Source organism: Sphingomonas sp. Leaf37, assembly GCF_920939475.1.
In the GTDB taxonomy this organism is placed as follows: Bacteria; Pseudomonadota; Alphaproteobacteria; order Sphingomonadales; family Sphingomonadaceae; genus Sphingomonas.
Genome location: NZ_CAKLAX010000001.1, coordinates 115344 through 1017261, shown reverse-complemented (window position 1 = coordinate 1017261; position 901918 = coordinate 115344). Strand labels below are relative to the sequence as shown.

Below are 901918 nucleotides of genomic sequence, written 5' to 3'. Positions count from 1 at the left end.
GCGAAGCTGTCGCGGTCGACGTTGGTGCGCGCCGACGCGGGCAGTCCGCCGAAGCCCTGCGCACCGGCGGCCGCTGCGCGTCCGGGGAAGGTGCAGAGGCCGGTTGCCCCGGCTCCCGTGGGGAAGGACCCGCCGAGCGCCGTACAATTGCCGGCGGTGGTCGTCCGCGTCGCCTGGAACAGCGGACCGGTCTGGTACGACTGCGGATCGCCGGGGCGGATCTGATAGATTTCGTGACGATATTCGCCGCCGAATGCGAACGACAGCGGTCCGGCGAGGCCGGCATCGAACTGCCGCGACAGATCGGCATTGGCGAGGATCTGCGAGAAGGCGAGACCGCCGGCATCGAACGAACGCTGGCTCTGCGGGCCGAACGAGACGTTGACGCTGTCCTCGGTCCGGTAGTTCAGCTCGTTGCGGCCGAAGCCCAGCGAGAAATCACCCTTGAACCCGGCGATCTCGGCGCGGATGCCGCTGGTCGCCGACATGTCGTCGATGTTCGACTGGATCTTGGGAAGGTAGCCATCCGGCGTCAGCCCGACGAAATTGCCGTTGGTCGGCGTCGTGGCGGGCGTGAGGACGGAGAAGTCGCGATTGGTTGCCGCCGATTGCTGGCGGAAGTTCGCCGCCGACAGGCCGTCGCGATGGCCGTAGGTGGCGAAGGCGTAGAATTCGGCGCTGCCCAGCGGCAGGCCGGTGTTAATCAGGAAGTTGAAATCCTCGGTCTTGGCATCGCCGTAGCGGAAGTCGAGGCGGTTGAACGTGGCTTCGCGCGGATCGAACGTCGTGGTGGTCGGCCGTACGTAATTCGGCCGCAGATCGTAGCCCTGGCGGTTGGTGAAGTTGCGGTCGCGATACTCGCCGGTAAAGTTGAAGAAGCCGCCATCGCCGATCGGCAGGCCGACGTTGACGCCGAACGTGGTGTAGGCGCCGTCGCGCGCCTTGCGCTCGCCCGAGCTGTTCGCCTGCAGATAGCGCGAATCGGTGGCGTCGAGCGCCGGCTGACCGCCGACGAGGCCGTCGAAGTCCGACACGCCGTCCAGCGTCGTCACGTACTTGCCGTAGCTGACCTGCGCACGGCCACCCGAGTCGGCGGTCTTGAGCTGGACGTTGATGACGCCGGCGATCGCGTCGGAGCCATATTGCGACGATGCACCGTCGCGCAGCACTTCGATGCGTTCGATCGCGAGCGCCGGGATCATGTTCATGTCGACCGCAGCTGCGCCGCGTCCCACCGTGCCATTGATGTTGAGCAGGGCAGAGACGTGGCGGCGCTTGCCGTTCAGCAGGACCAGCGTCTGATCGGGGTTGAGACCGCGCAGCGTGGCGGGGCGGGTGACGTCGGAGCCGTCGGCGATCGAGGGCTGCGGGAAGTTGAACGACGGCACCAGCTGGTTGAGCGTCTTGTTGAGCTCTCCCGTGCCGGATGCCTGCAACGCGCTCGACGAGATGACGTCGATCGGAACGGGGCTGTCGGACACGGTGCGATTGGCGACGCGGCTGCCGATCACGACGATCTGGTTGCCCGCCTCGTCCTCCGGCGCGGCCTGCGTTTCGGCAGTCGTTTCCTGGCTGGGCGACGATTGCACCGTCTGCGCGGCGGCGGCGCCCGCAACCATCATCGCCCAGATCGACACCGATGCGCCACCGAGCAAGTTTACACGCTTCATAGAACCCCCTGATGAAGGACAGCTCCCCTGCCGCCCCGTTACGGCGACACTTTATGTCCTTGAAAGCGCACGGCAAGCTGGTGGTGCCATGCTGTCACACGTTTGACATCCTACTGTTGCAGCGCAGCAACAAGCGATTTGCCGCCGCCGCATGGCGCAACGGCAGTTGACATCGCGTCCCGCTTTCCTTAGCTGCCGCCCCTCATCCCGCCGGGTCGCCCTGTGCGGGTACAAGTTTTTTGGGAAGTGACTAGAGCCATGTTCGCAGTCGTGCGCACGGGCGGCAAGCAGTATCGCGTCGCCGCCGGAGACAAAATCGTCGTCGAGAAGCTGGACGGCGAAGCCGGCGCATCGATCACGCTGGGTGATGTCCTGCTTGCGGGCGAAGGCTCGGAGCTGAAGAGCGTCGAGGGACTGACCGTCGCCGCAGAGATCGTCGCCCAGGCGAAGGCCGAGAAGGTCATCGTCTTCAAGAAGCGTCGCCGCCACAATTATCGCCGCAAGAACGGTCATCGCCAGAACCACACGATCCTCAAGATCGTTTCGGTCGGCTGAGCCTCAGGCGCGAACAGGAGTTAGAGCAGCATGGCACATAAGAAAGCAGGCGGTTCGTCGCGCAACGGTCGCGATTCGGCCGGTCGTCGCCTCGGCGTGAAGAAGTTCGGTGGTCAGGAAGCGATCGCCGGCAACATCCTCGTGCGTCAGCGCGGGACGAAGTTCTATCCGGGTGCGAACGTGGGGATCGGCAAGGATCACACGCTGTTCGCGCTCGTCGATGGACGCGTGGCGTTCCACGAGGGCAAACTGGGCCGTAAATTCTGCTCGGTGCAGATTATGGCGGAAGCCGCCGAATAACATCGGGTAACCAGACGGGTTGCCCACCAGGGTGACCCGGGTCCTTCGGCAGCGAAGGACCAGCCAACAAGGGAGACGGGTCCGCCCCGGCTCCCTTTTTTCTTGCTCCCCTCACCCACTGTCCCTGCCGCGTCACAGACGCGTGGCACGGGCGCGGCCAAGGAGAGCGAGAATGTTCGCCAGAACCAAGAGATTGACGCTACGGCCCGCCTGGCCGGAGGATGCGACCGCATTGGCGCGAGCGATCGGCCATGAGGCGGTCGCGCGCATGCTGATGCGCGTGCCATTCCCGTACGAACCGTCCGATGCCGAAGCGTTTTGCAGCCTGCCGCGCGGACCTCACGAGCCGCGCTTTCTGATCGAGACGCATGAGAATGGTAGTCCGGTGCTGATCGGGGGCATCGCGATCGACGATCAGGGCGGCGGCGACATGCTGTTCGGCTATTGGCTGACCCCGTCGGCTTGGGGTCGCGGCTATGCTACGGAAGCGGGGCACGCGGTCGTCGACATGGCACGTCACGCGCTGCCGGTCCGGCGATTGTCGGCGTGGCACTTCGTCGACAATCCCGCTTCGGGCGCGGTCCTGCGCAAGCTCGGGTTTCATTGCACCGGGCAGGCACTGGTCAAGACCTCCGCCGGCCGTCGCGAACCGGCAGCGGCGATCGGCTATGCGCTCGATCTGGATGAGGTGGAGCAAGAGCCGATGCGATGCGCGGCGTAGATCACGTCCTGCTAAAGTAGGATTCCCTCTTCGTTCGTCATCCCGGCGAACGCCGGGCCATGGTGTCAGGCGCCCGGTTGTACGATCTGCAACCGTTGGCGCATCCTTGGGTCCCGACTTTCGTCGGGATGACGATGGGGGTCGCGACCATGACCGCCCCGATCGATAGCGGGCAGCGGATGCCGACCCGCCATCGCCCGCCTCAGGCCACCGCGGCCTTCGGCAGCACCGCGGCCTCATAGTCGCTTTCCGCCAGTCCGATCAGCGCACGATCGTCATGTTTCCACGGGTGGAAGCCCGGCAGGAAATACGCGGCCCATACCCCGGCAACCTTTCGCGCCATGCCGGGATTGCCGAACGCGTACCAGAACAGCCGCATCCATATCTTAGGTCCGGTCAGCCCGTCCTGCCGCAGCAACTCCAGCATGCCGCGCGTTCGCCCGGTGAAGAAGCGCCACGTCGTGATCAGCATTACCAGCGACTTGATCCGCCAGCGCCGCGCCCGCGACCAGTCGCGCGTCGCATGCAGCCAGGTGTCGTAGGCGACGCCCTTGTGCTCGATCTCTTCCGCGGCATGCCAGAGCCACAATGCCCTCGCCTGTTCCTCGCCGCCCGCAAGATGCCGAGGATCGGCGATCAGCTCGTGCGCGAGCATCGCGGTGAAATGCTCCAGCGCGGTCGTCGCGGCGAGGCTGGCGATCGGGGGGCGGCCTTTGGTAAGCGCCAGTGCGGCGTCGACGTCGCGGTCGAGCGGCGTGACGTCGTAGCCCTGATCGACGACGTGGCGATTGAACGCCACGTGTTCGCGCGTGTGCATCACCTCCTGCTTGATGAAGGCATTGATCTCGGCGGTCAGCTTTGGCGGGGTGCCGTCGCGAAACTTGCGGACGCTGTCGACGAAATAGCCCTCCCCCTTGGGAAAGGTCACCGACAGGGCATTGTAGAAGGCGGTCGCGACCGGATCGTCGGCCAGCCACCAGCGGCCCATGCGCGTGCCGCGGCCGAAGCGCCGGTCGCGCGGCGTGATCACCAGATCGTGCGGCGTGGTTGCTTTCGTCATGGATTCCTCCAAACAGGGACGACACCCGTCTACTTACATTCCTGTAAATAGGTTGATCCGCTGCCTGCCGCAACCCTCCGCCGACGCCTGTCCCCGACCGAGAGCCGCGAGGCCGCGGTGATCGCGGCGCAGCAGTTGCTGATCGAGAGCGGTCCGCAAGCGGTGACGCTGAAGGCGGTCGGAGCGCGGATCGGCCGGACGCATGCCAACCTGCTGCATCATTTCGGGTCGGCGGAGGGGCTGCACACCGCGTTGATCGCGCGCATGGCGACCGACATCACCGCGACGATCCGAGATGCCGTCCTCGGTGATCGGGCCAGGGCCGGCGAACAGGATCCGCGGCGTATCGTCGATCTGGTGTTCGATGCCTTCGGGCGCGGCGGCGCGGGTGCGCTGGCGAGCTGGATGATCCTGTCGGGCAATCACGATGCGCTCGATCCGATCCTGTCGGCGGTGCACGATCTGGTCGACGAACTCGCGGATGGCGTGCAGCCGGCCGAGCGCCCGATCCAGGACGAGACCCTGCATCTGGTGCTGCTGGCGCTGGGCGATGCCTTGCTGGGAGCACCGATGGCGCGGGCGCTGGGGTTGCCGAGGGGCAAGGCGCGCGATCTGGCCGCTGCGATGCTGTCCGCCAACAACGACGGTGGTTGACCGGGGTTGGATCCGACCGGATTGCCGACGCGGTTTGAACTGTCCGCAATGGTCATTTGAGACGGTGGCAATGGTTCACCCCCTGCCGTCGTGTCCGGTACCGGGCTATGCCGCCCCCTCGAGTGGGGAACAGTGTTGCCGCGGATTCAACACGTTGCGTGTTGAGTATCGGGTCACAAGCGCGAGCGTCGTAGCGTCTGGTCGGACGGGTCGCGATGGCGTTGCGCCTGTGATCGCCGTGGCATCGGACCAGTCAGGCCGCATTCCGACGGCACATGGCAGGTGCTCGCTCGATCCGAACGCGATCGTCCACAGGGCGATCGCGGCAAGGGGGGGATGTTCGGAACCGGCAGGTGCTCCAGGTGCCTGTCGCATGGTGCCGCCGACGGGTGCCGCGATGGGGGTCGCGGCGCCGGTCGGCGGCTATCGTGGCGCTTGCAGCGACGATCCGCCGACGAGCGTCATCCCGTGCAGTGCCCGATAATCGCCGGGCGTGATCCCGTACATCTCCCGGAATGCGCGCCCCAGATAGGCCGCGTCGCAGAAACCCCAGTCGTCGGCGAGATTGGCGACCGTCTGCCGGTTGCCACGATCGCGCAGCGCGGCGGCTACCCGCGCCAGCCGCCGGGTCCGGATATAGGCCTGCACCCCGCCCTGATCCTGCAACAGCCGGTACAGCGTCGATCGCGACACGCCGAGCATCCGGCTGAGCCGCGCGGTGTTGAGCGAGGGCGATCCCAGCTGATCCTCGATCGCTGCGCGCAATTGCACCAGCAAGGCGCGTTCGTGCTGCCCCTGATCGGACGGGACGGCACCCATGCTTGCCGTGACCGTCATCGCGAACAGGTCGAGGATAGTTTGGGCGATCACCGGCCCGCTGCCGACGGGCAGGTGGCCGGCCGATGCGCGGATCGTCGCGAGATGCGATACCAGCAGCGCCGCCGGGTCGGGCGCCACGACATATCCGTGGAGGCTGCGAACCTGCGGCAGCATCTGCTCCGCGAGGGCGCGAGGCAAGGCGAAGCCGGTACTGAGCGAAGCTTCGGAAAAGTGCTTCATCGGCGCCGCCATGTCGGCCAGCACGATCGACCCCGCAGGCGCGACGGTTCGATGGCCGTCTACGTCGACGAACGCGGCACCGGCATGACGGACGTTGACGACCAGATCGTCATTGTGGTCGTGATTCGCCTTCCACCGGCTGCGATCCCAGTCCTGCGCGGTGATACGCGCCGAGCCGATTCCCAGCGTGCCGAGATCGAGCCAGTCCATCGCCACCGAAAACGGCTCGTGCGGCGTCGTTTCGTACCGCGTCGACAGGCCGGCGATATCGGCATCACGCCACGCCGCGTAGCAATCGCCGGCCGCCAGCCCATCGGTCGCGAACGCGCGATGCCAATGCAGGTTTTCAACTGTTGCGACCGCTGAACGGGAATCGTGCGCGATCTTCACGCGCAAGCTCATAGCGTTACCGTAAATGTCGCTTCAACGATCTTTTGCGTTTTTGTCCGAATGAAACGTCCAAATTCGCCCTGCCATCAACCGGATCAACGCGGGGGTGGCCGTTCGCGCCCATCGCGCTAAAGAGGCGGAATGCATTTCCTCGACCAGGCCAAGATCTTCGTCCGCTCCGGCGCGGGCGGCCCCGGCGCCGTCAGCTTCCGTCGTGAAAAGTTCATCGAGTACGGCGGCCCCGACGGCGGCAACGGGGGCAAGGGCGGCGACATCATCTTCGAAGCGGTCGCCGGACTGAACACGCTGATCGATTTCCGCTATACCCAGCACTTCCGTGCCCCGCGCGGCCATGGCGGATCGGGCAGCAATCGTACCGGTGGTGGCGGCGACGACCTGCTCATCAAGGTGCCGGTCGGCACGCAGGTCCTGTCGGAGGACAAGGACGAGGTGCTGCTCGACTTCACCGAGGTCGGCCAGCGCGAGGTGTTCCTGCGCGGCGGCGATGGCGGTCGCGGCAATGCGAGCTACAAGACCTCGACCAACCGCACGCCGCGGCAGCATGGCACCGGCTGGCCGTATCAGGAGGCGTGGGTATGGCTGCGGCTGAAGCTGCTCGCCGATGCCGGCCTCGTCGGACTGCCGAACGCCGGCAAGTCGACCTTCATCAACGCGGTGACCAACGCGCAGGCGAAGGTGGGCGCATACGCCTTTACGACCACTCGCCCGCAGCTGGGCGTGGTGCGGCACAAGAGCCGCGAGTTCGTCGTCGCCGATATTCCGGGACTGATCGAGGGCGCGGCCGAGGGTGCCGGGATCGGCGACCGCTTCCTTGGCCATATCGAGCGGTGCCGGGTGCTGCTGCATCTGGTCGACGCCAACGACGATGATGTCGCCGAAAGCTATCGCATCGTGCGCGAGGAACTGGCGAATTATGGCGGCGGGCTGATCGACAAGCCGCACGTCGTCGCACTCAACAAGATCGACATGCTCGACGAGGAGCTGATTGAGGCGCTGTCCACCGAACTGGCGGAGGCAAGCGGCACCGACGTCATTCCGCTGTCCGGCGCGGCGGGCACCGGTGTGGACTGGGTGCTCGATCAATTGCTCGAGGCGATCGGCCCCGGCCCGGGAACGGTGTCGTCGACCGACGAGGGCGAGGACGAGATCACCTGGTCGCCGGTGTGATCGCAGCGACCGCTATGCTATAGAAGGGGTATGGCGCCTCGCCCCGAATATCCGCTGCTCACGGCCGAGGAATTCCTGGAGATCGACTTCGGCGACAAGAAGGCCGAGCTCGACAATGGCGTCATTCGGATGATGGCGGGCGGCACGGCGCGCCATGCACAGGTGCAAACCAACGTGATCGTCGCCTTGGCCTCCCGATTGAGAGGCAGCGGCGGTCGTCCGTACAATTCCGATATGTCGGCACGAACGCACGATCGCTCCATCCGCTACCCGGATGTGACGGTGTATTGCGGTCGCGGCGGGTCGGACAATGACGATGCCAAGGCGTTCGACGATTCCCGCATCGTCGTCGACGTGCTCTCTGCCGGAACGGCGCGTACCGATCTGACGACGAAGCTGTACGAATATAAGGCGTTGCCGAGCGTCGACACGATCGTCTTCGTCGACATCGCGACCGAGCGGGTGGGCATCGTCCAGCGCACCGGCCCCGGCGGGTGGAACGAGCAGGCATTCGACATGCCGGCGGACGTACCCCTCCCCTCGCTGAACGTCGTGATCCCGCATCAGGAAATCTTCGCACGCGATTGATCCGGACGGGGACGAAGCGCTAACGCCCGTCCATGATATTTCCCCCCGCCACCTGTCCGCGCCTGATCGTCAAGGTCGGGTCGGCGTTGCTCGTCGCGCCCGATGGCGCGGTGCGCCGGGCGTGGCTGGCGACGCTGGTGGCCGACATCGCGGGCCGTGTCGCGGCGGGGCAGCAGGTCGCGATCGTCTCGTCCGGCGCGATCGCGCTCGGTGCGCGGCGGCTGGGCCTGACCAAAGGCGGGCGCGCGAGCCTGGAGGATGCGCAGGCGGCGGCCGCCACGGGACAGATCGTGCTGAGCCAGACCTGGGCGGAGCTGCTGGGGCAGCATGACATCACCGCCGCGCAGATGCTGGTGACGCTCGACGATCTGGAGGATCGCCGGCGTTACCTGAATGCCGCGGCGACGCTGAACCGGCTGCTCGGCCTCGGCGTCGTGCCGGTCATCAACGAAAACGACAGCGTCGCGACCGAGGAGATCCGGTTCGGCGACAACGACCGGCTCGCCGCGCGGGTGGCGCAGGCGGCAGGCGCACAGGGCGTCGTGCTGCTGTCCGACGTGGACGGACTGTATGACGCCAATCCGCACACGCATCCCGGTGCACGACATATCGCGACGGTCGAGCGGATCGATGCGGTGGCGGGCATGGCCGACGCCGGTTCGGCATCGGGCATGGGGTCGGGCGGAATGGTGTCGAAGATCGCGGCGGCGCGGATCGCGACCGCAGCGGGCGCGCATCTGGCGATCGCCAGCGGGCGGCTCGACCATCCGCTCGCCGGCGAGCAACGCCATACGTGGTTCGTGGCAGAACGGTCCGCGACCGCGCGCAAGGCGTGGCTGGCGGGTGGATTGACGGCCAGAGGCGCGATCCATGTCGATGCAGGCGCGGCAAAGGCGCTGGCGGCGGGCAGCAGTTTGCTGGCGGCGGGCGTGACACGGATCGAGGGAGGCTTCGCGCGCGGCGATCTGGTGACGATCGAGGGACCCGGCGGCGTGCTGGCGCGCGGTTTGTCGGAATATGACGCCGGTGAGGCGGTGCGGCTGGTAGGCACGCGCTCGGACGAGCAGGCGGTGATCCTCGGTTACGCCCCGCGGGCGGCGCTGGTGCATCGCAACCATCTGGCATTGGTGTGATGCCGTCGCCGCCAGCCGATAGACCGTCATTCCTGCGCAGGCGGGGATTCAGCCCGGCTGGCCCCGCGACGCGATCGCTGACATCCGGGATTAGGGAAACCCGCCTTTGCGGCGATGGCGACGCCGTCGAGGCGGCGGGGTGCGCATGACCATCCTTGCCATCACCGGCGCCACCGGCTTCGTCGGGTCGGCGCTCGTCGCGCAGGCGTTGGCCGCCGGCCATCACGTTCGCGCCCTCACCCGCCGCCCGCAGCCGGCACGCGACGGCGTAAGGTGGGTCGCGGGTGCGCTCGATCGCCCCGACAGCCTCGCCGAACTCGCCTTCGGTGCAGATTCCATCGTCCATGTCGCCGGCGTGGTGAACGCCCCCGATCGCGCCGGCTTCGTCGCCGGCAACGTCGACGGCACCGCCGCGATGCTCGCCGCCGCAGCGCAGGCCGGGGTGCACCGGTTCGTCCACGTTTCGTCGCTTTCCGCGCGCGAACCGCAGCTTTCGAACTACGGCTGGTCGAAGGCGGCGGCGGAGACGCTGGTGGAGCGCAGCGGCGTAGACTGGACCATCGTCCGCCCGAGCGGGGTATACGGCCCCGGCGATATGGAGATGCGCGACCTGTTCCGCGCGGCCCGCTTTGGTATCGCCCTGCTGCCGCCCCGCGGGCGGGTATCGCTGGTTGCGGTGGACGATCTCGCACGGCTGCTGCTGACGCTTGCGACGCAGCCCGGGCCGGCTGCGGTGTACGAGGTGGACGATGGCCATGCCCTCACCCACGCCGCCCTCGCGCAGGCGATCGGCCACGCGGTCGGACGGCGACGCGTGCTCGCCCTGCATTTGCCGAAAGCCATGCTGATGATGGGGGCGAGGTTCGACCGGACGGTCCGCAAAGCGCAGGCGAAACTTACGCCCGATCGCGTCGGCTATCTCTCTCACGACGACTGGACCGCCCGGCCATCCCGCCGTCCGCCAGCGTCGCTCTGGACGCCTGCCACCCCCCTTGCGGAGGGGCTTGCCGCAACCGCGCGATGGTATCGCGCCCATGGACTGCTATAGCGCCGCAACCCTGCCGTATTTGGCCGCCAGACGGATGAGCATCATGACCGACCGCACCCAGATTCTCGACATCATCAAGGCGCAGATCGCCCCTTTCAACAAGAAGGGCGTTGAGCTGACCGAAACCACCACGTTCCAGGGCGATCTGGAATGGGACAGCCTGACCGTGATGGATTTCGTCGCCGCGATCGAGGACGAATTCGAGATCATCATCACGATGAACATGCAGGCCGAGATCGAGAATATCGGCCAGCTCGCCGATGCCGTCGAGAAGCTGAAGGGCTGACATGACAGAGACCGGATTGCAGGCCGAGGCGCTGGACCTCGATCCCCCCGTGATCGCCCCCGAGCGCGACCTGATGTCGAAGTTCGATAACCTGATCGCCGAGCGGAAAGCGCTGATCGACACCGGCGTCACCGATCCGTTCGCGATCGTGATGGATCAGGTGAAGTCGCCGACCGAGGCGGTGATCGCCGGTCGCGACACGATCCTGCTCGGCACCTACAATTACATGGGCATGACGTTCGACCCCGACGTCATCGCCGCCGGCCACGCCGCGCTCGACCAGTTCGGTTCGGGCACCAACGGCAGCCGCATGCTCAACGGCACCTTCCGCGACCATATGGACGCAGAGGCCGCGTTGCGCGAATTCTATGGCATGACCGGCGCAATCGTCTTCTCGACCGGGTATATGGCCAATCTCGGCATGATCTCGACGCTGGCGGGCAAGGGCGAATACGTCATTCTCGATGCCGACAGCCATGCGTCGATCTACGACGGCTGCCAGCAGGGCAATGCCGAGATCGTCCGGTTCCGCCACAACAGCGTCGAGGACCTCGACAAGCGACTGGGCCGCCTGCCGAAGGAGCCGGCGAAGCTGGTGGTGCTGGAGGGCGTCTATTCGATGCTGGGCGACATCGCCCCGCTGAAGGAGATGGTCGCGGTCGCCAAGAAGCACGGTGCGATGGTGCTGTCCGACGAGGCGCATTCGATGGGCTTCTACGGCCCCAACGGTCGCGGCGTGTACGAGGCGCAGGGGCTGGAGGCGGAGGTCGATTTTGTGGTCGGCACCTTCTCGAAGTCGGTCGGCACGGTCGGCGGCTTCTGCGTGTCGAATCACCCGAAGTTCGAGGCGATCCGCCTCGCCTGTCGTCCCTATATCTTCACGGCCAGCCTGCCGCCGTCGGTGGTCGCGACCGCTGCGGCGTCGATCCGCAAGCTGAAGACCGCGCATGCCAAGCGTGAGCAATTGTGGGCGAACGCGCGCCAGCTGCACGGCGGTCTGAAGGCGATGGGCTTCCGGCTCGGCACCGAAGCGCCGGATAGCGCGATCGTCGCGGTGATCCTCGACGATCAGGAACAGGCGGTCGCGATGTGGCAGGGGCTGCTGGAAGCGGGCGTGTACGTCAACATGGCACGCCCGCCGGCGACTCCGGCGGGTACGTTCCTGCTGCGCTGTTCGCTGTGCGCCGAACATACCGCCGCGCAGCTCGACGAGGTCATCGCGAAATTCCGCGCCGCGGGACAGGCCGTGGGCGCGATCGGCTGACGCCCCCGCGGGTGCTTTGCAGGCGGGGCGAAACGGGTTAGCATCGCTGCCGTGACGCGGGATGACGCCGAGATGGTTCCGGGGGGAACCCCGGGAGGCGACGCGGCCTGGCGGATGATCACGCTGGTCGTGATGGGTCTGCTGGGGGCGGTGGTGCTCGTCGCGCTGATCGTGACGCTGGGCGAGTCCAACCGCCAGCGCGATCGTGCCTTGCAGGCGCAGGCGCACAGTTACGACGTGATGATCCTCGCCCGGACGCTGTCGGGAACGATCGCGCGGTCTGAAGCGTCGCTGGGCCGCTACGTCATCAGCGGCCGCGGCCAGCAGGCATTGGGGCAGATCTACTTCGATCAATGGCGGCTGGCGGGGACGCAGCTCGGCCGGCTGGAGCGGCTGACGCAGGCGACCGGCGAACAGAGTGCGCGGGTAGCGCAATTGCGGACCGCGTACATGCAACGTGGCGAGGAGCTGTCGCTGACGGCGCTCAGCACCACCTATGGCAAGAACAGTCAGGCGCTGGCGCGCTATTACGCGGCGCGATCGTCGCCGACGCTGACGGCGATCGACCGGACGCTGGACGAGATCATCGCGGGCGAGCGCGCGCTGCTCGATGCGCGGACCACCGATGCGATGCGCACCGTCGACCGGTCGAGCCGGATCGCAGGCGTGCTCGCGATCTTCGGCGTGCTGATCGTGCTCGGCGCGCTGGTGCTCGGCTGGTTCACGCTGCAGGCGGTCGGCGAACGCGCGCTGGCGCAGGCCGAGGCGGATGCGGAGCGGGAGCGCGCAGAGGAACTGTCCGCTGCGGTGACGCAGGCTACCGACGAGTTGCGGGTGCAGGAAGCCAAGCTTCGGCAAGGTCAGAAAATGGAGGCGGTGGGACAGCTGACCGGCGGTATCGCCCATGACTTCAACAACATGCTCGCAGTGGTTCTCGGCGGGCTGGAACTGGCGAAGCGGGCGTTGACCAGCGATCCGGCGGCGGTCGCCCGGCACCTCGACAATGCAGCCGATGGGGCAAATCGTGCCGCGGCGCTGACCCGGCGGTTGCTGGCGTTCAGTCGCGAGGAATCGCTGAAGCCCGAACCGATCGTCGCGGCGCAGCTGGTGTCGGGCATGTCGGAGTTGCTCGACCGGACTTTGGGCGACGCGGTCACCGTCGTCACCCGCGACGAGGCGCGTGGCTGGCTGGTCCGGGCCGATCGCGTCCAGCTGGAAAACGCGGTGCTGAATCTGGCGGTCAATGCGCGCGACGCGATGAACGGGCGTGGCCGGCTGGTGATCGCGACGGGCGCGGCGACGCTGTCGGATCATCAGGTCGATCACTGCGACGCCGGCGATTACGTCACGCTGGCGGTGACCGACGATGGCACCGGCATGACCCCCGACGTGGTCGAGCGGGTGTATGAGCCGTTCTTCACGACCAAAGAAGCGGGCAAGGGCACTGGCCTGGGCCTCAGCCAGATCTTCGCGCTGGTGCGGCAACTGGCGGGCGCGATCACGATCGATACGGCGGTCGGCCGTGGCACGACGGTGACGCTCTATCTGCCGCGCGACATGGCGGCGGCCGGCCCCGGCGTGGTGTCCCCGGTCGATGTCCCGCCGGCCGACATGGTCGTGGAAGGGTTGCAAGTGCTGGTCGTCGAAGACGATCCGCGCGTGCTCGTCGCGACCATGGGGGCGCTCGAGGAACTCGGCCACCACGGCATCGCCTGCGACGCGCCGGCCAAGGCGGCGGGTCTGCTGACGGAGCATGACGCCATCGACCTCATCATTTCCGACGTGCTGATGCCGGGACAGACCGGACCCGAGATGATCGCCGCGCTGGCACCCCGCTTTCCGCACATTCCGGTGTTGTTCGTCACCGGTTTCGCGGGTGAGGCGAACGCCAGCGAGTTCGGATCGCACCCGGTCTTGCGCAAGCCGTTCACGCTCGTCGGGCTGGAGCGGGCGATCGGCCGGGCGGTGACGGGCGATCGCCCTGCCCCACCCGAGCAGATCGCGGCCGAGTGACGGCGTGACCGTAAGCGGCTTTTCTAGCTGACGCCTGCGCTACCGGCGCCTATACCGGGCCTTTCCAGCCCCGGCCCGAGCCCCTTCCCGCATGACATCCCTCGACCGCTACATGGCCCGGCTGATCGCGCTGCCGCTATTTTCGACGCTGATCATCGCCGCCATGCTGCTGGTGCTCGACCGCATCCGCCGCCTGTTCGATTTCGTCGCGACCGAGGGCGGACCGATCAGTGTGGTGTGGCGGATGCTCGCCAATCTGCTGCCCGAATATCTGGGGCTTGGCATTCCGATCGGCCTGTTGCTCGGCATCCTGCTCGCGTTCCGGCGACTGGCGGCGAATTCGGAACTCGACGTGCTACGCGCGGTAGGGGTCAGTTATACGCGCATGCTGCGCGTGCCGTTCATGTACGCGCTGATCCTCGCGGCGTTGAACATCGCCATCGTCGGCTTCGTGCAGCCGAAGGCACGTTATTATTACGAGCAGCTGCGCTTCGAATTGCGCACCGGCGCGCTGGGTGCGTCGATCAAGGTCGGCGAATTCACGCATTTCGGCGACCGCATGACGCTGCGCATCGAACAGAGCCACGACAAGGGCCGCAAGCTCGACGGCATCTTCGTCTATTACAACGACAAGGGCACGAGCTATTCGGTAACCGCACGATCGGGCCAGTTTCTGGCGACGGACGATCCCAACACGATCATCTTTCGCCTGACCAAGGGCCTGCTGGTGCACAAGGCCCCGAATTTCACGGTGCCGCGCGTGTTGAGCTTCACCTCGCACGATCTGCCGATCCCCTTGCCGCGCTACGAGAATTTTCGCTCCCGCGGCGGACGCAATCTGGAATTCACGCTGCCCGAACTCGCAAAGCTGGGTCATGCCTCACCGAGTGCGGAACAACGCGACAGCAGCCGATCGGAATTCCATTTCCGGCTGGTCGAGGTGGCGACGATGTTCCTGCTGCCCCTGCTGGCGATCGCGCTGGGCGTGCCGCCGAAGCGATCGAACTCGGGCTTCGGCGTGTTCCTCGCGATCGTGATGATCGTCGCCTATCACAAGGTCAACGAATATGCGGCTTCGATCGGCGAGCTCGGGCGCATCGATCCGCTGATCGCGCTGTGGGTGCCGTTCTGCATCTTCGCCGGGATCATTCTGTGGATGTATTACCAGATCGCCTATGTGCCGGGCGGGCAGCCGATCGGCGCGCTGGAGCGCGGCTTTTCAAAGGTCGCCAAGCTTCTCACCCGCTATTTGCCCGGCCGTGGCCGCAAAAAGGGAGCGGCGGCATGACCAGTTTCTTCCCGTCGCGTACCGTCGCAATCTATATGGGCCGGCTGTTTCTGGTGCGGACATTCGGACTGTTGGCGGCGCTGTTGCTGATCCTCCAGACGCTGGACCTGCTGAGCGAATCCGGTGCCATCCTCGCCCACCCCGGCAACACCCAGTCGCAGGTGTGGGAATATGTCGGTCTGCGCGCACCGCAGATCGTCGCATTCCTGCTGCCGTTCTCGGTATTGCTGGGCACCATCCTGACGCTGATCACGATGAACCAGAACAGCGAGGTCATCGCGCTGAAGGCCGCCGGGCTGTCGGCGCATCAGGTGCTGGCGCCATTGCTGGTGGCCAGCCTGGGTGTCGCCGCGGTCAGTTTCGTGTTCAACGAGCGGATCGTGACACGGGCGACCGCGACGCTGGATCAGTGGAAGGACGTCGATTACGGCGCGCTGCCGATCGACCGCGGCGAGCGCAGCAACGTCTGGGTGCGCGACGGCGACGATCTGATCGCCGTGCAACAGGTACGCGGGCGTGGCGAACAAACCCGGCTCGGGACCGTCACCGTCTACGATCGGACCGGCGGCGAGCTGGTCGCGATCATCCGGGCGCCACAGGGTCGCCATGCCGGCAACGGCTGGGACATCACCCCCGCAACCCGCTTCGACGTCGCGACCGGCCGCTTGAGCGAGATCGGCACGGTCAGGGTCGCACCTGGGGTGCGGCCGGACCAGTTCACGCTCGGCACGGTCAATCCCGACGGACTGGACTTCACCGCGCTCTACGCGGCGATCGGCGACCTGCGCGATGCAGGGCGGCCGACCAAGTCGCTGGAAGGGACGCTGTGGCACAAATTCTCCGGCCCGTTGTCGGCGGTGTTGATGCCGCTGCTGGGCGCGGTCGCGGCATTCGGCATCGCGCGGTCGGGGCAGCTGTTCGTGCGCGCCGTGATCGGCATGGCGCTGGGCTTCGCGTATTTCGTCGCGGACAATTTCGCGTTGGCGATGGGCAATCTGGGCGCTTACCCGCCGTTCCTGGCGGCGTGGGCGCCGTTCCTGCTGTTCCTGCTGATCGGTGAGGCAGTGCTGATCCGGACCGAGGAATAACCGGCCGGATTTACGTGGCGCCACGTTTGTGGCGCGGCGCAGAAGGGTGACGGCTCGGGGATCTCTTTACCTGTCGCCGACGGCTCGATGCCATCTCCGCATCCGACATCCGCCCGGTATAACGGTTCGCCCACGTCGGTCAGCGGGCGACCAATGTGCTCCGCACGATCTTGTTCACCAGGCCGGGCAGACCGGCGTAGCTCGCCTTGTGATAGGGCGATCCCTGCTCCAGCGCGCCGGTGATGCGACGATGCGCTTCACCCAGAGCGTGATACGGCAGGCTCGGCAGCAGATGATGCAGCGCGTGGTAGCGCAAGCCGACCGGCGCCCAGAGGGCCGGCAGCATCGATGGCGGCGGCACGTTGACCGAGTCGAGATATTGCGCGGTGACCGACATCGGTTCGCCGTCATTTTCCCACAGATGCGCCACCAGCGTCCGCACCTGATTGACCACCGCCACCCCCGATCCGATCGCCAGCGCGATGAGCACGCTGCGCAACGGGAAGACTCCAGTTGCGGTCAGCGCGACGACGGCAATCGCCCAGACACTCGCCGCAGCCTCGACGCGGTTCCACATCGTCCGCGCGTCCCCTTCGGGCGCTCGGCGGCGGAAGGACGGGTTGATCGCCAGCGCCGAATAGCGTTCCATCACCATCGTGCGCAGCCTGGGCGACAGCAAGGACACCGGCGACAGGATCGCATAGCGGATGAGCAGGCCGATGGGTGCGAGCGCGGAGATCACGACGAATGCGGGAAGCGTCCACGGCTTCATCAGCGCGAGCGGTAGATATTCCGGGTCCTCGGACGTGCCGTAGCGCGTCTTGGCGTGGTGAAGGTTGTGCACGCCTTCATACATGAAGCTCGGCACCAGCATCGGCACACCGATCAACACGTTCCACAAGCCACGGAAACGCGGCAGCGCGCTGCGCTTCATGTGGCTGACTTCATGGATGAAGCTGAGTGCCCGGTAGAGCGCCAACGCCGACACGAGCGCCGCCAGCAACACCCAGCCGGTGCCGCTGACCGTCACCGCAACCGCCAGCGCGCCATAGCCGATGGCCGCCGAAGCGATCAGGTCCGCCCAGTAGATGCCGGGCCGCGGGGCGATCAGGTCGCGCGTCAGCTCCGCCGCCGTGCGGAGCATCGCCTTGTCGTCGGCGATGCGCTGGCGAACGGCAGGAGCCGGAGCGTCCGCGGCGGCGGGCGCACGCGATAGGGTCAGCGAGCTTTCCATGGCGTGTTCCATTGCCCCCAGATAGTGGCGACAGCGTGGCATTTACAGGCTTGCCGCCGACGCCGGCGCTGCAACATCTCGATCACTGATGACGGAATCGTCACTCGCATCGCCCGTTCGCCGTGCTAGATCGCCCGCCAAATGGGAGGCCCGAGTTGAGCGACCTGACGATCACGCCCGTCACCACCAAGCGCGAACGCAAAGCGTTCGTCGACCTGCCCTTTCGTCTCTACAAGGACGATCCACACTGGATACCGCCGCTGAAGGGCGAGGCGCTGGGGCTGATCACGCCCGAGAAGAACGGCTGGTACAGCCATGCGAAGGTGCAGCTTTTCCTGGCGCGTGAGGGTGGCCGGGTGGTCGGTCGCATATCGGCGCATATCGACACGCTGGCGCTGACCATGCCCGCGGATCAGGGTTTCGGCCCCGGCGTCGGCCAATGGGGATTGATGGATGCGGAGCGCGAGGACATCTTCGTCGCACTGCTCGCAAGGGCCGAGGCGTGGCTGCGCGAACAGGGGATGACCCGTGCGCTGGGCCCGATATCGCAGTCGGTCTGGGAGGAGCCGGGACTGCTCGTCAAGGGATTCGATCATGCTCCGACGATCATGATGGGTCATGCCAAGCCCGAATATCAGGGCTGGATCGAGCGTGCCGGGTATGAACAGGTGAAGCAGTTGTTCACCTATGAGCTGGATATCACGCAGGAGTTTCCGCCGCTCGTAAAGCGGATCATCCAGTCGGGCGAGAAGAATAGCCGGATCGTGGTGCGCGAGGTCGACAAGAGCCGGTTCGAGGAGGAGGCGGCGATCATCCTCGCCATCCTGAACGACGCGTGGAGCGACAATTGGGGATTCGTGCCGCTGACCCCGCCGGAGATCAAGGATGTCGGCGTCAAGCTGAAGCCGATCGTGTTCAACGACCTGATCCGCATCGCGGAGCTGGACGGCAGGCCGGTGGCGTTCATGATCACGCTGCCCGACCTGAACGAGGCGATCGCGCCGCTGAACGGATCGCTGCTGCCGTTCGGCTGGGCGAAGCTGTTGCTATGGCTGCGCCGGCCGAAGGTGCGGACGATGCGGGTGCCGCTGATGGGGGTGTTGAAGGAGTTGCAGTCGTCGCGGATGGCGAGCCAGCTGGCCTTCATGATGATCGAATATATCCGTCGGGCATCGGTGGAGCGGTACGGCGCCAGCCGGGGCGAGATCGGCTGGATCCTGGAAGACAATCAGGGCATGCGATCGATCGCCGATACGCTGAACACGACCGTCAACAAGGTCTACAACATCTACGGCAAGGCGTTGTGACCTGATCGACTTGTGGTCGCGCGGGTCCGGCACGTCTGCTCTCTGTCCGTTCAGGACGGGGCGCCGACGTACCTAGACCGTGAAGCTTTCGCCGCAACCGCAGGCGCCCTTGGCATTGGGGTTGGCGAAGACGAAGCCGGCGGTGAAATCGTCCTCGACCCAATCCATCGTCGATCCGACGAGATACAGGATAGATCCGCCATCGACGAACAGCGTGCCGCCGGGCGTCTCGATCCGCTCGTCGAACGGCTTGGCCTCGGCGACGTAATCGACCGAATAGGCAAGGCCCGAGCAGCCGCGGCGGGGGGTCGACAGCTTGACGCCGATCGCGCCCTCTGGCGCGCGCGACATCAGGTCTGCGATGCGCGCGTCGGCGGTCGCGGTCAGGATCAGCGGCGCGGGGCGCTGGCGGAGGGTCGTGGCCATTCTTCTTCTCCTTCTCCCCTCCACTTCGAGGAGGGGCTGGGGGTGGGGCGATGTCTCACCGAGGCCGGTCCGACCCCTCCACCCCAACCCCTCCTCTGAAGAGGAGGGGCTTTTTGTTACAGCATGCCCAGTTCGAGCTTGGCGTCGTCGGACATCTTCTGCGGGTCCCACGGCGGATCCCAGACGAGGTTGACGTCGGCGAAGGCGATGCCGGGCACCGCGGCGACGCGCATCTCGACCTCGGCGGGCATCGATTCCGCGACCGGGCAATGCGGTGTCGTCAGCGTCATGGTGACGACCGCCTGCCCTTCAGCGGTTACCTCGACGCCGTAGATCAGGCCGAGATCGTAGATGTTGACCGGGATTTCGGGGTCGTAGATTTCCTTCAGCGCGTCGATGCATGCCTCGTACAGTGCGCCGCCGGGTTCGCCGGGGGCATCGCCCTGCGGCTTCTGCTGCAGGAAGCCCGACAGATAGTCACGTTCGCGGGGGGCCTGATCGGCTTCCTCGACGCGGGCGCGCGGCGGCGGGGTGACCGCGTCCACTTCCTCGATACGAAAGGTATCGCTCATCCGAATATCCTCGTTACCCGTTCGACGCCGCGTACCAGCGCCTCGATGTCCTGTGGGCCGTTATAGACCGCGAAGCTCGCCCGTGCGGTGGCGTCGACGCCGAGCGCCTCCATCAGCGGTTGGGCGCAATGGTGTCCGGCGCGGATCGCCACCCGGCCTTCGTCCAAGATGGTGCCGACGTCGTGCGGATGCACCCCCTCGACCGCGAAACTGACGATGCCGGCGCTGTCCTCCGGCCCGAACAGGCGGACCGAGTTGAGCGACGACAGTGCGTCGCGGGCGTCGAGGACCAGCGCGGTCTCGTGCGCGTGGATGCGGTCGATGCCGATGCCCTCGACGTAATCGATCGCCGCAGCGAGACCGAGGCCGCCGACGATGTGCGGGGTGCCTGCCTCGAACCGGCCCGGCGGGGGGGCGTAGGTGGTTTTGGCGAAGGACACGCGGTCGATCATCGAGCCACCGCCCTGATAGGGGGGCATCTGGTTGAGGAGGTCGCCCCTGCCCCACAGCACGCCGATGCCGGTCGGACCGTAGAGCTTGTGGCCGGAGAAGACGTAGAAGTCGCAGCCAATCTTTGCGACATCGACGGCGATCCGCGGCACTGCCTGACAGCCGTCGAGCAGGATCTTGGCACCGACCTTGTGGGCCAACTCCGTCGCCCGGGTCGCGTCGAGGACCGAGCCGAGGACGTTCGAGACGTGAGCGAGCGCGACGAGCTTGTGGCGCTCGGTCAGCATCGATCCCATCGCGTCGAGGTCGATGCGGTGATCGGGCGTCAGCGGGATCACGTCGATCGCGGCGCCGACGCGCTCGGCGGCCATCTGCCACGGTACGATGTTGCTGTGATGCTCCAGCATCGACAGCATGATGCGGTCGCCGGCCTTGAGCTGCGTCGCAGCCCAGCTATGCGCGACGAGGTTGATCGCCTCGGTCGCGCCGCGGACGAAGACGATCTCGTCGGGGGTGGTCGCGCCGATGAAGCGGGCAACCTTCTGCCGCGCGGCTTCGTAGGCGAGCGTCATGTCGGCGCTGCGCTGGTACACGCCGCGGTGGACGGTGGCGTAGGTTTCGGCATAGCCGCGGGTGATCGCGTCGATGACGACTTGCGGCTTTTGCGCGGTGGCGGCGGTGTCGAGATACGCCCAGCCGTCGGGGATGGCGGGGAAGTCGGCGACGCGGTCGAGCGGGGCTTCGCGGACGATCGTGTCGGTCATGCGACGCTCCCCGATGGCGTGATTCGCGCGCGGAAGTTGCCGAAGTTGACGGTACGTCCGCGTCGGAAACACTCCTTGGCCCGCTGGAACGGGCGAGCCTTCAGGCCGATCCGGCGGATGACTCCGGTACGGGAACCGTTGCGATGTAGGCGACGTAGCGCGAGCACGCCACCCACCCCCAGCCCCTCCCTGGCAGGGAGGGGAGTCATAGAATGCGCTCCAGCCATGCATCCGCGTCGGCGGCGAACGCGTCCCGGACGGTCTCATCGGCGATGCGGTCGAGCGCGTCGGCGACGAAGGCGCGGGTCAGGAGTGCTTTCGCGCGGGATTCGGGGATGCCGCGGCTCTGCATGTAAAACAGTGCGCGGCTGTCGAGTTCGCCGATCGTTGCACCGTGGGCGCACTTCACGTCGTCGGCGAAGATTTCCAGTTCGGGCTTGAGGTTCACCGTCGCGGTGCGCTGGAGCAGCAGGCCGCGGAGGGACTGTTCGCCGTCGGTCTTCTGCGCGTCGCGGGCGACCTCCACGGCGGCGGCGAGGCTGACCGTCGAGCGATCGGCGGCGACCGCGCGCCAGAGCTGGTGCGACTGGCCGTTGGGGTGCGCGTGGCGGACGCGGACGGCGCATTCCTGGCGTTGGTCGTCGCGGGTGAGTAATGCGCCGCCGAGCTCGGCGTAGGCGCCGTCGCCGTTGAGTGTCAGGGCGGCGTCCAGCCGGGTGCCGGCGGCGGTGGCGCCGAGCGCGACGCTGACGAAGCTGGCGGCTTCGGCGATGGTCACCTCGTCGCGGGTGGAGACGAAGCCGGCGGACTGGACGATGCGGACGGCGCGCATGACGCGGGCACCCCTGCCGAGGTCGAACCGGGTGAGCGTGTTGGTCCAGCCGGCGCCGGTGTAGCTTTCGACCAACGTCAGGACGGCGTCTTCGCCCAGCGTGATGACGAGCGGAGTCTGGCTGTCTTCACCAGCGTTGATGCGGGTGATCTCGATCGTCGTGACGCTGTTCGGAGCGAGGGTGATGCGGTGACCATTGCCCGAGGCGAAGCGGGCGAGTGCGTGGACGCTGGTGACGGCTTCCTCGGTGATCGTGAGGTCACCGATATGCTCGATCAGCATGCCGTTGGTGAACACGAGGCGTGCGGCGTCGGCGAGGATCGGGTCGGGCGTTTCGGTTGTGGCGATCGGGAGCGCGCGGGCGGCTTCGAGCGCGGGCATGTCGGCCCAGCGGAAGGCTTCCTCGCGGGTGGTGGGGAGGTCGAGGGTCATGCTGCGGCTCTGGTCGGAGAGAGATGATCACGCGAAGGCGCGAAGACGCTACGAGAAGAAGGTGTTTCGCGCGGAGACGCGGAGACGCGGAGAAGAAGGGGAGCAGGAGAAGAGAGGATGATTGCGCCTTCGGCGCAGGTCTTCATCTTGCCCGTCAGGGCTGTCTCGCTGCTGTTGGCGATGATCCGCGAGAGCGCGCCACTTGCTGCGCATCCTCCGCGTCTCCGCGTCTCCGCGTGAACCACTCTCCTCGCGTCTTCGCGGCTTCGCGTGATCATCACGCAGCCACCCCCGCGTAGCCCTCGCGCTCCAGTTCGTGCGCCAGCTCCGCGCCGCCCGAGCGGACGATGCGGCCGTCCGCCAGCACGTGGACGAAGTCGGGCTGCACGTAGTCGAGCAGGCGCTGGTAGTGGGTGATCAGCAGCACCGCCTTGTCGGGCGCGCGCATGATGCGGTTGATGCCGTCGCCGACGATGCGGAGCGCGTCGATGTCGAGGCCGGAATCGGTTTCGTCGAGGATCGCGAACTTGGGGTTCACGACGCCCATCTGCACCATCTCGTTGCGCTTCTTTTCGCCGCCGGAGAAGCCGACGTTGACCGGGCGCTTGAGCATCTCGGCATCCATGTCGAGCTTGCGCGCTTCCTCGCGGGCGAGCTTGAGGAATTCGGCGCCCGACAGCGGCTTTTCGTCGCGGCTGCCGCGCTGGGCGTTGAGCGCCTCGCGCAGGAACTGGACGTTGCTGACGCCGGGGATCTCGACCGGATATTGGAAGCCGAGGAACACGCCGGCGGCGGCGCGTTCGTTGGGGGCGAGTTCGAGGAGGTCCTGCCCGTCGAACGTGACGCTGCCCTCGGTCACCTCGTAACCGGGGCGACCGCCGAGGACGTAGCCGAGCGTCGACTTGCCTGCGCCGTTAGGCCCCATGATCGCGTGGATCTCGCCCGCGTTCACGGTGAGGGACAGGCCCTTGAGGATGGCCTTGCCGTCGATCTCGGCGTGGAGGTTTTCGATTTTAAGCATCTGTGTCGATCTTCTTCCTTAAGCCCCTCCCCTTCAGGGGAGGGGTTTGGGGGTGGGGCGTGTCTCACCGAGAGTGTCGCCCGCGTCCCCCACCCCAACCCCTCCCCTGAAGGGGAGGGGCTTCGATTGGTCAGCCCACCGAGCCCTCAAGGCTGATGCCCAGCAGCTTCTGCGCTTCGACGGCGAATTCCATCGGGAGCTGTTGCAGCACTTCGCGGGCGAAGCCGTTGACGATCAGGGCGACCGCAGCCTCCTGATCCAGACCGCGGCTCATGGCGTAGAACAGCTGGTCCTCGCTGATCTTCGACGTGGTGGCTTCGTGCTCGATCTGCGCGCTCGGGTTCTTCACCTCGATGTACGGCACGGTGTGCGCGCCGCATTGGTCGCCGAGCAGCAGCGAGTCGCATTGGGTGAAGTTGCGGACGTTTTCCGCCATCGGGCCGACGCGGACGAGGCCGCGGTAGGTGTTGTCCGAGCGGCCGGCCGAAATCCCCTTCGACACGATCGTCGAGCGCGATCCCTTGCCGAGGTGGATCATCTTGGTGCCGGTGTCCGCCTGCTGACGGTTGTTGGTGACCGCGACCGAGTAGAATTCGCCGACGCTGTTTTCGCCCGCGAGCACACAGCTGGGGTATTTCCAGGTAATCGCCGATCCGGTTTCGACCTGGGTCCACGACACCTTGCTGTTCTTGCCCTGGCAGAGCGCGCGCTTGGTGACGAAATTGTAGATGCCGCCGACGCCGTTTTCGTCGCCGGGATACCAGTTCTGGACGGTGCTGTACTTGATCTCGGCATCGTCCATCGCGACCAATTCGACCACCGCGGCGTGGAGCTGGTTCTCGTCGCGCATCGGGGCGGTGCAGCCTTCGAGATAGGAGACGTAGCTTCCTTTATCTGCGACGATCAGCGTGCGTTCGAATTGGCCGGTGTTCTCGGCATTGATGCGGAAATAGGTCGACAGCTCCATCGGGCAGCGGACGCCCTCCGGGATGTAGACGAAGGTGCCGTCGCTGAAGACCGCGCTGTTGAGCGTCGCGAAGTAATTGTCGCGCTGCGGCACGACCTTACCGAGCCATTTGCGGACGAGGTCGGGATATTCGCGGATCGCTTCGCTGATCGAGCGGAAGATGACGCCGGCGGCTTCCAGTTCCTTGCGGAACGTGGTGGCGACCGAGACGCTGTCGAACACCGCGTCGACGGCGACGCGGCGCTTGGGCTGGCCGTTTTCGTCAAGGTCCTCGACGCCGGCGAGCATCTTCTGCTCCGCGATCGGGATGCCGAGCTTTTCGTAGACGCGCAGGATTTCAGGGTCGACCTCGTCTAGCGAGCCGAGCTTCGGCTTCGCCTTGGGCTCGGCGTAATAATAGGCGTCCTGATAGTCGATCGGGGGGACGTTGAGCTTGGCCCAGTCCGGTGCCTCCATCGTCTGCCACAGACGGAAGGCCTTCAGGCGCCAGTCGAGCATCCATTCGGGCTCGTTCTTCTTGGCGCTGATATAGCGCACGGTGTCCTCGTTCAGGCCCTTCGGCGCGAAGTCCTGTTCGATATCGGACGAGAAGCCCCATTCGTAGGTCTTGGAGACGGCCGCGTAGGCCTCTGCGTTCTTGGTCGCCATGGTTACACCTGTTCGCCAACGAGGGCGGGAATGGGGCTGGAAATCGGATCGTGGGTCGGGATGGGCGCTCGGGAAAGGCGCGCGAGCGATACGCCGGCGAGCGCGCCGCGAACCGCTTCGTTGACGACGCCCCAATGCGGGCGGACCTGGCAATTGCCCTCGATCGCGCAATCGTGGCGGCTGCCCTCGACGCAGGAGGTCATCTGGATCGGGCCTTCGACCGCCTCAATGATGTCGGCGAGGCTGATCGCTGCGGCGGGGCGGGCGAGACGGAAGCCGCCGCCGGTGCCGCGGGCGCTCTCGATGAGGCCGGCGGAGGACAGGCGGCTGACCAGCTTTTGCGCGGTCGGCAGCGGCACGCCGGTTTCCTCGGCGAGCAGGGTCGCGTTGAGACGCGCCGCGCCGCCGCAATGACGGGCGGCGGCGGACATCATCACGACCGCATAATCGGCTAGGCTGCTGAGGCGCATCGGCTCCGAGTCGGTTGTTGCGGCCGCTTTGTTGAGAACGGGTCGCAAATCGGATCAATTCGATCCGATTGCGAGATAGGCTTTTGTGCGCTGCGGTCAAGGTGGGAGGGCATCTACATCACCATCCGTCATCCCGGCGAACGCCGGGACACATGGATGCGATCGGCCGGCGGTACGTCCATCAGCAGCCGAGTGCGTCCATGGGTCCCGGCGTTCGCCGAGATGACGGTTTGGAAAGCAGGCGAGCTTTGACCTGCACACATCTTGATGCGATGGGCAGCCACATGTCCTATCCCCTCCGCCCCCTGCTGTTCGCCCTCGATGCGGAGCGTGCGCATGCGCTTACCTTGAAGGCGCTGGGCGTGCGGGCGAAGCTGCCCTACCCTGCGGCCAAGCTGAACCCGCGGCTCGCCACCCGCATCGGCAGCCTCTCCTTTGCCAACCCGCTGGGCGTGGCGGCGGGGCTCGACAAGGACGGGGTCGCGATCGAGGGATTGTTCGGGCTGGGCTTCGGCGCGGTGGAGATGGGGACGCTGACGCCCGTACCCCAGAGCGGCAATGCCAAGCCGCGGCTGTTCCGGCTGGTCGCGGATCGCGCGGTGATCAACCGGATGGGGTTCAACAATGGTGGTCTGGAGGCCGGGCTGGCGCGGGCGCGCATCGCGGCGCGGGGAACGGGGCGGCTCGGGATCAACGTCGGCGCCAACAAGGATGCCACCGACCGCGTCGCCGACTATGTCGCGGGGGTGAGCGCCGCCGCGCCGATCGCCGACTACGTCACGATCAACATCTCGTCGCCCAACACGCCGGGGTTGCGCGACTTGCAGCATGGTGCGGCGCTGGACGAACTGCTGGCGGCCTGCACCGGGGCGCGGGGCGACACGCCGCTGTTCCTGAAGGTGGCGCCCGATCTCGACGCCGCGGCAATCGACGGCGTGGTGCGGGCGGCAATCGAGAGCCGGATCGACGCGATCATCATGGGCAACACCACGATCTCGCGGCCTGCCTTGCGATCGCCGCAGGCTGGCGAGACCGGGGGTCTGTCGGGCGCACCGCTCGCCGCGCTCGCACGGCAGCGGCTGGCGGATGTCCGCGGCGCATCCGGCGGCGCGATCGCGCTGATCGCGGCGGGCGGGATCGATAGCGGTGCGGAAGCCTATGCCCGCATCCGTGCGGGCGCGAGTCTGGTGCAAGTCTATTCGGCGTTGGTGTTCGAGGGGCCGGGACTGGCGCGATGCATCCTGCACGACCTCGACCGGCTGCTGGCGCGCGACGGATTTACGGATGTCGCGCAGGCCGTGGCGGCGTAACGGGTTGCCCTCGGCCGGGTAGCCGTTAGGCTTTGCGGCGATGAAGACCCTGTCGATCGCCCTCGCCGCCGCGACGCTGCCGCTCACCGCCTGCGCGGCGCAAACCAGACATCCCACGCCGGTGTCCACCAGAGCCCCCGGCATGGTCAGCGCCGCCGATCCGCGCGCGTCGGCGGCGGGCGTCGAGATCCTGAAGGCCGGCGGCAGCGCGACCGATGCCGCGATCGCGACGATGCTGGCGTTGAACGTGGTCGAACCGCAAAGCTCGGGCCTAGGCGGCGGCAGTTTCTGGGTTCGCCATGCCGCGAAGACCGGCAAGGTCACGACGATCGACGCACGCGAAACCGCGCCGGCCGCCGCCGACGCCCGCTGGTTCTATGCCGCCGACGGCACCCCGATGAGCCGGCGGGATGCCGTGCCCGGCGGTCGCAGCGTCGGCGTGCCTGGCGCGCTGCGCGGCATGGCGCTGGCGCATCGGCAGGCCGGCAAGCTGCCATGGGCGAAGCTGTTCGAACCTGCGATCCGGCTGGCGCGCGACGGATTTCGGGCGACGCTCCGTTTTCGCAATTCCGTCGCCGCCTATGGCACGCATCTGACGCCCGATGCGCGGACGGTGTTCACCATCCCCGCGGACGGCATCATGCGCAATCCGGCGCAGGCCGCGCTGCTCGAGCGGATCGCCCGTCAGGGTCCGGACAGCTTCTACGTCGGACCGCAGGCGCAGAAGCTGGTCGCGACGGTCAACGGCGCGGCGCACAACCCGTCGAAGATGACTACGGGCGACCTCGCCAGCTATGACGCCAAGCCGCGTGACGTGATCTGCGAGCCGTATCGCAGCTATCGTATCTGCGGCATGGGACCGCCGTCGTCGGGCGGGGTGACCGTGCTGATGATCCTGAAGCAGCTCGAACGGTTCGACATGGCAAAGCTGGGCAAGGCATCGCCGGTCGCGTGGCACCTGTTCGCCGAATCCTCGCGCCTCGCCTATGCCGATCGCAATATGTACGTCGGCGATCCCGATTTCGTGGCGGTGCCGATCAAGGGCATGCTTGATCCGACATATCTGGCGTCGCGATCGGCACTGATCTCGGAAAACACGACGTTGGCGAGCGTCACCGCCGGCACCCCGCCGGGGGCGCCCGCACGTACGCCCGCGCCGGTCAGCGAGGTCGCGGGCACCACCGACCTCGCCGTGGCCGACCGCGACGGCAACGTGGTCGAGGTGACGACGACGGTGGAGGGGCCGTTCGGATCGGGGCTGGTGATGGACGGCACCGTCCTCAACAACGAGCTGACCGATTTCGATATCGTACCCTTTGCCAAGGAGGGGAACGGGACCGGCTATCTGGTCGCCAACCGGGTGGAAGGCGGCAAGCGGCCGCGATCGTCCATGGCCCCGACGATCGTCTACAATGCCGACGGCAGCGTCCGGCTGGCCTTGGGCGCGGCAGGCGGATCGACGATCATAGCGCAGATCGCCAAGGCGCTGGTCGGCGTACTCGACTGGAATCTGTCGGCGCAGGACGCGATCGCGCTCGGGCTGGTGTATGCGCCGGGTCCGGGGGCGACGCTGGAGGCCGGATCGTCCGCCGTCGCCCTGCAGGCGGGGCTGACCGCCCTCGGCGAGCAAGTGCAGGTCGCGCCGATGGGGCTTAAGGCGAATGCGATTGAATGGCGTCAGGGCCGGTGGATCGGTGCCGCCGACCCGCGCAGCGAGGGCGTGGCGATCGGCGAGGACGGCAGCGTCAGCGACGTGACGCGGATGGCGCCGGTCGCCAATCGCCCTTCGGAATGAATGACGGCGGGCCACGAGCATCGCCGCGACAGGAGAGACACGATGAGCAGCACCCCGGCACGCAGCCTGGAACACTTCCCCAACCTCGTGACGATGTTCTTCACGCGGGCGCGCGAGAAGGGTGACGCGCCGTTCCTGTGGACCAAGACCAGCGGCGCGTGGACGGCGACGAGCTGGGCGGAGGCGGCGCGGCAGGTCGCGAGCCTCGCCGCCGGGCTGAAGGCGATCGGCATCAAGCCGGGCGACCGGGTAATGCTGGTGAGCGAGAACCGGCCGGAATGGTGCATCAGCGACCTCGCCATCATGGCGGCGGGCGCGATCACCGTGCCGACCTACATCACCAATACCGAGCGCGATCACACCCACATCATCGCCGATTCGGGTGCGTGCGCGATCATCGTGTCGACCGAGAAGCTGGCCAAGACGCTGCTGACCGCGGTGCTGCGATCGAACCGCGGCCAGACGGTGATCGGTATCGATGCGATGCGCGCGCCGCAGGGCGGGGTCGACTTCCACGACTGGCGGACGCTGATCGCGGATCATCCGGCCGACCCGGCGGAGGCCGAGGCGGCAGCGACGTTCCGGCGCGGCGACCTTGCCTGCATCATCTACACCAGCGGCACCGGCGGCGCGCCGCGCGGGGTGATGCAGCATCACGGCGCGATCCTGCACAACGTAAAGGGCTGCGCGACCGTCATCTCCGAGGATTTCGGCTGGGACGACGAGGTGTTCCTGTCGTTCCTGCCCCTGTCCCACGCCTACGAACACACCGGCGGGCAGCATTTCCCGATCGGGCTGGGCGGGCAGATCTATTATGCCGAAGGTCTCGACAAGCTGGCGGCGAATATCGAGGAGGTGCGGCCGACGATCATGTTCGTCGTGCCTCGCCTGTTCGAAGTGCTGCGCACGCGGATCAGCAAGGCGATCGAGAAGCAGGGGGGCATGTCGTCCTATCTGCTGGCCAAGGCGCTCGACGTCGGCGCGAAGGAGAATGACGGGCGCGTGCGGCTGGTCGACCGACCGGCGCAATTGCTGGTGCGTACGCTGTTCAAGCCGAAGATCGCGAAGAAGTTCGGAGGGCGGATGAAGGCGATGGTGTCGGGCGGCGCGCCGCTGACGCCGGAGGTCGGGCTGTTCTTCCAGTCGCTCGGCGTCACCTTCCTGCAAGGCTATGGCCAGACCGAGGCGGCGCCGGTGATCTCGTGCAACCGGCCCAGCGCGGGCATCCGGATGGATTCGGTCGGCCCGGCGCTGATCGATACCGAGGTCGTGATCGCGCCCGACGGCGAGATCCTGGTGCGCGGCGAGCTGGTGATGCACGGCTATTGGCGCAACGAAGCGGAAACCGCGCGGGTGCTGAAGGACGGCTGGCTCCACACCGGCGACATCGGCGAGATCGACAGCGCCGGCCGGATCAGGATTACCGACCGCAAGAAGGACCTGATCATCAACGACAAGGGCGACAATGTCGCGCCGCAGAAGGTCGAGGGGATGCTGACGCTGCAACCCGAGATCGTGCAGGCGATGATCGCCGGTGACCGGCGGCCGTACATGGTCGCGCTGGTGGTGCCCGACCCCGACTGGACGCAGGAATGGTGCGCGGCGAACGGCACGTCGTGCAAGTTCGAGCGACTGGCGGAGAACAGCGCGTACCGCACCGCGATCGGCCAGGCGATCGAGCGGGTGAACAAGGAACTGTCGGTCACCGAGCGCATCCGGCGGTTCGTGCTGGCGGACGCGCCGTTCGGAATCGAAAACGAGCAGCTGACGCCGAGTTTGAAGATACGGCGGCATGTGATCCGGGGGGTTTACGGCGAGCGGCTGGACGCTTTGTACAAGGGGTGAGCGGGTAAGGGATGAGGCGACGGTTCATCGGCTTGAGGGATTGAGCTGAGAGCTCATCGCCTACCTCCCCCTCCGTCACGCCTTCGGCGCGCCACCTCCCCCTCGCGGGGGAGGACTGATCTTAATTCCTCCCCCGCGAGGGGGAGGTGGCGCCGCGTAGCGGTGACGGAGGGGGAGGCAGGGTTGGAGCTTGGTGGCTCGAAGCGGAACCTCGATCAGGCGAAACGTCTGAGGCGCGAACTGACGCTGCCGGAGATCCTGCTGTGGCGGGAGTTACGGAAGCTGGACGTCCGCTTTCGCAAGCAGGTGCCTGCCGATCCGTACGTGCTGGATTTCTACTGCGCCAAAGCCCCGCTGGTGATCGAAGTGGACGGCGAGGCACATGGTCGCGGCGATCGGCCCGCGCGCGATGCACGTCGGGATGCGTGGCTGGCCTCGAAGGACATCCGTACGTTGCGGATCAGCGCGACCGATGTCCTGCGCAATCTCGACGGCGTGATGCAGCACATCCTCACGGAACTCGGCGCCCGCGGAAGCGCCCCCTCCACCACCGGCTAGCGCCGGCGGTCCCCCTCCCCCGTTCAAGCGAGGGAGGACTTCGAGGTCATTCCTCCCCCGCGAGGGGGAGGTGGCACCGCGTAGCGGTGACGGAGGGGGAGGTCAGCGGCGAACCTCGCACCCTCATCGCCCCTCACTTCTTCTTCGGCAGCACCGCCAGCGTCCAGTCCTTCTGCGGCACCAGATACTTCGCTGCGGTCGCTTGCAGCACTGCGGGCGTCACGTCGCCGAAGTCGCGGCCGATGCGGCGCGTCGCGTCCAGCTTCCGGTCGTCGTATGCGCCGCCGGACAGCTCGCGCAGCCAGAACAGGCTGCTGGTCGCGGCGCGGGCGTAGACCTGTTGCAGCGGACCCTTCACGCGGGCGAGTTCGTCGTCGCTGACCGGGTTCTTGGCGAGGTCCGCCGCGATCTCGCGCGACAGGCGGAAGAACAGATCGACGTTCGCGGGTGCGACCTGGCTGACCGCCATCAGGCGACCGCCGCCGGGCAAGCCCTTCGGCCAGCTGCTCGCGACGCCGGGGCTGTAGCTCGCGCCTGCGGCCTGCCGCATCCGTTCGAACAGGCGGTCGCTGAACACCTGCGCCAGCACGTCGAGGCGTCGCGCTTCGGCGATATCGGCCATCCCGGCGCCGGTCGGCCACGCGATCACGGCGCTCGCCTGATTGTCCGGACCGTTGTGATAGCGCAGGACCGGCGTCGTATTGTGCGCGGGGAAGCGAACCGGCGGCGGCGTGGTCGCCGGTGCGGTGCGCGCAGGGATCGCGCCGAGGCTCTTCGCCACCGCCGCGACCGCCTCTTCCGCCTTGACGTCGCCGAACACGTCGACCTCGATCGGGCCGCTGGCGAGCAGAGGCGACCAGAACGACTGGAAGCCCTTCGGTGTCAAGGCATTCACCGCCTTGGCATCGGGCGTCGCCCAGCGCGGATCGCCGGCGTGCAGCAGGCCCTCCAGATCGCGCGACAGCACGCCGTCCGCCGACGAATCATAGCCGGGGATCGCGGTCAGCGCCGCCGACTTCGCGCGGGCCACCGGTGCCGGGTCCCAGCGCGGATGGGCAAGCTTGGCGGCGATCAGCGTCAGTTCGTCGGCATAATCCTTGGGGCTGCTGAGCGCGGCGACCGAGAAGGTATCCTCGTCGATACCGAAATCGAGGCCGAGCTGACGGCCGGCAGTCAGCTGGTCGAGGTCATCCTGACCCAGATTGCCGATCCCGCTTTCCATCAGCGCGAGATCGCCGGCCCATGCCGGGCTCGGCCTGTTCGCGGGCAAGCCGTTATAGCCGTTGCCGAACCGTACCCGCACGAAGACGCGACCGGTGTCGTCGGCATTGGGGAAAAGCAGCATGCGGACGCCGTTGGAGAAGACGATCTTCTCGACCGGCAACCCCTCGATCGGGGTGCGCGTGACCACGGTGCCGGGCGTGCCGAGCGCCGGCAGCTTGCTGAAATCGACCGCCGCCTGATTGGCGCGCTTGATCGTCAGCGTCGATACGTCTGCCTTCAGCGCGGCGGCGAGTTTCTCCGCCGTGCCCTTTTCCGAGGTGCGCGTATTGACGAGGGCGCGAGTCGCCGTGCCCTCGAACAGTTTCTTCGACGAGGCGAAGACCGCGGCGGGGTTGAACATCCCCTTCTGCTTGGCCTCGGTCAGGATCGCGTAGGAGTTTTCCGGCGCGGTCACCGTTTCGCGGATGTCGAGCGCGCCGGCCATGTCGTCGGCCTGCTTGGCGCTCGCCTCGACCCGCGCGGTTTCGACGCCGTTGCGGATCGCGACCTCGTAATCGGCATATTCGCGGTCGATCTCCGCCTGCGTCGGCGGCGAGTTCTGCGCATCGGCGATCACCGCGCGCACGTCCTTCAGCGCCTGTTCCCACTGATCGCCGACCGGCAGGATCAGGACCGTAGTCATGTTCGCCGAGCGCGACCGGTCGTCGAGGTCGACGCCGGCCTGCACGAAGCTCGCACCGGCGCGCGCGCGGCGTTCGAGGCGGCGGCTGATCACCTTCGCCGCGATCGTGTCGACCATCCGCTTCTGGTTGAACAGCCTGGTGTCGTCATTGTACTGCCACGGGCGCACCACACCCATCATGACGAGCGGGGGCAGGCCGGGTTCGACCAGCGTCGCGGACGTCGGCTGTTGCGACGACGGCTTGCCGAAATCGGGCGCCGGGCTGGTCTGGCCCTTGCCCTTCCAGTCGGCGAAATGTTTGGTGACGAGCTGGCCCAGCGTGGCGGCATCCATGTCGCCCGAGATGATGACGACCGCGTTTTCCGGACGATACCAGCGATCGTGGAACGCCTTCACGCTGGCGCCGTTCGCCGCCTCCAGCGTCTCCACGGTGCCGATCGGGGAGCGGGTGGCGAGCGGTTGTCCGGCAAAGAACAACCCGTTCATCGCGTCCTGCAACTTGACCTGCGGACCCGGTTGTTCGCGGCGTTCGGCGAGCACGATCGGGCGTTCGGCGGAAACGGCGGCATCGGTCAGCACCGGCGCGGCCATCATCCCGGACAGGATCTTGAGGCTTTCGTCGACTGTCTGGTTCGTCGCGGACGGCAGGTCGAGCTTGTACAGCGTCTGCGTCGGCGTGGTCGATGCGTTGCTGTCGGACCCGAAGGTCGCGCCGAACCGCTGCCACACCCGCTTCGCCTCGCCATCGGGCACATATGCCGACCCGCGGAACGACAGATGCTCGATGAAATGGGCGAAGCCGCGCTCGCTGTCCTTCTCGTTGAGCGAGCCCGCGTCGATGCGGACGCGGATCGACACCTGCCCCGGCGGCACCCCGTTCTTGCGTACGGCATAGCGCAGGCCGTTCGGCAGCGTGCCAAACACCCACGCCGGATCGTGCGGCAGGTCGCTGCCCTTGTAGAGCCATGCGGTGGGATCGACCTTGACGGCGGACGCCTGGACCGGTGCGGGAGCCCTGGTCTGGGCAAGGACCGTCGTGGACATGGCCACGACGAGAACGGGCGCGAACGCGCGGGGGAAGAACGCCATAGAGCTCGCATGTAGCGCCTGCCGCCCGCCGCCGCCACCCGATCCCTGTCACGATGCCCGTGATCGCGGCAACGGATCGCCCCAATCCCCCCGTTTCGGTCATCATTTTGCCCCAGCCGGCGCTTAGCTGACCGATCCAGAACATGGCCGGACGCATGGTTTCGGCTCGACTCGGTGATGGTGCGTGTGATGACGGTCGGAACGAAGCAAGCGGCCCCCGCAATGTGGCGGCAATCGGGCGAGGCGCCCTGCCCCGCCCGCATGGTACCGGATCACGCCGTGGTGTCCGGCGCGTCGTCCGCGCCGATGGCGGCGGAGCGTGGCCGTCCACTCATCATCCGGATCGGCAAGCATTTGCGCGGCGCTTTCGACCGGCTGATCGCGTCGTCGTCGCTGGTCGCCAACGATCCGGTACTCGACGTCCGCGACTTCGCCTGGACCGCGCTGCTCCGCGAAGCATGGGAGGACATCCGCGACGAGGCGATCGCCGTGACCCGTGGCGAGGCGGCCCCCAGCCTTGCCACGATCTCGCCCGACCACCGCTCGATCGCCGAGGTCGGCAAGTGGCGCTCGTTCTTCCTGTGGGGCTACGGCTATCCGATCGACGACAACCTGGCCCGCTGCCCGCGGACGCAGGCGCTGGTCGAGCGTATTCCGGGACTCAACAGCGCATTCTTCTCGATCCTCGCGCCCGGCACGCACATCCCGGCACACCGCGGCGTGACCAAGGGGCTCATCACCTGTCACCTGGGCCTGATCGTGCCGCGCGACGGCGACGTCCGGATGCGGGTAGCCGATCGCGTCGTCCGCTGGGCGGAGGGCGAGACGCTCGTCTTCGACGACACCTATGATCACGAGGTGTGGAACGACACCGCGGGCACGCGCGTGGTGTTGCTGGTGCAGTTCGAGCGACCGTTGCGCAATCCGGGCAAATGGTTCGCGGATTTCTTTCTGGGGTTCGTGCGGAGGTCGGCGTTCGTACAGGAAGCGCGCGAGAATATCGCCAGCTGGAATGCGGCGGTGAAAGGGCTGGAGGCCTAACCCCCTTCATTCCTCACCCGCCGGAGGGAGGAATGGGTTGCACCCGGAAACAATCCCTTTCCCGGTCGGCGCTTGATCCACCGGTCGCCACGGTCCACATGGCAGGCATGCTGATCGAGACCGAAACCACCCCCAATCCGGCGACCCTCAAGTTCTTGCCGGGCCGGATCGTCATGGACGCCGGGACGCGCGATTTCGCGACGCCGGAGGAAGCAGACGCGAGTCCGCTCGCCGAGATGCTGTTCGCGCTCGGCGACGTGACCGGCGTGTTCTTCGGCCGGGACTTCGTGTCGGTCACCGCCGCGCCGGGCGTCGAATGGCACAGCCTGAAACCCGACGTGCTCGCCATCCTCCTCGACCATTTCGCTGCAAACATGCCGCTGTTCCGTCAGGGCAGCGCCGGCTTCAGCGTGCCGGGCGCGGAAGAGGAGGTCACTACCGACGATCCCGCAGACGCCGAGATCATCGCCCAGATCCGCGAATTGATCGACACGCGCGTGCGCCCGGCGGTGGCGAACGACGGCGGCGATATCGTCTATCGCGGCTTCGACAAGGGCAAGGTGTTCCTGCGGATGCAGGGCGCGTGTGCCGGCTGCCCGTCGTCGAGCGCGACGCTGAAGAGCGGCATCGAGCAGCTACTGAAATACTATGTCCCCGAAGTCACCGAAGTGAGGGCCGTCTGATGCCGGATGTGTTGAACGACGAAGCGCTCGATCGCATCTTCCGCACCGCGCGCAGCTATAACGGCTATACCGACCGCCCGGTGGCGGAGGAACAGCTGCACGCGATCTGGGACCTGATGAAATGGGGGCCGACATCGGCGAACCAGCTGCCAGCACGGCTGATCTGGTGCGTCAGCGAAGAGGCGAAGGCGAAGCTCGCCGCCTGTACGTCGGCGCAGAACCAGCCCAAGATCCTGAAGGCGCCGGTCAGCGTCATCATCGCGATGGACGTCGAGTTTCACGAGCATCTGCCAGAGCTGTTTCCGCATACCGATGCCAAGGCATGGTTCGACGGCAATACCGAATTGCGTGAAGCATCGGCATTCCGCAATTCGACTCTGCAGGGTGCCTATTTCATCATCGCCGCGCGCGCACTCGGGCTGGATACCGGCCCGATGTCCGGCTTCGATCAGGGCGCCGTCGACAAGGCGTTCCTTGCCGACCGGCCGGGGGTGCGGACCAACTTCATCTCGACGCTGGGCTATGGTGACCCGGCGAGCGTGTACGATCGCCTGCCCCGGCCGTCGTTTGCGAAGTTCAATACGATCGCCTGACGGTTCCCCGTCACTCCGGATGGGTTCCGGGGTGACGCGCGGCGTCGCCCGCTGCGCGATCGCACATCACCCGCTTGTGTCCCCTCGCCGCCTGTCGCAAAGCGGGTGCCAGCCAAGTCTATGACCGACAACCCTTCCCCCCGCACGCTCGTGATCGATACCGCGACCGCCGCTTGCTCGGTCGCGCTGATCGAGGGGGGCGTGGTCATCGCCGCCGCGCACCGCGAAGTCGGTCGGGGTCATGCCGAACAATTGCTGCCGATGATCGCGGATCTGCCCGATGGCGGTCGCGCCGCGCATATTCTGGTCGATGTCGGCCCGGGCAGCTTCACCGGCCTGCGCGTCGGTATCGCCGCTGCCCGTGGCCTCGCCCTTGGCTGGGACGCGGACGTGCATGGCTATTCCAGCCTCTCGCTGATCGCCGCCGCCGCCTTCGCCGCCGGAGAGGGCCGTGATATCGCCGTCATGCTGGAAGGCGGGCATGGCGAGGTGTTCATGCAAGCCTTCGCCCCCGGCGCCGTCCCGCTCGACACGCTGGCCTCGCGCAAGCCGGAGGCCGCGATCGAAGCGCTCGCCGGGCGTCATCCGGTGGGTAACGGCGTCCGCTGGCTGCAACAGGTCGCGCCCGACCTTGCCGGTACGCCGGCCCTGCCGAACGCTGCCGACGCTTTGCTGCTACCGGATGCGCTGGCCACGCTGCCGCCCCGTCCGCTCTATGGTCGCGCACCCGATGCGAAGCTGCCCGGCGGCAAGCCGACCGCTGCCGGCGTTGTGGCCTGATGGCGACGCGTCAGGTCCTGCTGCGTACCGGCGATGCGCGCGACGCCGCCATCGTCGATACGCTGATGGTCGCCGCGTTCGACCCGCGGTACGGCGAGGCGTGGACGCGCAACCAGTGCATGGGCGTGCTCGCAATGCCCGGCGTGCGCCTGACGCTGGCGTTCGTCGACGACCGGGCCGCGGGCTTCGCGATGGTACGCAGCGTCGCGGACGAAGCGGAACTGTTGTTGCTGGCGGTCGATCCCGCATGCCGTCGCCGCGGCATCGCCACCGCGCTGTTGCGCGCGGTCATCGCCGAAGCGCAGGCGGGCGGCATCGTCGATCTGCATCTTGAGGTGCGTGCGGGCAACGAGGCGATGAAGCTGTACGTCGCGCAGGGCTTCGCCAAGGTGGGCGAGCGGCGGGGCTATTATCGCGGCAAGACCGGACAGGTGTTCGACGCCCATACCTATCGCCGCGCCGTTTAGCGCTTGTTGCGAGTCGGTTTCGCTTTTCGCAACAAGCCTCCTGCACTACATCATGCGGATGCCCCGCAAGATCGATCTCGAAGCCCTCTGCAACCAGAAGGGCCTGCGCATCACCGAGCAGCGTCGCGTCATCGCACGCGTGCTGTCCGAAGCCGAAGACCATCCCGATGTCGAGAAGGTCTATGAGCGCGCCTCGGCGATCGATCCGGGTATCTCGATCGCCACCGTCTATCGCACGGTGCGGCTGTTCGAAGAGGCGGGAATCCTCGACCGCCACGATTTCGGCGACGGTCGCGCCCGCTACGAACCCTCGCCGGAGGCGCATCACGATCACCTGATCGACGTAGAGACCGGCAAGGTGATCGAGTTCGTCGATCCGGAACTGGAGCAACTGCAAAAAGCGATCGCGGAAAAGCTGGGCTTCCGCCTCGTCGATCACCGCATGGAGCTGTACGGCGTCAGCCTCGACCGCAAGCAGTGATCCGCGCGCGGGTGGCGTCGGATTGATGGCGAACCTGCGGCTTGCTGCCCGGCTGCTGGCGCTGGTGCTGGCGTTGCTCGGGGCGCTTTGCATGCATGGGCTGTGGCGGCTGCTGCGCCTGCAATCGCCGTGGCCACGATTGTTTCTCGGGCTGGTGGCGCGGATCGTCGGCGCGCAGGTGCGGGTGATCGGCGTGCCGTTGCGCCGCGATGTCGTATTCCTCGCCAATCACCTGAGCTGGATCGACATCCTGGCGATTGCGGGGGCGACCGGCAGTAGCTTCGTCGCCAAGGGCGAATTGCGGCATGTGCCGCTGGTCGGCTGGCTGTGCACGCTGAACCGTACGATTTTCGTCAGTCGGGACGACCGGTTGCAGGTATCCGCGCAGATCGCCCGCCTGCGCGAGGCGTTGGGCGCGGGCCGGGCAGTGACCATCTTTCCCGAAGGCACCACCGGCGACGGCGTCACCCTGCTGCCGTTCAAGGCGGCGCTATTGGCCGCGCTCGATCCGCCGCCGGCGGGCGTGCGGGTGCAGCCGATGCGCGTCGATTATGGTACGGCGACGGACGATCTCGCCTGGGTGGGCGACGAGCCGGGGCAGTCGCATGCGCTGCGGGTACTGCGGCGGCGCGGAACGTTCGCGGTGACGCTGCACGCGCTCGCCCCGTTCGATCCGGCCGAAGCCGGCAATCGCAAGGCGATCGCGTCACAAGCACGCGCCGCGATCGAGAACGCTCAGTCGACCCCGGCACCGAAAGTATAGGTCAGCGCCACGCCGCCCGACAGCTGGTTGCGCGATCCGAACGCACGCACCACCGGCGATCGGCCAGCGTCGTCCACCAGCCGGTCGTATTTGGCATAGCCATATGCGCCCCAGCGCGGCGTGAGCTGGCGCAGCAGCCCGGCCGTCGCCCCGACCGCCTGTATACCGCTGCCCGCACGGAACGCCGGCAGGCCCGAACGCACCGCGTCGACGGGCGCGATTCCGAAATAGGCGCGATTGTAGCGGCCGTTCGACACGGTGACCCGCGGCCCGATCGAGAACAGCCAACGGTCGCCATCGCGGGCGATATAGTCGCCGCCGACCACACCGATCAGACCCTTGTGGCCACCGATCCCCTGACGCACTTCCGCCCGCAGACGGACGGCGTCGGTCACCGCATATTGCGCGAAGCCGCCCAGTTCGACGGTAAAGCCGACCTTGGGCAACGCACCGCCCACGTCGCGGCTGCGTCGCTTCCCTTCGAAACCGATCGCGGGACCGAACTGGAAGCGGCCATCGCGGATCACCGGGAAGCCGGCGCTTTCATCGGGCGCCTCGAACGCGAAAGGCGTGTCGCCGCTGGTCCGCGATACGTCGACGAACGGACGCAGGCCGAGCGAATCGGATCCGGGATAGCTCGGGACCAGTTGCGGCCCCAGCGTGACGCGCGTGCGGCGCGGTTCGCGCGGCGCGTCCTGCGCGGCGGCGGGCAGGATACCGCAACCGGCAGCGGCCAGCAGGGCAAAAGCGATCGGGCGATATGTCGTCATGCCGATGACGGTACAGGATTTCGCCGGCTTGGCGAGCGGGAAGCGCGGGTCGTGTCACTCGGTGCCATGGGCCGCGACCGGAACGAGCAGATCGACGCGGCGATTGACGCAGGCCAGCGCCGCCGTGGGTTCGTCATGACCATCGTGGACGCATGCCCGCACCATCGCGCAGCCGATCCGGTCGAGCCGCGGATCGCCGCTGGAAATATCGGTGTGACACCACCGCAAAGCCCGTCCGGTGCTCGCGTAGTGTAGCCGCAATTTGCGCAGTTTGCGGGCGATCACGACGATGTCGTCTGCCTGTTCGGCCGCGACGGAAGGCGCCGGTGGCGGTGCCTTTGCGGGCTCAATCGTGGAGAATTCGGCCGCGGGCTGGTGATCGGGTTCGCTCGGCAGCGGGCCGGTCGGAATGCCGTCCTGCCGGGATGCCGGCGCGGCCAAAGTGGCACCCGGACAATCGCCGACCCGCCTGCCCTCTACCGCCCAGCGCGCGCTCGACAGGGTTTCGCCCTGAAAACTCGCCTTCTGGCGATATCGCGCCGCCAGCGTCGTCTCGGCGATCCGGGCATTCAGGCGCGTGTCGTCCGAAATGAGTCCCCATGTGCCCATGTGGCTGCAATGGCGGCTGCCGCTGACCCGATTGCTGGTGATCGACAGGCCGAAGCGCGAACAGCTCTGCGCGCCATCGAACATCGCCTCCGCGCCAATCAATTGATCGACGATCGCAGCCGTGTCGCCATCGCCGATACAGCGGGTCCAGGTGGTGCCGAGCCGCGGCGGCGACGCCATCCGCTGTCCCGGCTGCGCTTCGGTGACGCGCATTCCCGACTGGAACGTCCACAATCCTGCGATCATGCGCGGTGTTCCGCCATTGACGATGATGTCGGGTCCCGAAGGCGTCGGCACCTTCGGGGCGCGTTGCGCCCACAGGCCGGCGGAAAGGCCGATCGCGATCGTCAGGACCACGCCATGTACCATCCGGCTGTTCATCGGCTCCTCCTGCGTCGACGCGGTATCGTTCCACGATTCGATGCGGCAGGCCATGCGTTTCGTGGCCGATCGAAGCATGAGGCCGGGTCATGGCAGAACGCTGGTCCCCGGCCGCCGCATCCTGTATGCGCCCGCGCATGACTGTTGCGGACACCCCCAGGACCGGCCCGAAAACCTTTCACGTCAAATCGTTCGGCTGCCAGATGAACGTCTACGACGGCGAGCGCATGGCCGAATTGATGGCGGCGGACGGCATGACCGCAACGGATGATGCGGGCGCCGCCGACCTCGTCGTGCTCAACACCTGCCACATCCGCGAACGCGCGACGGAAAAAGTCTATTCGGATATCGGCCGGTTGCGAAAGGACGCGCGGCACGCCGATCGCGCCGGCCCGATGATCGCCGTCGCCGGTTGCGTCGCGCAGGCGGAGGGCGACGAGATCGTCCGCCGCGCCAAGGTCGACGTCGTCGTCGGTCCGCAGGCCTATCACAACCTGCCGCATCTGGTCGCGCAGGCCGCGTCCGGCACCCCCAGCCTCGATACCGACATGCCGCTGCTGTCGAAGTTCGGTAGCCTGCCGGCCCGCCGCAAGGTCGGGCCGTCCGCGTTTCTGACGGTGCAGGAAGGCTGCGACAAATTCTGCACCTATTGCGTCGTCCCCTACACCCGCGGTGCGGAGGTCAGTCGTCCGTTCGCGGCGATCGTCGACGAGGCGAAGGCGCTGGTCGATGCCGGCGCGCGCGAGATCACGCTGCTGGGCCAGAACGTCAATGCATGGTCCGATGACGGTCGCGGGCTGCACGACCTGATCCGGGTGCTCGATCGCATTCCCGGCCTCGTCCGCATCCGCTACACCACCAGCCATCCCAACGACATGGCGCAAGGACTGATCGAGGCGCACGGTGAAGTCGAGAGCCTGATGCCGTTCCTCCATCTGCCGGTTCAGGCGGGCAGCGACCGCGTCCTGAAGGCGATGAACCGCAACCACGACACCGCGAGCTACCTCCGCCTCCTCGACCGCGTGCGCGCGGTGCGGCCGGACATCGCGCTGTCGGGCGACTTCATCGTCGGCTTCCCCGGCGAAACCGAGGCGGAGTTCGCAGAGACAATCGCGCTGGTCGATGCGGTCGGCTATGCCCAGGCCTATTCGTTCAAATACAGCCCCCGCCCCGGCACGCCCGCCGCCGACATGGCCGGCGCGGTGCCGGCGGAGGTGATGGACGAGCGGCTCCAGCGGTTGCAGGCGGCGCTGGGTCGCGACCAGCAGGCATTCAATCAGGCAAGCGTCGGCCGCACCTGCGACGTGCTGATCGAACGCCGCGGCAAGCTGCCCGGCCAGATGCTCGGCAAGTCGCCCTGGCTGCAATCGGTCCACCTGATGACCGATGCGGTGATCGGCGATCTGGTCACGGTGGAACTGCTGTCGGCAGGTCCGGTATCGATGGCGGGCGCGGAACGCATGCGCGCCGCGGCCTGATCGACCGCAGTCGTTTTGCGGCTTTCCTTTCGGGGGTACGCATCCCACATTCCTGTCATGCCATCACGGCATGAAAGGACCGCATGAGTCGCAAGCCCGTCCCCGCCCGCTCCGGTGAACGCAGCCGGGCAGAGGTGTTGTTCGACAAACCCCAGTTGCTCGCCACATTGTTCGGGCAATACGACCAGAATCTGGTAGCGCTCGAAAACCGGCTGGGCGTCTACATCACCGCACGCGGCAATCGCGTCGGACTGGAAGGCACCGCCGAGAACGTCGCGCTCGCCCGCGACGTGTTGCAGGACCTCTACCACCGCATGCAGCGCGGTGAGGACATCGACACCGGCCTCGTCGATGCATCGATCGCCATGGCGTCCGAACCGACGCTCGCCGGGATCGTCAGCACCGAACACGGCGGCATGCCCTCGGTCATGATCCGCACGCGCAAGAAGACGATCGTGCCACGCACCCCGGCGCAGGCGCATTACATGCGCGAACTCGCCACCAACGACATGATCTTCGCGCTCGGGCCGGCAGGTACGGGCAAGACCTATATCGCCGTCGCGCAGGCGGTGTCGCAGCTGATCACCGGCAGTGTCCAGCGGCTGATCCTGTCCCGCCCGGCGGTGGAGGCCGGCGAGAAGCTGGGCTTCCTGCCCGGCGATATGAAGGACAAGGTCGATCCGTACCTGCGGCCGCTGTACGACGCGCTCCACGACTGTCTGCCCGCCGAACAGGTCGAACGCCGCATCGCCAGCGGCGAGATCGAGATCGCACCCATCGCCTTCATGCGCGGCCGGACGCTGGCGGACGCGTTCGTGATCCTCGACGAGGCGCAGAACACCACGCCGGCGCAGATGAAGATGTTCCTCACCCGTTTCGGTCAGAACAGCCGGATGGTGATCTGCGGCGATCCGAACCAGACGGATCTGCCCGGCGGTGTCGGCGCATCTGGCCTCGCCGACGCGACCGTGCGGCTGGAAGGCGTGGAGGGCATTTCGATGACCCGCTTCACCACCGCCGACGTGGTGCGTCATCCGATCGTCGGGCGGATCGTCGAGGCGTACGAAGGACCCAATGCTTGACGATCAGGTATATCCCAAATACGTTGCAGGGATATTGACGAGGCGGATCATGGCATCGTTGTACGTAAAGGACGAAGAAGCGAATGCGCTGGCCACTCGGCTCGCCCGTCGTTTCGGCATCTCCAAAACGGCGGCGGTCAAGCGGGCGCTGGAGCGCGAACTTGCTCGCCAGGAGGCAACGGTGCCATTGCGCGAACGCATGGCGGCATGGCGCGCGGCGCATCTTCCGGGCGAACCGACAGGATTCAAGGCGGACAAGGCGTTCTACGATTCGCTGAACGACGAAGACGACGATTGACCATCTTCGTCGATGCATCGGCGATCGTTGCGATCGTTTATGGTGAACCGGAAGCAGATGCTTTCGCCGACGCGATCGAGCGGCACAACGACCGGTGTTATTGCGCGATAGGTGCGTGGGAAGCGACACGCGCGATCGCCAAGCTACGCGGGATCGGCCTGATGGAGGCTTACGCAACGGTGACGAATTTCGTCCAGGAAGCGGGCCTTCGCCTGGCCGCCATCGGTGCGCCTGAAAGCGAAGAGGCCATCATGGCGGCAGCCCGCTACGGCAAGGGCGTCCACCCCGCCGGGCTCAACATGGGCGATTGCTTCGCCTATGCCTGCGCCAAGGCCAGCGATGCTCACCTGCTCTACAAGGGCGACGATTTCTCGCAGACGGACCTCGCATGATCCACATCGAACTCACCCGCGAAGACCCGTGGCCGGCCGACACCGACTGGGACGCCCTCGCCGCCCGCGCCGCGCGCGCCGCGATCGAGCGGACGCCGCACGGCGAACTCATCACCACCGCCGCCGCGGTCGAGATCAGCATCCGCCTGACGTCGGACGACGAGGTGCACCAGCTCAACGCGCAATACCGGCAGAAGGACAAGCCCACCAACGTCCTGTCCTTCCCGATGGTGCAGGCCGATCTGCTCGCCACCGTCAGCCAGAACAGCGATGATGGCGAACTGCTGCTCGGCGACATCGTCCTGGCCCATGGCGTCTGCGTGCGCGAGGCGATGGAAAAGGGTGTCGACGTCGCCGAACACGCCACGCATCTGCTGGTGCATGGCACGCTGCATCTGCTAGGCTATGACCACATGGGGGACGAGGAAGCCGACAGCATGGAGGAGATCGAGCGTCAGGCGCTCGCCAGCCTCGGCATCGCGGACCCCTATTCTGTACGAGAGGACTGACACGGCCGCCATGGCAGACGACCGAAGTAGCGCCGGCAACGGCGACTCCAGCGAATCCAACATCTGGCGCGGGCTGAAGCATCTGATCTTCGGCGGCGCGCAGGAAGAATCCCTCCGCGACCAGCTGGAGGACGCGATCGACCGGCACGAGGACGATCCCGCGCCCGATGCCAAGGGCGACCTGACCCCGCTCGAACGGCAGATGGTGCGCAACCTGCTGCACTTCGGCGAACGCGACGCCGGCGACGTCGGCGTACCCCGTGCGGACATCATCGCGGTGGAGGAAGGAACCACGTTCGCCCACCTCGTCCAGATCTTCGCCGAGGCCGGCCACAGCCGCCTGCCCGTCTATCGCGGCGCGCTGGATACGATCATCGGCATGGTGCACATCAAGGACGTCTTCAACATTCTGGCGACCGGAGCGGAGCATCCGGCGGATCTGTCCGGCCTGATTCGGGACCCGCTGTACGTTCCGATGTCACGCGGCGCGCTCGACCTGCTCGCCGACATGCGCGCGAGCCACGTCCATCTGGCGGTCGTGCTCGACGAATATTCCGGGACCGAAGGCCTCGTCACGATCGAGGATCTGATCGAGGAGATCGTCGGCGAGATCGAGGACGAGCACGACGAGGCGCCCGAGGCGTTGCTGGTGCCGATCGACGGCGGCGCTTGGGAGGCCGACGCCCGCGCGGAGCTTGAGGATGCCGCAAAGCTGATCGACCCGCGGCTGGGTGAAACCGAACACGACGTCGACACGCTAGGCGGCCTCGCGGCAGTCCTCGCGGGCCATGTTCCCGCACGCGGCGAATGCGTCGATCACCCCAGCGGCTGGAAACTGGAGGTGCTCGATTCGGACGAACGCCGCATCCACCGGCTGCGCCTGCACCCGCCGGTAGCACGCGAGGTCGAGGACGCCTGACGTCCATCACGGGTTCATCCGGGTAGGGCATTCTATCGTCACAACGGAGGACAACCGATGCCGATGCCTCGCCCCAACCTCACCCTGCCGCCGGCTTCGCCGTCTCTTCCCTCTTCCACCGGGAGAGGGAAAAAGGCGCATCGCGTCGAAAGGGGCTGGATGAGTGCGATCGCTATGTTGGTGATCGCCCTCCCCACACCCGCCACCGCACAGGCATGGAGCACCATCTCCAGCACGCCCGCCGGCCCATCGGTCGAACGCCAGGTCAACCGAATACGGCAGGACATCCGCAACGGCCGCGAGACCGGCCAGTTGTCCAGACGCGAGGCGAAGAATCTCCGCCGCACCGCCGGGAACATCGACCTGCGCGCCGGCATGTACGCACAGAACGGCCTGACCGATTCGGAACGATCGTTCCTCGACAGCAACGCCGCCGCGCTGCGCAGCCAGGTCGTCGTCCAACGGTCGCAAACCAAACGCTGATCGTCGCATCCGATCACCACGTTCGTCATTTCGCGTTTCCTCGATCAGTCCGGCTGGAGTAGCTTTCCTGCAACACGGCGTCGGCATGACCGACCGCTGCGGCAACGCGAGGAGAGAGCGACATGGACGCGATTACCCAAGGCAGCCCGATCAACGATCCCAACAAACAGCCGGCCGCAATGCGCCGTCTGCTCGGCCGCACCGCCAAGGATTGGTGGCCCGAATCGCTGTCGATCGAAATCCTTCATCAGAAGGGCGTCAGCGGCAACCCGATGGGCGACGACTTCGATTATCGCTCCGAATTCCTGACGCTCGACTACGACCAGCTCAAGGCCGACCTGACCGCGCTGATGACCGACAGCCAGCCGTGGTGGCCGGCGGATTACGGACATTATGGCCCGTTCTTCATCCGCATGGCGTGGCACTCGGCCGGCACCTATCGCACCGGCGACGGCCGCGGCGGCTCGTCGGCGGGCCAGCAGCGCTTCGCCCCCCTCAACAGCTGGCCGGACAACGGCAACCTCGACAAGGCGCGCCGCCTGCTGTGGCCGATCAAGCAGAAATACGGCCGCAAGCTCAGCTGGGCGGACCTGTTCATCCTCGCCGGCAACGTGGCGATCGAATCGATGGGTGGACCGACGTTCGGCTTCTCCGGCGGGCGCGAGGACGTGTTCGAGCCCGAGAAGGACGTGTACTGGGGCACCGAGGAGGAATGGCTCGGCCAGACCCGCATCGACGAGGAAGCCGGCCTCGCGCTCGAAAGCCCGCTCGCCGCGATCCAGCACGGCCTCATCTACGTGAACCCCGAAGGTCCCGGTGGCTGTCCGCATCCGCAGGGCTCGGCGCGCGACATGAAGGAAACCTTCGCGCGCATGGGCATGAACGACGAGGAAACCGTCGCGCTCACCGCCGGCGGCCATACCTTCGGCAAGGCGCACGGCGCAGGCGACCCGTCGCTGGTCGGCAAGGAACCGGAGGGTTCGGACATCGCGTCGCAGGGCCTCGGCTGGACCTCGACGCATGAGAGCGGGATGGGCGATCACACGATCACCTCCGGCATCGAAGGCGCGTGGACGCCGACGCCGACGACATGGGACATGACCTATTTCGACATGCTGTTCGACCACGAATACGAGCTGGTGAAGAGCCCGGCGGGCGCACACCAGTGGCAGCCGGTCGGCAATCCCGACGACACGCTCGCACCCGCCGCACATACGGCCGGCAAGCGCGTGCCGACGATGATGACCACCGCCGACATGGCGCTGAAGGTCGATCCGGCGTACAACGCGATTTGCCAGAAATTCCGCGCCGATCCCGCTTATTTTGCCGATGCCTGGGCGCGTGCGTGGTACAAGCTGACCCACCGCGACATGGGTCCGAAGATCCGCCTGATCGGCCCGGAAGTCCCGCAGGAAGAGCTGATCTGGCAGGACCCGATCCCGATCGCCGACTATCCGCAGATCGAGGCCGGCGACATCGCAGGCCTGAAGACCGCCATTGCGAACGCCGGACTGTCGGTCGAGGAACTGGTCACCACCGCATGGGCATCCGCCTCGACGTGGCGCGGGTCGGATCATCGCGGCGGTGCCAATGGCGCACGCATCCGCTTCGCGCCGCAAAAGGACTGGGAGGTCAACCAGCCCGAACAGCTTGCCCGCGTGCTGGCGGTCTATGAGGGCATCAAGGCCGACTTCGACCGGCAGGGTGCGAAGAAGGTGTCGATCGCCGACCTGATCGTGCTCGGCGGCTCGGTTGGGATCGAGGCGGCGGCGAAGGCGGCGGGTCACATGGTCGACGTGCCGTTCGAACCCGGCCGCACCGATGCCAGCGAGGCGCAGACCGAAACCGAAAGCTTCGACGTGCTCGAACCGAAGGCCGACGGTTTCCGCAACTATCTGCAAGTCCGGTTCAACGTGCCCACCGAGGAACTGCTGGTCGATCGCGCCCAGCTGCTCGGCCTGTCGGCGCCCGACATGACGGTGCTGGTCGGCGGCCTGCGCGTCCTCGGCGCGAACCATGCCAAGGCAAAGCAGCACGGCGTCTTCACCGACCGTCCGGGCCAGCTGACCAACGACTTCTTCGTCAACCTGCTCGATATGGGTACCGCATGGAAGCAGGTCAGTGACGACAGCGACGAGGAATTCGTCGGCACCGATCGCCACACGCACGAACAGCGCTGGACCGCGTCGCGCACCGATCTGGTGTTCGGCTCCAACTCGCAATTGCGCGCGATCGCGGAAGTGTATGCGTGCGCGGATGCACAGGAGATGTTCGTCAAGCACTTCGTCAAGGCATGGACGAAGGTGATGAACGCCGATCGCTACGACCTTCTGATCGGCAGCCCGGCGTAGGCGGCGGCGGACGAGGAAGGGGCAACCGGTGAATGCCGGTTCCTCTTCCTCGCCGCGACCATGTATCCCCGCAAAAACGAGGACGCAGTGCCGGGCCCGCACCTTCGCGGGAGCACAAGCGGCGCTGGATGCCGGCGCCGATAAACGAACCACACTCCAGCACCTCCGAACCGACGTGCCGTCGACAGTCGGGATCGACCGGACGTTCTGTTCTACCTCGTCACCCCGGACGTGTTCCGGGGTCGACGGTGCCGTGACGGAATGACCGGGGTCTCCAGCTTCTCCCGTAGCCGCACGCTGGACTTCGGAAGACGTCCGGGGTGACGATGCCCTTGAAAGTGTCTCGATCCTGCCCCGATCCTGCCGGGCAGCCTGCAACCCTGAATGTCGATCCGCCGCAGCAAGACCCCCTTCCACTCCCCCCCGGCCGCCCCTATCGTGCGTCCATGCTGAAGCACGTCCTGCGCCTCGCCGCGCTCCTCGCCGTTATCGCCGTGGCCGTGGTGGTCTATCTTGCGTGGCCCGACACCGCGCAGGTGCCGTTCGAGCGGATCACCGGCAAGCGCCCGCAGATCACGCAACCGCGGATCCAGACGTTGCCGACGGTGAAGGTCGCCGATGTCGTCGGATGGCAGGGCACCCAGACCCCCGTCCCCGCCGCCGGCCTGACGGTCAAGGCGTTCGCGAAGAACCTCGACCACCCCCGCTGGCTCTATCGGCTGCCCAACGGCGATGTGCTCGTCGCCGAAACCAACTCGCCCCCGCGCGAGGGTGGCGGTATCCAGGGCTGGGTGATGGGCAAGCTGATGAGCAAGGCCGGTGCCGGCGTTCCCTCCGCCAACCGCATCACCCTGCTCCGCGACAGCGATGGTGACGGCGTCGCGGATCAGCATCATGTGTTCATGACCGGGCTCAATTCGCCGACCGGCATGGCGCTGCTCGACGGCCAGCTTTACGTTGCCAACACCGATGCACTCGTTCGCGTACCCTATACCGAGGGGGCGACGCGCATCGCTGCCAGACCGGAACTGGTGGTCAAGCTAAACGGCGGCGGCAATCACTGGGCCCGCACGCTCGTTCCCGCGCCCGATGGTCGCACCTTGTTCGTCGGCGTCGGATCGGCCTCGAACATCGCCGAAAACGGTCTCGATGCCGAGAAATTCCGTGCCAACATCCTGCAGGTCTATCCGCAGCAAAAGACGTTCCGCGTCTACGCATCCGGCCTGCGCAATCCGCAGGGGATGGCGATCAGCCCGTTCAACCAGCAACTCTGGACCGTCATCAACGAACGCGACATGCTGGGTTCGGATCTTGCACCCGATTATCTGACGCAGGTCGAACTGGGCGACCAGTTCGGCTGGCCCTGGTTCTATTGGGGCGGCTACCCCGACACCCGCGTCGAACCCGCCCGGCCCGAATTGCAGCAATATTCGAAGCGCCCCGATTACGCGCTCGGACCGCATGTCGCAGCGCTCGGACTGACCTTTGCCGGCGACGTAAAGCTCGGCGGCCGCTTTGCGCAGGGTGCGTTCATCGGCGAACACGGCTCATGGAATCGCAAGCCGGTGTCGGGCTACAAGGTGGTCTTCGTCCCCTTCGCCGCCCGCGGCTTCCCGGTCGAGGGCGCCAGGCCGGTCGACGTCCTCTCGGGCTTCCTCGACAAGGACGGCAAAGCGCACGGCCGCCCCGTCGGCGTCACCGCCGACCGCACCGGCGCACTGCTCGTGGCGGACGATGTCGGCAACACGATCTGGCGGGTCGCGGCGAAGAAATAACGAAAAAAGCCCCTCCTCTTCAGAGGAAGGGTTGGAGTGGAGGAGTAACCGAACCTCCGAGAACTCAGGTAAATCGGTGCCTGCTGCCCCGCTTCACCCCGCCGGCGTCGTCACACCATCCGCAGGCGCAGCGGCGTCCGCTCGACATTGCCCGACAGCACCTTCTTGCCGAACACGCGAGACATCGCTGCGGCCGCATCGCCGTTCATGAACACCACACGCGTGCCGCCCGACGCCAGCGTCTCGATCGCGCTGATCGGCGCCTTGTGCTTCAGGCACAGGGCCTCGACATCGGATTTGCTGGCATTGACGTTGATGGCGCGCGACATGCGGGTCTCCCAATCGGAAAGCGGGAGCGCATAGTATCTCTCAGTCGGATCATGCTCGAAGAAGGGCAATCCGATGCCACGCAAATGGCCCTTATACGGACATGGCGCAACCCCGGGCTGGCGCACGGTCCCCCCGCCCCTTGCCGAATCCGCGATCATGCGCCATATGGGGCAGGCTAGAGTCGCACATCGACGGTCTACGGTGCTTTGCGGCTCCCTCTTCCTTCCTTCCCTGCTTCGCGCGCAATTTCGCGCATCGGTAATCGTACCGTCGCGCGGCATGAGTAGAAAGGATACTGCCATGAGCAGCATCACCGGCACTGTAAAGTTCTTCAACGCCGACAAGGGCTATGGCTTCGTCGCACCCGACACGGGCGGCGCCGATGCGTTCGTCCACATCACGGCGGTGGAACGCGCCGGCATGGCGACGCTGAACCAGAATCAGCGTATCAGCTACGACCTGGAGCAGGACCGTCGGGGCAAGACCTCGGCCGTCAACCTTCAGCCGGTCGACTGATCGCGTGGCGGGGGCGTACACCGCCCCCGCCGCACCTTCGGCTATCGTGCGGCCGAACTCTCGAACCTGATCGCGGTACCGGTCGCGTTGGTCTTGCCCCAGCTGACCGCCGTCACATGCGAATTGCCGTAGCGCGCGTTGATCACCGCATCCGCGCCCATCTTCTCGGCCCGCTCCCACAATTCCCGAAACACCTTGGCCTCCGACGACGCCTTGCTGAAGACCGTCGCCTTGCGCACGCCCGCCTTCACCTCACCAATGATCCGGTACGGCCGATCGGCGATGTCCCCGGCGAACACCGGCACGCCGACAGCCTCGTTGACCAGCACATAGGCCGGTCTGTCCTTCGCCACTGCTCCGCCGACCACGCCAAGCATCAGAGCGCTCGCAGCAGCGGCTTGCCCAACCCGTCGCATATCAATGTCGCCCCCGACATCGCGTGATGCGATGCACCGGACGCATGCTTGTCCAAGGCCGAAATGCCGTCAAGCATTGCGTCTCAGGATGATGAATCTGATGACGATTTATCCCCGCTCCGCGAGGTGCGCTAACCGCCAATAACGGCTGCTTCGGAACCGGATGGTGGAGCCGAGGGGGATCGAACCCCTGACCTCTGCAATGCCATTGCAGCGCTCTCCCAGCTGAGCTACGGCCCCATCCGTTCCGGGAGGCGACCCACTAGCGGGGGCACCGGGGCATGGCAAGCGGGGAAATTCCGCTCACCATGCCTTTTTCACGAATTAATGTTCGTCGTCGTTCGCGGGCGCTTCCACGCCCAGATCGTCGTCGCCACCCAGATCGACCTCGTCGTCGGCCGAGGGCTCTTCCTCTTCGCCCAACGCTTCCAGATCCTCGTCCTCACCCTCGAGGTCGCGGTCGGCTTCCTTGGTGTCCGGCTTGGCCTGCTCGAAGGGCAGCGGCTGCTTGGATTTCAGGATGGGCTCGGGGTTCCACGTCGACCCGCAGTTGATGCAGGTGACGGGATCGTCCTTTTCGAGGTCGTAGAAGCGCGTCGCGCATTTCGGGCACGTACGCTTCGTGCCCCATTCCGGCTTGATCATGCCGCGGTGTGCCTTTCGGAATTGGGTGTCGCAGGCTAAAGTCGCCCTTAGCCCGAGAGGTGGGCGGCGCCTTGCCATAGCGCAAGGTGGCTGTCAAAGCCCCCGGCCCATGGCGCACCCCCTTCCCCAGGAACTGAGCGTAGGCCCGCGCGGCCCGCTGACCGGCACGATCACCGTCCCCGGCGACAAGTCGATCAGCCACCGATCGCTGATGTTCGCCGCGCTCGCGGTCGGCACCAGCCACATCACCGGCCTGCTGGAGGGCGAGGACGTGCTCGCCACCGCCGCCGCCCTGCGCGCGATGGGCGCGACGATCGAGCGCACCGGCGAAGGGACGTGGCAGGTCGACGGCGTCGGCGTCGGCGGGCTGCTCCAGCCGGCGACCGCGCTGGAGATGGGCAACAGCGGCACCTCGACCCGCCTGCTGATGGGCCTCGTCGCCAGCCACCCGATCACCGCCACCTTCACCGGCGACGCCTCGCTGTCGGGCCGCCCGATGGGCCGCGTCATAGAACCGCTGAGCCAAATGGGCGCGGACATCACCGCCAGCCCCGGCGGCACATTGCCGCTGATGGTCCGCGGCCTCTGCCCCGCGGTACCGATCACCTACACGCTCCCCGTCGCCTCGGCGCAGGTGAAGTCCGCGGTGCTGCTCGCCGGCCTCAACACGCCGGGCATCACCCGCGTGCATGAACCCGTCGCCACCCGCGACCATAGCGAGCGCATGCTGCGCGGCTTCGGCGCGGATATTACCGTCGAGGAAAGCGACGAAGGCCGCATCATCGCGATCACCGGAGAGGCCGAGCTGCAGCCGCAGACGATCACCGTTCCCGGCGACCCCTCGTCCGCCGCCTTCTGGCTGGTCGCCGCCTCGATCGTTCCCGGCTCCGACATTCTGGTCCGCAACGTCGGTCTCAACGTCACCCGCACCGGCCTGATCGCCGCGCTGCGCCTGATGGGCGCCGACATCACCGAATGCGACGCGCGCGAAGTCGGCGGCGAACCCGTCGCCGACCTGCGCGTCCGTCACGCCACCCTCACCGCGATCGACGTGCCCCCCGACCTCGCGCCGAGCATGATCGACGAATATCCCGTCCTGTTCGTCGCCGCCGCCTTCGCGAAGGGCCGCACCGTCGCCCGCGGCGCGCACGAACTGCGCGTCAAGGAATCGGACCGCATCGCCGCGATGAAGGACGCGCTCGAAGCCTGCGGCGTCGCTTGCGAGGAATTCGAGGACGGCCTCGCCATCACCGGCACCGGCGGCGACGCCATTCCCGGTGGCGCTCGCATCGCCTCGAAACTCGATCATCGCATCGCAATGAGCCTGACCGTCGCTGGACTTCACGCCGCAAAGCCCGTCACGATCGACGACGTGAGCCCGGTGGCGACCAGCTATCCCGTGTTCTATCAGTCGCTTGATGCGCTTACCGGGGGAGCGGAAGCATGATTATCGCCGTGGACGGCCCCGCCGCATCGGGCAAAGGCACGATCGCAAAGGCGCTCGCCCGCCATTACGGCCTGCCCCATCTCGATACCGGGCTGCTCTATCGCGCCGTCGCGCTGACCGTGCAGCGCATGGAACTCGACCCCGCGAAGGAGGCCGACGCGGTCGCCGCCTGCGACTTCGATGACGCGCTGCTCGCCGACCCGGCGCTACGGACGGACGAGATCGGCCAGCTCGCTTCGATCGTCTCCGCCCACCCGCTCGTCCGCGCCGCGCTGCTGCACCGCCAGAAGCGCTTCGCCCGCCAGCCCGGCGGCGCCGTACTCGACGGCCGTGACATCGGCACGGTGATCGCCCCCGACGCCGACGCCAAATTGTTCGTGAAGGCCACCCCCCAGATCCGCGCCCAACGCCGTCACAAGGAACTGCAAGGCCACGGCTCCACGGTCAGCTTCGACAAAGTCCTCACCGACATCCGCGGCCGCGACGCCCGCGACTCCGGCCGGTCCACCGCACCGCTGGTGATGGCGGGCGATGCGGTGCTGCTCGACACGAGCTTCCTGTCGATCGACGCCAGCGTGCAGAAGGCGATCGCATTGGTCGAGGTACGGCGGGTGCGCGCCGTGAGTGCTACCGAACCGCAATAATCGGTAGGATGCGGACGTTTAGCCGTTCGTGAATACGTGCGCTATGAACGCACCGGTCAGGCCCCAGGCGAAGACGCCCCAAAATACCATCGCCGCCAAGACTCCACCGATAACAATCTTCCGGATCGACATATTCACCTCCCAGCGTCGTCGACGGTGTATTAGCTGAGCGATGCACGTCAAGAGCCCGCGGCGCATCGATTAGCATCCGCGTTCGCTTAAAACGGCGGTCCGCCAATCCTCCCGCTGTCCTACACGTCCCCGATCTGCCATCCCCGTATCATGTGCCATCCCCGTCTCTCTGCCCTCTCATCCCGAGGACAGGCGCGGGTGCGTGTCCGACCGCGACGTAATGTCAACTTCGCCAACTTCCGCGCGCCACAGCACCCGAATCGCTGCCACCCCGCAACCTTGCCAAAACGCCTGTTTTCCCCTAAGCGGGCAGGGTCCGGCGAGCAGGTGCTCGCGGAGGTAGGCGCGATCGGCTCGACCGTTCGCGCCCTTTTCGCATGATGCGCATCGCTCATCCTCCGCCTGAACCCGCCCGATGGATGCCGCGACCGGCATGGGGTCGCCGCGGCGTTTTCAGCCAAGACCAGCGGAACCAACCGCTTGGCCGGAAACAGTTAAACCTGAGGACACTCTAACCCTATGGCTACCCAGCCCACTCCTACCCGCGACGATTTCGCCGCGATGCTCGATGACATGTTCGGCGGCGCCGACAGCTTCGAGGGCCGCGTGGTGCACGGCACCGTCACCGCGATCGAAAACGACATGGCCGTCATCGACGTCGGTCTGAAGTCCGAAGGCCGCGTGCCGCTGCGCGAATTCGCCGCACCGGGCCAGAAGGCCGAGCTGAACGTCGGCGATGAAGTCGAAGTGTACGTCGACCGCGTCGAGAACATGCACGGCGAAGCGATGCTCAGCCGCGACCGCGCCCGTCGCGAAGCCGCATGGGACAAGCTCGAACTCGAATTCAGCAAGACCGCCCGTGTCGAGGGTGTCATCTTCGGCCGCGTCAAGGGCGGCTTCACCGTCGACCTGTCGGGCGCCGTCGCGTTCCTGCCAGGGTCGCAGGTCGATATCCGTCCGGTGCGTGACGTTACGCCGCTGATGGACATCCCCCAGCCGTTTCAGATCCTGAAGATGGACCGCAAGCGCGGCAACATCGTCGTGTCGCGTCGCGCAGTGCTGGAAGAAACCCGCGCCGAGCAGCGTTCAGGCCTGATCCAGAGCTTGGCCGAGGGTCAGATCATTGACGGCGTCGTCAAGAACATCACCGATTACGGTGCGTTCGTCGACCTGGGCGGCATCGACGGCCTGCTGCACGTCACCGACCTGTCGTACAAGCGCGTCAATCATCCCTCGGAGATGATCGCGATCGGCGACACCGTGAAGGTGCAGATCATCCGCATCAACAAGGACACGCAGCGCATCAGCCTCGGCATGAAGCAGCTCGAGTCCGATCCGTGGGATGGCGCGTCGGCCAAGTATCCGATCGGCGCCAAGCTGTCGGGCCGCGTCACGAACATCACCGAATATGGTGCGTTCGTCGAGCTGGAAGCGGGCATCGAGGGCCTCGTCCACGTGTCGGAAATGTCCTGGACCAAGAAGAACGTCCATCCGGGCAAGATCGTCTCGACTTCGCAGGAAGTCGATGTCGTCGTGCTCGAGGTCGACGAGGACAAGCGTCGCATCAGCCTCGGCCTCAAGCAGGCGCAGAACAATCCTTGGGAGGCGTTCGCGTCGGCTCATCCGATCGGTTCGACCGTCGAGGGCGAAGTCAAGAACGCGACCGAGTTCGGCCTGTTCATCGGTCTGGACAACGACGTCGACGGCATGGTCCACATGTCGGACATCGCCTGGGGCGTGTCGGGTGAGGACGCCCTCAACCTGCACCGCAAGGGCGAGACGGTTCAGGCCGTCGTGCTCGACATCGATGCAGAGAAGGAGCGCATCAGCCTCGGCATGAAGCAGCTCGAGCGCGGCGGGCCTTCGGCTGGCGGCATCGCAGCGGCTGGCGACAAGCTGAACAAGAACGCAATCGTCACCGTGACCGTTCTCGAAGTCCGCGATGCGGGCCTCGAAGTGCAGCAGGGCGACGATGGCGCGACCGGCTTCATCAAGCGTACCGATCTGGGACGCGATCGTGACGAACAGCGGCCGGAGCGTTTCCAGGTCGGGCAGAAGTTCGATGCGATGGTGACCGGTTTCGATCGTTCGAAGAAGCCGACCTTCTCGATCAAGGCGATGCAGATCTCCGAGGAAAAGCAGGCGGTTGCGCAGTACGGTTCGTCCGACTCGGGCGCGACCCTCGGCAACATCCTGGGTGAGGCTCTCAAGGCCCGCTCGGACGCCGAGAAGAAGTAAGATGCGGGGCCGCCATCCTCTGGGTGGCGGCCCTGTTTTTTATCGCATCGGTTACGGATCGGCCCTATGCGTGACGCCCATTGATCTCTATCAAGCCTTGGCTGCATAGAACCGGGGGGAGTCTTGCGATGATACGTTCCGAATTGATCCAGACTTTGTGCGAAAAGAATCCGGGCCTGTCAGGGCAGGATATCGAATCGATCGTAGCGACGTTCTTCGACGAGATATCACGTCGGCTCGCGGCGAATGGCCGCGTTGAATTGCGCGGTTTCGGCGCCTTCTCCACGCGCTCCCGCGATGCTCGCATCGGTCGCAATCCCCGCACCGGCGAAACCGTGGACGTCGATGCAAAGCGGGTGCCCTATTTCAAGCCCGGCAAGGAAATGCGCGCCCGCCTCAACGTGTGAGCGGACCGCCACGTCGATCGATCCGGCGCGTAACGGATCTTATCGGCTTGACGGCGCAGCCCGGCTGCGCTTGTCGTCACCCGGTGCGCGGACGTGGCGAAATCGGTAGACGCTTCCGACTTAAAATCGGCTTCCTCTGGAGTACGGGTTCGAGTCCCGTCGTCCGCACCATCGGTCTCCTGCTCGGGCTGACTAGTATCTCGCTGGCCGGATGCGATCGTCGTCCCGATTCGGGGCCCGTCGTTGTCAGCGCGATCGGCGCGCCGCCCCGCCTCGTCGATCCGGCACGCGGCCGGCTGGACACGCCATCGCGGCTGCTGCTGGATGCGACCGCCGAGGGACTGGTCCGCTTCGATGCCGCTGGGCAGATCGAGCCGGGGCTCGCCGAACGATGGATCGTGATCGATCAGGGGACGAGCTACATCTTCCGGCTGCGAGACGCGCGATGGCCCGATGGCAGCGCGGTGACTGCGGATCAGATCGTCGATCGGTTACGCCGTCAGCTCCGGCCTGGATCACGCAACCCGCTCACGCCATTCCTCACCGCGGTCGACGAGATCGTAACGATGACGCCACAGGTCATCGAAGTGCGTCTGCGCCGCCCCCGCCCCGATCTGTTGAAGCTGTTCGCGCAGCCCGAACTGGCGTTGTGGCAGAACGGGACGGGCGGCGGCGCGGGACCGATGCGGGTCGTGCAGGCGATGCGCAGCCCGCTGCTGCGTCCGGCCTTCGACCCCAATCGTGCCGATCCTGAAGATCAGCGTCAGACCCGTCCGGAACAGGACGTCAGACTGATTGGCGAGCGGGCCGCGCGGGCGATCGTCCGCTTCGCCGCCCGCGATTCGGATTACGTCGCCGGCGGCACATTCGTGGACTGGCCGCTGATCGCTTTTTCCGGCGTCGCCCCGGCCAACATCCGGGTCGATCCTGCCGCCGGTCTGTTCGGCCTCGCGATCGTCAACCGCGACGGGTTCCTCGCCGATCCTTCCCATCGCGCGGCAATCAGTGGCGCGATCGATCGCGTCGCGGTGGCTGGTGCGATCATGCAGGGCTGGGAACCCGCCGAGCGTATCCTGCCGGACATGCTCGACTCGGCGCTGCCGCCGGCGCTGCCGGGATGGTCGCTGTTGACCCCGGCCGATCGACGCGATCAGGCTCGCGCCCGGGTTGCTGCCTGGTCCGGGGGACCGGTGCGACTGCGGATTGCCCTGCCGTCCGGACCGGGTGCGACAACATTGTATGCGCAGATCGCCGCGTCGCTGCTGGGCGTAGGCATCACTCCGGTTCGCGTGGGCCTGACCGACGACAGCGATTTGCGCCTCGTCGATCTGGTCGCGCCGTACGATAGCGCACGCTGGTATCTTGCGAATGCCTGCGCGGTGTGCGGGGACGAGGCGCGAACCGCGTTGATCGCGGCGCGCGATGCGAATTCATTGATCGAACGGTCGCGGCTGATCGCGGCCGCCGACGCCGCACTTGCAGTCGATGCCGCCTTCATTCCGATCGCCCGCCCGCTCCGGTGGTCGCTTGTCGCAATGCGACTGAGACAATGGCGGCCGAACACGCGCGCGTGGCACCCGTTGAACAGGCTTCGCGACGACACCAGATAGAGCGGCATGACCACCCGCCCCCGTCCGATGGACGTCCGCCCCATGCTAGACACCCTGCCGATCGGTCGCGACGCTGCTGCGGTGCGTACCCGCATCGAGGCCATGGAGCGGGTCATGGAGGGGCTGTTCACGCTTCCGGGGACCAATCGCAAGCTGGGCCTCGACGCGTTGCTCAGTCTGATCCCGGTGGCCGGTAGTACGGTCGCAGCGGTGATCGGATCGTGGCTGGTGTGGGAGGCGCGCAATCTCGGCATGTCGAAGGTGCAGATGGCACGTATGTTCGGCAACGTCGGCCTAGACTGGGCAATGGGTGCGATCCCCTTCATCGGCGCGGTACCCGACTTCTTCTTTCGGTCGAACACGCGCAACCTGAAGATCATTCGCCGGCATCTGGATCGCCATCATCCCGCCACCGCGACGATCGTCGGCTGACGATTGCCGACGCAGGGAGCGGTCTAGCGCCCTCCGCGCCAGATCTTGACGGTGGCACCCGGATCAAGGCCGCCCTGATGCACCGGGCATCGCCGATACCGGAATGCGGTATCGAGGCAGATCCAGACCTCATCCAGCCAGTTCTGCCGGTTCGCCGTGATCCGCATCATATCGGCGCGCAGGCCGGGATTGGCGCCGGCGATCGCCCGTGCCAGTCGCCCGGCCGTTAGCGGTGCCCGCGACAGCGCGTCCATATCGGGATAGCGCAACGCGGCATACAGCCCTGTCGAGCGCTTGAAATAGCTCTCTGGACGATATCCCGGCATACAAGTGCCGTGCTTCGCCCATTCGTGCTGGAGCAATTGCGCCGACGGCGTTGTGCAGATGTTGGCGCGGATCACGTCGCGCGACAGGACCGGTGTCGTACGACAATATTGCGGCCATTCCTTGCCGATGCCGTCCGGCCACAGCCCGTGCAGCGTGAATCCGAAGCGATTACCCGCGCCGCACTGAAACCGCGCGGAGGCGTCGCGCGCGTGGTCTCTGCAATATTGCGGCGCCCAGGTCACCGCGAGCGTATAGCTGCCGATCGGGCGCTGCCGGACCGGCTGCCGGCTATCGGGGAGATCGGGACGGGGCCGCGGGATCGTTCCCGGTGCGGCACAGCGGTAGGCCTGCCCGTGCGCGACGACAGGCGACATTAACGCGATCAACGCCGCCAATGTACGGCCGATCATACGCGCGGTGCATCCACATAGTCATCGTCGTCCAGCCCTTCGCCCAGCCAGACTTTGGCATCCGGCCTGAACAGCATCACCGCGGCAGCGATGTAGAGGATATTCGCGAGCAGGCCGAGGATCACCTGCACGCCGGCAGGCGAGCGTCCCGTGCCGACGAGGAACAGCGCCGACAGCACACCGAACACCCCGAATGCCGCGAACACCACCTGCACCCACTTTGCGACGACGCTGGGTTGGCGAACGATGAAGAACCACAGCAGGATACCGATCGCCAGACCGATGACCTGCATCGTCGGCAGCAGCCAGCCCGCATTCGCCAGCATGGGACTGGCAGCAAGCACCGCCTGTGACGTCTGCCAGTTGAGCGCGGTGTTGATCAGCCCCAGGATGATCGACGCCCAATAGAATTGCTCGAAACGGGCGATGGACGGCGGCTTGCTCATGACGTTCCCCTGCATGCGATACGTCGCAGCCTAGCCGACGATCGACACCGTGCAAGCCGATCGATCATGCCAGCACGAAATCGAGGCCGATGTCCGCTGCGGGCGCGGACTGGGTGAGACGCCCGACCGAGACATAGGTGACGCCGGTGTCGGCGATGGCACGGATCGTATCGAGCCGGACGCCCCCGGATGCCTCGGTAGGGACACGCCCCGCAACGATCCCGACCGCCTCGCGCAGCGTCGCCGGTTCCATGTTGTCGAGCAGAAGATGCGTTGCCCCGGCGGCGAGCGCGGGCGCAATCTGGTCGATCCGGTCGACCTCCACGATGATCCGGGCGATCCCCGCCGCGACAGCGCGCCGAACCGCCACATCGACGCCGCCCGCGACGGCCACGTGATTGTCCTTGATCATCGCCGCATCCCATAGCCCCATGCGGTGGTTCCGGGCGCCGCCGGTGCGGGTGGCGTATTTTTCCAGACGACGGAGGCCAGGAATGGTCTTGCGTGTGTCGAGCAGCACCGCACCCGTGCCGGCGATCGCGTCGACATAGGTGCGCGTCAGCGTGGCGATTCCGGACAGATGCTGCACGGTGTTGAGCGCGGACCGTTCCGCCGTCAGCATCGCCCGCGCCGATCCCGACAGCCGCAACAGGTCGGTGCCCGCCGGAACGCGATCACCGTCCATCACCAGACTTTCGATGACGATCGTCGGATCGAGCGCCCGGAAGAACGCCTCGGCGATTCCAAGGCCGGCGACGACGATCGTTTCACGCGTGTCCATCACCCCGATGAACCGCGCGTCCGCATCGATCACCGCGGCCGAGGTTATGTCGCCCCCCGCCCCCAAATCCTCGGCCAGCGTAGCTGCGACGAACACGTCGCAGTCGAAACCATCCAGACGAAAGCTCATTATTCGTATACCATGTCGCGAATCGACGGAACGAATGGTGTGATCATCGGTTTGGCGTCCAAATCGGGGTGGGACATACGAGTATGGATAAGCGTGCGGCGATGACGGAGCTGGATCGCCTGTTGACCACTGCGTTGCGGCTGGCGGACGACCTCGACATGACGATGGTCGCGATCCATATCGACGAAGCGCGCAACCTGCTTGCCACGTCGGATATAACGCCCGCGCATTGACGATCAGTCGCCGGTAACCGGCACCGCGGTTCGGGGTCCGAGATCGCCCTGCCCGACCGTCGTTGATGCCATGGCGAGCATCGCGTCCAGGCTCGTTTTTGCCTTCAGCCGCAACGATTCCTCGATCTCGATCCGCGGCTGCAGATCCCGCAACGCGACATACAGCTTCTCCAATGTATTAAGCGCCATGTACGGGCAGATGTTGCAGTTGCAATTGCCGTCCGCCCCCGGAGCGCCGATGAAGCTCTTGGTCGGCATCGCCTTTTCCATCTGGTGGATAATGTGCGGTTCGGTCGCGACGATCAGGGTATCGCCCGGCATCGCATTGGCGAATTCAAGGATACCACGTGTCGATCCGACGTAATCGGCGTGATCGAGGATCACCGCCGGACATTCGGGATGCGCGGCGACCGGCGCGCCCGGGTGCTGCGCCTTCAGCTTCAGCAGCTCCGTCTCGCTGAACGCCTCGTGCACGATGCACACGCCCGGCCAGAGCAACATCTCGCGCCCGGTCTTGCGCTGAAGATACCCCCCGAGGTTGCGGTCGGGCCCGAAGATGATCTTCTGATCGCGCGGCAACTGCGCCAGGATCGTCTCCGCCGACGACGAGGTGACGATGATGTCGCTGAGCGCCTTCACCTCGGTCGAGCAGTTGATGTACGTCAGCGCGATATGGTCAGGATGCGCGGCACGGAACGCGGCGAACTGATCGGGCGGACAACTGTCTTCCAGCGAACAGCCGGCATCCATATCGGGCAGGACGACGATCTTGTCAGGGCTGAGGATCTTCGCCGTCTCCGCCATGAAGCGCACACCACAAAATGCGATGACGTCCGCGTCGGTCGCCTGCGCCTTGCGGCTGAGGTCGAGACTGTCGCCGACATAGTCCGCCAGGTCCTGCAATTCCGGCTTCTGGTAATAATGCGCAAGGATGACGGCATTGCGATCCTTGCGAAGGCGCTCGATCTCGGCGCGAAGGTCGAGCCCGGCGAAGCTTTTGGTCAGTTCCATGATACCCCCGTTAGGCGAACTTCGCGCCGCCCTCAACGCGTGTTGCCGAGCACCTCTTCCAGCGAGCGGCTGGTGTCCCAGCGTTCGGTCGATGAAACCGGGTCTCCGGCGAAGCTCACCTTGACGTTCGCATCGATCCCGGCCGCGCGCAGGGGCATCGCGAAACTGCTTTCCACTGCACGACGCGTCGCGTCCCGGGCAAGCTTCATCGGCGTCGCGTCGCGGGCCTGACGGACCAGCTCCGCCTGCCCCGCGCGCCGGTTGGCCGCATCAAGCCGGCTGTCCGCATCGGTCAGCCGCGACAGGATGCCGCCGGTGCCATATTCGCGTATCGCCGTCATATCGACTTGCGGTCCGTCCAGCTCGATCGGCGGCAGCCTGACCGACAGTGTCCGCGTCTCGGCATTCCACGCGACGTCGCGTTGCGTCAATTTGCCGAGATCGACTTCGTAGCGGACCATACCGGGCATGATCAGCGTCTTTTCCGTCGACAGCCCGAGTTGCGACTGCCGCGATGTCGTCACCGCCACGAAACGGGCGGCGAAAGCCGAAAGACGGTTCTGTTCGCGCAGTCCCTCAAGACTCGCGCTGGCGACGGTGGTCGGATCGGGCGACAAGCGGCGCTCGACATACCGCTGCACGCCCCACAATCCGATCAGGAACGCAAGGCCCAGCAGGATGATGACGCCGACCGCCTTGCCGAGAAACGATCCGGTCGCGCCGCGCGCAGGCGGGACCGATGCGGCAGCAGGGTCGTTCACGCCGCCGTCCGCCATGTGTCGTCCTCCTCATCGACCATGCCGCGCCCGCGCAGGTCGTACAGATGCGCCAGTACCGATCGCTCCGCCGCCGGGATCAACCGCGGGTCGAGCCCGACGTACATGCGCGCAGTCATCGGGCCGAGGTGCAACGGCGCCTGGCGCAGCAGGCGAAGGATCTGCCCCTCGCGCTGCCTGCGATGCCCGAGCATGCCGCGGACCAGTCGCTGCGGGTTCTCCACCGCCTCGCCGTGTCCGGGATAATAGATCCGGTCATCGCGCCCCAGTAGCTTGTCGAGGCTCGCCATATACTGCCCCATGTCGCCGTCAGGCGGTGAGATCACGCTCGTCGCCCATCCCATCACATGATCGCCCGAAAACAGCGCCTTCGTTTCCGGCAGCGCGAAGGCGAGATGATTGGAGGTGTGACCGGGCGTGGCGACCGCTTCCAACGTCCAGCCGTCGCCCGCGACGCTGTCGCCTTCCGTCAGGATACGGTCGGGCGCATAGTCCATGTCGAATGCCGCATCCAGACGCGGGCTGTCGCTGACGATGTGGCCGGGCGCGGCGCCGACGATCGGCGCGCCGGTGGCTGCGGCGAGCAACCGGCTGCCGGGACTGTGATCGCGGTGATGATGGGTGACCACGATCGCGCGTACCGGGCGGCCGTTGATGACCCGCATCAGCGCCTCGATATGCACATCGTCTTCGGGGCCGGGATCGATTACGGCCAGATCGCACGTGCCGACGACGTGGGTCTGCGTACCACCGTTGGTGTACGGCGAGGGATTGGTCGCGAGCACCCGTGAGACGAGCGGCTCGAGCTGGATCGGGATACCGGTCGGATGCTCAGCCATCGTCACCGATGTGGCGCGATGCGTGCTGCAACGCAAGGGGCGACCTCCCCCGCGCATGGCAGGAGAGGTCGCGCGCGGGACCGAACGGATCGGGATCAATCCTTGTCGGGCGACGCCATTTCGGTGCGCAGCTCGGCGACGGCCGCGTCCATCTCGGCGAGTGCCTCCTTGCGGTCCGCATCGTTCATGTCGCGGTTGCCGGCAATGCTGGCACGCGATGCCTGCACGCTAGCGAGGGCAGTCTCCATCGCATTGCGTCGGATCTGTTCGACGTTCACCGCGGCGGCGCCCCCGGCGGACACCATACTCTCGATCCGATTGGTGCAGATCACCATCGTGCGCTTCTCGCCCTTTGTCGCGTGAACAACGATCTCCTTGGGGCCGCCATCTCTGCCGTTGGTGCAGCTGCGTTCGGTGACTTCGGGCGCCATCTTCAGCGAGCGATCGATCATTTGCTGGATTGCCTCGTCGTCGAACGTCCCGTCGGGCGCGGATGTATAGGTGTTGACCTTGCCATCCTTGCCGACGCGATTGACGACGATGCGCTTTGGCGATTTGGCGGCGACGGGCGGCTGCGGTGCTTCGAGCGGTTGCGGTGCGGCGACGCCGTTCGGCAGCGGCGGCGCCGGCGGTGCGGGCGGTACGGCCTGCATGTCTACGCCCAGCGTCTCACCGACCGGGCCGCCTAGCGCGGCGGCCGCGCTGGTGCCGGAGGCAGTCAGCCCAAGACCGGCGAGGACGAGAGCGGAGACGAGCGCGCCTCCGGCGGCGAGGCGACGACGCGAGCGTGGCGAGGTGGATAGCATCCGTATTCTCCCTTTCAGATCATCGATGGTATGAAGGTGGCAAGCCGCGGACACCGCGCCGCCGTGCGCCGCCTTGACGATTGCACAGGCGTAGGCGTGACGATCGATCGTCGATCGGCCGGCGAGCACACGGGCGTCGTTGGCGAGTTCCTGATCGGCACGGAAAGCGCGGAAGGCGCGCCAGGCAATCGGATTGAACCAATGGATCGCCAGCACGGCGAGCGCGACCCAGTTCGCGATCAGGTCGCCGCGCTGATGGTGGCCGATCTCATGCTCCAGCGCCAGCTCGCGCTCATCGGGGTCGTAGCGATCGGCGAAATCGAGCGGAAAGGCGACATACCGGCGCAGCACGCCGAACGCGAGCGGCCCGGTCGCGACATCGCTGGCGATGACGTGCACGCCTCGCACTTCCTCGACCGCCGCGGCGGAGCCGAGCAGGCGCCGGCAGAAACGGGTATGGCTGGTGAGATGCCAGAAGAGGAAGCTCAGCGCTCCCAACGCCCATAATCCGCCGACGATAAGGCCGATCGGCGGCCCGGACGCAGCGGTCGCCGTCCCGGTCGCGCTGCCCTCGACGACGAAGATCGTCAGCGTCTCGCTCGCCTGCGTGATCGGGGTGACGGCGGCTTGCCGCCACGCGTGGGGCAAGGGCGGCAGCAACAGCCGCAGCACCGGCAGCGCCCATAGAGCATAACCGACCTGCGGGCCGAAAGTGTTGCGCACCGGACTGCGCATCAGCATCACCAGCACCATCAGGACGGTCGAGGCGATCAGCGCCTCGACCAGCCACCCGGCGGCGGTGGTGCCCACCAGCCAGCCGCTCATTGTTTCAGATCCTTCAGCAGCGCCTCGATCTCGGCGATATCCTGTGCGGTGAGTTCGTCGCGCTCGGCCAGATGCGCGACCAGTGGGGTCAGCTTGCCGCCGAACAGCCGGTCGATCAGGCGCTTCGATTCGCCCGAAACGTAATCGCCGCGGGCGACGAGTGGCCGGTAGAGGTACCGGCGCCCATCCTCCTGATGCGCGATCGCCGATTTGGCGAGCAATCGGCCGAGCAACGTCTTGACCGTGTTAGCGCTCCACCCGCGGCCCGGATCAACCCGCTCGGCGACATCCTGCGCCGTGAGCGGCGCCTCATCCCAAAGCACCTCCATGACCGCGTGCTCGGCATCGCTGATTCGTTCGGCCACGTGTCGCTCCCTCGTCAATTACAGCTGTAATCGTATTGATTACGGCCGTAGTCAATAGCGACGATGGAACGATAACCGTTGCTGTGTGCTCGCAATACCGATCGAGTGTCGAGAAGCTTTACACTCCTACGCTCACACCCGCTGCCGTTAACCATCGAGAATTCGATGTTCCGCGAAGTTATTGATTTGGCACGTTCCCTGCTAACTCTTCGGGTAGCCGAGCGCTTCGACGCTTCAGCAGGGTGGGTCCGTCGCTATCCCGATCTCGCGCGGATCCACCCGCACCCGGCTTCAGCCCGTCCGCGTCGGCCATAGCATCGCGCGCTGCGACCCGGCCCGCATGCGGGCACGCCCAAGCGCCTGGGGATAGATCGTGCCGAACAGATGCGCGAACGTCCGCGACCAGCTGAAGTGCGCCTCGACATGCGCCCGTGCGGACGCGCGCATCGCAGGGCGATCGGCCTGCCAAAGACGTATCACGTTGGCGGCCATCGCCTCGATATCGTCCACTGGCCCGAGCAATCCCAACCCTGCTGGTACCCGCGCCGGCATCGCTCCGCTCGCGACGCCGACCACCGGCAGTCCCGCCGCCTGCGCTTCGATGATCGAAACACCGAACGTCTCGTCCGCCATTGCCGATACGTAGAGATCCGACGACGCAAGCGCCCGTGCCAGACGCGCGCGATCGGTTTCGAATCCGACGAAGGCGACCGGCACATCCGCTGCCTCCCGTTCCAGTTGACCTCGCAACTTGCCGTCGCCGATCATCACCAGAGCAGCACCGAGCGCGGGCGGCAGCAGGCGCATCATCGCGATCAGCCGGTCCGCCCGCTTCTCGTTGTCGATGCGCCCGGCATAGACCAGCAGCGGTCCCGTGCCCGGCAGGCCAAGCTCCGCGCGATATGCCGCATCCCGCCGCGACGGGTGGAACATCGCCGTATCGACGCCCAGCGGCAGTACCTCCGTGCGCGTGATCCCGCGTCGGCACAGCGTATCGCGCGCATCCTCGCCCAGCGTGTAGACGTAGTCGAACTCACGATAGGTGATTTCGGTATAGCCGAGGCTGAGCCAGTAGAAGAACTTGCCTGCCGGCCCGAACAGCGACTGCGCGACGCGAGCGACATGCGCATGGGGGAAGTCGGTGCGATAACCCGCGATCAGCGCTGTCCCGGGATAGGCACGCCGATGCTGGATCGCTGTCCAGGGCAGCACCCACGGGCACAGTGATTCGATCAGGTCGGGACGATAACGAGCCAGCAGCGATCGGACGGCCTGCACGCGCAGGATGAACCGGTAGTTCGGACTGCCACGCACCGGATCGGCCGCGACCTCGGCGAAGATGTGGCGGCCTTCGACGGTGACGCGATCGGCGGGCCCCGGCACGATCTGCAACAGGTGATGCGGCGTCTCCGCCAGCACATAATCGCGCTTTTCGCGCAGATAGTTGCTGATACCGCCCCCGCCACTCGGCGAGTAGCTTTGCGTCAGATCGCAGATAAGCAGCGGGCGATCGTCACGCCCGCCACCACGATCCGGCGGCATAATCGGCGACCGATCAGGCCGCGGCGGCATCGCCCTTCAGGACGGTCGCCAGTTCGCCGCTCTCGTACATCTCCATCATGATATCCGAGCCTCCGACGAATTCGCCATTGGCATACAACTGCGGGATGGTCGGCCAATCCGAATAGGCCTTGATGCCCTGACGGATGCCTTGATCCTGCAACACGTCAACGCTTTCATATTCGACGTTCAGATGATCGAGGATCGCCACCGCCCGGCTGGAGAAGCCGCATTGCGGAAACAGGGGGCTGCCCTTCATGAACAACACCACGGCGTTGTTCTTCACGACTGCATCAATGCGGGCGTTTGTATCGTCGGTCATAGTCCTGGTCCTCAAGCCGCTGCGGTTTTCAATTGCAGCGCGTGCAGTTCGCCGCCCATGCGATGCCCCAGCGCCGCATAGACCGCCTGATGTTGCTTGCGGAGCGGCAGCCCCGCGAAACTCGGCGACACCACGCGCGCCGCATAATGATCGCCGTCGCCGGCGAGATCGGTGATCTCCACGTCCGCATCGGGAATCGCAGCGCGGATCAGGGCAGCGATGTCGTCGGCAGCCATCGGCATCGCGTTATTCCGCCTGCATTAGTTGGCGACGCGCTTCGATCGCCCGTTCGGCCAGCGCACGGCGCACGGTGACATCGTTGGTATCAACCCCTGCAGCGGTCAAATCACCGAGCAACTTGCGCACGACATCTTCATCACCGGCCTCTTCGAAGTCCGCCTGGACCACCGCCTTGGCATAGGCATCAGCCTCTTCCGGCGTAAGTGCCATCTGTTCGGCAGCCCAATGACCCAACAAACGGTTACGCCGCGCGGTGATGCGAAACGTCATTTCCTCCGCCCGGGCGAACTGCGCTTCGTCAGCGCGTCTATGGTCGTCGAACATCGTCATGACCGGCTCACCCCCTTGGTTGGCGTTGCCCACCACATAGGTGCGGGTCGCTACGGACGCAACGGAGCGTCGGAAAAGGACTCCCCAACCCATTCATGTCCGATACCGATATTATGGAACTTTTAAGGCATAGATGCGATATTGAATTGTCGGTATGACGAACGAACCGCCGAAGGAGTAGGATGATGTCGCACTCGTCTGGTACCGTTGCTCTCCGGTCGAATGGATCAAATATCGGACCGTCGCGCGCGACGCCGCTTACCGGCGTCGCCCTGGGACTGGCCATCTCGTTGATGCTCTGGGCGCTGCTATTGGGGACATTCTTCGCGATCCGCTGACGGACGGGCAAGAGTACCGAGATACGGGGTGGTGAACGTCAGTCGACGAACACCACCAGCTTTCCTATCGCCTGCCGGGCCGCCATCTTGGCGATGGCATCCCCGCCCCTTTCGAACGGAAAGGTGTCGGTGACCCGCGGGGCGATTTTGCCTTCGCGCCACAGAGAGAACAGCTGCTCGACGTGAGCGGTGTTCGCATTCGGATCACGGGCGGCAAAGGCTCCCCAGAACACCCCGCACACATCGCAGCTTTTCAGCAGCGTCAGGTTAAGCGGCAACTTCGGGATGCCGGCGGGGAAGCCGACGACCAGATAACGTCCCTCCCAGCCGATCGCTCGCAGTGCGGGTTCCGCATAATCGCCCCCGACCGGATCGTAGATGACGTCGAACCCGCCACGCCCACCCAGGGCCTTGAATTGCTCGGCCAGAGCCTTTGATTGCTCCTTGTCGAACGGGGCACGCCCATAGATGAGCGTCCCGTCGGCTCCTGCCGCCCGCGCGGCTGCAGCCTTCTCCTCCGAAGACACCGCCGCGACGACACGCGCGCCATAGGCTTTGCCAAGTTCGATCGCAGCAAGCCCGACTCCGCCTGCCGCGCCTAACACGAGCAACGACTGTCCCGTTTGCAGATGACCGCGATCGAGCAACGCGTGAATGGTCGTGCCATAGGTCAGAATCAAGGCAGCGCCCTCGGCAAAGCTGCGCTCATCGGGCAGATGAAACAATCGCTGCGGGTCGACGACGATCTTGCTGGCGAGACCGCCATGGCCGATGACGCCCATGACGCGGTCGCCGACCTGCCAGTTGGTGACACCCTCGCCCAGTGCTTCGATGACGCCGGCGATCTCGCCGCCGGGCGCGAAAGGACGCTGCGGCTTGAACTGGTATTTGTCCTCGATGATCAGGACATCGGGATAGTTGATCGCGCATGCCTTTACCGCGACAAGGACCTGACCCGCAGCCGGGGTCGGATCGGGCAGTTCCGTCAGCTGTAGAGTTTCAGGTCCGCCCGATGCCGTTGACAGCAATGCCCGCATATCCGCTCCTGCTCGCGACCCAGGGGCGGTGTTGATCCACCGCGCCTTCGAATTTCGAAATCGCGGTATCCTTTGCCATCGTCAGGCCGATCTCGTCCAGCCCCTGCATCAGGCATTGGCGGCGGAAAGCATCAAGTTCGAAGACGAAGCGATCCTGATATGGAGTCGTTACCGTCATCGTTTCCAGATCGACGGTGATCGGCTGATCCTTCGCAACCTCGACCAGCCGATCGACCGCCTCCTGCGGCAATACCACCGGCACGATACCGTTCTTGAAGGCGTTGCCCGAAAATATGTCGGAAAAACTCGGCGCGATCACCGCCTGCACGCCCATGTCGGCAAGCGCCCATGCGGCATGCTCACGGCTCGACCCGCAGCCGAAGTTGTCGCCGGCGATCAGGATCGGTGCGCCGGAATAGCGCGGATCGTCGAACACGTTACCCGGTTGCGCCCGCACCGTTTCGAACGCGCCGCGGGACAGGCCGGTGCGCGTGATCGTCTTCAGCCAATGCGCCGGGATGATGATGTCGGTGTCGATATTCTTGGCGCCCCAGGGGTAGGCGGTGCCCGTGACGGTCGTGACCGGCTGCATCAGCGCTGCGTCTTCGCCGGATGGGCGAGCGCCCGCGCGCCCGCGACATATGCGGCGACGCCGCTCATCATCGCACCCGCGACCAGCAGCACAAGGACCTTCTTCACAGCTTTGCTCCCATCAGATCGCGAACGTCGGCGAGGCGCCCGGTCACCGCCGCAGCCGCCGCCATCGCCGGCGACAACAAATGTGTGCGTGCGCCAGGCCCTTGTCGACCCACGAAATTCCGGTTCGACGTGGAGGCACACCGTTCCCCCGCAGGCACCTTGTCAGGGTTCATCGCCAGACACATCGAACAGCCCGGTTCGCGCCATTCGAAGCCGGCGGACAGGAATACACGGTCGAGCCCTTCCGCTTCCGCCTGCCGCTTGACCAGCCCCGATCCCGGCACCACCATCGCGCGCACGCCGTCGGCGACATGGCGACCGTCGGCGACCGCAGCGGCGGCCCGCAGATCCTCGATCCGGCTGTTGGTGCAACTGCCGATGAAGACGTGCTGCACCGCGACGTCCTGCATCGCCGTGCCCGGCGTCAGGCCCATATATTCGAGGCTGCGCTGTGCCGCCGCGCGCTTCGACGGATCAGCGAAGCTGTCCGGCTCGGGCACGAACCCGGTGATCGGCACCACGTCCTCAGGGCTGGTGCCCCAGGTCAGCGCCGGCGCAATATCGGTGGCGTCGAGGCGGACGACCTTGTCGTAGGTCGCGGCCGGATCGGTGGCGAGGCTGCGCCACCATGCCACCGCCTTGTCCCACGCCTCACCCTGCGGCGCCATCGGGCGGCCCTTGAGATAGGCGAAGGTGAGATCGTCGGGTGCGACCAACCCGGCCCGCGCGCCGCCCTCGATCGACATGTTGGCGACGGTCATCCGCCCCTCGATCGACATATTTCGGATCACGTCGCCGGTATATTCGATGACATGACCGATGCCGCCCGCCGCGCCGATGCGGCCCATGATCGCGAGGATCACGTCCTTGGGGCTGACGCCGAAGCCCAAAGTTCCGTCGACGCGGACCTCCATCGTCTTCGACTGGCTGAGCAACAGCGTCTGCGTCGCCAGCACGTGCTCGACCTCGCTGGTGCCGATGCCGAACGCCAGCGCGCCGAGTGCGCCGTGCGTCGAGGTGTGGCTGTCGCCGCAGACCAATGTCGTGCCCGGCAGGGTGAAGCCCAGTTCCGGGCCGACGACGTGGACGATGCCCTGCTCGGCTGCCGTCGCGTCGATATAGTCGATGCCGAATTCGCTGGTGTTGCGGCGGAGCGCGTCGAGCTGCTGCGCGCTTTCCGGATCGGTGATCGGCAGCAGGCGTCCCGCGGCGTCGACGCGCGGGGTGGTCGGCAGGTTGTGGTCGGGCACCGCGAGCGTCAGTTCGGGACGGCGCACGCGGCGGCCGGCGACCCGGAGCCCTTCGAATGCCTGCGGGCTGGTCACCTCATGGACGAGGTGGCGATCGATGTAGATGAGGCAGGTGCCGTCGTCGCGCCGTTCGACGACGTGTGCGGCCCAGATTTTTTCGTACAGCGTTTGCGGTCGGGTAGCCATGATGGCGGCGCGTTAACCGAAAGCTGCGCGAAGGTCGAGGCGGAGTGGCGGATAATTGCTTGGGGGCATGCAACCATCCCTGCGTCACCCCGGACTTGTTCCGGGGTCCACTTTGCGGCTGGAGGTAGCGCTAGAGGCTCCAGCTTTTCGTTTCCGGCCCGGTGGACCCCGGAACAAGTCCCGGGTGACGCAGGGGTATCGGGAGCCTGGTTCTAAACCTCGTAAGCCGCCGTGGTCTTCGCCGCGACTTCGTCCGCGGTCACGCCGGGGGCCAGCTCGACCAGCTTGAACGCGGAGGCATGATCCGGCCGGCGGAAGACCGCGAGATCGGTGACGATCATGTCGACGACGTTCTTGCCGGTCAGCGGCAGGGTGCAAGACGGGATGAACTTTGGACTACCGTCCTTGGCATTGTGATCCATGACCACGATGATCTGCTTGACCCCGGCGACGAGGTCCATTGCGCCACCCATGCCCTTGATCATCTTGCCGGGGATCATCCAGTTGGCGATGTCGCCGCTCTCGCTGACCTCCATCGCGCCCAGCACCGTGAGATCGATGTGGCCGCCGCGGATCATCGCGAAACTCTGCTCACTGCCGAAATAGGCGCTCTGCCGCAGTTCGCTGATTGTCTGCTTGCCGGCGTTGATCAGGTCGGGGTCGACCTCATCCTCATACGGGAATGGGCCGATGCCGAGCATGCCGTTTTCAGACTGGAGCGTCACCGTCATGCCCGCCGGGATGTTGTTCGCCACCAGCGTCGGGATGCCGATCCCAAGGTTGACGTAATAACCGTCGCGCAACTCCTGCGCGGCGCGCGCCGCCATCTGGTTGCGATCCCAGCCCTTTGCCTGAGTAGCCATCAGTTCAATCCTCCGGGATGGTTGGCGATCCGCGCCACGGCGTCGGGATCGAGTTCGGGACGCGCGCCGTCGAGGCCGCGCCAGATCAGCGCCGCCGCCTCGTCCTCCGACAGGCCGAGCAGTTGTGCATGCGCCTTGGCGGCGTGGCCGATGACGTCGGCCATCAGCACGCCGAAGGTCTCTGCATCGGACAGCACGCCGGCGTCGATGACGACGGTCGATCCGGCGCGATCGGTGATCCAGATGCGTGCGACCTCCGCCGACCGATCAGTCAGGTTGGGCATCGCCGACAGCGGGATGGCACGCAGCTTCGGGAGCTTCATCGTGCGTCGCTCCAGCGTTTGTCGGCGGGGAATACGTCGTCGAAGCTGCCCTTCAGCGCCGATCCGTAGACCGGGTTCGGCAGCACGAACCAGCCGTTACCCCACATCGCCGCGACCGTGCCGCTGTCGGCGACACGGCGGCGTTCGGCCGGAGACGGGATCGTGTTGAACAGGTCGCTGAAGTCGCCGAGCTGGTCGCCGCCCATCGCGACGACGCAATATCGGGCGGCGATGGTGGTGCGGCGCGCGTCCTTGCCGCTCGGCCCGTCGCGCAGGAACAGGTCGGTGCCGGGGGTGAAATCGCCCAGCCCTGCCGCCTTCAGTCCCGCGACCGTACCGGCTGCGGTGGTGCTGGCGCGGTTGCTGTTGATGACGATTGCGACCCCTGCCGCCCGCAGCGCGCCGAACGCCTCGACCGCGCCCGGGACCGGCGCGACCGCCCTCGCGCCGGTACGCTCCCAGCGTTCCCATTGCGCCGGGTCGAACGGGGCCGACGGATTGCGCGCTGCCAGCGCCTCCACGCCGAGGTTGAGCACCACCGTCTCGTCCGCGTCGAACACGGCGGCGCGGGGCCTGCCGGCGCACGCTTCCCATTGCGGGGCGGCGAGCGTCGCGCCTGGCTTCAAGACGACGCTGTCGCCGGTCACGCGGCGGTAGCTGGCGTAATTCACCAAGGCGCGGAACGCCTGCCGACTGAGCGCAGCCGCCTCTGCCGAGCCATAGAGATACTGGAACTGCGGCGGCACCGGCGTTGCGTCGGCCGCGCTGCCGCCCGGTGCGGGCAGTGCCTTGAGTCCGGTGATCCGCACCACCTTGCCGTCGGCGGTATAGGTCTGGCCGGGCGCGGGCAGCGTCGCGACGCGGTCGCGCGCCTTAGGGCCACAGCCGGCGAGCAACGCCGCGCCGGCCAGCAACAGGACCGCGCGCCGCATCACGCCGCCTGCCGCTCCCGCACGGTGCGGAATTCGATCTTCTTGTCGTACGGCGCGCCGACGATCATCCGCTTCACATAAATGCCGGGCAAATGGATCGCATCGGGATCGAGACTGCCGACCGGCACCACTTCCTCGACCTCTGCGACGCAGATGCGGCCGGCGGTCGCCATCGGCTGGTTGAAGTTGCGCGCGGTTTTGCGGAAGATGAGGTTGCCGCTCTCGTCCGCCTTCCAGCCCTTGATGATGCTGATATCCGATCGGATGCCGCGTTCGAGGATATACTCCTCGCCGTCGAAGGTCTTCACCTCCTTGCCCTCGGCCACGAGGGTGCCGACGCCGGTTTTGGTGTAGAAGCCGGGGATGCCCGCGCCGCCTGCCCGGCAGCGTTCGGCGAGCGTGCCTTGTGGGCAGAATTCCACCTCGAGTTCGCCGGAGAGATACTGGCGCTCGAATTCCTTGTTCTCGCCGACATAGCTGGAGATCATCTTCTTGACCTGCCGCGTGCGCAGGAGCTTGCCGAGGCCTTCGCCATCGATGCCGGCATTGTTGCTGGCGATGGTCAGGTCCTTGACGCCCGAGGCCTGGATCGCGTCGATCAGCCGTTCCGGAATGCCGCACAGGCCAAAGCCGCCGGCGCAGATCGTCATGCCGTCATGCAGCAGGCCGTCGAGGGCAGCGGCTGCGTCGGGGTAGAGCTTCTTCATCGGCGATCACTCTCCTGTCGTTACAAGTGGCGATAGCGGCGCTGTCTGCGGGTGGTCAATCGCGCCCTTGCTCCCCTCCCTGCAAGGGAGGGGTTGGGGGTGGGTGGCGTGCTCGCGATATGGTGGTCGCAGGGAGCGTGGAGGCCGTATCGCCAAGCCCCCACCCACCCCCGGCCCCTCCCTTGCAGGGAGGGGAGAAGCGCCTACTTCAGCGCCGCCTGCGCCGCCGCCAGCCTTGCGATCGGTACGCGGTAGGGGCTGGCCGAGACGTAATCGAGGCCGACCTTCTCGCAGAAGGCGATGCTGGCGGGATCGCCGCCGTGTTCGCCGCAGATGCCGAGCTTGATGTCCGGCCGGGTCTGGCGACCGCGGTCGGCGGCCATCTGCACCAGTTCGCCGACGCCCTCGATATCGAGGCTGACGAACGGGTCCTTGGCGTAGATGCCCTGTTCGACATAGGCCCCCAGGAAGCGCGCAGCGTCGTCGCGGCTGACGCCCAGCGTCGTCTGCGTCAGGTCGTTGGTGCCGAACGAGAAGAACTCGCCGGTTTCCGCGATCTCGCCTGCCTTCAGCGCGGCGCGGGGCAATTCGATCATCGTTCCAACGAGATACTCGATCGTCTTGCCACGTTCCGCGAACACCGCCTGCGCCGCCTTGTCGACGACGACCTTCATCAGGTCGAGCTCGCGCTTGGTCGCGACCAGCGGGATCATCACCTCGGGGATCGGCGCAGCGCCGGACTTCTCCGCCACGTCGATAGCGGCTTCGAAGATCGCGCGGGCCTGCGTTTCGTAGATTTCCGGGTAGGTTACGCCGAGGCGGCAACCGCGGTGGCCGAGCATCGGGTTGAATTCGTGCAGCTCGGCGGCGCGGCGCTTGAGCACGTCGATATCGATCCCTGCCGCCGCAGCCACTTCCGCGAATTCATTCTCTTCGTGTGGCAGGAATTCGTGCAGCGGCGGATCGAGCAGGCGCACCGTCACCGGCAGGCCGGCCATGACCTCGAAGATCGCGGTGAAGTCGCTGCGCTGCGCCGGCAGCAGCCGTTCCAGCGCGGTGCGGCGACCGGCTTCGTCGGTGGCGAGGATCATCTGGCGGACCGCGGTGATGCGGTCGGCGTCGAAGAACATATGCTCGGTCCGGCACAGGCCGACGCCCTCCGCACCGAAATCGCGCGCGGTCTGGCAATCAAGCGGGGTTTCGGCGTTGGCGCGCACCTTCAGGCGGCGGACGCCATCGGCCCATTCCATCAGCGTGCCGAAATCGCCCGCCAGTTCGGGCTGGACGGTCGCGACCTCGCCGAACATCACCTCGCCGCTCGCGCCGTCGATGGTGATCGTGTCGCCTTCGCGGATTTCACGTCCGCCGACCTTCATCACCTTGTCCTTGGCGGAGATCGACAGCGATCCGGCACCCGAGACGCAGGGGCGGCCCATGCCGCGCGCGACGACGGCGGCGTGGCTGGTCATGCCGCCGCGCGCGGTCAGGATGCCCTGCGCCGCATGCATGCCGTGGATGTCCTCCGGCGAGGTTTCGGTGCGAACGAGGATGACCTTGTCGCCCGCCGCCTTGCGCTTTTCGGCGGTATCGGCGTCAAACACGACGGTGCCGGATGCCGCACCCGGCGAGGCTGGCAAGCCCTTGGCGATCACGTCGCGCGGCGCATTGGGGTCGAGCGTCGGGTGGAGTAGCTGGTCGAGCGCCATCGGGTCGACGCGCAGGATCGCCTCTTCGCGGGTGATCAGGCCCTCGGTCGCCATGTCGACCGCGATCTTGAGCGCGGCCTTGGCGGTGCGCTTGCCGGAGCGGGTTTGGAGCATCCAGAGCTTGGTCTGTTCGACCGTGAACTCGATATCCTGCATGTCGCGGTAGTGGGTTTCGAGCCGGTCGAAGACGGCGGCGAGCTCGGTATAAACCTCAGGCATCGCCTCTTCCATCGAGGCGGGCTTGGCACCGGCTTCCTCGCGAGCGACCTTGGTGAGGTATTGCGGCGTGCGGATGCCGGCGACGACGTCCTCGCCCTGTGCATTGATCAGGAATTCGCCGTAATAGGCGCGGTCGCCCTTGGCGGGGTCGCGGGTGAAGGCGACGCCGGTCGCCGAGGTCTCGCCCATGTTGCCGAAGACCATCGCCTGGACGTTGACCGCGGTACCCCAGTCGGCGGGGATGTCGTTGAGGCGGCGGTAGACCTTGGCGCGCTCCGACTGCCACGAGCCGAACACCGCGCCGACCGCGCCCCAGAGCTGGTCGTGCACGTCCTGCGGGAACGGCTTGCCCCATTCCGCTTCGACCAGATTCTTATATTCGGCGACCAACGCCTTGAGATCCTTGGCAGTCAGCTCGGTGTCGAGGGTGAAGCCATTGTCCTCCTTGGCGATCTCCAGCGCTTCCTCGAACGCGCCATGGTCGAGTTCGAGGACGACGTCGGCGTACATCTGGATGAAGCGGCGATAGCTGTCCCAGGCGAAGCGTTCGTCGCCCGACCTGGCGGCCAGCCCCTCTACCGTGGCATCGTTGAGGCCGAGGTTGAGGACGGTGTCCATCATCCCGGGCATCGACACGCGCGCGCCGGAGCGGACCGAGACCAGCAGCGGGTTTGCGGGATCGCCGAAGGTCTTTCCCGTAATCCCTTCGATATGCTCGATACCCGCCGCGACCTCGTCACGCAGCGACTGCGGAAATTGCTCGCCCTCTTCGTAATAGCGGGTGCACATCGCGGTGCTGATCGTGAAGCCGGGGGGGACCGGCAGGCCGATCGAGGCCATTTCGGCGAGGTTCGATCCCTTTCCGCCGAGCAGATTCTTGTCGCCCTTCCCGCCGTCCGAAACGCCGCCACCGAAACGGTACACGTATTGGGTCATCGCTGGTCCTTGAGCTACGTTGGATGCCTGTCCCGGGGAGGATGGAAGCACGATCACGTTGTGCGAAGTTGAGGAAGTTGAGAGCTTGGCGGCGTCGTCAGCCCTCGATCTTCGAGAAGTCGGCGACGGCGTGGACGGCGGCGCGGACGCGGGCGAGCAGCGCCAGACGCGCGGCACGCTTCGCCGGGTCGGCATCGTTGACGGTCACAGTGTCAAAGAACGCGTCGATCGGCGCGCGCAGGGAGGCGAGCGCCGCCATCGCGCCTTCGAAATCCTCGGCCGCCACCGCGATGGTGGCGGCGGGTTCGGCCGAGTCGAGGGCGGCGATGAGCGCAGCTTCGGCGGTTTCGGGCGTGTAGGACAGCAAATTCCCTCTCCCATTGGGAGAGGGAGGGAGCGCCGCAGGCGCGGGAGGGTGAGGTTCGTCGGCCGTCTCGCCCCTGCCCTCACCCCGCGGCGCTGGCGCGCCTTGCCCCGCATCGGGTAAACCGTCCCCCGGACGGTTTAGGTCAGGCTGGGAGCCTGACCGGCCCGATGCGCCCGATGGGAGAGGGGTGGAATAGCCTTCCTTTTTCAGGATGTTGGCGGCGCGCTTGTAGCCGGCGAGCAGGTTGGTGCCGTCTTCGGTGGTGACGAACGCTTGCAGCGCGCGGACGCGGGCGAGCAGGCGGACGAGGTCGTCCTCTGTGGACCCGTATTCGTCTACCGTGCTAAATACCGCATCAATTAAATCATGTCGTATTCCGGCATCCCGCTGCTGGATCTTCAGTCGATCCGCAAAGAAATTTAACACGTCCTGAGTGCGTGTGCTTGCAAAATGCAACGCTTCACCGACGTCATTTTCCGCAGTTTCATCGATCTGATCGCGACTGAGTATGCCAGCAACCGGAGCCTCACGGCTTGTTGCCACGTGAACATCCATCAATCGCTGATGAAAGTTTTCCCGCCGCCATGATAGCGCGGCACGAATTGAGACCGCGATGGGCCGCCCCTCATGACCATCTGCCCAAGCACCTAACATCGACGGCTCGATATGATCGCGAAGAGTTATCCTGAGTTCGTTAGATACGATCGTGGCGAGGACTCCGAGCGCGGCACGCCGAAGAGCAAAAGGATCGCGGGAACCACTCGGTTTCTGGTCAATTGCAAAAAACGAGCAGATCGTATCCAGCTTGTCCGCCAGCGACACCGCCACCGTCACCGGCGCAGTGGGGACTTCGTCGCCCTGCCCGACCGGCTTGTAGTGGTCGCGGATCGCTTCGGAGACTTCCTTCGGTTCGCCCTGGGCGGCGGCGTAATAGCCGCCCATCAGGCCCTGTAGCTCGGGGAATTCGCCGACCATGCCGGTGACGAGGTCCGCCTTGGCGAGGCGCGCGGCGCGTTCGGCCATGTCGGCGAGCGACATTCCCTCTCCCCTTGTGGGAGAGGGAGGGAGCGCCGCAGGCGCGGAAGGGTGAGGGGGCGTGAGGCTCGCGGCAGTTGCCACGTTCCCCTCACCCTTCCCACTCGCTGACGCGAGCGGGCCCCTTCCCTCTCCCACAAGGGGAGAGGGAGATTTGACGATACCCTCTTCGACCAGCCAGCGGGCGAGTTTGGCGACGCGGTCTACCTTATCGGCCACCGTGCCGAGCTTCTCGTGGAAGACGATCTGTTCCAGCTTGGGGCGCAGGTCTTCGAGGCGGGTCTTAAGGTCGGTTTCGTAGAAGAAGCGGGCGTCGCTGAGGCGGGCAGCGAGGACCTTGCGGTTGCCGTCGACGATCTTGGCGCCGCCGTCGGTCGCCTCGATATTCGCGGTGCAGACGAAGGCGTTGGCGAGCGCGCCGGCCCCGTCGCGGCAGACGAAATATTTCTGATTCACGCGCGCGGTGAGCTGGATTACCTCGGGTGGGACGGTGAGGAAGTCCGCGTCGAAGCGGCCGAGCAGCGGCACCGGCCATTCGGTCAGGCCGGCGTTCTCGGCGACCAATCCCTCGTCCTCGACCAGCACCAGACCGGCTTCGGCGGCAAGCGCGCTGGCGCGCTCGCGGATCAGGGTGCGGCGTTCGTCCTGGTCGACGATGACGTGACAGGCGCGCAGCTTTTCGACGTAATCGGCTGCCGAGCCGATCGTGATCTGGCCGGGGTGGTGGAAGCGGTGGCCGAAGGTGGCGACGCCCGACCGGATGCCGGCGATCTCGATATCGACGAGGTCGTCGCCGAACAGCGCGACGATGCCGTGCAGCGGGCGGACCCAGCGCAGGCTTTCGGTCGAGGTGGATGCTGCCCCCCAGCGCATCGATTTCGGCCAGGGGAAGGCGCGGATGATCGCCGGGATCGCCTCGGCCAGCACCTGCGTGGTGGCGCGGCCGGGCTTTTCGGTGACCGCGTAGAGGACGCCGTCACGCTCGGTCAGTTGTTCGCGGGTGAGGCCGGTCTTCCGGAGGAAACCTTCGAGCGCTTGCGGGGGAGCGCTGGACTTGGGGCCTTTGGTTTCTTCGGACACGGCCTGGGTTTCGACCGGCAGGTCGCGGGCGATCAGCACCAGCCGGCGCGGGGTGGCGTAGGTGACGAGTGCGGCGGCCTTCAGCCCGGCCTTGGCGAGCTCGGCGGCGAACAGGCGGGCGAGATCGTCACGCGCCTTGTCCTGCATGCGCGCGGGGATTTCTTCGGAGCGGAGTTCGAGGAGGAAGTCGGTCATCGTGTTGCGCCGGCGAAGAAGGAAGAATTGTGTTCACGCGGAGACGCGGAGACGCGGAGAAGAAGAGGAGAGATATTGGAGCGAGCGTGTGGCTGGCCACAGGCTTTGCGCCGCAGGCGCTTCAGACGATTGGAAGAAAGAATGGGATACAGGTGATCCACCTCCCTCTTCTTCTCCGCGTCTCCGCGTCTCCGCGTGAAAACACCTTCTTGCGTCCGGCACAGAAGCATCACGCCGTCCACCCGTTCTTCTCCATCCACGCGCCGCAGGCACCCTTGGCGAGATCGCGGACGCGGCCGATGTAGGCTTGCCGCTCGGCGACGGAGATGACGCCGCGGGCTTGCAGCAGGTTGAAGGTGTGGCTGGCCTTGATCGCCTGTTCGTAGGCGGGGATCGGGAGGCCGGCGGCGAGGCTGTTCTCGCATTCCGCCGCGGCCTTCTTGAAGGCGTCGAACAGGGTGGCGGTGTCGGCGACCTCGAAATTCCACTTCGACATCTGGCGTTCGTTCTCGAGGAACACGTCGCCGTAGCTGACCCCGCTGTCGTTGAAGGCCAGATCGTAGACGTTGTCGACATCCTGGATGTACATCGCCAGCCGCTCCAACCCGTAGGTGAGTTCGCCCGCGACCGGCTTCATGTCGAAACCGCCCATCTGCTGGAAATAGGTGAACTGCGTCACCTCCATCCCGTCGCACCAGACCTCCCAGCCGAGGCCCCAGGCGCCGAGCGTCGGCGATTCCCAATCGTCCTCGACGAAGCGGATATCGTGGCGGGTCATGTCGACACCGATCGCTGCCAGGCTGCCTAGGTACAGTTCCTGCAGGTCGGACGGCGAGGGCTTCAGGATCACCTGATACTGGTAATAATGCTGGAGCCGGTTGGGGTTCTCGCCATAGCGGCCGTCGGTCGGGCGGCGGCAGGGCTGGACGAAGGCGGCGTTCCACGTGTCGGGGCCGAGCGCGCGCAGCGTCGTGGCGGGATGGAAGGTCCCTGCCCCCATCTCCATGTCGTACGGCTGGAGGATCACGCAGCCCCGGTCGCTCCAATAGTCGTGGAGCGTCAGGATCATCTTTTGGAAGGAAAGCGGTGTGGCGGCCATGGCCCGGTGGCTTTGGCGGATGAGGCCGCGTCTAGCAAGTGGTGCGGCGCGGCATTAGCTTGGGGGCAGCTTCACTTCAGGACGACGTTCCCGCATGATCCGAACCCTTGGCGCCGCATTGTCGGCGATCGCGCTCACCCTCGCCCTGCCCGCCTGCGCGAAGCAGCCCGCCAAGCCGGCCGCGTCCGCCGGCAACGATGCCGATCCGGCGTTGTGGGTGGTGAAGGACAAGGACACGACGGTCTATTTGTTCGGCACGATCCATGTGCTGAAGCCGGGACTGACGTGGTTCGACGAGGCGGTGAAGACCGCGTTCGACCGTTCGGACGAGGTCAAGCTGGAGATCGTGATGCCCGATCCCGCAGCGATGCAGGGGCTGGTGCAGGCGACCGGCGTCGCCGCGCCCGGCACCCCGCCGCTGACCCAGCGCCTGCCCGAAGCGAAGCGCGCCGCGTTCACCAAGGCGGTAACCGACCTCGGCCTGCCGGCGGATGCGCTCGATCGCTACAAGCCGTGGTTGGCGGCGACGCAGCTGTCGGTCGCGCCCTTGTCGAAGCTCGGCTATTCGAACAGCAACGGCCCCGAGGAGGTGATCTCCGCCGCCGCCAAGCAGGCGAACAAGCCGCTGACCGGGCTGGAGACGCCGGAGCAGCAACTGGGCTTCTTCGGCGGCCTGTCGGATCAGGCGCAGCTGCAATTCCTGGAGAGTACGGTCGAGGAATTGCCCAAGCTCGACAGCACGATGGCGAGCATGGTCGACGATTGGGCGCGGGGCGACCCGGATGCGCTGGCGCGTGAGATGAACGAGGAGCTGAAGAGCTCGCCCGAGGTGGCGAAGGTGCTGCTGACCGACCGCAACGTGCGCTGGGCGTCGTGGATCAAGGGGCGGATGGCGACGCCGGGGACGGTGTTCATCGCGGTGGGTGCCGGGCATCTGGCCGGGCCGGATTCGGTGCAGGCACAGCTGGCGAAGCTGGGGGTGAAGGCGGAGCGGGTGAAATACTAACGCTGTAATCGCCCCTGTCCTCACCCTTCGACGGCTTCGCCGTCTTATCCCCTCTCCCGTTGGGAGAGGGGAGAGGTGCGCAGCACCGATGGGGTGAGGACAGGGCGGGACGGCGAGTTGCCTTTTCCTCACTCCTCCGCTAAGCGCCGCCGCTTCCGGTCATGGTCATCCCTGGAGGCGTGGCGCGGAAGCACATACAAGCACGTTTCGGAAGGTTATCTGCATGAGCGACACCATTACGCTCGCAGCCGAGACGCGCGACCGGGTTGGCAAGGGAGCCTCCCGGGCGCTGCGTCGTGACGGCCGCGTCCCCGCCGTGATCTACGGCCAGAACAAGGAACCGACCTCGATCCATCTCGAGGAAAAGGCGCTGATGAAGGCGCTGATGACCGGTCACTTCATGAATTCCGTCATCATGGTCTCCGGCGAGCGCACGCTGCCGAAGGACGTGGCGTTCCACCCCGTCACCGATCGTCCGATCCACGTCGACTTCCTGCGCATCGGTGAGCACACCGAAGTGACGGTGGCGGTGCCGATCGTGTTCACCGACGAAGACGACGCCCCCGGCATCAAGCGCGGCAACGGCGTGCTGAACATCACGCGTCACGAGATCGAGCTGGTCGTCGACGCCGCCGACATCCCCTCCGAGATCACGATCTCGCTGAAGGGCAAGGAAATCGGCGACTCGATCCACATCAGCGACGTGGAGCTGCCGAAGGGCGCGAAGCCCGCGATCGACGACCGCGACTTCGCGATCGCCACGATCGTGCCGCCGACCGTCCCAACCGTCGAGGACGAGGCGCTCGAAGCCGAAGTCGCCGAGGCACAGGCTGCTGAGTCGGCCGCCGAGGACGAGCCGGTCGTCGAGCCGAACGACGACGACAACGACGACGACAAGATCACCACCCAGAAGAACTGATGGGTGGTGCCGCCACGGCGGCGTCGGACAGGGGGCAGGGCAGCGGCGACGCTCCCCTGCCCTTTTTCGTACCCCGTCCGTCATCCCGGCGAACGCCGGGACCCATGGTTTCAAGCGGCTCGTGAATTGCGCATCACTGGCGACACGCATCCATGGGTCCCGGCGTTCGCCGGGATGACGGAAGAAGTTCGGATGACGGGTAGAGTTTCGAACAGAGGACCAACGCCATGCAGATCTGGGCCGGGCTCGGCAATCCGGGGCCGCAATATGCGATGCACCGGCACAATGTCGGGTTCATGGCGGTCGATCTGATCGCCGACATGCACGGCTTCGGTCCGGTCAGGAAGCAGTTCCAGGGCTGGACGCAGGAAGGGCGCATCGGCACGGAGAAGGTGCTGCTGCTCAAGCCCGCGACGTTCATGAACGAAAGCGGCCGCGCGATCGGCGAGGCGTTGCGCTTCTACAAGCTGGGGCCGGATGCGCTGACGGTGTTCCACGACGAACTCGATCTGGCGCCGTTCAAGGTGAAGGTGAAGCGCGGCGGCGGCACGGCGGGGCATAACGGCCTGCGCTCGACCGACCAGCATCTGGGGCCGGAGTTCCGGCGGGTACGACTGGGCATCGGCCACCCGGGGCACAAGGACCGCGTCACTGGCTACGTGCTGGGCAATTACGCCAAGGCGGAGCTGGACGGCCTCGCCGACATGCTCGGCGCGATCGGCGCGGAGGCACCGTGGCTCGCTGCGGGGGACGACGTGCGGTTCATGAACGACGTGGCCCTGAGACTGGCATAAGGAGGCTCGCATGACGATCCGCACCCTGTTCGCGACGCGCTTCTACGAAGACGATCTGGGCGACGCCGCCCTGCTCGAAGAGCTGCACGACGCCTGCCTCGACCTGGCGCGCGAAGATCGTGCCGGTGTGGCGTGGTCGAAGGCGCATGGCTATCGCGGCTATACGTCCTACGCGTCGCTCAACGACCTCCCGTCGCGCGACCCGCGCTTCGCCGACCTCGTCAAGCTGCTCAACAAGCATGTCGCGCGCTTTGCCGAGGCGTGCGCGTTCGACCTGAACGGCCGCAAGCTCAGGCTCGACAGCCTGTGGGTCAACGTCCTGAAACCCGGCGGCACGCATTCGGGCCACATCCATCCGCACAGCGCGGTGAGCGGCACGATCTACGTCGCCACCCCGCCCGGTGCCGGCGCGCTGAAGCTGGAGGACCCGCGCCTGCCGATGTTGATGGCCGCACCCACCCGCCGCGCCGATGCCGGCGAGGATCACGCGACCTTCGTCTATGCCGAGCCGAAGCCCGGCAGCGTCTTCCTGTGGGAAAGCTGGCTGCGGCACGAGGTCGTCCCCAACGCCGCCAAGGGCGAACGGATCAGCATCAGCTTCAACTATCGCTGACCCGCCGCGTTCGCGCCGCAATCGCGCGCCACCTTAGCTACGGAGCGGAGGACGCGTATGCGGCTGGCGATGATGATGGCGGTGCAGGCGGTGGCAGGCCCACCGATTCCGAACGATTTGCGCCCGGTGAAGCCGAGGCCCATGGTCGAGACGCCCTGCGGCATTCCCGACGACAGCGGCGACATCGTCGTCTGCGCCCGCGACAAGGAGACGGATCGCCTGCGCCCGCTCGATGACGTGTCCTATGCCCAGCGACCGATCCGCGCACGCACGGCGATCGGCAAGATGGGCGTAGGCGTGGAAGCGGAACAGGGCGTACTGCCGAACGGTCAAAGCAGCCCACGCGCGATGCTAAAGTTCAGACTGCCGTTCTGAACAGCCTTCGTTCACCCGATCGCGCTACAGCTGTCACCATGCGTATCACCAAAGCTCAGGTCGGCCTCGCCGCCTTAGTCCTGCTCGCGCCCGGAGGGTTCATCCTGGGCGCGACACTCGTCGCCAACCATTATCGTAAACGTCGCACCACCGCTGCCGAAACACCGCCCGAACCAGCCGTTTCAAGCGAAATCGTTTCCTGAACGGAACGTTGTTTGACGTTCATGCAACCACGCTATGTTGAACGACGTTAGCACAGCACAGATTTTCCAGACGGGAGTGAAACGATGCGTAAATTGATGCTCGCAATGGGTTGCGCGGCGATGGTCCTGCCGGCGACGATGGTCGTTCCGGTGTCGCAGGCCGGCGCGCAGAAGTACAAGTATCGCGAATGGCGTGACAATCGCGGCCGCGTCCGCTGCCGCAAGCCTGACGGCACGACCGGTGCCGTCGTCGGCGCAGTCGGTGGCGCGCTACTCGGCCGTACCGTCGACACGCGGGGCGACCGTACGTTGGGTACCCTCGGCGGCGCCGTTGCTGGTGGCCTGCTCGGCCGTGAGATCGACCGTGGCGGCAAGCGCCGCTGCCGCTGATCGCAGGTACAAGTTTCGTCAGGACGGGCGTCGCGAGGCAACTCGCGGCGCCCTTTCTGCGTATGCATGATCGACATTACACGGAGACGACAGACATGGTGACCCGCAGCGCTTCGGCGAGCTACGACGGCCTAGGTAAAGACGGCAAGGGCAAGATCACGACCCAGTCGGGTGTGTTGAGCGGCAGCAACTATGGGTTCGGCACGCGATTCGAGGATGGCCCCGGCACCAATCCCGAGGAGCTGATCGCTGCAGCCCATGCAGGCTGCTTCACGATGGCGCTCAGCTTCGCGCTTGCAGGGGCGGGCCATCAGCAAGGCAATCTACAGACCAGTGCAAAGGTAACGCTCGACAAGGACGGCGACGGCTTCACGATCACCCGATCGGCACTGACGCTGACCGGCCATGTCGACGGGATCGACGCCCCCGAATTCGAGCGCATCGCCAACGAGGCGAAGGCAGGCTGTCCGGTGTCAAAGGTGCTTACCTGCGACATCACGCTGGATACGACGTTCGACTGATCCGACTGTCGGTTGCGTGAACGACAGGTAGTTTGTCGTTCACGCAACCCTATGGCCGATCCGCTGGTTCTGTCTTCACTTGGATCAAGGAGCAGATCATGCGTATCGCCATCCTATCCGCCATGTTGGCGGCAACGACTTTCGCGGCGGTTCCCGCGGCCGCGCAGGACACGCGTCGCGAGGCCAACCGCGAATATCGCGACGAAGTCCGCGATGCCCGTCAGGACTATCGTCGCGACGTGCGCAATGCCGATTCCCGCCGCGACGTGCGGGATGCACGCCGTGAATATCGCAATGAGGTTCGCGACGCGCGGCAGGACCGTCGCGGCGACATTCGTGATATCCGGCAGGATCGTCGTGCCGATCGGCGTGATGACTGGCGGCAGTACCGAAACTATGACTACAACCGCTTACCCCGCGGCCAGCGCACGTATTTCGCGGACAATTACTACCGCGACGGCCGCTACTACCAGACGCGCCGCCTGGGCCGTAACGACCGGATCTATCGTGGGAACAACGGTCGCTATTACTGCCGCCGCAACGACGGCACGACCGGCTTGATCGTCGGCGGCCTTGCCGGAGGTGCTCTGGGCAACATCATCTCGGGCGGCGGGTCGCAGCTGCTCGGCACGTTGATCGGCGCCGGCGGCGGTGCGCTGCTGGGACGTTCAGTCGATCGTGGTCAGGTCACCTGCCGCTGATCGACCGAGGGCGATGACGAAAAAGGCCCGGCCTCACCGCCGGGCCTTTTTTCACAATCAGATAATGCCACCGCCCAAGCTGAGCCGGATCGCGAAGATCACGATCAGCACCAGATTGAGATTGCGACCGCTATTGGATGACGACATCGCACCGACCGCGGCGCCGACGATGCCGATCGGGATGACCAGCCAGTTCATCCAGCCGAGAAACGGAACGAAGGCGACAAGGCCCATCACCAGAGTGACGAGACCGATCGCGATGGAGAAGATGTTCAGCATGACCAGAACATGGCCCCTGTCTCACCGGGGGACAAGAACGGCGTGTGTGACGTTCGGTTAACCACGATCACCGATGGCACCTTAACGTGCCCTGCGCCATGTCTGGCGCGTGTCCGCAAATCGTCCCTTTCTCGCCTCGCTGCTCCTCCTCGCCGCCTGCAGCAAGCAGCCGGCGGCGCAGCAGGATCTCGACAGCCTCGACAAGGAGTTAACCGGCGACGCCGCCGTCGCGCAGCGCGATCCGGCGTTGGGCGCAGCACTGCGCGACCAGATCATGGTCGATCCGGCGCTGACGCAGACCGCCAACACCAATGTCGTCCGTCCCCCGAGCCGGCCCGATCCTCTCTCTGTTCCGGTCGACGATGCTACGCCCCGGCCCGATGGCGTCACCGCCGCCGACCTGAAACCGGCCCCGGCAGCGAAGGCGGACTGCCCGGAATGCCGCAAGGCAGCCGGCGCGCTGACGCTCGGCGAACTCGCCGTGCGGCAGGGCGGAGACGACGCCGGTTGCGCGCGCGGAGTCTCCTATTCCGCCGGCTGGGCCAACCGCCTGCCTGACGACCTGCCACTCTACCCAGACGCTCGCGTCCGGGAAGCCGCCGGCAACGACGCCTGCGGACTGCGCGTCGTCAGCTTCGCCAGCGGTGCTCCGGTCGGCCGCATCCTCGACTGGTACAACGCCCGCGCCACTCGCGCCGGCTATTCCGCGGAACATCAGGCATCGGGCGCACAGCATGTCCTCGGCGGCACTCGCCGCAGTAACGCCTATGTCGTCTACGTCACGCCGAACCCCGCAGGCGGCAGCGAGGTAGACCTGCTCGTCCGCTAGCGTCGATCGACACAGTCTCCCCGAGCGACGAGTGCACGGATCGTCACCGACGCGACTTGCCTCCTCTGGCGTACGCCCCATATTGTGCAGCGCAGCATGGGTCGACCGTCTGTCGCCGAGATATCAATCGTCCGGCCGTATCGGAGTACGCACATGCGACGTTTGTCAGACACGATTGGCCGGATCGCCGCCGCACGCGGGGTGATCGCGGATGGTTTACAACCGGATGCGGGCAAGCTCCACGACCTGACCGGCTTCGGCCGCAACCCGGGCAACCTGCGAGCGCGCACCTATGTCCCGGCCAGCGTGGCGGAACACCCTGCGCTCGTTGTCGTGCTGCATGGCTGCACCCAGACCGCCGCGGGCTATGATCTGGGCTCCGGCTGGTCGCGCCTCGCGGACGAGCACGGCTTCGTCCTCCTGTTCCCCGAGCAGCAGCGCGCGAACAATTCGAATCTGTGCTTCAACTGGTTCGCCCCCGAGGACATCGGGCGCGACCATGGCGAGGCGGCCTCGATCCGCGAGATGATCGCAGCCATGGTGGCGGCCCATGAGGTCGATCCCGCCCGGATCTTCGTCAACGGTCTTTCGGCCGGGGGTGCGATGACAGCGGTGATGCTGGCGACCTATCCCGAGGTTTTCGCGGGCGGCGCTATCATCGGTGGCCTGCCCTATGGCACCGCGACCGGGGTCGTCGATGCGCTTGACCGGATGCGCGGCCATGCCATGCCGGGCACCGCCGCACTCGCGTCGCTGGTCCGCGCCGCCTCGCCCGATCGTGGGCCGGTGCCGCGCCTGTCGGTCTGGCATGGCACGACGGATGCCACCGTCCACTCCGACAACGCCGACGCCATTCTGGCGCAATGGCGCGCGCTGCACGGCGTCGATCCCGATCCCGACGTCAGGGACAGTACCGGCGGCGTGACGCACCGGATGTGGCGAGATGGCACCGGCCGGGCGGTGATCGAGGATTATCGGATCGCCGGCATGGGCCACGGGACGCCGATCGCCGCGTCCGGACCGGAGGCGTGTGGATCGCCGGGTCCGTTCATGCTCGACGTCGGCCTGTCCTCGACGCGCCGCATCGCCGCCTTCTGGGGTATCGCGCCTGCCGTCGAGCGACAGGCCCGCACCAACGCCGAACCGATCCGCACCCGCGCCGCATCCGGCCCGGCGCCAGCCGACTCAGCGCTCGCTAACACGTCTGCGGCCGTCACGACCGTCATCAACGACGCGCTGCGTGCCGCGGGCCTGCTTCGATAGTCGAGCTTGCATCGTGTACGCGGCCCAGGAACAAGCGCCGCATTCCCCTGCGCCCCATCTTCCTCTAGGGCGAGCCATATGCCTCTCGTTTTCGTCATGTTCGGCGGTGCACTGGGTGCCGGCGCCCGGTACCTGACCGGCCGCGCCATGCTCGCCCTGTTCGGCCCCGGTTTCCCAGTCGGCACACTCGCCATTAATGTGATCGGCGGGCTGTTCATGGGCGTCCTCGTGGGGGTGCTGGCGCGCAACGGCAGCGAAGGCGAACCGTGGCGGCTGTTCCTCGGCGTCGGCGTACTCGGCGGCTTCACGACCTTTTCCTCGTTCAGCCTCGATGTCGTCGGGATGATCGAACGCGGCGCGCCGGGCGCTGCATTATTCTACATATTGCTGTCGGTGATCGGCTCGGTACTGGCGCTGTTCGCCGGCCTGATGATGACCCGCAGCGGAGGAACGCTGGCATGACCGACCCGAAAGATCAGGGCATTCGCCAGTTCAACGTCGGATACGACGACGACGGCATCCGGCTGGATCGCTGGTTCAAGCGGCATCTGCCGGACACCAGCTTTACGACGGTCGCGAAATGGGCGCGCACCGGCCAGCTGCGCGTCGATGGATCGCGTGCGACCCCGGGCGACCGGATCAAGGCCGGCCAAACGCTCCGCGTGCCCCCGCCGGAGCCCGAGATCAAGGACGAGGTGGGCGAGGTCGTCGCGCGTCCGAAGCGCGAACGCACGCCGCTGAGCGAAGACCAGATCGCCTATGTCCGCGAGATGGTGATCCACAAGGATCTCCAGGCACTGGTGATCAACAAGCCGCCCGGTCTGGCGACGCAGGGCGGCACCAAGACGACCGAGCATGTCGATGGCCTGCTCGACGGCCTGCAGTATGACGCCGAAGGTCGGCCGAAGCTCGTCCATCGCCTTGACAAGGACACGTCGGGGGCGCTGCTGGTCGCCCGCACGTCGCGCGCCGCCGGGTTCTTCGCCAAGGCGTTTTCGGGTCGTACCGCGCGGAAAGTCTATTGGGCGCTGATCGTCGATGTCCCCTCGATCGAAGATGGCGTCATCGATCTGCCGATCGCGAAACAGCCCGGCACCGGCGGCGAAAAGATGCACGTCGACGAAGAGAACGGCCAGTCGGCGCGTACCCGCTATCGCGTCATCGAACGCGCCGGCAATCGCTGCGCGTGGGTCGAACTGCAACCCTTCACCGGGCGCACGCATCAGTTGCGCGTCCACATGGCGGCGATCGGCCATCCGATCGTCGGCGACGGCAAGTACGGCGGTGCGGCGGCGTTCCTGACCGGCGGGATCAGCCGCAAGATGCACCTGCACAGCCGCCGCCTGCGCGTCGATCACCCCGATGGCGGCAGCATCGACGAAACCGCCAGCCTGCCGACGCACTTCGCCGAGAGTCTCGCCACGCTGGGGTTCGACGAGGCGAAGGGTGATGCGATGCCGTTCGAGGAGGCGAAGAAGGGCCCGCCCCCGAAGGCCGTTCTCAAACAGCGCGCCAAGGCGCACGCCAAGTCGATGCGCAAGGAACATCGCGGCGAACGTCGGCGTCGCGGCAGCAAGGAATAGCGTCAACAAGCCGCACTGATCCTCACCCGGCGGCGAACGCGTCGTCTGCCCCCCTCCGCGCCCCGGGGAGGGGAGCAACGGGCATCGCAGCGTGGGAGGTGAGGTCGAGCGCCACGAACCTCGTCTGGCAGTGGTGACCGGGGATGCTGCAGCGCTTCCCCGGACCGGCGCGTACTGGATCGAACCGCTCCGCCCCGCTACGGCGGCGTCATGATCAAACTCGCCGTGTTCGACTGCGACGGCACGCTCGTCGACAGTCAGGCCAATATCTGCCGGGCGATGGAGGATGCGTTCCTGCTCGCCGATATTCCCGCGCCGCCCCGCGCCGCGATCCGGCGTATCGTAGGCCTCAGTCTGGTCGAGGCGATCCGCGCGCTGCTGCCACATGCCGACGACGCGCAGCACCGTCGCATGGCCGCCGATTATAAGGATGCGTTCTTTCGTCTACGCACCAGCGGCGAACTGGCGGAGGAACCCCTCTTCGACGGGATCGCCGGTGTCCTGCAAGCGCTCGTCGACGACGGCTGGCGGCTGGGCGTCGCCACCGGCAAGTCCGACCGTGGCCTCGCCCACATCCTCGACCATCACGGCCTCGCCCATCATTTCGTCACGCTCCAGACCGCGGACCGTCATCCGTCGAAGCCCGACCCCGCAATGTTGCTCGCGGCGATGGACGAAGCCGGCGCGACGCCGCAGAATACCGCAATGATCGGTGACACCAGTTTCGATATGGCGATGGGCAAGGCGGCGGGCGCACGGGCGATCGGCGTCGCCTGGGGCTATCACGGCATTCGCGACCTCGCCGATGCCGGCGCGGACGTAGTCGCGGAGCGTGTCTCGGCACTACCGGGCCTGCTCGCATGACGCCGTCCGACAACAAGGCCCGCAGCCGCTGGCTGGCGATCGTCGGCAGCCGCATCGCCGGCAGCCTGGGCGCGGTCTTCGGCCTCGTCCTGGCCGTCCGCGCACCCGACTGGCCGGTCAAGGTTCTCGGCGTTGCAATCGCGCTGTCGGCGCTCGCGGTGATCGCAATCGTTCCGGCCAGTCTTGCCCATCGTTGGCGGACACCGCCACGCCCATGAAGCGCTTCTGGACAGATGTCGCGGTCGACGCCGATCGTGTGGTAACGCTTGATGGCCGCCCCGTGCGCACGCCCGGCCGTGTGCCGCTGGCGTTGCCCACCGATGGGCTTGCGGCAAAGGTCGCGGCAGAATGGGAGGCAGTGCCGGACACGATCGATCCGCGCGCGATGCCGCTCACCGGGCTGGCTAATGCCGCGATCGACCGGATCGCGCTCGATCCGGCGTCCTTCGCCGCGGGGCTGTCGGCCTATGGCGAGAGCGACCTGCTTTATTATCGCGCCGAATCGCCCAAACCGCTGATCGATCGTCAGATCGCAGCGTGGGATCCATGGCTCGGCTGGGCACGCACCCGCTACGACGTGCATTTCGAGACGACGGCCGGCATCATCCACTGCATGCAGCCAGCGGCGACGCTGGCGCGACTGGCCGATGCGGTGAACGCGTTCGATTCCTTCCGCCTCGCCGGCCTGTCGCCGGTGGTGACGATCACCGGATCGCTGGTGCTGGCGTTGGCGCTGGTCGAGCGTGCCGGCGAACCCGACACATTATGGGCGGCCGCAAACGTCGACGAGGATTGGCAGGCCGAGCTCTGGGGTCAGGATATGCTCGCCGCACAGGCGCTGGCGAACAAGCGTCGCGAATTTGACGCAGCCGTCACGTTCCTGACGGCGCTCGATCAGCGTTAGGCGCCCTCGACCACGCGCGTCAGCCGGCGGATGAAGCCGATCAGCCCGGTCTGCCGCGACCGCTTCAGCCGCTCGGCGGCCAGGATCGTCTTGACGCCCTTGAAGCATTGCTCGACGTCGTCGTTGACCAGCACATAGTCATAGCCGTCCCAGTGGCTGACTTCGTTGGCCGCGCGCGCCATCCGCGCCTCAATCACCTCCGCCGAATCGGTATTGCGGTTGGTCAGCCGCGCCCGCAGTTCCTCCATCGACGGCGGGAAGATGAACACCCGCACCACGTCGCCGCCGGCGATCTGGAACAACTGCTGCGCGCCCTGCCAGTCGATATCGAACAGCACGTCCTTGCCTGCCGCCAGCATCGATTCGACCTGCGCGCGCGGCGTGCCGTAGCGATGACTGAAGACATGCGCCCATTCTAGGAATTCGTCATTCGCCACCATGCGGCGGAATTCCTCCAAATCGACGAAATGATAGTCCTTCCCGTCGACTTCGCCGGGTCGCATCGGCCGCGTCGTCGCCGACACGGACATCGCGAGTTCCGGTTCGTCGGCAAGCAATTTGCGCGCGATGGTGGACTTTCCCGCCCCGGAAGGCGACGACAGCACGAACAGGACGCCACGGCGTTTGAAGTGATGCGGATCGGTGGGGAGCGAAGACGGCATGCGCGCTAGTGGCGTCCGGGACGGGCGGGCGTCAAGCATCGGTGGATGGATAGGCGCGAAAAGTGGCTGGCTGGTCGCCGCGATCGTACTCGGGACCACCCTGATATTGCTAGCTGCCGGCCGGTCGGCGATCTGCCCGTGCGGTCATGTCGCTCTGTGGCACGGTTCGGTGCAATCCGATCAGAATAGCCAGCAGATCGCCGACTGGTACAGCCTGAGCCACGTAGTCCACGGCGTGTTGTTCTATGGCGCGACATGGCTGGCACTGCGCCGCTGGTCATGGACAGCCCGGCTGGTCGTTGCCGTCACCACCGAAGCGGCCTGGGAAATACTGGAAAATTCGCCCCTCATCATCGATCGTTATCGCAGCGTGACGATGGCATGGGGCTATAGCGGCGACAGCGTGCTGAATTCGGTGAGCGACATTTCGTGCATGCTGCTCGGTTTCGCCATCGCCCGGCGCCTGCCATGGTGGGCGAGCGCCGGGCTAGTCGTTCTGCTGGAGGTCGTCGCGCTCGCCGTCATCCGCGACAATCTGACGCTCAACCTTGTCATGCTGATCGCACCGGTCGACGCGATCAGAGTGTGGCAGCCTGGTTAGAGTCCGCGCGACTGCTTTCGGCGATCATAAGCCTTTTTAGCGACATAGCCGCCGCCAATCAGCATGCCCAGCGGACCCATCCGCCGCATCGCGCCCATCGACAGTGCCCCGATGGCAGCGCCCTTGAGGCCCCCACGTCCATCGCGTCGATCGATTTCCCGTCCGACGAGCGCTCCGATAATCCTGCCGATCATGCTTCCACCTTTCCGAAAACCTGGTTCTTGAGTTCCGTCGCCCCGCGCAGCACGGCCCAGCCGACCGCATATGTCACCGCGAGCGGCAGCACGATCTTGAGCACATTGGCCGTGACCGCCCCGATGATCGCACCATCCGCGACTCCATCGTCACCAGAAATCGAATCGATCGCCGCGCCGATCAGCGCACCAGTTGCGGTTGTGCTCACATCATGCCCCTTGCCGTCTCGCTCATCGAAGCGCTCGAACTGCAGGGAAGTTCCTCGTTACGCGACCGTTTCGGGCTTAACGCCCAATCATCGTCTCCGGTCGGACAAGACGATCGAACGTTGCCTCGTCGATCAGTCCCAGTGCCAGCCCAGCCTGCTTGAGCGTCTGGCCGTGCTGGTGTGCATGCTTTGCGACCTTCGCGGCATTGTCATAGCCGACCTCCGGCGCGAGCGCGGTGACAAGCATCAACGACTTCTCGACCAGTTCGCCGATCCGGTCGCGGTTCGCCTTCAGCCCCTCCACGGTGCGCTCGGCAAAGCTCTGCATGCCGACGGACAGCAGCGCGATCGAACGGAGCACGTTTGCACCGATCAACGGTTTGAACACGTTCAGTTCCATATGCCCCTGCAGGCCGCCAACGGTGACCGCTACGTTGTTGCCGATCACCTGAGCGGCGACCATCGTCAGCATCTCCGCCTGCGTTGGATTGACCTTGCCCGGCATGATCGAACTGCCCGGTTCGTTGGCGGGCAACTCCAGTTCACCCAGGCCGGAGCGCGGCCCCGAACCGAGCAGTCGAATATCGTTGGCGATCTTGGTCAGCGCGACCGCCAGTACGTTGAGCGTGCCGTGGATGTCGACAAGGCCGTCGTTCGACGCCAGCGCTTCGAACTTGTTCGGTGCGGTGACGAACGGCAGGCCTGTCAACGTGGTGATCTCTGCGGCTACCTCTTCGGCGAAGCCCACCGGCGCATTGAGGCCGGTGCCGACCGCAGTCCCCCCCTGCGCGAGCGGCATGATGTTGCGCTTCAGCGTACCCTCTATGCGGTCACGCGCGTTGGCGAGTTGCTGAACATACCCGGAGAATTCCTGGCCAAGCGTCAACGGCGTCGCATCCTGCAAGTGTGTGCGGCCGATCTTGACCAGGTCGTCCCACTCCTCTGCTTTTGCGGCGAGCGCGTCGTGCAGGCGATCGAGCGCCGGATAAAGCTGATGCGTTACTGCCAGCGCCGCCGCGACATGGAGCGCGCTCGGGAAGCTGTCGTTCGACGACTGGCCGCGGTTGACGTCGTCGTTAGGATGGACCGGCACCTTGCCGCCCCGGATGCCGCCCAGCATCTCGTTGGCGCGGCCGGCGATCACCTCGTTGACGTTCATGTTCGACTGCGTGCCGCTGCCGGTCTGCCAGATGACGAGCGGGAACTGGTCGTCGAGCTTGCCGGCTGAAATCTCGGAGGCGGCGGCTTCGATCGCGTCCGCCTTTTCGGACGAAAGACCGTGACGGCGGTTCACCCTCGCAGCCGCGTGCTTCACGATGGCGAGTGCGTGGACGATCTCGATCGGCATTCGCTCGCGTGGACCGAAGGGGAAGTTTTCGATGCTACGCTCGGTCTGCGCGCCCCAATACGCGTCGGCGGAAACTTCGATCGGGCCGATCGAATCGGTTTCGGTGCGAGTGGTCATGACGCGATCAACCCGAAACCCGGTCAGTCGATCCGCTTGTTGAGGAAGAACCTTGTTTCACCGGGCGGAAAATCATTGATGCGGCCGACCACATGATAGCCCAGCTTCTCGTAAAAACCCCGTGCCTGGAAACTGAACGTATCAAGCCACACACCGATACACCCGAAGCGCCGTGCCTGCTCTTCAGCCGCAAGCATCAAGGCGCGGCCCCGCCCCTGCCCCTTCAGCGCGGGCGGTACGGCAAGGTACTGGACGAAAAGCCAGCGAAACCCGGTCGTACCCCACAGCCCGCCGATGATCGTCCCGTCCGTATCGCGCAGCACGATGGCGACGGTATGGCGCTCGGTAGGCCCGACCATCGTCTCATTGTGAGCGACCAAGGGCGCGAGGATGGCATCGCGATCCGCTTCGGTGGGAGCGGCGACCACCTCAGGATCGCCGGGCGCACTCATTTCTTGCGTTTGAAGTCCACGCTGACGACGTTCGACCCGTCCGCTGCCGGCGTCACCGCCGGACCGTCGTTCTCGGCCTCGTCATGCGGCTCTGGACCGTCGCTGGGGTCCTCGGTCGCCTGAAAACGCAGTTCGAAATTCACCGCCGGATCGTGGAAGCCGGTGATCGCTGAATAGGGGATGACGAGCTTCGATGGCACCTGATTGAAGCTCAGCCCCACCGAAAACTTCCGCTCGTCGACCAGCAGATCCCAGTAGCGATTCTGGATGACGATCGTCATTTCGTCCGGGAAGCGCTCGATGAGCCGCTGTGGAATGTCGACGCCCGGCGCCTGCGTCTTGAAGGTGATGTAGAAATGATGCTCGCCCGGCAACCCGCCCGATTCGGCGACGGAACCGAGCACGCGGCCGACAACGGCGCGCAGCGCTTCCTGGACGATCTCGTCATACGGGATCAGGCTATCGGGCAGTCCGTCGGTCATCCCCCTTGGGTAGCGTATCGGCGGGACCGGTCAAGATTGTGTGTGGCAGAACACCCACGTATGGGGCGTGTCGACATGCGCATCGCCACGATCAACCGCTCAACCGCCGAAACGCGGATCGACGTCACCGTCAATCTCGACGGCACCGGCGTCTATTCGATCAATACCGGCATCGGCTTCCTCGATCACATGGTCGAACAGCTCAGCCGCCACGGCTTGATCGACATCGACCTTAAGGTGGACGGCGACCTCCACATTGACGGGCATCACACTGTCGAGGATTCGGCACTGGCGCTCGGCCAGGCGGTGGCGCAGGCGCTCGGCGACAAGCGCGGCATCCGCCGCTACGGCGACGCGCTCAGCCCGATGGACGAGACGCTGACGCGGGTGGCGCTCGATATCTCGGGCCGGCCGTGGCTGGTGTGGAAGACCGCGTTCACCGTCTCGCGGCTGGGCGAGCTGGACACCGAGCTGATCGAACACTGGTTCCACAGCTTCGCGCAGACCGCCGGCATCACGCTGCACGTCGAGACGTTGTACGGCACCAACAACCATCACATCGTTGAGGCGGCGTACAAGGGCCTCGCCCGCGCGCTGCGCACTGCGGTCGAGATCGACCCGCGCAAGGCCGACGCGATCCCCTCGACCAAGGGTGTGCTGTGAGCGAGCCGTTCGTCCGCCCCGGCACCAGCCTGTGCGTAGTGTCGCTGACCTATGGCGCTGATCTCGACGCGATCGACGCCGCGATGAGCGCGCATGTCGACTGGCTGTCGGATGCCTATGCCAACGGCCTGCTGCTCGCCTCGGGACGCAAGCAGCCGCGCACCGGCGGCGTCATCATCGCGATCGGCAGCAAGGCTGAGGTCGAGGCGCTGATCGCCAACGATCCGTTCGTCGCCAAGGGGCTGGCGACGGCGGAGATCATCGCCTTTACCGCGAGCATGGCGGCGACGCCGCTCGCCGACCTGCTGTCGTCATGACGATCGCGCTGATCGATTACGGCGCGGGCAACCTCCATTCGGTCGAGAACGCCCTGCGCGCGGCGGGCGCGACCGATCTGACCGTCACTGCCGATCCCGATCTGGTGGTGAAGGCGGATCGCATCGTACTGCCCGGTGTTGGTGCTTTCGGAGCCTGCGCCAATGCGTTGCGGGCAGTCCCCGGCATGGTGGAGGCGATGGAGCAGCGCGTCCGTCGCGAAGCCGCGCCGTTCCTCGGCGTCTGCGTCGGCATGCAATTGATGGCGTATGTCGGCGAGGAGATGGGCGAGCATCGCGGGCTCGGCTGGGTCCGCGGGCGCGTCCGGCGGCTCGAGCCGGGTACCATGGATGCGAAGGTCCCGCACATGGGCTGGAACGACGTCGTGCCGCTGTCCGATCATGCGCTGGTGCCGGCAGGCGAGGCGTATTTCCTGCACAGCTACGCCTATGAGGGCGAAGACGTGATCGCGACCAGCGACCACGCCGGCCCCGTTACCGCCGCGATCGCCCGCGACACGATGCTCGGCGTGCAATTCCACCCGGAAAAGAGCCAAAGCTACGGCTTGGCGATGCTGGAGCGATTCCTCGCATGGCGGCCATAAGCGCTCCCCTCCCTGCAAGGGAGGGGCCGGGGGTGGGTCGCGTGCTCGCGATACGGTCCCGATCGCGTTTGCGGCGGCAGTGTCGCCACGCCTTCACCCACCCCCAACCCCTCCCTTGCAGGGTGGGGAGCAAGAGCACGCCATGTCCCTGATCGTCTTCCCCGCCATCGACCTGAAGAACGGCCAGGTGGTCCGCCTCGCCGAGGGCGATATGGACCGCGCCACCATCTACGGTGACGACCCCGCCGCGCAGGCGATGCTGTTCGCCGAAGCAGGCGCGCAGCATCTCCACGTCGTCGACCTCGACGGCGCGTTCGCCGGCGAATCGGTCAATGGCGAAGCGGTCCGCGCGATCGTCGAGCGCTTTCCCGGCCACGTCCAGCTCGGCGGCGGCATCCGCAATCGCGCCAGCGTCGAACACTGGTTCGACCTCGGCGTGTCGCGCGTCGTCATCGGCACCGCCGCACTGGAGGACCCGGAGTTCGTCCGCGCCGCCGCGCGCGACTTCCCCGGCGGCGTCGTCGTCGCGGTCGACGCTCGCGACGGCATGGTCGCGACCAAGGGCTGGGCGGACGTCTCGACCACCAGCGTCGTCGACCTCGCCCGCCGGTTCGAGGATGCCGGCGTCGCCTCGCTGCTGTTCACCGACGTCGGCCGCGACGGGCTGCTCAAGGGCTGCAACGTCGAGGCGACGGTCGACCTAGCCCGATCGGTATCGATTCCCGTCATCGCCAGCGGCGGCGTGAAAGGCATCGCCGAAATCCACGTCCTCGCCCTCCACGTCCGCGACGGCGTCGAAGGCGTCATCACCGGCCGCGCGCTGTACGACGGTCGCCTCGACCTTTCCGCAGCGCTCGAAGTGGCGCGGGCGGCAGCAGAATGATGTTCACGCGAAGACGCGAAGACGCGAAGAAGGTTTTGCGCGCAGAGGCGCAGAGGACGCAGAGATGTCGGGAATCGCGCGAAACGCTGTCCTCCTCACTCCGCGGCGTATCGACGAATGAGCGCTGGCGCGGTCGGCGTGCCACAAGGGACTCTGCGTCCTCCGCGCCTCCGCGCGCAAAACCTGCTTCTCTTCGCGTCTTCGCGTCTTCGCGTGAACAATCATCCTTCAGGCAAGCAGCATGACCGTCCGCGCCCGCGTGATCCCCTGCCTCGACGTCGCCAACGGCCGCGTCGTCAAGGGCGTCAACTTCGTCGAACTGCGCGACGCCGGCGACCCCGTCGAGCAGGCGCGCGCCTATGATGCCGCCGGCGCGGACGAACTCTGCTTTCTCGATATCACCGCCAGCCACGAAGACCGCGGCACCATCCTCGACGTCGTCCGCCGCACCGCCGCGGTGTGCTTCATGCCGCTGACCGTCGGCGGCGGCGTACGCACCGCCGACGACGCCCGCGCGCTCCTCCTCGCCGGCGCGGACAAGGTCGCAGTCAATTCCGCCGCCGTCGCGCGCCCGGAAGTCGTCGCCGACATCGCCGAACGCTTCGGCAGCCAGTGCTGCGTCGCCTCGGTTGACGCCCGCAAGGTCGGCGACCGGTGGGAGGTGTTCACCCACGGCGGCCGCCGCCCGACCGGCATCGACGCGATCGCCCACGCCGTCCACCTCGCCGACCTCGGCGCGGGCGAGTTGCTCGTCACTTCGATGGATCGCGACGGCACGCGCAGCGGCTACGACCTCGCACTCGTCCGCGCCATCGCCGACCGCGTCAGCGTTCCCGTCGTGGCGAGCGGCGGCGTCGGCGGCCTCGATGATCTGGTCGCCGGCATTCGCGACGGCCACGCGAGCGCCGTGCTCGCCGCCTCTATCTTCCACTTCGGCGAGGCGAGCGTCGCGGATGCGCATGCAGCGCTGGCTGCGGCCGGAATTCCGGTGCGCCGGCCGATCGTTTAGCGCTTCGACAACGCTTGCATGGCATAGGCTTGGACCATGTATTCGATCGTTTTTCGCCACGACCTCAACCTCATCGACATCCGGTGGAGCGGCCTGTTCGATCAGCCGTCCGTCGATGCCTATGCCGACGAACTGGTCCGCCGCTTTCGTGAAGAGGGCTTCGCCCCCGGCTATCGCCTGCGCATGGACATGAGCGCCACCAGCGTCCAGCCGGTTGACGCCGCGCAGGCGATCAACCGCCGGCTCGGTACGTTTCACCGCGCGAGCCGCATCGCGATCGTCACCACCAGCGCGATCACACGATTGCAGGTCCGCCGCTTCATGACCCAGCCCTATCTGCGCATCTTCGAGTCGGCCGACGCCGCGCTTGACTGGCTCGTCGCGTCCGATGAAGCGGCACTGGCGGCATGACCGCGATCGTCATCCTGAGCGTCGCGGGCGGCCATTCCGGCATCGTCCATCGCAAGACCGGCCCCGAATGGTCCGACATCGCGCTTTTCGTCGTCGCCGCGATCGGCGTCTGGCTCGTGCGGCGCGCGATGCGCCGTCGTTTTCAGAAGAAGGATTGACCCCTCCCCGCCTCCCGCGCCAAGCGGAGGGCATGGACCCGCTCGATCGCCTGCAAGCCACCATCCTCGCCCGCCGCGACGCCGGCGATGCCGACGGCTCATACGTCGCCAGTCTGTTCGCCAAAGGTCGCGCAAAAATTGCGCAAAAGGTGGGTGAGGAAGCAACCGAGACGGTGATCGCCGCCCTCGCCGAACCGGACAAGCTCGCATCCGAGGCGGCCGATCTGGTCTTTCACCTGCTGGTGCTGCTCGCCGATGCCGGCCTGGGACTGGACGACGTCCGCGCCGAACTGAGCCGCCGCGAGGGCGTGTCTGGTCACGCCGAAAAAGCCGCCCGCTGAGGAACCGACCGATGCCGATCGACGCCACTCTGCCGTATGACGACCAGAACATCTTCGCTAAGATCCTGCGCGACGAAATTCCGTCGAAGCGGGTGTACGAGAATGATTACGCCGTTGCCTTCCACGACATCGCGCCCGTAGCGCCGATACACATTCTGGTGATCCCGCGTGGATCGTATGTGTCCTGGGATGATTTCACCGCGCGCGGTTCCGATACGGAGATTGCCGGCTTTATCCGCGCGATCGGCCATGTCGCCCGTGAACACGGACTCGTCATGCCCGGCTATCGTCTGCTTGCCAATGTCGGCGGACATGGCGGACAGGAGGTGCCGCACCTTCACGTCCACCTGTTCGGCGGCAAGCCGCTGGGACCGATGCTCGCGGGCTGAAAACACTCCCCACATGCGGGCAGTCCGCAGCCCTCACCCACGATAAGGGATTGCCTCTGCCTCATTTGCGGTTAGCATCCGCTGCTTCACCATGCGGCGGCGCTTCAAGGACCGTCCGTATCTGGGGGGATACATCATAATGCTATTCGGGCGCGTCAAACCACTCGACGCCATTCTCGCCACGGCCGAAAAACGCGGCCTGCATCGCTCACTCGGAGCGTTCCAGCTCACCATGCTGGGCGTCGGCGCCGTCATCGGCACCGGCATCTTCGTCCTCACCTCCGAAGCCGCGCAAAAGGCCGGGCCGGGCATGATGATCTCGTTCATCATCGCCGGTTTCGTCTGTGCGGTCGCGGCGCTCTGCTATTCCGAACTCGCCTCGATGGTACCGGTCGCCGGCTCCGCCTATACCTACACCTATGCCGTGATGGGCGAGTTACTTGCCTGGATGGTCGGCTGGGCGCTGATCCTCGAATATGCGGTCGGTGCCTCTGCGGTCGCCGTCGGATGGTCGGGTTATATGGTTGGGCAGTTGCGCAATCTACTCGGGGTCGAGGTCCCGATGGAATGGGTCAACGGCCCCTCCGCAGGCGGCTATATCAACCTGCCGGCAGTGATCATCTCCGGCCTCGTTACGTGGCTGCTGGTGATCGGCACCACCGAGAGCGCACGCGTCAACGCGGTGCTCGTTTGCATCAAGGTCGCGGCGCTGACGCTGTTCGTCGCGCTGTCGCTGCCGGTCATGAACCTCGACCATTTCGAACCGCTGATGCCGACCGGCTTCACCGGCGTCGCCGGTGCTGCTGCCTCGATCTTCTTCGCCTATGTCGGTTTCGACGCCGTCTCTACCGCGGCAGAAGAAACCAAGAACCCGCAGCGCAACGTGCCGATCGGTCTGATCGCGTCGTTGGGCTTCTGCACCATCTTCTACCTGCTTGTGTCAGCGGGTGCGATCGGTTCGCCGCTCGGCGCACAGCCGGTGCGCGATGCGGCCGGCACGCTGTTGTCGCCAGGTACGTCGGAACTCGCCGACCGCTGCCGTGCGATCGTCGCCGGTGGTGCACTGGAGCCGCTGTCCTGTTCGCGTGAAGCCCTCGCCCACGTGCTGCGCACGATCGGCTGGGTGCAGGTCGGCAATCTGATCGGACTCGCCGCCACACTGGCGCTGCCGTCCGTCGTCCTGATGATGATGTTCGGCCAGACCCGCGTGTTCTTCACGATGGCGCGCGACGGCCTGCTTCCGGCTAAGCTGGCCACGGTCCACCCGAAATACCGGACACCGCATGTCGTGACGATCGTCACCGGCATTGCGACGACGCTCGCCGCCGCGTTCCTGCCGGTCGGCAAGCTCGCCGATTACTCCAATTCGGGGACGCTGTTCGCCTTCCTGATGGTGGCGATTTCGGTGCTGGTACTGCGCAAGACCGATCCAGGCCGCAAGCGTCCGTTCCGCACCCCCTTGGTGTGGCTCGTCGCGCCGGCCGCGATCCTGGGCTGCCTGTACCTGTTCTTCTCGCTGCCGCTGATCGCGATCTTGGTCCTGCCGGGCTGGGGCTTGATCGGCCTGCTGATCTACTTCGGTTACAGCCGCAACCGGTCCTACGTGGGCCGCGGCATCACCGACGTGGTGGACGATCCCGCGATGCAGCCGGAGATCGCCAAGCCGCTGCACTGAGGCTTTGGTGAACGAATAAAGGGGCCGGTGGAGCGATCCTCCGGCCCTTTTTTCATGTCCAAAGACGGTAATTTCACACGAAGATGCAAGGAGGGCGCTCACGGCGCGCATGCCGCGGGAGGCAAAAATACCTCTGCGCCTCTGCGCGTAAAAAGACAGCGCATCGCTCCTGCCCTCACCGCTCGCCGGCTAACGCCGGCTTGTTACCTCTCCCGATGGGAGAGGGAAGGTAGGTCAGCCCAGCTTGGAAGCTGCAAGTGCCTTCATGTCGACGTTCGGGCGGGCGCCGAAGTGGCTGATGATCTCCGCCGCGCAGATCGCGCCCAGGCGAAGCGACTGTTCCAGTCCCTTGCCCTGCGCCTGACCGTGGAGGAAGCCTGCCGCGAACAGGTCGCCCGCGCCGGTAGTGTCGATCACCCGCTCGATCGGCTCGGCGGCCACTTCGGCACGCGTACCGTGCTGGATCGCGCACGCACCCGATGCGCCGCGCGTCACGACCAGCGTCGGCACCTGCGCCGACAGCTTTACCGCCGCTGCCTCGAAATCGTCGGTCTCGGCCAGCGCCGTCAATTCGCCCTCGTTGGCGAACAGGATGTCGATCAGGCCATCGGCGATCAGGCTGCGAAAATCGCCGCCATGGCGACCGATGCAGAACACGTCGGACAACGTGAAGGCCACCTTGCGCCCCGCCTTTCGCGCCGCCTCGATCGCCGCGCGCATCGCTGCGCGCGGTTCCTCGGGGTCCCACAGATACCCCTCGAGGTACAGGATCGCCGCATCCTCGATGACCGACAGGTCGAGCGCTGCCTCGGGCAGGAACTGCGATGCACCGAGGTAGGTGTTCATCGTCCGCTGTCCATCCGGCGTCACGAAGATCAGGCAGCGCGCGGTCGTCGGCTGGCCCGGCCGTGCCGCGGTGTCGAAAGCAACCCCGGCCGCCCGGATGTCGTGCGCGAACACCTCGCCGAGCTGGTCGTCGGCGACCTGCCCTATGAAGGCAGTGCGCCCGCCGAGCGCCGCGATTCCGGCCACGGTGTTCGCCGCTGACCCGCCCGACACTTCGCGTCCCGGACCCATCTTGGCATAAAGCGCGTCGGCGTCCTCGGGCGAGAACATCAGCTGCATCGATCCCTTCGCGACACCGATCGATTCGATAAAGGCGTCGTCGGCCTGCGCGAGGATGTCGACGATGGCATTGCCGATCGCGACCACGTCATATTTGGGGTGGGACAAGGGATCGTCGCTCCGAAAGATTGCCAAATGCCGCCTCCTAGAGACGCGGTGCCCGCCACGCAACGTACCGACGGTTGACGGCATGCGGATCGATTGCCACGCCGGACGAATGCTGCGCGCCCTTACCCTGTCGTTCGCTCAACTCGGTGACGTCGCAATCCTGCGCATTCTTGCCAAGTCCCTTACGACGACACTCGCGATCTTCGCCGCGATCGGCGGTGTGCTTTACGTCGCGCTCAAGGCCGCCTTCGATACGATCGTCGGCAGCGACACCGGCAGCGGATGGGCCGGTGCTGCCGCCATCGTCCTGCTCGTGCTCGGCGCGTGGCTTCTGTTCCGCGTCGTCGCTGTCGCCGTCATCGGCGTGTTCGGCGACGAGGTGGTCGCCGCGGTCGAGGCACGGTATTATCCCGTCGCGCATGCCCGGGCGAGGCCGGTTGCGTTTACCCGCTCCGGTCGCATGGCGCTGGCTTCGGCGGGCCGTGCGATCGCGATCAACCTTGCGCTGATCCCGGTTTATATCGCGCTGCTGTTTACCGCGATCGGGCCGGCCATCGCCTTCTTCCTCGTCAACGCATGGCTACTGGGTCGCGATCTGGGCGAGACCGTCGCCAGCCGCCACATGGACGATGCGACGATGCGGGCCTGGCGCAAGGCGACGCGGGCGCGCCGCTTCGTGCTGGGGCTTGCCGGCACCGGCCTGTTCGTGGTTCCGCTGCTAAACCTGTTTGCGCCGATCCTCGGTGCGGCGATGGCGACGCATCTGTTCCACGCGTCGCGAAAGGCAACCGACGCGTGAAGACACTGGCGGCGATCGTTCTGACCCTGACGGTGAGTGCATGCGCCGCACCCGGCGTCGTCGCGCCGAAAGTCGGACGGGCCGTCATCCCCTATACCACCGCCGGTTTGGAGCGCGTGCTCGGTCAGGATGCGGCGAGCCTGACGCAATTGTTCGGCCAGCCGGATGCCGACATCCGCGAAGGCACCGCCCGCAAGCTCCAGTTTGTTGGGGCTATTTGTGTGCTGGACGCCTATTTTTACGGCAAGGGGTCGGAGACGCCGCGCGTGACGTATGTCGACGCGCGGGAACTCGATGGCAGTACGATCGATCGCGCAAGCTGCGTGGCCGCACTGACGCGGCGCGACGGGGGTAAATGATGCCGGCTTCGCGACGGACGGGATTGCCCTAGACCCGGGTCAATCGCCCGATCGCCCATGCCGCCGCCTCGGCCACGACCGCGTCGGCATCGTCGCGCAGGCGTTCCAGCACCGGCAGCAACGCCCGCGACCCGCTGTTCCCCGCAGCGATCGCGGCGTTGCGAACCATGCGATTGCGGCCGATGCGCTTGATCGGCGATCCGGCGAACACCTGCCGGAACCCGGCATCGTCGAGCGCCAGCAGGTCGGCAAGCGCCGGTGCCGTCAGCTCGGCGCGCGGATGGAAAGCCATGTTCGCCGCTGCCGATGCCGCGAACTTGTTCCACGGGCACACGCTCAGGCAATCGTCGCAGCCGTAGATGCGGTTGCCGAGGCTCGCACGAAATTCGTCCGGGATCGGACCGGCATGCTCGATCGTCAGATACGAGATGCAACGCCGCGCATCGAGCCGATAGGGCGCGGGAAAGGCGTCGGTCGGGCAGGCCCGCTGGCACGCGTCGCACGAGCCGCAAGTGTCGCGACCGGGTGTGTCGGGCGTCAGGTCGAGCGTCGTGTAGATCGCACCGAGGAACAGCCAGCTGCCCGAATCGCGGCTGACGAGGTTGGTATGCTTGCCCTGCCAGCCCAGCCCCGCCGCCTCGCTGAGCGGCTTTTCCATCACCGGCGCGGTGTCGACGAACACCTTGAGGTCGCACCCCGCCTCTTGCGCCAGCCAGCGGCCGAGTGCCTTCAGCGCCTTTTTCACCACATCGTGATAATCGCCGCCCTGTGCGTAGACGGAGATGCGGCCGATCTCGCCCGCCGCCGCCAGCCGCAGCGGGTCCGCGGCGGGGGCATAGCTCATGCCGAGCGCGATGACGCTGCGCACGTCTGGCCAGAGACCGGCCGGAGAGCCGCGCTGGTGCGCCCGCTCCTCCATCCAGATCATGCCGCCGTGGCGTCCCTCGTCCAGCCATTGTCGCAACCGCAGCGCGGTCAGCGGCGCGGCGTCCGCGCGGGCGATGCCGCAGGCGACGAAGCCCAGCTCCGCCGCTTTCGCCTTGATGCGCGCCTCGATGCCGGGTTGCTGCTTGTGTTCGAACACGTCGCGCCGCTACCACAGATCGGGGGTCGAGGTCATCGGCCCGGCATACGGGCGGGATGCGATTTTGGCGGACGATCAAGCGGCGGTATTCGCCGAACATCTGGTGAAGCGTTTCGGCGATCGTCGCGTAGTCGACGGCGTCGACCTGTCGGTGCCGCGCGGTGCGATCTACGGCGTGCTGGGGCCGAACGGCGCAGGCAAGACGACGACGTTGCGGACGCTGCTGGGCATCATCGAACCCGACGAGGGCCGGCGATCGATCCTGGGCCATTTCTCCCCCCGCGAGGCAAGCGACCGCGTCGGTTACCTGCCGGAGGAACGTGGCCTGTATCCGTCGATGAAGGCGCGCGATGCGATCGCCTTCATGGGTGCCCTGCGCGGGCTGGATCGTCGCACCGGCCGGGCACGCGCAGCCGAGATGATGGAAGCGGCCGGGCTGGGCCACGCGATCGACGAGAAGATCAAGAAGCTGTCCAAGGGGATGGCCCAGCTCGTCCAGCTGCTGGGATCGGTGGTGCATCGCCCGGACCTGCTCGTCCTCGACGAGCCGTTCTCCGGGCTGGACCCGGTCAATCAGGAAAAGCTCGAGGCGTTGATCCTGGCCGAGCGGGATCGCGGTGCGACCGTCCTGTTCTCGACGCATATCATGGCCCATGCCGAGCGCGTGTGCGACCGGCTGGCGATCATCGCCGGCGGCAAGCGCCGGTTCGAGGGGACCGTGGACGATGCCCGCGGCACGCTGCCGAGCCAGGTCCGGTATCTGCCGACCCGTTCCGATGCCGCGGTGGCAACGGTGCTGCCGGATGACGCCGTGCCGGACGGCAACGGGGGCTGGCGGTTCCAGTTGCCGCGTGAAGGGATAGAGGGATTGCTGGTGACGCTGATCGAGCGCGGGTACGGCATCGGCGGATTGTCGATCGAACGGCCCAGCCTGCATGACGCCTTCGTCCGGATCGTCGGTCGCGATGCCGCGGGCGATGTCGTTCAGGAGACCGCAGCATGAGCCTCGCCCGTACGGTTCGTCAGGCGCTGACCATCGCCCGGCGCGATTTCATCGCCACGGTGTTCACGCCGATCTTCCTGCTGTTCCTGTTCGCCCCCGTCATCATGGGATCGTTCGGTGCCGTCGGCGGTCTGGGTGCGGCGAGCGTCGCGGACGGGCGGGCCGACAAGACGCGGATCGTCGCGATCGTGCCGGACGCGCAGGCGGAAACCATCGCCGCCGCCGACACCCGGTTGCGCAGCGTGTTTCGACGCGGCGAGGAAGCGCCGCCGGGACTGACCACGCTGCGCCCCGCCGGCGATGCCGCCGCGCAGGCGCGGGCCGCATTCGCCGCCAAGGATTACGAGGCGACCGCCGTGCTCTATGGCTCGCTCGACAGGCCGCAGGTCCTCTATGGCCCGCGCGGCCGCCGCGCCGCGGACTATCTGGCACTGCTTGCTGCGGAAACGCTCGCCGCCGACCGGCTGAACGGCAACGTACCGCAGGTGAATGCGGTGAAGACGGCGATGGAACGGCCGGGCGGGTCGATGGGCAATCGCCGCCAGTCGGCGTCGTTCGCCGTTTTCGGTGTCTTCCTGCTCAACCTGTTCCTCGCCAGCCAGGTCGTCGGCACGATGGCCGAAGAGCGCAACAACAAGGTGATCGAGGTGCTCGCCGCCGCCGTGCCGCTGGAAAGCGTGTTCCTCGGCAAGCTGCTCGGCATGTTCGGCGTCGCGATCCTGTTCGTCTGTTTCTGGGGGACGATCATCGCGAAGCTGGGATCGCTGCTGCCGCCGGAAGTGGCATCGGCGCTCGCCATTCAGGCCGCGGTCGGCATGCCGGCGTTCGTCGCGCTGTTCGTCACCTATTTCACGATGGCGTATCTGTTGCTGGGTTCCGCATTCCTCGTCGTCGGCGCACAGGCGTCGACGCCGCGCGAAATCCAGATGCTGGCGCTGCCGATATCCGTCCTGCAGATGGGCATGCTGGCACTGGCGCTGGCCGGGACCGCGCGGCCGGGCAGCTGGATCGCGACGCTGGCCGAGATGTTCCCGCTCTCCTCGCCGTTCGCAATGGCCGGTCGCGCGGCGACGTCGCCCGAATTGTGGCCCCACATCGCGGCGATCGCGTGGCAATTGCTGTGGGTATCGATCTTTATCACGCTCGGGGCACGGCTGTTCCGTCGCGGCGTGTTGCAGTCGGGCAGTGCCAAGCCGTTCTGGAAACGCGCGCGCGGGTAGCGCATCCCGCGCGCATGTCGTCGCTTCGACGTAGTCAATTGACATAGGTGTCAGTTGGGTATCTCCTCCCGGCAAAAGAGCAGGAGAGAGATCATGGCGACCCTGATGCAGCCGGCGGACGTGCAGGTGGATCCGCTCGACGTCAGCCGCGCCGAACTTTACCGCGACGACCGATGGCAGGCGCCGTTCGCCCGATTGCGGGCCGAGGCGCCGGTCCATTATTGCGAACACAGCGACTACGGCCCGTATTGGTCGATCTCGACCTACAAGCCGATCGTCGAGGTCGAATCGCTCCCGGAACTCTATTCGTCGGAGATCGGCGGCATCACGCTGGCCGATTTCATCCCGGAACGCGACGTCCGCATGCCGATGTTCATCGCACGCGACCGGCCGGTCCACACCGCCCAGCGCCGGACGGTGGCGCCCGCGTTCACGCCGTCGGAGATGACGCGGATGAGCGACGACATCCGGCAGCGCACCGCCGAACTGCTCGACGGCCTGCCGTGGAATACCCGTTTCGACTGGGTCGATACGGTGTCGATCGAACTGACCACGCAGATGCTGGCGATCCTGTTCGACTTTCCGTGGGAAGACCGGCGCAAGCTGACCTTCTGGTCGGACTGGGCGGGCGATATCGAGCTGATCAAGAACGAGGAACTGCGCAAACAGCGGCTCGGACACATGTACGAATGCGGTGCTTATTTTCAGCAGCTCTGGAACGGCAAGGTCGGCAAGCCGCAGACGCCCGACCTGATCAGCATGATGATCCATTCGGACGCGATGAGCCACATGGATCATTTCGAATTCATCGGAAACCTGATCCTGCTGATCGTCGGTGGCAACGACACGACACGCAATACGATGTCCGCCCTCGCCTATGGCCTCGACCGGTTTCCCGACAGCCGTGCAAAGCTGGAAGCGGACCCTGCCCTGATCCCCAACGCGACGCAGGAGATCATCCGCTGGCAGACGCCGCTCGCGCACATGCGGCGGACGGCGACCCGCGATACCGAATTGATGGGACGGACCATCCGCGAGGGCGACAAGCTGGCGCTCTGGTATCTGTCGGCCAACCGCGACGAAAGCGTGTTCGGGCCCGATGCCGATGCCATCGTCGTCGATCGGCCCAACGCGCGGCGGCATCTCGCATTCGGCCACGGTATCCACCGCTGCGTCGGCGCGCGTCTTGCCGAGATGCAGATCGGTATCCTGCTGGAAGAGTTGGCGAAGCGGCGGATGCGCGTGAACGTCGTCGGCGAACCGACCCGCGTCGCCGCCTGCTTCGTCCACGGCTATCGCCAGTTGCCCGTCGAGATCAGCCGCTACTGATCTGCCCGCCGGGGATGCGGACGGGGGCGGCGGTGCCTATATCCCCCGTATGGTTCATGTTTCCGATCGCCGCTCGTTCCTAACCCTCGCTGTCAGCGGTCTGGCGGGTGTCGCCCTGTGGGGTTGCCGCAGCGCGCCCGCCGCCGCGGCCGAACGCTATCCCGTGCAGATGAGCGACGCCCAATGGCGCAAGAAGCTGGGCGATGCGGCGTGGAGCGTGCTGCGCCATGAGAGCACCGAGCGGCCGTATTCCAGCCCGCTCAACGGAGAGCATCGCACCGGCACCTTCGCCTGCAAGGGCTGCGCGCTGCCGTTGTTCTCGTCCAGAACCAAGTTCGAAAGCGGAACCGGCTGGCCCAGCTTCTGGGCGCCGCTGCCCAATGCGGTCGCGACCACGACGGATCGTTCGTTGCTGATGGAGCGCGTAGAGGTCCATTGCCGGCAATGCGGCGGACATCTGGGCCATGTGTTCGACGATGGCCCCAAGCCGACCGGCAAGCGTTATTGCATGAACGGCGTGGCGATGACCTTCAAGCCAGCCTGAAGCTCATTCACCCGCGGTGGGGATGACGGGCACCGCCGCGACGGTCGCGATCACGTTGGTATCCGCCATCGGTGCTGCGTCGTTCACCGGCGCATGATCCGAATAGATGAAGCCGTTGGTCGGGTAGCTGGAGGTGCCGAGCCCGCCGAGCGGTCCGTACCACACCTTCACCTCGCTCCAGTCGCCGGCAGCGGAAACGTCGATCGCCCGCACGTTGCGTTCGATCGCACCGGGCCGCGACCAGTTGGCGTGGGTCAGCAGGACTTCGCGATCGCTGACGACCTGCGACACCATCGCGACGTGACCAACACGCATGCGACGGGTGGACTGGAAGGCGAGTACGGCGCCAACCTTGGGCGCATGACCGCGAGCGTATTTGCCGGCGGCCTGGCCCCACCACGTGTTGGCGTTGCCATGGATGGAGATGCCCGAAATCTCGCGAGCATAAGGTGCGCACTGCCAGAACTGGGCCATCGCAGGTGTGGCCGTCATCAGGCCGCACGAAACCACCAGCGCAAAGCGCGCCGCCAACGTCTTCACAGTCATTTGCTGACCCCCCGGTCAAAACCCGTTCGTCGAGGATGTCGCTAGCCGGGGTTATTCTTTTCTCCAATGGCCGCGGGAACCATAAGAGACGAACGGTGTTTGCGCGCCGACCAGACGAAGATGCGATGTTCCTGTCGCTCGCCTGAACGGGCGGAACTACCGGGAATAGGTCAGTCGGCCTGTCCCGGGCAGCCGCCGCGCTGCGGGTGTCGCGACCGGGCTGCGTGCGCCGGCGCCGTTCATCGCATCGCCGCCAGCGCGGAAAGCAACGACGATTCGGCTGGATCCCAGCTTGCGCGCGTACCCAATGTCAGGCCGCCATCGACCAGTATGTGGGTGCCCGTGACGAACGCCGCATCATCGCTGGCCAGGAAGGCGACGGCGGCGGCGACATCCTCTGGCCGGCCGGCGCGCGCGACCGGCTGCGCCCTGGCGGCGTTGCGCGCGATCATGGCATCCGCCTGCGTACGCCGGTCGGCGTCGAGATCGAGGTTGCGCGTGAAGATGCCGGTGAGGATGAAACCCGGCACCACCGCATTGACGCGTATCCGCGCGGCGGCCAGATCGGCCGCGGCCAGCTTCGTCAGGTGCAGCACCCCGGCCTTGGCGGTCGAATAGGCCGTCGGCGCATAACCGGTGCCGAGCGCCGATACCGATGAGGTGTTGACGATCGCGCCGCCGCCCCGCCTGGCGATCAGCGGCGCCGCAAAGCGGATCCCGAGCGCCACCGAACGCAGCAGCAGCGCCATCGTCCGGTCCCAATCCTCCGCCGCGATATCGCCGATCCGCTCGCGCGCGCCGCCGGCGCCGGCGTTGTTGAACACGATGTCGAGCCCGCCCCCCGCATCGGCTGCGTGCATCAACGCCTCGATCTGGGCCGCGTCGGTGACATCGGTGGGATGGAAGGCGATCGCGCCGCCGGAACGGGCGGCCAACGCCTCCCCTGCCTCCCGGTCGATGTCGCCGATCAGCACCTGCGCGCCCTCGTCCGCGAGTCTCAGCGCCGTCGCGCGCCCGATGCCCGATGCGCCGCCGGTGACGACCGCGCGTTTACCTGCAAATCGCATCCTGGCTCCTGACCTTTTCACCGATGATAGTATGGTGTTCCTCATCGTCAACGCTGTCGAATTTGAATTTCGGGTTTGCGCGCGCCGGCGGCGCGATCTACCCAGGGGCGACGACATGACCGGCCCCGTACGGGGTATTGCACTGGAAGCGACATGGCCCTCGATCCCGAGACATTCGACGCGTTGATCGACACCGTCCGGCGCTTCGTCGCCGAACGCCTTCGCCCGCTGGAAGCGGATGTCGAGGCTGCCGATGCGATCCCGGACACCGTCATCGCCGAGATGAAGGAGATGGGCCTGTTCGGGCTGTCGATCGCGGAGGAATACGGCGGCCTCGGCCTGAACATGGTCGAGGAATGCCGTGTCGCGATCGAAATGGGGCGGACGACGCCCGCCTTTCGCTCCAGCTTCGGCACCAACGTCGGCATCGGCAGTCAGGGCCTCGTCATGGCCGGGACGGCGGAACAGAAGGCCGACTGGCTGCCGCGGATCGCGAGCGGCGAGGTCGTCACCAGCTTCGCCCTCACCGAGCCGGACGTCGGCAGCGATTCCGGGTCGGTGAAGACGCGGGCGGTGAGGGACGGCGACGTGTATCGGCTGTCCGGCACGAAGCGCTACATCACCAATGCCGACAAGGCGCAGCTGTTCACCGTCATGGCCCGCACCGGCGATGAGAAGGGCGCGCGGGGCGTCTCCGCCTTTCTCGTACCCAGGGACCTGCCCGGCATCACCATCGGCGAACCCGAGAAGAAGATGGGGCAGAAGGGCGCGAAGGTCGCCGACGTGCATTTCGACGACGTCCCCGTTCCCGCTGCCAACCGGCTGGGCGCGGAGGGCGAAGGGTTCAAGATCGCGATGCGGGTGCTCGATCGCGGCCGGCTGCACATCAGCGCGGTCTGCGTCGGGGTTGCGGAGCGGCTGATCGCGGACAGCGTCGCCTATGCCGGCAGTCGCAGCCAGTTCGGCCAGCCGATCGCCAACCACCAGCTGATCCAGGGCATGATCGCCGACATGAAGACCGAAGCGCTGGTCGCCCGCGCGATGGTGCTGGAAACCGCGGCTACCAAGGATCGCGGCGAGGATGTCGTGCTGGAATCGGCGGCCGCGAAGTATTTCGCCAGCGAGATGGTGGGACGCGTCGCCGACAAGGCGGTGCAGATCTACGGCGGCGCCGGCTACATCGCGGATTACGGCATCGAACGGCTGTACCGCGACGTCCGGCTGTTCCGCATCTACGAGGGCACCAGCCAGATCCAGCAGGTCATCATCGCCCGCGAGACGATGAAGCGCGGCGGGTGATCTGACGTCCGTTGCCCCAGCGCAGGCTGCCCCCCCCCCCCACGCATGCGCCATCGCACATCGCGACAAGACCCCAGCCTGCGCTGGGGTGACGATTTGGAGACATTCATGGACACCACCACCCTCTTCCGCCTCGACGGCAAGGTCGCGCTCGTCACCGGGGGGAGTCGCGGGATCGGCAAGATGATCGCCGCTGGCTTCATCGCGCAGGGGGCGAAGGTCTATATCTCGTCGCGCAAGGCGGGCGCGTGCGAGGATGCCGCCGCGGAACTCGGACCGAATTGCATCCCCCTGCCCCAAGACGTCAGCACCGTCGCCGGCTGCAAGGCGCTCGCCGCGCAACTGGCCGGGCATGAGCAACGGCTCGACATCCTCGTCAACAATGCCGGCGCAGCGTGGGGCGTGCCGTTCGAGGAGTTTCCGGAGAGCGGCTGGGACAAGGTGATGGACCTCAACGTCAAATCGCCGTTCTTCCTGACGCAGGCGCTGCATCCCGCGTTGAAGGCCGCGGGTACGCCGGGGCGACCGGCCAAGGTGATCAACATCACCTCGATCGACGGACAGCGGCTCAACCCGTGGGAAACCTACAGCTATCACGCGTCGAAATCGGCGCTGATCTATCTCACCAAGCGGATGGCGGCGCGGCTGGTGAAGGATGCGATCAACGTCACCTCGATCGCGCCGGGGGCGTTCCCGAGCGAGATGAACAAGGCGGCGCGCGACCATGGCGATGCGATCGCGCGCGGCATTCCCGCCGGGCGGATCGGGACGGACGAGGACATGGCGGGCGCGGCGATCTATCTCGCCAGCCGCGCCGGGGATTACGTGGTGGGCGAAACGATCACCGTCGACGGCGGGCTGGTGCATGCCGCGCTGGGGACGAGCATCGACGCCTAGCCCCCAAACCGTCACCCCAGCGTAGGCTGGGGTCTTCCGCGGCTAAAGACCCCAGCCTACGCTGGGGTGACGGTTCTCGGTTGGAGTCACCCCGCCAGCGCCGCCGCGTGCGCCTTGATCACCGCCATGGTGCTCGCGTCGCTATCGAACACCCCGTACCAGCCCTGCGGCTCGTGCGGGGGGTCGCCCATGTAGCCGAGATCGCCGCGCACGAAGCGATAGTCGGCATGCGGCGTCCGCGCCTCGCCGTTCCACGCCCAGAAGTTGGAACCGGCGAGCGGTCCACCGGCGGCAGTGTCCGCTTCGACCGCCGCGTAGATCTGGCGATAGAAGCGGTCCTTGAACGTCGTGGCGATCTTCGGATCGTAAGCGGTCGCGCCATCGCGGGGATAGCCGAACTCCTCGATCACCAACGGCTTGCCGAGCTGGCGGGCCAGCCGGACGTGGGCCGCGATATAGTCGGCGACCTTGGCGGAGCCGGCGTCATAGGTGGTGGCGAGATTGCCCGCGTCCATCCAGCTCCAGTTGTTAGGCCAGATGTGCGTCGTCATGTAATCGATCGCGGGCGAGCGATGCGCGTCGAGCACGACGTCTTCGCGCTCGATCGAGCCCTTCAGCCCCTCCGACCCGGTGGTCACCAGATGATGACCATCGAGCGCCTTGATGTACCGCGCCGTCTCGTCGATCCAGCGGTAGAAGTTGGGCAGGTTCGGCACCGCGACCGCATCCGATCCACCGGGGCGCGGTTCGTTGGCGAGCTGCCATGCCATGATCGTCGGATCGTCGGCATAGGCCACGCCGGTGACGCTGTTGGTCCGCTGCACCACCGCCTTGATGTAATCGCGCAGCAGCGTCTGGGCGGGGCGGCTGGTGTAGAAAGCGGCGTTGCGATCCGGAAATTCCGGCCATGGATGTGCGGGATCGTTCATGTTGATGAAGTTGCCGCCGTTGACCCACGACAGGTAGGTCATCATCCCGCCGGACCATTCCCAGAAATTGGCGAGGTAGACGATGGCGGTCATGTCGCGCTTCGCCATTTCGGCAAGCGTCCAGTCGAGGCCCTTCAGCAAATCTTCGTTGTAGCTGCTGCCCTTGCCGCGGAAGCCCGGCGTAATCGAGTTCTTCAGCGGCGATTCCTCCGCCGAACCGATGATGCGGAGGTTACGGACACCGAGCGCCTGTAGCCGGTCGAGTTCGCGCCCCAGCCGCGCACGGTTGCCATAGGCGGTGTCCGCGCCCAGCCATGCGCCATACCAGACGTTGGCACCGGCGTAGCGATAGGGCTTGCCGTCGCGCACGAAGTGCAGGCCGTCGACACCGACGAAGCGGGACGGTGCCGTGCCGGCGGTGCCGGGACGCACGGGCGTCGCGCAACCGGCGACCAGCGTCGCGCCCCCAACGATGATCGAACGCCGGTCAAACATGGATAATTCCTTCAAGGATAGCGGGCACGCGGATCAACCGCCTTTGCCGAGATCGAGTACGAAGATCGGGCCGAATTCGAACACCGCCTTGGCCCCGCCGAGGTGCAGCGACACCATCGCCGCGCCGGTCGCGGCATCGCTGGCCGCGACCCCGGTGACCTGTTGCAACTTCCATTCGCGCCCTACGGCCGCAGAACCGGTGACGATCGGCGTGTAAGGCGTGGCGGCCATCGCAACCCCGGCGAAGGGGATGGACGCGGTGGCGTCGCCCGCCAGCTTCGGCGCGCGCGCCCAGAAAGCGACGACGATCCTGTCCCCCCTTGCGATCGGCTTGGCGATCGGGGAACTGGCGCCGACATCCCAGACGTTGCCGCCGGTCGCGGTGACGACGACCTGGAGCGCACGTCCGCCGACGACATCCGCCTTCACCGGCTTGTTGGTCTGCCCCGCGCCATAGACGCTATAGGCGACGCCCGGCGTGTTGATCGCTTTTTGCAGGATATCGCCGGTCTGTGCCGATCCGGTCGGCACCGATGCCAGCGCGGTCACGCCCAGCGCAGCGTACAGCAACCCCCTCATAAGCTCTCTCCTGTCTCCCGCGGTCTCGAAGCCGCGGGAGATATGGAAAGCAATTTTATTTAATATGCAAGCGGAAGCGGTATCAGCGGGCGATACCACCCGCCGCGAGCACCGCAAGCGTCACCAATTCGCTGGCGGTCGAGGTCATCGGCGCGATCTGCACCGGCTTTTCCATGCCGATCAGCATCGGGCCGATGACATTGTCGCCGCCCAGTTCGCGCAACAGCTTGGCCGAGATATGCGCGGATTGCAGGCCCGGCATGATCAGGATGTTGGCGGGCCCGGACAGGCGCGCGAACGGATAGTTCTTCATCTGCTTCGGGTTGAGCGCGACGTCGGGCGGCATCTCGCCTTCATATTCGAAGCCGACCTTGCGGCGGTCGAGCACCGACACGGCGTCGCGGATGTTATCGACCCACGCGCCCTTCGGATTGCCGAAGGTCGAATAGCTGAGCATCGCGACGCGCGGTTCGTGGCCCATGCGGCGCGCGACCTGCGCGGTCTGTTCGGCGAAGTCCGCCAGTTGTTCGCCGGTCGGACGTTCGTTGACCGTGGTGTCGGCGATGAAGACGGTGTGGCTCTGCCCGACGAGGACGTGGATGCCGAACGGGGTGCGACCCGCCTCCGGATCGATGACGCGCTTCACCTGACGCATCGATTCCGCCCAGGTGCGGGTGATGCCGGTGATCATCGCATCCGCTTCGCCGAGCTGGAGCAGCGCCGCGCCGAACACGTTGCGATCCTGGTTGATCATCCGCTCGACATCGCGGCGCAGGTAACCACGCCGCTGGAGCCGGGCGTAGACGAAATCGACCATCTTCGGGACCAGCGGCGAATGGCGGCTGTTGTGGACCTCATACTCCTGCGGATTGGTCACACCCAATGCCTTCAGGCGATCGTAGACGTCGTCGCGACCGACCAGCACCGGGGTGCCATAGCCGCCTTCCTTGAACGAGATCGCGGCGCGCAGCACTACCTCTTCCTCGCCCTCGGCGAACAGCACGCGCTTCGGCCGCGCACGTGCGCCTTCATAGGCGAGGCTGAGCACCGAGGTCGTCGGGTTGAGCCGTGCGCGCAGCGACTGGCGATACGCCTCCATGTCGAGGATCGGCTTGAGCGCGATGCCGGAATCCATCGCCGCCCTGGCGACGGCGGTCGGTACGATCTCCATCAGCCGCGGATCGAACGGCGACGGGATGATATATTCGGGGCCGAAGCTGTGCTGCACACCATAAGCGACCGCCACCTCCTCCGGCACGCGCTGGCGGGCCAGTTCGGCGATGGCGTTCGCCGCGGCGATCTTCATCGCGTCGTTGATGCCGGTCGCCCGCACGTCGAGCGCACCGCGGAAGATGAAGGGGAAGCAGATCACGTTGTTGATCTGGTTGGGATAATCCGATCGACCGGTGGCGACAATCGCATCGGGACGCGCCGCCTTGGCCAGCTCCGGGCGAATTTCCGGTTCGGGATTTGCCATCGCGAAGATGATCGGGGATGGGGCCATATGCTCGACCATCTCGGGCTTGAGCGCGCCCGCGGCGGACAGGCCGAGGAACACGTCGGCACCCGCCAGCGCCTCGGTCAGCGTCCGACGGTCGGTGTTCGCCGCATGCGCCGACTGCCACTGGTTCACGTCGTCGCGGCCTTGATAGATCACGCCGGCCTTGTCGCACATGATGACGTTGTCGTGGCGTACGCCCATCGCCTTCATCAATTCGGTACAGGCGATCGCCGCCGCGCCGGCACCGTTGACGACGAGCCGCACGTCCTGCAGCTTTCTGCCGGTCAGCAGGCAGGCGTTGATGAGCCCGGCCGAGGCGATGATCGCGGTGCCGTGCTGGTCGTCATGGAAGACCGGGATGTTCATCCGTTCGCGCAGCGTCTGCTCGATGATGAAGCATTCGGGCGCCTTGATATCCTCAAGGTTGATGCCGCCGAAGGTCGGTTCCATCAGCTCGACCGCGTCGATGAAGCGGTCGACGTCCTCCGTCTTCAGCTCGATATCGATCGAATCGACGTCGGCGAACCGCTTGAACAGCACCGCCTTGCCCTCCATCACCGGCTTCGATGCGAGCGCGCCGAGATTGCCCATGCCGAGGATCGCGGTGCCGTTGGAGATGACCGCGACGAGGTTGCCCTTTGCGGTGTAATCGTAGGCGGTTGCGGGGTCGTCGGCGATCGCCTGAACCGGCACGGCGACGCCCGGCGAATAGGCGAGCGCGAGGTCGCGCTGGGTTGCCATCGGCTTCGAAGCGATGATCTCGAGCTTGCCGGGACGCCCCTCCGAATGGAACAGCAGCGCCTCGCGCTCGGAGAATTGGATGGACGCTTCGTCGGACATGGGACCTCGCTGACGGGCTGACGCTACGGCTCTTGACCGTTTCGGACGGGGCTTTCAACCCGCGCTGGTCAGCGATGCGGTCGTTCGCCGCCTTGCCTGAATATGGCGAGCGGCTATCAGACCGTCGATGGCGACTCTCGCGACCACCCCTACCCCCATGATGGCCCAATACCTCGGGCTGAAGGCCGAGGCGGAGGATTGCCTGCTGTTCTATCGCATGGGCGATTTCTTCGAATTGTTCTTCGACGATGCGCGGATCGCGGCGCAGGTGCTCGACATCGCGCTGACGTCGCGCGGCGAGCATGAGGGCGAGAAAATCCCGATGTGCGGCGTGCCGGTGCATGCCTCCACCGCCTATCTCCAGCGGCTGATCAAGGCGGGGCACCGCGTCGCCATCGCCGAACAGACCGAGACGCCCGCCGAGGCCAAGGCACGAGGCGGCTACAAGGCGCTGGTGTCGCGCGGGATCGTCCGGGTGGTTACCGCGGGGACGCTGACCGAGGAGGCGCTGCTCGACGCGCGGCAAGACAATTGGTGCGTCGCGATCGGCGAGGCGGCGGGTGCGGTGGCGCTGGCCGCTGCGGACGTGTCGACCGGGCGGTTCGAGGTGATCGACTGTTCCGTCGATGCACTCGGTGCGGAGCTTGCGCGGCTGGCTGCGGCCGAAGTGGTTGCGTCCGAGGCGGGCGACCAGGCGCATGCGGCAACGACGCTGCGGCCGAAACAGGGGTTCGACAGCGGCGGCGGCGAGACGCGACTGAAGGCGCTGTTCGGCGTGGCGACGCTCGACGGCTTCGGCCAGTTCAGCCGGGCGGGACTGGCGGCGGCGGGCGGGTTGGTCGCCTATCTGGAGCATACCGCCAAGGGTGCCCTGCCCTTCCTGCGACCGCCGCGCCTGACGCAGGCGGCGGAGACGATGGCGATCGATGCGGCGACGCGCGACAGCCTCGAGCTGACCTGCACCACCGGCGGGCAGCGCAAGGGCAGCCTGCTCGATTGCATCGACCGGACGGTGACCGGCGCGGGCGCGCGGCTGCTGGCGAGCGACCTCGGTGCGCCGCTGATGGACAAGGCGGCGATTGATGCTCGGCTCGATCTGGTGCAGTATTTCCATGATGCCGGTGGACAGCGCGAGCAGGTTCGTGCCGCGTTGCGGGCGTTGCCGGATATCGGTCGCGCGATCGGGCGGCTGGCGGCGGGACGTGGGTCCCCGCGCGATCTCGGGCAGTTGCGCGATGGTCTCGATGGTGCGTGGCATCTCGGCGAGCGGCTGGGCAGGATCGATGCGCCGCTGGCGCTGCTGGACCGCGTCGCGCCGCGCTTGCGCGGTCATGGCGCGCTGATCGACCTGCTCAAGCGTGCGCTGGTGCCGTCGCCGCCGATCGAGGCGAGCGATGGCGGGTATATCGCCGCGGGCTACGACCTCGCGCTCGACGATCTGCGCGATGCCGGCGCAGGCGGGCGACGCGCGATCGCGACGCTGGAGGCGGAGTTCAAGACCGCCACCGGCATTACCGCGCTCAAGATCCGCCACAACAACGTGCTGGGCTACCATGTCGAGGTGCCGGCCCGCGCCGCCGACCCGCTGATGCAGCCCGACAGCGGCTTCACCCATCGCCAGACGCTGGCCGGTGTGGTCCGCTTCAACACGCCGGCGCTGCATGAGGTCGCCGCGCGCGTATCGCAGGCGGGAGATCATGCGCTCGCCGCGGAAGCCGCGCATCTGGAAGAACTCACCGCCGCCGCCCTCGCCCACCGCGAGGCGATCGCCGCCACCGCCGATGCGCTGGCGCGGATCGACGTCGCCGCCGCGCTCGCCGAGCGGGCGGCGGAGGGGCAATGGGCGCGGCCGCATCTGGTCGACCACGCCTGTTTCGAGATCGCCGGCGGACGGCACCCCGTCGTGGAGGCGGCGGTGGCGAAGTCGGGCGACCGCTTCGTCGCCAACGATTGCGCGCTGTCGCCGGATTCGCGGCTGTGGCTGGTGACGGGTCCGAACATGGGCGGCAAGTCGACCTTCCTGCGCCAGAATGCGCTGATCGCGGTGCTGGCGCAGGCGGGCAGCTACGTGCCGGCGAGCAAGGCGACGTTGGGCCTCGTCGATCGACTGTTCAGCCGCGTCGGCGCGTCGGACAATCTGGCGCGCGGGCGATCGACCTTCATGGTCGAGATGGTCGAGACCGCGGCGATCCTGGCGCAGGCGACGCCGAACAGCTTCGTCATCCTCGACGAGGTCGGGCGTGGCACCAGCACCTATGACGGGCTCGCCATCGCCTGGGCGGTGGTGGAGGCGATCCACGAGGACAATCGCTGCCGTTGCCTGTTCGCCACGCACTACCACGAACTGACCCGGCTGGCGGAGCGCTGCGAGGCGCTGACGCTGCATCATGTGCGTGCACGCGAGTGGAAGGGTGAACTGGTGCTGCTGCACGAGCTGTCGCAGGGCCCCGCGGATCGCAGCTACGGGCTGGCAGTGGCGCGGCTGGCGGGGATGCCGCCGGCGACGGTGGCGCGGGCGAAGGCGGTGCTGGCCAAGCTGGAGGCGGGGCGCGCGAAGACCGGCGGGCTGGCGGCGGGGCTGGACGACCTGCCCCTGTTCGCCGCAGCGCAGGTGGCCGAAGAGGAGCAATGCGACGCGATCCGCAGCGAGGTGGAGGCGCTGGATGTAGACGCGCTGACCCCGCGCGAGGCGCTGGATACGCTATACCGGCTGAAGGCGCTCGCGCGGGAGGGCTGAATTCCGTCCACTCCCTCGTCTCCCCGGCTGTCCCCTTAACCATCCCGCCGCTATGACGCGGGCATGAACGGCCGCTTCGATCACATTCCCAACCGCCGCACGATCGTCGATCGGCGCGCGCTCGCCGAACGCATTGCTGCGATCGATGCCAGCGACGCCGCGTTGCGCGGTCAGGTCGCTGCGATGCTCAAGGTCGCCCTTGCCGACGGCCGCGCGGAGATCGAGCGACGCCTCGCCACGCATCCCTCTCGCGGACTCGAGGCCTCGAACGCGCAGGCGTATCTTACCGACGCGCTGCTCCGCGTGCTGTTCGACGTCGCGACGCAGCGGCTGCACCCGCTCGCCAATCCCACCTCCGGCGAACGCCTGACCCTCATTGCCGTCGGCGGCTACGGGCGGGCCGAGATGGCGCCCTATTCGGACGTCGACATCGGCTTCCTGACCCCCGCCAAACAGACGCCGTGGGCGGAACAGGTCATCGAATCGATGCTGTACGCGCTATGGGACATCGGGCTGAAGATCGGCCATTCCAGTCGATCGCTGGACGAGATGGTGCGCCAGGCGAAAGGCGACGTGACGATCCGCACCGCCTTGCTGGAGGCGCGCTACGTCACCGGGGACACCAGCCTGTACGACGAGGCGGCGAAGCGTTTCAAGGCGGAGGTGCAGCATGGCACCGAGCGCCAGTTCATCGCCGACAAGCTCGCCGAACGCGACGCGCGCCACCGCAAGATGGGCGACACCCGCTACGTCGTCGAGCCCAACGTCAAGGAGGGCAAGGGCGGCCTGCGCGACGTCCACGCGCTGTTCTGGATCGGCAAGTATATCCATGACGTACAGCGCGGTGCCGATCTGGTCGACGTCGGGCTGCTGACCAAAGCGGAATACAAGCTGTTCCACCGTGCCGATAATTTCCTGCAGGCCGTCCGCTGCCACCTGCACAGCGTCACGCGGCGGGCGGAGGACCGGCTGACCTTCGACGTGCAACGCGAGATCGCGACGCGGATGCGCTTTTCGGACCGTCCCGGCAAATCCGCGGTCGAACGCTTCATGCAATATTACTTTTTGCAGGCGAAGACGGTCGGCGATCTGACGGGGGTGTTCCTCGCGCATCTGGACGAGCGGTTCGCGGCACGCGGGCGGCGGTTCGGATTGCCGACGATCCGGCGGCGGCCCGGAAAGCTGCACGGCTTCGTACTCGATCGCGGGCGGCTGGCGCTGCCGCGCGACGATTATTTCATCGAGGACCCGGTCCGGCTGATCGAGATATTCCAGCTTGCCGACCTGCATGGCGTCGAGATCCATCCGCTGGCGATGCGCGCGGCCAACCGCGATGCCCGGCTGATCGCCCGGCACCGGCGCGATCCCCGCGCCAACGCGCTGTTCCTCGACGTGCTGACGAGCCCCCGCGACCCCGAGCTGGTGCTGCGCTGGATGAACGAGGCGGGCGTGTTCGGGCGGTTCGTGCCCGACTTCGGCCGGGTCGTCGCGCAAATGCAGTTCGACATGTACCATCATTACACCGTCGACGAGCATACCATCCGCGCGATCGGGTTGCTGGCGCGGATCGAAAGCGGGGCGCTGAAGGACGATCATCCGCTGTCGTCGGCGATCATCAAGCATATCCTGTCGCGGCGGGTGCTGTTCGTCGCGGTGCTGCTGCACGATATCGCGAAGGGACGCGGCGGCGATCATTCGATCCTGGGTGCGGAAGTCGCCGAGCGGCTGTGCCCGCGGTTCGGGCTGACCCCGGCCGAGACGGAGACGGTGGCGTGGCTGGTCCGCTGGCACCTGCTGATGTCGGCGACGGCCTTCAAACGCGATCTGAGCGATTTCAAGACGATCCTCGATTTCTGCGAGGTGGTGCAGAGCCCCGAGCGACTGCGGCTGCTGCTGGTGCTGACGATCGTCGATATCCGCGCGGTCGGTCCCGGCACGTGGAACGGATGGAAGCGGCAGTTGCTCGCCGACCTGTTCGAGGCAGCGGAAGAGGTGCTGCGGCTGGGTCACAAGCAGCGGGGACGGACGGAGCGGATCGCCACGCGGCAGGCCACGCTGCAAGCGACGCTGGGCTGGGACGTGGCGCGGTTCGATGCCTTCGTCCGCCGTTTTCCCGAAGCGTATTGGATCGCCGAACCCGACGATGTCCTTGCGCACAACGCCCGCTTCATCGCCGCGGCGGGCGACACGCCGCTATCGATCGACGCGCAGGTCTATTCGGAGCGCGGCGCGACGCTGGTGACGATCTACGCCGCCGACCACCCGGGTCTGTTCTATCGCATCGCCGGCGCAATCCACGTCGCGGGCGGCAACATCATCGACGCACGTATCCATACGACCCGGGACGGCATGGCGATCGACAATTTCCTGGTGCAGGACCCGTTCGGGCGGCCGTTCGACGACCTGGATCAGCTGGATCGGCTGAAGACCGCGATCGAGGATGCGCTGGCCAATCGCGGCAAGCTGGCGGATCGGCTGGTCGCCAAGCCGGCGCCGCGGACGCGGGCGGATGCGTTCGAGATCGAACCCAACGTGCTGATCGACAATCACGCGTCGAACCGGTTCACCGTGATCGAGGTCAACGCGCGCGATCGCCCGGCGCTGCTCAACCAGCTGGCGCAGGCGCTGTTCCAGTCGAAGGTGACGCTGCATTCGGCGCATGTCGCGACCTATGGCGAACGCGCCGTCGATACCTTCTACGTCACCGACCTGACCGGCGACCGGATCACCGCCACGCTGCGCCTGAAGACGCTGGAAAAGCGGCTGCGCATGGCCGCGGCGGGAGAGGCCATGGACGAGGCGGCCTAGACGGGCTCCGGAGGCGCGAAGGTGAGCATCGTATCGCCCGCCTCCACCACCGGGCGCTGCGTGGTCGAAAACAGCAGCAGTCGGCGATCGGGTTTCAGCACGGCCACCGGCTCCGCGCCCCGCGCCAGTCGCGCGCGATAGGCGTCGTAACCGAAGACGTCGGTGATCCGGGTGCGGCCAAAGCCCCATCCCGCGGTCACCCGGGTCTGCAATTCGTCGATCGTCTCGCCGTCTTCCAGCAGCACCCTGCCTCGCCCGCGGGCACGACGCTCCTCATCCATGCCGGTATGCGAAAGGCGGTCGGTGCCGACCTCCGGCCCCAGATCCGCGCAGACCAAAGCGTTGTACGAATCGCTGTCGGTGGCGGCGATGACATGCTGGAACTGGAGCATGTCGAGCGTATCCTGCGTAACCTCGTCGAGGATATCGCCACGATAGACCTCCAGCTCGCGCTTGCGGGCGGCGCGCAGCGCGAACTTGGCGGTATCCGCTACCGTGACCTTCAGCCCCATTCCCTGCAACGCCACGCCCAATGCCGTGGTGAAGGCGTTGGCGCCGACCAGCAGCACGCCTTCGCCCTTGCCCTTGTCGATCCCGAGCCGGCGCGCGACCCAGCCGGCGGAAAAGCCGTGCGCGAAGATCGTCGCGACCACCACGCCGAACACCAGCGGCACCAGCGCGTCGGCATCCTTCATCCCGAAATCGTCGAGCCGCAGCGCGAACAGGCTGGTGACGGCGATCGCCACCACGCCCCGCGGCGCGATCCACGCGACGAACAGCCGCTCGCGCCATGGCATGTTCGAGAACAGCAGGCTGGCCATCACCGTCACCGGCCGGACCACGAACAGCAGCAGGAACAGGAACACGAGGAAGCGCGCCTGGAACCGCTCGACGACGTTCCACTGCAACGTCGCCGACAGGATGATGAAGACGCCGGAGATCAGCAGGACGGCGAGGTCCTCCTTGAAATGCTTCAGCGCTGCCGTCGATTGCGTCGGCCGGTTGGCCATGACGACACCCATCACCGTTACGGTGATGAGGCCGGTCTCATGCTTGATCAGATCGGCGGCGACGAAGCCGGCGATCACCGCGACCAATACGCTGGGCGCCTTCAGATATTCGGGGATATAGCCGCGGCGGAACGCCGTGGTGATGCCGAAGCCCAGTCCGACGCCGATCAGACCCGCGATCAACGTCGCCGCCGCGACGTCGAAGCCGATCGCGATCGCGCTGCGATCCGGCCCGACATAGGTGATGTAGGCATAGATCGCGACGGCGAGCAGCGCACCGATCGGATCGTTGACGATCCCTTCCCACTTCAGCGTATCGCGGACGCGTGCCGGTACGCGCAACGTGCGCAGCATCGGCCCGATCACCGTCGGTCCCGTGACCACGAGAATGCCGCCGAACAGCGCCGAGATGCCGAGCGGCAGCCCCGCCCCATAAAAGGCCGCGGCGGTGCCGAGCACCCAGCCGACGGGGACGCCGATCAGCACCAGCCGCAGCACCGCCGATCCGGCATGGCGCAGGTCGCGGAAGTTGAGGCTGAGACCGCCTTCGAACAGGATGACGGCAACGGCCAGCTTGATGATCGGCTGTTGCAGCGCGCCGAAATCGCGTTGCGGGTCGATCAGCCCCGTGACGGGCCCGGCGAGCACGCCCGCGATCAGCATCAGCGCGATCGCCGGGCGGCCGGTGCGCCACGCGATCCACTGCGCGCCGATACCGAGCACGCCGATCAGCGCGAATTTCACCAGCATGGAATCGAAGATCAGCGGCTTTCCCCTTTGCCGAACCTAAATACCGGCACGGGATGGGGGTTCCGGTCGAGATCCGACAATCGCATTGCGATGCGGCGAAGCGCGACCGCGGCGAGCGCGTCTCCAAATGTAAAAAAAAGCCGACCGCATCGCTGCGGCCGGCCCAGTCGGTCGTTGCCTCGTGAAATCAGAAACGTGCGCGGATCGTTGCACCATAAGTGCGCGGTTCGGCGAGATACTGCGAGAACAGCTGGCGGCCACCCGGATATTGCGGGTCCTGGAAGGCTGCCGTCGTCGCGCCTTCCTGGAACGGCGAGTTGAACGCGACCTGGGCGTAATCGACGTTGGTCAGGTTCTGCGCCCACAGCTCCAGCGAGAATTTCTCGTCCGGCGTGCGCAGGCCGATGCGGGCGTTGACGATCGCATAGCCGTCCTGCGCCTTTTGCGGGAACAGGTCGGAGCCGGTGTTATAGTCGCTCGTCATGCGGGTATCGACGTAGAACAGCGCCGAATAGCCACCACCGATCTGCGGCGTCCACGATGCCGACGACGTGGCGACGATATCGGCGGAGTTGGACAGGTTGTTACCCGGCAGCAGGCGCAGTGCCTGATCGAGCGGCGCGCCCGCGGATGTGCCGACCAGCTGGCTGCGATAGCCGGTATCGGTCAGCGTCAGGCCCATCGTGACGCGGAAGTCGCGCGCCGGCACCAGCGACGCCTCCAGCTCGATGCCCTTCGACCGCACGCCGTAACCGACGTCGCCCGACGGGCAGACGCCGGACGTGGCCGCCGCCGCGTTGAAGCTCGCCGCAGCGGCGAACTTGTCCTGATCACGATCGCCGCCATTCAGGTTCGACGAACAGCCATTGATGTTCTGCACGAGGAATACCGTGCCGTTGAAGGTGTTCAGCTGGAAGTTGCTGAAATCCTGGATGAAAGCCGCGGCGGACAGCGTGAACGGACCGGTCGCGTACTTGGCGCCGATTTCGAAGGCATCGACGGTTTCCGGCGCGAACTGCAGTGAATTCGCCAACGCCTGCGCGCCTCCGACAGACGCGAACGTCGCCGTCGGCGGCTTCAGCGCCGAACGGTCGAGGTTGAACCCGCCCGCCTTGTACCCGCGGGAGAAGCTGCCGTAGACCAGCAGATCGTCGATCGGCTTCCACGACAGGATCGCCGTGCCGGTGATCTTGTCTTCCTTGCGCTTGCTGTTGATCGAAACGCCGTTCAGTTCGGACGTCGAATTGCCCTGACACGTCAGGCCGATCAGAGCGGCAGCGGTCGCACCCAGAGCTGCCCGGAAGGGTGCCAGCGCATTCTGCTGGGCAAGACAGGCGGTGTTGTCGTTGGTGAACGTCGCATCGAACTTCTTGCGCTCGTTCGTGTAACGGGCGCCGATCGTCAGATCGACCGTATCGGTGACATGGAAGATATTGTGCGTGAAGATCGCGTAATTGCGGCTGTTCTGATTGTAGACGTCGCGTGTCGAACCCTTGTCATTGACACCGTCGAGACGGTCGAACGCGGCGAGTAGCACGCCACCGAGCGGCGCCGATCCCCCCGTCGCCGCGCCGCTGCCGATAACGGCACGACCGGTCGGGCTAAGGCAGGATGCGCCGGTCGGGAGATAGAAGCTCGCCAGAGCGCCGCCCGACACGGCACGGCACGTGGCGAAGCGGCCGTACTGCGTGCCGAAGCGCAGGTTATCCAGGACCCGCAGATCTTCGTTTGCGAAGAAGCCGCCGACGAGCCAGTCGAGCTTGTCGTTGAACAGCGAGCCGTTGATGCGCAGTTCCTGCGTGAAGGTGCGGAAACGGCGCGCCGAATTGCCGTTGGCGGCGCGGTACAGGATGTCGACGCGGCTATAATCGGTGTCGGAACCCTGATCCGAATCATAGTCGCGATAGGCCGTGATCGACGTCAGCTTCGTCGTGCCGAAATTCCAGTCGAGCTGCCCCGACACGCCCCAGTCCTTGGTCGTGCCGGCGAAACTGCGACCCGGGCTGACCGACACGTCGCGGCTGTAGCCCGGACGATTGATCAGGCTGAGCGGCTGACCGAGATCGCTGATCACGTTCACGATGTTGTTGCCGCTGTCGTTGATGCGGCCCGGGGTTGCCCCGGGTTGCAGCAGGGGCGACGCCGGTTCGTTGAGATTGCCGATCGCCGGGTTGACCGAACGGTCGACATAGGTCGCCGCGCAGCATTTCTCATTGCGCTTGGTATAGTCGCCGATCAGGCGCAGACTGATGTCGCTGCTGGGCTCGAACAGCAACTGCCCGCGCAGGAAATAGCGATCGCGATCGTTGACGTCGGTGTTGTTGGTGTAATCGCGATAGAAGCCGTCGCGCTTGACGTAGACGCCATCGACACGGGCGGCGATCGTCTCGGTCAGCGGCAGGTTCACGTTGCCGGCGAGACGGTAGAAATCGTAATTGCCGTAGGTCGCCTCGGCACCGCCGCTGACGCCCTGGAAAGACGGCGCCTTGCTGATGATGCTGATCAGGCCGGCGGACGAGTTGCGCCCGCCCAGCGTACCCTGCGGACCGCGCAGCACCTCGACCCGGTCGATCTCGCCCAGCTCGGTGAGGCCGATGCCGGAGCGCGAGCGATAGACGCCGTCGATGAACACCGCGACCGAGCTTTCCAGGCCGGGATTATCGCCGACCGTACCGATGCCGCGGATACGTGCAGAGCCATTCGCTTCCGAACCGGTCGAGGACACCAGCAGCGACGGCGCGAGCTGGTTCAGCTGGCGGATGTCGTTGGCGCCGGAATTCTGGAGCGTTTCGGCGGAAATCGCAGAGATGGCGACGGGGACATCGGCCAGCGCCTGCGCACGGCCCTGCGCGGTGACGACGATGTCGGCCTGGTTGTTATCGTCCTGAGACACCGAACCCGCGGTCGCGGTCGAGGTGCTCTGCGTCGCGGCACTGGACGGTTCGGGAGAATTGTTCTGCGCCATCGCGGGGGTGGCGATCGCGATAGTCGCTGCCGACAATAGGTACGCGGTAAGGCGCATGGTCATCTCTCTCCTGAACGATTTCGTTTTTCGAATATCGGGTTTTCTTTTCAGGCTAGGGCCACACAGGCGTGAGCGTCTAGTATTTTGTGATGCCGGTATCCGATTTTCGAACGGAGTGTCGCCAATGCGCAACACCGGGCCCGTTGCCGGACCCGGTGTTCAAAAGTGCGTTCCGCTACGGCAATCGTCGTATCGGAAAAGACAGGGAAGCGACGCTTACTTGGGCGCGAGCACCATCAGCATCTGCCGGCCTTCCATGCGCGGATAGGCCTCGACCTTGGCCGTCTCGGCGACCTGCTCCGCGACGCGCTGGAGCACCGCCATGCCGAGCTGGCCGTGGCTGAGTTCGCGACCGCGGAAGCGCATGGTGACCTTCACCTTGTCGCCCTCCTCGATGAACTCGGCAACCTTCTTCATCTTGGTGTCGTAATCGTGGTCGTCGATGTTCGGACGCATCTTGATCTCCTTGATCTCCTGCGTCTTCTGCGACTTGCGCGCGAGGTTCGCCTTCTTCTGCGCCTCGTACTTGAACTTGCCGACGTCGAGGAACTTGGCGACGGGCGGATCGGCGTTCGGCGACACCTCGACCAGATCGAGGCCCAGTTCCTGCGCCTGCGCCATAGCCTCGCGCGTGTACATCACGCCGAGATTCTCGCCCTCATGGTCGATCACGCGGACCTTGGGGCTGACGATCCACTCGTTGAAACGAGGGCCATTCATTGGCGGCGCCTGGTTCGGCCGGCGCATCATGGGAGGACGTATGGGTATTGCTCCTGTGGTGGTTTGGGTTCGGATATAGTGGATCGCGGCCGTTTTTAAAAGGGACCTTGTCCCCTCTCCGCAAGGACGGAGAGGGGTGAAAGGGCTTATCTCAGATCGGGCGGAGTCGCCTCGTCGCGCAGCCTGGCGACGATCTCGTCCACCGTCACGAACTCTTGCGCCTGGCTCCCCAGCCTGCGGACGGCGACCTTGCCCTCTTCCGCCTCGCGCTTGCCGACGACGAGCAGTACCGGGACCTTGGCGACCGAATGCTCGCGCACCTTGTAGTTGATCTTCTCGTTGCGCAGGTCCGTCTCCACCCGGATGCCGGCCTTGCGCAGCGTCGCCGCGACCTCGTCGGCATAATCGTCGGCGTCCGACACGATCGTCGCCACCACCGCCTGCACCGGCGACAGCCACAGCGGGAAGCGGCCGGCATGATGTTCGATCAGGATGCCGATGAAGCGTTCGAACGTGCCCAGGATCGCGCGGTGGAGCATGATCGGGCGATGGCGGTTGCCGTCCTCGCCGACATAGCTCGCGTCGAGCCGTTCGGGCAGCACGGTGTCGGTCTGGATCGTACCGACCTGCCACGTCCGCCCGATCGCATCGGTCAGGTGGAATTCGAGCTTCGGTGCGTAGAACGCCCCCTCGCCCGGCAGCTCTTCCCAGCCGTATTCCGCCGTATCGCGGCCAGTCGCGGCAACTGCGTCCCGCAGCGACTGTTCGGCCCAGTCCCACATCGCCTCGGAGCCGAAGCGCTTCTCCGGTCGCAGCGCCAGCTTGATCGCATAGCTGTCGAAGCCCAGGTGCTTGTAGACGCTGTCGAGCAGTTCGCAGAACTTGCGAACCTCGTCGACCAACTGGTCCTCGCGGACGAAGATATGCGCATCGTCCTGCGTGAACTGACGGACGCGCATGATGCCGTGCAACGCGCCATGCGGCTCGTTGCGGTGGCAGCAGCCGAATTCGGCCATGCGGATTGGCAGGTCGCGATACGACTTGATCCCCTGCTTGAAGATCAGGACGTGCGCCGGGCAGTTCATCGGCTTCAGCGCCATCAGGTCGCCTTCGCCGGACAGAACCTGTCCTTCGTCTTCGGTGTTCGGCACTTCGTCCGGCACCACGAACATGTTCTCGCGATACTTGCCCCAGTGGCCGGACTGCTCCCATTGTTTGGCGTCCATCAACTGCGGCGTCTTGACCTCGGCATAATCGGCCGCGTCCAACCGGCGGCGCATGTACGCCTCCAGCTGCCGCCACAGGATAAAGCCCTTGGGGTGCCAGAACACGCTGCCTTGCGCCTCGGACTGGAGGTGGAACAGGTCCATCTCCGCGCCGATCTTGCGATGATCGCGCTTCGCCGCCTCTTCCAGCATGAAGAGGTGCTGGTCGAGCTGCTTCTTGTTGAGCCAGCCGGTGCCGTAGATGCGGCTTAGCATCGCGTTCTTCTGATCGCCGCGCCAATAAGCGCCCGATACGCGGGTCAGCTTGAACGCATTGGGGTCGAGCTTGCCGGTCGAGGCCATGTGCGGACCGCGGCACATGTCGAGCCACTGGCCTTGGCGATAGATCGTCAGCTCTTCGCCATCGGGCAGCTCGGCGGCCCATTCCGCCTTGAAGGTCTCGCCCTGCTTCGTCCACGTTTCGATCAGCTGCTCGCGGCTCCAAACCTCGCGCGTGAACGGTTCGTTGCGCGCGATGATGCGGCGCATCTCCGCCTCGATCGCGGGCAGGTCGTCTTCGGTGAACTGCCGGTCCTTCGGCGCGAAGTCGTAGTAAAAGCCATCGTCCGTCGCCGGGCCGAAGGTGATCTGCGTGCCGGGGAACAGGTGCTGCACCGCCTCCGCCATCACATGCGCGAGGTCGTGGCGGACGAGTTCGAGCGCGTCCGCCTCATCCTTGGCGGTCACCAGCGCAAGGTTGGTGTCGCCCTCGAACGGCCGGTTGAGATCGCGCACCTGCCCATCGATCCGCGCGGCGAGCGCCGCCTTGGCCAGACCCGGCCCGATCGCCGCGGCGACATCCGCGGGGGTAGTCCCGGGCGCAACCTCGCGGACGGAACCGTCGGGCAGCGTGATACGGAACATGGCGGACATGATGGACTTTCAGCTTGGTTGAGGTGGGCCGAATAAAGCGGCGCGAGGTATATAGGCAAGCATTGCCTGAAATCCCCCCGTCGCGAGCGCTCTCGCTGTGCCTGGACCGCCCCGTGTTACTGCGAACGCAGGAACCCAGGATCGCAAGCGAATACGTCCGTGGCCCTGGGCTCCTGCGTTCGCAGGAGCACCGATACGCTCAAACCATCCCGAACGGCACCACGCGATTGCTTTGCGTATGGCCGATGTCCGCCCTCCCGAGGTACGGCACACGCAGATCCCCGCACCAGCGCCGCACCATGAACTCCAGACTATCCGCCCATTCGGGCTCGTTCGGCTGCACTGCGGTGACGCTGCCCAGCCGCACACCGGCCAGCCCCTGCAACTGCGTGGCGTGACCCATGTGGAACAGCAGCCGGTCGATATTGTACATCGGCTCCGACACCTCCTCGATCAGCAGCACGTGATCGGTCAGGTCGGGCAGATAGGGCGTGCCGATCAGCGCACCCAGGATCGACAGGTTGAACGCCGCCGCCGGCCGCCCGTCCAGCCCCGGCTCCAGCCCTTGCCGGTCGCCCCGCGCCAGCCACCCGAGCGACCGCGCCACCGTCACGTCCCCGCCCTTGCGCCGGATATCGCTCGCCATCGGGCCATGACAGGGCCGCCCGATCCGCCGCGCGTACAGCGCGCCCAGCAGGAATCCCATGTCGGAATAGCCGAGGTAGCTCTTGTGCCGCGCCGCCGGCCCAAGGTGCGGCATCACCAATGGCAGGATGCGGTTCGATCCATAGCCGCCACGCAGGAACCAGATCGCGTCGAACCCGGGATCATTGGCAAATTCGAGGAACGCGGACGCTCGCCGCGCGTCGTCGCCGGCGAAATGGCCCGCCACCTCCCAGCATTGCGGGTGCACGACCAGATCGACCTCTGGATAGGCCAATGCGGCGAAGGCGAGGAACGGCGCCTCGGCATCCTTGTTGCCGATGCTGGCCGGCGCCACCACTCCGATACGCATGCGTCTTCACCCCGGCTCATCCACAGAGCCTTGCCCCTGCGTCGCGGCGTCGATAGCGCGGGCGGATGACCAACGGCAACATCCGGGGCTCCGTCGGGGGCAAGCGATTCTTCCTCGTGGGGATCGGCGGGTCGGGGATGATGCCGCTCGCGACGATCCTGCGCGGCCGCGGCGCCATCGTCGAAGGGTCCGACCGCGGCCTCGACCAGGGACGCGTTCCCGCCAAGTTCGACAGCCTGCGCGCGCGGGGTATCGGCCTGTTCCCGCAGGACGGCAGCGGCATCGTGTCGGCCGACCAGATCGTCGTCGCCTCCGCCGCGGTCGAGGCGACGGTGGCGGACATCGTCGCGGCGGAACGGGTCGGCTGCACCCGCCTCAGCCGCGCCGACCTGCTCTCCACCCTATTTAACCAGAGCCGCCTGCCGATCGGCGTCGCCGGCACCAGCGGCAAATCGACCGTCACCGGCATGATCGGCTGGATCCTGCAAGCGAGCGGCGGCGATCCGACGGTGATGAACGGCGCGGTGATGAAGAACCTCGCCCATCCCGACGCGCCCTTCGCCAGCGCATTGGTCGGCGCCGGCGAGGCCTTCGTCAGCGAGGTGGACGAAAGCGACGGCTCGATCGCCAACTACCGCCCGCGCATCGCCGTCCTCAACAACGTCAGCCTCGACCACAAGGGGCTGGACGAACTCCGCCGCCTATTCGCCGACTTCATCGCCAAGGCGGAGACGGCGATCGTCAACCTCGACAACGACGACGCCGCCGCGCTGGCCCGCACGCTGCCGGCGGAGCGGATCGCGAGCTTCGGCCTCGACCGCGACGCCGATTTCGCCGCGCGGCAGATCGTCGAGGCGCCCTTCTCGGTGACGTTCGACCTGATCGCGGCGGGCAACACCGCCATCCCGGTGACGTTGCAGGTGCCGGGCCGTCACAATGTCGCCAACGCGCTCGCCGCGATCGCCGCCGCGGTCGCCGCCGGCGTACCGCTGACCCGGGCCGCACAGGCGATCGGCGGCTTCACCGGGCTGCGGCGCCGCTTCGATCTGGTCGGCGAGGCGGGCGGGGTCGCGGTAATCGACGATTTCGGCCACAACCCCGACAAGATCGCCGCGACGCTCGACACGCTGCACGCCTTCCCCGGCCGCCTGCTCGTCCTGTTCCAGCCGCACGGCTATGGCCCGCTGAAGGTGATGCGCCACGAATTGGCGGCGATGTTCGCCGATCGGCTCGCCCCTACGGACGTGCTGGTACTGCCCGATCCCGTCTATCAGGGCGGCACCGTCGCGCGAGAGGTCGGCAGCGCGGACATCGTCGCCGACGTCGTCGCCGCCGGCCGCGAGGCGATCCACATCGCCGATCGCGCCGCCGCCGCCGACCGCCTCGTCGCGGTGGCGCGGCCCGGCGACCGCATCGTCGTGATGGGCGCGCGCGACGACACGCTCAGCCTGCTCGCCGCCGACATGCTGGCCGCGCTCGCCGCAAAGGGTTAGACTGGCCATCGGAAGGAACGCTGCGATGAACCCGTTCACCGAACACCCGGCTTCGGTCGGCGAAAGCTACCCCGAACATTTGCGCGTTGCGACCGGCTTCGGCGTCCGGATGATCGCAGGCGGCGTCGCGGCCGTGCTGCACGGCGTCTTCCCGTTCCTGTTCAAGACCACCGGCAGCCGCACGATCGAAGCGCTGCACGGCAAGATCGTCGCGAAGCGCGGCGATGCGGTGCAGCAACGATCGGTCGAGTTCATCATCTGATGTAAAGCGCGCTTGACGTAAAGCTGACTTTCCATGTAAAGCTTCCTTCACAACGAATCGAAGGAGGTTCTTATGGTCGCATCGCCTGCCCAGCGTCGGTACAACCGTCGCATCATCATCCTCTCCATCGTCTACGCCGCCGTGCTGATGCCGGTGTGCTGGCTGTTCGCGCGCCATCTGGTGTCCGGCCCGCTCGCCTACGTTCTGGGTATTCTGCCCGCCGTGCCGGTGTGCGGATTCTTCGTCGTCATCGGTCTCTATTTCGCCGACGAACGCGACGAATACGTTCGCATGCTGATGGCACGCCAGTCGCTGATCGCGACCGGGATCACCATGACGGCAGCGACCTTCTGGGGCTTCCTGGAAAACTTCGATCTGGTGCCGCATGCCGTCGCCTACGTCTGGCCGATCGTCTGGTTCGGCGGTCTCGGTATCGGCGGCTGCGTCAACAAGCTGTCCTATGGCCGGGCGGCATGAACAACCACCTGCGCGATCTGCGCGCGACCCGCGGCTGGAGCCAGCAGCATCTCGCCGAACAGCTCGAGGTCAGCCGCCAGAGCGTCAATGCCATCGAGACGGGCCGCTACGACCCGTCGCTTCCCCTCGCCTTCAAGATCGCCGAGCTGTTCGAGCTCGCCATCGAAGACGTCTTCGTCAGCCCGTCCAGGGAGAATTGATATGATCCGTGCCACTCATTGGGGCCTGCGCCTCGCCGCCTCGGCCCTGACGCTGGGCATCGTGCTCCAGCCCACCCCCGGCCATGCCGCCACCGCTGCGCCTGCGATCCAGATGCCGCACATCTCGGTGGTCGCAACGGGCAAGGGAACGCCGGTGATCCTGATCCCCGGCCTGTCCTCGCCACGCGCCGTGTGGGACGGGGTCGTGCCGATACTGGCGAAGGACCACCGGGTCTATACGGTGCAGGTCAACGGCTTCGGCGGCGACGCACCGGGGGCGAACCTGTCGCCGGGCGTGCTCGACGGCATCGTCGCCGACCTGCACACGCTGATCGGCAAGGAGAAGATTGCCGGTGCCGCACTGGTCGGCCATTCGATGGGCGGTCTCGCCGCGCTGATGCTGGCGAAGGCGCATCCCGCGGACGCCGGCAAGCTGATGATCGTCGATTCGCTGCCCTTCATCGGCACGCTGTTCTCCCCCGCCGCCACCGTCGCGATGATCGAGCCGCGGGCGAAGGCGATGCGCGATATGCAGGCCGCCAGCTATGGCAAGCCCGCCGACGATGCCATGGCGACCGCAACCGCCAACCAGCTCGCGTCGAAGCCGGCATCGCGGGCGAAGGTCGTGTCATGGGTGAAAGCCGCCGACCCGCGCGTGTCGGCGCAGGCGATGTACGAGGACATGACGACCGACCTGCGCCCGGCGATGAAGCAGATCGCGACACCGATCACCTTGGTCTATCCATGGAGCGACGCCGGCCCGACCAAGGCCGCCGCGGAGGGGCTGTACAAGGCGGCCTATGCCGACGCCCCGCACGTGACATTCGTGGATGTCGGCGACGCGGCGCATTTCGTGATGCTGGACCAGCCGGAGCGGTTCGAGGCGGCTTTAACGGCGTTTTTGGCGAAGTAGCCTCACCCGGCGCGCCCTCGGCTCCCTCCCTCTCCCGCCGGGAGAGGGAGGGAGCCGCTTTAGCCGCGGAAGGTTGCGGCCGGTGCGATCAGTCAGTGGCAAGCCATTGGCCAGACACCCAAATCAGATCCCGCCCGCGAACACCTCGCGCCCGGTCGCCTCGAGCTCCCGCGTCAGATCCGTCAGACACGCCTCGACCAGCCCCGCATCCGGACTGCGCACCACGAAATTCGCGCCCGTCAGCCCCTCGCGAAAGAACGGGTACGATCCGATCGCGACGCCCTCATGCGCCTTCTCGGCGTTACGGAGCAGGTCGGCGACCTCGCTCTCGCCCACCCAGCAGCCGATCGTGCCCGACACCACCGGACGTCCGCCCTCCAGCGTACCGGTCAGCGCATCCAGCATGCCGGCGGTGATGTGCGGCACGCCCGCCATGATGAAGATGTTGCCGATGTGGATGCCCGGCGCGCCCGACACCTTGTTGACGATCAGCCCCGCGCCCGCCGGCACCCGCGCCATCCGCGCCCGTGCCTCGGTCAGCCCGCCGCGGGTTTCGTAATAGCGCTCCAGCACCGCCAGCGCTTCCGGGTGATGCTCCACCGCGACGCCCAGTGCCGCGGCGATCGCGTCGACGGTGATGTCGTCGTGCGTCGGGCCGATCCCGCCGGTGGTGAACAGATAATCGTTGCGCGCGCGCAGGACGTTCACCGCCTCGACGATCGCCTCCGTCCGATCGGCGACGACGCGCACCTCGGCCAGGCGGATACCCTGCACGTTGAGCCAGCTCGCCAGCTGGGCGATGTTCTTGTCCTGCGTGCGACCGGACAGGATCTCGTCGCCGATCACGATCAGCGCGGCGGTCCAGATGCGTTCCTGCGGTGTGCCCTGCTCCATGGCCTCGCCATAGCCTCGCAAAATCGTCGCGACCACGCTATATCGTCGCGCATGACCGAATACGTAACCGTGACCTCAGACGCGCCGGAAGGGCGCACCGGCGCCATCAAACTGCATGGTCCGGCGGCCTTTGCGGGCATGCACAAGGCCGGGCGCCTCGCCGCCGAAACGCTCGACATGCTGACCCCGCACATGGTGCCGGGCGTCACGACTGCCGAGGTCGACAAGCTGATCTACGACTTCATCCTCGCGGGCGGCGGCGTTCCCGCGACGCTCGGCTATCGCGGCTACACCCATTCCACCTGCATCTCGATCAACCACGTCGTCTGTCACGGCATCCCGAGCGAGAAGACGCTCAAATCCGGGGATATCGTCAATGTCGACGTGACGCCGATCGTCGATGGCTGGCACGGCGACACCAGCCGGATGTACCTGATCGGCGACGTGCCGCTAAAGGCGAAGCGGCTGGTCGAGGTGACCTACGAATGCCTGATGCTCGGCATCGAACAGGCGAAGCCGGGCAACCACATGGGCGATGTCGCCAACGCGATCCAGCGGCATGCGGAGAAGCACCGCTATGGCGTCGTGCGCGATTTCTGCGGCCATGGCGTCGGCCGGCTGTTCCACGACGCGCCAGAAGTCGTCCATGTCGGCAAGCCCGGCACCGGCCCCGAGTTGAAGCCCGGCATGATCTTCACGATCGAACCGATGATCAACATCGGTCGGCCCGACGTGAAGCTGCTCGACGACGGCTGGACGGCGGTGACGCGCGACCGCTCGCTGTCGGCGCAGTTCGAACATTCGATCGGCATCACCGAGGACGGGTGCGAGATCTTCACCTCGTCGCCCGCCGGATACCACCAGCCGCCGTTCGCCTGATGGGGTGACGCCCGCGCCCGCTCAAGCTATGGGCGCGGGCATGACCGAGATCACGCCCCAGATCGTCGCCGACCACGGCCTGTCCCCCGAGGAATATGAGCGCGTCCTCTCCGCGCTAGGTCGCGAGCCGAACCTCGTCGAGCTCGGCATCTTCTCGGTCATGTGGTCCGAGCATTGCAGCTATAAATCGAGCCGCATCCATCTGAAGAAGCTGCCGACCGAAGGGCCGCAGGTGATCTGCGGGCCGGGCGAGAATGCCGGCGTGATCGACATCGGCGACAATCAGGCGGCGATCTTCAAGATGGAGTCGCACAACCACCCCTCGTACATCGAGCCCTATCAGGGCGCGGCGACCGGGGTCGGCGGCATCCTGCGCGATGTATTCACGATGGGCGCGCGGCCGATCGCCAACATGAACGCGCTGCGCTTCGGGTCGCCGACACACCCGAAGATGCGCCACCTGATCAGCGGCGTCGTCCACGGCATCGGCGGCTATGGCAATTGCGTGGGGGTGCCGACCGTTGGCGGCGAGGTGAACTTCCACCCCGCCTATGACGGCAACATCCTCGTCAACGCGATGACGGTCGGCATCGCCGATCAGGACAAGATCTTCTATTCCGCCGCCAGCGGCATCGGCAATCCGATCGTGTATGTCGGATCGAAGACCGGCCGCGACGGCATCCACGGCGCGACCATGGCGAGCGCGGACTTTGGCGAGGACGCCGATGCCAAGCGCCCGACCGTGCAGGTCGGTGACCCCTTTACCGAAAAGTTGCTGATCGAGGCGTGTCTGGAGTTGATGGCGACCGACGTGATCGTCGCGATCCAAGACATGGGCGCGGCCGGCCTCACCTCGTCGTCGGTCGAAATGGCGTCGAAGGGCGGCGTCGGCATCGAACTGGTGATGGACGACGTGCCGCAGCGCGAAACCGGCATGACGCCATACGAGATGATGCTCTCCGAATCGCAGGAGCGCATGCTGATGGTGCTCAAGCCCGGCCGCGAGGGTGAGGCGGAGGCGATCTTCCGCAAATGGGAACTCGACTTCGCTGTCATCGGCCATGTCACCGATACCGAGCGGATGGTGCTGAAGTGGCAGGGCGAGGTCGTCTGCGACATTCCGCTCGGCCCGCTCGCCGACGAAGCGCCACTCTACGACCGCCCGCACGTGCCGACGCCCAAGCCGGCGCCGCTGGAGAACGTGCCGGAAAGCAACGACATCGCGCGCGACCTGCTGACGCTGATGGGGTCGCCCGACGTCGCCAGCCGCCGCTGGATCTGGGAGCAATACGACCACATGGTCGGCGCCGACACCGTGCAGGCGCCCGGCGGCGACAGCGCCGTCGTCCGCGTCCACGGCACCGACAAGGCGCTGGCGATAACCACTGACTGCACCCCGCGCTATTGCTTCGCCGACCCGGTCGAGGGCGGCAAGCAGGCCGTCGCCGAGGCATGGCGCAACCTGACCGCGGTCGGCGCGACGCCGCTCGCGATCACCAACTGCCTCAACTTCGCCAACCCGCAACGGCCCGAGATCATGGGCCAGATCGTCGGCTGCCTCGACGGCATGGCGCAGGCGTGCCGCGCCTTGGACTTCCCGATCGTGAGCGGCAACGTGTCGCTCTACAACGAATCGAAGGCGACCGGCGGCGGCTCGGCGATCCTGCCGACCCCGGCGATCGGCGGCGTCGGCCTGCTCAAGGACTGGACGAGGAACGCGACGATCGCGTTCAAGGGCACCGGCGACATGATCCTCGTCGTTGGCGCGCGTGGCGGTCACCTCGGTCAGTCGCTGTACCTGCGCGAATGCCATGGCCGCGAGGAAGGCCCGCCCCCGCCGGTCGATCTCGACGCGGAGCGCAAGGCCGGGGACCTGATCCGCACCGCGATTGCGGATGGCTGGCTGTCCGCAGTCCATGACGTGTCCGATGGCGGCATCGCGGTGACGGTCGCCGAAATGGCGCTGGCGGGCGGCATCGGGGCGATGATCGATCGCAAGCAACCCTTCGGCTGCGCCCGGTCGTTCTTCGCCGAGGATCAGGGCGTGTACGTCGTCACCATCCACGATCACGCCCTGCTCGACTTCCTCGGCGCGGCGCATGCGGCGGGCGTCGAGGCGGAGCCGCTCGGTCGCACCGGTGGCAAGCGCCTGATCTTCGAACGCCCAGATCGTGACGACGTGGTGGCGCTGGATGCGCTGCGCGAGGCACACGAGGGCTTCTTCCCCAAGCTGATGGGCGCCGACGCCGCGCTGGCGTGAACCGACGACATTCCTCCCCCGCCAGGGGGAGGGGGACCGTTCGGCGCCAGCCGAATGGTGGAGGGGGCGGTTAGCGACGCATTCCATTGTTGGATTGGTCGCTTACCTCCCCCTCCGTCAGCTTCGCTGCCCCCTCCCCCTCGCGGGGGAGGACTGAAGCCGGGCTTGCGACGAACCGTGCGTCAGCGACTGCGAATCAGTCGCATATTCACTTGCGAGCGCCTCGCATTAGCCCTATTCGATGGGGCGAAGCGAAGGAGCATCCATGGTCGTCTGCGTGTGCAATGCCATCCGGGAATCCCAGGTCCGCGCCGCCGCGCGCAGCGGTTGCATGACGGCGTGTCAGGCGTATCGCTCGCTCGGCTGTCAGGCGAAATGCGGGCAATGCACCGTGGTAGCGCGAGCCATTATCGATACCGAACGCGCTGCTGCATAACGTTCGCAGCATCTGAAACCCGCAGAAATCCGCCATTTTCAGGGTTGCAGCCACGGCCATTTGACGCCTAGACCGGCTCCGTAACGGATGATCCGAAAAGGGTAAGAAAGTCATGGCGATGAAGGGCGACCCGCGGGTCATCGAATTCCTGAACGAAGCGCTCAGGAACGAACTCACTGCAATCAATCAATATTGGCTCCACTACCGGATGCTCGACCATTGGGGCGTCTACAAGCTCGCCCAATACGAGCGGATGGAATCGATCGACGAGATGAAGCACGCCGACTGGCTGTCGGAGCGCATCCTGTTCCTCGATGGCCTGCCAAACTTCCAGCTGCTCGGTCGCCTGCGCATCGGCGAAACCGTCGAGGAGGTGCTGAAGTCCGACCTCGCGATGGAACTGGAAGCGGTCGAACAGCTGAAGGGCGCGATCGCCTATTGCGAAGAGGTACGCGACTATATCAGCCGCGACCTGTTCGCCCGCATCCTCGCCAGCGAGGAAGAGCATGTCGACACGCTGGAGCGCCAGTTCGAGATGATCGAGCGGATGGGTATCCACAACTACATCCAGCTGAATTCGATCAGCGAGCACGATTCGCCGAAGTCCGGCGCTGCCCCCTATCTGAAGGGCTGAATCGGTTGCGCATCGGGCGGCGGCGGCTAGTCTGCCGTCCGATGCGGGCAATTGCGATCCTTGCAGCGGCGACGACGCTGCTGGCGACACCGGCAGCGGCGGACGAGCCGACGACGTTGCAGGATCGTGTGGCCGCCATTTTGCGGGCGAACGGGCCCGGCACGCGCTTCGGGCTGGTCGTCCTCGACGATACCGGCCGCGAGATCGTCGCGATCGCGCCTGACGACCGCTTCGTTCCCGCGTCCAACACCAAGATCGCGACGACCGCCGCCGCGTTCGATTCGCTCGGTGACGTCACCCTGCCCGACACGGATGCCGGCGCGACTGTCAGGGTCGAAGGCGCGGACGTGATTCTCGCCGGACATGGCGATGCCCGATTGTCGAGCGCGACGAATTGTATCGACGATTGCCTTTCCACGCTGGCCGATGCGGTCGCCGCACGGACACGGCGCGTGCGCGATGTGATCGGCGACGACAGCATGTTCCCGGACCAGCGCTGGAGCCCCGGCATGAGCTGGAACAACATCCCCACCCGATCGGGCACCGGTGTGTCGGCGCTGACGCTGGACGACAATGAACTGCGAGTCACCGTCACGCCTTCGCCCGACGGACACGGTGTGGCGCGGATCGCAGCCCTGCCCTATTTCACGATCGACAACCGCATCGCGACCGGCGGCCGGACTGCGATCTCCTACGATCGGGTGCCGGGCAGCCGGACCTTGCGCCTCGACGGCACCATTGCACCGGGTTCCGCCCCGGAGACGTTGCGCGTCGGCATCGACGACCCGGCCGATTATGCCGCGTGGCGCCTCCGGACAATGCTGCTGGCACGGGGCGTTCGCGTTGCGGGAATGGTGCGGGTTCGCCATCGTGCGGCTGGCCCCGACGACGATCCTGTCCTGCGCGGCACTGCGCCCGTCGTCCGGCCGCCCGCCCCTCCGGTGCTCGCCCGCGCGATCCCTCTCCCGCTGGCCGGGGATCTGCTGCTCACCAACCGGGTGAGCCAGAATTTGCACGCGGAGTTGCTGCTGCGCAGGATCGGCCGGATCGACGGCAGCGGATCGATCGCCGATGGACAGGTCCGCATCGCGGCGATGTTGGCGCGCGCCGGGGTGGAACGCTGGCGATACGACTTTGCCGATGGCTCGGGCATGTCGAGCTACAATCGGATGTCGCCGCGCGGCATGGCGCGGTTCCTCCGCTGGACACAGACCCGGCCATGGGGCGCGGCGTGGCAGGCGACGCTGCCGGTGGGGGGCGTGGACGGCACCTTGCGGCGGCGGTTCGCAGGTACCGCGCTCGCCGGCCGGCTGCGTGCGAAGACGGGAACGCTCAACGCCGCGTCGGCGCTGTCCGGCTTCATGCAGGCGCGCAGCGGGCGCAATCTCGTTTTCGCCAGTTTCGCCAACGACATGCCTGCGGATGCGTCGGCGAGCGCAGCCGTCGATGCGGCCTTGTTGCTGATCGCCGACGCGCATTGAAGGCGGGCGGCCTCATGGCCGCCCTGTCTCACATCAACGGCACTTTACGTTGCCGCGATCGATCGACCGACCCAGTACCGCGCCGCCGCCGGCACCGAGCAATGTTCCAAGCGTGCCGCCGCCGACCAGATTCCCGAGCACGCCGCCGCCCAGCGCGCCGACCACCAGCCCGGTCGTCCCGTCGTTCCGCCGGCAATAGGCCCGTCCATCACGGCCCTTGTAGATCCGGTCGTTGCGGCCGAGGCGCCGCTCGCGATACTTGCCCGACCGGTAATGCTGCGACGGTTCCCAGTTGCGGCCCCTGTCACCCTGCCAGCGATAGTCGCCGCGCTGTGCGGCGGCAGGCTCCATCGAGACCGGCGATACCATCGCCACTGCGGCCAGCAGGCTTAGCAATCCAGTCTTCATCGGTGATCCTCCTCATGATGATGCTGGATAACCGCACGATCGGAATTTGGTTGCTCATCCTGTCCTATCTTGGTGCCGGTCGAGCCGGCGCAGGCTTTGGCGCGGCCGGTTTCGTCTTTACCAGCCACGGCTTGACCAGACCGGTGGGGTGCGGCGTGCCGTTCAGCCGGCGGGCGGCGATCAGCTTGATCGGACGGAGTAATAACTGCCCGCCCATGCCGCCACCCGTCGGCAGCGCCAGGATACGCTTCACCACCGGCATTCCCGACACGACGTGGCCGAACGCCGCATAGCCGGGATAGGCGCCCTTCGCGTCCATGCTGGGCATCGGACCGACGGTGATGAAGAAATTGCCGCCCGCCGATCCCGCATCCGCGCGGCGCGCCATCGAAATCGTGCCGTCGACATGCCTGATCCCCGTCATCGCCGTCGTTTCCAGCGGGAACGGCGGCAGGATGCGGCGCGCGTCAGTGCGGATGCCGCCCTGGATGAAGCCATAGGTCGGCGCGCTGCGATTGCGTGCGGAGCGATAGAAGCTCATCCCGTCGAAGCGCTTGTCGTCGACATAGCCCATGAAATTGGCGACCGTTTTCGGCGCGCGCCGTGCCTCCAGCGCCAGCACGATCGGGCCATAAGGGGTTTCGAGACGCACCCGGACGATCGCCGGTTCACGCGGCGCGGCGCCAGACGCTGCTGTCGACAACGCTGCAACCGCGAAGATGGTGGAAAAATTATGCATGATCGATCCCGGCTATGAGAATGACAGGCGGCGCGCAACCATCGGCATGTCGGCAATGATAGCGCTACGATTGCACGGCACGAACGCTGGATTGCGTATTTTGCAATTGCATGAACCCGTGCTGCGATGCACAACGACTGTGCCTTTCAGGCATCCTCTCCTAAAAACTTTCCGGCCGGTCTTTGACCGGCCTTTTTTTTGTTTGCGTTCCGGCGTAGGCCGCATCCGTCCAGAACGCACCGTCAACGAGATATATGGAGCGGAGCCCGCCGGTGAAACCGGCAGCGGTGCGTTGGGGACGCGGGGGATCGAGTCCATCGGCGTATCCGGATTCTCCCCCGCTGTATCCTGCGACGGCATCGGTCGGACCATTCGCTCATGCATATCGGTATTCTCGAAACCGGCGCACCACCCGGCGATCTTTCGGAACAGCACGGCGATTACGCCGGCATGGTCGCACGGCTGCTGGGTCCGGGCCACCTCTACACCCGCTATGACGTTCGCGCCGGCGGCCTGCCCGGCGATCCGGGCGAATGCGACGCCTATGTCGTCACCGGATCCGCGGCCGGAGTCAACGACGGCCTGCCATGGACCGGATCGCTTGTCGCCTTCCTGCGCGCCGCACGCGGGCGTGCCCGCCTGATCGGCATCTGTTTCGGGCATCAGGCGATCGCGCATGCCTTCGGTGGGCGCGTCGAAAAAGCCCCGCAGGGATGGGGTCTGGGCATCACGCGCTACGTGCTGGAACGGCCGATCGCCGGACTGCCGCCACAGGTCGCGGCGATGGCCTCGCATCAGGATCAGGTGATCGAACCACCCGCCGGAGCCACGGTGATCGCGTCGACCGCCTTCACCCCCTGTGCCGCACTCGCCTATCCGCACGGCGAGGCGCTGACGTTGCAATTCCATCCCGAATTCGACGCCGCTTATGGTCGCGCCCTGATCGGCGCACATGCCGCTCCCGATATCGACGACGCGTTGCGCAGCCGCGCGCTGGGGTCGATGGCGGCACCAGGCGACAATGCCGCCATCGGCGATTGGCTCAACCGCTATCTCGCGACCGGATCGATCGACTGAGCGCGTCCCGACCGGCGTCAGACGGCGTCATATGCGGCGATCACCGCATCGCCGACCGCGGGACGCAAGGCGAAGATGCCGCTGTCGCGATGCCGCGTCGGATGCACACGATTGGTCAGCAACGTCCAGGCAAGGCCGCGGTCCATGTCGATCCATAGCCCCGTGCCGGTGAAGCCGGTGTGGCCGATCGTCCGGTCCGAACAGGCCTCCCCGCCATGCCAGCCGGCGAAGCGCCGCTCCCAGCCGCAGGTGCGGTCGCCCTGCTGTCGCTCGACGATCGCCTGCAACTGCGCGGGTGACGCACCGGTGCCGTCGAGCAATCCCCGCGCGAAATCGAGCACGCCGTCGACGGTGCCGAACAAGCCGGCATGTCCCGCCGCACCGCCCAGTGCCGCCGCATTTTCGTCATGCACGTCGCCGCAAAGCACCCGACCGCGCCACGGGCACGCCTCGGTCGCCACGACCGGGCCGTCGACCGGAGCATATCCCAACCCCTCGGGTAACGGCCAGGCGCGCAGCGGCGCACCGGTGATCCGCTCGATCGCGATGCCGAGCAGGATGAAGTTGATGTCGGAATAGACCGCCGGCCCTGCCGGCCATTCGCGTTGCAGGACGAACGCGCGCAGCCGCTGTGGATCGTCGCCGTACGTGTAGATCGGCGCCACCGCCGGCAGATGCGTCCGGTGACACAGGCAGTCGCGAAACGTCAGCTGCCGCTCCGCTGCCCCCTCCACGTCATATTGCCGCAGATCCGGGATCGCGTCGGTCAGCGGGCGATCGAGCCCGATCCGCCCCTGTTCGGCGAGCGTCAGGATCATCGTCGTCGTCGCGATCACCTTGGTCAGCGAAGCGAGATCGAACCAGTGATCGCGGGTCAGCAACTCCTGTCCGGGCACCAGCATGGCATGCCCGGCCGTTCGCACCGCACGCACACCCGCGCGGGTCACCAGACCCAATATCGCGCCGGGCAGGTCTCCCCGTGCCACCGCCGCCGCGGCGGGTGCGAAGGCCACGTCGATCACGCGGCCGTGTCGTCGGCATGAGGGCGCAGGCGCGTCACCCACGGCAGCAGCACGATCGCCGCCAGGCTGAGCGCACCGGACAGCAGGAAGAATCCGTCATAGCCGATCGCCGCCTGCATCGACCCCGATGCCCCGGCCAGCAGCCGCGGCAACAGAAAGGCGAACCCCGACAGGAACGCATATTGCGCGCCCGGATAGCGCGGATTGACCAGCATCGAGAGGTAGACGACGAACACCGCCCCCGCGAACCCGTTGCCGAACTGATCGAGCGCCGTCGCCACATAGAGCACGGCGGTGCCGGCGGGCTGGTGCGCCAGCCACACGAACCCCCAATTGCCCACCGCCGCCAGCAATGCGCCGAGCGCCAGCGTCCATCCCTGTCGCCAGCGCGTCGCCAGCCAGCCGCCGAGCGCCACGCCCGCCATGCTCGCCGCCAACGCCACCGCGCCGTCCGCAATACCGATCGCCCGCAGGCTATAGCCTGCCGCCTTCACCAGCGGCTTGGACAGGGTCAGCGCCAGCACGTCGCCCATGCGATAGAGCGAGACGAACGCAAGCACCGCCAGCGCGCCATAGCCATATCGCCAGAATACATCGACATACGGACCGACCGCCGCCGATCGGCGCAGTGGATCCTGCGGCGCGGCGCGGCGGATACGGGGCAAGGCCAGCGCCATCGCGACGAAGGGCAACAGGCAGACGATCAGCACCGCCGGCGTCACGTTGCTGCGCGAATCGATGCCCCACGCATCGGCCACGCTCAGCACGATCCACCCGGTCATGCCGGCCGCGGCCGCCACACCCAGCAGGATCAGCACGCTCGCCGCCAGTCCGGTCGCGAGTGCCACCATCCGCCCGCCCCCGCCGGCCACGTCGGGTCGCATCGTCGCAAGGATGGGAAACGGTACGAATGCGGCGGCGGAGATCAACAGGTAAGCGGCCGCCCACCCCGCCCCGTCGGCGAAGATCAGCGCACCGCTGCCCGCCGCGACCATCGCACTGCGATAGCCCCACAGATTGGCGGCCACGATCGGCCCCTGGTCGCCTGCGGTCGGCGCGACCTCGATCCGCCATGCATCCGCCGCGACCTCCAGCGTCGTCGTCCAGAACGCCAGCAGCACTGCCGCCAATGCGGTCAGCGGCAGGCTGCGATCGTCGCTGCCGATCGCCAGCGCCACCAGCGACGTCGCGATGCCGAGCTGCGCGAGCATGATCCACCCGCGCCGCTTGCCCCAGAACCGCGCGAAGCCGGGCACGCCGACACGATCCAGCAGTGGCGCCCACAGGAACTTGGCGGTCGGCAACAGCGTGATCCAGGCGAAGAAGCCGATCATGACCAGCCCGACGCCATGCTGCGTCAGCCGCAGCGCCAGCACCGTGGAGAACATGTAGAAGGGCAGGCCGGCGGAAAAGCCGAGCAGCCCGAATAGCAGCAGTCGCGACCGGTCGACCGCGCGTGACTTCCTCTCGTCGGCAGCGCTGACGCCGGCTAGGGGCATGACGGACCGTGCGAAAGGGTGATGATCACCCCGAAGCTATGCGCGCGCCGCCATCGTCCGTCGAGAGGCGGCCCGCCAGGACGTGGCGCGCCGTCACCGGCATCGGTGGTGTGGAAATCCCGGCGCGTCGACACGAACCGGTTGCCGGAATGCTGTCATCCCGGGAACGCCGAGGCCATCGGGCGCATCCCGATCCCGCTCCGGGTTTCTCCGCTACTTTCGCGATGACGGATCGATAAACGACGGACAATCGTGCGGGTCAGTGCGCCACCGCCGCGGAACCCTCACTCAAAAACCCGCGGGCTTGCGTCCGAATCCACCGCCCGCGGGGCGCCGCGACACCAGCGGATTGGCCTCGCGTTCCAGCAGATTGAGCGTTTCGAAGAACAGCGGGCGCAACCGGACGACGTGCTCCAGCGCCTCTTCGCAGGTATCCTGACGCTCGACGCAATCGCGCGCGATCTCCTCGATCGTCTCGGCCAGTGCCGCCAGCGGATCGGCGCCGAACTGCCGTGATTCCCCCTTCAGCGTATGCGCGGGGATGACCATCGCGGCGGCGCTGTTGCTGCGCATCGCCTGTTCGATCGCGGCGACCGATTTGATGCCGTCCTCGCGAAAATAGCCGAGGATGCGCACGAACCCGGCACCGAGCTCACTTCGCGCCTGCGCGAACGCCGCCCAATCCACCAACGTGCTGCCTACGAACGACACTGCCTTCTCCCTCGGCCCCGGGCCCGACCCCACTCAGGTTCGGCCCGGTGTTACCTGCACATCGGTAAACATGACGTTGCCGAGCGCTCGACCTAATCCTTATTGTCGAACGGATTCTTGGGAGCGCGAAACGTGATCCGCACCGGAACCGCGCCGAAGCCCAGTTCCTTGCGCATCGAATTGACCAGATAGCGTTCGTAGCTCGCCGGCAGCTGGTCGACGCGCGTGCCGAAGATCACGAAGCTGGGCGGCCGCGTCTTCACCTGCGTCACGTAACGCATCTTGATCCGCTTGCCGCCCGGTGCAGGCGGCGGGTTCGCCTCGATCGCGCGTTCGAACCAGCGGTTCATTTCGCCCGTACCGACCCGCTTCGACCACGCCTCGCGCGTGTCGAAACATGCCTGGATCAACTGGTCGATGCCCTTGCCGGTCGCGCCCGACACGGTCATCACGGTGACGCCCTTCACCTGGCTGAGGCCGTCCTCCAGCGCCCGCTTGACGCCGTTGAACAGCGACGACGCATTCTCGGCGACATCCCATTTGTTCAGCGCGATGACGAGCGCGCGGCCCTCTTCCAGCACCTTATCGGCGATGCGCAGATCCTGCGCCTCCAGCCCCAGCGTCGCGTCGAGCAGCAGCACGACGACCTCCGCGAAATCGACCGCGTGCAGCGCGTCGGCGACCGACAGCTTTTCCAGCTTGTCCTGCACCTTGGCGCGCTTGCGCATGCCGGCCGTGTCGATCAGCCGTACCGGGCGGGGCTCGCCCTTCGGATCCTGCCACAGCCAGTCGACCGCAATCGAATCGCGGGTGATGCCGGCTTCCGGACCGGTGATCATCCGGTCCTCGCCCAGCATGCGGTTGATCAGCGTCGACTTGCCCGCATTCGGCCGGCCGACGATCGCCAGCTTCAGCGGTGCGTCGGGACGATCGTCGTCCTCTTCCTCCGGCATGGCGGCCATCGCGCGTTCCAGATGCGGCAGCAGCGCCTCGAACAGGTCGCCCATGCCCTCACCATGCTCGGCGGACAGCTGAACGGGGTCACCAAAGCCGAGAGCCAGCGATTCGAGGATGCCCTGCTCGCCCGCCTTTCCTTCCGCCTTGTTCGCGGCGAGAATCACCGGGGTGGACGACGACCGCAGCCAGCGCGCGATCTCTTCGTCGAGCGGCACGATGCCGGCGCGTGCGTCGAACAGGAACAGGGCGACATCGGCCTGCCCGATCGCCGCTTCGGTCTGCAATCGCATCCGGCCGGGTAGCGTCTGCGCGTCGTGATCCTCGTAGCCCGCGGTATCGATGACGCGGAAATCGAGACCGATCAGGTGCGCATCGCCTTCACGCCGGTCGCGGGTGACGCCGGGCCGATCATCGACCAGCGCGAGTTTCTTGCCGACGAGACGGTTGAACAGCGTCGACTTGCCGACATTCGGACGGCCGACGATCGCGACGATGGGGAGACGGGACATCCCGCGCTCCTAGAAGAAGTGGCGCGATAAGGGAACCGACTGCGTCGAGGCCGCAATACAAGTCCTCCCCCGCGAGGGGGAGGTGGCGCGGCGAAGCCGTGACGGAGGGGGAAGTAAGCGAGGAACTTCGTTACCGAAGACGCCGCTTACCTCCCCCTCCACCATTCGGCGGACGCCGAATGGTCCCCCTCCCCCTCGCGGGAGAGGAGTTGAACGTCACCGATACGCGGAAATCTTCCCCGACTGGCCCAGCGTGTACAGCGTCCCGTTGGCGACGATCGGCGGCAGGGCGAACACGTCCTTCGCCTCGATCGTGCTCGTCACACTGCCGTCGTTCGGCGACGCGAACACCACGCGACCCAGCGAATTGGTCAGCACCAGCTTGTTGCCCGCCAGCACCGGGCCGAACCAGGTGACCTGCGGCCCCTTGCTCTTCTTCTCGTTCTTGAAGCGCTGCAATTGCGCGATCCAGCGCGCCTTGCCGTTCGATCGCGCGAGGCAGACCAGCCGCGCATCGTCGGTGACGACGAACAGCCATTCGCCCGCGATCCACGGCGTCGATATGCCGGCGAAATTCTGCTCCCACAGTCGCTGGCCGGTGGCGAGATCGAGGCTGACCATGCGCCCGCCCTGGCCGACCGCGAAGACGCGGCCATTGTCGACCACCGGTGCGGCGTCGATGTCCGACAGGCTCGACACCGACGTGGTGATCGAGGTCCGCGACAGCGCATCGCCCCACAGCACGCGGCCGTTCTCGTAGCGATAGGCGTTCAGCTCGCCGCTCGAGAATCCGGCGACGATCGTCTGATTGTCCGCCGCCGGCGCTGCGACGCCGAATACGCCCTGCGTTTCCAGCGTGCCGGACTGCGCCCATTGCACCTTGCCGTCGCTCTGATCGAGCGCGAAGATCTGGTTGTCCTGGCTGACGACATAGACCGATCCATTTGCGACGGTCGGCGCACCACGCAGCGGACCACCCGGCTTCGCCCGCCACACTTCCTTGCCATCCGCGGCGTTGAACGCGACCACGTCGCCGACGCCGTCGGTCGCGAACACCCGGCCGCCCTCGTAGCTCGCGCCGCCGCCGAACCGCGCCGGGCGGTTCTCGTCACCGGTGCTCACCGCCGCATCCCACAGCTTCGCGCCAGTATTGGCAGCGAAGGCATGCAGCCGTGCCTGCACGTCGACGACGAACAGCTTGTTGTCGGCGACCACCGGCGCGGCACCCAGCCGCTCGCGGGCGGAACCGCCGTTGATCGTCGCCTGCCACGCCCGCGACGGGCTGTCGGCGAGGGTCAGCTGACCCATCGACTTGGCGGCATTGCCACCCGGCTGCGTCCACGCATCGTTCGCCACCGCCGCAGGCAGCGTCACCTGGATGTCCGCGATCGTCTTGTCCGCCTCGATCGCATTCTCCGACGCGAGGATCGGAATGCGTTCGCCGACGGTCGGCGTCTTCTTCGGCCCACCGCCCTTAAAAATACCACAAGCAGACACCGCCATCAGCGCAGCGATCCCTACGGAGGCCCGGAACTTCGTCGTCATTGCGCAGGTGCTTCCTTGGGTTGTGCCGCGGGCAGGCTGGCGGGCGTCACGACGCGGACGTTCGCGGCGGCGTCCGCAGCCGCATCGACGCCCATCGAACTCGCCATCTGAATGCTGCGTTGACGGATCGACTCGGGCACCGTGTCGTTCTGCGCAATCTGGCTGAACAATTGTCCCGCCAGATCCCTGCGCCCGCTGTTCAGATAGGCGATCGCGACCAGTTCGCCCGCGCTGCCGAAATAGGGATTGCCCGGGACTGCCAGCGGCCGCAGCCGCTCGATGATCACCTGGGGCTTCAATGCGTCATATTCGGCGGCGGTCTGACGGATCAGCGCCAGATCGCGGAATGGCTGCGCCACGCCGGTATCCGCCGCTACCTCGGCGAATTTGGCCGCTGCGGCCTTGTCCTGCTTCTTGCTCAACAGGATATCGGCCTGTGTCATCCGCGCGAGCGCGCGATAGCCGTCACGGTTCGATGCGGCGACCGGCGCCAGCGTCTTCGCCGCCTGATCCGGCTGGCTGTTGCCGAGCGCATCGAACGCCGCTTGCAATTGCTCGCCCTGCACCCCAGCCGCCTCGGTCCTGCGATGCTGCCAGTAGAGGAACCCGGCGAAGGCGGCGAGCGCCAGCACGATCGCGCCGATCGTCCAACGGCCGTATCGTTCCCAGAAGGTCATCAACTGGTCGCGGCGCAACTCGTCGTCGACTTCGCGCAGGAACGCTTCGTTGTTTTGCGGCGTAAGGGCCAAGGAGGGCTCCGGAACAAGATACGGGGGAATGGCGCGCATCCTTAGCGGTCGCGGCCGGGAAACAAAAGGGAGCGTAACGATCAGCTTTTCGGCGGATAGATCTGCTCCGGTCCGGGAAAGCTGCGCGCCCGCACTTCGGCGGCATAGGTCTGCGCTGCGGCGGAAATGCGGCCGGCCATGTCCTCATAGCGCTTCACGAAGCGCGCGGTACGTTCGAAAAGGCCAAGCATATCCTCCGCCACCAGCACCTGCCCGTCGCATTGCGCCGACGCGCCGATGCCGATCGTCGGGCATGCCACCGCTTCGGTGATGCGGATCGCGATCGGCTCCATCACGCCCTCGATCACCACCGCGAAGGCGCCGGCGTCTACCACCGCAGTCGCATCGGCGACGATCTTCACGGCTTCGGCATCGGTCTTGCCGCGGGCGCCATAGCCGCCGAGCACGTTCACCGCCTGCGGCGTCAGTCCGACATGCCCCATCACCGGGATACCGCGTTCGGACAGGAAGCGCACCGTCGGTGCCATCGCCTCGCCCCCCTCCAGCTTCACCGCCGCCGCGCCGGTCTGCTTCAGCAGATAGGCCGCGCTCTCGAACGCCTGTTGCGGTGAGGCTTCGTAGCTGCCGAACGGCATGTCGATCACCACCACCGCATGATAGCTGCCGCGCACCACTGCTGCGCCATGCGCCGCCATCATCTCGAGCGTCACTGGCACCGTCGATGGCAGACCATAGATTACCTGCCCCAGACTGTCGCCGACCAGCAGCATGTCGCAATGCGGATCGAGCAACTGCGCGGTCCGCACGGTATAGGCGGTCAGCATCACCAGCGGCTCGCCGCCCTTGCGCTTGCGGATCGCGGGCACCGTCAGCCGCTTCAGCGGCGCCGGCGTCGGATTGGCGCGACTGGTCGCGGTGTCGATCGTGTAGGTGGTGGACATGTCCTGCTTTACCGCGCCCCGCTCACCCGATCCATCCCCGCCGCCCTGCATGATCCGACAGCCACACTCCGAAAGTTGCGACCATGGCGATGAACGCCGGGAACGGCACCACCTGCGCTACGCCACGTACCGCGATGATGTCGGTCGCGAGGAACAGCCAGCCGAACTGAACGACGATGGCGATCAGCGACACCACGAACAGCGGCCGTGCGAGCCGCGACCCGAACAGCAGCGCCAGCGCCGCAAGCAATCCGCTTCCCGTCGCCACCGCATATATCCTATTGTACCATGCCGGAAACGTCGCATAGAGCCGCCGGTAGTAATCGTCCGCTGGACCCATCGCCTCCGCGCCCAGCCGGAACTGCTGCACGCACGCGAACACCCCGACCACGCCCCAGATCGTCAGCATCACCGCGATCACGCGAAACCATCCCGGTATCGGTTTGTGAAAGCCGGTCATTCCACCCCTCTCCTTGGCTGGGGCCATGCTGCTCCGTTCGTCGTGGAAGCGCAACCAGTCAGGGCGGGGGTCAGCGTCCGAATGCAGCCGCCCATTCCGCCGGTCTAAACCCGACAAGCAGCGTATCGCCATGCGCGACCACCGGCCGCTTGATCATCGACGGGTGCGCGAGCATCAGGTCAACCGCCTTGCCGGCATCCAGCCCGACCTTGTCCGCTTCGGGCAATTTGCGAAACGTCGTCCCCGCGCGGTTGAGCAGTGCTTCCCAACCGATCCGGTCAACCCAGCCTTCGAGCGTGGTGCGATCGACCCCGGCGATCTTATAGTCGTGGAAATGATAGGCGATGCCCTCGGCATCCAGCCACGCCCGCGCTTTCTTCATAGTGTCGCAATTGCGGATGCCAGATACCGTCGTCATCATCACTGTATTACTTCCCCTCAGTCACCCCGGACATGATCGGGGGTCCACCCGACCGCGAAGGAAGGGCCAGATGCTCGAACTGATTCCCTTGCCGCCCGGCGGACCTCGGAACAAGTCCGGGATGACCGAGCAGGAGCGAACCTCATCCCTGCGTCGGCGATGATCCCCTCCCCGCTTGTGCTCCTGCTCGCTACGCGTTCACGTACGCGATGACCCGATTCCTTCGGCCCGGGCGCCGACGATCATCCGCCGCGCCACCTCGCGAACCGCTTCGTCATCCTTCGTCCCATCCCTGGCCGGATCGCCGAGATGCCCCAGACTTGCTTCCAGAAAATCGAGCAGCCCGGGATGCCGCGCCTCGACATATTCCATAGTCTTGAACAGCAGATGCTCGGTCGCGATCTCGCGGCGGCGGGTGTCGATGGCGGTGTCGTCGGTCATGTCATGCTCCGTTGATGCGACGACCTGAACGCCCGAGTTCGCGGAAGGCAACATAAGGCGAAAGGATCGCGCCACGGCCACGGGCGTTCAGCGATGGAACCCTCGATCCAACCCGGCTAGCAAGACCCTCCATGACCGACTTCCATTCGATCCACCGCCACCAGATGGTCCGCGTCGCCGCAGCGACTCCGCTCGCGACCGTTGGCGACATCACCGCCAATATCGATGCGACCGTGGTGATGGCAAAGGATGCCGATGCACGCGGAATCGATCTGGTCGTGTTTCCCGAACTCAACCTGACATCTTACGCGATCGACGACCTGCACCTGCAATCGGCGCAACAGCGCGCCAGCGAAGCGGCCGTGCTCGCCGTAGCCGAACAGACGGCTGCGCTTGCCCCGATGCTGCTCGTAGGCGCGGCACTCGTCCGCAACGGGCGGCTCTACAACAATGCCGTCGTCATCCACCGCGGCCGCATCCTTGGTGTCGTGCCGAAGAGCTTCCTGCCCAACTACCGCGAATATTACGAGAAGCGCTGGTTCGCGCCCGGGCTCGGCCTGCGCGACCTGACGATGCGGATCGGCGATGCCGACGTCCCGTTCGGTCCCGACCTGATCTTCGCCGCGGACGATATGCCGGGCTTCGTCGTCCATGCCGAGATCTGCGAGGATTACTGGGCGCCGACCCCGCCATCGACCGCCGGTGCGCTGGCGGGCGCGACGATCTGCTGCAATCTCAGTGCCTCCAACATCATCATCGGCAAGGGTCGCGAGCGGATGCTGCTCGCCGAGGCGCAGTCCGCGCGCGCCTCGTGCGCCTATATCTATTCCGCCGCAGGGCCGGGGGAGAGCACCACCGACCTCGCCTGGGATGGGCAGGGGCTGATCTACGAGCTCGGCGACCTGCTGATCGAATCGCGACGGTTCGTGCAGGAGCCCGAGCTGGTCGCCGCCGACATCGACCTCGAGCGTATCGTGCAGGAGCGACTGCGCAACGGCACGTTCAACGATTCGGCGATCGCTGCCGGTCATCCGGAGGCCCGTTTCCGCCGGATCGGCTTCACGCATCGGCCGGCGCTGGCCGACACCGGGCTGGAGCGCCCCGTCCGCCGCTTTCCCTTCGTCCCCAACGATCCCGGCCGCCGCGATGAGGATTGCTACGAAGCCTTCAACATCCAGGTCGAGGCGCTCGCCAAGCGGCTGTCCGCGACCAGGTCGAAGACGCTCGTCATCGGCGTCTCGGGCGGCCTCGACTCTACCCACGCGCTGATCGTCGCGGCAAAGGCGATGGATCGGCTGGGCCGTCCGCGGTCCGACATCCTCGGCTTCACCATGCCGGGCTTCGCCACCGGCGACGCCACCAAGGGCAATGCCTGGGCGCTGATGCGTGCGCTCGGCTGCACTGCGGACGAGATCGACATCCGCCCTGCGGCGCGCCAGATGCTCGCCGACATGGACCACCCCTTCGCGAAGGGCGAGGCGGTGTACGACGTCACCTTCGAGAATGTGCAAGCGGGCCTGCGCACCGATTATCTGTTCCGCCTCGCCAACCAGCGTGGGGGCATCGTGCTCGGCACCGGCGACCTCAGCGAGCTGGCGCTCGGCTGGTGCACCTATGGCGTCGGCGACCAGATGAGCCATTATGCCGTCAACAGCGGCGTGCCCAAGACGCTGATCCAGTTCCTGATCCGCTGGTGCATCCGGACAGGGCAATATAACGAGGCGACCAACGAGGTCCTTTCGACCATCCTGTCGCAGGAAATCTCGCCCGAACTCGTCCCCGCGGATGCCGACACCGGCGCGATGCAGAGCACCGAATCGATGGTCGGGCCGTACGCGCTCAACGATTTTTTCGCCCATTACGTCGTGCGTTACGGCCTCGCCCCGTCCAAGATCGCGTTCCTGGCGTGGCATGCGTGGCGCGATGTCGAGGCGGGGCAATGGCCGGAGGACTTTCCCGCCGATGCCCGCGTCGCCTACGACCTGCCTACCATCAAGCATTGGCTGGAGCGCTTCGTCGTGCGTTTCTTCCAGCTCAGCCAGTTCAAGCGCTCGGCGATCCCCAACGGTCCCAAGGTCTCGGGCGGCGGCGCGCTCAGTCCGCGTGGAGACTGGCGCGCGCCGTCGGACGGCACGGCGGCCGTGTGGCTCGACGAGTTGCGGCGAAACGTTCCATAGAATATTGCGTTTGCGCCGTTACCGGCGCATTATGAACGCCTGATGACACCGCCTCCCCGGGATGGCTCACGCGATCGCCGGATCGAGGACCCATCGAATCTCTACCTGATTCACCCCGCGTCGCACGCCTTGCTCCCCTTTGCCCTGCGGCATGGGATTTCGGCCAATATGGTCTCTCTGGCGGGGCTTGCATGCGGGACGGTGGCGGCAATCGCCTATGCCAACTGGCATTATCCCGCCCTCGCGCTGGTCGGGCTAGTCTTCTCGGTCGCCTGGCTGGTCGCCGACGGCCTGGACGGCATGATCGCCCGCGCGACGCAGACGGCGAGCGCGCTCGGCCGTACGCTCGACGGGTTGTGCGACCATGGCGTCTTCGCGCTGATCTATCTTTCGCTCGCCTGGACGGTGGGAACGGTGGAGGGCTGGGTCCTCGCGCTCACCGCCGCCGCTGCGCATGCGGTGCAGTCTAGTCTGTACGAGGGCGAGCGCGCGCGCTTCCATCGCCGCGCCCGTGGGTTGCCGCTCGCCGTGGTGCCGCAGCCGACCGGCATGGTGCTCGTCCGCCTCTACGACAGCGTCGCCGGCAGCGTCGATCGCCTCTCGATGCCGTTCGAACGCCGCTTCGGCGCCGCGGAGGACCGTAGCGCCTTTGCCGCCGCATATGCCGCCGCCGCCGTGCCGATGATGCGGCTGCAATCCTTGCTCACCGCCAACGTCCGGGTATGGGCGATCTGCATCGCCTGCCTCGCGGGCGATCCGCGCATCTTCTGGTGGTTCGAAATCGTACCGTTGACGGTGATCGCCGCGCTCGGCCTCTCCGCTCACCGGCGCGTCGAACGCCGCTTCGTTCACGGCCTCGCGCCGCAATCCATTCTACTTTCAAGCGAACAGGGTCATTCATGAAGAGCATCAACATCGCCATCGTCGGCATCGGCAACTGTGCGAGCTCGCTCGTCCAGGGGCTGGAGCATTATCGCGAAGGCGCCAACGATCTCGTCGGCCTCATGCACTGGGAACTCGGCGGCTATAAGCCTTCGGACATCAAGGTCGTCGCCGCTTGGGACGTCGACGCACGCAAGGTCGGCAAGGACGTCGCCGAGGCGGTGTTCGCCAAGCCGAACTGCACCGCCGTCTTCGCCGCGAACCTGCCCGCCACCGGCACGATCGTGAAGATGGGTGCGGTGCTGGACGGCGTCGCCGAGCACATGTCCGACTACAAGGACGACCGCACCTTCATCGTCGCCAACGACACCCAGCCGACCAAGGCCGAGATCGTCGCCGAGCTGAAGGCGTCGGGCACCGACGTGCTGATGAACTACCTGCCGGTTGGCAGCCAGGAAGCGACCGAATTCTACGCCGAATGCGCGCTGGAAGCCGGTGTCGCCTTCGTCAACAATATCCCCGTCTTCATCGCCTCCAACCCCGTCTGGGCCAAGAAGTTCGAGGACGCCGGCGTCGCGATCATCGGCGACGACATCAAGGCTCAGCTGGGTGCGACGATCGTCCACCGCGTGCTGACCGACCTGTTCGCCAAGCGCGGCGTCAAGCTGGACCGTACGTACCAGCTCAACACCGGCGGCAACACCGACTTCCTCAATATGTCGAACCACCGCCGCCTCGAATCGAAGAAGATTTCGAAGACCGAAGCGGTGCAGTCGGTCGCGGCCGAGCGCATGGACGACGACAACGTCCACATCGGTCCGTCCGATTACGTGCCGTGGCAGAACGACAACAAGGTCTGCTTCCTGCGCATGGAAGGCCAGCTGTTCGGCGGCGTGCCGATGAACCTCGAACTGCGCCTGTCGGTCGAGGATTCGCCCAACAGCGCCGGCGTCGCGATCGACATGATCCGCTGCGCCGCCATCGCCAAGGACCGCGGCATCGCCGGCGTCATCGATCCCGCGAGCGCGTATTTCTGCAAGCACCCGCGCCACCAGATGACCGACGACCTCGCGCAGATCGCGGTCGAGGACTTCATCAAGGCCGCATGATGATAACCACGGGCCTGCTGCTCGCCGCCGGACAGGGCAGCCGGCTCCGTTCGGTCACGCCGTTCAAGCCGCTCTGCCCGGTCGCCGGGCGCGCGCTGATCGATCATGCCCTCGACGGCATGGCGGCAGCGGGTCTGACGCGCGCGATCGTGTCGCTCGGCTATGGCGCCGACGCGATCGCCGCGCATCTCGCCAGTCGGCAATGGCCACTGGAAGTGGTGACGGTGATGACAGACTATCACCAGCCCAACGGCGTGTCGGCGCTCGCCGCCCGCGCGCTCGTCGGTGAAGAGGGCGCGGTGCTTGCGATGTGCGATCACCTCGTCCAGCCGCGCCACTACCGCCGCCTCGCCAGGGCCGGTGCCGGCACGGGCCTTCGCCTTGGCATCGACCGCCGTCTCGGCCATCCGTGGGTCGACCCGCTCGACGTCACCAACGTCGCCACCCGTGGCGATGCGATCGTCGCCATCGGCAAGGGCCTGACCCCGCACGATTGCTACGACACCGGCATCTTCGCCGTGTCCCAGCGCTTCTTCGGAGCCTTGGCGACGCTCGACAGCCCCTCGCTCACCGAAGGCGTCCGCATCCTCGCCGCCGAGGGCTCGGCGAAGATCGTCGATTGCAGCGATCTCGACTGGCTCGACGTCGACGACGCCCCCGCATTCGCGCATGCCGAGGGCTGGATGACGCAACTCGCGGCCTGAACCGCCGTGACCCTCATCCTGTTCAACAAGCCCTACGACGTCCTCAGCCAGTTCACCGACCGCGGCAGTCCGACCACCCGCGCCACCCTGTCGGACTATATCGACGTGCCGGGCGTCTACCCCGCCGGCCGCCTCGACCGCGACAGCGAGGGCCTGCTCCTCCTCACCGACGACGGCCGCCTGCAATCCCGCATCGCCGACCCCAAGTTCAAGCTGCCGAAAACCTATTGGGTGCAGGTCGAGGGCGTTCCGGACGACGATGCGCTGCACCGGCTGCGGTCCGGCGTGATGCTGAACGACGGCCTCACCCGCCCCGCCGAAGCCGAGCGCATCGCCCCGCCCGACATCTGGCCCCGCACACCCCCCATCCGCGTCCGCCAGTCGATCCCCGACACCTGGCTGTCGCTGACCATCACCGAAGGCCGCAACCGCCAGGTCCGCCGCATGACCGCCGCCGTCGGCTACCCGACGCTGAGGCTGATCCGCTGGCGTATCGGAGACTGGATGCTGGACGATCTCGCACCGGGCGCATGGCGCGCCGCCTGACGTTCAGCCGGCCAGCAGCGCCAGCTGCAATCCGATCACGTGGAGATTGTGCCGGGCGAGACGACTCCCCCGCCCCGCGACGCTACCCTCCAGCGCAGGCTGCTCGCCGATCGCCAGACAGCGCTCCCACGCTCCGACCGCCAGCGGTAGCCACTGGTCGACCGCCCGTGCCGGATCGGCGATCGCACGCGCGAGCAGCAGGTCGCCGAGCACGAAGAAGAAATCGGGTGAGCCGGTCCAATACGGCATCTCCGCCTCGGCCAGCGCCATCGCCTGCTCCAGCCGTCCGGCCTTAACGAGCGCAGGAATCGCGCAGGTGATCAGCGCGTGCCGCCATGCCGCCGATCGCGGCGTTACGGGCACGGCATCCGCATAGTGGCGCGCCGACTCAAGGGCATCGCCGCGCATGTCGGCATCCTTGCCCAACTGATAGAGCAGATACGGGTCACCGGGTTGCGCCGCAAGTTCGGCCAGCAGCAGCCGGTGGTTGCGATCCTGTTTGCGGGCGATCTGCGCCAACCGATAGCCGTCGTGGCCGACGTGCAGGCCGGTTCGCACCCGAGGCAGAGCAGAGGCGACCTGTTCGTGAACCCGCCCTTCGAACCACACGCCCCGCGGTAAGAGCCGCGTGATCCAGCTGCGAGTCGTGGTTGCGCCGTCACCGTCGTCGCTGTGGATGCACGCCTGCCCCAGCCGCGCCGGCTCCCTGCACCAATCGCGCAGGCTATCGCCGCCCGACACGATCCATTCGTCCGCATCGAGCACCAGATGCCAGTCCGACGCAGCCAGTCGCAGCGCTTCGTTGCGCGCGGACGAGAAATCGTCGGACCAAGGCACATGATGCACTTCTGCCCCCGCTCCCAGCGCGATCGCCACGGTATCGTCGACCGATCCCGTATCCACGACCACCATCCGGTCCACGAAGGGTGCGACACTGTCCAGGCACCGCAAGATACACCTTGCCTCGTCCCGCACGATCAGGGTCGCGGCGATGGTGGGAGTATGGGTCATCGGGCTTCTTCCAGGACGAACGAACGAAATCGGCTGTCGCAGCTTATGGTTAATCCATTACGCACAATGAGACGCGTTCGCAGAGCGCGTCGTGTGGACGTCACCCGCTTGACCCTCCCCGCCCGATCCCCGACACGGCGCTGCGTGACGCACCTCCCTCCGCCCCCTGCCGATCTGCTCCGCGATGCGGCGCTGTTCCTCGATTTCGACGGCACGCTCGTCGAGTTGCAGGGCCATCCCGACGCCGTCGCGGTCGACACCCGCCTCGCCGCCCTCATCGATCGTCTGGGCGACGCGCTCGACGGTCGCGTCGCGATCATCTCCGGGCGGCCGGTCGCCGGCATCCGCGCGCTGTTCGGCAATCCTCATTTCGCGATCTCGGGCAGCCACGGACTGGAAGTCGCATGGCCCGATGGCCGGCATGCCCGCGCGGAACGTCCCGCTGCCCTCGACCGTATAGTCGACCAGATGCATACCTTCGCAACCGCAACAAACGGGGTGCTGGTCGAGGAAAAGCCGCTCGGAGCCGCGCTTCACTACCGCGCCGTCCCGACCGCCGAGGCCGCCGCCCGCGATCTCGCCGCGACCCTTGCCGCTGATGCCGGCCTGCATCTGCAGACCGGCAAGATGATGATCGAGGTTCGCGTTCCCGGTGCGGACAAGGGCACCGCGCTCCGCGCCCTGATGCAGGCGCCGCTATTCGCGGGTCGCACCCCCGTGTTCCTCGGCGACGACGATACCGACGAACCGGCGATGGTCGCCGCCCGCGACCTAGGCGGTGCCGGCATCCTGATCGGCGCCCCCCGCGATACCGCCGCCGCCTGGCGCCTCGATGATGTCGCCACCACCCTCACGTGGCTCGAAACCGCAACCGAAAGCCTGACCGCATGACCGCAGAGTCGACCAGCACGCCCTCCAGCACCAGCGTCGACCTGTGGCCGATCGGCAATTGCCAGGTCAGTGCGCTGATCGACCGGGCGGGCCGCTTCGTCTGGGCCTGCGTGCCGCGCGTCGATGGCGATCCCCTGTTCTCCGCTCTCGTCGGCGGTGCCGAACCGGACAGCGGTTATTGGGGGGTCGAGATCGAAAACTCGGTCAGCGTCGAACAACATTACATCCGCAACACCCCGATCCTGGTCAGCACGCACACCGACAGCGCCGGCAATGCGCTTGAGGTGATCGATTTCTGCCCGCGCTTCGTTCGCTCGGGTCGCACCTATCGCCCGGTCGCATTCGCCCGCATCGTCCGGCCGCTACGGGGCAGCCCGCGCGTCACGATGCAGTTGCGCACCACCTGCGGCTGGGGCGGCACCTGCCGCGAACAGATCGGTGGATCGAACCATCTGCGCATCCTGCTCGACGCGATGCAGCTTCGCCTGACGACCACCGCGCCGATCGGGATGGTGCAGGAAGAGCGCACCTTCCGCCTCGAACGCCCGCTGCACTTCTTCCTGGGGCCGGACGAAAGCTTCAGCGGCGACCTCGCCGACACGCTCGACGCCATGCTCGCCCAGACGATCACCGAATGGCAGGAATGGGTGCGCGGCCTCGCCATCCCGCTGGAATGGCAGGACGTCGTCATTCGTTCGGCGATCACGCTGAAGCTGTGCCAGCATGAGGAGACCGGCGCGATCGTCGCCGCGCTCACCACCTCGATCCCCGAACATGCCGGATCGGAGCGCAACTGGGATTATCGCTACTGCTGGGTCCGCGACGCCTATTACACCGTGCAGGCGCTCAACCGCCTCGGCGCGCTCGACGTGCTGGAGGGCTATCTCGGCTACCTCCGCAACATCGTCGACAGCGCGGCCGGCGGTCACATCCAGCCGCTCTACGGCGTGCTCGGCGAAGCGACGCTGGAAGAGCGGTTCGCCCCTGCCCTTGCCGGTTATCGCGGCATGGGACCGGTGCGCGTCGGCAATCAGGCCTACGAGCAGATCCAGCACGACGCCTATGGCCAGATCGTGCTGTGCAGCGTCCACGCCTTCTTCGATCAGCGCCTGTTCCGCCAGTCCGGGATCGAGGATTTCCAGAGCCTCGAACACGTCGGTGAGCGTGCGTGGAAATATCACGATCAGCCGGACGCCGGCCTGTGGGAATTGCGTACGCGTCAGAGCGTCCACACCTATTCGTCGGCGATGTGCTGGGCAGCGTGCGACCGCCTTGCCAACGCCGCGCACGTCCTCGGTCTGCCCGATCGCCGCGACTTCTGGCAGGACCGCGCCGACAAGATCCGCAAGGAGATCGAGGTCAATGCGTGGCGCCCCGAAACCAACCGCATGTCGGCGACCTTCTCCGGCGACGACCTCGACGCCAGCCTGATCCAGCTGCTCGACCTGCGCTTCTTCGAACCCGGCGATCCGCGTTTCATCGGCACGCTGGAGGCGGTGGAGAAGGGCCTGCGCCGCGGCAGCCATATGCTCCGCTACGATACCGAAGACGACTTCGGCCTGCCGGAGACTGCGTTCAACGTCTGCACCTTCTGGCTGATCGAGGCACTGCACTTCACCGGGCGAGAGGCGGATGCCCGTGCCCTGTTCGACGAGATGCTGGCACGTCGTACCGCAGCGGGCCTTCTTTCTGAAGACATTGATCCAACATCAGGAGAACTCTGGGGAAATTATCCCCAGACCTATTCGTTGGTGGGCATGATCAACTGTGCCGCCCTGTTGTCCAAACCATGGAGTTCGATCCGCTGAGCCGTCTGATCATCATATCCAATCGCGTATCTGCCCCGTCGGGCTCCAAGTCCGGCGCACAGGGCGGGCTCGCCGTCGCGCTCGCTTCCGCATTGCGCGAGTACAAGGGCATGTGGTTCGGCTGGTCGGGCGAGCAGACTGATGAATATACCGGCCAGATCACCTTCCAGCGCAGCGAAGGCGTCACCACCGCAACGGTCGATCTCGAAGAGCAGGATATCGACGAATATTACAACGGCTACGCCAACCGGACGCTCTGGCCGCTGTTCCACTATCGCGTCGATCTAGCGGAATATGAACGCGAATTCGCCGGCGGTTATCAGCGCGTCAACGAACGCTTCGCCGACACCGTCCAGCCGTTGATCGAGGAAGACGACTCGGTCTGGATTCAGGACTACCACCTGTTCCCGCTCGGTGAGGAATTGCGCAAGCGGGGTGCGAGCAACCGCCTTGGTTTCTTCCTCCACATCCCGTGGCCGCCGCGCCGCCTGCTCGCGATCCTGCCCGAGGCGCAGGCGCTGGTGCGCAGCCTGTTCGCCTACGACGTCATCGGCTTCCATACCGACGAATGGCTCCAGTCGTTCTGCGATTATGCGATGCACGAACTCGGCGCGCATATGGAGGATGGCGACCTCGTCCTCGACGACCGCCGGGTAAAGGTGATGGCCTGCCCGATCGGCATCGACGCCAGGGAATTCGCCGACCTCGCCACCAGCACGCGCGGTCGCCTGTCGTTCCGCCAGATGCGCGACGCCGCGGTCGGCCGCGACATGATCGTCGGTGTCGACCGGCTCGATTATTCCAAGGGCCTCGAAGAGCGATTCCTCGGCTACGAACGCTTCCTCGTCGAGCATCCCGAAGAGCGGAAGGAGGTCACCCTCCTCCAGATCGCCCCGCCCAGTCGCGCCACCGTCGGCAGTTACCAGAAGATCCGCAGCAACCTTGAAGGGCTCGCGGGCCGGATCAACGGCGCTTACGCCGATATCGACTGGGTGCCGATCCGCTACGTCAACCAGGGCTATCCGCGCGACGTGCTCGCCGGCATCTACCGCGCCGCCAAGATCGGCCTCGTCACTCCCTTGCGCGACGGCATGAACCTCGTCGCGAAGGAATATGTCGCCGCACAGAACCCGGAAGACCCCGGCGTCCTGATCCTGTCGCGCTTCGCGGGTGCCGCCTGCCAACTGACGGATGCGGTGCTCATCAACCCCTATTCCGCCGAGGAAATGTCCGACGCGATCATGCTCGCCCTGCGCATGCCGCGCGAGGAGCGGATCGAACGCTGGCAGAAGATGATGGACATCATCACCCGCGAAGACATCGGCTGGTGGCGCAAGACCTTCACGGATGCGTTGATGGAAACCCCGTTGGAGATGGAGCCGCAGGAGCAGCCGGAGCACGCATGAACCGCTCGCGGGGCAACGCCTCCGGCATCTCGTCGCGAATGAAGGCATAGATCGCCTCGCGCACGTCGCACCGCAGGTCGAACGCGGTCGATGCGTCCTTCGCAGTCATCAGCCCGCGTAGTTCCATCGTCCCACCAGGCTTCGAATCGGTCACCTGAAGGTTGAAGAAACGCTGATCCCACCGGGGGTTGGCGCGCACCACCTCCTCCAGTTTCGCCCGTATCCGCGGCACGTCGGCGGCGGGATCGAGATACCAGAACACCGATCCCAGCAGCGCGCTCGTCTCGCGCGTCCAGTTCTGAAAGCTGTTCTCCAGAAACTTCGACACCGGCACCACCAGCCGCCGGTCGTCCCAGATCCGGACCACGACATAGGTCAGCCGGATATCCTCGATCCGCCCCCATTCACTGTCGATGATGACGACATCGTCGATCCGGATCGGCTCGGTAAAGGCCATCTGGATGCCGGCGATGACGTTCTTCAGCGCGGGTTGCGCGGCGGCACCGATCGCCAGACCGGCGACACCCGCCGACGCCGCCAGCGTGACGCCGATCGTCCGGACACTGGGAATGCTCATCAGCATCATCATGACGGTCAGCATCACCAGCACGAACACGCCGATCCGGTGCAGGATGCTGATCCGCGTCCGCCGCCGCCGTGCCCGCAAATTATCGACGGCGGTGATGTCGAACCGCACTTCGCTGATATCGCGGTAGACCGTCAGCGCTGCGAGCAGCATCCAGCCGAACACCGCCGGCGTCAGCAACCCCAGCACCCGCTGCCAGATGTTCTCCCAATAGCGTGGCAGGTCCAGCCCCGGCCCTGATGCGGCGAGCGCGATGACGATCACCAGCCAGAACGAAGGCCGCCCGAGACGGTCGATCAATATGTCGTCGGTCTTGGTGGTCGTCCGCTTCGCCAGCCCTCGCAACGCCGCCAATACGATACGATGCAGCACCGCGAGCACCAGCACGAACACCGCGACTCCGGCGAGCCGCTGCGCCCACCCGGGCAGGTCGATCTCCAGATATGGAATATGCATCCGGGCTACACGCGCGACGGCGGCGAAAGGCTCCCATCAGAACTGAGAAATTGCTGCAGCCGCGAACCAAAAATGCCGACGCACGATTGTGTTACGTCAGTGTGCCTACCATGTAGCAAAATTAGGCCCATCGCCGCGGTTGGATCAAAATGCATCCCGCGGCTTATTGCTGACAAACAAGCTCCTGCGAGACCTTTCAGAATCATGAACGAGCGACCTGTGTTCGTCTCAATGTAACGATTTTCGACGGTGCAGTGGGGGTGACCTAATACCCTCTCCTGCACCTGTAACGCAAACGCAACACCGGAAGGAAATCTGCCACAAACCGGATACTTCGCCCTCGTCTGCGCGATTTTCCGCAGCTACCCGGCCTGCTCTTCGGGACAGGTTTGCTGCCATTCTGAGGCTTTAGTGACAGGACGATGATCATGACCCTCGCGTACCGCCGGCAGTTGCTGGCAACTTCCCTCTTCGTCGGCGCCGCGATGCTCGCTACGCCTGCCATGGCGCAGGATGCTGCTCCCCCGACCACGCAGGATACTCCGGCCCAGACCACCAACGACCAGGCTGCCGGCCAGTCCGCGACCGGCGTGACGCCAGCCGGCGACGGCGCAACTGCGATCGGTCAGGACACACCGGGCGGCGCGGATATCGTCGTCACCGGCTCACGCATCGCCTCGCCGGCCGCTGCATCGGCCTCGCCGTTGCAGGTGATCGGTGCAGAGCAGATCCAGCAGCAGGGCGCGATCAACGTCCAGGAAGTGCTGTTGCAGAACCCGGCGTTCGGTTCGCCCGGTATCAGCCGCACCAACTCCAGCTTCGCGACGCAGGGCGCCGGTGCCGCTACGGTCAACCTGCGCAATCTCGGCGAGGATCGCACGCTTGTTCTCGTCAATGGTCGCCGGTTCGTCTCGGGGCAACCCGGCAGCCAGGCCGTCGACCTCAACGTCATCCCGACCCAGTTCCTCGAGCGCGTCGATGTCCTCACCGGCGGTGCGTCGGCGGTCTACGGTTCCGATGCCGTCGCCGGCGTGGTGAACTTCATCTACAAGACGAAGTTCGACGGCCTGCAGATGGATGGCCAGATCGGCATCTCCGAACGCGGCGATGGCTTCGATCGTCAGGTCAACCTGCTCGCCGGCAAGAACTTTGCTGATGGCCGCGGCAACATCATGCTGTTCGGCGGCTATTCCAAGGAAGGGACGATCTTCAAGAAGGATCGCTCGACCGAGGCGGGTTCCAGTGCCGTCGATTCGAGCAGCCTCGCCTTCTCGTCAGGCCGTGACGAAGACCTGTTCACCCCGCAGACCCTGCTGTCTGGCTTCACGCCCGGCGGCCGCATCTATGCCGGCGACCAGACCTTCAGCTACAATAGTGGCTCGCTGGTCAATTGCACGGGCGTGAGCTGCGGCGGCTTTAACCGCTCTGACTTCCGCTATCTCGCCGTCCCGGTCGAGCGTTACGTCGCCGCGGGCCGCGCCAACTTCGAAGTGTCGGATGCCGCCAACCTTTGGCTCGAGGGCAATTATGCCAAGACCAAGGTCAACACGGTCATCGAGGCATTCCCCCTCAGTTCCGATCTGGTCGCGATTGCGTCGGGCGGACAGGTGCCGATCCAGTCCGTCGTCGGCGGTGTCACCTATCGCAATCCGTTCGTGCCGGATGCGATCTTCAATGCCGCGACCGATACCAATGGCGATGGCCTGCGCGACGTCTACTTCGATCGCCGCCTCGCCGATTTCGGTCCCCGCACGCAGTCGGCCAGTCGCGACCTGTTCCGCATCGCGGGCGGCGTGAACGGCAAGTTCCTCGAGGATCGCTTCAGCTACGAGGTTTACGGCATCTACGGCGAGACCAAGGAAGACCAGCGCGGCAGCGGCCAGTTCAACAGCGCCAATTTCGTTCAGGCGCTGAATTCCTATCGCGATCCGGCCACCGGTCAGATCGTCTGCGCCGATCCGGCCGCTCGTGCCGCCGGCTGCATTCCTGCCAACATCTATGGCATCGGTACGCTCGCCAACACCGCGGCCTATCTCGCCGCGCCGACGACGCTCGACACGAAGGTTACGCAGACCGTTGCCGGCGCCAACGTCACCGGCAAGCTGTTCTCGCTGTTCGGGGCCGATCCGATCGGCGTCAACGTCGGCACGGAATATCGCCGTGAGACCAGCTCGAACGTGTTCGATCTGCTCACCCAGCAGGGACTGAACGGCAACAATGCGCTGCCGTCCACCGCGGGCAAGTTCGATCTGTGGGAAGGGTTCGGCGAGGCGATCGTCCCGATCATCCAGGACAAGCCGTTCTTCCGCTCGCTCAGCCTGCGTGGCGCGGTGCGCGTGTCCGACTATTCGACGGTCGGCACGACGTTCAGCTATAACTATGGCGGCGAATGGGCTCCGGTCGAGGACATCCGCTTCCGCGTCATCAAGGCCCGCTCGGTCCGCGCGCCGAACATCAACGAGCTGTTCCAGGCCCCGCAACAGGATTTCCCGTCGGGCTTGCAGGACCCCTGTCTGGGCGTCACCGCGACCAGCACCGGCACCGTCTCGACCAATTGTCGTGCCGCCGCCGGGGTAGCCGCCAACATCGCCGCCAACGGCCGGTTCACCGCAAACCAGGCGGATCTTCAGGGCATCACCAGCTTCGCTGGCGGCAACCCCGCCTTGCAGGAGGAGAAGGGCGATTCGTTCACCGCGGGCGTCGTGATCAATCCGCGCTCGATCCGCGGTCTGCGCAACCTCGTCGTCACGGTCGACTACTTCAACATCCGCATCAAGGATGCGATCGTGTCGACCCCGCTGCAGTTCATCCTGAACCAGTGCTACGCCAACTCGATCCAGTCCTATTGCGACCTGATCACGCGGCGTGCGACGGTCGTCGGCCCGAACAGCGCCGGTTCGCTGGACGAGGTGAATTCGGGTCCGTCGAACAGCGGCGGCGTCAAGACGTCGGGTATCGATACCACGGTGACCTGGCGTCAGAACCTGGCCGATTGGGGTCTGGGCGGTACGCTGGGCCTGCGCGGTTCGTACACGCACCTGATCAGTGGCTATTCGGTGCCGCTGCCCGATTCCGACCGCGACTATTTCGCGGGCGAGATCGGCGCGCCGCGTGACAAGTTCACGATCAACGGTTCGTACGACATGGCGGGCGTCGGCCTGACCATGACCGGTACGTGGCTCAGCCAGTCGAGCCTCGACGACCAGCTCGTCGGCGCACGGCCGGGCAGCAATCCGCTGTACCGTGTCCGTCCGCAATTCTACCTCGACTCGCAAATCCGCTTCCGCACCGCCGACAATTTCGAATTCTATATCGGCGGCGACAATCTGCTCGACAACAAGCCGCCGTACCTCGCCGACATCGGCGCATCGGCAGGTCAGGATACCGATGCCGGCACCTATGACGCGCTCGGCCGTCGCTACTATGCCGGCGTTCGCATCGGTCTCTGATCCGATTACGACCCGAACGACCGGGGGGAGCGACCGAAAGGCCGCTCCCCCTTTTCGTCTCACACGCGCGTGATCCCCGCCTCGCGCACCGCGGCCAGTGTGGGCCAGCCGTTCACCGCCATCAGCAGGTCCGCCTCCGCCAGCAGGCAGCGCAGCACATGCGATGCGCCCTCTGCCCCGCCGATCGCCAGTCCATAGGAATATGGGCGACCGATCCCGACCGCATCCGCGCCCAGCGCGATCGCCTTCACCACATCGGTTCCCGATCGCACACCGCTGTCGAACAACACCGGCACTCGGCCCGCCACCGCCGAGACCACGGCCGGCAGCATGTCGATCGCCGCGATGCCGCCATTCGCCTGCCGTCCGCCATGGTTCGAGCAATAGATCCCATCCGCCCCCAGATCGACCGCATGCCGTGCATCCTCGGGGTGGCAGATGCCCTTCAACACTACTGGCAGCGACGTGATCGACTTGAGCCAGGCAAGATCGTGCCATCCCAGCACCTTGCCGAACAGCCGCGCCCACAGCCCGACTGCTTCCGCCATATTCTGCGAGATATCCTTACCAAGCCTTTGTTGAAACACGGGATCGCTGAAGTAATTGCTCAGTACGTGGCCACGCAGCTGGGGAAAGTTCGCAACGTTCAGGTCGCGTGGCCGCCACCCCGTCACCCACGTATCCAGCGTCACCACCAGCGCCTTCGCCCCCGCGGCCTCGGCACGTCGGACGAGGCTTTCGGCCAGTTCCTGGTCCTTGGGCGTGTACAGCTGGAAGAACGACGGCACCGCCCCCGCCGCCGCGATCACGTCCTCGACCGGATCGTTGGCCAGCGTCGATACGCACAGCGGCACCCCCGTCGCTGCGGCCGCCCTCGCCGCGGCCAGATCGCCATGCCCGTCCTGCGTGCACAGGCCCGTCACTCCGATCGGCGCCATGAACAAGGGCGTCGGCAGCGTGCATCCGAACAGCGTGATCGACAGGTCGCGCGCGGTACAATCCACCATCATTCTGGGCGTCATACCCCAATGGCCGAATGCTTCGGCATTGCGTTGCTGCGTCAGTTCGTCCCCGCACCCGCCCTGCACATAGCCCAGCACGCCCGGCGCCATCGCCGCCGACGCGCGTGCCTCCAGCCCGGCGAAGTCGACCGGCCAGCGCGGCATCACGCCTTGCAAGCCCGCGCCGTAGATCAGGTTCTGGTAATCGCCGTACTGCGCCACGCCGCCTCTCCTTTTCCGGTTGCAAGCCAAGCTACACTTCCCCCGGCGCCCGTCGATCCGCTAAGTTCCTCCTGACATGACCGATCTTGCCATCCTCTACGAACATCCGGCGTGGCTCGCGCCGCTGTTCGCCGCCCTCGACCGCCGCGGCATCGCCTATTCTGCGCTGAAGCCGGATGGTAACTGGAACCCTGCCGATACGGCCTTGCCCGCGCCGCTGGTCTTCAACCGCATCGCGATGTCGAGTTTCCTGCGCAGCGACGAACATCCCATCTTTCACGCCGCCGCCCTGCTCGATCACTGGCGCCGGGCAGGCGCCTCGATCGTCAACGGTCCCGATGTGCTCGCTATTGATTCGTCCAAGGCGCGTCAGCTCTCGCTCATCGCGAGCCTGGGCCTCGCGATTCCGGCCACACGTGTCGTTCATCGCGCAGTCGACGTAGAGGCCGCCGCGAACAGCATCGGCTTTCCCCTCGTCGTGAAGGCGAACATCGGCGGTTCCGGTGCAGGCATCGTGCGCTTCGACAGCGCCTCGGACTTGCGCGCCGCGATCGCCGACGGAGGCCTGCCGACCAGCATCGACGGCGTTTTGCTGGTGCAGGACTACGTCCCCGCCCGCGCCGGTACGATCACCCGCATCGAGACGCTCAACCGCAACTTCCTCTACGCGATCGACGTCGCCGGCGGTGGTGCGTTCGATCTTTGCCCCGCCGACGCCTGCGTCGTGCCGGGCAGCGGCATCGCGATGACCGCCGTCACCCCCGCGCCGGAGATGATCAAGGGTGCGGAACGGATAGCCCGCGCGGTCGACCTCGACGTCGGCGGGGTCGAGGTCATGGTCGACGACCGTGATGGCGTCGCCCGTTTCTATGATATCAATGCCTTGTCCAACTTCGTTGCCAACCCACAGGAGGTTCTGGGTTACGATCCCCATGATAACCTAGTCGATTATCTCGTCACCCGCATGAAGGACGCCTGATGCGTTACGGTTATTGGATGCCTGTCTTCGGCGGCTGGCTGCGCAATGTCCCCGACGAGGGGATGGAGGCGACCTGGGAATATTCCAGACGGCTGACCCGGAACGCCGAACGCTGGGGCTATGACCTCAGCCTGATAGCGGAGCTGAACCTCAACGACATCAAGGGCGTGGAACAACCCGCGCTCGATGCATGGTCGACCGCCGCCGCCCTTGCCGCGGTGACCGACACCATCGAATTAATGGTCGCCGTTCGCCCGAACTTCCATCATCCCGCCCTCTTCGCCAAGGCTGCTGCGAATATCGACCGCATCTCGAACGGTCGCCTCGCGCTCAACGTCGTCTCCTCCTGGTGGGCCGATGAGGCGAAGCAATATGGCCTGCAATTCGACCAGCACGACGACCGCTACGCCCGTACCGAGGAATGGCTCAGCGTCGTCGACGGCCTGTGGACGCAGGAGCGCTTTACCTTCGAAGGCGCATATTACCGAACGCAGGACGCGATCTGCGCTCCCAAGCCGGTGAAACCGCCCACCATCTACGCCGGCGGCGAGAGCGAAAAGGCGAAGACGATGATCGCCGCGCGATGCGATGCCTATGTCATGCACGGCGATCCGGTCGCGGCGATCGCCCCGAAGATCGCCGACATGGCCGCGCGCCGCGAAGCCGCAGGCGGTGCGCCGATGCACTATGGCATGGCCGCCTATGCCATCGTCCGGGATAGCGAGGCGGAGGCGAAGCGCGAACTCGACCGCATCACGCAGATCAGCGATCTGCCGGCAGGATACGCGAATTTCGACCAGTGGCTGTCCGGAACGCAGCTTGAGCGCGAACTGAAGATCCAGGAATATTCCGTCTCCAACCGTGGCTTGCGCCCCAATCTTGTCGGCACGCCCGAACAGCTGAAGGAACGGATCGCCGAATATGAAGCGGCCGGTCTCGATCTGCTTCTGCTCCAGATGAGTCCGCAGGAAGAGGAAATGGAACGCTTCGCCGCGCAGGTGATGGGAACGGTGTAAGCCGCCGCTTCGCCACTACGCCCAACCCATGATAACATCCGTCCTGTCACGAACCCGTCACATTGCGGGTCCACCGGCGGTGTCATGGCTACCATGGTCCACGCAGCACCTTCTTCCACGGCGGCGCGCGGTCCCCGCCTCGATGGCCACCTGCATCCGGCGGGGCGCTGGATATTCCTCGCGGTCCTGATCGGTGCGCTCGGCTATGCCGGGGCCAGCATCATCGCCGACACGGCAGAGGTCGGCGAAACGCTGGCCACCGGCGTATTCATGTTCCTGGGGCTGGCGCTGCTGATCGCGCTCGGGTTCGAATTCGTCAACGGCTTCCACGACACCGCCAATGCCGTTGCCACTGTCATCTACACGCATGCCATGCCCGCGCCGCTCGCGGTCGTCTGGTCTGGTTTCTTCAATTTCCTCGGCGTGCTTTTCTCATCGGGCGCCGTCGCCTATTCAATCATCACGCTGTTGCCGGTCGAACTGATCCTGCATATCGGGTCCGCGGGCGGGTTCGCGATGATCTTCGCGCTGTTGCTGGCGGCCGTGCTGTGGAACCTCGCCACCTGGTACGTCGGCCTGCCCAACTCTTCCAGCCATGCGCTGATCGGCTCGATCCTCGGCGTCGGCCTCGCCAACCAGCTGCTGTCGAACACCGGCGGCACCTCCGGCGTCGACTGGCATCAGGCGGAAAAGGTCTTGTCGGCGCTGATGGTCAGCCCGCTGATCGGCTTCGGCGGAGCGCTCCTGCTGCTGCTCGTGATGAAGCGCTTCCTGCGCGACCCCAAGCTCTATCGTGCGCCCGACGTCGGTGCGCCGCCGCCGAAAGGCATCCGTGCCACGCTGATCCTTACCTGCACCGCGGTCAGCTTCGCGCACGGCAGCAACGACGGGCAGAAGGGCATGGGTCTCATCATGCTCATCCTGATCGGCTGCGCCCCCACCGCCTACGCCCTCAACCGCACGGTGCCGGAGAGCGCGACACCCGCCTTCGTCCAGCAGGCGCGCGCCGCGCAAGCCATCTTCGCACGTCAGCCGGGGCCCGAGCCCACCTCGATCGACGCCGCCCGTGCGACCGTGACGCAGGGTCTGGCCAATCGCCTTATCGACACCCCTGCCGTGTACGGGGCGTTGTCGTCCCTGTCGCGGGACGTCGGCGACCGACTCGAAAGCTACGGTTCGCTCGGCAAGGTTCCCGCCGCCGCCACGCCGAACTTGCGCGGCGACATGTATCTCGTCCTCGATGCCAGCAAGATGGTCGTCGCCAGCGAGGGCGCCAAGGGCCGCTTTACGGCACAGGAGATCGAGGGGATCAAAGGGTACGGCAACGCGCTGGAACAGGGCACCCGCTATATCCCGCTGTGGGTCAAGGTCACCGTCGCGATCGCGCTCGGCCTCGGCACGATGGTCGGCTGGCGGCGCATCGTCGTCACCGTCGGCGAGCGGATCGGCAAGACGCATCTGACCTATGGCATGGGCATGGCGGCGGAACTGATGACCGCCGCGACGATCCTGCTCGCCGAACGCTTCGCGATGCCGGTCTCGACCACGCACATCCTGTCCTCGGGCGTCGCGGGCGCGTCGGTCGCCAACGGCGCGGGACTGCAATGGCGCACGATCCGCAACATGGCGCTCGCCTGGGTCATGACACTGCCGGCCGCGATGCTGCTGGCGGGAACGTTGTACTGGCTCCTGCTGACGGTACTGCGCACGACGATGGGTTGAGGCGCCCGACCAGCGCTCATCGACCGCCACACATCCGTAACGCTGCCGTGACCGGGCCGTAACATCGCACGGGCATAGCCTTCGTCAGGAACAGCGCGTTCCGGGGGGCCATGCATGACCACCGACGATCAGATCACCGCCGACATCATTGCGTTCACGCCGCAGCGTCCGACGCTGCCGGAGCGCACCGGCGTCACTCGCCGCCGCTTCCGCACGATCTGGATCAGCGACGTCCATCTCGGCACACGCGGCTGCAATGCCGGAATGCTGATCGACTTCCTCGACCACGTCGACAGCGAGCAGCTTTATCTCGTCGGCGACATGATCGACGGCTGGCGGCTCAAGAAGCGCTTCTACTGGCCGGCCGCGCACAATGACGTCGTCTGGCGCCTGATGAAACGCGCCAAGCGTGGCACCCGCGTCACCTACATCCCCGGCAACCACGACGAGGTCTTCCGTCAGTTCGCCGGTCTCGACTTCGGCGGCGTCAGGATCCGGCGCAAGGCGATCCATACCACCGCCGACGGCCGTCGTCTGCTCGTCCTGCACGGTGACGAATTCGATGCGATCACCCTCGCGCACCGCTGGGTCGCACTGGTCGGCGACAGTGCCTACACCGCGCTGATGGTCGTCAATCAATGGGTCAATTTCACCCGGCGGCGACTGGGCCTTCCCTATTGGTCGCTGTCGAAGCACGCCAAGGCCAAGGTCAAGAACGCCGTCGCCTTCATCTCGCAATTCGAGGAGGTCGTTGCGCACGCCGCCGGATCCCGCGGCGTCGACGGGGTCGTTTGCGGCCACATCCACACCGCCGAAATCCGCCAGATCGGCGATGTCGCTTACTATAACGATGGCGACTGGGTGGAAGGCTGCACCGCATTGGTCGAACATTTCGACGGACGCATGGAATTGCTGCACTGGGCGGACGAAATCGCCAGACGCGACGCGGGCGACCGCGCCGGAACGCTGGCCGCCTGATGCGTATCGCCCTCGTCACCGACGCCTGGACCCCGCAGGTCAACGGCGTCGTGCGCACGCTGACCGCGGTCACCAAGGAACTGGAGGCGCAGGGGCATGCCGTGCTGACGATCTCGCCCGATCGCTTCGTCAACCTGCCCTGCCCCAGCTATCCCGAAATCCGGCTGGCGCTGGCACGGGGCAGCACGATCGGTCGCCTCATCCGCGCCTTCGACGCCGATGCGATCCACATCGCCACCGAAGGCCCGCTCGGTCTGGCCGCCCGGCGTTGGTGCGTCGCCAGGGGGCTGCGCTTCACGACCGCCTATCACACCCAGTTTCCCGATTATGTCGCGACGCGCACCGGCGCGAATCCCGAATGGATCTGGCGTTATATCAGGTGGTTCCACGCCCCCGCCGACGCGATCCTGACCTCGACGCCATCGGTCGATGCCATATTGCGTGCGCACGGCCTTTCGTCGCTGCGACGCTGGGGCCGTGGCGTCGACCTTTCGACCTTCTCCGCCGACGGCGCGCACGATCCCGCGATCGAAGCGCTTGCTGGCCCGATCCTGCTCTACGTCGGGCGCGTCGCGGTGGAGAAGAACGTCGAGACGTTCCTAGAAACGCCCGTCACCGGCACGAAGGTCGTCGTCGGCGACGGCCCCGCACGCGCAATGCTGGCCACCCGCTATCCCCACGTGCGGTTCCTCGGCGCCAAATTCGGCGCCGATCTGGCGGCAGCCTATCGCAGCGCCGACGTGCTGGTCTTTCCCAGTCTCACCGACACCTTTGGTCTGGTGATGATCGAAGCGCTGGCATGCGGCACGCCTGTTGCCGCCTTTCCCGCTCCGGGGCCGCTCGACATCCTCGACGAGAGCATCGGCGCGATCCACGCCGATCTGGCAACGGCGATACATCGAGCCAACACCCGCGATCGTGCCCGATGCACCGCCTATGCCAGCCGCTTCACCTGGGCGAACAGCGCGGCGCAGTTCCTCGACAACCTGGCGCCGATCCGGGCGCCGGCCGTCAACGCGGCCCGAGCGGGATTACTCCAGCCCGCCACCCAGTGACCGATACAGTTCGACCAGATTGCTCCCCCGCGAAAGTCGCGTCGTCACCAGCTGCTGCTGCGCCGTGTAGAGGTTGCGTTGCGAGTCGAGTGTGGTGAGGAAGGAATCCACCCCCGCCCGGTATCGTGCATCGGAAATCCGAAACGCGACGTCGGCCGCATTCGCCCGGGCCGTCTGTGCGGCGATCTGCTCGTCGATCGTGCCGCGCTGCGCCAGCGCATCCGCAACCTCGCGGAACGCGGTTTGCACCGTCTTCTCATAGGTCGCGACCGCGGACTGCTGTTGCGCCCGTGCGACGTCCACGTTGCCGCGCAGGCGTCCGCCATCGAACAGCGGCAGCGAAACCGAAGGCGCTCCGGTGTAGGTGAAGCTGCCGCCCGAGAACAACCCGCTCAACGCCGTGCTGATCGTACCCAACGTCGCTGTCAGCGAGATGCGCGGAAACAGGGCTGCGCGCGCCGCACCGATATTGGCGTTCTGTGCGATCAGCTGATGCTCGGCCTGCAACACGTCCGGCCGCCGCAGCAGCACGTCGGATGCGACGCCTGCCGGCAGCACCTGCAACGCGGCATCGCCATTACCCAGCCCCTGCGGCAGCAGTTCGGGGCCGACGGACGTGCCGACCAGCAGGTCGAGTGCATTCTTGTCCCGCGCAACCCGCGTCTTCAACACCGCGATATCGTTGCGCGCCGTCTGGTAGGTCGTCTCAGCCTGCCGCGCTTCCAGTTCAGACGCTACGCCGATGCGGAACTGCGCCCGCGTCAGCTCCAGCGACTGTTCGAACGACTTCAGCGAATCCTGCGAAATACGCAGCTGATCCTGATCCGACGCCAGCGTCAGCCAGGCCGTCGCAATCTCCGCGATCAGGCTGATCCGCGTTGATCGTTGCGCCTCTTCCGTCGCGAAATACTGCTCCAGAGCCGCGCGGTTCAGGTTGCGCACCCGCCCGAACAGGTCGAGCTCGAACGCCGAAAAGCCGGCATTGACGGAATAGAATTCCAGGTTCGACGATGCCCCGCCTACGCCGGTTCCAACGCCGGCGCCGCCGCCGCCCGCCCCGGCACCTGCTCCAGCACCCGCACCACCCCCGGATGTACCGCCACCAGCCGCACCGCCCAGCGCACCGGCCGCACCCTGGATGTTATTGGTGTAGGTTCCCGATCCGGACACCGTGGTCGACGGCACCAGATCGGCGCGTGAAACACGATATTGTGCCCGAGCCTGCAATACGTTCGCCGCGGCGACGCGCAGATCGCGGTTGTTCTCGAGCCCCAGCGCGATCGTGTCGCGCAATCGCTCGTCCGTGAAAAACGTCCTCCAGCCGATCTTCGTCACGTCGGGCGCGTCGGTCGCCGCCGCCGGATAGACGCCGCCCTGCGGCAGCGCCGCCGGGACCGCGCCGACCGGGCGTACATACTTCGGCGCCAGGTTGCAGCCGGCGAGCGCCGTGGCCGCGAGCAGGCCGAGGACACATTTACTATTCATCACACTCACGCTCCCTGCGGCGCGGGAACTGGCCCGCGCGCGCCGTCATCAGGCGTATCGTCATCATGCGGTCGGTCCTCGACCACCGGCTTCGCCTCGCCACCGTGCCCGAACAGGCGCAGCACCACGACGAAGAACATTGGCACGAAGAAGATCGCGAGCACCGTCGCCGACAGCATGCCGCCAACCACGGCGCGACCGATCGCATTCTGCCCGCCCGCGCCCGCGCCGGTCGAGATCGCCAACGGCAGCACGCCGAAGATGAAGGCCAGCGACGTCATCAGGATCGGGCGAAGGCGCAGCTTGGCGGCCTCCACTGCCGCGTCGAAGGGCTTCATCCCCTCGTTGATCCGCTCCTCGGCGAATTCGACGATCAGGATCGCGTTCTTCGCCGACACGCCGATCGTGGTGATCAGGCCGACCTGCAGATAGATGTCGTTGTTCAGCCCAGTCAGCCATGCAGCCAAAACCGCACCTAGGACGCCGAGCGGCACGACCAGCAGCACCGAGATCGGCACCGACCAGCTTTCGTACAGCGCGGCGAGGCACAGGAACACGATCAACAGCGACAGGCCGTACAGCGCCGGAGCCTGACCACCCGACAGCCGCTCCTCGAACGAGAGACCGGTCCATTCGAGCGAAGTCCCCGGCGGCAGCTTGGCGTGAATCTCCTGCATCGCCGTCATCGCCGCTCCGGTGCTCAGGCCCGCTCCCGGCGAACCCTGTATCTGCATCGCCGGCTGTCCGTTGTAGCGGGTCAGCTGCACCGGGGCATTGGCCCATTCCAGCGTCGAGAATGCCGTGAACGGTGCCATCTGCCCGTTGCTGCTGCGCACGTACAGGTCGCCGACATCGTCCGGCGCGAGCCGGTAGGGCGCATCCGCCTGGATGTAGACCCGCTTCACCCGCCCGCGATCGATGAAGTCGTTGATGTAGCCCCCGCCCCACGCGGTAGAAATAGTCGTATTGATGTCGGAAAGGTCGAGCCCGAGAGCCCGCGCCTTGTCCTCGTCGATATTGACTTTCAACTGCGGTGCGTCGTCGAGGCTGAGAGGACGGACCTGCGCCAGGCGCGGGTCCTGCGCGGCCATGCCGAGCATCATGTTGCGTGCCTGCACCAACTTTTCGTGACCGATCCCGCCGGTATCGACCAACTGCGCATCGAAGCCCGTGGCATTGCCTAGCTCCTGCACCGCCGGCGGCACCAGCGCGAAGATCATGCCGTCCTTATACTGGCCGAACGTCCCCATCGCACGCCCGACGATCGCCTGCGCCTTGTTCTCGGCACCGCCGCGGTCTTCCCACGGCTTGAGATTGACGAAGACGAGGCCGGCGTTCTGGCCCTGGCCGGCGAAACTGAAACCGTTGATGGTGAACACGCCGGCGACGTTGGCGCTTTCCTGTTTCAGGAAGTGGTCGCGGACGAGATTCAGGCCCTTCTCGGTACGTGCGCTGGTGGCACCGGCCGGCCCCTGGACCAGCGCAAGCACCGTCCCCTGATCCTCGTCAGGCAGGAAGCCCGACGGCAGGCGCGTGAAGAGGAAGACCATGCCGGCGACGATCAGCACGTACACCAGCAGTGACCGCTTCCAGCTGCGGGCGGTGCGTTTCACACCGCCCTCGTACTTGTGCTGCGCCTTATCGAAATTGCGGTTGAACCAGCCGAAGAACCGCGACAGCAGGCCATTGCCCTGCTTCTTGTCAGGATCGTGGGGCTTCAGGATCGTCGCGCACAGCGCCGGCGTCAGGATCAGCGCGACCAGCACCGACAGCACCATTGCAGAGACGATCGTGATCGAGAACTGACGGTAGATCACGCCGGTCGAGCCGCCGAAGAACGCCATCGGCAGGAACACCGCCGACAACACAAGACCGATGCCGATCAGCGCGCCGCTGATCTCGTCCATCGATTTGCGCGACGCTTCCTTCGGGCTGAGATGTTCGGTGACGATCAGACGTTCGACGTTCTCGACCACGACGATCGCGTCATCGACCAGCAGTCCGATCGCGAGCACCATGCCGAACAGCGTCAGCGTGTTGATCGTGAAGCCTGCCATCGCCATCACGCCGAACGTGCCGAGCAGCACCACCGGCACCGCGATCGTCGGAATGATCGTCGCGCGCCAGTTCTGGAGGAACAGGAACATGACAAGAAAGACGAGGATCACCGCCTCGACCAGCGTGTGGATCACCTGTTCCACCGACAGCCGCACGAACGGCGTGGTATCGTAGGGATAGATGACCTTCACGTCGCTCGGCAGCGTCTTGCCGATCGACTGCGCCTGCTGCTTGACCAGTTCGACGGTGTCGAGCGCATTGGCCCCGGCGGCGAGACGGACGCCGAAGCCCGATGCCGGCTTGCCGTTGTACTGGACGTCGAACCCGTAATTCTCGGCGCCGAACTCGACGCGGGCGACATCGTTGAGTCGGACGACTGCGCCACTGGCGGACGTCTTCAGCCGGATGTTGCCGAACTGCTCCGGCGTCTGGAGGCGCGACTGCACAGAAACGGTCGCGTTGAGCATCTGCTCCTTGGGTGCCGGCTGTGCACCGATCTGGCCCGCGGAAATCTGAGCATTCTGCGCCTGCACCGCCGCGGTAACGTCGGCGATGGTGAGGGCAAAGCTGTTCAGCTTGATCGGGTCGATCCAGATCCGCATCGCATATTGCGCGCCGAACACCTGAAGCTCGCCGACGCCGGACACGCGGCTGATCGGGTCCTGGAACTTCGACACGACCATGTCCGACAGATCGGTATTGTCATGCGAACCGTCGGTCGAGACGAGACCTACGACCAACAGGAAGCTGGCAGCGGACTTGGTAACCTGAATACCCTGGCGCTGCACTTCCTGCGGCAGCAGCGGGGTCGCCGCCTGTAACTTGTTCTGCACCTGCACCTGAGCGATGTCGGGATCGGTGCCCTGTTCGAAGGTCAGCGTGATCGTCACCGTACCTGCCGACGAGGACGAGGACGAGAAGTACCGCAGGTTGTCGATTCCCTTCAGCTGCTGCTCGACGATCTGCGTCGTCGTGCGTTCGAGCGTCTCGGCATCGGCACCCGGATAAGTGGCGGTGATCGCCACCGCCGGCGGGGCGATTTCAGGAAACTGGGCGACGGGCAGGCTGCGGATCGCGATCACGCCCGCCAGCATCAGCACCATGGCGATGACCCATGCGAAGATGGGCCGATCGATGAAATAGCGTGACATCTGGGGTTACTTCGCCTGCGCTGCGGGTGCACCGGCGCCGTTGCCCGGCTGGGCTCCGGCGGCGGGCGCGTTGGGGTTCCACGGCTTGCCCTGCACGGCCATGCCGGGGCGCAGCATCATGCCGCCCTCGACGATCACCTTGTCGCCCGCCTTCAGACCGCCGGTGACGAGCCAATTGTCGCCGATCGTCCGTCCGGTCTGGAGCACGCGCGGCTGCACCTTGTTGTCCGCCCCGATGACCATCACGGTCGCATTGCCCTTTTCGTCACGCGTCACCGCGCGCTGCGGTACCAGGATCGCATTCTGATCCGTTCCCTGCGCCAGCGAGGCGCGGACGAACATGCCCGGCAGCAGCAGGCCGTTGGGATTGGGGAACAGCGCACGGATGACCTGCGAGCCGGTCGTCGGATCGACGGTGACGTCGGCGAAGCGCAGCGTCCCCTGCGGACCGTAATCGCTGCCGTCCTCCAGCTTCAGCTTGACCGGCGCATTGCCGTCGCGCGTCAGCTGGCCGTTCATGATCTGCTGGCGCAGCTTGAGCAGATCGGCGCTCGACTGCTGGATATCGACGTAGATCGGGTCGATCCGCTGGATCGTCGCGAGCGCATCGGTCTGCGCGGCGGACACCAGTGCACCGGTGGTGAAGACCGAGCGGCCGATGCGGCCGGTGATCGGCGCGCGGATGGTGGTGCGCGCAAGATCGATCTGCGCGGTACGCAGCGCCGCCTGCTGCGCGGCCACATCCGCCTGCGCCTGTTGCGCCGTCGTCTGTGCGTTTTCGAGATCCTGGCGTGAGATCGCGTTGATCTTCACCAACTCGCCGTAGCGGCGGGCCAGCGCCGCGCTGGAGGCAATGCTGGCACGCGCACGCGCCAGCGCCGCGCGGGCGCTGGCGACCTGCGCCTGATACGGCGACGGGTCGATCCGGTACAAAGGCTGGCCCTTGCGGACGACATCGCCCTCGACGAACAACCGGTCCAGCACGAGACCGTTGACCTGCGGGCGGACTTCGGAGGTTTCGAACGCGGTGGTGCGGCCGGGTAGCTCGTTGGTGAGCGTCACCGCCTGCGGGCGAACAACGACATAACCAACGCTGGGCGGGCCCTGCGGCGCCTGCTGTTGCTGCTCGTTGCCGCCCCCGCACGCCGCCAGAGCCAGTGCCAACGCGAGCACCGCCACTCCGTGTCGCTTATTCGCCATGCCAAAATGTCCGCTGATAAAATTGTGAGTGATCGATCACTCACGCCCTGCTACTACCTCTTGTGAATTGGCGTCAAGGCTCGCCGGGACGAGGATGGAATGATCGGATCGGAAATTTGTTGCGGTGCGTCAAAAAACAAGCTGGAGATGCGTCGCCAGCTCGTCATCGACGCAGCACGTAAGCTATTCATCGCAAACGGATTTCACGCGACCGGGATCGCCCAGATTTCCAAGGAATCGGGTGTCGCGGTTGGCCAGCTGTATCGGGATTTTTCCGCCAAGGAGGATATCGTCGCTGCGATCGTCAATGCCGATTGCCGCACGTTCATGGCCGCTAATTCGCTACGACTCGCGATCCAGCAGGGCGATGACGAGCAGGTTCGCGACTGGCTGCATCAGTTCGTTCAGCCCGACGACGATGATGAGGACGGCGAGCAATTGTTCGCGGAGATCGTGGCCGAAGCCGCGCGTAACACGCGGATCGCCAATATCTTCAATGTCATCCACGAGGATGTCCGTGCGCAGATGCTGAAAGCGGTCGAGATGCTCGCGCCGGGCGACCATCTGGCGGAGCGGCGGGCAACGCTCGCCGATACGATCCTGACGATGAGCCTCGGGTTGATGCACCATCGGCTGGTTCGACCGCACATTCCAACAGATCAGCTGATCACATCGCTGATCGCGATTGTCGACCGGGAGATCGACGTCCTGCGCGCAGAGGCGCGGGTTCCAGCGTAAGAAAGCTCAACCTTCGTCCGATTCCGGATCTCAAGCTCTTTAGCGGAGACGAGAACCGAACGGCTGGATAGCAATGATGAAACCGCACCTATGGCCGCGTCTACGATCGGAACGCGTCGGGATCGATGCCGTAGCGTGTGAGCTTGTAGTATAGCGTCTTGCGCGGGATGCCGAGCACGTCGACCGCCCGCACGACGTTGCCGCCGCAGGCGCGCAGGGCGTCGACGATCGTCGCGGCCTCGAAATCGGCGACGCGGGTCGGCAGGTCGCGGATGCCGGCATCGCCCGCCGCCGCGCCGCCGAAGCTCAGGACGCGATCGAACGCATAGTTGCGCAATTCGCGGACGTTCCCCGGCCAGTGATGCGTCAGGACGTGGCGGCGGTCCGCCTCGTCGATGACGTAATCCGGCTGCGCCAGCTGATCGCGCGCCTGATCGACGAAGGCGACGAACAGGATCATCCGGTCGTGTTCGCGCTCGCGCAACGGCGGAATGTGCAGGCGGGTCGCGGCGAGACGGTGATACAGGTCGCCACGGAACCGGCCGTCCTGCACCGCCTTCGCCAGATCGACGCTGCTGGTCGCGACGACGCGAAGGTTGAGCGCCTCCGCGCGCGCGGCACCGATCGGCTGCACCTCGCGCTCCTCGATCACGCGCAACAGTGCGGCCTGGCTGGCCGGCCCCAGATCGCCGACCTCGTCGAGCAGCAACGTGCCGCCGCTGGACAGCGCGATCGTACCGGTCCGCGCCAGCCGGGTATGCGGCACGCTGTCCGCCGCATGGCCGAACAGCTCTATCCCGGCATTCTCGTCGGTCAATGCCGCGCAATGCGCCGCCATGAACGGGTGCGACCGACGCGGCCCCAGCCGATGCAGCATCAATGCCGCCAGCTCCTTGCCGGTCCCTGTCTCTCCCTCCACCAGAACGTCGACGTCCGCCTGCGCCAGCTGACGGATCGTGGCACGCAATTGCACCAGCGCTGGACTGTCACCGATCAACGGGCTTTCCGCCTCGCCTGCCGCCGCCGCCGCGCGCAGCCGGCGGTTCTCCACCAGCAACCCGCGCCGCTCCAGCGCACGGCTGACCGTCGCGATCAGGTGATCGGTCGCGAACGGCTTGGTCAGGAAATCCCATGCGCCATCGCGCAGCGCCGAGACCGCCATCGGCACGTCGCCATGCCCGGTAATGAGGATCACCGGCAGATCCCGGTCGATGTCCCGGAGGCGGGCGAGCAACTGCAGTCCGTCCATGCGCGGCATCCGGATATCGGACACGACGACGCCGTCGAGATCGGGCGTAATCGCCGCCAGTGCCGCTTCCGCCCCGGCGAAGGCGCGCACGGTCAATCCGGCGAGCTCAAGCGCCTGCGTCGTCGCAAAGCGCAGGGCGTCGTCGTCCTCGACGAAGTAGACGGTCTGATCGGCGCCGGCCGTCATGCGATCGACAACGTCAGTTCGAACACCGCGCCCTGCCCGGCAGTCTCGACGAGCGCGAGCTCGCCACCGAATTCGCGCGCGATGTCGCGGGCGATGGCGAGACCAAGCCCGAGTCCTTCGGGTTTGGCCGATGCGAACGGGGTGAACAGCGTGTCGTCCAGACTGGCATCGACCCCGGGACCGTTATCGGCGATGCGGACCAGCAATCGCTTAGCCCCCTGCCGCTCCGCCGACAGCGTCACCCGCGCGTCGGGCCGGCCTTCCACCGCGTCCAGCGCGTTCTGGATCAGGTTGACGAGGATCTGCTCCAGCCGGATACGGTCGCCGTCGACACACAATGCACGCGTCTCCGCCGCAATGTCGTCCACCACGACTGGCCGGGCGCGATCGCCGATCAGCAGCATCGTGCCATCGATTGCCGAACCGAGGGTCGGCGTCCCGCGCGATGGCGTGCGGCGGCGTGCGAAGGCGCGCAGTTCGCCCGTGATCGTGCCGATGCGTTCGGTCAGGCCGACGATCCGCCCCAGATTTTCCCTCGCCAGATTGGGTGCACCGCGGTCCAGCAACCTCGAGCCGTTCTCGGCGAAAGTGCGGATCGCGGCGAGCGGCTGGTTGATCTCATGCGCTACCCCGGCAGTGATCTGGCCCAGCGATCCCAGCCGGTTCGCCTGCGCCAGTTCCTCGCGCGCGGCACGGAACCGCCGGTCCGCGCCGGCGCGCTCCTCGGATTCGATCACCAGTCGGGCGTTGGCATCGCGCAACTCGGCGGTCCGGCGGATCACCTCTTCCTCCAGTGCTACGCGCGCCCGGCGTTGCAGGCGTCGCCGCTCCGCCGCCCGCAGGCCGATCCCGCCGGACAGGCCGAGGATCAGCAGCAGTGCAAACCCCAGTGACAACGCCTGCGACCGCGCGGCGGCGAGCGGCGGCGCAAGGGGGGACAGATGCATCAGCGTGGCGCCCGCGAGCGGCGCCGTCAGCATCGCGAGCCGGAAGCGTTCGGTTCCCCGCCGGCCCGGTATCACCACGTCGCGCCCGTCGCGCGTAAAGGCGGCGTCGGCAGACAGCATCGCACCGAACTGGCGCGACCGTCGCATCGTCGCGAACGTGCGGGGATCGAGCGGGCGGGTGGGATGGAACCGCCAGCCCGGCACGCTGGTGATCAGCACCAGACCGAACTGGTCGGCGACGATCGTCGCGCCGGGCGATCGCGCCCATTCACGTTCCAGCCGGTCGAACTCGACCTTGACGACGATCACCCCCAGCTTGCGTCCATTGCGGTCGATCCGCCGCGCGAGATACAGGCCGGGCCGGCCGCTAACCGACCCGAGCGCAAACAGCTCCGAACCGCCACGCGCCATCGCCTCGGTGAAATAGCCGCGAAAGGTATAATCCTGTCCGACGAAGCTCGTGGGTTGCTGCCAATTGCTGGCGGCGCGCGCGCGTCCTTTCGCGTCGATGGCATAGAGGGCGGCGGCGTCGGTACGTGCCGCGAGCGATGCCAGCGTGCGGTCGAGCCGGCCCACCGCGGCGGGATCGCTGCCGCCGATGGCAGAAGCGACGTCGGGGTATTCGGCGAGCACCAGCGGGAGCAGCCGGAACTTCTGCAATTCGCTTTCGAGCAGGCCCCGATGGGTGCGCGCCAGGGCCAGCGCATTGCGATCCGCGGCCGCACGTGCCGATGTGTCGACCCAGCGGTTCCCGATCGCCAGCAATGCGGCGATCACCGCCGCCGCGAGCAGGCCCAACCAGATCCGACGTGGCACGTTCATCGACTACCGACCTGCCACAGATGGGTCTGGAAGGTTCAGGAAATCGTCGGCGGCCGTGCGATCAACGGCTCGGCCAGACCGCGAGACTGGTGTCGACCAGCCGCTCGAGTTCGGCACGGGTGGCACCCGATCCGGCCTGCACCGCCATGCCCTGCAACAGGGCGTAGAGATAACTGGTCAGGCCAAGGGCATCGACGTGCGCGGGCAGGTCGCCGTCGCGTTTCGCCTGTTCGAATCGGTCTACCAGTGCCGCCTGCGACGATGCGCGGCGGGCGATCACGTCGGCCTTGATCGATTCGGCTTCCGCACCGCAGGCCATCGCGCTGATCACGCCAAGGCACCCCTTGGGATCGCATTGGCTGGTCTGCATCGCGAGCGCGCCGCGCATGAAATGCTCGGCGACGGCGCGCGCGGTCGGCTGTTCCAGTGCGACGCGGGTATATTCCAGCTTCTCGGCCTCGTAGAGATCGAGTGCCTTGTGGAACAAGGCCTCCTTGTTGCCGAACGCGGCATACAGGCTGGGACGCGTGATCTGCATCGCCTCCGTCAGGTCGGCGAGCGAGGCACCTTCATATCCCTTGCTCCAGAACACGCGCAGCGCCGCCGCCAGCGCGGCATCGGTGCAGAATTCCCGCGGGCGACCCTTGTGGGGCAGAGTTGCAACGCTTTCCATATCGCTCAGTATAGAACTTCGACCGTCGACAAACAAGACCGTTGCGGACTGAAACTCATTCGCGTCACGCGGCGGTTGCCAGTCGAGCGGAGCCGGCCCGTTCCGCCATCAGGCCGCGCGCCACCGCTTCCGCGATCTTGATGCCGTCGACCGCAGCCGACAGGATGCCGCCAGCGTAACCCGCCCCCTCTCCCGCAGGATACAGCCCGGCGGTGTTGATGCTCTGGAAGTCGTCACCGCGGGTGATCCGCACGGGTGACGACGTGCGGGTCTCGACGCCGGTCATTACCGCGTCGGGATGGTCATAGCCCGGAATCTCGCGACCGAACGCCACCAATGCCTCGCGCATCGCGGAGACCGCGAAGTCGGGCAGGCACGCGGCAAGGTCGGTCAGGTGCACGCCGGGGCGATAGGACGGGATCACGCTGCCAAGCTGCGTCGAGGGCCGTCCGGCGAGGAAGTCGCCCAGCCGCTGCGCCGGTGCCTTGTAATCGCCGCCACCGACCTCGAACGCCCGGCTTTCCCAATGCCGTTGCAGTTCGATCCCGGCGAGCGGATTACCCGGGTAGTCGCGTGCCGGATCGATGCCGACGACGATGCCGGAGTTGGCGTTCCGTTCGTTGCGCGAATATTGGCTCATGCCGTTGGTGGCGACCCGCCCCGGCTCGCTTGTCGCCGCGACGACGGTGCCGCCCGGACACATGCAAAAGCTGTAGACCGTTCGTCCGTTGGTGCAATGGTGCGACAGGCTGTACGCCGCCGCCCCCAGATCGGGATGGCCGGCGCACGGCCCGAACCGGGCCTCGTCGATCCAGCTTTGCGGATGTTCGATCCGCACCCCGATCGAGAACGGCTTCGCCTCCAGATGCACGCCGCGATCATGAAGCATGTGGAACGTGTCGCGCGCGCTGTGGCCGAGCGCCAGCACAACCGGCCCCGTCTCCATCCGTTCGCCGGTCTGCAGCGTCAGGCCGCGCAACCGCCGGCTGCCGTCCGCCGCCGTGTCCACCTCGATATCGTCGACGCGGTGCTGGAACCGGTATTCGCCGCCCAGTGCCTCGACCGTCGCGCGCATGCTCTCGACCATCGTCACCAGCCGGAATGTGCCGATATGCGGATGCGCCTCGGTCAGGATCTCGGGCGGCGCGCCCGCCTTGACGAATTCCGTCAGCACCTTGCGGCCGAGGTGGCGCGGGTCCTTGATCTGGCTCCACAATTTGCCGTCAGAGAAGGTCCCTGCTCCGCCCTCTCCGAACTGGACGTTCGATTCGGGGTTCAGCTCGCTGCGGCGCCACAGTCCCCAGGTGTCCTTGGTCCGCTCGCGTACCAGCTTGCCGCGATCGAGGATGATCGGCCGGAAGCCCATCTGGGCCAGGATCAGCCCGGCGAACAATCCGCACGGCCCCGCGCCCACCACCACGGGGCGTGGCCCGGCGTAATCCGCGGGAGCCCTTGTCACGAAGCGATAGCCGGTGTCGGGCGTGATATTGACGTCGCGATCACGTTTGAAGCGAGCCAGCACCTGCGGCTCGTTCTTTACCGTCACGTCGATCGAATAGACGAAGTGGATGTCCATCTTGTCGCGCGCGTCATGCGCCCGGCGCGCAACGGTGTAGCGGATCAGGTCACGCGGCGTGATACGCAGGCGATTGCGGATCGCCGCCGCCAGTGCCTCCTCCGGATGATTGAGGGGCAGCTTCAGTTCGGTGATGCGGAGCATGCCCCGCTATAGCGCCTGTGAAGGCTGCGGACCAGCGGAGCGCCGCTCAGTCCCCGCCGCCGCCTTCCGGCGTTTCGTCGGCATCCGCTGCCGCGCCCAGCGCGGCGATCGTCGCCGCGAAGCCCGGCCCCAGCAGCCCCTCTTCGGCGCGCGTCGTCTTGCTCGCCACGGCGCCTGATGGCGCGAGACCCCGAAATCCTTCCTCCAGCATCTTTGCCACCCTGCGGTCGCGGATCTGCACCGACCGCTCGCCGATCACCACCGCGATCAGGCGGCGCCCGTTACGCTTCGCCGATGCCGCCAGCGCGAAGCCCGCCTCCGCCGTATAGCCGGTCTTGATCCCGTCCGCGCCCTGAAACGCGCCGAGCAGATGGTTGTGGCTCTTTACACGCCGCTTGCCCCAGCTGAACGATCGCACGCTAAACGCCGCATAGCGATCCGGATGATCGCGCAGCAGCGCCAGCGACAGTCGGGCGATGTCCTGCGCCGTCGTCAGATTGTGGCCGGGCAGGCCGGATGCGTTGGTGAACGACGTATCCTCCAGCCCGAGCGCGCGAGCCTTGGCCGTCATCATCCGGGCGAACCGATCCTCGGTTCCACCCAGTGTCTCTGCCAGCGCCACCGCAACATCGTTGGCCGACACCACGGCGATCGCCCGGATCGCCTGATCGATCGTCATCGACGCCCCCGGACGCAATCCGACCCGCGACGGCGGCTGACTGGCGGCATAGCGAGAGATCCGCACCGGATCACCCGGTCGCAACGTCCCGGCGTCGAGCGCGTCGAACACCAGAAACAACGTCATCATTTTGGTCAGCGACGCCGGCCGCCGGACGATCCCGGCATTCTCGGCGTACAATATGCTGCCGTCGTCCGCATCCATCAGGATGGCGGATACCGGCCGCGTCGCCGCCGACGCCGGCGATGCCAGCGTCGTCACTGCCGACATCGCCGCCAGCATGCACCAGAACGCCGGCATGCCGCGCATCATACCCAATGCGCGTCGGAACATGGTCATCGCTACGCTACCCGATGGTTGTGGTCCGAATGGAAGGGCCCGGCTATCGAGCCCGTCGTTATTGCGCCGCCTCGTCGTTGCCCGGCGCGGACGGCGTCGGATCGGCGGCGGGTGCCTCGTCGCGCGACACCCGCGCCGTCATGCCCGTCGCGTCGGCATCGTCGAGCACCTGCATGTCGGGTGCGATCTCCTCGACGGGCGGTGGCGCGATCGCAACGCTGTTGTCGATCGCTGCCGGGGTCGGCGCGGCCGATGGCGTCTCGACCGGCGACGGCGCCTCGTCCGGAGCAATCTCCTCGACTGCCGCGTTTTCGACCGGTGGCTGTTCCGGTTCGTTTCGCGAGCAGGCCGCCAGCGCCAGCAGCCCCGCGGTCGCCGATACGGCGATCCTGATCCTGCGATATTGCATCATTCTCGTCCCCTTCACCGTGCCGCGATCAGTTGCGTCGCCGAGCGCGCCTCGATCTTCGACGCTAAAGTCGAATCCCAGCCATACGGATCGGCGCGGAAATTCATCTGGCCGTTACCGCTGGCGAAGGCAGTCCAGTACAGCAGATACACCGACACCGGCTTGGTCAGCCGCGCCCGCACCGTGTCGCCCTTGTCCACGGCGGCGGCGATCGCCTCCGGCGTCCAGGCAGGATCGCCCTTCAACAGCAGTTCGGCGAGGTCGGCGGGCTTTTCCAGCCGCACGCAGCCGTGGCTCGCCAGCCGGCTGAAGCTTGCGAACTTCGCACGCGACGGCGTGTCGTGCAGATACACCGAAAAAGCGTTGTCGAAATCGAACTTGTAGCGGCCGAGCGCGCTCTGGTCGCCCGCCCGCTGTTGCAGGCGGGTGCCGTCGATCACGCGGAAACCGTTGCGTTTGAAATAGCCCGGGCTGGCCTTTTCCTTCGGCCACAGCTCCTTCGTCGCGATCGACGTCGGCACGTTCCACGGCGGATTGATCACGACGCTGTGGATCGTCGACGACAGCATCGGCGTTTCATCCCCCGGTCGGCCGGTGACCGCACGCATCGACATGACCGGTGCGTCGCCATCGAACACGGTCAGCACCGCCGCGGCGATGTTCACCTGAATACGGTCCCGCGGCAGTTGCTGCGGCAGCCAGCGCCACCGCTCCATGTTCGCCATGATCTGCCGCACCCGCGCCGCCGCGGGGATGTTCAGCGCCGCCAGCGTCTGACCGGCGACCGTACCAGTAGGGTTCAGGCCGTAGCGCCGCTGCGCGCGGCGGACGCCTTCGACCAGTGCGGCATCGAAGCTGGAACCGCTCGCAGCGACGTCAGCGTCTTCCACCGCCAGTCGTTGACGCAGCGCCAGCACCCGCGCGCCGGTCGCACCCATCGCCAGATCGGGTCCCGCCGCCAACGTCGACCAGCCGCCCGCCGCAGCGATGCTGCGATAGCGTTCAAGCCCCGCCTTCAGCCCGTCATAGCCCGAATAGGGCGGCGGCAATGCCGCGAACCATGCCGCGATACGATCGCGCTTCACGGCATCGGCAAAGCCCGGCAACGGATCGAATACCGGTGGCCGCAATCCCCAGTCGCGCTGGAAATCCGCCTCGGCCAGTCGTCCGGCATGCACTGCGCGGGCATGATCCAGCGCATCGCGCACCAGCCGATCTCGAGCCGCCGCATCCATCGGCTGTGGCGCCGCCACGGCTAGGCCCTGCGCCAGCGTGTCGCGCGCCAGCAGGGCGGCTAGCTGCGACGCCTGCGCATCGCTCAACTGCGGCAGCGGCATCGTCGGCATCACCACCGGTGGCGCTACGGCAGCCGAGGGCGGCACCGGCACCTGCACCACCTGCGCCGTAGCCGGAATCGCCGGCAGGAGCATGGCGGCCATGGCCACCGTCGCTGTGGTTCTCATCATGCTGTTCCTTCCGGGACCCTCTCACGCGACACCGCGCCGGCCCTCGCACCATTCACCTCGCTCTAGGCTGAACGGGCCGGTGCTGACTACTGATAATGGGCTGAATTTTCAGCCGGTCTCCTCCCATACCCCGCCATCCCGGCGTTCGCGGGGACGATAGGTCGGAAGAGGATGATCCGCTCTGCCGATCAATATCCCGCGAAGTCGCTGAACTTCGTGATCGTCGGATCGAACTTCAGCACCACCTTGCCGGTCGCACCATGGCGCTGCTTCGCGACGATCAGCTCGGCGAGGCCGAACACGCGCTCCATGTCGCTCGCCCATTTGGCGTGATCCTCGAACACCCTGGCCTCGTCGCCTTCCATCGGCCGCTTCGGTTCGCGCTGGGCGGTGTAATAATCCTCGCGAAACACGAACCAGACCATGTCGGCGTCCTGCTCGATCGACCCCGATTCGCGAAGGTCGGACAGCATCGGCCGTTTGTCCTCGCGGCTTTCGACCGCGCGGCTCAGCTGCGACAGCGCCAGCACCGGCACGTTCATGTCCTTGGCCAGCGTTTTCAATCCGCGCGAAATCTCAGAGATTTCCTGCACGCGGTTCTCCTTCGATCCCTTGCCACCACCGGTCAGCAGCTGGAGGTAATCGACCACCACCAGCCCGATCTCGTTGTTGTGCCGCCGTTGCAGACGCCGCACGCGGGTGTGCAGCGCGCTGATGCTCAGGCCGCCGGTATCGTCGATGAACAGCGGCAACGTCTCCAACTCCGCTGCCGCTGCCGCCAATTGGCCGAACTCTGCCTTGCTGATCTTGCCCATGCGCAGCGATTCGGAACTGATTCCGGATTGTTCGGCCAGAATACGCGTCGCCAGCTGGTCGGCGCTCATTTCCAGGCTGAAGAACACCACCTTCGCGCCGACCGATTCAGCCGGCGGAATCCCGTCCTGCATGTCGCGCATCCAGCGCCGCGCCGCGTTGAAGGCGATGTTGGTCGCCAGCGACGTCTTGCCCATGCCGGGACGCCCCGCCAGGATCATCAAGTCGGAATGATGCATGCCGCCGATCTTGGAATTGACGCTGTCGAGGCCGGTGGTGACGCCCGACAGGTTACCGCCGGAATTCAGCGCGCGTTCCGCCATCTTGACCGCCATCGTCGTCGCCTGTGCGAAGCTCTTGGTGGCATTGTCCGCACCGCCGTCGCCGGCGACCTTGTACAATTCCTCCTCCGCCGCCTCGATCTGCGCGCGTGGGTTGACCTCTTCCGAGGTGTCCATCGCCCGCTCGACCAGTGTCCGGCCGACGCTGACCAGCGCGCGCAGCATGGCGAGGTCATAGATCTGGGTCGCGAACTGGCGCGCGCCGATCAGGCCGGCGCCCGATCCAGTCAGGCTGGCGAGATAAGACGGCCCGCCCAGCTCGCGCATCCCCTCGTCCGCGTCGAACATCGGGCGCAGCGTCACGGGCGTAGCCAGCATGTCGTTGACCCGCAGCGTCTTGATCGCGGCGAAGATGCGGCCGTGAACGGGTTCGTAGAAGTGGGCCGGCTCCAGCCGGTCGACCAGATCGTCGGCGAGGCGATTGTCGATCATCATCGCGCCGAGCATCGCGGCCTCGGCTTCGACGTTGCGGGGCAGCTGGAGCGGTTCGGCGGGAACCGCCGGAGTCGGGAATGCGAGAGTGGCCATACCCGCGCTTGTATCCGAAAATTCGGATGGCAACACGGTTTGTCGTATCGGCTGAACCCGACTATCGGACCATATGGCCGACCCACGGATCATCGACGTCACCCTGGACGAGCACAGCATCGGCTGGCGATCGGCCGACGTCGATCAGGAACGGCGGATCGCGATTTTCGACCTGCTGGAGGGGAATCACTTTGCGCCGCAGCGTGCGCATGCCGACGATTATGCGGGCCCCTACCGGATCAAGCTTGAATCGGCGGAGGGACGGCTCGGCATCCACATTCATCGCGAGGACGACAGCCATCTCGAGACGCTGGTGCTGGCGCTCGGCCGCTTCCGCCGGTCGATCAAGGATTACTTCGCGATTTGCGATAGTTACTATCAGGCGATACGGGCCTCCACCCCACAACAGATCGAGACCGTCGACATGGCCCGTCGTGCCGTCCACAATGATGCCGCCGAACTCCTGCGCGAGCGGCTGGAGGGCAAGATCGAGGTCGATTTCGATACTGCGCGTCGCCTGTTCACGCTGATCTGCGTTCTGCATCTGCGCGGCTGATGGGGTATGGACTGCTCAAGGCTGCGGGCGTGCTGATCGGCGCGGGTCTGCTCGGCATCGGTGGCTGGAGCTTCGCGACCGGCTGGCATCCCGCACAAAGCCAGTATCCGTTGCAGGGCATCGACCTGAACGAGAATCCCGGTGACATCGAATGGGGCACGGTGCGGGCGCGCGGTGCCGACTTCGCCTATCTCGTCGCGACATCGGGCGCGGACCGGCGTGATCCGGGGTTCGAAGCCAACTGGGCGGCCCTCCCCGATGCCGGCTTGCGACGCGGTGCGGTACACCTCTATTCGCTGTGCCAGCTCGCGGCGGATCAGGCGAATGCCTTCAATACCTTTGTCCCCCGCACCGCCGACGCCCTGCCCGCCGCGATCGACATCGGCTTCCACGACGATTGCACCGCCCGCCCGGATCGCGACGTACTGATCGGCGAATTACGGACCTTCATCAGGATGGTGGAGAGCCATACGCGCAAGCCGGTGCTGTTGCGGCTGACCAAGGCGGTGGACGCCGAATATCAGGTGTCCGCCGCGATCGACCGACCGGTCTGGGCGATCGCCAACCTCTTTCCCCCCGCGTATGCCGCCCATCCGTGGCGAATGTGGCGGGCAAGCGATATCCGCCGCATCGACGGCATCGAAGGCCCTGTGAACTGGAACGTCGTCGCACCATGACCGAAGACCGCCAACGCCTGATCCTTGCCGCGCGCGAAGCGGCGACGCGCGCCCATGCCCCCTATTCGCGCTTCGCGGTGGGCGCGGCATTGTTGATGACGGACGGCAGTCTGATCACCGGTGCCAACGTCGAAAACGCGAGCTATGGGCTGTCGCTCTGCGCCGAGACGGTGGCGATCGCCACCGCCAGTGCGGCCGGCCGGTTGCGCGATGTCGTGTCGATCGGGGTGATCGGAGGCGCGATGGATGCCGAAGGCCATGCCTCCGGCACCGCCCCCGTCAGCCCCTGCGGTCGCTGTCGCCAGATCCTCAACGAAGCCGCGCAACTCGGTGGCCGCGACCTGATGGTCCATTGCGGTGCAGCCGAGGGCGATGCGGTGGCCAGCTACCGCTTGTCGGAACTGCTCCCCCAAGCCTTCGGTCCGGCGGATCTAGGCATACACTAACCCCGTTCCTCCCCGTAACCGGGAGGTGGCAGAGAAGCTGCCGGAGGGTGAGGTAAGCAATGGCTCCGAATCAGCGAGCCACCAGCTCATCGAACCACCTGCTACCACCGGCCATCCCGTGGCCGCGCCCCGGCCAACTCGTCCACCCGCCGCCGCGTCGCCGGCGACAGCGTGTCCGGCAGGGCATCGAGTGCGAAGAACCGCGCCTCCGCCAATTCGACTGCATCGATAAACGGTTCGCCCGCCGTCAGTGCGCGAAACAGATGGACGGTGTCGCGCCGCCCCTCACTGCCCGATTCGTAGCGACCGATCGGCACCACCGCGTCCAGCCGACATCCGGTCTCTTCGGCCAGTTCCCGCACCGCTGCCACCTCGGGCGCCTCAGCCCGTGCGATCCCGCCACCTGGCAGCATCCACAAATCCGATCGCCCATAGCGATGCCGCACCAGCAGCAGTCGGCCGGCGGGATCGAAAGCCATCACTTTCACCCCCCGTGTCCGCCACCGCAGCAGCGCCAGTATGCGAAGGCGCATCCGGTACGCGAAGTCGATCAGTGGTCGCATGCGATAACGCTACACACCTTGCCCTCACCCGTCGAACCGGCAAAGACGCGCGTCGAAGGGGAGCCGTGATGTCCATATTGTCCGACCGCTGGATTCGCGAGGCTGCACTCGGCCAGCAGATGATCGAACCATTCGTCGAGAACCAGCGGCGGGAAGGCTGCATCAGCTATGGCTTGTCGTCGTACGGCTATGACGCGAGGGTCGCCGACGAGTTCAAGATCTTCACCAACGTCGACAACGCTCTCGTCGACCCAAAGGACTTCGCCGCGAACAGCTTCGTCGATCGCAAGACCGATGTCTGCATCATCCCGCCGAACAGCTTCGCGCTTGCCCGCACGGTCGAATATTTCCGGGTGCCGCGCGACGTGCTGGTCATCTGCCTCGGCAAATCGACCTATGCGCGATGCGGCATCATCGTCAACGTGACGCCGCTGGAGCCGGGCTGGGAAGGGCATGTGACGCTCGAATTCTCGAACACCACCCCCCTGCCCGCCAAGATCTATGCCAACGAAGGCGCCTGCCAGTTCCTGTTCCTGCAAGGCAACGAACCCTGCGAGATCAGCTACGCCGATCGGGCCGGCAAATACATGGGTCAGCGCGGGGTCACGCTCCCGCGACTGTAACAGCCGACGGCCCGCTCCATCGGGCGGGCCGCAGCCAGGTCAACGCGTCGCGAGCGTCGTCGTCATCCGCGACAGCCCGCGCGTCGCCACGTCGTGCGAAGACACGATGGCGCCATTGGGCATATCCATCGCCACCTCGGGTCGCTGCAGCACTTCGCTGTAGAGCGCGCGCGCATCCGACGTGCGTCCGGTCCGCGCATAGGCGACGGCCAGGTTGAGCATCAATTCGGGACGATCCGGAAAAATCCGCCGCTCCGCCTCGATCCGCTTTGCCGCCGCGGTGAAGTCCCCGGCAGCGATCGCCTGATAGCCGGTTCGGTCGGCAGCCAGCGCTGGCGTCGTCAGGCACGCACCCGCCAGCATCGTCGCGACAATCACACGCATTGCATCGTCTCCTTCTCCTGCCAGATCGACAGGTTTCATTTTTGTGACACTGTTGTGTCACTTCGAAGACATGCGCGCAAGCGGGATCGTCACCGGCGTCGACAACGATCACCGGCGGGCTGATAGTCTTGATCCCGCCTGGACCGCGATCGACGTGTGCTGAAGGCACGGGTGTCGACGATCATCGCCTTGGTGCCACGTACACGCGCTCCGTGGCGACCGTCGACGCGCTGTCCTTCGTGATGGGGCGGGCGCATGTTGATGCCGAGGCCGAGTTCGCGGGCTCGATCCTCGATGCCGCGCGGCCTGAAACGGGATGCGGGCCGAAACGGAATGCGGCCCGAAACGGGATGCGACGACGGCACACGTGCTTGCAGACCTGCGGCCATGTCACGACAGGTCCCGGTCGTAATACTCCTCCGCACGTGCTCGCCCCTGCCGTCCGGCTGCTGTGAAACCAGCCGAAGCTGGGTCCTTCGGCGATCGACACAGCAAAAGGGCGGCCCCTCGCGGGACCGCCCTCTTTCGCATCGTTCGGATCGAAAGATCAGAAATCGTTGCGGTATTGCTCGTTGCCGATGAAGCCGAGCTTGGTCACGGCCGAACGCTTGATCACTGCCAGCGTCTGGTCGACCTTCTCGTACTTCGCCGCCGGGTCCGGCTGGAAGTGCAGTTCCGGCTCCGGATTGATCGCTGCCGCCGTATCGAGATACTGGCGCAGCGTCACTTCGTCGACCGGCGTGCCGTTCCACGAAACCGTGCCCGCCGCATCGATGATGATCTTGTTCTTCTGCGGATCGACCGGAGGGGTCTGGTTCCGCGGGTCGTTGACCGGAAGATCGACCTTCACCGCATGGGTCGGGATGGGAAGCGTAATGATGAACATGATGAGGAGAACGAGCATGACGTCGATCAACGGCGTCGTGTTCATTTCCATCATCGGCTCGCCGTCTTCCGAGCCACCACTCATTGCCATATCAGATACTCCTGGGTCGGGCGGTACGGATCAGGACGCGCCGCCCGCGGGTGGCGGCTGCGAGATGAAGCCGACCTTGGCGAACCCGGCCTGCTGCATCGTGTAGACCGAACCACCAATGCACTTGTACGGCGTGTTGACGTCGCCGCGAATGTGAACTTCCGGAAGTTCGAGGTCGGGATTGCCTGCGCCACCCTGACGTTCGATTTCCAGCTTCAACTTGTCGACCGCACGGGTCAGCAGGTCCTTGCTCGTGATCGGGGACGTTCCCCAATACACCATGCAATTGCCGTCCGGGCCGGTCGTGACCGAGAGCAACACGTTCTCGGGCTTGGTCGTCGTCGGATCGAACGCGACCTTGGGCAGGACGATGCCCTTGACCGTCTGGATTGCGACCGGAACGGCGATCAGGAAGATGATCAGAAGCACCAGCATCACGTCCACGAGGGGCGTGGTGTTGATGTCCGATAGTGGTTTTTCGGAGGAACCTCCTCCTCCGCCAGCGCTCATCGCCATGTGCGAGCTATCCTATCCATTCCTCTTGCCGATGGCTTTGTGCCATCGACCGGTAGCGGGGCCGCCATCATGACGGCCCCGCAGCCTTTTGGTATTTACGGGCGGGTCTGCACGCCACCGGCCTGGCCGGCGGTCGTGGTTGCCGCTGCCGGCTTCACCGGAGCCTTGGCGGTCGTGGCGAGACCGGCCATCGTCGGCTTCACTGCCCCGTTCGAGGCGAGGAAGCCCAGTACGTCGTTCGAGAAGGCCGACAGGTCTTCGGCGATCGACTTGTTGCGGCGCTGCAGCCAGTTGTAGGCGAGCACGGCCGGAACCGCGACGACCAGGCCGAGTGCGGTCATGATGAGCGCCTCACCGACCGGACCGGCGACCTTGTCGATCGACGGATCGCCCGATGCGCCGATCTTGATCAGTGCGCGGTAGATGCCGACCACGGTGCCGAACAGACCGATGAACGGTGCGGTCGCGCCGACCGTCGCGAGGAAGGCGAGACCGCCGCCCAGCTTCGAGTTGATCGCCGCTTCCGAGCGGGCGAGCGAACCGTGCAGCCAGTCATGCGCCTCGACCGGATCGGTCAGCTTGCTGTGCTGGTCCTGCGCCTGCAAACCGTCGTCGACGAGCTGCTTGTAGGCCGAGTTCTTCTCCAGCTTCGCGGAGCCCTCGCGCAGATTGCTCGACTGCCAGAAAGCCTGACGGACGCGCTTCGCCTGGTTCATGATCTTCTGCTGCTCGAACAGCTTCGAGAACAGGATGTAGAACGACACGATCGACATGAGCACGAGGATGGTGAACACCGACTGCGAGATCAGGCCGCCTTCCTTCAGTGCGGCCTGGAGGCCGAACTGGCTTTCGGCTGCCGCGGTGCCGCCGGCCGCGAGAATGGTGGTGAGCATGGTGAAATGAGTCCTTATCAAACGGTGTAAATGTTCGCAGAGGACCCGTCCGTCGCTCCGGCCAATTCCGGGCGACGGACGGGGACCGCATCAGTCCTTCGGAATCTTCCAGACCACACGACGCGAAGATGACGTGCTGATCGGATTGCCCGACGCATCCTGGGCAGGGGTATAACGACCCCGCCGCGTGATCGCCTGGCATGCCGCCCGGTCGAGAGCGGCGGAACCGCTGGACGACGTGACGCGACAATTCTCGACCCGGCCCTGCGTATTGATCGTCCATGCAATCGCGCTGGTGCCTTCCTCGTTGGAACGAAGCGAGCTCGGCGGATAGTCGTCGGTCGAAACCCACGCGGACGGATCACCCTTCGCACCGGCAGCCTTGCTGACCGTCGGCGGTGCCGGCGGTGCGGGCGGCGCAGGCGGTGCGGGCGGCGCAGCGATCGGCGTCAGATTGACGGCGGGCGGCGGCGTCGAAACCGTCTGAATCACCACGGGCGGCGGATTCGGGTTCTGCACGATCGGCGGCGGCGACACCACGGGCGGCGGCGTCATCGGCGTGTCGGGCGGAGGGGGCGGCGGTTCGTCCGGCGGCGGGGGAGGCGGCTCCTCCACGTCGAACGTGTTAAGTTTTTCTTGGGCCTTCTTCACGTATTGGTACGCGAGCCCGGTGACGAAGGCATAGCCCAGCGCCGCATGGATGAGCACGACGATGACGATCGCGACCACCCTGCCACCGGACATCTTCTGGTCAGCATAGGCCATTCAGCAACGACACTCCCTAATCTCGTGGTCCTCGCAGCGCCCGGGGGAAGAACGCGCGTAGGCCCCTGCCCCGGCGTTACGCCGTGCTTGGCAGTGGGCGGACCCTATCGTCCCGTTTCCCGCCACGCAAACGCTTTGTCGGACGCAACAAACGTACAATCGGCGAAAGACAGAATTATTTCTGTATCGTTCATCCGCGCTCGGCTAGCCAAAGCGCATGATTCCGCGATTCCAATCCACCGGGCTGGCAGCCGCCGCGCTCGTGATGACGCTGTCTTCGATGCAGGCCCACGCGCAATCCGCAACGACCGGTGCAGCGTATGGGCCGGTCGCCGGCACCGGTTATGCCGACCTCACCGATCTGGTCACTGCCGCGCCCGTCATCGCAGACGCCACTATCCGCTCCACCATCAAGCTGAAGGGAACCGATGCCGTCGGCGCCGCACCGGGGGCGACACGTTATTATATCGAGGCGGATCTCGGCGCCCTGGTGAAGGGCGCCGGCGGCCTGCCCCCGCGAATCGGCTATCTGCTCGACCTCATGCCGGATGCGAGCGGCCGTCTACCGAAACTGAAGAAGCTGCGCGTCCTGCTGTTCGGCCGGCCGGTGCCCGGCGTGCCGAACCAAATCCAGCTGGTCGCGCCGGATGCGCAGATCGCGTGGACTCCGGCGGACGACCAGCGCGTCCGCGGTATCGCGCAGGCGCTCGTCGCCGCCGACGCCCCACCGGTGATCACCGGCATCGGCAACGCCTTTCACGTTCCCGGTGCGCTGCCCGGCGAAGGGGAGACGCAGGTTTTCCTGACTACCGCCAACGGCGCGCCCGTGTCGCTCACCATCCTGCGTCGACCGGGCGAGCAGCCGCGCTGGGCAGTGGCGCTATCCGAAATCGTGGACGAGGCGGCCGCCCCGCCGGCGCGCGATACGCTGCTCTGGTATCGACTCGCCTGCGCGTTGCCCGGTACGCTGCCGCCGAAGAGCACTGCTTCGCTCGATGCCGGGAACAGCGCGATCGCTCAGGAGGATTACGCCTTCGTCGTGCAACAGCTCGGCCCGTGCGGGCGAACTCGTGCGCTTCGCTGAACGGTCAGCGCCGATGGCGGACGAGCGTGATGCCGATCGATTCGCCCGCTTCCGCGATCGCCAGCTTCACGATCTTCACCTTGATCCGGAGCACGCGCTCGTCGGTAACGAACAACGTTTCGCAAATATGATCCGCAACCGCCTCGATCAGCGTGAAATGCAGCCCCTCGGGCAACGCGCTGGTCGCGGCATGTTTCAGGTCGAGGTAGTTCTTGGATGCGGACAGCGGCGTGTCGGGCGCGAAATGCTCGGGGCAGCGCAGATCGACCGTCAGATCGATCCGCAGCGGCTGCGGCAGATGCGTCTCCTCCGAATAGATGCCGGTGAGCACCTGAACCTCGAGATCGTGGACCTCCAGCTGTAGACTGTCTTGCATGGCGATGGCCTTTAGCAACGGTGGCACGCCACGGACAGTCACCACTTGCGAATCGCGCGCGCATTCCGCTTGCGTTCAAAGCGTCAACGTCTCATGCGCGCGGCCCGCCCGCATCGGGCCGACAAGGACAGCCGCCGTGATCGCTTTCGTGCCGCTCAGCACCGTCGACGGAGCCGCCGTGGAGGCGCTGCTCGACCGCGCATTCGGTTCCGATCGCCACGCACGCACGGCCTACAAGGTCCGCGGCGATGCGGCCCCGCTTGCCGGTCTCAGCCTCGCCGCACGGGACGACGACGTGCTGATCGGCACGGTCCAATGCTGGCCCATCCATCTGCATGGCGATGACGGCAGGCGCTACGATCTGGTGATGATCGGCCCCGTCGCGGTAGAGCCGGAGCGTCAGCGCGACGGCATCGGCCGGCAATTGATGATGCAGGCGCTGGCGGCGGCGAAGGTCGAAGGGTCGGATGGCGCCTTGATGCTGATCGGCGATCCCGAATATTATGGCCGTTTCTTCGGGTTCGACGCGACGCATACCGGCGGGTGGCGGTTGCCCGGTCCGGTCGAGCGCCACCGGCTGCTGGCGCGTGGCGACGACGTGCCCGCCGTTGCGGGAATGCTCGGCCCGGTCGTCACCGCGCCCACCTGAGCGCCTTTACGCAAGGCCCTGCACACCCTACCTCGCCAGCATGCCGATGGAGGATATCCCCGATCTCGCCAGTCTCGACCTTGCCGGGATCGCCGCGCTCGTCGAACAGCGGCGATTGCCGCCGGTGGAACAGTGGAACCCGACGCATTGCGGCGACAGCGAGATGCGGATCGCGCGCGACGGAACGTGGTTTCATCAGGGATCGCCGATCGGCCGGATCGCGATGGTACGCCTGTTCTCGACGATCCTGCGACGCGAGGCCGACGGCGGCTATGTGCTGGTCACGCCGGTCGAGAAGCTCGACATCGTGGTGGAGGATGCCCCCTTCGTCGCGGTGGAGATGAAGGTGGATGGCGACGGTGCCGACGCGCGCCTGATTTTCCGCCTCAACACCGGCGACCTCGTCACCGCATCCGCCGCGCATCCGCTGCGCTTTGCCACGGATGCCGATGGCCCCCGCCCCTATCTGCACGTCCGTGGCGGGCTCGAGGCGCTGGTGGCGCGATCCGTCTATTACGACCTTGCCGCCCGCGCACTTGATGGGGAAGACGATAGACCGGGCGTCTGGAGCGATGGCGCCTTCTTCCCGCTGGAACCCGGCGCGTGACACTCGCCCGACGGCTGACGGCAGCTCTCGACCGCGGACGCACGTCCAAGCCCGTGCTGCTCACCGGCGATTTCCGCGAACTGGACGCACGCGACGAGTCGGATATGACCCCCGCCGCGGTGCTGGTCGCGATCACCGACCGCGACCGGCCAGGCGTCCTGCTGACACAGCGGACCGATACGCTGCGCAACCATGCCGGACAGGTCGCCTTTCCCGGCGGGCGGCTCGACCCGAACGAAACCTCGATCGCGGCGGCCCTGCGCGAGGCGGAAGAGGAGATCGCCCTGCCCCGGACACTGGTGACGGTGTTGGGAGAGGTCGACCGGTATCGCACCGTCACCGGCTTCACCGTCACACCGGTGCTGGCGGTCGTGCCGCCCGATGTGCCGCTGGTACCGAGCGAGGCGGAGGTCGCCGCGGTGTTCGAGGTGCCGCTCGACTTCCTGCTCGATCCCGCCAATCAGGTCGAGGCGAGCGCGATGTTCCGCGGCGAGATGAGACATTATCATGAGATCATTTGGCAGGACCGCCGCATCTGGGGCGCGACGGCGGCGATGATCGTCAACCTGTCGCGGCGGCTCGCATGGGCGTGACGCTCGATCTCGACCGCATCCGGGCGTTGCCGGGTTTCGAGGGGCTGGTCGACGCGCTCGGCGGTCCGGCGATGGTCCGGCTGGTCGGCGGTGTCGTGCGCGACACGCTACTCGGCATCGAACCCGCCGATGTCGATCTGGCGACATCGCTGCTGCCCGAAGCGGTACTGGCGGCGCTGAAGACCGCCGGCATACGCGCGGTGCCGACCGGGCTCGCGCATGGCACCGTTACGGCCATCCTGCCGTCGGGCCCGATCGAGGTGACGACGCTGCGGCGCGACGTATCTACCGATGGGCGGCACGCCGTCGTTGCGTTCACCGACGCCTGGGTCGACGATGCCGCTCGGCGCGATTTCACGATCAACGCGCTCTACGCCGATCCCCGTACCGGGCAGATTTACGATTATTTCCACGGGCTGGACGATCTCGCTGCCGCCCGGGTGCGGTTCATCGGCGATCCCTACGGGCGCATTGCCGAGGATCACCTGCGGATCCTGCGCTTCTTCCGCTTCCATGCCCGCTTCGGCGAGACGATCGATGCCGATGGCCTGGCCGCCTGTGCGGCACGCACGAACGATCTGATGGCGCTGTCACGGGAACGGATCGCCGCCGAGGTGCTCAGGCTGCTGGTCGCGCGACACGCCGTACCCGTGGTGGCGCTGATGATCGAGCATGGCATCTTTCGCGCCGTCCTGCCGGAAATCACGGATGGCACCCGGTTCGCGGCACTGGTCGCGCATGAGGCCGCCGCCGCCATCCCGCCCGACCCGATCCGCCGGCTTGCCGCCCTGCTGCCGCCGGACGCCACGGAGTCGGTCGGCGCGCGATTGAGGCTGTCGAACGCGGATCGGAAGCGCCTGATCGGTGCGGCTTCCGGTGTGGGAGACGAAGGGCCGCACGCGCTCGCCTATCGGGTCGGCGTCGCCGGGGCGATCGATCGGTTGCTGCTGGCCGGCGACCCCGGTGTCGCATCGGTCCGCGACTGGATTCCGCCGGTGCTACCGATCGGCGGCGGCGCGCTGGTACAACGCGGTCTGCGCAAGGGGCCGGAGGTGATCGCGACGCTCCGCCAGATCGAGACTGCGTGGATCGCCGAAGGTTTCCCCGAACAGCCGCGCGTCGATCAGCTGGCCGACGAGGCGGTCGCCGATGCCCGCGCGGCGACGATCATCGACAACGCATCGGCCGCCTCCAGCGGACGCGCATAAAGATAGCCCTGACCATAGGTGCAGCCGAGCGCCGCCAGCGTTTGCGCCAGTTCGTTGCTTTCGACGCCCTCCGCCGTCGTCTTCATGCCGAGCGCCTGCGCCAGGCTGAGCACGGCGCGTACGATCGCGATCTTGTCGCGGTCCGCCAGCATGCCCGACACGAAACTGCGGTCGATCTTCAGAATATCGATCGGCAGCTTCTGCAGATAGGCGAGGTTCGAATAACCGGTGCCGAAATCGTCCATCGCCAGTGTCGTGCCGAGCGCCTTCAGCGCATGCATGATGCCGGCGATACGGTCGGGATCGCTCACGATCGCGCTTTCGGTCAGCTCCAGATTGAAGCGGCTGCCGGCCAGGTTATGGCGGATCAACGCTGCCTCGACCACCGGGGCTATGTCGTCGCGCTGCATCTGGATAGCGGACAGGTTGACGGCGACGCGCATCCCGCAGTCACCGCCGCATTCCTCGTCCCACCAGCGCAGCGTTCGCGCGGCTTCGTCCATCGCCCAGCGGCCGAGCGGGACGATCAGTCCCGATTCCTCGGCGACGGGAATGAACGCACTGGGTTCGTGCTCGACACCCGATTCGTCGCGCCAGCGGGCCAGCGCCTCGAACGAGACGATCGATCCGCTCGCCAGATCGCAGATCGGCTGGAAGGCGAGGCGCAGCTGGCGTTCCTCGATCGCGCGGCGCAGCGCGGTTTCCATCGCGAACTGTTCCCGCGCCAGCGCGAACGCCTGTGTTTGATAGCTTTCGACCTGCCGGCCCGTCTTCGCCCGCTTGACCGCGAATTGCGCGTTGCGGATCAGTTCCTCGACATCGTCGATCGCATCGTTGCCGTGCGCGATGCCGATCGAGCATTCGACCCCGATCTCGTAATCGCTCAGGCGGAACGGTGCTGACAGCGCCCGCTGGATGCGTTCGGCGAGCCGCGTCGCTTCGGCAGGATCGTCGTCGACCGCCATCAGGATGCCGAATTCGTCGCCGCCGATCCGCGCCAGCGAATCGCGCGCGCGGAGCGCCCCCTTGATGCGCCGCGCGACCGTGATCAGCAGTTCGTCGCCCGCAAGGCCGCCCAGGCAGGCGTTCAGTCGCCCGAACCGGTCGAGGTCGATGACCAGCACGGCATGCCCGCCGCGATCGGCCTGCACCGCCTCGATCATGTCGCTGAAGCCTTCGCGGTTCGGCAGGCCGGTCAGGCTGTCGGTCGTCATCTCCCGCCGCAGCGATCGTTCGGTATGGACCTGCGCGGTCAGGTCGATGAAGGCGACCTGGCATCGGTCGCGCAGGGCGGGTGTCGGCCGCGCCAGCGTAACCCGATAATAACGCGAATCGATCACCTGTCCGATCGACCAGTCGAAATCGCTGCGGACGTCGGTGGATCGCAAAAACGCGTCGATCCGGCTGCTGAGCAGCGCCAGCATCGGCGACCGGTCCGCATTCACGCCCAGTCCGGCCAGCCGATAGGCGCGATTGACCGCAAGAAATTCGAACGCCGGCCCCGCGCGAACGACCTGCACCGTCGGGATCGGGATCAATTCTAGATCGCGCTCGAACAGATCCGGCCCGTCGATCGGTTGGGGGAACATGTCGGACGAGGCGGTTGCCATAGAGCCCGTGTAGGCATGGTTCGTTAAGAGCGACTGAAAATCCCGCTATTATGTCAGACAGCGGCGCCCGTCGGGCCGACTGACGTCAGCTGCCGAACCGATTGTCACGCGGAAAACCGGTCGGCGGCGTCCGTCCCGCCGCACCGCGGGCGGTCCGCCACAGCGACAGATCGCTTTCGGTACGCGTGCGTCCGGTGCCCCCACCCATCGGCCAGCTCATTCCCTCGGCGAACACGAACGTGGTCGCGTCCGACAGGCTGCCTTCGCGGAAACGCTGGATCTGCACGCCCTGTCCGCGGCTCATCACCGGCAGTTCGGCAATCGGAAAGACCAGGAATTTGCGGTTGTCGCCGATCGCCGCGACGTAATCGGCGTTGGCGACGACCGGCCGGACGATCAGCAGTCTGGCACCGACACGCGGCGTCATGACCGTCTTGCCCTTGCGCGTCTCGGCAATCACCTCTGCCACCGGCACCCTGAAACCGCGCCCGTCGGTCGCGGCGATCAGCAATTGCTCGATCCCGCGCGCATTCAGAAAGGCGGTGATACCGATGGACCCGTCGAGGTCGATCATCGCCCGCACCGGCTCGCCGAATCCGCGCCCGCCCGGCAGCTTGTCCGCGCCCAGCGTAAAGAACCGGCCGTTCTCCGCCGCGAGCAGCAGCTTGTCCGTCGTCTGCGCGTGAAAGGCGAAGGCGGGACCATCGCCCTCCTTGAACTTCAGCGTCTCGGCCGACGAGAGATCGCCATGCCCCTTCATCGCGCGAATCCAGCCGCGCTGCGACAGGATGACGGTGATCGGCTCGCGCTCGATCATCGCCTCCAGCGGAATGTCGCGCGTCGGCGCGGCTTCCTCGATCGTCGTTCGCCGCGCCCCCAGCGCCGTTTCCGGCCCGTAGCGGTCGCGCACCTTCTTCAGGTCACGCTTCATCCGCCGCTTCTGCTTGGCCGGATCGGCGAGCAGGCTCTCCAGCTCGCCGCGTTCCTTGTCGAGCTTGTCGCGCTCGCCGCGGATCTCGAATTCTTCCAGCCGACGCAAACTGCGCAGCCGCATGTTGAGGATCGCCTCCGCCTGCCGGTCGGTCAGGCTGAATTCGGCGATCATCACCTGCTTCGGCTCGTCTTCGGTCCGGATGATCTCGATCACCCGGTCGAGGTTGAGATAGGCGACCAGATAGCCTTCGAGCAGCTCGATCCGGTCGGCGATCTTGCCCAGCCGATGCCGCGTGCGTCGTTCCAGCACCACGAACTGATGCTCGACCCAAGCCTTCAGCGCCCCGCCCAGCGACATCACCCGCGGCGTGCGATCCTTGTCGAGCACGTTGAGGTTCAGGCTGATCCGCGTCTCCAGATCGGAAAAGCGGAACAGTCCGTCCATCAGCACCTGCGGATCGACCGTGCGGCTGCGCGGCTCCAGCACGATGCGCACCTCGGCATCCGATTCGTCGCGCACGTCGGTCAGGATCGGAAATTTCTTGTCGTTGATCAGGCCGGCGATCTGTTCGATCAGCTTGCCCTTCTGCACGCCGTACGGAATCTGGCTGACAACCACCTGCCATCCGCCGCCCTTCTCACGCTCGATTGACCAACGCGCGCGCACCCGGAAGCCGCCGCGCCCGGTGGCGTAGCTTTCCGCGATCACCGCTGCCGGATCGACCACCAGCCCGCCGGTCGGAAAATCCGGACCCTTCACATAGTCCAGCACCGCCACGTCGGGCGCGTCGGGCTTGTCGACCAGCATGATCGCGGCATCGAGCAGTTCGGCGGCATTATGCGGCGGGATGCTGGTGGCCATGCCGACCGCGATGCCACTCGCGCCGTTCGCCAGCAGATTGGGGAACAGGCCGGGGAACAGCTCCGGTTCCTGATCCTCGCCATTATAGGTCGGGCGATAGGCGACGGCGTCTTCGTCCAGCCCGTCCATCAGGTCGATCGCGACCTGCGTCAGCCGGGCCTCGGTGTAGCGGTAGGCAGCGGCGTTATCGCCGTCGATGTTGCCGAAATTGCCCTGTCCGTCGACCAGCGGATAGCGCAGCGAGAACGTCTGCGCGAGGCGGACCATCGCATCGTAGACCGACTGGTCGCCATGCGGATGGTATTTGCCGATGACGTCGCCGACGACGCGAGCGCATTTCTTGTAACCCTGCGATGGATCGAGCTTCAGCAGCCGCATCGCCCACAGAAGACGCCTGTGAACAGGCTTCAGGCCATCGCGCACATCCGGCAACGATCGCGCGGTGATCGTCGACAATGCATAGACCAGATAGCGGTCGGACAGAGCGGTATCGAACGGCGCATCGAGGATGCCGATCGGGGGTTCCTGAAAGTCGGTGGCCATATCGGGAACACCCTAAGCGGCAGGGCCGGAAACGGCAACGTCCCCTACTGCGGCCGCCAATAGCGCCCGATGTTGCCGCCCGGTCTCGCGCCAGTCGTAGCGTTCGGCATAGACCCGCGTCGTCGCCCGATCCGGCAGCGCGTTCAGCAAACGCGCCACCGCATCCCGAATCGCACCTGCGGACCGATCCGCGCTCAGCAATCCCGCCTCGGGCACTTTCACCACCTCGGGCGAACCCCAGACCGGCGTCGCGACCAGCGGCGTGCCGCATGCCAGCGCTTCCAGCAGCACGTTGGCGATCCCTTCGCGATCCGCGCAGTTCAGCGCGACGTCCGCCGCACCGTACAGGTCGGGCAACTGCTGCTGCTCGACATGGCCAAGGAACCGCACACGATCCGCCACGCCCAGCTCGACCGCCAGCGTCCGCAGCGCCGTGTCGCGCGGCCCGTCGCCCGCGATCATCAGCGTGCATTCCGGCAGGTCCGCCACCGCCCGGATCGCCAGATCATGCCCCTTGCGATCGATCAGATGCCCGACCGAGAGCAATGCAGGTCCCTCGATCCCCAGTTCGCGGCGCAACGCCGCCCGATCCGCCGGCGGCCGGAACAGAACGAGGTCGACGCCATGTTCCACCACGCTCACCTTGTCCGCCGCCGCACCCAGTGCCAGCAGTTCGTCGCGCAGCGCCCCGCACACCGTCGTCACCGCCGCCGCCCGCTCCACGGCCCGCAGGATCATGCGCCGCTCCGCGCGATGCTGCGGGATCAGGCTGACGTCCGTGCCGAGCGCGCTCATCAGATACGGCCGCCCGAACGCCCGCGCCAACAGCCCCGCAGCCACCCCGTCCGGGTACAGGTAATAGCTGTCGATCACATCGAAATCGAACGTCCGGCGCAGCTTGGCGATATGCGGATACAGCGCCGCCGCCATCAGGCCGGGTGCCGCCATCATCCCGACCTTCGGCACCACCGGATACCGCGGATGGCTCACCGCGACCCCGCGCCGCACCGCCTCGCGCGGCGCCTGCGCGAATGCCGCGTAGCGACCGAAGATCGCATTCACGCTCGGGAACCACGGCACCGGTGCGACCACCCGCACCTCGTCGCCGGGTGCGACCAGATGCGCAACGCGGTGCTCGATGAAGATGCCGTGCCGCCGCTGCGCGTCGTTCGGGTACAGGCTGGACAGAACCAGAATCTTCATCGCCGCCCCCTTGCGCTCGCGTAACGAAAGATTGCGTAGCCGCGCCACCCTTAACAACTCGCCTTCGCGCAGGGCAGTGGATGGTCGCCACCACATCGGCTAGCGCGAGAGTCGCCCATGACCGACTATCTCACCTGGCCCGATCTGACCGCCCGTCCGCGCGAAACCCCGGATGCGACGATCGCCTACGGCCCCGATCCACTCCACCGCATCGACCTGTGGCGTCCCGCCGGTGCGGGGCCGCACCCGGTCGTGCTGATGGTCCACGGCGGCTGCTGGCAGACGGGTATCGCCGATCGCCGCCTGATGGACTGGGTCGCCGCCGACCTGCGCAGCACGGGCGTGGCGGTATGGAACATCGATTATCGCGGCGTCGATCGCGACGGCGGCGGCTATCCCGGCACCTTTCGCGACGCGGCAGCCGCAGCCGACCGCCTGCGCGGCGACGCCGCCGCTTATGGCCTCGACGTCAGCCGCATGGTCGCGGTCGGCCATTCCGCCGGTGGCCATCTCGCGCTCTGGCTGGCGGCACAGCCCCGCCTGCCCATCGACAGCCCGCTCCACGATCCCGATCCACTGTCGATCCCCTATGTCATCGTCCTCGGCGGCCTGCCCGATCTCGAAGCGGTCGCTGCCAGTCCCGACAATGGCTGCGGGACGGAGGTGATCGCGCAGCTCGTCGGCGACCGTCCCGCGCCCTTCGCGGACACCTCGATTCCGCCGCTCCTGCCGCTCGGCGTGCCGCAGGCACTTGTCGCCGGCCGCGAGGACAGGATCGTGCCGTATCGCATGGCGGAGGACTATGTCGCCCGCGCCCGCAAGTCCGGCGATGTCGTCAGCCTCCACACCGTCGCCGAAACCGGTCATGTCGAATTGATCGCCCCCGGCACGCCCGCCTGGGCACAAACCCGCACCCTGATCCTCGCCGCCCTCGGAGCCACCGCATGACCCGCGAAGACGCACGCGCCCTCGATGCCGCCGATCCGCTCGCACGCTTTCGCGACCGCTTCGCCTTGCCGAATGGCATCATCTATCTCGACGGCAACTCGCTTGGCGCCCTGCCCCGCGCGGTGCCGGCCGCCATCGCCGACGCGACCACCCGTCAATGGGGCGATCGCCTGATCCGCAGCTGGAACGAAGGCTGGATCGACGCGCCGGAGCGGCTCGGCGCGAAGATCGCCCCCATCATCGGCGCGGCGGCGGACGAGGTCATCGTCGGCGACACCACCTCGACTCATCTGTTCAAGGCGATCGTCGCCGCGCTCCGTCACGATCCCGCCCGCCGGACGGTGCTGAGCGAGGCCGGCAACTTTCCCACCGATCTGCACATCGCCGAGGGCGCGGTCGCCTGCGTCCCCGGCGCGCGGCTGAAGGTGGTCGATCGCGCCGCGCTGGCCGACGCACTGGACGACGACACTGCGCTGCTGCTGCTCACCCATGTCCATTACAAGACGTCCGACCGTTTCGATCTCGCGGCCTGGACCGCCCGCGCGCACGCCGCCGGCGCCCTCGTCCTGTGGGACTTCAGCCACAGCGTCGGCGCGATCCCGCTCGACGTCACCGCCGCAAATGCCGATCTCGCCGTGGGCTGCTCGTATAAATACCTCAACGGCGGCCCCGGCGCACCCGCCTTCCTGTACGTCGCGCGCCGCCATCAGGAGGCGTTCGCCAACCCGGTAAGCGGCTGGATGGGCCATGCCGAACCCTTCGCCTTCCAGGATGGTTATCGCCCTGCCGCCGGAATGAAGCGCTGGCTGGTCGGCACCCCTTCGATCCTCGCCATGGCCAGTCTCGAAGCCGCGCTCGACCTTTGGACCGACATCGACATGGCCGCCCTCACCGCGAAAAGCGCCGCTCTGTTCGATATTCTTGCCGCCGCCGGCGCGCTGGCCGGCCTCGCCTGCGTCAGCCCTGCCGACGCAGCATCGCGCGGCAGCCACATCAGCTTCCGCGCGCCCCATGCCTACGAGCTGACGCAAGCGCTGATCGCCCGCGGCGTCATCGGCGATTTCCGCGACCCGGATATCCTTCGCCTCGGCTTGACCCCGCTCTACCTCAGCCACGAAGACGTCTGGCAGGCCGGCGAACACCTCCGCGCGATCGTCGCGAGCGAGGCATGGCGTGCCCCGGAATTCGGCGAGCGCAACACGGTAACCTGAACTCGCTTTTACATTTTATTGCGCGGCGAAAACGCAGCAACCAACATCCGCTATGCCGCATTGATGGACCATAGGCCCATCGGGCCACCCAACCGATCGGCATGGATCGGACAGATATGAGGAGAGAAACGATGGCCTATCTCTTGACCGCCGGATTGCTGCTGGGCGCCGCGAGCGCCGCGGTCGGCATGACCATCGATCATCAGAGCCGTGTGGATCACCATAGCGGCCCGGTCGCGGCGCAATACCGCGGAACGATCGCGGTGTCGCACCAGCAGGTCGGGGCGGTCGCCCCCGCAGGCAAGATGTCCACCCTGCGCTGCCGATGGGCAGCGAACATGGTCGTCGATCGTCACGCCGTCGCTGCATCGGGTGCGACGATGACCCGTCAGATCGAACGCGAGGCCGTTCTGAAGGGCACGCGACCCGGTTGGTGCAGCACCCACCGCGCCGCCATCGCGCAGGAGGTGGCCGACCGCGCCGCCGACATGAAGGGCCATTTGATCGATCTGGCGCAGGAGGACCATGAGGCACTCCGCAACGAACTCGATCGCATTCATGGCGCGCAGCGTGCAGGCTGACCGGACGCGGGCATGATCGGGCGGATCGCGGGACTGATGGGTGCGCTCGCCTGTGGGCTTGCCGTGCCGGCCCGGGCGCAACTATCACCCTCGGCCGGTGTCGAGATATCGACCGACGAGGTTCGCCGCGGTCTCAGCTGGACGGGTGGCCGCGCGGCGGCCAGTGTGGACGGGCAGGCTGTGGTCGGCCCGATCGACGGCTTGGTGCGGATCGTGACACTTCGCAACAGCGCGCGGCACGGTGATGCCGATGCGGTCGTCGACCTAGGCCTGTCGACGAACTGGGATCTGGGCGGGTTCACCGTTCGGGCGGAAGCGGCCAGCCATCTGTTCGCAGGCGCACGCGGCGGCATGGATTATCACGAGATCGGCGCGTCGGCGGGATACGGCCTTGGCCCGGTCTTCGCGACGCTCGGCACGATAATCGCCCCGTCGCAGCGCGCCATCGGCGGCAGCAACGTCTATGTCTACGCCGCCGCCAATGCCGGCGTGCCGGGCACCCCGTTCACCGTGCTGACGCGGCTGGGGCGATCTTCCGGAGACGTCGACGATCCGGATCGCGCCCGCCGGCTGCGCCCGGACGGTTCGTATATGGACTGGCGTCTTGGCATCGAGCATCGCCGCAATGCGCTGACGCTGGGCCTCGATTACACCGGCACGGATATCGACCGCGACGCCCGGCCCGGCCGCTTCACCGATCTGCGCCACAGTGACGATCGGCTGGTCGGCCGGGTCATGCTAGGCTTCTGAACGCGGTAAGCCCCGGCGAACTCAATCGTTCAGATGCGGGAACAGGACGCCGCGGATATTGATCGTCAGCTGCAGGTTCAGCGCATGGTCCATCTGCGCCCGCGATCCGGAACGTCCCGGTCGGAACTGGTTGAGATACCCGATATCCGCCATCATCTGCTTGCCGATCGGCAGCATCACGCCGACGATGTTGCGCATCCGCTCATAGCCGCTGCGCTGGCCCCAACGCGTTGTGTTGGGCAGGAAGAAGCTTTCGTGGCTGACGAACACCGCGGTCTTCCCTGCACCGATCCGATGATTGTACCGCACCAATGGTCTGATCCGGAATCCGATCTCGTCGCCGCGCGGGCTGAAGCGTTCATCCACGCGGAACCGCGTCGTGATCGGCCCGAACGTCCCCACGACCTGCTGTCGAAACCGGTCCTCGTTGGTTCCCGAATTGCCATTATGCGCACCGACCTTGCGATAGCCGAGGCCCAGCTCAAGGCTCTTGGTCGCCTTGATGCCCAGCAACGCCCCGAATTCGGTCTGGTACAATCCATCCTGGCGATCGCTGAACCGTGCGATCTGTTCCAGCGTGACGCGCACATCCTCGGTCAGCGGCACGTTGGTGTTGATCTGCGTCCACAGCTGCTCGTCCTGCTGTTGCGCGCTTGCGGGCAGAGCGACGATCGCTAGCCCCGCAGCGCAGATCGGGCGCCATGCGGCGCGCAGGATGGACGGATGGGTCACACCTGCCCGTTACGCCGGGGCAACAGCGATGTCACCGCTCATCGCACCTGATGCCCGGCTTGACGCGATATCCTATCAAGCCGATGGTGTATCGACATCGCGGGAGAGAATGCCATGCGCAGGTTCGTTGCAACGGTCGGTATCGCAGCACTCGCGCTGGCAGGATGCAGCAGGGCGCCCGACAGCGCCGAGACCGGCCCGGTATTGGGCAATGCGACCACGGCCGGACTGGCCTTTACCTACGGCTACAGCCTCACTCTTCCTGCACGTGCGATCGACGAATTGCAGGAAGCGCATGCCGCTGCCTGCGAAGCGCTGGGCTCCGAACGCTGCCGTATCACCGGCATCACCTATAACGTCGACCATGCCGGCGACGTGTCGGCCAGCCTGTCCGCCAACGTCGCGGCACCGCTCGCCCGCCGCTTCGGCCGCGACGCGATCACCGCTGCCGAACGCGTCGGCGCGACGCTGACGGGTGCCAATATCGGCGGCACCGAAGCGGCGGAGGAGGTGTCCGCGGCCACTGGCCAGTCCGGCGAGGCGCAGGTCGACCTCGCCCGCATCGACCGTGAACTTGCCCGTTCCGACCTGCCCGCCGCCGAGCGCGCCGAGCTCCAGTCGCAGCGCGCCGTCCGCCTTGCCGATCTGCGCACCGCAGCGGGCACCCGCACCGGAGCGCGGGCCAGCATCGTCACCGCACCCGTCCGCTTCACCTATTCCACCGGTCGCGGCACCGGCTTCGTCAACCGGCTGCGCGATTCGGGCGACACCGCCCTCGGCTCCACCGCCGCCACGCTCGGCGCGGCGCTATGGCTGCTCGCGGTCCTGGGGCCGCCTTTCCTGGGGCTGATCATCCTCGCGCTGCTCTGGCGCCGGTTCGGCCGTCCACTTTGGGCGCGCCTGCTCGCCGCGACGGATCGGCCAGTGGCGCAACCTCGCGATCCGGCATGATCCACACCGATTGCACCCCCGCCCCCCTTCCCTTATAGCCCCGCCCATTCCGGCCCCGGCCCGCGATCCCTCGCGCCGCCGGGGCTGCTCTATTCAGGGGACATGCGCATGGCTCGGCGCCGCCAGATCTACGAAGGCAAGGCCAAGATCCTGTACGAGGGTCCCGAACCCGGCACGCTGATCCAGTATTTCAAGGACGACGCCACCGCCTTCAACGCCCAGAAAAAGGGTACGATCAACGGCAAGGGCGTACTCAACAACCGTATTTCCGAGCACATCTTCACGCTGCTCGACGCGATCGGCGTGCCGACGCACTTCATCCGCCGCCTCAATATGCGCGAACAGCTGATCCGCCAGGTCGAGATCGTGCCGATCGAGGTCGTCGTGCGCAACGTCGCCGCCGGCTCGCTGTCGAAGCGGCTGGGGATCGAAGAGGGCGTCAAGCTGCCCCGCACGATCATCGAATATTATTACAAGGACGATGCGCTCGGCGATCCGATGATCTCCGACGAACATATCGCTGCGTTCGGCTGGGCGAGCCAGGAGGAGATGCACGACATCGCCGACCTCGCGATCCGCGTGAACGACTTCCTCACCGGCCTTTTCGCCGGCGTCGGCATCAAGCTGGTCGACTTCAAGCTCGAATTCGGCCGCATCTGGGACAATGATTACGGCCGCATCATCCTGGCGGACGAGATCAGCCCCGACGGCTGCCGCCTGTGGGACATGGACACCAACGAGAAGATGGACAAGGACCGCTTCCGCCGAGACCTCGGCGGAGAGGCGGAGGCCTATCAGGAGGTCGCGCGCCGCCTCGGCCTGATGCCCGAAGGCGAAGACAGCGCCGTCCTCGATCTCGACAGCCATCGCAAGCGGCGGGGTAAGTAAGCTCATGAAACTGCGTATCTTCGTCACCCTGAAGCCCGGCGTGCTCGACCCGCAGGGCCGCGCCCTCCATCACGCGCTCGGATCGCTCGGATTCGAGGGCGTCGAGGACGTCCGCGCCGGCAAGGTGTTCGAAATCGAAGTCGCCGACGCGACCACGGACGAGGCGATCGACGGCATGTGCCGCCAGTTGCTCGCCAACACCGTCATCGAAAACTACCGGGTGGAGCGCCTGTAATGCAGACCGCGGTCATCGTCTTTCCAGGCTCCAACTGCGACCGCGACCTTGCCGTCGCGCTGGAAGCGGTGACCGGCGTCAAGCCGGCGATGGTCTGGCACGGCGACAGCGAACTGCCGGACGGCATCGGCCTCGTCGCCGTCCCCGGCGGCTTCTCCTACGGCGATTACCTTCGCTCCGGCGCGATCGCTGCCCGCTCGCCGATCATGCGGGCGGTCGTCGAACGGGCGGGTAAGGGACTGCCGGTGCTCGGCGTCTGCAACGGCTTTCAGGTGCTGACCGAAGCCGGCCTGCTGCCCGGCGCGCTGATGCGCAATGCCGGGCTGAACTTCGTCTGCCGCGATGTCGCGCTGACGGTGGATAACGCGCAATCGGCCTTCACCAGCCGCTATGGCGCCGGCGAGACGATCACCGTTCCCGTCGCGCACCATGACGGCAATTACTTCGCCGACGACGCGACGCTCGACCGACTCGAAGGCGAAGGCCGCGTCGCCTTCCGCTATGGCGAGCAGGTCAACGGCTCGGCGCGCAACATCGCCGGTATCCTCAACGCGGACGGCAACGTCCTCGGCATGATGCCCCACCCCGAGCGCAAGATCGAGACTGCCCACGGCGGGACCGACGGGCGACGCCTTTTCGAAGGCGTGCTGGAAACGATCGGGGCCTGAGCCCGTCCTACACACGTGCGCGGAACGGCGTGAAGTCGGTCTCGCGATCGAACACATCCACACCCTCCGCCCGCTTCAGCGCTCCCACGATGGCGTAGGTCAGCGGCGTCAGCACGACCTCCCACGCCACCTTCAACGCCCATTGCGTCAGCATGACCGTCACCACCAGACCCGGTGTGAACCCCTCCGCGCGGAGGAACGCGAGCGGGTAGAAGATCAGGCTGTCCACCCCCTCCCCCAGCACCGTAGAACCGATCGTGCGCGCCCATAGATGCTTGCCGTCGCTCCACAGCTTCATCCGCGCCATGACGTAGGAATTGACGAATTCGCCCGCCCAGAAGGCGCAGACGCTGGCCAGCACGATCCGCGGCACCTGGCCGAAGATCGTCGCATAGGCCGCCTGGTTGGTCCATGTCGGCGCCGGCGGCAGCGCGACGACGATCCAGCTCATGAAGGCCATGAACACCACGGCGGCGGTGCCGGCCCAGATCACGCGGCGCGCACGCGCATAGCCATAGACCTCGGTCAGCACGTCGCCGATGACATAGCTGATGGGGAAAAAAAGGATGCCGGCGCCGAACGGCCACGGCCCGATCCCCGGCAGTACGATCTGCGCGACCTTGCCCGCGCCGATCACGTTCGACAGCAGCAGGATCGCGACGAACGCCGCCATGACGAAATCGTAATAGCGAAACACCCGTCCGCTCATCGCGCCCGCGTCAACCGCCGGATCAACCGCATCGTTCATGGACCGCGACTATATGGCTGTTCCCGTTCCGCGCAATCCGCGCTATCCGGCCCCGGCGCGCGCCCGTAGTTCAACTGGATAGAGCACGAGCCTTCTAAGCTTGGAGTTGCAGGTTCGAGTCCTGCCGGGCGCGCCAGCTCATTCCCACTCGATCGTGCCGGGCGGCTTCGACGTATAGTCGTAGACGACGCGGTTGACGCCCTTCACCTCGTTGACGATCCGCGTCGCCACCCGAGGCAGGAAGTCGCTGGGGAAGTCGAACACCTCCGCCGTCATGCCGTCCGTGGACGTTACCGCGCGCAGCGCGAGGACGTAATCGTAGGTGCGGCCGTCGCCCATCACGCCGACCGTGCGGACCGGCAGCAACACCGCGAACGCCTGCCAGATCGCATCGTAGAGGCCGGCGTTGCGGATTTCTTCGAGATACACCGCGTCGGCCTTGCGCAGGATGTCGCAACGTTCCCTTGTGACCTCGCCGGGTATGCGGATAGCGAGGCCGGGTCCGGGGAACGGATGGCGACCGACGAACACGTCGGGCAGACCCAGTTCGCGACCCAGCGCGCGCACCTCGTCCTTGAACAATTCGCGCAAGGGCTCGACGAGCTTCATGTTCATGCGTTCGGGCAGGCCACCGACATTGTGGTGGCTCTTGATCGTCACCGACGGACCGCCGGTGAAGCTGACGCTCTCGATCACGTCGGGATAGAGCGTGCCCTGCGCCAGGAACTCCGCGCCGCCGATCTTCTTGGCTTCGCCTTCGAAGACGTCGATGAAGGTCTTGCCGATGAACTTGCGCTTGGCCTCGGGATCGGTGACGCCGGCAAGGCCGTTCATGAACAGCGTCTGCGCCTGCACATGGACGAGCGGGATGTTGTAATGGCCCCGGAACAGGCCGACGACCTGCTCCGCCTCCCCTGCCCGCAGGATGCCGCCGTCGACGAAGACGCAGGTCAGCTGGTCGCCGATCGCCTCGTGGATCAACAGCGCAGCGACCGAGGAATCGACACCGCCGGACAGGCCGCAGATGACCTTGCCCTTGCCGACCTGTTCGCGGATCTCCGCGATCTTCGCGTCGCGGAATTCAGCCATCGTCCAGTCGCCCTTGAGGCCGCAGACGTGGCGGGCAAAGTTGGCGATCAGCTTGCCGCCATCCGGGGTGTGGACGACCTCGGGGTGGAACTGGACGCCGTAAAACCGGCGCGCCTCGTCGGCGACGATCGCGAACGGCGCGCCTTCCGAGGTGGCAACGGGGACGAAACCGGGGGGAAGCGCGTCGACCTTGTCGCCGTGGCTCATCCACACCTGATGGCGCTCCCCCTCCGCCCACAGGCCGTGGAACAACCCGCAGTCGGACTTCACGTCGACGAACGCCTTGCCGAACTCGCCGCCGTCGCCGGAGATGATCACGTTGCCGCCGAGCTGTGCGCTCATCAACTGCTGGCCGTAGCAGATGCCGAGGATGGGCACGCCGGCTTCGAAGAACCGCTGCGGGGCGCGGGGCGACGTGGCGAGCGTGACCGATGCGGGGCCTCCGGACAGGATGATCCCGGCCGGCTGCATCCGGTCGAAGGCTTCCTCGGCGGACTGGAAGGGAGCGATTTCGCTATAGACGCCGGCTTCGCGGACGCGACGGGCGATGAGCTGGGTCACCTGGCTGCCGAAATCGACGATGAGGATGCTGTCGGGGTGCTGCATGGGCGCAGGCCTTAGCGGCGCAGCCGCACAAGGCCAAGCCCGGCCGGCGGGGCATGGCCCCGTCTGACGACGCGGCTTTACCGCGACGCGATTGGGATACGCCCTCACATGCCGCAAAACGAAAAAGGCCGCACCATCGCTGGTACGGCCTCCTCCTATTGCAGCGACCCGGCAAAGCCGTGTCGTCGGACGTCGCTTTTCGCGACGCCGGCCGGACGAGGCTTTGGCCTCGACCCAGCTTCGCCGGCTTTTATGCCGCCTCGTCGAAATCCTCGTCCGACTGGACGGGACCCGAATCCTGGCCCTTCGCCGACACGTCGCGATCGACGAACTCGATGATCGCCATCGGCGAGGCGTCCGATGCACGGATGCCGGCCTTGATGATTCGGGTGTAGCCGCCGTTGCGATCGGCGTAGCGCGACGCGAGAACGTCGAACAGCTTCACCAGCTGCGCATCGTCGAGCAAACGCGCATGCGCCAGACGACGGTTGGACAGGCCACCCTTCTTCGCCAGCGTGATCAGCTTCTCGACGTAGGGACGCAGTTCCTTCGCCTTGGCGACGGTGGTGGTGATCTGCTCATGCTTGATGAGCGCGGCCGACATGTTGCGGAACAGGGCCGTACGATGGGCCGAGGTACGCTGCAGCTTACGACCGCCAACGCGATGACGCATGGGTAATTCCTTCGTTCGTTAAGGGGCCGTTCGAGGTACCCCAGAGCCGGTGGCATATGAGGCAGCCACCCTTTGCCTGTCTTGTTACCTCTCCCGCACGAGCTTGGGAGAGGGTTGGGAAAAGGCGGTACGGCAAAGCCCCGCACCGGTCACGTCGAACGGGTCAGTGTCGCGGCTTGGCCGCTTCCCTGCCCGTCGGCCGTGCTGATCGCAGGCGGATAGCTCGCGCTATCCGCCTGCGATCAGCCCATGATTTCCTGCTCGAGCTTCTTCGCCATCTCTTCGATGTTCTCGGGCGGCCAGCCCGGGATTTCCATGCCGAGGCGCAGACCCATCGAAGACAACACTTCCTTGATCTCGTTCAACGACTTGCGGCCGAAGTTCGGGGTCCGGAGCATCTCGGCCTCGGTCTTGCCGACCAGATCTCCGATATAGATGATGTTGTCGTTCTTGAGGCAGTTGGCCGAACGCACCGACAGTTCGAGCTCGTCGACCTTCTTGAGAAGGTAACGATTGATCTGCTGGGTATCGCCCGCCGTCTCGCCGCCAGCCGCCGGAGCAGCCGCCTGGCCGATCGGAGCGGACGAACGCGTGATCGACGAATCGTCGAAGTGAACGAACAGCGCGAGCTGGTCCTGAAGGATGCGGCCGGCATAGGCCACCGCGTCTTCCGGGGTCACCGTGCCGTCGGTCTCGATCGTCAGCGTCAGCTTGTCGTAATCCAGGTCCTGTCCGACGCGGGTCGGGTCGACCTTGTAGGATACCTGACGTACCGGCGAGTATAGCGCATCGACCGGGATCAGACCGATCGGCGCATCGGCCGGACGGTTTGCGGTCGCAGGCACGTAGCCCTTACCGATGTCGGCGGTCAGCTCCATGTTGAGCGTCGCACCTTCATCGAGATGGCACAGCACCAGCTCGGGGTTCATCACTTCGATGTCGCCCGACACGGCGATGTCGCCGGCCTTCACTTCGCCGGGACCCGTTGCGGAAAGCTGGAGGCGCTTCGGCCCCTCGCCCTGCATGCGGATCGCGATCTGCTTGACGTTCAGAACGATGTCGGTGACGTCCTCGCGAACGCCCGCCAGGCTGGAGAATTCGTGCAGCACGTTCTCGATCTTGATCGAGGTCACGGCGGCACCCTGCAGCGAGGAGAGCAACACGCGACGCAGCGCGTTGCCGAGTGTCAGGCCGAAGCCACGCTCCAGCGGCTCGGCCACGAAGCTAGCCTTGCGCTTGCCATCGCCGCCCTTCTTCTCAAGGCCGTTGGGCTTCTTCAGTTCCTGCCAGTTCTTTGCATTGACAGACACAGGTGTCCCCTAATTTGGGCCGGAACAGGGGGCAGCTCCAGCCGGGAGAAAAACGCGCCGACTCGTCAGCCGGCGCGTGAAAGATCAGACGCGACGACGCTTCGAAGGACGCACGCCATTGTGCGGGATCGAGGTGACGTCGCGGATCGACGTGATCTGGAAACCGACCGCCTGCAGCGCACGGAGAGCCGATTCACGGCCCGAACCCGGACCCTTCACTTCGACTTCGATGGTACGAACGCCGTGCTCGGCGGCCTTCTTGCCGGCGTCTTCCGCGGCCACCTGAGCGGCGTACGGGGTCGACTTGCGGCTGCCCTTGAATCCCATCGCGCCGGCGGACGACCACGAAATGGCGTTGCCCTGCGCGTCGGTGATGGTGATCATGGTGTTGTTGAAGCTGGCGTTCACATGCGCGACGCCAGAGGTGATGTTCTTGCGTTCGCGACGGCGAATACGCTGCGGTTCACGTGCCATGGATGATTCCTGACCTTGTTAGCTGAACGCCGGGCGATCGTTTCCGACCTGCTCCGGCGGAGAAGTGAGCGCGGCTGGCGCTTACTTCTTCTTACCTGCGATCGGCTTCGCCTTGCCCTTGCGGGTGCGCGCATTGGTGTGCGTGCGCTGGCCGCGAACCGGCAGGCCCTTGCGATGACGCAGACCGCGATAGCAGGCGAGGTCCATCAGGCGCTTGATGTTCATCGCGGTCTCGCGACGCAGATCGCCCTCGACCGTGTGGTCGGCGTCGATCGTCTCGCGGATCTGGAGAACCTCCTGATCGGTCAGGTCCTGAACGCGGCGCTCGGGCGCGATGTTCAGCTTGGCGGTGATCTCCTTCGACTTGGTCAGACCAATGCCGTGGATGTAGGTCAGCGCGATCACCACGCGCTTGTTGGTCGGGATGTTGACACCCGCGATACGTGCCATGAAATGTTTCTCCTAGCTCCACAGGGGTCGGCATGGCTAGCCACGACCCCCATCTCGTCGCATCCTCCGAACAACACCGCCCGCCCCTGCCATTGCATCTACGCAAAGCGCGGCGAGCGCAGACGAGCGCCGCCGGAGCATCCGGTATTTCGGAGGGATGTGCAGTTAGGCGCGCGCAAACGCGGTGTCAAGCAACGGGTTCCGCCGGACCACGGTCGATCATGCTCGGCGCCGCCGTTCCGCTACGCTGTCGCACGAGCGCCTGCCGCCAGCGATGAAGCGCGATGCCGGTCCACAACAGTTCGACCGCACCGAATGGCCATGCACCTTGCAGGAAGCCATAGGCGGAACTGAGCAGGCAGCCGAACGCGAAGCCCAGCGTCCACCACGGCGAGCGCGCCTCCATCATATAGCAGAGCAGCATGAACAGGATGGCGAACAGGCCGAACATGTTGAGCGAATTCATCGGGATATCCTGATCGATTCTCTGCCGCGATCATGGCCCGATACTGCGGCCGGATCGACGCCGTTAACCATTTGGTAGGTCGGAAAGCGCGATAGCCGGGGCTCGTTCAAAGGATTGCGCCATGGCCCTGTCACAGCATGCCTATAGCCGGATCGCCAAGAAGGTGCAGGCCCCCTTGCCGGCCACCGCGGGCTGGTCGCCACCGCCGATGCGGGACCTGATCGCGCGAATCGACGCCGCACTGCTCGAACGGCGCGCGTCCTGAGGTCGCGGGCACCGGCCTACATCAGCGGGAACGGCGCCCGGGCGGAGAAGGCCATCAGCAACAGCATGCCCGACAGGCCCGCAGACAGGCCGCACAGCACATAGCCGATATATTGCAGCATCGGTGGATTGGGCCGCTTGAGCCGGGCGTTGCGGGACGCACCCTGCAACACGAAGCTCATCAGCATGCCATAGGTAAAGACGATCGCCCCAAGCATAACGCTCCTTTTTGCCGAAACCGGCGCAAAGCCCCCGCGACCTGCCGGCCGCGTGTCGTAAGCGGCCCCCCGACCGCCATCGTCGAACACTATATCGTGCCCACGCTAGCAAGCGGTTAACCCTCAGCCGGGCGGGAAACGCGACGAATTCGCTCGCTTCAGATCGGCAGGACGATCCGTGCGATCAGTCCGGGCGCGTTGTCGGCCAGTTCGAAGCGGCCGTCGTGCAGCCGCGCCACCGCCTCGATCAAAGCCATGCCGAGTCCGGCCCCCGGCGTGGTCCGCGCGGCATCCAGCCGCCCGAAGCGCTTGCGTGCCTGCGCGCGATCCGATTCGGCTATGCCGGAGCCGCGATCCTCGACCTGGATTGCGATCGCCTGCCCGTGCACGACCAGCCGCAGCGTCAACACGCCCCCGTCGGCGGCATGCTTCAGCGCATTGTCGATCAGGTTGGTGATCGCCTGACTGAGCAACTCGCGATGCAGCGGCATCGCCGGCGCGGACGCGTCGATCGCGACGGTGAAGTCGAGCCCCGCCTCCTCCGCCACTGGCTCGTACAGTTCGGCGATTTCCCCGACGAGTGCGGCAGGCTCGACCATGATGAAGCGATCGCGTGAGACCGATTCGGAACGGCTGATTTCGATGACCATGGTCAGCATGCGCATGACGAGGTCGGTCTCGACCAGCAGCCCGCCCAACGCCGCCTCTCGTGCAGCAGGATCGGCGATCAGCACCGCCTGTTCGGTCTTGGTGCGCAACCGCGTGAGCGGCGAGCGCAGATCGTGTGCCAGGCTGTCGGTGACGAGGCGGAGTTCCACCATCAGCCGTTCCAGCTTGCCCAGCATCAGATTGAGTTGATGGCCGAGCCGATCGAACGAATCGCGGCGGGCGACCGCGACGGGAACGCGGCGCGACAGATCGCCCTCGCCTGCGGCCGCGATCACCGCCGCGATCCGGTTGAGCCGCCTGCCGACGTAGCGGGCCAGCACCAGCCCCGCAGCGACGCCGAGCACCAGCGACAGCAGCACCGCGATCGCCAGCGCGCCCTCGATCGCGCGCCGCTCCGCCTCGACGAGGTCCAGCCGACGTCCGGCGAGCAGCCAGTGTCCGCCGATCGGGCGCAGCGAATAGCCGATATCGCCGGTGGCGGCGGATGCGTCGACATCGGCGATGCGGAACAGGCTGGGGACCAGCGGCACCGCGATCCGCCGTGGCCCGAAGCCGGCGACGCGATCACCGTTGCGATCGAGCACCGCCAGCAGCAGCGAAGTATCCCCCGCGGCACGTGCATGCTCGATCGCCTCGATCACCGCCGGCAAGCCCCCCGCCCGGTAGAGCGCACGCATCGCATCCGACTGCTCGATCGTCTCGCGTCGCACGGTGCCGATCACCGCCGCATCGGTGCGGGTCCAGACGAAACCGACCAGCACCAGATTGGAGACGAGCGCCAGACCGATCGAGAGCAAGGCGATACGGGCGGTGACCGACAGGCGCATCGCCCCTCCTAAACCCGGCCATGACGAATGGCGACAGCCCGTTACGCGGATCAGCCCCGGCCTTGCGTCCCCACCGGGCTTCAGCCGGCGTCGGCCGCCAGCCGATAGCCGGCACCGCGCACCGTATGCAGGATCGGCGAGGCGAAGCCATCCTCAAGCTTGCGGCGCAGCCGGCCGATATGGACATCGACGACGTTGCTGCCCGGATCGAAATGATAATTCCAGATCTTTTCGAGCATCATCGTGCGGGTGACGACCTGCCCGGCGTGGCGGGCCAGGAATTCGAGCAAGTTGAACTCGCGCGCACCCAGCGGGATCGTGCGACCGGCGCGGGTGACGGCGCGGGAAAGCAGATCGATTTCGAGGTCCCCGACCGCCAGCCTCGTCCGCGCCGGTTCGGTCGCGGCACGATCCGAACGTCGGACGAGCGCCTCGATCCGCGCGGACAGTTCGGCGAACGAGAAGGGTTTGCAGAGATAATCGTCGGCACCCGCCTTCAACCCGTCGACCCGGTCGTCGACTGCCGCAAGCGCGGAGAGGACGAGCACCGGCGTCGCGATGCCCGCGCCACGGATCGCGCTCACCATCGCGAGGCCGTCGAGCCCCGGCAGCATGCGATCGGCGATGATGAGGTCGAAGATGCCTTCGCTGGCAAGGAACAGGCCATCGCGCCCGTCATGTGTCACCTCGACCGCATAACCGGCCTCCGACAGCCCTTTCGCCAGATAGGCTGCGGTCGAGCTGTCATCCTCGACGATCAGGATCTTGCGGCTCACGGGACCCTCCTCACGAATTTCCGATACAGGAAAGGCCGGCGGAAAGCATCCCTTCCGCCGGCCCCCTACGGCACCCCCGGGAGTGTCGGGTACCGATCTCGCTGGCCGCATCGCGACCGTGTAATCGCTTTACCCGGATCGGAGTGGCTGCGGTGTGACCGCGACATGACAAAAGCGTCATGGAGGGGCGGGAGGAGTGGCTGGAGCCGCACCATCATTCCTCCCCCGCAAGGGGGAGGTGGCGCGGCGTAGCCGTGTCGGAGGGGGAGGTAAGCGACGTCCGTCGTCATGCAACGCGTCGCTTACCTCCCCCTCCACCATCCGCTGACGCCGGGCGTCCCCTTCCCCCTGGCGGGGGAGGACTTGAACGGTCGTTAAGGTCGGTTTGGGATGGAGCTTCCGGAGTCGTACCACCATTCCTCCCACGCGAGGGCGAGGTGGCGCGGCGAAGCCGTGTCGGAGGGGGAGGTAAGCGACGTCCGTCGTCATGCAACGCGTCGCTTACCTCCCCCTCCACCATCCGGCTGACGCCGGACGGTCCCCCTCCCCCTGGCGGGGGAGGACTTGAACGATCGTTAGGATCGGTTTGGGGTGGAGCTTCCGGAGTCGTATCATCATTCCTCCCCCGCGAGGGGGAAGTGGCGCGGCGTAGCCGTGTCGGAGGGGGAGGTAAGCGACGTCCGCCGCTATGCAACGCGTCGCTTACCTCCCCATCCACCATCCGGCTGACGGTCCCCCCTCCCCTGGCGGGGGAGGACTTGAACGGTCGTTAAGGTCGGTTTGGGGTGGAGCTTCCGGAGTCGAACCACCATTCCTCCCACGCGAGCGCGAGGTGGACTGGCTTAAGAGGCCTCACCCGTCCAGAATGCTGGCGATAGCCTGTGACACATGGTCGATATCCGCCATGCCGTTCACCCGTTCCACCAGCCCGCGCGCCTGATAGATCGGCAGGATCGGCGCAGTCTTGGCGCGATATTCCTGCATACGGGTGCGGACGGTCTCCGCATTGTCGTCCGGGCGGCGCTTGAACTCGGTCGAGCCGCAGACGTCGCAGACGCCCTCCTGCCGGGGCAGCTTGAAGCGATCGTGATACCCTTCGCCACATTTGGCACAGGTATAGCGACCCTCGACGCGCTCGATCAGCGCTGCCTCGTCGACTTCCAGCTCGATGACATGGTCGAGCGTCAGGCCGCGCTCCTCAAGCAGCAGATCAAGCGCTTCGGCCTGAGCCGCGGTCCGTGGATATCCATCGAAGATCGCGCCCCCGGCGACACCCTGATCCAGCCGTTCGCCGATCAACGCGGATACGATCGCATCCGACACCAGTTCGCCCGCTTCCATCACGGCCTTGGCCTGCAACCCCACGGGCGAACCCGCCTTGACTGCGGCGCGCAGCATGTCGCCGGTCGACAATTGCACCATGCCGCGCTCGGCCATCAGCCGCTGCGCCTGGGTGCCCTTGCCTGCTCCCGGCGGCCCGAGAAGGATGATGTTCACGCGAGCTCTCCCTGTTCGCCCGTTGTCACGACCGCGTTAGCGGAGACGCCCGCCCTTCAGCTTCGCCTTCTTGATCAAATCGCCATACTGGTGCGCCAGCAGGTGCGACTGGATCTGCGTCACCGTGTCCATCGTCACGTTGACGACGATCAACAGGCTGGTGCCACCGAGGTAGAACGGGATCGACAGCGCCGACACCAGATATTCCGGCAACAGGCAGATGATCGTCAGATAGGCTGCGCCGATGACGGTGATGCGGGTCAGCACGTAATCGAAATACGTCTCGGTGTTCTTGCCGGGACGGATGCCGGGAATGAAGCCGCCATAGCGCTTCAGATTGTCCGCGGTCTCCTCCGGGTTGAACACCACCGCGGTGTAGAAGAACGAGAAGAAGATGATGCCCGCGGCGTAGAGCGCCATGTACACCGGCTGCCCGTGAGCCAGATACTGGTTGAGGCTGATGATAAAATCGCCCCACTTCGATTCACCCGCGACGCGCTGGCCGGCGAACTGGCTGATCGTCAGCGGCATCAGCAGCAGCGACGAGGCGAAGATGGGCGGGATCACGCCCGCGGTGTTGATCTTCAGCGGCAGGTGGCTGCGATCCGCCTGCATGCCGCGCTGCGTTTGGCGCTTGGGGTATTGGATCAGGATGCGACGCTGCGCGCGCTCCATGAAGCAGATGAACAGGATCAGCGCGACGACGGCGATGACGATGCCGATCAGACGAACGGCGTCGATCGAGCCCGAACGGCCGCCCTCCAGCAGGTTGACGAGCGTCGTCGGCAGATGCGCGACGATGCCGGCCATGATGATGAGCGAGACGCCGTTGCCGATGCCGCGGCTGGTGATCTGCTCGCCCAGCCACATCAGGAACATCGTGCCGCCGATCAGGCTGATCACCGCCGCGACGCGGAAGGTCATACCCGGCTCGATCACCGCAGCGACGCCGTTGGTCGCCGACAGCGCCTCGAGCCCGACGGCGATGAAATAGCCCTGGATCGCGGTCAGCGCGACCGTGCCGTAGCGCGTGTACTGGTTGAGCTTCTTGCGGCCCGATTCGCCTTCCTTCTTGATCGCGGCGAGCTGCGGCGACAGCGAGGTGGCGAGCTGCACGACGATCGATGCGGTGATGTACGGCATCACGCCGAGCGCGATCAGCGACATGCGGCTGAGCGAACCGCCCGAGAAGGTGTTGAAGAAGTCGAGCACGCCACCGGTCGTGCGCTCGCTCAGCAGGTTGAGCGCGGTCGGGTCGATCCCCGGCAGCGGCACGTAGCTGAGCAGGCGGAAGACGATCAGCGCACCGATCGTGAACCACAACCGCTTCTTGAGGTCGGTCGCCTGTGCGAATTTCGACAGACTGATGCTTTGCGCCATCTGGTCGGCTGCGGATGCCATGCGTGTCGGTGTCCTGAAACGAAAAGCGGCGGGATGCGTTTTAACCCGCCCCGCCGCTCATATAGGCGCTCGATGCGCCTTGTCTAATCGCGACGCTATCCTTTCGGCCCATTCATCGGACCGAACCGCCGCCCCAACCCCTCCGTCACACCGGACTGGTTCCGGGGTCCACCGCGCCGCGAGGGAATCCTCAGCGGATGAGTGGATGCCGGAACAAGTCCAACATGACGGAGGGGCTAGACAACGAAGAGAACGGCTTACGCCTTGAACGACGCCTTCTTTTCCTGACGCGCCTTATACTGCACGCCCTTCTTGGCGGCGGCCTTCTCGGCGGCCGGCACGACGACCGGGATTTCCAGCGCGCCGCCGGTCTTTTCGACCTGCGCCTTCGCACCGGCCGATGCGCCGGCAACCAGGAACGACAGCTTGGTCGTCAGTTCGCCCTTGGCGAGCAGACGGACGCCGTCCTTGCCGCCACGCACCAGACCGGCTGCCTTCAGCGCCGCCTGATCAATCGTGCCTTCGGCCGACATCTTACCCGAATCGATCGCCTTCTGGATCGCGCCGGTGTTCACCTCGGCATAATCCTTGGCGAAGATGTTGTTGAAGCCACGCTTCGGCAGACGCATGTGGAGCGGCATCTGGCCGCCTTCGAAGCCGGCGATGCTGACGCCTTCACGGCTCTTCTGGCCCTTCTGGCCGCGACCGCCGGTCTTGCCCTTGCCCGAGCCGATACCGCGTCCGACGCGGATCTTGGACTTACGGGCACCCTGGTTGTCGCGGAGTTCGTTGAGCTTCATGATATGCACTCGCTTTCGCTTTTGTCGCGCTCCCGGCCGGGGCCGGGCTGTGGAAACTGGAAAAAGGAAGGGGGCCGGTTAGCCCCCTTCCCCGTATTTGTCACGTGGTGAACGCGGAGGGGGTTAGCCCTGCACCTCGACCATGTGCTGCACCTTGCGGATCATCCCGCGGACCTCGGGGCTGTCCTCCAGCTCCGAAACCTTGTGCATCTTGTTGAGGCCGAGACCGATCAGCGTCGCGCGCTGGTCCTTGGTCCGGCGGATCGGCGAGCCGGTCTGCTTGATCTTGACGGTTGCCATGTCAGTTACTCCACGACGGCCGCAGCATCCGCCTCGGCGGTCTGCGAACCACCGCGGCCGATCAGGTCGGCGATCTTCTTGCCACGACGCTGTGCGACCGACTTCGGCGAAGTCTGCTCACCCAGTGCCTCGAACGTGGCGCGGATCATATTGTAGGGGTTGGACGTACCGATCGACTTGGTCACGACGTCCGCGACACCCAGGCTCTCGAAGATGGCGCGCATCGGGCCCCCTGCGATGATACCCGTACCCTGCGGCGCCGAGCGGAGCGTCACGCGACCGGCACCGAAGTGGCCGTTGCCGTCGTGATGCAGCGTGCGACCGTCCTTCAGGGGAACGCGAACCATCGCCTTCTTCGCAGCCGCAGTGGCCTTGGAGATGGCTTCCGGCACTTCGCGCGCCTTGCCGTGGCCGAAGCCGACACGACCCTTGCCGTCGCCCACGACGACCAGCGCCGCGAAGCCGAAGCGCTTGCCGCCCTTCACCGTCTTCGAGACGCGGTTGATGTGGACCAGCTTCTCGATCAGCTCTTCGCCGCCGTCGTCCTGACCCGGACGACCGCCACGACCGTCGCGACCGCGACCACCGTCACGACCGCCGCGATTGCCGCCGGGGCCACCCGGACCGCGACCGCCACCGCCGCCACCGCGACCGCCGCGGGGACCACCACGGCCACCGCCGCCGGGACCGGCATAGCCGCCGCCCTGCTGGCCACCCTGAGGTGCCTGTGCCTGCGTATCCTGGGGAGCGCCTTCAGCCGCTGCGGGCTGCACGTTGTTCTCGTCAGCCATTATTAGAACTCCAATCCGGCTTCACGCGCGGCTTCCGCCAGCGCCTTGACACGGCCGTGGAACAGGAAGCCGCCGCGGTCGAACACGACCTGCGTCACGCCGGCTGCCTTCGCGGCCTCCGCCACGCGGGTGCCGACTGCCGCCGCCGCCGCGATGTTCGCACCCGACGTGTCGCGCACGTCCTTTTCCAGGGTGGACGCCGACGCGACGGTCTTGCCGGCGACGTCGTCGATCACCTGGGCATACATGTGCTTGCCCGAACGATGAATGGACAACCGCGGACGGGTGCCCGAACGCGCCTTCAGCGCGGTACGGTTGCGCCGACGGCGCTTCGCGAAAAGAGAGAGACCCTTGGTCATTACTTCTTCTTCCCTTCCTTGCGGAAGATGAACTCGCCGTCGTACTTGATGCCCTTGCCCTTGTACGGCTCGGGCTTGCGCCACTGACGAATCTCGGCGGCCAGCTGGCCGACCTTCTGCTTGTCGGAACCGCTGATCTCGACGGTGGTGGCGTCCGGCGTTTTCACCTCGATGCCTTCCGGCACGTCGATGTTGACGTCGTGGCTGTAGCCGAGCTGCAGCTTGAGGTTGCGACCCTGCGCCGCGGCGCGGTAGCCGACGCCGGTGATGAGCAGCTTCTTGGTGAAGCCGTCGGTCACGCCGGTCACCAGGTTCTGCACCATCGTACGCTGCATGCCCCAGAAGGCACGGGCCCGCTTGGTGTCGTTCGCCGGCTGCACCGAAATGCCGCCGTCCTCGATCGTGTAGCTGATCTCGTCGCGCATCGGCATCGTGAGGGTGCCCTTGGGACCCTTCACGCTGATGATGCCCTTGTCGATCGACGGCGTCACGCCGGCCGGTACGGGAACCGGCTTCTTACCGATGCGGCTCATCAGAAGACCTCCGCAAGGACTTCGCCGCCGACATTCTGCTCGCGCGCTTCCGCGTCGGACAGAACGCCGCGAGGCGTCGAAACGATGGTGATGCCGAGGCCGTTGCGGACGCGCGGCAGTTCCTGCGAACCGGAATAGACGCGGCGGCCGGGCTTCGAGACGCGCGCGACGTGCTTGATCGCGGGCTGGCCCTCGAAATACTTCAGCTCGATGCGGACGCCCGCTGCCGGACCCATCTGCTCGTCGCTGTAGCCACGGATGTAGCCTTCGCGCTGGAGCACGTCGAGAACGCGGATGCGGAGCTTCGACGACGGCGACAGGACGGAGTCCTTCTTCGCGCGCTGGCCGTTGCGGATGCGGGTGAGCAAATCACCCAGGGGATCGGTCAATGCCATGATGGAATCCTTACCAGCTCGACTTGGTGAGGCCCGGGATCATGCCCTTGTTGGCCAGATCACGAAGCATCACGCGAGCGAGACGGAACTTGCGGTAGTAGGCGCGCGGACGACCGGTGATCTCGCAACGGTTGCGGATCCGGGTCGGGTTCGAATTGCGCGGCAGTTCCGCCATCTTGAGGCGGGCGATCAGACGCTCGCTCTCGTCGAGGCTCTGGTCGTTGGCCATTGCCTTCAGCTTCGCCAGCTTGGGAGCGTATTGCTTCACAAGCTTCTTGCGACGCTCATTCTTGTTGATCGAACTCAGTTTCGCCATGGACTTAAGCTCTCTTCCTTACTTCGACAAAGCGAGGCTGCTCACGCAGCCTGCTTCTGCTCGTCAGCCTCGGGCTGCGGGAACGGGAAGCCGAACAGGCGGAGCAGCTCGCGCGCTTCGTCGTCGGTCTTCGCGGTGGTGGTGACGATCACGTCCATGCCGCGCACCTTGTCGATGCGGTCATAGTTGATCTCGGGGAACACGATCTGCTCCTTGATACCGCAGGCGTAATTGCCGCGGCCATCGAAGCTCTTCGGATTGAGCCCACGAAAATCGCGGACGCGGGGAAGAGCGATCGTGATGAAACGGTCGAGGAATTCGTACATGCGCTCGCGGCGAAGGGTGACCTTCACGCCGATCGGCATGCCTTCACGCAGCTTGAACTGCGCGATCGACTTCTTCGCCTTGGTGATCACCGGCTTCTGGCCCGCGATCAGCTCCATTTCGGAAGCAGCCTGATCGACGCGCTTCTTGTCCTGGGTCGCCTCGCCGACGCCCATGTTCAGGACGATCTTGTCGATCCGCGGAATCTCGTTGACGTTCTTGTAGCCGAACTTCTCGACCATCGCCTTGATGATCGAGTCTTCGTACATGCCCTTCATGCGGGGCTTGTAAGCTGCATCAGCCATCGATCTTGTCCCCCGTCTTCACGGCCACGCGGACCTTCTTGCCGTCCTGCGTCTCGAAACGAACGCGGGTGGGCTTGCCGTCGGCGGTCACGTGCGCAACCTTCGAGATGTGCATCGGCGCTTCGATCTTCTCGAGGCCGCCCTGCGGATTCGCCTGGGTCGGCTTCTTGTGGCGGGTGGCGATGTTCACGCCCTCGACGACGACCTTGCCGTCCTTCGGCATCGCCAGCGTCACGGTGCCGGTCTTGCCCTTGTCCTTGCCGGACAGAACGACGACGCGGTCACCCTTCTTGATCTTCGCGGCAGCCATTACAGCACCTCGGGAGCGAGAGAGATGATCTTCATGTGCTTCTTGCCACGCAGCTCGCGCACGACCGGGCCAAAGATACGGGTGCCGATCGGCTCCTCGTTCTTGTTGACCAGAACGGCAGCGTTGCCGTCGAAGCGGATGGTCGAGCCATCGGCACGATGGATGTCCTTGGCGGTGCGGACGATGACGGCACGATGCACGTCACCCTTCTTCACCTTGCCGCGGGGCTGTGCTTCCTTGATGCTGACGACGATGATGTCGCCGACCGATGCCGTGCGACGCTTCGAGCCGCCCAGCACCTTGATGCACTGCACCCGCTTCGCGCCGCTGTTGTCTGCGACGTCGAGATTGGATTGCATCTGGATCATGGATCCATTTCCTTCTCGTCTATGGGGTGGATACCGACCCAACCCCGCCTAAAATAATGACCCCGGCGCAGCGAACTGCACCGGGGGAGCGGCCCTGTAACCACTCCGCTGGCAGGACGCAAGCCCTGCCCTCTTCATCCGCCGGCCGGGGCCGGCGGCGAATTATGCGTCGACGTCGACCCGCTCGGGCGTCGCGTGGGTGTTGACCCGATCGACGACCTTCCAGGTCTTCAGCTTCGAGATCGGCGCAGTCTCTTCGATGCGCACGGTCTCGCCCTGCTTGTACTCGTTCGCCTCGTCATGGGCGTGGTACTTCTTCGAACGACGGATGATCTTGCCGTAGAGCGGGTGCTTGACCTTGCGCTCCACGTTCACGACCACCGTCTTCTCGCCCTTGTCGGACACGATCAGTCCGGTCAGCACGCGCTTCGGCATGATTGTATCCTTACTTGGCAGCCGCGGCGCTGGTGCGCTGCGCCTGGAGGGTCTTGATCCGCGCGATGTCGCGACGGACTTCCTTGACGCGGCTCGGCTTTTCGAGCTGGTTCGTCGCCGCCTGGAAGCGGAGGTTGAACTGCTCGCGCTTCAGCTGGCCGAGGTTCTCGGACAGCTGATCGTCGCTCTGGCTGACGAAATCGGTCTTAGCCATGTTTACTCGCCTCCGAGGTGGCTGGTGTCACCCAGGCGGGCGACGACCTTGACTTTGATCGGGAGCTTCATCGCGGCGCGCTCGAACGCTTCGGCAGCGATCTTGCCTTCGACGCCGTCGAGCTCGAACAGGATCCGGCCCGGCTTGACACGGGCGGCCCAGAACTCCGGCGAACCCTTGCCCGAGCCCATGCGGACTTCGGCGGGCTTGCCCGAGACGGGGACGTCCGGGAAGATGCGGATCCACAACCGGCCCTGACGGCGGATGTGGCGCGTGATCGCGCGGCGGGCCGCCTCGATCTGGCGGGCGGTGATCCGCTCCGGCTCCATCGCCTTCAGGCCGTACGACCCGAAGTTGAGCGAAAAGCCACTCTTGGCGTCGCCGGAGATCTTGCCCTTGAAGGCCTTGCGGAACTTGGTCTTTTTCGGTTGCAGCATGTCTGTTGCCCCTTAACGACGGTCGTCGCGGGCCGGGCGGACGCCGGAAGTCTGTGCTTCCATCATCAACCGGTCCTGCGCCATCGGGTCATGGCCGAGAATCTCGCCCTTGAAGACCCAGACCTTCACGCCGCACACGCCATAGGACGTGTGGGCCTGGGCTTCGGCATAATCGATGTTCGCGCGCAGCGTGTGCAGCGGAACCCGACCTTCGCGATAGCTTTCCGAACGCGCGATCTCGGCACCGCCGAGGCGGCCGCCGCAAGCGACGCGGATGCCGTCGGCACCCAGACGCATCGCCGACTGGACCGCACGCTTCATGGCGCGGCGGAAGGCGATACGACGCTCGAGCTGGTCGGCGATACCCTGTGCGACGAGCTTCGCGTCGATCTCCGGCTTGCGGATCTCGACGATGTTCAGCGACACGTCGGACTTGGTCATCGCGCCGATCGTCTTGCGCAGCTTCTCGATGTCCGAGCCCTTCTTGCCGATGATGACACCGGGACGGGCTGCGAAGATCGAGATGCGGCACAGCTTGGCCGGACGCTCGATGACGACCTTGGAGATGGCGGCCTGCGGCAGCGTCTTCATGATGAAGGCGCGGATCTTCAGATCCTCCAGCAGCAGCTGGCCATAATCATGGCCCTCGGCGAACCAGCGGCTGTCCCAGGTCCGGTTGATCTGGAGACGCATGCCGATGGGGTTGCTCTTGTGACCCATTATGCTTCTTCCTGCTCGCGCACGACGATGCGCAGACGGCTGAACGGCTTCAGGATGCGGGTGGACTTGCCACGGCCGCGGGTCGCGAAGCGCTTCATGACGATCGACTTGCCTACCGACGCCTCCGATACGATCAACGCATCGACATCGAGGTTATGGTTGTTCTCGGCGTTGGCGATGGCCGAAGCCAGCACCTTGCGCGCGTCGACTGCCATACCCTTGGTCGAAAAGGCGAGGATGTTCATCGCATCGCCGACCGGCTTGCCCCGGATGAGCGCGGCGACGAGGCCCAGCTTCTGCGCGGAGCCACGGATCTGCGTGCCGACCGACAGCGCTTCCTTGTCACCGACCTTGCGGGTGGATTTTGGCTTGCTCATCAGCGCTTGCCCTTCTTGTCGGCGGCGTGGCCGGGGAAGTAGCGCGTCGGCGCGAACTCACCCAGCTTCATGCCGACCATGTCTTCATTGACCGACACCGGCACGAACTTGCGGCCGTTGTAGACGTTGAACGTGAGGCCGACGAACGACGGCAGGATCGTCGAGCGGCGCGACCAGGTCTTGATCGGCGAACGCGCGTTGGTGTCCTGAGCCGTCTCGGCCTTCTTCAGAAGGCTCAGTTCGACGAACGGGCCCTTCCAGACTGAACGAGCCATGGTTAGCCCTTCCTCTTAGTCGAATGACGCGACCGGATAATCATCTTGTCGGTCGACTTATTGTGACGGGTGCGCGCACCCTTCGTCGGCTTGCCCCACGGGGTGACCGGATGACGGCCGCCCGAGGTCCGGCCTTCACCACCGCCGTGCGGATGGTCGACCGGGTTCTTGGCGACGCCGCGGGTCAGCGGACGCTTGCCCATCCAGCGCGAACGCCCGGCCTTGCCGAGGTTCTGGTTCTGGTTGTCCGGGTTCGACACCGCACCGACCGTCGCCATGCACTCGCCACGGATGTAGCGCTGCTCGCCCGAATTGAGGCGGACGATGACCATGCCGCGGTCACGACCGACGACCTGCACGTAGGTGCCGGCCGAACGCGCGATCTGACCACCCTTGCCCGGCTTCATCTCCACGTTGTGGACGATGGTGCCGACGGGGACCTGACCGATTTCCATGGCATTGCCCGGCTTCGTGTCGGTCTTCTTGGCCGCGAGGACCTTGTCGCCCGGCGCCAGCCGCTGCGGCGCGATGATGTAGGCCAGCTCCTCGTCGGCATACTTCACCAGCGCGATGAACGCGGTACGGTTCGGATCGTACTCGAGCCGCTCGACGGTGCCTTCGACGTCCCACTTGCGACGCTTGAAGTCGACGTAGCGGTACTTCTGCTTGTGGCCGCCCGCGATGCCGCGGCTGGTCACATGGCCCTTGTTGTTGCGGCCACCCGACTTGCGCTTGCCCTCGGTCAGCGCCTTGACGGGCTTGCCCTTCCAGAGCGACGACTTGTCGACGAGGACGAGACCGCGCTGCGCGGGGGTCGTCGGATTATAATGCTTGAGTGCCATCTTACTTGGCCCCCTCGGTTACGTCGATCGACTGGCCGTCCTTCAGGGTGACAATGGCCTTCTTCATGTCGGAGCGCTGATAGGGAGCGCCCTTCCACTTCTTGGTCTTGCCCTTCTGGACGATCGTGTTCACGCCGGTCACGTTGACATCGAAGATCGCTTCGATGGCAGCCTTGATCTGCGGCTTGGTCGCGTCGTTCGCGACCTTGAACACGACGGCGTTATGCTCGGAGAGCAAGGTCGCCTTCTCGGTGATGTGCGGCGCGACGATCACGTCATAATGACGGTTGTCGACGGCCTTCTGCTGCTTAGCCATTGAAGCGAGCCTCCAGCTTCTCGACCGCCGCGCGGGTCAGCACCAGCGTGTCAGCCTTCAGGATGTCATAGACGTTGGCACCGGCGGACGGCATCACGTTGATGCCGTGCAGGTTGCCGGCGGCCAGCGCGAAGCTCGTCTCGACGGCGTCGCCGTCGATGACCAGCGCGGTCTTGCCGAAGCCGACCTTGGCGAGATCGCCGACCAGCGTCTTGGTCTTGTTACCCTCGACCACGATGCTGTCCATGATGATCAGCGAGCCGGCCTTGGCATGGCTCGACAGAGCCATCTTGAGACCGAGCGCACGAACCTTCTTGTTCAGGCCGGGGTTGAAGTCGCGGACGCGGGCGCCGTGAGCCTTACCACCGCCGATGAAGACGGGGGCGCGGCGATCGCCGTGACGTGCCGTACCGCCGCCCTTCTGGCGACCGAACTTCTTGCCGGTGCGGGCGACGTCTGCACGCTCGCGCGTGCCACGAGCCGTCTCGCGACGCTTCTCGAGCTGCCAGGTGACCACGCGGTGCAGGATGTCGGCGCGCGGATCGAGGCCGAAGACCTCGTCGTTGAGCTCGACGTCCGCCGCGTCGGTACCGGCGAAGGATTGAACCTTGACCTTCACGTTCAGCCCTCCTGGCCGTCGGTAGCTTCCGGCGCGCTCGTCTCAACGGGCGTGTCGGCTGCGGTGTTGCTGTTGGCAGCCTGCTTCAGGCTGGCGGGATAGGGAGCCTCGGCATGCGCCTTGACCTTGACCGCGTCCTTCACGAACAGCCAGCCACCCTTCGAACCGGGGACCGAACCCTTCACGAAGATCAGACCACGCTCGGCGTCGGTGCCGACGACCTCGAGGTTCTGCTGCGTGCGGTATTTGTCGCCCATGTGGCCGGCCATCTTCTTGTTCTTGAAGACGCGACCCGGATCCTGGCGCTGACCGGTCGAACCGAGCGAACGGTGCGAAACCGAGACGCCGTGCGTCGCGCGCAGACCGCCAAAGTTCCAGCGCTTCATGCCGCCGGCGAAGCCCTTACCCTGGGTACGACCCTGGATATCGACCAGCTGGCCTGCGACGAAATGCTCTGCCGAAATCTCAGCGCCGACATCGAGGAGGTTGTCCTCGGTCACGCGGAATTCCGCCACCATCGCCTTGGGCTCGACTTCGGCCTTGCCGAAGTGGCCACGCTGCGGCTTGGCGACATTCTTGGCCTTGGCGACGCCAGCACCGAGCTGGACGGCGGTGTAGCCATCACGATCTTGTTCGCGACGGGCAATGACCTGGAGGCCTTCGAGTTGCAGAACGGTAACCGGCACGTGGCGGCCGTCGTCCTGGAACAGGCGGGTCATACCCATTTTCTTCGCGATCACGCCAGTACGCATGATCCTGCACTCCTTTTACAGAGGCACGTCCGGGACCATTCCCGCACGTGCTTGCGGCCACTCGAAAGCGACCATCCATCCCGAATTGTACTACGTCGGCCCCGTCCCGGGCTGGTCGCTCCCGTTACCGGGAACATGACGGGAGACGCTGGCCCGGCCCCGAAAGGCCGGCGGTATCTCGTGTCTGTCAGGCACTTCGCAAGGCGGAGCACCCGAACCGGCCATCCCGCCGGAGCGGAAACGGCAAACCCGCGGGACTCACGTCGACCGCGGGGTTGCGGGCCATTACGCCAGCTTGATCTCGACGTCAACGCCTGCGGCGAGGTCGAGCTTCATCAGCGCATCGACCGTCTGCGGGGTCGGCTGCACGATGTCGAGCATGCGCTTGTAGGTGCGAACCTCGAACTGCTCGCGCGACTTCTTGTCGATGTGCGGACCGCGGTTGACGGTGAACTTCTCGATGCGCGTGGGCAGCGGAATCGGACCGCGGATGAGCGCGCCGGTACGACGCGCGGTGTCGGCGATGTCGCCGGTCGCCTGGTCGAGCACGCGATGATCGAACGCCTTGAGGCGAATGCGGATGTTGCTGTCCATGATCCCTACCGATGCGATGGAGCACGACCCCGGCCGTCTCCTCCGCCGAAGCGAAAGACTCGTGCCGCTGGTGCTGGACCGGCGGGATGAGACCCCCACAGGCGCGGGGGCGACGAGAAAGAGCCGTAACTCAGTAAAACTGGAAGCGCGCCCTTAAAGGAGCCCTCATTAAATGGCAACGGCCCGACTCTCCTTTTTTAGGAGAGCCGGGCCGCTGTGGTTCGGGCCGGCGCCGAAGCGCCGATCCGTTTCCTTACTTGGCGATTTCGCTCACGACGCCCGCGCCGACGGTACGACCGCCCTCACGGATGGTGAAGCGCTGGCCGACGTCCATGGCGATCGGCGCGATCAGCTTGATGCCGAGCGAGATGTTGTCGCCGGGCATGACCATCTCGGTGCCCTCGGGCAGCTCGACGGTGCCGGTCACGTCCGTCGTGCGGAAGTAGAACTGCGGACGATAGTTGGCGAAGAACGGCGTGTGACGGCCACCCTCTTCCTTCGACAGCACGTACACTTCCGACTGGAAGTCGGTGTGCGGCTTGATCGAGCCCGGCTTGCAGAGCACCTGGCCACGCTCGACTTCGTCGCGAGCGACGCCGCGGATCAGCGCGCCGACGTTGTCGCCAGCCTGGCCCTGGTCGAGCAGCTTGCGGAACATCTCGACGCCCGTGACCGTGGTCTTGCGGACGGTCGGGTGGATGCCGACGATCTCGACTTCCTCACCGACCTTGACGATGCCGGTCTCGACGCGGCCGGTGACGACCGTGCCACGACCCGAGATCGAGAACACGTCCTCGATCGGCATCATGAACGGCTTGTCGAGCGGACGCTCGGGCTGCGGGATGTATTCGTCGACCTGCTTCATCAGCTCGATGACCGCGTCCTTGCCGAACGTGTCGTTCGAACCCGACAGTGCGCAGGTCGCCGAACCCTTGATGATCGGGATATCGTCGCCCGGGAATTCGTACGAGCTGAGCAGCTCGCGGATTTCCAGCTCGACCAGCTCGAGGATTTCCTCGTCGTCGACCAGATCGACCTTGTTCATGAACACGACCATCGCCGGCACGCCGACCTGACGGGCGAGCAGGATGTGCTCGCGGGTCTGCGGCATCGGGCCGTCGGTGGCCGACACGACCAGGATCGCGCCATCCATCTGCGCCGCGCCGGTGATCATGTTCTTCACATAATCGGCGTGGCCGGGGCAATCGACGTGCGCATAGTGGCGGTTCGTCGTCTCATACTCGACGTGTGCGGTCGAGATGGTGATGCCGCGCTCGCGCTCTTCGGGAGCCTTGTCGATGTTCGCGAAGTCGACCGCGGTGCCGCCGGTCGTCTCTGCCAGCACCTTGGTGATCGCGGCGGTCAGCGACGTCTTGCCGTGATCGACGTGGCCGATGGTGCCGATGTTGAGGTGCGGCTTGTTCCGCTCGAATTTTGCCTTAGCCATTTTCCTACCTTCTGATTCGAATTCGGTGCCGCCGGGGCCACGCGAACGCGGCCCTTTAACGGTAGTTCGTATGTAACGCCAGCCCCTGTGCGGCGGGGCCGACGACGGAGTAAATCCGCCGTCGGACGGGTTCGACTTCGTCGCCCCGCCGTCCGGCCTTCGGCGTCTCGGGGCCAGGTTGCCCTAGCCCCGCGCGCCTCAGGCGAGCTTAGCCTTCACTTCGTCGGCCACGTTCTGCGGCACTTCGTCATAGTGCGAGAACTGCATGCTGTACTGCGCGCGGCCCTGCGTGAACGAACGCAGCGCGTTGACGTAGCCGAACATGTTGGCCAGCGGCACCATCGCCTCGACCGTCTGCGCGTTGCCGCGGCTGTCGGTGCCCTGGATCTGGCCACGACGGCTGTTCATGTCGCCGATGACGTCGCCCAGATAATCCTCCGGGGTGACGACCTCGACCTTCATGACCGGCTCGAGCAGCGTGATGCCCGACTTCTGGGCCGCTTCGCGCATCGCGCCACGGGCACAGATTTCGAACGCCAGCGCCGACGAATCGACGTCGTGGTACGCGCCGTCATAGACCAGGACTTCGAAGTCGATGATCGGGAAGCCGACCAGCGAACCGGTTTCCGCGGTCTCGCGGAAGCCCTTCTCGATCGCGGGGATATATTCCTTCGGAATGTTACCGCCCTTGATCTCGTCCTTGAAGACGAAGCCCGAACCGCGCTCGCCCGGCGTCAGCTTCACCTTGACGCGGCCGAACTGGCCGGTGCCGCCCGACTGCTTCTTGTGGGTGTAGTCGATGTCGACGGGCTTCTTGAGGTATTCGCGATACGCCACCTGCGGCGCACCGACGTTCGCCTCGACCTTGAACTCGCGCTTCATGCGGTCGACCAGAATCTCGAGGTGGAGCTCGCCCATCCCCTTGATGATGGTCTGGCCGGATTCGGCGTCCGACGACACGCGGAACGACGGGTCCTCGCGCGCGAGACGATTGAGCGCGACGCCCATCTTCTCCTGGTCGGCCTTGGTCTTCGGCTCCACCGAGAGCTCGATCACGGGCTCGGGGAATTCCATCCGCTCGAGGATGATCGGCGCGTTCTGCGCGCAGAGCGTATCACCGGTCGTGGTGTCCTTCAGGCCCGCGAGAGCGACGATGTCGCCTGCGAAAGCCTCCTGGATATCCTCACGGCTGTTCGCATGCATCAACAGCATGCGACCGACCTTTTCCTTCTTGTCCTTGACCGAGTTGGTGACCTGCGACGCGGTCTCCAGCTTGCCCGAATAGATGCGGGCGAAGGTCAGCGTACCGACGAACGGATCGTTCATGATCTTGAACGCCAGCGCCGAGAAGGGAACGTCGTCCGACGACGGACGCTCGTCCGGCGTCACGCCGTCGAGCTTCAGACCCTGGATCGCGGGAACGTCGAGCGGCGAAGGCAGGTAATCGACCACCGCGTCGAGCAGCGGCTGGACGCCCTTGTTCTTGAATGCCGAGCCGCAGACGATCGGCACGAACGCCATTTCGAGCGTACCCTTGCGGATCAGCTTCTTGAGGTCGGCGACCGACGGCTCGTTGCCCTCGAGATACGCTTCCATCAGCGCATCGTCCTGCTCGACCGCCATCTCGATCAGCTCGCTGCGATACTTGGCGGCCTTTTCGGCCATGTCCGCAGGAATGTCCTGATATTCGAACTTCGCGCCCAGCGACTCTTCGAGCCAGATGATCGCACGGTTGTTGACCAGGTCGACGAGGCCCTTGAAGCCACCCTCGATACCGATCGGCAGGTACAGGACCGCCGGACGCGCGCCGAGGCGCTCGATGATCGAATCGACGCAGAAATAGAAGTCGGCGCCGGTGCGGTCGAGCTTGTTGACGAAGCACATGCGCGGCACGCCGTACTTGTCGGCCTGACGCCACACGGTTTCCGACTGCGGCTCGACGCCGGCGACGCCGTCGAAGCAGGCGACCGCACCGTCGAGGACGCGCAGCGAACGCTCGACTTCGATCGTGAAGTCGACGTGGCCGGGCGTGTCGATGATATTGATGCGGTGCTCGGGGCCCTTGCCCTCTTCGGCAGACCAGAAACAGGTCGTGGCAGCCGACGTGATCGTGATCCCGCGCTCCTGCTCCTGCTCCATCCAGTCCATCGTCGCGGTGCCTTCGTGCACTTCGCCGATCTTGTAGGACTTGCCGGTGTAATAGAGAATGCGCTCGGTCGTCGTCGTCTTGCCGGCATCGATGTGCGCCATGATGCCGATGTTGCGGTAACGGTCGAGCGGATGGCTGCGGGCCATGATCGTGCTTCCTTAGCGATATGGGGAGCAGGCCCTTCTGGCCCACTCCCCAATATATAGGTGTCTAGGATGCCGGTGAAAAGTCACCGGCGACCGGTTACCAGCGGTAGTGCGAGAACGCGCGGTTGGCTTCCGCCATCCGGTGCGTGTCTTCGCGCTTCTTCACCGCGTTGCCGCGGTTGTTGGCGGCATCCATCAGCTCGCCCGACAGCCGTGCGGCCATCGTGTTCTCGCTGCGGGCGCGAGCGGCGGTGATCAGCCAGCGGATCGCCAGCGCCTGGGCGCGCTCGGGACGAACCTCGACGGGGACCTGGTAGGTCGCACCACCGACGCGGCGCGAGCGCACTTCGATGCCGGGCTTGATGTTGTTCAGGGCGTCGTGGAACACACCGATCGGCTCGCGCTTGGCGCGCTGCTCGACGGTTTCCAGAGCACCGTAGACGATCAGTTCCGCGACGGACTTCTTGCCGTCGAGCATGACCGAATTCATGAACTTCGAGAGGACCTCATCACCGAACTTCGGATCGGGGAGGATAATGCGCTTTTCTGGGCGACGACGACGTGCCATTTCAAAAACCTTTCTAACTTCAGCCTGTTGGTCGAGCCTCCATGAAGGAGGCCAACCGGCTTACTTCGGACGCTTGGCGCCGTACTTGGAGCGGGACTGGCGACGATCCTTGACGCCCTGCGTATCGAGCACGCCACGCAGGACGTGATAGCGAACGCCGGGAAGATCGCGAACGCGGCCGCCGCGGATCAGGACCACCGAGTGCTCCTGAAGGTTGTGGCCTTCGCCCGGAATGTAGCTGATGACTTCGCGCTGGTTGGTCAGGCGAACCTTGGCCACCTTGCGCAGCGCCGAGTTCGGCTTCTTCGGGGTCGTCGTGTAAACGCGGGTGCAAACGCCGCGCTTCTGCGGGTTCTGCTCCATCGCAGGGACCTTGGACTTGGCCTTCTGCGGTTCGCGGCCCTTGCGGACCAGCTGGTTGATCGTTGGCATGAAGCCTTCACCTCGTAAGTGGGTTACTTTGCTGGAGCCATCACAGCACTTCGGAATACAAAAAGGGACGTAGGCGGCGCTATACGCCACCCCGGCCCCACAACTTTGCATCCAGCAATGTTCAAGCTTGCCCACCGGATGACTCCGATGGACGGGGCGGGCCTATACGCAGAGTCGCACCGATGGTCAACGGGCCGGCCTTTAACCTGCTCGCAACGCGGGCACGTGCAGGGTGGCACCATGCCGACCGTTTCGCCCGTACGCCAGCCTGCCATCACCCCTGCCCTGCTCGTCGTGGCGCTCGTCGGTGCGGCATTGCTCGCCGGCGTGTTGCCGGGCGGCACATGGAACGACACGCTGGCGCTGCTGGCAAGTGCCGCCGCGCTGTTCGCCGGGCACGAGCGCCGGGATCGCGACATGATCGTCGCGGCCGCGCTGGCGGCGGGGCTCGCACCGGCCGGATGCTTGCTCGCGCCGCTCTGGCTGGGATCGGCGATCTGTCGCGCCCGCGCCCGGCGTCACCTGCCCGTGGCGGCGCTCGCCGGCGCGACGGTCAGCCTGATGCTGCCCTGGCCGACACCCGACGCCGCCCTGCCCAATCTGGCGCTGCTGGGATCGCTCCTGCCCGCCACGTTCGCACTGGTCGTGGCGCTTGGCGTCGGCCTTGCCGCATGGCTCGGTGCACGCGCGTCCGTGTCACCCCCGGGCGCCCTGTTCGCGGAGGCACGGCTGGGCGCGATCCTCCTCGCGGCCGTGCTGCCGCTGCCATCCGGCGTGCTCGGCTTCGTCCTGATACTTGCCGCCATGCCGCTGCCATCGCCATCCCGGTTGCGAGCGGCGAACGACAATCTCATCCTCCGCCGAACGGTACGGCTCGCCGCCTAGCGTCGCGCAGCCAGCGTCGCCAGCAGCACCTTCTCGAACCGGGCGGGGTCCTCGACCTGTGGCGAATGACCCAGCCCGTCCAGCTGAACCAGCGTCGCATTCGGCATCGCCTTGACCGCGTCCACGGCCAGCGCCGGGATCGGCCGCAGGAACTGCCGCAGATTGGCCGGCATCTGCGCCCGCCCGAACGCGGTCTTGTCGAGCATGCCGACCAGCAGTGTCGTCGGGGCTTTGATCCGGTACAATTCATGTGCGACCGGCTGCGTCTTGATCATCTCGCTGGTCTTGGCCTGCGCCAGCGCCACCGCATCGCGCCCAGCTCCCTGATACATGCCGGCAAGCATCCAAACCCAACGATCGTACGCCGGCCTCCACGTCCCGTGAAAATAGTTCTGCAACTGATAAGCCTTGATACTGGCGTAGTTCGTCTTCTTCTCACCCGCCCACAGCGTATCAACATCGGCATAGGGCAGCCCCTCTTCAGACCGGTCCTTAAGGCCGAGCGGGTTGACGAGAACTAATTTTTCCACGCTATCGGGATACATGATGGCGAACCGCATCGCGAGCATACCGCCCATCGAATGTCCGACCACCATGGCCCGCGTGATCCCGCGCGATTCCATGAGCCGGCGGGTATAGGACGCCAGCATCTCGAAACTGTACTGCGTGCTACGCAGCTTGGCGGATTTGCAGAATCCGATCTGGTCGGGCACCAGCACGCGATACCCGGCGCCGGACAAGGCGCGCGCGCTGCTCTCCCACGTCGCGCCGCAGAAGTTCTTGCCGTGCAATAAAACGACGGAGCGCCCGTTCGGTCGCGCCGGCGCGATATCCATGAAGCTCATGGATGCCGGTTGGCCGATGATGTCGAACGTCATCGTCTGCACCGGCCACGGATAGGTGAAGCGTTCAAGGTTCGGCCCGAAATCAGGCACGTCAACGGGATCGGCCGCCCCGGTCATCGGCAGGCATGCGAGCGCCAGTGCCGCGCCGACGATCAAATGCTTCACTACGCCTGTTCTCCATTGCCCGATATCGAAGGCCGCATACCGGTATCGCGGCGGGCCGTCATCCACCCGGACACGATTCGTCATGATCCCGCACGACCATCTTGCCCTTTCATTTCGGTGGGGGTAGAGGCCGCGGCGCTGCAGGAGTGTAGCTCAGTTGGTAGAGCATCGGTCTCCAAAACCGAGGGCCCACGGTTCGAGTCCGTGCACTCCTGCCAGTCTTTACAGTAACTTAGCTGTGATTGACTGCCGCGCGACTAGCCCGCTTTCAGGCTAGATAAGCACCAGCTAAGCACCAGATGAAGGTTGGCTTTTGAGCTGATCGAATCGGGCAGCAACCCCCTTCCACATCGCGACTCCGGTCCAATCACCTGCGATGGCTGCGGCTCCGATCTTCTCCGCGATGTACCGGGGCGCGCCCTGCCCGTGATCGCGCTCGACCATCAGCGTCAGCGCCCAAAGCTCGCGATCGGTCGCCATTCAGGAGGGAAGCGCGGCCAAGTCGGCATATGCGCTAACTGCCGCTGACACCGCGGCGATCACCGCGCTTGCTGTCACTGTCACGGCACCTACGCGCTGCCAGGTTGTAAGGGTCCGCCGCACCTCGATAGGCTTGCCGTCCCAATAGATCGCACCGTCATTGCCGACGCCGAGGTGCGACATCCCGCCCATTGATATTGGATAAACGCCCGCCGGCCAGTCTTCCGGAGGCTCAGCGGTACTTTGCGCGGCGTGCTGGCGGAGTTCGGTCATGTGGCATCGTAGATCGCGAATAGTGCGCTTGTCATGCCCCTGGCGGGTGGTCTGGCGACCGACCGCCTGTTCCGATATGAACCCACCATGCAGATGGAGTCTACCGGCACAGATCGAGGCGACAAACGGACAGCGGTGCTGATCGCGACAGGCGGCGGCATGATCGCAGCCGCAGCGCTCGCGGTGTCATGGTTCGCTTTGCCCTCCCTGTTTACCGAGCAGCAGTTAGCCAGCGCCGGCATTCTCGCCCTCTTCGTCTTCTTTGCGACATCCGCCGTATCGGCATTGCTGCCACCGGCCATAGAGCGAATGGGCTTGCCGGTGAGCTTCTATGCCTGTTGGGAGGCCGCCACCCTCATGCTCGCCCTCGCCATCATTGGCATGGCGGCCGGGGCCATATTGGCAAACACGTCGGTAGGCGTCCTGATCCTATTCGCGTGCATGGGGCCGCGGGTCTATCTCAAGAACCTGCGGCCCACCCCTTCTACTGCACGACGGTAAAGCCCGGCGGAGGCGGCGGGATCGCATCACGCGCCGAACCCCCGCCGAGGAACACCTTCCGCGCTTCCTTCCGCGCCTTGCTCACCACGTCGTCAATCATCTCCTTCCGATCCTCGACCGGCAGGGCATTCCACCCGCCGACCCCGACCAGCGCATCAAGCTGCGGCTTCACAGTCCCGCCGACGATCTGTTGCCACCGATCGTATTCCGCTGGCGTCAGTTCGCGCCCACCTACCTTGCGGTTCGGGGCGGTGACGTGGGCGCCGGCATCTAGCAGCGCGTCAACAGTGCGATCCGGGCGCGCCGTGCTGGACCAGATGGGCGAGATGACATCAGGCCCCAGCCCGCCCTCCGTCGTGATCGGACGACCGAAGGCGTCGCGGCGGGGGTAGAGGCTGGTGGACAGGCCCGGCACGCGAGAGCGGATGCGATCGAGCGGGGCGCGGGCCTCACGCAGCACCGGGTCGGCATAGCGCGCAGCCTGAGCAACAACAGCCGGCACAGCCAGCGACCCGGCCATGCGCGCGGTAAAGTTGCCAAGGCTCCGGTCGGGATCGTTCACCGCCTCCAGTGCGTCGCTCAGCCCCGACAGCCACGTCTTGCTGCCGAGATTGTGCAGGATCGCGGTGCCGACCAGCATAGCGGCGTTGTCGCGCTGCTTGTCCGTCATGTGGCGCTGGAGGTCCACGACGTCGGCCGCGGTGCCGATCGTCGTCGAATACGGGTCCATCCGCTGATAGCTGATGTAGCGATCCCCGATCTTGAAGCTGTACGGCTGCCAGCCCGTCGTCATCAGCAGGCGCTTGGCCTCCTTATCGGCAGGCCCGCCGCCGGTGATCTTCCCATCCTGCGCCATCTGGAACACGGTCGCGGCTACGCCGGTACCGACCATCACGCGAGCGATGGCAAGATCAGCCTTAGCGCCCCCAGCGCGCATATCATTCCACCACGTTTTCATCAGTGGTGCGGCCGGCGACCGCTCAATGGCGAACTTGAGGATATTGGTTGGCGTGCGGACGAAAGGCAGGATCAGCTTCAGGCCAGGCATCGCCTCCGTGATCGCGGTGACGTGCCGCCCGACAGGACCAAGCGCATTCTGGAACGTTAAGTAACGGCCATAGTCGAACGACCGCGCCAGCATATCGTCGGTCGGGTTCGCCAGCAGCTCCGCCGCCCGAGCTTTCGCAGCATCGCCGCTCAGCCGTTCCTTCGCCGCCTGCCGCACCGAGATGCCAGCCAGTTCCATCCGGCGGGCGATGCCCTTGAACAACTCGTCTTCTGCGGCGAGGAACCGGGAGGGCGTGCGGATGATCGAGCCTTTCACGCCCGATATGGCGCGCTGCGTCTGCTGCTCCACCTTCGTCACCGCGTCGGCAGCCTCGCCGGTGCGCAGCGTCTTTGCCGCCGCCGCCAGCCCTTCGCGTGCGCCCTGCATCATGCCGACCGTCCGCGCGCCAAGCTCCGAGAACAGGACGCGATCAGCATCGCCCTGCCCGATGGCACGACGCGCGCCGCCGATTACAGCCGCCGCCGCATGTTCGGGGATCTGGCCGATAGCCGTCAGCGTGTTGCCGAGCATGTTGGTGACGTGCGTCTGCGGACCCGACAGGAGGCTGTTGTAATAAAGCTCGATCAGCTTGTCCTGGAACCGCGGCTTGAGGGCCTGCACCGCGAACTTGTTGACCCCGCCCGGCCCGACGCCCTGCGCCTCCAGATCAACGATCCGATCGGCCACGTCCTTCAGGCGCGACGCACCGCCGGCAATGTCACCGAGCGACGGCAGCACCCGGTCTACGGCGCTGGCATTCGCCGCCATGCGGAAGGCGGACAGAGCGCGGCCGGCCTCAGCGGTCATGCCGGACACCTGCTCCTGAATAGCGACGTGTCGGAGCCATGCCTGTTTGAATGCGGCCTCCGCTTCCTCGCCCGGCGTGTCCATGCGCTGGATGTGCTTCGCCATGTTGACCAGATCGGTGCCGGAACGCGCGAGCAACTGGCGAGCGGCCAGCGCCTCCTCCGCATTGAAGGCTTGCCCCTTGCGGCGCTTCAGCAGATCATCGGCCTTCATCCCCAGATCGGCTGCGAGGCGTTCGGTTTCCGCGTGCGTGATCCGGCCCCGAGTCGCGGCATCGAAGCCACCAACCCGGCGATCGGCGTCCACCAGCGCCCGCTTGATGTCCTGCGGGCTGTCGAGCTTATCGAGGCGGATGTTGCCCGCGAGGTTCGGCGCGTTCTCGCCCCATTCCTCATAGGCCTGCACTGGCGCGGCGTTGGCGTCGATGTCATCAAGCCCAACCGCCTCGCTGCGATCCTCGCTCAGCGGCGCACCCTCGTCCCGCGCCCGCTCCACGTCGAACCGCTGACGACGGGCCGCTTCGAAGGCGTCCACCTCCGCCAGATCGTCGGGACGGAAAGCCCGGTTGCCGCCGCTGTGGGTGGCCTGGAGCGTGTCGAGAAATTCGTTGATCGTCGGACGTTCGGCATGATCGGGGAAAAAGCCGGCTTCCCATGCGCGCTGCGCCGCTTCGTCGTACCCCATGCCATCGTTGCGGACGAGCGCACCGAACCGCCCCTCCCCGCCCGCGAAGTCCATGCCCTGCCGCGGCGTGTTGTCGATGCCGTAGTGCTGAAGCTCGCCGCCCTGCGTCCGGATGCCGCCCTCCGACCGGAGCCACGTCACCAGATCGGCAGGCCCGCGCTTGCGGACAGGCGCACCCGTCGTGCCGGAAGGCAGTGTGCGACTGGACAGCGCCGCATCCTCGTTCGGCGCACGGACGGGGGCATAGCGCCCAGCCTCAATGCGTGCGGCCTCGTCTACCCCATTGACCGTGTTCGCCGGCAACGGGAGGACATCGGTGGGGCGAACCCCATCGGCCTGCGCTGCACGCTCAGCGGCGGTGACGTCATCCAGCAGCGGGCGCGGGGTTTGATTAAGGCCGTCGATTACACGGGCTGCCTCGTCGCCCTCCAGCAGCGTAAACCCGGCCGGGGGCGGCGGCACGTCGTCAGGCCCGTAGAGCATCGGGGTGGCTGTCTCGTTCGCCATAGCCTGCGGACCGGAGGCGGCGGGAGCACTCGTCGGCAATGCGGAAGGAGCTTGCAGTTCTGCCGTAGAGATGTCGTTGGATGCTCGGCTCTTGGCGCTATCAATCGCACCGTCAGTCAGGTCCTGTGCCGCTTCCTCGCCCTCGCGCCCAGCCAGTCGGTTGAACGGGCGCCCGATCAAGCGACCCAATACCGGGGCAGCAGCGCCCGCAGCCGTACCGAGCGCGAGGCCAGCAGGTCCGCCGATCAACGCGCCCTGAAAGCGTCCGCGCGCATCCTCGCCCTGCCCGATGCCGGCCAGCGTCCCCTCCGCGGCTCCAGCGATACCGAGACGACGCACCACAGCCGATCGCGCCGCCTGCTCAGCAGCGAATCTGGTGCCGCCGTTGCGCATGACTTCAGCCGCCGTGCGATAGCCCAGCCCCTCGATCGACGCGCCGGGAGTGATGAGGCCACCGGCAAGCTGTCCGCTGAATCGGGCATAGGGATGCGTGGCATCATCGAAGGCAAGGATGCTGCGGTTCTGATCGAGGTTGTTGGCGAGGATGTCACCGAACCGGCGATCGGAAGACCACACGTTTTCTCGATCGTTCGGCACGACGGTATCGACCACCGCGCCCAGCTCATCGAGCATGTTGATAGGATCGGCCACACCACGACCGAATGAGCCGAGCGCGCCATCCTTGCTGTCGGTCAGGACGCGGGGCGCATCCTTGTAGCTGACCACACCCCCCGCGCCGCCGGACTTGGCGCGCTGTGCGTACCGCTTGCGGGTGTCGCCCTCATCGATCTGGAACCCGTTGGCCTTCGCGTAGGCGATCAGGTCTTCAGGCTTGGAAGCCATGTCCTGAAAGATGTCGGCGTAGCCCGTGGCGACGTCCGGCCGCAGCCCTTGGAACGGCATGGCCTCATCATTGAACACGGCAACGGCATCACCAGCCTGTGCCGACTGAGGCTTGGCCCAAGGGTCCGGCGTTTTGTGCCGGAAGCTCGCCGGCTGCTGGAACGCAGTTGACCAGGCACCCTTGCCATTGAGCCGGGCGAACCGTTCGGCCTCCATATACTGACCGAGCCGATTAGGATCAGCCCGCAGGTACTCAGGCGTGGCGATGCCGTAACCTGACCGCAGCAGGGCATCGCCAGCGTCGCCGCCGTTGTTGAGCGACACGACCGGGCGGCCATAGGTCGAGGCCCCCGTTGCCGTCACCAGCGCGTCAGGCTGCGCGAACGGCTCCAGAACGCCCCGCGCCTGCGTCCCCAGCGGCACCAGCGCGCCGCGGCGGTCCGTGCCGGTCTGGTTCAGCTCGAACGCATCAGCACCGTACAGGCGGGCGTTCGTACCGGTGTTCATGCGGAAGGTGTCGCCGTCGTGAACCTCGCCAGTCGGCTTGCCGATCAGGTCGCGCGCCTCCGGGTGGTCGTCGTCCAACACCTCGAAACCGGGAGGCGGAGGCGGCACAGTGTCGGTGCGAGCCTTCGCCCGACGAGGACGCGGCGCTGGCTCATCAATCAGCGTGAAGCCGGGCGGCGGGGGCGGGATGTCGCTCATTGTGCCGGCACCCATGACTTGCCGTTCCAACCGATCTTCTTGCCGTCAGCGCCAACGGCGATGCGCGTCAGTTTCGCGCCGGCCGAAGCCGCCCCGCCTGCCCGCGTCGGTCGGTCCCGCTGGATGTCCTGCCCGCGCCGACGGTCGGCAGAGGCGACGCTGATCCCGTAGCGCCCGCGCGAGTCGGTCAGGTTCTGGCCCCGTGCGGTCAGACCGCGACGTGCGTCCCGATCAGAGATGACGCTGTTGGTGTTGCGATCGGCGCGGGCGTTGTCGATCTCATCATCATCGCGCTGCCACTCGAACTTGCGTTCGCGCAGAGCCGCCGCAATCTGGTCCTCAAGATCAAGCTGGCCCATCTGGAGATCCCGCACGACCTCTGGGGAGTATTCCTCCGGCAGGTTCTCGGGGAACGGCACGCCATAGGTGTCGTAGAGATGGCGGGCGGTGGTCACGCCGCGCTCCCAGCTATCCTGATCCCGCACGCTGCCGAGCAGGCGCATGCCCGCCTGTGATACGTGCTGCCAGTCCTTCAGGTGGTCTTCACGCGCGCCGTACATGGTGTGCTGCGCCTTCATCGCCTCGCCGGGGTCGGCGCGCACCACCTCATCCCAGCCAGCGCCGCCCGGCGCTGCCGGCACGCGCGGGATTGAGGCTGGACGACGGCCCTGCACTACGATGTCGTCAGGCAAGCCTTGGCCCTCAGCGAATGCGCCGAGCGAACCCGGCACGTCGGTAGCAAGGTGGCTGTCGGGCGCACGCGGACCCGAAGGAGTGTTGAACGGCGTCATCGTCGGTGTGGCCGGGTTGCGGTTCAGCACGCCGCCAGTGAAAGGCTGACCGACATCGGCCAGCGCGTTCGGCTGCGGAGGGCCGCCCGGCGCAAGGTAGTTGCTCAGCGCCCCACGAAAACGCTCGCCGCGATCATAGGTGGCCTGCGTCCGATGGGCCTCCTGAAACCGATATGCCTGTTCCGGTGCGACCGACGTCAGGTTGGCGAGCGCATCCACGTTCGAGGGATCGCGCGCCAAAGTTCCGAGCGCCGATTGTGCCTTGCCCCTGTCCTGCCCCGCCTGAAATGCTGCGCCGAAGTCAGGCGCGTTGCGAAGCATGCCCCAGTCGATAACCGTACCCATGGCCGGCTCCTTTAATTCAGAGTGACAGAGAGATGCGACGATCCCGGCGTCAGCATAGACAGTCCGAGAATGACTTGCCCGGTCGGGGAGTTGACCAGCCCCGAGACGTTCGGGCCGAGCTGATCAAAAGCGACTTCAGCCGCCGAGTATTCGCACCCGGCATGTTGCGCGATCTGCTGAATGAAATGCTGTTCGATGATCGATTGGCAGGCGCGCTCATGCTTCGTGCGCGCTTCCTGCGCTGCAATAAGCCGCGCGAGGGTGTCGAATGCTGCTGACATTTGGTGGCCGATGCTGCTGAGCGTTCGCGCCGATCCCGGCAGAAAGTATCGCGTCAGGTGTCAGGCATGAGAGGGCAGCGGAATAGTAGGCAATTCATCACCTATGCCTACTATTTACCGCCACCGATGACGCCTATCATTCTGGCATGCTGAAGACACAATACAGGGTGCCGCCCCCTCGTCAGCGGCGTTACATCGAGGTGGTGGAATATTGCCGCGCCATGTTCGCGCAGACTGGCAGCGTGCCGAGCTACAGCATGATCGCAGACGCATTGCGCCTTGCCGACAAGGGATCAGTCCGGCGCTGCGTGAAGGAGGCGGAAGCCGCCGGCCTCATCACGCTGGCGGACTACAAGGGCGGGCGCGGTCCTCGCGGCGGCCAGCGCATCCGCCTGGGTACGCCAGAGGAAGCCGCGGAGGGGCGGCAGCGCATCAAGATGGGGTGCGAGCTTTAGCCGCGCAGGCGAACGCCCACGCCAGCAGGCCCCTTGCCGTCCTTCACCGTTGCGCCCGCTGAGATAAACTCCACGCCGCCGCGCTCTAGCGCACCCCGCATACTGGCGATGCTATCGGCTTGCACTGTTTGCCCGGACTCGAACCGCGCGACTGTGGCGTAACCAATCGCTGCCTCCCGCGCGAGATCAGTGGCTGACCACTTGAGCGCAGCCCGCGCCATACGGCATTGTTCCGATGTCATGTGATAGAGATTATCTCACAAAGGGGGTTGTGACAACCCACCTTAACTGATAGAACCTCTATCACCGCTTCTAGCGGTAAGCGACCGAACGAGAGGCTTAGGACCCTCCCGCCCGGTCTGACCTCAACCGATCCTATGGAGATCGCTCATGGCTACTCGCGCCCTTAGCATCATCGTGCCTGATGCTGCCACCCCGGCCCCGCTGTTCGTGCTGCCGACCCCCACCAACGACAACCTGCGTAGCTGGACCGACGACCGCCGCGCCAAGCTGCTGCTGGCGTCCTGCGCCTCATCCATGCCGCTCGGCGAATGGAACCGCGCCTATCACGCCTACGGCTATGGCGAGGGCTTCCGCTACATCGGCTACCGCGTCGATGCACTGACCGCGATCCGCGACGAACACGGCCAGAGGGCGCTTGACCTGTACCATGCCGAGGGCGACCCGGCTTATGCCGTCTTCGCGATGCACTGCCAGTCCGCCAGCGTCACCGACGCCATCGACGCAGCCGCAGAAGCAGCCCTTGCCGCGAAAATGGAGGGCTGATCCGATGGCCTTCCACAATCCTATCAACGGAGGGGCAGCGCTCGCGCCCCTTCTCACCCGCGAAGATCGCCGCGCCATCGCCGCGCAGATCGAAACCCTGATCGCCGTTCTCGACGCAGCCGGTGGTGACTGCGATCTGGAAGACGACGACCCGGCCGGCGGGAACCCGGACGATGAGGGCGAGGTGCCGGACTGGCTGCCCCGCTTCCCGCTGCCTGTCTACGGCATCGACCAGCGCTGCGGGCCGACGAACGGTGAGGCGCACTGGACCGCCATGCTCCTGCGCGATCGGGAGGGCTGAACCATGCTCAACCGTCGTCACATCATCGGGGGTGCTGCGGCACTCCCCGCCATCGTCATCGCGTCGTGCGGTGCCACCCCGGCTGTCGCTGGCAGTCTGTCGCCGGACTTTGCTGCGCTGCTGGACAAGGCAGCACAGGCCTCTCTCGCGTTGGAGGCTCATGAGCGCGACGTGTACCTGCCCGCCAAGGCTAAGGCACACGCGGCTATCGAGGCGCTGCCACACACGACCGTCCATGCCGGCTCGGGCGTTACCGGCGGACAGGTCATCTGGTCGACCGACAAGCCCACGTCGGTCGCAATCGCCCGCTCAATCGTGGACATGGCACGCGAGGGCAAAGACATGGTCGGTGCCGGACTGGTCCATGCCCGCGCCGTTACCGCAGCGCATTTGCGTCGCGAGCGCGCCGCCAAGCGCATCAGGCGGGCCATCGGATGCACCGCGGCTGTCGAGCGCAGCGATGAGCTGGGGAGCGAATGCTGCACCGCGCAGTACGCCGTCGCGCTGCACCCCGTCACCACCGCCTACGATCTCGCCGCCAAACTCGCCTTCATGATCGAGAAGGACATGGGCGACGGCATGGACTGGCTGGAAGAACTGCACGCCGATGCCCGCCGTATTGCCGGATTGGAGGCATGAGCATGGACACGAACACAACCCGCCGCTCCCTCCTGCGTCTCGGCACCGGCGCTCTTGCCTACGGGGCCGGTGCTGCTGCCGTTGCCGGGGGCGTTGCCCTCGCCGGTGAAGCCAAGGGCGCAACCCTTTCACCCGATCGCCGCGCATGGGATGCAGCGTACAAGCGCTGCGCCGACGCCAAGCTGGCGTTTGATTGCGACTATGCCGCTTATGATCGGGTGTACGAGGCTTGGCACGCCACCCAGCCGATAGGCCGCGATGTTGATCTGACTGCCTTTCACATGATCCCGCTGCCCGTCGTTCTGCGCTCGATCGACCCCGACGAACACGAACGGGGAATGTTCGCCAATATCGGGCTGTCGTGGTTCCCCAACGAGAAGGAGAAAGCGCAGGCCCGCGCAAGCATCGAAAGCCTGCGCACACATCGCCGCGCCGTCAAAGCACATGCCGACCGCTACCACGTCCATGAACTAGGCGAGCGTAACGACCGACTGCTTGACGCTTGGACGGATGCACAAGACGATCTGATAAAGCTGCCCGCGCCCGACCTCGCAGCGGTCGAGTGGAAGCTACAGTATCTGTTCGCCCTCAACAGCGACGGCGTAACCTCCGGTTGGGCTGGGCGAACGGTTGCCCCTGTTCTTGCGGATGTGCGCCGCCTCTCCGGCGGGGAGGCGTGAGCATGGCGACGATCCACAACCTTGCCGATCATCGGCCGGCTAAGGTTTCGCTACAGCCTGACGCGAAACCAACGCCGCCGCTCAACTTTACCCGCTCGCCCGCCCTGCTGCTGGTTATGGCGCTCTACGAACAGATGCCGCGCAAATATCGGGGGCCGGCATTGACGAAGGTCATGCAAGCCGCCGAGCGCTGCCCGGACTGCGAAGCCTCGCAGGAGGCGGCGAACGTCGCGGCGCTGCTGACCTTGGCCCTCTCCGCGAAGGAGGGCCGCTGACATGGCAAGCCAGCCTTGTTGCGAATCGCCCCCTCGCTGTTGCGAACGGGAGCCGTTCAACGCTGCCGACTGGTTCGCGACGTGGTGCGACCATGGCGGGATCGCGATGCTGATCGGGAACCGCGTCTGGATCGGGCGCTCCGCCGCGCTCGATCGCGAGGCCACACAGCGCCTCAACCAGCTTCGCGCACCGATCACCGCCCCCGACGCGCAAATCGCGCTGGTGGGGCTTCTCCGGGCGAATGCCGCCTGTTCCGAACCAATGATGGAGGGCTGACACCATGGCCACCGTTCTCAAAGCACAGCAGCCGACGCTTCGGTCCTTCATCGTCTACGATCGCCTGCCCGCCGGGTGCCTCGCCTACCCGGTAACAGACGAGGCCAACGCGCCGCACCTCCGCCCCGGTGACATCGCCATCATTGACACGGCCGACCGCGAGCCGGCGAATGGCGATCTATTCGTGATCGACTGGCAGAGCGGCGGGTCGGACATCGTGGAGACATGGAGCCAGCGCATGCAGGCGGGCTGCGGCCCCAATCGGGAGATCATCGATACCGTGTGCTGGAAGGTGGCCGGATCAAACCGCGCACGAACCGCCGCCGGTGTGATGGAGCGCATGCGCGCCGGCCGCCTCGTCGGCTGGGTTGATGGTCCCTACGCCACCGAGGGGCCGAACGCGGGGGTACTGAACCGCAAATTGCGTGGCCGGGTGGTTGGCATCCTCCAGCCGGCAGCAGCCGAACCGCTCCGGCTCATCAGTTCGGAGGGCCGCTAACATGGCGCTCACCAACCTGCTGTCGGCAGCCTCTAGCCACTGCCGCCGCACCGGCCTGTCCGATGCGCAGTTCGGACGCGCGGCCCTTAACGATCCCGGCCTGATGCGCGACCTGCGCCGGGGTCGGACCCTCCGACCAGCGTCCGCCGCAAAGGTCCGCGCCTATCTGGAAGGGGCGGCATGATGGCGACCCGCCCCATATCCGCCGAGCAGATGCTTGCCGCGATCCCCAGCCTGCCGCGCCCGATGCTCGCCCGGTTAGTGGATCAGATGATCAACCGCCTGGACGAGCTGGACGGCGATGCGGACGAGGAAGAGAATGGCGACGCCGAGCCGGTAGACGAGCGCGAGCCGAACGAGGAATACGGGCTGGTGGTGGGATCGCCAATCGTGACGACACCGGCACGCCTCGCCACCGTTTCGATACCGACACGCTGGCGCTTGTCGATCAGCACGCGGACGGCGTTGCTGGAGGTGATGCGGGGCAACTGACCGCCGGAATCTATCACCTCACACCATTGTCGTTGAGCAGCCCCTGCGTTCGTGATCCCTCATGTCCGCGGGGGATTGGCAGGAGTGCCATCCATGTTGGAACAGCCTAACGCCTCGCCCTTGATCCTCGATCGAATGGTCCAGCGTGCTGAGCTATATGCCGCCGGCTATAACGATGCAGAAATAGCCTCGCAGCAAAACTCTTCCGCAGCCGTGATCGGCAACTGGCGACGTTTCCACGGACTACCATCCCACCGACCGCACGGTGCCGTTTTTCGCGAAGCGCTGGCGGCCGCTAGGCTGTCTCTATACCACGAAGGCTTAAACGACACCGAGGTGGCCAAGCGGCTCGGAACGTCTGCCGATGCAATTCGCAAATGGCGTGGCGTTCGAGGCTTGGCTACAAACTGCCCAGCCAACCAACGGCGAGAATCAAATAAATCTCTTGCAATGGTCACGCCCGACTTACGCCGACGAGCATTAGCGTTGCTTGAGCGAGGCGTTGGCGGACGTCTTATAGCTCGAGAGATGAACACCTCGCTAAAAACACTTTCGAAGTGGCGCACCCTTATGCTTCGGGAACGTCCCGAATTACGACGTGAGCAACCGAAAGGATCAAGAAAGGCGCCCCGCCATCCAGGCGGAAAGGCATATTCGAAGATGCTCCCCCATCGCCGGGCTAGAGCCTTCGTACTATACGCGGATGGCTTAGATGACGGGCAGATAGCGCGCGAACTTTGCGTCAAGAGACAGCAGATATGGGAATGGCGCAATGCGCTTTTCCTCCCCGCCATCGTCAAGCCCCGGAGCGACCCTGCATCCAAGCGTAAGCGGCAGGCCAAGCGCTATAGCAAACCGGTTGGGCCTGCTATTTCACCCATGTCGAACCCGCTCTATGCCCATATTGCTAGCTCGATCGGACGCGGCATCGCACCTGATCTTCTAGACGACGCCGTGTCGGACATGTGGCTGGCCATCGCGGAGGGGCGGTTGTCAGTGGAGCAAGTGGCTGGTCAGGCCTCCCGATACCGAAACAAGGTTGTGGCGAGCTACGCCAGTCGGTTTGGAACCCGATCGTTGGACGAGGAGATTGGCGATGGCGACGGCTTCCGCATGATCGACATGCTGAAGGACGACAGGTCGTCGGATTGGCTGGAGGAAATGGGGGCGAGTGTCTGGTGAGCGCCCCTGTGCCGAGGGGTGTGCTGATGCAAGCGATCGTGGAGGCGATGTTTGTGAGCTGAAGTACAGATCCCACTGAGATGACGCCGTGTGCGGCTTTGTGCTGCCGCGAGACATGCACAAAGCCGCAACAAAACTTGCCACACCTAGTATATGCGTGCTCGTAGCTCTTGCAAAAGTTCACGCAGTTCCGGGGTGGAGCCTCCGGAATCCAATTCTGACGCTAAGTTTCCGAAGCTCAGCTTGAGCCGGATTCGGAGCTTTGCGGGGCCCGCTGCTTGCATCGGACTCGTCTCCGCAAAACCGTGCGAGACCAACGTTGCTATCAGCGCCTTGAAATTCTCGGGCGACCGTTGATATACGGAGTAGAGGAAGTCGTTAGGCACGCCGCTGTAATCCGTCAGCGTTGCTATGGTCGTCCCTTGCGTTTTTGCTGAGCACGCTACGAGCAAAGTATAGAGTTGATCATCGAGTGGCTGAGCGCCCGGTTGGGAGCGATTACCGTCGTTCTTACTAAAGGGATATTTATTGATCAGAGACTCGCCCCAGCCATATACGGTTCCAGGCTCTATGTTGAGGGACAGCTGGCCAGTTAATAGCGACATGTCGGTGTCAAGCCAAAGGTCGCCGCGGACGCGCATCTGTGAAGCGTGAAGCGCAGAAACCCCCGCTACGAGGTTGTTCACGCCTTCGAAAATGAACGCAGCATTATCATGTCCTGCACCGATGAAGCTAGCAGCATCGTGGATGCTCACGGTCGTATTCCGGACCCTGCCATAAAACATAACTGGCGTCGTTACCGGGAACGCAACGTCTAGACCGTCTGCACGGATCGAAACTGTGGTGGCCTCATGCCCATCGATTATCGAAGCGGCATCGGCTTGTGTCAGTGGGTCACTCCAGAAGGAATTCAGGACATAACCAAGATAGCTGCCGTCGATCAGAATATTTTCGGACAGCTTGCCGCGCATCGACCGCCAAAGGAAGGGTTGACGTGCTGCTTCCTTTAGCAGCAACTCATCTTCGAGTCTCTGACCCGCGAGAACTGACTTTGAGAGAAGGAACGAGGCTATGACGTTATTGCTGAACTTCCCCTCGCGAATGAAAGGATGTTCCGGGAGCCATTGTTGGACGAGCCTGTCGTAAAGTCCCGCGTCTGCTCCGGCCAACTTGATATGCCCGGCGCCGCTGAGGGGTAGCTTCTGCACATGCTGGAGAAGCAAACTGACCTGCTCTTCGGCATCATAAAGACCGGGCGAGTCTGCCTTCCCGCCTGCTTTTACGAACAGATCACGAATCTTACCCTGTTCACGCTCCACGATGGCAATCAATACACCTTCGATTACGCCCCACGCGTCCTCTGTGCCGGCATCGTTGAGGCGCTGCTGCGCGTCTGCGAAGTTATCGATCTCCGGCAAAAGGGAGCCGATCGCGGCTAGCACGGGAGCATATCCCGCGAAGCTTCGGCCTTGGTCGTCTTCCCACAAATTACCCTCGGTGATGCCTAACGCAGCCTCGATTTTCTGGAAGTACGTAGTGATGAACTCTTCGGCAGGCTTCTGGTGCACGAGGTATAGCGAGTCGCCTTTCGCAAACTTCGTGGCATATGCGTGGATCAGCTTTCTAGCGCCGTCTTCTTTAAAGAAGCCGACGTCTAGATGGCTGATTGTGACGCCTTTGTCTGCGAAGTAAAGCTGTGCGTATGCCACGGCGTCGGGGCGACCAAGCAATATTAGTTTAGGGGCGTTAACGGTCGACCGATCCTCTGCGATGGTTTCGGCCGCAGTTTCGAAGAAGCTAAGCAAGCCATTTTCGCCAGAGAGCAGTCGCCCCTCGTCGAGCGCGTCGATTATGATCGGCAGGCGCCCCGCGTGAAACGCCTCGGTTGCGCTGACGCCATTGCGCAAGTCACTCAGGAGCCCGGCCAAAGACCCTGTGGCAACGGCCGTCTGAGAGAGATCGAGGACTGGCACTTGCCGGCTCGCCGACAACGCGTGCGCGATCGTTGATTTACCTACCGCGGCCGAAGCGCGGATCAACACCACTTCCCGAAGGCCGAATCCGTCATCGGACTGGTCATGGAATATAGGCGGAACGAACGGATCGGGAGCTGACGCGATGTTAAGGCGCCCTCCCACCGGGCGGTGAGACGGTGTAGCGATGCCGCTTGCGATCGCGTCGAAGGTTATGTCTTTCATGCTCAATCTTTCAAATCTGTTTTTAGGTATAAAATTGAGCGCAGCGTTCAATCGCCGGGGTCGAGCGGTCATACATCATGACAGCTCACTAATCGTTTTTGACACACGGCGAAAGGATGCAGATTCTGACACGAGGCGAGTGTCGTTCAGGCAGATCTAACGTGATCACCAGCAGCTTGTTGGCCCGCCACCAGATGACGCGGCACAGCGAACATAAGATGAGTGACCGGGCAGGCGTTCTCTGGGTAGGCATCGATTGAATGCATGGGCATTACCGGCCGCTCCGCGGATCAGGGGGTCGTCTCTACGAAATTAATGCTAAAGCTGTCGGTGATGTCCTTAGCCGCAGCTTCTTGCGCAGTGCGGTGCGCCTCGTCGTCTGGTTCGGCCGACACAAACTGCGGGGCAACGGTGTTGATGATCTCGTAGCTGCCGAGACGCTCCACCTTTAGGAGAGGTGCCTCCCACGCCACCACGGTGCCTGAGCTGGAGCCCGTGCCATTGTGGTCTGACGTGGTGATCCGGTATTGCCGACCGACTTCGAACATGCTGTTCTCCCTTGTTGAGGGGCGTAGACCAGTGGTTCCGAACAGCACAATAGCGCGCACGGGGACGCACTCGCGCCGACAGCGCCGGCTTGGTTTTGCTCGCCCGTTTTGGCGTGAATGCAGGATGGTCCAAATTTTGGCGATGGTGGCGCGGAAATACGCCTCCCATTTCCGACGTGTACCAACGGTGATACCTGATTGCTTAAAGCAGCGAGAGGGCAGCGCCCAGCATGGCAATCCGCATTCCAGTTGATCTTGGCCGCCCCCGCAAGCGGCCATTCCAGCCGCTGACTACCGCCTCGGGAAAATTCTTCGGAGTTAAAGCCCCGCTTCACCGATCCGACTGGACGGACCAAATATGGATGATGGCCGACGGATTTGCTCATGTCCTTGGCGTCGAAAATCCGAAGGCGTACCCTCAAACATGGACTGCCGTGACGGCGGGTGTAGATCCAGCGAAGGCTATCGTTGACCATCTGGAGAATATCAGGGGCGAGGGATGGATGATCCAGCCATTGAACATACCCCCAGGACGGTATTTCCCACGCATAGCGCGACCATACCTGCGATCAGATGAAGGGTTCCCGGCACCCTTCTATGGCGGGACTGAATTCCCTCATGAGAGGGCAAGTGCCAGCATCCAAATTGGCTCGCTTGCTGATCGACTCCGCATGTGCTTCCAGGTTGTAGGTCCATCTGCCCCGAACTTCAACGTTTTCGGCAGTGAGTTTCGGAACATTCTTTTGCTCGCGTGCACCGAAGTCGAGGCGCAATGGAAAGGTATTTTACGGGCAAATTCCTATTTGCCTCACAAAGACCAGAAACGCTGGACTACAGCCGACTATGTGAAATTGGAACCAGCACTGCGACTAGGTGACTATGCCGTCGAGTTTCCTGAGTATCCTTGGCTTTCTCCCATCGCTCCATTCAGAGGATGGGACGCCTCCAATCCGAGCGCATCATTGCCTTGGTACGCTGCCTACAACCTCGTCAAACACGACCGTGAACTAAACGGAGAAAGCGCGACGCTCATTCGGAGCCTCGAAGCGGTGGCCGCCGCCGTTGTCGTTGGAGTTGCACAGTTTGGAATAAGCTTCGTGCGATCTGCCCCGCGCTGGCGCGACTTGTTCCAAATACACGAGCATCCCGAATGGCCGATTGGTGACACTCACGGGCCATACTTCGGGCCGGAGGTAGCTGACTGCGGGGAGTCGCTCCCCTATCCTTTCAGCTGAGGATAGGCGCACCGACTGACGTCGGGAGCGGGAAACGCGCGCCCTATGCTCAACATAGACCGTCCGGCTGGACGCCGGGCAATTTCTATCCGGCACCTACTTTGGAAATTCGACGGCGCGGCGGGGTGCCGTGTCGCCCTTTTTATGGCCTGACAAAATTCGCTACTCGCTTGCTACTTTAGCAAACCGCCGAGGCTAACAATCGCTAACACCCGGCCCCCGCAGCATCAGGTTCCTTCAGGCCCGCATGGGGTTCCGACGACCAGCGCAGCCCGAGGTTGACGCGCGCCCTACCCCTCCCCTCCGCAGTCTTCGGCCCGGTACTCAGCCCGCCATGATACTTGCATCGGCCGTTGCGGTAGATGTCCGATCGCTTGCACGGGTCGCCTCGCCGGTTGAGCGCACCGCACCGAAGCCCGCGCAGATCGTCGGGCATCGCCGGCAGCGGCAACGGCTCAGGCCGGAAACCCCGCGCATTGCACTGCCACCGGTGCAGCGCCTCCCGGTTCTCACGCTCGATCCGGCCGCACGCGTCGAGGTGTTCCCGCCAGCGCCGCTTCGGATCAGCGTTTGATAAAGGTTGATCGTTTTTCAAAGCCGCCCCTCCGATCGGAACCCCACCACGAGCGCGCGGGTGCGCGATGGCCCGAAAAAGTGGATTCGCCCCTTATCGCGCGCGGGCGCGCGTACTGGTCCCAGAATGCCACCGACGTCATCAGAACCGCCCCTTGCTCAGATCGCGATCCGACACCCCAAGAGCCGGATTGCCTGCAACGTAACGGTCAGTCTTTCCGCCCTCGCTATCGACTACTGCAACACCCGCACCCCTAAAGGGGGCGGGGTGTAGCGTAGCACTCGATGGCTCTGCTGCTACACCTTGCGATGCTACACTAGATTTAGGTGTAGCAGAGTGATCGTCAGCCGCCCTGCCGACCACCACAAACTTCTTCATCTGCCGGTTGCCGTCTTTGCTTTCCTCGACCCGCAGCATGTCGTTCTCGATCCACGTCCCGAGCATGCGCAGGATGCGGGCTTTGTCGCCCTTGTCGTTAACGTTGAGGCCCAACACGTCCGCTATGGCGTTGCCCGCCCAATCGGTGGCCGAGTGATGCGCCTTGTAGCTGCCGGCCTCAATCGCCGCCTGCACCTGCCGCAGATGCTCGACCGAGATCCCCTCGAACGCATCGGGCGGCGACCACGGGATGACGACACCCATATTGTCGCCTTCGTCGTTCTCGCCATTCCCAAGGCTCACCGATGCCATGGTAAACCAGTCGGATTTATCGGAGGGCGGCGCACGGTTGTTCTTGTCGTCGTAGGTGCGGAAATACCGGCGACGCTTTTCGTCATCGATCCCGTACCGCTTGGCCTCATCCTCTCCCATGCGGTTGAGGACCAGCACCGACCGGCAGGCATTGATAAGCGCGATTGCACCGCGGCCGGACAGCGCCGTGACTTCTGCCGCGCCGGCCTTGCTGACGTGGTGGGCCAGTCCGACGCCCGCCTTCGCGTTCTTCGCCACCAGCGCCCATTCCTTGGCGATGGCGTCTATTTCCATGTTGTCGTTTTCGTTGGCCGCATGTGACGACACGAACGGGTCAACGTGCAGATAGTCGATGCCCCGGCCTTGCAGCTCATCCGTCAGTGCCGAGACTAGCGGGCGGTTGATCGTCAGCCCTTCCGCCGCGGTCGACGTGGCGAGCTTCAGGATTGCGCCCTCAAGCGCGCTGTCCACGTAGAGCTGATCGCGGATATGCTCGGGACCGATCGACCAGTGCTTGCACGCCGCCTGGATGATGCGCGCCAGTTCCTCGCCGTCGTCTTCGAGGTTCCACAGCCAGACGCGCTTCGGACCACCCGGCACCTCCTGTCCCAGCAGATTGCGCCCGGTCGCCATCGCCAACGCCTCACCGACGCTCAGGATGGTTTTGCCCGCCGCACCCGGCGCAAGGATCGCCCGCACATGGCCGCGCTGGATCGATCGGCCATAGACCCATTCTCGCGGCTTGATCGTGGTGGGGTCGCGCCAGACGTAGGGTGTGGCGACGACGGACACCGGCGCGGGATCAGCCTTTGCGCTGCCGACAAGCGGACTGCTCGGGCGGAACGGCGTGGCTTCTGCCGCCAGCGCCGCGAAAGGACGCGCGCTCATGCTGCCGCTCCCATCATCTGATCGTTGAAGTCGGCATACGGCGGATCAGGCCGCATGATCCGAACCGCCAGTCCGAGCGCCGAGTATGCCGCCGCAGCCTTCTGCGCCGCAGCCTCCCCGGGTGCATTGCCATCCGCACCGATCACGACCGCCTTCGTGTCTTCATGGAAGACCATCTGCGGCATCATCGACGTACCCGCTGAAACCCACACCGACCGCCCAAGCGCCTGGGCGAGTGTCAGGCCATCCTCCAGCCCTTCGGTTACGAGGATGCTGGCAGCGGGCGAGCCGAGCTGGATCGAACCGCCGATGACATTGCCTAGTGAGTATTTGACCTTCGGCTTGCGGTCGCTCTCCGTCGCTATCACCGCCGCCTTGCGCCCGTCCTCCGTCAGATAGGTACGCTGGAGGCCCACCAGCGCGCCTGTGGGATCGGTGACGATCGCAACCAGCGCCGGCAGCAGTCCCGGCCCGTTAGCAGCCAACACGCCGTTACCCTCGATCAGAGGCGGCGCGAGGCGAGCGAACCGCAGGGTATGCGGCAGGTCCATCGTAATCCCGCGCGACCGCAGGTATACCGCAGCCGGCGTCCCCTCGATCGGAACAGAACCGTTGACGATCCGCTGCGCCACCGGCCGCATGTCGGCCTTCGGCTTCGCGGGCGCACGCTGCTGCTCCAACTCCCGCAGTGCGCCACCGTCGAGCATCTCGATCGCGCCGGGCAGCTTCACGCCATAGGCCTGCTGGACAAAATCCAGCACGTCGCCCGACCAGCCACAGCCGAAGCAATGCGCGCGGCGATCGTCCGCGTAGATCGTGAAGGACGGGGTGCGATCCGCGTGGAAGGGGCAACAGGCCTTCAGCTCGTTGCCCGCCCGGTGCAGTTTCACGCCTGCCTTCGACGCCACACCCGAGAGGGGGAAGCGGTCGCGGATGCCGGCGACGATGCGCGCCAACTCGTTGCTGTCCATGCGACGGCTCATGCGTACCTCTCCCGGATCAGCATGCCATGCTCGACAGACAGCCGGCGGGCATAGTCGGAAGCCTTATGCGACAACCGCCAGAACACCCCGACACCGCCGCCGCCCGCCGGGGCCTTCACCCCGACGACGTAGCCGCCCATAACCGGGAAGACGGCGACGGACCAATGATCCACCTCGTCGCCCAATCCGCGTAGAGCGATCAGCCGCGCAGACTTCGGCAGGCCATAGGCCCGCTTCTCGTCGTCGGTCAGCGTGAGACGCGGGCTGATCCGGCCCGGCTTGACCGGCTGCGATCGATACCATGCGTCGAGGCTGGCAGGCAGATCACTACCCTGATCGGTTTGCACCGGAACGCCGCCCTTCTTCACGACCCGTGCGTGCTCGATCTCACGCCAGCGCTGGAGGCTGACCGCGGCGACCGCACGACGCTGCACGTCTTCCGGCTGGCGATCGGCTATGGAGAGGACGTTGCCGCTCATAATTCGATCACTCCGATAACGACGCCCGTCCGCTCCGACAGACGCCGGACAAACTCGTCACGGGCGAGCCGGTAGGCTGGGAGATACCGCCGGGCTTTGCGCCCTTTCGGAACGCGGGGCGACCACTCGCAGTCCAGCCGTCCGGCCTTCATGGAGAAGCTGACCGCGAAGCCGTCGCCTACCGGCATGGCCTCGCTGCTCATGCTGATGTTGGTTGCGACGCTCATGCCTTGCCCCCTTTTGCAGCCCTATCCATCAGACAGGCTGTCGCATCAGACGCTTCCCGCTCCCGGCGGGCCATTTCCACCATCATCCCACCGATCGCTGCCAGCAGCGCTGCATGGTCCAGCGACATGTGACCCCGCATATCGGCCATTAGCTGTGCGAGCTGCTGAGCATGCGTCAGCCAGAACCCCGATGTTTCCCAATCGGGCGGCAGGATTACCTCATCGGTCATGAGCATCAGCATCTCGCCCGCTTCTGGCGTTACGTAACCGCTCACGACGCCTTCTCCTGCTGGATGGTCAGACGCCAGACGATCGCCTTCGCGCCGCTGACGTTGCGGCGACGCAGGCCGGTGTCGTAGATCACCCGGCGGTCGCGCAGCTCCGTGAACCGGGGCTGGAGCGAGTACCGCGGATATTCCGCCAGCTTGCACGTCTCATCGACCGTCAGGCCGCCGGGATTGGCGTATAGCGTTTGGTACACCACGGCGCGCAGCCGCTCCGAGGCGCGGACGATGCCGTTATAGGCGGCAGTGCTGGTGTCGGTGTGTCGATGCGTCATGCTTCGTCCTCCGAAGCCAAAGGGGGAAGACCGTGCTGGTCGAGCAACTTCGACAGCCAGCCGGCTTGCTTGTCCGTCAGGGGCCGATCGCTGAACGCGATGCCGCCGAGGAACTGGCCGATCCGATAATTGAGCTGGGCCTGCGGGTGGTTCAGCACTGCCAGCGCGGCAGGCTTGTGATCGGTATAAGAGGCCATCACAGCGCACCCCCGATCAGCGAGCCTGCACCATCCGTTCCCCAGATCAGGGAAGCCAGTAGCGCGGCGCTGCTGCCGCCTACGCCGAGTGCGGCTAGACGTTGCAGCCGGAGGGCGGATGCGGTATCTGTGTTGGCGCTGATGTTGTGTAGTTTCTGGAGAGGCCGGACCGCCACAGTCCGGCCTTTCTGCTTATTGGGCTTCGGCGTTGCCCGTGCCGATGTTGCTGGCATAGATCACGCAGCGACCCGTTCGGACGTGCTGTTAAGCACCTGCTGCGAAGCCCAGGCATCAAGATCGGCCACCGAATAGGTGACGATCCGCGCGCCGAGCTGGCGGAACTGTGGGCCGCTGCCGTCGATGCGCTTTCGTTCGAGAGTGGATTGACCAATGCCGAGATATTTCGCGGCGTCAGGCGTCCTGAGATAACCTTGCGTCATGAAAGGGTGTCCTAGTCATGCGGCCCGAGAGCGTCGGGTTGCGCATCACAAGGCGCGGTGCCTCGTGACGAGACGAGGTTTCACCCCTCCAAAATGTCCCGCCTAAATGTCCTGAGCGCCGTTTCTACGAAGCGGCCGGGACATTGGATTTTCGCCCCCGGCGACGATCTGGGAACAGGCGCTGGCAAGCGCTTTCCACCATGACTTTCGTTGCATTATGGCCGGGAAACGCAGATCGAACCGCCTCATAAGCTTCGCGTGTGTTTGGCTGGTGCTTGAGCAAATAGGCGTCGAGCATCTCCGCAGGAAGGATCGCGGTTCTCAGAGCTTTGTTCGTCCAGCCCTCAGGCCAGAGCCGGCGAATGTCGGCTGAAACCAGCGTCACCCCAACCGGGCGACCCGCCGCCAAATCGATAGGATCGAGGGCTTGCCAGTCGGTTGCCTTATCTTCCGAGATCGTAACCCGCCCTTCGCGCAGAGACGACAGCAACAGTCGTGTCACCCGATCGAGGCATAAGCACCACCTGTCTTCCGCGTCTTCGCGCAGCCACGAATAGCAGGGGTCAAGCTGGGCGTCCGGTGTGAGGCGCGCCCACGCTCGCGCGGCTGCGGCGTTGCTACCGCTCCGATCGCAGCGGCAGGCGTGGGCCTCAATGTGGTCTGCGACTGCGACCGCAGCGGCGCCCGCGCGCGTGTCCTGCGACCAATCCATCCATTCGTCTGAGGCCATAACTGCCCCCAATCCCTGTACGGTTTGGACGTCGCCGGTTGCGATCCATAGGGCGGCTTCAAGAACTGACCAGCTTTTGCGGTACACGCCGCCCGCGCCGGCATCCTTAAGATCGAGAGTCACGCCCGCCGCTCCAAGGCTATGACGTTGCTTTCCGCAGGCCGACCGGACACCGCTTCCAGCACATGCCGTGCCCACGCCTCCAGTGCCGCCCGCTTTTCCTTCTCGTACCGGTATGTCTGATAGACGCCGACGATCCCGGCCCGCGATCCGCTAACGTGGTTGATGACGGCCTCTGTGACCTCCGTAGGAAAGCCGAGGCGCTGGCAACCCGTGGCGAGGGTGCGGCGCAGATCGTGCAGCGTCCACGGCTCAACCTTCAGGCGCTTTAGGGCTGCGTCCGCCATGCCCGCCTCCGCAGCTTCCTTGCGCATCAGGTCGAGCATGGAGGCATCGAGCCGCGCCTTGACCTTGGAGAAGCCGGAAACCGCCGTGTCGCCCGTCGTCGTGAACAGCAGGCCCGCATCGCTCTTGATGACTGGCAGGTCATCCACGATGGCCCGCGCCGAGGGACTGAGCGGCACAAGGTTCGGCAACCCGTTCTTCGATCGCTCCCCCGGCAACAGCCAGTGGTTCGCAGCCTTGTCTATTTCCTGCCACGCCAGCCCGGCCACCTCGTCGCGGCGCTGCCCGGTCAGGATCAGCAGGCGGACGATCGGGCCGAACGGCCAGCCCAGCCCGCCCGCGGCCATCCACGCCAGCCGCAACTCCGCGTCCGACAGGGTACGCTCTCGCTTGCCCGCCTTCGACGGAGGCTTGATGCCGAGCATGGGCGATTTTGCCGGCGGCATGTGACGGCGTTCCTTGTCGCAGGCATATCCGAATATCATCCGCAGCGTCTTGTACGCTTTCAGCCCGGGCGACGCGCCGCGCTCCCCTATCGTCTCGATCAGCTCGACCAGATCGGCGTCGGTGATCTCGGGCAACGGACGTTCACCCAGCGCCGGCTTGAGATCCCGGTTGATGATGCCCTGCGTCTCTTTCCAGCTACGCTGCTGGTTCACCATCGCATAATTCTTCACGAACCGATCCGCGAACGTCGAGAAGCCGAGTCGTTCCGATACGACAGCACTTGCCGCCTGCTGCGCCTTCACGGCCTTGTCAGCGGCGACCTTGGCCTTCGCGGCGTCAAAGGGATCATCCTTGCGCCGGACCTGCTCCAGCAGCTCTGTAGCGCGGATGCGGGCTTTCTCAGCCGTCCAGGGCGATCCGTGCTTGCCGATCGTCACCCGGCGGCTGGGCGCTCCCCTGCCCCCGATCCGATACTGGACGAGGTAGGAACGCGCCCCCTTGTCCGTCACCATCACGCCGAAGCCCTTTAGCGTGTCATCCCATAGGTGTTCACGCTTGCCGCGATCCGGGACCGGTATGGCGTCAACGCTGCGCTTGGTGATTTTCCCCGTCGCCATGATCGCATCCAGTCCCGAACAGATAAGCACGGGAATAACACGTCAGCGGCAACGCACAAAGCCTTATGACGACGCATAGCGAAACGGACATGGAACAGGAAGGGAATGCAATGGCATCCGGTGTTGCTTGGCGATCCCCGGCGAGACGTAGCACCGTCCTCCAAAACCGAGGGCCCACGGTTCGAGTCCGTGCACTCCTGCCAGCCGCAGAACGCTATCGTCGCGGCTCCCTACAGATTAAGCCTGACAAATGACATGCTTGTCATTTCGACCGTGACGCACGCGTCGGGGGTGCTATAGGCTTGGATATGGACGAGACGACCCGACACACTGTTGTGTATGTAATCGTTGGATTTTTACTGGTGACCGGCGTCCCCGCGCTGATCCTGTACCTGCGCCGCCGCAAGCGAGAGAAATTGCGGCGCCGCGGGATCAAGCGATACGGCCACTGAAGGCCGCGGGCGCACCCGTGCGTTACACTTGCGTTCGGACCGCCGCACGGCTATCTGCGCAGGCCATCCGATAGCGAGGACGGGCCATGCCGGTTCCCCCACATGAGGGGAAGCGGCGGCGGCTTTATGCCTCGACGAATCGGATTTCGTGATTCCAGCGGGTTTTGAGAAAAAAACAGTGGCGAAGACGACCCCTATCGAATTCATCCGTCAGGTGCAGGCCGAGACCAAGAAGGTCGTCTGGCCGACCCGGCGCGAAACGATCATGACGGGCGTCATGGTGGTCATCATGACGACCATACTCGCGCTGTTCTTCCTGGGCGTCGACACGTTCTTCAACGCGGTCGTCCAGGCGCTGCTCAAGCTCGCGAAGTAAGGGTTTTTAGCATGGCGCGCTGGTACATCATTCACGCCTATTCGGGCTTCGAGGGCAAGGTCCGCGACGCGATCATGTCAGAGGCGACGCGTCTGGGCCTCGAACAGCTGGTCGAGCAGATCGAGGTTCCGACCGAGACGATCACGGAGGCTCGCCGCGGCAAGAAGATCGCAGTCGAGCGCAAGTTCATGCCCGGCTACGTCCTCGCCAAGCTCAACATGAACGACGACGTCTATCACCTCGTCAAGAACACGCCCAAAGTGACGGGCTTCCTTGGCAGCATGGGCAAGCCGCAGGCGATCAGCGAGTCGGAGGCGACCCGCATGCTCAACAGCAAGGAGGAAGCCGCGGCGGCACCGAAGACCAAGGTCAAGGTCGATTACGAGATCGGCGATGCGGTCAAGGTGCTCGAAGGGCCGTTCGCAAGCTTCAACGGCATCGTCGAGGAACTCGATTTCGACAAGTCCAAGGTCAAGGTGTCGGTGTCGATCTTCGGTCGCGCCACTCCGGTGGAGCTGGATTTCGAACAGGTCGAACGTTCGAAGTAATTGCAGATATGGCAAAACAGAAACGGCCGGAGCGGCGACGCTCCGGCCGTTTCGTTTTGTCGATCTATCGCGCTCAGCGGATGCGGCGCATCGCCATGCCGCGCGACGGGGCACCTTCGGGAACGCCGATCGCCTGCCAGTGGGTGACGATGCCGTTCTCACCACGCGTCAGCGTCAGCAGCGGCTGGCCGTTGTAATAAGGCGCACGCGGACGCAGGTTGAAATACTTGACGATCAGCGAGCCCATTTGCGGGGTGGCGGTGCACTGTAATTGCTGATCGATCTGATAGCCCGTCACCGTAACCGTACAACCCGTTCCCCGTGTCGGCGGTGCGAGGCGCAGCGTATAGGTCCGGAAGGCGACCGGGCCATCACCGTTGGCGCCCGTCGGTCCGATCTCATGCTCGTACTGGAATGTACCATACCATTGGCCGATACCCTGCGCGCCCGCGGCGGTGACGGCGAGGCCTGCAGTGGCGAGTGCCAGGACGGTCTTCGTCTTGATCGACTTGAACATCGTTTCTCTCCCGTATCAAGCCGCGACAACGCGTCGCGATCTGGAATGCTCCGATCGAAGGATCGGGGCGGTACGGCCAGACCCGGTGTAGCGGCGCACCGGAAGGTTGCTGCGCTGCGACTCCGGAGCCGCAAACACAATTAAGCACCGCTCACTTTAACGTCAAATGAACATTGATCATTTTATTGACGAAAGGCGTCTGGCTTCAGGCCGCCTTGGCAATCTGCGTATCCTCGGCCGCCTTGAGCGTCAGGATCGCCACCGCGCCCCTGCCCTTGCCTTCGCTTTCGAGGCGCAGGCTGCCTTCCATCGCATTCATCGAGTTCGCGCACCAGTGAAGGCCCAGTCCGCCCGATTTGTGTTCGCGCGTGGAGAACCCACGCTGGAACAGCGTCGCACCGATGGCATTGTCGAATCCTTCGCCGTCATCGCGAATATGCACGACGACGGTGTCGGCGGCTTCGTGAATGGTGACGTTGATCGTTCCGCTGCCACGTCCGTCCGCCGCGACCGCTTCCGCAGCGTTGCCTAATAGATTGCCGATCACCTGACTTAGGATGACGCGATTGGCCAGAGCGTAATGCGACCCGGCCGGGAAGCTGAAGGCGATCGAGGCAGCATCGGAATAGCGCGCGATCGCAGCATTGCGCGCGACAATCTCGCTGAGGTCGCAAACCTCCAGTGTCGGCCGCTCATGCGCCTGCTTCTGCTGCTGACCGATGATTTCAAGCACATGCGCCATCGCTTCGCGACCGACCTGCAATTCGCCCCGCATCGTCTCACGGCCCTGCACCTCGGCAGCAAGCGCTGCGGTGACAAAGACGGCGAGCTTGGCGCGACGTCCGGGGGCGAGGTCGTCCTTGCCAAGTTCGGCGAGCGCGCGATCCACCGTGGCACGGTCGATCGGCGGCGCCTGCGCGATGCCCTGGCTCAGGATCGTACTGATAGGATTGAGCGCGTTACGGACGTTGTGCATCACCGCAACCGCGCTCTCGCTGCGGCCAAGCGCGAAGCTCTGCACCTCGATCTGCTCGCGCAGATCCTTGAGTTGCGACAGCATCGCATTGAGGCTGCGCCCCAACGAACCGAATTCGTCCCGGCGGCCGTCGTCGTCGAACAACGCCATCGACCCGGAGGCGCGAACCCGCTGCATATGGCGCTCCACCCGCTGTAACGGTGCGAGGACCAGCCGTGCGATAACCCGGCGTAGCACGACGAGCACGATCAGCAGCAGCAACGTCGATCCGGCGACCGCCAGCAACAGCATGCGACGCCCGAGCAGGGAGATGTCGCGGACGACATGGAAGCGTGCGGCCGCGATGGCATGGCCATCGGCCCCGCGGATCGGCACCGCGATCGCCATGGTGTTGCGGCCGGGGACGATCCCTTCGCGATCCCCGGTCGCGGACCGGTCGATCCGTGCATCCAGCTGAAGCAACTCGGAGATTTGGTGCGACGTCACCTGGCGCGCCATCAGAACATAACCGCGCGGTTCCCCCGTTCCATCGGAGCGGCGCACCTGCGCGACCCCGACCGCGGCGACCACGGGCCCCAATCGCGCATAAAAATGCCCGGAATTGCTGCGACCGACGATGCGGTCCAGCTCCGTGTGGGTCGCGACCCGGATCATCGCCGCGCGAAGGTCAGCACGCTCCCGGCCGGTACCGGGATCGAGCCAGCGCGCGATCTGGATGCGGCCGTCGGGGCGGACGTATGCCATGCCCTGCACGCCCAGATTGGTCATCGCGAGTGGCGAGAAACTGTCGCGTTCGAACGCCGCCGACATCGTCGACGATGGTGCGCCCATATAGTCGTAGCTTTGCGTCCAGTCGCCGTAGTCGCGCACCGCATTTTCGACCTTGGCGGCATATTCGCCCAGAACGGCGCGTGTCCGTTCGACATGGCCGCCGATCGCCTTGGCTTCCAGCGCGTTGAAGTTGGGCGTTATCACGCTGGCGAGCAGCAACGTGATGGCGAGCGCGCCGGCGACCCCGACCGCGGTCAGGATCAGGACGAGCTTGGCGCCGAGCGAGGCCGGGCCGTGGAACCGCGCGCCCCTAGAGGCGGGGCGGGCCATCAGCCGATCGTTCCGGTGCCCGGCTCTGCCTCGTCAGCCTCACCGAAGAAGCGTTGCGCGGCGAGCTCCAGTGCGAACTGTGGTGCGACCGGACGCGAAAAGAAATACCCCTGCAAATGGCTCGCGCCCGCCAGGCGCAGCGCCTGCACCTGCGCCGCCGTCTCGACACCCTCGGCGATCACCTCCAACCCCAGCGCCCGGCCGAGATGGATGATCGAATGGACGATCGCCGCGCTTTCGCGCTCGCGACCCATGCCGTCGATGAAGCTGCGATCAATCTTCAGGCTGTCGAGCGCGAACTTGCGGATGTTGTAAAGCGAGGAATAGCCGGTGCCGAAATCGTCCAGCGCGATGCGGAATCCCATCTGACGGAGCTTGTACAACGTCTCTGCGGCACGCTCCGCGTCGTCGAAGATCGCAGTTTCGGTGATCTCGATCTGCACACGGCCCGGCAGCACCCCGGCGCGCTGGACGCTTTCCATGATGTGACCGACGAAGTTGCTGCGACGAAACTGGCGCGGCGAGAAGTTCACCGACACGTACTGGCCGGGGAATTGCTGCACCATCGCCAGCGCCTCGTCGAGAATCCAGTCGCCCAGTTCGTGGATGACATTCGATTCCTCGGCGATCGGGATGAACGTCGCCGGGCTGATCGGCCCATATTCCTCGGTGTTCCAGCGCACCAACGCCTCGAACCCGATGACCTCCAGTTCGGTCCGGCTGATGATCGGCTGATAGACGAGGCTGAGTTCGCCCTTGGCAATCGCCTGGGCCAGCCCGTCCTCGATCCGGCGGCGGAAGCGGATGCCCTCGTCCATGCTCTCGTCGAACAGGCGGGTGACGCCGCGGCCGGCACGCTTCGCATCGTTAAGGGCGAGGTCGGCGCGGCGCAGCGCATCGATCGGATCGCAGCCGGAGCCTTCGACCACGACGACGCCGGCGGAGGTGCCACTCTGCACCGAATTGCCGAACACCTGATGCGTGCCGGCGCAGGCCGCAACGATCCGGTCGCACGCCATCACCGCCGCGTCCTCGCCCGGGGCGTCGAACAGCACGCCGAATTCATCGCCACCCAGCCGCGCGACGACCGCCCCCTCCGGCGCGTGCGCATGGAGGATGCCGCACACCTCACGGATCAATGCGTCGCCGGCCAGATGCCCCAGTGTGTCGTTGACGATCTTGAACCGGTCGAGATCGAACATCGCGGTGGCGAACAGCCCCGGCCGCTTGGCCCGCTCTCCGAGCGCACGCAGAAAGGCGAGCCGGTTCGGTGCGTCTGTCAGCGAATCGTGCGTCGCCATGTGGATCGCGCGGCTCTCGTTGGCGGCAAGCTCGGCACCCTGCTCCTCGAGCTGGACGATCTGCGCGGCCAGCTGCGCGCGTGCGGTGGCGAGTTCGCGGTCCACCTGCCATCGGTGCGACAGCGCGGTCGCGGTCTGAACGATCTCGGCGACCTCGAACGGCTTGGCGATGTAGAAGATCTTGTCGGCGGGACCGGCGACCTTGCTGATCTCGATCGGCGAGAAATCACTGAATCCGGTGACGATGCAGAGGTTGATCTCGGGATCGAGCGCGCGGATCCGGCGAGCGGTCTCGCGCCCGTCGATACCCGGCGGCATGCGCACGTCGATGAAGGCGACGGCGTAGGGGGTGCCGGCGGCAAGTGCGGCCTCCACGGCAGCGACCGCATCGAGTCCCTGATGGCAATGGGTAAGATCGAACTCTTCGGCAACGTCGACCGTATCGGACGCGTCGTCCCCGAACAGTTCCGCCGCCATCGCGCCGAGCGCATCCTCCTCGGCACCGCGCTGCACCGCGAAGCTGCGGGTGTAGCTGTCATGCATCGCCGGTTCGTCATCGACGATCAGCAGACGCTTTGGTGCAACAGCAGTCAGGGCGACGGTCATGGGTAGGAACTTCCCTCGAATGGTTGACGAGGGAGTAAGCGGACGCGGTTAAAACGCTGTAAACGAGTGCAGCTGTCCCTCCAGCGCCTGCCCGCCGAGAACGATCGCGCCGAGCGGCCCGGCATTCCCGCCGAGCGCAGGCGGCACGACGAAATTCGCCTCCGCGATCTCGGGCAAGGCGATGTAGCCCGCGAGGCTCTTGACCATCGCGGCACGGACGCGGGGGAACAGGTGATCGTTGCCCACCATCACGCCGCCGCCCATCACGATGCGCCGCGGCACGCCGGTGAGGACGAGCGTGTGGCACAACTGGCCCAGGACATACGCGACCGGATCCCATACCGCATCGTCCGCGGCAATATCCTCGCCCTTCCGGCCCGCCCGCGCGCCGATCGCCGGACCGGCTGCAAGGCCCTCCAGACAGCCGCCGTGGAAGGGACAGATGCCCATCCAGTCGTCGCCCGGCAGACGATCGGGGCGGATATGGCCGAATTCACTGTGGGTCAGGCCGTCGACGGGTTTGCCCCCGGCGATCAGACCGACGCCGATCCCGGTGCCGACCGTGGCATAAGCGATGTCGCGCAGCCCCTTCGCCGCACCCCAGCGTGCCTCCGCCAGCGCGGCGCCCACCACATCGGTGTGAAACCCGGTCGGCACCGCATAGCGCGCGCCCAGCCGCTTCGCGACGTCGGTGCCCGCCCAATGCGGTTTCGGAGTCGAGGTGATATGGCCGTAATCCGCCGCATCGCGATCGATCGAGATCGGCCCAAAGCTGGCGATACCGAGCGCGTCGAACGCACCCCAGCCATCCAGCACGCGCTCGATCGCCTCGAGCGTCTCGTCGGGCCGCGTCGTGGGCAATTGAATGCGATCCTCGATCGCATCGGGCCCCCGCGCCAGCAGACAGACGATCTTGGTCCCGCCCAATTCGATGCCGGCTATCAACGGGGGGACGCTTACCACGGCTGCATTCTCCTTTGCGCGCGTGGTTAGACGAGAACGGACGGTTATGCGAGAGAGCACGGCGCGCCATCGTCAGGGCACCGTCCCGGCTGCCGATCGTTACCCTGGTCGATCATAGGGAGTGGCACGATGCGCCTTCGTTTGTCCTGGATCGTCGCGGCTATGCTTGCGCCGGGATCGCCCGTTTCGGCGCAGGACGTACTCGGGCCGGTCAATCCGGTCGACTATACCGGCGCGATCGCACTCGGCTCCGCCATCGATGCGCAGGCGAAGCAGGGCGGCGACGACTTTCGCGGCACCGGCTTCTCTGAAGATTACGTCCGCGAACAATGCGCCGGATTGCCGCGCGACCGCAGCCGCCTCGGCAATAACCATCGCCGCGTGATACGATGGAGCCGGATCTGCCGATCGGCTCGGCTGATGTAAGGAACGGCCTCAGACGGTCAGGCCAAGCGGCTCCAGGGGCTTGCCGATCAGGCCACTGACCATCGCCGCCTGAATGCGGTTTGCAGGCCACGATCCTGAGAGCGGACCGACCAGCCGATCGCGGACGAACGGCAGTGTCCGGCTGTCCGACTGATACACCGGCGTGAATACCGCCGTCAGCGCCTGGTACAACCGGACATGCCGTCTGCGCATCCTGACCGCGGCGGCGATCCCTGATAGCACGTCCGGGGCATTGCGCAGACCGCGTGCCAACGCGAAGGCGTCGAGCAACGCCATGTTCGCGCCCTGCCCCAGCTGCGGACTGGCCGAATGCCATGCGTCGCCGATATGGATCAATGCGGCGTCCACCGGCCGGCGGAGCGTGCGGTGGGCGTACCTCGCGAAGGTCAACTGCCCCGCGTCCCCGATTTGATCCAGCAACGGCGCGGTTGCCGGCCAGAGCGCACGCACCTCCTCCTTCCATGCCTCCAGCCCGGCATCCCGCCAGCGTTCGAGCCGGTCGGCGCGGATCGACCAGAAGAACGCCGCATGATCCGCACTCGCGCCCCGCGGCCGACCGATCGGCAGCACCCCTGCCATCGCGCTGGCACGGCGATAGCGCTGCTCCAGCGCATTCGTCGCAAAGCCTTCCGTCCGGCGCAGGCTCGCCCACAAGGCGCCATAAGGCAGCGCCCGGCCGCACGGTGGTGCCAGCGGCGTTCGCGTACCGAGTGCATCGACGATCAGGTCGAAGGCCGCCGACCGGGTGCCGTCAACGAACGCCAGACGGCGGCGGCCGTAACCCGACAGCTCACTTCCCGCGATCGCGCGGCCGGTCTCAATCGAAATGCCCGCCGCTGTCACGGCATCGTGCAGCACCGCGAAAAGCGTCGCGCGATGCACGCCGAAACCGCACAGGCCCGCCTGTCGCAGCGTCGCATAGCCGACATCGAGCACCACGCGCCCGTCCGCCGCCCCGAACAGGCGATCGATCCGCGCGCTCCGGGCGATCAACGCGCCGTCCAGCCCCAGCGCGCGGAGCACCGCAAGTCCGGTCGGCTGGATCATCAGCCCCGACCCGAGCGGCGCCGGCGCGTCGAACCGTTCGTATATGGTGACGTGATGGCCGTCCCGCGCCAGCAGCAACGCCGCCGCCAGCCCCGCCGGGCCACAACCGGCGACCGCGATGGCGAGCGGATCGGCTATTTATTCCACCGTCACCGACTTGGCGAGGTTGCGCGGCTGATCCACATCCGTCCCCTTCGCCACCGCGACGTGATATGCCAGCAACTGCACCGGCACAGCATAGACCAGCGGCGCGATCAGCGGGTGAACCTTGGGCATCGTAATGGTCGCGATGCAATTCTCGCCCGCCGCCTGGATGCCGTCGTAATCGCTGATCAGCACGACCTTGCCGCCCCGCGCCTGCACTTCCTGCATATTGCTGACGGTCTTGTCGAACAGCGGACCGGACGGCGCGATGACGATCACCGGCACATTCTCGTCGATCAGTGCGATCGGACCGTGCTTCATCTCGCCCGCCGCGTAACCTTCGGCGTGGATGTAGCTGATTTCCTTCAGCTTTAGCGCGCCTTCCAACGCCAGCGGATAATTAGTGCCGCGCCCCAGATACAGCACGTCACGGGCGCTTGCGATTACGCCAGCCATCGCCTCGATCGCCTCGTCATAAGCCAGTGCGCCGTTGAGTGCCGCCGGAGCTTCGGCGAGATGGCGGACGATCTCGCGCTCCTCGCCATCCTTGAACTTGCCCTTGGCGCGGGCAAGGTTCGCGGCGAGCGCCGCGAGAACCGCCAGCTGGCAGGTGAACGCCTTGGTGCTGGCGACGCCGATTTCCGGGCCGGCATGTGTCGGCAGCAGCAGGTCCGCCTCGCGCGCCATGCTGCTGGTCGGCACGTTGACCACCGCGGCGATCGTCTGCCCTTCCAACTTGGCGTGGCGCAACGCCGCGAGCGTATCGGCGGTCTCGCCGGACTGGCTGATGACGATCATCAGGCCACCCGGCTCCATCACCGGCGCGCGATAGCGGAATTCGGAGGCGACATCGATATCGACCGGCACGCGCGCGAATTGCTCGAACCAGTATTTGGCGACCATGCCGGCGTAGTAGCTCGTACCACAAGCGACGATGGTGACGCGCTTGACGCCAGCAAGGTCGAAGTCTGGGATCGGCAGGGTTACCCGCTCTTCCATTCGCTGCAGATAGGATCGCAGCGTCTGGGCGACGACGATCGGCTGTTCGTAGATCTCCTTCAGCATGTAATGGCGGTGATTGCCCTTGCTGACGAGTTCGCCGGTGATGCCGGAGATGGTGATCGGCCGTTCGACGGGATGATTGTCGCGATCGTAAACCTGCGCACCCTCGGTGGTGCAAACCACCCAGTCGCCCTCGTCCAGATAGGCAATCCGCTGCGTCAGCGGCGCCAGCGCGAGCGCGTCGGAACCGAGATACGTCTCGCCCTCACCATGGCCGACGACCAATGGCGAGCCGAGGCGCGCACCGATCAACAGTTCGGGATGCTTGCGGAACAGGATCGCCAGCGCAAACGCACCGTGCAGCCGCGGCAGGATTTCACGCACCGCCGCGATCGGTTCGATACCTGCTTCGACCTTTTCGCTGATGAGGTGTGCAACCACCTCGGTATCGGTCTCACTGGTGAACACCCGGCCGCGGGCGATCAGCTCGTCGCGCAACGGCTTGAAATTCTCGATGATGCCATTGTGCACCACCGCGACCTCATCGGTCGCATGCGGATGGGCGTTATTCGTGGTCGGGCCGCCATGCGTCGCCCAGCGGGTGTGGGCGATGCCGGTGGTGCCAGGTAGCGGGTCAGCCGCCAGTTCCTTCGCCAGATTGACCAGCTTGCCCGATGCGCGGCGACGTTCGATCCGGCCATCATGGTCGGTGGCGATACCCGCTGAATCGTAGCCGCGATATTCCAGCCGCTTGAGGCCGTCGAGCAGCCGGTCGGCGACATCCTGGGTGCCGATGATTCCAACAATTCCGCACATTTTACTTGTCCTTCTTCGCGCGCATTACGGCGCGGAATTGCGTGGCCCAGCCGGACTTGGCGACTTGAGGGGGGCGGACGAGGGCGAGCGCGCCCGCCTCGACATCCTTGGTCAGCACCGAGCCGGCAGCGACGATCGCTCCGTCGCCGACCGATACCGGAGCGACCAGCGCCGAGTTCGAGCCGATGAATGCTCCCGCCCCGATGCTGGTCTTGTATTTGAAAAAGCCATCGTAGTTACAGGTTATCGTGCCCGCGCCGATGTTCGCCTTCGCACCCACTTCGGCGTCACCGATGTACGACAGATGATTTACCTTGGCACCTTCGCCCAGCGTAGCCTTCTTTACCTCGACGAAGTTGCCGACCTTCGACGCCGTACCCAGCACCGCACCGGGTCGCAGGCGGGCATACGGACCAACTTCCGCCTGCGGCCCGATCGACGCCCCTTCGATATGGCTGAAGGCATGGATGGTCGCACCGTCGGCGACGCTCACGCCGGGTCCGAAAACGACGTTGGGCGCGATCATCACGTCGCGGCCGATGCGGGTATCGTGCGCGAACCACACGGTATCGGGCGCAATCAGGGTCGCGCCGTCCGCCATCGCCTGCGCGCGTCGTGCCGCCTGCCAGCCGGCCTCCACCGCCGCCAGTTCGCCGCGGCTGTTGATCCCGGCGACCTCGTCCTCGCCCGTCTCGATGCACACCGCTTTGCCACCCTCGGCGATCGCCAGCGTCACGACGTCCGGCAGATAATATTCGCCCGCAGCATTGGCGTTGCCGACCGATTCCAGCAATCGCCACAGATCGCGGGTGCGAACCGCGGTGACGCCAGAATTGCACAGGTCGACCGCGCGCTCGTCGGCGCTGGCGTCCTTATATTCGACCATCTTGCGGATCGTGCCGTCAGCATCGGCGACGACCCGACCATAGGCACGCGCATCGGCAGGGCGAAACCCCAGCACTGCGACGGCCGGCGTATCCGGCGCCTGAAGCCGGGCAGCAAGGCGCGCGACGGTATCGGTGGCGAGCAAAGGCGTGTCACCGAAGCAGACGATCGCGATCCCCTCAAACCCCGACAGCGCATCCTTTGCCTGCAACGCGGCGTGCGCGGTGCCGAGTTGTTCGCGCTGCCACGCGATCTCGACCCCGGTCGCGGCGACGGCGCGCTCGACCTGTTCCCCTGATGCGCCGACGACGACGACGCGCCGGGTCGCGCCCGCCCGGTCGAGGCTGTCGATCAGGTGCAGCAGCATCGGTCGCCCAGCGATGGGATGCAGCACCTTGTGCAGGTCGGACTTCATCCGCGTACCCTTGCCCGCGGCAAGGATGATGACGGCAAGAGGATCGTTCATGGTGGTGTCGCCTGCCATGGAAGTCTTGCCATTTCCATAGGGAGCGGTCACCCCGCACTGATATGACGCAGAATTCATCGCTTCGCGTGCCGTTCGATATCGTCGGATTCGATCTCGACGGTACGCTGCTCGATACCAGCGGCGATCTGGCGGCGGCCGTGAACCATGCGCTGGCATCCGTCGGAAGACCGCTGCTGACCGTAGAGCAGGTCAAGCCGATGATCGGCGGCGGCGCGCGCCACATGCTGGCGCAGGGCATGGCGGCGACCGGCGGCTGCGACGATGCGACACTCGATCGGCTGCACCGGCTACTGCTTGAGTATTACGAAACGCATATCGCCGTCCTGACCATTCCATATCCGGATGCGCTCGACGTGCTCGACCAACTCGCCGCCCACGGCACGCGGCTGGCGATCGTGACCAACAAGCTGGAGGGGCTTGCGCGCAAGGTGCTCGAAGCGCTCGACCTTACCCGCCGGTTCGACTGCATCATCGGCGGCGATACGATGGGGCCGGGCAACGCCAAGCCGTCGCCGAAACCGATCTACGAGATGATCGCCCGCTGCGGCGGCGGGACAGCCGCGTTCGTCGGCGATTCGATGTTCGACATCCGCGCCGGACAGGCCGCCGGCCTGCCGACCGTCGCCTGCTCGTTCGGCTTCATGATGCAGCCGGTGGAGGAACTGGGCGCCGATGCGATCATCCATGGCTACACGGAACTAATCCCTACGCTCGACCGCCTCGCGGTCGTCAACGGCTGACCCCGCCACGCCGCCACTTTGCCCATAGATGCCGGGCGAGCATCGCCGGCGGCATGCGCAGCCAGTGCGACCGGATATAGAAGGCGAGCCGCGTCAGCGGGCGGATCGGCCGCCCCCAATCGTCGCGGGCGAGCAGACGTCGCAGGTATAGCGCATCCGACCACCGTTGCCGATCGTCAGGCACCGGCGTGCCGAACAGAAGCCCGCTCAACCGCAATGCTCGCCCGACCTCGCGCGTCAGGCCGTGATGCCGTGCCCGCACAGCCAGTCCGTCGGTGCCATGCTCGTCGATCAGGCAGTGCACGTCCCACAGGTTGCGCAAGCCCCCCGCCAGATCGCCGTCCGCGAACAGATGCGCCGCGGCGTGCACCAGCATGTCCTGCGGCGACAGTACCGACAGCCCGTTGCCCAGCGGCAGCGCTTCCGCGATCAGACTCGCCGCATCGGGCGTGATCCGCGCGGTCAGCGGCAGAACGGTATGATGCACGTCGATCATCCGGTCACGGTCCCGATGGATCAGCGGCGGCAGCTCGTGCATCCAGCGCCGGTAGTAATCCTCGTCGTACGGATCGGGCTTCACCCATTCCCATCCCGCCTCGATCAGCGCGGCCTCGACGGCATCCAGCGACGCCCGCGGCACCAGAATATCGAGGTCGCCGATCGACCGCCCTCTCCCCGCCGACAGCCCCGCAGCGACGAAGGCAGTGCCCTTCAGCAACACCACCGGGCAGCCGAGGCGCGCCAGCGCCCGCCGCGCCATCTCCGCCTCCCACAAGGCCGCCCGTCGACCATTCTCCGCCGACATCCGCGCATCTGCCAACAGCAGCGCCACTTCCTCAGGCAGCGGCAATCCGTCCAGCCGATATGCCAGCGTTCCCAGCAATTGCTCGGCGCGCGCGGTGGTGATCAATCCGACCCAATCGGTATCGAGTGCCAGGGACTGCGGATCGGCAAGTGCACGGGCGAGGATCAGAGCGTCCGCCACAACGCCTCCACCTGCGCTACGGCCGCTGCGCCATCAGGGTAGTCGATCGCATGCGCCGGCGTTTCGCGTACCAGCCGCGTCAGCGCGCCGAAGCCGGCTTCGCCCATCGCGACGTAGTTGGTGGACGCCTGCGTCAGGCGGACGAACGACTCACTCGGTGCCACCGGCCGTATCTCGTTCGCGAATCCGTAGCGGGGGTACAGCAGCAACGCCGGCCGGGCAGGCTCGTCCATCGCTCCCACCGCGATCGCATCGGGCACCATGTGGCGAATATCGCCCTTGGGCGTCGCCGCCAGCAGCGGCCCCAGCCGGGCCTGCGGTTGCGCCCGGATCGCCGCATCGATTGCCGCATTCTTCAGGCTGATCAGTCGAGGAAAGGCGTGGACGAGGCCGGTATCCGGATCGATCAGCGCGAATTCGTCGCCCATGAACCGCCATCCCTTCGCCGCCAGCAGCGTTGCCAGCGTCGATTTGCCAGCACCCGATTCGCCGGTCATCAGCACGGCGCGTCCGTCGCGTTCGACGCACGATGCGTGCAGCAACAGATAGCGCCGCCCGCCCAGCGCCAGCTGCAGGTTCATCGCCATTTCGGCGGCGAGCAGCCCCTGCGCAAGCGGCAGCGGCGCCGCCTCGGGCAGCGTATAGTCGCCGGCGATCCGCACCGAAGGCCGGATCCAGCGCCGCCATGGTCGGGTCGCTTCCAGCCGTACCGTGAAATCGGGCAGGTTCGGCGCCGGGTAGTAACGATACAGCTCGCGCAACTGATCGATCGGTGCGCGCCAGTCGCTACCGACCCGAAAACCGATCGGGCCAATGCGAACCGAGAAAACGTGCCTCATACCGGCTCGACGAGTCCCGCATCGATCAGCTCGTCCAGCCGTGCCGCCAACGCGTCCGGGCCGGCGTCGGTCAGGTCAAACAGCTCGGTCAGCCGTATCAGCAGCGCATCGAGGTCCAGTGCGTCGGCTGCCAGCGCGTCGACGATCTCGCGCGCGGGACTCGCGAGCAGATGTGTGATTCCCGACGGACGGTGGAACACGGCTGTGAAGGCATCGAGGTCGGCGGTCAGCAGCGCCTCTGGCCGCGGGGCGCGGTACCGCAAATGCTCAGCCGCGCGGCATCTGCAACGATGCGAAGCAGGTGAAGCCGCCCTGCCCGCGCTGCAGGCGGCGGATATAGCTCACATAGGCACGATTGCTCTCGTAGGTCGTACCGGGCAACTGTGTGCCGGACAGCGCCCGCTTGACCTCTTCACCCTTGAACGGTCGCGAAGCTGGCGGAAACGCGCCCTTCGTACCCGACGCGACGACGTTCCCGGCGGGATCGATGAAACTGCCCGCGCGCCCCATGTCGGGCACCGGAATTTCGCAGTTCAGCACCGATCCGGCGGTCTGCGCCAGCGCCGGACGGATCGACACCACCGCCCCCGCGGTCACCGCGCCGAGCATCAACACGCGGCGGCGGCTTGCAATGCCCTCACCCGGTTCAGCCCGGTCTCGTTCGATCTGATCGTGGCCGTCGGTCGGCGTTTCGTCGCTCATGGCACCCCTGCTAGCGCATGCTGAGTTTCATATTCGCTAAGCCGAGGCAAGCACATGCCGCGTATCGTTGCGGGACTCGCAAGCGCTGACGCTCTTTCGATGCGGAGTCAGGGCGTGATCGTCCCGGATCACCTTCCGACGTTCGTCATGCCGTCCCCCCTGCCCCCGGTCGCTAACTTGGGCTAGCGCATCGCGCATGATGTCCCGATTCGTCCGACGGCTCAGCGGTGCGCTCACGATCGCGCTCTGCACCGCCGTCGGCGTCTATCTCGTCGAGGGGCGGATCGACGGTGCCGCCGTCGCCCTCGTCGGCACGGTCGCCGTTGCGCTTGCCGCGATGGGCCGCGGCGACGAAGGACAAGCGGTTACCGGCCACAATGCGCCGGATGCCGAAGCGCTGCTTGGCGAGGTGCTCGACGTGATCGCAGAGCCCGTGCTGCTGGTTCGCAGCGGCATCGTCACCTGCGCCAATGCCGCCGCCAAAGCATTGCTCGGCCGCCATATCGTCGGTGAGGACGTCCGCGTTGCGATCCGCCACCCCGCTGCCGCCGACCGGCTGACCTCGGGCGCGCCACTGCCCGGCCGTCCCGTGGAACTCGTCGGGCTCGGCACCCCCGATCAGCGATGGGAAATGCGGACGGGCGAAACCGGCGATGGTGCGCGGATTGTCCATCTCGTCGATCAGTCGGGCAATTATGCTGCGGAAAAGATGCGCGTCGATTTCGTGGCCAACGCCAGCCATGAACTCCGTACGCCGCTCGCCTCGATCCTCGGCTTCATTGAAACGCTGAACGAAGAAGCCGGCGAGGACCCCGGTCTGCGCAAACGCTTCCTCGACGTGATGTTCGCCGAGGCACAGCGGATGCAGAGACTGGTCGAGGATCTGATCTCGTTATCGCGCATCGAGGCTGAGAAATACCGGCTGCCCGGCGACCGTCTTGATCTCGGCGAATTGCTCGAGGATGTCGCTGCGGAGATCGAGGCGGCGCGCAGCCCACGGGCGGAGAATGTCGCGATCACCATCGAACCCGACCTGCCGCACGTGATCGGCGATGAGGCGCAGCTATCGCAGTTGCTTCACAACCTGATCGGTAATGCGATGAAATACGGACGCCCCGGCTCCCCCGTGATCGCGACGCTCGGCCTCGACCGCTCCGGGCTGCTGCGCCTCACGGTCACCGACGAAGGCGAAGGCATCGCCCCGCAGCACATCCCGCGCCTGACCGAACGCTTCTACCGTGTCGATGCCGGTCGCAGCCGAAGCGTCGGCGGCACCGGATTGGGTTTGGCGATCGTCAAGCACATCGTCGAGCGCCACCGCGGCCGCCTGGACATCGCCAGCAAGGTCGGGGTCGGTACTGTCGTCACCGTCGCGATCCCGTCAGCGGACGCACTTGCGGGCACACCGACCGGAACCGCTGTCATCAAAGGGTAACCGAACCGTCACACAGGCGGGGCGTGGGCAAGCGAATTCTCTTTTTTGGTCTGACGCTGTGCCTCGCGGGCTGTCAGGATCAGGCGAACGGCGGCGGTGGCGGATCGCGCGATCAGATCACCGCGGTCGGATCGTCCACCGTCTATCCCTTCACCACCCTCGTCGCCGAATCCTTCGTCGCCAACAATCCCGACGCGAAGGCGCCGGTGATCGAATCGACCGGCACCGGTGCGGGCATGAAGCTGTTCTGCGCCGGCGTCGGCGCGGGCCACCCGGATATCGAGGACGCGTCGCGCCGGATGAAGCGCAGCGAATATGCCGCCTGTCGGAATAACGGCGTCGGCCCGGTCATGGAGGTGCAGGTCGGCATCGACGGCATCGCCTTTGCCGAGGCGAAGAACGGGCCGGGTATGACCCTGACGCCCGCCGACCTCTATCGTGCGCTGGCCGCAGCGCCGCTCGGTCGTCCCAATACCGCGAAGGTCTGGCGCGACGTCAACCCGGCGCTGCCGGCGACACCGATCCAGGTCTATGGCCCACCGGCGACCAGCGGCACCCGGGATGCCCTTGCCGAACTGATCCTGACGCGCGGGTGCGAGGCGATCGACCCCCGCGCGAAGACGCTCGACCCGGAGGCGCACAAGGCGCTGTGCACGCGGGTGCGCGAGGATGGCGTCTATGTCGATGCCGGCGAGAACGACAATCTGATCGTCCAGAAACTCGCCGCCAATCCGAACGCGATCGGCGTGTTCGGTTACAGCTACCTCGAACAGAATCTCGGCACCGTGGACGGCGTCGCGATCAACGGCGTGAAGCCGACCTATGCGACGATCGCCGCGGGCGCCTACCCCGGATCGCGCCCGCTCTACGTGTACGTCAAGAAGGCGCACCTCCGCGCCATCCCGGGCCTCGCGACCTTCCTGAAGCTGTATGCCGCCGCCTGGGGGCCGGACGGCCCGCTGGTCCGCCGCGGCCTGATCGCCGCACCGGAAGCGGTGCGGGCGAAGGCGGCAGCGGTGGTGGCGAACGAGACGCCGCTGAACCCGGCGGAGCTGGGGTCGTGACCCCCGCCCCGCGCCCCTCGTCACCCCGGACTCGTTCCGGGGTCCACGCTTCGGCGAGGGAGATGCTTCGAGCTTCGAGGTCCACCGTTGTGGCTCTGTGGACCCCGGAAGGAGTCGGGGGTGACGGTGGACATGGGGCAACCACCCCGCTTTCCCGCGAACGCGGGCACCCAGAGCCAAGCAGCCGAGCGGCCCGGAACCCTGGGCTCCTGCGTCCGCAGGAGCACGTGCCTTCGGGCTTGGCCGGACCCGCCCGATGACCGGCCTCGCCATCGTTCTCGTCGTCTTCGGCCTCGCGCTGATCGGCTGGCTCGCCGCGCGCATGCGTGCTGCGACCTTCCGCAAGCCCGGCGTGGCGCGCTTCACCGCCCTCCCCGTCCACTACGGCTATTTCGTCGCGATCTGCGCCCTCGTGCCGCCACTGCTGTTCCTGGGCATCTGGAGCCTCACCTCGCCCGCGCTCGTCACCGATGCGGTGATCGCCACGCCCGCCGCCGCCGCGCTGCCGGCGACCGGATTCCAGCGCGCCTCCATCCTCGCCGAAGCGCGCGAACTCGCCGCCGGGCGCAGCTACGGCGCGTTCCACGACCTGTCGGCAAAGCTCGCGCCCGCCTATGCCGCCGCACAAAGCCGCTACGACTGGATCGCCACCGCGGTCGCGCTGCTGCTCGCCTTCGTCGGCGGCGGCTTCGCCTTCACCCGCGTGCGCCCGGATTTCGCCGCCCGTACACAGGTGGAGCGCGGCGTCATGCTGCTGCTGCTCGCCGCCTCGCTGATCGCGATCCTGACCACCGTCGGCATCGTCGCATCGCTGCTGTACGAATCCGCGCGCTTCTTCAGCATCGTGGGCGTCGGCGAATTCCTGTTCGGCACCCACTGGAGCCCGCAGGTGATCGACGCGCGCGATCCCGGCGCATCGCTCGGCGCGGTCCCGCTGTTCTGGGGGACGTTCTTCATCGGCGCGGTCATCGCGATGGCGGTCGCGATCCCGTTCGGGCTGATGAGCGCGATCTACCTGACGCAATATGCTCACGCCCGCACGCGTCGCTGGATGAAGCCGGTACTGGAGATGCTCGCCGGCGTCCCCACCGTCGTCTACGGCTATTTCGCCGCGCTCACCGTCGCCCCCGCGGTCCGCGAGCTGGGCCTGACGCTCGGCATCGCCAACGCCTCGTCGGAAAGCGCGCTGGCGGCGGGCGCGGTCATGGGGATCATGATCATCCCCTTCGTCTCGTCGATGGCCGACGATTCGATCGCCGCCGTTCCCGCATCGATGCGTGACGGCAGCCTCGCGATGGGCGCGACCAGCTCGGAAACGATCCGCAAGGTCATCCTGCCCGCGGCGCTGCCCGGCGTCGTCGGCGGCATATTGCTGGCGGTCAGCCGCGCGATCGGCGAGACGATGATCGTCGTCATGGCGGCCAGCGGCGTCGCGACGCTCACCGCCAACCCCTTCGCCAGCACCACCACGGTCACCAAGCAGATCGTCGACCTGCTGACCGGCGAGGCGGAGTTCGACAGCGCCAAGACGCTCGCCGCCTTCGCGCTCGGCCTGACCTTGTTCGTTATCACGCTGGCGCTGAACGTCGTCGCGCTCACCGTCGTGAAGCGGTATCGGGAAGCCTATGAGTAACGCCCGCCAGCCCACGGACTGGAAGGCCGCAGCCGTTCAGCGTCGCACCCGCCGCCGCTATGCCGCCGAGCGCCGTTTCCGGCTGCTGGGGCTGGCCGCGGTATGGTTGTCGGCAAGCTTCCTCGCCTTCCTGCTCGCGAGCATGCTGTGGCAGGGCGCCAGCGGCTTCCGCCAGACCCGCGTCGCCCTGCCGATCGACCTCGCCGCCGCGAAGCTGATGGTGACGCCCGCACAGCTGAAAGGCCGCGGTGCCGACCTCGCGCTTGCCGGCGCAGGGTTGGAAGGCATCGTCGATCGCGCGGCCGTGCAGGCCTACGGCGGCGCCGGCACCGACCTGCTGTCGGATGGCGCATGGCTGGTGGTGCGGGATGCGATCAAGCGCGATCCTGCCGTGCTCACCCGCCGGGTCACTATCGATGTGCCAGTCGACAGCGCCCTCGACGTCGCCGCCAAGCGCGACGGAACCCCGCAGGCCGAAGCGATCATCGCCAGACTGAAGGCGCGGGGTGTGCTCACCACGGGCTGGAACCTCGGCTTCCTCACCGCGGCGGATTCGACCGATCCGACCCGCGTCGGCATCTGGGGCGCGTTCAAGGGGTCGCTGCTCACCATGCTGGTGACGATCGGCCTCGCCTTCCCGATCGGGGTGCTCGCCGCGCTCTACCTCGAGGAATACGCCCCGCGGAACCGCTGGACCGACCTGATCGAGGTGTCGATCAACAACCTCGCCGCCGTCCCCTCGATCATCTTCGGCCTGCTGGGGCTGGCGGTGTTCCTCGGCACCTTCCACCTGCCCCGTTCCGCGCCGCTGGTCGGCGGGCTCACGCTCGCACTGATGACGATGCCCGTCATCGTCATCGCCGGTCGCAACGCGATCAAGGCCGTCCCCCCCTCGATTCGCGACGCAGCATTGGCGGTGGGCGCATCGCCGGTGCAGGTGGTGTTCGACCACGTCCTGCCGCTCGCGCTGCCCGGCATCCTCACCGGCACGATCATCGGTATGGCCAGAGCGCTGGGCGAGACCGCGCCGCTGCTGATGATCGGCATGCGCGCCTTCATCGCCGCCCCGCCATCGCGGCTGACCGACCCCGCGACGGTTCTGCCGGTGCAGATATTCCTGTGGTCCGACGACGTCGACGGCGGCTTCATCGAGAAGACATCGGCGGCGATCATCGTGCTGCTGGTGTTCCTGCTCGCGATGAACGGCCTCGCCATCTACCTCCGCAACCGTTTCGAGACCCGCTGGTGACCCACAAGATCTCTGCGCATGACGTCAGCGTCTTCTACGGCGCGAAACAGGCGATCGACCATGTCTCGATCGACGTCGATCAGGACAATGTCGTCGCCTTCATCGGCCCGTCGGGCTGCGGCAAGTCCACCTTCCTGCGCACGCTCAACCGGATGAACGACACCGTCGCCTCCGCCCGCGTGACCGGCGAGATCCTGCTCGATGGCGAGGATATCTACGCCAGCGGCATGGACGTCGTGCAACTGCGCGCCCGCGTCGGCATGGTGTTCCAGAAGCCCAATCCCTTCCCCAAATCGATCTACGAAAACGTCGCCTACGGTCCGCGCATTCACGGCCTCGCCACCGCGCGCGCCGACCTCGACGCGATGGTCGAACAGTCGTTGCGCCGCGCCGGTTTGTGGGACGAGGTGAAGGATCGCCTCACCGACAGCGGCACAGCGCTGTCCGGCGGCCAGCAGCAGCGGCTCTGCATCGCCCGCGCCATCGCCGTCGATCCGGAAGTGATCCTGATGGACGAGCCGTGCAGCGCGCTCGACCCGATCGCGACCGCCAAGATCGAGGAACTGATCCACGAGCTGAAGGGGCGCTACGCGATCGTGATCGTCACCCACAACATGCAGCAGGCGGCGCGCGTATCGCAACAGACCGCCTTCTTCCACCTCGGCCAATTGGTCGAGTTCGGCGCTACGAGCGATATTTTTACCAACCCGCGGGAGGAGCGCACCCGCGACTACATTACCGGACGGTACGGCTAATGGTGGAACATACGGTCAAGGCATTCGACGCCGATATCGGGCAGCTGCGGGGTATGATCTCGCAGATGGGGGGGCTGGCGGAGGATGCCATCGCGCTGGCGATGCAGGCGTTGCAACGCCCCGACCCCGAACTCGCCGCGCGCGTTCGCGCCGACGACAAGGCGATCGACGCGATCGAGGCGGAAGTCGAGCGGCTCGCCGTCCGCATCATCGCCCTGCGCGCGCCGATGGCGGTCGACCTGCGCGAGGTCGTCGCGGCGCTCAAGATCGCGGCGGTGGTCGAGCGCATCGGCGATTACGCCAAGAACATCGCCAAGCGTGTTCCCATGATCGACGGCGAACACCGTATCGAGCCGCTGTCGCTGCTCCCCGCGATGGCGCGGATGGCGAGCGACATGGTGCGCGCCGCGCTCGATGCGTTCGCCGCCCGCGACGCAGAATCCGCCGTCCGGGTCGTGGAGAGCGACGCGGCGCTCGATGATTTTTACGACAGCATCTTCCGTACGCTGGTGACCTACATGGTCGAAAACCCGCGGACGATCAGCCAGGTCGCCCACCTGCTGTTCGTCGCCAAGAATCTGGAACGCATCGGCGACCACGCGACCAACGTCGCCGAGATGGTCTATTTCGCCGCAACCGGCACCCAAATGGCCGACCGCGACCGCGGCGGCAATAACGAGGACAGACGCTGATGGCACGCGCATCCATGCTGCTGGTCGAGGACGATGCCGCCCTCGCCGAACTGCTGATCTATCACTTCAAGCGTGAGGATTTCGAGGTCGCGCACACTCCTGATGGCGAGGAAGCGCTGCTGCTCGCCAAGGAAAAGGCGCCCGACATCGTCCTGCTCGACTGGATGGTCGAGGGATTGAGCGGGATCGAGGTCTGCCGCCGCCTGCGCCGGATGACCGAGACGCAGAACGTTCCCATCATCATGCTGACCGCGCGCGGCGAGGAAGAGGACCGCATCCGCGGCCTCGAAACCGGCGCGGACGATTACGTCACCAAGCCCTTCAGTCCCCGCGAACTCGTTGCCCGCGTCAGCGCGGTGCTGCGCCGCGTCCGCCCGGCGCTCGCCGGCGAAGCGCTGACCTATGACGACATCGAGATGGACACCGTCGGCCACAAGGTCCGCCGCTCGGGCGAGGTCGTGCCGCTCGGGCCGACAGAATTCCGCCTGCTCAAGCATTTCCTCGAACATCCCGGCTGGGTGTTCAGCCGCGAACGGCTGCTCGACGCAGTGTGGGGACATGACAGCGACATCGAGAGCCGCACCGTCGACGTCCACATCCGCCGACTGCGCAAGGCGATCAATATCGGCGAACGGCCCGACCTGATCCGCACGGTGCGTTCTGCCGGATATTCGCTCGATTCGGGCGCGTAATAGAATCGGGCGCGAAACGAAGGAGAAAAGTCGGAACTGGGACGTTGGGCGGGGGCGCTGACGAAAAATGCAGCGCATGAGATTCCTAAGGAGACCCCGCAATGAAGCTCATTCTGCTGGCCGCCACGGCCCTGATCTCTGTTCCTGTCCTGGCACAGACCACTCCGGCGGCGCCCCCCGCACAGACCGCTCCCGCCGGCGCCGCCGATCAGAGCATGACGCCGCCGCCCGCCGATGCGTCCACGCCGCCGGCAGATGCGGCCGCTCCTGCAGATCCTGCCGCCGCAGCGGCCCCGGCCCCGGCGGACGCCGCACCGATGCCACAGGCATCGACGCCTGCGCCGATGACGACGGGTTCGGGATCGCCGGCGGGTGGTTACGCGCCGACCGGTTCTGCGCTGAGCGGTGGCACCCCGGGCAGCACGCTGCCACCGGTGTTCCGCCCGGCGCAGACCCCCGATCAGGCCTATCCCGCTCCCGCCCCACTCGCCAAATATCCGGTGTGCAAGAAGGGTCAGTACGACCAGTGCATCCAGCGCGGCGGCAAGTAAGGTCGATGTCGCGGCAACCGGCATGACCGGTTGCCACATCGCACCTAACGTTTAGGTAAAGGCGCTCCAACGATAGTGAGGAGCGCCTTTTCCATGTCCCCCATCCGCTTCGACGGCAAGGTCGCGATCGTCACCGGTGCCGGCAATGGCCTTGGTCGCCACTATGCGCTCGAACTGGCGCGCCGCGGTGCCAGAGTGGTCGTCAACGATCTGGGCGGGTCACGGGACGGCACCGGCCATTCCGACGCGGCGCTGGCCGTGGTGGACGAAATCCATGCTGCCGGCGGCGAGGCGATGTCCAACGGTGGCAACGTCGCGGAATACGACCAGATGGCCGAGATGGTCGCGAAAGCCAGGGAGGCCTGGGGTGGCGTCCACATCCTCATCAACAACGCAGGCGTGTTGCGCGACAAAACCTTCGCGAAGATGGACCCTGCCGATTTCGAATTCGTCGTACGCGTCCACCTGCTGGGCTCCGCCTTTGCTACGAAAGCGTGCTGGGATACGTTTCGAGAGCAGAATTACGGCCGCGTACTGATGACCGCATCGTCGAGCGGGCTGTTCGGCAATTTCGGTCAGGCAAACTACGGTGCGGCCAAGATGGGCATCGCGGGTCTGGCCCGGACACTCGGCATCGAAGGCGCGAAGAACGACATTCGCGTCAACACGATTGCGCCGACAGCGGGCACGCGCATGACCGAAGACCTGTTTCCCAAGCAGGCCTTCGACGCATTCGCGCCTGAAAAGGTCGCCCCCGGCGCGCTCTATCTCGTCAGCGAGGACGCCCCCAGCAACGTGATCCTCGGCGCCGGTGCCGGCGTGTTCCAGTCGTCCTACGTTACGCTTACCCCCGGCACACTGCTGACCGGCGATGATCTGTCACCCGAGGGCGTCGCCGCGCACTGGACTGCGGTCACGGATCGCACCGGAGAGATCGTGCCGAAGATGGGAGGCGAGCAGGCGATGGCGATCGGCAAGCTGCTCCAAAGCGGCTGAACGGCAGCCCAGGCGCGATCGTCTGACCACATTCCAGACCGTCATCCCCGCACACGCGCTGATCCGGACGCACGCTGACAGGAATAGACCGCGGGCACTGCGACCATGGGTGCCCGCCTGCACACGGATGACAGATCATCGAGAGGCTGGCGCACCATCCTCCCAAAGGTGTATTGATTCAATAACACACAGCTGGTACGCTCATGCATCAACAGGGAGGATCACCATGTACAGCGAAAGCGACATCGATGGTGCGGTGACGGCGGGGGCTATATCACGAGAGGCCGCGGCAGCGTTGCGCGCGCACATCGCGGCAAGCCATGAGACGCCGGCCGTGGACGAAGAGCATTTCCGGCTGCTCACCGGTTTCAACGACATCTTCGTTTCCATAGCGATCGTCCTGCTACTGGTCGCCCTTGGCCAGATCGGTCTTCGGCTGTCCTATCCGCTCGCTGGCGGGCTGGTTGCCGGCGGGGCGTGGCTGCTGGCCGAATATTTCACCGCGCGACGCCGCATGGCGCTGCCGAGTATCCTGCTGTTGATCGTCTTCGTCGGCGGTGTCGCGGGGGCGCTCGCCGGCGCGGTGGAACTGGTCGCACCGGACATCGATGGCCGGGAAGGTGCGCTGGCAGCTGCCGGTATCGCACTGTGTGCGGCGGGGGCGGCGTGGCTGCACTGGCGGCGCTTCATGGTACCGATCACCGTCGCGGCTGGTGCGGCCGCGCTGGTCGCCACAGCCATCGGCCTTGTCCTCGCAGCGGTTCCGCAGATCGAGAAAGCGGTCTGGCCGTTGCTGCTGATCGGTGGCCTTGGCGTCTTCGCCACGGCGATGCGCTGGGACATGAGCGATACGCAGCGCCAGACCCGCCGCTCCGACGTCGCGTTCTGGCTCCACCTCACCGCCGCCCCGATGATCGCGCATTCGATCTTCCAGATGCTGGGCGTATTCAGGGCGGATATCGGCGTCGCCATGGCGATCGTCGTGGTGGCGCTGTACATCGCGTTCGCTGCCATCGCACTGGCAGTCGATCGCCGGGCGCTGCTCGTATCCGGCCTCGCTTATGTTCTGGCTGCGCTCTACGCGCTGTTCCGCAGCGCGGGAGCGGTCGAACTGGGAACGGCGCTTACCGCCTTCGTGATCGGGTCGGCGCTGCTGTGCCTCTCGGCGTTCTGGCAGCCGATGCGTCGTGCGGTCGTGACCGCCTTGTCGCAATCGCTGCGCCATCGCCTGCCGCCGGTAGCGATGGCCTGATCGCCGCCGACAATCGCTCGTGCCAACCGAACGCAGCAGCCCGGAATCCATGACGGAATCCGGGCTGTTTCGCTCTGCCGGCAATGACGACTGCCGTTCTAGTCGACCAGCTTCATCAGCCGCCGCTCAACGGGTGCGAGCACCGGACCCAGTTCATGGCCACGCTTGAGCACCATGCCCTGTTCGCCGATCAGCGCCCACATCCCCTGTCGCCCGCGCAGCGCCGGGCGTTTCTCGATCCGGAATTCCGGGCGCTCGGCGGCACGGCGAAACGCCGCGAAAACCGCGGCATCCTTGCCGAGGTTCATGGCATAATCCTTCCAGTGCCCGGCAGCGACCATGCGGCCATACAGGTCGAGGATCCGGGTGAGCTCGGCACGTTCGAAGCCGATCTGCGATGGCTGCCCACCATGCGGAAACGGTGTGACGATCCCCATCAGGCGCGATCACGCTCCGCTTCGGGCGCCTGTTCCGCCAACAGCGCATCCAGCCGCTTGCGCATCGATTCCAGCTCGCAGCGCATGATCTCCATCTTCTGCGTCGCCGGATCGAACATGTCGCTGCACGGGGTGCCGTAAGGAACGAAGCGCGCCGGCGCAGCGGACGCCCCGCCTTCGACCATCGTCGCGCGTGCCGGGATGCCGACCATCACCGCGCCTTCGGGCACGTCCTTCGTCACCACTGCGTTGGCGCCGACGCGCGCGCGTCGGTCGACCAGAATCGGCCCCAGCACCTGCGCACCCGATCCGATGATGACGCCGTCGGCCAGCGTCGGGTGCCGCTTGCCCGCGACGCCGTTATCGGGGCTGGTGCCACCGAGCGTGACGCATTGATAGATGGTGACGTCGTCGCCGATCTCCGCCGTTTCGCCGATTACGACGAAACCGTGGTCGATGAAGAAGTTACGGCCGATCTTGGCGCCCGGATGGATGTCTATCGCGGTCCATGCCCGCGCGATGTGGTTGACCAGCCGCGCCATGAAGAACCAGCGCCGCCGGTACAAAGCATGCGCGATGCGGTGGAACCCCAGCGCCCATACCCCCGGATACAGCAGGATTTCGGCCCGCGAATGCGGTGCCGGATCGCGCGCCCGGATCGAATCGAGATAGGCGGCGAACCGTCCGAACATCCATCGTTCCCCTTGCAGACCTCCGCATGTAATCTTTCCGGCAACCGATTTCCATGCCCGCCCGGTCGCAACTTTGCCGTGGCAAACTCCAGCTTTGTTGTAGGGATTGCGTACGCCGTGCACGGTGCATGGGTCTGAACCGTTTCGCGTCCTTCCGGAGTTACCGTCGCCGATGCCCGAGTTTCTTACCGCCATCGACTGGAGCCAGGTGTTGCCGTTCATCGCGATCGGTTTCGCCGCGCAGGTCGTCGACGGCGCGCTCGGCATGGCATTCGGCGTCATCAATTCGACATTGCTGGTGACCGTGATGGGCGTGCCTCCCGCGGTCGCCTCGGCCAGCGTGCATGCCGTGGAAACCTTCACCACCGCCGCGTCGGGCGTCAGCCACATCGTTCACAAGAACGTCGACTGGAAGCTGTTTCGACGGCTGGTGATTCCCGGGGTGATCGGCGCGATATTGGGCGCGACACTGCTGAGCAACGTCGATGCGTCGGTCGCGAAACCGTTCGTGATGCTGTATCTCGCCTGCATCGGCATCTATCTGTTGTTTCGTGCGGTGAAGGGGCGGATCGAGCCGCGGAAGCCCAGAGTGATCGCGCCGCTCGGGCTGATCGGCGGTTTTCTCGACGCGGCGGGCGGCGGCGGCTGGGGGCCGGTGGTGACCAGCAACCTGCTGATCCAGGGCGCGACGCCGCGGCATACGATCGGCACCGTCAACACCGCGGAGTTCTTCCTGACCGCGACGGCGTCGGTCACCTTCTTCTTCGCGCTCGGTTGGTCGGCGTTCACGCTGCATACGCTCGGCATCCTGATCGGCGGCATCATCGCCGCGCCGTTGGGCGGCGTGCTGGCGAAGCGCGTACCGACCCGGGGACTGATGGCGCTGGTCGGCGTGCTGCTGACGCTCACCAGTGCCTGGTCCGTCTACGCCGCACTCGCGAAGTGATTCGCGCACGCAAGTGCATGGCCTAAGGTGCTACGATCGTTATTGATCGGCTGATCCGATCACGCAGTGCAAACAGATTAATTTTGCGCTGCGGCATGAGCACCTATATCCGGTTCACACCATTCAATACCGGAGACCAACATGGCCCTCATCGGCAGCAAGCTGAAGCCGTTCACCACCCAGGCCTATAAGGAAGGCAAGTTCGTGCAGGTCAGCGACGCTGACGTGCTGGGCAAGTGGGCGGTATTCTTCTTCTACCCGGCGGACTTCACGTTCGTCTGCCCGACCGAGCTGGAAGACCTCGCCGACGTATACCCCACGCTCCAGAAGATGGGCGTCGAGGTGTTCAGCGTGTCGACCGACACCCACTTCAGCCACAAGGCGTGGCATGACAGCTCGCCCGCGATCGGCAAGATCAATTACTTCATGCTGGGCGATCAGAACCACAGCATCAGCAACAACTTCGAGATCCTGCGCGAAGGCCAGGGCCTCGCCGATCGCGGCACGTTCGTGATCGATCCCGAAGGTGTGATCCAGCTGATCGAAGTGACCTCGGAAGGCGTCGGCCGCAACGCCGCTGAACTGCTCCGCAAGATCAAGGCCGCGCAGTATATCGCCGCGCATCCGGGCGAAGTCTGCCCCGCGAAGTGGGAAGAGGGCGAAGAGACGCTCGCCCCCAGCCTCGACCTCGTCGGCAAGATCTAAGGTTTTCGTGCCGGACCGCGGCGACGCGACATCCGGCACGCAACCCCATCCCCGCCCTTCCCCGAGGGTCAGGGTGATCGCGGCCCGGGGTGGACCTCCCTCCACCTCGGGCCGCTTGTTTGTGACGACCCGTACTTTCCAGGAGTTTCCGCCATGCTCGACGCCAATCTGACGCAGCAGTTGAAGGCCTATCTGGTCAACATCCGCCAGCCCATCGAGCTGGTCGCGAGCCTGGGCGACGACGCGAAGTCGCGCCAGATGGCCGAACTGCTCGACGAGATCGCCGCGCTGTCCGACAAGATCGCGGTCGTCACCGCCGATGACAAGCGCAAGCCCAGCTTCATGATCCGCCGCGCCGGCACCGATATCGGCGTCCGCTTCGCGGGCCTGCCGATGGGTCACGAATTCACCAGCCTCGTGCTCGCCCTGCTCCAGGTCGGCGGCCACCCGTCGAAGGCGGCGCTGGAGCTGATCCAGCAGGTCGAGGCGCTCGACGGCGATTTCCACTTCGAAACCTTCTTCTCGCTGTCCTGCGCCAACTGCCCCGACGTGGTGCAGGCGCTCAACCTGATGGCCGTCCTCAACCCGCGCGTCACGCACACCGCGATCGACGGCGCGCTGTTCCAGGACGAAGTCGCCACCCGCAAGGTGATGGCCGTCCCCACCGTCTTCCTCAACGGCGAACCCTTCGGTCAGGGCCGGATGGAGCTCGAACAGATCGTCGCCAAGCTCGACACCGGCGCCACCGCGCGTACCGCGGAGAAGATCGCGCAGAAGGACCCGTTCGATGTTCTCGTCATCGGCGGCGGCCCCGCCGGCGCGGCCGCAGCCATCTACACCGCGCGCAAGGGCATCCGCACTGGCATTGCCGCCGAGCGCTTCGGCGGGCAGGTGCTCGATACGATGGCGATCGAGAATTTCATCTCGGTCCAGCACACCGAAGGGCCGAAGCTCGCCGCCGAGCTGGAACGCCACGTCCGCGACTATGACGTCGACATCATGAACCTGCAACGCGCGGCAAAGCTGATCCCGGCGACCGGCGAAGGCGGCCTGCACGAGATAGTGCTCGACAGCGGTGCAACGCTGAAAGCGAAGACCGTCATCCTTTCGACCGGCGCCCGCTGGCGGCAGATGAACGTGCCGGGCGAAGACGCGTACAAGAACAAGGGCGTGGCCTATTGCCCGCATTGCGACGGCCCGCTCTACAAGGGCAAGCGCGTCGCGGTGATCGGCGGCGGCAATTCGGGTGTCGAGGCGGCGATCGACCTCGCCGGCATCGTCGCGCACGTCACGCTGATCGAATATGACAGCGATCTGCGCGCCGACGCGGTGCTCCAGCGCAAGCTCGCCAGCCTGCCCAACGTCCGCATCATCACCTCTGCGCTCACCACCGAAGTGCATGGTGACGGCGAGAAGGTGACCGCGCTGTCCTATCGCGACCGCAACACCGACGCGATGCACCGCGTCGATCTGGAGGGCATCTTCGTGCAGATCGGCCTCGTGCCCAACACCGAATGGCTGGCGGGCGCGATCGCGCTGTCGCCCCGCGGCGAGGTCGAGATCGACCACCGCGGCCACACCTCGCAGCCGGGCATCTTCGCGGCGGGCGACGTGACCACGGTGCCGTTCAAGCAGATCGTCATCGCGATGGGCGAGGGCTCGAAGGCGGCGCTGTCGGCGTTCGACCACCTCATCCGCCTGCCGGCGGAAGAGACCCACGACTGGGAAGAAGCGGCGGAGTAGCGTCCTAATTCCTCCCTCGCTTCAGCGGGGGAGCTGGCAGCGCAGCTGACGGAGGGGCGTTTCCGCGAGCCTTTAGGTTAGTCGCTTACCTCCCCCTCCGTCACCGCTTTGCGGCGCCACCTCCCCCTGGCGGGGGAGGAATAAGGTAGCGAGGGGACTGGCGCGGCCTGCCCCGCCCCTCTATCTCGCCCGGCATGGCGGCGACCTACCTCCCCACGCTCAAACAGCTCCAATATCTCGTCGCGCTGAAGGATGCGGGCCACTTCGGCCGCGCCGCCGAAGCCTGCTTCGTCACGCAGTCCACGCTGTCCGCCGGCCTGCGCGAACTCGAAACCCTCATCGGTGTCACCCTTGTCGAGCGCACCCGCCGCGTCGTCCGCTTCACGCCGCTGGGCGACCGCATCGCCGACAAGGCGCGCCGGGTCCTGCGCGAGGCGGAGGAACTCGGCGACATCGCCCGCGCTGCCGGCCGGCCGCTGTCGGGCGAAATGCGGATGAGCGTCATCCCTACGATCGCGCCGTTCATGCTCCCGCATATCCTCCCCCGCCTGCGCCGCGACTATCCCGACCTCAAGCTGTTCCTGCGCGAAGAACCCTCGGGCGCGGCCTGCGAAGGCCTCCACAACGGCCGCACGGACTGCGTGCTGCTCGCGCTGCCGTTCGCCTGCGGCGATGTCGCCTCATACCCGCTGTTCGACGACAAATTGTTCGTCGCCTATTTGCCACAGGATATGCCGAGTGATCCGCCCAGCATCCCCGCGTCACTGATCGACGAAACGCGCCTGTTGCTGCTGGAGGATGGCCACTGCCTGAAGGATCACGCGCTCTCCGCCTGCAACCGCCCCGAATTGCGCGCGGAGGCGACAATGCTCGGCACATCGTTGCACACGATCGTGCAGATGGTCGACAATGGCCTCGGCATGACGATGCTGCCCGAAATGGCGCTGAAGGCCGGTATCCTCGACCATACCGATATCGTAGCGCGGCCCCTCGATGCCGAAAATGCCATTCGCCGGATCGCACTGGTGTGGCGCAAGGCATCCCCACGCGAAAAGGACTTCCAGCTTCTCGCCGAGGCGCTGGCACAAGCCCGTTGATGCAACCCTGACGCCGCCCGGGCGTAGAGGAGCGTACGTGACCCAGACCATCCTCATCCGCGCGCGGCGCTTTGCCGTTCCCGTACTCCTGTCGCTGCTGGCCGGCTGCGTGCCGCCCGCGGCGTCGCCGGTCATCGCTCCACCACCGGTGGCCAGTGCACCGGTCGCCGTCGACCCGTCCCGCATGGAATCGGAGGCGACGATCGCCACGTCGATCGCCTCGACACCTGGACTCGGCATGCTGGCGATGGAATTGCGTACCGCCGAACTCGACCAGCTGCTGGGTGGCGATGGCCCCTACACGCTGTTCGCGCCTACCGACGCGGCTTTCGCCCACCTCGCCCCCGGGATCGCTCGCGACCTGCTGGCACCTGAGAACCGTTCGGCGCTGGTGGCGCTACTCCGCTACCATGTCGTTGCGGGCACGATGACCACGGAACAGTTGACGGACCGTATCCGCGCCGGCGGCGGACGCGCGACGCTGACCACGTTGGGCGGCCAGTCGATCACGGCGACGATGACTGGCGACGTCATCACACTGACCAGCGTCACCGGCAACCGCAGCTACGTCGAGGCGGCGGATGTCGCGCAGGTCAATGGCGTGATCCATGTGGTGAACGGCGTGCTGGTGCCGAAGCTGCCGTAAAGTCGATTTGGTCATACCGGCAAACGAACCCGGGATGACGTGGGAGAGTCTATATCTCCCATCGCTCCGCCGCTGCCGTATCCGCCGCACGCGCCTCGACCCACTCCGCCTTGCTGCCACGGGTCTCGCGTTTCCAGAACGGTGCATCGGTTTTCAGCCGATCGATCAAATAAGCGCACGCCTCAAGCGCCGCAGCCCGATGTGGCGCCGATGCCGCCACGAAGACGATCCGTTCGCCCGGCGCCATCGGCCCGACCCGATGCACGATCGACGCCGCGCCCAGCGACCAGCGCGCCACCGCCTCTTGCGCGACCCGCACCAGCGCGGCCTCGGTCGCGCCGGGGTAATGCTCCAGCTCCAGCGTGCCGACACCATCATCGGCACGGACCAACCCGCTGAACGTCGCGACCGCGCCCGCGCCGGCCGCCTGCTCGGCAAGCGCCATTTCCGTTGCCACATCGATCGGCGTGCGATCGACCACCACCCGGATCATCCGCCGGTCACCGGAGGGAATAACGCGATCTCACGTGCGCCGGCGATGCTGGCGTGCATCGTGACGAAGCCCTGATCGACGGCGGCCCGCAATCGGACGCGATCCGCCAGCGCCCCAGCGCTCACGTTGTCTCGCGCCGCCAGCCATTCGACCAGATCGGCAACGCTGGCCACTGCTGCCGGTGGATCGACCGTTTCCTGCGCCTTGCCCATCCGCTCCCGCACCCAGGCGAAATACAGCATCTCGATCGCCATCGGTTCAGTCCATGTGCTTCAGGCCGACGCGGAGGTAATCCCAGCCCGTCACCAGCGTCAGCGCCGCCGCCGCCCATAGACAGGCAAGACCGGTCGCCTTGATCCACACCTGCGCCGGCAGCGCGCCCGCGAGGATCAGCGCACCGAAGGCGACGAGCTGAAGCGTCGTCTTCCACTTGGCGAGCTTCGATACCGGCAGCGATACCTGAATACCGGCCAGAAATTCACGCAGGCCCGACACCGCGATCTCGCGGAGCAGGATGATGAGCGCGGCGATCAGGTGCACGCCGGTGATGAGCGCCATGTCGTCGTGCCGCGTGCCGACCAGCATCAGGATCACCGCAGCGACCATGATCTTGTCGGCGATCGGATCGAGGAACACGCCGAGCCGCGACACCGCGCCCTGCGCCCGCGCGAGATAGCCGTCGAAATAGTCGGTGATGCCCATCAGGCAATACAGCGCGAAGGCGATGCCGAACCCCGCCTCCCAACGCGGCCACCACAGGAAGGCGACGAGCAACGGCACCGCGACGATCCGCGACAGCGTCAAAAGGTTGGGCAAGGTCAGCATCCTGTTCTCCCTACTCTGGTGCGCGCGCCTGCGTAACCCCGTGCCGCACCCCGTTGCCCCCACATCCTGCCATCATTCCACATGGGTTGGCGGATCGCGTGGCCCCCATCGGCGATGCCCCGTTGGCGATGCTGGCCCGCTGGGCTATGCCCGCCGCAATATCGCCACGATCGAAGGCCGACTTTCGCATGCTGAATGCCATGGGGTTGCTGAGGCAGCGCCGCTTCCTTCCCCTCTTCGCCACCCAGTTCCTCGGCGCGTTCAACGACAATCTGTTCAAGACGTCGATGGTGCTGTTCGCGACCTATGCGATCTTCAACGATCCGCACATGGAAACGAACTTCAACGCGCTGGCGACCGGAATCGCCATCCTGCCGTTCTTCCTGTTCTCCGCGCTCGCCGGACAGCTGGCGGACAGCCACGACAAGGCGCGGATCATCCGAATCGTAAAAACGGCGGAGATCGGCATCATGCTGCTCGGCGCCGCCGGGTTGATGGTGGCGCGTGCGGGCTATCCGGGCGCGGGGATCGGCCTGATGCTGGGTGCGGTGCTGTTCCTCGGCGTGCATTCGACGTTCTTCGGGCCGATCAAATACGCAATCCTGCCGCAGCATCTGAAGCCGTGCGACGTGCTCGGCGGCACCGGGCTGGTCGAGGCGGGAACGTATCTCGCGATCCTGCTCGGCACCGTCATGGCCGGGTACGTACCGATCGAGGGCGCGGCGATCCTCGTCATCGTCGTCGCGCTGATCGGCTGGATCACCGCGCGGCAGGTGCCCCCTGCGCCACGCGAGGGCCCGCGACTGAAGCTCAACTACAATCCCTTCACCGCATCCTGGCGGCTGATCCGCACGACGATGCACATCCCGCGTCTGTTCCTCGCCATCTGTGCGATCAGCTTTTTCTGGACGATCGGTGCAGTGCTGATCATCATTTTTCCGCCGCTGGTGAAGAACGTGCTCACGGCCGACGAACGCGTCGCAAGCGGTGCGATCGCTGTGTTCTCGGTCGGGGTGGCGATCGGATCGGTGGTCATCAACACGATGCTGAAGGGTCGCATCAGCGCGCGCTATTCACCGCTATCGGTGATCGCGATGGGCGTGTTCGTGGTGATATTCTCATTCCTGTGCCGCAGCTGGATCCCCGCGGCGCCGGGCACCTATTACGACTGGAGCGAGTTCGTCGCGCAGCCGCGCGCGGTGCCGATCATGCTGAGCCTGCTCGCAATCGCGACCACCGGCGGCATGTTCGTGGTGCCGCTCTACGCATTCCTGACGACCACGGTCGAAAAGGATCAGACCGCACGCACCGTCGCTGCGAACAATGTCGTCAATTCGGGTGCTATGACGCTTGGATCGGTGGTGGCGATCGGCATCAACGTGATGGGCGTCCGGCCCGTCGACATGCTGTTCCTCGTCGCGGCGATGTGCCTGGTGTCGGCCTGGATCGCACAAAAACTGCATGCTGCCTGCGATTAGGTCGCAGATGCCCGATCAGAAGATCAGGGTGTAGAAACAGGTAAAGAAAGCAGCGAAGCTCAACAGGAACAGCTTCCAGTCGGAATCGTCGTTGCTGCCGGCATGCGCCACAACCGGTGGCGGCAGCGACCGGCGAAGCGGATGGCGAGCGGACTCGTTGGTCAGGACTAGGCGTCGGGTCATCATGAAGACGTTAACGCCGCGTTTACGATTGGGACCAGTCGCAAAGGTGGTTAAGCAGGCGCTGTCCGAAGATGGGACATTCCGGAAAAGGCTGATTTATGAGTGTCGCGTTCCGTCGCGAGAGCGATGAAGAGCATCTGGAACCGAAGTTCGAACGTCCGATCCCGGCCGGCCCGAACCTGGTGACGCGCGCCGGCAAGGCGCTGATCGATGAGCGGATCGCGGCGCTGGAGACATCGCTGACGGTGGCCGCTGCGGCGGACATCGACGCGATCAGACGTGACCTGCGGTACTGGCATACCCGGCGCACGACGGCGATCGAGACCGCCGCGCCTGCGGACGGCAGCATCGGCTTCGGCAGCCGGATCGTCGTCGACATCGCCGGCAAGCGGCGCGACATCGTCATCGTCGGTGACGACGAGGCCGATCCCCCGCGGGACCGGATCGCCTATGGCGCGCCGCTGGCGCGGGCGCTGATGGGTGCGGAGGCCGGCGACCGACTCCCGTTCAACGGGCGGGCCGATGCGATCGAGGTCATCGCCGTAAGTGCAGAGGCCTGAGCCGAACTACAAGGCCATCGCTGGCCCCGTAGTTCGACCGTCGGGCACCGGGGAGCGCCCTGCGGCCGGTGGGCCAATGTGGGAGAGAACGCCACCGACGCATAAACATAGCGACAGCGTGTTGCGGCGATGTGTCCATGTCGCGCGGGTCAGGACATCGCTGCGCAACACACGACGGTAAAAGCGCGCACGAAGGAGTTCGTGCATGTCCGTCGCCCATTCCGTGAATGCCTGCATCGCCACCCGGCACAAACCCGGTCGCGGACAGACCAGCAGCGGCGGCATCCGCCGGGCGCGCTGCACGTGCTGCGGCTTGCGCCTGATGCGGACGGCGATCAGCCGGCAGTGGATCATCGCTGACGAGATCGGCTGATCCCCGATATCCGGCCGGATCGGCGGGCGTCAGATCGGCAGGGTCACGCGAGCGATCGCGCCGCCGTCGGGATGGTTGCCGATCGTCGCGTCGCCGCCATGCGCCCGTGCCACGCCCCTGACGCTGCTGAGGCCCAGACCGATGCCGCCGGTATCCCGGTTGCGCGACCGCTCGCCGCGGTAAAAGGGGTCGAACAGATGGTCGAGATCGTCGGGGTCGATCCCCGCTCCGTGATCGCGCACCGCGATCACCGCATGTCCATCCGCCTGCGCGAGCGTCACTTCGGCATCCCCGGCATATTTCAGCGCATTGCCGACGAGGTTGCCAACCAGCGCCTTCAATCCCGCCGCATCGCCCTCGATCACCAGCGGATCGCCGTCGTGCAGCGTCACCGGCTCCCCGCGGTCGGCGAGATCGTCGGTCACGCTCTCGACCAGCGAGCGCAGGTCGAGCCGGCGACGTTCACCGATCTGGTTGCCATCGCGGAAGAAGCCGAGTGCAGCCTGCAGCATCGCCTGCATGTCGCGGATGTCCGATTCGCTGCGCGTGCGCAACGGCTCCGGCGCCTGTTCCAGCCGCAGGCCCAGCCGCATCAGCGGCGTGCGCAGATCGTGGGCGATCGCGGCGATCATCGTCGTGCGATCCTCGACATAGCGGTTGAGGCGCGCCTGCATGCGGTTGAACGCTTCCGCCGCCTCGGCAATCTCCGCGGGGCCGCCGAGCGGCACCGGCGCGGCACGCGGATCACGACCCAGCCGCTCCGCCGCCGCACCGAAGGCCGCGATCGGTTTGATCAAACGGCGTGCGAGCAGCCAGGCGAAGGGCGCTACCGCCAGCATCGCCGCGAGCAGCCACAGCAAGGCCCGCCAGCGCCAGCTCTCGAACCCGGTCCGCGCGCCGCGCACGCTCGTCCAGCTACCGTCGGGGCGCTGCACCGAGACGGTGAAATGCCCGAACAGGATCTGGTTCCGCGCATCGGGCGAGCGGCGCGTTGGGGACAAGCCCCTGAGGCGCGGCAACGGTCCGAACGCCATCGGTGGCGGACCGCCACCGAAATGAACGTGCACGCGGTCGGCGGCGATCCCCAGCTGACTCGCGATGGCGCCCGCCAACAGGTTGCCGCGTTCGTCGTACGGTGCGGCATTGTCGGCATCGTCCGACAGCAGCAATTCGCCACTGGCATCGCGCCCGGCCCGCAACGCCGCCACGACCTGCGCCACGGAATAGATGCGCGGCGTGGGCGGCGCGATCGACACTACCAGCGCGACGTTGAGCGCCTGTACTGCCGCTACGCTGAGCAGCATCACCAGAAATACCCGCCAGAACAGCGACCGTCGCGCCCATCGCCATGCAGCCCGACGTGGCTGCGTGAGGTCGGTCACAGGCGACCGACGGCGGGTACGAACAGATAGCCCTCGTTGCGGATGGTGCGGATGATCTCGTCCCCGCCAGTCCGCAGCTTGCGACGCAGGCGGCTGATCTGGACGTCGATCGCGCGATCGAACGCGTCCGAATTCGGACCGCGCGCCGTCTCCAGCAGCAGTTCGCGCGACAGCACCCGTCGCGGGCGTTCGGCAAAGACGCGCAGCAGCGCGAACTCGCCATCGGTCAGACCGACCAGAACGCCCTGCGCATCGACCAGTTCGTGTGCCAGCAGGTCCATCGTCCATCCGTCGAAGGTCAGGCGGGACCGGTCCTGCGGCTCGGCCTGCTGCCGGCTGCGCAGTGCGGCACGAACCGTGGCCAGCACCTCGCGCGCGCTGCACGGCTTCGGCAGATAATGGCTCGCCCCGATCTCCAGCCCGACGATCCGATCGCGTTCCTCGCCCAGCGCGCTCAGCATGATGACCGCCGGACCGCCGTCGCGAGTGATCCGGCGGCAGGCGGAAATGCCGTCCTCGCCCGGCATCATCACGTCGAGCAGCACCGCATCGATCCGTTCGCGCGCCAGCACCGCATCCATTTCGCGCGTGTTCGCCGCCGCCGATACGCGATAGCCGCGTGCGCCCAGACTGTCGGTCAACAACGTGCGGATATCACGGTCGTCGTCGACGATCAGGATAGAGGCGGGCTCGTCGACGGGTTGCGGGATCGCGCTCATCATCATGCCGCCTTCATGCCGATCATTTGTTGCAGTGGAATATCCAATCCGGGCCAGACAGAGCATGCGACTGGACATCCGACCGCAACATGGGGCTGGTTGATGACAGCTTCTGGAGAATCGTCATGACCCGCAAGATTGCCTGCGCACTATTCGTCGTAGCCTGCACCGCCGCCGCAACCGCACAGGGGAACCGCCGCACCTTCATCAGCCCGATGGGACAACCGTTCCACGGTAGCGACGCCGCGCCCGATCCCGAGCGCGCGTGGTTCACCGCGGCCGATGCGAACGGCGACGGGAAGATCACGATTGCCGAGTTCAAGAGCGACGCCGGCCGCTTCTTCGCCGCGCTCGACCGCAAGCGCGACGGCGAGATCGATCCGGACGACATCGATTATTACGAGAACACCATTGCGCCGGAGGTGCGGTCCAGCGACGGCGGCCGCGGCATCATCGCGCGCGGTTCCGATTCGAATGCGCAGGGTGGCCCCAAGGCCCCCTTGTACGATGCAGGCAAGTTCGGGGCAGCGCGGTTCAGCTACTTCGACCTGCCCGAACCGGTCACCGCAGCCGATCGCAACTTCAATCGCGGCGTCGACCCGCGCGAATTCGGCGATGCCGCCGACAAGCGTTTCGCATCGCTCGATACCGGGAAGGACGGGGCGTTGAGCTGGGACGAGCTACCCCATGTCAACGTCCGCGTAGAAGCGTCAGGCAAGCGGCGTGGGAAGCGTGGACGCGACGGAATGTGACCCGCGTGGGGAGCAGCACATGACGGCTGCTCCCCACGTAGTCGGTCTTCGGTGTCAGTCCAGCCGGCGTGCCAGTTCCTTGTTCAGGCCCAGTGCGACCAGTGTCGCGACCGCGCCCGACAGCAGATACCCGCCCGCGGCGATCAGGCCGAACTGGCTCGCCAGAACCAGGGCGGCCAGCGGCGCGAAGCCCGCACCAAACAGCCATGCGAGATCCGAGGTCAGCGCCGCGCCGGTGTAGCGCGCCCGCTTCGGGAAGTTGTTGGTCACCGCGCCCGACGACTGGCCGAAGGCGAGGCCAAGCAGGATGAAGCCGCCGATCATGAACGCCAGCTCGCCCGCATCCCCGCCGGCCAGAAGTTGCGGCGCGAATCCGCTGAACACCGCGATCGCCGCGGCGGTGTAGCCCAGCACCGAACGCCGTCCGATCCGGTCGGCGAGCAGACCCGAGATTACTACCGAGCCGAGCCCGAAGAACGCACCGATGATCTCGATCCCCAGGAAGCGCGCGATATTCTCGTCCGTATACAACGCGACCCACGACAGGGGAAACACCGTCACCATGTGGAACAAAGCGAAGCTGGCCAGCGGTGCGAACGCACCGATGACGATGTTGCGCCATTGCGCCTTCACCGTTGCCGTCACCCGCGACGGGGTCAGCTCTCGGCTCTTGAACTGTTCGGTGTATTCCGGCGTAACCACGATGCGCAGGCGCGCGAACAATGCCACCACGTTGACCGCGAAGGCGACGAAGAACGGATAGCGCCAGCCCCACGACAGGAAATCGACCATCTCCATGTTCGCGAGGAAGAAGGCGAACAGCGCGCTCGCCACGATCAGGCCAAGCGGGGCGCCGAGCTGAGGCACCATCGCGTACCAGCCGCGCTTTTCCGGCGGCGCGTTGAGCGCCAGCAGCGAGGCGAGGCCGTCCCATGCACCGCCCAGCGCCAGCCCCTGGCCGATGCGGAACGCCGCCAGCAGGAACGCCGAAGCAGCGCCAACCTCGGCATATCCGGGCAGGAACGCAAGCGCGACGGTGGACGTCCCGAGCAGGAACAGCGCGATGGTCAGCTTGGTGCCCCGGCCATATTCGCGATCGACCCACATGAAGATCTGCGTACCGAACGGGCGGGCGATGAACGCCAGCGGGAACAGCGCGAACGACCAGAGCGTCCCGGTCAGACGATCGACATATGGAAACACCAGCGCCGGGAACACGATGACCGATGCGATGGCGTAGCAGAAGAAGTCGAAGAATTCCGACGTCCGCCCGATGATGACGCCGATTGCGATCTCACCGGGACGGACCTCATGGTCGCCCCGCGTGTTGACGGCACGGGCATCGCGTTCGAGCGGTGCGGAATGGGCGGAAGCCACTGACATGTATCGCAGTCCTGTCGTCTCGCGGCCCAGCGGCCACCGGTCATCAACGCACTGCGTCCCCAAAAGGACGCAGCACGAACACGCGCTTCTACCGCAGACCGGGAGCATGCGGGATAGGACAAAATGTCCTATTTTGCGATGCAGCACACAGGCGTAGCGGACATGACGATGCGAACACCCCCGTTCCCCCTCACGCGGCTCCGGACCGCTGCCGTCGCGCTCTTCGCGCCTGCCCTGCTGGGCGGCTGCGACTGGGTGGTGATGAACCCGTCAGGCGACGTCGCCCGGCAACAGGCCAATCTGATCCTGTGGTCGACCGGCCTGATGCTGCTGATCATCGTCCCCGTGATCGCGCTCACCATCCTGTTCGCATGGAAATACCGCCATACGAACGAGGAGGCGGAATATGCGCCGAACTGGGACCATTCGACCGGGCTGGAGCTGATCATCTGGTCGGCACCGCTGCTGATCATCATCGCACTCGGCGCGCTGACGTGGATCAGCACGCACGCCCTCGATCCCTATCGTCCGCTCGCCCGGCTCGCATCGGGCCAGCCGCTGGCGAAGAACGACAAGCCGCTGGAAATCCAGGTCGTGTCGCTCGACTGGAAGTGGCTGTTCATCTACCCCGAACAGGGCGTGGCGACGGTCAACGAACTGGTCCTGCCGATGAACCGGCAGGTGCGGTTCCGGATCACGTCGTCGTCGGTGATGAACACATTTTACGTGCCCGCGATGGCCGGCATGATCTATTCGATGCCGGGCATGGAGACGCGGCTGCACGCGGTGCTCAACAAGCCCGGCCGGTTCGAGGGCTTCAGCGCCAATTACAGCGGTGCGGGCTTCTCGGAAATGCGCTTCACCGTCGACAGCATGGATGACGCCGGCTTCGCCAAATGGGCCTCGGAGGCGCGCACCGCGCAGAAGACGCTCGATCTGCCGACGTACGTCCAGCTGGAAAAGCCCAGCGAGAAGGTGCCGGCGATCCGCTATGCCTCGGTCGCGCCGACGCTGTTCGATCGCATCGTCGGCATGTGCACCAAGCCGGGTGAAACCTGCATGCAGGCGACGATGATGAAGGACGGTGCGCACGATCCGCGTCGCGACAGCGGCCATGGTGCCCCCGTCAACGACAGCGGCCACATGCGCGGCAGCGAGTCGAAAGGCGCACTGCAGAAGGAGCCGGAGGAGAAGGGCAGCAGCCCGCATCGTAACGCGCCCCGCCCCGCGGCGCCCGGCAGCAACAAGCCTGGCAACGAAGACAACCGATCCATGACTTCCATCGACCCGCTTCCGGCGCTGCTCGCCGGAAACGCGGCCGCTCGATCCTAGGACGAACCTGATGTCCGACGCTTTTCTGAAGACCATTTTCGGGCGGCTGACGCTCGAGAGCTTCCCGATCCACGAACCGATCCTGATCGCGACCTTTGCCATGGTCGCACTGGGCGGCGCGGTGCTGGTCGGCGCGCTGACCTATTTCAAGGTCTGGGGCTATCTGTGGAAGGAGTGGTTCACCAGTGTGGACCACAAGAAGATCGGGATCATGTACATGATCCTCGGCATCGTCATGCTGCTGCGCGGATTCTCCGACGCGATCATGATGCGCATCCAGCAGGCGATCGCCTTCGGCGCGAACGACGGCTACCTGCCCGCGCATCACTATGATCAGGTGTTCACCGCCCATGGCGTGATCATGATCTTCTTCGTCGCGATGCCGTTCGTCACCGGATTGATGAACTATGTCGTGCCGTTGCAGATCGGCGCCCGCGACGTGTCGTTCCCCTTCCTCAACAACTTCAGCTTCTGGATGACCGCGGCGGGTGCGGCCATCGTGATGGCAAGCCTGTTCGTCGGCGAATTCGCCCGCACCGGCTGGCTGGCGATGGCGCCGCTGTCGGGGCTCGATTATTCGCCGGATGTCGGGGTCGACTATTATATATGGTCGCTGCAGATAGCCGGCGTCGGGACCCTGCTGTCCGGCGTCAACCTGCTCGCGACGATCGTCAAGATGCGCGCGCCGGGCATGAGCCTGATGAAGATGCCGATCTTCACCTGGTCGGCGCTCGCCACCAACGTGCTGATCGTCGCCGCCTTCCCGGTGCTGACCGCCGTGCTCGCGATGCTCAGCCTCGACCGCTACGTCGGCACGCACTTCTTCACCAACACCATGGGCGGCAACCCCATGATGTACGTCAACATGATCTGGATCTGGGGTCATCCGGAAGTCTATATCCTGATCCTGCCGGCATTCGGTGTGTTCAGCGAGGTCACCTCGACCTTCTGCGGCAAGCGTCTGTTCGGCTATACGTCGATGGTCTACGCCTTGCTGGTCATCACCATCCTCGCGTACCTCGTCTGGCTGCACCACTTCTTCACCATGGGGTCGGGAGCGAGTGTCAATTCGTTCTTCGGCATCACCACGATGATCATCTCGATCCCGACCGGGGCCAAGATCTTCAACTGGTTGTTCACCATGTACAAGGGACGCATCCGCTTCGAATTGCCGATGATGTGGACGATCGCGTTCATGATCACCTTCGTCATCGGTGGCATGACCGGCGTGCTGCTCGCGGTGCCGCCTGCCGACTTCGTCCTCCACAACTCGCTGTTCCTGATCGCGCACTTCCACAACGTGATCATCGGCGGCGTGCTGTTCGGGATGTTCGCCGGGATCAACTACTGGTTCCCCAAGGCGTTCGGCTTCAAGCTCGATAAGAAGTGGGGCACGATCAGCTTCTGGTTCTGGGTGATCGGCTTCTATGTCGCGTTCATGCCGCTGTACGTGCTCGGCCTGATGGGCGTGACGCGCCGCCTGCGCCATTTCGAGGACCCGTCGTTGCAGATCTGGTTCATCATCGCCGGCATCGGTGCCGCGATGATCGCGGTCGGCATCGCTGCGTTCCTGATCCAGTTCTACGTCAGCTTCCGCAACCGCGAGGCACTGCGCGACTTCACCGGCGATCCGTGGAACGGCCGCAGCCTGGAATGGGCGACCTCGTCGCCGCCGCCAGCGTACAACTTCGCTTTCACGCCCGTCGTCCGCGATCTGGATGCCTGGTACGACATGAAGTCGAACAATGCCGTCCGTCCGATCAACGGGTTCCGCGACATCCACATGCCGCGCAACACCGGCGCGGGGATCATGCTGGCGGGCCTGTCGATGGTCTTCGGCCTGGCGATGATCTGGTACATCTGGTGGCTCGCGGCGCTGTCGCTGCTCGGCCTGGTGGCGGTCGCGATCGGTCACACCTTCAACTACGACCGCGACTATTACATCCCTGCCGATGAGGTCACCGCCGCCGAGGACGAACACACCCGGCAGCTGAACGCCCGCGCAGCCGTGGCGGGAGCCTGAGGATCATGAGCGAAGCGACCATCCCCCCGGGCACCCAGGCGCCGGTCTTCTACGAGACCGACGAACATCATCACGACGCCGGCGGCAGCACGATGCTGGGCTTCTGGCTGTACCTGATGAGCGACTGCCTGATCTTCGCCATGCTGTTCGCATCGTATGGCGTGTACGGCGGCAGCTATGCCGGCGGACCGCAGCCGCACGAGATCTTCAGCCTGCCGCTGGTGGCGCTGAACACCTCGATGCTGCTGCTGTCGTCGATCACCTACGGTTTTGCGATGCTGTCGATGAACGACGGCAAGGTGCGCGCCGTGCAGGGCTGGCTGGCGATCACCGGCCTGTTCGGCCTCGCCTTCCTGTGCATCGAATTGTACGAATTCTCCGAGCTGATCCATGAGGGCGCCGGGCCGCAACGCAGCGCGTTCCTGTCGGCGTTCTTCACCCTCGTCGGCACGCACGGGCTGCACGTCACCTTCGGCCTGATTTGGCTGGTGACGCTTATGGTGCAGGTCGGCCGCAAGGGGCTGATCGCCGCCAACCAGCGCCGCCTGCAATGCCTGTCACTGTTCTGGCACTTCCTCGACGTGATCTGGATCGGCGTCTTCACCTTCGTCTACCTGTTGGGAGTCCTGCGATGAGCAGCGAGAACCCGGTCGTGTCCGGCCAGCCCCATCACGATCATCCGAACGACAATGCCCACGGTCATGGCCATTCGTCGGACGAGGCGCACGGCACCCGCAAGGACTATGTCATCGGTTTCGTGCTGTCGGTGATCCTGACCGCGATCCCCTTCGGTCTGGTCATGAGCGGCATCATTGCCGACACGCGGATCACCGCCGGCATCGTCATGGTGTTCGCGCTGGTGCAGATCGTCGTTCACATGGTCTACTTCCTGCACATGAATTCGAAGTCGGAGAACGGGTGGACGCTGATGGCGCTCATCTTCACGATCATCGTGCTGACCATCTGCCTCGCGGGATCGCTGTGGGTGATGTATCACATGAACACCAACATGATGCCCGGCATGTCCTCCGGAGACATGGGCGCGATGTGACGATGCGCAGGGCGATCGTTACAGGCCTGTTGCTGGCCACGATCACCCTGCTGATCGGCCTGGGCGTCTGGCAGATCGAACGCCGGACGTGGAAGCTGGCGCTGATCGCGCAGACCGAGCGGCAGTTGCGCGCGGCTCCGGTCGCGGCCCCGCCGCCATCGGCTCCGATAGATGCGGACGACGCCTACAAGCCCGTCGTCGCCACCGGTCGCTATCGCGCCGGCACGGACACGTACGTTCAGGCCGTGACCGACCTCGGCGGCGGGTTCTGGGTGCTCACCCCGTTCGATACGGATCGCGGCTTCACCGTGCTGGTAAACCGCGGTTTCGTGCCGGCGGACCAGCGCGGCAAGGTCGCCCCGCCGACTGCCCCGCAGAGCATCCGTGGCCTGCTGCGCCTCACGGAGCCGGGCGGCGGTTTCCTCCGCTCCAACGACCCGGCCGGCGACCGGTGGTACTCCCGCGACCTCGCCGCCATTGCCGAGGCAAGGCATCTCGGTCGGGTCGCGCCCTATTTCATCGACGCGAGCGAACCCCGGACCGGCTGGCCCCGCGGCGGCATGACCGTCGTCCGCTTCCGCAACAGCCACCTGGTGTACGCGCTGACATGGTTCGGACTCGCGCTGTTGGTCGCCGTTATGGCCTGGCGCGTGCGGAGGCGAATTTAATCGGTCGAGCGGCGCGGTGCGCCACCCCCAACTCGTCACTGCGAGCTACCGGGCGTCTGGTTCCATGCGCCGACCGAGGTCCGATCGATATCCAGACTCGCAGGACGGGGACGGCCGCAGAGACATCGTCACCCCGGACTTGTTCCGGGGTCTACCGTGCGGCCAAGGGAGCAGGTGGAGCCGCTCGTCATTCCCGCGCGGCACAGTGGACCCCGGAACAAGTCCGGGGTGACGAACGAAGACAGAAGGATTACCGGTCCTGAATATCGAGTGGCGCCAATTCATCGGGGATGGCGGCCCAGTGTTCGTTCAGAGGCAGGCGATCCGCAGCTAATCGTCCAGCTTGGCTCCATCCAGCGTCCGCCGGACCCGCGCCTGCTCGACGGCATCCGCTTCCCGCTCCGCCTTCGTCCGCCCGAACTTCGCGCGGTTCGCTTCGGCCGTGATTGCCGCCGCCGTACGATCCCGCGCTTTCCTGATACGGCGCAGGTTGACGATCTCCGCCATCCTATCGCTCCGCTGCGCGCGCTTCGGCCGCGCGCTTCACCGCGCACCAGCGCTCCCATTCGTCGCGCGCATCCGCCAGCGCCCGATGCGTGGGCACATCGCGGTCGCGCACCTCGGCGAGCGTGATCACGTCCGCCACCGCCACGCCCAGATTCGCCGCCGGCACCGCATCGCGCAGGATCGCCGTCGCCGTTTCGCGCTGCGCATCCTCGGTATCGCGCAACCGCAGCGCGTGGCGCGGCAATTTCGCGGCGCGCAGCAGCGCGCTCAGCCATTTGCCGTCCCATGATGGTGCGCTGGCGAACAGTGCGTGGCCGCTGAGCACCTCGACCATCCGCCGCGCAACGATGTCGTGCGGCGTGCCCTCCGCCTCCAGCGTCGCGCGCGGGATGTGGTGGATCGCCTCCGCCTCGGCATCCCAATCGTCCCATTGCAGCGGTGGGCGGATCAGATGACTTTCGTCGCGGCCGTCCTCGAACACCCAGGCGACCTCGATCGGATAGCTCTTCTTGGCGAGCGACGAGGCTTCGAAATCGAGGAACACCAGCATGACGGTTGAACGCGTACGCGGCAAAAAGGGGTGCCGTCTAGTGGCCCGATCGCCGCCACAGGCCGCGCGCGAGCCGGCCAGCCAGCGCCGGCAGCCCTGGCCTCAGCAACAGCCAATCGCGGATCGCCGGCCCCTTGTCGGCGCCGATCACCTGTTTGTAGCCGCTGTCGCCCGCGCCCCAGTCGACCCGGCCGATCCCACGCCCCAACGCCTCGACGAGGTTGCGGTAATACAGCAACTTGCCCGGTGAATGCTTGGCGTAAGCGGGATCGTAGCTGTTCGCGATCGCATATTTCAGATCGCCGGCATCGAGATCGAACGAAAAGGCCGCCGGCTTGCCGTCGATCGTCAGCAGCGCCGCGCGAAGCATATCGGCGATCACCGGATCCGCCGCGGCCGCGCGCCAGAACGCACCATGACCGGTGGTGGTGAATTTCGCGTCGGAGCCATCGGTGCGCGCGGCGATCCAGCTCGCCTGTTCGATGTCCGCAAGCGCATCGAACGCCGCGGGCCAGTCGGCGCCCGTCAGGAAACGCCAGTCGGGCGCGCCATGGGCCGCCAGATGCTTTTCGTGGAAGCGGTTCTTGCGCAGCGTCGAACCGCGCGGCCACGTTCCCTCTGCCTGCAACGCCGCCATGTCGAGCAGCCAGCTGTCGGCGACGAACCGGTCGAGCACCGCCCATCCGCCCGCCCGCGCTGCCGCGATCAATGGCATCGCCGCGACATCGTCGTCGTACACCGGCCCGATCCGCAAGCCGTTGAGCGATCCGGCGAGCGTCGACAGCGCCGCTTTCACCGTGGCCTCGCCCGCAAACGTCGCAACCGGAAAACTGCGGAACGGCCAATAGGACCCCGGCACCGCCGCCAGTTTCAGCCACGTCGGCCCGACGTCGACTAGCGGCAACGCCAGCGATGGCTCGCCATCCTCCTCGACGAGCAAGGTACGGGCGCGACCGCCATAGGCATTCAGGGCCGCGGCATACCAGCCGTAGCGCAGGAAGGCCTGCCCGGGCGCCGCGGCATCGGCCACGGCGTCGATCGCTGCGGCAAGGCCATCGGCGACGCTGCCCCGCGCCACCGGGGGCAGGCGTTGGAAGTCGGCGAGGAACATCGGTTTGGTCACAGCGTGGGGCTGTAGCCGCGATCCGTTACCAACCTGTGCAGATTGCGACGGGCCGTGCACCCTTTCGCGCGCCGCGAAGTGACCTATGATGCGTCCCATGCCGACGTTCTTTCAGGTTTCGACGATCGCCCAGACGATCCAGCTGTCGCTCGCGCCGGTGTTCATGCTCGCCGCGATCGGTCAGATCCTCAACGTGCTCGCCGGGCGGCTGGCACGGGTGATCGACAGGGCGCGGGCGCTGGAAGATCGCGTATTGGGCAGCGAGGGTGCCGACCGCAAGCGGTACGTCCGCGAACTGAAGCTGCTCGACGAACGGATGTCGATCATCAACGGCGCGTTGTTCCTGGCGGTATCGAGCGCGGTGATGGCATGTATCGTCATCGCATTGCTGTTCGTTGCCAACATCGCGAGTTTTCACATCGGGACGTGGATCGCGTTGGCGTTCATCGTCGCGGTGTCACTGCTGATCTGCTGCCTCACCGCCTTCATGTGGGAAGTACGGGTCAGCCTGCGCGCAATCCACGTGCGAAAGGAAATCCTGTCGTGAACGTCCGGGTCGAACGCCGCATCCTGCAAATCGTCGTCGCGCTTGCCTGTATCGTGCCGCTGAGCGTCGGCGGGCAGAGCATCGTGCAGGGTCCAGCCTTCCTTGGCCATCCGCCGGTCGTCCCGACCGATCTCGACAGCCATTTCCGCTACATTTCCGGCATCTTCTTCGCAGTCGGCGTCTCGTTTGCGACCTGCATACCGCGGATCGAGACGAGCGGGCCGCGGTTTCGGCTGCTCGGCGCGCTGGTGGTGGCGGGCGGTCTGGCGCGCGTCGTGTCGCTGGTCGCCGTCGGTGTGCCGTCCGCCGGTCATGTCTTCGGGTTCGGCATGGAACTGGGCGCCGTCCCGCTGCTGATGCTGTGGCAGGCCAGCTTCGCCCGGCGATGGCGGGCGCACTTGCCATCGTCGCAGGCGTAGCGCGGCGCCGGCGGGTCAGCGCCCGTCGAGCCCCTTCCCCACGTCGGCCTGCGGCAGATAGCGCGGCGCAACCCGCGCCTGCGCCCGCTGTTCATAGGCATAACCGGCGCCCAGCACGGACGCCTCGCCGTTCCGCGTCGCGATGAACGACAGGCCGACCGGCAGGCCCTTCACCAGACCCATGGGCACGGTCAGATTGGGATAGCCCGCGATCGCCGGCAGCTCGGACGACGACGGCCCGTTATACTGGTCGCCATACACCGGATCGCTCAGCCACGCGCCCGCATAAGTCGGCTCGACCAGCACCTTCGCACCCGCACTGCGCAGCATGCCGTCGATCGCCTCGCTCGCCAATTTGAACGATCTGGCGCGCGCTGCCTTGTAGGCGGGATCGTCCAGTCCCCTCGTCTTCGCCGCCTCCTCGAAGATCTCCTGCTGGAAGAACGGCATCTCCTCGGCCGCATGCGCGCGGTTGAAGGCGATCAGCTGGTCGAGCGTTCGCGCGGTGACGCTCGGCGGCGTGGTCGCCAGATAGGCGTCGAGGTCCGCCTTCAATTCCGTCTTCAGCACCGTGAATTCGGCATCGCCGATCCCGTCGAGTTTGGGCGCCTTCACCTCGACCAGCACGGCCCCTGCGCTGCGCAGTACCTCGAGCGCCGCATCGTAGCGCGCCGCCACCTCTGCCGACAACGACGCCGGCCTCAACACAGCGACGCGTACGCCCGACAGCGCGCTGACCGACAGGCCGGCGGCATAGTCGGGTCCGCCGGCCGCCATCCCCTGCAACAGGATTGCGGCATCGCGCACGCTGCGGGCCATCGGCCCCGGCGTGTCCTGCGAATGGCTGATTGGCACGACATGCTCGCCGCTGATCAGCCCGATCGTCGGCTTCAGCCCCACCAGACCGTTGATCGACGAGGGACAGACCACCGAGCCGTCGGTCTCGGTCCCCACAGCCGCCGCCGCAAAGCTCGCCGCCACCGCCGCGCCCGATCCCGAGGAGGACCCGCAGGCGGTGCGATCAAGCGCATAGGGGTTGCGCACCAGCCCGCCGATGGCGCTCCACCCGCTCATCGCATGCGTCGAGCGGATGTTGGCCCATTCCGACAGGTTGGTCTTGCCGAGGATCACCGCACCCGCCGCCCGCAGCGCCGCCACTACCGGTGCGTCGCGCCCGGTGACATTGTCCTTCAATGCCAGGCTGCCCGCCGTCGTCGCCATCCGGTCGGCGGTTTCGATATTGTCCTTGATCAGCACCGGTACGCCATGCAGCGGACCCCGCATGCGCCCGGCGCTGCGTTCCACATCCAGCGCCTTCGCCTGTGCGATTGCGTCGGGGTTGACGGTGATGACGCTGCGCAACGTCGGGCCCTTGCGATCCATCGCCGCGATCCGGTCGAGATAGGCGCGCGTCAGCTCGGCGCTGGTCGCCTTGCCCGCCGTCATCAGCGCCTGCACCTGTTCCAGCGACACCTCTTCGACCTTCACGTTTCTCGCCGCAGCCGGCACGGCGGTGGCGGCGAGCAGAAACCCTAGAAACATCCGGCGCATTGGAACCCCCTGTCGTATCGAAACGATGCTACCGCGACGCGGCGCCCGCGCAAGCGAGCGGCGCGCGATTGACCCGATGGCGATCACGCGGCACTCCGTCCTCTTGATCTGCATCAATACCGAAGGACGTCCGTGGCATTCGCATTCAAGATCATCGGCGGAGTCTTGCTATTACTGATCGTGGCGGCAGGACTGGCCGTAACGATCGCGCCGCGCTTCCTCGATCGGATCTATTATCGGGGCGATGCCAGCGATCACTACGATGGCGAACGCTTCTTCAATCCCGACAAGGATGAGGACACGCTGCGCGTGCCCCCCGGCCGCGGTGGCCGCGCCGGCTTCTTCTGGCGGCAGTTCACCGGGAGCGACGGCCGCCCGGCCTGGCCCGCCAGCGTGCCCGTTGCCGCCTCGAAACCCGCTGCCCGCGTCGAGGGCGAACGGATGGTGGTGACGTGGATCGGTCACGCCAGCGTGCTGATCCAGACCCAAGGCCTGAATATTCTGACCGACCCGGTCTACGCCGACCGGGCCGGCCCGATGGGCTTCGGGCCGAAGCGCGTCGCCGCTCCCGGCGTGGCATTCGACGATCTGCCGCGGATCGACCTCGTGCTGGTCAGTCACAACCATTACGATCACCTCGATCAGGCGACGCTCAAGCGCCTGTGGCAGCGCGACCGGCCGCAGATCGTCACCAGCCTCGGCAACGACAGCGTCATCGGCCAGACCGGTGCGAAGGCGATCGCCCTCGACTGGGGCGGCAACGCCACGCTGACCGCGGCCGGGCTGAAGGACACCAGCACCGACATCCGTTGCGATCCCGACAGCTGGTGCCCCGGCGACCGCGCCCGCGTGTTCATCACCCGCAACCACCATTGGGGCAGCCGCTGGTTCACCGATCGCAATCGCGCCCTCTGGTCCAGCTTCGTCATCGCACTGCCGAGCGGCGGCAACGTCTTCTTCGCCGGCGACACGGGCTTCGGTGACGGCCTCTGGCCGGCGGAGGCTGCCGCCTACGGCCCGGTCCGTTTCGCGATGATCCCGATCGGCGCCTTTCGCTTCGCGCCCGGACAAATGAGCTCCGGCAGCCACATCGGCCCGGCGGAGGCTGCGCTGGTCCACCAGCGACTGGGTGCCGCGCGGTCGCTCGCGATCCACTGGGGCACGTTCCGCCTGTCGTACGAGGGATACGACACGCCGCCGAGGATGCTGGCTGCGGCGATGCGGTGCACCGGTGGCACGGGGTTCGCCGCCGCCGCGATCGGTGTGCCGTTCGAGGTCGCGCCATATGCAAAGCCACAAACGGGCAAGCCGCTGGAGCCGGCCGCAATGCTGGCGTGCATGGACACGCCCGCGGTGAAGGCGCTGCACTGATACGGGAGCGTACACGCCCCTCCCCATCGTTTCAGTTCTGTCGAAACGTCTGTGCCAGCCCGTGGTACAGCTTCTCGCGACACACCAGCTGGCTCGCCCAATCCGCCAGAAACGCGGTCGCGAACATCGGCAGCAGCAGGCCACGGCTCGCCGTCGTCTCCGACAGGATGATCACCGCCGTCAGCGGCGCTCGCACGACGCCTGCGAAATAGGCGACCATTCCCAGGATCACCACCGCCCCCGCCGGATCGTTCGGGAACACCGCGTGCAGCAGGTTGCCCACGCCCGCACCGACCGCGAGGCTCGGCGCGAAGATCCCCCCGGGCAGGCCCGCCACCGCGGTCGCCAGTGTCGCCAATGCCTTTGCCGGGCCGAACCACAAGGGCGCATCGACGCCGACGATCATCGCCCGCGCCGCGGAATAGCCCGTTCCCCACGTCAGCCCGGTGGTGAACACGCCGAGCACCGCCACCACCGTTCCGCACAGTCCGGCGAAAGCGACGGGGTGCGCCTTGCTCCAGCGCGTCACCGCATGCCGCCCGCTCGCCAGCCCCAGCACGACGCGCGAGAACAAGCCGCCGAACGCGCCGCCCGCAATCCCCGCTACCGGCACCACCAGCAGCGCGCTGGCGATCGGCATGTGCGCGCCGATCGCGCCGAAATAGACGTAGTCGCCGGCGAGGCTCTGCGCGACCATGCCGGCGATGACGATCGACGACAGCACCAGCAGCGTCACCTTCTGCTCATAGGCCGCTGCAAGCTCCTCGATCGCGAACAGCACCCCGGCGAGCGGTGTGTTGAACGCCGCAGCAACACCCGCCGCGCCGCCGGCGATGATTACCGCGCCCTGCAACGGCACGCGCAACAGCCGGTGGCTGACGCCCATCACCGCGGCGGCGATCTGCACCGTCGGCCCCTCGCGCCCGACGCTCGCGCCGCACAGGATCGCGCCCATCGTCAGCACGACCTTGCCGACGACGGTCTTCACCGCGATCAGCCCGCCGGTCGCCGCCTGCGGATCGGGTCGCGCCGCCATCACCTGCGGAATTCCCGATCCGCGCGCCAGCGGTACGAACGCGCGCGTCACCCACACCAGCGCCATGAAGCCCAGCGGCGTGGTGACCAGCGGTAGCCAGTGCCAGTGCCGCGCATAGGTGCTGAACAGCATCCCCATCTCGTCCGACGCCTCGGCGAACAGCACCGCGACGATGCCGATCGCGATCGCCCCGGTGATCAACGCGATCCGCCGCCGGAAGCGGACGCTGGTCGGCCCGCGGGACCGCAACAGGGCACGAAAACGATGGGGCGTCCACCGGCGGGACCGGGTCGCAGGGCGTTGATCGGGCATGGCTTTACCCTAACGCAGACCGTCAGTCCGCGATACGGGCGATGGATCAATCCACGAATATCGGCGCCCGGCGGGCCATGTTTGCGGCGACCGCCTCCATCATGTTGGACTTGCCGATCACCTTCAGCTGCTCCTCCGTCTCCGCCTCCAGCATGGTTCGCGGATCGGCGTCGTGCGCCATGTTGAGCAACCGCTTTGCCCCGCGGATCGCGTGCGGCGAGCGACCGGCGATCGCCTTTGCAAGGGAAAGCGCCTCCGTCAGCGGATCGTCCGCCAACCGCGTTACGAAGCCATGGCGCAGCGCTTCGTCCGCATCGAATTCGCGCGCGGTATAGACCAGCTCGCGCAGCACATCGTCGCGCACCAGCCCGCGCCAGATCGGGAAGCCCGCCATGTCGGGCACCAGCCCCCAATGCGTTTCGCGGATCGCGAACCGCGTCGCGGGCGCAGCGATGCGGATGTCCGCGCCCGACATGATCTGGAACCCGCCGCCGAAGGCGACGCCGTGCACCGCGGCGATCACCGGCATCGGCAATTGCCGCCAGCCCCAGGTGACGTGCTGCGGCAGGATGCTCCCTTGCGCATTGCGCTCCTTCGACGTGCCGGAGCCGCCCCGCGCCATGCTCTCCATGTCGAGCCCGGCGCAGAATCCCCTGCCCTCGCCCGACAGCACGACGCAGCGCACGTCGGTACGGGTCGCCAGCGCATCGATCGTCGCGCCGATGCCTTCGAACATCGCAGGATCGATCGCGTTCATCTTGTCGGCGCGCGTGAGACGGACATCGGCGATCCCGTCGGTGACGGTCAGCGTGACGCGGTCGTTCATGGCATCTCTCCTTTTGCGGCCAGGCTAGGCCAGCCACTCGCGTTGCGCTACCGCCGTCACCGTGTAGAGGAGCGCGGATGAGCGGCTTCAACATCGATGCTTTCCTCGCGCACCGCTTTGCCGGACACGCGGGCCTGCTGGGCATCACCTATCATGCCAAGGGCGACGGCTGGGTCGAGCTGGCGCTACCCTATGCCGATACCTTGATCGGCGACCCGGATAGCAAGGTGCTGGCGTCGGGTCCGATCATCGCGCTGATGGACATGGCGACCAGCGTCGCGGTGTGGGTGAAGCGGGACAAGTTCGCGGCTCAGGCAACGCTGGACCTGCGCGTCGATTATCTGCGCCCGGCGACGCCCGGCCGCACCGTGATCGGCCGGGGCGAATGCCTGAAGGTCACCCGGTCGATCGCCTTCGTTCGCGGCATCGCCTATGACGAAACGCCCGACGATCCGCTGGCGCATGTCGCCGGCACATTCATGCTGATGGATGCGCTCGCATGAGCCTGCCGCCCTATGCCGAGCTGCTCGGCATCACGCTGGAGCCGCGCGACGGCGCTGCACCGTTGTTGGAAATGCCGTTCGGGGACGACGTGCTCGGTCGCCCCGGCTTCCTGCACGGCGGCGCGATTGCCGGATTGCTGGAAGTGGCGGCGATCGTCTCGCTGCAACATGCGCTGACCGAGGAAGGCGGAGGCCGGATCAAGCCGGTCAACGTCACCGTCGACTTCATGCGCGGTGGTCGCGACAAGCCGACCCGTGCGGAAGGGATCGTCACCCGCCTCGGCACCCGCGTCGCCAACGTCGAGGCGATCGCATGGCAGGACGACCGCGCCAAGCCGATCGCGCATGCGCGGATGAACTATCTGATCGCGCGGGATTAACTCGCAACGGAGAAGCCCCTCCCAGTCAGGGAAGGTGTTGGGTGGGGGACATCTCACCGAGACCAGCGCCAGTTGACTCCTCGACCCCGCCCCCTCCTCTGAAGCGGAGGGGGTTCGGCATGGTTTACCCCCGCGCCACTGCGGCTGCATCCGCGATCTGCGCCTCTGTCGGCGTCACGCCGGTGTAGAGCACGAACTGCTCCACCGCCTGCAACACACCGATCGCCGCGCCGGTGATGACCCGCTTGCCCGCCGCCTGCGCCGTCCGCAGCAGCGGCGTCTCCGGCGGCAATGCGACCGCATCGAGGACGATGTCCGCCGCCGCGATCGTGTCGCTATCGAACGCCATCGCCTCGGCATCCGCGCCTTCCATGCCGAGCGGGGTGACGTTGGCGAGCAGTCCCGCGGTCCGTGATCCCACCTCGGCCGCGCAGTCCCAACCGACCGACTCCGCCAGCGCACGTCCCGTCGCCTCGTTGCGCGCCACGATCGTACCCTGCGTCAGCCCGGCGTCGCGCAACGCGGTTGCGACCGCCTTGCCCATCCCGCCCGAACCACGCAGCAGCACGGTCGTGTCGGCAGGCAGCGCCGCCTGCTCCATCAGCGTTTTGACCGCCGAGTAATCGGTGTTGTAGCCGGTCAGATGCCCGGCATCGTTGACGATCGTGTTGACGCTGTCGATCGCCGCCGCCGATCCCTTCAACTCGTCGAGCAGCGGAATCACCGCCTCCTTGAACGGCATCGACACCGCGCACCCCCGAATGTCGAGCGCCCGGATACCGCCGATCGCGGCGGGCAGATCGGTGGTGGTGAACGCCTTGTAGACATAGTCGAGGCCGACCAGCTCATACAGCCGATTGTGGAACCGCGTGCCGAAGTTGCTCGGCCGGGCGGAGAGCGACATGCACAGCAGGGTGTCGCGGCCGATCAGGGGTTTGGTCATGGTTTCTCTCTTCTCATTCCTCCCTCGCGTCTGCGGGGAGGCGCGGTGGAAGGGGCGTTTCCCCAAGCACCACGTCCGATGCTTACCTCCCCCTCCGTCAGCCTGCGGCTGCCACCTCCCCCTCGCGGGGGAGGAATGCAGGTCACTTCGCCGTTAGCCGGATCAACCGGCCCTGCGACTTGCCGCCGTCCTCGATCACCCAGATCGCGCCGTCCGGCCCCTGTTCGACATCGCGGATGCGCGCGCCCATCGGCCATTGATCGCCCTTTTTCGCGTTTTGTCCGTCGAGATCGACGCGAATCAGTGCCTGCGACGACAGCCCGCCGATGAATGCATCGCCTCGCCATTGCGGGAACATCGACCCGGAATAGATCATCAGCCCGCCCGGCGAAATCACCGGATTCCACCACACCTTGGGCGGCTCGTAGCCGTCGCCGGGCGCATGATCGGGAATGTCGCGGCCATCGTAATGGCTGCCGTTCGACACGTTGGGATAGCCGTAATTGCGCCCCGGCATCACGAGATTGAGCTCGTCGCCGCCCTTCGGCCCCATCTCCTGTTCCCACAACCGCCCCTGCGCATCGAAGGCGATGCCGAGCAGGTTCCGATGGCCATAGCTCCACACCTCCGGCGCGAAGCCCTTCGCCACCAGCGGGTTGCCCGGCGCCGGCTTGCCGTCGAGCGTCAGACGCAACACCTTGCCCAGCGTCGCCTGCGGGTCCTGCGCCGGCGTGAACTTCTGCCGTTCGCCGTTGGTAAAAAACAACGACTGGCCATCCGGGGAAAACGCGATCCGCCCGGAATAATGCCCGCCGCCCTCGACGAAGGGCCGCGCCTGGAACAGCGCCTCGATTTCGCCCAGCCGCTCGCCGCCGTTACCGTCGGCGCGCAGCCGGCCGCGCGCCAGCACCACGCCCTTGCCGCCCGCACCGGCGGTCGAATAGCTGAAGTAGATCCGCTTGCTGCTCGTGAAATCGGGGGCGGGCACCACGTCCATCAATCCGCCCTGCCCCGCAGCATCGACCGTGATCGTGGCGATCGTCTGGCGGCGCTTGCCGTCGGCGGACAGCAGGATCATCTGCCCTGCTTTTTCGGTCACGACGATGCGGTCGTCAGGCAGGAACGCCATCGCCCACGGAGAGACAAAATCGGCGACGACCGTCTCGCGGAACGGCTTGGCCGAGGGCGGCGTCTCGCCGGCCTGCCCTTCCACGGGGGCGTTGCCCGAACAGGCGATGAGGGCGATCGGCAGGGTGGCGAGCAGGCTTAGGCGCATGAATATCTCCCGGTTTCCACGGCGAACGCCTGACTAGCCGCGATGGATGCTTGTTTCCAACCCGGCCTCGACGTATATGGCTGATGCCTTCTCTAACATCGTCAGGTGAAAGAGGCTGCGGGGGACGACCTCCGCGGCGGCGAAGACCTGTTATCTGGAGCTTGCATGGCGGACGTCGCCCACCTCACGCAATTGATCGAACCCGAGGCCCGCGCGCTGGGCTTCGACCTCGTGCGCGTGAAGATGATCGGCGGCAAGTCCGACCCCACGTTGCAGATCATGGCGGAACGCCCCGAGACCGGGCAGCTGACGATCGACGATTGCGCCGATCTGTCGCGCCGCGTCTCCGATGCGTTCGACGTGCTGGAAGCCGAGGGTCGCGACCCGATCGAAGAAGCGTACCGGCTGGAAGTGTCGTCGCCCGGCATCGATCGCCCGCTCACCCGGCTGAAGGATTACGCGACCTGGGCGGGCCATGAGGCGCGGATCACGCTGGTCGAGAAGATCGACAACCGCAAGATCCTGACCGGCGACCTCGTCGGTATCGAGGGCGATCAGGTCACGATCGACGTGCGCGGCCACACCCGCATGACCGTCGGCCTCGATGCGATCCACGATGCCAAGCTGACGATCACCGACCGGCTACTCGCCGCCACCGCACCCCTTTCCAGCGAAGGCGCGGACGAATTCGAAGAGGTATCCGAGGATGCCGACACCAACGACAACGACTCCTTGAACGAAGGACAGAAGTAAGATGGCCACCGTCGCCACCGCCAACCGCGCGGAACTGATCGCGATCGCCAATTCGGTCGCATCGGAAAAGATGATCGACAAGAGCATTGTCATCGAAGCTCTGGAAGAAGCGATCCAGCGCGCCGCCAAGACGCGCTACGGCATTGAGAACGACATCCGCGCGAAACTGGACCCGACCACCGGCGACCTCCGCCTGTGGCGCGTCGTCGAGGTGGTCGAGGCGGTCGACGATTACTTCAAGCAGGTCGACGTCACACAGGCGCAGAAGTTGCAGCCGGGCGCGGTCGTCGGCGATTACATCGTCGACCCCCTCCCCCCAATCGAATTCGGCCGCATCCAGGCACAGGCATCGAAGCAGATCATCTTCCAGAAGGTCCGCGATGCCGAGCGCGAGCGCCAGTATGAAGAGTTCAAGGATCGGCAGGGCGAGATCATCACCGGCGTCGTCAAGCGCGTCGAGTTCGGCCATGTCGTCGTCGATCTGGGCCGCGCCGAGGGGGTTATCCGCCGCGACGCGCAGATCCCGCGCGAAGTCGTCCGCGTCAACGACCGCATCCGCAGCCTGATCCTCAACGTCCGCCGCGAGAACCGCGGGCCTCAGATCTTCCTTAGCCGCGCGCACCCCGACTTCATGAAGAAGCTGTTCGCGCAGGAAGTGCCGGAAATCTACGACGGCATCATCACGATTCAGGCCGCCGCCCGCGATCCCGGTTCGCGCGCCAAGATCGGCGTCATCAGCCGCGATTCGAGCATCGACCCGGTTGGCGCCTGCGTCGGCATGAAGGGCAGCCGCGTGCAGGCCGTCGTGCAGGAAATGCAGGGCGAGAAGATCGACATCATCCCCTGGTCGCCCGACATCGCCACCTTCGTCGTCAACGCGTTGCAGCCGGCGTCGGTCAGCCGCGTCGTGATCGACGAAGAGGAAGAGCGGATCGAGGTCGTCGTGCCCGACGATCAGCTCAGCCTCGCCATCGGTCGCCGCGGCCAGAACGTCCGCCTCGCCAGCCAGCTGACCGGCAAGGCGATCGACATCCTGACCGAGCAGGACGCGAGCGAGAAGCGCCAGAAGGAATTCACCGAGCGCACCGAGATGTTCCAGACCGAGCTGGACGTCGACGAGACGCTGGCGCAGCTGCTGGTCGCCGAAGGCTTCGGTGCGCTGGAAGAGGTCGCCTATGTCGAGCTCGACGAGATCGCCGGGATCGAGGGCTTCGACGAAGACCTCGGGCAGGAACTCCAGAGCCGTGCACAGGAAGCGCTCGATCGCCGCGAAGCCGCGAATCGCGAGGAACGTCGCGGTCTGGGCGTCGAGGACGCGCTGATCGACATGCCATACCTGACCGAGGCGATGCTGGTCACGCTCGGCAAGGCGGGCATCAAGACGCTCGACGATCTTGCCGATCTCGCCACCGACGAATTGGTCGAGAAGAAGCGCGTCGAACCGCGCCGCCGCAACGAGGACGCACCCAAGCGCCCTGAGCCGAAGGGCGGCATCCTGTCCGAATACGGCCTGTCCGACGAGCAGGGTAACGAGATCATCATGGCCGCGCGCCAGCATTGGTTCGCCGATGACGAGGCTCCTGCTGCCGAAGTGCCTGCCGCTGCTGCGTCGGACGAAACGGCCGAGGGTGAGGAAGCCTGATGCCGTTCGTCTCCATCCGCATCTCCGGCAGCGCGACTCGCGACCAGAAGGCGGGGATCGTCGCCGACGTGACGTCCTCGCTGGTGTCGCGCCTCGGCAAGAACCCCGCCGCGGTGCAGATCGTGATCGAGGAAGTGTCGACGGAAAATTACGGCGCCGGCGGGCAATTGCTCGCCGACCGCGACGCCCCCAAACCGAGGGAGGACGCGCATGCGGTTCCCTCACAATGATGCGCTAACGCTCCATCAGGTTCGCGCTGTGCGTAACGGCTCGCGGGTGACCGCGGGGACGATCGTGTGCGCGTCGCCCAGCCCCCCCCGTCACCCCGGACTTGTTCCGGGGTCCACTCCTCCGCGTGGGAAAAGCCCGCGATCAATCCAGCGGCGGCAACCCGAGCGCGACCGCCAGATCGGCCCAGTCGGGATTATCTCGCTCGATCAGGTTCTTCTTCCAGTCGCGACGCCAGGCCTTGATCCGCTTCTCGCTGTCGATGGCGGCTTCCATCGTGTCCGCCATCTCGAACCATACCAGGATCACGACGCCGTAGCGGCTGGTGAAGCCCTCGAACGCGCCATCACGATGCTGCATGATCCGACCGACGAGGTTGGACGTGACGCCGGTGTAAATCGTCCCATTGAAGCCGTTGGCGAGCATGTAGACGCACGGTTGCCTGTCCCTCACAACCTTCACTCTGCGGCCCCGTGGACCCCGGAACAAGTCCGGGGTGACGGAGTCGGTGTCGCATCCGGCGTTCCCTACCTCCGTCGTCACCCCGGACTTGTTCCGGGGTCCACCCGTCCACACGCGGAAAGCCTGCGCTTGATCCGACGACACCCCGGATCAAGCGTTGAGACAGCGGGGGCCACGGCATGACCGACCCCGTCCGCAAGTGCATCCTCACGCAGGACCGCGATCAGCGCGACAACCTCATCCGGCTCGCGCTGTCACCCGACGGCACGATCCTGCCCGACGTGCGCGCCAAGGCACCCGGACGTGGTGCGTGGATCGGCGTCACCCGGACTGAACTCGAAGAGGCGATCGCCAAGAAGCGCCTGCGCGGCGCACTCGCCCGCGCGTTCAAGGGCGAACCGCTCACGATCCCCGATGACCTGCCCCAGCGCATCGAGGACGCCCTGCAACGCAACGCGCTCGACCGGCTCGGCCTCGAATCACGCTCGGGCGGCCTGTTCACCGGTTCGGAAAAGATCGAGACCGCCGCCCGTTCCGGCCAGCTTCACGCGCTCTACCACGCCGCCGACGCCGGCACCGACGGCAACCGCAAGCTCGACCAGGCATGGCGGATCGGATCGGATCGCGAAGGTTCGCCGCTCAGGGGCTTGGTATTACCGGTGCCGCGCACCATATTGTCGTTGGCGCTGGGCCGCGAGAATGTGGTACATATAGGCCTGACCGACCGCGCTGCCGCCGCGCGGGTGAGCGATGCGCTCGACCGCTGGCTGCATTTTATCGGACCTGAACCCACTCCCGTGCCTTGCGAAACGGCCTCGCAGGGCGCATCGGCGCCCGGACATTACCCCGATACTTTCGGGGCCGAATCCGACGGGCATCGACCGGCCGTAGACGTAAACGAGGAATTTGAGTGAGCGACACCGACAACGAGAAGCCGAAACTTGGCATGCGCACGCCTTTGGGCGTCAAGCGCACGGTCGAGACCGGCCAGGTGAAGCAGAGCTTCAGCCATGGCCGGTCCAACACGGTGATCGTCGAAACGAAGAAGCGCCGCGTGCTCGGCCGTCCGGGCGAGGCACCGGCCGCGCCCGAACCGCAGGTGCAGGCACCCGTCGCCGCACCGGCGCCTGTCGCCGCCCCCGCGCCTGCCCCGCGTCCAGCCCCGTCGAACGAGACGGCGCAGGAGCGTCAGGCTCGCATGCTGCGCGAGGCCGAGGATCAGCGCATGCACGCGTTGGAGGACGCGCGTCGCCGCGAGGAGGCCGCCCGCGTGCAGGCCGCCGAGGACGCCCGCGTCCGTGCTGCCGAGAAGGCAGCTGCCGCGGCAGCGCCTGCTCCGACACCGGAGCCCACTCCGGAACCGACCCCTGTGCCGGTGGCAGCAGCGCCTGCCGCGCCGCAGCCCGCTCCGATGGTTGTGCCAACGCCCGCCGGCCGCGGCTTCCGTCCCGTCGAGCGCCCCGTGCCGCCATCCGCGCCGGTCGAAGCACCTGCGCCCGAGCCCGTCGCGGCACCCGCGCCGGCTCCGGTCGAGGCCGCTGCGCCCGCCCCGGCCCCGACACCCGCTCCCGCACCGCGTCCGGCCACACCAGCGTCTGCGCCTGCACCGACGCTGCAACTCGGCCGCGATCCGTCGATGCCTGCGCCGCGTCGTTTCTCGCCAGTCGCTCGGCCGGAGATTCCGAAGCCGCAGCCCAAGCCGGAACCGGCTCCCGCTCCCGCAGCGGCACCGACGACCGCGTCGGCTTCGTCCGCGGGCGGTGCTGCCTCGCGCAGCCTGCCGTCGGGTCAGGCCACGCCGCGCAACGCACCGCCGAGCCGGCCGACGCAGCGCGATCGCAAGGGCGACGAGCGTCGCGGCGGCAAGCTGACCGTCAATCGTGCGCTTGGCGACGATGGTGCGCGTTCGCGTAGCCTCGCCGCGCTCAAGCGTGCGCGTGAGAAGGAAAAGCGTCACTTCGGCGGCCCGCGCGAACAGCAGGCCAAGCAGGTCCGCGACGTCCAGGTGCCGGAGGCGATCACCGTCCAGGAACTCGCCAACCGTATGGCGGAAAAGGGCGCGGACCTCGTCAAGACGCTGTTCAAGATGGGCATGCCCGTCACGATGACGCAGACGATCGATCAGGACACCGCAGAACTGCTGGTGACCGAATTCGGCCATAACATCGTCCGCGTCAGCGACAGCGACATCGATCTGGCGCTCGACACGACCGAGGATACCGAGGGCGAGCTGAAGCCGCGCCCCCCGGTCGTCACGATCATGGGCCACGTCGATCACGGCAAGACGTCGCTGCTCGACGCGCTGCGCGGCACCGACGTGGTGCGCGGCGAGGCCGGCGGCATCACCCAGCATATCGGTGCCTATCAGGTCACGCTGAAGGACAAGTCGAAGGTCACGTTCCTCGACACGCCGGGCCACGAGGCGTTCACGCAGATGCGCGCGCGCGGTGCGGACGTCACCGACATCGTGGTGCTGGTGGTCGCGGCCGACGACGGGCTGATGCCGCAGACGATCGAGGCGATCAACCACACCAAGGCGGCCGGCGTGCCGATGATCGTGGCGATCAACAAGATCGACAAGTACGAGGCCAATGCCCAGCGCGTGCGCGAGCGCCTGCTGAGCGAAGAAGTGGTGGTCGAGGAAATGGGTGGCGACGTCCAGGACGTCGAGGTCTCCGCGCTCAACAAGACCGGGCTCGATACGCTGATCGAGAAGATCCAGCTTCAGGCGGAACTGCTCGAACTGCGCGCCAACCCCGATCGCGCCGCCGAGGCGACGGTGATCGAGGCTAAGCTCGACAAGGGTCGCGGCCCGGTCGCGACGGTGCTCGTCAACCGCGGCACGCTGAAGGTCGGCGACATCTTCGTCATCGGCGCGGAAAGCGGCAAGGTCCGTGCGCTGATCGACGACAAGGGTCGTCAGGTGAAGGAAGCCGGCCCGGCGATGCCTGTGGAAGTGCTCGGCATGACCGGCGTTCCCTCGGCAGGCGATCCATTGCAGGTCGTCGAGAGCGAGGCCCGCGCCCGTGAGGTAGCGGAATATCGCCAGGGCGTGCTGACGCAAAAGCGCACCACGACCGCACCGGCGAGCCTCGAGAGCATGTTCTCGGCGCTGAAGGCCAATGCCGCGATCGAATATCCGCTCGTCGTGAAGGCCGATACGCAAGGGACTGTCGAGGCAATCGTCGCGTCGATCAACAAGATCTCGACCGATCTCATCAAGGCACGCGTGCTGCACGCGGGCGTCGGTGGCATCACCGAGAGCGACGTTACGCTGGCCGGGGCATCGGGCGCTCCAATCATCGGCTTCAACGTCCGCGCCAATTCCAAGGCGCGCGAGATCGCCGATCGGCAGAAGGTAGCGTTGAAGTACTACGACGTCATCTATGACCTGACCGACGAGATCCGCGCCGGCATGGCCGGACAGCTCGGGCCGGAAGCGTTCGAAACCGTGGTCGGCCGTGCGGAAATCCGCGACGTCTTCTCGGCAGGCAAGCACGGCAAGGCCGCCGGTCTGCTGGTCGTCGAGGGCAACATCCGCAAGGCGCTCAAGGCACGCATCACGCGCAACGACGTCATCATCTACCAGGGTGAAATCGCATCGCTGCGCCGCTTCAAGGACGATGTCCCCGAAGTGCGCGCCGGTCTGGAGTGCGGCGTGACCTTCACGTCGAACTTCGTGGACATTAAGGCGGGCGACTTCCTGGAAACGTTCGAAGTCGAGATGCGCGAACGGACGCTGTAACCTTCTTCTCCCTCTCCCGGCGGGAGAGGGAGGGAGCCGGCAAAGCCGGCGGAAGGGTGAGGACGGGTGGGTGGCGCAATATGGCCCTCATCCTCCCACCGCCTGACGGCGGCGGGCCCCTCCCTCTCCCGTCGGGAGAGGGAATATGAACAAAGAACCCCAGGAAAAATCCGTCCGCACGCTGCGTGTCGGCGAACAGGTCCGTCACGTCCTGTCGGAAATTCTTGCACGCGGCGACGTGCACGACGCGACGCTGGAAAAGCACATGGTTTCGGTCACCGAAGTCCGCATGTCCCCCGACCTGCGCCACGCGACGGTGTTCGTGAAGCCGCTGCTCGGCAAGGACGAGGAGAAGGTGCTGAAGGCGCTGCGTACCAACACGGCCTACCTCCAGCGCGAGGTCGCGCACCGTATTCAGAATAAATATGCGGCTAAACTCAAGTTTCTGGCCGACGAGAGCTTCGACGAAGGCAGCCACATCGACGCCCTCCTCCGCAAGCCCGAAGTGGCACGAGATTTGGGCGAGAATTGACCGCCGCTTGACCAGCGTCACCGTCAGCAATGCCCTAGCTGTGCCTATGACGATATGGATCGAGCCATGGTGCGATGAGCTTGTACTTCCCTCTCGCGCTGAGGCAGCATTCAGGTCGGTTCGAGCAGGCGTTGCGCCCCCTGAACTTGAGATTGTCGATGAGACACTCGTGGTTTGGGCTGGTGGCCCGGGAACAATGATCGTGCTTGTCGATAACGTGGAGCAAGACACGGGATCGCGGACAATAGATTTGGACCCGGCGATGTTTGAGATGCCGGTCAAAACGTTCGTACAAACCGTATTCGGTAATCAGCCCGGTGCCCGCCCTGCTGGGGTGGCCGCGCCGAAAAAACACTAGGTCCGGCGCCTGATTTTCAGCCGCTAGCAGCGATCCGCAAGGGCGCTATGAAGTGGCATGGCCAAGCTCTATTTCTACTACGCCTCGATGAATGCGGGGAAGTCGACGACGCTGCTGCAGGCGGACTTCAACTATCGCGAGCGAGGCATGAACACGATGCTGTTCACCGCGGCGGTCGACGACCGCTTCGCCGCGGGGACGATCACCAGCCGGATCGGGCTGGAGGCGCCGGCGACGCCGTTCGACGCGACCACCGATCTCGCCGCCTGCGTGGGGGACCGACAGGCGAAGGAGCCGCTCGCCTGCGTATTGGTCGACGAGGCGCAATTCCTGACCGCCGAGCAGGTCGCGCAGCTCGCCCGCATTTGCGACGTGATGAACGTGCCGGTCCTCGCCTACGGCCTGCGTACCGACTTCCAGGGGCGGCTGTTCGAAGGATCGGCGCGTCTGCTCGCGACCGCCGACGCGCTTATCGAGATCAAGTCGGTGTGCGTCTGCGGCCGCAAGGCGATCATGAACCTGCGCGTCGATGCGGAGGGGCGTGCCATCGCCGAGGGTGCCCAGACCGAGATCGGCGGCAACGACCGCTACATAGCGCTGTGCCGCCGCCACTTCAGCGAGGCATTGGCCGACCAGCCGAAGCTCTAGCGCGCGGGCCTTCCCCACGCCATATCCGACCCATGAACCCCGACAACATCGTCTACCGCACGGCCATCTGGATCATCCCGCTGGTCATAGCGATCGTCTTTCACGAAGTCGCGCACGGCTGGATGGCGAAATGGCTCGGTGACCCGACGGCGCAGGAGCAGCGGCGATTGAGCTTCAACCCGATCCGCCACGTCGATCCGATCGGCACGGTGATCCTGCCGCTCGGCCTCGCCATCGCGGGCGCGCCGGTGTTCGGCTGGGCGAAGCCGGTGCCCGTGCTCGCGCATCGGTTGCGCAATCCTCGCTGGGGCATGGTCGCGGTGGCGCTTGCGGGGCCGGGCATGAATATGGTGTTGGCGACGTTCGCCGCGATCGCGGTCGGTGTGACCGCGGCGGCGTCTGGCGGCACCCAACCGATCGGTGTGGGGGCATTCCTGCTGGCGAACCTGTTCAACTTCCTGCTGGTCAACGTCTTCCTCGCATTGTTCAACCTGCTGCCGATGCCGCCATTCGACGGTGGCCATGTCGTCGAGGGGCTGCTGCCGCGCCCGCTCGCGGCCCAATGGGCCAAGATCGGGCAATTCGGTTTCCTGTTGCTCATCCTGGTTCTGGTCGTGCTGCCGATGATCGTCCCGAGCGCCAATGTCGTCGGCCGGATCGTCGGCCCACCGGCTGAAGCCGTCGTGCGAATGTTTATGAATTTGGCTGCTGCTATCGCCTAAGCCGTTGGAACGCATGCACTTGTCGCCGGTTCTGGTTTGCAACGTCGGGAGTGTCGACATGCAGAAAATGCTTCTTGGGACCTTGTCGATCATATTGCTGGCAAGTCCCGTTCTTGCCCGCGACGATCGTGCGATCGGACGCGAGACGGTCATCGGCTTCGCATCCGGCGGCGGATTGCGCGACTGGCAAGCCGGGCCACCGAACAGCGGCATCGTCTACGTGCGCGATCGTACCTTGCGCTGGTATCGGGTCCAGTTGACCGGTCCCTGCATCAAGGATCGCGCGCTCGACACGTTGACCTATACGACGGACCCGAACGGCACCTTCGACCGCTTTTCGCGCGTATCGTTACGCCGTTTTCCCAACCAGATCTGCGGTGTACGCAGCATCAAGACGAGCCTGCCACCCAAAGGCCAGCCCGGCGCGCCCCGCCCCCGCCGCTGACCCCCCCATTGCCGCTACTACGCATGCCCCCTAAGCACCGCGGCCATGCACGGCTGGATCATCATCGACAAGCCGCTGGGGCTCGGCAGCACGCAGGTCGTCTCCGCGGTCAAGCGGAGCTTGCGGCAAGGCGGCTACGGCAAGTTCAAGGTCGGCCACGGCGGCACGCTCGATCCGCTCGCGACGGGGGTCCTTCCGGTCGCCGTCGGCGAAGCGACCAAGCTTGCAGGGCGGATGCTCGACAGCGACAAGGTCTATGCCTTCACGATCCGCTTCGGCGAACAGACCGATACGCTGGATGCAGAGGGACCGGTGATCGCCACCTCCGACGTCCGGCCGACGCTGGCGGACGTGGAGGCGGTATTGCCACGCTTCACCGGCCCGATCGCCCAGGTCCCACCGGCGTATTCTGCGCTGAAGGTCGACGGCGAACGCGCCTACGACCTCGCGCGCGCCGGTGAGGAGGTAGTTCTCGCCAGCCGCAACGTGACGATCCACTCGCTCCATTCCTCCCCCGCAAGGGGGAGGTGGCACGGCAAAGCCGTGACGGAGGGGGAGGCAAGCGGCGAACTCGGTGCAAGCGGAAACGTCCCCTCAACCACGCCAGCGGAACGATCCCCCTCCCCCGCTGAAGCGAGAGAGGAGTTGGCCGAAGTCACCCTCACCGCCCATGTCTCCAAAGGCACCTACATCCGCTCCCTCGCCCGCGACATCGCCATCGCACTCGGCACCGTCGGCCACGTCACGATGCTGCGCCGCCTCAAGGCCGGTCCGTTCGACCTCGCCCCGGCGATATCGCTGGACAAATTGGCTGAGGCCGGTACAGCGCGCACCCTTGAACACTTACTCCTGCCGTTGAGGGCGGGGCTGGACGACATCCCGGCTCTACCCCTCTCCCCGGATCAGGCAGGGGCGCTCCGTCAGGGGCGCGTGCTGACCGGGATCGCCAAAGACGATGGCCAATATTTCGCGTGTGAGGGGGACACCCCGGTCGCGCTGGTAGAGGTCGAGGCCGAAGAGGCCCGTGTCGTCCGCGGTTTCAACCGGTGATGTCGAGGATGAACACATGACCATTACCGCAGAGCGCAAGGCAGAAGTCGTCAAGGAACACGCCCGCCAGGAAGGCGACACGGGTTCCTCCGAAGTACAGGTCGCGATCCTGACCGAGCGCATTCGCAACCTGACCGAGCATTTCAAGGGTCACAAGAAGGACAACCATTCGCGCCGCGGGCTGCTGATGATGGTCAACAAGCGGCGCTCGCTGCTCGACTATCTGCGCAAGACCGATGGCCAGCGGTATCTGGACCTGATCGCGAAGCTCGGCCTTCGCAAGTAACGCTAAGGGCGGCCTACGGGTCGCCCTTTTCTTATGGCCGTGCTATGAGCCGGCCTCCAATTTCAGAAATACCGGCCACGATGCCGGGTGAGCGGAAACGGGCAATTCGGCCCCGATCCCCCGGAGCGACAAGACGCTCCATACCGCCGCGGGCCGGCTTAGCCCGCAGATAGGCCCCCCGACGCATCTGGCGCGGGGAGTGAAGGAAAATACATGTTCAATGCCAAGAAGGTAGAGATCGAGTGGGGCGGCCAGACGCTGACCCTCGAAACGGGCAAGGTCGCCCGCCAGGCCGACGGCGCGGTGATCGCGACGCTCGGCGAGACGGTCGTGCTCTGCGCCGTCACCGCTGCCAAGACCGTGAAGGAAGGCCAGGATTTCTTCCCGCTGACCGTTCACTATCAGGAAAAGTTCTCCGCCAGCGGCCGCATCCCCGGCGGCTTCTTCAAGCGCGAACGTGGCGCGACCGAGCGTGAGACTTTGGTCAGCCGCCTGATCGATCGTCCGATCCGTCCGCTGTTCCCGGAAGGCTTCTACAATGAGATCAACTGCATCGCGCAGGTGATGAGCTATGACGGCGAGAACGAGCCCGACCTGCTGGCAATGATCGCCGCATCGGCCGCGATGACGCTGTCGGGCGTGCCCTTCATGGGCCCGATCGGCGCCGCGCGCGTCGGTTACCAGAACGGCGAATACATCCTCAACCCGTCGGATACGCAGGTCGCCGAGGGCGAGCTCGACCTGATGGTCGCAGCGACGCATGACGCGGTGATGATGGTCGAATCGGAAGCCAAGGAGCTGTCCGAGGACGTCATGCTCGGCGCCGTCATGTTCGCGCACAAGGCGTCGCAAGACGTGATCAACGCGATCATCAAGCTCGCCGAACAGGCTGCCAAGGAGCCCTGGGAACTCAAGGTCCAGGAAGACAAGGCCGCCGTCAAGGCGACGCTCAAGAAGCTGATCGGCAAGGATCTGGAGGCAGCGTACAAGCTGACCGACAAGCAGCAGCGCCAGACCGCGATCAACGCCGCCCGCACCAAGGCGCGCGAGGGCATGGCCGACCTGAAGGACAGCGATCCCCAGGCCTATCTCGCCAGCCTGAAGCTGGTGAAGAAACTGGAAGCGGACATCGTCCGCACCGCGATCCTGAAGACCGGCCGCCGCATCGACGGCCGCGACACCACGACCGTCCGTCCGATCGAATCGGAAGTCCACTTCCTGCCGCGCGCACATGGCTCCGCCCTGTTCACCCGCGGCGAGACGCAGACGATCGCCACGACGACGCTCGGCACCCGCGACGCGGAGCAGATGATCGACGGCCTCAACGGCCTGTCGTACCAGAACTTCATGCTCCACTATAACTTCCCGCCCTATTCGGTCGGTGAAGTCGGCCGCTTCGGTGCGCCGGGTCGTCGCGAAGTCGGTCACGGCAAGCTCGCATGGCGCGCGCTGCACCCGGTGCTGCCAACCAAGGAGGAATTCCCCTACACGATCCGCGTCACCAGCGACATCACGGAGAGCAACGGCTCGTCGTCGATGGCGACGGTCTGCGGCGGTTCGTTGGCGATGATGGATGCCGGCGTGCCGTTGAAGCGCCCGGTATCGGGCATCGCGATGGGCCTGATCCTCGAAGGCAAGGACTTCGCCGTCCTGTCGGACATCCTGGGCGACGAGGATCACCTCGGCGACATGGACTTCAAGGTCGCCGGCACCAGCGAGGGCATCACCGCGCTCCAGATGGACATCAAGATCTCCGGCATCACCGAAGAGATCATGAAGGTCGCGCTGAAGCAGGCACACGAGGGCCGCGCGCACATCCTCGCCGAGATGGCGAAGGCACTGGGCGAGACCCGCTCGGAGCTGTCGGCGCACGCACCGCGTATCGAAACCTTCACGATCGACAAGTCGAAGATCCGTGAAGTCATCGGCACCGGCGGCAAGGTGATCCGCGAGATCGTCGCGCAGACCGGCGCGAAGGTCGACATCGACGACGAGGGCGTGATCAAGGTCTCCTCGTCCGACCCGTCGCAGATCGAAGCCGCGATCAAGTGGATCAAGGGCCTCGTCGAGGAAGCCGAAGTTGGCAAGGTCTATGACGGCAAGGTCGTCAACCTGGTGGACTTCGGTGCGTTCGTGAACTTCATGGGTGGCAAGGACGGCCTCGTCCACGTCTCCGAGATCAAGAACGAGCGCGTCGAGAAGGTCTCGGACGTCCTGAGCGAAGGCCAGGAAGTCAAGGTCAAGGTCCTCGAGATCGATCCGCGCGGCAAGGTCCGCCTGTCGATGCGCGTCGTCGATCAGGAAACCGGTGCCGAGCTGGAGGACACCCGTCCTGCCCGCGAACCGCGTGAAGGCGGCGACCGCGGCCCGCGCGGCCCGCGCGCAGGCGGCGGCGATCGTGACGGCGGTGGTCGTGGCGACCGCGGCCCGCGCCGTGACGGCGGTGGCCGTGATGGTGGCGGTCGTGACGGCGGTGGCCGTGGCCCGCGCCGTGACGGTGGTGACCGTGGTCCCCGCGGCGAAGGTGGTGATCGCGGTCCCCGCAACGGCGGTGGCAACGACGCCAACGACGATCGGGGCCCGGCTCCGGAATTCGCTCCGGCGTTCCTGACCGAAACGCGCGACTGATCCTCGGCCTCAGGCTGAATCAGGAAGGGGCCCGGCAGCGATGCCGGGCCCCTTTTTCGTGCTCAGACCCCCTTTGACGGCATCTCCGGCGCCGACGTCACGATCACCGTCGGACCCGCCCACAGCGCCTCTGCCGCGCGGCGCAGCTTCACTGGCGACACCGGCTTCTCGCAGCGGGGTAGATGACGGTAGCGTTCCGGGATCATGGCTTCGTCATAGCCGCTGGTGATCAGCACCTTGACGCCCGCCGCGATCAGGTGATCGAGCAGCGGATATGCCAATGTTTCGCGCAGGTTGATGTCGAGTATCGCGGCGTCGATGGAACCGGCGTGCGCGATCGTTCGCATGCTCTGCGGCAGCGACGCGGCGGGCCCGATTACCTCCGCCCCCACCTGCCGCAATTCGCATGCAAGGTCGTCGGCGATCAGATATTCGTCCTCGACGATCATTATTCGCTTCCCCAGCAAGGGGGAACTTGTCGAGCTCATTAGCTTACTCCCTGTAAAACAAGGAATAATGCATGTATTCCATATGGCGCTAACATGGGTGAGCGAGCATAAGTGTCAAATGTTGTCAGATCGCGCGATGTCTTCTGTACCGCCCGCTCACCGTCTGATCAGTCGACTGCAGCATTACGTGCAGTTCAGCGATGACGAGCGCGTTGCGATCGAAACCGCGTGCGGCGGACCGGTCGTCACCGTGCGACAGCGGCGCGACCTGATCCGCGAGGGCGATCGACCGCGCGGGGTAAACCTGATCCTCGACGGCTGGGCGTTCCGCTACAAGACGCTGGAGGATGGCCGGCGGCAGATCATCGCCTTCTACCTGCCGGGCGACCTGTGCGACCTCCATGGCTACATTCTGAAGGAAATGGATCATTCCGTCGGCGCGCTGACGCCGGTCCGCTACGTCGAAATCCCGCGCGACCGGATCGAAGGATTGTCGATGCTGGGGCCGCGGCTCAATCAGGCCTTGTGGTGGGATACATTGACCGCCGCGGCGATCCAGCGCGAATGGACGGTCAATCTGGGCCAGCGCGATGCGATCGAGCGCCTGTCCCACCTGTTCTGCGAATTGTTCTTCCGCCTGCGCATCGTCGGGCTGGTCGAGGGCAATTGCTGCGAGATCCCGCTGACCCAGACCGACCTCGCGGAGGCGACGGGTATGACACCCGTCCACGTCAATCGCATGGTGCAGGAACTGCGGGCGCGCGGATTGATCCGATGGAAAGGTCGCGAATTCGAAGCGCTCGATCTTGACGGACTGTGCAATGTCGCGATGTTCAACCCGACCTATCTCCACCTCGATTTCGAAGGACGGCATCTCGATGCCAATGGGTGATCCGTCCCGGCGTATCGCCGCATCGCCGGGATCTCACGGGGGATCCTTCTCCCCGATCGCATGGCGCGCCACATCGGGTGGCGATTGCCTCTGGTTCTCGCCGGAATGGACGGCGCTGACCGGTCAGGCGGCAACCGATAGCCAGGGCATCGGCTGGATCGCCTGCGTCCATCCCGATGATCGCGGCCGATTGCTCGAGGCATGGCGCAGGGCGCGGACCGGCCGGGTGTTCACCGCCGATCTCCGCATCAGGATCGCCCGCGACGGCAGCTACCGCTGGTTCAGGACACAGGCGCTGCCCACCGGCGACGCCCCGCAGGTCGCGGACGGCTGGGCGGGCCATGCGATCGACGTGTCCGACCTCTACGATCGGCTCGAGGGAGAGGCGACACTGCGGGCGACGCTCCACCACCGCATCCGCAACACGCTCGCGGTGATTCGCTCGATCGCCCGCCGGACGGCCGAGAACAGCGAGACGGTCGAGGATTACCGCAATCACTTCGACGGCCGCCTCGGCGCCTTTGCCCGCACGCAGAGCCACATCATGCGCACCGGGGTCGAAGGTGTCGATCTGGAAGGCCTGCTCGCCGACGAACTACTGGCGCATCAGGTGGGCGGGCGCGTTACCTATAGCGGGCCGGAAGCCCGACTGCCGCCACGGATCGCCGACCAGCTCGGCATCGCGCTGCACGAACTGACCGAAAACGCGATGCAGCACGGCGCGCTGAGCCGCGAACATGGACGGCTGGAGGTTCGCTGGTGGATCACCGGCGATACCCCGGACCGGCTGCTGCATATCGACTGGCGCGAAGACGACCCCGACGGTGGCTTCGTCGCCCCCGATACGGAAGGCTTCGGGCTAGAGCTGCTGACCCGCAGTTTGCGCTACGAGGTGGATGCGGACGTCGATATCGTGTTCGCCGATCACGGCTTCGCCTGCACGATCCGGCTTCCGTTCGCCTGACCCGCGCTCTGTTGCCCGGCACGCCCGCGCAGGCGTGCCGGGCGACCGGCGTCAGTGTCGGAAGCCGGGATCGATACGATCGAGCTTGCGGAGCAGCGCCGGCCACGCGAGCGCCTTCGCCACCATCCCCATCCCCTTGGGATTGGTCTGTCCGGCGACCTTGTGCTCGACGCCCTGCGGCGGCGTATTGAGCCGGTCGCGCCCCGCCGCCAGCATCAGCACCTGCGCCTCGCATGCGCGTTCGAGGAAATAGAGCCGCAGGAAACACGAGGCTACGCTATCGCCCACCGTCAGCGTGCCGTGGTTGCGCAGGATCATCGCATTCTTGTCGCCGATGTCCTGCACCAGCCGCTCGCGTTCCTCCAGGTCGGTCGCGATCCCCTCATAGTCGTGATACGCGACATCGTGCCCCGCGATCATCGAGGTCTGCGTGTGCGGCAACAGCCCGAACTCCATCGCCGACACCGCCTGCCCGTGCGGCGTGTGCAAATGCATCACCGCGGCGGCATCCTCGCGCGCCATGTGGATCGCGGAATGGATGGTGAAGCCGGCAGGATTGACCGGGTGATCGCTCTTGCCGACCGGCTGGCCATCGACATCGATCTTGACGAGGCTGGACGCGGTAATCTCCTCGAACATCATGTCGTACGGGTTGATCAGGAAGTGATGCTCCGGCCCCGGCACGCGCGCCGACAGATGCGTGAAGATCAGATCGTCCCAGCCATAAAGCGCGACGAGGCGATAGGCGGCGGCAAGATCGACCCGCGCCTCCCATTCGCCCGGCGCCATCCCGGCGGACTCATCCTTGCGTAACGACGTGGCCATGGCATCTCTCCAGTTGCTCTTTGCTACCGATGCTACGCCCGTCCGGCGATCACATCAATGGGGCCGGATTGATCCAATTAAGCGAAGCGCCTTAAAAACATCGTTAAAGAACAGGTGCTTGTAACGAGTAGCCCGTTGGCGGCAGGCACAACTCCATGTCGGATCATCACGATGCCAAGCCATGTCGATGTCGAATATTATGTTTCCCGGGAACGCCAGGAGCGAGCGCTCGCCGATCGCGCCAGCCATATCGAGGGGCGCCGCGTGCATCTCGAAATGGCGAAACGCTATGCCCGGATGATCGAGGAGGCCGCACCGGGACCGCGCATGCGCATGCCCCACTGACCGTTCCCGAAGATCAGAGGAAGCCGGTCTGGTGAAGCCAGGCCTCGCACAAGGCCGGCCAGATCGCGACGGGCAGGCCGACCGTGTCCATCGCGAACCCGTGCGGCGCATCGGCGAAGACATGCAGTTCCGCCGGCCCGCCGGCCGCCGTCCAGGCATCATGCAACCGCCGTGCATTCTCCACCGGCACCACCGGATCGTTGCCCGCATAGACGATGAATGCCGGCGGCGGCGCCGGCAGCAACTGTCGATCGGGCTGCAATGCGTCGTACAGCGCCTGTTTCTCCGGCGGTGCGAGCGGTGGCTTGTCGGCGACGACGGTGCGTCCCGCGGCATTGGTCGAAATGGGCGCATAGCCGATCACCATCGCATCCGGCCGCAGCGCGTCGTCGCCCGGCCACGCGGATGGGCGCGCCGCCGCGAGGCAGGCCGCCAGATGCCCCCCGGAGGACAGGCCGACGACGCCGATACCGTCATGGCCCAGGGCGCGGATCGCCAGCATCGCCGCCGCCGCATCGTCGAGCGGTGCGGACGGGCCATGGTTGGCATCCGGAAAGCGGTGCACCAGCACATAGGCATGATAGCCGAGCGCGGTCAGCCAGCGCGCCACCTGCACCCCCTCGCGCCCGACCATCAGCGCGACATAGCCGCCACCGCCCAGCACCAGCATCGCCCGACCGTTCGGCACCGCCGGGCGAAACTCCAGCAGCACCGGCTGCGCGACCGCCGTCACCACGGCACGATCGTCCGGTTGACCCGCCTCGAACGTCACCGCGTCGGGAACCGGCGTATCCCCCCGCAGCGGCAGCACCGCGTCCGCGCCCAGCATCAGCATCCCGGTGTCGCTCCATCGAAAGAGGAATGGCCCGCGACGCAGGGATGCGTCGGATAGGCCTCGCCATCCAGCTCGGTCGCCTCGCGCACCACGGACAGCCGGTCGCCGTCGTCGCGCATCTCGTACAGCTTGCCGAGCGCATAATTGAACGGGCGATGCAGGATCATCATCAGCCGCCCGTCGAACGTACGGAACAGCATGCCATGGCCGCTGTCCCGCTCCACCAGCGTGCCGAGTTGCTCCCACGGCCCCTCGATCCCGCCGGACACCGATCGCGCCTGCGCCTCGACATAGCCCTTCTTGCCATAGCTCGACCACAGCATCAGCAGTGTGCCGGTCTTGCTGCGGTACAGCTCGGGGCCGTCGGTGACGTACACCGTGTCACCGTCCGGCTGCACCTGTCCGACCGCCCAGGGTGCATCACTCGCCTTGAACAGCTCCCGCGGCGGACCGGCGGCGGACAGGTCGTCGGCCAGCGGCACCGCTTCCATCGTGCCGGTGCCGGTCTGCCACCATTCGTGCGCATAGACGAGCCACGGCTTGCCCTTCGGATCGACGTACAGCGACCCGTCGAGCGTCATCCGGTCCTTCGCGACGATCGGCTCGCCGCCACGCACCAGCCGGTACGGACCGTCGATCCGGTCCGCCACCGCCAGCACGGTGCCGCGGCGATAGGTCGTCCGCTTGCCGCTGCGCCCCAGCGTGGCGGCGGAATCGTGGAAGGTGGTGAACAGATACCATTTGCCCTTCCACTGATGGATTTCCGGCGCCCAGCTGCCCGCCTTCGCCCAGATACCGGCGGGCAAGGTGAAGACCAGCTTCGGCCGGGTCCAGTGCTTCAGGTCGCGGCTGGCGTACATCATCGTGCCGAGCCGCCCGTCGCCCGTCATCGCGGCTTCGTTGCGGGTGAACAGGTAATAGGTGCGGCTCGCCCGGTCGGCGACGATCCATGGGTCGTGCAGGTGCATCGCCGTCATCACCAGCGGCGCCTCCGCCACCGGTCGCGGCGGCGTCGCGCCTGTCAGCGCCAGCAACGCGGCGGCGAGGGCCAGCCGCATCATACCGCGATGCTGTTGCCGTAGCCGATCACCACCGTCGCGATCAGCAGCAGCGCGACACCGGCCCAGACGATCCCCTTGATCCCAGCACCCACGTCCTTCCACTCGCGGAAGGCGAAGCCCCACAAGGTGCCGAAGATGATGATCGACGCCATATGCAGCGTCCAGCTGGAGAAGCCGAGCCGCCCCATCTGGCTCTCGCCCATCGTGTAGAAGAAGAACTGGAAATACCACGTCACGCCGGCCAGCGCGCTGAGCACGTAATTGCGCAGCAGCGGCGGGCGCTCGACACCGGGCTTCGTCCGTCCCGCCCATTCGCCGCCGCTGCGATTGCGGCTGACGAGAATGGCGCACCAGATGCCGTTGGTGATCAGCCCGCCGAACATGACGAGGCACAGCACCGGCAACCCGGTCCATAGCGGCCCCGTACCGGCGGCGGCCGACAGCCCCTTGATCGGCTCACCCGCCGCAAGGCCGAAGGCGAAGCACGCCGACATGATCCCGGCGAAGATCGCGACCGCGATCCCCTTTTTGAAATCGAATTCCGCGACCACCGCCGCCTTTTGCTCGGGCGTCAGCAACGCATCCTTGCGCGCGCCGGCGATGGCGACGACGACGATGCCGACCACGGTCAGGCCGATGCCCGCGAGCACGATCCTGCCGGACGTATTGGCGAGCAGCTTCTCGTGGAATTCGCCGGTAAACAGCGGCGGGATCAGCGTCCCGAACACGGTACACAGCCCCAGCACCACCGCCATGCCGAGGCTCAGCCCCAGATAGCGCATGACGAGGCCGTACCCCAATCCGCCGAAGCCCCACAGCAACCCGAACAGGATCGGCCACCAGAAGGCCGGCGACGGTGCACTGCCCAGCACGCCGAGCAGGTCGTTGGTCTGCAGGCTGGCGAAGAACCACGGCGCCACCACCCAGGAAAACACGCCGCCGGTCAGCCAGTAGATCTCCCACGACCAGCGCTTCACGCCGCGATAGGGGACATAGAAGCTGGCGGAGGCGAGACCGCCCAGCCAATGGTACATCACGCCCGTGAGCGGATTGGGTGTCATCGGACCATTCCTCTTTACTTCAGTCGTCCCCGCGCAGGCGGGGATGCATAGTCGCAGTACCGGCGGCTCTTGCGTGATGTCGGTATTTACGGATCCCCGCTCGCGCGGGGATGACGATCGTCACCGCAGCGTGGCGATCGCCTCAAACCCCCAGTCCCAACCGGTACACCCGGTCCGCATTGCGCCCGAACATCGCCCGCCGGTCGTCCTCGGCAAAATCCGCTGTCACCGCGTGATACGTTTCCATGTACCGGTCGATCGGCGCGAACAGCGTGTCGGTCGGCGCATCGCTCGCGAACAGGCAGCGGTCCGGACCGAACAGCTCGATCGCCTCCAGCAGCAGCGGTTGCACCCGTTCCGGCGTCCAGTCGCGCCAGACGAAGCCAAGCCCCGACAGCTTCACCGCGACCTGCGGCAACGCCGCCAGCGCGGTCATGCCGTGCCGCCAGTCGGCCAGCCCATCGGCATCGCTCATCACCGGCATCCCGAGGTGGTTGATGACGACCGGCACCTCCGGATACCGCGCGAACAGCGGCACCAGTCCCGGCATCTGCCCCGGATAGCATTGCAGGTCGAACGACAATTCGTGCTTGCCGAGCAGCGCGAACCCCGCCTGCCACGCTTCGTCCAGCGTCACGTCCCGCGGCGTATAGGTCCGCCGGGGATCGGCATGCCAGTTGACGATCTGGCGGATACCGCGAACGTGCGGATGCGCTGCGTGCTGCGCGAGCAGGTCGTCCGCGTCGGGCGCCGCCAGATCGGCATAGCCGACGATCCCGGTCGGCAGTCCGCTGTCGGTGGCGAGCGCTTCCAGCCATTCCGTTTCGCGCAGGGCATGCGCCGCGTCGGCCCCGGCATCGATATGCACCGCGCCGACGACGTTCCAGCGGGCAAGTTCGGCGCGATAATCGGCGACACCGTAATCGCGTGCGATCGCTTCCGCGCTGCCGTTGGGACCGTCGCCATCGAACGGCCCGGTCAGCCACGGATAGGATATATGGTTCAGGTCCCACAGGTGGATGTGGGCATCGACGAACGGGATCGTGGTCATCCGCCTCTCCGGTTTGAACCCGTGCCGTCTCGAAGCGGACGACTGCGGAGTGGTTCAGCAATCAGCGCCCCGCCCTCACCCCTTCGCACCCTCTTCCGACGAGAGTGGGAGAAGCCGCGCAGCGGCGGAAGGGTGAGGACAGCGGCGAACGCTCAGTAGGTCGTCCGCCCCCCGGAGGTGTCGAATACCGACCCCGTCGTGAAGCTGCATTCCTCGCTCGCCATGAAGCACACCATCGCGGTCGATTCATGCACCTCGCCCAGCCGGCCCATCGGGATCTTCGACCGCATGTAATCGACCTGGCTCTGCGGCAATTGCTCCAGGATCGGGCTTTCGAACGTCGCCGGGGTCAGCGCGTTGGCGATCACGCCCTTGCCCGCCAGTTCCTTGCCCAGGCTCTTGGTGAAGCCGATCACGCCCGCCTTGGTCGCGGAATAAGCGGAGGCGTTGGGATTGCCCTCCTTGCCCGCGACCGAGGCGACGTTGACGATACGGCCGTAACCGTTCGCCAGCAGCGCCGGCACGATCGCCCGGTTGCAATAGAACAGGCCGTTCAGATTGACCCCGACGACCTGCAACCAGCTGTCGATCGGGAATTCGTGCACCGGCACCGTTGCCCCGGTGATCCCGGCCGAACACACCAGCACGTCGATCTTGCCGAGCGCCGCCAGCGTCGTCTCCGCCGCCTTCGCCACCGCATCGGCGTCGGACACGTCGAGCGCCACGACGTGGCGGGCGCCGATCTCGTCCTTCGCCGTCGCCAGCGCATCGGCATTGAGGTCCCACAGCGCCACGGTGCCGCCCTCGGCGACGATGCGCTTCGCCACGTCCTTGCCCAGACCCGACGCGCCGCCGGTGATCACGGCATGACGCCCCTCGAACCGTCCCGCGAAGGTCATGCCAGCACGCCCTCGCCCAGGTGACGCCATGCGACGACCTGCTGACGCTGCGTGCCGAGCTTGGCGATGCCCAGCTCCATCACGTCGCCCGCCTTCAGGTAGATCGCGTCGGGCTTCTTGCCCTCGCCCACGCCCGGCGGCGTGCCGGTGATCAGCAGGTCGCCCGGCTGCAACGTGATATATTCGCTGACGTAGCTGATCAGCTGCTTCAGGTTGAAGATCATCGTGCGCGTATTGCCGGTCTGCATCCGCGTCCCATTGACGTCCAGGTGCATGTCCAGCTCCTGCGCATCGTCGACCTCGTCGGGCGTCACCAGCCAAGGACCGACCGGGCAGAAGGTGTCGTGGCCCTTGCCCTTCGACCATTGCGTGCCGCGCTGCTTCTGGTTGAATCGCTCCGACACGTCGTTCGCCAGCACGTATCCGGCGACCTTGTCCAGCGCCTCGTCCTCGCTGACGTAGCGGCAGGTCTTGCCGATGATCACGCCCAGCTCGACCTCCCAGTCGCCGTGCGTCGCGTCCTTCGGCAGCACCACGTCGTCGTTCGGGCCGGACAGGCTCGACAGCGCCTTCATGAACATCATCGGCTCGGTCGGGATCGGCAGGTTCGATTCGATCGCATGGTCGCGATAGTTGAGGCCGATCGCGACGATCTTGCCGATGCCCTTCACCGGCACGCCATAGCGCGGGCTGCCCTCGACGACCGGCAGCGACGCAATGTCGACGCCCTGCACCGTGGCGATCGTATCGACGGTGATGTCGTCCACCACGCCCGACAGGTCGCGGATGGTGCCGGCGTCGTCGACGACACCGGGCTTTTCCTGGCCGGGCTGGCCAAAACGGCAAAGCTTCATGGGGAGGATCTTTCTACAGGAATCAGTGGGTGTAGGGACGGTGCATCGCGATCTCGCGGTTCAGCTCGACGCCGAAGCCCGGCGCGTCGAGCGCACTCGCCTTCAGCTTTCCGTTCTGCGGCACCGGCTCGCCGATCAGCTGCGGGTGGAACATCGGCACCACCTCGGTTGGTCCGGGATGCATCATCAGATATTCCGCGAACGGCGAATTGTGGCGCGTGATGACGAAGTGATAGCTGTAGACCGACGACCCGTGCGGTACGACCATCTTGCCGTGCGCATCGGCCAGTGCGCTGATCTTCAACAATTCGGTGACGCCGCCGCACCAGCCCACATCGGGCTGGATGATGTCGCAGCAGTCCATCTCCATCAACATGCGAAAGCCCCAGCGCGTCGCCTCATGCTCGCCGGTGGTGACCAGCATGCCCTTGGGCACATTCTTCTTCAGCTGCGCATAGCCCCAGTAATCGTCGGGGCTGATCGCCTCCTCGATCCACTTCAGGTCGTATTCGTGCGCCGCGATGGCGAGGCGGGTGGCATAGTCGACGTCGAGCGCCATCCAGCAATCCCACATCAGCCAGAAATCCGGCCCGCACCGCTCGCGCATGTCGGCCAGTTCTGCGATATTCTTCTTGAGGCCTTCGATCCCCTCGGCCGGCCCGTGGTGCAGCGGCATCTTGCCGCCGATGAAGCCGAATTCCTTCGCCTTGTCGGGCCGCGCGCCGGTCGCGTAGAATTGCAGTTCGTCGCGCACCGCGCCGCCGAGCATATGATACACTGGCTCCTGCCGCAGCTTGCCGAGCAGATCCCACAATGCCAGATCCACGCCGGAGATCGCATTGATCACCAGCCCCTTGCGCCCGTAATATTGGGTCGAGAAGTACATCTGGTCCCAGATCTTCTCATATTCGGTGGGCGAACGCCCCTCCAGGAACCGCGCCAGATGCTTCTCGACGATGAAGCACGCCGGCTCGCCGCCGGTCGTCACCGCGAAACCGATCGTGCCGTCCTCCGCCTCGATCTCCACCACCAGCGTACCCAGCACGTTGATGCCGAAGCTCTGCCGCGACTGGCGATATTCGGGATAGCGCGACATCGGCGTCGCGATGTGGTTGTCGATCCAATGGCCTTCGCCCTGATCGTGATAATCGGCACCGCCGCCGCGCACCGTAAAGGCGCGGACATGCTTGATCTTGGGTAGAGACACGATTCCCACGGTGAGGCTCCCGTTCGTCAGCACAGGCTCGGATGAGGCACCGCCGATCGGCGATATGAGCATCCTCCCGAGCTTGTTACTCTTTTCACTTTATGGGATAGCTCGTTAGGTGATGAGAAAAGCCGCGTCAAACGGAGACTCGGGACAGGTGAGGATTTCGGGTTTGAACACGGCTCTGTCCTACACCGCCGCCGATGTGCAGGGTGCGCCGATGCCCCGTGCCGTCCTTGCCATGTCGCCTCCGCCACGACGGTGTGACGCGACGTTGCCATCGCGCGAGTGTCTCAACTTCGCCGACCGTGACACGCCCTTCGGCCAGTCCCACCTCCCCCGTCACCCCGGACTTGTTCCGGGGTCCACCCATCCACGACGGAAGCCCTCGCTCCTCCAGCTTTTCCACCCGACGCAAAGTGGACCCCGGAACAAGTCCGGGGTGACGAAGGGTTTGAACGCATGACCACCCCCCGCGTCGCCCTGTTCGTCACCTGCCTCGTCGACCTGATCCGTCCGCAGATCGGTTTCGCCGCGATCTCCGCACTCGAAGCCGCCGGCTGCGAGGTGATCGTCCCCGAAGCGCAGACCTGCTGCGGCCAGCCCGCGCTCAACTCCGGCGACCGAAAAACTGCGGAAGACCTCGCCCGCCGCGCCATCGCCGCCCTGGAGGGCTACGACCATGTCGTCATCCCCTCGGGCAGCTGCGCCGCGACGATCCGTGTCCATTATCCCGAAATCCTCGAACACGACACCACATGGGGACCCCGCGCCACCGCACTCGCCGCGAAGACCTACGAGATCATGGCCTATCTCGACGAGGTCCGCGGCTGGAAGCCGGAGGGCGTCGCCCTTCCCGCCACCGCCACCTATCACGATAGCTGCTCCGGCCTGCGCGAACTCGGCATCAAGCGCCAACCGCGCCGCCTGCTCGCCGCCGTCGACGGCCTCGCGCTCAAACCACTCGACGGAGCGGAAACCTGCTGCGGCTTCGGCGGCACCTTCTGCGTCAAATATCCCGCCATCTCCAACGCCATCGTCGCGGAAAAGGCGACCGCGATCGACGCCAGCGGGGCCGACCTGCTGCTCGCCGGCGACCTCGGCTGCCTGATGAACATGGCCGGCAAGCTCCACCGCGACGGCTCTCCCGTCCGCGCCTTCCACGCCATCGAACTCATCGCCGGCATGGGCGACGGCCCGGCGATCGGGGAAGAGGCATGACCACCACCTTCGATCAGCGCGTCGCCGAGGCGCTAGCCGACAAGAACCTGAAACTGGCGGTCGAACGCACCGCCGGCACCGCCGAAGCCAAGCGCACGATCGCCGTAGACGCCTTCCCCGACTTCGAGGCCGCCCGCACCCGCGCCGCCGCGATCAAGGATCACGTCGTCGCCAATCTCGGCCATTACCTCCATCAGTTCGAAGCGAACGCCACCGCCGCCGGGGCCAAGGTTCACTGGGCGCGCACCGCACAGGAAGCCTGCGACATCGTCATCCGCCTCTGCAAAGAGGCCGGCGCGAAAAGCGTCGCCCGCTCCAAATCGATGCTCGGCGAAGAGATCGGCCTGCCCCACGCCCTCGCCGAGGCCGGCATAGGCCGCATCGAAACCGACCTCGCCGAACATATCATCCAGCTCTCCGGCGAGCGCCCGTCGCACATCATCTGGCCTGCGATGCACAAGACCCGCGAACAGGTATCGGCCCTGTTCAAGACCAGCCACCGCAACCCGCATGTCGAGGAAACCATCGCGGCGATGGCGGAAAGCGCCCGCCGCCACCTGCGCGAAGGCATGCTCGCCGCCGATGTCGGCATCTCCGGCGCGAACTTCCTCGTCGCCGACACCGGCGCGGTCTGCACCGTCACCAACGAAGGCAATGCCGAACTCTCGCTGGTCCCGCCGCGGATGCACATCGTCACCGCGGGGATCGAGAAGATCGTCCCTTCGACCGGTCACGCCGTCCACATGCTCCGCATGCTGTCGCGCTCGGCGACCGGCGCACCGCTCAGCCAGTACACCACCTTCTACACCGGCCCGAAGCGCCATGGCGACCGCGACGGCCCCGAAGAGATGCACATCGTCCTTGTCGACAACGGCCGCACGACGATGCGCGAAGAGGGCCTCGCCGAGATGCTCCGCTGCATCCGCTGCGGCGCGTGCATGAACCATTGCGTCGTGTTCAGGCAGATCGGCGGCCACGCTTATGGCGGTACCTATCCCGGCCCGATGGGCGCAGTGCTCACCCCCGCCTTCGACGGGCTGAAGCAATCGCGCGACCTACCCAACGCCTGCACGCTCAACGGCAAGTGTCAGGAGGTGTGCCCGGTCCGCATCCCCCTCCCCACCCTGCTGCGCGGCTGGCGCGAGAAGAGCTGGCGCGAGGGGCTGGAACCCGCGTCCTTGCGCTCCGGCCTCGGCACCTGGGCCTGGTTTGCCCGCCGCCCGCGCCTCTACCGCGCCGCCACCGCCGCCGCGCTCAAGTCGATGCGGCTGATGGGCCGCACCGGCTGGCTGAGCAAAATCCCCCTCGCCGGCGGCTGGACCCAATACCGCGACATGCCCAAACCCGCCTCGGAAAGCTTTATGGCCCAGTATAAAAAGGGCCGCCGCTCGTGAGCGCCCGCGACGCGATCCTCGCCCGCCTTACCGGCGGCGCCAAGCCGTCCGCGATCGATGTGGAGGCGGCAGCGCTGCTGATCGCCCCCGAACGCCCGCCGGTCGATCCGGCGGCGCTGGAGGAGACGTTCCTCGCCCGCCTGACACTCCCCAGCGTCGCCGCCACCATCGACGCGGTCGCCAGCTTCGCAGACCTGCCCGCCGCGATCGCCCGCTATTGCGCCGATCAGGGTCTGCAACGCACGCTCTGCATCCCCCCCGACCCACGGCTGGCGGCGTGCGACTGGACCGGCTTCACCCTCCACGACAGCGCCGCGCCCGACGAACCCGCCGCGCTCGCCATCGCCCGCTGCGGCGTCGCCGAAACCGGCAGCCTCGTCTTCGAAACCGCGCCCGAAGCGCCGATGCTCCCCAACTTCCTCGCGCTCCACCACATCGTCGTCGTGCCGCAGGTCGTCGCCTATCTCGAGGATGCCGTCCTCGCCGGCACCCACCCCCGCGCGCATTACTGGGTCACCGGCGTCTCCGGCACCACCGATATCGAGGGCACCTACGTCCGCGGCGCGCATGGTCCCCGATTCCTCCACGTCATCCGTATCGGCTGATACGCCGCTGCCGTTTCGCGCCGTTGTACGATAACGGTTGCGGCGACGGGCGATTCGGGCAACGCGAAACGGCCGTCTGGGAGAGACCGTGAAGTGACCACCACCGCCACCGCGCGCCGGACCGCCGCCGCCGACGATGCGCCAGAGGAAGGGCGCGCCGCCAAGGCCGGCACGCAGACGCTCGATCGCGGGCTCGACCTGCTCGAACTCGCCGTGCAGGAACCGGCGTCGGTAATCCAGCTGGCCGAACGCAGCGGATTGTCGCGTGCCATCGCCTACCGGCTGGTCGGCTCGCTCGCCTCGCGCGGCTTCCTTGCGATGGGGCCCAACAATCAGGTTCGCGGCGGTCGCCAGCTGCTTCGATTGCGCCATCTGGTGCAGGACCAGACCGACCTCGTCGCTCTTGCGCGCCCCCAACTGGAATGGCTGGCGCAGGAAAGCGGGATGAGCGCCTTCATGGGCCGCCGCGAAGGCGACGAATCCGTCCATATGCTCCGCGTCCCCGGTCGCGAGCGCGTCGCCGTTACCACCCAGCCCGGCACCCGCCGCCGCCTTGGCGAAACCGGGCTCGGCAAGGCGCTGCTGCTGGACGATAGCGAAGGAGCGTGGCGTCGCCTGTTCGGTCAGGTCGACGAACCCCATCGACGCGGCGACTGGCTGGCGGAGATGCAGGGCGCAGCGAAACTCGGCGTCGTGCTGCAATGCGGCCCCGGCCCCGACCACATCCACTCGGTCGCCGCTCCCGTGCGCGACGCCGCCGGCACCATCGTCGCGGCGATCAACGTCGCCGCCGCCGCGCCCTATCTCGATGCGGCGAAGATGCAGGAACTCGTCCCCCTCCTCCGCACCGCCGCCACCGAGATCGGCACCGCACTCGGCCGCGAAGGCGCCACGGGTTGACCATAGCCCCCCGTGTTCCTGCGAACGCAGGAACCCAGAGCCAAGCAGCCGAGCGCTGGCGACCCTGGGCTCCTGCCTGCGCCGGAGCACGAACCGTTTACGCGACCACGCCATGAACCGCCTTTCCCCCGATGCGGACGATGCGCGATTCATCCGCCGCATCCTCTACATCCTCGTCATCGGTGCCGTCGCCGCCGCCTTGCTCAAGGCCGGCGACCTTCTCATCCTCGCCTTTGGCTCGATGCTCGGCGCGATCGCGATCCATGCGCTGGCCGACCTGTATCGCGATCACCTGCGCGTGCCGGAGAGGGCATCCCTCGGCTGCGGGATGGCGACCGCGTTCGGCATCGTCGCCTTCCTCGTCTGGCTGTTCGGCGTGCAGTTCCGCGAACAGGTCAACGTCCTCGTCACCCAATTGCCGGCGCTGCTCGACCAGCTCGCCGCCTGGGCGTCGCAGAGTCCGGTCGGCGCGAAGATCGTCGACGCGGTGCAACAGGCCTATGCCGGATCGAAGGTCGCGCAGGATGTCGGCGGCCTCGTCACCGGTGCCGGCGAATTGCTGCTCAACTGCATCCTGCTGCTCGTCGGCGCCGCCTTCTTCGCCGCCGATCCCGGCATCTACCAGCGCGGCTTCCTGTTCCTGATCCCGCCGACCAAGCGCCCCGCAATCGAGGACGCGCTGTTCGACGTCGGGTCGACGCTGAGGCTGTGGCTGCGATCATCGCTCATCCTGATGACCAGCATGGGCGTCCTGATCGGCATCGGCCTGTGGATCTCGGGCGTGCCCTCCGCCGCCGCGCTCGGCCTGCTCGCCGGCCTGTCGGAGTTCATCCCGTACATCGGCCCGACCGCGGCGATGATCCCCGCGCTCGGCCTCGCCGCGACGCAGGGGACCGGGCCGCTCATCGGCACGCTCACCACCTATGCGCTCGTCCGCCTGATCCAGACCAACTTCATCACCCCCTACGTGCAGGCCCGCGTCGTCTCGATCCCGCCCGCGATCACCGTGTTCGCGATCATCGGCATCGGCGTGATCTTCGGCATCTTCGGCCTGTTCTTCTCCGCGGCGCTGCTGGTGGTGATCTTCACCCTCGTCCGCAGCCTGTACCTCCGCGAGGTGCTGGGCGAGGATATTCCCCGCAGCCGCCACCAGACGTTGCTCGGCCCCGATCTGACCCCGCAGGATCCCGACAGGTGATTCGCCGGTAAACAGGCATTGCGACTCGCGGGTTTACCTCGATTAAATCCAAATTAACCTTTTGCCTTCAGATGTTCTTTGGTTAATGAATCTGGGCCGGCCGAAGCAGGGGTGCTGACGGTCTCGCCAACAGGGGACGTCGCGATGCGGGTGTTGTTGATCGAGGACGAGCCGACCACGGCCAAGGCGATCGAGCTGATGCTCGGGACCGAAGGCTTCAATTGCTACACGACGGATCTGGGCGAAGAAGGCCTCGATCTCGGTAAGCTGTACGACTACGACATCATCCTGCTCGACCTCAACCTGCCGGACATGCACGGCTACGACGTGCTCAAGAAGCTGCGTGTCGCCCGCGTGTCGACGCCGGTGCTGATCCTGTCGGGCATCAACGAAATGGACAGCAAGGTCCGCAGCTTCGGCTTCGGCGCCGACGATTACGTCACCAAGCCGTTCCACCGCGAAGAGCTGATCGCCCGCATCCACGCCGTCGTCCGCCGGTCGAAGGGGCATAGCCAGTCGGTCATCCGCACCGGCAAGCTCGCGGTGAACCTCGACGCCAAGACGGTCGAGGTCGACGGCAGCCGCGTGCATCTGACCGGCAAGGAATATGCGATGCTGGAGCTGCTCTCGCTCCGCAAGGGCACGACGCTGACCAAGGAAATGTTCCTCAACCACCTCTACGGCGGCATGGACGAACCCGAACTCAAGATCATCGACGTCTTCATCTGCAAGCTGCGCAAGAAGCTCAGCCTCGCCTGCGAAGGCGACAATTACATCGAGACCGTCTGGGGCCGCGGCTACGTCCTGCGCGAACCCGAAGAGGTCACCGCGGTCGCCTGATCGCCACCCGTTTCCTCCCCGGTCATCGGGAGTGAAGGCCGCGACATCGGGGGGTGCCGCGGCCTTTTGATTCGGGCGGCTAAACCCGCGCCGGCTCGAACACCGACCAGCCGGTCCGCTGCACCAGCCGCTCCAGCGCCAGCGTGCCCAATTGCGAATTGCCGCGCGCGTTCAGCCCCGGCGACCAGACCGCGATGCTCGCCCGCCCCGGCACCACCGCCAGAATGCCGCCGCCGACCCCGGACTTCCCCGGCAGGCCGACGCGAAACGCGAACTCGCCCGATCCGTCGTAATGGCCGCAGGTCAGCATCAGCGCATTGATCCGCCGCGCCCGCTGTGCTGACACGACCCGCCGCTGCGTCGTCGGCAGCATCCCGTCCGCCATCAGATAACGCCCGGCCAGCGCCAGTTGCCGACAGCTCATCGCCAGCGCGCATTGATGGAAATACACACCCAGCGTCCGTTCGACATCATGATGGATGTTGCCGAACGACCGCATGTAGCTCGCCAGCGCCATGTTGCGGTGGCCCGTCGCCAGTTCCGCCTCCGCCACCGCGCGATCGATCACGATATCCTCGTCGTCGGTCAGCATCCGCACGAAGCGCAGGATCTCGCCGATTGCCTCGCGCGGCTGGTGCCGGCCGAGCAGCACGTCGGCAACGACGATCGCGCCTGCGTTGATGAACGGATTGCGCGGGATGCCATGCTCGAATTCGAGCTGGACGATCGAATTGAACGCGCTGCCGGAAGGCTCCCTGCCGACGCGGGCCCATAACTGGTCGCCGACATGGCCCAGCGCCAGCGTCAACGCGAACACCTTGCTGATCGACTGGATCGAGAACGCCTCGTCGGCATCCCCGGCCAGATGGCAGGTGCCGTCCGCCTCGATCACCGCCATGCCGAATTTCGCCGGATCGACCGCGGCCAACGGCGGGATGTAATCCGCCGGCTTGCCCCGATCGGGCGCCGCCGCCATCTCCGCGGCGATCTCGGCGACGATCGTGGGAAGGTCTATTTCCGCTCCCACACCTTCTCGCCTCCGACCCACGTCTCCTGCACCCTGGTGGCGCGCAGATCGGTGGGGGATGCGAGCAGCGGGTCGCGATCGACGATGATGAAATCGGCGCGCAGTCCGGGCGCGAGCCGTCCGATGCGATCCTCGGCGAACCCCGCATAGGCCGCGCCGCCGGTGAACGCCCACCATGCCTGTTCGCGCGTCACCGCTTCCTCCGGACGCCAGCCGCCGAACGGCTGCCCGTCCGCATCCTGCCGCGTGAACGCCGCTGCCCAGCCGGCCCAGGGATCGGGCTTCTCCACCGGGAAATCGGATCCGAATGCCAGCTTGGCGCCGTTCTTCAGCATCGATGCCCAGGCATAGGCGCCGGTCAGCCGCTGCGCTCCCAGCCGCGCCTCCGCCATCGTCCGGTCGCCGGTCTGGTGCGTCGGCTGCATCGATGCGATCGTGCCGTATTTGCCGAAGCGCGGCAGATCGACCGGATCGACGATCTGCGCATGTTCAATCCGCCAGCGCCGGTCGCCCTTATAGGTCTGCGCCATCTCGTCGATTGCATCCAGCGCCTCGGCATTGGCCCGGTCGCCGATCGCGTGAACCGCCACCTGATAACCGTCCATCGCCGCGCGGCTCATCAGGTTGCGCATCACCGTATCGCTCATGAAACTGGCGCCCGACTGCCCCGCGGCGTCGGCGTATGGCGCCTTCAGCCATGCGCCCCGCGATCCCAGCGCGCCGTCGGCGTACAGCTTGACGCCGACCAGCTTCAGTTTGTCGCCATACAGCCACGGTGACGGCCCCGTGGCGCCGATCTGCACCGTCGTATCGACGCCCGCGCCATAGCTCATGATCCGCACGCGCAATCCGCCGAGGTCGCCGATCCGGCGATAGGTCAGCCAGTCGTCCATCGTCGTACCCATGTCGGCGGCGGCGGTGACGCCATAGCTCAACAGGATCGACTGCGCCTTCAGGAAGGCGGCGTTGCGATCCTTGCCCAGCGGCTGCGGCACCACCTTCGCGACCAGACCTTGCGCGGAATCGACGAAGACGCCGGACGGCTGACCCGCGGCGGTCTTTTCGATGCGGCCTCCGGGGGGCGAGACGCTCTTGGCGGTGATCCCCGCCGCCTTCAGCGCCGCGCTGTTGCCCCAGCTGGCATGTCCGTCGGCCCGCGACAGCCAGACCGGGCGATCGCCGACCGCGGCGTCCAGGTCGGCGGCGGTTGGGAACCGGCCCAGTCCCCATGCTTCCTGATTCCAGCCACCACCGATGATCCACGCCTTGTCGCCGTTGGCCCGCGCATGCGCGGCGATCTTCGCCTGCGCTTCCGCAAGGCTTTTGGTATCGGACAGATCGAGTTCCAGCGCGCGGAAGCCCAGGTCCATCACATGGCCATGAGCATCGATCATCCCGGGCAGCAGCGTCTTGCCCTTGAAGTCGACCCGCCATTCCAGCTTTTCCGGCCGCTTGTCCTTGGCGGACAGCAGCTTGCCGACCTTGCCATCGGACGTCACCAGCAGCGCCTGGAACCGGACGACCTTGCCGTCCTTGTCCAGCGTGATGCCGTTGACGTTATCGACGATACCATCGGCCTGCGCCGCACCCGAAAAGATGGTGATCGCCAGTGCGACCGCGGTCGTCTTGAAAGCCAGTCTTGCCATGCTTGCCCGCATAAGCGGTGTTCCCCCGTCGCACCAGATGGTCTAGCGGCTCCGGATGGCTACGAAACTCGCCGCGGCGTCCGCCCTTCCCGTCACCATCGACGACGTCCGCGCCGCCCATATGCGAATTCGTGATTCGATCGTCCGCACGCCGACACTGATCAGCAAGACGCTGAGCGACATGACCGGTGCCAGCGTCTATCTGAAGTTCGAGAATCTCCAGTTCACCGCCGCCTACAAGGAACGCGGCGCACTCAACACGCTGTTGCAGCTCTCGCCGGAGGCCCGTGCCAAGGGCGTCATCGCCGCCTCTGCCGGCAATCACGCTCAGGGCCTCGCCTATCACGCCAACCGGCTCGGTATCCCGGCGACGATCGTCATGCCGCGTACCACGCCGACGGTGAAGGTGACGCAAACCGAAGGGCACAAGGCGAACGTGGTGCTGGAGGGCGAGACGTTCGACGCCGCCTACGCGCATGCCCGCGTGCTGGAGGCGGAATGCGGCTACACCTTCGTCCATCCGTTCGACGATCCCCGCGTGATCGCCGGACAGGGCACCGCCGCGGTCGAGATGCTGGAGGACGTTCCCGGTCTCGACACGCTGCTGATCCCCATCGGCGGCGGCGGGCTGATCTCGGGCACCGGCGTCGTCGCACGCGACGCGGATCATCCGATCGAAATCGTCGGCGTGCAGGCCGAACTGTTCCCCTCGATGTATAACCGGATCAGGGGCACCAATCTCCCCTGCGCCGGCGATACGCTGGCGGAGGGTATCGCAGTGAAGGAGCCCGGCGGCATCACCAGCGGCATGGTCGCCGAACTGGTCGACGACATCGTGCTGGTCGGCGAACGCAATCTGGAAGAAGCCGTCAGCCTGTTGCTCCAGATCGAGAAGACGGTGGTCGAGGGCGCGGGTGCCGCGGGCCTCGCCGCGCTGATGGCCTATCCCGAACGCTTCAAGGGCCGCACCGTCGGCATCATCCTGTGCGGCGGCAACATCGATACGCGCCTGCTTGCCAACGTGCTGCTCCGCGATCTCGCCCGCTCCGGCCGGCTCGCACGCCTGCGCGTGCGGCTGAAGGACCAGCCGGGCGCGCTGTTCAACGTCGCCCGCATCTTCGATGCACAGCGCGTCAACATCATCGAAATCTATCACCAGCGCATCTTCACGTCGTTGCCGGCCAAGGGCCTCATCACCGACATCGAATGCGAAACCCGCGATCGCGCCCATCTCGACCGTCTGATCGCCGCCCTGCGCGACGGCGGCTACGAAACGAGCATGGTCGAACAGGCGTAACCCGTCCGCGACCGAACGGGCATAGCTCAGCCGATGACGCGGCTGTTGGGCATTGCCTCCAGTCGCCGCGTCAGCCACCGGCGCGTCCGGCTGTGTTCGATGCCGAACAGGTCGCCGGCCGGCATCAGCGCGTCGATCAGATCGTCCAGCACCTCGGTGCCCGTCCGCTTGCCCTTCGTCCGGAACACGACCACGATCTGGGTGCCCGACGACAGATCGCGGATACCGGCACGAAGCCAGCGCACCCCGGCGACGTCGCGCGCCAGATCGGCGAGCTCCGCACGTCTGGCCTCGTCCAGCGGCCTGAGCGTCGCCGCTTCGTCGATCGCCGACGATTCGACACGCGCCGCTTCCTCCTCCGCGATCGCGGCGTCGAGCGCGGGTGCGAACTCGGCAACCAGATCGGGCTGATCGGTGTCGTGGGCATGGCGTACGATCCGCTCGAGCGCGGCGATACGCAATTCGGGCACGGAATCGGCAGCGGCCAGAAGCGCGACGATGCCCGCATCGTCTCCCGTATCCAGCAACGCATCGCCGTACCGGAACCGCGATCCGTGCGAATCCGGGTAAAGCGCCAGCACCGCTGCGAAGGCCTCCGCACCGGGCTGCGCGCCGTCCAGCACTTCGATGAGTTGCGCCAGCCGGTGATGCGCGTCGACGTCCAGCACCTCGACCGCTGCCCGCCGTTCCAGTGCGTCGCGCTCCGCGATGATATCCTGCCGGGTCTGATAATCCTCGGCCCAGATCGCATCGGCCTGATCATGCCAGATCGCATCGAACCGGTCGGTCACATCCGCCAGTGCCGCGCCCAGCAATCCTTCCGCCCCCACGCCTTCGGCCGCCGGCAGACGTGCCGTCATGTCGAGCGCGTCGAGCCGCTGCAACAACGACGGATGGGTATCGTCCAGCCCCGGGCCTTGCCCCAGCGCCCAGGCCAGCGTTGCCATCGCCGCGTCGTCGGGCTCTTCCGGCAGGATCGCGCCCAACGTCCGATATGGCGACGCCGGCGGATCGGGCCGCTGCGTGGATTGCGGCCAGATCATCGACCAGCCGTCACGCCAGCGTCGGGTCTGGTATTCGGTCCGCAGCAGCGCATCCGCCATCGTCCGCGCGCCCGACACCGATGCCGCCATCGCATCCGCCTCATATTCCTGCTGCCGCGCCAGCACGAAGCTGTAGGCGGAGAACCAGGGGCCATACCATGCGAAGAAACGTCGCATGGCGCCGGCGACGATCCCCCTCGGCAGCCGGTCGGCGACCTGCCCCCAGCGCGTCCGGATGCGATAGACATATGCGGCGGATCGTCCGTGACGTGCCGCGGAATGCCCCATCTCGTGGGCGATCACCGCGCCGATCTCGCCTTCGGTCATCGCCTGTAGCAACGGCAGGCCTAGGAACAGGATATTGTGCGATCGCAGGAACAGCAGGCTCGGCCGCTGCGCGATCGCGGCATTCATGGCATCGGTGATCCGGACGTCATGGATACGCGGTCCCCGCGTGGCGGTGCGCACGTCGTGGATCAGGGCATATAGCGCCGGCGCCTCCGCTTCGCTCACCGCGATTCCGTCTGGCTCAGGCCATTCGATTCGCAGCGCGAGCATCAGGCTCAGCGCGACACCGCCGATCGGGATCAGCAATTTGATGCCGCCGACTGCCGCGCCCGGATGGGCGATCAACACGACGATCGTGCCGACGACGATGCCCAGGAACAGCACCAGCGTCGTCCCCAGAACGCCATAGCCGAGCATGCCCGCGGCGACGACCCGCCGGCGATATCCCGATGCATCGGCGGCGGCCAGCGCCTCCAGTCGTCCGACCATGGACGCGAAACGTGCTTCCAGTGCCTGGATTTCGCCCCAGCCATGCTGCGGGCGATCGTCGACGCGAATAGCCTTCATGTCCGTACCGCCCCCGCCTCACGCCGTGCGGCGCGGACCCGATCGTGCCGGGTCGCGGGCGATCCGTCCAGTCGATGTCCGGACGCGAAAACGGGGGCCGCACATCGGTGCAGCCCCCGCCTTCACGATCGATCGACAGATTAGTTGCTGTCGGAATCGTCGTCCTGGACGATCGCGACGACGCCGATCGCCACGACGCCTGCGGCGATCAGCGCCGCGATGAGACCGCCACCGGCGAGGTCGTTCTTCTTGGCCGACGGCGCGCTGGCACGAACCGACTTTGCCACCGACAGCGATGCCGCCGGGTTGGCAGGTGCGGCAAACGCCGGTGCGGCTGCGATCGGGGCGACGGTCATCGCCAGAGCGGCGAGCGAGCCCGCGAATTTCTTGGACATGGAGGTACTCCGAAATGATGGAACCCCTGCAACGGTTGGCTCCCCGCGTGGTTCCCGCAGTGCAGCATCGTCCCGAAATCGGGCGTTCCCGTCCGCACGAAACACTCTCCGCCACGGATTAACGCTCTTTGCCGGTAAAACCACTTCTCACACCCCAACACCTAATCCATATGATATCGACACCGCATTGCGGATTGTGCTTTCTGGAGGACTGCCGGCGGTGACTGCGCCTTTTCGTTTCCCGCGCTTTTTCGTCACCACGCCCGCGCCTTGCCCGTATTTGCCGGGTCGTCAGGAACGCAAGGTGTTCACCGAATTGAGCGGGCCGCATGCGGCTGAGCTGAACGATGCCCTAGGCCGGATCGGCTTTCGCCGCTCGCAGGGGGTAGCATATCGACCCTCCTGCGCAGGATGTACCGCCTGCGTTTCGGTACGGGTGGTTACCGACGATTTCGTGCCGAACGCGACCCAGCGCAAACTGCTGCGCCGGAACGACGATATCGTCGTCTCGGCTTGCCGGCCATGGGCCACGGACGAACAGTTCCAGCTGCTACGCCGCTACCTTGCGGCTCGCCACCCCGGTGGTGGCATGGCGGGCATGGACGAAGACGATTATGCCGACATGGTCGAACATTCGCCCGTAAACTCGCTCATCATCGAATACCGGACACGTTCGACCAACGGACGGCGCGGCAAGCTGGTGGGCGCGTGCCTGACCGATCGTCAAGCGGACGGATTGTCGATGATCTACAGCTTCTTCGCTGCGGATGACGATGGTCCATCGGGCAGTCGCCCCGGTCTCGGCAATTACATCATCATGGATCACATCACCCGCGCGCGCGACGCCGGCCTGCCGTATGTCTATCTCGGCTATTGGGTGAAGGGGTCCGCGCGGATGGCGTACAAGACGCGTTATCGCCCGCTGGAAGTGTTGGGGCCGAACGGCTGGCGCTTGCTTGCCGAGAATGCCATGCCCGATGGCGCGGTCCGCGAGGTCGCGCTGGTTCCGGCATAAACCGGACTCCCCGGGTTAGATCGGGTCGCTTTCCTCGCCGATCGTCGCGCCGTCGACAACCGTGTTCTTTGGCGCCTCGCTGCCCAGATGGACACGAACGCCCGCTGCGGTCAGCAGACGCGGACCCCGCACGATCGCAGTCGATGCCGCTGCGGCAGGCGCATCCACGCCAGCGACACGGGTCATCCTCCCACGGTGCACTGTGACGCCACCGTCGTCGCTGCTGTTCCGGTAGACTGCGGTAACCTGCGCCGCGGGATCGACGCCACCCGCCAGCCGCGCCACGCCCGGTTCGACGCCCGCGTAGGACGCACGGAAGCTTAGTGCATTCTCCATCGCTCCGCGCCAGCGGTAGAAGATATGCGCACCGACCGATCCAATCCGGGACAGGCTCGATGCCCACCACGGCAAGATCGTGCTGGTATGGTAGAAGGTCGCCGCCCCGATCGGCGCATAGACGCTGCCCGCCAACGCCGCCTCGGCGACAAGACGGGCGCGCGCCCACGAGGACGGATCGCGGCGATGGGCCATCGACCCGTCGCACGTAAACGAAAACTGGCATCCTGTACGCCGGTTCGATCCCTGATAGACCACGCCGCAGACGCTGTGTGGAAAGGCGCGGTCCCGCACGCGGTTGAGTACCACCTGCGCAACGGCGCGCTGGCCGTCGACCGCTTCCGATCGCGCCTCGTAATAGACCGCCGCGGTCAGGCATTCGGTCGCCCGCGTCGCGTCGTCCTGACTTTGCATCTGTGCGAGGAAGGGTGGTGCGGCATCGGTCAGTGCCGGTGCGGCGTCATCACCAATCGATGCGCGCAACTTCGCCGGCAGCCCTTCCAGTCCCGGCATGTCCCCCGGCACGTCGAGTGCCAGATCACGCAGCAACTGCCGCGGACTGGATGGCGGCACAACCTGCCCAATCCGCGAACCATTGCTCTTCGGCGGAACGCACGACGACGCCATCAGCATCGTTGCCGCAAGAAGCCCCTGCCCCAGATACGAGATACGAAACCGCCCCACGCTGCGGCAAATAGCGGGGACGGCTTATTATCTGGTTAACCCGCTGGTCGGGTTGGTCGTATACCGGATTATACCATCACGCGAGCGTGCGTACGTTGGGCTCGCGGTCCCAATAGCGCTTCTTCGCTGCCTCGACGAAACCGGCAAGATCGGTGATGCCCTCATCCGCCTCGACCCCAGCCTTGTCGAGCAGCGGTTTGGCCGCGGCATTATGGCCTATCGCCTTCAGATGCCCGAACGCATCCATCACCCATTGCACCGCGGCGCCCTCCTTCAGCAGCTTGGCGCAAGCGGCCTCGGACAGGATCACCGCGCAGGCGTCGACGGTGACAGAAGGCTGACCGAACAATTGCGCATCTGCGGCTACCGACGATCCGTCCGACAGCGGCACCTTGCCGACCTTGGGCGCGATCGTCAGGGGCGTGCCACCGGCGGCCTTCACTGCATCCTTCAACGTCTGCAATTCGCCGGCATCGCTGCCGTCCGCGAACAGGATGCCGACCGTGCGCCCCTCCAGCGTATGCTTCTCCAGCGGTCCCCGGATGATGCGCAGCGCCGGCGACGGGTCCATGTCGATGACCGGAGCGGCGGTTGGCGACGCCTTCGGCAGATCCATCGCCAGTCCGTCCGCGACACGCTGCGCCAGGCTCTCGTCGACATTGCGCAGATTTGCCATCACCGCAACGCGGATATGCTCCAGGCTCACCTTCGACAGCTCGAACACCAGAGCCGAGGCGATATGTGCCTGCTCCGCCGGGTCCATCGATCGGAAGAACAACCGCGCTTGACTATAGTGATCCGCGAAACTCTCCGGCCGGATGCGCAGCTTCTGCCCCTGCTCCTCAGAAGGGAAGGTCTTGTAACCACCCTCCGGATCCTCGCGCGCGCCGGCCTCCTCGCCCGCCTTCGCGAGGCTGTTCGGCTCGTAATTCGCCCGCCCCTTGGGCACCGCCATCTGCATATGGCCGTCGCGCTGCTGGTTCAGGAACGGACACCCCGCCGCTGCCGTGCGCCCCTTCGCGGAATTGATCGGCAGCTGGTGGAAATTGACCGACCCCAGCCGCGACAATTGCGTGTCGGTGTAGCTGAAGAGCCGGCCCTGCAACAACGGATCGTTGGAAAAGCCGATGCCCGGCACGACATGGCTCGGCACGAACGCCGCCTGCTCCGTTTCCGCGAAGAAATTATCCGGGTAGCGGTCGAGCACCATCCGGCCGACGATCTTCACCGGCAGCACTTCCTCCGGGATGATCTTGGTCGCGTCAAGCACGTCATAGGGCTGGCTGTTGGCGAATTCCTCGTCGAACAACTGGACGCCCAGCTCCCACGTCGGGAAATCGCCGCGATCGATGCTCTCGAACAGGTTGCGGCGCTGGAAATCGGGGTCGGCCCCCGCGATCTTCACCGTCTCGTCCCAGATCGTCGAGGCGAGGCCCGCCTTCGGCTTCCAGTGGAACTTGACGAAGGTCGACTTCCCCTCCTTGTTGATGAAGCGGAAGGTGTGGACGCCGAACCCCTCCATGTTGGCAAAGGTGCGCGGCAGCGTCCGGTCCGACATCGCCCACATCACCATATGCGTCGATTCGGGCATCAGGCTGATAAAGTCCCAGAACGTGTCGTGCGCGGTCGCCGCCTGCGGATAGCCGCGATCCGCCTCCATCTTGGCGGCGTGGATCAGGTCGGGGAACTTGATCGCGTCCTGAATGAAGAACACCGGGATGTTGTTGCCGACGAGGTCCCAATTGCCCTGCCGCGTGTAGAACTTCACCGCGAAACCGCGCACGTCGCGCGGCGTATCGACCGACCCCGCGCCGCCCGCGACCGTCGAGAAGCGGGTGAACACCTCGGTCCGCTGGCCCTTTTTCTGGAACAGGTCGGCGACGGTAATGTCCGCAAGGCTCTCGGTACATTCGAAATAGCCGTGCGCCGCAGAACCGCGGGCGTGGACGATCCGCTCGGGTATACGCTCATGATCGAAATGGTTCATCTTTTCGCGGAAGACTTCATCCTCGATCAGTACCGGTCCGCGTGCGCCGGCCTTCAACTGGTTCTGATTATCACTGATCGGCGTACCATGATTGGTGGTCAGGACGGGATGCTCGGCGTCGGTTACCTGGTGCGTTTCGCCGCCGTGGCCTGGATTACGGGCAAGAACATCGGTCATGAAGAAGGCACTCGCGGTGTGAGGGATTCTCCGCACAACGAAACTAACCTGCCTCAGTGCCTCAGGTTGATCTGCATCAAAGGAATAAAGGCGGAATGCCGGGCCGACGTCTGGTCAGCTATTGGGCGGCGGACACTTTTACCGCCACGTCCATCTCTTCCTCACCCTCACCCAATCGTGATCCGGCGACCGGAGCGGCGCCCGAGGCGTCTAGCGCGGCGGACACGCGCACGCTCTCCTCTTGTGGAGACCGTCCGGTGCATGGATCGAATCCCACCCAGCCGAGACCATCCACATGCGCTTCCGCCCAGCCATGCGGTGTCGGGCGCAGCGATCCCTCGACGATGCTGTACCCCGACACGTAGCGCGCAGGAATACCAAGCGATCGCGCCGCCACGACGAACATCTGCGCCAGATCGCGTGACGTAGCGGTAGGCTTCAGGAATGCGTCGGCCGCACTCAACCCCGCTGGCGGTCGCGCACGATCCAGCCCGAACCGCCCGTTGAACGCCCGGTTCAGGCGATGTAACATCCCGATCGGTCCAGTTGCGCCCGCGCTAGCCTCGATCGCAAAGGTACCGATCGCCGCATCGCGCGGCGTAGCATCCGTCGCGCGCAGGAATACGGCGGGCGGCAGCACCTCCGCCACCCCGCGCACGATGCCGTCCGAATGGCTGGTCAGCACCTCGCCGCGCACCGCGATCTCGATGTCGGCGATCGGCCCCTCGCAATAGAGCATGGTGATCGCATTGCCGAAGCCGTCGCGCCCCCGTCGCATCGTCGCGTCGCAATCGACGTCGATCCGCCAGCGCGCGACCGTCTGGTCGTGGCTGTTCTCCGGCGTCATGCGCAGCATCTGCACCAGCCGGGTCTGCGGCTCGCTGAAACGATAGACGGTGCGATGATCGATCGAAAGCCGCATCAGCCGAACCGGAACTGGCGGCCGATCGCCTCGTGCAGTTGGCCGTTTTCGCGGATGAAGGCTTGCAGATATTGATGCAGGCCGCTGGCGATTACCTCGCCCGATCGCGTCTTGACCAACCGCGCCGCCCGCATCCGCGCCATCCGATCTGCCTCGCCATGGCTGCCGGTGCGCTCGGCGAGCAGGCCGAGGATATCGACGGTGATCTCCGCCGACGCGACCAGACTGCGCGGCAGTTCGCGGCTGGCGATCAGCAGGTCGATGACGTTCGCCGGGGTCAGACCGTCCGAATAGAGCCAGCGATAGGCAGTCACCGCCGACACCACTTGCAGGATCGTCGTCCATTGGTCGCGATCGACGACGCCGCCGACGACTTCGCCCTCCGGCAGCAGGATGTGGTATTTCACGTCGAGCAGCCGCGCAGTATTATCGGCGCGCTCCACCGCCTGCCCCAGCCGGATGAACCAATGCGACTGGTTACGCAGCATCTGGTGCACCGCGCCCTCGAACCCGCGGGTTTCGTTCTTCACCGATTCGACGAGGCGCAACGTCGCCTGCGTATCGCCGACCTGATCCCGGTTCTCGAACACCAGCCACGACCGGTTGATCGCGGTCCACGCCTCGCGGCTCAGCGCGGTGCGCACCGCCTTCGCATTGTTGCGCGCACGGTCGAGGCAGCGGATCAGCGAGCCGGGATGGCTGGTGTCCACGGTCAGGAACCGCACCACGTCGGTCTGCGTCATCGCACCGCCGCTCGCCGCGAAATCGGCTTCGGTATCGGTGACCGCCAGCGCCGACGACCACGCGACCTCACCCGCCGGGCGCGACGACATCACGTCGAAGCGGACGGTCGCCTCGATCAACCGTGCGAAGAAATCCGCGCGCTCGATGTAGCGGCCCAGCCAATAGAGCGAGGACGCGGTGCGGGAGAGCATCAAGAGCCGAACCCCTGCGACTGCGTCATACCGCCCAGCGACTGGTTCTGTGCCTGACCTTGGCCCTGAGTCTGGTGCTGGCCATCGGCCATCAGCACGAAACTGTCCTTCGTGCCCCCGCCCTGGCTCGAATTGACGACCAGCGATCCTTCCTTCAGCGCCACCCGCGTCAATCCGCCGGGCACCACTTGCACGCCCTTCGACCCGCTCAGCACGAAGGGACGGAAATCGACGTGCCGCGGCGACAGCCCGCTATCCGCCAGCGTCGGCACCGTCGACAGCGCCAGCGTCGGTTGCGCGATATAGCGATGCGGCTCGGCGATCAGCGCACGGCGGAATTCCTCGATCTCCTCCCGGCTCGCGGTCGGCCCGACCAGCATGCCATAGCCACCCGATCCGTCGACCAGCTTCACCACCACCTGGTCGAGATTGTCGAGCACGTATTGTAACGCCTGCGGTTCCCGGCAGCGCCACGTCTCGACATTTGGCAGCTTCGCTTCGCCACCCGAATAGAATCGCACGATCTCGGGCATGTAGCTGTAGATCGCCTTGTCGTCGGCGATGCCGTTGCCCGGCGCGTTGATGATCGCGACGTTACCCGCGGCATAGGCGGCGATCAGCCCGGGCACGCCCAGCATCGAATCCGGCCGGAACACCAAAGGATCAAGGTAATCGTCGTCGACCCGGCGATAGATGACGTCGACGCGCACCCGCCCGCCGATCGTCCGCATCCACACCTGATCATCGTCGACCACCAGATCGGCCGCCTCGACCAGTTCGATCCCCATCGAATCGGCCAGAAAGCTGTGTTCGTAATAGGCCGAATTGAAATGCCCCGGCGTCAGCACGACGCAGACCGGCTGCGACGCGGACCCACGCGGCGCCACCGACTTCATCGTCTCCAACAGTCGATCGGGATAGCTGTCGACCGGCTCGACGCGGAACTCACGGAATAGCTCGGGGCACAGCCGCACCATCGCCTCGCGGTTTTCGAGCATGTAGCTCACGCCCGACGGCGTCCGCGCATTGTCCTCCAGCACGTAGAATTCATCCGGCCCGGTGCGCACCAGATCGATGCCGCAGATATGTGCCCAGATGCCGTGCGGCGGGCGCATCCCCGCGATTTCGGGGCGGAATTGCGGATTGCCGAGGATCAGGTCCTCGGGCAGCACGCCTTCCTTAAGGATGCGGCGCTCGCCGTAGATGTCGTCGAGAAAGGCGTTGATCGCCTCGACGCGCTGCACCAGCCCTTCGGACAGGCGCGCCCATTCGTCGGCCAGAAACACGCGCGGCACGATGTCGAACGGGATGATCCGTTCGCGGCTGTCGGTGTCGCCATAGACCGCGAAGGTGATGCCGAGCTGGCGGAACGTCGTCTCCGCCGCCTCCTGCCGCCGCCGCAGATCATCGTCCGGCGTATCGTCGAGCCATTTGCCCAAGGCCGCCAGTGCGGGGCGTGGGGGCGTATCGCCCGTCATCCCCATGATTTCGTCGAACGCCGGTCGTTTCCCCATCGATCGGTAAAGCTCCCCGCGGCTGCCAGGTTCCATGCTGTGCGGAATCGCTGCGCTGCACAAGCGGCGTTTTGTGTCGGAAGGGGACGGCTGCCCCTTCTGCTCCCTCTCCCCTCGGGGGAGAGGGCTTTCCCTACTTCAGCCCCGCAAGCATCCCCGGCGTCAGCACCTGCGGCAGCACCTGCGGCTCCGCCGCACCCGGCGCGTAATACAAATACAGCGGTACCCCGGCGCGATTGTGCGCCTGAATGAACCGCCCCAACGCCGGATCGCCGTCGGTCCAGTCGCCGACCAGCACCGCCACCTTGTTCTTCGCGAACGCCGCGCGCGTGCCCGCGGTGTCGATCGACGACGCCTCGTTAACCTTGCACGACAGGCACCAGTCCGCGGTGAAGTAGGCGAACACTGGCCGCCCGTCCTTGCGCAACGCCGCCAGCCGCGCCTCGCTGAAGGCATCGCCGTCGACCTTCGCGGGCCGGGCCGCGCCGCCGGTCAGCGCCGCCGCCACGCCCGCCGGCACCACCAGCGCCGCTGCCGCCAGCGCCCAGCCGAAGCCCTCCCCGCGCTTCTGGCGCTTGCCGCCGAAGCTCAGCACCAGCAACATCGCCACCATCACCGCGATGCCCGCGATCAGCCCGGGCGTCCCCGCCTGTCGCCACGCCAGCCACAGCAGCGCCAACACGGTCAGCGCCATCGGCACGGCGAGCACCCGCCGGAACCGCTCCATCCACAGGCCCGGCTTGGGCAACCGCCGCCGCAACGCCGGCACGAAGCCGATCGCAAGGAACGGCAATGCCAGCCCCAGCCCCAATCCGGCGAACACCGCCAGCGCCGCCGGCCACGGCAGTACCAGCGCTGCGCCCAAGGCCGCGCCCATGAACGGCCCCGAACACGGCGTCGCCACGAACGCCGCCAGCGCGCCGGTGGCGATCGATCCCGCCGCCCCGCCATGCGATGCGAATTGCGGCACCGGCACCTCGAACCGCCCGGCAAGATTCAGCGTGATCGCAAAGGTCAGCGCGATCAGCAGCACGACGATCCGCGGGTCCTGCAACTGGAACGCCCAGCCGACCACCGATCCGCCCGCGCGCAGGCCCAGGATCAGCCCGCCGAGCGCCACGCACATCAGCACCGCCCCCAGCATATAGCCGAGCGCATCGATCCGCGCCGCCCGCTCGTCCTCGCCGCCACGCGCAAGATGCAGCGCCTTCAGGCTCAGGATCGGGAACACGCAGGGCATGACGTTGAGGATCAACCCGCCCAGCACCGCCCCCGCGAACGCCAGCAACGCCGCCGACCAACCGCTGCGATCGGTCGGCAGCGCCACCGTCCCCGCCGCCGCGGTCACGCTCAGTCCTAGGTTCGGGCCGATCCGCAACACGCCCGCAATGCCCCCTTTCGGCGCACCCTCGGTCGCGATCAGCAGCCGGTCGCCGTCGCGCGTCACCGTCTGCGGCGCGGCGTATTTCACCATGTCCGGGCCATAGGGGAAGAAGGCCGCGTCCTGCACCTTCGCCGCCGCGGGCAGCGGCACCGCCAGCACCAGCCGGCCGTCCTTCACCTGATACGTCCCCGCCGCATCCAGCGCCTTGGGGATCGCAGCACGCCACGCATCGAATCGGCCGTTCCCGGCAGGCGCGCCGTCGCCGACGGTGAGGTCGAGCGTCAGATCCTGCGCCTCGGGCACGCAGATCGCATTGGTGCACACGAGATAATTGATCGCCAGCTTGACCGGCAATCGCGTGCCCTTCGCCAGCCCGGCGGGCACATGCAGCGTCGCCAACGGCGCATAGGGCGCTTCGTAGACGTAGTTCATCAGGCCCGCGATCAGCAGCGTCGTCGGCACCGGCCATTGCAGCTCGGCGTCCGCCCGCGCGCCCTTGGGCAAGGCCCACGTCAGCGACGGCGCGAAACCCGCATCGCCCGGATTGCGCCAATAGCCGTGCCAGCCCTTCTCCGGCCGCGTATCGATCGCCACCGTCAGCGTCTGGCCCGCGCGCGGGCTCGCCGTCTCCGGCACCAGCGTCATCGCCAGATGCGGCGGTCCGTTGGCGGGGGCGAGGTCGGCATGCGCCACCTGCGCAAACGCCAGCAGCGTCATCACCGCGCAACACAGCACGCGCATCGCCGCGGTCATTCGATTTGCCATTCTTGCCCCGTCCATCGCGCACCGCCATAGCGGCCGTGGATCATTTAAACGCCTATAAAACGAGTATCGCCGATGAAAGCGCTGATCGCCGCCGCCCTGCTCGCAACCGCTGCCCCGGTCGCAGCGCAACAGGCACCCGCGCCGGCTCCCGCACCAGCGCCTTCACCCGCGCCAACCAAGCCGCGGCGCCTGATCGTCGCGATCTCGGTCGATCAATTCTCCGCCGACCTCTTCGCGCAATATCGCAACCATTTCACGGGCGGCTTCGCCCGTCTGCTCACCGGCGCGGTCTTCCCCTCCGGCTACCAGAGCCATGCCGCGACCGAGACGTGTCCCGGCCATTCGACGATCCTCACCGGCATGCGGCCGGCGCACACCGGCATCATCGCCAACAACTGGATCGACCAGCGCACCGGCCGCGTCGACAAGAACGTCTATTGCAGCGAGGACGAAGCCGTCCCCGGTTCCGACCACAATGCCTATACCGTCAGCGATCGCCACCTGAAGGTCGCCACATTGGGCGAGATGATGAAGGCCGCGCGCCCCGCCACCCGCGTCGTCTCGGTCGCGGGCAAGGATCGCGCCGCGGTGATGATGGGCGGCCACAAGGTCGACGAGCTGTGGTGGTGGGACGGCAAGACCTTCACGACCTACGCCGGCCGCGCCGAACCCGCCGTCGTCACCCGCGCCAAGGCGGCGACCGCCGCGCTGATCGCCCGCCCCCAGGCCGCGCTGCCGCTGCCCGCCTTCTGCGCCGGCCTGTCGCTCCCCATCGCGGTCGGCGACCAGATGCTCGGCACGGGGCGGTTCGAACGCGCCGCCGGCGACGTGAAGCAGTTCCGCTATTCCCCTCCCTTCGACGCAGCGGTCTTCGCACTCGCGGCCGGGCTGATCCAGGACATGAAGCTCGGCCAGGGCGCTGCGACCGACATCATCGCGATCGGTGCCTCCGCCACCGATTACATCGGCCATGCCAACGGCACGCAGGGGTCGGAGATGTGCATCCAGATGGCGCAACTCGACGCGACGCTCGGCAGCTTCTTCGATCGGCTCGATAGCTGGGACGTGGATTACGAGGTCGTGCTGACCGCCGACCACGGCGCGCACGACATGACCGAGCGGCAGCAGCAGCGCGCGATGCCGATGGAGGCGCACGTGCCCGTCGCGCTGAAGGCCGACGCGATGAGCGCCGCGGTCGGCGGGGCATTGGGCATCGCCGGGCCGGTGCTGGTCAGCGCGGAATCGAAGACCGGCTTCGACAGCGACGTCTATCTCGCCCGCACGCTGACGCCCGCCCAGCGCCCCCGCGTGCTCGCCGAGGCGATCAAACTTTATGCCGCCGATCCGCGGGTGGAGGCGGTGCTGACCGCCACGCAGATCGCGGCGACGCCGATGCCGACCACCCCGCCCGAAACCTGGACGCTGCTCGAACGCGCCCGCGCCTCGTTCGACCCGGAACGGTCCGGCGACCTGCTGGTGTTGCTCAAGCCGCGCGTCACCTCGGTGGTGTCGCCCGGCAAGACCTATGTCGAGACCCACGGCAGCCCCTGGGACTACGACCGCCGCGTGCCGATCCTGTTCTGGCGCAAGGGCATGGCCGGCTTCGAACAGCCGCTGTCGGTCGAGACGGTCGACATCGTCCCGACGCTCGCCGCGACGATCGGCCTGCCGGTTAAGGGGCTCGACGGGCGCTGCCTCGATCTCGATCCCGGCGCAGGCGATACCTGCGCGATGTGAGGTGCGAACAGCCTTCCCGGAACAGCGTTTTCGAGCCGCATCTTGAACAACAACGGGGGTGATGATCGTGACCGGCATCTGGCGGCTGACAGCAAGCGTATCGTTCATTCTGCTGACCGGCCAGACGATGCCGCCTTCACCGAACGCCGTGACGGGCGACTTCTGCTCCCGGTTGGCGACGAATAGCGGCATCGATCGACCCGCGGCCCCCGACGGGCGGACGACATGGACGGTCAGCGCGATGAATTTCGGCCAGCGTTTCATCGTCGGCGGATCGTCCGCGACCGGGGTCGGCGTCTCGCCGGTCGAGCCCGCCACGGTGGAGGACTATCACCGATTGGAAAACATGTGCCTGCCGGACGGCAAGGGCGCAGTGTGCAAGCTCCTCGGCCCGGTCAACTTCAACTTCATCTGGAAGGGGAAGAAGATCGTGACGCCGATGTCCGCCGGCGAACACGCGACCGTCTCCGTCGTCGGCACCAAGACGACCTGTCGATCAGACGTAGCGCAATAGGTTCGCGACCACTTTCACCGCACCTCGAACATCCGCATCCCCGCGCCCAGCCGGTTCGCCCCCACCGCCAGCCGCTCATGGCTCAGGTCGGCGACGAATGCCGGATTGCCCGCTGCCCCCGGAGCCATCCGGGCATCGTTATCCTCCACCCGCAGACCGGCCGACGGGAAGCTCTTGCTCTCCGCCGCGACGACGATCAGCCCGCTGCCGTTCTCCTTGCCCTTGCCCTGCACGAACGTGTTCCGCGCGATCAGCCCGCGCGCGCCATCCGGCAGGTCGATCATATAGTTGGTCTTCTTGCCCGCGGTGTCGTCGAAGCTGTTGTCGGTGATCGTCACGTTGGGCACACGCAGCTTGACGTAATGCCCCCCGGTCCCGCGCTCGAATCGCGAGTTGGTGATCGTCACGCTGCCCTTGTTGCCGAGGTAGATCGAGTGCGAGCAGTTCACCGCCTCGTCGCACTGCCCCAACCCCGAGAACGTCGAGCGGTCGATCGTGATCCGCTGCCCCGTCGGCTCGCCGCCAAGGATGCCCTCCTGACTGTCGAGGAACATGGAATTGGTGACGGTCAGGTCGCCCATCTCCGCGCGGATGCCGGCGCCGTTGCCGTCCGGCACGCTATAGCCGCGGAACACCAGTCCATCGACCACCGATCCCTGCCCGCGCAGCACCAGCGCCGCCTTGTCCTCGCACGTCTCCTTCTCGAAGATCGCGGTGCCCGGCTCGGCCGCCTTGAACGTGATCCGCCCGCCCTGCTGCACCGCGCACTGGCGGTAGACGCCCGGCGCGATTCTGATCGTCGCGGTGCCCATTCGCACCGACGACACCGCCTCCTGCAGATCGTCGAACCCCTGCCCGGTCTCGGCGATGGTGAACGGCTTTCCGCTCTGCGCAAAGGCAGGCGCGGCGATTAGGGCGAGGGCGAGGAGGGCGCGGGTCATGCCATCGTCCTGCGCCTGCCTTCCGCTCCGGAACCAGTGACATTCACGGTTAACGCGCGCCCTCGGCTGCCCTGCCGGTTACCACCGCCGGCACCTGTCCCGAAATGAGGCGCGCGCAGGCCCGATTGCACTCCCGCGCCCGCATCGACTAGACGGCGGCATGACGAGACGGCGGCCGGGGGGCCGGCCAGGGGGAAGCAGGCCGACGATGCACGCGATGTCACCGACGGAGGTCTTCCTCCTCGCGATCCTCATCATCTTCACGCTGCCGTGGCTGGTCTGGCGGGTCGGGCGGACCGACTATTGGGCGCCGCTGGTCGTGGTGCAGATCATCGGCGGCATCCTGCTCGGGCCCGGCATTCTCGGCGCGCTGTTCCCGGACTATTACGCCTTCGTGTTCGCCGCGCCGACGATGGGCGCGCTCAACGGCATCGCCTGGTGGTCGGTGATGCTGTTCGTCTGGGTCGCCGGGCTGGAACTCGACGTGGGTGAGGCGTGGAAGCGCCGTCGCGAAACCGGCATCACCGCGGGCCTCGCATTGGGCGTGCCGCTCGTCGCAGGCGCGCTCGCCGCGATGGTGATGCTGCGCTTTCCTGGCTGGCGCGGCGTCGACGGGGCGGACTGGCAGGTGGTGCTCGGCATCGGCATGGCCTGCGCGGTCACCGCCCTCCCCATCCTCGTGCTGCTGATGGAAAAGCTCGACATCCTGCGCGCGCCGCTGGGCCAGCGCGTGCTGCGCTACGCCAGCCTCGACGATATCGCGATCTGGGGCGTGCTGGCGCTGATCCTGCTCGACTGGGAACGCGTCGGGCGACAGGCGGGCTTCCTGATCGGCTTCGCGATCGCGACCTGGGCGATCCGCAAGCTGCTGCGCGCGATTTCGGAGAACGACCGCTGGTACGTCGGGCTGATCTGGCTCGCGGCCTGCGGGTTCGCGGCGGACTGGGCCGGGCTGCACTTCATGGTCGGCGCGTTCCTCGCGGGCGCGGTGCTCGACGCGCATTGGTTCGGCGAGGAGCGGATGGATCGTTTCCGCGCCACCATCCTGCTCGCGATCATGCCGGTCTATTTCCTCTCGACCGGGCTCAAGACGCAATGGGGCGTCGGCGGCACCGCGGTCTTCGCCGCCGCCGCACTGCTGCTGGTCGCCTCGGTCGGCGGCAAGCTCGCCGGCATCCACCTCGCCGGCCGCATCCTCAAATGGCCGAAGGGCGATGCAAGGGCGATCGGCTGGCTGCTCCAGACCAAGGCGCTGATCATGATCATCTTCGCCAACATCCTGCTCGACAAGCACATCATCACCAACGAAACCTTCACCGCGCTGCTGCTGATGGCGGTGGCGAGCACGATGCTGACGATCCCGATCGTCGCCCCGATGCTGAAGCGCGATCCGGGCTTGCGCAAGCGGGGGTTCTGAAGCGCCGCCTCACCCTCACCCTCCCGCGGCTGACGCCGCTCCTTCCCTCTCCCGCCGGGAGAGGGAAAAGACGCCGAAGGCGGCGATAGGGTGAGGGTGAGCGCGATCAATCCAGGTTAGGCCGCAACCACCGCTCCGCCTGCTTCACGTCCACGCCGCGCCGCGTCGCATAGTCCGCAACCTGATCCTGCCCGATCCGTGCCACGCCGAAATACTCCGCCTCGGCATGCCCAAAGTAGAACCCCGACACCGCCGCCGTAGGCAGCATCGCGAAGCTCTCGGTCAGCTCCAGCCCGGTATTCGCCTCGGCATCCAGCATGGCGAACAGCGTCCGCTTCAACGAATGCTCGGGGCACGCCGGATAGCCCGGTGCCGGCCGGATGCCGCGATATTGCTCGCGGACCAAAGCGTCGTTGGTCAGCTGCTCGCCCGGCGCATAGCCCCACAGATCGGTGCGCACATGCGCATGCAGCCGCTCCGCGAACGCCTCCGCCAGCCGATCCGCCAGCGCCTTCAGCAGGATGTCGTTGTAATCGTCGTTGTCCGCCTTGAACCGCGCGATATGCTCGTCGATGCCGTGGATGCCGACCGCGAAGCCGCCCATCCAGTCGCCCGCCGGATCGATGAAGTCCGCCAGGCACATATTGGCGCGCCCCTCGCGCTTGGCGATCTGCTGGCGCAGGAACGGCAGCCGCACCGTCGCCTCCTGCGTCCGGTCGAGGTTGGGGATGTGGAACCCCTCGGGGATGCTCGCGCCATCGGGACTGCGGTGCGATTCGCTGTGCCGCGTGTAGACCCAGACGTCGTCGTCGTGACGATGGCACGCCCATAACCCGGCGACACCGCGGGCGGTCAGCCACTTCTCGGCGATGATCCGGTCGAGCATCGCCTGCGCGTCCTCGTACAGTCCGGTCGCACTTTCGCCGACGATCTCGTCGGTCAGGATCGCGGGGAAATTGCCCGCCAGCTCCCACGCGCGAAAGAACGGCGTCCAGTCGATATAGCCGCGCAGGTCGGCAAGGTCCCAGTCGTCGAACCGGTGCACGCCCGGTTGCGCCGCTGGCGGGGCCTTCAACGCCATGTCGACCTTCAACCCCCGCGCCCGCGCCTCGGCGAGCGGCAACAGGTCGTTCTGCCCCTTGTTGGCGCGCGCGATGCGCACCTTTTCATATTCGTCGGCGATCCCGAGCACATAGGCATCGCGCTGCGTATCGCTGACCAGCGTCGTCGCCACACCCACCGCACGGCTGGCGTCGAGGACATGCACGATCGGCCCGTCATAAGCCGGCGAGATGCGCAGCGCGGTATGCACCTTCGATGTCGTCGCGCCGCCGATCAGCAACGGCATCGTCATGCCCGCCCGCTTCATCTCCTCGGCGACGGTCACCATCTCGTCGAGGCTCGGCGTGATCAGCCCCGACAGCCCGATCATGTCGGCATCGTTCTCGTTCGCCGCCGCAATGATCTTCGACCACGGCACCATCACGCCCAGATCGACCACGTCGAAGCCGTTGCACTGCAACACCACGCCGACGATGTTCTTGCCGATATCGTGGACGTCGCCCTTGACGGTCGCCATCACGATCTTGCCCTTGCCCTTCGCGCCCGGCTCCTTCGCCGCCTCGATGAAGGGGAGCAGATGCGCCACCGCCTTCTTCATCACGCGCGCCGACTTCACCACCTGCGGCAGGAACATCTTGCCCGATCCGAACAGGTCGCCGACGACGTTCATGCCGTCCATCAGCGGCCCTTCGATCACCTCGATCGGCCGCGCGAACTGTTGGCGGCATTCCTCGGTATCGTCGACGACGTGCGCGTCGATGCCCTTGACCAGCGCATATTCCAGCCGCTTGGTCACCGGCAGGCTGCGCCATTCCGCTGCCTGCTTTTCGGCGACGGCATCGGTGCCACGATACTTCTCCGCCAGCGCAACCAGCCGGTCGCCCGCCTCGGGATCGCGGTTGAGCACCACATCCTCGCACGCCTGCCGCAGCTCGGGATCGATCGTGTCGTACACGTCGAGCTGGCCGGCGTTGACGATCGCCATGTCCATGCCCGCGGGGATCGCATAATACAGGAACACCGAATGCATCGCGCGGCGCACCGGCTCGTTGCCGCGGAACGAGAAGCTCAGGTTCGACAACCCGCCCGAGATATGGACGTGCGGGCAGCGCGCCTTGATCGCCTTGCACGCCTCGATGAAGTCGACGCCGTAATTGTTATGCTCCTCGATCCCCGTCGCCACCGCGAACACGTTGGGATCGAAGATGATATCCTCGGGCGGAAAGCCGATGCCCATCAGCAACTCATAGGCGCGCGAGCAGATCTCGACCTTGCGCTCCTGCGTGTCCGCCTGCCCGACCTCGTCGAACGCCATCACCACCACCGCCGCGCCATAGGCCATGCAGCGCCGCGCATAATGCAGGAACGCCTCTTCGCCCTCCTTCATGCTGATCGAATTGACGATCGGCTTGCCGCTGACGCACTTCAGCCCCGCCTCGATCACGCTCCACTTGGAGCTGTCGATCATGATCGGCACGCGCGCGATATCCGGCTCGGCGGCGATCAGCTTCAGGAACGTCGTCATCGCGAATTCGGCGTCGAGCAGCCCTTCGTCCATGTTGACGTCGACCACCTGCGCGCCATTCTCGACCTGCTGGCGCGCGACCTCGACGGCGCGGGTATAATCCCCCGCCATGATCATCTTCTTGAACGCCGCCGATCCGGTGACGTTGGTGCGCTCGCCGATATTGACGAACTGGGCGGAGGAAGTGGTGGTCATGTCAATCTTTCTAGCCCCTCCCCTTCAGGGGAGGGGTTGGGGTGGGGCCTGTCCCATCAGGCTATCGTTTCGGCAGAGGCGACGTCCCCCACCCCAACCCCTCCCCTGAAGGGGAGGGGCTTTTACTCAAGCCGCCATCGTAAACGGCTCCAGCCCAGCCAGCCGCGTCCGCACCGGCGGCACCGGCACGCGCCGCGGTGACACCCCGCGCGCCATATCGGCGATCGCCTTGATATGCCCCGGCGTCGACCCGCAGCACCCGCCGAGCACGTTGACCTGCCCCGCCTGCGCCCATTCGCCGACCAGCCCGGCGGTCGTCGCCGGCTCCTCGTCGTAAGCGCCGAGCTCGTTCGGCAGCCCGGCGTTCGGGTACACCATGATCAGCGTGTCGCAGATCTCGCTCAGCGTCTTCACATGCGGCCGCAACTGCTCCGCCCCGAACGAGCAGTTCAGCCCGATCGTCACCGGCTTGGCGTGCCGCACCGCATGCCAGAACGCCTCGACGGTATGCCCCGACAGGTTGCGCCCGCTGAGGTCGGTCAGCGTCATCGACAGCATCAGCGGCAGGTCGCGGCCCAGATCGTCGGCGGCATCCAGCGTCGCCATGATCCCCGCCTTGGCGTTCAGCGTATCGAACACCGTCTCGATCAGGATGAAGTCCGCCCCCCCCTCGACCAGCGCATCGATCTGCTCGCGGTACACGCCCTTCAAATGATCGAAGTCGATCTCGCGATAGCCCGGATCGTTGACGTCGGGCGATAGCGACAAGGTCTTGTTGGTCGGCCCGATCGCCCCCGCGACGAAGCGCGGACGCCCGTCGCGCGCCTGAAACTCATCGGCAATGCGGCGCGCCATCGCCGCGCTCTCGACGTTGATCTCGCGCACCAGATGCTCCGCGCCGTAATCCGCCTGGCTGATCCGGTTCGCCGAGAAGGTATTCGTCTCCGCGATATCCGCCCCCGCCTCGAAATAGGCGCGGTGGATCGACGCCGGCACCTCGGGCTTGGTCAGCGCCAGGATGTCGTTGTTGCCCTTCTGGTCGTGGGTCAGCCCCAGCGAGCCGGCATAATCCGCCTCGGACAGCTTCCAGTTCTGGATCTCCGTCCCGAACGCGCCGTCGGTGATCAGGATGCGCTTGGCCGCCTCGGTCAGGAACGTGTCGCGGATGGTCATGTCTTGTCCTTGAGAGCCCCTCTCCTTCAGGGGAGGGGTTGGGGGTGGGGGACGTCTCACCGAGACCGAAGCCCGCGGACAGGCCCCACCCCAACCCCTCCCCTGAAGGGGAGGGTCTTCTTCGTGTTAAGCCGCAGCCACCGCGGCAACCGGCTTCGATCGCACACCCAGCAGGTGACAGATCGCAAACGCCAGTTCCGCTCGGTTCAGCGTATAGAAGTGCAACGACTTCACCCCCCCCGCATACAGCTTGCGGCTCAGTTCCGCCGCCAGCGTCGCCGCGATCAGCTGCCGCGCCGCGGGATGATCCTCCAGCCCGTCGAACAGCCGCGCCATCCACGCCGGCACCTCGGTCCCGCACATCCTGCTCATCCGCACGACGCTGGCGAAGTTGGTCACCGGCATGATTCCCGGCACGATCTCCGCGGTGATCCCCGCCGCCGCTACCTTGTCGCGATAGCGGAAGAACGTCTCGGGCTCGTGGAAGAATTGCGTAATCGCCCTGGTCGCGCCCGCGTCGAACTTCGCCTTCAGATTGTCGATATCCGCCGCCATGTCCGCCGAATCCGGGTGGCATTCGGGGTAGGCCGCGACCGAGATTTCGAACGGATGCAACCGCTTCAACCCCGTGACCAGCGCCGCCGCATTCTCATACCCGCCGGGATGGCTGGCGAACTTCGCGCCCGCCGCGGGCGGATCGCCCCGCAACGCGACGATATGCCGCACGCCCGCCGCCCAATATTCCTCGGCGACCTGGTCGATCTCCGCCTTGGTCGCCTCGACGCAGGTCAGATGCGCCGCCGCCGCCAAAGACGTCTCGCGCTGGATCCGCGCCACCGTCGCATGCGTCCGCTCGCGCGTCGAACCGCCCGCGCCATAGGTCACCGATACAAAGCTCGGCGCCAGCGGCTCCAGCGTCCGCACCGCGTCCCAGAGCTGCTCTTCCATCTTCTCGTTCTTGGGCGGAAAGAATTCGAACGACACCTCGATGTCGCCCGCCACATCCGCATACAGCGGCGCCTTCAACGCGATCTGCGCCTCTTCCAGCTGGTTCACCGAGATCGTCATGCCGCTCCAACCTTCTTCACAGGCACCTCACGCAAATTTGCGCCCGACTTGCGCCCGAGCCACAATGTCACCGTCAACTCGCCACCCTTCAGCGTCTCGGTCCGCGCCAGCGCCAGCCCGGCATTGCCGAACCAGCCCGCGATCTGATCGTCCGCGAAGCCCAGCCGCGTATGCGCATCGCGCGTCCGCAGGTCCTCGCGATCATGCGGCGCGAAGTCCGCGATCAGCAACCGCCCGCCCGGCCCCAGCACCCGCGCCGCCTCGGCGATCGCCGCCCCCGGCTGCTGCGCGAAATGCAGCACGTGATGCAGGATCGCGACATCCGCCGCGCCATCCGCCATCGGCAGCGCATACAGGTCGGCCTGCCGCAATTCCGTATTGGGCCGGTCGTGCAGCTTGGCCCGCGCCAGCCGCAGCATCTCCGACGACCGGTCGATCCCCAGCGCGCTGTCCGCCTGCCCGCCGAACACCTCCAGCATCCGCCCGGTGCCGGTGCCGATATCGATCAGGCTGCCGAGCGGCCCGTCGCCCAGCACCCCCGCCATCGCCGCCTCGACCTCGCTTTCGGCGATATGCAGCGACCGGATCGCATCCCATTCGGCGGCATGCCCTTCGAACCATTGCGCCGCGCTCGCCGCACGGTCCGCGCGCACCGCCGCCAGCCGCGCCGCGTCCGCCACCGCCCAATGATCCGGCTCGGCCTTGCCCAGTTCGTCGATCGCCGCCGCCACCGGCTGCGTCGCCGCCGCCTTGCCCAGCGCCACGAACACCCAGCTGCCCTCCTTGCGCCGCTCCGCCAGCCCCGCATCGCACAGGATCTTCACATGCCGGCTGACCCGCGGCTGGCTCTGCCCCAGCACCTGCGCCAGCTCCCCCACCGACAGCTCCATCGAGCGCAGCAGCGAAAAGATGCGCAGCCGCGTGGCGTCGGCTAAGGCACGGAAGATATCGAGCGCGAGGGTCATGTCGCATCAACATATAAAGATATCTTTATATGAGGTCAACGCGGACCCGAACCGGGTCGATCCGCGTTTGCGCCCGGTTAGTTCTTGAGGGAGATTAAGATGAAACGCCTGCTGATCCTCGCCGCCCCCGTGGCCCTCGGCCTCGCCGCCTGCAGCCCCAGCGCACAGAACGAGACCGCCGAAGCCGGCAACGCGATCGCCGCCGATACCGAGGCGACGACCCGCAACGCGGTCAGCGACGTCGATGCCGCGACCGATCAGGCGTTCGGCTCGGCAGAGCGCAGCCTCGACAATGCCGGCGACACGGTCGGTGCCGCCGCCGATCGCACCGGCGAGCGCCTCGATGCCGGGGCCGACCGTGCGGGTACGGCGATCGCCAACGGTGCCGACCGCGCCGGGGCCGCCGCCGACCGCGCCGTCGATGCGACCGGCAACGCGCTTGAACGCGCCGGCCGTTCGTTGAAGGATTAAGCCTTGGATTCGGGGGAGTAGCGCCACATGTCACGTATCGTTTCTGCGGCGCTGCTTCCCCTGTCGCTTCTCGCCGCCTGCTCCGGCGGCGGCAGCGACGACCCCGGCGCGGTGACCACCGACGAGGCCGCACAACTCAACGACGCCGCCGCGATGCTCGACGCGAACAGCATCGACCTCAACGCCGCGACCGCCAACGACATGGACACCGGATCATGACCGCCAAACGCCGCTTGGGCTCCACCGACCTCCAGATCGCGCCTTTGGTGCTCGGCGGCAACGTCTTCGGCTGGACCGCGGATCGCGCCGCCAGCTTCGCCGTGCTCGACGCCTTCGTCGCGGGCGGCGGCACGATGATCGACACCGCCGACGTCTATTCCGCCTGGGTCCCCGGCCACAGCGGCGGCGAATCGGAAGCGATGATCGGCGAATGGCTGAAAACGAGCGGCAAGCGCGACCAGGTGCTGATCGCCACCAAGGTCGGCATGCTGCCCGGCGAGGGCGGCGAGAAACTAGCCCCCGCCCGCATCGCCGCCGCCGCCGAAGCCTCGCTCAAGCGCCTCGGCACCGACCGCATCGACCTTTATTACGCGCATCAGGACGACGATGCCGTCCCGCAGGAGGCGGTGCTCGAAGCGTTCGGCAAGCTGATCGACGCCGGCAAGGTCCGCGTCCTCGGCGCCTCCAATTTCCACGCCGCGCGCCTCAAATCCGCGGTGGACGCCGCCAAGGCGAGCGGCCTGCCCCGCTATCACGTCCTCCAGCCCGAATATAACCTCGTCAGCCGCCACAAGTTCGAGGGCGAGTTGCAGGATTATTGCATCACCGAAAATATCGGCGTCCTCCCCTATTACGGCCTCGCCTCCGGCTTCCTCACCGGCAAGTACCGGACGAAGGACGACCTCGGCCAGAGCGTCCGCGGCGGCCGCATGGGGGACCTGCTCGAAGGCAAGGGCGCTGAGGTACTGAAGGCGATGGACTCGGTCGCCGAGGAAATCGGCGCAACGCTGGCACAGATCGCGCTGGCGTGGCTCATCGCGCAGGAAGGCGTAACGGCCCCGATCGCCAGCGCAACGCGGGTCGAGCAGCTGGAAGACCTGCTCCCCGCAATGGAGCTGAACCTGACCAAGGACCAACTAAACCGCCTCGACACCGCCGGCGCGTAGAATAACGATAGCCCTCTCCCCAAAGGGGAGAGGGAGCTGCCATCAATGACCAACGCAACCGCCCAACACCACCGCCGCATAAAACAGCGATAGCCCTCTCCCCTCAGGGGAGAGGGTTGGGTGAGGGGCGGAGTCTCACCGAGACCACCCCTCTGCGAGGCACCAACCCCTCACCCCAACCCTCTCCCCAAAGGGGAGAGGGAGCAGGCCCCCTCAACCTCTACGCAGCATCAAGCCGCGAACTGGTTCATCGTGTTGTGCGCCCCGCCGGCCTTCAGCGCGGCCTCGCCAGCGAAATACTCCTTGTGATCGTCACCGATGTCCGACCCGGACATGTTCTGGTGCTTCACACAGGCGATCCCCTCGCGGATTTCCTTGCGCTGCACGCCCTTGACGTACCCCAGCATCCCCGCGTCGCCAAAATACTCCTTGGCGAGGTTGTCGGTGGACAGTGCCGCGGTATGATAGGTCGGCAACGTGATCAGATGGTGGAAAATCCCCGCCCGCGCCGCCGCATCCTTCTGGAACGTCCGGATGCGCTCGTCCGCCTCCGCCCCCAGTTCGGTCCCGTCGTAATCGACCGACATCAGCCGCGCACGATCGTACGCCGACACGTCACGCCCAGCCTCAACCCAGGCATCATACACCTGCTGGCGGAAATTCAGCGTCCAGTTGAAGCTCGGCGAATTGTTGTACACCAGCTTCGCATTCGGGATCACCTCGCGGATGCGGTCGACCATCGATGCGATCTGCTCGATGTGCGGCTTCTCCGTCTCGATCCACAACAGGTCCGCACCATTCTGCAACGACGCGATGCAATCCATCACGCAGCGATCCGCGCCGGTGCCCTCGCGGAACTGGAACAGGTTCGACGGCAGCCGCTTGGGCTTCATCAGCTTGCCGTCGCGGTTGATGATGACGTCGCCGTTGATCGTCGACAGGTCGGTCACCTCCTCGCAATCGAGGTAGCTGTTATATTGGTCGCCCAGATCGCCCGGCGTCTTGCTCACCGCGATCTGCTTGGTCAGGCCCGCGCCCAGCGAGTCGGTACGCGTGACGATGATGCCGTCCTCGACGCCCAGCTCCAGGAATGCGTAGCGGCAGGCGCGCACCTTCGCGAGGAAGTCCTCGTGCGGCACGGTGACCTTGCCGTCCTGATGGCCGCACTGCTTTTCGTCGCTGACCTGATTCTCGATCTGGAGCGCACACGCCCCCGCCTCGATCATCTTCTTCGCCAGCAGATACGTCGCCTCGGCATTGCCGAAGCCTGCGTCGATATCGGCGATGATCGGCACGACATGCGTCTGGTGGTTGTCGATTCCCTGCATCAGCCGCTGCGCCTCGACCTCATTGCCCGCCTCGCGCGCATGGTCGAGTTCGCGGAACAACAGGCTCAGCTCGCGCGCATCCGCCTGTCGCAGGAACGTGTACAGCTCCTCGATCAGCGCCGGCACGCTCGTCTTCTCGTGCATCGACTGGTCGGGCAGCGGCCCGAAGTCGCTGCGCAGCGCCGCGACCATCCAGCCCGACAGATATAGGTAGCGCCTGTCGGTCGTGCCGAAATGCTTCTTGATGCTGATCATCTTCTGCTGGCCGATGAAGCCGTGCCAGCAGCCCAGCGACTGCGTGTACGCCGCCGGATCGGCGTCATAGGCCGCCATGTCGCGGCGCATGATCGCAGCGGTGTAGCGCGCGATGTCGAGCCCGGTCTGGAACCGGTTCTGGAGGCGCATGCGAGCGACCGACTCCGCGTCGATCCCGCCCCAGGTCGCCTGCGCACCGATGGCCTGGCTGGCGGTGCCCATCTGCTGCTGATACGTCATATCCACGTCCTCACTCTGTACGAATGAGGCGATCTGTACTGATGTTGACAGCAGACACAGCCTGAACGAGGCTAGAAATGGCGTCGATCTGTAACACCAGCTTCGATATTTCTGTAATTTTGTATGGATCGTTACAGTCAATCTCCAGCGAAGGTGAACCCCGACACCCCCCGATCGCGCTCGTTGATCAGCAACGCCCGCCCCGCCGGCGGCGCCGATCGCTGCGGGCAATCGGTGCGATGGCAGGCACGACACCCCAGCCCGATCGGCGTCGCATCCCCCTTCAGGTCGACACCCCGCGCCACCGCCAGCGCTCCTCCCAATTCCGCCGCGACACCGATCCCCACCGCGAACTCGGCGAGCACCCCGCCATAACGTCGCCGCTGCGGCGTCACCGTCCGCGCGATCGTCAGCCAGCGCGCCTTGTCCTCCAGCTCGACGAGTTGCACCGCCAGGCTCCCCGGCCGGTCGAACGCCTGATGCAGCCGCCACAACGGGCACCGCCCCTCCGCCTCCGCCAGCGGCGACGCCGACGCCCCCGAGAAACGTTTCGAACATTGCCCGGCGCGATCGATCCGGATCAGAAAGAACGGCAGTCCCCGCGCGCCCACGCGGTGCAGCGTCGTCAGCCGATGCGCCACCTGCTCGAACCCCGCCCCGAACCGCCGCTGCAACAGTTCGAGGTCATACCCCGTCGTCTCGCACGCCCGCAGGAACCGCGCGTAGGGCATCATCACCGCCGCGGCGAAATAGCTGGCGAGATGCCGCCGGAACAACCGCTCCGACGATCGATCCGCAAACGCCGCGCCCTTGGCCAGCGCCTCGATCTCCGCCCGCGCCTCGATCTGCGCGAGCTGATACGCCGCGGCAAAGGTCCGCGACGCCGAATCGAGCACCTCGCTCAACTGCAACTGCCGCGCATGCAGGTCGAGCCGCCGCAACAGGTCGGGCATGACATCCACGGGCAGGATGCGGATGGTGAGCTGATGCTTGACCCGCAACCGCTCGGCGATCGCGCCATACAGATCGCCCGCACCCAGCCGCAGTTCGTCGGCCAGCGCCTCGGCGGTGCTGTCCAGATCGGCGAAATGCCCCCGCCACCGCTCGATCTCGCGCCGCACCTCGGCGACCGGATCGACGCCCTCCGAAGCGCCACCACCGCCACCGGCACCCAATTTATCATAAGCGCGCGCGAACGCCTCCGCCCCGCCGGGGGCGCCGGCGAGCCATTCGCCCACCTCGTTCCGATCGATCTCAAGGTCGGCGAATATCGGGTCTGCCAGCCGCCGCCGCATTGCCGCTTCGCCGCCACCCGGTTCTCCCGCAGTCAAGGCACGTGGATCGAAGTCGTAGGATTCGGCCAGCTTGACCAGCAGCGCCGCCGACAACGGCCGCTGGTTGCGCTCGACCAGATTGAGATAGCTCGACGAAATCGCCAGCACCTCCGCCATTGCCGCCTGCGTCAGCCCGGCCTGTCGCCGCAGCCGTCGCACCGCATGGCCAGCAAATAGTTTCCGATCCGCCACTCCAGCTCCTTCCGGTACAGAAGGTCCGGTATGCAACGCGACTTGTCAATTCCTTACAGCATGACCAGCGGCACTGTCTACGCGGTATACACCATGACCTTGCTCGCCGGTCACCGCCCACTGCCCCGAAGCCCACTCTCTAGCTAACGGAATTTTCGAAAGTTTCCTGGGGAGGAAAGGTGACCGCCGGCGCTTCGTGCTCCGGCGGTCATTCCGTTTCAGGGCTCGTGCGATATGATCGCGGCACAGACGGCGTGGCGAGGCGGCTGCGGATACGCCGGTCGGACCCCCATCGTCCCTTCGCGCGTATCGCCTCCGCGCCCCCCCGGACGCCGACAAGGACCCCGCATGAGTCAAGGACTGACCGCCCGCATCCGCGAGAATATCGTTCTATACGGTGCGCTCGCTGCCAATCTCGGGATCGGCGTCGCGAAATTTGTCGCGGCGGGCATCACCGGATCGTCGTCGATGCTGACCGAGGGCGTGCACAGCTGCGTCGACAGCGGCAATCAGATCCTGCTGCTCTATGGACAGCATCGCGCCAGGCAGAAGCCCGACGCGATCCACCCCTTCGGTTACGGTCGCGAGCTGTACTTCTGGGCATTTGTCGTCGCGATCCTGATCTTCGCGGTCGGTGCCGGCGTATCGGTGTACGAAGGCTATCTGCACATCGTCGAGCCGGAGGAACTCAGCGATCCGCTGGTCAACTATATCGTCCTCGTCATCGCTTTCGCCCTCGAAGGATCGTCGTGGTTCATCGCCATGCGCGAATTTCGCAAGGCAAAGGGCGACAGCGGCTGGTGGCGCGCGATCCGTCAAAGCAAGGACCCGGCAGGCTTCATCGTCCTGTTCGAGGATTCGGCGGCACTCGCGGGCCTGGTCATCGCCGGGATCGGCGTCTGGGCGAGCCATGCATTCGCCGATCCGCGCATCGATGGCGTCGCCTCGATCGTCATCGGCCTGATCCTGGGTCTGGTTGCGGTGCTTCTGGCGCGGGAGGCCAAGGGCCTGCTGATTGGCGAACGAGCCAACCCTAAGGTTGTCGAGACGGTGCGCAACATCATCGCCCGCCACCCGGCGGTGACGGCGGTGAACCACGTTCGCACGATCCACACCGCGCCCGATGCGATCTTCGTCGCGGTCAGCGCGGATTTCGTCGACAGCGTGACGATGGGCGATGGCGAGCGACTGATCGAGGAAATGGAGGACCAGCTCCGCATCGCCGTGCCGATGCTGAGCTCGATCTATATCCGCCCGGAAAAGCATGAAAATGCCGCGACGCTGGCGACCATCCGGCCGCCGGAGCAGCCGTGACGCTCAGCCGACGATCCTCGCCGCACCGCGGGTCAGCCGTTCGATGACCTGCGGATCGGTGATCCGGCGATAGACCGCCTCCACCGCGCTGAACACGCCGAACAGCAACAGTCCCGCCGCGACCAGCAACCGCAGCCATTCGGGAAAGCGGTCGAGCGCCTGCTCCAGCCCCCCGGCCGCCGAGGCGCGGCTGTTCATGCTCGCCTGCACCATGAACAATGCGGTGGCGGAGAACACGATGCCACGCGCCAGATAACCGGCACGACCGACCCAGCCGACCCAAGGTCTTGCCGCCGCCGCCGGCTCCAGATGCTTGAGGAAGCCCAGCTTAACCGCCTTGACCGCCTGATAGATGCCAAGACCGAGCAGCACGATCGCGACCAGGATCAACGCCACCTCGCCGCCGGGGAAGCGCAGCGCGGTCGATGCCCCCCATTCGGCGCTGTCGCCGCTGCTCCGCTCGCCCCATACCAGCAGCCGCACCGCCGCCCAGCACAGCCCCAGGTGGATTGCGCCGGAGATCGCACCCCCTAGCCGCTTGACCATGCCGCCCGCACCACTGCCCTGCCCTTCGCTGTCCACCGCCGCCTCGGACAATCGCCACAGGCCGTACCCCGCGAAACCGAGTGCCATCAGCGACAGCACGATACTGCCGCCGGTGCTCTGCACGAATCCGAGCACGCCCTGATTGTCCTCCGTCCGGCCAAGCCGCAGCGTCAGATAGCCGATCGCGCCATAGGTCACCGCACGCGCAGCGAAGCCAAGCCGCGCCGCCATCTCCAGTCCGTTGATGTCGTTCGTTTTTGCTTTCGCCGTCATGCCGCGTCTCCCGTTCGACGCCGCCAACCGCCGCGCTGCACGATCGTTCCGGCAGCGTGACGGCATCACCGCGCGAATCGCGATTGCGGGTGACGCGGCGATGCGGATATCATCGCCTCCATGCACCGCTCACTTCTGCGCCCGTTGCTCGCCACATTGCTGCTGCTCGGCTCGATCTTCGGATCTGCGCCGGCATGGGCGGCGGTGACGATCACCTTCTGGAGCCACGAACTCGGCAACAGCTTCCCGCATACCTTCTTCACGTTGCGCGGCGTGCCCGACGCAGGCGGTAACCCGGTCGACGTCAATTACGGCTTCACGGCCAAATCGGTGTCACCGAAAATACTGATGGGAACCGTCGCCGGCCGGCTCGACATATCCAAACCCGGTTATATCGCTGGCAGCGATGCCCAGTTCTCGCTCGTGCTCAGCGATGCGCAATATGCCGAGATACTGACGCTGATCGCCGCGTGGGACGAAAAGACGGGTGACGGGCACTACAACCTCAACAATCGCAATTGCGTTCATTTCGTCAAGGAAGCGGCACGAATCGCCGGCCTTTCGGGTCTCGACCAGCCCGGATTGATGAGGAAGCCGCGTTCCTACCTGAAGGCGGTAGCAGAGGCCAATCCGGGGCGGGTGACGATCGTCAACATGCATGGGAAGGCGTATCTCGCGTCATTGCCGCCGATCGGAGCGGGGCCGCCGATCGGAGCGGGGCCGCCGATCACCGCTGGGCCGACGGTCGCCCCCGATCCGGCGACGGCGCCCGCGACAGTCAACTAACCGCGCACGATTTCCATCACGTCCAACGTGGACTGGAAACCGGGGAACGGCAGCACCATCCGCCATCGATCCGGCCCGATCCGCTCGACCAGCCCCGCCATGTCGCGACGCGCATCGCGGCCGTAACGCATCGGCCTGTCCTCGTCGCCAAGCGCCAGAGTGCCGAGAAAGACGGTACGGGAGTCGGTGCTGTCGAACAGATTGCCGCTCGCCCGCTGCGCACCATCGGTCACGAAACGACGGACGAGGCCATTTTCCGTGACGCGGCATCCGGCCCATCCGCCGCTGAGCAGCACCCGCGCTCCCGCTCCGACACCGCCCAGCCGGTACATCCGGCAGCGATAGGACCCCGGCGTCAGCGCCGCTCCCTGAATCAACCGGTCGGGATCGAACAGCGCCGCGTCTTGCGCCAGTGCGGCGGCGCCGTCGCGCGTCGTACGCACCTTGCCCAGCGCTTCGATCCACGCATCACGCCAGCCGCGCAGCCGCTCGCGATCCTGCTTCGTCGCGACCTTGCGCCAGTCGACATCGACATCGCGTTGCGCACCGGTCGCCGGCGATGCCATCGCCGCGGCCAACAGCACGGGCACGGCAAGGCGCCATGCCGTCATGCCGCCGTCCAGCCGCCGTCCACCGACATGTTCGCACCGGTGATCGCCTTCGCCTCGTCGCGGCACAGGAACAGCGCCAACGCGGCAACCTGTTCCGGCGTGACGAATTCCTTGGTCGGCTGCGCGGCGAGCAGCACGTCGTTGATCACCTGATCGCGCGTCAGGCCCCGCGCCGTCATCGTGTCGGGGATCTGCGCCTCGACCAATGGTGTCCAGACATAGCCGGGCGAGATGCAATTGACGGTGATGCCCTGCTGCGCCGTCTCAAGCGCCAGCGTCTTGGTCAGGCCGGCGATCCCGTGCTTGGCCATGACATAGGCCGATTTGTTCGGGCTCGCGACCAGGCTGTGTGCCGAGGCGGTGGTGATCATCCGTCCCCATCCCTTCGCCTTCATATGCGGTATCGCCGCCTTTGCGACGTACCAGGCCGACAGAAGGTTGATGCGGATGATCGCCTCCATTTTATCGTCCGGAAAGCTTTCGATCGGCGCGACGTGCTGGATGCCTGCGTTGTTGACCGCGATATCGACGCTGCCCGTCTCCCGGGCCGCCCGGTCGACCATCGCCGCGATCTCGTCCGGCTTCGTCATGTCCGCCGCATCGTACAGCGCAGCCACGCCGCTGGTGGCGGCCAGCTCGGCCCGGATGTCCTCGATCTGGTCGGCGTCACCAAAGCCGTTGATCACCACCGCGGCGCCTTCGGCGGCGAAGGCGCGCGCATAGGCAAGGCCGATACCCGAGGTGGAGCCGGTGATGAGCGCGGTCTTGCCCTTGAGGAACATGGCGATGGGATCTCCTGATGAACGCGAGTCGTCCTGCGTCGTCACGGTAAACGTTGCAACCGTCGGTACGGTTCGCGCATTTCGTAACGCCAGCAAAACGGAGCCTGCCATGCGCCTCGACGATTTCGATCCCAATGATATCAATGTCGAGGATCAAAGGGGCCAGAGCTTCGGCGGTGGCGGCGGTGGCGGCGGCGGATTGCTGTTTGGTCTGCTGCCGCTGATCGGCAGTCGCTTTGGCTGCGGCGGCATCGTCGTGGTGCTGCTGTTGTTCGCGGTGTTCGGCGGGCTGGGCAACCTCGGCGGCATGCTCGGCGGTGGCGGCGGTCAGGTGTCCGCGCCGACCAGCCAGCGCGCCGGCACCGATGTCGCATCGAGCTGCAACCTGACGCCGCAGAGCAAGGCGGCCTGCAACGCGTTCCAGTCCGCGGAAAACACCTGGACCGCTTTGTTCGAAAAAGCCGGCCAGCGCTTTCAGGAACCCAAGCTCGTCTTCTTCGGTGGCAGCGGCAAATCCGGCTGCGGCGCGGCGCAGGCGGCGATGGGTCCCTTCTATTGCCCGACCGATCAGGGCATCTATCTCGACACCAGCTTCTTCGACGAGCTCGCCACGCGTTTCGGCGCCAAGGGCGATTTCGCGCAGGATTACGTGATCGCGCACGAATTCGGCCACCACATCCAGAATTTGCTCGGCACGTCCGATCAGGTGCAGCAGATCCAGCGCCGCGGCAGCGAGACGGAAGGCAACGCCGCTTCGGTGCGGCTGGAGCTACAGGCGGATTGCTATGCCGGGGTGTGGGCGGCGCAGAACCGCAGTAGGATGGAACCCGGCGATCTCGAAGAGGGGCTCACCGCGGCTCAGGCGATCGGCGACGATACGCTCCAGAAGCAGAGCCAGGGCCGGGTCGTTCCCGACAGCTTCACGCACGGCACGTCGGCGCAGCGTCAGGCATGGCTGCAACGCGGCCTGACGACGGGCGACCCGGCCCAGTGTGACACCTTCTCCGGCGCGATCTGATCCAGTCCCCCTCCCGCAGGGGAGAGGGCGATCCCGACTAGCGGCTTGCCAGTTGCCGCGCGAAATGTACTTCCACCGCCTTCGTTACGCTCTCCGCGATCCGTTCGCGCCCCTGCCGGCTATCCAGAAACGCCGCATCCGACGGATTGGAGATATAGCCCGTCTCGAACAGGATCGATGGCATGTCCGGCGCTTTCAGCACCATCAACGACGCCATGCGATGGAACACCGGCTTCGTCGGGATCAGCGGCTTGGCCTCACGCCCGAGCAGTCGGGCGAAACTGGCGGAGGTGTTCATCGTCTCGCGCTGCGTCAGATCGATCAGGATCGATGACACGTCCGCACCGGCATCTCCCAGGTTGACGCCGGAGATGACGTCCGCCTTGTTCTCGCGCGTTGCCAGCCGCGCGGCCTCCTTGTCGGACGCGACCTCGGACAGCGTGTAGACCGAGGCACCGGAGGCATCGCCACTACCGACGCTGTCGCAATGAACCGAGATGAACAGGCTCGCCTTCAGCCGGCGTGCGATGCCGTACCGTTCACGCAACACCAGATAACGGTCGTCGTCCCGCGTCAACGCCACGCGGACGCGGCCCGTCGCCAGCAGTTCGTCACGAATCGCCTGTGCGATCCGCAGCGTCACGTCCTTTTCGCGCAGGCCGGTCTCGGGATTGATCGCACCCGGATCGACGCCGCCATGACCGGCATCGATCACCACCAACGGGCGGCTGTCGTCACCGCGCACCCGTGGCAGCGCGACGCCGCGCGCGGGCGGCGGCACAGGGATCGATACCTTGTACTTCGGCTTGGCGGCCCAGTCGCCGAAGTCGAATGCCATGAAGCTGAGCGGCCCGGCCGCGCTGGCGGCGGCGAAACGCGCGGCGCTGACCGGCTCCAGCGACAGCGTCAGGCTCTGCCCGTCCGCGTCGAACCCGCCATCGCCCAGAATCGCCGGACGCGCGAGATCGAACAACAGGCGCGTGCCGCTTCCCTGACGCAGCTGGCGTACACCGCTTACTGGTCCACCGGTTGCGGCCCGCACGCCCGGTAAGGCGCCTGCGACATCGACGGCGATCTGGCGGGTCCCGTCCAGGATGATGCCGGTCGCATCGCCGACACGCCCGTCGAAGCGGATGACGATCGATCCGTCCTGCACCACGACGCTGCGAATGGCGGTCGCTGCCCACGCGGGCGCGCTCGTCAGCCAGCCGGCGATCAGGGCGAAGAGCGCGAACACACGGCGTCCTTGCCGCGCAGACGATGCGCGGGTCCAGCGAAAAGCCATTACCAAACCCCTTTTGACGATTCTCCTGCGATCGCCGGGGTTTGTTCTAGATGCCGGGGTGCGAACGCGGAGTTGCCCGGCAAGGTTAATCCGGAATTCGGCATTATTTTGCCGCGTCGGCCGGCAAGTTCCTGCCAGTTGCGGTGCGTCGGGTCCGATGCTACCAACGGACTGCACCCGTGCGACGCGCGCTATCCGTAAGACGCGAAGCACAGGTCCCCGGCCCTTCCTGGGTCGGGTTTAACCAGGTTGACGCTCGCATGACGCACTTTTCCAACGTTCGACACCGCCCGGCTTCGGCCGGCGGCGTGTCGAACGTGTGGGAGGGCCGAGCCCCCCGATGTGCCGGGCGAGCAGACGCATCTTTGCCATACATACGCGCCGGATTGCCCGGCGCGCTTTATCAATGCGCATGCGCGCCCTCCGGACCGGTCCTGTCAGGGCCACCCGCTGGAGCGCCACGCGCGCGGAGACATTTCAATGACCACGCGTATGCTGATCGACGCACGCCACCGGGAAGAAACCCGGGTCGCCGTCGTCAAGAATAACCGGATCGAAGAGTTCGATTTCGAGAGTGCCGAGCGCAAACAGCTCAAGGGGAATATCTACCTCGCCAAGGTGACGCGCGTCGAGCCGTCGCTGCAGGCGGCGTTCGTCGATTACGGCGGCAATCGCCACGGCTTCCTGGCGTTCAGCGAAATCCACCCGGATTACTATCAGATCCCGAAGGAAGACCGCGACGCGCTGCTCCGCGAAGAAGCCGAGCATGCCGCCGAGGAAGCCGCGCTGCGTGCGGAACATGACGGCGACGACGACGATCACGCCGACCATGACGGTGATCATCATGACGACGAGCATGACGATTTCGACGACGCCGACCATCACGACGATGACGCCGAGCACGACGAGGCCAACGGCGACGAAGGCACGTCGGACGGCACGTCGAAGAAGCCGCGCACCGCGAACGACGACCAGGTCGAGGCGCTGCGCCAGCGCCGTATGAACCTGCGCCGCCGCTACAAGATTCAGGATGTCATCCGCCGCCGTCAGGTGCTGCTGGTCCAGGTCGTGAAGGAAGAGCGCGGCAACAAGGGCGCGGCGTTGACGACGTATCTGTCGCTTGCCGGCCGCTACTGCGTGCTCATGCCCAACACGTCGCACGGCGGCGGGATCAGCCGCAAGATCAGCAATGCGTCCGATCGCAAGCGCCTGAAGTCGATCATGGCCGACATGCAACTGCCGCCGTCGATGGGCTGCATCGTCCGCACCGCGGGCCTCCAGCGCACCAAGGTCGAAATCAAGCGCGACTTCGATTATCTCGCCCGTCTCTGGGACGGCATCCGCGAAGCCACGCTCGGTTCGGCCGCACCGGCACTGATCTACGGCGACAGCGACCTGATCAAGCGCGCGATCCGCGACATCTACAACAAGGATATCGACGAGGTGATCGTCGAGGGCGAGGAAGGCTATCTCCACGCCAAGGAATTCATGAAACTGCTGATGCCCAGCCACGGCCGGCGCATCAAGCAATATGCCGACGCGGTGCCGCTGTTCCAGCGCGCACACGTCGAGGATCAGCTCGCTGCGATGTACCATCCGGTCGTGCAGCTGAAATCGGGCGGCTATCTGGTCATCAACCCGACCGAAGCGTTGGTGTCGATCGACATCAACTCCGGCCGGTCGACCCGCGAACACAATATCGAACAGACCGCGACTGCGACCAACCTCGAAGCCGCGCATGAGATCGCGCGCCAATTGCGGCTGCGCGACATGGCCGGCCTTGTCGTCATCGACTTCATCGACATGGACAACAATTCCAATGTCCGGAAGGTCGAGAAGGCGATGAAGGAGGCGCTGAAGAACGATCGCGCCCGCATTCAGGTCGGTCGCATCTCGTCGTTCGGCCTCATGGAGATGAGCCGTCAGCGTCTGCGCACGGGCGTACTCGAAGCCTCCACCCGCGCCTGCCCGCATTGCGAGGGCACCGGTCTGGTCCGCACCGCATCGTCGGCCGGCCTGTCCGCGTTGCGCATGATCGAGGACGAGGCCGCACGCGGTCGCGGTTCGCTCATCACGCTGCGCGCTTCGCAGGAAGCGACGATCTACGTGCTCAATCGCAAGCGTGCCGACATCGCCGAGATCGAGGATCGCTATGGCGTGCAGGTCGAGATCATCCCCGATCGCGAGGAAGAGGGCGCCCGCATGTCGGTCGAGGTCTCCGGACCGCCGCCCGCCTACGCCCCCAGGATCGAGGCGCTGATCGAGGAAGATTACGACGACGTCCCCGAGGAGATCGAGGACGAGGAAGAGGAAGAGATCGTCGAGGAGGCGGAGGAACAGCCCCGTCGCGAAGGCGGCCGCCGTCCCGAGCAACGCGAAGATCGTAGCGAGGGTGAAGGCCGCGGTCGTGGTCGCCGCCGTCGTCGCGGTCGTCGCGGTCGCAAGGACGAGAACGGCGAGACGGTGCAGGACGATGCCGGTGTCGAAAGCGACGCCGTCGAGGCCGACACCGGCGAAGGCGACGAGCCGGAGGCGATCGAAGGCAACGAGGCGGACACCGCCGATTTCGCCGGCGAACAGCCGCAAGGCGAAGGCCGTCGTCGTCGCGGTCGTCGCGGTCGTCGCGGCGGACGTCGTCAGGCGGGGGATCAGGTCGAAGGCAACGACGGCACGACGGAACCGCTGCTGTCGGCCGACGATGTCGAGGCCGACGCCGTGGAGCTCGAGCCGATCGCCGAAGCCGGCGATGCCGGTCCGGTCACCACCGGCCTCGACGCGCCCGCACCGGTCGCGGTTGAGGACGCAGCTCCTGTAGAAGCGCCCAAGACCCGCCGCCGACCGCGCGCGCGCGCCGCTTCGCCTGCGGTGGAGGCTCCGGTCGCCGAAGCGCCGGTCCCGGTAGAGGCACCTGCAACCGAAGCGGAAGCCCCGGCCATCAAGCCCAAGCGCACCCGCAAGAAGGCGACGCCTGCCGCCGCGATCGAGGAAGCGGCGCCCGTCGTCGAAGCCCCGACCGAAGCGCCCGCCGAGGAGAAGCCCAAGCGCCGCCGCACTCGCAAGCCCGCCGCGGCTACCGAGGCCGCTCCGGTGGAAACGGTCGCGGCACCGGTAGCGGAACCTGTCCCACAGCCGGAGTCGACATTGGCAGTTGCGCAGGACGGCACCGCTCCGGCCGACGCCGACGATACGGCCCCCGAAGACGGCGAAGCTCCCCGCCGCGGCTGGTGGCAACGCACCTTCGGCGCATGAGCTGAAACGAAAACCCCTCCCGCTCACTCGAGCGGGAGGGGTTTTTCTTTGTGCGCAGATTCTGCCGTCGCCATGACCGAACTGTTACCAGTCACCACTTCCGGAATGCCAGGCGCCGCACGCAATCATTGCGAACCGGCGCCCGCTATCCTTACACCCGCACCAACATCTTGCCCGTGTTCCCCCCGGTAAACAGGCCGAGGAACGCATCCGGCATCGCATCCAGTCCGTCGAACACCGTCTCGTTGCGCTTCAACTTGCCGTCCTTCAGCCAGCCCCCCATGTCGCGATAGAACTCGGCCGCGCGATCCATGTAGTCGCTGACGATGAAGCCCTGCACCCGCATCCGCATGCCGATCAGCCGCGCAAGATACCGCAATTCGGTCGCCTTGCCGCTGTTGTAGACGTCGATCATCCCGCAGATCGCGAAGCGCGCACCCTGATTGCCGTGCGCCAGGGCCGCATCCAGATGCTCGCCGCCGACATTGTCGAAGTATACGTCGATCCCAGTCCGGGCGACCTCTCCCAGCGCCTTCACCACCGGCGTTCCGCTCTTGTAATCGATCACCGCATCGGCACCCAACGATTCCACCCAGGCGCACTTCTCTGCGCCGCCGGCCGAACCGATCACGCGGCAGCCTTTGGCCTTGGCGATCTGCACCACCGTCGATCCGACCGCGCCGGCCGCAGCGGACACGAACACCGTGTCGCCCTCTTTTGCGCCTGCAACCTCCAGCAGTCCGAAATAGGCGGTCATCCCCGGCATACCGAGCTGCCCCAGATAGGCTTGCGGATCGACGTCGAGTTGCGGCAGCGACTGGGCCTGATCGGCGGGCAGCACCGCTTCGTCACGCCAGCCGGCGAAATGCTGGACCATCTCGCCTTCCTTGTACGTATCGGAGCGGCTCTCGATCACCTTGCCGATCGCGCCACCCTGCATCGGTGCGCCGAGTTCGAAAGGTGGTGTGTAACTCTTCACGTCGTTCATCCGTCCGCGCATGTACGGATCGACCGATAGCCAGCTGTTGGCGACGCGGATCTCACCATCTTTCAGGTCGCGGGTGCCGAGCTCGACCAGCTCGAAATTGTCCATCGTCGGCATACCCTGCGGCCGGGACTTCAGGCTCCATGCACGTGCCATTCTCGCTCTCCTGATCTGATGTACCCGCAACCTGACGATGTCAGTTGCAGTCTGCAACGAAAAAGGCCCGGGGCATCGCCCCGGGCCTTTTCGCTTCACGTCTCCCGCGCCTCAATAGGTGCCGGAAAAGCTCTTGTTCAGGGTCTTGCCATCGCCGGACGTGCTGCTGGCCGAAGACTGACCGCCCGTCGTGGACGACGACGACTGGCTTCCGCCCTGTCCGTATCGCGAGCGATCGTTGCCCTCGTCGCCGAACATCGCCTGATTGCGCTCCTCGTCGCGCCACGCCCGCTTGGCATCGGCGGCCGACTTGCTCAGCGTCACCTTGCTGTCGACCGACTGCAGCCAGCTCGACGGGATCGAATGGTGGCGACCGCCCGCATCCGCATCGTTCTTGGTCAGCAGGATACGGTCGCCACGCACCTTGTCGACCGTGCCCACATGCTCGCCGTCGCTGCCGACGACGTCCATATGCTCTTCGACCTTGTTCAGCGAATCACGCTGGGTCTGGCGCGTCGAGCGCCACGATCCGAACTCGTTCTCGAACTTCGAGCGGTTCTCGCGGCGGTATTCGTCGTAGTCGCGATCCAGCGACTGGATCTGCCCGCGGCGCCAGCTGTGATAGTCGTTGTCGCGATCGTTGTCGTACCGGTCGTCCATCCGCGAATCATACTCGCGTCGACGCTCGGCATCCTCGTCGCCGAACCACGACCGCACCTCGTCTCCTGCCCGCGCGAAGAAACCACGGTCCTCATAGTCGTAGCCCTGCGGCTGACGACCATATCCCTGCTGCTGCGATCGCCCGTAAGCCTGCTGCCGGTCGCGATTGCCGCTGCGGTAGTTATCGTCATCGGCATGGGCGTAGCGACCATGATCCTCGAACCGGCGACTGCCCGATCCATAGCTGCCGTGATATTCGCGGCTCTGGCCACGGCCCGCATCTGCGCCGTAACGGCTATGCTCGCCATAGCCGTGTTCGGACCGCCCGTAGCCGCGATCCTGCCGGTCGTCGCGATCGTACCCGCTGCCTGCGCCATAACGACCACGGCCGTCTTCGTCACCGCGCTGATACTGGTCGCGCTGGCCATAGCCCTGGTTGCCGTATTCGCGCGCGCCATAGCCCTGACGATCGCGATCGCCGGACTGCCCTGCGGCCTGATAGTCGCGCGCGCTCGAATAGTTGTAATCACGGCCGGAGCCGTAGTCGCGGCCATAGTCCTGCGGATCGGTGCGCCCGTAATAGTCGCTCTGCGGATTGGTGCCGCGCGGATAGCTTTCGTAGCCCATGCTCGTCTCCTGCATTAACATCCTGCGGGTGCGAGACGCGTCGTTGCTGCGCGCCCCTGCTCCTGAGTTAACAAAGGTCAAGCCGTCGCTTCGTTCCTATTGTTGAACGATCGCAACGACTTTGTGTCGTGCGCAGCGGGCGGCCGGTCGCAGGGGAATTTATGAACCGCCGATCGCGCCCTGTTGCATCGGTTTCGCGGGGCCGCTAATGGCGACGCTTCCGGGCGCTGCCCGGTCGGGGTGCGGGGCTGTAGCTCAGATGGGAGAGCGCTGCAATCGCACTGCAGAGGTCAGGGGTTCGATTCCCCTCAGCTCCACCACCACCCCGCAATCTCCCCGGATCGTCCGTCACCAACCGTGCCGATGCGCGTTATAGCGCGACATGCCCGATGATCCGATTCCCGCAGCGACCCTCGTCATCTTCCGCGATCGACCGGATGCACCGCCCGAACTGCTGATGGTCGAACGCGCGAAGGCGATGGCCTTCGCCGGCGGTGCCATGGTGTTCCCCGGTGGGAGGATCGATCCCGGCGACCACATATTGGCTCAAGCATCGGGTGCAGGCGAGGACGGCGCGGCTCGCATCGCCGCTATCCGGGAGACGCTGGAGGAAGCCGGCCTCGCGATCGGCCTGTCCCCGCAACCTTCGCCGGCGCAGGTGGTCGCGATCCGGGCGCGACTGCATGCCGGCGAGGGGCTGGCGGCGATCCTCGCCGACGAACGGCTGGCGATCGACCCCGACGTGCTGGTGCCCTTTGCCCGCTGGTTGCCGGCACACGCGCATATGCGGATCTTCGACACGCTCTTCTTCCTCGTCAGGGCGCCGGATGAAGCGGTCGCCACCGTCGACCGTACCGAGAATGTGCGACTGATCTGGACCGGCGCGGCCGAACTGCTGGCGCAGGCGGATGCGGGCCATGTGACGATCATCTATCCCACCCGCCGCAACCTCGAACGACTGGCACTCTACGCCGACTATGACGATGCCGTCGCCGATGCCCGCGCCTATCCGGTCCGCACCATCACCCCCTTTACCGAGGATCGCGACGGCGTCGCGCACCTCTGCATCCCCGACGACCTGGGCTATCCCATCACGGCCGAGCCGATGAGCGCGGCCATGCGCGGCTGATGGATGCGCGCTGGATCCGGGCGGTACGCCACGCGATCGGCTGGATCGTCGCATTGCTGGCGATCGGCGCGGCGGTCTTCCTGCTCTGGGCGTTTGCGAAGGGGCGGCCACAGGACATGCCCTGGACGCCGTTACAGCTCGGCGAACCGATCGGCCTCTTCACCGGGCGCAAACTGACGGCGCTGACAGGGGATTTTCCGCAATGTCGCGCACTGCTGAAGGATGCGGGCGTGCGCTACACCGCCTTGCCCGAACGGCGTGACGGTGACCGCTGTGGCTATGCCGACGGCGTGCGCCTGACCGACGGCGGATCGCGCAACATCGGCTTTCGTCCGGCGAACCTCGGCATCGCCTGTCCGGTCGCGGCGGCACTGGCGATGTGGGAATGGGACGTCGTGCAACCCGCGGCTCAGAAGTATCTTGGCAGCCGCGTCACTGCCATCGACCATTTCGGCAGCTATTCCTGTCGCCGCATCTACGGTCGCGATGCCGGCAACTGGAGCGAACACTCGACCGCCGACGCGGTCGATATCGCCGGTTTCCGCCTTGCCGACGGCGCCCGCATCACCGTTGTGGGGGACTGGCGCGGCGACGACGCCAAAGCCGCGTTTTTGCGCGACGTACGCGATGGCGCCTGCGATCTGTTCGCGACGACGCTGTCGCCCGACTATAACGCCGCCCACCGCGATCACCTGCACCTCGATCAGGCGAACCGCAGCAGCATGGGATGGCGAGCCTGCCGTTAGCGCAGCATGCTGATCAGTTCGGCAATGCCGCCGACCCGTTGTCGACCTTTTCCACCCAGTGCGGGAAGAATGCAGGCTGCCGGTTCGACCATCCCGACGCGGTGGCCGCGGCTTCGCTGATCGATTGCAACAGCTTGCGCCGCAATTCGGGGTGCAGGTGCGGCAACGCCGCCGCCGCACAGAATGCGCTCGGCAACCACGGTCGCGACTCCGCACCGATCAACCGTTCGTACAGGAAGCGGAACGCCGAAAAGGTAGTCAGCCGCCCCTGCCCCAGATCGAACCCGACCAGCGTGATCAATGGCGCAAGGAACGGGGCCACCGCACCCAGGTCCGAATCGTCGGGCACCATCTGCCGCAATTCGGGCAGCGATCGGTACAGCCGCGCCTGCGCCCGGATGCTCGCCGCCTCGACCACGTCGCGCGACCAGCGCGCCATCGCATCGTCGCGGTCGAGCCCGATATCAAGGCTGCGCCGGATGTAGCGCTGCGTCGAGCTCGGAAAGCCTGCGAACTCCTTCATCTCGGACAGCGTCATCGCGCCTTCGGCCGGTCTCATCTTGGCACCCATGATCGTTACCCCACCCCGCCAGTGAATTCGATCGCACTATGGCACAGGATAGTTAACGGGCAGCTTAACGCCCTCATCCCGGCCACGCTCTCGACGTCACAAATGCATCACGAAAGCTGTTGCACCGCAACATCGATGCGACGGATCGAATACGATTGATCGCGATGGACGCTCGCGGCGGCCGGCTAGCAACAATGCTGCGCCGGCCAATATCGATAGCCGGGATCACCAACGAAAACGGCGGCCCCTTCCGGGACCGCCGCTTGGCGATAACGACCGAACGGATTACCCCTGACGGGCGCGTTCCGCCTCCTCGTCATATCCCGACGACTGGGCCGGCCCGTTGCTGTGTACGGGCTGCGTCGACGATGGCGGATCGCTCGCGTCCATCGACTGGTCCAGCCCGGCATCGAGCCGCGCGTCCGAGCTTTCCGGATTCTTCTCCAGCCGCTTGTTGATCGATTTGTCTTGGCCGGCATCCTGGCGCGGGTCGCGCTCCTGATTGCCGGCGTTCGGCGCGACCGACAGGCTGTCCAGCGCCTTTTCGTCGATACCGGTCATAGTGACACCCTCCTGTGATTACAGGGAGAGAACGATTGCTCGAACGTTTCCGTTCCTGCCGTCATCGGCAGGCCGGATCAGACCTGTGCAACGCGGACATCCTGCCGGACGAATTGGGCTTCGCCGAATACCGTCATGAACGCGATATCGGTCGCATCGCGGCCGACGCAGACGCGGGCGATCGATTCCGCCGGCGCCATCCGCGTCGCATCCACCAACCGCCACGCGCCATCCAGCCACAGTTCGGCCACCGCATGGAAGTCGGGCGGATCGACACCCGGAGCATAAGCGGCAACGCACCGCGCCGGGATCTCGCCGGCCCGCACCAGCGCGACCAGCAGATGCGCATAATCGCGGCACACGCCCGAACGGCTGGCAAAGGTGTCCAGCGCCGTCGTTTCGCCACTGCTGGCATTCGATCGATATTGCAGCGATTCCGCCACCCACTCGCTCAGCGCGCTTACCAGCGCTCCGCCCTCCAGCCCGCCGAATTCACGACGGACGAACCCTTCCAGCCGGTCGGACTGGCAATAGCGGCTCGGCAACAGATACGGCACCAGCGCGCCGTCGAGCGCCCTGACCGACGTCGGCGGCAGGGACGCGAGATCGACCGGCTCCCGCTCGACCTCGACGGTGGCGCGATATTCCGCCTTCAGCCAGTTCTCGGCGCGGATCCAGCATCGCTGCCCGATCCCGTCCTCGCCCCGCACGGCCGCGACCGGATTGTCGCTCCAGACCGTCAGCGCCTCGGCGACGATCCGCTGATCGGGCATCGCGGCCGCCTCGATCTGCAACAACACGTCCGCCGGCTGCCCGATGATCGCGTAATCCAGGTCGACGGCAATGGAGAGCCGCATCGGCACCGATCCTTCAGGCAAAAGAAAGAGCCCGGCGGCATCGGCCACCGGGCTCATGACAGGTAACGTTCGCCTTCCTGATTAGTCGCGCGAGGCGCCGAACAGGCGAAGGACGAACAGGAACATGTTGATGAAATCGAGGTACAGCGACAATGCCGACATGATGACGGCCTTGCCGACCATGTCCGTGCCCGCGACTTCGAAATACAGGCTCTTCGTCCGCTGCGTGTCATAGGCGGTGAGGCCGGCGAAGATCAGCACGCCGACCGCGCTGATGACGAGGCTCATGACGCCCGACTGCAGGAACAGGTTGATCAGGCTCGCGACGATCAGCCCGACCAGACCGACGATCAGGAAGGTGCCGAAGGCCGACAGATCCTTCTTCGTCGTGTAGCCATACAGGCTCAGACCGGCGAAGCCCGCCGCCGTCGCAAAGAACGCGCCCGCGACCGACGTACCGCTATAGACGAGGAAGATCGTCGAGAGCGACAGGCCCATCAGGACCGCGAATGCCCAGAACAACAGTTGCAGCGTCGCCGTCTTCATCCGGCCCTGGCCGAAGCTCATCGCGAACACGATGCCTAGCGGTGCCAGCATCAGGATCATCCGCAACGCGCCATTGGCGAACACCGCCTGTGCCGCGCCCGAAGTCGCGAACAGCAGGGCGACGATGCCCGTGAGCAGAACGCCCGAGCCCATGTAATTGTAGACAGACAGCATGTACGAACGCAGACCCGCGTCGTACGCGCCGCTACGCGCTGCATCGGCGCGTGAAGCCCCGAACGGCGCGGCGCTCGGCCGGGGGTCAGACCAGTTTGCCATGGTATCCAGAACTCCTTTTCCGACCTGATGTCGGATAGCCGAAATATCGGCCTCGACCCGTCCCTTTTCAAGCGAAACCGGCTAGGGTCGCGTTCCAAAGCAACAGAACATTACAAAGGGCTTCGCATTCATCATGTTACGCCTGTTTGTCGCGCTCCGTCCGCCACCCGGTATCCGCCGCTTGCTGGCTGCGGCCATGGGCGGCGTGCCGCATGCCCGGTGGCAGGATGACGAACAACTCCATTGCACGCTGCGCTTCATCGGCGAGGTCGATCGCCCGCAGGCGGAGGATATCGCAGCCGCGCTCGCCGCGATCCATGCGGAAACGCCGACCGTGCAGATCGCCGGCGTCGGCCGGTTCGCGCACAAGGGGCGCACCGATACGCTATGGGCGGGCCTCGTCCCCACCGATGCGCTCCATCATCTCGCCCGCAAGGTCGATCAGGCCTGCGTCCGCGCCGGCCTGCCGCCGGAGCGTCGCGCATATCTGCCGCATGTCACCCTCGCCCGCCTGCCGCGCAGCGCAGGCATGATGCCGGAAATCGACGGCTGGCTCGCAGTGCATGCCGGCCTGACCGGCCCGCTGTTCGCGATGCCCCACATCCTGCTCTATCAAAGCCATCTCGGCCGCAGCGGCGCCGGCTACGAACCGGTCGCCCGCTGGTCGCTGGAACCGGCAGCCGTCATGACGGGTTCGTAATGTGAATCAGGGAGTTTCCATCATGCGCGCCATTCTCGTCCTCGCCGGCCTGTCCTCGCTGGCCCTTGCTGCCTGCACCAAGTCGGAGGAGGTCGCCGTCGGATCGCCGACCGAGGGCGGCGCGCGGGCGACCGCGATGCTGAAGACCGGCACGGGCATCGATGCCGGGCGCGCCTCCGCCACCGAAGTCGCCGGCGGCATCCGCTATACGCTGGACGTAAAGGGCCTGCCCGCCGGTACGCATGGTGCGCATGTCCACACCGTCGGCCGCTGCGACGGGCCGGACTTCACCACTGCCGGCGGCCATTGGAACCCGACCGCTAGCAAGCACGGTACGATGAACCCGCAAGGGCCGCACGAGGGCGACCTGCCCAATCTGATCATCGGCACCGACGGGCGCGGTACGCTCGGCATCACCGTCCCCGGCGCGACGATGGCCGGGCTGCTGGATGCGGACGGATCGGCGATCGTGGTGCATGCCGGCCCGGACGATCTGATGACCGATCCGTCCGGCAATAGCGGTGGCCGCATCGCGTGCGGCGTATTCGGCGCCGCCTGACCCCGGCTGCCTTCCGGTGTTCCCGCACCCGCAGGAACACCGGTTCGCCTTCAGATAGGCTCGCCCGCAGCCCGTGCCCGCGCCTCCCGCGATGCCTCGGCCTTCGGCACCAGCCGGTATGCCGCGATCGCACAGGTCAGCGTGATCGGCATCGCCAGCAGCAGCGACAGCATGCCCACCGACAGGCTGCCGGACAGCGTCGATATCCGCCCGGCCAGATACGGCCCCATCGCCAGTCCCATCAGTGTCGTGCCGATGAAGAAGGTCGCCGTCGCCGTTCCCCGCATGCGTGGCAACACCAGATCCTGCGTCGTCGCCGCCGCCGACCCCAATGCCCCGCTCGCGGTCAGGCCGGCGAGGAACAGGCACGGGTAGAACACCCAGACGCTGCTCGCCGTGAACGCCCCGATCAGGAACGGCACCGGAACGCTCGCGCCGAAGATCACCACGATCAGCCGCCCCGCCGGGTCGGTCCGCCGCAGCCGATCGGCAACGATCCCGCCGATGGTCAGCCCTAGGAATCCCGACAGCGCGCCGCTGCTTCCCAGCAGCAGGCCGGCGCGCGCCGGCGTCTCACCCAGTTCGCGCAAGACATAGGGGGCGCCCCAGAAGCTGGCGGCATAGCTCAGGAACGAATTCAGCCCATAGGCCACCACCGTGCACAGGAACGCCGGAGTGCCGACGATCAGCGCGAACGTCGGCGGATCGCGCCGCTTCAGCGCACAGGCCCAGGAAAACACCGCATAGACGCCGGTCCCGACCGCCAGCCATTGCGGCTTAGGTTCGCCCAGCCCGATCAGCAGCGCCACCACCGCGACCACCGCCGCCAGTCCGGTCAGGTTGATCATCAGCGCACGCGCACCACCCCGCGCCGCGCCGATCAGCGTCAGCGGCGGGATGATCGTCAGCAATTCCTCGAAAAACGCGCGAAACGGCGCCGGGTGCTTCTCGGGCTCCGGCAGCCCCTCGACCAGCCCGCGAACCGGCTCGCGCAGCGTCGCGATCCACAGCGCCACGATCAGTCCCGGCGCACCGACCGCCAGGAACGCCGCCTGCCACCCGACCAGCCCGAACGGCCCACCGCCCGGATAGGCGTTGTTCCAGCCCTGTACGATCAGCCCGCCGATGAATAGCGACACGCCGCCACCGACATACAGACCGGCGGAATAGATCGACAGCGCGGTGGCGCGCAGCCGCTTGGGGAAATAGTCCGAGATCAGGGAATAGGCCGACGGGCTCGCCGTCGCCTCGCCGATGCCGACGCCGATCCGAGCCGCAGCCAGTTGACCGCCGGTGCGGGAAAAGCCGGACAGCGCGGTCATCGACGACCATAGCGCCAGCCCCAGCGTCATCAGCCGCACCCGATGCCAGCTGTCCGCCAGCCGCCCCAGCGGGATTCCGAACAGCGCGTAGAATACGCCGAACGCGGTCCCGTACAGGAACCCCAGATCCTCGTCCTTCAGGTTCAGGTCGCGCTTGATATCCTCCGCCAGGATCGAGATCACCTGCCGGTCGATGAAGTTCAGGACATAGACGACGAACAGGATGCCGAGCACGTACCAGGCATACCGTGATGCCTGCTGCTCGCCCCCGGCAAGCCCGGGCAATGTGGGGTCGGCCATCATCCTCTCCGTCTGTTTGGCCGAAGGCTAACAGAGGCACGGCGGGGCGGTAAGCCCGAAAACGATACCCGATATTCTAAACCGCAGTCCGATCGACGGGACCGCCGGCCCGTCAGGCGCGCAACGGCCGTCGCGTGCTGTGTTCCAGCCGCTTCAGCAGCGCCTCGATCGAGGGAGCGGTCGTCGATTCCGCCGGTGATCGCGGCAACTGGACGGTGGCGATGCGCTCGCCCTGCTCCAGCGCCACCGGCGGACGCAACGGCGCGACGGGGCGAACGGGCTCGCGCGGCACGTCCGGCAACGCACCGGGATGAAAGGCGGACAAAGGCATATCGAGGTCGACCGGGATCGGCTGCATCACCGGCGGTGGCGGCGGTGCTGGCATCGGCTCCCCTGCAACCTCGACCTGCGGCGGTGGCAAGGGAGCACCCAGATCGGCGGCGGACAGGGGCTTGCGCGCCGGCGCGTCCGGATGCGCATCGGCCCGTCGCAATATCGGCACGCCCTCTTCGGCGACCGGCTTCGGCGCGAGCAGGCCGTCGGGCCCGAACATCAGGAACAGCGCGGACCAGGTCACCGCGGCAGCAAGTGCCCCCACGCCGAGCGCCAGCACCGCACGCGCGGTCGTACCGAGCGGCGGCTCTGCCGTGGCGATCAGCGCCGGCAGACCGCTACTCCATACCCAGCTTTCCAGCAGGGCTTGCGGCACGAGCAGGAATGTCGCCGCCGCAAGGACCGCGGCCACGGTTCCGCCCACGGGTGCGACCCAATGGGCCGCCGCCGTCATGCCCGGGCGGGGGAGCTTCAAATACTGGCTGGTGAACGCTGCCATGATCCATCCACTGTCGCGGCCGATGTCAGCCGCTGGTAAATTGGCTCGTAACGACAAATGTTTGACGACCAGTTACGCTCCGCCTCGACGAACGCCCGCCCCCGCGCCCGACGGGCATCCCAGCCGCTGCGATCCGCCAGCAATTCCGCCAGCGCGCTCGCGATCGCCGCCGGGTCGTCAGGCCTGAACAAGGTGCCGGTGTCGCCGTCACGAATCAATTCGCGATGTCCGCCGACGTCGGACGCCGCGACCAGCTTGCCCTGCGCCATCGCTTCCAGCGGCTTCAAGGGCGTCACCAGATCCGTCAGCCGCATGTGCTTGCGCGGATAGGCCAGAACGTCGACCAGCGCATAATAACGTTCGACCTCGGTATGCGGCACCCGCCCGACGAAGCGGATCGCTCCGGCCACCGGCGATGCCGCCGCCTGCGCCCGCAATGCCGCCTCCATCGGCCCGCCGCCGACCAGCAGCAACCGCGCCTTCGGCCGCGCCGCGACCAGCGCCGGCATTGCCGCGATCAGATCGTCGAGCCCCTCGTAATCGTAGAAGCTGCCGATGAAACCGATCGTCTCGGCATCCGCCAGCCCCAGATCGCGCCCCAGCGCGTCATCCCGTGGTACGGGCTCGCCGAACACGGTCAGATCGACGCCGTTGGGCGAGACCACGATTTTGTCCGCAGCTACCCCGCGCGCGATCAGGTCGCCGCGCAAGCCTTCGCAGATCACTGCGACCGCATCGGCGCGCTGTACCGCCCATGTCTCCATCGCCCGCGTTGCGCGATATTTGACCGACGCTTCGGTGCCGGTCCCGTTGCCGACCGCCGCATCCTCCCAGAACGCACGGATTTCATAGACCAGAGGCAACCCGCGCCGCCGTGCCACGCGATAGGCCGCAAGCGCGTCGAGCACGGGCGAATGCGCGTGCAGGATGTCCGGCCGGAACGATTCGACCGCGGCATCGATACGCCGCGCAAACGCCGCGATCCCCGCCAGCTCTCCGAACGCACCGCTCTTCAACGTCGCCCGCGTTCGGTGGAATGTCAGCCCGTCCACCGATTCCACCGCATCCGCCGTCATGCCCTGCCGCGGCCCGGTCACCGCCGCCACGTGCCAGCCCCGCTGCTCCTGCGCCTTAAGGATCGCGCGGGTGCGAAAGGTGTAGCCGCTCTGCAAAGGCAGGCCATGGTCCAGAACATGAAGAATCCGCATGGGCAACGCTGTGACATGACACGGCTTAATAGGCCGTCAACCGTGGGAACGCCGACCGTCGCGTTCAGATGCCGCTATCGTCCGCCCCCGGGACGAACAGCAGGTCTGCGGCCTCGTCCAGCGACCGCACCGTGCCGCCGGTGCCGGGACAATGTCCGACGCGTCGCGCGCCGACCCTCCAGCTATAGGTCGCGGGCCGCGGCACGCGTTGCCCCTCCGCGATCCCGTCGGTCTGTTCCTCCGCATAGACGTTGATCGTCATCGCGCGCGCATCGTAACGCCCGCTCAGTCGCAGGTTCAGGTTGCTGTGCGATGTGCCGATCTGCCGGCCTGGCAGCTGGCAGGTACGCCGCCCGCCGATGCGCCCCTTGCCCGCGTCCACTCGCAACCGTCCGCAAAACTGGCTGGGGTTGGGCATGGTGGATCGATCGCCGGCGAGCCGCTGGAGCGCAGCCTCCAGACTGTCGTCGGGCAGGCAGACGGAAAACCCGAACCGGCGAGGGCTACCACCGGCACCGGGTATCCGCTGCGCCGGCTCGTTGCTGGACTCGCCCCTGCTCAGCTGCGCGCTCCGTTCGAACCGCCATTCTCCGCCCCGCAGCACAGGCACCGGTCCGCGCGTGTCGATACCGGCGTCGTCGGGGGCGATGACGACGATCTGGCTATCCTGCATGTTGCCCGGCGCGGCGACAGGGGAAGGCTGGTCCTGCAGGCCACCGAATGCCAATGCCCCGATCGCCACCAGCCCCGGTTCGATTCGCATGTCGCCCTCCCCATGTTCTCGCACCAATGGCTAGATCGGCGTTACGACGTACACAACGATCCGGCGGGGCATCGACGCAGGGAAGCTGTTCCACTTAACGCCGCATCAACCCCTCTTCCCCTACATCCGCCCGACACCGGGAAAGGAGCGCGGCGACACCATGATCGACAATCTGTCGCTGGGCCTCACCCATGGGCTCATGCTGCTCGCTGCATGGCTGCTGCTCAAGCGGCCCGATCTCGACGCCGAATCCCCGCCGCCGCGCCACTGGCGCGCGAAAGCCAGGCCGCTGGACCCGCCGCCCGGTGCGTGATCTCGTCTTCGTCGCCTTCCTCGCCGCGATCTTCGGGATGGGGCTGCGACGGCCGTTCATCCTGGTGCTGGCCTATGTCTATATCGACATCGTCTCGCCCCAGCGGCTGACCTATATCCTGCTCAACACCGTGCCGATCTCGCTGATCGCGGTCGCGATGGCGGTCGGTGGCTGGCTGCTGATGGACGACAAGTCGGACAGCCGCTTCACCCCGCGGCAGGGCCTCATCGTCCTGCTGCTGCTGTATTGCTGGGGCACGACCGCAGGCGCGGACTTCCCGCTCGATGCCAAGGACAAATGGGACTGGGTGTGGAAATGCCTCGCCTTCGCCGCCTTCCTGCCGCTCACCCTGCGGACGCGACTGCGGATCGAGGCGCTGCTGCTGTTCATGATCCTGTCGGCGGCATCGATCATCATCGTCGGCGGGATCAAGACCGCGGCGGGCGGCGGCGGCTACGGCCAGCTCGATCTGATGGTGAACAACAACTCCGGGCTGTACGAGGGCAGCACGATCTCCACCGTCGCGATCGCGATCGTGCCGCTGATCGCGTGGTTCATGCGCTACGGCACGATCTTTCCGCCCGACTGGAAGGTGAAGGGCTTTTGCCTGTGCCTCATCTTCGCGTGCCTGCTGATCCCGATCGGCACGTCGACGCGCACCGGCACCCTGTGCACCGTCCTCGTCGCGCTGCTGTCGCTGCGCAACGCCAAGCGAAAGGTCCTGTACGTGTCGCTGATCGCGGCGGCGGGGCTGGTCGCGGTGCCGTTCCTGCCGGCGACCTTCACCGACCGGATGAGCACGATCAAGAGCCACGACGCCGACGAATCCGCCTCCACCCGCCTCGCCGTGTGGCAGTGGACGATGGACTACGCCAAGGCGCATCCGTTCGGTGGCGGGTTCGAGGCGTATCGCGGCAACCGCATCCGCTACGAGATCAAGAAGGTCGCCGGCGCGGGCCCCGCCCCCGGCGTCACCGATCAGGCCGTGACGGACAAGGCCCGCGGCTATCACAGCGCCTATTTCGAAATGCTCGGCGAACAGGGCTATATGGGCCTCGCGCTGTGGCTGGCCATCAGCCTCATCGGCCTGTTCCGCATGGAGATATTGCGCCGCCGCTACCGCGATCCGGAAGGAGAATTCGGCTGGGCCGGACCGCTCGCGGCCGCGTTGCAAACCGCGCATCTCGTATACCTGCTCGGCGCGGCCTTCATCGCCATCGCCTTCCAGCCGTTCGTCTACATGCTCATAGGCGCGCAGATCGGCCTCGATTCGTATCTGGCGCGGCGGTGGAGCGAAACGGCGCAGGTGTCGATGCGCAAGCCGCGCATGCCGGAAGCGGCGGCGGCGTGAGCAGTCGGCGCCACGCGCGATGACCGAACTCCGCATCCTCACCAGCGTGCGGGGTCTCGCGGCATGGCTGGTCGTCCTCTACCACATCCGCAGCGGCATGGCCGGACTCCCGCCTGCGACCGAAGCGGCCTTCGCCAAGGGCTATCTCGCGGTGGATTTCTTCTTTTTGCTGTCGGGCTTCGTCATCTGGCTGACATGGCACGACCGCTTCCGCACGCCCGGCGCGATCCCGCGCTTCCTGCAAAAGCGCGTCGCGCGTATCTGGCCGCTGCACGTGGTCATGCTGACCGCCGCGGTAGCGCTGGCGCTGGTGTTGCGGGCGACAGGGCGCGACGATCCGGCGTTCCCCTTGGCGGAACTGCCGTTGCACGTCCTGCTGGTCCAGAACTGGGGGTTCACCGACACCCTCCGCTGGAATGATCCCTCCTGGTCGATCAGCTGCGAACTCGCCGCCTACCTGCTGTTCCCGCTGCTGGTCCTGACCGTCGACTGGCGCAAGCTGCCGACGACGGCGCTGATCTGCATCGTAGCGGCGCTGTTCCTGACATTGCACGTCGCCATGAACGGCGCACCCTCGCTCGGCGAGAACATCCCCCGCTATGGCCTGATCCGCTGCCTCATCGAATTCGCCGTAGGCACGATCCTGGCCACGGTGTTCCTGCGAACGCGGGAACACGAAGACACAACCGGCGCCCCTCAAATCCAGAGATCTTTAAGTTCGCAGACGCCCCTGGCGCTAACGGCGACGGCTCTGGCGATCACCGCCTGGATTCTCGGCACCCCCGAAACCCTAGCAGCGCCCGCAAGCTTCGCTGCGCTGCTGCTGTCGCTCGCGCTGACCTCGGGCCGCAAACACCATCTGCTCGAAGGCCGTACGATCCACTATCTCGGCGAGATCAGCTACGCGACCTACCTGTCGCACTTCCTGATCTGGAAAGCCTTCAAACTTCCGCTCTCCAGCCAGTCGCTGTCGCCGGCCCTGATCGCATTGTACCTCGCGCTGGTGCTTGCCGCCTCGATCGCACTCTACCACGGCATCGAGCGACCCGCGCAGCGGTGGATCAACCAACGCCGGTTCCTCCCCCGCAAGGAAGAGGCGGCCGCCGAAGGCTGACGGAGGGGGAGGCAAGCGACGTGCGGTTACGAGCGGCACGGCCCACCTCCCCGCCTCAGCAGGAATTGGCCAGACGTCAGGCGTCCTCGCTTTCCTCCGCCAACTCTTCCTCCAGCGCCGCGATGATCGCGGCATTGAACGCCGGAATATCGTCCGGCTTGCGGCTGGTGATCAGATTCTCGTCCACGACGACCTGCTCGTCGACGACATCCGCGCCGGCATTCTCCAGATCGGTCCGCACCGACGGCCAGCTCGTCACCCGCCGCCCGTCGACCACGTCCGCCTCGACCAGCAGCCACGGCGCATGGCAGATCGCTGCGACGATCTTGCCATCTTCCATGAACTCCGTGACGATCTCGACGGCGCGCTCCTGCAACCGCATCTTGTCGGGGTTGCCCACCCCGCCCGGCAGCACCAGCGCGTCGTAATCGTCCGTGTCGACGTCATCCAGCGTCATGTCCGGCGTGATGCTCTCGCCCTTGTCGCTGTCGTTGATCACTCCGGTGATCGCGTCGGTCCTGATCGATGCCAGCGTCACCTTGGCACCCGCATCCAGCAACGCCTGCCGTGGCTTGAACAGTTCGTCCTGCTCGAACCCGTCGGTCGCCAGCATCAGCACGCGGGCGTCGGATAGATCGGCCATGTCGTTTCACTCCTGTGGGGATACCTCGCCTCAACCCCCGCCCGCACCCGCCCGTTCCGGAACACACCGGCCTCCCCGCGCATTTTCGGATCACCTGCTGACAAGGAAGCGCCGAGTGGCAACGCGGATCACCTATTGCGACGATTCGAAACCCGGGATCACCCGCAAGAAGGTGCGCAACGGCTGGGCCTATTATGCTCCGAACGGCGACCGCATCACCGATCGCGACGAGATCGACCGCCTGAACGCTGTCGGCTTACCCCCCGCCTACCGCGACGCCTGGTTTTGTCCGAAGCCCAATGGCCACATCCAGGCGGTCGGCTGGGACGAAAAGGGCCGCAAGCAATATCGCTACCACACCGGCTTCCGGGAGGCGCAGGAGGCGGCGAAATACGAAAAATGCGCCGACTTCGGCCATTGCCTGCCCAAGGTCCGCGCCCGGGTGGAGGAAGACCTCGCCTCGCGCGGCCTGCACAAGGATCGCGCGATCGCCGCCGTCGTCCGCCTGCTCGACATCGGCCACATTCGCGTCGGCAACGAAGCCTATGTCGAAGCGAACGAGAGCTACGGCGCCACCACATTGCGCAAGGAACACGGCACGGTCCGCGGTGACACGCTCAAGCTCCGCTACAAGGGCAAGTCGGGCAAGGAACGGGACATGAAGGTCACCGACAAACGCCTCGCCGCGACGGTGAAGAAGATGCAGGATCTCGACGAACAGCACCTCTTCGCCTGGGTCGATGCCGACGGAGACGCGCATCCGGTCACCTCGTCCGATGTCAATGACTACATCAAGCGCGCGAGCGGCGCCGACTTCACCGCCAAGCATTTCCGCACCTGGGGCGCCAGCGTCACCGCGTTCGAGGCGCTGGCGAAGGCCGAGGCGGACCTCAGCCTGAAAGCGCTGCTGGAACCGGTGGTCGAGCGCCTCGGCAACACCCCCGCCATCGCGCGCAAAAGCTACGTTCACCCCGCGCTCATCGCGCTTGTGAAACAGGGCCAGAGCACATTCCGCAAGGCGTTGCGCCTGCCGCGCTCCGCCCGTTACCTCAGCCGCGAAGAACGCGGCCTCATCGCGTTCCTCGAAGCCGGAACGCCCGCGACGCTGCCCGACATGAAGGCAGCCGCCTGACAAAGAGTATTCATGGCTAGCAACACCACCACCGCCGCCAAGGCGCCGATCTTCGACGCCGACAACGTCCAGAACGAGATCGGCGACCTGTACGTCGCCAGCGAGGTCTGGTTGCACACCCACTGGCTCCAGATCCTCATCGCCTTCGGAATCGGCGCGGTCATCGTCGTCGCGCTGCACGGCCTGCGCAAGCTGGGGGAGCGCCTCTGTGGCAAACCACTCGGCAGCGGTGACGGCGTGGCGGGCATCCCCCGCCGCGGCTGGGGTACGATCGTCGGCCGGGCGATCACCCGCACCAACAACTTCTTCATCGTCATGCTCGCCGCCAAGCTGGTCGTCGGTTACGCCGGCGCCCCCAGCCAGGTCGCGACCACCGTCAACTTCCTGTGGACCGTCGCTTCGGTGTTCCAGGCGGCGATCTGGGCGCGCGAATTGATCCTCGGCGCGATCGAACATCGTACCAGCAGCGAACATTACAGCGGCGAGGCATTGCTGTCGGCGATGGGCCTGATCCGCCTGCTCGTCACCGTCGCGCTGTTCGCGGTCGCGCTGGTCGTCGTGCTCGACAATCTCGGCGTCAACGTCACCGGACTGATCGCCGGCCTCGGCGTCGGCGGCATCGCCATCGGTCTGGCGGCGCAGGGCATCTTCGGCGACCTGTTCGCGGCGCTCGCGATCATCTTCGACCGCCCGTTCCGCCGCGGTGACAAGATCAGCTACGGCACCACCAGCGGCGTCATCGAATCGATCGGCCTGAAAAGCACCCGCATCCGCGCCTTCACCGGCGAATTGCGCGTCATCAGCAACAAGCAGCTGCTCGACAAGGAAATCCAGAACACCAGCGTCCGCGACCATATCCGCATCGGCTTCATGATCGGCGCCGCATACGAGACACCCCCGGAAACCCTCGCCCGTATTCCCGACATGCTGAAGGAGATCGTCGAGGCCGAAGGCGGCAAGGTCGCCCGCAGCGGCTTCGAGAATTTCGGCGCCTCCAGCCTCGACTTCGCGCTCCAGTTCGACATTCCCGGCGACGACTGGGCCACCGCCCACCCGATGCGCGATCGCATCATGGTCAGCATCATGACGCGCTTCGCGCATGAAGGGATCAGCATCCCCTATCCGACGCAGACGACCTACACCGCCGCCCCGGACGGGACATTGGTGATGCCCTATGCAGTGCCGGTGGAAGCGGGGGCCGGTGTGAAGCAGTGACCAGGACTGCGGCAATGCCATGACTGGCAAATTGTTCTGGGCATCAAAGTTATGTATTCGTAGAACGTTCGAGAAATATGTCTTGGTCGACAAGAATGATACGCTCTATCAGAATGCATCGCTGCCACACTCACCAACGGGTCGGCAAGTTGGAGGCACGGTGCTTGGCCGATCATGATTGCTCGCCCATCAGCATGACGCGGTATGCCAAGTTTTCATCGATTACGGAAAGCCTCCTGGAGATGAAAAAGGCGCACCCTGCACGATATCCTGCTAACAGGGATAGCATCGACATAGAGTTGGTGGGGGAGGTGTCGACTAAGACAGGCATCTTCGTTACGACTACGGAAGCCCGGAACGCCGCTTTGAAGTGGCTGGTGGGCCAGTTGGCGCAAACCTTCCGCGTTCAGATAACGGAAGTGTTCCGCCATCCGCAATTGTCGCGAAAAACACCGTCAGAGGCGAGTACGGCGCGATGGTAGGTCTGTTACTTGTGGCGTTGGCGGCACATGGCGCATGCACGGTCGGAACGGAGCAGGTGCCGCCGCTTTGCGCCGGCAGATTGCCTGCCATCCGCACGCTCGTCGTCTCCCGCGTCGGCCATCGCGCGTATGCCGAAGCCGGCGACCGTGTCTCGTGCGGCAGCTTCAGGCCATCCGCGGCTCAGGTTCGACGTTTCCTGATGACCGCCAAGCGGGTCGATCCCGTGGCGGCCGACGCCACGCTGGATCGTTCGCCGTGTCAGGCATCCGGGACGGTAACCTTTACCGACGGCAGCAGAGGGCGCTGGACGATCGAGCAACTCCGCGTCGGCACGCTGATCCGCGGGCGTAGCCGATTGTTGTTGTTCTGCGCCGACTGTCGGACCCTTCCGTTCCGCTGGTAGCGCCCACGAGAGCAGCAGGCGCGAGCGTCTCCCGGCCCGCGCTGCTGCCCCTCAAATTCCCCCTTCGTCCAGGCTCAGCAACGTCGCATTGCCGCCGGCGGAGGTCGTATCCACCGAGACTGCCCGCTCTGCGCAGAACCGGTAAAGGTAATGCGGTCCACCCGCCTTCGGCCCCGTGCCCGACAGCCCCTCACCACCGAACGGCTGCGACCCCACCACAGCGCCGATCATCGACCGGTTGATGTAGAGGTTGCCGACCGCCGCCGCCGCCTCGGTCACCTCCGCCGCACGTGCGATACGGCTGTGCAACCCCATCGTCAGGCCATAGCCCTTGGCGTTGACCCGCCCGATCGTCTCGGACAGCTTGCCCGCTTCCCACGTCGCAACATGCAGGATCGGCCCGAACCACTCCCGGTCCAGATCCTCGATCCGGTCGAGCTTCACCAGCGTCGGCGGCACGAACAGCCCGTCCACCGGTGCCTCCAGCGTCTTGAGCGTCCGGTCGGTCACACTCGCACGATAGTCCATCAGCTTCTCGTACGACGCGCGGTCGATCACCGGCCCCACATCCGTCGCCGGATCGCCCGGATCACCCAGCCGCAGCGTATCCATCGCCCCCGTCAGCATGTGGATGACGGTATCAGCGACATCCTCCTGCACCAGCAGCAGGCGCAGCGCCGAACAGCGCTGCCCCGCCGACCGGAACGAGGATGTGACGACGTCCGCTACCACCTGCTCGGGCAGTGCGGTGGAATCGACGATCATCGCGTTGATCCCGCCCGTTTCCGCGATCAGCGGCACGATCGGGCGATCGTCGTCCTGCACCAGCGTCCGCGCGATCCGCTTGGCGGTCGCGGTCGATCCGGTGAAGGCGACGCCCGCCACCCGCACGTCGCCGGTCAGCGCAGCGCCGACCTCCGGCCCGCCGGTCACCAGCACCAGCGCATCCGCCGGCACGCCCGCGCGATGCGCCAGCTCGACCGCGAAGCGCGCAATCTCCGGCGTCTGCGGGGCCGGCTTGGCGACTACGGTGTTGCCCGCGACCAGCGCCGCGACCGTCTGGCCGAGGAAGATCGCGAGCGGGAAGTTCCACGGCGCCACCGTCGCCCACACGCCGCGCCCCTCGATATGCAGCATGTTGCGCTCGCCGGTCGGCCCGGGCAGCTCGACGGCGCGCAACCGCGCCCGCGCCTCGCTGGCGTAATAGCGACAGAAATCCGCCGCCTCGCGCACCTCGCCGATCGCATCGGGGATCGTCTTGAACGCCTCCTGCACGCAGATCGCCATCAACCGGTCGCGATTCTCCTCCAGCAGGTCCGCAAGCCGTTCGAGGCAGGCGGCGCGGTCGTCCACCGGCGTGGCCGACCACGCCGGGAACGCGGCATGCGCGCGGGTGACGGCGGCGGACACGCCCTCACCCTCACCCTTCCCACCGCCTGCGGCAGCGGGCCCCTTCCCTCTCCCATCGGGAGAGAAAGAGACGGCGTCAGCCGGCGACGGGTGAGGGTGAGCGCGAGGAAGCGGCTTTTTGACCGCCGCGACCGCCGCCTCCAGCGTCGCCACATCGCTCAAATCCAGCCCGCTCGAATTGCGATGCCCCGGCGCGAACAGGTCCTTCGGCAACGGAATGCTCGGATGTCGCGTGCCGCCGACCGCAGCGATCTTCGCCACCGGGTCCGCCAGAATCTCGTCCTCGCTCAACCGCGCATCCGCCAACTGATGCACGAAGCTCGAATTCGCTCCATTCTCCAGCAAGCGCCGCACCAGATACGCCAGCAAATCGCGATGCCCGCCCACCGGCGCGTAAATCCGGCAATGATAGCCGTTCTCGCGCACCAGCCGCTCGTACAGGCCGTCGCCCATCCCGTGCAGCCGCTGGAATTCGAAGTCGCGGCTGTTGCCGGCCCATTCCAGGATCGTCGCCACCGTCAGCGCATTGTGGCTGGCGAACGCCGGCCGGATATTCTCCGCCGCCAGCATGTCCTTCGCCACCGCCAGATACGACACGTCGGTTGCCGCCTTGCGCGTGAACAGTGGGTAGTCCGCCAGCCCCTCGACCTGCGTCCGCTTGATCTCGCTGTCCCAATAGGCGCCCTTGACCAGCCGCACGTTCATCACGCGATCCAGCCCGTTCGCCCACGCCACCACCGGCCGCGCGCGCTTGCCATAGGCCTGCACCGCCATGCCGAACCCGTCCCAGCCCTTCAGGCTCGGCAGCGCCGCGACCGCACCGATGATGTCGAGGCTCATCTCGAGCCGCTCGGATTCCTCCGCATCGACGGTCAGCGCGATGTTCTTCGCCGCCGCCTGCACCGCCAGCGCCTCCAGCATCTGCGTCAGTGCCGGCACGCACTCGCTCCACCGCGCCACCTCGTACCGCGGATGCAACGCCGACAGCTTCACCGACACCGAATGCCCCGCCGCCGGATCGCTGCCGACCGCATCGATCGCCCCGACATACGCCCGGAAATAGCGATCCGCGTCGTCATAGGTCCGCGCAGCCTCGCCCAGCATGTCGAAGCTGGCGGTGAAGCCCTTGTTGTCCGGCTTCTTCATCCGCCGCATCGCCTCGTCGATGGTGCGGCCCATCACGAAGATCTCACCCATCATCTTCATCGCCGCGCCGACCGCCTGCCGGACGAACGGCTCTCCCGCGCGGGAGATCAGCCGACGCAGTGGCCCGGACGGCCCCTCGCCCACCAGCACGCGGCCCACCACGAGACCCCAGGTCGCGCTGTTGACCAGCTTGCTGTTCGATCGCCCGGCGTGCGCGCGCCAGTCGGCATCGCCCAGTTTGTCGGCGATCAGCAGGTCCGCCGTCTCCGGGTCCGGCACGCGCAGGAACGCCTCGGCAAGGCTCAGCAGCGCGACGCCTTCTGACGAATTGAGCCGATATTCCTGCAGGAACTGGTTCACCCAGCCGCGATTCTGCGCCGCGCGCAGGTCTGCCAGCAGTCCTGACGCATGCCCCATGATCCGCTGCCGCGAGTCGGGAGAGGTCGATGCACGGTCCAGTAGGGGTTTTAGAACATCGGGTTCGCTGGCGCGGTACAGTTGCGCCATGGATTTCCGGGCGGCGGACGTTACGTCAGAGGACATGTTCAAGCTTTCGGTCGGTCGAGGCTTGCGAGGGACACCCTCCCGCGCCTACAGAATGGCCCGCGTCTAGCGCCAAACTGCAGCGAAGGGGAATCCCGTGACGACGATCACCGTCGACGAGATGAAAGCCAGGATCGGCACCGAAACCGTCTCCGACTGGGTCGAGGTGACGCAGGCGATGATCGACACCTTCGCCGATGCGACCGGCGACCATCAGTTCATCCACGTCGATCCCGCCGCCGCAGCGCAGACGCCGTTCGGCGGCACCATCGCGCATGGCTTCCTCACGCTGTCGCTGATGCCGCTGCTCGCGTCGAAAGTGCCGGACGCCCCCCGGCTAGCGGGCGTGAAGATGGGCGTTAACTATGGCGGCAACAAAGTCCGCTTCCTCACCCCCGTCCGCTCCGGCAGCCGTATTCGCGGGCATTTCAAACTAATCGAATTCGACGAAAAGCGTCCCGGCCAGTTCCAGCAGACCAATGAATTCACCGTCGAGATCGAAGGGCAGCCGAAACCCGCGATGATCGCCGAATGGATCAGCCAGATATTCGTCTAACCGTCTCATCATCAGCCGAGAGAAATCCACCATGCGCTCAGCCGTCATCGTCTCCACCGCCCGTACGCCGATCGGTCGCGCCTATCGCGGCGCGTTTAACAACACGACGCCGCAGGCGCTCGCCGGCCACGCCATCGAACATGCCGTCAGGCGCGCGGGGATCGATGGCGCCGAGGTCGACGACGTCGTCTTCGGCGCCGCGCTCCAGCAGGGCCATCAGGCCGGCAACATCGCCCGCCAGGCAGCGCTGCGTGCGGGCCTGCCGACATCGGTGTCGGGCATGTCGCTCGACCGCCAATGCGCCAGCGGCCTGATGGCGATCGCCACCGCCGCCAAGCAGATCATCGTCGACGGCATGGATATCGCGATCGGCGGCGGTGTCGAAAGCATCAGCATGGTGCAGACACCGCAGATGCGCGTCGCCCCCGACAAGCAGCTGATCGCGATGCACCCCGACATCTACATGCCGATGCTCCAGACCGCCGAAACGGTCGCCAAACGCTATGGTATCAGCCGCGACGTGCAGGACGCCTATGGTTTCCAGTCGCAGCAGCGCACCGCCGCCGCCCAGGCCGCGGGCAAGTTCGATGACGAGATCGTCGCGCTGTCGGCGACGATGAACGTGGTGGACAAGGCGACAAAGGAGGTCAGCACCAAAGACGTCACCCTGTCGAAGGACGAGGGCAACCGTGCAGACACGACGCTGAAAGGCTTGCAGGCGCTGCAAGCCGTCGTCGGACCGGACGGCGTCATCACCGCCGGCAACGCCAGCCAGCTGTCGGACGGCGCATCGGCATCGGTGCTGATGGAGGAAAGCGTCGCTTCGGCGCGTGGGCTCTCCCCGCTCGGCCGCTACGTCGGCATGGCGGTTGCGGGCACCAAGCCCGACGAGATGGGCATCGGCCCGGTCTTCGCGATTCCCAAGCTGCTCGAAAAGAACGGTTTGACGATGAGCGACATCGGCCTGTGGGAGCTTAACGAGGCGTTCGCGGTGCAGGTTCTCTATTGCCGCGACACGCTCGGCATTCCCGACGAACTGCTCAACGTCAACGGCGGAGCGATCTCTATCGGCCACCCCTATGGCATGTCGGGCGCCCGCATGACCGGCCACGCGCTGATCGAGGGGAAGCGCCGCGGGGCGAAGTACGTCGTCGTGACGATGTGCATCGGCGGCGGCATGGGCGCGGCGGGTTTGTTCGAGGTGCTGTGAGTTGAAGTATTAGCCTGATCGGCATATGTCCGGATCGGGCATTGTCATTGGTGTCCTCCTTGTATGGGCCTCGACCGCTGCTACGGTCGGGGTCCAAATCGTTTGGGCTTCAGGCTACTACCCGAGCCCCGCCCGTGTGCTTTATCGTTTGCGTCTGTCGATCACGTCGATGGCCGAAGCTGCCAACCGCGCAACCAACCCTCGCCGCGCTCGTTCTCCCGCCAAACCCCGTACAGGAGACGACGCATGGCCGACCACGACAGTCCTCAGGAGATTGCCGCCAAGTTCCTCGACAAGCTGAAGGCGAGCCCGTTCGTGATGATCGGCCTTGTGGACGGTGAACATTCCGAGCCGATGACTGCGCAGATCGACGACGATCAGCCGAACACGCTGTTCTTCTTCGCTGGCAAGGACAACCGTATCGCGAAGGGCGGCGACGCGATGGCGCAGTTCGTCGGCAAGGGGCATGACTTCTTCGCCTGCCTCGCCGGCAATGTCAGCCAGGACAACGACCGGGGTCAGATCGACAAGCTCTGGAATAATCAGGTCGACGCCTGGTTCCCGAACGGCAAGGACGATCCGAACGTCACGCTGCTGCGCTTTGACATCGACAGTGCGGAGCTGTGGGAGACCGACATCTCGATATCGGGCCGGGTAAAGATGCTGTTCGGCGGCACGATCCGCGGCGATGAATCGAGCAGCCACGCCGTGGTCGACTCGGTCGCCTGACACGAAACAGGGGCGGTCGCCACCGCCCCTTCGTCGAAACCATACGAGCGGCCTTTCAACAGGCCGCTCGTTTCATATCAGGCGTTCGCCGCCATCCATTCCTCGACGACCGGCGCGACATGGTTGCGCCACTTCGATCCGTTGAAGATGCCGTAATGGCCGGCGCCTTCCGCCATCAGATAACGCTTCTTGTCTTCGGGCAGGTTGGTCGCCAGCGTCAATGCCGCTTTCGTCTGGCCGATACCGGAGATGTCGTCGCGCTCGCCCTCGATCGCCAGCACCGCGACATCGGTGATCGCGCCCGGATCGACCCGGCGCCCGCGGTGCATCATCTCGCCCCGCGGCAGTGCATGCTTCTGGAATACCAGTTCCACCGTCTGCAGATAGAATTCCGCCGTCATGTCGCAGACCGACCGATATTCCTCGTAGAACCCCTTGGTCGCGTCCGCGCTCTCGCCGTCGCCCTGGACCAGATGTTTGAACATCTCCCAGTGCGAGACCATGTGGTTGCCGAGGTTCATCGACATGAAGCCGGCGAGCTGAAGGAAGCCGGGATACACCTTGCGGCCCGAACCCGGGTACATCGCCGGCACAGTCACCACGACATTCTGTTCGAACCACGCATGTGGCCGCTCGGTCGCCAACGTATTGACAGCGGTCGGCGCCTCGCGCGTGTCGACCGGCCCGCCCATCATCGTCAGCGTCTTCGGACGACGGGGGTTCTGGTCCGCGCTCATCAGCGCAACGGCGGCATAGCATGGCACCGATGGCTGGCAGACTGCGAGCATGTGCGCACCGCCCTGCCCCTCGTTGGGGCCGATCGCCTCCATGAACGCGATCAAATAATCGATATAATCATCGAGGTCGAAACGCCCGTCCGACAGCGGCACCAGCTTCGCGTCGCGCCAGTCGGTGATGTAGACCTCGGCGGTCGGCAGCATCCGCTCTACAGTGCCGCGCAGCAACGTGGCGAAGTGGCCCGACATCGGCGCGACGATCAGCAGCTTGGGTCCGCCCTCGACGCCCTCGCGACGGAACCGCTTCAGCTGGCCGAACGGCTTTTGCAGCACGATCTCTTCATGCACCGCCACCTCGCGCCCGTCGATCGTCGTGTGCGTCAGCCGGAACGCCGGCTTGCCCCGGGTCGCGGACGCATGCGCGAACACGTCGAGCGCCGAGCTGACGATCTGGCCACCGCCAACGTACGACCACGGATTGGCGGGATTGCGCATCCAGTCGGCCCCGAACGTGGCCATCGCGCTGGCCCCGGCGAGCATCGAGCGCTGCATTTCATAGGCGTCGTAGAGCATGGTTCGCATCTTTACATAAGATAGGTTGAGAGCGTCGTAACGCAAATCACGGCCCGTGTAATCAGTCTGAACGCCCGAGACGCCCCACCGGCCCCAATGCCCGCCCGTCGCGAGCCGTTGAGCCACCCTCCCGCGACTGCTAGGCGCGTCGGCATGGCCAAAGATCCCGTTCCCAGCAACCGCCGCCTCGGCGATCTCCGGCTCGTGCTGGAGCGCGTGCTGAGTTATCCGCGCCAACTCGCCATCGCGCTTGCCGCGCTTGCCACCACGTCCGCGGCGACGATCGGAATCCCCTATGGATTCAAGCGCGTGATCGATCGCGGCTTCGCACCGGGCGGCGGCGAGACGGTGGCGTCGTCGTTCCATTACCTGCTGATGATCGTCACGGTCCTCGCGGTAGCGACGGCGATCCGCTTCTATTTCGTGTCCTGGCTGGGCGAACGGGTCGTCGCCGATATCCGCACGCGCGTGCAAGCTCACCTGCTCGGATTGACGCCGCGCTTCTTTGAGGAAAATCGTCCGTCGGAAATCGCATCGCGCCTGACGTCCGATACTGCGCTGATCGAAAACGTCGTCGGCAGCACCGTCAGCATCGCGCTGCGCAACACCTTCACCGGTGTCGGCGGCATGATCTATCTCTTCGCGCTGTCGCCCAAACTGGCCGGCATGCTGCTGCTCGGCATCCCGCTCATCATCCTGCCCGTGACGATCCTGGGCCGCCGCATCCGCAACTTGTCGCGCACGTCGCAGGATCGGGTGGCCGACGTCGGATCGCTGATCACGGAGACGCTCGGCGCGATGAAGATCGTCCAGGCGTTCGGACAGGAGCCGCGCGAGGCGCAACGCTTCACCAGCGCGGTCGACGCGACCTTCGCCGCCGCCAAGTCGCGCATCGCGTTGCGGGCAGTGATGACGGCGATCATGATCTTCCTGATCTTCGGGTCGATTACTTTGGTGCTGTGGGAGGGCGCGACCGATGTCGCCGCCGGCAAGATCAGCGGCGGAGCGATCGCCGCCTTCGTGCTCACCGGCGGCATAGTCGCCGGCGCGTTCGGCGCGTTGACCGAAGTGTACGGCGATCTGCTCCGCGGTGCCGGCGCAGCCAGCCGTCTCGCCGAACTGCTGCGCGAACAGCCCGAGATCACGCGCCCCGCCGCGCCGATCCCCTTGCCCGTACCGGTCAACGGCGCGCTGTCGTTCGAGCACGTCCGCTTCCACTATCCGACCCGCCCCGACGTCGCCGCGCTGGAGGATTTCACCCTCAGCGTACGTCCCGGCGAAACGGTCGCGGTGGTGGGCCCCTCGGGTGCGGGCAAATCTACGCTCTTCCAGCTTGCCGAGCGTTTCTACGACCCCGCCGCGGGCCGCGTCCTGCTCGATGGCGTCGATCTGCGGGAGGCCGACCCCGCCGCGATCCGCGCACAGATCGCGATGGTGCCGCAGGAAACCGTGATCTTCGGCGCCAGCGCCCGCGACAATCTGCGTTATGGCCAGTGGGAAGCGACCGACGACGAATTGTGGGCCGCGGCAGAAGCCGCCAACGCCGCCGATTTCCTGCGTGCGTTGCCGCAGGGCCTCGACACCAATCTGGGCGAAGGCGGCGCGCGCCTGTCCGGCGGCCAGCGCCAGCGGGTGACGATCGCGCGCGCGCTGCTCCGCGATGCGCCGATCCTGCTGCTCGACGAGGCGACCAGCGCACTGGATGCCGAAAGCGAGCGGCTGGTGCAGCAGGCATTGGAACGACTGATGGAGAACCGCACCACGCTGGTGATCGCGCACCGGCTGGCGACGGTTCGCGCCGCGGAACGCATCGTTGTGATGGATCAAGGCGGGATCGTCGAGGAGGGTACGCATAGCAGCCTGATCGGTCACGGCGGTTTGTACGCGCGGCTGGCGAGCTTGCAGTTCAGCGAGGCGGCGTAACCTTCCGTCATCCCGGTTTTCGTTGGGATGTATGGGGAAACTTGATCCCTTGTCCCGCAAAGCGCATGACGTTCGCGTAAAGCAACAGGAGAGAGCAATGCGCGACTATGACATTATCGTCTATGGCGCGACCGGCTTCACCGGGCGCCTCGTCGCTGAATATTTCGGCCAACAGAACGTCACCCGCTGGGCGATGGCGGGCCGCAGCCGCGCCAAACTGGAGGAGGTGCGCGACATCATCGGCGCGCCCGCAGACACGCCGCTGCTCGTCGCCGATGCAGACGATCCCGCCAGCCTGAAGGCGATGGCGCAATCGACGCAGGTCGTGCTCACCACCGTCGGCCCATACCAGCTCTATGGCGAGCCGCTGATCGCCGCCTGCGTCGCCGCGGGCACCGCTTACGTCGACCTGTGCGGTGAACCGGCGTGGATGCGCCACATGATCGACGCCCACCATGCCGGAGCGCAGGCGAGCGGCGCGCGCATCGTGTTCTCCTGCGGCTTCGATTCGATCCCGTTCGATCTCGGCGTGCTGACCTTGCAGGAATGCGCCCGCGCCAAATACGGCCATCCAGCACCCCGCGTGAAGGGCCGCGTACGGGCGATGAAGGGCGGCTTTTCCGGCGGCACCGCGGCAAGCCTGAAGGCGACGCTCGCCGCCGCAGCGCGCGATCCGTCGATCCTCGGCCTGCTCGCCAGCCCATTTGCGCTGACCCCCGGCTTCAGCGGCCCGCACCAGCCGACCGGGCTGCTGCCCGAATTCGACGCGACACTCAACACCTGGGTCGCGCCGTTCATCATGGCGGCGATCAACACCAAGAACGTCCACCGCACCAACTTCCTGCTCGACCACCGCTACGGCAAGGATTTCGTGTACGACGAGATGATGGTCGCCGGCCTCGGCGAGATGGGCAAGGCGGCAGCGGACGCGATCGCCAAGCTCAACCCGCTGGCGAGCGACAAGGGGCCCAAACCCGGCGAAGGCCCCAGCAAGGAAGAGCGCGACAGTGGCCATTACGACCTGCTGTTCGTCGGCCTGATGCCCGACGGCGCGCGCTTCGACGCGGTGGTCACCGGTGACCGCGACCCCGGCTATGGATCGACCAGCAAGATGATCGCCGAGACCGCGCGCTGCCTGCTGGAAACGGAAGGCGCCGGCGGCGTCTGGACCCCCGGCGCGCTGCTCGGCACGACGCTGCGCGATCGCTTGCAGGACAAGGCCGGGCTGACGTTTACTGCGGGGTGAGTCTTGCAATTCCTTCCCCGCCAGGGGGAGGTGGCGCGGCGAAGCCGTGGCGGAGGGGGAGGTCCACCATGAACGTGGTGACTCGCGGAAACGCCCCCTCGACTCACCTCGCCGGGGAGGATTTCATCCGCGGTAGAACATCACCGCCCCCACCGCGATCAACAGCGTCACGATCAGCATCACCGGCACCCGCTTCGCCCGTCGTCCTGCCGCAGCCGCCTCATACGCATCCATGTCGAACCAAAACCGTCCCGGCACAGCCACCCGGATCGACCCGTCGGAGACCATCGCCGCGAACGCCTTCGCCTCGCGCTCATCGGCCGGCGCGAAATCGATCGCATCGCTCGCCGTCACCGCGTGCGCGTCGACGAAACGCGGCGCGATCGTCCCGTGCACCAGATAACGGTCGCGCACCGTACCCTGCGGCTCGACACGCACCAGACGCGTCACCGCCGCTTGCCCTGATGGCGGATGTTCTGCGGCCGCCCGCGATGCTTGATCACGCGATCCTTGCGCCCCGAGCCGACATGCCGCGCGCCCGGTGCCGCCCCCTTGCCGCCCGGCAGTTCGAAGCGCAACGCGCCCGACACGGGGTTCGCCTCCGCCAGCCTCAGGTCGATGCGCTGGCCGAGCGCATATTCCTCGCCGGTCTGCTCGCCGATCAGCTTGCGCGCCGCCTCGTCGAAGCGGAAATATTCGCCGCCCAGATCGCGGACCGGCATCAGCCCGTCGCCGCCGATTCCCTCCACCGTGGCGAAGAAGCCGTAATTCTGCACCCCCGTGATCCGCGCCGACACCGTCTCGCCGACCTTTTCCGACAGGAACGCCGCGACATAGCGATCGATCGTATCGCGCTCCGCCTCCATCGCGCGGCGTTCGAGGCCGCTGATGGTGGTGCCGATCTGCTCCATCGCCTCGGCATCCGTCCTGGTCAGCTCACCCGGCCCGAGCTTGTAGGCCGCGACCAGCGAGCGGTGGACGACGAGATCGGCATAACGCCGGATCGGCGAGGTGAAATGCGCGTAGGAGCTCAGCGACAGCCCGAAATGCCCTTGGTTGGCCGGCGCGTAATAAGCCTGGGTCTGCGTGCGCAGCACCTGCTCCATTACCTGCGGGCGGAAATCAGCGTCACCGACGCGGTTCAGCACATGGTTGAATGTCGCCGGACGGATCACCTGCCCGAGCGCGAAAGCCACGTCGAAAGTCTCCAGATAGTCCTTCAACGCGACCAGCTTTTCACGGCTTGGCGGTTCGTGCACGCGGTACATCACCGGCGCCTTCTTCGCCTCCAGCGCCTTGGCAGCGGCGACGTTGGCGGCGATCATGTAATCCTCGATCAACCGGTGCGCATCGAGCCGCTCGCGCGGCGCGACCGACATGATCCGCCCCTTCTCGTCGAGCACGACCCGCCGTTCGGGCAGATCGAGGTCGAGCGGCTCGCGCGCATCCCGCGCCTTCGCCAGCGCGCGCCAGCAGTCCCAAAGGTGGCGGAGCGAGCCCAGGATAAACCCCTCCCCTTCAGGGGAGGGGTTGGGGGTGGGGGACGTCTCACTGAGACCGACGCCCGCGTCCCCTCCCCTGAAGGGAATGGGCTTGCCGTCGATCATTGCCTGCGCATCTTCATACGCCAGGTTCGCCGCAATCCGCACCCGCGCCCGGGAAAACCGCCAGCTCTCCAGCTTGCCCGACTTCCCCACCTGCAAATGGCACACCAGCGCCGCGCGATCCTCCCCTTCCTTCAGCGAACACACCTCGGCGGACAGGATCTCCGGCAGCATCGGTACGACGCGATCGGGAAAATACACCGAGTTGCCCCGCCGCCGCGCCTCGCGGTCGATCTCCGAACCGGGCCGCACATAGAAACTGACGTCAGCAATCGCGACCACCGCCTTCCAGCCGCCGACATTGCCGGGATCGTCGTCGGGCGCCGCCCACACCGCATCGTCGTGGTCGCGCGCATCGACCGGATCGATCGCGACGATCGGCAGATGCGTCAGGTCTTCGCGATCGTCACCCAACGGCAGCTGCGACACCCGCTCCGCCTCGTCGAGCGCCTCACCCGAAAACACGTCGGGAATGCCGAGCTTGTGGATCGCGATCAGCGAGAAGCTGCGCGGCGCGAACGGATCGCCCAACCGCTGCACCACCCGCACCGATAGCCGCGGGGGCCGCCCGGTGATTTCGGTCATCACGAGATCGCCCGCTTGCGCCTCGCCAACGTCGGACACCGGGAACTCGCGCCGGTCCTTCTTCTCGACCCCGGTCAGCCAGAACCGGTCTCCCTCGCGCCGCAACACGCCGAGCACCTGCTCCGACGCCTTCGCCAGCACCTTCATCGGATGCGCGATCCAGCCCGCGCCCGCTTCCTCGGTCCGCGCCAGGATGCGTTCGCCGATCCCCAGCGTGCTCCCCTTCCGCTCGCGCACCCGCAGGCGCGGCGGCGGCGTGTCCGCCTCCCACCGTTCCGGCACCGCCCACACGTTGCCGCCGTCATCGACATCGGCGACGCGCAGCACCGTCACCTTGGGCAGCCCGCCCATCTTGTGGAAGGCGCGGCCGGGGGCGCTATCGATCAGGCCTTCGTCGGCCATGTCCTTCAGCAACGCCTTCAGCGCAATCTTCTCCTGCGCGGTCAGGCCGAACGCCTTGGCGATCTCGCGTTTGCCGGCGGGCACGTCGGAGGTCGCGATGAAGTCGAGGATCTGCGCCTGCGTTGGCAGGCCGGGTCTGGTTTTCTTATGCACGGATGAGAGATAGGGAGCCGACCGCGTTCCGTCATGCTCCATCTTTGCGCGCGCGCCGCCGAGCGGCTAAAGGCTCTCCATGTTCCGCGTCTGTGCGCTCTACCGCTTCACCCCGTTCACCGATCCCGCCGCCCTGAAACCGCCGCTGCTGGCCGCGTGCGAAGCGGCGGGCGTGCGCGGCACGCTGCTGCTCGCGCATGAGGGCATCAACGGCACCATCGCCGGCACCGATGCCGGGATGGAGGCGGTACTCGCCCATATCCGCGCGCTACCCGGTTGCGCCGACCTCGACGTAAAGGAATCGCGCGCCGGGACGATGCCGTTCCACCGCACCAAGGTTCGGGTGAAGGCGGAGATCGTGACGATGGGCGAACCCGCGATCGAACCGCTCGATGCCGGCCATTACGTCGAGCCGGCAGACTGGAACGCGCTGATCGCCGATCCGAAAACTGTGCTGATCGACACCCGCAACGACTACGAGGTCGCGGTCGGCACCTTCGCCGGCGCGATCGACCCGGCGACGCGGACGTTCCGCGACTTCCCGGCGTGGTTCCGCGACCATCGCGACGCGCTGGTGGCGGGCGACAAGCAGGTCGCGATGTTCTGCACCGGCGGCATCCGCTGCGAAAAGGCGACGGCGTTCCTGAAGGCCGAGGGCATCGAGGACGTCTTCCACCTCAAGGGCGGCATCCTGAAATATCTGGAAGACGTGCCGGCAGAGGACAGCGCGTGGCAGGGCGAGTGCTTCGTCTTCGACGAGCGCGTCGCGGTTGGGCATGGCCTGGCGCCGGGCACGCATGGCCTGTGCCGGGCATGCCGGATGCCCGTATCGCCGGAGGACCGCGCATCGCCGCTATACGAGGAGGGCATCGCCTGCCCCCGCTGCGCCGACGTGCGTGGTGAGGAGGACCGCGCCCGCTATGCCGAGCGGCACCGGCAGGCGCTGCTGGCGGCGGAACGCGGCGAGGCGCACGTCGGGCGGCGGTATGAGGATGCGTCGCGGGAGGAGTAGTGCTGCGCCCCGATGTGCACGACTATGCCGTCGCTCCCGCTCCTTACTCTCCTTCCCTGCCCCCCTCTCCGTCATCCCGGCGAACGCCGGGACCCATGGAATGGCTGGATTGGCTACGGCGCACATCAGCAGCCGCTCGCAACCATGGGTCCCGGCGTTCGCCGGGATGACGGAAAAATGGGATGTAAGGTTCCCGCCCCCAGCCTCGTCATCCCCGCGCAGGCGGGATCCATACTGGCTGACTTCGAGAATAGAGCGGACAGTACAGTGACTATGGGTCCCCGCCCACGCGAGGATGACGAACGCCGCAGAATACCGGCGATCCCCGCCGTCGCCTACTCGACGACGCCAAGCCAGCGCCCGTCAGTAAGCCCGCGCCAGCAGCACCCGCTCCACCGCCGGCTCGCCGGTAAACACGCACGCACCCTCCAGCGCACCTGCATCGCTCGGCGCATTGCGGATCGTCAGCTTCAGCGCCTTCAACCGCTCGACCACCGCATCCAGCGCCGCGCCCGTCGGCTTCGACCACGACACCTCGACCCAACCAGGGTTCTTCACGCCCTCGGCGAAATGCGCTTCCACGCCGGCCCAATCGCGTGCGGGCACGATGTTCGCCTGCAACCGCTCGCGCGCCTGTTCGTGCAGCGCGTCCTGGATCGCCGCCAGCAGCGCCGGCGCATCCGCCTCGAAATCGCCGCGCGGCATAACCTGCGAATCCAGCTTGCCGTCTTCACGGTACAGCCGGTCGCGGCGGATCACCGACACGTTGCCACCCGCCATATCCCGACCGCCGATCTCGACGATGATCGGCGCGCCCTTCTTGACCCAGCCCCAGCGCTTGGTCGCCGCCTTGACCGGCTTCAGGTCGAGCAGCGCGCGCACCGGCTCGCCCAACGCCGTCAGGCCGGCAAGGTTGGACTGGATGTCCTTTGCATAGGCGACCAGCGCCTCGTCCTCGGGCACGTCGCGCAGCATCGGCACGATCACGATCTGCCACGGCGCGATCCGCGGCGGCACACGCAGGCCGTCGTCGTCGCCATGCACCATGATGACGCCGCCGATCATCCGCGTGCTGACGCCCCAGCTTGTCGTGTTCGCCAGTTCGAATTCGCCGCTCGTATTCTGGAAGCGGATGTTCTGCGCCTTGGCGAAGTTCGTGCCCAGGAAGTGGCTGGTGCCCGCCTGCAGCGCCTTGCCGTCCTGCATCATTGCCTCGATGCTGTAGGTAGCGACCGCGCCGGGGAAGCGCTCGTTCTCCGGCTTCTCGCCCGCGACCACCGGCAACGCGAGACAATCCTCGGCGAACGAGCGGTAAACCTCGAGCATCTTCAGCGTCTCTTCGCGCGCCTCGTCCGCAGTGGCGTGGGCGGTATGCCCTTCCTGCCACAGGAATTCGCTGGTGCGCAGGAACATGCGCGTCCGCATCTCCCAGCGCACGACATTGGCCCATTGGTTGATCAGCACCGGCAGGTCGCGCCACGACTGCACCCAGCGCGCGAACGCGGTGCCGATCACCGTCTCCGACGTCGGCCGCACCACCAAAGGCTCCTCAAGCTTGGCGGCGGGATCGGGCATCAGCCCGCCCTTGCCGTCCGGGATCAACCGGTGATGCGTGACGACCGCCATCTCCTTGGCGAAGCCCTCGACGTGCTCCGCCTCCTTCTCGAAATAGGACAGCGGGATGAACAGCGGGAAATAGCAATTCTCATGCCCGGTGGCCTTGATCCGGTCGTCGAGCAGCCGCTGGATGCGCTCCCAGATGCCATAGCCCCACGGCCTGATGACCATGCACCCGCGCACGCCGGATTCCTCGGCGAGGTCGGCCTCGGCAATGACGGACTGGTACCAGGCGGCGAAATCGGCTTCGCGCGTGACGGAGAGAGCGTGCTTCATGGGGTGCCTTTATGCCGCTCCGCCATATTCGTCACCCACCTTCATTCCTCCCCCGCCAGGGGGAGGGGGACCGTTCGGCGTCAGCCGAATGGTGGTGGGGGAGGTAAGCGGTGAACGCTATGATCACGGACGCCGTCGCTTCCCTCCCCCTCCGTCACGGCTGCGCCGTGCCACCTCCCCTTTGGCGGGGGAGGACTTTAGCAGGCGCCGCCGCTAGGACGCCCGCGTGACATCCGACCGTATCCTTCCCGCGATCGCGCTGCGCCTGCTGTCCGTGGTGTTCTTCGCGCTGATGAACGCCGCGATCAAACTTGCCGAACAAGCGGGCGCAAGCGTCGTCGAGATCCTGTTCTTCCGCCAGTTCGGCGCGGCGCTGCTGGTGACGGGCGTAATCCTTGCGGGTCCAAGCCTCTCCGCCGTCGCGACGCAGCGCCTGCCTGCACATGTCCTCCGCGCGATCGTCGGGCTGTCGGCAATGGCGATGACCTTCAACGGCATCGTCGCGCTGCCGCTGGCGGAGGCGACGACGATCGGCTTCACCGTGCCGATCTTCGCGACGATCCTCGGCGCGGCGGTGCTGCGCGAGCCGACCGGTGTCTGGCGCTGGGGCGCAGTCCTCGTCGGGTTCGCCGGTGTCCTGATAGTCGCGCAACCGGCCGGTGACCATTTCCCGTTGCGCGGCGCGGCCTTTTCGCTGGCCGGCGCATTCGGGACCGCCTGCGTTACCATATTGCTCCGCCAGATCGGCAAGACCGAGGCTGCGCTGACCACCGTCTTCTGGTTCTCCGTCCTGTCGCTGGTACCCCTGTCGGTCTTCTACCTGCCGGTCGCGCAGGCGCACAGCCCGACCGGTTGGGCAGCGCTGGCGGCAGTCGGCACGCTCGGCGGCTGCGCGCAGATCGCGATGACCAACTCGCTACGTCTCGGTCCGGTGTCGGTCGTGGTGCCGATGGATTATTCCAGCCTGTTATGGGCGACCCTGCTCGGCTGGCTGCTGTTCGGCTCGCTCCCGGCGGCGGCGACCTGGATCGGCGCGCCGGTCATCATCGCCAGCGGACTGGTGATCGTCTGGCGCGAAGCCGTCCGCCGGCGGCAGGAAACCCTGTCAGCCGGCGAGATCGCGTGAGCCGCCCGCCAGCATCCGCCTTCCCCGCAGATACATCTCCAGCCGTTGCGCCGTGAACAGCCCGAGCGCCAACGCCATCAGGATATCCGTCATCGCCATCGGATCGAGCCCGACCGGCCCAGCATAGTCCACGGCGCTTTTGGCACCGTTCCGGACGACGATCAGGAGCAGGATGAACAGCAACGCCGCGGGCGACGACGTCTGACCGAGCGTATGCGTCTCTGGATCGAGCGTGATCCGCATCATCTTGCCCCGCTGCCACCCCAGCCCCGCACCGAGCATCAAAGCGGCAAGACAGAACGCCCATCCCCAACCCTGCGGCGGAAAGCGCGAAAAAGTGAACCCGATCACCACCGCGTAGATCGCGGGCAATATCCACAGCCGCTCGAGCTTGAGCGGCCTAACCCGGCTCATCCGCTTCCACCGGATCGCCATGACGATCGCGACGATGACGAGCGGGACCGCATAGCTGATCCATCCGCCCGGTTGCTGTGCCTGCATTCCCCGCCTCCCGTTCGGGTAAGGCTAGTCGGACACGCTGTGACAAGGAAGGTTATAAACGCGCCGGTGCTCCTGCGCACGCGGGAGCCCCGAGCCACTAGCCGATCGGCCCGTTGCTCTGGGTTCCTGCGTTCGCAGGAACACGAAGTTATTCCGCCGCTTGCGCCAGCGGCGTATCCTTCCACACCAGCACCGGCTTGCGCGCGGCGAGCGTCTCGTCCAGCCTGCTGCGCGGGGCGAAGTGCGGGGCGGACTTGAGCGACACGTCACCCGCCTTCGCCCGCTCCGCCACCGAGCGCAGCGCACCGATGAACTGGTCGAGCGCCGCCTTCGATTCGGTCTCCGTCGGCTCGACCAGCATCGCGCCGTGGACGACCAGCGGGAAGTACACCGTCATCGGGTGGAAGCCTTCATCGATCAGCCCCTTGGCAACGTCCAGCGTCGAGAAGCCCTCTGCAAGGTTGGCGTCGGAGAAGATCGCCTCGTGCATGCACGGCCCCGATCCGGCGAACGGCGCGTCGAGCGATCCCTCCAGCGAACGCAGCACGTAATTGGCGTTGAGCACCGCATCCTCGGCGACCTGCCGCAACCCGTCCGCACCATGCGACAGGATGTAGGTCAGCGCGCGCGTGAACATGCCCATCTGGCCATGGAACGCGACCATCCGACCGAAGCTGCCAGCGTGATGCTCGCCCGCCGTCTCTTCCTCGACCAGCACGAACTGGTCGCCTTGGCGTTCGACGAAAGGCAGCGGCGCGAACGGCGTCAGCGCTTCGGAGAACACCACCGGCCCCGAACCCGGTCCACCGCCGCCATGCGGGGTGGAGAAGGTCTTGTGCAAGTTGATGTGCATTGCATCGACGCCGAGGTCGCCCGGCCGTACCCGCCCGACGATCGCGTTGAAGTTGGCACCGTCGCAATAGACGTAGCCGCCCGCCGCATGCACCGCGTCCGAGATCGTCTTGAGATCGCGCTCGAACAGCCCGCAGGTGTTGGGGTTGGTGATCATCACGCCCGCCACGTCCGGCCCCAGCCGCGCGGTCAGCGCCGAGGTGTCGACGCGACCATCGGCAGTCGCAGGAATATCCTCCACCTTGAAGCCGGCGAAGGCGGCGGTGGCCGGGTTGGTGCCATGCGCCGATTCGGGAACGAGAATAACCTTGCGATCCACCTCGCCGCGCTTCGCCAGCGCCGCCTTGATCGCGAGGATGCCGCACAATTCACCATGCGCGCCCGCCTTCGGACTCATCGCGACGCTGGTCATCCCGGTCAGCGTCACCAGCCAGTGGCTGAGTTGATGGATCACCTCCAGCGCGCCCTGCACGGTATCGACCGGCGCCAGCGGATGGACGTCGCTGAACCCCGGCAGCCGCGCCATCTTCTCGTTCAGCCGCGGATTGTGCTTCATCGTGCACGAGCCCAGCGGGAACAGGCCGAGGTCGATCGCGTAATTCTGACGGCTGAGGCGGGTATAATGCCGCACCGCTTCCGGCTCGGCGAGACCCGGCAGCCCGATCGCCGCATCACGGAACAGGCCACCCAGCTTGTTCGACACGCCAAGGTCGGCCTCGTCGGCGAAATCCACCCCCGTCGTTTCGGTAGAGCCGATCTCGAAGATCAGCGCCTCTTCCAGCATCAGCGCCTTGTTGCCGGTGAAGGTCGGGGCCGCGTTACCGGTGCCAGCGTTCATCTCCGGCCGCCAGCCGCTCTGGTTGATGCTCATGCCAGTACCTCCTGAAGCGCGGCGGCAAACGTCTCGACGTCCTCCGCGGTGGTGGTTTCGGTGACCGCGACGATCAGCCCGTTCGCAAGCCCCGCCTCGTCCGGGTACAGCCGCCCGAGCGACACGCCCGCCAGAATGCCGCGATCCGCCAGCGTGCGGACGACGGGACGCGCCTCGACGGGCAGTTTCAGCGTGAATTCGTTGAAGAACGTGTCGGTGACCAACTCGACGCCCGGCACCTGTGCCAGCCGCTCCGCCGCCGCCGCCGCGCCGACATGATTGATCGCTGCCAACTGCCGCAGCCCCTTCTCACCGAGCAGCGTCATGTGCACCGAGAACGCCAGCGCACACAGGCCCGAGTTGGTGCAGATGTTCGACGTCGCCTTTTCACGGCGGATATGCTGCTCGCGCGTCGACAGCGTCAGCACGAAGCCGCGGCGGCCATCGGCGTCCACCGTCTCGCCGCACAGCCGGCCCGGCATCTGGCGGACGTATTTGTCCTTGCAACCGAACAGCCCGACATACGGCCCGCCGAACTGGAGCCCGACGCCGAGCGACTGGCCCTCGCCGACGACGATATCCGCGTCCATCTCGCCCGGCGACCGAATCGCCCCTAGAGCGACCGGCTCAGTAACGACCGCGATCAGCAGCGCCTTGTTGGCGTGGCAGGCGTCGGCGAGCGGCGTCAGGTCGGCGATGCGGCCGAGGATGTCGGGATATTGCACGACGACGCACGACGTATCGCCGTCGATCGCCGCGATCAGCGCGTCGATATCCGTCTCGGCGGTCAGCGTCGGCGTCGAGGTTTCCAGCGCGTCGCCGGTGTATTTCGCCATCGTCCTGGCGACGCTGACATAATGCGGGTGCAGCCCGCCCGACAGGATCGCCTTGCCGCGCCGCGTGATCCGCCGCGCCATGCCGATCGCCTCCCAGCACGCGGTCGAGCCGTCGTACATCGACGCATTCGCCACATCGGTGCCGAGCAGCCGCGCGACCTGCGTCTGGAATTCGAACAACATCTGGAGCGTACCCTGCGCGATTTCCGGCTGGTACGGGGTGTAGGCTGTCAGGAACTCGCCGCGCTGGATCAGGTGATCGACGCTCGCCGGCACGTGATGCCGATACGCGCCCGCGCCGAGGAAGAACGGCACTTCGCCCGCGACGACGTTCTTGCGGGCGAGCGCGGTCATGTGCCGCTCGACCGCCAGCTCGGACGCGTGGTTGGGCAGGCCGTGGACGGGGCCGTCGAGGCGGGCGGATTCCGGCACGTCGATGAACAAATCGTCGATCGTCGCGGCACCGATGACGCCGAGCATCGCGTCGCGGTCGGGCTGGGTAAGCGGCAGGTAGCGCATCATATACTCCCTAAACCCCTCCCCTTCAGGGGAGGGGCAGGGGGTGGGGGAGGTCTCACCGAGACCATCGCCCGCGGACATGCCCCACCCCAACCCCTCCCCTGAAGGGGAGGGGCTTGCAAAGACTTACAACTTCGCGACGAACGCTTCGTACGCAGTCTCGTCCATCAGCTGCTCGACCTCGGACGGATCGCTGAGCGTGATCTTGAAGAACCAGCCCTCGCCCTCGGCGTCGGAGTTCACCAGCGAAGGATCGTCGACCAGCGCCGCATTGCCCTCCAGGACATTGCCCGACACCGGCGAATAGACGTCGGACGCCGCCTTGACCGATTCGACCACCGCGGCCTCATCGCCCTTGCCCAGCTGCTTGCCGTCCTCCGGCACGTCTACGAACACGATGTCGCCCAACTGGCTCTGTGCGTATTCGGAGATGCCGACGGTGCCGACGTCGCCGTCGACATCGACCCATTCGTGATCTTCGGTAAAGTAACGGCTCATCTCACTTGCCTCCTGCACGGACGTAGCGGTGGGGAACGAACGGCATCGGGGTCACCGTCGCCTCGTGGATCTTGCCGCGCTGGACCAGCCGCACGGACGTGCCGGCGGTGGCGAGCGCGGTCGGAACGTAGGCCATCGCGATCGGCGCGCCGACGCTGGGGGCGAAACCGCCGCTGGTGACGCGACCCATCACTGCGCCGTCCGCATCGACGACGCTTGCGCCCTCGCGCACCGGCTGACGCCCCGCGACCGACAGCCCGACGCGCTTGACGGCAGGGCCATCCTCACGCTCGGCGAGGATGCGCGCGGCACCGGCGAAATCGGCGGCCTCGCGCCGACGCTTCGACAATGCGAAGCCCAGGTCCGCCATTACCGGCGTCGTCTCGGGATCGAGATCATGGCCATACAGCGGCAGACCAGCTTCGAGCCGCAGCGAATCGCGCGCGCCAAGGCCGATCGGCTTCACCTCGGGTTCGGCACAGATCGCATCGGCGAAGCCGGCGGCGGCTTCGGCAGGAATCGAAATCTCGACCCCGTCCTCGCCCGTATAACCCGACCGGCTGATCCACAGCGCATGGCCGTTCCACTCGAACGCGCCCGCGGTCATGAACACGAGATCGGCAACTCCGGGGATCAGCCGCGCGACCGCCGCGACCGCCTTGGGTCCCTGCACCGCGAGCAGCGCCTGATCTTCCATCAGGTTCATCGTGATATCGTCGGGCAGCACGTCGAGCAGGTATGACAAATCGTCATATTTGGTCGCGCCGTTGACGACGACATAATAGCTCGCCTCGCCGAACGGATGCGCGCCCTCTTCCGGCAACCGCGTCGCCATCAGGTCGTCGAGGATACCACCCTCGTCGTTCAGCAGCAGCGAATAGCGGATCTTCGTCGCGGCCAGCCCGCTGATATCGCCCGGCAACACCGCTTCCAGCGCCCTGGCAACGCCCGCCGCGTCAAGTCCGTCACCGGTCAGGCCGACCTGCCCCATATGACTGACGTCGAACAATCCCGCCGATTCGCGTGTCCACAGATGCTCGGCCATGATGCCGTCATACTGGACGGGCATTTCATAGCCGGCGAACGGCACCATCCGGCCACCGCGGGCGCGGTGCCAGGCGTCGAGCGGCAGTTGCAGGATGGCAGGCTCATCGCCTTCATCAAGGCCGTCGAGCGGATCGGGCAAGGTGTCTGGCAGCGTTTCGCTCATCAACCGTCTCCATAAAAGGCACGCGACCGAATAGCAGCCGCGGGCTCCATTCGATCCGTCATACCCCCTCTGTCACGGTAACCTGAGAGCTTTGACCCTGCGCGCGATTGCACCGGGCTTACCCCTTCGGTGGCTCCTCGAAGGAACGCTTTCCAGAGTGTCGATGAGGCCCGCGCGGTCCGTTGTGCCTGAGAGATTCCGGGGTGGTTGCTCCTTCGGCGGCCTCCTCGTGAAAAGGCTCTCTCCCGCGCGTGCCCATGCCGGTTGCCCGGCATCGACGGGCCAAGCTGTGGCGGCGCGAGGGGGGTTAGTCAATCGAGAAAGCAGCCCCGCGACCCGTCATCCCGGCGAACGCCGGAACCCATGGACGCACACGGCTGATGGCAGTGCACGTACCGCGCCTGCATCCCCGCCATTGGTCCCGGCGTTCGCCGGGATGACGGATCATGGACCGAAAGCCGACCCCCCGGCCCAGCGTCAACGCTGTGCGTTATACTTTAGCTGTTCGTCGGTCAGCTGGAACCCCACCAGCGCCTCGAACGTCGCGCGCAGCACCGCGGATCGCACCTCGGGCCGTGCCAGCGGATCGGTCGCGGCATCCTCGTCACCCGCCTTGCGCTTGCGGGTCAGCTGCTCGCGCACCTCCTCCGGCAACGTCGCCGCACTGCGCGCGATCTGCGTCGAGGCCGTGCCGCTTGCCTGCGCGCGCGCCTGCCCGGCATCGAAGTGGATCGCGATCTGTCCCTTGCGCTTCGCCGTCACCGCGCTGCCGCCACGCACGATCGCGATATAGTAAGGCAGCACGACATCGCGCGGGGCGTCGGTACGGGTGCGGCGGGCGAGCACGTCGAACGTCACCGCGGTCGCGATCTGGTCGCCGGCATCGTTGCACGCGCCGCGCACGTTGGTCATGCTGGCCACCACGTCGATCGCGCTCGCGTCCTGGCTGGTGACAGGGTCGAACAACGTAATGTCGCCGGTTCCCGCCGCAACACCTACGGTCGGGCAGGCGGAGCGCACGGCGGTGATGCCGCCTTCCACGATCTCGCCCTTGCCGGCGCATCCGGAGAGGATCAGGCCGAGGGCGGTGAGGCCGAGAAGCGGAGTTTTCACGGAGACGCGTACCTTTGTCGAACGGGCATGGTGCGTCGCCGGACAGCCCCGGCGGTGCGGCGCGCACCATAGGAACCGCCTTTAGCGGGTGCAAGCAATCGCGTACTTCCGCGCGTTGACCCAATCGCGTAGGAAAGGCCGCATCATGGCTTCTCTTCCAAGCGTGGCCGGCGGCAAGCCGGCCCTCGAGCTGCTGATCGCAGCACCCCGCGGCTTTTGCGCCGGCGTCGATCGCGCGATCCGCATCGTCGAACTCGCGATCGAAAAGCACGGCGCTCCCGTCTATGTCCGGCACGAGATCGTCCACAACAAGTTCGTCGTCGACACGCTGAAGGCGCAGGGCGCGATCTTCGTCGAGGAACTGGATCAGGTGCCCGACGGCGCCCCCGTCGTCTTCTCTGCACACGGCGTACCGAAGTCGGTGCCCGCAGCGGCGCAGAACCGCGGCCTCGACTATCTCGACGCTACCTGCCCCTTGGTATCGAAGGTGCACCGTCAGGCCGAGCGCCTTGTCGCCGCGGGACGCCACATCGTCTTCATCGGTCACGAAGGACACCCCGAGGTTGTCGGCACCTTCGGCCAGGTGCCCGAGGGCGCGATGTCGCTGATCGAGACCGTCGCCGACGCCGAAGCCTTCACGCCGCCCGATCCCGACAACCTAGCCTTCCTGACCCAGACGACGCTGTCGGTCGACGACACCGCTGCGGTCGTCGCAACGTTGCAGCGCCGCTTTCCCAACATGCAGCCGCCGCGTGGCGAAGACATCTGCTACGCCACCTCTAATCGTCAGGCGGCGGTGAAGGCGATCGCCGCCGCGTGCGACGCGATGCTGGTCATCGGCGCGCCCAATTCGTCCAACTCCGTACGGCTGGTCGAGGTCGCCGAACGCGAAGGCATCCCCGCCCGCCTGATCCAGCGCGCCGCCGACATCGACTGGGCGTTCCTCGACGGCGTCGGCACGCTCGGCATCACCGCCGGCGCCTCAGCCCCCGAACTGCTGGTCCGCGAAATGGTCGACCTGCTCGCCACCCGCTTCACGGTGTCCGAGCGTGAGGAAGAAACGACGCGCGAAACGATCGCCTTCAAGCTCCCGCGCGGGCTGGAAGCGGCGGCCTAGAACCAAACGCCAGCTTGGTCATCCCCGCGCAGGCGGAGATCCATAATCCCTCCGGCCTCGATAGAAGCGATATGTCGGCCGCCGCCTGCGCGGGAATGACGAATAGGGGCGATGCCCGGAATAATCGGGGAGAGGACACGATGGCCGTCTACACACAGGTGTCCGCCGAAGCGCTGACCGCCTTCCTCCGCCGTTACGACGACGTCGGCGAACTCGTTTCCGCGAAAGGCATCGCCGAAGGGGTCGAGAACAGCAATTATCTGGTCGATACGACGACGAACCGCTTCATCCTGACGCTCTACGAAAAGCGCGTCGATGCCGGCGACCTCCCCTTCTTCCTCGATCTGCTCGACCATTGCGCCGCCCGCGGCCTGCCCGTGCCCCCGGCGATCAAGGACCGGGACGGCATTGCGATCCAGCAGCTGGAGGGCCGCCCGGCCTGCCTCATCCGCTTCCTCAACGGCGTCTCGCTGACCCAGCCTACGCCGGAACAGGCCGCCACCGCCGGCGCCGCGCTCGGCGATCTGCACGCCGCCGTCGCCGACTTCCGCGGCACTCGCGCCAACAGCCTTGGCATCGCCGACTGGCGGCCGTTGCTGGAGCGCTGCGGCAGTGACCTCGACCGGATTGCACCCGGCCTGTTCGCGCGCGTCGACGCCGCGCTCGCCGCGGTCGAGACGGAATGGCCGCACGACCTTCCCGCCAGCGTCATCCATGCCGACCTGTTCCCCGACAACGTCCTGACGCTCGGCGCACAGGTGACGGGACTCATCGATTTCTACTTCGCCTGCCGCGATCTGCGCGCCTATGACGTCGCAGTCATGCACACCTCCTGGGCCTTCGATCCGCCCGGCGCACCGCTCGACGGCGTCGGCCCTGCACTGCTCACCGGTTACGCGCAGGCGTTCGGCTTGTCCGATGCCGAGCGCGCGGCGCTGCCGGTCCTGGCAAAGGGCGCGTGCATCCGCTTCCTGCTCACCCGTGCGTGGGACTGGCTCAACACCCCCGCCGATGCACTTGTGACGCGCAAGGACCCCCTCGCCTATCTGCGCCGCCTCGACTGGTACGACGCGCATCCGGAGACATTCGCATGACCGACCCCGCTCCGCAGCTGGTGGAGATCGCCACCGATGGCGCGTGCAAGGGCAATCCCGGCCCCGGCGGCTGGGGCGCGCTGCTCCGCTTCGGCTCCCATGAAAAGGAGCTGTCGGGCGGCGAGACGCTGACCACCAACAACCGCATGGAGCTGACCGCGGCGATTCAGGCACTGCGTATACTGACGCGGCCGTGCAAGGTGAAGCTATCCACCGACAGCAAATACGTCATGGATGGCCTCACCCGCTGGATCCACGGCTGGCAAAAGAACGGCTGGCGCACCGCGGACAAGAAACCGGTGAAGAACGTCGAACTGTGGCAGGCGCTGTTCGCCGAGACGCAGAAACATGACATCGAGTGGATCTGGGTCAAAGGCCACGCCGGCAACGCCGACAACGAACGCGTCGACAAACTGGCGAGCGATGCCGCGGTGACCGCCGGCCAGGCTGCAACCGGCGCCGGTCGCGCCATGGCCTGAAAACACGCTGGATACCGGTCGTTCAACCCCGCCGCCCGCTTCACCTCGGACGTGTTCCGGGGTGACGTAGGAACAGGCCTCGTTCAGCCCAGGCTCACGCCCGCGACATCACTCCTCCTCGACCGGTGCCTCCGGCCCGTTCTTCAGGATCGACGCGATCGCATTGCGAGCGGACGCACGGCTCTCATAGCCCTCCGTCCACCAGATCAACTCGCTGTTGTGCTTGAACTTGGCGACGTAATCGCCGGCCTTGTTCTTCTCGATCACGAACTTGTGCGCCATGCCGTGCTCCTTCTCGTGCGATTGACGCAGGTTAACAGCATCGCCGGCGTGCGCCAGCCTAATCCTGCCCGAACCGTGCCGGGCCGTACCGCTGCGGATCGATACGCTCGTGACCCGCGGGCAGCGGCCGTTCCAGCAGCAGGCTCGCCGCCACCGCGGCGCCGGCGGGCGCGGTCTGGATGCCGAAGCCACCCTGCCCGGCACACCAGAAGAATCCCGGCACCGCGGGATCGAACCCGTACACCGGCAATCGATCGGGCGCGAAGCTGCGCAGGCCCGCCCAGCTGCGCTCCACCGCGGCGACCCGCCAGTCGACCACGCCCTCGAACCGGTCGATTGCGATCGCCACGTCCAGCTCCTCTGGCGCCGCATCGCACGCATCGACCGGCGTCTCGTCGTGCGGGCTGAGCCACAGCCTGCCGCCCGATTCGGGCTTGAAGTAGAAATTGCCGGATATGTCGGCGACGTGCGGCATCGCCGTGGATGCCGGGGGATCGGTCCGGATTTGCGCGATCGTCCGACGATAGGGCTGGATCCCGAGCGGCGCCGCCCCGGCCCGCACGGCGACCGGATCGGCCCATGCCCCTGCGGCATTCACCAGTAACGTCGCGCTGAAATCCTGCGACTCGGTCGCGATCGTCCACACGCCGCCCGCCCGCTCCGCCGTCCGCAACCCTGCCCGCGTCGCGATCGTCCCGCCGGCGCGCCGCACCTCCGTCAGATAATGCGCATGCAATGCCGCCACGTCGATATAGGCGCAGCTGGGCTCGAACACGCCGAGCGACCATTCGGGCCGCAGGCCCGGGATGTGCTCGGCAGGATCGACTCGCGACAATGGCACCGACGTGCCTGCGAAGGCGGACAGAAAGGCGTCGATCCGGGCAGCATCTCGCGCCCGGCCAATGTGTAGAGAGCCCAGCGGCTCCAGAAATCCGCCGTCGCGCAACGGCGCTTCGGATGCGCTGGTCAGTGGCTGGATACCCGGCCCGCCATAGGTTTCGGACCAGAAGGCGGCGGAGCGGCCGGTGGCGTGATATCCCGCTTGATCCTCCGCCTCCAGCAATAGCACGCGCGCATGCGGCGCAACCGCGGCGGCAAGGCTGGCACCGGCGATGCCGGCACCGACGATGGCGATATCATGGATCATCGGCGGGTACGCTCATCGAGGAAACGATCGATCGCGTCGTAGGCGCGCAGCCGCACCGCGTCACCCTCGCGCAGGATCTCATGCGCCGATTCGCGACCGAATCGCACCAGTTTGACGTCGGGCAGCTTCGCTGCGAGCCGGATCGCAGCCGGCGCATCGACCAGACCGTCGGCTTCGGCGACCAGCATCAGGATCGGCACTGCGAGGCTCGTCAACCGCGGATCGGCCTGCAACCGAGCGCTGGACGCGAACGCCTCCAGCACCCAGGCCCAGCTCGGCGGGCCGAGCAGCAGCGACGGATCGCGTCCATACCAATAGGCCTCGTCATCGTAGCGTTCGACCGAATGCGTCAGCAGTTGCTGGCGATGTCCGGCGGATCGTGCGTCGTGGCGCACCGCCCATGCCGCGCGGCCCGGATCGCCCAGCCGGGTCATCATTCGCGCCACCCGCAGCCCCGCACCGGCCCCCACCGGCGATTTCACGCCGATCATCGGCGCGATCAGAATGGCGGCATCGGGATCGATCATGCCGTCCAGCATGGCCCGCAACGCAATGTGCCCGCCCATCGAATGGGCCAGCAGTATCGCAGGCCCCTTCCCCTCGGTCCGCCACCCCTGCCAGAACGCGCCGAGGTCGGCGGTCCACGGATCGAAGCTGGCCGCATGGCCGACGTGCGGATCGGCGCCCAGCCGTCCCGAACCGCCCTGCCCGCGCCAGTCGAATGCGGTTACCGACCAGCCGCGATCATGCAGGTGCGCGATCGTCTCCAGATACTTCTCGATCACGTCGGCGCGGCCGCCCTGCACCAGGATACGCCCGCGCGAATCGGAATGGTCCCAATCGAACCGGCGATGCCGCCAGCCATCCGGCGCGATCCATTCTGACAGGCGGGAATCGGCCGCCATCTCTCGGCGCAAGGCGTTCGCATCGGTCATCTTTGGTCGTGGTTACGTTTTCGCAAGCCATCCCGTCTACCTGTTGCGTCCGATGGGGTGGGACAATCTTCTGGTCGTGACGCTGGTCGTCGTTCTCGGCGCGCTGCTGTTGGCAGCGGGGATCGAGGATGCGCGCACCCGCGAGATCGCCAATACCAAGAACGCGGCGATCGCGTTGCTCGCGCCGGTGTGGTGGTGGGCGATGGGCCTCGGCTGGGGTGACGTCGGCGTGCAGGTGCTCGTCGCCGGCATCGTCTTCGCCGTGTTCGTCGGCGCCTTCGCCTGCGGCTGGATGGGCGGCGGCGACGTCAAGATGATCGCGGCGCTGTCGCTGTGGCTACCGTTGGGCGGCCTGGTGAACATGCTGATGGTCATGTCGGTGCTCGGCGGGGCGATCACGCTGGTCATGATGATCGAGCGTCGCTGGCAACGCCGAATCGGCACGGTCGAGGTGCCGTACGGCGTCGCGATCGCTGCCGCCGCCCTCCTCGCACTGCCGCCCGCGATGTCGCGAACCGGATTTTAACCACTCCGACCCAATGATTACCGCCGGATCAACCACCGGTGCGCTGAAAGGCCCGATGAGACATGGATAGTCGCAAGATCGTTTTGCTGGTGGGCGCGTTGTTCGTTGCCGGCATCACGGCATTCTTCGCCCGCACCCTCATCGCAGGGTCTGCCGCACCGGAAGCCGCCGCGATGGGTCAGCCCGTCGCAGCGGTGCCGATGGGCCCTGAAGTGCTGGTCGCCACCCGCGCCCTGCCGATCGGTACCATCCTGGATGCCACCGCGCTGAAGTTCCAGCCGTGGCCCAAGGAACTGGTCGACGGCGCCTATTACCTGCGCACCGGGACCGACCTGTCCAAATTGCAGGGCACCGTGGTTCGCAGCGCGATCACCGCCGGCCAGCCGGTCACCAAGGGTGCGCTCGTCTCGCCCGGCGACCGGGGCTTCCTCGCGGCGGCACTCGGGCCGGGCATGCGCGCGGTCACCGTCAGCGTGTCCAGCCAGGCCGCGGTCGCCGGCTTCGTCTTCCCGGGCGATCGCATCGATCTCGTCCTGACGCAGACCGTCAACGGCGGCGGCGATGGCCAGCCGCTCAAGGTGTCCGAAACGATCATGCGCAATGTCCGCGTGCTCGCTACCGACCAGCGCACCGACAATGTCGCGGGCGAAGACGGCAAGACCCGCGTCAGCACCTTCTCGACCGTCACGCTCGAAGCGACGCCCAAGATGGCGGAGCAGGTCGCGGTCGCCCGCACGATCGGCGAACTATCGCTGTCGCTGCGTGCGCTCGCCGACAATTCGAGCGAGCTGGAAGAAGCCATCGCCAGCGGTGCCGTGAAGGTACCGGACGGCGATCCGAAAGCCGAAAAGGCGATGATGGTTCGTATCGCCAGCCAGCCGCAGACCGGCGGCACCACCTACGCCACCGGCGCCGACGTATCGCGTTTCCAGCGCAGCTCGGTGCCAGCCAAGGCCAGCGGCCCGTCGGACGGCACGTCGTCTATGACGTCGGGCGTGGCACCCGCCGGCGGCGGCACCGCTCCGGTGATCCAAGGACCCGTCGTGCGCGTCGCGCGCGGCAACACAGTGACCGTCGTTCCGGTCGGGGGGAAGAATTAAGATGCGCACCATCTTGCGGACATCGCGCGGGCCCGTGGCCAATGCGCCATCGAAGCGCGCGACGCATCGCGGCATCGCCGCGCTGGCCCTGCCGCTGTCCATCGCGCTGGTCGCGACGACGGCGATGCCGGTCGGCATGGCCGATGCCCGGACCGGCAGCGCCATCCGCGCCGCCACCCGTTCGGGCAGCGTCAGCACGTCGTCGATCGTCCAGGTAAACACTGGTCGTGGTCGCCTCGTCACGCTGTCGCGCCCGATGAGCGACGTGTTCATCGCCGACGAAACTGTCGCCGACGTGCAGGTCCGGTCGCCGACCCAGCTGTACATCTTCGGCAGGAAGACCGGCGAGACGACCATCTCCGCCACCGCAAAGGGCGGCGCGGTCGTCTATGCGACCACCGTCCGCGTCGGCCAGAACATCGATTCGATCGGCGCGATGCTACAACTGGCAATGCCCGATGCGCAGCTGACCGCGACGCCGATGAACGGCCTCGTCCTGCTCACCGGCACCGTCGCCGGCCCCGGCGATGCGGCCGAGGCGGAGCGCCTCGTGCAAGCCTATGTCGGCGACGCGACCAAGGTGCTCTCGCGCCTGCGCACCGCCACGCCGCTCCAGGTCAATCTGCAGGTCCGCGTCGCCGAGGTCAGCCGCGGCTTCGCCAAGAACGTCGGCGTCAACCTGCAAAGCCGCGACAGCACCGGCGGCTTCAAGTTCGGTATCGCGCAGGGCCGCGGCGCGGGCACGCAATTCCTTCCCGGTGGCTCCCTGTCCACCGGATTCACCAATCCGGCCGCCAGTGGCATCAGCCAGATCGCGGGCGGCACGACGCTGGGCCTCGCGGGCAAGCTGCTCGGCTTCGACCTCATCGGCGCGCTCGATCTGGGCGAGACGACGGGTCAGGTCACGACGCTCGCCAATCCGAACCTGACCGCGCTGTCGGGCGAAACGGCGACCTTCCTCGCCGGCGGCGAAATCCCGATCCCGTTGGCGCAGGGTCTCGGTGCCGTTTCGGTCGAATACAAGCAATATGGCGTCAGCCTCGCATACACGCCGACCGTCCTGTCGGACGGCCGCATCTCGCTGCGCGTTCGTCCGGAAGTGTCGCAGCTCGATTATTCGAACGCGGTGTCGCTCAACGGCACGCGGGTACCCGGCATCACCAGCCGCCGCGTCGAAACGACGCTGGAGCTGGGTTCGGGTCAGAGCATGATGATCGGCGGCCTGCTCCAGAACAGCCACAACAATTCAATCCAGAAGACGCCGTTCCTCGGCGATCTGCCGATCCTCGGCGCCCTGTTCCGGTCGAACAGCTTCCAGCGCAACGAGACCGAGCTGGTGATCATCATCACGCCCTACCTCGTCAAGCCGGTGAACAGCCCGTCGCAGATCGCCTTGCCGCACGACGGCTATCGCGCACCCGACGACGCCTCGCGCATCCTGCTGGGCGAGATCGGCGGCGGCGGCGGCGGGCCGCGTCCGGTGCCGACGATGATCCCGGGCGGCCCCGAACCGGTGCCGACGATCGGTGCTGCCGCCACGGTGCCGGCGCTGCCGCGCCGCGACGTGCCGGTGCTTGCCGCGGACACCCGCTCCTCTTCGAAGAAGAAGGGCGCGGCTCCCGCTCCCGGCTTCTCCAACTGATGCCTGCGAAGGACATGGCTTCGATGACCAACCGTTCGATCCTTCTCGCCACGCTCGCCGCCCCTGCGCTGCTGCTCGGCGGGTGCATGGGCACCACCAATCGCGGCATGGAATCGGTTCACCAGCCGGTGGTCGCACGCACCGACTATGCGCTCGATCTCGCCACCGCCCGCACCGGGCTGGCGACGGGGGAAAGCCGCCGTCTCATGGCATGGATGAACACCATGCATCTGGGCTACGGCGACCACGTCGCGCTCGATGAGGCAGGCTATGCTGATAGCGCGGCCCGCAACCAGGTGGCCAACGTGGTCGCGAGCTATGGCCTGCTGCTGTCCGAAGACCGGCCGGTGACCAACGCACCTGTCACCCCCGGAACGCTGCGCGTCGTCGTCAGCAGGATGCGCGCGGAAGTCCCCGGGTGTCCCGACTGGAGCCGTAACGCGTCCAGCGAATTGCAGGGCAACACCTCGTCCAATTACGGCTGCGCGATCAACACCAATCTGGCCGCGATGATCGCGCGCCCCGGCGATCTGGTCCGCGGTGCCGATCCGGACACGCTTGCGGACACCGACGTCAACACCAAGGCGATCGAAGCCTATCGCCGCAAGCCCGCAACGGGTGCCGGCGCGCTCGAAGCTGTCAGTGCCAAGGGGGGAGGCAATTAACATGAACGCACCCTGGAAACCCGCCGGCGTCGGCCATCGCGAACCCTTCGCCGCCTATGTCTGCGACGACACGACGGTCGAAACGCTGCGCCCGATCGCCGCCGAACTCGGCTGGTCGGTCGACAAGGTCCACAAGGGCGGATTGCGCAACGCGGTCCAGTCGCTGTCGGTCTCGGCCAGTCCGCAGATCCTGTTCGTCGATCTCGCCGAATCCGGTGATCCGCTCAACGACATCAACGCCCTTGCCGAAGTCTGCGAACCCGGCACGGTGGTGATCGCCGCCGGCCAGGTCAACGACGTCCGCCTCTACCGCGATCTCGTCGCCAGCGGCATCCAGGATTATCTGCTGAAGCCGCTGCATCCCGATGCGATGCGCGAGGCGTTCAGCCACGCGCAGACGATGCTCAACGCGCCCAAGCTTGCCGAGGCCGCCGTCGATCGTCCGCATTGCGCGATCGCGGTGATCGGCACGCGCGGCGGTGTCGGTGCGTCGACAATCGCCACGTCGGTCGCCTGGTTGCTCAGCGAAAAGGAAAAGCGTTCTACCGCGCTGCTCGACCTCGACGTGCATTTCGGCACCGGCGCGCTGACCCTCGATCTGGAGCCCGGCCGCGGCCTGACCGACGCGATCGAGAACCCCAGCCGCATCGACGGCCTGTTCATCGAACGGGCGATGGTGAAGGCGACCGAGAAGCTCGCGGTCCTGTCCGCCGAAGCCCCGATCAACGCGCCGATCATGACCGACGGTGCCGCCTTCTACCAGTTGCAGGAGGAGATGCGCGCCGCGTTCGAGGCGACCGTCGTCGATCTGCCGCGCGCGATGCTGGTCCAGCACCCGCATCTGATCAGCGATATCCAGGCCGCGGTGGTCGTCACCGAACTGACGCTTGCGTCGGCACGCGACACGATCCGCATCCTGTCCTGGCTGAAGAGCAACGCGCCGCAGACCCACGTCACCGTGGTCGCGAACCGCGTTCATGCCTCGGGCCAGCTCGAGATCACGCGCAAGGACTTCGAGGGGTCGATCGAGCGAAAGATCGATTTCGTCGTGCCCTTCGACCAGAAACTTGCGGCGCAGGCGGCCAAGCTCGGCAAGCCCCTTGCCGAAGCGGGCAAGGCGTCGAAAACGGTCGCGCCGATCCTCGACCTTACCCGCCACGTGCTCAACGCCGGCGAGGAACTGGTCGCCAGCGGCAAGGACGGCACCGACAAGGGCGGCAAGGCGAAGGGCAAGTCGCTGATCGGCGGCTTCTCGTCGCTGCTGCCCCGACGCGCCAAGAAGTAACTGTGTCGCCGTCGGTAACGGCGGCCTAACGAACCGGAGGCGAACGCGCCGCGATGGATCTGTTGCCACTCCTGATGGTCTGCCTCGGCGCCGTGATCGCGGTGGGGCTCGTCATGTTCGCGCTTGCCGGTCCCTCGCCGCAGCGCGCCCAGACCCGCCGTCTCGCCGCGATGCGCGAACGGCACGGCGACGGCGCGGTGGTGGCGGAGGCCCAGATGCGGCGCATCGCCGCCGGCCGCATCCAGACCAAGACCGATGTGGCGTTCGGTCGCCTGCTGCCAAATCCGGCGCAACTCGCCAAGCGGCTGGCGATGACCGGCAAGGACTGGACCGTCGGCAAATACGGCATGGTCAGCGCCGGCCTGATCGTCGTCGTCGCCGGTCTGCTGTTGCTGAAGGGTGCGCCGTTCCTGCTCGCGCTGCTGTTCGGCCTCGCGGTCGGCGCGGGACTGCCGCACAAGATGGTCAGCTATTTCATCAAGCGTCGCGTCACCCGCTTCACCGCCAAGTTCCCGGATGCGATCGAACTGCTCGTCCGCGGCCTGCGCTCGGGCCTGCCCGTCACCGAGACGATCCAGGTCGTCGGCAACGAGGTCGAAGGACCCGTCGGCGAGGAATTCCGGATGGTGTCCGACAAGATGAAGATCGGCAAGTCGATGGACGCCGCGTTGCAGGATACCGCGGACCGGCTCGGCACCCCCGAATTCCAGTTCTTCGTCATTACCATCGCGATCCAGCGCGAAACCGGCGGCAACCTGGCCGAAACGCTCGCCAACCTCGCCACCGTCCTGCGCCAGCGCAGCCAGATGAAGCTCAAGATCAAGGCGATGTCGTCCGAATCGAAGGCGTCGGCCTATATCGTCGGCTCGCTGCCGTTCATCGTCTTCGCGATGATCTGGGTGATCAACCAGGGCTATATGCAGAACTTCTTCGTCGATCCGCGGCTCATGATCACGGGCCTCGGCGGCCTGATCTGGATGGGCATCGGCGTGTTCATCATGGCCAAGATGGTCAGCTTCGAAATCTAACGGAAAGAACTGGGTAGCGACATGCAGGCTTCCGGACCGACGCTGATGGGCATCGACGTGCTGTGGGTGGCGACGATCCTGTCGGGCGTCGCCGCCATGGCGGTGATGTTCGCAATCTATACGGTCTCCACCGTCGTCACCGATCCCATGAGCAAGCGGGTGAAGGCGCTCAACGACCGCCGCGAACAGCTGAAGGCGGGCATTACCGCCTCGACCAAGCGCCGCGCCAAGCTCGTCCAGCGCAACGACACCACCGATCGCATGCGCAGCATGCTATCGTCGCTGAAGGTGTTGCAGGACAGTCAGGTCAAGGAAGCGCAGGTCAAGCTGATGCAGGCCGGCATCCGGTCCAAGGAATGGGCCGTCGGCGTCATCTTTGGTCGCCTGGTGCTGCCGATCGTGTTCGGCGGGCTGATGGTCTTCATCGTCTATGGCACGGACAGCTTCGCCGACTGGTCGCCGCTGAAGCGCTACGGCCTCGTCGCCGTCACCTTCATCCTGTCGTACAAAGCGCCGGACATCTTCCTCAAGAACAAGATCACCAAGCGCAGCGACGCGATCCGCAAGGGCCTGCCCGACGCGCTCGACCTGCTGGTGATCTGCGCCGAGGCGGGCCTCACCGTCGATGCCGCCTTCCATCGCGTCGCCAGGGAATTGGGCCGCGCCTACCCCGAACTCGGCGACGAATTCACGCTGACCGCGATCGAGCTGGGCTTCCTCACCGAACGCCGCCAGGCGTTCGAAAACCTCGCCACCCGCGTCAATCTCGACGCGGTAAAGGGCGTCGTCACGACGATGATCCAGACCGAAAAATACGGCACCCCGCTCGCCTCCGCGCTGCGCGTCCTGTCCGGCGAATTCCGCAACGAACGCATGATGCGTGCCGAGGAAAAGGCCGCGCGCCTGCCCGCGATCATGACGATCCCGCTCATCCTGTTCATCCTGCCGACGCTGTTCATCGTCATCCTCGGACCCGCAGCCTGCTCGATCAGCGACGCATTCTGAGGACGATGCGCCGCTACGCGCAAGGCAAGCCGTCGGCCCCGTAAGCCGGCGGCATCGATTGCCACGGCGGCTACCGAAAAGACGCCCGCGCCATCTGGGCAAGCAGCGTCGACCAATGACGCCGCGACCGCACGTACGTCTTACTTTCCATCTGAGGGGTTTCTTCTGCGAACCCTGGAATGGCGGCTATCGCCCACTTGCAGACATCCACGCCAGCGATTTACAGTTCACCCCATGCGAAAGATCGGCCTCGACTTCCTCCTGTTTGGCGTCCTGCCGGTCTTGGTCGTCGTCGTGTGCGGGATCGGTCTGATTGGCGGCATCACGGACGCAGAGGCGTTTGTGCCCGTGTATCTTGCTGGGCTAATCTTCGGCATCGTTGCCGTCGTGATGTATGGGGTCGGTGCGCTGTTTAGAACCGCTCGTTGGCTCGTCACCAACATCCGCTAACGCCCATTTGCAGCTATGGGCGGTGAGGCTCTAAGCACGCCCGATGACCGTACCCACAATCCACGCTTTCTTGAGCCAGCTTGACGCGAGCCGAACACACTACTCGCTAACCTCGGTTCGCGAGGGCGCGGTGATGGTGCACGTGGCGCTTCCCGGCGAACGCTGGGAGGTGGAGTTTTTTGCCGACCGTGAGCCGGAGGTCGAAGTCTTCCGCAGCGACGGGACGATAGGTGGGCAGGAAAAGGTCGCAGAGCTATTGCGCAACCCTGCGGACTGAACGTCCGCTTTCCACCCACAAGCGGCCATTCCGCTAACGCCCGAACTGCGGACGTTCAGCCTGCACCTCGATCACGCAGAAGCATAAATAACAGGATGACCGGCGGCACGAGGGTGAGTGCCGAGAAAGTCCAGATGGAAGCGCAGTAAGCCGTCGGATCGGAGGGCGCGCATCTGGGCAAAATCGAGCCGGAATATGCCCACCCGCCTACATGGACGAGCAAACTAAACAGGGTTCCGGCCACGGCCAAGACGAGACCTGTTCGATCAAGAAAGTGAGGGCGCTGGCTCATCGTGAACGACGTTACACCAGATGTCCGCTCCCCACCACGTCGTGCCGTGCCGACGGCACCAAGCCGACCCGATCACCCGAAAGCCGACGGACCTCTATCGGGCGGGAAAGCTGCCGGACGGCTGGCGCCCAAAGGCCGACGCGGAGAGCGGCGCAAGCCTTTCTCCGTTGCGGACGTTTGTTCAGCGTGACAGCATCGCGGGATGAACATCAGGATCGTGCAGCGACCCATCGGTGAAGCTCCAGAGTGGGTCAGAGACGCGTGGATCGGTTTGTCGTTGCCATTGGCCTCGGAGCGCGAGCGTGAGTGGCGGAGTTTAGGCGTGCTCACGGGGCCACACGGCTGGCTTTCGCAGGTTTGGGCGATCTTCACTGGGAAGACGTTCGCGGTGAAAGGCTATATGGTCAACGCCAAGGCGGCGGTCGATCAGCTAGCCAACCATCATCCAAGCGCCGCTGCGTGGTGGCGGGAACACACACCTCACATGGTTACCGGCCGGCGCTACTTTGCGTTCGATGCTGCTGCTTGTGAGCAGGAGCCGTAAACAACCGGCGGCTTTTCAGGGGTTAGCTTGTAAAGCGGACTGTCTCCTTTCCACCCAAAGTAGGACATTCTGTCCAATGTCCGCCGTCTCCGCTCTGCTGTAGCAGGCGCTATGCTTCAGAAAAATTGGCCCGCCATCCCCCCACACGAGGGCGGCGACAAGTTTCGCTGGATCATCACGTGTGGCTGGAAAGGATTGTGCCCTCGATGCGGCAAGGGCCACATGTTCAGATCATGGCTCAAGGTTACCGACCGCTGTGAACAATGCGGTCTGGATTATCGCTTTGCCGCACCGGATGACGGCCCCGCTTTCTTTTCGCTTTGCATCATTTGCCTCCCGTTGATCTTCTTTGTTCTTTGGCTTCAGGTAGCGTTTGACCCGCCTTGGTGGGTGCACCTGCTGACGTCGGTTCCTTTCATGGCCCTCGGGACGCTCTTGCCGCTTCGCCCTATCAAGGGCTGGCTGGTTGCGTCACAATATGTGAACCGCGCACAGGAGGCAGGTACACAGGCTCTCTGGGCAAAGTTGCATGATAGTGATCCGACGAAGAGCGAGTTCGATCAGTAGCCCAGTCGCTCAGCGAACCGGCAGCTGACCACCAGACCCGGGCATTTTCCAATCGCTTCACGTGACGATCCATTCGTCCGTCCCCCACGTGGCAATGAACCAACCCCGGTCAACCTCGTTATGCACCCGTAACAGGGAGGCCCGGATGCTCTTCACTACCACCACGCAATTCGCCGCATTGGCGCTGTGCCTCATAGCCGGCTGGTTCTTCGGTCTCGCAAGCAGCGGCGGCGGCAAGAAGTGGAAGGCGCGCTATGCCGCCGAGCGCGAGGCGCACGCCGGCTATCGGAAGCAGGGTGATACCGGGCTCGCCGCCGCCAATGCCCGCATCGCTGAACTGGAGCGCGAGAACGGGCGCCTCGCCCGCGCCGCTGAAACCGCTGCCACCCCGGTGGCCGCAGCAGCGCCCGCCCCGACGCTGGCCGAACGCGTCACCGGCCGACCCAGCGCGGCGCGTGCCGCCCGCCCCGCCTACCCGGCCGATCGCCGCCCCGGCTGGTTCGATTTCGGCAATCGCCCGCGCGTGTGACGGCGCTCGACAGGGGATGATCGGACGGCGATAACTGCGGGATGGAGAGTCCCACACGCACCGGCGGCCGTATATTGGTCGATCAGTTGATCGCTCAGGGTTGCGAGCGCATCTTCACCGTTCCCGGCGAAAGCTTCCTCGCCGTGCTCGATGCGCTCCACGACACGCCGCACATCCAGACGGTGACGTGTCGGCAGGAAGGCGGCGCGGCGTTCATGGCCTGCGCCGACGGCACGTTGACCCACCGCCCCGGCATCGCCTTCGTGACCCGCGGACCCGGTGCGACCAACGCCGCGATCGGCGTCCACGTCGCACGGCAGGATTCGCAGCCGATGATCCTGTTCATCGGCGATGTCGATCGCGCCACTCGCGACCGGGAGGCTTTTCAGGAAGTCGACTTTCAGGCGATGTTTGCGCCGCTCGCGAAATGGGCGGCACGGATCGACGATGCCGCGCGTATCCCCGAATATATCGCCCGCGCCTATGCGGTGGCGATGAACGGCCGCCCCGGCCCGGTGGTGCTCGCACTGCCCGAGGACATGCTGCTCGACGAGGTCGCCGCGATCGATCGTCCCCGCGTCGAGCGCCTGCCGCAGGCTTGCGACGAGGCCGCGATCGACCATCTCGCCGATCTGCTCGCCACCGCCGAACGTCCGGTGGCGATCGTGGGTGGTGCCGGCTGGGACGGCGTTGCCGCACAGGATTTCGCCGCCTGGGCCGATCGGACCGGCGTGCCCGTGGTCGCGGCCTTCCGTCGGCAGGATGCGATCCCGAACGACTGCCCGAGCTATGCGGGCAACCTCGGCTATGGTCCCAATCCCCGACTGGTCGAGCGGGTCAAGGCCGCAGACTTGCTGATCGTCGCCGGACCGCGACTCGGCGAAGCGACGACGGACGGCTATACGCTCGTCACCCCGGATCATCCCGGCCAGCGGCTGGTTCACATCCATCCCGACGCGAACGAACTCGGCATGACCTATCGCACCGACCTCGCGATCTGCGCCGGCATGGCCGATTTTGCAGAAGCGCTTGCCGGTCTCGATGGTCCGCCCCATCCCGGCGGCGCGGCGGCGCATGCGGAATGGCTGGCGTGGTCGACGCCCGCACCGCGCGATGGCGTGGCGATGGACCTCGGCCCGTGCGTCGCGGCGATGCGCGAGCGTCTTCCGGCCGATACGATCATCTGCAATGGCGCGGGCAATTACAGCGGCTGGTGGCATCGCTACTGGCCCTATGCCGCGCCCGGAACGCAGCTCGCCCCGACCTCAGGCGCGATGGGCTATGGCCTGCCCGCCGCCGTGGCCGCGGCGCTTCGCCATCCGGAACGACAGGTGGTCGCGCTCGCCGGCGACGGCTGTTTCCTGATGAACGGACAGGAACTCGCCACCGCGGTCCAGCACGATGCCGACCTGCTGGTGCTGGTCGTCGATAATGGCGGCTACGGCACGATCCGCATGCATCAGGAACGTGCCTTTCCCGGTCGCGTCTCGGGCACCGCGCTGACAAACCCGGATTTCGCGGCATTGGCGCGCGCCTATGGATGCTGGGCCGAAACCGTCGATCGCACGGCGGACTTCGCCCCCGCTCTCGCTCGCGCGCAGGAACGGCGTGGCGTCCGCCTTTTGCACCTCAGGACGGATATCGAGGTCATCACCGCCGGTGCCACCCTCGCGACGCTCGCGCGGTAGAGCGACGGCAGCGACCCGACCCCGTCACCGCTGCGAATGCGCGATGACGGGGGCCGGGTTTGGCAGCGTTTAGCGCAGCTTGGACGATCCGTTGACCAGAGCTGCCTTCTGCTCGTCCGACATAGCCGCGGCGTTGACGTCGGCGTCGTCGATCGCCTCGTTCTGACGCTCGCCGTTTTCGCGAACCGCCTCTGCACGATCTTCCAGGTTGTCGGCGGCCGCTTCCAGCGCATCGGCGCGGTTGTCCGCGGCGGCCTCGACCTGGCTGCCGAGCTTGTCGTCGCCCTTGCCGCCACATGCGGCCAGCGACAGCGCCATGGCGCCCAGGCCCAGCGCGATCATCGTCGTCTTCATATAGTCGTCCCCTGTTGTCGCAAAGAAAGGTTGTCGCAAAGAAAAGGCCGCCCCGCGATCGGGACGGCCCTTCCTGAAAATACTGATCGGCGAGATCAGATGTTGTCGCCGAGCGCGCCCTTGACGCTGCCCTTGACCTTTTCGCCCTTGCCTTCGAGCTGCTGCGCTTCGCCTTCTGCGACCAGCTTGTCGTTGTCCGTGTGGTTGCCGATGGCTTCCTTCACGTTGCCGATGGCTTCGTTGATGTTGCCTTTGATCTTGTCGGTGAGTTCGCCCATCAGAGCCTCCTGCGATGACTGCGCCCCGCCAGCCGGGCCGCTTGATCTAACGCAAGAACAACGGGTTCAAGTCGGACCGGTTCCGTGACAAATATGTTAGGGTGCAAGACTATGAGATGAGTCCGGCCAAAGGGCTGGACGGATCGGCATAGCGCCGCTGCCCCATCCGCCCGGCCCGATACGCAAGCCGCCCCGCCTCTACCGCGCTCCGCATCGCCGCCGCCATCATTACCGGGTCCTTCGCCTCGGCGATCGCGGTGTTCATCAGCACGCCGTCGCAGCCCAGCTCCATCGCCACCGCCGCGTCCGAAGCCGTGCCGACGCCGGCATCGACCAGCACCGGCACCCCCGCACCCTCGACGATCAGCCGGATCGTGATCCGGTTCTGGATACCAAGCCCCGATCCGATCGGCGCGCCCAGCGGCATGATCGCCACCGCTCCCGCATTCTCCAGCCGCTTCGCCGCGATCGGATCGTCGACGCAATAGACCATCGGCTTGAAGCCCTCGTTCGCCAGCACTTCTGTCGCGCGCAGCGTCTCGTGCATGTCAGGGTACAAGGTCTTCGCCTCGCCCAGCACCTCCAGCTTGACGAGGTCCCAGCCACCGGCCTCACGCGCCAGCCGCAGCGTACGGATCGCGCTCTCCGCATCGAAACAGCCCGCGGTGTTGGGCAGGTACGTCACCTTCTTCGGATCGATATAGTCCATCAGCAGCGGCTGGTTGCGATCGGAGATATTCACCCGTCGCACCGCCACCGTGACGATCTCCGCACCGGAGGCCTCCAGCGCCGCCGCATTCTGCGCGAAGTCCTTGTACTTGCCCGTCCCCACGATCAGCCGCGACCGGAACGTCTGGCCCGCCACCGTCCAGCTATCGTCTACGATCGGTGCAACATGGTCGCCGCCGCCTACGAACGTCACGATCTCCAGATCGTCGCCGTCCTCGACACACACGTCGGCAAGCGTCGACCGCGGCACGATCTCCAGGTTGCGCTCCACCGCCACCTTCTCCGGCACCAGCCCCAGTTCGGTCGCAAGATCGGCGAGGCTCATCCCCGCATGCACGCGCTTGTGTGCGCCGTTCACGCTGATCGATACGGTTCCGTCGCTATGCGGCATGACGTTCAAAACTCCTTGATGGCTTCCATCTAGGCACCTGTTCCCGAGTGTCCACCTTCGGAAGGTTGATTCACGCGAAGACGCAAAGCCGCGAAGAGGAAGAAGGTTTGTTCACGCGGCGACGCGGAGGAGAATAGGCCCACCGCCTTGCGCGCAGCGCTCTCATAACCCGTCGTGATGACATACGGCGCTGACGCGGGCGAGACATCCTCCGCGTCTCCGCGTCTCCGCGCTAACAACCTTCTTCTTAGCGCCTTCGCGTCTTCGCGTGAAAACCACCTTCTTTGCCCCGACCGCAAAACAGCGATAAGCCACCGAAATGACCGACACGATCTACGTCCTCAACGGCCCCAACCTCAACCTCCTCGGCACCCGCGAGCCGGAGATCTACGGCAGCGACACGCTCGACGACATCGCCGGCCAGCTCGAAGACCGCGCCCGCGAGCTGAACCTTGAGATCGACATGCGCCAGTCCAACCACGAAGGACACCTCGTCGACTGGCTCCACGAAGCCCAGGCCCGCAACGCAAAGGCCGTCATCCTCAACGCCGGTGCCTTCACCCACACCTCGGTTGCGGTCCACGACGCAATCAAAAGCATCAGGACGCCGGTGATCGAGGTTCACCTCTCCAACCCCCACACCCGCGAAGAATTCCGCCATATCAGCTATGTAGGCCGCGCGGCGAAGGGAACCATCGCCGGTTTCGGCGCGCTCTCCTACACCCTTGCGCTTGAAGCGGCGGCGCGCTTCTGACAGGAGGCCTCCCCATGACCGACCAGACCAACTCAGGTGCCATGCAGGTTGACGTAAACCTCGTGCGCCAGCTCGCCGAACTGCTCGACGCCACCCACCTCACCGAAATCGAGGTAGAGGAGGGCGACCGCAAGATCCGCGTCGCGCGCAAGGCCGCCGCTCAGGCCGCCCCCGTATACGCCGCTCCGCAGCCGATGGCAGCCGCCCCCGTCGCGGCCGCGGCTCCGCCCGTCGCGGAAGCCGGCGCGATGGCCCCCACGCTCAGCACCGCCAACGCGGTGAAATCGCCGATGGTCGGCACCTGCTACCTCTCGGCAGAACCCGGCGCGAAGCCGTTCGTCGCGATCGGCCAGTCCGTGGCGGCCGGCGACACGCTGCTGATCGTCGAGGCGATGAAGGTCATGAACCCGATCGTCGCGCCGTCCGCCGGCGTCGTGCGCCAAATTCTGATCGAGAACGGCCAGCCGGTCGAGTTCGACCAGCCGCTCGTGGTGGTCGAGTAACCGCCCCGTGGCCTCGACCCCTACGCGCCAGATCAAGAAGCTGCTGATCGCCAACCGCGGCGAGATCGCACTGCGCATCCACCGCGCCTGCCATGAAATGGGCATCAAGACGGTCGCGGTGCATTCGACCGCCGACGCCGACGCGATGCACGTCCGCCTCGCGGACGAGGCGATCTGCATCGGCCCGCCGGCGGCGGCCGACAGCTACCTCAACATCCCCAACATCATCTCGGCGGCCGAAATCAGCGGCGCCGACGCGATCCACCCCGGTTACGGCTTCCTTAGCGAGAACGCGCGCTTCGCCGAGATCGTCGAGCTGCACGGCCTGATGTTCGTCGGCCCCAAGCCCGAACACATCCGCACGATGGGCGACAAGATCGAGGCGAAGCGCACCGCCGGCGCCCTCGGCCTGCCGCTCGTCCCCGGCTCCGACGGTGCGATCAGCGACCTTGCCGAGGCGAAGGCGATTGCGGCGAAGGCCGGCTATCCCGTCATCATCAAGGCGGCGTCGGGCGGCGGCGGGCGCGGCATGAAGGTCTGCACGTCCGAGGACGAGCTGGAAACGCTGATGCAGCAGGCCGGTAGCGAGGCGAAGGCCGCGTTCGGCGATGCGACCGTCTATCTCGAAAAATACCTCGGCAATCCGCGCCACATCGAAATCCAGGTGTTCGGCGACGGCAACGGCAATGCGATCCATCTCGGTGAACGCGATTGCTCGCTGCAACGCCGCCACCAGAAGGTGCTGGAGGAAGCCCCCTCCCCCGTTCTGGGCCAGGAAGATCGCGATCGGATCGGCGGCATCTGCGCCCGCGCGATGGCCGATATGGGCTATCGCGGTGCCGGCACGATCGAATTCCTGTGGGAAGACGGCGAGTTCTACTTCATCGAGATGAACACGCGTTTGCAGGTCGAACATCCGGTGACCGAGATGATCACCGGCCTCGACCTCGTCCGCGAACAGATCCGCATCGCCGAGGGCCATCCGCTGACGCTCCGCCAGGAGGACGTCCAGTTCCGCGGCCACGCGATCGAATGCCGAATCAATGCCGAGGACCCACGCACCTTCGCCCCCTCGCCCGGCCTCGTGAAGCAATATCACGCGCCCGGCGGCATGCACGTCCGCGTCGATAGCGGGCTGTACGCAGGCTATAAGGTCCCGCCTTATTACGACAGCATGATCGCCAAGCTGATCGTCTACGGCACCACCCGCGCCGGCGCGCTGCGCCGCCTCCGCCGCGCGCTGGAGGAATTCGTGATCGAGGGTCCGACGACCACGATCCCGCTCCATCAGGCGCTGCTCGACGACCCGGAGTTTCAGGAAGGCCAGTACACGATCAAGTGGCTGGAAGAATGGCTGGCCAAACAGGGCTGACCTAAATTCCTCCCCCGCAAGGGAGAGGGGGACCGTTCGGCAAAGCCGAATGGTGGAGGGGGAGGTAAGCGGCGTCCTCGATAACGAAGCGCATCGCTTACCTCCCCCTCCGTCACGCCTACGGCGCGCCACCTCCCCCTCGCGGGGGAGAACTGGTATGGACGCCACGATGCAAGCCACCATCTACCACAACCCACGCTGCGGCACCTCCCGCACCATCCTCGGCCTGCTCACAGACGCCGGCGCCGACGTGACGATCATCGAATACCTCAAGCACCCACCGACGGTAGCCGAGCTCTCCCGGCTCTACGCCAGCGCCGGCCTGTCCCCACGCGATGGCCTGCGCACGACCGAACCCGCCGCCACGGCGCTCGCGGACGCCAGCGACGCCGACGTGCTCGAAGCCATGGCGATCAACCCTATCCTCATCCAGCGCCCGCTGGTCGAAACCGACAAGGGCGTCGTCCTCGCCCGCCCGCCCGAACGCGTCCGCGAGATCCTTTAGGCCGGGCCGCTGGGCGAGATGGCAACGCCGCCGCGACGCCAAGTGCATTCTGCGATGACCTTCCGTTCTTACTTCCCTCCATAGAAGGGGGGGGCGGGGGTGGGTGGGTACATGGGATACCGCTGAGGTGTCCTCACTGGCCCACCCACCCCCAGCACCTCACCTTCCAGGGAGGGGAGAAACCTTATTTGCGGGCCTATGACCTTTCTGAAATGCTCTGGAAGTGCGCACAAACCGCTGTCCTACACGCGCCGACCCTCCTACCCTTCCACAATGCCCCAAGACGCGCTCCATTCCACCCGATGCCTCACGGCATCGCCGGGGAAGCGTTTTCGACGCGGACGTACCGTCAACTTCGGCAACTTCCGCGCTCCCGACGCGGAAATCACGCACATGCCCAAACACGAGGCACGCCGCGCCAAACTGCCCGCTTTACAGGCAGAGATTCCGGTCGAATCCGCATTGTCCCGACGCGCCGGGACTGGCACATTTGGTGCAACACCCGCGCTCGGGGCGAGGGTTTCGGTAGGGGGCGTATTCCGGTGAAGAAGGTCGAGGCCATCATCAAGCCGTTCAAGCTGGATGAGGTGAAGGAAGCGCTCCACGAGATCGGCGTCAGCGGCATCACCGTGACCGAAGCCAAGGGCTTCGGCCGCCAAAAGGGCCACACCGAACTCTATCGCGGCGCCGAATATGTCGTCGACTTTCTCCCCAAGGTAAAGCTGGAGGTCGTCGTCGAGGACGCACTGGCGGAACGCGTGGTCGAGGCGATCGCCGCCGCCGCGCAGACTGGCCGCATCGGCGATGGCAAGATTTTCGTCATCCCGGTCGAGACCGCGTTGCGCATCCGCACCGGCGAACGCGACGAAGCCGCCATTTAATTCTCTGTAATTCCATTTTTTATTACGAAAGAGACGATCACATGGCCGCCACCGCCAACGACATCCTGAACAAGATCAAGGAAGAGGAGATCGAGTGGGTCGATCTGCGCTTCACCGACCCCAAGGGTAAGTGGCAGCACCTGACCATGGTCGCCTCGATCATGGGCGAGGACGAATTCACCGACGGCCTGATGTTCGACGGTTCGTCGATCGAGGGTTGGAAGGCGATCAACGAATCGGACATGGTGCTGAAGCCCGATCTCGACGCGGTCTACACCGATCCGTTCTCGGCGACGCCGATGCTGATCGTGTTCTGCGACGTCGTCGAACCGTCGACCGGCGAACTCTACGCCCGCGATCCGCGCTCGACCGCCAAGCGCGCTGAGGCATACCTCAAGACCACCGGTATCGGCGACACCGTCTATGTCGGCCCGGAAGCCGAATTCTTCATGTTCGACAACGTGCAGTTCGACACGAACTACGCCGAATCCTACTTCAAGATCGACGATATCGAGCTGCCGACCAACACCGGCCGGGCCTATGAGGGCGGCAACCTCGGCCACCGTCCGCGCGCCAAGGGCGGCTATTTCCCGGTTGCGCCGGTCGACTCGGCGGTCGACATCCGCGGCGAGATGGTCTCGACCATGCTCGAAATGGGCCTGCCCTGCGACAAGCACCACCATGAGGTCGCGGCGGCGCAGCACGAACTCGGCATGACCTTCGGCACGCTCACCACCACCGCCGACCGTATGCAGATCTACAAGTACGTCGTGCACCAGGTCGCGCATGCCTATGGCAAGTCGGCGACCTTCATGCCCAAGCCGATCAAGGAAGATAACGGCTCGGGCATGCACACCCACTTCTCGATCTGGAACGGCAAGACCCCGCTGTTCGCGGGCGAGCAATATGCCGGCCTGTCCGACATGTGCCTCTACTTCATCGGCGGTATCATCAAGCATGCCAAGGCGATCAACGCCTTCACCAACCCGACCACCAACAGCTACAAGCGGCTGGTGCCGGGCTACGAAGCACCGGTGCTGCTCGCCTATTCGGCGCGCAACCGCTCGGCCTCGTGCCGCATCCCCTACGGCACGGGTCCCAAGGCGAAGCGCGTCGAAGTGCGCTTCCCCGATGCGATGGCCAACCCCTATCTCGCTTATGCGGCGCTGATGATGGCGGGCCTCGACGGCATCCAGAACAAGATCCACCCGGGCGAGGCGATGGACAAGAACCTGTACGACCTGCCGCCGGCAGAGCTCGCCCAGGTCCCGACCGTCTGCGCATCGCTCCGCGAGGCGCTTGAATGCCTGACCGCTGACCACGACTTCCTGCTCAAGGGCGACGTGTTCTCGAAGGATCAGATTGAGGCCTATGTCGAAGTGAAGTGGGCAGAAGTCGCCCGCTGGGAAATGACCCCCAGCCCGGTCGAGTATGACATGTACTACAGCGCCTGAGGCTGCCGGGTCGGCAGCCGGCGCGGCCCCGCCGCGCAGGCGCTGTCGGCCAGCCTCGCGCTAGCGAGGACTGACGACCCGGCTTTGCCGAGTCGCGCTTTCGAACAGGGCGTCCGGCGAAAAACCGGACGCCCTTTGATAATTCGACCGTTGCCACCCAAGAGCGACGGCTACCGGGAGAGAAGACCATCGCGACGATCGATCGCCGCACGATGCTGGGCGCCAGTGCAGCCTTCACGCTCGCCGCACCCTTGTCCGCCGCTGGCCGGACGCGGCCTCTTGCCGCACGGCCGCCGATGGGGTGGAATAGCTGGAACAGCTTCGCCACGACCATCACCGAAGCGCAGGCTCGCGAAACCGCGGCGATCATGCAGGCCCGATTGCTGCCGTTCGGCTACGACGTCTTCACCATCGACATCCAATGGTACGAACCGGAAGCGTCGAGCTACACCTACAACGCCCGCCCGGTGCCGACGATGGACGGCTACGGGCGCCTCCTCCCCGCCCCCAACCGCTTTCCATCGAGCAGCGGCGGCAAGGGTTTCGCCCGGCTCGCCGCCGATGTGCATGCGATGGGCATGCGCTTCGGCATCCACCTGATGCGCGGCATCCCCCGCCTCGCCGTCGAACGCAACCTGCCGGTGCTCGGCACCCGCTACCGCGCCCGCGACATCGCCGATACCAGCAGCATCTGTCCGTGGAACCCGGACATGTACGGCGTCGACATGAGCCGTCCGGGCGCACAGGCCTATTACGACAGCGTCTTCGCGCTCTACGCCGGATGGGGCGTCGATTTCGTCAAGATGGACGACATGAGCCGCCCCTATGACGCGCATGCACCCGAGATCGAGGCGGCGCATGCGGCGATCCAACGCTCCGGCCGCCCCATCGTCCTCAGCCTCTCGCCCGGCGAGACGCCGGTCGCACGCGCCGACCACGTCCGCCGCTTTGCCCAGATGTGGCGGATCAGCGACGATTTCTGGGATGATTGGGCGATGCTCGCGGCGCAATTCACACGGCTGGAGAATTGGAACGCGCATCGCTCGACCGGACGCTGGCCCGACGCCGACATGCTGCCCCTGGGGCGCCTGGCGCTGGGCAAGCGCGACACCAAATTCACCCCCGACGAACAGCGGACGTTGATGACGCTGTGGGCGATCGCACGTTCGCCGCTGATCATGGGCGGCGACCTGAGGCATCTCGACGACGCGACGCTGGCGCTACTGACCAACCGCGCCGTGATCGCGGTCAATCAGGACAGCCGGGACAATCAGCCGCATTTCATTGCCGACGATACGCGAATCTGGTCGGCCCGCCCGCTCGACGGGCGCGGCCACTATCTCGCGCTGTTCAATACCGCGGACAAGCCGGCCAGCGTCAGCCTTTCGCTGTCGATGCTGAAGATCACCGGAGCGGTCGCCGTCACCGACCTGTGGACCGGGGCGGACATCGGCAAGGCGAGCAGCCGCTTTGCGCAGACCCTGCCGCCGCACGGATCAGGGCTGTATCGTCTACAGCCCTGATCCTGCGCCTCATTTCTGGCAGGCGACGATCGCCGTGATCACCGAGATCGTTTCCTCCGGATCGCGGACGCGCACCGTGTCCAGCCCCAGCTCCTTCGCCGGATAGTCGTTGCCGCCGGGGAAGATCGCGTCGCCGATGAACATCATCTTGTCGAGCGCGATGCCGCTCTCGTCGCGCAGCTTCTTGAGGCCGTACGCCTTGTCGACACCCTCCTGCGTGATGTCGATCGAGGTCGCGCCACCCATGTTGATCGACAGGCCCGGCAGGCGCTGCTTCAGGTCGGCCTGGATCACCTTGCGCTTCTCGAACTTGGGGTCCCAATGCTCCTTTTCCTTCACCGGTGCCTGCTGGCCCAATGCGGAGAAGGTGATCTGGCTGCCGCGGTCCTCGATCCGCTCGCCCCAGGTCTGTTCGGGAACGAAGCCGGTCGCTTCCAGCGATTCGTCGAACGCCTTCAGGATTTTGGCCTTGGTCGCGTCATCGAACAGCTCGGCATAAACCGCCGTCCATTCCCCGTCGCGATGGACGTACAGCTTGGTACCGGTCGTCGGCATCAGCCACAGCTTGTCGCGATTGGCCCGCGCCGGCAGGCGGCTGGCGACCTGCTTCTGGAACTGCGGCCAGTCGCCGCCCGAGATCACCGCGACATGCGCAACCTCGAGCAGGTCGGCGAGCGCCTCCCCCATCGGTTCCTGCAAAGGCTGCTTGCTCTCGGCCAGCGTTCCGTCGAGGTCGAAGGCAACCAGGTCTTTCATGCAGACACTCCAATGCGGGGGAAGATAATCGTATCGATGGCATGCGCGACACCGTCGGCATCGTTGGCGGTCGTGACCTGATGCGCAATCGCCTTCACCGGATCGGGTGCGTTGCCCATCGCGATAGCCAGACCGGCACGTTCCAGCATCGGCACGTCGTTATATTGATCGCCCATCACCGCGACCGCGTCGAGCGGCTGGTCGAACGTCTTGGCGAGCGCCACCAACCCGTCGCCCTTGTTGGCGGCAAGCGCGGTGACGTCGAGATAATAGACCTGGCTCTGCGCGATCGTCGCGTCGCTGCCATGCGTCGCCTTGCAGCGATCGGCGAGGTCGGCGAGCATCGCATGATCGTCGCTGACGAAGGTCACCTTGTCGGCGCGATCGTACAGGTCGGTGAAATCGTCGACGATCACCGGTTCCTGATTGGACGCCAGTCGCTCGCTGCCGACGTGACTGCCGACATCGGTCGAGGCGTACCAGCGATCATCGACGAAGACCCAGATATCGACCGGGGCATCCGCGGCAATGTCCATCACGCCGTGCACCACGTCGCCGTCGATCATGTGATGTTCGGCGATGCTGCCGTCACGGCGGAAGATGATGCCGCCGTTGAACGCGGCCATCGGCGCGTCGATGCTCAAGGTGTCGGCGATCGGCATGATCCCCGACATCGGCCGGGCGCTGATGACGGTGAAGCCGACTCCCGCCTGCTCCAGCCGCAATACCGCGTCGGTGGTAGCGGGGGTGAGTTGCTTTTGCTTGTTCACCAACGTGCCGTCGATGTCGGAGACGACCAGCCGAATGGGGCTCACTGCGGCATCTCGACATGCCCGCCGAAGCCGAAGCGCATCGCCGACAGCACCTTGTCGCCATAGGTATGCTCGACGCGGCTGCGGTAGCGCGCGAACAGCGAGGCGGTGAGGACGTTGGCCGGCACCTTCTCTTCCATCGCGGCATCGATCGTCCACTGGCCCTCGCCGGAATCGGCGACGCTGCCCGAGAAGCCTTCGAGCTTCTCGTCCTTCGCCAGCGCGATCGCGGTGAGGTCGAGCAACCAGGATGAGATCACCGACCCGCGCCGCCAGACCTCGGCGATGTCGGTCATGTTGAGGTCGAACCTCTCGTCCTCGGGCAGCTTGTCGCTGTTCTTCGATTTCAGGATGTCGAAGCCCTCGGCATAGGCCTGCATCAGGCCGTATTCGATGCCGTTGTGGATCATCTTGACGAAATGCCCGGAGCCCGCCGGTCCTGCGTGGATGTAGCCCTTTTCCGCGCGCTGGTCGACGGCTTCGGCGACGCGGCCGGGGGTGCGGGGGATCGTGCCGAGACCCGGCGCGAGCGCGTCGAAGATCGGGTCGAGCAGGTTCACGGTTTCGACGTCGCCGCCGATCATCATGCAATAGCCGCGTTCGAGCCCCCAGACACCACCGGAGGTGCCGACGTCGACGTAATGCACGCCCTTCTCGGCCAGCAGCTTCGATCGGCGGATATCGTCCTTGTAGAAGGTGTTGCCGCCGTCGATGACGATGTCGCCGTCCTTTGCGCCCTCACCGATCGCCGCGATCGTATCTTCGGTCGGACCGCCGGCGGGGAGCATCACCCACCAGATCGCGGGGCTGTCGAGCTTGCCGCGCACGTCGTCGAGCGAACTGGCGGCCTCCGCGCCGTCCTTGGCGAGCGCCTTCACCGCATCGGCGCTGCGATCGTAGGCGACGACCTGGTGGCCCGCGTTCATCAGGCGGCGCGCTATGTTGCCACCCATGCGGCCGAGGCCGATCAGTCCGATCTTCATGCTGTGTGTCCTGTCGGGATGATGGAGATGATGCTGGTTAAACCCGGACGCGGCAGAGTTGTTGCGCGGTGGGCGGTGGCTGGTACAGATCGCGGCGGCGGGACGTGCCGGAGGTCGCCCCTCTTCGCTCGTCACCCCGGACGTGTTCGCCAGTTTTACCCTTCAAACAGGTCCCTCTTGTTGTTCCCCGGCGAATGCCGGGGCCCAGTTGCGATGAACGCATTGCAGCCGGCACAGCGCCGCCGCGAACTGCGTGCGACTGGGCCCCGGCCTTCGCCGGGGAACGTATTCGTCTAAGTGGGATACGTACCGATTCGTTCCGGAGTAACGGGAGGGGGTGGAGCCCCCCCACTTACGCCGCTGCCGGCTGCTTCGCCGCGATCGAGCCGAGCAGGTCGTCGAAGGCCTTTGCGAAGGACGCGACACCTTCGGCCACCAGCGTGTCGGTGACGCCGGTGAGGTTCAGCCCCAACCGATCGGCATCCGCCAGCACCTGACGAGCCTCCTCGACGCCCTCGTTCAGCGTGTCGCCGACGGTGCCGCGCTCACGGAACGCGTCCATCGTTGCCGGCGGCATCGTGTTGACCGTGTCGCGGCCGATCAGCGTGTCGACGTAGAGCGTATCACGATACGCCTTGTCCTTCACGCCGGTCGACGCCCACAGCAGCCGCTGCGGCTGCGCACCCTTGGCGGCGAGCGCCTGCCAGCGGTCCGACTTTTCGAAGTCGAGGAACCACTGATACGCCATCTTGGCATTGGCGATGGCGACCTTGCCGCGCAGGCCCTTGAGCGTCTCAGCCTCGGGGTCGTTCTCGCCCAGACGGCGGTCGATTTCCTTGTCGATCATCGAATCGATGCGGCTGACGAAGAAGCTGGCGACGCTGGCGATCGTGTCGATCGGCTGCCCCTGCCGCACGCGCTCCTCAAGCCCGGTCGCATAGGCTTCCGCCACCCGGATGTAGGCGTCGAGCGCGAACAGCAGCGTCACGTTGACGTTGATGCCCTTGGCGATCGTCGCGCTGATCGCCGGTCCGCCCGCGAGCGTGCCGGGGATCTTGATCATCAGGTTGGGGCGATCGACCGCATGCCACAGCTTCTCCGCCTCGGCGATCGTGGCATCGGGGTCGTCGGCGATGTACGGCGACACTTCGAGGCTGACGTAGCCATCCTTGGTCTCCAGCCGGTCGTAGACCGGGCGCAGCGTTTCGGCCGCGGCCTTGATGTCCTGGATCGCCAGATGCTCGTAGCGGTCGATCGTCGCAGCATCCGGGTTCTGCTTGTCGAACTCGGCCAGCGTCGCGTCATAGGCGTCGCCGTGACCCATCGCCTTTTCGAAGATCGACGGGTTGGAGGTGACGCCGGTCAGGCCGTCCGCCTTCACCAGCTTTTCGAGGCCGCCGGCTTCGAGGAACTTGCGATCGACGAAGTCGAGCCACACTGCGGTGCCTGCCGCACTCAGGTCGTTGAGCTTACCCATTGTTGCTCTCCAGCATCTCGCGCACCACCTTGACGACATTGTCGAGGGTGAAGCCGTATTTGTCCTGCAGCTTGGATATGGGGGCAGAGGCGCCGAACGTCGACATGGTGATCGTACGCCCCTTCAACCCGACATAGCGATGCCAGCCCATCTCGCCGGCCTGCTCGACCGCGAGGCGCGACGCGACCGACGAGGGCAACACGCTTTCCTTGTATTCCTCGGACTGCAATTCGTAGCGATACCAGCTCGGCATCGAGACGACGCGGCTCTTCACGCCATCCGCGTTCAGCTTCTCGTGCGCCTGCACGACCAGCGACAATTCGCTGCCCGTAGCGATCAGGATCACGTCGGGCGTCCCGTCGCAATCGGCCAGCACATAGCCGCCCTTGAGCGTACCCTCCGCCGGTGCGTACTTGTCGCGATCCAGCGTCGGCAGCGCCTGCCGCGAGAAGATCAGCGCGGTCGGACGGCTGGCGTCCTCCAGCGCTGCGCGCCACGCATAGGCGACCTCGTTGGCGTCGCCCGGCCGGATCGTGTCGAGGCCGGGGATCGCGCGCAGCGTCGCCAGATGCTCGATCGGCTGGTGGGTCGGGCCGTCCTCGCCGACGCCGATGGAATCGTGCGTGAACACCCAGACGCTGGCGAGCTCCATGATCGCCGACAACCGGATCGGCGCGCGCATGTAATCGGCGAATACCAGGAAGGTGGAGCCGTAGCTGCGCAGGTGCGACAGCGTCATGCCGTTCACCACGCCGCCCATGCCGTGTTCGCGGACACCGAAGTGGAAGTTCTGGCCGCCGTAATTGTCAGCCTCGAACGACGGCTTGCCCTTGATGTCGGTCTTGGTCGACGGTGCGAGATCGGCCGAACCGCCGATCAGCCACGGCACCTTGCCAGCGAGGGCGTTGAGCACCTTGCCGCCGGAATCACGGCTGGCGAGGCCCTTCTCGTCCGCCGGGAAGACCGGGATGTCGGCATCCCAGCCCTCGGGCAGCCTGTCTTTCAGCATCGTGTCGAGTTCCGCGGCCAGCTCCGGATGCGCAGCGCGATACTTCTCGACCGTGGCTTCCCATTCGGTCCGCAACGCCTCGCCGCGATCCGCGATGGCGCCATGGAGGTGCTCGGCGACGCCTTCGGGAACGTAGAAGCTCTTGTCCTCGGGCCAGCCATAGGCCTTCTTGGTGGCGCGGACGTTATCCTCGCCCAGCGGCTCGCCATGCGCCTTTTCGCTGCCGGCCTTGGGGCTGCCCCAGCCGATCACCGAATGGACGACGATGAAGGTCGGACGATCGTTCGTCGCCTTGAACGTCTCGATCGCCTTGGCGAACGCCTTGGTATCGTTGGCGTCGTCGAGGTGAATGACATTCCAGCCATAGGCCTGGAAGCGCAGGCCGACATCCTCGTCGAACGCCAGGTCGGTGCCGCCCTCGATCGAGATATGGTTGCTGTCGTAGATCCAGCAGAGGTTCGACAGCTTGAGGTGTCCGGCCAGGCTCGCCGCCTCGGACGCGACGCCTTCCATCATGTCGCCGTCGCCGCACAACGCGTAGACGTCATGGTCGAACAGCGTGAACTCCGGTCGGTTGTAGCGTGCTGCCAGCCAACGCTCGGCGATCGCCATGCCGACCGAATTGGAACAGCCCGCGCCCAACGGCCCGGTCGTCGTCTCGACACCGGTGGTGTGGCGGTATTCGGGATGGCCCGGCGTCTTGGACGAGAGCTGGCGGAAGCCCTCGATATCGGCGAGGCTGACCGCTTCCTTGCCGGTCTTGTTCCCTTCGGCGTCGATCTCCTCGATGCCGGCGAGATGGATCAGCGAATAGAGCAGCATCGACGCATGGCCGACCGACAGCACGAAGCGGTCCCGGTTGGGCCAGTCGGGCCGCGACGGATCGTAGCGCAGGAATTGCGACCAAAGCGTATAACCGACCGGCGCCAAAGCCATCGGCGTGCCGGGGTGGCCCGAATTGGCCTTTTGCACCGCGTCCATCGACAGGGTGCGGATGGTGTCGATCGTGAGGCGTTCCAGCGATCCGTCTTCGTGGATCGCGGTGTTGGTATCGGTCATGGGAGTAATGCCCTCGCTCTTACCCTGCGTCGAACGCCTGCACGCCCGATCTGTTGCGGTTGCGGCCGCCTTTAGCGAGACGAAGCGGCCCGTTCCAGCCGCGAAACGACCCCGGCGTCGGCGATATAGGCGGCGTCGACTTCGCGCAGGAACAGGCCATGCCCCAGCACGCCGGGGATGCTATCCAGCCAAGCCGCTGTTTTCGCTGGATCATCCAGGCCGAAGCGGCAATCCGCGATCCAGTTTCCGTTGTCGGTGACATAAGGCTCCGCGTCGCGCATCCGCAGCATCGCCTGGTCACCCAGCGCCGCCATCAGCGATGCATGCGCGAAAGGCAGGATTTCGACCGGCACCCGTGCCGCGCCGATCGCCGCCACGCGCTTGCTGGCATCGGCGATGACCAGCATCCGGTCGGACGCCGCCGCGACGACCTTCTCGCGGAGCATCGCGCCGCCCGCGCCCTTCACCGCGAACAGCCGCGGGTCGATCTCGTCCGCCCCGTCGATGGTCAGGTCCACCCGCGGCACATCGGCGAAATCGAGCATCGCGATGCCCGATCGTCGCGCCATTGCGTCGCTCGCGCGTGACGTCGCGACGGCACGGATGCCGAGTCCCCCGGCCACCCGCTCGCCCAGCGCACGGATCGCATGCGTCGCGGTCGACCCGGTGCCGAGCCCGACCAGCATGCCGTCCCGCACCTCCGCCACCGCCGCCGCGGCGGCCAGCGCCTTATCGAGATTTCCGTCGGTATCCGCCGTGTCCGTCATGCCCGGTTCCTATCCCAATGCGACATTTTGCGACATTATTAACGCGTCGGTCGGGTTGCTTTTCCGCGAGCATCGCCGCCATTAGGCCAGCACGAGCAACCAATCGCCGCAGCCGCGCATTGTCGCACCAGCTACGGCCGCGTGAGCCGAGACACGAGCCGGGTGACCCATTTGACCACAGCCTCAATCCGGAACCGCCGGCTCTTCGCCGGCGTCACCACCGCTGCGATCGCCCTGACGCTGGCTTCCTGCGGCAGCAGCGATCCGCAGGACAAGAGCAAGGGCGGCGCCGGCGGCGCGAACCGCGGCCCCGCGACGGTCGGCTATGTCGTCGTCCAGCCGACCAGCGCCGCGATGGTCACCGAACTCGCCGCGCGCACCAGCGCCTATGAAAGCTCCGACGTCCGCCCGCAGGTCAACGGCATCATCCGCCGCCGCTTCTTCACCGAAGGGTCGCTGGTGAAGCGCGGCCAGCCGCTCTACGAGATCGATCCCCGCCTGTATCGCGCCGCGGTGAACGAGGCGCAGGCCAACGTGCAGAGTGCGCGCGCCAATCAGGAGGCGTTGCGCATCCAGGCGGACCGGTATCGCCCGCTCGCCGCGATCGAGGCGATCTCGAAGCAGGAATATACCAATGCGATCGCCTCCGCCCGGCAGGCGACGGCATCGGTCGCACAGACGAGCGCGGCGCTGGAAACGGCGCGGATCAACCTGAAGTTCACCACCGTTCCCGCGCCGATCACCGGCCGCATCGGCCGGTCGCTGTTCACCGTCGGCGCGCTGGTGTCCGCCAGCCAGACTGATCCGCTGGCGCAGATCCAGCGGCTCGACCCGATGTTCGTCGACATCCAGCAATCCGCCGCCGACATGCTGTCGTTGCGCCGCAGCCTGTCGCAGAACGGCATCGTCCCCACCACCGCGCAGGTCCGCCTGAAGCTGGAGGACGGCAGCGACTACGGCCAGACCGGCAGCGTCGAATTCTCCGAAGCGCTGGTCAACACCGAGACCGGTACGGTGACGCTGCGCGCGCGCATCCCCAATCCTCAGGGCATCCTGTTGCCGGGCATGTTCGTGCGCGCCAGCTTCGCACAGGCGATCAACCAGCGCGCGTTCCTGGTGCCGCAGGAGGCGGTGAGCCGCGATGCCAAGGGCAATGCGACGGTGATGCTGGTCGGACCCAACAACAAGACGGTGCAGAAACAGGTCACCGCCGCCCGCACGCAGGGCCGCTATTGGGTGGTCACGTCGGGGCTCAACCCCGGGGACAAGATCATCACGCAAGGCCTCAACAACCTGCGCCCCAATGCGGCGGTGAAGCCGGTGCCGGCGAACAGCCCGCAGGTGGTTAAGCCGCCGCAGAAGGACGGCGGGGCCGGCGGCGGATCGGGCGAGAAGAGCGGATCGCAGTCGGGCGGTCAGACCAAGGCCAGTGGCGGCCAGAGCACGGCCAGCTAACCCAGCATGATCAGTCGCATCTTCATCGATCGCCCCATCTTCGCATGGGTGCTGGCCATCATCGTGATGCTCGCGGGCGTCGGCGCGATCATGAGCCTGCCGATCGCGCAATATCCCGACGTCGCGCCGCCGCAGGTGTCGATCCGCGCGACCTTCCCCGGTGCCAATGCGCAGACGTTGCAGAATTCGGTGACGCAGGTGATCGAACAGCAGCTGACCGGCATCGACGGGCTGCTCTATTTCAGCTCGTCCTCGTCCAGCCGCGGCGCGGTGACGATCACCGCGACCTTCGAAAAGGGCACCGATCCCGACATCGCGCAGGTGCAGGTGCAGAACCAGGTGCAGCAGGGCGTCGCGCGCCTGCCGCAACAGGTGCAGCAGCAGGGTCTGGTCGTCCGCAAGTCGAACCCGGACAATCTGCTGATCGTCGGCGTCTATGACGAGACCGACCAACGCACCAACATGGACGTCAGCGACTATCTCGTCTCCAACTTGCAGGACCCGTTGGGCCGCGTGCAGGGCGTCGGCGACGTCAACGTCTTCGGCTCGCAATATGCGATGCGCATCTGGCTCAACCCGGAGCGGCTGGCGAGCTATGCGCTGATCCCCTCGGACATCACCGCCGCGATCCAGAACCAGAATACCGAAGTCGCGGCGGGCGAAGTCGGCGGATTGCCATCGGGGCCGGAGCAGATGCTCAACGCGACCGTCACCGCGCAGTCGCGCCTCCAGACGCCGGAGCAATTCCGCCAGATCATCGTCAAGACATTGCCGTCGGGCGCGACCGTGCGGCTGTCCGACGTCGCGCGGATCGAACTCGGCGCGGAAAGCTATGCCGCGGTCAGCCGCATCAACCGCCACCCGGGTGCGGGTATCGCCGTGCTGCTCGCGCCGGGCGCCGACGCGCTGGAAACCGCCGAGCTGGTGAAGGCCGAGGTCGCGCGCGTCGCCAAGGGGTTCCCCGCCGGGCTGAAGGTCGCCTACGCCAACGACACCACCGCCTTCATCAAGCTGTCGATCGAGGAAGTGGTGAAGACGCTGATCGAGGCGGTGATCCTCGTCGTGGTCGTCATGTTCGTCTTCCTGCAAAGCTGGCGCGCCACGCTGGTGCCGACGATCGCGGTGCCGGTGGTGCTGCTCGGCACGTTCGCGGTGTTCTATTTCGCCGGCTTCTCGATCAACACGATGACGCTGTTCGGCCTCGTCCTCGCGATCGGCCTGCTGGTCGACGATGCGATCGTCGTCGTCGAGAACGTCGAGCGGCTAATGGAAGAGAATCCCGACATGACGCCGCGGGAAGCGACGATCGAGTCGATGAACGAGATCACCGTCGCGCTGATCGCGATCGCGCTGGTGCTGTCGGCGGTTTTCCTGCCGATGGCGTTCTTCGGCGGGTCGACCGGCGTCATCTACCGCCAGTTCTCGCTCACCATCGTCTCGGCGATGATCCTGTCGGTGCTCGTCGCGCTGATCCTCAGCCCCGCGCTCACCGCCTCGCTGCTCAAGCAGAAGTCGAAGGAGGCGGAGGAGAATCAGGGCTTCAAGCGCCGCTTCCCGCGCGTCGCCGGCTGGGGTGAAAAATCCGCCAATTGGTTCAACCGCAACTTCGAACGCGGCGTGGAACGCTATACCGACGCGGTGCAGGCGGTGATCAGTCGCAAGTGGCTGTTCCTGCTGATCTACCTCGGCACCGTTGCGCTGCTGGCAGGGCTGTTCCTGCGCCTGCCGACGGGCTTCCTGCCAACCGAGGACCAAGGGTCCGCGATCGTCCAGTTCCGCCTGCCGCCCGGCGCGACGCAGGCGCGCACGTTGCAGGTCCAGCGGCAGGTCGAGAAGTATTTCGCGCAGAACGAGGCGAAGAATTCGTCCGTGCTGTTCACCGTCGCCGGCGGCGGTGGTGGCGGCGTCAGTGGCCAGAACACCGGTCAGGGCTTCCTCAACTTCGTCGACTGGGCCGAACGCAAGGGCAAGGAAAACACCGCCGATGCGATCACCGGCCGCGCCTCTTCCGCATTCCGGGGGCTACGCGATGCGCAGGTCTTCGCGCTGGTGCCGCCTGCGATTCGCGGCCTCGGCTCGTCGGACGGCTTCACGATGGAGTTGCAGAACACCGGCGGGCTGACGCAGGACCAGTTCAACGCGGCCCGTGACAAGCTGCTCGCCGCCGCCAACGCAGACCCGATGCTCGCGTCGGTCCGGCTGACCGAATTGCCCGACATCGCGACATTGCGGGTCGACATGGACCAGCAGAAGCTCGCGGCGCTGGGCCTGACCCAGACCAATGCCAACGGCACGCTCACCACCGCCTGGGGCGGACAATATGTCAACGACTTCATCGACCGTGGCCGGGTCAAGCGCGTCTACGTGCAGGGCGATGCCCCCTATCGCTCGTCGCCCGAAGACCTGAAGCAATGGTTCGTCCGCGGGTCGAGCGGCCAGATGGTGCCGTTCTCGTCCTTCGCCACCACCGGCTGGGCGACCGCGCCGACGACGCTGTCGCGCTTCAACGGCATCGCCTCCTTCGAATTCCAGGGTTCGGCAGCATCGGGCAAGAGCTCGGGTGACGCGATGGCGCGGATCGCCGAGCTGGCGGCGGACATTCCGGGCACCTCTGTCGCATGGGCGGGCCTGTCCTATCAGGAGCGGCTGTCGTCGGGTCAGGCGCCGTTGCTCTACGGGCTGTCGATCCTCGTCGTCTTCCTGTGCCTCGCGGCACTGTACGAGAGCTGGTCGATCCCGTTCGCGGTGCTGCTCATCATCCCGCTCGGCCTGATCGGCGCGATCGCCTTCGTCACGCTGCGCGGCCTGACCAACGACGTCTATCTCCAGATCGGACTGCTGACGACGATGGGGCTGGCGGCGAAGAACGCGATCCTGATGATCGAATTCGCCGAACAGGCGGAACGCAAGGGCGCGCGCGTGATCGACGCGGCGCTGGAGGCCGCCAAGATCCGCCTCCGCCCGATCCTGATGACGTCGTTCGCCTTCATCTTCGGCGTGTTGCCGCTGGCGATCTCGACCGGCGCGGGCGCGAACAGCCGGATCGCGATCGGCACCGCGGTGATCGGCGGCATGCTGTCGGCGACGTTCCTCGCGATCTTCTACATCCCGCTGTTCTTCGTGCTCGTCCGCCGCGGCGTACGCGACGGCATCGCCAAGCTGCGCAGGCGTCCGACCGGGCATCAGGGCGGTCACGACGATCACCCCCCCGCCCCGCCGATGCCGCCAGCCACGCCCGAATCTGGCCCCTCTACCAAGCCGGAACCCGCATGATGCCCCGGACCATTCGTCTGATCCTTGCCGTGGCACTGGGCGGCAGCGTACTCGCCGGTTGCTCGATGGAGCCGAAATACGTTCGCGCGATCGCCCCGGTGCCGACGTCCTGGCCGGTCGGTGACGCCTACCTTCGCCAGAGCGAGGCGACGCTGCCGGCGATCACCTATCGCGACGTGTTCAAGGATCGCCGCCTCCAGACGCTGATCGATCAGGCGCTGGCCAACAACCGCGACCTGCGCATCGCCGCCGCCAACATCGCCGCGGCCCGCGCGCAATATCGCATCCAGCGCGCCGACCTGTTCCCGTCGCTCGATGCCTCGGGACGCTACACATATTCGGGCGGCGGCAACGGGGCGCGCAGCGTCGCCGGCAGCGGCAGCACCGGTGGTACGGGCACGGGCACGGGCACAGGTGGCACCGATACCGGCACCGGGACCGGCGGTACGGGCACCGGTGGTACGGGAACGGGAACCGGCACGATCACCACCAGCAGTGCAGGCAACAGCGCCTTCTCCGCCTCGGTCGGCACCACGGCGTTCGAACTCGACCTGTTCGGCCGCATCCGTTCGCTGTCGCGCGCCGCGCTCGACCGCTATTTCGCGACCGAAGCCGCCGCCCGCGCCACGCGCCTGACGCTGGTCGGCGACATCGCGACGGCGTGGCTCAACTACGCCGCCGATCGCAGCCTGCTCAAGATCGCGCAGGACACCGCGACCAGCGCACAACAAAGCGTCCGGCTAACGCGCGCCCGGCTGGAGGGCGGGATCAGCCCGCGCACCGACCTGCGTCAGGCCGAACAGATCCTCGAAACCGCCAACGCCGACCTTGCCGAACAAACGACACTGGTGGCGCAGGACGTCAATGCGCTGCAGCTGCTCGTCGGCGCGCCGATCGACGCTGCATTGCTGCCCGTTTCGATCGACGAGGCGCAGGGGACTATCGCCACCCTTCCGGCGGGGCTCGACAGCGGCGTCCTCCTTCGCCGTCCCGACGTGGTCCAGTCGGAATATGAATTGCGTGCCTACAATGCCGAGATCGGCGCAGCTCGGGCCGCGCTGTTCCCGCGCATCTCGCTGACCGGTCTCGTCGGTTTCGCCAGCACGGCATTGTCGTCGCTGTTCAGTGGCGGCGCATTCAACTATTCGGTCGCGCCATCGGTCAGCTACCCGATCTTTCAGGCCGGCGCGGCACGCAACAACGTCCGCTATACCGAGGCGCAGCGCGATGCCGCGCTCGCCACCTACGAAAAGACGATCCAGACTGCATTTCAGGAAACCGCCGATGCGCTCGCCCGGCAGGGTACGCTGGCGGCACAGCTTCGCGCGCAGACCAATTTCCAGATCGCGGCGGCGGATACGCTGCGCCTCGTCAACGCTCGCTATCAGGGCGGCATCGATACCTTCCTGTCCAGCCTCGATGCGCAACGCTCGCTCTATACCGCCCAGCGCACGCTGATCGCCACCACGTTGGTCGGCGCCACCAACCGCGTGACGCTGTACCGTGTGCTGGGTGGGGATTCCTCGCTGGAGGCCGATCCGCAAGGGCCACAACCGGTTACGCCCGGCGGCGCACCGCGTCCGGCTTGACGCCGCCGCCCGCGCCGCCGATGCTCGATCCGTCACGACGGCAGGACCCGCCCCGCATGAGCTACACGATCCGCCGCTTCCGCCCGACCGACGACGCGGCGATGCTGGCGTTTGCCGCGGGCCTGCCGGAACATGATCTGCTGTTCCTTGGTCGCGACCTGCGACACGAACGCGTGATCGAGGCCTGGCAACAGGCGATCGGAGAAGGCTGGATCGACAGTCTCGTTGCGGAAGACGGTGGGCGCATCGTCGCCACGGCCGCGCTGGTTCGCGACCCGTTGGGGTGGAGCGGCCATGTCGGCGAAATCCGCCTGCTGGTCGCGTCCGATCGCCGCGGCGTCGGTCTGGGCCGCGATTTGCTGGAAGCATTGCTTGCCATCGCGCACGCTCACGGGCTCACCAAGCTTTCCGCGTCGATGACGCCCGATCAGGCCGGATCGATCGCGCTGTTCGAAGGGCTCGGCTTCCGCTGCGAGGCCACGCTCACCGGACAGGTGCGCGCCAGCGACGGGATCGTCCACGATCTGCTGGTGCTGGCCCGGGCGATGCCGGCGACCTGATCCTGCCAGGCGACACGAAGCGATCCGGGGCTCAACCCCGATCGCTTCGTGTCGCACAGGATCGATCAGTCGGGTTTCGTTTCCCCGCCGGGCCGTAGCGGCGATACCGCGTCACGGCCGAATCGCATGATGAGTTCGCCGATCTCTCGCGCCTGATCCATCGACCTCTGCCCCTGCTCACGCAGAAATTCGCCCTGGATGCGCATAACTTCGCTCAGGTCCGTGGCTTTCGCCGCCTCGCGCATCGCCTCGAACGCCTGGTGCGAGTTGCGCTCGGCCTGTTCGATGATCTTGAGTCCCAGCGTGGCACTGCCTTCGGCCATCTTCTGGCCGGAGGCGCGCATCGCGTCTGCCGCGCCGTTGCCGGTATCGCCGTCCGCCATCATCACTCTCCCTCGTTCTTGTGCCGCAAACGGTTACGATACCGCAACGGCCGGTGCCGGGAAGAACGTGTCATGGGCTGGTTTGCTCCGGTCGCCGCAAGATCGGACAGCGACGAAACTCGCCGTTGCTTCCCGCACGCCCGTCGGTAAAACCCCCGCGTGATGAGCATCCCCGAAGACCCCACCGAACGCAGGATTCGCGGCGAGTTGTTGCACCGTGCGGTCGCGCTTGGCGAGGAACTCATCCGCCTGTCCGACGATCTCGATCTCGCGGTCGCGGGGTTGCACATCTGTCAGGGCGTCGAGATGATGCGCGAGGAAGCGGAGCGGCTGACCGACAGCAGCCGCTGACCTTCACTTCAGGCATCGCCGACGCACCGCAATACCAGCGCCATGCCTTTGTCGGTTAACGACAGCGTGGCCGATGCCGTACCCTGCGGTTCGATCGGCCGGATCAGCTCCCTCGCCTGCAGAACCTTCAGCCACCGCTCGAGCACCCCGGGACGCAGACCACTGCCCGTGGCCAGCGTGGCGGCCGGCAGCGCATGGCCCTCTTCATAGGCGACGAACAGCGTCAGCAGGATGTCCCAGCCCGGCTCGCCGAACAACTCCGCCTGATCCCCCGCCGCCGTATCGCGCGCACGCCGCTGCGCCAGCAGCGCCCGCGCCCGATCGACATCGTCGGGTTCCTCGGGCCCTGCCGGCGCGGATGCGACGATCTCGCCACGCCCCCGCGCCGCGATCGTCCGCAGGCGCGTGATCGCGCTCGCCAGTCGTTCATAGTCTTCGCGGTCGCGCTCGTGCCAGCGCAACAGGCGGATGTCGGCACTCATGATAAATCGGATTCCGGTCTACGCAGGGGCGACCAGTCGCGGTCGCTCCCGAAACGGGCCAGCCGGTGGCGATGGCGCCAGGCGCCGGTCGCCAGCAGGACCAGCATGGGATAGGCGATCTTGCCGCTCGCACCGGCATACATCCACGGCACCAGTGACGGCTGGAATGCCTTCACGCCGTGAATCGCGATTGTGATCAGATGCAGCGCACTGACGTACATCGGCCAGAACCGGTCGGCGCGCAACGCGATGCCGATCAGCCCCAGCAGGACGGCCGAATCCACTGCCAGCACCAGCAGATGCACCGTGTGGTAGCTCTGGTGGTGCCGGAACGGCAGCAGGAAGGTCGCGATCGCGCCGCCGAGGAACACGATCGCGGTCCACCGTTCGGGCGCGCCCCCCGCCACGAAGGCATAGGCGCACGCCGCGAGCAGCACGATGTTGAACAGGATGACGTGGGTCATGGCTTGGCCGACCAAAGGAGCAACTTCGAGACCAAGCCATGACACCTAGGCGGCGACGCGCAGATGCGTGACGTCGGCGCCCATCGGGGCGATGTCGGGCTTCGGCTGTTCGTCGCCGAAGCTCGTCTCATACCCCATCTGCTTGCCCAGCTTCTCGATGACGCGATGACCCGCGACCGTGTGACCACGCGCCGCGCCGATGGCGATGATCGCCTGTCCGAATACCTCGAACGCCTGCTGGCCGGCGATCGCGGGCAGGTTGGCGGCGCTGCGGGCGCGGGGCAGCGCGGCGAGCAATTCGCCACCGGTGGCGAAGGCCTCGTCGAGCTGCGTTTCAAGACGCCACAGCAATTGTGCGACCGCCTCGGCCGCTGCCTGGGTATTTGCGTAGGACATAGCCACCTTTCCACCCTTGGGGGTGCTCTCATGGGAGTCAGGAAAGGCGTTGGGCGACGCTCTCGATCAGGCCGGTCAATACCTGGAGGCCGGTCATCAGCATGCCGAACGCGATGGCGATGCCGAGGGTGATGGCCTGGATCCAGATCAGCCGGTCGCCGACCGACAGGTCGTTTCCCCTCTGTCCTTTCCGCCGGAAGGGCAGCCGGTGTCCCGGAGAGCGCATCCTGAAAGGTGGCCCTCCGGTATCCCCCGGTGCCCCGACGATCAACTCGTCCGGCGACATCCGGGGTGGCAGCGGATCGGCTGTTTCCGATAGCCGTGCAGAATCACCCCCTATTTTATCGGGGGTAGCGAAATCCGGGGAAACCGTTGTTTTCGAAGCTTTTGGTTCGGAATGCGCCGCTTCGTATTCGGCCCATTGCATGGCGGCGTCGCGACGGTTGCGCGCGCCGAGTACCTTCACCGCCTCGGTCAGATAGCTGTCGACGGTGGATTTCTCGATGCCGAGATCGTCCGCGATCTCCTTCGAGCCCTTGAGCTGGCGTACCCCGCGCAGGCAGTCGCGGTGGCGCTTCGTCAGTCGGTCGAATCGGGTTGGCTCGTTCACGGACCCGCTGTCCGGCCTGCGTGCCGTCGTTGCAAGAGGAACGGCGAGGGGCGGCGCGATCGGGCGGCGTCATCGCGATGCGACGCCGCCCCTGTCGAATTATCCCGCCCGATCATGACCATGTCCAACCCTATCACGGGTCGGCCGCGTCGTCACCGAGCGTCGTGAGGGGATCAGGCTGCAGCGGGCTTGCGGGCCTTCTTGCGGGGATGCGCCTTCTTGCCGCGACGCGTCGCCACCGGCGTCGTCCGTGCCTTCAGCAGCGGGATGGCGATCGCCGCCGCGGCACCGGCGAGCAACGTGCCGCCGATCGCGATCCATGCGCCGGCACCGATGCCGTCCGTCCGGTGGGCCTGCTTGCCGCTCCGCGTCGCGCTGGACGGTGCCGTTCCCTTCGCCTCGTCATGATGGACCGGGCCGGCGTGCTTCATCGCGGAACTGGGAATATGGGACATGGTCGATTTCCTTTCAGCGCCTCCAATCGTCCGGCTTCCGGCAATGTTCCGCTGGTGCAACGGGATACGCTCAGCCGCGCCAGCGTCGCATAGCCGCGTCATAGGCCCGTGCCGCCGCCTCGCGCGCTTCTTCCAGCGCCGCGCGCTCGTCGGCGTGCTCGCGCTCCATCACCCGGCGGCGCTTGGCGAGCGCCGCCTCTTCGGCCCGCAGGGCGCGATCCTCGCTACGCTGGCGTGCCTCGGCATCCGACACGGCATCTTCCGCATCGGCCAGTGCCCGTCGATCGGGTTTCGGCGCGGGCGTCGGTGCTGGTCGTGATGGCGCGTTGGCCTCTGTGCGATCGCCCTCCGCTTCGGACGGCTTGCGGGGCTTTCGCGACGGGGTCGGCGGCAGCGCGGCGATCTGTTCGGCGGCGGTGCCGCGTGACCGCCTGATGACCTCCCCCGGCCGGGCGAGCGGCTCCGCGGTCAACGCCGGATCGGTCACCACCTCCGCCACCCCGCGTGCGAACAGGTCGCGATCGCTGCCCCATGCGTGCAACGCCGCCTTCTGGCTGGGAGCGGCGACATAGGCGTCGTGGAACCCGATGGGGGTGCGGTACACCTTCAGCTTCGCCATGCGCCGATCCTAGCGCACAGGATATCGCGCTGCCATACAGGTTGACGATCGCCGCACCTGTCCCGTCACGGCACAGCGCACGGCGAAGGGTGGCGCTACCGACAAAACTGCCGCATCCTCGCGCGTCCGTCATCCGTGGAGCGTATCGTGGCCGCACGCCATCAGGCCCTCGCGGCCAAGCTGATCCTCGCATGCGTCGCGCTCGGCACACTCGGCGCGGCGACCGTCGCCATGCGATCGCCACCGGAGCCGCGCACCACCCCCGCGCCGGTCGCCGTCACGGCTATCCCGCGAACCATTCCCGCGCCGGTTTCTCCGCCAAAGCCGGCGCCCGTCTCCACTCCCGAACCGCTCGCGATCAAGCGGGTTCTCGATATCGGTCCGATCAAGTTCGGCGATTATGCCTGGGATACCAAAAACGTTCCCGCCGGCCCGGTCGTCATCACCGTCGACCTCGCCGCGCAGACGCTGTCCGTCTTCCGTGGCGGATACGAGATCGGGGCGGCGGCGATCCTCTACGGCACCGACGACAAGCCGACGCCGCTCGGCAGCTTTCCGATCACGATGAAAGACGCCGATCACGTCTCCAGCATCTACGATGCGCCGATGCCCTATACGCTGCGGCTGACCGATGACGGCGTTTCGGTCCATGGCACCGAAGTCGCGTGGGGGTATGCCACGCACGGCTGCATCGGCGTTCCTACTGCCTTCGCCAAGTTGCTGTTCGGCGAAGCCAAGGTCGGCGACCGCGTCATCATCACCCGTGGCAAGTCGCTGGCCACCGGCGAAACCTTGATCGGCTGACCGCCGCCGACGTTCCGCCGGCCGGATTGCTTGATGCAGGATAGCGTCATTTCGCCGATACCGGGCTGAAACCTTTTCCATACGGGCAAAGTCCTGTTACACCAACGTTTACCATAATGACGTCGGGGTGGGGACGCGGCGATGACGGACGCGGAAGACAGGCTTGCCACATTGGCGGACTATGGGTTGCTCGACACGCCCATGGAGCCGCAGTTCGATTCGATCGTCGAGGCTGCGGCGTGTGAGGTCGACGCGCCGATCGCGATGATATCGTTGATCGATGCCCGGCGGCAGTGGTTCAAGGCGCGGCTGGGGATCGACTCGACGGAAACCCCGATCGAGGAATCCTTTTGCGCGAAGGCGATCGAACAGGACGACGTCTTCGTTGTCCCGGACGCCAGCGTCGACGAACGTTTCCGCAACTATCCCAACGTCACCGGCGGTCCGGGCATCCGCTTCTATGCCGGCGCGCCTCTGCGGATGCGCAACGGGACGCAAATCGGCACCCTGTGCGTGATCGACGTCGCGCCACGCGCCGGACTGGACGACGAGGAACGGATCGCGCTGGAGGATCTCGCCCGCCGTACCGTCGCCGCATTCGAGTTGCGCCGGGACATGCGCGACGCCCGGGGCGACGATGCTGCAGGATCGGACGCGTCGTCGTGGCTGGAACAGGCGAGCAGCCATCTGCTCAAGGCCTGGGCGGCCCTCGACCAGATCGGCGCCACTGCCGAGGTTGCGCATCTCGAACGCGTGATCGTCGATGTCGACGCGCTTCGCCTGTCACACGGCTGACCAGGCGCAGCGACGAGCCGGCGCTTTCACGCAGGCGCAGCATATGCGCTTCCCCCGCCGGACACCCCTTGCTAAGGCCGCCGAGACACACGCTTTCGCTGAAGCGCTCTCGCGCGCCCGCGCGGCTTCCCCGCCGCCTCCCCGAGCGCCCTGGGCCAAATTGAAGGGACCAACATGACCGCCATCGGCCAGGACAGCCTGAACACCCGCACGACGCTCGACGTCGGCGGCAAGACCTACGATTATTACAGCCTGGAAAAGGCCGCGGCGAAGTTCGGCGACATCAGCCGTCTGCCCTTCTCGATGAAGGTGCTGCTCGAGAACATGCTCCGCTTCGAGGACGGCAAGACCGTGACCGAGGCCGACGTGCAGGCGATCGTCGACTGGCAGAAGGAGCGTCGTTCGGACCGCGAGATCCAGTATCGCCCGGCGCGCGTGCTGATGCAGGATTTCACCGGCGTGCCCTGCGTCGTCGATCTCGCCGCGATGCGCGATGCGATCACCAAGCTGGGCGGCGATGCCGCCAAGATCAATCCGCAGGTCCCCGTCCATCTCGTCATCGACCATTCGGTGATGGTCGACGAATTCGGCACGCCCAAGGCGTTCGAGAACAACGTCGATCTGGAATATGAGCGCAACGGCGAACGCTACGAGTTCCTGAAATGGGGCTCGGCCGCGCTCGACAATTTCAAGGTCGTGCCCCCCGGCACCGGCATCTGCCATCAGGTGAACCTGGAATATATCGGTCAGGCGGTGTGGACCACGGACAGCGTGGGCGATCATGGCGATGGCAAGGCGATCGCCTATCCCGATACGCTCGTCGGCACCGACAGCCATACGACGATGATCAACGGGCTAGGCGTGCTCGGATGGGGCGTCGGCGGGATCGAGGCGGAGGCCGCGATGCTCGGTCAGCCGGTGTCGATGCTGATCCCGGAAGTCGTCGGCTTCAAGCTGACCGGCGCGTTGCGTGAGGGCATCACCGCCACCGATCTGGTGCTGACCGTCACACAGATGCTGCGCGCCAAGGGCGTGGTCGGCCGTTTCGTCGAATTCTTCGGCCCGGGCCTCGGCTCGATGACGCTCGCCGATCGTGCGACGATCGCCAACATGGCACCGGAATATGGCGCGACCTGCGGCTTCTTCCCGATCGACGAGAAGACGATGGACTATATGCGCCTCACCGCGCGGTCCAAGGAGAATATCGCGCTGGTCGAGGCCTATGCGAAGGCTAACGGCTTCTGGCGCTTCGACGATGCGCCCGAGCCTGTCTTCACCGACACGCTCGAACTCGACATGGCGACCGTTACCGCGAGCCTCGCCGGGCCGAAGCGTCCGCAGGACCGCGTGTCGCTGGGCAAGGTCGACGAGGTGTTCAACGGCGACCTGTTCAAGATCTACCACAAGGAGCGTCCGCAGCGCGTCGACGTGGCGGAGCGCGGCCATGACATCGGCGACGGCGACGTGGTGATCGCCGCGATCACCAGCTGCACCAACACCTCGAACCCGTCGGTGCTGGTCGCCGCGGGCCTCGTCGCGCGCAAGGCGAACGCCTTGGGTCTCAAGCCCAAGCCGTGGGTCAAGACGTCGCTCGCTCCCGGTTCGCAGGTCGTCACCGATTACCTCAACAAGGCCGGGCTGACCGCCGATCTCGACGCGATCGGCTTCAACCTCGTCGGCTATGGCTGCACCACCTGCATCGGCAATTCGGGTCCGCTGCCGGGGCCGATCTCGACCGCGATCAACGAGAACGACCTCGTCGCCGCATCGGTGCTGTCGGGCAACCGCAACTTCGAAGGCCGCGTGTCGCCGGACGTGCGCGCCAACTTCCTCGCCTCGCCGCCGCTCGTCGTCGCCTATGCGCTGAAGGGCACTGTGACGCAGGACATGACCGAGACGCCGCTGGGTCAGGGCACCGACGGGCAGGACGTCTACCTCAAGGACGTGTGGCCGACCAATCAGGAGATCGCCGACGTGATGGCGGCGAACATCGACGACACGATGTTCCGCTCGCGCTACGGCAACGTCTATGCCGGCGACACCAAGTGGCAGGCGATCGACATCGTCCAGTCGGACACCTACGCCTGGCCATCGGGGTCGACCTATGTCGCCAACCCGCCGTATTTCGAGGGCATGGAAATGACCCCGAAGCCGGTAACCGACATCATCGAGGCGAAGCCGCTCGCGATCCTGGGCGATTCGATCACCACCGACCACATTTCGCCGGCTGGCTCGATCAAGGCGGACAGCCCGGCCGGCAAGTGGCTGATGGAGCGGCAGGTTTCGCGCGCCGACTTCAACAGCTATGGTGCGCGCCGCGGCAACGACCATGTCATGGTCCGCGGCACCTTCGCCAACATCCGCATCAAGAACGAGATGGTGCCGGGCGTCGAAGGCGGCATGACAAAGTATGACGGCGAGACCATGCCGATCTACGACGCGGCGATGCGCCACAAGGAAGACGGCACCCCGCTCGTCATCGTCGCGGGCAAGGAATATGGCACCGGATCGTCGCGCGACTGGGCGGCGAAGGGCACCAACCTGCTCGGCGTCCGGGCGGTCATCACCGAAAGCTTCGAGCGTATCCACCGTTCGAACCTCGTCGGTATGGGCGTGCTGCCGCTCCAGTTCGCCGACGGCGTGACGCGCGAGACGCTGAAGCTGGATGGATCGGAAACCTTCACGATCACCGGCGTCGCCGAGCTGCGTCCGCGCCAGACGGTCGAGGTGACGCTGACCCGCGCCGACCGGTCGGTCGAGACGTTCGAGACGCGTTGCCGCATCGATACCGTCAACGAGCTGGAATATTTCCTCAACGGCGGCATCCTGCAGTACGTGCTGCGCAACCTGGCCGCGTAAGCGACGCAATTGCCGGACGAATGAGGGGGAGGTGCCGCGAGGTGCCTCCCCTTTTTTCGTGCCTAGCGCTTACCCTCACCCTTTCGCCGCTTTCGGCGTCTTTTCCCTCTCCCGGTGGGAGAGGCAGAGAGCCGCGACGCGGCGGAAGGGTGAGGACGATCTGTCGCGACAAACCCTGCCATGGCATCGACATATGCTCGCCACATCCAGCACTATATTGGTGGCATGACCCGGCTCGTCCTTCTCGCGCTTCTGTTCCTCATTGCCGCGCCCGCCACGGCGCAGCGCAGCACCACAGGCTGTACCGCGGCGACACCACATCGGTTGATGGTCGATATCCGCGGTCTGCGCGCCAGCACCGGCGGGGTTCGCGTCCAGCTCTACGACCAGGCCGGCTTTCTGGAGAAAGGCCGCTGGCTGGGTCGCGTCGAAGCGCCCGCCAGCGGCCGGCGCGAGGTCGTGGTATGCATTCCGGTACCCCGCCCCGGCACCTATGGCGTCGCGGTGCGTCATGACGCCAACGCCAACGGCAAGTCGGACGGCGGTGACGGCGGCGCCTTTTCGCGCGATCCCAGATTGTCGATTCTCCGTTTGAAGCCGAGCTTCGCACAGGTGGCTATTCCGGTCGGTGCAGGCACCAGCCGGGTCAGCGTCACGATGAACTATCGCCACGGGCTGAGCATCGGCCCGGAAAGCTGACACTTTACGTTGCGCCATCCCTGCGTTAGCCCCCGCGCAGGAGAGATTAAATATGGCAAATTTGCTTAAGGTGGGAATCACTGCTGCATTGCTGCCCTTCGCGATCAGCATGGCGCACGCGCAGGATCAGTTCGTCGATCCCAACACGATGCGTCCGTCGCAGGATCCCGCCCGCATCGCCAACGGCCTCGCCCAGACCCCGCCGATGGGCTGGAACAGCTGGAACAGGTTCGGCTGCAACATCAACGACGCGACGGTCCGCGCGATGGCCGATGCGATGGCGTCGAACGGCATGAAGGCTGCCGGATACCGATACATCGTCATCGACGATTGCTGGCACGGCAGTCGCGACGCCGACGGCTTCATCACCGCCAATGCAGATAAATTCCCCAACGGCATCAAGGCCGTGGCCGACTACGTCCATGCCAAAGGGCTGAAGTTCGGCATCTATTCCGACGCGGGCGCGAAGACTTGCGGCGGCAAGCCCGGCAGTCAGGGCCATGAGTATCAGGACGCGCTGACCTATGCCCGCTGGGGCGTCGACTATCTGAAATACGACTGGTGCTCGACCGGCGTGCGCAATGCCGAGGAGGCCTATGCGCTGATGTCGGATGCTATCAAGGCGGCGGGGCGGCCGATGGTGCTGGCGATGTGCGAATGGGGCAACAACCGCCCGTGGGAATGGGGCGCGAAGATCGGCAATCTCTGGCGTACGACCGCCGACATCCGCGATGCATGGGCCGGGCGTGAGAAATGGTCGATCGGCATGACCGAGATCGTCGACCTCAACGAACGGCTCTACCCCTATGCCGGCCCCGGTCACTGGAACGACCCCGACATGCTGGAGGTCGGCAACGGCGGCATGACGCCGACCGAATATCGCAGCCATTTCAGCCTATGGGCGATGATGGCCGCGCCGCTGATCGCCGGCAACGACATCGCGCGCATGGACGCCGACACCCGCACGATCCTGCTCAACCAAGAGGTGATCGCGGTCGATCAGGACCCGCTGGGCCAGCAGGGCCGCCGCATCCGCGATGACGGCGACCTGGAGGTGTGGGCGCGCCCGCTGGCGGACGGCAGCCGCGCGGTGATCCTGTTCAACCGCTCCGCCGCGCCGGCGTCGATCAGTGTTGCGTGGCCGGAACTGGGGCTGACCACGCGGGTGAAGGCGGAGGTTCGCGACCTGTGGGCACACAAGAGCCTGGGACGGAAGACCGGGAGCTTTGCGGCGACGGTCGCGCCGCATGGCGTGGTGATGGTGAAGGTGACGCCGTAACTCTCGTTGCATCGCCCCTCACCCTTCCGCCGCGAGGGGGATAGACGTCGAAGGCGGCGCAGTGCGAGGAGGGCGGGGATCAGCGCAGCGCCCGCCCCGCCACCGCATCCAGCTTCGCCACCAGCGCAGGGTCGCGCGCGCTTTTGGCGGTGATGATCGCGGTGTCGAGGCAGGTGTCGATCGGCGACGGTATCCGTTCTGCCGGCAGGGAACGCAACAGCCGCACGACCATCGCGCGCGCCTTCGCTGCGTTGGCGGACAGTTGCGCGATCACCTGCGCCACGTCCACAGCCGCCTCGCCCTCGCGCCAGCAATCGTAGTCGGTGACCATGCCGACAAGCGCGTAGGGCAGCTCCGCCTCTCGGGCCAGCTTCGCCTCCGGCATCGCTGTCATGCCGATGACGTGGCAGCCCCACTGCCGGTACAACAGGCTTTCCGCCCGCGTCGAGAATTGCGGTCCTTCCATCGCCAGATAGGTGCCGCCCCGGTCTACTTCGCCTGCCGCATCGCCGACGAGCGCGCTCAACCGCGGACAGACCGGGTCGGCCATCGAGACGTGCGCGACCAGCCCGGTGCCGAAGAAACTCGACGGCCGCCCCTTGGTACGGTCGATGAACTGGTCGACGATCGTGAAGCTGCCCGGCGACCGCTCCTCGACCAGCGATCCGACCGACGACACCGCCAGCACATCGGTGACGCCCAGCCGTTTGAGGCAGTCGATATTGGCGCGCGCATTCAGCTGGTCCGGGCCGATCCGGTGCCCCCGCCCGTGCCGCGGCAGGAACGACACCGTGACGGGACCGATCCGGCCGTGGAAGATCGCATCCGACGGTGCCCCCCACGGACTCGCAACATCGACCCAGCGCCCATCCTCGATCCCTTCGACATCGTAGAGGCCCGATCCGCCGATGATGCCGATATGCCAGCCCGGCATCAGCGCGCGACCTCCGCCCGGCTCCGCGCGTAGAGGAAATAGACCAGCAAACCGAACGCGTTCCACCCGACGAAGGCGACCTGCGTCACCACCTGCAGGCTGGTGAACAGATAGAGGCAGCCGGCGATCGCGAGCGGCGCCACCACCCAGGCCAGCGGCGTGCGGAACGGCCGCCGCGCCGCCGGGTCGCGCCGACGCAGCACCAGCACGCATGCCGCTACCGCGACGAAGGCGCACAAGGTTCCCGCATTGGCGAGGCTGGCGATCACGTCGAGCGGGGCCAGCCCGGCGATGATCGCGACGAACACCGCGGTCATCAGCGTGATGCGGACCGGCGTTCCCCGCTTGCTCACCTTGGCGAGGCTCGCCGGCAGGAATCCGTCACGCGCCATGACGAGGAAGATGCGGCTCTGGCCATACAGGAACGCCAGTAGCACCGTCGGCAGCGCGATCGCGGCGGCGGCCGCGACGATCGTCGCCACCCCATCGCGGTTCAGCTCGCGCAGGATCAGCGCCAGCGGCTCCGGGCTATCGCCGAACCGGGTATAGCTCACCGCGCCCACGGCGGTCGCCGCGACGATCATGTAGATCGCCGTGCACGCAAGCATGGATCCGACGATGCCGATGGCGAGGTCGCGCTCCGGGTTCTTCGCCTCCTCCGCCGCAGTGGAGATGGCGTCGAAACCATAGAAGGCGAAGAAGATGATCGCCGCCGCGCCCATCACGCCGTATTTTACGCCGCCCTCGCCGGTCGGGCTGCCATAGCCGTAAGGCGTGAACGGATGGAGGTTCGCCACGTCGAAATGCGGCAGCGCGACGCCGACGAACAGCGCCAGCGTGACGATCTTCAGCACCACCAGCGCGGTATTGATCCGCGCGCTTTCCCGTGTGCCGAGCATCAGCAAACCGGCGACGACGGCGATGATCGCGACCGCGGGCAGATTGATCGCCCCGCCCAGCCCCGGCCCGTTCGCCAGCGCCGCGGGCACCACGATCCCGAGTCCTTTCAGGAATCCGACTGCATAGCCAGACCAGCCGACCGCGACCGTCGACACCACCAGCGAATATTCGAGGATCAGGCTCCACCCGACCACCCAGGCGATCACTTCGCCCAATACTGCATAGCTGTAGGTGTAGGCCGATCCGGAGGCCGGGATCATCGTCGCCATTTCGGCATAGCAGAGCGCGGCGCAGGCGCAGATCGCGCCCGCGACGACGAACGAGACGATCACCGCCGGCCCGGCCCGGTCCGCGCCGACGCCGATGAGTGTCAGGATGCCGGTGCCGACGATCGCCCCGACACCCAATGCCACCAGATGCGGCCACCCCAGCGTTCGGGCCAGTTGCTGCCCCGGCGGCTGCGCCACGATCGTCTTGCGGCGAAACAGACTCATCCCAATCCCCTCTTGTCTTCCAGGAGGTATAGGGCGTCCTGCCGGGAGTGGGTAGCGGCTCGCTCGGGCCGGGTCGCTGAAGCGTCAGAACCGGCGGGAGATACCCGCGGAGAGTTCGAGATCCGGCGCGTCGTGATTGAGGCCCGCGATCCCGAATACGTCGAACTGCCAATCGTCACGCGGTTGCCAGCCGATCGAAAGCGCCGCCAGCGCCTGCGTCGTGCGACCGTCGGGATCGTCGTCGCGGATCACCTGCCCCTCGGCGGCGAGCGATACGGTCTGGCCAAGCTTGAAGGTCGCACCACCGGCGGTGCTGTAGCGCAGATGCCGGCCCGACCTCCCTTCGTCAGGCTGCGCGTCGATCTCCGGCGTCGCATCCAGCTGTACCGTTTCGGACAATTCGTACGTAACCGGCAGCAGGAATCCCGCCCCGACGACACCTTCGCCGATGCGGCTGCCACCCGTCGGAACCGTGACGAAGGGCAGCGCCGCAACCGCGAAACCGCTACCGTCGGGGTGCAGCAACGATGCCTTTACTCCCAGCGACACGTCCCCGGTCTGGCCGGCACGATCGATCGCACCGGTCTGGCGATCGCGGATGCGTTCATGACCATACGGGGTCCAGCCGATCCGTGCCTCCAGGACATCGGTAACGCCGACGCGGAACAGCGTATCGCCGAGCAGGATCGTATCGGCGCGGTTGTCGGGCTGGCGATCGAGCGTCCAGTCGACCACCCCGGTTTCCACCATGACGCGCCCCCGGTCGACGATACACGCCGGCGTATCGAGGCCGGGGCGCTCCGGACACAGGTCGCGCTGCTGCGCCAGCGCCGGGGAGGCCATCAGCGCCAGCAGTACCGCCGCCTGTCGCTTCACGTCAGCCGGACCCACGTCGGTGCGTGGTCGCTCGCCTTTTCACGCCCGCGATATGCCTTGTCGACGCCGGCATCTGCCAGCCGGTCGGCCGCCTGCGGGCTGAGCAGCAGATGATCGATGCGAAAGCCCGCGTCGCGCTGCCACGCACCCGCCTGATAGTCCCAGAAGGTCCACACGCCGCCCTTCGGCTTGCGGGTGCGTAGCGCGTCGGTCCAACCCTGCGCCAGCAGGCGGCGATAGGCGGCCCGGCTTTCCGGCTGCATCAGCGCATCGTCCGCCATCGCCCGGACGGAGAAGGTGTCGTCGTCATTGGGAATCACGTTGTAATCGCCCATCAGGACCACCGGCTGCTCCGCGTCGAGCAAAACCCGGGCGCGGGCGGCAAGCCGCTCCATCCAGCGCAGCTTATAGTCGAATTTCGGCCCCGGCTGCGGATTGCCGTTGGGGAGGTAGATCGATGCTACGACCAGCCCTTCGACCTCGCACTCCAGATAACGACTGTGTTCGTCCTCCGGCTCACCCTCCAGCCCGCGCTGACGCTCGACCGGGGTCATTCCCTTCGCGAGCACCGCGACGCCGTTGAAACCCTTTTGCCCGTGCCAGATCGCGCCATAGCCCGCCCCCTCGATATCGGCGATCGGGAAGGTATCGTCGCTGCACTTGATCTCTTGCAGGCACACCACGTCGGGCTGCTCCTCGGCAAGATACTCGATCAGCCGCGGCAGGCGGGCCTTGATCCCGTTGACGTTGTAGGTGACGAGCTTCAAGCGTCAGATCGCGAAGCTGGAACCGCAACCGCAACCTGACGCCGCGTTGGGATTTTCGACCCGAAACGCCGCTCCGCCCAGCGATTCGACGTAATCCACCTGACAGCCGCGCACGAGATCGAGGCTGACGCTGTCGACGACCAGACGCACGCCGTCCGTCTCCGCGATGGTATCGTCTTCGTCGGCTGCGTCGGCGAAGCCGAACTTGTACTGGAAGCCCGAACAGCCTCCGCCGTCAACCGACAGCCGGAGGATCGCAGGCTTGTTCTGCTTGCCCGCGATCGCCGCGACGCGCGCGGCGGCGGCAGGCGTGAGCATGATGTCGGGGGCGAGTGTGGCCATATCGCGGAGATAGGCGCGACAGGGGAGCGGGGCAACCGGTTGGTTGGGACGTGTGCGGTCATGATCGGGTCCGGCATCCATGCTCACGCCCCCGTTCCCGCCATATTCCGTCATCCCGACGGACCCCGGGCCCCATGGACGCGCTGAACCATCAATGACGCGCCGGCAGCGGCTCGGCTCCATGGACCTTCGACGTTCGCCGGGACAACGGGTGCGCGCAACGCAAACGGGCGGAGGTTACCCCCCGCCCGCTTCACGATCGAGCAGGAGCAATCAATCCTGCGCGGCGGGTCCGTCCGTCGACACCGGGATGGCATGGACCGCGCGGTCCTGCGACGCGAGCAGATAATCGGCGGTGGTCAGGAACGGGATCGGGTTCACGGCGTGACCGTCGATGCGAACCTCGTAATGCAGGTGGGGTCCGGTCGAGCGGCCGGTCGAGCCCATCAGCGCGATCAACTGGCCGCGGGTAACGCGGGCGCCATCGGCGACGAGGATCTTCGAAAGGTGGCCATAGCGGGTGGCGATACCCTTGCCGTGATTGATCTCGACCATGTTGCCATAGCCGCCCTGGCGCGCTGCGTGATCGACGATGCCGTCGGCGGTGGCGTAGATCGGCGTGCCGACCGGACCGGGAATGTCGACGCCGGCATGCATCGCGGCGGTGCCGCGGAACGGATCGGAACGGATGCCGAAGTTGCTGGTGAAGTTCAGCTTCTGCACCGGCTGCACGGAGGGGATGGCGATCGCGCCCTGCTGGAGCGTGTCGAGCTTCTTCCAGCTCTGGAACAACGTGCGGAACTGCGCATCCGCCTTCAGATCGGCCTGTGCCTCGGCGCTGTTGGCATCCAGCATGGGGCCACCCATGCCGCCCCCGGCGATGCGGCCGGCGACGCCCAGCTTCTTCAACGTCGCATTCGTCTGCGCCAGACGGCGGTCGAGCACGTCCTGCGCGGCATCGGCGAGCTCCGCCTGACGGCCCTCCACCTTCACCAGCGGCTTGACGACATCGGCGGCGAGGCGATCGGCGGTGGGATCGATCGCGAGCGTCGCCAGGGCCAGCTTGGCCTCGTCGCCCTTGCCGGTCAGCGCGGCGGTGATGAGCGCCTGACGCTGCTCGACGCGCTCGGCATGCACTTTCGCGACGTGGCGGATGTCGGACACCCGCGCCTGCATCGCGTCGATCTGGCGTTCCATGTGGACGATACGGGTGTCGACCGGGCTGGTGACGACCTGAGCCGCCTGCGCGGCGCCGTATCCCGAGAAACCGATGGTAAGCGCGCCGATCGTGGCGGCAGCGGCCTGACGGCGGCCGGTGATGCTGACCCGGCGCAGCGACTTACCGTCGTGGAACAGAATATCACGGGTGGTGAACAAGGCGCGGACGCGCGAACCGAAGGCGACAGCAGTACGGGCGAAAGTGATCATCGGACCCCAACATAATGCGCCGTACCCGCCCTGGCCGGGTCCGGACTATTCAGATCGTCCTGACTCGCAGCCCCACCGCGCCCCAGACGACCGAGTGTGTGCCTGCAATTCGCCGTCCACCACAAGTGCATGGTTACCACTACCGCGATCAAGCGGGACCGGACTGCGCCGAGTCGATGAAACACTGTCCCATCACGCTGGATAAACGCACGTAATACTGCCGTTTCTCCGGCATTCACGGCGTTCGACCGGCCTCGAATCACCGGTGCGACGTGGGACATGACGGCGTGCTCCGGGCGGGGTATAACCGTCGCTTCATCAGACGGATGGCCTTTATGCTTGATACTCCCTCGACTGCCGAGGTGCCGACACTCAGCCTCGCCGATCAGGATCGCGACCCCGACGGCTTTGCCGCCGCGTTCGGCGAATCGTTCGAACGGTTCGGCTTCGCGATCATCGCCGATCATGGCGTGCCACAGGACCTGATTGACCGTGCGTGGCGTGAAACGGCGGAATTGTTCGCGCGCCCGGAAGCGGAGAAGCGCGGCTATTTCGTCGAGGGCGGCGGCGGCGCACGCGGCTATACCCCGTTCAAGACCGAGATCGCCAAGGACGCCAAACACGTCGACCTCAAGGAATTCTGGCATATCGGTCGCGAACTGCCGGAGGGTCATCGGTTCGCCGACAGCATGTCGCCGAACATCTGGCCGACACAGCCCGTCGGATTCAGGGACACGTTCCTCGAACTGTTCACCGCGTTCGACCGCGCCGGCGACCGGCTGCTGTCGGCGATCGCGCGGCACCTGAAGCTCGATCCGCACTGGTTCGATCCGGCGGTGAAGGACGGCAATTCGGTCCTTCGCCTGCTGCATTATCCGCCGATCCCGGCGGATGCGGAGGGCGTACGGGCGGGCGCGCACGAGGATATCAACCTCATCACGCTTCTGCTCGGGGCAGAGGAAGCCGGCCTAGAACTACTAGACCGCGCCAACAACCGCTGGCTCGCGATCAAGCCGCCGGAGGGCGCGATGGTCGTCAACGTCGGCGACATGCTGCAGCGGCTGACCAACCACGTGCTGCCATCGACCACGCACCGCGTCGTCAACCCGCCGCCCGAACGCCGCGGCCATTCGCGCTATTCGATGCCGTTCTTCCTGCACCCCGCACCCGATTTCTTGATCGAGACACTGCCGCAGACGATCAGCGCCGAGCATCCGAACCGTTACCCCGAGCCGATCACGGCGCACGACTATCTGCACCAGCGACTGGTCGAGATCGGGCTGATCAAGGCCTGATCGCAGGAGGCGCGGCCGATGCTCGAAATTCTGGCGTTCGTCGTCGCGGTTGCGGTCGCGCTGATCGTCTTGCAGGGCGGCGCGCCCTGGTATGTCGCGCTCGGGATCGGGGTCGGGTTGTGGTGGGTGATCGGTGCGTTCGTTTGGCGGGTACGGCGGCGTCGGGCACAGCCTGCGCTGGAGGCGAGCGCGGCCCATGTCCGCCGCTCGCTGCACACCGATGTCGCGATCGCCGACCCCGCTCTCAACGTCTTCGTGGCCGTCGACAACGCACGGACACGACTGATCGCAGGATCGCTGGACGGCGCGCCGCCGGCGACGTGGCATATCGCGGATCTGAGCACGGCGCGGGTGGAGATCGATACCGGCTGGGGGCTGGTCCTCGATCGCGAACGCACGCCCGCAGGGCGGTTGCTCACCACGCTGTACTATCCGTTCCAGCCGATCGCGTTCGTTTTCGCGCTGCTGTCGATCTTCGATGCGCCGGGCGGCGATCTGGACGTGTTCGTCCGGAGCAAGCGCGTTCGGGCGATCCGCATCGTCGCGGATACGCGAGGGGCGCCGTTCGACGTGACGATCTATGACGAGCGGCGATCCGCCACGTATCCGGGATCGGCCAAACCGCGCGAAGCCGCCGCGCGCGAGGTGGTGGCGGCGGTCCGTCGCGGCATCGCCCGGGCCAGCGGCGGTACGATCGCCTGATCCGGTATGTCAGTCGAAGCCGCGCTCCAGATACCGGGTCGCGACCGCACAGTGAATCGCCACGCCCTTTGCCATCATCGATTCCTCGATCGTCATCCGCGTGTTGTGCAGCGGTGGATTGGTGGCGGGATCGCTGCCCGCAGGTGCGACGCCGAGGAAGGCGAAGGCACCGGGATAGCGGCGCAGCACGTAGGAGAAATCCTCGGCGCCCATCATCGGCTGTGGCATCGTCGCGAAACCCGCGTCGAGTTCGCCCGCTACTGTTTCGATCAGGGCCGCGCCGCGCGGATCGTTGACCGTCACCGGATAACCGGTGTCGATCCATGCTTCGGCTGTCGCGCCATGCGCCGCGGCAATGTTCTCCACGATCCGCTTGAATGCGGCATGCATCGTGTCGCGCGTCGCCTCCGACAATGTTCGCAGCGTGCCGAGCAGCGTGACGTCGCCGGGGATGATATTGTGCGCCGACCCTGCCTCGATCCTGGTGATCGACAGCACCGCAGGGTCCGTGACCGCGATCCGGCGAGCGACGAAGGTCTGGAGCGCCGTCACGATCTCGCACGCGACCGGCACCGGATCGATGCAATCGTGCGGCATCGCGGCGTGGCCGCCGGCCCCGCGGATCACCGCATGCACGGTGTCCGCCGACGCCATGATCGGCCCGCTCCGGGTGATCACCAGCCCGGCCGACGCATTCGGCGTGATGTGGAGCGCGAACGCAGCGTCGGGCGTGGCGATATCGAGCAGACCGTCGTCGATCATGAAGCGGGCGCCGTGATGCCCCTCCTCGCCCGGCTGGAACATGAAGACGATCGTGCCGGGCAACCGGTCCCGCCGCGCGGAGAGCGCCCGTGCGGCGCCGACGAGCATCGCGGTATGCGAATCATGGCCGCAGGCGTGCATCCGGCCGGGGATCGTACTGGCGAACGGCAGCCCCGTTTCCTCCTGCATCGTCAGCGCATCCATGTCGCCGCGCAGCAGCACCGTGCGCCCGTTGTCGCCCGGCTGCCCGCGCAGGATCGCGATCAGCCCGGTGGTGGATGTGCCCTCGTGAAATTCCAGCGGCAGGCCGGCCAGCGCCGCCTTGATCTTGTCCGTCGTGCGCGGGCAGTGCAGCCCCACCTCGGGTTCGGCATGGATCGCGCGGCGCAGGGTGACGATATCGTCGAGTTCCGCGTCGCCGGCGGCGCTCCACTCGCTGATGCTATGGTCGTCGAGGGACATGGTCTTGCTCCGTTTGCCGGGGAGCGTTGTGAGCCGGCGCGAGCGGGTTGTCGAGGCTGGGCACTCCGCAACCCATGACACTGTCCGGGCGGCCCCATCTCCGCCGCCCCAGCGCAGGCCGGGGGCCCCGATCGGCTGGAATACGGCTGCGGAGTAAGATCCCGGCCCGCGCCGCGATGCGCGTGGCTCAGCGCCCGCGCATCAAATTGCCCAACACACTGCGCAATACCGTGCCGACCAGACCGCCCCCCGACGACTTGCGCGACGTGCCAAACACCTGCTTGCCGATCTCGTTGGCGACCTGACGCCCGATCGAGGAACTGGCGGCACGGGTGGCGGAACCGACCGCCTTCGACCAGGGCGAGTTCGCCGCTTCGCGCTCGGCGGCGCGTTGCGCCTGCGCATCGGCCTTCGCCTGCGCGGCAGCTATGCGGGCGGTGTCCTTCGCGGCCCTGGCTTCATCCTTCGCCTGCACGGCCGCCGCCTTTTCGGCATCGCTCGAGGCGCGAGCAGCGGCGGTCGCCGCAGCGGCCTCCTGCGTCTTGGCGGCGAGGATTTCCTCGGCCGATTCGCGGTCGATCGCAGTGTCGTATTTGTCGCCGATCGCATCGGTCTGGATCATGACGCCACGTTCCTGCGGCGTCACCGGCCCGACGCGGCTGGCGGGTGGCTTGATGAGCGTGCGCTCGACCGGTGAGGGCGAACCGTCCGGCTGCAGCAGCGAGACGAGCGCCTCGCCGACCTTCAGCTCGGTGATCGCGGTGGCGACGTCGACACCGGGGTTGGCACGGAACGTCTCTGCCGCCGATCGCACCGCCGCCTGATCGCGCGGAGTGAAGGCACGCAACGCGTGCTGCACCCGGTTGCCGAGCTGCCCCGCCACGGTGTCGGGAATATCGATCGGGTTCTGGGTGATGAAATAGACGCCGACGCCTTTCGATCGGATCAGGCGAACGACCTGTTCGATCTTGTCGAGCAGCGCCTTCGGTGCCTCATCGAACAGCAGATGCGCCTCGTCGAAGAAGAAGACGAGCCTGGGTTTGTCGGGGTCGCCGACTTCCGGCAGATGTTCGAACAATTCGCTCATCAGCCAGAGCAGGAACGTGCTGTAGAGTTTGGGCGCCGCCATCAACTTGTCGGCGGCAAGGACGTTGACCACGCCCCTGCCCCTGTCGTCGGTGCGGATGAAATCGTCCATCTCCAGCGCCGGCTCACCAAAGAAATGCTCGCCCCCCTGCGTGCGCAGCTGAAGCAGCGAACGCTGGATCGCACCGATCGACGGCTTTGAGACGTTGCCGTAGGTGGTGGTCAGTTCGTCAGCGCGGGTGGCACAATGCGCGAGCATCGACTGGAGATCGTCAAGGTCGAGCAGCAGCAGCCCTTCCTTGTCGGCGACGTGAAAGGCTATCGTCATCACGCCCTCCTGCACCGTGTTGAGGTCCATCAGTCGGCTGAGCAGCAGTGGCCCCATTTCGCTGACGGTGGTGCGGATCGGATGGCCCTGTTCACCGTACAAGTCCCAGAATTGCACGGGATTGTCGGCATAGACCCAGTCGGCATCGCCGATCTCGGCAGCGCGGGCGGCAAAGGCGGCGTGGGTCTTCGACATGGGCGATCCGGCCATGGCGAGGCCGGACAGGTCGCCCTTCACATCTGCAACGAAGCTCGGCACGCCGGCGCGGGAAAAGCCTTCGATGATGCCCTGCAACGTCACGGTCTTGCCGGTGCCGGTCGCGCCGGCGATCAGGCCGTGGCGGTTGGCGCGCTTGAGCTCGAGCACCTGCGGCTTGCCGCCGCCACCACCCACACTCGCTCCGATGAAGATGCCGTCGCTCATGTTCGCTCCTACGCTACGCGAGCAGAAGCGTAGCGCGCGCGGCCCGGAAAAGGAAAGGCCGCCGCTCCACAGGAGCGACGGCCCTCGCCAGTCACGGTCCGTAAGGCCGCGTGGCTTACTTGATCTTGACCGGCAGGAACGCGGGGTTGCCGCGGCCACGCTGGATCAGCAGCAGCACCTGCGGGCGACCCGCCGCCTTCGCCTGCGCAACAAGGCGCGCATAGTCCGCGGCGGTGCGAACGGGTGTGCCGTTGACGGCCGTGATCACGTCGGCACGCTTCAGCTTGCCCGCCGCGTCGCTCGACGGATCGACCGTCGCGATCACGACGCCCTGAACCGCGCTGTCTACCCCGATCGCACGCGCGATGCCCGGCGTCAGCGGCTGGACGGTAAGGCCCAGCGGTGCCGTGCTCGACTGCGGCACCGACTGCGTATCGTCGTCGCCATCGTCGCCACCCGGGCCGGCATTGGGACCGAATCCGCCGCTGTCGTCCTGACCCTGAATCTGCGCCTGCAACTGTTCCGTCGACGGACGTGTGGCCACCGCGATGTTGACGGTTGTTGGCTGGCCACCGCGCAGAACCTCGAACCGCGCGGTCGTGCCCGGCTTGAGGTTGGACACGAGGTAGGTCAGCGACTGGTCCTTGCTGACCTGCTTGCCGTCGATCTTCGTCACGACATCGCCGGGACGCAAACCGGCCCTTGCGGACGGCCCGCCCGGCTCGACGCGTGCGATCAGCTCGCCCGAATTCTTGGGAATGCCGAGCGCCGCCGCCGCATCGTCGTCGACGCCGCCGCCGATCGTCACGCCGATATAGCCGCGGCTGATCTTGCCGCCGGTGCGGAACGTCTCGATGATCGGCTTGGCGACGGCGGCCGGAATGGCGAAGCCGATGCCGATATTGCCGCCCGACTGGCTGAAGATCTGGCTGTTGACGCCGATCACGTTGCCGTTGAGGTCGAACATCGGGCCACCGGAGTTGCCCTGATTGATCGAAGCATCGGTCTGGATAAAGCGGTCGTACGCCCCGCCCTGACCCGTGACGCGATTGATCGCCGAGATGATGCCGGCGGTCACGGTGCCGCCCAGACCGAACGGCTCGCCGATCGCGACCACCCAGTCGCCTACACGCGATTGTGCGGAATCGCCCCACTTCACATAGGGCAGACCGGCTGCGTCGATTTTCAGCAGCGCAAGATCGGAATCGGTGTCCTGCCCGATGACCTTGGCGGTATATTCCTTGTTGTTCGACAGCGTTACCGTGATCGAGTTGACGGTCGCGCCGCGTGCGCCGGGGCTGATGACGTGCGCGTTGGTGACGACATAGCCATCCGGCGAGATCAGAAAGCCCGACCCGAGCGAGGCGCCTTCGCGCTTCACCGGCGCACCGCCCTGCCCGCCGCCCATGCCGCCGAACAATTCGCCGAATGGCGTGCCCGAGAACGGGTTGGCGGGCTGCTGCTGGACAATGGTCTGCTTGGTCGAGATGTTGACCACGGCCGGCTGCAGCTTCTGCACCATGTCGGCGAAGCTCATCGGCGCACCGGCGCGGGGCACGGATGCCTGGATCGCGCCCGGTTCGTTCTGCGCCTGCTGGGCGTTGCTCGGCTGGAGGGCCAGCGTGGCGGTCGCGCCGCCGAGGAGTAGCGCACTGGTGATCGCGTAGGCGTAACGCACTAGGGGAGATTCCTCTCGTTGGGGTCGTTCAGATTTGGTGCCTTATTGGACCGAAACGCCTGAACGCCGCTTGAATGTTCATCACCCGGCAAGTTGGGGTGTCAACCGTTGCCGATCAACGCCCCCGCCCTTCGAACTCGCGCAGGTAACTGTTTCCGGGTGACAATATGATCGACGTCGAGCCGCTAGGTGCCGGCCCGCCGTCCGCACCGAAGGTGTGGCGATAGGACTGCATCGCACGATAGAAGTCGTAGAAGTCGGCATCCTTGGTGAAACTTTGCGCATAGATCTGCGCCGATCGCGCATCGGCTTCGCCGCGGATGATCTGTGCTTCCTTCTGGCCCTCCGCTCGAATTGTCGTCGCCTGCTGCTGCCGCGCGGTCGCCATCCGGGCGAGCGCACGATCGAGCGGGCTGCCGTCCGGCAGGTCGGCATGCTTGATCCGCACGTCGACGATCTGCACGCCATATTGGCTGGCAAGCCGCTGCATGCGGACCTGGATATTATCCATCACCTCGTCCCGCTCGGGGCTGAGCAAGGTCGCGAACGGCTGGTTGCCCAGCTCGTTGCGGATCGAGCTGCCGAGCAGCGGGCGCAGCGCCTCGGTGATCGCGGTCTCCGTCTGCGACGTGCTGCCGGTGGCGTTCACAGCCTTCAACGGATCGATGATGCGGAAGCGCGCATAGGCGTCGACCTCCAACCGCAGCTGGTCGGACGACAGCACCTGCTGGTTGTCGTAATCGACGTCCAGCACGCGCTTGTTGAGCCAGACTAGCCGGTCGATGAACGGAATGCGCAGGATCGGGCCCGCACCGGTGCGACCAAACTGCTCACCCTGCTTCCACGCGTTCACGGTACGCACGGGCTGTTCGAATCGCAGGATTACGGCCTGCTGCGTTTCCGGCACGATGGTTACCGTCGCCGCGAGCAGGATGACGAAGATCAACGCGCCGAGGCCGAGCGCGATCGGGTGGCGCCACAGACCGTTCACTGGCTGCCTCCCGTCGTCGCCACGGGCTGGGCGGGTTGCGCCGGTTCGGCAGGTGCAGCGTCCGGCAGCCGCCGCGCATTCCCCATCGGCAGGTACGGCACGACGCCGCTCGGCTCGACGATCGTCTTGTCGGACTTGGCCAGCACGGCCTCCATGGTCTCGTAATACATGCGGCGGCGGGTCACTTCGGGTGCAAGCCGGTACTGCTCGTACACCTTGTCGAACTGCGACGCCTCGCCTTCGGCGCGGGCGATCACCTGCTTGGCGTAGGATTGCGCCTGATTGCGCGCCCCCTGCGCGTCTTGCTGCGCGGCGGTAACGTCCTTGAAGGCATCGTTGACGCGTGCGGGTGGATCAGCCTGCTTGATGCCGACGCCCACGACGACGATGCCGGACCTGTAATCGTCCAGCACCTTCTGCATCCGCTCCTGCACCTGGTTCTCGATCGTCGCGCGGCCCGGCCCGAGGGCGGAATCGAGGCTGACGTTAGCAACGACCTCGCGCATCACGCTTTCGGCGGTCGCGCGTACGGTATCTCGCGGTTTGTCGATCTGGAACACGTAGTTCTGCGGGCTCGATATCTTCCATCGCACCGCATAGGCGAGGTCGATGATGTTCTGGTCGCTCGTCAACATCAGGTTCTCGGAGCCGCTTTCCGGAAAATTCTCGATGCGGATGTTCTGAACGTCGACCTTGACGACATTGGCGATCGGTGCGGGCATCGTCATCGCGATGCCGGGATCGAGCGTGCCGGAGTAGCGGCCGAGATAGGTCACCACGCCACGCTCCTGCGGGGCGATCGGATGGATCGAGGTGTAGAGCACCCAGACCAGCAGGATGATCCCCGCCCCGATCAACCACAGCGCCCGCGCATTCGGGGCACCGGGCAGGCCGTTGAAGCCACCGCCACCCCCGCCGTTGCCGCCGCCGCGCGCCTTCTTCAGAAAATCGTCGAGCGCGGTCGGCTTCGCGCCCGGCTTGCGGGCACCGGGCGGTAGCGACCACGGGTTGCGCGGACCGCTACCATCGGGATCGTCACCCTGGCCCCAGGGACCCTTCGGCGTTTCGGCGGCGAGAATGGGAGGGCGCCCTTTGCGGCCCGGCAGGATCGTCATGCTACCCTTATAAGAAGGCGTTCGCGGAAAAACAGTGGCAAGCCGCCGACCCACGCCTATCTGACCCCGCATGACACAAGACGTAACGATCGCGGCCGTCCGCGCCGCCGCCGGGGCCCGCGCCACCTTGCGGTTCGAGGGGACGCGCGCCGGCATCGTGCTGGACGCAACCGGCCTGTCGGGGCGCGAGCGCGATGCGCTGGAAGCGGCGGTGCGCGCCGCCGCGGCGCAGGGCTGGTCCGGCGAGGTCCGCGTCGTGGTCACCGCCGAACGCGTCGCCCGTCGGCTGATCGCCGTCGCCAGCGGCAAGGGCGGCGTCGGCAAGTCGACCCTCGCTGCCAATCTCGCTATCGCGTTGAAGGCACGCGGGCGACGGGTGGGGCTGGTCGATGCCGACATCTACGGGCCGTCGCAGCCCCGGCTGATGGCGGCGGAGGACCAGCGTCCGACCGCGAAGGACAAGGTGCTCGATCCGGTGCCGACGCCCTATGGTGTGCCGATGCTGTCGATGGGCCAGCTGGTCGAACCCGGCCGGGCACTGGCATGGCGCGGGCCGATGGTGGCGGGGGCGTTGACCCAGCTGGTCGAGGCGGAATGGGGTGCGACCGACACGCTGGTGCTCGACCTGCCGCCCGGCACCGGCGACGTGCAGCTGACGATGATCCAGAAGCACAAGCCGACAGGCGCCGTCATCGTCTCGACGCCACAGGACCTCGCGCTGATCGATGCCACCCGTGCGATCGATCTGTTCGACAAGGCCGGTATTCCGGTGATCGGGCTGGTCGAGAACATGGCCGGCTATGTCTGTCCGCACTGCGGTGAAGTGTCGGACCCGTTCGGCACCGGCGGGGCGGAGGCGACGGCCGCGCGGCTCGGCCTGCCGTTCCTCGGCCGCGTGCCGCTGGCGATCGGCATTCGCACCGCGTCGGATGCCGGTCAGCCGCCGGCGGCGGGGAACGGCGCGGATGGCGCGGCGTTCCATTCCATCGCCGGGCAGGTCGACGACTGGCTGTCCCGGCATTGAGGAGACGGATATGCCGCTGACCGACGATGCCGATATCAAGGCGCTGCTGGAGGGCGCACGCACGATCGCGCTCGTCGGCGCATCCGACCGGCCCGACCGCCCCTCATATGGCGTGATGGCGACGCTCCAGCGGCACGGCTATCGCGTCATCCCGGTCAATCCGCAGATCACCGGCGAACACGTTCACGGCGAATTCGTCTTTCGCGACCTCGACCAGCTCGGCGATGCGATCGACATCGTCGACGTCTTCCGCCGCTCGGATGCAGCGGGCGAGGTGGTCGATCAGGCGATCGCGATCGGTGCCAAAGCGGTGTGGATGCAATTGGGCGTGATCGATCAGGCCGCCGCCGCCCGCGCGGAAGCGGCGGGCTTGCAGGTGGTAATGGACCGATGTCCCGCGATCGATATTCCCCGGCTGGGGGTCGCGCCGATCGCTGCTTGATTTTCGCGGTGTTCCGGCAGACACTGACGGCATCGCAGGCCGTTGGAGTTCGGCCCCATGATTGCACTCGCGTTATTGATGATGCTCGCGCCGGAGGACGCCGGCGAGCTGCTCGCCAGATCGCGTGCGGTGATCGGCGGCGAACGGTGTCAGGCCAATCCCGACGCGACCGACATCACCGTTTGCGGCCGACGCCGGGCCGACCGCTTTCGCGTCCCGCTCGTCGAGCATGACCCGGGCGATCCGCGACGCGAACCCGTGCCGGTGGAGCGCGACCGGCTGCTTGCCCGCACCAATCCGGTGAAGGAGCTCAGCCCCTTCCTCGTCCATGGCGGCATGACGGGCGTGACGGTCAGCAGCAGGTCCGGCCTGACCGGCGCGACGGCGCGACCGCTCGCACCATGATCCTGCTCGCCATCGCCCTGCAGGCCGCCGCCGTGCCACTCCCCCCGGCGCCGGAGCCGGCGCTCCTACCCGTGGAGACCCGCGCCGACGGTAGCCAGCGCTGGTCGATCATGTCGTGCCCCACGCGCCAAAAGGCGGGCGAAATCGTCGTATGCGGGAAGCGGGACCAGAACGATTTCGACGGCCCCGCGGTTGGCCGCGGGGCCAATCGCGACCTGTCGGCAGCCAATGCGCTGGCGTTGCAAGCCACGCCGTGCGCCGCGCGGCAAGGCGGGTGTCAGGTCGGCGTCAACATTCTTGGCCCGCCGACGATGCTGGTCCGCGTGATCCAGAAGCTGGTGAACCCGAACAGCGATTGTTGCGAAGGCAGCGATGCGACCAACCCGCTGTCGCTGGTTCGCGACGCGGCGAAAGGCGTGAAGGGCGCGTTCGCGGCCAAGGTGGACAAGTCCAACCGCATACCGATCGTACTGGACGATCCAGCGCCGGTGGCAGTGCCGCCGCCGGTTGACGCCGAAAATGGAGTGGGCGCGGCGAAGCGCTAGCAGAGCAGGATAGGACTCGATCCCTCCGTCACACTCCGTCCGTCATCCCGAAGCTCGAGCTTCCCGTCAGCTGCAATTTGGCTTCGAAGCAACTCCGGCGCTACGGACGATTACCGGCCAGCCCCCCTTACGCCAGAATGTGCATCCATAACGGCTGGCCCGCCAGGCTCTGCGACCCGCGCAGCTTCTCCAGCGCGTGCGCGACCGAGCGTTCCGGCCCTTCGTGCGTCACGATGGCGACGATCACGCTGCCATCGGTGGTCACGCCGCGCTGGATCAGGCTTTCGATCGACACGCCTGCATCGCGCATCGCCGCGGCGATCTCCGCCAGCACGCCGACCTTGTCCTGCACCGTGAAGCGCAGATACGCGCGACCGCGCCGCTCGCCGCTGTCCGCTCTGGGCGCGGCTACCAGCGCCGCCGCCGGCATCGCATAGGGCGGACCATATTCACCGCGAGCAATATCGATCAGATCGGCGACCACTGCGCTGGCGGTCGGTCCTTCACCGGCACCGGCGCCCTGGAAGAACAGCCGGCCGACGAAATTGCCCTCGGCCACCACCGCGTTCAGCGAGCCGGTGACATGCGCCAGCGGATGGTCGATCGGCACCAGATGCGGGTGGACGCGCTGGAACAGCCCGCCTGGCCCCTCTTCCGCGATGCCGACCAGCCGCACCTTGTAGCCCAGCGCCGCCGCCTCGGCGATGTCGGCGGCGATGATATGGCGCACGCCGGTCGCCGAGACATCGCCGAAGGCAGGACGTGTGCCGAAGGCAATGCTGGCAAGGATCGACAGCTTGTGCGCGGCATCGACGCCGTCGATATCGAAGCTCGGGTCGGATTCGGCATAGCCCAGTGCCTGCGCCTCCGCGAGCACCTCGGCGAAGTCGCGGCCTTCGGCTTCCATCTTCGACAGGATGAAATTGCAGGTGCCGTTGAGGATGCCATAGACCCGGCCGATCGCATTGGCCGCAGCCCCTTCGCGCAGTCCCTTGATGACTGGGATGCCGCCGGCGACCGCCGCCTCGAACTTCAGCGGCATGCGCGCGTCTTCCGCCGCCTGCGCCAGCTCCAGCCCGTGGTGCGCCAGCATCGCCTTGTTCGCGGTGACGAAACCCTTGCTCGCCGCCAGCGTCGCCCTCGCCAGCGTTAGCGCCGGGCCATCCGATCCGCCGATCAGTTCGACCACCACGTCCGCACCCTCATACCCGGCAAGCTCGCGCGTATCGTCGACCCAGGCGAAGCGGGTCAGATCGATCCCGCGATCCTTCGACCGGTCGCGGGCGGACACGGCGACGACTTCGATCGGACGACCGGCGCGGCGCGTGATGAGGTCGCGGTTCGCATCGAGCAGGCGGATAACGCCGCCGCCGACGGTGCCGAGCCCCGCCAGCGCGACGCGCAATGGTGTATTGGTATCCATGGCCGGCGCCTAGCGGAAAGCCACGCCGGATGTCGAGCCGGCGCAAGCTTGTTTCGCGTACGGCATCGCCATTGCCCGATCCGTATGCGACGTGCACAACCCCGATATATCTTTCCTCAGCGAGCCTTCCGCACCCATGGCCACCACTCCCGGCATCGCAACCCGTCCCATCGCTGAACTCACCGTTCGCGGCATCCTGCTGGGCGGGCTTATCACGTTGCTGTTCACCGCGGCGAACGTCTATCTCGGGTTGAAGGTCGGACTGACCTTCGCGACGTCGATCCCGGCGGCCGTGATCTCGATGGCCATCCTGCGCTACTTGCCGGGGGCGACGATCCTCGAAAACAACATCGTCCAGACCGTCGCCTCTGCGGCGGGCACGCTTGCGGCGATCATCTTCGTCCTGCCGGGGCTGGTGATGATCGGCTGGTGGCAGGGATTCCCCTATCTGCTCACCGCCGGGATCACGATGACCGGCGGCATCTTGGGTGTGATGTTCTCCGTACCGCTGCGCCGGGCGCTCGTCGTGGACACCGACCTTCCCTATCCCGAAGGCCGCGCCGCCGCAGAGGTGTTGATGGTCGGCGCAGGCAGCCGCGCGGGCGAGGCGGAAAGTGGCAAGGGCCTGCGGCTGATCGTCGTCAACGCACTGGTATCCGCCGGTTTCGCGGTACTGACGCAGACGAAGCTGGTCGTCGCGGAGGCCGCGCATTTCTTCCGCGTCGGGGCCGGCGCGACTGGTATTTCCGGCGGACTGTCGTTCGCGCTGATCGGCGCAGGGCATCTCGTCGGCCTGTCCGTAGGCCTCGCGATGTTCACCGGCGTCATCATCGGCTGGTGGATCGCGCTGCCGATCCTTACCGGCCTGTCGCCGGCGGCGGCCGGGACGGGCATCGAGGCATGGGCGGGGGGCGTGTTCCGCACCGACGTGCGCTTCCTCGGTGCGGGCGTGATCGGCGTCGCGGCGATCTGGACGCTGCTCAAGATCATCGGGCCGGTGCTCGCGGGTATCAGATCGTCGATCGCCGCAAGCGCCGCCAAGCGTGGCGGTGCGGTGCTGGAACTGGGCGAACGCGACCTGTCGATCGGCGTGGTCGTCAGCATCAGCCTACTGACGCTGATCCCGATCGCCGGTCTGTTGTGGTCGGTGATCGCTGGCGGACCGCTGGAGGGATCGGCGGTCGTCCTGATCCTCGGCGCGCTCGTGTTCGTGCTCGTGCTCGGCCTCGTGATCGCGGCGGTGTGCGGCTATATGGCGGGCCTGATCGGTGCGTCGAACAGCCCGGTGTCCGGGATCGGCATCCTGTCTGTGCTCGCCGCATCGCTGATGCTGGTCGGGCTGTTCGGGCGCGGCGCGGGACCCGATACGACACAGGCCCTCGTCGCCTATGCGCTGATCGTCACCGGCATCGTTTTTGGTGTCGCAACGATCTCGAACGACAACCTGCAGGACCTCAAGACCGGGCAGTTGGTCGGCGCGACGCCGTGGAAGCAGCAGGTCGCGCTGATCTTCGGCGTCATCTTCGGCAGCCTCGTCGTGCCACCGGTGCTCGAACTGCTCGCGACCACGCTGGGGTTCCAGGGTGCACCCGGCGCCGGCCCGAATGCGCTCGCGGCTCCGCAGGCGGCGCTGATCTCGGCGCTGGCAAAAGGTGTGCTGGGCGGCGACCTCAACTGGGCGATGATAGGCTATGGTGCGTTGATCGGCGCGGTGGTGATCGGGCTGGACGAAACGCTGGGCCGCCTCGGAAAGCTGCGCCTGCCGCCGCTCGGCATCGGCCTTGGTGTCTATCTGCCTATGGCGGTGACGCTGCCGGTGGTCGTCGGCGCAGTCATAGGCGCGCTGTACGACCGCTGGGCGGAGCGCAAGCCGGATGTCGAGTTCGCCAAACGCATGGGCGTGCTGACGGCGACCGGGATGATCGTCGGCGAAAGCCTGTGGGGAGTCGCCTTCGCGATCATCGTCTACGTCACCAATTCCGATGCGCCGCTGGCGATCGCACCAGCAGGATTCGAACCGGTGGCGCTGATCGGCGGGACGATCGCGTTCCTAGCATTGGTCGCGGCGCTGTATCGCTACACACGGCGATCCGTAACGGCCTGAAAACGCGGTGAACCGTTCGTCGCAGCGGGAACGTCGGGCCGTATCGTCGGTTATCCATAGCGAACCCGGTGATCGCCCTGCCCCCCCCCCCCCGGCCGGCGATCGCCGGGTTTGCCGTATGCGTAACATGGGACCCGTCGTGACATCGTCAGCCGAGCAGCATCGCGAGCGACTGGCGACCGTGAGCCGCACATTGCAGTCCGTGCTCCCCGTCCCGACCGACACCTACATCACTGAAGACATCCCGCTGTTGCTGACCAAGCTGTCGCGCATCCCCTCGCGCCGGAACGTGTCGGACGATCGGTGATGGAGATGGGCGGCGCGAGCCCCTCCTGCTGCGTTCCCGAACCTGTATCGGAGCCAATTGCGGTCACACCATCGCGGCGAGCAATTCCTTGATCTTTACGAATGCGAACCCGACCGAACTGTCTGCGATGCCGTACGGCAGGAACAGCGTGTCGCCATGCTTGATCGCACCGCAGCTGTAGACGACGTTCGGCACATAACCCTCGCGGTCCTGATCCTTGGCCGCCAGAATCGGCTCGCGCGTGCGGCCGAGCACCTTCGACGGATCGTCCTTGTCCAGCAACGCCGCGCCGATCGAGTATTTCCGCATCGCACCGACGCCATGCGTCAGCAGCAGCCAGCCTTCGTCCAGTTCGATGGGAGGCCCGCAATTGCCGATCTGCACCAGCTCCCAAGGGTATAGCGGCGCGAGAATCTTCTCGCCTTCGTCCCAATGGTCGATGCTGTCGGACTTGATCAGGAACAGGTTCTCGCCGTCCTGCCGGCCGATCATCATATATTGTCCGCCGACCTTGCGCGGAAACAGGCCCATGCCCTTGTTCCGCGCGGCGGAGCCGGACATCGGCACGAGATCGAACGCCCGGAAATCACGGGTGCGCATCAGCTCCGACTGGATCACCGACCCGTTATAGGCGGTGTAGGTGCCGATCCATTCGTAGCTGCCGTCCTCGTGCTGGAAGTGCACGATGCGCAAATCCTCCAGCCCCTTCGATTGCGCCTGCGTGATCGGGAAGATGACCGTACCCGACAGCGTCGAATCGCGATGGCGCCAGACGGTCACCGGTCCTTCGGGCATCTCCTCGCCCTCGCCGACCACATCGGTCGCCGTGGCGAACGGCGGCTCGGGAGCGAGCTTCAGCTCGTTGCCCTCGGTGATGATTCCCTCGCGGAATGCCACCGACGAGATATGACCTTCGCCGACCGAGCGGAGGCTCATCAGGATGCGCATCGATCCTTCGGGCATGCCGGTCTGGTCGAAGTGCGGCACCGCGCTCGGGTTCATCAGCGCGGCGGCGGCATAGCTGTATTCGTGGCAGAAATAGGCGCCGATCAGCTGCCGCTTCTCATCGCCGATGTCCCGCCCGTCGAGCCCCAGCAGGTCCTCGATCTCATCATAGCGGGTCATGAACACGCGCCGGGTCTGCCAGTGGCGCGCCTCGAAATCCTTCAGCACCGATTCCAGCTGCTCGCGCGCCTCCTCGCCCGACATCTCGAGCACTTCGCCGACGAGGCGCTCGGTCCGGTTGGGGGCGCCGCCCTTGCCGCCCCACGCGATGTGGAACGGTCGGACGACCACGCGGGAAGGATCGGCATGAAGCCGCAAGCGGTGGGTAAACAGGTCCATCGCGTTCTACAGCCTCGTCGGTCGGTGTCTCAGACGACGCCGTTGCTCCGCGGATCAGGCGACGACGCGGGTCGTCCCTGCCACGCCTTGGACCGACTTTGAAAGCCCCTGAATCGCACAACTGGCCAGTTGCAGGGCCAAAATGGACTCGGCGCCCTGATTGCGGTTCAATCCGGTCGGCATCAGGCCATCGAAACAGCCGCCGTCCAACGGGCTGGCAAGCGGCAAATCGAGGTCGTTCTGCCCCAGATACCATGCATAGGCCCGTTCGGCCTCGGCCACCCAACGTTGATCGCCGGTCGCCTGGAACGCGGCAATACACGCATCGACGGTCGCCTGCGCCTCCAGCGGCTGCTGGTCGAACTGCAATGGTTCGGCGTAGGGACGATGGAAGCTTTCGGTGCCGACCGCGCGGAACCGGCCCTCGGGCGAGGTCTGCTTGGCAACGATCCAGTCGAGCGTTTCCAGCCCGCAGTCGACCAGATCCTTGCGGCCCAACGCCTGCCCCGCGACGATCAGTGCCTGTGGCAGGCGGGCGTTATCATACGCCAGCACGATCTCGAACCACTGCCATTCCGGACGGCGCGCGGTGTCGAGCAACGCGATCTGGTCGTCGGGGAAGCGTTCGAGGATCGATTTTGCCAGCTCATGCCCCGGAGACGCTTCCAGCATCGCCGCAGCGCCCAGCATCGCGAAGGATTGCGCGCGGAGGCTACCGAGGTCGAGTCCCAGGCTGGCGGTCGCGTCGAACATGGCCCGGGCCCAGTCGCGGTGCTTGGAATCCTTGCCATCGCGCGCGGTGACGCCAAGCGCCCAGATCGCGCGGCCGTTCGAATCCTCCGACCCCACGTCCTCGCACCATGTCCGGTCGAAGTTCATGAAATTGCGAAAACGCCGCTCGTCCGGATTCCACGCATATTGCACGAACGAGGCATAGATCGTCGTCCACTTGTCGCGCTCGACGGGATCGAGATCGTCCATCGCGCTCATCAGCATCAGCGCGCGGGCATTGTCGTCGATGCAGTAACCGTGACGGCGGTCGGGCACCGAATAGATCGAATGCTGCAGCATTCCGGTCGCATCACTCATCCGCTCGACCGCGGCAAAATCGGGCTTCAGCGCCTTCACCGCCGTCGATGCCTGCGCGATCCGCCTGGGGCGGGCGGCGACGGCGACCTCCGTTTCATGCAGCGTCGCCTCGGCAAGGCGGGGCCAGATCATCGTGCGGCCACGATCATAGGCGCGCTGTGCCAGCCGGGTGCGATCCCTCGCGCTCGACAGCAGCCGGTCGATCTCGCGTGCAAAGGCGGCGACATCCTTGAAATCGACCAATACGCCGTGACCGTCAGCAAGGATTTCGGTTGCATGAACATAGGGCGTCGACACCACGGCCTTACCCACACCGACCGCATAGGACAGCGTTCCGGAAGTGATCTGTGCCGGATTCAGGTAGGGAGTCGCATAGATATCGGCGGCCTGCAGATAATCGATCAGCTCATCGTGCTCGATGAAGCCATCGATGAATGCCACGTTCCCGCCGACGCCCAGTTCGGTCGCCAGCGCCTTCAACCGATCGCGATACGCCTCCCCTTCGTGAGCGACGAGGTTCGGGTGCGTCGCGCCGAGCACCGCATACAGCAGGTTCGGGTGCCGCTCGGCGATCGCCGGCAGGGCCTCGATCATCGTCTCGATCCCCTTGTTGGGAGCGAGCAGTCCGAAGGTGAGGACGACGTCGCGCCCCTGCCAGCCGAATTGCGGCTTCAGCGTCTCGGGATCGACGAACACCCGATCGGGTACGCCATGCGGGATCATCGCGATCTGGCGGGGGTTGGCGCCATAGACGCGGCGCAGGATATCGCGGCCACGCTCCGCCATCACCACGACCTTGGCGGCGCGGCGCAACAATCCTTCGAGGACGCGTCGCTCGTCGGCGTTGGGCTTCTCGAGTACGGTGTGGAGCGTGACGATCACCGGCAGTGTGGTGCGATCCAGCAGCGCCAGCAGATGTTCGCCCGCAGGACCGCCATAGATGCCGTATTCGTGCTGTACCCAGATCGCCTGGGCCCCGCTCGCCTCGATCGTACGTGCCGTCGTCAGATAGCCGGACAGTTCATGCTGGGGGATCGCGCCGACGACGGCAGCGGGATAATCGTAGCGCCCCGGATGGTCATCCATGGCGTAGACGTCGACGCGTAGATCGGGAAACCGATCACGCATCGCCTGATAGACATCGGTCGTAAACGTGGCGAGTCCACATTGCCGCGGCAGGAAGTTCCCGATCATCGCCAGATGCTTGATCGCGTCGCCGCTTGCCGCAGTCGTTCCCATGCCCGTTCCTCTACTGACGCAACACCTGTGGCGAAGCCACAACCTTGCATTTATATGAACACTTGCATGGCCAAAAGGTTGCAGGAATGTTGCGCTGCAACCTTCGCATCGTCTTGATTTGCCTCAACCTCTACCACGATACGGTGCAACGCCCTGATCCGGCAGCCAAAGGTCAGCGGGCGGCGCGGACGACTGCCAGAACACGTCGATCGGGATGCCGCCGCGCGGATACCAATAGCCGCCGATCCGCAGCCAAACTGGGCGCATCTCGTCGAACAGGCGTTGGCCGATGCCGACGGTGCAATCCTCATGGAATCCGGCATGGTTGCGGAATGCGCCGAGGAACAGCTTGAGCGATTTGGATTCGACGATCGTGTCGCCGGGGACATAGTCGATCACCAGATGCGCGAAGTCCGGCTGGCCCGTGACGGGGCAGAGCGAGGTGAATTCCGGCACCGCGAACCGCACCAGATAGGTGCTGCCGACACGCGGATTGGGAACATAATCGAGCACCGCCTCTTCCGGAGACGCGGGCAATTGGCTGGACTGGCCGAGGTGCATTGGGGTCATGCGGCCCATGTAGGAGACGCAAGGCCGGATGAAAACGCTCGTTCCCATTCTGGGCGACCAGCTCAGCATGACGCTGTCGTCGCTGCGCGATGCCGATCCCGCTCAGACCGTGCTGCTGATGATGGAGGTGGCGGAGGAGACGACCTACGTCCGCCATCACAAGCAGAAGATCGCCTATATCTTTTCGGCGATGCGGCATCATGCGCAGGCGCTGACCGAGGCGGGGTGGCAGGTAGATTACGTCCGCCTCGACGATCCCGACAATGCCGGCAGCTTCACCGGCGAGATCGCCCGCGCGGTCGACCGTCACGCGCCCGACCGGATCGTCGTCACCGAAGCCGGCGAATGGCGCGTCGCCGCGATGCTCGACAGCTGGGAAACCCTATTCGGCATTCCCGTCGACATCCGCGCCGACGATCGCTTCCTAGCCACCCATGCGGAGTTCGACGCCTGGGCGACCGACCGCAAGCAGCTGGTGATGGAGTTCTTCTATCGCGAGATGCGGCGTAAGACCGGGCTGCTGATGGACGGCAGGAAACCGGTCGGCGACCGCTGGAACTTCGACAAGGAGAACCGCAAGCCGGCCAAGAACGATCTGTTCATGCCGCGCCCGCACGCCTTCGCGCCGGATGCTATTACGCGGGAGGTGCTGGCACTGGTGGCGGAGCGATTCGCCGATCATCCCGGCACGCTGGAAGGGTTCGATTATGCCGTCACCGCGGCGGATGCGGAGAAGCAGGCCGAGTATTTCATGGCCAAGGCACTGCCGCAGTTCGGCGATTACGAGGATGCGATGCTCACCGGCGAGCGGCACCTGTGGCATTCGATCCTGTCGCCGTACATAAATTCCGGCCTGCTCGATCCGATCGACCTGTGCCACCGGGCAGAGGCGGAATATCGCGCCGGCCGCGCGCCGCTCAATTCGGTCGAGGGCTATATCCGCCAGATCATCGGCTGGCGCGAGTATATGCGCGGCATCTACTGGCGCGAGGGGCCGGGCTATGTCGACCGCAACTTCCTCGATCACCATCGCAAGCTGCCCGGCTGGTACTGGACCGGCGACACCGACATGCATTGCCTGAAGGAATCGATCGGCCAGACGCTCGCCACCGCGCACGCGCACCATATCCAGCGGCTGATGGTGACGGGCAACTTCGCGTTGCTGATCGGGGCAGACCCGGCGGAGGTTCATCGCTGGTATCTGGAAGTCTACATCGACGCGTACGAGTGGGTCGAGTTGCCCAATACGCTGGGCATGAGCCAGTTCGGCGATGGCGGACTGCTGGGGTCGAAACCCTATATCTCGTCCGGCGCGTACATCGACCGGATGAGCGATTATTGCGGGCATTGCCGGTATGACGTGAAGCAGCGGGTCGGTGAGAGTGCCTGTCCGTTCAACGCGCTCTATTGGGATTTTCTGGCGCGGCACGAGGACAAGCTTGGCACCAACCAGCGCCTGCGCATGCCATATAGTACGTGGGGCAAGCAATCAGCGCAATCTCGCAACGAAACGCGCGCTCGAGCTGAAACTTTCTTGCAAGCTCTCGACAACGGCGGCGATGCCGGCTATTAAGGCGATCCGGGCACTCCTCCCCAGTCGTTCGCCCGACTAACCCGTGCCGTCGTTCGGCACGAGCCTATGTATGGAGAGTGCGATGGACGCGTTGGTGACGACCGAATGGCTGGCCGGTGAACTCGGGGCAAGCGATCTCAGGATCGTCGATGCCACCTATTTCGCCAACTTCCCTGGCGAGGCACCGCGCGATGCCGCCGCCGAATATGAGGCGGCGCATATCCCCGGCGCTGTGTTCATGAACCTCGGCGAATTACGCGACACCGATAGCGACCTGCCGATGATGCTGCCGACTGCGGAGAAATTCGCCAGCCGCATGCAGAGCCTCGGCCTCGGCGATGGCAGCCGCATCGTGCTTTACGACAACTCGCCGCATCGTACCGCGGCACGGGCGTGGTGGATGCTGCGCACCTTCGGCGCGCATGACGTCGCGATCCTCGACGGTGGCCTGGCCAAGTGGCAGGCCGAGGGGCGCGAGACGGCGAGCGGCAAGGAAACACTGCGCCACCGCCACTTCACCGTCTGGGCGGACAGCAAGACCGTGCGGACGCTCGACCAGATGAAGGCGAACGTCGACAGCGGCGCCGAACAGGTGGTCGATGCGCGCTCGCCGTCCCGCTTCACCGGCGAGGAGCCCGATCCGCGCCCAGCCACGCACGCCGGTCACATTCCGGGATCGAAGAACCTGCGCTACGATGCGCTGCTCAACGCGGACGGCACGTGGAAGCGCGGCGACGAGCTGAAGGCCGCTTTCGAGGGAGCGGGGGTCGACCTCGACCGGCCGATCGTCACCACCTGCGGCTCGGGTATCACGGCATCGGTGCTGGCGTTTGGTCTGCACTTGCTGGGCAAGGACTCCGCGCTCTACGACGGCAGCTGGTCGGAATGGGGAGCGGACCGCTCGACGCCCAAGGCCATGGGAGCGCGCGAGACCGTTGACGGATAACAGCGACAACGACCGCAAGCTGGGCGACGCCACCCGCGTCGTTCAGGCCGGTCGACGCAAGGAATGGACCGGCGGGATCGTCAACCCGCCGGTCTGGCGCGCCTCGACGATCCTGTACGACAGCATCGCCGATCTGCGCGCCAATGCCGGCAAGGACACGCACCACCGCCTCTATTACGGCCGCCGTGGTACGCCGACGCAGTGGAGCCTCGCCGACGCGCTGACATCGCTCGAACCGGGAGCCGAGGCGACGTTCCTCTACCCTTCCGGCGTGGCGGCGATTGCGGCGGCGCTGCTGTCGGTCCTGTCGCCGGGCGACGAGCTGCTGCTGGTCGATAGCGCCTACGATCCGACGCGGGGTCAGGCGATGCAGTTGCTCGAGCGCTTCGGCATCACCACCCGCTTCTACGATCCGCTGATCGGCGCGGGGATCGCCGAACTGATCGGGCCGGCGACCAAGGCGATCTTCATGGAAAGCCCCGGCAGCCTGACCTTCGAGGTGCAGGACGTGCCGGCGATCGTCGCCGTCGCCAAGCGCCACGGGTTGGTGACGCTGCTCGACAACACCTGGGCGACGCCGCTGTTCTTTCCGGCGATCGAGAAGGGCGTCGACCTGACCATTCTCGCCGCGACCAAATACGTCGTCGGCCATTCGGACGTGATGCTCGGCTCGGTCACCGCCGCCCCCGGCCATTTCGCGAAGCTGCGCGACATGAGCCACCTGCTGGGACAGGTCGCCTCACCCGACGACAGCTGGCTCGGCAGCCGCGGCCTCCGCACGATGGCGGTGCGCCTCGCGCAGCACCAGCGAAGCGCGCTCGAGATCGCGCGCTGGCTGGAGGGAAGGCCGGAGGTGGCGCAGGTGCTGCACCCTGCCCTGCCCTCCTGCCCCGGCCATGACGTCTGGGCGCGCGACTTCAAGGGATCAAGCGGGTTGTTCTCGTTCGTGCTGAACGGCGGCGACGAGGCGGCACGGGCGGCGTTGATCGACCGGCTGGATCTGTTCGGGATCGGATACAGCTGGGGCGGGTTCGAGAGCCTCGCCATTCCCGCCGATCCGGCCCGTATCCGCACCGCCGCGCCGCGCGATTATGCCGGGCCGCTGGTGCGGTTGCAGATCGGGCTGGAGGATACGGCGGATCTGATAGCCGATCTGGACCAGGGGCTCGCGGCCTTCCGGGCGGCGCTGGCGTGACGACGCTGCGCGGCTGGTGGCGGGAAACCGGCCTGCCGCTGCCGACGCAGGCCGATGCGATCGAGACTGCCGCAGCCGGTGGGCTGGTGCTTCTCTGCCTCGTGCTCGGCGTATTGGCCGGACGTACGATCGGCCAGCGGCTCGCCACCGCGTGGAAGGCGCACGTCGCCAATCATGCCGAGGGGCTCGGCCCCCGCATGTGCCTGATCGTCCGTCACGGCAGCTGCGCGCTGGCGCTGGCGATCGTCGCCAACGCATATAGCTGGCACGCCTATGCCGGGGTGCCGATCGGGCTGGCGCTCGGCTCGGCGACGGCGCTGTTTATGCACCAGCTGCTCCGCGGCGTCGGCATCCCGCGCTGGGCGTCGTGGCTGGTCGCCGGGATCCTGTTCGTCGGCCTGTTCAGCCGCGCGGTCGGCGGATTGCAGCCGATCAGCGACACGCTCGACCTCGTCGGGTTCAACGTCGGCGCACGCCGCTTCTCGCTGTTGTCGCTGGTGACGATCCTGATCGTGTCGATCTCGCTGATCGCGATCGTGCGGCTCGCCAACCGCATCATCGGTCACGCCATCGGTCGTTCAAACGGACTTGACGCGACGCAGAAGCTGCTGGGCCAGAAGATCGCGGCGATCGCCGTCGTCATCGCCGCTTTCTTCATCGGTATCGACCTGCTCGGCATCGACCTCACCGCCTTCGCCGTCTTTTCGGGCGCATTCGGGCTCGCGGTCGGTTTCGGCCTGCAAAAGACGATCGGCAATCTGATCGCCGGCATCATCCTGCTGATGGACCGGTCGATCAAGCCGGGCGACGTGATCGTCGTCGGCGACAGCTTCGGCTGGGTCAACAAGATCGGCGTGCGCGCCGTGTCCGTCGTTACGCGCGACGGCAAGGAGCATTTGATTCCAAACGAGAATCTGATGACGCAGGAGGTGGAGAACTGGTCCTACACCAACCGCAACGTTCGCGTCCGCATCCCCGTCGGGGTGGCGTATGAAAGCGACCTCAGGCTGGCACAGGAACTGATGCTGAAGGCGGCGACCGATTCACCCCGCGTGCTCAACAGCCCCAAGCCTAACGTCTGGCTGACGTCCTATGGCGATTATGCCGTCGAGCACGAGATCCTCGCGTGGATCAGTGATCCGGAAAGCGGCGTCGGCAACGTCAAATCCGACGTGCTCAACCGCTTGTGGTGGATGTTCAAGGACAACGGCATCGTCGTGCCCGTGCCGCGGCAGGAAATCTATATCCGCAGCCGCCGCGAAGACTGAGCGGCTTCCGCGACCGCGCCCCGTCAGTATGATCACAGCGAGCGACCCGGGGCTCCACGCGGAACGCCGGATTGCTTCGCTGCGCTCGCCATGACGATCGCCCGGACTATTGCGCCGAAGCCTTCGCGTCCTGACCATCGCCCTCCGGCGCGGCGACGATGTCCCGGGTCGTCGCGCCCTTGTCGACGACGTTGGTCGACGGATCGCCGACCGACGATCGGATACCTGCGTCCGCGCTTTCCCCGCCCGCCTGGGTCACGACGCCGTTCTCCGCCGCGGAGCGCTGCGTATTGCCGCCGAACAGCGCATTTAGCGTCTGGGCCTGCGTCGCGTTGTCCTGTGGGCGGGCGGCGCCGGGCTGTGGCGGGACCAGCGAATAATCGGGCGGGATTACCAGCGGGGCCTGCCGCGCGACGGCGAATTCGTCCGGACGAGCGCGATCGTAGCCGCTCTTGGCGCAACCGGAGAGGAGGACGACGCAGGCGAGGCCGGCGAGAATCGGAACTGACTTACGCATGGGGATTCTCCGAGGAAACATCGCGCTTGTCGCGCATCAGGAGCGCGCGGACAAGCAGCACCAGCACACCGAGGGTGATCGCCGCATCGGCGACGTTGAAGACGAGGAACGGCCGCCAGTCGCCGAAATGCAGGTCGGCGAAATCGACGACATAGCCAAAGCGCACGCGATCGACGATGTTGCCGAGCGCACCGCCCAGGATTGCGCCCAGCGCTATACGGTCGGCGCGGTTCGGCTCGCGCGTCATCCACACCGCGACCGCGACCGCGATGGCGCCGGTCATCGCCACCAGCGCCCAGCGCATGGTGTTGGTGTCGGCGTGGAGCAGTCCCAGCGAAATACCGTGGTTGGCGACGAAGCGCAGGTTGAAGAACGGCGTGATGACGCGTTCGGCCGTCAACTCGTTGAGCTGCAAGCCATCAGTCACCGCGATCTTCGACGCCTGATCCGCAAGGAACAATACGGCCGCGGTCACGAAGCCCGCGATCGGAGCATTACGCATGACCGACCACGTCCTCGCAGCGCGCGCACAATTCGCCGTCCGCGCTCACTTCGGGCAGATGCCGCCAGCAGCGTCCGCACTTCAGGTAATCGGTGCGGGTGACGCCGACATCTTCGGCCTGCGACACACGCGCGACGATGAACGTCTCCGCCAGCGCATCCGCCGACAGCGGCATATCCGGCACCGTCACCTCGGCTTCGAGGCTGGAGCGTACCGTCTTCTCGCGGCGCAGCGGCTCGATCGCCTCTGTCACTGTGGTGCGCAGGCGGCGAACGTCGGCCCAGTCGGTGCTCAGCGGTTGATCGCCCGGCAATGCCGGCAGTTCGGGCCATTCGAGGAAATGCACCGAGCCGTCCTCGCTCGGGAAACGCGCCTGCCAGACCTCTTCGGCGGTGAAGCACAGGATCGGTGCGGCATACCGGACCAGAGCATGGAACAGCGTGTCGAGCACCGTCCGGTACGCGCGCCGCTTCGGATCGGTCGCGCCGTCGCAATACAGCGAATCCTTGCGGATATCGAAGAAGAACGCCGACAGATCCTCATTCGCGAAATCGGTCAGGCGGCGCAGATAGCGGTTGAGTTCGAAACCGTCCGCCGCTTCGCGCAGGTCCATGTCCAACTGACCAAGCAGCGTCAGGACGTAGCGTTCCAGCTCCGGCATCGCCTCGACCGCGACGCGTTCGCTCTCGTCGAACCCGTCGAGCGCGCCGAGCATGTAACGGAACGTGTTGCGCAGCTTGCGATAGGCGTCGGACGCGGTCGACAGCACTTCCTTGCCGATCCGCACGTCGTCGAAATAATCCGTCGAGGCGACCCACATGCGCAGGATGTCCGCGCCGCTTTCGCCAATGATCTTGAGCGGATCGACGACGTTGCCGAGGCTCTTCGACATCTTGCGCCCCTGCCCGTCGAGCGCGAAGCCGTGGGTCAGCACCGCGTCATAGGGCGCGCGGCCGCGGGTGCCGCAGCTTTCGAGCAGCGACGACTGGAACCAGCCGCGATGCTGGTCGCTGCCCTCCAGATACAGGTTGGCGCGAACGTCTGCGCCATAGCGCGCCTCGACGGTGAAGACATGCGTACAGCCGCTGTCGAACCAGACGTCGAGAATGTCCTTTTGCGGCTCATAATTGGCGAGGTCGTATTCCGCCCCGAGCAGCAACTGATGGTCCGCGGTGAACCACGCATCCGCACCGTTTTCGCGAAAGGCGGCGATGATCCGGGCGTTGACCGCGGGATCATTGAGATACTCGCCCGTTTCGCGATGCACGTAGAGCGCGATCGGCACGCCCCAGGCGCGCTGGCGGCTGATGACCCAGTCAGGCCGTCCTTCCACCATCGATCGGATGCGGTTCTGCGAGCGCGCGGGCACCCAGCGGGTGTGCTCGATCGCGTCGAGCGCGGTTTCGCGCAGCGTCGCGCCGTTGCTCGCCCCCTCTCCGCCGTTCAGGATGGCGCGATCCATCGGGATGAACCATTGCGGGGTCGCGCGGAAGATCACCTTCGCCTTCGACCGCCACGAATGCGGATAGCTGTGCGCAAAATCATCCGATGCCGACAGCAGGCCACCTGCCTCGCGCAGATCGGTACAGATCGGTCCATCGGCACTGACGAACTTCTTGTTGATGACGCTGCCCTGCCCGCCGAGCCAGCCCCAGTCGGCACGGTACATGCCCGCGCCGTCGACCGCGAACACCGGCTCCAGCCCATGCGCCTTGCACAGCAGGAAATCGTCCTCGCCATGATCCGGCGCCATATGGACGAGGCCCGTACCCGCATCGCGCGTCACGAACTCGCCCGGCAGGAACGGCCGCGGCTTCGCGAAGAACCCGCCGAGCGCATGCATCGGATGCAGCGCGGTCGCGCCCTCCAGCGCAGCACCCTTCACCAGCGCGAGGAATTCCTCCATCTGGATGCCGGTGCGCTTCATGAACGCACCCATCAGATTTTCCTCGACGAGGAACCGCCGCCCGCCGCAACCGAACAGCACGTAATCGAGCGCCGGATTGTACGCGAGCGCCTGATTGACCGGGATCGTCCACGGCGTCGTCGTCCAGATCACCGCAGTCGCGCCGACCAGCACGTCGGCCTCGGGCGCAGATGCGATCTCGAACCCGACGTCGATCTGGGTCGAGACGATGTCTTCATATTCGACCTCCGCCTCGGCCAGCGCGGTCTTTTCGACCGGCGACCACATGACGGGCTTGGCGCCGCGATACAGCTGGCCGCTCTCGGCGAACTTGAGCAATTCGCCGACGATCGTCGCCTCGGCGTCGTAGTTCATCGTCAGATACGGGTCGGCCCAGTCGCCCATCACGCCAAGCCGCTGGAACTGGTCGCGCTGCACGCCGACCCAACGATCGGCATAGGCACGGCATTCGGCGCGGAACTGCGCGACCGGCACCTCGTCCTTGTTCTGCTTCTTGGCGCGATACGCCTCCTCGACCTTCCATTCGATCGGCAGGCCGTGGCAGTCCCAGCCCGGAACATAGGGCGCGTCCTTGCCCATCAGCGACTGGCTGCGGACGATGATGTCCTTCAGCACCTTGTTCATCGCATGGCCCATGTGGATGTCGCCATTGGCGTAGGGCGGGCCGTCGTGCAGGATGAACTTCTCGCGACCGCTGCGCTGTTCGCGCAAGCGGTCGTAGACGCCGATCTTCGCCCAGCGCTCCAGGATCACCGGTTCCTTCGCGGCGAGCCCCGCCTTCATCGGAAAATCGGTCTTCGGCAGGAAGACGGTGTCGCGCCAATCTTTGGCGGCGACCGGGGGTGTAGCAGGGGCGTCGGTCATAAGTGCGGGGGTCTTACCGTGTGAGTCGAGCAGCACAAAGCGCATAAACGACTTTGGTTAAGCATCCAGCAGCGCCCTCGCACGGGCGCAATCCCGCTCCATCTGCGAGGTCAGGGCATCGAACCCGTCGAACTTCGCTTCGGGACGCAGATATTCGATCAACGCCACCTCGATCGTCTGGCCGTACAGATCGTCGGCGAAGTCGAAGAAATACGGCTCCAGCAATTCCTTGGGCGGATCGAACGTCGGGCGGATGCCCAGGTTCGCAGCGCCCTTCAGCACCCGTCCATCGGACAATCGCCCGGTCACCGCATAGATGCCGTAGGCGGGCCGCAAATATTTTCCCAAGTCGACGTTGGCGGTCGGATAGCCGATCGTCCGCCCCAGCTTGTCGCCGTGCTGCACCACGCCTTCGATCGTGAAGGGTCGCGTCAGCAGTCGCGCCGCCGCGCGCGGGTCACCGCCGCGCAACGCATCGCGGATGCGCGTCGACGACACCGGTTCGCCATCCAGCGTCACGGCACCCACCGTTTCCGCGACGAAACCATGCACCCCGCCGCGTGTCGCCAGCAAGCCCACGTCGCCACTCTTGCCCTTGCCGAAGGTGAAGTCCTCCCCCGTCACGACACCCGCAACCTGCAGATTGGCGTGCAACCGGTCGGCGATGAACTGCTCTGCCGACACCCGTGCCAGATCACCGTCGAAGTGGAACACCACCATCGCATCGACCCCGGCGCCGGCGAACAACCGCTGGCGCTGATCGAGCGTCGTCAGCCGGAACGGCGCGGTGTCGGGCCGGAAATGCCGCACCGGATGCGGATCGAACGTCGCGACCAGCGCCGGTCGCCCCTCGGCCCGCGCGCGCGCCACTGCTCGCCCGACCACCGCCTGGTGCCCGAGGTGAAAGCCATCGAAATTGCCGAGCGCGACGATCCCGCCAGCCAGATGCGGCGGCACCGTCGAGCCGCCGTCCAGCCGCTCCATCGTCGGCGCCTTACGGCTGGCGCGCGCCCGGGGCAACAGCGGGCGCCATCCCCGCACGCAGTACCCGAAGGACGTTGCCGCCCATCACTTTGGCCACCTCGTCCGCGGTGAAGCCGCGATCGAGCAGCGCCTGCGTGATCCCGACGAGCTGGCCGGTATCGAACCCGGTCGTCACTGCCCCGTCGAAATCCGATCCCAGTCCGACGTGATCCACCCCCACCAGATCGCGGACGTGCGCAATCGCCCGCGCCACGGCCGCCGGGGTGTTCGAACATACCGCCGCTTCCCAATAGCCGATGCCCACCACGCCGCCGGTCGCTGCGATCCCACGGATTTCATCGTCGGTCAGGTTGCGGTTGGCCTTGCAGGTGGCCTGCATCCCGCCGTGGCTCGAAACCACCGGTCTACGCGCGACGCGCAGGATATCGGCGACCGCAGCATGACTGGCATGCGCGACGTCGACGATCATGCCCTTCGCCTCCATGCGCGCGATCACCTGACGGCCCAGCGGCGTCAGCCCGCGCTTGGCGATACCGTGCATCGACCCCGCGACCTCGTTGTCGAAGAAGTGCGCCATCCCCGCCATCCGGAATCCTGCCGCATGCAATCGGTCGAGGTTGCGGATATTGCCTTCGAGATCCTGCAAACCCTCGATCGACAGCATCGCGCCGACCGGTGGCCCGGTCAGGCAATGCTCGCCGAAACAGTGCGTCCAGTCGCGCCGCGCCTGCATCAGCCGGCCGAGATCGGCGGGACTGCGCACCAGCCGCAGCCGCCCGTCCGATCCGGCGACCGATCGCCGCAGTTTGGCAGCATGCCACAGCGAGCGTTGCAACAGCGACGTCCATGTGCGTGGCGGTTGCATCTGCGCCACCGTCAGCAGCGTGATATTGTCGGTGTCGGCACCGTTCGCGTCGTAATTCTGGTGCTTCGGGGTCTTGGTGACCGACGAGAATATCTGGAGCGCGACATTCCCCTCTTCCAGCCGCGGCAGGTCGACCTGCCCCCGCGTGCCCCGGTCGAGCAGGTCGCGGTTCCAGAGCAGCGTGTCCGCATGCATGTCGGCTATGGCAAGCGTCCGGTGCAGCGCCCGCGCCTGCGGCGTGATCCGGATCGGTACGGGCGCGACGACGTTCATCGACCGCTCGACGACGCCGGGCGCAATCCCGAAGAAGGCCACCGGCGCCATCAGGACGAGCACGCCGCCAGCGATCAGCCACTTCCGCATCCACGCCCTCCACCTGCGGAGTCGCACGCTCCGTGGGAGGAGTATGCGGGAGCGGGAACAACGAAGATAGGTCGTGCACACGTCCTCCCTGACCAGGGGGGACCGTTCGGCGTCAGCAGGTGGTGGAGGCGGAGGCGGAGGCGGGCGGCGGATTATTGCGCAGGACGCCGCTTACCTCCCCTTCGTCACCGCTTCGCGGCGCCACCTCCCCCCTTACGCGGGAGGAACGATGGTCAGCGCAGCAGCGTCACGAAGCTATACGCCGGACGCCCCCCCTCGGCGGCGACATCCTCTCGCGACACCTCGCGCCAGCCATCGAACGCCGGCATGCTCACGTCGCCTTCCGCCTCCAGGTGCACTTCGGTCAGTTCCACCCGGTCCGCGCGATCGAGGAACAACGCAAATACCTCCGCGCCGCCGATCACCGCCACATCGTCCCCGGCCATCGCCAGGGCATCCTCCACCGAATGCACCACCTCCGCTCCCACGGCGGCCCACGCACGATCGCGTGTCAGCACGATATGCCGGCGGTCCGGTAATGGCGCCGGGAAGCTCTCGAACGTCTTGCGACCCATTACCATCGACCGGCCCATCGTCTGCGCCTTGAACCGCTTCAAATCCGCGGGCAACCGCCACGGCAAGCCGCCGTCCCGTCCGATCACGCCATTATCGGCCCGTGCGAGGTGAAAGCTGATCACACCGCCACCGGCGCCTTGATGTGCGCTTGCGCCTCATAGCCGTGCAGCACGAAATCCTCATATTCGTACGCATCGATCGCCGGCGGCGTCCGCACGATCTCCAGCCGCGGCAGCGGCCCGGGATCGCGCGTCAATTGCAGTCGCGCCTGATCCAGATGATTCGAATACAGATGGCAGTCGCCACCGGTCCAGATGAAGTCGCCGACCTCCAGCCCGCATTGCTGCGCCAGAATGTGTGTCAGCAATGCATAGCTCGCGACGTTGAACGGCACACCGAGGAAGATGTCCGCCGAACGTTGGTAGAGCTGCAACGACAGGCGGCCGTTCGCGACATGTGTCTGGAACAGGCAATGGCACGGGGCCAGCGCCATCGCGTGCAGTTCACCGGGGTTCCACGCCGACACGATCTGGCGACGCGAGGCGGGCTGCGTCCTGATCTGCTCGATCAGGTCCCGGATCTGGTCGATGTGGCGCCCGTCCGCCGTCTCCCAGTCGCGCCATTGTTTGCCATAGACCGGCCCCAGATCGCCGTCCGCATCCGCCCATTCGTTCCAGATGCTGACCTTGCGATCCTGCAACCAGCGGACGTTGGTGTCGCCGCGCAGGAACCACAGCAATTCGATGATGATCGATCGCAGGTGCAGCTTTTTGGTGGTGAGGACCGGAAAACCCCGCCGCAGGTCGAAGCGCATCTGCGCCCCGAACACGGACAGCGTGCCGGTGCCGGTCCGGTCCATCTGCTCGGCACCGCTGGTCAGCACGCGGTCCATAAGGTCGAGATATTGGCGCATGCCGCGGACCTAACGCGGATGTCGTGAGTCGCCAAGCATGCCGCCGAAACGGATTCGCCCGGCCGTACATGCGGGGACACAGGTGGCAAGGGGAAGCATGACGGCTGCCCCCGCCACGCCGTGCATCGTCGACGCCGCAAGTGTCGTCGCGCTTTGCGGAGCCGTCGCCGACAGCGCAATCGAACGGGCGGTCGTCCTGTATCTCGATCCGGAATGGATGTTGTTGGGCCGTTCCGATTTCAGCGGCACGATGGCGGCCATCGCTCCGCCTTTCCGCATTATCCTGAGCGAGGCTCTACGTCTCGACGCCGCGGCGCTGGTGCTGGCCCATAACCATCCCGGCGGCGTGGCGACGCCGAGTGCCGCCGACCTTGGCTACACCCGCGACCTCATCCGGATCGCCGCGGCGGTCGATATCGCGGTGGTAGACCATCTGATCCTGACGGCTGACCGGGCCGTCAGTCTGCGTGAGGGGGGATGGATGTGACCACGCCGTCGCCGACGACTGGTCGGGTCAGCGCAACACGCATCCCTTGATCGCTTCCGGCTTCGGCCGGGGCCCGACCGCACGGAAGGTCGCCATATAGCCGCCGGCGGACGGCATCTCGCTGGTGGCTACCTGACGATAGCCCACCGCCGCGAACTCGCATCGCAGCAGCGCCGGCGGCGTACCGTGGTTCTGGGTCTGGCGATTGGCGTCGACGACTACCACCAGCCCGTCCGGCTTCAACGATGGCCGCAGCCGCCACAGGAATTCATATGGCTGCTCGATCTCGTGATACATATGCACCATCAGCACCCGGTCGAAACTCGCGACCGGCAGCCTGGGATCGGCCGGTGCGCCGAGGCGGACCGACACATTCTCGAGATCCTCGCGCGCCACACGCTCCGCCAGCGTGTCGCGGACGCTGGCGACGATGTCCTCCGCAAGCACCCGGCCTTCCGCGCCAACGCGCTGCGCCAGCCTGATCGTATAATAGCCTTCGCCCGCACCGATATCGGCGACGGTCATGCCCTTGGCGATACCCGCCTTGTCCATCACCTCGCCGGCCTCGTTCAGCCGATCGCGCGCCTCTTCGTTCGACCAGCGCGACGAGACGATGTGCGCGACCGGGCGATCGGCGGCGGGAAACTTTTCGGCCTTTTCCGCGCGCTTGATCAGCGGCTTGGACCCGTCGCATCCCGTCAGGACAAGCGACAGCCCGCCCAGCGCGGTCACGGCCAGAGTCCGGCGCAGGATCAATCGACGTCCTCCACCTCGACCTTCTCGCCGGTCACGCGCTGCGACAGGGCCGCCGCCATGAACGGGTCGAGATCACCGTCGAGCACGTCGCTCGGCGCGGTCGAGGTCGTGCCGGTGCGCAGGTCCTTCACCAGCTGGTACGGCTGGAGCACATAGCTGCGGATCTGATGCCCCCAGCCGATATCGGTCTTGGTCGCATTCTCGGCATTTGCCGCCTGCTCGCGGATCTGCAACTCGCGCTCGTACAGACGCGCGCGGAGCTGGTTGTACGCTTCCGCCTTGTTCTTGTGCTGCGAACGCTGGTTCTGGCACTGCACGACGATACCCGTCGGGATGTGCGTGATGCGCACCGCCGAATCGGTCGTGTTGATGTGCTGCCCGCCGGCGCCGGAAGCTCGGTAGGTATCGATGCGCAGGTCGCTCTCGTTATACTCGACCTGAATGTCGTCATCGATGACCGGATAGACCCACACGCTCGAAAAGCTCGTGTGCCGCCGCGCCGCGCTGTCATACGGGCTGATCCGCACCAGCCGGTGCACGCCGCTCTCGGTCTTGGCATAGCCATAGGCGTTCTCGCCCTTGATCAGCAGCGTCGCCGACTTGATTCCGGCCTGTTCGCCGGCGTGATAGTCGATCAGTTCCACCTTCATGCCGCGGCGTTCGGCCCAACGCGTGTACATCCGCTGGAGCATGCCCGCCCAGTCCTGGCTCTCGGTGCCGCCGGCGCCCGAGTTGATCTCGACATAGGTATCGTTGGCATCCGCCTCGCCCGCCAGCAGCGCCTGGATCTTGTCGTGGTCGGCCCGCTTGGCAAGCGCGGCGAGCGCTTCGACGCCCTCCAGCTCCATGGCCGTGTCGCCCTCGGCCTCGGCCATCTCGATCAGCTCGACCGTGTCGTCCATCTCGGACTGGATCGCCCGCGTCGCGGTCACGGCCTCGTCGAGCCGGCGACGTTCGCGCATCACCTCCTGCGCGGCCTTGGGATCGTTCCACAACGCCTGATCCTCGACGCGGGCGTTCAGCTCGTCGAGACGGCGCAGCGCACGATCCCAGTCGAGGAACCGACGCAGCAGCGCCAGTGCCTCCTTGATGCTGTCGACGTGGGATTGCGCTTCGGCGCGCATGGAAACTCTCCGGAAAAATCAGGTTGGACGGGGAAGCGCCTATATAGGACGCGGCGCTAGTAGATTCCGCCTTCCCTTTGCAAGAAATCGCTGTCGCGCGGCGCCTCGGCCCGCTTCGGCGCCGCCGTCGCGACCGCGGCCGGCGCGGGGCCGCCACGGCGGATTGCCCGACGCGGTTCGCTCTGCGGCTTGAACGCTTCCCAGATCACACCCGCCTTCGGATCGGTATCGGTCGGAAAGGTGCCATACACCGGGCGCCCGCTGCCGCGATCGATGCGGACCATGCGGATGCCGGCGGGCGCACGGAACGGCAGCTTCTCCAGCCCCTCATATGCCTTGATCGCGAACTGCTTGAAGATCGGTGCCGCGAAGGTCCCGCCCTGTGCATAACCGCCGAGGTTGGTCGGCGTATCGTAGCCGACGTACAGCCCGCCGACGAACTGCGGCGTACCGCCGACGAACCATACGTCGGTCGGCCCCGTTGTCGTACCTGTCTTGCCGAACATAGGCCGGTCAAGATCGCGCAGCACGACCGCGGTACCGCGCTGGATCACGCCTTCCGTGATATGCACCATCTGATAGGCGGTCATCGCATCGATCACCTGTCGCGTGCGATCGGCCGGTCGCGGCATCTGTTTGCCGTTCCATTCCTTCGCGTTGCAGCCGTCGCAGGCGCGCCAGTTCTCCGGCAGGATCACCTTGCCGTGCCGGTCCTGTACGAAATCGATCAGCGTCGGACTGTGCGCCCGTCCGTTGTTGGCGAGGGTCGCATAGGCATTGACCATGCGCGTCACCGTGGTGACGCCCGCGCCGAGCGCGTTGGCGAGGTACGGTTGATAATCGCCCACCCCCATCCGCTTCATCGTATTCACGACCTTGGGCATCCCGGTGGTCGCCGCCGCGCGCACGGTCATCAGGTTGCGCGACTGTTCGATGCCCCAGCGCATCGTGTGCGGCCCCGCGGCGCGCATGTTGCCGAAGTTGCGGAAGCACTTCTGGCCCAGCCGCGCGCCCTGATAGACGCAGAACGGCCCGTCGACGATGATCGACGCCGGCGTCATGCCATTCTCCAGCGCGGAGGAATAGACGATCGGCTTGATCGTCGATCCCGGCTGGCGCAGCGCCTGCGTCGCGCGGTTGAACGCCTGCAACCGGCTGTCGAACCCACCCTGCATCGCCAGCACGCGGCCCGTTGCCGGCTCCTCGACGACGAAGCCGCCGGACACCTTCGGCACCGATCGCAGCGCGAATTCGTCGCCCTCCCCTGATTCCTGGCTTGGCGCGACCGCGATGATGTCGCCCGGCTCGATCGCGGCGAAGCTGGTGCCGCCCTTGCCACGCACCGGCATCTGCGCCGCCCAGCGCGGCAGCGAGCCGGTCTTGCCGTCGGCGAAACCAATGCTCCACGCATTGCCGTCGCGCGCGATCGCGATCGCAGCCCGCCAATTGCCGTAGTCGAGCCCGATGTTGGTATTGAGCAATGGCTGCAACCACGACCCGTCCTCACGCAGTTCGACATGGCGCAATGGCCCGGACCAGCCGCGCCCTCGGTCGTAGCGCAACAGACCGTCGCGCAGCGCCTCCGCCGCCAGATTCTGCAACCGCGTGTCGAGCGACGTCCGCACCCACAGACCGCCGGCGTAGACGCTGTACGGCCCGTCCCGGTCGGTCTCGCCGAACTTGTCGATCAACTGCCGCCGGACCTCTTCGACGAAATAGCCGCCGACACGCTCATACTTGGGCGTCCGGCGCAGGATTGTGCCGAGCGGCTCGCCCATCGCCTGCGTATATTGCGCGCGACTGATGAACGCGTTGCGCAGCATCTCCCCCAGCACGTAATTGCGCCGCGTCATCGCACGATCGGCGTTGCGCACGGGATCGTAGTTGGAGGGACCTTTGGGCAGGATCGCCAGATAGGCGAGCTGCGCCAGCGTCAGCTCGTCGAGTTCCTTGTCGAAATATGCATGACTCGCCGCCTCGACACCGAACGCGTTTCGTCCCAGCGCAATCTGGTTGAGATACAGCTCCAGGATCTGCGGCTTGGTCAACGCATCCTCGATCTTATAGGCGAGGATAGCCTCCTTAAGCTTACGCGTCGGCGAATATTCATTGCCGATCAACAGGTTCTTCGCGACCTGCTGGGTGATCGTCGATCCGCCCTTGGCGCGCCGGCCGCTGCCGAACTTCTGCACGTAATCGATCACCGCACCGGCAAGGCCCGGGTAATCGACCCCGTGATGCTCGAAGAACGTCTTGTCTTCCGCCGCGAGGAAAGCGCGAACCAGCATCGGTGGATATTCGGCGAAGCTCAGCTCTACCCGCCGCTCGCGCGCATAGGACTGGATCGGCGTGCCATCGATGCCGCGCACGTTGGTCGGCAGCGGCGGTTCATAGGTGCGCAGCTGATCGACCGACGGCAGCCCGCGCAGGATCGTCACCCACAAAACGCCATAAGCGATCAGGCCGATCCCGGCGAGGATCGCAAGCCCCTTGACCCACCAGCGTGCCCACAGGCGGCGCGTCAGTCCGCGCACGCCGCCCTTGTCGCGGAACACGGTGAATCGGGTGATGCGGGGAGTTTCGGACGCCATGATACTGGAAATGGCGTGTAGCAGGTTCGCGGATGGTTGCCAGCCTTGCCCGCTCACCCGCCGTTCACCGCGGCGAACTACATCCCGTCGCATGCACGCCCGTTTACCCGTGACCTTACCCGCCCCGGTGCCTATGCTTCACCTCGTGCCCACCCTCAGCGGTCCTGCCCTATGAAGCGCTTCGCCCTAGCCGCCGCGACGGCCACGCTGTTGTTTGCTCAGCCGACCTACGCCCAGTCGATCTTGCGCGATGCCGAGACGGAGGCGATGTTCGCCGATATGTCGGTGCCGCTGGTAAAAGCCGCCGGCCTCAGTCCACGCGACGTCAAGGTCGTCCTCATCAACGATGAATCGATCAACGCCTTCGTTGCCGGCGGCCAGACCGTCTACGTCCACTCGGGCCTGTTGCAGGCAGCGGCCAACGCCAATCAGGTGCAGGGCGTGATCGCGCACGAACTCGGCCATATCGCCGACGGCCACGTCGTGCTGGCGGATGCGGGCATCAAGCCGGCGATGAACATTACCCTGCTGTCGATGGTCCTCGGCCTCGCCGCGATCGCAGCGGGCGCGGGAGAGGCGGGCGCCGGGATCATGGCACTCGGCCAGTCCGCCGGCATGGGCAAATATCTGTCGTTCAGCCGCACGCAGGAATCCGCCGCCGACGCCGCCGGCGCGCGCTATCTCACCACCGCCGGCATTACCGGCAAGGGCATGCTGAGTTTCTTCAAGACGCTCCAGCAGCAGGAATATCGCTACGGCGTCGAGAATATCGACCCGTTCATGCAGACGCACCCGCTGTCCGGCGACCGCATCGCGCATCTGACCGCCGACCTGCAAGCCTCGCCGGCGTGGAACAAGCCGTCCGACCCGGCGCTGGAGGAACGCTTCCGCCGGGTGAAGGCCAAGCTGGAGGGCTATGTGATGACGCCCGACCGGACGCTCCGGGATTTCCCCGAAACCGACACCAGCATCTACGGCCATTATGCCCGCGCCTATGCCTTTCACAAGGCAGGCTACCCGGACAAGGCGGACGTGGAATCGCTGGCGCTCATCAAGGCCGATCCGAACGACCCGTATTTTCAGGAGGTTCGCGGCCAGATCCTGCTCGAAGCCGGCCGCCCGGTCGAGGCGATCGCGCCGTTGCGCGCCGCGACCGAGGGCACCCGCAACAACGCGTTGATCGCCACCACCTTCGGCCACGCGCTGATCGCGACCGAGAACAAGGCGAACTATCCCGAAGCGATCAAGGTGCTGCGCGTCGCCACCGGTCGCGACGATGAAAACCCCTTCGCCTGGTATCAGCTCGGCACCGCCTATGAACTGACTGGCGACACCGCCCGCGCCGCGCTCGCCACCGCCGAGCGCGCCAGCATGAACGGCGATCACCGCACCGCCGCGCAGAGCGCGCGCTATGCGCTCGCCAACATTCCCGCCAACACGTCCGACTGGATTCGCGCGCAGGACATCGCGATGACCGCGCAGAACGACATGGACGACAACCCGAAGAAGTACAAAAAACGGTGAAACGCTATACTTTACCGCTGATCGCCGGCCTTGGCGCGGTGATCGGCGCGGGCGCCGTCTTCAGCTATGATCGCTTCGCCGCACCCGGTGGCGCCGATCAGGCCCGCATCGAACGCGTCGTCCACGATTACGTCCTCGCCCACCCGGAGATTATCCCGCAGGCGATGCAGAAATTGCAGGAGCAGCAATCGGAACAGGCGGTCGCCGCCAACCGCGACGCGATCACCACGCCGTTCGGCAGCGCCTGGGCCGGCAACCCCAAGGGCGACGTCACGCTGGTCGAATATTTCGACTATAACTGCGGCTATTGCCGTGCGTCGCTGCCGCTGATCGCCGACCTCATCAAGCGCGATCCCAAGCTGCGCGTCGTCTATCGCGACCTGCCGATCCTGTCCGACGAGAGCCGCATCGCCGCCCGCGCCAGCTTGGCGGCGGCACAGCAGGGCAAGTTCCTCGGCTTCCACGACGCGCTCTATGCGGGAGGCCCGGTCAGCGACGCCTCGATCAAGACCGCCGCGGCAAAGGCGGGCGTATCGCTCGCCGCGATCGACGTCGCCGCGGTAGACGCCGAAATCGCCAAGAACATGCAGACTGCGGCGAAGCTGGGCATGAACGGCACGCCGAGCTGGGTCGTCGGCGACCGTATCCTGTCAGGCGCGCTGCCGATCGAGGAAATCGAAAAAGCCATCGCCGCCGCGCGCGCGAGCTGATCGATGTCCTATTCCTCCCCCGACAGGGGGAGGTGGCGCCGCGAAGCGGTGACGGAGGGGGAGGCAAGCGACGAACCTATTGCAGAGGGCGTCGCCTACCTCCCCCTCCACTATTCGGCTAACGCCGAACGGTCCCCCTCCCCCTCGCGGGGGAGGAATGAGATTTACGGCCACTAGCACTCCCCCATCCCGCCCCCTATCTCCGCGGCCACAGGGGGACTTCCATGCCAGAACCGATCCTCGCCATCGCCGGCGTGTCCAAGACGTATAAGGGCGGCTTCACCGCGCTCCACCACGTCGATCTGACGATCAACAAGGGCGAGATCTTCGCGCTGCTCGGTCCCAACGGTGCGGGCAAGACGACGCTCATCAGCATCGTCTGCGGCATCGTCACCCCCTCGACCGGGACCATCCACGTCGCCGGGCACGACGCGATCGCCGACTATAAGGCCGCGCGCAGCCGCATCGGGCTGGTGCCGCAGGAACTGTCGGTCGACATGTTCGAAACCGTGCTCGCCACCGTTACCTTCTCGCGCCGGCTGTTCGGCCGATCGGGGCATAGCGGCTATATCGAACAGGTGCTGCGCGACCTGTCGCTGTGGGACAAGCGCGATGCCAAGATCATGGAGCTGTCCGGCGGGATGAAGCGCCGCGTGCTGATCGCCAAGGCACTGGCGCACGAACCCGAAATCCTGTTCCTCGACGAACCCACCGCCGGCGTCGACGTCGCCTTGCGCCGCGACATGTGGAAGCTGGTGCACGGCCTTCGCGAACGCGGTACCACCATCATCCTGACGACGCATTATATCGAGGAAGCCGAAGAGATGGCCGACCGCGTCGGCGTCATCAACCAGGGCCGCCTGTTGCTGGTCGAGGACAAGGCCGCGTTGATGAAGAAACTCGGCAAGCGCGAACTCGACCTTGCGCTGGTCGATCCGCTCGACGCGGTGCCGCCGGGCCTCGAACGCTGGCAGCTCAGCCTCGTCAACGACGGCCGGACGCTGCGCTACGTCTTCGACGCGACCGAGGAGCATACCGGCATCCCGTCGCTGCTGCGCGAACTGGCCGACCGCCACATCGGCTTCAAGGACCTCGAAACCTCCAAATCGAGCCTTGAGGATATCTTCGTCGATCTGGTGGAGACACGCGCATGAACCTGCACGGCATCTGGGCGATTTATCGCTTCGAAATGGCGCGGTCGCTGCGCACCCTGTGGCAGAGCCTCGTCGGGCCGGTGTTGACGACCAGCCTGTATTTCATCGTCTTCGGCGGCGCGATCGGCAGCCGGATGCAGACGGTGGACGGTATCGCTTATGGCAGCTTCATCGTTCCCGGCCTCATCATGCTGTCGCTGCTGACCCAGAGCGTCGGCAATGCCTCGATCGGCATCTACTTTCCCAAATTCACCGGCACGATCTTCGAACTGCTCTCCGCGCCGATCTCGTCGATGGAGATGGTACTCGGCTATGTCGGCGCGGCGGCGACCAAATCGGTGGTGCTGGGTTTTATCATCCTTGCGACCTCGTCGTTCTTCGTGCCGATCACGGTCCTGCATCCCGGCGCGATGATCGCGTTTCTGCTGCTGACCGCGGTGGCGTTCAGCCTGTTCGGCTTCATTCTCGGCATCTGGGCGAAGAGCTTCGAGCAATTGAACTTTGTGCCGATGCTGCTCATCACCCCGCTGACCTTTCTGGGCGGCAGTTTCTATTCGATCGACATGTTGCCCCCGGCGTGGCGGACGGTCAGCCTGTTCAACCCGGTCGTCTACCTCGTCAGCGGGTTCCGCTGGAGCTTCTTCGGCAAGGGCGACGTCGATATCGCGGTCAGCCTGGGGGTGACGCTCGGATTCTTGGTGGCGTGCCTCGCGGTGATCGCGTGGATCTTCAAGAGCGGCTGGCGACTGAAGAACTGAACCGCCGCCGCCAGCGTGCGGACAGCGCCGGTCTCAGCACCAGCGCGTTGAGGTCGACCAGCGCATGCACCACGATCGGCAACCATAAGGCCCCGCTGCCCATGTAGAGCGCCATGAGCAGCCCGCCGCCGATCGTGTTGGCGGCGACACCAGCCCAGCCCTGATAGCGGTGCATCGCCGCGAAGCAGAGCGTGCCGACGATCACCCCCGCGGTTCCCGATCCGCTGGCCATGGCGACGATCAGCGGCAGCCACAGCCGATAGAACAACTCCTCCGCCACCCCCGCCGACACCGCCAGCACCGCGGCCGGCCACAGATCGGCGTCGCTCGCCGGCATGATCGATCGCACGTCGCCCGCGGTCCATGGCGCTCGCCCACGACGCGCCCGCCACCATGTCAGTACCAGCCCGAGCAGGCTGCCCGCACCCAGTCCGACCAGCACGAGCGCGATACCGATCGACCCGGGCGGCACCCCCACATACCAGGCCAACGGCAGGAATTCCGGCGGGAGGTGCGCAAGGCCGGCGAGCCGCACCGTCGCGAGCAGGCCGAGCAGCGCCGGGAGGCCATAGCCGAGCCACAAAGCCGACGCTCCGCGCAGATGACGCGACGCCAGACGCAGGCGGAGGGGCGCGAACATGCCGCCACGCCGCAGCAACGCAGCCTGATACGCCAGGGTCAGCGTGAGGAGGATGAAGACCAGCATCGCTCACCCATAGCGGGACGGTCAGGAAACCGGGAATTCGCCGCCCGAAGGCAGGCACTCGCCCGCTCCATGCAATCCGTCACCCCGGACGTGCCCGGGGTCCACCGTGCCGCAACGGAAAGGCTTGAGGCTCAGGCACTCCCCCAAGCGGCGCAGTGGACCCCGGAACACGTCCGTGGTGACAGAGAGTAAAGAACAACACCGGGTTCGTCATTGCGGGCGAGGCGAAGCAACGACGGTAAGCCCGTCGGGCCGCATCATCCCGTCACGCAGTACGATGCTCGCCCTTTACCCAGCGCACGGTGCCCGTCGAGGCGCGCATCACGACGCTCTCGGTCGTCATCTTGCCCTTGCGACGCTTGACGCCTTCCAGCAGCGAACCGTCGGTGACGCCGGTTGCGGCGAAGATGCAGTCGCCCTTGGCTAGCTCCTCGAGATCGTATTGCTTGTCGAGGTCTTCGATCCCCCACTTCCGCGCACGGCCGCGTTCGTCGTCGTTGCGGAACAGCAGGCGACCCTTGAACTGGCCGCCCACGCAGCGCAGCGCGGCGCAGGCCAGCACGCCTTCGGGAGCGCCGCCGGAGCCCATGTAGACGTCGATCGTGGTGTCCGGATCCGCGGTCGCGATGACGCCAGCCACATCACCGTCGCCGATCAGCATCACGCCGCAACCGATGCCGCGCAATTCGGCGATCAGCGCCTCGTGTCGCGGTCGATCGAGGACGCAGGCGATAATGTCGCTCGGCTTGACGCCCTTCGCGGCGGCGATCGCGTTCACGTTCTCGGTCGGCGTCTTGTCGAGGTCGATGATCCCGGCAGGCAGGTTCGGCCCGACCGCGATCTTGTCCATGTAGACGTCTGGCGCATTGAGCAGACCCCCCTTTTCCGAGATCGCCAGCACGGCGAGGCTGTTCGGGCCTGCCTTGGCGCAGATCGTCGTGCCTTCCAGCGGATCGAGCGCGATGTCGATCGCCGGTCCCTTGCCCGTGCCGACCTTTTCGCCGATGAACAGCATCGGCGCCTCATCGCGCTCGCCCTCGCCGATGACCACCGTCCCGTCCATGTCGAGCTCGTTCAGCGCTTCGCGCATTGCCTCGACAGCCGCGGCATCGGCCGCCTTCTCGTCGCCACGCCCCGTCAGCGTCGACGCGGCGATCGCCGCCGCCTCGGTCACGCGCACCATTTCGAGGACGAGAACGCGGTCGAGAACTTGGCTCGAATTGGGGCTGGCGTCGGGCATGCTGTTCCCTTTGTTTAACGTGTATAACAAGTCGATACGCCCGTGCGTCGGGCTTGTCGAGCATGGAAGCGGTCACCGCCGATCTACAGCGTGATCGCTGCCTTCATACCCAGCAAACCAACGTCGTCCGCCTGCCGTATCCCGCCGGGATAATGGATGTATTGCAGGTTGGGCCGCAGTTCGAGCCAGTCGGCGGGATGGATGCTGTAATACACCTCTGCCGCATATTCGGCGTGTCGCACCGCGGTTCCCGGCACCAGCCGGTCCGTGCGCGCCGCGCGCCCGTTCACGTTGGTGCGCGCCAAACCGAAGCCGAGCACGTCACCCGGCACCGCCGGCACCAGACCCTTGTAGAACAACCCCAGCGACACCTGATTGTCCGTTACCGAGGTCGCGCGATCGGCCTGCGTCACATTGGCGAACATCGACAGCCCGGTCAGCGACTTGCCGTCCTTCGACGTGCCGGTCAGCTGCTGCTGCATCGTCGCATAGACGCCGTAACGACTCGATCGTCGAAGTGGCGACAGCCCGGTGACGATGCCCGCGTTGCGGTTACGGTCCAACAGCACGTCTTCGCCATCCGCGGTGCCGATCCAGCCGCCGACCTTGTACGACCCGACGTTGCCGCCGCGCTCCCCGGTATTGCCGCCCCGTGTCCAGCCGATCTCGACCGGGATCAGCACGCCCGTCGCGCCCTTGAACCGCGCAATGAAGAAGCTGTTGTCGAGGTTGCGCGGATTGATCTCGTACACCCCGCCCTGGACGTACAGGTCCCGGGGCAAGGAGACGCGGATACGCGCGCCCCACTGCCCAACCGGCCAGTTCTGCCAGTAATCGCCGACCAGATTGCCCGGCTGTGCGCCGCAGAAGCTGAGATTCATGAAATGGCAGGAAAAGACCGCGAAATCCTCGCCCGGGTTGGTACGGCCGAGCTTGATCTCGACCGCGGGACCGATGCGCTGTTCGTACCAGAGCTGCGTCACGCGCACCGTCTGCCCGCGCCCGTACACCTCCTGCACCTGCTGGAGCGAATCGATGCCAGCATCGCTGGTCAGATTACGCCCGCGCCGCCACGTCACGGTCGCCTGAAGCGCACCGCCGGTCAGCCCGATCAGCCTGTCGAGATCGAACAACACGCCCGCATCGAACTGGCCCGTTTCGCGAAACAGCTTCCGGTCGCCACCCGCAAAATTATAGCCGCTTTCCGAGGCGTAGCGCGCGGTGACGCCGATGCCGCGCTCACCCAGCCGCGTCCGGATCGTCTGCCAGTCACCGATCAGGCCGGCCGGCGGCGAACTCTGCGTGTCACCGATCAACGCGGACGGCGACGTATCGCGCGCACGGCTGATCGGTGTCGCGGGACGCCGACGGGTATCGCCCGGACTGCTGTCCGGCGCCGCCTCTGCAGCATCCGGAGCGGGCGGCGAAGCACCGACATCCACCTGTTGCGCCTGCGCCGCACCGCTGAGCAGCAGGGAAACGAAGCTGGCCGCAGCCGCGCGCAAGGGAGAAAACGTCATCGAAACCTGTCGAGAAATCCGCGCGGCGATGCACCGCCGAAGCCGATAACGGATCGATCCGGCTTTGGTTCGCCGATCGGAGCGTTCGCGGGAACGTGTGGCGGATGCGTCACGCTCTACGTCAGCCGACCTTCCCCACCCGTCCGCAGTCCGGTGTTCGCCGGGATGACGGAAGACGGGTCGAGGCTGGAGGGCAAGTGCTATTCGGTCAATCCCGCAGCAATTCGTTGATGCTGGTCTTGCTCCGCGTCTGAGCATCGACGCGCTTCACGATCACCGCGCAATACAGCCCGGGCTTGCCGTCGCCGCCGCCCATCGAGCCCGGCACGACGACCGCATAGGGCGGCACCTCGCCCTTGAACACTTCGCCGGTGGCACGATCGACGATCTTGGTCGAGGCGCCGAGATAGACACCCATCGACAGCACCGCCCCCTCGCCTACGCGCACGCCCTCGGCGACCTCCGCCCGCGCGCCGATGAAGGCACCATCGCCGATGATGACCGGGTCCGCCTGCAACGGCTCCAGCACGCCGCCGATGCCCGCACCGCCCGACAGATGGACGTTCTTGCCGATCTGGGCACACGACCCCACCGTCGCCCAGGTATCGACCATCGTGCCCTCACCGACATAGGCGCCGATGTTGACGAAGCTGGGCATCAGGATCGCGCCCTTGCCGATGAAGGCGCCGCGGCGGACGACGGAGCCGGGCACCGCGCGGAAGCCCGCGGCACGGAACGCGCTCTCGTCCCAATCGGCGAATTTCAGCGGCACCTTGTCGAAATGCCCGGTCGGCATGACGACATTGTCGTTGAGGCGGAAGCTGAGCAGCACCGCCTTCTTCAGCCATTGGTTGACCCGCCAGCCGCCTTCACCGTCCGGCTCGGCGACGCGCGCCTCGCCCGCGTCGAGCGAGGCGAGCGCCGCCTCGACCGCGTCGCGAACCTCGCCACCGGTATCGAAGCCCAGATTCGCGCGATCCTCCCACGCAGTGTCGATGACGGTCGCCAGATGCTGGCTCATGATGCCTCCATGATATGCTGCAGCCACGGCGCTAGGTCGTGGACGGTGTAGTCGATATGATCGCGGCGCGGCTCAGGCCCTTGTTCGGACCCGTTGTCGACCCAGATCGTGGTCATGCCGATCGCCTTCGCCGGTGTTAGATTACGCGCCATATCCTCGAAGAAAGCGGCCCGGGTCGGGTCGATGCCGAACGCTGCGCACAGACCCGCATAGGCCGACGGGTGCGGCTTGGGGACGAGGTTCATCGCATGGATGTCGTGCACGGCCTCGAAACTCTCGCCCAGACCCAGCCGGTCGAGCACCTTCAGCGCATAGGGCTTGTCACCGTTGGTAAAGACCAGCTTGCGACCGGGCAGTTGCGCGATCACGGCGGCGAGCGGCGCGTCCTGCTCCAGCACATCCATCTCGACATCGTGCACCTCGGCGAGGAATTCGTGCGGATCGACGCCATGATCCGCCATCAGCCCGGTCAGCGTCGTGCCGTGGCGATGGAAGTATTCTTTCTGGACATCACGAGCCTCTTGCTCGGGCAGGCCGAGGCGGCGCGCGACATAGGCAGTCATCCGGGCGTCGATGCGCGCAAACAAATTCGCGCGCGCCGGATAGAGCGTGTTGTCCAGATCGAAGATCCAGGTGTCGATAGAGGCGAGGCTGGCAAGCATGTCGGGCGCGTCTAGGCGGCGGCAACGGCAGGCACAAGCCGCCGGTCGATGCCCGCCGGATTGCGGGAACGCGGCTCCGCCCCCATCTTCCGGGCATGACACGTTATTCCCTGCTCGATCTGGTGCCGGTCGTCGAAGGCGGCACCGTGGCGCAATCGCTGGCCAATGCCGCCGACCTCGCGCGGCACGCCGAAACGCTCGGTTTTCAGCGATATTGGGTCGCCGAACATCATGGCATGCGCGGCATTGCCAGTGCTGCGACCGCTGTCGTGATCGCGCATGTCGCCGCCGCGACCAACCGTATCCGCGTCGGTGCGGGCGGGATCATGCTGCCCAATCATGCGCCGCTGGTCATCGCCGAACAGTTCGGCACGCTCGATGCGCTCTTCCCGGGCCGGATCGACCTGGGCCTCGGCCGCGCGCCGGGATCGGACCAGCGCGTCGCTCGCGCGATGCGACGGACGTTGGAAAGCGATGCCAATGCCTTCCCGCAGGACGTGATGGAGCTGCAGAGCTATTTCGCGGACGACGGGCGAACCGGCATCGCCGCTACGCCGGGTGCCGGCGCGAACGTGCCGCTATGGATTTTGGGGTCGAGCACCTTCGGCGCGCAGCTCGCCGCTGCGCTAGGCCTGCCCTATGCCTTCGCCTCGCACTTCGCGCCCGATGCACTGGACAGTGCGCTGGCGATCTATCGCCGCGATTTCCGCCCCTCCGCGCAACTTGCCAAGCCACATGCCATGGCCGGCTTCAACGTCTTCGCCGCCGATACCGATGAGGAAGCGGAGCTGCTCGCCAGTTCGCAGCAGCAGTCGTTCGTCGCGCTGCGTACCGGTAATCCGCGCCAGATGCCGCCACCGGTCGCTGGCTATCGGGCCAGTCTGGGCGCGCAAGGCGCCGCGATCCTCGACCATGTGCTGCAATGCTCCGCGGTCGGTTCGCCCGAGACGGTCGCGCGCCAGACCGCCGCTTTCATAGGACGCACCGGGGTGGACGAAGTGATGGTCGCCAGCGCGATCTACGACCACGATGCCCGCAAGCGCAGTCTGGCGATCACCGCGGAGGTGATGAGCGGCCTGACCGTCCCCGCCTGATCGCCGCGTGTCGCGCGGCGGCGGCGAGCAGCGCATCGAGATCTTCGCGCGCGATGTCGAAGGTGTCGTGCATCTCGGCCAGTGCGGCATCCACGTCCTCGGTCAGAAACGCGGGCGATGGCACGGCAGTCGCCGGGCGATGCGGATAGCTGTGCCGCGAGATGCGGTGGAACAGCACGCCCGCGATCACCAGCAAAACCGAATTCACTGCGACCGGCGACAGTGCGAAATGCCAGTCCGCCGGCGTGCCGGCCATGTGGAGCAGCACCACGCTCAACGCCACGGCACCGCCCGGCGGATGCAGGCATCGTAGCAGCGACATGAGGACGATCGCGCCGCCGACCGCAACCGGTGCGGCTATGATCGGCTGATGCGTGACCACCGTGACCAGCAGGGCGAAGGCGGCGGACAGACCGTTGCCGCCGATCACCGCCCATGGCTGTGCGAGCGGACTGGCGGGCACCGCGAACACCAGCACCGCGCTGGCCCCGATCGGAGCCATCAACTGCGGCACGGGCCAGCCGCCCGCGAGCAGGCTCGTGATGAGCCCGGTCAGCAGGATGCCGAACGCCGCACCGACGCCCGCAAGCAGCCGGTCGTTCCATGCAGCACCGGACAGGATCGGACGAAAGATACGCATGATCAGCGCGTTAGCGTCTCTGTCGCGCCCCGCAAGCGGTCAGGATCACGTTGCGGCGGGCAGCCTCAGCCGCACCAGCAGACCGCCCAGATCCTCGCTCTCTTCCAGACTGACCGTGCCGCCATAGATTTCCGCAACGTCGCGGACGATCGCCAATCCAAGCCCGGTGCCCGGCTTGCCGGTATCCAGCCGCACGCCACGATCGAAAATGCGGACGCGATCCTCGTCGGGGATGCCCATGCCGTCGTCCTCCACCAGCAATTCGACGAAGCCGGCTTGCGCGGCCACCGTCACGAACACGCTGCCGCCACCGTATTTGGCCGCGTTCTCAATCAGATTGCCGAGCATCTCGTCCAGATCCTGCCGTTCGACGTGAACCTTCAGGTCCTTGGGACCGGTCACGTCGATGCGGACATGGCGATAGAGCCGGGCGACCGCGCGCTCGACCGATTCGACGCTCGGCCAGACGTCGGCGCGGCTGTGCGCAGATCCGCGGCGACCGACAGCGCGCGCGCGGGCGAGATGATGGTCGACCTGCCGCCGCATCGTCCGTGCTTCGCGAATCACCGTATCCGCCAGATCGTCCGCCTGCGCCGTCGCCGCGTTCATGATGACGGTGAGCGGGGTCTTGAGTGCATGCGCCAGATTGCCGGCGTGTCGACGCGCCTCCTCAGCCTGTCGTTCGTTGTGTTCGATCAGCGCGTTCAGTTCCTCGACCATCGGCGCGACCTCGATCGGCATGGCCGAATCGACGCGGTTCGACTGGCCGGCGCGCATCCGGGCGATCTCTTCGCGCACCCGTCGCAACGGCCACAAACCGTAAAGCGTCTGCAACCACGCCAGCACGACCAGACCCAGCCCGAGCAAAGCAAAGCTGCGCACCAGCGTCCGCCGCAGCACGGTGATCTGCGCATCGAGGCCGCGGCGGCTTTGCGCCACCTGAAAGCGCCAGTGGATCCGGGATTTCGGCAGCTGCGCATCACGTTCGACGACGCGCAGCTTCTCATCGGCGAACTGGCTGCTATTGTAGAAATGCACGTTGCGGTCGTCATGCGCCGTGCCGAAGGACAGGCGTCGATCCCACAGCGATCGCGAGGGGAAGGCTTCGGTGACCGGCAAGCCGGGTGCCGAAACTTGCCAGTAAAGGCCGGAATAGGGTTCGAGGAAGCGGGGGTCGGCCGCCGCGTCACGCGCGAACACCACCTCGCCATCCGGGCCGATCTCCGCCGACGCGATCAGCGAACGCAGGACATATTGCATCTGGTCGTCGAAGTTGCGCTCGACCGCATTGGCGAGCACCCGGTCGAGCGCGAAGCCGCCGCCGAACAGCAGCAGCCCGATCCAGGCCGCCGCGATCAGGATCATCCGTCGCGATAACGACCCGGTCGTGACCGCGCGCAGGCGCGGCGGGGCTTCGGCCAAAACGGGAACTGGCGGCCGCGTATCCATGACGGTTCGATCAGGCGTCCGGGTCTTCGAGACTGTAGCCCAGACCACGGATCGTGGTGATCACGTCCTGACCCAGCTTCTTGCGGATGCGCGTTACGAACACTTCGATCGTATTGGAATCGCGATCGAAATCCTGATCGTAGATATGCTCGATCAATTCGGTGCGGCTGACCACCTTGCCCTTGTGATGCAGCAGGTAGCTGAGCAGCTTGTATTCCTGCGCGGTCAGCTTCACCGGTTCGCCTGCCCGTGTGACCTTGCCCGACCGCGTGTCGAGGCGCACGTCGCCAGCGGTGAGTTCGGACGATGCGTTGCCAGATGCACGGCGGATCAGCGCACGCAGACGGGCGATCAGCTCCTCCGTCTGGAACGGCTTGGCGACGTAGTCGTCCGCGCCGGCGTCGAGGCCGGCGACCTTGTCCGACCAGCTGTCGCGTGCGGTCAGCACCAGCACGGGCATCGTCTTGCCCTCCTTGCGCCAGCGATCGAGCACGGTCAGCCCATCGATCTCCGGCAGGCCGAGGTCGAGCACGATAGCATCGTAATTCTCGGTGCTCCCCAGAAAATGCCCCTCCTCGCCATCGGTGGCGAGATCGATGGCGTAGCCCGCACCCTCGAGGGTGTTCTTCAGCTGCTGGCCGAGATTGGGCTCGTCCTCGACGATCAGAACGCGCATGTCATACCCCTGTTAGCGACCGGTGCGGCCGATGATCTGGCCCGAACGTCCATCGACGTCGACCCAGACGACGACTCCATCGCGCATGAATTTCAACGTGTAAACGGACGTGGAGAAATCCAGGTCGAAGCCGAGATACTCATAACCCTTCATCGTCGGCAGTACCCGCCCCTCGATCAGGCGCGGCGAGAGCACCGCACCCTTGCGGCGGGCGTCATAGGCGCGCTCCTGATCGCTGCGACGCTGATCCGGAGCCTGCGCCGCAACGGGAGCAAGCGCAGGCACGACGGCGAGAAGCAGGAGGGGCAAGACCATCTTCATAAGGACTGGCATAGGCAGAAGGCATTGAACACCCTGTGAATGGAGCGGTCGCATGCCGTTCACCCGACCGCATCCGGGATGCGGCGTCGCGGGTGTGCTTGCCGTGACCGATTCCACCCCCTACCTGCGCCGGCCATGGCCGCACCCATTCTCGCTTACGAAGACCTTGGCGTCATCCAGGGTCACGGCTGGCTGTTCCGCCACCTCGACATCCATATCGGCGCACGCGACCGGCTGGCGCTGATCGGGCGCAACGGCGCCGGCAAGACGACGCTGTTGAAGCTGATCGCCGGCACGATCGACAGCGACGAGGGGCGGCGCGTCATCGTTCCCGGCACCCGTGTCGTGCTGCTGGAACAGGAGCCCAGCCTCGCCGGATGCGAGACGCTCGCCGATTACGTGCTGCGCGGCGACGATGCGCCCGCGCCGCACGAGGCGGAGGCAATCGCCGACCAACTCGGCATCGATCTCACCCGCGAGTCCGCCTCGGCGAGCGGCGGCGAGCGGCGACGCGCGGCGATCGTCCGTGCACTGGCGCAGGACCCCGACGTGCTGCTGCTCGACGAGCCGACCAACCACCTCGACATCGCCGCGATCGACTGGCTTGAGGAATGGCTTGGGCGCTTCCGCGGCGCGTTCATCGTCATCAGCCACGATCGCACTTTCCTGACTCGACTGACCAGGCAGACATTGTGGATGGATCGCGGCGCGATCCGCCGCGCCGAGGTGGGCTTCGGCGGGTTCGAGGCGTGGACCGAGCAGGTCTATGCCGAGGAGGAGCGGAATGCCCAGCGGCTCGACGCAAAGCTGAAGATCGAGGAGCACTGGCTGCAACGCGGCGTCACCGGCCGCCGCCGCCGCAACCAGGGCCGCCTTGCCAAGCTGAAGGACATGCGCGCCGAACGCGCCGCGATGATGGGGCCGCAAGGTGCGGCGAACCTCGCCACGTCGTCCGACGACAGCAAGACCAAGATCGTCATCGACGTGAAGCATGCGTCGAAGAGCTATGGAGAGCGGACCATCATCCGCGACCTCGACCTGCGCGTCACCCGCGGCGACCGGATCGGCATCGTCGGCCGCAACGGTGCAGGCAAGACGACGCTGTTGAAGCTGCTGACCGGCGAATTGCAGCCCGACGAGGGTCAGGTGAAGCTGGCGAAGACGCTCGACGGCATCGTCATCGACCAGCAGCGCAGCCTGATGGCACCCGACAAGACGGTGCGCGAGGTGCTGGCCGATGGCGGCGACTGGATCGACGTGCTGGGCGTGCGCAAGCACATCCACGGCTATCTGAAGGAATTCCTGTTCGACCCCAGCCTGGTCGAGGCAAAGGTCGGCACGCTGTCGGGCGGCGAGCGGTCGCGGTTGCTGCTCGCACGCGAATTCGCCCGCGAGTCGAACCTGCTGGTGCTCGACGAACCGACCAACGACCTCGATCTCGAAACGCTCGACCTGTTGCAGGAAGTGATCGCCGATTACGGCGGCACGGTGCTGATCGTCAGCCACGATCGCGACTTCCTCGACCGGACGGTTACCGTCACGCTGGGGCTCGACGGATCGGGCGCGGTGGACGTCGTCGCCGGCGGCTATGAGGATTGGGAACGGCAGCGCAAACGCGCAAGCGAAACCCGCAAACCCGCCGCAACCAGAACCGCTCCCCCGCCCCCGCCGCAGGCGCGAACCAAGCTCAGCTACAAGGACCAGCGCGATTACGACCAGTTGCCGGGGCGGATCGAGGCGATCGACACCGCGATCGCCCGCGACGAGGCGCTGCTTGCCGATCCCGCACTGTACGTCCGCGATCCCAAACGCTTCGCCGCGCTGACGCAGGCGATCGAGACGGCTCGGGCTGAAAAGGATGCTGCGGAGATGCGCTGGCTGGAGTTGGCGGAGCAGGTCGAGGGGTTGAGTTAACGCAGCGCCCTGCCCTCTCGCCCGGCCAGTTCGGTGATGTATTGCCACGCCACGCGCCCCGACCGGCTACCGCGGCGGGTCGCCCAATTGACCGCCTCCGCTGCGTCGTAGGGCAAGGCAAAGCGCGCGGCATAAACGGCGACGATCGCACAATAACCGTCCTGATCGAGCGCGTGAAAACCCAGGCTCAGTCCGAAGCGATCGGCGAGCGCAAGCTGGTCGTCGATGCTGTCACGCGGGTTGATCGCACCATCCTGTTCGGCGATGTCGCGCGGCACCAGATGACGGCGGTTGGCGGTCACGATCAGGCGGACGTTGTCCGGCCGCGCCTCCGCACCGCCTTCCAGCAGCGACCGCAGCGTCCGCGCTTCCGCGGGGGCATCGAATCCAAGGTCGTCGAGGAACAGGGCGAACGACCGCCGCACCGGCGCCAGTAGCGCGAACAGACCCGGCAAGGCATCCAGATCGCCGACCTCGATCAGCGCGACATCTCCGCCATCCGCCTGCACCGCACCGATCGCGGCCTTGACCAGCGCCGACTTGCCCGTTCCTCGCGCGCCCCACAGCAGCACGTCCTGCGCCGCAGCGCCCGCCGCCAGCCTGCGCATGTTCTCGACCAACGCCAGTTTCTGCTTGTCGACACGCATCAGCAGATCGAGGGGCAACGGCGCGAACGCACGCGCGGCAATCAGCGCACCGCTTCGCCAGACATAGGCCGGATGCGCGGCGGCATCGTCGCCGGGCGGTGGCGGCGGGGCAAGGCGGTCGAGCGCCGCGGCGATACGCTCCAGTGGGTCGGCCATGGTCGCGCTCATGACGCGGCACGCGCGCACGCGCAACCGTCAGCGGGCGATCTGGCGTGCGTGCGACGCGATCGCCGGATCGGTCGGCGCCAGCGCCACAGCCTTCGCCGCCAGTTGCCGCGCACCGGCCAGATCGCCGTCGGCGGCCAGCGCCAGCGCATAGGCATCGCAGACCGAAGCGTTCATCGGCATCAGACGATAGGCGGCGCGGCCATAGGTGCGCGCGACCGGACCTTCGTCGCTCGCGGCATAGGCCCTCGCCAGATCTGCGAGCACCGCGGCATCGCGGTTGCCGGTCATCCGGCGCAAGCCTTCCAGTGTTTCGATCGCGTCGTCGGCATCGCCGTTCGCCACTTGCAGGCGCGCGCGGATACGCTGGCCGGACAGGCTCTGGGGGTTCTGCTGAAGGTAGAGCGACAGCGCCGCCGCCGCCTCGCGCGGCCGGTTCGCGCGTGCCCATGCATCGACCAGCCGCAGCATCGTCGGTTCATCGAACGTCAGGCTCGCGGCACGGGTATAGACCTGTGCCGCTTCGGGGAACCGGCCGGCGACGCTCAGCGCATCGCCCAGCGCGACCTGCGCGGCGGGTGCGCCGGGACTGGCCGCAACCAGCGTCCGCGCTCGCTCGATCGCACCCGCGGCATCGCCCGCGGTCAGTTGGGCGCGGATGACGCCCAGCATGTAATTGGGGTCGGACGGATCGTCGCGTGCCTCGGCCAGCACCACGCCGACACTGTCGTCGCTGGCGAACACCGCCGGACCACCGCGCGCGCCCGATGCCGCCCGGTCGAGAAAGCGCGCGGCGCTGACGCGGTCGCCGGTCGCCTCGAACGCCCGGGCGACGAGGGTCAGGGTGTAGGCGTCGGCATCGTCGCGCAACGCGATCGGACGCAATTGGGCAAGTGCGCCCTGGGGATCGCCAGAGCGCAGCATCGCCGCACCGAGCAGCCGGCGCAGCACGACGTTCATCGGCTGGTCGGCGGCCAGCGGACGCCAGCTGCCGATCGTCCGCTCGTAACGCCCGGCCACGAAATCCAGCCCGCCGCCGAGCAGCGCCGCCCCGGGCAATGTCGTGATCGTGGTTCCGGCGCGCTGAAGCATCTCGCGGGCCAGATCGAGCCGTCCGGCCCGCGCGGCCAGTACCGCCTGCAGGTAGAACGCCTGCGGACTGCCCGGTCGTGCGGCGAGTGCACGGCGGGTCGCAGCGAGCATGTCCGCATGGCGCCCGGCCTCGCCCAGCGTCGCCGCATATTCGATCAGCGCGGGATGGTAATAGGCATCGCGGGACAACGCCGCCTCGAACCACGGCAACGCGGCGGTAAGGCCGTAGCGTGTCCGCACGATCTCCGCCTGAAGCGTCAACGGTACCGGATCACCCGGCGACAGTCGCGCGGCCTGCGCGGCGGCTGCGGTGGCACCGGCGATCTCGCCGGCATTCAGTCGTACCCGCCCCAGATCGGCCCATATCGCGGCGTCCCGCGGCGCTCGCGCCGACAGGTGTTCCAGCAGCGCTGCGGCGGTGCCGGCATCGCCGAGCATGGCCAGCGCCCGCGCGCGTGCGCGAACGGCATCCACGTCGTCTGCCGGTGCCATCGCGGCGGCATCGATCGCGCCCTGATAATCGGATTGCAGGAAACGCGCCTGCGCCCGCAGGCTCGCGACGCGGATTTCGGGAACGTTCAGCGCGCGTGCACGGCTCACCGCGCCTTCGGCGGCCACGCCATCGCCCAGTTTCAGGTAACTGCGCGCCAGCAGCAGCAACGTGGGCTGCGACGCAGGGACGGCGCCCAGGGCGGCGAGCGCGTGATTGCGCGCCGCGCTGTAGTTGCCGATGCGATAGGCGGCGCGGGAATCGTGCAGGGCGCGCACCGGATCGATTCGCGGGGCCGGACGCAACAGGACGAAAGCCAGAATCGCCGCAATCGCGACCAGCGTGGCCAGCGCGATGCCATGTGCCAGACGCAGACGCAGACGCAGACGCGGCAGTCGCAACGCGCGACGGCGTCTACGGCGCATCATCGGATAGCGGGATTCAGCCATGCAGGTCGTAGCTCTTCAGGAGGTCGTACAGCGTCGGCCGGCTGACACCGAGCAGCCGCGACGCGCCGGAGATATTGCCGTCCGCCCGCGCCAGCGCCTGCCGGATCGTCTTGCGATCGGCATGCTCGCGCGCGGTGCGCAAGTTGAGTGGCAACGCCTCGCCCGCGTCGCCGCCCAGATCGAGGTCGGCTGCGGTGATCAGCTTGCCGTCCGCCATGATCACCGCCCGCTTGATGCGATTTTCCAGTTCGCGCACGTTGCCGGGCCACGGCCATGCCTCGATCGCTGCCAGCGCGTCCGGCGCCAGTCCGGTAATGGCCAGCTTCATCGCATCGGCGTGCTTGCGCACCAGCGTGCGTGCCAGCAGGCCGGCGTCACCGGTTCGTTCGGCGAGGCTGGGGATCCGGACGATGATCTCGGCAAGCCGATAATATAAATCTTCCCGGAAGCGCCCGTCGGCGACCATCGCCTCCAGATTCTGGTGCGTGGCGCAGACGATCCGCGTGTCCACCGGGATGGCCTTGCGCCCGCCGATCCGCTCGATCACGCGTTCCTGCAGGAACCGCAGCAGCTTGACCTGCAACGGCAGCGGCACATCGCCGATTTCGTCGAGGAACAGGGTGCCGCCCGCCGACTGTTCGATCTTGCCCGGCGTCGTCTTTACCGCGCCGGTAAATGCACCCTTCTCGTGCCCGAACAATTCGCTTTCGAGCAGCGTGTCGGGGATCGCGGCGCAGTTGATCGCGACGAACTCGCCACGCCGCCGCGGCGATGTGTCGTGTATACCACGTGCCAGCAATTCCTTGCCGGTGCCGCTCGCGCCGAGCAGCATCACCGATACGTCGGCGGCGGCAACCCGTTCGACGGTGCGGACGACCTTCGCCATTTCGTCAGAGGCATAGATCAATCCGCCGAACCCCGAGCCGCCCGGTTCGCGCGCCGCGAGGCGACGGTTCTCCGCCTCCAGCGCATGGACATGGAACGCACGCGCGACGATCAGGCCGAGTGCGTCGATGTCGATCGGCTTGGCGTAGAAATCCCATGCCCCCAGTCCGATCGCATTCAGGGCGCTCTCCCGCGCGCCATGGCCGGACGCGACGATCACCTTGGTGTCGGGCTTCAGCGCGAGGATCTCGGCGAGCGTCGCGAAGCCTTCGCCGGTACCGTCGGGGTCAGGCGGCAGGCCGAGGTCCAGCGTTACCACGGCTGGTTCGTGAAGACGCAACGCCTCGATCGCCTCGGCACGGGTGGCTGCGCCGACGATCTCATACCCCTCATAGGCCCAGCGCAACTGGCGTTGCAGCGCAAGGTCGTCCTCGACGATCAGCAGGACCGGCTTGGTGCTCATGCCGCCTGCTCCATGGTGCGGGCCGCAAGCAGCGACAGGCGGAATCGCGTCCCCTCGCCCTGCCGGCTATCGACGTCGATGGTACCGTCCATCGCCTCGGCAAGCTGGCGCGCTTCATAGGCGCCGATGCCGAAGCCATCCGGCTTCGACGAGGCGAACGGGCGGAACAACTGATCGCGGACGAAAGCGGCGCTCATCCCGCATCCGCGATCGACTACGTCGACGACCGTGCGGCCGTCGTGGTACCCGGCGCGGATGGTGACCGGGGTGCCCGAAGGGCTCGCTTCGATCGCGTTCTGCAACAGGTGCCCGAGCAACTGGTCCAGCCGGCCGGGTTGGGCAAGCGCCATGCCCACCCCCTCGACCACGATCGGATGCTGGGCGCGTCGCGCGGCCGCCAGCCGCAGCGCCAGCGCCGCCAGATCGACCGGCTGCACGGGTTCCGGTTCCGCGCGATGGTGCTGCGACAGGCGGGCAAGCAGCGCGTTCATGCGGGCCGCGGAATCCTTCAGGGTTTCGATCATGTCGGCACGGAAGGCGGGATTGTCGGCATGGCGTTCGGCGTTGCGCGCGACCAGGCTGAGGCCGCTGACCAGATTCTTGATATCGTGGATGATGAAGGCGAAGCGACGATTGAACTCGTCGAACCGTGCGGCGTCGGCGAGCGCGGCGTGCGCACGATCCTCGGCAAGATAGCTCGCGGCCTGTCGCCCGGCGACGCGGAGCAGGTCGAGATCCTCCCAGTCGAGCGCGCGGTCGATCGGGGGGCGAGCGAGCAGGATGGCGCCAATCAGGCTTGTGCCGTGGATCAGGGGCACGAGCGCCCAGGCTTCCGGGTGGTCGCAGATCCATTGCGGCACGGCGGCGGCTTCCTCGGCCGGAGCTTCGCCGCGACGGACCTGATCGAGCTCGACGATTCGCGTGCTGGCGGCGAGGTGCTCCGACAATGCGGCCTCGGTGCTGCCGGTGTCTGGCCAGTGCCAGGCGGCGGCCGGGCCCAGCCCGGCCCCGTCGGGAACCAGCAACAAGCCGGCAGGCGATCCGGTCAGGTCCGCGATGGCCCGTACGATCCGCTGGTCGAGCGGGTCGGCGCCCGGCCCGGGCGATCCCAGCGTCGCGGTGAACCGCTGCCATTCGGCGCGATAATCGTAGCGATGGCGGAAGAAGTGCTTGGCGACCTTCACCTTCGCCCACGCCCGTAGCCATGGCGTCGACAGCAAGGTGACCAGCGCCGTCGTCGCACCCAGCACGATCGCGGTCTGGACGATCCGGGCGGTATGGCCGGCAAACCGTTCCGCGATCTGGGTAAGCAGGATAGTGAAGCCGGCATACGTTATGACCGCGGCGACGGAAAACAGCCGCAGCGCCACCCCATGCGAAACGGTCAGCCCTCGTTCGCCACGCCGGGCGGCCAGCGCCAGCAACAGGGCGACGCCGGTCATGACGAAGCCTCTTGCGGCGACGACGACCACAGGCCGGCCACCGAGTCCCCAGCCGAGCGCCGCGGCGAACAGGTCCGCACCCCACATCGTCGCGATGGCGGCGGCGAGCAGGACGGTACGGCCGCGGTTGCGCGGTGCACCGACGAAGGCGAGCTGATGGACCAGCATCAGCCCGACGATCGCCGCGAGCATGCGCGCGATCAGCCTGAACTGGATGACCGCCGCCTGTGCCTCGATACCGAGCGGCAAGGTTTCGAACAGCGCCAGCGCCGTTGCGAAGACGGTGATCGATCCCGCGGCGGCATAGACCGCGTAAAGCGGCATGCTGCCGCTACGTGCCTGCCGGACGAAGGTCAGCATCAGCGCCAGCCATGCGAGATTGCGCACCGATTCGGCGAGCCGCGCCACCACGTCGCCCGCGCCGATGCCCGCGACGGCAAGTGCCCACAGCGCGGTGGCGATCAGCGCGCAGGCGAGCGGCGCGCGCGGTGCCAGCGGCTGGGTATGGCGGAGCCAGGCGAGCGCCAGCCCACCGAACGCCAGCGCCGCGAGCGCATGGCCCCACAGGATCAGCGTCGGCACGGCCTCAGCGTGCTCCCGACGGCCAGAGCACCACGCGCAGCGTCTGGAGCAGGATCAGCAGGTCGAGGAAGGGCGAATAGTTCTTGGCGTAATAGAGGTCGTATTCCAGCTTGTGGCGGGCATCCTCGATCGACGCACCATAGGGGTAGTTGATCTGCGCCCAGCCGGTGATGCCGGGCTTCACCATGTGGCGCTCGGCATAATACGGAATCTGCTGTTCGAGCTGTTCGACGAATTGCGGGCGTTCGGGACGCGGGCCGACGAAGCTCATCTCGCCTTTCAGCACCGTCCACGTCTGCGGCAGTTCGTCGATGCGCACCATACGGATGAATCGGCCGACCCGGGTGATGCGGGGATCGTCCTTTTCCGCCCATACCGCCTTGCCAGCGACTTCCGCATCCTGCCGCATCGAGCGCAACTTGATGATGTCGAAGCCCTGATTGTACAGGCCGACGCGGCGCTGGCGGTAGAAGGCGGGACCCTTGGATTCGAGCTTGATCGCGGCGGCGGTGAGCAGGATCACCGGGAGCGTCAGGAACAGCAGCAGCAGGCTGGCGACGACGTCGAACGCCCGCTTGAAGGCGCTCGACAGCATGCGGCCGGAGGCGAAACCGTCCGAGAAGATCAGCCACGACGGATTGACGGAATTGAGGTCGATCCGCCCCGTCTCGCGCTCGAGAAAGCTGGAGATCTCGCTGACCATCACGCCCGTCGTCTTGACGCGCAGCAGATCCTTCAGCGGCAAGGCGTTGCGGCGTTCCTCGAGTGCCAGAACGACTTCGCTCGCGCCGTTATCGACGACATGCGCGGCGAGATTGGGAATCCGGTCGCGCGGAACGGCGTCCGTGATGACCGGGTTGGCCTCCCCCATCGCGACATAGCCGGCGACGACGACATTCGATCCCGGGAGCGCGGCCAGTCCACCGATGCGGGCGGCGCGATGCCCCGCCCCCAGCACGATGATCCGCCGCTTGAAGGTCTCGCTGCCCAACGTCCGGCCCAGCAACGCCCGAACCACGACCAGCAGGATTCCCGCGATCAGCGTCGCATAGGCGAGGTTCGATCGCCACAATGCCAGTGGTGGAACGAGGAAGAAGAGGATGGAGAGGAAGCTGACCCCCAGCAGGATCGCAACCGCCAGCCGTGCCGCGGCGAAGCGCAGCGACAGGAACGACGCGACGCCATAGGCGCCGACCGCGACCAGTGCGATCTGAAGAGCGAACGCGAACGATAGCAATTGCGGCAGGCGCGACGAGGTTGGCTCGATCAGCATGCCGATCTGGTGCGCACGGATCACCCAGCCCAGTTCCGCCGAGGCGATCAGCAGGACCGCATCCACCAGTCCGAGCAGCAGCACGGCATAGGGAACGTAATGCTTGAAAACGCGGATCATCCCCGCTTCCTTCCGACCGCGCCTGTAAGCTTTTCCGACAGGCAACTTTCCGCCTCGCAGAAAAAAGCAAAGAAAGCTTGAAGAGGCGCTTCATCTGGGTCGTTTCGTCGCTGCATTCGTTCAGCTACGGCTCGTTCAGCTATGATGATACGTCCAAGGAGTTTCTCACCCACCATGACGATCGTTCCCGTGATCCTTTCCGGAGGATCAGGCACCCGGCTATGGCCGATGTCGCGCCCGGAAATGCCCAAGCAGCTGCTGGCGTTGACCGCCGAGGAAACGATGCTGCAGCTCACCGCGAGGCGAGCGCATGGCGAGGCGTTCGCAGCGCCGATCGTGGTGGCCAGCGCCCGGCACGCCGATCACATCGACGAACAGTTGAGCGCCGTAGGCGCGACGCCGCAGGCGGTGATCCTCGAGCCTGTCGCGCGCAACACCGCGCCGGCGATCGCGCTTGCCGCCTTGGCAGCGAAGGGCGAGGATGCGTTGCTGGTGATGCCGTCCGATCACGTCATCGCCGACATCGCCGCATTTCACGCCGCCATCGAGGCAGCGATGCCGCTGGTCGCGGAGGGTTGGCTGGTCACGTTCGGGATCGCTCCCGACGCGCCAGAAACGGGGTATGGCTGGATCAGGATCGGCGAGCCGCTGACGAACGGCGTTCACCGGGTCGCCCGCTTCGTCGAGAAACCGATCCGGGAGCGGGCCGAAGAGATGCTGGCATCCGGCGATCACGCGTGGAACGGCGGCATCTTCCTGTTCCGCGCGGATATCTTTCTCGGTGAACTGGCAGCGCATGCTCCCGCGATGCTGACCGCCGCGCAGGATGCCATGACCGGGGCACGGCGTGATGGCGGGCGGATCTATCCCGATGCCGACGCCTTCGCCGCGTCCCCGTCGGATTCGATCGACTATGCGGTGATGGAACGCGCCGAGCGTGTCGCGGTCGTGCCGGTTGATATGGGCTGGAGCGACGTCGGCAGCTGGGACGCGCTGCATGCGATCAGCGATCGCGACGGCGACGGAAACGCCCATCGTGGCGAGGTGCTGGCGATCGACGTGCGCGATTGCCTTATTCGCACCGACGGTATCCGCGTTTCGGCGGTCGGGATCAGCGACCTGATTGTCGTCGCGAGCGGCAACGACGTCCTGATCCTGCCGCGTGGCCGAAGTCAGGAGGTCAAGAAGCTGATCGAGGCGATGAAAGACGCCTGATCAGTAGCTGATCGTCCACGCCCATAAACCCGCCAGCCCCGCAGCGCCGATCAGCAGCTGACGGGGCCGCAGCGTCGCAAAATAGGCGGGTGCATTTCCCGCCAGTGCGGCACGGCGATCGAGCAGGGCGGCGAGGACGTAGCCGATGATCAGCGGCATCAACGCCATCGACGGACGGCCGATCACCAGTGCGAGACCCGCGAGCGTGAAATAGGCGATGCTGGCGCTGATCTCCGCCGGCTTGGACGCCTGCGGATAGCCGAAACCGAAGCCGCGGCGGACGCCGGCGATGAACGCCAGCACCAATGCACCCCAGATGATGCCGAGTTGTACCGCCCAGAATGGGCATGGCGGGGGGAGCAGCCACGCGCCCGCGCCGGCCACGACGAGCGGGAGCATCGGGCCGTAGCCGAGGATCGCGCCGTCGGCGGGGATGTCGGGGCGGGTCGCGTCGGTGTTCATGATGGCGGCAACGTGCGGGTGGGGCGTGGGTTGCTTCGTCCGGTGAAGCGAGGCTTGCGCATGACATCGCATCTGCGTGTTCCTGCGAACGCAGGAACCCAGGGTGGGGCAGGACCACGGCTTGAAGTATTCGGAACACTGGGCTCCTGCGTTCGCAGGAGCACGGGTTGTGAGTTGCTTTGACGGGAATGACGAAGGGCCGGGGGATTGCTTCCCCGGCCCTTTGTTTTCGCTTCGAACGAGCACCGGCAAAGCCGGTGCTGGCACGTCGGTACGGGATCGGCTGGCCGATCCCGCCGGCCGGTTCTGATTTTGTGTCCGGGGCAGGCTGTGCCTGCCCCGGTCCGAAATCAGAAGTCCATGCCGCCCATGCCGCCCATGCCGCCGCCGCCGGGCATGCTCGGAGCCTTGTCCTCCGGCAGTTCCGACACGGTCGCTTCCGTGGTGATGAGCAGGCCGGCCACCGAAGCGGCGTTCTGCAGCGCGGTGCGGACGACCTTGGTCGGGTCGATCACGCCGGCGGTCACCAGGTTCTCGTACGTGTCGGTCGACGCGTTAAAGCCGAACGACGTGTCGTTCTGGTCGAGCAGCTTGCCCGACACGACGGCACCGTCATGACCGGCGTTCTGCGCGATCTGGCGGACCAGCGCGGTCAGCGACTTGCGGACGATGTCCACGCCGCGGGTCTGGTCGTCGTTGACGCCGGTGACGCCCTCAAGAGCCTTGGTCGCATACAGCAGCGCGGTGCCACCACCGGGGACAATGCCTTCTTCGACGGCTGCGCGGGTCGCATGCAGTGCGTCGTCGACGCGGTCCTTGCGCTCCTTCACCTCGACCTCGGTCGAACCACCGACCTTGATCACGGCGACGCCGCCGGCGAGCTTGGCGAGACGCTCCTGGAGCTTCTCACGGTCGTAGTCGCTGGTGGTGTTCTCGATCTGCGCACGGATCGCTTCCGTACGGCCCTTGATCGACTCCGCATCACCCGCACCGTCGATGATGGTGGTGTTGTCCTTGTCGATCGTGACGCGCTTGGCGGTGCCGAGCATGCCGACGGTCACGTTCTCGAGCTTGATGCCGAGGTCTTCCGAGATCATCTCGCCCTTGGTCAGGATCGCGATGTCTTCCAGCATCGCCTTGCGACGATCGCCGAAACCGGGTGCCTTGACCGCTGCGACCTTCAGGCCGCCGCGCAGCTTGTTGACGACGAGCGTGGCGAGAGCCTCGCCCTCGATGTCCTCGGCGATGATCAGCAGCGGGCGACCCGACTGGACGACGGCTTCCAGGATCGGGAGCATCGCCTGAAGATTCGACAGCTTCTTCTCGTGGATCAGGATGTACGGATCGGCGAGCTCGACCGTCATCTTTTCCGGGTTGGTGATGAAGTAGGGCGACAGATAGCCGCGGTCGAACTGCATGCCCTCGACGACGTCGAGCTCGAAATCGAGACCCTTCGCTTCCTCGACGGTGATCACGCCTTCCTTGCCGACCTTCTCCATCGCTTCCGCGATCTTCTCGCCGACTTCACGGTCGCCGTTGGCCGAGATGATGCCGACCTGCGCGATTTCGCTGGTGCCGGCGACGGGCTTCGAGCGCGCCTTGATGTCCTCGACGACCTTCAGGACGGCGATGTCGATGCCGCGCTTCAGATCCATCGGGTTCATGCCCGCGGCGACCGACTTCATGCCCTCGCGGACGATCGCCTGCGCCAGAACGGTCGCGGTGGTCGTGCCGTCGCCGGCGATGTCGTTGGTCTTCGAGGCCACTTCGCGCACCATCTGCGCGCCCATGTTCTCGAACTTGTCCTTCAGCTCGATCTCCTTGGCGACGGTGACGCCGTCCTTGGTGATGCGGGGAGCGCCGAAGCTCTTGTCGATCACGACGTTGCGGCCCTTCGGACCCAACGTCACCTTCACCGCGTCGGCGAGGATATCGACGCCGCGAAGAATGCGCTCACGCGCGTCGCGGCCGAATTTTACGTCTTTGGCTGCCATGGTGGCTACCCTTTCGAAAATTGGAAGTTGTGGAAGTTGACACTACGTCCGGGTCGAAATCGCTCCCGGACGCGAGAATCAGCCGATATTCTCGAGCCTGTTGGCGTTAGCCAACGATCCCAAGGATGTCGGATTCCTTCATGATGAGCAGGTCTTCACCGTCGACCTTGACCTCGGTGCCCGACCATTTGCCGAACAGGATCTTGTCGCCGGCCTTGACGTCGAGCGGGGTGATCGTGCCGTTTTCGGCGCGCGCGCCGGTGCCAGCGGCGACGACTTCACCCTCTTGCGGCTTTTCCTTGGCGGTGTCGGGAATGATGATCCCGCCGGCCGTCTTCTCTTCCGCCTCTACGCGGCGAACGAGGACGCGGTCGTGCAACGGACGAAAGTTCATTGCTGAGTCCCTCTTTTGGTCAGTGTGACAGATTTCTGGCACTCACATTATGCGAGTGCCAACGCCGGGGATATGTGCCGGAGGGCGTGAGTCGTCAAGGGCGTGGCGACGGGGAAATCACCAGTCATGCATCGTGCGGGACAGGCGGAGCGACCGCTAGACTATCTGAACCGGGAAAAGGCGAACCCGCCATAGATACGGCCGATCGTCTGCCCGAGCTTTCGCCCATGAATGGCATGATGCTCGTCGCCCCATGTCACGATGCTGAGATTCGTATCCCAGTCTCGCATGTGCACACCCTGCAATCCGCGCGCGATATCGCCGGATGGTTCTTTCCAAAGCTCTTCCGCTGCATCACCGAGCGGGACCACAGGTCCGCCCGCGCCTTTGCGTATCATCGGGCGACGATGCGGATCTACCACGACCCAGTGTCGTTTGGTGAAAGTGTTGGTCGTGCCGCCCTGCAACAGGCTGGAATCGATCTGCAGGACGATCCAGCTGCCGGTCCATTGCTTCATCAGACTCAACGTCGCCAGCATCGAACTTTTCATAAGCCCTGCACCCATCGTGTCGGCCCTGACGCCCGCACCGGCTGCGACGAACCATTTTCGGACGACGCCGGGATAGGAGATGGAGCCGAATTGATCCTTGGGCTTCACCGCCCCGACATCCAGCGGTCGCGTCGATGCGCTGAGACAGGACATCGTCATCCAGTCGATGTCGTCGATATGCCGGTGACCGGCGTCTTTCGCACGTACGGTCGTCAACGCCTTGGCCGCTGCGACCTGCCCGTCGTCGCTCGACAGGGTCAGCGTGGCATTGCGATTGCCGAACCGGAAATGCCCCCGCTCCCACAGCGACAGAGCATATGTGACATAAACGTCGGGACGATCGTGCAACAGGCAGTATAAAAAGGCCGCCGGACCACAATAGGATGTCTCGAGCTGATTGGGGAGCTGGCCATCGAGGCGTGCCTTGATCTGACGTGCGAACGGGTCACGCGCAATCGGCCAGCCCGCCGGGCTGCGTTGCAGGGCCGTACGGCGCTTCGGATCGGAATTCCGGCCGATCTCGATGAACCGCAATAACAGGGTCTGGGCCGCTTTCAGCCGGGTTGCGTTACCCGTGATCATCGGGCGCCCCCTTCGTTTAACAGGGCATCGATACGATCGGATGTCGCGGCATTCTCGTTGTCGAGCGGAGTGTCGTCCGACCGCGTTCCGATGTCTGCCGACGTTGGCGGCGGATCAGTCGCGACGCGTTCCATGCGCGCGTCGCGCTGGCTGTCGAGGGCAGATTGCCAGGCGAGAACCCCCAGTCCGGCAGCAAGGCCCACCAGTCCAAAACCCGTGGCTACGAACACTCCGGCCTTGCCACCGGACACGCTCGATACCGGAGAAGCCATGCCTTGTGCGGGCGGGCCATATGCATTGGCGTACGCACTTCCCGGCCGCAGAAACATCACGCCCGTCGCGACGATCGCGAACATCAGCGCGCCCCATGCAATTCCGTCTGCGCCGTGCCCCGACCATCTCAGAGATGCCGTCGCCAGCAGAATCCCGATTCCGGCCATGCCTGCCAGCGCGCCCCCCGCGTTCTGCCCGCAATCGTGCAGTCGACGAACCGATTCGACGAAAAGCTTGCCGAGCAGCAGCGCGGCCAGCGTCCAGACCGGGATGATCGGAATGCCGTCGACGAACCGCAACAGTCGGATCAGGCACCAAAGCGATGCCAGGACGCAGGCCAGGACGACCAGCCAGCGCGCGATCGAGGTGCGGGAATCCAGCGAAAACAATCGGACGACCGCCAATGTCAGCTCCCCCTCATCCTCAGCGACCGGGTCCACCGACCCGTCACCTTCGGTCAACCAACCGCTACCGCATTTTGGTCCCACGATCCTTCAACAAACATGCCGGCGCCCCTGTCTTACCATCCTAATACGGGCCGTTGCGTCGCGCCCTCCCCTGCTCTAGCGCTGGAGCAGGTTTGTAGGAGCATGACGTGAAGCTGGTTCAGGGCGCATGGAAGCTGCTGGTGGCGATCAAGGACGGGCTGGTCCTGATCGCAATGCTGCTGTTCTTCGGTCTGCTGTTCGCGGCGCTCAATGCGCGGCCGGGGACGAAGGCGATCCCGACGGGTGCGCTGGTGCTCGACCTCGACGGCACCATCGTCGAACAGCCCGAGGAGCAGGCGCCGTTCGCCGCGCTGTCGGGGCAGTCGATGCCGCGGCAATATCGCGCCCGCGATGTGCTGCGCGCGATCGACGAGGCGCGGACCGACGATCGGGTCAAGGCACTGGTGCTGGACCTCGACCGGTTCGGTGGCGGTTATCCGGCGACGCTGAACGAGATCGCCGATGCGATCCGCCGATTCCGCGATACCAAAAAGCCGGTGTTGGCCTATGCGACCGCCTACACCGATTCCGGTTATCGGCTCGCGGCGAACGCGAGCGAGATCTGGGTCAACCCGCTGGGCGGCACGCTGTTCACCGGACCGGGCGGCAACCAGCTGTATTACAAGGGTCTGATCGACAAGCTGGGCGTCAACACGCACGTCTACCGCGTCGGCAAGTTCAAGAGCTTCGTCGAGCCCTATACCCGCACCGACCAGAGCCCGGAGGCGCGCGAGGCGAGCCGGCAACTGCTCGGATCGCTGTTCGGCCAGTGGCAGGACGCGGTCGCCAAAGCGCGGCCGAGAGCGCAGGTGGCGCAGTTCCTCAACAGTCCCGAACGGGTGATCGTCGCGGCGAACGGAGACATCGCCAGGGCGAATCTGTCGGCGGGCATCGTCGACAAGCTGGGCGACCGCACCGCCTTCGGCCAGCGCGTCGCCGCCTTGGTTGGCAGCGATACACGCAAGCCGATCGGCAATTTTACGACGATCCGGTACGACGCGTGGATCGGCGCCCATCCGTTGTCGAAGGCGGGCGACGGCATCGGCGTCGTCACGATCGCCGGGGACATCGTCGATGGCGAGGGCGGCCCCGGCAGCGCGCACGGCGATACCATCGCCAAGCTGATCCTGAACGGGCTCGCCACCAAGAACCTGAAGGCGCTGGTGGTGCGGGTCGATTCGCCGGGCGGATCGGTGCTGGCATCGGAGCGGATCCGGCTGGCGATCCTGGAAGCGAAGAAGAAGGGGCTGCCGATCGTCGTCTCGATGGGCGGGTTGGCCGCGTCGGGTGGCTATTGGGTGTCGACACCCGGTGACGTGATCTTTGCGGAGCCGGCGACGATCACCGGATCGATCGGCATCTTCGGCATCATCCCGACCTTCGAGAAGACGCTGGCCAGGATCGGTGTCACGACCGACGGCGTGAAGTCGACGCCGCTGTCGGGACAGCCGGACGTGTACGCCGGCACCACGCCGGAGCTGGATGCGATCCTGCAGGCGGGTATCGAGAACGGCTATCGCCAGTTCCTCGGCCGGGTCGCACAGTCGCGCGGCATGACGCCCGAGCGGGTCGACCAGATCGCACAGGGGCGCGTGTGGGATGGCGGCACGGCACGGCAGCTGAAGCTGGTCGACCGGTTCGGCGGGTTGCAGGACGCGATCGCGGAGGCGGCGAAACGCGCCCGGCTCGATCCGGCCAAGATCCATGCCGAATATCTGGAAAAGGAGCCCGGCTTCGCGGCACAGATCGCAGCCAGCTTCGCCGAAAAGGACGACGACGACGCGACCGGCGGCGACGTGTTCGCGCGGATCGCGGCGGAGCGGCGCGGGCTGCTCGCACAGGCGCTGGGCGACGTGAAGCGCCTCGCCACCGCCGGATCGGTACAGGTCCGCTGCCTGGAATGCGGTGGCCTCGGGCCGAGCGACACCGCAGGGTCGGACGCCCGGCTGCTCGACCTGATCCTGGCCCGGGTCGGACTGTAGGATGATCGCGATACGCCCGGCGACGCCCGAGGATGCGGGCGCGATCGCCGCGATCTATGCCCCCCACGTGCTTGCCGGCACGGTTTCGTTCGAGACGGAGGCGCCCGATACCCGCGCGATGCGGACCCGGATGGCCTCGTCCGCCGGATTGTACCCGTGGATCGTCGCCACCAACGGCGATGCGACCGGGGGTGTGCTGGGTTACGCCTATGCGACGCGCTTTTCGGAGCGGGAGGCGTATCGCTGGGTGGTCGAGACCAGCATCTACGTCGCCGACGTGGCGCAAAGGCAGGGTGTCGGGCGATTGCTGTACGAAGCATTGGTCGACACGTTGCGGGCACAGGGCTTCACCCAGGCGATCGGCCGGATCGCGCTGCCGAACAGCACCTCGATCACCCTGCACGAATCGGTGGGCTTCCGCCGCGCCGGCGTCTTCCGCGAGATCGGCTACAAGCACGGGCAGTGGATCGACGTCGGTTATTGGCAGTGCGAACTCGCGGAGCCCACGACACCGCCCGATGAACCGCGCCGTTTCGCGGATACCGGCGTCGTGCGAGGGTGACCACGACCCTGTCGCAGGCGGCAATCGCGACCGAAGCCGATCGGGAGGCAGACGCATGAACGACGACAACGCGCAGGCCGGCACCGGCGGCGATGCGATGCTGTACGACTATCTCAAGCACCTCACCTCGCTATGCCTCTTCTCGCTGGCCGGCGTGGCGGCGCTCGCCGACAAGGTGCATGGCCGATCCGCCGTATCCGTCGTCATGGCGCTGGTCGTGATCGGGGTGGCGGCGTTCAGTTCGTTCTTCGCGACCGGCCTGATCGTGGAGGCGCGTTTCTCGGGCAAACCGTTGACGGGCAAGATCAACCTCTATCGCCATGCCTCTCCGCTGCTGCTGTCCGTCGGACTCGGCATGTTCCTCTATCTGTACGTCAAGTCGCTGACGTCCTGATCGCCTAGGGACGGCTGCGATAGGCGGGCAAGGCGATGTGATAGCGGATCGCCATCGCGCGCAGGGCAAAACCGGCGGCGGCGGCGATGACCGCTGCGGGCGCGCCCGCCAGTCCGGCCAGACCCAATGCGACGTAGAGCGACGACGACAGCGCCGCAGCCGTGACGTACAGCTCCGGCCGCATCAGGATCGACGGCTCCCCTGCCAGCACATCGCGGATAATACCGCCGACACAGGCGGTGACGACGCCCATCAGTGCGGCGGGCACCGGTGGCACGCCATAGCCGACCGCCTTCGCCGCGCCATATACGGCATAGGCGGCGAGGCCGATCGCGTCGAACCAGTCGAGCGCGCTATCCTTCCACCAGCGCTCGGGCGTCACCCACACCGCCGCCGCCATCGCCAGGCAGACGGTCGCGGCCCGCGGGTCGTGGACCCAGAACACCGGCGCATCGATCAGCAGGTCGCGCACGGTGCCGCCACCGACGCCGGTGATGAGCGCGAAAAAGGCCAGCGTCACGGCGGTCTGCCCGCGCTTCGCCGCTGCGAGGGCACCCGAAACGGCGAACACGGCGAGGCCCGCCACATCGAACCATGGCGCGAATGCGGGCAGCAGCGAGGCGGTCTGGGGAAGCGGCGGCAGCATCGTGTCCGTCGCCTAGAGGATTGTCGCCAGGAATTGAACCGGGTGCTCGGTGATCGGATACTGGCACTGGCGGCTCGCGACTGGCCAAGCGGCGGCGCAACCGGTAAGGCGCGCGCTTTCCCTATCCAGACGCGAGTGTTCCCATGGGTTTCCGCTGCGGTATCGTGGGCCTGCCCAACGTCGGCAAGTCCACCCTCTTCAATGCTTTGACCGAGACGGCGGCGGCGCAGGCGGCCAATTATCCGTTCTGCACGATCGAACCCAACGTCGGCAACGTCGCGGTGCCCGATCCGCGGCTTTACAAACTGGCGGAGATCGCGGGATCGGCCAAGATCATCGAGACGCAGCTCGCGTTCGTCGACATCGCCGGCCTCGTCCGCGGCGCGTCGAAGGGCGAAGGGCTCGGCAACCAGTTCCTCGGCAACATCCGTGAAGTCGATGCGATCGTCCACGTCTTGCGCTGCTTTACCGATGGCGACGTGACGCATGTCGAGGGCAAGGTCGACCCGATCGCCGACGCCGAGACGGTCGAGACCGAGCTGATGCTGTCCGACCTCGAAAGCCTCGAGAAGCGCGTGCCGAACCTGATCAAGAAGGGTCAGCAGGGCGACAAGGAGGCGAAGATCGGTGCAGCGGTGCTCGGCCAGGCGCTCGAGTTGCTGCGCGAGGGCAAGCCTGCTCGCCTCACCCAGCCCAAGGATGCGGAGGAAGCCCGCGTGTTCGCGGGCGCGCAGCTGATCACCGCCAAGCCGGTGCTGTACGTCTGCAACGTCGACGAGAGCGATGCGGCGAACGGCAACGCGCTGTCGGCGAAGGTGTTCGAGAAGGCGAAGGCGGAGGGTGCCGAGGCGGTCGTCGTATCCGCGGCGATCGAAGCCGAGATCGCGACGATGGCGCCCGAGGATCGCGGCGAATTCCTCGCCGAGCTTGGGCTGGAGGAAACCGGCCTCGCCCGCGTCATCACCGCCGGATACAAGCTGTTGCACCTGCTGACCTTCTTCACCGTCGGTCCCAAGGAAGCGCGGGCGTGGACCGTGCATGCCGGTGCAAAGGCGCCGAATGCGGCAGGCGAAATCCACACCGACTTCGAACGCGGCTTCATTCGCGCCGAGACCATCGCGTACGACGATTACATCGCCTGCAAGGGGGAAGCCGGCGCGCGCGAAACGGGCAAGCTGCGGCAGGAAGGCAAGGAGTATGTCGTCCACGACGGCGACGTGATGCTGTTCCGCTTCAACGTGTGATCTCGTAATCTCCCCCTCCGGAACGGGCGATGTCCCCGTGGGAAAGAACTTTGCTGGTGCCTCGTTCGTCGATGCCCGACCGGTGTCGAGAGAACGGGCGGTCGTGATCGATCGCACGAGACGGCGCGTACCTCCCCTCCGTAACGGCTACGCCGCGCCACCTCCCCCTTGCGGGGGAAAAATGAAGTTGAGCTCACGTCAATGTCCGCGGATCGCAGCGAAAACCGTCTCGTCCCTGAAACGGCCGGTTTTTCAAATCCTCCCCCGCGAGGGGGAGGTGGCGCGGCCTTAGCCGTGACGGAGGGGCAGGTAAGCGACGCCCTGCCTTGGCAAGGACGTCGCCATCCGATGGTGCGGAGTGCCTGAAGGAAGGACCCGCAAAACCGGTGTCGGGTGACCTTGTCGCCCTGGCCTGCTCCCGCGTAAGGCGGCTCCGGCTTCCACGTCCGGGACGATCGCCTCGTGAGACTGATTCCCCTCGCCTGCTCCATTCTGTCGCTCGCCGCCTGCGCCCTGCCCTACACGCCGCCGGCCCTCTCGCCGGTGACCCAGCCCGCCCCGGCAGCGTCGGGCACGACCCTGCCCCCGGCGCCGATACCGCGGACGATGGGGGCGCCGGTCACCATCCTCGTGTCGATCGATGGCTTCCGGCCCGATTACCTCGACCGCGGGGTGACACCGAACCTGTCCGCACTTGCTGCCGGCGGTGTCAGCGCGTCGATGCGGCCGTCGTTTCCCTCCGTCACCTTCCCCAATCACTGGACGCTGGTGACCGGCAAGGTGCCGGACCATCACGGCATCGTCGGCAACAGGATGGAGGACCCCGCACGTCCGGGCGAAACCTTCACGATGGCGAGCGACGACCCGTTCTGGTGGAACGCCGCAGAACCCATCTGGGTGACCGCAGAGAAGGCGGGCGTCCGGACCGCGACGATGTTCTGGCCCGGTGCCAACGTGGGCTGGGGCGGGACGATCATTCCCGACAGCCATGGCGCGATCCGCGATGCGACCCGCCCGAAGGATTGGCAGCAGTTCAATCAGGCGGTGACCGGCACGAGCCGCGTCGATGCGGTGATCGACTGGATGCGCCGACCGGAGGCGACGCGCCCGCGCTTCGTGACGCTATACTTCGACACGGTCGACAGTGCCGGCCATGCCAACGGGCCGCAGGCGGCGGCAACGACACAGGCGGTAGCGGACGTCGACGTCCAGATCGGTCGACTGGTGCAGGGCCTGCGCGAGCTGCGACAGCCGGCCAATCTGGTGATCGTCGCCGACCACGGCATGGCCGCTACCGACAGCACGCGCACGATCCCGCTCGACCGTGTGGCGAACGTGACCGACTATCGCCTGCTGGAAAGCGGCCCCTATGCGACGCTGTTCCCGGTGGCGGGGCGCGAAGCCGCACTGGAGGCGGCGCTGCTCCGGCCGCATCCGCACATGACGTGCTGGCGCAAGAATGCGGTGCCGGCGCGGTTCCGCTATGGCGGCAATCCCCGCATCCCGCCGTACGTCTGCCTGGCGGAACCGGGCTGGCTGATCCTGAAGAGCGCGACCGCCGACGCCTTCCACGGCGGTGCCCACGGCTACGACAATCGTGCGCCCGACATGGCGGCGCTGTTCATCGCCAGCGGGCCGGCCTTCGTCGGTGGCAAGCGGCTCGCGGGCTTCGACAACACCGACATCAATCCGCTGCTGCGCGACCTGATCGGACTGCCCATGGCCGCCGGACTGGACGGCAGCGACGCACCGTTTAGGCAGGTGTTGAAACGATAGGAGAGCGGCCGTGCAGTATTTCGAGGATATCGAGGTCGGGACCAGGGCCAGCTTCGGCGACTATCCGGTGACCCGTGATGAAGTGGTCGCTTTCGCCGGGAAGTACGATCCACAGCCGTTCCACCTGTCGGACGAGGCCGCGGCGAAGACCCATTTCGGCCGATTGTCGGCGAGCGGCTGGCATACCTGTGCGATGACGATGGCGATGCTCGTCGAACATCTGAAGGCGAACGCCCAGTCGGGACTGGGATCGCCGGGGATCGACGAATTGCGCTGGCTGAAGCCGGTCTATCCGGGCGACCGGCTGCGCTGCGAAAGCGAGGTGCTGGAAAAGCGTCGCTCCGCCAGCCGGCCCGAAATGGGCATCTTCAAGAGCCGGATGTCCGTGTTCAATCAGGACGACATCGTGGTGATGACGTTCGTGTCGAACGGTCTGGTGGAAACCAGACCGCGTTAGTCCGTCGGGCGCAACCGTCATCCCACCTGCGTGAGATGACGGTCGTGCAGGTCAGCGCCGTTCGCGATTGCCGCCGGTGCGGTTGCCGCCCCAGCCCCTGTTACCGCCCGGGCCCCGATTGCCGCCCCAGCCACGCTGGTTGCCGCCGGGGTTGGCGTCCGGCCTCGCGACGCGCGGCGTGGTGACGGACTGCCCGGATACATTGGGGCGATTGCCGCGCCAGTTACCGCGATCACCGCGGTTACCGTCGCCACGATAGCCGGGTGTCCGATCGCCCCGGTTGCCGTCGCCACGATAGCCCGGTGTCCCGTCGCCGCGGTTGCCGCGATAGCCCGGCGTCCGATCGCCACGATAGCCGTCATTGCGGTATCCGGGGGTACGATTGCCCTGCCACTGGCCGTTGTTGCGGTTGAACCCGTTCCAGTCGTTGCGGAAGTTGCGATCGCCGCGCCACGTGTTGCGGCGGCCCTCCCAATAGCGCCGTTGCGTGTTGTTCCAGCGGAACGGCCGGCGATACTGGTCGTAGACGTAGATCCCGGTGCCCGGATAATAATAGTCGCCATACCAGCCGAAGTAGCTGGGATAGCCGGCGTAGCCGCCGCTGTAATAGGGATCGGCATAACCGTAGCCGTCGCCATAATAACCGCCACCGCCGTAACCGACCGACACGCCGCTATAGCCGTATCCGTCCGTACAAGCCGCGGTGCCGATGCCGACACCGAAAATAAGGCCAGCAAGGGCCAGACGCTTCAGGAACATGATGCTCTCCCGTCATCGAGGGGCGCGAGCAAAGGCAGATACGCGCCGATCGTCGTTCAACGAGGGCGACTTGTCGCAAGTTCCGGCTGAACGGTTAATGACCGGCGAACTGGATCAGCGAATCGACGCGGACGCCATCGGCGCGCACGGTTTCGGCGCCGCCCAGATCGGGCAGGTCGACGACGAACTGGGCCTGTTCCACCGCCGCCCCCGCCTTGCGGAGCAGGCGGACTGCCGCGCGGGCGGTGCCACCGGTGGCGATCAGATCGTCGACCAGCAACACGCGCTGGCCGGGCACCAGCGCGTCCTCGTGCATGACGATCCGGTCCTCCCCGTATTCCAGCGTATAATCCTCCGCGATCGTTGCCCCCGGCAGCTTGCCGTCCTTGCGGATGAGCAGCACACCGGCACGCAGCGGCAGCGCGAGCGCGGCGGCGAAGAGGAAGCCTCGCGCCTCGATCCCGGCGACGAGATCGATCGGACCGATCGCCGCCGCCGCCATCCGTTCGATCGTCGTCGCAAACCCCGCGGGATCGAGCAGCAAGGTGGTGATGTCGCGGAACTGGATGCCGGGCTTCGGGAAGTCGGGGATGGTGCGGATCAGCGCCTTGAGATCATCGTTCATGGGCGAAGCTGTGGTGCCGTGGTGGCGGGAGGTCAACCTGACGCGGCCGACCCAACTCACCACCGTCCCTGCTGCGTTATTCTGACGAACGCCTGGATCGATGGATGGGATGATCCCGCGGGCGGGCACGACTGCCAGCCGCTTGCCTTGACGGGTCCCGGGGTCCGCCGGGATGACGGAAGGGGATGATACGAAAACGGCGACCGGAGCATTTGCTCCAGCCGCCGTTTTATGATCGGTCGCTACGCCCGAAGGCGCGGCGGTCAATGCTTCACGTCGCGCCAGACGTTCTGATAGGCGCCCCATGCCAGGAAGCAGAAGATCAGCAGGAACAGCGCCGCCGCGACGCCGGCCGCGTGCCGGGCGTTGAGGTTGGGTTCCGCCGTCCACGTCAGGAATGCGGACACGTCGCGCGCCATCTGGTCCTTGGTCGCCTTCGTGCCGTCAGAATAGGTCACCTGACCATCCGACGTGATCGGCGGCGGCATCGCGATGTTAAGGTTGGCGAAATAGGGGTTGTAGTGCAGCCCCTCCGGCGTCTTCGCGCCCGGGAACTCCTTCAGCAGCGCCGCCGGCTGCTGGCGATAGCCCGTCAGCAATGCATGGACGTAGTTCGAACCATCGTGGCGCGCCTTCGTCATCAGCGACAGGTCGGGCGGCAGCGCATTGTTGTTCGCGGCGCGGGCGGCGACCTCGTTCGCGAACGGCGACGGGAAGCGATCGGACGGCACGTTCTTGCGCGTCGCCGCCTCACCCGTTTCGGGGTTCACCGATGGCTGTTCGATCGCCCACTGATTGGCGATCGCCTTCACCTCAGGCTCGGAATAGCCAATCTTGCCGAGGTCGCGGAACGACACGTACTTCAGGCTGTGACAGGCGGCGCAAACCTCCTTGTACACCTGGAAGCCGCGCTGCAGCTGCTGGTTGTCGAACTTCCCGAAGAAGCCGTTCGAGGACAGCCCGATATCCTCGGGATGCAGATGGAAGACGTGTTCGGCACTTTCCGCCGCCGGCTCCTCGATGGCGGTCCGGGCGGTGCCGAAGAGCGCCAGCGCGAGCACGAAGACGAACGCTGCGCCGATCAGGGATGCGATGATGCGAGGCATGATGGTCTGTTATCCCCAGTCGGTTCAGGCGTGCGCCGCGGATTGGACCGGGCTGGTGCCGCCCTGCTTCGCGAGCACCGCTTCAGTGATCGAATTCGGCAGCGGACGCGGACGTTCGGAACGTGCGACCCACGGCAGGATGATCAGGAAATGGGCGAAATAATAGGCCGAGGCGATCTGGCCCATGATGACGTTGCGGGCATTCGCCTCCGCGCCGCCGACATAGCCGAGTACCACCACATCGAGCAGCAGGATGCCGAGGAAGATGCGGTACTTGGGACGATAGTTCGCCGAACGGACCGGCGAGGTATCGAGCCACGGCAGGAAGAACAGCAGCAGGATCGACCCGAACATCGCGAGCACGCCCCACAGCTTCGCATCGATGATGAAGTCGGCGGTGAAGCTCTTCAGGATCGCGTAGAACGGCAGGAAATACCATTCCGGAACGATGTGTGCGGGCGTCGAGAGCGGGTTCGCCTCGATGTAATTGTCCGGGTGACCCAGCAGGTTCGGGCTGAAGAAGATCAGCGCCGCGAACAGCAGCAGGAACACGCCCAGCCCGACCGCATCCTTGGCGGTGTAATAGGGATGGAACGGCACGGTGTCCTGTTCGCCCTTCACCTCGACGCCGGTGGGATTGTTCGACCCCGGGATATGCAGTGCCCAGATGTGCAAGATGATGACGCCCGCCGTGACGAACGGCAGCAGATAGTGCAGCGAGAAGAAGCGGTTGAGCGCGGCGTTGTCCGGCGCGAAACCGCCCAGCAGCCACACGCGGATCGTTTCGCCGACCAGCGGGATCGCCGAGAAGAAGCCGGTGATGACCTGCGCGCCCCAGAAGCTCATCTGGCCCCATGGCAGCACGTAGCCCATGAAGGCGGTGGCCATCATCAACAGGAAGATGACGACGCCGAGCAGCCACACCATCTCGCGCGGGGCCTTGTACGACCCATAATAGAGGCCGCGACCGATGTGGATGTAGACGACCGCCAGGAACATCGACGCACCGTTGGCATGCGCATAGCGCAGAAACCAACCGGCATTGACGTCGCGCATGATGCTTTCGACCGACCCGAAGGCGACACCGGCGTTGGCGGCATAATGCATCGCCAGCACGATGCCGGTGACGATCTGGATCGCCAGTGCGGCGCCGGCGAGCACGCCGAAGTTCCAGAAATAATTGAGGTTGCGGGGCACGGGATAGCCCGCGCCGACGGCGTTGTAGACGAGGCGCGGCAGCGGCAGCTTCTCGTCCAGCCACCGCATCAGCGGTTGCTTAGGCTCGTAATGCTTGGCCCAGGGAAAGCTCATGATCCGGGTCTCCCTCAGCCGACCGTAACGACGGTGTCGGAATTGAATGTGTAATCGGGAACGACGAGATTCTTCGGCGCCGGTCCCTGACGGATCCGTGCCGCGGTGTCGTAGGCCGAACCATGGCACGGACAGAAATAGCCGCCGAACGGCCCCTTGTTCTCACCCTCGCCCGCGCCGAGCGGTACGCAGCCCAGATGGGTGCAGACGCCCAGCGTGATGAGCCAGTTTTCCTTGCCCGGCTTGGTGCGCTCGGCGAGTGTCTGCGGATCGCGCAGCTCGGAAATGCTGACCGCATTGGCGGCGGAAATCTCCGCCGGCGTCAGGTTGCGGACGAACAACGGCTGCTTGCGGAACTGCGACTTGATCGCCTGGCCCGGCTGGATCTTCGACAGATCGAGCTCTGTGGTAGACTGCGCGAGCACGTCCGCCGACGGGTTCATCTGATTGATCAGCGGCAGGACGATCGCGAGCGCGCCAACCCCGGCGAACGACACGGCAGCGATATTGATGAAATCGCGGCGGCGGGGGTCGTGGACTTCCTCGTGGAACGGCTCCGGCGATTCACCGGGAGGAACCATGTTGTCAGTCGCCATTCGTCTCTGCCCTAACCTTTATTATCGCGGAGGAACGCCTCACCGCCGTGAGGAGTCGGGATTTGAGCGCCCACCGAGCCCTACCATCCCCACGGCGGGCTGCTGGCCTGATAGACGGCACGCCATCGCTTTGCCAACAGCATTTTACCACCGGGCTGCGCGACGTTAGGGATGCGGCATGACGACGGCCCTGCGCATCGCGCTCTACCAACCCGATATCGCCGGCAACGTCGGCGCCGTGATGCGCACCTGCGCCTGTCTGGGCATCGCGCTGGACCTGATCGAGCCGATGGGCTTTCAGTGGGACGACAAGCGGGTCGCGCGGGCGGCGATGGATTACATCGATCACGTGTCGCTGACCCGTCATGCCGACTGGGACACCTTCGCCGGTCAGGCCACGGGGCGGCTGGTGCTGCTGACGACAGGCGGGGCAACGCCGTTGCACGGTTTCGCGTTTGCAGCGGACGACGTGCTGCTGTTCGGCCGCGAGAGCGCCGGGGTGCCGGAGGAGGTGCATGCGCGGGCCGATGCGCGGGTGGTCATCCCCATGGCACCGCAATTGCGGTCGATGAACCTGTCGGTGTCTGCGGGGATCGTGGCGGCTGAGGCTTTGCGGCAGACCGGAGGGTGGCCCACGTGATGTTCACGCGAAGACGCGGAGAACAAGGAAGAAGAAGCTTTCACAACGGCGAGGGCGGCGGACGCCGGCGTGAGTACGACGCCTCCGAGCCTCCGCATGGCTCTGCCTTCTTCTCGCCTTCCCGTGAATCGGGGCAGCGCGGCGCTCGACTTCGGTACGCCCGGTTCGGTAAGGCGCCATGATGCTGACCCTCGACGCCGAACAGACCGCCGCCCGTACTTGGTTCGAATCGCTGCGCAACCGGATTTGCGCCGAGTTCGAGAGCATCGAGCGCGAGGCGGGGTCGGATGCGGCGTTCGACTATATCGCGTGGGACCGCACCGATCCGTCGGGGGCGCCGGGCGGTGGCGGGGTGCGCGGCGTGATGAAGGGCAAGGTGTTCGAGAAGGTCGGCGTCAACGTCTCGACCGTCGGCGGATTGCTCGACGGCGAATTCGGCAAGACCATTCATGGCGCGGGCGACGACCCGCGGTTCTTCGCGACCGGGATCAGCCTCGTCGCGCACATGGCCAATCCGCACGTGCCCGCAGTGCACATGAACACGCGGTTCCTCGTCACCACCAAACGCTGGTTCGGCGGCGGTGCGGACCTCAATCCCCCGTTGCCGGTGGAACAGGATACCGCCGACTTCCATGCGACACTGCGGGCCGCGTGCGACGCGCACGATCCGGCACATTATCCCCGCTTCCGGCAATGGGCGGACGATTATTTCTACATCCCGCACCGGCAGGTCCATCGCGGTGTCGGCGGCATCTTCTACGATCATCTGGAGGGCGATTTCGACGCGAACCTGGCCTTCACCCGCGCGGTGGGCGAGGCATTCCTCGACACCTATCCGCGAATCGTACGACGGCGGATGAACGATCCGTTCGACGATGCGGACGTGACGGCCCAGCGGAACTGGCGCGGGCGCTACGCCGAATTCAATCTGGTCTACGATCGCGGCACGCTGTTCGGCCTTAAGACGGGCGGCAATATCGACGCGATCCTGATGAGCCTGCCGCCCCTCGCGACATGGGAATGACGGCGTGGCGCTGATCCCCGTCGATCCGCAAGAACTGGCGACGATCGTCACCACGCTGGAGATGACGCGACGGCCGCCGTTGCGCCCCCTGCCCGCCTCGCCCTTGCGGCTGGTGCGGTGGGACCGTCCGGATCCCGCCCGCTACCGGACCCTGTTTCGCCGCGTCGGCGGGCCCTGGCTATGGTATTCGCGGCTGGCGATGGACGATGCGGCGCTGACCGCGATCATCCACGATCGCGACGTTCAGATCCATGCGGTGGCCGATCGCGCCGGAGTGGAGATCGGACTGGTCGAACTCGACTTCCGCCATCCGAATGCGTGCGAGCTGTCCTATTTCGGACTGGTGCCCGAACTCGCCGGAAAGCGTCACGGCCGGTGGCTGATGGCGGAGACGTTCATGCGCGCGTGGCTGCCGGGTGTCGCGCGGCTGTGGGTGCACACCTGCACGCTCGACCATCCATCTGCACTCGCTTTCTACCGCGCGCAGGGTTTCGTCGCGATCCGGCGGACGATCGAAACGTTCGCCGATCCGCGCGTACTGGGACTGCTGCCGCCCGATGCCGGCAGCCATATTCCCTATCTGGCCGCCCCGGCCTGACGCAGCCGGCGATAGGCGGCGACCGCAATCAGCGCGCCGGCCAGCTGGGTCAGCATCGCGACGCCGGCGGCGAATGCCTCGACGATCGCGACGCCGATGGGATTCGCGCTACCGTCGCCACCCAGCCAGCGTGACAGCAGCATGAAAGGCTGGCCGGCGAGGATGGCGGCGAGATAGACGGTGACGATCGCACCTAGCAGCGAGAACTGGCCGCGCCGGGTCATCCGCCACGACCGCCCCACCGCCGCCATCGCGCCGGTCGGCGCCTCGGCGAACAGGATCGGGCCGGCGAGCATGAACCGGCTCATCAGCCACAGGCCGGGCAGCAGCAGGATATACATGCCCGCCCCCGCCGGGATCGACACGACGACCATCGCCAGGATGAACCGCGGGAAGGTGAGGCCGGCGCGACGGGCCGCTTCGCCGACCGTCGGGCGCTCCGGCGACAGGAACAGACAGAACACGACCGCCAGCCCGAAATAGGTGATGGCATAGGCGCCGACCGAACCGAGACCATAGTCGCCCACCCACGCATCGAGCGCGGTCATCCACGCCTGCGCCCGCGCGGTCGTATCGACGATCTCGGCATCGGGCATCGGTAACGGGCCGACGAGCAGCAGCAGGGCGTAGGTCGGCAGGAAGAAGAACAGCCCCGCGACACGCAGCAGCAGATCGGCGTCCCGCCGGAACATCGCCCACGCATCGCTCAGCAAGGCGGCGAGCGTCACCTTCACGTCGCGGCGACCGTCTGTTCGCGACGTTCGCGCAGCAGCCGTTCGCGCTCGGTCAGCGCAACGTACGCCTGTGCCGAGAAGACGACGGCGACCAGGGTCAGCCCCGTCGATACCGCCTGTCCGGCCAGCGCCGCGATGTAGGTCACGGTGGCGGTGGCATTGCCGCCCAGCACCAGCCGGGCGACGAGGCCGATGACCGATTGCGCCGCCCATGTCGCGATCATCAGCACGATCAGGAACAGCAGGATGACGCCGACCAGCCGCCAGGTATGCTTGCGGGTGAGCCGCCACGTCCGGGCAATCGCACCGATCGACAGCCGTTCGTACAGCACGACGGCATAGAGCGGCAGCAGGCGCGAGAACAGGAACAGCGCCGCGATCAGGACGACGATCATATACAGCGCCGCGAGCAGCCCCGCGCCCGGCGCGATCGGCGGTGCGGGTGTGCCGCCCCCGAAGGCGATGGCGAAATCGAAGCCGGCGACGACGAGCAGCAGGATCGCGGGCATGAACGCGATGGAGAATGCGACACCCAGCACCAGCGCGACGAGCACGGCCGGGACCAGCCGGGCGCTCGCCTGTCGGTTGGCGGCGGCGCGGGTCGTGGCAGGATCGCTGGCCGCGGCGATGATCGCGAGTTGCCCCCACAGAGCCGCGACGGTGGCCGCCAGCGTCAGCAGCATGCCGACCGCGACCGATGCACTGCTCGCCGGCGTGAAGATCTTGTAGGCGGCATTGATCGCGCCGGGTACGAACAGCGTCAGGATGGCGATACCGGCCAGCATGCCGCCGCGCCCGTTCAGCACCTCGCCGGTGCGATCCCACACATTGCCCATCCTGACCATCCGGCGACCCCATTCTGCCCGCAAGTCCGTCCGGTTAGCTCAAGCGCCGCGGCTTGGCCATGACCTTGGACGTCCGGGTCGGGCGGCGAGCTGAATGGGGCACGATCTTGCAACCGGCGGTCCCGTCCCGCACATGCCACCGCATGACCGAGATCGACGGGATCGAATGGCGGGTGACGCCCGGGTTGACGCCTTATGACGAGGCGTTGGCGACGATGGAGGCGCGCGCGGCGGCGGTGTTGGCTGGCGAGGCGCGCGAACTGATCTGGTTGCTGGAACATCCGCCGGTCTACACCGGGGGCACCAGCGCCGATGCGCGCGACCTGATCGATCCGCGCTTTCCGGTGATCGCGACCGGACGCGGCGGTAAATACACCTATCATGGCCCCGGTCAGCGCATCGTCTACCTCGTCCTCGATCTCAACCGGCGCGGTCGCGACGTGCGCTGTTTCGTCCATGCGGTGGAGAATTGGGTGATTGCGGCGCTGCGCGAACTGGGCGTTGCGGCATTTCAGGCCGACGGCCGCGTCGGCATCTGGACCCGCGATGGCGGCGAGGAGGCGAAGATCGGCGCGATCGGCGTTCGCGTCCGGCGCTGGATCACGCTGCATGGCCTTGCCGTCAACGTCGATCCCGATCTGAGCCATTTCAACGGGATCGTTCCCTGTGGCCTTGCGGAATACCCCGTCACCAGCCTTGCCGCGCTGGGCCAAGGCGATGATCTGGCAACTTTTGACGCCGCGCTTGCGTTGAGCGCCCCGTCGTTTCTCGGCACTCTTTCCTGCAATGCAGAAAACGAGGCTTGAGGGCGGGGCGTTATGCGATTAATGTCCACCGAGATTTGGGTATTAAAGGGCCAGCAAGCCGTCCAAATCGTTATCTAGGGAGCTTCCAATGCGTGCACTCATCTCCAAGGTCCTGACCGGCTCGCTGATCGCCGGCGCTGCACTCGCCGTGTCGGCTTGTGGCCCGAAGACCGAGACCCCCGACAACACCGTCGTCACCGACATGAACGCTACCGACGACATGGGCACCATGAGCGACAACATGACTGCCGTCGACGGCAGCATGAACGGCGGCATGATGGCCAACGACACGATGATGTCGAACGACACCATGATGTCGAACGACACCATGACCACGAACGCAATGTAATCCCTTCGGGATCATTACGTGCGTGAAACGGCCGTCCGGGCAACCGGGCGGCCTTTTCTTTTGGTTCCAACGCTTTGGCGCATTTTTCGCGTATTCCTGCCAAAGATGCTTAATCGGGGATTGGGTCTGGCCGGAAAACCATCTAGAATCGCCCGATAAAGTTTCCTCCGGGAGGATCGTTCGAATGACCCTGTTGCGTACCGCGCTGGCGCTTGGCGGCGCGGCGATCAGCCTGACGGCGGCGATGCCGGCCTCGGCACAGTTCTTCCTGCGCTCGCACGACTTTCGCGGCACGACCGTGAAGGGCCACGAAGACGGGCTCGGCCAGCCCCTGCCGGGCGCGACCGAGACGGAGTTGCGGGCGGCGATGGCCTGGAACATGCGCGCGGCGCTCAACGTCGCGGCATTGCAGTGCCAGTTCGAGCCGACCCTGCTGACGGTCAACAACTACAATGCGATCCTGAAGGACCATGAGGCGGAGCTGAAGGGTTCGTTCGACACGCTTACCAAATACTTCAATCGCGTCGCAAAGACGCCCAAGGCCGGTCAGAACGCGCTCGACCAGTTCGGCACGCGCACCTATTCGACGTTCGCGACCGTCGCGGCGCAATACGGCTTTTGCCAGACCGCGAGCGAAATCGGCCGTGATGCGACGTTCACGCCGCGTGGCAGCTTCGGCGATCTGGCGATGGACCGTATCCGTGAATTGCGGAACAGCCTGATCCCGTACGGCGAGCAGCATTTCCAGCGCTATCTCGGCCGCGATTACGCGTCGAGGCCGCGGTTCGACCCGATCTGCTGGAACAAGAAGGGCGAGTGGGTCACCAAGAAATGCGGCATCTTCGCGTGGCCGCCGGCAACCACGGCCGTTGCGGCGACCGCGAGGACGACGGGCACGGAGACCGCCCTACGGTAAGGAAATTGCGCGCAGGCGGACAGCACATCCGCTGCGCGCAAAGGCTCAACGCAGTCCGAGGTATTTGTGCGTCTGCAACGACAGACGCCACCACGGACGCTCCATCACCACCGCGATCGCCGCCTCGACGTTCGCGACGCCCCTTGCGTCATCCATGGGCTGCAACAGGCGATGTGCGAAATCCCAGCGTTCGATCTCACCGATATCGGTGCCGACCTGCGGCCAGACCAGCTTCAACTCGTCACCCGACCGCTGCACGACGACGCTGCCGGCCTTGGGGCTGACGCACACCCAGTCGATTCCGGGATGCACGGGCAGCGTACCGTTGGTTTCGATTGCGATGCGAAAGCCGGCATCGTGTAACGCATCGACCAGAGCGTCGTCGATCTGGAGCATCGGCTCGCCACCGGTAAGGACGACGAATCGTTCGTCGTCGCCCGGTCCCCAGAAGTCTGCCACCGCCGTGGCCAACGCGCTTGCATCAATGAACTTGCCGCCACCCAGTCCATCGGTGCCGACGAAATCGGTATCGCAGAACCGGCACACCGCGGTGGCACGATCCTGTTCGCGTCCGCTCCACAGGTTGCAGCCGGCAAAGCGCACGAACACCGCGCGCCGTCCGGCGTTCACGCCCTCACCCTGCAGGGTGAGGAACATCTCCTTGACCGCGTAGCTCATCGGATCACGGCCGAACGGCGTAGACCGTCGGGTCGGCGATACCGGCCTCCTGGAAGCCCCTCGCCCGCAGGCGGCAGCTGTCGCAGGTGCCGCAATGCAGGCTACCGGGTGCCGGATCGTAACACGACCAGCTGATCCCCATGTCGAGGCCGAGGCGCGTACCTTCGCGGACGATATCGGCCTTGGTCATATGCTGAAGCGGCGCGTGGATTTTGAACGGATGGCCCTCGACACCGGCCTTGGTGGCGATCTCCGCCAGCCCTTCGAAGGCGTGGATGAACTCCGGTCGGCAATCGGGATAGCCCGAATAATCGAGCGCATTGACGCCGATGAACAGGTCGCGCGCGCCTGCCGCCTCGGCCCAGCCCAATGCCAGACTGAGGAAGATCGTGTTGCGGGCCGGCACATAGGTGACGGGAATACCGCCGCCGTCTTCGGTGCCGACGCCATCCTTGGGTACGGCGATGTCGTCGGTCAGTGCCGAGCCACCGAATGCCGACAGATCGAGCGGCAGGACGATATGGCGTTCCGCGCCGAGCATATTGGCGACGCGCCGTGCAGCGGCGAGTTCGACCCGGTGGCGCTGGTTATAGTCGATCGACAGGGCGAGCAGGCGATAGCCCGCCTCGCGCGCACTGGCGGCGGAGATCATCGAATCGAGCCCGCCGGAGACGAGCACGACGGCCAGGGGTGTGGTGGTCATGATCCACGCGGCGCTAGACCCATGGCCGGCAAAAGAAAAGGGCCGCGGGTAAGGCGGCCCTTTGAAGGGGAAGAGCGTACCCGCTCTTTAAGGGAGAAAAGCGTGCGACGATCGAAACCCTGCACACGCCTTATCTAAGGGGGAGCCGGTTAAAATCCGTTTAAGACCGAACGTTCCGACGGATGCGGCGAACGGAGGCCGATTGCGTCAGGCAACCGGGTCGGTTTCAGCCGCCACCGGGAACTTGGTCGCACAGAATGCGCAATCGACCTGGATGAAGCCGGTGTCGTCCGCCATCTCGCGGCGCTCTTCGATCGAGAACTTCGACAGGACACTGGCGATATACTCGCCGGTGCAGCGACAGCCGCGCGACAGCGGCGTCGACGCGAGCACGCGAACGTCCTCCTCTTCGTTAAAAAGTCGCCAGATCAGCGTCTCCAGCGGCAATGACGGATCGGCGAGTTCGTCCGCCCCGGTGGTGCGCCCAAGCGCCTCGACATGCTCCCATTCGGGATGATCGAGTCGGGTGTGTAGCCGCTCGCGGCCGACCTCCCCCTCCGGCAGATGCTGGAGGAACAAGCCGCCGGCGATAGTCCGCCCCGTAGCATCGCGGGCGATGCCGACGCGGACGAGGCTGGGGATCTGTTCCGACTGGGTGAAGTAGCTCTCCGCCGCCTCGGACAGCGTTTCGCCATCCAGCGGCACGATGCCCTGATAGCGTTCGCCGGTGGTGGCGAGATCGAAGGTGATCGCAAGATAGCCCTGGCCGAACAGCGCGAACAATGTCGGCTGTTCGGGCGCGGCGGCGAGCTTGTCAGCGTCGTAATCGATGTAACCGCGCACCTCGCCGCCGCGATAATCGCAGACGAGCAGCTGGACGACGCCATTCTCGGTGCGCGTCTGCATGGTAAGCTGACCGGTCGGGTCCTTCAGCGTCGACCCGATCAACGCGGCGAGCGTCAGCGCCTCGGCAAGCAGGGCCTCGATCGCTGGCGGATAGGCGTGTGCGGCGAGGACCCGGTCGAGCGCCGGGCCGAGCCGCACGACACGTCCGCGCGCCGAGCGGGAAGGGATCGCGAAGCCGAGCGCGCGATCGAGATCGGTGGTCTGTTGCATGGGTGGGAGATGGGATGCGGGGTGGTGGGGGTCAAGTTTGGGTCGCCCTCACCCTTCCCACCGTTAACGCGGCGGGCCCCTTCCCTCTCCCGGCGGGAGAGGGAGACGGCGGTAGCCGGCGCTGGGTAAGGATGAGTGCGAGACCTTAGATCTGCCCGAACACCCAGCGCAGCACCGCCTTCTGCGCGTGCAGCCGGTTCTCCGCCTCCGCCCAGATCAGCGACTGGGGGCCGTCGATCACAGCGTCCACGACCTCTTCGCCGCGATGCGCGGGCAGGCAGTGGAGGAAGCGCGCATCGGGCTTGGCATGCGCCATCAGCGCCTCGTCGACTTGATAGGGCATCATCGCGGCGAGCTTGGTGTCCGCATGCGCCTGCCCCATTGAAATCCACGTATCGGTGACGATGACGTCGGCACCTGCGACCGCTTCCTGCGGGCTGGCGACGACGCGGGCGCGGCCCTGCCCCAGCGCGATGTCTTGCTCGGGCGGAGCGAAACCCTGCGGACAGGCGGCGACGACGTCGAACTGCATCAGCCCAGCCGCCTCCATCAGCGAGGCTAGCACGTTGTTGCCGTCACCGAGCCACGCGACCTTGAGGCCGGGCAGCGCCTTGCCGTCCTCCAGAATGGTCTGAAGGTCCGCCATGATCTGGCAGGGATGCGAGAAATCGGTCAGGCCGTTGATGACGGGGACGCTGGCATAGCGCGCCATATCCTCGACCTTGGCGTGATCGTCTGTGCGGATCATGATCGCATCGACATAGCCCGACAGGACACGCGCGGTGTCGGCGACACTCTCGCCGCGGCCGAGCTGCATCGAGCCGGCGTCCATGACAATCGACGTGCCGCCGAGCTGGCGGATCGCCATGTCGAAGCTGACGCGGGTGCGGGTGGAGTTCTTTTCGAACACCATCGCCAACACATGGCCGGCGAGCGGCGCGTCGGCATCGGCGCGGCCTTTGGGGAGGCCCCTGCGGGCGGCCTTGCGGTCGATTGCATCGGCGAGCATCGCGGCGACGCCATCGGCGCCGGCATCCGACAGGTTCAGGAAATGGCGCATATTAAATCCTCCCTCGCGAAGCGGGGGAGGGGGACCAGCGAAGCTGGTGGAGGGGGCGTTTCCGAAAACACCGAACTCACCGCTTACCTCCCCCTCCGTCAGCCTGCGGCTGCCACCTCCCCCTCGCGGGGGAAGCATGATCTTTAGTCGTCGCTCGCCGGCACGAACACGCGGGCAGCGGCGCTCAGTTTGTCGACGCATTCCGCGACGTGCGCGTCCTCAATCACCAGCGGCGGCAGCATACGCACGACGTTCTCGCCCGCCGCGACCAGCAGCAACTGATGGTTGTCACGCGCATGCGCCACGAATTCGCGCGGCTCCACACCCGCCTTCAACTTGAGGCCGAGCATCAGCCCCTTGCCGCGGACGCCTTCGAACACATGATCATGGTTCGGGATCATCTGCTCCAACGCCCCGCGCAACCGCTCGCCCATCGCCTCGACGTTGGCGAGGAAGCCATCGGCCAGCATCACGTCGAGCACCGCCTGCCCCGCCGCCATTGCCAACGGATTGCCACCATAGGTCGATCCGTGCGTGCCGATCACCATGCCCTTGGCGGCATGTTCGGTGGCGAGACACGCGCCGAGCGGGAAGCCGCCGCCGATCCCCTTGGCCACCGACATGATGTCGGGTTCGATGCCATAATGTTCGTACGCCCACATCTTGCCGGTGCGTCCGTACCCGCATTGCACCTCGTCGAGAATCAGCAGCAGGCCGTGCTCGTCGCACGCTTTGCGCAGGCCGGTGATGAATTCCGGCGTGCCGACCGACACGCCGCCCTCGCCCTGGATGGTCTCGACCATGAACCCCGCGGTCTCGTCGTCGATCAACGCGAGCGCCGCCTCCAGATCGTTGAAGGCCGCATAGGCGAATCCGGGCAGCAGCGGCTCGAACCCGTCACGCATCTTCGGCTGGTTGGTCGCCGAGATCGCCCCCATTGTCCGCCCGTGAAAGGCGTTGTTGAAGGTGATGATCTTGTGCCGCTGCGGATTGCCCTCGGCATAATGGAAGCGGCGTGCCGTCTTGATCGCGCATTCGACCGCTTCGGCGCCTGAATTGGTAAAGAACACGGTGTCGGCGAAGCTGTTGGCGACGATCCGCTCGGCCAGCGCTTCGCCCTGCGGACTGCCGTAGAGGTTCGACACGTGCATCAGCGTCGCAGCCTGTTCGGCGATCGCCCTGACCAGATGCGGGTGGCCATGACCCAGCGCATTGACCGCGATGCCGGCCGCCATGTCGAGGTAGCGCGTGCCGTCTTCGGCAATCAGATAGCACCCCTCGCCTCGGACCGGACGCACACCGCACCGTGGATAGACGGGCATGAGCGGCGTAATGGTCACGAGAGGTCTCCTCTTCTCCAAACGAGAAAGGGCGGCCTTCGAAAGACCGCCCGTTCCTGCATACGAGCCGCACGCGTGACGGGTCAACTCCATCACACGTGATGACGCACGACCGTATCGACGAAAGCTCGCCAGTCCTTGGCGGATTTCACCAACCCACGGCGGGGGGATACGACAGCGGCGTGACAGCCGTGGCACTAACCTGCTGTTTTCATGGGGTTTTAGTGTTTGGCATGGGTAATGCAGTGCACCGGGTACGAGGCGAAAACGTCTCGCCGAATTACCGAGGAGGATAACCCATGACCCATTCGACATCGCTGCGCCGCTCCGTTGCCCTGATCGCCACTGCCGGGCTGATCGCTACGGGCGTGGCCGCACCTGCCCTCGCGCGCACCAAGGGTCCGGCGAAGATCACGCTGACCGCCAAGGCCGCTCAGGACCCCGCCGGCCGCCTCTGCATGCCCAAGACGACGCTGGGCAAGACCGCCACGCGCGAGATGCCGGAAACGATCTGCCAGACCCGCGCCGACTGGGAAACCGCAGGCGTGACCTTCGTGGTCAAGTAAGGGTTGCCGACCCTGGGTCCGCCGGCCGCCATATTCCGCATGATCGGGATATGGCGCAGGTCGACAGGCTTGCCATTATCCGCGCGGAGCGACACCGGACGCGGTTGCCGGAACGGGTCGCGTCACGGGCGGGCCCGCAGATTGCTCGGCAGTCAGGTCGAGGACGACCACCCGCGGCTTGCCGACCTGTTTGCGAATCCGGCTTCCCGTTCCACCACCCCAGCTCGCCGTATAGGTATGACGCTCGACCCGCATCTGCCCGGGTGCACCGGTTTCTACCATCAGGGGTGCGTAGCGACGCCCGGCGATCTGCTGCAACACCGGTCCGACCCAGTCCGATCGCCGGTTACCGCTTTCGCGCAGCATCTCCACATCCTCGACGCGGCCGTCGGGCCGCACGACGAACGTGACGTCGATCCATTCGTCGGCATGCCCGGCATTGGTATGCCCCGTCCCACTCGCGGCGATGACACCAGCTGCGGCAGCCGTCCGGTCATGGCTGGCGTTCCAGTCGATTGGTGGCGCGTACAGCAGGACGGGTCGATCGCTCGGCGGACCTTTGTACGATGCGACGAGCCGATCCACCGCGCCCGGATCGCCCCGCGCAATGTCCATCCTGCCCCCGAGCAGGACCGCGGCGTCGCGGAACACGGCAAGTCTGGGGTCGGTCGTGTCCGTGATCCGACGTAACGCTGCCCGCGCCCGGGTTTCATACGCCGACGGGTTGCCGGCGGCGAGAACCGTAAGCAAGGATGCGACACGGATCATCGCGCGCCCGCGAATCTCCGGCAGATCAAGCTGTTCGGCATCGCGCGCAACCGACTCGTAGGCACGGAGCGCACCGAGGCGATAGTCGTTGTAAAACATGTTGGGACCCGACGACATCGGCTGCGGCCCCTCCAGCATCATGCTGTCGCCGATCTGCAGTCGTTGGGCGAGGGTGCGCTGATCCTTGGCGCCCAATCCCGCCTTCAGGGCGTCGCGCGATGCGACCATTCCCCGCCGCACGTCTTCGGTTTCTCCCATATGCGTCGCGACGTGCGCTTCGGCACGACGCAGATCGCTGACGGCTACCGGAAAGCGGGCTTCGCTGCCACGCGTGTTCGCGATCGTCGCGTTCAGCACAGCCCGGGATTGACGGTAGTCACCCGCGACGAACAGATTCTCGCCATGGATGAGCGCCGCCTTGATCTCTTCGTCAGGCGGGCAATGGCGTTTGCGGCATGCCTGCCAGTATCGTTCGCTGTCTTTAAGTGGCGTACCGATGACGACAATGTCCCGCTTTTCCGACACCATCGCAACCGAAGGGGCGGCGACAGCCTGAAGCGATAATGCCAATAGGATCATGCTCAGATCACCTCCGCGATACGGAAGCATGCCACGACTATAGCGCAGCGTCGATCCCTCAGGCGTCGATCGCCTCTTCATCCAGACGCGCTGCATTTTCCTGTATGAATGCAAAGCGATGGGCGGGGTTGTTACCCATCAGACGATCGACCAAGTCCTTTACGCCGGCGCGTTCTTCATATTCCTGCGGCAAGGTGATGCGAATCATGCCGCGGGTCTTGGGGTCCATCGTCGTTTCGCGCAGCTGGCCCGGGTTCATCTCACCGAGGCCCTTGAAGCGTGACACCTCGACCTTCTTGCCCTTGAACGCGGTGCGTTCCAGTTCGGCGCGATGCGCGTCGTCGCGGGCGTAGAGGGATTTGGCGCCGACCGTCAGGCGGTAGAGCGGCGGTTGCGCGAGGTAGAGATGCCCGCGACGCACGAGGTCGGGCATTTCCTGGAAGAAGAAGGTCATCAGCAGCGTCGCGATGTGCGCGCCGTCGACGTCGGCGTCCGTCATGATGACGACTCGTTCGTAGCGGAGCTGGCTGGCATCGCAATCCTTGCGGGTGCCGCAGCCCAGCGCCTGGATCAGGTCGGCGATCTCCTGATTGGCGACGATCTTCGCGCTGGTCGCGCTGGCGACGTTGAGTATCTTGCCGCGGATCGGCAGGATCGCCTGCGTCTTGCGGTCACGCGCCTGCTTCGCCGAGCCCCCTGCCGAGTCACCCTCGACGATGAACAGCTCGGTACCTTCGTTGCCGTCGTTGGCACAGTCCGTCAGCTTGCCCGGCAGGCGCAGCTTGCGCGCGCTGGTCGCGGTTTTGCGCTTGACCTCGCGTTCCTGCTTGCGGCGCAGGCGCTCGTCCATCCGGTCGAGAACGTAGCCGAGCAGCGCTTTGCCGCGGTCCATGTTGTGGCCGAGCCAATGGTCGAAATGATCGCGCACCGCCTTTTCCACGAGACTGGCGGCTTCGGGGCTGGTCAAACGATCCTTGGTCTGGCTCTGGAATTGCGGTTCGCGGATGAAGACGCTAAGCATCAACTCGCTGCCGACCATGACGTCGTCGGCAGTGATATCCTTCGCCTTCTTCTGGTGGACCAGTTCGCCAAATGCACGCAGGCCGCGGACCAGAGCCTGACGCAGACCCTGTTCGTGGGTGCCACCATCGGGTGTCGGAATGGTGTTGCAATACCAGCTGTAGCTGCCGTCGCTCCACAGCGGCCAGGCGACCGCCCATTCGACGCGGCCCTGTTCGTTGGGAAAATCCTGATTGCCCGCGAAGAAGTCGGCTGTCGCGCATTCGCGCCCGCCGATCTGTTCCTTGAGGTGATCGGCGAGGCCGCCGGGGAACTGGAAGACCGCTTCGGGTGGCGTGTCCGTGCCCTCGACCAGCTCGGGCGAACAGCGCCAGCGGATCTCGACCCCGGCGAACAGATACGCCTTCGACCGGGCAAGCTGGTAGAGGCGCTTCGGCTTGAAGGCGAGTTCGGGGCCGAATATCTCGGTGTCGGGGGTGAAGGCCACCGAGGTGCCGCGGCGGTTGGGTGCCGCGCCGACATGCTCCAGCGGCCCCTGCGTCAGGCCGCGGCTGAAGCGCTGACGGTAGAGCTGGCGATCGCGCGCGACCTCGACCAGCGTGTCCGACGACAGCGCATTGACCACCGACACGCCGACGCCATGCAGGCCGCCGCTGGTCGCATAGGCCTTGCCCGCGAACTTGCCGCCGGAGTGGAGCGTCGACAGGATCACCTCCAGCGCGCTCTTGTCGGGGAACTTCGGGTGCGGATCGACCGGGATGCCGCGGCCGTTGTCGACGATGGTCAGGCGGTTGCCGGGTTCCAGCGTCACCTCGATCCGGGTCGCGTGCCCCGCGACGGCTTCGTCCATCGCATTGTCGAGCACTTCGGCGGCAAGGTGGTGCAGCGCGCGCTCGTCGGTACCGCCGACGTACATGCCAGGACGGCGGCGGACGGGTTCGAGCCCCTCCAGCACCTCGATCGACGACGCGTCATAAGCATTGGCGGGCGCCGCGGGGGACGCGAACAGGTCTTGGGCCATCGATGGAACCATAAGGGAACATCCGCGAGGATGCCAGCGCCAGACCACCGCGGATGTTGCTACACCATGTCCCGGGTGATGCCTGAAAGCCACAGTTGCGGCAAATCATCAGCATAGATGCATATTAAGGCCGCCAAGGACGTTCCTCGACCGACTGCAACACCCCCTCGGGAGAGACCATGCGTAACATCCTGCTTATCGGCGCCGTCGCCGCCGCTACTTTCGCCACCGCCGCCCAGGCTCAGGACACCACCGATCGTGCGCCGTTTAGCGGCATCTACGTCGGCGCATCGGGCGGCTACGACGTTCAGCCGAACGACGTCGGTTCGTCGATCCTGTTCGATCGTGGTTCGAACGGCAGCTTCGGCGACACCGTGTCGACCGCAGCAGGCGCCAATGCGTTCTCGCCGGGCTTCTGCAACGGCCGCGCGGTCGGCGCGACGCCGCTGCCGGGCAGCTGCCGCAACGACAAGGACGGCTGGTCCTATTATGGTCGCGTCGGCTTCGATACGCAGCGTGGCAACATCGTCGTCGGTGCACTGGGTGAATTCGGCAAGACCGAAATCACCGACAGCGTCAGCGCCTTCTCGACCACGCCCGCAAACTACGTGATGACGCGCGACGTGAAGTGGGAAGCGAGCATTCGCGCCCGCGCAGGCTATGCGGCCGGTACGACGCTGTTCTACGGCACGTTCGGCCCCGGCTATGCGAACATCGATCGCAGCTTCACCTCGACCAACACCGCGAACAGCTTCGCACAGTTCGGCAAGCGCAAGCAGTTCGGTATCGTCGGCGGCGGCGGCGTCGAGCAGAAGCTGGGCGAGAACTTCTCGATCGGCATGGAATACACCTACCACCAGTATCAGGACGACGACGCCCGCGTGCGCGTGTCGCAGGGTACGGCAGCGGCGAACAACCCGTTTATTCTGCCGGCTGGCGGCGCGACGACGGACTTCCGTCGTTCCGACGACAAGTTCCGCTGGCACTCGCTGCGCGCGACGGCGGCGTTCCGCTTCTAAGGCACAGGACCGCCCGGATCAGCGAAGCTGAACTGGGCGGTGTAGGCCTAACCGGCGTCGCCTCGGTGACGATCGGCGACTCGGTACGATGATGAAAGGGGTCGGCTTCCATGAGGGGGCCGACCCCTTTTTCGTGGCGAACGGAGGCGGATGGGGTCGATCTATCCTAACCTTCCCGGCCCATATGCTTACCGGCACAGCAACAAAAAAAAGGCCGCCTCCCACGCGGGAAGCGGCCTCATCAAATAGCCGTCACAGGAAACGCCCCTGACGTCCGACGCAGCTCAGCGTACGCGCGGGCCGCCGAACGGCAGCGGCGGCGGGGGGCGCCGGTCGCGGCGGGGCAGCTGCGCCTGATAGGCGTGGCCGCAATGCGCGACGCAATAGGGGAAGCCAGGGTTCACCTTGTCTCCGCAGAAATGGAAGTCCGGCTCGCCGGGATGACCAAGCGGCCATTTGCAGATGCGGTCGTTGAGATCGAGCAAGGTCGTCTTGCCGGCGATCTCGGCCGATGGCTTGGCGGGCACCAGCCGGCGCGGTGGGGCGGGCGTGGAGGGCGGCTGTTGTTCGCCGGGTGACTGGCGGACGAAACCGCCCGGACCGACGGACCGCAGGATCGGCTGCGGTTCGCGCACCGGCGCGGGTGCCGCAACGACCTCTTCCTCCTCATCCTCGTCGTCTTCCTCGACCTCGGCAGCCACCGGTTCGGGCACGGGAGCCGGTTCGGGGCGCGCCGGGGGCGCAGGCGGCGGCGGTGGTGGCGCGGCGACCGCAGGTTCTGGTTCGGCGGCCACTGCCACGGGCGCGGCCGGCTCGTTCGGCTTCACCGGCGACGGGCGCGATTGCAGGTCGAGGCGGTGCGCCTTGCCGATCACCGCGTTGCGGCTGACGCCACCCAGCGCCTCGGCGATCTGGCTGGCGGTCTGTCCCGCCTCCCACATCGTCTTGAGCGTCTCGATCCGCTCGTCGGTCCACGACATTCTTGTCTTCCTTACTCTCGCGCCGGGTTGCGGGCGGCTGCGGCTGCGGTTACCCGCTGAGCCCATGAGCAGCCAGCCCCCAATCGGCGAAATCCAATCGGCGATCCGGTCAGCCCCCGGCGTGCCGGTGATCCGGAACGTGAACTGGGGCGGCCTGAAGACCCTCTATGTGAAGGAGGTGCGCCGGTTCTTCAAGGTCCACCTCCAGACCGTATGGGCGCCGGCGATCACGACATTGCTGTTTCTGATCGTCTTCACCATCGCGACCGGCGCGAAAAGCCCGGTCCATGTCGGTGGCATCGTCGTTCCCTTCGCCGATTTCATCGCCCCTGGCCTTATCATCAGCCAGGGCATGATGGGTCCCGCCTTCGCCAATGCCAGCTTCTCGCTGCTGGTCGGCAAAATTCAGGGGACGATCGTCGATTACCTGCAACCGCCTTTATCGACGGCGGAATTGCTGGCGGCGCTGGTCGGCGGCGCAATGACGCGGGCGTTCATCGTCGGCTTCATCTGCTGGTGCGCGATGGCACTGTACCCCGGCGTCCACGTCACGCCGGTGCATCCGGTCGCGATCCTGTGGTTCGGGTTCCTCGGTGCGGCGTTCCTGTCGTTCCTGGGTGTGCTGACATCGATCTGGGCGGAGAAATTCGACCATGCCGCCGCGGTAACTAACTTCGTGATCGCGCCGCTGTCGTTGTTGTCCGGCACTTTCTACTCCGTCGACCGCCTTGCCCCCGCCTTCCGTGCATTCAGCCACGCCAACCCGTTCTTCTATATCATTTCGGGATTTCGATACGGCTTCCTCGGCACCGCCGATTCGCCGATCATGGTCGGGAGCATCGCGATCCTCGCGGTGGACATCGTGCTGGGGGTCACATGCTATCTGCTGCTGCGCAAAGGATGGAAGCTCAAAAACTAATCGCCGCGTTGGGAATGGCGATGGCGATCCTGGCTCCGGTCGCTGTCGCCGCGCAGTCGGCGCCCCCGTTGAATGCCGCCGACGCCGCCCCAGCAATCGCCGTCGACCCGGCCGTGCGATCGCGCGCCGATGCGCTGATCCCCGTGCTTGCGGGCAAGCCCGGCTATGCCACGCTGTTCGCCGATTCATTCAAGCGGGCCGTGCCGGAGGCGCGGTTCGGTCCGTTGACGCAGCAGCTTCGCACCACTCTGGGCGAGCCGCGCGGGATCGAACGGTTCGAGCCAATCGGCCGTTGGGCAGCAACCATCGTCATCGGCTACGACCGGGGGACCGCGACCGGGCACATCACGCTGGATCCCGCCGCACCGCATGCAATCGCCGGATTGCTCATCACCGGAACCGCCCCACGCGACGATAGTGCGGCCAAGGTGCAGGCGGAGGTCGCGGCGCTGCCGGGAACGGCGCAGATCGGCGTCTATGCACTGGATGGCTCCACCCCGGCGCCGGTGTTCGAAACCCGGGGCGATGGTCCCGGCCCGCTCGGATCGGCATTCAAATTGTGGGTGCTGGCAGAGGCGGCGCGACAGGTCGCGGCGGGAACGCTGCGCTGGGATCAGGTGGTGCCGGTCGGCACGCCGTCGCTGCCGTCGGGCGTGTTGCAGAGCTGGCCGGCGGGATCGCCGGTGACGGTGCAGACGCTGGCGACGCTGATGATCTCGATCAGCGACAACACCGCGACGGATACGCTGCTGACGCTGCTGGGTCGGGATCGGGTCGATGCGACGGCGGCGACATTCGGTGCAATCGGCCCGGTGCTGACCACGCGCGAGGCGTTCGTCATCAAGAGCGATCCCGCGCTGGTCGCGGCCTGGAGCAAAGGCGATGCAGCGCAGCGTCGTGCGCTTCTGGCGGCGCAGGCGTCCCGGATCGCCGGGACGGCACTCGATCCGATGATGTTCTCCGCCGGGCCGCTGGCGAACGATAGCGTCGAATGGTTCGCGCGCCCTCGCGACATGGCGCGGCTGCTGGCGGCGCTGAAGGAGGCCGGGCCGATCGTGCGTGGCATCCTGTCGATCAACCACGGCGTCGATCCGGTGACGGCCGCGCGATTCGACTATGTCGGGTTCAAAGGCGGGTCGGAACCGGGCGTGATCGCATTGAACCTGCTGGCCCGGACAAAGGCCGGTCGCTGGTATGCGGTGAGCGGCAGCTGGCATCGGCCAGATGCGGCGGTGAACGAAGCGAAATTCCTGCCGCTGGTGACGCGCGCGCTGACGCTGATGACGGAGGGGAGGTAAGCTAAGAGTTCACAGCATGTGAAGAAGTATCACCCACCGCCGACTAACGCCCCCCCCCTCGAAACGAAAGAAGACCTAGCAGGGGTTTAAAAGCCCGTAGATCAACGTGTCGCGCACGCCGATATGCGTTTCCCACTCGGCGCGCAGCCTGCCTTCGAAAAGGAAGCCAAGCCGCTCCAGCAAGCGGATCGAGCTAATATTGTCGGGATCGGTATCCGCGAATATGCGCCGCTCGCCCGCAGCGAACAGATCCGCGATCACCGCCGACACCGCCTCGTACGCGATCCCGCAGCCCCATGTTTCGCGCGCGAATAGATAGCCGATCTCGCATACCCCCTCACGTCGGCGCATCACGGATACGAAGCCGATCGCGCGATCGTCGCGGGTGCGCGTCACCGTCCAGGCACATTGGACGCCCGAGAAATACGCTCGCAGCTCGTCTACCGTCGCAAACGGCGCACGCGACCACCAGCGCATGACATCGGCGTCTGCCATCGCCGCGAACAGGGCCTCTGCATCGTCGGGAACCCTCGGCCGCAGCGTCAGTCGCGCGGTCGTTAACGGTGCGCTCACGCCGTCAGCGCGTCGACCAGCGCCCGTACCTTTGCCTGCCGCCATTGCGGCAGCGGCGCGACCAACCAATAACCGAACCGCGACGGCTGCGGATCGCCGATCACCACGACGGTGCCGGCGGCGATCGCATGCGCCGCGAGCAGTTCGGGCACCGTCGCGCGGCCAAGCCCCGCGACGGCCGCATCGATCGCCAGACCGGCATCCGCGACCCGGACCAGCGCGCCGCCCTCACCCCCCGGACAGCCGGGCCAGCCGATCACCGCGTCACCGGCATGCGGCGCGGCGATCGTCACCATGCCGTCCGATTCGAGTGCCTCACCCTCATGCTCACCCGGCCCCTCACCCCAGCGGATCGCGAGATCGAGATTGGCTTCGGTGAAATCGATCGCATCGTCGGAGGACAGCAGTACGAAACGCAGTTCGCCGTCCCGCTGTGCAACCTCGGCCAGCCGCGGCATCAGCCATTTCTCGGTCAGGTCGCGCGGCGCGGCGATGGTCAGCGACTTGGACGACTGGCCCGCCTGCATCGCCCGTACGGCCTCTTCGAATTGCAGGAAGCCGTCACGCAACGGGCCAAGTCCCGCCTCCGCCTCCGGCGTCAGCTCCAGTCCGCGCGTGGTGCGACGGAACAGGACGACGCCCAACGTATCCTCCAGCGCGCGGATCTGCTGCCCGACCGCCGCCGGGGTTACCGCCAGCTCGTCCGCGGCCCGGGTGAAGCTCAGGTGCCGCGCCGCCGCGTCGAGCACACGCAGCCCATTCAGCGGCAGGTGCGTCCGCTTCACGAATCAACCGACGGCGCGAACAGCGCGAATTTGGGGATCGCCGCGTCGAATGCCGCGCCATCCTCATCGATCAGCCGATAGCTGCCCTGCATCGCCCCGCTCGGTGTCTGCAACGGACAGCCCGACACATAGTCGAAACTCGCACCGGGTGCGATCAGCGGCTGCTCGCCAACGACGCCCTCCCCTTCGACCGAATGGCGCGCACCTCGGCCATCGGTGATGACCCAGTGACGGGTCAGCAGCTGGACGGTGCGCTCGGAATGGTTCTCGATGCGGATGTGATAGGCCCAGAACCAGCGGCCCCGACGCGGCTCCGACTGTTCGGGCAGATAGCTCACCGCGACGCGCACCGTCACCCCGCCCGTGGTTTCCGCGTGCGGGAAAAACTCCTTCACAGGCCGACCTGCCGCAACGCCTGATCGAGATCGTCGATCACGTCCTGCGGATCCTCGAGCCCAACGTTGAGGCGCAACATGCCCTCGCCGATGCCCATTTCGATCCGCTTGTCCTCGGCGACGCTGGCGTGGGTGGTCGACGCGGGATGCGTCATCAGCGAACGCGAATCGCCGATGTTGTTGCTGATGTCGACCAGCGCGAGCGCGTCGAGCAGGCCGTGCGCTTGCGCGCGATCGGCGACCTCGAACGCGAAGATCGGGCCGGTCGCGACCATCTGGCTCATCGCCAGCTCGTGCTGCGGGTGGCTCGGCAGGCCCGGGTGCAGGATCTTCGGCACACGGGCTTCAAGGAAACGACCGACCTTCAGCGCATTCTCCGACTGGCGGGTGATACGCAGATCAAGCGTCTCCAGCCCCTTCAGCACCACCCAGGCATTGAAGGGCGACAGCGTCGGGCCGGTATTGCGGGTGAAGGGCAGCAATGTGTTGGTGATGAAATCCTCGGTCCCGCACACCGCGCCGGCGAGCACGCGGCCCTGTCCGTCCATCATCTTCGTCGCGCTATAGGCGGTGACGTCCGCGCCAAGGTCCATCGGACGCTGCAAAGCCGGCGTCGCGAAGGCATTGTCGACCACCGTCGTGATGCCGCGTTCGCGCGCGATGGCGCACACCGCGCGCAGATCGACGACATCCATCGTCGGATTGGCCGGCGTTTCGAAGAAGAAGACCTTGGTCTCCGGCCGCACTGCGTCGAGGAATTGCTGCGGGTCGCGCGCATCGACGATCGTCGTGGCGATGCCGAACCTAGGCAGCAGCGTATCGGTCAGCCAGCGGCAAGACCCGAACGCCGCGCGCCCGCCGACAAGGTGATCGCCCGCCTGCAACTGGCACAGCAGCACCGCGGTCATCGCCGCCATCCCGGTCGCCATCGTCCGGCACGCCTCGGCGCCTTCGAGCAGCGCGATCCGCTTTTCCAGCATCTCGACCGTCGGGTTCTGCAGGCGGGAATAGGTCATTCCCTCCTGCTCGCCCGCGAAGCGCGCCGCCGCATCGGACGCCTTGTCGTAGGTATAGCCGGAGGTGAGGAACAACGCTTCGCTGGTCTCGCCATATTCGCTGCGGGCGGTGCCGCCTCGGACAGCCAGCGTCGCGGGACGCCATTGCGAGGTGATCGAGGGGTCCTGGCCTGCCTTGCGCTTCATGCGCGCCGCTTTGCCGGACGCGGGCGGGGGGTGCAAGCGTTGGTGCCTGACTCCTCCGGGGCATGAGGCGATAGCGAGGTGATGCATACCCCCCTCCTCCGTCATCCCGGCGAGTACCGGGATGACGGTGATGGTGAAACGACGCGATCGGCTTGCCAATCTACAGCATCCCGCAGACAAAGCCGCCTGTGCGCGCGTTCTTTTCCTGTCCCCTTCCCGCTGCGTTCGGCATCGGCCTGCTCGCGCAACTGCTCTTCTGCTGGCGGCTGACGACGCCGCACGTGCTGGTGTTCGACGAGGTGCATTACGTACCCGCCGCGCGCATGCTGCGCAGCCTCGCCGGGCCGGTGAACATCGAACATCCACTGCTCGGCAAAACCTTGATCGCGCTGGGCATGATGCTGTTCGGCGACAATGCGCTCGGCTGGCGGGCGCTCTCCACCGCCGCGGCGAGCGCGGTGGTGATGGGCGTGTTCGCGATCCTGTGGCTGCTGTTCGGGCGCATCCGCACGGCGAGCGTCGGGGCGGTGCTGACCGCGCTCAACTTCACCGTGTTCGTGCAGGCGCGCACGGCGATGCTCGACGGGTTCATGGCCGCCTTCGTCGTCACCGGGCTGGCCGCGTTGTTGTGGGCGATGCGGGCGGGCGGGTGGTGGCGATGGCTGCTCGGCAGCGTCCTGCTGGGGCTGGCGGTCGGGACCAAATGGACGGCGCTGCCCTATGTCGGTTTTGCCGGCCTGACCTACCTGATCGCGCGCTGGCGACGACCTGCTCTTTGGCCGGGGCTGCATCCGCTCGCCGCACTGGTGCTACTCGGCGGCGGTGTGGCACTCGCGTATCTGGCGACTTTCTGGCCGGCGTTCCTCTATGCCGACCAACCGCTGACCTGGCGCACGCTGCTGCCGTTCCAGATCGACATGTATCATCGGCAGACGCAGGTGCTGCCACCGCACACCTATCAGTCGGCGTGGTGGACATGGCCGTTCGACTGGCGGCCCATATGGTATCTGTATGAGTTTGCCGATGGCGCGCAGCGCGGGGTGCTGATGCTCGGCAATCCGGCGGTGATGTGGGGTGGGCTGATCGCGGTGCTCGCCTGCCTCGCCGCGTGGGTCCGGAGCGGCAACGCAAAAGCTGGCGGCATTGCGCTGCTGTGGATCGGCAGCGTCGCGATGTGGGCGATCATCCCCAAATCGCTCGGGTTCTTCTATTATTACTATCTGTCGAGCATCTGGCTCGCCATCGCCATCGCGGCGGCGTTCGACCACTGGCGGGCACGGTTGCGCTATTGGGATGAAGCGTTTCTGGCGCTGACCGGCGTGCTGTTCATCCACTTCTACCCCATACTCGGCGCCACGGCGCTGAAGGGACCGGGATCGTTCCACGGGTGGATGTGGCTGAAGAGCTGGATCTAATAGCGGCCCCAGACGAACTTCGACGACAGCGCGTAATTCCACACCGCACCCACCAATATTCCGATCAGCGCCGATGCCGCGGCCCCGCCGTCGCGGGCGTCATGAACGAAGGCGGCGATGCCGACATTGGCGACCAGCCCGACCGAACAGACCACGCAGAACGACACCCAGCCGTCGAGCAGCTGCCGCATCCCTTTCAGACGTCGATCGCGATAGGTCAGCGCGTTGTTCAGCAGGAAGTTGAAGGTCATCGCCGCCACCGCGCCCATGATCTGCGCGGGCAGGAAGCTCGCGCCGAGCAGCATGGCCAGCCCCAGCACACCCATATGCACGCCGACGCCGAGCACGCCGATCCCGGAGAACATCGCGAACCGCACCGGCACGAAGCGGCCGAACATCCGGTCGTACAATGCGATCAGATATTCCATCGCGACGACGTGATCGAGCTTCGACTCGCCTTCGGTCCGCACCCGGAAGGTATAGGGCAGCTCCGCGAAGCGCAGCGCGACGGGGCTCGCCGTCATCAGGTCGAGCAGGATCTTGAAGCCGATCGCCGACAATTCAGGGGCAAGCCGGCGGGCGTGGTCGGTACGGATCGCGAAGAAGCCGCTCATCGGATCGCTGAGGTCGCCCTTCAGCACCTTGCGCGACAGCTTGGTGGCGAAGGCCGACTTGGCGACGCGATCGCGATCCCAGTCCCCCGTTCCGCCGCCGTCGACGAAGCGCGAGCCGACGACGAGGTCGAGAGCGGCATCGCGCTGGAGCAGGTCGAGCATCTGCGACAGCAGGCGCTCGTCATGCTGGAGGTCGCCGTCGATCACCGCCACCACCGGTGCGGCAGTCGCGCACATCCCCTCGATGCACGCGGACGACAGGCCGCGGCGGCCGATGCGGTGGATCACCCGAACGCGCGAATCGAGCCGGCCCAGTTCGCGCGCCGCCTCTGCCGTGCCGTCGGGACTGTCGTCATCGACGAAGATCGCTTCCCAGCGCCGCCCCGCCAGCGCCTGATCCAGCTTCGCGATCAGCGTGGGGACGTTCGCCTTTTCGTTGAAGGTCGGGATGACGACCGCGATCTCCAACAGCGCGCTCACAGGACTGCGAGCACCGCATCCCCCATCGCGGAGGTGGTCATCGTGCCACCGAGATCCGCCGTGCGCGCGCCGTCGCGGATCGCGCGGGCCACCGCCGCCTCGATCCGGTCGGCGACTTCCGGCTGCCCCAGCGAATGTCGCAGCATCATCGCGGCGGACAGGATCGCGGCGCAGGGGTTGGCCTTGCCCTGCCCCGCGATATCGGGCGCGGAGCCGTGGATCGGCTCGTACAGCCCCTTGCCCGCGCCATCGAGGCTGGCGGAAGGGAGCATGCCGATCGACCCGGCGCACATCGATGCCTGATCGGACAGGATGTCGCCGAACAGGTTGCCGGTGACGATGACGTCGAACTGGCCGGGATTGCGCACCAGCTGCATCGCGGCATTGTCGACGTACATATGGGTGAGCGTCACGTCGGGATAATCGGCCGACACCTCGATCACCACGTCGCGCCACAATTGCGAGGTGTCGAGCACGTTCGCCTTGTCCACCGAACACAGGTTGCCCTTGCGACGGCGCGCCGTCTCGAACCCGACGCGCGCGATGCGGCGCACTTCGGCTTCGTCGTAGCTCATGATGTCATAGCCTTCGCGCAGGCCGTCTGCGGTCGTACGGCGGCCTTTCTCGCCAAAATAGACATCGCCGTTCAGTTCGCGGACGATGACGAGGTCGATCTGGCGCGCGATCTCCGGCTTTAGCGTGGATGCATCCTCCAAGCCCTCGAACAGGGTCGCGGGGCGCAGGTTGGAGAACAGCATGAGGTGCTTGCGCAGGCCGAGGATCGCCTGTTCCGGCCGCAGCGCGCGTTCGAGGTTGTCGCAGCCCGGATCACCGACCGCACCGAACAGCAGCGCATCGGCACGCCGTGCGACATCCAGCGTCGCCTCCGGCAACGGATGACCCGTGGCGTGATAGGCCACGCCGCCGACGAGCGCCTGTTCATACGTCAGGTCGAGATCGAGCGCGTCGAGCACGCGCCTGGCCTGCTGGATGACTTCGGGGCCGATGCCGTCGCCCGGCAGGAGTGCGATCATTGCCATGGCCGCTGCCTTGCCGCGCGTCAGCGCCTCACGCAACCGCCCTTTTCAGCATCGCCACGAGCCGTTCGCGTGCGATCAGCGGATCGGCACGGCGTTCGACCAGCAGGTCCCGGGCGAGGAAATGGCCGGTGATCGCCAGTCCGGCGACGATGTCGGGCCATTCCGCAGCGCCACCTTCGGTCAGGAAAGGAGGGAATACGAACAGCCGTTCTTCATAGCCGTGCGCCGCGCCGCGACATACCGCCCCGCCGCTGCGCGGGCTGACGAAGGCGAGATCGTCCTGTCCACCGGTGACGACGCAGGCGCTGAGGTCCAGTCCGAAACCGAGTTCGGCAAGCAGCAGCAGTTCGTACCGGACCATTGCACTCGCCCAACCGCGCGCCGCGGGTGCCGCCTCGATCGCGTCGAGCACCGCGCCGAGTGCGTCGTAGAGCCGGGGATAAGGCTGCGCCTCCGGCAAGGCGGTCGCGGTCAACGCGGTCACCCACGCCAGCGCGGCGGCGGGCAGCGGCTCGCCATGCAGCGCCGCGCGACTGTGCAGCGGCTCGATCGTCAGTGCGGCGAGCTGTTCGCCGGTGCGCGCGCGCCATTCGCCGGCGATGGCGTTGGCGGGTTGCAGGATGGGGCGCATCTGCCGCGATCGCCCGCCACGGACGTAACCGGGCTGCACGCCATCGCTGCGGGTAAGCGCCCGCACCACCGCGCCATGTTCGCCATGCGCGCGGACGGCGAGAACGATGGCTTCTGCGCTGAGGTGCATGGGGCGGATATAGCGGTTCGGCGGTGGGAAGTCCTCCCCGGTGAAGGCGTTAGCCCGGGGCGGTTGGCAGCGGCGTTCATCGCCTGTCTTGCCCTCCGTCGCGGCGGCGCCGCGTCACCGGTGCGCGCTTCCCGGGTTATCGCCGTATCTTCTTCGCCAGTCCCGCCAGTGCCGGATGCCGCGTCGCGCGTTTCGCGCGCACCATCGCGCCGTCGAAGGCAGTCAGCGCCAGCAACGTCGCGCGGTTCGTCAGGGTGGGGCGCAGGAGGAGCAGGTCGACGCACGGCACGCCGCCGCTGGAGAACAGGCGTTTGTGCTGTCCTTCGCCTTCGGTGAAGTCGAACCGGGCGAAGCGGTCGCCGAACAGTGATCCCATCGCCGCCGCCTGCAGGACGGTGCCAGGCGACAGGTCGTTCAATGCCGGATCATGCCCGACGTGATCGTAGCGCAATGCCGATCCCTGCGCCGTACAGCAGAGATAGGCCGCCGGATTGCCGCCGATGAGCAGCAGCCATGCCCGCACGCCGTCCGCGGCTGCCAGTTCGTGCAGATGCGCCACCGATGCAGCATCCTCGGGCAGGCCGGCATCTAGCAAGCGTTCCTGATAGGTCCTCGCCGAAACCTCTCGTGCCAGTGGGTAAAAGGCTGCCAGATCGTCGGGCGTCCGATACGCCCGCACCTCCATGCCGGCCGCCTCAGCCTTTTTCGTCTTGCGCTTCAACGTCGATCGCGCCGAGCCGGACAGCCCGCCCAGCCATGCGTCATGGTCCAGCGTAAGGTCGGTGTAGAAACGCGTGTAGCGCTGCCGCACGACCGCGTTGAAGCCGGCGCCGTCAATCTGCGTCGCGAGCGCTTCCGGCAGCGACGTGACGAGATAGCCGTCGCCATCCCCCGGCGGCAAGTGCGGCACCTGCCCCGCCAGCACCTCGTCGAGCGACAGGCCGACGCGGATTAGCCTGCGCTTCACCGACGCCAGCGTCCGCGCGCCGACCTGAAACTTCAACGCGACGGACGTCATGCCGCGCGTTCCGAGACCCAGTTGGACCAGAGCTGTTCCGCCTGTCGCATCCGCCGCCGGAGCGCGTTCGCCGCCAGCGGCCGGTCGTCGCGATCGAGCGGCAGAGGCGGACGATCAGCGAAGTGCATCGTCGGCAGATCGTTCCGCCGGGTCGCGAGCAACCGACACAGCGTGTCGAAGCGTCGCACATGGACCGCGTTCGCGCGCGTGCCCAGACGGTTGGCGAGTTCGAATCCATGGCTGACGATCGTCACGGCCGCGTGCTCCCCGGCAACGGCATGATCGAGCGCGGCCGCAGCCTCGGCGCTCGACAACGCGCATAGCTGGAACGTCCGCCACAGGCCTGGTGCGTCCTCAATCACCGTCACCGGAACCTCGATCAGCTCCCGCATCACCGGCGCGATGCGATCGGGCGGCAGACCGGTACGACTTTCCGTCGGCTCGGCGCCATTATGGCTGCTGTCGTAGACAAGGCCGAGCGTCGCGAGCGCCCGCAAGGTATCCGCATTGGCGGCATAGCCTCCGGCGCGAAAGGCGATCGGCTGTGGCGCGCCGGCGGCGACCAGAAGCTCGATCGCGCCGCGCAGCAGGCCGAGCTGCTCGTCCAGCGTATATTCGTACATCTGGAACCGGCCGTAATGCGCCGCGCGGTCCCCCTGCTGCGCGCCGGTCCAGTTGGGGTGCAGGTGCAGCTGCACCTCCTGCCCCGCCGCCATGATCGTATCGACCATGCGCTTGACGGGGGCGAGGCCGAACACCAGCGCCGGCATCGGATCGACGAAGAAACAGGCCTTCAAATCATGACGGGCGAGCCGTTCGAGCTGGTAGCTGAGCCCCACGCCCGCAGGTTCTAGGGAACGCGCGTAGATCGTGTCGACGTCGAGCCCGGCGGCATGGTGCCGCCATGCGAATTCGGTATCGACGGTCAGGAAGACAGGGGTCGCCATGGCCGCTGCCTAACGCGCGGGCATGAACAAATGGCTAGCAGGCGCGTCGTCATGTCCCAACCATCCCTCCGCTATAGCGCTCGATCTCATGGGACCCGGCGCAGCGGCAATGCAAAAACCGCGCGAGTTCAGCGCGCGTGATAGAAGTCGTACACCTGTTGCGCGACGCCCGCCGACACGCCGGGCGCCTTCTTCAGGTCTTCCAGACTGGCGTTGCGCACCGCGCGACCCGTGCCGAAATGCATCAGCAGCGCCTTCTTGCGCGCGGGACCGATGCCGGGGACCTCGTCGAGCGGGCTGGCGCCGATAGCCTTCGACCGTTTATCGCGATGCGCGCCGATCGCGAAGCGGTGGACTTCGTCGCGCAGCCGCTGGAGGTAGAACAGCACCGGCGCGTTGACCGGCAGCTGGAATTCGCGCCCGTCGAGCATGTGGAAGACCTCGCGCCCCTCGCGGCCGTGATGCGGCCCCTTGGCGACGCCGACCATGCACACGTCCTCGATGCCGAGATCCTCCAGCACCGCCTTCGCCGCATTCAGCTGTGGCTTGCCGCCGTCGATCAGCACCAGGTCGGGCCATTCGCCGCCGTCGCGATCGGGGTCCTCGGCCTGCGCGCGGGCGAAGCGGCGGCGGAACACCTCGCGCATCATGCCGACGTCGCTGTCGGTCGCCGCCTCGTTCCCCTTGATGTTGAACTTGCGATACTGGCCTTTGTGGAACCCCTCCGGCCCGGCGACGACCATCGCGCCGAGCGCATTTGTCCCCTGGATATGGCTGTTGTCGTAGACCTCGATCCGGTCGGGCGGTTCGGGCAGGTCGAACAGTTCCGCCACCTCGCGCAGCAGCTTCGCCTGCGTCGTGCTTTCCGCCAGCCGCCGCTCCAGCGCCTCGATCGCGTTGCGCTTGGCCTGATCCATCAGCCGGCGGCGGTCGCCACGCTGCGGCACCGACAGCGCGACCTTATAGCCCGCGCGTTCGCCGAGCGCCTCGCCGAGCAGCGCGCCTTCGTTCAACTCGCGGTCGAGCAGGATCGTCTTGGGCGGCGGCACCTCTTCGTAAAATTGGGTGAGGAAGCTCGCCAGCACCTCGTCCTCCGGCACCTCGTTGGTATGCTGGGGAAAGAAGCTGCGATGGCCCCAGTTCTGGCCGCCGCGGATGAAGAACGCCTGGATGCCCATCGTCCCGTCCTTGCACGCCAGCGCGAACACGTCGGCGTCGCCGACCCCCTCCGCGTTGATCGCCTGCGTGCCCTGGACGAAGGTGAGCGCCTTCAGCCGGTCGCGCAGCAAGGCGGCCAGTTCGAAGTCCATGTTCTCCGCCGCGGCCTGCATCTGCGCGCCGAGCTTCGCCTGCACCTTGGTCGATTTGCCGCCGAGGAAGTCGCGGCAATCGTCGACCAGTTCCTTGTACTCCTCCTTGCTCACCCGGCCGACGCAGGGGGCGGAGCAGCGCTTGATCTGGTAGAGCAGGCACGGACGGTCCCGCGTCTTGAAGAAGCTGTCGGTGCACGAGCGCAGCAGGAAGAGCTTCTGGAGCGCGTTCAACGTGTTGTTGACGCTGCCCGCGCTGGCGAACGGGCCATAGTAATTGCCGACCGCGCGCCGCGCGCCGCGATGCTTCTGCACGCGGGGGAAATCGTGGTCGCCCCGCAACAGGATGAACGGAAACGATTTATCGTCGCGCAGCAGGACGTTGTACGCGGGGCGGTAGCGCTTGATCAGCTGCGCCTCGAGCAGCAGCGCTTCCGCCTCGTTGTTGGTCGTGACGATCGTCATCGACCGCGTCTGCGAAATCATACGCTGGAGCCGCTTGGTCAGCCCCTTCACCTGCGTATAATTGGCGACGCGCTGGCGCAGCGATCGTGCCTTGCCGACGTACAGGACGTCGCCCTTGGCATCCTGCATCCGATAGACGCCGGAGCGGGTCGGCAGCGTTTGCAGCACGTTGCGGATCGCGGCGATCCCCGCCTCCAGATCCGGCGTATCGGACCCGCGGACGGTGTAGGTGGCGCGTTCTTCGTTGAATCGATCGGGCGGACCGTAGGAGGACATCCCCGCCATGTAGGAGTCGCGGCGGGTGGGGGCTAGGGGCTGCCGGTCAGCGACCGCTGGGTAACGCCCTTCGTACCTCGACCCTCTTTGCGGGGGGAGCGTCCGCGCCGATCGCGGCGAGGTCCGTCCCGACCTTCTCCAGCAGCGCTGCGGTCATCTGGCCGCCGCTGAGCGGGGCCAGTTTGCGGAGCGACAGTGTCTTGAACTTCGGCAGGTTATCGTCATCGCTCAATCCGGGGACGTCGCGATCTAGGATCGCCTTGGCACGGGGATCGGCGATCAGGTCGGCGATCGGCGTGTCGATCGAGAAGGCCGATGTCGAGACCGGCAGCGTCGTCGGTTCCGCTGGCGCGGGTTCGGCCGGCGCCGGCGCCGTATCGTCCGCCGGCAGGTCGAGCGCGAACTTGTCCGCGGCCGCTGCGGCGGGGGAGGCTTGCGCCTGGGCGACGGTGAGCAACAACGACAGCAGGATCGACATCGGACCACCTCGGCACCGGCAGGATGCGGTCACCGCTTGTAGCACGGCCGGCGACGGTGGGAAGGTCAGGCCTGGGCGAACATCTTCGTGCCGACGATCCCGACCACGGTCAATGCCATGAAGCAGGCCTGGACGAGGCTGACCTTGTCGCCGAACAGGAACATGCCGCCGATGATGACGCCGACCGCGCCGCAGCCGGTCCACACCGCATAGGCGGTGCCGGCGGGCAGGCCGCGCATCGCCAGCGCCAGCAAGCCCATGTTGACGAAGGACAGGACGATCGGGACGCTGGAGGCTTGCCACGTCGCAAGCGTCGCCGCCCATTTCAGGCTGAGCGCCCAGCAGATTTCGGTGAACACGGCGATGGCGAGAATGAGCCACGACATGGATGTTACTCCTAGCGCGGGCTCGTGATGACAGGACCGCGCCGGAAACCCGTGAAGAGACGCTGGTCGATGAGGGCAGCGAGTCCTCCCCCGCGAGGAAGAGGTGGCACCGCCAGGCCCTGACAGAGTGTAGGCGAGCACCGAATGCAGTGCCTGCGAAACCGCCCCTCCACCATTCGGCTACGCCGAATGGTCGCCCTCCCCCGCTTCGCGAGGGAGGAATTGGAAGTTTCAGTTCAAGCGGCTCAGCCCCGAGATCGAGCGGTCGATCATTGCCCTGTCGGCACCGGCGTCGTGGTGCTCGGCGATCAGCACGGCTGCCGCTTTGGCTGCGGTCTCCGCAGCGAGCGCACGGACTTCGGCGATCGCGTTGCGCTCGGCGGCGGCGATCTTGTCCTCGGCGCGCTTGGTGCGGCGGGCCATCAGGTCCTCCGCGTCGCGCTTCGCCTTGGCGATGATCTGGTTGGCTTCCTGCTGGGCATGCGCGCGCATCGTCGCCGCATCGGCTTCGGCCGCCTTGGCCTTGGCCTCATACTCGGCGCGCAGTCGCTCGGCATCGGCACGGAGCGCCTTCGCCTCGTCGAGTTGCGTGCGCACGCCGGCGATCTGCTTGTCGAGCATGGCGGCGATCTTCGCCGGCACCTTGACCACCAGCATGCCGATCAGCACGACCAGAGCGGCAATGCCGACCCAGCCGGTCGTGTTGAAGCCCAGTGCCGTCTCTTCGACGACATGCTCCGCGCCCGGTTCGGACACGTTGGCGGTGAGTTCGCTGCCATCGCGGATTTCACGTGGCTGCATGGTCTGCGACGATGCCGCGTCGGCGAGGTTCGCCGCGACCATGTTGCTGGCGGGATTAGCCATGAGCGTTGGTCCTCCGCACCGCATCGGCGGCGGCATCGATGCCGACGGTCAGGCCCGACACCTTGGTCACCAGTTCCTGCGCCACTTCCGCGGCGACGGACTGGAGGTTGAGCATCGCATTCGCCTTGGCATTGCCGACGGCGAGATCGTGATGCGCCAGCCGCTCGGCGAGTTCCGCATCGGCGGACTTCACCTGGCTTTCGGCGGCCTTGGTCGCCTGAGCCTTGGCGGCGCTGGTCTCGGCGAGTGCCGCGGCGCGCGCCTCGTCCATCTTCAGGCGCCATGCCTCTTCCACCTTGTCGGCGGCGAGACGGGCCTGTTCGGCCGCGGCAAGGTCGGCCGCGATCTGGCCTTCACGCGCGTCCACGGTCGCGATGACCCGGGGCACCATCATCTTGCCGATCCCGAAATACAGGATGCCGAAGGTGATGAGCAGCCAGAAGATCTGCGAAGCGTAGGTGGCGGCGATCTGCGAAATCTGAGGCATTTATGACCTTTAACGCGACCTCGAACAATCCGCCGGACGCAAGCGCCCGGCGTATGTCGATGTTAGGCGACGAAGAGCAGGATGATCATCGTCACGAAGGCGAGCAGGCCGAGAAGCTCTGCGCCCGCGAAACCGATGAACAGACGGCCCTGCTGGCTGTCCGCGGCGCCCGGATTGCGCAACGCGCCTTCGAGGAACTTGGCGAACACGTTGCCCACGCCGAGCGAGGCGAGGCCCATGCCGATCGCGGCCAGACCGGCACCGATCATCTTTGCGGCTTCTGCGTCCATGTCATTTACTCCCGATTCAAAAGCTAAAGTTGAGAAAGTTGAGACGTTCAAACTCGCGTGGCGAACCCTAGTGCAGGTTGACCGCGTCGTTCAGGTACACGCTGGTCAGCAGCGCGAAGACATAGGCCTGGATCGCGGCGACCAGCAGTTCGAGCAGCGTGATGCCGATCATCAGCACGAAGCTGGGCAGCGACACGAGCAGACCGTAACCCGGACCCATATTGATGCCGCTGATGACGAACGCCGCCAGCACCTTGAGCAGGATATGCCCCGCGGTCATCGCGACGAACAGTCGCAGGCCCAGCGAGAACGGGCGCACCAGGAAGCTCATCAGCTCGACGACGAAGATCAGCGGGATCATCAGCGCCGGGGTGCCGTGCGGCACGAACAGGCTGAAGAAGTGGAAGCCGTGCTTGCCGAAGCCGACGATCAGCACGATCGCGAAGCTGATCACCGCCAGCACGCCGGTGACGGTCAGGTGGCTGGTGATCGTAAACGGATGCCAGCCCGGAACGACGCCGACCGGGGTCAGGCCCCAGATGTTGGCGAACAGGATGAACATGAACAGCGAGAAGACGTACGGGACGAAGCGCTTGCCCTGCGGCCCGATATTCGACGTCAGCATGTTGGAGACGAAGCCGGTGAAGCCCTCGACCGCGGCCTGCCAGCGGCCGGGGACGAGATCGCGCTTCATCCCGCCCAGCATGAACAGCCACAGGCTGGCGAGCGTGATCACCATCCACAACGCGGAGTTGGTGAACGAGATGTCGTATCCCGCGACGACCCAATGCCGACCGAACAAAGGTTCGATCAGGAACTGGTGCATCGGATCGATCTTGCTGCCCGATTCTGCCGCCACGCGGATCTACGCTCCCTAATACGACAAACGCCCGGTTATTCCGGGCGTTCGCCTGCAATTCGAATGATCTGCCTGAACGCGACGGCGATTCCGAGGAACAGCATCACGATCAGCGCCCATGGGGTCGTGCCGAACCAGCGGTCTATACACCAGCCGATCAGCGCACTGCCGACGAGGCTTCCGATCAGGGCGGCGAGCACGCGATTGCCGAGCGAGTATCCCGCATCGGCGTTCGACGCCCCCTGCCCCGTCCGCAGCGCTTCCTGATGCCGGGCTTCCTTCAGCCGCTCATCGAGCGCGGAAAGCCGCGGATCTTCCGCGCTGGTGAAGTCTCGCCCGGTATCGTCTTCCGCCACGCGCAAACCCCTCGCCTGTATCGTTCAGCCGGGGGAGAAAACGCGTAGGGCGAGCGATCCCGCCAAGGCGTGGCCCGTTTAGGTAAGGGGTGCCGGGGTGTCAACCGGGGAACGGCGCACCTTACATTCCTCCCCCGCCAGGGGGAGGTGGCGCGCTCGCCAGAGCGTGACGGAGGGGGAGGTAAGCCTCGAAGCTGGTTGCTTGCGGACACGCCCCCCACTCCCGCTCCGCGGCGCCCCCTCCCCCGCTGACGCGAGGGAGGACTTAGAAGGGGTTACTTACACCGGCCGTCGAGTTCAGGCGTGCCGGTGTTCTCCTTCCACTGACCCGACGGCGTCTTGTACATCTCGCCCTGACCGACCTTCGCCACCAGATTGCAGCCGCTGGTGAAGGCGAATTGCTCGACGGTCGATCCGCTGGCCTGGGCGCTGGCGGTATAGGCCGCCTTGCGCTTGATGTTGATGTCGCGGACCATCGCCTGCACCGCAGGACCGCCGCTCACCACGCCGAGATAGCCGTCAGGCTGTTCGCCGACCTGCTTCGCCTCGCGCGCGGCGGCATAGGCCGGATCGCGCTGCGCATAGGCCGCGGCGGACAGGCCGGCGAGGGCCACCGCGCCGGCGAACATCATCGTGACCTTTTGCATCTTAGAAAATCCCCGGATTCTGCTGGATCAGCGATTTCGCTTCTCCGTCGAGACGATACACCACTTCCTGCGTGACGCTGATGTTCAGGTTGATCTCGATCGGCTTGTCCGGTGCCGACACGTTGATGCACCCGCCCAACGTCGTCGCCAGACCGATCGCGGCCATATTCGTCATCCGTCCCAAGGTCGTGATTCGCTCCGACATCTTCAATCCTGTTTCGCTCATGGCACGACCTCGCTTGCGGGGGGCTGAATGACGGGCGTTTCCTTCTGCCGATCGAGCAGCGCCGGCAGGTTGCGCTGGACCAGCCGGCGGGGGTCGTAGAAGGACTGAGCCGAATCGAGCAGGCCGCGGAAGGGGGCCTTGATCCGGATGTTGAACACGAAGGGCAGCTTTTGCAGGCGGCGGACGATGAAGTTGCTCTTCGCGCCCGCGCCTTGCGACACGCCGGCGAAGCGCACCTCGGTCACCATCTCGCCCGCCAGCGGCCCGTTCATGCCGATCGTGAGGTTGCGGTAGCGCAAGTCCTTCAGCGCCTGGAACGCGATATTGCCCCACAGGCCCAGATCCTTCTGCGTCAGGTCGCCGACATAGGCGAGGCTGCCGCCGCCCTGTCGCACCGCAAGCCGCCCGTTCTCGATCCGTCCGCCCTCGACATCGAATATCATCGGCAGTTCGCCGTCGAAAATGCCGGTCGCATCCAGATTCTTGAAGTCGAACTGGCCGAGAAACTGGCGCGCCTGCACCCCGTCGAGCCGGAACGTCATCCGCCGCGCGCTCGATTCCGCGAAGTCGAGCGTCGTCGGCAGCAGCGTCATCGTCCCACCCGCGAACGGCCAGCGGCCATTGTCGATCTGCACGCGCTGGTTGGCGAGCAACTGATAGGTGATCGTGCCGTCGGTGACGGAGATACCGGGGTTGATCGTCTTGATCGTCGCGACCTGCGCCGGTGCGCTCTCCAGCGCCAGCAGGTCGGTGAAGCGGACCGTCGTGGTGATGCCACTGACCGGCCCGAGCGCGGCGGCGAGCGCCGTGTCCTTGGTCGCGAACTGACCGGTCGAGGTGACGCCCTGCGCGTTCCAGGCGAGATGCCCCTCGCCGGTGACGCTGCCGCGCACATCGGCGACGACGCCCAGGGTCAGGCGGGTCAGCAGATCGGGCTGGAACCGCTCGTCGAAGGCGATGCCCGGCACCGCGATATCGGCGGTGCCGCTGCCCGACGACAGCGCATGGACGATGCGGACGCCGGCGACCTTCACGTCGCGGGTCGGTTCGTACAGCGTGCCCGTCGCGGCGATCGTACCGTCGGCGAGGCGGAAGGCGACGTCGCGTGCGGCGAGCGTACGGAAGCGCGGATCGGGCGCGGCATCGTCCACCGTCATCGTCGCGGTGAGCGTCACCACGCCGCCACGCAGCGACCAGTCCCCCGCCGCGGCACCGAGCAGCAGCGGCACGTTGGCGATCTGGCCCGACCCGCCGGTGAAGCTGCCCGCCACCGCTCCGCCATCGATCCGGCCGGTCAGCTGGTCGAGATCGATCCGCGTCACCCGCTCCGGACTGCCGAGCCGCGCCGCGACGCCGTCGAGCACGAAGCCACGGTCGCCCAGGCGCAATTGCGCACCGCTGGCGGCAAGCGTCAGCGGCGTCTGTCCCAGCCGACCGGCAAGCCGCGTCGCCGCCAGCCGCGCGCCGCCGCTCAGCCGCGCGCCGGAGAGCGTGACCAGCGCGCCGGAGAGCGGGCACAGCCGCGTCTGCACCGGATTGAGCGTCAGCCCCGCCACGGCCAGACGCCGGATCGCCAGCGGCGTGCAGGCCGGGTTAGCGATCAGCGTACCGCGCCCGTTCCAGCGCAGGTCGAGCGGCAGCGCCAGATCGTCGACCCGGCCATCGCCGAGCGGCCCCGACAGCGACGCCCGCGTCGATATCCGCGTCGCTCCACCCGGCGTCGCAGTGAAGGTCACCGGTGACAGCGCCAGACGCGCGCCGCCCGCAGCATAAGGCGCAACGATCGCCCGCCCGCGCACCGGCGCGCCGGGCCTTGCCTGCGCCAGCGTCATGGTGACGCCGGGCAAGCCGCCGCCCGACATCGCCAGTGTCGTGTCGACCCGCACCCGAGCATCGGGCCAGGCTAGCGCGATGCCACTGCCCCCTGCCAGCCGCACGCGTGCGCCGCTCGCCGCGGTGACGGCAGCCTGCGTCACGCGTGCCTGCCCTTTGCCGTCGGCTTGCCGGAGCGTGATCGTGGCCTGTCCGTCGAAACGCTGTCCGGCAACCTGCGTCGCACGCGTTGCTGCCTGGATCAGCGGGCCAACGGGCGTGCCGGTTCCGACGCCGCGCTGCGCCAGTGCGGCTAGGTAGCGGGGCGCGATGCTGGCATCACCAGCGGAGAGCGTCCCCGCGAACACCTGTTCTCCGCCGATCCGGAAGCGTCCGGCGATCCCGAGCGCGCCGGCGCGTGCCACCGGCGTGTCGGCGCCGGTCGCGGCAAGATCGACCGTACCGTCCGTCGCTTTGGCACTGCCGTCGAAGCGAACCGTCCCCCGCAGGCCGGCGACCCGCGCGCCCTTGCCGCGCACCGCGCCGCTCGCCAGCCGCGCCGATCCGCGCCATCCGTCCAACGCCGGGGTGAGCTGCGCGTCCACGTCGGCTCGCGCTTGGGCGATCGTCGCACCCGCGCATGCCGCATTCGCGATCCGCACCGGACCGACCATATGCGGTGCGGCTTTGGCTATCGCGACGCGCAACGCCGCCTGTACGCCGGCCACTGCGCAGCCGCCGCTCGCCAGCCGGGTGCTCACCACCGCGACCGTCCCGTCGAAGCCGTCGTCGAGCCTGCCGCGCCCCGCCATCTTCAGCCCGACGACACCAAGGGGCGTTTCCAGCCGCATCCGCGCGTCCGCAACGTCGACGTGCAGTCGGGGCAGCGCGAACGGCTTGCCCGAGGGCGGCGGCATGAACTTGTCCAATGCGCCGAGCGACAGCCGCCCGTCGACCAGCCGCCCGCGCAGCCGCACGTGCCCGGCGCGCACGCCGACGACGCTCGCGCCGTCGAGGCCGATCCGCGTCTCCGCCTCCAGCCAGTCGGCGACCAGATCGGGCGCGGCGGGATCGCCGATGACGACGTTGGTCAGCCGTTGCCGCCCGAAGCCGAGGTCGCTGACGCCATAATGCGCGACGATGCCGCGCTTGCGGAGTTCGCCGTCGATGACGCGCGTCGCGATCGGTTTGCGCGCCAGCCACACGCCGGTCAGCGCGACCAGCAGCACCAGCGCGAGCGCCAGCATGATCCGCGACGCGCGGCGCAGGCGGGCGGGGGGCGTTTCGCTCGACTGGTCAACCCCCTCGGCCATCTGCGCCTCCATAGACGGAGCACGCGCATCGGCGCAATTGCGCCCGCTCTGGACCGGCTCTAGGCTTGGGTCCGATGTCGACGCTTCCCCTGCTGCCCGACGAGGGCTTGCCGATGCTGCCGGAGGATACCGCCGGCCATCGCGAGCGGCTGCGCGGGCGGTTGCTGGATGGCGGCGGCGAGGCGCTGCTCGATCACGAATTGATCGAATATCTACTGATGCTGGCGATCCCGCGGATCGACACCAAGCCGATCGCCAAGGCGCTGTTGCGCGAATTCGGCGGAATCGGGGCGCTGCTGACCGCCGATGCGGCGGCGCTGACGCGGGTGAAGGGTGTCGGCGACACCTCCGCCGCCGCGATCAAGATCGCGCATGCGATCGCGATCCGGCTGCTGAAGGCTGAGGTGGCGGAGCGGCCGGTGCTCGCCAACTGGCAGGCGCTGCTCGATTACCTGCGCGCCGACATGGCGCATCATGCGATCGAGCGATTTCGGGTGCTGCACCTCAACACCCGCAACATGCTGATCCGCGACGAGGTGATGAGCGAAGGGTCGATCGATCAGGCGGCGGTGCATGTGCGCGAGGTGATCCGGCGGGCGATCGATCTGGGCTCGGCGGCGATCATCCTGGTCCACAACCATCCCTCGGGCGATCCCTCACCCAGTCGCGCGGATATCCAGATCACGCGCACGATCGCCGATGCCGGTGCGGCGATGGGGATCGTGCTGCACGATCACATCATCATGGGGCTGAACGGCCATGTCAGCCTGAAGGCGCAGGGGCTGATCTGAAACCGGTGGCGCTCACCCTCACCCTGTCGCCGCCTTCGGCGTCTTTTCCCTCTCCCGGCGGGAGAGGGAGGGAGGCGCGAAGCGCCGGAAGGGTGAGGGTGAGCGCGATACGCTTCGTTACAGCGTACGGATGATCCCCGAAAAGTCCGTGCCGCCCTTCCCGTCCGCGACGAACGCCTCGTACAGGTCGGTCGCGTGCCGGCCGAGCGGCGTGGTCGCGCCCGCCTCCTCCGCCGCCTGCATCGCGAGCCGCAGGTCCTTCAGCATCAGCGCCGCCGCGAACCCGCCCTGGTAATCGTGGTCCGCCGGCGTGTCGGGGCCGACGCCCGGCACCGGACAATAGCTCGTCATCGACCAGCTCTGGCCCGAACTGACCGACGAGATGTCGAAGAACGTCTGCGCGTCGAGCCCGAGTCGCTCCGCCAGCCTGAACGCCTCGCACGTCGCGATCATCGTCGCGCCGAGCAGCATGTTGTTCGCCATCTTGGCGGCCTGACCCGCACCGCTGGCGCCGGCGTGGATCACCGCCTTGCCCATGTCGGCGAGGAACGGCTGCGCGCGCGCGAACGCATCCTCCGCGCCGCCGACCATGAAGGTGAGCGTGCCGGCATTGGCCGCGCCGATCCCGCCCGACACCGGCGCATCGACCGCGGCGAGCCCCTTCGCCGCGGCGGTCTCGGCGACGCGGCGCGCGGTGGCGACGTCGATCGTCGAACAGTCGATCAGGATCGCGGATGGCTGCGCCCGGCCGAAGACGGCATCGGTGTAGACGCTTTCGACGTGCGTGCCGGCGGGCAGCATCGTGACCACCGCCTCCGCGCCCTCGATCGCCTCGGCGGCGGTGGCGACGGGCAGGCATCCCGCCGCCTTCGCCTTGGCCAGCGCGTCGGCGTTGAGGTCGAAGGCGCGGACGTCATGACCCTTCTTCGCGAGGTTGGCGGCCATGCCCCCGCCCATGTTGCCGAGGCCGATGAAGGCGACGCGTGCCATTGATGCTCTCTCCTAATAAACCTCGTGGGATGTTCACTGCCGCGTCAGTTCGCGCCCGACGATCATGCGCATGACCTGATTGGTGCCTTCCAGGATCGAATGGACGCGCAGGTCGCGCCAGAAGCGTTCGATCGGATAGTCCATCAGATAGCCGTAGCCGCCGTGCAATTGCAGCGCGCGATCGACGACGCTGCTGCCGGTGTCGGTCGCCAGCCGCTTCGCCATCGCCGCGAAACGCGTCTTGTCGGGCGCATTCGCGGTAACCTTGGCAGCCGCCATGTAGAGGAGCGCACGCGCCGCCTCCAGTTCGGTCGCCATGTCGGCGAGCGTGAACTGCGTGTTCTGGAAGTCGGCGATCGCCTTGCCGAACTGCTTGCGATCCTTGGTATAACCGATCGCCTCGTCGAGGCAGCGCTGCGCCCCGCCGAGGCTGCACGCGCCGATGTTGAGCCGACCGCCGTCGAGCCCCATCATCGCGATGCGGAACCCCTCGCCCTCGCCGCCAACGATGTTCTCGGCCGGCACGCGGACGTTGTCGAACGTCACCTGCCGCGTCGGTTGCGAATGCCAGCCGAGCTTGCGCTCGTTCGCCCCGAACGAGACGCCCGGCATGTCCTTCTCGATCACCAATGCCGAGATGCCCTTCGGCCCTTCCTCGCCGGTGCGGACCATCGTCACGTACACCTCGTTCTCGCCCGCGCCGGAGATGAACTGCTTCGATCCCGTCACCAGCCAGTCGTCGCCGTCGCGCACCGCCCGCGTCTTCAGCGCCGCCGCATCCGACCCGGAGCCCGGCTCCGTGAGGCAATAGCTCGCCAGCCGGTCCATCGTCACCAGATCGGGGAGATACTTGTCCTTCACCGTCTGCGACCCGAACCGGTCGATCATCCATGACGCCATGTTGTGGATCGAGATGAACGCGCTGGTCGAGGGACAGCCATAGGCCATCGCCTCCATGATCAGCGCCGCCTCCATCCGCCCGAGCGCGATGCCGCCCGATTCCTCGGAGACGTAGATCGCCGCGAAACCGAGTTCGGCCGCCGCCTTGATCGTGTCGCGCGGGAAAATGTGCTTCTCGTCCCATTCGCCCGCGTGTGGCGTGATGCGGTTGGCGGTGAAGCGGCGCGCGAGGTCCTGGATCTCGCGCTGGTCGTCTGTGAGGTCGAACTGGTTTTCCATGATTTACCTTCAGGCGGGACAGCGGCTGTAGCGGAACGAGCCGGCGCGATCGGGCGAACCCTTCGCCTCGCGCACCAACGTCTTGCCGTCGTCGAGCAGGGTGAGCGTCGTCGGTTCGGACCAGGTCATGCCCTCGCCGCTCATCGGCAGGTCGAACGCGACCTGCGTCGGCTGGGTCTGGCGCAGTTTCGCGGCCTCGCCACGCGACTCGTAGAAGGACAGGCGGTTGCCCGCGATCGTCAGCAAGCCCTTGTTGTCGGCACGCTTCGGATCGCAATCGTTCGCCACCATGCCCCAGCGGCCGGTGAACGCCGCCGGCATCGCCGAGATCGGCGAGGGTGTGGCAGTCGGCAGCGGCACAGGTGCCTCGACCGCCGCATTCCCCTGCGGGTCGAGCGGCACCAGCGTGTTCTGCGGATCGATCGACAGGTTGCCCGGCGTCGGTTCGACCGCGGCGCTGCCGCCGGATTCGTTGTTGGTCGTCTCGCCCCCCGAACAGGCGAGCAACAGCATAGGGGGCAGCACAGCGGCGGAAAGGATCGTTAGGCGCATCGTATTCAACCCATGGTGGGAATGACGAACGCATCCTGCACGCGTGAAGGTCCGCCGTCTTCGCTACCGCGCGGCAGGTCGGCGGTGCCGTCCGGCCAGCGCTGCGTGATCGTCTTGACCTTGGTCCAGAACTTCACGCCCTCCATGCCGTGCTGGTTGGTGTCGCCGAACGCCGACCGCTTCCACCCGCCGAAGGTGTGATAGGCGACCGGCACCGGGATCGGCACGTTGATGCCGACCATCCCGACGTTGACGCGCGCGGCGAATTCGCGCGCGGCATGGCCGTTGCGGGTGAAGATCGCGACGCCGTTGCCATATTGATGCTCGCTCGGCAGGCGCACCGCCGTCTCGAAATCGGGCGCGCGGACGATTTGGAGCACGGGGCCGAAGATCTCTTCCTTATACGCCGACATGTCGGGCGTGACCCGGTCGAACAGCGTCGGGCCGACGAAGAAGCCCTCTTCATGCCCCTGCAACGTGAAGCCGCGCCCGTCGACGACCAGTTCCGCGCCCTCGTCGACGCCGGTCTGGATCCAGTTCTCAACGCGCTGCTTGTGCGCGGCGTTGACCACCGGGCCGTAATGCGCCTGTTCGTCGGTCGAGACGCCGACGCGCAACGCGGCGATGGCGGGGATCAGCTTCTCGCGCAACGCATCGGCGGTCTTCTCGCCGACCGGCACCACCACCGGCAGCGCCATGCAGCGCTCGCCGGCCGATCCGAACGCCGCACCCGACAGATCGGCGACGACCTGATCCAGGTCCGCGTCAGGCATGACGATGCCGTGGTTCTTGGCACCGCCCATCGCCTGCACGCGCTTGCCCGCCTCGACACCGCGGCGGTAGACGTAATGCGCGATGTCGGACGACCCGACGAAGCTGACCGCGCTGATCGCGGGATGATCGAGGATGGCGTCGACCATCTCCTTGTCGCCATGGACGACCTGCAAGATGCCCTCGGGCGCGCCGGCCTCCAGCATCAGTTCGGCGAGGCGCACCGGGACCGACGGATCGCGCTCGGAGGGTTTCAGGATGAAGGCGTTGCCGGTCGCGATGGCGACGCCGAACATCCACATCGGGATCATGCCGGGGAAGTTGAACGGGGTGATCCCGGCACCGATGCCCAGCGGCTGGCGCATCGAATAGACGTCGATGCCGGGACCGGCACCCTGGGTATATTCACCTTTCAGGATGTGCGGGATGCCGCAGCAGAACTCGATCACCTCCAGCCCGCGCTGGATGTCGCCCTTGCTGTCCGCGATCACCTTGCCGTGCTCGGACGAGAGAAGCTGCGCGAGCGCATCCATGTTCGCCTCGACCAGTTCCTTGAAGCGGAACATGACGCGGGCACGACGCTGCGGGTTGGTCGCGGCCCAGCCGGGCTGAGCGGCCTGAGCGGCGGCGACCGCGCGGTCGAGATCGGCCTGCGTGCCCAGCGTCACGCGCGCCTGCACCTGACCGGTATTGGGATCGAAGACGTCGCCGTAGCGGACGCCGGCACTCGCTCCACCGCCGGTATGGCCGACGATCAGATGATCGATATTGCGCATGAACCTCTCCATTATTGCCGGCAGGATCACCCGCCCCGAGATTGCGCGCAACGCCGGATAGTGCGACACACACCTGCATAAATGCAGCCGCGATGGGACGACCTTCAAGATTTCCTGGCAATCGCCCGCGCCGGTCAGATCGCGCGTGCGGCGGCGGCGACCGGCGTCGATCCCACCACGCTCGCCCGGCACCTCCGCCGGCTGGAGGCGACGCTGGGCCAGACCCTGTTCGAACAGACGCGCGAGGGGCAGGTGCCGACCGCCGCGGGGCAGGCGCTGCTCGCGACGGTCGAGGCGATGCAGCAGGCGGCGGCGCGGATCGCCGCACCCGACGACGATCCCGATCACCTGACCGGCGTGCTGCGGGTCAGCGTGTCGGAGGGCTTCGGCACGTGGTTCGTCGCGCACCATCTGCCCGCCTTCACCGCGAGCCATCCCGCACTCACCGTCGATCTGGTCGCGACCAGCGGCTTCCTCAATCCGTCGCGGCGCGAGGCGGACGTGGCGGTCTTGCTGGCGCGGCCGCAGACCGGATCGGTGATCAGCGGCAAGCTGACCGACTATACGCTCGGCCTCTATGCATCGCAGGCCTATGCCGCGCGCCACCCCCTGCCGACGACGGCGGCCGAAGTACGTGCCCATGACCTGATCGGCTACGTCCCCGACCTGCTCTATGCGCCGGAGCTGCGCTATCTGACCGAGATCAAGGAAGGGCTGGAGCCGCGCATCCGCAGCTCCAGCATCAACGCGCAATACCGGCTGGTCGCGGCGGGAGCGGGTCTCGGCGTGCTACCGCGCTTCATTGGCGATGCCGACGAGACGTTGCGGCGGGTGCTGCCCGATCACACCATCCGCCGCTCGTTCTGGCTGGTCACGCACCAGGACATGCGCGAGGCGAAGAAGGTGCGGACCTTCCGCGACTGGCTGACAGGACTGGTGAAGACGCACCGCGCGCGGTTCGTGTGACGCCTTGCGATCATCCCACATCCCCCCGTCACCCCGGACTTGTTCCGGGGTCCACCGTGCCGCAACGGTAAGGCAAGAAGCTCGAGGGCTTCCCCTCGCCGCGAAGTGGACCCCGGAACAAGTCCGGGGTGACGCAGGATGTGGGTCGGAATCGGATCAGCCCTCCACCCTGCCCGATGAAGGAAAGGGCGCCCGCTCCATCACACGTCCAGATTCGCTACGTGCGGACCTTCCGCGACTGGCTGACGGCGCTGACGCAGACGCATCGCGGGCGATTCGTGTAACGCCTTGCGATCGTCCCACGTCTCCGTCACCCCGGACTTGTTCCGGGGTCCACGGTGCCGCAACGGTAAGGCAAGAAGCTCAAGGGCTTCCCCTCGCCGCGAAGTGGACCCCGGAACAAGTCCGGGGTGACGCAGGATGTGGGTCAGGATCGGGTCAGCCTCTTCACCCCGCCTGATGAAGCAAAGGGCACCCGCCCCATCACACGTCCAGATTCGCCACGTTCAGCGCATTGTCCTGAATGAACTCGCGCCGCGGCTCGACGACTTCGCCCATCAGCTGGGTGAAGATCATGTCCGCCGCCGATACGTCGTCGCTGGTCACGCGCAGCATCGTGCGGTTCGACGGATCGAGCGTCGTTTCCCACAATTGGTCGGCGTTCATCTCGCCCAGCCCCTTGTAGCGCTGGATCGCCAGCCCCTTGCGGCCCGAAGCGAGGATCGCGTCAAGCAACTGCGACGGCCGCGCTACCAGGCTCTCGCCGCGCGCAACGACGTTGGTGACGCTGCCGATCTGGCCCTCCCCTTCCGGCGTCGGCTCCGCATCCTCGGCAGCCGCGGCGGCGCCCTTCAGCGGCACCAGCTTGCCCGCGGCGACGAAGCTCTCCGCCTGCTCACTCGCCAGCGAGTGCAGCTTGCGCGCCTCGGCGCTTGCCAGGAACGTCGCCTCGACGATGTGGTGATCGGTGACGCCGCGCCACAGCCGTTCGAAGTGGATGCCGCCATCCTCGGTCAGCCGCGCGGTCCAGCGCGCTTCCTCGTCACCCGATTCGAGCCGACGCGTCACCTCGGCCACCGTCGCCTCGCGCTGTTCGCGCGTGAACGTCGGGTCGAGCGCGCCGCCCAGCGCCAACACCTCGATGATCACCGGATCGTAACGCCGCGGCACGTAGCGCATCAGCGTCCGCATGCGGCGGGCATGGTCGAGCAGGCTCTTGAGGTCCTGCCCCGAACGGTGCCCGCTCGGCGCCTCGAACACCATCGACGACACGCCCGCGTCGACCAGATATTCGTCGAGCGCGCTATCGTCCTTCAGATACACTTCCGACCGGCCCTTCGTCGCCTTGTACAGCGGCGGTTGCGCGATGAAGAGGTGGCCGCGCTCGATCAGCTCGGGCATCTGGCGATAGAAGAACGTCAGCAGCAGCGTGCGGATATGCGCGCCGTCGACGTCTGCGTCGGTCATGATGACGATCTTGTGGTAGCGCAATTTGTCGGCGTTGAAGTCGTCGCGGCCGATGCCGGTACCCATCGCCTGGATCAGCGTGCCGATCTCGCGGCTGGAGATCATCCGGTCGAACCGCGCGCGTTCGGTGTTGAGGATCTTGCCACGCAAGGGAAGGATCGCCTGGAAGTGCCGGTCGCGGCCCTGCTTGGCCGAACCGCCGGCCGAATCGCCCTCGACCAGGAACAGTTCGGACTTGGCGGGGTCCTTTTCCTGGCAATCCGCGAGCTTGCCGGGGAGCGAGGCGATGTCCATCACGCCCTTGCGCCGGGTCAGCTCGCGCGCCTTCTTGGCGGCTTCGCGCGCGGCGGCGGCGTCGATCACCTTGCCGACGATCGACTTGCCGTGCGCCGGGTTCTCCTCGAGCCACTCGGCCAGCTTGTCCGCCATCAGCGATTCGAGCGGCTGGCGCACCTCGGACGAGACCAGCTTATCCTTGGTCTGGCTCGAAAACTTCGGATCGGGCAGCTTGACCGAGACGATCGCGGTCAACCCTTCACGCATGTCGTCGCCGGTGAGGGTGACCTTCTCCTTCTTCAGCAGCCCCGACTTTTCCGCGTAATTGTTGAGCGTGCGGGTCAGCGCCGCGCGGAACGCCGCCATGTGCGTGCCGCCGTCGCGCTGCGGGATGTTGTTGGTGAAGGCGAGGACGTTCTCGTAATAGCTGTCGTTCCATTCGAGCGCGACGTCCATCGTCACGTCGTCGCGCGTGCCGTTGATCGCGATCGGCTCAGGGAAGAGCGGGGTCTTGGCGCGGTCGAGCCATTTTACGAACGCGGCGATCCCGCCCTCGTAATACAGCTCCACCGTCTTGGGCTCGTCGTGGCGCGCATCGGTGAGGAACAGGCGGACGCCCGAATTGAGGAACGCCAGCTCGCGATAGCGGTGTTCGAGCTTGTCGAAGTCGAATTCGGTGATCTTGAACGTCGCAGGGCTGGGCAGGAAGGTAACGCGCGTCCCCTTCTGGCCCGGCTCCGCGGGACCGACGACCTTCAGCGGCGACACGGCATCGCCGAACGCGAAGCGCATGTAATGCTCCTCGCCGTCGCGCCAGATCGTCAGGTCGAGGAATTCGGACAAGGCGTTGACCACCGACACGCCGACGCCGTGGAGACCGCCCGAGACCTTGTAGGCATTGTCGTCGCTGGTGTTCTCGAACTTACCGCCGGCGTGCAGCTGGGTCATGATGACCTCCGCCGCCGACACGCCCTCTTCGGGGTGGATGCCGGTCGGGATACCGCGGCCGTTGTCGGTGACGCTGACCGATCCGTCGGCGTTGAGCTGGATGTCGATCCGGTCGCAATGCCCGGCGAGCGCCTCGTCGATCGCGTTGTCGCTGACCTCGAACACCATGTGGTGGAGGCCCGATCCGTCGTCGGTATCGCCGATATACATGCCCGGCCGCTTGCGCACCGCGTCGAGGCCCTTCAGCACCTTGATCGAGGAGGCGCCGTAGTCGTTCGTATTCTGGGGTTCTGCCATAGCGATTATATAGGGATTACGAGGGCGGAACGAAAGCAAAATGGCGCCGTCCTGCGTGGCGGAGGTACGTCACCAGCTGGGCGACCCACGGGAAGGCCCCCTAATTCAGCTTCGCCGCCACCTCCCCCGCCAAAGCGGGGGAGGATCGGGACGATCTTCAGAACTCCGTCGCGCGGCGGCCGAGCAGCGTCACCTCGACGCGCCGGTTCTGACGCATGCCTGCGGCGGTGGCGTTGGTCGCGACCGGACTCGCCTCGCCATGTCCGGCGACGCTGAACCGCGCCCGAGTCACACCCATCGCGTCGAAGGCCGAACGGACGCTGGCCGCACGGCGTTCGGACAGGTCCTGATTATGCGCATCGGACCCGCGCGAATCGGTGAAGCCGTCGATCGCCACCCGCACCCCGCCGTTCGAGCGCAGATAGCTCGCCAGCGGTCGCAACTTTTCGATCGCGCCCGGCCGCAGCACATCGCTGTCGGTCGCGAACAGCACGTCCTCGGACAGGGTCAGCGTCGCGCCACGCGGCGTCTGACGAAAGCCGTAATCGTGCATCGCACGGCGATCCCACTGGCCAGGTACGACGGTGCGCGTCTCGACTACGACGGTCCGATCGCGGGCATCCCAGTCGAAGCCATCCCGCCGCGCGCCGGCAACGCGCACGAAGGCGGCGTTCGCATCCGCCGCCTCGCGTGGCGAGATACGGCCATCACGATTGCGATCGAAGTTCCGCATCACGAACGCGCGCCCACGCGGCGTGCCGCGCAATGCGGGATCCAGCCCCTGCACACCCGCGCCGATCAGGCGATAGGCACGGTCACCGGGACGCCCGCCGCTCCAGTCCCAGCGGTCCTGCGCCAGTGCCGGCGTGGCGACGGCGGTCAGCGCGGTCGCAGCGATAACTATCGATTTCAGCATGTAATCCTCCATATCCCCGCCCGATGGCGGCGGAATGGAGCAACGGGCTTGAACCACCGGTGACCCGCACCGACAGCCGCGGTTCAGCCAACCGAGACCCGGGTCGCCAGATCATCGATGCCGGCGAACAGCGCCGGCTCGGTGCCGGTCATCCACACCTGCCCGTGGCCGGACAGCCGGTCGAACAGCGCATTGCGCCGTACGGGGTCCAGATGCGCGGCGACCTCGTCGAGGAGCAGCACGGGCGCGTGCCCCGTCCGCTGCGCGACCAGCTCGGCATGCGCCAGCACGATGCCGAGCAGCAGCGCCTTCTGTTCTCCGGTCGAGGCGAGCGCCGCCGCCTGCCCCTTGCCCAGATGCGTCACCGACAGATCGGCACGATGCGGCCCCGCCAGCGCCCGTCCGGCGGCGGCGTCGCGCGCGCGATTTTGACGCAGCTCGGCCAGCAGCGCCGCGCCGTCGCCGCTCCATCCCTCCAGCGCGATCCCGGCACGGGCGAACGGCCCGTCGGGTTGCTCGACCAGCCGGTCGCCGAGCAGCGCGACCGTGTCGTGCCGCGCCGTCAAAATCGCATCGCCATGATCCGCCATCTGCGTTTCGAGCGCACCCAGCCAGTCGGGATCGGCTGGCTCGTCCGCGCCCAGCAACCGGTTGCGCGCGCGCATCGCGGCGTCGTATCGCGCGGCGTGATGCGCATGCGCCGGCACCAGCGCCAGCGTCAGCCGATCGAGAAATCGCCGCCGCTCGCCCGCCGGTTCGACGAACAGCCGGTCCATCGCCGGCGTCAGCCACAACACCGTCAGCCATTCGGCGAGCGTATTGGCGGTGGCGGCGGCGCCCTGGATGCGCACCTGCCGCCGTTCGGGCGCCGCGGCCAACGTGCCGGTGGCGACATCGACCGCGCCGCCCGCCGCCGCCAGCGTCGCAGCGACGCCGAAGCCGCCCGGCCCACCCTGTCGCTGCATGTCGGACAGCGCCGCCCGCCGCAGCCCGCGGCCCGGGGCCAGCAGCGACACAGCCTCCAGCACATTCGTCTTGCCCGCGCCATTCTCGCCGGTCAGCACGACGAAGCCGGCGCCAGGATCCAGCACCAGCTCCGCATGATTGCGGTAATCGGTGAGGCGAAGGCGCGACAGCATCGCAATGCGACTAGGCTGCGGACCTATCGACGGCAATGGCCGTGATAGCCGTCAGGTCGCCCGGAAGCCCCTATGCCAAAGCCGCCTGCGCCCGCTCCTTCTGCGCCGAAGCATAAGAAGCAAGCGTCGCGCCCAGTACCGTCTGTGCCTGCCGATACGCCACCGGCTCCGCGATCCTCAATCTTGCCCGGGCGGCGTCGATCGGTTCGTGCATCAACGCCTCGTAATCCTCACCGAGCAGCCACGCAGCGCGACGGCCGTTGCGATAGCCTTCGCGCACCGCCCTGGCGAACAGGGTGCCGCCCGTTGCCCGCAACGACTTCAGCGCCGCACCGCCGGCGATGAAGGCCCAGCCGAGGCCCCGTGTCTGGGCGTAGGAAAAAGCGACCAGACATGCCTCGCCCATCGTCTCGTCCGCCTTGTAGCCGGTCAGGACATGCCAGATGTCGTGAACGTCGCGCGTACGCCGGCCCATCCAGGCATAAGGATGGACGACATCGGTTTCGTCGGGGTCGAGCCGGCTCACCTCGACCAGTCCATCGGCGGAATAGCCCGTCGCCGCCAGAAATTCGCGATAGGCCGCGCCGACCGTGCCCGGGGCGAATCCGTCCACCCACGTCCGGTCGGAAAAACGCTGCGCCAGTTCGACGCGTTCATAGGCGATGCGGCCACCATCGCTCGTCGCGATCAGCCGGGCATAGCCGTTGGCGGTATCCCCGACGTTCAGCGATCGCATGATCCGGAACACCTGCGTCGTATCGTCGCCATCGGCGAGCAGCTTGCGCAGCGCATCGAACGCGGTGCGCCATGCGCGTTTGCCGGTCGTGCCGGGAAAGGGAGGAAGCTTCGCCATCGGGGCAATTTCCTTACTGACAAGGATGTCAGCATAGCGAATGGTGGACCTATCTTCAACAGGGCGGCGCAGATTGGCCGGGATTCCGACCTAATCCCAGGGGATCGGATTACATTTCAAGCGGTTGTCGAACGGTATGTGGATGCAAGCAGGAGCCGCCGGTGCTGTCGGATAAACGCGTGTTGATCGTCGAGGATGAGTGGATGCTTGCCGAACATCTCGGCGCCCTCGTCGAACGGGCGGGCGGAATCGTCATCGGCCCTGTCCCCAGCGTCGAAGAGGCGATCGCGCTGCTGCCCACCGGTTCCGACACGCTCCCGGGTGCGGCGACCCTCAATGTAAAGCTCCTCGAGGACGTATCCTATCCGGTCGCCGACCGGTTGGCGGAACTCGGCATCCCTTTCGTCTTCATCTCGGCGAACCAGCGGCACAGCATGCCCGATCGCTTTCGGGATCGACCCTTGCTCGCCAAACCGTTCACCGATGCTCAGGTCCGGGTCGCGATCGCGGCGCTGTTCGACTGACCGGTCAGGCCGGCCAGCGCGACCGGGCGATACCCGCGCGGATCGACGCCGACATCGAACTGCCGCGGCATCGGCTTCAGCTTGCCGTGGCTATGCCCGTGCAGGTTGATCGCACCGCGATGCTGGCGGTTCCAGCTGCGAAACGGGTAATGGCACAGTACGCAGAACCGGTCGTCGACCACGATCTCGGCATAATCGGCGACGCTGGCCCAACCCGGCACCTGCGCGATCGCCGGATCGTCGTTGTTGCCCCGAACCAGATGCTTGATACCGTTGAGCTGCGCCAGCAGCGGGGCGACGTCGTCCAGCCGCCGCGCCACGTCGCCCAGATGCCAGATGTCGTCATCGGGCGCGACAACCGCATTCCAGCCAGTAATCATGGCGGCGTCCATCGCCGCCGTCGCCGCGAAGTCGCGCTTGTGGATGTTCAACGTACGGTGATCGCCGAAATGCGTGTCGGCGGTGAACCAGATCGCCATGGCAGCGGTATGTCCTGACCGGAGGGCTCCGCCTGCAACACGGCACGGGCTCCCACGTTCCCCTGCCCGCGATGACGCCGCATTGGCTGTTTGCCGGCACCGGTGCTAGCATCCGTCATGGCCGCGCCACGCGCTCTCTGCATCGCTACGTTGCCGCTGTTGCTGGCGGCGGCGGCGATGCCGCAACAGGCACCCGATCCGCCGCGCCGCGCACCAACGATCCCGCTGCACGAGGCGATTCTGGACGACCGGCTGGAGATCGCGGGAAACGACATCGACGCGGTACAGATCGAAACGCGCATGGCGGTCGACGTCAGGATCGATGGGCGTGGCCCCTACCGGTTCGTCGTCGACAGCGGTGCCGACCGCAGCGCGATCGGGCAACGGCTCGCGTCCGACCTGCGCCTGCCTGCCGGCGACCCGGTGATGCTGCACGGCATGGCGGGTGCGAGCCGAACCGGAACGGTGATGATCGGCACGCTGGCGGTCGGCGGCAGCGTCGCCACGGATATCGCGGCGCCGGTGCTGCCCGAACGCTTTCTGGGTGCCAGTGGATTGCTGGGCATCGATGCGTTGCGCGGGCAGCGCCTGATGCTCGACTTCGATGCGGATACGATCGCGATCGAGGACACACGCCGTCCGGTGCGGGCGCAACGCGACGAGATCGTCGTCACCGCCCGCCGCCGCGGCGGTCAGTTGATCCTGACGCAGGCGCGCGCCGGCGGCGTGCCGATCCGTGCCGTCGTCGATACCGGCTCGCAGCTCACCATCGGCAATCTGGCGTTGCGCGACGCCCTGTTCCGCCGCCGCAAGCCGCCGGTATTCAGCTCGGCCACGCTCGTCGGCGTGACCGGCGACCAGATGGCCGTTGCGGTCGCGATAGTGCCGGAAATGCGGATCGGTGGCATCCAGCTGCGCGACGTGCCCGTCGCCTTCGCCGATCTGCCGCCCTTCGCCCTGTTCGAACTGCGGGATGTGCCGGCGATGATGCTCGGCACCGACCTGATGGGAAATTTCCGCCGTGTCTCGCTCGATTTCGGCGCCCGCAAAGTGCGCTTCCAGCTGCGGCGCTGCCAGACCGGCGGGGCCGGCTTCGGCGGACGCTCGATATTCATGCACGATACCGGGACCCCGCCCGCATCGAGTTGCCCGCCTCGCCCGCGTCGCATGCCGCCCGTCGAGCCGGTCGCCGCCCTACCGTAGCGGAGGCTAGCGGTAGCGCATCGTCGCCGTGCCATGCGCCGGCAGCGTCATGCGCCACGTCGCGATGCCGTCGATCTCGGTCAGGGTCGCGCCGACCGGCTTCACCATCTCGCCGGCCCTGCCGATCGGCAGTTCGACGTCGACCGCACCGCGGTTGGCGTTGGTGACGGTCAGGACGGTGTCGCCATCGGCGATCCGCGTTTGCGTGACCAGTACCTGCGTGCTGGTGCCGGCGCCGATCCGCACCGTCTCGCCGACCGCCCGATCGCCCAGCGTGCCGGTGCCGAGCAGCAGCCGTTCGGGTCCGTCCGTGCCAGGCCGATCCGCATAGAGGGCGGTGGTGCCGTCCGGCAGCGGTAGTCCCAGCGCGTCCTCCTTGCGATTGCGCACCACCAGAACGATGCCGACCGGCGCAGCGGACAGCGTCTCGCCCTTTCCGATCCGCCGCCGATAGCGCCGTTCGAACGGCACCCGGTTGGCGAGCAGCAACGCCACCTGCTTTTGCGCGCGCGGCGCGACCGTCACCGGCATCGGCACGGTATAGAGCTTCAGATCGCCGAGATCCTCCGGCGGAGGGGGCGGCGCCATCATGGCCGGGGCAGGCGGCGGTGGTGGCGCGCTCTCCGCCATCATCATACGCGAGCCTGTGACGACGATGTCCTGGGATTCCTCCAGTTCGATACTTCTCAGGTCCGACGTCGTCGTGCCCAGCGGATAACAGGCGAGGCGCAGGCCCGCCGCCCGGCGCATCCACTCGTCGGTCGCCGTCCTGTTGAGCCGCCCCGCCACCGCCTTCACCCGCGCGTTCCGGAACGTCTCCGGATTGCCGTTGGCGACCGTCAACCACGCGAACAGGTCGATCGTCCGCCCGTCCGCCGCCATCGTCGCGACATAACTCGCCGACCAGTCGAAGCCCGAGGTCAGGTAGGACAAGGTCACCGTCGCGGTGCGTGCCGACGGCGTGTCGGTCGCGACGCTGAGCACCGGCCGTGCCGACAGCCCGCGCGGGACGCCGTCGAACGCCAATGCCTCGGGCAGGCCGGAACAGCGCAGGCTCTCGATACCCGCCGCCGTCTTCAGCACGACGCCCTGTGCGGGACCGGCGACGACCGTCGCCGCCTCGCTGCGCCGCCGCCCGGTCGCAGGGTCGGTACGGGTCAGCGTCACCGTCCGTCCCAGCGTACCGTCGATCAGCGACGCGGGCGACAGCAGCCGCGCATCGCGGTTCTTCTCGATCGTCCCGCCGGGCAGGCCGTCGATGATCGCGCTCACCGGCACGATGCCTTCCGCTACCCCTTCGAAGCGTACGATCGCCGGCCCTTTGGGCAATTGCACCGTCCGCGTTTCGGTGACCAGCGCGAACCCTTGCAGATAGTCCAACTGGATACCCGCACTGCCCCGGTCGGGATTGCGATAGACCGTCACCGCGACCTGCCCCGGCCCCGGCGACACGACCGTCGCCGGGCCGACCTGCGCCAACGCAGGAGGACTGGCGAGCAGCGCCAGCGCCGGCCCACCGGCGAGCAGCGCGCCAGCTCCGGCCCACCGGGGCGTACGCATCAGTAGCGGGTTTCGAAGGTCGCCGTCACGATCGTCTCGCCGTTCGCGGGAACCGGCACCTGCCAGACGGTGCTGTCGGCATCGCGCCGCTCGCTCTTGCGGCTTTCGGCGATGATGCGCGTATCGGTCCAGTCGAACCCGCTCTGCGTCAGTTCCACCGTCACCGGTGTCCGCTTCGCGTTGGTCAGCGTGTACCGCATCGCCGTCCGCCACTTCCATTCGCTCAGCCGCGTCCGCTCGACCACCACCGGCAGCACCTTCACGTCGAAGGCATCGCCGGTTTCGAGCGCGATCTGCGATCCTTGCGGGCTATGCTCGATCCGGTTCTCGCCGGTGAACTGCGCCTGCCCGCGCGCATCGCGGACATAGACCCGCACCGTCCCCGCCGGCAGCGCATCGCCGAGTCCCGCTCCGGCGGAATTGGCGAAGCGCAGAACGCTCGCCGCGCTGCGCGGCTCGGTCGCGGTGCCGAGCCAACCGTTCTCAAACGCATAGCCCGATTGCGCCGCAGCACCCTTTACGTCGAGGAAGCTCACCTGCTTGGTCTGCTTGTCGGCGATCGTCGTCCTGCCAGGCAGCGGATAGAGGTAGAAATCGCCCAATTGCTCACGCGACGCCGTTTCGGTGCCTGCCCGTTCGATCCGGCCTCGCGGACGCGGGCGATAGCTGTTGCGATCGCCCTCGCCATCTTCGGTCGCCACCTCCCCCGCGACCAGCAGCGTGCGCGCATTGTCGAACGTCGTGCCGCTGGTGTTCTTCAGCGTCACCCAGCCCTGCACGTCGATGCGTCCGCTCCTGTCGTCGAACAGCGCCACATAATCCGCGCTCCACCCCAACCCGCGGCTTAGATAGGAGAGCGTCGCGGGCCGCGTTCCCGCACGATTGCTGTCCAGCATCACCGACAGCGTCGGGCGTGCCCGCAGCGATGCCGGCACGCGGTCGAAAATCGCACGGACCGGCAATCCGTCGTCACGCAGCACCTCGATCCGCTCGCCAATCTGCAGCACCACGCCGCCGTTCACCGCCAGCACCCTGGCCCGCTCGCGCGTTTCCGCGCCCGTCGCCGGATTGGTCCGCAACAGCGTGATCGTCTCGCCCACCGCCTTTTCCATCAGGCTCGACGGGCTGAGCAGATCGTAATCGAAATTCTGTTCGACGATCCCCGCATCGGCGATGTTGAGCGACACCGTCTCCGGCCGGATCGACGCGCTGACGTCGGGGAAATCCTGCCGTACCTGCCCGCGCACGATCGGTAGTTGCCGCACGTCCTGCACCAGCGCGACGTCATTATTGTAGATGGTGACCGATACGTCGCCCTGCGCACTCCGCGACGCGCCCGGCACGGTCTGCGCTGGCGCCTCCTGCGCTACAATGCCTCCGGCAGCATCAGCATCGCCAGTCCGAATACCGCCGTCCGCATCGTTGCTCTCCCCGTGATCGACGGTTGTGGCCCGGTTGTAATACGCTGGCAACGCTTGAAATATTACAGTTGCGTGAAACGCATGCACAGTTGCAAGCAACAATGTTGCGCTCTTATGTAATGATCGCCATCTCCTGCTTGCCGGATATTTTGCCGGCATGGAGACTACCACAATGCGCATGTTCGAAACCGCAGCTAGCAGCATGCTGGCGATCGCGGCTCAGGCGCTGGTGGTCGGGGTGATCATCACCACCCTCTGACCTATCGGCCCGCCCGCCCCTTCGGCCCGCTTCCGGGCGAGAGGGCGCGGCTTGCCCGGCCATTCCGCTCAATCCTTGCGCGGATATCGCGCGGCAAATTCCCGGTCCGACATCATGAGATAGCGGATCATGTCGATCAGCGCCCATGGCCAGGTCAGCAGCATGCCGACCACAGTCATACTCAGCACCAGCATTACGATCGCCGATCCGGTCCGCCCCGTGTAGAAGCGATGCAACGCCAGCGGTCCCAGAAAGAACGCCAGCAGAGCCGCGACCAGCTTGTTGCGATCATTCACCGGTTCGCGCGGCGGTGGCGGTGCCAGCACGTGACGGGTGCCCGCAACTTCAGGCATCGGAAACACGCTGAGCGCGCGATCGCCATTCGATTCGAAATCGACCTTCAGACCAATCGCCGGCTCGCCGCGTTGTGCCCAGTCCTCAGGCGTGAACCGATACCGCTGGCCGTCATCGCCGGCAACCAGCCCCTCACCGGTCCGCGAATCCACACCCAACACCTGTCCACGCATGCACATCCCCCGATTCCGTAAGCGCAGCATTGTGGCGATTGGCGTTTCGGGCGCAACCTAAAAGCCTGTCCGCTCGATCCGGGGACCGCGTATCCGAATGGCACCCTCTCTTCAGGAGAGGGCTGGGGAGGCCTCATCCAGGTCAGCAATCATGACCGCCCCACCAAACCCTACCCTCCAGTGCAAGGGCTATCGCGTGAATCGCCTCCAGCTCTGGATCACTCCGTCGCGAACACGCCCTTCAGCTTGGCGAAGAAGCCCTGACTCGCCGGGCATTCGTCACCCGTTTCCGTCTCGCGGAACAACTCCAGCAATTCGCGCTGGCGCACCGACAGCTTGGTCGGCGTTTCGACGTCGATCTGAATGACCAGATCGCCGTGACCACGTCCTTGTAGCACCGGCATGCCCGCGCCACGCTGGCGCAATTGCTTGCCCGACTGGATGCCCGCCGGAATTTTGATCTCGTGCATCCGCCCGTCGAGGCCGGGGATCGACAAGGCGCCGCCCAGCGAGGCCGTCGTGAAGCTGATCGGTGCACGCGCGAACAGGGTCGTGCCCTCGCGTTCGAACAGCGCATGCCGTTTGACGTGGAGAAAGATGTAGAGGTCGCCCGCCGGCGCTCCGCGCGGTCCCGCTTCGCCCTCACCGGACAGGCGGATGCGCGTGCCTTCATCGACGCCGGGCGGCACGTTGACGCTCAGTGTCTTGGTCTTGTCGATCCTTCCTTCGCCGCGGCAATCGCCACAAGGATCCGCGATGATCTCGCCCGCGCCCTGACATACCGGGCAGGCGCGTTCGACCACGAAGAATCCCTGCTGCGCCCGCACCTTGCCGTGACCGTTGCACTGCCGACAGGTGGATGCATGCGTCCCGGGCTTCGCGCCCGAACCGTGGCAGGTGTCGCATTGCGCCGATACATCGACCGTAATCTCGGTCGACTTGCCATGAAATGCCTCTTCGAGCGTCACTTCCATGTCGTAGCGCAAATCGGCGCCACGCCGTTGCTGGGTACGCCCGCCACCGCGGCCGCCACCCATGAATTCGCCGAAGACCGATTCGAAGATATCGGAAAAGCCGCTGAAATCCTGTGCTCCGCCGCCACCACCGTTCTGGAACGCGGCATGGCCGTAGCGATCGTAGGCCGCGCGCTTCTGCGGGTCCTTCAGGACCTCATAGGCTTCGCTGACCGCCTTGAACCTGGACTCGCTATCCTTGCACCCGGCGTTCTTGTCCGGGTGATACTTCATCGCGAGCTTGCGATACGCCGATTTCAACGTCGCGCCGTCCGCATCACGCTCGCATTCGAGCAGTTCGTAATAATCGACTGTAGTGCTCATGCCCGACCTTTAAGCCCTGAGACCCCCTCCCCGCCGGGGAGGGGGCGATCGGGTTACGCCTTGTTGTCGTCGACTTCCGAGAATTCGGCGTCGACCACGTCGTCCTTCGGTGCTTCTCCGTCGGTGCCGCCCTGCGGCGACGCTTCGGACTGGGCCTGCTTCTCGTAGATCGCCTGGCCGAGCTTCATCGCGACCTGTGCGAGCGCCTGCGACTTTTCGGTCGTCTGGTCGGCATCGCCGCCCTCGACCGCAGCCTTGGCAGCGTCGATCGCCGACTGGATTTCCGACTTCAGGGCCTCATCGACCTTGTCGCCATTATCCGCCAGCTGCCGCTCCGTCGTGTGGATCAGCGATTCGGCGTTGTTCTTCGCCTCGGCGCCGGCCCGACGCTTCTTGTCCTCCTCGGCGAACTTCTCGGCATCGCGCACCATCTGCTCGATGTCGTTGTCCGACAGACCGCCCGATGCCTGGATGCGGATCTGCTGCTCCTTGCCGGTGCCCTTGTCCTTGGCCGACACGTTGACGAGGCCGTTGGCGTCGATGTCGAACGTGACCTCGATCTGCGGCACGCCGCGCGGTGCGGGCGGGATGCCGACAAGGTCGAACTGACCCAGCAGCTTGTTGTCCGCCGCCATCTCGCGCTCGCCCTGGAACACGCGGATCGTCACCGCGCCCTGGTTGTCGTCGGCGGTCGAATAGGTCTGCGACTTCTTGGTCGGGATCGTCGTGTTGCGGTCGATCATCCGGGTGAACACGCCACCCAGCGTCTCGATACCCAGCGACAGCGGCGTCACGTCGAGCAGCAGCACGTCCTTGACGTCGCCCTGCAACACGCCCGCCTGAATGGCGGCGCCCATCGCCACGACCTCATCCGGGTTGACGCCGGTGTGCGGCTCCTTCCCGAAGAAATTCTTCACCGCCTCGCGCACCTTCGGCATGCGGGTCATGCCGCCGACGAGCACGACTTCGCTGATGTCGTCGGTCTTCAGGCCGGCATCGGCCAGCGCCTTCTTCATCGGATCGATCGTGCGCTTGATGAGGTCGTCGACCAGACGCTCCAGATCGGCGCGGTTGATCGTCTTCACCAGATGCTTCGGGCCGTTCTGGTCCGCGGTGATGAAGGGCAAATTGACTTCGGTCGACGCTGCCGACGACAGTTCGATCTTCGCCTTTTCCGCCGCTTCCTTCAGACGCTGCAACGCCAACTTGTCCTTCGACAGGTCGATGCCTTCGTCCTTCTTGAACCCTTCGGCGAGATATTCGACCAGCTTGTTGTCGAAATCCTCACCACCGAGGAAGGTGTCGCCGTTGGTCGCCTTCACCTCGAACACGCCGTCGCCGATCTCGAGGATCGAGACGTCGAACGTGCCGCCGCCAAGGTCATAGACCGCGATCGTCTTGCCGTCCTGCTTCTCCAGCCCGTAGGCGAGAGCAGCCGCGGTCGGCTCGTTGATGATGCGCAGCACTTCCAGACCGGCGATCTGGCCGGCGTCCTTGGTCGCCTGACGCTGGGCGTCGTTGAAGTATGCCGGCACGGTGATGACCGCCTGCGTGACCGTCTCGCCGAGGTAGCTCTCGGCCGTCTCCTTCATCTTCTGCAAGGTAAAGGCGCTGATCTGCGACGGCGAATAATCCTTGCCGCCTGCGGACACCCACGCGTCGCCGTTCGGACCGCGCGCGATCTTGTACGGGACCAGCTCGGTGTCCTTCTTGGTGATCGGGTCGTCGAAACGACGGCCGATCAGGCGCTTCACCGCGAAGATCGTGTTGTCACCATTAGTGACGGCCTGACGCTTGGCGGGCTGGCCGACCAGCCGCTCACCGTCTTTGGCGAAGGCGACGATCGACGGCGTGGTGCGCGCGCCTTCCGCATTCTCGATCACCTTGGGCTTGCCACCTTCCATCACGGAAACGCAGCTGTTGGTGGTGCCGAGGTCGATACCGATTACTTTAGCCATGTGTGCTTGCTTAGCCCCTCACATACGAAATCAATGGCGAAAATCGCCGAAACCCATGGAACCTTTGCCCCGTTACGGCAGCGAAAGCTCCTGTGTATGGCCGGGATATAGGTGGGGTTCCGCTTGCCGCAAGACGGTGCGCGCCATAGTGACTTGCCTCGAAATGAGCCGGTCGGCTTGAAGGGGATGATGCGATGACGCGCTGGTGGATGCTGATGGCGGTGGTGACGCTCGGCGGTTGCAGCGGACCGGGGCGGGTAACGGTGGACGACGCGTGGATTCGCCTGCCTGCGGTCACAGGCCGCCCGGGGGTCGCCTATTTCACGCTGGAGGGCGGTCCGTCGAACGCGACGCTCATCAACGTCAGCGCCGACATCGCCATCCGTGCCGAGATGCACGAGAGCATGACCGGTGCCGGCGGCATGACCAGCATGAAGCCGCTCGCCAGCGTCGCTGTTCCCGCCGGGACCGACACTGTCTTTGCGCCCGGCGGTCGCCACGTCATGCTGTTCGACATCAATCCGAAGGCGAAGGTAGGGCGCATCTACAACCTGACGCTGAATTTCTCGAACGGGGCGCGGATCTATGCCGGGGCGATGACCGTCGGCGCGGCGGACCCGGCGCCGGATTTCTGATGGCGACGACGATGCCAGTTCGCGGCTGAGGCAGCGATCCGATGCCCCTGCTCTCGCTGCGCGCTCCTGCCGATGCCCGCCCGTTGACGGCAGGCGAGCGCGCGCTCGCCACATCGGTGTTCCACGACGCGATCGACTATGACGCGGTGCGGTTGTCGCGCACCAAATGGGCCTTCTTCCAGCCGCGCGATACGGTGATGGCGCCGACCGGCTGCATCCACTTCCATCCCGGCGGCACCCAGTGGCGCGACGATTTCGCCGCCGCCGCACTGACTGACCAGGGCCTTTTCGTCCACGAGATGGTGCACATCTGGCAGCACCAGCGCGGCATCTGCCTGCCGCTCGCGCGCCATCCGTGGTGCCGCTACGATTACGCGCTGAAGCCCGGCCAGCCGCTGCACCGCTACGGCATCGAACAGCAGGGCGAGATCGTCCGCCATGCCTTCCTGCTCGGCCACGGCGCCCGCATCCCGGGCGCACCGCCACTGGCGCAATACCGGACGCTGCTGCCCTTCGGATGAAGGCATTGCCCGATATGGGGTTCGGGATTGACGTTACGGCAACCCTGCCTTTTCTATTTATCACAACGAGTAAGTTACGTTTCGGACCTATTAACTTCTAGGCTCATAGAGGCGGCTTTCCCAGACCGCGGCACCTCTTGACCAAGGCCCCCGATGCATACCGAAACGCTCCCTCGATCCGCGCTGCTGCGAAACGACCCCGCCTTGATCGACGCGTTGCGCGATATCTGGGTGCTGCTGGAGTCGACGATCGTCGAGGAGACCCGCGCCTTCTGCCATCATTCGATGGCGCGGATGCTGTACCGCAGCGATGCGCCGGTAGCATCGCCGCTGCACGAACGCGAACTGGCCTACACCCGGCGCAAGTTCATCGGGCCGTTCGATGCATCGCTGGATGCGGAGATGGTCGAACGGGGCAGCAACTTCGTTGCGAACGGCGGTGACGACAATGACTATATCGATGGACTGATGGAGAATTACCGCTCGCGCGACACCCTGCTGCGCACAGTGCTGATCCATGATCCGCTGCGCTATGCTGCGTCGACCAACGCACTGTACCGGCTCGCCGCGATCGATATCCGGGCGTTTTCCGCCGGTGCCGCCGCGCATCGCGCACGTCGCGACACCGTCGTCCGGCAGAATCTGGCGGACACCATGGCCGAGGTGACGCGGATCGTCGTCTCGATCGGCACGATCAGCAGCCAGACCAACCTGCTCGCGCTCAACGCCACCATCGAAGCGGCACGCGCCAACGAACACGGACGCGGCTTTTCCGTCGTGGCGCAGGAGATGAAGCGCCTTGCCCAGGCGACACGCGCCGCCACGCAACAGGCGACGGCGTTACTCGGCGCAGCCTAAAGCGCGTCGAAATCGATCGCGACGTGCCGGTCGAGCGTCTGCGGCGCTTCCGGCATCGGATATTTCAGCCCGGTCGCGCAATTGAACAGCACCACCCGCTCGTCCTCGTCGACCTCGCCGGTCTTCAGCGCCTCGCGATAGGCGGCAAGCGTCGCGCCGCCCTCGGGACACAGCAGCAGGCCGTCGCGCTTCGCCGCATCCTCGACCGCCTTCAGGATCGCGGGGTCACCGACGCCCAGCGCCTTTCCGCCACTCTCCCGCACCGCCCGCAGGATCAGGAAATCGCCGACCGCCCTTGGCACGCGAATGCCGGCCGCGACGGTATGTGCATCCTCCCACCGCTCGGCATGCTCGACACCCGCCTCGAACGCGCGGACGATCGGCGCGCACCCGCTCGCCTGCACCGCATACATCCGCGGTCTTTTCGATCCGATCCAGCCGAGCCGCTCCAGCTCGTCGAACGCCTTCCACATCCCGATCAGACCGGTGCCGCCGCCGGTCGGATAGAAGATCGCATCGGGCAGGTCCCAACCGAACTGCGCGGCCAGCTCCAGCCCCATCGTCTTCTTGCCCTCGATCCGATAGGGCTCCTTCAACGTCGAGAAGTCGAACCAGCGCCCCTCCGCGGCCCCCTTCCCCACGATCGCGCCGCAATCGTCGATCAGGCCGTTGACCCGCCATACCCGCGCGCCCTGCATCGCGATCTCGCGGACGTTCACCTCGGGCGTGTCTTCCGGGCAGAAGACGATCGTCTCGATCCCCACCCGCGTCGCATAGGCCGCCAGCGCAGCGCCCGCATTGCCGTTGGTCGGCATGGCGATCCGGGTCACGCCCAGTTCCTTCGCCATCGCCACCGCCATCACCAGCCCGCGCGCCTTGAAGCTGCCCGTCGGCAACCGCCCCTCGTCCTTCACCAGCACGTTGGGGTTGCCCGCCGCTTTGGGAATCGGGATCAGCGGCGTCTCGATCTCGCCCAGACTGACGACATTTCCGGTATGCCGAACGGGCAGCAACTCCCGCCACCGCCACATATCGGTGTCCCGCGCGCCGAGCGCATCGCGCGACACCGCCGCCTTCACGCCCTCCAGATCGTAGCGCACCAACAACGGCCGCCCGGCGCGCGACAGGCCATGCAGCCGGTCCGCGTCATAGCGCTCGCCGGTCAGCGAGCATTCCAGATGCGTGACGAAGGTCGGACGATCGGTGGTCAGATTGGCGTTCATGGGGCTCTTTCGACATCCTCCCCGATAACGGGGAGGATTGCACATCAGTCCGGCTTGCGGGCGACGCCGACCAGCGCCGGGCGCAGCAAGCGGTCCTTGATCATATAGCCCGCCTGCATCTCCTGCACGATCGTGCCGGGGGCTTCATCGCTCGGCACTTCCATCATCGCCTGATGCTTGTTCGGGTCGAGCATCGCGCCCATCGCCTCGACCTTGGTGATGCCATTGCGTGCGAACACGCTGTCCAGTTCGCGGCCCGTCGCTTCCAGACCTGTCACCAGCCCCTTCAGCCGTTCGTCACCGCGCAATTCTGCCGGAATTGCCGAGAGACCACGCGACAGATTGTCCGCCACTGACAGGATGTCGCGTGCGAACGATGTCGTCGAATAGGCCCGCGCGTCCGCGACTTCCTTTTCGGTGCGGCGGCGCACGTTCTGGATTTCGGCCTGCGCATACAGCGTCTGCTGCTTCGCCTCGGCCAGCTGGTTCTCCAGCTCCGCCACCCGGTCATGCTCCGCCACTTCGGGAGCCGCCTCGGCAGTTTCCTGGCGCAGCGCCTCCGCGTCCATCTTCGTCTCTTCGGTCATTCGATTCCCTGTAGGTTCAGCCCATCAAACGGGCGAGCGTTGCCGCCGTGAAATCCACCATGGGCACGACGCGGGCATAGTTCAACCGCGTCGGGCCGATCACACCCACCACGCCGACGACCCTGCCACCCGCGCCGCGAAACGGCCGCGCGATCACGGAAGATCCTGACAACGCGAACAATTTGTTCTCCGCACCGATGAAGATGCGGGTCGCATCGCCGGCACTCGCGCTATCGAGCAGGTTGGCGATTTCCTGCTTCCCCTCCAGATCGTCGAGCAGGTCGCGGACCCGGTCGAGGTCCGCCGCCGCCGCCGCATCGATCAGCCGGCTCTGCCCGCGCACGATGAACACCGGCCGCCTCGCGCCATCCTCGCTCCATACCGCCAGCCCGCGCTCCACCAGAGTTCGCGCCGCAACGTCCAGCTCGGCGCGCTCCTCGACCAGCTGCCGCTCGATCCGCGCGCGGGCCTCGGCCAGCGTCAGCCCGCCCAGCGTCGCGGTCATGTAATTGCCCGCCTCGATCAGCGCCGACTGAGTCATCCCCGCTGGCAATTGGATCACGCGATTCTCGACACTGCCGTCCTCGCTGACCAGCACCGCCATCGCCTGATCGGGCGACAGCCCGACGAAGCCGATCGACCGCAACGCCAGTTCGCGCTTCGGCACCATCACCAGCCCCGCGCACGCCGACAGGCCGGACAGCGCCGCGGTCGTCGCCGCCAGCGCCTCCTCGACCGGCCCGTGATAGCCGACCCGCGATTCGATCGTCGCGCGCTCTTCGGCGGAGGGCTCCAGCGCCTGCATCATCCCGTCGACGAACAGCCGCAGCCCCCGCTCGGTCGGTATCCGCCCGGCGCTGGTATGCGGGCTGGCGAGCAGCCCCAGCTCCTCCAGTTCCTGCATCACGCCGCGGATCGACGCCGGCGACAGGTTGAGGCCGGAGGCGACCGCGATCGTCTTCGACCCCACCGGCACGCCGGTTGCGACATAGCCGTCCACCACCGCGCGAAAGATATCGCGCGCCCGGTCGGTCAGTTCGGTGACGGGCGGTCCCATGCGTCTTTATCTAGGACGCCGCGGATCGCCGATAAAGGCCGCGATCGGCAGTGCGGTGGGCGCAGACCGCAACGCCTCGCGCATTTCCTGCGGGCCGCAGCCGTAATAGACGTTGAGGTGCTGGCTACCGCCGCTCAGTTCGCTCCACACCACATCCACGCTCGGCATGTCGGTCGGCGCGTTGCCGCAATTGGGCGTACCCGGCTGGTACAGCATCTCGTTTTCGCGCGGGCGATACGGCGCCAGCCTGGCGGCAAAGGTATGATAGGCCGCGGGTGTCGCCTGAAATTCCTTGATCCCGGTGACGGCGGTGAAGCGCTTGCCCTCGAACGTGCCCTTGCCATTCGGCGCGATCGTCACCGCGTAGACCGGGCAGGTGCCAAAGCACGGTGCGGTTTCGTAGCGTATCGTCTCGCTCTCGATCGCCACCGGTCGCCCGTTGCCCGAATTCGACGCATCGACCACCACACACCCCGATACGACGCCACCCGACAGGATAACGCCCAATCCTGCGATCATCGTTCTGCGCATGTCATGTCCCCTTTGCTCACCACTGGCGCAGCCATCCTGCCCCGTCTAGGGAATTGCCCATTGGACCTTGAGGAGAGTTGAATGCGCCCCAGCGGCCGCGCCCCCGATCAGATGCGTGCCATCACGATCGAGCCGAACTTCACCCGCCACGCCGAGGGATCGGTGCTGGTCGGCTTCGGCGATACCAAGGTGCTCGTCACCGCCAGCATCGAGGAGCGCGTGCCGCCGTTCCTGCGCGGCAAGGGCGAAGGCTGGGTCACCGCCGAATACGGCATGCTCCCGCGCGCCACCCACACCCGCGGCAATCGCGAAGCCGCCAAGGGCAAGCAGTCGGGCCGCACGCAGGAAATCCAGCGCCTGATCGGCCGCTCGCTGCGTTCGGTGGTCGACATGAAGCTGCTCGGCGAGCGCCAGATCGTCCTCGACTGCGACGTCATCCAGGCGGACGGCGGCACCCGCACCGCATCCATCTCCGGCGCCTGGGTCGCGCTGCGCCTCGCCGTCACCAAGCTGATGGCCGACGGCAAGCTGACGGTCGATCCGATCCTGCAAAAGGTCGCTGCGGTCAGCTGCGGCATCTATCAGGGCACGCCGGTCCTCGACCTCGACTATATCGAGGATTCGGGCGCGGACGCGGACGGCAATTTCGTCCTGCTCGAAAACGGCAACATCGCCGAGGCGCAGGCGACCGCCGAACACGCGACCTATGACGAAGAGGCGCTGCTCCGCCTGCTCCGCCTCGCCCGCATCGGTTGCGCCGACATCTTCGCCGCCCAAGAGCGCGCCGTACGATGAGCGGCGAAGGCAGGGACCCGCAGGCGATCCGCAAGCTTGCCCCAGGCAAGCTCGTCATTGCCAGTCACAATGCCGGCAAGGTCCGCGAAATCGCCGAGCTGCTCGGCCCGTACGGGATCGAGCCGATCTCGGCCGGCGAACTCGACTTGCCCGAGCCCGAGGAGACCGGCACCACCTTCGTCGCCAATGCCGAGCTGAAGGCGTTGCAGGCCGCCGACCTGTCCGGCCTGCCGGCGCTCGCCGACGACAGCGGCCTGTGCGTCGACGCTTTGGGCGGTGATCCGGGCATCTTCTCGGCGCGCTGGGCCGGCGAATCGAAGGATTTCGGCCACGCCATGCGCCTCGTCGAGGATCGCCTGAACGAAGAACCCGACCTGCCCCGCTCGGCGCATTTCGTCTGCGCGCTGGCGCTCGCCTGGCCCGACGGCCACGTCGAATGGTTCGAAGGCCGCGTCGACGGCACCTTGGTCTGGCCTCCGCGCGGGAAGGCAGGCTTCGGCTACGACGCCATGTTCCTGCCCGTCGGCGCCACCGAAACCTTCGGCGAGATGGACCCCGCCGCCAAACACGCCGTCAGCCACCGCGCCAACGCGTTCCGACAACTGGTCTCCGCGGTTCTCTGACTGCATCCCGTGTTCCTGCGAACGCAGGAGCACGGGACGTGGCGACGATCAGCATGGCCCACGCCTGCCTTCACCGTCGCAAGCGCGAAACAGAGAATTAGAACGCGCGCTGGCCCATCACATTCCCCGGCGGCGCATAGCGGCACACCAGATAATCGTCCGTCGCGTTACCTGCGATCGCGCACCCGACCTGCGTCGTCCCGCGCCATACGATCTGCGTGTAATGCCCCACGTCCTCCCACCGCCCGGTGCGGCTGAACTGCGGCGTCGGCAGGTTCAAGAAATCCTTCCGCTCCGCCACCCAATGGCCGATCATCTCGTCGAAACGATACGCCCCGCGCGTACCGGTCCACAGGTTCTCGCCCTGTCGCCCCGCCCCCATCGGCTGCACCGCATGTTCGAACCGCCCGGTCCGCGCCATCGTCTCGGCATAGGCGCGCGCCGAAGCCGCCAGCGGCTCGCTCCACGCGACCGGCGCCACGCCGACATCGCCGCGCGCACGATTGTGCCCGGCCAGCATCACCCGTTGCAGCAACACCGATCCGCGCGGCGCGGAGGCGGCGCTGGTCCTTGGTTCGACGACACGCTCGGGCCGTTCAGGCGCCTGAGCACAAGCGGCGAGCAACACGGCGGCGATCCACGAGTGGCGTTTCAGCATGATCCCCGCCATATCGGCAGCATCATGACCCCCGACAAGACGCCGCTCGCGCTTTACGTCCACTGGCCGTTCTGCGTCTCGAAATGCCCCTATTGCGACTTCAACAGCCACGTCCGCGATGTGGTGGACCAGCGGGCGTGGCGCGACGCGCTGCTTGCCGACCTCGCCTACGAGGCGCAGGCGCTGCCCGGCCGCACGCTGGGGTCGATCTTCTTCGGCGGCGGCACGCCCTCGCTGATGCCGCCCGCCACCGTCGCCGCGATCATCGACGCCGCCCGGACGATCTGGACCCCCGCCGAGAATATCGAAATCACGCTGGAGGCGAACCCCTCGTCGGTCGAGGCCGCGCGCTTCGCCGATCTCGCCGCCGCCGGCGTGAACCGCGTCTCGCTCGGCCTGCAATCGCTCGACAATGCCGCGCTCAAGTTCCTCGACCGCGCCCACGATGTTAACGAAGGCCTCGGTGCGCTGGACACCGCGCAGCGCCATTTCGAACGCGTCAGCTTCGACCTGATCTACGCGCTTCCCGACCAAAGCCTTGCCGCCTGGCAGGCGGAGCTCGCACGCGCGCTGTCGTTCGGCACCGAGCATCTGTCGCTGTACCAGTTGACGATCGAACCGGGCACACGCTTCGCCACCGAAGCCGCCAAGGGCCGCCTGACCATCCCCGACGGCGACACCGCCGCCGACCTGTTCGAAGCGACCCGCGCGATGACCGCCGCGGCCGGCCTGCCCGCTTACGAAACTTCGAACCACGCAAAAGCCGGCGCGGAGAGCCGCCACAACCTCACCTATTGGCGCTATGGCGATTACGCCGGAGTCGGCCCCGGCGCGCACGGCCGCCGCGACGGCGTGGCGACGCAGCGCCGCAAGAAGCCCGAGAATTGGCTGTCCGCCGTCGCCCGCAACGGCCACGGCACGGAAGTCGAGACCTCCCTCGCCCCCCACGACCGCGCCACCGAATCCCTGCTGATGGGCCTCCGCCTGCGCGAGGGCGTCGATCTGACGCACGTTGCCCGACTGGCCGGCGGCGCCGCGCCGATCGTCTGGCCGGCAGTCGCGCGGCTGGAGGCGCAGGGCTTCATCGTCCACGAACCGGACCGCCTGCGCGTTACCGAAGCCGGCGCTCTGTTGTTGGACGCCATCCTGCCGCTGGTCGTGGGCGACGCGTCGGCGTTGGCTTAACGAAGGTTTGGGTCACGCAAAGGCGCGAAGAGGGTTAGCGTCGCATAACGCCTGCCCCGACCTTTTCCTACCTCGTCATCCCGACGAAAGTCGGGACCCATGGAAGCGCGGCGGCGGTGTTGGCCCGTAAACTTCATGCCGGGCGAGGCCATGGGTCCCGACTTTCGTCGGGATGACGAAGGGAGAGAGCGCAATGGACCTGTGCGCAGCACCCCCATTCCTCTCTTCGCGCCTTCGCGTCTTCGCGTGCACAAACTCTTTTATGCCTTTACGCGCTGATCCGATCGAGTGTCGCAGGCCTACGCCCACCCAGCTGTTCTTCTCTCCGCGCCAAGTAATCTTTTGACTTCTAACGCCCGAACCCAGCCGGAGCCGGCGATACCGTCACCGTCGTCCCACCCTGGATTTCCTGCACCTCCAGCGCCCGCTCCGCGATCCCGTCGCGGCCGAAACGGAACGCGCCGTCGATCCCGGCGAATCCGTCGCTGTCGCGCAGCTTTCCTTCCGGAAAAGCCCGCCCTACCGGCCAGTCGCGCGAGATGCGCACCGTCAACAGCACCGCATCATAGCCCAGGCTCGACAGGCGATACGGCGCCGCGCCGTATCGCGTCCGATATTTGGTCGCATATTGCCGGTACAGCCCATCCGCGACGCTGGCGAACCACGCCCCGTTCAGCGCCGCCTTGCCCGCCGCCGCCGCTTCAGAATTCCACAATTCGGTACCGAGGATGCGCGTCGCGCCACCGCCGCCACGCTTGACCAGCGGCGCCGCTACCGCTGCGCTGGTGCTCGCATCCGCCACCAGCACCGCGCCATACGGCCCCTTCGCGTTGAGTCGCGCCACCGCACCGGCGATGCCGCCCGCTACCCGGCCATAGGTCTGCAACGACGCGACCTCGCCGCCCGCGCCCTCGACCGATCGCAGGAACGCGGTCGACGCCCGCTCGCCGTACAGGCCGTTGGGGATCAGCCCGGCAAAGCTCGTCACGCCGCGGCTGCGCGCATATTGCACCACCCGGTCGATCGACTGCGCCGGCGCATAGCCCATCAGATACGTGCCGTTGCCCGCCACCGACACGTCGTTGGAAAAGCTCAGCACCGGCACCCCGGCCGCCCTGGCGATCGGCGCGACCGCGCGCACGTCCTCGGACAACAGCGGCCCCAGGATCAACTGCGCGCCCTCGGCGATCGCGCGTTGCGCCGCCGCAGCGGCGCCGGTCGCGGTGTCGTAATTGGTGATCCGCACCTTGTCGGTGCCGGTGTCGAGCACCGCCAGCATCGTCGCATTGGCGATCGAGCGGCCCACGCCCGCGTTACTGCCCGACAGCGGCACCAGCAGCGCCACCCGGTTGCGCTGCGTATCGCGCGGCAGGCCCGCCTGCACGTCGTCGGGCCGCTCCACCGGCGCGCGCACCGGCCGGTCGGGCGCGGCGACGGGGCCGCGCGGCACCACCGTCGAACACGCCGCGAGCAGCCCCGCTCCCAAGATCGCCACCCAGCGTCCGAGGCCGCGCGTACGCACCTGTCCAAATGTTGCTGCCTCTGCCATGACGTCCCCTGTGGCCATATCCGAAAATCCTCTCGAACCCGGGCTGTACATCGTCGCGACGCCCATCGGCAATCTTGCTGACCTAAGTCCCCGCGCCGCCGACATCCTGTCCCGCGCCGATGTGATCGCAGTGGAGGACAGCCGCATCACCGCCGGTCTGCTTCGCCACATCGGCACCCGACGCCCGATGATCCCCTATCACGATCATAACGCAGAGGGGATGCGCCCCGGCCTCATCGCCCGCATGACCACCGAAGCCATCGCGCTCGTGTCGGACGCCGGCACGCCGCTGATCTCCGATCCCGGCTACAAGCTGGTCCGCGATGCCCGCGCCGCCGGGCGTACGGTGGTGACGATCCCCGGCCCCTGCGCCGCGGTCGCCGCGCTCACGCTCGCTGGCCTGCCGACCGACCGTTTCCTGTTTTGCGGGTTTCTGCCCAGCAAGGCCAAGGCGCGTGCCGACGCAATCGCCGAAATCGCCGCCATCCGCGCCACCCTCGTCCTGTACGAATCCGGTCCGCGCCTGTCCGTCTGCCTCTCCGCGCTTGCCGACGGCCTCGGCGACCGCGACGCGGCCGTGACGCGCGAGATCACCAAACGCTACGAAGAGGCAGTCACCGGCACCCTCACGCACCTCGCCGCCCGCTACGCCGACGCTCCGCCAAAGGGTGAGATCGTCATCGTCGTCGCCCCCCCCGGCGAAGCACCACCTCCCGACGCCGCCGACGCCGAAGCCGCGCTGGCCGAAGCCCTAACCCGGCTGCCGGTCGCAAAGGCCGCTGGCGAAGTGGCGAGGGCCTTCGGCCTCGATCGCAAGGAACTCTACGCCCGCGCGCTGGCCATGAAAGGCAGCTGACCACCTTCCACACCGATCGCGAGCCGCCACCGGGCACCGGGTCCATTCGCTCCGTCCTGCACGCGGCGCGTAGGGTACGCCGTTTCCACGACCATGCTCCTTCTCGTCGCTGCAACATTCGGCAACGATCGACCGCCATCGTTGCTCGTCGAAGCTGCCAACTTCGCAGCGAACAACGCAGCATTGCTTGCTCGAACCAAATCGCTGCGCCACCCTGCGGCGATGTCGACCAGACGCACTCCCTCTCCCGCGCGCCAGGCTGCCGAAGCCACCGGTCGCCGCGGCGAGCGCCTTGCCGGCTGGTGGCTGCGACTGAAAGGCTGGACCATCCTCGACCGCCGCGTCCGCACCCCGGCAGGCGAAGTCGACCTCGTTGCCCGGCGCGGCAAGCTCATCGCCTTCGTCGAGGTCAAAACCCGCCGCACCGCCGCCGAACTGGACTTCGCCATTGACGAACGGCGGCTCGCCCGGGTCGCGGCGGCGGCGGAGGTGCTGATGGCGCGCTATGCCGGGCCGGGCGACGACATCCGCGTCGACGTCATCCTGCTCGCGCCCGGCACCCGCCCCCGCCACATCGAGAATGCGTGGACAGGATGACATTCGGTCGAGCGCACCCTAACTGCCGGCTCGAACAACCGATCGGAGTGCGTCCATGCCCCTCACCGTCGCCGTCCAGATGGACCCGCTCGACAGCATCGCTATCGCCGGCGATTCAACGTTCGCCCTGATGCTCTCGGCACAGGCGCGCGGCCACAGCCTGTTCCACTATACCGCCGAAGACCTAAACTACGCGGACGGTCGCGTCTGGGCCAAGGCACATCCGGTCACCGTGCAGCGGGTCGAAGGTGACCATTTCCGGTTCGAGGCGCCCGTCAGCCTCGACCTGGGCGAACAGGCCGACGTGGTGCTGATGCGACAGGACCCGCCCTTCGACCTCGGCTACATCACCGCGACGCATCTGCTCGAACGGATCGCGGATCGCACACTGGTCGTGAATAACCCGCGCAGCGTCCGCAACGCGCCCGAAAAGGTGTTCGTTCTCGACTATGCCCGATTCATGCCACCGACGCTCATAACCCGCAGCCTCGACGAAGCCCGCGCCTTCCTCGCCCGGCACGGCGAGATCGTGGTCAAGCCGCTGCACGGCAATGGCGGCAAGGCAATCTTCCGCGTCGGCAGCGATGGCGCGAACCTGTCCGCGCTGATCGAGGTGTTCAACCAGACGTGGCGCGAACCACATATGGTGCAGGCGTTCCTCCCCGCCGTCGCGCAGGGCGACAAGCGCATCGTACTGGTCGATGGCGAGGTCGTCGGCGCGATCAACCGCCTGCCAGGCGAAGGCGAGATCCGCTCTAATCTGGCGGTCGGCGGGTCGGCGGTGAAGACCGGGCTGACCGAGAAGGAGCGCGAGATTTGCGCCGTACTCGGGCCGGAGCTGAAGCGCCGCGGGCTGCTGTTCGTCGGCATCGACGTGATCGGCGGCGAGTGGCTCACAGAAATCAACGTCACCTCTCCCACCGGCATCGTCGCGATCGAGCGGTTCGACGGCACCGATGTCGCCGGCTTGATCTGGAACGCGATCGAGCGTCAGGCGCCCGTGAACGGAACGGGGCTGACGGAACGGGGCTGACGTTCCCGCCGTTAGCCGTCCGACATGACCGAATTCATCCTCAACGGGATCGCCTGGGGCGGCTATTTCGGCATTTTCCTGCTGATGGCGCTGGAAAACATCGTGCCGCCGATCCCGTCGGAGGTGATCATGGGCCTGGGCGGGATGGCGGTCGCGCGCGGTGACATGGCGATCGTTCCGCTGGTTCTGTGGGGAACCGCGGGGACGACGGCGGGCAATTACTTCTGGTATCATATCGGCCGCCACATCGGTTACGAGCGCTTCCGCCCGTTCGTCGATCGTCATGGTCGCTGGCTGACGCTGGAATGGGAGGATGTCGAACGACTGCACCGGTTCTTCGTGCATCACGGCGGGTGGGTGGTGTTCGTGTTCCGCTTCATGCCGACGTTTCGCACGATCATCTCGCTGCCAGCCGGCATCACCTGCATGCCGCTCTGGCGCTTTCTCGTCTGGACCTTCGCCGGCAGCCTGATCTGGAACAGCATCCTTGCCGCTGCCGGCCTCTATCTCGGTTCGCGTTTTCAGGAGCTGGATCGCTACGTCGGGCCGGTTGCGATCGCGCTCACCGTGCTGATGATCGGCGGCTATCTCTGGCGTGTCGCGACATGGAAGCCCCGCCAGCGGTAGGCTTGCTTCGCCTTATGCCCGCGGATGCGCGTTGCGATAGACGTCCATCAGATGCGCTGCGTCGACCGCGGTATAGATCTGCGTCGAACTGAGGCTCGCATGCCCCAGCAATTCCTGTAGCGCCCGCAGGTCGGCACCTCGCCCCAGCAGGTGCGTCGCGAAGCTGTGACGCAGCGCATGCGGTGTCGTCCGGACGCCCAGCCCCAGTCGCGACCGGGCGCCCCGCACAGCCTTGCGAATGATCCCCGGCGACAGCGGCCCTCCTTTCGCTCCGCGAAACAGCGGAGCGCCCGCTTCCAGTGCCCACGGCACCTGCTCCACATAGCTCTCGATCGCGGCACGCACCTGTGGAAGCAGCGGTATGACCCGTGTCTTGTCGCGCTTGCCCGTCACCATCATCGTGTCGCCCAGCGGCAGGATCCGCGCCGGCAGAGCGATCGCCTCGCCGATACGCAACCCCGCACCGTAGAGCAGCAGCAGCACCGCCCAGTCGCGTGCGCCGATCCACGGTTCGGCGGCATCGTCCGCCACCGCGTCGGCGAGCGCCAGCGCCTCGTCCGGCGAGATCGGCCGCGGCATCCCCGTCTTGACCGCTGGACTGCGCAACCGCGGTGGCTCCGCCCCCGGCGCGGCGAATGCCAGAAATCCCCGGACCGCCGACAGTTCGCGTGCAGCGGAGGCATTGCCTAGCCCCTCGCCCCGCCGCGCCGCCAGAAATGCGCGCAGATCGGCCGGCGTGACTTGCGCCAGCCTTGCCGCATCGACCCGCTCGCCGAGATGCACCTGCAGGAACGCGGTCAGTCGCTCGGCGGTCGCCTGATAGGCTCGCACGGTATGGGCCGATCGCCGTCGGTCGCGCGCCAGATGAGCCGCCCATCGCATCGACAGCGGCCGAGTGGGATCGTTCGTCACGACATCATTATGGGCTCTGTCAGGCGCAGCGGGAAGAACATATTAACCGCTATCTTGCATCAGGTTAGCCATGACGCATCCGGTAACGTCTTCCTCAGGGCCCGTGTACGACGAAGCGAGCCGTCTTGCCGCCCTGCATGCACTGGCCCTGCTCGACAGTGAGCCCGAAAGGGAGTTCGACGCCCTCGTCGCGCTTGCCGCCGAGTTACTAGGCTGTCCCACCGCACTGCTCACCTTCATCGATCGCGACCGCCTGTGGATCAAGGCGAGCACGACGCAGGGCGAGCGCGAACTCGACCGCGATATCGCCTTTTGCGATCACACGATCCGGCAGACCACTCCGATGGTTATCGACGATCTTCGCGATGACGCCCGCTTCCACGACAACCCGCTGGTGATCGATGCGGGCATGCGCTTCTACGCGGGCACCGCCATCCATGTCGCCGATGGCGAAGGCGTGCGCCAGCCGATCGGCACCCTGTGCGTGCTCGACGAGAGCCCTCGCTCGTTGAACGCGGCCGGTCATGCCGCCCTCGGGCATCTTGCCAGCCTTGCCGAGGCGCTGATCGCCGCCCGCCGTACGGCGATGGAGGCGATCCGGATCGCGACCACTGGTGAAGAACTCGTGGGCAGGCTCGCCAGCAAGGACCGCATCTTCCGCCAGGCGGAACGGATCGCAATGATCGGGTCCTGGCGCCTGTCGCTGGCGGATTCGTCGATCGAATGGTCGGACAACGTCTATCGCATCCATGGCCTGCCGGTCGGGCAGAAACCCGCGCTGGCCGACGCGCTCGAATTCTACTTGCCCCGTGATCGTGCCGAGATCGCGGCCAAGCTCGCGCAGTCGATGGAGACGGGCGCTCCGTTCGACTTCGAATCCGACTTCATCACGGCGAAAGGCGAGCGCCGCCGCGTCCGTTCGGCGGGGGAGACGGAATGGACAGACGGCACGCCGACGGCGATGGTCGGCGTGTTCCAGGACATCACCCATCGTCACGACCTCGAAACGCAGCTTCGCCGGTCTGCGGATACGGATGCGCTGACCGGAATCGCCAACCGCGCCGCCTTCGATCGCGAACTCGACACCGCGATGCAGCGCGCCCGCCGCGCCGGCACGCCGCTCTTGCTTGCGTTGATCGACCTCGACGGCTTCAAGTCCATCAACGACTCCCTCGGTCATGGCGCCGGCGACGACGTGTTGCGATTGACAGGAACGGCGCTGACCCAGCCGTGGCTACGCGACTGTTTCGCCGCGCAGATCGGCGGCGACGAATTCGCCCTTATCGTCACCGACCCACAATTAATCGACCACGCCGACCGTTTGCGCCTCGACATCGAATCCGCGCTCCGGGTCTCGGTCGAGGCAAACGGCATCACCATGACCAGCGCCGGATCGGTCGGCATGGCCAGCTTCGATGACGATTGCCATTCGCTACGCGACTTCGCCCGTCGGGCCGACGCCGTCCTCTACGCCGCCAAGCGGGCCCGCGTCGGGCTCCGCCGGTCGACGACGGCAAAGGCGGCTTAGCGCTTCACGTCGACTCGGCCAGCCCCCATATATGGCCCATGTCGTCGCGTGCCCGTGTCCTCGTCCTCAACTCCGCGCTCGGCCCGCTCGACTATCGGGTGCCGACCGGCATGCAGGTCGAGCCGGGATCGATCGTCATCGCACCGCTCGGCCCGCGCCAGTTGCTCGGCGTGGTGTGGGAGCCGGAGCGGCTGCCCTCCGACGCCGAAGTCGGCGACAACCGCTTGCGCCCGTTGCTGGGGGTGGTCGATGTGCCGCCGCTCGCGGCGCCGTTGCGCCGGCTGGTGGAGTGGACCGCCGCCTATTATCTCGCCCCGCCCGCGGCGGTGGTTCGGATGGCGCTCGCTTCGACCTCCGCGCTGGAGGGCGCCCGCACCGTCACCGAATATCGCGTCACCGGCCATGTGCCGCCGCGCCTGACGCCGCAGCGCGAACAGGCGCTGGGGCGGATCGGCGATCGGCAGGGCCTGATCCGTGAACTCGCGACGATCGCCGACGTCAGCGATGCGGTGATCCGCGGGCTGGTGAAGACGGGCGCGATCGAAGCCGTCGAGGTCGACATCGACAGCCCCTTCCCTCATCCCGATCCAGCTTTCGGCCCGCCGACGCTGGCCGGCGAGCAGCAGGCGGCGGCGGACACGCTGGTCGCCAACGTCGCGACCCACGCGTTTGCCCCGACGTTGCTCGATGGCGTCACCGGGTCGGGCAAGACCGAGGTGTATTTCGAGGCGGTGGCGGAGGCGATCCGGTGCGGCCGCCAGACGCTCGTCCTGCTGCCGGAGATCGCGCTGACCGAACCGTTCCTGAAGCGCTTCCACGACCGCTTCGGTTGCGAGCCCGTTGCCTGGCATTCCGGGCTGCGCTCGACGCAGCGCCGCCGCGCGTGGCGGGCGATCGCGAGCGGCGAGGCGCTGGTGACGGTGGGGGCGCGATCGGCGCTGTTCCTCCCCTACCGCAACCTCGGCCTGATCGTCGTCGACGAGGCGCACGAGACGAGCTTCAAGCAGGAGGAGGGCGTACATTATCACGCCCGCGACGTGGCGGTGATGCGCGGTAAGTTCGAATCCTGTCCGGTGATCCTCGCCAGCGCCACCCCCGCCATCGAGACGCGTCAGCAGGTGGCGTTGGGCCGCTACGAGGAACTGAAGCTCCCCGGTCGGTACGGCCCGGCGGAGATGCCGACGATCGAGCCGATCGACCTGATCCAGCACCCCCCGGAGCGGGGTCGCTGGATCGCGCCGAAGCTGGTGACGGCGCTGAAGGAAACGCTGGCCAAGGGCGAACAGTCGCTGCTGTTCCTCAACCGCCGCGGCTATGCCCCGCTGACCCTGTGCCGGACCTGCGGGCATCGCTTTCAATGCCCCAATTGCACAGCCTGGATGGTCGAGCACCGGCTGACGCGCCGGCTCGCCTGCCACCATTGCGGACACGTCATGCCGACGCCTCGCGCCTGTCCCGAGTGCAAGGAAGAGGACAGCCTGGTCGCCTGCGGTCCCGGTGTCGAACGGATCGCCGACGAGGTGACGGCATTATTCCCCGAGGCGAAGACCGCGGTCGTCACCAGCGACACCATCTGGTCGCCGGCCAAGGCAGCGGAATTCGTCGGCCGGATGGAGGCGGGCGACATCGACATCGTCGTCGGCACGCAATTGGTCACCAAGGGTTATCATTTCCCCAACCTGACGTTGGTCGGCGTGATCGACGCCGATCTCGGGCTGGAGGGCGGCGACCTCCGCGCCGCCGAGCGCACCTTCCAGCAGATCCGGCAGGTGTCGGGACGGGCCGGGCGCGGGGCCAAGCCGGGGCATGTCTTCATCCAGACGCACAGCCCCAAGGCGCAGGTGATGCAGGCGCTGATCACCGGCGATGCCGACGCCTTCTACGAGGCGGAAACCGAAGCCCGCCGCGACGCCGGCGCCCCGCCGTTCGGCCGCTACGCTGCGATCGTCGTATCGTCGGAGGAACAGGCCTGCGCCAACGAGATTGCGCGGCTGGTCGCACGCAGCGCGCCGCAGGTTGACGGCATGGCGGTCTACGGCCCCGCCCCCGCCCCGCTGGCGATGCTGCGCGGCCGGCACCGCTATCGCCTGCTGATCCATGCCCGCCGTGCGCTCGACGTGCAGGATGTCATCCGCGACTGGTTGGGAGCGCTCGACTGGCCGGCGAAAGCACGCGTGACCGTAGACGTCGATCCGTATAACTTCCTGTGATGACCAATAGCGGTCCAAACGGGGGTCCCAGGCCATGACCACGCGGCGGAGCTTTCTGGGCGGAACGGCAGCGACCGCGGGCATGGCATCCCTGGCTGGAGCGGCGCAGCCCGACCGGGCACTGATCGTGTCGACCTGGGACTTCGGCGCAGCGGCGAACGATGCCGCCTTCGCCCGGATGAAAGCCGGGGGTAGCCTGATCGATGCAGTCGAAGCCGGCGGCATGGTGCCGGAAGCAGACCCGAACAATCATTCGGTCGGCTATAGCGGCTATCCCGATCGCGACGGTCACGTCACGCTGGATGCGGTCATCATGGACGATGCCGGCGGCGTCGGTGCGGTCGCCGCGCTGGAGGATACCGTCCACGCCATCTCGGTCGCGCGCCGGGTTATGGAGAAGACGCCGCATACCTTCATCGTCGGCGAAGGCGCGACGCGGTTTGCGCGGGATCAGGGCTTTCCCAAGGTGAAGCTGCTGACGCCGGAAGCGGAGAAGGCGTGGCGCGACTGGCTGAAGACATCGCAATACCGACCGGTCGCGAATATCGAGAATGCCCGCCCTCGTGGTGGTGCGCTCGACCACGACACGATCGGGCTGCTGGCGCGGACCGCCGATGGCCGAATGGCGGGGGCGTGCACCACATCGGGCATGGCGTTCAAGATGCGCGGTCGGGTCGGCGACTCGCCGCAGGTCGGCGCCGGACTCTACGTCGAGGCGGGGGTAGGCGCGGCAACTTCCACCGGACTGGGGGAGGAGGTCACCCGCGTCTCCGGCACGGCCCGCGTCGTCGCCTCGATGCGTGCCGGGCTGTCGGCGCAGGCGGCTTGCGAGGAAGTGGTGCGGCATATCGCCAAGCTGCGCGGCGATGCGATCAAGGGCACGCAGGTCGGGTTTTTGGCGCTGTCGCCGCAGGGGGAGGTCGGCGCTTTCTGTCTGCTGCCGGGGTTCACCTATGCAGTGACGGATGGCGCGGGTGTGACGGTCGTGAAGAAGGGGCCATCGCTGTTCGCGGCGTGATCCCCGGGCGTCCAGTCGCTGGCAGGGCCATGCGACTCGGACAACCTGGGCACCTTAATGGAAACGATCCAAGTCTACCGTTTCCGGATCGGCGATAATAGGACAGCGTCGGGGATGAGAAAGAGCCGGGATGGCGGTAGCGTGATCGAACCGCGTAGGACATCCCGGTTGCCTTTTCGACAGTTCGCCAAGGGGATGGCGCCGGTCGCGTCCGACACGTGTCGTTCAGGCGGCGCTTTCCGCCAGAACGGTGAGGCCCTGCGCGTTCACCTCCGCGAAGCCGCCCTGGATCGCGATCGTCTCTGGCTGGCCGCCTTCGGTGCGATAGACCGACAGCGCACCGTCGCGGACGGTGGACATCAGCGGCGCATGGCCTTCCAGCACGCCGAAGTCGCCCTCGGTGCCGGGGACGACGACCATGTACACGTCCTCGGACCGGACGAGCTTTTCGGGCGTGACGAGTTCGAAGTGGAGCATTGTTTTCTTCCTTGGCCCCTCCTCTTCAGAGGAGGGGTTGGGGTGGAGGAGTCATGAGCGCCGGTCTCGGTGAGACCTTCCCCACCCCAACCCCTCCCCTAAAGGGGAGGGGCTTTTCCCGTCAGCTTACGATTCCTGCGCCATCTTCTCGGCCTTGGCGACGACTTCGTCGATGCCGCCAACCATGTAGAACGCACCTTCGGGCAGGTGATCGTATTCGCCGTCGACGACCGCCTTGAACGAGCGGATCGTGTCTTCGATCTGCACGAACTTGCCGCTGATGCCGGTGAACACCTCGGCGACGTGGAACGGCTGGCTGAGGAAGCGCTGGATCTTGCGAGCGCGCGTGACGGTCAGCTTATCCTCTTCGGACAGTTCGTCCATGCCGAGGATGGCGATGATGTCCTGCAACGACTTGTAGCGCTGGAGCAGCGACTGGACGGCGCGTGCCGTGTCGTAATGCTCCTGACCGACGACGCGCGGTTCGAGGACGCGGCTGGTCGAATCGAGCGGATCGACCGCCGGATAGATGCCGAGCTCCGAAATGGCGCGGTTGAGCACGGTCGTCGCGTCCAGATGGGCGAACGACGTCGCCGGGGCCGGATCGGTAAGATCGTCGGCGGGAACGTACACGGCCTGCACCGAGGTGATGGACCCCTTGTTGGTCGAGGTGATCCGCTCCTGCAACGCGCCCATGTCGGTCGACAGCGTCGGCTGATAGCCCACTGCCGACGGGATACGGCCGAGCAGCGCCGACACTTCCGCGCCCGCCTGCGTGAAGCGGAAGATGTTGTCGACGAAAAAGAGCACGTCCTGCCCTTCCTGATCGCGGAAGTATTCGGCGATCGTCAGGCCCGAGAGCGCAACGCGGGCGCGGGCGCCCGGCGGCTCGTTCATCTGGCCGAATACCAGCGCGACCTTCGATCCCTCAGACTGCGGATTGCCATCGGCATCCTTGGCGATGACGCCCGCATCGAGGAATTCATGGTACAGATCGTTACCCTCGCGGGTGCGCTCGCCGACGCCGGCGAACACCGAGGTGCCGCCATGACCCTTAGCGATGTTGTTGATCAGTTCCTGGATCAGCACGGTCTTGCCGACGCCGGCGCCGCCGAACAGGCCGATCTTGCCGCCCTTCGCATAGGGCGCGAGCAGATCGATCACCTTGATGCCGGTGACCAAAATGGCGTTCTCGGTCGACTGATCGACGAACAGCGGCGCATCGGCGTGGATCGGGCTACGCAGGTCGGTGAGGACCGGACCGCGCTCGTCGATCGGCTCGCCGATGACGTTGAGGATGCGGCCGAGCGTCGCCGGACCGACCGGAACGCTGATCTGCGCGCCGGTATCGCGCACGGTCTGGCCGCGGGTCAGACCCTCGGTCGCGTCCATCGCGATCGTGCGGACGGTGTTCTCGCCCAGATGCTGCGCGACTTCGAGGACGAGGCGGTTGCCATTGTTATCCGTCTCGAGCGCCGAGAGGATCGCCGGCAGATTGTCCGGGAAATGCACGTCCACGACCGCGCCGATGATCTGCGCGATCGTGCCGGTGGTGTTGCTGCTGCCCGTGTTCTGCGTCGGGCGGATGTCGTCTGCGGCGGTTGCCATGGCGGTTCTTCCTGCTTCGGATTCGTTAGAGCGCTTCGGCGCCGGAGATGATCTCGACCAGCTCGGTCGTGATCGCGGCCTGACGCGTGCGGTTGTACTGGATCGAAAGGCGATTGATCATGTCGCCCGCGTTGCGGGTGGCATTGTCCATCGCGTTCATGCGGCTGCCCTGTTCCGACGCGGCGTTCTCGAGCATCGCGCGGAAGACCTGGATCGCGACGTTGCGCGGCAGCAGGTCGGCGAGGATGCCTTCCTCGTCGGGTTCGTATTCAACGACGGCGCCGGCTGAGACGGGCGCGGAAGTTGCCGAAGTTGGTGACACGTCCGCCTTGGAAACGTCCACCGCGACCGGGATGATCTGCTGGCCGACGGGCTCCTGCACCAGCGCCGAAACGAACTTGGCGTAGAACAGGTGGGCGACGTCGAACTCGCCCGCGGCATAGCGCGCCAGCAGGTCGTCGGCGATCTCTCGCGCCTGGGTGAAGCCCAGCGTCTTGTGGCCCCCGAGCTCATGGTCGGCGACGATGCCGTTCGGGTAGAAGCGCTTGAGAACGCGCCCCTTCTTGCCCGCCAGATAGAAGCGCACGGTCTTGCCCTGCGCCTCCAGCTCCTCCGCCTTGCGGCGGGCCGCGCGGACGATGTTGGTGTTGAACGCGCCGGCAAGGCCGCGTTCCGAGGTCGCGACGACGAGCAGGTGGACCTGATCCTTGCCGGTACCCGACAGCAAAGGCGACACGCCCGCGCCGCCGGCCAACTGGCGCGACAGGCTGGCGACGACCGCCTCCAGACGCTCGGCATAGGGACGCCCGGCCTGCGCCGCCTCCTGCGCACGGCGCAGCTTGGCGGCGGCGACCATCTTCATCGCCTTGGTGATCTTCTGGGTCGATTTGACCGAGTTGATCCGAACCTTGAGGGCCTTCAGTGACGCCATTGTCTGCCTTCTCGTGCTCCTGCGCAGGCAGGAGCCCAGGGTTACTCAGCGAGCCGTCTTTGGCTCTGGGCTCCTGCGTACGCAGGAGCACCGGGTGGCCTTACGCGAAGGTCTTCGCGAACTGGTCGAGTGCGGCCTTCAGCCCCGACTTGGCCTCGTCGCCGAGATCGCGGGTTTCGCGAATCTTGGTGAGGACGTCGGCGTGGTTGGCGCGCAGGTCCTGCAACATCGCCGCTTCGTAGCGGACGACGTCGTTCACCGCGACCTTGTCGAGATAGCCGTTGGTGCCGGCGAAGATCGACGCGGTCTGCTCCTCGAAGGGCATCGGGTTGAACTGCGACTGCTTGAGCAGCTCGGTCAGGCGCGCGCCGCGGTTGAGCAGGCGCTGGGTCGAGGCGTCGAGGTCCGATCCGAACTGCGCGAACGCGGCCATTTCGCGATACTGCGCCAGCTCGAGCTTGATCGAGCCGGACACCTTCTTCATCGCCTTGGTCTGTGCGGCGGAGCCGACGCGGCTGACCGACAGGCCGACGTTGATCGCCGGGCGGATGCCCGCGAAGAACAGGTCGGTTTCGAGGAAGATCTGGCCGTCGGTGATCGAGATCACGTTGGTCGGGATATAGGCCGACACGTCGCCCGCCTGCGTCTCGATGATCGGCAGCGCAGTGAGGCTGCCGCCGCCGTTGGCGTCCGACATCTTGGCGGCGCGCTCCAGCAGGCGGCTGTGCAGGTAGAACACGTCGCCCGGATAGGCTTCGCGGCCCGGCGGACGGCGCAGCAGCAGCGACATCTGACGATAGGCGACCGCCTGCTTCGACAGATCGTCGAACACGATCAGCGCGTGCATGCCGTTGTCACGGAAATACTCGCCCATCGCGGTGCCGGTGTAGGGCGCGAGGAACTGGAGCGGCGCGGGCTCCGACGCGGTCGCAGCGACGACGATGGAATAGTCCATCGCGCCATTCTCTTCGAGCGTCTTGACGAGCTGGGCGACGGTCGAGCGCTTCTGGCCGACCGCGACATAGACGCAGTACAGCTTCTTGGATTCGTCCGAGCCCTGATTGACCGTCTTCTGATTGATGAAGGTGTCGATCGCGACGGCGGACTTGCCGGTCTGGCGATCGCCGATGATCAGCTCGCGCTGGCCGCGGCCGACCGGCACGAGCGCGTCGATCGCCTTCAGGCCCGACTGCATCGGCTCGCTGACCGACTGGCGCGGGATGATGCCCGGCGCCTTCACTTCGACGCGGCTGCGCTTCTCGGCGACGATCGGACCCTTGCCGTCGATCGGGTTGCCGAGACCATCGACGACGCGGCCGAGCAGGCCCTTGCCGACGGGAACGTCGACGATCGTGCCGGTGCGCTTGACGATGTCGCCCTCGCGGATCTCGGCGTCCGAGCCGAAGATCACGACACCGACGTTATCGGCTTCGAGGTTGAGCGCCATGCCCTGCACGCCGTTGGCGAATTCGACCATCTCGCCCGCCTGGACGTTGTCGAGGCCGTAGATGCGGGCGATGCCGTCGCCGACGCTGAGCACCTGGCCGGTCTCGGTGACCTGGGCCTCGGTGCCGAAGTTGCTGATCTGGTCCTTGATGACCTTCGAGATTTCTGCGGCGCGGATATCCATGTGCTTAGCCCTTCATCGCGTGCGCGAGAGTATTGAGACGGGTGCGGATCGACGAATCGATCATCTGTGAACCGATACGGACGACGAGGCCGCCGAGCAGTTCGGGATCGACCGACAGGTCGACGGAAACTTCGCGGCCCATGCGTGCGCGCAGCTGCTGCTTCAGCTCGCCGACCTGTTCGTCGGTGAGCGGGTGCGCGCTGGTGACCTCTGCGGTCGCCTCGCCGCGGTGGCGGGCGGCGAGCGTGCGAAAGGCGCGGATGATTGCGGGCAGCTGGCCGAGGCGGCGGTTTTCGGCGAGGACGCCGAGGAAATTCTTGGTGGTCGCATCGATGCCGATGCTGTCGGCGACGCCGAGGATCGCCTTCACCGCGGCGCCGCGGGCGACCAGCGGGCTGGTGGTCAGCGCGCGGAAATCGTCGCTCTGCGCGAGCGCGTCGCGGACCGAGGCGAGGCTGGCTTCGACGGTATCGATGCTCTTCGAATCGCGCGCGAGCTCGAACAGCGCGATCGCATAGCGTCCGCCTAAGCTTGCCTGAATACCGCCGGATGTCTCCACGGAGTCGAAGTCCTCGTGCCGAATGTTGGCCCATGGGGAGAAGGGCGCGCGAAAGCGCACCTCTTATGGGTGGCGGGCGGCTAGCATGGGGGTCGCCGGAGCGCAAGTATGACGGGGGCGTCATGTTCGCGGAATCCTTGCCCGTCGCAGGCGGGAGATACGCTCGCATCGGCAGCATGCGTTCAGGATCGGAAGCGTAACGACAATGGACGGAGGACGCTGAACTATGCGAGGGCTGGTGGCTATGATGATCGGATCGGCGCTCGCATCGACGGCGGCGGCCGAGACGTTGCGGGTGGAAGGCGTGTTCCCGGCGCAGGCGCGGGAGGCGAGCTTTCTGCCGACGATCGCGGTCGGCGAATTCGCCGGACCGGAGGGTGACGCGCTGGCCGACGCGATCGAGCGGCGGCTCGCGACCCTCGGTTCGGACGGCCTGCCCCATGTACGCCTGATCCCGCCGGGCCTGAAGCCCGACGGATTGCTGACCGGGCGTACGAACGTGTCCGTGTCGGACAACGATTATACCGAAAGTCGTCAACGCTGCATCGAGAAGAAGGACGGCAAATGCGTACGCAAGGAGACATATCGCGTCGACTGCGTGGCGCGCACGATCGACTTCCGTGCCGATCTGAGACTGACGCGACGTACCGGCGGCCTGCCCTATGCGGTCAGCAAGACGCGTGACGACCGGCATGACTGGTGCGAGGATAGCGGCGTGGCGAGCGATGTGGGCAGCACGGTGCATGGCTTCGTCGAATCGGTTGCAGCCGAGGTTCGGCTCGATCTGGCGCCGCATGCAGAGAGCTACACGATCCGGGTGCAGGAGCGGCGCGACGGTCTGCCGGCCGACGCTGCCGCCCGGTTCAAACAGGCGGTCCGGCTGACCAAGACCGACGGCGCTGCCGCGTGCGCCGTCTTTGCCGAGGTCGACCGGGTGGCGCCGGATCATGGATCAACCACCTTCAACCTGGCGCTATGTGCCGAGGCGGCGGGTCGTTATGCCGAGGCGGGGGATCGCTACACCCGGGCCCGGTTGTTCGCGCCGAAGGCGGGCGGCGATGTCACCAAGGGGCTGGGCCGCGTCGGCGCACTGGCAGCAGGCGCGCAGGACGTGGCGGCGATGCGCGCCATGCCACCCGTTCGCGGTACGGGGTTTTGAGCGCAAGCCCCGGGATGAGGCGAGCGCGGCGATCGATTATACCGTCGGCATGACCAGCATCGATCAGGACGCAGCCTGGGCCGCATTTACCGCGCGCGACCGGGGACAGGACGGAGCCTTCGTCGCTGCGGTGCGGACGACCGGCATCTATTGCAAGCCGAGCTGCCCCGCCCGCCATCCCCATCGCGAGAACGTCAGCTTCCTGCCCGACGGAGCCGCGGCGCGGGCGGCGGGGTATCGCGCCTGCCTGCGCTGCAAGCCGGACGCGGTCGCCCGCGACAGCCGCGCCGTCGCCGAAGCGGTGGCGCTGATCGCCGCAGCGGAGGAGGGCATCGGACTGGACGCGCTGGCAGCACGGGTCGGCTACGCGCCGCACCACTTCCTGCGGCTGTTCAAGCGGGCGACCGGGGTAACCCCTGCCGCTTATGGCCGGGGCCTGCGGGCGAGCCGCGCAGCCGAGGCGTTGCAACGCGACGGCAGCGTTACCGGTGCGATCTACGAAGCCGGCTATGGCGCGGCGAGCCGCTTCTACGCGGACGGCGCACGCCGGCTGGGGATGAGCCCCAGCGTATGGGCGCGGGGCGGCATTGGGGTGACGATGCGATGGACGGTCGCGGCGACCAGCCTCGGCCCGCTACTGGTGGCCGCCACCGATACAGGATTGTGCCGCGTGGCGTTCGACGAGGATGCCGCAGCGCTGACACGCCGCTTCCCCCGCGCGACGATCGTGGCGGGCGACCCGGCGCTGGCGGCGCTGGCTGAGGAGGTCGTGACGCTGGTCGAGACGCCCGGCCGCGACGCGGCGCTGCCCCTGGACGTTCGTGGCACTGCTTTTCAGGAGGCGGTGTGGCAGGCGTTGAAGACGATCCCCGCCGGCGAAACGCGCAGTTATGCCGAACTCGCCGCGCTCGCGGGGCGGCCGGGTGCGGTGCGCGCGGCAGGGACGGCGTGTGGCCGCAACCCGCTGGCCGTGATCGTCCCCTGCCACCGCGTCACCCGTAGCGATGGCGCCCCCGGCGGCTACGCCTATGGCGTCGATCGCAAGCGGGCGCTGCTGGATCGGGAACGGAGTTAGTTGCCGGCCTGCGGCGTAGCAGGGGCTGCGCCTCCACCCACACTGCTCCCGTCCGGACCGCCGTCCACCGGACCATCGGCCTCGCTGCCGGTCACGGCCGCGGCGGTGGCGGCGTTCTTTCCGGCGTCGAGTTGCGCCAGCATCCGTGCGGCGCGATTGTCCGCCCCGCTGTGCGCCGAATAGGCCAGCGGGCGCAATGCGGTGCGCGCGTCGTCCAGCCGTCCGTCATACAGGGATTGGGTCGCATAGGCATAACTGAGTCCGCCGTCCTGCGGCACCAGTTCGTGTGCCCGCGCCAGCGCCGCCTTGGCGTTGTCCGTCGCCTTCGCACCCGCCATGCCGAAGCTGGAATAATAGAGCAGCAGCGCGAAGGCATCGTTGGGATCGAGCTTGTTGGCCTTCAGCAGCCAGCTGCGGGCTTCCTTCCACACGGCCGGATCGGTCGCCTTCGCCTCCCTCGCGCGACGCAGATGGACCTGCGCCTTGTAGACCAGCGCCTGCGACGCGTTCGGATCGATCGCCAGCGCCCGGTCGGCGGCAGCTTCGGCAAGGTCGTAGCGGCCGGCATCCAGCGCCATCTCGGCCAGCCAGCCCTGCACCACGGGATCGGTGGCATGGCGTTCGCCGATCGGCAGCGCCTCGGCTAGGATCGGCTGGGCGGTCGTGCGGTTGACTCCGCGGTCGGACTGCATGCGCAGGTCGATCATCGCCTTCTCGCCCGGGCGGAGCGGCCGCAGAGCCACCTGCGGTGCCGCCAGCTGGGCGATCGGAATGGTATAGGCGGGCAGCTTCGATCGCCCGAGATAGGCGTCGAGCGCCTTGTCCAGCGCCCGCAGGTCACCGAAGGCCGCTCGGGCTGCCTCGACGTTCGGCGTGCCGGCATTGACCGCCTTCAGATAGGCGATCAGCTGGTCACGGCGCGTGTTGTCGATCATCAGGTAATGCGTCAGCAGCCAGCCCCGCGCATAAAGCGACGACACCTGTTCCGGCGACATCCTCGATCGGGGCATCCCCATCATCTGTTCGACCGACAGCCGCTCGCGCTGCCGCAGCAGGGCATAGGCGCGGTGCTGGGCAGGCGCGCCGATCCATACCACGTCCTTGTCGAACCGTGCGGTCGACAGAAATTCCGCATAGCCCTCGACCAGCCAGCCGGGCGCCGCCGCCCCGGTGTTGCCCAGCATCAGGTGATGCGTATATTCGTGGAACAGCACGATTTGCGGCTGGAGGCTGTTGGCCGAGCCGCCGCCGGCACGCGCCGGCGTGTAGACCACCGATCCGCTGGCGCGCCCCTTGTAGAAACCCGCGACACGACTGCTGCGATCGCCAAAGATGCGTCGCACCGCGACATCGTTGGCAACGACGTAGACGGTCAGCTTGTTTGACCCATCCCCTTCGCGCGCCGGAATCGAGTTGAAATAGCGGACCACGCTGTCGAAGCGTTCGAGCCGTTCGGCCTGCTCCCTGACGTCGTCGGCATCGCCATTGGCGTAGACGATGAAATGCTTCGACGTCGCCTCGATCCACTCGGCCCGTGCAGGTTGCGCCATCGCCAGCATGGTCGCCGCCGTCGTCAGCGCCAGCCCGTTCGTTGTCCACCGCATCGCGCACTCTCTCCCGCCAAGGGCCGGAGGCTAACGCCGCCGCATCCCGCTGTCAGCCCGCCTTCGTGCAGGAATAGACGAGCTTCTCATTGGGTAGCGGCGGCAGTGCGGCGCGGACGGCCGACTGGCGCTGGGCCAGTCGGTCGATCGCGGCGGGATCGACGCTGCACCGCGCGCCGTCGTTCTCACCGCGCAGCTTGCGCATCTGCTCCATCGCCTGCGCGCCAAGCATATAGCGGGTGTTGGTGTAGCGACGGGTGGCGGGATCGAACATCAGCACCGACACCGTCTGTTCGCCATCCGGCACCAGCACCCGTTCCCAGCGATCGTTGGCGGGCAGATACTGGGTCCGCCCGTTGACGCAGCCGCTACGCCCCCAGGCCAGTGCGACATCGGTGATCGCGGATACGGTGACACGGCTGCTGTCGGGCTGGAAGACGCAGGCGAGCTTGCCGAGCGGGGCGTTGGGCACGACCTGCCGCGTGACCGCGGGCGGCGGCGGCAGATCGGCCTCGCCCGAAGGACGAAGCAGGAATATCGCGACGGCGGCGATCATCGCGAGACCGCCGACGCCTGCGGCCCAGATCGCCGGACGCCGCCTGTCGCGCGATTCGAGCAGCCCCGCACCGCCGACGCCGAGGGCGCCGAGCACCAGCAGCAGCCCGGCGACGGCCATCACATTCTCGCGCCGGGTCTGCGCAGCCTCGCGCGCGTCCGCAAGCGCCTCTTCCCGCCCCATCGCAGCACGCGTCGCAGCCTCGCGCGCGCTGGTCAGCGCATCGGCGCGGGCACGGGCGTCCGCCTCGGTGTCGTCGCGCAGCCGTTCCTCGATCGAGGTGCAGGGCGTGCCGACGGTCGCATAGGGCTGCTTCGCTTCCCGCAGGAATGCGAACACTTCGGTATCGGCGATGGCGAAGCCGAACGAGCTGTCACCCTCCTCGCCGCGGGTGATGGCGGAATTGATGCCGATCACGCGACCACAGCGATCGAGCAACGGCCCACCCGAGTTGCCACGCGCGATATTGGCGGTGTGAAGCAGCACCTCGACTCCAGTCAGGCTGCGTCGGCCGGAGAATACGCCTTCCGAGCGCACCGGCGAGGTCGGGCGGATGTAATCGGCGGCGGAGCGCGCGGTCGCGAGGTCGACGTTGCCGGGATAGCCGAGCGCGACCACTGCATCGCCCTCCCCCACCGGACCGGTGTACAGCGCCGCTACTGGCAGACGGGCGCCGGCGAATTCGATCAGCGCGAGGTCGCGTTGCGCGTCATAGGCGATGACGCGTCCCTGATAGCTCTTGTCGCCTTCGGAGGGGACCACGCCGACGACGACGTTGTCGGGATAGCGTTCGGCCAGCTCCATGACGTGCGCGTTGGTGACGATGCGATCGGGTGCGATCGCGACACCGCTGCCGTGGCCGAAGCCCACCACCTGGCCATCGACCACCGCGATCGTGACGACCCGAACGACACCGCGGGCGGTCGCGCCGATGTCGTCCGCCGAAGCCGGGGCGGCACCGGCGATCGATCCGACGATCGCGACGAGGAAAAGCAAGAGCCAGCGCATACGACCGCTTCGAACGGCAGCGCGGCTGCGCTGTCAAGTTCGGCATGGGGCGTCTGGGCCGCAATCGGGCGTCGACTGAGTTTGGTTAGGAAAATGTCAAACTCTGCCCCCTACCCCTTCCCTCGAGGTTCAAGGGGTACAGCATGAGCGCGTTCGGGCGTCGCAGCGGAATGGGTGGCGGACAGCCGGCAAGACCGGCCTTCGGCGTGGCGCGCCCGATGCAGGGCAGCGGTATCGCGCGGTCCGACGAATCAGCCCCCGGTAGCCAGTTTCCGCCCATCGAGTCGATGCCGTTGCCGGGCGAGGACAGCCTGCCCGGTACGATGCCGGCGGGCACGCTCGACGCGATGCAGCGCCTGACCGACCGCCAGAACGCCAGTGGCGAGTCCGGCAGCAGCCGCGGCGAAGGGTTCGAGGCGTCGATCCACAAGATCAAGGAACAGGTGCTGCCGCGCCTGCTGGAGCGCGTCGATCCCGAAGCCGCCGCGACGCTGGGCAAGGACGAGCTGGCCGAGGAATTCCGGCCGATCATCGGCGAGGTGCTCGCCGAGCTGAAGCTGACGCTCAACCGCCGCGAACAATTCGCGCTGGAAAAGGTGCTGGTCGACGAGCTGCTCGGGCTGGGGCCGTTGGAGGAATTGCTCGCCGATCCGGCGATCACCGACATCATGGTCAACGGGCCCGACCAGACCTACGTCGAGCGCAAGGGCAAGCTGGAGCTGGCGCAGATCCAGTTCCGCGACGAGGAGCATCTGTTCCAGATCGCGCAGCGCATCGTCAATTCGGTCGGCCGCCGCGTCGATCAGACGACGCCGCTCGCCGATGCCCGCCTGAAGGACGGGTCCCGCGTCAACGTGATCGTGCCACCGCTGAGCCTGAAGGGCACGGCGATCTCGATCCGTAAATTCTCCGCCAAGCCGATCACTCTCGACATGATGGCGGGCTTCGGCAGCATGTCGCCGAAGATGGCGACCGCACTGAAGATCGCAGGCGCGAGCCGGTTCAACGTCGTCATCAGCGGCGGTACCGGTTCGGGCAAGACGACGATGCTCAACGCGCTGTCGAAGATGATCGACCCGGGCGAGCGCGTGCTGACGATCGAGGACGCAGCCGAATTGCGGTTGCAGCAGCCGCACTGGCTGCCGCTGGAAACGCGTCCCGCCAATCTGGAGGGTCAGGGCGAGATCTCGATCCGCGACCTCGTCAAGAACGCGCTGCGTATGCGCCCGGATCGCATCATCCTGGGCGAAATCCGTGGCAGCGAATGTTTCGACATGCTCGCGGCGATGAACACCGGCCACGACGGTTCGATGTGTACGCTCCACGCCAACTCCCCGCGCGAGGCGCTGGCGCGTATGGAGAACATGGTGATGATGTCGGACATCAAGGTGCCGAAGGAGGCGATCAGCCGCCAGATCGCCGATTCGGTCGAGCTGATCATCCAGGTGAAACGCCTGCGCGACGGCTCACGCCGCGTCACCAACGTCACCGAGGTGATCGGCATGGAAGGCCCGGTGATCGTCACGCAGGAATTGTTCAAGTTTGAATATCTCGACGAGAGCGCGGACGGCAAGATCATCGGCGAATACCGTTCGATGGGCCTGCGCCCCTACACGCTGGACAAGGCGAAGCAGTTCGGGTTCGACAGCGCCTATCTGGAAGCGTGCCTGTAGGACCGCCGTGACAAAGATGTGAGGCCCGCGGCGATACGTGGTAATGGCGTCGCGATGCGTTGTTTCCTGCCGTTCGCCGCACTGCTGATTGCAGCGGCACCCCTGCCGCTTCGTCCTGATACCGCCGACCGCGAGGGAACGGTCGCGCTCGCCGCGGATACCGAAGCACGCTGGGTGACGTTCGACCTGACGCCCGGCAACCAGATGCGCTTTACGCTGACGCTCGACGGGCGGCCGGTCACCGCGATCCTAGACACCGGGGTGAGTTATTCGGTTCTCGCCCGCCAATCGGCGGCGGTCGATCCGGCGCGCGTCGTCGCCAACGGACAGGCGACCGCGATCGGCGGCGGCGGTAACGGCACCGTGGCGATCGGCTGGCAACCGACCCGGCAACTGGCGATCGGTGGACTGACCCGCACCGGCGGCGGCGTCACCGTCGCCGACCTGCCCGCGCTCGCCACCGGCAGCGCCCGCGCGGTCGATATGCTGGTCGGGCGCGACGTCACCGGCGGACAAGCCCTCGACGTGGATTATGCCAACCGCCGTTTCCGATTGCTGCCGTCCGGCCGACTGCCGTTCGTCGGCGCGCTGGCGCCGCTGTCGATCTCCGCCAACCGCCGCGTCTACGAAAGCGCCATAACCATCGGCGGCAAGCGTCTGTCGCCGATGATCGTCGACACCGGCGACGGGTCCGCGCTGACATTGTCCGAGGCAAGCTGGCGTCAGCTCGCGACCGCGGTGCCGACCACCACGACGATCTCGTTCGGGCTGGCCGGCGAAACGGTGAGCACGCTCGCCATCCTGCCGTCCGCGACGCTGGGCCAGCAGGCGATCCGCAACGTCGAGACCCGTGTCGAGCCCCGCGGTGGCTTTTCGCAGGCGGTCGGCGTCGCCGGGCGGATCGGTTCGGGCCTGCTGCAAGGCTATCGCGTGTTGCTCGATCCCACGGCAGGGCGAATGGTGCTGAAGCCCGGCCCCGATGCCGATGCGCTGCCGTTGCGATCGACCAGCGGGTTGCTCGTCGGCGTGCAGGGTGACCGGCTGAAGGTGCTGCACGTCATGCGCGGCGGTCCCGCCGCGGCAACGAACTGGCGGACGGGGGACCTGATCTGCCGGATCGACGACCAGCCCGTCGGGAAGGACTATCCGTCGAGCCCGCTGGCAAAATGGTCGATCGGCGCGCCGGGCACGGTCGTGCGACTGGGCCTGTGCGACGGCACGGTGCGATCGCTGACGCTGGCGCAGTTCTACTGAGCTTGCACGGGCGCGCAGTTGCAAGCGGGAGGGGAGACCGCGCGACGCCCCGAGTTGCTTCGCCACACCCGCACTGACGAGCAGGCGGCGAGTGCCTCCCCCATCGACGGGTCAGCGGCTATGCAATCCGAGACTGACGAGCAGGATCGTTGCGAGCAGCGCCGCCATCTGCACGGTCCGCCAGTCGACCCAGCCGACGCGGTCGAGATCGTCGCGCAGCCGTCGCCGGCGATCCCGCAACGCGGCGAAAAGCGCGACGAGCACCGCTCCGCCAGCGCCCCAGAACATCGCCGGCACGGGCGCGCGCTCAGCCGAGCTTCTCGACCTTGTCCTGCAACCGCGCCATTTCCGCCTTCAGTGCGGCAATCTCGTCGTCCTTGCTCCTGGAGGTAACGGGAGCGGAAGGCGAGGCCGGCGCCGGCGACGCACCACCTGCGGGCGGCTGGAACGCCTGCGCCGCCGCTTCGAACATCTGGAGGTTGCGCTTGGCGATCTCGGCGAAGGGCGAGTGGGCGAACGCGCCCTCGACCGCCGATTTGAATTGTTCCTGATTGCGGCGGAAGCTGTCCATCGACGCCTCGAGATAGCCCGGCACCATCGACTGCATCGAATCGCCATACATCGAGATCAGCTGACGCAGGAAGCTGACCGGCAGCATGGTCTGGCCGCGGCTTTCCTCTTCCATGATGATCTGGGTCAGGACGTTGTGGGTGATATCGTCGTCGGTCTTGGCGTCGACGACCTTGAAGTCGCGGCCTTCGCGGGTCATCGTCGCCAGATGGTCGAGTGTGATATAGGACGAGGTCTCGGTGTTATAGAGCCGGCGATTGGCGTATTTCTTGATGATGACGACACCATCGGTCCTGGCTTGCTTCTTCATGCGGCTCCCCCGTCGCGTAACCCGACCCATCCGGTGTTCCGTCCGTGACTGATGTGGGTGATACGCCTCAATTTTTCGCACCGCAACACGGACCGCGTCCCCTGCCGCTGTTCCTGGACATGCTGCGCAGCGAAACTGCAGCACATCCGGAACGGCTCGCCGCGGCGATGGCCGGCCTCGCCGCCTATCAGCAGGCGCCCCGTCCCGCCCCGCCGCCACCGATGCCGGCGTTGGCGATCAGCGGGCGCGCGACGCTGCGCTACTACGGCGGGCGCGGGCGGCTGGTGGTGTTCGTCCCCTCGCTGATCAATCCGCCCGCCATCCTCGACCTCGGTGGGACGTCGCTGGTCCGATGGATGGCGCGGCAGGGTTTCCGGGTCGCGCTGGTCGATTGGGGCGCGCCGACGACGGCGGATCGCGATGTCGACATGACCGCGCATATCGAGGCGCTGCTGATCCCGCTGATCGAGCAGCTCGACGAGCCGCCGGTGCTGGTCGGCTACTGCCTCGGCGGCACGATGGCGCTGGCTGCAGCCTGCGCGACGCCGGTCGCCGGTCTCGCGATGCTCGCCGCGCCGTGGCAGTTCGCGGGATATGGCACCAATGCGGCGGCGATGATCGACATGTGGTCCGCCGCCAGTCCGACGTGCGAGGCGCTGGGCGTCATGCCGATGGAGGTGTTGCAGGCCGGGTTCTGGCGGCTCGATCCCGCACGGACGGTCGCCAAGTACGAAACGTTCGGGCGGCTCGATCCGGACAGCGATGCGGCGCGATCGTTCGTGCGACTGGAGGATTGGGCGAATGCCGGCGAGCCGCTGCCGCTCGCCACCGCACGCGACCTGTTCGAACGCTTCATCGCAACGGATCTGCCGGGCACCGGCGGTTGGTCGATCCGCGGTGCGGCGGTAGCGCCCGACCGGCTCGGCTGCCCTGCCATGGAGTTCGTCTCCGCCACTGACCGCATCGTCCCCGCCGCCACCGCAGCGGGACTGTCGGACCGCCGCGACCTCGCGCTCGGTCACGTCGGCATGATCGTCGGCGGCCGCGCACGATCGATGGTGTGGGAACCGCTCGCCCACTGGATTGCGGGCCTTCCGCCGGGTACACGGCGCACAGAGGAGTAGGACCATCATGAACGAGATCGTCGTCACCGCCGCCAAGCGCACCCCCGTGGGCAGCTTTTTGGGCGCGTTTTCCGCCACTCCGGCGCACGAGCTCGGTCGAATCGCGATCGAGGCCGCGCTGGCGCAGGCCGGCGTCGACGGCGCCGACGTATCCGAAGTGATCCTTGGCCAGGTCCTTACCGCCGCGCAGGGCCAGAACCCGGCACGTCAGGCGTCGATGGCGGCCGGTATTCCGAAGGAGGTCCCGGCGTGGGGCGTCAATCAGGTGTGCGGATCGGGCCTGCGCGCGGTCGCCCTCGCCTGTCAGGCGATCCAGACCGGCGATGCGACGATCGTCGTCGCCGGCGGGCAGGAGAGCATGTCGCTCAGCGCGCACGCCCAGACGATGCGCGGCGGCACCAAGATGGGTGCGGTCAGTCTGGTCGACACGATGGTCAGCGATGGTCTGACCGACGTGTTCAACGGCTATCACATGGGCATCACCGCGGAAAACCTGGCCGAGCAATATCAGGTAACGCGTGGCGACCAGGACGCCTTTTCCGTCGCCAGCCAGAACAAGGCCGAAGCGGCGCGTAGCAGCGGTCGCTTCAAGAACGAGATCGCGCCCGTCACGATCAAGGGCCGCAAGGGCGATACCGTGGTGGCGGACGACGAATATATCCGCAGCGGCGTGACCATCGACAGCGTCAGCGGTGTGCGCCCGGCCTTCAAGAAGGACGGCACCGTCACCGCCGCCAACGCCAGCGGCCTCAACGACGGCGCCGCGGCGCTGGTCCTGATGAGCCGCGAGGAAGCCGAGCGGCGCGGCGCCCCCGTGCTCGCCACGATCAAGAGCTGGGCGAGCGCCGGCGTCGATCCGTCGATCATGGGCATCGGTCCGGTGCCGGCATCGAAGAAAGCGCTGGAGAAGGCGGGCTGGACCATCGCCGACCTCGACCTGATCGAAGCGAACGAAGCCTTTGCGGCGCAGGCGCTGTCGGTCGGCAAGGAACTCGGCTGGGATGCCGACAAGGTTAACGTCAACGGCGGCGCCATCGCGATCGGCCACCCGATCGGCGCCAGCGGCGCGCGCGTGCTGACGACGCTGATCTACGAGATGCAGAAGCGTGACGCGAAGAAAGGGCTGGCGACGCTTTGCATCGGCGGCGGGATGGGTATCGCCATGTGTGTGGAAAGGTAAGATAGCCTGCCCTTGATCAAGTGTCGGCTGGCATCTTTTGCAGGATCATACAGTCTTGCTGACCCTAGTGTCACATCGTTGCCACACGCGACGATCAACATGATCCCGGCCGGCACAACTCTCTTGTTATCCAGCACGTTTATTGGAACCTTGCTGGCAGATGAACGGGCCGAACCCCGTCTTCGCTACAGGGGAAATCATGCGCATCAGTCTTTTGCTCGGCGCCACGGCGCTTGCCGGCTCGCTTTTCACGTCATCGGTGGCCGCCCAGTCTATTCCGAACGTACCCAGCGCCACGCCGCCAACAGCGACGACTCCGGGTAAGTCGACGGCGCCGGGTGATCCCACGGAACAGGCTGTTACCGTCAGCGCCGATGGCGAACAGCGCGATGACGGATCGATCATCGTCACCGGTTCGCGCATCGCCCGCCCTGAAATCAACGGCGTGCTCCCCGGCGTTCAGATCACGGCCCAGTCGATCGAAACACGTGGCTTCACCAATGCTCTCGAAGCGCTCAACGACATTCCGCTGGTCGGCCCCGGTGCCAGCCCGCTGAACGGCAACAACGGCGGCCAGACGGCAAGCCTGGGCGCCGCTTTCGTCGATTTGCTCGATCTCGGCACCGCGCGTACGCTGACGCTGGTCAACGGCCGCCGCTTCGTATCCGGTAACGCCGCCTCGCTGTTCGTCGCGGGCAATGAAACCGGTAGCCAGGTCGATATCAACGTCATTCCGACCTCGCTGATCGAGCGAGTCGATACGGTGACCGTCGGCGGCGCCGCCGCTTATGGTGCGGACGCGATCGCAGGCGTGGTTAACTTCATCCTGAAGGACGATTACGACGGCCTCCAGCTACGTGGGCTGACCGGCATCTCCGAACGCGGCGACGCGGCCCAGTATCAGCTGAGCGCGCTTGCGGGTCACAACTTCCTCGATGGCCGTGCCAACATCACCGCGTCGTTCGAATACAGCCGCAACGATGGCCTTCAGGCGACGAGCCGCGACTTCCGCACCATTCGCCCCGGATCGTACACCAATCCGTTCAATGGCGGTGTCCGCAACCCGAACTTCGCCCCGACCGCAATTATCGACGTCGCAAATGCCAATAACGGCGCATTCCTGCGCGCGGCGGACGATGGTCAGCCTTCGACGCTGTTCGGCCTCGGCCTGGTCACCCAGACGCTGAGCAACCCGGGCACGGTTCTCAATGTCCAAGGCACGAGCTTCTACACGCCCTATACACGGATTACCGGCACCAATGTCGCTGGCCAGGCCGTCACGACCAACTACATCGCACTGGCCAACGGCGTTACGCCGGTCGGCTTTGCCTTGGCAGGCACGACCGCGAACGGGGCTGCGTCCACGCTGCGGGTATCGGGTACGGGCGCCAGCATCAACAACGGCTTTTTCAGCTTCTCGGGCGCACAGATCATTCAGGGAACGCCGGGTGCGGGTGCAATTACCGCCAACGGTTTGAACGGTCGTACGACGCAGGCGACCAATGTTCCATTCACGACATTCGCGCCGACGTCGCTGCCTGCCAACGTCACCGCAGCGCAAATTTTCACGGCTTATGGCGTGACGGCGCCTACCGGAGCCACTGCGGCACAGCAGACGCTGCTAGCCGTCAACCTGTTGCAAGCCAACCGTTTCACGGCCCGTGAATTCCTGGCAGCCAATCCCACGACCAACCTCAACTATTTCATCGGCACGTTCGCACCCGACGTTCCGCGGATCGCCAACACGGATACCACGCTGGTCAGTGTGAAGGTGAACGGGACGACGGTGCAGGTGCCGGTCAATCAGGTGCTGCCGTTCGTTGCGGTACCGCTGGAGTTCAACGACAACGGTACCCTGCGCGCCTACACTTTCTCGGGTCCGGTGAGCGGCAACGATCCCCTGACCGTCAGCTCCGCTCGCGGCGGTGACGGCGGCTTCCGTCGCAGCCTGGAAAATACCGTGTTGCGGACCCAACAGGACCGCTACGTCGCCAACCTGCTCGGTAAGTTCGACATCAGCGATCAGGTGACCTTCTTCACCGAAAACACTTATGCCAAGGTGCTCAACCGGTCGCTCGGCAATATTTCCGGCGCGCAGAACTTCATCACGCAGGGGCAGGAAAACGCCGCCCTCTTGGTCAACTACAACAATCCGTACCTGACGGCGCAAAATCGGGCCGTGCTGACGTCGGTGGGCATCACGCCCACAGCGACCAACCAAGGTAACTTCCTGATTACCCGTCAAAATCAGGACGTTTTCGGCGCAAACCCGTATACCAATCGGCAGGAGACCTATCGTCTGGTCGGCGGACTCCGGTCGAAGTTCGAGTTGCTCGGACATCGCTGGAACGCTGAAATTTCGGGCAGCTACGGCCGCTCCGTCCAGACGACGAAATCAGCGAATATCTCGGACATCGAGTACCAGCTTGCGCTCGACGCCGTCGATCAGGGTCTCGCCACCACGGGCGTAGCTAATGGCAATGTCGTTTGCCGGGCACAGGTATTCCCGACCCAATATCTGGGACGCACGCCGGTCGGCACGGCGCAGAACATCACCCGCGTTCGCGGTGCGGATGGCGTATTGACCGAGGTCCTGCTGACCCCGACCATTTCGCAGGCGCAGATCGACGGGTGCCGGCCGCTCAACCCGTTCGGCTACAACAACATGACGGACGCATCGAAGGCCTATGTCATTGGCCAGTCGACGTTCCGCAACGTGTCCGAACAGACCTATGCGCAGGCATCGATCGGCGGTGGTCTCTTCAATCTACCCGCCGGTACCGTCCAGATTAACGTCAACGGCGAATATCGTCGCGACAAGCTGGGGTTCTCCACCAACGAACTGAACACGCTCGGCCGGACACGCTCGGCACCGTCGTCCGACACCGAAGCCTATACCGAAACGTACGAAATCGGTGGGGAAATGGTGATCCCGCTGACAGGTCCGAACTTCCTGCCGTTCCTCGGTCGGCTCGATTTTCAGCCGGCAGTCCGAATATCGCAGCAGAACGGTCGCGCCCAAAGCTATCGCAATCTGACCGGGCAGTTGACCACGCCGCAACGTAATGGCGATGCGGCCACGATCTTCTCGCTTGCCGGCACCTGGGCACCCACGCGCGACATCCAGTTCCGCGGCAATTACACCCGCTCGGTGCGTCAGCCGTCGATCGTCGAACTCTTCCTTGGCGGCCAGCCGTCGTTCACGACGCCGGTCGATCTGTGCAATCCGGCGAACATCGACTCGGGTAGCTTCGTGGCCAACCGGCGCAAGAACTGCACCGCGGCGGTGATCGCGGCCGGGGTCAGCGATGCGCAGGGCGTAATAACGACGACCGATCGGGCAACCTCGTTCCTGCAAAATTACGTCGCCACCGGCGCCGGTCTGCAAGGCGTGTTCAACGGCAACACCGCACTCAACCCGGAGCGCGGCGAAAGCTGGACCGCCGGTGCGGCCCTCACGCCGCGCTGGATTCCCGGCTTGACGATCTCGGCGGATTATATCGATGTCCGCGTGAAGGATGTGATCACCACGGCCAGCATCGGCACCTTCCTGCAGACCTGCTACGACAGCCCGATCTATCCCAACCCCACTGCTGACGTCGGCATCAACAGCTGCACGCAATTCTCGCGTGGCACCGATTTCCAGCTGCAGAACGGCTATTCGGCCGGCTTCCTCAATCTGGGTGGGCAACGGGTCAAGGCCGTCAACGCATCGGCGAATTACACGATCGAGCTGGGTTCGGATCGACTGACCCTGCGCGGGGGTGCATACCGCCTGATCAGCTATCAGGTCTCGCCATCGGGCAAGTATGACGACACGCAGGAATCGGTCGGTTCGTTCGGTCGGCCGCGGTGGGAGACGCAGCTGTCCGCGCGGTACGAACATAACCAGGTCTATGGCCAGGTTACCTGGAACCGCAGCGACCCGACGCGGATCTTCGTCAGCAATCTGCCTGCGACCAACGAGCAATACCCGTACACGCGCTATGCAGCACAGAACAACGTTGACATGACGTTGGGTGTCGACGTGAGCGAAAGCTTCCGCTTCCAGGTGTTGGTCGCCAACGTGTTGGACAACACCACGGCCGGCGATCTGGGCTATCGCTTCGCCGATTACTACGATCAGATCGGTCGGCGTTATCGTATGACGGTCACCACCCGCTTCTGATCCAAGACTTCGCTACAGAGGGGTCGTTCTTCGGAACGGCCCCTTCTTTTTACACTGTTCGGCCCCGCGCGTATCGCCGCCCCAAACTCGTAAGCAGCTCGTACTGCGACATCCCGCTCCGCGCCGCCGCATCCGGCAGGGCGAAGTCGATCGCGACCCAGTCGCCCTCCGCCAGCTCGCGCGCGGCCGTGACGTCGAGCGCCACGAGGTCCATCGAGACGCGCCCGATCACCGGCAACGCGCCGTCGTCCGCGCTGCCGCGATCCGAAAACCCCCGGAAATAACCGTCGGCATAGCCTAGGTTAACGATCGCGACCTCCGTCTCGCGCTGCGCAGTCCATATCGCGTTGTAGCCGACGGTGTCGCCGGCCTGGACGGTGCGACGCTGCAAAATCTGCGCCTCCGGCGTCACCACCTGCCGGATCACACCCGCGCACTCGCGCCGGGGGATACCGCCGTACAGTGCCAATCCCGGGCGGGTGAGATCGAATGCATAATCGACGCCTAACGCAATCCCGGCGGAATTGGCGAGGCTCATCCGCCGCACGTCCGTCACGCCCTGCAACGATCCGAACAGATCGCGCTGCCGCGCATTCATCACGCTGTCTTCGTCGGCGCAGGCGAGATGGCTCATCAGCGTCTCGATTGTCAGGCCATCGAGCAGTCCGCCGCGCACCGCATCGGGCGATACCCCCAGCCGGTTCATACCGGTATCGACCATCACGTCGCAGGCTCCGCCGCCCGCCTCTTTCCATCGGGCGACCTGTGCATTGGTGTTGAGGACGGGCCGGGCGATGCCGGTCCGTGCGACCGCCATGTCCTCCACCCGCACCCCGTGGAGCACCGATAAGGGCAGTCGCATCGCCGCCAGCCGCTCGGCCTCCGCCCAGGTCGCCACGAAGAAATCGCGGCAACCGGCCGCTGTCAGATGACGGGCGACGAGGGATGCGCCGAGGCCATAGCCATCTGCCTTGATCGCGGCACCGCAGGCCGCCGCACCGCTCATGCGGTCGAGCGTGCGCCAGTTATCGGCGAGGGCGGCGGTATCGATGCGGAGGCGTAGGGGAGCGGTCACGCATCGCCGCATAAGCCCGCGGGCGCCGCGCGTCGATGCCCGGTGCGCCGCCGCGGCTCAGTCCAGCGCCGCGCGCATGCCGATCCACAACGTTCGGGGCGAGGCGCGCTCGACGATCGCGGTACCGCTGATGCCGGCCTCCACGCGCGCATCGAACAGGTTTTCCACGCGCGCCTCGATCGACAGACCACGCGTCAAGGGCAGCGCGGCATAGCCGTCGAGCGTCGTCGCGGGCGCGAGGCTGCGGCTGTTCTGGTCATCGTCGAACTGGCGCGCGACATGGCGGACCGTGGTCGATAGCGCCGCCCGCCCCCGGCGCCAGCCGAGCGTGCCGGACAGCGCATCGCGCGGCGTCTGCGCCGGGCGGAGGTCATCGAGCGCCGCCGCCACGGCCGATGCCCTTACCCGGGCGTCGACATGGCTCCACGATGCCAGCGCGGTGACCCGCCCGACGGTATAGCTGGCATCGACCTCGACCCCGGTCGAGCGGATGGCATCGAGATTGCGGCGCACCCGCGATGCGCTGGTCGGCGTCGCGGACAAGGTGACGTTGGCGATCGCATCGTCCAGCCTGTTGTGAAAGACGGTTGCGGCCAGGCTCGCGCCCGCAAGCGGCGTCAGCGTCACGCCACCCTCGATCCCGGTCAGACGCTCAGGCGAGAGCGCGGCATTGGCGGCGGTGACGTCGTTGCCGACACGGAATGGCCGGTAGAGTTCGTTGAGCGTCGGTAATCGCCAGCCGCGATAGCCCGCAGCCCGCAGTGTAATCGCAGGCATGACCCGCCACGCCGCGCCGATGCGGCCGGTGAATTCGCTGCCGTCGCGATCCGCGAACCGGTTGGCGGTCAGCGCCGCCCCGCCGACGATCGGCCGCTCGGTCAGGTAGCCGCCGTCGATGCTCCAGCGATCGATTCGCGCCGCGCCGGTCAACGTCAATGCGTCGATCGCAATGCTGCCATCGGCGAACAGGCCTTCGGTGCGGGTCGATCCCCCCGCTTCCCGCCGCCGGGTCGGTGCCGCGTTCACGAAGGTGAACAGCTCCTGCGTCTTGCCGGACACGTCGCGGATATCGGCGCCCATCCGCAGGTCGATCGTGCCGCCGACGGGCGGGCGCACCTCCAGCCGCGCACCCAGCCCCGTAGCGGGCGTATGATACTGGTCGAGCGACTGGCTCACCGTCGTACGGGCGGCGTTGACGCTCGCAAAGTCCGACGCGAAGGCGCGGGTCTGGAGATAGGCGAGCGCCGACCATCCCCAGCGCCCCCTGCCGACGAGGCGCAGGCTGGCATCCGCACCCTGCGACCGGTTGATCGTAAATGCGGTGCCGCGTTCGCGCCGGTCGGTGAATGCGCTGACGTTCGCCTGCAATTCGGTCGACGCGCCGACGCCGATCACGGTACGCAGCGCCCCCGACGCCTGTTCGTACGGTGCGGGCCGGTCGACGGGGCCGCGGCTGCCCGCCACCACTGGGACGAACCCGTCGCCCCGCGCATAGGCGGCGGACAGCGTCGCGAAACCGCCGGCGCGGACCAGCGCGCCGGATGCCTGCGCCTCGACCGAATCGCGGCTGCCGTAGAAGACGCTGGCGTCGAGCGGGCTCAGCTGGTCGGGGGTGGCACTGTCGAGCTGCACCGTGCCGGCCAGCGCACCGGCGCCGAAATACCCGCTGCCGCCGCCGCGCGTCACGCGTACCTGCCCCAGACGACCGGTGGCATAAGCGGGGAACGCCACCCAACCGCCGAACGGATCGGCCTGCGGCACGCCATCGAGGATCAGCAGCGCCCGGCTGGACGCGTTGCCGCCGATGCCGCGCAGGGTGATGCCCTGGCTAGTGGGATTGGCGGTACGACTGTCGGAGCGCCGGAATTGCTGCAACCCGGCGACATCGGCCAGCACGCTTTCCAGCCGTGCGCTCGCATTCGCCTGTAGCCGTGCACGATCGATCGTCACGATGTCGAAGGCGCGTTCGCCGGGCGATGCCGCCAATCCCCGCCCGGTGACGACGATGTCGGTGCCGTCGCCCGTGCCGGATATGGTCTGGGCCCGGATCGGAGCAGATACGGCGATGACGAGAGCGGCGATCGGCAGGTAGCGCATCACCGCCTCCAAGCCGGTTTTGCGCCGTGCCGCAATGGTGCCCGACATATCGACCACCGATTGCCCGATCATCGACGATCGTCAAAAAACCTCGCTAACCCAGATCGATGCACGTGCCATCTGGCGGAACACGCACCGGCGGGGCGGGTTGGCGGCCTCAAAACGAGGAGCCGATATGACCGATTATCCAACGCCCCCCTATCCCGAACAGCAGCAGGACATACCCGGTCGCACCGACCGGATGGACCCGCGACCGGATCACGGCGAGCACAGCTACGAAGGATCGGGCCGGCTCGCCGGCAAGGCGACGATCGTGACCGGCGGCGACAGCGGCATCGGCCGCGCGGTCGCACTCGCCTTCGCACGCGAAGGGGCGGACGTGCTGATCGCCTATCTCGACGAGCACGACGACGCCGCAGAAACGCAGCGGCTGGTCGAGGAGGCCGGTCGGCGCGCCGTTACGGTCGCCGGCGACCTGTCCGACCCCGCGCATTGCCGCAGCGTCGTCGCGCGCGCGGCCGAGGCGTTCGGCAGGATCGACGTGCTGGTCAACAATGCGGCGCACCAGCGCAGCTTCGAAGCGCTGGAGGATATTCCGGACGAGGAGTGGCAGCGAACCTTCGCGGTCAACATGCATTCGATGTTCTATCTGTCGAAGGCCGCAGTGGCGCACATGGGCGAGGGCGCATCGATCATCAACACGACGTCGATCAACGCCGACGATCCCAGCCAGACGCTGCTGGCCTATGCGACCACCAAGGGAGCGATCCATAATTTCACCGCCGGCCTGGCGCAGATGCTCGCCAGCCGCAAGATCCGCGTCAACGCGGTCGCGCCCGGTCCGGTGTGGACGCCGTTGATCCCGTCGACGATGCCGCCGGAAGCGGTGAAGACGTTCGGGCAGAACACGCCCCTGGGCCGCGCGGCGCAACCGGTCGAACTCGCGCCGCCTTATGTGATGCTCGCCAGCGACGAAGCGAGCTACATCACCGGCGCGACGATCCCGGTGACCGGCGGCCGGCCGTTTCTTTGATCGGGATCAGGCCGGGTCGGGAACGATCCGGCCGCTGTCGCGCTCGGTTACAAACCGGGAGAACGATCATGGTGCAGGCACGACGGACGGCGCAGCGCTCGAACGGTGCGTGCGCGTGAGCCGGGAACGGCTGGGTGCCGAGTCGCTGCGCGACGAGCTCAATCAGGCGGCTTTGCGACTGTCGCTCGACAGCGAGGGGGCCAAGATCGAATTCATGCTGCCGACGCTCGCGGATCCCGAAGACGGCATCGCGATGCACAACTGGGACGTGCAGGCCTTTTGCCCGGAAGAGCTCGATGGCATCGCCCGCAAGGCGGTGGAGCAGGTCGCGGCGACATGGGATCTCGACCCCCATGTTGCCGAAGAGAGCGGGGATCACCCCGACTGACTGCCCCGCTGGTCCTCAATATCCGTTCTGGAACAGCATTTTGCGCATCTCGGGCACCGTCGCCGACAATTCCCGCGCCATCATCGCCGCAAAATAGCGAGCGCCCGCATAGCCTAGATGCGTGCGATCGAACGACAGCTTGCGCTGTGCGAACGGCAGATCGTCGACCTCACCGGTGGCGGCCGGCACGGCCGTGCCGGCCACGCCGGGTGGCAGCTGCGCGAATCGGTCGGCCTGCGCCTCGCCCATCGCCTGTACCGCGGCGGCGCTTTTCGCATTCAGTTCGATCAGCGGCACCTTCATCGTCGCCGCGACCTTGCGCACTGCCGCGGCCCAGGGTTCCAGATCGTTCGACAGCGCACCGTTTGCGAACATTCGCCGGGTGAGCGGCGTGACCAGAATCGGCATCGCGCCCGCAGCACGCGTTTCCCGCACATAGCGGGCGATATTGGCGGGAAACTCGGTGGCGAGATCGGTCGACCGGCCCGGTTTGCCCGGCTGATCGTTGTGGCCAAACTGGATCAGCACCCACGTTCTTGCGAACCCCGGCGTCTTCATCTCGGCGAGCGCGATTTCCCACGATCCTTCCGCGATATAGCTGCCCGAACTACGCCCGCCCCGCGCCAGATTGACGCAGGCGACGAACGACGTGACATGCTCGCCGCAGAACACCCCGCCCCAGCCACCGGCCACCGCCGTGGTGGAATCGCCGACCAGCACGATCTTGGACGCGCTGATCCGTTGCGGCACGGGCGGTGCGGGTGCGGGTATGCCCTGCGCAGAAACCGGGCTGGACGATGTGCACAGTAGCGCGATGCCCAGACGGATCGCGGTCGTGCGCACGGCGCAGCGGCGGATGGCGTTCGGCATCACGGGTCCTCTCCTCGATCCTCGCCTGTCGGTTCAGGAAACCGGTGTCATCCCACGCAAGCGTGCCTGAGTCGATATGGTCAATGGGTCCGGATCGTCACCATGTGGCAGCGGATCGCGATCGGGGCATTGTCGTATCCCTCCCGCGACCCTAGAATAAGTCCGACATTTTCCGAGAGAGGTATTTTCCGATGATCGACGGCGCCCTGCTGATCGGCGGCGAAGCACGCCAGGCCGCGCAACGCTTCACCGCGGTAAACCCGGCCAGCGGCGAAACGCTGACTCCGGACTTTTCATCGGCAGGCAACGATGCCGTCGATGAGGCGTGCGCGTTAGCGGAAGCGGCGTTCCCGACCTATGCCGCCACCGATCCGAAAACGCGCGCCGCCTTCCTCGAGGCGATCGCGCAGAACATCCTCGACATCGGTGACGACCTGATCGTCCGCGCGATGAGCGAAAGCGGTCTGCCGCGAGCGCGACTGGAGGGTGAGCGCGGCCGCACTGTCGGGCAGTTGAAGCTGTTCGCCGGCGTCGTGCGTCAGGGCGACTTCCTCGATGCCACGATCGATCCCGCCATGCCCGGCCGCGCGCCGTTGCCGCGCCCCGATCTGCGCCGCATCAATCTCGCCATCGGTCCGGTCGCGGTGTTCGGCGCGTCGAATTTTCCGCTCGCCTTCTCCGTCGCGGGCGGTGACACCGCTTCGGCGCTCGCCGCCGGTTGCCCAGTGGTGGTGAAGGGCCATCCGGCGCATCCCGGCACCGGCGAACTGGTCGCCCGCGCGATCCAGAAGGCGGTGGCCGATGCCGGCCTGCCCGCCGGCGTGTTTTCCTACCTGCCCGGCGAAACCAACGAGCTGGGCGGTGCACTGGTCGCCGATCCCCGCATTCAGGCGGTGGGCTTTACCGGATCGCGCGGGGGCGGCCTCGCACTGGTTCGTATCGCGTCCGAACGCAAGGAGCCGATCCCGGTCTATGCCGAGATGTCGAGCATCAACCCCGTCGTGATCCTGCCCGCCGCGCTCGCCGCACGCGGTGAGGCGCTGGGCAAGGAATTCGTCGCGTCGCTGACGATGGGTGCCGGCCAGTTCTGCACCAACCCCGGCTTGGTGCTGGCGATCGACGGTCCCGACCTCGACACGTTCGTCGCCGCCGCTGCCGCCGCGCTGAACGAGAGTGCGCCCATCACGATGCTGTCGCCGGGGATCCATGCCAGCTTCGAACAGGGTGTCGACGCGCTCGCCAGCCACGAGGCGGTCCGCACCGTCGCGCGCGGCAAGGTGGGCGAAGGCGTCAACCAGGCGGTCGGCGCGGTGTTCGAAACGACGGCCGGGGCGTTCCTTGCCGATGCCGCGCTCAGCCATGAAGTCTTTGGCTCGTCCTCGGTCGTCGTGCGTTGCCGCGACGTCGCGGAGATCGCGAAGGTCATCGCCGGTCTGGAGGGTCAGCTCACCGCGACGCTGCAGATGGATCCAGCCGACGAGGCCGATGCCGCGACGCTGGTACCGGTGCTCGCGCGCCGGGTCGGGCGCATCCTCGCGAACGGCTGGCCGACCGGAGTCGAGGTGGCGCCGGCGATGGTGCACGGCGGGCCGTTCCCGGCTACCAGCGATGGCCGCACGACATCGGTCGGCACGCTGGCGATCGCCCGTTTCCTGCGGCCGGTGTGCTTCCAGAATCTCGCGCCCGCGCTGTTGCCGAAGGGATTGGGTGACGACAATGCCTGGGGCGTTTCGCGGCGCATCGACGGGAAGCGGGAAGCCAGCGCGACCTAATCGGTCGTCCCTGCAAGAGGGGGTGGCCGCGAAGCTGGCGGAGGGGGAGGTTGGCGACGAACCTGGTCGCTTGTGGAAACGCCCCCTCCACCATCCGCTGCGTGGGCGGCCCCCTCCCCCGCTTCGCGAGGGAGGGATTACGGCAGTACGACCGGTGTCACGGGCAATCCGCATACCCCGGCATCGAACGCGAACACGTCTCCCGCCCCGGGCTGCTCTGCCAGTTCAGCGTCGTCCAGCCCCTTGCGCGCGCTGGTTGCGAAGGCGGTGCGCAAGTCGTCGCCACCGAAGGCGATCTTGGTGATGTTGGACGCGGGCAGCGTCACCGTGCCCATCAGCGTGCCTGCCGGATCGTAGCGCCGCACGCCCCAGCCGCCCCATAATGCGACCCAGAGGCAACCGTCCGCATCGACGACCGATCCGTCCGGATGGCCCGCGTCGTCCTCGATCGTGACGAACCGCTCTGCCGGCCCGAGCGTGCCGTCGTTGCCGATACGCGCGCGCCAGATCGTCTTGCCGAGCGTATCGGTGTGGTACAGCGTGCCGTCCGCAGCGATCGCGGGCCCGTTGGTGATGCACACGGGCGGCAGGCCGCTATCGACGATTGCGCCATCGGCGAAACGGTACAGGCGCCCGCTCGCATCGGTTTCGGCATCGTCCATCGTGCCGAACCAGATCCGGCCGGCGCTGTCGGTAGCCGCATCGTTCAGCCGGTTGCCGGCGGCATCGCCCTGCGCGCGGGCGATGAAGGTGAAGCTGCCGTCCGCGGGATCGAACCGGTGCAATCCCGTCCGCAGGCCCGCGATCATGCCGCCATCGGCGGCCGGCAGCACCCAGCCGACCTGATCGGGCGCGTCCCAGCGCCGCACCGCGCCGGTTGCCGGATCGACGCGATGCACATGCCGGCTTTTGATGTCGACGAACCACAAGGCGCGATCGCGACCGACCCACACCGGCCCCTCGCCCAGCGTCGCCTGTACCGGCAGCAGGGTGCGTACATTGTGGTCGGTCATCGCAGGCGATCCTCTCGTTATCAGCAGCGCTTCATCCCCTGCCCCAACAGATTCGTCTAGTCTGACAATTACGCGATCAGACGTCGAACAGGTGCCGGTACTGACGCGGCTGCGATCGGAGGTATTGGTCGGGCGCCTTCACCCGGGCGCCCAGATGCGCCGCCGCGTGCCAGGGCCAGCGCGGGTCGTACAGGATCGTGCGGGCCAGCGCGATCATGTCCGCATCGCCGGTGCCTACGATCGCCTCCGCCTGTTCGTAATCGGTGATCAGGCCGACCGCGACGACCGGCATACCGCAGCCCTGCTTGACCGCCCGCGCGAGCGGCACCTGATAGCTCGGGCCGACCGGGATCGCCTGCCGCGGGTCCAGCCCGCCGCTCGACACGTGGATACCGGCGCACCCGCGTGCCTCCAGCGCCTGCGCAAAGGCGACGGTCTGCGCCGCATCCCAGCCACCCTCCACCCAGTCGCTGCCGGACACCCGCATCGTCACCGGGCGATCCGCAGGGAATGCTGCGCGGACGGCGTCATAGACCTCGAGCGGGAAGCGCATCCGGTTCTCAAGACTGCCACCATAATCGTCGTTGCGCCGATTGGAGAGCGGCGAAAGGAACTGGTGGAGGAGATAGCCATGCGCGCCATGCAATTGCACCGCGTCGATCCCCAGCCGCGCCGACCGATGCGCGGATCCGGCGAAGGCGTCGCACAGCCGCTTCAGATCATCGACGGTCAGCGCGGCGGGTGCATTCTCGCCCTCGGCGAACGGCGTGGCGGAGGGCGCCACCGTCTGCCACCCGTCGGCATGATCCGGCGCGATCTGCTTGCCGCCCTTCCACGGCAGGTCGGTCGATGCCTTGCGCCCGGCATGCGCGAGCTGGATCGCGATCGGCATGTCGGAATGACGGCGTACCGATTCCAGCACGCGCGCCATCGCCGCCTCGGTCGCGTCGTCCCAGAGGCCGACGTCGGCATAGGTGATCCGGCCTTCCGGCACGACCGCGGTCGCCTCGATCGTCAGCAGCCCGGCGCCCGACAGCGCGAGATGGCCGAGGTGGATCAGATGCCAGTCGGTCATGCAGCCGTTGTCGGCGGAATATTGGCACATCGGCGCGATGACGATGCGATTTGGCAGCGTCAGCGAACCGACGGTGACGGGCTGGAAAAGCGCAGGGCCGCTCATGCAGAAACTCTCCGGTAACAGGGTCGAAGAGCGTTACGCACCGGATGCCATTTGGTGCCGTGCCGGCAACGTCACGCAGGCTGCCAGACCGCCACCCTGCCGCGCCGCCAGCGTCAACCGCCCACCATGCAGATCCGCCAGTTCGCGCACGATGGCCAGCCCGAACCCGTGCCCCTCGCCCCGCTCGTCCAGCCGCACGCCGGGGTGCGTCACCCGATCGCGCTCCGCAGCGGGAATGCCGGGGCCGTCATCGGCGACGCAGAGCTCCAGCCACCGCGCATCGGCCTGCCGCCGGGCCGTCACCCACACCCGCGCGACGGCATGCCGCGCCGCATTATCCAACAGATTGCCGAGCAGTTCGTCGAAGTCCTGCGCGTCGATCGCGGCAGTCACGTCGGCGATATCCGTATCGATCGTCAGCCCGCGCGTCGCATGCAGCCGCCCGATCGCCTGCACCAGATCTGCGACGGCCGGCGCGACCATCGTACTGGCGCGCGCATCAGTGGTCGCGGCCCGCGCCCGCGACAGATGGTGGCGGATTGTCGCATCGATCCGCGCGACCTGCGCCGTCCGGCCCGGATCATCGCGTACGGACAGTGCCAGCGTCGCCACCGGCGTCTTCAGGGCATGAGCGAGATTCGCCGCCGACTGCCGCGCCGTCGCCAGCGCTGCTTCGCGATCCGCCGCCAGCGCGTTGAGCTCTGCCGCCAGACCGCGCAATTCGACCGGCTGGTCCTCATCCAGCCGCGTCGCCGCCCCCGCCCGGATCGCGGCAACCTGCGCCTGCATTCGCCCGAGCGGCTTCAGCCCCAGCCGAAGCTGGACCCATGTCGCCGCCGCCAGCAGCAACGCAAGGATCGCCAGCGCCAGCTGCAACGGCCAGAAGACATCCTCGAGCGGCCGGTCGATCACGGCACGCGGGACCGAGGCGGTTACCGTCGTCCGGCCGATCACCAGCCGCCGCGCATGGATGCCGCGTCCGGCCCCGTCCGCACCGTCGAGCGCTTCCGGGCCGCGTTCGTGGCGCGGGTGCGGGCGCCCGTGCAGCACGGGGCGGTCGGTGGACCCGATCGCGCCCGCTGGCGTCTCGATCCGCCACCGCCACCCCCGACCCGCCTCCAGCGCGCCAGATCGCTCCGCCAGCGCCGCACGGTCGACCTGCCCATCGGCATCGACCACGCTCGCCAGCAGAGCGATCTGTGCATCCAGTCTCCGGTCGATGCCCTCGGTCACCACCCGCTCCAGCACGCCGCCGATCGCCCAGCCCGCGACCCCGAGCGCCGACAGGATCGCCATCGCCGACAACAGCAGCATGCGCCGCTGAATCGAATTGGGCAGCAGCCGGCGGATCATGGGCACGTCAGCCGGTAGCCACGGCCGCGTACCGTCTCGATCATCGTCGGGCCAATCTTGCGTCGCAGCCGCCCGACGATCACCTCGAGACTGTTCGAATCGACATCGGCATCGCCTTCATAGACGCGTTCCAGCAGGTCGAGACGCTCGATCACCGCTTCGCGCCGCAGCATCAGCGCCGACAGCACCCGCCATTCGAACGCGGTCAGCTTCAGCGGCAGGCCGTCCAGTTCGAAATGCCCGATCTGCGTATCGAACGACAGCCGCCCGCAGGTGAGCACAGGCTGCGCGTGCCCCGCTGCGCGCCGGACGAGCGCGCGCAGCCGCATCACCAGCTCGTCCAGCCGGAACGGTTTGACGAGATAATCGTCCGCCCCGGCCTTGAAGCCCGCGACCTTGTCGGACCAGCCGTCGCGCGCAGTCAGGATCAGCACCGGCAGCACGCGTCCGGCCGCGCGCCATTCCTTGAGCACGGTGATCCCGTCCTTGCCCGCCAGCCCGAGGTCGAGCACCGCGACGTCATACGCCTCCGTTTCTCCCAGATGCGCAGCGTCGATCCCGTCCGCGACCAGATCGACGGCGAAATGTTCGGCACGCAGTCCGCGTGCGATCGCCGGGCCCAGATCGCTGTCGTCCTCTACAAGCAAGATACGCATCGGCAGCCGGTATCCCCCGTCGCTAAACCGAACCTGAACCGCGTGGTTCAGCGGGGGTCGGACGCACCATCCTAGAACGCCGTCATCGACACACCAACCGGAGAGACCCGATGACACGTATGACAATCGGACGCCGTCAGCGTCTGGCACTCGGCGCAACCGCCCTGATCGCGATCGGCGCAGCCGGCGGCGCAGGCGCGGTGGCGCTCACCCGCCCATCGATCGAGATGGCGCCGACCAACGTCACGCCGATCGCCAGACTGGGTTCCAGCGACGGCATCGTCACGGTGAAGGGCCGCGTCGCCGAGGTCTTCGGCGATCGCTTCGTCGTGCAGGACGGCAGCGGCCGCGCGATGATCGATGCGGGCCGCAATGCCGGCAGCATCGTCAAGGGCAGCGCCATGACGGTGCAAGGTCGTTACGACGACGGCCAGTTGCGCGCCCGCTTCCTCGTCGATCCGGCGGGTCAGGTCAGGGAGGTGGGACCCGCGCACGGTCCTCACGGCCCACGTGGACCGCACGGCCCCGGCAAACCCGGTGGTCCGGACGGCTCCGGTGGCCCGCGTGGCGACGGCCCGCCGCCTCCGCCCCCCGCAGACGGTCGCGGCACACCCCCGCCGCCGCTCGCCGCAGGCGCACCCGCGGCCGCACCGGCTGGGGCTCCGCCTTCAGCGGGGGCACCGGCAGCGACACCCGCGCGCTAGCCCCGTGTTCCTGCGAATGCAGGACGACAGAAGACCCGGTCGCGCCCCACGCGGCCGGGTCTTTCCCATTGCGTTATCCCGCGCGATAACGCGGGCATGACCCCGCTTCCCACCGACGCGCTGATCGTCATCGATCCGCAGAACGACTTCTGCCCCGGCGGCGCACTCGCCGTCGGGGACGGCGATGCGATCATGCCGGGCATCGCGACGCTTGCTGCCCGTTTCGCCCATGTCGTCATCACGCAGGACTGGCATCCCGCCGGTCATAGCTCGTTCGCGAGCAGCCATCCCGGTGCCGTGCCCTTCTCCACGACGATGATGCCCTATGGCGAACAGGTGCTCTGGCCCGATCACTGCGTGCAGGGCAGCCACGGCGCGGCCTTCCACCCCGGAATCGCGCGGGCGATCGACCACGCGCAGATGATCCTGCGCAAGGGCGGCAATCCCGCAATCGACAGCTATTCCGCCTTTCGCGAGAACGACCGCAGCACCGCCACCGGCCTTGCCGGATTCCTGCGCGACACCGGAGTGACCCGCTGCGTGCTGGTCGGTCTGGCGTATGACTTCTGCGTCGGCTGGTCGGCACTAGACGCGGTGGCGCACGGATTCGAGGCCGTGGTGGTAAAGGACCTCAGCCGCGCGATCGGCATGCCGATCGCCGATGGTCGCACGACATTGGACGATATCGAGGATCGCTTCGCTGCCGCCGGCGTGACGATCGCCTAGCCGACCAGCGTTCGCCGCACCGCATCCTGCCACCCCACCGCCAGCCGTGCGCGGTCCGCCGCCGCCATTCGCGGTTCGAAACAGGCGCCGCGCCGCCAGGTGCGGGCCAGTGCCGTGCGATCCGCCCAGACACCCGTCGCCAGCCCCGCCAGAAACGCTGCGCCCAACGCAGTCGTCTCCAGATGCTCGGGTCGCTCCACGGGCACCTGCACCATGTCGGCAAGGAACTGGCACAGCCAGTCGTTCGCGGCCATGCCGCCATCGATCCGGATCGTCGCGGGCGCATCGCCGCCATCGGCGATCATCGCCTCCGCCAGATCCATCGTCTGGTAGCCGACCGCCTCCAGCGCCGCACGGGCCAGATGCGCCGCTGTCGTCCCCAGCGTCAGGCCGTAGATCGCGCCCCGCGCCGCCGGGTCCCAGTGCGGTGCGCCGAGCCCGACGAAGGCGGGGACCATGTAGACGCCATGGCTGTCCGGCACCTGCGTCGCCATGTCGTCGGTTTCACGCGCATGGGTGATGACGCCCAACCCGTCGCGCAGCCACTTCACCGCTGCCCCCGCGACGAAGATCGACCCCTCCAGCGCATAGGTCATCACCCCGTCCAGCCGATATGCGGGCGTGGTCAGCAGGCGATGCTCCGACGTCAGCGCTTCCGTTCCCGTGTTGAGCAGCATGAAACAGCCGGTGCCATAGGTCGATTTTGCCATGCCTGCCTCGAAGCACGCCTGCCCGAACAGCGCGGCCTGCTGGTCCCCCGCCATGCCGGCGATCGGAATCGCCGCGTCGAACAGCCCGACGGCCGTCGTACCGAAGACATGGCTGTTGTCGTGCACCTGCGGCAGCATCGCCATCGGCACCCGGAACAGCCGGCACAATTCTTCATCCCAGCGCTGTGCCCGGATATCGTAGAGTGATGTCCGCCCCGCGTTGGTCACGTCCGTGGCGTGCACCGCGCCGCCGGTCAGCCGCCACAACAGGAAGCTGTCGATCGTCCCGAACGCCAGTTCACCCCGCTCCGCCCGGGCGCGGGCACCGTCGACATGGTCGAGGATCCAGGCGATCTTGGCCGCGGAAAAATAGGGGTCGAGCACCAGCCCGGTCCTGGCGCGGACCGTCGCCTCGATACCGTCCGCCTTCAGCGCGGCGCAGACATCCGCCGTGCGGCGATCTTGCCACACGATCGCGCGGTGCAGCGCCGCTCCGGTCGCCCGGTCCCAGACGACCACCGTCTCGCGCTGGTTGGTGATGCCGATACCGGCGATCCCCTTCGCGCCCACGCCGCTCTCCGCGATCGCCTGTCGCGCGGTCGCCAGCGTGTCGCGCCAGATGTCCTCGGGGTCGTGCTCGACCCGGCCTGGTGCGGGATAATGCTGCGCGAACTCGACCTGCGCCGTCGCGACCGCGCGCGCCTGCGCATCGAAGACGATGCTGCGCGTCGACGTCGTCCCCTGATCGATCGCCAGGATATGGGTTGCAGCCATCGGTCATCCTCTTCGTATCGTCGCCATGGTGACGCAGCGCCGCTTTCGGGTAAAGCGGGCCACCCTGGAGGACGTGAGCATGGCGGACGTGGACCTGCTGATCGTCGGCGGCGGCATCAACGGCGCGGGGATCGCCCGCGACGCCGGCGGACGCGGCCTGTCGGTGATGCTGGTCGAGCAGGACGACCTCGCCAGCCATACCTCGTCCGCCAGCACCAAGCTGATCCACGGCGGCCTGCGCTATCTGGAATATGGCGAGTTCCGGCTGGTGCGGGAGGCGCTGATCGAACGCGAGCGGCTGCTCGGCATCGCGCCGCACATCATCTGGCCGCTCGCCTTCGTGCTGCCGCAGGCGCAATCGCCGCGGCCGGCATGGATGGTGCGGCTCGGCCTTTTTCTCTACGACCATCTCGGCGGCCGCAAGCGCCTTCCCGCGACGGAAACGATCCATTTGTCGCGCGATCCCCGCGGCAACGGATTGAAGCCGGGCAAGGCGGATCGCGCCTTCGTCTATGCCGATTGCTGGGTAGAGGACAGCCGGCTGGTCGTCCTTAATGCCCGCGATGCCGCCGCTCGCGGCGCGGCGATACACACCCGCACCCGCCTGATCGCCGCCGTCCGCGATGGCGGCGAATGGCGTGCGACCATCGAGGATGCCGCCGGCCCGCGTACCGTAATCGCCCGTGCTTTGGTCAACGCCGCCGGGCCATGGGTCGCCGATATCCTGTCGAAGGTACCGGGCGCCCACCACGACCGCGGCGTGCGCCTGATCAAGGGCAGCCATATCGTCGTGCCACGCCTGTACGATGGCGAACACGCCTTCATGCTGCAGAACCCGGACCGCCGCATCGTCTTCGCGATTCCCTACGAACGCGACTTCACCCTGATCGGCACCACCGACCAGCCGTGGCAGGGGCCGCCCGGCCCCGCGACCATCGATGCGGAGGAGACAGCTTACCTCTGCGACACGGTGAACCGCTATTTCACGCGCGCGATCGGCCCGGCCGATATCGTCTGGAGCTATTCAGGCATCCGTCCGCTCTACGACGATCACGCTGCCAACGCCTCTGCGGTGACGCGCGATTACGTTCTGGACCTCGACGCGGAGGACGGACGGGCACCGCTGCTGAGCGTGTTCGGCGGCAAGATCACGACGTATCGCAAGCTGGCCGAACACGCGCTCGAGAAACTGGCGGCCACGTTCCCGGATGCGGGTGGATCATGGACTGCGACACAGCCGCTTCCCGGCGGCGATTTCATGCATTTCGACACAATGCTGGCCAGCCTGATCGCCGCTCGCCCCGACCTGCCTGCGCATCTCCTGCAACGCCTCGCCCGTGCCTACGGTACCGACACTGCTGCGCTGCTGGGCGACGCGCAGGACGTCGTCGCGCTCGGCCGGCATTTCGGCGGAGATCTCTACGCGCGTGAGATCGATTATCTCGTGACGCACGAATGGGCGCGGACGGCGGACGACATCCTTTACCGCCGCAGCAAACTCGGCCTCCACGTTCCGGACGGTACGGCAGAGGCGATCGCGGCCTATCTCGGGTAACGCCCACCCGCAGGCAACGGTACGAACGAGAACGCCGGTTCTATCGTACCCGCCCCGGGGGAACCTCCCCGGCGAAGTGTGCCTCCAGATTGGCCACCACCATCGCCGCCATCGCCGCTCTTGCCTCCACGGTGGCGGACCCCTGATGCGAAGACAGCACGACGTTGTCCCGCCGTAGCGCCGTCGGCACATCCGGTTCGTGGGCGAACACGTCCAGTCCCGCCCCGGCGATCGTCCCGGACTCGAGTGCGGCGATCAACGCGGGCTGATCGACCAGCGCGCCGCGCGCGACGTTCACCAGAACGCCGTCCGGCCCCAGTGCCGCCAGCACCGCCGCATCGACCGCCCCGACGTTGGCCGCGTCGGGCGCTGCCGACAGCATCAGTACATCGCATTCCCCGGCGAGGCGGCGCAGATCGGCGACGAACCGCCAGGGCACATCGGCCTTCGGGGAACGCGCGCTGTAGAGCAACTCCCCGGCAAACGGTACCGCCCGCAAGGCGATCGCCCGCCCGATCGCTCCCAGACCATAGACCCCGATCCGCCGCCCGGACGCACGCCGGGCGAGCGGCACCGACCAGCCGCCGTCCCGCACGACGCGATCGTGCGCCGCGATCCGTCGCTCCACCGCCAGCCACAATCCGATCGCAAGGTCGGCGACGTCGTCGGTCAAGACACCCGCGGTGATCGCCAGCACGATGCCGCGCGCCGCCAGCGCATCGCGATCGATCCCGTCATGCCCGACCCCGTGCACAGCGACGATCTCCAGGGCGGGCAGACGATCGAGCAGGGCGCCGTCGACCAGCATCGTCCCGCCGCCCACCAGCGCGCGCACCCGGTCGCACGGCGCATGGTCGATCCCGACATGCAGCGTGAACCGCTCCGCCAGCCGGGGTGCGAGCGTGTCGGGCAACGGCGACAAGGCGAGAACGTCGATCATAACCACTCCAAACCCCTGCTCACTCGCGGGAGAGAAATCGGGTCACACGCTCACTTCGCTTCGCGTTCGTCCGTCCGCACCGAATATTCGCAGGTACCGTGCGATCTCGGCCGGATCGCCGGTGGCTTTCGCCGGATTGTCGGACAGCTTCACCGCCGGCCGGCCGTTCGCCCGCGTCACCTTCGCCACCAGCGAGATCGGCTCCAGTCCCGCTGCACCATCGGGGTCGCAGCCGCGGAAGTCGTTGGTCAGGTTCGTCCCCCAGCCGAAGCTCATCCGCACCCGTCCTTGGAAGTGCCGATAGACGCGCTCGATCGAATCCACGTCCATCCCGTCCGAGAAGATCAGCAATTTGTCGCGCGCATCCTGCCCGTGAGCCTGCCACCATTCGATCACCTGCTCGCCCGCCTCGATCGGCGGCGCGCTGTCCGGGCGAAAGCCGGTCCAGCCCGCGACCCATGCCGGTGCATCGCGCAGGAATGCCGCCGTGCCGAACGCATCGGGCAATACCACCAGCAGATTGCCGCCGTAATGCGCCTGCCATTCCTCCAGCACGCGATAGGGCGCCGCCGCGACCCCGGCATCGTCGCGCGCCAATGCCGCCAGCACCATCGGCAGTTCATGTGCGTTGGTGCCGATCGCCTCCAGATCATTGTCCATCGCCAGCAGCACGTTGGACGATCCGATGAAGCGGCTGCCCAGCCCCTCCTTCAGCGCCTCGACGCACCAGCGCTGCCACAGGAAGCCATGCCGCCGTCGCGTGCCGAAGTCGGAGATGACGAGGTCGGGGAGATCGCGCAGCCGCTCGACCTTGTCCCACAGCTTCGCCTTGGCGCGTGCGTAGAGCACGTCGAGCGCGAACCGGTCCTTGCCGCGCAGCGCCGCCCGCGCCCGCAATTCGTTGACGATCGCAAGCGCCGGGATCTCCCACATGGTCGTGTGCGTCCAGGGTCCTTCGAACGTCAGCTCGAACTGTCCGTCGACGCGATGCAATTCATACGGGGGCAACCGGAAATCCGCGAGCCAGGCGATGAAGTCGGGCGCGAACATCCGCTGCTGGCCGTAGAAGCTGTTACCCGCCAGCCAGATCAATTCTTTTTTGGCGAAGCGAAGTCCCCGCGCATGATCGAGCTGCGCCCGCAGTTCATCCTCGTCGATCACATCGGCGAGACGGACGCTGGTACTGCGGTTGATCAGCCGGAACGTGGCATCGACGTCACCGTGCAGGTGACGGATCATCTGCAGCATCAGCAACTTGTAAAAATCGGTGTCGAGCAGGCTGCGCACGATCGGATCGAGCCGCCAATTATGGTCCCAGGTGCGCGTCGCGATATCGGTAACGGCCATGACAGCACCGCTACAGTCAAGCGCCGGGCTTTCCAACCGTTGCCATGCGGCCTAGGCGTAGTCTGACAAATCGAGGGAGAGCGGGATGGCGATCAAGAGCGAGCGGCGCGAACCGTCCCATACGCTGATCGCTCGCGACCTCGGCATCGCCATCGTCACCGGCCGTCACCCGCCCGGCAGCGTCATTCCGGGCGAGATCGACATCGCCAGCCAGCGCGGCGTCTCGCGCAGCGTCGTGCGCGAAGCACTGCGCATGCTGTCCGCCAAGGGGCTCGTCGAAAGCCGCCCCAAATCCGGCACCCGCGTCCGCGAACGCGCACAATGGAATCTGCTCGATCCCGATCTGCTGGCATGGATGTTCGAGGGCGAACCACCCGCCAGTTTCGTCCGTGCGCTGTTCCAGTTGCGCATGATCGTCGAACCGGCCGCCGCCGAGATGGCCGCACTGTCGCGTACAGCCGATCAGCTGGAGCGGATGGACACGGCCCTGCACGGCATGGTCGCGCACGGCCTCGACACGCCGGAGGGTCAGGCGGCGGACCAGACCTTCCACAACACGATTCTCGAGGCGACCGACAACGAACTGCTGGTCAGCCTGTCGGGCAGTATCGGTGCGGCGGTTCGCTGGACGACCATCTTCAAGTTCCGCGGCAGCCGCCGCCCCCGCGACCCCATGCCCCAGCACCGCCGCCTCTACGATGCGATCGCGGCCAGCGATGCGGCGACGGCAAGGGACGCGACCATCGTCCTGCTGCAACAGGCGCACGAGGATACGGAGCGCTTGCTGCAAGCGTGAGTTTGTTGAGCGTAGCGATGTCTTGGGTCACGAAGGACATCGCTTGCCTCCCTCTCCGTCACCGCCGCGCCACCTCCCCCTCGCGGGGGAGGACTTGAATCTTACCGCGCCGTGAGGATCAGCAACGTTTCTCTCGCGCGCAGGAGGGAACTCCATCAATGGTTGTCGCGCGGCAACCCCATCGTTTGTGCGATCCGCTGGTATTTCTCTGCGCCCTCCAAGATCGCGCCGGTGTTCATCTGCCCGACGACCGCACGCTGGATCTCCTGCCACGGCGTCTGCGACTTCGGATAGGCGAACCCGCCAGCCGCCGCCAGCGCCGCCCGCCGGTCCATCAGCTCGGCCTCGGGGATCAGCACGTTCGCGGTGCCGGTGTTGAGGTCCACGCGCACGCGGTCGCCGGTCTTCAGCAGCGCGAGCCCACCCATCGCCGCCGCCTCTGGCGACGCATTCAGGATCGACGGCGATCCACTCGTTCCCGATTGTCGCCCGTCGCCGATGCATGGCAATGCGCTAACGCCCTCGGTGATCAGATACGCCGGCGGCCGCATGTTGACGACCTCCGCCGCGCCGGGATAGCCGATCGGCCCGGCGCCGCGCATGAACAGCAGCGTTTCCGGCGTGATCCCGGTCGCGGGATCGTCGATGCGGTGGTGGTAATCCTCCGGCCCGTCGAACACGACCGCCGGCCCCTCGAACGCGTTGAGATCGTCGGGGTTGGACAGGTAACGCTGGCGGAATTCGGGCGAGATCACGCTGGTCTTCATCACCGCCGCGTCGAACAGATTGCCCGACAGCACGATGAAGCCCGCATCCTCGACCAAAGGCTGGTCGAACGGACGGATCACCTTCTCGTCCTCGATGGCGACGCCGCGGCAATTCTCGCCCATCGTCTTGCCGTTGACGGTCAGCGCATCCTCATGGATCAGCCCCTGCCCGATCAGCTGGTTGACCACCGCGGGCACGCCACCCGCGCGGTAATAATCCTCGCCGAGATATTCGCCGGCGGGTTGCAGGTTGACGAGCAGCGGCACCTTGTGCCCCTCGGTCTCCCAATCCTTTAGCGGCAGGTCGACGCCGACGTGGCGGGCGATCGCCGACAGATGGATCGGCGCGTTGGTCGAACCGCCGATCGCCGAATTGACTCGGATCGCATTGTGAAACGCCGGCTTCGTCAAGATGTCGGACGGCTTCAGATCCTCCGCCACCATCTGCACGATGCGCTTGCCGGTCAGGTACGACACCTCCTGCCGGTCGCGATACGGCGCGGGGATCGCCGCCGATCCCGGCAGCGACATGCCGAGCGCCTCGCACAGCGAGTTCATCGTCGTCGCGGTGCCCATCGTGTTGCAATAGCCCGTCGATGGCGCGGACGACGCGACCAGCCGGATGAATTCCGCATCGTCGATCTCGCCCGCCGCGAGCAGCTGCCGCGCCTTCCACACGATCGTGCCCGACCCGGTGCGCTCGCCCTTGTGCCAGCCGTTGAGCATCGGCCCGACCGACAGCGCGATCGCCGGAATATTCACCGTCGCCGCCGCCATCAGGCAGGCGGGCGTCGTCTTGTCGCAACCGATCGTCAGCACTACGCCGTCGAGCGGATAGCCGTACAACGTCTCGACCAGCCCAAGATAGGCAAGGTTGCGATCAAGCCCCGCGGTCGGCCGCTTGCCCGTCTCCTGGATCGGGTGCACGGGGAATTCCAGCACGATCCCGCCCGCCTCGCGCACGCCCTCGCGCACGCGGTCCGCCAGCACCAGATGGTGGCGGTTGCACGGCGACAGGTCGCTGCCGGTCTGGGCGATGCCGATGATCGGCTTGCCCGATTGCAGCTCCTCCAGGCTCAGCCCGAAGTTCAGGTACCGCTCCAGATACAGCGCGGTCATGTCGATGTTGGCAGGGTTGTCGAACCAGGCCCTGGAACGGAGGGGCGTGCGCGATTGCGTCATGTTATTTGGCCACCGATAGCTTGTAGATCATCACGTGCCGATACGGCTTGCCGGGATCGACCCGGGCGGACGCAAAGGCGGGCTTGTTGGGAGAGTCCGGGAATTTCTGCGGCTCCAGCGCAATGCCGTCGCCCATCCTGTAGACGTGTTTCGATTTGCCGATGAACGTCCCGTCGAGGAAATTGCCGGTATACAATTGCACGCCCGGCTCGGTCGTCGACACCTCCAGCACACGGCCTGATACAGGGTCCTCCAGTCGCGCGGCAAGGCCCGGCGCCGTGGTCAGTCCCTTGTCGAGCGCGAAATTGTGATCGTAGCCGTGGCCCATCACGATCTGGGGATCGCGACCGTCGCGCAGGCCGTCGCCGACCACACGCCCGCTCTGGAAATCGAACACGGTGTCCGCGACGGGGCGCAGCTCGCCGGTCGGGATCAGATTGGCGTCGACCGGCGTGATCGCCCTGGCGGGAATCGTGAGCCGATGCCCCATCGCGTCCCTCGGCGATCCTTCGCCGGCGAGATTGAAGATCGCGTGGTTGGTCATGTTTACCAGGGTCGGCTTGTCGGTGCTGGCACCGAAGATGATGGTCAGCGCACCGTCGTCGCTCATCGCATAGGTGACCGTCACGTCGAGCTTGCCGGGATAGCCCTGATCGCCGTCCGCGCTGGTCAGCGCCAGCGTGACGCTGCCGTCCTTCACCGACACGACCCGCCACGGCTGCTTGTCGAACCCTTTGGTGCCGCCATGCAGCGAATTGACCTTGTCGTTCAGCGGCAGCTGATACGTCTTGCCGTCGAGCGTGAACCGGCCCCCGCCGATGCGATTGGCGTAACGACCGACGGTGACGCCGAAGTAATTGGGATGTGAGGCATAATCCCTGGCATCGTCATAGCCGAGCACCACGTCGGCGACCTTGCCGTTGCGATCCGGGCCACGCAGTGCCTGCAACGTCGCGCCATAGGTCAGGATGCGCGCCTCGACACCACCCTTCGCGATCAGCGTGATCGCCTCCACGGCGGTACCGTCGGGCAGCGCCCCTGCAGCCTCGCGCTTCGCGGTGGCCGCATCGGCCTGCGCGGCAGCCAACGTCATCAATCCGGCGCCTGCCATCCCCAAAGCCTTTCGAACCTTCACCGCATCTCTCCCGACACTCATCGCCGGCATTGACCCGGCGTATGCTGCCTTTATAGTCAGACAAATAACCGGGGCGCAAGGCGGCGGAACGACGTCGGCAGCGGAAGAGGATGAGAGAATGGCAGGACCGATCGGCACGACCACGCATCATGCGGTGGGGGCAGGGGGCAGCGCCTCCTACGGCAAGGCGCTCAGCCTGCTCGCCAGCCTGTTTTTCATGTGGGGTTTCATCACCGTCATCAACGGCGTGCTGCTGCCGCACCTGCGATCGGTGTTCGAACTCGACTACACCCAGACGACGCTGATCGAATCGGTCTGGTTCATCGCCTATTTCTTCGCGTCCATTCCGTCCGCCAAACTCATCGAGCGCGTCGGATACCAGCGCGCGATCGTGATCGGCCTGCTGATCATGGCTGCCGGGGCGCTCGGCATGACGCTCGCCGCCAGCCTGCCGTCCTATGGCGTGACGCTCGTCATGCTGTTCATCATCGCGAGCGGCATCACGCTGCTGCAGGTCGCGGCCAACCCCTATGTCACCGTCATCGGCCCGCCCGAAACGGGATCGTCGCGGCTGAACCTGGTGCAGGCCTTCAACTCGCTCGGCACCACGCTCGCGCCGCTGTTCGCCGGCTATCTGATTCTCGGCCGCAGCCAGAGCGGGACCGCCGAAGCCGGCGCGACGCTGACGCAGGCACAGCGTTATGCGGACGCGCAGTCGGTGATCCTGCCCTACGTCCTCGTCGCGATCGTGCTGGTCGTCCTCGCGGTCGTCATCGCGCGCTTCCCGCTCCCATCGCTGGGCGCGGCGACGCAGCGCGCGGCCAAGGCGGACCGTCACCAGCATTCGCTGTGGAAGCATCGCAACCTGACGCTCGGCATCCCGACGATGATCGCCTACCTGCTCGCCGAGATCGGCGTCGCCAACCTGTTCGTGAATTTCGTCTCGCAGCCCGAGATCGCCGCGATCACGCACGAACAGGCGTCGCGCTATCTCGCGCTGCTGTGGGGCGGGATGATGGTCGGCCGCTTCGCCGGCAGCCTCATCATGCAAAAGATCGCACCGGAACGCGTGCTTAGCGTCTTCGCCTTCGGCGCGCTCGTCGTCGTCGCCGTTGCGACGTTCACCACCGGGCCGATGGCCATGTGGTCGCTGATCGCGGTCGGGTTGTTCCATTCGATCATGTTCCCGACGATCTTCACGCTCGCGATCCGCGGCCTCGGCCCGCTGACCGAAGAGGGGTCGGGCCTGATGATCATGGCGATCGCCGGCGGTGCGCTCGTCGTTGTCCAGGGCTGGCTCGCCGATCGCTACGGCCTCCAGAACTCGTTCTTCCTGACCATGGCGTGCGAGGTCGTCGTCCTCGCTTATGCGCTCTGGGGTTCGAAGCCGACCGCCGACCTCGGCACGCCCCAAGCCGAGTAAGCGGGATGGCGAATGCGATTATCGCGGTCGATTGGGGTACGACCAATCGCCGCGCCTACCGGGTCGAGGCGGACGGCAGCGTGTCGGACGGCATGCGCGACGGGGCCGGCGTGCTGGCGATGGCGGCGGACGATTATGTCCCCGCGCTCGCCACGCTGCGCGAACGGCTCGGCGATCTGCCGGTCATCGCGGCGGGCATGATCGGTTCGACCCGCGGCTGGCGGGAAGCGCCCTATGTGCCCGCTCCCGCCGATCTTGCTGCACTCGGCCGGACCGCACTGCGGATCGACGATGCCAGAGCCATTATCGTCCCCGGCGTGTCTTGGGTCCATGGCGCCTGTGCCGACGTGATGCGCGGTGAAGAGGTGCAGGTTCTGGGCGCGGTCGCCGCCGGCCTTGCCCCTGCCGATGCGCTGTTCTGCCAGCCCGGCACGCACAACAAATGGATCGCCACACAGGACGCGCGGATCGTCGATGTGACGACGGTGATGACCGGCGAACTCTTCGCGCTGCTCAAGGCGCACGGCATCCTCGCCGGCATGCTCGACGGCCCGGTCGCGGATGGGACTGCGTTTCGCGAAGGCATCGCGCGCGGCGCCGGTGCCTGCGACCTCGGCGCGGCGCTGTTCGAGGTCCGTGCCGCCGTCCTCCTCGCCCGCCGCGCACCCGAAGACGCTGCGGCCTATGCCAGCGGCGTGCTGATCGGTTCCGACGTCGGCGCACGCGATATGGCGGGCGAGACGGTCCACCTGCTCGCCGACGGCACGCTCGCCGCTCTCTACACCGCCGCGATCGAAACGCTCGGCGGCCGGGTAGAGCCGGTCGACGCGACGATGGCCTTCATCGCCGGCATCCACCACCTGCGCGCGCATCTGGCCGCATGATCCTCTCGCGACGTCACCACCGCCAAGGCCAGCATGCCGCAACACCCCCGGAGCCTTTACAATGACCGACCCCGCAACCCGCTTCGCCGAGGCGTTCGCCGCCTGCCCGCTCGTCGCGGTCCTCCGCGGCCTCACCCCCGCCGAGGCTGAGGCGATCGGCGACGCGCTGGTCGATGCCGGCTTCACGCTGCTCGAAGTCCCGCTGAACTCGCCCGACCCGCTGACCAGCATCGCCGCAATGGCGAAGCGCTACGCTGGCCGGGCGATCGTCGGTGCGGGCACCGTACTCACCACAGACGATGTCGCCGCCGTCGCCGACGCGGGCGGCGAACTCATCGTCTCGCCCAACACCGATCCCGCCGTCATCCGCGCCTCGGTCGCGCGCGGCATGATCTCGCTGCCCGGATATTACACCCCCAGCGAAGGCTTCGCCGCACTCGCCGCCGGCGCGCATGGCCTCAAGCTGTTTCCGGCCGAAGGTGCCGCTCCCACCTACCTCAAGGCGCAACGCGCCGTCCTCCCCAAGGACACGAAAGTGCTCGCCGTCGGGGGCATCACCCCCGACACCATGGCCGCATGGCACGCCGCCGGAGCGGATGGCTTCGGCCTCGGCTCCAATCTCTATCGCGCCGGCAAGTCCGCCGCCGACGTCGCGCGCGATGCCGCGACGTTCGTTTCCGCAGTGAAGGCCCTCGCATGACACCTCCTTCTTCGATTTCGGCCCGCCTCCTTCAGCAGCGCCTGCCCGACGGCACGCGCCGGGTAATCCTCGCCGAGCATGCCGCGCATGTCCTCACAGGCGTCACCACCACCCGCGAACTCGCGGCTGCCGCCATTGCCGAAGGCAGTTCGCTGCTCGACGCTGCCCGCGCCCGTCGCTCGGACGAGACGGTGGACCTTCCAGCCGCGCTCGCCGCCGGCGAACTGCTGCCCGCGATTGATCACGACGACAGCGCGCGCCTGATGCTCGCGGGCACCGGGCTGACTCATCTCGGCTCCGCATCGGGCCGCGATGCGATGCACAAGGCCGCTGCCGAGGGCAAACAGACCGACTCGATGCGCCTTTTTCTCGAAGGCATGGAGGGCGGCCGACCGACGGAGGGTCAGACGGGTGCGCAGCCCGAGTGGTTCTACAAGGGCGACGGCCAGTCGCTGATCGCGCCCGGAGCGCCGCTGACCTCGCCGTCCTTCGCGCAGGACGGCGGCGAGGAACCCGAACTCGCCGGCATCTATCTGATCGGCGACGACGGCACCCCCTTCCGCCTCGGCATCGCACTCGCGAACGAGTTCAGCGACCATGTGACGGAACGCCATAATTACTTGTGGCTGGCGCATTCGAAGCTGCGGCAGGCGGCGCTCGGTGCGGAACTGCTGCTCGGCGAACCGCCCGCCGACATCCATGGCACCAGCCGGATCGAGCGGAACGGCGAGACCCTTTGGGAAAAGCCGTTCCTCACCGGAGAGGCGAATATGTCGCACAGCCTCTCCAACCTCGAACATCATCATTTCAAATATGCGTCCTTCCGTCGCCCGGGGGACGTGCACGTTCACTTCTTCGGCACCGCGACCCTGTCCTGCGCCGACAATATTCAGACGCAGGACGGCGACGTCTTCGCGATCGAGGCCGCGCCCTTCACGCTGCCGCTGCGCAATCCGCTCGCCACCGCACCCGCCGCGCCGGTCACGGTGACGCCGCTGTGAGCGAGCCGATCCGACTCGCGCTGGTCGGGATGGGCAAGATCGCCCACGACCAGCACGTCCCCGCGATCACCGGCAACGGCGACATCACGCTCGCCGCGACGGTCAGCCGTAACGGCGAAGGCGTAGACGGTGTCCCGCACTTCCGGGAACTCGCCGATCTGATCGCCAGCGGGATCGCGATCGATGCTGTGTCACTCTGCACCCCGCCGCAGGTTCGCCGCACCATAGCCGCACAGGCGATCGCACAGGGCTGGCACGTTTTCCTCGAAAAGCCCCCCGGCGCGACGCTGGCCGAGGTCGCGCACCTGCAAACCGCCGCGGACTCCGCCAACATCAGCCTCTTCGCGAGCTGGCATTCGCGCTACGCCCCTGGCGTCGAGCCGGCGCGCGCCTTCCTCGCCCATGCCGACATCCGCAAGGTCACGGTGACATGGCGCGAGGACATCCGCGTCTGGCATCCGGGACAGGCGTGGATTCTGGAGGCGGGCGGCTTTGGCGTGTTCGATCCCGGCATCAACGCGCTGTCAATCGTCACCCGCATCCTGCCGCGGCCGTTCTTCATCGCCGATGCGGAACTGGATTTCCCTGCCAATTGCGACGCCCCGATCGCCGCGCGCATCACCTTTGCCGACGACCATGGCGTGGCCATCGCGGCGGACTTCGACTTCCGGCAGGAAGGTCCGCAAAGCTGGGACATCGCAGTCGACACTGCGGAGGGCACGCTGACGCTCCACGATGGCGGCGCGCGTCTGGTGATGCCGGACGGCACCGAACCCTCGCATGAGGATGCGCTTCACGGCGAATATGCCGGCCTCTACGCCCGTTTCGCCGAGATCGTCCGCGCCGGTCAATCCGACGTCGACATCGCCCCCTTGCGCCATGTGGCCGACGCCTTCCTGCGGGGGCGGCGGATCACGGTGGAGCCGTTCGTCGAGTGATGTCCACGCGAAGCCGCTGAGCCGCGAAGAAAGACGTGTGTTCGCACGGAGGACACGGAGAAAAGCAGAAGGGGCGGCACCCCACTCCCCGTCATCCCGACGAAAGTCTGGATCCATGGGGGCGCTACGGCGGCGTGATGCGTTCCATCAGATCGATCGCATCCGTGGGGCCCGGCGTCCGCCAAGATGACGGATGGGAGCGGGGGCGCAGCCGCGTCCAAACGCAGGTCCTCCACCCTTCGCCCGTCAGTCCGCCTCAACCCTTCTGCTGCGCGCCTCCGCGCGAACCGGCTTCTTCTCTTCGCGCCTTTGCGCCTTCGCGTGAATCAACCTACCCAGGCAGCAGCCTCGCCGATCGCAGCATACACCGCGTCCAGATCATCGTCGCCGATGCAATACGGCGGCATCACGTACACCACGTTCCCCAGCGGCCGCAGCAGCAGGTCTCGGGTCCTAAAGAACGCCAGCAGCCGCGGCCCCATCGCCGACAGATAGTCCGCGCCCTCGTCCCCCAGATCGACCGCCGCGATCGTTCCCAGCGTCCGGATATTGCGCGCGCCCGACAAGGCGTCGGCCCGCACCCGCTGCCGCGCCGCCAGGTTCGCGACCCGCTCCAGCACCGGCTCCTCCTCCCAGATCGCGATATTCGCCGCCGCCGCTGCGCAGGCGATCGGGTTTGCGGTGTAGCTCGACGAATGAAAGAACATCCGCGCCCGGTCGGCACTCAAATGCGCCTGATAGATCGCCTCGCGTGCCATCGTCACCGCCAATGGCACCGCGCCCCCGGTCAACCCCTTGGACAGGCACAGGATATCCGGCACGACGCCAGCCTGCTCGCACGCCAGCACGGTTCCGGTCCGTCCCCACCCCGTCATCACCTCATCCGCGATGAACAGCACGTCGTGCCGCGCACAGATCGCCCGCATCTCGGCGAGCACCCACGCCGGATAGACCAGCATGCCACCCGCCCCGCAGATCAGCGGCTCGACAATCAGCGCCGCCGGAGCTTCTCGGCACGCCACCTCCAACGCATCCAAAGTGGCCTGCTCGCGGCCGGTGGCGGGAAACGGGATGGTCGCGACATCGAACAGCAACGGCTCGTACGCGCGGTTGAACGCGCCCCGGGCACCGACCGACATCGTCCCGATCGTGTCGCCGTGATAGCCATGCTCCAGCACCAGAATACGATGCCGCGGCTCTCCCCGATTAAGCCAGAAGCCGAGCGCCATCTTCAGTGCCACCTCGACGCTGGTCGAACCCGAATCGGAAAAGAACACCCGCGTCAGCGCCTCCGGCATCAGCCGCAGCAACCCGGCCGCCACCGCCTCCGCCGGTTCGTGCGTCCAGCCGGCGAAGATGATCTGGTCCATCTTTGCCGCCTGATCGGCGATCGCCGCCATGATCCGCGGTTCGCGATGGCCATGCGTCGTCACCCACCATGACGAAATCGCATCGACCACCCGCCGCCCGTCCGCCGTGTAGAGCGCCGCCCCCTCCGCCCGCACGACTTCGGGGATCGGCTCGCCCAGCCCATGCTGCGTGAACGGATGCCACACCGCGCTCACATGAAATCCTCCACACCAAAACTGTCCGCGAATGCCCGAGCCAACCCCGCGGCACTGAGCGGATCGACCCGGCCCAGCCGCCCCAGACGCCGCACGGCGCCGATCCGGCAGATCGTCGCCTCGCTATCCTCCTGAGCCTCACCGTTGAACGCGATACCGAGGATCGGCACCCCCCGCCTCCGCAATGCCTCGATGCTCAACAGGCTGTGGTTGATCGTCCCTAGTCCTGTGCGGGCCACCAGCACGACGGGCGCTCCCCACCGTGCGAACATATCGGCATAAACCAGATCGCCAGCCAGCGGCACCAGCACGCCCCCCGCCCCCTCGACCACCAGCGGTCCCTCGACCGTCGGCATTGCCAGCCGCGCCGGATCGATCGTCACCCCGTCGATCGCGGCGGCACGATGCGGCGAACACGGCGTCACCAGCCGATACGCCTCGGGCAGCACCCGCTCGACGCCCAGCGCCCGCACCCCCGCCGCGTCACCGCCCTCGTCCAGTCCCGCCTGCACCGGCTTCCAGTAGGTCGCACCCAGCGCCACGGTCAGCGCCGCCGCGAACACGGTCTTGCCGACGTCGGTGTCGGTCCCCGTCACCACGATCACGCGGTTCATCGCAGCACCCCTCCCAGACCTTCGATCGCCGCCTCGTCGACGTTGCAGGTGATCGACACCCGCAACCGCGCCGTCCCCGCCGCCACCGTCGGCGGCCGGATCGCCCGCACGTCGTACCCCGCCGCCTGACATCGCTCCGCCAGTGCCACCGCGGCACCATCCTCGCCGACGATCACCGGAAACAGCTGCGATCCGCTTGCGAAGCCCAGCGCGCGCTCCGCCGCCGCGACCAAGGCCCATAGCCGCGCCTGCCGCTCCGGCTCGTCGACCAGACAGCGCAACGCCTCCCGCACCGCCGCCGCCATCAGCGGCGATGGCGCGGTCGAGAACACGAAGCCCCGGGCCCGGTTGATCAGCATGTCGCGCAGCACGGCCGGCACGCACAGCAGCCCGCCCTCCGCGCCCAGCGCTTTCCCACAGGTATGCAGCGTCACGACATTCTCCGCGCCGTGCAGTCCCTCGGCCAGCCCCCGCCCCGCGCTGCCGAACACGCCGGTCGCATGCGCCTCGTCGATCAGCAGCATCGCGTCGTACCGCGCCGCCACCGCCGCCAGATCGTTCAGCGGCGCCTGGTCGCCATCCATGCCATACAGGCTCTCGACCGCGATCCACGGCGTGCCGGTGCCGCCTCCAGCCCGCCACCGCCGGATCGCATCCTCGAACGCGTCGACATCGTTATGCGCCACCGCCGCCCGCGGCGCACGCCCCAGTCGCATGCCATCGTGTGCACTCGCGTGCACCAGCTCATCATAAACAATTATATCGCCCGGCTGCGGCAGGGTCGCGAACGCCGCCACGTTCGCTGCATAGCCATTGGCGAAGAACAGCGCAGCCTCGCTGCCGAAATGCGCTGCCGCCTCGACCTCCAGCGCCTCATGCTCGGGATCGTTGCCGCGCAGCAGCCGCGACCCGCCCGATCCAATGCCGACGCCGCGGTCCAGCGCCGCCGCCACCGCCTGCCGCAGCCGCAAGGACGCTCCCAGCCCGAGGTAATCGTTGGACGCGAAATCGGCGCCCGTCCTCGGCCGCAGCGCCCGCAACCGGTCGGCCGCCGCCAGCCGCGCAAGATCGTCACGATAGAATTGCAACATCGCTGCTCCTCTAGCGCCTGCACCTTCGCGCGCCAGCCCACTGGCGTTCGGCCCCCGGCATCCGATACGGGGGCACGCGCCATGTCCGATCACCGGGAGAACACGCATATGATCTGGAAGTCGATCCTCGCCGCCACCCTGGCCGCGGCGATCCCGGGTGCCGCATCGGCCCAGCGTGCGCAGACCACCACGCCGGTGCAACTGCCGCGCACCATCCTGTTCATCGGCAACAGCTTCACGCAGGGCGCGCATTCGCCGCTCCGCAACTGGCACGCCGATCGCGTCACCGATCTGAACGGCGCGGGCTATGGCGGCGTGCCGGCGCTGTTCAAGGAATTCACCGTGGAGGCCGGTCTCAACTACGCCGTCAGCCTGGAAACGCAGGGCGGTCAAAGCCTCGCCTTCCACTACGAACAGCGCCGCCAGCTGTTCGACCGCCCGTGGGATGTCGTCGTGCTGCAGGAATACAGCACGCTCGACCGCGATCGACCCGGCGACGCCACCCGCTACATCCGCAGCGTCGGCCAGCTGAGTTCGCTGTTCCGCGTTCGCAATCATGCGGTGAAGGTGGCACTGATGGCCACGTGGAGCCGCGCGGATCAGATCTATCAACCCGGCAGCCCGTGGTCCGGCAGGCCAGTGGCGACCATGGCGGAGGACCTGCGCAACGCCGCCGATCGCGCTCGCCGCACCAACCGCGCGGTGTCGGGTATCATCCCGGTCGGTCAGGCATGGAATCGCGCGTTCGCCGCCGGTATTGCCGACCCGAACCCGTATGACGGCATCGCCTACGGCCAGATGAACCTCTGGTCCTTCGACCATTATCACGCCAGCACGGCGGGCTATTATCTCGAGGCGCTGACGGTATTTGGCGACGTTACCGGCGTCGACCCCCGCAGTCTCGGCCGTAACGAACGTGCCGCGGACGAACTCGGCCTGTCACCGGATCATGCCGCGGCGTTGCAGGCGATCGCGCACGAACAATTGGCGGCACGGTAACCGCTCGCTCCCAAAGCGGCGAAAGGCAGCGATTGCATAGGCAACAGTCGGCGGTGCGGCGATCGAACTCCTACCCCCATCATCCCGGCGAACACCGGGATGATGGGGGGAGGAGGTGATGAAAAGGGGAACGAAACGAGGGGCCGTTTACACCCGCATCGGCATCAGCACGTACAGCGCCGGCGCCTTGTCGTTCTCGCGGATCAGCGTCGGCGCGGCGGCATCGTTCAGATGCACCTCGACCACATCGCCGTCGATCTGCCCCAGAATGTCGAGCAGATACCGGCTGTTGAAGCCGATCTCGAACGGCATCGCAGCATAATCGCCCGGCACCTCTTCCGCCGCGGTCCCGTTCTCGGGGCTGGTCACCGACAAAGTGATCTTGTCGCGATCCAGCGCCATCTTCACCGCGCGCGTCTTTTCGGTAGCGATGGTGGACACACGATCCACGCCCTCTTCGAAGCTGCGCGGATCGAGCTTCAGGATCTTGTCGTTACCCGTCGGGATGACCCGCGAATAATCCGGGAAGGTGCCGTCGATCAGCTTCGACGTCAGCACCGCCTGCCCCAGATCGAACCGGATCTTGGTCCCCGACAGCGACACGCCAACCGATCCGTCGACCTCGTCAAGCAGCTTGCGCAGTTCGGCGACGCACTTCCGCGGTACGATCACGTCGGGCATCCCCGCCGCACCCTCGGGCCGCGGCAGCGTCACGCGCGCCAGCCGATGGCCGTCGGTCGCTGCCGCCTTCAACGTCGGTTCGCTCGCATCGTCCTGCACATGCAGGAAAATCCCGTTGAGGTAATAACGGGTCTCTTCGGTCGAGATCGCAAAGCGCGTCTTGTCGATGATCTGCTTCAGCGTCTCCGCCGGGATCTCGAACTGCGTCGGCAATTCGCCCTCGGCGATTACCGGGAAATCGTCGCGCGGCAGCGTGCCGAGCGAAAAGCGCGCGCGCCCCGCCACGATCGACATGCGACCCTCGGCGGCATGTAACTGCACCTGCGAACCGTCCGGCAGCTTGCGCGCGATATCGAACAGCGTGTGCGCCGACACCGTCGTCGATCCCGCCTGATCCACCGCCGCCGCCACCGATTCGTTGATCTGCAGATCGAGGTCGGTCGCCATCAGCCGCAACTGCCCTTCGGCGGTCGCTTCCAGCAGCACGTTCGACAGGATCGGAATGGTATTGCGCCGCTCCACCACGGACTGGACATGGCTCAGCCCCTTCAGGAGCGTTGCACGTTCGATCGTCGCCTTCATGAGTCTTACCCCCGTCCCCCGAGTCCGGGGCGTGTCCCGCCTGTCCTACCCACGAAAAAGGGGTCGGAGCAAGCACTCCGACCCCTCGGGCGATTCCGGTTAACAGCAGGTTAGCGGAATGGCCGGATCGAACGCGCGAGAGAGCGCATTCGATGCGCGGTGCCGGCCCGCTCCCCATCGGGTCCCTGCAAAGTATTACTTTGCAGGGCTACCCCCTCCCGTCCACCCACACGGTATCCTGATGGGTGGCCGGGAGGGGGAGCGGGCCGGCACCGCCTCTAAAACTCGCGTTTCAGCGAGTTTGCAAACGAACTCTCAGAACCGCATTCCGACGCCGGCCACGATCTGGTGCCGATCGGCATCGATATCGAAATCGTCGGCCCGGCCGTAATGCGAATAGCGATATTCGCCCTTCACATAGGTCCGCGCGCCGATCTGGTGCTCCAGTCCCGCGCCAAGCCGCAGCCCGTCGAGATCGACGTGATCGCTGGTCCGCGTGTTGCCGACGTCGTAGCGCGCCTCGACCCTGGCATTTGTGTAGCCGGCCTTGGCATAGGCCATCGTCGACGGATTGAGCACAAAGCCCGCACGCCCGCCGACGTAGATATCACGCCCCGCATCGACGCGCAGCCGATCGCCGGCCAGCACCAGATTGTCCGTGCGCGTATCGGTGGTCGATCCGGTCAGCTCGCCCTCACCGCCCAGGATCAGATTGTTGACCTGCACGTCATACCCGACCGCGCCGCCATAGACGATGCCGTCGCTCGAACTCGAATCCTGGCTGTGGCCGTCCTTCAGCGCATCGTAGCCGGCGACGCCTTCGATGCGCAGGCCAGTGAACGGCGATCCGGTCGTCTGCGCCATGGCGGGGGCGGCGAAGGCGGTCGTGGCGAGCGCGGCGAAAATGAGGTTACGCATGAACTACTCCGTGATGGGCCCCATGAACGCGGGGCGGACCGACCCAATGGCCGAAGCCGCGCACCGTTGCATGAACCTCAGCTAAACACGGAAATCCGTTGCTTTTGCGCCACAGCGATCCGACACCGGCGCGATGAACCAGCCCCTTCCTGCCTCGCGAAAAGGTCGCGATTTTATCGCCCGGCATGGGGAGACCGTTTTCAACGCCGCCCGCCGCTTGCAGGGCGACCATCCGCACACCCCGCTCACCCGCGCCGGATTCATGCAAGCCGACGAGATGGGCCGGGCATTGCGCGATCTGCTGGGCGCGAAACCAGCCCTCACCCTCTGGGCATCGCCGACGGGTCGCGCGCTCCAGACGCTGGCGGTCATCGCCGAACATCTCGAATTCGACTGGCACGCTGCCCACACCGATCCCCGACTCGTCGAAATCGGCATGGGCAGCTGGGGCGGCCGCTATTACGCCGACGTGATCGGCGAGGTCGGCCCGGTGGTGACACCCGAGGGCCTGCTCCGCCCCGCCGCCGACGGCGAGGATTACCGCCAGATCGACATCCGCGTCTCAAGCTGGCTCACCGACACGAACGACGACGCCGGCGACCGGCTGGTCATCATGCACGGCATCTCCAGCCGCGTATTGCGCGGCGTGATGACGGGCGCATCCGTCCATCCGGAATGGGGCGCGCCGATCGCCGCCGGCCTGCCGCAGGGATCGGTGGTGCTGATCGAACAAGGCCGCGAATCGGTCGCGCATCTCGGAACGGGGCACGCGCCCGCGTGAAGCGACTGCTCGCCCTCCTGCTGGTCACCGCGGCCCCGGCAACGGCGCGCGACACGATCGGAGTCTACAAGGGCTGGGGCGCCTTCCGCGACGCCGCACCCGCACGTTGCTACGCCATTGCCCGCCCCGCCGCAGCGGGCGGGCGCAGCACCGGTTGGGCGAGCGTCGCCAGCTGGCCCGGTCGCGGACTGCGCGCATCGCTCCACATCCGGCTGTCCCGGACCCGCGATCGCTCTGCCCCCGTTACGCTGACGGTGGGCGAGCGCCGCTTCGAACTCACCGCCAACAGCTTCGATGCCTGGGCCCCCGACGCCCCGACCGACCGCGCGATCGTCACCGCCCTCCGCTCCGGCCGCAGCATGAGCATCGAAGCCGTCGCCACCGGAGGCCGCCCCTTCGCCGACGTCTACCTCCTGACGGGTGCCGCAACCGCGATCGACGCGGCGACGCTGGCGTGCGTGCGCTAGGCTGGATTCACGCGAAGCCGCAAAGACGCGAAGAAGGCGGCACTCCACCGCCCCCGCCCCCTCCCATCATCCCGGCGAACGCCGGGACCCATGGTTTCAAGGCGATCGTAATCGCGCACGCCACTGGCCGTGGGCGTCCATGGGTCCCGGCGTTCGCCGGGATGACGGAATTGAGGAAGGAACAGAAATAAATCCTTCCCAACTCCCTCTTCTTCTCCGCGCCCTCCGCGCCCTCCGCGCGAACACACCTTCTTCGCGCCTTCGCGTCTTCGCGTGAACAACCTCTCCACCCCCAACCCACCGGGATGGAAACCAACCCCATTTTCGTCTATATACCGCCGATGCTCGACAGCGTTGCCCCGCCCATGCCCATTCCGGGCCACATCGACCCTGTGCCGGTGCCCCGCGCCAAGACGTTCCGCGCGGACGGCCGCATCGACCTGATCGGCCTCGGCAAGGACGCCCTTCGCCAGACCCTGCTCGACGCCGGCATGGAGCTGCGTCAGGCCAAGCTCCGCTCGAAACAGATCTGGCACTGGCTCTACAACCGCGGCGCGACCGAATTTTCCGCGATGAGCGACATCTCCAAGACCATGCACCCGTGGCTGGAACAACGCTTCGTCATCGGCCGCCCCGAGGTGGTCGAGGCGCAGGTGTCGACCGACGGCACCCGCAAATGGCTGCTCCGCTCGCCCGACGGGCAGGATTACGAGGCGGTGTTCATCCCCGACGCCGATCGCGGCACGCTCTGCGTCTCCAGCCAGGTCGGCTGCACGCTCAACTGCCGCTTCTGCCACACCGGCACGATGCGCCTCGTCCGCAACCTGACCGCGGGCGAGATCGTCGGCCAGGTCATGCTCGCCCGCGACGCGCTCGGCGAATGGCCGAGCCAGCCCGAGGGACGCATGCTCACCAACATCGTGATGATGGGCATGGGCGAACCGCTCTACAATTTCGACGCGGTCCGCGACGCGCTGAAGCTGGTGATGGACGGCGACGGCCTCGCGCTCTCTCGCCGCCGGATCACGCTCAGCACCAGCGGCGTGGTGCCGATGATGGCGCGCGCCGGTACCGAGATCGGCGTCAACCTCGCCGTATCGCTGCACGCCGTGACGAAGGAGGTGCGCGACGAACTCGTGCCGCTCAACCGGAAATACGGGATCGAGGAATTGCTGCAGGCCTGCGCCGACTATCATGGCACCAGCAACGCGCGGCGCATCACGTTCGAATACGTCATGCTCAAGGACAAGAACGATTCGGACGCCGAAGCGCACGAACTCGTCCGCCTGCTGCGCAAATACGATCTGCCCGCCAAGGTGAACCTGATTCCGTTCAACCCCTGGCCCGGCGCCGCCTACGATACGTCGACGCCGGAGCGGGTGCGCCGGTTCAGCGAGATCATCTTCGCTTCGGGCATTTCGGCGCCGGTCCGCACGCCGCGTGGCCGCGACATCGACGCCGCCTGCGGCCAGCTCAAGACCGCGGCCGAGAAGAAGAGCCGCGCGCAGATGGACCGCGAGGCCGAGGAAAAGATGATCGCGCTTGGCTGATCCAGTTGCGCTCGCGCTGGCGGCGGGCGCGGGGATGTTGGGCGGGGCGATGAACGCGCTGGCGGGCGGCGGATCGTTCGCGACGATGCCGACGCTGATCGCGCTCGGCCTGCCCTCCACCGTCGCCAACGCGACCAGCAACGTCGCGGTGCAGCCCGGCGCGGTGGCGAGCGCCTGGGCCTATCGCGCCGGCCTCGCCCCGATCGGTGGCATCGGCGTGCGGACGCTGTCCGCCATCACCTTCACCGGCGGCCTCGCCGGCAGCTTGCTGCTCGCCCGGACCTCGGCAAGTGCGTTCGACGTCATTGTCCCCTGGCTGCTGCTCGCCGCGACGATCGCCATCGCACTCGGCCGTCACGCCTCCGACTGGCTCAGCGCGCGCTTCGTCGCCGGACCGCGCAGCATCGTTGCGGGGCAAGCATTGCTCGGCATCTACGGCGGCTATTTCGGCGGCGGCGTCGGCATGATGCTGACCGCGATGTGGGGGCTGCTGACCGGAGCCACCCCCGCCACGCTCGCCGCCCCCCGCACGCTGATGCTCGCGGTCGCCAACACCGCCGCAACGATCGTCTTCGTCGCCAGCGGCATGGTCGCATGGGCGCTCTGCGTACCGATGATGGTCGGATCGATCGCCGGCGGCTACCTCGGCGCACTGGTCGGCCGCCGCCTGTCCCCCGCCATCATCCGCGGCTGGACGCTGCTGGTGACGGTCGTCACCACCGCGGTGTTCTTCTGGCGGGCCTACGGCTGAACTTCTCCGGAGAGCTTCGTCACCCCGGACTTGTTCCGGGGTCCACCGTGCGGCAACGGGAAAAGCTTAAGCCGCTTGCCTTTCCTTCACGGCACCGTGGACCCCGGAACAAGTCCGGGGTGACGAAATAAGACGTTCGACCCCGACCCGATCTACCGCGGCCGCCACATCCGAAACAGATTCGCCTCGGTCACATCGAAATAATCCGCCGGCCCACCCCCGCGCATGATCGGCCGCGCCCGCGCGGTCTGGTACACGCCGTCCTCCAGCATCGCGGTGTCGATATGCACCCCCACCGCCTCGCCGATCACCAGATACTGGTCCAACTCCTCCCCATGCCGATCGGTCAACCGGATCAACTGCGTCAGCCTGCACTCGAACGCCACCGGACTCGCCGCCACCCGCTCCGGCGCGACCAGCCGTGACGGCAGCGTCTCCAGCCCGGCAAGCGCGAACTCGTCTACATCCGCCGGCACCATCGCCGACGTCGCATTCATCGCCTCCGCCAGATCGCGCGTCGCGAGGTTCCAGACGAACTCGCCCGTCGCCTCGACATTGGCGACGCTGTCCTTCCGCCCGACGCTGGAAAAGGCGATCAGCGGCGGCGTATAGTTGATCAGGTTGAAGAAGCTGTACGGCGCGATATTGCGCACCCCATCCGCCGACACGGTGCTGATCCAGCCGATCGGCCGCGGCGCGACCATTGCGTTGAGCGGGTCGTGCGGCAGGCGGTGGCCGTCGCGGGGTTCGTAGAAATGCCATTCGATCATGCCCGCTTACCTGCTACAATATCGGCATGAACCCAATAGCGCCTGGCACTTCGATCTTCCGCCACGCGCTGGCGACGCGGATCTGGCACTGGATCAACGCGGTCGCGATCTTCATCCTGATCGGCAGCGGCCTCGGCATCTCCAACGCGCATCCGCGGCTCTACTGGGGCCGCTACGGCGCGAATTTCGACCACGCATGGACGCAACTGCCGCGCTTCCCCGCGTGGATCACAATCCCCGCCAACTACAATCTCGCGATCTCGCGCCGCTGGCACCTCCTGTTCGCGCTGGTCCTCGCCTTCGGCCTGCTCGCCTTCATGATCGCCAGCCTGATCAACCGCCACTTCGCCCGCAATCTCAAGCTGAAGGCCGCCGACGTCAGCCCCGCGCATCTCGCCGAGGATGTCCGCGATCACCTCAACTTCCGCTTCCACGACGCCGACGATCCCGGCGCGTACAATTCGCTCCAGAAATGGAGCTACATCCTGACGATCTTCGTCATGCTCCCGCTGATGATCCTCACCGGTCTCGCGCTGTCGCCCGGCATGGATGCGGCATGGCCGTGGTTGCTCGACCTGTTCGGCGGCCGCCAGTCGGCGCGCTCGATCCACTTCATCACCTGTGCCCTGATCGGCGGCTTCGTCGTCATCCACCTGACGCTCGTCATCCTCGCCGGCGCGGGCAACGAACTGCGCTCGATGATCACCGGCCGCTGGAAGGTGCCCCCCACCGGAGACCGGCCATGATAATCGCCCGTCGCAACCTGATCGTCGGTGCCGGCGGCCTGCTACTCGCCGGCTGCGACAAGGTCGCCGCCCTCCCCCAGGCGCGCAAGATCCTGTTCGCCGGCGAAGATATGCACCGCGGCCTGCAACGCGCGCTGATGGACCGCGGCGCGCTCGCCCCCGAATTCACCCCCGAACAGATGTCGCCGATCTTCCGCGCCAACGGCACCCGCGATCCCGGCACCCCGGCTTATGCCGCGATGGTCGCCAACGAGTTCGCCGACTATCGCCTCCGCATCGGCGGCCTCGTCGACCGCCCGCTCTCGCTCAGCCTCACGCAACTCGCCTCGATGCCCGCCCGCAAGCAGATCACCCGCCACGATTGCGTCGAGGGGTGGAGCGCGATCGGCGCATGGCAGGGTCCGATGCTCGGCACCGTCCTCAAGGCCGCGGGCATGCGCAACACCGCCCGCTACGTCGTCTTCACATGCGCCGACCTCTACAATGGCCAGCCCTATTACGAATCGATCGACACGATCGACGCCTTCCACCCGCAGACGATCCTCGCGCTCAAGATGAACGGGTCGCGCCTGACGGTCCCTCACGGCGCCCCCGTCCGCCTCCGCGTCGAGCGGCAACTGGGCTACAAACACGCCAAATACGTCACCGGCATCGACGCGGTCGAAAACCTCGCCAACATAGGTAAGGGGAAGGGCGGCTATTGGGAGGACAACGTCGATTACGATTGGTACGCCGGCATCTAGGACAGTAGAGCGGCCCTATGGCGCTGATCGATCTATTCCTCAGCCGCGCCGTGAAGCGTGGCCAACTCACCCTCCATCGCCCCGGCACGCCGCCCGCCACCTTCGGCACGCCCGATCCCGACTACGGCCACATCACCATCCGCTTCGCCGATAACGGCGTCGCCGGCCGCATCGTCCGCAACCCGGCGCTGGCGGCCGGCGAGATGTACATGGACGGCCGCCTGACCGTGGACGGCGACGACATCATGGGCCTCGTCCGCCTGCTGAAGCGCAACAGCGCGTGGGAACGCGGCCAGAACGCGCTCAAACCCTCCGCCTTCGTGCAAGGGTTAGGCGCGGTGAAGCACCGGCTCGACCGCATCAACATGGAGCGTCGCTCGAAGCGGAACGTCGCCCACCATTACGACCTGTCGGCGCGGCTCTACGACCTGTTCCTCGACGCCGACAAACAATATTCCTGCGCCTATTACACCAGCCCCGACAACGGTCTGGAACAGGCACAGACCGACAAGCTCGCGCATATCGCGGCCAAGCTGGCGCTGCGCCCCGGCATGCGCGTGCTCGACATCGGCTGCGGCTGGGGCGGCATGGCGCTCTACCTCAACAAGCATTTCGGCGTCGAAGTGCTCGGCGTCACTTTGTCCGAGGAACAGCTCAAGATCGCCCGCGAACGCGCCGCCGCCGCTGGCGTGTCGGACACGGTCAAGTTCGAGCTGATCGACTATCGCCGGGTAGAAGGCCGCTTCGACCGCATCGTCTCGGTCGGCATGTTCGAACACGTCGGCCCGCCGCAATACCGCACCTTCTTCCGCAAATGCCGCGACCTGCTGACCCCGGACGGCGTGATGCTGCTCCACACCATCGGCCGGCTTGGGCCGCCGAGCGTCACCGACGACTGGACGACCAAATACATCTTCCCCGGCGGCTACAACCCGGCGCTGTCGGAGGTGATGCAGGCGTTCGAGGGGCTGAAGCTGTTCCTCACCGACGTCGAGGTGCTGCGCCTCCACTACGCCTACACCCTCCACGAATGGTATCGCCGCACCCTCGCCGCGCGCGACCAGATCGTCGCGCTCTACGACGAACGCTTCTACCGGATGTGGACCTTCTATCTCGCCGGCGCGGCCAATGCGTTTGAGAACGGCGGGCTGGTCAACTACCAGATCCAGTTTAGCCGCAGCCGTACCGAACTCCCCATCACCCGCGACTACATGTTCGAAGGCGAACGCGCGCTGCGAGCCTCCGGCGTTCCTGCGAACGCAGGAACCCAGAGCCACGAAGACCAGCCTATGTAACCTTGGGCTCCTGCCTGCGCAGGAGCACGGGCGTCACCGCCCCGCCGGAGCCTTGGCACCCGCCTGCGGCCCGATCACCGCCGCCCGCGCCGCGGTGCGCTCATCCAAACTCACCACGCCATCGTGATTGGTGTCGTACCGTGACGCCAGCGCCCGGAACAGGCCCTGCATCTCGGTCGGCGACACCTTGCCGTCATGGTTCGCATCGGCGGTGTTGAACCACGCGCCGCTGATCGCCTTCGCCTTGCCCGGCGGCATCTTGTTCTTGCCAACGTCCATCCGCGCCACGCGCCCATCGATCTCCGCCCGGGTCAGGAAGCCATCCTTGTTGGCGTCGGTCTTGTCGAACTCCGCCTTGATCTTGGGATCGACCTTCTGTGCCAGCGCAGGCGTGGCGAGCAACAGGACGGGCAGAGCGGCGAGCAACGGACGGAACATGACGTCTCCGGATGATGAATTTGCGTCCGCAGTAGGCGGCGGCGCTTAAACCCCCGGTGAACGCAGACGTTGCACCGCAACGCACAGGCGCTTAGGGGCGCGCCATCCACCGCAATCGAGGATGCTGCCCGTGACCGATCAGATCAACCGTGTCGTTCTCGCCTATTCGGGCGGGCTGGATACGAGCGTGATCCTGAAGTGGCTGCAACAGACCTATAATTGCGAGGTCGTCACCTTCACCGCCGACCTCGGTCAGGGCGAGGAGCTGGAGCCCGCCCGCCAGAAGGCGCAGATGGCCGGCGTCAAGCCCGAGCATATCTTCATCGACGACCTGCGCGAGGAGTTCGTGCGCGACTACGTCTTCCCGATGATGCGTTCGAACGCGCTGTACGAGGGGCTGTACCTGCTCGGCACCTCGATCGCGCGGCCCTTGATCGCCAAGCGCCAGATCGAGATCGCGCGGATGGTCAACGCCGACGCGGTCAGCCACGGCGCGACCGGCAAGGGCAACGATCAGGTCCGCTTCGAACTCGGCTATTACGCGCTCGCGCCGGACATCAAGGTCATCGCACCGTGGCGCGAGTGGGACCTCACCAGCCGCACCCGGCTGATCGAATTCGCCGAACAGCACCAGATCCCGGTCGCCAAGGACAAGCGCGGCGAATCGCCCTTCTCGACCGACGCGAACCTCCTGCACACCTCGTCCGAGGGCAAGGTGCTGGAAAATCCGTGGGATGAGGTCCCCGACTACGTCTATTCGCGCACCGTCAATCCGGAAGACGCGCCGGACACCCCCGAATACATCACGATCGACTTCGAACGCGGCGACGGCGTCGCGCTCAACGGCGAGGCGACCAGCCCGGCGACCCTGCTGACCAAGCTCAACGAGCTCGGCCGTCGCCATGGCATCGGCCGCCTCGACCTCGTCGAGAACCGCTTCGTCGGCATGAAGAGCCGCGGCATGTACGAAACGCCGGGCGGCACGATCTATCACCTCGCCCATCGCGGCATCGAACAGATCACGCTCGATCGCGGCGCTGCGCACCTCAAGGACGAACTCGCCCCCCGCTATGCCGAGCTGATCTACAACGGTTTCTGGTTCTCGCCGGAACGCGAGATGTTGCAGGCCGCGATCGACCACAGCCAGGCGAAGGTCAGCGGCACCGTCCGCCTCAAGCTCTACAAGGGCGGCGTCTACATCGTCGGCCGCAAGTCGCCCAACAGCCTCTATTCGGAAAAGGTGGTGACCTTCGAGGACGATCAGGGCGCCTACGACCAGCGCGACGCGGCCGGCTTCATCAAGCTCAACGCACTGCGCCTGCGCCTGTTGGGCCGCCGCGACGCCGAATAAGGGAACCGGATCGCCCTGATCCACGTTATCGTTACGCTTGCAGCATCCAGCCCTTTTCGGGGGGCAGGGGAATTGGAAGCTCGCGACGCCCTGTCGATGCCCGCCGCATCGGCAGGGCGTCTTTGTTTGACCAGATGACGTCGTCACCCCGGACGTGTTCCGGGGTCCACGGTGCCCCACCCGAAAGGCTGGAGGCGCGCGCTATTCCCCTCGCCGCAGAGTGGCCCCCGGAACAAGTCCGGGTGACGACTTCACAGGGGTGATGTCAGCCCGATCAGGCAAATCACACCAAAGCGTTCACCGCATCCATGAACCGCGCCAGGCTGATCGGCTTCGACACGTACGACCTAGCCCCCGCCGCCCGGATCCGCTCCTCGTCGTCCCGCCCGGCATAAGCGGTCACCGCCATCACCGGAATCGCCCGCAGCACCTCGTCCGCCATCAGCTCCAGGATCAGCTCGTACCCCGTCACATGCGGCATCTGGATGTCCATGATGATCAGGTCCGGCACGAACTCGCGCGCCCGCGCCACCGCCTCGCGCCCGTCGCGCACCGGCTCGGCCACGAACTCGTGCGCCCGCAACAGGTCGCAGAACAGCTTCAGATTGAGTTCGTTGTCCTCGACAACGAGCACCCGTTTCGCCACGTGCGTCACCAGCCTTTCAAACCGGGACGATAGCAATGCGCACGCGCGATACAAACCTTCCCGATGCGGACGTGCTCGGATTGCAGGCATTGGTCTGGGCGATCGGCGAGCCAGACCGCGCCGACCGCCTGATCGCGGTCACCGGCCTCGACCCCGACGACCTTCGCGCCCGCGCCGGGGAGCCTGCGGTCCTCGCCGCCGTTATCGGCTATCTCGAATCCTACGAACCCGATCTTGTCGCCTGCGCGTCCGCGCTCGGCGTCCCCCCACAGGCGCTGGTCGCCGCCCACGAAACCCTGGAGGCCCGATGAAGCCGCTGCTGATCTCCGATTGCGACGAAGTCCTCCTCCACATGGTCAAGCATTTCGGCGTCTGGCTGGGTGAGACCCACGACATCGATTTCGCCCCCGACGGCGCCGATTTCACCAACAGCATGCGCCGCCGCGACAATGGCACCGCCCCGACCCGCGAAGAGATGTGGGCGATGCTCGGCGGCTTCTTCCCGGCCGAAATGCACCGCCAGACGCTCGTCCCCCACGCCGCCGAAGCCCTCGCGCGCCTCGCGGAACGCGCCGACATCGTCATCCTCACCAACATCACCGACGCCTGCAAGACCGCGCGACTCGATCAACTCGCGAAGTTCGGCATCGAACACCGCGTCGAATGCAACCAGGGCGGCAAGGGCGATCCCGTCGCGCGCCTCGTCGCGGAACACGGCAACCCGGTCACGGTGTTCGTCGACGACCTCGCCGTCCACCACGAATCGGTCTCGCGCCACGCCCCCGGCGTCCACCGCCTCCACATGATCTCCGAACCGACGCTCGCCCCCAACGTCCCCAAGGCTGAACACGCCCACGCCCGCATCGACGACTGGCGCGAAGCCGCCGACTGGATCGAGGCGAAGTTCGACGCCGGCGTGCCTGCCGACTAAACCCTCCCTCACTCCCGAAAAAGGACCCACCCATGACAACGCACGTCGATCGCAAGCTCGAAGAACTCGGCCTCACCCTCCCCGAAGCCGCCGCCCCGGTCGCCGCCTACGTCCCCGTGGTCGAAGCCGGCGGCATGCTTCACCTCTCGGGCCAATTGCCCTTCAAGGACGGCCAGCTCGTCAAGGGCCGCCTCGGCGACGGCGTCTCGCTGGAAGACGGTCAGGAAGCCGCGAAGCTCTGCGGCCTGATGATCGTAGCGCAGGTCAGGAAGCACCTCGGCGGCGACCTCTCGCGGATCAAGCGCGTCGTGAAGCTCGGCGTCTTCGTCAACAGCCACGCCGACTTCACCGACCAGCCCAAGGTCGCCAACGGCGCCTCCGAACTGATGGTCGCGCTGTTCGGCGACGCCGGCAAGCACGCCCGCAGCGCGGTCGGCGTCCCCGTCCTGCCGTTGGGCGCAGCGGTCGAAGTCGACGCCATCATCGAACTGGCCTGACCCCACGTGCTCCTGCGCACGCAGGAGCCCAGGGTTACCAAGCGCACCGCTCGAAACTCCGGGTTCCCACGTTCGCAGGAACACGCCCCCCTCCGCAAGCGCCGATAGCGCCCCTATATCAGCGACGATGCCAGCACCGTCCCAAGCCGCATGACCCAGGTCGCCGCCCACCTCGTCGACGGCGTCCGCGCCATCCCGCCCGAACAATGGGACGCCTGCGCCGGCACCACCAACCCCTTCGTCAGCCACGCCTTCCTGTCGGCGCTCGAAGACTCCGCCAGCACCGGCAACCGCTCCGGCTGGCAACCCATTCCCATCGTCGTCGACGGCGCGGACGGCACCCCCGCCGCCATCGCCCCCGCCTATGCCAAGAGCCACAGCCAGGGCGAATACGTCTTCGATCACGCCTGGGCCGACGCATGGGAGCGCGCCGGCGGTGCCTATTACCCCAAGCTCCAGATCGCCGCCCCGTTCAGCCCCGTCCCCGGCCCCCGCCTGCTACTCCGCGACCCCGCCGCCGCGCCCGCGCTGATCGCCGCGCTGGAGGCCGTCACCGACCAGCACGGCCTCTCCTCCGCCCACGCCACCTTCCTCGCCCCCGATCAGGTGCCGCTGTTCGAACAGGCCGGCTGGCTGATCCGCGAAGGCACCCAATTCCACTGGGCGAACCAGAATTACGCCACCTTCGACGATTTCCTGGGCGCACTCGCCAGCCGCAAGCGCAAGGCGATCCGCAAGGAACGCGCCGCCGCCGTCGAAGGCCTGACCATCCGCCACCTCACCGGTCCCGATATCCGCGAAGAGCATTGGGACGCCTTCTGGACCTTCTATCAGGACACCGGCAGCCGCAAATGGGGCCAACCCTACCTCAAGCGCGCCTTCTTCCCGCTGCTTGGGCAACGCATGGGTGACAAGGTGCTGCTGATCCTCGCCGAGCGCGACGGCATACCCATCGCGGGCGCACTCAACCTGATCGGCGAAGACACGCTCTACGGCCGCTACTGGGGCTGCACCGAAGAGGTGCCCTTCCTCCACTTCGAACTCTGTTATTATCAGGCGATCGACGCCGCCATCGCCCGCGGCCTCAAGACCGTCGAGGCGGGAGCCCAAGGCGAACACAAGCTAGCCCGCGGCTACGTCCCCGTCCCCACCTGGTCCGCGCACTACATCCCCGACGCCGGGTTCCGCCGCGCCATCGCCGACTTCCTCATCCGCGAACGCGCCGCCGTGGCGCACGAACAATCCTGTCTCACCGAACTCGCCCCGTTCCGAAAAGGCGGCGACTGACGCATCCCCTCCCCTCCCTGCAAGCGAGGGGCCGGGCGTGGGTAGAGGCGTGGCGCTACGTCACCCCGAAGATCATCATTCACCAGAAGCGGACGGCCCGCTTGCGGACACATACCGACGTTCAGGCCGGTGATCCGGGCTTCCGATAACAGCCATTCATCAAGCGCGATCTTTCCCGTTTCTCCGTCTCCGTCTCCGTCCGGCTATTTCGGGAAAGAGCAATCGGGAACAGATTTCGGGAAAGGACGTGCCCCGGGCGGCTCTCCGCAATCGCTCAGGCGACTGTCCCGCTATGGGTTCCCAATCGGGAAAATGAAACAGCCGCAACTGTATTGCCGTGGCAAGACACCCCGCTTATGGGTCGATGGAAAGGCGATGGCGGTGACACTGACTGGTAAGCTCATCCGATATGCCGCGAGTGCGACATTAGTCGCGACGGGCATCTCTCCTGCTTTGGCCGGCTCATGGATGCCGATGGTGACAGCCGGTAAGGCTGTCGACGGTGTTTGGCGATCACGCGGCTACGGGCATATCCTTGTCGTGCAAGGCGGCGCGCGTACACTGTATCATGTCGCCGGCGCGTTCTGTTATCGTGATCCAACCGGCGACACCGACGAAGATGCTTATCGGCTTGTGTCCATCGTAAGCCCGACGCACATCGTATTTGCCGCCTCGGCCGACGAGACACGCTATGGGTTCGATCGCATTGCCGCGCTTCCGCGCCGCTGCACCGAGCAACGAGGTTGGACGGCGCACGATCTTGGCGACGTGATCGCAGCCACCTTTGCCGATCTTTATCCCGGCTTCGGCCGACGCGGACGAATGTTGGGCACGCTCACCGCTGCCCTTGCCACTCCGGGCACCTCACCTCCCAACTTGGGCTTTTTCCAGCGCGCTACCCAGGCGCTCGCGAGCCTCGACGATGCTCATGTGGGCTTGCAGGCCACGATCGACGGCGTCGATCACGACTTCGAGGGCGGTGAAGCGCCAACCATATTGAGCGCACAAGCCAACCCTGCATTGGGGACCGATCCCGCAGAAAGGGAGCGAGCCTGGTCCAAATCATATCGAGAGGGCATTGCCGGTCTGCTCGACGGCGGCGGCCATCAGGTCGCGAACCGCCGCATCCTGTGGGGCACGATCGGGCGGATAGGCTACCTCAACATCGTTGCGATGGGCGCGTTCGACAAGGACGCGTCACCGGACGATACGAAGGCACTGGACGCGGCGCTCGACGAGGCATTGATTGCTTTCCAAGGACTTCCGGGCGTGATCGTGGACGTGACCAACAACCGCGGTGGGTATGATGCGATCAGCCTCCACATCGCCGGTCGGTTCGCGGGCGAGCGCCGGTCAGCCTTCTCGAAACGAGCGGTCGGAGCGAAGGGCGCCTATCAGCGGTTCGAGGTCGTTCCGACCGATCGCGTCCGGTATATCGGCAAGGTCGCGCTGCTCACCAGCGACGTGACGGTCAGTGCCGGCGAGACCTTCACCCTCGCGATGCGGGCGCTGCCGAACGTGACGCAGATCGGCGGGAGGACGCGAGGCGCGTTATCCGATCAGCTCGCCAAGCCCCTGCCGAACGGCTGGACGTTGACACTGCCGGCCGAGGACTATCGCGATCCCGGTGGCCGGTCGCAGGAAGGTGTCGGCATCGATCCCGAGCAATCCTTGCCCCCCTTCAAACCCAATCACCAAACCATGGTCCGGCGGGTAGTGCAGAGCATGTCACCTCCAAGCTGAGTGGCATGATCCTGCATTCCCGTTTCCCGATCCTTTTTGAGAAAGGCGGCAGCCCTCCCTCCTTAATCCCTCGCCACGCCACTCTCCCCCGGCGGCGGCGGCACCATCGGCGGCCTCGGCAGCCGGCGCGGCGGCAGCAGCGCCGGGTCCAGCAACACGCTGGCGGGCGTCTGGTCGTCGATCCGGTACAGGACGTCGCGTCCGCTCCGCCAGACCGGCGTCAGCCCGGTCAGGAACTCGGCCTCCACCGGCGGCGGATTGATCAGCCAGACGTAATCGAAGGCGTGCCGCGGCAGGAACGCCAGCGACACCTTCAACGGCCTCCACCACTCCCCCCGACACCGTCGGTCGGTGACCAGTTGCGAGGGGTCATGAGCGAAGCGGCCGGCGATGGGATAGCGCACCGTCAGCAACTGCCCGCCCGCCATCGACCATTGGTCGTTGGCGAAGGCGATCTTGCGCTCCAGTGCCAGCCCGGCGGCATGCTCCAGCCGGGTCGATGTCCAGTCGTCGCGGCACGTCCGCCCGACCATCGTCAATAGCCGTGCGCCCTCCGGCACGTGATCCAGCGCCGCCAGCGTCCGGTCGTAATCCCTGGCATACAGCCAGTAGCTCACCGTGGTACCGGCGAGCCGCACCCCGAAGAACGCGAGGCCCAGCGCTGCCAACGTCGCCGCCCCACGGAACGACAGCCCACGCTTTGGCCGCAATGCGATCAGTGCGATGGCCAGTGCGAACGGTGCCAGCCGCATGTCGGCATACGCCGATCCGAACACGATCCGCGGCAGCAATACGAAGATCGCCGTCAGGAACAACGTCGATAGCAGCAGGTTGCGCGAATATTCGACGCGGTCGTCACGCACGCCCTTCAACAGGATCACGAACAGCACGGTCGCGGACGCCAGATCGAACGCCATCCACCGGTCCCGCAGCACCATGATCAGATAGCCGACCTTGGCGCGCCAGTTGAACCAGTCCATCGTCTGGCCGGTGACGTGATCGCCGGATCGCCACAGCACCATCATCGCGAACGGCAACGCCAGCGGCAGGCAGCCGATACCCGCCCTCACCCAGCTTTCCAGCCAGTGGCCGCTCTGTCGATCCTTGCGCACGTCATGCTGCCGGATCATCTCGGCAGAGAATGCGAGGATGCCGAGCACACCCCAGCCGAACGTGTGGCAAATCCACAGCACGCACGAAAGCGGCACGAACAGCAAGGCTCGCAGCCGCACGGCCCCCAGCCGCCCCATCCGCAGCCACAGCGCGAACAGATTGAGCGCCAGCGCCATCGACAAAGCGAAGTTCACGAAGCCGAACTGGAAGGGATAACCATATGCGAGCGGCAGTGCGAACAGGGCCGTCGCCGGAATGCGGCCGTGAACCTCGCGCGCGATCCACAGCAGACCGGATACCGTCAGCGCCGGGATGGCCATCACCACCAGCTTGACCGCCAGTTCCAGCCCGAAGATCGGCGCCAGCGGTTCGATCAACAGGTCGACGCCCAGATTGCCGATCATCGACCAGCGGAAGTCATACCATTCCGCCAGCCAGGGGTAGGACGCGCCGTCCAGCTGGACGCGATACCGGCCCATATGGCCCGGCAGGTCGACCAGCGGCGGGATCGTCGGCCACAGCAAGGGGATCATCGTCGCGATCACCACCGCCACGACGAACCACCGCGTTTGCCACCAGTGCAGCTTATGCCCCTGCATCGCCCTGCCTTAGGGGCTGGAAGCGGCGTCCGACAAGTATTGTCGCGCAATAGTCCCGTCGCAGTGCGGCGAACGGAGGTCCCGCATGACGGACGGCCCCCCTCACGCGTCGTTCGGCAGCAGCATGTTTCCCGCCGGGAGGCGATCGACCGCGCCCTGTGCCGAGGCGTCGAGGCGTGTGCGCTGCGCCACCATCGCGCCGGCGCGTTCGGTCGCGGCCCGGGTATCCCCCGCCAGTTTCTTGACCTCGGTCGCGACCACCGCGAACCCCTGACCCGCCGTGCCTGCACGCGCCGCCTCGATCGCCGCGTTCAGCGCGAGCAGATTGGTCTGCTTGGCGATCTGCTGGATCGACGTGACGATCTCGCCCAGTTCGGCCATCGTACCCTCCAGCGTCCGGCTGCGCTCTTCCAGCGCGGACTAGTATCGCCGGCTTTCGTCGAGCAACGCCTGCGCCTGCCGTTCCAGTTGCACCTGCCGGGTGATGTCGGTCGCGATCTTCAGGACCCGGCGGGGAATCCCCTCGTCGAAGATCGGATTGTACGTCGCCTGCAACCACAGGGGCGCACCATCGGCCCGTCGGCGCTGATATTCTCCGCTGGCGAAATCCCCGTTGCGCAAACCGCTCCAGAGCGCGCGATATCCTGCGGAATCCGACACCTCGGCCGGGCAGAGCAGGCGATGGTGCGCGCCGATCACCTCTTCCATGCGATACCCGATCAGGGTCAGGAACCGGTCGTTGGCCCAGGTGAAGCGGCCCTCCATATCGAATTCCGCGACGGCTTCGGATCGGCAGACGGCGGCCCATGCGGCCGTGCAATAACCGGCGCTCGGGCTCTTCTCTCCGGGCATCGAGATTCGGTGATAGGTCACGCGACCGCCCCTAGACGCCTGCCCTGCGGAGAACGCTGATCGACGTTAGCCGCCATCGCCATGGCGGCGTCCGGAGACAAAAAAACCAAGGGCGGCATCCTCATAGCGAGGATACCGCCCCTGGCCCGTAGTGACGCGATACAGGGCGGCCGAACGATCCGGCCACCATGTGCCGCTATGCCCGGCGAACATGAACGCAATGTGTCCGAAGCAGGACCGGCATGAGGCAACCGGTCGGAGAAGTGCTGACGCAACGAAGGCCCCCGAAGCACAAGGCTCCGAAGGCATTCGCGAAACAAGCAACGATACCGGCGGACGTGATGCCGCCGGCGGGATTACTTGATCTTGGCTTCCTTGAACTCGACATGCTTGCGCACGACCGGATCGTACTTGCTGAAGCTCAGCTTCTCGGTCTTCGTGCGCGGGTTCTTCTTGGTGACGTAGAAGAAGCCGGTGTCGGCGGTGCTGACGAGCTTGATCTTGACGGTAGTCGGCTTGGCCATGAGCCCTAATCCTGAAAACAAGGAGAGCGGCAGCACCAACGCCGCCGCTCAATCAGTCGCGGCGCATGGCGGATGAGGCGACCGAAGTCAACCGCGCGACGCCCGAAACACCCCTCTTAACCGACCCCTTACCATTGCAGGCGCAGGATCACGTGTGAAAAAGATGGAGCGGGGCAAATGGGGCGGGCAGTCGATGGTGAGATGACCATGATGGAATCGGTGCGCGCGGATCTTGCCGCGCGAATCGCCGCCATCGATGTGAAGGCGCCCTATACGTGCGCTCGCGACCTCAAGCCGGATATCAACCAGATCCGATTGATCGCCCATCGCAACGGACTGAACCCGGCCGTCACCGTCGCGCATTTTGTGGATTCGGCACTGTCCCGCGGCGAGCATGGTGCACTCGTCCATGGCTGGTTGTCGGTGCTGGGCGACGCCGTCGCCTGCGATCGTCAGGACGTGCGTGCCTGCGACGCCTTCGCTGCCGCCTGCTCGGTACGGCTGGCCGGCTAGCATGGATGCGCTGATGGCGGCACTGGTTGCCGCCGCTCTGGCGCAGGTCGGCGATCGTCCGGCGTGGCTCGCCGCGATCCTCGGCGACCGGTATCGCGCGCCGGGACTCGTCATCGCGATGGCGGCGCTTGCACTACTCGGTGCGGGCCTGCTTGCCGCCGCGCTGGGGGCGTTGCTCGCGCCGCAGCTGACACCCGAGGCGAAGCAGCTGTTTCTGGCCATGTCGCTCCTGTTTCAGGGTGGCGGCGCCCTGTTCCCCGTCAAGGCGCCAGACCGTCTTGCCGGCTGGCGGATCGGCGCCGCCGCGACCAGCCTCATCGGCCTGTTCATCCTTGCCTTCGGTGACGGCGTGCAATTCGTTGTCCTTGCGCTCGCGGTACGCGCGGAACTGCCGTGGATGGCCGCCGTCGGCGCCATGCTGGGCTCGCTGGCGGTCGTCGTTCCTGCCGTGGTGCTGGGCGAACGCGGCTGGACGGCGCTTCCGCTCGTCGCCATGCGCCGGACTATCGCAGCGCTGTTCATCGTCGCCGCAATCTGGCTGGGACTCGGCGCACTTCGCCTGATCTAGCGCGCCGATCACACCGGCTCGTAAAATGCCCCCACCAACGGAGCATTTCCGCCATCGGATCGTTGCCGCAACGATCCCATTCGACGGAGTTTCCCATGGCAGACATCAATCCCGCGCTGAACACGCCGACTGACCTCAGCAACACTCGCAGCGTCGCCGACGCGTTGAACGCATCGTTAGCCGACTGCTACGCACTCTATCTCAAGACCAAGAACTTCCATTGGCACGTGTCCGGCCCGCATTTCCGAGACTATCATCTGATGCTCGACGATCAGGCGGCGCAGATTCTCGGTGTGACCGATGCCATCGCCGAAAGGGTGCGCAAGACCGGCAACACCACGTTGCGGTCGATCGGCGATATCAGCCGTCGCCAGACGATCGCCGACAACGACAAGGATTTCGTCGATGCCGCGGCGATGCTCGCCGAACTGCGCGAAGACAATCTGAAGCTCGTCGAAAGCTTTCGTGTCGTGAAGGATGCGGCCGACGACGCGAAGGACAATGCAACCAGCGGTATTGTCGACGAATGGACCGACCAGGCCGAGGAGCGTGCCTGGTTCCTGTTCGAGGCCAGCCGCAAGGGCTAAGCCCCGATGCCGATCCTTCCAGCGTTCCCCTGGCGCGGCCAGGGAAACGCTGCCGGGATCAGGTATCGGTTACCAGGGCGATACACCGTTCGGCGTGCACATGGCCCACAAGCCGGTCCACAAGGGCGCCTCACCCGCCCAGCGTCACCAGCCACACGTCAGCCGGCGCCCGGAACCGCAGCGGCACGCCGCTTGTTCCCAGCCCCGCAGTGATCACCGTCGTCAACCCGCCCTGGCGGACCAGTCCGCACATCATCCCCGGTTTCCAGAACACCCGCGGCGCCCCGATGATCGGCAGCACACCCTGCCCGCAATGCGTATGTCCAGCGAACAACACCCCGATCCCCGGTGGCACTCCCAGAGACAGATCGGGCGAATGAGTCAGGATCACCTTCGCGCCCGCTAGCGCCGCCATTGCCCGCAGCGTCGCTGGCAAATCGTCGTGCCCGCTGAACGCGTCCCCCGCGCGACCGATCGCCAGTGGCCCTCGTCTGACCGCCGCGTTATCGAGCACCGTCACCCCCGCCCGCCGCAACCCCGACGCGATCGTCTCGGGCATGGACTGGTCATGGTTGCCGAGCACCGCCACCACACCCAAAGGGGCGCTTAACCGGGACAGGGGTGCGACCAGATCGCGCGCGCCCGCCCGCGCCACGTCCACGTCGTGCCCCGCAACATAGTCGCCGCCGATCAGCACGAGGTCCGGCCCCAGCGCATCGATCTGCGCGACAATCCGCGTCAGGCGATCCCCGTCCATCGTACTGTTGCCGATATGGATATCGCTGATCAGCGCTACGGTCACCGGCTTCGCTCCTGCGGGCCAGTCCGGCAACGCCAGCTGCGTCCGCCGCAGCACGGGATCGGCGAGCGCGTTGAGGTGCCACCATCCCGCCACGCCCGGCAGCAGCGCCAGCCCCGCAGCCAGGATCCAGAGCAAAGTCTGCATTGTGGCAGCCGTAACGGGAGCGGATCGATCGCGCCATGCGTTTGCCCCCCATGCACGCTTTTGCCGCGCTCCTTGATTCGCTCATCTACACCCGCGGGCGTAATGCGAAGCTGAAGCTGATCGTCGACTATCTCCACGCCACCCCCGACCCCGACCGTGGATGGGCGATGGCAGCGCTGACAGGCGATCTCGACTTGCCCGGCGTGAAGCCTGCCCAGATTCGCGCGTTGATCGAGGCGCGGGTCGATCCCGTCCTCTTCCGGATGAGCCGCGATTACGTCGGGGATACGGCCGAAACCGTCGCGCTGCTCTGGCCTGCACCCGTGCGGCCGCCTGTCGCCGCCGAGCCGGTATCGATCACCGCAACGGTCGACGCGCTCCGCCATCTGTCGCGCTCCGATGCGCCCGCGGTACTCGCCGACATGCTGGACCGCCTGGATGCCGAGGAACGCTTTGCGCTCCTCAAGATGGCGACCGGCGGCCTCCGCATCGGCGTGTCCGCACGTCTTGCCAAGACCGCGCTGGCGCAGGCATTCGGGCTGGATGTCGATGCCGTCGAAGAGGTGTGGCACGGCCTTTCGCCGCCCTACATCTCGCTGTTCGCCTGGGCAGAGGGCACCGGCGAACAACCGACGCCCGCCGACGTCCCGGTCTTCCGCCCGTTCATGCTCGCGCACGGTCTCGAGGACGCGCAGGTCGACCTCGCCGACTATGCCGCCGAATGGAAATGGGATGGCATCCGCGTCCAGATCGTCCACGTTGCTGGCCAGACCCGCCTCTACAGCCGCACCGGCGACGACGTTACCGGCAGCTTCCCCGACGTTGCCGCCGCGTTCACCACCCCTGGCACCGTCGATGGCGAACTGCTGGTGAAAGGGGAGGTCCAGGGCGGCGCGCTGGAAGACGGCGGGGGTGCGGCAAGCTTCAACGCGCTCCAGCAGCGCCTCGGCCGCAAGACCGTCTCGGCGAAGATGCTGGCCGATTATCCAGCCTTCGTCCGCCTTTACGACATCCTGCTCGACGGTCCCGAAGATCTGCGCGCCCTTCCCTGGACCGAGCGCCGCGCCCGGCTCGAGGCGTTCGTCCCCCGTCTTGACCCCCATCGGTTTGACATCAGCCAGGTAATCGAGGCCGCGAGCTTCACCGAACTGGAGGCGATCCGCGCCGGCGCCCGCGACGCCGCGATCGAGGGCGTCATGCTCAAGCGCCGCGATTCGCCCTACGTCGGCGGCCGACGTGCCGGCCTGTGGTACAAATGGAAGCGCGATCCGCTCACCGCCGATTGCGTCGTCATGTACGCCCAGCGCGGCAACGGTCGCCGCTCATCCTATTACAGCGACTATACGTTCGGCTGCTGGACCGAAGAGGGCGAGCTACTCCCCGTGGGAAAGGCCTATTCCGGCATCACCGACGAGGAATTGCGCATGCTCGACAGCTTCGTCCGCCGCCACACCCTCAATCGCTTCGGTCCGGTCCGCGAGGTGGAAAAGACGATGGTGCTGGAGATCGCGTTCGATTCGATCCACACCTCGACACGCCACAAGTCCGGCATCGCCATGCGCTTTCCGCGGATCGCGCGGATACGAACGGACAAACCGGCGGCGGAGGCGGACCGGGTGGAAACGCTGAAGCGGCTGGTGACCTGAAGCGATCGCCCGCCATATCCGCCGTCCGGCTAGGATTACAGGTGCACGTCGGGCAAAGATGCCGGCACATCTTTTCGGAAAGCGCCGCTCTCCATGTTTCACGTCGACTATGATGCCTGTGCCAATGCCCTGATCCTCACCGTCAAAGGGTTCTGGCGACCGGAAGATGTCACCCCTTTCGCCGCGCGGGTCGGTGCGAAGGCACAGGAAGCAAGGGCAATCAGGCCGGATTTCAACGTCATCGTCGAGTCACTCGAATTTCCGGTTCAGGCCAATGACGTGGCGGACATGCTGGTCCATATCATGCGCGGAGGTATGGCCCTCACGACGGGGCGTGCCGCGGTCGTCGTCGGCAGCCACCTCAACAAGGCACAGGCGGAGCGAACCCTCGTCCATCCTCGCGTTCGCGTGTTCCTGCAGCTGGATGCGGCAAAGCGCTGGCTGGCCACCACGGATGAGGACTATGCACTAACGGCATGAGCAGGCGATGGAATGTCCATCGGCATGTCGTAAAGGACGCGCGCCGGGGTCGCATTGCAATTCAAAGTTGTTCTTAGCCCGCTCGGCCGACCTCTTCGCCGATTTTGATCTCGAACAGCGTCGGCCAGTATTTGCCCGTGACGAACAAACGGTCGCTGGCGGCGTCGTAGGCAATGCCGTTCGCAACGGCGTCCGGATCGCTGTTCGCGATCTCCGCGACCAGCGGCCGCAGGTCGATCAGCCCGTCCACCTTGCCGGTGGCGGGATCGATCCGTGCGATGAACCCGCTCATCCATATGTTCGCGAGAATCCGCCCCTGCCGGTATTCCAGCTCGTTGAGTTTCTGAAGCGGCCGGCCGTTCATCGTGACCGCAATCCGGCCGCGTTCGGCAAAGCTCATCGGGTCCATGCGGCGCAGCGTCGGCGTACCATCTGACAGGATGATCCCGGTCGCATCGCTGGTCATGCCCCAGCCCTCGCCGGTATAGTGGAACGGCTTTCCCGCCTGCTTCAGTGCCGGCAGTGTCCAGCGGAAACCGAGGCCGGTCTTCCACGTCACGCTCAGCAGCGTTTTCTTCCAGCAACCAATGCCTTCGCCGAACAACTCCGGCGCGATGCGACCCCGCGCAAACACCTTGCCATCCGTAAGTGAGACCCGGCGAACATCCGACGCGCCTTCCTTGCCCGTGCTCTCGTACAGCGCGCCGTTGCAGAACAGCAGCCCTTCGGTGAACGCGCCGGTGTCATGCGGCATCCGTGCGACCACCGTTGCCGCATAGACCGGCACGCCTGCTTCAGGCGCGACCGCAGCGGGTTGTGCCGGGGTCGCGGTCATAACCGGAGCCGGAGCCGCAGGCTGCTGCGCCTGCCATGCGACACCGCCGAACACGCCAACGATCCCCAGCGCCAATGCCACCTTCACCACACGCATTCCTCTGCCATTCCGCGAACTATGTCGCCGGGACCTCGCATCTCCGGCCACAAAACGCAAAAGGCCCGGCACCGCTGATGCGGGGCCGGGCCTTTCGTTGGCGAATCGGGGAAGCTTACGCGGCCGACAGATTTACCGCGGCGTACTTGCCGCGACGGTCGACCTCGAGTTCGAACTGGAGCTTGTCGCCCTCGTTCAGCGTGGACATGCCGGCGCGCTCGACGGCCGAGATGTGCACGAATGCATCGGGCTGTCCGTCATCGCGCTGAATGAAGCCGAAGCCCTTCATCGCGTTGAAGAATTTGACGGTACCCGTTGCCTTCTCACCGGTCAGCTGACGCTGCGGCGCGCCACCGGCGCCACCAGCACCGCCCGGACGCGGACCGCGGTCGCCGAAGCCACCTTCGCGCGGCTCGCGGGGAGCGCGCTCGGACACGGCCATCGGCTCGCCATCGATCTTCAGTTCGGTCGCCGAGATACGGCCGCCGCGATCGACAAGGGTGAAGCCAAGCGGCTGACCTTCTGCGAGCGCGCTCATGCCGGCCTGTTCGACGGCCGAGATGTGCACGAACACGTCTTCGCCGCCGTCATCGCGGACTACGAAGCCGAAGCCCTTCTGCGCGTTGAAGAACTTGACCACGCCGGTGCCTTCGCCAACGACCTGCGGGGGCATGCCGCGGCCGCCGCCGCTGAAGCCGCCACCACCGCCGCCGCCGCCGCCGAAACCGCCGCCGCCGCCACCACGGAAGCCGCCGCCACCGCCGCCGCCGAAGCCGCCGCGATCACCGCCACCGCCGCCGAAGCTGCTGCCGCCACCGAAGCCGCCACGGTCACCGCCGCCGAAGCCGCCGCCACCGAAACCACCACCGCCGAAGCTGCTGCCGCCACCGAAGTCGCTGCTGCCGCCGCCGAAATCATCGCGCTTGTCGCGACCACGTCCGCCACGATTGCCGCGGCCACCTTTGTCGTAACCCATAACCCTGTTCGTCTTCCCGGTTCGCCCGCATCCAATCCGTGACAAGAACCCGTGCGCCGGACGACGAACGCGAGCCCTCGGGCGCGAAACCTATTGCGCCTTGGGACTCGTCATAGCGCAGAAAACAAGTCGTCGCGAACAAATTCGTCGTATCTTTCGACCAGTTCGTGGTGATCACCGACCACCGGCGAACCCATTGCCATCAAAGCGCCCTTTTTGCCCATCGCGCACCCGCCTCTGGTTCACATCGGTTCCACCGTCGCGCTTAAATCATTGAGCGATCCGGCGTTGCGGCGTAGGGCGTCGCCATGACCGTACACTTCCACGAGGAAGACCTCCCCGCCGACGTCTTCGCTCCCGGCGCCTCTATCGCCGTCGATACCGAGACGATGGGTCTCATCACGCCGCGCGACCGGCTGTGTGTGGTGCAGCTGTCCGACGGCGGGCCCGACGAACACCTCGTTCGTTTCGGCCCAGGCAGCGACTATGCCGCACCCAATCTGAAGGCGCTGCTCGCTGATCCCGGCCGGGTGAAGCTGTATCATTACGGCCGTTTCGACATCGCCGCGCTCCAGCATTATCTGGGTATCGTCGCCGGTCCGGCGTACGATACGAAGATTGCATCGCGCCTGATCCGTACCTACACCGATCGTCACGGATTGAAGGAACTGGTCCGCGAATTGCTGGGTCAGGAACTCAGCAAGCAGCAGCAATCGTCCGACTGGGGATCGCCCGAACTGTCGGATGCGCAAAAGGACTACGCCGCCAGCGATGTCCGCTTCCTGCATCGATTGCAGGCCGAACTGAACCGTCGCCTGATTCGCGAAGGCCGGATGGAAATGGCGCAGGCATGCTTCGACTTCCTGCCGACCCGCGCCGCGCTCGACCTTGCCGGGTGGCCCGACATCGACATCTTCGCCCATGCCTGAATCGTCACCCGCGCCAGACCCGCGCCAGCCCGTGTCGGCCCTGACCGGTAGAAGCGCATGAGTTCCGCCGTCGCGCAACGCGTGCGTTCGGCGCGCCAGCGCTGGGCCGCCCCCGGCGGACGCCACGACCGGTTCGTCGCCTCGCTCAACACCGGTCTTCCCGTCGGCATCGGCGTGCTGATGGCATTTCTCGTGATGGCACCGCTGACGGCGAGCAACGAAGTGTCGTTCGTTCTCGACAAGAACAAGGTCGAGGTTGCGAAGGAGCGGATGAAGCTTCAGTCCGCCACCTATCGCGGGCAGGACGACAAGGGGCAGGCCTTCGCGCTCAACGCCGGGTCGGCGGTGCAACAGAGCAGCAGCGTGCCGATCGTCCAGATCAACGGCATGGCCGCCGACCTCGAACTGGAGGACGGCCCCGCGACGTTGCGCGCCGATCAGGGACGCTACGACCTCAACAGCGAACAGATGAAGGTCGACGGCCCGATCGCGTTTCGCACCGCCAATGGCTATCGCCTCGATACCAGCGATGCGACGATCGATCTCAAATCGCGAACGATGAACAGTCAGGGCAAGGTCACCGGCACCGTGCCGCAGGGCAATTTCAGCGCGAATACGCTCAATGCGGATCTCGAGGGGCGCACTGTGCGGCTCAGCGGCAATGCCCGCTTGCGGTTCGTCCCCGAACGCACGAAATAGCCGCCATGCGCTCGCTCATTCCTCTCGCCCTGCTCGTCGCGGCTCCCCTGGCTGCCCAGACGGCCCATAATTCGAACGCGCCGATCGATTTCGGCGCGGACAACATCGAATTGCAGGACAAGGCGAACCGTGCCGTGCTGTCGGGCAACGTCTCGGTCAAGCAGGCGGCGATGACGCTCAATGCCGCACGGATGACCGTCAGCTATACCGGGCAGGTGGTTGGCGGGAACCCGCAGGTGTCGCGCCTCGATGCAAGTGGTGGTGTCACCGTCCGTCGGCCCGATCAGACCGCCAGAAGCCAGTTCGCGATCTACGATCTCAATCGCCGCGTCATCACCATGCTGGGTGCGGTGACACTGACCCAGGGCGGCAACACCGTCAACGGCGGTCGCCTGACCATCAATCTCGACACCGGACGTGCGGTGATCGACGGATCGTCCGTCCGCGGATCGAGCGGCGCGACCGGGGGCACCACGTCGGCGAGCCCCGGCGGTCGGGTGACCGGCACCTTCTCCGTACCCAAGCGCAACTAACCCTCCCCCGCAAGGGGGAGGGCGACCGCGCGCCCACATCACCGCAGCCATCCCGCATCTCGTCGGAAGGGGCTTCCCTCCGTCGCCTGCGCGCGCCATGACGCATCCCATGCACGAACCCTGCCAAGGCAGGAGTTCGGTAACCTATTGCTGCGAGGCATCACGCCCATGGACGCCGCCGTTTCCGACCTGCAAACCGCCGAGGCGATCCACGAACCGCCAGTCAACCGCGGCCTGCAGGCGATCTCGATCGCCAAATCCTATGACAAGCGCATCGTCCTCACCGACGTGTCGGTTTCGGTCGACCGCGGCGAGGTCGTCGGCCTGCTCGGCCCCAACGGCGCCGGCAAGACGACGTGCTTCTATTCGGTGATGGGGCTGGTGAAGCCCGATTCGGGCCGGATCATGCTCGACGGCGAAGACATCACAAAGCTGCCGATGTACCGTCGGGCGATCCTCGGCCTCGGCTACCTGCCGCAGGAAACCAGCATCTTCCGCGGCCTGTCGATCGAAAAGAACATAGCCTCGGTGCTCGAACTCTCCGAACCGGATGCCTCGGCGCGTCCCGCCAAGCTCGACAAGCTGCTCGACGAATTCGGCCTCACCCGGCTGCGTGCCTCGCCGGCGATGGCATTGTCGGGCGGCGAGCGGCGACGGGCGGAAATTGCGCGCGCGCTTGCCGCCGATCCGTCGATCATGCTGCTCGACGAACCGTTCGCCGGCATCGACCCGATCTCGATCGCCGACATCCGCGATCTGGTGAAGGACCTCAAGCGCCGCGACATCGGCGTGCTGATCACCGACCATAACGTCCGCGAAACGCTCGACATCGTCGATCGCGCCTACATCATTTACGACGGCCGCGTGCTGTTCGCAGGATCGCCCGAAGAACTGGTCGCCGACGCCAACGTCCGCCGCCTGTATCTGGGCGAGGGCTTCTCGCTGTAGGGTATGGGTCGATCATCTACCTTGGCCCTCGCCCGCAAGGGGGAGGTGGCGCCGCGAAGCGGTGACGGAGGGGGAGGTAAGCGACGCCCCCTCCGACAAAGTTCATTGCCGTCCTCCCCCTCCGTCCGCCTGACGGCTGCCACCTCCCCCTGGCGGGGGAGGACTTTGCGCGCCGCATGAGCCTCGCCCCGCGCCTCGATATCCGCCAGTCGCAATCGCTGGTGATGACGCCGCAATTGCAGCAGGCGATCAAGCTGCTCGCACTCTCCAACCTCGAGATCGAGGGCTTCATCGCCGAGGAGGTCGAGAAGAACCCCCTGCTCGAAGCGGCGCAGACCGACGAGGTCATCCGGCCCGAACGCGTCGAGCGCGAAGAACCCGCGGGTGCGGACGACCTGATCGGCGGCACCGCGACCGCCGACCCGATCGACGTGGACTATGCCACCGAAAGCCACCAGCAGGACAGCGTCGCCGATGGCGGCGGCGGCTTCGACGGCGCGCTGTCGATGACCGGGGGCAGTGGCGGCAGCGGCTTGGGAGGCGAAGACCTCGACTTCGACTCCTTCGCGCAACGCGATGGTACTCTCGGCGACCATCTCCTCGCGCAGGCCGGCGCGGTGGTCGATGGCGCCGACTGGTTCATCGCCCAGCATCTGATCGACCAGATTGACGAGGCCGGTTACCTCACCGCGTCACTGCTCGACATCGCCACGCGCCTCGGCACGTCGCAGGCCCGCGTCGAGCATGTCCTCACACGCATCCAGACGCTCGACCCGACCGGCGTCGGCGCGCGCGACCTCGCCGAATGCATCGCATTGCAGGCGCGCGAGGCGGATCGCTACGACCCCTGCATGGCGCGGTTGATCGACAACCTCGATCTGCTGGCGCGCGGCGAACTCACCCGCCTCAAACGCATGTGCGGCGTCGACGACGAGGATATGGCGGACATGATCCGCGAACTGCGCGGCTACGATCCCAAGCCCGGCTGCCGCTACGGTGGCGAACCCGCGCTCGCGGTGACGCCCGACCTGTTCGTCCAGAAGACCAAGACCGGCTGGGGCATCGAACTCAACGCCGCCACCCTGCCCCGCGTCCTCGTCAACCGCCGCTATTACCACGAACTCAGCCACGGCCCGCAGGACAAGGCGTCGAAGGCCTGGCTGTCCGACGCGCTCGCCAGCGCCAACTGGCTGATCAAGGCCCTCGACCAGCGCCAGCGCACGATCATCAAAGTCGCCGCCGAGATCGTGAAGCAACAGGAAGCGTTTTTCCTGAAGGGCGTCGCGCACCTGAAGCCGATGACGCTCGCTCGCGTGGCGGACGCGATCGAGATGCACGAATCCACCGTCAGCCGCGTGACAAGCAACAAATATCTGAGCTGCGCGCGCGGCGTCTTCGAGCTGAAATATTTCTTCACCAGCGCCATCCAGTCCGCCGACGGTGGCGATGCCGTATCTGCCGAGGCAGTGAAAAGCGCGATCCGCGCGCTCATTGCCAATGAGGGAGCCAAGATCCTGTCCGACGACACATTGGTCGAATTGCTGCAGGCCAAGGGCTTCGACATAGCCCGTCGCACTGTCGCCAAATACCGTGAGGCGATGGGCATCGGCAGTTCGGTCCAGCGCCGCCGCGCGCGCACGTTGGAAGGGGCATGAACCTCTCCCGCCGCGCGATGCTTGCCGGAGCCATGACACTGCCGCTGACCGGTGCAGTGAAGCCCGCGCAGACGCTCACCATCATGACCTTCAACGTCCGTCTGCCCATGGCCTCGGACGGCGCCAACGACTGGCCGCACCGCCGCGCATTGTTCGCGCAGACGGTCGCTGCCGCCGATCCCGATCTATTCGGCACGCAGGAACTGTTCCAGTCCCAGGGCGACGACATCGTCCGCGCGCTGCCACACTATCGCTGGTTCGGGCGCGATCGCCGCGGCGGCCATGCCGACGAGCATATGGGCATCTTCTACCGCCCCGACCGGCTGACGTTGTTGGCACAGGGCGACTTCTGGCTGTCGGACACGCCCGACGTTCCAGGCAGCATCAGCTGGGGCCATCCCTTGCCGCGGATGGTGACATGGGGCCGCTTCCAGACCCACGAAGGTCGCCGCTTCGTCGCGCTCAACACCCACTTCCCCTATCGTGCCGAAGACGAATCCGCGCGTGAGAAGGCCGCCGCGCTGATCGTCGCCCGCCTGCCGGACATCGCCGCGAACGATCCCGTGGTCCTGACCGGCGATTTCAACACTACCCCCGACGCGAAGGCCCACGCCACCCTGACAGCCGCGCTCAAGGATGTCTGGCAATCCGTCCGCGCGCCCAAAGGCCCGCCGCTCACCTTCCACGACTTTACCGGCAAACCCGATCGCCGCATCGACTGGATTTTGACCCGCGGTTTCCGCCCGTTGACCGCACAAACGATCACCCGCCACACGGGTGCGCTTTACCCGTCCGACCATTTCCCCGTCGTGGCGCGGATCGCCTTTCGGTAGCAGTGAATTTCACGCGAAGGCGCGAAGACGCGAAGAAGGATTGTTCGCGCAGAGGCGCAGAGGACGCGGAGTGGGCTTTCGCGAAGCAGCTGTATTCAGAAAATTTGAACTGAAAGCTGCCGCTGGCATCGAACGTCTCTGCGTCCTCTGCGCGCAAAAAACCTTCGCGTGAAAGCACCTTCTCACCGCGACGGCTCAATCATCCTCATCCTCGAACCCCACCAACGCCAAGGCCCTTGCCTTCATCTGGCGCTGCTCGCACCAATGAACCAGCGCCTCTTCGCGCCCGTGCGTCACCCACACTTCGCGCGGTGCGATTTCGGACAAGGTGTCGGTCAGCTCGTCCCAGTCGGCGTGATCGGACAGGATCAGCGGCAGTTCGACGTTCTTCTGCCGCGCCCGCTGCCGTACTCGCATCCACCCAGAAGCCATCGCGGTGATCGGATCGGGCAGGCGGCGCGACCAGCGGTCGTTGATCGCACCCGGCGGGCACATCACGACGTGCCCCGCCATGTCCGCCTTCTTCGCATCCGCCACCGGCAGCAGCTCGCCCAGCCGCACGCCGTGCTCCGCATACAGGTCGCACAACCGCTGCAACGCGCCATGGATATAGATCGGCGCCTCGTGCCCCCGCTCGCGCAGCTCGGCAATCACCCGCTGCGCCTTGCCCAGCGCATAGGCGCCGACCAGCACGCAGCGATCGGGGTTGGCGTGCAGTCGCGCGATCAGCTTGTCGATCTCGTCGCCCGTATCGGGGTGGCGGAACACCGGTAGCGCGAAGGTCGCCTCTGTGACGAACACGTCGCACTTCACCGGCTCAAACGGCGTACACGTCGGGTCCGCCCGCCGCTTATAGTCGCCCGACACGACGACCCGCTCGCCGCGGTAGTCGAGCACGATCTGCGCCGATCCCAGCACATGCCCGGCGGGGACATAGCCGATCTCCACTTCGCCCATCCGGATGCTCTCGCCGTAAGCGACGGGGTGGCCTGCCTGTTCGCCGTAGCGCGCGTCCATGATCGCCAGCGTTTCCGGCGTCGCCCAGACCGCAGCATGCCCGCCGCGCGCGTGATCGGCGTGGCCGTGGGTCACCAGCGCCTTGGCGACGGGTTCAGACGGATCGATCCAGGCATCCGCCGGCTTGACGTAGATGCCATGCGGATGCGGTTCCAGCCAGTCGCCCAATCGTGCCATGCTGCTAGTACGCACCAGCCCGCCCAACGGTGCCGCCGGATCGAATAGCGCCTGCGGGTCGTTGACCCCGGACGCTACACCTACGGGAGAAAATCGATGGTGATCAGCAGCTTCTGGGGTTTGGTCGTCTTCGTCGGCGCGATGGTGCTGCTCGGCGTGCTCATCTGGGCCAAGTTCAACAATCGCGTCTCGCGCGACCAGCACCGCCGCACCGAACAGGCGACGCACGACCTGTACCAGGGCGATGCGGTGGATCACGACGGGCGGTAAACCGTCACCCTCCCCCGTCATCCCGGCGAACGCCGGGACCCATGGGGGCAAGCGGCCGGATATCCGCACACCGTCAATGGCGCGCTGTCGTGGGTTTCGATTTTCGTCGAGATGACGGAAGCATGGGCAATCCCCGCCACTACGACGGAGTGGTTTCGCCGCCACCCGCCTCCTACATAGGTTGCAATGGACCTCCCCCAGCCGCTCGCAGACTGGTTCGCCACCCGCGGCTGGCGTCCCCGGCGTCACCAGCTCGACATGCTCCGCGAAGGCCGCGCCCGCCGTCACGCGTTGCTCGTCGCCACCACCGGCGCGGGCAAGACGCTCGCCGGGTTTCTCCCGACACTGACCGAATTGATCGAGACGCCGACCGAGGGTCTGCACACGCTCTACGTCTCGCCGTTGAAGGCGCTCGCGGTCGACATCCAGCGCAATCTCGTCGCGCCCGTCGAAGAGATGGGCCTCGACCTGCGCATCGAAACCCGCACCGGCGACACGCCCAGCGACCGCAAAGTTCGCCAACGCATCAAGCCGCCGCAGATCCTGCTCACCACGCCCGAATCGCTGTCGCTGCTGCTCAGCTATCCCGACAGCTTCACGATGTTCGAAGGGCTCAGGACGATCGTCGTCGACGAAGTCCACGCCTTCGCCACCGGCAAGCGCGGCGACCTCCTCTCGCTGTGCATGGCACGCCTCCAGCGGATCAGTCCTGCCTTACGCCGCGTAGCCCTCTCCGCCACCGTCGCCGATTCGGACGGCTACCGCGCCTGGCTCGCCCCCGATGGCGATATCGATCAGGTCGCGATGGTGCAGGGCGAGGCGGGCGCCGACCCCCACATCGCGATTCTCCTGCCCGAAGGCCGCGTGCCTTGGTCCGGCCATTCCGGCCGCTACGCTGCGCAACAGGTGATGGCGGAGATCGAGGCGCACAAGACCTCGATCGTCTTCTGCAACACCCGCAGCCTCGCCGAACTGATCTTCCAGGACCTATGGAAGGTGAACACCCAGTCGCTGCCGATCGGCGTTCATCACGGCAGCCTTTCGCTCGAGGCGCGCCGCAAGGTGGAGGGTGCGATGGCGGACGGCCGCCTGCGCGCGCTGGTGGCGACCGCCAGCCTGGACCTGGGTGTCGACTGGGGCGATGTCGATTGCGTCATCCAGATGGGCGCGCCCAAGGGATCGTCACGCCTGCTCCAGCGGATCGGCCGCGCCAACCACCGGCTCGACGAAGCGTCGGAAGCGATCGTCGTCCCCGGCAACCGCTTCGAATATCTCGAAGCCCGCGCCGCCCTCGACGCGGTGGAGGCGGGCGAACTCGACCCCGACCTGTTCCGCCCCGGTGCGCTCGACGTGCTCGCCCAGCACGTCATGGCGGTCGCCTGCGCCGCGCCGTTCGATCAGGCGGCGTTGCTCGACGAGGTCCGCTCCGCCCTCCCTTATTCGGCGCTGACCGACGAGACGTTCGATCGCGTCCTCGGCTTCATCCGCGATGGCGGCTACAGCCTCAAGGCCTACGACCGCTTCAAGCGCCTGACGCAGGAGGCGGACGGCCTGTGGCGCGTCAGCCACCCGAAGTTCGTCACCCAGCACCGCCTCAACGCCGGCATCATCGTCGAATCGACGATGCTCAACGTCCGCTTCAGGAACGGCCGCAACCTCGGCAAGGTCGAGGAAGGGTTTGCCGCGCAACTTTCCCCCGGCGACACCTTCTTCTTCGCCGGCCTGTCCTGCGAAGTGCAGAAGATCGACACCGAGGACCTCATCGTCCGCGCCTCGTCGAAACCGGCGCGCATCCCTACGTACGGCGGATCGCGCATGCCACTGTCGACCAACCTCGCCGACCGCGTCCGCGGTTTCCTCGCCGATCCGGGCCAATGGGCGCGCTTTCCCGACGACGTGCGCGAATGGCTGGAATTCCAGGCGAAGCGCTCCGCCCTCCCCCGCCCCGGCCAGCTTCTGGTCGAGACCTTCCCGCGCGAAGGGCGCAACTACATGGTCGCCTACAGCTTCGAAGGGTGGAACGCGCACCAGTCGCTCGGCATGCTCATCACCCGCCGGATGGAGGCGGAGGGGCTGAAGCCATTGGGCTTCGTCGCCAACGACTACGCGCTCGCGGTGTACGGCATCGACAAGATCACCGACCCCGCCGCGCTGTTCAGCCCCGACATCCTCGAACACGAATTCGTCGACTGGGTGCAGCAATCGCATCTGCTCAAGCGCGCCTTCCGCGAGGTCGCGGTGATCGGCGGGCTGGTCGAACGCCAGCACCCCGGCAAGCGCAAGACCGGGCGACAGGTCACCTTCTCGACCGACCTGATCTACGACGTCCTGCGCAAATACGAACCCAGCCACCTGCTCCTGCAAGCCGCCTGGGACGATGCCCGCGCCCGCATGACCGACGTCGGCCGCCTCGCCGGCCTGCTCGACCGCGCCGCCGAGACGATGCTCCACGTCGATCTTGAGCGCGTCACCCCACTTGCCGTCCCGGTGCTGACCCTGATCGGCCGCGAGAAAATCTCGGTCGGCAGCGCAGATGATGCCTTGCTGATCGAAGCCGAAGCGCTTGCGGCGGAGGCGATGACGCTCGACTAGCCCGCGACACTTGCCCAATCACTCCCGTCACCCCGGACTTGTTCCGGGGTCCACCGTTCCACAACGGCAAGACAAGAGGCTCAAAGCGCTTCCCCCAGCCGCAGAGTGGACCCCGGAACAAGTCCGGGGTGACGAAGCCGTTGGACCCGAGGATCGGACCCGGATCGCGAGAACGCCTAAACCGTAACCTGCTCACCCAATTCCAGAACTTTCCCCGGCGGGATCTTCAGGAAATCCGTCGGGTCGCTCGCGTTACGCTGCATGAACATGAAGATGCGGTCCTGCCACAACGGCATGCCGACATCCGCCTCCGGCTTCAACGTGTTGCGCCCGATGAAGAAGCTCGTCTTCATCGCGTCCAGACTGCGCATCTCGGTCTTGCCACCGACCCCCAGATCGGCCGGCACGTCGGGCGATTCCATGAAGCCGTAATTGAGCACCACGATCTCGAAATTGTCGTCCAGCCGTTCGACGGTCGAGCGATGCTCCTCGTCCACCACCGGGCGGTCGGTGGTGCGGATGCTCACCACCAGGTTGCGCTCGTGCAGCACCTTGTTGTGCTTGAGGTTGTGGAGCAACGCCCCCGGTGCCGAGCGCGGATTGGCGGTTAGGAACACCGCAGTGCCCGGCACCCGCTCGGGTGGGCGCTTGGCGAGCGCAGCGGCGAGGTCGGCGAGCGGGATGCTCTGCCGCGCCTCGAACGCCCGCACGATGCCCTTGCCGCGCACCCAGGTGTAGATCAGCAGGCCGATGGCGGCCGCGATCGCCAGCGGCACCCACCCGCCTTCGACGACGCGCAGGATGTTGGCACCGAAGAACACGAGGTCGAGGCACAGGAACGGCAGCACCGCGGTCAACGCCCACACCCGCTTCCAATGCCACACGTGCCGCGCCACGAGGTAACCGAGCAACGTCGTCACCACCATCGTGCCCGTCACGGCGATGCCGTACGCCGCCGCCATCGCCGACGACGTCTTGAACTGCACGATCAGCACCAGCACGCCGACCAGCAACAGCCAGTTGATCGCGGGAATATAAATCTGGCCGGCGAAGTCCGCCGACGTCTGGCGCAGCTTCATGCGCGGCAACAGCCCCAATTGCACCGCCTGCTGCGTCAGCGAGAAGGCACCGGTGATCACCGCCTGGCTCGCGATCACCGTGGCGAACCCCGCCAACACGATCAGCGGCCCGCGAAACGATTCGGGCGCCATCAGGAAGAACCAGTTCTGGTTGACGAACGGCGTCCCCGCCGCCGCCGCGGCCTCCAGATGCGACAGCGCGAACGCGCCCTGCCCCAGATAGTTGAGCGTCAGCGCGGGGAAGACGAGGAACAGCCACGCGATCCGGATCGGTCGCTTGCCGAAATGTCCCATGTCCGCGGTCAGCGCCTCCGCGCCGGTGACGGTCAGGAACACCGCGCCCAGCACGAACAGCCCGGTGGTGCCGTGCGTCGCAAGGAAGCGGATGCCATAGCTCGGGATCAGCACGCGAAAGATCGATAGCTCGTCGGCGATATGCCAGATGCCCAAGGCCCCGATCGTCACGAACCACAGGATGCAGACCGGCCCGAACAGCTTGGCCACCATCGCCGTGCCGCGCTTCTGGATCAGGAACAGTGCGATCAGGATGCCGATCGTCAGCGCCCGGATCGTGCCCTCGTCGAACAGTTTCGCGGCGGACGGAATCGTCTGCAATCCCTCCATCGCCGACAGCACCGACAATGACGGCGTGATGATCGCATCGCCATAGAATAGCGCAGCACCCGCCGCGCCCAGCACCAAAGCGATGCGGCTGCGCATCCCCAGCGCGCGCCGAGCCAGCGCCGCCAGCGCCAGCACGCCGCCCTCGCCGTGATTGTCGGCGCGCATCAGGAAAAAGACGTATTTGCACGTGACGATCAGCGTCAGCGTCCACAGCGCGAGGCTGAGCACGCCCAAGATCTCGGACGGGTCGATGCCGTCGGCGGCGGACTGGCCCAGCGCATCGCGGAACGCGTAGAGCGGACTGGTGCCGATATCGCCGAACACCACGCCGATCGCCCCGATGGTGAGACCGATGAGTGCGGGATGATGCTGAGCGGTGGAAACGGGTGCTTGGACGGCGGGCGACATGCGCGCGACTACCCTCTGACAGAACCCTCCCGGCGGGAGGACGGCGCGCTTTACGCCTATTGCAGCCCCAGGCAAGCGGATTTGCTGTGCGCCGCACAACGGCTTGCCCATGCGGATCTTTGCGGGCAAGGCGGACGCATGGTTCCCTTTTCGTTCGGCGGCCACGCGCTCTGCGCCCTTCCGGAGGGTGCGTTGCTATGGCCGGCACGCCGTGCCTTGCTCGTCGCCGATCTCCATTTCGAAAAAGCGAGCTGGTTCGCTGCCCGCGGCCAGATGCTGCCGCCGTACGATTCACTGGCGACGCTCGCCGATCTCGCCGCCCTGGCCGCGAAAACGGGGGCGGAGGAACTCTGGTGTCTCGGCGACAGCTTCCACGACAGCGACGGCTGCGAGCGCCTGCCGCAGGAAGCGCAAATCCGCCTCCGCGCGCTGACCGAGGGGCTGCGCTGGACGTGGATCACCGGCAACCACGATCCCGACATCAAGGACCGCTGCGGCGGCGAGGTCGCGGACGAGGCGGAGGTGGATGGTCTCATCTTGCGCCACGAAGCCGACCCGCTGGAGTCGCGCCCGGAGCTGTCGGGGCATTTCCACCCGAAGCTGCGTGTTGCGGTGCGCGGCAAGCAGATCGCTAGACGCTGCTTCGTGGCGACGGAGCGCAAGATCGTCCTGCCGGCATTCGGTGCACTGACCGGTGGACTGGACGTGAACCATCCGGCGTTGGTGAAGGCAGTGGGTCGGGGGGCGGAAGCGCTGGTCCCGGTAGAACAGCGCCTCCTGCGCTTCCCGATCGCCGCCTGATCTGTCGTCACCCCGGACTTGTTCCGGGGTCCACCGTACCGCAAAGGTAAGGCTAGAGGCTCAGGGGATTCATCCAGCCGCGAAGTGGACCCCGGAACAAGTCCGGGGTGACACAGGATATCGGGCGATGGCTGCTCTTACCTATACAGCGTCGGGAACCCGGCCTTAAACGCCGCTACCTTCGGCTTGTCCCAATGCACGATATACGGGTGCGTCGGGTTCCGGTCGTAGAAATTCTGATGGTACGCCTCGGCCGGGAAGAACCCGCCCTGCTCGATCCGCGTCACGATCGGCCCCGGAAAGCTCTTCGCCGCGCCGAGCTGCGCGATATACGCCCGCGCAACCGCCGCCTGGCGCGCATCCTGCGGGAATACCGCCGACCGATAGCTCGGGCCGCTATCCGGACCCTGCCGGTTCAGCTGCGTCGGATCGTGCGCGATCGAGAAATACACCCGCAGCAGCGTCGCATAGCTCACCTGCCGTGGATCGAAGACGACCTTGATCGCCTCGGCATGCCCGGTCCGCTCGGTCGACACGGCATCGTAATTCGCCGTCTCACGCCTGCCGCCGGCATAGCCCGCGGTCACGCCACGCACCCCCTTCACGTGCTCGAACACCGCTTCCATGCCCCAGAAGCAGCCGCCCGCGAACACCGCGGTATGCATCCCCGCGGCAGGCGGAACATCGACCTTGGCAACGGGGATCGGCACCGCGCGCTCGGCCGCGGCGAAGCCGGTGGAGGCGATCACGGCGGCGGCGACACCGGCAACGGGCAACAGGATTTTCAGCATACCACCAAGATGGGGAGCCGCCGCCCGCATTACAGCCTCAGCGGACTGCGACGATCGGCGACGCCGCCGGAATCGGCTGCACGCCCTGCGCGCTCGCCGGCTGAAGCGTCACGACACCGACCGCGCCGATGGCAAAGCCACCGACGAATTGCCAGAAGAAGCCGCTCTTGAAGACCTTGCGCATGACGCACCCATTGGTTTGTTCGAGCGCAGCTACGTCGCTGCGCCCCGTAAGGATGCGAGATCGTCTCTCCCGCCTCCAGGCTCAATGCCGTTTATAGAAACGCTGAATTAACGCGGCGTGGCGACCGCGTTCATCGGGCGTAATATTATACCGGAGTGGCCTCACCCCACTCGGCAACGGCTGCGCCGTCTATTCCCTCTCCCGATGGGAGAGGGAGGGAGCCGCGCAGCGGCGGAAGGGTGAGGACGATCCCCCTACTTCAGATCGGCACACGCCTGCTGAATCCGCTCGCACGCGGTCCGCAGCAGCGTGTCGGACGTCGCATAGCTGATCCGCATCGCCGGCGACAAACCGAACGCCGCGCCCTGCACCGCCGCCACCTTCGCATCGTCGAGCAGATACCCCACGAACGCCTCGTCGCTGTCGATCACCCGCCCCGACGGCGTGCTCTTGCCGATCAGCTCGGCGAACGACGGATAGACGTAGAACGCGCCCTCCGGCGTCGGGCAGTGCATGCCGGGGATCGCGTTGAGCATGCCGACGACCAGATCGCGCCGTACCTGGAACGCCGCATTGCGCTCCTGCAGGAACCCCTGCGGGCCGTTCAGCGCCGCCACCGCCGCCGCCTGCGCGATCGAGCAAGGGTTGCTGGTCGACTGCGACTGCAATTTCGCGATCGCCTTGATCAACCACGGCGCGCCCGCCGCATAGCCGATCCGCCAGCCGGTCATCGCATAGGCCTTCGAACAGCCGTTCACCGTCAGCGTCCGCTCGTACAGCTCCGGGCACACCTCGGCGATCGTTGCGAAGCGGAATCCATCATAGACGATATGCTCGTACATATCGTCCGCGAACACCCAGACGTGCGGATGCCGCGCCAGCACCGCGCCCAGCGCCTTCAGCTCATCGACGGTATAGCCCGCGCCCGTCGGGTTGGACGGCGAATTGAGGATCACCCATTTGGTCCGGGGCGTGATCGCCGCCTCCAGCGCTTCCGGCGACAGCTTGTAATCCTGCTCCGGTCCGGCGACCGCGAACACCGGCGTGCCGCCCGCGAACTGCACCACGTCGGGATAGCTCACCCAGTACGGCGCGGGGATCACCACCTCGTCACCGGCATCCACCGTCGCGACGATCGCGTTGAACAGCGTATGCTTGCCGCCGACGTTCACCGTCACCTGATCCGTCGTGTAGGTCAGGTGGTTGTCGCGCGCGAACTTGGCGACGATCGCCTGCTTCAGCTCGATCGTGCCGTCGACGTTGGTATATTTGGTCTTGCCGTCGCGAATCGCCTGGATCGCCGCCTCTTTCACAAAGTCGGGCGTATCGAAGTCCGGCTCGCCCGCACCCAGCCCGATCACGTCGACGCCGGCGCGCTTCAATTCCAGCACGCGGCTGGTGATGGCGAGCGTCGGGGACGGGCTGATACGGCCGAGGGCGGCGGAGGGCTTCATGGCAGGGGCCTTATGGCGACAGGGAACGCGCGGCCCTATAGCGACAGCGGGTCCGATTTCGCAACCGCAACAACCGCCGGCATCAACCCGCGCAGCGCATTTCCGACAAAAAATTGCTTGGGAAGATCGTTAGGCGACAGATTAACCTCGATCACCCGCCCCGATTCGATCAATTCCGATCGCAGCACACCCGGCAGCAGTCCGTGGGCCGCCGCCGGGGTCACCAGCCCGCCATTCCGTGGCAAGAACAGCGAGGTAAAGCTTCCCTCGGTCAGCCAGCCGTCCGGCCGCATGAACACCACCTCGTCGGTTCCCGCCGCGATCCGTGCCGCATCATAGAAGCCCCGATCGCTCGACTTGTGCCGCAACCGGTAATCGTCGGTCGCGACCGGCAACGGCACCACCGCTACCTGTAACGGTCGGTCGAACCGCGCCGGCGCCGGGCCCACCTCGATCGCGATCGCCCCGCCCTGCGCCAGCAGCAGCCGTATCCGCGCCGCCTCGCGCAACCGGAAAGTCGCCGCCTGCAATTCGTTACGCGCATGATGCCGGTCGAAGCGAAAGCCCAGTGCGACCGCACTCGCCCGCATCCGTTCCAGATGCCGGTCGAGCAAGCGTATTCCCTGCTCGGGATCGAACGCCATCGTCTCGATCAGGTCGAGCGGCCGCTGCCCCGCGGTGACGAACGCGCCCTTCGCCAGCACCTCCGCCCATTCCTCGTCCGCCCGGCTGTCCGCGACGATACCCGATCCGAGGCCGAGTTCGGCCACCGTCGCGCCCGCCTCGACCGTCAGCGTCCGGATCGCCACGTTGAACGCCGCGCCACCATCGGCATCGATCCGCCCGATCGCGCCGGTGTAGACGCCACGGGCGGTATCCTCGACCGCGCCGATCACCTCCATCGCGCGCTGCTTCGGCGCGCCGGTGATCGAGCCGCAGGGATAGAGCGCGGTCAGCACGTCCACCGCATCGCGGCCCGCCGCCAGGTCGGCCGTCACCGTCGACGTCATCTGATGCACCGTCGGATAGGTTTCGACGGTGAACAACGCCGGCACCGCGACGCTGCCCGGCTTCGCGATCCGCGACAGGTCGTTGCGCATCAGGTCGACGATCATCAGATTCTCGGCCCGCTGCTTGGCATCCGCGCCCAACGCCACCACCCGTGCCGCATCTTCCTCCGGCGTATCGCCGCGCGTCGCCGTCCCCTTCATCGGCCGACACGTCAGCCGCTTGTCCTCCAGTGCGAAGAACAGCTCCGGCGACAGCGACAGCAGATGCCGTTCGCCCGTCGCCACCAATGCGCCATAGCCAGCTGCCGACCCCCGCCGCAGCTTCGCATACAGGGCCGCGGGATCGCCCGCGATCATCACATCCGCCCGCAGCGTCAGGTTGGCCTGATAGATATCGCCGGCCCGGATCATCTCCAGCACCCGGTCCAGCGCATCGTCGTAGACGTGACGCTCGATCCGCGGCTGCGGGTGGGTCGCCCATGCCCCGGCAGGGTCCGGCAACAGCGCCGCCACCTCATCGGCCGTCATCGTCCGATATCGCTCGAACAGCCCGAACCACAGCAGCGGTGCGTCGATATCCCGCGCCGGCAGGTCCCGCGGCATCAGCGCCGCACCCGCCTCATAGGTCAGATAACCCGCGGCATGCAGTCCGCGCGACGCCGCCCCGCGCAGCCGCTCTAGCGCCGGAACCACCTGATCCAGTCGCCCGGCCGTCACGATCTCGACGGGATCGACATACAGCCGCGCCCCCGCGCCATCGGCCCGGGCATCGTCCAGCAGTACGAACGGCGCGTTCAGCATGCACCGTCAAATGCACGGGTGGATGCTTCCGGCGCAAGCGGCGATTGCCGCCCCCTCGCCCGCCCCCTATCTCTGCCGCCATGACCGACAGCCCGCTCAAAGCCGCCATCGTCCAGGTGACGCCCTTCCAGCAGAATTGCACCCTGATCTGGTGCACCGCGACGATGAAGGCCGCGATCGTCGATCCCGGCGGCGACCTGCCCCGTATCAAGGCCGCGGTGGCACAGGCCGGCGTCACGGTCGAAAAGATCCTGCTCACCCACGGCCACATCGACCATGCCGGCGAAGCCAAGACGCTCGCCACCGATCTCGGCGTGCCGATCGAGGGCCCGCACGAGGCCGACCGCTTCTGGCTCGCGCGCCTCGACGACGACGGCAAGAACTACGGCATGACCGGCGTCGTGTTCGAACCCGACCGCTGGCTGGTCGAGGGTAACACGGTCACGGTCGGCAACCTCACCCTCGACGTCTACGAAACCCCCGGGCACACGCTGGGTCACGTCATCTTCCATCATGCACCGAGCAAGTTCGCGCAGGTCGGCGACGTCCTGTTCCAGGGCTCGGTCGGTCGCAGCGACATGCCCGGCGGCAACCACAAGCAATTGATCGAGACGATCGTCACCAAGCTCTGGCCGCTGGGCGACGATACCGCCTTCATCCCGGGCCACGGCAACCCCAGCACCTTCGCCCACGAACGTGCAAACAACATGTTCGTCAGCGACAAGGCGTTGGCGGAGTAGCGTTACCCTCACCTCCGGCTCTCGACCTTTCTATTCCACCACCCCACCCACTCCGCCGTCCCACCTACTCCGCCCCCGCCCCCCCCTCCGTCATCCCGGCGAACGCCGGGACCCATGGAGGCAAGCGGCCAGCGATGCGCGCACCGCCGATGGCGCGATGTCCATGGGTCCCGACTTTCGTCGGGATGACGAGGAGGGTGGGTACGACAGCCATCCCAAGACATCGTCATCCCCGCGAAGGCGGGGACCCATAATCACCAACGTCGCGCCTCACGCCGCAACGCCAGCCAGTATGGATTTCCGTTTCCGCGGAAATGACGAAGGCAGGACCTCACCCGAAGACCCCACCCCCGTCACCGCCCGGCCGGCAACATCTTCCCCGATTCCCGGTCCAGCCCCAGCGCCGTCACCACATCCAGCACCGTCGCCGCCACGACGAACGCCACCGCGCCCCACACCGCCTTGTTCTTCGGGTGCGCGCTTGCCGCCGCCCCCAGCGCGGTCAGGTCCATCGCGTCGCCGGCAACCCGGTTCCAGACGTTGGTCGACACTGCCGGCGCCGCCAGCAGGTTCGCCCCCGCCAGCAACTCGCGCGCGCCGAATCCCTTGATCAGCCCTTCGGATCCTTCCGCCTCCAACGCCCTCGCGATCCGCTTCGACGCGAACAGCTCGGTCACGCCCAACGCGATCGAGAACACTCCCAGGCCCAGCCCTAACCGCTTGAAATCCATGACAACACTCCGTCTTCTGCCACGGCGGAACCAACGGAAAGCGGGGCATCCCGTTCCGTGGTCGAACCAGTGCTGTCCTACACGCCGCCAGCCGGCTATCGTCCCCGCCATGCCGTGCAATCTCGCCTCCCCCACCCGATGCCCACGGCAGCGGCTGGAGACGCATTCCGTCTCCGACGTAGTGACAAGTTCGGCAACTTCCGCGCAAACGACTCAGGACCACGCCCCTCCCCGCCGTCGCGCTGCCGCCCCGATATCCGCTGGCGAAGCTTGCAACAGTCCGGAAATTCGCTATAGGCCCGCGCTTCGCGATGCGTCCGGTTGTCGGTGGCGTCCAGCGGCCGACCTTGCGTCGGTTGTCGGCACGTCCCGTCGGGCTCATCGGATTTCCGTAAGCCGAATTTCTAGAACAAGGTGCCGAAATGGCCGTCCCCAAGCGAAAGACCTCTCCCTCCAAGCGCGGCATGCGTCGCGGTCACGACTCGCTGACCGTCGCGTCGTTCCAGGAGTGCCCGAACTGCGGCGAGCTGAAGCGTCCGCACAACCTGTGCAACGCTTGTGGCCATTATAACGGCCGCGAGATCGTCTCGGTCGAGGGTTAACACCCTCCCCTCCCATCCGGATAAGCGCTGAACCATGCCCGACAATTCCTGGATCGCCGTCGATGCGATGGGCGGCGACGAAGGGGTGGCGGTCATGCTCGCGGGCGTGGCTGCGGCCCGTCGGCGGTATGAGGGCATGCGCTTCTTCCTGGTGGGCGACGAATCGGCGATCCGCGAAGAGCTGAAGTCGCACCCGAATCTCAGCCAGCACAGCGAGATCGTCCACGCACCCGAAAAGGTCGGGTCGAGCGACAAGCCGAGCCAGGCGATCCGCCGGTCCAAGACCACCTCGATGGGCATCGCCATCGATCTGGTGAAGCAGGGCCGCGCCGGCGCCGCCGTATCGTCGGGCAACACCGGCGCGCTGATGGCGATGGCGAAGCTCGCGCTGCGCACCCTGCCGGGCATCGACCGTCCCGCGCTCGCAGCGCCGCTGCCGACGCTCGGCGAGAATGACGTGGTCATGCTCGACCTCGGTGCGAATACGGAGGTGGACGCGCGCAACCTCGTCCAGTTCGCGGTCATGGGTGCAGCCTATGCCCGCACGATCATGGACCTCGAATCGCCCCGGGTCGCGTTGCTCAACATCGGCAGCGAAGACCAGAAGGGCACCGACGAGATTCGCGACGCCGCTGCTGTGCTGAAGGGCCAGACGCACCTGCCCCTCACCTTTACCGGCTTCGTCGAGGGCAACCAGCTCGCCCGGGGCAACCACGACGTCATCGTCTGCGACGGTTTCGCCGGCAATATCGCGCTCAAGACTGCAGAGGGCACCGCCCGCTTCGTCGCCGACTTGCTCAAGCGCGCCTTCAGTTCCTCGGTCCGCTCGAAGGTCGGTTTCCTGATCTCGCGCCCCGCGACCGAATTGCTGCGCGACCACCTCGATCCCAACAATCACAATGGCGCGGTCTTCCTCGGCCTCAACGGCATCGTCGTGAAGAGCCACGGCAGCGCCAACGAACGCGGCGTCGCCACCGCGATCGGCAATGCCGCCAAGATGGTGCGTGCCGATCTCACCCGCCGCATCGCCGACGATCTCGGCAATTTCGAAAAGCGCGCGGCATGATCCGTTCGGTCATCCTCGGCACCGGTTCGGCGTTACCGGAAAACCGCGTCTCGAACGCCGATCTCGCCGACCGCCTCGACACCAGCGACGAATGGATCGTCGAGCGCACCGGCATCCGCTTCCGCCATATCGCGCAGCCGCACGAAACGACCTCGACCCTCGCGGCCGAGGCGTGCCGCGCCGCACTGGAATCGTCGGGCAAGACTGCGCAGGACATCGACCTGATCGTTCTAGCCACCGCGACCCCGGATCAGACCTTTCCGGCGAGCGCCACCAAAGTCCAGGCGATGCTCGGCATCGACGATTGCGTCGCCTTCGATGTCGCTGCGGTCTGCTCGGGCTTTCTCTACGCGGTGCAGGTCGCGGATGCGATGCTGCGTACCGGTATCCACCAGCGTGCGCTGGTGATCGGCGCGGAAACGTTCAGCCGCATCCTCGACTGGGAAGACCGCACCACCGCCGTGCTGTTCGGCGACGGCGCCGGCGCGATCGTACTGGAGGGGCAGGAAAGCGACTCGGACACCGGCCGCGGCATCCTTGCAACCAAGCTCCATGCCGACGGCCGCCACAACGAACTGCTCTATGTCGACGGTGGCCCGTCGACCACCGGCACGGTCGGCAAGCTGCGCATGAAGGGCCGCGAGGTCTTTCGTCACGCCGTCGTCAACCTTGCGGCTGTGATGCAGGAAACGCTGGTGATCGCAGGGCTTGCCCCCGACGATGTCGACTGGGTCGTGCCGCATCAGGCCAATGCCCGGATTCTCGATGCGACCAGCCGCAAGCTGGGCCTGGCGGCGGACAAGGTCGTGGTCACCGTCGACCGTCATGCCAATACGTCAGCCGCCTCGGTCCCGCTGGCACTCGACACGGCCGTCCGTGATGGCCGTATCCGGCAGGGCCAGATCGTCGTTCTGGAGGCCATGGGCGGCGGGTTCACCTGGGGTGCGGCGGTTGTCCGCTTTTAAGACGATTACGTACAAGTACATAGGTACTATCCTAATATAACGGAAGAAAGTCACTTTCGGACACGTCTGGTCTGGTGTAAACGAATGCCGGGGCATCCTAACAGATGGAGTGGGGCGAGCGTGTTGATGACTACCGCAGGCACTTTGACACGGGCCGACCTATCAGAAGCGTTGCATCGTCAGATCGGCTTATCGCGCGCCGATTCCGCCAAGATCGTCGAGCAGATCCTGACCGAAATGTGTGAAGCGTTATCGCGCGGCGAAAACGTCAAGATCTCGGGATTCGGCACATTCGTACTGCGGGACAAGGGTGAACGGATCGGACGCAATCCCAAGACCGGGATCGAGGTGCCGATCGCACCACGTCGCGTCCTCACCTTCCGGGCCAGCCAGATGATGCGCGAGCGCATCGTCACGTCCAGCTGACCACGATGCCATCCGGCACCGGGAAAGCCATCGGCGCGTTCCGGACGATCGGGGAGGTTTCGGAGGAAACCGGCCTTCCCCAGCATATCCTGCGCTATTGGGAAACGCGCTTTCCCCAGCTGCGACCGATCACGCGCGCCGGCAACCGACGGTATTACCGTCCGGAAGATGTCGCGCTCATCCGTCGCATTCACGGCCTGCTGAATCAGGAGGGTTATACGGTTCGCGGTGTGCAGCAATTGCTCGCCACCACGCGCACCGACGTTTCAGCCGAAGATAAGGCGGATACCACGTCGGTGCTGCCCATGCTGAAGGCGATCCGCGACCGGCTTGCCCATGCCCTCAGCCAGGACGAACACCTCGCTTTATAAGTCCTCGGGCATTAGCCCGTGGCGCAGCAGGCTCGCTGCCAGATCGGCCACATCCTCGACACTGCGATCCTCGTTCCAGACACCAAATCGCAGGCCGAGGAACACGTTCATCCCCATGATCGCCCAGGCGTGCACGTCCGACACATCGCTGCGCACCTCGCCGCGCATCGCCGCAGCCCTCAGTCGCTGATCGATGCGTTCCGCCGTCGACGCATAATGCGACCGAAAGCTGTCCGGATCGACGAACTCCGCCTCGTCGATGATGCGATAGATTTCCTTATGCTCTCGCACGAATCCGATGAACTGCGCCAATCCCGCTCGCTCCGCGGCGATGCCGTCACCAGCCGCGCGCACCGCCGGCGCGACATGATCGCGAACCTGCGCCGATAGATCGGTCACCAGTGCGCGGAACACTGCATCCTTCGAATCGAAATACGTATAGAAACTGCCGAGCGCGACGCCCGCCCGCCGCGTGATCGCGCTGATCGACGCCTCGTGAAATCCACGTTCACCGAACTCCGATGCCGCCGCATCCAGCAGCGCACGCAACGTCTTGCGACCGCGCGCCGTGCGCGGCGTCTTGTCGAGGCTCGCGACCGACGCGGCATCTTCAGCGCTCGTCATCTCCAAGCCTCTCCATCATTCCAAGTTGAATCCCGGTTCAGGTTTCACTATAGCGTTCGTCATTGGCGTACAACCCGGGTCTACCGGACGGCGCTGCATAGGAGGGGTTTTACCATGAAGGTGCGCACGTTCACGTTCCTGATGCTCGGCGCGGCCGCAGCGGCGTTGTTCGCCGGACCGGCCGCCGCCCGGATCGCTCCGACCGATACCGCAGGCATCGGTCAGGACGGCGCAGCGGCCACCGAAACGACACCCGACACGACGGATACGCCGTCCGAAAACACCGGCGACATCGTCGTCACCGCACGTCGGCGTGCCGAATCGCTGCTGAGCGTGCCGATCGCGGTTACGGCGTTGAGCGCGGATCGGCTCGACAAGCTTGGCGCAGTCGATCTGACCGACATCCAGAATTTCACGCCGAACACGACGCTGAAGACCGCCCGCGGCAGCAATTCGACGCTTGCCGCATTCATCCGCGGGGTCGGCCAGCAGGATCCGGTGCCGGGGTTCGAAGCCGGCATCGGGATCTATCTGGACGACGTCTATCTCAATCGCCCGCAGGCTGCGGTGCTCGACATCTATGATGTCGACCGGATCGAGGTGCTGCGCGGACCGCAGGGCACGCTATACGGGCGCAACACGATCGGCGGCGCGGTGAAATACGTCACCAAGCGGCTGCCGGACGATCCCGAGGTGCGGATCAAGGCAAATTACGGGTCCTACGATCAGGCGGACGGCATCGTCGCCTTGTCGGCGCCGATCGGCGACATGCTGAAGGTCGGGGTGGCGGGTGCACGCCTCAGCCGTGGCGGCTTCGGCCGCAACATCAATCTGAATATCGACAATTACAACAAGGACATCTGGGCGGCGCGCGGCACGGTCGAGTTCGAGTCGCCGGACACGCGGCTGTTCGTGCGGATCACCGGCGACTACACCCATGACAAGAGCAACCCCCGCAACGGGCACCGGTTGATCCCCGGCATCGTTTCCGGCGCTCCGGTGCTCGACGATGTCTACGACACCCGCGCCGGCCTGAATTTTCCGCGGCAGGATATCAAGGCGGGTGGCCTGTCGATGACCGCCAACGCCAGGCTGACCGACAGCCTGACGTTGCGCAGTATCAGTGCGTGGCGCAAGGACGACAGCTTCACCCCGATCGACTTCGATGCGTTGCCCGCGGTCGATGTCGACGTGCCGGCGATCTATCGCAACGAACAGACCAGCCAGGAATTCCAGCTGCTCTACAGCTCGGACAAGCTGAACGGGTTGCTCGGCTATTATTACCTGGGCGCCAAGGCCTCGACCGGATTCGGCGTGCTGCTGTCGACGACGCTACCGGGCTTCAACGCCTATACCGCCGGTGACGTACGCACCGAAACATCGTCGGTGTACGGCGACTTCACCTTCGACTTCACGCCGCAGTTCAGCCTGTCGCTGGGCGGTCGCTATACGTGGGACGAGCGCAAGTCGTACGTATTCAAGGCGAGTTACCTCGGCCTTACCCCGGAGTTTGGTGGGACGCCGGTGCTGGTAGGCGCCCCTGCCACGGATTTCCGCGGCAAGGCCAACTACAAGCGCTTCACGCCGCGCGCTTCCATCAGCTTCAAGCCGGTCGAGGATCACCTGCTCTACCTGTCCTATTCGGAAGGCTTCAAGGGCGGCGGGTTCGATCCGCGGGGGTCCAGCACGTCCGCGCCGATCAGCAGCGCGGCGGCAGGGCGGACGTATCAGGACATCTACAACTACCTGTCGTTCGATCCGGAGACGGTCACCAGCTACGAGGCGGGCTACAAGGGTGCGGTGTTCGATCGGCGACTGACCTGGGCGCTGGCGGGGTTCTACGCCGATTACAAGGACGTCCAGGTACCTGGCTCGGTCGGCTGTTTGCAGAACGGCGTGCAGAGCTTCTGCGGGATCACGACGAACGCCGCCAAGGCGCGGATCAAGGGCGTCGAGCTGGAAACCAACGCGATCCTTGTCCGCGATTTTGCGGGCGTCGGGTCGTCGGTCGCGCTGACCGGCGCGGTCGGCTATATCGACGCCAGATATCGCCGCTTCATCGGTCCGACCGGCACCGATGTCGCCAATGTCCGCGTGTTCCAGAATACGCCGCACTGGACCGCATCGGGCACGCTGACCGGCAACGTTCCGGTCGGCGAGGGACTGGTCACCGCCAACTCCACGCTGTCCTACCGCGGGCTCACCCACCAGTTCGAAACGGCAAGTCCGTTCCTCGACCAGCCGCGCTATGCGTTGCTCGATGCCGGGATCACCTGGGCATTCGGCGAAGGACGGCGCTATTCCGTCGGCGTCTATGGCAAGAACCTGACGGACAAGCAGTATAAGACGTCGGGCTATCAATATATCGCCAGCACGGTCGCCGGCGTGCCGATCCGGACGCCGGCGGGGGGCTATACCTCGACGTTGGGTCGGGAGGGGATCGCCACCGCCTTCTATGGCAACCCGCGGCAGGTCTTCGCGAGCATTGCGGCGAAGTTCTAGACAGACATCCGGATCGCAAACAAGGGCATGACGATGACTCCCTCCCCCGCCCTGCCCGCCGCCAGCGCCCGTTACCGGGCGCTGGTGCTGGCGATGTTGCTGCTGGTCTATACGTTCAACTTTCTCGACCGGCAGATCCTCGGCATCCTCGTCGCGCCGATCAAGGCCGAGCTGGAGCTGACCGATACGCAGCTGGGGGCGTTGGGCGGCATCGCCTTCGCGCTCCTGTATTCCACACTCGCCATTCCGCTGGCGCTGGTGGCGGATCGAACGAGCCGAAGCTGGGTCATCACGATCAGCCTGACGGTATGGAGCGCGTTCACCGCATTGTGCGGATTAGCGACCGGCTTCTGGCAGTTCTTCGCGTTCCGGCTGGGTGTCGGCGTCGGCGAGGCGGGGGGCGTCGCACCGAGCTACGCGATGATCAGCGACTATTTCCCGCCGGAGCAGCGGGCGCGGGCGCTGTCGATCTACTCGCTCGGTATCCCGGTCGGGCTGGCGGCGGGGGCGCTGCTGGGCGGCATGCTGGCGAGCGCGGTCAACTGGCGCTGGGCGTTCATCGCCGTGGGACTCGCCGGCGTCGTCATCGCGCCGCTGTTCCGGTTCGTGGTGAAGGAGCCGCCGCGGGGGATGTTCGATCCTGCCGCGGTCCGATCCGAGCGGGTATCGGTGGGTGCGGTGTTCCGCATCCTCGCCGCCAAGCCGAGTTTCTGGCTAATGGCGTTCGGGGCGTCGTTCAGTTCGCTATGCGGCTATGGTCTCGCCTTCTGGGTGCCGTCGGTGCTGATCCGCTCGTTCGGATTTTCGCTTTTGACCGCATCGCAATACATCGGATCGTTACTGCTGATCGGCGGGACGATCGGCGTGTTCGCCGGGGGATGGCTGGCCGATCGGCTGGGAGCGAAGGACCGGGGGGTTTACGCGAAGCTGCCGGCAATCGCATGGCTGGTGACCGTGCCGCTGTTCGCCGCGGGCCTGACCAGCGGGTCGCCGACGCTGTCCTGGTTCCTGTTCCTGATCCCCCACGGCCTCAACATCCTGTGGCTGGGACCGGTGACGACCGCCGTCCAGCATCTCGTGCCGCCGCCGATGCGCGCCACCGCCTCCGCCAGTTTCCTGTTCATCAACAATCTGATCGGGCTGGGGCTGGGATCACTGATCATGGGGCGGCTGTCTGACGCGATGACGGCGGTGCACGGTGCGGATGCTTTGCGCTGGGCGACGACCTATGCGCTGGGGTTCTATCTGGTGGCGGCGGGATTGATGCTGCTGGCGGTGCGGCCCTTGCGGCGCGATTGGGTGGGGTGAGAAAGAGCGGGTCGGTGGTCCTCGGGTAGCGGGTGACCGGCGTGTAGGACAGACCCGGCCAATTTGCTGAGCGAACGTAGTCGGTTACGTGGTCCCACGACCAACTCCTCCACCGTCATCCCGACGTACGCCGGGATGACGACGATGGGAGGTTTACCGCTCCCGCGTGGCGGCGAACCTTACCTTCGAATAGCGGTCCGCGATGTAATTGACCTCCCATGCGCTTTTGGCGAGGAACACCGGGTTGTTGTCGCGGTCCTTCGCCATTGCCGAGCGGTTGAGGTCCATGAAGTGCTTGAGGTCGGCCGGGTCCTCCGCCGACACCCAACGCGCGGTCTCGAAGGGTGCGGGCTCGAGGCCGGCGGCGACCTTATACTCCGCATCGAGCCGCGACAGCAGCACTTCCAGCTGGAGCTGGCCGACGACGCCGATGATCCAGTTCGATCCGATCTCAGGGTAGAAGACCTGCGTCACGCCCTCCTCCGCCATGTCGTCCAGCGCCTTGCGCAGCTGCTTGGTCTTGGTCGGGTCCTTCAACTGGACGCGGCGCAGGATTTCGGGGGCGAAATTGGGCAGGCCCGTGAAGCGCACATCGGCACGTTCGGACAGCGTATCGCCGACGCGCAGCGTGCCGTGGTTGGGGATGCCGATGATGTCGCCGGGGAACGCCTCGTCGGCGACCTCGCGATTCTGGGCGAAGAACAGGATCGGCGAATGGATCGCGATCGGCTTGCCGCTGCCCGATGGCGTCAGCTTCATGCCGCGTTTGAACGTCCCCGAACACATCCGCATGAAGGCGATGCGGTCGCGATGGTTGGGGTCCATGTTCGCCTGCACCTTGAACACGAAGCCGGTGACCTCGTCGTTGTCGGGCGAGACGGGTGCGGGTTCGGCAGGCTGGGCGCGCGGCGGCGGGGCGTGTTCGGCGAGCGCGCCGATCAGTTCGGCGACGCCGAAATCCTTGAGCGCGGACCCGAAATAGACCGGGGTCAGGTCGCCGTTGCGATACGCCTCGGCATCGAATTCGGCATAGCCGGCCTGCGCGAGTTCGATCTCCTCGGTCCAGCGTTCCGATAGCGTCGGCGCCACTTCGGTCTTGCCGAGGAACGCGCGGCTGTCGCCTTCGGGACGGCTGATCGTGTTGGTGGTGAGGTCGAGCACGCCTTCGAATTCGCCGCCCATGCCGACCGGCCAGCTCATCGGTGCAACGTCGAGCGCGAGCATGTCGGCGATCTCGTCGAGCAGTTCGAAGATCGGGCGGCCTTCGCGATCGACCTTGTTGACGAAGGTGATGATCGGCACAGAACGCAGGCGGCACACCTCGAACAATTTGCGCGTCTGCGGCTCGATGCCCTTCGCCGCGTCGATGACCATGACGGCGGAATCGACTGCGGTCAGCGTACGATAGGTGTCCTCGCTAAAGTCTTCGTGGCCCGGCGTGTCGAGCAGGTTGAAGGTGATGCCGTCACGCTCGAACGTCATCACCGACGAGGTGACCGAAATCCCGCGCTGCTGTTCGATCTTCATCCAGTCCGATCGTGCGCGGCGGTTCTGGCCACGCGCCTTCACCTCGCCCGCCAGATGGATCGCGCCGCCGAAGTACAGCAGCTTTTCCGTCAGCGTGGTCTTGCCGGCGTCGGGGTGGGAAATGATCGCGAAGGTGCGGCGGGGGGAAGTCACTGGATCGGGTCTCGGGATGCGGCGCGACCCGGACGGGAGGCGCGGAAGTTGTCGAAGTTGACGGTACGTCGGGATGAGAAGCGGGTCCCGCATGCTGCTCCGGAACGGAAAGACACGATGCGGAATGTGCAGGTCATGCACGCGCTTTGCCAGATCGGGAGCGTGTAGGACAGAGGGGTGTTTGCGGGTCGCGTCCCGCTTACCGTTCGTCACTCCCGTCCGCGGGAGTGATAGCGAAGCGGGCGTCCCTTACCGCTCCAGCGTCACGCTCATCGTGATGCGTTTGTCGCCGCCGGCGGGGACTTCGAACACGCCGGGCTTGTCGCGATATTCGCCGGTAAAGCCCTCCGGGTCGGCAATGCCGTGCCATGGCTCGACGCAGACGTATGCGGCACCGGGCTTGGTCCAGATGCCGAGCATAGGCGTATCGGGGAAGGCAATGCGCAGGCGGGGGCCGGTCGGGGCGCCGTAGGTCACCGCCTGCGAGCGGATGTGGTCCCACACCAGCGCGTCATGCGCGAACAGATCGTCGCGCAATGCCAGTTCGCGGCCGTCGAGCGGTGATGGCTTGCGTGCGTCGGCAATGGTGCCGTCGGCGGCGATGGTGCGGAGCGTGTCGGGTTCGTCGGCCTCGAACAGGATGCGGTGCGCGGCGCGATCCTGCCCGTATGGCAGTGGCCAGGCGAAGGCGGGATGGAAACCGAAGCTGGCGGGCAGCGGGACGGCCGCCGGATTGACGATCCGCGCCTCGATCGTCAGCGTCGCGCCGTCGAGCGTGTAGGCGAGTTCCAGCCGGAAGGCGAAGGGGTAGCTGGCGCGGGTGTCGTCGCTGTCGGTCAGCGCAAAGGTGACGCTGGCATCGCTCTGCGCGACCGCATCGAACCGCGAATGACGGGCGAAGCCGTGCTTCTTCATCGGACGGGCGGTTCCGTCGATGCGGATCGTCTCCTCGAACGGCATGCCGACGACCGGGAACAGGATCGGTGCATGGCCGGTCCAGAACGCTGGATCTGCATCCGTCATCAGCTCGCGACCATCGGCATCGCGCAGGTGGACGAGCTCGGCGCCGAGCGGATCGATCGCGGCGGTGAGCACCCCCGAGCTGATGGTGACGAGTTCGGTCATATCTGTATCCCCTGCCGGTCGCGACGCGATTGCGCGCGGCGGCGGGGGTGTCAATCGACCGCAGTCCGCAGGAAGGAGGCGTTGGCGCTCGCGGTTTCGGCCTGCATCGCCTGTGCGTCTTCGTTGGTCGGCGGCGTCCATCCCTCCGCGGCGGACGCATCGGTGACCAGCACGGGCGTTCCCTTGCTGGTGACGGCGAACAGCTTCTTCGCGAACTGGGTCGGTACGCGGATGCAGCCGTGCGAAGCTGGGAAGCCCGGGTTCATACCGGCATGGATCGCCACGCCATCCCATGTCAGCCGCTGCATGAACGGCATCGGCGCGTCGTCGTACAGGTTGCTGCGATGCTTTTCGGACTTCTGCAGGATCGGGAATACGCCCAGCGGCGTGTCCTTGCCATCCTTGCCGGTCGACACGGTAGAGGCGCCGATCAGCAACTCGCCGCGATAGACATAGGCCTTCTGATCGGGGATCGAGATCACGATGCTGACCGGTTCGAGCGTCGCATTGTCGTTCCACAGGAAGCGATTGGGCGCCAGCGACGTCACTTCGGGGGCCAACGCATCGGCGGCGGCCATTGCGGACGCAGGAGCCATGGCGAGGATCGCGGCACCAGCCATGACGAGCCATTGCTTCATGTTACGTCGTTCCTTTCTTTACTGCCCCTTCACCTGGATCAACGCACGAGTCCGTCGATCGTGCCGTGTCGATTCGGGACCGATCGAGCCGCAACCACGCCGAAGCGTGCAGCGGCAACGCCGGTTGGGGGGAACAGCCGCAGAAAATTAAGTCCATAGCTGCTATATGACTATCAGCGGGCAATGACCGGGGCTTTTGAAAATTCGATGCAAATTGAGCACGATAACGCACATGACCAGGCGCACGACCGGCGAGCGCTGCTGAAGAACGCGCTGGTGCTGGCGGCGACCCTGGGGGTGCCGGGCACCGTGTCCGCGGCGACACGGCGGCTGACGCAGCAGGATCTGCGCCCCGTCAGCGAGCCGTCGCTCCCCGCCCCCCGGCCCATGGTGGCCGCGCGGCCGATCACGTCGTCACGGGTGGTACGCCCCGATCTGATGCGGCAGGCGATGGCCGCACTCAACACGCACGGCCGCCGCGTCGCGCACCGCGACCGGATCGCGATCGCCGATATGTCGGCGCCGTCCTCGCAGGCGCGCTTTCACCTGATCGATCTGGTATCGGGCAAGAGCAAGTCGTTCCTCGTCGCGCATGGCAGCGGTTCCGACCCGGCACATACCGGGTTCCTGAAGCGCTTCTCCAACGAACCGAATTCGAATGCATCGTCGGAAGGGTCGTTCGTGACCGACGATTATTATGTCGGCAAGCACGGCCGGTCGCAGCGGCTGATCGGGCTCGACCCGACTAACGACAATGCCCTGTCACGCGCGATCGTGGTGCATTCCGCCTGGTATGCGAACCGCGACATGCTGCGCACGCACGGCATGCTGGGTCGCAGCCAGGGCTGCTTCGCGGTCGGCGAAGGTGACCTGAGCGATGTGTTCGCGCAGCTTGGCACCGGGCGAATGATCTTTTCCGCAAAGGTCTGATCCCGGGGGCGGACGCGACCGCCCCGCAATATTCGTCATTGCGAGCGAAACGAAGCAACCCAGGGTAGCCCGTGCCGCCCCGGGTTGCTTCGCTTCGCTCGCAATGACGGACAGGTTACCCCCGCAAGCTCGCACCCTGCTTCGCCGCAGCGGCGACCACCTTGTCGGCGATCGCCTTCAGCGTCTCGTCGGTGAAGCTCTTGTCGGTGGGTTGCAGGATGACCTCGACCGCGACCGACTTCTTGCCCTCCTCGACGCCGGTGCCGGTGAAGACGTCGAACACGCGTGCAGCCGTGATCGCGGCCTTGTCGGCGCTGCGGACGGCGCGGACGAGGGCGTCGGCGGTGACCTCCGCCGGCACGAGGAATGCGAAGTCGCGGCGGACGGACTGGAGCGCTGGCGGCGTAAAGGCCGGGCGCATGAAGCCGGAGGCGCGTCTGGCGGGCAGCGCATCGAGGTAGAGCTCTACCGCAGCGACCGCGCCGTCGAGGTCGAACGCCTTCAGCAGGCTCGGGTGGAGCATGCCGAACTTCGCCAGCACGGTCTTGGGTCCGAGGCGCATCGTGCCGCTCTGGCCGGGATGCCACGCGTCGCCGGCCTCGCCCATCACTTGCAGATTGTCGACCGGGGCACCCGCCGCAGCGAGCAGCGCCAGCGCCTCGGCCTTGGCGTCGTAGGCGTCGAAGCCGGCGGCCTTGCCGTCGCGCCAGCCGCGTTCGCGACGGTTGCCGGCGAGGATCAGGCCCAGCGTCGGACGCTCGGCATCGCTGAGGTAGCGGCGGCCGACCTCGAACAGGCGAACGGACGTGATGCCGCGCTTCAGGTTGCGCTCGGTCGCCGACAGCAGGCCGGGGAGCAGCGACGGGCGCATGACCTTCAGGTCTTCGCTGATCGGATTGGCGAGGCTCCACGCACCGCCGCCGAAGGGCGCGGCCTGTGCCTCGGACAGGAAGCTCCACGTCACCGCCTCGTCGAAACCGCGGGCGGCGGCGGCGCGGCGAACGCGGCGTTCGAGCTTCTGTTCGGGGGTGGCGGTCGGGCGGGTGACGCCGGGGGTGCGGGGGAGCGGCACGGGGGCGACCTTGTCGATGCCGTCGATACGGATGACCTCCTCGACAAGGTCGGCGGCACCGTCGATGTCGCGGCGCCATGTCGGCACGGTGACGTTCCAGTCGGCATCCACCGCAAAGCCGAGCGACTCGAGGATGGCGCGCTGGCGATCGGCGGGCACGGCGAGGCCACCGAGCGTCTCCGCCTTGTCGGTGTCATAGGTGTAGATGCGCGGGGTCAGCGGCGGCTGGCCGGCGCGCGTGACCGACGAGGGCGTACCGCCGCACAGGTCGAGGACCAGCTGTGTCGCGATCGCGAGGCCATCGTCGAGGAACGCCGGATCGACGCCGCGCTCGAACCGCTGGCGCGCGTCGCTGGTCAGCATCAGCGCCTGACCCGTGCGGGCGATATGGTCGGGATCGAAGAAGGCGCATTCGATCAGCACGTCTTTGGTGTCCGCGGACACGCCGGAATGCTCGCCGCCCATGATGCCGCCGATGTCGTGGACCCGGTGCTCGTCGGCGATGACCGTCATCGCCGGGGTCAGCGCGTAGGTCTTGCCGTTCAATGCGACGATTTGCTCGCCGTCCTGCGCCTTGCGCGCGACGAGACCGCCGGACAATTTGGCGCGGTCGTAGACGTGCAAGGGCCGGCCAAGGTCGATCGAGACGTAGTTGGTGATGTCGACCAGCGCGCTGATCGGCTTCTGTCCGATCGCGGTGAGGCGGCGGCGCATCCATTCGGGCGCCTCGCCGTTGGTCAGGCCGCTGACGTTCTGCGCGTAAAAGGCGGGGCAGCCGGCAGGGTCGTCGGTGCGGACGTTCGGGGCTTCGCCCTCTCCTGCCACGGGTGCGACGGCGAGCGGCTTCAGCGTGCCGAGGCCAGCGGCGGCAAGGTCGCGGGCGATGCCGCGGACGCCCATGCAATCCTGCCGGTTGGGCGTGACGCTGATGTCGATCACCGCATCGTTGAGCCCGGCGTAATCGGGGAAGGCAGTGCCGACGGGCGCATCGGCGGGGAGTTCGATGATGCCGTCATGGTCCTCGCCCAGCTCCAGTTCGCGGGTCGAGCACATCATGCCGTTCGACTCGACGCCGCGGATGGCGGCGACCTTCAGCGTCACGTCGAGGCCGGGAACATAGGCACCGGGAGGGCCGAACACACCGACGAGGCCGGCGCGGGCGTTGGGGGCGCCGCAGACCACCTGCATCGGGCCGTCACCGGCGTCGACCGAGAGCACCTGAAGCTTGTCCGCTTGCGGGTGGCGTTCGGCGGTGAGGACCTTCGCCACGCGAAACGCCTTCAGCGCGTCGCCGGGATTGTGGACGCCCTCGACCTCCAGCCCGATGCGGGTCAGCGCCTCGACCACCGTGTCGAGGTCGGCGGCGGTGTCGAGGTGCTCGTGGAGCCAGCCAATCGTGAATTTCATCGCAGTTCCAAACCTTCGTCATCCCGGCGAACGCCGGGACCCATGGATGCGAGCGGCTCGTGACTGCCGGCTGCATCCGCCATCTTGCTCATCCCATCCATGGGTCCCGGCGTTCGCCGGGATGACGGATGGGCGGGGGTTAGGGTCACGCCGCCCCGACGCCGCCGGACAGGGTCGGCACGTCGAGCGTCGAGAAACCGTAATGCTTCAGCCAGCGGATATCGCCGTCGAAGAACGGGCGCAGGTCGTCCATGCCGTATTTCAGCATCGCGAGCCGGTCGATGCCGCAGCCGAAGGCGAACCCCTGCCATTCGTTCGGATCGAGGCCGCAGGATTCGATCACCTTGGGGTGGACCATGCCGGACCCAAGCACTTCCATCCAGCCACCGCCGGACCCGCCGATGACGCGCTTGCCCTTCTCGATCGTATAGCCGACGTCGACCTCCGCCGAGGGTTCGGTGAAGGGAAAGTAGCTGGGACGCAGGCGCAGGACGATATCGTCGCGCTCGAAGAACGCCTTCAGGAACGTCTCCAGCGTCCATTTAAGGTGGCCGAGCGTGATCCCCTTGTCGATCACCAGCCCTTCGACCTGATGGAACATCGGCGTGTGGGTGGCGTCGCTGTCGGAGCGATAGGTACGACCGGGGGCGATGATGCGGATCGGCGGCTTTTGCTGGAGCATCGTGCGGATCTGCACCGGCGACGTGTGGGTGCGCAGCAGCGAGAACGTCGTGCGCTCGTCCGCAATTCCCGCCGCCTTCGCATCGAGTCCCTGCTGGAGGTAGAAGGTGTCGTGCATCGCCCGCGCCGGATGCGTCTCGGGGATGTTGAGCGCGGTAAAATTATGCCAGTCCGTCTCGATCTCGGGACCGGTGGCGACCGCAAAGCCGAGGTCGGCGAAGATCTCGGCGAGTTCGTCCATCACCTGGCTGACCGGATGGACCGTACCGGTGAGCGCCGCGTCGGCGGGCAGCGTCATGTCGAGCGTCTCGCCGGCAAGGCGCGCGTCGAGCGCGGCGCGTTCCAGCGCGGTCTTGCGGGTGGCGATGGCACCGGCGACCGCTTCGCGCAGGCCGTTGATGCGCGGACCCCGCGTCTGGCGTTCCTCGGGCGTCATTTTGCCGAGCGTTTTGAGCAGCTGGGTGACGCTGCCCTGCTTGCCCAGCGCCTCGACCCGCACCGCTTCGAGCGCGTCGAGGCCGGTCGCGGCATCGATCGCCGTCAGCATGTTGTCGCGCAGGGTATCGAGGTCGTCAGTCACGTCATGCTCTCTTTCGGGACGGCCGACGCGAGGCGGGGCAATCCGATTGCGGTGCCGAGATCGGCCCAGTCTTCGTTCTGCGCTTCGATCAGGTCGATCTTCCACGCGCGCCGCCAGTCCTTCAGTCGCTTTTCACGGACGATGGCGGCCTCCATCGTCTCGTGCACCTCGTACCAGACGAGCAGCGTCACGCCGTATGCCTTGGTGAAGCCGGGGATCAACCCCTCTCGGTGTTGCGCGACGCGGGCGAGGAGGTTGGAGGTGACGCCGATGTAGAGCGTACCGTGGCGGCGGCTGGCGAGAATGTAGACGCACGGCTGGAAAATGTCGCGCATGTGGTGCCACTCCTTCGACCACCCCATTCCGTCATCCCGGCGAACGCCGGGACCCATGGATGCGATCGGGTAGTGTTAGCATGGAGCGGGAGCCGCAGATACTCTCTCCTCCCCCGCTCACCTTGGGGCCCATCATTGCGGCGAACGCCTCACCCGCTGGAGGCGCAAGTTGCCGTGGTCGCGCATCATCACTGGCCGCGTGCGTCCATGGGTCCCGGCGTTCGCCGGGATGACGGAAGAGGGGGATGTGACGGGGAAGCAAGGAGGGGCATGCAGAGGGTGGGTCAGCTTTTGACCCCACCCCCAAACAGAAAAAAGGCGCCGGTGGTATCCCCACCGACGCCCCTTTCCAAAAACCTCACACCAGTCGCGGTTACGCGGCCTGGGGCAGGGCCGCTTTCGCCTGCGCGATGATCGCGCTGAAGGCGGCGGTTTCGTGCATGGCGATGTCGGCCAGGACCTTCCGGTCCAGTTCGACGCCTGCCAGCTTCAACCCGTGCATGAACTGCGAATAGGTCAGACCCTCGGCGCGGACGCCGGCGTTGATGCGCTGGATCCACAGGCCGCGGAAGGTCCGCTTCTTGACCTTGCGATCGCGGTACGCGTACTGGCCGGCCTTTTCGACGGCCTGACGAGCGATGCGGATGGTGTTCTTGCGGCGGCCGTAATAGCCCTTGGCCTGCTCAAGAATCCTCTTGTGCTTGGCGCGGGTGGTTACACCACGTTTGACGCGTGCCATGTCCTGATATCCTTACTTGAGGCCGTACGGCGCCCAGGCCTTCACCGTGGCGGTGTCGGCCTTCGACAGCACCTTGGTGCCGCGGTTCTGGCGGATGTACTTGCTGTTGTGGCTGATCAGGCGGTGGCGCTTGCCGGCGACGCCGTGCTTCAGCAGGCCGCTTGCGGTCAGCTTGAAGCGCTTCTTGACGCCGCTCTTGGTCTTGAGCTTGGGCATTTTGGTCCTTTCGCTATGAGCAGGCATGGACAGCCGCGGCAGCCCTTGATGGCCGGGCAGTCCTGTAGCGCCTCGCTCGGGAAGCGCGCCCTTTAGCGGGGCATCGCGCAAAACGCAACCAATGCCCGAATGACGATCCGCAAGCGGCCGATGCGGAACCGAAACGAGTGCTGACGCGCTGTTGCCGCCGATGGACACGCCGCCCCCCGCACCGGAAACGGCCGCCACGCCGCAACCTGATCCCGATGAGGGAGCAGGAACGGCGACCGTCGATTCGCGTCGTCGTCGCGCGTGGCGGATCGCCCGCAACATACTGCTGACGATCCTCGGGCTGCTCGTCGCGATCTGGCTGGTGCTCTATATCACCAAGGGACGGTTCCTGAAGCACCCCTTCGAACGATTCGTCGGCGGGCAAACGCATCGCCCAGTGACGGTGGCGGGCGATTTCCAGCTCTATTTTGCGCCGTTCCGCATCAAGTTCGTTGCGGAAAAGATGACGATCGCCAATCCGGCCTGGGCGACAAAGCCGTTTCTGTTCCAGGCGGAGCGGATCGATACGCGGATCGCGCCGCTGTCGCTCATCTGGGGCAAGCGGCGGCTGTACTGGCTCGATCTGGCGAAGGGCGCGGTCGATCTCGAGTGGAACGAAGATCACAGCGCCAACACCTGGACGTTCAGCAACGAAAAGGGTGGAAAGCCGCTGGAATTTCCGCGGATCGACGTGGCAACCGTGCGCGGCACGACCGTCCGCTATCGCGATCCCCGCATGCAATTGATTGCCGATCTGAAGGTCGACGATATCCGTTCGGCGGACGCACGAATCGGCAAGGCCGTGGGTGTCGACGGCGACGGCACGATCCGCGGCACGCCGTTCCGGGTCACCGCGCAGTTGCTGTCGCCGGACGCGACGGTCAATCGCGGCAAGAACGAACTGCGCGCGCGTGCATGGGCGGCGCATAACGTCGTCGATGTCTCCGGCACGCTGCCGTCGATCGCGGGGATCGAGGGCGTACCGCTCCAGACCCGCGCACGCGGGCGCAACCTGTCCGAACTGCTCGGCATCATCGGCGTCGTCATCCCCAACACCCGCGCCTACCGGCTGAAAGCGCAGCTGGTGCAGCAGGGTCAGGAGTATCGCTTCACCCGGATGAGCGGCACCGTCGGCGAGAGCGATGTCGCGGGCAAGCTGACGATTACCAACGGCGATCGGCTGCATCTGGATTCGACGTTGACGACGAAGACGCTCGACATCGTCGATGCCGCACCGTTCATCGGCTACAATCCGGATATCGTCGCGGACAAGGGGGCGATCGCCGCGGCGGCCGCGACCGGCGCGGCGCCCCAGCGGATCATGCCCGATGCCGAACTGCCGATCGAGACGATGCGGCGGTTCGACGCGGACCTCAAATGGACCATCCGCACTGTCCGGTCACGCAACCTGCCGATCAGCAACGTCGACCTGACGCTGGACCTGGAGCGGGGGCGGCTGGCGCTGTCGCCGCTGGGCTTCGCGATGGCGCGGGGCAATGTCGCGTCCGATGTGGTGTTCGACACGCGGCAAAGGCCGACCGCGGTCAGCTACGACATCAGGCTGGCGCCGACGCCGCTCGGGCGGTTGCTGGCTGGCTACGGCGTGGCGGAGGCGGGAACGACGGGGACGGTAAAGGGTCGGATCAAGCTCGACGGGCGAGGCGATTCGATCCACGATTCGCTGAGCACCGCGTCCGGGCGCATCGCGTTCATCGTGCCGCAGGGGCAGCTGTGGACGCGCAACGTCCAGCTCGCCGAGCTCGACCTCGGCACGTTCGTGCAGAAGATGTTCGAAGACAAGTTGAAGAAGCCGGTCGAGCTCAATTGCGGGCTGGTGGGCTTCACCGTCCGCAACGGCGTGGCGGCGGCGGACCCGATCCTGTTCGACACGACGAAGAACGTCATCGTCGGGCGTGGTGGCTTCAGCTTCCGGACCGAGGGCCTCGATCTGGCGTTCCGTGCCGACGGCAAGAAATTCAGCCTGTTCTCCGGCCAGTCGCCGGTAGGGATCGGCGGGGTGTTCGCGGCTCCGAAGCTCGACGTGGTCAGCGATCAGCTGCTGGCGCGTGCGGGGGCGGGGCTGGGTCTGGCGCTGGTGGCGACGCCGGTCGCAGGCATGCTGGCGTTCGTCGATGTCGGCGATGCCAAGTCGGCAGCCTGCGGGCCGGTGCTCGCGGGCGCGACGGCGCGGGCCCAGCGGACGACAAAGGGCACGCCGAGGGACGATGTCGGCAAGGGCACGACGGCGAAGGAGGAAGACGGAAGCGGGTCGCTGGGCGAGAAGAAGAGCCAGCGGAAGAAATTTCTGGGTATCTTCTGAGAAACGCCGTCATCCCTCCCCCGCAAGGGGGAGGTGGCGCGCCGAAAGCGTGACGGAGGGGGAGGCAAGCGAGGAACTTCGTTGGGAAGGCTGGCGACGAACTGCGTCACTCACGGAAACGCCCCCTCCACCACCGACTGCGCCTGCGGCTTTCCTCGCCCACTGAAGCAAGGGGGGCATCGGAAGTTAATGCGAATGCGCGTCCGGCACGGCGTGCAGCGCTTCTAGGACATCATCCGTCCGTGCCGGATCGCCGATCGCCAGCACATGGCCGGCGCTGTCGGCGGTCAGCGGATCGCCGTTCCAGTCGCACATCCGCCCGCCCGCACCCTCGACCACCGGCACCAGCGCGGCGAAGTCATAGAGTTGCAGCCCCGATTCCGCGACGATGTCGAGGTGGCCGCTCGCCAGCAGGCCGTAATTGTAGCAGTCGCCGCCATAGACGGGTCCCTGCCGGACGTGACCGCCCGATGCGGCGGCGACCAGCGCCATATAGTGCGGCACGTCGCCCTCGGCGAACAGGTGCGGGCTGGTCGTCGCCAGCACCGCGCCCTCCAGCGTCCCGCAGGTCCGTGTCCGTGCCGGCCTGCCGTTGAAGGTCGTCGGGCGTCCGGCGACACCGAGCCAGCGTTCGCGCTGCACCGGCTGGTCGATGATGCCGAGTAGCGGCCAGCCGTCCTCGACCAGCGCGATCAGCGTGCCGAATATCGCGCGGCCAACGGTGAAGCTGCGCGTGCCGTCGATCGGGTCGAGCACCCATTTGCGGCCCGTGACGCCGGGCTTTTCGCCGTATTCCTCACCGATGACGCCATCGCCGGGCGCCTCGGCATCCAGCAGCTTGCGCATCGCCGCCTCCGCCTCGCGGTCGGCGCGGGTGACGGGGGAATGATCGTCTTTCAGCTCGACGCCGTGTTCGGCCCGGAAATAGGGACGAATCGCGGCGCCGGCGGCATCGGCGAGGCGGCTGGCGAGCTGGATATCTGCGGCAGTGATCGGCATGGGTGCTGCCCTATCGCGCTCGCCTGCCGTGCGCTAGGGTGCGGCAACTTCGAGAGGATCGTCTTCATGCGCCTGTTCCCCGTTCTCGCCGCCATTGCCGTCGTCGCCGCTCCTGCCGCCGCGGCCGGGCTCGCGGTCGGGGCGAAGGCGCCGACCTTCGCCACCCGCGGCGCGATCGCCGGCAAGGTGGTCAACATCGACCTCGCGCAGCAGCTGAAGAAGGGGCCGGTAGTGCTCTATTTCTTCCCCGCGGCATTTACCGGGGGCTGCAATGCCGAAGCGCATGCCTTTGCCGAGGCGATCCCCGACTTCCAGAAGGCGGGTGCGACCGTGATCGGCATGTCGGCCGACGATGTGCCGACGCTGCAGAAGTTCTCCGCGGAAAAGTGCGCCGGCAAGTTCGCGGTGGCGAGTGCCGGCCCGGCCGTCATCAAGAACTACGATGTCGCACTGGCCGCGATGGGCAAGTCGCTGACGAAGCGCACCAGCTATGTGATCGGCAAGGATGGTCGCGTGGCCTATGTGCATGACGACATGAACCCCGCGCAGCATGTCGCCCTCACCCTTGCCGCGGTACAGAAACTTCGCCGCGGCTAGGCCATGGCAACGTCGCGCTAACTATTGACCGCTACAACACGCTCGATCATCGAGGGTGGGGCATGGGCGGGCCATTTGCAGTAAGGAAGGACGAACGGGGGGATTTATTCTCCCGCATCGGCGCTTTTCTTGCGCAACAGGGGCTTAGTCCGGATCCCGCACATTACAGCTTTGCCTATGACGTCATCGCCAATCCTGCCGGCGTCATTGCGCAGGCGGTCGATCGCCTGACCGATGGCGGCGTCCGCCTGAGCCGTTCCGATATCGAGCAACTGGGTGGCCGCGTGGCGATCGGTGGCGGCGGCGCCGGATCGGTTCAGGATGGCAGCGATCGCGCCAGCCGGGTCGAGAACGAGGCGATGAGACTGGTCGAGGAAACCCAGGCCCAGGTCGACGGATTCACGTCGATCGTGCGTGCCATGCAGGACGAGACGAGAGACTTCGGTCGCGATCTGGCGGAAAGTGCCGCAGCGATCGCGCCCGCCAATCGCGCGGCCAGTACCACCGCCGGGCTCGACGAGATCGCGCGGATCACCGGATCGATGCTCACGCGCATCCGTGATGCCGAGGTGCGTCTGGCGCATGCGACCAGCGAGGCCGATGCCCTGCGTGCCAAGCTTGCCGAGGCGAACGATACCGCTCGGCGCGACGCCCTGACCGGCCTCCCCAACCGCCGTGCATTCGACGAAGCCTTTACGACACGACGCGAGCGCGATGGTCCGTTCTGCCTGGCGGTATGCGATATCGACCGGTTCAAGCGGATCAACGATGCGCACGGTCATCAGATCGGCGATCGCGTGCTGAGTGCCGTTGCGAAGACGCTGGCCGAGGAATGCGCCGGGCATCTGGTCGTGCGTCACGGTGGCGAGGAATTCGCCGTCCTGTTGCATGGCATCCCGCTGGCGGACGCGGCCGCGCATCTGGATGGCGTACGCAGCGTCATCAGCGGAAAGCGGTTCCGCTTGCGCGAAAGCGACAAACCGCTCGGTCAGGTCACCCTGTCGATCGGCGTCACGGCAGTCCACGACGCCGAACCGATCGATGCCGCGTTCGATCGTGCCGACCGCCTGCTCTACACCGCAAAGGCCGATGGCCGCGATCGGGTGTGTGCCGCCTGATCTTGGCGTGATTTGCCCGTCAGGACTGGTGAAAAATACCAACCTTCACAGTGCCGGTTTCTTCAATCTTTGTTTATCAACAGCTTAGTGCAATTGGCACGCAGGCTGCAAAGCCCCCGGTATCGATCGTGAATGGATCACATCGATGCCAAAAGGGAATACCATCATGTTTCTCCGCTTCGAACTCGCCCAGCGTGCCGCCTTCTCCGTCGTCGCCGCCCTCGCCTTCGCTGCGCTCGCCGTCAGCGCCGCCGTTCCCGTCGTACCGGTCGCATAACCAGCATCCTTTCGGGAGATAGACGATGTACCGCAGCCTGTTCCTCAGCCTCGCCTCGTTCGCGACCACCATCCTCGTCATCGCCTCGCAAGGCGGCGTGACCGCCGGCTGACACGCCGCACGCAGGACGGGCCCGGCATCGACGCCGGGCCACCGTCGCCCGCCGGTCAGGCAGTGGCGACCCCACCGACCAGTCCCGCCGGCGCCTCTTCGCCCCGACTGTAGGTGCCGATCAGCAATCCGGCGGCGAGCACATGCCCCGCCATCGCCTCTAGTATCGCCGAACGTCCGGGCGTTTCGCCGGGCGCACCGACGCCCGACGCCAGTGCGAACAGCTGAAAGGCGTAGCGATGCTCGCCATGGCCCGTGGGCGGATCGGGCGGCAGCCAGCCTTCGCGTTGATAGGAATTACGGCCGACATCGCGTTCGGGCGAACCCGCGCCGTCCCCGATGATGTCGCCTTCGGCCAACCGCCGTGCATCGGCGGGCAGGCCCCAGATCACGGCATGAACGAGCGGCTGGGACGCGGGCGCGTCCGCATCCTCGACCAGCAAGGCGAACAGCGCCGTACCCTCCGGAGGCTCCCCCCAGACGAGGGGTGGCGATACGCCCGCACCGTCTGCCGTGAACCGCTCGGGCAGGCGCGCGCCCGTGGCGAAGGCCGGACTACCGAGATCCATAGCGGGAAAGGCGCCACCCAGTTCGGGGCGGGCGATCGCCAGCTTGTCCGAACCGGCGCGGACACCATCCAGCATCTTGCCAAGCCAGGCGGGAACGTGTTCGAGCATCGGTCTACTCCTGAGGGCAATCACCCGGACGGCGCTGCGGAGCGGAACCGGCCACGTACCAGCGGCTGGCCTGTCCCATCGTTCCGGCATCATGGTAGCACGCCTCGCCCCGCGAACCGTCGACTGCGACGAGGAACGTCCAGTTGACGTCGGCGCAATTGTGCGGCGCGCAACCGTGCGCGGCAATGCGGCCGTCCGCCGCCTTGAAGATCGGTACGCTCACCGCCTCTCGCGCGACGATGCGGCGGCGTACGGCGTCTTCACCGACCGCGTCGATCAGCGCCCGCGACACCTCGGTCCGATCGTAGAAGCCGACGCCATCGACCGCATCACCGGGGTATTTGCCGACATAGGCGGAGATCGGGTTGCTATGCGCCTGCCCAGGAATCGGCTTGGGCATCTGCGTCGGCGGCGGGACGAATGTCGCTGCCGCATTGTCCGCCGGTTTGTCGCCATTCCCGCCACTACAGGCGGCGAGCAGCAGCAGGGGTGTGAGATGGAGCGCACGCATGCGGGTGGAACGCTGCGGATCGCCCGGTGGTTGCCTGTGCCATGACGCATGACCTCGATCGCTTCGTTTCGGCGCAGGCGCGAACCTATGACCAGGCGCACGGCGAACTGCGTCGGGGTCGCAAGACGGGTCACTGGATGTGGTTCGTCTTTCCCCAGATCGCCGGATTGGGGCGAAGCGAGACGGCGCGTTTCTATGCGATCCGCGATGTGTCGGAGGCACGCGCCTATCTGGCGCATCCGCTGCTCGGAGCGCGGTTGATCGCTGCGACGCGGGCGGTGATCGCCGCGCCGGGGAGCGCGGAGACTATTCTGGGAGACATCGATGCCATGAAGCTGCGGTCGTCGATGACGCTGTTCGCTGCGGTGGCCGACGATCCGGCACCGTTCGTGGCGGCGCTCGACCGGTTTTTCGGCGGCGAGCGCGACGCGGCAACGCTGGACCGTCTATAGGGACGTCCGGGTCAGAACAATTTGCCGCCGTTCGGCACCGGCCGGCTAGGGCCGATCAGCACCACCTTGCCGTCAGCGTCGGGAAAGCCGAGCGTCAGTACCTCGGACATGAATGGCCCGATCTGGCGCGGGGGAAAGTTGACCACCGCCGCAACCTGCCGCCCGACGAGCATTTCGGGTGTGTAATGATCGGTGATCTGCGCAGACGACGTCTTCACGCCGATACCGTCGCCAAAATCGATGCGTAGTTTGATCGCGGGCTTGCGTGCCTGCGGAAATGGCTCGGCGGCGACGATCGTGCCGACGCGGATGTCGACACGTTCGAAATCCGGATACGCGATCGGATCAGAAATCGACATTGTCGTAATGCGCCGGTGGCCCGATCATCTCCATCCGCTCGGACAGCAGCGGACGGAAGCTCGGCCGGCTCTTGAAACCGCGATACCAGCGCGCCGTCTGGTCATGCCCCTTCCAGTCGATCCCGCCGAGATAATCCGCGACCGAAATCTGCGCGGCGGCGGCGAGATCGGCGAGGCTCATCGTCGCGCCGCCCAGCCAGTTGCGATGATCGAGCAGGTAATCCGTATAATCGAGGTGGCTGACCGCCGCCTTCATCGCTTCGCGTAGCCCCTTGGCATCGGGCGCGGCGCGATGCGCGAGCCGCTTGACCACCCGCTCGTGCAGCAACGGCCCGGTAACGTCGCGATAGAAGTGCGTGTCGAACCACGTCACCAGCCGTCGGATTTCCGCACGATTGGCCGCGGTGCCGTTGATCGTCGCCGCCTTGTCGACGGTTTCCTCGAAATATTCGCAGATCGCCATCGAATCGATCAGTGGCGCACCGGGGCGTGACGCGTCGACCATCACCGGCGTTTCGCCGGCGGGGTTCATGTCCATGAATTCGTCGCGCCGCTCCCACGGCGATTCGCGGACGAGTTCGTAGCCGATCCCCTTCTCGCCCAGCAGCAGGCGGACCTTGCGGCTGAACGGGCACAGGGGGAATTGGTAAAGCTGCCACATACCGCCGTGTTATAAGCATGGGGGTGTGGAGGGAAGCGGCGATGGACGACGCCGATCGATGAGCGTCGCCGCAAGATGAGGGTCGCGCGACGCCGCGACCCCCATCTCTGGCTAACGTCCCTTATTCCGCCGCGACCAGTTGTACGCTGTCGTCCAGCGGATACGCCTGCCGCGACAGCATTTCCTTCGGCACGACCTGCCAGAAATCGCCCGCGATTCGGTCCCAATCCGCCAGCAGACCCTTCGACCATTTGCTGTCGGTCGCCTTGGCATGGCGCTCGACGAGGTCGCGGAGGACACCTTCCCAATGGGCGGATGCCAGCCGCTGCCAGACGATGCTCTCCGGATTCGCGCGGTGTTCGAATTCGGCGTCGGGATCGTAGACGAACGCCATGCCGCCGGTCATGCCCGCACCGAAGTTCTGGCCGACCTTCCCCAGCAGCACCGCGACGCCGCCGGTCATATATTCGCAGCCGTTGGCGCCGCAGCCCTCGACCACGACGGTTGCGCCCGAGTTGCGCACCGCGAACCGCTCGCCCGCCTGCCCCGCCGCGAGCAACGTGCCCGAGGTCGCGCCGTAGAGGACGGTGTTGCCGAGGATGGTGTTGTCCTGACTGGCCAGCGGTGACGACACCGCCGGACGCAGGATGATCGTTCCGCCGGACAGGCCCTTGCCGACATAGTCGTTGGCGTCGCCGAACACCTCGAGCGTGATGCCCTTGCACATGAACGCGCCGAGCGACTGGCCCGCACTGCCGCGCAGCCGGATGGTGACGTGACCGTCGGACAGCTTGCTCATGCCGAAGCGGCGCGTGATCTCCGACGAAAGGCGCGTGCCGACCGCGCGATGCGTGTTGCGCACCGAATAGGTGAGCTGCATCTTTTCGCCGCGGCTGAACACCGCGGCGGCATCCTTGATGATCTGCGCGTCGAGGCTGTCCGGCACTTCGTTGCGGAAGGTCGAGAGCGAGAAGCGGCGCTCCGCATCCGTCGCATCGACCTTGGCGAGGATCGGGTTGAGGTCGAGATCGTCGAGATGCTCGGCACCGCGGCTGACCTGACGCAGGAATTCGGTGCGACCGATCACCTCGTCGAGGCTCTTCACGCCGAGGCGGGCGAGGATGTCACGCACCTCTTCCGCGATGAAGGTCATCAGGTTGATGACCTTTTCGGGCGTGCCGACGAACTTGTCGCGCAACGCCTGATCCTGCGTGCAGATGCCGACCGGGCAGGTGTTGCTATGGCACTGACGCACCATGATGCAGCCCATCGCTACGAGGCTCAGCGTGCCGATGCCATATTCCTCCGCGCCGAGGATCGCGGCGATGACGATATCGCGCCCAGTTTTCAGGCCGCCATCGGTACGCAGCCGCACCCGGCCGCGCAGCCCATTGAGGGTCAGCACCTGATTGACCTCCGACAGGCCCATTTCCCATGGCGTGCCGGCATATTTCACGCTGGTCTGCGGCGAGGCACCGGTGCCGCCGACGTGGCCGGCGATCAGGATGACATCGGCATGCGCCTTCGCCACGCCCGCCGCGACGGTGCCGATGCCCGACGAGCTGACCAGCTTGACGCAGACTCGCGCGCGCGGGTTGATCTGCTTCAGGTCGTAGATCAGCTGCGCGAGGTCTTCGATCGAATAGATGTCGTGGTGCGGCGGCGGCGAGATCAGCGTCACGCCCGGCGTCGCATGACGCAGCTTGGCGATGAATTCGGTGACCTTGAAGCCGGGCAGCTGCCCGCCCTCACCCGGCTTGGCGCCCTGCGCGACCTTGATCTCGATCTCTTCGCAGGCGTTGAGATATTCGGCGGTGACGCCGAACCGGCCGCTGGCGATCTGCTTGATCGTCGAATTGGCGTTGTCGCCGTTTTCGTAGGGCTTGAAGCGCTTGACGTCCTCGCCGCCCTCGCCCGACACAGCCTTGGCACCGATGCGGTTCATCGCGATCGCCAGCGTCTCGTGCGCCTCTGGCGACAGCGCGCCCAGCGACATGCCGGGGGTGACGAAGCGCTTGCGGATTTCGGTGATCGCCTCGACCTGATCGACCGGCACGCCTTCGTTCGGGAAGTTGAACTGGAGCAGGTCACGCAGATAGACCGGCGGCAGATCGGCGACGCCGCGGCTGAACTGCAGATAGCTGGTGTAGCTGTCGGTCGACACCGCGGTCTGCAACAGGTGCATCAGCTGCGCCGAATAGGCATGCGTCTCACCCGTGTGGCGCTGGCGATAGAAGCCGCCGATCGGCAGTTTCGCGACCGCTTCGTCCCACGCCAGTTCGTGGCGAACCAACGCACTGTAATGCAGCGAGTTGTAGCCTTCGCCCGAGATCTTCGCGGGCATGCCGGGGAACAGGTCGTTCACCAGACTGCGGCTGAGGCCGACCGCCTCGAAGTTGTAGCCGCCGCGATAGGATGAGATCACCGCGATCCCCATCTTGCTCATGATCTTGAGCAGGCCTTCCTCGATCGCATGACGATGCCGCTTGAGGCATTCGTCGAGCGACAGGTCGCCGAACAAGCCGCGGCTCTGGCGGTCGACGATCGCCGCCTCGGCCAGATAGGCGTTCACCGTCGTCGCGCCGACGCCGATCAGCACCGCATAATAATGCGTGTCGAGGCATTCGGCCGAGCGCACGTTGATCGACGCGTAGGAGCGCAGGCCGCGACGGACGAGATGCGTGTGCACCGCCGCCGCCGCCAGCACGCCGGCGATGGCGATCCGGCCTTCGGAGACATGCTCGTCGGTCAGGAACAGCTCGCTCTTGCCCTGCCGTACCGCCTGCTCCGCCTCGTTGCGGATGCGCTGGATCGCGGCACGCAGCTTTTCCGGGCCGCCTTCGGCGTCGAACGTGCAGTCGATTTCGGTAGCGCTGCCAGCGAAATGCGCGCGCAGCCGGGCCCAATGCTGGCCCGTCAGCACCGGCGAATCGAGCACCAGCACACGATCGCGCTGATCCTCGGTATCGAGGATGTTGGCTAGATTGCCGAACCGGGTCTTGAGCGACATCACATAGCGTTCGCGCAGACTGTCGATCGGCGGGTTGGTCACCTGGCTGAAATTCTGGCGGAAGAACTGGCTGATCAGGCGCGGCTTGTCGCTGATGACGGCGAGCGGCGTGTCGTCGCCCATCGACCCGATCGCTTCCTTCGCCGTCTCGACCATCGGCGACAGGATCAGCTCCATGTCCTCCAGCGTCTGGCCGGCGGCGACCTGACGCCGCGCGAGGCCGGCGCGATCGTAGCGGACGACGGCGTCCGGCACCTCGGGCAGGTCGTCGAGCGTGTGGAATTCGCCGATCATCGCGGCATAGTCATGCTCGCCGCTGATCCGGTCCTTCACCTCGCGGTCGTTCATCACGCGGCCCTGGTCGAGGTCGACGGCGATCATCTGGCCCGGCCCCAGCCGCCCCTTGGCGACGACGGTGGATTCGGGGACGACGACCATGCCGGTTTCCGACCCGACGATCAGCAGCCCGTCCGAGGTCTGGGTGTAGCGCAGCGGACGCAGCGCGTTGCGGTCGACACCGGCGACCGCCCAACGGCCATCGGTCATCGCCAGCGCGGCGGGGCCGTCCCACGGCTCCATGACCGAGGCGAGGTACTGGTACATCGCCGCATGGTCGTCGGGGATGCCGGTATCCTTCTGCCACGCTTCCGGCACCAGCATCAGCTTGGCGGTCGGCGCATCGCGGCCGGATCGGCAGATCGCCTCGAATACCGCGTCGAGTGCGGCGGTGTCGGAAGCGCCGGCCGGAATCACCGGCTTGATGTCCTCAGAATTGTCGCCGAACGCGAGGCTCGCCATCCGGATTTCGTGGCTGAGCATCCAGTTCTTGTTGCCGCGAACCGTGTTGATCTCGCCGTTGTGGGCGAGGCAGCGGAACGGCTGCGCCAGCCACCATTGCGGGAAAGTGTTGGTCGAATAGCGCTGGTGGAAGATCGCGACGCGCGATTCGAAGCGTTGGTCCTGCAAGTCGGGATAGAAGACCGACAGGCTCTCGGCGAGGAACAGTCCCTTGTAGACGATCGACTGGCACGACAGCGAACAGATGTAGAAGCCCTGGATCTGCGCCGCGATGATGCGCTTCTCGATCCGGCGGCGGACGAGGTACAGGTTCTTCTCGAACTCTGCAGCAGTCACCTCGTCGGGCATCGGCCCCGCGATCATGATCTGTTCGATTTCGGGCCGAGTCGTCTGCGCCTTCAGCCCGATGACCGAGACGTCGACCGGCACCTGCCGCCAGCCATAGATGGTATAGCCCGCCTCGATGATCGCGCTCTCGACGATCGTACGGCAATTCTCCTGCGCGCCCAGATCCGTGCGCGGCATGAAGATCATGCCGACCGCGAGCCGGTTCGGCATCACCTTGTGCCCGGATGCGACGACGGCATCGTCGAAGAAGCGGTGCGGCAGGTCGATGTGGATGCCGGCGCCATCGCCGGTCTTGCCATCGGCATCGACCGCGCCGCGATGCCAGACCGCCTTCAACGCATCGACCGCCGACTGGACCACGCGCCGCGACGCGCGCCCGTCGGTCGCGGCGACGAGGCCGACGCCGCAGGCATCGCCCTCGCTGTCGGGGCGATACATGCCGTGTTCGGCCAGATAGGCGCGCTGGTCGGTCGTCATCGGGTCGTTCGTCACGGGATCGGTGGTCCGGGCATCGGTCATCGGTCTGGTCCTACTTGGCCGAAGGGGCGTCGAGCGCGGTCAGGCGCGCCTGGATCTTTGGAACGGCGGCGATGCCGGCCTCGCGACCAATCGCCCGCCCCTGCTCCGACAGCGTCTTCTGCAGCTGCGGCTGGAGCGTCAGCAGTTTCGCTCCCACGGGGGAATTGTAGAAGCCGAGGATCGCCAGCAACTCAGGCTCACTGAAAGCCTTGCGATATTCCTCCGCCGCGGCATCGCCGATATCGGGATAACGCTGACGGAACGCGGCCGTGAACTCTTCGGAGATTATCGCCCCGATTTGCTGGCGGCCCGATTCCGTAGCCAAACGCGCCTTCAGCGGCGCGGGCGCATCGGTGGCATTCTGCATCGCGTTCTGAACATTGGCGACCATCAGCGGCATGAGCTGCTGGAACATGGGGTCGAGCGTCCGCTCCATCTGCATCCGCGCCACGATCGCACGCGCGGTCTTGATCGTACCGGGCTGCTGTTGCGCGGCAGCGGCCTGCGCAACGGCAGGCGCCGGAGAAAGGATCAACGCCGCCAAGACGATGGCCCGGATCACGCCGCCACCTTCCCGGCCTTGGCCTTCGCCTTCAGCCATTTGTGCATCGTCGCGGCGACGTCACGGCCGTCGCGGATCGCCCAGACGACCAGCGACGCACCGCGGACGATGTCGCCCGCCGCGAAGACGCCGTCGAGGCTCGTCATCAGCGTCTTGCCGTCGACCAGCACCGTACCCCAGCGGCTGACGCCCAGTTCGGGCGCACCGAACAGCGCCGGCAGATCCTCGGCATCGAAGCCCAGCGCCTTTACCACCAGATCCGCCTGCAACGTGAAGTCGCCGCTCGGGTCCGGCTCCGGCGCGCGGCGGCCGCTGGCGTCGGGGGCGCCGAGCCGCATCTTGCGCGCGCGGACGGTGCCGTCGCTGTCGAAGGCGGCGGGGGCGGAGAGCCAGACGAATTCGGCGCCCTCCTCCTCGGCATTGGTCACTTCGCGCTGGCTGCCCGGCATATTGGTCCGGTCGCGACGATACAGGCACTTCACCGATGCCGCGCCCTGCCGGATCGCGGTGCGGACGCAATCCATCGCGGTGTCGCCGCCGCCGATCACGACGACATGCTTGCCCTCGGCATTGAGCGCGCCGCCGTCGAATGCCGGCACCGCATCGCCGAACCCCTTGCGGTTCGACGCGATCAGGAAATCGAGGGCCGCGACGACGCGATCGTCGTCACCGCCGGCAACGTCGAGGGCACGCGCCTTGTAGACCCCGGTCGCGATCAGCACCGCATCGTGACGTGCTCGCAGTTCATCCAGGCTCGCCTGTTCGCCGACGCTGAACCCTTCGTGGAAGACGATGCCGCCCGCCTTCAGCCGCTCGACCCGGCGCATGACCACCGGCTTTTCCAGCTTGAAGCCGGGGATGCCATAGGTCAGCAGCCCGCCGGCGCGATCGTGGCGATCGTAGACGTGCACGTCATAGCCGTGCCCGCGCAGATATTCCGCCGTGGTAAGGCCAGCCGGCCCCGCCCCGATCACCGCCACCGACTGCCCACGCGACGGCCCGGGGACGAGCGGTTCGACCCAGCCCTCTTCCCACGCCGTATCGGTGATGAATTTTTCGACCGACCCGATCGTCACCGCGCCGTGGCCGGTGAATTCGATGACGCAATTGCCCTCGCACAACCGATCCTGCGGGCAGATGCGACCGCAGATCTCGGGCATGGTCGACGTCGCGTTGCTGAGTTCGTACGCCTCGCGCAGCCGCCCCTCGGCAGTCAGGCGCAGCCAGTCGGGAATGTGATTGTGCAGCGGGCAATGGACCGAACAATAGGGAACGCCGCATTGCGAACAGCGCCCCGCCTGATCCTCCGCCGTCGGCGGCGCGTAGCGCGCGGCGATCTCGGCAAAGTCCTCCGAACGGATATCCGCTTCACGCTTGGCCGGATAGGCTTGCGGTCGTCCAACGAACTGTAGCATCGAATCGTGCGCCATGGGGCCTCCTGCCATCGCCGCTACGAAGCAGGAGCACCCATGTCACGCACAAAATGACCTATAGGTCAGCAGTGTTACCATTGTTTGGCCGGTTTTCTTTGCGATCCTATCGCAACAACCAGTTATAGCCTCAAAGTACGCATTGTTCCGGACCTATCGCAATTGGAGTGCGACCAGCGCTACCGCGCCGACGATGATCCGGTACCAGGCAAAGGGCGCGAAACCGTGCCGGCTGACGATGCCGACGAACCAGCGGATCACGACCAGCGCGACCACGAACGACACGACGAAGCCAATAGCGATGCTCAGCCACTCGCCCTGCCCCAGCGCCGCACCCGATTTGAGCAGGTCGTAGCCGGACGCCGCGAGCATCGTCGGGATCGCGAGGAAGAACGAGAACTCGGCCGCCGCGCGCCGATCCACGCCGAGGCTGAGCGCACCCATGATCGTCGCGCCCGACCGGCTGACGCCCGGGATCATCGACACGCACTGGACGAAGCCGACACCGAGCGCGGTCCGCCACGGCATCGACTCCACCGTGTCGTAGCGCGGCTGCTTCACCATGCGCTCGATGACGAGGATAGCGATGCCGCCGACTATCAGCGCGACCGCGACCACGGTCGGGCTTTCGAGCAAAGCCTTCACCGCCTTGTAGACGACGAGGCCGATCACGGCAGCCGGCAGGAAGCCCAGCGCAATGTTGCGAACGAAGGCCCAGGATTTGGGCCGTCCGGCGAACAGGCCGACCGCGACCTCCCGGAAGCGGCGCCAGTAGAGCACCACGACCGCAAGGATCGCGCCCAGCTGGATGACGATGTCGAACGTCGCGGTCGCCTGATCCTGCACGCCGAGCAACGTACCGGCGAGGATGAGGTGCCCGGTCGACGAAACGGGCAGGAACTCGGTGACCCCCTCGACGATGCCGAGGAGGATGACGGTGAGGAGGTCCATGGAAGTTCCTGTAGTTAGGCGGCAAGCGTTTCGGCACGGCGACCGAAGCGGCCGGTGCGGCGGAAGCGGACGAGCCATTCCGGCGCGACCGATTCGAGCGGCGTCGCCTCGACGCCGAGGGCCTTCAGTCCGGCCGCACCCGGCGCGACGACGTTGTCGCGCTGCAGCATCAGCCACTGGTCCTTGCTGATCGGCGCGAACGGCATGCTGGCAAGCAGCGATCCCGCCGCATCGGGCAGTTCGACGATGGAAGGCGACTTGCCGATCGTCCTGGCGATCCAGCGGATGATCTCGCCCATGCTCATCACGTCGGGGCCGCCGAGCTCGAACGTCTGCCCGGCAAAACGCGTATCGGTCGCCTGCGCCATCGCCTCGCCGACGTCGCCGGCGAACACCGGCTGGAACTTCACCGGCGCGCGCAGCACCGGCACCACCGGCGCCTTGCCGATCATGGCGGCGAAGCGGTTGATGAACTGGTCCTCGCGGCCGAACACGATCGAGGGACGGATGATCGCAGCGTTCGGGAAAGCGGCGCGCACAGCCTCCTCGCCGCGTCCCTTGCTGCTGCCATAGGCCGACGGTGCAGCGCCGTCGGCACCGATCGCCGACATATGGACGAGTGTCTCGACACCGGCGGCCGCCGCAGCCTCTGCAACATTGCGCGCACCGGCGACGTGGATACGCTCGAAGTCGCCGGCGAGCACGCCGACCATGTTGATGACCGCATCGGCGCCCGCGACCGCGCGACGGACCGTTTCCGGCAGCGTCACGTCGGCGGCGACGAATTGCGTCTGCCCCAGCCCGCCGAGCGGCTTGAGGAACCAGGCGTGGCGCGGATCGCGCTCGGCGACGCGCACCCGCGCTCCGCCGCGCAGCAGCGCCTGCACCACATAGCGGCCGACGAAGCCGCCACCGCCAAAGATCGTCACCAGCTTGTCGTTCATCGCACGGGCCTTTTTTCGTCGCTTTCCTGACAAACCGCCCTTGCCCCGCGAAACCCGTGTTGACAAGCGCGCCGACCCACCCCTAAAGGCCGCCCCCTACCCCGTGCCCAGATGGCGGAATTGGTAGACGCACCAGCTTCAGGTGCTGGCGATCGCAAGGTCGTGGAGGTTCGAGTCCTCTTCTGGGCACCATTTTCCTGTTCCACGACATCCGAGAACCATCGACAAAATGGCGGAAAACCGCCATTCTTGCCTTGGTTCTGGTCGAGGACGTCCTGGTAGATTTCAGTCGATCCCGGCCCAAGACGGGCCATGACATGGGCCATGATGGCCCGGGAAAATCTGATGGCCCGCGGGCCATCACGACGGGGGTGACGGGAGGCTTTCGACCACGACCGGACCGTATGTCTGGAGCAAGGGTCATGCCGCTGAGAGATCTGGAAATCCGCGCCCTCAAACCCGAGGCCCGCGTCTACAAGCGCACCGATGAGCGGGGCCTCTATCTGGAGGTCCATCCGAACGGATCGAAGCTGTGGCGCTTCAAGTTCGCGCATCTCGGCAAGGACAAGCGGATTGCGCTGGGTCGGTATCCGGAAGTGGGGCTCGCAGACGCCCGACGGAAACGCGACGAAGCCAGGGAGAAGCTGCGCGACGGCGTCGACCCCGGTGCGGAACGCAAGCGTGCCAAACTCGTCGCCATATTCAACGCGGCGAACACCTTCGGTGACATCGCAAAGGAATATATCGACAAAATGGTGATCGAGGGGCGGGCCGACGCCACCACGAGCAAGGCCAACTGGCTTCTGGAGCAACTGGCCCCGATCGCGGCCAGCCCGATCGCGGACCTGAAGCCGGTCGAGGTTCTGGCCGCGCTGAAGCGCATCGAGGCGAAGGGCAAGCACGAGACCGCGCGGCGCTGCCGTTCCTTCGCGGGCCGCGTCTTCCGCTACGCGGTCGCGACCGGCCGCGCCGAGGCAGATCCCACCGCCGTCCTCCGCGGCGCGATCATCACACCGAAGACGAAGCACCACAGCGCGATCCTCGATCCCCTTGCCGTGGGCGGGCTGCTCCGTTCGATCGACGACTATGCCGGCCATCTCGTCACGCGCCTTGCCATGCAACTCCTGCCTCATGTCATGACCCGCCCCGGCGAGCTGCGGCAGGCGAAATGGCCCGAGTTCGATCTGGAGAACGCGGTCTGGAAGTTTCCTGCCGAACGGATGAAGATGCGGCGCCCCCATGCCGTGCCATTGTCGCGGCAGGTCGTCGCTTACCTCGTCGAACTGAAGGCTCTTACGGGTCCGGACGGCTTCGTGCTGCCGGCGTTCCACACGTCGCGCCGGTCGCTGAGCGAGAACACGATCAACCAGGCGTTCCGCCGGATGGGGTACGCGGTCGGCGAGGTCACCGCCCACGGGCTGCGCACGACCGCCTCAACCCTGCTCAACGAAAGCGGGAAGTGGAGCCCCGACGCGATCGAGCGTTCTCTCGCCCATGCCGACAAGGATGCGGTCCGTGGGACCTACAATCGCGGCTTTTACTGGGAAGAGCGGGTCGCCATGCATCAGTGGTGGAGTGACTATCTCGACAGCCTGCGCGCCAGTGCACCGGTGGCCGCCTGTGCGTGACCGACAATGCGTGGCCGGCCCGTCACCGATCGTCGACATGAAAGAACATCGGGTTGCGCAGCCACGCGTCCAGATCGGACGCCCGCCAGTCGACGCAGCGGCGGGAGATCGCGACCTGTCGCGGGAAGCTGCCCTCCGCGATCTTCCGGTAGAGGGTCGAGCGCGTCAGGCCGGTGCGATCAAGCACGCTCCGGAGGCGAAGGATGCGGTCGGCTTGTACCGGATTGTTCATGGCAAAACTCGCGACGTTGATGAATGTCGCGGCATGTTGAAGAGCCTCGTGACCATGCAGCAAGAGCGGCAGAAATGCATCACAGGCGCCGGGACCGCGCTGATGTGCGCGGGGATTTCCGTTCACCACCCGGACTGCGATCAAATAAATTTCGCGGCGCGCGATGATGCCGCATCAATTATCGAAACTCCGCGCATGGGCGACGGCGAACGCACGAGCGGAACATCTGGGCTTTGTGCCGGACGCCGGATAGGATCATAGCCCATGCGCCGCGATCTCGATCACCTGCCCCCTGTCAAACAGCGCGAGCTGGAGCGAGTGGTGCAGATCATCTTCGAGGAGTTCGGCGACGCGTTGGCGCTGTCGAAGCATGAGTGGAAGCGCAAGGGCCGCATCCAGAAGGTCATCCTGTACGGCAGCTATGCGCGCGGCGGCTGGGTCGACGAGCCGCACACCGCCAAGGGCTACCAGTCGGATTACGATCTGCTGATCATCGTCAACGACAAGCGGCTGACCGATCGTGTCGAGTTCTGGCTAAAGCTGGAGGAGCGGCTGAACCGCGAGCTGGCGGTGACGAAGACGCTGCGCACGCCGGTCAACTTCATCGTTCACACGCTGCAGGAAGTGAACGATGGCCTCGCGCATGGCCGCTACTTCTTCATGGACGTGCGCGCTGACGGGATCGCGCTCTACGAGAGTGAAGACACTGAGCTGCACAAGCCGCAGCCGAAGACGCCTGCACAGGCGCTCGTCATGGCGAATGAGTACTTCGAGGAGTGGTTTCCAAGTGCCGCGAAGTTCAAGAAGGCGTCCGATTTCCTGATCGGTGAAAGCGGGCTGAGGGAGGCCGCTTTCAATCTGCACCAAGCTACAGAACGCCTCTATCACTGCGTCCTGTTGGTCACGACATTCTACACCCCGCACGTCCACAATCTGGCGTTCCTGCGCACGCAAGCGGAGCGTCTGGACCGGCGGCTGGTGTACGTCTGGCCGGGCGACACGCGCGTGGAACGCGCCCGGTTCGAGAAGCTGAAGGAAGCCTATGTGAAGGCCCGCTACTCGAAGCACTACCGCATCACGGAAGAGGAGCTGACGTGGCTTGGCGCGCAGGTCGAGGAGCTCGGCCGCGTGGTGCATGCGATCTGCGCCGAACGCATCGCCGAACTGGAGAGCAAGGCCGCCGCCTGATCTGTCAGATCGGCGTCAGCGTTCCTGCTTCTCCGCATCATCGGCAAACGCCCGTTGGCCACGCCGACGCCATAGCAGCAACGTCTGTTCGCCATCGTCGCCACGCAGTCGCGCCGTGATCTCGAGCATCATACCGTATAGCGCTGCACGATCGTCGCCGGTCAGCTCGATCAGCCCCGCCTTGGCAACCAGCCCGCCCAGTTCGATCAGCTGACGTGTACGTTCGCGCCGCTTCACGACTCAGTCCCGCCGATCACTGCGCGCCCGCTTCAGCAGCATCCGGTTGCGTGCGATCCGCGTCCGTCGCAGTGCCCTTGCCGTTGTCGCGAGTTGCCTTGCGTCCGGTTGCGGCACCGCGCTGAAAGAAGGCAGCGCCTGCCCGCGTCCACGCCTCCTTCGTGGCGTCGTCGGTCGTGTTCATCGCCGCCAGCAGCGCACCGGCCAGCTGCTCCGACGTTAGCCCATCCGCACCCGTGGCGATGACCAGCTCCCCGAGCTGGCGAATGCGGCGGTCCTTCAGCTGTCGTGCGCGGTCCTCAAGCGCCTTCAGCTCCGAATCATAGTCCCGGGGTTTGCGCATTGTGATGGTCCTCAATCGTTATCGAGGACGCGCCAGTTATCGGAAGCTTCGATCAGCGGCCATGCCGTGATATGCAGTGGGACGACGGCGTCCCGAGACTGATGAAATCTGGTGAGGGCGCGCTTATACGTCGTGCCGACGTGCGCCTGGAAGTGTAGATGGTCTGCCGTCATGGCGATCTACCACTTCTCGGCCAAAGTGATCTCGCGGGCCGCCGGTTCGTCGGCGCTGGCGTCCGCCGCGTATCGCTCGGCGTCGCGGCTGCATGACCAGCGGCTCGATCGCCACCACGACTTCTCGAACAAGGCCGGCATCATCCATTCCGAAGTGATGCTGCCCGAGGGCGCGCCCGAGCGGTTCGGCGACCGCGAGGCGCTGTGGAATGCGGTCGAGGCGGTGGAAGTGCGGAAAGACGCGCAGCTCGCCCGCGAGATCGAGTTCGCCATCCCGCGTGAGCTATCCCCCGAAGATGGTATTGCCCTCGCCCGCGACTTCGTGGCGCGCGAGTTCGTCGACCGCGGCATGATCGCCGACCTCAACGTCCACTGCGACATCGGCGCCGATGGCGAACCCAAGCCGCACGCGCATGTCATGCTGACGATGCGCGAGGTGAAGGAGGACGGCTTCGGCCCCAAGGTCCGCGACTGGAACGCGACCTCGCAGCTGGAACACTGGCGCGAGGCATGGGCGAACCATGTCAACCAGCGGCTGGCCGAACTGGATATCGATGCGCGGGTCGATCACCGCACGCTGGCAGCACAGGGGATCGACCTTGAACCCCAGCACAAGATCGGTCCCGCCGCATCACGGATGGCGGAACAGGGGCTGTCGTCCGAACGGCTCGACGAGCATCACGCCATCGCCAGATCGAACGGCGAGAAGCTGCTGGCGAACCCGGCACTGGCGCTCGATGCGATCACCCACGGACAGGCGACCTTCACCACCCGTGACCTTGCGATGTTCGTCCACCGCCACAGCGACGGCAAGGAGCAGTTCGACGCGGTGATGGCGGCGGTGCGCGCATCACCCGAGCTGGTGGCACTGGGCAACGATGGACGCGGCGAGCCGCGTTTCACCAGCCGCAGCATGATCGAGACCGAGCAGCGGCTCGATCAGGCGACGACACGGCTCGACGCCGGCCGCGGGCACGATGTCGGGCAGCGCTATCGCGACATCGCCCTCGCCCGTGCGGCAGCGCGCGGAATGATCCTGTCGCCCGAGCAGCGCGGCGCGTTCGAGCACGTCACTGACGCCAGAGATCTCGGCACCGTCATCGGCTATGCCGGCACCGGCAAGTCGGCGATGCTGGGCGTTGCCCGTGAGGCATGGGAGGGCGCCGGCTATCAGGTGCAGGGCCTTGCCCTGTCGGGCATCGCGGCGGAGAATCTGGAGAGCGGTTCAGGTATTGCGTCACGCACGATCGCGAGCCTCGAGCATCACTGGGGACAGGGGCGCGAGTTGCTGAACGCGAACCACCTCCTCGTCATCGACGAGGCCGGGATGATCGGTACACGGCAGATGGAGCGCGTGCTCAGTGAAGCGCAGCGCCGCGGCGCCAAGGTGGTGCTGGTGGGTGACGCCGAACAGCTGCAGGCGATCGAGGCGGGCGCGGCGTTCCGCGCAACGGCAGAGCGCCACGGCAGCGTCGAGATCACGGACATTCGCCGTCAGCGCGAGGACTGGCAGCGGCAGGCAACACGAGCGCTGGCGAGGGAGCGCACCGGTGAGGCGATCGCCGCCTATGCCGATACCGGACACGTCCATGCCGCAGCGACGCGCGGGGACGCGCGCGAGGCGCTGGTCGACCGCTGGGACCGTGACCGGCAGGCATCGCCACAGGCAACCCGCATTATCCTGACCCACACACGTGATGAGGTTGCGGCGCTCAACGATCTGGCGCGGCGGCGGCTGCGCGACGCTGGTGAATTCGGCGAGGACGTCAGTATCGCCACCACCCGTGGCCAGCGTGACTTCGCCGACGGCGACCGCGTCATGTTCCTGAAGAACGAGCGCAGCCTTGGCGTGAAGAACGGCTCGCTCGGCACCGTCACCTTTGCCGGCGCGACCCGGATGAGTGTGATGCTCGACGACGGTCGCAACGTTGCCTTCGACCTGAAGGACTATGCCGACATCGACCACGGCTATGCCGCCACCATCCACAAGGCGCAGGGCATGACGGTGGATCGCACGCATGTGCTCGCCACATCCGGCCTCGACCGGCACGCGACCTATGTCGCGCTGTCCCGACACCGCGACCATGTCGATCTCCACTACGGGCAGGACGACTTTGCCGATCAGGGGCGGCTGGTCCGCACGCTGGCGCGCGAGCGGGGCAAGGACATGGCCTCGGATTATACGCGGGCGCTTGCACCGGAACGTGCACCGTCGATCACACCACGCGCTCCGGATATCCCGGCCAGCACACGGCCGCCCGCGCCGAAGCGCGATCTGTTCGCCGGCATCAAGCTCGATGTCGCGCCAGCCATCGCGTCGCCTGCCGCCTCGCCGCTCGACAGGGCGGTCGAGCGCTTCGCACGCGCCGCCGCCGACGTCTCGAAGATGCGCCGCGCCGGGCTCGATGTGCTCCCGCACCAGAACATCGCCCACCGCGAGGCACGGCAGGCGCTCGACGCGATCCGGCCCGAGGGCGCGCGCGATCTGGTCAGCGCCTTTACCCGCGACCGCAGCGTGCTCGACGAGGCGGTTGCTGGCCGTCCGGCCGCCGCCATCCGGGCAATGCAGCTCGAGGCGGAACTCCGGGCCGGGCTAGACCGCAAGGCCGACCGCTTCATCGACGACTGGCAGGCCGGGATCCGCCGCTACCGGATGCTCCGGCAAACCGCTGACAGCGATGCCGCGTGGCAGACCGGCGAGCGGCTGTCGACGATGGCAAAGTCGCTCGAGCGCGACCCGCAGGTCGAGTCGCTGCTCCGCAACCGGTCGAAAGAGCTCGGGATTACGGTCGCGCAGGGGCAATCGCTGTCCCAGAGCCTCCAGCGCAGTCTCGACCTCTCGCGTTCCCGCGGGATCGGGTTGTAGCCCTCACATTCATGGACACGAACACCGACAGCAGTAGCCCCGCCACCGATCTTGCCCAGGCCTTCGAGGCGCTGCGCGGCGAGGTCAGCCTTACCCGCAGGGCGGTCGAGGGGCTGACCGCAGCCCGCGAGCGGATCCCGGATTACAGCCCGACGCTCGCGAAGCTCGGCAAGCAGATCGAGATCACCATCGCCCAGACCGAGGCGATCCGGCAGGCACCGGCGATCACACTGACCCGGGATGGCATCGCAAAGCGCATGATCGAGGCAAGCGTCCTCGTCCGGGCCGAAGATGCCCGGCTGCTGAATGAGACCCGCGACGTGCTTTCGCGTTCGATCGGCAAGATCGATACCATCGTCGAGCGTGGTCAGGCCGCCGACCGGCAGTGGCGGGACAAGCTGTGTTCTGCCGCTGGCGGCGTGATCGCCGGCATCCTGCTGTGGTCGGTGCTGCCGGGCACCATCGCCCGGTCATTGCCCGCCAGCTGGCATGTGCCCGAGTGGATGGCGGCACGCACCATGGGGATGACGCGGCACGAGGCAGGGCGGGCGTTATTGCGCAGCGACCTGGCGGTAGAAAAGTCACGGTAGTCAGCGGATCGAGATCTGTCCTCCCGCGGTCGCGCTAACGGCGGGCCACCTCTACACGTTTTAAACATGAACGGCGTGAACGATCGCCGGACTCCCGAAAGCAGCATCTGTGGGGTAAACCGGTCGCTTTCAGGCTTGGGTTCGTGAATGCAGACCGTCTGCATTCGTGGTGGATTACCGTCCGGCAGCTTTGGGGTGTCTGGACCGCGTAAGCTGAAGCTGGTTCACAATTTGAGATCAACAAGGGTGTCTGTTTTGTCGGCCCCTAGACTATCCTCTCTTCGATCCGGCTGCCGCTCGGTGTCTTGATTACCGCGAATCCATTTGGCACCGCCTGTTGCACGAGCGGAACGTGCGAGATTAAACCGACCGCCCTGCGCTGGCCAACGATGTCCTGCAGAACCTGCAGGACCTGATCCAGCGTCCCGCCGTCACTGTCGCTGTCGAGGCTGCCAAAGCCTTCGTCGATAAAAATCGTGTCGAGACGGATGGCACCGTGGGTCATCTCGACGATATCGGAAAGGCCAAGCGCTAGGGCCAAAGCGGCGATGAAGGTCTCGCCGCCAGACAGGGTCGTGACTTCGCGCGCTCGCCCGGTCTGAATGTCATGGACGCGTATATCGAGACCACGCTTCCCGCGGCCACCTACCGTTTGCACGTCGCGCTCCAAGCGATATCGGCCTTGGCTCATCGGGCCGAAGCGAAGATTGGCGGCTTCCAGTACCTGATCGAACATCGCGCCGACGGCATAAGTTTCCAAGGTAATATTCATCGCGTTGCGGCCTTCGAACGCATCAGCCAAGTCGCGCAATGGGCCGGATTGTTCGTTCAATAGCGCGAGGCGCTCCATCTGCTCGCGCAGGCTTTCGAGCAATCGGTTCAGTTGATTCCAACCAGCCCGCGCGTCGGCGGCAGCGCGGGTAGCGGTCGCGGCGGCTGCCTGCGCAGCGTCCCGGTCAGCGCGGAAGAGCTCGAGATTCGGCTGCTCACGTCCCGCGATCGCCGCGCTGGTATCGTCGACCCGACTTTGCGCACGCGTCAAGTTTTCGCGGAATGTGTCGAGTTGTTCGAACAAGGTCGCGATGTTCGCAATGTCGGCTTTCGCTGTGCGATATTGCTCATCGGTCAGCCCGAGCTCGTCTCGCCGCGTCACATAGGCGGAACGCGCATTCGTGAGGTCTTGGTCGCATTCGGTGATCCGCTTTGCCGCACCCGTTCGATCGCTCTCGGCAGCGGCGCGATCGGTGCTGGTCTGCGTACAGGCGTCCTGCGCCGTCTGGATTTCCAGCTCACGCTCGTCGATCTGCGTGCTGACGGAGCGTCGCCGAACCGTAATCGCGGCGGCGGCGTGTAGCGATTCAGGAACCGCGGCGATATGGTCATTGTACGACTGCCGCGCGAGCGCGGCCGCAGTCCCGGCCGACCGCTCTACCTCGGCCTTGGACGAGCGTTCGGCGTCCGCCGTGGTCACATTCCCTTCAAGCTTCACGGTCTGTCCAACGAGGGACGTTACATCGACGACGGCGCCCAGCGCCTCGATCGCCTTACCCAACCGCAGCGTCTCGCCCTCGAGATCCGCGGCGCTGCCCTCCGGCGCGTCCAGCGCCTCCAGGGCAGTCCTTCGTTCGTCCCGGACGCTGGCCGCAGCGCTGAAGGCGGACTCCGCCGTCTGTGCGTCTGTCGCGGCGCTGTCGAACGCGACCTGTGCCTCGCGCCACGCGGCCTCCAATCCGGCGGCGGGCTCGCCACCATGGGCCGGCTGGGGATGCTCCACACTGCCACAGACGGCGCAGGGGCTGCCGCTCTCAAGGCTTTCGGCAAGCAGTCTTGCCTGGCCGGCGATAAATTCTGCCTGCCGATCACGGACGGCAGTCTCAAGGCCGCTACGACGCAATCGTGCGTCCGCCACGGTACACTGCGCTTTCGTCAGTAGCCCTTCTGCGGTCTCCAGCGCCGTCCGAGCCCGCTCCACCTCGCGTGCGTGGCGCGCTAGCCGCTGAATGCGGTCGCGTTCGGCGGTCAGGCGCAGGCGTTCACTCTGGGTGGCATGCGCCCGGTCGACATTCGCGCGGTGGGTGACGAGCGTTTGCGTTGCGCCTTCGGCCTGTTTCCGGGCCGTCGCGGTTGCGGCCCGTGCGGTTACGAGCAGCCCCTCGGTTTTCTCGGCCTGCGCCTTCAAATCGGCGGCATCGGTGAGGACCGTGGCATAGCGATCGAGATCGGAAATCTGTCGCTTCAAGGTGTCAATCTCGCCAACCTTGGTTTTCAGATGTTCCAGCGACCGCATCGCTGTCGCTTCTGCCTCCAACGTCTCGGTCACGCGCCTTGCAGCGATCGTCTCCGCGTCCTTGGCCAAGACTAGGGCGGTGACGGCGCGCGTAAGGACATCATCACGGTCGACCAGCTGGGCCGCGCATCCGGCCACCTTATGGCGCTCGCGAAGGGCATCCATTTCGGTCTCGCGCCCTTGAAGGGCCGTGAGCGCTATCGCCGCAGCACCGGCTTCATCGAAACATTTCTGCAAGGTCTCACCATTGGCGAGCGTGGTGACGGCGGCAGCACGGGTCGCGTCGGCTGTAGCGGCGCCGGCATCGAGTTCGACGCACCGTCCTTCCGCTGCACCGATCGCGCTGGTCAGATCATCGGTGCTGGCGAAACCGGCGTTGGTCAGTTGCTGAACGTGCAGCAGCATGCCTTGCTGGTAGGTCGTGCGGGCATCCGCGGCTTTCGCCTTCAGGCTTTCCGTCATGCGTTCATAAAGCGAGACGTCGAACAGGCCGCGGAGGATTTCGAGGCGCGCCTTGCTGTCCGAAGCGAGGAAGCGCTCGAAGTGCCCTTGAGGGAGAAGGACGATTTGACGAAACTGCTCGATGTCGTAGCCAAGCACTTCGCGGATGCGCTCGTTGACGACGCCAACGCGTTTTTCGGCCAACACCGTTCCACAGTTATCGACAGTGACGTCATCGACCTCGATATCGGTAGCGTCGAACAGATAGGCGGTGTGGACATGGTCGGTCTCACCCTCGCCACGCAATCTCGGTCGCTTCTGCTCGGGCTGCCGGCGCACGAAATAACGCTTGCCGCCGAGCTCGAAAAGGAAAGCCACCTCTGTGAGAGTCTGTGCGGCGGCATGGCCTGACCGCATGCTGGTCGTCGGCTGCTCGTGTCTCGCGCCTTCGCCAAACAGCGCGAACGCCATCGCGCTGAAGATCGAGGTTTTGCCCGAACCGGTCGGACCGTAGATCCCGAACAGGCCTGCATCGACCGCGCGCCGGAAGTCGACAACCTCGGTCGCGGCATAGGGCCCGAAGGCGGTTATGAAGAGCTTGAGCGGCTTCACGCCTCGATCTCCTGCCGCGCGTCGTGGATCAGCGTGTTCACCAGCTGAGTATCGAACTCGCCCGGGGCCTCCCCGCGAACGAATTCTATGAAATCGGATACGAGGGTCTCGGGATCGTCGATGGCGGCGCGCCCTTCACCTAGCTTCTCCTCCAGCGTGCGTTCGGCGCGCTCGTAACTGAGCTGCACCGCATTAGGGTAGAGCACACGTATGCGCTTCATCGGATCGATCTGGGGCGTCCCATCGGTGAGGACCACGCGGATGAAATCATCCGAGCCGACGGGCGCTGCAACCAGCTCCTTGAGCGTCCCCCGGATCGTCCGGGCCTGCCGACGGGGCGTCAGTGGTATGGCCGTCGTCACGACGGAGCCATCGGCTGCCATGTCGATGAGTGTCAGCGATTTTTCCTGACCTTCCTCGTCGAAGCCGAAGGCGAGCGGTGAACCCGAATACCGAATGTGCGAAGCTCCGACCGATTGTGCCCGATGGAGGTGACCAAGCGCGACATAGTGGGCGCCCTCAAAAATCTCCGCGCTGACCGTCTCAATCCCGCCGACGGTACGTGACAGCGACCGCTCGCTGTCCGTGGAGGCGGCCCCTTCGACGAAGCTGTGGGCGACCACGATCCAGCGAGCGCCAGCCGGGACACGGTCACGTGCGGCGTTGACCTGGGCAGCGATAACGTCGGCTGGGCAGCTGATATCTTCTGCGTCAAAGCAGGCCCGCGCGGCGAACTCATAGGAAAAGGGAAGGGCTGAGATTGCAACCGGTCCATGCTCGTCCTCGAGGATCATAGGCAGATCGTCGGCGTCGAGCGGACCGCGGATCAGCGCCTTTTCAATCGGCGCGAGCACGCCAAGCATGCCAATCTGAGCGGCTGCGTCGTGATTGCCCGCGATGATGACAATGGCGAGCCCCGGGTTTGCGGTTGCTCGCACCAAGAAGTCGCGCAGCCGCGCGAGAGCAGTCTGCGGCGGCCCGGCGCGATCGAAGATGTCGCCCGCAATAATGAGCACGTCGGGGGAGTGTTCGAGGATGGCGGAATCGATCTGCGCGAGAATCACGTCATGATCCTCGTCGAGCGGTAGCTGGAAGAACTGGCGACCAAGGTGCCAGTCGCCCGTGTGCAAAATTCGCATGCCCTGGTTCCATCTATTTTCTATGCGTGTAGAAACTAGATGGATTATGATCGGAGAGTCAACTACGATCGCGTCATGATCGACGGCGAGCTCAAGCCCGCACAGCGTGCGCGGCTACATTATCTGGACCAACGTCTGACCTGGCTTGGTCAGGCGAACAGGCGCGATCTGATCGAGCGGTTTGGTATCTCGAATGCACAGGCTGCGGTCGACTTTCGAATTTACATGGCGCGCGTGCGCGCGCCGGCGCCAGCCTATGACGCCGTCCGCAAGACCTATGTCGCGGACCGGGCGCACCTTGGGCTAGGAGATGTTGGAGAGTTCCCTTCGCTCGAGGCGATCTACGCGCAGGCTCACAAGGATTTTGCGCGGCTGCTCGGTCCAACCCGGCAATGTCCGGCGCCAGTGATGCGCGAACTCAATCAGGCGATCGAACGGCGCTGTTTTGTCGAGATCGACTATGTTTCTATGTCGTCTGGCCGCCGTGATCGCCAGTGGATCGCGCCCGCGCATATCGCGAGCGACGGCGAGCGATTGCATGTCCGAGCTTGGAGTCCGGATCGCAGCGAGTGGCGCGACTTCCTACCCGTTCGGGTATCGAGCGGCAGTAGCTTCGCCATGCGCCCGGTCGAGGAGCCGCTGCCGCCTGACGAAGACTGGGACACGATGATAGAGGTTCGGCTGCGGCCCCGAGCGGACCTGACCGCGGAGCAAAAGCGCGCGGTCAGGCTCGAATATGGTTTCGAGGGCGACGGCATCCGCTTTGAGACGCGGCGGTCGCTTGAATTTTACATTGATCGGCGCTGGGGGCTTGATCGTCCCGGCGCTCGCCTCGAACGCTATTGATCGCGCTATGGGCGGCAACGTCACCGTCGATCCGCGCGAACGGGCCACCCCGGTGGACGATCCAGCAATAACGGAAGCGCGCAGCCTGCGCACCGGACGCTTGCTCGACGCCAAGCGCCTGATCCGGTCATTTAGTTATGACGCCGCCATTCGGCTGCGAGGCGTGTTGAAGGACGCCGCAGGGCGGGGACGACCGCGTCTCGTCTGCCCGATGTGCGGGGTCACGCTGTTTCTGGCGAGCAGCATGTGTAAGAAATTTTACCTGCGGCATCGCTTGGAAGACGGCTCCTGCCCGGCGGTGACGCACAGCGGCCTGACCGAGGCAGACATGCGCGCGATGAAATATCGCGGCGCACAGGAGAGCGACGCACATTTGCGCACGAAAGAACTGCTGGCGCGCAGCCTCGCGGCAGACCCCGGTTTCTCCGAGGTGCGGTTGGAGGCCACCTGGCGCGCGAGCGAGGGTCTTCCCGGGCTGCGTCGTCCCGACCTATCCGCCCGGTACGGCGAGCTTCGAACGGCATTCGAGGTGCAGCTCAGCACGACCTTCCTTGATGTCGTCCTCGGTCGGAAGCGCTTTTACCGGGCGGAAGGAGCGGCGCTCGTTTGGCTCTTGCCGAGTTTCGACCCGAGTTATCGGCGAATGACCACCGACGACATCCTGTTCGGCAACAACTCAAACATCCTTGTCGTCGACGACGTGACCGTCGCCGCTTCGATCGCGGCGAGCCAGCTGGTCGTACGCGTGTGGCACCGGCAGCCTCGGATCGAGGGCGAGCGTATTATCGACGACTGGATCGTGCGTCTGGTCCCGTGGAAGGAGCTTCTCATCGATGTTGATGGCCAGACCGTCTGTGCGTTCGATTTCGCTGCAACCGAGAGCGCGGCCATATCGGAGCTTGGCCGACTGCGGGAGCAACAAAGGGCAGCAAAAGAGGCGACGGGGCGCGCCGCTGCGGAAGCGGCGGAGCAGGAATTGCGAGGAGAAATTTTTGCGTGGGCTTTGGCCGAAGACCGGGCATACGGCCTGTTCGACTATTATCATCGCTGGGCCGAGCTAAACTACGATCTGGTTGCCTATTGCGCAGACCTTCTTGGCACGCCTTCGGACGTGCGCGTGCCCATTCGAATGGTGAAGGTCATCGAGACAGCAAAGGCGGGAAAGCCCGTGGGTTTCGGGTACGATACACTCGTGGAGGTGGCGCACCACCTGTTCCACCAACGCCCGGAGTTGCTCAAGGGCTTCGGCTTCCTGCTTCGCGCCTACGGGCATCACCATCTTTTAATCGAGCAGGATGTTAGGGGGAAATGGGCGAGCAAGGTCGCCGCCCATCGTGACGCGATGCGATACGAACCGCGGTTCCAGATGGCGGCAGACGAGCAGCGACTTTTCGATTTTCTTTCAGAAGATTTTTGCCGGAAACCGGCGGCGGGGTGGCGTGACAAATGACGGAAACACGTCTGTTCGATCTCAACATCAATAAGATATTCGAAGCCTCGGAAAGCACTCATGCGATCCGCGAGCTAATCGTAAACGCGATCGACAAGCGGAAGCTCAGCGCGACCGGGGACATTGCGGTGTTCAAGGCTGACGACGGCAGCTGGACTGTCCGCGATTACGGTCGCGGGCTGCATTTCGAGCACTTCACCACGATTGGCCAAAAGCGGTCCAACAAGATTTCCTCGTCTGACCGCTGGATAGGTGCCATAGCCACAACGGGGAGAGGGCATGCCGAACGAGACTATACACAATCCTGACCAGTACATGACCGCGCTCCGCACGATTATCGCGGGAGGTCGGAAGCGGATCGGACTACTGCTCGGCGCCGGCGCGTCCGCCGGCATGCGCAAGATCGATGGCAGTTATCCGCTGATACCCGCGGTCGCCGGTCTGACGACGCAGGTCCTCGGAATTCTGGACGGCGAGTATGGAAAGCAGATCGCCGAACTGAAGAAGGAGTTGGCGCCGAAGGAGGACATCGAGACGATCCTCTCGCGCGTGAGGGCCCTCGCCAAAATTATCGGTCCAGCAAAGATCCACGATCTGGACGGTCCCGGTTACGCTAAGCTGGGCGAGCGAATCTGCGAGGAGATTGGCACCATCGTCAAGGTGTCGTTGCCGCCGAGCGGGTCTGCCTACAGCGACATCGTAACTTGGATCGTGGGTACCGCCCGCGATCATCCGGTCGAAATCTTCACGACGAATTACGATCTGCTGATGGAGGAGGCGCTAGAGCGCGTTCGGGCGCCGTACTTCGATGGCTTCACGGGTGGCCGAGACCCGTTCTTCGATCCAGTGACGGTGTCGAACAACGACCTTCCGGCCCGCTGGACGCGCCTTTGGAAGCTTCACGGTTCGCTCGGGTGGTGCTCGAACGACAAAGACGAGGTCGTTCGATCCGGCAAGGACAGCGCCAAGCACCTCGTGTTCCCGGAGCATCTTAAATACGAGCAGACCCAGAAGGCTCCCTATGCGGCTCTGTTGGACCGGCTCCGCGCTTTCCTCGCGACGCCCGACACCCTCCTGATATCAGTGGGCTTCTCGTTTGCGGACGCTCACATATCCGCGAGGATTGACGAGGGGCTCGCCGCTAATCCGTCCGCCAGCGTGTTCGCGTTCCAATTTCAGAGGCTTGAGGACGAGGGCTGTGCCGGCGAATTGGGTCGCCGCTTGCCGAACCTCAGCGTCTATGCCCGCGACGCGGCTATCGTCAACGGCTCTGCAGGACTCTGGAAGGTTCCCGACCAGTTGCCGAGCAAAGATTGGGGGCCGATCCGCTCGTCCTACTGGTCGCGCCCGGATGACGCCTCTCCGTACGAATTCATCCTCGGGCGCATCGAGGACTTCGCGCGCTTCTTCTCCGCCGCGCGGTCCGCGCAAGCCTTCGTCGTCTCGCCGGCTCTACCCGCGGATCCCGACACCGTGCCTCCGGTTGAAGCCCTTATCGCGTGACGAACGCACCCACCCTCCTCGGTTACGTCGGTGCGGTGGCTGGGTCATCCATCAGCGTGCGGCAGTACGAGGGTATCGCCTCGGGCATTGCGATCATCGGCGGCCGCAGCTACCGCGTTGGCCAAGTCGGAAGCTTCGTCCGTATCCCCCAGGGCTATCACGACCTTTACGGCATCATCTCAGACGTCGGCGCGACCGCGACGCCCGAGACGCTGGTCAATGCTCAGGCGCGGGGCGAGCGCTGGATGAAGGTCCAGCTCGTCGGCGAGGTGATCGAAACGACCTTCGAGCGAGGCATTAGCCAATATCCCGCAATCAACGATCAGGTTCATCTCGTGGTCGAGGGGGATCTGGGACGGATCTACGGCAACGCCGACGCGGGTCAGGTCACGATCGGTCGGCTGTCGGGCGCGGAGAGCATACCTGTCCGCGTGGATCTCGACAAATTGGTCACACGCCATTCGGCCGTGCTGGGATCGACTGGCTCGGGCAAGTCGACCACCGTCACAAGCCTCCTGAGATCGCTGTCCGTTGGGCAAGGGGAAGGCGCCGGTTTCCCGAACGCCCGAGTTCTCCTCATCGACATCCACGGCGAATACGGACGCGCTCTCGGTGAGGTGGCGCGCGTCTTCCGCGTGAACCCGCTCGAGGGCGAGTTTCCACTCTACGTGCCCTACTGGGCCCTCGACCTTGGGGATCTGCTGGCCTTCCTGCTGGGCAAGACCGACGAAAAGGCGCTGACGGCTGTCCAAGACCGTATTCTTCAGATGAAAGCCAATACGGTCGCGAACGGGGCCTATCCCGGCGCCGATCCGAATTCCCTGACCTCTGAAAGCCCGTTACCGTTCAGTCTAAAGTCGCTGTGGTTTACCCTGATAGATCCTGAGCTAAAGACGTGGAACGAGAACACCCAGCAGACTTCGGCGCGCACCGCCGCGGGCGATGCGGAGACTCTCATGCCGCCGACCTATCCTCTACCGGGGATCGGCGGCGCGACTCCATTCGCGAACAAGTCGAACGTGCTGTCGATCAGGCGCCAGCTAGACCAGCTGCGGTCACGTCTCCTTGACCGGCAATTCGACTTCATGCTCCGGCCGGGGCCGTGGGAGCCAAACCTTGAGGGCGCGCCGGAAAGCGACCTCCCGCAGCTTCTCGAGAGTTGGCTGGGCCATGATCGACCAATCACCGTTCTCGATCTCTCCGGGGTGCCGAGCTCTGTTTTGATGCGCCTGATCGGCGGCATCCTGAACGTTATCTACGAAGCGCTATTCTGGGGCCGCGAGCGTCCGGAGGGTGGTCGGCAGCGACCCCTGCTGGTCGTAATGGAGGAGGCGCACCGCTATCTCGGTCGGGACGATGCAAGCCTCGCCCGGGATGCCGTCCAACGAATCGTGAAGGAGGGCCGCAAGTTCGGCATCGGAGCGATGATCGTCAGCCAGCGGCCGTCGGAGATCGACGACACGATCCTTTCGCAGTGTGGCACCTTTTTCTCGCTGCGGCTCTCGAACGCGGCGGATAGAAGCAAGGTGCAGGCCGCCCTGCCCGACAGTCTGAGCGGCATCGTTGACAGCCTTCCGGTGCTGCGCACCGGAGAGGCCGTGATCACTGGCGAGGCGGCGAAGTTGCCGGTCAGATGCCGCATCACGCTTCCCGAGGAGGGAAAGCGGCCATCCAGCGAGGATCCGCTGGTGGCGCAGAGCTGGTGCAAGGATCGGGGCGCAGAGGACTATTCAGCCCTGACGGCCGCTTGGCGGTCGCAGAACCCACGTTGGACAGAGGACTAGGATATGGATCGGCAGGCAGTCAGCTCTTCGAACCTCGCGTCTATCGGATACGATCCCGGCACTGAAACGCTAGAAGTAGAATTTGCGAAGACCGGTAAAGTCTACGAATACTACAACGTGCCGCAGTTCATGTTTGACCGATTGATGGAAGCATCGTCTCACGGCATTTTTTTCAACTCCGAAATCCGCAATGCCTACGGATGCAGTCCACTCTAAAAGGGGATCGGCATTGAGATCGGCCCTTCGCTTGACCGATCTCGATCCGTTAGGTTGCCCGTATCGGGCGCCCGAATGGGGACGGTAGGATTCACTCCAGACTAGCGTCGTTCGCCTGCGGGCGGCCGCGTCAAGAATCATGATTTTGCAGAGATTCACGAGCGTCTGAAGTTGGGAGGCGGGGATGGATGCGCGAATGTCCGGATGCGGGTCGCTCTCCTACCATGTGCTTCAAGTGTTTCGCACTCCGAGAGCGGTGGCGGTGAATGCGTCTTCCGAAGCGCGGCTGTATAGGCCGTCGAGCTGAGCGTTCATGATCAGCAGCGCGGCGATGCGCTGAACGATGGAGCGGAGCCAATTGACCTCTGTCAGCGTGAGGGGATTGCCTTCCCGGCGGTCGGCTTGACGGTATCCAAGCCACTTCTTGAGCACCGGATACCCGGCTAACTGATACTGCCAGACGGCTTCGGGGACGTTCGCAAGACAAGTCTCCTCGTTCAGCCAAAGGTCGCCAGTCCTTTCGCCGAAGGCGGCGGGTGCGACTTCGTCGGGGCGGAAGTCTCGCGGGCGCCACCCTCCGGGGGCACCGCCCCAGTAGGCTATGCTCACCATGAGATCCTGGTCGCGCACCTGTGCGTCGTCCCTGCGGCGCAGCAGCCCGATATGCGCCGCTCGTTCACCTAGGGCTTCGCGGATGGCTACCTCTGCGTCGCTGCCTGCATCCAGGAGCGTCGAGACCACCCTTCCGGCGCCGACTAACTCATTAAAGAGGACGCGGTCCCGGGGAATCGGCGGGTGCGCCCAGTCAGCCGACAGGGCGCTCCGATGCTCCTCTTGGTATCGCGGCGCGTGTAGGAGCGCGATGATCACCTTGAACAGTTCGCCCGTGAGCGTCCTCGCCGGCTGGTCCTCGCGTCGGCCGATCAGGCCGAATTGGTCCCGGAGCGCGTTCCATGCGGGTTCGGCGAGATTGGCGAGCCGGCCGGCGAACAGGCCCTCCCCCTCCACCTCACGGGGGATCACGTAGGAGCCCCGCTCGTGGACGTGACGTGTGATGAGCGTCCTTGATATCGTCGGCCTGACTTCGGAGACCTTTCGCGGCTCCGCCACGGTGATCAGGAACTCGTTCTCGCCAACGACGTCGCCGAACTCGGAGCGGACCCGGTTGAGGAGATCATCCTGGGTTTCATAATAAAGCCAGCGCTGGTCGAATGGGAAAACCAGCGCCGGCTTGATCTTTGCCTCTGAATAGCTCTCCGCGCCAAGCGTTTGCCACGTGTCCTCGGGTGCGTAGCCGGATCGTTTGATGGCGAGATCGGGTGCGACGGCAGCTGCAACCGTGAAACTTTTTGCCGTGAGATAGCGACGCATCCTGCTGGCAAGCGCAGACTTGTCGACGTCGAGGACGCCGCCGGTCAGGCCGCGGTTGTGCTCGACGCCCTGGAATCTCTGCGGGAAGAGCTCGTCGAGCGCGGGCCAGCTTTCGTAGCCGCCCTCGAAGTTATGGACTGAGAGCCGCCATCGGTTGGCGCGGCGTGGCTCGAGCGGCTGATAGCCAGGCTCGCCGGATCCGGCTGGCGGCGCGCCGCCGGGCAGGCTGGCGAGGAGCGCGGCGCGTTTGCCGGCGGCCGCGCCCCAGTATTCCCGGAAGTGGACCGCCGCCTCTCCCGGAGCGCCTGCTGTGGTCGCCCGCTTGACCAAGGTGGTGATGGCGGTGCCGGGCTGGATGCCGCGCGGGTCCATCTCGGTGGTGAACACGCTGTCGTCGCGGGTTCCCGCGCCAGCCAGCCCCCTGGGGATGATCTTGCCGGTTTTGTATTTATCGCCGTTAAGGTTGTCGATCCAAACCTCGTCGAAACTCGTCAGCAGCGACTGGCGCATGATCGGATGCGAACGTCCAGTAAGCCAATTGGCGTTCGAGATGAAGGACACGACGCCGCGATCCGCGGTGACGCCGATGCGTTCCTCCGCCAGGCGGAAGAAGCGAACGTAGAGGTCGTTGAGCAGCTGTCGCTTGACGCCGAACTCTTCGTAGAGCCGGCCGTTGCCGCGTTGGCGTTTCTCGACGAAGCCGAGGCGGTCTCGGACGACGTTGCCTGTCTTGCGGTCGATCTTGTCGACCAGGGTGGCACCCTTGTAGCTGGCGACCAGGTCGGCTTCCTCAGCTTGAGCGACTCCGGCGAAGGCGTCGTAGGGCGGATTGCCGATGACGACGATGACGCGAGTGTCCTGCTTGATCGCTTGGCTCGCGTCGAACTCGTCCCTCATCTCCGGAAACGTAATCTTCACGTCGCGGCTGTCGGACCAGCCGGTTAGGGCGTTCGTCAGAAAGACGGAGAGCCGCTCGTCGGCAGCCGGCGGGACGCCGAGTTCTGCTAGCAGGATGTAGAGTTGGAGCTGGGCGACGGCGAAGGGCGCTGTGAGGAGTTCGAAGCCGATGATCCGCCGCGTAAGCGCCTGCTTCAGTTCGAGCCCCACCGTAGTCTGGTTGCCTGTCAGTCGGAGCTCCTCCGCAATGCAGCGCGCGACCTCGAGCAGATAGGCACCAGTGCCGCAGCAGGGATCGAGCACGACGACCTGGTTGTCCGCCAGTCCGCGCGCGATGTTGAGTTCGGACTTGAGGAGGTGATGGACGCGCCGGACTTGGTAACGAACGATCTCGGGCGGCGTGTACCAGACACCAAGCTCGTCGCGTAGTTCGGGGTCGAATGCCTCCAGGAAGGGTTCGTAGAAGTAGGTGATCGCCGCCACAGTGGGGCTCTGGTCGTCGGTGGTCGGGAAGGTCATCCGCTCTTTGAAGAGCGCAAGATCAACGCGGTTTAGGGTGGCGACCGCGCGTTCGAGGTGGGTCGCCAGGTCGAGCTGCCGGAGATAGCGCGGCGAGCGGAGGTCGTGGAAGAGTTCCTGGAGGAAAGGGATGTGAAGGTGCCGCTCGGCCTCGCTGATACTGAACGGTCCGAGAGCTCGGCTGGTGTCGCGTTCCCAGAGGATCCACGCGGCGAACAGGCTATAGAAAGCCGTCTGGATCAACGAGCCGCGAAAGAACCGGTCGCCCTTTGGATCACCCAGCTCGAAGGAGAGCCCGAGCGCCTGTCCGAAATCATCCAGCAAAGCCCCAATGGATTGCAGATCCTCGGGCAGCGCGTCCTTGGCGTCTCGCGCTTGGCGCGCGAGAACCTTAGCGAGGGCTGCTGGTTCCGCAATTCGAGCGAAGTCGGTGACCGCACGATCGATGATCTCAGATAGCTCACCAACGGCTGGATCGTCGACGCGTGGGTTCAAGCCGCCACTCACCGCCGACCAGAGGTCTACTTCAGCGATGAGGTCGCGGTCTGCAGGTGGGACCGGAACGCCCGACTGGCGCGTGGTTCCGGGCCGGACCGTAAGGAGACCAATCCCTCGTACGTTTACTAGCAACACCACACCGGCTGCGGAGAGATAGCGCCCGATCTGATCGTTCCGATCAGTAGACAAAGCCATATTCTCCAGCGTCACACCGGGAAGCTTTACCTCGCCGTAGACGCCAATGAACTCGGCGTCGCCTAACACGAAATCGGGCATGTCGATGCCCCGGCTGCGTGCCTCCGAGGTTCCAACCCGAACGTCGAACGGCAGCCGGGCTGTCTTCAGCACTCCGGCAATCAGGTCTCTGATGTCGGGATAGAAGGTTGACTCGTTAGTACCCCTCTGCGCGGCTAGCTGCCGCGTCGCGGTAACGTATTTTACAATGAGATCCGCGACTTCGACCTGTGGCAAGCGACTTTCTCCCCTTGAGGCTATCTGTCACGATTTCGGTGGGCCTGACAATCAGAACCCCGGCCATTCTAGCTCGATCGGACAGACGTTAGTGCACCGCGGAAGAGCGCGTCTTCCCTTCCTCTCCCCTGCGCTCAATCTGCGGAAAGCCTCCGAGTTGAGCCTGAACGAACGTCTGCTCCTGGCAACGGCAGGCCGGCGTTGGACGACCGATTGTGGGTCGTAACAGCTAGTGGCGGTCACTGGGCGGGCCCGATGTCAGCCGAAGCGTACCATCCCGTCCAGTCCTGCAACGTTGCCCGCGAGGCTAGGCACCTCCTCCAGTTGGCGGAGCTGGTCGAAGCGGCCGCGCTCCTCGCGATAGCGGACGATCTCGAATCCGTGCCCCTTAAGCGCGGGGAGCGCGTCGATCTCGTCCGCGGTGGCGACGTTGACGTCGATGCTATCGGGCCCGCTCACAGGTTCGCCTGCTCGTCGTGCGGCAAGTCGGCGTCCGGCGGGTAATAGAGCGTCGCGCATTCCGCGCGCAGGCAGCCGCCTTCAATCGTGATGTCGTCGCGATAGGCGTCGCTGATGAACGACAGCGTGTCGACGTGCCGTGCCTCGAAATACATCGGGTGCACGTCGTCGCGCCCCGCGCCGTAAACCACGCGCCCGACCTTGGACCAGATCGAGGCCATGGTGCACATGCCGCATGGCTGGAGCGTCGAGTAGAGCGTCGCGCCGCGCAGTTCCATCTCGCCGGTGCCCTCGCACGCCCGGCGGATCGCCATCATCTCCGCGTGTGCGGTGGCATCTGGCAGTTCCTGGGTCTGGTTGCGCTCTGCCGCGATCTCGCGCCCGTCGAGCACGATCACGCAGCCAAGCGGGGAAGTCGAAGGATCGGAGCCCTTGGATCGCGCGACCTTGATCGCGCGGCGCATCCAGTGCTCGTCCGTTGATGCAAAGGCGTTGCTCTCCATTTAGGCCTCGCTCACATCGTCGGCATGGAACTCGGCGAAGGCTTCGCCGACCTTGGCGGCCTTCGCGTCGTCGTCGATGTCGACCGATACGCTGACGGCTCCGTTCAGCGGTGCGTCGCCGCGCGGCTCGGGACTGGGCTCACCTGCCTCCGCGTCGGAGCCCGCCAGGCCCTCGCCTGCGCTGTTTTCGCTGCCGTCTGCGGCGACGAACACGTCCGTTCGCTCGACGCCATGCTCCTGCACCAGGCGCTCGACCGTCATTTCGGCCTCGCGCCGCGTCTCGAAGGTGGCTGTCAGCGTCGTGCCCATGATCGTTCTCCCGTGCCGCCGACAGGGGCCGGGGTCGGGGGCATAACGCCTGGCGAGGCACCGGGTCCGCACATCGCGCGTTAGCTGTCGATGAAAACCGTTCGCTTGCCTGATGGCACCGATGTGCCCGCGCTGGGTCAGGGTACCTGGATGATGGCTGAAGACCCGCAGCGTCGGGGCGACGAGATCGCGGCGCTGCGTGCCGGCATCGACCTCGGCATGACGCTGATCGACACCGCGGAGATGTATGCGGATGGCGAGACCGAGCGGCTGGTCGGCGAGGCGGTGGCTGGCCGTCGCGACGACGTCTTCCTGGTCAGCAAGGCCTATCCACAGAACGCCTCCCGCAGCGGACTGGCCCGTGTGTGCGAGGCGAGCCTGCAACGGCTCGGCACCGATCGGCTTGACCTGTACCTCCTGCACTGGCGCGGCAGGGTACCGCTCGGCGAGACGGTGGAGGCGATGGAGCGGCTGGTGGACGCCGGCAAGATCCTGCGCTGGGGCGTCAGCAATCTCGATACCGGCGACATGGAAGAACTCGTTGCGGCGGGCGGCGAGGCATGCGCAACCGACCAGATCCTCTACAACCTGACACGCCGCGGCCCCGAGCACGATCTGCTACCCTGGCTGGCGGCGCGGGGGATGCCGGTGATGGCGTATAGCCCGGTCGAACAGGGCCGGCTCGTCGCGGATGAAGGGCTGTGCTCTCTGGCGAGCGGGCTTGGCGTTACGCCGGCACAGGTGGGTCTTGCCTCGCTGCTGGCGCGCGACGGCGTGATGGTGATCCCCAAAGCCAGTACGGTCGAGCATGTACGGGAGAATCTGGCCGCCGCCGACCTCGCGCTGTCGCCCGAAGTTACGGCCCGGCTCGACGCCATGTTTCCGCCACCAAGCGGTCCTGTGGCGCTTGATATGCTTTAAATTTCTTGGCTGCTGAACGAATGTCCGGTTTCAAATAGCGAATGATGAGCCCGAACGGCGGAAACTGGGTCGGTTGCGCGGGTGCTGGGCGTGGCCGGTATCGACCAAAATACGCCGTTCACTGGCGTTTCGCGAATGTCGGGATAGGACAGGAGCGGCCGCCCGAGCTTTACAAAACTGTTCGCAGGCGCGCGCACCCCGTCGTGAAAGCGCTCATTTGTGAGTGGCACGAAAGTTGGACACCTTTAGCACGAGTTGGTCGGCAGGAGTTGGACTCAATGTTGGCCATATGCGGCACGGTCGGTGGTCAATCTCGGCACCGTGACGCGACGTCTCATGTCCAAAGAGCCTGGGCCGGCTTCCTACCAAAATACGCTGTTTCGATCCAGCGCTCGGCATGTCGGCTCACGCCGAAAGCTGCAGGTTGGCCTGCGCAAAACGGCGGGTCGGCAATGCGCCCTAGTATCGGTCGTTCGTCGTGTTCGCCTCCGACTTGGGAAGCTGTTGTTGTTCGGCCAAGGCGCTGTCTACGAACACGGCGTTTCGATCCGATTGCGCTGCAGTTTGAACTTGAGCGCCTCCTAGGCTAATCATAGAACAAAGAGGGTGCGGTAGCTGCGCGTGCAGGGGGAATTGACGGTGCGATCCGAATCGAACGAAGTAGCTCGTGCCGCTCCCCTGCTTTTCCGACATGCGACGCCGCGCACATCGTCGGCGAATCTTCCTGGCTATTACGATCCCAGCGCCCAGCTATGGGTGATCGAAACCACTGCTGGGATTGTGCCTGTCGTGGAAGCGGCGGCCTCCACACTCATCGAAACCAACACTTCGACCCGTGTTCGCCAAGAAGGCGATGACCAGGATTGCTCGAACACGGTCGGGCTGGCCGCGATCGCCTTTGCGGAGACGACCCTGACCGCCGTACAGATGGAAGTCGACGACCAAGATGCGTCAACCGATCTCAGAAGCTTCGACGCGCTGCTCGATACCAGCACGCTGACCAAGGTTCGGCAGGAAAGCGCGGATGACGATCTGACCCAAGACGAAACGCTGGCACTGCGTCGCCCTCTTGGCACTCTCGCCGAACTCGCGACCAAGACCGACGTCCAGCAGGAAAGCGATGACCAGATGACTACGGGCGGCATGCTCGAACTCGAGACTCGATCGCTCAACAACCAAGAGGGTGTCGATGACGATTTCCCGGCCATGCTGCTTGAGCTGCAGATCAAAACCTTTGCCAATGTCGAGGGAGACGATGACGACCTCTCGATGATCCATTGATCGGATCGTCCAGGCCGTGATCTTGCTCGTCACCAATAAACGCGACCTCACCACCGACTTCATCGTGGTGGAGTTGCGCCGACGCGGGCGCGCCTTTCATCGCTTGAACACCGAGGACATGCCCCAGGCCAGCGTCCGGTTCGACCCGCGCGCTGGTGGCAGGTGGGCAATCGAGACGTCCGACCTGAACCTCCGGCTCGAAGACGTCGGCGCCGCTTATTATCGCCGTCCTGGTGCGCCCGAACCAGCAGGGGCGAGGGACGAGGCGACCGCCAAGTATCTCGCCGACGAGTGGTCGGCGGTGACCAAGGCGCTCTGGAACGCGCTGGAGGGCCGCTGGCTGAGCTCGCCGTTCGCGATCCTGCGCGCCGAGGACAAGCCGCGCCAGCTGGCGATGGCGTCGGCCTTGGGATTTGATGTCCCCGAGACGTTGATCTCGAACGATTTCGCGGCCGCGAGCGCGTTCGTTGCCAAGGCCGGTGCGATCGGCAAGCCGCTCCGGCATTCGCTGGTCGAACGCGGCGATGCCGGCGAAGTGCTGTTCACTGCCCGGCTCGATCCCCTCAAGCCGATGGACCGGACGGCTGTGTCGCTGGCACCGGTCATCTATCAGCGTGAGGTGCGCAAAGCCTATGACGTGCGCGCGACCGTGATCGGCGATCGCGTGTTCGCCGCAGCGATCCACTCCCAGGACCATGACGAAACCGAAGTCGACTGGCGATCGGGTACGCGGCTCGACATTCGCCATGAAGCGATCGAGCTTCCCGCCGACATTATCGATAAATGCCGGGCGCTCACCCAAAAGCTCGATCTCCGCTATGGCGCGATCGACCTGATCGCTGACCAAGATGGCCGCTACTGGTTTCTTGAGATCAATCCTAATGGCCAATGGGCATGGATCGAACGTCGCACGGGTTTGCCGCTCGCATCTGCCATCGTCGATGAACTCGAGGCGATCGCGGCATGAAAGCGGCGATCACCGCAGGGGCCAATGCGGCGTGGCGCTGGCTCGCCAAATGGTGCTTCACGATTGGTCAGTTGCTCTGGCCATGGCTCGAAAAGCTGACGCCGGAGCAAGAGAACACTCTCAAGGATAACCTGACGAGAGATGAGGCGCGGATCGATGCGCTTGACTTCGGCAAGGATGGCGATGCGGCGCTGGAGGAGGCCCGCCGCCTCGCCGACAGCGAGGCGGAACGCCGCCGCAGCACCGACCAGAAGGCGGCGACCTATCTCCCGCTCGTTGCCGCACTGATCCCGCTGGTCCTGACGCTGGTGAGCGCGCTGTGGGAGAAGAAAGCAGGCAGCGCGCCGATCTGGCTCAACATGCTGCTACTCGGTCTTGCGGTCGCCTATATCGCCAGCGCTGGTCACTGGGCGTTCCGGGAACTGAAGGTTGGCGTCTCGCACGAACCCGGACTGACCGATTTCGAGAAGGCCTGGGGCGTCCCCCATCCGAGCCAGACCTTGGCGCGCCGCCTGTTGCTCCACATGCGGCGCAACCGCGACGGGGTCAATTGGAAGGTCACCTGCATCAAGATGGCGCACGAATATCTGTTGCGCGCCTTCCTAACATTTTCACTGCTGCTGCTCGTGAATATTGGGTGGTATCTCGCCGGACCGCTGATCCAGACTTGGCTGTCCGCGCCCGGTCCGGTCTTGACGACCCCAAGGCAGGCGATTGCTGCCGTCGCCGAGGTCGATAGCCTCGCCGCTCAGCTTCGGACGACCGAGGCTTGGACCGTACTCGACAATGACTGTCGGAGACGGACGGATGGCCGCGCTGCGCTGACCTTCGCACCGGCCGTCGTCACGACACCCGCGAAAATCCCTTTGATCCTTCGGCCCGCGAAGGGTGAGACCGGTGCCGCGCAAAACCTCCGTCTAGATTGTGCGGGCAAAGCGGTTGGTCTGGCGCGTGCCTGGTTCATCCCGATGCGGCTGGCTGGTTTAAAGCGGTCGCCTAGCTTGCCGGATCCGCTCGCAGTTTCGGCGACCAACACCGTCGTCGCAATCACGAGGAATTGGCCGCCGACCGGCACCAAAGATGATCCGGCCAAATTGCCCGCTACACTCCTCCAACAGGCGGACTTGCGGCGCGACGGTAAAGGCCGGCCAATCGTGTTGGCCATCACCGCGGTCGGCCCGGGTGCTGTTACGACCCCGTGAGTCTCAGAGGTTATAGGCGTGGCGCAGCCGATCGATAACGACCTCTCTCGTCATAGCGACGCCAAACTGCTTCGGCGTGAAATCGTCCTGCCCGGCGAGGGCGTCAATGAACGCCTGCATATCGGCCTTGATCTTTTCGGGCAGGTCAAACGTCGCCTCCGCGCTCAGGAGCTGGAGCAGGCGCGCCACATCGTTGCGGTGCTTCTTCACATCTCTGTCGTCGACTTTCTCGCCCTCCGCACGACGGCGGCTGAGATCAACCCAGGCACGCGCCTTGAAGGGAATAAGGCCGGCTTCATCGAGAACCGGCACGCCGTCCAGCGACCGCCCCATCGTCTTGAGAAACGCATAATAGTCGGCGTCGAGCAGGATGGCCGACAGGCTCGCAGCTTCCTCGGCGATCGGGATCGGCGTGAGCTGGCTACCGGGCGCCAGCTCAAATCCTTCCGGCGCATTGGAGAACAGCTCCAACATCGCCGGGTAGCCCTCGGTCGACGGTTCGGCGAACCGGTAGAGAATCCGTTCGCCTTCGCTCCGCTGCCGGATCTCGTATCCGCCTGCCTCGACAAAGGCCATGAACGTCTCGGAGAATGCCGGGTCGAGTGCCTCGACGATGAGGACAATATCAAGATCCTTGGTCGCGCGAAAATCGAGACCGGCTTCCTCCATGATCAGCTCGCATGCCGCTCCGCCGATCAGCACATATTGGTGCTCATGGCCGGAAAAATGTGCGCGAAAGCGGTCGACGCCAGCTACCATCCAAAGGGCTCCAAAAGGTGATCGGCTGCCTGCGCGACTCGTTCGTCGGCGTCATGCCGTGCGCTCAGATAGAGCGAAAGTCGGTCGGCAACCTCGTTGTCGCTAAGGACTTGGGGATCATAGGCCCATGTCTGGACCTCGATCCGGCGTTCGTCATAGGCCCAGGCAGTTTCCAATCCGTGATGCCGCGCCATCCGCTTCCATGCGGCGGCCGGCGCCGCCCTGCACTCAATTCGCGGTTCGTTGAGCATCGTATATCGGGCAAGGGCGCTTTCGCCCGCCAACACCGCCTCGTTCAGGGGCAGATCACCCGTGACATAACGAATCTTGCGCACCGGCGATTGTAAGCGCTCCTCGACCGCGCGCCAAAGGTCGCCGCCACCAAAGCGAAGGCTGAGGCGACGTTGGCGGCCGACGCGGTGCGGCCGCGCCAGTTCGAGCGCTTCCAGTTCATCGAACGCCCGGCTCATGCTCATGATCGCGACTTGGTAGCGCTCGGCGAGCTGGGTCAGGCTGGCATCGTTCACATCGTGCCCAAGCAGGGCGGCCAGAATTACGACCTGAGTGGTGGGAGACACCTGCTCCGACGACGGTCCCGGTTCGCTGGAATAGGTCTCGCGCAGGTCGACAAACGCTTCGGGCACATAGAATTGTGCGCTCGGCGAGATGAACGCGACGCGCTTCTCCACTAGGCGCCGACGCAATGCCGCCGGTACAGCTTCGAGCAATAGCACGAACAGGCGTGCATCGATATGGCGTCGCATCTGGTCCCGATGCTTCAGGAACTCGTCAACACCCCCTATTCCGCCGCTTTGCGGAACGATGAACACGGTCGGGCTGTCGAGCAGTTCCCCGCGCCACAAGGTGTAGCGATCATACAAGAAGTGCGGGAGCCCGAGCGGCTTAATGGGGTCGAGATGGAGGTGCGCACCGAAAGCCTCGCGCGCATAAGTTTCCGATGCGTTCGCCAGCGCGCGTAATCGCAGGTCAGGAAATCCATCTAACATCGCACCGGCTAACTAACAGCAGTGGTGTTAAATATCCACTTCAATGTTAGATAGCATGGTTCCCGTTTGTTCGGCAGCGATCCGCTGCTCTATTTCATGGGCTTCGGACACGCCCAGGCTGACCAGTCGGCCGAGCACGGCGTCGATGCGCGCACGTTCGGGATGGTCGCGCCGCAACAGGGTGACATCCTCTTCGGCAGCCTTTTCGAACCATTGGGCGACCTTTCGCCCGATACCGAGTGAATGCCACATCGACGGATCGGCTTGGACGACGTCTAGCCAAGTCTCAACCGCGAACAGCAGGAAATCGAGGTGACGAACCGTTGGTGCGACCGACAGGCTGTTCATCGTGCACATCGCCACGAACGGGGTCGGACCACCAGAAAGCAATGGCCGCAACGTGTCGAGCAGCGGGTCGAGCCGGTCGATCACCGCGGGAACCAGATAGCTCTCGGTGCTGGCGAACGGGTTGTAGGTGTTCATCAGCAGCTTCGCGATAGCCGGCCCGGTCTCGAAATCGATCCGAAGATCGCCGGGACGACCATCCCGAGCCCATCGTGCAAGCCCGATCGTCCGCGCGACCAAGTGCCCGCGCAGGTCGCGAGCCCGATCGGCCGTCCGGTCCCGATCGTTGAAATAGCGAACGTCGGCTGCGTGAACGAGCGTATCGAGGACATCGCAGAACGACCGATCGGGAAGCTCGACGATCGGCCGGAGGTGGCGTTCGAACCGCGCTTCGTCCGCGTCCATCAGCATTGCCGCGAACAGGACATAGAATTGATGGTTCCAGTCGTCCGGCGTCCGATCCAACTCGGCGCGAGCTGGATACCCATGGGCGTTCAGCCGCGCCGACCAAGGGGCATAGGCATCGATCAGTTCCTCGTACCAACCAGGCGTGCCCTTGGTTTCGACATTCAGGAGGCCGAGCCATTTTGCGATGCCCTGTGCATCGACATGGACCGACGCCCTCTCGGACCGAGGCGTCCAAGTCTCGTCATCTCGGTCGACGTCGATCCCGTCGCCATCGGCGGAGAGCCGCAGCCGAGACCCATTCCGAATAGATGGCGCCTCTTCCGGGAGGACCGGCCAAGTCGGCTCCAGCCCGCCATCGAGCCAGGCGATCTCTGTCGCGACCGCCTCTCCATCGCGGCGCGCCTTCTCAGTTTCATACGCTGCGCCGTCGGCCGGATCTTCGTCATAGGGACTCCACCGCCAGCGCCGACACGCGAAGGCGATCCGGATGACCGATTTCAAAACGCGGGGATCGATCTCGTTGACGCGCGCCAGCGCAGCGGCAAAGGCCGGTACGCCGGCGCGATCGCTGCGGGCTGCGGTTTCGACCAAAAGGTTGCGATCCGTCGGCAGCCGGCGCCGGTGCCAGAGATGGATGAGCGCGCATATGCCCATCCCTGGCCGATTGAATTGCAACATCTCGGAGGAACCGTAAGGATCGATCTCTTCCTCGAGCGCCTTGGCGATGACCGCCCGCACCCAGGCTTCATGCTCGTCCAACAGCGCATCGTCGCCGTCGCGGGCGACCAGCATGGCCGTCGCAATCAGCCGGGTCGTTCGCGCCTTCAAATCGTCGACGTCGGCATAATCGGGCAGCTCGCCGGCAGCATAATCCACCGCCTCCCGGGCGATCTCCGCCGATCCCTTGGCCGGGTCGTTCGTCGCGAGGTGGATCTTCGCGTCAAGATTGCTCGAATGAACGAGCTTCAGGCGGCTTTCCTCCAGCTTCGCAAGATGCGCAGCTTCGGCTGGCGGTGACCGATAGCCAAGACCGCCATCAACCTCGATCCAATTGCTCCGGTCCAGCATATTGAGCGCATAGGCCCCCATGAATGCGGGATCACCGAAGCTGGCGTGGTCGGCATAGAGACCGATCTTCGCCACGGCTTCGCCCAGCAACGCGCGGAGACGGCGCCCGCCGTCATCATCGGCGATGTAGTATGGGAGAAGCTGTTCGAGGATCACGCCGCGTGAGGAGCGCTTAGCCAGCTCGGCCAGCTTGACCCGACCGGCGGGCTCCCTTTGCCCGTGGAGCATCCGGCCCAGCGCCTCGTGCGTCGAGCGCACGCGATCATTGGCGAGCAGTTCGGGGCAGGCCACGAACGGAACGAGCGCGTCTCGCGTATCGGGCCAATGTGACAGGAGGACATCGATCGTAATCAAGAGATAGGCAGCGCAGCTTCCCTCCGGTCCCAGAATATCGCCGAGGAGGGCCTGCACGTCTTCGCCTCTGTCGAGACGCTCCTGAGACCAGGCCTCCAGCGCCATGAGCCCTGACGCCGCGGAATAGTCCCGCGCCTGATCGCGCGACCAGAAATAGGTTTGAGGCCAAGGGAAGAAGCGCGGTTTCCCGTCAAGGACGATCGTATAGCCGTTCGTCTCCGTCGTTTTTCCGTCGGCATGATACGTCACCGCTGTCGCGATGAGCTTGCGAATGAGGGTGAGCCCGATATCCGGTGCGGCGTCGAGCAGATCGAGGAACGGCGGCTGGGCCGGTGATGGTGGCATATAGTCGGTGTCGCTGAAACTCAGCGCCCGGCCCTTGGACTCGCGTCGTGACCGCTTCGGATCCGGGGCTTCGATCAGGGTCGCCTCAACCAGCGCGGCGAGTTCGGCTGGGGCGACCGTCGCCAGCGCCCGGCTGAATGGCCGGATGTCTTTGACCTTATAGCGATCCCTCTCCGTCGCCGCCGCTGCGAGATAGGCCTTGGCTTCGTTCGGCGCGTTCGCGGCCAGCACCAGCGTCATGGAGCGAAGCTCGTCGATCATCCGTTCGCGGGCCTGCCCCTCAAGCTTGGGAGCATCGGGCGGGGCAGGGATCATGATCGGGGTTGTCCGAAGATCGAGCTGCAGTAACCATCCGAACAGCATTTTCGCCGCCGTCCGTCCGTAGTCCGTTGGCGGCATCAATAGGAATATCTGGATCTCGACGAGCTTGACGACGGCTGCGATCGCCTGGACCGGGATCTCCGCGGCATGATCGAGGCACCACATCAGCAGCCAAGGCGCGGATGGCGTAGATGAGGTCCGCAGCGTTCCGGGGGTCAGCGGTATTTCCGCGCCCTTTGCCTCGGCCTTTGCGATAAGCTCCGCCATCGAGACCGTTTCCACCGCACTGATGGCGGTGGATAGCTCGACCAGCAGGGCGCCACCCCGCGCGAGCAAGATCGCGCTGCACCGATTCAGAAGCTCCTTGGCCCGCTCAGACCGGACAATCGCCATCAGGGCCTGACGCCGCCACGCATCGTGGGCACCCGGGCGGGACAGAGCGTCCAGAAGGTTCTGCCAGCCCGCGCAATCCTGTCCCTTCTCCAGCGCGAACCGGGCCGCAAATTCGATCCCGCGCGCCAGTCGCGATGAGGGCGGCACGCCTAGGTCGACCTCATTGAGGAGCGTGATGTCTTCGTGCAGCCGCGCCCCGATCGCCCAGTCGCGCAGCACGTCATGATAATAGCCGAGTTGATCGCGCTTCGGTTCGCTCAGGGTCAGGCTACGCAGCAGATGATCGCGCGCCGATGAATCTGTGGTCGCCTCGATCGTGTCGCGCCCGGCCAACGCGGCCTCGGCCAGCGCGGCGAGGAGGCGCTGGGCCGGACGGACATCCTCTGGCTTCGCGCCGTCGGCGGTCCGCCACCAATGGTCGGCCAGCGCCGCTTCGGTGCGGACCTCGACCGTGCTCGGCACTTTGAGCAACTGGGTCAGGCGGTAGAGATTGCGCGCGATGTCGGCGGCGGGGTGCCCGGGTGCAAGCAGGACGCGCAACTCTGGCGCTGCTGCGCTCAAGACGGCGACTTCGTCGTCGTCGAGTTCGCCGACGATGACCTGATAGGGCTTGCCGAGCACGGTAAGCGCGTCTTCGGCGAGCCAGTCGCTGCCCTCGACGCCGATGTCAGGTCTGGTCGAGACGACGACCGAGAAGCCCTCGATCCCGGCTATCCCGCGCAAGACGTCGTTGACGGTGCGCCGACGCTCCGCTGAGGCAAACATTTCAAGCCCGTCGATAAACAGGATTCCGCCGCCGCTTGCGGCAAGATAGCCGAGGAAATCCTTGGCGGTCCCAGGCACATCGAGGCGCTGAGCGAGCGCAGCCCAGCCGCCATCGGGTGTCCCGATCAGATCGAGGACGATAACGTGCGCTTCCCGCCCTTGTCGCTCAGCAAAGTGGCGCAGCACATAGGATTTTCCGGCACCGGGCTTGCCCGTGATCTCGATGAAGCGGTGCGTGTCGCGCGCCGCGTCGAGCGCGGCGAGCGCACCTAAGCGTGGCAGGTTGATGCCGCCGACCGTCGTGCCGATGTCCATCAGCGCAAAGCGCGACATTTCCGCCAACCGCGCGCGCGCCAAGGCATAGTGTCGAGCACCTGCTAGGCGGAAGCCGCGCGCCGTCAGCGCCGCGACCAGCTCGTCGCGCGTGAGCGACCCTCCGGTCTTGCCGGTCAGAATCACCAGTTCGATGAGATTGCTCCAGAGGGCCTCGGCGCGAGCCGCGTCCTCGGGGGCCAGCGCCTGTCCTGCGAGCGTGAGCGCATGAGCCCGGGCCTGCGGGGCGCCGGACTCGAAGTCAAACTCAAGGATCAGGAACCGCCGGACGATGGCCCAGATAGCCTCGTCATCATCCGCTACGCCAAAGGCGACAAGATGGGTGCGGAACGTCTGGGCGAAACTGCGCATAGCGTCACTGGCGACGCCTTTGCGCGCCAGTGACGCAAAGAACTGGGTACCTGACTCCGCCGTGCGCGCCCGTTCGAGCACGTCTTGATAGGGGCCGGAAATCGCGAAGCTGGTGCGCTGAGTGGCAACGGCGAGAAGATGGCGATCGGTCGGCTTGCTGGCCGGGTCACTCCTCACGATCTGGTCGCAGACACCCTCGAAGAGGCCGTCCTTCGGGGCGAAGGTGATTGTGCGCTTCGACTGGATTTCAAGCAGCGAGCTGCCTTTGTCCGACACGCCATGAATAATCAGATCGTCCAGGGCATAGCCTTCATCGATGCCCTGAAATTGCACCCGTTCGATCCGCGCGTCCGGTAGTCCCCGCGCCTCACTGCCCGCCAGCATCTGGAGAAGATAAAAGGCGCCAAGCTCGCCCTCGATATAGGTTCCTGCACCTCCACGCCCAACGGGGCTGGAGCCGTTTTCCATTTCCTTTGCTTGGTCTTCGGGCGCGTGATCCATGGTGCTCGCTGTCTCGTCACGGCCAACAGGTCGTATGTTGCTTCGATAGCGTGTGCACCACCTTCAATCGAATCGTTTTGGGTATCGGGTCGCCGCCGCAGCGCAACTGCAGAGCAGATCAAGCGGAACTTTCGAACCCGTTCACTGGAATAATCTTTCGACTCGCGGCATCGAAGGTCAAAAGCACAGTCCCGCTTACCGGTTTGTAGGTTAGCAAGGCCCTGACATCCGCTTCGGCCAAGCGATCATTCAATAGATCGCGAATGAGATCGACAAACGCGCCGATGCCGGCTTCCGCTGTCTCCGCATCAATTTCTGTCTGGATCAGAAACTTGAAATTTGGGCCGGGCACCATCTCGCCGGTGATCGAATAGGCAAGTGAGAAGCGCTCTGTTGGCGAAACTTTCCCGGATGTCCCAACGGCGGTAACGGTCAGGCCCGAGGCACTCCGCCACAGCGCTATTGCTGCACCCTTGAAGGCGGCATAGGCATCCTTGCCGGCCTCTTGCAGGACCCCGTTGAAAAACCCGGCGGCGACGAAGAGAGCCAGAGCGGTCGGGAGGTAGAGCTCAACTCCGGCATACGGGCCGCCTGGATGACGGATAACCCCGAGGTTCAATCCGAGTTCGTCGAGATGGGCTCGAACGTCCGCTTCAATGTTGTCGGGCAGCCCGTCCTGAATCACCAACAGGATGTCCGGCCGGCCCAACAGACTGTTTCTCTGCTCCTTCATGCTCGCCCTCAATTACCGTAATCATTTCTGACGCACTTGCGTGATTTAGAAAAGGCTGGTCATCGGGTCGCGAGGCCGGCTGAACGAGAGCTTGCTTCTCCCGACTGCCATCAGAAAGTGGATTGGTACCAATCGGCCGTGTTCCTGTCGATCTGTGACGTGGTTGGCCGCGGGCTGAACGTCTCCTTCTGACAGGAGCTGCCGTTCGGAATGTCGCGTGCATACGACGGCTTTGTCCCATGAGAAGCCGGTGGCTCTCCGGCAACAGTCGACCAGAGCCGATCGTCTCAATAATCTCTGCGGACGTCCGGTCCTAAGCCGCCGATCTCGCAGTTCGAAGCGGACGATTAGCCACGCTCCTCATCTCTGCAATTCACGGGCCCGGTCCGACAGATCGAAAGCGATCGATCGTTGGTCTAGTAGATCGCTGTATGGACTGCGTCGTTGCGCAGGCGGAGCGCCGCATCTACGCCTCCATCGATTATCTGGGGACAAATCCAATCTAGGGGCAATCATGGCAACGACAGCAGCCGAGCCGGCTCTCCCGACTCTTGAACCGGCACGTGCGCCGATGTCGCGATCACGCAAGAAGGTCGATCGGCGACCGGGCGCCGCGCTTGCCGTCGACGAGCCAGATTATGTGCCGCCCGATTTCAGCGCGAGTCGCCAGATCCGTATCGGTTCGAGCTTTATCGAGCAGTTTGTCGCAGGGCATGATGCGAGCGATGTACTGCGCGAGGTCGTGCAGAATGAATATGACGGCGGCGGTGAACGCCTGAAGCTCACATTCGGGAGCCGATCGCTTGAGGTTGCGGGTACGGGGCGGAACATCGACGCGAAGGGCTGGGAGAGGCTTTCGGTCATCGTCGGAACCGGCAATGTAATGGGCAGCCGCCAAGGCGAAGTTGTCGCGCCGAAGGAAAATGGAATCGGCTCCAAGAATTTCGGGCTGCGCTCACTTTTCCGGTTTGGCGATACCATCCATGTGCGTTCTGGCGGCCAAGTCGCGCTGCTCGATCTCCACACACAGGAAACAGCGCGCGTGCGCGATCTGGCGTGGAGCGGCGAGAAGGGCGTCCGCGTCCATATCCCCTATCGCCAAGCCTCCACCGAACGGCTCGAGGCTTTTACTCTGGAACGCGAGCAGCATGCGCTCGACCTGATGGCCGGCGGTCTTGCCGACACGCTGGTCAAGCTGGCGCTGAGCGGCAAGCGTAGAGGGTTACGCGAGGTCCAGATTCAGTCGATCCGAACCGGCCGTTCCTTGCGCTGGAAACAGGATGCGACGGCCGGCCGCAGTCGTGTCGTTGGGGTCGCAATGGTCATCCGTAGCGGGCGGCTTGTCGATGGCAATGCGAAGGGCATGCCGTTCCAAGAAGAAGAATTTTCGCGTAGCGTCGAGATTCCCGCCGGGCATGCGGGACGGGCATTTCCAGCCTATTATCGCCTGCCGGGCGGGTGCGTGAAGATCGCGGTGTCGGTCCCCATAGCGCGCAAGCGTGTTGATTTCGGTCAGCACGGGCACTTCTATTATCCGCTGAAAGCACCGTCATCGCGAACCGGCTGTGCCGTCAGCGTCAGCGCGCGCTTCGAACTCAATACCGATCGCAGCGGTGTCAACGATCATGTCTGGAACGATTGGCTGATTGATCAGGCGGTCGATCTAACCGTTGCTCTCCTAAAGGATGACTGGTTCGGGCGTTACGGGGCCGACGCCTTCAAGGCCTTGATTAGCAATGGCTTGGCCAGCCCGGATCGCTTTGCGACAAAACTTGCAGAGCGGCTGGCGGGTGATGCGTGCTGGCCGACCCGCGCGCGCGGTGACGAACGTTTCGCGACGGCCAGTAACATCGTGCTGCCCAGCGACGATGCGCTCGCCGGCTTTCTCGGCGACAGCCGATATCTCGATCCTGCAATTAGCGGCGACTCGCCGCTGCGCCTGCTCGTCGCCAGCTGCGGTGCAAAGCCGTTCACAATCTCGTCATTGGTTCGCCTGCGTTGTGCCGGGAAGGACGAGACGGGGCTCGCCACGAAGGTCGCTGGCGATGCAAATTTCTACTTCACTGACTATCCCGCGCATATCACTAGGGTCGACATGCAGGTGCAGTCGGCTACCGGGTTGTCCGTCTTCTGGCGTAAGCTGACGCGGCCGAATAAGTCCGATCTGGCCAATAGCGCTTCGACACTAAGCGCGACAGGCGAACTTCGGCCGGCGAATCAGCTCATGATCGTCGATCGCGACCTTTGGGACGACTGTCCCGAGCCCGAGACCAATCGGCTTCACCCGGCGCTCGCGCCCTACAAGGCCGTTTCGGGCCATTGCCGCGTCTTTAACGAAGAGCAATGGCTGATCGATGCCGCCGGTCGGGCGTCGAACGCGGCACCCGACGACCGTGAGCGCGAGACGCTTTACCGGAAATTGCTGGCACGCACGGCACCGATCAGCCGCGCCGCGCTCACTGCGTTGCGCAACAATCCGGTGGTAAAGAACCAGCGCGGTGCCTGGGTGGCTCCAATCGATCTTGTGTTGCTCAAACGCCCCCTCGCGCGCCTGCTCGATCCGGTGGTCGACGCGCCGTCGCGCGAGCTCATCGCTGCGACGGCGCTCCTCTCTCGCCTGCGGCTGCGCGACAGCTTGAGCGGCGCCGACCTTGTGCGCTGTGCCGAGGGCCTAGCGGATCGGCCTGAGATCGCCGAGCGCTTCGAAGCCTTGTTGTCTGACCATCTGAAGCTTCTAACGGCGCCAGTCATCGAAGCTCTGCGGGCGATTCCTTGCCTCAAGGCGCGTTCCGGCGCGCTCGCGGTGCCGGCGGCGCTCCATCTCGATACCCCGACCAACCGACTGTGCATCGACGACGCGAACGCGATCGTCGCTGGAGCCAATGATCTCCTCTATCGCAAGTTGAAGCTCAAGCCGGCTCCCGACGTCGAAACGTTGCTCGGCATTGTCGCGAAGCACCGAGAGACAGGAACTGCTCCAGCACGCGCGGACCTGCTTTATCCGGCACTGGTCGAGGCGATGCGACTTGAACGACGCCCGAAATCCGACGTCGCCGACGTGCCAATCTGCTGGGTGCAAAATGGCTATCACTCACCCTCGTCGATCCTCGTTGGCACCCGCGTCGTGGCGCCGCTCGCCGAGGCAATCCCAATTTACCGCGCGCTAGAAGATGTCGGCCGCGCCTATCGGGATCTTGGCGCACCGGACCAAGCCGATGAAAGCCATTGGCGGCGCTTTTTCGCAAAGGTCGGATCCGCCTGGGCCACGCAAGCTCCGCTCGATCAGCGTCGGCGGCGCCTGCTGCTCGAAGCCTATCAATTTCGTGGCGCGACCGGCCTGCCCCTAGGTCTGGAGGAGACACCATGTCTGCTGGATGACCAGAGTCGTCTGTTCACTCCAAGCAAGTTGCACGCGGGACGATTGGTCGAGCCGGACTTTCCGGCACTCGAGGATGCGCTGCGCAATACCGGAAGCACCATCGGCGTGATCGAGCGCAGCGAACGTTCGCGCAGCTTTTTCTGGGGGCTCGGCATCCGACCCTTGTCGGCAATTGCCGGCGCGAGCGAACCAGCTCTTGGACAGACCGGCCGTCCGCCTTTCTGGTTCAAGGCCAAGCTCGGTGATCGTGTGCTCGCCATGCTTCACCGATCGCTCTTTGCACGCGCGCTGTTCGAGGTTGCTTCGCGCAATCGCCACCATCATGCGGGTTTTACACCCTCGGATTTGGCAACGATTGCGCAGCGCCTCCATTCCATTCGCGAGATCGGCTTTTTCCAGACGATGGCGCGGCGCTACCATGTCGGCGGCGTGACCATCCCGGTCCCGGCGCAGATTGCCATCAGCGGCGATCGCATCGCCTTGTTGCCGCCCAAGACCAAGCACAGCTTCCAGCTTCTACTTGCGGAAGCGCTCGCCGAGATCGCCGGCGCGACGAGCGTATCGACGATGCGCATTATCGCAAACGCCTTTCTGCCGCTTCTGCTTTGCGGGACCCAGGAAGAGCTTGTCGACTATCTCGATCAGCTCGGCATTCCGCATCGCCGGCGCCTGGATGAGGACGATGAAGCCGACCTCAGCCTAGATGACGAGGACGAAGGCGAAGGCAGATCGGCAAGCGACGACGCAGAGGAACTGGCGCTGAGGCAGGTGTTCGACAATCTCGACACATCGGGCTCGGGCAATGCCGATCCCGTCGAGCCAGTCGATTGCGTCGAGCCAGAAACGCCCGGCGATGGAGCATCGCCTCAATCGTCCCCTCTGCCGCCAGCACCGCCGTCCTTCGTGCTGCCCGACCTGGATGATGTATCGTTGACGGTCACACCCGCCCACGGGACGGAGATCGCGCCGCGCGAGCCCTCTAGCCGTGGCGGAGGCGGATCGTCTGGTCTGTGGCTGCCGCCGACCCCGGCCGAGATCGAGCGAGCCGGACTGGTCGGGCAGCGCGGTGAGGAACTTGTCTATCGGCTGGAGCTCGAAAAGGCCCGGGCGATGGGCTTTGACGAGCCAGAACGCTACGTCGTGTGGACATCACAAACTGAGCCCGGTGCTGACCATGACATTCGTTCGGTCGATGCCGAGGGGCGTCCGCGCTGGCTTGAGGTCAAGTCCACAACCGGTAGCGACGGGCGGTTCGACTGGTCGCGTAAGGAGTTCGAAAAGGCGCTTCGCGAGCGCGAGCGCTACGAATTGTGGCGAGTCTACAGGGTTTCCGACCGTTCGCCGACCGCGAAATGCTTTCCGAACCCGGCGGCGATGCTCGGTACGCGTCAGATCGCGCTCGAACTCGCCGGGCTTCGCGCGAATATCGAAGACATGGGTTGAGCCGCTTCGATGGTTTTTGGTAAGAAGGGAACGCTGCACGATGACGCAGCAACATCTGATGATCGCGGTCAATTGGTATGGGCCATACAAAGACCTCGACCATGCACGCGAATGCGCGCGCCATGACTATGTGCACGGCCTGTATCTCGCGATCGGAAAGTGCCGCGGTGAGCGGATGAAAATCCTGCAATATGTGGGCATTGGCAATGCGATTCACACGCGGCTCAACGATCGACACCATAAGCTAGGGCTCATCTCGCGCGAGCGCGAAATCTGGCTGGGCGAGATCGCGACTGCCGAACCGTCGGGCAGGCGGCTGAAGGCAACACGGACCACGCTCGATTTTGCCGAATGGCTGCACGCGCGCTTCCTTCGCCTGCCGCTCAACGACAAGAAGACCAAGGCGCTGCCAACCCGCAGTGTGACGGTCCTCAACCGCTGGTTCGGGCTCGACTATGAAACGCCGAAGCGTCGGCCGCATAAGGACTGGCCCGACCTTATCGATTATCCGGATTTCCAACTCCCGGCCCGAACTGTCTGGTTTGGCGTTCGCCAGCGTCGGTTCTTGGCGCCCGATTATGCGGCCGGGCCCGGCTGAACTACGATCGGCGTCGACGCTTTCGGGTCAGGTCGCAAGCTGCGTCATCTTCGGCGTCGGCCCGCCCGACCAGCGATACTCGTAATGCGCCGCCGGTCGGACATTCAGCACGATCCGCAGGCGATGCCGCTGCCGCTGGGTTTCCTTAGACTGTTGGACAATAGGCCATTGGTACGCTGACGGCGCAAATCCTTGCCGGCAGGCGAACGGTTTACTCCGTGCAAACGAATCTAGGGCAGCTGTCCGCTCGTCACCCCTTGGAAGCTGAAGACCGCTCACGCCCAACCCAGCCATTCGATGTCGACGTTTGAGCATCCTCGCGAGCGTCGGCTCTTGGCGTAACCCGACATTCAGCGACCAAGCCAGGAAGGGCAGCAAAGTCCCAACCCAGGCCGTTTCGAGCGCCGGGCTGAAGCGGCCAAAGCAGTCGATCCGCGCACGTCAATGAGCGAATGCTTTCGGGAAGCGGCAAGGGCTGCGTGAGCGACCGGGAATGGGTCGAGCTCGATAAAAGGTGGGCGCTTCTACGATAGCCCTATTGAGCAAATACGACGGTGTGATATGCCTTGAAACACCGATGGCGAGCCCAGAGCGCGTACTCGAACCATCGCTACAAGCCTCGTGGCGGGCCATAAAACGGGCCATCATTTAAACCACACAGGTCTTTGATTTTCTTATCAAATTCTTGCTTGCAGAACGCGGTTCCTCTTCTGGCACCATTCTCCCTAGGCTATAGAAAAGCCTAGGAAATCGCTGAGAATTAACGGTTTTAGTTGATTGTTACAGATGTAACAGGAGCTGAAAGCCATGTGCAACTATCTCGCCAAGTGCGGTTGCACCTACTATCTTCGGCACGCTATCTTCGTTGGCCGACGGCCTATCTTAGGCAGTCGGGCTGAGTTCATGCTATCGCTACGGTCCAAGGCTGCGCACAGGCGGAAAAATCCGGGAGCGGATCGACATGCATCTGAGCGATGTTGGTCGGACACAGGAATCGAGCGACGAGTTTATCTGGAAGGCCGGCGCGGTGACTGACGTGCTGCCCTATCGTGCACCCGGCAGCGACGAGGCACGCCGGGCGATCCCGGACATTCCACTTGCCGAACTCGCCGCGGTGGTGCGGGATAATCCGGCGTTACTCGACGAGCCCGATCCGGCACGCGAACTGGCACGGATGCTGGGTGTCGAGCGGCTGGCAGCCGTCTCGCGCGCCCGTCTCGACGAGGCGATCGCGCGATGCCGTGGTAGCGATGCGTTACCGTCTGTCACGCCGACCATGCCCGGAGCGGCATGACCGTGGTGCGTTTTCTTCATTCGAGCGACCTGCATCTCGGCAAGCGCTTCGGCAACTTCACGGGTGACCTGCCCGGCCGCCTGCGGGAGGCACGACACGCAGTGATCGGCAAGCTCGCCGCGCATGCGCGTGAGCACAGCGTCGAAACGATCCTGCTTGCCGGCGACACGTTCGATACCGAGACCCCGGCTGCCGACGTCCGACGGCAGGCGCTGACCGAGATGGCGCATCATGCCCCGATCCACTGGGTGATCCTGCCCGGCAATCACGACTCATTACAGGCGACTGAATTGTGGGCGCAGCTTGCCCGCGAGGCACCTGACAATGTCGTTCTTGCGACAACTGCGGCTCCGATCGCGCTCGCTGAGGGTGCGGTTCTTCTCCCCGCGCCTTGCACCACCCGCCGCCCCGGCCGCGATCTCAGCGAGTGGATGGATGGCGCAAGCACATCCGACGGTGCGATCCGCATCGGGTTAGCGCATGGTCCGATCCAGACGTTTTCCGAAGAGGGCGTCGGCACCGAGGTGATCGCACCGGACCGCGCGCGTCGTGCCGGTCTGGATTATCTGGCGCTGGGAGACTGGCATGGTGCCCTGGCGATCGATCCACGTACCCATTACAGCGGTTCACCCGAACAGGATCGCTTCAAACATGACCGGCCCGGCACGGCATTGCTGGTCGATATCGCCGGAGCGGGCGCAGTGCCCGAGGTGACGTCGCTCGCTACAGCAGGCTTCGCGTGGCGAACGCTCGATCTCCATCTGCTCGCGGGCGACGATCCCGGGACCATGTGCGACGCGCTGTTGCCCGACTTGCGGGATCGTCGACAGACGTTGGCGAAGGTCGTCGCAAGCGGTCGCACCGGTCTTGCGGCCCGGATGGCGCTGGAATCGGCGATCGCCCGCGCTGCGCCCGACTTTGCGTGGCTCGATCTCGACATGTTTGGACTGGCAACGGAATGCGCTGTCGAGGATCTCGACCAGATAGACCGCGCGGGCGCGCTCCGTGAGGCGGCCGACGCACTACTCGTCGACAGCACCGATGCCAGCAAGCCAGCCGCCGACCGGGCGGTGGCCGCCGCTGCCCTGGCGCGTCTCTATGGCTATGCCCAGCAGGTATCACGATGAAACTTGCCGGTATCCGCTTTCACAACGTCAAGCGTTTCGCCGGACGTGGCGTCGCCATCGAGGGCATCGGAGAGGGCGTCAACGTCCTCTGCGCGGCCAACGAATTCGGCAAGTCGACGAGTTTCGAGGCGCTGCATGGCCTGTTTTTCCTGCCGCATTCCAGCACGGCGGGCGGCGTCCGCAACCTGCGTCCTTATAGCGGCGGCAACCCACTGATCGAGGCCGATATCGTCGTGGGAGACGCACGATACCGGATCACCAAGCAATTCTATACGGGACGCTTCGCCAAGGTCGTCGAACTCGCGTCAGGGCGGCTGATCGCACAGGCTGACGAAGCAGAGAATTTCATCGCCCGGCTGATTCAGGGCGGCGCGGGCGGGCCGGCAGGATTGCTGTGGGTACGTCAGGGTGTCACCGGGATCGAACCTCGCAGCCGCACGGATGAAGAAAGTGACCGGCAGGTCCGCACCAGCCTGCTTGAGTCCGTGCAGGGCGAAGTGGAGGCGGTGACGGGCGGCCGGCGTATGGCAGGGGTCATAGCCGCTGCTGTCGAGGCAACCGGAGAATTGCTCACTGCGACGGGCAAACCCAAGGCCGGTGGCCGCTATGCGACCGCAATCACACTGCGCGCCCAACTTGCCGACGAAGTTCGCTTGCTGGAGTCTGAAGTCACCGCGCTGCGGGACGAACTCGATCGACGCGGCATCGCTCAGCGCAGGCTCGTCGAGCTGGAGGATGCCGATGCGCGCGACGCCCGGCGGCAGGATGTCGACAGAGCCGAACGCGCCTTCGAGACCGCTCGCACCCAGGCCGATCGACTGAAGACGCTTCGGGCTGAACTGGATCTCGCCCGCGAACGGCGCGATGCCGCAGCGCGAGAGCACCGGCAGTTCGACGATGCACTTGCCGACGCGCAGCACGTAGCGGATGAAAGCGCGAAGGTGACCCGCCGCCGCGAAGAGGCCGTCGAGCGGCGCCGTTCGACGAGCGAGACGATCGCCACCGCGCGGGCTGAGGCGGAGGCGGCCGATACGGAAGCGACGGCGGCACGCGAACTGCTCCGTCTGCTCGACAGTGCCGAAAAGGCGCGTGATGCCGCCGCGCGGCGCACGGAATGGGAAGAACGGCTGCGGCATGCCGAGAGCGTTCGCGTCACGATCGGACAATGCGACGCGCAACTCGCGGGACTTCGGTTGCCGAAGGGTGCGGTCGATGAACTGACCGAACTGGATATCGAGATTGCTCGCATCCGCGCCGTGCAGGATGCAGCCCGCCCTTCCGTCACGATCGCCTATGACGATGCCGCCGCCCCGCGCATAACGATCGCGGGCATTGTGCTGAACCATGACGAGGAACGCGGCTACGATGGTCACGTCCAACTCATCGCGCCGGGGATCGGCACGATCACGTTACGATCGAACGCCGACGATCGCGATGACGGTCGCCTGACCACGAGGGAGGCGCAACGGCAGACGCTCCTCGCCTCGATGGGCGTGGCCGATCTGGCGGCGGCACGCGCGCAACAGGTTCGCGTTCAGGCGATCGAAGCGGAAGCGAACGAAGCCCGGGCGCAACTGAAGGTCATCGCGCCCGACGGGCTGGATGCGTTGCGCGAAACGGTGGCGGCGCTGGCCGATATCGATCCGGTGCCGGTCGATCTGACGGCGGACCCGGTCGCGACCCGCGCCGCATGCGACGGGGCCGAGCAGCGCCGGCACCAGGCCATGCAGACGATCCGCACGGCGGAGCCGGCGCGTGTGCATGCCGACGACGCATTTGTTGCGGCAGAGACCATGCTCGCCGGTCTCCGCGCCCGCGATGAGCAGATCAGGGCGATTCTCGGCCCCGTAGAGCGGCGTGACGCACGGCATCAGGAGCTCTCGGCGCGCCTTGCCGACTTCGATACCGCACTTACCAAAGCGGAAGGGGCGTATGATGCCCAGCGCGCCGATGCGCTGGATCTCGATGCGGTGGAAGCGGTGCTTCGCCGCGTCCGTTCCGTCGAGCAGTCGGCGGCAACCGAGGTCCAGCAGTTGCGGGAAATCATCGCTGGCCTGAATGCGCGCATCACGGCGCGGTCCGAAGAGGCGGTGGAAGAAAATTGGCGGGAGAAGGGCGAAGCCCTGGCCGCGGCGGAAGCGCGGGTCGCGGCCTTCGCGCAGGAGGTGGCCGTGCTTGCCCGGCTGACGCAGGCGCTGGAAGCCGCCCGCTCCGACGCGCGCGATCTTTATCTGAAGCCGGTGATGACCGAACTGCGCCCGCTGCTTGGACTGTTGTTCGACGATATCGAAATCGCCTTCGATGACCGGACGCTCCTTCCCCAGAAGATTGTCCGCAGCGGGCAGGAGGAAGATGTCGAGCGGTTGAGTGGCGGCATGCGCGAGCAATTGTCAGTCCTCACCCGCCTCGCTTTTGCGCGGCTGCTCGCACGTGACGGTCGCCCGGCACCGGTGATCCTGGACGACGCGCTGGTCTATTCGGACGACGACCGCATCGAACGCATGTTCGATGCGCTGCACCGTCAGGCGCGCGACCAGCAGATCATCGTCTTCTCCTGCCGCCAGCGAGCCTTCCAGAAACTGGGCGGCACCGTTCTACGGCTAACGGACTGGCTGCCGTGATCCGAATTGTCACGCAACACGCTTGATACACTGGATGACGCCGGCCGATCGTGATCAAATCTGTTCTGAGTACCGGATAACTCGAGCTGCCTCGGCATCCGGGAGATGATCAGGGCAGGCATCAACGTCGGACATAAAGCGGGGTGCACGAGATCGGGAAGCGGCTACCCCGTTCCTGATCAGCCTGTCCCAGCCACAGCCGAAGCAGCCGCGATCCAGGGCGTTGAAAAACGCCCCCATCCTGTCGAGACCGGATGGCAACTTGACGTTCGCTACGACGCCTCGCCTGCACGATCCAATATCCTGCGGGCCTGCTTCAGATGCGGCGCATCCACCATCCGGCCATCGACCTGCAACGCACCCGCGTCCGGCGCCGATGCGAAGGCGGCGACGATCGCGCGCGCCTCGGCGACCTGCGCCGCATCGGGCGTGAAGGCGGCGTTGATCGTCGCCACCTGCGTCGGGTGGATCGCCATCATGCCGGTAAAGCCATCCCGCGCCGCCGCTCGCGCATAGGCATCGAGCCCGTCGAGATCACGGAACGCCGGATAGACCGTCTCGATCGCCGCTACGCCCGCCGCATGCGCGCCGAACAGCGCCAGCGCCCGCACCATCTGATAGGGCGCGGTATGGCGCCCGTCCGCCTCGCGCGACGTCGCAGCCCCGATCGCCGCAGGCAGATCCTCCGCTCCCCAGGTCAGCCCGGCGAGCCGCACCCCCGCACCGGCATAGCTACCCAGCTGAAAGATCGCCGCCGGCGTTTCCGTGGCGATCGGCAGGATCGGCGCATCGATCCCCGCCGTCGCCAGCCGCGCTGCCAGCAAGCGAACGCTGTCCGCCCCCTCCGCCTTCGGCATCACGATCGCGTCGGGCGACAGGCCATGCAGCGCCGCGAGGTCGTCCGCCAACAGGTCGCTATCGAGCGGATTGACCCGCACCAGCACCGCCACCCCGCCACGTGGCCCGTGCACCCGCTCCGCCACCGCAGCGCGAGCGACCTGCTTGGCCGATGCCGCCACCGAGTCCTCCAGATCGAGGATCAGCGCATCGGCACCACTCGCCGCGGCCTTGTCGAACCGCTCCGGCCGGTCGCCCGGCACGAACAGCAGCGACCGCAACCTCATGCAGCAGATCGCTTGATGAGCGCACTGCGCAGGCATTGGCACACGATCTCATCGCGCTGGTTGAGCATGCGATGCGTGAAGGTGACGATGCCCGCCTCCGGACGCGACCGGCTGTCCTTCAACTCATGCACTTCGGTCTCGGCGCGCAGCGTATCGCCGAGGAAAACCGGCTTCGGCATCACCAGTTTGTCATAGCCGAGATTGGCGACCAGCGTCCCCAAAGTCGTGTCGCCCACCGACAGCCCGACCATCAGCGCGAAGGTGAAGGTGCCGTTGACGAGGATCTGCCCGAACTCGCTCGCCTTCGCCGCTTCCACGTCGAGATGCAGCGGCTGCGGATTATGCGTCATCGTCGAGAACAGCAGATTGTCCGTCTCGGTCACCGTCCGGCGGATCTCGTGGACGATCCGGTCGCCCACCGTCCATTGGTCGTAAAAGCGCCCGGCCATCACTCCGTCCCCTTGTCGATGCGGGCCAGCAACGTGCCCTCCGGCACCTGCGCGCCCTCGCTGACCTTCAGTTCGGCGACGACGCCATCGAACGGCGCCAGCAGCGCCTGCTCCATCTTCATCGCCTCCAGCACCAGCATCCGCTCGCCCTTGCTGACCGCCTGCCCCGCGCTCACCAGCACCGCGATCACGCGCCCCGGCATCGGCGACACGATCGCCCCGTCGCCCTCACCGCCGCCGGCGACATGATCGGCACGGCGTGGCCCGAAGCCCCAAGCCTCGCCATCGAGGAACAGCACGCCATCGGCGACGACCGCATTCTTCCCCGGCGCATCGGTGACGAGATACGGTTTGCCCGCAACCTCCACCTCGACCTGCGACGACGGCGCGGCATTGGCGCGAAACCCGCGCAGGCTCGTCCACGGATCACCGGTCGCAACCGGCAGGATCGCCGCCGCCGCCGCCGCCAGCACCGCGGGCGAAGGTTCGGCCGGCGGGATCAGCGCATCGGCATGCCGCTCGATAAAGCCGGTATCGACCCGCCCCGCGACGAAGTCCGGATGCGCCGCCGCCCGCGCCAGAAACGCGGCATTGGTCCTGACCGGCCACACCTGCGTGCCCCGCGCCGCCGCCGCCAGCTTCGCCGCCGCCTCGCGCCGGCTGGAGCCATGGACGATCAGCTTCGCGATCATCGGATCGTAATAAGGCGTCACCGCGCCCCCTTCCTCGACGCCGCTGTCGATGCGGACACCATCGGGAAACCGCAGCCGGTCGAGCGGCCCGGTCGACGGCAGGAACCCGGTGGACGGATTCTCGGCATACAGCCGCGCCTCCATCGCCCAGCCATTGATCGACAGCTCGTCCTGAGTGCGGGGCAACGGCTCACCGGACGCGACGCGCAATTGCCATTCGACCAGATCCTGCCCGGTGATCGCCTCGGTCACCGGATGCTCGACCTGCAACCGCGTGTTCATTTCCATGAACCAGATGCGGTCGGCACGCAGGCCGTCCGACCCGTCGGCGATGAACTCGATCGTACCCGCGCCGACGTAATCGACCGCACGCGCGGCCTTCACCGCCGCATCGCACACCGCCGTCCGCGTCGCCGCATCCATGCCCGGCGCGGGCGCTTCCTCGATCACCTTCTGGTGGCGGCGTTGCAGCGAACAGTCGCGCTCGAACAGATGCACCGCCTGCCCGTGGCGGTCGCCGAACACCTGCACCTCGATATGCCGCGGCGACAGGATATACTTCTCGATCAGCACCTGCGCGTTGCCGAACGACGCCGCCGCCTCGCGCTGGCAGCTCGCCAGCATCTCCAAAAAATCTGCCGCGGCGTCGACCTTGCGCATGCCCTTGCCGCCGCCGCCGGCGACCGCCTTGATCAGCACCGGGTAGCCGATCGCATCCGCCTCCGCCTGCAACCGCTCCGGCGACTGGTCCGCGCCCAGATACCCCGGCGTCACCGGCACGCCCGCCGCGATCATCCGCTCCTTGGCGGCATCCTTCAGCCCCATCGCCCGGATCGCGGCGGGCGGCGCACCGACCCACACCAGCCCGGCGGCGACCACCGCCTCGGCGAACTCGGCATTCTCGGACAGGAAACCGTAACCGGGGTGGATCGCCTTCGCGCCGGTGGCGCGCGCGGCTTCCAGCAGCCGGTCCTGCCGCAGATAGCTATCGCTGGCGGCGGCGGTGCCGATGCACACCGCCTCGTCCGCCTCGCGGACGAACGGCATGGCGGCATCGACATCGGAATGAACCGCGATCGTCCGCACGCCCAGTCGGCGCGCGGTGCGGATAATACGGCGGGCGATCTCGCCGCGATTGGCGATCAACAGGCTCTCGATCATCACCATCACATCCGGAACAGGCCGAACTGCGCGCGCTCGGGGATCGGCGCGTTCAGCGTGGCGGAAAAGGCAAGGCCCAGCACGTCGCGGGTCTGCACGGGATCGATGATGCCATCGTCCCACAGCCGTGCGGTGGCGTAATAGGGATTGCCCTCATCCTCGTATCGCTGGCGGACCGGCGCCTTGAAGGCCTCGGCCTGTTCGGGCGTCCACGTCTCGGCGTCGCGGTGGACGGTGGCCAGCACGCTCGCCGCCTGCTCGCCGCCCATCACCGAGATACGGGCATTGGGCCAGGTGAACAGGAATCGCGGACTATAGGCACGCCCGCACATGCCGTAATTGCCCGCGCCGAAACTGCCGCCGATCAGCACCGTGATCTTCGGCACCGACGCGGTGGCGACCGCGGTGACCAGCTTCGCGCCGTTCTTGGCGATCCCCTCCGCCTCGTATTTGCCGCCGACCATGAAGCCGGAAATGTTCTGCAGGAACAGCAACGGCACCCGCCGCTGGCACGCCAGCTCGATGAAATGCGCACCCTTCAGCGCCGATTCGGAAAACAGCACGCCGTTATTGGCGAGGATCGCGACCGGCATGCCCCAGATGCGCGCGAACCCGCAGACGAGGGTGGTGCCATACAGCGCCTTGAACTCATGAAATTCCGACCCGTCGACGATCCGCCCGATCACCTCGCGCACGTCGTACGGCGCACGCACGTCCTGCGGCACGATGCCGTACAGCTCCTGCGGGTCCAGCTTCGGCGGACGCGGCGCGGTGATCTCGATATCGACCGACTTGGGTGTGTTGAACGTCGCGACGATGTCGCGGACGATCAGCAGCGCATGTTCGTCGTTCTCGGCGACGTGATCGACCACGCCCGACTTGCGGCCATGCGTGTCCGCCCCGCCCAGTTCCTCGGCCGAGATCACCTCGCCCGTCGCCGCCTTCACCAATGGCGGTCCGGCGAGGAAGATCGTGCCCTGATTGCGCACGATCACCGTCTCGTCCGACATAGCGGGCACATAGGCTCCGCCTGCGGTACAGCTCCCCATCACGCAGGCGATCTGCGGAATCCCCTCCGCCGACATCTGCGCCTGGTTGAAGAAGATGCGGCCGAAATGCTCGCGGTCCGGGAACACCTCCGCCTGATGCGGCAGGTTCGCACCGCCGCTATCGACCAGATAGATGCACGGCAGCCGGTTCTGCTGCGCGATCTCCTGCGCACGCAGATGCTTCTTCACCGTCATCGGGAAGTAGGCGCCGCCCTTCACCGTCGCATCGTTGGCAAGGATCATGCACTCGCGACCCGACACCCGGCCGATCCCGGCGATCACCCCCGCGCCCGGCGCGCCATCGTCGTACAGGCCGTTCGCCGCCAGCGCCCCGACCTCCAGAAACGGCGAACCCGGATCGAGCAACCGCTCCACCCGGTCGCGGGGCAACAGCTTGCCGCGCGCTACGTGGCGCGCGCGATGCTGCTCCGACCCGCCCAGCGCGGTCTGCGCCACATTGGCGCGCAGCGTTTCGGCAAGCGCGCGATTATGCGCGGCGTTTGCCCGGTGATCGTCCGAAGTCGGGTCGATCAGCGTGGATAGCGTCGTCATTACTGCGCTTTCGGGGCGTCGTGACCGATCAGCTCGCGTCCGACGAGCATCCGCCGCACCTCGTTGGTCCCGGCCCCGATATCGAGCAGTTTGGCGTCGCGCCAATAGCGTTCGACCGGCCAATCCCTGGTGTAACCCGCGCCGCCCAGCGCCTGGATCGCCTCGTTCGCGACCTTCACCGCATTCTCCGACGCGAACAGGATACACCCGGCCGCATCGAACCGCGTCGTCCGTCCCGCGTCGCACGCCTTGGCGACCGCATAGACATAGGCGCGCGACGTATTGAGCGCGACGTACATGTCTGCGACCTTCGCCTGCATCAGCTGGAATTCGCCGATCGGCCGGCCGAACTGCCTGCGCTCGCGGACATAGGGCAGGACGACGTCGAGGCACGCCTGCATGATGCCGAGCTGGATGCCCGACAGCACGACGCGTTCATAGTCCAGACCCGACATCAGCACTTTGACGCCGCCGTTCAGCGGCCCCATGACCTGTTCGTCGGCGACGAAGCAATCGTCGAAGACCAGCTCGGCGGTCGGCGACCCGCGCATGCCGACCTTGTCGATCTTCTGGCCGATCGAGAAACCGGGCATCCCCTTCTCGATCAGGAACGCGGTGATGCCTTTCGATCCCGCATCGGGGATGGTTTTCGCATATACCACCAGCGTGTCGGCATACGGCGCGTTGGTGATCCAGAACTTGGTGCCGTTCAGCCGATATCCGCCATCGACCCTGTCGGCGCGCAGCTTCATCGATACGACGTCCGATCCGGCACCGGCTTCCGACATTGCCAGGCTGCCGACATGCTCGCCGGAAATGAGCCTGGGCAGATACTTCGCCTTCTGCTCGGCATTGCCCCAGCGGCGGATCTGGTTGACGCACAGGTTGGAATGCGCGCCGTAGCTCAGTCCGACCGAGGCGGAGGAACGGCTGATCTCCTCGCACGCGATCAGATGCTCGAGGTAGCCGAGGCCCAACCCGCCGTCTTCCTCCTCGACGGTAATGCCATGCAGGCCGAGCGCACCCATCTCGGGCCACAATTCCCGGGGGAAGCTGTCCTCTGCATCGACCCGCGCGGCGATCGGCTCGATCCGGTCGAGCGCGAAGCGGCGTGTCGTATCGCGGATCGTGTCCGCCATCTCGCCGAGCCCGAAGTCCAGCTCTGCCATCTCACTCTCCTGCCTGTCGTTGCCATGACGTGTAGGACGATCCGGGCCGCCCGCAAAATTGAAAGGGCCGGAAGAAGAGCATAGAGCCTGTCTATGATCGACCGCTATCACCTGCGCTATTTCCTGTCGGTTGTGGACACCGGCAATTTCTCGCGCGGGGCGGCGGCATGCAACGTGTCGCAGCCGACGCTGTCGGTCGGCATCGCCAGGATGGAAGCCGCGCTGGGTCGCCCCCTGTTCAACCGCACCAATCGACGGGTCGAGCTGACCGAGGCCGGTGTCCGACTGCTGGCGCATGCCCGGATGATCGAGGGGGAATTCGCCGCCGCGGAACGCGAGGTCGCCGGCACGGTCGACGTGCGCACCATCCGGCTGGGGGTTCTGTCGACGACGCCGAGGCGCTGGATCGAGCATGTCCTGCGCGAACGCCGCGCCTTCCCCACCGGCGACCGGATCGAAATCGTCGAGGGCAGCGAACGCGACTTGCGCGGCCGGCTGGCGCGCGGCCGCGTCGACGCCGCGCTGACGATCGTCCGCGACGACGACGATGCCGATACGCTGCGGCCGATCCTGACCGAGGGCTATGCGCTGGCGCTGGGCGCGGCGCATCCGCTCGCGACGCGCGGCAGCGTCCGGGTCGAGGAACTGCTCAACGACCCGATGATCGTCCGCCGCCACTGCGAATTGCTGTCAGAAACGAGCCGCTTCTTCACCGCGCGTGGTATCCGGCCGTTCTTCCCGGCGCGCACCACCAGCGACGACAAGGCGTTGAGCTATGTCCGGGCGGGAATGGGCGTGACGGTGATGCCCGACGGCTTTCGCGAACCCGGCGTCGCGCGGGTCGCCCTCGAAGGGTTCGATTTCACCCGGACGCTGGGCCTGATCCATGCCGCGCATGTCGATCCGCATGCCGCATCGTACCGCCAGATCGCCGATGCCCTGATCGCTGCCGCGGCGGCCGACGATACCGGACGCGACTTGGCACCGCGCCACGACCGCCGCTAGGAAGGGGCAACGAAGGAGCAGGCGGGGCAGTGACAGACGACACGAAGCGCCGGACGGTGCCGCAGCGGCGCGCAACGATCACGGACGTCGCGGACCATGCGCACGTGTCGAAGAAAACGGTGTCGCGCGTCATCAATCGCGAAACCGGCGTCAAGCCGGCAATGGTCGAACGGGTCGAGCGCGCGATCCGCGAACTGCACTTCAGCCCCAATCCTCAGGCGCGCAGTCTGGCACTCGGCCGGTCGTTCCTCGTCGGCCTGATCTACGAAAATCCCAGCCCCACCTATGTCGTCAACATGCAGCTCGGCATCCTGGACGTGTTGCGGCCTGCGGGGATGGAACTGGTCGTCCATCCCTGCCGGCAGGAGGCGCCGACGCTGCTCGACGATATCCGCAGCTTCATCGAACGCCAGCGCCTGGACGGCGTCATCCTCCCGCCGCCGCTGTCCGAAGACGAGAGCCTCGTGACACTATTACGCCAAACCCGCTGCCCCTACATCCGTATCGCCTGCGCTCCGCTGGATGAGCCTGCGGTCATGGTGGTGAGCAACGACCGTTCGGGCGCGCGACAGGCGGCGTTGCGCCTCGCGGACCTGGGCCATCGCCACATCGCCCTCGTCCGCGGGCCGGTCGGCTATCTGTCCTCGCACGAACGTGGACAGGCGTTCGTCACCGCGTTGCGCGACCGGGGAATCGCGATTGATCCCGCCTGCGATGTGGCGGGCGGCTATACGTTCGAGGGCGGCGTCATCGCCGGCCACCGCCTCCTAGAACTACCTCTCCCCCCCACGGCAGTCTTCGTGCTGAACGACGACATGGCGATCGGCGTGATGCAGGCCGCGCGGGAGCGGGGCCTGAATTTGCCCGACGATCTGTCCATCATCGGTTTCGACGATCTGCCGATGGCAGCACGGATGTGGCCCAATCTGACGTCCGTGCGTCTGCCAGTTCGTGAGATGGGCGCTGCGGCGTCAGGCAAATTGCTGGCGATCCTGGCGGGCGAAACCGATAGCGGCGGCGATCATCCAGTGGAGCCTATGCTGATCGTCCGGCAATCGGACGTCGCCTGTGTACCCGCCGGGCGGGGGCGACGGACATCCTCTCGCGCATAGCGGACCATATGTAGACTGCGAGACCCCGGACGATGTTGCGTAGCCGAAAGGCGTGGAAAAAGCGGATCGACTCGAACGGCCGTGGCCCCGCCCGCAAATCCCCGACAACGTTGCCGATGTCCCTGAACAGCGTGCGGACGATCCGCGCGTCGTAGAGGATATGCTTGGCGTAAAGCGCGCCGTCGCCGAACGCATAGCCCGCGAGCAAAGTGCGGAGCGCGGCGGGCGACCGACGGCCATGGTGATGCGCGACGGCGAAGTGCGGATCGTAGCGGACCGGGACCCCGCACCCCATCGCGCGGAATAGGAAGTCTGTATCCTCTGCGGCTACGAATCGCGCGCCGGCGCCGAAGCGCTCGTCGAACGGCCCGACCCGATCCACGACGTCGCGCGTGAATGCGAGGTTGGCGCCCATCACGAAGCCGCCGGGAAACGCGTCAGGAGAGGCGAGCATCGCATGATCTTCCAGCTTGATGGTCACCGGCAGATCGGCCTCGTCGCCAAGTAGAATGCGGCCGCCGATCACCATTGGCGCAGGCACGTCGGCGAAGCGCTGAACCAGCAGTGCGAAGAAGCTGCGATCGAGGACGCAATCGTCGTCGGTCATCGCGACGATACGCCCCGTCGCTCGTGCCAGTCCGGCGTTGCGCGCCCGGGCCAATCCCGGCCTCGACTCCTCTACGATCGTCACCGCGAACCGTTGTTGCACACGCCACGCCGCCAGCCGCGTAGTCGTATCGTCGATCGATCCATTGTCGACCACGATCACTTGCAACCCGTCGAAGCCATCCGCGGCAAGGGTGATCGACGCCAGCGTGCGATCGAGCGAAATGCCGCGGTCGCGCGTGCACAGCAGCAGGCTGACGTGGGTCATGCCCGCCTTGCGCGGTCCAGCAGCGGCGATTGCGCCGTCCACGCAGCGATATAGGCGGACAGCTTGCCGTAGTCATTGTCCAGTGCGACATGCGGGATGTCGAGCAGGAGCGCGAGGATATGCGCGTGGAGCCGGTCGGTGACGATCCGCCGTCCGCGTGACAGCAACGCCAGCCCGCGATCGACGCGCGCCGCGGCGAGCCGCCCGTAATGATCCGCCCGCGTCTCGTCCCCGCGGACCGACGGCAAAGGTCCATCATCCAACCAGTCGACTACCATGGCATCATCCGTCTCACCCAGCGTCGCCGGATCGTGCGCGGCGCGTTCGTCGTCGGTGCGCATCAGCATCAGTATACCGCGATCCGCCGCCCCGCGCACCTGCCGCCCGAGGGCGAAGGCGCTGTCGGGAGCGAGATCGACCGGGCAATCCCACCTCCCGCGCGCCAGTTCGAGGCTGGGGCGGTCCCGGACATAGAGGTGGAAATCCGGATGTCGCGCGATCGTCGCACCGAACGCGGCCATGCCCTGAGGATCGCGGAAGTGGATGGATTGCGGCAATTGCACGATGGATCGACCATGCACCTCCGTCAGGACACGCTCGCGGAACGACTGGTGATGACGCCAGATGTCGCCCAGATTGCCGCCGCCGTGCAGGAAAAGCGTGCCGCGTGGGCTCGCGGCGCAGAACGCCGCCATGTCGAAGCCGTCCCAGGTGCAGACGTAATCGGGATCCTTGCCGGTGAGGCGGCGTAACATCGTCACCTCGCCCAGCCAGATCGCGCTGTCGCCGACATTGGCGTGATCGGGAAAGTCGACCAGCGCGTAATGGTCGCCCGGGCCGACGTGGCGTTGATACATCGCCAGCAGCGCCGCCTGCTGTCGTGCCACGACATCGATCGTCGTCATGCCGTGAGCAGCCGCGCCTGCGAGACCCCGGCATACAGCGCCTCGCAGCGGTCGAGCCAGATATCGCGCGTGAACAGCCGCTCGACGCGCGCGCGCGCAGATGTACGGGGGATCGTGATGGCATCCCGGATCGCTCCCGCCAGCGCCGCGACATCGTCTGCAGGCGCGAACATCCCCGCTTCACCGATCACCTCGCGTGCCGCACCGCGATCGAAAGCCGCGACCGGCAAGCCGCACGCCATCGCCTCGATCGCGACCAGCCCGAATGGTTCGTCCCAGCATGGCGTGAAAACGAACACCCCCGCCTTGCCCAATTCGGTCGCCAGCGCGTCGCCCTCCAGATGGCCGCCGTAACGCACCTTCGGCCCCAGCAGCGGCTCGACCTCCGCCGCGAAATACTCAGGGTCCTCGATCGACCCGAACAGCGTCAGCGGGACGTCCGCACGCAGCGCCGCCTGCGCTGCGAAATGCGTCCCCTTGTTGGGCGTGATCCGGCCGCACCAGATCGCTCCTTTGCCGGTATCGGCAAACGGCCATGCGGCGGGATCGATGCCGTTGTGCAACACCGACGCTTCGGGTGGCGGGTCGTCGGGGAACCACGCGCGCAACTGACTGTGTGACGTCACCGTAAGGCGGTGGGTCGGCGCCGGGCTGGCCTTCACGAACCAGTGCAGCGCATCATATGGAGGGACGTGGAGGGAGGTAACCGTGGGCACGCGCGCGGTCCGCGCGGGCTCGATCGGAAAGCGGTGCAAGCTGTTGTTGTGCACGACGTCAAACCCGCCGGCTGCGATCCGATCGCACGCCGCATCATAGCCGGCGTCGAGATGCGCGATCAGTGGCGCCGATCCGCGATGCTCCGCCCAGGGGAACGTTCGTTCGTAATGCCGGTCGATCACCGGATCGATCGTGAAGCGGGGGTCGCTGTCGCCGGCCGCGAACAGCACGACATCGTGTCCGCGTGCGGCGAGCCCCTCCGCCAGATACCAGCTGTGCGATTCCATCCCGCCCATGAACGGTTGTGCGATCCGCTGTCGGACATGGGCGAGTAACGCGATCCTCATGCAGCGACGCGATCCGTATCCATCGCACGCGCCTCCAGCACCCGGATCACGCTTGCGGTATTGGCATAAGGCTGATGACTTTGCTGCCCGGTCAGCGCGAAATCGTCGGCGTCGGGGCGGCGCAGGATGCGGATCGGCGCGCCTTCGGCATCGTCGACAAGTCCCATCAGGCGAAAGGCGTAGAGCCAGTGTCCCATGGTCCGGTAGCCCCAGCGTGTCTCGAACAGCTCCGCATTGCGCACGACGCTGTCGATATGGTGGACCGGCGGCATGTGATGGGGGTGATATTGGTGATGGGCCAGCCCGCCCCTGATCCAGGCGATCGGCACGCCGGCGGTGTCGAGTACCTTGCCGAAGTCCGTGTCCTCACCGCCGTAGCCGCGATAGCCCTCATGAAAGCCGCCGACGCGCAGAAAGGTATCGCGTCGCATAGCGAAGTTGAGCGACCAGAAGCAGCGATAGTCGTTACACAGTTCGATCCCCTCTGCCGGCGGCCCGCGCCGGTCGGAATGGCGTACGGCGACATCCGCGAACCCCGCGCTGTCCCAAGTGCCTGCGGTCGCGCCGCCCGGCAGGTACATCACCTCGCCCATCAGCAATCCGTCGAGTTCGGCCAGCCGGCGTGCATAATCGGCGACCAGTGTCGGCGTCGGGATGCAGTCCATGTCGAGAAAGATCAGCGCATCGCCCTTTGCCGCACCGGCCGCAGCGTTGCGAGCGGTGGCGAGCGGCAGATCGCCGCCCGCGATCATCAGTTGCCGGATCGGGAACGGTGCGTCCGGAAGATCATAGGCACTGTCCTGGATAACCGCGACGATCAGTTCGACCGGCGGTTGCGTCTGCCGGGTCAGACCGATGACGAGGTTGCGAAGATGATCGGGCCGGCCACCGGCCAGCGTAACGACGGAAACGGACATGGGCGATACTCCGGTCAGATCGAACGTTCGGGATCGGCGATGGCGACCCGTTCCGGCCACAGCCGCGCAGCCAGCATCTCCAGCCATGCGGCGGCATCCGCGGCGGGCGCATCGGCGATCATCGCGCGCTGCCGTTCGGGTCGATGCGTAACCAGCGTCTCGACGATCGCCTGCGTCCAGGCATCGGCGGAAGACGGCAGATGCGGGCGCACGCAGGCGACGCCGGCCGCAGCGAGCGCATCGGCCTTGCGATGCTGTTCATCGAAATAGCGCCATTCCGGCACCGCCAGCCACGGCCGGGCAGCGGCGAGGATCTGCTGACACGTCGTGTTGCCGGTAGAGGCGATGACGAGGTCCGCCGCGGCGACGTGATCGGCCGCATTGTCCACCCAGCCGCGATGCTCGATGTTGGTCGGCTCGGTCGCGTGCCAGTCGCGGACCACGGGGCCGATCGTCATCCAGCGCGCAGAGGGACGGCTACGCGCACCGACGCCCAGCGGCGCCTGACCGAAGCCGCCGCCGCCGCCCCCCGCCATGACCAGGATCACCTCTTCGTCCGGACCGACGCCGATCCGCTGGCGTGCAAGTTCGCGCTCCGGCACGCGCGTATCAACGCCGAGTCCGCCGGCGAAGCAGGTGCGCGCGCGCATGTCGGCGTCCCATTCGGGCTGCGCGAGATCGGCGTGGAAGGCGGCGAGCAGCCCGGCCGCACCATCATAGGCGGCACGATGACCGGCATCGCTGCGGTCGCCGTGTTGCAGCACCTTGACGTGCGGCACGCTGCAGATGCGCGCAAGCTGCGCGACCTCTGCCGACACGTCGCAGATCATCAGCGCCGGGTTCGCCTCGACGAACCAGCATGCCATCGTCGCCATCGCCTCGCGGATGCCGGGCCAGCCGAGCGGCGCGCAGTGCAAGGTCGACGGAGTCGGCACCCAGTCTGCCGAGGCGAGTTCTCCCCCGGTCGGTTCGAACAGCGACGGGATGCGGACGATCGTCGCCTGAGCCGGCAAGGGCGGGAAGATGTCGTCGCGCGCGCAGAAGATCGTCAGCGGCCGGTCCACCGGCAACGCGTGCGCGATCGCGGCGCAGCGTTCGGCATGGCCGCGACCCTGATGATGGACGAAATAACCGAACGGGCGCGTCATGCGGCGATCTTCGACGGAGGGCTTGCCAGACCCAGCCGCTCCAGCCCCTCGATCACACCCGCGGCATGATGCCGCTTCGCCCGGTACAGGCCGGGGCGCGGCGTGAGGCCGGCGAGTTCGTGACCGGCATTGCCGACGACGATCGCCGTGCCGCAGCGTTCCAGCATGTCGATATCGTTGCCGCTATCCCCCGCCGCGATGCAATCCGCAAGCGTCAGACCGACACGTGCCGCATAGGCTGCGATTGCTGCCGCCTTGCCGCCTGCAGGTGCCAGCACATCGATCAGCCGTCCGTGCGAAAAAATCACGCGCGCCGACAGTCCCTCCGCCGACAGCGCCGTCCGGATAGCTGCCGCATCTACCGCATCGCCGAAGAAGCTGAGCTTGTGCGGACCGGCCGTCGCCTCCGCCTGGGGAGTGAGATCCAGTGGTTCCAGCGCGGCCCGGACCCCAGGCATATCCCAATCTGCATCCAGCGACCGTCCGTACGCGTCGCACGCCCGCCACGTGCCATCCGGCCCGACGAGCATGATCCGCGTTCCGACATCGGTGATGAAGGCATCCGGCTCCGGCAGATGCCATTGCGCCAGCACTGCCCGTGCCTCGGCGAACGATCGGCCGGTGGCGACGACGAAGTGCAATGCGCTGGCCCGCCGCCATTGCGAGAATGCTTCGGCACTCGCGGCGCAGCCTGTCAGCGTGTGGTCGATATCGCACGCGAGCAACGCCGCCTGCCCTCGCAGGCTGCGGTAGACCGCTACCGATTCGGCCGCATAGCGGCGCCAGTCGTAGCGATGATGGTTCGCCAGAGCGGCGACGCGGAAGCGAGCATGCGCGGCGGCGTCTCCGATCACTTCCCGGCACGCGACGGCGATGGCGGCAGTGTCGCGCGGATCGACCAACAGCCCGTGGCCGATGGTCGCCAGGATTTCGCGAGGGCCCCCGTGGCGGGTGGCGACGACCGGCACGCCCGCTTCCGCCGCTTCGATCAGGGTCAGCCCGAACGGTTCGTGCAGCGCCGGATTGACGAATACGCCGCCTGCCGCCGCGCGGCGATACAATGCCGTCACATCGGCTGCGTCGTGTCGCGCCGGCAGGGCGACGCGACCTCGCAAAGCGGGAGTGGCGCACAACCGGTGCAGGTCCGCTCGCACCGCACGTTCCTCCGCCGAAGCACGGCCGTCGTCCTGCCCGGCAAGGATCACGAGGTTAGCCTGCGCCTGCAACAGCGGATCGGCCGCATACGCGCGGACGAGACCGGCGAGGTTCTTCTTGGCGACGGGTCGCGCGATGGCGAGAATGATCGGCAGGTCAGGTCGGTCGACCATCTCGCCGAGCCGATCGACCAACGTCGGAGCATCGGGGTTGCTCTGGCGCTGTGGCACCCCCGGCGCGATGCAGCGGATGCGGTCGTCCACCGCCACGCCGTAAGCCCGCACCTGCCGGTCGGCCTCATCATGGGTGGAGACGATCAAGGCGTCTGCTTGCGCGATCGCCCGTCGCTCGGCCGCGATCCTTGCGTCGAGACCCGCATCGCCCAGCCCTTGCCCACGCTTGTCGATGGCCAGCGCGTGCGGCGTATAGACGAATGGAATCCCGAAGCGCCGGCGAGCCTCGATCGCTGCCACGACCGCGTCGGCAAAATGCGCGTGGATGACGTCGGGCAAAACCGGCAGCATATCGAGATACCGCCAGAACGCCGAGCAGAATGCCGGCAGTTCGGCCGCAAGCGCCTCTTTCTCGAGATAACGTGGACTGTCGGTCGCAATCCGGTCGATCGTCACCCGATCAGCGACGATTTCGCGAGCCATGGCGTGGTTCGACGGCAGGTTCTCCTCCGCGAAGCTTCGCGTCACGAGCGTGACCTGCTCGACGTCCGTCAGCGCCGCCTGTGCCAGCGCTGCGTCCATCACATAGGCCAGATGGCCCCCGGAATCCGCCGTAATGCCAAAATCGATCGGAGGGGCCTTCAGGCAGCCCCCCAAAGCCAAATGCATTATGAACAAGGCGGCCCCATTTCGTTAGGCCGGTGTAACGATCAGAGAAGCCGTTGTTTCCGGTAGTTGATCTGTATCAATACCTTATGATGTTGCGTCCGTTTCATCATCGGGTTCTGCCCTCAGGACGGCGGCCGGACCCCAGATTGCAACCATTCCCGCAGCAGCATCGTCACCTCGCCGGGCCGCTCCATCGGCGCGAGATGTCCGCAATGGCGCAGTTCGTGAAAGCGGGCTTCGGGAATGCGATCGGCAAGCGCTCGCGCGTCGTCCGGCAGGCAGATACGGTCGCGATCGCCCACCGCGACCAGTGTCGGCACGTGCACGGCGTCGATTGCAGGGCCGATATCCGGCCGGGCCAGCAACGCACGCTGTTGGCGTTCGAACACCTCGGCCCCCACCCGCTCTGCCATCGCCTGCACCGGCCCGCTGATGATCGAGGTCAGCATCGGGTCGGCGTGCGGCGCGGTTGCGAGCATCCCCTGCTCGCGCACGGTGCGGGGTCGCATCCGCATCGTCTCGCGGGTGCCGAACAGCGCGATGCGGTCGATCCGCTCCGGCGCCTGCCGCACCATTTCCAACGCCACGTAGCCGCCGAGGCTGACCCCCGCGACCGCGAATCGCGGGGGCGCATAGGCGAGCACGCGCGCCGCCATGCCCGCCAGCGTATCGTCGACGGTGAGGTCGCCCAGTTCGGGATGCGCGACATCGCCGAGGTCGACCACCTGCCGCGCCCAGAGTTGCCCGTCGCAACCCATGGCGGGGAGCAGGACGAGGGGAATGGATCGACGGATCATGATGCGATCTCCTGCACGGGGCCGGGCGTATTCATCGGATCACCCGACGAACGGGAAGGCGAGGACCAGCATGCCGACGACGGTCATCACCGCGCACACCATCATCGCCGGGATCAGCGTGAAACGCTGGTGGTCGGCCAGATCGACGCCCGCCAGACTGACCAGCAGATAGGTCGACGGCACCAGCGGGCTGAGCAGGTGGACCGGTTGTCCCATCAGCGATGCGCGCGCGATCGCCATCGGCTCCACCCCGTAATGCGTTCCCGCCTCCGCCAGGATCGGCAGCATCCCGAAATAGAAGGCGTCGTTGGAGATGAAGAAGGTGAACGGCAGGCTGAGCAATGCGGTGATCGGCGCCATATAGGGGCCCATCACCGGCGGGATGAAGCCGACGACCTCCTTGCTCATCGCCTCCACCATGCCGGTGCCGGACAGGATGCCGGTGAAGATGCCCGCGGCGAAGATCAGCGACACGACCGACAGGACGTTGCCGGCATGCGCGGCGATCCGCTCCTTCTGCTCGGCGACCTGCGGATAGTTGACGATCATCGCCACCGCGAACGCCAGCATCATCAGCACCGACAGCGGCAGGATGCCCGATACCAGCCCGGCGAGCAGCACCACCGTCAGCGCGCCGTTGAACCAGCGCAGGTGCGGCCGGCGCGCCTCCGGGAACTGCGACACGGCCATGCCGCTGAACGCGGTCGGCTCGTTCGTCTTGACGTGGCCGATGCGGGCCCGCTCCTTCCGCCCGAACCAGATCGCCAGTCCGACCAGAAAGCCGAGCCCCGCGATCATGCCGGGGATCAACGGCAGGAACAACGTCGCCGGATCGAGCTTCAGCGCGCTCGCCGCACGCGCGGTCGGCCCGCCCCAAGGGGTCAAATTCATGATGCCGCTGGTCGTCATCAACAGGCAGCACAGATACAGCCGGTTCATGTCGTACCGCTTGTACAGCGGCAACAGCGCGGCGATCGTGATGATGTAGGTCGTCGATCCGTCGCCATCCAGGCTGACCATTGCGCACAGGGCAACGGTGCCGATCAGGATCTTCAGCGGATCGCCGTGGACCAGCCGCAACAGGCGGTTGACCAACGGATCGAACAGGCCGGTGTCGGTCATGATCGAAAAGAAGAGGATCGCGAACAGCAGCATCACGCCGGTCGGCGCGAGGTTCTTGATGCCGTCGATCATCATGTCGCCGACGCCGCCTGCGAAGCCGGCGATCAGCGCGAAGATGGTGGGAACGACGATCAACGCGACGAGCGGCGTCATCCGCTTCGTCATGATGAGGGTCATGAAGGTGGCGACCATCAGGAAGCCGTACAGGGCAAGGCTCATGCGATGCTTCCTTGGCGGGAGGTGGAGCGGGACAACATCAGAAGGTCACCGCGACGCGAGCGCTCACGGTTTCCCCGTCGTCGGGGCCCATGAACGCGCCGCTGCGATTGTCGGTGTTCCAGTGGATCGCGTTGACCTGGATGCGGGTGAAGCTGTTGAGGTACCAGTTGACGCCGACGGTCGCCGCCCAGCCCTCTCCACCGGTCAGCAGGTCGGTGAAGTCGAGATCCTCGTAGCGCGCGGTCAGCTCGATCGCGCCCGCCCCGCCCTCGAACAGCGGATCGAGGACATGGGGCTGGCCGAAGCTGCCGAGGCGCGGATTGTACGGCGGCAGGTCGCCGGTGATGAACCAGCCGCCCGACAGGCTCCACGCCTTGCTGACGAAGTCCGGCCGGCCGCCGTCGAGCCGCGCATTGCGTCGCCCGGCCTCTCCCATGATCCAGACCGGTCCGGCATAGCCGCCCAGTTCCGCGCCATAGCCGGTGGTGCCGGTGCCGCCGGTCAGCGGCCCGCTCGACACGCGCAGCGCGCCGTTGAAGCGACCGCCGATGACGGTGTTGCGGGTCAGCGTCGTCGCCGCGCTCGACAGCGACTCGTCGAAGCCCCACAGGCCGAGGTGGAGCACGCCGCTCGCGGTCTTGATCGGGTTCCAGTGGACGCGCCCGAGCAGCGTGCGGCTGTCGCTGACCGCCTGATTGCCGTCGACGCGGTCTCCGGTGACGGTCAGCGACGCGTGGCCGGTCTTCCAGAACAGGCGTGGCATGATGCCGATGCCATAGAAGCCGCGCTGCGGGATAATGGCGGTGGAGACGGTGCTGCGTTCCATGAACGGCGTCGAATCCGACCCCGTCGACCCTTCGAAGGCGCGATCGTTGAACAGATGGCCGGCGCGGACATCGTAATCGAGGCCCGCCGCGATGCGGTTCCGCCAGCCGATGAAGGCGGTGACGACATCGACCTCGTTCTCGGAGAAGTCGCTTTCGAACTGGTAGAAGAAGTGCGTGCCGACGCCGCCCTCCAGTCCCAGCCGAAGCGCGCGCATCCCCGTGGTGGTGATGTTGCGGCCGTCATATCTCGACCCGAAGCTGGAGCTGACATCGGTCAGGATGCGGCCGCGCGGCTTGAACGTGTAGACGCCGTCCGCCGAGTGGAACACCGGCAGCCCCGCGCCCCATTCGGTGGTGACGCCGGCATCGTTCGCCTCCCGCGCCCGCGCGACGTCCCGCTCGGCGGGGCCGGGGGGCACGAGTTGCGGCGCGAACGGCGCGGTGACCTGCGGGCGACGGGTCTGCTGCGCGACCTGCACCGGCGCGGGGGCGCTAGCGGAGGTGGGTGCCACCGTACCTGGGGTGGCGGGCGCCGGCATGGCCGCGACCTGTTGCGCGCCCTCCAGCCGGTCGAGACGCGCCTTTAATGCCGCGATCTCCGCGGCCTGCGCGCGGACGAGGGTCGCCAGTTCGTCCGCGCTGGGTGTCTGGGCCAGCGCCGGGGTGGCGACGACGAGCGCGATTAGCGCGCAACCGGTACGCAACAGGGTCATTTTACGAGGGCTCCTTCGGAGAGGATGGCAGTCCAGTCGGCGAGGAAGCGCCGACGCTTGATCGAGTCGAGATTGACGAGCAGCTGCGGTCCGACGCGGATCGGTCGGGCGCGGTCGGCACCCAGACGCGGCGCACGCACGTCGGTGCGCACCGGCAGCAGCCATTGCCGCGCGAGCAGCGTCTGCCCGGTACGCGACAGCAGGAAATCGAGGAACAGCCGCGCCGCCGCCGGATGCCGGGCATCGCGCGCGATGAAGGCGACGCGAGAGGCGACCAGGGCATAATCGCGCGGGAAGACGACGCCGATCCGGGGATCGCGGCGGGCGCGGGTCAGCGCATAGGGCCCGACGACATTGTACGCGATCGCCGCACGCCCGCTGGCGACCGCGTCCAGCATCGGTCCCGTGGTACGCGACAGCAGCGGCCGCGTCGCCGCGATAGCCCGAAGCAGCGAGCGGGTGTCGCGGGTGATCGCATAATCCTCGGTCAGGTACAGATAGCCGACGTTGGATCGTGCCGGGTCATAGGTCGCGACCTTGCCCGCGAAGGCGGCACGGCGGGCACGCAGCAGCCGCTCGAACGCCTCGTGCGTGTGCGGCACGTCGGCGGGGGCGATAAGTCGCTTGTTGTAGACGAAGGCGACCGGTTCGGCGGTGACGCCATAGCCCATGTTCTTCCACACCGCGGCGGGCGGCAGCGCAGGCTTTTCGGGGCTCTGATAGCTTTGCGCATAGCCGTCGTTGATCAGCTTCGCCTGCAGATCCATCGCCGACGACCAGACGAGATCCGCGGTGGGACGGCGGGCACGCGTCTCCGCGACGACGCGGCGATAGATATCATGCGATTCGAGGTCGCTGTAGGTCACGCTGACGCCGGGCCAGGTGCGCTGGAACGCCGCGATCACCGTTGCCATCGCCGACGCGTCGGCGTTGCCGTAGACGTGCACGCCCCGCTCGGTCCGCGCCTCCGCCACCAGCGCATCGTAGGAACGCGGGTAGCCGGCGGGGCGCTGCGCGGCCGTGGGCACGGGCACGGCCAGCATCAGAACGGGCAGTGTCAGGATCGACATCATCGAAAACAGGCGGTGCATCATGCAAGCTCCTCTCGCTTCCCGCCTCTACGTTCGGGTAAGCCAACGAGCATGGGCTACACCGGCAAGCTGTCATCAACCTTTCACGGACCGGCCCCTTGCGAATCCTGATCGTCGAGGATGACGCACCGCTCGCCCGCGGCATCGTCGCGCTGCTGCGTATCGCGGGCCATGCGGTCGATCACGTCGCGACGGGCGAGGACGCGCTGATGGTCACGGCGGACGAGGACTACGCGCTCGTGATCCTCGACGTCGGGCTGCCGGATCTTGACGGGTTCGCCGTGCTGAAGGCGTTGCGACGGCGGGGCGAGCGCGTGCCGGTGATGATGCTGACTGCGCGCGATGCGCTGGACGACCGTGTCCGCGGGCTCGATCTGGGTGCCGACGACTATCTGCGCAAGCCGTTCGCGCCGGAGGAGCTGGAGGCCCGCATCCGCGCGCTCGGCCGTCGCCGGGGTGGCGATCCGACCCCGGAACTGGTGGTGGGAACCCTGGCGCTCAACCGCTCGACCGGAGAGGCGCGGGTCGGTGACCGGGTGCTGGACCTGCGCCGCCGCGAACTGTCCGTGCTGGACGCCCTCGCCACCCGCGCCGGCCAGATCGTCACGCGCGAGACGTTGCAGGCGGAGGTGTTCGGCTTCGACGAACCGGTCGGCCCCAACGCCATCGAGGTGAACATCACGCGTCTACGCGGCAAGCTCGCCCCCGACGGCCCCGCTATCCGCACGGTGCGCGGTGTCGGCTATCTGCTCGATGTCTCCTGATCCCCGCACCCCGGAACGCGGTGGCGCACTGGCGTTACGCACCCGGCTGCTCGCGACGATGCTGGCGCCGCTGCTCGTCATCGCGCTGCTGCTGGGACTCGCGGGCGCGACGCTGATCGCCGACGTCGTCCGGCGCACCAACGACCGCGTGCTGGGCGGCGCCCTCGGTGCGATCGCCGAGACGGTGCAGGTGGAGCGCGGCGAGGTGACGCTCGACCTGCCTGCCGCCGCCTTCGGCATGCTGGAGAACAGCGAGCGCGACAACGTCTATTACCGTGTCGCCGTCGGCGGCCGGCTGCTCACCGGCTATGCCGACCTGCCCGCCCCCGACATCGCCGATCTCGCGATCGACACGCCGCAGTTCCGCTTCGCTAGCTATCGCGACCAGCGCATCCGCATCGCAGAGGTACGTCGCGCGTTGCCGCGGATCGCCGAGCCGGTGATCGTTCAGGTCGCCGAGACGCTCGACGGGCGGGCCGCGCTCCAGCGGCGGCTGATGATGGCGCTGCTGATCGGCGAGATCGTACTGGTCGGCGTGGCGATGCTGCTGATCCGGCCGGCGCTAGCATGGAGTCTGCGTCCCCTGTCGCGGCTGCGCGGTGCGGTCGCGTCGCGCGATACGCGGGCGACGCCGGACCTGTCGCCGCTCGATGCCGGGCCGCTGCCGGCCGAGTTGCGCCCGCTCGCCGATGCGTTCGACCATCTGCTCGCCCGCCTCGATACCGCGACCGAGGGGGTACGACGGTTCACCGCCGATGCCTCGCACCAGATGCGCACCCCGCTTGCCGTACTGAAGGTACAGGTCGCGCTCGCCCGGCGCGGCGATCCGCAGGCACTGGGTGAGATCGCGGACGCCGCCGACCGGCTCGAACGGCTGGTGACGCAATTGCTCGCGCTCGCCCGCGCAGAGGAAGCCGGCGCCTCGCCCCCGCTCGAACGGGTCGACCTGCGCGAGGTCGCCGTGGCGGTCATCAACCGCCGGATCGCGCAGGCGATCGAAGCGCGGGTCGACGTGCACCTCGACGCACCCGACGAGACCGTCGTCATCGCCAGTCACCGGACGTTGTTGTTCGAAATCCTGTCCAACCTGCTCGACAATGCGATCCGCTACAATCGTCCCGGCGGCATGGTGGCGGTCAGCATCGCATCCGACGATGCGTCCACCTCGATCGCGGTCGCCGACGACGGGCCGGGCCTGCCCGACGCCGACCTTGCCCGTATCGGCGAACGCTTCGTCCGGCTGGCGAACGGCCCCGGCAATGGGGGCGGCGGCAATGGGGGCGGCAGCAAGGACGGTAGCGGTCTGGGCCTCGCCATCGTCCGGTCGGCCGCGCAGCGACTGGGAACCGATCTCGACATCACGAACACGCGCCCGGGATTGCGGGTCACCTTGCGCTTCCGGACGGCATGACTTCAATCCCGCGGATCGTGACCGCGCCTGCGTTTACCTGTTGATCTCGCCACCGAAACGATGATGGTAGGCCGTCTGGCAAGGGGGCAAACAGATGACCGATCATGCGCGATACGCCGCCGCTCTGCTGCAGGCGCGGCATCGACGCGAAGCCCTGTTCCCGCCCGCGCTGTTCGACGAATTCGCGTGGGAAATACTGCTGGCGCTCTACATCGGCCGGGCGAACGGCGCGATGGACGAGGCCGCCCTGTTCGATGCGGTCGGCTGCATGCCCACGGTCGGCCGGCGCTGGATCGCCTATCTCGTCGAGCAGCAGCAGGTGCTGCGCTCGGGCTCCGGCGTCGTGCTGCACGATACCGTGATCGGTCCGATGGAAGAGTATCTCGGCGGCATGATCCGGGATGCGCAACAGGCGGGATAACCCGCGACGCTACCAGCTGACGGCGCCGCCGATCCGGATCGTTCGCGGGCGCAGCGGCGTGTATTCGTCCCGCAGCGCCTGTGCGAACGGATTGCCGCCTGCGAACCGGTCACCCGTCACGTCCCACAGGTTCTCGACGTTGGCAGTCAGCCTGACACGTCCATCGCTCCAGCGTGCACCGATACGCGTGGTGCCATAGCCGCCCTGTGCGACGTCGAAGGGCGCCCGCGTGCCGGGCGTCGATTGCCCGACGTAGCGCCAGGCCGCGTCGACGCCGCCAGTCTGTCCGGATGCGATGCGCCAGTCGTACGTGAGGCTGGCCGACAAGGCGAACGGCGGCGTATTGGGCAGCCGCGCTCCCGGCGATCGGGGGATCGTCGGATCGCGGTCGTCGATCCGCGCATCATTGAGGAACATCGCCAGATCGCCGCGCAGACCGACGATCGGTATCCAGTTCACATCAGCCTCAAGCCCGTGGATACGGCTGTTGCCGAGATTGGTCGTGAACGGGAATCCCGTACGGTCGACCAGGTCGGCCTGGACGTGGCGCCAGTCCGCGATCGACAGCCCCGCCGATCCGGCGACGCCGGTCGGCCCGGGCCGATCCGTGCGGATGCCCACCTCCGCCACCCGGATCGTGTCGGGCCGAAGATCGGCGACGCGGCCGATGCCGGGCGCCACGGTAATGCCGCCGGTGCGAAATCCCGACTGGATGCGGGCGTAAGCGGCGATATCGGGCCGCACCATCCATGACACGGCGATCGCAGGATCGATCCGGGTCACGCTGCGTCCGCGGATGAAGGCGTTCAGACGCGAACCGGCGATCGGTTCGCCGTCGCTTCGCTGATGCGTCACCCGTCCGCCCAGCGTGACGGTCAACGGCGGCGTCACCACGAACCCCGCCTCGCCGAACACCGCCGCATCGATCGTACGGTTGCTGACGCCGACGATATCGCGCAGCCGGTCGGGCGCGCCATACATCCGTTCATAGGCATCGCGTGCCTCGAGCAGCGACACGCCGACCAGCCAGCCGACGCCGTTGGCGCGCGTCCGCGACACGCGCGTCTCGTGCGATAACAGCCGGCTGTGTTCGGTCGTGTCATACGCGATCGGCACCGTCGGCCGATTGCGCCGCGTGGCATCGAAACGGCTGTCCGCATCGCGCAGGACGAGCCCGGTCGCCGACACCAGATGCAGGCCGTCGTCCCACAGCTTGTCGACGACGATCCGTCCGAGCCGGTAATCCTGATCGAACGGCTGCGCGAGCAGGGACGCGCGCGACATCGGCGGCGCGCCCCGTTCCGCATATTGCAAATCCGGTGCCGCGACGGATTGCAGCACGACACCGGCGTCGATCGTCCAGCCTTTGCCCGGACGCAGGCGCAGGTCGAGGCGCCCGCCGGTGGTCGTCACCGTATTGACCCGGTACAGTCCGCGGCCCACATCGGCGATATAGCCGCCATCGTGCATGCGATAGCCGACGGCACGTACGCCCGCGACGCCGCCGATCAGCGGCACGTTCATCATCGCCGCCACGTCGCCGCCAGCCGCCCCGCCGCGCGTGCCGCTGACTCCACCCGACACCTCGGCGGCGATCCGGGCGAGATCGACGATGCGCGGCACCAGCCGGATGATGCCGCCGATCGCGCCGGCGCCGTACAGCGCACCCTGCGGCCCCTCGAGCACCTCGATCCGGTCCATGTCGTACAGGCTGAGTCCCGGATCGGGTCCGTTGTAGGCGAGCGGCACCTCGCCGAAATAGACGTTGGTCGTGGACTGGGTCGGGCCGGTGAAGCTGCTGTCGGCGACGCCGCGGATGAACAGCTTGTTGCGGCCGGCGCCCAAGGCGGTTCCCTGCAGGATCGGGGTCGCCGCCAGTGCCTCGTCCAATGTGTCGCCGGCGACGTCGCCGACCCGCAAGCCGCTGCCCGATCGCAATACCGTGATCGCGCCGGGGAAGCCCAGCAGCGCGACCGTGCGCTTCGATGCGGTGACGACGATGTCGGGCGGCGGCTTCGCAGTCCCCGCGACAGGATCGGGCGCTGCCACGGGTTTGGCCGGAGCGGCCCGGGCGGCTCCGGCCCGGCGCACGGTCGGGCGGCGGACCACGCGATAGGCGCCGGCGCCAAGGCCTTGCGCAGCGAACGGCGTGCCCCGAAGCAGGCGGTCGAGCGCCGCCGATGCGGTCAGCCGACCGCGAAATCCGGCTGTCGCGATCCGTCCGATACCCGGTTCGGCACTGCCGATGTCGCTGCCGGTCTGACGCGCAAGTATCGCCAGCGCGCGATCGAGCGGTCCTGCCGGGATATCGACGCCATGACGTTCGTCGGGGCGTGCGCCGGCGGCCACCGGCACGCATAGCGCCGACGCTGCCGTCACGACCGCCATGATGCGACGATCAGGGAACGGGGCTCTCCCGCTTCGTCAAGATCCAGCGCGTCCCGTTGCGTATCGCGCGTCCGCCGATCAGGGCGGCGATCCGGGGCATCATTTGGTCGGCCTCGCCCGTCACGCGGATCGATCCGGTGAACGGCACATCCCGCAGGGTCGGCGACGCCGTCACCACGATGCCGGTGCTGCGCTCCAGCGCGGCAGCCACCAGCCGCACCGGCGTCTGGCTGAAGACCAGCCGCTGCTCGCGCCAGCTGCCGACATCGCCGATCGCGACGCCCGACATTCGCGCCGATCCTCCATCGACGTGCGACAGCGCTGCACCGGGCGTCAGCATGATCCGTTCGCCCTGCGGCTGGAACAGCACCCCGCCCTCCGCGACCTGTACGCTCAGATGGGTGCCGACCCGCGAGACGTCGAACACCGTGCCGGTATCCTGCATCCGCATCGCACCGGACCGCACGACGAAAGGATGCGACGCGTCATGGACGACGTCGAACAGCGCTTCGCCATGCTCCAGCACCACCGATCGGCCACTGGCGTCGGCGATCGCCAGTCGCGTGCCACCGTTCATGGCCACACGGCTGCCATCCGCCAGCAGCAATGTCCGCCGCACGCCGGCAGGCGTTTCGACGATCCGTGCCGCTACCGGCGGACCACGTTGCGGGATCAGTACGGCAGCGGCGATCGCTGCCGCTGCCAGTCCGCCCGCTCCGGCGTACCATCGCCGCGCTCGCAGCGTCGGCCGGTCGCGATCGTTGGCGGCGACCGGCGGGGCGGACGGCGGAGCGGACGGCGTCCAGTCCGCCGGAACCAGCACCGCTCCGAGCTCGGCATCGGCGAGCGTCAGCGCGTCATAGGCGCCGGCATGCGCGGCATCCGCCTCCAGCCAGTCGGTGAACGCCTGCCAGTCGTCGGTCGTCGCGGTCGGCAAGCGCAGGTGCCATGCCACCGCAGCGGCGTGCGCATCATCCTCCCGTCCGACATCCTCGCGATCACCGGCCATCGCAGCGGTCCTCCTCATGGGTAAGACGTCCTGCCCGACCGTCATCCTCACCAGACGATCCGCGCCGTGCATGAATTCGCACATATGCGCGCTGCAACAGCTTTTCGACGCCGCTGACCGAGATGTCCATGCGCTCGGCAATCGCCTTCTGCGACAGCTCCTCGAAGCGATACAGGCGAAACGCGGTGGCGACGCGTTCGGGCAGGCGGGCCAGCACCGCCTCGACCTGCGCCAGTCGATCCCGCGCGATCATCAGGCGCTCGGCATCCGGATGCTCGCTCGCGCCGGGACGGCTGTCGGACCAGGCGGTATCCCGGTCGAGACGACGGGCCGCCCGGCGGCGGCGGTCGATCGCCATGTTGTTCGCCATCCGGTACAAATAGGCGGCCGGATCGGCTATCGGCCCCCCGACGGCGGTGTCGAGCCTGAGCCAGAGGTCCTGCAACACCTCCTCCGCCTCGTCGACATTACCCAGCCGGGCGACGAGCAGCCGCAGGAACAAGGGGCGTTCGGCGAGGAACACGGCGCGCAATCCGCCGGCGTGACCGGTATCGTTCACGCCGCGACCGGAGCAGGCGCGCGTGCGTCGACGTGGAACATGACGGCGAGCGCCCCGATCGCCATGACGTTCTGGAGCAACGCGTGCCAGCCCGCGCCATCGGTGCCGTCGAGCCAGAGCAGCGCCGGCAGCAACGGATATAGCGCCAGACTGGTCACCAGCCCCACCGCCATCGATCGCTGCGGCAGACCCAAAGCGGTGAGCCCGGCGGCGAGGGGCGCGCTCGCCAGCCCCGCCGTTCGCGCTGCCGCGACCAGAATGAGCAGCATCGTGCCGCCGCCGAAGCTGCTGCCGCCGAATGCGATCAGCAGCCGATCGCCCAGCAGCGCCAGCACCAGCATGATCGGCACCGCCACCGCCAGTGCGATGGCCGCGCTCCGCCACACCGTATGACGCAACGCGGCGAGCTCGCCGCGCGCGACCTGACCGGCGAGCACGGCGTAGCTCGCCTGACTCAGCAGGACCGTCGGCTGCGCGAGCAGCGCCGTCGCGCGCTGGGTCAGCGCCAGCAGACCGGCGGCGGCGGGGCCGAGCAGCCAGCCGACGGTCAGCGGCGCCAGATTGGGCGCCAGTTCGCGTACCGTGATGTCGAAATTCGTGATGAGGATGAAGCGGGTGAAGCCGTCCGTCTGGCGCGCCGCACCGCGCCACGGGCCGCGCAACCGCTCGCCCTGCGCCAGACGGCGCCACGCGACGAGACCGAAGCCCCACATCGCCAGCCCCTCGGCGACGGCAGCGACCAGCCAGACGGTGAGGAAGCCGATCAGCCCGCCCCCCGCGATCCATACCCCCAGCGCCCCGATCAGGCGGATCAGCGGCGACACCGCCTGATGCAGCCCGATCAGGTCGAACCGGCCGGCGATCTGCAACAATCCCTGCGGCGTGGCGCGAACGGTGGCGATCACCGCGAGACTGTAGACGGTGGCGATCCGGATCGTGTCCGCGGACCAGCCGAGCTTCGGCCCGATCAACGGCGCCAGCACCGCCGCGACCAGGATCGCGACGACACCGCAGCCCAGCTCCACGACCGCCATGAAGCGGACGATCCGCGCGAACCCCGCGGCGTCGCCGCCCTCCAGCGCGATCCCGCCATAGCGCACCACGCCGTGAAAGCCCGAAAACGCCAGCACGCTGCCGATCAGCACGGCATAGGCGTTCACGAGTACCAGCACGCCATAATCGGCTGCGCCCAGCCGATGCGTCACCAGCATGAGATAGACGAGGCTGATCGCCCCCGCCGCCACCTTGCCCCCGAGCAGGTGACCGAGGTTGGCGAGCACCAGCCGCACGCCCGCCTTGGGGGGCGGGCGATCCTCCCGTCGGGCGGCGGAATGGCGGAACGGCGAACGCATCGCGGGGCCAATAAGACAGCCGCGTTGCGCCGACGACCGGAAAGTTCCGAAAAATCCGTTCATGACGGAAATTTTAATGTGGGTGACCGCGCTTGCCTTCGTCTCACGATTATGAAGATCGGTTTCTTGTTCAACCACGACCAGGTGCATCAGGTCGCGCACGCCCTGCCCACCGCGCTTGCCATGACAGAGGATTATCCGCAGGCGGAGATCGTCATCGCGACGACCAACGACCGGCTGACGGCAGAAGTGATGCGGCTGTGCGAGCGGTTGAACGTCACCGTGCCGCTGGTGCAGCTGACGCTCCGCCGCCCGACGACGCGGGCGCTTGCCGCGACGCTGGAATGGGGCCTGCCGGTCACCAAGATCGGCATCTACCGCGACAATCTGGATTTCTTTCGCTCGCTCGACGCGCTGGTGGTGGCCGAAAAAACGTCGCTGCTGCTCAAGACGCGGTACGGGCTCGACGACCTCAAGATCATCCATACCCGTCACGGCGCCGGCGACCGCGCGATCGGGTTCAACCGGCATAGCGCGATGTTCGATCACGTGCTGGTGTCCGGCAGCAAGATCCGCCAGCGCCTGATCCACGATGCGGGCGTCGATCCGGAGAGGATGAGCCTGATCGGCTATCCCAAGTTCGACCTGATGCCCGATCCGGCGCCGCGCCTGCCGTTTCAGGCGAACGGCAAGCCGACCGTACTCTACAACCCTCACCCCTCGCCGCATCTGTCGTCTTGGTATGCGCAAGGACGCGCGGTGCTCGACCATTTCCTGCGCGACGATCGCTACAATCTGATCTTCGCACCGCATGTGATGCTGTTCCATCGCCGCTTCGTGGTGACGATAGACCGGTTCCGGATCGATCGCGCCGGCACCATCGATGCCCGGTATCGGAACGCGCCCAACATCCACATCGATCTGGGCAGCGCCTCGTCCACCGACATGACCTATACCGCTGCCGCGGACATCTACCTCGGCGACGTCAGCAGCCAGGTCTACGAATTCCTCCACCGGCCGCGGCCGTGCCTGTTCCTCGATGCGCATGCGACGGCGTGGGCCGGCGATCCCAATTACGTACATTGGCAGGCGGGCGAGGTCGTCACATCGACCGGCGATCTGGGCGACGCACTGGACCGCGCGGTGGCACGACACGATACATACCGCCCGGTGCAACGCGCCCTGTTCCAGCGCAGCTTCGAACTGACCGGCGAACGATCGGCGGTCCGGGCCGCCCGCGCGGTCATGAGCGTGCTCGGAGATACGGCATCCAGGGCGCCGCTGCACCGGACGGCGACGACGATGCGGACCGACGAGGGCTTGCGCGTCGCCTGATCGGCGGCAACAGGGCCATGTCATTGCGGGTGTCCGCCCGCCGTTCAGGAAGCGATGCAGACCGTGGCTCTACGCAAGGACATCTGGCGACCCGCGATCGTCGGGGCGACCGCCACGGAAATCCTCGCCCGCGGGTCGATCGAGGGTTTGCCGCTGCAATGGTTGCCGCCGATGGGCAGCTTCCGCTTTCTCGCCGATCCGTTCGGGTTATGGCGTGACGACCGGCTGTACGTCTTCGTCGAGACCTACGACTACCGCGTCCGGATCGGCGCGATCGAAGTGCTGGTCTACGATGCCGCATTGCGGCTGATCGAACGCCATCCGGTGCTGGGCGAGGCGTGGCATCTGTCCTATCCACTGGTGTTCGAGGCGGAGGGCGAGACATGGATGCTGCCGGAGGCGCATCGGTCCGGCCGACTGACGTTATACCGGGCGGTCGACTTTCCGCGTCGCTGGGAGGCGGCGCACGTCATCGCGCTCGACCATGTCGCAGTCGATGCGACGCCGGTGTTCCACGACGGGCGATGGTGGCTGTTCTACACCTCCGCCTCGCATGAGCCGGACAAGATGAGCGCGCTGCACGTCGCCTTCGCCGATCGGCTCGCAGGTCCCTGGACCCCGCACCCCTGCAATCCCGTTCGCGTCGATGTCGCCAGCGCACGCCCCGGCGGCACGCCGATCGTCGTGGAGGGGCGGATCGTGCTGCCGGTACAGGATTGCAGTCGTACCTATGGCGGTGCGATCCGCCCGTTGACGATGACGGTGCTGACCCCCGATCGGTTCGAGGCATCGGCGGGCGCCGCATTGAACGCCCCCGCCGCCGCGGCACCGTTCGTCGAGGGCTTCCACACATTGGCCGCAGCCGGACCGGTGACGTTGATCGATGTGAAACGCACCGAACTGTCGCCACACGGCCTGTCGATCGAGGCGATCCGCGAGGTCCGGAAGCTCGCGCGGCGGATCAGAACGCGGCGAGACGATCGAGGATAGCGCGGCCACTCTCGACGAAGCGGTCCGGGCCGAAGCGATCCAGCACTCGTGCCCGTGCCGCCTGTCCCATCCGCGCCAGTGCCGCCGGGTCGGCGAGGCAAGTCGACAGCGCGCCCGCCAGTGCCACCGGGTCGTCGGCGGGCACCAGCGCGCCGGTGACGCCATCGACGATGCTGTCGGGCAATTCCCCGACGGCCGAGGCGATGACCGGCAATCCCGCCTGCATCGCCTCGTGCGCCGCCACGCACAAGCCCTCCGACCGCGACGGCTGCACATAGAGGTGGCAGGATGCAAGGAACGCCGAAGGCTCGGTCGCATAACCGACGAAACGGACCGTCGTCACCGACCGCGCCAGCGCCAGCGCTTCCAGCGCATCGCGCTCCGTGCCATCGCCGGCGATGAGCAATTCGTACTGTGTCGCCGGATCGAGCAATGCGAGTGCCTCGATCAGGACGTCATAGCCCTTCACGCGGTGCAGCCGCCCGAGGGTGCCGATCCGCACCGTGTCGCCCGGCCGCCACGGTATCGCCGCACGCGCTTCGGGATCGGCACGAAAGATCGACCATTGCATCAGTCGCTCCGCTGGAACGCCCAGTCGCCGGGCGGTCAGCCGGGTCACCGCCGCGCTGTCGCCGATCCACAATCGGGACGCGCCTCGCATCGTCCGCAGCAGGACGCGATTGGCGGGCTTCAGAAAGGCCGCATGCTGCCAGCTGACCACGGGCCAGCCCCGCCGCAACCCGATCAGCTGCCCCAGCAAGGTCGCGCGGGTGAGCGACGTCCACAGGTGCGTCGGCGCCCAGTCCCGCAGCCGTTCGTCCAGCCAGCGCAGCGCGGCGACGTGATCGCCCTCGCCGCCATCGCGCACCTGCACCGCGATCCCGGCAGCCAGCATCGCGGCCTCGCCGCGACGGTCGCGCGGGGTCAGTGCGAACACCGCGACTTCAGCCCCGCCGTCGCGGAGCACGCCGAGCACCGCCGGTACCGGCGATGCCGCGCCGCCGCCCTCCACGGAGTTGATGATATAGGCGATGCGCATCGGCGAGGCCGTCATCGCCGCAGGTCCGCGAACAGCGTCAGATAGGCGCGTGCGACCGGCCCGATCCGGTGCCGTGCGACCGACGCCGCCAATGCGTGCGGATCGGGAGGGGGCTGGTCGAGCAACCGTTCGATCGCCCGCGTCAATCCGGCGATCGCACCGACCGGCACGATCGCACCCGCACCGGGCGCTCGCAGCAACCCTGTCGCAGGCGTGCAATCCGTGGCGACGACCGGCCGGCCGGCCGCCAGCGCCTCCACCACGACGGCCGGAAACCCTTCGAAATCCGATGCGAGGACGAACAACCGTGCCTCGTCCAGCCACGGCCGGATATCGGCGACATAGCCGGAAAAGGTCACCCGACCGGCCACCCCCAGCCGCTCCGCCAGATCGTGCAAGGACCGGGCGTCCGGCCCATCGCCGACGATCGCCAGCCGGGCATCGCATTGCGACAGGGCTGCGAATGCCTCGATCAAACGGGCGAACCCCTTTTCGGGAACCAGCCGCCCGGCCGCCATCACCAGCGGCGCTGTCGTATCGGGCGTTGCCGTCGGCGGCGGTACGGCATCGCTCAGGGCAGGCAGTGCGATCGTAGTCGCTGCCGGTCGCCGTAGAATTGCGTTCGCCTGATCCCGCGCCACGTCGGACAAGGTGACCACGGCGTCGGCATGACGCAGCAATCGACGCATCCGCCGTTCGAAGCCCCACCGGCGCAACACGCCGCGTTGGGGTTTGTCGAGCGCGGCGCTGACCTGCGCCACCACGGGGATATCCAAACCCGCAAAGGCGGCCGCGACCGGCCAGTGGTAATTGCCCGCCACGAATACGACGTCGAACCGGCCGCCGGCGGCGAATGCGCGCGCTGCCCGCCCCAGCCGGTCGCGCGATCGCGGCCCCCGGGGAATCGCGGGTCGGGCCAGGATGATCCCGGGCCCCTCCCCCGCCAGATCTCGCAATGGCCCAGCGTCCGACCCGGCGAAGATCGTCACCGCGCAGCCCGCCGCCGTCCACGCATTCGCCAGGCGTAGGGCGACCCGCTCCGTCCCGCCGAGCGAGAAGTCGTGCAGGACGATCAGGACATGCGGCAGGTTCGTCGTCATCGCGCCGCGACTAGCCGCGTGCGGCGACCCGCGCCATCCTTCCGGAGGATCGCCCCTTCCGGAGGATCGCCCCTTCCGGAGGATCGCCCCTTCCGGAGGACCGATGGCGTACGGGGCATGAAGCGGTCGCCATCGCCGGTCGACGGCACTAGACCCCGCCCGTCACATCCGGTCGACGGAGTTAAGCGTTGGAAGTCATCTCGATCGTTCTGTTTCTGTTGCTGGCCGTGGTGGTCAGCGGCGCGGTGTCGCGGATGTTGCCGCTGCCGATCCCGACGCCGCTGGTGCAGATCGTGCTCGGCGGGCTGATCGGCCTGTCGACATCCTATCGGGTCGAGCTCGATCCCGAGCTGTTCCTGCTGCTGTTCCTGCCGCCGCTGCTGTTCCTCGACGGCTGGCGCATTCCCAAGGACGAATTGCTGAAGGATCTACCGGTCGTCCTCGAACTGGCGCTGGGACTGGTGCTGCTGACCGTGATCGGCATGGGGTTGCTGATCCACTGGATGATCCCGGCCATGCCGCTCGCGGTCGCCTTTGCCCTCGCCGCGGTGGTATCGCCGACCGATCCGATCGCGGTGTCCGCCATCGCCGCGCGCGTACCGATTCCCAGGCGGATGATGCACATCCTCGAAGGGGAATCGCTGCTCAACGACGCATCGGGGCTGGTATGCCTGCGCTTCGCCGTGGCCGCGGCGCTGACCGGCAGTTTCTCGCCCGCCGCCGCCGCCGTGAATTTCGCGTGGGTGGCGATCGCCGGGATCGTGATCGGCGTGGCCGTCACCATCGCCGCGACGCGCGCCAAGGCATGGGTATCGCGCCGCTATGGCGAGGAAACCGCATCGCAGATCCTCGTCAGCCTGCTGATCCCGTTCGGATCGTATCTGCTGGCCGAGCATGTCCACGCCTCCGGTATCCTCGCCGCGGTCGCTGCGGGCGTGACCATGACCTTCGCCGAAATCTCGCGCCAGGCGATGGCGGCGACCCGCATGCGTCGCAATTCGGTGTGGGATACGATCCAGTTCGCACTGAACGGCATCATCTTCGTGTTGCTCGGCGAGCAATTGCCGGGCGTACTGGCGGGCGCGGCACAAACCGTCCGCATCACCGGCCACGCCAATCCCCTGTGGCTGGGCGCCTATGTCGTCGCGATCGTCGTCGGCCTCGCCACGCTGCGGTTCGGCTGGGTCTGGATATCGCTGCGGCTGACGCTGCTGCGCCAGCGGTGCGACGCCCCCGACGGCGCATTGCGCAGTCCCGACTGGCGCCTGATCGCCGCGATGTCGTTTGCCGGAGTGCGCGGGGCGATCACGTTGGCGGGTGTGTTGACGCTGCCACTGGCGCTCGACGACGGATCGCCGTTTCCGGCACGCGACCTCGCGATCTTTCTGGCGGCGGGCGTCATCATCGCCTCCCTCATCATCGCCAGCCTGCTGCTGCCGATCCTGCTCAAGGACCTGACGCTGCCCGCCGAGCCATCGTCGCAGGCCGAGGAGGATGCCGCGCGGGTCGCCGCCTGCGAAGCGGCGATCCGCGAGATCGAACACGCCCAGCACGAACTGGCGGAGGCGCACGGCAACGCCGATTTCTACTCCGCGGCGGGCAGCCGCATCATGGACCTCTATCGCGACCGGATCGAGAGCCGCAGTCAGGGGGCAAGGGTATCCGCCGAGGCACGGTTGCAGGACCGGGTGGAGCGCGACCTGCGGCTGCGCGGGCTGAAGGCGGAGCGCAAGGCGATCCTCGAAACGGCACGCGAACGCCGGATCGGCAGCAGCGTCGCGCAGAAGCTGATCCGCGAGCTGGACCTGCAGGAGGTGCGTACCCGGGGGTGACTTGCGATGCATCAATACGATCGCCGCCGCGTCGGCGGAGCCATTCCACCCACACCTCGTTCGCAGCCCGGGACCTATCCCATGTGAGAGGATTACGCCGATGGCCGTCAAATTTGCCGGAACGATGAACGCGATCAATCGTGGTCTCGACGAGACCAAGGCCAGCAAGGGCGCCGATATGGTCGAGGACTGGGAAGCCGCACTCGCCGATGTCGACGTGCCGGGCGCCAAGGGCATCCTGCGCGACCTCGCATCCCTGCGCAAGCAGCTGGAAAAGGATACGCCGGACGGCGACCGGGTCCATGCCCTGCTGCACCGGCTGGGCACCGCCACCACCAGGATCGCCGACAAGGCGGACAAGTCGCAGGACAAGCTGAAGGCATTGGGCGAAGCCCTGACCGAGGCCGGCGAGGACCAGCCGGACGAGGAAGAAGACGCCGAGGCCGCGGCAGCGCCGAAGCGCGCCCGCAAGAAGTGATCGCCGGCCGGGTGACGCGATGGTCACCCGGCACGCCGCTGGTCGTGCCGTAACGGCAGCAATTCTTACACCGCCGTGAACTCGCCACCCCGCCGTTCGTTCGCGATCCACAACATCAGGGGTGAAACATGGATCAGGGCGACCGCAAAGCTGTAGACAGCGCGTCGCTCGCAGGACCCGCGCGGGTCGTGCCCGCGCAAGTGCCGGGCATGAACGGCCTGCTGGGGCTGGCCGTCGGCGTGGTCGTCATAGCGGGATTGTTCTTCGCGAAGGACGTGCTGATCCCGATCACGCTCGCCATCCTGCTGTCGTTTGTCCTGTCGCCGGTGGTCGCCGCGCTGCGTCACGCCCGCTTGCCCAAGGGGCTGGCGGTGATGATATCGGTGCTGGCGGCGCTGGGATTGCTGGGCGGCGTCGGCACGCTCGTCGGCATGCAGGTCGCTTCGCTTGCCGACGACGCACCCGGATATCTGCGGACGATCGACGACAAGGTGGCCTCGGCAAAGGGCTTCGCGGCCGATCGCGTCGCCTTCTTCGCACAGGACAAGGCGCCACCGCCACGCGCCGCCGCCGGACCGCCGCAAAGCAATGTCGAGCGTGTGCTGGCGAGCCGGTCGCGCGAACCCGTGCCCGTTCGCGTCACCGATCGCGAACCCGACGCCTTCACCGTCGCGGGACAGGTGCTCGGCCCGGTCGTCGGGCCGTTCGAGACGTTCGTCATCGTCCTCGTCGTGGCGATCTTCATCCTGATGCAGAAGGAGGATCTGCGCGATCGGATGATCCGGCTGTTCGGATCGTCGGACCTGCACCGCACCACGCTGGCGATGGACGACGCCGGCGCGCGCCTGTCCAAATATTTCCTGTCGCAGCTGGCGGTGAACACCAGCTTCGGGATCGTCATCGGCACCGGATTGTGGGCGATCGGCGTACCGGTGCCGGCATTGTGGGGCATCCTCGCAGGGATCCTGCGGTTCGTACCCTATGTCGGTGCGTTGCTCGGCGCCGCCTTGCCTCTCGCGCTGGCAGCGGGCGTCGATCCCGGCTGGACGATGGTGATCGAGGTGGCGGTGCTGTTCGCGGTGGTCGAGCCGCTGATCGGCTATGTCGTCGAGCCGCTGCTCTACGGCCATTCGACGGGCCTTTCGCCCTTGTCCGTCATCCTCGCCGCGGTGTTCTGGACCTGGATCTGGGGACCGGTGGGTCTGGTCCTGTCGATGCCGCTGACGCTGTGCCTTGTGGTGCTGGGCCGCCATGTTCCGGCGCTGGAATTCCTCGATATCCTGCTTGGCGATCGACCGGCGTTGACCCCGGTCGAGAGCTTCTACCAGCGGATGCTGGCGGCCGATCCCGAAGAAGCGCTGGAGCAGGCGGAACTGCTGCTGAAGGACCGCTCGCTCGCCAGTTATTACGACGAGGTCGCACTCGGTGGTCTGAAACTGGCGGCCGAAGACGCGCGTCGCGGCGTCGTGGATCGCGCCGGTGCGGAGCGGATCGTCCACGCCATGTCGACGGTCGTCGATGAACTCAGCGAGCAGGATGATGGACTGCTGGCAGCGGCACCGGTCGCAAAGACGCTCAACCCGATGCCGGCCGCCGATACGACGGGGATGGTCGTGCCGGCGTCCGGCACCACGCAGGCGCCGGACGACTGGCGGGAAAGCCATGCCGTGACCTGCATCGCCGGCCGCGGCGTGCTGGACGACGCGGTCACCGCGATGCTGGCGCAACTGCTCGCCCGGCGCGGGTTCGGCACGCGGCGTATCCCGCATGCCGCCGTCGCGCGCGATGCCGTCCAGCGCGTCGATTACAGCGGCACCCGCATGATCTGTCTGTCGTATCTGGAAATCGGCGGCAGCCCCAGCCACTTGCGGTATCTCGTCCGGCGCCTTCGCCGCGAAGCACCGGGCGCGCACATCCTGGTGGGGCTGTGGCCGCAGGGTGAAGCGGCGCTTAGCGACGAACAGATCCAGCGCGTGCTGGGCGCGGACAGCTATGTCGGTTCGCTGGCGTCGGCGGTGGACGTGGTGACCGACATCGCGACCGCTCCCGATATCAGCCAGGCGGCGTGATGGGGCCTCTGCACAATGCGCGCCATCATGCCCGGCTCAAGGTCAGGATCGGGCGCCGGTCGATCGTTCGGGCAGAGCTGGCGATCGATACGTCCGGCCTGCTGGCCATCGGTGCGATGGTCACGTCGATCCTGCTGTCGACCGCGGTGATCGTCCGCGTCGCGCGGGCGAGCCCCGGCCCGCCCCCCGAACCGGACGTCAGCTCTTCGCGGTGAGCGGTACCGAGGCGCGACCGGCGCTGCGGGGCGGCTCGTTCATGGGTCGGTCCTGCGCATCCCCGGCGAGGCGAGTGGCATGCAGACGTCGCAATATCAGCGCCAGGTCCCGCTCGGTAAGCCGCGAGACCGGATCGATCACGGCGCCTTCCGGTAACGGTTCGACCCAGGCCGCCAGCCGGTTGCATGCCGCCCCGAGTTCGGGATCGAAACTGTCATCGAAATCAGCCATCGGCCCACAATATGCGTTCGACGCCGGGCCGCAAGAGTATGGAGGACGGGCATGCAGGAACTGACCCTCGCCATCGTCGGCATCGACTTCCCGAACGGGAACGGCAGCAATCGCCGGTCCGAGATCATGATGACGCTGCCCGGCGAACCGGTCGAGCTGGTGCCGGAGCCGAAGAACAGGCACGACAGTCATGCGATCGCCGTGGTCGGGCCGCGCGGCGTGCAGATCGGCTACGTCACGGCCGAGCGGGCGCCCTATATCGGCGCGCGGATCGCCCGCGGCGAATCGGTGAGGGCGATCTTCCAGGCACTGGACGGCGGGTCGGCATTCGTCCGGGTGCGATTCGGCGGCGATGCTCCGACGCTGCCGGACCGTCCGCCGGAGGCGTCCTCGTCGCCATCGCGTCGATCGCGCCGGGCAGACGCCGACCCACACGGCTTCTATCCGGATGACGACGGTCCGGAATGGGGAGCGTGATCGCCTCCGTGTGACGACCGGCAGGGAACATTGAAGAACGTCCGGCGCTATGGCGATCGGTCCGGCGACACGGGCCGACAGATCTGAAAGGTTACCATGGCTGCCGACAAGCTCGATATCGACATCGCGTCCGTTCAGGACAATCCCACCGAACGGCAGGTGGAATTTTCCGGAGAGGTCGATGCGGACGAGGTGCAGTTCGCCGTCCAGTACGACGTGCTGGAAGCCCTGAGCGGCGATGCACCCGAGGACGACGACGCTATCGAGATGTTCAACCGCTTTTCCGACGAGATCGCCGAGGCCGGCCTGAGCGCGCTTGCCCGCAATCCCGACCAGACGGTGGTCGTCATCAGCGAGAACGACCTGGAATAGCAGTCGGGCCGAGACGGCCGGGAGCGAGCGGTTACGGCACGCTCCCGTCCTGAAACGATCAGCGCGCTTTCACGAACCTGATCGTGATGCGGTCGCTTTCGCCGATCGCGGCGTATTTCGCACGATCCACATCCTTCAGCCGATATGTCGGGGGCAGCGTCCAGACGCCTTCCGGATGGTCGTGCGTATCCTTGGGATTCGCGTTGATCGCGGATTCGCCGGCAATCCGGAAACCCGCCGCCTGCGCCAGCCGGACGATCGTCGACCGCTTGATGTAACCGCTCGTCTTCTCGCGCGCCGAATCCATCTGTTCGGGCAGGCGATGGTCGACGACACCCAGCACGCCGCCCGGCTTCAACGCCGCATAGAACGCCTTGAAAACGCGCTCCGCCACCGCGGGATCGTCCTGCATCAGCAGGTTGTGGACGTTGCGGAACGTCAGCACCACGTCCGCGCTGCCGGCCGGGATCGACGATGCCCCCGTCTTGAAGTCGATCGTGGCGACCTGCGTCGAACCATAGACGGATGCCTTGTCGGCGAACGCGGTGCGGGTACGCTCGGCCTGGGTGGTCGGCACCAATGCGATGTAATGCCCGCGACCCTTCACCAGTGGCGCGAGGATTTCGGCATACCAGCCGCCGGCCGGCAGGAACTCGACGACGGTCTGCGTCGGCTTCACGCCGAAGAAGGCCAATGTCTGCGCCGGGTGACGATAGGCATCGCGCGCCCGGTTCGCCGGGGTCCGCGTCGGCGACTGGACAGCGGCGGCGATCTCCTTCGACGGTGCGACGGTCTGTGCGACGACGGCCGTGGCCCCGAGCGTGGCGACGCAGGTAAACGCGGTGAGCAGGCGGTTCATGTTGTTTTATTCCCCTGAGGCATCCTGCCGCGACCATGCCCGCCGCGGCCGCCTTGTACAATCGCCGCTTTGCCGCCGCCTGACGGGCGTTATCCCGGGTTTCCCGTCAGCGGTCGGGACACTCAGTCGGGACGACGCGGTCCGGAGGATGCACCCAGCGACTCCGAGATCGCCGCGCCCGCCGCCATCAGCATCTCGCGCGTGGCCACCAGATCGGTGCGTTGGGAGCCGTCGATCATCTCGAGATAGGGCACCGTCAACGCCGCGGTGATCGCACCGCCGAAGGCGAAGATCGGCACGCTGATATCGGTGACGCCGGACGCGCGCGCGCTGGGACTCATCTCGTATCCCTGCGCCCGCACGACCGCCAGATGCGGTCGCAGCTTGCGTATCGCGGCGGCTGCGTCCGCCGGCTGGGCGGCGATGATGGCATCGCGTTGCGCGTCGTCGGCGAAGGCCAGCAGCACATGCCCCGAACAACTGGTGACGAGATCGATCACCGCGCCGGCGCGCATCGCGAACCCCGCCGGACCCAGGTTCTCGATCCGCTGGACGACCAGCCCGCGCGCCTCCGCCCGGACGACCAGATGGCAGGACTGGTTGGTCGCCGAGACCAGCGACTGCATGACCGGCGCGGCAACCGTGGCCAGCGATCGTGCCGGCGTCGCGCGATAGGCGACATCCAGCATCCAGTAGGAGACGCTGTAATGGTCCGACTGCGGGTCCTTCCGCAGCCAGCCGCGCCGCTCCATCACGATCGTCACGCGGAACACCTCGCTCATCGATCGTCCAAGCTGCTGCGCGATCTCGCTGATCGTCAGACCGGCAGGCATGGTCGCCAGCAATTCGAGGATGTCGAAGCCTCGTTCCAGTGCGGGCGCGGCATAGGCGCTGCGCGACTTTGTGCTCTTCTCGGTCATATTCGCGGTTTCTCACGACAGCGACGGGTTGAAAAGCGTTCTTGCCTAGCCCCCGCCATCCAGCTAGCTTCCACCTGTAAAACATAGTTTCAGAAAGAATGCAGGAGCGGATGGGCGGACGACTGGAGGGCAAGCGCGTGCTCGTCACGGCGGCGGGTCAGGGAATCGGGCATGCGATCGTCGCGGCATTCGAACGTGAAGGTGCGACCGTGTTCGCGCTGGATCGCGACGCCGCGCTGCTCGGTGACGCGGCGCACCCGATCGTTCTCGACCTGCTCGATCACGCGGCGATCGACCGGTTACCCGAACGGACGGGTGCGATCGACGTGCTGGTGAATGCGGCGGGGATCGTCCACGCCGGCAGCGCGCTCGACTGCACGTTCGACGACTGGGACACGAGCTTCGCGCTGAACGTGACGGCGATGTTCCGGACGATCCGCGCCTGTCTGCCGGCGATGATCGCGCAGCGGCAGGGTTCGATCGTCAACATCGCCTCGGTCGCATCGTCGATCATCGGCGTGCCCGACCGCTTCGCCTATGGCACGACCAAGGCGGCGGTCATCGGCATGACCAAGGCGGTGGCAGCGGACTTCGTCGGCGACGGCGTCCGCTGCAATGCGATCTGCCCCGGCACGGTCGAAACGCCGTCGCTGCTGGCGCGTGTGCGCGAACGCGCCGACCGCGACGGGTCGAGCGTCGCGGAGGCGCATGCCGCCTTCGCCGCACGCCAGCCGGTCGGCCGACTGGGACGCGTCGACGAGATCGCCGCACTCGCCGTGCACCTCGCATCCGACGAAAGCGCCTTCACCACCGGCACCACCGCGGTGATCGACGGCGGATGGAGCCTGTTTTGACGCGGATCACGGCATTGAGGACGCAGGACATCCGGTTCCCGACGAGCCAGTCGCTCGACGGATCGGATGCGATGAATCCCGACCCCGATTATTCCGCCGCCTATGTGGTGCTGGAGACCGACCGCCCGGGGCTGGAGGGGCATGGGCTGACCTTCACCATCGGCCGCGGCAACGACATCTGCGTCGCCGCGATCGAGGCGATGCGCCATCTTGTCGTCGGGCTGGACCTCGACTGGATCATCGCCGATCCGGGCCGTTTCTGGCGGCATGTCACCGCCGACAGCCAGTTGCGCTGGATCGGCCCCGACAAGGGCGCGATGCATCTGGCGACGGGTGCCGTCGTCAACGCGGTCTGGGACCTGTGGGCCAGGCATGCGGGCAAGCCGCTGTGGCGGCTGGTCGCCGATTTCACACCCGAGGAGTTCGTGCGCGCGATCGATTTCCGCTATCTGACCGACTGCCTGACGCCTGACGACGCCCTGGCGCTGCTGCGTACGAAAGCGGACGGCAAGGCGGATCGGATCGCGACGATCGAGGCGCAGGGCTATCCATGCTACACGACATCCGCAGGATGGCTCGGCTATGACGACGACAAGCTGCGGCGGCTGGTGCGCGAAGCCGTCGATTCCGGCTTCCGCCACGTCAAGCTGAAGGTCGGTCGCGATCTGGACGACGATATCCGGCGCCTCAGGATCGCGCGAGAGGCGGCGGGTCCGGACGTGCGGCTGATGATCGACGCCAACCAGATCTGGGAGGTGTCCGAGGCGATCGACTGGGTCCGCGCGCTCGCCTTCGCCGATCCGTGGTTCATCGAGGAACCGACCAGCCCCGACGACGTGCTGGGCCATGCCGCGATCCGCCGCGGCATCGGCGAGGTCAAGGTCGCCACCGGCGAGATGTGCCAGAACCGCATCATGTTCAAACAGTTCATGGCTGCGGGCGCGATCGACGTGGTCCAGATCGACGCCTGCCGGCTGGGCGGCGTCAACGAGGTGCTGGCGGTGCTGCTGCTCGCCGCGAAATACGACCTGCCGGTCTGTCCGCACGCCGGCGGGGTCGGCCTGTGCGAATATGTCCAGCATCTCTCGATGATCGACTATGTCGTGGTCTCGGGCACGATGGAGGGACGCGTGGCGGAATATGTCGATCATCTGCATGAGCATTTCGTCGATCCCTGCGTGGTCCGGAACGCCGCCTACATGCCGCCGACGCGACCGGGCTTCTCGATCGAGATGAAGCCCGCCTCGCTCGACCGCTATCGCTTCGTGCCCCCCGTCGCGGCATGAAGCTGGGGTTGGCGGACAGGGTCGTCGTCGTGACCGGCGGCGGATCGGGGATCGGCGGTGCGATATCGACCGTGCTGGCCGAAGAGGGCGCGATCCCGGTCATCCTCGGTCGCCGTACCCTCGACGACGAATTCGCCGCCGGGCTGGCGACGCTGCAACCGCAGTCGCTGTTCGTTCAGGTCGACCTTGCCGACGACGACGCCTGTGCCCGCGCGGTGGCGCAGGTCGTCGACCGGTTCGGCCACATCCATGCTCTGGTCAACAACGCCGGCGCGAACGACAGTGTCGGGCTGGACGCCGGGGTGGATGCCTTCGCCGCCTCGCTGCGGGCGAACCTGTTTCATTATTACGGCATGGCGCATCATTGCCTGCCGCATCTGCGGACGGCGCGCGGGTCGATCGTCAACATCTCGTCCAAGGTCGCACTGACCGGACAGGGCGGCACCAGCGGCTATGCCGCAGCCAAGGCGGCGCAACTCGGGCTGACACGGGAATGGGCGGCGGCGCTGGCGAAGGACGGCATCCGCGTCAACGCCGTGCTGCCGGCGGAGGTGATGACACCGCTGTACCGCCGCTGGATCGAGACGACGGACGATCCCGACGCACAGCTGGACCGGATTGCCGCGCGCATCCCGCTCGGCCATCGCATGACGACCGATCGCGAGATCGCCGACACGGTCGTCTTCCTGCTGTCGGACCGCGCCTCGCACACCACCGGGCAATGGATCGTCCCCGACGGCGGCTACGTCCACCTCGATCGCGCTCTCAGCTAGGACCCACGCCATGCCGACCGTGACCGCCGGACAGACCAAACCGCGCTACACCGCCGCCATCGTGCTGACGGTCAGCCTGTTCTTCCTGTGGGGGATGGCGAACAACCTCAACGACATCCTGATCGCGCAGTTCAGGAAGGCGTTCGCGCTGTCGGATTTCGGCACCAGCTTCGTCCAGCAAGTATTCTATTTCGGCTATTTCCTGTTCGCGATCCCCGCGGCGATGCTGATGAGCGCGCGCGGGTACAAGGCGGCGATCGTCACCGGCCTGATCCTCTACGGCTGCGGCGCATTGCTGTTCTATCCGGCGGCGGAGGGCAGCCTGTATGCGCTTTTCCTGCTGGCGCTGTTCGTGATCGCGTCGGGCCTCGCGTTTCTGGAGACGGCGGCGAATCCGTTGATGACCGAACTCGGCGATCCCGCCGCTGCGGCGCGGCGGCTGAACTGGGCGCAGGCCGCCAACCCGGTCGGCGCGATCACGGGCATCCTGATCGGCCGCAACTTCATCCTGTCGGGCATCGAGCATGACGAGGCCACGCTGGGTGCCATGACGGCGGCGGAGCGGCTCGCCTATTACGGCATGGAGGTCCGCGCGGTGCAGGCCCCCTATCTGCTGATCGGGTGCATCGTACTGGCGTTTGCGGCTGTGGCGGCCTGCCTGCGCTTTCCGCCGGGCGATCCGGACGCGCCGGCAGTGGCGTCGTGGTCGGGCATCCGGGCCGCCGCGCGCCGGCCGCGCCTGATCTTCGCGGCAGCGGCGCAGTTGCTCTACGTCGGTGCGCAAGTGGGCCTGTGGAGCTTCACCATCCGCTACGCGCAGGCGAACATCCCCGGTATCGGCGAGCGAGAGGCGGCGGATGCGCTGTTCGTATCGCTGGTGCTGTTCGCCGCCGGCCGCTTTGCCGGCACCATCGCGATGGCGAGGGTGCGCCCGGCTACGATCCTCGCGGTATTCGCCGGCATCGCGGCAGTCCTGACGATCCTGGCTGCGACCGTCGGGGGCCGGTTCGGCCTGTACGCACTCGTCGGCACCAGCTTCTTCATGTCGATCCAGTTCCCGACGATCTTCGCGCTGGGTGTCGAGGGTCTGGGGCCGTTGCGCCGTGCCGGATCGTCGCTGCTGATCATGGCGATCATCGGCGGCGCCCTGCTGACCGCGGCGATCGGCTGGCTGTCCGATCGCGCGGGAATCACGGCGGCGATGCTCATCCCCGCCGCCGCGTTCGTGGTCATCGCCGCCTTCGCCCGGTGGACGGCCAAGGACGGTAGCGTACGGAACGGGAAATGATCATGCACCGGATGATGACGACGACGCTCATGGCGATACTGGTCGCCGCGATATCGCCGGGGGCGGATGCGAAGGTGATCGGCACGAACGTACCGGCGACATCGCCGACGCGTGAGCGGATCGCTCGTCTGCCGGCAGCGGAGCAACGGGTCTGGCGCGCCTACCGCAACCGGTCGGACGCGCAGATGGCGATCGATCGTCGCACGCTGGCCGCCGAATTGCGGCGCGGCGAAACGCCGCCGCCACCGCCCATGGCCGTGGGCGGCGGACAGAAGAAGGCGCGGCTGGACGCCGATGCCGGCTGGTATGCGACGGCGGAGGCGCGACGGATCGGTGATACCGTGGTCAGTTTCCAGACGCCCGCGGGGGGATGGAGCAAGAATCAGGACCGCGGCGGTGCACCGCGGCTGCGCGGCCAACGCTATGCCAACGATGCCGAGACGATGGAGGTCGGCACCGGCAATTTCGATGCGCCGGCAGACCGGTTCTGGACCTTCGTCGGAACCATCGACAACGGCGCCACCACCACGGAGATACGCTTCCTCGCGCGGCTGGCGGCGGCCCTGCCCGGCTCCGACGGCGACCGGTATCGCGCCAGCGCCGTCAAGGGCGTGCGATATCTGCTGAACGCGCAATATCCCAACGGCGGCTGGCCGCAGGTCTGGCCGCTGGAAGGCGGCTTTCACGACGGCATCACCTTCAACGACAATGCCGTCGCACAGGTCGCGATGCTGCTGGAGGAGGTCGGCGAAGCGGACGGCTATCGTTTCGTGCCTGCCGGTCTGCGTGCCCGCGCCCGTTCTGCCGCAACGCGCGTGACCGCGATGATCCTGCGGGCGCAGGTCCGCGTGGACGGACGGCTGACCGGCTGGCCGCAACAGGTCGATGCGTTGACGCTCGCGCCGATCTCCGCACGCAACTACGAACCCCGGTCGATCGCCAGCGGGGAAACGACCGACATCCTTATGTTCCTGATGCGCGAGCCAAAGCCATCGCCCGCGGTCCGTGCAGCGATCGATGCGGGGGTCGCCTGGCTGAAGGCCACGGCGTTGCACGACGTCGCCTTCACCAGGGTCGGATCGGAAGGACGCAAGCTGATCCCCCGTCCCGGCGCCGGGCCCCTGTGGTCGCGCAACTACGATCTGGTTACCGGTCGGCCGATCTTCGGCGACAAGGACAAGTCGATCCATGACGACGTCAACGACCTCTCGCCGGGGCGACGCAACGGTTACAGCTGGTGGGTCGCCATGCCTGCGCGCGTCATCGCCGCCTATCCGGCATGGCAAAGCCGCACCGGTGCCGCGGTTCGCGGCGGCTGAGGTGACGATGTCGACCCGCCTGCCTCGTTTGCGGCACTCGCTCCTCGGCGCGACCATGATGGTGCTGGCGTGGTCGCCGATGGCGGCGGCGCAGACGCTGGTCGCGACCGAGGGTGTCCAGCCCAATCTGAAGGGCCGGCTCGACCGCCCGATCCGCTACCGGCCCGACGGCGATGCCTTCGTCATCGAGAACGGGACCGAACGTTTCAACCGGCCGCTGTACGGCGGCAACACCGCATTCCGGGTCGATGGCGGCGACCGGCCGGAGTTCGTGCTCTACCTGCCGGGCCGCGGCGGCAATCTCCGCTTTGCGGTGCGGGGCCGCGACGGGAAGAGCTGGTGGCTGCACGACGCCCGCTCGATCACGACGCGCTATCGGCCCGGCGAGCTCGACTATCGCATCGCCGATCCCCGGCTCGGCGGCACGATCGAACTGACGGTCGTCGCGCTCGCGGCGACGGAGGGCGTGGCGGTACGGGCGCGCGGGGCCGGCATCGCCCCCGGAACCGCATTGATGTGGTCGTTCGGCGGGGTGAATGGCCAGCGTGGCAAGCGCGACGGCGACATCGGCACGGAAAAGGTGCCGATCAGCGAATGGTTCGGGTTCCGCCCGGCGCTGGCCGAGCGCAACGCGGTCACGCTCGCGGGGCACGACCGTTTCGCTATCGCCGGTCCCCCCGGCACGATCACCGGCACCGTGCGCAACGGCGCGATCACCGGCATCGCCGATGCCACGGGGTGGGACGATCCGGCGGCCTTGTTCGCGTCGCGCCGCGCCGGAGCAATCCCGGCCCGGCCCATCGCGATCGGCATGCTCGCCCTCGACGGCGACGCGCATCTGCTGCTCCAGCGCACCGCCTATGCGCCGAAGACGAACGCCGATCTCGCGACCTACGCCGCGGTCAGCGCCGACCGTCGCGCCGCGCCGCCCTTGCCGCCGCTCGCGACGGCCTATGCCGCAACCGCCCTGCCCGCGGCGTTCGAGGCGGCGCGCGCGCATTTCGCGACCCTGCGCGCGCGCGTCCGCATCACGACGCCCGATCCGTGGCTGGACGCCAGCATCGGTGCGCTCAACGTCGGCGCGGACGCGGTATGGGACGGTCCGCAGTCCGCGATCATGCATGGGGCGGTCGCGTGGCGGACGAAGCTGCTGGGCTGGCGCGGTCCGTACGCGCTCGACGCGCTCGGCTGGCACGATCGTGCGCTGGCGAATTTCCGGGCGTGGCTGCCGCGCCAGAATGTCGATCCCGTGCCCGCGACGCTGCCCCCCGCCGATGCGGCCAGCAATCTCGCGCGCAGCGAAACCGCGCTGCATTCGAACGGCGACCTGTCCAATTCGCATTACGACATGAACGCGGTCTTCATCGACGCGCTGTTCCGCCACCTCGCCTGGACCGGCGACATCGGCTTCGCACGGGAGGCATGGCCCGCGATCCAGCGCCATCTGGCGTGGCAGCGTCGGCTGTTCCGCCGGCCGTTCGGCCCGCGCGGCCTGCCCCTCTACGAAGCCTATGCGCAGATCTGGGCGAGCGACGACATCCATTATTCGGGCGGCGGCGTCGCCTATGCTTCCGCCTACAACCTCTATCACAACCGGCAGGCGGCACGGATCGCGCGGGCGCTGGGAGAGGACCCTGCCCCCTACGATCGCGAGGCGGCGCTGATCGGTCAGGCGATGCGTGCCGAACTGTGGCTGTCCGACAAGGGCCGGTTCGCCGAATATCGCGACTGGCTGGGCGAGCGGGCGGTGCACCCGAGCGCCGGGCTGTGGAGCTTCTACCATGTCGTCGATTCGGGCGTCCCCACCACGCGCGAAGCCTGGCGGATGGCGGATGCCGTGACGCGCGACATGCCGCTGATCCCGGTCGCGGGACCCGGCGTCCCCGCCGACCGGCCGTACGCCGTCTACGCCTCGAGCGACTGGATGCCCTATAGCTGGTCGGTCAACAACGTGGTGATGGGCGAGAACCTGCACAGCGCGCTGGCGCTGTGGCAGGCCGGCCGCGCGGATCAGGCCTATACGCTTGCCAAGGCTGCGCTGCTCGCCAGCATGTACATGGGGATCAGCCCCGGCAACGTCGGTTCGCTGAACTACCTCGACGTCTACCGACGCGAGGCGCAGCGCGATTTCGCCGACGGATCGGGCGTGATGGCGCGCACCATCGTAGAGGGGTTGTTCGGCCTCGCCCCCGACGCGATCGCCCGCCGCCTGACCGTGCGCCCCGGCCTGCCGGCGGACTGGGATCACGCCGAACTGCATCACCCCGACATCGGCATCGCCTTCCGCCGCGAGGGGGATCGCGACCGCTGGACGCTGCGGCAGACCGGCACGCGGTTCGCGCAGGTGCAGCTCCGGCTGGTCGCGCGGCGGGACGACGTCGCGGCGGTAAGCGTGAATGGCCGCCCTGCGCCATGGAAGCGCGATGCCGACGCGGTGGGCGCGCCCGCGATCCTGATCGACACCGCGTTCGGATCGACGGCGGAGGTGGTCGTCCACTGGTCGGGGCAGGCGATCGTACCCGCGCCCGCAGGCGGTACGCAGCTGGTGGCGAAGCGACAGGGTGCGATGCGCTGGCTGGCCCCGACCGGTGCGCCGGTTGCGCAGCCCGCACCGCCGGTCGTCGTCGACCGCGCGCCCGTCGGTGCGCAGCGCGCGGTCGACCTCTCGCACGTCTTCAACGATCGCATCGACGCGATCTTTCAGGCCGGCAAATACCGTAGCCCGCGATCACCCTTCGTCTCGCTGGCCTTGCCCGCGCAGGGTCTGGGCGCATGGGCGGGGCATGTGAACGCCACCGCCAGGATCGATGACGGCGGGCTGCGTCGTGCCGCCAAAGCTGCGGGCGGCTGGTTCCGGCTACCGGACGGCGGCGGCTTCCGTACGCCGGGCGAAGGGTCGAACGCCGTGTTCGTGTCCCGGTGGGACGCCTACCCCGACACCGCGACCGTGCCGCTGACGGGGCAGGGACGATTCCTGCGCCTGCTGATGACGGGCACGACCAACCCGATGCAGAGCCGCATCGACAATGGCGAGGTGATCGTCACGTATGCCGATGGCGGCACTGCGCGGCTGGCCTTGCACAATCCGACGACATGGTGGCCGATCGAACGCGACTATCTGATCGACGATTATCAGTTCCGCGTGCCCGGCCCCCGGCCGCTGCGCATCGACCTGGCGACCGGACGGGTCCGCACGGGCGGTGCCGGCGAAGAGATCGACGGGGGCGCGGCGACCGTGCTCGGCCTGCCGCTCGATCCGCGCCGGTCGCTCCGCTCGCTCACCATCCGCGCACGCGCGAACGACGTCGTGATCGGCCTGCTCGGTGCGACGATCGAGGACGCGCCGCGCTGACCGCGCGTGGGGAAACGCTATCGTTTCCCCACGCGCGCATCGTAGGCGGCGAGCACCGCACCCGGCGCGGTGCCGAACCACGCATAGCCGCGGCGACGACCCGTGCTCAGCTCCATGTAATCGTCGTGCAGCGTCTTGTCCCGATCGCCGAACAGCGGCTGGTTGCCGTCGACGCTATAAAAACGCGCCCATACCGGCGGTGCGGCGGGATCGGCGATCAGCCGCCGGCCGAGACCATCGTTCGCGTCGCGCCATGCCTGCCCGTGGATCGCGCTGGCCCGCAGCCAGTCCGCCGCGGCGCCGATCGCGGTCTCGACCGCCGGATCGCGGCGCGGCAATCCCATCAGATAGCGCAGCACGGCCGCGCTCTCCGGCGCGGCGAGCGCAGCCGGTTCGTAATTGCGCGCCGACGTGATCGCGAGGGTGAGGGCGTCGTGCTGCTGGCCCCAGCCCGTCCGTCGCCCGTCCCGCACCACCTGCATCGCAAGGATACACGCCACGCCGCGCGCTGCCGCCGCACGCGCATCCGATCGCGTCGCAGCGGGCATGAAGGCGAAATCGCCCTTGCCATCGGCGACCTCGGTCAGCAGGCCGAGCACCTGCGCCATCGCATTGTCGTTCAGCGTGATCGCATCGTGATATCCACCCTCCAGCGGCCAGACCTGCGGCCACCCACCGTTGGGATATTGCGCGTTGAGCAGATACCGCACGCCGCGTTCGGCACTGGCCCGATACGGTCGTGCCGCCGCACCCTGCCCCAGCCGCGTCGCAACCTTCGCGAGGAACCGGATCTCGTGCGTGGTCGCGTCATTGTCGAGCGTGCCGACGTAGTGCCAGCTTTGCGTCGGATCGAAATCGCCGGGCTTCGCCGCCGCGTTCGAATTGTCGGAGACATAGGCCTGTCCCGGCAATCGCGCCGCTCCGCGCGGCTGGTTCTTGCCCCAGCCACCCGCCGGCGTCTGAAAGCTCACGATCGTATTGGCGACCGCGCGGGCTTCGGGACCCGCATACCATTCGTCGGGCCGGTCGAGCGGCATGGTCAGCACGCCATTGCCCGTCGCCGGAGCCGCCGGAACGGCAACGCCCGGCTTGCGCTCGGCGGCGAGTGTCGCCTTGTCGACCCGCATCGCCGCCTGCGACCGCGCAAGATAGGCCATCCAGATCCCGCGCCGGGCGGCTGGCAGTGCCGCGATCCTCTCCGCCGTCACGCTCTCCGCCGGCTGATTCATCCCGACCACCTTCGCCGCGGCCGGTATGGCTTGCACGGCGGCCAGACAGGACATCGTGCCGATCATGAATGTTGCGGTTTTCATCCGTGTCACCGTCGCTCTCCCATCCGAATATTCCGTCGTCTACTGCGACCGCAGCAGCGTGATCCGCCCCATCAGTCCCGATGGCTGCGCTACGATCTTGTCCTGGTCCTGATCCTGGAAACGGTCGCCATAGCGCGCCACCAGCAACCGGCGGTCGGGCGCGGGGCGTGCCGCCAGCGCGTTCAGCGCGGTGTTCATCACCGTCACCTCCACACGATTGCGACCCGGCTTCAGCCAGCGGGTGACGTCGATCCGCCACGGCGCGGTCCACACCGTGCCTGCCGTCTGGCCGTTCACCCGGACGGTCGCCGCATCGCGTACCGGCGCGTCGATCGCCGCACGCGGCCGATCCGCCCCGCCATCCCCCGCCCGCAGACGGCCCTCGCCGAAATCGAGGAGCAGCCGCCCGCCTCCTGCCTTCGGCGTCTCGACCTCGCGGGTATAGGTGATCGCCCCCGAATAGCCCTTCAGTCCGGCAACGCCGTCCCACGACCGCCCAGGTTGCAGCTGCGCGCCGACGCTGGTCCGCCACCCGGTCGAAAGGTCGCGCACGACGATCGTCCCGGGATCGCGGGATGCCGCGCCGGCAGGCATGTCGCGGTCGCCGAAGATCAGGATACGCGACTGATAGGGCGCCAGCCGCAACGCGATGGCGCCGGTCCCGGCGGGGCTTCGCTCGCCGGTCACCGGGTCCCACCATTGCCCATTGCCGGTGTCCCCGACGAAGCGGGCGGTCGTATCGATCGCGACCGGACCGGTGTTCGCCACGAAATACAGGTCGCCCGCGGGTAACCGCCGACGGACGAAACCAAACGCCGGATCGGGCCGCGCCAGCGCCACCGTGGCATGCGCCGCCAGTTCGCCCGAAAGCCGCTCGGGGACGACGACGCGCACCGATCCCGACAGCGCGCGCGAGACCGCCGCGACGGTCCGGTTCCCCGCCGCTGCCTCCCGCAGCCCGACGCCACGGCTCGGCAGCGCGCCGAGGGCAATCACCGTGCCGCCCCGCGCCGCATAGTCCGCGATGGCGCGGTACGCCGCGGGATCGATGCGTTCGATCTGCGGCAGGACCAGCGTACGATGACGCAGCTTGCCGGCCAGCACCGCCGCGCCGTCGATGAAGTCGACGGCACGCCCCGCGTCGAGCACCCGGTCGACCAGCATCGGGTCCAGCCGCGCGCGGATCGCTTCGTTCAGCGACGCCCGCGCCGGTCGCATCGCCGCGAACGCATCCTCGGTCGGCACATAGATCGCGACGTCGGGATCGGCGGTCCCCTCGCGCAGCATCGCGCTGACCCGCGCCAGATAGCCGGTGACGGCAGGCATCGCCGGATACCACGGATTGTGATCGCTGAGCGCCGCGGCGGCGTAGAACGCCCAGCCCGGTTCGGCGATACCGGGCGGCGAATAGGGCCAGCCATGGCCGACGAGCTGGTTCACGCCCTGCAGGAAATGCCGGTCGGCCTCGACCTTCATGTCGAGCGGGGTCGCCGCCCATGTCGGCGAATGCAGCCACGTCCAGGTTTCCGACGACACCACCGCCCGGTCGTACAGATGCGCCGCCGACGTCGCCCAGCGCGTCGAGGTGAAGCGCCGCCAGTCGGCACCCTCCCCCTCGGGCAGGTCGACCAGCGCATTGCTCGACAGCGTCGGCGGCGGGAAGCCATAGACCTGCGCGCGGAACCGGGTGCCATGCGCATGCGCCCAGTCGGTGATCGGCCGCAGATAGCGCTCGTCGACCAGTTCGGAGAGCGTCTTCGCCCAGTCGTAGCGGACATCCGCGCCATCTGGCCGGTCGTCGAACAGCGCGGGCAGATGGTCGAGCAGATCGTATCCGCGGCGGCGGCGGAACTCGGCGGGCAGGTCGTCGGTCCAGCCGGCGCCATAGGCCTCCAGACTGTCCGAGAACATCGCCGTCGGCGGCGCGGCCCCGGCGAAGGCGGTCAGCAGCCTGTCGCCCACCTGCGTCAGATGGCGCCGCACCGCGCTCCCGTTGGCGTGGTCGAGGACGAAACCCTCCGCACCCAGCGACGGACGCTTGACCTGCTGCCCGGTACGGCCTGCGACGAACAGCAGCGCCTCCCGTGCGATCGCCGCCGGCACGATCGTCGGCGCGGCGATGTCGAGACGACGATCGCCCAGGAACAGGCCGACGGGCGTCTCCCCCGCCCCCCATGCCGGCAGGGCGATCCGGTCGGCTCCCGCCGGCACCGGTAAGACCATGCGGCGCAGCGCGGACGAGGCCTCGTCGACCGGCACATGCGGTCCGCCGAACGGCCAGCCGCTGCCGATCGTCACGTCGATGCGCATCCCCTCGGCCCGCGCCCGCACGCCGGCGTGGCGCAGCGACGCGATGAAGGCGTCCGACAGATAGGGCGCATTGCGCACACCGGCGAACTGGCCGTCGAGCGCCAGCGGATAGGTCGGCTGCACCTCGAACCCGCCGAAGCCGCCCGCCTTCATCGCGGCGATCTCGCGCGACAGTTCGGCATCGTCGACCGACGGACCGAACCACCACCAGCGCACCATCGGTCGCGCGTCGGCGGGCGGCGTCTCGAACCGCTGCCACAACGCCGTTCCGCCGTCGCTGCGCACCTGCCCCATGGTCGGCGCCGCGAGCAAGGCGGTGGACAGGACCAGCGCGATCCGCCTCACGCGGCCGGACTCCGCTGCACCTGCCCGTTGACGATCACCCGATCGAAGCGGAGGTCGCGCACGCCCGTTGCCGTCAGCCGGTCGCGGGTCAGCCGCACGTTCACGTCGCGGAACAGGATGCTGCCGATCTCGGTCTGGCCGGGATTGGGGCGGATCGTGCCGAACGCACCGAAACGGCCGCGGATGCCGACGAACGACAGGCCATCGACCTTCGAACGCGGCGGTTCGCCCGACCGGTCGCGATATTGCGTCCACGGCTCGACCGCGACGATCGATCCGCCGTCGCTGTCCAGCGTGATGTTGCGGAACCGGATATTCTCGTACCGCTGCGGCGTGTCCGGCCGCAGCTTCAGCCGGGCGAGCACCATCGCGCCCGTCACCCGGCAATCCTCGACCGATACGTCGCGGATGATCGTCGCCTCGCTGCCGCACGAGAACACCTGATGCCCGCGGCGGAACAGGCAGTTGCGCACCCGGATGCGCTCGACCGGCGGGCTGTCGGCATCCTCCATCGCGCGCGGCCCCTTCGATCCCTTGGCCGCGATGCAATCGTCGGTCACCGAGAAATCGCAGCCGTCGATCAGCACGTCCTGACAGCTGTCGAGATCGATGCCGTCGCTGCTGGGGGCCTGCTTGTAATCGTCCGGCACCTCGAACCGCGCGCGTCGCACCGTGACGTCGCGACAGCGGTACAGGTGCAGGTTCCAGAATTGCGAATCCTTGAACGTGACGCCTTCGATCGTCACGCCCCGCGATCGTTCGATCAGCGCCAGCCGCGCGCGGGGCACGCCGAGGTTGGGAAAGTTTCCCGGGTCCGGCGCGGCATTGCGCAACCGCCAGAACAGGTCCCAGATCGGCCGCCCGGCGCCGTCCAGCGTCCCCTGACCGGTGATCCGCAGGCCGTCGCATCGGTCGGCGTTGATCAGCGCCGGGGTGAAACGCTCCTCGAAATGGCCCTCGATCCGGGTCCGCCGTGGCGGGAAATGCGTCATGTCGGTCGTGCAGCGCAGCACCGCGCCCGCGTCGAGGTGCAGGTGGACGCCGGGCTTGAGGAACAACGCCCCGCTGACGAACACCCCGCGCGGCACGACGACGGTGCCGCCACCGCTACGGGCGAGCGCATCGATGACGGACTGGATCGCACGCGTGTTGATCGTCGCGCCATCCGCGACGGCGCCGCCCTCGCGGATCGACCGGCTCCGCGCCGGGCTGCGTGCGGCACACAGGGGAATGGCGAGGATCGCTGCGGTTGCCGATCGGCGGCCATAAAGCTGGGTCATGATTTCCTGCCGCAAGACTGTGAACGAAAACGGGCTGTCGACATCGTCAGATCCCGACAGCCCAGGGTCTTCCAGGGGGAGGAAGGTCGTGGCGTGCCGGCCATCGGGCCGGCACGCATAGGGGATCAGAACGTGATGATCGCGCCGGCATAGAAGGTCTTTCCGGCGTAGAGCGAATCGTACATGTACGGGATACCGCCACCGATCTCGCGATACTTGCTGGGCGCGAACTTCTCGATCGGCGTCCCCAACAGGTTCTTGCCCTCGGCGAACAGCTGGAAGCTCTTGCTGATCGCATAGGCGGCGCGGGCGTCGAGCGTTTCGGTGCCGTTCTTGAACACCGGAGTGACCACCTTGTAATAGGATGTCGCCACGCTGCCCGTGATCCCCTGCGTGCTGGGGATCCGGTTCACCGCATTCGCTTCGGTCAAGGCATAGAAGATATCGCGCTTCTGATAGGCGATACGGGCGTTCAGCTTGCCGTCGTCATACCACAGGTTGAGGTTGTAGTAATATTTGGACTCCGAACGCGGCGGCAACGCCGTTCCGGTGAACAGGTCGACGAACGTGTTCTTCTCGTTCGACTTGGTGAACGAATAGTTGAACCCGCCACCGGTGTGACGCAGGAAGCCGGGCAGGAAGGTGAAGGCGGTCCGGCCCGCGACCTCGAACCCGCGCTGGCGCAGGCCGCTCGGCCCGTCCTGATAGGTCGAAACCTCGTAGGTATCGCCGCCGAGTTGATAGGCACCGATGTTGATGTCTTCCGGACGACCCGACCGCACGCTGATCTGGTAGACGGCCGCACTCAGCTGCGTGTCCTTGTTGGGATACCATTCCAGCGACAAGTTCTGCGTGGTGGCGCCATAGCCCTTCAGCTCGGGATTGCCGATGCGGCCGGTGCAGCGATTGACGAAGTTGGCGAGCACCGCACCGCCCTCGGCATTGTCGTCGGTCGAGGGATCGTCGTCCTGGATTGCACCCGGATTGGCGGCGATGAACGCCTCCAGCGCGGCACGCTGCGCAGGATCGACCAGACCGCACGACACCGTGCCGTTGCCGGTCAGCTGAAGGATGCTGGGACGCGCGCGTTGCAGCGCCGCGGAATAGCGCAGGCCGAGCCGCTCATCGATCGGCCACACCGCAAGGTTGAAGCTGGGCAGCCAGTCCTCGCTGGTGCGCTGCACATCCCCGACCTCGCGCCGGATCAGCTGGTTTTCGATCGTATAGCCGGGGAACGGCGTGGTGATCGGCGTCGCGACACGGCGGCTGAAGTCGATCACCGGCTGTGCGTTCACCTTGATCCGCTGATAGCGGACGCCGATGTTGCCGTTGACGAGGATATTCAGCGGCCGGGTTTCGAAATCCATCATCGCATAGGCGGACGACGTCACTTCCGACGTCAGATAGGTCGGTCGCTTGTACGTCTTGCCGTCCGAGGCCGTGCATTCGTACAGGCAGTCGAGGTTGCGGTAGTTGAGGTCGATGTAGCTGCTCAGGATCTTCTGGAACTTGCCGACGTCGTACGTGCCCCATGACGAGATCAGGTCGCCGCGATTGGGTGCGCCGCCAAAGAATTCCGCGCCCGGCAGACCGACGAGGCTGCCGTTGATCAGATTCTGATACTGATCGCGCGTCAGCGTATAGATCCGCGACAATTGATCGGTGGTTCCGGCCGTCGTGACACGCGGTACGGAGCCGAACTGGCACGGCGTCGCCGCCGGCGCGGCCGCGGGATCGCAGAACTGGATCAGGTCCAGCGATTGCGCCCGCGTCAGCACCACGCCCGGCGACAGCTGCGAACCGTTGTTGCGATAGCTTTCGTTGTCGCGGGTGCGGTGCTGGATACCGGCCTTGACCCGGACGATCGGACCAAGACTTTCGAACGTGCGATCGACGTCGAGCTGGTAGTTCCACTCGCTGTTCTTGTCGTCATAGGGCGTGTATTCGTATTGCGAGCCGGCGCTGACGCCGTTCGTTCCGACCGTCGGATAATAAGACGCGGGATTGAACAGGTCGACGTTCGGGACCTTGATGCTCCACAGGCCATTGTCGGGCGACACGCTGTAATTGGCGACGTCGGCCGGCGCGAGGAACGAAAAGGCGTTGTCCTGGCGATTGGACGACGCCCGGCTGTACTGGATGCGCGCCTTGGCCGTCCATGGCCCGGAGATGAAGTCCGCACCCGTCTGCGCGTAATGCTGTTCGATCTTGCGCTGGATGTCGCGAACCTGGCTGGTGACCGTCAGCGTGTTGCTGAACTGGTTGCCCGTGCCCCGCGCGATATCGAATGCGGTGACATAATGGTTCTCGTTGACGACGACGTTGCGGATATTGCTGCCGGTCAGCACGCCGGACGTGTTGGTGGTGCCGACCGGCGTCGCGACGCTCCAATTGTAATCCTGCGACGATACCCGGCGGAAGTTCGGATTGTACGATGCGAACAGGACGAGGTCGCGATTGACGCGCCAGTCCGCTCGCGCCTGGAACGAGATGCGCTGATCGGATTTGACCTGACGACCCGGACGCGGGAACGACGGGACGAAATCCTCCCATTGCGCATAGCAGTTCAGGCGGCTGTTGATCCCCGTCGTCGACAGCGCCGCGCAACCCGCCTTGGTCGTCACCGCCGCGGCGACGGGATCGAAGGGCGTCGTGAAGCTCTTGTTCGGTGAATTGTCGTAATCGCCGAGCGGGATATAGCCGGCATTCGCCACGGTGACGCGGGCATAGTCGGTGCCAACTTTCTGATCCTCGTACGTACCGTTGAGGATCAGGCCGACGTCGCCGTCGAAGAACTTGCGCGTGGCGATCGCGTTGATACGCGGCGACGCCTTCTCGCTCAGCGTCTGGTACATGCTCTGCAGGTTCAGCCGGTACAGCGGTTCCTTGAAATCGAGGCCGCTGCGCTGTTCGATCCGCACGGTGCCGCCGACGCCGCCGGGGGTCATGTCCGCCGTCTGGCCCTTGATGACGTCGACGCTCTTGATCAGGTCGGACGACAATTCGCCGACCGACGATGCGCGACCGCCCTGATCGTTGGTCGACAGCGTCGTCATGCCGTCCACCTCGACGCGGATCAGGTCCGCGGACTGGCCGCGGATGGTGAAGCCGCCCTGCTCGCCCGAATCCGACACGTCGAGCGCGACACCGGCGATACGGGCGATCGCCTCCGCTGCGTTCTTGTCCGGGAACTGGCCGACGTCGTCCGCGACGATCGAATCCTGCGCCGTGCGCGCGGTCCGCTTGCGCGAGATCGCGGAAGCTTCGGCGGCGCGGACGCCGGTGACGACGATCTCGGCATCGGTCGGATCGCCGCCCGCATCGGGCGCCGCGCGCGCGGGACGATCCAGATCCTGGTTCAGCTCTTCGGGATCACGCGTCGAGGATGCGGTCTGTGCCGGGGCAGTAGCGCTCGTCTGCGGCGATGGCGCGACCGTGTCGGTGGCGTTCGGGGCGGCTTGCGCGGCACCCGGCGCTGATGCCTGTGATGATGGGGGCGTTGCGCGCGGCGTCGTCTGCCCGCTTGCGCCCGTGACCGGCGCAACGGACTGTTGTGCGACGGCGGCCGTTGGAAAGAAGCCCGTCGATACGATCGATAGCGTCGACACCCCCAGCAGCGCGACGGCTTTCACCCCATGTTTTCTCATCTTGCCTCTCCCATGTCGTTCTTTTTTATCGTCTTGTGATCGCGCATCGATTGTCCGCCGCGAAGCGCGCCGACGGACCCGTATGTCATTCGAATACCACCGGAATGGCACCCGCTTCCCCTGTCATGGCATGGTGGCTGCCATGACGACCCCGTGTACGTCGCAGGCCGATTTCATATTTGCAATACGTTTTTGCAGGTGAACTTGATATTGGGTTCCAAAATATGACGTTGTGGTACAAATACGCCACAGCCACTGGCAAGAACAATTGCGAATGGCGTACTTTTGCGGGAAAGTGGCCTTGATGACGGATACCTCGCTACCGCGCCGCGCGTTCCTCGGAATAATCGGCGCCGCCGGTGTCCAGGCCGCCGTCCACGCGGTGCCGGCGCCGCCCCGCGCGGCTCGGGCGAACGCCCTGTCGCTTGCCGGGGAATGGCGTTTCGCACTCGATCCGGCCGACGTCGGATCGGCCGATTACTGGTTCAACAAGGTCATGCCGTCGGATCTGCGGATCAACCTTCCGGGCATTCTCCAGACGCAGGGGTTCGGGAACGCCATCACGCCCGATACGCAGTTCGTCGCCGCGCTGCCCCGCGACATGCGCTGGCACACGTTGCCGCAATACAAGGATTACACCGTCCCCGGGAACGTGAAGGTCCCCTACCTCTCCCAGCCGATCCGCCACTATCTCGGCGTCGCCTGGTATCAGCGGGATATCGACATCCCGGCGGCCTGGGCCGGCAAGCTCGTAAAACTACATCTAGAACGCACCCGATGGCGCACCGACGTCTTCGTCGGCAACCGGATGGTCGGGTCCGATTCGTCGCTGGTCGCGCCGCATGACTTCGATCTCGGTGTGCTGCCGGTCGGGAGGCATCGCCTGACGCTGCGCATCGATAACAGCATGCAGGAACCAGTATACCGTCCGGACGGGCATGCCGTATCAGACGGCGAAGGCGCGACCTGGAACGGCGTCGTCGGCCGGATCGAGTTGACCGCGACGCCGACGGTCTGGATCGAGGACGCACAGGTTCACCCCAACCTGACGGACAGGAGCGCACTGGTCCGCGTCACGATCGGCAACGCCACCAATACCGCGGGGCGCGGCGTGCTGAAGGCGAACGGCGTCGCCGTTCCAGTCGAATGGGCGGTCGCGGGCGGCCACGCCGCGATCGACCTGCCGTTGCCCGACGCGCGTCCGTGGTCCGAATTCACTCCGCACCTGCAAACCGTAACGCTGGCGCTGGACAGCCCGTCCGGCACCGATCGACGCGATATCACGTTCGGCATGCGCGAGATCACGACGGCAGGTCGCGACATCCTGATCAACGGTCAGATCCTGAACATGCGCGGCACGCACGATGGCGGGGGCTTTCCCCTCACCGGTTATCCGGCGACCGACGTAGAGACGTGGAAGCGGATCATCACGATCTGCAAGGAGTGGGGCCTGAACGGCATGCGGTTCCACAGCTGGTGCCCGCCGGAGGCGGCGTTCACCGCCGCGGACGAACTCGGCTTTTACCTCCAGCCCGAATGCGGGATGTGGAACAACTTCGATCCCGCCGGCCGGATGCTCGCACTCCTGCACGATGAAACGGCCCGGCTGATCAAGGCCTATGGCAACCATCCATCCTTCATCATGCTCGGCGCGAGTAACGAGCCCGCCGGGCAATTCCACGCGCAACTGCCGCAATGGGACGAACGGTGGAAGGCCGCCGATCCGCGGCGGCTCTACACCGACGGCACCGGGCGCGTCGCGCGTCCGCCGGGCGGCCCCGGCACGCGGTATGCCGCGGATTTTCTGGTTATCGGCGCCGATGTCCGCGGACCACGCGGCTGGTTCGGCGAGGATTACGAGGACGAGCTGAAAGGGCATGTCGGGAAGATCCCACAGCCGGTGATCAGCCACGAAACCGGGCAATGGTGCGCCTATCCCGACTTCTCCGTCATCGCGAAATTCGACGGCGTGCAGTCCTACACCGCGTTTCCCCGCGGCAAGGATCTGGGCGACCTTCCGTATATGGTCCCCGGCAATTACGAGATCATGCGCGATCTCGCCCGTGCGCACGGCCTGTTGGACATCAACGCCGACCTGGCGCGGGCATCCGGCCGCTTTCAGGTCGCCTGCTACAAGGAGGAGATCGAGGCCAATTTGCGAACCTCTTCGCATTCCGGGTTCCAGATGCTCGATCTGCACGATTACCTTGGCCAGGGCGGCGCGCTGGTGGGGCCACTCGACGCCTTCTGGGAGGGGAAGGGCTATGTCGCCGCACCCGAATGGCGTGAATTCTGCAGCGCCACGGTGCCGTTGGTACGGCTGAAGGAGCGCGTCTTCACGACACAGGACCGGCTGACCGCAGCTGCCGAACTTTATCATTTCGGCCCCCGCGATTTCAACGCGATCGACCCGCGCTGGCGCATCATCGATGCCGCTGGCCGGACGCGGCTGTCCGGCAGGCTGGCGAAGCGGCCCGCTCCGCGCGGCAAGGGAACGAGCCTCGGCATCGTCGAGGCAGACCTGTCGCGCCTGCCCGCACCGGGCTTCCATACGCTGATCCTCGAACTGCACGGCACCGGCATCCGCAATCGCTGGCCGATCTGGGTCTATCCCGCAGCGCCTCCGGCGATCTCGACGGACGGGATCGTCGTCACGGCATCATGGAGCGAGGCACGCGCAGCCCTCGCCGCCGGCGGGCGCGTATTGTTCCTGTCGGGCAAACCGGCAGCGAGCAATCCCGATCTGGCGATGACGACGGTGCCCATCTTCTGGAACCGGCTGATGAATCCCAACCGCGCGTGGATGCTGGGCCTGCTCAACGACGCGGACCACCCGGCGCTGAGTGGATTCCCGACCGACGCGCATTGCGACTGGCAGTGGATCGACCTGATCGAGAACACCACGGCGATGAACATGGAATCGCTCGGCAACGACATCCGGCCGATCGTCCAGCCGATCGACGACTGGAACCGCAGCCTGCGACTGGCGCTGCTGTTCGAGGTTCGGGTGGGAACCGGCAGGCTGATCGTCAGCGCGTTCGACCTCAACGCCGATGCCATGCCCGATCGCCCCGGGGCTCCATCACTGCGTCATGCCGTCCTCAGCTACATGATGTCGGATCGCTTCGCCCCCACAATCGAACAGCCCATGGCGACGATGGACGCATGGGCGGTGCAACGCCACGTGGCCCCGCTCGCGGCCCGCCCGCCCCTGCCGAACGACGATGTCGTCGATCCAGGCGCGCTGCGGCAACGACGCTGAACGATGCGACGGGGGGCCGATCGGTCTCGCCGTGTCACCCGGTCAGAAACGGGCGCGCAGGCCGATCGTGGCGGTGCGGGGCGTGCCCGGCTGCACCCAGACCGGCGAATAGCTGTTGGCATACCAGTGTTCGTCGAACAAATTGGCGACGGACCCGAACAGCTCGACATCGTCGGTCACCCCGATCTGCCCGAACACCCGTACCAGCGTGTGCGACGGCAAGGTGAAGCCGGTCCCCGTCTCGCCGCTGCGCTGACCCAGATACTGGATGCCCGCCCCCAGCATCGCGTCGCGCTTGCCCAGCGTGAAGCGCTTCATCGCCTGCACGTTCAGATTGTGATCGGGAATGTTGATGAGCGGATCGCCGGGTTCGATCTGGAACGAGAAATTGGGGTCCAGCACGCGCGATCGCGCCTCCGCGTCGGTATAGGCATAGCTCAGCAGCAGGTCGACGCCGCCCGGCAGCCGACCGTTGACGTCCAACTCGACGCCGCGACTGCGCGCCTTGCCGATCGCGATCGAAAAGCCGGGGTTGAGCGTGTCGGTCGCCAGCACGTTCGATTTCTGCAATTGATAGACCGCCAGCGTCCCCGTCAGCCGGCCGCCCAGCGCGGTCAGCTTCACGCCCGCCTCGATCGACCGGCTCGTCTCCGGCTCGAACACGTTGCCGGTCGCATCCGCCCCGATATTGGCGCGGTAACCCTCGCCGTAAGCCGCATAGAGCGACAGCGGCGTGCTCGCCTCATAGACGATGCCCGCCTGCGGGCTGAAGCGGCTGCGCTGGCGCCGGCCCAATACGCCCGTCAGGCGATTGTCCACGCGCAGCAGGAAATCGTCGTACCGTCCGCCGATCCGCACCTGCAACCGGTCGGTCAGGCTGATCTGGTCCTGCACATACGCACCGGCGGTGCGCTGCACGTCGAGCCGATCGGTGGTCGGCGTCGTGACCGGGACCGGATACCGGCCATAGACCGGGTTGCGCAGGTCCAGCACATAGCCCGCGCGGTCCGTCGTGGTCGCCGTCACCACGGGTCCGCGATAGCGGGTGAACATCTGGTCGGTGTCGAAATAGTCGAAGTCCCCACCCGCCAGCACGCGGTGGCGGAGCGGCCCGGTCATGAACTCACCCGCGATCTCCGCGCGGAACACGCTGTGTTCGGACGTGTAGCGCCGCGTCCGCCGCTGACGCGACAACGACCGGCCATCGACATACAGCTTCTGGCGCGACCGCACCGTCTCCGCATCGGACGACGCGCCGGTCAGCAGCGTGTCGCGGTGGCTGGCCCCGACCAGCAGGCTCCACGTGTCGCTGAAATCATGCTGCAGACGCAACTGGTGCCCCGTCGCGCGCGCCACGGTATCGCCGTCGCCCGGCTCGCCCAGAAAGCGCGAGCGGGGTACGGTATCGAAATCGCCGTTCAGCACGACGATGCCGCGGTCGAACGGCACCTCCACCCGCGTCCATTCGAAATCATAGGTCAGCCGCGTGGCCTCACCCAGCCCGACGCCGATCGACGGCAGGAATCCCCAGCGCTTCTGCTCCACCATGTCGCGGAACGTATCGCCGCTCTCGGCATAGCCGATCAGCCGCGCCGTGACGTTCCCGGTCAGCGCCACATTGGCGTCGCCCTCCGCCCGGACGGTGTCGAAGCTGCGATATTGCAGCGAGGCGGTGCCGAAACTGCGGCCGAGTTCGGCCTGCTTCGTGACGATGTTGATCGATCCGCCCGGCTCGCCGCGCCCCAGCACCGCCGCGGCCGGCCCCTTCAGCACCTCGACCCGCTCGATCCCCGCCACATCGCGCTGACCGCTGAACCCGCGCCCGGCGTTGAAGCCGTTGACTAGATAGCCGCTCGGCAAATTCTCGTCGCCGACGAACCCGCGCACGGCGAAACTGTCCCACAGGCCGCCCAGCGTATTCTGCCGCACCACCGATGCGTTCAGGTCCAGCGCATCGGTCAGCCGCAGGATCGCATTCTCCTCGATGACGCTGTCGTCGATCGTCGCGATCGCCTGCGGGATCTCCCGCAACGCGAAATTGCCGCGATAGGGCTGGCGGACGCCGGTGACGGTGATCTCCTCGCGCTCCCGGCGAGCCTCCTCGTCGGCCTCGATCGACTGGGCCGATGCGAATGGACAGGAGAGCGCGACCACGAGGGGAAAGGCACCAGCCGTGACGGCGGTGAGCATGGAACGGCGCAATGAATATCCCCTTCGGCAACACATATCGGGGCCGTAGCGGCGTACCTCGATCGACGTGCTTTATGCCTGTGATGATGTAACATCGTCAATGATATCTTGTCACATTTACCGCAATGCGGCATGTGGCCCCGGTTTCCAGACCGAGGTTATCGATGACGCCCATCCTTTCCCATCTTGATCCGATCCTGATCCAGGATCTGACGCTGGCATATGATGCGCATGTCGTGCTGGACCGCCTGTCGCTGGCAGTGCCCGCCGGCAGCATCACCGCGCTGCTCGGCGGCAACGGTGCGGGCAAGTCGACCACGCTGTCCGCGCTGTTGGGTTTCACCCGCGCGCAATCGGGCACGATCGCGGTGTGCGGGATCGATCCTGCCGCGAACCCCGACCAGACGCGTCGCCGCGTCGCGTACCTGCCGGAGAATGTCGCACTCTACGAACACCTCTCCGCGGTCGAGAATGCCGATTACCTGCTTGCGCTGTCCAGCCAGCGGCAGGAGCGCGGGGCGATCGTCGACGCACTGGCGGCGGCGGGATTGCAGGAGCGCGCCTGGGATCAGCGACTGGGCGGCTTTTCCAAGGGCATGCGGCAGAAGGTCGCGATTGCGGTCGCGCTGTTGCGTCAGGTGCCGGTGCTGCTGCTCGACGAGCCGACATCCGGGCTCGATCCGCGCGCGACCGCAGACTTCAACGCGTTGCTGGCCGCGGTGCGGGAGCGGGGCACGGCGGTGCTGATGGTCACTCACGACCTGCTGTCCGCAGCCGACGTCGCCGACAGGGTCGCCTTTCTGGAAGCAGGCCGCGTCGCGCTCGAAGTGGCAGCGAGCGGGCCGGAGCGTTTCGATGTGCGGGCGCTCCACGCCCGCTTCCAGATCGGTAGCGAGCGGCTGGCGGCATGAGCATCGTCCGCCTGATTGCGCGCGACGAGCTGCGGATGATGGCGCGCAACCGCGTTGCCATGATCGCTTTCGCGTTGCTAGTACTGCTGACGCTGGTAGCGGTGGTGAGTTCGCGGGCACATCAGAACGGTATCGCCGGGCTGCGCGACCGTCACGCCCGTGCCGCCGAAACCGCGTTCGATGCACAGCCGGATCGCCATCCGCACCGAATGGTGCATTACGGCACCTTCATCTTCCGCCCGCTGGGTCCGCTTGCGGCGTTCGATCCCGGTGTCGACGCCTATACCGGCAACAGCATGTTTCTCGAGGGGCACCGCCAGAATACCGCCAATTTCGGCGACGTCCGGCAAAGCTCGCTGCTGGTGCGCTTCGGTCAGCTGACCCCGGCCTTCGTCTTGCAGGCGGTGGCGCCGCTGCTGCTGATCTTCCTCGGCTATGGTGCACTCGCGCGCGAGATGGAAAGCGGCACGCTGCGCCTGCTGATGCTGCAGGGCGTCGGCCGTCGGCGTCTGGTGGGCGGCAAACTGCTGGCTTTGGGCGCCGTAGCCCTAGTCGCTGGCGCCCCGGCAATGATCGGGTTGCTGCTGATCGCCGGACAGCCCGGCGCGCTGGTGTTGCCGATGCTGATCATCGCGCTCGGCTATGCGGCCTATCTTGCACTGTGGGCGGTGCTGATCCTGCTCGTTTCCGCATCGGTCCGGCGCAGTCGCGACGCGTTGCTGGCACTGGTCGCGTTATGGGCGGTCGCGCTGGTGCTACTGCCGCGGGTCGCGCCCGATCTTGCGAGCGCTGCGGTGCCGCTGGCGAACCGGTTGCAGACCGACGTCGCGATCGCACGCGACCTGCGGAAGATGGGCGACAGCCATAATCCCGACGATCCCCATTTCGCCGCATTCAAGCAATCGGTACTGGACCGCTACGGTGTCGCGACCGTCGAGGACCTGCCGGTCAACTACAAGGGCGTCGTGGCACTGGAAGGCGAGCGGATGACCGCATCGCTATTCAACCGCTACGCCGCCGCCAGCTTCGCCGCACAGGCGCGGCAGAACGGGATCGTCGAGGCGGTCGGCCTGCTCAGTCCGGCGATCGCGCTGCGTTCGTTGTCGATGGCGGCGGCCGGCACGGACTTCGCCGGCCATCGCCGCTTCCTCGAACAGGCCGAGGCGTATCGCTACGCACTGGTGCAGCGGCTGAACCGGATGCAGGCGGACGGCGTCAGTTACGCCGACGACACCGCGGTCGACGCAGGCGCCGATCGCCGCAAGCGTGTGTCGGGCGACCATTGGCAGGCGATGCCCAATTTTCGCTTCGTCGCGCCGACGGGGACCGCGCTCGCCACCGCCGCGCTACCCGGGCTGGCAATAGTGATCGGCTGGCTGGTGATCGCTCTCGCGCTGCTCGCGATCGTCACTCGCCGGTTGGGAGAGCGCCGGTGACCCTGTTCATGTACGAATTGCGGCTGTTCGGCCGCCAGCGACTGGCAGTGATAGCGCTGATATTGCTGGCGTTGCTGACCAGCGCCGCGTTGGCGGCGGGCATCGCCGAAGTGTCGCGACAACGCGCCGCCATCGCCGCAATTCCGGTGGCGCAGGCGGAGGATATCGGCGCCGTCATCGATTATGTCGACCGCACGAAAGATGCCGGCAGCGCGGCCTATTACAGCTTCCATCCGACGTGGGACGCGCCCGCGCCGATCGCCTTCGCCGCGTTCGGCATGCGCGACGTCTCGCCCTACATCCTGCGCGTGCGCGCGCTGGGGCTGGAGGCGCAGATCTACGACGGCGACACGTTCAATCCCGAACTGGCGCTGCCCGGCCGGTTCGACTTCGCCTTCGTGCTGGTCTTCCTCGCGCCGTTGTTCGTGATCGCGCTGTTCCACGACCTCGTCTCGGGCGAGTGCGAAGCGGGGCGGCTACGCACGCTGGAGGCCCTGCCGAATGGTGGCCGGGCGCTGTGGCGGCGACGGACGGCACTGCGTATGGCAATGCTGTGGGCAGCGCTGGGCGTGCCGTTCGGCATCGCCGCGATGGCGGAGGGCGTCGGTGCCGGCATCATCGCGGCCGTGCTGGCGGTGACCCTCGCCTATCTGCTGTTCTGGGTCGCGCTGGCGGCTTTGGTGGGCCGCTTCAGCTGGAGTTCGGTGACCAACGCGGCGATGCTGGCAGCGACATGGCTGGTGCTGGTGCTGATCGCGCCGACGCTGGCCAACGTCGCGATCAACGCTGCTATCCCGGTCGATCAGGGGGCGGAGATCGCATTGGCGCAGCGCGAGGCGGTGAACGACGCATGGGACATCCCGCGCGGGCATACGATGCGCCGCTTCTACGCCGGCCATCCCGAATGGGCGGATTCCGCTCCCCTTGGCCCGGAATTTCACTACAAATGGTATCTCGCCTTTCACCAGAACGGCGACGACAGCGTTCGCGACCGGGTCCACGCGTATCGTTCCGGACTGGAGGCGCGCGACGCCGCGGGTCGCGCACTCGGCTGGTTCCTGCCCTCCGTTGGCGTCCAGGCGCTGCTGACCCGTCTCGCCCGGACCGATCTGGGCGCGCAGCTCGCCTATCAGGACCGCATCCGCGCGTTTCACCGGCGCCTGCGGACCTTCTATTATGCCTATCTCTTCCGTGATCGGCCGTTCGCCAGAGCCGATTTCGATAGCGCACCGCGGTTCACCGGGACCCATTGATAGGCCTGCACCGTCTCGCCACGGGGTTGATAGCGCAGTTGAAAAGCCTGTCCGCCTCGCCTGACGTCCAGCGTTACATAGGCCTGCTGGTCACCCTGCAACGCATCCTGCGGGAAGCCGTTCATGATCTCGTCGCCGTCGCGCAGCCCGGCGGCCGCGGCGTTCGATCCGGCGACCAGCCCGCGCACGATCTTCGGATTTGCCTGCAACGACGCCATGTCGAACCCCAGATCGTAACGGCGCAGCAGCTTCGTCACGCGGCGAAACATGGGTCCGTAGGCGTCGGACGGCGGCAGCACCGTCGCCCCGCCCAGCATCGCGTCGAGGTCGGCGATCCCCTTCGCGCCAAGCTCCGTCTTCAGCAGCGACCGGTACAGCGCCTCGTTCATCGCGCCCCCGCGGCGGCGCGCCTTCAGCGTCGCGCGGACGATGTCGTCGAGCGAACGCTTGCCGCCGGACTTCGCCCGGATCTGCGCATCTACCACTTCGAAATACAGCGACCCGCGATCGTAGGGCAGCACCCGCACACGCGTATCGCGCCAGAAGCCTTCGGGGATGGCCGCATTTGGCGTCGCGATCTTGATGTTTGTGTAATAGCGCCCCGCCGTCTCGTTGAGATCCTTCAGGAAATCCTCGGCCGAGATCATGCCCGCGCGCAACGGCAAGGTCCGTTGGTAATGCACCGCCAGCCCTTCGCCGAACCACGACCGGTCCAGCCCGCCGGCGCTGTCCATCGATCCGTCGAGCGAATTGACCCAGCTATGCAGCATCTCGTGCGCCAGCAGCGATCGCAGGTCGTCGGGCTTCGACGTATGGTTGAAGGTATAGGCGAAGCTGTCGGTCAGGCCGATGCCGCTGCCCGGATTGCGCGTGTTGGTGCGCCCGAACACGCCGAAGCTGGGCGGGGTATAACCGAAGAAACCGCCATAGAAGCGGTGCAGCGCCCCGGCCCAGGTCATCAGCGGCGCCATCGCGAACGGCGGCTGGCCCTGCCACGCTGCGAAGAACCCGTCCGTCTCCGGCCCCGCCACGCCCGGCCGACCACCCATGTAATAGGCCGACGCCAGCTTTTTCGCAGGGATAGCCGCCGCGCTCGTCACGTCGCCGACACCGAAGCTCGACACCCCGGCTCCGCCCGTGCCGTATCCCGCAAAGTCCCAGCGCACCTCGACCCGGCGCGGCGTGGTGTCGGTCGGCAGCAGCAGGAAGGCGGTGCCAGCCGCGGAAAAGGTCCCGCCCTCGGTCCGCATCTCATATTGCGGCAACGCCAGTGGCGGCGCGGACGCATCGATCGGCACGCGGTAGCGCACGGTGACGACGCCATCGACCGCCCGCGACGCCCGCCACCGACGCGTCGTGTTCGACCCGTCCTCCACCTCGTCCTGCGTCGTCACTGCAATCGGACCGGCGCCGTCGGTCAGCGCGAGCCCTTGCAGATCCTTGCCGCTGGTGACCACGGTGTTGGCAACCATCGGCAGCTCGAACAGCGCCTCGCCCGCCGCCGCATGCATGCCCTGCGCGATCAGAGTCACATCGACGAATGGCACATGCTGCGCCGCATCCGGAGCGCCGGGCGCGAGGCGAACGACGAGACGCGGGCCGTCAGCTTCCGCCCCCGCTGCCCCGGCCAGCAACAGCAGCGACGCCATCGCCGGCAACACGCGTAACATTCGACCTGTCATGACGCCTCCTTCGTTCGGGCGATCAGCCTAGCCGTGACGCTCGGCGAAATTCTGCCCGATCCCACTGCCCCAACCGCCCGCCGTGCATAGCGTATGCGGGGCCACGCGGGCCAATGCGGGCATGCGCCCCGATCACGCCGCCGGCAGCGGCAACCGATGCGTGCATTTCACCTCGGACAGGGTCGCGATCGAACGGATGTCCTCGACCCCCGGCAGCCGCAGCAGCGTGCGGAAGGTGAAATTCTGATACCAGCCCATGCTCGGCGCCAGCACCTTCAGCATCACGTCCATCTCGCCGAACAGCGTATAGGCCTCGGTGATCTCCGGACATTCCTCCACCGCCCGCATGAAGCGCTCACGCCCCTCGTCGCTCAGCCGGCCCATCTTCAGCTGCGCGAAGATGTACATGCTCTCGCCGAACTTCTCACGATCGAGCACCGCGACCTGCGCCTTGATATAGCCCTCGTCCTTCAGCCGCTGGATGCGCCGCCAGCATGGCGACTGCGACAGGCCGACGCGATCGGCGATCTCGCTCGACGATTCGGATGAGTCGATCTGCAGGCGGTCCAGGATCTTGAGGTCGAGGCGATCGAGAGTTTCAGCCATGATTATGCACGGTTCCGGCAAAACGGGGATTGAAGCTGCAGCCATCTCACCATGGGCGCGAACGATCGACAAGCTTTTGCGTGCCACCCGCATTAGGCTGGGCGCAGGGCAGGCTGACGGAGAAGCGAACATGACGCGCGACGATCTGGCAATCTTCGACAGTGACGCAGTCCGCGCCGGCCTGACCTATCCCGATTGTATCCGGGTGGTGCGGGAGGCGATGCAGGCGCTGTCCGCCGGCACCACCCGCCAGTTGCTGCGGACGATGCTGTCGCTGGGGCCGGGCCGCACCTTCGCGCAGATGCCGGGGGCCCTGGGCGAGCAGGATTTTTTCGGCACCAAGACGATCAGCGTGTTCGCCGACCCCCGATCGCCCGGTAAACGCCGTCACCGCGGCGTCGTCGTGCTGTTCGAACCCGTCGAAGGCCGCCCGGTCGCGATCGCCGATGCCGAGGAGATCACGCACATCCGCACCGCCGCGGCCAGTGCGGTCGCCACCGATGCGCTCGCCCGGGCAGACGCCACCACCTTGCTGATCGTCGGCACCGGCGGACAGGCGCACACGCACCTTCACGCACTGCCGCTGGTTCGCCGGTTCGGGCGCGTGCTGATCTGGGGCCGCTCGCCGGACAAGGTCGATGCGCTGATCGCCGCCTTCCCCGACCTCCCCTGCGAACGCGCCGACGACCTCGCAGCCGCCGCCGGCGCAGCCGACGTGATCTGTACGCTGACCACCGCCGCACAGCCGGTGATCCTCGGCGACTGGGTCCGTCCCGGCACCCACGTCAACCTCGTCGGATCGAGCGGCCCCGGCCCGGTCGAGGTCGACAGCGCCCTCGTTCTCAAGGGCCGCTACATCGCCGACAGCATTGCCTCCGCCCGCGACGCCGCCGCCGAATTCCTCGTCGCGCGCGACGCCGGCCTCGTCACCAACGCCCACATCGTCGCGGAGATCGGCGAGGTGCTGCTGCGTCGGGTTCCCGGTCGCACCCACGCCGCCGACATCACCCTCTACAAATCGCTCGGCCATGCGGTGCAGGACCTCGCCGCCGCCGCGCACCTCTACCGGAGTTCGCGGCCTTGAAGCTGATCCCCGTCGCCCTGCTCGTGGTGCTGCTCGCAAGCGCATCTGCTGCCGCAGCCCAAGTCCATGAACGCCTGTCGGTCATCGCCAATGGTGAAAAGGTCGGCAGCGTCGATGCGGTCCGCACCGGCGACCGCGTCGCGATCCATTACGACGTCAAGAACAACGGTCGCGGCCCGACGATGGACGAGGCGATCGACCTCGGCCCGGATGGATTGCCGCTGCGCTGGACCCTCGACGGCAAGGCGACGTTCGGTGGCGACGTCCACGAGCGTTTCGCCCGCGACGACGGCATCGCGCGCTGGACCGACGCGATGGGCGCGCGACAGGCGCAGGTTGACGGCGCCGCACTCTACATCGGCCAGTCGGCTAGTCCTTGGGCGCTCGGCCTCTACGCCCGTGCACTGCTCAAGGCGCCGAAGAACACGCTTCCCGCGCTGCCGGGCGGCCAGTTGCACATCGACCCGCTCGGCCCCGCAACGATCGGGACCGCACGCTATCAGGCCTATGCGATCAGCGGCATCGACCTGTCGCCCGACCTGATCCTGCTCGACGAGCAGCAGGCGCTGTTCGCCGTGCTCGATACCGGCGGTGCGACGGTTCGCGAAGGGCATGAGGGCGACGTGCCCGCGCTCTCCGCGATCGCGACCCGGCTTACCGCGCAGCGCTATGCGGCGCTCCAGCAACGTTTCGCGCATCGCGTCGATGCGCCTGTCCGTATCCGCAACGTTCGCGTGTTCGATCCCGTATCGGGCAAGCGTGGCGATCCGGTGTCGGTGGTGTTCGCCGATGGCAGGATCACCGGCATCCAGCCGCTGGATGCCCCCGCCTCACCCGGTGAAGCGCTGATCGATGGCGCGGGCGGCACGCTGATGCCGGGCCTGCACGACATGCATGCGCACGTCAGCCTCGAATCCGCGCTCCTCTATCTTGCCGCGGGTGTCACCTCGGTACGTGACATGGGCAACGACAATGCCTTTCTGCCCGACCTGATCCACCGCATCGCCGCAGGCGAGGTCGCCGGCCCGCGCATCACCGCCAACGGCTTCCTCGAAGGGCGCAGTCCGTATTCCGCGCGGCTCGGCATCGTCGCCGACAGCGAGGCCGCCGCGCTGGACGCGGTGCGCTGGTACGCCGCGCGCGGCCATTGGCAGATCAAGATCTACAACAGCATGAACCCCGCCTGGGTGCCGGCGATCACGCGCGAGGCGCATCGGCTCGGGATGACCGTCACCGGCCATATCCCTGCCTTCACCAACGCCGATGCGATGATCGGCGCCGGCTATGACGAGGTGACGCACATCAACCAGCTGATGCTCGGCTGGGTGCTCGATCCGAAGGAAGACACGCGCACGCCGCTGCGCCTGACCGCGATGAAGCGGACCGCGACGCTCGACCTTCGCAGCCCACCCGTGCAGCGGACGATCGACCTGATGGCCTCCGGCAGGATCGCGCACGATCCCACCGCAGTGACGCTCGAACTGCTGATGGGCGGCCGTGACGGCAAGCCCAATCCGGCAGTCGCCGATTATATCGACCACCTGCCGATCGGCCTGCAACGCCGTCGTCAGCAGGCGATCGCCCCGATCGCGAACGCGACCGACGCCGCCGCCTACGACGGCGCGATGGCGAAGGTGAAGCAGGTGCTGAAACTGCTCCACGACCGCGGCATCCTCCTGCTCCCCGGCACCGATGACCAGACCGGCCTGTCCGTCCACCGCGAATTGCAGATCTATGCCGAGGCCGGCATCCCGATCCCCGACGTGCTCCGGTTGGCGACGCTCGCGCCGGAACACTATATGGGCCGCGACCAGCAACTCGGTTCGATTGCGCGGGGGAAACTGGCGGATTTCATCCTGCTACCCGGCGATCCGATGCGCGATCTGGGCGAACTGCACCGCATCGCGATGGTGGTGAAGGACGGCACGCTGTACTTCCCTTCGGAAATCTACCCGGCGTTCGGGGTAAAGCCATTCGCCGCCGCGCCGAAGCTGGCGCTGCCGAAGGCAACCGCCAAAGCCGCCGGCTCCGGCCCGGCGCACGATGCGATGGACGAATTCCTCTTCTGACCTGCAAACACCCGCACCTGCGCCGCCTCCGGCGTCGTTCCCTCTCCCGGCGGGAGTGGAAGCGCTTGAGACGTAACGACGACCCTCTCTCGCCGGCAGAATTACCGCCCGGCGACAACCTCCGCCACGAACCGGTGCAGATCCCCGCTCAGCGCCGCCAGCGCGTCCGCATCCTCGAACGCCGAATGCCCTGTCGCATAGCGATGAAACGCCACACGGTCCGCCGGCACGCCATGCTGCTCCACCGCGAACTGCCCCGCGTAGACGGGCGTAGTGATGTCGTAATAGCCACCGGCAGCGAACATCCGCAGCGTCGGCTTCGCTTCCATCGCCGCCTTCAGATACGGCGCGAACGACATGGCGCGATAGCTGCCGCCATATTCCTTGTCCCAGCTCCATTTGAAGTTGATGCCAAGGTTCAGGCTGCGATACGCACCCGGCACCGTATAGCCGAGCTCCTGCCCCAGATACTGCTCGATCAGCGTCGCCGTTCCAGACCCCAGCGACATCGACGGATCGTCGAACGGCGGTCGCAGCTTGCTCTCCGCGATGGCTCGAGTCGCCCGCCCGTCCAGCTGCCCGGTCCGCAACCCCTTTGCCGCGAGCAGCCCAAGCATGAAGTCGCGCCGCTCCAGGCGCAGGTCCTTCGCCTCGATCGTCGCCGCGGGGATACCGGTCAACGCCGCCATCCGCGCCGCCACCCGCCGCTTTTCTGCCATCGGTAGCGCCGGCCCCTGCATCAACGCCGCGGCATAATCGGTCCGGGCAAAGTGCAGCGCCGCATCGTAATATTGCGCGACGGTCATGCCGCCGCGATCGATCGCGGCGTGATACCAGGCGACCGCCGCCAGCGTCGGGAACAGCACCACGTCGGACACCACCGGTCCGTCGCTGTCGCCGACCGCCAGCGACAACAGCACGACGCCATCGGGCAGCGCCTTCTTGGCCGCCATCGTCTCGTTCAGGATCGCGAGCGCGCGCGCCGTGCCATAGCTTTCGCCGACCAACAGCACTGGCGACCCCGTCCGCCCGTTCGTCGCCAACCAGCGTTCGATCATCGACGCGACGCCCCGCGCATCGCCGCCGACCCCGAAATAGGCGGATGCATCCTTGCCCTTGATCGGCATCGACGCGCCGGTGCCGACCGGATCGATGAACACCAGATCGGCGATATCCAGCAGGGTGAAGCGATTGTCCTCCAGATGCGCCGCATCGCCGCTGCCGACCATCCGTCGCGGCCCGAAGGCCTGCATGTGCAACGGCGACGACGACGCGCCCGGTCCGCCGTTGAACACGAACAGCACCGGCCGCTTCGCTCCACCTTCGGCGACATAGGCATAGCTGACGCCGACCGCGACGGGCGTGCCGTCCGCGCCCGGCATCGGCTGTTCACTGACGATCGCGCGATAGGCGAAGGGCTTGCCGCCCAGCGTCATCCGGTGCCGCGTCGTCACCACCCGTGGGCTGGTGGCGTCGCGCGGAACCATCGGCTCCATCGCCCGCAGGAAGGCCGGCGACATCGGCGCATTGCCCTCGTCCTGCGCATGCAGCGCATCCGGCGTGAGCAGCAGCGCGGCAAGGGGAGCGAGACGGCGCATCGGCAGGAGCCTTTCGTTCGGGGTCACGCGCGGGGCAGCACGGCGAGCAGGCGCTCGATATCGTCCATGGTGTTGAACACCGACGGACTGATGCGGAAGCGATTGCGCGACAGCGTGATCTGCACCTTGGCCGCCTTGAGCGGCGTGGCCAGACGCTCGCGCGCGCCCTCCAGCACGCAGGTGACGAGCGGCGTCCGGCTTTCCGGCGGCGTCACGACGGTATAGCCGCGGCTCGCCAGTCCGGTATGCAGGCGCTGCAACAGGGGCTGGCGATATGCCGTCATCCGATCGACGCCCAGCGTCAGGATACGCTCCAGCGAATAGTCGAGCATCGCAGATACCGCATGCGCATGGGTGCCGCCCGCGAACAGCCCCTCCATATCGGGACGACGCGTCACGTCGGCGATCGGATAATCCGCCTTCGTTGCCGGTGCATCGAACGGATAGACGTGCGGGTCGAACCCGGCGAGCTGGTAATAGCCGTGGCGTGTCCGCCGCAATCGATCGTGCAGGTCAGCGCGGACGTAGAGGAAGCCCAGACCGAAATCCCCCATCAGCCATTTATAGCTGGCGCAGGCGGCGAAATCGACGTTGCTCGCCCGCACGTCGATCGGCACCGTGCCCGCGGCATGGATGATGTCGGCATAGACCAGCGCGCCTTTGGCATGCGCGATCGCGCACACCTGCTTCAGGTCGTGCTCGAAGCCATTGTAGGTCGACACCAGCGACAGCGCGACCAGCCGCGTGCCCGGCACGATCGCGCGCTCGATGTCGTCGATCGCGATCCGGTTCGCGCGGGGGCGGAGCCAGACGACCTCGACGCCCTGTCTGGCCAGTTCCTCGTACAGGTAGAACGACCCGAAGAAGTGCAGCGTATCGGTGACGATCCGCCCCGTCTCGCGTGGAAAGCCGAGCGCATCGATGATCGCCTGCTCGCCTGCGGTGGTGCTCTGGACGAAGGCGATCTCCGCTGGCGTCGCGTTGATGAGCCTCGCGAAGTTCGCCTTTACCCGCTCCTCGATCGCCTCGGTCGCGAAATACCCGTCCATCGTCGCGCGCTGATCGACATAGGCCCGCGCCGCGTCACGTGCTCCGATCGGCACGGGGTGCATCGTCCCGCTATCGAGGTAGGTGCCCGGCATCGGCGCGAAGCTCGTCCGGTCAGGCAAGGTCGCTGGCACCGCCGCCGCGCCCCGCGCCGCCAGCGGCAGGGCCGCAGTCCCAGCCAGCATGTCGCGCCGTGTCACCCCGTTGGCCGCCATCGTTCCCCCCGTCGACGGCAGCGTAGCGCAATCCGCTCGCATAGATCTTGCGTCCTCGGCGGCGCGTGATGCCCGAGCGTGGTGGGACGCGGTTCGCGACCGTCCTCCTGCGCATAAACATTCCACAACTTACCCGCTACCCAGCGGTGAGGGAGTAGCGCGATGATGCGATGGGCTTTGACGATGCTGGTTCTGGCCGCGACGGCGATGCCTGCAAGCGCCCGCACCTGTGCCCCCGATGCGGTGGAAACCCGGCATGACGCCATGATCGCCGGCAAGCGCATCGCCTATATCGCCTGTGTCGGCGCACTGCCGGTCCGGATCGGCGAGGCCAGGGCGCAGATCGTCTATACCGCCTATCTCGTTCCCGGTCGCATCCCCCGTCACAGGCGCCCGCTCAGCTTCGTCTGGAACGGCGGCCCGGGCGCCGATTCCCGCACGCTCCATTTCCATGCCGTCGGCCCGCGTATCATCCGTGACGGCAAGCTCGTCGACAATCCCGCCAGCCCGCTCGCCACCACCGATCTCGTCTTCGTCGATCCGGTCGGCACCGGCTTCAGCCGCGCCGCCACCCCGGCGCAGGCCAGCGCCTTCTACGGCACCGTCGCCGACATTGCCGCCACCGCCGACTTCGTGCGCGGCTTTCGCGACCGGTACGCTCGCCGCGCCAGCCCGCTCGCCGTCGTCGGCGAAAGCTTCGGCACGTGGCGCGCATCGGGCGTCGCGGAAGCGCTGGTCGACCAGCGCATCCCCGTCAGCGGCGTCGCGCTGATCTCCGGCGGTATCCCGCTGGGCGAGGAGAAACACGGAGAACGCCGCCGCGCGCTGTCGCTGGTCAACCGCACCGCCACCGCCTTCGCGCTCGGCAAGCTGTCGCCCGACCTCCAGCGCGATCAGGCGAAGACCCTCGCCGAGGTGCAACGCTGGGCGGAGACCACTTACGCCCCCGCCCTCGCCGCGCCTGCCGCCCTCGACGCTGCACAGCGGACCGCGATCGTGGCGGCGCTCGCCCGCTATCAGGGCCTTGCCCCCGCCACGATCGATGCGAAGACGCTCTGGGTATCCCCCCGCGACTTCCGCACCCGCCTGCTCGCCGGGGAAGGCAAGACGCTCGGCATCTTCGACATGCGCCAGTCCGCCAGTCCCGACACCGCCGGCGAAGACGCGATCGCCATAGCCTATTATCGCACCCAGCTCGGCTACACCGCCGGGAGCTACGCCGGCATCGACGATCCTGCCGCAGATGTCGGCGGCCAGTGGCGATACGACCAGTCGCCGATCACCAAGGCATCGCTCGCCCGCGCCATGGCTGGCGAAGGGCCGCCCAGCGCCTCGCAGCCCTGGATCCAGCGCGCGATGGCCAAGAACCAGGCCTTGCGCGTCTGGGTCGCCACCGGGCTGTACGATTCCCTCAACAGCTGCGCCGGCAATGCCGCGACCGTGGCCGCCCTTCCCGCCGGACTGCCACAGCGGTTTACGCTGCGCTGCTATGCGGGTGGTCACATGATGTATGAAGACCCGCGCGAAACGCGCCGGTTCGGCAACGAACTCTCCGCCTTCCTGGCGCGAGGCGCATAAATTTTGCGCGCCGGATGCGAAGTCCTGCCATTTCGAACCCCAGGTCATCGTATCGGCCTCACCAACGCCGAAAATTGCCCCGTCATCCCCGCTATCCTTCCCGGCATGGATCGATCGCAGACGGCCAAGCCGCACCGATCGTCGAACACGCGACAAGAAGGGGGCTTCATGCAGCACGCACATAACGGGATGATCCGGGGACTGATGGCATCGACGGCGGTTCTCGCCGCACTGGTAGCGACGCCGGCCTTCGCCCAGCAAGCTGCCCCCCAGCAAGCACCCGCCGACCAATCGATCGCGACCAGCGCCGATGCCGCCCCCGACGCCGACGACGCCATCGTCGTCACCGGATCGCGGATCCGCCGCGCCGGCCTCGACAATGCCGCTCCGGTCGCGGAGATCACCACGCAGACGATTACCGATCGCGGCTTCATCACCGCCGCCGATGCGCTCAACAACCTGCCCTCGAACGCCCCGGTCCTCAACCAGGCGGACGGCAGCGGCAACGCCAGCGGTCCGGGCTATCAGGCGCCCAACCTGTTCAACCTCGGGCCGGGCCGCACGCTGACACTGTTCAACGGCCGCCGCATGGTCACCACCGGATCGGGCATCGGCTCGGCGGATGGCGTCGGCAATGCCTTCGTCGATGCGAACATCATCCCGCTCGGATTGCTCGACCGGGTCGAAGTCTATCAGGGCGGCGGCGCGGCGGTGTATGGATCGGATGCCATCGCCGGCGTCGTCAACTATATCGTCAAGAAAGACTTTTCGGGCCTCGAACTCGATGCACAGAACGGCATTTCCAGCCGCGGCGATTATG

Annotated in this window: 876 protein-coding genes, 6 tRNA genes and 1 riboswitch (2 of these 883 only partly in view); of the genes, 420 read left to right on the top strand and 462 right to left on the bottom strand. The window is 66.3% G+C overall.

Annotation, left to right across the window (positions count from 1 at the left end):
• Positions 1-1670 carry the 5' portion of a TonB-dependent receptor plug domain-containing protein gene (locus tag LRA87_RS04820; RefSeq protein WP_230629611.1) on the bottom strand. Its footprint begins 1123 nt before the window's first position, so only the first 1670 of its 2793 coding nucleotides appear in the window; its start codon is at positions 1668-1670; its stop codon lies off the left edge, out of view.
• 258 nt (positions 1671-1928) lie between these two features.
• Here LRA87_RS04820 and rplU point away from each other — a divergent pair, with 258 nt between their 5' ends.
• The 3 genes from rplU (at position 1929) to LRA87_RS04805 (ending at position 3246) form a co-directional block, all read left to right on the top strand.
• Positions 1929-2225 carry a 50S ribosomal protein L21 gene (gene rplU, locus LRA87_RS04815; RefSeq protein ID WP_230629610.1) on the top strand — a complete coding sequence of 99 codons (297 nt, stop codon included), beginning with the start codon at positions 1929-1931 and terminating at the stop codon, positions 2223-2225.
• Between the two features lie 30 nt (positions 2226-2255).
• Positions 2256-2525 (top strand): 50S ribosomal protein L27, encoded by a 270-nt coding sequence (gene rpmA / locus LRA87_RS04810; protein ID WP_037534549.1) that lies wholly within the window; start codon positions 2256-2258, stop codon positions 2523-2525.
• A 172-nt stretch (positions 2526-2697) separates the two neighbouring features.
• Positions 2698-3246 carry a GNAT family N-acetyltransferase gene (locus LRA87_RS04805; RefSeq protein WP_230629609.1) on the top strand — a complete coding sequence of 183 codons (549 nt, stop codon included), beginning with the start codon at positions 2698-2700 and terminating at the stop codon, positions 3244-3246.
• 202 nt (positions 3247-3448) lie between these two features.
• Here LRA87_RS04805 and LRA87_RS04800 read toward each other — a convergent pair whose 3' ends face one another.
• The gene (locus tag LRA87_RS04800; protein WP_230629608.1) at positions 3449-4306 is read right to left on the bottom strand and encodes a metal-dependent hydrolase; all 858 of its coding nucleotides are present in this window, start codon (positions 4304-4306) and stop codon (positions 3449-3451) included.
• A 117-nt stretch (positions 4307-4423) separates the two neighbouring features.
• Between LRA87_RS04800 and LRA87_RS04795 the strand changes: the two genes are divergently transcribed.
• A complete protein-coding gene (locus LRA87_RS04795) occupies positions 4424-4960 on the top strand; it encodes a TetR/AcrR family transcriptional regulator (protein ID WP_443024827.1) in 537 nt (178 codons plus the stop codon).
• Positions 4961-5383: 423 nt separating this feature from the next.
• On the opposite strand, the gene LRA87_RS04790 is transcribed toward LRA87_RS04795, so the two are convergent.
• Complete coding sequence (locus LRA87_RS04790; RefSeq protein ID WP_230629607.1) at positions 5384-6409, bottom strand: helix-turn-helix domain-containing protein; 1026 nt, start codon at positions 6407-6409, stop codon at positions 5384-5386.
• A gap of 141 nt (positions 6410-6550) precedes the next feature.
• On the opposite strand from LRA87_RS04790, the gene obgE reads away from it, so the two are divergent.
• The 9 genes from obgE (at position 6551) to lptG (ending at position 16305) form a co-directional block, all read left to right on the top strand.
• Positions 6551-7597 (top strand): GTPase ObgE, encoded by a 1047-nt coding sequence (obgE, locus tag LRA87_RS04785; protein WP_230629606.1) that lies wholly within the window; start codon positions 6551-6553, stop codon positions 7595-7597.
• A gap of 30 nt (positions 7598-7627) precedes the next feature.
• Complete coding sequence (locus LRA87_RS04780; protein ID WP_230629605.1) at positions 7628-8185, top strand: Uma2 family endonuclease; 558 nt, start codon at positions 7628-7630, stop codon at positions 8183-8185.
• Positions 8186-8217: 32 nt separating this feature from the next.
• Positions 8218-9318 (top strand): glutamate 5-kinase, encoded by a 1101-nt coding sequence (proB, locus tag LRA87_RS04775; protein WP_230629604.1) that lies wholly within the window; start codon positions 8218-8220, stop codon positions 9316-9318.
• A gap of 145 nt (positions 9319-9463) precedes the next feature.
• Entirely contained in the window at positions 9464-10366 is a 903-nt protein-coding gene (locus LRA87_RS04770) for an NAD-dependent epimerase/dehydratase family protein (protein ID WP_230629603.1), read from the top strand.
• Positions 10367-10409: 43 nt separating this feature from the next.
• Entirely contained in the window at positions 10410-10652 is a 243-nt protein-coding gene (locus LRA87_RS04765; RefSeq protein ID WP_230629602.1) for an acyl carrier protein, read from the top strand.
• A gap of 1 nt (position 10653) precedes the next feature.
• Entirely contained in the window at positions 10654-11916 is a 1263-nt protein-coding gene (gene spt, locus LRA87_RS04760; RefSeq protein WP_230629601.1) for a serine palmitoyltransferase, read from the top strand.
• Positions 11917-12030: 114 nt separating this feature from the next.
• Positions 12031-13929 (top strand): ATP-binding protein, encoded by a 1899-nt coding sequence (locus LRA87_RS04755; protein WP_230629600.1) that lies wholly within the window; start codon positions 12031-12033, stop codon positions 13927-13929.
• Between the two features lie 91 nt (positions 13930-14020).
• A complete protein-coding gene (gene lptF, locus LRA87_RS04750) occupies positions 14021-15217 on the top strand; it encodes an LPS export ABC transporter permease LptF (protein ID WP_230629599.1) in 1197 nt (398 codons plus the stop codon).
• Positions 15214-16305, top strand: a complete 1092-nt coding sequence (gene lptG / locus LRA87_RS04745) for an LPS export ABC transporter permease LptG (RefSeq protein ID WP_230629598.1) — start codon at positions 15214-15216, stop codon at positions 16303-16305. The genes lptF and lptG overlap by 4 nt, the downstream gene beginning before the upstream one ends.
• Before the next feature lie 139 nt (positions 16306-16444).
• Here the strand turns inward: lptG and LRA87_RS04740 are convergent, their stop codons facing one another.
• Positions 16445-17539 carry a fatty acid desaturase family protein gene (locus tag LRA87_RS04740; protein WP_230629810.1) on the bottom strand — a complete coding sequence of 365 codons (1095 nt, stop codon included), beginning with the start codon at positions 17537-17539 and terminating at the stop codon, positions 16445-16447.
• A 155-nt stretch (positions 17540-17694) separates the two neighbouring features.
• Here LRA87_RS04740 and LRA87_RS04735 point away from each other — a divergent pair, with 155 nt between their 5' ends.
• Positions 17695-18846 (top strand): N-acetyltransferase, encoded by a 1152-nt coding sequence (locus LRA87_RS04735; protein ID WP_230629597.1) that lies wholly within the window; start codon positions 17695-17697, stop codon positions 18844-18846.
• A 72-nt stretch (positions 18847-18918) separates the two neighbouring features.
• Here the strand turns inward: LRA87_RS04735 and LRA87_RS04730 are convergent, their stop codons facing one another.
• From LRA87_RS04730 to LRA87_RS04700, 7 genes are all read right to left on the bottom strand, one after another.
• Positions 18919-19272 (bottom strand): HesB/IscA family protein, encoded by a 354-nt coding sequence (locus LRA87_RS04730; RefSeq protein ID WP_230629596.1) that lies wholly within the window; start codon positions 19270-19272, stop codon positions 18919-18921.
• Positions 19273-19388: 116 nt separating this feature from the next.
• Positions 19389-19844 (bottom strand): SUF system Fe-S cluster assembly protein, encoded by a 456-nt coding sequence (locus LRA87_RS04725; RefSeq protein ID WP_230629595.1) that lies wholly within the window; start codon positions 19842-19844, stop codon positions 19389-19391.
• Entirely contained in the window at positions 19841-21058 is a 1218-nt protein-coding gene (locus LRA87_RS04720; protein WP_230629594.1) for a cysteine desulfurase, read from the bottom strand. Before LRA87_RS04720 ends, LRA87_RS04725 begins: the two co-directional genes overlap by 4 nt.
• 205 nt (positions 21059-21263) lie before the next feature.
• Positions 21264-22322: a SufB/SufD family protein gene (locus tag LRA87_RS04715; RefSeq protein WP_230629593.1), complete on the bottom strand. Its 1059-nt coding sequence runs from the start codon at positions 22320-22322 to the stop codon at positions 21264-21266.
• Between the two features lie 277 nt (positions 22323-22599).
• Entirely contained in the window at positions 22600-23343 is a 744-nt protein-coding gene (gene sufC / locus LRA87_RS04710; protein ID WP_230629592.1) for a Fe-S cluster assembly ATPase SufC, read from the bottom strand.
• Between the two features lie 130 nt (positions 23344-23473).
• Positions 23474-24958, bottom strand: coding sequence for a Fe-S cluster assembly protein SufB (gene sufB / locus LRA87_RS04705; protein ID WP_230629591.1), 1485 nt, complete (start codon positions 24956-24958; stop codon positions 23474-23476).
• A 2-nt stretch (positions 24959-24960) separates the two neighbouring features.
• Positions 24961-25428 (bottom strand): SUF system Fe-S cluster assembly regulator, encoded by a 468-nt coding sequence (locus LRA87_RS04700; RefSeq protein WP_230629590.1) that lies wholly within the window; start codon positions 25426-25428, stop codon positions 24961-24963.
• Between the two features lie 284 nt (positions 25429-25712).
• On the opposite strand from LRA87_RS04700, the gene LRA87_RS04695 reads away from it, so the two are divergent.
• The 4 genes from LRA87_RS04695 to LRA87_RS04680 all read left to right on the top strand — a co-directional run bounded on the left by LRA87_RS04695 (position 25713) and on the right by LRA87_RS04680 (position 30936).
• Positions 25713-26738 (top strand): quinone-dependent dihydroorotate dehydrogenase, encoded by a 1026-nt coding sequence (locus LRA87_RS04695; protein ID WP_230629589.1) that lies wholly within the window; start codon positions 25713-25715, stop codon positions 26736-26738.
• Between the two features lie 40 nt (positions 26739-26778).
• Entirely contained in the window at positions 26779-28533 is a 1755-nt protein-coding gene (gene ggt / locus LRA87_RS04690) for a gamma-glutamyltransferase (protein ID WP_443024826.1), read from the top strand.
• A 42-nt stretch (positions 28534-28575) separates the two neighbouring features.
• On the top strand, positions 28576-30378 hold the full coding sequence (locus tag LRA87_RS04685; protein WP_230629588.1) for an AMP-dependent synthetase/ligase: 1803 nt from the start codon (positions 28576-28578) through the stop codon (positions 30376-30378).
• Between the two features lie 183 nt (positions 30379-30561).
• Positions 30562-30936 (top strand): endonuclease domain-containing protein, encoded by a 375-nt coding sequence (locus LRA87_RS04680; RefSeq protein WP_230629587.1) that lies wholly within the window; start codon positions 30562-30564, stop codon positions 30934-30936.
• Positions 30937-31069: 133 nt separating this feature from the next.
• On the opposite strand, the gene LRA87_RS04675 is transcribed toward LRA87_RS04680, so the two are convergent.
• Positions 31070-33931: a M16 family metallopeptidase gene (locus LRA87_RS04675; RefSeq protein ID WP_230629586.1), complete on the bottom strand. Its 2862-nt coding sequence runs from the start codon at positions 33929-33931 to the stop codon at positions 31070-31072.
• 189 nt (positions 33932-34120) lie between these two features.
• Here LRA87_RS04675 and LRA87_RS04670 point away from each other — a divergent pair, with 189 nt between their 5' ends.
• The 7 genes from LRA87_RS04670 to LRA87_RS04640 all read left to right on the top strand — a co-directional run bounded on the left by LRA87_RS04670 (position 34121) and on the right by LRA87_RS04640 (position 38739).
• Positions 34121-34972 carry an aspartyl/asparaginyl beta-hydroxylase domain-containing protein gene (locus LRA87_RS04670; RefSeq protein WP_230629585.1) on the top strand — a complete coding sequence of 284 codons (852 nt, stop codon included), beginning with the start codon at positions 34121-34123 and terminating at the stop codon, positions 34970-34972.
• Positions 34973-35079: 107 nt separating this feature from the next.
• Positions 35080-35655, top strand: a complete 576-nt coding sequence (locus LRA87_RS04665) for a NifU family protein (protein WP_230629584.1) — start codon at positions 35080-35082, stop codon at positions 35653-35655.
• Positions 35655-36248: a malonic semialdehyde reductase gene (locus tag LRA87_RS04660; protein ID WP_230629583.1), complete on the top strand. Its 594-nt coding sequence runs from the start codon at positions 35655-35657 to the stop codon at positions 36246-36248. Before LRA87_RS04665 ends, LRA87_RS04660 begins: the two co-directional genes overlap by 1 nt.
• A gap of 120 nt (positions 36249-36368) precedes the next feature.
• Positions 36369-37028: a tRNA (adenosine(37)-N6)-threonylcarbamoyltransferase complex dimerization subunit type 1 TsaB gene (gene tsaB / locus LRA87_RS04655; RefSeq protein ID WP_230629582.1), complete on the top strand. Its 660-nt coding sequence runs from the start codon at positions 36369-36371 to the stop codon at positions 37026-37028.
• Positions 37028-37495 (top strand): GNAT family N-acetyltransferase, encoded by a 468-nt coding sequence (locus LRA87_RS04650; RefSeq protein WP_230629581.1) that lies wholly within the window; start codon positions 37028-37030, stop codon positions 37493-37495. Before tsaB ends, LRA87_RS04650 begins: the two co-directional genes overlap by 1 nt.
• Before the next feature lie 58 nt (positions 37496-37553).
• Positions 37554-37976, top strand: a complete 423-nt coding sequence (locus LRA87_RS04645; RefSeq protein ID WP_230629580.1) for a Fur family transcriptional regulator — start codon at positions 37554-37556, stop codon at positions 37974-37976.
• Positions 37977-38001: 25 nt separating this feature from the next.
• Positions 38002-38739 carry a lysophospholipid acyltransferase family protein gene (locus LRA87_RS04640; protein ID WP_230629579.1) on the top strand — a complete coding sequence of 246 codons (738 nt, stop codon included), beginning with the start codon at positions 38002-38004 and terminating at the stop codon, positions 38737-38739.
• Here the strand turns inward: LRA87_RS04640 and LRA87_RS04635 are convergent.
• Complete coding sequence (locus tag LRA87_RS04635; protein WP_230629578.1) at positions 38712-39509, bottom strand: MipA/OmpV family protein; 798 nt, start codon at positions 39507-39509, stop codon at positions 38712-38714. The genes LRA87_RS04640 and LRA87_RS04635 overlap by 28 nt on opposite strands.
• Positions 39510-39563: 54 nt before the next feature.
• Positions 39564-40553 (bottom strand): hypothetical protein, encoded by a 990-nt coding sequence (locus LRA87_RS04630; protein ID WP_230629577.1) that lies wholly within the window; start codon positions 40551-40553, stop codon positions 39564-39566.
• An 83-nt stretch (positions 40554-40636) separates the two neighbouring features.
• On the opposite strand from LRA87_RS04630, the gene miaB reads away from it, so the two are divergent.
• From miaB to LRA87_RS04585, 9 genes are all read left to right on the top strand, one after another.
• Positions 40637-41977, top strand: a complete 1341-nt coding sequence (miaB, locus tag LRA87_RS04625) for a tRNA (N6-isopentenyl adenosine(37)-C2)-methylthiotransferase MiaB (protein ID WP_268934820.1) — start codon at positions 40637-40639, stop codon at positions 41975-41977.
• Between the two features lie 83 nt (positions 41978-42060).
• On the top strand, positions 42061-43059 hold the full coding sequence (locus LRA87_RS04620; protein ID WP_230629576.1) for a PhoH family protein: 999 nt from the start codon (positions 42061-42063) through the stop codon (positions 43057-43059).
• Between the two features lie 49 nt (positions 43060-43108).
• Complete coding sequence (locus tag LRA87_RS04615) at positions 43109-43357, top strand: type II toxin-antitoxin system VapB family antitoxin (RefSeq protein WP_230629575.1); 249 nt, start codon at positions 43109-43111, stop codon at positions 43355-43357.
• Positions 43354-43749, top strand: a complete 396-nt coding sequence (locus LRA87_RS04610; RefSeq protein ID WP_230629574.1) for a type II toxin-antitoxin system VapC family toxin — start codon at positions 43354-43356, stop codon at positions 43747-43749. The genes LRA87_RS04615 and LRA87_RS04610 overlap by 4 nt, the downstream gene beginning before the upstream one ends.
• Positions 43746-44258, top strand: coding sequence for an rRNA maturation RNase YbeY (ybeY, locus tag LRA87_RS04605; RefSeq protein WP_230629573.1), 513 nt, complete (start codon positions 43746-43748; stop codon positions 44256-44258). The genes LRA87_RS04610 and ybeY overlap by 4 nt, the downstream gene beginning before the upstream one ends.
• A gap of 10 nt (positions 44259-44268) precedes the next feature.
• Entirely contained in the window at positions 44269-45177 is a 909-nt protein-coding gene (locus LRA87_RS04600) for a hemolysin family protein (RefSeq protein WP_230629572.1), read from the top strand.
• A 159-nt stretch (positions 45178-45336) separates the two neighbouring features.
• Positions 45337-45660 (top strand): hypothetical protein, encoded by a 324-nt coding sequence (locus tag LRA87_RS04595; RefSeq protein ID WP_230629571.1) that lies wholly within the window; start codon positions 45337-45339, stop codon positions 45658-45660.
• A gap of 122 nt (positions 45661-45782) precedes the next feature.
• The gene (gene katG / locus LRA87_RS04590) at positions 45783-48011 is read left to right on the top strand and encodes a catalase/peroxidase HPI (RefSeq protein ID WP_230629570.1); all 2229 of its coding nucleotides are present in this window, start codon (positions 45783-45785) and stop codon (positions 48009-48011) included.
• 446 nt (positions 48012-48457) lie between these two features.
• Positions 48458-49786: a PQQ-dependent sugar dehydrogenase gene (locus LRA87_RS04585; RefSeq protein WP_230629569.1), complete on the top strand. Its 1329-nt coding sequence runs from the start codon at positions 48458-48460 to the stop codon at positions 49784-49786.
• Positions 49787-49896: 110 nt separating this feature from the next.
• Here the strand turns inward: LRA87_RS04585 and LRA87_RS04580 are convergent, their stop codons facing one another.
• The gene (locus tag LRA87_RS04580; protein WP_230629568.1) at positions 49897-50115 is read right to left on the bottom strand and encodes a hypothetical protein; all 219 of its coding nucleotides are present in this window, start codon (positions 50113-50115) and stop codon (positions 49897-49899) included.
• A 301-nt stretch (positions 50116-50416) separates the two neighbouring features.
• Between LRA87_RS04580 and LRA87_RS04575 the strand changes: the two genes are divergently transcribed.
• Positions 50417-50632, top strand: a complete 216-nt coding sequence (locus tag LRA87_RS04575; RefSeq protein WP_037534615.1) for a cold-shock protein — start codon at positions 50417-50419, stop codon at positions 50630-50632.
• 41 nt (positions 50633-50673) lie between these two features.
• Here LRA87_RS04575 and LRA87_RS04570 read toward each other — a convergent pair whose 3' ends face one another.
• The 3 genes from LRA87_RS04570 to LRA87_RS04560 form a co-directional block, all read right to left on the bottom strand.
• Positions 50674-51009: a heavy metal-binding domain-containing protein gene (locus LRA87_RS04570; protein WP_230629567.1), complete on the bottom strand. Its 336-nt coding sequence runs from the start codon at positions 51007-51009 to the stop codon at positions 50674-50676.
• Positions 51010-51212: 203 nt separating this feature from the next.
• Positions 51213-51288 (bottom strand) — tRNA-Ala (locus tag LRA87_RS04565).
• Between the two features lie 84 nt (positions 51289-51372).
• Positions 51373-51693, bottom strand: a complete 321-nt coding sequence (locus LRA87_RS04560; RefSeq protein ID WP_230629566.1) for a TIGR02300 family protein — start codon at positions 51691-51693, stop codon at positions 51373-51375.
• A 109-nt stretch (positions 51694-51802) separates the two neighbouring features.
• On the opposite strand from LRA87_RS04560, the gene aroA reads away from it, so the two are divergent.
• The 7 genes from aroA to LRA87_RS04525 all read left to right on the top strand — a co-directional run bounded on the left by aroA (position 51803) and on the right by LRA87_RS04525 (position 58603).
• On the top strand, positions 51803-53140 hold the full coding sequence (gene aroA / locus LRA87_RS04555) for a 3-phosphoshikimate 1-carboxyvinyltransferase (RefSeq protein WP_230629565.1): 1338 nt from the start codon (positions 51803-51805) through the stop codon (positions 53138-53140).
• Positions 53137-53784, top strand: coding sequence for a (d)CMP kinase (cmk, locus tag LRA87_RS04550; protein WP_230629564.1), 648 nt, complete (start codon positions 53137-53139; stop codon positions 53782-53784). The genes aroA and cmk overlap by 4 nt, the downstream gene beginning before the upstream one ends.
• 651 nt (positions 53785-54435) lie before the next feature.
• Entirely contained in the window at positions 54436-56154 is a 1719-nt protein-coding gene (gene rpsA / locus LRA87_RS04545; RefSeq protein ID WP_230629563.1) for a 30S ribosomal protein S1, read from the top strand.
• A 128-nt stretch (positions 56155-56282) separates the two neighbouring features.
• A complete protein-coding gene (locus LRA87_RS04540; RefSeq protein ID WP_230629562.1) occupies positions 56283-56561 on the top strand; it encodes an integration host factor subunit beta in 279 nt (92 codons plus the stop codon).
• Between the two features lie 87 nt (positions 56562-56648).
• Positions 56649-56732 (top strand) — tRNA-Leu (locus LRA87_RS04535).
• Positions 56687-58171, top strand: a complete 1485-nt coding sequence (locus LRA87_RS04530; protein ID WP_329958581.1) for an ABC transporter substrate-binding protein — start codon at positions 56687-56689, stop codon at positions 58169-58171. Before LRA87_RS04535 ends, LRA87_RS04530 begins: the two co-directional genes overlap by 46 nt.
• Before the next feature lie 6 nt (positions 58172-58177).
• Complete coding sequence (locus tag LRA87_RS04525; RefSeq protein ID WP_230629560.1) at positions 58178-58603, top strand: DUF4112 domain-containing protein; 426 nt, start codon at positions 58178-58180, stop codon at positions 58601-58603.
• Positions 58604-58626: 23 nt separating this feature from the next.
• Here the strand turns inward: LRA87_RS04525 and LRA87_RS04520 are convergent, their stop codons facing one another.
• From LRA87_RS04520 to nadC, 3 genes are all read right to left on the bottom strand, one after another.
• Positions 58627-59340: a ribonuclease T2 family protein gene (locus tag LRA87_RS04520; RefSeq protein WP_230629559.1), complete on the bottom strand. Its 714-nt coding sequence runs from the start codon at positions 59338-59340 to the stop codon at positions 58627-58629.
• Positions 59337-59786, bottom strand: coding sequence for a hypothetical protein (locus tag LRA87_RS04515; protein WP_230629558.1), 450 nt, complete (start codon positions 59784-59786; stop codon positions 59337-59339). The genes LRA87_RS04520 and LRA87_RS04515 overlap by 4 nt, the downstream gene beginning before the upstream one ends.
• 64 nt (positions 59787-59850) lie before the next feature.
• Positions 59851-60696 carry a carboxylating nicotinate-nucleotide diphosphorylase gene (gene nadC / locus LRA87_RS04510; protein WP_230629557.1) on the bottom strand — a complete coding sequence of 282 codons (846 nt, stop codon included), beginning with the start codon at positions 60694-60696 and terminating at the stop codon, positions 59851-59853.
• 83 nt (positions 60697-60779) lie between these two features.
• Here nadC and LRA87_RS04505 point away from each other — a divergent pair, with 83 nt between their 5' ends.
• Positions 60780-60929 carry a hypothetical protein gene (locus LRA87_RS04505; RefSeq protein ID WP_230629556.1) on the top strand — a complete coding sequence of 50 codons (150 nt, stop codon included), beginning with the start codon at positions 60780-60782 and terminating at the stop codon, positions 60927-60929.
• Positions 60930-60932: 3 nt separating this feature from the next.
• Here LRA87_RS04505 and nadA read toward each other — a convergent pair whose 3' ends face one another.
• From nadA to LRA87_RS04410, 19 genes are all read right to left on the bottom strand, one after another.
• The gene (gene nadA, locus LRA87_RS04500) at positions 60933-61940 is read right to left on the bottom strand and encodes a quinolinate synthase NadA (RefSeq protein WP_230629555.1); all 1008 of its coding nucleotides are present in this window, start codon (positions 61938-61940) and stop codon (positions 60933-60935) included.
• A 32-nt stretch (positions 61941-61972) separates the two neighbouring features.
• Positions 61973-62716 carry a DUF4230 domain-containing protein gene (locus tag LRA87_RS04495; RefSeq protein ID WP_230629554.1) on the bottom strand — a complete coding sequence of 248 codons (744 nt, stop codon included), beginning with the start codon at positions 62714-62716 and terminating at the stop codon, positions 61973-61975.
• On the bottom strand, positions 62698-63555 hold the full coding sequence (locus LRA87_RS04490) for an MBL fold metallo-hydrolase (protein WP_230629553.1): 858 nt from the start codon (positions 63553-63555) through the stop codon (positions 62698-62700). The genes LRA87_RS04495 and LRA87_RS04490 overlap by 19 nt, the downstream gene beginning before the upstream one ends.
• 95 nt (positions 63556-63650) lie before the next feature.
• On the bottom strand, positions 63651-65186 hold the full coding sequence (locus LRA87_RS04485; RefSeq protein ID WP_230629552.1) for a M56 family metallopeptidase: 1536 nt from the start codon (positions 65184-65186) through the stop codon (positions 63651-63653).
• On the bottom strand, positions 65183-65551 hold the full coding sequence (locus tag LRA87_RS04480) for a BlaI/MecI/CopY family transcriptional regulator (protein WP_230629551.1): 369 nt from the start codon (positions 65549-65551) through the stop codon (positions 65183-65185). The genes LRA87_RS04485 and LRA87_RS04480 overlap by 4 nt, the downstream gene beginning before the upstream one ends.
• Positions 65552-65842: 291 nt before the next feature.
• Complete coding sequence (locus LRA87_RS04475; protein ID WP_230629550.1) at positions 65843-67093, bottom strand: glycosyltransferase; 1251 nt, start codon at positions 67091-67093, stop codon at positions 65843-65845.
• 13 nt (positions 67094-67106) lie between these two features.
• Positions 67107-67433, bottom strand: a complete 327-nt coding sequence (grxD, locus tag LRA87_RS04470; protein ID WP_230629549.1) for a Grx4 family monothiol glutaredoxin — start codon at positions 67431-67433, stop codon at positions 67107-67109.
• A gap of 11 nt (positions 67434-67444) precedes the next feature.
• Positions 67445-67675, bottom strand: a complete 231-nt coding sequence (locus LRA87_RS04465) for a BolA family protein (protein WP_230629548.1) — start codon at positions 67673-67675, stop codon at positions 67445-67447.
• A gap of 4 nt (positions 67676-67679) precedes the next feature.
• Complete coding sequence (locus tag LRA87_RS04460; protein ID WP_230629547.1) at positions 67680-68003, bottom strand: DUF1476 domain-containing protein; 324 nt, start codon at positions 68001-68003, stop codon at positions 67680-67682.
• 376 nt (positions 68004-68379) lie between these two features.
• The gene (locus tag LRA87_RS04455; RefSeq protein WP_230629546.1) at positions 68380-69378 is read right to left on the bottom strand and encodes an NADPH:quinone oxidoreductase family protein; all 999 of its coding nucleotides are present in this window, start codon (positions 69376-69378) and stop codon (positions 68380-68382) included.
• Positions 69341-69970 carry a 3-isopropylmalate dehydratase small subunit gene (gene leuD / locus LRA87_RS04450; RefSeq protein WP_230629545.1) on the bottom strand — a complete coding sequence of 210 codons (630 nt, stop codon included), beginning with the start codon at positions 69968-69970 and terminating at the stop codon, positions 69341-69343. Before leuD ends, LRA87_RS04455 begins: the two co-directional genes overlap by 38 nt.
• A gap of 103 nt (positions 69971-70073) precedes the next feature.
• A complete protein-coding gene (leuC, locus tag LRA87_RS04445; protein WP_230629544.1) occupies positions 70074-71513 on the bottom strand; it encodes a 3-isopropylmalate dehydratase large subunit in 1440 nt (479 codons plus the stop codon).
• A 212-nt stretch (positions 71514-71725) separates the two neighbouring features.
• Entirely contained in the window at positions 71726-72376 is a 651-nt protein-coding gene (locus tag LRA87_RS04440; RefSeq protein WP_230629543.1) for a CoA transferase subunit B, read from the bottom strand.
• Entirely contained in the window at positions 72376-72699 is a 324-nt protein-coding gene (locus tag LRA87_RS04435) for a DUF5076 domain-containing protein (protein ID WP_230629542.1), read from the bottom strand. Before LRA87_RS04435 ends, LRA87_RS04440 begins: the two co-directional genes overlap by 1 nt.
• Positions 72696-73631 (bottom strand): HAD family acid phosphatase, encoded by a 936-nt coding sequence (locus LRA87_RS04430; protein WP_230629541.1) that lies wholly within the window; start codon positions 73629-73631, stop codon positions 72696-72698. Before LRA87_RS04430 ends, LRA87_RS04435 begins: the two co-directional genes overlap by 4 nt.
• Entirely contained in the window at positions 73631-74338 is a 708-nt protein-coding gene (locus LRA87_RS04425; protein ID WP_230629540.1) for a CoA transferase subunit A, read from the bottom strand. The genes LRA87_RS04430 and LRA87_RS04425 overlap by 1 nt, the downstream gene beginning before the upstream one ends.
• 203 nt (positions 74339-74541) lie before the next feature.
• Positions 74542-77199 (bottom strand): pyruvate, phosphate dikinase, encoded by a 2658-nt coding sequence (ppdK, locus tag LRA87_RS04420; protein WP_230629539.1) that lies wholly within the window; start codon positions 77197-77199, stop codon positions 74542-74544.
• 97 nt (positions 77200-77296) lie between these two features.
• Complete coding sequence (gene glyS / locus LRA87_RS04415; RefSeq protein WP_230629538.1) at positions 77297-79876, bottom strand: glycine--tRNA ligase subunit beta; 2580 nt, start codon at positions 79874-79876, stop codon at positions 77297-77299.
• A 229-nt stretch (positions 79877-80105) separates the two neighbouring features.
• Positions 80106-80975, bottom strand: a complete 870-nt coding sequence (locus tag LRA87_RS04410; RefSeq protein ID WP_230629537.1) for a glycine--tRNA ligase subunit alpha — start codon at positions 80973-80975, stop codon at positions 80106-80108.
• Positions 80976-81069: 94 nt separating this feature from the next.
• Here LRA87_RS04410 and LRA87_RS04405 point away from each other — a divergent pair, with 94 nt between their 5' ends.
• The 9 genes from LRA87_RS04405 to LRA87_RS04365 all read left to right on the top strand — a co-directional run bounded on the left by LRA87_RS04405 (position 81070) and on the right by LRA87_RS04365 (position 86497).
• Positions 81070-81981 carry a TraB/GumN family protein gene (locus tag LRA87_RS04405; RefSeq protein WP_230629536.1) on the top strand — a complete coding sequence of 304 codons (912 nt, stop codon included), beginning with the start codon at positions 81070-81072 and terminating at the stop codon, positions 81979-81981.
• A 223-nt stretch (positions 81982-82204) separates the two neighbouring features.
• Entirely contained in the window at positions 82205-82900 is a 696-nt protein-coding gene (locus LRA87_RS04400) for a 50S ribosomal protein L25/general stress protein Ctc (RefSeq protein WP_230629535.1), read from the top strand.
• A gap of 227 nt (positions 82901-83127) precedes the next feature.
• Complete coding sequence (pth, locus tag LRA87_RS04395; protein ID WP_230629534.1) at positions 83128-83694, top strand: aminoacyl-tRNA hydrolase; 567 nt, start codon at positions 83128-83130, stop codon at positions 83692-83694.
• Positions 83695-83704: 10 nt separating this feature from the next.
• The gene (locus LRA87_RS04390) at positions 83705-84307 is read left to right on the top strand and encodes a TIGR02466 family protein (protein WP_230629533.1); all 603 of its coding nucleotides are present in this window, start codon (positions 83705-83707) and stop codon (positions 84305-84307) included.
• A 57-nt stretch (positions 84308-84364) separates the two neighbouring features.
• Positions 84365-84682, top strand: a complete 318-nt coding sequence (locus LRA87_RS04385) for a 5'-nucleotidase (protein ID WP_230629532.1) — start codon at positions 84365-84367, stop codon at positions 84680-84682.
• A gap of 38 nt (positions 84683-84720) precedes the next feature.
• Positions 84721-84885, top strand: coding sequence for a hypothetical protein (locus LRA87_RS04380; RefSeq protein ID WP_230629531.1), 165 nt, complete (start codon positions 84721-84723; stop codon positions 84883-84885).
• An 84-nt stretch (positions 84886-84969) separates the two neighbouring features.
• Positions 84970-85275 (top strand): glycine zipper 2TM domain-containing protein, encoded by a 306-nt coding sequence (locus LRA87_RS04375; protein WP_230629530.1) that lies wholly within the window; start codon positions 84970-84972, stop codon positions 85273-85275.
• Positions 85276-85370: 95 nt separating this feature from the next.
• Positions 85371-85796: an OsmC family protein gene (locus LRA87_RS04370; protein ID WP_230629529.1), complete on the top strand. Its 426-nt coding sequence runs from the start codon at positions 85371-85373 to the stop codon at positions 85794-85796.
• Positions 85797-85894: 98 nt separating this feature from the next.
• Positions 85895-86497 carry a glycine zipper 2TM domain-containing protein gene (locus LRA87_RS04365; protein ID WP_230629528.1) on the top strand — a complete coding sequence of 201 codons (603 nt, stop codon included), beginning with the start codon at positions 85895-85897 and terminating at the stop codon, positions 86495-86497.
• 57 nt (positions 86498-86554) lie between these two features.
• Here LRA87_RS04365 and LRA87_RS04360 read toward each other — a convergent pair whose 3' ends face one another.
• Positions 86555-86776, bottom strand: a complete 222-nt coding sequence (locus LRA87_RS04360; protein WP_230629527.1) for a hypothetical protein — start codon at positions 86774-86776, stop codon at positions 86555-86557.
• Positions 86777-86885: 109 nt separating this feature from the next.
• Between LRA87_RS04360 and LRA87_RS04355 the strand changes: the two genes are divergently transcribed.
• From LRA87_RS04355 to LRA87_RS04325, 7 genes are all read left to right on the top strand, one after another.
• Positions 86886-87605 (top strand): hypothetical protein, encoded by a 720-nt coding sequence (locus LRA87_RS04355; protein WP_230629526.1) that lies wholly within the window; start codon positions 86886-86888, stop codon positions 87603-87605.
• Between the two features lie 153 nt (positions 87606-87758).
• Positions 87759-88868 carry an extracellular catalytic domain type 1 short-chain-length polyhydroxyalkanoate depolymerase gene (locus tag LRA87_RS04350; RefSeq protein WP_230629525.1) on the top strand — a complete coding sequence of 370 codons (1110 nt, stop codon included), beginning with the start codon at positions 87759-87761 and terminating at the stop codon, positions 88866-88868.
• Between the two features lie 78 nt (positions 88869-88946).
• Positions 88947-89330: a fluoride efflux transporter CrcB gene (gene crcB, locus LRA87_RS04345; protein ID WP_230629524.1), complete on the top strand. Its 384-nt coding sequence runs from the start codon at positions 88947-88949 to the stop codon at positions 89328-89330.
• The gene (locus tag LRA87_RS04340; protein ID WP_230629523.1) at positions 89327-90451 is read left to right on the top strand and encodes an RluA family pseudouridine synthase; all 1125 of its coding nucleotides are present in this window, start codon (positions 89327-89329) and stop codon (positions 90449-90451) included. The genes crcB and LRA87_RS04340 overlap by 4 nt, the downstream gene beginning before the upstream one ends.
• 210 nt (positions 90452-90661) lie before the next feature.
• Positions 90662-91315: an HAD-IA family hydrolase gene (locus LRA87_RS04335; protein WP_230629522.1), complete on the top strand. Its 654-nt coding sequence runs from the start codon at positions 90662-90664 to the stop codon at positions 91313-91315.
• On the top strand, positions 91312-91533 hold the full coding sequence (locus tag LRA87_RS04330) for a hypothetical protein (RefSeq protein ID WP_230629521.1): 222 nt from the start codon (positions 91312-91314) through the stop codon (positions 91531-91533). The genes LRA87_RS04335 and LRA87_RS04330 overlap by 4 nt, the downstream gene beginning before the upstream one ends.
• Positions 91530-92219, top strand: coding sequence for an ATP12 family chaperone protein (locus LRA87_RS04325; protein WP_230629520.1), 690 nt, complete (start codon positions 91530-91532; stop codon positions 92217-92219). Before LRA87_RS04330 ends, LRA87_RS04325 begins: the two co-directional genes overlap by 4 nt.
• Here the strand turns inward: LRA87_RS04325 and gmk are convergent.
• Positions 92216-92881, bottom strand: a complete 666-nt coding sequence (gmk, locus tag LRA87_RS04320; protein ID WP_230629519.1) for a guanylate kinase — start codon at positions 92879-92881, stop codon at positions 92216-92218. The genes LRA87_RS04325 and gmk overlap by 4 nt on opposite strands.
• Between gmk and LRA87_RS04315 the strand changes: the two genes are divergently transcribed.
• The gene (locus LRA87_RS04315) at positions 92880-93482 is read left to right on the top strand and encodes a DUF2585 family protein (protein WP_230629518.1); all 603 of its coding nucleotides are present in this window, start codon (positions 92880-92882) and stop codon (positions 93480-93482) included. The two genes, gmk and LRA87_RS04315, sit on opposite strands and share 2 nt — an antisense overlap.
• Here the strand turns inward: LRA87_RS04315 and LRA87_RS04310 are convergent.
• The 5 genes from LRA87_RS04310 to LRA87_RS04290 form a co-directional block, all read right to left on the bottom strand.
• Positions 93479-93676 carry a hypothetical protein gene (locus LRA87_RS04310; protein WP_230629517.1) on the bottom strand — a complete coding sequence of 66 codons (198 nt, stop codon included), beginning with the start codon at positions 93674-93676 and terminating at the stop codon, positions 93479-93481. The two genes, LRA87_RS04315 and LRA87_RS04310, sit on opposite strands and share 4 nt — an antisense overlap.
• Entirely contained in the window at positions 93673-93885 is a 213-nt protein-coding gene (locus tag LRA87_RS04305) for a hypothetical protein (protein WP_230629516.1), read from the bottom strand. The genes LRA87_RS04310 and LRA87_RS04305 overlap by 4 nt, the downstream gene beginning before the upstream one ends.
• A gap of 76 nt (positions 93886-93961) precedes the next feature.
• Positions 93962-95350, bottom strand: a complete 1389-nt coding sequence (fumC, locus tag LRA87_RS04300) for a class II fumarate hydratase (protein ID WP_230629515.1) — start codon at positions 95348-95350, stop codon at positions 93962-93964.
• Between the two features lie 23 nt (positions 95351-95373).
• Complete coding sequence (locus LRA87_RS04295; protein WP_230629514.1) at positions 95374-95802, bottom strand: GNAT family N-acetyltransferase; 429 nt, start codon at positions 95800-95802, stop codon at positions 95374-95376.
• Positions 95799-96284 carry an SspB family protein gene (locus LRA87_RS04290; protein WP_230629513.1) on the bottom strand — a complete coding sequence of 162 codons (486 nt, stop codon included), beginning with the start codon at positions 96282-96284 and terminating at the stop codon, positions 95799-95801. The genes LRA87_RS04295 and LRA87_RS04290 overlap by 4 nt, the downstream gene beginning before the upstream one ends.
• Before the next feature lie 75 nt (positions 96285-96359).
• On the opposite strand from LRA87_RS04290, the gene hisB reads away from it, so the two are divergent.
• The 10 genes from hisB (at position 96360) to LRA87_RS04240 (ending at position 102732) form a co-directional block, all read left to right on the top strand.
• Positions 96360-96947 carry an imidazoleglycerol-phosphate dehydratase HisB gene (gene hisB, locus LRA87_RS04285; protein ID WP_230629512.1) on the top strand — a complete coding sequence of 196 codons (588 nt, stop codon included), beginning with the start codon at positions 96360-96362 and terminating at the stop codon, positions 96945-96947.
• Positions 96944-97264, top strand: a complete 321-nt coding sequence (locus tag LRA87_RS04280) for a YciI family protein (protein ID WP_230629511.1) — start codon at positions 96944-96946, stop codon at positions 97262-97264. The genes hisB and LRA87_RS04280 overlap by 4 nt, the downstream gene beginning before the upstream one ends.
• Positions 97261-97866 carry an imidazole glycerol phosphate synthase subunit HisH gene (gene hisH / locus LRA87_RS04275; protein WP_230629510.1) on the top strand — a complete coding sequence of 202 codons (606 nt, stop codon included), beginning with the start codon at positions 97261-97263 and terminating at the stop codon, positions 97864-97866. Before LRA87_RS04280 ends, hisH begins: the two co-directional genes overlap by 4 nt.
• 142 nt (positions 97867-98008) lie before the next feature.
• Positions 98009-98749, top strand: a complete 741-nt coding sequence (gene hisA / locus LRA87_RS04270) for a 1-(5-phosphoribosyl)-5-[(5-phosphoribosylamino)methylideneamino]imidazole-4-carboxamide isomerase (protein WP_230629509.1) — start codon at positions 98009-98011, stop codon at positions 98747-98749.
• A gap of 241 nt (positions 98750-98990) precedes the next feature.
• Positions 98991-99758 carry an imidazole glycerol phosphate synthase subunit HisF gene (gene hisF / locus LRA87_RS04265; protein WP_230629508.1) on the top strand — a complete coding sequence of 256 codons (768 nt, stop codon included), beginning with the start codon at positions 98991-98993 and terminating at the stop codon, positions 99756-99758.
• 36 nt (positions 99759-99794) lie between these two features.
• Entirely contained in the window at positions 99795-100169 is a 375-nt protein-coding gene (locus LRA87_RS04260) for an STAS/SEC14 domain-containing protein (protein ID WP_230629507.1), read from the top strand.
• Positions 100166-100327, top strand: coding sequence for a hypothetical protein (locus LRA87_RS04255; RefSeq protein ID WP_230629506.1), 162 nt, complete (start codon positions 100166-100168; stop codon positions 100325-100327). The genes LRA87_RS04260 and LRA87_RS04255 overlap by 4 nt, the downstream gene beginning before the upstream one ends.
• Before the next feature lie 32 nt (positions 100328-100359).
• Positions 100360-100668, top strand: coding sequence for a phosphoribosyl-ATP diphosphatase (locus tag LRA87_RS04250; protein WP_230629505.1), 309 nt, complete (start codon positions 100360-100362; stop codon positions 100666-100668).
• Between the two features lie 11 nt (positions 100669-100679).
• Entirely contained in the window at positions 100680-101057 is a 378-nt protein-coding gene (locus tag LRA87_RS04245; RefSeq protein ID WP_230629504.1) for a histidine triad nucleotide-binding protein, read from the top strand.
• A gap of 139 nt (positions 101058-101196) precedes the next feature.
• A complete protein-coding gene (locus tag LRA87_RS04240; RefSeq protein WP_230629503.1) occupies positions 101197-102732 on the top strand; it encodes an amino acid permease in 1536 nt (511 codons plus the stop codon).
• 234 nt (positions 102733-102966) lie between these two features.
• On the opposite strand, the gene LRA87_RS04235 is transcribed toward LRA87_RS04240, so the two are convergent.
• Positions 102967-103965 (bottom strand): adenosine kinase, encoded by a 999-nt coding sequence (locus tag LRA87_RS04235; RefSeq protein ID WP_230629805.1) that lies wholly within the window; start codon positions 103963-103965, stop codon positions 102967-102969.
• Between the two features lie 109 nt (positions 103966-104074).
• Between LRA87_RS04235 and LRA87_RS04230 the strand changes: the two genes are divergently transcribed.
• Together LRA87_RS04230 and LRA87_RS04225 are read left to right on the top strand one after the other, a co-directional pair.
• Entirely contained in the window at positions 104075-104764 is a 690-nt protein-coding gene (locus LRA87_RS04230; protein WP_230629502.1) for an EI24 domain-containing protein, read from the top strand.
• Positions 104761-105123, top strand: a complete 363-nt coding sequence (locus LRA87_RS04225) for a hypothetical protein (protein ID WP_230629501.1) — start codon at positions 104761-104763, stop codon at positions 105121-105123. The genes LRA87_RS04230 and LRA87_RS04225 overlap by 4 nt, the downstream gene beginning before the upstream one ends.
• A 28-nt stretch (positions 105124-105151) precedes the next feature.
• Here LRA87_RS04225 and queG read toward each other — a convergent pair whose 3' ends face one another.
• Complete coding sequence (queG, locus tag LRA87_RS04220) at positions 105152-106207, bottom strand: tRNA epoxyqueuosine(34) reductase QueG (RefSeq protein WP_230629500.1); 1056 nt, start codon at positions 106205-106207, stop codon at positions 105152-105154.
• Between the two features lie 61 nt (positions 106208-106268).
• On the opposite strand from queG, the gene LRA87_RS04215 reads away from it, so the two are divergent.
• The 4 genes from LRA87_RS04215 to msrB all read left to right on the top strand — a co-directional run bounded on the left by LRA87_RS04215 (position 106269) and on the right by msrB (position 110303).
• A complete protein-coding gene (locus tag LRA87_RS04215; protein WP_443024838.1) occupies positions 106269-107210 on the top strand; it encodes an ABC transporter ATP-binding protein in 942 nt (313 codons plus the stop codon).
• Positions 107207-108430 carry an ABC transporter permease gene (locus LRA87_RS04210; protein WP_230629498.1) on the top strand — a complete coding sequence of 408 codons (1224 nt, stop codon included), beginning with the start codon at positions 107207-107209 and terminating at the stop codon, positions 108428-108430. Before LRA87_RS04215 ends, LRA87_RS04210 begins: the two co-directional genes overlap by 4 nt.
• 93 nt (positions 108431-108523) lie before the next feature.
• Complete coding sequence (locus LRA87_RS04205) at positions 108524-109759, top strand: cytochrome P450 (RefSeq protein WP_230629497.1); 1236 nt, start codon at positions 108524-108526, stop codon at positions 109757-109759.
• A gap of 49 nt (positions 109760-109808) precedes the next feature.
• Positions 109809-110303, top strand: coding sequence for a peptide-methionine (R)-S-oxide reductase MsrB (gene msrB / locus LRA87_RS04200; protein WP_230629496.1), 495 nt, complete (start codon positions 109809-109811; stop codon positions 110301-110303).
• A gap of 3 nt (positions 110304-110306) precedes the next feature.
• Here the strand turns inward: msrB and LRA87_RS04195 are convergent, their stop codons facing one another.
• The gene (locus LRA87_RS04195; protein ID WP_230629495.1) at positions 110307-110849 is read right to left on the bottom strand and encodes a CHAP domain-containing protein; all 543 of its coding nucleotides are present in this window, start codon (positions 110847-110849) and stop codon (positions 110307-110309) included.
• A gap of 239 nt (positions 110850-111088) precedes the next feature.
• Entirely contained in the window at positions 111089-111916 is an 828-nt protein-coding gene (locus LRA87_RS04190) for an SDR family NAD(P)-dependent oxidoreductase (RefSeq protein WP_230629494.1), read from the bottom strand.
• A gap of 153 nt (positions 111917-112069) precedes the next feature.
• Here LRA87_RS04190 and LRA87_RS04185 point away from each other — a divergent pair, with 153 nt between their 5' ends.
• On the top strand, positions 112070-113215 hold the full coding sequence (locus LRA87_RS04185) for an acyl-CoA dehydrogenase family protein (protein WP_230629493.1): 1146 nt from the start codon (positions 112070-112072) through the stop codon (positions 113213-113215).
• A gap of 108 nt (positions 113216-113323) precedes the next feature.
• Positions 113324-114112, top strand: coding sequence for an SDR family oxidoreductase (locus LRA87_RS04180; protein ID WP_230629492.1), 789 nt, complete (start codon positions 113324-113326; stop codon positions 114110-114112).
• Positions 114113-114198: 86 nt separating this feature from the next.
• Here the strand turns inward: LRA87_RS04180 and LRA87_RS04175 are convergent, their stop codons facing one another.
• From LRA87_RS04175 to LRA87_RS04165, 3 genes are all read right to left on the bottom strand, one after another.
• The gene (locus LRA87_RS04175) at positions 114199-115536 is read right to left on the bottom strand and encodes a glycoside hydrolase 5 family protein (RefSeq protein WP_230629491.1); all 1338 of its coding nucleotides are present in this window, start codon (positions 115534-115536) and stop codon (positions 114199-114201) included.
• 33 nt (positions 115537-115569) lie between these two features.
• Positions 115570-116115: a hypothetical protein gene (locus LRA87_RS04170; RefSeq protein WP_230629490.1), complete on the bottom strand. Its 546-nt coding sequence runs from the start codon at positions 116113-116115 to the stop codon at positions 115570-115572.
• Positions 116116-116197: 82 nt separating this feature from the next.
• A complete protein-coding gene (locus LRA87_RS04165; protein WP_230629489.1) occupies positions 116198-118456 on the bottom strand; it encodes an NADP-dependent malic enzyme in 2259 nt (752 codons plus the stop codon).
• Between the two features lie 157 nt (positions 118457-118613).
• Here LRA87_RS04165 and mutS point away from each other — a divergent pair, with 157 nt between their 5' ends.
• Both mutS and LRA87_RS04155 read left to right on the top strand, forming a co-directional pair.
• Positions 118614-121193 (top strand): DNA mismatch repair protein MutS, encoded by a 2580-nt coding sequence (mutS, locus tag LRA87_RS04160; RefSeq protein ID WP_230629804.1) that lies wholly within the window; start codon positions 118614-118616, stop codon positions 121191-121193.
• Positions 121194-121256: 63 nt separating this feature from the next.
• The gene (locus tag LRA87_RS04155; protein ID WP_230629488.1) at positions 121257-124001 is read left to right on the top strand and encodes a [protein-PII] uridylyltransferase; all 2745 of its coding nucleotides are present in this window, start codon (positions 121257-121259) and stop codon (positions 123999-124001) included.
• Here the strand turns inward: LRA87_RS04155 and LRA87_RS04150 are convergent.
• The 5 genes from LRA87_RS04150 to LRA87_RS04130 all read right to left on the bottom strand — a co-directional run bounded on the left by LRA87_RS04150 (position 123998) and on the right by LRA87_RS04130 (position 132659).
• Positions 123998-125761 (bottom strand): cation:proton antiporter, encoded by a 1764-nt coding sequence (locus LRA87_RS04150; RefSeq protein ID WP_230629487.1) that lies wholly within the window; start codon positions 125759-125761, stop codon positions 123998-124000. The two genes, LRA87_RS04155 and LRA87_RS04150, sit on opposite strands and share 4 nt — an antisense overlap.
• Before the next feature lie 187 nt (positions 125762-125948).
• Positions 125949-128783, bottom strand: coding sequence for a TonB-dependent receptor (locus tag LRA87_RS04145; protein WP_230629803.1), 2835 nt, complete (start codon positions 128781-128783; stop codon positions 125949-125951).
• Positions 128784-129002: 219 nt separating this feature from the next.
• A complete protein-coding gene (infC, locus tag LRA87_RS04140) occupies positions 129003-129536 on the bottom strand; it encodes a translation initiation factor IF-3 (protein ID WP_163959129.1) in 534 nt (177 codons plus the stop codon).
• 116 nt (positions 129537-129652) lie between these two features.
• Entirely contained in the window at positions 129653-131644 is a 1992-nt protein-coding gene (gene thrS, locus LRA87_RS04135) for a threonine--tRNA ligase (RefSeq protein WP_230629486.1), read from the bottom strand.
• A gap of 199 nt (positions 131645-131843) precedes the next feature.
• Positions 131844-132659 carry an LD-carboxypeptidase gene (locus tag LRA87_RS04130; RefSeq protein WP_230629485.1) on the bottom strand — a complete coding sequence of 272 codons (816 nt, stop codon included), beginning with the start codon at positions 132657-132659 and terminating at the stop codon, positions 131844-131846.
• 65 nt (positions 132660-132724) lie between these two features.
• Between LRA87_RS04130 and LRA87_RS04125 the strand changes: the two genes are divergently transcribed.
• The 5 genes from LRA87_RS04125 (at position 132725) to LRA87_RS04105 (ending at position 136004) form a co-directional block, all read left to right on the top strand.
• Positions 132725-134152, top strand: coding sequence for a Mur ligase family protein (locus LRA87_RS04125; RefSeq protein ID WP_230629484.1), 1428 nt, complete (start codon positions 132725-132727; stop codon positions 134150-134152).
• A 25-nt stretch (positions 134153-134177) separates the two neighbouring features.
• Entirely contained in the window at positions 134178-134414 is a 237-nt protein-coding gene (locus tag LRA87_RS04120; protein WP_230629483.1) for a DUF6356 family protein, read from the top strand.
• Positions 134415-134486: 72 nt separating this feature from the next.
• Entirely contained in the window at positions 134487-134891 is a 405-nt protein-coding gene (locus LRA87_RS04115; protein ID WP_230629482.1) for a hypothetical protein, read from the top strand.
• On the top strand, positions 134888-135091 hold the full coding sequence (locus tag LRA87_RS04110; protein WP_230629481.1) for a helix-turn-helix transcriptional regulator: 204 nt from the start codon (positions 134888-134890) through the stop codon (positions 135089-135091). Before LRA87_RS04115 ends, LRA87_RS04110 begins: the two co-directional genes overlap by 4 nt.
• A 1-nt stretch (position 135092) precedes the next feature.
• The gene (locus LRA87_RS04105) at positions 135093-136004 is read left to right on the top strand and encodes an alpha/beta fold hydrolase (RefSeq protein WP_230629480.1); all 912 of its coding nucleotides are present in this window, start codon (positions 135093-135095) and stop codon (positions 136002-136004) included.
• Positions 136005-136127: 123 nt separating this feature from the next.
• Here LRA87_RS04105 and LRA87_RS04100 read toward each other — a convergent pair whose 3' ends face one another.
• Positions 136128-136898: a competence/damage-inducible protein A gene (locus LRA87_RS04100; protein ID WP_230629479.1), complete on the bottom strand. Its 771-nt coding sequence runs from the start codon at positions 136896-136898 to the stop codon at positions 136128-136130.
• A gap of 51 nt (positions 136899-136949) precedes the next feature.
• Here LRA87_RS04100 and map point away from each other — a divergent pair, with 51 nt between their 5' ends.
• From map to dacB, 5 genes are all read left to right on the top strand, one after another.
• Complete coding sequence (map, locus tag LRA87_RS04095; RefSeq protein ID WP_230629478.1) at positions 136950-137777, top strand: type I methionyl aminopeptidase; 828 nt, start codon at positions 136950-136952, stop codon at positions 137775-137777.
• A 40-nt stretch (positions 137778-137817) separates the two neighbouring features.
• Positions 137818-140037, top strand: coding sequence for a phosphoribosylformylglycinamidine synthase subunit PurL (gene purL / locus LRA87_RS04090; protein ID WP_230629477.1), 2220 nt, complete (start codon positions 137818-137820; stop codon positions 140035-140037).
• Between the two features lie 265 nt (positions 140038-140302).
• Positions 140303-140473, top strand: coding sequence for a (2Fe-2S)-binding protein (locus tag LRA87_RS04085; protein ID WP_230629476.1), 171 nt, complete (start codon positions 140303-140305; stop codon positions 140471-140473).
• A gap of 118 nt (positions 140474-140591) precedes the next feature.
• Complete coding sequence (gene bfr, locus LRA87_RS04080) at positions 140592-141107, top strand: bacterioferritin (RefSeq protein ID WP_230629802.1); 516 nt, start codon at positions 140592-140594, stop codon at positions 141105-141107.
• Positions 141108-141148: 41 nt separating this feature from the next.
• Positions 141149-142588: a D-alanyl-D-alanine carboxypeptidase/D-alanyl-D-alanine endopeptidase gene (gene dacB, locus LRA87_RS04075; protein WP_230629475.1), complete on the top strand. Its 1440-nt coding sequence runs from the start codon at positions 141149-141151 to the stop codon at positions 142586-142588.
• Positions 142589-142621: 33 nt separating this feature from the next.
• Here dacB and LRA87_RS04070 read toward each other — a convergent pair whose 3' ends face one another.
• Positions 142622-142996: a glycine zipper 2TM domain-containing protein gene (locus tag LRA87_RS04070; protein WP_230629474.1), complete on the bottom strand. Its 375-nt coding sequence runs from the start codon at positions 142994-142996 to the stop codon at positions 142622-142624.
• A 64-nt stretch (positions 142997-143060) separates the two neighbouring features.
• On the bottom strand, positions 143061-143735 hold the full coding sequence (locus LRA87_RS04065; protein WP_230629473.1) for a peptidylprolyl isomerase: 675 nt from the start codon (positions 143733-143735) through the stop codon (positions 143061-143063).
• A gap of 378 nt (positions 143736-144113) precedes the next feature.
• Between LRA87_RS04065 and LRA87_RS04060 the strand changes: the two genes are divergently transcribed.
• Positions 144114-144812, top strand: a complete 699-nt coding sequence (locus LRA87_RS04060; RefSeq protein ID WP_230629472.1) for a type 1 glutamine amidotransferase — start codon at positions 144114-144116, stop codon at positions 144810-144812.
• A gap of 17 nt (positions 144813-144829) precedes the next feature.
• Here the strand turns inward: LRA87_RS04060 and LRA87_RS04055 are convergent, their stop codons facing one another.
• The 10 genes from LRA87_RS04055 to LRA87_RS04010 all read right to left on the bottom strand — a co-directional run bounded on the left by LRA87_RS04055 (position 144830) and on the right by LRA87_RS04010 (position 154067).
• Positions 144830-145834 (bottom strand): serine hydrolase domain-containing protein, encoded by a 1005-nt coding sequence (locus LRA87_RS04055; protein WP_230629471.1) that lies wholly within the window; start codon positions 145832-145834, stop codon positions 144830-144832.
• On the bottom strand, positions 145831-147333 hold the full coding sequence (locus LRA87_RS04050) for a permease (protein WP_230629470.1): 1503 nt from the start codon (positions 147331-147333) through the stop codon (positions 145831-145833). The genes LRA87_RS04055 and LRA87_RS04050 overlap by 4 nt, the downstream gene beginning before the upstream one ends.
• A gap of 288 nt (positions 147334-147621) precedes the next feature.
• Positions 147622-148044, bottom strand: a complete 423-nt coding sequence (locus LRA87_RS04045; RefSeq protein ID WP_230629469.1) for an Hpt domain-containing protein — start codon at positions 148042-148044, stop codon at positions 147622-147624.
• 92 nt (positions 148045-148136) lie between these two features.
• Entirely contained in the window at positions 148137-149510 is a 1374-nt protein-coding gene (der, locus tag LRA87_RS04040) for a ribosome biogenesis GTPase Der (protein ID WP_230629468.1), read from the bottom strand.
• Between the two features lie 216 nt (positions 149511-149726).
• A complete protein-coding gene (locus LRA87_RS04035) occupies positions 149727-151055 on the bottom strand; it encodes a PQQ-binding-like beta-propeller repeat protein (RefSeq protein WP_230629467.1) in 1329 nt (442 codons plus the stop codon).
• Entirely contained in the window at positions 151052-151804 is a 753-nt protein-coding gene (locus LRA87_RS04030) for a tetratricopeptide repeat protein (protein WP_230629466.1), read from the bottom strand. Before LRA87_RS04030 ends, LRA87_RS04035 begins: the two co-directional genes overlap by 4 nt.
• A gap of 80 nt (positions 151805-151884) precedes the next feature.
• On the bottom strand, positions 151885-152745 hold the full coding sequence (gene panB, locus LRA87_RS04025; RefSeq protein ID WP_230629465.1) for a 3-methyl-2-oxobutanoate hydroxymethyltransferase: 861 nt from the start codon (positions 152743-152745) through the stop codon (positions 151885-151887).
• A gap of 22 nt (positions 152746-152767) precedes the next feature.
• Positions 152768-153205, bottom strand: coding sequence for a hypothetical protein (locus tag LRA87_RS04020; protein ID WP_230629464.1), 438 nt, complete (start codon positions 153203-153205; stop codon positions 152768-152770).
• Between the two features lie 70 nt (positions 153206-153275).
• On the bottom strand, positions 153276-153626 hold the full coding sequence (locus LRA87_RS04015) for an ArsC family reductase (RefSeq protein ID WP_230629801.1): 351 nt from the start codon (positions 153624-153626) through the stop codon (positions 153276-153278).
• Between the two features lie 198 nt (positions 153627-153824).
• Positions 153825-154067, bottom strand: a complete 243-nt coding sequence (locus LRA87_RS04010) for a hypothetical protein (protein WP_230629463.1) — start codon at positions 154065-154067, stop codon at positions 153825-153827.
• 131 nt (positions 154068-154198) lie between these two features.
• Between LRA87_RS04010 and LRA87_RS04005 the strand changes: the two genes are divergently transcribed.
• Genes LRA87_RS04005 through LRA87_RS03985 form a run of 5 tightly spaced genes read left to right on the top strand, consistent with a single transcriptional unit; the run spans position 154199 to position 159485 of the window.
• Positions 154199-156244, top strand: a complete 2046-nt coding sequence (locus LRA87_RS04005; protein ID WP_230629462.1) for an NAD(+) synthase — start codon at positions 154199-154201, stop codon at positions 156242-156244.
• A 42-nt stretch (positions 156245-156286) separates the two neighbouring features.
• Complete coding sequence (locus tag LRA87_RS04000) at positions 156287-157147, top strand: CDP-alcohol phosphatidyltransferase family protein (protein ID WP_230629461.1); 861 nt, start codon at positions 156287-156289, stop codon at positions 157145-157147.
• Complete coding sequence (locus tag LRA87_RS03995) at positions 157144-158235, top strand: inositol-3-phosphate synthase (RefSeq protein WP_230629460.1); 1092 nt, start codon at positions 157144-157146, stop codon at positions 158233-158235. Before LRA87_RS04000 ends, LRA87_RS03995 begins: the two co-directional genes overlap by 4 nt.
• A complete protein-coding gene (locus LRA87_RS03990; protein ID WP_230629459.1) occupies positions 158232-158939 on the top strand; it encodes a phosphocholine cytidylyltransferase family protein in 708 nt (235 codons plus the stop codon). The genes LRA87_RS03995 and LRA87_RS03990 overlap by 4 nt, the downstream gene beginning before the upstream one ends.
• A 6-nt stretch (positions 158940-158945) precedes the next feature.
• Positions 158946-159485 carry an rRNA large subunit pseudouridine synthase E gene (locus tag LRA87_RS03985; RefSeq protein ID WP_230629458.1) on the top strand — a complete coding sequence of 180 codons (540 nt, stop codon included), beginning with the start codon at positions 158946-158948 and terminating at the stop codon, positions 159483-159485.
• Positions 159486-159488: 3 nt separating this feature from the next.
• Here LRA87_RS03985 and LRA87_RS03980 read toward each other — a convergent pair whose 3' ends face one another.
• On the bottom strand, positions 159489-160496 hold the full coding sequence (locus tag LRA87_RS03980) for a glycosyltransferase family 2 protein (RefSeq protein ID WP_230629457.1): 1008 nt from the start codon (positions 160494-160496) through the stop codon (positions 159489-159491).
• 144 nt (positions 160497-160640) lie between these two features.
• On the opposite strand from LRA87_RS03980, the gene otsB reads away from it, so the two are divergent.
• From otsB to LRA87_RS03965, 3 genes are read left to right on the top strand one after another with little or no spacing between them, the layout of a single operon-like run.
• Entirely contained in the window at positions 160641-161387 is a 747-nt protein-coding gene (otsB, locus tag LRA87_RS03975; RefSeq protein WP_230629456.1) for a trehalose-phosphatase, read from the top strand.
• Complete coding sequence (locus tag LRA87_RS03970; RefSeq protein ID WP_230629455.1) at positions 161384-163195, top strand: glycoside hydrolase family 15 protein; 1812 nt, start codon at positions 161384-161386, stop codon at positions 163193-163195. Before otsB ends, LRA87_RS03970 begins: the two co-directional genes overlap by 4 nt.
• Positions 163177-164601, top strand: coding sequence for an alpha,alpha-trehalose-phosphate synthase (UDP-forming) (locus tag LRA87_RS03965; RefSeq protein WP_230629454.1), 1425 nt, complete (start codon positions 163177-163179; stop codon positions 164599-164601). The genes LRA87_RS03970 and LRA87_RS03965 overlap by 19 nt, the downstream gene beginning before the upstream one ends.
• On the opposite strand, the gene LRA87_RS03960 is transcribed toward LRA87_RS03965, so the two are convergent.
• Complete coding sequence (locus LRA87_RS03960; RefSeq protein WP_230629453.1) at positions 164537-165643, bottom strand: mechanosensitive ion channel family protein; 1107 nt, start codon at positions 165641-165643, stop codon at positions 164537-164539. The genes LRA87_RS03965 and LRA87_RS03960 overlap by 65 nt on opposite strands.
• Positions 165644-166071: 428 nt before the next feature.
• On the opposite strand from LRA87_RS03960, the gene LRA87_RS03955 reads away from it, so the two are divergent.
• Positions 166072-169092, top strand: a complete 3021-nt coding sequence (locus tag LRA87_RS03955) for a TonB-dependent receptor domain-containing protein (RefSeq protein ID WP_230629452.1) — start codon at positions 166072-166074, stop codon at positions 169090-169092.
• Positions 169093-169151: 59 nt separating this feature from the next.
• Here LRA87_RS03955 and LRA87_RS03950 read toward each other — a convergent pair whose 3' ends face one another.
• Positions 169152-170315, bottom strand: coding sequence for an alpha-hydroxy-acid oxidizing protein (locus LRA87_RS03950; protein ID WP_230629451.1), 1164 nt, complete (start codon positions 170313-170315; stop codon positions 169152-169154).
• 76 nt (positions 170316-170391) lie between these two features.
• On the opposite strand from LRA87_RS03950, the gene LRA87_RS03945 reads away from it, so the two are divergent.
• From LRA87_RS03945 to LRA87_RS03925, 5 genes are all read left to right on the top strand, one after another.
• Positions 170392-171294 (top strand): ATP-grasp domain-containing protein, encoded by a 903-nt coding sequence (locus LRA87_RS03945; RefSeq protein WP_230629450.1) that lies wholly within the window; start codon positions 170392-170394, stop codon positions 171292-171294.
• On the top strand, positions 171294-172310 hold the full coding sequence (locus tag LRA87_RS03940; protein WP_230629449.1) for an LLM class flavin-dependent oxidoreductase: 1017 nt from the start codon (positions 171294-171296) through the stop codon (positions 172308-172310). The genes LRA87_RS03945 and LRA87_RS03940 overlap by 1 nt, the downstream gene beginning before the upstream one ends.
• Before the next feature lie 84 nt (positions 172311-172394).
• Complete coding sequence (locus tag LRA87_RS03935; RefSeq protein WP_230629448.1) at positions 172395-174032, top strand: inorganic phosphate transporter; 1638 nt, start codon at positions 172395-172397, stop codon at positions 174030-174032.
• Between the two features lie 114 nt (positions 174033-174146).
• Entirely contained in the window at positions 174147-175010 is an 864-nt protein-coding gene (locus LRA87_RS03930) for a UDP-2,3-diacylglucosamine diphosphatase (protein ID WP_230629447.1), read from the top strand.
• A complete protein-coding gene (locus tag LRA87_RS03925) occupies positions 175010-176065 on the top strand; it encodes a glycosyltransferase family 4 protein (RefSeq protein ID WP_230629446.1) in 1056 nt (351 codons plus the stop codon). Before LRA87_RS03930 ends, LRA87_RS03925 begins: the two co-directional genes overlap by 1 nt.
• Here the strand turns inward: LRA87_RS03925 and LRA87_RS03920 are convergent.
• The 3 genes from LRA87_RS03920 to LRA87_RS03910 are packed head-to-tail and all read right to left on the bottom strand — an operon-like array spanning position 176042 to position 181959.
• Positions 176042-177550, bottom strand: a complete 1509-nt coding sequence (locus LRA87_RS03920) for an efflux transporter outer membrane subunit (protein ID WP_230629800.1) — start codon at positions 177548-177550, stop codon at positions 176042-176044. The two genes, LRA87_RS03925 and LRA87_RS03920, sit on opposite strands and share 24 nt — an antisense overlap.
• 5 nt (positions 177551-177555) lie before the next feature.
• Positions 177556-180759: an efflux RND transporter permease subunit gene (locus LRA87_RS03915; RefSeq protein ID WP_230629445.1), complete on the bottom strand. Its 3204-nt coding sequence runs from the start codon at positions 180757-180759 to the stop codon at positions 177556-177558.
• A 6-nt stretch (positions 180760-180765) separates the two neighbouring features.
• Positions 180766-181959 carry an efflux RND transporter periplasmic adaptor subunit gene (locus tag LRA87_RS03910; RefSeq protein WP_230629444.1) on the bottom strand — a complete coding sequence of 398 codons (1194 nt, stop codon included), beginning with the start codon at positions 181957-181959 and terminating at the stop codon, positions 180766-180768.
• Positions 181960-182106: 147 nt separating this feature from the next.
• Between LRA87_RS03910 and LRA87_RS03905 the strand changes: the two genes are divergently transcribed.
• Positions 182107-182697, top strand: coding sequence for a TetR/AcrR family transcriptional regulator (locus LRA87_RS03905; protein WP_230629443.1), 591 nt, complete (start codon positions 182107-182109; stop codon positions 182695-182697).
• 100 nt (positions 182698-182797) lie between these two features.
• Here the strand turns inward: LRA87_RS03905 and LRA87_RS03900 are convergent, their stop codons facing one another.
• The 8 genes from LRA87_RS03900 to LRA87_RS03865 all read right to left on the bottom strand — a co-directional run bounded on the left by LRA87_RS03900 (position 182798) and on the right by LRA87_RS03865 (position 192869).
• A complete protein-coding gene (locus tag LRA87_RS03900) occupies positions 182798-184132 on the bottom strand; it encodes a sigma-54-dependent transcriptional regulator (protein ID WP_230629442.1) in 1335 nt (444 codons plus the stop codon).
• Positions 184129-185901 (bottom strand): sensor histidine kinase, encoded by a 1773-nt coding sequence (locus tag LRA87_RS03895; protein WP_230629441.1) that lies wholly within the window; start codon positions 185899-185901, stop codon positions 184129-184131. Before LRA87_RS03895 ends, LRA87_RS03900 begins: the two co-directional genes overlap by 4 nt.
• 61 nt (positions 185902-185962) lie before the next feature.
• Complete coding sequence (locus LRA87_RS03890) at positions 185963-186574, bottom strand: TetR/AcrR family transcriptional regulator (RefSeq protein WP_230629440.1); 612 nt, start codon at positions 186572-186574, stop codon at positions 185963-185965.
• Positions 186575-186638: 64 nt separating this feature from the next.
• Positions 186639-188294: an NAD(P)/FAD-dependent oxidoreductase gene (locus LRA87_RS03885; RefSeq protein WP_230629439.1), complete on the bottom strand. Its 1656-nt coding sequence runs from the start codon at positions 188292-188294 to the stop codon at positions 186639-186641.
• A 46-nt stretch (positions 188295-188340) separates the two neighbouring features.
• Entirely contained in the window at positions 188341-189312 is a 972-nt protein-coding gene (locus LRA87_RS03880; protein ID WP_230629438.1) for a D-alanyl-D-alanine carboxypeptidase family protein, read from the bottom strand.
• Between the two features lie 58 nt (positions 189313-189370).
• Positions 189371-189724 carry a hypothetical protein gene (locus LRA87_RS03875; protein ID WP_230629437.1) on the bottom strand — a complete coding sequence of 118 codons (354 nt, stop codon included), beginning with the start codon at positions 189722-189724 and terminating at the stop codon, positions 189371-189373.
• A gap of 11 nt (positions 189725-189735) precedes the next feature.
• The gene (locus LRA87_RS03870; RefSeq protein ID WP_443024837.1) at positions 189736-191184 is read right to left on the bottom strand and encodes a L,D-transpeptidase family protein; all 1449 of its coding nucleotides are present in this window, start codon (positions 191182-191184) and stop codon (positions 189736-189738) included.
• A gap of 191 nt (positions 191185-191375) precedes the next feature.
• The gene (locus LRA87_RS03865; protein WP_230629435.1) at positions 191376-192869 is read right to left on the bottom strand and encodes a replicative DNA helicase; all 1494 of its coding nucleotides are present in this window, start codon (positions 192867-192869) and stop codon (positions 191376-191378) included.
• 73 nt (positions 192870-192942) lie between these two features.
• Between LRA87_RS03865 and LRA87_RS03860 the strand changes: the two genes are divergently transcribed.
• The 3 genes from LRA87_RS03860 to LRA87_RS03850 are packed head-to-tail and all read left to right on the top strand — an operon-like array spanning position 192943 to position 194548.
• Positions 192943-193425, top strand: coding sequence for a UPF0262 family protein (locus tag LRA87_RS03860; RefSeq protein ID WP_230629434.1), 483 nt, complete (start codon positions 192943-192945; stop codon positions 193423-193425).
• Entirely contained in the window at positions 193425-194102 is a 678-nt protein-coding gene (locus LRA87_RS03855) for a GH25 family lysozyme (protein WP_230629433.1), read from the top strand. Before LRA87_RS03860 ends, LRA87_RS03855 begins: the two co-directional genes overlap by 1 nt.
• Positions 194099-194548, top strand: a complete 450-nt coding sequence (locus tag LRA87_RS03850) for a cytidine deaminase (protein WP_230629432.1) — start codon at positions 194099-194101, stop codon at positions 194546-194548. The genes LRA87_RS03855 and LRA87_RS03850 overlap by 4 nt, the downstream gene beginning before the upstream one ends.
• A 101-nt stretch (positions 194549-194649) precedes the next feature.
• Here LRA87_RS03850 and LRA87_RS03845 read toward each other — a convergent pair whose 3' ends face one another.
• Positions 194650-195111: an NUDIX domain-containing protein gene (locus LRA87_RS03845; protein ID WP_230629431.1), complete on the bottom strand. Its 462-nt coding sequence runs from the start codon at positions 195109-195111 to the stop codon at positions 194650-194652.
• A 68-nt stretch (positions 195112-195179) separates the two neighbouring features.
• Between LRA87_RS03845 and dcd the strand changes: the two genes are divergently transcribed.
• Complete coding sequence (gene dcd / locus LRA87_RS03840; RefSeq protein WP_230629430.1) at positions 195180-195734, top strand: dCTP deaminase; 555 nt, start codon at positions 195180-195182, stop codon at positions 195732-195734.
• Between the two features lie 39 nt (positions 195735-195773).
• On the opposite strand, the gene LRA87_RS03835 is transcribed toward dcd, so the two are convergent.
• Positions 195774-196118 (bottom strand): tetratricopeptide repeat protein, encoded by a 345-nt coding sequence (locus LRA87_RS03835; RefSeq protein ID WP_230629429.1) that lies wholly within the window; start codon positions 196116-196118, stop codon positions 195774-195776.
• A 212-nt stretch (positions 196119-196330) separates the two neighbouring features.
• Between LRA87_RS03835 and LRA87_RS03830 the strand changes: the two genes are divergently transcribed.
• Positions 196331-196573 carry a hypothetical protein gene (locus tag LRA87_RS03830; RefSeq protein ID WP_230629428.1) on the top strand — a complete coding sequence of 81 codons (243 nt, stop codon included), beginning with the start codon at positions 196331-196333 and terminating at the stop codon, positions 196571-196573.
• 92 nt (positions 196574-196665) lie between these two features.
• Here the strand turns inward: LRA87_RS03830 and LRA87_RS03825 are convergent, their stop codons facing one another.
• The 4 genes from LRA87_RS03825 to LRA87_RS03810 all read right to left on the bottom strand — a co-directional run bounded on the left by LRA87_RS03825 (position 196666) and on the right by LRA87_RS03810 (position 199268).
• Positions 196666-197094, bottom strand: coding sequence for an ExbD/TolR family protein (locus LRA87_RS03825; RefSeq protein ID WP_230629427.1), 429 nt, complete (start codon positions 197092-197094; stop codon positions 196666-196668).
• A 30-nt stretch (positions 197095-197124) separates the two neighbouring features.
• Positions 197125-197610 (bottom strand): ExbD/TolR family protein, encoded by a 486-nt coding sequence (locus tag LRA87_RS03820; protein WP_230629426.1) that lies wholly within the window; start codon positions 197608-197610, stop codon positions 197125-197127.
• Between the two features lie 95 nt (positions 197611-197705).
• Positions 197706-198503 carry a MotA/TolQ/ExbB proton channel family protein gene (locus tag LRA87_RS03815; protein ID WP_230629425.1) on the bottom strand — a complete coding sequence of 266 codons (798 nt, stop codon included), beginning with the start codon at positions 198501-198503 and terminating at the stop codon, positions 197706-197708.
• A gap of 90 nt (positions 198504-198593) precedes the next feature.
• Positions 198594-199268 carry an energy transducer TonB gene (locus tag LRA87_RS03810; protein ID WP_230629424.1) on the bottom strand — a complete coding sequence of 225 codons (675 nt, stop codon included), beginning with the start codon at positions 199266-199268 and terminating at the stop codon, positions 198594-198596.
• Between the two features lie 217 nt (positions 199269-199485).
• Here LRA87_RS03810 and LRA87_RS03805 point away from each other — a divergent pair, with 217 nt between their 5' ends.
• The gene (locus tag LRA87_RS03805; protein WP_230629423.1) at positions 199486-200352 is read left to right on the top strand and encodes a hypothetical protein; all 867 of its coding nucleotides are present in this window, start codon (positions 199486-199488) and stop codon (positions 200350-200352) included.
• Positions 200353-200356: 4 nt separating this feature from the next.
• On the opposite strand, the gene LRA87_RS03800 is transcribed toward LRA87_RS03805, so the two are convergent.
• Entirely contained in the window at positions 200357-200728 is a 372-nt protein-coding gene (locus LRA87_RS03800) for a dihydroneopterin aldolase (RefSeq protein ID WP_230629422.1), read from the bottom strand.
• A 136-nt stretch (positions 200729-200864) separates the two neighbouring features.
• Between LRA87_RS03800 and LRA87_RS03795 the strand changes: the two genes are divergently transcribed.
• The 4 genes from LRA87_RS03795 to LRA87_RS03780 are packed head-to-tail and all read left to right on the top strand — an operon-like array spanning position 200865 to position 203785.
• Positions 200865-201377 (top strand): GNAT family N-acetyltransferase, encoded by a 513-nt coding sequence (locus tag LRA87_RS03795; protein WP_230629421.1) that lies wholly within the window; start codon positions 200865-200867, stop codon positions 201375-201377.
• Positions 201378-201417: 40 nt separating this feature from the next.
• A complete protein-coding gene (locus LRA87_RS03790; protein ID WP_230629420.1) occupies positions 201418-201984 on the top strand; it encodes a DUF1285 domain-containing protein in 567 nt (188 codons plus the stop codon).
• Positions 201981-202577, top strand: a complete 597-nt coding sequence (locus tag LRA87_RS03785; protein ID WP_230629419.1) for a CoA pyrophosphatase — start codon at positions 201981-201983, stop codon at positions 202575-202577. Before LRA87_RS03790 ends, LRA87_RS03785 begins: the two co-directional genes overlap by 4 nt.
• Positions 202568-203785: a CCA tRNA nucleotidyltransferase gene (locus LRA87_RS03780; RefSeq protein WP_230629418.1), complete on the top strand. Its 1218-nt coding sequence runs from the start codon at positions 202568-202570 to the stop codon at positions 203783-203785. The genes LRA87_RS03785 and LRA87_RS03780 overlap by 10 nt, the downstream gene beginning before the upstream one ends.
• On the opposite strand, the gene LRA87_RS03775 is transcribed toward LRA87_RS03780, so the two are convergent.
• From LRA87_RS03775 to LRA87_RS03765, 3 genes are all read right to left on the bottom strand, one after another.
• Entirely contained in the window at positions 203701-205395 is a 1695-nt protein-coding gene (locus LRA87_RS03775) for a putative bifunctional diguanylate cyclase/phosphodiesterase (protein ID WP_230629417.1), read from the bottom strand. The two genes, LRA87_RS03780 and LRA87_RS03775, sit on opposite strands and share 85 nt — an antisense overlap.
• 85 nt (positions 205396-205480) lie before the next feature.
• The gene (parC, locus tag LRA87_RS03770) at positions 205481-207733 is read right to left on the bottom strand and encodes a DNA topoisomerase IV subunit A (RefSeq protein WP_230629416.1); all 2253 of its coding nucleotides are present in this window, start codon (positions 207731-207733) and stop codon (positions 205481-205483) included.
• A gap of 12 nt (positions 207734-207745) precedes the next feature.
• Entirely contained in the window at positions 207746-208936 is a 1191-nt protein-coding gene (locus LRA87_RS03765; RefSeq protein ID WP_230629415.1) for a glycosyltransferase, read from the bottom strand.
• A gap of 117 nt (positions 208937-209053) precedes the next feature.
• On the opposite strand from LRA87_RS03765, the gene LRA87_RS03760 reads away from it, so the two are divergent.
• From LRA87_RS03760 to LRA87_RS03745, 4 genes are all read left to right on the top strand, one after another.
• Positions 209054-209884 carry an alpha/beta hydrolase gene (locus LRA87_RS03760; RefSeq protein WP_230629414.1) on the top strand — a complete coding sequence of 277 codons (831 nt, stop codon included), beginning with the start codon at positions 209054-209056 and terminating at the stop codon, positions 209882-209884.
• Positions 209881-211095 carry a kynureninase gene (gene kynU / locus LRA87_RS03755; RefSeq protein WP_230629413.1) on the top strand — a complete coding sequence of 405 codons (1215 nt, stop codon included), beginning with the start codon at positions 209881-209883 and terminating at the stop codon, positions 211093-211095. The genes LRA87_RS03760 and kynU overlap by 4 nt, the downstream gene beginning before the upstream one ends.
• 131 nt (positions 211096-211226) lie before the next feature.
• Entirely contained in the window at positions 211227-211676 is a 450-nt protein-coding gene (locus LRA87_RS03750; RefSeq protein ID WP_230629412.1) for a hypothetical protein, read from the top strand.
• 12 nt (positions 211677-211688) lie between these two features.
• Positions 211689-212426 carry a TorF family putative porin gene (locus LRA87_RS03745; protein WP_230629411.1) on the top strand — a complete coding sequence of 246 codons (738 nt, stop codon included), beginning with the start codon at positions 211689-211691 and terminating at the stop codon, positions 212424-212426.
• 21 nt (positions 212427-212447) lie between these two features.
• Here the strand turns inward: LRA87_RS03745 and LRA87_RS03740 are convergent, their stop codons facing one another.
• Positions 212448-213158 (bottom strand): DUF2490 domain-containing protein, encoded by a 711-nt coding sequence (locus tag LRA87_RS03740; RefSeq protein ID WP_230629410.1) that lies wholly within the window; start codon positions 213156-213158, stop codon positions 212448-212450.
• Between the two features lie 114 nt (positions 213159-213272).
• Between LRA87_RS03740 and LRA87_RS03735 the strand changes: the two genes are divergently transcribed.
• The 4 genes from LRA87_RS03735 (at position 213273) to purQ (ending at position 215900) form a co-directional block, all read left to right on the top strand.
• Positions 213273-214109 carry a hypothetical protein gene (locus LRA87_RS03735; protein WP_230629409.1) on the top strand — a complete coding sequence of 279 codons (837 nt, stop codon included), beginning with the start codon at positions 213273-213275 and terminating at the stop codon, positions 214107-214109.
• A 108-nt stretch (positions 214110-214217) separates the two neighbouring features.
• Positions 214218-214997 (top strand): phosphoribosylaminoimidazolesuccinocarboxamide synthase, encoded by a 780-nt coding sequence (gene purC, locus LRA87_RS03730; RefSeq protein WP_163959456.1) that lies wholly within the window; start codon positions 214218-214220, stop codon positions 214995-214997.
• A gap of 4 nt (positions 214998-215001) precedes the next feature.
• Positions 215002-215232 (top strand): phosphoribosylformylglycinamidine synthase subunit PurS, encoded by a 231-nt coding sequence (purS, locus tag LRA87_RS03725; protein ID WP_230629408.1) that lies wholly within the window; start codon positions 215002-215004, stop codon positions 215230-215232.
• Positions 215232-215900 carry a phosphoribosylformylglycinamidine synthase subunit PurQ gene (purQ, locus tag LRA87_RS03720; RefSeq protein WP_230629407.1) on the top strand — a complete coding sequence of 223 codons (669 nt, stop codon included), beginning with the start codon at positions 215232-215234 and terminating at the stop codon, positions 215898-215900. Before purS ends, purQ begins: the two co-directional genes overlap by 1 nt.
• A gap of 7 nt (positions 215901-215907) precedes the next feature.
• Here the strand turns inward: purQ and LRA87_RS03715 are convergent, their stop codons facing one another.
• On the bottom strand, positions 215908-216648 hold the full coding sequence (locus LRA87_RS03715; RefSeq protein WP_230629406.1) for a queuosine precursor transporter: 741 nt from the start codon (positions 216646-216648) through the stop codon (positions 215908-215910).
• Positions 216649-216707: 59 nt separating this feature from the next.
• On the opposite strand from LRA87_RS03715, the gene LRA87_RS03710 reads away from it, so the two are divergent.
• Positions 216708-216784: transfer RNA gene (locus tag LRA87_RS03710), tRNA-Arg, on the top strand.
• A 2-nt stretch (positions 216785-216786) separates the two neighbouring features.
• On the opposite strand, the gene guaA is transcribed toward LRA87_RS03710, so the two are convergent.
• The 6 genes from guaA to LRA87_RS03680 form a co-directional block, all read right to left on the bottom strand.
• The gene (gene guaA, locus LRA87_RS03705) at positions 216787-218343 is read right to left on the bottom strand and encodes a glutamine-hydrolyzing GMP synthase (protein WP_230629405.1); all 1557 of its coding nucleotides are present in this window, start codon (positions 218341-218343) and stop codon (positions 216787-216789) included.
• 250 nt (positions 218344-218593) lie between these two features.
• Positions 218594-219016: a 50S ribosomal protein L17 gene (rplQ, locus tag LRA87_RS03700; protein ID WP_230629404.1), complete on the bottom strand. Its 423-nt coding sequence runs from the start codon at positions 219014-219016 to the stop codon at positions 218594-218596.
• A 242-nt stretch (positions 219017-219258) separates the two neighbouring features.
• On the bottom strand, positions 219259-220326 hold the full coding sequence (locus LRA87_RS03695; protein WP_230629403.1) for a DNA-directed RNA polymerase subunit alpha: 1068 nt from the start codon (positions 220324-220326) through the stop codon (positions 219259-219261).
• An 84-nt stretch (positions 220327-220410) separates the two neighbouring features.
• Complete coding sequence (rpsK, locus tag LRA87_RS03690; protein WP_163959464.1) at positions 220411-220800, bottom strand: 30S ribosomal protein S11; 390 nt, start codon at positions 220798-220800, stop codon at positions 220411-220413.
• 81 nt (positions 220801-220881) lie between these two features.
• Positions 220882-221250, bottom strand: a complete 369-nt coding sequence (gene rpsM / locus LRA87_RS03685; protein ID WP_037534131.1) for a 30S ribosomal protein S13 — start codon at positions 221248-221250, stop codon at positions 220882-220884.
• Between the two features lie 187 nt (positions 221251-221437).
• Positions 221438-221716: a hypothetical protein gene (locus LRA87_RS03680; RefSeq protein ID WP_230629402.1), complete on the bottom strand. Its 279-nt coding sequence runs from the start codon at positions 221714-221716 to the stop codon at positions 221438-221440.
• Positions 221717-221837: 121 nt separating this feature from the next.
• Between LRA87_RS03680 and LRA87_RS03675 the strand changes: the two genes are divergently transcribed.
• Complete coding sequence (locus LRA87_RS03675) at positions 221838-221981, top strand: hypothetical protein (protein WP_230629401.1); 144 nt, start codon at positions 221838-221840, stop codon at positions 221979-221981.
• Positions 221982-221997: 16 nt separating this feature from the next.
• Here LRA87_RS03675 and LRA87_RS03670 read toward each other — a convergent pair whose 3' ends face one another.
• The 30 genes from LRA87_RS03670 to rpsL form a co-directional block, all read right to left on the bottom strand.
• Positions 221998-222198 carry a hypothetical protein gene (locus LRA87_RS03670; RefSeq protein ID WP_230629400.1) on the bottom strand — a complete coding sequence of 67 codons (201 nt, stop codon included), beginning with the start codon at positions 222196-222198 and terminating at the stop codon, positions 221998-222000.
• Between the two features lie 158 nt (positions 222199-222356).
• On the bottom strand, positions 222357-223694 hold the full coding sequence (locus LRA87_RS03665; RefSeq protein ID WP_230629399.1) for a sensor histidine kinase: 1338 nt from the start codon (positions 223692-223694) through the stop codon (positions 222357-222359).
• 80 nt (positions 223695-223774) lie between these two features.
• Positions 223775-224470 carry a winged helix-turn-helix domain-containing protein gene (locus LRA87_RS03660; RefSeq protein ID WP_230629398.1) on the bottom strand — a complete coding sequence of 232 codons (696 nt, stop codon included), beginning with the start codon at positions 224468-224470 and terminating at the stop codon, positions 223775-223777.
• A gap of 852 nt (positions 224471-225322) precedes the next feature.
• Positions 225323-225967: an adenylate kinase gene (locus LRA87_RS03655; protein WP_230629396.1), complete on the bottom strand. Its 645-nt coding sequence runs from the start codon at positions 225965-225967 to the stop codon at positions 225323-225325.
• A gap of 36 nt (positions 225968-226003) precedes the next feature.
• A complete protein-coding gene (gene secY / locus LRA87_RS03650) occupies positions 226004-227368 on the bottom strand; it encodes a preprotein translocase subunit SecY (protein ID WP_230629394.1) in 1365 nt (454 codons plus the stop codon).
• A 257-nt stretch (positions 227369-227625) separates the two neighbouring features.
• Complete coding sequence (gene rplO / locus LRA87_RS03645; protein ID WP_230629392.1) at positions 227626-228168, bottom strand: 50S ribosomal protein L15; 543 nt, start codon at positions 228166-228168, stop codon at positions 227626-227628.
• A 123-nt stretch (positions 228169-228291) separates the two neighbouring features.
• Positions 228292-228468 carry a 50S ribosomal protein L30 gene (rpmD, locus tag LRA87_RS03640; protein WP_230629390.1) on the bottom strand — a complete coding sequence of 59 codons (177 nt, stop codon included), beginning with the start codon at positions 228466-228468 and terminating at the stop codon, positions 228292-228294.
• 5 nt (positions 228469-228473) lie between these two features.
• Positions 228474-229259: a 30S ribosomal protein S5 gene (rpsE, locus tag LRA87_RS03635; RefSeq protein ID WP_230629389.1), complete on the bottom strand. Its 786-nt coding sequence runs from the start codon at positions 229257-229259 to the stop codon at positions 228474-228476.
• A 2-nt stretch (positions 229260-229261) separates the two neighbouring features.
• Positions 229262-229618: a 50S ribosomal protein L18 gene (rplR, locus tag LRA87_RS03630; protein WP_230629387.1), complete on the bottom strand. Its 357-nt coding sequence runs from the start codon at positions 229616-229618 to the stop codon at positions 229262-229264.
• Positions 229618-230151, bottom strand: coding sequence for a 50S ribosomal protein L6 (rplF, locus tag LRA87_RS03625; protein ID WP_230629385.1), 534 nt, complete (start codon positions 230149-230151; stop codon positions 229618-229620). The genes rplR and rplF overlap by 1 nt, the downstream gene beginning before the upstream one ends.
• Entirely contained in the window at positions 230151-230546 is a 396-nt protein-coding gene (gene rpsH, locus LRA87_RS03620; protein ID WP_163959475.1) for a 30S ribosomal protein S8, read from the bottom strand. The genes rplF and rpsH overlap by 1 nt, the downstream gene beginning before the upstream one ends.
• Positions 230547-230556: 10 nt before the next feature.
• Complete coding sequence (gene rpsN, locus LRA87_RS03615; protein ID WP_163959476.1) at positions 230557-230862, bottom strand: 30S ribosomal protein S14; 306 nt, start codon at positions 230860-230862, stop codon at positions 230557-230559.
• A gap of 41 nt (positions 230863-230903) precedes the next feature.
• Positions 230904-231491, bottom strand: coding sequence for a 50S ribosomal protein L5 (rplE, locus tag LRA87_RS03610; RefSeq protein WP_230629383.1), 588 nt, complete (start codon positions 231489-231491; stop codon positions 230904-230906).
• Entirely contained in the window at positions 231484-231801 is a 318-nt protein-coding gene (rplX, locus tag LRA87_RS03605; RefSeq protein ID WP_230629381.1) for a 50S ribosomal protein L24, read from the bottom strand. The genes rplE and rplX overlap by 8 nt, the downstream gene beginning before the upstream one ends.
• Positions 231801-232169 carry a 50S ribosomal protein L14 gene (gene rplN, locus LRA87_RS03600; RefSeq protein ID WP_017979484.1) on the bottom strand — a complete coding sequence of 123 codons (369 nt, stop codon included), beginning with the start codon at positions 232167-232169 and terminating at the stop codon, positions 231801-231803. Before rplN ends, rplX begins: the two co-directional genes overlap by 1 nt.
• A gap of 162 nt (positions 232170-232331) precedes the next feature.
• The gene (gene rpsQ / locus LRA87_RS03595; protein ID WP_230629380.1) at positions 232332-232604 is read right to left on the bottom strand and encodes a 30S ribosomal protein S17; all 273 of its coding nucleotides are present in this window, start codon (positions 232602-232604) and stop codon (positions 232332-232334) included.
• 10 nt (positions 232605-232614) lie between these two features.
• On the bottom strand, positions 232615-232818 hold the full coding sequence (gene rpmC / locus LRA87_RS03590) for a 50S ribosomal protein L29 (RefSeq protein ID WP_163959479.1): 204 nt from the start codon (positions 232816-232818) through the stop codon (positions 232615-232617).
• Positions 232819-232820: 2 nt separating this feature from the next.
• The gene (gene rplP / locus LRA87_RS03585; protein ID WP_230629378.1) at positions 232821-233255 is read right to left on the bottom strand and encodes a 50S ribosomal protein L16; all 435 of its coding nucleotides are present in this window, start codon (positions 233253-233255) and stop codon (positions 232821-232823) included.
• A gap of 12 nt (positions 233256-233267) precedes the next feature.
• The gene (gene rpsC / locus LRA87_RS03580; RefSeq protein WP_037534164.1) at positions 233268-233975 is read right to left on the bottom strand and encodes a 30S ribosomal protein S3; all 708 of its coding nucleotides are present in this window, start codon (positions 233973-233975) and stop codon (positions 233268-233270) included.
• Positions 233975-234352 (bottom strand): 50S ribosomal protein L22, encoded by a 378-nt coding sequence (rplV, locus tag LRA87_RS03575; RefSeq protein ID WP_230629376.1) that lies wholly within the window; start codon positions 234350-234352, stop codon positions 233975-233977. The genes rpsC and rplV overlap by 1 nt, the downstream gene beginning before the upstream one ends.
• On the bottom strand, positions 234352-234627 hold the full coding sequence (gene rpsS / locus LRA87_RS03570) for a 30S ribosomal protein S19 (RefSeq protein ID WP_230629374.1): 276 nt from the start codon (positions 234625-234627) through the stop codon (positions 234352-234354). The genes rplV and rpsS overlap by 1 nt, the downstream gene beginning before the upstream one ends.
• A 2-nt stretch (positions 234628-234629) precedes the next feature.
• On the bottom strand, positions 234630-235469 hold the full coding sequence (rplB, locus tag LRA87_RS03565) for a 50S ribosomal protein L2 (protein ID WP_163959482.1): 840 nt from the start codon (positions 235467-235469) through the stop codon (positions 234630-234632).
• A gap of 1 nt (position 235470) precedes the next feature.
• A complete protein-coding gene (locus LRA87_RS03560) occupies positions 235471-235785 on the bottom strand; it encodes a 50S ribosomal protein L23 (RefSeq protein ID WP_163959483.1) in 315 nt (104 codons plus the stop codon).
• Positions 235778-236404, bottom strand: a complete 627-nt coding sequence (rplD, locus tag LRA87_RS03555) for a 50S ribosomal protein L4 (protein ID WP_230629372.1) — start codon at positions 236402-236404, stop codon at positions 235778-235780. The genes LRA87_RS03560 and rplD overlap by 8 nt, the downstream gene beginning before the upstream one ends.
• A gap of 2 nt (positions 236405-236406) precedes the next feature.
• Positions 236407-237156: a 50S ribosomal protein L3 gene (gene rplC / locus LRA87_RS03550; RefSeq protein WP_230629370.1), complete on the bottom strand. Its 750-nt coding sequence runs from the start codon at positions 237154-237156 to the stop codon at positions 236407-236409.
• Between the two features lie 285 nt (positions 237157-237441).
• A complete protein-coding gene (rpsJ, locus tag LRA87_RS03545) occupies positions 237442-237750 on the bottom strand; it encodes a 30S ribosomal protein S10 (protein WP_007406109.1) in 309 nt (102 codons plus the stop codon).
• A 253-nt stretch (positions 237751-238003) separates the two neighbouring features.
• Positions 238004-239197: an elongation factor Tu gene (tuf, locus tag LRA87_RS03540; RefSeq protein WP_230629369.1), complete on the bottom strand. Its 1194-nt coding sequence runs from the start codon at positions 239195-239197 to the stop codon at positions 238004-238006.
• A gap of 198 nt (positions 239198-239395) precedes the next feature.
• Positions 239396-241492 carry an elongation factor G gene (fusA, locus tag LRA87_RS03535; RefSeq protein ID WP_230629368.1) on the bottom strand — a complete coding sequence of 699 codons (2097 nt, stop codon included), beginning with the start codon at positions 241490-241492 and terminating at the stop codon, positions 239396-239398.
• A 97-nt stretch (positions 241493-241589) separates the two neighbouring features.
• Positions 241590-242060 carry a 30S ribosomal protein S7 gene (rpsG, locus tag LRA87_RS03530; RefSeq protein WP_230629367.1) on the bottom strand — a complete coding sequence of 157 codons (471 nt, stop codon included), beginning with the start codon at positions 242058-242060 and terminating at the stop codon, positions 241590-241592.
• A 60-nt stretch (positions 242061-242120) separates the two neighbouring features.
• A complete protein-coding gene (gene rpsL / locus LRA87_RS03525) occupies positions 242121-242492 on the bottom strand; it encodes a 30S ribosomal protein S12 (RefSeq protein ID WP_029936467.1) in 372 nt (123 codons plus the stop codon).
• A 240-nt stretch (positions 242493-242732) separates the two neighbouring features.
• Between rpsL and LRA87_RS03520 the strand changes: the two genes are divergently transcribed.
• Entirely contained in the window at positions 242733-243377 is a 645-nt protein-coding gene (locus LRA87_RS03520; RefSeq protein WP_230629365.1) for a hypothetical protein, read from the top strand.
• Here the strand turns inward: LRA87_RS03520 and LRA87_RS03515 are convergent.
• Positions 243374-244387 (bottom strand): alpha/beta fold hydrolase, encoded by a 1014-nt coding sequence (locus tag LRA87_RS03515; protein WP_230629364.1) that lies wholly within the window; start codon positions 244385-244387, stop codon positions 243374-243376. The two genes, LRA87_RS03520 and LRA87_RS03515, sit on opposite strands and share 4 nt — an antisense overlap.
• Before the next feature lie 142 nt (positions 244388-244529).
• On the opposite strand from LRA87_RS03515, the gene LRA87_RS03510 reads away from it, so the two are divergent.
• Positions 244530-244605 (top strand) — tRNA-Trp (locus tag LRA87_RS03510).
• Between the two features lie 70 nt (positions 244606-244675).
• Here LRA87_RS03510 and LRA87_RS03505 read toward each other — a convergent pair.
• Positions 244676-244867: a DUF6961 family protein gene (locus tag LRA87_RS03505; protein ID WP_230629362.1), complete on the bottom strand. Its 192-nt coding sequence runs from the start codon at positions 244865-244867 to the stop codon at positions 244676-244678.
• On the bottom strand, positions 244868-245140 hold the full coding sequence (locus LRA87_RS03500) for a hypothetical protein (protein WP_230629360.1): 273 nt from the start codon (positions 245138-245140) through the stop codon (positions 244868-244870).
• A 33-nt stretch (positions 245141-245173) separates the two neighbouring features.
• Between LRA87_RS03500 and LRA87_RS03495 the strand changes: the two genes are divergently transcribed.
• Positions 245174-245641: a hypothetical protein gene (locus tag LRA87_RS03495; RefSeq protein ID WP_230629358.1), complete on the top strand. Its 468-nt coding sequence runs from the start codon at positions 245174-245176 to the stop codon at positions 245639-245641.
• Here LRA87_RS03495 and LRA87_RS03490 read toward each other — a convergent pair.
• The 3 genes from LRA87_RS03490 to LRA87_RS03480 are packed head-to-tail and all read right to left on the bottom strand — an operon-like array spanning position 245625 to position 251652.
• Positions 245625-250250: a hypothetical protein gene (locus LRA87_RS03490; RefSeq protein ID WP_230629356.1), complete on the bottom strand. Its 4626-nt coding sequence runs from the start codon at positions 250248-250250 to the stop codon at positions 245625-245627. The two genes, LRA87_RS03495 and LRA87_RS03490, sit on opposite strands and share 17 nt — an antisense overlap.
• Positions 250232-251371 (bottom strand): hypothetical protein, encoded by a 1140-nt coding sequence (locus LRA87_RS03485; protein WP_230629354.1) that lies wholly within the window; start codon positions 251369-251371, stop codon positions 250232-250234. The genes LRA87_RS03490 and LRA87_RS03485 overlap by 19 nt, the downstream gene beginning before the upstream one ends.
• A gap of 11 nt (positions 251372-251382) precedes the next feature.
• Complete coding sequence (locus tag LRA87_RS03480) at positions 251383-251652, bottom strand: hypothetical protein (RefSeq protein WP_230629352.1); 270 nt, start codon at positions 251650-251652, stop codon at positions 251383-251385.
• Between the two features lie 146 nt (positions 251653-251798).
• Here LRA87_RS03480 and LRA87_RS03475 point away from each other — a divergent pair, with 146 nt between their 5' ends.
• The 11 genes from LRA87_RS03475 (at position 251799) to LRA87_RS03425 (ending at position 257238) form a co-directional block, all read left to right on the top strand.
• A complete protein-coding gene (locus tag LRA87_RS03475; RefSeq protein ID WP_230629350.1) occupies positions 251799-252107 on the top strand; it encodes a hypothetical protein in 309 nt (102 codons plus the stop codon).
• A gap of 390 nt (positions 252108-252497) precedes the next feature.
• Positions 252498-252893: a hypothetical protein gene (locus LRA87_RS03470; protein WP_230629348.1), complete on the top strand. Its 396-nt coding sequence runs from the start codon at positions 252498-252500 to the stop codon at positions 252891-252893.
• A gap of 4 nt (positions 252894-252897) precedes the next feature.
• A complete protein-coding gene (locus LRA87_RS03465) occupies positions 252898-253194 on the top strand; it encodes a hypothetical protein (RefSeq protein WP_230629346.1) in 297 nt (98 codons plus the stop codon).
• Positions 253195-253197: 3 nt separating this feature from the next.
• Positions 253198-253833 (top strand): hypothetical protein, encoded by a 636-nt coding sequence (locus LRA87_RS03460; RefSeq protein ID WP_230629344.1) that lies wholly within the window; start codon positions 253198-253200, stop codon positions 253831-253833.
• Entirely contained in the window at positions 253830-254513 is a 684-nt protein-coding gene (locus LRA87_RS03455; RefSeq protein ID WP_230629342.1) for a hypothetical protein, read from the top strand. Before LRA87_RS03460 ends, LRA87_RS03455 begins: the two co-directional genes overlap by 4 nt.
• Positions 254514-254515: 2 nt before the next feature.
• Positions 254516-254788, top strand: a complete 273-nt coding sequence (locus tag LRA87_RS03450; protein WP_230629340.1) for a hypothetical protein — start codon at positions 254516-254518, stop codon at positions 254786-254788.
• 1 nt (position 254789) lies between these two features.
• Positions 254790-255065, top strand: a complete 276-nt coding sequence (locus LRA87_RS03445) for a hypothetical protein (protein WP_230629338.1) — start codon at positions 254790-254792, stop codon at positions 255063-255065.
• A 4-nt stretch (positions 255066-255069) separates the two neighbouring features.
• Positions 255070-255564: a S24/S26 family peptidase gene (locus tag LRA87_RS03440; RefSeq protein WP_230629336.1), complete on the top strand. Its 495-nt coding sequence runs from the start codon at positions 255070-255072 to the stop codon at positions 255562-255564.
• Position 255565: 1 nt separating this feature from the next.
• Complete coding sequence (locus LRA87_RS03435) at positions 255566-255748, top strand: hypothetical protein (RefSeq protein WP_230629334.1); 183 nt, start codon at positions 255566-255568, stop codon at positions 255746-255748.
• A complete protein-coding gene (locus LRA87_RS03430) occupies positions 255745-256056 on the top strand; it encodes a hypothetical protein (RefSeq protein ID WP_230629332.1) in 312 nt (103 codons plus the stop codon). Before LRA87_RS03435 ends, LRA87_RS03430 begins: the two co-directional genes overlap by 4 nt.
• Before the next feature lie 93 nt (positions 256057-256149).
• Positions 256150-257238, top strand: a complete 1089-nt coding sequence (locus LRA87_RS03425; RefSeq protein ID WP_230629330.1) for a hypothetical protein — start codon at positions 256150-256152, stop codon at positions 257236-257238.
• A gap of 146 nt (positions 257239-257384) precedes the next feature.
• Here LRA87_RS03425 and LRA87_RS03420 read toward each other — a convergent pair whose 3' ends face one another.
• Together LRA87_RS03420 and LRA87_RS03415 are read right to left on the bottom strand one after the other, a co-directional pair.
• Positions 257385-259436, bottom strand: coding sequence for a hypothetical protein (locus LRA87_RS03420; protein WP_230629328.1), 2052 nt, complete (start codon positions 259434-259436; stop codon positions 257385-257387).
• A 290-nt stretch (positions 259437-259726) separates the two neighbouring features.
• Complete coding sequence (locus tag LRA87_RS03415) at positions 259727-259984, bottom strand: hypothetical protein (RefSeq protein WP_230629326.1); 258 nt, start codon at positions 259982-259984, stop codon at positions 259727-259729.
• A 230-nt stretch (positions 259985-260214) separates the two neighbouring features.
• Between LRA87_RS03415 and LRA87_RS03410 the strand changes: the two genes are divergently transcribed.
• Positions 260215-261219, top strand: coding sequence for a hypothetical protein (locus tag LRA87_RS03410; RefSeq protein ID WP_230629324.1), 1005 nt, complete (start codon positions 260215-260217; stop codon positions 261217-261219).
• 205 nt (positions 261220-261424) lie between these two features.
• Here LRA87_RS03410 and LRA87_RS18480 read toward each other — a convergent pair whose 3' ends face one another.
• The 11 genes from LRA87_RS18480 to LRA87_RS03360 all read right to left on the bottom strand — a co-directional run bounded on the left by LRA87_RS18480 (position 261425) and on the right by LRA87_RS03360 (position 268455).
• Positions 261425-261655, bottom strand: a complete 231-nt coding sequence (locus LRA87_RS18480) for an HGGxSTG domain-containing protein (protein ID WP_443024836.1) — start codon at positions 261653-261655, stop codon at positions 261425-261427.
• A 279-nt stretch (positions 261656-261934) separates the two neighbouring features.
• Positions 261935-263371: an AAA family ATPase gene (locus LRA87_RS03405; RefSeq protein WP_230629322.1), complete on the bottom strand. Its 1437-nt coding sequence runs from the start codon at positions 263369-263371 to the stop codon at positions 261935-261937.
• A complete protein-coding gene (locus LRA87_RS03400; RefSeq protein ID WP_230629320.1) occupies positions 263368-264354 on the bottom strand; it encodes a DUF7146 domain-containing protein in 987 nt (328 codons plus the stop codon). Before LRA87_RS03400 ends, LRA87_RS03405 begins: the two co-directional genes overlap by 4 nt.
• Positions 264351-264833: a hypothetical protein gene (locus LRA87_RS03395; RefSeq protein ID WP_230629318.1), complete on the bottom strand. Its 483-nt coding sequence runs from the start codon at positions 264831-264833 to the stop codon at positions 264351-264353. Before LRA87_RS03395 ends, LRA87_RS03400 begins: the two co-directional genes overlap by 4 nt.
• Positions 264830-265060, bottom strand: coding sequence for a hypothetical protein (locus tag LRA87_RS03390; RefSeq protein ID WP_230629316.1), 231 nt, complete (start codon positions 265058-265060; stop codon positions 264830-264832). The genes LRA87_RS03395 and LRA87_RS03390 overlap by 4 nt, the downstream gene beginning before the upstream one ends.
• A complete protein-coding gene (locus tag LRA87_RS03385) occupies positions 265057-265335 on the bottom strand; it encodes a hypothetical protein (RefSeq protein WP_230629314.1) in 279 nt (92 codons plus the stop codon). Before LRA87_RS03385 ends, LRA87_RS03390 begins: the two co-directional genes overlap by 4 nt.
• The gene (locus LRA87_RS03380) at positions 265332-265619 is read right to left on the bottom strand and encodes a hypothetical protein (RefSeq protein ID WP_230629312.1); all 288 of its coding nucleotides are present in this window, start codon (positions 265617-265619) and stop codon (positions 265332-265334) included. The genes LRA87_RS03385 and LRA87_RS03380 overlap by 4 nt, the downstream gene beginning before the upstream one ends.
• Positions 265616-265816: a hypothetical protein gene (locus tag LRA87_RS03375; RefSeq protein WP_230629310.1), complete on the bottom strand. Its 201-nt coding sequence runs from the start codon at positions 265814-265816 to the stop codon at positions 265616-265618. Before LRA87_RS03375 ends, LRA87_RS03380 begins: the two co-directional genes overlap by 4 nt.
• 236 nt (positions 265817-266052) lie before the next feature.
• Complete coding sequence (locus LRA87_RS03370) at positions 266053-266256, bottom strand: helix-turn-helix transcriptional regulator (RefSeq protein ID WP_230629308.1); 204 nt, start codon at positions 266254-266256, stop codon at positions 266053-266055.
• Positions 266257-266380: 124 nt separating this feature from the next.
• Positions 266381-267109, bottom strand: a complete 729-nt coding sequence (locus LRA87_RS03365) for a hypothetical protein (RefSeq protein WP_230629306.1) — start codon at positions 267107-267109, stop codon at positions 266381-266383.
• Positions 267106-268455 (bottom strand): tyrosine-type recombinase/integrase, encoded by a 1350-nt coding sequence (locus LRA87_RS03360; RefSeq protein ID WP_230629304.1) that lies wholly within the window; start codon positions 268453-268455, stop codon positions 267106-267108. Before LRA87_RS03360 ends, LRA87_RS03365 begins: the two co-directional genes overlap by 4 nt.
• Positions 268456-268763: 308 nt before the next feature.
• Here LRA87_RS03360 and LRA87_RS03355 point away from each other — a divergent pair, with 308 nt between their 5' ends.
• From LRA87_RS03355 to nusG, 3 genes are all read left to right on the top strand, one after another.
• Positions 268764-268907, top strand: a complete 144-nt coding sequence (locus LRA87_RS03355; protein ID WP_230629302.1) for a hypothetical protein — start codon at positions 268764-268766, stop codon at positions 268905-268907.
• A 178-nt stretch (positions 268908-269085) separates the two neighbouring features.
• A complete protein-coding gene (secE, locus tag LRA87_RS03350; RefSeq protein ID WP_017979500.1) occupies positions 269086-269283 on the top strand; it encodes a preprotein translocase subunit SecE in 198 nt (65 codons plus the stop codon).
• 11 nt (positions 269284-269294) lie between these two features.
• The gene (nusG, locus tag LRA87_RS03345; RefSeq protein ID WP_230629300.1) at positions 269295-269831 is read left to right on the top strand and encodes a transcription termination/antitermination protein NusG; all 537 of its coding nucleotides are present in this window, start codon (positions 269295-269297) and stop codon (positions 269829-269831) included.
• A 73-nt stretch (positions 269832-269904) separates the two neighbouring features.
• Here nusG and LRA87_RS03340 read toward each other — a convergent pair whose 3' ends face one another.
• The 4 genes from LRA87_RS03340 to LRA87_RS03325 form a co-directional block, all read right to left on the bottom strand.
• A complete protein-coding gene (locus LRA87_RS03340; protein ID WP_230629298.1) occupies positions 269905-270348 on the bottom strand; it encodes a DUF5991 domain-containing protein in 444 nt (147 codons plus the stop codon).
• A gap of 205 nt (positions 270349-270553) precedes the next feature.
• A complete protein-coding gene (locus LRA87_RS03335) occupies positions 270554-272425 on the bottom strand; it encodes an ATP-binding protein (protein WP_230629297.1) in 1872 nt (623 codons plus the stop codon).
• Complete coding sequence (locus tag LRA87_RS03330) at positions 272425-274332, bottom strand: GGDEF and EAL domain-containing protein (protein WP_230629295.1); 1908 nt, start codon at positions 274330-274332, stop codon at positions 272425-272427. The genes LRA87_RS03335 and LRA87_RS03330 overlap by 1 nt, the downstream gene beginning before the upstream one ends.
• Positions 274333-274380: 48 nt before the next feature.
• Positions 274381-275295: an ROK family protein gene (locus LRA87_RS03325; RefSeq protein ID WP_230629293.1), complete on the bottom strand. Its 915-nt coding sequence runs from the start codon at positions 275293-275295 to the stop codon at positions 274381-274383.
• Positions 275296-275424: 129 nt separating this feature from the next.
• Between LRA87_RS03325 and LRA87_RS03320 the strand changes: the two genes are divergently transcribed.
• Positions 275425-275721 carry a hypothetical protein gene (locus tag LRA87_RS03320; protein WP_230629291.1) on the top strand — a complete coding sequence of 99 codons (297 nt, stop codon included), beginning with the start codon at positions 275425-275427 and terminating at the stop codon, positions 275719-275721.
• Positions 275722-275730: 9 nt separating this feature from the next.
• Here LRA87_RS03320 and LRA87_RS03315 read toward each other — a convergent pair whose 3' ends face one another.
• Genes LRA87_RS03315 through glmU form a run of 3 tightly spaced genes read right to left on the bottom strand, consistent with a single transcriptional unit; the run spans position 275731 to position 280102 of the window.
• A complete protein-coding gene (locus LRA87_RS03315; RefSeq protein ID WP_329958580.1) occupies positions 275731-276909 on the bottom strand; it encodes an FAD-dependent oxidoreductase in 1179 nt (392 codons plus the stop codon).
• Positions 276910-276927: 18 nt separating this feature from the next.
• Positions 276928-278751, bottom strand: coding sequence for a glutamine--fructose-6-phosphate transaminase (isomerizing) (glmS, locus tag LRA87_RS03310; RefSeq protein ID WP_230629287.1), 1824 nt, complete (start codon positions 278749-278751; stop codon positions 276928-276930).
• Between the two features lies 1 nt (position 278752).
• Complete coding sequence (gene glmU, locus LRA87_RS03305) at positions 278753-280102, bottom strand: bifunctional UDP-N-acetylglucosamine diphosphorylase/glucosamine-1-phosphate N-acetyltransferase GlmU (protein WP_230629285.1); 1350 nt, start codon at positions 280100-280102, stop codon at positions 278753-278755.
• Between the two features lie 62 nt (positions 280103-280164).
• Between glmU and LRA87_RS03300 the strand changes: the two genes are divergently transcribed.
• Positions 280165-280863, top strand: coding sequence for an HAD family hydrolase (locus tag LRA87_RS03300; RefSeq protein ID WP_230629283.1), 699 nt, complete (start codon positions 280165-280167; stop codon positions 280861-280863).
• Here the strand turns inward: LRA87_RS03300 and LRA87_RS03295 are convergent.
• From LRA87_RS03295 to LRA87_RS03280, 4 genes are read right to left on the bottom strand one after another with little or no spacing between them, the layout of a single operon-like run.
• Positions 280853-281848, bottom strand: coding sequence for a nucleotidyltransferase domain-containing protein (locus tag LRA87_RS03295; RefSeq protein WP_230629281.1), 996 nt, complete (start codon positions 281846-281848; stop codon positions 280853-280855). The genes LRA87_RS03300 and LRA87_RS03295 overlap by 11 nt on opposite strands.
• Positions 281833-282687 carry an HprK-related kinase A gene (locus tag LRA87_RS03290; RefSeq protein WP_230629279.1) on the bottom strand — a complete coding sequence of 285 codons (855 nt, stop codon included), beginning with the start codon at positions 282685-282687 and terminating at the stop codon, positions 281833-281835. The genes LRA87_RS03295 and LRA87_RS03290 overlap by 16 nt, the downstream gene beginning before the upstream one ends.
• Positions 282684-282950 (bottom strand): HPr-rel-A system PqqD family peptide chaperone, encoded by a 267-nt coding sequence (locus LRA87_RS03285; RefSeq protein WP_230629277.1) that lies wholly within the window; start codon positions 282948-282950, stop codon positions 282684-282686. The genes LRA87_RS03290 and LRA87_RS03285 overlap by 4 nt, the downstream gene beginning before the upstream one ends.
• Positions 282951-282954: 4 nt before the next feature.
• On the bottom strand, positions 282955-283389 hold the full coding sequence (locus tag LRA87_RS03280) for a hypothetical protein (RefSeq protein ID WP_230629275.1): 435 nt from the start codon (positions 283387-283389) through the stop codon (positions 282955-282957).
• Between the two features lie 196 nt (positions 283390-283585).
• On the opposite strand from LRA87_RS03280, the gene LRA87_RS03275 reads away from it, so the two are divergent.
• From LRA87_RS03275 to LRA87_RS03230, 10 genes are all read left to right on the top strand, one after another.
• Positions 283586-284824 (top strand): ATP-binding protein, encoded by a 1239-nt coding sequence (locus LRA87_RS03275; protein ID WP_230629150.1) that lies wholly within the window; start codon positions 283586-283588, stop codon positions 284822-284824.
• A 23-nt stretch (positions 284825-284847) separates the two neighbouring features.
• Positions 284848-285888: a substrate-binding domain-containing protein gene (locus LRA87_RS03270; protein WP_230629148.1), complete on the top strand. Its 1041-nt coding sequence runs from the start codon at positions 284848-284850 to the stop codon at positions 285886-285888.
• A 256-nt stretch (positions 285889-286144) separates the two neighbouring features.
• Positions 286145-287521 (top strand): phosphate ABC transporter permease subunit PstC, encoded by a 1377-nt coding sequence (gene pstC, locus LRA87_RS03265; protein WP_230629146.1) that lies wholly within the window; start codon positions 286145-286147, stop codon positions 287519-287521.
• On the top strand, positions 287514-288770 hold the full coding sequence (gene pstA, locus LRA87_RS03260) for a phosphate ABC transporter permease PstA (RefSeq protein ID WP_230629144.1): 1257 nt from the start codon (positions 287514-287516) through the stop codon (positions 288768-288770). Before pstC ends, pstA begins: the two co-directional genes overlap by 8 nt.
• The gene (pstB, locus tag LRA87_RS03255; protein ID WP_443024835.1) at positions 288764-289525 is read left to right on the top strand and encodes a phosphate ABC transporter ATP-binding protein PstB; all 762 of its coding nucleotides are present in this window, start codon (positions 288764-288766) and stop codon (positions 289523-289525) included. The genes pstA and pstB overlap by 7 nt, the downstream gene beginning before the upstream one ends.
• Positions 289525-290217, top strand: a complete 693-nt coding sequence (gene phoU, locus LRA87_RS03250) for a phosphate signaling complex protein PhoU (protein WP_230629140.1) — start codon at positions 289525-289527, stop codon at positions 290215-290217. Before pstB ends, phoU begins: the two co-directional genes overlap by 1 nt.
• The gene (gene phoB / locus LRA87_RS03245; RefSeq protein ID WP_230629138.1) at positions 290217-290909 is read left to right on the top strand and encodes a phosphate regulon transcriptional regulator PhoB; all 693 of its coding nucleotides are present in this window, start codon (positions 290217-290219) and stop codon (positions 290907-290909) included. The genes phoU and phoB overlap by 1 nt, the downstream gene beginning before the upstream one ends.
• 101 nt (positions 290910-291010) lie before the next feature.
• Complete coding sequence (locus tag LRA87_RS03240; RefSeq protein WP_230629136.1) at positions 291011-291460, top strand: hypothetical protein; 450 nt, start codon at positions 291011-291013, stop codon at positions 291458-291460.
• A 93-nt stretch (positions 291461-291553) separates the two neighbouring features.
• On the top strand, positions 291554-292456 hold the full coding sequence (locus LRA87_RS03235; RefSeq protein ID WP_230629134.1) for an SDR family NAD(P)-dependent oxidoreductase: 903 nt from the start codon (positions 291554-291556) through the stop codon (positions 292454-292456).
• A 226-nt stretch (positions 292457-292682) separates the two neighbouring features.
• Positions 292683-293708 (top strand): hypothetical protein, encoded by a 1026-nt coding sequence (locus LRA87_RS03230; protein WP_230629132.1) that lies wholly within the window; start codon positions 292683-292685, stop codon positions 293706-293708.
• 98 nt (positions 293709-293806) lie between these two features.
• Here the strand turns inward: LRA87_RS03230 and LRA87_RS03225 are convergent, their stop codons facing one another.
• Together LRA87_RS03225 and epsC are read right to left on the bottom strand one after the other, a co-directional pair.
• Positions 293807-294145: a DUF2794 domain-containing protein gene (locus LRA87_RS03225; RefSeq protein ID WP_230629131.1), complete on the bottom strand. Its 339-nt coding sequence runs from the start codon at positions 294143-294145 to the stop codon at positions 293807-293809.
• Positions 294145-294837 carry a serine O-acetyltransferase EpsC gene (gene epsC, locus LRA87_RS03220; protein ID WP_230629129.1) on the bottom strand — a complete coding sequence of 231 codons (693 nt, stop codon included), beginning with the start codon at positions 294835-294837 and terminating at the stop codon, positions 294145-294147. Before epsC ends, LRA87_RS03225 begins: the two co-directional genes overlap by 1 nt.
• A 172-nt stretch (positions 294838-295009) precedes the next feature.
• On the opposite strand from epsC, the gene LRA87_RS03215 reads away from it, so the two are divergent.
• From LRA87_RS03215 to LRA87_RS03195, 5 genes are all read left to right on the top strand, one after another.
• A complete protein-coding gene (locus LRA87_RS03215) occupies positions 295010-295783 on the top strand; it encodes a sulfite exporter TauE/SafE family protein (RefSeq protein WP_230629127.1) in 774 nt (257 codons plus the stop codon).
• Between the two features lie 141 nt (positions 295784-295924).
• A complete protein-coding gene (gene ahpC, locus LRA87_RS03210) occupies positions 295925-296488 on the top strand; it encodes an alkyl hydroperoxide reductase subunit C (RefSeq protein WP_230629125.1) in 564 nt (187 codons plus the stop codon).
• 153 nt (positions 296489-296641) lie between these two features.
• Positions 296642-298231 carry an alkyl hydroperoxide reductase subunit F gene (gene ahpF / locus LRA87_RS03205; RefSeq protein ID WP_230629123.1) on the top strand — a complete coding sequence of 530 codons (1590 nt, stop codon included), beginning with the start codon at positions 296642-296644 and terminating at the stop codon, positions 298229-298231.
• A gap of 194 nt (positions 298232-298425) precedes the next feature.
• Entirely contained in the window at positions 298426-299328 is a 903-nt protein-coding gene (locus LRA87_RS03200) for a hydrogen peroxide-inducible genes activator (RefSeq protein ID WP_230629121.1), read from the top strand.
• A 37-nt stretch (positions 299329-299365) separates the two neighbouring features.
• Positions 299366-299974: a fasciclin domain-containing protein gene (locus LRA87_RS03195; protein ID WP_230629119.1), complete on the top strand. Its 609-nt coding sequence runs from the start codon at positions 299366-299368 to the stop codon at positions 299972-299974.
• A 49-nt stretch (positions 299975-300023) separates the two neighbouring features.
• Here the strand turns inward: LRA87_RS03195 and LRA87_RS03190 are convergent, their stop codons facing one another.
• Genes LRA87_RS03190 through pgsA form a run of 3 tightly spaced genes read right to left on the bottom strand, consistent with a single transcriptional unit; the run spans position 300024 to position 301292 of the window.
• Positions 300024-300467, bottom strand: a complete 444-nt coding sequence (locus tag LRA87_RS03190) for a molybdenum cofactor biosynthesis protein MoaE (protein ID WP_230629117.1) — start codon at positions 300465-300467, stop codon at positions 300024-300026.
• Positions 300464-300721 (bottom strand): molybdopterin converting factor subunit 1, encoded by a 258-nt coding sequence (moaD, locus tag LRA87_RS03185; RefSeq protein ID WP_230629115.1) that lies wholly within the window; start codon positions 300719-300721, stop codon positions 300464-300466. The genes LRA87_RS03190 and moaD overlap by 4 nt, the downstream gene beginning before the upstream one ends.
• A gap of 4 nt (positions 300722-300725) precedes the next feature.
• The gene (gene pgsA, locus LRA87_RS03180; RefSeq protein WP_230629113.1) at positions 300726-301292 is read right to left on the bottom strand and encodes a CDP-diacylglycerol--glycerol-3-phosphate 3-phosphatidyltransferase; all 567 of its coding nucleotides are present in this window, start codon (positions 301290-301292) and stop codon (positions 300726-300728) included.
• A 188-nt stretch (positions 301293-301480) separates the two neighbouring features.
• Between pgsA and LRA87_RS03175 the strand changes: the two genes are divergently transcribed.
• Positions 301481-302770 carry an MFS transporter gene (locus LRA87_RS03175; protein WP_230629799.1) on the top strand — a complete coding sequence of 430 codons (1290 nt, stop codon included), beginning with the start codon at positions 301481-301483 and terminating at the stop codon, positions 302768-302770.
• Positions 302771-302785: 15 nt separating this feature from the next.
• Here LRA87_RS03175 and LRA87_RS03170 read toward each other — a convergent pair whose 3' ends face one another.
• Positions 302786-302956 (bottom strand): hypothetical protein, encoded by a 171-nt coding sequence (locus tag LRA87_RS03170; RefSeq protein ID WP_230629111.1) that lies wholly within the window; start codon positions 302954-302956, stop codon positions 302786-302788.
• Between the two features lie 95 nt (positions 302957-303051).
• On the opposite strand from LRA87_RS03170, the gene LRA87_RS03165 reads away from it, so the two are divergent.
• Together LRA87_RS03165 and LRA87_RS03160 are read left to right on the top strand one after the other, a co-directional pair.
• The gene (locus LRA87_RS03165) at positions 303052-303513 is read left to right on the top strand and encodes a GreA/GreB family elongation factor (RefSeq protein ID WP_230629109.1); all 462 of its coding nucleotides are present in this window, start codon (positions 303052-303054) and stop codon (positions 303511-303513) included.
• A 205-nt stretch (positions 303514-303718) separates the two neighbouring features.
• Complete coding sequence (locus tag LRA87_RS03160; protein ID WP_230629107.1) at positions 303719-303886, top strand: hypothetical protein; 168 nt, start codon at positions 303719-303721, stop codon at positions 303884-303886.
• A gap of 29 nt (positions 303887-303915) precedes the next feature.
• On the opposite strand, the gene LRA87_RS03155 is transcribed toward LRA87_RS03160, so the two are convergent.
• On the bottom strand, positions 303916-305268 hold the full coding sequence (locus LRA87_RS03155) for a sensor histidine kinase (RefSeq protein WP_230629105.1): 1353 nt from the start codon (positions 305266-305268) through the stop codon (positions 303916-303918).
• Complete coding sequence (locus LRA87_RS03150) at positions 305265-305993, bottom strand: response regulator (protein WP_443024824.1); 729 nt, start codon at positions 305991-305993, stop codon at positions 305265-305267. Before LRA87_RS03150 ends, LRA87_RS03155 begins: the two co-directional genes overlap by 4 nt.
• Positions 305994-306112: 119 nt before the next feature.
• On the opposite strand from LRA87_RS03150, the gene LRA87_RS03145 reads away from it, so the two are divergent.
• Positions 306113-306739, top strand: a complete 627-nt coding sequence (locus LRA87_RS03145) for a hypothetical protein (RefSeq protein WP_230629103.1) — start codon at positions 306113-306115, stop codon at positions 306737-306739.
• A 54-nt stretch (positions 306740-306793) separates the two neighbouring features.
• Here LRA87_RS03145 and LRA87_RS03140 read toward each other — a convergent pair whose 3' ends face one another.
• Positions 306794-308122 carry an MFS transporter gene (locus tag LRA87_RS03140; protein WP_230629101.1) on the bottom strand — a complete coding sequence of 443 codons (1329 nt, stop codon included), beginning with the start codon at positions 308120-308122 and terminating at the stop codon, positions 306794-306796.
• A gap of 168 nt (positions 308123-308290) precedes the next feature.
• On the opposite strand from LRA87_RS03140, the gene cyoA reads away from it, so the two are divergent.
• From cyoA to LRA87_RS03115, 5 genes are read left to right on the top strand one after another with little or no spacing between them, the layout of a single operon-like run.
• Entirely contained in the window at positions 308291-309454 is a 1164-nt protein-coding gene (gene cyoA / locus LRA87_RS03135) for a ubiquinol oxidase subunit II (protein ID WP_230629797.1), read from the top strand.
• 10 nt (positions 309455-309464) lie between these two features.
• Positions 309465-311477 (top strand): cytochrome o ubiquinol oxidase subunit I, encoded by a 2013-nt coding sequence (gene cyoB / locus LRA87_RS03130; protein WP_230629099.1) that lies wholly within the window; start codon positions 309465-309467, stop codon positions 311475-311477.
• A 5-nt stretch (positions 311478-311482) separates the two neighbouring features.
• Positions 311483-312112, top strand: coding sequence for a cytochrome o ubiquinol oxidase subunit III (gene cyoC / locus LRA87_RS03125; protein WP_230629097.1), 630 nt, complete (start codon positions 311483-311485; stop codon positions 312110-312112).
• Complete coding sequence (cyoD, locus tag LRA87_RS03120; RefSeq protein ID WP_230629095.1) at positions 312109-312528, top strand: cytochrome o ubiquinol oxidase subunit IV; 420 nt, start codon at positions 312109-312111, stop codon at positions 312526-312528. The genes cyoC and cyoD overlap by 4 nt, the downstream gene beginning before the upstream one ends.
• Before the next feature lie 2 nt (positions 312529-312530).
• Positions 312531-313196, top strand: a complete 666-nt coding sequence (locus tag LRA87_RS03115) for an SURF1 family protein (protein WP_443024834.1) — start codon at positions 312531-312533, stop codon at positions 313194-313196.
• 330 nt (positions 313197-313526) lie between these two features.
• On the opposite strand, the gene LRA87_RS03110 is transcribed toward LRA87_RS03115, so the two are convergent.
• From LRA87_RS03110 to LRA87_RS03100, 3 genes are read right to left on the bottom strand one after another with little or no spacing between them, the layout of a single operon-like run.
• Positions 313527-313703, bottom strand: a complete 177-nt coding sequence (locus tag LRA87_RS03110; protein ID WP_230629091.1) for a DUF4169 family protein — start codon at positions 313701-313703, stop codon at positions 313527-313529.
• A gap of 1 nt (position 313704) precedes the next feature.
• A complete protein-coding gene (locus LRA87_RS03105) occupies positions 313705-314253 on the bottom strand; it encodes a 3'-5' exonuclease (RefSeq protein WP_230629089.1) in 549 nt (182 codons plus the stop codon).
• A 37-nt stretch (positions 314254-314290) separates the two neighbouring features.
• Positions 314291-315376, bottom strand: coding sequence for a GNAT family N-acetyltransferase (locus tag LRA87_RS03100; protein ID WP_230629087.1), 1086 nt, complete (start codon positions 315374-315376; stop codon positions 314291-314293).
• An 88-nt stretch (positions 315377-315464) separates the two neighbouring features.
• Between LRA87_RS03100 and LRA87_RS03095 the strand changes: the two genes are divergently transcribed.
• Both LRA87_RS03095 and LRA87_RS03090 read left to right on the top strand, forming a co-directional pair.
• Positions 315465-315923: a DUF2721 domain-containing protein gene (locus tag LRA87_RS03095; protein ID WP_443024833.1), complete on the top strand. Its 459-nt coding sequence runs from the start codon at positions 315465-315467 to the stop codon at positions 315921-315923.
• Positions 315920-316342 (top strand): DUF4345 domain-containing protein, encoded by a 423-nt coding sequence (locus LRA87_RS03090; RefSeq protein WP_230629083.1) that lies wholly within the window; start codon positions 315920-315922, stop codon positions 316340-316342. Before LRA87_RS03095 ends, LRA87_RS03090 begins: the two co-directional genes overlap by 4 nt.
• A 15-nt stretch (positions 316343-316357) precedes the next feature.
• Here the strand turns inward: LRA87_RS03090 and LRA87_RS03085 are convergent, their stop codons facing one another.
• Positions 316358-317893 (bottom strand): amidase, encoded by a 1536-nt coding sequence (locus tag LRA87_RS03085; protein ID WP_443024823.1) that lies wholly within the window; start codon positions 317891-317893, stop codon positions 316358-316360.
• Between the two features lie 132 nt (positions 317894-318025).
• Between LRA87_RS03085 and LRA87_RS03080 the strand changes: the two genes are divergently transcribed.
• On the top strand, positions 318026-319264 hold the full coding sequence (locus tag LRA87_RS03080) for an MBL fold metallo-hydrolase (protein ID WP_230629081.1): 1239 nt from the start codon (positions 318026-318028) through the stop codon (positions 319262-319264).
• Positions 319265-319295: 31 nt separating this feature from the next.
• Here the strand turns inward: LRA87_RS03080 and LRA87_RS03075 are convergent, their stop codons facing one another.
• Both LRA87_RS03075 and LRA87_RS03070 read right to left on the bottom strand, forming a co-directional pair.
• Positions 319296-320612: a chloride channel protein gene (locus LRA87_RS03075; protein ID WP_230629079.1), complete on the bottom strand. Its 1317-nt coding sequence runs from the start codon at positions 320610-320612 to the stop codon at positions 319296-319298.
• 46 nt (positions 320613-320658) lie between these two features.
• Entirely contained in the window at positions 320659-321438 is a 780-nt protein-coding gene (locus LRA87_RS03070) for a crotonase/enoyl-CoA hydratase family protein (RefSeq protein ID WP_230629078.1), read from the bottom strand.
• 77 nt (positions 321439-321515) lie between these two features.
• Here LRA87_RS03070 and LRA87_RS03065 point away from each other — a divergent pair, with 77 nt between their 5' ends.
• Both LRA87_RS03065 and LRA87_RS03060 read left to right on the top strand, forming a co-directional pair.
• The gene (locus tag LRA87_RS03065; RefSeq protein ID WP_230629076.1) at positions 321516-321941 is read left to right on the top strand and encodes a PaaI family thioesterase; all 426 of its coding nucleotides are present in this window, start codon (positions 321516-321518) and stop codon (positions 321939-321941) included.
• Positions 321938-322321: a PaaI family thioesterase gene (locus tag LRA87_RS03060; protein WP_230629074.1), complete on the top strand. Its 384-nt coding sequence runs from the start codon at positions 321938-321940 to the stop codon at positions 322319-322321. The genes LRA87_RS03065 and LRA87_RS03060 overlap by 4 nt, the downstream gene beginning before the upstream one ends.
• A 124-nt stretch (positions 322322-322445) precedes the next feature.
• On the opposite strand, the gene LRA87_RS03055 is transcribed toward LRA87_RS03060, so the two are convergent.
• A complete protein-coding gene (locus LRA87_RS03055; RefSeq protein WP_230629072.1) occupies positions 322446-323264 on the bottom strand; it encodes a shikimate 5-dehydrogenase in 819 nt (272 codons plus the stop codon).
• A gap of 142 nt (positions 323265-323406) precedes the next feature.
• The gene (locus tag LRA87_RS03050) at positions 323407-324540 is read right to left on the bottom strand and encodes a PQQ-dependent sugar dehydrogenase (RefSeq protein ID WP_230629070.1); all 1134 of its coding nucleotides are present in this window, start codon (positions 324538-324540) and stop codon (positions 323407-323409) included.
• Between the two features lie 165 nt (positions 324541-324705).
• Here LRA87_RS03050 and rimP point away from each other — a divergent pair, with 165 nt between their 5' ends.
• The 3 genes from rimP to LRA87_RS03035 are packed head-to-tail and all read left to right on the top strand — an operon-like array spanning position 324706 to position 327165.
• A complete protein-coding gene (gene rimP, locus LRA87_RS03045) occupies positions 324706-325293 on the top strand; it encodes a ribosome maturation protein RimP (protein WP_230629068.1) in 588 nt (195 codons plus the stop codon).
• A gap of 1 nt (position 325294) precedes the next feature.
• Complete coding sequence (nusA, locus tag LRA87_RS03040) at positions 325295-326935, top strand: transcription termination factor NusA (RefSeq protein WP_230629066.1); 1641 nt, start codon at positions 325295-325297, stop codon at positions 326933-326935.
• Positions 326935-327165 carry a tautomerase family protein gene (locus LRA87_RS03035; RefSeq protein ID WP_230629063.1) on the top strand — a complete coding sequence of 77 codons (231 nt, stop codon included), beginning with the start codon at positions 326935-326937 and terminating at the stop codon, positions 327163-327165. The genes nusA and LRA87_RS03035 overlap by 1 nt, the downstream gene beginning before the upstream one ends.
• A gap of 142 nt (positions 327166-327307) precedes the next feature.
• Here LRA87_RS03035 and LRA87_RS03030 read toward each other — a convergent pair whose 3' ends face one another.
• Positions 327308-327589 carry a GIY-YIG nuclease family protein gene (locus tag LRA87_RS03030; RefSeq protein ID WP_230629795.1) on the bottom strand — a complete coding sequence of 94 codons (282 nt, stop codon included), beginning with the start codon at positions 327587-327589 and terminating at the stop codon, positions 327308-327310.
• 215 nt (positions 327590-327804) lie between these two features.
• Between LRA87_RS03030 and LRA87_RS03025 the strand changes: the two genes are divergently transcribed.
• The 9 genes from LRA87_RS03025 (at position 327805) to pnp (ending at position 338039) form a co-directional block, all read left to right on the top strand.
• Entirely contained in the window at positions 327805-328539 is a 735-nt protein-coding gene (locus LRA87_RS03025) for a DUF448 domain-containing protein (RefSeq protein WP_230629061.1), read from the top strand.
• Positions 328536-331370 carry a translation initiation factor IF-2 gene (infB, locus tag LRA87_RS03020; RefSeq protein ID WP_230629059.1) on the top strand — a complete coding sequence of 945 codons (2835 nt, stop codon included), beginning with the start codon at positions 328536-328538 and terminating at the stop codon, positions 331368-331370. Before LRA87_RS03025 ends, infB begins: the two co-directional genes overlap by 4 nt.
• A gap of 145 nt (positions 331371-331515) precedes the next feature.
• On the top strand, positions 331516-331902 hold the full coding sequence (gene rbfA, locus LRA87_RS03015) for a 30S ribosome-binding factor RbfA (RefSeq protein WP_230629058.1): 387 nt from the start codon (positions 331516-331518) through the stop codon (positions 331900-331902).
• A gap of 415 nt (positions 331903-332317) precedes the next feature.
• Complete coding sequence (locus LRA87_RS03010; protein WP_230629056.1) at positions 332318-332908, top strand: thymidine kinase; 591 nt, start codon at positions 332318-332320, stop codon at positions 332906-332908.
• A 32-nt stretch (positions 332909-332940) separates the two neighbouring features.
• Positions 332941-333630 (top strand): site-2 protease family protein, encoded by a 690-nt coding sequence (locus tag LRA87_RS03005; RefSeq protein ID WP_230629054.1) that lies wholly within the window; start codon positions 332941-332943, stop codon positions 333628-333630.
• A gap of 58 nt (positions 333631-333688) precedes the next feature.
• Positions 333689-334075 carry a hypothetical protein gene (locus LRA87_RS03000; RefSeq protein ID WP_230629052.1) on the top strand — a complete coding sequence of 129 codons (387 nt, stop codon included), beginning with the start codon at positions 333689-333691 and terminating at the stop codon, positions 334073-334075.
• A 45-nt stretch (positions 334076-334120) separates the two neighbouring features.
• The gene (truB, locus tag LRA87_RS02995; protein ID WP_230629048.1) at positions 334121-335125 is read left to right on the top strand and encodes a tRNA pseudouridine(55) synthase TruB; all 1005 of its coding nucleotides are present in this window, start codon (positions 334121-334123) and stop codon (positions 335123-335125) included.
• 16 nt (positions 335126-335141) lie between these two features.
• Positions 335142-335411 carry a 30S ribosomal protein S15 gene (gene rpsO / locus LRA87_RS02990; RefSeq protein ID WP_163959248.1) on the top strand — a complete coding sequence of 90 codons (270 nt, stop codon included), beginning with the start codon at positions 335142-335144 and terminating at the stop codon, positions 335409-335411.
• A 213-nt stretch (positions 335412-335624) separates the two neighbouring features.
• The gene (gene pnp, locus LRA87_RS02985; protein ID WP_230629046.1) at positions 335625-338039 is read left to right on the top strand and encodes a polyribonucleotide nucleotidyltransferase; all 2415 of its coding nucleotides are present in this window, start codon (positions 335625-335627) and stop codon (positions 338037-338039) included.
• Positions 338040-338101: 62 nt separating this feature from the next.
• Here pnp and LRA87_RS02980 read toward each other — a convergent pair whose 3' ends face one another.
• Positions 338102-338488 (bottom strand): response regulator, encoded by a 387-nt coding sequence (locus tag LRA87_RS02980; protein WP_230629044.1) that lies wholly within the window; start codon positions 338486-338488, stop codon positions 338102-338104.
• Between the two features lie 187 nt (positions 338489-338675).
• Between LRA87_RS02980 and LRA87_RS02975 the strand changes: the two genes are divergently transcribed.
• Positions 338676-339380, top strand: a complete 705-nt coding sequence (locus tag LRA87_RS02975) for a Crp/Fnr family transcriptional regulator (protein WP_230629043.1) — start codon at positions 338676-338678, stop codon at positions 339378-339380.
• On the top strand, positions 339373-340344 hold the full coding sequence (locus tag LRA87_RS02970) for a sensor histidine kinase (protein ID WP_230629041.1): 972 nt from the start codon (positions 339373-339375) through the stop codon (positions 340342-340344). Before LRA87_RS02975 ends, LRA87_RS02970 begins: the two co-directional genes overlap by 8 nt.
• 51 nt (positions 340345-340395) lie before the next feature.
• On the opposite strand, the gene LRA87_RS02965 is transcribed toward LRA87_RS02970, so the two are convergent.
• Positions 340396-341169, bottom strand: a complete 774-nt coding sequence (locus LRA87_RS02965) for a class II aldolase/adducin family protein (RefSeq protein WP_230629039.1) — start codon at positions 341167-341169, stop codon at positions 340396-340398.
• A 171-nt stretch (positions 341170-341340) separates the two neighbouring features.
• Here LRA87_RS02965 and LRA87_RS02960 point away from each other — a divergent pair, with 171 nt between their 5' ends.
• The gene (locus tag LRA87_RS02960) at positions 341341-341514 is read left to right on the top strand and encodes a hypothetical protein (RefSeq protein ID WP_230629037.1); all 174 of its coding nucleotides are present in this window, start codon (positions 341341-341343) and stop codon (positions 341512-341514) included.
• Between the two features lie 13 nt (positions 341515-341527).
• Here the strand turns inward: LRA87_RS02960 and LRA87_RS02955 are convergent, their stop codons facing one another.
• The 7 genes from LRA87_RS02955 to rhmD form a co-directional block, all read right to left on the bottom strand.
• Positions 341528-342349, bottom strand: coding sequence for an alpha/beta hydrolase (locus LRA87_RS02955; RefSeq protein ID WP_230629035.1), 822 nt, complete (start codon positions 342347-342349; stop codon positions 341528-341530).
• On the bottom strand, positions 342343-343410 hold the full coding sequence (locus tag LRA87_RS02950) for a glycoside hydrolase family 43 protein (protein WP_230629033.1): 1068 nt from the start codon (positions 343408-343410) through the stop codon (positions 342343-342345). The genes LRA87_RS02955 and LRA87_RS02950 overlap by 7 nt, the downstream gene beginning before the upstream one ends.
• Positions 343407-344471 carry an L-rhamnose/proton symporter RhaT gene (gene rhaT / locus LRA87_RS02945; RefSeq protein ID WP_230629031.1) on the bottom strand — a complete coding sequence of 355 codons (1065 nt, stop codon included), beginning with the start codon at positions 344469-344471 and terminating at the stop codon, positions 343407-343409. The genes LRA87_RS02950 and rhaT overlap by 4 nt, the downstream gene beginning before the upstream one ends.
• Before the next feature lie 142 nt (positions 344472-344613).
• Positions 344614-345522, bottom strand: a complete 909-nt coding sequence (locus LRA87_RS02940) for an amidohydrolase family protein (protein WP_230629030.1) — start codon at positions 345520-345522, stop codon at positions 344614-344616.
• A gap of 152 nt (positions 345523-345674) precedes the next feature.
• Positions 345675-346421, bottom strand: a complete 747-nt coding sequence (locus LRA87_RS02935) for an SDR family NAD(P)-dependent oxidoreductase (RefSeq protein ID WP_230629028.1) — start codon at positions 346419-346421, stop codon at positions 345675-345677.
• A complete protein-coding gene (locus LRA87_RS02930) occupies positions 346418-347275 on the bottom strand; it encodes a fumarylacetoacetate hydrolase family protein (protein WP_230629026.1) in 858 nt (285 codons plus the stop codon). Before LRA87_RS02930 ends, LRA87_RS02935 begins: the two co-directional genes overlap by 4 nt.
• Before the next feature lie 22 nt (positions 347276-347297).
• Positions 347298-348482, bottom strand: coding sequence for an L-rhamnonate dehydratase (gene rhmD / locus LRA87_RS02925; RefSeq protein WP_230629794.1), 1185 nt, complete (start codon positions 348480-348482; stop codon positions 347298-347300).
• A 462-nt stretch (positions 348483-348944) separates the two neighbouring features.
• Here rhmD and LRA87_RS02920 point away from each other — a divergent pair, with 462 nt between their 5' ends.
• The 6 genes from LRA87_RS02920 (at position 348945) to ctrA (ending at position 354640) form a co-directional block, all read left to right on the top strand.
• On the top strand, positions 348945-349703 hold the full coding sequence (locus LRA87_RS02920; RefSeq protein WP_230629024.1) for a (Fe-S)-binding protein: 759 nt from the start codon (positions 348945-348947) through the stop codon (positions 349701-349703).
• Entirely contained in the window at positions 349700-351097 is a 1398-nt protein-coding gene (locus tag LRA87_RS02915) for a lactate utilization protein B (RefSeq protein ID WP_230629022.1), read from the top strand. The genes LRA87_RS02920 and LRA87_RS02915 overlap by 4 nt, the downstream gene beginning before the upstream one ends.
• Positions 351094-351702, top strand: a complete 609-nt coding sequence (locus tag LRA87_RS02910; RefSeq protein ID WP_230629020.1) for a LutC/YkgG family protein — start codon at positions 351094-351096, stop codon at positions 351700-351702. Before LRA87_RS02915 ends, LRA87_RS02910 begins: the two co-directional genes overlap by 4 nt.
• 93 nt (positions 351703-351795) lie before the next feature.
• Positions 351796-352602 carry an IclR family transcriptional regulator gene (locus LRA87_RS02905; protein ID WP_230629019.1) on the top strand — a complete coding sequence of 269 codons (807 nt, stop codon included), beginning with the start codon at positions 351796-351798 and terminating at the stop codon, positions 352600-352602.
• Positions 352603-352714: 112 nt separating this feature from the next.
• Complete coding sequence (locus LRA87_RS02900; RefSeq protein WP_230629017.1) at positions 352715-353800, top strand: AI-2E family transporter; 1086 nt, start codon at positions 352715-352717, stop codon at positions 353798-353800.
• A 144-nt stretch (positions 353801-353944) separates the two neighbouring features.
• Positions 353945-354640 carry a response regulator transcription factor CtrA gene (gene ctrA / locus LRA87_RS02895; protein ID WP_230629015.1) on the top strand — a complete coding sequence of 232 codons (696 nt, stop codon included), beginning with the start codon at positions 353945-353947 and terminating at the stop codon, positions 354638-354640.
• 79 nt (positions 354641-354719) lie between these two features.
• Here the strand turns inward: ctrA and LRA87_RS02890 are convergent, their stop codons facing one another.
• Positions 354720-355655, bottom strand: a complete 936-nt coding sequence (locus tag LRA87_RS02890; protein WP_230629793.1) for a glutaminase — start codon at positions 355653-355655, stop codon at positions 354720-354722.
• A complete protein-coding gene (locus tag LRA87_RS02885; RefSeq protein ID WP_230629013.1) occupies positions 355652-357313 on the bottom strand; it encodes an amidohydrolase in 1662 nt (553 codons plus the stop codon). The genes LRA87_RS02890 and LRA87_RS02885 overlap by 4 nt, the downstream gene beginning before the upstream one ends.
• Before the next feature lie 55 nt (positions 357314-357368).
• On the opposite strand from LRA87_RS02885, the gene LRA87_RS02880 reads away from it, so the two are divergent.
• On the top strand, positions 357369-358610 hold the full coding sequence (locus LRA87_RS02880) for a threonine ammonia-lyase (protein WP_230629011.1): 1242 nt from the start codon (positions 357369-357371) through the stop codon (positions 358608-358610).
• Between the two features lie 26 nt (positions 358611-358636).
• Here the strand turns inward: LRA87_RS02880 and LRA87_RS02875 are convergent, their stop codons facing one another.
• On the bottom strand, positions 358637-360508 hold the full coding sequence (locus LRA87_RS02875) for a M48 family metallopeptidase (RefSeq protein WP_230629009.1): 1872 nt from the start codon (positions 360506-360508) through the stop codon (positions 358637-358639).
• A gap of 140 nt (positions 360509-360648) precedes the next feature.
• Entirely contained in the window at positions 360649-360903 is a 255-nt protein-coding gene (locus tag LRA87_RS02870; RefSeq protein WP_230629007.1) for a hypothetical protein, read from the bottom strand.
• Positions 360904-361123: 220 nt separating this feature from the next.
• Between LRA87_RS02870 and LRA87_RS02865 the strand changes: the two genes are divergently transcribed.
• Positions 361124-361918 (top strand): arginyltransferase, encoded by a 795-nt coding sequence (locus LRA87_RS02865; RefSeq protein ID WP_230629005.1) that lies wholly within the window; start codon positions 361124-361126, stop codon positions 361916-361918.
• Positions 361919-361933: 15 nt separating this feature from the next.
• Here the strand turns inward: LRA87_RS02865 and LRA87_RS02860 are convergent, their stop codons facing one another.
• From LRA87_RS02860 to LRA87_RS02835, 6 genes are all read right to left on the bottom strand, one after another.
• Positions 361934-362938: a cell wall hydrolase gene (locus LRA87_RS02860; protein ID WP_230629004.1), complete on the bottom strand. Its 1005-nt coding sequence runs from the start codon at positions 362936-362938 to the stop codon at positions 361934-361936.
• 76 nt (positions 362939-363014) lie between these two features.
• Positions 363015-365102 (bottom strand): catalase, encoded by a 2088-nt coding sequence (locus LRA87_RS02855; RefSeq protein WP_230629002.1) that lies wholly within the window; start codon positions 365100-365102, stop codon positions 363015-363017.
• Positions 365103-365220: 118 nt separating this feature from the next.
• Entirely contained in the window at positions 365221-366024 is an 804-nt protein-coding gene (locus tag LRA87_RS02850; RefSeq protein ID WP_230629000.1) for a transglutaminase family protein, read from the bottom strand.
• Complete coding sequence (locus LRA87_RS02845) at positions 366024-366959, bottom strand: alpha-E domain-containing protein (protein WP_230628998.1); 936 nt, start codon at positions 366957-366959, stop codon at positions 366024-366026. Before LRA87_RS02845 ends, LRA87_RS02850 begins: the two co-directional genes overlap by 1 nt.
• Positions 366959-368473 carry a circularly permuted type 2 ATP-grasp protein gene (locus tag LRA87_RS02840; RefSeq protein ID WP_230628996.1) on the bottom strand — a complete coding sequence of 505 codons (1515 nt, stop codon included), beginning with the start codon at positions 368471-368473 and terminating at the stop codon, positions 366959-366961. The genes LRA87_RS02845 and LRA87_RS02840 overlap by 1 nt, the downstream gene beginning before the upstream one ends.
• A gap of 133 nt (positions 368474-368606) precedes the next feature.
• On the bottom strand, positions 368607-370622 hold the full coding sequence (locus LRA87_RS02835; protein WP_230628994.1) for a protein-disulfide reductase DsbD family protein: 2016 nt from the start codon (positions 370620-370622) through the stop codon (positions 368607-368609).
• Positions 370623-370694: 72 nt separating this feature from the next.
• On the opposite strand from LRA87_RS02835, the gene LRA87_RS02830 reads away from it, so the two are divergent.
• Together LRA87_RS02830 and LRA87_RS02825 are read left to right on the top strand one after the other, a co-directional pair.
• Positions 370695-372359 carry an alkaline phosphatase family protein gene (locus tag LRA87_RS02830; RefSeq protein ID WP_230628992.1) on the top strand — a complete coding sequence of 555 codons (1665 nt, stop codon included), beginning with the start codon at positions 370695-370697 and terminating at the stop codon, positions 372357-372359.
• Between the two features lie 61 nt (positions 372360-372420).
• Positions 372421-372873: a hypothetical protein gene (locus LRA87_RS02825; protein WP_230628990.1), complete on the top strand. Its 453-nt coding sequence runs from the start codon at positions 372421-372423 to the stop codon at positions 372871-372873.
• A gap of 14 nt (positions 372874-372887) precedes the next feature.
• Here LRA87_RS02825 and LRA87_RS02820 read toward each other — a convergent pair whose 3' ends face one another.
• Positions 372888-373814: a right-handed parallel beta-helix repeat-containing protein gene (locus tag LRA87_RS02820; RefSeq protein ID WP_230628987.1), complete on the bottom strand. Its 927-nt coding sequence runs from the start codon at positions 373812-373814 to the stop codon at positions 372888-372890.
• 208 nt (positions 373815-374022) lie between these two features.
• Here LRA87_RS02820 and LRA87_RS02815 point away from each other — a divergent pair, with 208 nt between their 5' ends.
• Entirely contained in the window at positions 374023-375231 is a 1209-nt protein-coding gene (locus LRA87_RS02815; RefSeq protein WP_230628986.1) for a cation:proton antiporter, read from the top strand.
• A 106-nt stretch (positions 375232-375337) separates the two neighbouring features.
• Here the strand turns inward: LRA87_RS02815 and metH are convergent, their stop codons facing one another.
• The 4 genes from metH to LRA87_RS02795 form a co-directional block, all read right to left on the bottom strand.
• The gene (gene metH, locus LRA87_RS02810; protein WP_230628984.1) at positions 375338-378013 is read right to left on the bottom strand and encodes a methionine synthase; all 2676 of its coding nucleotides are present in this window, start codon (positions 378011-378013) and stop codon (positions 375338-375340) included.
• 126 nt (positions 378014-378139) lie between these two features.
• A complete protein-coding gene (locus LRA87_RS02805) occupies positions 378140-379186 on the bottom strand; it encodes a homocysteine S-methyltransferase family protein (protein ID WP_230628982.1) in 1047 nt (348 codons plus the stop codon).
• A 126-nt stretch (positions 379187-379312) separates the two neighbouring features.
• On the bottom strand, positions 379313-380254 hold the full coding sequence (gene metF, locus LRA87_RS02800) for a methylenetetrahydrofolate reductase [NAD(P)H] (RefSeq protein WP_230628979.1): 942 nt from the start codon (positions 380252-380254) through the stop codon (positions 379313-379315).
• The gene (locus LRA87_RS02795; RefSeq protein ID WP_230628977.1) at positions 380251-381219 is read right to left on the bottom strand and encodes an ArsR/SmtB family transcription factor; all 969 of its coding nucleotides are present in this window, start codon (positions 381217-381219) and stop codon (positions 380251-380253) included. The genes metF and LRA87_RS02795 overlap by 4 nt, the downstream gene beginning before the upstream one ends.
• Positions 381220-381318: 99 nt before the next feature.
• Here LRA87_RS02795 and LRA87_RS02790 point away from each other — a divergent pair, with 99 nt between their 5' ends.
• The 3 genes from LRA87_RS02790 to LRA87_RS02780 are packed head-to-tail and all read left to right on the top strand — an operon-like array spanning position 381319 to position 382856.
• Complete coding sequence (locus tag LRA87_RS02790) at positions 381319-381690, top strand: hypothetical protein (RefSeq protein WP_230628973.1); 372 nt, start codon at positions 381319-381321, stop codon at positions 381688-381690.
• Positions 381691-381717: 27 nt separating this feature from the next.
• Positions 381718-381909, top strand: coding sequence for a hypothetical protein (locus tag LRA87_RS02785; RefSeq protein WP_230628971.1), 192 nt, complete (start codon positions 381718-381720; stop codon positions 381907-381909).
• Positions 381906-382856 carry an aldo/keto reductase gene (locus LRA87_RS02780; RefSeq protein WP_230628969.1) on the top strand — a complete coding sequence of 317 codons (951 nt, stop codon included), beginning with the start codon at positions 381906-381908 and terminating at the stop codon, positions 382854-382856. Before LRA87_RS02785 ends, LRA87_RS02780 begins: the two co-directional genes overlap by 4 nt.
• Positions 382857-383086: 230 nt before the next feature.
• Here the strand turns inward: LRA87_RS02780 and LRA87_RS02775 are convergent, their stop codons facing one another.
• A complete protein-coding gene (locus tag LRA87_RS02775) occupies positions 383087-384679 on the bottom strand; it encodes an isocitrate lyase (protein ID WP_230628967.1) in 1593 nt (530 codons plus the stop codon).
• A gap of 137 nt (positions 384680-384816) precedes the next feature.
• The gene (locus LRA87_RS02770; RefSeq protein ID WP_230628965.1) at positions 384817-386205 is read right to left on the bottom strand and encodes a helix-turn-helix domain-containing protein; all 1389 of its coding nucleotides are present in this window, start codon (positions 386203-386205) and stop codon (positions 384817-384819) included.
• A 348-nt stretch (positions 386206-386553) separates the two neighbouring features.
• On the opposite strand from LRA87_RS02770, the gene LRA87_RS02765 reads away from it, so the two are divergent.
• Positions 386554-387519: a cation diffusion facilitator family transporter gene (locus LRA87_RS02765; RefSeq protein ID WP_230628964.1), complete on the top strand. Its 966-nt coding sequence runs from the start codon at positions 386554-386556 to the stop codon at positions 387517-387519.
• A gap of 3 nt (positions 387520-387522) precedes the next feature.
• Here the strand turns inward: LRA87_RS02765 and LRA87_RS02760 are convergent, their stop codons facing one another.
• Entirely contained in the window at positions 387523-388338 is an 816-nt protein-coding gene (locus tag LRA87_RS02760) for a DUF1206 domain-containing protein (RefSeq protein ID WP_230628962.1), read from the bottom strand.
• A gap of 120 nt (positions 388339-388458) precedes the next feature.
• On the opposite strand from LRA87_RS02760, the gene LRA87_RS02755 reads away from it, so the two are divergent.
• The gene (locus LRA87_RS02755; protein ID WP_230628960.1) at positions 388459-389124 is read left to right on the top strand and encodes a hypothetical protein; all 666 of its coding nucleotides are present in this window, start codon (positions 388459-388461) and stop codon (positions 389122-389124) included.
• Here the strand turns inward: LRA87_RS02755 and LRA87_RS02750 are convergent.
• Together LRA87_RS02750 and LRA87_RS02745 are read right to left on the bottom strand one after the other, a co-directional pair.
• On the bottom strand, positions 389121-389735 hold the full coding sequence (locus LRA87_RS02750) for a DUF4893 domain-containing protein (protein WP_230628959.1): 615 nt from the start codon (positions 389733-389735) through the stop codon (positions 389121-389123). The two genes, LRA87_RS02755 and LRA87_RS02750, sit on opposite strands and share 4 nt — an antisense overlap.
• Positions 389732-390517 carry a 3-hydroxybutyrate dehydrogenase gene (locus LRA87_RS02745; protein WP_230628958.1) on the bottom strand — a complete coding sequence of 262 codons (786 nt, stop codon included), beginning with the start codon at positions 390515-390517 and terminating at the stop codon, positions 389732-389734. The genes LRA87_RS02750 and LRA87_RS02745 overlap by 4 nt, the downstream gene beginning before the upstream one ends.
• Before the next feature lie 109 nt (positions 390518-390626).
• Between LRA87_RS02745 and ypfJ the strand changes: the two genes are divergently transcribed.
• Positions 390627-391535 (top strand): KPN_02809 family neutral zinc metallopeptidase, encoded by a 909-nt coding sequence (gene ypfJ / locus LRA87_RS02740; protein ID WP_230628957.1) that lies wholly within the window; start codon positions 390627-390629, stop codon positions 391533-391535.
• A gap of 37 nt (positions 391536-391572) precedes the next feature.
• On the opposite strand, the gene LRA87_RS02735 is transcribed toward ypfJ, so the two are convergent.
• A complete protein-coding gene (locus LRA87_RS02735) occupies positions 391573-392820 on the bottom strand; it encodes an N-acetylmuramoyl-L-alanine amidase family protein (protein WP_230628955.1) in 1248 nt (415 codons plus the stop codon).
• Between the two features lie 492 nt (positions 392821-393312).
• Here LRA87_RS02735 and LRA87_RS02730 point away from each other — a divergent pair, with 492 nt between their 5' ends.
• Complete coding sequence (locus LRA87_RS02730; protein ID WP_230629792.1) at positions 393313-396069, top strand: ribonuclease E/G; 2757 nt, start codon at positions 393313-393315, stop codon at positions 396067-396069.
• Positions 396070-396220: 151 nt separating this feature from the next.
• Here LRA87_RS02730 and LRA87_RS02725 read toward each other — a convergent pair whose 3' ends face one another.
• Positions 396221-397210 carry an NADP-dependent oxidoreductase gene (locus tag LRA87_RS02725; RefSeq protein ID WP_230628953.1) on the bottom strand — a complete coding sequence of 330 codons (990 nt, stop codon included), beginning with the start codon at positions 397208-397210 and terminating at the stop codon, positions 396221-396223.
• Positions 397211-397321: 111 nt separating this feature from the next.
• The gene (locus tag LRA87_RS02720; RefSeq protein ID WP_230628951.1) at positions 397322-398497 is read right to left on the bottom strand and encodes a DUF2171 domain-containing protein; all 1176 of its coding nucleotides are present in this window, start codon (positions 398495-398497) and stop codon (positions 397322-397324) included.
• A 244-nt stretch (positions 398498-398741) separates the two neighbouring features.
• On the opposite strand from LRA87_RS02720, the gene LRA87_RS02715 reads away from it, so the two are divergent.
• The 3 genes from LRA87_RS02715 (at position 398742) to LRA87_RS02705 (ending at position 400372) form a co-directional block, all read left to right on the top strand.
• Positions 398742-398817, top strand: a tRNA-Ala gene (locus LRA87_RS02715).
• A 62-nt stretch (positions 398818-398879) separates the two neighbouring features.
• The gene (locus tag LRA87_RS02710; RefSeq protein ID WP_230628949.1) at positions 398880-399626 is read left to right on the top strand and encodes an NUDIX hydrolase; all 747 of its coding nucleotides are present in this window, start codon (positions 398880-398882) and stop codon (positions 399624-399626) included.
• Positions 399626-400372: an extensin-like domain-containing protein gene (locus LRA87_RS02705; RefSeq protein ID WP_230628947.1), complete on the top strand. Its 747-nt coding sequence runs from the start codon at positions 399626-399628 to the stop codon at positions 400370-400372. The genes LRA87_RS02710 and LRA87_RS02705 overlap by 1 nt, the downstream gene beginning before the upstream one ends.
• A 13-nt stretch (positions 400373-400385) precedes the next feature.
• Here LRA87_RS02705 and LRA87_RS02700 read toward each other — a convergent pair whose 3' ends face one another.
• The 4 genes from LRA87_RS02700 to LRA87_RS02685 all read right to left on the bottom strand — a co-directional run bounded on the left by LRA87_RS02700 (position 400386) and on the right by LRA87_RS02685 (position 403183).
• Positions 400386-400943, bottom strand: coding sequence for a hypothetical protein (locus LRA87_RS02700; protein WP_230628945.1), 558 nt, complete (start codon positions 400941-400943; stop codon positions 400386-400388).
• Between the two features lie 285 nt (positions 400944-401228).
• The gene (locus LRA87_RS02695) at positions 401229-401504 is read right to left on the bottom strand and encodes a hypothetical protein (RefSeq protein WP_230628943.1); all 276 of its coding nucleotides are present in this window, start codon (positions 401502-401504) and stop codon (positions 401229-401231) included.
• A gap of 77 nt (positions 401505-401581) precedes the next feature.
• On the bottom strand, positions 401582-402361 hold the full coding sequence (locus LRA87_RS02690) for a transglutaminase-like domain-containing protein (protein WP_230628941.1): 780 nt from the start codon (positions 402359-402361) through the stop codon (positions 401582-401584).
• An 81-nt stretch (positions 402362-402442) separates the two neighbouring features.
• Positions 402443-403183, bottom strand: coding sequence for a Bax inhibitor-1/YccA family protein (locus LRA87_RS02685; RefSeq protein ID WP_230628939.1), 741 nt, complete (start codon positions 403181-403183; stop codon positions 402443-402445).
• A 133-nt stretch (positions 403184-403316) separates the two neighbouring features.
• On the opposite strand from LRA87_RS02685, the gene thpR reads away from it, so the two are divergent.
• Both thpR and LRA87_RS02675 read left to right on the top strand, forming a co-directional pair.
• Positions 403317-403883, top strand: a complete 567-nt coding sequence (gene thpR / locus LRA87_RS02680; protein WP_230628937.1) for an RNA 2',3'-cyclic phosphodiesterase — start codon at positions 403317-403319, stop codon at positions 403881-403883.
• A 22-nt stretch (positions 403884-403905) separates the two neighbouring features.
• The gene (locus tag LRA87_RS02675) at positions 403906-404442 is read left to right on the top strand and encodes a superoxide dismutase family protein (RefSeq protein ID WP_230628935.1); all 537 of its coding nucleotides are present in this window, start codon (positions 403906-403908) and stop codon (positions 404440-404442) included.
• 50 nt (positions 404443-404492) lie between these two features.
• Here LRA87_RS02675 and LRA87_RS02670 read toward each other — a convergent pair whose 3' ends face one another.
• The 4 genes from LRA87_RS02670 to LRA87_RS02655 form a co-directional block, all read right to left on the bottom strand.
• Positions 404493-406064 (bottom strand): spinster family MFS transporter, encoded by a 1572-nt coding sequence (locus LRA87_RS02670; RefSeq protein WP_230629791.1) that lies wholly within the window; start codon positions 406062-406064, stop codon positions 404493-404495.
• Between the two features lie 112 nt (positions 406065-406176).
• Entirely contained in the window at positions 406177-406896 is a 720-nt protein-coding gene (locus LRA87_RS02665) for a hypothetical protein (protein WP_230628933.1), read from the bottom strand.
• Entirely contained in the window at positions 406869-408104 is a 1236-nt protein-coding gene (locus LRA87_RS02660) for a TIGR04063 family PEP-CTERM/XrtA system glycosyltransferase (RefSeq protein ID WP_230628931.1), read from the bottom strand. The genes LRA87_RS02665 and LRA87_RS02660 overlap by 28 nt, the downstream gene beginning before the upstream one ends.
• Before the next feature lie 64 nt (positions 408105-408168).
• Positions 408169-408867: a hypothetical protein gene (locus LRA87_RS02655; protein ID WP_230628929.1), complete on the bottom strand. Its 699-nt coding sequence runs from the start codon at positions 408865-408867 to the stop codon at positions 408169-408171.
• A 160-nt stretch (positions 408868-409027) separates the two neighbouring features.
• Between LRA87_RS02655 and LRA87_RS02650 the strand changes: the two genes are divergently transcribed.
• From LRA87_RS02650 to LRA87_RS02640, 3 genes are read left to right on the top strand one after another with little or no spacing between them, the layout of a single operon-like run.
• Positions 409028-409180, top strand: coding sequence for a hypothetical protein (locus tag LRA87_RS02650; RefSeq protein WP_230628927.1), 153 nt, complete (start codon positions 409028-409030; stop codon positions 409178-409180).
• Entirely contained in the window at positions 409173-410531 is a 1359-nt protein-coding gene (locus LRA87_RS02645) for a putative O-glycosylation ligase, exosortase A system-associated (RefSeq protein ID WP_230628925.1), read from the top strand. Before LRA87_RS02650 ends, LRA87_RS02645 begins: the two co-directional genes overlap by 8 nt.
• Before the next feature lie 19 nt (positions 410532-410550).
• Complete coding sequence (locus LRA87_RS02640; protein WP_230628922.1) at positions 410551-411645, top strand: acyltransferase family protein; 1095 nt, start codon at positions 410551-410553, stop codon at positions 411643-411645.
• 76 nt (positions 411646-411721) lie between these two features.
• Here LRA87_RS02640 and LRA87_RS02635 read toward each other — a convergent pair whose 3' ends face one another.
• The gene (locus tag LRA87_RS02635) at positions 411722-412288 is read right to left on the bottom strand and encodes a DJ-1/PfpI/YhbO family deglycase/protease (protein ID WP_230628920.1); all 567 of its coding nucleotides are present in this window, start codon (positions 412286-412288) and stop codon (positions 411722-411724) included.
• A 115-nt stretch (positions 412289-412403) separates the two neighbouring features.
• Here LRA87_RS02635 and LRA87_RS02630 point away from each other — a divergent pair, with 115 nt between their 5' ends.
• The 3 genes from LRA87_RS02630 to LRA87_RS02620 all read left to right on the top strand — a co-directional run bounded on the left by LRA87_RS02630 (position 412404) and on the right by LRA87_RS02620 (position 415521).
• Positions 412404-413420 carry a DNA topoisomerase IB gene (locus LRA87_RS02630; protein WP_230628918.1) on the top strand — a complete coding sequence of 339 codons (1017 nt, stop codon included), beginning with the start codon at positions 412404-412406 and terminating at the stop codon, positions 413418-413420.
• A gap of 12 nt (positions 413421-413432) precedes the next feature.
• Complete coding sequence (locus LRA87_RS02625) at positions 413433-414635, top strand: mechanosensitive ion channel family protein (RefSeq protein WP_230628916.1); 1203 nt, start codon at positions 413433-413435, stop codon at positions 414633-414635.
• Between the two features lie 562 nt (positions 414636-415197).
• Positions 415198-415521, top strand: a complete 324-nt coding sequence (locus tag LRA87_RS02620; RefSeq protein ID WP_230628914.1) for a hypothetical protein — start codon at positions 415198-415200, stop codon at positions 415519-415521.
• Positions 415522-415572: 51 nt separating this feature from the next.
• On the opposite strand, the gene putA is transcribed toward LRA87_RS02620, so the two are convergent.
• On the bottom strand, positions 415573-418584 hold the full coding sequence (gene putA, locus LRA87_RS02615) for a bifunctional proline dehydrogenase/L-glutamate gamma-semialdehyde dehydrogenase PutA (RefSeq protein ID WP_230628912.1): 3012 nt from the start codon (positions 418582-418584) through the stop codon (positions 415573-415575).
• A gap of 133 nt (positions 418585-418717) precedes the next feature.
• Here putA and LRA87_RS02610 point away from each other — a divergent pair, with 133 nt between their 5' ends.
• The 3 genes from LRA87_RS02610 (at position 418718) to LRA87_RS02600 (ending at position 421115) form a co-directional block, all read left to right on the top strand.
• Positions 418718-419176 carry a MaoC family dehydratase gene (locus tag LRA87_RS02610; protein ID WP_329958576.1) on the top strand — a complete coding sequence of 153 codons (459 nt, stop codon included), beginning with the start codon at positions 418718-418720 and terminating at the stop codon, positions 419174-419176.
• A 31-nt stretch (positions 419177-419207) separates the two neighbouring features.
• Positions 419208-420386, top strand: a complete 1179-nt coding sequence (locus LRA87_RS02605) for an acetyl-CoA C-acyltransferase (protein ID WP_230628911.1) — start codon at positions 419208-419210, stop codon at positions 420384-420386.
• Between the two features lie 246 nt (positions 420387-420632).
• Entirely contained in the window at positions 420633-421115 is a 483-nt protein-coding gene (locus LRA87_RS02600; protein ID WP_230628909.1) for a pyridoxamine 5'-phosphate oxidase family protein, read from the top strand.
• 77 nt (positions 421116-421192) lie between these two features.
• Here LRA87_RS02600 and LRA87_RS02595 read toward each other — a convergent pair whose 3' ends face one another.
• The gene (locus LRA87_RS02595) at positions 421193-422425 is read right to left on the bottom strand and encodes a polyhydroxyalkanoate depolymerase (RefSeq protein WP_230629789.1); all 1233 of its coding nucleotides are present in this window, start codon (positions 422423-422425) and stop codon (positions 421193-421195) included.
• A gap of 153 nt (positions 422426-422578) precedes the next feature.
• On the opposite strand from LRA87_RS02595, the gene LRA87_RS02590 reads away from it, so the two are divergent.
• The gene (locus LRA87_RS02590; protein WP_230628907.1) at positions 422579-424348 is read left to right on the top strand and encodes an ABC transporter transmembrane domain-containing protein; all 1770 of its coding nucleotides are present in this window, start codon (positions 422579-422581) and stop codon (positions 424346-424348) included.
• A 97-nt stretch (positions 424349-424445) separates the two neighbouring features.
• Complete coding sequence (locus tag LRA87_RS02585; RefSeq protein WP_230628905.1) at positions 424446-425594, top strand: saccharopine dehydrogenase family protein; 1149 nt, start codon at positions 424446-424448, stop codon at positions 425592-425594.
• Between the two features lie 123 nt (positions 425595-425717).
• Here LRA87_RS02585 and LRA87_RS02580 read toward each other — a convergent pair whose 3' ends face one another.
• Together LRA87_RS02580 and LRA87_RS02575 are read right to left on the bottom strand one after the other, a co-directional pair.
• Positions 425718-426044, bottom strand: a complete 327-nt coding sequence (locus tag LRA87_RS02580; RefSeq protein ID WP_230628903.1) for a hypothetical protein — start codon at positions 426042-426044, stop codon at positions 425718-425720.
• On the bottom strand, positions 426041-428380 hold the full coding sequence (locus LRA87_RS02575; protein WP_230628901.1) for a ribonuclease R family protein: 2340 nt from the start codon (positions 428378-428380) through the stop codon (positions 426041-426043). Before LRA87_RS02575 ends, LRA87_RS02580 begins: the two co-directional genes overlap by 4 nt.
• 37 nt (positions 428381-428417) lie before the next feature.
• Here LRA87_RS02575 and trhO point away from each other — a divergent pair, with 37 nt between their 5' ends.
• Positions 428418-429350, top strand: coding sequence for an oxygen-dependent tRNA uridine(34) hydroxylase TrhO (gene trhO, locus LRA87_RS02570; protein WP_230628899.1), 933 nt, complete (start codon positions 428418-428420; stop codon positions 429348-429350).
• A 363-nt stretch (positions 429351-429713) separates the two neighbouring features.
• Here trhO and proS read toward each other — a convergent pair whose 3' ends face one another.
• Positions 429714-431243, bottom strand: coding sequence for a proline--tRNA ligase (proS, locus tag LRA87_RS02565; RefSeq protein WP_230628898.1), 1530 nt, complete (start codon positions 431241-431243; stop codon positions 429714-429716).
• 226 nt (positions 431244-431469) lie between these two features.
• Between proS and LRA87_RS02560 the strand changes: the two genes are divergently transcribed.
• The gene (locus tag LRA87_RS02560) at positions 431470-432369 is read left to right on the top strand and encodes a DMT family transporter (RefSeq protein WP_230628896.1); all 900 of its coding nucleotides are present in this window, start codon (positions 431470-431472) and stop codon (positions 432367-432369) included.
• Here LRA87_RS02560 and LRA87_RS02555 read toward each other — a convergent pair.
• From LRA87_RS02555 to LRA87_RS02530, 6 genes are all read right to left on the bottom strand, one after another.
• The gene (locus tag LRA87_RS02555; RefSeq protein ID WP_230628894.1) at positions 432349-432870 is read right to left on the bottom strand and encodes a CcdC protein domain-containing protein; all 522 of its coding nucleotides are present in this window, start codon (positions 432868-432870) and stop codon (positions 432349-432351) included. The two genes, LRA87_RS02560 and LRA87_RS02555, sit on opposite strands and share 21 nt — an antisense overlap.
• Positions 432871-433018: 148 nt before the next feature.
• Positions 433019-434593 (bottom strand): aminomethyl-transferring glycine dehydrogenase subunit GcvPB, encoded by a 1575-nt coding sequence (gcvPB, locus tag LRA87_RS02550; protein WP_230628892.1) that lies wholly within the window; start codon positions 434591-434593, stop codon positions 433019-433021.
• Positions 434590-435948, bottom strand: a complete 1359-nt coding sequence (gcvPA, locus tag LRA87_RS02545) for an aminomethyl-transferring glycine dehydrogenase subunit GcvPA (protein WP_230629788.1) — start codon at positions 435946-435948, stop codon at positions 434590-434592. Before gcvPA ends, gcvPB begins: the two co-directional genes overlap by 4 nt.
• Before the next feature lie 126 nt (positions 435949-436074).
• The gene (gcvH, locus tag LRA87_RS02540) at positions 436075-436446 is read right to left on the bottom strand and encodes a glycine cleavage system protein GcvH (protein ID WP_230628890.1); all 372 of its coding nucleotides are present in this window, start codon (positions 436444-436446) and stop codon (positions 436075-436077) included.
• Position 436447: 1 nt separating this feature from the next.
• Positions 436448-437656 carry a glycine cleavage system aminomethyltransferase GcvT gene (gene gcvT / locus LRA87_RS02535; protein ID WP_230628888.1) on the bottom strand — a complete coding sequence of 403 codons (1209 nt, stop codon included), beginning with the start codon at positions 437654-437656 and terminating at the stop codon, positions 436448-436450.
• 165 nt (positions 437657-437821) lie between these two features.
• Positions 437822-437914: riboswitch (glycine riboswitch) on the bottom strand.
• A gap of 219 nt (positions 437915-438133) precedes the next feature.
• A complete protein-coding gene (locus tag LRA87_RS02530; protein WP_230628886.1) occupies positions 438134-438769 on the bottom strand; it encodes a hypothetical protein in 636 nt (211 codons plus the stop codon).
• 145 nt (positions 438770-438914) lie between these two features.
• Between LRA87_RS02530 and ispH the strand changes: the two genes are divergently transcribed.
• The 3 genes from ispH to rnhA all read left to right on the top strand — a co-directional run bounded on the left by ispH (position 438915) and on the right by rnhA (position 441459).
• On the top strand, positions 438915-439886 hold the full coding sequence (gene ispH, locus LRA87_RS02525) for a 4-hydroxy-3-methylbut-2-enyl diphosphate reductase (RefSeq protein ID WP_230628885.1): 972 nt from the start codon (positions 438915-438917) through the stop codon (positions 439884-439886).
• A gap of 140 nt (positions 439887-440026) precedes the next feature.
• Positions 440027-440980: a homoserine kinase gene (thrB, locus tag LRA87_RS02520; protein WP_230628884.1), complete on the top strand. Its 954-nt coding sequence runs from the start codon at positions 440027-440029 to the stop codon at positions 440978-440980.
• Entirely contained in the window at positions 440977-441459 is a 483-nt protein-coding gene (rnhA, locus tag LRA87_RS02515; RefSeq protein WP_230628882.1) for a ribonuclease HI, read from the top strand. The genes thrB and rnhA overlap by 4 nt, the downstream gene beginning before the upstream one ends.
• 108 nt (positions 441460-441567) lie before the next feature.
• Here the strand turns inward: rnhA and LRA87_RS02510 are convergent, their stop codons facing one another.
• Genes LRA87_RS02510 through LRA87_RS02500 form a run of 3 tightly spaced genes read right to left on the bottom strand, consistent with a single transcriptional unit; the run spans position 441568 to position 443823 of the window.
• Positions 441568-441741, bottom strand: coding sequence for a YegP family protein (locus LRA87_RS02510; RefSeq protein ID WP_230628880.1), 174 nt, complete (start codon positions 441739-441741; stop codon positions 441568-441570).
• Positions 441742-441799: 58 nt separating this feature from the next.
• On the bottom strand, positions 441800-442888 hold the full coding sequence (locus LRA87_RS02505; protein ID WP_230628878.1) for an NAD(P)/FAD-dependent oxidoreductase: 1089 nt from the start codon (positions 442886-442888) through the stop codon (positions 441800-441802).
• Positions 442885-443823 carry an alpha/beta fold hydrolase gene (locus tag LRA87_RS02500; RefSeq protein WP_230628876.1) on the bottom strand — a complete coding sequence of 313 codons (939 nt, stop codon included), beginning with the start codon at positions 443821-443823 and terminating at the stop codon, positions 442885-442887. Before LRA87_RS02500 ends, LRA87_RS02505 begins: the two co-directional genes overlap by 4 nt.
• Before the next feature lie 52 nt (positions 443824-443875).
• On the opposite strand from LRA87_RS02500, the gene LRA87_RS02495 reads away from it, so the two are divergent.
• The 13 genes from LRA87_RS02495 (at position 443876) to LRA87_RS02435 (ending at position 455421) form a co-directional block, all read left to right on the top strand.
• Positions 443876-444349, top strand: a complete 474-nt coding sequence (locus tag LRA87_RS02495) for an A24 family peptidase (protein ID WP_230628874.1) — start codon at positions 443876-443878, stop codon at positions 444347-444349.
• 62 nt (positions 444350-444411) lie between these two features.
• Positions 444412-445449, top strand: coding sequence for a Flp pilus assembly protein CpaB (gene cpaB, locus LRA87_RS02490; RefSeq protein ID WP_230628871.1), 1038 nt, complete (start codon positions 444412-444414; stop codon positions 445447-445449).
• A gap of 1 nt (position 445450) precedes the next feature.
• Positions 445451-447091, top strand: coding sequence for a type II and III secretion system protein family protein (locus LRA87_RS02485; RefSeq protein WP_443024822.1), 1641 nt, complete (start codon positions 445451-445453; stop codon positions 447089-447091).
• 23 nt (positions 447092-447114) lie between these two features.
• The gene (locus tag LRA87_RS02480; protein ID WP_329958575.1) at positions 447115-447756 is read left to right on the top strand and encodes a CpaD family pilus assembly protein; all 642 of its coding nucleotides are present in this window, start codon (positions 447115-447117) and stop codon (positions 447754-447756) included.
• Position 447757: 1 nt separating this feature from the next.
• The gene (locus LRA87_RS02475) at positions 447758-449041 is read left to right on the top strand and encodes an AAA family ATPase (RefSeq protein ID WP_230628867.1); all 1284 of its coding nucleotides are present in this window, start codon (positions 447758-447760) and stop codon (positions 449039-449041) included.
• A 53-nt stretch (positions 449042-449094) separates the two neighbouring features.
• Complete coding sequence (locus LRA87_RS02470; RefSeq protein ID WP_230628865.1) at positions 449095-450069, top strand: type II secretion system F family protein; 975 nt, start codon at positions 449095-449097, stop codon at positions 450067-450069.
• A 21-nt stretch (positions 450070-450090) separates the two neighbouring features.
• A complete protein-coding gene (locus LRA87_RS02465) occupies positions 450091-451074 on the top strand; it encodes a type II secretion system F family protein (RefSeq protein ID WP_230628862.1) in 984 nt (327 codons plus the stop codon).
• A 234-nt stretch (positions 451075-451308) separates the two neighbouring features.
• The gene (locus LRA87_RS02460) at positions 451309-451524 is read left to right on the top strand and encodes a hypothetical protein (RefSeq protein ID WP_230628860.1); all 216 of its coding nucleotides are present in this window, start codon (positions 451309-451311) and stop codon (positions 451522-451524) included.
• Between the two features lie 43 nt (positions 451525-451567).
• Positions 451568-451801 carry a hypothetical protein gene (locus tag LRA87_RS02455; protein WP_230628858.1) on the top strand — a complete coding sequence of 78 codons (234 nt, stop codon included), beginning with the start codon at positions 451568-451570 and terminating at the stop codon, positions 451799-451801.
• Between the two features lie 494 nt (positions 451802-452295).
• The gene (locus LRA87_RS02450; protein ID WP_230628856.1) at positions 452296-452637 is read left to right on the top strand and encodes a hypothetical protein; all 342 of its coding nucleotides are present in this window, start codon (positions 452296-452298) and stop codon (positions 452635-452637) included.
• 111 nt (positions 452638-452748) lie between these two features.
• Positions 452749-453204, top strand: a complete 456-nt coding sequence (locus LRA87_RS02445; protein WP_230628854.1) for a DUF983 domain-containing protein — start codon at positions 452749-452751, stop codon at positions 453202-453204.
• 145 nt (positions 453205-453349) lie between these two features.
• Positions 453350-453733 (top strand): hypothetical protein, encoded by a 384-nt coding sequence (locus tag LRA87_RS02440; RefSeq protein WP_230628850.1) that lies wholly within the window; start codon positions 453350-453352, stop codon positions 453731-453733.
• A 41-nt stretch (positions 453734-453774) separates the two neighbouring features.
• The gene (locus tag LRA87_RS02435) at positions 453775-455421 is read left to right on the top strand and encodes a thiamine pyrophosphate-binding protein (protein WP_230628848.1); all 1647 of its coding nucleotides are present in this window, start codon (positions 453775-453777) and stop codon (positions 455419-455421) included.
• A gap of 69 nt (positions 455422-455490) precedes the next feature.
• On the opposite strand, the gene LRA87_RS02430 is transcribed toward LRA87_RS02435, so the two are convergent.
• From LRA87_RS02430 to thiS, 3 genes are all read right to left on the bottom strand, one after another.
• The gene (locus LRA87_RS02430) at positions 455491-455775 is read right to left on the bottom strand and encodes a hypothetical protein (RefSeq protein ID WP_230628845.1); all 285 of its coding nucleotides are present in this window, start codon (positions 455773-455775) and stop codon (positions 455491-455493) included.
• Positions 455776-455870: 95 nt separating this feature from the next.
• Positions 455871-456053 (bottom strand): CsbD family protein, encoded by a 183-nt coding sequence (locus LRA87_RS02425; protein ID WP_230628843.1) that lies wholly within the window; start codon positions 456051-456053, stop codon positions 455871-455873.
• Positions 456054-456162: 109 nt separating this feature from the next.
• Positions 456163-457173 carry a sulfur carrier protein ThiS gene (gene thiS / locus LRA87_RS02420; protein ID WP_329958574.1) on the bottom strand — a complete coding sequence of 337 codons (1011 nt, stop codon included), beginning with the start codon at positions 457171-457173 and terminating at the stop codon, positions 456163-456165.
• 319 nt (positions 457174-457492) lie between these two features.
• Here thiS and aroQ point away from each other — a divergent pair, with 319 nt between their 5' ends.
• The 7 genes from aroQ to LRA87_RS02380 all read left to right on the top strand — a co-directional run bounded on the left by aroQ (position 457493) and on the right by LRA87_RS02380 (position 464165).
• Positions 457493-457927, top strand: a complete 435-nt coding sequence (gene aroQ / locus LRA87_RS02410; protein ID WP_230628841.1) for a type II 3-dehydroquinate dehydratase — start codon at positions 457493-457495, stop codon at positions 457925-457927.
• 14 nt (positions 457928-457941) lie between these two features.
• Positions 457942-458430 carry an acetyl-CoA carboxylase biotin carboxyl carrier protein gene (gene accB, locus LRA87_RS02405; RefSeq protein WP_230628839.1) on the top strand — a complete coding sequence of 163 codons (489 nt, stop codon included), beginning with the start codon at positions 457942-457944 and terminating at the stop codon, positions 458428-458430.
• Between the two features lie 7 nt (positions 458431-458437).
• Positions 458438-459802 (top strand): acetyl-CoA carboxylase biotin carboxylase subunit, encoded by a 1365-nt coding sequence (accC, locus tag LRA87_RS02400; RefSeq protein WP_230628837.1) that lies wholly within the window; start codon positions 458438-458440, stop codon positions 459800-459802.
• Between the two features lie 169 nt (positions 459803-459971).
• Positions 459972-460307, top strand: coding sequence for an arsenate reductase family protein (locus LRA87_RS02395; protein WP_230629785.1), 336 nt, complete (start codon positions 459972-459974; stop codon positions 460305-460307).
• 542 nt (positions 460308-460849) lie between these two features.
• Positions 460850-461188 (top strand): P-II family nitrogen regulator, encoded by a 339-nt coding sequence (locus tag LRA87_RS02390; RefSeq protein ID WP_230628836.1) that lies wholly within the window; start codon positions 460850-460852, stop codon positions 461186-461188.
• Positions 461189-461229: 41 nt separating this feature from the next.
• The gene (gene glnA, locus LRA87_RS02385) at positions 461230-462642 is read left to right on the top strand and encodes a type I glutamate--ammonia ligase (RefSeq protein ID WP_230628835.1); all 1413 of its coding nucleotides are present in this window, start codon (positions 461230-461232) and stop codon (positions 462640-462642) included.
• A 212-nt stretch (positions 462643-462854) separates the two neighbouring features.
• Positions 462855-464165, top strand: coding sequence for a glycoside hydrolase family 27 protein (locus LRA87_RS02380; protein WP_230628834.1), 1311 nt, complete (start codon positions 462855-462857; stop codon positions 464163-464165).
• A gap of 9 nt (positions 464166-464174) precedes the next feature.
• Here the strand turns inward: LRA87_RS02380 and LRA87_RS02375 are convergent, their stop codons facing one another.
• From LRA87_RS02375 to rpiA, 6 genes are all read right to left on the bottom strand, one after another.
• A complete protein-coding gene (locus tag LRA87_RS02375; protein WP_230628832.1) occupies positions 464175-464921 on the bottom strand; it encodes an HAD-IIB family hydrolase in 747 nt (248 codons plus the stop codon).
• Entirely contained in the window at positions 464918-465736 is an 819-nt protein-coding gene (locus LRA87_RS02370) for a Cof-type HAD-IIB family hydrolase (RefSeq protein ID WP_230628830.1), read from the bottom strand. Before LRA87_RS02370 ends, LRA87_RS02375 begins: the two co-directional genes overlap by 4 nt.
• On the bottom strand, positions 465733-466851 hold the full coding sequence (gnd, locus tag LRA87_RS02365) for a phosphogluconate dehydrogenase (NAD(+)-dependent, decarboxylating) (RefSeq protein ID WP_268934817.1): 1119 nt from the start codon (positions 466849-466851) through the stop codon (positions 465733-465735). Before gnd ends, LRA87_RS02370 begins: the two co-directional genes overlap by 4 nt.
• 217 nt (positions 466852-467068) lie before the next feature.
• Positions 467069-468193: a transaldolase gene (tal, locus tag LRA87_RS02360; protein ID WP_230628826.1), complete on the bottom strand. Its 1125-nt coding sequence runs from the start codon at positions 468191-468193 to the stop codon at positions 467069-467071.
• Positions 468186-470261, bottom strand: a complete 2076-nt coding sequence (gene tkt / locus LRA87_RS02355) for a transketolase (RefSeq protein ID WP_230628824.1) — start codon at positions 470259-470261, stop codon at positions 468186-468188. The genes tal and tkt overlap by 8 nt, the downstream gene beginning before the upstream one ends.
• Positions 470262-470332: 71 nt before the next feature.
• Complete coding sequence (rpiA, locus tag LRA87_RS02350; protein ID WP_230628822.1) at positions 470333-471028, bottom strand: ribose-5-phosphate isomerase RpiA; 696 nt, start codon at positions 471026-471028, stop codon at positions 470333-470335.
• Positions 471029-471214: 186 nt separating this feature from the next.
• On the opposite strand from rpiA, the gene LRA87_RS02345 reads away from it, so the two are divergent.
• From LRA87_RS02345 to LRA87_RS02330, 4 genes are read left to right on the top strand one after another with little or no spacing between them, the layout of a single operon-like run.
• Entirely contained in the window at positions 471215-472483 is a 1269-nt protein-coding gene (locus LRA87_RS02345) for an efflux RND transporter periplasmic adaptor subunit (RefSeq protein WP_443024832.1), read from the top strand.
• 6 nt (positions 472484-472489) lie between these two features.
• Complete coding sequence (locus tag LRA87_RS02340) at positions 472490-475756, top strand: efflux RND transporter permease subunit (RefSeq protein WP_230628818.1); 3267 nt, start codon at positions 472490-472492, stop codon at positions 475754-475756.
• On the top strand, positions 475753-477345 hold the full coding sequence (locus LRA87_RS02335; RefSeq protein WP_230628816.1) for an efflux transporter outer membrane subunit: 1593 nt from the start codon (positions 475753-475755) through the stop codon (positions 477343-477345). Before LRA87_RS02340 ends, LRA87_RS02335 begins: the two co-directional genes overlap by 4 nt.
• Positions 477346-477401: 56 nt before the next feature.
• Positions 477402-477905, top strand: coding sequence for a GNAT family N-acetyltransferase (locus LRA87_RS02330; protein WP_230628814.1), 504 nt, complete (start codon positions 477402-477404; stop codon positions 477903-477905).
• Between the two features lie 65 nt (positions 477906-477970).
• Here the strand turns inward: LRA87_RS02330 and LRA87_RS02325 are convergent, their stop codons facing one another.
• A complete protein-coding gene (locus LRA87_RS02325; RefSeq protein ID WP_230628812.1) occupies positions 477971-478291 on the bottom strand; it encodes a phasin family protein in 321 nt (106 codons plus the stop codon).
• Positions 478292-478450: 159 nt separating this feature from the next.
• On the opposite strand from LRA87_RS02325, the gene LRA87_RS02320 reads away from it, so the two are divergent.
• Complete coding sequence (locus LRA87_RS02320) at positions 478451-478639, top strand: hypothetical protein (RefSeq protein WP_230629783.1); 189 nt, start codon at positions 478451-478453, stop codon at positions 478637-478639.
• An 8-nt stretch (positions 478640-478647) separates the two neighbouring features.
• Here LRA87_RS02320 and LRA87_RS02315 read toward each other — a convergent pair whose 3' ends face one another.
• From LRA87_RS02315 to LRA87_RS02290, 6 genes are all read right to left on the bottom strand, one after another.
• Positions 478648-479121 (bottom strand): hypothetical protein, encoded by a 474-nt coding sequence (locus LRA87_RS02315; RefSeq protein ID WP_230628810.1) that lies wholly within the window; start codon positions 479119-479121, stop codon positions 478648-478650.
• Complete coding sequence (locus LRA87_RS02310) at positions 479118-479585, bottom strand: hypothetical protein (RefSeq protein ID WP_230628808.1); 468 nt, start codon at positions 479583-479585, stop codon at positions 479118-479120. The genes LRA87_RS02315 and LRA87_RS02310 overlap by 4 nt, the downstream gene beginning before the upstream one ends.
• A 45-nt stretch (positions 479586-479630) precedes the next feature.
• Positions 479631-479981, bottom strand: coding sequence for a hypothetical protein (locus tag LRA87_RS02305; RefSeq protein WP_230628806.1), 351 nt, complete (start codon positions 479979-479981; stop codon positions 479631-479633).
• Positions 479982-480018: 37 nt separating this feature from the next.
• Positions 480019-480591 (bottom strand): LuxR C-terminal-related transcriptional regulator, encoded by a 573-nt coding sequence (locus LRA87_RS02300; RefSeq protein WP_230628804.1) that lies wholly within the window; start codon positions 480589-480591, stop codon positions 480019-480021.
• Between the two features lie 173 nt (positions 480592-480764).
• Positions 480765-481046 carry a hypothetical protein gene (locus tag LRA87_RS02295; RefSeq protein WP_230628803.1) on the bottom strand — a complete coding sequence of 94 codons (282 nt, stop codon included), beginning with the start codon at positions 481044-481046 and terminating at the stop codon, positions 480765-480767.
• Positions 481047-481116: 70 nt separating this feature from the next.
• Positions 481117-481665: a hypothetical protein gene (locus LRA87_RS02290; RefSeq protein ID WP_230628801.1), complete on the bottom strand. Its 549-nt coding sequence runs from the start codon at positions 481663-481665 to the stop codon at positions 481117-481119.
• Between the two features lie 147 nt (positions 481666-481812).
• On the opposite strand from LRA87_RS02290, the gene LRA87_RS02285 reads away from it, so the two are divergent.
• From LRA87_RS02285 to LRA87_RS02265, 5 genes are all read left to right on the top strand, one after another.
• Positions 481813-482469, top strand: coding sequence for a L,D-transpeptidase family protein (locus LRA87_RS02285; protein ID WP_230628799.1), 657 nt, complete (start codon positions 481813-481815; stop codon positions 482467-482469).
• Between the two features lie 141 nt (positions 482470-482610).
• Positions 482611-483264, top strand: a complete 654-nt coding sequence (locus LRA87_RS02280; protein ID WP_230628797.1) for a GAF domain-containing protein — start codon at positions 482611-482613, stop codon at positions 483262-483264.
• Between the two features lie 174 nt (positions 483265-483438).
• Positions 483439-486123: an aconitate hydratase AcnA gene (gene acnA, locus LRA87_RS02275; protein ID WP_230628795.1), complete on the top strand. Its 2685-nt coding sequence runs from the start codon at positions 483439-483441 to the stop codon at positions 486121-486123.
• A gap of 225 nt (positions 486124-486348) precedes the next feature.
• Entirely contained in the window at positions 486349-486822 is a 474-nt protein-coding gene (locus LRA87_RS02270) for a DUF2141 domain-containing protein (RefSeq protein ID WP_230628793.1), read from the top strand.
• A 52-nt stretch (positions 486823-486874) separates the two neighbouring features.
• Positions 486875-488101, top strand: coding sequence for an alpha-galactosidase (locus tag LRA87_RS02265; RefSeq protein ID WP_230628791.1), 1227 nt, complete (start codon positions 486875-486877; stop codon positions 488099-488101).
• A gap of 79 nt (positions 488102-488180) precedes the next feature.
• Here LRA87_RS02265 and mtnP read toward each other — a convergent pair whose 3' ends face one another.
• The 6 genes from mtnP to LRA87_RS02235 form a co-directional block, all read right to left on the bottom strand.
• Positions 488181-489035: an S-methyl-5'-thioadenosine phosphorylase gene (gene mtnP, locus LRA87_RS02260; protein ID WP_230628789.1), complete on the bottom strand. Its 855-nt coding sequence runs from the start codon at positions 489033-489035 to the stop codon at positions 488181-488183.
• Complete coding sequence (locus LRA87_RS02255) at positions 489035-490429, bottom strand: amino acid permease (RefSeq protein WP_230628787.1); 1395 nt, start codon at positions 490427-490429, stop codon at positions 489035-489037. The genes mtnP and LRA87_RS02255 overlap by 1 nt, the downstream gene beginning before the upstream one ends.
• Positions 490430-490513: 84 nt before the next feature.
• Positions 490514-491320 carry a transporter gene (locus LRA87_RS02250; protein WP_230628785.1) on the bottom strand — a complete coding sequence of 269 codons (807 nt, stop codon included), beginning with the start codon at positions 491318-491320 and terminating at the stop codon, positions 490514-490516.
• Positions 491302-492072 carry an exodeoxyribonuclease III gene (gene xth, locus LRA87_RS02245; protein ID WP_230628783.1) on the bottom strand — a complete coding sequence of 257 codons (771 nt, stop codon included), beginning with the start codon at positions 492070-492072 and terminating at the stop codon, positions 491302-491304. Before xth ends, LRA87_RS02250 begins: the two co-directional genes overlap by 19 nt.
• A 3-nt stretch (positions 492073-492075) precedes the next feature.
• Complete coding sequence (gene erpA / locus LRA87_RS02240; RefSeq protein WP_230628781.1) at positions 492076-492414, bottom strand: iron-sulfur cluster insertion protein ErpA; 339 nt, start codon at positions 492412-492414, stop codon at positions 492076-492078.
• Between the two features lie 273 nt (positions 492415-492687).
• A complete protein-coding gene (locus LRA87_RS02235) occupies positions 492688-493842 on the bottom strand; it encodes a M23 family metallopeptidase (RefSeq protein ID WP_230628780.1) in 1155 nt (384 codons plus the stop codon).
• Positions 493843-494177: 335 nt separating this feature from the next.
• On the opposite strand from LRA87_RS02235, the gene LRA87_RS02230 reads away from it, so the two are divergent.
• Positions 494178-495137, top strand: coding sequence for an isopenicillin N synthase family dioxygenase (locus LRA87_RS02230; RefSeq protein ID WP_230628778.1), 960 nt, complete (start codon positions 494178-494180; stop codon positions 495135-495137).
• A gap of 18 nt (positions 495138-495155) precedes the next feature.
• Positions 495156-495839, top strand: coding sequence for a hypothetical protein (locus tag LRA87_RS02225; protein WP_230628776.1), 684 nt, complete (start codon positions 495156-495158; stop codon positions 495837-495839).
• A 9-nt stretch (positions 495840-495848) separates the two neighbouring features.
• Here the strand turns inward: LRA87_RS02225 and LRA87_RS02220 are convergent, their stop codons facing one another.
• The 5 genes from LRA87_RS02220 to hflK form a co-directional block, all read right to left on the bottom strand.
• The gene (locus LRA87_RS02220; RefSeq protein ID WP_230628774.1) at positions 495849-497063 is read right to left on the bottom strand and encodes a M20 metallopeptidase family protein; all 1215 of its coding nucleotides are present in this window, start codon (positions 497061-497063) and stop codon (positions 495849-495851) included.
• A gap of 187 nt (positions 497064-497250) precedes the next feature.
• Positions 497251-498900: a helicase HerA-like domain-containing protein gene (locus tag LRA87_RS02215; protein ID WP_230628772.1), complete on the bottom strand. Its 1650-nt coding sequence runs from the start codon at positions 498898-498900 to the stop codon at positions 497251-497253.
• A 115-nt stretch (positions 498901-499015) separates the two neighbouring features.
• A complete protein-coding gene (locus LRA87_RS02210) occupies positions 499016-500578 on the bottom strand; it encodes a Do family serine endopeptidase (protein ID WP_230628770.1) in 1563 nt (520 codons plus the stop codon).
• A gap of 115 nt (positions 500579-500693) precedes the next feature.
• Positions 500694-501569 (bottom strand): protease modulator HflC, encoded by an 876-nt coding sequence (gene hflC, locus LRA87_RS02205; protein WP_230628768.1) that lies wholly within the window; start codon positions 501567-501569, stop codon positions 500694-500696.
• Positions 501566-502684 carry an FtsH protease activity modulator HflK gene (hflK, locus tag LRA87_RS02200; protein WP_230628767.1) on the bottom strand — a complete coding sequence of 373 codons (1119 nt, stop codon included), beginning with the start codon at positions 502682-502684 and terminating at the stop codon, positions 501566-501568. The genes hflC and hflK overlap by 4 nt, the downstream gene beginning before the upstream one ends.
• Positions 502685-502754: 70 nt before the next feature.
• Here hflK and LRA87_RS02195 point away from each other — a divergent pair, with 70 nt between their 5' ends.
• From LRA87_RS02195 to LRA87_RS02180, 4 genes are read left to right on the top strand one after another with little or no spacing between them, the layout of a single operon-like run.
• The gene (locus LRA87_RS02195) at positions 502755-503708 is read left to right on the top strand and encodes an Mrp/NBP35 family ATP-binding protein (RefSeq protein ID WP_230628766.1); all 954 of its coding nucleotides are present in this window, start codon (positions 502755-502757) and stop codon (positions 503706-503708) included.
• Positions 503709-503718: 10 nt separating this feature from the next.
• Complete coding sequence (locus LRA87_RS02190; protein ID WP_230628765.1) at positions 503719-504150, top strand: CoA-binding protein; 432 nt, start codon at positions 503719-503721, stop codon at positions 504148-504150.
• Positions 504151-504207: 57 nt separating this feature from the next.
• A complete protein-coding gene (locus tag LRA87_RS02185; protein ID WP_230628764.1) occupies positions 504208-504555 on the top strand; it encodes a hypothetical protein in 348 nt (115 codons plus the stop codon).
• Entirely contained in the window at positions 504552-505100 is a 549-nt protein-coding gene (locus LRA87_RS02180) for a hypothetical protein (protein ID WP_230628763.1), read from the top strand. The genes LRA87_RS02185 and LRA87_RS02180 overlap by 4 nt, the downstream gene beginning before the upstream one ends.
• A gap of 127 nt (positions 505101-505227) precedes the next feature.
• Here LRA87_RS02180 and LRA87_RS02175 read toward each other — a convergent pair whose 3' ends face one another.
• Entirely contained in the window at positions 505228-506523 is a 1296-nt protein-coding gene (locus LRA87_RS02175; protein WP_230628762.1) for a homoserine dehydrogenase, read from the bottom strand.
• Positions 506524-506659: 136 nt separating this feature from the next.
• Between LRA87_RS02175 and LRA87_RS02170 the strand changes: the two genes are divergently transcribed.
• Both LRA87_RS02170 and LRA87_RS02165 read left to right on the top strand, forming a co-directional pair.
• A complete protein-coding gene (locus LRA87_RS02170) occupies positions 506660-508627 on the top strand; it encodes an OPT family oligopeptide transporter (RefSeq protein WP_230628761.1) in 1968 nt (655 codons plus the stop codon).
• Between the two features lie 139 nt (positions 508628-508766).
• The gene (locus LRA87_RS02165) at positions 508767-508934 is read left to right on the top strand and encodes a hypothetical protein (protein WP_230628760.1); all 168 of its coding nucleotides are present in this window, start codon (positions 508767-508769) and stop codon (positions 508932-508934) included.
• Positions 508935-508997: 63 nt separating this feature from the next.
• On the opposite strand, the gene LRA87_RS02160 is transcribed toward LRA87_RS02165, so the two are convergent.
• The 3 genes from LRA87_RS02160 to queF form a co-directional block, all read right to left on the bottom strand.
• Positions 508998-510278 (bottom strand): glycoside hydrolase family 130 protein, encoded by a 1281-nt coding sequence (locus LRA87_RS02160; RefSeq protein WP_230628759.1) that lies wholly within the window; start codon positions 510276-510278, stop codon positions 508998-509000.
• A gap of 54 nt (positions 510279-510332) precedes the next feature.
• Entirely contained in the window at positions 510333-512606 is a 2274-nt protein-coding gene (locus tag LRA87_RS02155; protein ID WP_230628758.1) for a glycosyltransferase family 4 protein, read from the bottom strand.
• A 123-nt stretch (positions 512607-512729) separates the two neighbouring features.
• Entirely contained in the window at positions 512730-513176 is a 447-nt protein-coding gene (queF, locus tag LRA87_RS02150; protein WP_230628757.1) for a preQ(1) synthase, read from the bottom strand.
• A 28-nt stretch (positions 513177-513204) separates the two neighbouring features.
• Between queF and LRA87_RS02145 the strand changes: the two genes are divergently transcribed.
• The 4 genes from LRA87_RS02145 to LRA87_RS02130 all read left to right on the top strand — a co-directional run bounded on the left by LRA87_RS02145 (position 513205) and on the right by LRA87_RS02130 (position 518158).
• Positions 513205-514749 carry a cryptochrome/photolyase family protein gene (locus LRA87_RS02145; protein WP_230628756.1) on the top strand — a complete coding sequence of 515 codons (1545 nt, stop codon included), beginning with the start codon at positions 513205-513207 and terminating at the stop codon, positions 514747-514749.
• An 82-nt stretch (positions 514750-514831) separates the two neighbouring features.
• A complete protein-coding gene (sseA, locus tag LRA87_RS02140) occupies positions 514832-515695 on the top strand; it encodes a 3-mercaptopyruvate sulfurtransferase (RefSeq protein ID WP_230628755.1) in 864 nt (287 codons plus the stop codon).
• On the top strand, positions 515685-516890 hold the full coding sequence (metC, locus tag LRA87_RS02135) for a cystathionine beta-lyase (RefSeq protein ID WP_230628754.1): 1206 nt from the start codon (positions 515685-515687) through the stop codon (positions 516888-516890). The genes sseA and metC overlap by 11 nt, the downstream gene beginning before the upstream one ends.
• A gap of 5 nt (positions 516891-516895) precedes the next feature.
• Positions 516896-518158, top strand: coding sequence for a mechanosensitive ion channel family protein (locus LRA87_RS02130; protein WP_443024831.1), 1263 nt, complete (start codon positions 516896-516898; stop codon positions 518156-518158).
• 106 nt (positions 518159-518264) lie between these two features.
• Here the strand turns inward: LRA87_RS02130 and LRA87_RS02125 are convergent, their stop codons facing one another.
• The 7 genes from LRA87_RS02125 to LRA87_RS02095 all read right to left on the bottom strand — a co-directional run bounded on the left by LRA87_RS02125 (position 518265) and on the right by LRA87_RS02095 (position 525669).
• The gene (locus LRA87_RS02125) at positions 518265-518675 is read right to left on the bottom strand and encodes a DUF3035 domain-containing protein (protein WP_230628752.1); all 411 of its coding nucleotides are present in this window, start codon (positions 518673-518675) and stop codon (positions 518265-518267) included.
• Positions 518668-519177 (bottom strand): signal peptidase II, encoded by a 510-nt coding sequence (gene lspA, locus LRA87_RS02120; RefSeq protein ID WP_230628751.1) that lies wholly within the window; start codon positions 519175-519177, stop codon positions 518668-518670. Before lspA ends, LRA87_RS02125 begins: the two co-directional genes overlap by 8 nt.
• Entirely contained in the window at positions 519170-521968 is a 2799-nt protein-coding gene (ileS, locus tag LRA87_RS02115; protein ID WP_230628750.1) for an isoleucine--tRNA ligase, read from the bottom strand. Before ileS ends, lspA begins: the two co-directional genes overlap by 8 nt.
• A gap of 57 nt (positions 521969-522025) precedes the next feature.
• A complete protein-coding gene (locus LRA87_RS02110) occupies positions 522026-522952 on the bottom strand; it encodes a bifunctional riboflavin kinase/FAD synthetase (RefSeq protein WP_230628749.1) in 927 nt (308 codons plus the stop codon).
• Between the two features lie 10 nt (positions 522953-522962).
• Positions 522963-524180 carry a dipeptidase gene (locus tag LRA87_RS02105; RefSeq protein WP_230628748.1) on the bottom strand — a complete coding sequence of 406 codons (1218 nt, stop codon included), beginning with the start codon at positions 524178-524180 and terminating at the stop codon, positions 522963-522965.
• Positions 524181-524413: 233 nt separating this feature from the next.
• Entirely contained in the window at positions 524414-524878 is a 465-nt protein-coding gene (locus tag LRA87_RS02100; protein WP_230628747.1) for a dihydrofolate reductase, read from the bottom strand.
• Positions 524875-525669: a thymidylate synthase gene (locus LRA87_RS02095; RefSeq protein WP_230628746.1), complete on the bottom strand. Its 795-nt coding sequence runs from the start codon at positions 525667-525669 to the stop codon at positions 524875-524877. Before LRA87_RS02095 ends, LRA87_RS02100 begins: the two co-directional genes overlap by 4 nt.
• A 97-nt stretch (positions 525670-525766) precedes the next feature.
• Between LRA87_RS02095 and LRA87_RS02090 the strand changes: the two genes are divergently transcribed.
• Positions 525767-526156 carry a JAB domain-containing protein gene (locus LRA87_RS02090; RefSeq protein WP_230628745.1) on the top strand — a complete coding sequence of 130 codons (390 nt, stop codon included), beginning with the start codon at positions 525767-525769 and terminating at the stop codon, positions 526154-526156.
• 27 nt (positions 526157-526183) lie between these two features.
• Here the strand turns inward: LRA87_RS02090 and LRA87_RS02085 are convergent, their stop codons facing one another.
• Genes LRA87_RS02085 through LRA87_RS02075 form a run of 3 tightly spaced genes read right to left on the bottom strand, consistent with a single transcriptional unit; the run spans position 526184 to position 530627 of the window.
• Positions 526184-526912: a class I SAM-dependent methyltransferase gene (locus LRA87_RS02085; RefSeq protein ID WP_230628744.1), complete on the bottom strand. Its 729-nt coding sequence runs from the start codon at positions 526910-526912 to the stop codon at positions 526184-526186.
• The gene (gene prfB, locus LRA87_RS02080) at positions 526909-528036 is read right to left on the bottom strand and encodes a peptide chain release factor 2 (protein WP_230628743.1); all 1128 of its coding nucleotides are present in this window, start codon (positions 528034-528036) and stop codon (positions 526909-526911) included. Before prfB ends, LRA87_RS02085 begins: the two co-directional genes overlap by 4 nt.
• A 56-nt stretch (positions 528037-528092) precedes the next feature.
• Positions 528093-530627, bottom strand: a complete 2535-nt coding sequence (locus LRA87_RS02075; RefSeq protein WP_230628742.1) for a penicillin-binding protein 1A — start codon at positions 530625-530627, stop codon at positions 528093-528095.
• A gap of 171 nt (positions 530628-530798) precedes the next feature.
• Here LRA87_RS02075 and LRA87_RS02070 point away from each other — a divergent pair, with 171 nt between their 5' ends.
• The 4 genes from LRA87_RS02070 (at position 530799) to LRA87_RS02055 (ending at position 534773) form a co-directional block, all read left to right on the top strand.
• On the top strand, positions 530799-532151 hold the full coding sequence (locus LRA87_RS02070) for a M48 family metalloprotease (protein ID WP_230628741.1): 1353 nt from the start codon (positions 530799-530801) through the stop codon (positions 532149-532151).
• Positions 532148-532861, top strand: a complete 714-nt coding sequence (locus tag LRA87_RS02065; RefSeq protein WP_230628740.1) for a DsbA family protein — start codon at positions 532148-532150, stop codon at positions 532859-532861. The genes LRA87_RS02070 and LRA87_RS02065 overlap by 4 nt, the downstream gene beginning before the upstream one ends.
• 224 nt (positions 532862-533085) lie before the next feature.
• Entirely contained in the window at positions 533086-534015 is a 930-nt protein-coding gene (locus LRA87_RS02060) for an ABC transporter ATP-binding protein (protein WP_230628739.1), read from the top strand.
• Entirely contained in the window at positions 534012-534773 is a 762-nt protein-coding gene (locus tag LRA87_RS02055; RefSeq protein ID WP_230628738.1) for an ABC transporter permease, read from the top strand. Before LRA87_RS02060 ends, LRA87_RS02055 begins: the two co-directional genes overlap by 4 nt.
• Here LRA87_RS02055 and LRA87_RS02050 read toward each other — a convergent pair.
• From LRA87_RS02050 to LRA87_RS02030, 5 genes are all read right to left on the bottom strand, one after another.
• Positions 534745-535479: a CPBP family intramembrane glutamic endopeptidase gene (locus LRA87_RS02050; RefSeq protein ID WP_230628737.1), complete on the bottom strand. Its 735-nt coding sequence runs from the start codon at positions 535477-535479 to the stop codon at positions 534745-534747. The two genes, LRA87_RS02055 and LRA87_RS02050, sit on opposite strands and share 29 nt — an antisense overlap.
• 265 nt (positions 535480-535744) lie before the next feature.
• Positions 535745-536719, bottom strand: coding sequence for a class II fructose-bisphosphatase (gene glpX, locus LRA87_RS02045; RefSeq protein ID WP_230628736.1), 975 nt, complete (start codon positions 536717-536719; stop codon positions 535745-535747).
• Positions 536720-536802: 83 nt separating this feature from the next.
• Complete coding sequence (locus tag LRA87_RS02040) at positions 536803-538239, bottom strand: carbohydrate porin (protein ID WP_230628735.1); 1437 nt, start codon at positions 538237-538239, stop codon at positions 536803-536805.
• A 208-nt stretch (positions 538240-538447) separates the two neighbouring features.
• Positions 538448-539260, bottom strand: a complete 813-nt coding sequence (gene dapD, locus LRA87_RS02035) for a 2,3,4,5-tetrahydropyridine-2,6-dicarboxylate N-succinyltransferase (protein WP_230628734.1) — start codon at positions 539258-539260, stop codon at positions 538448-538450.
• Positions 539257-539922 carry a pyrimidine 5'-nucleotidase gene (locus LRA87_RS02030; protein WP_230628733.1) on the bottom strand — a complete coding sequence of 222 codons (666 nt, stop codon included), beginning with the start codon at positions 539920-539922 and terminating at the stop codon, positions 539257-539259. Before LRA87_RS02030 ends, dapD begins: the two co-directional genes overlap by 4 nt.
• A 95-nt stretch (positions 539923-540017) precedes the next feature.
• Between LRA87_RS02030 and LRA87_RS02025 the strand changes: the two genes are divergently transcribed.
• On the top strand, positions 540018-541016 hold the full coding sequence (locus LRA87_RS02025) for an LLM class flavin-dependent oxidoreductase (RefSeq protein WP_230628732.1): 999 nt from the start codon (positions 540018-540020) through the stop codon (positions 541014-541016).
• On the opposite strand, the gene LRA87_RS02020 is transcribed toward LRA87_RS02025, so the two are convergent.
• The 4 genes from LRA87_RS02020 to LRA87_RS02005 are packed head-to-tail and all read right to left on the bottom strand — an operon-like array spanning position 540976 to position 544102.
• Positions 540976-541656 carry an HPP family protein gene (locus tag LRA87_RS02020; RefSeq protein WP_230628731.1) on the bottom strand — a complete coding sequence of 227 codons (681 nt, stop codon included), beginning with the start codon at positions 541654-541656 and terminating at the stop codon, positions 540976-540978. The two genes, LRA87_RS02025 and LRA87_RS02020, sit on opposite strands and share 41 nt — an antisense overlap.
• A 45-nt stretch (positions 541657-541701) precedes the next feature.
• Positions 541702-543105 carry a sensor histidine kinase gene (locus LRA87_RS02015; RefSeq protein WP_230628730.1) on the bottom strand — a complete coding sequence of 468 codons (1404 nt, stop codon included), beginning with the start codon at positions 543103-543105 and terminating at the stop codon, positions 541702-541704.
• A gap of 10 nt (positions 543106-543115) precedes the next feature.
• Positions 543116-543781, bottom strand: coding sequence for a response regulator transcription factor (locus tag LRA87_RS02010; protein ID WP_230628729.1), 666 nt, complete (start codon positions 543779-543781; stop codon positions 543116-543118).
• A 12-nt stretch (positions 543782-543793) separates the two neighbouring features.
• Entirely contained in the window at positions 543794-544102 is a 309-nt protein-coding gene (locus LRA87_RS02005) for a hypothetical protein (RefSeq protein ID WP_230628728.1), read from the bottom strand.
• Positions 544103-544237: 135 nt separating this feature from the next.
• Between LRA87_RS02005 and LRA87_RS02000 the strand changes: the two genes are divergently transcribed.
• Entirely contained in the window at positions 544238-546016 is a 1779-nt protein-coding gene (locus LRA87_RS02000) for an ABC-F family ATP-binding cassette domain-containing protein (RefSeq protein WP_230628727.1), read from the top strand.
• Here LRA87_RS02000 and LRA87_RS01995 read toward each other — a convergent pair.
• Genes LRA87_RS01995 through LRA87_RS01975 form a run of 5 tightly spaced genes read right to left on the bottom strand, consistent with a single transcriptional unit; the run spans position 546013 to position 553624 of the window.
• Complete coding sequence (locus LRA87_RS01995; RefSeq protein ID WP_230628726.1) at positions 546013-546819, bottom strand: ATP-binding protein; 807 nt, start codon at positions 546817-546819, stop codon at positions 546013-546015. The genes LRA87_RS02000 and LRA87_RS01995 overlap by 4 nt on opposite strands.
• 39 nt (positions 546820-546858) lie before the next feature.
• Positions 546859-548859 carry a tetratricopeptide repeat protein gene (locus LRA87_RS01990; RefSeq protein WP_230628725.1) on the bottom strand — a complete coding sequence of 667 codons (2001 nt, stop codon included), beginning with the start codon at positions 548857-548859 and terminating at the stop codon, positions 546859-546861.
• The gene (prsR, locus tag LRA87_RS01985; protein ID WP_230628724.1) at positions 548852-550207 is read right to left on the bottom strand and encodes a PEP-CTERM-box response regulator transcription factor; all 1356 of its coding nucleotides are present in this window, start codon (positions 550205-550207) and stop codon (positions 548852-548854) included. The genes LRA87_RS01990 and prsR overlap by 8 nt, the downstream gene beginning before the upstream one ends.
• Positions 550204-552231 (bottom strand): XrtA/PEP-CTERM system histidine kinase PrsK, encoded by a 2028-nt coding sequence (prsK, locus tag LRA87_RS01980; protein ID WP_230628723.1) that lies wholly within the window; start codon positions 552229-552231, stop codon positions 550204-550206. The genes prsR and prsK overlap by 4 nt, the downstream gene beginning before the upstream one ends.
• A 4-nt stretch (positions 552232-552235) precedes the next feature.
• The gene (locus LRA87_RS01975) at positions 552236-553624 is read right to left on the bottom strand and encodes a TIGR03013 family XrtA/PEP-CTERM system glycosyltransferase (protein ID WP_230628722.1); all 1389 of its coding nucleotides are present in this window, start codon (positions 553622-553624) and stop codon (positions 552236-552238) included.
• A 174-nt stretch (positions 553625-553798) separates the two neighbouring features.
• Between LRA87_RS01975 and LRA87_RS01970 the strand changes: the two genes are divergently transcribed.
• Positions 553799-554839 (top strand): mannose-1-phosphate guanylyltransferase/mannose-6-phosphate isomerase, encoded by a 1041-nt coding sequence (locus LRA87_RS01970; protein ID WP_268934815.1) that lies wholly within the window; start codon positions 553799-553801, stop codon positions 554837-554839.
• Here the strand turns inward: LRA87_RS01970 and LRA87_RS01965 are convergent, their stop codons facing one another.
• The 5 genes from LRA87_RS01965 to LRA87_RS01945 all read right to left on the bottom strand — a co-directional run bounded on the left by LRA87_RS01965 (position 554840) and on the right by LRA87_RS01945 (position 559556).
• Positions 554840-555301, bottom strand: a complete 462-nt coding sequence (locus tag LRA87_RS01965) for a DUF3429 domain-containing protein (protein WP_230628721.1) — start codon at positions 555299-555301, stop codon at positions 554840-554842.
• Between the two features lie 350 nt (positions 555302-555651).
• A complete protein-coding gene (gene groL / locus LRA87_RS01960; RefSeq protein WP_230628720.1) occupies positions 555652-557295 on the bottom strand; it encodes a chaperonin GroEL in 1644 nt (547 codons plus the stop codon).
• A 106-nt stretch (positions 557296-557401) separates the two neighbouring features.
• On the bottom strand, positions 557402-557689 hold the full coding sequence (gene groES / locus LRA87_RS01955) for a co-chaperone GroES (RefSeq protein WP_037532998.1): 288 nt from the start codon (positions 557687-557689) through the stop codon (positions 557402-557404).
• Between the two features lie 161 nt (positions 557690-557850).
• Positions 557851-558822, bottom strand: a complete 972-nt coding sequence (locus LRA87_RS01950) for a hypothetical protein (protein WP_230628719.1) — start codon at positions 558820-558822, stop codon at positions 557851-557853.
• Positions 558819-559556, bottom strand: a complete 738-nt coding sequence (locus tag LRA87_RS01945) for a hypothetical protein (protein WP_230628718.1) — start codon at positions 559554-559556, stop codon at positions 558819-558821. Before LRA87_RS01945 ends, LRA87_RS01950 begins: the two co-directional genes overlap by 4 nt.
• A 134-nt stretch (positions 559557-559690) precedes the next feature.
• Between LRA87_RS01945 and sppA the strand changes: the two genes are divergently transcribed.
• From sppA to LRA87_RS01930, 3 genes are read left to right on the top strand one after another with little or no spacing between them, the layout of a single operon-like run.
• Positions 559691-561565 (top strand): signal peptide peptidase SppA, encoded by a 1875-nt coding sequence (gene sppA, locus LRA87_RS01940; RefSeq protein ID WP_230628717.1) that lies wholly within the window; start codon positions 559691-559693, stop codon positions 561563-561565.
• Between the two features lies 1 nt (position 561566).
• A complete protein-coding gene (locus LRA87_RS01935) occupies positions 561567-562127 on the top strand; it encodes a GNAT family N-acetyltransferase (RefSeq protein ID WP_230628716.1) in 561 nt (186 codons plus the stop codon).
• 55 nt (positions 562128-562182) lie between these two features.
• A complete protein-coding gene (locus LRA87_RS01930) occupies positions 562183-562521 on the top strand; it encodes a hypothetical protein (protein WP_230628715.1) in 339 nt (112 codons plus the stop codon).
• A 4-nt stretch (positions 562522-562525) separates the two neighbouring features.
• On the opposite strand, the gene LRA87_RS01925 is transcribed toward LRA87_RS01930, so the two are convergent.
• On the bottom strand, positions 562526-563167 hold the full coding sequence (locus LRA87_RS01925; protein WP_230628714.1) for a trimeric intracellular cation channel family protein: 642 nt from the start codon (positions 563165-563167) through the stop codon (positions 562526-562528).
• Between the two features lie 143 nt (positions 563168-563310).
• Between LRA87_RS01925 and ychF the strand changes: the two genes are divergently transcribed.
• The 3 genes from ychF (at position 563311) to LRA87_RS01910 (ending at position 566644) form a co-directional block, all read left to right on the top strand.
• A complete protein-coding gene (gene ychF / locus LRA87_RS01920; RefSeq protein WP_230628713.1) occupies positions 563311-564411 on the top strand; it encodes a redox-regulated ATPase YchF in 1101 nt (366 codons plus the stop codon).
• Positions 564412-565017: 606 nt separating this feature from the next.
• Complete coding sequence (locus LRA87_RS01915) at positions 565018-566187, top strand: alkaline phosphatase family protein (RefSeq protein ID WP_230629779.1); 1170 nt, start codon at positions 565018-565020, stop codon at positions 566185-566187.
• A 10-nt stretch (positions 566188-566197) separates the two neighbouring features.
• On the top strand, positions 566198-566644 hold the full coding sequence (locus LRA87_RS01910) for a MaoC family dehydratase (RefSeq protein WP_230628712.1): 447 nt from the start codon (positions 566198-566200) through the stop codon (positions 566642-566644).
• A 51-nt stretch (positions 566645-566695) separates the two neighbouring features.
• Here LRA87_RS01910 and LRA87_RS01905 read toward each other — a convergent pair whose 3' ends face one another.
• From LRA87_RS01905 to petA, 5 genes are all read right to left on the bottom strand, one after another.
• The gene (locus tag LRA87_RS01905) at positions 566696-567403 is read right to left on the bottom strand and encodes a hypothetical protein (RefSeq protein ID WP_230628711.1); all 708 of its coding nucleotides are present in this window, start codon (positions 567401-567403) and stop codon (positions 566696-566698) included.
• Positions 567404-567497: 94 nt separating this feature from the next.
• Positions 567498-568028, bottom strand: coding sequence for an adenine phosphoribosyltransferase (locus tag LRA87_RS01900; RefSeq protein WP_230628710.1), 531 nt, complete (start codon positions 568026-568028; stop codon positions 567498-567500).
• Positions 568029-568291: 263 nt separating this feature from the next.
• Complete coding sequence (locus tag LRA87_RS01895) at positions 568292-569134, bottom strand: cytochrome c1 (protein ID WP_230628709.1); 843 nt, start codon at positions 569132-569134, stop codon at positions 568292-568294.
• Positions 569135-569158: 24 nt separating this feature from the next.
• Positions 569159-570445, bottom strand: a complete 1287-nt coding sequence (locus tag LRA87_RS01890) for a cytochrome b (RefSeq protein WP_230628708.1) — start codon at positions 570443-570445, stop codon at positions 569159-569161.
• A gap of 14 nt (positions 570446-570459) precedes the next feature.
• Complete coding sequence (gene petA / locus LRA87_RS01885; protein ID WP_443024820.1) at positions 570460-571041, bottom strand: ubiquinol-cytochrome c reductase iron-sulfur subunit; 582 nt, start codon at positions 571039-571041, stop codon at positions 570460-570462.
• 178 nt (positions 571042-571219) lie between these two features.
• Here petA and LRA87_RS01880 point away from each other — a divergent pair, with 178 nt between their 5' ends.
• The 3 genes from LRA87_RS01880 (at position 571220) to LRA87_RS01870 (ending at position 573303) form a co-directional block, all read left to right on the top strand.
• The gene (locus LRA87_RS01880) at positions 571220-571681 is read left to right on the top strand and encodes a tRNA (cytidine(34)-2'-O)-methyltransferase (protein WP_230628707.1); all 462 of its coding nucleotides are present in this window, start codon (positions 571220-571222) and stop codon (positions 571679-571681) included.
• A gap of 178 nt (positions 571682-571859) precedes the next feature.
• Positions 571860-572705: an oxygen-dependent coproporphyrinogen oxidase gene (gene hemF, locus LRA87_RS01875; protein ID WP_230628706.1), complete on the top strand. Its 846-nt coding sequence runs from the start codon at positions 571860-571862 to the stop codon at positions 572703-572705.
• A gap of 4 nt (positions 572706-572709) precedes the next feature.
• The gene (locus LRA87_RS01870) at positions 572710-573303 is read left to right on the top strand and encodes a GNAT family N-acetyltransferase (RefSeq protein WP_230628705.1); all 594 of its coding nucleotides are present in this window, start codon (positions 572710-572712) and stop codon (positions 573301-573303) included.
• On the opposite strand, the gene LRA87_RS01865 is transcribed toward LRA87_RS01870, so the two are convergent.
• Entirely contained in the window at positions 573282-574037 is a 756-nt protein-coding gene (locus LRA87_RS01865; RefSeq protein ID WP_230628704.1) for a hypothetical protein, read from the bottom strand. The genes LRA87_RS01870 and LRA87_RS01865 overlap by 22 nt on opposite strands.
• On the bottom strand, positions 574034-574906 hold the full coding sequence (locus tag LRA87_RS01860) for a hypothetical protein (protein ID WP_230628703.1): 873 nt from the start codon (positions 574904-574906) through the stop codon (positions 574034-574036). Before LRA87_RS01860 ends, LRA87_RS01865 begins: the two co-directional genes overlap by 4 nt.
• A gap of 119 nt (positions 574907-575025) precedes the next feature.
• Here LRA87_RS01860 and lipB point away from each other — a divergent pair, with 119 nt between their 5' ends.
• From lipB to LRA87_RS01845, 3 genes are all read left to right on the top strand, one after another.
• Positions 575026-575688 (top strand): lipoyl(octanoyl) transferase LipB, encoded by a 663-nt coding sequence (gene lipB, locus LRA87_RS01855; protein WP_230628702.1) that lies wholly within the window; start codon positions 575026-575028, stop codon positions 575686-575688.
• 88 nt (positions 575689-575776) lie between these two features.
• Complete coding sequence (locus LRA87_RS01850; protein WP_230628701.1) at positions 575777-576037, top strand: hypothetical protein; 261 nt, start codon at positions 575777-575779, stop codon at positions 576035-576037.
• 184 nt (positions 576038-576221) lie between these two features.
• Positions 576222-576953 (top strand): hypothetical protein, encoded by a 732-nt coding sequence (locus LRA87_RS01845; RefSeq protein ID WP_230628700.1) that lies wholly within the window; start codon positions 576222-576224, stop codon positions 576951-576953.
• A gap of 45 nt (positions 576954-576998) precedes the next feature.
• On the opposite strand, the gene queE is transcribed toward LRA87_RS01845, so the two are convergent.
• The 5 genes from queE to LRA87_RS01820 all read right to left on the bottom strand — a co-directional run bounded on the left by queE (position 576999) and on the right by LRA87_RS01820 (position 581850).
• Complete coding sequence (queE, locus tag LRA87_RS01840) at positions 576999-577631, bottom strand: 7-carboxy-7-deazaguanine synthase (protein ID WP_230628699.1); 633 nt, start codon at positions 577629-577631, stop codon at positions 576999-577001.
• Positions 577632-577635: 4 nt separating this feature from the next.
• Positions 577636-578334, bottom strand: coding sequence for a 7-cyano-7-deazaguanine synthase QueC (gene queC, locus LRA87_RS01835; RefSeq protein WP_230628698.1), 699 nt, complete (start codon positions 578332-578334; stop codon positions 577636-577638).
• 207 nt (positions 578335-578541) lie between these two features.
• Positions 578542-579450, bottom strand: coding sequence for an Hsp33 family molecular chaperone HslO (hslO, locus tag LRA87_RS01830; RefSeq protein WP_230628697.1), 909 nt, complete (start codon positions 579448-579450; stop codon positions 578542-578544).
• A 145-nt stretch (positions 579451-579595) separates the two neighbouring features.
• Positions 579596-580510, bottom strand: coding sequence for an ornithine carbamoyltransferase (gene argF, locus LRA87_RS01825; protein ID WP_230628696.1), 915 nt, complete (start codon positions 580508-580510; stop codon positions 579596-579598).
• A 143-nt stretch (positions 580511-580653) separates the two neighbouring features.
• Positions 580654-581850, bottom strand: a complete 1197-nt coding sequence (locus tag LRA87_RS01820; RefSeq protein WP_230628695.1) for an aspartate aminotransferase family protein — start codon at positions 581848-581850, stop codon at positions 580654-580656.
• Positions 581851-582149: 299 nt separating this feature from the next.
• Between LRA87_RS01820 and LRA87_RS01815 the strand changes: the two genes are divergently transcribed.
• Entirely contained in the window at positions 582150-582416 is a 267-nt protein-coding gene (locus LRA87_RS01815; RefSeq protein WP_230628694.1) for a hypothetical protein, read from the top strand.
• Positions 582417-582491: 75 nt separating this feature from the next.
• Here LRA87_RS01815 and LRA87_RS01810 read toward each other — a convergent pair whose 3' ends face one another.
• Positions 582492-583763, bottom strand: coding sequence for a hypothetical protein (locus LRA87_RS01810; RefSeq protein ID WP_230628693.1), 1272 nt, complete (start codon positions 583761-583763; stop codon positions 582492-582494).
• Between the two features lie 58 nt (positions 583764-583821).
• On the bottom strand, positions 583822-585804 hold the full coding sequence (parE, locus tag LRA87_RS01805) for a DNA topoisomerase IV subunit B (RefSeq protein WP_230628692.1): 1983 nt from the start codon (positions 585802-585804) through the stop codon (positions 583822-583824).
• 179 nt (positions 585805-585983) lie between these two features.
• On the opposite strand from parE, the gene LRA87_RS01800 reads away from it, so the two are divergent.
• On the top strand, positions 585984-586823 hold the full coding sequence (locus LRA87_RS01800) for an outer membrane protein (RefSeq protein WP_230628691.1): 840 nt from the start codon (positions 585984-585986) through the stop codon (positions 586821-586823).
• Positions 586824-587107: 284 nt separating this feature from the next.
• Here LRA87_RS01800 and LRA87_RS01795 read toward each other — a convergent pair whose 3' ends face one another.
• Entirely contained in the window at positions 587108-587803 is a 696-nt protein-coding gene (locus LRA87_RS01795) for a GcrA family cell cycle regulator (protein WP_230628690.1), read from the bottom strand.
• A 64-nt stretch (positions 587804-587867) separates the two neighbouring features.
• Between LRA87_RS01795 and LRA87_RS01790 the strand changes: the two genes are divergently transcribed.
• Both LRA87_RS01790 and LRA87_RS01785 read left to right on the top strand, forming a co-directional pair.
• Entirely contained in the window at positions 587868-588722 is an 855-nt protein-coding gene (locus LRA87_RS01790) for an ABC transporter permease (protein ID WP_230628689.1), read from the top strand.
• A 20-nt stretch (positions 588723-588742) separates the two neighbouring features.
• Complete coding sequence (locus LRA87_RS01785; protein ID WP_230628688.1) at positions 588743-590020, top strand: serine hydrolase; 1278 nt, start codon at positions 588743-588745, stop codon at positions 590018-590020.
• Positions 590021-590095: 75 nt separating this feature from the next.
• On the opposite strand, the gene LRA87_RS01780 is transcribed toward LRA87_RS01785, so the two are convergent.
• From LRA87_RS01780 to LRA87_RS01765, 4 genes are read right to left on the bottom strand one after another with little or no spacing between them, the layout of a single operon-like run.
• Positions 590096-590593 (bottom strand): GNAT family N-acetyltransferase, encoded by a 498-nt coding sequence (locus LRA87_RS01780; protein ID WP_230628687.1) that lies wholly within the window; start codon positions 590591-590593, stop codon positions 590096-590098.
• Positions 590590-591378 carry a LysR family transcriptional regulator gene (locus LRA87_RS01775; RefSeq protein WP_230628686.1) on the bottom strand — a complete coding sequence of 263 codons (789 nt, stop codon included), beginning with the start codon at positions 591376-591378 and terminating at the stop codon, positions 590590-590592. The genes LRA87_RS01780 and LRA87_RS01775 overlap by 4 nt, the downstream gene beginning before the upstream one ends.
• On the bottom strand, positions 591375-591773 hold the full coding sequence (gene apaG, locus LRA87_RS01770) for a Co2+/Mg2+ efflux protein ApaG (protein ID WP_230628685.1): 399 nt from the start codon (positions 591771-591773) through the stop codon (positions 591375-591377). Before apaG ends, LRA87_RS01775 begins: the two co-directional genes overlap by 4 nt.
• Positions 591770-592975 (bottom strand): trans-sulfuration enzyme family protein, encoded by a 1206-nt coding sequence (locus LRA87_RS01765; RefSeq protein ID WP_230628684.1) that lies wholly within the window; start codon positions 592973-592975, stop codon positions 591770-591772. The genes apaG and LRA87_RS01765 overlap by 4 nt, the downstream gene beginning before the upstream one ends.
• Before the next feature lie 152 nt (positions 592976-593127).
• Between LRA87_RS01765 and LRA87_RS01760 the strand changes: the two genes are divergently transcribed.
• Entirely contained in the window at positions 593128-594390 is a 1263-nt protein-coding gene (locus LRA87_RS01760) for a phospholipid carrier-dependent glycosyltransferase (RefSeq protein ID WP_329958573.1), read from the top strand.
• Here the strand turns inward: LRA87_RS01760 and LRA87_RS01755 are convergent.
• The 16 genes from LRA87_RS01755 to LRA87_RS01680 form a co-directional block, all read right to left on the bottom strand.
• Positions 594387-595484, bottom strand: coding sequence for a glycosyltransferase family 2 protein (locus LRA87_RS01755; protein WP_230628683.1), 1098 nt, complete (start codon positions 595482-595484; stop codon positions 594387-594389). The two genes, LRA87_RS01760 and LRA87_RS01755, sit on opposite strands and share 4 nt — an antisense overlap.
• Positions 595481-596518 carry a 3-isopropylmalate dehydrogenase gene (leuB, locus tag LRA87_RS01750; protein ID WP_230629773.1) on the bottom strand — a complete coding sequence of 346 codons (1038 nt, stop codon included), beginning with the start codon at positions 596516-596518 and terminating at the stop codon, positions 595481-595483. Before leuB ends, LRA87_RS01755 begins: the two co-directional genes overlap by 4 nt.
• A gap of 34 nt (positions 596519-596552) precedes the next feature.
• Complete coding sequence (gene recO, locus LRA87_RS01745) at positions 596553-597284, bottom strand: DNA repair protein RecO (RefSeq protein WP_230628682.1); 732 nt, start codon at positions 597282-597284, stop codon at positions 596553-596555.
• Positions 597285-597420: 136 nt separating this feature from the next.
• A complete protein-coding gene (locus tag LRA87_RS01740; RefSeq protein ID WP_230628681.1) occupies positions 597421-598302 on the bottom strand; it encodes a GNAT family N-acetyltransferase in 882 nt (293 codons plus the stop codon).
• Complete coding sequence (locus LRA87_RS01735) at positions 598299-599249, bottom strand: polysaccharide deacetylase (protein WP_230628680.1); 951 nt, start codon at positions 599247-599249, stop codon at positions 598299-598301. Before LRA87_RS01735 ends, LRA87_RS01740 begins: the two co-directional genes overlap by 4 nt.
• A gap of 128 nt (positions 599250-599377) precedes the next feature.
• Complete coding sequence (uvrC, locus tag LRA87_RS01730) at positions 599378-601300, bottom strand: excinuclease ABC subunit UvrC (RefSeq protein WP_230628679.1); 1923 nt, start codon at positions 601298-601300, stop codon at positions 599378-599380.
• Positions 601301-601346: 46 nt separating this feature from the next.
• Positions 601347-601778, bottom strand: a complete 432-nt coding sequence (locus LRA87_RS01725) for a hypothetical protein (RefSeq protein WP_230628678.1) — start codon at positions 601776-601778, stop codon at positions 601347-601349.
• Positions 601779-601843: 65 nt separating this feature from the next.
• Positions 601844-602164, bottom strand: a complete 321-nt coding sequence (locus LRA87_RS01720) for a DMT family transporter (protein WP_230628677.1) — start codon at positions 602162-602164, stop codon at positions 601844-601846.
• Between the two features lie 231 nt (positions 602165-602395).
• Positions 602396-603028, bottom strand: a complete 633-nt coding sequence (locus LRA87_RS01715) for a F0F1 ATP synthase subunit B family protein (protein WP_230628676.1) — start codon at positions 603026-603028, stop codon at positions 602396-602398.
• Positions 603021-603515 (bottom strand): F0F1 ATP synthase subunit B family protein, encoded by a 495-nt coding sequence (locus tag LRA87_RS01710; RefSeq protein ID WP_230628675.1) that lies wholly within the window; start codon positions 603513-603515, stop codon positions 603021-603023. Before LRA87_RS01710 ends, LRA87_RS01715 begins: the two co-directional genes overlap by 8 nt.
• A 62-nt stretch (positions 603516-603577) precedes the next feature.
• Positions 603578-603805 (bottom strand): F0F1 ATP synthase subunit C, encoded by a 228-nt coding sequence (locus tag LRA87_RS01705; RefSeq protein ID WP_038662560.1) that lies wholly within the window; start codon positions 603803-603805, stop codon positions 603578-603580.
• Positions 603806-603872: 67 nt separating this feature from the next.
• On the bottom strand, positions 603873-604664 hold the full coding sequence (locus LRA87_RS01700; RefSeq protein ID WP_230628674.1) for a F0F1 ATP synthase subunit A: 792 nt from the start codon (positions 604662-604664) through the stop codon (positions 603873-603875).
• 35 nt (positions 604665-604699) lie between these two features.
• Positions 604700-605026 carry an AtpZ/AtpI family protein gene (locus LRA87_RS01695; RefSeq protein ID WP_230628673.1) on the bottom strand — a complete coding sequence of 109 codons (327 nt, stop codon included), beginning with the start codon at positions 605024-605026 and terminating at the stop codon, positions 604700-604702.
• A gap of 269 nt (positions 605027-605295) precedes the next feature.
• The gene (locus LRA87_RS01690; protein WP_230628672.1) at positions 605296-605667 is read right to left on the bottom strand and encodes a YdbL family protein; all 372 of its coding nucleotides are present in this window, start codon (positions 605665-605667) and stop codon (positions 605296-605298) included.
• Between the two features lies 1 nt (position 605668).
• A complete protein-coding gene (locus LRA87_RS01685) occupies positions 605669-605842 on the bottom strand; it encodes a YnbE family lipoprotein (RefSeq protein WP_230628671.1) in 174 nt (57 codons plus the stop codon).
• A 47-nt stretch (positions 605843-605889) separates the two neighbouring features.
• The gene (locus LRA87_RS01680) at positions 605890-609018 is read right to left on the bottom strand and encodes a YdbH domain-containing protein (RefSeq protein WP_230628670.1); all 3129 of its coding nucleotides are present in this window, start codon (positions 609016-609018) and stop codon (positions 605890-605892) included.
• Between the two features lie 74 nt (positions 609019-609092).
• On the opposite strand from LRA87_RS01680, the gene radC reads away from it, so the two are divergent.
• Positions 609093-609809 carry a RadC family protein gene (radC, locus tag LRA87_RS01675; RefSeq protein ID WP_230628669.1) on the top strand — a complete coding sequence of 239 codons (717 nt, stop codon included), beginning with the start codon at positions 609093-609095 and terminating at the stop codon, positions 609807-609809.
• 117 nt (positions 609810-609926) lie between these two features.
• Here the strand turns inward: radC and mmsB are convergent, their stop codons facing one another.
• From mmsB to LRA87_RS01655, 4 genes are read right to left on the bottom strand one after another with little or no spacing between them, the layout of a single operon-like run.
• Positions 609927-610799: a 3-hydroxyisobutyrate dehydrogenase gene (mmsB, locus tag LRA87_RS01670; RefSeq protein WP_230628668.1), complete on the bottom strand. Its 873-nt coding sequence runs from the start codon at positions 610797-610799 to the stop codon at positions 609927-609929.
• A gap of 33 nt (positions 610800-610832) precedes the next feature.
• Positions 610833-611978 carry an acyl-CoA dehydrogenase family protein gene (locus tag LRA87_RS01665; RefSeq protein ID WP_230628667.1) on the bottom strand — a complete coding sequence of 382 codons (1146 nt, stop codon included), beginning with the start codon at positions 611976-611978 and terminating at the stop codon, positions 610833-610835.
• A gap of 9 nt (positions 611979-611987) precedes the next feature.
• Positions 611988-612530 carry a hypothetical protein gene (locus tag LRA87_RS01660; protein ID WP_230628666.1) on the bottom strand — a complete coding sequence of 181 codons (543 nt, stop codon included), beginning with the start codon at positions 612528-612530 and terminating at the stop codon, positions 611988-611990.
• A 5-nt stretch (positions 612531-612535) separates the two neighbouring features.
• A complete protein-coding gene (locus LRA87_RS01655; protein WP_230628665.1) occupies positions 612536-614077 on the bottom strand; it encodes a CoA-acylating methylmalonate-semialdehyde dehydrogenase in 1542 nt (513 codons plus the stop codon).
• 81 nt (positions 614078-614158) lie between these two features.
• On the opposite strand from LRA87_RS01655, the gene LRA87_RS01650 reads away from it, so the two are divergent.
• Positions 614159-615043: a LysR family transcriptional regulator gene (locus LRA87_RS01650; protein ID WP_230628664.1), complete on the top strand. Its 885-nt coding sequence runs from the start codon at positions 614159-614161 to the stop codon at positions 615041-615043.
• A gap of 483 nt (positions 615044-615526) precedes the next feature.
• Here the strand turns inward: LRA87_RS01650 and gyrB are convergent, their stop codons facing one another.
• The 4 genes from gyrB to LRA87_RS01630 form a co-directional block, all read right to left on the bottom strand.
• Entirely contained in the window at positions 615527-618031 is a 2505-nt protein-coding gene (gene gyrB / locus LRA87_RS01645; protein WP_230628663.1) for a DNA topoisomerase (ATP-hydrolyzing) subunit B, read from the bottom strand.
• Between the two features lie 157 nt (positions 618032-618188).
• The gene (locus tag LRA87_RS01640) at positions 618189-618947 is read right to left on the bottom strand and encodes an OmpA family protein (RefSeq protein WP_230628662.1); all 759 of its coding nucleotides are present in this window, start codon (positions 618945-618947) and stop codon (positions 618189-618191) included.
• 83 nt (positions 618948-619030) lie between these two features.
• Positions 619031-620086: a DNA replication/repair protein RecF gene (gene recF / locus LRA87_RS01635; protein ID WP_230628661.1), complete on the bottom strand. Its 1056-nt coding sequence runs from the start codon at positions 620084-620086 to the stop codon at positions 619031-619033.
• A 70-nt stretch (positions 620087-620156) separates the two neighbouring features.
• Complete coding sequence (locus tag LRA87_RS01630) at positions 620157-620939, bottom strand: ubiquinone biosynthesis protein COQ4 (RefSeq protein WP_230628660.1); 783 nt, start codon at positions 620937-620939, stop codon at positions 620157-620159.
• A gap of 161 nt (positions 620940-621100) precedes the next feature.
• Here LRA87_RS01630 and LRA87_RS01625 point away from each other — a divergent pair, with 161 nt between their 5' ends.
• Complete coding sequence (locus LRA87_RS01625; RefSeq protein WP_230628659.1) at positions 621101-621463, top strand: response regulator; 363 nt, start codon at positions 621101-621103, stop codon at positions 621461-621463.
• Here LRA87_RS01625 and LRA87_RS01620 read toward each other — a convergent pair.
• Complete coding sequence (locus LRA87_RS01620; RefSeq protein ID WP_230628658.1) at positions 621427-621942, bottom strand: metallophosphoesterase; 516 nt, start codon at positions 621940-621942, stop codon at positions 621427-621429. The two genes, LRA87_RS01625 and LRA87_RS01620, sit on opposite strands and share 37 nt — an antisense overlap.
• 117 nt (positions 621943-622059) lie before the next feature.
• On the opposite strand from LRA87_RS01620, the gene LRA87_RS01615 reads away from it, so the two are divergent.
• Positions 622060-623145 (top strand): aspartyl protease family protein, encoded by a 1086-nt coding sequence (locus LRA87_RS01615; RefSeq protein WP_230628657.1) that lies wholly within the window; start codon positions 622060-622062, stop codon positions 623143-623145.
• Between the two features lie 6 nt (positions 623146-623151).
• Here LRA87_RS01615 and LRA87_RS01610 read toward each other — a convergent pair whose 3' ends face one another.
• The 5 genes from LRA87_RS01610 to dnaK form a co-directional block, all read right to left on the bottom strand.
• Positions 623152-624705 (bottom strand): DUF4139 domain-containing protein, encoded by a 1554-nt coding sequence (locus tag LRA87_RS01610; protein ID WP_230628656.1) that lies wholly within the window; start codon positions 624703-624705, stop codon positions 623152-623154.
• Positions 624705-626078, bottom strand: a complete 1374-nt coding sequence (locus LRA87_RS01605) for a DUF4139 domain-containing protein (RefSeq protein ID WP_230629771.1) — start codon at positions 626076-626078, stop codon at positions 624705-624707. Before LRA87_RS01605 ends, LRA87_RS01610 begins: the two co-directional genes overlap by 1 nt.
• A gap of 375 nt (positions 626079-626453) precedes the next feature.
• The gene (locus LRA87_RS01600; RefSeq protein WP_230628655.1) at positions 626454-626891 is read right to left on the bottom strand and encodes a TM2 domain-containing protein; all 438 of its coding nucleotides are present in this window, start codon (positions 626889-626891) and stop codon (positions 626454-626456) included.
• Between the two features lie 239 nt (positions 626892-627130).
• Complete coding sequence (dnaJ, locus tag LRA87_RS01595; RefSeq protein ID WP_230628654.1) at positions 627131-628249, bottom strand: molecular chaperone DnaJ; 1119 nt, start codon at positions 628247-628249, stop codon at positions 627131-627133.
• Between the two features lie 53 nt (positions 628250-628302).
• Positions 628303-630207 carry a molecular chaperone DnaK gene (gene dnaK, locus LRA87_RS01590; RefSeq protein ID WP_230628653.1) on the bottom strand — a complete coding sequence of 635 codons (1905 nt, stop codon included), beginning with the start codon at positions 630205-630207 and terminating at the stop codon, positions 628303-628305.
• 194 nt (positions 630208-630401) lie between these two features.
• Here dnaK and LRA87_RS01585 point away from each other — a divergent pair, with 194 nt between their 5' ends.
• From LRA87_RS01585 to LRA87_RS18430, 3 genes are all read left to right on the top strand, one after another.
• Entirely contained in the window at positions 630402-630842 is a 441-nt protein-coding gene (locus LRA87_RS01585; protein ID WP_230628652.1) for a copper chaperone PCu(A)C, read from the top strand.
• A gap of 41 nt (positions 630843-630883) precedes the next feature.
• On the top strand, positions 630884-631363 hold the full coding sequence (locus LRA87_RS01580; protein WP_230628651.1) for a vgr related protein: 480 nt from the start codon (positions 630884-630886) through the stop codon (positions 631361-631363).
• 204 nt (positions 631364-631567) lie between these two features.
• Positions 631568-632221: a methyl-accepting chemotaxis protein gene (locus LRA87_RS18430; protein ID WP_230628650.1), complete on the top strand. Its 654-nt coding sequence runs from the start codon at positions 631568-631570 to the stop codon at positions 632219-632221.
• Here the strand turns inward: LRA87_RS18430 and LRA87_RS01570 are convergent.
• Genes LRA87_RS01570 through LRA87_RS01555 form a run of 4 tightly spaced genes read right to left on the bottom strand, consistent with a single transcriptional unit; the run spans position 632218 to position 635619 of the window.
• Complete coding sequence (locus tag LRA87_RS01570) at positions 632218-633444, bottom strand: threonine synthase (RefSeq protein WP_230628649.1); 1227 nt, start codon at positions 633442-633444, stop codon at positions 632218-632220. The two genes, LRA87_RS18430 and LRA87_RS01570, sit on opposite strands and share 4 nt — an antisense overlap.
• A 44-nt stretch (positions 633445-633488) precedes the next feature.
• Positions 633489-634031 carry a nucleotide exchange factor GrpE gene (grpE, locus tag LRA87_RS01565; protein ID WP_230628648.1) on the bottom strand — a complete coding sequence of 181 codons (543 nt, stop codon included), beginning with the start codon at positions 634029-634031 and terminating at the stop codon, positions 633489-633491.
• Between the two features lie 16 nt (positions 634032-634047).
• A complete protein-coding gene (hrcA, locus tag LRA87_RS01560; protein WP_230628647.1) occupies positions 634048-635088 on the bottom strand; it encodes a heat-inducible transcriptional repressor HrcA in 1041 nt (346 codons plus the stop codon).
• A gap of 6 nt (positions 635089-635094) precedes the next feature.
• Complete coding sequence (locus LRA87_RS01555; RefSeq protein ID WP_230628646.1) at positions 635095-635619, bottom strand: DUF6438 domain-containing protein; 525 nt, start codon at positions 635617-635619, stop codon at positions 635095-635097.
• Positions 635620-635700: 81 nt separating this feature from the next.
• Between LRA87_RS01555 and rph the strand changes: the two genes are divergently transcribed.
• Together rph and rdgB are read left to right on the top strand one after the other, a co-directional pair.
• A complete protein-coding gene (rph, locus tag LRA87_RS01550) occupies positions 635701-636414 on the top strand; it encodes a ribonuclease PH (protein ID WP_230628645.1) in 714 nt (237 codons plus the stop codon).
• The gene (rdgB, locus tag LRA87_RS01545) at positions 636411-637037 is read left to right on the top strand and encodes an RdgB/HAM1 family non-canonical purine NTP pyrophosphatase (RefSeq protein ID WP_230628644.1); all 627 of its coding nucleotides are present in this window, start codon (positions 636411-636413) and stop codon (positions 637035-637037) included. The genes rph and rdgB overlap by 4 nt, the downstream gene beginning before the upstream one ends.
• 97 nt (positions 637038-637134) lie before the next feature.
• On the opposite strand, the gene LRA87_RS01540 is transcribed toward rdgB, so the two are convergent.
• Positions 637135-637695, bottom strand: a complete 561-nt coding sequence (locus LRA87_RS01540; protein ID WP_230628643.1) for a CAP domain-containing protein — start codon at positions 637693-637695, stop codon at positions 637135-637137.
• Between the two features lie 24 nt (positions 637696-637719).
• Between LRA87_RS01540 and hemW the strand changes: the two genes are divergently transcribed.
• Complete coding sequence (hemW, locus tag LRA87_RS01535; protein ID WP_230628642.1) at positions 637720-638880, top strand: radical SAM family heme chaperone HemW; 1161 nt, start codon at positions 637720-637722, stop codon at positions 638878-638880.
• Between the two features lie 349 nt (positions 638881-639229).
• Here hemW and LRA87_RS01530 read toward each other — a convergent pair whose 3' ends face one another.
• Positions 639230-640429, bottom strand: a complete 1200-nt coding sequence (locus LRA87_RS01530; RefSeq protein WP_230628641.1) for a penicillin-binding protein activator — start codon at positions 640427-640429, stop codon at positions 639230-639232.
• Here LRA87_RS01530 and rsmI point away from each other — a divergent pair.
• The 4 genes from rsmI (at position 640428) to LRA87_RS01510 (ending at position 643542) form a co-directional block, all read left to right on the top strand.
• Positions 640428-641285, top strand: coding sequence for a 16S rRNA (cytidine(1402)-2'-O)-methyltransferase (gene rsmI / locus LRA87_RS01525; protein ID WP_230628640.1), 858 nt, complete (start codon positions 640428-640430; stop codon positions 641283-641285). The genes LRA87_RS01530 and rsmI overlap by 2 nt on opposite strands.
• Positions 641286-641507: 222 nt before the next feature.
• Positions 641508-641882, top strand: coding sequence for a YraN family protein (locus LRA87_RS01520; protein WP_230629769.1), 375 nt, complete (start codon positions 641508-641510; stop codon positions 641880-641882).
• Between the two features lie 55 nt (positions 641883-641937).
• Positions 641938-642915 carry a glutathione synthase gene (gene gshB, locus LRA87_RS01515; RefSeq protein WP_230628639.1) on the top strand — a complete coding sequence of 326 codons (978 nt, stop codon included), beginning with the start codon at positions 641938-641940 and terminating at the stop codon, positions 642913-642915.
• A gap of 24 nt (positions 642916-642939) precedes the next feature.
• Positions 642940-643542 carry a DedA family protein gene (locus LRA87_RS01510; protein ID WP_230628638.1) on the top strand — a complete coding sequence of 201 codons (603 nt, stop codon included), beginning with the start codon at positions 642940-642942 and terminating at the stop codon, positions 643540-643542.
• Between the two features lie 12 nt (positions 643543-643554).
• Here the strand turns inward: LRA87_RS01510 and LRA87_RS01505 are convergent, their stop codons facing one another.
• Positions 643555-644424 (bottom strand): tyrosine recombinase XerC, encoded by an 870-nt coding sequence (locus LRA87_RS01505; RefSeq protein ID WP_230629767.1) that lies wholly within the window; start codon positions 644422-644424, stop codon positions 643555-643557.
• A gap of 133 nt (positions 644425-644557) precedes the next feature.
• Between LRA87_RS01505 and LRA87_RS01500 the strand changes: the two genes are divergently transcribed.
• The 3 genes from LRA87_RS01500 to LRA87_RS01490 are packed head-to-tail and all read left to right on the top strand — an operon-like array spanning position 644558 to position 649210.
• Positions 644558-645982, top strand: coding sequence for a sensor domain-containing diguanylate cyclase (locus LRA87_RS01500; protein ID WP_230628637.1), 1425 nt, complete (start codon positions 644558-644560; stop codon positions 645980-645982).
• Positions 645983-646020: 38 nt separating this feature from the next.
• Positions 646021-648192: a primosomal protein N' gene (locus LRA87_RS01495; RefSeq protein ID WP_230628636.1), complete on the top strand. Its 2172-nt coding sequence runs from the start codon at positions 646021-646023 to the stop codon at positions 648190-648192.
• A gap of 34 nt (positions 648193-648226) precedes the next feature.
• Complete coding sequence (locus LRA87_RS01490; protein ID WP_230628635.1) at positions 648227-649210, top strand: N(4)-(beta-N-acetylglucosaminyl)-L-asparaginase; 984 nt, start codon at positions 648227-648229, stop codon at positions 649208-649210.
• Between the two features lie 225 nt (positions 649211-649435).
• On the opposite strand, the gene LRA87_RS01485 is transcribed toward LRA87_RS01490, so the two are convergent.
• The 5 genes from LRA87_RS01485 to LRA87_RS01465 all read right to left on the bottom strand — a co-directional run bounded on the left by LRA87_RS01485 (position 649436) and on the right by LRA87_RS01465 (position 654415).
• Positions 649436-649687 (bottom strand): ATP synthase F1 subunit epsilon, encoded by a 252-nt coding sequence (locus LRA87_RS01485; RefSeq protein WP_230628634.1) that lies wholly within the window; start codon positions 649685-649687, stop codon positions 649436-649438.
• A 126-nt stretch (positions 649688-649813) separates the two neighbouring features.
• A complete protein-coding gene (gene atpD, locus LRA87_RS01480; RefSeq protein ID WP_230628633.1) occupies positions 649814-651295 on the bottom strand; it encodes a F0F1 ATP synthase subunit beta in 1482 nt (493 codons plus the stop codon).
• Positions 651296-651320: 25 nt separating this feature from the next.
• Positions 651321-652226, bottom strand: a complete 906-nt coding sequence (locus tag LRA87_RS01475; protein ID WP_230628632.1) for a F0F1 ATP synthase subunit gamma — start codon at positions 652224-652226, stop codon at positions 651321-651323.
• A 100-nt stretch (positions 652227-652326) separates the two neighbouring features.
• Positions 652327-653856 carry a F0F1 ATP synthase subunit alpha gene (gene atpA / locus LRA87_RS01470; RefSeq protein ID WP_230628631.1) on the bottom strand — a complete coding sequence of 510 codons (1530 nt, stop codon included), beginning with the start codon at positions 653854-653856 and terminating at the stop codon, positions 652327-652329.
• A 4-nt stretch (positions 653857-653860) separates the two neighbouring features.
• On the bottom strand, positions 653861-654415 hold the full coding sequence (locus LRA87_RS01465) for a F0F1 ATP synthase subunit delta (RefSeq protein WP_230628630.1): 555 nt from the start codon (positions 654413-654415) through the stop codon (positions 653861-653863).
• Between the two features lie 244 nt (positions 654416-654659).
• Between LRA87_RS01465 and LRA87_RS01460 the strand changes: the two genes are divergently transcribed.
• Complete coding sequence (locus LRA87_RS01460; protein ID WP_230629765.1) at positions 654660-655574, top strand: tetratricopeptide repeat protein; 915 nt, start codon at positions 654660-654662, stop codon at positions 655572-655574.
• A gap of 49 nt (positions 655575-655623) precedes the next feature.
• Entirely contained in the window at positions 655624-656649 is a 1026-nt protein-coding gene (locus LRA87_RS01455) for a methylated-DNA--[protein]-cysteine S-methyltransferase (RefSeq protein ID WP_230628629.1), read from the top strand.
• Here the strand turns inward: LRA87_RS01455 and LRA87_RS01450 are convergent.
• Both LRA87_RS01450 and LRA87_RS01445 read right to left on the bottom strand, forming a co-directional pair.
• Positions 656646-658253, bottom strand: a complete 1608-nt coding sequence (locus LRA87_RS01450; protein ID WP_230628628.1) for a tetratricopeptide repeat protein — start codon at positions 658251-658253, stop codon at positions 656646-656648. The two genes, LRA87_RS01455 and LRA87_RS01450, sit on opposite strands and share 4 nt — an antisense overlap.
• A 52-nt stretch (positions 658254-658305) precedes the next feature.
• Positions 658306-659817 carry a S1C family serine protease gene (locus LRA87_RS01445; protein ID WP_230628627.1) on the bottom strand — a complete coding sequence of 504 codons (1512 nt, stop codon included), beginning with the start codon at positions 659815-659817 and terminating at the stop codon, positions 658306-658308.
• 143 nt (positions 659818-659960) lie between these two features.
• On the opposite strand from LRA87_RS01445, the gene LRA87_RS01440 reads away from it, so the two are divergent.
• Positions 659961-661490 (top strand): CpaF family protein, encoded by a 1530-nt coding sequence (locus LRA87_RS01440; protein ID WP_230628626.1) that lies wholly within the window; start codon positions 659961-659963, stop codon positions 661488-661490.
• 54 nt (positions 661491-661544) lie between these two features.
• Complete coding sequence (locus LRA87_RS01435) at positions 661545-662744, top strand: retropepsin-like aspartic protease (protein WP_230628625.1); 1200 nt, start codon at positions 661545-661547, stop codon at positions 662742-662744.
• 111 nt (positions 662745-662855) lie between these two features.
• Here the strand turns inward: LRA87_RS01435 and LRA87_RS01430 are convergent, their stop codons facing one another.
• Positions 662856-663041, bottom strand: coding sequence for a hypothetical protein (locus tag LRA87_RS01430; protein ID WP_230629827.1), 186 nt, complete (start codon positions 663039-663041; stop codon positions 662856-662858).
• Positions 663042-663051: 10 nt separating this feature from the next.
• Positions 663052-663624 carry a polyhydroxyalkanoate synthesis repressor PhaR gene (gene phaR / locus LRA87_RS01425; protein ID WP_230628624.1) on the bottom strand — a complete coding sequence of 191 codons (573 nt, stop codon included), beginning with the start codon at positions 663622-663624 and terminating at the stop codon, positions 663052-663054.
• Positions 663625-663743: 119 nt separating this feature from the next.
• On the opposite strand from phaR, the gene LRA87_RS01420 reads away from it, so the two are divergent.
• The 3 genes from LRA87_RS01420 to LRA87_RS01410 all read left to right on the top strand — a co-directional run bounded on the left by LRA87_RS01420 (position 663744) and on the right by LRA87_RS01410 (position 670096).
• Positions 663744-664748: an alpha/beta fold hydrolase gene (locus LRA87_RS01420; RefSeq protein WP_230628623.1), complete on the top strand. Its 1005-nt coding sequence runs from the start codon at positions 663744-663746 to the stop codon at positions 664746-664748.
• A gap of 7 nt (positions 664749-664755) precedes the next feature.
• Complete coding sequence (locus tag LRA87_RS01415; RefSeq protein ID WP_230628622.1) at positions 664756-665928, top strand: acetyl-CoA C-acetyltransferase; 1173 nt, start codon at positions 664756-664758, stop codon at positions 665926-665928.
• A gap of 199 nt (positions 665929-666127) precedes the next feature.
• Positions 666128-670096 carry a TonB-dependent receptor domain-containing protein gene (locus LRA87_RS01410; protein ID WP_230628621.1) on the top strand — a complete coding sequence of 1323 codons (3969 nt, stop codon included), beginning with the start codon at positions 666128-666130 and terminating at the stop codon, positions 670094-670096.
• 49 nt (positions 670097-670145) lie between these two features.
• Here the strand turns inward: LRA87_RS01410 and LRA87_RS01405 are convergent, their stop codons facing one another.
• Both LRA87_RS01405 and LRA87_RS01400 read right to left on the bottom strand, forming a co-directional pair.
• Positions 670146-671171, bottom strand: a complete 1026-nt coding sequence (locus LRA87_RS01405) for an alanine racemase (protein ID WP_230628620.1) — start codon at positions 671169-671171, stop codon at positions 670146-670148.
• Positions 671172-671228: 57 nt separating this feature from the next.
• Entirely contained in the window at positions 671229-673268 is a 2040-nt protein-coding gene (locus LRA87_RS01400) for a TonB-dependent receptor (RefSeq protein ID WP_230629763.1), read from the bottom strand.
• Between the two features lie 175 nt (positions 673269-673443).
• On the opposite strand from LRA87_RS01400, the gene LRA87_RS01395 reads away from it, so the two are divergent.
• Both LRA87_RS01395 and LRA87_RS01390 read left to right on the top strand, forming a co-directional pair.
• On the top strand, positions 673444-674301 hold the full coding sequence (locus LRA87_RS01395) for a glucose 1-dehydrogenase (RefSeq protein WP_230628619.1): 858 nt from the start codon (positions 673444-673446) through the stop codon (positions 674299-674301).
• A gap of 115 nt (positions 674302-674416) precedes the next feature.
• The gene (locus tag LRA87_RS01390; protein WP_230628618.1) at positions 674417-674689 is read left to right on the top strand and encodes a hypothetical protein; all 273 of its coding nucleotides are present in this window, start codon (positions 674417-674419) and stop codon (positions 674687-674689) included.
• Positions 674690-674704: 15 nt separating this feature from the next.
• On the opposite strand, the gene LRA87_RS01385 is transcribed toward LRA87_RS01390, so the two are convergent.
• On the bottom strand, positions 674705-675559 hold the full coding sequence (locus LRA87_RS01385) for a rhamnogalacturonan acetylesterase (protein ID WP_230628617.1): 855 nt from the start codon (positions 675557-675559) through the stop codon (positions 674705-674707).
• A 191-nt stretch (positions 675560-675750) separates the two neighbouring features.
• Here LRA87_RS01385 and LRA87_RS01380 point away from each other — a divergent pair, with 191 nt between their 5' ends.
• Positions 675751-677331, top strand: coding sequence for an aldehyde dehydrogenase (NADP(+)) (locus LRA87_RS01380; protein WP_230628616.1), 1581 nt, complete (start codon positions 675751-675753; stop codon positions 677329-677331).
• Positions 677332-677468: 137 nt separating this feature from the next.
• Here the strand turns inward: LRA87_RS01380 and LRA87_RS01375 are convergent, their stop codons facing one another.
• From LRA87_RS01375 to LRA87_RS01360, 4 genes are all read right to left on the bottom strand, one after another.
• On the bottom strand, positions 677469-678344 hold the full coding sequence (locus tag LRA87_RS01375; RefSeq protein WP_230628615.1) for an SMP-30/gluconolactonase/LRE family protein: 876 nt from the start codon (positions 678342-678344) through the stop codon (positions 677469-677471).
• A gap of 76 nt (positions 678345-678420) precedes the next feature.
• Complete coding sequence (locus LRA87_RS01370) at positions 678421-679524, bottom strand: NADH:flavin oxidoreductase/NADH oxidase (protein ID WP_230628614.1); 1104 nt, start codon at positions 679522-679524, stop codon at positions 678421-678423.
• Positions 679525-679557: 33 nt separating this feature from the next.
• Positions 679558-680877, bottom strand: a complete 1320-nt coding sequence (locus LRA87_RS01365) for a sensor histidine kinase (RefSeq protein ID WP_230628613.1) — start codon at positions 680875-680877, stop codon at positions 679558-679560.
• On the bottom strand, positions 680874-681533 hold the full coding sequence (locus LRA87_RS01360; protein ID WP_230628612.1) for a response regulator: 660 nt from the start codon (positions 681531-681533) through the stop codon (positions 680874-680876). Before LRA87_RS01360 ends, LRA87_RS01365 begins: the two co-directional genes overlap by 4 nt.
• A gap of 110 nt (positions 681534-681643) precedes the next feature.
• Between LRA87_RS01360 and LRA87_RS01355 the strand changes: the two genes are divergently transcribed.
• Positions 681644-682237, top strand: coding sequence for a hypothetical protein (locus LRA87_RS01355; protein ID WP_230628611.1), 594 nt, complete (start codon positions 681644-681646; stop codon positions 682235-682237).
• A 96-nt stretch (positions 682238-682333) separates the two neighbouring features.
• Positions 682334-682963, top strand: coding sequence for a bifunctional nicotinamidase/pyrazinamidase (pncA, locus tag LRA87_RS01350; RefSeq protein ID WP_230628610.1), 630 nt, complete (start codon positions 682334-682336; stop codon positions 682961-682963).
• Here pncA and glpK read toward each other — a convergent pair.
• Complete coding sequence (gene glpK / locus LRA87_RS01345) at positions 682960-684447, bottom strand: glycerol kinase GlpK (protein ID WP_230628609.1); 1488 nt, start codon at positions 684445-684447, stop codon at positions 682960-682962. The two genes, pncA and glpK, sit on opposite strands and share 4 nt — an antisense overlap.
• Before the next feature lie 79 nt (positions 684448-684526).
• Between glpK and LRA87_RS01340 the strand changes: the two genes are divergently transcribed.
• Complete coding sequence (locus LRA87_RS01340) at positions 684527-686002, top strand: glycerol-3-phosphate dehydrogenase (RefSeq protein ID WP_230628608.1); 1476 nt, start codon at positions 684527-684529, stop codon at positions 686000-686002.
• Between the two features lie 40 nt (positions 686003-686042).
• Here the strand turns inward: LRA87_RS01340 and LRA87_RS01335 are convergent, their stop codons facing one another.
• Together LRA87_RS01335 and pncB are read right to left on the bottom strand one after the other, a co-directional pair.
• Positions 686043-686942 carry an NAD(P)-dependent oxidoreductase gene (locus LRA87_RS01335; RefSeq protein WP_230628607.1) on the bottom strand — a complete coding sequence of 300 codons (900 nt, stop codon included), beginning with the start codon at positions 686940-686942 and terminating at the stop codon, positions 686043-686045.
• A gap of 42 nt (positions 686943-686984) precedes the next feature.
• Positions 686985-688289 carry a nicotinate phosphoribosyltransferase gene (gene pncB / locus LRA87_RS01330; RefSeq protein WP_230628606.1) on the bottom strand — a complete coding sequence of 435 codons (1305 nt, stop codon included), beginning with the start codon at positions 688287-688289 and terminating at the stop codon, positions 686985-686987.
• An 85-nt stretch (positions 688290-688374) separates the two neighbouring features.
• Between pncB and LRA87_RS01325 the strand changes: the two genes are divergently transcribed.
• Positions 688375-689085, top strand: coding sequence for a FadR/GntR family transcriptional regulator (locus tag LRA87_RS01325; protein ID WP_230628605.1), 711 nt, complete (start codon positions 688375-688377; stop codon positions 689083-689085).
• 155 nt (positions 689086-689240) lie between these two features.
• Here the strand turns inward: LRA87_RS01325 and LRA87_RS01320 are convergent, their stop codons facing one another.
• Entirely contained in the window at positions 689241-691034 is a 1794-nt protein-coding gene (locus LRA87_RS01320) for an IlvD/Edd family dehydratase (RefSeq protein ID WP_230628604.1), read from the bottom strand.
• Position 691035: 1 nt separating this feature from the next.
• Positions 691036-692127 carry an aldose epimerase family protein gene (locus LRA87_RS01315; protein ID WP_230628603.1) on the bottom strand — a complete coding sequence of 364 codons (1092 nt, stop codon included), beginning with the start codon at positions 692125-692127 and terminating at the stop codon, positions 691036-691038.
• A gap of 160 nt (positions 692128-692287) precedes the next feature.
• Here LRA87_RS01315 and LRA87_RS01310 point away from each other — a divergent pair, with 160 nt between their 5' ends.
• From LRA87_RS01310 to LRA87_RS01290, 5 genes are all read left to right on the top strand, one after another.
• Positions 692288-693592: a sugar MFS transporter gene (locus LRA87_RS01310; RefSeq protein ID WP_230628602.1), complete on the top strand. Its 1305-nt coding sequence runs from the start codon at positions 692288-692290 to the stop codon at positions 693590-693592.
• A 5-nt stretch (positions 693593-693597) separates the two neighbouring features.
• Complete coding sequence (locus LRA87_RS01305) at positions 693598-694476, top strand: 2-dehydro-3-deoxygalactonokinase (RefSeq protein WP_230628601.1); 879 nt, start codon at positions 693598-693600, stop codon at positions 694474-694476.
• Positions 694477-694537: 61 nt separating this feature from the next.
• Positions 694538-695176, top strand: coding sequence for a 2-dehydro-3-deoxy-6-phosphogalactonate aldolase (locus tag LRA87_RS01300; RefSeq protein WP_230628600.1), 639 nt, complete (start codon positions 694538-694540; stop codon positions 695174-695176).
• Positions 695173-696177: an AraD1 family protein gene (gene araD1 / locus LRA87_RS01295; RefSeq protein ID WP_230628599.1), complete on the top strand. Its 1005-nt coding sequence runs from the start codon at positions 695173-695175 to the stop codon at positions 696175-696177. Before LRA87_RS01300 ends, araD1 begins: the two co-directional genes overlap by 4 nt.
• Entirely contained in the window at positions 696174-697115 is a 942-nt protein-coding gene (locus LRA87_RS01290; RefSeq protein ID WP_268934814.1) for a Gfo/Idh/MocA family protein, read from the top strand. Before araD1 ends, LRA87_RS01290 begins: the two co-directional genes overlap by 4 nt.
• A gap of 326 nt (positions 697116-697441) precedes the next feature.
• Here LRA87_RS01290 and LRA87_RS01285 read toward each other — a convergent pair whose 3' ends face one another.
• The 3 genes from LRA87_RS01285 to LRA87_RS01275 are packed head-to-tail and all read right to left on the bottom strand — an operon-like array spanning position 697442 to position 700385.
• The gene (locus tag LRA87_RS01285; RefSeq protein ID WP_230628598.1) at positions 697442-698680 is read right to left on the bottom strand and encodes an adenosylmethionine--8-amino-7-oxononanoate transaminase; all 1239 of its coding nucleotides are present in this window, start codon (positions 698678-698680) and stop codon (positions 697442-697444) included.
• Positions 698677-699294, bottom strand: coding sequence for a dethiobiotin synthase (gene bioD / locus LRA87_RS01280; protein ID WP_230628597.1), 618 nt, complete (start codon positions 699292-699294; stop codon positions 698677-698679). The genes LRA87_RS01285 and bioD overlap by 4 nt, the downstream gene beginning before the upstream one ends.
• Positions 699291-700385 carry an 8-amino-7-oxononanoate synthase gene (locus LRA87_RS01275; RefSeq protein WP_230628596.1) on the bottom strand — a complete coding sequence of 365 codons (1095 nt, stop codon included), beginning with the start codon at positions 700383-700385 and terminating at the stop codon, positions 699291-699293. Before LRA87_RS01275 ends, bioD begins: the two co-directional genes overlap by 4 nt.
• Before the next feature lie 81 nt (positions 700386-700466).
• Between LRA87_RS01275 and LRA87_RS01270 the strand changes: the two genes are divergently transcribed.
• Positions 700467-701384 carry a DUF4886 domain-containing protein gene (locus LRA87_RS01270; RefSeq protein ID WP_230628595.1) on the top strand — a complete coding sequence of 306 codons (918 nt, stop codon included), beginning with the start codon at positions 700467-700469 and terminating at the stop codon, positions 701382-701384.
• A gap of 147 nt (positions 701385-701531) precedes the next feature.
• Here LRA87_RS01270 and dnaN read toward each other — a convergent pair whose 3' ends face one another.
• Together dnaN and LRA87_RS01260 are read right to left on the bottom strand one after the other, a co-directional pair.
• Positions 701532-702647, bottom strand: coding sequence for a DNA polymerase III subunit beta (gene dnaN / locus LRA87_RS01265; RefSeq protein ID WP_230628594.1), 1116 nt, complete (start codon positions 702645-702647; stop codon positions 701532-701534).
• 315 nt (positions 702648-702962) lie between these two features.
• On the bottom strand, positions 702963-703565 hold the full coding sequence (locus LRA87_RS01260; protein ID WP_230628593.1) for an outer membrane protein: 603 nt from the start codon (positions 703563-703565) through the stop codon (positions 702963-702965).
• A gap of 133 nt (positions 703566-703698) precedes the next feature.
• On the opposite strand from LRA87_RS01260, the gene LRA87_RS01255 reads away from it, so the two are divergent.
• The 4 genes from LRA87_RS01255 to LRA87_RS01240 all read left to right on the top strand — a co-directional run bounded on the left by LRA87_RS01255 (position 703699) and on the right by LRA87_RS01240 (position 707114).
• Complete coding sequence (locus LRA87_RS01255) at positions 703699-704346, top strand: histidine phosphatase family protein (protein ID WP_230628592.1); 648 nt, start codon at positions 703699-703701, stop codon at positions 704344-704346.
• Complete coding sequence (locus tag LRA87_RS01250; RefSeq protein ID WP_230628591.1) at positions 704343-704813, top strand: invasion associated locus B family protein; 471 nt, start codon at positions 704343-704345, stop codon at positions 704811-704813. The genes LRA87_RS01255 and LRA87_RS01250 overlap by 4 nt, the downstream gene beginning before the upstream one ends.
• Before the next feature lie 341 nt (positions 704814-705154).
• Complete coding sequence (gene rlmN, locus LRA87_RS01245) at positions 705155-706363, top strand: 23S rRNA (adenine(2503)-C(2))-methyltransferase RlmN (protein WP_230628590.1); 1209 nt, start codon at positions 705155-705157, stop codon at positions 706361-706363.
• Positions 706356-707114 (top strand): sulfite exporter TauE/SafE family protein, encoded by a 759-nt coding sequence (locus tag LRA87_RS01240; protein WP_329958572.1) that lies wholly within the window; start codon positions 706356-706358, stop codon positions 707112-707114. Before rlmN ends, LRA87_RS01240 begins: the two co-directional genes overlap by 8 nt.
• Positions 707115-707266: 152 nt before the next feature.
• Here LRA87_RS01240 and LRA87_RS01235 read toward each other — a convergent pair whose 3' ends face one another.
• Positions 707267-707884, bottom strand: a complete 618-nt coding sequence (locus tag LRA87_RS01235; RefSeq protein WP_230628589.1) for a flavin reductase family protein — start codon at positions 707882-707884, stop codon at positions 707267-707269.
• A 26-nt stretch (positions 707885-707910) separates the two neighbouring features.
• Here LRA87_RS01235 and LRA87_RS01230 point away from each other — a divergent pair, with 26 nt between their 5' ends.
• The 3 genes from LRA87_RS01230 to LRA87_RS01220 are packed head-to-tail and all read left to right on the top strand — an operon-like array spanning position 707911 to position 710668.
• Positions 707911-708630 (top strand): cytochrome b/b6 domain-containing protein, encoded by a 720-nt coding sequence (locus tag LRA87_RS01230; protein ID WP_230628588.1) that lies wholly within the window; start codon positions 707911-707913, stop codon positions 708628-708630.
• Positions 708627-709373 carry a molybdopterin-dependent oxidoreductase gene (locus LRA87_RS01225; protein ID WP_230628587.1) on the top strand — a complete coding sequence of 249 codons (747 nt, stop codon included), beginning with the start codon at positions 708627-708629 and terminating at the stop codon, positions 709371-709373. Before LRA87_RS01230 ends, LRA87_RS01225 begins: the two co-directional genes overlap by 4 nt.
• 17 nt (positions 709374-709390) lie before the next feature.
• Positions 709391-710668, top strand: a complete 1278-nt coding sequence (locus LRA87_RS01220; protein WP_230628586.1) for an SAM-dependent methyltransferase — start codon at positions 709391-709393, stop codon at positions 710666-710668.
• A gap of 33 nt (positions 710669-710701) precedes the next feature.
• On the opposite strand, the gene LRA87_RS01215 is transcribed toward LRA87_RS01220, so the two are convergent.
• Positions 710702-711106: an EF-hand domain-containing protein gene (locus LRA87_RS01215; RefSeq protein WP_230628585.1), complete on the bottom strand. Its 405-nt coding sequence runs from the start codon at positions 711104-711106 to the stop codon at positions 710702-710704.
• A 130-nt stretch (positions 711107-711236) separates the two neighbouring features.
• Here LRA87_RS01215 and LRA87_RS01210 point away from each other — a divergent pair, with 130 nt between their 5' ends.
• Positions 711237-712457 (top strand): argininosuccinate synthase, encoded by a 1221-nt coding sequence (locus LRA87_RS01210; RefSeq protein ID WP_230628584.1) that lies wholly within the window; start codon positions 711237-711239, stop codon positions 712455-712457.
• Between the two features lie 283 nt (positions 712458-712740).
• Here the strand turns inward: LRA87_RS01210 and LRA87_RS01205 are convergent, their stop codons facing one another.
• A complete protein-coding gene (locus LRA87_RS01205) occupies positions 712741-713103 on the bottom strand; it encodes a response regulator (RefSeq protein ID WP_230628583.1) in 363 nt (120 codons plus the stop codon).
• A gap of 35 nt (positions 713104-713138) precedes the next feature.
• Between LRA87_RS01205 and LRA87_RS01200 the strand changes: the two genes are divergently transcribed.
• The 5 genes from LRA87_RS01200 (at position 713139) to LRA87_RS01180 (ending at position 717561) form a co-directional block, all read left to right on the top strand.
• Positions 713139-713414: a DUF3572 domain-containing protein gene (locus LRA87_RS01200; protein ID WP_230628582.1), complete on the top strand. Its 276-nt coding sequence runs from the start codon at positions 713139-713141 to the stop codon at positions 713412-713414.
• The gene (locus LRA87_RS01195) at positions 713411-714034 is read left to right on the top strand and encodes an HAD family hydrolase (RefSeq protein ID WP_230628581.1); all 624 of its coding nucleotides are present in this window, start codon (positions 713411-713413) and stop codon (positions 714032-714034) included. Before LRA87_RS01200 ends, LRA87_RS01195 begins: the two co-directional genes overlap by 4 nt.
• Positions 714035-714066: 32 nt before the next feature.
• Entirely contained in the window at positions 714067-714531 is a 465-nt protein-coding gene (locus tag LRA87_RS01190) for a RidA family protein (protein WP_230628580.1), read from the top strand.
• A 150-nt stretch (positions 714532-714681) separates the two neighbouring features.
• The gene (locus LRA87_RS01185; protein WP_230628579.1) at positions 714682-715818 is read left to right on the top strand and encodes a GNAT family N-acetyltransferase; all 1137 of its coding nucleotides are present in this window, start codon (positions 714682-714684) and stop codon (positions 715816-715818) included.
• Between the two features lie 375 nt (positions 715819-716193).
• On the top strand, positions 716194-717561 hold the full coding sequence (locus tag LRA87_RS01180; protein ID WP_230628578.1) for a S41 family peptidase: 1368 nt from the start codon (positions 716194-716196) through the stop codon (positions 717559-717561).
• Between the two features lie 62 nt (positions 717562-717623).
• Here LRA87_RS01180 and LRA87_RS01175 read toward each other — a convergent pair whose 3' ends face one another.
• From LRA87_RS01175 to rpmG, 4 genes are all read right to left on the bottom strand, one after another.
• On the bottom strand, positions 717624-719273 hold the full coding sequence (locus tag LRA87_RS01175; RefSeq protein ID WP_230628577.1) for a hypothetical protein: 1650 nt from the start codon (positions 719271-719273) through the stop codon (positions 717624-717626).
• A 102-nt stretch (positions 719274-719375) separates the two neighbouring features.
• Positions 719376-719654, bottom strand: a complete 279-nt coding sequence (locus tag LRA87_RS18335) for a methyl-accepting chemotaxis protein (RefSeq protein ID WP_329958571.1) — start codon at positions 719652-719654, stop codon at positions 719376-719378.
• 39 nt (positions 719655-719693) lie between these two features.
• The gene (locus LRA87_RS01165) at positions 719694-720146 is read right to left on the bottom strand and encodes a PAS domain-containing protein (protein ID WP_230628576.1); all 453 of its coding nucleotides are present in this window, start codon (positions 720144-720146) and stop codon (positions 719694-719696) included.
• Between the two features lie 335 nt (positions 720147-720481).
• On the bottom strand, positions 720482-720649 hold the full coding sequence (gene rpmG / locus LRA87_RS01160; RefSeq protein WP_017977469.1) for a 50S ribosomal protein L33: 168 nt from the start codon (positions 720647-720649) through the stop codon (positions 720482-720484).
• A 177-nt stretch (positions 720650-720826) separates the two neighbouring features.
• On the opposite strand from rpmG, the gene LRA87_RS01155 reads away from it, so the two are divergent.
• The 3 genes from LRA87_RS01155 (at position 720827) to LRA87_RS01145 (ending at position 722317) form a co-directional block, all read left to right on the top strand.
• Positions 720827-721162 carry a hypothetical protein gene (locus tag LRA87_RS01155; RefSeq protein WP_230628575.1) on the top strand — a complete coding sequence of 112 codons (336 nt, stop codon included), beginning with the start codon at positions 720827-720829 and terminating at the stop codon, positions 721160-721162.
• A 13-nt stretch (positions 721163-721175) separates the two neighbouring features.
• Entirely contained in the window at positions 721176-721730 is a 555-nt protein-coding gene (locus LRA87_RS01150) for a TMEM165/GDT1 family protein (RefSeq protein ID WP_230628574.1), read from the top strand.
• 95 nt (positions 721731-721825) lie between these two features.
• Complete coding sequence (locus LRA87_RS01145) at positions 721826-722317, top strand: Dps family protein (RefSeq protein ID WP_230628573.1); 492 nt, start codon at positions 721826-721828, stop codon at positions 722315-722317.
• 130 nt (positions 722318-722447) lie between these two features.
• On the opposite strand, the gene LRA87_RS01140 is transcribed toward LRA87_RS01145, so the two are convergent.
• A complete protein-coding gene (locus LRA87_RS01140) occupies positions 722448-723263 on the bottom strand; it encodes a metallophosphoesterase (protein ID WP_230628572.1) in 816 nt (271 codons plus the stop codon).
• A gap of 50 nt (positions 723264-723313) precedes the next feature.
• On the opposite strand from LRA87_RS01140, the gene LRA87_RS01135 reads away from it, so the two are divergent.
• Together LRA87_RS01135 and LRA87_RS01130 are read left to right on the top strand one after the other, a co-directional pair.
• Positions 723314-724909, top strand: coding sequence for a cisplatin damage response ATP-dependent DNA ligase (locus tag LRA87_RS01135; protein ID WP_230629758.1), 1596 nt, complete (start codon positions 723314-723316; stop codon positions 724907-724909).
• Positions 724910-725002: 93 nt separating this feature from the next.
• Positions 725003-725389 (top strand): hypothetical protein, encoded by a 387-nt coding sequence (locus LRA87_RS01130; protein ID WP_230628571.1) that lies wholly within the window; start codon positions 725003-725005, stop codon positions 725387-725389.
• Between the two features lie 73 nt (positions 725390-725462).
• Here the strand turns inward: LRA87_RS01130 and LRA87_RS01125 are convergent, their stop codons facing one another.
• Both LRA87_RS01125 and LRA87_RS18425 read right to left on the bottom strand, forming a co-directional pair.
• Positions 725463-726311 (bottom strand): glutaminyl-peptide cyclotransferase, encoded by an 849-nt coding sequence (locus tag LRA87_RS01125; RefSeq protein ID WP_230628570.1) that lies wholly within the window; start codon positions 726309-726311, stop codon positions 725463-725465.
• A 124-nt stretch (positions 726312-726435) separates the two neighbouring features.
• Positions 726436-727296, bottom strand: a complete 861-nt coding sequence (locus LRA87_RS18425; RefSeq protein ID WP_329958570.1) for a cold-shock protein — start codon at positions 727294-727296, stop codon at positions 726436-726438.
• Positions 727297-727604: 308 nt separating this feature from the next.
• On the opposite strand from LRA87_RS18425, the gene LRA87_RS01110 reads away from it, so the two are divergent.
• The 6 genes from LRA87_RS01110 (at position 727605) to LRA87_RS01085 (ending at position 732893) form a co-directional block, all read left to right on the top strand.
• On the top strand, positions 727605-728225 hold the full coding sequence (locus LRA87_RS01110; protein ID WP_230628569.1) for a ribonuclease D: 621 nt from the start codon (positions 727605-727607) through the stop codon (positions 728223-728225).
• 57 nt (positions 728226-728282) lie between these two features.
• A complete protein-coding gene (gene lptC / locus LRA87_RS01105) occupies positions 728283-728924 on the top strand; it encodes an LPS export ABC transporter periplasmic protein LptC (protein ID WP_230628568.1) in 642 nt (213 codons plus the stop codon).
• 5 nt (positions 728925-728929) lie between these two features.
• Entirely contained in the window at positions 728930-729457 is a 528-nt protein-coding gene (locus LRA87_RS01100; RefSeq protein ID WP_230628567.1) for an LptA/OstA family protein, read from the top strand.
• 168 nt (positions 729458-729625) lie between these two features.
• Positions 729626-730405 carry an LPS export ABC transporter ATP-binding protein gene (gene lptB / locus LRA87_RS01095; protein WP_230628566.1) on the top strand — a complete coding sequence of 260 codons (780 nt, stop codon included), beginning with the start codon at positions 729626-729628 and terminating at the stop codon, positions 730403-730405.
• 176 nt (positions 730406-730581) lie between these two features.
• Positions 730582-732060, top strand: a complete 1479-nt coding sequence (rpoN, locus tag LRA87_RS01090; RefSeq protein WP_230628565.1) for an RNA polymerase factor sigma-54 — start codon at positions 730582-730584, stop codon at positions 732058-732060.
• Positions 732057-732893 carry an endonuclease/exonuclease/phosphatase family protein gene (locus LRA87_RS01085; RefSeq protein WP_230628564.1) on the top strand — a complete coding sequence of 279 codons (837 nt, stop codon included), beginning with the start codon at positions 732057-732059 and terminating at the stop codon, positions 732891-732893. Before rpoN ends, LRA87_RS01085 begins: the two co-directional genes overlap by 4 nt.
• 195 nt (positions 732894-733088) lie before the next feature.
• Here LRA87_RS01085 and LRA87_RS01080 read toward each other — a convergent pair whose 3' ends face one another.
• Positions 733089-734087 carry a ligase-associated DNA damage response exonuclease gene (locus tag LRA87_RS01080; protein ID WP_230629754.1) on the bottom strand — a complete coding sequence of 333 codons (999 nt, stop codon included), beginning with the start codon at positions 734085-734087 and terminating at the stop codon, positions 733089-733091.
• Positions 734088-734183: 96 nt separating this feature from the next.
• On the opposite strand from LRA87_RS01080, the gene LRA87_RS01075 reads away from it, so the two are divergent.
• Positions 734184-734357 carry a hypothetical protein gene (locus LRA87_RS01075; RefSeq protein WP_230628563.1) on the top strand — a complete coding sequence of 58 codons (174 nt, stop codon included), beginning with the start codon at positions 734184-734186 and terminating at the stop codon, positions 734355-734357.
• A 186-nt stretch (positions 734358-734543) separates the two neighbouring features.
• Positions 734544-736949 carry a ligase-associated DNA damage response DEXH box helicase gene (locus LRA87_RS01070; RefSeq protein WP_230628562.1) on the top strand — a complete coding sequence of 802 codons (2406 nt, stop codon included), beginning with the start codon at positions 734544-734546 and terminating at the stop codon, positions 736947-736949.
• Between the two features lie 176 nt (positions 736950-737125).
• Here LRA87_RS01070 and LRA87_RS01065 read toward each other — a convergent pair whose 3' ends face one another.
• On the bottom strand, positions 737126-739060 hold the full coding sequence (locus tag LRA87_RS01065; RefSeq protein ID WP_230628561.1) for a potassium transporter Kup: 1935 nt from the start codon (positions 739058-739060) through the stop codon (positions 737126-737128).
• A gap of 138 nt (positions 739061-739198) precedes the next feature.
• Between LRA87_RS01065 and pdeM the strand changes: the two genes are divergently transcribed.
• Positions 739199-739861, top strand: a complete 663-nt coding sequence (gene pdeM, locus LRA87_RS01060; RefSeq protein WP_230628560.1) for a ligase-associated DNA damage response endonuclease PdeM — start codon at positions 739199-739201, stop codon at positions 739859-739861.
• Between the two features lie 137 nt (positions 739862-739998).
• Here pdeM and msrA read toward each other — a convergent pair whose 3' ends face one another.
• The 4 genes from msrA to pabB all read right to left on the bottom strand — a co-directional run bounded on the left by msrA (position 739999) and on the right by pabB (position 744101).
• A complete protein-coding gene (gene msrA / locus LRA87_RS01055; RefSeq protein ID WP_230628559.1) occupies positions 739999-740652 on the bottom strand; it encodes a peptide-methionine (S)-S-oxide reductase MsrA in 654 nt (217 codons plus the stop codon).
• 37 nt (positions 740653-740689) lie between these two features.
• Positions 740690-740836, bottom strand: coding sequence for a hypothetical protein (locus tag LRA87_RS01050; protein WP_230628558.1), 147 nt, complete (start codon positions 740834-740836; stop codon positions 740690-740692).
• Between the two features lie 254 nt (positions 740837-741090).
• Positions 741091-742290, bottom strand: coding sequence for a pyridoxal phosphate-dependent aminotransferase (locus LRA87_RS01045; RefSeq protein ID WP_230628557.1), 1200 nt, complete (start codon positions 742288-742290; stop codon positions 741091-741093).
• 35 nt (positions 742291-742325) lie between these two features.
• The gene (gene pabB, locus LRA87_RS01040; RefSeq protein WP_230628556.1) at positions 742326-744101 is read right to left on the bottom strand and encodes an aminodeoxychorismate synthase component I; all 1776 of its coding nucleotides are present in this window, start codon (positions 744099-744101) and stop codon (positions 742326-742328) included.
• A gap of 80 nt (positions 744102-744181) precedes the next feature.
• Here pabB and LRA87_RS01035 point away from each other — a divergent pair, with 80 nt between their 5' ends.
• A complete protein-coding gene (locus LRA87_RS01035) occupies positions 744182-744841 on the top strand; it encodes an MBL fold metallo-hydrolase (protein ID WP_230628555.1) in 660 nt (219 codons plus the stop codon).
• A 353-nt stretch (positions 744842-745194) separates the two neighbouring features.
• On the opposite strand, the gene LRA87_RS01030 is transcribed toward LRA87_RS01035, so the two are convergent.
• Positions 745195-745572 (bottom strand): hypothetical protein, encoded by a 378-nt coding sequence (locus LRA87_RS01030; protein ID WP_230628554.1) that lies wholly within the window; start codon positions 745570-745572, stop codon positions 745195-745197.
• Between the two features lie 422 nt (positions 745573-745994).
• Here LRA87_RS01030 and rpmF point away from each other — a divergent pair, with 422 nt between their 5' ends.
• The 5 genes from rpmF (at position 745995) to LRA87_RS01005 (ending at position 749002) form a co-directional block, all read left to right on the top strand.
• Complete coding sequence (gene rpmF / locus LRA87_RS01025; protein ID WP_230628553.1) at positions 745995-746174, top strand: 50S ribosomal protein L32; 180 nt, start codon at positions 745995-745997, stop codon at positions 746172-746174.
• A gap of 34 nt (positions 746175-746208) precedes the next feature.
• Positions 746209-747240, top strand: coding sequence for a phosphate acyltransferase PlsX (plsX, locus tag LRA87_RS01020; RefSeq protein ID WP_230628552.1), 1032 nt, complete (start codon positions 746209-746211; stop codon positions 747238-747240).
• Positions 747237-748205, top strand: coding sequence for a beta-ketoacyl-ACP synthase III (locus LRA87_RS01015; RefSeq protein ID WP_230628551.1), 969 nt, complete (start codon positions 747237-747239; stop codon positions 748203-748205). Before plsX ends, LRA87_RS01015 begins: the two co-directional genes overlap by 4 nt.
• A gap of 126 nt (positions 748206-748331) precedes the next feature.
• Positions 748332-748631: an integration host factor subunit alpha gene (locus tag LRA87_RS01010; RefSeq protein WP_230629752.1), complete on the top strand. Its 300-nt coding sequence runs from the start codon at positions 748332-748334 to the stop codon at positions 748629-748631.
• A gap of 5 nt (positions 748632-748636) precedes the next feature.
• On the top strand, positions 748637-749002 hold the full coding sequence (locus LRA87_RS01005) for a MerR family transcriptional regulator (protein ID WP_230628550.1): 366 nt from the start codon (positions 748637-748639) through the stop codon (positions 749000-749002).
• Here the strand turns inward: LRA87_RS01005 and LRA87_RS01000 are convergent.
• Complete coding sequence (locus tag LRA87_RS01000) at positions 748997-749626, bottom strand: TetR/AcrR family transcriptional regulator (RefSeq protein ID WP_230628549.1); 630 nt, start codon at positions 749624-749626, stop codon at positions 748997-748999. The genes LRA87_RS01005 and LRA87_RS01000 overlap by 6 nt on opposite strands.
• Before the next feature lie 114 nt (positions 749627-749740).
• On the opposite strand from LRA87_RS01000, the gene LRA87_RS00995 reads away from it, so the two are divergent.
• On the top strand, positions 749741-752128 hold the full coding sequence (locus tag LRA87_RS00995) for a TonB-dependent receptor (RefSeq protein ID WP_230628548.1): 2388 nt from the start codon (positions 749741-749743) through the stop codon (positions 752126-752128).
• A 27-nt stretch (positions 752129-752155) separates the two neighbouring features.
• The gene (locus LRA87_RS00990) at positions 752156-753436 is read left to right on the top strand and encodes a spinster family MFS transporter (protein WP_230628547.1); all 1281 of its coding nucleotides are present in this window, start codon (positions 752156-752158) and stop codon (positions 753434-753436) included.
• A 153-nt stretch (positions 753437-753589) separates the two neighbouring features.
• Here LRA87_RS00990 and LRA87_RS00985 read toward each other — a convergent pair whose 3' ends face one another.
• From LRA87_RS00985 to LRA87_RS00975, 3 genes are all read right to left on the bottom strand, one after another.
• The gene (locus LRA87_RS00985; protein WP_230628546.1) at positions 753590-755116 is read right to left on the bottom strand and encodes a peptide chain release factor 3; all 1527 of its coding nucleotides are present in this window, start codon (positions 755114-755116) and stop codon (positions 753590-753592) included.
• 249 nt (positions 755117-755365) lie between these two features.
• Positions 755366-756241: an aldose 1-epimerase family protein gene (locus LRA87_RS00980; protein WP_230628545.1), complete on the bottom strand. Its 876-nt coding sequence runs from the start codon at positions 756239-756241 to the stop codon at positions 755366-755368.
• A gap of 50 nt (positions 756242-756291) precedes the next feature.
• A complete protein-coding gene (locus LRA87_RS00975) occupies positions 756292-756879 on the bottom strand; it encodes a L,D-transpeptidase family protein (protein WP_230628544.1) in 588 nt (195 codons plus the stop codon).
• Positions 756880-757062: 183 nt separating this feature from the next.
• Here LRA87_RS00975 and LRA87_RS00970 point away from each other — a divergent pair, with 183 nt between their 5' ends.
• Entirely contained in the window at positions 757063-757809 is a 747-nt protein-coding gene (locus tag LRA87_RS00970) for a murein L,D-transpeptidase catalytic domain family protein (protein WP_230628543.1), read from the top strand.
• A 115-nt stretch (positions 757810-757924) separates the two neighbouring features.
• On the opposite strand, the gene pheT is transcribed toward LRA87_RS00970, so the two are convergent.
• The 5 genes from pheT to rpmI all read right to left on the bottom strand — a co-directional run bounded on the left by pheT (position 757925) and on the right by rpmI (position 762839).
• On the bottom strand, positions 757925-760288 hold the full coding sequence (pheT, locus tag LRA87_RS00965; RefSeq protein ID WP_230628542.1) for a phenylalanine--tRNA ligase subunit beta: 2364 nt from the start codon (positions 760286-760288) through the stop codon (positions 757925-757927).
• Positions 760289-760433: 145 nt separating this feature from the next.
• Positions 760434-761516 carry a phenylalanine--tRNA ligase subunit alpha gene (gene pheS, locus LRA87_RS00960; RefSeq protein ID WP_230629750.1) on the bottom strand — a complete coding sequence of 361 codons (1083 nt, stop codon included), beginning with the start codon at positions 761514-761516 and terminating at the stop codon, positions 760434-760436.
• A gap of 29 nt (positions 761517-761545) precedes the next feature.
• Positions 761546-761884 (bottom strand): GIY-YIG nuclease family protein, encoded by a 339-nt coding sequence (locus LRA87_RS00955; protein WP_230628541.1) that lies wholly within the window; start codon positions 761882-761884, stop codon positions 761546-761548.
• 373 nt (positions 761885-762257) lie between these two features.
• On the bottom strand, positions 762258-762623 hold the full coding sequence (gene rplT / locus LRA87_RS00950) for a 50S ribosomal protein L20 (RefSeq protein ID WP_230628540.1): 366 nt from the start codon (positions 762621-762623) through the stop codon (positions 762258-762260).
• 12 nt (positions 762624-762635) lie between these two features.
• Positions 762636-762839: a 50S ribosomal protein L35 gene (rpmI, locus tag LRA87_RS00945; protein WP_017977259.1), complete on the bottom strand. Its 204-nt coding sequence runs from the start codon at positions 762837-762839 to the stop codon at positions 762636-762638.
• Positions 762840-763029: 190 nt separating this feature from the next.
• Here rpmI and LRA87_RS00940 point away from each other — a divergent pair, with 190 nt between their 5' ends.
• Positions 763030-765189: an AsmA family protein gene (locus LRA87_RS00940; protein ID WP_230628539.1), complete on the top strand. Its 2160-nt coding sequence runs from the start codon at positions 763030-763032 to the stop codon at positions 765187-765189.
• 186 nt (positions 765190-765375) lie between these two features.
• Here LRA87_RS00940 and LRA87_RS00935 read toward each other — a convergent pair whose 3' ends face one another.
• Positions 765376-766188 carry an inositol monophosphatase family protein gene (locus LRA87_RS00935; protein ID WP_230628538.1) on the bottom strand — a complete coding sequence of 271 codons (813 nt, stop codon included), beginning with the start codon at positions 766186-766188 and terminating at the stop codon, positions 765376-765378.
• A 66-nt stretch (positions 766189-766254) separates the two neighbouring features.
• On the opposite strand from LRA87_RS00935, the gene LRA87_RS00930 reads away from it, so the two are divergent.
• Positions 766255-766785, top strand: a complete 531-nt coding sequence (locus tag LRA87_RS00930; protein WP_230628537.1) for a peroxiredoxin — start codon at positions 766255-766257, stop codon at positions 766783-766785.
• 62 nt (positions 766786-766847) lie between these two features.
• The gene (locus LRA87_RS00925) at positions 766848-767903 is read left to right on the top strand and encodes a GGDEF domain-containing protein (protein WP_230628536.1); all 1056 of its coding nucleotides are present in this window, start codon (positions 766848-766850) and stop codon (positions 767901-767903) included.
• 444 nt (positions 767904-768347) lie between these two features.
• On the opposite strand, the gene LRA87_RS00920 is transcribed toward LRA87_RS00925, so the two are convergent.
• Together LRA87_RS00920 and LRA87_RS00915 are read right to left on the bottom strand one after the other, a co-directional pair.
• On the bottom strand, positions 768348-768968 hold the full coding sequence (locus tag LRA87_RS00920) for a YbhB/YbcL family Raf kinase inhibitor-like protein (RefSeq protein ID WP_230628535.1): 621 nt from the start codon (positions 768966-768968) through the stop codon (positions 768348-768350).
• A gap of 4 nt (positions 768969-768972) precedes the next feature.
• Complete coding sequence (locus LRA87_RS00915) at positions 768973-769479, bottom strand: hypothetical protein (protein ID WP_230628534.1); 507 nt, start codon at positions 769477-769479, stop codon at positions 768973-768975.
• 41 nt (positions 769480-769520) lie between these two features.
• On the opposite strand from LRA87_RS00915, the gene LRA87_RS00910 reads away from it, so the two are divergent.
• Positions 769521-769931: a DUF1810 domain-containing protein gene (locus LRA87_RS00910; protein ID WP_230628533.1), complete on the top strand. Its 411-nt coding sequence runs from the start codon at positions 769521-769523 to the stop codon at positions 769929-769931.
• An 11-nt stretch (positions 769932-769942) separates the two neighbouring features.
• Here LRA87_RS00910 and LRA87_RS00905 read toward each other — a convergent pair whose 3' ends face one another.
• The 7 genes from LRA87_RS00905 to LRA87_RS00875 form a co-directional block, all read right to left on the bottom strand.
• The gene (locus tag LRA87_RS00905) at positions 769943-770290 is read right to left on the bottom strand and encodes a tRNA-binding protein (RefSeq protein WP_230628532.1); all 348 of its coding nucleotides are present in this window, start codon (positions 770288-770290) and stop codon (positions 769943-769945) included.
• Entirely contained in the window at positions 770277-770951 is a 675-nt protein-coding gene (locus tag LRA87_RS00900) for a glutathione S-transferase family protein (RefSeq protein ID WP_230628531.1), read from the bottom strand. The genes LRA87_RS00905 and LRA87_RS00900 overlap by 14 nt, the downstream gene beginning before the upstream one ends.
• A gap of 121 nt (positions 770952-771072) precedes the next feature.
• Complete coding sequence (gene gltB / locus LRA87_RS00895; protein ID WP_443024816.1) at positions 771073-775626, bottom strand: glutamate synthase large subunit; 4554 nt, start codon at positions 775624-775626, stop codon at positions 771073-771075.
• Between the two features lie 10 nt (positions 775627-775636).
• Positions 775637-776188, bottom strand: coding sequence for a DUF2059 domain-containing protein (locus LRA87_RS00890; protein WP_230628530.1), 552 nt, complete (start codon positions 776186-776188; stop codon positions 775637-775639).
• A complete protein-coding gene (locus tag LRA87_RS00885; RefSeq protein ID WP_230628529.1) occupies positions 776185-777618 on the bottom strand; it encodes an NAD(P)-dependent oxidoreductase in 1434 nt (477 codons plus the stop codon). The genes LRA87_RS00890 and LRA87_RS00885 overlap by 4 nt, the downstream gene beginning before the upstream one ends.
• Positions 777619-777771: 153 nt before the next feature.
• Positions 777772-778569 carry an undecaprenyl-diphosphate phosphatase gene (locus LRA87_RS00880; RefSeq protein WP_230628528.1) on the bottom strand — a complete coding sequence of 266 codons (798 nt, stop codon included), beginning with the start codon at positions 778567-778569 and terminating at the stop codon, positions 777772-777774.
• A gap of 14 nt (positions 778570-778583) precedes the next feature.
• Complete coding sequence (locus LRA87_RS00875; RefSeq protein ID WP_230628527.1) at positions 778584-779513, bottom strand: complex I NDUFA9 subunit family protein; 930 nt, start codon at positions 779511-779513, stop codon at positions 778584-778586.
• 105 nt (positions 779514-779618) lie between these two features.
• Between LRA87_RS00875 and LRA87_RS00870 the strand changes: the two genes are divergently transcribed.
• Positions 779619-779705, top strand: a tRNA-Leu gene (locus tag LRA87_RS00870).
• A gap of 230 nt (positions 779706-779935) precedes the next feature.
• Entirely contained in the window at positions 779936-781141 is a 1206-nt protein-coding gene (locus tag LRA87_RS00865) for a tyrosine-type recombinase/integrase (RefSeq protein WP_230629746.1), read from the top strand.
• Between the two features lie 22 nt (positions 781142-781163).
• Here LRA87_RS00865 and LRA87_RS18420 read toward each other — a convergent pair whose 3' ends face one another.
• Entirely contained in the window at positions 781164-781517 is a 354-nt protein-coding gene (locus tag LRA87_RS18420) for a helix-turn-helix transcriptional regulator (RefSeq protein ID WP_329958569.1), read from the bottom strand.
• 120 nt (positions 781518-781637) lie between these two features.
• Between LRA87_RS18420 and LRA87_RS00855 the strand changes: the two genes are divergently transcribed.
• A complete protein-coding gene (locus tag LRA87_RS00855) occupies positions 781638-782561 on the top strand; it encodes a HEPN domain-containing protein (RefSeq protein ID WP_230628526.1) in 924 nt (307 codons plus the stop codon).
• A 15-nt stretch (positions 782562-782576) separates the two neighbouring features.
• Here the strand turns inward: LRA87_RS00855 and LRA87_RS00850 are convergent, their stop codons facing one another.
• Complete coding sequence (locus tag LRA87_RS00850; protein ID WP_230628525.1) at positions 782577-782798, bottom strand: conjugal transfer protein TraD; 222 nt, start codon at positions 782796-782798, stop codon at positions 782577-782579.
• 16 nt (positions 782799-782814) lie between these two features.
• Complete coding sequence (locus tag LRA87_RS00845) at positions 782815-783141, bottom strand: conjugal transfer protein TraD (RefSeq protein WP_230628524.1); 327 nt, start codon at positions 783139-783141, stop codon at positions 782815-782817.
• A 171-nt stretch (positions 783142-783312) separates the two neighbouring features.
• On the opposite strand from LRA87_RS00845, the gene traA reads away from it, so the two are divergent.
• Positions 783313-786180, top strand: a complete 2868-nt coding sequence (gene traA / locus LRA87_RS00840; RefSeq protein ID WP_230628523.1) for a Ti-type conjugative transfer relaxase TraA — start codon at positions 783313-783315, stop codon at positions 786178-786180.
• Between the two features lie 11 nt (positions 786181-786191).
• Complete coding sequence (locus tag LRA87_RS00835) at positions 786192-786770, top strand: DUF6118 family protein (protein WP_230628522.1); 579 nt, start codon at positions 786192-786194, stop codon at positions 786768-786770.
• 265 nt (positions 786771-787035) lie between these two features.
• Here LRA87_RS00835 and LRA87_RS00830 read toward each other — a convergent pair whose 3' ends face one another.
• The gene (locus LRA87_RS00830; RefSeq protein WP_230628521.1) at positions 787036-790110 is read right to left on the bottom strand and encodes an AAA family ATPase; all 3075 of its coding nucleotides are present in this window, start codon (positions 790108-790110) and stop codon (positions 787036-787038) included.
• Entirely contained in the window at positions 790107-791249 is a 1143-nt protein-coding gene (locus LRA87_RS00825) for an exonuclease SbcCD subunit D (protein ID WP_230628520.1), read from the bottom strand. The genes LRA87_RS00830 and LRA87_RS00825 overlap by 4 nt, the downstream gene beginning before the upstream one ends.
• A 75-nt stretch (positions 791250-791324) precedes the next feature.
• Here LRA87_RS00825 and LRA87_RS00820 point away from each other — a divergent pair, with 75 nt between their 5' ends.
• Genes LRA87_RS00820 through LRA87_RS00795 form a run of 6 tightly spaced genes read left to right on the top strand, consistent with a single transcriptional unit; the run spans position 791325 to position 797048 of the window.
• Positions 791325-792095 carry a WYL domain-containing protein gene (locus tag LRA87_RS00820; RefSeq protein ID WP_230628519.1) on the top strand — a complete coding sequence of 257 codons (771 nt, stop codon included), beginning with the start codon at positions 791325-791327 and terminating at the stop codon, positions 792093-792095.
• Between the two features lie 7 nt (positions 792096-792102).
• Positions 792103-793545: a DUF6035 family protein gene (locus LRA87_RS00815; RefSeq protein ID WP_230628518.1), complete on the top strand. Its 1443-nt coding sequence runs from the start codon at positions 792103-792105 to the stop codon at positions 793543-793545.
• Positions 793542-793853, top strand: coding sequence for an ATP-binding protein (locus LRA87_RS00810; protein WP_230628517.1), 312 nt, complete (start codon positions 793542-793544; stop codon positions 793851-793853). Before LRA87_RS00815 ends, LRA87_RS00810 begins: the two co-directional genes overlap by 4 nt.
• A gap of 7 nt (positions 793854-793860) precedes the next feature.
• Positions 793861-795048: an SIR2 family NAD-dependent protein deacylase gene (locus LRA87_RS00805; RefSeq protein ID WP_230628516.1), complete on the top strand. Its 1188-nt coding sequence runs from the start codon at positions 793861-793863 to the stop codon at positions 795046-795048.
• Positions 795045-796832, top strand: coding sequence for an ATP-binding protein (locus LRA87_RS00800; protein ID WP_230628515.1), 1788 nt, complete (start codon positions 795045-795047; stop codon positions 796830-796832). Before LRA87_RS00805 ends, LRA87_RS00800 begins: the two co-directional genes overlap by 4 nt.
• 3 nt (positions 796833-796835) lie before the next feature.
• Positions 796836-797048: a KTSC domain-containing protein gene (locus LRA87_RS00795; protein WP_230628514.1), complete on the top strand. Its 213-nt coding sequence runs from the start codon at positions 796836-796838 to the stop codon at positions 797046-797048.
• Positions 797049-797279: 231 nt separating this feature from the next.
• On the opposite strand, the gene LRA87_RS00790 is transcribed toward LRA87_RS00795, so the two are convergent.
• The 4 genes from LRA87_RS00790 to LRA87_RS00775 form a co-directional block, all read right to left on the bottom strand.
• A complete protein-coding gene (locus LRA87_RS00790; protein WP_230628513.1) occupies positions 797280-800804 on the bottom strand; it encodes a type ISP restriction/modification enzyme in 3525 nt (1174 codons plus the stop codon).
• Positions 800805-801062: 258 nt separating this feature from the next.
• Positions 801063-801263 carry a helix-hairpin-helix domain-containing protein gene (locus LRA87_RS00785; protein ID WP_230628512.1) on the bottom strand — a complete coding sequence of 67 codons (201 nt, stop codon included), beginning with the start codon at positions 801261-801263 and terminating at the stop codon, positions 801063-801065.
• Positions 801260-801766, bottom strand: a complete 507-nt coding sequence (locus LRA87_RS00780) for a nucleoside deaminase (RefSeq protein ID WP_230628511.1) — start codon at positions 801764-801766, stop codon at positions 801260-801262. Before LRA87_RS00780 ends, LRA87_RS00785 begins: the two co-directional genes overlap by 4 nt.
• A complete protein-coding gene (locus tag LRA87_RS00775) occupies positions 801767-802075 on the bottom strand; it encodes a hypothetical protein (RefSeq protein ID WP_230628510.1) in 309 nt (102 codons plus the stop codon).
• 90 nt (positions 802076-802165) lie between these two features.
• Between LRA87_RS00775 and LRA87_RS00770 the strand changes: the two genes are divergently transcribed.
• From LRA87_RS00770 to LRA87_RS00755, 4 genes are all read left to right on the top strand, one after another.
• Positions 802166-802996: an aldo/keto reductase gene (locus LRA87_RS00770; protein WP_230628509.1), complete on the top strand. Its 831-nt coding sequence runs from the start codon at positions 802166-802168 to the stop codon at positions 802994-802996.
• A gap of 639 nt (positions 802997-803635) precedes the next feature.
• Positions 803636-804277: a hypothetical protein gene (locus LRA87_RS00765; RefSeq protein ID WP_230628508.1), complete on the top strand. Its 642-nt coding sequence runs from the start codon at positions 803636-803638 to the stop codon at positions 804275-804277.
• A 16-nt stretch (positions 804278-804293) separates the two neighbouring features.
• Entirely contained in the window at positions 804294-805244 is a 951-nt protein-coding gene (locus tag LRA87_RS00760) for an MvdC/MvdD family ATP grasp protein (RefSeq protein ID WP_230628507.1), read from the top strand.
• The gene (locus LRA87_RS00755; protein WP_230628506.1) at positions 805241-806446 is read left to right on the top strand and encodes a hypothetical protein; all 1206 of its coding nucleotides are present in this window, start codon (positions 805241-805243) and stop codon (positions 806444-806446) included. Before LRA87_RS00760 ends, LRA87_RS00755 begins: the two co-directional genes overlap by 4 nt.
• 3 nt (positions 806447-806449) lie before the next feature.
• On the opposite strand, the gene LRA87_RS00750 is transcribed toward LRA87_RS00755, so the two are convergent.
• The 4 genes from LRA87_RS00750 to LRA87_RS00735 all read right to left on the bottom strand — a co-directional run bounded on the left by LRA87_RS00750 (position 806450) and on the right by LRA87_RS00735 (position 814129).
• Positions 806450-807205, bottom strand: a complete 756-nt coding sequence (locus LRA87_RS00750) for a hypothetical protein (protein WP_230628505.1) — start codon at positions 807203-807205, stop codon at positions 806450-806452.
• Entirely contained in the window at positions 807199-808212 is a 1014-nt protein-coding gene (locus tag LRA87_RS00745) for a hypothetical protein (protein WP_230628504.1), read from the bottom strand. The genes LRA87_RS00750 and LRA87_RS00745 overlap by 7 nt, the downstream gene beginning before the upstream one ends.
• 27 nt (positions 808213-808239) lie before the next feature.
• Positions 808240-813396, bottom strand: coding sequence for an ATP-binding protein (locus tag LRA87_RS00740; RefSeq protein WP_230628503.1), 5157 nt, complete (start codon positions 813394-813396; stop codon positions 808240-808242).
• Between the two features lie 118 nt (positions 813397-813514).
• Positions 813515-814129: a hypothetical protein gene (locus tag LRA87_RS00735; protein WP_230628502.1), complete on the bottom strand. Its 615-nt coding sequence runs from the start codon at positions 814127-814129 to the stop codon at positions 813515-813517.
• 514 nt (positions 814130-814643) lie between these two features.
• Here LRA87_RS00735 and LRA87_RS00730 point away from each other — a divergent pair.
• From LRA87_RS00730 to LRA87_RS00710, 5 genes are all read left to right on the top strand, one after another.
• Complete coding sequence (locus tag LRA87_RS00730; protein WP_230628501.1) at positions 814644-818951, top strand: DUF3883 domain-containing protein; 4308 nt, start codon at positions 814644-814646, stop codon at positions 818949-818951.
• Positions 818952-818991: 40 nt separating this feature from the next.
• Positions 818992-819549 carry a hypothetical protein gene (locus LRA87_RS00725; protein ID WP_230628500.1) on the top strand — a complete coding sequence of 186 codons (558 nt, stop codon included), beginning with the start codon at positions 818992-818994 and terminating at the stop codon, positions 819547-819549.
• Between the two features lie 961 nt (positions 819550-820510).
• A complete protein-coding gene (locus tag LRA87_RS00720; protein WP_230628499.1) occupies positions 820511-820843 on the top strand; it encodes a hypothetical protein in 333 nt (110 codons plus the stop codon).
• Positions 820840-821970, top strand: coding sequence for a metallophosphoesterase family protein (locus LRA87_RS00715; RefSeq protein ID WP_230628498.1), 1131 nt, complete (start codon positions 820840-820842; stop codon positions 821968-821970). The genes LRA87_RS00720 and LRA87_RS00715 overlap by 4 nt, the downstream gene beginning before the upstream one ends.
• Entirely contained in the window at positions 821967-824591 is a 2625-nt protein-coding gene (locus tag LRA87_RS00710) for an AAA family ATPase (protein WP_230628497.1), read from the top strand. The genes LRA87_RS00715 and LRA87_RS00710 overlap by 4 nt, the downstream gene beginning before the upstream one ends.
• A gap of 272 nt (positions 824592-824863) precedes the next feature.
• Here LRA87_RS00710 and LRA87_RS00705 read toward each other — a convergent pair whose 3' ends face one another.
• Genes LRA87_RS00705 through LRA87_RS00685 form a run of 5 tightly spaced genes read right to left on the bottom strand, consistent with a single transcriptional unit; the run spans position 824864 to position 830787 of the window.
• Positions 824864-825715, bottom strand: coding sequence for an HpcH/HpaI aldolase/citrate lyase family protein (locus tag LRA87_RS00705; RefSeq protein ID WP_230628496.1), 852 nt, complete (start codon positions 825713-825715; stop codon positions 824864-824866).
• The gene (locus LRA87_RS00700; protein WP_230628495.1) at positions 825712-826164 is read right to left on the bottom strand and encodes a MaoC family dehydratase; all 453 of its coding nucleotides are present in this window, start codon (positions 826162-826164) and stop codon (positions 825712-825714) included. The genes LRA87_RS00705 and LRA87_RS00700 overlap by 4 nt, the downstream gene beginning before the upstream one ends.
• Positions 826164-828017 carry an acetyl/propionyl/methylcrotonyl-CoA carboxylase subunit alpha gene (locus LRA87_RS00695; RefSeq protein ID WP_230628494.1) on the bottom strand — a complete coding sequence of 618 codons (1854 nt, stop codon included), beginning with the start codon at positions 828015-828017 and terminating at the stop codon, positions 826164-826166. The genes LRA87_RS00700 and LRA87_RS00695 overlap by 1 nt, the downstream gene beginning before the upstream one ends.
• A gap of 5 nt (positions 828018-828022) precedes the next feature.
• On the bottom strand, positions 828023-829618 hold the full coding sequence (locus LRA87_RS00690) for a carboxyl transferase domain-containing protein (RefSeq protein ID WP_230628493.1): 1596 nt from the start codon (positions 829616-829618) through the stop codon (positions 828023-828025).
• Positions 829618-830787, bottom strand: a complete 1170-nt coding sequence (locus tag LRA87_RS00685) for an isovaleryl-CoA dehydrogenase (protein WP_230628492.1) — start codon at positions 830785-830787, stop codon at positions 829618-829620. Before LRA87_RS00685 ends, LRA87_RS00690 begins: the two co-directional genes overlap by 1 nt.
• A 93-nt stretch (positions 830788-830880) precedes the next feature.
• On the opposite strand from LRA87_RS00685, the gene LRA87_RS00680 reads away from it, so the two are divergent.
• Together LRA87_RS00680 and LRA87_RS00675 are read left to right on the top strand one after the other, a co-directional pair.
• On the top strand, positions 830881-831792 hold the full coding sequence (locus LRA87_RS00680) for a LysR family transcriptional regulator (RefSeq protein ID WP_230628491.1): 912 nt from the start codon (positions 830881-830883) through the stop codon (positions 831790-831792).
• A 29-nt stretch (positions 831793-831821) separates the two neighbouring features.
• Positions 831822-832904: a LacI family DNA-binding transcriptional regulator gene (locus LRA87_RS00675; protein WP_230628490.1), complete on the top strand. Its 1083-nt coding sequence runs from the start codon at positions 831822-831824 to the stop codon at positions 832902-832904.
• Here LRA87_RS00675 and LRA87_RS00670 read toward each other — a convergent pair.
• The 10 genes from LRA87_RS00670 to LRA87_RS00625 form a co-directional block, all read right to left on the bottom strand.
• Entirely contained in the window at positions 832828-833820 is a 993-nt protein-coding gene (locus LRA87_RS00670; protein ID WP_230628489.1) for a glycosyltransferase family 2 protein, read from the bottom strand. The genes LRA87_RS00675 and LRA87_RS00670 overlap by 77 nt on opposite strands.
• A complete protein-coding gene (locus LRA87_RS00665) occupies positions 833775-834683 on the bottom strand; it encodes a polysaccharide pyruvyl transferase family protein (RefSeq protein ID WP_230628488.1) in 909 nt (302 codons plus the stop codon). The genes LRA87_RS00670 and LRA87_RS00665 overlap by 46 nt, the downstream gene beginning before the upstream one ends.
• Complete coding sequence (locus tag LRA87_RS00660; RefSeq protein WP_230628487.1) at positions 834680-835747, bottom strand: glycosyltransferase; 1068 nt, start codon at positions 835745-835747, stop codon at positions 834680-834682. The genes LRA87_RS00665 and LRA87_RS00660 overlap by 4 nt, the downstream gene beginning before the upstream one ends.
• Positions 835744-836664: a galactosyltransferase-related protein gene (locus tag LRA87_RS00655; RefSeq protein WP_230628486.1), complete on the bottom strand. Its 921-nt coding sequence runs from the start codon at positions 836662-836664 to the stop codon at positions 835744-835746. The genes LRA87_RS00660 and LRA87_RS00655 overlap by 4 nt, the downstream gene beginning before the upstream one ends.
• 14 nt (positions 836665-836678) lie before the next feature.
• Complete coding sequence (locus LRA87_RS00650; RefSeq protein WP_230628485.1) at positions 836679-837812, bottom strand: glycosyltransferase; 1134 nt, start codon at positions 837810-837812, stop codon at positions 836679-836681.
• The gene (locus tag LRA87_RS00645; RefSeq protein WP_268934812.1) at positions 837809-839809 is read right to left on the bottom strand and encodes an HAD family hydrolase; all 2001 of its coding nucleotides are present in this window, start codon (positions 839807-839809) and stop codon (positions 837809-837811) included. The genes LRA87_RS00650 and LRA87_RS00645 overlap by 4 nt, the downstream gene beginning before the upstream one ends.
• Positions 839810-839931: 122 nt before the next feature.
• Positions 839932-840606: an alpha/beta fold hydrolase gene (locus tag LRA87_RS00640; RefSeq protein WP_230628484.1), complete on the bottom strand. Its 675-nt coding sequence runs from the start codon at positions 840604-840606 to the stop codon at positions 839932-839934.
• Between the two features lie 39 nt (positions 840607-840645).
• A complete protein-coding gene (locus LRA87_RS00635) occupies positions 840646-841947 on the bottom strand; it encodes a CitMHS family transporter (protein WP_230628483.1) in 1302 nt (433 codons plus the stop codon).
• A 37-nt stretch (positions 841948-841984) separates the two neighbouring features.
• Complete coding sequence (locus LRA87_RS00630) at positions 841985-843487, bottom strand: OprO/OprP family phosphate-selective porin (protein WP_230628482.1); 1503 nt, start codon at positions 843485-843487, stop codon at positions 841985-841987.
• Positions 843484-844581, bottom strand: coding sequence for an ABC transporter substrate-binding protein (locus LRA87_RS00625; RefSeq protein WP_230628481.1), 1098 nt, complete (start codon positions 844579-844581; stop codon positions 843484-843486). The genes LRA87_RS00630 and LRA87_RS00625 overlap by 4 nt, the downstream gene beginning before the upstream one ends.
• Positions 844582-844676: 95 nt before the next feature.
• Here LRA87_RS00625 and LRA87_RS00620 point away from each other — a divergent pair, with 95 nt between their 5' ends.
• The 3 genes from LRA87_RS00620 to LRA87_RS00610 all read left to right on the top strand — a co-directional run bounded on the left by LRA87_RS00620 (position 844677) and on the right by LRA87_RS00610 (position 847174).
• Entirely contained in the window at positions 844677-845342 is a 666-nt protein-coding gene (locus LRA87_RS00620; RefSeq protein ID WP_230628480.1) for a response regulator, read from the top strand.
• Positions 845332-846753, top strand: a complete 1422-nt coding sequence (locus LRA87_RS00615) for a sensor histidine kinase (RefSeq protein WP_230628479.1) — start codon at positions 845332-845334, stop codon at positions 846751-846753. The genes LRA87_RS00620 and LRA87_RS00615 overlap by 11 nt, the downstream gene beginning before the upstream one ends.
• Positions 846754-846847: 94 nt before the next feature.
• Positions 846848-847174 (top strand): hypothetical protein, encoded by a 327-nt coding sequence (locus tag LRA87_RS00610; RefSeq protein ID WP_230628478.1) that lies wholly within the window; start codon positions 846848-846850, stop codon positions 847172-847174.
• A gap of 9 nt (positions 847175-847183) precedes the next feature.
• Here LRA87_RS00610 and LRA87_RS00605 read toward each other — a convergent pair whose 3' ends face one another.
• Genes LRA87_RS00605 through LRA87_RS00590 form a run of 4 tightly spaced genes read right to left on the bottom strand, consistent with a single transcriptional unit; the run spans position 847184 to position 852482 of the window.
• Entirely contained in the window at positions 847184-849562 is a 2379-nt protein-coding gene (locus LRA87_RS00605; protein ID WP_230628477.1) for a TonB-dependent receptor, read from the bottom strand.
• 10 nt (positions 849563-849572) lie between these two features.
• Complete coding sequence (locus LRA87_RS00600; protein ID WP_230628476.1) at positions 849573-850571, bottom strand: FecR family protein; 999 nt, start codon at positions 850569-850571, stop codon at positions 849573-849575.
• Entirely contained in the window at positions 850561-851130 is a 570-nt protein-coding gene (locus LRA87_RS00595) for an RNA polymerase sigma factor (protein ID WP_230628475.1), read from the bottom strand. Before LRA87_RS00595 ends, LRA87_RS00600 begins: the two co-directional genes overlap by 11 nt.
• Positions 851127-852482, bottom strand: coding sequence for a lipopolysaccharide biosynthesis protein (locus LRA87_RS00590; protein ID WP_230628474.1), 1356 nt, complete (start codon positions 852480-852482; stop codon positions 851127-851129). The genes LRA87_RS00595 and LRA87_RS00590 overlap by 4 nt, the downstream gene beginning before the upstream one ends.
• A gap of 111 nt (positions 852483-852593) precedes the next feature.
• On the opposite strand from LRA87_RS00590, the gene LRA87_RS00585 reads away from it, so the two are divergent.
• Both LRA87_RS00585 and LRA87_RS00580 read left to right on the top strand, forming a co-directional pair.
• The gene (locus tag LRA87_RS00585; RefSeq protein ID WP_230628473.1) at positions 852594-853817 is read left to right on the top strand and encodes a hypothetical protein; all 1224 of its coding nucleotides are present in this window, start codon (positions 852594-852596) and stop codon (positions 853815-853817) included.
• A 54-nt stretch (positions 853818-853871) separates the two neighbouring features.
• A complete protein-coding gene (locus LRA87_RS00580) occupies positions 853872-854807 on the top strand; it encodes a glucosamine inositolphosphorylceramide transferase family protein (protein ID WP_230628472.1) in 936 nt (311 codons plus the stop codon).
• Here LRA87_RS00580 and LRA87_RS00575 read toward each other — a convergent pair.
• Positions 854779-855861: a glycosyltransferase gene (locus tag LRA87_RS00575; RefSeq protein WP_230628471.1), complete on the bottom strand. Its 1083-nt coding sequence runs from the start codon at positions 855859-855861 to the stop codon at positions 854779-854781. The genes LRA87_RS00580 and LRA87_RS00575 overlap by 29 nt on opposite strands.
• A complete protein-coding gene (locus tag LRA87_RS00570; protein ID WP_230628470.1) occupies positions 855858-856946 on the bottom strand; it encodes a glycosyltransferase in 1089 nt (362 codons plus the stop codon). Before LRA87_RS00570 ends, LRA87_RS00575 begins: the two co-directional genes overlap by 4 nt.
• 188 nt (positions 856947-857134) lie before the next feature.
• On the opposite strand from LRA87_RS00570, the gene LRA87_RS00565 reads away from it, so the two are divergent.
• The 4 genes from LRA87_RS00565 to LRA87_RS00550 all read left to right on the top strand — a co-directional run bounded on the left by LRA87_RS00565 (position 857135) and on the right by LRA87_RS00550 (position 861540).
• On the top strand, positions 857135-858778 hold the full coding sequence (locus LRA87_RS00565) for a Na+/H+ antiporter (protein WP_230628469.1): 1644 nt from the start codon (positions 857135-857137) through the stop codon (positions 858776-858778).
• Positions 858779-858878: 100 nt separating this feature from the next.
• Positions 858879-859256 carry a hypothetical protein gene (locus LRA87_RS00560; protein WP_230628468.1) on the top strand — a complete coding sequence of 126 codons (378 nt, stop codon included), beginning with the start codon at positions 858879-858881 and terminating at the stop codon, positions 859254-859256.
• Positions 859257-859384: 128 nt separating this feature from the next.
• Complete coding sequence (locus LRA87_RS00555; protein WP_230628467.1) at positions 859385-861325, top strand: AI-2E family transporter; 1941 nt, start codon at positions 859385-859387, stop codon at positions 861323-861325.
• A complete protein-coding gene (locus LRA87_RS00550) occupies positions 861325-861540 on the top strand; it encodes a hypothetical protein (RefSeq protein WP_230628466.1) in 216 nt (71 codons plus the stop codon). The genes LRA87_RS00555 and LRA87_RS00550 overlap by 1 nt, the downstream gene beginning before the upstream one ends.
• Here LRA87_RS00550 and LRA87_RS00545 read toward each other — a convergent pair.
• Positions 861524-861772, bottom strand: coding sequence for a hypothetical protein (locus tag LRA87_RS00545; RefSeq protein WP_230628465.1), 249 nt, complete (start codon positions 861770-861772; stop codon positions 861524-861526). The genes LRA87_RS00550 and LRA87_RS00545 overlap by 17 nt on opposite strands.
• A gap of 51 nt (positions 861773-861823) precedes the next feature.
• Between LRA87_RS00545 and LRA87_RS00540 the strand changes: the two genes are divergently transcribed.
• Positions 861824-862249: an HIRAN domain-containing protein gene (locus LRA87_RS00540; protein WP_230628464.1), complete on the top strand. Its 426-nt coding sequence runs from the start codon at positions 861824-861826 to the stop codon at positions 862247-862249.
• A 96-nt stretch (positions 862250-862345) separates the two neighbouring features.
• Positions 862346-862621 (top strand): DUF1488 family protein, encoded by a 276-nt coding sequence (locus tag LRA87_RS00535; protein ID WP_230628463.1) that lies wholly within the window; start codon positions 862346-862348, stop codon positions 862619-862621.
• Between the two features lie 58 nt (positions 862622-862679).
• On the opposite strand, the gene LRA87_RS00530 is transcribed toward LRA87_RS00535, so the two are convergent.
• A complete protein-coding gene (locus LRA87_RS00530; RefSeq protein WP_230628462.1) occupies positions 862680-863480 on the bottom strand; it encodes a class I SAM-dependent methyltransferase in 801 nt (266 codons plus the stop codon).
• 122 nt (positions 863481-863602) lie between these two features.
• On the bottom strand, positions 863603-864400 hold the full coding sequence (locus LRA87_RS00525) for an IclR family transcriptional regulator (protein ID WP_230628461.1): 798 nt from the start codon (positions 864398-864400) through the stop codon (positions 863603-863605).
• 110 nt (positions 864401-864510) lie between these two features.
• On the opposite strand from LRA87_RS00525, the gene LRA87_RS00520 reads away from it, so the two are divergent.
• The 6 genes from LRA87_RS00520 to LRA87_RS00495 are packed head-to-tail and all read left to right on the top strand — an operon-like array spanning position 864511 to position 873272.
• On the top strand, positions 864511-865254 hold the full coding sequence (locus LRA87_RS00520) for an SDR family oxidoreductase (protein ID WP_230628460.1): 744 nt from the start codon (positions 864511-864513) through the stop codon (positions 865252-865254).
• Positions 865239-866540, top strand: coding sequence for an L-fuconate dehydratase (locus LRA87_RS00515; RefSeq protein WP_230628459.1), 1302 nt, complete (start codon positions 865239-865241; stop codon positions 866538-866540). Before LRA87_RS00520 ends, LRA87_RS00515 begins: the two co-directional genes overlap by 16 nt.
• A gap of 8 nt (positions 866541-866548) precedes the next feature.
• Complete coding sequence (locus LRA87_RS00510) at positions 866549-867313, top strand: SDR family oxidoreductase (protein WP_230628458.1); 765 nt, start codon at positions 866549-866551, stop codon at positions 867311-867313.
• Positions 867314-867323: 10 nt separating this feature from the next.
• Positions 867324-868601, top strand: a complete 1278-nt coding sequence (gene fucP, locus LRA87_RS00505; protein WP_230628457.1) for an L-fucose:H+ symporter permease — start codon at positions 867324-867326, stop codon at positions 868599-868601.
• On the top strand, positions 868598-869920 hold the full coding sequence (gene pelA, locus LRA87_RS00500; RefSeq protein WP_230628456.1) for a pectate lyase: 1323 nt from the start codon (positions 868598-868600) through the stop codon (positions 869918-869920). Before fucP ends, pelA (LRA87_RS00500) begins: the two co-directional genes overlap by 4 nt.
• A 7-nt stretch (positions 869921-869927) precedes the next feature.
• Positions 869928-873272, top strand: a complete 3345-nt coding sequence (locus LRA87_RS00495) for a DUF4450 domain-containing protein (protein ID WP_230628455.1) — start codon at positions 869928-869930, stop codon at positions 873270-873272.
• 17 nt (positions 873273-873289) lie between these two features.
• Here LRA87_RS00495 and pelA (LRA87_RS00490) read toward each other — a convergent pair whose 3' ends face one another.
• The 4 genes from pelA (LRA87_RS00490) to LRA87_RS00475 form a co-directional block, all read right to left on the bottom strand.
• Positions 873290-874585: a pectate lyase gene (pelA, locus tag LRA87_RS00490; RefSeq protein ID WP_230628454.1), complete on the bottom strand. Its 1296-nt coding sequence runs from the start codon at positions 874583-874585 to the stop codon at positions 873290-873292.
• A 39-nt stretch (positions 874586-874624) separates the two neighbouring features.
• The gene (locus tag LRA87_RS00485) at positions 874625-877240 is read right to left on the bottom strand and encodes a glycosyl hydrolase (protein ID WP_230628453.1); all 2616 of its coding nucleotides are present in this window, start codon (positions 877238-877240) and stop codon (positions 874625-874627) included.
• The gene (locus LRA87_RS00480; protein ID WP_230628452.1) at positions 877237-878520 is read right to left on the bottom strand and encodes a glycoside hydrolase family 28 protein; all 1284 of its coding nucleotides are present in this window, start codon (positions 878518-878520) and stop codon (positions 877237-877239) included. Before LRA87_RS00480 ends, LRA87_RS00485 begins: the two co-directional genes overlap by 4 nt.
• A 125-nt stretch (positions 878521-878645) precedes the next feature.
• Entirely contained in the window at positions 878646-882167 is a 3522-nt protein-coding gene (locus tag LRA87_RS00475; RefSeq protein ID WP_230628451.1) for a TonB-dependent receptor, read from the bottom strand.
• Positions 882168-882471: 304 nt separating this feature from the next.
• Between LRA87_RS00475 and LRA87_RS00470 the strand changes: the two genes are divergently transcribed.
• On the top strand, positions 882472-885429 hold the full coding sequence (locus LRA87_RS00470) for a sugar-binding domain-containing protein (protein WP_230628450.1): 2958 nt from the start codon (positions 882472-882474) through the stop codon (positions 885427-885429).
• Positions 885430-885471: 42 nt separating this feature from the next.
• Here LRA87_RS00470 and LRA87_RS00465 read toward each other — a convergent pair whose 3' ends face one another.
• On the bottom strand, positions 885472-887619 hold the full coding sequence (locus LRA87_RS00465; RefSeq protein ID WP_230628449.1) for a TonB-dependent siderophore receptor: 2148 nt from the start codon (positions 887617-887619) through the stop codon (positions 885472-885474).
• 164 nt (positions 887620-887783) lie between these two features.
• Here LRA87_RS00465 and LRA87_RS00460 point away from each other — a divergent pair, with 164 nt between their 5' ends.
• Genes LRA87_RS00460 through LRA87_RS00450 form a run of 3 tightly spaced genes read left to right on the top strand, consistent with a single transcriptional unit; the run spans position 887784 to position 891219 of the window.
• Positions 887784-888530, top strand: a complete 747-nt coding sequence (locus LRA87_RS00460) for an ABC transporter ATP-binding protein (protein WP_230628448.1) — start codon at positions 887784-887786, stop codon at positions 888528-888530.
• On the top strand, positions 888527-889966 hold the full coding sequence (locus LRA87_RS00455; RefSeq protein WP_230628447.1) for an ABC transporter permease: 1440 nt from the start codon (positions 888527-888529) through the stop codon (positions 889964-889966). The genes LRA87_RS00460 and LRA87_RS00455 overlap by 4 nt, the downstream gene beginning before the upstream one ends.
• Positions 889963-891219 carry an ABC transporter permease gene (locus tag LRA87_RS00450; protein WP_230628446.1) on the top strand — a complete coding sequence of 419 codons (1257 nt, stop codon included), beginning with the start codon at positions 889963-889965 and terminating at the stop codon, positions 891217-891219. Before LRA87_RS00455 ends, LRA87_RS00450 begins: the two co-directional genes overlap by 4 nt.
• Here LRA87_RS00450 and LRA87_RS00445 read toward each other — a convergent pair.
• Together LRA87_RS00445 and LRA87_RS00440 are read right to left on the bottom strand one after the other, a co-directional pair.
• Complete coding sequence (locus LRA87_RS00445; RefSeq protein ID WP_230628445.1) at positions 891147-892901, bottom strand: M61 family metallopeptidase; 1755 nt, start codon at positions 892899-892901, stop codon at positions 891147-891149. The two genes, LRA87_RS00450 and LRA87_RS00445, sit on opposite strands and share 73 nt — an antisense overlap.
• A gap of 132 nt (positions 892902-893033) precedes the next feature.
• The gene (locus tag LRA87_RS00440) at positions 893034-893507 is read right to left on the bottom strand and encodes an Lrp/AsnC family transcriptional regulator (RefSeq protein ID WP_230628444.1); all 474 of its coding nucleotides are present in this window, start codon (positions 893505-893507) and stop codon (positions 893034-893036) included.
• Positions 893508-893637: 130 nt separating this feature from the next.
• Here LRA87_RS00440 and LRA87_RS00435 point away from each other — a divergent pair, with 130 nt between their 5' ends.
• Positions 893638-894591, top strand: a complete 954-nt coding sequence (locus tag LRA87_RS00435) for an ornithine cyclodeaminase family protein (RefSeq protein WP_230628443.1) — start codon at positions 893638-893640, stop codon at positions 894589-894591.
• The gene (locus LRA87_RS00430; protein ID WP_230628442.1) at positions 894588-896660 is read left to right on the top strand and encodes an amidohydrolase family protein; all 2073 of its coding nucleotides are present in this window, start codon (positions 894588-894590) and stop codon (positions 896658-896660) included. Before LRA87_RS00435 ends, LRA87_RS00430 begins: the two co-directional genes overlap by 4 nt.
• 101 nt (positions 896661-896761) lie before the next feature.
• Here LRA87_RS00430 and LRA87_RS00425 read toward each other — a convergent pair whose 3' ends face one another.
• Together LRA87_RS00425 and LRA87_RS00420 are read right to left on the bottom strand one after the other, a co-directional pair.
• Positions 896762-898258, bottom strand: coding sequence for a S10 family serine carboxypeptidase-like protein (locus tag LRA87_RS00425; protein ID WP_230628441.1), 1497 nt, complete (start codon positions 898256-898258; stop codon positions 896762-896764).
• Positions 898259-898281: 23 nt separating this feature from the next.
• On the bottom strand, positions 898282-899520 hold the full coding sequence (locus LRA87_RS00420; RefSeq protein WP_230628440.1) for an aminotransferase class V-fold PLP-dependent enzyme: 1239 nt from the start codon (positions 899518-899520) through the stop codon (positions 898282-898284).
• 162 nt (positions 899521-899682) lie between these two features.
• Between LRA87_RS00420 and LRA87_RS00415 the strand changes: the two genes are divergently transcribed.
• Entirely contained in the window at positions 899683-901098 is a 1416-nt protein-coding gene (locus LRA87_RS00415; RefSeq protein WP_230628439.1) for a S10 family serine carboxypeptidase-like protein, read from the top strand.
• A 168-nt stretch (positions 901099-901266) separates the two neighbouring features.
• Positions 901267-901918, top strand: the 5' end (the start) of a protein-coding gene (locus LRA87_RS00410; protein ID WP_230628438.1) for a TonB-dependent receptor domain-containing protein. It continues 2429 nt past the right edge of the window; only the first 652 of its 3081 coding nucleotides appear in the window; the start codon lies at positions 901267-901269; its stop codon lies off the right edge, out of view.

What these genes read in the sequence shown, in the direction of transcription:
- LRA87_RS03235 (WP_230629134.1), top strand. Translation starts at nt 291,554, where the DNA reads ATGTCCCCCATCCGCTTCGACGGCAAGGTCGCGATCGTCACCGGTGCC.
- LRA87_RS01190 (WP_230628580.1), top strand. Translation starts at nt 714,067, where the DNA reads ATGACAACGCACGTCGATCGCAAGCTCGAAGAACTCGGCCTCACCCTC.
- LRA87_RS01930 (WP_230628715.1), top strand. Translation starts at nt 562,183, where the DNA reads ATGAACGACGACAACGCGCAGGCCGGCACCGGCGGCGATGCGATGCTG.
- pstC (WP_230629146.1), top strand. Translation starts at nt 286,145, where the DNA reads ATGACCGGCCTCGCCATCGTTCTCGTCGTCTTCGGCCTCGCGCTGATC.
- LRA87_RS04685 (WP_230629588.1), top strand. Translation starts at nt 28,576, where the DNA reads ATGAGCAGCACCCCGGCACGCAGCCTGGAACACTTCCCCAACCTCGTG.
- rplR (WP_230629387.1), bottom strand. Translation starts at nt 229,618, where the DNA reads ATGACCAAGGGTCTCTCTCTTTTCGCGAAGCGCCGTCGGCGCAACCGT.
- LRA87_RS01050 (WP_230628558.1), bottom strand. Translation starts at nt 740,836, where the DNA reads ATGCGCAAGGTCTTCAAGAGCGGCTTCTTCTGGCAATTCGTCGGTGGC.
- LRA87_RS00845 (WP_230628524.1), bottom strand. Translation starts at nt 783,141, where the DNA reads ATGCGCAAACCCCGGGACTATGATTCGGAGCTGAAGGCGCTTGAGGAC.
- LRA87_RS04400 (WP_230629535.1), top strand. Translation starts at nt 82,205, where the DNA reads ATGAGCGACACCATTACGCTCGCAGCCGAGACGCGCGACCGGGTTGGC.
- LRA87_RS02505 (WP_230628878.1), bottom strand. Translation starts at nt 442,888, where the DNA reads ATGATCCATGATATCGCCATCGTCGGTGCCGGCATCGCCGGTGCCAGC.
- LRA87_RS03190 (WP_230629117.1), bottom strand. Translation starts at nt 300,467, where the DNA reads ATGATCCGGGTGGTGGTCGATCGCACGCCGATCGATGTGGCAACGGAA.
- LRA87_RS03775 (WP_230629417.1), bottom strand. Translation starts at nt 205,395, where the DNA reads ATGGCAACCGCCTCGTCCGACATGTTCCCCCAACCGATCGACGGGCCG.
- LRA87_RS03790 (WP_230629420.1), top strand. Translation starts at nt 201,418, where the DNA reads ATGCCGATGGAGGATATCCCCGATCTCGCCAGTCTCGACCTTGCCGGG.
- LRA87_RS02270 (WP_230628793.1), top strand. Translation starts at nt 486,349, where the DNA reads ATGACCCGGCTCGTCCTTCTCGCGCTTCTGTTCCTCATTGCCGCGCCC.
- LRA87_RS03900 (WP_230629442.1), bottom strand. Translation starts at nt 184,132, where the DNA reads ATGACGGCCGGCGCCGATCAGACCGTCTACTTCGTCGAGGACGACGAC.
- leuD (WP_230629545.1), bottom strand. Translation starts at nt 69,970, where the DNA reads ATGCAGCCGGTCACGACCGTCACGGGCACCGCCTACCCCTGGGGCGCC.
- LRA87_RS01720 (WP_230628677.1), bottom strand. Translation starts at nt 602,164, where the DNA reads ATGTCGTGGCTCATTCTCGCCATCGCCGTGTTCACCGAAATCTGCTGG.
- LRA87_RS03240 (WP_230629136.1), top strand. Translation starts at nt 291,011, where the DNA reads ATGAAGCTCATTCTGCTGGCCGCCACGGCCCTGATCTCTGTTCCTGTC.
- LRA87_RS01145 (WP_230628573.1), top strand. Translation starts at nt 721,826, where the DNA reads ATGGCAGACATCAATCCCGCGCTGAACACGCCGACTGACCTCAGCAAC.
- rpiA (WP_230628822.1), bottom strand. Translation starts at nt 471,028, where the DNA reads ATGACGGACACGGCGGATACCGACGGAAATCTCGATAAGGCGCTGGCC.
- prsR (WP_230628724.1), bottom strand. Translation starts at nt 550,207, where the DNA reads ATGAGCACCAAGCCGGTCCTGCTGATCGTCGAGGACGACCTTGCGCTG.
- LRA87_RS03175 (WP_230629799.1), top strand. Translation starts at nt 301,481, where the DNA reads ATGCTGAATGCCATGGGGTTGCTGAGGCAGCGCCGCTTCCTTCCCCTC.
- LRA87_RS02025 (WP_230628732.1), top strand. Translation starts at nt 540,018, where the DNA reads ATGACACGTTATTCCCTGCTCGATCTGGTGCCGGTCGTCGAAGGCGGC.
- LRA87_RS02255 (WP_230628787.1), bottom strand. Translation starts at nt 490,429, where the DNA reads ATGAGTCTGTTTCGCCGCAAGACGATCGTGGCGCAGCCGCCGGGGCAG.
- LRA87_RS01520 (WP_230629769.1), top strand. Translation starts at nt 641,508, where the DNA reads ATGTCGACCAGACGCACTCCCTCTCCCGCGCGCCAGGCTGCCGAAGCC.
- LRA87_RS00705 (WP_230628496.1), bottom strand. Translation starts at nt 825,715, where the DNA reads ATGAGGTTGCGGTCGCTGCTGTTCGTGCCGGGCGACCGGCCGGAGCGG.
- LRA87_RS03880 (WP_230629438.1), bottom strand. Translation starts at nt 189,312, where the DNA reads ATGACCATGTTCCGACGCGCATTGGGTATGATGCGCGGCATGCCGGCG.
- pnp (WP_230629046.1), top strand. Translation starts at nt 335,625, where the DNA reads ATGTTCAATGCCAAGAAGGTAGAGATCGAGTGGGGCGGCCAGACGCTG.
- dcd (WP_230629430.1), top strand. Translation starts at nt 195,180, where the DNA reads ATGTCCATATTGTCCGACCGCTGGATTCGCGAGGCTGCACTCGGCCAG.
- tkt (WP_230628824.1), bottom strand. Translation starts at nt 470,261, where the DNA reads ATGACCGATACCAACACCGCGATCCACGAAGACGGATCGCTGGAACGC.
- LRA87_RS03115 (WP_443024834.1), top strand. Translation starts at nt 312,531, where the DNA reads ATGCGCAGGGCGATCGTTACAGGCCTGTTGCTGGCCACGATCACCCTG.
- rplU (WP_230629610.1), top strand. Translation starts at nt 1,929, where the DNA reads ATGTTCGCAGTCGTGCGCACGGGCGGCAAGCAGTATCGCGTCGCCGCC.
- LRA87_RS03150 (WP_443024824.1), bottom strand. Translation starts at nt 305,993, where the DNA reads ATGATGATGAGCGCGATCCCGCAACCCGTCGACGAGCCCGCCTCTATC.
- LRA87_RS04070 (WP_230629474.1), bottom strand. Translation starts at nt 142,996, where the DNA reads ATGAAGACTGGATTGCTAAGCCTGCTGGCCGCAGTGGCGATGGTATCG.
- LRA87_RS03170 (WP_230629111.1), bottom strand. Translation starts at nt 302,956, where the DNA reads ATGATGACCCGACGCCTAGTCCTGACCAACGAGTCCGCTCGCCATCCG.
- LRA87_RS02685 (WP_230628939.1), bottom strand. Translation starts at nt 403,183, where the DNA reads ATGGCAAACTGGTCTGACCCCCGGCCGAGCGCCGCGCCGTTCGGGGCT.
- LRA87_RS02820 (WP_230628987.1), bottom strand. Translation starts at nt 373,814, where the DNA reads ATGACCCGCGCCCTCCTCGCCCTCGCCCTAATCGCCGCGCCTGCCTTT.
- LRA87_RS00715 (WP_230628498.1), top strand. Translation starts at nt 820,840, where the DNA reads ATGACCGTGGTGCGTTTTCTTCATTCGAGCGACCTGCATCTCGGCAAG.
- LRA87_RS01705 (WP_038662560.1), bottom strand. Translation starts at nt 603,805, where the DNA reads ATGGACGCAGAAGCCGCAAAGATGATCGGTGCCGGTCTGGCCGCGATC.
- LRA87_RS03495 (WP_230629358.1), top strand. Translation starts at nt 245,174, where the DNA reads ATGCCCCTGGCGGGTGGTCTGGCGACCGACCGCCTGTTCCGATATGAA.
- mtnP (WP_230628789.1), bottom strand. Translation starts at nt 489,035, where the DNA reads ATGCCGGGCTGGCATATCGGCATCATCGGCGGATCGGGCCTCTACGAT.
- LRA87_RS04475 (WP_230629550.1), bottom strand. Translation starts at nt 67,093, where the DNA reads ATGCCGCCGGATCGTGGTGGCGGGCGTGACGATCGCCCGCTGCTTATC.
- LRA87_RS00780 (WP_230628511.1), bottom strand. Translation starts at nt 801,766, where the DNA reads ATGGAGAGCAACGCCTTTGCATCAACGGACGAGCACTGGATGCGCCGC.
- LRA87_RS01735 (WP_230628680.1), bottom strand. Translation starts at nt 599,249, where the DNA reads ATGGCGACCCCTGTCTTCCTGACCGTCGATACCGAATTCGCATGGCGG.
- LRA87_RS02425 (WP_230628843.1), bottom strand. Translation starts at nt 456,053, where the DNA reads ATGGGCGAACTCACCGACAAGATCAAAGGCAACATCAACGAAGCCATC.
- grxD (WP_230629549.1), bottom strand. Translation starts at nt 67,433, where the DNA reads ATGACCGACGATACAAACGCCCGCATTGATGCAGTCGTGAAGAACAAC.
- LRA87_RS01850 (WP_230628701.1), top strand. Translation starts at nt 575,777, where the DNA reads ATGCGTGCACTCATCTCCAAGGTCCTGACCGGCTCGCTGATCGCCGGC.
- LRA87_RS03425 (WP_230629330.1), top strand. Translation starts at nt 256,150, where the DNA reads ATGTTGGAACAGCCTAACGCCTCGCCCTTGATCCTCGATCGAATGGTC.
- bfr (WP_230629802.1), top strand. Translation starts at nt 140,592, where the DNA reads ATGAAGGGCGACCCGCGGGTCATCGAATTCCTGAACGAAGCGCTCAGG.
- LRA87_RS01220 (WP_230628586.1), top strand. Translation starts at nt 709,391, where the DNA reads ATGGCGCTGATCGATCTATTCCTCAGCCGCGCCGTGAAGCGTGGCCAA.
- LRA87_RS00995 (WP_230628548.1), top strand. Translation starts at nt 749,741, where the DNA reads ATGAAGGTGCGCACGTTCACGTTCCTGATGCTCGGCGCGGCCGCAGCG.
- LRA87_RS03675 (WP_230629401.1), top strand. Translation starts at nt 221,838, where the DNA reads ATGGCCCTGTCACAGCATGCCTATAGCCGGATCGCCAAGAAGGTGCAG.
- LRA87_RS01045 (WP_230628557.1), bottom strand. Translation starts at nt 742,290, where the DNA reads ATGAAGCCCTCCGCCGCCCTCGGCCGTATCAGCCCGTCCCCGACGCTC.
- LRA87_RS02930 (WP_230629026.1), bottom strand. Translation starts at nt 347,275, where the DNA reads ATGAAGCTTTGCCGTTTTGGCCAGCCCGGCCAGGAAAAGCCCGGTGTC.
- LRA87_RS04020 (WP_230629464.1), bottom strand. Translation starts at nt 153,205, where the DNA reads ATGACCGGCTTTCACAAACCGATACCGGGATGGTTTCGCGTGATCGCG.
- LRA87_RS00810 (WP_230628517.1), top strand. Translation starts at nt 793,542, where the DNA reads ATGACGGAAACACGTCTGTTCGATCTCAACATCAATAAGATATTCGAA.
- LRA87_RS00520 (WP_230628460.1), top strand. Translation starts at nt 864,511, where the DNA reads ATGGGCGGACGACTGGAGGGCAAGCGCGTGCTCGTCACGGCGGCGGGT.
- purC (WP_163959456.1), top strand. Translation starts at nt 214,218, where the DNA reads ATGGCTCGGCGCCGCCAGATCTACGAAGGCAAGGCCAAGATCCTGTAC.
- LRA87_RS00735 (WP_230628502.1), bottom strand. Translation starts at nt 814,129, where the DNA reads ATGAAGGAGCAGAGAAACAGTCTGTTGGGCCGGCCGGACATCCTGTTG.
- rlmN (WP_230628590.1), top strand. Translation starts at nt 705,155, where the DNA reads ATGCTCGACAGCGTTGCCCCGCCCATGCCCATTCCGGGCCACATCGAC.
- LRA87_RS04495 (WP_230629554.1), bottom strand. Translation starts at nt 62,716, where the DNA reads ATGGCGGACGGCGGCGTGAACGACCCTGCTGCCGCATCGGTCCCGCCT.
- LRA87_RS01715 (WP_230628676.1), bottom strand. Translation starts at nt 603,028, where the DNA reads ATGGCTAATCCCGCCAGCAACATGGTCGCGGCGAACCTCGCCGACGCG.
- LRA87_RS03750 (WP_230629412.1), top strand. Translation starts at nt 211,227, where the DNA reads ATGGCCTATCTCTTGACCGCCGGATTGCTGCTGGGCGCCGCGAGCGCC.
- LRA87_RS04540 (WP_230629562.1), top strand. Translation starts at nt 56,283, where the DNA reads ATGATACGTTCCGAATTGATCCAGACTTTGTGCGAAAAGAATCCGGGC.
- prfB (WP_230628743.1), bottom strand. Translation starts at nt 528,036, where the DNA reads ATGCGCGCCGAAGCGCAATCCCACGTCGACAGCATCAAGGAGGCACTG.
- LRA87_RS00440 (WP_230628444.1), bottom strand. Translation starts at nt 893,507, where the DNA reads ATGGCTGAAACTCTCGATCGCCTCGACCTCAAGATCCTGGACCGCCTG.
- LRA87_RS03520 (WP_230629365.1), top strand. Translation starts at nt 242,733, where the DNA reads ATGCCGACCGTTTCGCCCGTACGCCAGCCTGCCATCACCCCTGCCCTG.
- dacB (WP_230629475.1), top strand. Translation starts at nt 141,149, where the DNA reads ATGCGGGCAATTGCGATCCTTGCAGCGGCGACGACGCTGCTGGCGACA.
- LRA87_RS02825 (WP_230628990.1), top strand. Translation starts at nt 372,421, where the DNA reads ATGATCGTGACCGGCATCTGGCGGCTGACAGCAAGCGTATCGTTCATT.
- LRA87_RS04385 (WP_230629532.1), top strand. Translation starts at nt 84,365, where the DNA reads ATGCGGCTGGCGATGATGATGGCGGTGCAGGCGGTGGCAGGCCCACCG.
- LRA87_RS00815 (WP_230628518.1), top strand. Translation starts at nt 792,103, where the DNA reads ATGGGCGGCAACGTCACCGTCGATCCGCGCGAACGGGCCACCCCGGTG.
- LRA87_RS02495 (WP_230628874.1), top strand. Translation starts at nt 443,876, where the DNA reads ATGGGGTGGGACAATCTTCTGGTCGTGACGCTGGTCGTCGTTCTCGGC.
- LRA87_RS01305 (WP_230628601.1), top strand. Translation starts at nt 693,598, where the DNA reads ATGGCGAATGCGATTATCGCGGTCGATTGGGGTACGACCAATCGCCGC.
- hflK (WP_230628767.1), bottom strand. Translation starts at nt 502,684, where the DNA reads ATGACGATCCTGCCGGGCCGCAAAGGGCGCCCTCCCATTCTCGCCGCC.
- LRA87_RS00910 (WP_230628533.1), top strand. Translation starts at nt 769,521, where the DNA reads ATGACGCATGACCTCGATCGCTTCGTTTCGGCGCAGGCGCGAACCTAT.
- LRA87_RS02005 (WP_230628728.1), bottom strand. Translation starts at nt 544,102, where the DNA reads ATGAAGATGGTCTTGCCCCTCCTGCTTCTCGCCGTCGTGCCTGCGCTT.
- LRA87_RS03500 (WP_230629360.1), bottom strand. Translation starts at nt 245,140, where the DNA reads ATGACCGAACTCCGCCAGCACGCCGCGCAAAGTACCGCTGAGCCTCCG.
- LRA87_RS02585 (WP_230628905.1), top strand. Translation starts at nt 424,446, where the DNA reads ATGCGCGACTATGACATTATCGTCTATGGCGCGACCGGCTTCACCGGG.
- LRA87_RS03435 (WP_230629334.1), top strand. Translation starts at nt 255,566, where the DNA reads ATGGCGCTCACCAACCTGCTGTCGGCAGCCTCTAGCCACTGCCGCCGC.
- LRA87_RS01810 (WP_230628693.1), bottom strand. Translation starts at nt 583,763, where the DNA reads ATGATCCTATTGGCATTATCGCTTCAGGCTGTCGCCGCCCCTTCGGTT.
- hemF (WP_230628706.1), top strand. Translation starts at nt 571,860, where the DNA reads ATGATGCTGACCCTCGACGCCGAACAGACCGCCGCCCGTACTTGGTTC.
- LRA87_RS04410 (WP_230629537.1), bottom strand. Translation starts at nt 80,975, where the DNA reads ATGGCCGCCACACCGCTTTCCTTCCAAAAGATGATCCTGACGCTCCAC.
- LRA87_RS03855 (WP_230629433.1), top strand. Translation starts at nt 193,425, where the DNA reads ATGGGGTATGGACTGCTCAAGGCTGCGGGCGTGCTGATCGGCGCGGGT.
- hisB (WP_230629512.1), top strand. Translation starts at nt 96,360, where the DNA reads ATGCGCATCGCCACGATCAACCGCTCAACCGCCGAAACGCGGATCGAC.
- LRA87_RS02795 (WP_230628977.1), bottom strand. Translation starts at nt 381,219, where the DNA reads ATGACCCTCGCGCTCGATATCTTCCGTGCCTTAGCCGACGCCACGCGG.
- LRA87_RS02980 (WP_230629044.1), bottom strand. Translation starts at nt 338,488, where the DNA reads ATGATCGTCGAGGACGAATATCTGATCGCCGACGACCTTGCATGCGAA.
- LRA87_RS00555 (WP_230628467.1), top strand. Translation starts at nt 859,385, where the DNA reads ATGGATCAGGGCGACCGCAAAGCTGTAGACAGCGCGTCGCTCGCAGGA.
- LRA87_RS00655 (WP_230628486.1), bottom strand. Translation starts at nt 836,664, where the DNA reads ATGTCCGTTTCCGTCGTTACGCTGGCCGGTGGCCGGCCCGATCATCTT.
- LRA87_RS01990 (WP_230628725.1), bottom strand. Translation starts at nt 548,859, where the DNA reads ATGGCTGAATCCCGCTATCCGATGATGCGCCGTAGACGCCGTCGCGCG.
- LRA87_RS02340 (WP_230628818.1), top strand. Translation starts at nt 472,490, where the DNA reads ATGATCAGTCGCATCTTCATCGATCGCCCCATCTTCGCATGGGTGCTG.
- rplE (WP_230629383.1), bottom strand. Translation starts at nt 231,491, where the DNA reads ATGGCTGATGCAGCTTACAAGCCCCGCATGAAGGGCATGTACGAAGAC.
- LRA87_RS00935 (WP_230628538.1), bottom strand. Translation starts at nt 766,188, where the DNA reads ATGCCGATCACTGCCGCAGATATCCAGCTCGCCAGCCGCCTCGCCGAT.
- petA (WP_443024820.1), bottom strand. Translation starts at nt 571,041, where the DNA reads ATGGCGACTGACAACATGGTTCCTCCCGGTGAATCGCCGGAGCCGTTC.
- cmk (WP_230629564.1), top strand. Translation starts at nt 53,137, where the DNA reads ATGATTATCGCCGTGGACGGCCCCGCCGCATCGGGCAAAGGCACGATC.
- lipB (WP_230628702.1), top strand. Translation starts at nt 575,026, where the DNA reads ATGACCGAGATCGACGGGATCGAATGGCGGGTGACGCCCGGGTTGACG.
- LRA87_RS04740 (WP_230629810.1), bottom strand. Translation starts at nt 17,539, where the DNA reads ATGGAAAGCTCGCTGACCCTATCGCGTGCGCCCGCCGCCGCGGACGCT.
- LRA87_RS01900 (WP_230628710.1), bottom strand. Translation starts at nt 568,028, where the DNA reads ATGAACGATGATCTCAAGGCGCTGATCCGCACCATCCCCGACTTCCCG.
- LRA87_RS00650 (WP_230628485.1), bottom strand. Translation starts at nt 837,812, where the DNA reads ATGACGCGCCCGTTCGGTTATTTCGTCCATCATCAGGGTCGCGGCCAT.
- LRA87_RS02310 (WP_230628808.1), bottom strand. Translation starts at nt 479,585, where the DNA reads ATGACCCACGTCATCCTGTTCAACATCGTGCTGCTCGCGGCGTGCGCC.
- LRA87_RS02040 (WP_230628735.1), bottom strand. Translation starts at nt 538,239, where the DNA reads ATGACGTTTTCTCCCTTGCGCGCGGCTGCGGCCAGCTTCGTTTCCCTG.
- LRA87_RS01010 (WP_230629752.1), top strand. Translation starts at nt 748,332, where the DNA reads ATGACTACCGCAGGCACTTTGACACGGGCCGACCTATCAGAAGCGTTG.
- cyoC (WP_230629097.1), top strand. Translation starts at nt 311,483, where the DNA reads ATGAGCGAAGCGACCATCCCCCCGGGCACCCAGGCGCCGGTCTTCTAC.
- LRA87_RS01610 (WP_230628656.1), bottom strand. Translation starts at nt 624,705, where the DNA reads ATGCGTACGCCCCGGTGGGCCGGAGCTGGCGCGCTGCTCGCCGGTGGG.
- atpA (WP_230628631.1), bottom strand. Translation starts at nt 653,856, where the DNA reads ATGGATATCCGCGCCGCAGAAATCTCGAAGGTCATCAAGGACCAGATC.
- fumC (WP_230629515.1), bottom strand. Translation starts at nt 95,350, where the DNA reads ATGACCACTCGCACCGAAACCGATTCGATCGGCCCGATCGAAGTTTCC.
- LRA87_RS03910 (WP_230629444.1), bottom strand. Translation starts at nt 181,959, where the DNA reads ATGGCGAATAAGCGACACGGAGTGGCGGTGCTCGCGTTGGCACTGGCT.
- cyoD (WP_230629095.1), top strand. Translation starts at nt 312,109, where the DNA reads ATGAGCAGCGAGAACCCGGTCGTGTCCGGCCAGCCCCATCACGATCAT.
- LRA87_RS03415 (WP_230629326.1), bottom strand. Translation starts at nt 259,984, where the DNA reads ATGTTCGAAGTCGGTCGGCAATACCGGATCACCACGTCAGACCACAAT.
- LRA87_RS04125 (WP_230629484.1), top strand. Translation starts at nt 132,725, where the DNA reads ATGACCAACGGCAACATCCGGGGCTCCGTCGGGGGCAAGCGATTCTTC.
- LRA87_RS00690 (WP_230628493.1), bottom strand. Translation starts at nt 829,618, where the DNA reads ATGACGACGCTATCCACGCTGATCGACCCGACTTCGGACGATCACCGG.
- proS (WP_230628898.1), bottom strand. Translation starts at nt 431,243, where the DNA reads ATGAAGCACGCTCTCTCCGTCACGCGCGAAGCCGATTTCGCCGCCTGG.
- LRA87_RS01270 (WP_230628595.1), top strand. Translation starts at nt 700,467, where the DNA reads ATGTCCGATCACCGGGAGAACACGCATATGATCTGGAAGTCGATCCTC.
- LRA87_RS02230 (WP_230628778.1), top strand. Translation starts at nt 494,178, where the DNA reads ATGCTTGATACTCCCTCGACTGCCGAGGTGCCGACACTCAGCCTCGCC.
- LRA87_RS00750 (WP_230628505.1), bottom strand. Translation starts at nt 807,205, where the DNA reads ATGGTAGCTGGCGTCGACCGCTTTCGCGCACATTTTTCCGGCCATGAG.
- LRA87_RS03075 (WP_230629079.1), bottom strand. Translation starts at nt 320,612, where the DNA reads ATGCCCGATCAACGCCCTGCGACCCGGTCCCGCCGGTGGACGCCCCAT.
- LRA87_RS02640 (WP_230628922.1), top strand. Translation starts at nt 410,551, where the DNA reads ATGACCGAACTCCGCATCCTCACCAGCGTGCGGGGTCTCGCGGCATGG.
- pdeM (WP_230628560.1), top strand. Translation starts at nt 739,199, where the DNA reads ATGGTTCCCTTTTCGTTCGGCGGCCACGCGCTCTGCGCCCTTCCGGAG.
- LRA87_RS04170 (WP_230629490.1), bottom strand. Translation starts at nt 116,115, where the DNA reads ATGAGGGGGTTGCTGTACGCTGCGCTGGGCGTGACCGCGCTGGCATCG.
- rpmG (WP_017977469.1), bottom strand. Translation starts at nt 720,649, where the DNA reads ATGGCCAAGCCGACTACCGTCAAGATCAAGCTCGTCAGCACCGCCGAC.
- LRA87_RS04100 (WP_230629479.1), bottom strand. Translation starts at nt 136,898, where the DNA reads ATGGAGCAGGGCACACCGCAGGAACGCATCTGGACCGCCGCGCTGATC.
- LRA87_RS03395 (WP_230629318.1), bottom strand. Translation starts at nt 264,833, where the DNA reads ATGAGCGGCAACGTCCTCTCCATAGCCGATCGCCAGCCGGAAGACGTG.
- LRA87_RS03810 (WP_230629424.1), bottom strand. Translation starts at nt 199,268, where the DNA reads ATGGCCTATGCTGACCAGAAGATGTCCGGTGGCAGGGTGGTCGCGATC.
- LRA87_RS04050 (WP_230629470.1), bottom strand. Translation starts at nt 147,333, where the DNA reads ATGCCCCTAGCCGGCGTCAGCGCTGCCGACGAGAGGAAGTCACGCGCG.
- queF (WP_230628757.1), bottom strand. Translation starts at nt 513,176, where the DNA reads ATGACCCCAATGCACCTCGGCCAGTCCAGCCAATTGCCCGCGTCTCCG.
- nusA (WP_230629066.1), top strand. Translation starts at nt 325,295, where the DNA reads ATGGCCACCGTCGCCACCGCCAACCGCGCGGAACTGATCGCGATCGCC.
- LRA87_RS01475 (WP_230628632.1), bottom strand. Translation starts at nt 652,226, where the DNA reads ATGGCGTCACTGAAGGCCCTCAAGGTTCGGATCAACTCGGTCAAATCG.
- LRA87_RS01905 (WP_230628711.1), bottom strand. Translation starts at nt 567,403, where the DNA reads ATGTTCCTGAAGCGTCTGGCCCTTGCTGGCCTTATTTTCGGTGTCGGC.
- LRA87_RS03835 (WP_230629429.1), bottom strand. Translation starts at nt 196,118, where the DNA reads ATGCGTGTGATTGTCGCGACGATGCTGGCGGGTGCGTGCCTGACGACG.
- LRA87_RS03280 (WP_230629275.1), bottom strand. Translation starts at nt 283,389, where the DNA reads ATGAGCGACGAAACGCCGACCGACGGCCACGATCAGATCGAACGAGAC.
- rplO (WP_230629392.1), bottom strand. Translation starts at nt 228,168, where the DNA reads ATGAAGCTCAACGAACTCCGCGACAACCAGGGTGCCCGTAAGTCCAAG.
- LRA87_RS01460 (WP_230629765.1), top strand. Translation starts at nt 654,660, where the DNA reads ATGATGATCGGATCGGCGCTCGCATCGACGGCGGCGGCCGAGACGTTG.
- LRA87_RS02735 (WP_230628955.1), bottom strand. Translation starts at nt 392,820, where the DNA reads ATGGCTTTTCGCTGGACCCGCGCATCGTCTGCGCGGCAAGGACGCCGT.
- LRA87_RS03470 (WP_230629348.1), top strand. Translation starts at nt 252,498, where the DNA reads ATGGCTACTCGCGCCCTTAGCATCATCGTGCCTGATGCTGCCACCCCG.
- LRA87_RS01235 (WP_230628589.1), bottom strand. Translation starts at nt 707,884, where the DNA reads ATGATCGAATGGCATTTCTACGAACCCCGCGACGGCCACCGCCTGCCG.
- recF (WP_230628661.1), bottom strand. Translation starts at nt 620,086, where the DNA reads ATGCTGTCGCGCCTTCGCCTCACCGATTACCGCAATCATGCGGAGCTG.
- rsmI (WP_230628640.1), top strand. Translation starts at nt 640,428, where the DNA reads ATGACGTCCCCTGTGGCCATATCCGAAAATCCTCTCGAACCCGGGCTG.
- LRA87_RS02170 (WP_230628761.1), top strand. Translation starts at nt 506,660, where the DNA reads ATGGCCACCACTCCCGGCATCGCAACCCGTCCCATCGCTGAACTCACC.
- LRA87_RS04660 (WP_230629583.1), top strand. Translation starts at nt 35,655, where the DNA reads ATGCCGGATGTGTTGAACGACGAAGCGCTCGATCGCATCTTCCGCACC.
- LRA87_RS03165 (WP_230629109.1), top strand. Translation starts at nt 303,052, where the DNA reads ATGAGTGTCGCGTTCCGTCGCGAGAGCGATGAAGAGCATCTGGAACCG.
- LRA87_RS03410 (WP_230629324.1), top strand. Translation starts at nt 260,215, where the DNA reads ATGGCAATCCGCATTCCAGTTGATCTTGGCCGCCCCCGCAAGCGGCCA.
- LRA87_RS04335 (WP_230629522.1), top strand. Translation starts at nt 90,662, where the DNA reads ATGATCAAACTCGCCGTGTTCGACTGCGACGGCACGCTCGTCGACAGT.
- LRA87_RS03335 (WP_230629297.1), bottom strand. Translation starts at nt 272,425, where the DNA reads ATGGCCCGCCCCGCCTCTAGGGGCGCGCGGTTCCACGGCCCGGCCTCG.
- LRA87_RS01650 (WP_230628664.1), top strand. Translation starts at nt 614,159, where the DNA reads ATGCAGCCGCGATGGGACGACCTTCAAGATTTCCTGGCAATCGCCCGC.
- LRA87_RS04755 (WP_230629600.1), top strand. Translation starts at nt 12,031, where the DNA reads ATGATCACGCTGGTCGTGATGGGTCTGCTGGGGGCGGTGGTGCTCGTC.
- rpsL (WP_029936467.1), bottom strand. Translation starts at nt 242,492, where the DNA reads ATGCCAACGATCAACCAGCTGGTCCGCAAGGGCCGCGAACCGCAGAAG.
- LRA87_RS02590 (WP_230628907.1), top strand. Translation starts at nt 422,579, where the DNA reads ATGGCCAAAGATCCCGTTCCCAGCAACCGCCGCCTCGGCGATCTCCGG.
- LRA87_RS03450 (WP_230629340.1), top strand. Translation starts at nt 254,516, where the DNA reads ATGGCGACGATCCACAACCTTGCCGATCATCGGCCGGCTAAGGTTTCG.
- LRA87_RS04440 (WP_230629543.1), bottom strand. Translation starts at nt 72,376, where the DNA reads ATGGCTACTCAGGCAAAGGGCTGGGATCGCAACCAGATGGCGGCGCGC.
- rpsE (WP_230629389.1), bottom strand. Translation starts at nt 229,259, where the DNA reads ATGGCTGACGAGAACAACGTGCAGCCCGCAGCGGCTGAAGGCGCTCCC.
- LRA87_RS00455 (WP_230628447.1), top strand. Translation starts at nt 888,527, where the DNA reads ATGAGCATCGTCCGCCTGATTGCGCGCGACGAGCTGCGGATGATGGCG.
- LRA87_RS02965 (WP_230629039.1), bottom strand. Translation starts at nt 341,169, where the DNA reads ATGGCCACGTCGTTACGCAAGGATGAGTCCGCCGGGATGGCGCCGGGC.
- LRA87_RS02955 (WP_230629035.1), bottom strand. Translation starts at nt 342,349, where the DNA reads ATGCTGATGCTGGGCGCGGACGCGGTGCTGCCGCTGCGGGGGGATACG.
- fusA (WP_230629368.1), bottom strand. Translation starts at nt 241,492, where the DNA reads ATGGCCCGCAGCCATCCGCTCGACCGTTACCGCAACATCGGCATCATG.
- LRA87_RS01925 (WP_230628714.1), bottom strand. Translation starts at nt 563,167, where the DNA reads ATGCTGCCGCCGCTTCCCCAGACCGCCTCGCTGCTGCCCGCATTCGCG.
- LRA87_RS00660 (WP_230628487.1), bottom strand. Translation starts at nt 835,747, where the DNA reads ATGAGGATCGCGTTACTCGCCCATGTCCGACAGCGGATCGCACAACCG.
- LRA87_RS02840 (WP_230628996.1), bottom strand. Translation starts at nt 368,473, where the DNA reads ATGGGGAAACGACCGGCGTTCGACGAAATCATGGGGATGACGGGCGAT.
- LRA87_RS04065 (WP_230629473.1), bottom strand. Translation starts at nt 143,735, where the DNA reads ATGCATAATTTTTCCACCATCTTCGCGGTTGCAGCGTTGTCGACAGCA.
- nadA (WP_230629555.1), bottom strand. Translation starts at nt 61,940, where the DNA reads ATGGAACTGACCAAAAGCTTCGCCGGGCTCGACCTTCGCGCCGAGATC.
- tal (WP_230628826.1), bottom strand. Translation starts at nt 468,193, where the DNA reads ATGGGTAAGCTCAACGACCTGAGTGCGGCAGGCACCGCAGTGTGGCTC.
- LRA87_RS03845 (WP_230629431.1), bottom strand. Translation starts at nt 195,111, where the DNA reads ATGCGACCACTGATCGACTTCGCGTACCGGATGCGCCTTCGCATACTG.
- LRA87_RS03915 (WP_230629445.1), bottom strand. Translation starts at nt 180,759, where the DNA reads ATGTCACGCTATTTCATCGATCGGCCCATCTTCGCATGGGTCATCGCC.
- LRA87_RS03105 (WP_230629089.1), bottom strand. Translation starts at nt 314,253, where the DNA reads ATGCTGGTGTTCCTCGATTTCGAAGCCTCGTCGCTCGCCAAGAAGAGC.
- LRA87_RS00820 (WP_230628519.1), top strand. Translation starts at nt 791,325, where the DNA reads ATGATCGACGGCGAGCTCAAGCCCGCACAGCGTGCGCGGCTACATTAT.
- LRA87_RS02790 (WP_230628973.1), top strand. Translation starts at nt 381,319, where the DNA reads ATGAAACGCCTGCTGATCCTCGCCGCCCCCGTGGCCCTCGGCCTCGCC.
- LRA87_RS02335 (WP_230628816.1), top strand. Translation starts at nt 475,753, where the DNA reads ATGATGCCCCGGACCATTCGTCTGATCCTTGCCGTGGCACTGGGCGGC.
- LRA87_RS00495 (WP_230628455.1), top strand. Translation starts at nt 869,928, where the DNA reads ATGTCGACCCGCCTGCCTCGTTTGCGGCACTCGCTCCTCGGCGCGACC.
- LRA87_RS04620 (WP_230629576.1), top strand. Translation starts at nt 42,061, where the DNA reads ATGAGTCGCAAGCCCGTCCCCGCCCGCTCCGGTGAACGCAGCCGGGCA.
- LRA87_RS03225 (WP_230629131.1), bottom strand. Translation starts at nt 294,145, where the DNA reads ATGGGGATCGTCACACCGTTTCCGCATGGTGGGCAGCCATCGCAGATC.
- LRA87_RS01255 (WP_230628592.1), top strand. Translation starts at nt 703,699, where the DNA reads ATGAACCAGCCCCTTCCTGCCTCGCGAAAAGGTCGCGATTTTATCGCC.
- LRA87_RS18480 (WP_443024836.1), bottom strand. Translation starts at nt 261,655, where the DNA reads ATGCCCGACGATCTGCGCGGGCTTCGGTGCGGTGCGCTCAACCGGCGA.
- LRA87_RS02395 (WP_230629785.1), top strand. Translation starts at nt 459,972, where the DNA reads ATGCAAGCCACCATCTACCACAACCCACGCTGCGGCACCTCCCGCACC.
- LRA87_RS04010 (WP_230629463.1), bottom strand. Translation starts at nt 154,067, where the DNA reads ATGACCGACGACACCGCCATCGACACCCGCCGCCGCGAGATCGCGACC.
- LRA87_RS04780 (WP_230629605.1), top strand. Translation starts at nt 7,628, where the DNA reads ATGGCGCCTCGCCCCGAATATCCGCTGCTCACGGCCGAGGAATTCCTG.
- LRA87_RS02650 (WP_230628927.1), top strand. Translation starts at nt 409,028, where the DNA reads ATGATCGACAATCTGTCGCTGGGCCTCACCCATGGGCTCATGCTGCTC.
- LRA87_RS04430 (WP_230629541.1), bottom strand. Translation starts at nt 73,631, where the DNA reads ATGCGGCGCGCGGTCCTGTTGCTGGCCGGCGCGGCGTTGCTCGCCGGC.
- LRA87_RS01440 (WP_230628626.1), top strand. Translation starts at nt 659,961, where the DNA reads ATGAGCGCGTTCGGGCGTCGCAGCGGAATGGGTGGCGGACAGCCGGCA.
- LRA87_RS01370 (WP_230628614.1), bottom strand. Translation starts at nt 679,524, where the DNA reads ATGAGCGGCCCTGCGCTTTTCCAGCCCGTCACCGTCGGTTCGCTGACG.
- LRA87_RS01570 (WP_230628649.1), bottom strand. Translation starts at nt 633,444, where the DNA reads ATGAACGCCAATCTGACCACCGATCGTCCGACCTTCGTCACGCATCTG.
- rpsO (WP_163959248.1), top strand. Translation starts at nt 335,142, where the DNA reads ATGACCATTACCGCAGAGCGCAAGGCAGAAGTCGTCAAGGAACACGCC.
- LRA87_RS02305 (WP_230628806.1), bottom strand. Translation starts at nt 479,981, where the DNA reads ATGTCCTACGCAAATACCCAGGCAGCGGCCGAGGCGGTCGCACAATTG.
- LRA87_RS04295 (WP_230629514.1), bottom strand. Translation starts at nt 95,802, where the DNA reads ATGAGTGCGCCCGGCGATCCTGAGGTGGTCGCCGCTCCCACCGAAGCG.
- LRA87_RS03505 (WP_230629362.1), bottom strand. Translation starts at nt 244,867, where the DNA reads ATGGCGACCGATCGCGAGCTTTGGGCGCTGACGCTGATGGTCGAGCGC.
- metH (WP_230628984.1), bottom strand. Translation starts at nt 378,013, where the DNA reads ATGACCACCACTTCCTCCGCCCAGTTCGTCAATATCGGCGAGCGCACC.
- map (WP_230629478.1), top strand. Translation starts at nt 136,950, where the DNA reads ATGACCGAATACGTAACCGTGACCTCAGACGCGCCGGAAGGGCGCACC.
- LRA87_RS04515 (WP_230629558.1), bottom strand. Translation starts at nt 59,786, where the DNA reads ATGAGCAAGCCGCCGTCCATCGCCCGTTTCGAGCAATTCTATTGGGCG.
- LRA87_RS03420 (WP_230629328.1), bottom strand. Translation starts at nt 259,436, where the DNA reads ATGAAAGACATAACCTTCGACGCGATCGCAAGCGGCATCGCTACACCG.
- plsX (WP_230628552.1), top strand. Translation starts at nt 746,209, where the DNA reads ATGCCCGACAATTCCTGGATCGCCGTCGATGCGATGGGCGGCGACGAA.
- LRA87_RS02485 (WP_443024822.1), top strand. Translation starts at nt 445,451, where the DNA reads ATGCGCACCATCTTGCGGACATCGCGCGGGCCCGTGGCCAATGCGCCA.
- LRA87_RS00415 (WP_230628439.1), top strand. Translation starts at nt 899,683, where the DNA reads ATGATGCGATGGGCTTTGACGATGCTGGTTCTGGCCGCGACGGCGATG.
- LRA87_RS01685 (WP_230628671.1), bottom strand. Translation starts at nt 605,842, where the DNA reads ATGACGAATATGGCCGCGATCGGTCTGGCGACGACGTTGGGCGGGTGC.
- LRA87_RS00900 (WP_230628531.1), bottom strand. Translation starts at nt 770,951, where the DNA reads ATGTGGCAGCTTTACCAATTCCCCCTGTGCCCGTTCAGCCGCAAGGTC.
- LRA87_RS03330 (WP_230629295.1), bottom strand. Translation starts at nt 274,332, where the DNA reads ATGACCGTCGCCCTGACTGCTGTTGCACCAAAGCGTCTGCTGATCGTC.
- LRA87_RS02460 (WP_230628860.1), top strand. Translation starts at nt 451,309, where the DNA reads ATGCGAAAGATCGGCCTCGACTTCCTCCTGTTTGGCGTCCTGCCGGTC.
- LRA87_RS01275 (WP_230628596.1), bottom strand. Translation starts at nt 700,385, where the DNA reads ATGTTGCAATTCTATCGTGACGATCTTGCGCGGCTGGCGGCGGCCGAC.
- hisA (WP_230629509.1), top strand. Translation starts at nt 98,009, where the DNA reads ATGTCCCTGATCGTCTTCCCCGCCATCGACCTGAAGAACGGCCAGGTG.
- LRA87_RS04595 (WP_230629571.1), top strand. Translation starts at nt 45,337, where the DNA reads ATGAGTGCGATCGCTATGTTGGTGATCGCCCTCCCCACACCCGCCACC.
- LRA87_RS02175 (WP_230628762.1), bottom strand. Translation starts at nt 506,523, where the DNA reads ATGGATACCAATACACCATTGCGCGTCGCGCTGGCGGGGCTCGGCACC.
- parC (WP_230629416.1), bottom strand. Translation starts at nt 207,733, where the DNA reads ATGGCCACCGACTTTCAGGAACCCCCGATCGGCATCCTCGATGCGCCG.
- LRA87_RS03005 (WP_230629054.1), top strand. Translation starts at nt 332,941, where the DNA reads ATGAACCCCGACAACATCGTCTACCGCACGGCCATCTGGATCATCCCG.
- LRA87_RS03230 (WP_230629132.1), top strand. Translation starts at nt 292,683, where the DNA reads ATGTACAGCGAAAGCGACATCGATGGTGCGGTGACGGCGGGGGCTATA.
- LRA87_RS00795 (WP_230628514.1), top strand. Translation starts at nt 796,836, where the DNA reads ATGGATCGGCAGGCAGTCAGCTCTTCGAACCTCGCGTCTATCGGATAC.
- LRA87_RS04725 (WP_230629595.1), bottom strand. Translation starts at nt 19,844, where the DNA reads ATGAGCGATACCTTTCGTATCGAGGAAGTGGACGCGGTCACCCCGCCG.
- LRA87_RS00575 (WP_230628471.1), bottom strand. Translation starts at nt 855,861, where the DNA reads ATGACGGCCTCGCCGATGCGCATCGCCTATATCATCAACTCCGTGGAG.
- LRA87_RS04715 (WP_230629593.1), bottom strand. Translation starts at nt 22,322, where the DNA reads ATGACCCTCGACCTCCCCACCACCCGCGAGGAAGCCTTCCGCTGGGCC.
- LRA87_RS03935 (WP_230629448.1), top strand. Translation starts at nt 172,395, where the DNA reads ATGGCTACCATGGTCCACGCAGCACCTTCTTCCACGGCGGCGCGCGGT.
- LRA87_RS03945 (WP_230629450.1), top strand. Translation starts at nt 170,392, where the DNA reads ATGACCGATCTTGCCATCCTCTACGAACATCCGGCGTGGCTCGCGCCG.
- LRA87_RS04210 (WP_230629498.1), top strand. Translation starts at nt 107,207, where the DNA reads ATGAGCCTCGCCCGTACGGTTCGTCAGGCGCTGACCATCGCCCGGCGC.
- LRA87_RS03160 (WP_230629107.1), top strand. Translation starts at nt 303,719, where the DNA reads ATGTCCGTCGCCCATTCCGTGAATGCCTGCATCGCCACCCGGCACAAA.
- kynU (WP_230629413.1), top strand. Translation starts at nt 209,881, where the DNA reads ATGACCCGCGAAGACGCACGCGCCCTCGATGCCGCCGATCCGCTCGCA.
- LRA87_RS04730 (WP_230629596.1), bottom strand. Translation starts at nt 19,272, where the DNA reads ATGGCCACGACCCTCCGCCAGCGCCCCGCGCCGCTGATCCTGACCGCG.
- LRA87_RS01455 (WP_230628629.1), top strand. Translation starts at nt 655,624, where the DNA reads ATGACCAGCATCGATCAGGACGCAGCCTGGGCCGCATTTACCGCGCGC.
- LRA87_RS01320 (WP_230628604.1), bottom strand. Translation starts at nt 691,034, where the DNA reads ATGACGCAATCGCGCACGCCCCTCCGTTCCAGGGCCTGGTTCGACAAC.
- truB (WP_230629048.1), top strand. Translation starts at nt 334,121, where the DNA reads ATGCACGGCTGGATCATCATCGACAAGCCGCTGGGGCTCGGCAGCACG.
- LRA87_RS04330 (WP_230629521.1), top strand. Translation starts at nt 91,312, where the DNA reads ATGACGCCGTCCGACAACAAGGCCCGCAGCCGCTGGCTGGCGATCGTC.
- LRA87_RS18335 (WP_329958571.1), bottom strand. Translation starts at nt 719,654, where the DNA reads ATGGCCGAACTGGGCGAGATCGTCACGTCGATCCAGCAGATCGCCAAG.
- LRA87_RS02745 (WP_230628958.1), bottom strand. Translation starts at nt 390,517, where the DNA reads ATGTTCCTCAAGGGCAAGACCGCGCTCATCACCGGCTCCACCTCGGGT.
- LRA87_RS04380 (WP_230629531.1), top strand. Translation starts at nt 84,721, where the DNA reads ATGCGTATCACCAAAGCTCAGGTCGGCCTCGCCGCCTTAGTCCTGCTC.
- LRA87_RS02660 (WP_230628931.1), bottom strand. Translation starts at nt 408,104, where the DNA reads ATGCGGATTCTTCATGTTCTGGACCATGGCCTGCCTTTGCAGAGCGGC.
- LRA87_RS02465 (WP_230628862.1), top strand. Translation starts at nt 450,091, where the DNA reads ATGCAGGCTTCCGGACCGACGCTGATGGGCATCGACGTGCTGTGGGTG.
- rpmA (WP_037534549.1), top strand. Translation starts at nt 2,256, where the DNA reads ATGGCACATAAGAAAGCAGGCGGTTCGTCGCGCAACGGTCGCGATTCG.
- LRA87_RS03745 (WP_230629411.1), top strand. Translation starts at nt 211,689, where the DNA reads ATGATCGGGCGGATCGCGGGACTGATGGGTGCGCTCGCCTGTGGGCTT.
- LRA87_RS04310 (WP_230629517.1), bottom strand. Translation starts at nt 93,676, where the DNA reads ATGATCGGCAGGATTATCGGAGCGCTCGTCGGACGGGAAATCGATCGA.
- queC (WP_230628698.1), bottom strand. Translation starts at nt 578,334, where the DNA reads ATGACCACCACACCCCTGGCCGTCGTGCTCGTCTCCGGCGGGCTCGAT.
- LRA87_RS02090 (WP_230628745.1), top strand. Translation starts at nt 525,767, where the DNA reads ATGACGGCTGCCCCCGCCACGCCGTGCATCGTCGACGCCGCAAGTGTC.
- LRA87_RS04195 (WP_230629495.1), bottom strand. Translation starts at nt 110,849, where the DNA reads ATGACTGTGAAGACGTTGGCGGCGCGCTTTGCGCTGGTGGTTTCGTGC.
- LRA87_RS04180 (WP_230629492.1), top strand. Translation starts at nt 113,324, where the DNA reads ATGGACACCACCACCCTCTTCCGCCTCGACGGCAAGGTCGCGCTCGTC.
- thrB (WP_230628884.1), top strand. Translation starts at nt 440,027, where the DNA reads ATGGCCGTCTACACACAGGTGTCCGCCGAAGCGCTGACCGCCTTCCTC.
- LRA87_RS03490 (WP_230629356.1), bottom strand. Translation starts at nt 250,250, where the DNA reads ATGGGTGCCGGCACAATGAGCGACATCCCGCCCCCGCCGCCCGGCTTC.
- LRA87_RS03070 (WP_230629078.1), bottom strand. Translation starts at nt 321,438, where the DNA reads ATGAACGACCGCGTCACGCTGACCGTCACCGACGGGATCGCCGATGTC.
- hemW (WP_230628642.1), top strand. Translation starts at nt 637,720, where the DNA reads ATGACCCCCGACAAGACGCCGCTCGCGCTTTACGTCCACTGGCCGTTC.
- LRA87_RS02970 (WP_230629041.1), top strand. Translation starts at nt 339,373, where the DNA reads ATGGGTGATCCGTCCCGGCGTATCGCCGCATCGCCGGGATCTCACGGG.
- rplN (WP_017979484.1), bottom strand. Translation starts at nt 232,169, where the DNA reads ATGATCCAGATGCAATCCAATCTCGACGTCGCAGACAACAGCGGCGCG.
- LRA87_RS01890 (WP_230628708.1), bottom strand. Translation starts at nt 570,445, where the DNA reads ATGAGCTTTCCCTGGGCCAAGCATTACGAGCCTAAGCAACCGCTGATG.
- LRA87_RS03990 (WP_230629459.1), top strand. Translation starts at nt 158,232, where the DNA reads ATGATGATAACCACGGGCCTGCTGCTCGCCGCCGGACAGGGCAGCCGG.
- LRA87_RS03970 (WP_230629455.1), top strand. Translation starts at nt 161,384, where the DNA reads ATGACCGCAGAGTCGACCAGCACGCCCTCCAGCACCAGCGTCGACCTG.
- LRA87_RS02655 (WP_230628929.1), bottom strand. Translation starts at nt 408,867, where the DNA reads ATGCGAATCGAACCGGGGCTGGTGGCGATCGGGGCATTGGCATTCGGT.
- LRA87_RS00880 (WP_230628528.1), bottom strand. Translation starts at nt 778,569, where the DNA reads ATGGACCTCCTCACCGTCATCCTCCTCGGCATCGTCGAGGGGGTCACC.
- rpsK (WP_163959464.1), bottom strand. Translation starts at nt 220,800, where the DNA reads ATGGCACGTGAACCGCAGCGTATTCGCCGTCGCGAACGCAAGAACATC.
- pheT (WP_230628542.1), bottom strand. Translation starts at nt 760,288, where the DNA reads ATGAAATTCACGATTGGCTGGCTCCACGAGCACCTCGACACCGCCGCC.
- rpsN (WP_163959476.1), bottom strand. Translation starts at nt 230,862, where the DNA reads ATGGCGAAACTGAGTTCGATCAACAAGAATGAGCGTCGCAAGAAGCTT.
- LRA87_RS00605 (WP_230628477.1), bottom strand. Translation starts at nt 849,562, where the DNA reads ATGGCGGTCGTGACGGCAGCGTCGGCGCTATGCGTGCCGGTGGCCGCC.
- LRA87_RS00525 (WP_230628461.1), bottom strand. Translation starts at nt 864,400, where the DNA reads ATGACCGAGAAGAGCACAAAGTCGCGCAGCGCCTATGCCGCGCCCGCA.
- LRA87_RS01375 (WP_230628615.1), bottom strand. Translation starts at nt 678,344, where the DNA reads ATGACCGACCACAATGTACGCACCCTGCTGCCGGTACAGGCGACGCTG.
- gcvT (WP_230628888.1), bottom strand. Translation starts at nt 437,656, where the DNA reads ATGAGCGAAACGCTGCCAGACACCTTGCCCGATCCGCTCGACGGCCTT.
- LRA87_RS01740 (WP_230628681.1), bottom strand. Translation starts at nt 598,302, where the DNA reads ATGACGTCCGTCGCGTTGAAGTTTCAGGTCGGCGCGCGGACGCTGGCG.
- LRA87_RS02940 (WP_230629030.1), bottom strand. Translation starts at nt 345,522, where the DNA reads ATGACCACGATCCCGTTCGTCGATGCCCACATCCACCTGTGGGACCTG.
- dnaJ (WP_230628654.1), bottom strand. Translation starts at nt 628,249, where the DNA reads ATGAGCACTACAGTCGATTATTACGAACTGCTCGAATGCGAGCGTGAT.
- LRA87_RS02760 (WP_230628962.1), bottom strand. Translation starts at nt 388,338, where the DNA reads ATGACGGCGAAAGCAAAAACGAACGACATCAACGGACTGGAGATGGCG.
- LRA87_RS03060 (WP_230629074.1), top strand. Translation starts at nt 321,938, where the DNA reads ATGAGCCTGCCGCCCTATGCCGAGCTGCTCGGCATCACGCTGGAGCCG.
- LRA87_RS00680 (WP_230628491.1), top strand. Translation starts at nt 830,881, where the DNA reads ATGATCGACCGCTATCACCTGCGCTATTTCCTGTCGGTTGTGGACACC.
- LRA87_RS01795 (WP_230628690.1), bottom strand. Translation starts at nt 587,803, where the DNA reads ATGTCGTGGACCGACGAGCGGATCGAGACGCTCAAGACGATGTGGGAG.
- LRA87_RS00805 (WP_230628516.1), top strand. Translation starts at nt 793,861, where the DNA reads ATGACCGCGCTCCGCACGATTATCGCGGGAGGTCGGAAGCGGATCGGA.
- LRA87_RS02765 (WP_230628964.1), top strand. Translation starts at nt 386,554, where the DNA reads ATGAGTCAAGGACTGACCGCCCGCATCCGCGAGAATATCGTTCTATAC.
- LRA87_RS02845 (WP_230628998.1), bottom strand. Translation starts at nt 366,959, where the DNA reads ATGCTCTCCCGCACCGCGTCCTCGCTCTATTGGCTGGGCCGCTACATC.
- LRA87_RS01175 (WP_230628577.1), bottom strand. Translation starts at nt 719,273, where the DNA reads ATGCAGGGGCATAAGCTGCACTGGTGGCAAACGCGGTGGTTCGTCGTG.
- LRA87_RS04155 (WP_230629488.1), top strand. Translation starts at nt 121,257, where the DNA reads ATGAACGGCCGCTTCGATCACATTCCCAACCGCCGCACGATCGTCGAT.
- radC (WP_230628669.1), top strand. Translation starts at nt 609,093, where the DNA reads ATGTCGACGCTTCCCCTGCTGCCCGACGAGGGCTTGCCGATGCTGCCG.
- LRA87_RS03925 (WP_230629446.1), top strand. Translation starts at nt 175,010, where the DNA reads ATGCGTATCGCCCTCGTCACCGACGCCTGGACCCCGCAGGTCAACGGC.
- dapD (WP_230628734.1), bottom strand. Translation starts at nt 539,260, where the DNA reads ATGAGCCAGCATCTGGCGACCGTCATCGACACTGCGTGGGAGGATCGC.
- LRA87_RS02430 (WP_230628845.1), bottom strand. Translation starts at nt 455,775, where the DNA reads ATGAAGACGACGATGATCGCGCTGGGCCTGGGCGCCATGGCGCTGTCG.
- LRA87_RS01420 (WP_230628623.1), top strand. Translation starts at nt 663,744, where the DNA reads ATGCTGCGCAGCGAAACTGCAGCACATCCGGAACGGCTCGCCGCGGCG.
- LRA87_RS04005 (WP_230629462.1), top strand. Translation starts at nt 154,199, where the DNA reads ATGACCGACTTCCATTCGATCCACCGCCACCAGATGGTCCGCGTCGCC.
- LRA87_RS00695 (WP_230628494.1), bottom strand. Translation starts at nt 828,017, where the DNA reads ATGATCGAGAGCCTGTTGATCGCCAATCGCGGCGAGATCGCCCGCCGT.
- cyoB (WP_230629099.1), top strand. Translation starts at nt 309,465, where the DNA reads ATGTCCGACGCTTTTCTGAAGACCATTTTCGGGCGGCTGACGCTCGAG.
- LRA87_RS02320 (WP_230629783.1), top strand. Translation starts at nt 478,451, where the DNA reads ATGAGCATCCCCGAAGACCCCACCGAACGCAGGATTCGCGGCGAGTTG.
- ctrA (WP_230629015.1), top strand. Translation starts at nt 353,945, where the DNA reads ATGCGGGTGTTGTTGATCGAGGACGAGCCGACCACGGCCAAGGCGATC.
- LRA87_RS03885 (WP_230629439.1), bottom strand. Translation starts at nt 188,294, where the DNA reads ATGCTCCGCATCACCGAACTGAAGCTGCCCCTCAATCATCCGGAGGAG.
- gltB (WP_443024816.1), bottom strand. Translation starts at nt 775,626, where the DNA reads ATGACCGATGCCCGGACCACCGATCCCGTGACGAACGACCCGATGACG.
- LRA87_RS01445 (WP_230628627.1), bottom strand. Translation starts at nt 659,817, where the DNA reads ATGCGCTGGCTCTTGCTTTTCCTCGTCGCGATCGTCGGATCGATCGCC.
- LRA87_RS03360 (WP_230629304.1), bottom strand. Translation starts at nt 268,455, where the DNA reads ATGGCGACGGGGAAAATCACCAAGCGCAGCGTTGACGCCATACCGGTC.
- rplB (WP_163959482.1), bottom strand. Translation starts at nt 235,469, where the DNA reads ATGGCACTCAAGCATTATAATCCGACGACCCCCGCGCAGCGCGGTCTC.
- LRA87_RS01585 (WP_230628652.1), top strand. Translation starts at nt 630,402, where the DNA reads ATGACGCGCTGGTGGATGCTGATGGCGGTGGTGACGCTCGGCGGTTGC.
- LRA87_RS01185 (WP_230628579.1), top strand. Translation starts at nt 714,682, where the DNA reads ATGACCCAGGTCGCCGCCCACCTCGTCGACGGCGTCCGCGCCATCCCG.
- LRA87_RS03460 (WP_230629344.1), top strand. Translation starts at nt 253,198, where the DNA reads ATGCTCAACCGTCGTCACATCATCGGGGGTGCTGCGGCACTCCCCGCC.
- ychF (WP_230628713.1), top strand. Translation starts at nt 563,311, where the DNA reads ATGGGTTTCCGCTGCGGTATCGTGGGCCTGCCCAACGTCGGCAAGTCC.
- LRA87_RS03430 (WP_230629332.1), top strand. Translation starts at nt 255,745, where the DNA reads ATGATGGCGACCCGCCCCATATCCGCCGAGCAGATGCTTGCCGCGATC.
- LRA87_RS04260 (WP_230629507.1), top strand. Translation starts at nt 99,795, where the DNA reads ATGTATTCGATCGTTTTTCGCCACGACCTCAACCTCATCGACATCCGG.
- LRA87_RS01130 (WP_230628571.1), top strand. Translation starts at nt 725,003, where the DNA reads ATGTTTCACGTCGACTATGATGCCTGTGCCAATGCCCTGATCCTCACC.
- glmS (WP_230629287.1), bottom strand. Translation starts at nt 278,751, where the DNA reads ATGTGCGGAATTGTTGGAATCATCGGCACCCAGGATGTCGCCGACCGG.
- LRA87_RS02705 (WP_230628947.1), top strand. Translation starts at nt 399,626, where the DNA reads ATGGATGCGCGCTGGATCCGGGCGGTACGCCACGCGATCGGCTGGATC.
- mutS (WP_230629804.1), top strand. Translation starts at nt 118,614, where the DNA reads ATGATGGCCCAATACCTCGGGCTGAAGGCCGAGGCGGAGGATTGCCTG.
- LRA87_RS04460 (WP_230629547.1), bottom strand. Translation starts at nt 68,003, where the DNA reads ATGACGATGTTCGACGACCATAGACGCGCTGACGAAGCGCAGTTCGCC.
- rpmF (WP_230628553.1), top strand. Translation starts at nt 745,995, where the DNA reads ATGGCCGTCCCCAAGCGAAAGACCTCTCCCTCCAAGCGCGGCATGCGT.
- LRA87_RS04575 (WP_037534615.1), top strand. Translation starts at nt 50,417, where the DNA reads ATGAGCAGCATCACCGGCACTGTAAAGTTCTTCAACGCCGACAAGGGC.
- LRA87_RS04770 (WP_230629603.1), top strand. Translation starts at nt 9,464, where the DNA reads ATGACCATCCTTGCCATCACCGGCGCCACCGGCTTCGTCGGGTCGGCG.
- LRA87_RS03475 (WP_230629350.1), top strand. Translation starts at nt 251,799, where the DNA reads ATGCTGAAGACACAATACAGGGTGCCGCCCCCTCGTCAGCGGCGTTAC.
- sseA (WP_230628755.1), top strand. Translation starts at nt 514,832, where the DNA reads ATGGACGCGTTGGTGACGACCGAATGGCTGGCCGGTGAACTCGGGGCA.
- pstA (WP_230629144.1), top strand. Translation starts at nt 287,514, where the DNA reads ATGAGTAACGCCCGCCAGCCCACGGACTGGAAGGCCGCAGCCGTTCAG.
- LRA87_RS03560 (WP_163959483.1), bottom strand. Translation starts at nt 235,785, where the DNA reads ATGGCTAAGCAGCAGAAGGCCGTCGACAACCGTCATTATGACGTGATC.
- LRA87_RS03290 (WP_230629279.1), bottom strand. Translation starts at nt 282,687, where the DNA reads ATGAGGCACGTTTTCTCGGTTCGCATTGGCCCGATCGGTTTTCGGGTC.
- LRA87_RS02510 (WP_230628880.1), bottom strand. Translation starts at nt 441,741, where the DNA reads ATGGCGCACAAGTTCGTGATCGAGAAGAACAAGGCCGGCGATTACGTC.
- putA (WP_230628912.1), bottom strand. Translation starts at nt 418,584, where the DNA reads ATGGCGCAACTGTACCGCGCCAGCGAACCCGATGTTCTAAAACCCCTA.
- LRA87_RS04805 (WP_230629609.1), top strand. Translation starts at nt 2,698, where the DNA reads ATGTTCGCCAGAACCAAGAGATTGACGCTACGGCCCGCCTGGCCGGAG.
- LRA87_RS04485 (WP_230629552.1), bottom strand. Translation starts at nt 65,186, where the DNA reads ATGAGCGGCTGGCTGGTGGGCACCACCGCCGCCGGGTGGCTGGTCGAG.
- LRA87_RS02720 (WP_230628951.1), bottom strand. Translation starts at nt 398,497, where the DNA reads ATGGGCTACGAAAGCTATCCGCGCGGCACCAATCCGCAGAGCGACTAT.
- LRA87_RS02015 (WP_230628730.1), bottom strand. Translation starts at nt 543,105, where the DNA reads ATGGATACGCGGCCGCCAGTTCCCGTTTTGGCCGAAGCCCCGCCGCGC.
- LRA87_RS04630 (WP_230629577.1), bottom strand. Translation starts at nt 40,553, where the DNA reads ATGGCCTGCCGCATCGAATCGTGGAACGATACCGCGTCGACGCAGGAG.
- purQ (WP_230629407.1), top strand. Translation starts at nt 215,232, where the DNA reads ATGCAGACCGCGGTCATCGTCTTTCCAGGCTCCAACTGCGACCGCGAC.
- LRA87_RS00990 (WP_230628547.1), top strand. Translation starts at nt 752,156, where the DNA reads ATGACGATGACTCCCTCCCCCGCCCTGCCCGCCGCCAGCGCCCGTTAC.
- LRA87_RS04115 (WP_230629482.1), top strand. Translation starts at nt 134,487, where the DNA reads ATGGTCGCATCGCCTGCCCAGCGTCGGTACAACCGTCGCATCATCATC.
- LRA87_RS02475 (WP_230628867.1), top strand. Translation starts at nt 447,758, where the DNA reads ATGAACGCACCCTGGAAACCCGCCGGCGTCGGCCATCGCGAACCCTTC.
- LRA87_RS04165 (WP_230629489.1), bottom strand. Translation starts at nt 118,456, where the DNA reads ATGTCCGACGAAGCGTCCATCCAATTCTCCGAGCGCGAGGCGCTGCTG.
- LRA87_RS01200 (WP_230628582.1), top strand. Translation starts at nt 713,139, where the DNA reads ATGCGCACGCGCGATACAAACCTTCCCGATGCGGACGTGCTCGGATTG.
- LRA87_RS03765 (WP_230629415.1), bottom strand. Translation starts at nt 208,936, where the DNA reads ATGAAGATTCTGGTTCTGTCCAGCCTGTACCCGAACGACGCGCAGCGG.
- LRA87_RS02850 (WP_230629000.1), bottom strand. Translation starts at nt 366,024, where the DNA reads ATGCGGCTTTCGATCGATCATCGCACCGTCTATCGTTTCAGCGAGCCG.
- LRA87_RS04360 (WP_230629527.1), bottom strand. Translation starts at nt 86,776, where the DNA reads ATGCTGAACATCTTCTCCATCGCGATCGGTCTCGTCACTCTGGTGATG.
- LRA87_RS02375 (WP_230628832.1), bottom strand. Translation starts at nt 464,921, where the DNA reads ATGAAAGACCTGGTTGCCTTCGACCTCGACGGAACGCTGGCCGAGAGC.
- LRA87_RS00545 (WP_230628465.1), bottom strand. Translation starts at nt 861,772, where the DNA reads ATGGCTGATTTCGATGACAGTTTCGATCCCGAACTCGGGGCGGCATGC.
- LRA87_RS04365 (WP_230629528.1), top strand. Translation starts at nt 85,895, where the DNA reads ATGCGTATCGCCATCCTATCCGCCATGTTGGCGGCAACGACTTTCGCG.
- LRA87_RS04455 (WP_230629546.1), bottom strand. Translation starts at nt 69,378, where the DNA reads ATGCGGGCATTGCTGTCAACGGCATCGGGCGGACCTGAAACTCTACAG.
- der (WP_230629468.1), bottom strand. Translation starts at nt 149,510, where the DNA reads ATGTCCCGTCTCCCCATCGTCGCGATCGTCGGCCGTCCGAATGTCGGC.
- LRA87_RS01365 (WP_230628613.1), bottom strand. Translation starts at nt 680,877, where the DNA reads ATGATCCGCCGGCTGCTGCCCAATTCGATTCAGCGGCGCATGCTGCTG.
- LRA87_RS01065 (WP_230628561.1), bottom strand. Translation starts at nt 739,060, where the DNA reads ATGTCGCCCGCCGTCCAAGCACCCGTTTCCACCGCTCAGCATCATCCC.
- thiS (WP_329958574.1), bottom strand. Translation starts at nt 457,173, where the DNA reads ATGCCGCATAGCGACGGAACCGTATCGATCAGCGTGAACGGCGCACAC.
- LRA87_RS02000 (WP_230628727.1), top strand. Translation starts at nt 544,238, where the DNA reads ATGGCCGCACCCATTCTCGCTTACGAAGACCTTGGCGTCATCCAGGGT.
- gcvH (WP_230628890.1), bottom strand. Translation starts at nt 436,446, where the DNA reads ATGAGCCGTTACTTTACCGAAGATCACGAATGGGTCGATGTCGACGGC.
- LRA87_RS03895 (WP_230629441.1), bottom strand. Translation starts at nt 185,901, where the DNA reads ATGAACGTGCCACGTCGGATCTGGTTGGGCCTGCTCGCGGCGGCGGTG.
- LRA87_RS01415 (WP_230628622.1), top strand. Translation starts at nt 664,756, where the DNA reads ATGAACGAGATCGTCGTCACCGCCGCCAAGCGCACCCCCGTGGGCAGC.
- argF (WP_230628696.1), bottom strand. Translation starts at nt 580,510, where the DNA reads ATGCGCCATTTCCTGAACCTGTCGGATGCCGGCGCCGATGGCGTCGCC.
- LRA87_RS04085 (WP_230629476.1), top strand. Translation starts at nt 140,303, where the DNA reads ATGGTCGTCTGCGTGTGCAATGCCATCCGGGAATCCCAGGTCCGCGCC.
- LRA87_RS03440 (WP_230629336.1), top strand. Translation starts at nt 255,070, where the DNA reads ATGGCCACCGTTCTCAAAGCACAGCAGCCGACGCTTCGGTCCTTCATC.
- LRA87_RS03805 (WP_230629423.1), top strand. Translation starts at nt 199,486, where the DNA reads ATGATTCCGCGATTCCAATCCACCGGGCTGGCAGCCGCCGCGCTCGTG.
- LRA87_RS04650 (WP_230629581.1), top strand. Translation starts at nt 37,028, where the DNA reads ATGGCGACGCGTCAGGTCCTGCTGCGTACCGGCGATGCGCGCGACGCC.
- tuf (WP_230629369.1), bottom strand. Translation starts at nt 239,197, where the DNA reads ATGGCTAAGGCAAAATTCGAGCGGAACAAGCCGCACCTCAACATCGGC.
- LRA87_RS01035 (WP_230628555.1), top strand. Translation starts at nt 744,182, where the DNA reads ATGACCGACAGCCCGCTCAAAGCCGCCATCGTCCAGGTGACGCCCTTC.
- LRA87_RS04190 (WP_230629494.1), bottom strand. Translation starts at nt 111,916, where the DNA reads ATGCGATTTGCAGGTAAACGCGCGGTCGTCACCGGCGGCGCATCGGGC.
- rbfA (WP_230629058.1), top strand. Translation starts at nt 331,516, where the DNA reads ATGAACAAAGAACCCCAGGAAAAATCCGTCCGCACGCTGCGTGTCGGC.
- lptF (WP_230629599.1), top strand. Translation starts at nt 14,021, where the DNA reads ATGACATCCCTCGACCGCTACATGGCCCGGCTGATCGCGCTGCCGCTA.
- LRA87_RS01815 (WP_230628694.1), top strand. Translation starts at nt 582,150, where the DNA reads ATGACCCATTCGACATCGCTGCGCCGCTCCGTTGCCCTGATCGCCACT.
- LRA87_RS01075 (WP_230628563.1), top strand. Translation starts at nt 734,184, where the DNA reads ATGGTGATCAGCAGCTTCTGGGGTTTGGTCGTCTTCGTCGGCGCGATG.
- LRA87_RS03930 (WP_230629447.1), top strand. Translation starts at nt 174,147, where the DNA reads ATGACCACCGACGATCAGATCACCGCCGACATCATTGCGTTCACGCCG.
- LRA87_RS01965 (WP_230628721.1), bottom strand. Translation starts at nt 555,301, where the DNA reads ATGAACACCGACGCGACCCGCCCCGACATCCCCGCCGACGGCGCGATC.
- ybeY (WP_230629573.1), top strand. Translation starts at nt 43,746, where the DNA reads ATGATCCACATCGAACTCACCCGCGAAGACCCGTGGCCGGCCGACACC.
- LRA87_RS02635 (WP_230628920.1), bottom strand. Translation starts at nt 412,288, where the DNA reads ATGGCCGATCTATCCGACGCCCGCGTGCTGATGCTGGCGACCGACGGG.
- LRA87_RS04560 (WP_230629566.1), bottom strand. Translation starts at nt 51,693, where the DNA reads ATGATCAAGCCGGAATGGGGCACGAAGCGTACGTGCCCGAAATGCGCG.
- LRA87_RS02915 (WP_230629022.1), top strand. Translation starts at nt 349,700, where the DNA reads ATGACCACCACCTTCGATCAGCGCGTCGCCGAGGCGCTAGCCGACAAG.
- LRA87_RS02835 (WP_230628994.1), bottom strand. Translation starts at nt 370,622, where the DNA reads ATGGCAAATCGAATGACCGCGGCGATGCGCGTGCTGTGTTGCGCGGTG.
- LRA87_RS04490 (WP_230629553.1), bottom strand. Translation starts at nt 63,555, where the DNA reads ATGGCTGAGCATCCGACCGGTATCCCGATCCAGCTCGAGCCGCTCGTC.
- LRA87_RS01540 (WP_230628643.1), bottom strand. Translation starts at nt 637,695, where the DNA reads ATGCTGAAACGCCACTCGTGGATCGCCGCCGTGTTGCTCGCCGCTTGT.
- pncB (WP_230628606.1), bottom strand. Translation starts at nt 688,289, where the DNA reads ATGGCCGTTACCGATATCGCGACGCGCACCTGGGACCATAATTGGCGG.
- LRA87_RS03370 (WP_230629308.1), bottom strand. Translation starts at nt 266,256, where the DNA reads ATGACGCAAGGTTATCTCAGGACGCCTGACGCCGCGAAATATCTCGGC.
- LRA87_RS04435 (WP_230629542.1), bottom strand. Translation starts at nt 72,699, where the DNA reads ATGAAGCTCCCGAAGCTGCGTGCCATCCCGCTGTCGGCGATGCCCAAC.
- glmU (WP_230629285.1), bottom strand. Translation starts at nt 280,102, where the DNA reads ATGAACGATCCTCTTGCCGTCATCATCCTTGCCGCGGGCAAGGGTACG.
- leuB (WP_230629773.1), bottom strand. Translation starts at nt 596,518, where the DNA reads ATGATCGCACTCCTGCCGGGCGACGGCATCGGCCCCGAAGTCATCCAG.
- araD1 (WP_230628599.1), top strand. Translation starts at nt 695,173, where the DNA reads ATGACACCTCCTTCTTCGATTTCGGCCCGCCTCCTTCAGCAGCGCCTG.
- LRA87_RS03030 (WP_230629795.1), bottom strand. Translation starts at nt 327,589, where the DNA reads ATGCTCGCCAACGGCTTCAATGGGACGATTTACACCGGCGTCACGTCC.
- LRA87_RS04325 (WP_230629520.1), top strand. Translation starts at nt 91,530, where the DNA reads ATGAAGCGCTTCTGGACAGATGTCGCGGTCGACGCCGATCGTGTGGTA.
- LRA87_RS01580 (WP_230628651.1), top strand. Translation starts at nt 630,884, where the DNA reads ATGCCCCTGCTCTCGCTGCGCGCTCCTGCCGATGCCCGCCCGTTGACG.
- LRA87_RS01100 (WP_230628567.1), top strand. Translation starts at nt 728,930, where the DNA reads ATGCGCTCGCTCATTCCTCTCGCCCTGCTCGTCGCGGCTCCCCTGGCT.
- LRA87_RS02020 (WP_230628731.1), bottom strand. Translation starts at nt 541,656, where the DNA reads ATGCGTATCTTTCGTCCGATCCTGTCCGGTGCTGCATGGAACGACCGG.
- metF (WP_230628979.1), bottom strand. Translation starts at nt 380,254, where the DNA reads ATGACGATCTCGGTGAACCAGCTGGAAGAGGCGCAGATCGCGTTGAAG.
- LRA87_RS02785 (WP_230628971.1), top strand. Translation starts at nt 381,718, where the DNA reads ATGTCACGTATCGTTTCTGCGGCGCTGCTTCCCCTGTCGCTTCTCGCC.
- glpX (WP_230628736.1), bottom strand. Translation starts at nt 536,719, where the DNA reads ATGCCCGACGCCAGCCCCAATTCGAGCCAAGTTCTCGACCGCGTTCTC.
- groL (WP_230628720.1), bottom strand. Translation starts at nt 557,295, where the DNA reads ATGGCAGCCAAAGACGTAAAATTCGGCCGCGACGCGCGTGAGCGCATT.
- sufB (WP_230629591.1), bottom strand. Translation starts at nt 24,958, where the DNA reads ATGGCGACCAAGAACGCAGAGGCCTACGCGGCCGTCTCCAAGACCTAC.
- LRA87_RS03905 (WP_230629443.1), top strand. Translation starts at nt 182,107, where the DNA reads ATGCGTCGCCAGCTCGTCATCGACGCAGCACGTAAGCTATTCATCGCA.
- phaR (WP_230628624.1), bottom strand. Translation starts at nt 663,624, where the DNA reads ATGAAGAAGCAAGCCAGGACCGATGGTGTCGTCATCATCAAGAAATAC.
- LRA87_RS04130 (WP_230629485.1), bottom strand. Translation starts at nt 132,659, where the DNA reads ATGCGTATCGGAGTGGTGGCGCCGGCCAGCATCGGCAACAAGGATGCC.
- LRA87_RS00865 (WP_230629746.1), top strand. Translation starts at nt 779,936, where the DNA reads ATGCCGCTGAGAGATCTGGAAATCCGCGCCCTCAAACCCGAGGCCCGC.
- LRA87_RS00905 (WP_230628532.1), bottom strand. Translation starts at nt 770,290, where the DNA reads ATGTCGATTTCTGATCCGATCGCGTATCCGGATTTCGAACGTGTCGAC.
- LRA87_RS02885 (WP_230629013.1), bottom strand. Translation starts at nt 357,313, where the DNA reads ATGGCAAGACTGGCTTTCAAGACGACCGCGGTCGCACTGGCGATCACC.
- LRA87_RS00975 (WP_230628544.1), bottom strand. Translation starts at nt 756,879, where the DNA reads ATGAAGCAATGGCTCGTCATGGCTGGTGCCGCGATCCTCGCCATGGCT.
- obgE (WP_230629606.1), top strand. Translation starts at nt 6,551, where the DNA reads ATGCATTTCCTCGACCAGGCCAAGATCTTCGTCCGCTCCGGCGCGGGC.
- accB (WP_230628839.1), top strand. Translation starts at nt 457,942, where the DNA reads ATGACCGACCAGACCAACTCAGGTGCCATGCAGGTTGACGTAAACCTC.
- LRA87_RS01915 (WP_230629779.1), top strand. Translation starts at nt 565,018, where the DNA reads ATGGGGGCGCCGGTCACCATCCTCGTGTCGATCGATGGCTTCCGGCCC.
- LRA87_RS00775 (WP_230628510.1), bottom strand. Translation starts at nt 802,075, where the DNA reads ATGGGCACGACGCTGACAGCCACCTTCGAGACGCGGCGCGAGGCCGAA.
- LRA87_RS01630 (WP_230628660.1), bottom strand. Translation starts at nt 620,939, where the DNA reads ATGGCGAAGCTTCCTCCCTTTCCCGGCACGACCGGCAAACGCGCATGG.
- rplC (WP_230629370.1), bottom strand. Translation starts at nt 237,156, where the DNA reads ATGCGTACTGGCGTGATCGCGAAGAAAATGGGTATGACCCGCCTGTTC.
- LRA87_RS00615 (WP_230628479.1), top strand. Translation starts at nt 845,332, where the DNA reads ATGTCTCCTGATCCCCGCACCCCGGAACGCGGTGGCGCACTGGCGTTA.
- mmsB (WP_230628668.1), bottom strand. Translation starts at nt 610,799, where the DNA reads ATGGCACGCGTCGCCTTCATCGGCCTCGGCAACATGGGCGGGGGCATG.
- LRA87_RS03025 (WP_230629061.1), top strand. Translation starts at nt 327,805, where the DNA reads ATGACCGACCCCGTCCGCAAGTGCATCCTCACGCAGGACCGCGATCAG.
- LRA87_RS01680 (WP_230628670.1), bottom strand. Translation starts at nt 609,018, where the DNA reads ATGGCCGAGGGGGTTGACCAGTCGAGCGAAACGCCCCCCGCCCGCCTG.
- rpmD (WP_230629390.1), bottom strand. Translation starts at nt 228,468, where the DNA reads ATGGCAACCGTCAAGATCAAGCAGACCGGCTCGCCGATCCGCCGGACC.
- LRA87_RS01495 (WP_230628636.1), top strand. Translation starts at nt 646,021, where the DNA reads ATGTCGTCGCGTGCCCGTGTCCTCGTCCTCAACTCCGCGCTCGGCCCG.
- LRA87_RS03000 (WP_230629052.1), top strand. Translation starts at nt 333,689, where the DNA reads ATGCAGAAAATGCTTCTTGGGACCTTGTCGATCATATTGCTGGCAAGT.
- LRA87_RS01030 (WP_230628554.1), bottom strand. Translation starts at nt 745,572, where the DNA reads ATGGATTTCAAGCGGTTAGGGCTGGGCCTGGGAGTGTTCTCGATCGCG.
- LRA87_RS04585 (WP_230629569.1), top strand. Translation starts at nt 48,458, where the DNA reads ATGCTGAAGCACGTCCTGCGCCTCGCCGCGCTCCTCGCCGTTATCGCC.
- LRA87_RS02950 (WP_230629033.1), bottom strand. Translation starts at nt 343,410, where the DNA reads ATGATGCGGCTGGCCCTCGCCGCCGCGTTGCTGGCGCTGACAGGCGCG.
- LRA87_RS04150 (WP_230629487.1), bottom strand. Translation starts at nt 125,761, where the DNA reads ATGCTGGTGAAATTCGCGCTGATCGGCGTGCTCGGTATCGGCGCGCAG.
- LRA87_RS00835 (WP_230628522.1), top strand. Translation starts at nt 786,192, where the DNA reads ATGGACACGAACACCGACAGCAGTAGCCCCGCCACCGATCTTGCCCAG.
- LRA87_RS01230 (WP_230628588.1), top strand. Translation starts at nt 707,911, where the DNA reads ATGAACCCAATAGCGCCTGGCACTTCGATCTTCCGCCACGCGCTGGCG.
- uvrC (WP_230628679.1), bottom strand. Translation starts at nt 601,300, where the DNA reads ATGTCCTCCTACGGTCCGCCCGATCGATTCAACGAAGAACGCGCCACC.
- guaA (WP_230629405.1), bottom strand. Translation starts at nt 218,343, where the DNA reads ATGCAGCACCCCGACAGCATCCTCATCGTCGATTTCGGCAGCCAGGTG.
- LRA87_RS01485 (WP_230628634.1), bottom strand. Translation starts at nt 649,687, where the DNA reads ATGCTCCACTTCGAACTCGTCACGCCCGAAAAGCTCGTCCGGTCCGAG.
- LRA87_RS02185 (WP_230628764.1), top strand. Translation starts at nt 504,208, where the DNA reads ATGATTGCACTCGCGTTATTGATGATGCTCGCGCCGGAGGACGCCGGC.
- ileS (WP_230628750.1), bottom strand. Translation starts at nt 521,968, where the DNA reads ATGACCGACGCCCCTGCTACACCCCCGGTCGCCGCCAAAGATTGGCGC.
- LRA87_RS01790 (WP_230628689.1), top strand. Translation starts at nt 587,868, where the DNA reads ATGAGCAGCCAGCCCCCAATCGGCGAAATCCAATCGGCGATCCGGTCA.
- LRA87_RS01180 (WP_230628578.1), top strand. Translation starts at nt 716,194, where the DNA reads ATGGCGGTGACACTGACTGGTAAGCTCATCCGATATGCCGCGAGTGCG.
- LRA87_RS04175 (WP_230629491.1), bottom strand. Translation starts at nt 115,536, where the DNA reads ATGTTTGACCGGCGTTCGATCATCGTTGGGGGCGCGACGCTGGTCGCC.
- LRA87_RS04665 (WP_230629584.1), top strand. Translation starts at nt 35,080, where the DNA reads ATGCTGATCGAGACCGAAACCACCCCCAATCCGGCGACCCTCAAGTTC.
- LRA87_RS01935 (WP_230628716.1), top strand. Translation starts at nt 561,567, where the DNA reads ATGATCGCGATACGCCCGGCGACGCCCGAGGATGCGGGCGCGATCGCC.
- LRA87_RS01260 (WP_230628593.1), bottom strand. Translation starts at nt 703,565, where the DNA reads ATGCGTAACCTCATTTTCGCCGCGCTCGCCACGACCGCCTTCGCCGCC.
- LRA87_RS01395 (WP_230628619.1), top strand. Translation starts at nt 673,444, where the DNA reads ATGACCGATTATCCAACGCCCCCCTATCCCGAACAGCAGCAGGACATA.
- LRA87_RS00535 (WP_230628463.1), top strand. Translation starts at nt 862,346, where the DNA reads ATGGCTGCCGACAAGCTCGATATCGACATCGCGTCCGTTCAGGACAAT.
- LRA87_RS00475 (WP_230628451.1), bottom strand. Translation starts at nt 882,167, where the DNA reads ATGAGAAAACATGGGGTGAAAGCCGTCGCGCTGCTGGGGGTGTCGACG.
- LRA87_RS04105 (WP_230629480.1), top strand. Translation starts at nt 135,093, where the DNA reads ATGATCCGTGCCACTCATTGGGGCCTGCGCCTCGCCGCCTCGGCCCTG.
- LRA87_RS00665 (WP_230628488.1), bottom strand. Translation starts at nt 834,683, where the DNA reads ATGACGACGATCGATGTCGTGGCACGACAGCAGGCGGCGCTGCTGGCG.
- LRA87_RS03665 (WP_230629399.1), bottom strand. Translation starts at nt 223,694, where the DNA reads ATGCGCCTGTCGGTCACCGCCCGTATCGCCTTGCTCTCGATCGGTCTG.
- LRA87_RS00855 (WP_230628526.1), top strand. Translation starts at nt 781,638, where the DNA reads ATGCGCCGCGATCTCGATCACCTGCCCCCTGTCAAACAGCGCGAGCTG.
- rplT (WP_230628540.1), bottom strand. Translation starts at nt 762,623, where the DNA reads ATGGCACGCGTCAAACGTGGTGTAACCACCCGCGCCAAGCACAAGAGG.
- LRA87_RS04720 (WP_230629594.1), bottom strand. Translation starts at nt 21,058, where the DNA reads ATGACCGACACGATCGTCCGCGAAGCCCCGCTCGACCGCGTCGCCGAC.
- LRA87_RS00925 (WP_230628536.1), top strand. Translation starts at nt 766,848, where the DNA reads ATGGGCGGGCCATTTGCAGTAAGGAAGGACGAACGGGGGGATTTATTC.
- LRA87_RS02235 (WP_230628780.1), bottom strand. Translation starts at nt 493,842, where the DNA reads ATGATCACTTTCGCCCGTACTGCTGTCGCCTTCGGTTCGCGCGTCCGC.
- epsC (WP_230629129.1), bottom strand. Translation starts at nt 294,837, where the DNA reads ATGTTCGGACGGTTCGCCGCCTATCTCGATTCGATCCGGGCGCGCGAT.
- ggt (WP_443024826.1), top strand. Translation starts at nt 26,779, where the DNA reads ATGAAGACCCTGTCGATCGCCCTCGCCGCCGCGACGCTGCCGCTCACC.
- LRA87_RS00625 (WP_230628481.1), bottom strand. Translation starts at nt 844,581, where the DNA reads ATGATGCACCGCCTGTTTTCGATGATGTCGATCCTGACACTGCCCGTT.
- LRA87_RS03455 (WP_230629342.1), top strand. Translation starts at nt 253,830, where the DNA reads ATGAGCATGGACACGAACACAACCCGCCGCTCCCTCCTGCGTCTCGGC.
- LRA87_RS01410 (WP_230628621.1), top strand. Translation starts at nt 666,128, where the DNA reads ATGCGCATCAGTCTTTTGCTCGGCGCCACGGCGCTTGCCGGCTCGCTT.
- purL (WP_230629477.1), top strand. Translation starts at nt 137,818, where the DNA reads ATGACCGAGATCACGCCCCAGATCGTCGCCGACCACGGCCTGTCCCCC.
- LRA87_RS03735 (WP_230629409.1), top strand. Translation starts at nt 213,273, where the DNA reads ATGCGCAGGTTCGTTGCAACGGTCGGTATCGCAGCACTCGCGCTGGCA.
- LRA87_RS03980 (WP_230629457.1), bottom strand. Translation starts at nt 160,496, where the DNA reads ATGACCCATACTCCCACCATCGCCGCGACCCTGATCGTGCGGGACGAG.
- LRA87_RS01505 (WP_230629767.1), bottom strand. Translation starts at nt 644,424, where the DNA reads ATGCGATGGGCGGCTCATCTGGCGCGCGACCGACGGCGATCGGCCCAT.
- LRA87_RS03825 (WP_230629427.1), bottom strand. Translation starts at nt 197,094, where the DNA reads ATGGCAATGAGTGGTGGCTCGGAAGACGGCGAGCCGATGATGGAAATG.
- LRA87_RS00700 (WP_230628495.1), bottom strand. Translation starts at nt 826,164, where the DNA reads ATGGCCGGGCGCTTTTACGACCAATGGACGGTGGGCGACCGGATCGTC.
- LRA87_RS01335 (WP_230628607.1), bottom strand. Translation starts at nt 686,942, where the DNA reads ATGATCGACGTTCTCGCCTTGTCGCCGTTGCCCGACACGCTCGCACCC.
- LRA87_RS03065 (WP_230629076.1), top strand. Translation starts at nt 321,516, where the DNA reads ATGAGCGGCTTCAACATCGATGCTTTCCTCGCGCACCGCTTTGCCGGA.
- LRA87_RS02060 (WP_230628739.1), top strand. Translation starts at nt 533,086, where the DNA reads ATGCCAGAACCGATCCTCGCCATCGCCGGCGTGTCCAAGACGTATAAG.
- rpsJ (WP_007406109.1), bottom strand. Translation starts at nt 237,750, where the DNA reads ATGGACAGCAACATCCGCATTCGCCTCAAGGCGTTCGATCATCGCGTG.
- purS (WP_230629408.1), top strand. Translation starts at nt 215,002, where the DNA reads ATGAAACTGCGTATCTTCGTCACCCTGAAGCCCGGCGTGCTCGACCCG.
- LRA87_RS01690 (WP_230628672.1), bottom strand. Translation starts at nt 605,667, where the DNA reads ATGCAAAAGGTCACGATGATGTTCGCCGGCGCGGTGGCCCTCGCCGGC.
- LRA87_RS02110 (WP_230628749.1), bottom strand. Translation starts at nt 522,952, where the DNA reads ATGGAGCGGCTGGACGGCGGCTCGACGGTGCCGCCGCATCTGGCTGGC.
- LRA87_RS01640 (WP_230628662.1), bottom strand. Translation starts at nt 618,947, where the DNA reads ATGCTGAAATCGATAGTTATCGCTGCGACCGCGCTGACCGCCGTCGCC.
- cyoA (WP_230629797.1), top strand. Translation starts at nt 308,291, where the DNA reads ATGCGAACACCCCCGTTCCCCCTCACGCGGCTCCGGACCGCTGCCGTC.
- LRA87_RS02755 (WP_230628960.1), top strand. Translation starts at nt 388,459, where the DNA reads ATGCACCGCTCACTTCTGCGCCCGTTGCTCGCCACATTGCTGCTGCTC.
- LRA87_RS02775 (WP_230628967.1), bottom strand. Translation starts at nt 384,679, where the DNA reads ATGACGTATCAGCAGCAGATGGGCACCGCCAGCCAGGCCATCGGTGCG.
- LRA87_RS02225 (WP_230628776.1), top strand. Translation starts at nt 495,156, where the DNA reads ATGCTCGAAATTCTGGCGTTCGTCGTCGCGGTTGCGGTCGCGCTGATC.
- secY (WP_230629394.1), bottom strand. Translation starts at nt 227,368, where the DNA reads ATGGCATCCGCAGCCGACCAGATGGCGCAAAGCATCAGTCTGTCGAAA.
- LRA87_RS02030 (WP_230628733.1), bottom strand. Translation starts at nt 539,922, where the DNA reads ATGCTTGCCAGCCTCGCCTCTATCGACACCTGGATCTTCGATCTGGAC.
- rpsM (WP_037534131.1), bottom strand. Translation starts at nt 221,250, where the DNA reads ATGGCACGTATCGCGGGTGTCAACATCCCGACCAACAAGCGCGTGGTG.
- LRA87_RS00610 (WP_230628478.1), top strand. Translation starts at nt 846,848, where the DNA reads ATGACCGATCATGCGCGATACGCCGCCGCTCTGCTGCAGGCGCGGCAT.
- LRA87_RS01140 (WP_230628572.1), bottom strand. Translation starts at nt 723,263, where the DNA reads ATGCAGACTTTGCTCTGGATCCTGGCTGCGGGGCTGGCGCTGCTGCCG.
- LRA87_RS02190 (WP_230628765.1), top strand. Translation starts at nt 503,719, where the DNA reads ATGCCGCTGACCGACGATGCCGATATCAAGGCGCTGCTGGAGGGCGCA.
- lptG (WP_230629598.1), top strand. Translation starts at nt 15,214, where the DNA reads ATGACCAGTTTCTTCCCGTCGCGTACCGTCGCAATCTATATGGGCCGG.
- gcvPA (WP_230629788.1), bottom strand. Translation starts at nt 435,948, where the DNA reads ATGCGCTACCTGCCGCTTACCCAGCCCGACCGCGACGCGATGCTCGGC.
- lptB (WP_230628566.1), top strand. Translation starts at nt 729,626, where the DNA reads ATGGACGCCGCCGTTTCCGACCTGCAAACCGCCGAGGCGATCCACGAA.
- LRA87_RS04645 (WP_230629580.1), top strand. Translation starts at nt 37,554, where the DNA reads ATGCCCCGCAAGATCGATCTCGAAGCCCTCTGCAACCAGAAGGGCCTG.
- LRA87_RS04120 (WP_230629483.1), top strand. Translation starts at nt 134,178, where the DNA reads ATGAACCCGTTCACCGAACACCCGGCTTCGGTCGGCGAAAGCTACCCC.
- LRA87_RS04765 (WP_230629602.1), top strand. Translation starts at nt 10,410, where the DNA reads ATGACCGACCGCACCCAGATTCTCGACATCATCAAGGCGCAGATCGCC.
- LRA87_RS02555 (WP_230628894.1), bottom strand. Translation starts at nt 432,870, where the DNA reads ATGCAGGCACAGCAACCGGGCGGATGGATCAGCTATGCGGTCCCGCTC.
- LRA87_RS00920 (WP_230628535.1), bottom strand. Translation starts at nt 768,968, where the DNA reads ATGCTCGAACACGTTCCCGCCTGGCTTGGCAAGATGCTGGATGGTGTC.
- LRA87_RS02575 (WP_230628901.1), bottom strand. Translation starts at nt 428,380, where the DNA reads ATGGAGCATGACGGAACGCGGTCGGCTCCCTATCTCTCATCCGTGCAT.
- LRA87_RS00710 (WP_230628497.1), top strand. Translation starts at nt 821,967, where the DNA reads ATGAAACTTGCCGGTATCCGCTTTCACAACGTCAAGCGTTTCGCCGGA.
- hisF (WP_230629508.1), top strand. Translation starts at nt 98,991, where the DNA reads ATGACCGTCCGCGCCCGCGTGATCCCCTGCCTCGACGTCGCCAACGGC.
- LRA87_RS02815 (WP_230628986.1), top strand. Translation starts at nt 374,023, where the DNA reads ATGCACGCGATGTCACCGACGGAGGTCTTCCTCCTCGCGATCCTCATC.
- LRA87_RS00915 (WP_230628534.1), bottom strand. Translation starts at nt 769,479, where the DNA reads ATGCGTGCGCTCCATCTCACACCCCTGCTGCTGCTCGCCGCCTGTAGT.
- thpR (WP_230628937.1), top strand. Translation starts at nt 403,317, where the DNA reads ATGTTACGCCTGTTTGTCGCGCTCCGTCCGCCACCCGGTATCCGCCGC.
- LRA87_RS00570 (WP_230628470.1), bottom strand. Translation starts at nt 856,946, where the DNA reads ATGACGACGAACCTGCCGCATGTCCTGATCGTCCTGCACGACTTCTCG.
- LRA87_RS01660 (WP_230628666.1), bottom strand. Translation starts at nt 612,530, where the DNA reads ATGCGCCTAACGATCCTTTCCGCCGCTGTGCTGCCCCCTATGCTGTTG.
- LRA87_RS02855 (WP_230629002.1), bottom strand. Translation starts at nt 365,102, where the DNA reads ATGACCGATGTTCTTGCCCGTAATCCAGGCCACGGCGGCGAAACGCAC.
- LRA87_RS00420 (WP_230628440.1), bottom strand. Translation starts at nt 899,520, where the DNA reads ATGGCGGCCAACGGGGTGACACGGCGCGACATGCTGGCTGGGACTGCG.
- LRA87_RS04520 (WP_230629559.1), bottom strand. Translation starts at nt 59,340, where the DNA reads ATGATCGGCCGTACATTGGCGGCGTTGATCGCGTTAATGTCGCCTGTC.
- LRA87_RS02445 (WP_230628854.1), top strand. Translation starts at nt 452,749, where the DNA reads ATGCTTCAGAAAAATTGGCCCGCCATCCCCCCACACGAGGGCGGCGAC.
- msrA (WP_230628559.1), bottom strand. Translation starts at nt 740,652, where the DNA reads ATGCTGAAAATCCTGTTGCCCGTTGCCGGTGTCGCCGCCGCCGTGATC.
- rph (WP_230628645.1), top strand. Translation starts at nt 635,701, where the DNA reads ATGCGCCCCAGCGGCCGCGCCCCCGATCAGATGCGTGCCATCACGATC.
- rplV (WP_230629376.1), bottom strand. Translation starts at nt 234,352, where the DNA reads ATGAGCAAGCCAAAATCCACCCGCAAGGTCGGTGACAAGGAAGCGCTG.
- spt (WP_230629601.1), top strand. Translation starts at nt 10,654, where the DNA reads ATGACAGAGACCGGATTGCAGGCCGAGGCGCTGGACCTCGATCCCCCC.
- parE (WP_230628692.1), bottom strand. Translation starts at nt 585,804, where the DNA reads ATGGCCCAAGACCTGTTCGCGTCCCCCGCGGCGCCCGCCAATGCTTAT.
- LRA87_RS01725 (WP_230628678.1), bottom strand. Translation starts at nt 601,778, where the DNA reads ATGTCGATCCTGCTGTCGTTGTTGCTCACCGTCGCCCAGGCGCAAGCC.
- LRA87_RS00590 (WP_230628474.1), bottom strand. Translation starts at nt 852,482, where the DNA reads ATGCGTTCGCCGTTCCGCCATTCCGCCGCCCGACGGGAGGATCGCCCG.
- LRA87_RS01325 (WP_230628605.1), top strand. Translation starts at nt 688,375, where the DNA reads ATGGCGATCAAGAGCGAGCGGCGCGAACCGTCCCATACGCTGATCGCT.
- proB (WP_230629604.1), top strand. Translation starts at nt 8,218, where the DNA reads ATGATATTTCCCCCCGCCACCTGTCCGCGCCTGATCGTCAAGGTCGGG.
- LRA87_RS01970 (WP_268934815.1), top strand. Translation starts at nt 553,799, where the DNA reads ATGACGATCGTTCCCGTGATCCTTTCCGGAGGATCAGGCACCCGGCTA.
- dnaK (WP_230628653.1), bottom strand. Translation starts at nt 630,207, where the DNA reads ATGGCTAAAGTAATCGGTATCGACCTCGGCACCACCAACAGCTGCGTT.
- gmk (WP_230629519.1), bottom strand. Translation starts at nt 92,881, where the DNA reads ATGCCGTCTTCGCTCCCCACCGATCCGCATCACTTCAAACGCCGTGGC.
- LRA87_RS01355 (WP_230628611.1), top strand. Translation starts at nt 681,644, where the DNA reads ATGACACGTATGACAATCGGACGCCGTCAGCGTCTGGCACTCGGCGCA.
- LRA87_RS01070 (WP_230628562.1), top strand. Translation starts at nt 734,544, where the DNA reads ATGGACCTCCCCCAGCCGCTCGCAGACTGGTTCGCCACCCGCGGCTGG.
- LRA87_RS00480 (WP_230628452.1), bottom strand. Translation starts at nt 878,520, where the DNA reads ATGACCCAGCTTTATGGCCGCCGATCGGCAACCGCAGCGATCCTCGCC.
- aroA (WP_230629565.1), top strand. Translation starts at nt 51,803, where the DNA reads ATGGCGCACCCCCTTCCCCAGGAACTGAGCGTAGGCCCGCGCGGCCCG.
- LRA87_RS00435 (WP_230628443.1), top strand. Translation starts at nt 893,638, where the DNA reads ATGACGCGCGACGATCTGGCAATCTTCGACAGTGACGCAGTCCGCGCC.
- LRA87_RS00755 (WP_230628506.1), top strand. Translation starts at nt 805,241, where the DNA reads ATGAAAGCGGCGATCACCGCAGGGGCCAATGCGGCGTGGCGCTGGCTC.
- groES (WP_037532998.1), bottom strand. Translation starts at nt 557,689, where the DNA reads ATGAACTTTCGTCCGTTGCACGACCGCGTCCTCGTTCGCCGCGTAGAG.
- LRA87_RS00600 (WP_230628476.1), bottom strand. Translation starts at nt 850,571, where the DNA reads ATGGCCGGTGATCGCGAGGATGTCGGACGGGAGGATGATGCGCACGCC.
- LRA87_RS04240 (WP_230629503.1), top strand. Translation starts at nt 101,197, where the DNA reads ATGCTATTCGGGCGCGTCAAACCACTCGACGCCATTCTCGCCACGGCC.
- sufC (WP_230629592.1), bottom strand. Translation starts at nt 23,343, where the DNA reads ATGCTTAAAATCGAAAACCTCCACGCCGAGATCGACGGCAAGGCCATC.
- LRA87_RS03095 (WP_443024833.1), top strand. Translation starts at nt 315,465, where the DNA reads ATGCGTCCCATGCCGACGTTCTTTCAGGTTTCGACGATCGCCCAGACG.
- LRA87_RS02315 (WP_230628810.1), bottom strand. Translation starts at nt 479,121, where the DNA reads ATGAGTGCCGACATCCGCCTGTTGCGCTGGCACGAGCGCGACCGCGAA.
- LRA87_RS01785 (WP_230628688.1), top strand. Translation starts at nt 588,743, where the DNA reads ATGGCGATCCTGGCTCCGGTCGCTGTCGCCGCGCAGTCGGCGCCCCCG.
- LRA87_RS00560 (WP_230628468.1), top strand. Translation starts at nt 858,879, where the DNA reads ATGGCCGTCAAATTTGCCGGAACGATGAACGCGATCAATCGTGGTCTC.
- LRA87_RS03445 (WP_230629338.1), top strand. Translation starts at nt 254,790, where the DNA reads ATGGCAAGCCAGCCTTGTTGCGAATCGCCCCCTCGCTGTTGCGAACGG.
- LRA87_RS01195 (WP_230628581.1), top strand. Translation starts at nt 713,411, where the DNA reads ATGAAGCCGCTGCTGATCTCCGATTGCGACGAAGTCCTCCTCCACATG.
- LRA87_RS01015 (WP_230628551.1), top strand. Translation starts at nt 747,237, where the DNA reads ATGATCCGTTCGGTCATCCTCGGCACCGGTTCGGCGTTACCGGAAAAC.
- LRA87_RS01400 (WP_230629763.1), bottom strand. Translation starts at nt 673,268, where the DNA reads ATGCGCTACCTGCCGATCGCCGCTCTCGTCATCGCCGTATCTGCTCCG.
- hisH (WP_230629510.1), top strand. Translation starts at nt 97,261, where the DNA reads ATGACGATCGCGCTGATCGATTACGGCGCGGGCAACCTCCATTCGGTC.
- LRA87_RS00445 (WP_230628445.1), bottom strand. Translation starts at nt 892,901, where the DNA reads ATGACAGGTCGAATGTTACGCGTGTTGCCGGCGATGGCGTCGCTGCTG.
- LRA87_RS02330 (WP_230628814.1), top strand. Translation starts at nt 477,402, where the DNA reads ATGAGCTACACGATCCGCCGCTTCCGCCCGACCGACGACGCGGCGATG.
- leuC (WP_230629544.1), bottom strand. Translation starts at nt 71,513, where the DNA reads ATGGCTACCCGACCGCAAACGCTGTACGAAAAAATCTGGGCCGCACAC.
- LRA87_RS01665 (WP_230628667.1), bottom strand. Translation starts at nt 611,978, where the DNA reads ATGGAAAACCAGTTCGACCTCACAGACGACCAGCGCGAGATCCAGGAC.
- LRA87_RS01845 (WP_230628700.1), top strand. Translation starts at nt 576,222, where the DNA reads ATGACCCTGTTGCGTACCGCGCTGGCGCTTGGCGGCGCGGCGATCAGC.
- LRA87_RS02105 (WP_230628748.1), bottom strand. Translation starts at nt 524,180, where the DNA reads ATGCGGAAGTGGCTGATCGCTGGCGGCGTGCTCGTCCTGATGGCGCCG.
- nusG (WP_230629300.1), top strand. Translation starts at nt 269,295, where the DNA reads ATGGCGCGCTGGTACATCATTCACGCCTATTCGGGCTTCGAGGGCAAG.
- LRA87_RS02700 (WP_230628945.1), bottom strand. Translation starts at nt 400,943, where the DNA reads ATGGGTGCCAAGATGAGACCGGCCGAAGGCGCGATGACGCTGTCCGAG.
- LRA87_RS03865 (WP_230629435.1), bottom strand. Translation starts at nt 192,869, where the DNA reads ATGGCCACTCTCGCATTCCCGACTCCGGCGGTTCCCGCCGAACCGCTC.
- crcB (WP_230629524.1), top strand. Translation starts at nt 88,947, where the DNA reads ATGCCTCTCGTTTTCGTCATGTTCGGCGGTGCACTGGGTGCCGGCGCC.
- rpsA (WP_230629563.1), top strand. Translation starts at nt 54,436, where the DNA reads ATGGCTACCCAGCCCACTCCTACCCGCGACGATTTCGCCGCGATGCTC.
- LRA87_RS03870 (WP_443024837.1), bottom strand. Translation starts at nt 191,184, where the DNA reads ATGAGAACCACAGCGACGGTGGCCATGGCCGCCATGCTCCTGCCGGCG.
- LRA87_RS01000 (WP_230628549.1), bottom strand. Translation starts at nt 749,626, where the DNA reads ATGACGAGCGCTGAAGATGCCGCGTCGGTCGCGAGCCTCGACAAGACG.
- katG (WP_230629570.1), top strand. Translation starts at nt 45,783, where the DNA reads ATGGACGCGATTACCCAAGGCAGCCCGATCAACGATCCCAACAAACAG.
- LRA87_RS04110 (WP_230629481.1), top strand. Translation starts at nt 134,888, where the DNA reads ATGAACAACCACCTGCGCGATCTGCGCGCGACCCGCGGCTGGAGCCAG.
- LRA87_RS02180 (WP_230628763.1), top strand. Translation starts at nt 504,552, where the DNA reads ATGATCCTGCTCGCCATCGCCCTGCAGGCCGCCGCCGTGCCACTCCCC.
- LRA87_RS04145 (WP_230629803.1), bottom strand. Translation starts at nt 128,783, where the DNA reads ATGCGCCTTACCGCGTACCTATTGTCGGCAGCGACTATCGCGATCGCC.
- rpmC (WP_163959479.1), bottom strand. Translation starts at nt 232,818, where the DNA reads ATGGCTAAGACCGATTTCGTCAGCCAGAGCGACGATCAGCTGTCCGAG.
- LRA87_RS01385 (WP_230628617.1), bottom strand. Translation starts at nt 675,559, where the DNA reads ATGCCGAACGCCATCCGCCGCTGCGCCGTGCGCACGACCGCGATCCGT.
- LRA87_RS02220 (WP_230628774.1), bottom strand. Translation starts at nt 497,063, where the DNA reads ATGTCCCTCGACGACCATAGCATCAGCGAGTGGAGCGCCGCCGGCGAC.
- LRA87_RS04640 (WP_230629579.1), top strand. Translation starts at nt 38,002, where the DNA reads ATGGCGAACCTGCGGCTTGCTGCCCGGCTGCTGGCGCTGGTGCTGGCG.
- rnhA (WP_230628882.1), top strand. Translation starts at nt 440,977, where the DNA reads ATGACCGACCCCGCTCCGCAGCTGGTGGAGATCGCCACCGATGGCGCG.
- lptC (WP_230628568.1), top strand. Translation starts at nt 728,283, where the DNA reads ATGAGTTCCGCCGTCGCGCAACGCGTGCGTTCGGCGCGCCAGCGCTGG.
- LRA87_RS04580 (WP_230629568.1), bottom strand. Translation starts at nt 50,115, where the DNA reads ATGTCGCGCGCCATCAACGTCAATGCCAGCAAATCCGATGTCGAGGCC.
- LRA87_RS02075 (WP_230628742.1), bottom strand. Translation starts at nt 530,627, where the DNA reads ATGGCGTCCGAAACTCCCCGCATCACCCGATTCACCGTGTTCCGCGAC.
- LRA87_RS04185 (WP_230629493.1), top strand. Translation starts at nt 112,070, where the DNA reads ATGGCCCTCGATCCCGAGACATTCGACGCGTTGATCGACACCGTCCGG.
- LRA87_RS03200 (WP_230629121.1), top strand. Translation starts at nt 298,426, where the DNA reads ATGGCGGCGACCTACCTCCCCACGCTCAAACAGCTCCAATATCTCGTC.
- glyS (WP_230629538.1), bottom strand. Translation starts at nt 79,876, where the DNA reads ATGACCGACTTCCTCCTCGAACTCCGCTCCGAAGAAATCCCCGCGCGC.
- LRA87_RS03465 (WP_230629346.1), top strand. Translation starts at nt 252,898, where the DNA reads ATGGCCTTCCACAATCCTATCAACGGAGGGGCAGCGCTCGCGCCCCTT.
- LRA87_RS02265 (WP_230628791.1), top strand. Translation starts at nt 486,875, where the DNA reads ATGGCAAATTTGCTTAAGGTGGGAATCACTGCTGCATTGCTGCCCTTC.
- lspA (WP_230628751.1), bottom strand. Translation starts at nt 519,177, where the DNA reads ATGCGTAATGCTCCGATCGCGGGCTTCGTGACCGCGGCCGTATTGTTC.
- LRA87_RS00745 (WP_230628504.1), bottom strand. Translation starts at nt 808,212, where the DNA reads ATGTTAGATGGATTTCCTGACCTGCGATTACGCGCGCTGGCGAACGCA.
- LRA87_RS03715 (WP_230629406.1), bottom strand. Translation starts at nt 216,648, where the DNA reads ATGAACGATGCGGTTGATCCGGCGGTTGACGCGGGCGCGATGAGCGGA.
- LRA87_RS01155 (WP_230628575.1), top strand. Translation starts at nt 720,827, where the DNA reads ATGGGGCGGGCAGTCGATGGTGAGATGACCATGATGGAATCGGTGCGC.
- LRA87_RS03800 (WP_230629422.1), bottom strand. Translation starts at nt 200,728, where the DNA reads ATGCAAGACAGTCTACAGCTGGAGGTCCACGATCTCGAGGTTCAGGTG.
- LRA87_RS00720 (WP_230628499.1), top strand. Translation starts at nt 820,511, where the DNA reads ATGCATCTGAGCGATGTTGGTCGGACACAGGAATCGAGCGACGAGTTT.
- LRA87_RS02805 (WP_230628982.1), bottom strand. Translation starts at nt 379,186, where the DNA reads ATGACCATCCGCGACACGTTCCTGACCGAGGCGGCCAAGCGCATCCTG.
- LRA87_RS01225 (WP_230628587.1), top strand. Translation starts at nt 708,627, where the DNA reads ATGATAATCGCCCGTCGCAACCTGATCGTCGGTGCCGGCGGCCTGCTA.
- LRA87_RS04600 (WP_230629572.1), top strand. Translation starts at nt 44,269, where the DNA reads ATGGCAGACGACCGAAGTAGCGCCGGCAACGGCGACTCCAGCGAATCC.
- LRA87_RS00515 (WP_230628459.1), top strand. Translation starts at nt 865,239, where the DNA reads ATGGAGCCTGTTTTGACGCGGATCACGGCATTGAGGACGCAGGACATC.
- LRA87_RS04390 (WP_230629533.1), top strand. Translation starts at nt 83,705, where the DNA reads ATGACGATCCGCACCCTGTTCGCGACGCGCTTCTACGAAGACGATCTG.
- LRA87_RS04340 (WP_230629523.1), top strand. Translation starts at nt 89,327, where the DNA reads ATGACCGACCCGAAAGATCAGGGCATTCGCCAGTTCAACGTCGGATAC.
- LRA87_RS02675 (WP_230628935.1), top strand. Translation starts at nt 403,906, where the DNA reads ATGCGCGCCATTCTCGTCCTCGCCGGCCTGTCCTCGCTGGCCCTTGCT.
- LRA87_RS02920 (WP_230629024.1), top strand. Translation starts at nt 348,945, where the DNA reads ATGACCACCCCCCGCGTCGCCCTGTTCGTCACCTGCCTCGTCGACCTG.
- LRA87_RS02935 (WP_230629028.1), bottom strand. Translation starts at nt 346,421, where the DNA reads ATGACCTTCGCGGGACGGTTCGAGGGGCGTCATGCCGTGATCACCGGC.
- LRA87_RS02325 (WP_230628812.1), bottom strand. Translation starts at nt 478,291, where the DNA reads ATGATGGCGGACGGCGATACCGGCAACGGCGCGGCAGACGCGATGCGC.
- LRA87_RS03960 (WP_230629453.1), bottom strand. Translation starts at nt 165,643, where the DNA reads ATGCATATTCCATATCTGGAGATCGACCTGCCCGGGTGGGCGCAGCGG.
- LRA87_RS00940 (WP_230628539.1), top strand. Translation starts at nt 763,030, where the DNA reads ATGGACACGCCGCCCCCCGCACCGGAAACGGCCGCCACGCCGCAACCT.
- LRA87_RS00980 (WP_230628545.1), bottom strand. Translation starts at nt 756,241, where the DNA reads ATGACCGAACTCGTCACCATCAGCTCGGGGGTGCTCACCGCCGCGATC.
- LRA87_RS04245 (WP_230629504.1), top strand. Translation starts at nt 100,680, where the DNA reads ATGCCGATCGACGCCACTCTGCCGTATGACGACCAGAACATCTTCGCT.
- LRA87_RS03215 (WP_230629127.1), top strand. Translation starts at nt 295,010, where the DNA reads ATGCCCGAGTTTCTTACCGCCATCGACTGGAGCCAGGTGTTGCCGTTC.
- LRA87_RS00645 (WP_268934812.1), bottom strand. Translation starts at nt 839,809, where the DNA reads ATGCATTTGGCTTTGGGGGGCTGCCTGAAGGCCCCTCCGATCGATTTT.
- pncA (WP_230628610.1), top strand. Translation starts at nt 682,334, where the DNA reads ATGACCCCGCTTCCCACCGACGCGCTGATCGTCATCGATCCGCAGAAC.
- LRA87_RS04350 (WP_230629525.1), top strand. Translation starts at nt 87,759, where the DNA reads ATGCGACGTTTGTCAGACACGATTGGCCGGATCGCCGCCGCACGCGGG.
- LRA87_RS00885 (WP_230628529.1), bottom strand. Translation starts at nt 777,618, where the DNA reads ATGGCGCACGATTCGATGCTACAGTTCGTTGGACGACCGCAAGCCTAT.
- panB (WP_230629465.1), bottom strand. Translation starts at nt 152,745, where the DNA reads ATGTCCACCACCTACACGATCGACACCGCGACCAGTCGCGCCAATCCG.
- glnA (WP_230628835.1), top strand. Translation starts at nt 461,230, where the DNA reads ATGGCCGCCACCGCCAACGACATCCTGAACAAGATCAAGGAAGAGGAG.
- LRA87_RS04250 (WP_230629505.1), top strand. Translation starts at nt 100,360, where the DNA reads ATGGACCCGCTCGATCGCCTGCAAGCCACCATCCTCGCCCGCCGCGAC.
- fucP (WP_230628457.1), top strand. Translation starts at nt 867,324, where the DNA reads ATGCCGACCGTGACCGCCGGACAGACCAAACCGCGCTACACCGCCGCC.
- ispH (WP_230628885.1), top strand. Translation starts at nt 438,915, where the DNA reads ATGGCTTCTCTTCCAAGCGTGGCCGGCGGCAAGCCGGCCCTCGAGCTG.
- LRA87_RS00725 (WP_230628500.1), top strand. Translation starts at nt 818,992, where the DNA reads ATGACGCAGCAACATCTGATGATCGCGGTCAATTGGTATGGGCCATAC.
- LRA87_RS04035 (WP_230629467.1), bottom strand. Translation starts at nt 151,055, where the DNA reads ATGACGACGAAGTTCCGGGCCTCCGTAGGGATCGCTGCGCTGATGGCG.
- LRA87_RS04465 (WP_230629548.1), bottom strand. Translation starts at nt 67,675, where the DNA reads ATGCCGATGGCTGCCGACGACATCGCTGCCCTGATCCGCGCTGCGATT.
- LRA87_RS02830 (WP_230628992.1), top strand. Translation starts at nt 370,695, where the DNA reads ATGAAAGCGCTGATCGCCGCCGCCCTGCTCGCAACCGCTGCCCCGGTC.
- LRA87_RS02665 (WP_230628933.1), bottom strand. Translation starts at nt 406,896, where the DNA reads ATGGCAGCGTTCACCAGCCAGTATTTGAAGCTCCCCCGCCCGGGCATG.
- LRA87_RS00585 (WP_230628473.1), top strand. Translation starts at nt 852,594, where the DNA reads ATGAAGATCGGTTTCTTGTTCAACCACGACCAGGTGCATCAGGTCGCG.
- LRA87_RS03485 (WP_230629354.1), bottom strand. Translation starts at nt 251,371, where the DNA reads ATGGGTACGGTTATCGACTGGGGCATGCTTCGCAACGCGCCTGACTTC.
- rimP (WP_230629068.1), top strand. Translation starts at nt 324,706, where the DNA reads ATGGCGGACGTCGCCCACCTCACGCAATTGATCGAACCCGAGGCCCGC.
- LRA87_RS03820 (WP_230629426.1), bottom strand. Translation starts at nt 197,610, where the DNA reads ATGGCGATGAGCGCTGGCGGAGGAGGAGGTTCCTCCGAAAAACCACTA.
- LRA87_RS03355 (WP_230629302.1), top strand. Translation starts at nt 268,764, where the DNA reads ATGGACGAGACGACCCGACACACTGTTGTGTATGTAATCGTTGGATTT.
- LRA87_RS03815 (WP_230629425.1), bottom strand. Translation starts at nt 198,503, where the DNA reads ATGCTCACCACCATTCTCGCGGCCGGCGGCACCGCGGCAGCCGAAAGC.
- gcvPB (WP_230628892.1), bottom strand. Translation starts at nt 434,593, where the DNA reads ATGAGCATCAACCAGAGCGGCTGGCGGCCGGAGATGAACGCTGGCACC.
- LRA87_RS04230 (WP_230629502.1), top strand. Translation starts at nt 104,075, where the DNA reads ATGCTGCGCGCCCTTACCCTGTCGTTCGCTCAACTCGGTGACGTCGCA.
- LRA87_RS03400 (WP_230629320.1), bottom strand. Translation starts at nt 264,354, where the DNA reads ATGAGCCGTCGCATGGACAGCAACGAGTTGGCGCGCATCGTCGCCGGC.
- queE (WP_230628699.1), bottom strand. Translation starts at nt 577,631, where the DNA reads ATGAGCTACGCGGTCAAGGAGATGTTCCTCACCCTGCAGGGTGAGGGC.
- LRA87_RS02450 (WP_230628856.1), top strand. Translation starts at nt 452,296, where the DNA reads ATGAACATCAGGATCGTGCAGCGACCCATCGGTGAAGCTCCAGAGTGG.
- LRA87_RS02480 (WP_329958575.1), top strand. Translation starts at nt 447,115, where the DNA reads ATGACCAACCGTTCGATCCTTCTCGCCACGCTCGCCGCCCCTGCGCTG.
- rpoN (WP_230628565.1), top strand. Translation starts at nt 730,582, where the DNA reads ATGAGCCTCGCCCCGCGCCTCGATATCCGCCAGTCGCAATCGCTGGTG.
- LRA87_RS00875 (WP_230628527.1), bottom strand. Translation starts at nt 779,513, where the DNA reads ATGAACGACAAGCTGGTGACGATCTTTGGCGGTGGCGGCTTCGTCGGC.
- LRA87_RS04615 (WP_230629575.1), top strand. Translation starts at nt 43,109, where the DNA reads ATGGCATCGTTGTACGTAAAGGACGAAGAAGCGAATGCGCTGGCCACT.
- LRA87_RS04255 (WP_230629506.1), top strand. Translation starts at nt 100,166, where the DNA reads ATGACCGCGATCGTCATCCTGAGCGTCGCGGGCGGCCATTCCGGCATC.
- LRA87_RS00550 (WP_230628466.1), top strand. Translation starts at nt 861,325, where the DNA reads ATGGGGCCTCTGCACAATGCGCGCCATCATGCCCGGCTCAAGGTCAGG.
- LRA87_RS04060 (WP_230629472.1), top strand. Translation starts at nt 144,114, where the DNA reads ATGCATATCGGTATTCTCGAAACCGGCGCACCACCCGGCGATCTTTCG.
- rplF (WP_230629385.1), bottom strand. Translation starts at nt 230,151, where the DNA reads ATGAGCCGCATCGGTAAGAAGCCGGTTCCCGTACCGGCCGGCGTGACG.
- LRA87_RS01895 (WP_230628709.1), bottom strand. Translation starts at nt 569,134, where the DNA reads ATGCCTCGCATCATCGCATCCCTGATCGGCGCAGCGTTCGTCTTCGTG.
- LRA87_RS04695 (WP_230629589.1), top strand. Translation starts at nt 25,713, where the DNA reads ATGTCCTATCCCCTCCGCCCCCTGCTGTTCGCCCTCGATGCGGAGCGT.
- LRA87_RS00685 (WP_230628492.1), bottom strand. Translation starts at nt 830,787, where the DNA reads ATGGCAGAGCTGGACTTCGGGCTCGGCGAGATGGCGGACACGATCCGC.
- LRA87_RS02215 (WP_230628772.1), bottom strand. Translation starts at nt 498,900, where the DNA reads ATGAGCGACGGCATCTTCATCGGAGCGAGTGTGGGTGGTGGCGGCGGC.
- pelA (WP_230628454.1), bottom strand. Translation starts at nt 874,585, where the DNA reads ATGAAAACCGCAACATTCATGATCGGCACGATGTCCTGTCTGGCCGCC.
- LRA87_RS00955 (WP_230628541.1), bottom strand. Translation starts at nt 761,884, where the DNA reads ATGCGCGACATTTTCCAGCCGTGCGTCTACATTCTCGCCAGCCGCCGC.
- LRA87_RS02670 (WP_230629791.1), bottom strand. Translation starts at nt 406,064, where the DNA reads ATGGCCGACCCCACATTGCCCGGGCTTGCCGGGGGCGAGCAGCAGGCA.
- erpA (WP_230628781.1), bottom strand. Translation starts at nt 492,414, where the DNA reads ATGGCCACACTCGCCCCCGACATCATGCTCACGCCTGCCGCCGCCGCG.
- LRA87_RS01300 (WP_230628600.1), top strand. Translation starts at nt 694,538, where the DNA reads ATGACCGACCCCGCAACCCGCTTCGCCGAGGCGTTCGCCGCCTGCCCG.
- LRA87_RS01215 (WP_230628585.1), bottom strand. Translation starts at nt 711,106, where the DNA reads ATGTTCCGTCCGTTGCTCGCCGCTCTGCCCGTCCTGTTGCTCGCCACG.
- thrS (WP_230629486.1), bottom strand. Translation starts at nt 131,644, where the DNA reads ATGTCCGCCATGTTCCGTATCACGCTGCCCGACGGTTCCGTCCGCGAG.
- LRA87_RS01975 (WP_230628722.1), bottom strand. Translation starts at nt 553,624, where the DNA reads ATGATCCGCGTTTTCAAGCATTACGTTCCCTATGCCGTGCTGCTGCTC.
- LRA87_RS03320 (WP_230629291.1), top strand. Translation starts at nt 275,425, where the DNA reads ATGCGCCTTCGTTTGTCCTGGATCGTCGCGGCTATGCTTGCGCCGGGA.
- LRA87_RS02380 (WP_230628834.1), top strand. Translation starts at nt 462,855, where the DNA reads ATGCTGGGCGCCAGTGCAGCCTTCACGCTCGCCGCACCCTTGTCCGCC.
- rpmI (WP_017977259.1), bottom strand. Translation starts at nt 762,839, where the DNA reads ATGCCCAAGCTCAAGACCAAGAGCGGCGTCAAGAAGCGCTTCAAGCTG.
- msrB (WP_230629496.1), top strand. Translation starts at nt 109,809, where the DNA reads ATGGTTCATGTTTCCGATCGCCGCTCGTTCCTAACCCTCGCTGTCAGC.
- LRA87_RS01085 (WP_230628564.1), top strand. Translation starts at nt 732,057, where the DNA reads ATGAACCTCTCCCGCCGCGCGATGCTTGCCGGAGCCATGACACTGCCG.
- acnA (WP_230628795.1), top strand. Translation starts at nt 483,439, where the DNA reads ATGACCGCCATCGGCCAGGACAGCCTGAACACCCGCACGACGCTCGAC.
- LRA87_RS04670 (WP_230629585.1), top strand. Translation starts at nt 34,121, where the DNA reads ATGACGGTCGGAACGAAGCAAGCGGCCCCCGCAATGTGGCGGCAATCG.
- LRA87_RS02160 (WP_230628759.1), bottom strand. Translation starts at nt 510,278, where the DNA reads ATGGACCTGTTTACCCACCGCTTGCGGCTTCATGCCGATCCTTCCCGC.
- LRA87_RS03680 (WP_230629402.1), bottom strand. Translation starts at nt 221,716, where the DNA reads ATGAATTCGCTCAACATGTTCGGCCTGTTCGCCATCCTGTTCATGCTG.
- phoU (WP_230629140.1), top strand. Translation starts at nt 289,525, where the DNA reads ATGGTGGAACATACGGTCAAGGCATTCGACGCCGATATCGGGCAGCTG.
- LRA87_RS01110 (WP_230628569.1), top strand. Translation starts at nt 727,605, where the DNA reads ATGACCGTACACTTCCACGAGGAAGACCTCCCCGCCGACGTCTTCGCT.
- moaD (WP_230629115.1), bottom strand. Translation starts at nt 300,721, where the DNA reads ATGGCGATCGAGATGCTGTATTTCGCCTGGGTGCGGGAGCGGATGGGC.
- LRA87_RS03965 (WP_230629454.1), top strand. Translation starts at nt 163,177, where the DNA reads ATGGAGTTCGATCCGCTGAGCCGTCTGATCATCATATCCAATCGCGTA.
- LRA87_RS02625 (WP_230628916.1), top strand. Translation starts at nt 413,433, where the DNA reads ATGGCTAGCAACACCACCACCGCCGCCAAGGCGCCGATCTTCGACGCC.
- LRA87_RS01950 (WP_230628719.1), bottom strand. Translation starts at nt 558,822, where the DNA reads ATGATCACGGGTAACGCAACCCGGCTGAAAGCGGCCCAGACCCTGTTA.
- LRA87_RS03670 (WP_230629400.1), bottom strand. Translation starts at nt 222,198, where the DNA reads ATGCTTGGGGCGATCGTCTTTACCTATGGCATGCTGATGAGCTTCGTG.
- LRA87_RS02695 (WP_230628943.1), bottom strand. Translation starts at nt 401,504, where the DNA reads ATGACCGGTATCGACGAAAAGGCGCTGGACAGCCTGTCGGTCGCGCCG.
- pabB (WP_230628556.1), bottom strand. Translation starts at nt 744,101, where the DNA reads ATGCTGAACGCGCCGTTCGTACTGCTGGACGATGCCCGGGCCGATGGC.
- LRA87_RS03375 (WP_230629310.1), bottom strand. Translation starts at nt 265,816, where the DNA reads ATGGCCTCTTATACCGATCACAAGCCTGCCGCGCTGGCAGTGCTGAAC.
- LRA87_RS03050 (WP_230629070.1), bottom strand. Translation starts at nt 324,540, where the DNA reads ATGCGCCTAAGCCTGCTCGCCACCCTGCCGATCGCCCTCATCGCCTGT.
- pelA (WP_230628456.1), top strand. Translation starts at nt 868,598, where the DNA reads ATGATCATGCACCGGATGATGACGACGACGCTCATGGCGATACTGGTC.
- tsaB (WP_230629582.1), top strand. Translation starts at nt 36,369, where the DNA reads ATGACCGACAACCCTTCCCCCCGCACGCTCGTGATCGATACCGCGACC.
- LRA87_RS01615 (WP_230628657.1), top strand. Translation starts at nt 622,060, where the DNA reads ATGGCCGCGCCACGCGCTCTCTGCATCGCTACGTTGCCGCTGTTGCTG.
- LRA87_RS01315 (WP_230628603.1), bottom strand. Translation starts at nt 692,127, where the DNA reads ATGACGTTGGCTGCCGCGCAGGCCGATGCGGCCACCGCGAAGCGCGAG.
- LRA87_RS02960 (WP_230629037.1), top strand. Translation starts at nt 341,341, where the DNA reads ATGCCAAGCCATGTCGATGTCGAATATTATGTTTCCCGGGAACGCCAG.
- LRA87_RS02125 (WP_230628752.1), bottom strand. Translation starts at nt 518,675, where the DNA reads ATGCGTAAGTCAGTTCCGATTCTCGCCGGCCTCGCCTGCGTCGTCCTC.
- ahpF (WP_230629123.1), top strand. Translation starts at nt 296,642, where the DNA reads ATGCTCGACGCCAATCTGACGCAGCAGTTGAAGGCCTATCTGGTCAAC.
- LRA87_RS02155 (WP_230628758.1), bottom strand. Translation starts at nt 512,606, where the DNA reads ATGGGAACGACTGCGGCAAGCGGCGACGCGATCAAGCATCTGGCGATG.
- LRA87_RS04015 (WP_230629801.1), bottom strand. Translation starts at nt 153,626, where the DNA reads ATGATGACGACGGTATCTGGCATCCGCAATTGCGACACTATGAAGAAA.
- LRA87_RS04700 (WP_230629590.1), bottom strand. Translation starts at nt 25,428, where the DNA reads ATGCGCCTCAGCAGCCTAGCCGATTATGCGGTCGTGATGATGTCCGCC.
- ypfJ (WP_230628957.1), top strand. Translation starts at nt 390,627, where the DNA reads ATGCGCCTCGACGATTTCGATCCCAATGATATCAATGTCGAGGATCAA.
- miaB (WP_268934820.1), top strand. Translation starts at nt 40,637, where the DNA reads ATGACTGTTGCGGACACCCCCAGGACCGGCCCGAAAACCTTTCACGTC.
- LRA87_RS02055 (WP_230628738.1), top strand. Translation starts at nt 534,012, where the DNA reads ATGAACCTGCACGGCATCTGGGCGATTTATCGCTTCGAAATGGCGCGG.
- LRA87_RS03390 (WP_230629316.1), bottom strand. Translation starts at nt 265,060, where the DNA reads ATGAGCGTCGCAACCAACATCAGCATGAGCAGCGAGGCCATGCCGGTA.
- LRA87_RS01080 (WP_230629754.1), bottom strand. Translation starts at nt 734,087, where the DNA reads ATGGCACGATTGGGCGACTGGCTGGAACCGCATCCGCATGGCATCTAC.
- rpsC (WP_037534164.1), bottom strand. Translation starts at nt 233,975, where the DNA reads ATGGGTCACAAGAGCAACCCCATCGGCATGCGTCTCCAGATCAACCGG.
- rplQ (WP_230629404.1), bottom strand. Translation starts at nt 219,016, where the DNA reads ATGCGTCATCGCGTTGGCGGTCGTAAGCTGCAGCGTACCTCGGCCCAT.
- LRA87_RS00825 (WP_230628520.1), bottom strand. Translation starts at nt 791,249, where the DNA reads ATGCGAATTTTGCACACGGGCGACTGGCACCTTGGTCGCCAGTTCTTC.
- LRA87_RS03780 (WP_230629418.1), top strand. Translation starts at nt 202,568, where the DNA reads ATGGGCGTGACGCTCGATCTCGACCGCATCCGGGCGTTGCCGGGTTTC.
- LRA87_RS18425 (WP_329958570.1), bottom strand. Translation starts at nt 727,296, where the DNA reads ATGGGTTACGACAAAGGTGGCCGCGGCAATCGTGGCGGACGTGGTCGC.
- LRA87_RS03850 (WP_230629432.1), top strand. Translation starts at nt 194,099, where the DNA reads ATGACCGAAGACCGCCAACGCCTGATCCTTGCCGCGCGCGAAGCGGCG.
- LRA87_RS04375 (WP_230629530.1), top strand. Translation starts at nt 84,970, where the DNA reads ATGCGTAAATTGATGCTCGCAATGGGTTGCGCGGCGATGGTCCTGCCG.
- traA (WP_230628523.1), top strand. Translation starts at nt 783,313, where the DNA reads ATGGCGATCTACCACTTCTCGGCCAAAGTGATCTCGCGGGCCGCCGGT.
- LRA87_RS04505 (WP_230629556.1), top strand. Translation starts at nt 60,780, where the DNA reads ATGGATAAGCGTGCGGCGATGACGGAGCTGGATCGCCTGTTGACCACT.
- phoB (WP_230629138.1), top strand. Translation starts at nt 290,217, where the DNA reads ATGGCACGCGCATCCATGCTGCTGGTCGAGGACGATGCCGCCCTCGCC.
- LRA87_RS01310 (WP_230628602.1), top strand. Translation starts at nt 692,288, where the DNA reads ATGGCAGGACCGATCGGCACGACCACGCATCATGCGGTGGGGGCAGGG.
- LRA87_RS02280 (WP_230628797.1), top strand. Translation starts at nt 482,611, where the DNA reads ATGACGGACGCGGAAGACAGGCTTGCCACATTGGCGGACTATGGGTTG.
- LRA87_RS03145 (WP_230629103.1), top strand. Translation starts at nt 306,113, where the DNA reads ATGACCCGCAAGATTGCCTGCGCACTATTCGTCGTAGCCTGCACCGCC.
- LRA87_RS01800 (WP_230628691.1), top strand. Translation starts at nt 585,984, where the DNA reads ATGCGTAACATCCTGCTTATCGGCGCCGTCGCCGCCGCTACTTTCGCC.
- LRA87_RS02710 (WP_230628949.1), top strand. Translation starts at nt 398,880, where the DNA reads ATGCCCGATGATCCGATTCCCGCAGCGACCCTCGTCATCTTCCGCGAT.
- LRA87_RS03140 (WP_230629101.1), bottom strand. Translation starts at nt 308,122, where the DNA reads ATGTCAGTGGCTTCCGCCCATTCCGCACCGCTCGAACGCGATGCCCGT.
- LRA87_RS01880 (WP_230628707.1), top strand. Translation starts at nt 571,220, where the DNA reads ATGACGACGGCCCTGCGCATCGCGCTCTACCAACCCGATATCGCCGGC.
- LRA87_RS02900 (WP_230629017.1), top strand. Translation starts at nt 352,715, where the DNA reads ATGAACCGCCTTTCCCCCGATGCGGACGATGCGCGATTCATCCGCCGC.
- LRA87_RS04525 (WP_230629560.1), top strand. Translation starts at nt 58,178, where the DNA reads ATGACCACCCGCCCCCGTCCGATGGACGTCCGCCCCATGCTAGACACC.
- LRA87_RS00470 (WP_230628450.1), top strand. Translation starts at nt 882,472, where the DNA reads ATGACGGATACCTCGCTACCGCGCCGCGCGTTCCTCGGAATAATCGGC.
- LRA87_RS01710 (WP_230628675.1), bottom strand. Translation starts at nt 603,515, where the DNA reads ATGCCTCAGATTTCGCAGATCGCCGCCACCTACGCTTCGCAGATCTTC.
- LRA87_RS01150 (WP_230628574.1), top strand. Translation starts at nt 721,176, where the DNA reads ATGGCGGCACTGGTTGCCGCCGCTCTGGCGCAGGTCGGCGATCGTCCG.
- atpD (WP_230628633.1), bottom strand. Translation starts at nt 651,295, where the DNA reads ATGGCAACCGCCGCAGACGACATCCGCCCGACGCAGAACACGGGCAGC.
- LRA87_RS00425 (WP_230628441.1), bottom strand. Translation starts at nt 898,258, where the DNA reads ATGCGCCGTCTCGCTCCCCTTGCCGCGCTGCTGCTCACGCCGGATGCG.
- LRA87_RS01530 (WP_230628641.1), bottom strand. Translation starts at nt 640,429, where the DNA reads ATGGCAGAGGCAGCAACATTTGGACAGGTGCGTACGCGCGGCCTCGGA.
- rplX (WP_230629381.1), bottom strand. Translation starts at nt 231,801, where the DNA reads ATGGCTGCCGCGAAGATCAAGAAGGGTGACCGCGTCGTCGTTCTGTCC.
- LRA87_RS01555 (WP_230628646.1), bottom strand. Translation starts at nt 635,619, where the DNA reads ATGCGCAGAACGATGATCGCAGGATTGGGCGTTATCCTGTCGGGTGGC.
- LRA87_RS03890 (WP_230629440.1), bottom strand. Translation starts at nt 186,574, where the DNA reads ATGGAAAGCGTTGCAACTCTGCCCCACAAGGGTCGCCCGCGGGAATTC.
- LRA87_RS03405 (WP_230629322.1), bottom strand. Translation starts at nt 263,371, where the DNA reads ATGAGCGCGCGTCCTTTCGCGGCGCTGGCGGCAGAAGCCACGCCGTTC.
- LRA87_RS03940 (WP_230629449.1), top strand. Translation starts at nt 171,294, where the DNA reads ATGCGTTACGGTTATTGGATGCCTGTCTTCGGCGGCTGGCTGCGCAAT.
- LRA87_RS00540 (WP_230628464.1), top strand. Translation starts at nt 861,824, where the DNA reads ATGCAGGAACTGACCCTCGCCATCGTCGGCATCGACTTCCCGAACGGG.
- dnaN (WP_230628594.1), bottom strand. Translation starts at nt 702,647, where the DNA reads ATGAAGGCGACGATCGAACGTGCAACGCTCCTGAAGGGGCTGAGCCAT.
- LRA87_RS01135 (WP_230629758.1), top strand. Translation starts at nt 723,314, where the DNA reads ATGCACGCTTTTGCCGCGCTCCTTGATTCGCTCATCTACACCCGCGGG.
- LRA87_RS03860 (WP_230629434.1), top strand. Translation starts at nt 192,943, where the DNA reads ATGGCCGACCCACGGATCATCGACGTCACCCTGGACGAGCACAGCATC.
- LRA87_RS02880 (WP_230629011.1), top strand. Translation starts at nt 357,369, where the DNA reads ATGGCTACGAAACTCGCCGCGGCGTCCGCCCTTCCCGTCACCATCGAC.
- grpE (WP_230628648.1), bottom strand. Translation starts at nt 634,031, where the DNA reads ATGACCGAAGAGACGAAGATGGACGCGGAGGCGCTGCGCCAGGAAACT.
- LRA87_RS02730 (WP_230629792.1), top strand. Translation starts at nt 393,313, where the DNA reads ATGCTGATCGACGCACGCCACCGGGAAGAAACCCGGGTCGCCGTCGTC.
- LRA87_RS03380 (WP_230629312.1), bottom strand. Translation starts at nt 265,619, where the DNA reads ATGACGCATCGACACACCGACACCAGCACTGCCGCCTATAACGGCATC.
- LRA87_RS01435 (WP_230628625.1), top strand. Translation starts at nt 661,545, where the DNA reads ATGCGTTGTTTCCTGCCGTTCGCCGCACTGCTGATTGCAGCGGCACCC.
- LRA87_RS02605 (WP_230628911.1), top strand. Translation starts at nt 419,208, where the DNA reads ATGCGCTCAGCCGTCATCGTCTCCACCGCCCGTACGCCGATCGGTCGC.
- LRA87_RS02600 (WP_230628909.1), top strand. Translation starts at nt 420,633, where the DNA reads ATGGCCGACCACGACAGTCCTCAGGAGATTGCCGCCAAGTTCCTCGAC.
- LRA87_RS02050 (WP_230628737.1), bottom strand. Translation starts at nt 535,479, where the DNA reads ATGCTGGTCTTCATCCTCCTCACGCTGACCCTGGCGTATCAGGCTGCG.
- LRA87_RS02455 (WP_230628858.1), top strand. Translation starts at nt 451,568, where the DNA reads ATGACCGTACCCACAATCCACGCTTTCTTGAGCCAGCTTGACGCGAGC.
- pheS (WP_230629750.1), bottom strand. Translation starts at nt 761,516, where the DNA reads ATGCTGACGGCGATCGATGCCGCGACCGGCCTCGACGCGCTCGAAGCG.
- LRA87_RS01995 (WP_230628726.1), bottom strand. Translation starts at nt 546,819, where the DNA reads ATGGCCGACCCACTGGAGCGTATCGCCGCGGCGCTCGACCGCCTTGCC.
- LRA87_RS00730 (WP_230628501.1), top strand. Translation starts at nt 814,644, where the DNA reads ATGGCAACGACAGCAGCCGAGCCGGCTCTCCCGACTCTTGAACCGGCA.
- LRA87_RS04570 (WP_230629567.1), bottom strand. Translation starts at nt 51,009, where the DNA reads ATGCTTGGCGTGGTCGGCGGAGCAGTGGCGAAGGACAGACCGGCCTAT.
- rhaT (WP_230629031.1), bottom strand. Translation starts at nt 344,471, where the DNA reads ATGACACCCAATCCGCTCACGGGCGTGATGTACCATTGGCTGGGCGGT.
- LRA87_RS02010 (WP_230628729.1), bottom strand. Translation starts at nt 543,781, where the DNA reads ATGCGCGTTCTGATCGTCGAGGACGAGCCCAATCTCGGCCAGCAGCTG.
- pgsA (WP_230629113.1), bottom strand. Translation starts at nt 301,292, where the DNA reads ATGCTGACCTTGCCCAACCTTTTGACGCTGTCGCGGATCGTCGCGGTG.
- LRA87_RS03995 (WP_230629460.1), top strand. Translation starts at nt 157,144, where the DNA reads ATGAAGAGCATCAACATCGCCATCGTCGGCATCGGCAACTGTGCGAGC.
- LRA87_RS03055 (WP_230629072.1), bottom strand. Translation starts at nt 323,264, where the DNA reads ATGACCAAACCCCTGATCGGCCGCGACACCCTGCTGTGCATGTCGCTC.
- LRA87_RS02195 (WP_230628766.1), top strand. Translation starts at nt 502,755, where the DNA reads ATGACACAAGACGTAACGATCGCGGCCGTCCGCGCCGCCGCCGGGGCC.
- LRA87_RS00970 (WP_230628543.1), top strand. Translation starts at nt 757,063, where the DNA reads ATGACCGGGGCTTTTGAAAATTCGATGCAAATTGAGCACGATAACGCA.
- LRA87_RS03110 (WP_230629091.1), bottom strand. Translation starts at nt 313,703, where the DNA reads ATGGCGGAGATCGTCAACCTGCGCCGTATCAGGAAAGCGCGGGATCGT.
- LRA87_RS02295 (WP_230628803.1), bottom strand. Translation starts at nt 481,046, where the DNA reads ATGTCCCATATTCCCAGTTCCGCGATGAAGCACGCCGGCCCGGTCCAT.
- LRA87_RS04635 (WP_230629578.1), bottom strand. Translation starts at nt 39,509, where the DNA reads ATGACGACATATCGCCCGATCGCTTTTGCCCTGCTGGCCGCTGCCGGT.
- recO (WP_230628682.1), bottom strand. Translation starts at nt 597,284, where the DNA reads ATGCACCTCAGCGCAGAAGCCATCGTTCTCGCCGTCCGCGCGCATGGC.
- rdgB (WP_230628644.1), top strand. Translation starts at nt 636,411, where the DNA reads ATGAGCGGCGAAGGCAGGGACCCGCAGGCGATCCGCAAGCTTGCCCCA.
- aroQ (WP_230628841.1), top strand. Translation starts at nt 457,493, where the DNA reads ATGACCGACACGATCTACGTCCTCAACGGCCCCAACCTCAACCTCCTC.
- LRA87_RS04370 (WP_230629529.1), top strand. Translation starts at nt 85,371, where the DNA reads ATGGTGACCCGCAGCGCTTCGGCGAGCTACGACGGCCTAGGTAAAGAC.
- LRA87_RS03300 (WP_230629283.1), top strand. Translation starts at nt 280,165, where the DNA reads ATGACGCAGAATTCATCGCTTCGCGTGCCGTTCGATATCGTCGGATTC.
- LRA87_RS02690 (WP_230628941.1), bottom strand. Translation starts at nt 402,361, where the DNA reads ATGCGGCTCTCCATTGCCGTCGACCTGGATTACGCGATCATCGGGCAG.
- LRA87_RS03955 (WP_230629452.1), top strand. Translation starts at nt 166,072, where the DNA reads ATGACCCTCGCGTACCGCCGGCAGTTGCTGGCAACTTCCCTCTTCGTC.
- LRA87_RS01490 (WP_230628635.1), top strand. Translation starts at nt 648,227, where the DNA reads ATGACCACGCGGCGGAGCTTTCTGGGCGGAACGGCAGCGACCGCGGGC.
- LRA87_RS01510 (WP_230628638.1), top strand. Translation starts at nt 642,940, where the DNA reads ATGACCGAATTCATCCTCAACGGGATCGCCTGGGGCGGCTATTTCGGC.
- LRA87_RS00530 (WP_230628462.1), bottom strand. Translation starts at nt 863,480, where the DNA reads ATGAACCGCCTGCTCACCGCGTTTACCTGCGTCGCCACGCTCGGGGCC.
- LRA87_RS03085 (WP_443024823.1), bottom strand. Translation starts at nt 317,893, where the DNA reads ATGCGCCGGATGTTTCTAGGGTTTCTGCTCGCCGCCACCGCCGTGCCG.
- LRA87_RS02095 (WP_230628746.1), bottom strand. Translation starts at nt 525,669, where the DNA reads ATGCGCCAATATCTCGACCTTATGGACCGCGTGCTGACCAGCGGTGCC.
- LRA87_RS00640 (WP_230628484.1), bottom strand. Translation starts at nt 840,606, where the DNA reads ATGATCCGTCGATCCATTCCCCTCGTCCTGCTCCCCGCCATGGGTTGC.
- LRA87_RS02070 (WP_230628741.1), top strand. Translation starts at nt 530,799, where the DNA reads ATGAAGCGCTTCGCCCTAGCCGCCGCGACGGCCACGCTGTTGTTTGCT.
- ahpC (WP_230629125.1), top strand. Translation starts at nt 295,925, where the DNA reads ATGGCCCTCATCGGCAGCAAGCTGAAGCCGTTCACCACCCAGGCCTAT.
- trhO (WP_230628899.1), top strand. Translation starts at nt 428,418, where the DNA reads ATGTTCCGCGTCTGTGCGCTCTACCGCTTCACCCCGTTCACCGATCCC.
- cpaB (WP_230628871.1), top strand. Translation starts at nt 444,412, where the DNA reads ATGGATAGTCGCAAGATCGTTTTGCTGGTGGGCGCGTTGTTCGTTGCC.
- bioD (WP_230628597.1), bottom strand. Translation starts at nt 699,294, where the DNA reads ATGAACCGCGTGATCGTGGTGACGGGGACCGACACCGACGTCGGCAAG.
- LRA87_RS04205 (WP_230629497.1), top strand. Translation starts at nt 108,524, where the DNA reads ATGGCGACCCTGATGCAGCCGGCGGACGTGCAGGTGGATCCGCTCGAC.
- LRA87_RS01360 (WP_230628612.1), bottom strand. Translation starts at nt 681,533, where the DNA reads ATGCGTATCTTGCTTGTAGAGGACGACAGCGATCTGGGCCCGGCGATC.
- LRA87_RS02750 (WP_230628959.1), bottom strand. Translation starts at nt 389,735, where the DNA reads ATGACGGCATGGCGCCTTGCCGTGCCCGTGCTGTTGGCCGCGGCGATG.
- LRA87_RS01340 (WP_230628608.1), top strand. Translation starts at nt 684,527, where the DNA reads ATGGCGGACGTGGACCTGCTGATCGTCGGCGGCGGCATCAACGGCGCG.
- LRA87_RS00770 (WP_230628509.1), top strand. Translation starts at nt 802,166, where the DNA reads ATGAAAACCGTTCGCTTGCCTGATGGCACCGATGTGCCCGCGCTGGGT.
- LRA87_RS00460 (WP_230628448.1), top strand. Translation starts at nt 887,784, where the DNA reads ATGACGCCCATCCTTTCCCATCTTGATCCGATCCTGATCCAGGATCTG.
- gyrB (WP_230628663.1), bottom strand. Translation starts at nt 618,031, where the DNA reads ATGGCAGAACCCCAGAATACGAACGACTACGGCGCCTCCTCGATCAAG.
- LRA87_RS03760 (WP_230629414.1), top strand. Translation starts at nt 209,054, where the DNA reads ATGACCGACTATCTCACCTGGCCCGATCTGACCGCCCGTCCGCGCGAA.
- LRA87_RS02145 (WP_230628756.1), top strand. Translation starts at nt 513,205, where the DNA reads ATGAAAACGCTCGTTCCCATTCTGGGCGACCAGCTCAGCATGACGCTG.
- LRA87_RS01620 (WP_230628658.1), bottom strand. Translation starts at nt 621,942, where the DNA reads ATGGCGATCTGGTTCACCGCCGACACGCATTTCGGCGATCACCGTACG.
- infC (WP_163959129.1), bottom strand. Translation starts at nt 129,536, where the DNA reads ATGATGCGCCGGCCGAACCAGGCGCCGCCAATGAATGGCCCTCGTTTC.
- LRA87_RS02875 (WP_230629009.1), bottom strand. Translation starts at nt 360,508, where the DNA reads ATGAAGGCTATTCGCGTCGACGATCGCCCGCAGCATGGCTGGGGCGAA.
- pth (WP_230629534.1), top strand. Translation starts at nt 83,128, where the DNA reads ATGCAGATCTGGGCCGGGCTCGGCAATCCGGGGCCGCAATATGCGATG.
- rplP (WP_230629378.1), bottom strand. Translation starts at nt 233,255, where the DNA reads ATGCTGCAACCGAAAAAGACCAAGTTCCGCAAGGCCTTCAAGGGCAAG.
- LRA87_RS01380 (WP_230628616.1), top strand. Translation starts at nt 675,751, where the DNA reads ATGATCGACGGCGCCCTGCTGATCGGCGGCGAAGCACGCCAGGCCGCG.
- LRA87_RS02440 (WP_230628850.1), top strand. Translation starts at nt 453,350, where the DNA reads ATGCTCTTCACTACCACCACGCAATTCGCCGCATTGGCGCTGTGCCTC.
- LRA87_RS03035 (WP_230629063.1), top strand. Translation starts at nt 326,935, where the DNA reads ATGCCGTTCGTCTCCATCCGCATCTCCGGCAGCGCGACTCGCGACCAG.
- gshB (WP_230628639.1), top strand. Translation starts at nt 641,938, where the DNA reads ATGCCCCTCACCGTCGCCGTCCAGATGGACCCGCTCGACAGCATCGCT.
- LRA87_RS02595 (WP_230629789.1), bottom strand. Translation starts at nt 422,425, where the DNA reads ATGCTCTACGACGCCTATGAAATGCAGCGCTCGATGCTCGCCGGGGCC.
- LRA87_RS02435 (WP_230628848.1), top strand. Translation starts at nt 453,775, where the DNA reads ATGGAGAGTCCCACACGCACCGGCGGCCGTATATTGGTCGATCAGTTG.
- rpsH (WP_163959475.1), bottom strand. Translation starts at nt 230,546, where the DNA reads ATGGCATTGACCGATCCCCTGGGTGATTTGCTCACCCGCATCCGCAAC.
- LRA87_RS00930 (WP_230628537.1), top strand. Translation starts at nt 766,255, where the DNA reads ATGCGCCTGTTCCCCGTTCTCGCCGCCATTGCCGTCGTCGCCGCTCCT.
- nadC (WP_230629557.1), bottom strand. Translation starts at nt 60,696, where the DNA reads ATGAGCTTTCGTCTGGATGGTTTCGACTGCGACGTGTTCGTCGCAGCT.
- LRA87_RS00580 (WP_230628472.1), top strand. Translation starts at nt 853,872, where the DNA reads ATGCAGACCGTGGCTCTACGCAAGGACATCTGGCGACCCGCGATCGTC.
- hslO (WP_230628697.1), bottom strand. Translation starts at nt 579,450, where the DNA reads ATGCAACAGACCACCGATCTCGATCGCGCGCTCGGCTTCGCGATCCCT.
- LRA87_RS00465 (WP_230628449.1), bottom strand. Translation starts at nt 887,619, where the DNA reads ATGCTCACCGCCGTCACGGCTGGTGCCTTTCCCCTCGTGGTCGCGCTC.
- LRA87_RS00740 (WP_230628503.1), bottom strand. Translation starts at nt 813,396, where the DNA reads ATGGATCACGCGCCCGAAGACCAAGCAAAGGAAATGGAAAACGGCTCC.
- LRA87_RS03920 (WP_230629800.1), bottom strand. Translation starts at nt 177,550, where the DNA reads ATGAATAGTAAATGTGTCCTCGGCCTGCTCGCGGCCACGGCGCTCGCC.
- LRA87_RS02500 (WP_230628876.1), bottom strand. Translation starts at nt 443,823, where the DNA reads ATGACCGATGCGAACGCCTTGCGCCGAGAGATGGCGGCCGATTCCCGC.
- rpsG (WP_230629367.1), bottom strand. Translation starts at nt 242,060, where the DNA reads ATGGCACGTCGTCGTCGCCCAGAAAAGCGCATTATCCTCCCCGATCCG.
- LRA87_RS00630 (WP_230628482.1), bottom strand. Translation starts at nt 843,487, where the DNA reads ATGACCCTGTTGCGTACCGGTTGCGCGCTAATCGCGCTCGTCGTCGCC.
- LRA87_RS04800 (WP_230629608.1), bottom strand. Translation starts at nt 4,306, where the DNA reads ATGACGAAAGCAACCACGCCGCACGATCTGGTGATCACGCCGCGCGAC.
- rpsQ (WP_230629380.1), bottom strand. Translation starts at nt 232,604, where the DNA reads ATGCCGAAGCGCGTGCTGACCGGACTGATCGTGTCCGACAAGGGCGAG.
- LRA87_RS04290 (WP_230629513.1), bottom strand. Translation starts at nt 96,284, where the DNA reads ATGACCGACGGACTGCCCGATAGCCTGATCCCGTATGACGAGATCGTC.
- LRA87_RS02780 (WP_230628969.1), top strand. Translation starts at nt 381,906, where the DNA reads ATGACCGCCAAACGCCGCTTGGGCTCCACCGACCTCCAGATCGCGCCT.
- LRA87_RS01450 (WP_230628628.1), bottom strand. Translation starts at nt 658,253, where the DNA reads ATGCGGTGGACAACGAACGGGCTGGCGCTGACGACGGCGGCGACCATG.
- LRA87_RS02290 (WP_230628801.1), bottom strand. Translation starts at nt 481,665, where the DNA reads ATGGCGAAGCTGAAGGTGTACCGCACCCCCATCGGGTTCCACGACGCC.
- LRA87_RS02870 (WP_230629007.1), bottom strand. Translation starts at nt 360,903, where the DNA reads ATGTCCAAGAAATTCGCGGGCTCGCTCGCCGCTCTGGCGATGACCGTC.
- glpK (WP_230628609.1), bottom strand. Translation starts at nt 684,447, where the DNA reads ATGGCTGCAACCCATATCCTGGCGATCGATCAGGGGACGACGTCGACG.
- LRA87_RS03340 (WP_230629298.1), bottom strand. Translation starts at nt 270,348, where the DNA reads ATGTTCAAGTCGATCAAGACGAAGACCGTCCTGGCACTCGCCACTGCA.
- LRA87_RS03480 (WP_230629352.1), bottom strand. Translation starts at nt 251,652, where the DNA reads ATGTCAGCAGCATTCGACACCCTCGCGCGGCTTATTGCAGCGCAGGAA.
- LRA87_RS04315 (WP_230629518.1), top strand. Translation starts at nt 92,880, where the DNA reads ATGCGCGCTAGTGGCGTCCGGGACGGGCGGGCGTCAAGCATCGGTGGA.
- LRA87_RS03875 (WP_230629437.1), bottom strand. Translation starts at nt 189,724, where the DNA reads ATGATGCAATATCGCAGGATCAGGATCGCCGTATCGGCGACCGCGGGG.
- LRA87_RS01765 (WP_230628684.1), bottom strand. Translation starts at nt 592,975, where the DNA reads ATGAAGCGCAAGGCAGGCCAGGACCCCTCGATCACCTCGCAATGGCGT.
- LRA87_RS04405 (WP_230629536.1), top strand. Translation starts at nt 81,070, where the DNA reads ATGATCCGAACCCTTGGCGCCGCATTGTCGGCGATCGCGCTCACCCTC.
- LRA87_RS03010 (WP_230629056.1), top strand. Translation starts at nt 332,318, where the DNA reads ATGGCCAAGCTCTATTTCTACTACGCCTCGATGAATGCGGGGAAGTCG.
- rpsS (WP_230629374.1), bottom strand. Translation starts at nt 234,627, where the DNA reads ATGGCTCGTTCAGTCTGGAAGGGCCCGTTCGTCGAACTGAGCCTTCTG.
- LRA87_RS01655 (WP_230628665.1), bottom strand. Translation starts at nt 614,077, where the DNA reads ATGCGCAATATCGATCATCTGATCGTCGGCCATACCGGCGGTGGAGCG.
- LRA87_RS02725 (WP_230628953.1), bottom strand. Translation starts at nt 397,210, where the DNA reads ATGGCACGTGCATGGAGCCTGAAGTCCCGGCCGCAGGGTATGCCGACG.
- LRA87_RS03275 (WP_230629150.1), top strand. Translation starts at nt 283,586, where the DNA reads ATGATGTCCCGATTCGTCCGACGGCTCAGCGGTGCGCTCACGATCGCG.
- LRA87_RS04000 (WP_230629461.1), top strand. Translation starts at nt 156,287, where the DNA reads ATGACACCGCCTCCCCGGGATGGCTCACGCGATCGCCGGATCGAGGAC.
- LRA87_RS00635 (WP_230628483.1), bottom strand. Translation starts at nt 841,947, where the DNA reads ATGAGCCTTGCCCTGTACGGCTTCCTGATGGTCGCCACCTTCATGACC.
- hrcA (WP_230628647.1), bottom strand. Translation starts at nt 635,088, where the DNA reads ATGGGACCGCCCGTCACCGAACTGACCGACCGGGCGCGCGATATCTTT.
- LRA87_RS02470 (WP_230628865.1), top strand. Translation starts at nt 449,095, where the DNA reads ATGGATCTGTTGCCACTCCTGATGGTCTGCCTCGGCGCCGTGATCGCG.
- LRA87_RS01005 (WP_230628550.1), top strand. Translation starts at nt 748,637, where the DNA reads ATGCCATCCGGCACCGGGAAAGCCATCGGCGCGTTCCGGACGATCGGG.
- LRA87_RS04425 (WP_230629540.1), bottom strand. Translation starts at nt 74,338, where the DNA reads ATGAAGAAGCTCTACCCCGACGCAGCCGCTGCCCTCGACGGCCTGCTG.
- ppdK (WP_230629539.1), bottom strand. Translation starts at nt 77,199, where the DNA reads ATGACCCAATACGTGTACCGTTTCGGTGGCGGCGTTTCGGACGGCGGG.
- LRA87_RS04675 (WP_230629586.1), bottom strand. Translation starts at nt 33,931, where the DNA reads ATGGCGTTCTTCCCCCGCGCGTTCGCGCCCGTTCTCGTCGTGGCCATG.